This window comes from Saprospira sp. CCB-QB6 (assembly GCF_028464065.1).
In the GTDB taxonomy this organism is placed as follows: domain Bacteria; phylum Bacteroidota; class Bacteroidia; order Chitinophagales; family Saprospiraceae; genus Saprospira.
In genome coordinates this window covers 2,988,186-3,910,931 of record NZ_CP116808.1, presented here as the reverse complement: position 1 = coordinate 3,910,931, position 922,746 = coordinate 2,988,186, and the positions used below count along the sequence as shown (strand labels likewise).

The following is a 922,746-nucleotide window of genomic DNA, read 5'->3' as shown; positions in this document are numbered from 1 at the left end:
TTCATCTAAGGTTTTCTTTTTCTTCTTGAGCTTGTTAATTCCTCTTCTGTACAAACGATATATCTTTTTAAAATGCCTTTTATTAACAAGTTTATTCCTATCTACCACTTCTAAATCCTTAATAATATCCTGAACACTATATAAGCGTAATACGCTACAATGTTCCGGAAAAATTCTGTTCCTTTGGTTTCTTTTTTTATAAACTAGACAAATATCAGATATTTCTTCGTAGTCAAATTTATCTTGAATTATACATTCAATTAAATATAATGCAACTGCACTTTTTGTTACTAAAGTAGGTGCAGGATGACTAGTAGCTCTTATCTCTGCCGGAGTAGGGCAACAACTCACTCTCCAGCCTTTACTAATTCGATAATCATCTTTTCTAGATAACAAACTATCGATCAAAGCAACCTTCTCTTTTACGCTTAAAAGATTTCTCCTTGCATAATCTATATCATCAAGTAAACTGTCAACATTTATCATTGTATTGACGGCGACCTCCGATTGTGCAAAATGCCTGTTGATCACAAAAACTAAGCAGATAATAATTAGGCAGTACTTCATAGTTTTTTGTTAAAAAGGGAATAAACTAATTCTCTGGGGCTTGCCCGCCCTGCGGGCGGGCCGGGCTGGGTATTCCCGTTGGTCATCGAACTGGCGCCCCTGCGGGGCTGTGTCGCAGCTCGCTGATCGCTCGGCCCTGCGGCGCTTTCAGCGCCTTGGTCTGGCCTGACGGCCACTGCTATCCATCCCTAAGCCTGCGGCGGCTTCGCCGCCTGCTAGCTGTGGCTGCAGGTTGAAACCTAAAGCAAAAGCGGTATTGCTGCGCAATAGCCTATAAATACTTTAACCCTCACAAAATTAACGGCCGAAGAAGACAGCCAAAAGTAACAACTCAAGATGAGCGGCCCAGCGCTGCGGAGGGGGGCCGCAGGCCAGACCGAGCGGCCAAGCGGCGAAGGGCCGAGCAGACCTGCGAGCCCCGCAGCATAGCGGCGGCCGAGCTAGGCAAAGCCTAGCCGGCCGCGGGCCCCAAATTCTTATATATTTAGGAGAAGTAACCAGCCTCAAAGATAGCATAGGCCAAAGCCATATAGCTAATGGGGATCAAAAGTGCCAAAGCATTACCCCAAATATAGTCTTTGGGTTTCATTTGGCTAAAGGCCAAGCTATAACCCACAAAAGGCGACAACTGCATGAAAGTCCGAATCACAATTAGGCTCCAATAAGGGCGACGCTCTACCTTTTCTACATATTTTTTGAGCCAGCCCTTGGCCTCTGGCGCATTTTTTCCACCCAATAATTTGGCCCAATAAAAAGTAGCCAAAGTCGATAACCAAGCGGCAAAATAGGTCAGGGCCGCCCCCTCTAAACTACCATATAAAAGCATGGCCAACAACATAAAAGCAGAGCCCGGCAGGCCCAACAAACTGGCCAGAAGAAAAACAGCCACATAAATTACAGCCCCCCAAGGACCAAAAGTCTGTATATCTTGCCGAAGCTGCTCTATATCTCGAAGATAAAGGCCCAAAGGAGTGGCAAAAAGAACGATAAGGCCCAAAATAATGAAGCCCCCGAGCAAATAAAAAGAACGATAAGGCCAGATGTACTTGCGCCAAATCGCCTGTAAATCAATAGATAAAGGTTTTGCTGCCATAGCTGGAAAAAGGAGTTTTGTTCTGCTGTTTTAAAGTCATTTTAAACTTAAGCCTTTTATACAACTCTAAACAGCTTATTGTTCCCTTCCCCTGTTATAAATCTGTTAATTTAATCTCGTCCAAAGTCCTGACTCCTAATCGCTTGTAGGTAGGTTAAGAGCCGAGCAGCAAACTCATCAGTTAGGTGGGCAGCCAAAGCGGGATGATCGACCAAAAGAACCTCATAAAAGACGTATTCTTCTAATAAATCGGCATCTAGGGCTTGGGCAAAAGCCTCTAGTGCAGGCTCAATTCTTCGGCCCTTTTCGGGCAGGGCGCTATAGGTCAAAAAGGTACCCAAGGTCCCTTCCAACTCAGCATGAAAGAGAAAATCAGAGACCTCTTGTCTCGACTTGATGTACTGATAGTCGGGCTCATAGGACCAAACGGCCTTGTACATCCCATACGTCAACCAAACCCCATCGGCTACAATGCTGACGGTATCGGCCTCTCGCTCTAAATAACATTTGGGATCAAAGCCCCAGGCTGATTCATAAGTTTGGCCATTTAAGGCCCAAATTTCTTTCAAGCGAAGCAACAATAGCTTATTGTTCCGATTCAATAGATGGGCCTTGGCAATTGCTTGGGCTGCCTTTGTCGTGTCTTTTTGCAATAAAAAAACCTCTGCTTTTAGGCGCTGGGCCACATAATCAATAGGATTGGCCGCCAAAGCTTGGTCAAAATATAAAAGGGCTTTCTCCCAGTTTTTTTGTCGATAATAGCTGTCGCCCATATAAGACAAAATCTGCGCATGCTGCGGAATATCATCCAAGATTTGCTGATACAACTTGCGAATCTTTTTATACTTGGGCCGCTCCCGATTGGCCAAGGCCAAAGCTTCGGCCTTGATGGCCTTATGCGCCTCTGTTTCTAAAGCCGCATAATCCCGCAAATATTCTCGATTGTCCTTAATTTCCACATAATTGCCATTGGCCAAAACAGGCCGCTCCCGCTTGGGCGGCGGTCCATACAATTGATCGATGCGGTATTGGGTGGGCGATGCCTCCATAAACGCCATGATCTCCATGGGCGTAGACAGCCTCGACTGCCCAAAAACGAGGACAGTCGAGCTGACAAATAATAAACTGAGTAAAAACTTCATAGCGTACCTATTCCTCCAATAAATCGGGCCGACGCTGCTGCGTCCGCAACAAGGCCTGCTCATCTCGCCAAGCATTGATATTTCGCTCATGGCCAGACAGCAAAATATCAGGTACTTTCCAGCCATTATAATCGGCTGGACGAGTATAGACAGGAGGCGCCAAAATGCCATCCTGAAAAGAATCCAAAAGAGCCGAAGATTCATCGCCCAAAACGCCTGGCAACAAGCGCCCAATGGCATCCACCAAGATACAAGCCGGCAATTCTCCGCCCGAAAGCACATAATCCCCCACAGAGATTTCCATAGTCACAAAATGCTCGCGCACTCGCTCATCAATGCCCTTGTAATGGCCACAAATGATGATCAAATTTCCCGCTAAAGACAAGCGATTGCAGGTTTTTTGATTCAAAGTTTGCCCATCGGGCGTCATATAAATAATATGCTCATAATCCCGCTCGGCCCGCAAATGCTCAATGGCTCGATGAATGGGCTCAATGGCTAAAACCATCCCCGCACCACCACCAAATTGATAGTCGTCAATTCGGCGATATTTTTCATCGGTAGAAAAGTCGTGCAAATCATGCAAAACGACCTCTAAAAGCCCCTTTTCTTGGGCCCGTTTCATAATAGAATGCGCAAAAGGGCTCTCCATCAATTGAGGCTGCGCAGAAAGGATATCAATTCTCATTTTTCTTAATCTATCGCCTTATAAATATCATTTAATTCTCGGCCACGCTTGTCATAATCCAAACCGTAACCGAGCAAAAAGTCGTTGGGCACAGCAAAACCCGCAAAGTCAATCGGCAATTCATATTGCATGGCATCGGGCTTGACCAATAGGCTGCAAAGCCCCACCGATAAACAGTTTTTGGCCTTTAGACTAGGCAAAAAATGGTAAAGCGTGCGCCCCGAATCAACAATATCTTCTACAATTAACAAGTCGCGCCCCTCCAAATCGAGGTCCAAACCAATCATTTCGGTTACCTGCCCCGTCGAGCTAGTGCCCGAATAAGATTGCAGTTTCACAAAACTAATTTCCAGGGGCATATTCAAGGCCTTGACCAAATCGGAGGCAAAGCGAAAAGAACCATTCAAAATGCCCAAGATGACCAAGGGCGCTTTGGCCTCGGCATAGCGCTGCTCAATTTTGCGCGCCAATTGCTCAATCCGTTCCTCAATCTGCTGGGCAGAAATAAAGGGCGCAAATTCTTTGTCCCAAACCTTTACATTTTGACCTGCTGCTTTCATTTTGTTTGTTCTATTTTGTTCTTCTTTTTGCTTTTCAAGCAATTTATTTTTTCTTTTTTTTGGGGCCCGCGGCCGGCTAGGCAAAGCCTAGGTCGGCCGCCGCTATGCTGCGGGGCTCGCAGGTCTGCTCGGCCCTGCGCCGCCTTTGGCGGCTGGGTCTGCGGCTTCGCCGCCCCCCTCCGCAGCGCTGGGCCAAAGGCCGCCTGGCCAGCTTTTGGGCCCTCGGCTTAGGGATGGTAGGCAGTGGCCCGAAGGGCCAGACCCAGCAAAAAAGCGCAGCTTTTTTGCGCAGGGCCGAGCGATCAGCGAGCTGCTGCACAGCCCGGCCCGCCCGCAGGGCGGGCAAGCCCCAAATCCATTTCCTAACGCAACTTATAAGCCTTAAGCTCCTTGCCTTGGCTGCAGAGCAAGACATTATTATTATCATCAAAAAGATCGGCCACCACAAAGGGACCATCTGCAGCAATGGGAAAACCCTTTTGTAGTTTTCCGGCAGCATCAATCAGATAAATCTGGCCCTTTGTTGCCGAATAGCTACCTAAAAATGCTTTTTCTTGGGCCAGCAAACGAATCGGAAAAATGTCTGTTTGTGGTGCCTCATATTCATATACAGGAGCCGCTTGCAGACTTTGAGCCGTATCATAATAATGAATGTACAACTTCTGCCCCATCAGGCGCATAAAATCGGGGCGAAGGTCGCCCAAAAGATCGGCATAAGCAAATTGAACGCCCTTCATATTTTTTTCTGGGGGTGGAATTCCAAACTTCTTGCCTTGCAAGTTACAGACTTCGATTTGTCCGTTGGTAGCCCCCGCCACAATGCGTTCCTGCTCTAGGTCCAAATAAAAATTATCGAGATAATAGCCTTTAAAGCTTTTAGTGGGCATTCTTCGATCGCCATTGCGCTTCATAAAATAGAGTTGGCCGGCCCCACTCATGCCCAAAATATAATCATTATCGCCCTTTTCTAAATAGCGTAGGGGGAAGCGCAAAGCGCCCATTTTGCTATTGGGGTTCCAGCCTTCTAGGGGTTTACCAAATTTATCGAAGCCATAAATATTTTTATCGGCAGCAGAGACAAAAAAGCGTAACCCTCGGCCATAGTCTACAGACATCACGGCATTTAGGGCCCGAATGACCAAGGGAATATCCTTGAGCAGTTCGCCATCTTCTTCCCAAATGTAAATCTTACTTTTGGTGTTGGCCGCCAATTGATAATTTCCGTTGCTGTAATAATCTACCAATTGAGGAGGGCCTAATAACTGCTCGCCCAGGGCTTTTTTCCAGAGCAATTCTCCCGCATTATTGAAGAGATATAGGCGTTTGGCTTTATCCTGAGCTGCAATAAAATAGGCTCCTGTTTTGGGATTTTGCAAAAGACTGGGTGGCATCAATAAACTACTATCTAAGGCAGCTCGCCAGAGTAATTCGGCTCCAGCCTGTTCTTGCAGTGCTTGGGTAGCGCCCGAAAAAGTGCTGAGGAAATGCCCCTTATGGGCAGTTAGTTGTAGGCCCAAGGGATAAAGAGAGCGAAAAGCTAAAAAGCGTTGATCAAAGGCTTCTCGCCAATCTTTTCGCAAAAACTTTTTGAATAAGAGGGCTGCATTAGGCGTATTGATTAAGAAATAGAGGCTAGAGCGATTTTTCATCTGCTCTACTTGGCCCTTAAAAACGGGATTATGGACCAGCATCTTTTTATTTTGGTATTGCTCCCACCAGCGTTCTAGCTGTCGGCGGCTATTGGCCAAAATTAGGTAGTTGTCTGCAATCAGATAATAAGGCGTTTGCAAGGGAGCAAACTCACCTCCGAACAAGGGGGCCAAGAGGCCATTTTTGGCCAATCTTCTAATTTCTGCGCCCTGATATTGAATACTATCCAACAAGCCTTTTTCGCCTTCCAGCTTTTTAAGTTTCTCTTTGGCTTCCAAAGGGTTTTTTAAGGCCAGAGCCACAGCATAAGCGGGTTGTAAATCTTCCTCTTGAGCGGGTTCTTGCATGAAAAAGGCGAGTTCTCGGCCCAGATAGGGCAAAATATAGCGAGAGAAATCAGGATCTAATTCTTTTTGTTGTCGGTAGTAATCGCCAAAAGCGGAGATATTGACCGTTAGGGCAAAGGCTAGTTGTTCGGGCAAATAGGCGGCGATTTGGCCATTTTCATTAGTGGGCGCATTTAACAAATAGCTCCAGTAGGGATCTTTTTGGGCCAAATACAGCTGACCGCTGCCCACTAGATGTTGATCTTGAAAGCGGCAATCAAAGCCCTGCCAGCTAAAATCATTGGCTAGACTTTCGACAAAAGGGAGACTTTGGCCAGAAAGCAAATTGGCCAAAAGTGGTAAATTCTGAAAATTGATATAAAAACTGAGATCCGAATCGCTGCGGTTATCTTGTAGGGCCAGAAAATCTTGCTCCCAACTTAGGCTAGAGCGAATGCTCCCCAGTTGCTCCAAGCCCGCTTCTACCAAGGCTGATTCCTGGCTAAATAATAATAGCGAACCATATTGACAAAGGCTAAAGCGTTGCCCTCCGGCCAGTTCCAGCTGATAAATTTGGCTTCCCCGATAGCTGTGCTTATCTGTAATAGGGACTTGTAGTTGGGCTGCTAATTGAGTGGGGCGCAGCTCTTTTGGAAATTGGGCCGCAATATGTAGATAAGAAAGCGCTTGGGCTCCATTAAGCTGAACGGCGGTAAAAATTTGCTTTTTGGAGAAGGGATGTCGGGCCATATTGAGCCGAGTCAATTCTTTTTGCCAAAGCGATAGCTCCGCCACCCATTGTTCGGTTGCGCCCATTGCTTTGAGCGCCTCGGCATATTGGGCCGATTCCAAGCGGGTTTGGCTATTTTCCCAGTCTCGAATTTCGATAACGACCGAGCTACTTGAAGGGACGGCGGCCAAGGGAGAAAGGCTAGAAAAAGGTGCACGAAACCAGCCCAACTGCACACCTGTAAAAATGCAAAGGCCCAAAAAGAGGCTGCTTGCGGCCAAAGGTAGCCGAAACCAATATAAAAACGGATAAATGTTGACCCACCAAAGGCGTGCTAGCCCTGCTTGCATATTCTTAATGCTCCACTTCACTCTGTTGATTGCTTAAGGTAGTCTAGAATTTTTTGACTAGCGCCAGCTTGCGCCGCGATATACTGCTCGGCTTTTTGGGCCAGCAGCTCGTAATTGAGCCCTTTAAAAGCGGTGGCCAATTCCTCTTGGCTGCGGATAGCTTGCGCAAGGCCTAAGTTAATTAAATCAGTTGCTTCTACAAACTTTTTGTGATTTGGTCCAAAGAAAACGGGAATTTGATAAACTGCGGGCTCCAAAGTATTGTGAATTCCCTTGCCAAAACCACCGCCTACATAGGCCAAATTGGCGTAACGGTAGAGACTGCTAAGCATCCCGATATTATCTATGATTAAGATTTTTTCTTGGCCCGACAATTCTTTTTCGCTCAGGCTAGAGTAGCGGACAGCCAAGCCTTTAGGCAGGCTATGGAGCAAATTCCGAATGCGTTCTTCGCCTATTTCGTGGGGGGCAATGAGCAGTTTCCAGTTTTGGTATTGCAATTGGTCCAGATAAAAAGGCAGGCAAATTTTTTCGTCAGCGGGCCAGCTGCTGCCCAGGACCCACAATTTATTTTCGCCTTTGAATTTTTGGACTAGGGGAAAGTTTTTAGCCTCTTGGCGAATTCGCAAAACTCGATCTAGGCGGGTATCGCCAGTAACAATAGCGGGACAATCAATGCTAGCCAACAATTTTTTAGAATATTCATCTTGTACAAAAATCTGCTGATATTGGGCCAACATTTTTCTAAATAAGCTGCCCCAAGGCTTAAAAAATGGGAGGGCAGGCCAAAAATTAGCGGAGACCAAATAGGAGGGAATATTTTTTTCGCTTAGTACCTTCAGGTAGTAATACCAGAACTCATAGCGCACAAAAAAGGCTTGATTTGGCGCCAAAAGGGCAATAAAATCTTTGGCATTTTTTGGTCCATCCATGGGCAGGTAGCCCACCCAATCGGCGAGGGCGTAATTTTTTTGTTTTTCATAGCCCGAAGGCGAAAAAAAGCTAAGCAAAATGAGCGCTTCGGGTTCTTGGGTGCGCAGGGCTTCTAATAGCGGGCGGCCTTGTTCAAACTCCCCTAAGGAAGCGGCATGAAACCAATAGCGCTTTTTATTTGGGGGGAGTTGGGCCAATTGTTCCGCATATTTTTTTCGCCAATTTTGGCGGCCTTGGGTCCATAGTTTGGCCTTGGAGACAAAAGGGCTAGCAAGCTGCAGGGCAAGTTGATAAGCCCAGAGTCCCAAGCGATAGAAGAAAAGCGCCATGATATTGTATTTCTAGTTTTTTGTTTTGGGAGAGGGCCTAAAATTTTCATCAAAGGATGGCCGAAAAGTTTATTTCATGAGGGTTTTAATTCTCATTCATAAATGCTTGCGAAGCAATACCATTTTGCTGTAGGTTTTAACCTACAGTATCGGCCTAGGGGCCTGTAATGGTGCCGCGCAGCGGCAGACCCAAGCCGCCGCAGGCGGCTGCAGGGCCGAGCAGACCTGCGAGCCATGAAAGGGCCCGGCCGCCAAAGGCGGCAGGCCCCAAAACGGCTTAGTAAAACTTTAGCTCGTCAGTACGAGTATTTTCAGTATAAATATAGAAGGGGATGCAGAATCCAGCTCGAAGGCCATAAAGGACATCAAACTGAGTACTTGTATCGGCTTGACGAAGATGATAATCCCAGCCTCGGACGCTAGTGGTAAACGCTTGATTGAGATCTAGGCCTACAAAAAAGTTAAACATGCGATTTCGGCTCATATAGCGATAGCCAATAAACTGTTGTAGGCTTAGGCCTGCACGGCGTTGGTCATAGCCTTTTAGGTAATCTTCTTGGAGTTGGGGGAGCTCTTCTTCTCTAGTCATGAGGCGGATGCGCGTCCAGTGTTCCATATAGCCAGCGCCTAAGCGGACTTCTAGATTATGGCGGCGATTTTTATTATTTAGGGAAAAGAGTTTGCCGACTTGGCCTGTAAAGATGAATCCTCTTTCCCCTAAAGAGGTATAGCCCATATCGCCATAAAGAGTAATCAGTTGTCCATTGCTTTCTCGGAGGGGAGCTAGAACGTCTGTTTTTACTCGATCGGCAAAAATGGCTTGGCCCGAGATGCCAAAGATCCAGTTTTTGGGTGTAAGATAGGCTAATTGTCCACCAACGCTATTAGATTGATAATAGTCTGCTTTCATATCGCCTTCGGGCAAGTGGAAGGCATAATCAATATCTATTAAAATGGCTGCGGGTAAGTTTCCTTCCTCCTCATTCTTTTGGCTCCAAGTAGAGCCCATAAATAAGAAGCAGGCCATAAAAAGTGAAAAATACAGTTGCATAAAATTGTTTTTTTGAACCCAGTTGATCGGGCTGCAAAGCTAAAAAAATAAAGTTAGTTTGAAAACGCAGGCCCAGAGCAAAAGGGCAAAAACCTCATGGAGGGATGTATTGGATAGAGATGCCAATAAATTCACTTATGGAGGTAAGCTGATCGCTATTTTTGCCTAATATCTTCCAACCTTAAGTAAAGGTTCAAAGTCATAATGATATCCCCCAATAGACTAATTTATTTAAAAACACTCAATATTATTCCCATGAAACGATTTTACCTATCTATAAGCTATCTATTCTTATCGGTCTTATTATTTGGGCAATGGCGAGATACAGGAGCTGACTTGATGCTGCAAGGGCTTGTAAACTTATCTGCTGATGGGCAAACCTTAGCGGTAAAAGAAAACCAAGTTGTTAGTATTTACCATTGGACAAATACTGCTGGATGGATTTTAGGAGCAGAACGGCTTATAGATCCAACAACAACTGATTTGAGTTCAATGGTTTTGAGTCCAGACGGGCAAACTGTTGCCCTACAATGTTTTCGTACAGATAGTCTAGGACGGCCAACAGCTTATGTTAAAATTTATAGTTGGGATGGTCAGCATTGGCAACAAAAAGGGAGTGATATTCAAGAGAACTCTCATTTTGATGGGAGTCTCAGTTTTGGGTCGGCCATAGCGATGAGCGCAGATGGAGAAAGCTTAGTTATTGGTGCGGGGCTGCAATACCAGTTCTATGAGGCAGTTGGGATGGTCTACAGTTATCATTGGAAAAACAACGACTGGCAGTTAGTTCAACCTGTTTTTGAGGGGGCATATTACGGTGGTCAATATGGTAGAAGTGTGGGAATGAGTGCAGATGGTCAGTATTTAGCAATTTTAGGGGGGTATTTCAACCGACACACAAAATACGTAGATGTGTTTCGCTGGAGTGGTTTATATTGGGAACCTGCATACTCGACAAGCAGCCGTTATAGTTTAGTTGGTTCAATGTCTCTCACCTTTGCGGCTAGTGGAACTCATCTTATTATGGCACAGCCAGAGGGGGCTACGCCCACCTCTTATGGTTCTCCCCGAGGTATCTATCCTGGTCGGGTTGACGTCTATCAATTTGATGGGAATCAGGTAGAAATTAAAGGGGAGCAAATCAAAGGCCCTGAAAGTACTAGTTTATTGGGAAAACGCACTGCTATTAGCGCTGATGGGAATATCATTGTAATTGCTGCGCCAGAAAGTGATACCGCTGGTCGTCATTCTGGCTACATCAATAGTTACGTTTGGTGTAATGAGCAATGGGAAGAAAATGCAGCAATAATTAAGGGGACAGCCAACAGCAAAATTGGGGAGACCCTTGTCCTTTCAGCAGATGGAAGACGAATGGTTTTTAGTGATAAATCTTGCAACTGTTTAAAAACCTATGATCTTCCAACTTGGAGCAATTGTCCACCCCAAAACATTGATGATCAGGAAGAAACAGTTGAATTTAAAATATCTAAGCGTCTCTATCCCAACCCCAACCAAGGCCATTTTTACATACAGATGGCAAAAGAGCAAGCTGCAACTATTCGGATTTATAATATGACCGGACAATTGGTTTATGAAAAAGCCAGCCCAGAAAGTAGCTTACATGAGGTCGATTTTCAGGCAGATACGGGTGTCTACTTTGTAGAAATTGAACAAAATGGAGAAAAAGAACGCTTTAAGTTTATCCATCATGGAAAATAGTTCAAAAGATGCTTTTCGCTAGACTCTCTGCCTTTTTATTAGATCATCTCCTCATGGCCCTACTCTTGTTTTTTAGTCGAAAGTTGGGCCTTGTTTCTTTTCTTGCTGCCCTAAAGCTTCCGAGTTTAGTCCTTTATTGGGGGCTCTACCTTGGCTTTTATATTGCCTACAGTTATATTTGTCAATCTGTTTTTAAACGAACTTTGGGCAAAATAGTTTTGGGTTTAGTTTGGGAGCAACCAAATCAAAAACAACTACTCAAAAGGCTAATCTATAAGCTTTTTCTCCTTAACTTCCCTCTTCTTCTAATTTGCATAGAAAAGGGCTTTTTCTTAATCCTTATCCCTTACTATGCTTTTTTATTCGTTAGCTATTATCAGCTACTATTTCTCAGCTACCCCTTATATCCCGATAAATGGGCCAAACAGAAACTAATTTCAACACACCCAATATGGCTAAAAAAACCTTAACACCTCCCCCCCATTTTGGCCGACGCATCTTGGCCCTTGGCATAGATACCGCCATTCACCTAGCCGTGATTGTTGGCTTACTTATTAGTATGAAGGAAATTCCGTTTATCGCCAAAATGATGGATAAACTGCTGGAAATTTGGGGTGGCACCCCCGATGGCAGCCACTTCACCTTTGCCCTCGGCTTTTTTATTGCCTTTAGCCTAGCCTACCAATATATGGGCCTGCGCTCTAGCTGGCGAGCTACCTTTGGCCAACACTTACTGGGGCTTTATTGGCAGCCTCTAAACAAAGAAGCCAGTCCCACCCTATCTTGGGGCAGTATTCACATTCATATCTGGAGCAAAATATTTTTTCTTCTTCTTCCCCTTAGCTTTGTCCTCTTTCTAGAAGATGGCTTCTTTTTGGCGGTAGGACTTTACTACCTCATGGCATTAAGCCTCTTTTATAATGCCGCTCGACATACCGAATTAGGACAACTAGCCTTAGAACGCTGGTCGGGCTGGACGCTTGAAAAGCAGGAAAAGCAACCCAAAGTCTCTCTCGAAAAGCTAGAGCAAGACTTCTGGGCAGAAGAAACGGCTGAAGAACGACTCAAGGAACGTCAAAATAAATCCTAATGAATAAAAAAGTAGATATTACCCCCCGCCTAATGACTTTTACGATAGACAGCCTTGTTATTATCGTTTTTTCTTTCATCCTTATTGGCATCTTAGAACAAATTCGTCTTTTTCCCTATACCTCAGTTGGACAGCAAATTCAGGAATTGCTTCCCCAAAAGGACTTCCTCTATTGGTGGTGCCTTCAGCTTGCCATCGCCCTAAGCTACCATTATGTAGCTTGGTCTGTTTGGAATGCCAGCCCTGCACAACGTATCGCTCGACTCAAATTGGTGGATGCCCAAGGAGAAAATTTATCTTTCTTTCGCTTTCTTGCCCGCCTGCTCCTCAAAGCAGCCATTATCAATATTCCCCTCTTTCTATTTATTTATGATCGCGACTTTTTTATACTCTCAAGCCTTATCTATTTGGGTACTCTCATCATTGCTAGCAAAATGATTTATGAAAATCCCAAAGGACAAATGTTTCATGACCTACTGACCAATAGCCATTTTGTCTATTTGCCCGAGAAGAAAAAGCGATAACTTCTTAAATTCAAAACTTAAGGCTATAGCTAGCAAAACAGATGAATAAAAAAGTTGAACTTAGTACCCGCCTGATGACTTTTGTTCTAGATAGTCTCCTCATCATTGTTCTTTCCTCCATTAGCCTCAACCTCCTGGCTGAAATTAGTCCTCAACTATCAGAATTCTACCGTCAAGACTACTGGCTCTACTGGTGGATCATCCAACTTGCCACAGCCCTAGGCTACCATTATGTGGCTTGGTCTATCTGGCAGGCTAGCCCTATGCAACATTTTTTAAAGCTGAAATTAGTCGATGCTAACGAGAAAAACTTATCGACCCTACAATTCCTTTTTCGGCTATTATTTAAAACCATTATCATCAATACCCCACTCATCCTCACGGTTTCTAATTACAATTATTTTCTGCTTTCTGGCCTTATTTACCTAGGTATTCTCCTCATCGCTAGCAAAATAATTTATGAAAGTCCCAAAGGACAAATGATTCACGGTATCCTGACCGATAGCCATCTTATTTATTTGCCTGAGAAGACAAGCAGCAACTAATTTTTTATTTTTTGGGGCCTCCGCAGCAAAGCTGCGGCGCTACGTTACAGGGCTCGCAGGTCTGCTCGGCCCTGCAGCCGCCAAAGGCGGCTTTGGGCTGGCGCTTTGCGCCACCCTTTCACATCGCTAGGCCAGTCGCTTCGCTCCTCTTCATCCGCAAACTATTCTACAGTTAGCCCTTCAACTTTAAACCTCATAGCATGTCTACATCCAAAGTGGTTAATCAACGCTTACAAAAAAGGACCATTGCCACAGTTTTTGACATTATCCTTTGTTTTGCCTTGGCGCTTTATTTGGCTACTCTTTTTCATGAGGAAATTTACCTCATTTATTATCAAGCTATCAATGCTGATGCTCCTGCCGAGGAAATCAAAAAGGCCCTAAATGCCAACCGATTGGGCAATAATATTAGCTGGATTCCCTTTTTCACGGCGATCTTTTTTGCCTATAACTGGGCCTTTGAAACCTCTCCAATGCGGGCCACTTTTGGCAAGTATTTATTTGGCCTTTATTGGAGCTCGCCTGAAGATAGGTATTGGCTTTGGGTAAAACGAGCGGCGCTAAAAACGCTTATTTTTAGTGGGCCCTTGCTCATCTTTCAGATGAGCAATATTCTGCTGGCCTTCTTTTTTATGCTATTCGTTTTTGGCGGCAATTACCTTTATGCTCTTAAACGAACAGAAGAAAATAGCCAAGAAGGACAGCAGCTCAGCGTTTACGATAAATACTTTAATACTTTTTTGCAAGAGAGGTCTAAAAGCAAAAAAGCGGCCTAAGAGGTCCTTGGCCCAGCGCTGCGCAGCCGTGGCCCGAAGGGCCAGACCAAGGCGGCTTGCCGCCGCAGGGCCGAGCAGACCTGCGAGCGGCGCAGCATAGCGGCGGCCGACCTAGCCAAAGGCTAGCCGGCCGCGGGCCCCAAAAAATCATAATTATAGAAAAAAAGCCCCCAAATCAACTTGGAGGCTTTTTACATTTAGTGTTTTAAGACAAAGCGTTTCCGCCAGCTTTCGCCTTGCAGATGCAGTTCTAAGAGATAAAGTCCATTGGGCCAATCTTGCAACTGCAGTTCTTGTTGTTGCTGTCCTGCGGGCCAATTGGCTTGCTGCAGTAGTTGTCCAGACAAATTATAGATGCGGATTTCTCCATCTTGTAGAGGGGCTGCCTTTAGTTGTAGCTGTAGGTTCCCTGCAGAGGGATTGGGGAAAAGCTTTAGGCCTTGATGGATTTGGGCCAGCGGCAAAATTGCTGTTCCCAATTGGCAGCTTGCGGGATCTACGCCTACAGGAACCGCCTGAATAAGGGTATCCGAGCCGCAATCATTGTAGGCATACAATCGCACTTCATAGCAACCCGTATCGGTATAAAAATGGAAGGGGCTACCAAAACTCGTTGCTGTACTGTCTCCAAAGTACCAGACTTGGCTGCTTTGGTTTAGCGATAAATTGGTAAAACTCACGGCTGTTCCGCTCAGGGTGTAACTAAAGTTGGCCGTGGGCAAGCTATCTTGATAGAGAATGACCGAATCTTGGCCTGCGCAGCCTGTTGGGGCGGTCACGGTTACTTGGTAAGTCCCCGCAGAATTGGCTAAAATCGTTTGGCTAGTTTCTCCTGTATTCCAGTTATAGCTATAGCCTTGGTTACCAAAGCCTGCATCTAGCAATCGGTTGTCGCAAATGGGCAAAAGGCTACCAATATTAACATTTGGTGGGCTACTCAACTGGCTAATAAAGATAGAATCAGTGAGTGTACAGCCAAAATTATCGACTAGGATCAGGCTGTAGTTTCCGGGGCTAGCGGGAATAATTTGGCTAGTATTTTCTCCGGTAGACCAGCTAAAGCTTTGGGCCATATTGCTACTATAATTGCTACTCAATTCATCAGTGCACAGTGCACCATCATGGGGTAAGGCCAAGGGTGTAGGTTGGCTAAACACTATAGAATCTGTTGCCTGGCAGCCATTTCCAGCATCCATATTTACATAATAAAGCCCTGCTGAATCAAGAATAATTGTTGGCGTTGTTGCCCCTGTGCTCCAGCTATAAGATTGGGCCTGAGCAAAGCCAGCATCGATGCTAGCCGTATCGCAGCTAAAGAGGCTATCGGGCAAAAGCAAGGGTAAGCGGACATTTACGCTAAAGCTATCCATTTGGCTAGCTGCGCAGCTGCTCATACCGTAGCCAATATGCCAGTCGAAAAACGGGCTATAACTTAGGCCAGGAAGAGTTGTTCCGGTCAATTCTGCAACCTGAGCCGTAGAGCTCATAGGATAAGTTAAATTTTGTTGGACCAAAAAGTCAGTACTCAAGCCCGTTAATTCTAAGCGATAATCGTTGCCCACAGGAACAAAGAAGTCCGCTGCTAAAAAGACCTTTGTATGTGCTTGCTGGATCGTAAATGCTTTACGAGCCAACTCCTGATTATTGGCATCTCGAAGTACAAGTTCTACCGTTGCAGGTGCCTGAGCGGCATAAACAGCTACAGAATCAATTAGTACAGCTTGGAAAGCATCAAAGGTGTTGGGCAAAACAAAAGGTTGATATTGACTAAGGTCTTGTGGGTTGGGCGCCATTTGTTCACCTAATCGAGTGTATGCTTTTGCTTGATTATGGATTAAAAAGCTCTGACTACTGTCTATATAAGCCGTATAAGGCGCACCTAAAAAGACCACCCCCTGGTTGTTTTGCCATTGCAAAACGCCATCATTGGCTGGCGTTAGCATACTGAGTGTGGTAGAGCTACAAATACTGCTGTCGCTGGCTAAATAGGGTACTGGAGGAGAAAGTAATTGAAGATCAAAGCTTTTTCGGTTCTCGCAAAGGCCCATATTAGTTACCGTAACGCTATAAGTTCCAGCTTGATTGAGCTGAACTTGAGCGCTGGTATCACCTGTACTCCACTGATATTGATAATTGGGATTAGTGGCTGTTGCAGCAATCATTAAGTTATTGGCTGCACCACAAATAGCCGTATCTGAGGGCATTGTAATTTCTGGTGTTTCGGGCACATTTACATAGACTGGAATTCGGTTAGTGGCACAAGCCAAGCGGCTAATTTTTAGGCGAAAAAATGCGGGATAAGTTGTTCCTAAAGCCAAGGGATAAGCTGACTGGATAGTCAAGGCATCGGCTGCCAAAGGATATGAAAAACTACTAATCGTATAAATCCCTTTTCCCCAAATCATCCGAAGACTAAGGCGATAGCCATTTTCTTGGGGCACAAACCATTGTGGACGAATAATATTTTCGCCAAACTGCAAGCTATAAGTTTGGCTATAAAGCATATAGCCAAATCGATCCGTTAACGTAATTTCTACTTCTGCGGTAGAATCTGCAAAAACAGAAAATTGATCGAGAAGCAGAGGTTCTGCTGCATCAAAAAGCAGTCCTCGTTCTGGATAAAAAGAAGAGCCAATCTCTTCAAAAAGTCCGTTTAGCGTGGGGAACTCCTGCCAAGCGTAATTTTGTGCAGAGGGCATAAAGTCTACGCCTTCCAACCAAACAGTTTGACTATCGCTTGGCGTTAGTCGCAAACTATCTCCATAACCCAAAATTTGCTGCCCAGCGGCATCTGCATACCAAATTTGAGTATAACCAGTACTAGTTGCAAAAAGATCTAGACCTCCCGCACAAATTGTAGTATCAGTTGGTAACAGGTTAAAGCTGGGTGGATTGGTCAAATAAACAGCTAATGTGTCTTCGGTAATACAGCTTCCTACTTGGGCCCTTACCCAAACCGTATCACTTTGGTTAAGGGTAATACTTGAGCCTGTGCTGCCATCAGACCAAAGATAGCTAGCATTAGGGTAACTCAAATCTAAAGTTATAGTACTGCCACAAGCTGTAGAATCTATGGCCCAATTGGTATTTACCGTGGGTAAAATATCCAGCTGCATACTTTGTCTTTGGCTAGGACAACTCAATTCACTTAGTTTCCAATTATAGAAATAATAGTATACTTGAGGAAAAGGAATACCTTCTTGTAGCCGAACAGGACCATAATCTAATGGGAAAGCAGTAGGGTAATCGGCATATAGCCCTCCTGTTCCTGAATATTTTTCAAATAGAATTTGGTACCCATTGCCTGCTTGCAAAAAGATATCAAGATCAAGCGTTAAAGCACCAAAATGATTAAAATTATAGTATTGCTCATAAATATGCTGTCCAGCCGGATCCAAAATTAGTACCCGTCCATTTACAGAACCATTGGCATAAAAATCTACAGTTTCCAGATACATATCTTGGCTGAGGTCAAAACTAATCCCCCTGCGGTCTGAAGGCAAGATAAAATAATCTCCTTGGGTCGTATTATTATTTTGGATAAAGCCTGCCGTAAACATTTCTGGAAACTTTGCATAGGCTTCTACATACAACTGACTACTATCATATAAGCTAGTATGATAAGTTTGTCCCTCATGGAGGAGTTGCCCTCCCTGAGCAGCATCCCACCAAAGGTAAATTCCAGTGCTATCCCCATCGGCCGTAAGGCTTAAATCACCACCACAAGAAACGGTATCATTTAATTGAAAAGCAATTGTATCCACAATATATAGCTGCATACTATCTTGATAGCTACAACTCCCCATACTTGCCAATAAACCTATTTGTTGAGATTGATTTAACTGAATGCTAGCAGTGGTACTTCCATTAGTCCAGTCATAACTCCCTGCAGATAAATAACTCATATCTAAGGTTACTCCTTGGCCGCAAACCAAACTATCTTCAGGGAAGTCAAAAGTAGGTGTAGGCAAAGCTATAACATTTAGTGTATCGCGCTCTTCACAAACATAATCTCTAAGCTGCCAGTTATAAAAACAATTATATACGGTAGAGATAGGCACCCCTCCCAATATTTCAACATCTGCATACTGCAAGTTGGCCCAGTTAGAATAGGGATATTCTACAAATACTTGCCCGCCAGTACCCACTAAACGCAACTCTAAGTTGTTGCCCTGCGGAACTACAAAATGAAGCGGCTGAACAATTGTCCCTCCAGCTGTTGTGTTTACTGCCGAGCTAGCCAAAAGCTGCCCAGTAGCATCTAAAAGCTGTACGCTACCATTAAAGGCCGCATTTAAATCTATTTGTACTGTCTCCAAATAAAAGTCAGCCAAAGCATTAAATCTAAGTCCTCGATAATTGCCCACATTATAAAAACCAGCCTGCGAAGTTATATTCCTTTGCGTCTCCCCTCTCCAATCGAGAACATAAGCGCCAAAAGCCTGTAAGTAAAAACTATCGGTTTGCTGCACCACAAAAGACAAACTATCATTAGCAGATATTAGTTGTCCATTAAAGTCTCTCCAAAAACGATGACTTCCAGCAGATTGTGCAAGAGCCAAAACTTCTTGGCCCACACAAACACTACTATCGCTTAATGAACTACTAGCGCCCAATGACTGAACAATGTTAACATAAATACTATCTCGACTAGCACAAGCCCCTGTGCTATCGACCAAGTCTACAGTATAAGGACCGCTATTGCTGACTAATAACTGCGCTTGCTGGCTCCCATCACTCCAATTGTAAATGGTTGGCCCTGCATTGGTCGCATCTAATAAAACCGTAGCCCCACAACTAATCGTATCTGTCGGAAAATCAACTAAAGGCGTATATGCAGCATCCCAACGCACTAAAGCACGCTCTTCACATTTAAAATCTCGAATTTTCCAATTGTAAAAACCTGGATATACAGTAGAAAAAGGCGCCCCCCCTACAAATGCTAACTCAGCATACTGCAAATTAGCCCAATTGCCATAAGGGTACTCCATATACATTTGCCCACCAGCACCCACTAAACGCAATTCTAAACCATTGGCCATGGGCACACTAAAATTGAGCGTAAAGGTATAACTCCCCGCATTAGCCGTATTGATAGGGCGACTATCCAATACTTGTCCCGAAGCTGAACGCAACTGAACCTCCCCCTGAAAACCTGCATTGAAATCCATTTCTACCGACTCCAAATAAAAATCAGTTAACGCATTAAATGTAATCCCCCGATAATTCCCCAAATTGTAAAACCCAGCCTGCGAACTCGTCCCCCGCTGCTGCTCTCCCCGATTCAAAATTTCATACCCACCAAAAGTCTGCGCATAAACACTATCCGCCCCCACTACACTCAAACTATAAGTTGTCCCCGTAGCCAATAAACTATCATCTGATTGTCGACGCCAAAACGTACTGCTACCCGTATTATACGCCTCCAAAACCATAGTTTGGCCCAAACAGGCAGTACTATCCACAAAATTGGTAAATAGTCCCTGAGATTGCAACACTTCTACAAAAATACTATCTGTAAAACTACAGTTGCCACTGCTATCCGTCATTGTCAAACTGACTTGCTGCGTACTCCCCACCAAAATACTAGCCGTACTCGCTCCATTACTCCAATTATAAATAGTGGGCCCCAAATTCGTCGCATCCAATAAAACAGAAGCCCCACAACTCAAAGTATCTTCCGGAAAATTCGTGCTCGGCGTGTACAAACTCCCCAAAGCAACTCCTTGCCGCTCAGGACAAGCAAAGCGCTCCGTTTCCCACTTATAAAAACAACTATAAACCGTCGCATAAGGCGTTCCCGCCAATAAAGTTAACTCCTCATAATCATGATTACCCCAAGCAGAATAAGGATATTCCATATAAGGCTGACCACCAGAACCCGTCAAACGCAACTCTAAATTAGTGGCCTGAGGTACCGAAAAATTCAAAGGCAATACAAAAACACCAGCCCCCTGCGTCTGCACACTATAACTAGCCAAAGGCTGCCCCGAAGCATCCAATAAACTCACTTGCCCCGTATAACTTCCATTAAACTCCACTTCCACCGAACGCAAAACAAAGGCTTCCTTGGCATTAAAACGAATCCCTCGATAACTACCCGTTGCATAAAAACCCGCCTGCGAACTCGTCCCTCGCTGCTGCTCACCTCGACTATTTTGCAAACTACTCGCATAAGCATTCCAATACAAACTATCTGCCTGCTGCAAAACCATAACTAAACTATCTCCCTCACCCAAATAACCCGCTAAAGGAGCCGACCAAGACTGATAAACCGCCTGCGGATCTCCCAAAAATAATAGCGAACTCCCTACACAAGCCGTTGTGTCTACCAAATAAGTAGGACCCGATAAAGGCGCCACCGCAAACAACTCTATACTATCCCGAACAGGCCCTGAACCCGCATCCACATCTACCCAATAAACCCCCGGATTACTCACCACGATGGTCTGCCCCGTCGCTCCCGTACTCCACAAATAACTGCTGCCCGAATTCCCCGCATCTAAGGTCAAACTATTGCCCGGACAAAGCACCTGATCCGCCCCCAAATCAACCTGAGCACTAATCGGCAAAATTATCGTCAAAAGAAGTATAAATAGGTATATCTGTCGCATAAGCTTGTTTTTTCTGTTGTTTTTTGGGGCTGCCCCTCGCCTATGGCTCGGGTCGGGCTGTATCGCAGCTCGCAGCTCTGCTCGGCCCTTCGGCGGCTTTGCCGCCTCGGTCTGGCCCTTGGGGCCACTGCTGTCCATCCCTCAGCCAGGCGCTGCGCGCCTATACGGCCCTAAAGGGCCTATGGGACCACAATCCCCCCTTTCTAATACGTAATTTGAGCTAAAATAGATCTATATCCAAAATAAAGAAAACCCATAAAAGGAGCTTTCTTTTATGGGTTTTATCTCGAACTCATTGTCAATCCATCTCAATTTAGAGGGTCCAACGCACAGGTAAATCCTCCGCCCAATCAGCATATAAGTTTTTAAGGTCCAAAATAGGCGCCCCCTCTTTGCTAATAGAACGGAAATAAGCCGCATCTAGCTGCTTGTATTCCTCATGAGCCACCGCTACAATGACCACATCATAGCCAGTCCCCACTTCTTCCACCAATTCAATCCCATATTCATGGGCCACCTCATCAGCTGCCGCATAAGGATCAACCACCTCTACTTGCAAAGCATAGTCTTTTAGGGCCTGTATCAAATCCGCCACTTTTGAGTTGCGAATATCTGCCACATTTTCCTTAAACGTAATTCCCTTGACCAATACTTTGGCCGACTTTGGATGCGTATCGGTCTGCAAAATAAATTGCAAAGCCTTTTTGGCCACATACTCAGCCATATTATCATTGATGCGACGGCCACTCAAAATCACCTGCGGATTATAATTGAGCTGCTGCGCTTTATAGGTCAAATAATAAGGATCTACCCCAATGCAATGCCCACCAACTAAGCCTGGATAAAACTTGAGGAAGTTCCATTTGGTCCCCGCAGCTTTCAATACCTCATAGGTATTGATGTCCAACTTATCAAAAATGATTGATAACTCATTCATCAAAGCAATATTGAGGTCGCGCTGGGTATTTTCAATTACTTTGGCGGCCTCCGCTACCTTAATGCTGCTGGCCCGATGCACACCCGCCTCGATAATCAGCTCATAAGTTTGGGCAATATTTTCTAGGGCCTCTTCATCATTGCCCGATACCACTTTGATAATTTTCTCAATGGTGCGCTCCTTATCTCCGGGGTTAATTCGCTCTGGCGAATACCCAATTTTAAAATCTACGCCTGCTTTCAGGCCCGATTCTGTTTCTAGAATAGGAACACAATCTTCTTCTGTGCAGCCGGGATAAACCGTAGACTCAAAAACGACATAATCGCCTTTTTTTAAGACTTGGCCCACCGTTTTGGAGGCCGAGAGCAAAGGATGAAGATTGGGACTACGATGGCTGTCAATAGGAGTAGGCACGGCCACCACATAAAAATGGGCTTGACGCAAATCTTCTAGCTCATGGCTAAATATAATATCTGCGCCCTCAAAAGCTTGGGCATCCAATTCTTTGGAGGGGTCCTGCTGCTGCTGCATTTGGGCCACTCTATCGGCATTGATGTCAAAACCAATAACCGATAATTTTTTGGCAAAGGCTAGGGCAATGGGCAAACCCACATAACCTAAACCAATAACTGCTAATTTCTTTTCTTGGGCAATAAGTGCTTGGTACATTTGCTTCTTTTTATGAACTCATGAAGAAAGGGCTGCTGCTTCAGATTTTGGGCCAAAAATGACTTGAGCGGGCAGGCGGCTTTGCCGCCTGTGCTCCAGGCCTTGGCCTGCGCTTTTGGCCTAGCGATGTGAAGGGGTGGCCGAAGGCCAGACCGAGGCGGCAAAGCCGCCGAAGGGCCGAGCAGAGCTGCGAGCCCCGCAACGTAGCGCCGACGAGCGCAGCGAGGCGGAGGCCCCAAAATTACTGCATTAAACTTGGTCGTTCACTAATTTCGTGATAACGGATAACATCTTTTGCGTAATAGTGAAAAACCATGCTTTTGCGACTTAGTTCGGCGGAGGCAATCGGGCTGCCCCCATGCAATAAATTGGCGTGCCAGATCAGGATGTCCCCCTTTTTGGCCTCAAAATATTCTTTTTTCAGTTGTTTTGCTGTGATTTGGGCCTCAATTTTATCTTCATAGGCTTTGTAGGCATTTTTGCCTAGACGAAAAGCGCTGCCGCCATGCTCAAAATCGAGTTTGGAAACAAAAGGTAATTTGTGGCTGCCAGGGTAGAAAAACAAGGCTCCTTGCGGAATTTTAATATCTTCTAGGGCCACCCAAACGGCAATCAAATGATGCAGCGGATGGGTAGTCATGTGAATCAGATCGGAATGTGCCCGCTGTTCGCTGCCCTGCAAAAAGTTGATCGATTGAAAGAGCTCTACGGGCCGGCCCAGCAAAAAAGAAAGCAGGCGAATGAGCTCTGGTTTTTGGCCCAAGCTGGCAATTAAAGGCGATTTTTTCCAGACAAACATCAATTTATTGCCATAGCGAAAAGCAATTTTTTTCTGGGCCAACAATTGGTCAATTTCCTGATTGACGGACTCAGCTTCTTGGGCAAAGTAGCCTGGAATAATGGCATAGCCCTTTTCGGACCAAGGGCGAATATGTTCTTGAATAACTGGCGAAAAAGCCTGAAAACCGGCATTTTCATCTGCCTCTTGGGCCAAAGAATAGCGATCCCAGAAAGGTAAATCGTCCTGTGGCAAATCCTTAAAATCGGCATAAGAAATAGGCGCATGCACAGCCTTTTTGATGCCATATTTTTTGTATAGAGGGGCGAGATAATTGAGTTTGGAGCGATGAAGCATATTGCTCAACTGATAGCTCAGTTTGAAAGAGCGCAAAAAGCTATTGAGAGACATCTTTAAGGGATTTTTGAAGCTGGCGGTTGCGGAGGTCAAAATTGACAAAAATAGCCATAGCAAAAAAGAAAAAGCTCCCCACCTTATCCGTTTCAATCAAGTCATTCATCAGCAAAAAGGCCGAGATGATAATGAGCATCATCATCAGGCCCATTGTCGCTCGCTTTTGGCGAACATCTTGACTTTGGTGGTAGACTCTTTCGCCTAAGATAAGGCCGTAAAAGAGAAAAAAGATGAAAAACAGCATGCCCAAATAGCCCTGTTCTACCAACAACATCAAAAAGTAGTTGTGAATCCCAGAACGTTCGGGATTATCAGATACATAAGTCTGAAAACGATTGAGACTATATTGCTTATAATAGGTATAAAAAGTTCCAGGGCCAAAACCGACCCAAGGGGCTTCCGTTGACATTCGCGCACCAGCGACCCAACGATAATAGCGCTCCGAAGTCGATACATCTTCTAGTTTGTAGGTAGCGGCTACAATATCGCCAAACTCTTCATGCGAGATAGTCCGCTCGGAAGGCGCTAAATCCATAAAATTATTATCCTTAACCAGATAACCAAAAGCTAAAATAACGACTAAACTAGCGCCTAAAAGCGCCCAGCGCATCAATTTTAGTTGGATCACAAAATAGGCGGCTACAGCCAAGACTAAAGAGACATAAGCAGCACGGGTATAGGCTGTCATCATGCCAAAAAAGAAAAGGAAAAAGCTAGCGCCAATAAATAGCTGCCCCCAAGACCACTTTTTAAGATTTCGTCCAAAAAAGTAGAGGATGGGCAAAAAGAAAGTCAAAACCGCTGCATAATTCACATGATTTCGAAAAAAGGGGCTGGTCGCTTGATTAATTTCCTTAAAGCCAAAATTGAGTACGGCATGATGTGCCACCACCTTAAAACTAGCCAAAGCCAAGGGGATAATTACCCACCACCACAAATGATGCAGCTGCTTTTCTTTACGAATCAAATGTCCTGTCATAAAATAAAAACAGCCAATATACCAGAGCTTGGCCAAAGTAAACTTTAGCGAAATTGTAAAACTATCCGAAAGCACACAACTAAAGGCCGTCCAAGCAAAATGCAAGACTAAAAGCAAACTCAAAGGATGAAGCCAGAAAGCTCCCGAAATCGTTTTGGGTTTGGTCAAAACCAACAAAATATAAAGTAACAACACCCCAATAATCAGGGGCTCTGTCGGCAGGTCGGTGGCCAAACTGTCATTAAAAAACACCTCGGTAGACAATGGCAAGGTCGTAAAAAGTAAATAGTAAACCACCCGATAATCTACCAAAGCCTGATAGGCCAATAAAACCCCAAAAGGCAAGGCCAAAAAGACCAGCTCCTCTAAAAGAATACTGGCCAAAATAGAGAGTAGACTCAACGCCACCAAAGCCCAAAAAAGCTGCTGCTTAATGGGCTCTAAACGTGGATGAATCGTAAAATCTAAGCTAAATTTAGGCATCGAGCACTTCTTTCCAATCAATTTTTCGATTGAGTTCTAAAACCAAAACAGCCATGACCCCAAGAATCAAAGCCAATACACCCGCCCCCAAAACAAATAAAGAGCGACGAGGGTAAGACTTGATTTTAGGCACCTCAACTTCTTCCAATACAATAATTGAACTCGCCTGGCTAGCCGCCTGAGCCTTAAATTTGGCATATTCCGAACGAATTTCGCCAATGTCATCCGTCAAGTTTTCTATCTCGTTTTCATAGGCCAATATTCGCTCCCGCCCCGCATTGTAAGCTTTCAAATTGATGGCCGAACGAGCCGAGTCCGATTCTTCATTCAACTGCTTGAGCTGCTCTCGATAACCCGCAATTTGAGCAGAAATTACCGCCACAGAATCCCGACGTCCCGCTGCTTTAAAAGCAGCCAGTTTTGCCTGTCCTTCCGCCATCTTTGCCGCTGTTCGCACCAAAGTATTGGCCAATAACTCTCCCTGCTCCTTAACATCATAAATCTTATATCTCGCCCGCAAAATATACAAGCTATCAGAAATCCGACGCAATTCTTCCCGCTTATCCGTCAACGCCTGCTCATAAGTCCCCAACAATTGTTGCTTACTCGGCCCCGTTGCCAGCTTATGAATATGCTCCAATCGAGCCAAAACCGCCCGAAGCATCTCTGCCGCCTTTTCTGCAGACTGATCCTCTAAACTCAACTCTATGCCCGAAAATTCATTCTTTTTCACCTGATATAACTTCCGAAAACGCTTGGCCACCTTGTACTCCCCCTTGGGCGTGCTAACATCAATGTCATAACGCTCTGCCAACTTGAAACTGTCTATCATAAAAGCAACTAAAGGCGAAGAATTAGCAAAAATAATCGACCGATCTACCGCATCCTCGTCTCCATACAAACTATTGTTTTTGGTCTGAGAACCAAACAAATCTTTCTCCTCATTCGCCGGCATAATGGTCACCTGCGCCTTATAATAATTCGGAATCATCAAACTCACTACAGCCGTCAAGACCATAGCCGAAACCACAAAAATAATTAGGCCTTTTTTCCAACGCCAAATACTGCCAATCACCTCCAAAAGGCTAAACGATAACTCATTGTTTGTGGCAGCAGCCACCTTTTTTTCTTCCATCATGGATGTTTCTTCTAGTTTTTATTCACTCCAAGTTCGCAAAGCTAATAAAGAAGTTCTTTAAATACTACTGTCTATAAATTTAGTCCCATTTTATCCATATTTTTTTAGGGCTGCCCCGCCCTGCGGGCGGGTCGGGCTGTGCCGCAGCTCGCTATTCTGCTCGGCCCTTCGTTTTTTCGCTACGCTCAAAAAACTCGGTCTGGCCTACGGCCACCCCTTCACATCGCTAGGCCGAGGCGCTACGCGCCTTTGCGGCGGCTTTACCGCCTTTCTAACTGGACAAAGGAAATATTCCACAAAAAACTTTTTCTACCTAAAGTTTTTTTCTAACTTATCTTTCTTGTCTGTTCGCTTTAAAAGCCAACAGCCAGGACCATCAAAAATCGCTAACAACGAACTAAAATAAAATTGAAATGAACAAAATACGCTTAGCCATCAATGGCTTTGGCCGCATCGGCCGCTTGGCCTGCCGCCGCCTACTACAAATGCCTGAAATCCAAATCGTAGCCATCAACGACCTAGCCCCCGCCGCTAGCCTAGCTCACCTTTTTAAATATGATTCTAGCCAAGGGACGTATGAAGCTAGTGTTCAGTTGGAAGACGACCATCTCCTCCTCGATGGCCAAAAAATCCAAATTTTAGCCGAGCGCGACCCTAAAGCCCTTCCCTGGAAAGAACTAGAAGTTGATCTAGTCCTCGAATGTACCGGAATTTTTAGAACTCGCGAAAAAGCACTCCAACATATACAAGCTGGTGCCAAAAAGGTCCTCCTCTCTGCTCCCGCAAAAAGTGAAGGCATCCCCACAATCGTGCAAGGCATCAACCAAAATGAAATCATCAACAACCAATTGGTTTACTCTAATGCCTCTTGTACCACCAACTGCTTGGCCCCCATCCTCAAAATTTTTAACGATAGCTGGGGAATTGAACACGCCATGATGGAAACGGTCCACGCCTACACCGCAGACCAAAATCTGCAAGATGCACCACATTCAGACCTCCGCCGTGCCCGTGCCGCCGCCCTCAATATTGTGCCCACTAGCACCGGAGCCGCTACAGCGGTCCAATTGGTTCTCCCCGAACTAAAAGGGAAAATTTCTGCCGCCGCTATGCGCGTGCCCGTCCCCACCGGCTCTCTAATTGACCTAACCATTTTGCCCAGCCATAGCGCTAGCATCGAGGAAATCAATGCGGTCTATAAAGCAGCCGCCCAAGGCGATTTTAAAGGAATTTTAGCCTATAACGAAGCCCCTTTGGTCTCTTCCGATATTGTTGGCAATCCACATTCTTGCATCTTTGATGCTCCACTCACTAGCCAACAAGGCCCTTTGGTCCGCCTAGTCGCTTGGTACGATAATGAATCGGGCTACGCCAACCGATTGGCAGAAACCGCCCTCTTTTTAGCCAAAAAGTCTTAATATTGCGGCAGCCCTTAGGGCTGCCTTTTTTTTGAGCGCACTTAAGCCGCTTTCGTGTTTAATGTACTCTTTAACCAAAACCTTTTTGCTTTGAAGCTTAGCGATCTTTCTTTATCCGATAAACGCATTTTAGTTCGCCTAGACCTTAATTGTCCCTTAGATGGCGAGCAAAACATTACCGACGACTCTAGAATTAGAGCGGCCTTGCCCACAATCAAATACTTGATGAAAGAAGGCGGTCGACTCATCCTTTGCTCACATTTGGGCCGACCACAAAAAAAGCTCTTGCCCAATGGCGATATCGATCGACAACGTTTTTCTTTGGCCCCCATCGCCCAACGTCTATCAGAACTTTTGGACCAAGATGTTTTTTTCCAACAGGATTGTATCGGTCCAGAGGTGCAAGCCGCTGCCGCCAATTTGCAAAATGGCCAAATTCTACTCCTAGAAAATACTCGCTTCTATAAAGAAGAGAAAAAAGGAGATAAAACCTTTGCAGCAGAATTAGCCGCCCTAGCCGATATTTATGTCAATGACGCCTTTGGCGCAGCCCATCGCGCACATGCCTCTACCGCTGTTGTGGCCGATTTCTTTTTGCCCGAAGCCAAAGCCATCGGCTTTTTAATGCAAAAAGAAATTGAGCAAGCAAATAAATTATTGAAGGAGCCCAAACGCCCTTATTTGGCCATCGTTGGAGGAGCCAAAGTTTCTGATAAAATTTTGCTGCTCGAAAAGTTAATGGAGAAAGTAGATGTTCTCCTTATTGGTGGCGGAATGGCCTATACCCTACTCAAAGCCCAAGGCGCAGAAATTGGCGCTTCACTGGTCGAAGAAGATAAACTAGATGTGGCCAAAAACTTTTTAGAAAAAGCCGCCCAAAAAGGCGTTAAAGTACTTTTGCCCGAAGATTCTTATATCGCCAACGAATTTTCAGCTACTGCAGAAAAAAAATTGGCTGACAACCAAAATATTCCCGCCGGCTGGATGGGCTTAGATATTGGACCAAAGGCTCAGGCGGCCTTTATCTCCGAAATTAAACAAGCCGCCTCCATTTTGTGGAATGGCCCCATGGGCGTTTTTGAATTTTCAGCCTTTGCCGAAGGAACAGAAAATGTAGGTCAAGCCTTAGTAGAAGCTACAGCCCAAGGCGCATTTTCTTTGGTGGGTGGTGGCGACTCTGTTGCGGCCCTCAAAAAACTGGGCAAAGCCGAAGCCGTTAGCCATTTATCTACTGGAGGCGGAGCTACCCTAGAATACTTACAGGGGAATGAATTGCCTGGCCTCAAAGCCATTGAGCAATAAAATAATTAGGTCCAACACAACTTAGGCGCAAAGGGAAATTTTCCTTTGTGCCTTTTTTATCTTTCTATTTTTTGGGGCCTGCCGCCTGCGGCGGCCGGGCCCTTTCAGGGCTCGCAGGTCTGCTCGGCCCTGCGGGCTTCGCCCTGGGTCTGCCGCTGCGCGGCCCCCTTGCAGGCCCCTAGGCCGAATGGAAGTTCTGCGCTTCGGCCATTCTTTGATAAAAATTTTAGGCTAGTCAAGGCATTTTTTAAAGGCATAGCCCTAGCTATGGGGGAGAAAAATAACGCAGAATAGCAAGAAATTAAAGCAAAGGATAGAAGTGGCAGGGCATTCATTTGGCCTTTGCCTGCGGCGGCTTCGCCGCCTGTAGGATGGATGTATATCCCAGTGGGTTGAAACCCACAGCAACAAAAGAGGCCATACCAAACACAACTTATTTATGAGCCGAAGGTTAAAACCATCGGCCCATAATGAGTTGTAATAAACAGCAAACAAGGGCTTCAGCCCATGGCCCAAAACTGACTAACCGCCGAAGAAAAAAGCCCAGAGAAAAAACTAAAGCTGTGCAGCCTAGCGATGTGAAGGGGTGGCCGAAGGCCAGACCGAGTTTTTGAGCGTAGCGAAAAAACGAAGGGCCGAGCAGACCTGCGAGCCCTGAAACGTAGCGGCCGCCGCAGGCGGCAGGCCCCAAAAAATACTTTTATGCTAAACCAATAACCACAAAATAAGGCTTTCTACAGCAACTTAATCTCTCTAATATCCGCTTCGCTTAAATCTAAAAGCAAGATGGCGCACCAACATGAATCAGGGTCTGTTCCAAGATAAATACTTTCACTTATTCGGTAATACTTAATTGGCCCCCTACTTTCTCCAATCGTTATAAGCATAGCCGTTTCGTTCATAAAAGCAGTCATCATCCAATGCCTCCGCAGATGCAGGTCGTCGCCTGTGTCTATTCCTAGAGAACAGCTATAAAACTCATCACTCAACTCTAAACGATTAAATTCATCATCCTCTAGTTTTTTTATTTTTTCATTATTTAATGAGATAAGTTCAATTTCAGACAGAATTTCACTACAAGGGTCAAAAGCGGATTGAATGAATATTGGACCATTGATTTTACTATAATTACCAATAAATATCGAATCTCCTATGCGGCGGTTTTTTAGACGAATAATAAAAGGAAGATAATAATCGTAGTAATCTACTATATATTCCAAGGGCTTATCAATAGGTTTAAAATTTAGTTTTATCATAGCCAAAATTGTACTGTTAAATATATCTAGCCCCTAACTAAAAATAGGCGCTAGCTGTTCCCCCATTTTTAAGATTAGATTTATGAATGGCCAAGCTGCATATAAATTTGAACGCCCAAGATCAGCAAAAGAAGCAAAAAGCAACAAATGCTCAATATTTCTATTCTTTTGACTTTTTGCCTCCAATAAACGAGCTGTTTAGCTTGCTGCTCTTCTTCTGCCAACTTGTTTAGATACCATTTTTCAAAACCAGCTTGTTGATGCACAAGCGCAGCTTCTATTGTGGAGATATAATAGGTTTTCTCTTCTACCACTTTTGCTACTAATCCCTGTCTAATCAAATAATTGAGCTGTCGTTCTATTTCTATAAGTTTCTGAGGATTAGCTTCTTTTGTTTCCTGCCAAGCTTGGTAAGGTGCTAAGTTAACCAATTTAGCAATCTCTTGAATAGTTAGTCCCCAAGCCGTTGTAGACGCAATTAGATAGAGCAGTCGATCTAGTTGAAGCAGTTCTTTTTTGTTCAGTTGAAGCATAAGTCAAGCCTTTAATTCAATCAAGAGAGGAACATTATTGTAGGGAATCGTCAGCTCTTCTTTGAGCAGATAAAAAACTTCCCTCCAGCTACTAAAATTATTTAATGCCGCTTTGGTCTCTGCAATAGTATAGGCTTTAAGACGAACTGGAATGGCCTTCTGCCAAGAAGCGGAAAAAGAAAGACAACAAGCCTTTTCTTCCGTCAAAATAGGCGCTAAGGCCTCTAAAAAATCAAAAAATGGACAGCTTTCTGTTTTCCCCAAATAGAATCCTAAGAGCTCTTGTACAATTCCCTGAGAAATACCAGCAGCAGAACTAGGCTTCATAAGCACTCCCAAAGCCTGATAGCCATAATGCTTTTGCAAAAGCGCTAAACCATATTCAGAATTTGTGTTCAGCGACCTATAATCCCAGCAAATCTCATAATCCGAGGGTAGAATTTCCTCAACATAAGCTGGCTGATTTGTGCCTATTGCTACAACATCCATAACTTATTCATTATATAGTTGAAAAATAAGCGGATACTCATTACAAGAGATATACATATCCTCTTCCATCTGATAATAAACCTCTGTCCAAACCGTAAAACAATTTAAACGCTCCTTTGCCTCGGAAATACTTGCTCTATGCAAGCGAACTGGAATTCCTTCATCATCCCAATCGATAGAAAAAGACAGGCAACAAGCCTTTTCTTCCGCTAAAATAGGCGCTAAGGCCTCTAAAAAATCAAAGAACGGACAAGTTGCAGTTTCGCCTAGATGAAAAGCTAAAATATCCGCTATAATTCCATGCGAGGCATCTGTCTCCGAGTTGTCGCCCGACTTCATAAGCACTCCCAAAGCCTGATAGCCATAATGCTTTTGCAAAAGCGCTAAACCGCATTCAGAATTTGTGTTTAGCGGCTTATAATCCCAATAAATCTCATAATCCGAGGGTAGAATTCCCTCAACATAAGCTGGCTGATTTGTGCCTATTGCTATAACATCCATCTTAAATTTTCTATTTTTTGAGCAAAGGTTTCCTAATAGGCTCTCTAAACCTTTTCTCTAAATTTAAATTCCTTAGTATGAGCTTTTTTTTGGGGCCTGCCGCCTGCGGCGGCCGGGCCCTTTCAGGGCTCGCAGGTTTGCTCGGCCCTGCGGGCTTCGCCCTGGATCTGCCGCTGCGCGGCCCCCTTGCAGGCCCCTAGGCCAAATAGGAGTTCTGCGCTTTGGCCATACTTTGATAAAAATTTTAGGCTAGTCGAGGCATTTTTTAAAGGCATAGCTGTAGCTATGGCTGAGAAAAATAACGAAGAATAGCAAGAAATTAAAGCAAAGGATAGAAGTGGCAGGGCATTCATTTGGCCTTTGCCTGCGGCGGCTTCGCCGCCTGTAGGATGGATGTATATCCCAGTGGGTTGAAACCCACAGCAACAAAAGCGGCCATACTAAACGCAATAAAAATGAGCCGAAGGTTGAAACCATCGGCCCATAACTAGCAAGACTAATTTCTTGCGTTCAGAAGGAGCGAAGCGACTGGCCTAGCGATGTGCAGGGGTGGCCGTAGGCCAGACCAAGGCGGCGAAGCCGCCGCAGGGCCGAGCAGACCTGCGAGCCCTGAAAGGGCCCGGCCGCCGAAGGCGGCAGGCCCCAAAAACGGATGAATGCCTATCTCCCTTTATTAAAAAAGGATAATAACCAATTTTTACAAGATTTTTTTTCCGCAGGTGCTTCAATTTGCCTTAAACTCCAAAGGTTAATATCTTGATTATTTATCTTTACTACATATTCTCTGTAATGAGGTAAATTTGGGACCCCTTTTTGCGCAAATCGTAATGATGCTTTTTCCAATTCTTTTGCAGCCTCAATATTATCTATTCCACTTTTTTCTGTCTTTAACATATAAATCAAAGATAAAAAACCATCATCAAGATGGTGGAATACATATTCCATATTCTTATCTATACACTCTAACTCTAAATAGAAATTTAATAAATCTAAGTTTAGATATTTTCCAAAAAATGAAATTAAATTTATTAACCCATCATAGTTTTTGTCTTCATCAAAATCTATCAAAATTTTTTCTACATCTTCAATTGTAATAGCTTCCCAAAGGAAAGTTAACTGAGAAAATAGCCTCAAATTATATATGTTAGCATTTTGTGCAAAGTTATGCCTAATAATTCTCTCAGCAGGGACTTGCTTCAGAAATTTTCTAATATTCTCTTCATTAAGAATACTCTTTATTTCTTCACCTTTAATTTCAGATCGCTCAAATATTTCATTAAATAGTGTTGTCAGATCCATTTTATTAGTTTTTTGAAATATCTACAACTTTTGTATGATTATCAGGGCCTTGCTGTATAAATCCAACAAATTAAAAACCAGTTAATTACAAAAAACCTTACGGAATTGTAGCCTACCCAAAAAAGCAACCATTAGTTATAGAAAATAATTATCTTAAAGAACAAAAACTAAAAGGATGCGAAAAAGTAAATTCACGGAAAAGCAGAAGTTATCAATTTTAGCTGAGTATGACAGTGGCTTGGGTGTAGCAGATTTGTGCAGAAAGCACCAAATAAGCCCAGCCACTTTCTATAAATGGAAAAGATCCAAAGAGCAAGAAGTTGACGATAAAGAGCGTTTAATCAAGGAATTAGAGGCCCAAAATGCTCGTTTAAAAAAGATGTATGCAGACTTAAGCATGAATTATGAAATTTTAGAAGAGGGCTATGCCATGGCAAAAAAGCAATTAACCCCAAAAGACAAGAAGGAATAATAGACGAGCTGTCAAAGAAGTACAGTGTGCGTCGAATTTGTGTCGTTTTGGGGTTTCGTCGTCAAACATATTATAAACGAAAGTCGGGTCATCGGCCAGAAGCAGTAGATGATCAAATTGCTAAGCTATTGCATGAAGTTACGGAAGAATATTTGGCTTGGGGATTTTGGAAAGTCTTTCATTATATTAGAAATCAAGGCATTACCTTTAATCACAAGAAGGTGTATAGAATTTGGAAGAGAGGAAAATTAAATCTGAGACAGCGGCCAAAGCGTGAGCGTATTCGCAGAAAATTTGAGCCTATCTCTTTGCCTAAGGAGGTAAATAAGGGCTGGTCTATGGATTTTTTGAGCGATTGGGTCGTGGGTTCAGATAAGAAATCTGTTCGAATTATTAACATTATGGATGAGACCTCAAGGCGAGCTTTATGGACAGAGGCCCATCAAAGTATCTCTGCAAAAAAGCTTACTGATGTACTTGATAAAGTACTGGATTACAGAGGAAAACCTGACTATATTCGTTGCGACAATGGGCCAGAATTTATCTCTAAAAAGCTAGCTGCTTGGGCCCAAAAACATGATGTTAAATTGAAGTTTATTCAACCTGGAAAGCCTACTCAAAATGCATTTATTGAGCGATTAAATAAAACTTTGAGAACAGAGTGTTTAAACTTATCTTGGTTCCACTCTTTAGAAGAACTAAATGAGGAAATTCAAAACTGGTTTCAGCACTACAATTTTAATCGTCCTCACCAAAGTCTCGGAAATATTAGCCCATATGACTTTGAAAGGAAGCAGTTATATTTGTAGTATTTTTTGGTTGCACCTTACGGGTAGGCTACAAATGTATTTATGTAAAAAGGGATTGTATAACATATATCTTATTATTGCCTGATTTAAGAACAATTATAGATATATTAAGTGACTACTACAATTCAGAGGAGATATTGAGTGAATCATCAGATCATAAACTCTTTACACTAGCAGCTTTGAAATATGCAGAAAATAAGTTGCCAATGGAATCTAGTATTTCTATAGATAATAACCTTAAGAAATACTTTGATAGGATAACTCTACGATTAGATAATGTAGAAAAGCTGAAAAATAATTTGGGAAGATAGGCGTTCATCCGTATTAGCTCACGTCCATACTTGGCCAGTTTTCCGAGACAAAAATCACAGAGCTGACTGATTTTATTCTGGCTTTTACATTTAATGTTCTTATTGCTGTGTTTTCGGGCATTGTTCCTTTCAGTCGTCAACTGATGTTCAGGGGTGGCCGTAGGCCAGACCAAGCTTTTGAGCAAAGCGAAAAAGCGAAGGGCCGAGCGAACCTATAATACTACTCAATAGCTATTCATATTTGCTTACTTTTTGGATATTACATGGAACATATATTCTGTCTCCAACCTTTAATTCCTCCTTAGCATCCAGAACATTATGTAGACTAAAATCTCTATTTTTCAAGTCGTAATACCGATAATCGGACCCATAATTCATAATGACAAGCAGGGGGGCCCCGATATTATACTTTTTTCCTATTGATTCTAGCGTTTCTCCCTCTTCTACAATATATTCTGTCCAAAAATTATCGCATAAATGTTCTTGATAAAAGTCTTTTCTAAAACGATACAGCTCCTTGATTAACTCAAATTCTTTAAAAGACTTTAGCGCTTCATTAAAAGAGTAGTGATAACTTTTACCTTTTTTATAGCAAAAAATGTCATAGTCATAAAAAGAAGAATAGAATGCTGCAGCGGGACGACCATCCTCCTCTTCAAATTCAGCCATCATCTCTTTAAGATAAGATAGACTTGTATGCTCTTCAAAAAAGGCTTTAAATTTTTTGTAGCGATTTAAAGAAAAACGAGATATAGAATCGCCTTGCATATTGATAAAATAATAGAAGGTGCCTGTATTCTTCCAAAAAAAGCCTTCAGCTACAGAATAAGGTGGATCGCTTAGCGTTCGTACAATTTCAATGGAATCAAATTGTCCATAAAGGCAGCTAGCAGTTGAAAAGACCAAAAACACAGCTGCTATATACGGGTAGAAAAATTTCATCAGTCTTGGCTTATTTGGGACAGCTTTCAAAATTATGTTTAATTCGCGCTATGAATTGGGGATCAAAACTGCGAATAGTGACAAACTCATAAGAAAGGGCAAAAAAATGCCTTACGCCATTCATGGCGAGAACCTTATCTACAGACCCCTCATTTAAGCGATTTAATATCAGAGAGCTAGGCCAAGGTTTGCTAGACTGAAAAACTCTTAATCCATAAATTGGGAGCTTTAAAATTGATTTTAGTCCCTTTAAATTTGTACGTAGGTCGCAACTCAGATAGCGAAACTCTACATCTTCTAAATTCACCCTATTCCCCATCTTTAAGCTGCCCTTTTGCCAATCTTGCCGAGCATAGGGATACAAACGATCTAACATAATGTGATCTAGTGTTTTATCAAAAAGTTCCCATAACTCCTCTTCCGTTCTAAGCACAATTTGTATCTCTTCCATCCTTATTTTATTTGTAATCGCTCGGCCATTTAAATTCTCTCTGCTAGAGTATGAGCCTACTAATAGTTACCATACCCTTTCGGATCATCCATAATATAAAAAGTTAATTTTTCATTTATTGCACAAGTGACAAACTCCTTGGAGAGAATAAACTGATTACAACCACTAAATAGATCAATACCTTTATCTAAGGTGATTGTATCATTTTTCAGCTGATAAGTCCCCTTGTAATGTTTATCCCCCAATAAACTAGATTCAATAATTCGAAAATGCTTGTCTTTATAAAAAGCTATATCGATACTCCCCATTACAGAATCACGATAAATGACAAGCTGAGGCAATGGGTTATTTATTTTATATAAAAAATCAAATCCATATCCACACAAACTAATTAAAATAGCACTAACAGCAGTTACTATATTAGCTTTTTGATGTAAAAACCTTATCAAGATTATCACTAAAGTAATCACTACCAATAAATGCCTTCCAAAAATGTTAATTAAGACTAAGGGAATAGGTATAAAACTCAATACAGTTCCAGATAACAACCTAATCGCTACATAGCCGAATAGAAACATTGTACTCCATAACATCAACTTGTTCTTCATCAAATATTTTATGTTTTATAAGTATTCTAAAAGTTATTTTCAATAACGAGCTGCACAAATTATTGATTGATCATCAAATTTCTGCTATTCTTTTGTCTATTTTTCCACGTGGAACATTTCTGTAGTCACCCTAGAAAAAGCTAACGGACTACAAAATAAAAGCTTTCCTTAAATTTATCCAAAATATTGACTAAGCCTCCTTTTTTGCGTATAATTGGCTATAAACTCATTTAAAAAAATATAGATGAAAAAACAGACAACAACTATTGGTCTAGACCATGCAGAAAGCCTACAATTAGCAGAAAAGCTAAACATATTACTCGCTAATTATCAACTACTCTACATAAACACCCGTGGTTTTCACTGGAATATCAAAGGCGATAATTTTTTTGAGCTACACGCAAAGTTTGAAGAAATTTATACCGACCTGCAAATCAAAATTGATGAAATTGCAGAACGTATTTTAACGCTTGGCCAACAACCCTTGCACGCCTATAGCCAATATCTCGATCAATCTTCTATCGATGAAATTACCAATGTAACTAATGGGAAAGAAGGCTTAGCCCATGTTCTTCGCGCTTTTTCAGTCATTATTGAACTACAACGCGAATTACTTGGCCTTTCTGATGAAGCCAATGACGAAGGAACCAATGCATTGATGAGCGACTATATTCGCGAGCAAGAAAAACTAGCTTGGATGTATAATGCTTATTTGGGCTAGTTCTAAATAGTTTTATATCTTAAGCGCTCTGGCTAAATTTGCCAGGGCGCTTTTTTTGCGCCCAAAATTTTGCTCACAAAAAAGAATCTTATGCAAAAAACAAGTTCTTTGGTCCAAAGAGACCAAGCTGTCGTTTGGCATCCTTTCACGCAAATGAAAACGGCCCAAGCGCCGATTGCCATTAGCAAAGGAAAGGGCGCTTTGCTCTGGGATGAAAACGGAAAAGAATATATTGACGCCATCGCTTCATGGTGGATGAATTTACATGGCCATAGCCACCCCAATTTTGCCGCAGCCCTAAAACAACAGGCCGAACAATTGGAACACGTTATTTTTGCCAATTTTACGCATGAACCCGCCGTGCAAATTGCCGAAAAAGTCTTGAGCAAACTCCCCGATAATCAAGAACGTTTCTTTTTTTCCGATAATGGCTCTACTGCCGTTGAGGTTGGTCTAAAAATGTGCTTTCAATATTGGCACAATATCGGCCAAGCCAAAACAAAAATTATTGCTTTTGAAGGCGCCTACCATGGCGACACCTTTGGCGCAATGTCCGTTGGCGGCCGCTCTGCTTTTTCAGCCCCCTTTACGCCCTATCTTTTTGATGTGCTTTTTGTAGAACCCCCTCTGCCCGGACAAGAAGCCGAAAGCTTAGCCAATTTTGAACAACTTTTAGATCAATATCAAGGTGAAATTGCCGGATTTATTTTCGAACCACTCATTCAAGGCTCTGCCGGCATGCGCATCTACGAAGCCCAAGCCCTTGACCCATTTTTGGCCCATTGTAAAGCCGAAAATATCCTCATTATCGCCGATGAAGTGATGGTTGGCTTTGGCAGAACGGGAAGCTGGTGGGCCAGCGACTTTTTAGCAGATGATCCCGATATTTTTTGTCTCTCCAAAGGCCTCACTGGCGGCACTATGGCTTTGGGCGCCACAACTTGCAGCGACAAAATTTTTCAAGCATTTTGGTCCGACGATAAATATAAAACCCTTTTTCACGGCCATAGCTGCACCGGCAACCCCCTAGCCTGCGCAGTCGCTTTAGCCAGCTTTGAACTAACCAATGATGAAAAAACTTGGGAACAAATTCGCTGGATCGAAAAACAACATCAGAAGTTTAGCCAACAAATTATTAGCCACCCAAAAGTGAGTAACCTCCGACAAAAAGGAGTCGTTTGGGCCTTTGATTTGCAAACTTCAGAGTCGACCTCTTACTTCAACAATATTCGCGATCAAATTTGGCAGTTTTTTATCCAAAAAGGCCTAATCTTACGCCCCCTAGGCAATACCATTTACGTTTTGCCCCCCTACTGCATTACCGAAGAACAAATGAATAGAGTTCATCAAGGTATTTTGGCCCTTTTAGACAGCTCTATTGGACAATAAACTTTTCTCCCAAGCATTTTTTCTGCTTGGGATTTTTTTTGATTTTTTGTGGGGCTGCCCCTCGCCCAAGGGCTCGGGTCGGGCTGTGCGGGGGCTCGCAATTCTGCTCGGCCCTGCGCTTTTTCGCTTTGCTCAAAAGCTTGGTCTGGCCTGCGGCCACCCCCTGCCATCCCTCAGCCGCTCAACTGTCTTTTTTCTTTTGGCCATTTTCTTCGGCCTCTTTTTTTAAAAAAAGCGAAGGCCCAAACACATATTGCGCTTGGGCCTTTTTTCATCCATTATAATTAGGGATTAAATGGCTCTATACTTGAGCTGTTGGATATCCATATTACCACCTAGATAAGCATATTGACAATGGAATTGGTCCTCGGCATCTAGCGTAGCTGCAGGGAGTTCGATTTCATCGCCTGTGTTTTGTTGTAGGACAATATGATCCGCATTTTTGATCCAACGGCCAGTGCCTTCAATGGGGCCATCAGCGGTGTGATAGAGAACGTCAAAGTTGCGGTTGTCATAGAATGTAATTTGTACGGGGACATAACCACCAAATCGGCCAGTAAAATCAGCTTGATTGAAATCGACTAAGTCAGTAATGACCATACCGCCTTTATCTACATCATACATTTCGGTGCTGAGGGCCTGCAATCGCCATACTTTTTTGCCATTTTGGTGCAGGTGGATAGATCTTAGTTCTGCCATGATATTGTTTTTTTTTGTTGAAAAAGTTGTTTTGATTATCTGTGCGTCTAGAGGCGGCGAAGCCGCCGGCTGAGGGATGGAAAGTGGTGCGGCGCAGCCGCAGACCCAGCAGCAGCTTGCTGCTGCGCAGGGCCGAGCAGACCTGCGAGCCACGACACAGCCCGACCCGCCCGATCATTCATGAGGGTTTCAACCCTCATTTTGTATCGCTTCGCAAAGCGATACCGCTTTGCGCTGGGTTTTAACTCAACGGAAGGGGCAGCCCCAAAATAAGCGCTACTAAAGGCTAGATATCGTCGAACTTTTTTTCTTTTTTGTAGAAAAGAATAGTCCTTTTGGGAAGAACTTCCTTTTTTAGATAAGTTCGGGGAATATCGTCTGGGGCGTACTAGTAAACAACCCTAAGTTCGGGAAAAAGATTCTATTTTCATATCTATTTATTTAAATACAGCAACAATCAGCCCCTAAACAATTGATTATCAAACTGTATTTTCATTCATCAATTTAGAAAAAATGATAAAACATTATTTTGGACTAGCCTTTTTGTTGCTAGTAGCAGCGCCCAACTCGCTTTGGGCCCAAAAAAAGGACATTCAACTGGAAGAAATTTGGCGGAACTATCAATTTTTTTCGCAATCGGCTCAGGGTTTTAATTTTATGCAAGATGGGCAACATTACAGCCAGTTAGACGGCAATAAGATTCGGGAGTTTGATTTGAAAACGGGCCAAGAAAGCCAAGTTCTTTTCACCGCAGAAAATGGCTTTGATATTTCGGGCTATAGTTTTGGACCAAAAGAGGAAAAGATTTTATTGGAAACCGAGCCGGCCAAAATTTACCGTTATTCTTATAGTGCCAATTACTTTGTGTATGAGCGCAAGAGCAAGAAATTGGAGGCCCTTTCGGAAGCTGGAAAGCAGCGTTACGCTAGCTTTAACCCGCAGGCGGACAAGGTAGCTTTTGTTCGAGACAACAACCTATTTTACAAAGATTTGCAAACGGGCGAGGAATTACAATTGACCACAGATGGGGCTCAAAATAAGATTATCAATGGGGCCACAGATTGGGTTTATGAGGAAGAATTTGCCATTGACAAAGCCTTCTTTTGGTCACCTGACGGGAGCAAAATTGCCTTTCTTCGCTTTGATGAATCAGCCGTAAAAGAATTTGGAATGACCTATTATTTGGGTAATCTCTATCCAAATCCCGTTAGCTTTAAGTACCCCAAAGCGGGAGAAAAAAATGCTCTTGTAACGGTACATCTCTATGATTTGAAGACCAAAAAGCTCCGTCAATTGGAAGTAGGAGGAGAAGCGGATCAATACATTCCGCGTTTGCTTTGGACACCTAATAATGAGCTTTGCATCTATCGGATGAATCGCCATCAGAATCAATTGGACCTCTTTTTATTGGCTGCTGATGCAGCAGCGCCCCAATTATTGATGTCTAAAGAAAATAAATACTTCATTGACATTGAAGATCATTTGGTCTTCTTAAAAGATGGACGCTTTGTTTGGTCGGATGAAACCGATGGTTACCGTCATTTTTACCTCTATGACAAGGGGGGCAAAGTGATTCAGCAGTTGACCAAAGGCAAATGGGACATCACTGATTTTTATGGTCTAGACGAAGAGAATGAGCGGCTTTATTTTCAGGCTGCTGCTGAGAAATCGACTGAAAGAGAGGTTTATTGGGTCAGCTTAAAGGGCAAGAAAATGAAGAAGTTGAGCAAAGCTTCGGGCAGCAATAGCGCAGAGTTTAGTCCTACTTTTGCCTTTTATATCAACAAGCATTCGGACATCAATACGCCGCCTAGCTTTACGGTTTATCAGACCAAAAACAACAAACAGTTGCGTGTAATTGAGGACAATGCGGCGCTCAAAAAGCGTTTGGAAAACTACAATTTGGGCAAAACGGAATATTTCTCTTTCAAAAATCCCGAAGGCCTTACCCTCAATGGTTGGAGAGTATTGCCTCCCAACTTTGATCCCCAAAAAAAGTATCCCGTATTCATGTATGTCTATGGCGGTCCTTCTGCTCCCACGGCCACCAATGCTTGGAAAGATGGCAACAATATGTGGTTTCAGTTGCTTGCCCAAAAGGGCTACATTGTAGTTTCTGTAGACAATCGCGGTACAGAACCCAGAGGAGAGGCCTTTAGAAAAGCGACCTATTTGCAGTTGGGTAAATATGAGGCAATGGACCAAATTGCGGCCGCCAACTATTTGGCTAGCTTAGATTATGTAGATGGTGATCGCATTGGCATCTTTGGCTGGAGCTTTGGCGGCTATCTTTCTTCGCTTTGCTTGGCCAAGGGAAACAAAATCTTCAAAATGGCCATTGCTGTGGCTCCAGTAACCAACTGGAAATGGTACGACAGCATTTATACCGAGCGCTATATGCGCACGCCCAAAGAAAACAATGAGGGCTATGAGCAAAACTCGCCCATCAACTTTGTAGAAAATATTGAAGGCGCTTACTTATTGGTGCATGGCTTTGCCGACGATAATGTACACTTTCAGCATGCAGCCGAAATGTCTTCAGAGTTGATTAACAACAATATTCCCTTCGATCAGCAATTTTATCCCAATAAAAACCATGGGATTTATGGCGGCTATACCCGTCTCCATCTCTACAACAAAATGACAAAATTCATTTTGGAAGAGCTCTAGAAATTGAGGGTACAAAAAAGAGCCACTAGCGATAAGCTAGTGGCTCTTTTCATTTCTACCTACTAATAGAAACTAGAGTTTAGTTTCCACAATGGCTAATACAGCCGTTTCAGCGGCTTGCATTTTATCAATCATTAGCGCTCCTTCTTGTAGGCAATCGCTAACGATACTATCGTTTTCCATACCTTTGCTGTTAATCTTTACATTGAGGTAAGCGCCACGGAGAGCAGCTCTAGCGCAAAGCATTCCAACTCCCACATCACTAATTGAATTGGGGTTTCCCTCCTTGGCCATTTCCTCCAAAAGCGGCAAAGTAGCTATACAGGCTTTCATCACTTGAAAAGGCACCAAAATCGCTTGGCGGGTGGCTTCGGCAATTGCTTCTTTGCGGGCTGCTTTTTCGGCCTCGCTACCTTTAGGCAAGCGGAAAGCCGCCATAATTCCATTAAAGGCATCGGTATCTTTATCGACTAGATCAACCAGTTCTCGCTCTAGGACCTGAGCTCTTTCAGCCCAATCACTAAAGTATTCCCAGCGATCATCCCAGCCTCTTTTGTGGCTAGACAAATTGGCCACCATACCGCCTAAAGCAGCACCTAAAGCACCTACATAGGCAGAAATAGAGCCACCACCTGGGGCTGGACTTTCTGAAGAGGTTTCTGCAGCAAAATCCGATAAACTCATCTGAATCAATGGCTGCTGGCTAGCATCCTTCAATTGATATTCAATAATGCGCTCATTGGGATCAAAGGGAGAGAGCTCATCTAAGCCCATAGTTTTGACCGCAATCTTAATCAATTCTTGTTCTGAAACGCCAACAGAACGCTGCTGTTGACGGAGGAAATAACGACCAGCATCTAGCATCACTTTAAGTGGCACTAAACCAACTAGCTCAGAACCCGTCACGCGCATTCCTCTTTTGGTTGCTGACTTACAGCTTTCCTCAAAAACAATATGCAAGGGACTTTGTGCAATATTTGTAATGTTCATCGACACCTGAGCCACCCCATATTCTTCAATAAACCAACCAATTCCTTTTACCCCCTTACAAGCACCAGGAATTCGGACCGGCTGCCCATTCTCATCCAATACTTTTTTGCCCGTAATGGGATCTCCCTCTCGCTTAACGCGGCCCCCTTCTCGAATATCAAAGGCAACAGAGTTAGCTCGACGAACTGAGGTTGTATTTAGGTTGATATTATAAGCAATCAAGAAATCACGAGCGCCAATAGCCATAACTCCTGCTTCTTTATGCAAAGCTTTGGGACCATAATCAGGCGTAAACTCTGGCGTAGCCAATTTATCGGCCATCGCCTCATATTCTCCAGAGCGAATATTGGCCAAATTCTTCCATTTAGCCTGACTCGCTGAATGCTCATACAAAAAGACGGGAATATTCAACTCCTGCCCCACTCTTTCGCCTAACTTTTGGCTATAAGCAACGGCTTCTTCTACAGAAACGCCCGAAATGGGAATGAGTGGACAAACATCGGTGGCCCCCATACGAGGGTGCTCTCCCTTATGTTTGCTCATATCAATGAGCTCACTGGCTTTTTTAATCCCCTGAAAAGCTCCTTCAATCACCGCTTCGGGTTCACCAACAAAAGTAACCACCGTGCGGTTGGTCGCCTTTCCAGGGTCCACATTAAGCAATTTTACACCTTCTACGGCCGCAATAGCAGCAGTGATTTCGGCAATAACTTCGGGGCGGCGGCCTTCACTAAAGTTGGGCACGCATTCGATGAGACGCTTAGACATAAGTTGTTAATTAGCTGTTGTTTTGACCTAAACTGGTCCAAATGAGTGGCCTTCTAAAACAAAAGAGCCACCTCTTTTTTAATCGCAGAAAGCGCATGTAAATGCCCTTCTTGCGGAGTTTCTTCGAGGTAAACGAGCAGTACTTCTACATACTTCTGAGCAGGCAATTGCTTCCCCTCAGCCACAGCATCTAATTGCTGTTGTACGCTTTGCAAAATCATTTTTGCCTCTTTTTTGGCCAACAAAATAATCTGCCAAAGCTCCTCAGACATATACATTTGCTGAGTCACATTATGCGAAAACTCTTCCTCTAATGCAATTTGTAGCTGTGCACTATAAGCCTTAGCCGATAGTTCATCAGGATCAAAACGCTGCAAAATATCGATAATATCAAGGCGGTTACAATAGAGCGAAAGGCGCTCATAAGCATGTAAACGCAGGGGCAAAGTCGTTTCTTTATTGGCTTTTTGTAGCTCAATTTTACGGCGCTCGCCCTCAATTTTTCTAAACTCAGCTTCTTTGAGCAAAAAGCTGTGCATCGCCTCTCTTTGGTTCTTCAAAAAGTTGTTGACCAAAAATAAGGTGGCCACAAATAGCAACAGGGCTGGCAAAGTGATTTGGATAATGTCTACCCACATAATGTTGATGAGATTTTGATTTTAGGCGCCTAATATAAGCAGCTTGTTCTGATTTCCAAAGTTTATGAATTCGCTTTAATCCTATTTTTTTGGGGCCCGCGGCCGCCCTCCAATTTGGGGCGGCCGCCGCTATGCTTCGCAGCTCGCAGGTCTGCTCGGCCCTGCGCGGGCTTCGCCCGCTGGGTCTGGCCTGCGGCCACTGCTGCGCAGCGCTGGGCCAACGGCTTTTTGGTCTCTCGGCCTCAGTGCTTACTTAATCCTGCACACAACGACAGGGCAAAAGCAAATCATCAAAAGGTTTTTGTGTTACACTAACTTTCTGCTCATTAAAATCAAAATAGACAAATTTGTGACTTTTTTTCATTGTCGGATGTTCAGTGTTAGTCCAAAAAGCAGTTTGTTGTCCCTGCGCCATAAATAAGCCCCCATTTTTTGGGCTTCCCCAACCAATTGGCTGAACAGGAAAGCCAAAACCACTTCCTTCTTTAATTTTTAGAAAGACAGAAGAAGGTGTTCCTTCAATCTTAGGCTTTTGTCCAGTAAGTACTTCATGATAATAGCCTCCAGCTTTTTTGAGTAAAAACTCCCACTCTTGAACAGAAGGTAAATGCCAACCATCCGGACAAGCGTTTCGGGCACCAGCCAAGGTATAGAGCAATCCTTTTGATTTTTCACTTTCTTTTTTTCCATAAGGTTGTCCTTCTGCCTGCTCAAAGCGGAGATTTTCGGCCATCCAAACATTGCCACCAACTTTTACTGTTTTGTAGCTTTGTCCATCTCGGTTATCGGTAAAACTGCCACTACTATTGGCTGTTTTACAAGATGATAGCAAGCCTAGGGCTAACAAGCAAGATAAGAAACACTTAGTCATAATTACTCAATTTTTATTGTGCTCGAAGGCACTATGATATAAATACGTTTTGTCTTTTAGGTCCTACAGGCGGCTTCGCCGCCGCAGGCCTAGGGACTTGTAAGGGGGGCCGCAGGCCCGACCGAGCTGCTTTAGCAGCGAAGGGCCGAGCAGACCTGCGAGCCCTGGCACAGCCCGACCTGCCCTTTGGGCAGGGCAGCCCCAAAAAAGGAATATATGGAAAGTCCAAATAAAAAAATGCCTCCTCGTAAAAACAAAGAGACATTTTAGTTTCGTTAAGCGTCTTTCAGACTAGAAGTCTTCTGATTTGTACTTATCTGGAAGATTACCTTTTTTGTCTAACCAGTTAGGTAGTGCGTAATTATAGCCTTTTCCTTGTCCTTCGCGAAGAGGGAATTTAGAGATTTTTTTCTCCTGATTGCTTAGGCGGTGTAATGCTCTAGAGATTAGGCGACGTACTTCTCCTGCATCGGGGAAGCCCATATCTTCTTCTACATTAGCTTTGATACCCAACTCATAGATTTCGCGGCTACTCAATGTTTTTTGTCCTTCTTCTAGCTTACTGAGAATAAACTTAGGCCATGGGCTATTCCGTGTATATGGGCGTTTGCGAGGTTGTTCTGCAGGAGCTTGAGTAACCACACGCTCGCCATTATACATATAACCAACAGGAATAAAAGCACTGTTTACAGGTTGTACCTGAGGCGCTCCATTTAGTTCAACAGCCTGATCGCCATTCAAAACAGCATGTAGCTGTCCGATAGCAGATTGTACTTGTTGTAGCTGGAAAAAGAGTTGACGTTGTTGCGCATCATACTGCATGAGCAGTTGCTTAGCATCTTCTTCTTTCAAATTAGAGAAATCCATAAAATAAAGTTTTTAAGTTAAGTTAGTTGATCTTTAAAGAGAGCTAAATTCTTTGCAACAAGTTGGAGGACTTGTGACAGCCTTAGCTCCCTATAAGCACGAATATAAAACTTATTTCTTTTTAAAAAAAGGAATAACATAACCTTATTAAAATAAATTTTTCATAGTCATTGGTAGCTTCAAAAGAAGTCCTGCACAATTCTTTAAGCTGCAAGCTCTTTTAACTAAAAAAATAAAGCGCAAAACCCTTAATTAGCAAAAGTTAATTTTCATCTTCCTGTAGCACCAAAAAAGAAGAGATTGACATCTCTAAAAAGACACAACATTATTTGATTGAGGCATTTTGTTAAACTAAGTCAGTAGTGTTCTCCTACTGCTTTTAAATTCTTAACTAAATGTTTTGTTTTCGTTTATTCACGCCTTCGGGCCAAGAGGTTTTATTATCCTTGCTTTTGCTCTCTCTCTGTTTGGCTATTTATGTTTTTTGGCGTAAGCAACAAAAGGACTTTGATTTACGAACGTCTAAGGCCCCAAAATTATTAGGCTTAAGTGCGGCCTTGGCTGCTGTTGCTATTGTTTTCAGTTGGACCAATATTCATTCGGCTACAGTGGTTGCTGATCGTTTTGGCAGTTGGGGTAGCCAATTTGACGAAGAGATGGTTCCCCTGGCAAGCACTCCTGTGTTTAGTATTCCACCTCCCAAAGTAGCTTCTGAGGTCATTAAAATTAGTGATTTGGCTATTCCTGAATTACCCATTGATCCAGTAGAAGCGCCAATCAATGCCCCTATAGGGGAAAAAGGCCCAACGGGGCCAGCTAGAGGGGAAAAAGGTATTTTGCCAGCACCTCCACCGCCGCCGCCAGCACCTACACGAAGAGAGCAGCCAGAAATTAAGCTGGAAAAAGAATATGATTTTGCAGAAGAAATGCCTTATTTGCTGAGTGATAAATGTCCAAGTTCTGGAGATTATCTCAGCCAGAAAAACTGTGCGGACCAACAACTTTTAAACGAATTGGCCAAGTACACCCAATATCCTAGCCTGGCTAGCCAAGAAAACTTAGAAGCTACTGTTTATTTTCAATTTACGATTACTCCTGAGGGCAAAATGAGTAATCTCAAACTCCTTCGACTCCAAGGAGAGCCCAATAAAGGATTTGAACAGGCTGCACGCAAAAGCCTAGAGCGTTTAGCACAAAAATTTAGTTGGCGAGCAGGCCATCAAGCAGGGAGAAAAGTAGCTGTGCGCATGGTTGTCCCGATCAAATTTAAGTTGAACAACTAAATTTATTCATAACGCAAGGATTCGATTGGGTCTAAGCTTGCTGCTTTTAGGGCAGGATAAATTCCAGAAGCCAAGCCCACTAGAAAACAGAGCGCAAAGGCTAAGCCCATCCAGGCCCAAGGGATTAAGAACTGCCCCCCCATAGCCAAAGTCACTACATTTCCCATCATAATACCTAGAAAAATGCCTAGAATTCCGCCTATTTGACAAATAACCAAAGCCTCTATTAAAAACTGTTGTAGAATGCTGGTTTTGGTGGCTCCCAAAGATTTGGCAATACCAATCTCTCGGGTTCGTTCGGTCACCGAGACCAACATAATATTCATCAGGCCAATAGCCGCCCCTAAAAGGGTGACCAAACCAATAAAGATAGCCGCTATTTGAATGCTAGCGGTATTTTCATCTAAAACGTCCAATAATCCATCGCTTTTCTCCAGTTCAAAGTTATTTTCTTTGCCTAATGGAACTTGCCGAACAGCTCGCATAATGCCCTCAGCCTCTCCCATGGCCAATTCCATTTGCTGAGCATCTTGCACCGCTACCGATAAGTTATAGGAATTCGTCTGCGAACCTAAATATTTACGCAAGCTCATTAAAGGCATTAAAACAATTCTGTCTCCTGAAAAGCTCATACTGGAGCCTTTTTCTTGTAAAATCCCCACTACGGTATAACTTATATTTCGCAAGCTAATCTGCTGGCCTAAAATCCGCTCTTGACTCTGCTTAGGGAAAAGTTGCTCCGCAATGCCCTTTCCTAAAATGACTAAGTTGCGCCCAAACTCTACCTCTGTTTTGGTAAAATTTCGCCCTCGAGCAATCTCGTAGCCTGCTACTGATAGATAGTTTTCATCTATACCATAAACTGTGGTATTGGGGTTGGTCTCTTCTGGTCCACGCTTAATTACGCCAATGGTTGTTCCTAAAGCAGAAACCGAAACCTTGGCCGGAAAGGCATACTGCTGCTTAAAAGCAATAGCTTGCTGAAAACTAATGGACTCCCCTCGCTTTTGCCGACGACCACGGCGTCCGCCCTGAATCCCCGTTCCAGAAGGGATAATATTGAAGGTATTGGCCCCCATATTGGCAAAATTGTCCGACATAGAGGCCTTTATGCTGTCTATAGACGTCAAAATGCCCACCAATGCCATAATTCCAATGGCAATGATGAGCAAGGTGAGAAATGTTCGTATAAAATTGGCTTGTATAGCAGAAAAAGCCATACTAATAGATTCCTGAATGCGCATAAGCGGGGATGTTTTCCTCAAATTAAGCGCTTTCAAAGGCTTTTCCAAGCTGTTTCGACCAAAAGGCTATTCCTTCAGATTTTTAGCCCACTGAATACGCCAAGTAGCTCGAAAATCACCAACTTTGTAATTCTGCGCTTTATCTTCTGGATAAAGCGCTCTCAGCTTTTTCAGATCGGTCTCTGCTATATCCTGCCCTGGCTTTCCATGGCATTTTAAACAGCTAGCATTGGGGATCATGATGGGCTGATAGTATATATAGTGGGTCTCGTTTTCAAAAATTTGGCTATTGAGGTCCTTTCCCTCTTTTTTGGCCTGTTCATAAGCTGCCAAAATCTGCGCCTCAAAATCATTTTCTGGAGCATCTTTTGGGTTCCGATAACGGGCGGATCGCCTAGCGATTTCCACCCCCATTTCTTCCCCCAATTTAGCTTTTAAGCCTAAAGCTTCCAAATTGCAATAGGATAAAGCCCCTGCCACTCCTTTTTGGGTCATGGCGTTTTTTACCGTTTTCAGCAAAGTCTGTTGGGCCTTTAAGGCTGCCTCAGCCCCCTTATTTTTTAGGTCTTGCGCCTCTTCCCCCTCATAGACCCATGCTGCTTTTGTTGGAGTGCTACAATAGGCTAGCAGTAAGGAAGCACTAAAAAGTAGGCCTGCTATTTTTAGTTTTTTCATCTATTTTGCCTTAAGCCTTCAATTCCAAGATAAAACGGACCTCTGGATCAAAAGCATAAAAGGTCTCTTTAATATCAATTTGAAGCAATACTTCAAATTTCAAATTTGCTTTCAAGGCCTCTTCTACACTGTTGATCTCCCATTTTTTAAGCGCCTCCGCCAAATCAAATTCAAAGCTTAATGGATAATGCAATTGCTCTCCTTTTTCAATGGCTAAGGGGAAATGCAAATTCTCTGGAGCTGTTTTACTGGCCAGTTTATCGGCCAAAACAAGTTCTTCTACGCATTCATCGAAACCAGAGCGCTGCACCCGAACCGTCTGCCGAATGTCTATAATATCCAAACGATGCCCCGCCTGCAGAACATAGGGAAAAGCATATTGCTTGGTTTGATATGGGAGCTCCAAATTGGGCCGCTCATTATTCACTTTTAGTCCTGTAAAACCTACAAAGTCCTTAATTTTAGATAGAAAGCTCATCGTTTTTTAGATTTATTGGCTTAGCGAAAAGCAGATTTTTTCTGCCTGTTGTTTCTATTCCAAAGTTAAGCTTTATTGCTTCTATTTCTAGGTGATTCTACTTACAGAGACATTTTTTTATTCTTATTTTTTTGGGGCCTGCGGCCTGCGGCCGCCGGGCCTTTTCAGGGCTCGCAGGTCTGCTCGGCCCTTCGCTGCTAAAGCAGCTCGGTCGGGCCTGCGGCCCCCCTTACAAGTCCCTAGGCCTGCGGCGGCGAAGCCGCCTGCTAGCTGTGGCTGCAGCTTAAAACCTGCAGCCATACAACAGTTGATATTGCTTCGCAATGATTGATGAATGAGGGTTGAAACCCTCATGAATTGAACTTTTCATCCAGCCTTTGAGGCCCTTTAGGGCTGACTCCATTCTTGTCCCTAGGCGATGAATTGCAGGCGGCAAAGCCGCCATGGCCGAAGGCCAAACGGCCTAGCGATGTGCAGGGGTGGCCCTAGGCCAGACCAAGCGGGCGCAGCCCGCGCAGGGCCGAGCGAGCAGCGAGCCCCGAAACGTAGCGCCGCAAGGCGAAGCCGCAGCGGAGGCCCCTAAACCTCATCATAATTAAAGCGATTTCCCCAACCATGACGTTGCTCAAAAGAAGAAAACTCATAACGGGCTATAATTTCAGGCAAGTTATCTACGGTAGTTAATTCGATTACGTCTAATAAATATTCATAAGTCTCCTCTGAGTAACTTGGAACTCCCACATAAATATGGGCTTGACCAAGCCAGGTCGTATAATCTATAGCAGACAAAAAACGCTCTGGCAATGCTTTGTACTGCTTGTGAAATTCATTAAAATCTTCTTCCTTCAGAAAGTCAGCGAAATATTCTGCATCATAGCGTCCCCCATCTTCTAGAACTGTAGCAGGAGTTATTCGATTTGTTTCCTCCATCCAATCATCTACGGTCGTACTATTGGTAAATTCTTTCAGTCTACTGATTAGGGTTTTTGAAGTAGGACTTTGCTCAAATACAGGATATTTTGGTAGTTCTATTTCTAGAATACGTAAGGCTATAGCAAAGCGTCCACGAATAGATATTCTTTTTATTCGATCTTTTAATTGTTCATTCATTGTTTAGTGGTTATTTAAGCGAAAATAGAAGTCCATCAACCCCAAAATAGCCCTTCTAAGCTTTGTTTTCAACTACACACACGGCTATTTAAGATATCCAAAACTTACTGGCTAAGTTTATTGGTCCAAGAATAGCCCTCTCTAACTGTATTCAGTAGGTCTAAAACAGATAAATATCCTTCTATAACTCCTTGAATGCTCTTCTGAACAGCTTAGATAAAGTACTAAACTCCAGCCAGGAAGCAGTTTAATCCTTAGTTGATATACTTTTACCTTTGGCTCCAGTTCTTTTATCCTCAACTCCTATTTTTTTATCTCTAACTCCAGTTCTTTTATCTGCAACTGAAGTTGAGTATTAAAACGGTCCACTTTATTTACTCTCTTCAGGCAGTAAGCTTAGTGAAAACTTAGAGATTTAAGACCGCCCAATTGGAGTAAAGAGCTCCAACTAAAGCGTAGAAAACAGCACTGCAAGAGTACAATAGTCTAACTAAAGCCTATTGCTAATCCTTTCATAGATAGTTCTACAAGTTGACTAGACTTGTAGTAGGTTCAGACAAGACTCCAAACAGTACTAAATGCCGAAGAAAAAAGACCGCTGAGCGGTACACAGCCGTGGCCGCAGGCCAGACCGAAGCGGCTTTGCCGCTGAAGGGCGGGGCAGCCCAAAAAATAATTATCCTATTTTATTCGTTTTTCAGAACATAAAAAGTGACCATTTTAAAAAAAACACTCCCTATTATGAATCGCAAATAGCGATATTTTCACATCCTTTATTATATAACCCCTATATGTCTATTGTCCAGATCACTCCTGAGCGTTATCGAAGTATTTTTTTATTGCAAGAAGAAGACCTTCTTATTGTACGTTCGGCCATGAAACAAATTAAGCAGTATAAAGCACCTATTTTTGAGGATTTTCATCATTGGATGGCCACTCAACCTGAATATGGCAGCGCTTATACAGAAGAAGTTGTAGCGGTTTTTGATCGTCAGTCAGAACGATTTTGGGAACATATTACTAGCGTAGAAATTTGTTCTTCTTCGATTGATTATAGCTCAAAACTAGTCTTATTCTTTTTGCAAATGGGTCTTCCCTTTGAGGCTTATCTCTCTGCCGTTTTTGCCTTTAACGAAATTGTGGAAAAAGCCTTTGTATACTACAAAATAGCGAGCTTTGAGCTGATGCAAGCCTTTAAGCGAACAAGCAGTGTTGGGGTTTTTGTGGCTATCGATACATTTAACAATGAGATGAACAAACAGCTGCAGGAGCAGAACGATATGCTCAGTCAGTTATCTACTCCGGTGACTCCTATCTGGGAAGGAATATTATTGCTGCCCGTTGTTGGCATTGTAGATTCTCTAAGGGCTCAAAATATTATGTCTACGGTACTTCATGAAGTAGCCCAACGGCAAACCAAAGTTTTCATTTTAGATATTAGTGGTGTGGCGATTGTGGATACTGCTGTGGCCAATTATTTTTTAAAAGTGAGTAAAGCTGCTGCGCTGATGGGCTGCCAAACAATTTTGTCGGGAATTTCGCCAGCCATTGCTCAAACACTTGTAGAACTAGGAGTAGATACAGGAAAGATCAGTACTAGAAGCCATATGCAAGATGCCTTAGAACAAGCATTTAAGTGCACTCAACTCAAAGTTGTTCCCGCCTAAGAATCGATAAACTAGCGATGGATAAAAAACTGACAGCTCTGTCAGCCAAAAACTGACAAAAAGAACGGATTTCTGTCAAATATGCAGCCCTTTTATTCTTTTTGGCAACTGGCACAAGAGCTGTTAAGAGAGAATTGTCTGTTTGGAATAAGCTCTAATTTGCTGCGTTCTGACAGTCTTTTAATTTGATACATCTATAACTAAAAAACAGTTTAGCTATGAGACCCATCAACGATCGCGTTGTTGTGCAACCTGCCGCCGCTGAAGAAAAATCTAAAGGTGGTATTATCTTGCCCGAACAGGCAAAAGAAAAGCCTCAGAGAGGTGTAGTAGTGGCCGTTGGTCCAGGTAAAGACGGAAATGCCCTTACTGTAAAAGTGGATGATGTTGTGCTTTATGGCAAATATGCTGGCCAAGAGATCAGCCATCAGGGAAAAGATTACCTCATTATGCGTGAGGACGACATTCTTGTTATTCTTGACTAAGCACTCATTTAAGTGTAAAGGTTTAGTTTTATCTTTTTTCTCAAATTTCAAAACACTAGCAATATATCATGGCTAAAAAAATTAGCTTCAATACAGATGCACGCACTCAATTGCGTGAAGGAATCAACGCTTTGGCGGATGCCGTTAAAGTAACTTTGGGCCCTAAAGGTCGCAATGTGATCATTCAGAAAGCGTTTGGCGCTCCTCATATCACTAAAGATGGGGTAAGTGTAGCCAAAGAAGTAGAACTAGAGGATCCCATCCAAAACATGGGCGCTCAAATGGCTAAAGAGGTAGCTTCTCGCACGGCTGATGTAGCCGGTGATGGTACGACTACGGCTACTGTTTTGGCCCAAGCAATGGTCAATGCAGGAATGAAATTGGTGGCTGCTGGCGCCAATCCTATGGACCTCAAAAGAGGTATCGACAAGGCTGTAGCTCAAGTTGTTGCTGCCCTTAAAGAAAGTTCTGAAATCGTTGGCGACAATTTCAATAAAATTGAGCAAGTAGCCACTATTTCAGCGAATAACGATCCCGAAATTGGAAAACTCATTGCTGAAGCAATGAAAGAAGTAAGCACCAATGGGGTAATTACTGTAGAAGAAGCCAAAGGTCGCGAAACTTATGTGACTAAAGTGGTGGGTATGCAGTTTGACCGTGGTTACCTTTCTCCTTACTTCGTGACCAACACCGAAACTATGGAATGTGAGTATGAGTCTCCCCTCATCCTCATTCACGATAAGAAAATCAGCAACGTGCAACAGCTGGTTCCCGTACTAGAAAAAGCACATGGTGCTGGCCGTCCCTTGGTCATCATTGCTGAAGATGTAGATTCTCAGGCTTTGAGCACTTTGGTGGTGAACCGCATCCGTTTGGGCCTCAAGGTGGTAGCCGTAAAAGCCCCTGGCTTTGGTGATCGCCGCAAAGCTATGCTCGAAGATATTGCTATCCTCACTGGAGGTACCGTAATTTCTGAAGAGACTGGCTATAGCCTCGAAAACGTAGAATTGCACCATCTTGGTAGCTCTGAGCGCGTCACTGTAGACAAGGACAACACCACTATCGTTAATGGTGAAGGCAAACAAGAGCAAGTAGATGCTCGCGTGGCCCAAATCAAAGTCCAAATGGAAAACAGTAGCTCTGAGTACGACAAAGAAAAACTACAAGAGCGTTTGGCCAAATTGGCTGGCGGTGTAGCTGTTCTTTATGTAGGCGCTCCTACTGAAGTAGAAATGAAAGAGAAAAAAGACCGCGTAGATGACGCACTTCACGCTACCCGCGCTGCCGTAGAAGAAGGTATCGTTCCTGGTGGTGGAGTGGCCCTTCTCCGCTCGGTAACTGCCCTAGATGGCGCAGAAGGCGAAAATGATGATGAGACTGCTGGTATCAACATCGTTCGCACAGCTCTAGAAGCTCCCCTACGCACTATCGCAAGCAATGCTGGCGTAGAAGGTTCTGTAGTGATCATGAAGGTATTGGAAGGCAAAGGCGCATTTGGCTACAACGCCCGCACCGAAACTTACCAAGACCTCAAAGAAGCTGGTGTAATCGACCCCACTAAAGTAAGCCGCGTAGCTCTAGAAAACGCTGGTTCTATCGCGGGTATGGTCTTGACTACCGAATGCGTAATCAACGATATTCCCGAGGAGAATGGCGCTGCTGGCATGCCCGGCGGTGGAATGCCTCCCGGCATGGGCGGCATGATGTAAATCATCTCCCCTGACTATTTTACAAACCAGAAGGTCTTTCGAGGCTTTCTGGTTTTTTATTTTTAGGGGCGTTACTCCTTTCAGTCATCGAACTGCGGACTAAAGTCCTTGTTGTCGCTGCGGCTTCGCCTTGCGGCGGTTACTCCCTTTGGTCGTCGAACTGCGGCCTAAAGGGCTTGTTGTCGCAGCACCCTGCTGTTTTTGGGGCCTCCGCCTCGCTTCGCTCGTCGGCGCTACGTTTCGCAGCTCGCTCTTCGCTCGGCCCTGCGGCGCAAAGCGCCTTGGTCTGGCCTTCGGCCACTGCTGCACATCGCTAGGCCAAGGAGCTCTTGGCCCAATACATAAGCCCCAAAGGATTTTAGAAAAGGGCAAAAAAATGCTAATTTGCTCCCTCAAAACAATGACTACATTCATGAAAAAACTATGTTTGGGACTATTGCTGCTTGGGCTGCTTTGGTCTTGTAAGGGCGAGGAAAAAGGCTGTACCTTTACTGAATTTCCAGCTGTTTTTCCCGAAGATCTTTCGCTCATCAAAAACTATCAATATGAAAGTTTTGAGGGCGGCTCTAGCGAAAACTTTGAGCTCAATGGCATTTTGCGCTATCCGATTAAGGTTCGGTTTTTACAAAAAGGTTGCAAGGATTTGGTCCAAGAACTGCATTTTGAGATAGACGATAGCCAAGACCCCATTCCTGCTGATTTACCGCCTAGCGCTTGCGCTAGACTTTTGGCCGGCATTTTCTTACAATTGGGCCAATCGCATCCTCAGCTCAGTATGTTGGGCAACTATGCCGAGCTATTTGGGCGCAGAGCCCCCAATTTTGAATACAATCAACCGCTCTTGTTGCAAGATGGCTTCACAGCCCAAATTGACAAATTGACCAGTAAAAGTTATACGGTAATCAGTCTGACCTTAAGACAAACGAATGAAGAAGAATAACCGCCCTTATCAAGAGGCCCTAGATTTTTTATACGCCCAGCTGCCCATGTTTCAGCGGCAAGGCAGCAGCGCCTTTAAAAAGACCTTAGACAACAGTTGGCGCTTGTCGGAACGCTTGGGCGCTCCCGAAAAGAAGTTTCGCTCGGTCCATATTGCAGGCACTAATGGCAAAGGGTCAACCACCCATATTTTGGCGGGTCTGCTACAAGCGCAGGGCTATAAAGTGGGCGTCTATAGTTCGCCCCATTATAAAGACTTTAGAGAGCGAATAAAAATTAACGGGCAGTACATCTCAGAGGAAGAGGTAATCAATTTTGTAGCGGAGCAAAAGGAGTTTATTTTGGGCCAGCAACTCTCCTTTTTTGAGTTGACCGTAGGCATGGCCTTTCATTATTTTGCACAACAAAAAGTAGATTGGGCCATTATTGAAACAGGTTTGGGGGGACGTTTAGACTCCACCAATATTATTTCGCCTGAGCTCAGCCTCATTACGAATATTGGTTGGGACCATAGTGATATTTTGGGCGAAAGTTTAGGGCTAATTGCAGGCGAAAAGGCGGGCATTATTAAGGCCCAAACCCCAGTCATTATTGGCGAGCGGCAAAGCGAAGAAATTGCTCAAGCTTTTGCGCAAAAAGCCAAAGCCGAGCAGGCGCCGCTTTATTATGCCGAAGAATTGGTCCAACTCGAAAAAGGCGAAGAAAACTTATTGGGTGGGCAGTATGGCTACCAATACAAATCGGCGGATTCGGCAGATATTTTTCTGGACCTAGCAGGAGATTTTCAGTTTTTCAATCTGCGTTTGGCCTTGGCTGCCTTGCACCTAATGCAAGAAAAGCAGCTTATTGACATCTCGGAGGAGAAAATAAAGTTTGCCCTAGCGAATATTCGGTCCTTAACGGGATTTATGGGCCGTTGGCAGCTTTTAGAAGAGGGCCCGCCCATGTTGCTTTGTGATTCAGCCCATAATGTAGATGGTTTGCGTTATTTGGGACAGATGTTGGCCAAAATGGAATATGCGCAACTGCATTTTGTCTTTGGGATGGTTCGGGATAAATCAGCCGAAAAGATTTTGAGTAGCCTGCCCAAGGAGGCGAATTATTATTTTGCTGCGGCTCAGATTCCTAGAGCTAAAGCGGCGGATCAATTGGCCCAAGAAGCGGCTAGTTTTGGCTTAATGGGACAGGCTTACGAGAGTGTAGCGCAGGCTTTGGCGGCGGCCAAAGCAGTGGCCCAAAAAGATGATATTATTTTTGTTGGAGGCAGTATTTTTGTAGTCGCCGAAATTTTATAATCCTATGCTTATGCCTAAATCCCTTTTCCTATTTATCTGTTTTTTTTGGATTCTTCCGCTTTGGGGGCAGGAAGAGGGAGCTATTGGTGGTCGTATTTATGATGAACTTTCTGGTGATCCTGTAGAAGCGATGCAGCTAAGTTTGCTGACCTTAGATGGGGCATTGAAGTTGAGTGCGGAGAGTAATAGCAAAGGGCAGTTTTCTATTTATAATATTCCGCCGGGGCAATATATTTTGCAGGGGCAAAAAGAAGGTTATGCTTTGCTTTGGGTTACAGAAGTTAAGTTAGCGCCTTTGGACCTTTTGACTTTAGAAATTGGGATGGAGGGGCAAAGTTTTTTGATGAATGACAGTTTGAAGCTAGAGCTGCAAGAAGTTTTGGCTAGATATAAGCCACAAAAAACACCCAGCAAGCGGAAGCGAAAGCGGCCATTTTGGAAATTTTGGTCTCGAAAAGAGTAAGTGCATAGAAAAGGGCAGCCTTAAGGCTGCCCTTTTAGGTTTAGCAGGGCCGAAGGCCCGCAGGCTGAGGGATGGATAAGGGTGGCCCGCAGGGCCAGACCCAGCTTTTTTGAGCAAAGCGAAAAAAGCGCAGGGCCGAGCAGACCTGCGAGCCCTGACACAGCCCGACCCGACCAAAGGGAGGGGCAGCCCCCAAAAAGAGCAGACTGTTTCAAACAGAAGCTTTACAAGTTCATAACAATAGTGTATATTAGAGGAGTTTTGGGCTTAAAAAACTATCGAGCCTAATTGGTTTAATAATTTTGTAGCCCTAATTTTCTAACTTTTTTACAACAACACTTATTTATGAAAAAACTACAATTGAGTTGGCTGCTCTTTTTGGGTCTTTGCTTTTCTAGCGGTATGTTATCCGCTCAGTTGAGTGAGGATTTTGAGAGTAGCGTGCCGCCTACGGGTTGGGCTATTTTTGATAATGGTATTGGCACAGCCCAGTCTTGGCAGGCCTCTACTACATCAAATACAGGTTCGCAAGCGGCTTATGTTCGCTATGAAAATGTAACTGGCGGTAATGCGGTCGACTGGATGGTAACGCCTGCCGTAGCTATTACTTCAGGTAATAGTGATCTTACATTTTATCAAAAACAAGGTATTACCTTTGACTATGGTTCCGTCTTCACGATTCGGGTATCTACAACTTCACAGACAGACACAACGACTTTTACTATTGTCGATACACAGGTAGAAACTGACTTTACAACCTTTTATACTTCTAAAGTAGTAGATTTGAGTGCTTATGTGGGCCAATCTATCTATGTTGCTTTTGTGATGGAGCAAGATGATGGAGATAGTTGGTTTATTGATGATGTAACGATTGGAGCTCCTCCTTGTTTGGATCCGTCTGCTTTGTCGGTAAGTAATGTAACAACTAACTCAGCTGAGTTAGCTTGGACTTCTGGTGGTGCAGCTCAGGCGGAGATTGCTATTGTTCCTGCTGGTGGCACGCCTAATTCTGGCACTGTTACTGCGGCCAATCCTTATACGGCTACTGGTTTAACGCCTGCTACAGCTTATGAGGCTTATGTTCGCGATTATTGTAGTGCTGGCACAGGATCTACTACCAATCTAGCCATTGCTGGAATTATGGACGGTCCCCTAACTGGTGGCACGCCTAAATTTGTTGAGGTGGTTGTTGTCAATGACGTAGCTGATCTCTCTATTTATGGTTTAAGTTCTGCCAACAATGGTAGTGGAACAACTGCAGGTCCAGAAATGAATTTCCCTTCTGGTCCGGCCACTGCAGGTACTCGTATTTATGTAGCGAGTGATTCTGCTGGTTTTCGTGATTATATGGGCTTTGATGCAGACATCATTGATGGTACTGTAAACGTTAATGGAGATGATGCTATTGAGCTTTATGAAAATACGACAGTCATTGATCTTTTTGGTGATGTAAACGTAGATGGTACTGGCCAAGCTTGGGAATACCTAGATGGTTGGGCTTATCGTATGGGTACAGCTGCTCCTTCTGCAACATTCAATGCTGCAGATTGGACCTTTTCTGGCCCTAACGCCAATGATGGTTGTTCGGATAATGGTAGTTGTGCTTCTGTCTACCCTGCTGGCAGCTACACGCCTGCAGGCAATAATGCTAGCACTTCTAACTGGGTTGGCCCTGTTGCTTTTGCGACTAGCTGTACTGCTGTTCCTGCCGGGGATTCTATCCACTTAGCAATTCCAATCAACAGCCCTACATTTAGCATGACAGGGAATACTGGCGTTTGTTATACAGAAACTGCTCGCCGCACATCACCTGATGTTTGGTTTAGCTATGTGATTCCGGCTTGTACAGACTCTTTGTACATTGGTTTAGATAGCTCTGATTTTGATACGTACCTTTCTGTACTTGCAGCAGATGGCAGTACCGTTTTAGATTATAATGATGATATTGTATCGGGTACTCCTACTTCTCGCTTAGAGCTAGCCCTAAGCGGAAACACAGACTACAATGAGGGCGATACGATTTATATCTTAGTCGAAGGATATAGCACAACAAGCGTAGGAAATTATGTGCTAGACTTTACAGCTACCTTTGGCAGTCCTGCTGTAGGGGACTCAATGAGTGCTCCTCTTCTTATCAATGGTCTTCCCTACAACAATGCAGGTAATACAGCTTGCTATACCAACACAATGGGGAATGCCTCTAATGACGTTTGGTTCCAATATATCATTGAAGCTTGTACAGATTCTGTGTTTATCGGATTAGACAGCTCTAATTTTGACACTTACCTAAGTATTTATGCAGCTGATAGCAGCTTGCTAGATAGCGACGATAATAGTGGAGTCAATAATACCTCTAGCCTAACCTTTAGCGTTTTAAACAATGCTAATTATAATGAGGGAGATACCATCTATATTTTGGTAGAAGGTGCCGCTAGCAATAGCGGTAATTACGTGCTTGATATTAGCAGTAGCGCAATTACCTACCCCAATGATTCTGCATCTGGAGCAACTGTTGTAGGTGCTGCCCCCGCCTCTTTTACAGGGAATACTGATTGCTTTAACAATACAATTGGAAATGCGGCTGGAGATGCTTGGTTTATGTATGTAATTGAACCTTGTACAGATTCTCTTTACATCGATTTGAGTAACTCTTCTTTCGATACCTACCTCCGTATTTATGCTGCAGATGCTAGTACCCTACTAGACAGTGACGATGATGGAGGAACAGTCTATCGCACCTCTATGCTAGGCCTCGATATCACAAACGATACTACTTATAACGAGGGCGACACTATTTTCATCCTTGTTGAAGGCTTTTCAAGCAATACAGGGGCTTTCCAGCTAGATATTAGCCGGACCAACTGTGCCTCTACTGTCGATGCTTCTGTTGCTATTGCTGGCCTCATGCCTACTTACTGTAATGCAGGTAGCAATGTTTCTGGACAAGTTGTCATTTACAACCTAGGCACAGATACTGCCGCTACAGTAACCTATACCGTAACAGCTAGTGGTATTCCTATTCCTATCGCTTCTGGATCAGCAACAAATATTCCCGCAGGCGATTCTGCTACCGTAACTGTCGGTCCTTTCCCTGCGCCTTCAGGAAATACCACACTCACTGCAACAATTAGCCTTACTGGCGACATAGATGCAAATAACGATACGGCTAGCTTTAGCATTACAGCCTCAAATATTACCGCTGGCGCTTTGACGACAACTAATATTGCCTGTAATGGAGATGCCACAGCCGAAGCAACTGCTGCTGCTACTCTAGGCATTGCTCCCTATACTTACGCTTGGGATAGCGCCGCAGCCAACCAAACAACAGCTGTAGCCAGCAATCTTGCCGCAGGAAGCTACTCGGTAACCGTTACGGATAGCCTAGGTTGTTCAGATGTTGCTACAGTAACTATCTCTGAACCCGCAGCCCTAGTTACTACCACCACTGACAATGGCGACGGCACAGCAACTGCCGATGTTACTGGCGGTACTAGTCCTTACAGCTACCTTTGGACCAATGGTTCTACTAGCGATACAGTTGTCGCTACTGGCCTACAAACAGTTACCGTAACTGATGCCAATGGTTGCCAAGACAGCGCTTCAGTAACAATTGTTGTCGCAGTGACTAATGTGGCTGGTCTAGAGCAAATCCAGCTCTACCCCAACCCTGCCGACCAACAAGTGACGCTTAGCTTTGACCTAACTGAAAGCCGCAATCTGGAACTCCAAATTGTAAGCATCCACGGTCAAATCGTCTATCGTCAGGCAATTAACCAAGTTGGACAGCAAAGCTACACCATCCCTACAGCCAAACTAGCGCCTGCTATGTATACCCTCCGTATCATCGATACAGAAGCTGGTACACAAACAACTCAGCCTTTGGTGATTAAACGATAAATAATATCGTTTTAGCAAAACACTCCTTAATGAGTGCTAAAATAGACGGCCCCTCTGCAAGTTTTCTTGTAGAGGGGCTTTTTTGGGGCCTCCTGCCTGCGGCAGGCGCTACGTTGCGCAGCTCGCTACTCGCTCGGCCCTGCGGCGCAAAGCGCCTTGGTCTGGCCCTTCGGGCCACTGCTGCACATCGCTAGGCCATGGCGGGCCTTTGGCCCGCACTGGCCCTACGGGCCAGTTGGACCAACTCTATTGCCCAAGCAAATAAGCCTCGGCCTGGGCCAAACGCGCTGGCGTACCTATATCAAACCAATCTTCTTCCTGATGCAAATAGGCCAACAAACAATCTGTTTTGGCCCATTCTAAAAAGAAATCAATAATAGAAAATTTAGCCTTTGGTCCAGCTAATAATGAAAAAGCCGCAGGCCCCAACAAACTAATTCCAGAAAAAGCATAAGCCGATGCCTCTTCTTGCTCTAACGATCGAGCCCAACGATAAGCCCCCGTTTTTTTGTTCTGCCAACCCACCAACTCCCCTTCTACAAATAATAATTGGCGGCTAGACGATCTTTCCCGCATGGCCAAAAGCCCTAAAGCAGGCCCTTTCTTTTGCCAAAAATCAAGCGCCCGCTCAAAATCAAAATTGCAGTAGATATCCGCATTGAGCAAAAATAAAGGTTGATCGGGCAATAAAAGCCGCGCCGCCTGCCGCAATCCTCCTCCTGTTTCTAAAAGTTCAGCTCGCTCATCCGAAATGATAAGCGGAAAAGGAAGCTCTAAAGCTTCTAAGTAATCAATTAGCTGCTGCGCATGGCTATGCACATTTACAATCAACTGCTGACAATTGGTCCTCAATAAGCGATCTATCCAATATTGTATAATTGGCTGATTTCCCAAGGAAACTAAAGCTTTTGGACAGTGATCGGTAAGCGGCGCCAAACGGCTGCCCAAACCCGCTGCAAAAATCATCGCTTGCATAAGTTGGTCTTTTTCTTCAAAAATGAGCGAAAAAATACTAATTTCGGCCGTCTTCAGATCAAAAGATTCTAGTTTATCTAAAAACAGCTATCATGAAAGAAGTATATATTGTGGCCATGGGCCGCACAGCGATTGGTAACCTTAGCGGTAGTTTGGCTGCCGTTTCTGCTATTGAATTAGGAAAAACCGCCATTAAAGGCGCTTTGGAGCGTGGAAATATTGCGCCCGAACTCGTTCAAGAAGTATATATGGGCAATGTATTGCAAGCTAATGTAGGCCAAGCCCCTGCTAAGCAAGCTGCCCTAGCTGCAGGTATTCCCAACACAGTACCTTGCACTACAGTCAACAAAGTGTGCTCTTCTGGAATGAAGGCCGTGATGTTGGCTGCTCAGTCTATTATGTTAGGCGATAATGATATTGTTGTTGCTGGTGGAATGGAAAGCATGAGCAATGCGCCTCACTACTTGCCTTCTGGCCGTATGGGCATCCGCTATGGCAATGGCCAAGTTATAGATGCCATCGTTCGCGATGGTCTACAAGACCCTTATAATGGCGATATGATGGGCGTTTGTGGCGAAGTTTGCGCAGAAGGCAAAAACATTGACCGCTTGGCTCAAGATCAATATGCTTTGTCTTCTTATGAGCGTGCTCGTGCTGCTCAGGAAAAAAATCTTTTTGCCAATGAAATCGTTCCTGTAGAAATCAAAGGACGTAAAGGCAAAGTGACTGTAGTAGACACTGACGAAGAAGTAGGCAACAGCCGCGTAACAGATTTGGCCTCTGTACAAAAAGTTCGCGCTGTATTTAAGAAAGAGGGAACTGTAACAGCTGTAAATGCCTCAAAAATTAATGATGGCGCAGCGGCAATGGTCCTTATGAGCAAAGAAAAATGCGAAGAGCTCGGCCTTAAGCCTTTGGCTAAGATTTGCAGCTTTGCCGATGCGGCCCAAGAGCCCGTTTGGTTCACAACAACTCCTGCTTTGGCTATGCCCAAAGCCCTAGATAAAGCTGGCGTAGCCCTAGAAGATGTAGATGTTTTTGAAATTAACGAAGCATTTTCTGTAGTAGCTTTGGCCAATATGCAAGCCCTAAACATTCCTCACGACAAAGTAAATGTACTTGGTGGTGCGGTTTCTATGGGCCACCCTATCGGGATGTCTGGCTGCCGTATTGTTATGGCCATGATCACTGCACTTACTGAGCGCAATGGCCGTTATGGCTTGGCCGGTATTTGTAATGGTGGCGGAGGAGCCTCTGCCATGCTTATCGAACGCCTCTAATTCTTCGGTCCAAACTAAAAGCGTCCCTCTTTGCTTGGCAAGGAGGGCCGTTTTTTTTTAGCAGCGGACAGGCGGCGTAGCCGCCGCAAAGGAGCGAAGCGACGCGGCTGAGGGATGGAAAGTGGGGCGGCGAAGCCGCAGACCAAGGCGCTTTGCGCCGCAGGGCCGAGCAGACCTGCGAGCCACGACACAGCCCGACCCGACCAAAGGGAGGGGCAGCCCCAAAAAATAAAAAAAGATTCTAACTTAGGGGGAAGCGCTTTAAAATCCATCTAAGAGAAGTGGACGTATTATGTGACAACGAATTCTGTTAGCCTATGAATAAGAAATACTTGAAATGGGAGTTTTGGCCTTTTTGGTTTTTTTATATCCCCGTTTATGTAGTTTACCTTTGGTACAGCCTCAAGGCACGTTCCATGACCTTTTTTAGTGCCAGTAATCCAGCTATGTATATGGGTGGGTTTGTGGACTATTCCAAGTATGATATTTTGGGGCGTTTGCCAGAGGATGTTGTCCCCAAAACCTTGCTTTTGCCTAATGAAAATACGCTTTCAGTAGCCTTAAAAGCGGTGGCAGAAGGGCAATTTAGTTATCCACTTATTTTGAAGCCCGATAAAGGCGAGCGCGGTTTTGCTGTGGCCAAAATTGATGATGAACTAGAATTGCGAGAGTATTTGGCCGAGCACAATCAGTTTATTCTGATGCAAAGTTATGTCAATATGCCCTTAGAATTTGGGGTATTGTATTATCGCCTACCCAATGAAGAAAAAGGTCATGTGAATTCTTTGGTAGAAAAAAGTTTTTTGACCGTAGTGGGCGATGGAGTTTCTGACCTACAAACGCTTTTTCAAACTTCTGATCGCGGGCAATATTATCTGGACATTTTGCTCAAGCAGTATGCTGATCGTTTGGATGAAGTTTTGCCCAAGGGGAAATCTTTGCGCTTGGTAGAAATTGGAAATCATTGTCGCGGTACGGCTTTTCTCAATCGCAACCACCTAATTACGCCAGAATTAGAAGCTTCTTTTGATCGTATTTCTAAGCAAATTGAGGGCTTTTATTTTGGCCGTTACGATTGTCGAGCCGCCTCTTTAGAAGATCTTTATGCAGGAAAAATTCAGGTAATGGAGCTCAATGGGACCAACTCGGAGCCTGCCCATATTTATGATCCTGAAATGCCTATCCGAGAGGCCTATAAATGCTTGTTCAACCACTGGAAAATTATTTATACGATTGCCAAACAAAATCACGAAAGGGGAATTCCCTATATGTCTTCTTTAGAAGGTATAAAAGTGACTCGTGAATACTTTAAGAAACGGAAAGAAGGGGCAGAAAATGCCGAAGAAGCGGTTATTGATTTTTAGTCCTTCATCAAATGAAAACAGGGCGCTGGGAAAAATTTCCCAGCGCCCTGTTTTTTTGGTCCTAAAACTAAAGTTCCTCCTTATCTATAGTGCTATTCTGTGCTTCGAGAATATCTACATGTGGAATTTTAATCTCTACGGTTAATCCTCCTTTAGGTGCTGCCGATAGCTCAATGCTTCCCCCCTCCTTTAAAAGGATTTTTTCTAGAAGCGCCAACCCTATACCGTGGCAAGGCTGGCCATATTTATCCTTATCCGTTTCTGAGAAAAACAGTTCTTTGGCTTTTCCCATCGCTTCTTCAGGAATACCAGGGCCATTGTCCGTAATGATTAAATGATAGCCACGTCGACTCTCTTTAATAGAGACATTGATCCAAACCATATTTTGTTTAGCAAAACGGCAGCTGTTATCAATCAACTCATCTAATAAAACCTTAAACAATTTTGGGCGATAATAAACCGATGAAGGCAGATTCCACTCCAAATGCGCCTTTTGCCCATAAGCCAACTGAAAATGCTGTTGTAAGGGCAAAACAGGAATATCTTTGAGCTCTTCTTGGAGATAATCCTCTGCGTGATTATAACTCCAAAGCCCCTCTAGCATTGACTTCAAGCGATCTGCTGATTGCAAAACCTTTTCCATCATCTGGCGCTTAGAATCGGGCAGGGCCAATTTCCCATCGGCCAAAATTAGGCGAGTTACACTCGCAATATTGCGCATAGGTGCTTTAAGGTCCTTGAGCGCCACTCGAGCAAAACGCTCTAACTCTGCATGCCGCTTTTGTTCTCTCAACAAAGCTTCTTCTGCTTCTCTTTGTTTTTTGCGCAGCTCAAAAAGACGCACGACTTGTCGACCCAAAATTTCTAAAGCTTGCTTTTCATCTTCAGAAAATGTGCGAGGCGCTTGATCCAATACGCAAAGCGTCCCCAAAGGCAAACCTTCTTTGCCCACTAATGGCACGCCCGCATAAAAGCCCAAATTCAGATCACCTGTAACCAAGGGATTATCCCAGAAACGCTCATCTTTTTTGGCATCTTCAATGATAAACACCTCTTCTTGTAAAATAGCATGCGCACAAAAAGCCAAATCGCGATGCGTTTCATCCGCTTCTAGCCCTTTTTTGGCCTTAAACCACTGCCGATCTTCATCAATTAAACTGATAATCGACATGGGTGTGCCACAAATTTTTGAAGCTAAAGCCACAATGTTGTCATAGTCTTCCTCTGGTAGACTATCCAAAATGCCGTAGCTATCTAGTGCGGCCAAACGAGCCGCCTCTTGTTTATGTTTTTTAGCAGGAATCATTCTTGTTCTAGTTAAAACATCTTTTAAGAAAAAAGATGATCGAGTTGTTTGTTTAGCACAACATCCAAAATTACCATATTGTAAGAGATTAAAGCAATTTTAGATCTGGGCCCAGGATTAGCTGTATGTATAAAATAATATAGGCGCTTTTGTTGCGATTTCAAAGCGATTTTAGATTATATTAAGTATTCCGTCTACTATTAGAGTCTAAAGCTTTTTAGATGTCACAAAAAAGCGGAAAAGTTTTTTTTCCGCTTTAATTTCTCATCCTTTACTTCTCTTTTTCCCAATCCGTATTATACATATCGTACTCATACGAAAGGTCCAAATCACTGAGAATCATCTCTAAAAGCTCATCATCTTTGGGGTCATAACCCGTTTTTAAATTGTAGCCATACCAAGATGCCATGCTCTGCCATTTTACGGCGGTCCAACGCCCTCTAAAATTCCGAATCACCTGATAAAAAGGCTGTTCCAACTCCCGTTCCACCATTTTAATCAAAATATACCCCTGTGATTTGGTCAACTTTCTTAGCTGCTCCTCATATTCGGGCGTCAATTCTTTTTGGTACTGCTTGATGTACTTCTTCTTTTTTCGCTGGCTCATTCCTCGAGTCTCTTCTTCCATCTGCCGATGCAAACGCACCGCTTCTAAGGCCAAAGGAAAAACCTTGGCCGCATAATGCCGCCACTGATGATACCGCCGCCGCTCTTCTCTATTTTCAAAATTGCGTTTTCGACTCACCTGTACATCAATCCCACTAATCGTAGGTAAGGTGTCACCATCAATAATTAAAATGGGGATAATTTCTCCATTAAAAGTGGTTGTCCCAAAATATTCCCCTTCTCGAATTAAACTATCTTGCTGCCCCTGAGCAAAAAAACTTAGGCCCAAAAAAGGCAAGATATATAGTAGGTTGCGCATAATTTTCTGTTTAAAAACTGTTCTATTCCTTCATAAAGACTAATTCTATGCCCAAAAAAAGTCGACAGTTTTTTTGCTGCCGACTTTTTAGATCTATTTTTTATGGGCTGCCCCTCGCCTATCGGCTCGGGTCGGGCTCTGTCGTGGCTCGCTATTCGCTCGGCCCTGCGCAAAATTTCGCTGCGCTCATTTTGCTGGGTCTGCGGCTACGCCGCACCACTTTCCATCCCTCAGCCTGCGGGCCTTCGGCCCTGTAAAACCGCAAAATTATCCTTTGCAAGCTGCATCTAACTGACAACCAATCGCAAATTGCAAAGTTTGCAAGCCTAAGCCTCTAGCATCCCGATTGCTAAATCCTTTTTGGATAAAATAATCTTCCAGTTCTCTAAGGCTATTATAATAAGCTACTTTCAAACTTTTGTAGCTATTTGCTTGCAAAGGAGCTCCCTGTCTCCAAGTCGCTAGTTGTTCCCAAATACGATTGTTCCAAGCTTCTAAAGCTTTCATTTGGTCATATTCCAATCCTCTAGGAAAAGCATAAAGCAAATTGAGTTGGGCCAAATCTTTACTTTCTTTTCCGCCAGATAAATCCTGCGTCATGGCCAACAACAATTGCATAGAAGGCATACTCAAAAAGCTTCCGCAATCGCTAGAAATTTGATATTCATCTCGCTCATTATTCCAATAAGGCGCAAAAGCTTCTGCCGCTAATTGTGGGTGGCGACGGAAAAACCAACAAGGTACATCAGGCTCATCTTTTACGGCCTCATGAATGGCCCGCAAATGCTGAATCAATTGACGAATATCGCCATAAGCATATTGTTGGCTAAAATCGTAACGCGTTTTTTGATGATAATTGATAAATACTTGGCCAATGGCAGCTTGCATCAACTGGTTAATTGTTGCATCGGCATTATCAATAACAAGATCGCCATTGCGATACATATAAGCACGGTATACTTTGGCCAAAGGATGCTTAAATTGCTTGAGGCCCGCCTCTGCCTGTACTGGATCTTGGTCAATCAGATTAAGATAGTATTGCAAGCTATACTTTTCTACCTCTTCCTTAAAAAAGTTGTCCTGGCTCAACAGCTGGTATTTCTGGACCGTCCGATCTTTTTGCATAAAAGCCAAAAGCGATTTTTCGGTATTGGGGCCCCATTGGCCATCTACTTTTTCTCGATAATCGCCCGTTTGGTTGAGGGCCAACTGCAAACTTTTTACGCTAGAACGAACCGCCGTTTTTTTGCCATAGCTTTTTGATTTTTGACGCTCAAAATTGCTGAGGGGGTGCAAAGCTTTTTCGCTTACTCGGCGAACGATCATATCTTGGCGGCCACCTTTAGCCTGAATAGTTTTTAAGGCCGCATCGGCTTCGGCTTGGCTGTAATAAGGTCCAGCTGCAATGCGCAATTTTTTATCCGATAGTTGTAGACTAAGTTGAGTCGTTAGGCGCTCCCAATCGGGCCAATAAATATCTTCGTTTTGGTCCAAAGTAGCCATTTGCACAATAAAAACGGCATCTTGCTCCGAAATCGCTCTGCGCTGAATAAAAGCATCTTTGTAGCCCTTCGCTTTTACGGCATCCAATTTCTTTTTGGCCGAATTATAATTGCTATAAGTTCCCATCAGAACCTGATAAAGGCCCGTAGGTTGCATTTCGGCAAAAAGGTAGCCTTGGCTGTGCACCTTAGAAAAATCTTTGTACTCGGGATTGGCATAGGTAGCCAACTGCACAAAATAGATGTTTTGTTGTAGCTGCTGCCCCCAAAGTGGAAGCGCCATAAATGCAGCCATTAAAAATGGTAGTACGCGCATACTATATATAAATGTTAGTTGAACGCATTAAAAAGAAAAAATTCGCTCTTCAAGGAAAGTTAGTTTTTTAATGTGTTCGTAGGATGATGGGGAAAGAGCTCCCAGTTGAGTTCGTCCAAAAATAGAAGACTCTGAAAAAAAATTTAGTTATTGCGGACAGTTTATCAAAAAAAAATGGTCCTTATTCTTTTTTCGACTAAAAACAAGGCTGCGGCTCTATCTAGAAAACAATATGCTTAATCGAAAAAAGGCGCTTAAACTTTTCTTTTGAAGTATTATGAGTTGCGAAATCGTTTTTTCATCTGGCAGGCGGCGCAGCCGCCGCAAAGGCGCGAAGCGACGCGGCTGAGGGATGGAAAGTGGTGGCCGAAGGCCAGACCCAAGTTTTTTTTGAAGCGAAGCGAAAAAAAACTGCAGGGCCGAGCGAATAGCGAGCCACGACACAGCCCGACCCGAGCAAAGCGAGGGGCAGCCCCAAAATATAAAAATCATTAAACCCTTTTACTATGAAAAAATTACTTTTAGCCCTTGGTTTTTGTGGCTTTGCTTGGCAGGCCCAAGCACAAACCGCCCCCCCAACTTACCACTATAAAGTGGATTTAAATGCGGTGAAAAATGATAAATTGACCGTAAGTTTAGAGCCCAAGGATTTTGATACGCAAGGAGAATTGCGTTTTCATTTGCCCAAAATGGTGCCTGGCACTTATAGTATTTATGATTTTGGTCGCTTTGTTTCCAATTTTAAAGCTTTGGATGTCAATGGAAAAGAATTGGCGGTAAAGCATCCTGATGATAACAGTTGGGTGATTGCAGAGGGCGCAAAATTGGCCCGCATTGAGTACCAAGTAGAAGATAGTTGGGATACGAAGCAAGAAAATGTAGTTTTTGAGCCTGCGGGGACCAATATTGATGCAAAAAATGAAGTTTTTGTTTTCAATAACCATGGTATTTTTGGTTTTTTCGCAGAGCAAGAGCGTCGCCCATTCACTATTGAAATTGATCGTCCGAAAAAATTATTTGGCGGAACCTCTATGAAAAGAGTGGCTGGCGATGAAGACACCGATATTTTTCAGGTGGATGATTATCACAAATTGGTAGATGCGCCAATTTTGTATGCCAAGCCTGATACGGCGGTGATCAAAGTTGGGAATGCAGATGTTTTGATTCAGACTTATTCGCCTACGGGCATGGTAAAATCAAAAGATTTGGTTCAGGAAATTCAACCCATTTTAGAATCTCAACGTGCTTATTTGGGCGGAAAACTTCCGGTAGATAATTATGCTTTTTTAATTTTCTTAAATGAAGGTGGCCAAAGCTTTTTGTCGGGTTCTGCTGGAGCATTAGAGCATTCTTACTCTTCTTTTTACTGTTTATTTGAGGGCGAGTCTGGCGATATTGCCCAAACTGTTCGGGATGTTGCGGCGCATGAATTTTTTCATATTGTAACGCCTTTATCGATTCATTCGGAAGAAATTCATTTTTTCGATTATATCGACCCGAAAATGTCTGAGCACCTTTGGTTGTACGAGGGCGTAACAGAATATTCGGCTCAGCATGTGCAAGTAAAACAGCGTTTAGTTTCTGCTGAGCACTTTTTGAATGAGATGTCGACCAAAATGGCTACGGCAGACTACTTCAAAAAAGATTTGCCTTTTACGGAAATGTCTAAAACTTGTTTGGACGAAAACAAAGACCAATATCCCAACGTCTATATGCAGGGTGCTTTGATTGGGATGGCAATTGATTTAAAGTTGCGCATTTTGTCTAAGGGCGCTTATGGCATTCAGGAAATGATGCAAGATTTGGCCAAAAAATACGGCATTCAAAAACCATTTAAGGATGCAGAACTTTTTGATGAAATGGTGGCCGTTAGTGGTTTTCCCGAAATCAAAGAATTTATGCTCAAGCATGTGGCGGGCACCGAGCCTTTGCCTTATGTAGAATTGATGAAAGAAGCCGGCATTGAATATAGCGATCATGGTTTTCGGACCGAAATTTCGCTTTTGGGCTTTAATCCCAATGGTGGAATTGGCTTTAATCCAGAACAAGGTCTTTTGATGGTTGCCAATGAAAAATTCATTGATGATTTTGGAAAAGAATTGGGCTTGCAAGAAGGCGATATGCTTAAAAAATGGGACGGAAAAGATTTGACGCCCATAAATGCCCAAGAAGTATTAACTTCTTATGCTACCAAAGCCAAAGAAGGCTACGAATTGGAAGTTTTAGTTTTGCGCGAAGAAAAATTGAGCAAGCGTAAAATGCGTAAGCGCAATCGCAAAATCAAAAAAGGGAAAAAAGTAGAGCCCTTGGCCCTTCAAGAAGTTAATTTGAAAGGAAAACTCAAAAAAGTAAAAGTACCACAAGAACATGCGCTCAACTTACTTGAAGAAGCAAGCAAAGAGCAAATGACAATTCGCAAAGCATGGTTGGGCGATTACATTTTGGAAGAAGATGTAGAAAAATAATCTTGATTCCTTATCTTCGCAAAAAATCAGCAACTACTATGTTTGGAAATATTCAAGAACAACAAGAGAAAATGCGCCAGCGCCTCACGCAAATTGAAGTGAGTGCTCAAGCTGGGGGCGGAGCGATTCAAATTCGTGCCAATGCTGCTCGTCAAATTTTGGACATCAAAATTGATCCAGAGCTTTCTTTAGACGATCATGAAGAACTAGAAGATTTGTTGCTTACTGCCATGAACCGCGTTTTGGCTGCAGCAGCAGAAAAAGAAGCGGCCGAAACAGAAAGCATGCTCAAAGACATCTTGCCTCCAGGCATGGGCGATTTGGGTGGAATGTTCGGCTTCTAAGCGAAATGTAATGAAAAAAACATTTCTATTAAATTTGGCTTTATTGGTGGGCATCAACCTGCTGATAAAGCCATTTTATATTTTTGGAATTGACCTTCAGGTTCAAAACCGCTTGGATGATGGCGAGTACGGACTTTATTTTAGTCTGTTCAATTTTGCTTTTATTTTCCAACTTTTGGCTGATTTGGGACTTTTGCAATTCAACAGCCGTTTTATTTCGCAGCAAGAGAATTTGCGCTCAGCTTATTTGCCTTCTTTGTTGAGTCTCAAAGCCATTTTAGGGCTAAGTTATTTTGCGTTAGCTTTTGGCAGCGCCTTTTTGATGGGCTATACCGAAGAGGCTTGGCAAATTTTGCCCTATATTTTACTCAATCAATTTTTATTGAGTGGAATTTTATTTTTGCGCTCCAATTTATCCGCCATGGCTTTTTATCGACTCGATAGTTTGCTTTCGGCTCTCGATAAATTATTGCTCATTATTTTACTGTACACTTTACTGGCCCTCGAGCCTTTTGGCCCATTCAATATTTTGCAGTTTGTGCAAGCGCAATCATTAGGTTATGCCCTTACTTTTTTGGTCTGTGCTTTTTTCTTGGCCAAAAAAATTGAAGGCCCTTTGCGCTGGAAAATTTCGCCCAAGCGAATTTATATTTTGCTCAAACAAGCCCTGCCCTACGCCTTTGTCGTTTTACTAATGACTTTATACAGCCGTATGGATGCCGTTATGATTGAGCGTTTGCTGCCCATAGAAAAAGGGAAATTGGAAGCCGATCAATATGCTTTTGCCTATCGTTTGCTCGATGCCTTTAATATGATCGCTTATTTATTTGCGGGCTTATTATTGCCTATGTTTTCTCGCTTGTTGCGGCCACTAGAACTCAAAGATTTGGGCCAATTGATGGCAACTGCTTTTCGCTGGATGAGTTTTTTATCTCTTTCGCTTAGCATCGCCCTATTTTTCTATGCCGATGAACTCGCCCCCGCACTTTATGAAAGCAGTAATAGCCAAACGCCTTTTTTACTGCAAATTTTATTGTTTTCGGCCAATGCCGCTGGAATAATTTACATTTTTGGCACCTTCCTTACTGCCGCCGCCCGCCTAAAAGAAATGAATATTTTTTTCGCCTTTGGCGTTTTACTCAATTTTGGCCTCAACTTTTTTTGGATTCCCGCTTATGGAGCCTTGGGCGCAGCTGTAGCCACCTTAATCACTCAGTTTTTTATCGCAGTAACCGAAATCTTTTTAACTTTTCGCTACTTTCCCAATTTGCGCAATTATTTTTCACTGGCTTTATTCCTACGTTTTATTTTAGGCAGCCTATTGAGCTTCGGTATTTTTTATAGCAGCCAATTTTTGCCTTTTATTTTTTGGTTCAAAATTTTATTGGCCGGCGCTGCCTCTCTTTTAAGCGCCTTTCTTATCGGCCAACTCTCTTTTCGAGAACTACTCGAATTGCGAAAATAATTTTGGGGACCTTACTCCTTTCAGTCGTCGAAAAATTCTTATTGTCGCTTCGTCTTCGCCTTGCTGCGTTACGTTTACTCCCTTCGGTCGTCGAACTGCAAACTAAATCGCAGCTCGCTCTTTGCTGGCAGCAAAGTAAGTAAGAGCGAGCTGCGACAAGCAAGCCCGAAGAGGCAGTAGTTCGACGGCTAAAAGCCATAACGCCCCTAAAATTTATATTGCATCACAAATTTTAGGAAAAAAGGACTACCTGGAATAAAATGGATTTCTTCTACTGGACTATTTTCTTGGGCCAAACGCGATGTAGTAGCAAATTGCGTTTCTTTCCATTCGGTATTGAATAAATTTTGAACTTGCAAAGCGAAATCAAATTTTGGGTAGCTCCACCCTATGTTTGCGTCGACAAGGGTGTAGCCTTCGGCAAGAATAGATTTATCTTCATTGGCAGGGCGGTCATTGATATGACGCAGATTAAAACTGCCGTAGAAACCTTTGGGATGTTTGTAGCTCAAGCCTGCACGCAAAGTAAAATCTGGCGCTAGGGGAATAAAATCTTGGCCTTTTTCTTCTTCTGTTGCTCGGGCATAGGTATAATTTGCATCCAAATTAAAAAAGAGTGAAGAAATGGGTTGATAGCGATAACTCAAGTCAATTCCCTGCCGTTGGCTGCGGCCACTGGCTTCTACAATGCCGGCATCGCCAACATAAACAAACTCTTGCTCCATATATAAATACCAATAAGCAAGATTGATGAACATTTTGGGTGTAATTTTCCAACTAGTTCCCAAATCGAAGCCATAAGTAGCGGGCAAAATTTCTTTAACATCCTGCGCCAAGACTAAACGGCTGTCGTTGCTATGAAATCCTTTTCCTCCTTTGAGATAAAATTGTAGGCGATTGGAAGATTGGTAGGCAATATTGAGTTTTGAACTCAAAATATTTTTTTTGGTAGATTGATGATCGTATTGCGTGCTCAAATGATTGATGTAAGCAAAATCAAAATAATCGAGTCGCAAACTGGGTTGTAGCAACCATTTGCCGACATTTAAATTTGCACCTAAATAAATAGCGGCATTTTTTTCTTCTATATCGCCAAGTTGAATTTGTTCGAGCGTTGTTCTTCGGTTAAGTGTATGCGACAACTCATTATTTTTCACTTGATCGGCTCGCAATTGCAGTCCAGCAACAAATTGTCCTTCTACCTGATGAAAATGGAAAAAGCGTTGATATTCTGTATTCAAACCAAAGAGGTTGCGATCTTCCTGCTGTTTAATTTGATCGCCATTGATACTATCTTCTAAAAAGAAGGTAAAATTAGAATAGAGTTCAAAATCGTACTTGCTCCAATATAAGCTACTTTTAATTAAGGAGTTGGCATCAATAATTTTTTTGTGGACCAAGCGAATATTGGTACGGCTTGTTTGGCCGCCTTCGGTATCGTCAATTGCTCCAAAGCGGCTAATTAGTCCTTGATTTACGGCTCGCAGGGGAATTTGGCCAGAGGCGTCCCAACTACTTTGAAAATGAGCGGCGCTAAGACTAAATTGATTATTGGGCGAGCTATTTAAAGTATATTTTCCAAAGAGATTGAGTCGATTAAAATGTTGAGGACTTTCAAAAACGCCATCAGTTGCTTGATATTCCGTAGCGATATAAGCGGATTGTTTTTCATCTTCTAATAAATTGAAGAGGCCCAAAACTCGACCGCTATTATATTGTCCCAATTCTAATTTGATGAGATTTTGGTCCAAATGGCTTTTTGTTTTAAAATTGACAAAGCCTGCGGTAGCAAAATTTCCTTTTTGGCTCGTATAACTGCCCTTCTCAAACTGTATTTGTTCTACCGTTTCGGGAATCAAAAAATGTAAATCCGAATAGCCTTGACCATGCGCATGAGAAACCATATTGACGGGCATATCATCGACAGTAATACTCAAATCCGTTCCGTGATCAATATCAAAACCACGCAAAAATATTTGTTCTGCTTTTCCTCCGCCTGCGTGTTGGCCAATAAAAAGGCCGGGAACTTTTTGCAGCAATTCTTGAGAGGAGTTAACGGGCTGCAACGCTAAATCGAGATCGGCAATTAATTGTAAGCTATTGATTTTGTTATGGATCAAGACTTCTTCCATTTGCATAGAAATATCGAACAAACGAGTCAATACTAAACTATCTGTTTGTTGGACCAAAAGCAAACTGGGGCGATATAATAAATGTCGAAACTCTAGCGTATCGCCAATACTCACTTTTTCTAACTGATATTCTCCTTGCTGATCGCTATGGGTATGCGCTTTACTCCCTCGGTGGAGAATAGTGGCTTCTGCGATGGGACTTCCCTCTTGGTCGATTAGTTTTCCAGAGAAATTTTGCGCCAACAAAGCTAGTGGACATCCTAAGACAGCAAGTATAAAAAAAAGGGGTTTCATGAAATCGTTTTTTTATTTATGCAAAAGTTATTTCCTTATTAGCGCATAGATAAGCAATTTCAAGAAGCTTTTTGAATGTTGTTTTCTTAATAAGTTTTTAAAAAATGGACAAAAAAAAGAGGAGCCGAAGCTCCTCTCGATCTAAACAGAAAACAAAATCCCTTTAGTTTGCTTTACGTTGGCGACCTTGCCCTCTTTCAGGTTTAGGCGCATTTTTCATTTCTTCTTCGCTGATAAAACCATCATTATTGCTATCAATTGTAGCAAAGTTTTCTTTTAGTGGACCTTTGGCTTCTGCTTCTGAAATTTGGCCATCTTGATCGGCATCCATTTTCTCAAACATATTGCCTTTGCCAGCTTCTCCTTTTTGTCCTTTTCCACCTTTTTTGCGTTCTGGTTTTGGTGCATTCTTCAGCTCTTCTTGGCTAATAAAGCCATCATTGTTGCTATCGATTGTAGCAAAATTTTCTTTTAGTGGACCTTTGGCTTCCGCTTCCGAAATCTGGCCATCTTGATTGGCATCCATCTGCTCAAACATATCGCCTTTTGCTGGGCGCTCTCTTTTTTGGTCTTGTGCATTACAGTTCAACGCAATCAATCCGAATCCTATAAACATCAGTAGATTTTTCATAAAACTTCTTTTTTGTGTGTGGGGTTAAAAATTTGAAGCTCAGACGCAGGCTATTTAAAGGGGTTTAAAGTCTAGTGTGTTTTTTTTATAGACTCAAAAAAAAAAAGCGACTCTCTCGAATCGCTTTTCTTCTAATTATTTTTAAATGGTGTCTGCATCCGAAAGCGAGGCACAATTACCTTCACTTCCTCTTCTGCCCCATCCAAATAACGCATCAAATAATAGCCTTGCATATAACCAATATCGCTATGCAAAGGACAGGCGGAAACATATTCATGAAAATCGCCAGCTTCCAAAACAGGTTGTTGCCCCACTACGCCTTCGCCTTCTACCTCTCTTTGGCTGCCATTAGAATCCCAGATCAGCCAATATCGACTTAGCAATTGCAAAGGCCGCTGCCCTAAATTGTCAATGCGAATTTGATAAGCAAAAACAAATTCTGAACGCAAGGGCCGAGAATAATCGGGCTGATAAACCGCTTCTACAGATACCTTTATATTATGCGTGATGGCCGTTTCCATGCTTTAATTTTTCTAAACCTGAATTTCCTTCCGAAATAAAAGCTTCTACCACTTTTTCGGCTTCCGCCAAGGCCACTTCCAAATTATCATTGACCAAAGTGTAGTCAAATTTACACTCATAAGTCAATTCATCGCTAGCCCGAGCAATGCGCTTGCGCAAACTTTCTTCATCTTCCGTTTTTCTTCCGCGCAAACGCGCAAAAAGCGTATCTGCAGAAGGCGGCTTGACAAAAATAGAGAGCGAGCGCTCTGGATAATGTTTCTGAATATTCACTGCGCCTTTCACATCAATATCAAAAAGCACACTTTTGCCCAAAGCCAACAAACGCTCTACTTCCTCTTTGAGAGTACCATAAAACTGATTGTCATAAACTTCTTCCCATTCTACAAACTCATCGGCCTCAATCCGACGCTTAAAGTCTTGTAAAGACAAAAAGTAGTAATCCATTCCGTTTACCTCTCCATAGCGTTGGCTACGTGTACAGGCCGAAATCGAAAAGGCCAAATCTTTGCGCGTTTTGAGCAAATGTTTGACAATAGTGGTTTTCCCCGCTCCAGAAGGGGCCGTAAAAATGATCAGTTTGGCTTCTTGCTGCATGTATTCTGCGATATTCTGTGAGAAAGTGCTTTTTTATAAAACGCTTCCATTTTGAAATAGGCCACGAAGATAAGGAAAATAGGCCGATTTTTAGAGCACATTAGCCAGTTGCTCCTTGATTTTGTCGGCTTCCTCTTTCATTTGAATGACGAGTCGCTGAATCGGCGCATGATTGGCTTTTGAACCCAAAGTATTGATTTCTCGGCCCATCTCTTGGTTGATAAAGTTGAGTTTTTTCCCCTTTTGCGCAGGCTGCTTGGCCAAAAGTACCTCTTTAAAGTACTGGCAATGCTGAGCCAAACGCACTTTTTCTTCCGAAATGTCGAGCTTATCTAAATAATACAACAACTCTTGCTCAAAGCGGTTCTCATCCAATTCTTTTTTCAAAGAAATGCTTTCCAAATTGTTTTGCAAACGCTCTCGCACATTTTGCAAACGCTCTTCTTCATGCCTAGGCAATTCTTGCAAAAGCGCCTCAATTTCTTCTACTCGACCCAACAAATCTTTTTGCATGGCCAAACCTTCCTCGGCCCGAAAACTATCAAATTGAGCAATGGCCAAATCTACCGCAGCCAATAATTCTGCCCAACTTTCTTCCGATAAACTATCGTCATTTTGCACCACCACAGCGGGCAAACGACTTACCGTATATAATAAATCACCTGCCGGCACTTCCAATTCTGCCCCCAAAGCTTTCAATTGCTTCGCATAAGCCAAAAAAGCGCCCTCATCAATGCGGTAATCACTTTTTTCGGCCTGACTCAATTGCAAACTAAAATCAATTTTTCCTCGGCCCAAACGCTGCTGCAACAAACGGCGCAACTCCATTTCTTTGGCCTGAAACTGCAAAGGCAAACGCAAACGCAAATCACAACCTTTGCTATTTACTGCCCGAATTTCCACTAAATAATGGCCTTTGTTTCCTTGTTTTTGGCCACGTCCGTAGCCAGTCATTGAGTATAGCATCTCCAAATGATGTTGGTTAAGGGCCCAAAGGTCGCATTATTCCCCTGTCTTCCCAAGCTAGCCGCCTTTTTTTTGCCCAAAAGCTTTATCTTGGCACAAACTGTTTTTATTTTTTTGGGGGGCGTTACTCCCTTTGGTCGTCGAACCGCGGTCTAATGACCTTGTTGTCGCTGTGCTGCTCGCTGATTTTTGGGGGCCTCAGCTGCGGCTTCGCCTTGCTGCGCTATGTTTCGGGGCTCGCAGTTCTGCTCGGCCCTGCGCCGCTGAAAGCGGCTCGGTCTGGCCTGCGGCCACTGCTCCACATCGCTAGGCCAAATGGCGCTTGGCAGTATAGCCAGTCGCTATTTATTTTAGAACGCTCAGAATTTTTTTCTCTTTCGCATGGACAATAAAAAACTACTCTTTATTACTGGGGCCACAGGCTTTTTAGGAGCCTATTTGGTCCGAGAAGCTTTAAAGGCCGGCTACCGCATTCGAGCCAGCAAACGCCCCAATAGCCCGCTCGATCTTTTAGGCGATATGGCCCAAAAAATTGAATGGCGAGAAGGCGATTTATTGGACCTCTCTTTTGTAGAGTCTTGCCTAGAAGGCGTAGACAGTTTGATTCATGCCGCTGCTTTAGTCTCTTTTCAACCCAAAGAGGCCGAAAAAATGATTCGCTTCAATGCCGATAGCACAAACTATTTGGTCAATGCAGCCCTAAGCGCCAATATTTCTGAATCTCTTTTTGTAAGTAGCATTGCCGCTTTGGGCCGAGACGAAAAAAAATTGCGCATTGATGAACAATCGCAATGGGAAAACAGTAAATACAACTCTAATTACGCCATTAGTAAATTTAAGGCAGAATGCGAAGTCTGGCGAGGCATTCAAGAAGGTTTGCCCGCCTGCATTGTCAATCCCGCTGTCATTATGGGTGCTGGTTATTGGGCCAAAGGCACTGCCCAAATGTTTCAGCAAGTGGCCAATGGACTTTCTTTTTACCCTGCTGGCGCTACGGGTTTTGTCGATGTACGCGATGTGGCCGAGTTTTCCTTGGCCCTTTTGCAAAATCCTCAGGCGCAAGGACAACGCTTTATCTTAAACGGGACAAATTGCAGCTATCAAACACTGTTCACCGAAATGGCGACCGCCTTGGGCAAAAAACCACCCAAAAGAAAACTTCCCGCTTGGGGAGTAGAATTACTCTGGCGAATTGAAAAACTGCGGAGTTGGATTAGAGGACTTCCACCATTAATTACGGAAGAAATTGCTCGAAATATGAATAGCAAATACGAATACGACAACCAAAAAGTAATTGATTTTTTGGGCAAAGATTTTCGTCCCTTGTCCGTTTGTATGCAAGATAGCGCCAAATTGTATAAATTGGCCGAGAGCGGAGAACAAGCTTTTGGTTTGCTGGCCCCCTAAAGGCCTAGCGCTGTGCAGGGGTGGCCGAAGGCCAGACCCAGTTTTTTTGAGCGCAGCGAAAAAAAACGCAGGGCCGAGCAGAACTGCGAGCCCCGAAACATAGCGCAGCAAGGCGAAGCCGCAGCTGAGGCCCCCAAAAAGAAAAAACTGCTCAGAAACAAGAACAACTATGCAACTGCAAGAAGCAAAAGAAAAATTTATTGAAGCCTGGGGCGGATTTGGCTCCAATTGGGGAATCAACAGAAGTATGGCCCAAGTACATGCCCTTTTGTTGGTGGCTGAAGATCCCCTTTCTGCCGATGATGTGATGGCCGAGCTCCAAATTTCTAGAGGTAGCTCAAACATGAATCTCCGCGCCCTAATTGATTGGGGGTTGGTCTATAAACGCCTCAAGGCAGGCGAAAGAAGAGAATATTTTGTGGCCGAAAAAGATATGTGGAAAGTGGTGCGGCAAATTATTATTCACCGCAAGAAAAAAGAGCTAGAACCTGCTCTCAAAGTGCTAGAAGATGTGCAAGATATTGAGGGCGACAGCAAAGAAAAACAGGACTTCGTAGCTGTCATTCAATCTATTGAGCTTTTTTCTAAAAAAGCTGATGGTTTGCTCGAAAGATTGGTGGATGCCGATAGCGACTGGCTGATGAGCGTTTTGCTCAAGATGATTTAGGCCCGACCAAATTCTTTTAGTGTGGCCAACATTTTTTGGCGTACCTCTTCTTTTAGAGAGGGAATATCGGCTCGGGTTTTTCCTTGAGTTGGAATGGGATCGGACCAAATGCCCCAGCAAAGGCCAGGTCCTGCCTGAAATTTATGTTTAGAGCTTAGAATTTTATCGGTATTGATGATGGTCAGCACTGCAATGGGTTGTTGGCTGTCTACCGCTAAATTGAAAGCGCCATTGTGAAAATCTTGCAGCGGTTCATCAGAAACATTTCGGGTACCTTCTATAAATAAGTGGATTGAACGCTGCTCCTCCAAATACTTTTGCAATTTGAGCATACTCGCTTTGCGGCTTTCGGGGCTGCGGCGATCGACAAAAACGTCTCGGTAGTGCGAGACAAAACCCACCACGGGAATTTTTCGCACGCCCCATTTGGCCAAATAAGAAAAGGGCATGGGAGCGGCGGCCGCACAAACGGGAATATCCATCATAGATAAGTGATTGCTTACCATCACATAGCGTTCGTTGGGGTCAATTTTTTCCTTACCTCGAATCCGAATCCAATGTCCCGCCAAAAGGCCCAACAAAAAGCCCCAAAACTTGGTAATATAAAGAGTGGTCCAAGCCTCGCGCTGCCCTTTGAGCAACTTGAAACTGAGCCAAAAGAAAGGGAAGACCAAAGCGCCAGTGAATAAAAACATCAGCAGCAGCCAAAAACAAAAGATATTGCGGAGGAGGCGAAGCATAAACTTTAGCAAGTTGGTTAGTTGAATAAATTTTGGGCAAGATAAACAAGTTATAGAAAAAGAACGCTTAGGGAAAACTTAAAAAAACAAGTCTATAAGACTGCCTTTTTTAAATGAGTTCTTATAGACTTGCGTATCTTTGGGGCGAAATGAAAAAAATTCTCGAAAAGTCTAAACTATTTCGGTCCACGAGGGCGCGAAGCGCCCGCAGGCCTAGGGATGGACAGCGGGGCGGCGCAGCCGCAGACCCAAGTTTTTGAGCGCAGCGAAAAAACTGCAGGGCCGAGCAGACCTGCGAGCCGCGAAACAGCCCGCAGCAAGGCGAAGCCGCAGCTGAGGCCCCAAAAAAAATAAAAACAGAAAAAATGAAAATTCTACTCATCGGATATGGAAAAATGGGGCAAACCCTAGATAAAATGGCGCAGGCTGCTGGACATAAAGTGGTCGGAAAAATTAACCAAGCTAGCGATTGGGATAATTTTGAGCAGGAAGCAGATGTGGCCATTGAATTTACTCAACCCGATGCCGCCTTGAACAATTATTTGGCTTGCTTTGAGCGGGGAATTCCCGTTGTGTCGGGCACTACCGCCTGGTTAGCCGATTGGGACCAAATGGCTGCTGCCTGCGAAGAAAAAAAGGGGGCCTTCTTTTATGCCTCTAACTTTAGCATTGGCGTCAATTTATTTTTTGCCCTCAATGAGCGTTTGGCCGAATTGATGGCGGGGCAGCCGCAATACCGATTGGAAATGGAGGAAATTCATCATTTGGAGAAAAAAGATGCTCCTTCAGGGACCGCTATTTCTTTGGCTCAGGGCGTTTTGGCCCATAACCAACGCTTTGAAGATTGGTATTTGGCCGAATTTCCCAATTTGGAAGGCAGCCAAAAAGAAAATCATTTTCCCATTTTTGCGCTAAGAGAAGCGGGAGTTCCAGGCACGCACAGCCTGAAATATGCATCTTCGGAAGATGAAATTATTATTACACATCGTGCAAAAGGCCGCATTGGTTTTGCGGCGGGCGCCCTCAAAGCAGCCGAATGGTTGGCGGGAAAAAAGGGTGTATTTGGAATGAAAGACCTTTTAAAAGAGCAATAAATGAAATTTAGTCGTTATCCCTTTGAGCAAATCTTAAAGGAGCGTCTGGCCGCCCTAGAATTTAAGCGGCCCACCGATATTCAGTATAAAGCGATTGAGCCCATTTTGAAAGGGCAGGATGTTTTGGCCGTGGCCCAAACTGGAACGGGGAAAACAGCCGCCTTTGCCATTCCTTTGGCGCAGCAACTGCTAGCGGGAAGGGATCAAAGCAAAGGACGGGCGCCCAAAGTAGTAGTCATGGTGCCTACGCATGAATTGGCTCAACAAATTGAGGCCTTTATTCATAATTTAACTCGTGGAAGTTGGATTGAAACCCTGGCTATTTATGGGGGGAGCAAGCAGGATAAGCAATTGGCCAAATTGGCCAGCGGAATTGATATTTTGGTCGCTACGCCTGGTCGTTTGTTCGACTTACAAGCTCAGGGCGCATTGCGTTTGCAGGCTGTAAAGACCTTGGTTTTGGATGAGGCCGATAGAATGTTGCAATTTGGTTTTTATGAAGATATTCAGGACCTTTTGCAGCGGCTGCCCCAAAAGCGACAAACCCTGTTTTTTTCAGCTACCATTGACCAAAAAATTAAGAAACTGGCCTATTCGCTGGTTTCTAATCCCATTCGGATTCAGATTTCGCCCAAAGATCCCGTCAATAAAAATATTGACCACTCCCTTTGCTTTGTAGAAATGGAAGATAAACGCTTTTTCTTGGAGCGTTTGTATAAAGAAAGTCCCAATCAGAAGATTTTGGCCTTTGTGCGCACCCGTGTGCGGGCAGAACGGCTGTTGGCGGCCATGCAAAAAGTAAATATTGAGGCTAGAAGTCTGCATGGCGACAAAGAACAGCAAGAACGAACTGCTGCGCTCAAAGCCTTTGCTGAAGGCGAAGTTCGTTTGCTCATTGCCACCGATGTGAGTGCTCGAGGCATTGATATTCCCAATGTGCATTTGGTCATCAATTACGATTTGCCCGATCAGGCAGAAAACTATGTGCATCGAGTGGGGCGAACGGGACGAGGTCGAAAAAGAGGGAAAGCCATTTCTTTTTGTGCGCCTAGAGAAGAAGAAATGTTGGAGAAAATTGAGGACTATATGGGCCAAAAAATCAAATTGCTGGATATTCCGGTAGAGGATTACGAAGCCACCATCGACCTCAGTGATTCGCAAAATTATTCGTTTAAAGATGTAATGCGAGAAATCCAAGAAGCCGAAGACAGCAGAAAAAATCGACGTAAAAAACGGAAGAAATAAAAAAAGATGGCCAAAAAGAGGCGCTTTCAGGATTTGGGGTTTGGCACCGCCATTCGAGGGGATCAGGATCGTTTAATTTTGCCCAATGGGCAGTTCAACATCTATCGAGATAATGCTTTTTTGGAGCGTTTTCAGTCCTATCAGTGGTTAGTTGACCTATCTTGGTGGAGCTTCTTTTTGGTCCTCACTACTTTTTATTTGCTCATCAATACACTTTTTGCGCTTTTGTATTTAGCCGTAGGCATTGAGCAATTGAGTACGGGAAATCCCGAGCTTTCGCATTTTTGGCAGGCCTTTTTTTTTAGTGTGCAAACCCTGACCACCGTAGGTTATGGCAGTGTGAGTCCAGAAGGATTTGCGGCCAATTGCATTGCTGCTGCGGGTGCCTTTGTGGGTTTGTTGAGTTTTGCCTTGGCTACGGGGCTGCTTTTTGCCCGTTTTTCTAAGCCCAATTTAAAATTGCGTTATAGCAAAAACATCTTGATTGCGCCTTATCAAGATGGAAAAGCCCTGATGTTTCGTATAGCCAATGCCCGACAAAAAGTATTGGCCGAGGCTCAAATTTCTTTGGTGGCCAGTTGGTTGGAAGAGAATGAATTGGGGCAATTGAGTCGAAAGTTTTCGCCGCTTAGTCTAGAGCGAGAACAATTGCGCATTATGCCCCTCAATTGGACCGTAGTGCATCCACTCAATGAGGATTCACCTATTCAAAATTTGGGAAAAAGCAGTTGTTCTCGCCAAAAACTAGAACTTATTGTCATTTTTCAGGCCCATGACGATAGCCATGGCATCCAACTTCGGTCTTACCACTCTTATAATAGTGAGGAAATTATTTGGAATGCCCGCTTCGTTTCTATGTTTCAAGCTGGTCGAAATGGCCGAACGCTACTCGAACTGAGTAAAATATCTGATTTTGAGTATCTGAGTAGCAACTAACTACTCTCCCGCCAAAGCCTCTCGCAAAAAGCGGTTAATCCCCATCGCCGCCTCAAAATGTTCTAGCAGCCAAGGCAAAAGCTCTTTGCTTTGCAGAATTTCATCCATTTTGTCCTCCTCCTCATAGGTGCGCATAAAATAATATTGCTTTTGGTAAATCATCGGCAATTCCTCGCCCAAAGCCCGAAATTCCTTGGGGATGCGCTTATGTTTTTCACCCTGCAAACCCGCTGGATAATACTGCTCAAAAGCAGGCTGGGCCAATAAATGCTCAAAACTTTCTCTTTGGTCCAAAATAGCTTCCCGAACAGCCAAAACTTGAGCCGGCGATAAACGATAGGCACCACCGCCTACCCAAATTCCCGCTGGACCAATTTGCAAATAATAGGCGGGCCAATCAATCGCTTTTCGCCCTTTAGATGATAAAATAGCCGAAGCATGCAGCTTATACGGACTTTTATCCTTGGAAAATCGACTGTCCTTATAAATCCGAAAGATCAATTCTTTGGGCAAACGCAAATCAATGCCCGGCTCTATCCGCTGCATTTCCTGGCCCAAATCCTCAATCAAACGCTCAAAAGGCTGCTTGACCGACTCCTCATAGCGCTTTTTGCGCGCCTTAAACCATTCTCTTTCGTTGTTGGCGGCCAACTCTCGAAAAAAACCGAGGAAATCCGCATCAAAATATTGCATCTTCAATTCTTTTTTATCTTTCTATAATATTGGGGCCCGCGGCCGCCCTTTATATTGGGGCGGCCGCCGCTATGCTGCGGGGCTCGCTATTCGCTCGGCCCTTCGCAAAAATGCGCAGCATTTTTGCTCGGTCTGGCCTTCGGCCACCCGCTCCGCAGCGCTGGGCCAATTGGCCCTTCGGGCCAGGGCGGCTTCGCCGCCCCTAATCCTCAAAATGAACGGGCCAAGATTTTCCTGCTGCGGGCAATTCTCTGGGGCAAGCAGGAGGCAAATGAGACCAAATTTGTTCTTTGAGTAAATCTAACAAAGCTTGGCGCTCAAAGTTGGCGGGCCTAAGCAAACCAATTTCTCGATAAGGTTGGGGGGCGGCAAAACTGCGCAAACTCGCTTGTTGTTTGGGGGGCAAAGCCTGGCCCGCCAATCTGGGCAAAATGGTAAATCCTCCCTGATAATCGACTAGCATGCGGAGACTTTCCAAACTGCCTGCTAAATAATTAAGCTGTCGGCTTTCGCCTTTTTGTAACTGCAAGGCACAAAAATCAACCAATTGTTGGCGCAAACAATGACCTTCTTCCAGCAACCAAAGTTGAGAAAGGTCCAACTCTTCGGTTAAGAAGTAGTTTTTCTCCATTTCAAACTCATCTCCATATAATAAGAAGTCTTCATAAAAGAGGCTTTCTTGGACCAAAGCGGGATGGCCAAAAGGCAAAGCCAAAATACCCAGATCCAAATCTCCCGCAAGCATGGCCCGTTCCATATCTTGGGTTTGCATTTCTCGGAGTTCGAGTTGCAAATCTGGACAAGCGGCCAGAAAACTGGGCAAAAACAAGGGCAATAAATAAGGTGCTAAAGTGGGAATAATCCCTAAGCGCAAGCGTCCGCCCAACTGATTTTGCTCCCAATCGACCATAGCTTTGAGCTGCCCGGCTTGCTGCAAAATCAAACGAGCTTGTCGCAAAATTTTTTCGCCCAAGGGCGTTGGGGCCAAAGGTTTTTGTTTTCGGTCAAAAATGGGAGCGCCCAGTTCTTCCTCCAACTTTTTGACCATCATGCTCAAGGTAGATTGCGTAACAAAACAAGCCTCTGCCGCCTTGACAAAATGCCGATGCTCTTCTAGGGCCAAAATATATTCGAGTTGCTGTAAATTCATTTCATTATCGGTTTGGTCGATATTTATATCAGCTATATCATTTTAAACAATTGGATGAGCAAACTATATTTGCCTAAGCAAAGAAAAAATACTAAATTCAATGGCATCCCCAAGCTGGGGCAACCGAAGGGAGTTTTTCTTGCGAAGCAACTTTGAGTTGGCCTAGCGATGTGAAAGGGTGGCCGAAGGCCAGACCGAGCAAAAATGCTGCGCATTTTTGCGAAGGGCCGAGCGAATAGCGAGCCCTGAAACGTAGCGCCGCAGCTTTGCTGCGGAGGCCCCAAAATCATATTATTTACCTCATCCTAAACATAGCTTATATTATGAGTAAGAAAGAGCAAAACCATAAATTGCGTTCGGCTTCTGGCCGTCCTTACACGAATCACGAAAATAGTAAATCTGCAGGCCGTCGGGGGCCTCTTTTGCTAGAAGATTATATTTTGCATGAAAAATTGGCGCATTTTAACCGCGAACGGATTCCCGAGCGGGTGGTGCATGCCAAAGGGAGCGGTGCTTTTGGTACTTTTAGGGTGACGCAGGACGTATCTAAGTACAGCCGTGCTAAGTTTTTGAACCAAATTGGCAAAGAGACCAAGGTTTTTCTGCGTTTTTCTACCGTAGGTGGCGAAAAAGGCAGCGCCGATAGCGAGCGAGATCCTAGAGGTTTTGCGGTGAAATTTTATACGGAAGACGGCAATTTTGATATGGTGGGGAATAATACGCCCGTCTTTTTTATTAAAGACCCCAAAAAGTTTCCCGATTTTATTCATACACAAAAGCGGGATCCTAAGAGCAACTTGAAAAGTCCGACTATGATGTGGGATTTTTGGAGCTTAAATCCGGAGAGTTTGCATCAGGTTTTGATTTTATTTTCGGACCGAGGCACGCCTTATGGTTATCGCCATATGAATGGTTATGGTTCGCACACCTTTAGTATGGTGAATGCGGAGAACGAGCGAGTTTGGGTAAAATTCCATTTTAAGACCCTACAAGGCATCAAAAATATGACTGGGCCAGAGGCCGATCAGATGCGGGCCAAAGATATGGATTTCTCTCAGCGGGATTTGGTGGAAGCGATTGAGTCAGGCAACTTCCCTAAATGGCGATTTATGATTCAGACCATGACGGATGAGCAGGCGCAGGCCTTGCCTTTTAATCCCTTTGATTTATCAAAAGTTTGGTCGCATAAAGATTTTCCTTTGCAGGAAGTGGGGATTTTGGAATTGAATGAAATTCCTAGAAATTATTTTGCTACGGTAGAGCAAAGTGCTTTTGCGCCTGCTCATATTGTGGATGGTATTGGCTACTCGCCCGATAAAATGTTGCAGGGTCGTTTATTGTCTTATCCCGATGCGCATCGTTATCGTTTGGGGGCCAATTATGAGCAAATTCCCGTCAATCGTTGTCCTTTTGCGGTAAAAAATTACCAAAGAGATGGCTTGATGCGGGTAGATGGCAATGGCGAAGAGGGGCCCAACTATTATCCCAATAGTTTTGATGACATTTATGAGGATGCGAGTTATACGGAGCCTGCGGAAGAAATTAAGGATCCTGTGGCCGATTTCTTTGATCGGAATGAGGGGCCTGGCGAAAACGATCATTTTAGTCAGCCCGCCGCTCTTTTCAATGAAGTCATGAACGATTATGATCGTCATAATTTGGTGGCCAATATTGTGGGGGCTATGCAAGGCATTGCTGGTCCAAAACGAGAGACGATTATCAATCGCCAACTTTGTCACTTCTTTAGAGTAGACCCCAAATTGGGTGCTGCCGTGGCTCAGGGCCTAGAAGTTGATGTGGAGGCGGTCATGGCTGGTTTGAAACATGAATAAATTTAGTGAAGGAAGATAAAAAAGCCCAGTCTGTAGACTGGGCTTTTTTGTTGGGGGGCTATTTCCAAAGTAGATTGCTCATCCGCAACCTAACGATACACCCCCGATTTCTCAATAATTTCTCGCACGGCATCGGGCACCCAATAACGAATACTTCCTCCATTGGCCACTTGCCGACGAATATAAGTAGCCGAAATTTCTACCAAAGGGGCCTCTGGAAATAAATGAATACGGGGATGATGCTCCAGCTCGCCCAAACTTACATTCGGTCGTTTATATACATAAATAGCATGATGCGCCAAAATCTGCTCATAATTCTTCCATTTAGGCAAAGAGCGCAGATTATCGCCCCCCATCAACAAAACAAATTCATGCTCGGGATGCTCTTCTCGCAAATAAGCCAAAGTATCTACGGTATAAGAAGGCTTGGGCAAATCAAACTCTATAGCGCAAGCTTTTAAACCGGGCTCCTCTTCCACCGCAGCCTGCAACATTTCTAAACGCAGGTAATCATCGGCCAAAGTTTTTCGTTCTTTATGTGGATTGTGTGGACTAAGCACTAACCATAACTCATCCAAAGGACTATGTTGCAGCAAATAACTGCTAATCATTAAATGTCCCGTATGAATGGGATTAAAAGAGCCGAAAAAGAGTCCTACTTTCATAATGTTTATTTTAAATCCGCCGAAATATACAGTCTTCTGAAGAAATCTGGCTTTTTTCTGCTCCTTGATTTTGAACAGAGATTTTTGGCGCAACTATGGCAAGCTTCTAAGCCATTTATGTATTTTATAGGCGATCTCACCAAAAACAGCATAATTATGTGGAAAAAATACCTTTTTTGGCCAGCTTTTCTGGCCCTCCCCTTTCATTTGATGGCACAAGCTCCAGAAGGATCTGGCCCCAACCTAGTGCCCAACCCTGGTTTTGAAAAACTTAGAGCCAAACCTCCGAAAGATGATATAGATGGCTTCAAAACCTTTCGCTACAGTATTGCCGATTGGTCTAGCCCTTCTTTATCCACCCCCGATCTAAAAATTGTTTTTCCCCAAACATTAAAGAGCGCCCAACGAAACAATGAAATCATTGACGAACCACATTCGGGCTACAAAATGGCCGCGATCTTAACCCATAACCCACAATCGGAGCGCCATAGCACCTATAGAGAATATGTGCAAGCCAAATTGACCCAAACTTTGCGCAAAGGGACCGAATATTACTTTGAATTTTGGGTTTGCCGAGCCGTTAACTCCAAATATGTGAGCAATAATATTGGCCTAGCGCTTTCGCCCACCCGAATTACCAAGGGAAAAACTTGGGCCCCAATTCTTGACCTTAAACCCGATTTTAATGTGGAGGAGGTCATCAATAAAGATAAACGAGAATGGGTAAAATATTCAGGTACTTTTGTCTCTCCCAACCGCTCTAATTGGATCATCCTCGGCAATTTTTTCGATAATGAAAAAACAGAAATGATTGAAGGTTCTGCCGATCCTGCTGGAGATTTTGAAAACGCCTACTACCTGATTGATGATATTATCCTTTGCGAACTCAACTTTAAAGAAGAGCCTCCCGCATTGCCTCCTCCCCCGCCCCCAAAAGTTGGCGATGTGGTTAAATTGGACCGCATTTTCTTTGTAACCGCAAAATGGGACCTACTGCCCGAATCTAATGAGCAATTACAAGAGGTTATTGACCTGCTCAATGAATATCCAACAATGGAAATTGCCATTCATGGACATACCGATAGCCGCGGAGACAATAGCTACAACCAACGCTTATCAGAAAACCGCGCAAAATCAGTCTATAATTATTTGGTCCAAAAAGGAAGCGTCGCCCCAAATCGCTTGAGTTATAAAGGCTTTGGCGAAAGTAAACCCGTTGCCGACAACAATACCGCCGAAGGCCGACAAATTAACCGACGCGTAGAGTTTACCGTCACAAAAGTAGATGCCGAAAATCTCGAAATCGAATACGAAACAGAAGTAAATCCTTATACCGATGAGGATTAAACGCATTTCATAAGCACTTTGAAGCCCAAAATTTTACTTTTGGGCTTTTTTTTGGGGCTGCCCCTCGCCTTTGGCTCGGGTCGCTATGCTCCGCGGCTCGCTATTCGCTCGGCCCTTCGCAAAAAAAACAAGTTTTTTTGCTCGGTCTGCGGCTAGGCCGCACTGCTGCGCATCGCTCAGCCGCTCATCCATTTTTTTTCTTTGGGCTTTTTTCTTCGGCGGTTTTGCTGTTGTTGTACTAGGCAGCTTGTTGAACAGCATATTTTTCTATTGGGCCATATAAAAGGTCCAAGCCATTTAGTAAAACTTGATAATAAAGGGCAATAAAGCGGTTGAGCAAAGCCAAAGGGGTTTGCAAAAGCCATAATTTTGGCGGAGAAGAAAGAATTGCCTCCTTTTTTTGTCCTTTTTGTGGCAAATCTTTTTGCGATTGCCCCTGCAATAAACCCAAGCTAATGAGTTGCTCATAAATTTGCGCTAGCTCTTGCAGCTCAGTAAAAATTTGTTCGGGTTGGCCCAATGCCCTAAAAATGAGAAGAAATTCGGCAAACAAAAATTTTCTTCGACCAATAAAATGATCCAAACCCGCAGCACGCAAGCGTTTGCGCAAGGTCGGATAAGAAATGCCATAAAAAGCTTTGAGTATTTTCTTGCTCAATTTATAATCCTGCATTTTTTGTTCGAGAGTCATCATGGGGCAATATTTTTTGTTGTTTCTAAAGTTAAGGCTAAAAAATACTAATGTCAATAGACTGACTAATAATTTTTTAGAAAAAAAGCGGCAGAAAAATTAAATTGATTTTTCTGCCGCTTACTAATTGAAAACCGCTAATTGAAAGGGAGATTTAAGGGCCGAAGAAAAAAAGCTAAACAAAAAAAGACCGTTGTGCGGCCTAGCGATGCGGCGGGGTGGCCGAAGGCCAGCCCCAGTTTTTTTGAGCGCAGCGAAAAAAACGCAGGGCCGAGCGAAGAGCGAGCCCCAAAGCGTAGCGCCGCAAGGCGAAGCCGCAGCGGAGGCCCCAAAAAATAGCAAACTGCAACAAGCAGTCAGTTCAACAACAGAAAAGAGTGACTCCCCAAAAAATAGTTCTTCGCCGCATTATTGATTTTTCGGAAGCCTAAATTTATAGGTAAAACAAAAAGTTCTGTGGTTTTAAACTTTCATTTCTTTTCAAAAGCCCTTACTTTAGGCCAAAGAAAAAAAATAACGTCGAATTATGCCTCAATATCAACTCCCTGTATTATATGTAGCGGCCAACAGCGAAGAATTTCAAAGTTTAGCGCATTTTTTTGCTGGCAGCCAAGTCGAATTAGTTGCCAATCCTAAACCGAGTAGTTTGGAAGAAGGCGAAGAAAAAGTGCTTTTGCTTTTAAGCGATAACTTTTTGAAAGATGCGGAAGCCATGCAGGCTTTGGCGGCATTGATGCTAAATACTGAGCGAATTTTGCCTGTGCTTTTAAATGGTCGGCAAAAAGATGCTGCTGGAAATATTACGGAAACGCCCACGCAAACAAAAACGATTCATGAGCTCATGCGCTATCGAGATTATTGGCATGAGGAGTGGATTCGTTTGCGCAAAGCCAATCGAGAAGCGGCACCACATGAAATCGAAGAAATTGAGGCGCAAAAACTTTTTGCCAAGCGTTTATCGACGAATATTGGCAGTTTTTTGCGAAAAATCAATGCGCTTTCGCCTAGTCCTTGGGCTGACTTTGAAGCCAGTGAGTTTAGTCGCCTTTTGCAGGCTTTAGATATTAAGGTTTTGCAAAAAAGCGAAGAAAAACCAGTCTTTGTTGAAGAGGAAGAGGCTGAAGAGGAAATTATTGAAGCGCCTGTAGCAGAGACTGAGACTGAAAAAGAAGCAGATATTCGGGCCGAGGAAGAAATTTTGGAAGAAGAAAAGCAGATCGAAAATGCTGTTGAAGAAATGGAGGAAGAAAAACAGTTAGAAACTGTAGAGGAAGAAAAAGCGGAAGAAATTCCGACGGTTGTGGAAAAAGAGGAAAAAGAAGAAGTGCTGGCTGAAAAAGTCGTTTTGGAAAATGAAAATTTGGAAGCGGCCCAGCAATATTTGACTGAAATTCGCTCTTTGGATGCGCTTTTTGTCATTGCGGAGACGGAAACGGAAGAAGCGGATTATGAAGTAGCGCGTTTGGCTTATGAACGAATTTTAGTTTTGGATCCTAGTAATGGTCGCGCTTTGATTTGGTTGGCGCGTTTATTTGATCGTCATTTTGAGGAAGAAGAGCAGCAATTGGCGCAAGAATATTATAAAAAAGCGATTTTTGTCAACGAAGAATCGGCAGCGCTTTATTATGAGTATGCTTTGCATTTGCGCAAAAGATATGCGTCATTATTTAGAGTGAATGAATTATTGCATCGGGCATTAGAAATTGATCCGCAATATGAGTTGGCTTATTTGGCTTTGGCCGATTGCCAGGCTAAACAGGGACAAATTGAGGCGGCCAGAGCAAATTATTTGCAAGCTTGTTTGTTGAAGCCCGAATTGCAGGCGATAGAATTGGACCAGTTGTATAAAGTAATTCGTCCAGAAGAACAGCAACCACTAGCCGAAGAATTACAGTTGCCTGAATCGGAAGAAGAAATTTTGCCTTCGCCTCATGCAGAAGAAGTTGTTTTTATTACGGGCGCAACTTCTGGTATTGGTCGAGCCACAGCTTGGCAATTTGCTCGTGCGGGTTATCGTTTAGTATTGGCTGGCCGTCGAGCAGAGCGTTTAGAACAACTTTCGGAGCAATTGCGTGAAAATTTTGAGCAGTTGGAAGTACAAACCCTTTCTTTTGATGTTCGAAATAAAGAAGAAATTGATGCCGCCTTGGCAAAATTGCCTGAATCTTGGGGCAACATTGATATTTTGATCAATAATGCAGGCTTGGCAAAAGGTAGAGGCCCCATTCATGAGGGAAAAATTGAGGATTGGGAAACTATGATTGATACCAATCTAAAAGGATTACTTTACTTGAGCCGGGCAATTAGTCCGATTATGGTCCAAAATAAAAAAGGATTCATTATCAATATCGGATCGATTGCAGGTAAAGAAGCCTATGCCGACGGAAATGTTTATTGCGCTACAAAAGCTGCTTTAGATATGCTCACCAAAGGAATGCGTTTAGATTTGCATCGCTATGGAGTTCGGGTAGCCGCCATTCATCCTGGGCATGTAGAAACTGAATTTGCTTTAGTTCGTTTTGATGGTGATGAAGAAAAAGCAAAAATTTATGATGATTTCACGCCTTTGCGAGCAGAAGATGTAGCGGAAACTATTTTCTTTGTGGCTAGTCGCCCAGAAAGAGTGAATATTCAGGATTTACTTCTTTTTGCCAATCAGCAAGCTAGTGCGGCCGTTATTGATCGCTCTGGGAAAAAGTTTGAGTAAAACTTTAGAGAAATAAAGAGAGGCGCGCAGAAAACAAAAGTTTTCTGCGCGCTTTTTTTTGGGGGTGATTTTCCGAGAGCTGCTTCTATAAACATTTTAAACCAAAATATCAGCACAGCTAGCTTAGCTATAATTTTTTATTCATATTTTCACCTAAATATTTTAATAAAATCAATTTAAAAACCAAACTTATGTATTATCGTTATTTACTTTTACTTTTTTTCTTCTTTGGGGGCATTAGTGCTTCACAAGCGACAACCGCCTTACAATATGTTGTTGTAGACAGTTTACTTCCGCCAATTCCAGCATCTGAAATCGTACATAAATTCCCTTATTATCTTCAAGAACATTGCCCAGAAGATGGCAGTGCAGAAGAACGAAAATCTTGTGGTGACCGAGCCCTAGGAAATGATTTAATAGATGCATTTAGACTGCCTAAAGCAGCCGAAGGCAAAACTATCAATGCCTCGGTATACATTTCATTTATCGTAAATCTAAAAGGGAAAATGGAAAGAATTGAGTTGATTGGATATGTAGGTCCAAAAAACCTTGGTTTAGAAGAAGCTATCCTAAATGCAGTAAAGACAGTGGCCGAAAATTCGGAATGGGAAGCTGGTCAGGAAAACGGAAGAGATATTCTGACGAGAATGACTGTTCCCTTTTTAATTAAATTATAAGCAGACTTATTTTAGTTTTGATTTTTTGCTCCATTTTCCACCAAAAGAGCTGATACAAACATCTTTTAGGCAAAGATTTTATTTCACCGTCGAAAAATATGCTCATGTATTATCGCTATTTATTTTTGCTCCTCTTTTTTGTAGGGGGAGTTCAGGCTATGCAAGCCGCAAGAGCTCCACAATATATTGTGGAGGTTGATACTTTAGTTCCGCCACCACCGCCACCGCCAGTTGTTCCTCCAGCGCCAGTCGTAGAAGAAACACCGCCGCCACCACCACCTCCGGCACCGGCTCCGACTATAGATTATCTGCCGAAAGATTGTTATTATCTCACAGAAAGCTGTTCAGAAGACGAAAGTCCAGAAGAGCGAAAAACATGTGGGCAATTAGCATTAATGAAAGATTTAGCGGCCGCCACTATTTATCCTAAAGCCGCCAAGGGAAAAAACATCAATTCGGTAGCTTATATTCGATTTGTGGTAACTGCCGAGGGGAAAATGGAAAACATTGAACTTCTTCGGTTTATGGGCGAAGAAGGATTGGGTTTAGAGGGAGTTGCATTAAATGCTGTAAAAGTTGTAGCCATAACGGCAAAATGGGAAGCGGCAGAAGAATTCGGAAAAAAAGTTCCGATAAAAATGGTTGTACCGATTCGATTTAAGTCAGAAAAAGATTAGCGGGCCGAACTCCTTTAAAAATTAGCAAAATTGCAACTAGCTGTCTATTTTGGGCGGCTAGTTTTTTTTATGGACCTATTCAAGCCGTCATGTTAAAATCCAACATTCTCAAATTATCTCTTTTTGCCACAGGTCTTTCGGGTATTGTGGCCGAATACATCTTGGCCACCTTGGCCACTTATTTTTTAGGCAATTCTGTTTTTCAGTTTACAATTGTCTTGTCCGTTATGCTTTTTTCTATGGGCTTGGGCAGTAGAATTTCCAAGTACTTTGAAAAGAATTTGCTGAGCAGCTTTGTGATTATTGAATTTACGCTTTCGCTTTTGGTCGCCTTTTCGGCTTTATTTACCTATACGGCCACGGCTTACATGGAATACACTGGCATTTTTATTTATAGCTTTTGTATCCTGATTGGTTTATTGATTGGGATGGAAATTCCCTTAGTCGTTCGCCTCAATGATGCTTATCAAGAATTGCGGGTCAATGTTTCAGCCGTCATGGAAAACGATTATTACGGTAGTTTGATTGGCGGATTATTTTTTGCTTTTGTGGGCCTTCCCTATTTGGGCCTTACTTATACGCCTTTTGTTTTGGGCGCCGTCAATTTTGGCGTGGCTCTTTTATTATTGGTCTTTTTGAACCAACTTTTTCCCAAAGCGCATAAATTGGCCTTTAAAATTGGGGCTTTTGCTGTGGGTTTAGTGCTTTTAGCTGGTTTTTTTGCAGCAGAACCTATTGTTCTTTTTGGCGAACAGAAACGTTATCAAGATAAAGTAATTTTCCAGCACCAATCTAAATATCAAAAACTGGTCATTACTGAGTGGAAAGGCAATCATTGGTTTTATATCAATGGCAACCAACAATTATCTACCTTAGATGAATGGATGTATCACGAACCCATGGTCCATCCTATCGCTAGTTTACATCCCGAACCCAAAACGGCTTTGGTTTTAGGCGGCGGCGATGGCTGCGTGGTCCGAGAATTACTAAAATATCCAAGCATTGAAAGAATTATGCTGGTTGATTTGGATCCCAAAGTGACCGAACTAGCCCAAACTAACCCTATTTTTCTCCATATGAATGATAGCGCTTTGCTAGACCCTCGAGTAGAAATTCTCAATGGCGATGCCTTTCAATACATGGAAAAAACTTTAGATTTTTACGATCTTATTTATTGTGATTTTCCAGACCCCAAAAGTATTGAACTCGGCCGTTTGTACTCTTATGAATTTTACAAAATGTGTTACAAACAATTGCGGCCAGGCGGGCTCATTTCCATCCAATCCGGCAGCCCTTATTATGCTAGCAAAGCCTTTGTTTGCATCAATAAAACACTAAAAGAAGCTGGATTCAGTACTTTGCAAATTCACAATCAAGTACTCACCCTAGGACAATGGGGCTGGACCCTAGGCGCCAAAGATTTACCCCAAGAAGGTTTCCTTAAAGCTTTAAGAAACGTTAATTTAGATAAAGTTCAGACCAAATGGCTCAACAAAGAGAGCCTCTTACATATTACTTCTTTCGGTAAGTCAGTCGTTCCTATCGACACGGCAAAAATTCAAGTCAATCGCATTCATGATCCAGTACTTAGTAGCTATTACCGCAAGGGAAATTGGGACTGGTACTAATAAACTAACCCTCTCTTATGAAAAAGTTATTTGTTTTTCTGCTTTTACTTTGGAGTAGCCTTTCTTTTGCCCAAAAAGAAAGCGTACCCAATGCCGCCGAAGATATTTGTCCTATTTTGATTGGCGAAACAATTCCTGCGGGCAGCCTCCAAAATGTAGACGGAGAAAGCCTGAACATTAAAAAGTTGATCAAAAAACAAAAAACCGTTTTAGTTTTTTACCGCGGAAATTGGTGCCCCTACTGCAATTTGCAACTAAATGGTCTACAAGAAATTGAAAAGGAAATTCATGATTTGGGCTTTCAAGTTTTGGCGATTTCTGCCGATAAACCCGAAAAACTAAAAGAAAGCGCAGAAGAAGGCGAATTCCGCTACCAATTGCTGTCCGATTCTAAAATGGAGTATGCTCGCAAACTAGGCATCGCTTTCCAACTAGATAATAGCGCCCAAAAACGCTACCGTGCATTTGGAGTCAAACTAGAAGAACATTCTGGCGAAACCCATTACCAATTGCCAGCCCCCGCCGTTTTTGTCCTAAATACAGAAGGCGAAATTCAGTTTTCTTATATCAATCCCAATTTTAAGGTGCGCCTCTCTCCCGAAATTCTACTGGCCGTCCTCAAGGCTACAGAATAAACAACAAAAGCCAGTAGTTTTTTTCTACTGGCTTTTTTCATCTCTGTTTTTATTTTGGGGCCCGCGGCCAGCTCGGCTTCGCCTCGGTTGGCCGCCGCTATGCTGCGGGGCTCGCTGTTCGCTCGGCCCTGCGTTTTTTTCGCTACGCTCAAAAAAACTGGGTCTGGCCTTCGGCCACCCCTGCGCAGCGCTGGGCCAAGGCAGCTCTTTTTTCCTCTAATTTGAACCATGATTAAATAAAACACAATCAATAATGACAGCAGCAGCCAAAATTAGTTGTTCCTCTCCTTCATAGATTTCAACAGCATAAGTATCTGTCCAGGCCCAAAACTTTTTAGACAATTTGGCTAATTGTTTTTCATTTGCACTAACAATAAAGTTTCTGGACCAAAAGCCACCCTCGACTTGATAATTTGACCCTCCTGAAAACCTTAAACTAAAACAATGTCCCCAAAGGTAAAACCGCTTACGAAATTCGGCAATGACTTCTCCCTTATGTTTTATTTCAAACTGAGGCAACAGGCAAAAAAGCCGTCTTTTAATTTGAAATAACTCTTGTCCTGTTTTATAATCTCGAAAAGAAAGGGCTTTGCCCCAAGAAAAAAACTTCCCTTCTACCAAATAAGTAATTTGGTCTAGCTCATCTCGGATTAGATAGCTACTATCTAGACTCCAAGCTTTTTCCTTGAGCTGAAAGCGCTTTGGCATGACTACTTAGTTTGATTTCTTTTCAAACAGCACCAAATCAATAACAATAGCGGTGGCTAAGATAAAGGCCTCATCGCCCTCATAAATTTCAATGCCATAAGTATCCGTCCAATTCCAAAACGCTTTAGATACTCGAGCAGAGAGGCCCGAAGCTCGGCGAAATTCAAATTCTCTTTGCCAAAAAGAGCCTTCAATAGTATAATCATTTGGACCAGGCACATCTAAGGTAAACTTTTGGCCAAACCACTGAAACTCTTTGCGAATTTCAGCCAATGGCTCTCCATCCTTCAAAATTTCGAAGCGAGGCATAAAACTCATCAAAATTTGCTTGATGCGAAATATTTCTTCCCCCGTATGATAATCTTGAAAGGAGAGATCTTTTCCCCAAGAAAAAACTTTTCCCTTGACCGCATAAACGGGCTCTTCATTTTCGTCTCGGATGACATAATTTCCACCAAAACTCCAAATCTTTTCTTTCAATTGGAATAGCTTGCGCATATTATTAAGGTTTAAGGCTAAAAATTGAATGACTACCTAATAATAAACAAAAATGCTAGACAAAGGAACAAAGCCTTAGTTTTTCTTGCCCTTAGCCATTTAGTTTTATTTAAAAATAATAGCAAAGGAATTGCATTTGGCTGAGGGATGGGCAGCAGTGGCCGCAGGCCAGACCCAGCAAAATGAGCGTAGCGAATTTTGCGCAGGGCCGAGCGACCAGCGAGCCGCGCAGCATAGCGACCCGAGCGAAGCGAGGGGCAGCCCCAAAATAACAGCATTTATTGTATCCTCCTTAAGTAGGAGCTTTTCAAAAAATAAAATAGAGGGCAAATCCCACTTAAGGTTTTCTTAAAAAAGTTTTTCATCATATTTTATATCAATAGATAATTGCTTATTTTTGAGTAGAACAAGTACCTCAAGAAAATGCAAACCCCAAAAGTTTTAAGTCAAGAACAAATTCTAGCAGACGATATGATTTTGCATACTTATGCCGATTTGATGCTTGGCCAACTCCCCCAAATTATAGATCAATTTTATGATCAAATGCTGAGTCAACCTGATTTTGAGCACTTTTTCACCTCTGACCATCAGGTTAAACGCCTCAAAAGCTTGCATAAAAGTTATTGGACCGACTTCTGGACTTTAGACTTTGATGCGGCTTATCAAGAGCGCCGAAAAAGCATTGGTTTAGTGCATGCCCGTATTGGCTTGCCGCTCAAATTTTATTTTGAGGGAATGGTGTTGTTTGGCCATCTTTTTCGAGAAGTATTTAGGGCGCTCAGTATCCGTGATTTTGACCTTTTAGAGGCCTTTCATATGCGTATTGAGCAAGAGATCGCTATTATTGTGGATAGCTATAACCAGCAAAAGGAAGCGGTTTTGGAAGAGGAAAATCGTCGTTTGGCGGCTCCACTTTCTCAAATTTGGGATGATATTCTCTTTTTGCCTTTGGTGGGTATTCTTCACAAAAAGCGGCTCAAGGAAGTGATCAAACAAGCCTTGCACAAGGTTTCTGAGGTTTCTGCCAAGGTGTTTATTTTAGACATTAAGGGCTTGCAACATTTGCAGCTAGAGGAGGCCAAGGGCTTATTGCAATTGCTTAAAGCCGTTCAACTCATGGGGTGCAAACCTTTGGTGTCGGGCATCAGTCCAATTATGGCGCAAACCTTACTAGAGCTTGATATTCAGTTGAAGAAAATAAATGCGCAAAGCAGCATGAAAGATGCTTTAAGTAAAGCTTATGCCTTTAAAAATCTCAAGCTGGTTAATATACATGAGTTAGCCATTTAATCCCCAAAATATGATTCCCCAAATCAAAAATTACCCTTACTACATTTTTATTTCTACCTCTGATCGCTTTAGAGCGGGAGAGCGTGGCCCCTCACCTCAATTCACCTTTGAGGATCGGGCCTTTAAAATTGTTAAGTCGGGCGACTATTACTGGATTAGTCTACTCAACTTAGCCCCAAATTCAAGGGTACAAAAAGTATTGATGCAGCCAAAGCGCATGCAGTTGATTAGCCGTGAAGGTAAATTGCTCTTTAAAGGCATCGGTAGTGATGAAGCAGGCAATAGTTATGTTCCACATGGCTTAGAACTGCGGATAGAAAACGGCCAATTGGCAGGCCTCAGTCAATGGTTGTTTGATACAGAAGTAGAACTGCGGTCTGAACTCTGTTTAAAAGAAGGGAATTTACTTCCTCAGTTATTTTCTACTCAACCCTTAAGCAGCTTACCCCAAAACCTGGGAGAAGATATGCGAGCCACTATTATTCGGTCTATTACAGAACGTAAGCGAAAAAAAGAACCTCTTTATCTAGAAGATACAGTTTCTTTGATTGCGCAATATGCCGTTGTCCTTTTAGGAAAAGAAAAGGCCAAAACGAAGGAACTCTCTTTGCTACAGCTAGAAACAACCCTAGAAAAAATTCTGCATATTTTTGGCCAACTGATCCCTGACAGCAGCAAAGCAGAAAGAGTGGAGCAATTGCAAGAAGAGCTTTACATGGGCTTACAACAAGCCCATGCCATGAAAAAAGCAATGGCTTATTTAGAAAAAATGGCCCCTTAAATGTCTATTTGAACAAGCCCTAATTTCCTTCTTCTTCCTCAAAAGCTGTATTTTTGCCTCAAAATCGAGCAAATGCAGTATTATACAAAAGAAGAAAACCTGGAGCGCAAGATGATTGCCGACAAAATTGCCCAATTGCAGCAAGAAAAACGGTTACTTTTTGATGTTCCAGTCCTGCTCAATCTCAAACGCTTTCCCAAATCTTTTTTTGCACTTCAAATCCATGAACTGCGCCTCAGTCGACTTCCCAAAGATTTTGAATGGGAGAGCTTAGATGTGCAGCCCATGCCTACGGTCAAGCGGCTAAACCTAAGGACTTATGCGCCTCAGCTCCTGCCGCAACTGCCCTATCTTTTCCCCAATTTGGTCGAGCTCCGTTTATATGGGCAATATTTTGACAAAACAACAGATTTTAGCTTTTTCAGCCAACTACAAGCCTTGGAAACCCTAGATTTAGAAGCCTGTCATTGGAAAAATATCCAACAACTTCCCGATAGCATTTGCCAACTTTCTAAATTGAAGCGCCTACATATTCTTTATTTTCATGGCTTGAGTCAGCTAGGCAAAAACTTTTCTCAATTAACTTCCCTAGAAGATTTTTCGGCCCCTTCTGCCCAACTCAAGGTCCAAGCCAATAGCCCTTTGCTCCAATTGCCCCAACTGCGCAAGCTTTGTCTCCGCGATACGGCCTTGCAGGAACAGCCCCAACTACTGCTGCAGTTTCCAGCGCTCCATTATTTTAAAAGAGGCGATAAATCGGCTAAGGCCACTCCCCTTTTCAAAGATTTTGTTACACTCTTTAATGCCGCCCAAAAGAATCATTATAAAGTTGATTTTCTGCAAGATTGCCTAAATTATTTGGAGCAGCCAGAAAAAGAACTGCCCAATTTGTCTAGCAATGAACTCATCGAGCTACTTGATTTACCCTTGAGCAATTTTAGAAACAAGGTCTTTACCGAGCTCGAAAAACACATTCAAAAAAACTTGCCTGAATTAAAAGCAGGAACCAAAATTGTCCTCAAAGGGAAGTTTAAGGGAAATAAACGAGAGCTCAAAGAACAACTTAAGGAGCTAGAACTGATCCCCAAAAATAAAATTACCGCCAAAACCCAACTTTTGGTCCTTGGCGACCTACCCAAAATTGAGGGCGATCCGCTCACTAAATATCCTCAAATTAAAATCCTAAGCGAAAAAAGCCTGTTGCAGCTCCTCGAGCAAAAAGGAGAGGCTTGCCTTAAAGAAGCAGCTAGCCAAGAGCTACAAAATTTGAAGGAATTGCTGCTCAGCGAAGATCCAGAAATGATTCGCCTAGGACTCTATATGCTGGAACAAGGCGGCTGCCCAACTGAGCTCCGCGCCGCTTTATTCGTGCTCTACAAAACAAACAAAGACAATAAAATCAAACAATTAGCTCTGGCCCAAATAGAGCGCATCAGCCCTCGTTCGTTTAGTACAGTGGTCAAAAAACGCTGGAAACTCTTTAGCGAACAGTTCCCTGAACTGCACTTTGCCCATACTATTGATCGATATATCGCTGCCGCACCCAATGAACTCGAAATCAAGAGCCTATTAGAAGCATTCTATAAACGTACAGGTATAGGGGCTCTAAAAGTTATTCAATCCAATGATCCTGAATGGATGGATGCCTTTTTTGCAGAAGATTTAGCCAAAAACACACTCTATCTGCTCGACTTAGGGCTTAGCGAGATCCCCAAACATATGCTTTCTTGGACGCAAGTGGAAAGACTTGACATTTCAGGAAATAATTTTGACCTAGCTATCCCCAAATCAATTGCCCATTTTCAAAATTTAAAAGAATTGGTCATTAGCTATACGCCACCAATGAAACCGCCAGCAGCGCTCTTCCCTGGTCAGGATTTAAAAATTCAGACGCTTCAGGAAGTTCCTCAAGAAATTTTTCAACTTCCCAAACTAAAGGTAATTTATCTCAGCCATGATTATATCTCCTATAGTCTTGATTATGTATTAAAACAGGAGCCCATGTTTAGAAAATTGCAGCAAAAAGGAGTAGAGATTGCCGTATTTCGTTAACTTCTTGTAGCTTTACACTCTTTTTTTAGGGGCCTCCGCAGCAAGCTGCGGCGCTACGCTACAGGGCTCGCAAGCCTGCTCGGCCCTGCACAAAATTCGCTTCGCTCATTTTGTTGGGTCTGGCGCTTCGCCGCCCCCTTCCGCATCGCTAGGCCAGCTCGACAAATAGCCCTAAAGGGCAAAAAGGGGCCTAGCGGCCCAAGACTAGCTCATTAACTACAGATTTATGTCTATTACTAAAGAAAATTTTGGCCCACTTGGCCTTTCTCCTCAATATATTAAAGCCCTAGAAGATTTGGGCTTTGAACACCCCACTGGCATCCAAGAAAAAGCAATTCCACTCATTCGTGGAGGCCAACACCTGATTGGCATTGCCCAAACGGGAACAGGAAAAACAGCAGCCTATCTCCTACCTTCTTTACAAAAACTACAATATCACCAAGCCGATTTTATTCGGGCCATTATTATGGTACCCACCAAAGAATTGGTTTTGCAGGTTTTGGAACAACAACAAGAACTAGCCAAATACACCGATATTAAAATGGTGGGCCTCTATGGTGGAGTAGGTTGGCAAAAACAAGCCAAAGAACTAGAAGCAGGTACCGATATGGTGGTCTGTACCCCCCGCCGCCTCTTCGAACTCTATGAGAAAATGAATCTGGACCTCAGAAAGGTAGAAATTCTGATCTTGGATGAGGCCGATCGCATGCTCGATATGGGTTTCCGTCCACAAATTAACACCCTTTTGGACCTACTCCCCCGAAAAAAGCAAAATTTGCTATTTTCGGCCACCTTCTCTCCCGAAGTCGAAGAACTTAGCTGGAACTTTATGGATTTCCCCCATAAAGTAGAAATCACCCCAGAAGCTACCCCCGTAGAAACCGTAGAACAACGGCTCTATTATACCCCCAATTTTGGGACAAAACTCAACCTTTTGGTCCATCTCTTTCAACAGGAAGAGGGCTTTGATCGAGTCATTATTTTTGTCCGCTCTAAACGCAGCGCCAATAAGGTCTTTGAAGCTTTACAACGGGCCAGACTAGACGGCGAAATGCGCCTGATCCACTCCAATAAGGGCCAAAATAGCCGCATCAATGCCTTCAAAGAATTTAAAGAAGGGCTTTTGCGCGTGCTCGTTAGCACCGATGTGATGGCCCGTGGCATTGATATTCCAGAGGTAAGCCATGTCATTAACTTTGAGGTGCCCCGCCTACACGAAGATTATGTCCACCGTATTGGCCGAACAGGCAGAGCTTTCCATACGGGAACGGCTATTAGCTTTGCGCAAGCCGCCGAGCAATACCACATCCAGATGATCCAAAAGAAAATCCGAATGTCTATCCCTGTTTACGAATTACCTATAGACTTAGAAATTCCTGAAACGCCCTTTGACGAAAAGCAAGAAATAGCCAAAGAAATTGACCACCAAAAACGAAAGGAGGATCCCAATTTTCAAGGTGCTTTTCATGAGAAAAAGGATTACAAACAAAAGCAGAAACAAAAAAGCAGCAAACGCAAACGGCAATTTACAGGGAAAGCCAAAAGCTATATGCAAAAGACTACGCCCAAAAAGAAAACGACTTCTAAGCGGAACCGACACAAAAAATAAAATATTTTGGACCAGCAGAATATTCGTCTACAAGCTTGGGCGGTCCTTTTGGGCGCCCTGCTTTTAGCGGCCAAATTTTTGGCCTACTTCTATACCAACTCCAGCAGTGTATTGACCGATGCCCTAGAAAGTATTATCAATGTTGTTGCTGGAGCATTAGGACTGTATAGCCTAATTTTAGCTGCCCGCCCCAAGGATGAAAACCATCCTTATGGACATGGAAAAATTGAATTTATTTCTGCTGGTGTAGAAGGCACTCTCATTGTCTTGGCTGGCCTACTGATTATTGGACAAGGCAGCTACCGCCTATTTGCTGGAGACTACAAACTCCACCCCATCGATTTAGGGCTTTATATTACTGCCTTTGCTGGGGCTGTCAACTACCTACTTGGACACCTAGCCGAAAAACAAGGCAAAAAAACCCACTCCTTGGCCCTTGTCGCCAGTGGCCAACACCTAAAATCTGATGCCTACTCTACCCTAGGGCTTATTTTTGGCCTTATTCTCATCATGATTCTACAATATCAATCTGCTGAAGCATATTGGATCAGGTTAGCCGATAATATTGTCGCCATTCTCTTTGGGGGAATTATTGCCTATACGGGCTATCATATTATCCGAAAATCTTTGGCTGGCATTATGGACGAGCTGGATTATGAACTGGTCCATAAAATTGTTCAAGATTTACAAGATAACCGCAAAGAAAATTGGATCGATGTGCATAATCTGCGCATTATTAAATACGGTAGCGATTTACATATTGACTGCCATCTTTCCGTTCCCTGGTACTTCGATATTCGAGAAGGTCACAAAGAAATTGAAGCACTAGAAAACCTTTTGCGCGAAAAACTATCCTCTCCCGTAGAGCTTTTTGTACATTTGGATGCTTGCCGAAGCAGCTCTTGCCGACTTTGTAGCAAAAAAGATTGCTCACATCGAGAAACCGAATTTGAAGGGCAACTCCCTTGGACCGCAGACAATATTCTGCTCAATAGAATGCACGGCCGCTAATTTTGGTCCCTTAGGCAGGCGAAAGCCTGCAACGGCTGAGGGATGGGCAGCAGTGGCCCGCAGGGCCAGACCCAACAAAATGAGCGTAGCGAATTTTGTGCAGGGCCGAGCGATCAGCGAGCTGCGAGACAGCCCGACCCGACCGTAGGGAGGGGCAGCCCCAAAAAATAGCAAAACAACCGCAATAAGTTAAGGCTTCATTTTTAGAACAAATAGGCTTTGTGTATCTTAGGAGTACCCACCCTCTAAATTTAGCCCAAGATGTTTAAAACCCTGATCTTAACCCTAGTCTGTTGTTTTGCCTTGATTAAGCTTTGGGGACAAACAACTACAGATAGCTTAGTTGTTGCAGATAACTTTAATTTGCAGCAAATCGACCTATTTTTTGCAGAAACCAAAGAGAACTGGTCCAGTTTATCGGTAAAAAAGCAGCAAGAATCACTCGCTCAGGCCAAGTTGTACCTAGAGCGTGGTTTTTTGTCAAAAGCTGTAATTGCTCAAAAATACGGTTGGTTACAGGCCTATCAAAAATGGAGAGACCAAGCCATTTTTGGAAGCGAACAACTGGCCCAGTTATCTGATACGCTTTATCGCTATCCCTTAGCTGATTTGCAGAGCAATTTGCCAGAAAAAACGGCCTGTCTAGAGTATTTCTGGGGCGATTCTATGGTTTATTTGTTTTATGTGGACCAAGAAACGGCCCAATTGCTTCGTTTGGGTAGGCGCTCTCCGCAATGGGAGCGGCAGATTGTAGATTTTGTTCAGCAGTTGAGTGATCCCGAGCGATTGAGCCTAGGTGAGCCCGACCTTTTAGGTCCTTTTATCCAAGAATCCTCGGCTTTGTATGCTCGATTTTTGGCTCCGGTGGTTAGTCTTTTGCCCATGCGAAAAAAGCTATTGATTATTCCTGATGGTCCATTATATCAATTGCCTTTTGAAGTTTTACTCCATCAACCTGCTGGAAGAAAGCGTTTTGGCGATCTGCCTTACTTATTTCGAGAAAAAGCCATTTTTTATCATTACAGCAGTAATCTCTTTTTGCAAGAGCAAGATAGTTTGCCTCAAAAGGGAGGGCAACTATTAGCCATTGCAGGGACTTACCAGCAGGATCAGGGACGAAAATTAGCTGTATTACCCAAAAAACGACTTGAAATTGGGCGGCTCGCTCGGCAATTTGAGGGCCGTTTTTTACTCGACAGTTTGGCAACAGAGGCCAATTTCAAGGCAAATGTTAACCGCTATGCGGTGATCCATTTGGCGTTGCACAGCCTACAAGAGCCTAGGCAGCCGCTAGAATCAGCCCTTGCTTTTTCTAATATCACTCATAAGCAAGAGGATGACTTACTTCAAGCTGAAGAGATTATGAATTTGCCCATTTCGGCTGATTTGACCGTCCTTTCAGCTTGCCAAGGCGCTAAAAGAGGACAAACTAGTTCCGCCTTGAGTAGAGCCTTTATGTATGCGGGCTGCCCCACAACCTTAATTAGTCTTTGGCAGATTGATGATGAAAGCACGGCCGTTTTATTAGAAGATTATTATCGTCAAATTGCCGCAGGAGCCGAAAAAAGTACTGCCCTACAAAGAGCAAAACTCAAATATCTTTCTGAAAATAGAAATAGTCTGGCTTCGCACCCCATTTTTTGGTCGGCTTTTATCCAATTTGGCCCTGACCAACCTATTTATTTAGCAGAAAGGGCCGTTGGAAATGCCGTGCTTTTTTTAGCCAGTATTTTTGCTGGTGGTATTGGTTTGCTCCTTATTTTGTCTGTCATTTTGCGCTGGAAACGAGACAACGCGACAGCAGGTGTCTACAGAAAATAAGCATTTATGAATATCATTTTTGCCCCCCCGCTGCGGCTTCTCCTTGCGGCGGTTATTCCCTTAGCCGCTTTCAGCGGCTCGGTCTGGCCTGCGGGCAAAACCAAAATAACCCAACAAAAAAGGAGCGAATATTCGCTCCTTTTTTTCATTAAACCAAAGGTTCTTGGGCGGCTACCCAAGCCTTAATTCCCCCGCTAAAGTTTTTGATATTCTTAAAGCCCATTTGAACCAAAATACTGTATCCGATAGCTGCTCGATCACCTCCTTGGCAATGCAAAATGATAGCTTCGTTGCGGTCTATATCTTTAGTCAATTCATAGAGTTTTCCTAAAAAGAAATGCTCTGCGCCTTCGATATGAGCCTCCTTATATTCTTTAGCTGAGCGAATATCAAAAATGCGATAATCTGCTTTTAGCTTTTTCAATTCTGTCACAGTAATAATATCTGGCTGATGTAGTTCTTGCTGATAAGCATTGGTAGAAGCAACAAAGCCCTTGAAATTATCGAGACCTATACGCATAAGTTTTCGGCGAAGTTCATCAATTTGGTCCTCAGCGGCTAAGAGCATAAACTCCTTATCATAGTCAAGGAACCAACCGGCCCAAGTAGAAAAGGCATTATTATGTTGGATATTGATTGTTCCAGGAATAAAACCTTGAGTTTCTACTTCTGTTCGGGGACGCGCATCAATCAAAGGGACACCTGCTTGCATAGCCGCAGCCACAACAGGCCAATCTAATTCTTGGGCGGTAGCCAACTCAGTAAGTAAAGGGCGCTCCACTCTGTTGAGCAATTTCATTTTAGCAAAGTACTTGGGTGGTTCGGGTTGATCCTCTAGCAAGAAATCGGTAAAAGCTTTATCGTCATCGGCTAATTGGCAGGCCCAGTTACGGATTTTCTCATAGCCTACAGTACTACTAGGTACTGCGCCCAAGGCCTTACCACAGGCCGATCCCGCACCATGTCCGGGCCAAAGCTGAATAAAATCGGGTAATTCCTTGAAACGACGGACAGAAGCCAGCATCTGTTTGGCTCCTTCATCTTGGGTGCCTTTAATTCCTGCTGCTTTTTCTAGCAAATCAGGGCGTCCGATATCACCAACAAAGACAAAATCTCCAGTAAAGAGCATTACAGGTTCTTCTGTAGCGGGTGTATCGGTCAGTAAAAAGCTGATACTTTCGGGGGTATGACCGGGGGTATGCCAAACTTCAAATTTAAGATTCCCCAACCAAAATTCGTCTCCATCTTTTAAGCCTTCATGGGGAAACTCGTATTCCCAGCCCTCTCCGCCTTCTGCAGAGAGGTACATTTTGGCCCCTGTAAGTTCGGCCAATTCTCGGCTACCGGCCAAAAAATCTGCATGAATATGTGTTTCTAGAATATGGGTAATGCGAAAGCCTTCTTGCTTGGCTATCTCCAGATAAGTGTCTACATCTCGTTTGGGGTCTATTACAGCGGCCACGCCTGCTTTTTGGCAAGCGATCATGTAGCTAGCTTGAGCCAAACTTTTATCATAAATGTGCTTAAAAAACATAGCTTAGAATATTGGGAGGAGAAGCTCCTCAGGTTTGGGAAAAAATAATTGGAGTGACAAATTTGGTTCTCTGCGTTTTGCAGGCCCGAAGGGCCGCAGGCTGAGGGATGGGCAGCAGTGGCCGAAGGCCAGACCCAGCGGGCAAAGCCCGCGCAGGGCCGAGCGAAGAGCGAGCTGCGAGACAGCCCGACCCGAGCGAAGCGAGGGGCAGCCCTTCTAAAAAATAAGAACTTAAAGCGACTTCTTCGCGAGATAAAAATCTACCTTTTCGCAAGAAGTATCTGCAATGCGAGCATCCATTTCGGCCAAAGTTTTGGGTGGGGGAACGATTACCTTATCGCCTTTGCGCCAATCTAGAGGCATAGCCACCTTATGTTCATCGGAAACTTGTAGGGCCTCGAGGGCTCGGAGAATTTCGTCCATATTGCGGCCTACATTGAGTGGGTAATACATAATCAAGCGGATTTTTTTATTGGGGTCGATAAAGAAAACAGCGCGTACGGCAGCCGTTTCGCTTTCGTTGGGTTGAAGCATACCGTAAAGCTTAGAGACCTTCATGTCGATATCGGCGATGATGGGAAAATTGAGGTAGACCCCCATATTATTGCGCACATTATTGACCCAAGCGAGGTGAGCGTGAAGGCTATCGATACTTAATCCAACGAGCTCCGTATTTAGTGCCTTAAATTCCTCTTGGCGGATAGCAAAACCACTCATTTCGGTAGTGCAAACAGGAGTAAAATCGGCGGGATGCGAAAAGAGGATGGTCCATTTATCCTTTGCGTATTCCGAAAATTTCATGGGGCCCGTAGTGGTTTGTGCCACAAAATCAGGGGCTTGATCGCCAATACGAGGCATGGGGTTGAAATTTACTTCAGTGGGATTTTCCATAATTGGTATTTTATTTAAAGTGATTTTTTAGTTGTTGATACAAAGATAAAGCGAGGGCTATATAATTAAAAATGATGTAAACTATAGGCTGTATAACAAAAACTAATAACTATCTTTTGGCCACTAGCTTTCTTTTGTTAATACAAAGATAGGGCAGCCTATTTATAAGTAAAAATTATAAATCTTATACACCCTATTACAAAAACTAATACCTTGAAATTACAGCAACTGCGTTACATTATTGCCGTAGATCGGCACAAGCAATTTAGCAAGGCGGCAGAAGAGCTTGATTTGAGTCAGGCCACCTTGAGTAGTATGATTGGGAAATTGGAGAAAGAATTGGGTGTAATGATATTTGATCGAAAGACCCAGCCTTTAGTCACAACAGATTGTGGACAGGAGTTGATTATGGCCGCTAGGCGAATTTTATCGGAAGCGGATAATTTTTATGATTTGGCTCGAAACGTTAAGCAAAAAGTGGCTGGACAGCTACGTTTAGGAATTATTCCAACGATTAGTAGTAGTTTGCTTCCTATTTTTCTGCGGCCTTTTTTGGGGAAGTATCCAGAGGTAGAATTAGAAATCATTGAAGCCCCCACGGCCAGCTTGACCGAACAACTTAAGCGGGGCGAGTTAGATTTGGCTATTTTGAGTACTCCCTTGAAAGATAACAGCATAGAAGATTGGGTACTCTATTATGAATTACTTTTAGTTTATGGCAGTGCAGAGGAGCAAATTAAGCGCTATACAACTCCTGATATTTTATTGGAGCGCCCCCTTTGGTTATTGGAAGAAGGCAATTGTTTGCGAGAGCAGATGCTGGACCTTTGTCAGTTGCGACAAAAAGAGAATCCTTGGCCCAACTTAAAATTGGGGATTAACTCTTTTGATTGTTTATTGCCTCTAGTGGATCAGATGGGGGGATTAACTTTAGTTCCAGAGCTTTATCTCCAACAACTTTCGGAAGAGCGGCAGCAGCGTTTGGCTTATTTTGAGCGGCCCGTTCCTGTTCGAGAAATTAGTTTAGCTTTTTATCGACCTTATGCGAAATTGCGTTTGATGGAAGTTTTGCATAAGGAAATCAAGGAATTGGTGAAGCCCTTACTCAAGAGCCAACAGTATAAGAATAATGAAATGCGCATTACCATGCCTGAGTAATTGCAACTTTAGGATTCAACTCATAAAAAATAAAGAACATGAAACAACTCCTATTGCTCTGTTTGCTACTGAGCGCTCCCCTTTTTGGGCAACCCTACAGCCTATTTGAAACGCCAAATTACCATGATCATCTAATCGAATTAGCCTGGGGACAACAAGTCTGGCTCAAAGAACAACCCCAAGGTAAAATGCAGCTATTTCATCTAAATGGGCAGCCTGTTTTCAAGCAAGCATTTGATCAAATTTGGCCGAGTAACTTCAAAGGATATCTAGAGTTGCAAGATGGGGATAAGTTTTATATTGGTAGTTTGGAGGGAGAACTTTGGCCCTTGGCTCGTACGATAGAAGAGTTGGGAGCAGAGATTAAAGCTGTAGACTTTTCTGCAAAAAGCTTAGGTCCTGTTGATTATAGAGAGATTTCATTCCTTTTGGGTTTACCCTCGGCCCTTTTGCAACAAACGCAATTGGTATTTTTAAAAATTGACCTAGACAATAGCCGTCTGCACCGAGAAATTAAATACCTCAAAAACCTAAAAGTACTCAATTTGGAGGGCGGTAGCTTGCGTCATTTACCTAAAGAAATTCAAGCCCTCAGTCAATTAGAAGAACTTGACCTTGGAGCCAATGACTTTTATCGAGTTCCTAAAGAGCTCGCCCTTTTACCCCAACTCCATACCTTATATCTAGATTTTTTGCCTATAGACAGTTTAGGCGAAACCGTTTCAGCCCTAAGCCAACTCAAACGCTTATCCTGGAAAGATCGTATCAGCAACGACTTAGCCCCCTTACTAGACCTCAAGGCCTTGAACGCCCTAGACCTTGAACTTCAAGGTTTTGAAGAACATAATATTTATGCCCTCTATGAAGATAGCCTAGGATTGACCATTTTAGAAAAATTTGACCAACTAGAATACCTTAACTTAGCTGGGAATTTTGACAACCTCAAATCAGTAGATTTTCTGGCGCCACTCAAAAATTTACGCTATCTCAATCTCGCTAGAGCAGCAATTGAACAGCTGCCCAAATCAAAAAAACTCTGGCCCAAAATAGAACAACTGCTGCTCGAAGAGGTTAGCCTAAAAGAGCTCCCCCTAGCCGCAAAAAAATGGAAAAAGCTCTACCGATTCAATAATCAATCTTATACAGAAGAAAACAAGAGCTTCTTCTTGATTAGCAGGCTGCCCAAAAAAATAAAATTTCTAATCCTTAACGGCTTATCTATAAAGCATGAAGAGCTTCTGCTCCTCCAAAAATTTAAACAACTACAAGTTCTATCTCTTTCTAGAGTCGCTATCCAGCAACTGCCCGAAAGTTTTGACCAACTCAAAAAACTCCAAGAACTAGACCTCAGCCACTGTCAACTTACAGAACTTCCCAATAACATTGGCCAACTCCAACAACTAAAAGCTATTAACTTAACAAGAAACAAACTCCAAAGCCTCCCCCCTAGTTTTTATACACTAAGCCAACTCCAAGCCCTTTTTCTCAATGAGAATCAGTTCAAAAAACTAGCCCCTCAACTGGGCCATTTAAAGCAGTTAAGCCAACTAGAATTAAGTAATAATCAACTAAAAGAACTCCCCAAACAACTAGAAGAATGTAAAAAGCTTAAGATCTTACAAGTCAGCGACAACCAACTAAAAACAATCCCCCTCAATTTTGCCCACTTCAAAGACCTAGAACAATTACTCCTCTACAAAAATCAACTAGAAGAAATCCCCAACAGCCTTTTTGAGGCTAAAAAGCTAAGATTAGTAGACCTTAGCTCCAACCCTAAAATCCAATTCCTTAGCCCCAAAATAAAGCAACTCCAGCAATTAAAAGCTGTATACCTCCATGATTGTGGCTTACAAAAACTGCCCGATGGAATCTGCGATCTCAAAAAGTTACATACCCTAGACCTCAAAGCAAATAAGCTGCTAGAACTCCCTAGCTGCATGGGCCAACTACAATCCTTAACTCAGTTAATGCTAAGCCATAATCGCTTAAAATATCTCCCCAACTCTATTGGCCAACTGCAAAAACTCAATAGCCTATATCTCGAAGATAACCAATTACAGACCTTAACCCCTAGCATCGCTCAACTAAAAAATCTGAACAGCCTAGACCTCGATAACAACCCCAATATTAAAGAAATCCCCCTTAGCTTTAAAAAACTCACTAAGCTATACTATATAGGCTTATACAATTGCGGCCTATCAGAAGAAGAACAAGATTACTGGGAAAACCTACTTGAAAATCGTGATTATTAAAAGACTATTTTGGGGCCTCCGCTGCGGCCTGCGGCCTTGCGGCGCTACGTTTCGCAGCTCGCTATTCGCTCGGCCCTTCGCCGCTTTCAGCAGCTCGGTCTGGCCTGCGGCCACTGCTGCACATCGCTAGGCCTGCGGCCCTTCGGGCCTGTAGGAATGCAAAAGGGCGCTTGTCTGTTACAGACAAGCGCCCTTTTCTTTGGACCAAATAGCTACTTAGCAGCTATATTCCGAGTAATCGCCCAAGCTCAAAGCTTGTGCTTGGCCCTTGTATTTTACATGAGCGCCTAGCATCGTATCTCTCAAAACGGCATCTTCCACCTGAGAATTTTCTTGAATCAAGCTATTTTGAACAATAGAGTTGCGAATTAGGCTGCCCTTGCCAATAGAAGCATGTGGACCTACTACCGCATTTTCTAAAACAACGCCCTCGCCAATAAAGCAAGGTGGAATCACCACACTATTAGATTGTTTCAAATCGCTAGCGATTTGGGCCGCATCCTCCTTAATTTCTAATACACGCTGGTTAGCGTAAACTACAGCTTTTTTGTTGCCACAATCCAACCACTCATCAATGCGGCTAGTAGAGAATTTAAGGCCCTTATTTTTCATATTTTCCAAGGCATTGGTCAATTGGTACTCGCCTCGGTCCATAATGTTGTTATCTACTAAATATTGGAGTTCTTTCTCCAAGTTTTCGGCACTTTGGAAGTAGTAAATACCTACAATAGCCAAATCAGAAACGAAAGTGCTGGGCTTCTCGACAAAGTCAGTGACATAACCTGATTGGTCCAATTTCACTACACCATAAGCGGAGGGATCGGCTACTTTTTTGACCCAAATCAGGCCATCTTCTTCCATATTGAGCTTAAAATTCGATTGGAAGAGCGTATCGGCAAAAGCGACGATAACCGGTCCTTGCAAGCTTTCTTTAGCGCAGAGAATAGCGTGAGCTGTTCCCAATTTTTCTGTTTGCTGGTAGATGCTTCCCTTAGCGCCTAGGCTTTGGGCCAAGGCTTTGAGTTCGCCTTCTACCTGCTCGCCAAAATCGCCAATGATAAAGGCAATTTCATCGATGGGTTCTGGGCAAGCTTTGGCCAAATCCTCTACCAAGCGGGCTACAATGGGCTTTCCAGCCACAGAGACCAAAGGTTTAGGAACAGTAATAGAGTGAGGACGCAAACGGGTCCCTCTTCCAGCCATGGGTATAATGAGTTTCATTTTTTGCTTAGTTTATTTCCTAGAATAGTCAATTGAAGATGATTAGAATGCCTTGCTGGAGTCCAGCGGCCGAAGCCAATGGCCCAAAGCTAGCCATTTTGTTGAGCTGGCCTAGCGATGTGCAGCAGTGTGGCGCAGCGGCAGACCGAGGCCGTAGGCCGAAGGGCCGAGCAGACCTGCGAGCTGCGGAACGTAGCGCCTGCCGTAGGCAGGAGGCCCCAAAAAACATAAAAAATTTCGGCCTAATATAGTAAGTTTTTTAGGGAACTAAAAAGTATTTATTGAACGCCTGTACTACCGAAACCGCCTGTACCTCTTTCGCTTTGGTCTAGGCTTTCTACGGCTTGCCAGCTAATTTTTTGGTATTGGGCTACGACCAATTGGGCAATTCGTTCGCCTGGAGCAATTTCAATTTCGTCCTTGGATAAGTTGACGAGAATCACGCCAATTTCTCCGCGATAATCGCTATCAATGGTGCCTGGGGCATTGGGAACAGAAAGGCCTTTTTTGAGGGCCAAACCAGAGCGGGGACGCACTTGCGCCTCATAGCCTTGGGGCAACTCCATAAACAATCCGGTAGGAACTAGCGTGCGTTCTAGGCTTCCTAGGCGGATAGGCGCCTCAATATTGGCCCGAAGGTCCATGCCTGCGCTACCCAAAGTTTTGTAGCTAGGCAAAGGGAAGTTAGAGCGATTGATAATTTTTACTTGCATAAGTTAGGCAGATTTGGGTCGGAAGATGGACAATAGCCAGCGCCGATCCTTTAAGAAGACGAGGCCCAAGAACAAAAGGCAGCAAAGGGCCGAAAAAATGTATTGGATAGGGCCTTTGGGCAATACATAGGCCTTTAATCCCCAAAATAAACAAACGCTGCCGAGGGCTGCAAAGATATAAAAAAAGATGCTTTGTAACGGGTAAGGAATGGGATAGTGCTTTTGGCCCAAGTAGTAGGCCGTCATGCTCATGGCAAAATAGCAGGCCAAAGTGGCCCAAGCCGAAGCCCAATAGCCCAAAACGGGAATGAGCAAAAAGTTGAGTGTAAGCGTAATTCCCGCACCAAAAACGGCAATATAGGCGCCATATTGCGTACGATCGGATAGTTTGAACCAGATGGCAAAATTGTAATAGAGGCCCAAAAAGAGGTTGGCCATAAGCAGAATGGGCACCACCCCAATCCCCTCTCGAAAATCTTGGCCCAAAAAGTACTGAATGAGATCCATAAAGCAGACCAAGCTCACAAAGGCCAGTGCGCCCACCAAAGTAAACAAGCGGGCCACCTGAGCATAAATGGCTTTATCTTGCTTGGCGGCGGCCTGTCTAAAAAAGAAAGGTTCGGCCGCATAATTAAAGGCTTGGGTAAAGAGATTCATAAAAACGGCCAGCTTATAGGCGGCAGAATAGACCCCCATTTGGGCCAAGCGCTCGTCTATGGTTCCTGGCAACAAAACTTTAAGCAAGCTTCGGTCGGCCAATTCGTTAATCATGCTAGCAAAACCCGCAAAGATTAGGGGCAGCGCATAGCGCATCATCTTTTTCCAAAGTACAGGGTCAAAGTAAGAGCTATCCTTGGGCTTTTGCAACAAAAATCGGTATTGCGGCAAAAGGAAAAGAAAACAGATAAAATTGGCCAGTAGATTGGCCACGAACAAATAGCCAATTCCCAAATTGGGATCAAACCAATAGGCTGCGCCTAGGTTGTCCGACTGGGCCAAGCTTGGCCCTAGCTCCAAAAAGAAGAGCAAGGCGCCCAAATAAATCAATAGATTTAAGATCTTCAGGGCCGCAAAGGGTATTGCTTTTCCCGCCAAACGCAAACGGGCAAAAGGTAGGGCCATCAGGGCATCAAAGCCAATAATGCCCAGCATGAGGTAAACATAATGCGTAAATTCTGGATAAGCCAACCAACGGGCTAAACTTGGTCCCAAAAGCGCTAAGCTCCCTATAATAATGCCCGTATGAAAAAGGACCGAAAAGGCCGCTGTTCGAAACGCTTGATTTCGGTCTTCGGCCTTGGCGCCAAAGCGAAAAAGGGCTGTTTCCATGCGGTGCGTAAGCAGGACCAAAAGAAAAGCCGCCCAAACATAAAGGTCCGTTTGTATGGCAAAATCAACCCGCTCAAACTTATAGGTTAGATAAGGCGTAAGGATGACAAAGGACAAAAGGCGGCTTAGGATGCTACTCAGGCCATAGATCACTGTTTGTCCCGCTAATTTTTTCAGTAAACTCAATTTGCTATTATTTGAGGGCCAAAGATAAAGAAGTTGTTGGAGATCCACAGTTCTTTTTGGGCAAACAAAAAGGCGGGCCTGCAATTGCAGGCCCGCCTCTAGCAGAAAAAACAAGGTATTTATTTATTCGCCTCTTTTTCCATCATCTGCTTAAGGATATTGGTTTTTTCATCTTTGGCTTGCATCACATACTCCATATTGCTGCCCTTGACACTAACTCTTGCCCCCTTTAGCAGTTCCGTATCATTTTGGCTACTCCCAAATGGACTGCGTTGAGCATTTATAAAGTTCATATACTGTTGGAAGTCCGTAAAGTCAACAACTATACAACCTTCGCTAAGCTTTTTAAATTTAGCCGACTCTAGTTGGTCACCACTAGCCAAAACTTTTTCTACTTGCTCTAATAATGCTGTGCTATTAGAGAAAATGGCAAAATTATCCTTGAGCAAAAGCGTACCTGCCTCAGGCACTCTCTCTGAATAAATGCGATTGCCTTTTTTAGTCAGAACCAAACCATTCTTTTTAGACAAGCGTACCAGCTTATCAATGATTGCCTGATCCTTAAGCTCTACAATGGTTAGTGTAGGAAGTTCACGGAAGTTACTGCCCTTATTTTCATAAGAAGCGATCACTACATTTCCTGTCAAACTCCCCAAAATCTCTTTGGTATTAAGCCCCATAGCTTTCATTTGCATATCCGCCATAGCAGTAAGTCCACGACCATCTAAGTAGTTATACAACTCCTCTGTATTCAAAGAAAGAGCCACAGCACCTATATAATCTGTTTTGGGAATAAACTGACGGAAATCCTTGCTCACTCCTTTGGCAAAGAGTTTTCCAAACTCTTTTTCCAGCTTTTCATTGAAGTTCCCCTTGGCGTTCATGACCATTTTGCCCTTTTCAAAGTTCATGCTCATACCAATGTTATTATCATCTAGCTTTTTAGCATCCAAGCCCAAAAAAGACAAGCCCATTACAGTCTGTTGATTGCTAGGGTCTTTTTTGGCTATATTATAAAGGCCTGTGCTATTTACCCAAAAATTAACATCATTGCCTTGGCTCAACAAGCTTTTGAGATCCGCATTATCGGCCATAGATTTTTCAGGCTTGCTTCCAAAGAAGTTAGCTAGACGAGTAGACAAATCGCCTTCTCCCCAACAAACTACTAGAAAAGCACCATCAAAACCGACAACAACATCTTTGTCGCCTTTAGCATCTTTTTCATTGATTAAGGTATAGCCCTCTTTTTTTTCTGTGGCCAGCGTTTTGCTCGCCCCCAAAAACTCTTCAAACTTCTTTGCATCAGCAATTGGGAGCATCACTGTCCCCATGGGCTCTTCTCCTTCTAAAGAAAGATAACCATAAGCGCTTTTCTTAACATCCAAACCCTTAGAAGCAGGGTCCAGAATCAATTCTTTGAGAATTTGAACATCTTCCTGCTTAGACTTAGCACCAGCTTTTTCAACCGAAGCCAAAAGCTGTTCTGGTCCAGCCTTCTCCAACAGCTGACTCCAGTTTACTGAAAATACAGCATTCTCAGAAGCCGGAATCCGACTCAAGCTGTCGCCATCTACTTTTTTACCCCCGCAGGAAATAACAAAAAGACCAAGGGCAAAAGCAAAAATAAATAATGATAGTTGTTGTCTCATAACTATTAAGTATTGAGGTTAGTAATGTAGAAGTAACCAACTACTTCCAAGTAAATAAAGGGATTTCTAATACATACCCATTTGCCGCCTAAAGATAGGGAAGTTGACTGAAATCCACAGCGCTTTTAAACGGACTGTTCATTTAATTCAGTTCCCTCTAGCCTTAAGGAAATATCTACTCACAGAAAAAAATCCCAAAAAAATTAACGATAATTGTCCTTTCCGAAAACCAATCGGTTACACTTATATCAAGCGCATACAAACCAATATTAAAATGAAGTTTAACGCCTATTGCTACCTCTTCTTGCTCAGCTTTTTTTGCCTAACCGCCTGCAATTCTGAGCAAAGCGAAACCAATAACGACTCCCCAAAAACAACGAGCCAACCCGGTCAAGCCCCCAAAGCAGGCTGCTACCAAACGACCCAAGACCTCTGGGAAGAACGCCTTAACCTTGCTATTAACGGAGACCGCATTTCAGGCACGGGCTACCGCTTCAACCAACAATACAACGAACGCTTCCAGCTAGATATCCAAGGTAAAAAAATGAAGGATGGCAACTATGATGTAGAAGTCATCTGCCAATCTAAACGCCGAACCAACGAAAAAGAAACCCAATACGAAACCTGGTCCTTTCAAGAAAATTCACTACAGGTAATTAACCGAAACACCAAGGACTTCATCGGTAATCTCAACCTTCAACGAGTAAATTGCGGCGCCAATACGGTCAAAGATACTAGCCTTTTTGATGAGTTCTTAGGCTATAATGAAGGCTATGCTGTTGTCTCCAAAAATGGGAAATATGGCCTGATCAATAAAAAAGGAGAACTCACTATTCCCTGCGCCTATATGGCTCTAGGTGCAGTCTCTGAAGGCACAATCATGTTTTACGATGAACAAAAAGGCCGCCACGGCATCCTTGATGTCAATGGCAAGGTCCTAATCGAACCAAAATACGATATCATTACCCCCGTCGGCGAGGGACTACTTGGCTTTGTCTATGAAGGCAAATGGGGCTTTATGAATACTAAAGGAGAAATCGTTGTCGCTCCTCAATTCCGTGAGGTCAATGTCTACTCCCCCAACCCCCTCGAACTCCCCTTCAATGAAGGCCTAGCCAATGTAGCCATCGAAGATGCCAAATGGGGCTATATCAACGCCCAAGGAGAAGTCGTTATCCCTTATCAGTTTTTGCATGCTGGCCCCTTCAAAGGCGGAAAAGCCAAGGCCATGCGCCAAGGCGAAAACAAATGGATCTATATTGACAAAAATGGTCAATGTGTAGAAAACTGTAACTAATCTTATTTTTTTGGGCCCGGCCGCCCCACTATAACGGGCGGCCGCCACTATGCTGCGGGGCTAATTTGGTCTATTCCACTCTTGCTTATGCCTGTAGAACTTATCCGAAAAAAACAACTGCTTGGCCATAAAGGCGCCATTTACGCCCTTTTATTGGCCCCCGACAAACAAAGCTTTTTCTCTGCCGCTGGCGATGGCTATCTGGTGAATTGGCCCCTCTCCCCCCTAGGCGATGGCCACGTCCTCGCCCAACTAGAAGGCCCCATCTTTTCTATGGCCCTGCTCAATGCAAGCGAAATCGTTCTTGGCGACCAAAATGGGGACATCCACCTGATTAACTACCCCAAAAAACAATTGGTCCAACAAAAAAGAGCACACGAAAAAGGAGTCTTTGCCCTACTTCCTTGGTCCAATGGCAATTTCCTCAGCGCCGGAGGCGATGGCCAACTCTCCCTTTGGTCCAAACAAAGCTTTCGACCACAAACAAGCTGGAAACTTAGCCACCAAAGCCTACGCGCCATCTCGCCTAATCAAAGTGAGCTTGTCGTTGGCGGTAGCCAAGGCCATCTCTTTTTCTTAGATGCCCAAACCCTAGAACTTAAACAACAAATCCCCCAAGCCCATCAGGCTTCTATCTTTTGCCTAGCCCAAACCCCCAACTACCTGCTCTCTGGTGGCCGTGATGCCTTCTTTAGAGTCTGGACCCAAAAGACGAAGGAAGAACTGCCCACCCAAGCCGCTCACCTTTTTACTGTAAATGATCTCGCTATCTCGCCAAATGGGCGCTACCTAGCTAGCGCCAGCCGAGACAAAACCCTAAAACTCTGGTCTCTACCCGATTTTAAACTGCTCAAGGTAATTGATGCTCCCCGTGGCGGCCATATCAATTCCGTCAATGCCCTGCTCTGGGCCAATGACCAACTCCTACTCTCCGCCTCTGATGACCGCAGTATTATCGCTTGGGAACTCCTAGAACTCCCCTAGGGCCAAGGCCCAGCATCATCTAGCCTATATCTTGTCCCAATGGCCGAAGGCCAAACGGCCTAGCGATGTGTAGCAGTGGCCGAAGGCCAGACCAAGCGGGCCTTAGCCCGCGCAGGGCCGAGCGAATAGCGAGCTGCGGAACGTAGCGCCGCAAGGCAAAGCCGCAGCGGAGGTCCCAAAAAACTACAACTCTTTTATTCCAATTACTTCTTCATTTTCTAGCTGAACCTCTAAGCGATAAGCCCTATGCCCTTGAGGGTGGGGATATTCTCCATAATAATACCTTTCATTTGTGCCCTCTTTGGTCAAATGCTTTTTCTCTTTTTCTGGATAGCCAAAAGCTGCTATGAGCATTTCTTTGTTCATCCCAATCCAAACCTTCTCATCGGCGATTGCCTGCGCGTATTTTTCCTGATATTGATTTTCGATAGATGCCGCATGCACTTCCCGTCTCATCTTTTCATTTTCTTTTTTGTTTTTGTCATTCTCTCGGCGAAGCGCCTCTATCTTGGTCCGATAAAACTCTGGCATATAGGTCTGCTCAAACAGATCATCACTCATGAATATCAAGACAAAAAAGTCTACTAAGGCCAATAGCGCTGGTATCGTGGTCCAAAATAAGGTCATATATAAAACAGCTTGTTTGGTCCTTCCTAAATAGAATTTATGAGCCCCTAAAAAGCCCAAAGTAATGGCCAATACAGCCGCAATGAGTTTAGATTTCATTTATTTTTTGTTTTAACCCAAGGCAAAAGCCTTAGGCTAGATTAAATTACAATTTAAGTGATATGTTGATTTACAAATTAGTTCTTGTCTATAAATTGCGGAAAGTCAAACATTCTCCCTTTTGATGGTTCATCAACCTCTAAATTTAATACAAAAATATCTATTATCCTTAACCACCTTAAAAACTGTTCGATATTCGCTCCTTTCAAATAAATGATGTTATCTACAACAACTTTTTTATATAGCTTAGCTTCTCGATTTACCACATAGTTCACCAAGCTAAGTCTGCCTCCATGCCCTCTAATCATCCCTATGAATTCTAATTTAGAATTAAATACATAAATAGTTCTTATTTGATCTAAATATTGAAATACATACACTCTTGAATTATCAACATCTAAAATTGCCCATAAATCTCTTACAAAGCCATTAAACCAAAAGTCTTTCATGTAAAAAATATTACTTTGCTTATAAAGCATAGACGATCTGGCATAGACCATTGTTAAGGAGTCTACTTTTTTATGCGAAAAAAGTAAATCACACTGACTAACTGATAAATTAGCTCTTAGCATTAACGACTTTAATGAATCAAGTTCATTATGAATGCTTTGTCCATAAGAATATTTCACTAGGACAGGTATCAATATGAGTATAAAAATTATATGTTTCATATTCTAATCATTACTTGTTTGGAACTTTCTCATAATTAGAGTCGCCAGATACAGAAGCTGATGGATTTAATTGAAAATCCTTTTTAGTCTCTTCTGACTCTTCTCCTAGCGACTTTCTTTCCCCCCCTCTAAGAACATATCAAATGACATTGGACTCCCAAGAACCAAATTGCCGATTTCGTCATAAACATAGTTTTGTGAGGATGTTTTTGGGGCCTGCCGCCTGCGGCGGCCGGGCCCTTGCAGGGCTCGCAGGTCTGCTCGGCCCTGCGGGCTTCGCCCTTGGTCTGCCGCTATGCGGCCCCCTTGCAGGCCCCTAGGCCTGCGGCCCTTCGGGCCTGTAGAGATGGATATATATACATTGGGTTGAAACCCACAGCAACAAAAGCGGCTATACTAAACGCAATAAAAATGAGCCGAAGGTTGAAACCATCGGCCCATAACTTTAAATCACTGCAGACCTGGATAGTCAATAAAAATCCGTTCTCCCTTTTCCAAATACTCCCATTTACCAACTCTTAACGCCCATTTTTCTTTTTGACAAGCATAAGTAGTATGATAGTTTATTGATTTTTTAGGATTCCAATAAAATTTATTTTTAGGCTCTGGAATTGCTAAATCAAATTTTAGGTCTTCAACTAAATCTAGTATCCTATAGTTTGGTGCAGGATAACTTTTTGACGATATACAAAACTGACCTTTTATGTATCCATCTTGGTTTTCTTCCCCAAATTCGAAGTATAAAGTATCAGCTTGCAAGAAACCTTGAAAAGCAAATGTATCCACTTTTAAATTAAAGCTATCTCCCTCCACAATTTGTAGATGATATTTAGGCGATTTAAATTTTACTGGCAGTCCTAATATTGCTGTTTTTTCTAACTTTCCAACCAAGTTAATATAATGCTCATCCTTTGCAAGTGAATCTGCCGATACCTCAGTGCTACGATAGTAATACAGAGATCTTTCTCCATCACGACTATAGTACCAATGCCCTATACGCAATGGAATTCTTTCGATAATCCAGCTATTGCTTCGCTCTCCAGTCTTATTTTTTTGAGGTTTTAGTACATATTCAGTAGGAATCTGAAACTGCCCCTTGATATAATAACTAGCTAAAGAGTCACCCAATTCAAAGTGGATTTTAGATCCAGACCTTTGCCCTTTGAATAGAAGACTATCTACTACGAACCTAAAGCTATCTTCTTCATTTATCTCAAAAGAATAACAATTCTCTATGTCTGGGAATCCATACAACCCCCATTCTCTGTCACCAGACGGAAAATAGAACTGCTCCACGGGCTCTGCTGTTGCCTCTCTTTTCTCTAACCTCAACAATTGACATGAATTAAAAATAAAAACTCCTGCCAACAAGTAAACAAACTTCATAACATATTTTTATTGAACATTTAATACACGGTCAGTCCTAACTTTTACCTCCTTTTCCTTTGAAGTTTTTTTTCTTTGACCATCAATAGTAATTGAAAAATTAAAATCTTCTCCAATTGAAAAATCTCCTTCTATACTACTTTTTGGAATTTTAAATTTCTTTGATAGTTTTGATTGCATTTCAGGAAACCAACTTTCTAAAGATTTTTTTTGGTGTTCATTTTTCGTATTTCGACGAACAGTGATTTTATCTATTCGTCCCCCTTCTGCCCCTATTTTTGTACTTATTGAATTTCCTATTGCATTTTCAATCTCCTCTTTAGAGTTAACATAACTTGAATTCATATAGCCACCAACAACTCCCTCTTTACCTATAGCGATTAGAATATTTTCTCCAAAATTTTCACTTTTCTTTATCGACTCATAATATGTCTTATCGACTAAACTTTCAGTTGTGACCTGCACATCTTGATATGTCCCAAACTTAACGTCTAAATCTGTATCTGGTGGTATATTAAATGTAAATCCTCCTGTTGGTGCCAATCGATCAGCAGACAAATTCGGTCGAACATTACCTTCTTGTAAAACAAGATTTTCATCTGCACCTACAGCTGTTCCAATGCCTAAATCTATAGCATTTGGATATTGCCGATATGGTAACACCGTACCTGACGGGGCACCTAAGTTTATCTCAAGAACATCTCTACTGCTCATTGGAGCGACTCCTCCTCTGCTAGCATTCAAATTTATTCCTCCAGCAGTTATAATTGTGATTCTAGATTTGCTCCCATTTTCATTATAGCTATTAATGATAAGCATTCCTTCCAACCCATCTAAATCAATTGCTTGTATTGGCGTATTAGAAGCAAACTGATAACAAGTCAACTCAGGATACTCTGGTGCCAGCGGATCCACACTCAAGAACTTCCCTATACTCGGATTATACAACCGAAAACCATAATCCTGTATATTTTGCGTCCCCCAATCTCGGTCATCCTCCTTCCCATTAAACCCAAAACGATACCCCTCCCCACTCACAAACTTACGCCCAGGCATTTCCCAACCAAAGGGATTTTGAACTCATTTAAAAACAACTGTTCTTGGACTTGAAAGCTAATTTTGCGTCCTTCGTCGTTATTTTTCTCCACGATAGCGCTGCTATCCCGTCAAAAAATGCCTAGAAGGCCCACAAAATTATTACTCAAGCCCTACAAGAACATCGCTTTCAAATGAGTTCTACAAACTAGCCGAAGATACCTGCGCCAGATAATAATCTGCCTGTCCCGTTTGGCTGCTGTCTTGGCCCAAAGATTTGTCGCTGACCGTAGCCAGTACGTTGCCTAAGTGGTTGGAGAGCTCATAGCGACCCAGCTTATTTTATTTCAAAGAACGAGGTCTAAAGATACTATTTTTTATCTTTTTTGGGGCCTCCCGCCTGCGGCGGGCGCTACGTTCCGCAGCTCGCTATTCGCTCGGCCCTGCGGCGCTTTGCCCCTTGGTCTGGCCTTCGGCCACTGCTGCACATCGCTAGGCCTGCGGCCCTTCGGGCCTGTAGGATGGATGTATATCCCAGTGGGTTGAAACCCACAGCAACAAAAGCGGCTATGCTAAACACAATAAAAATGGGCCGATGGTTGAAACCATCGGCCCATATCATTTATAGCAAACAAGGGCTGAAGCCCATGAACCCCAAACCGCCCAACCGCTAAAAGACGCTTTATTTATCTTTTCCTTTTTTCAAGACCTCAAGAAAAAGTTGAGGGACTAATAAAGCATAGCTATGAGGTTCCACAAGCCCAAAATAGGGGTCCTCTAAGGTAGATATTGGGTCCAACAACGCCAAAATAGCCCTTCTCTACCGTATTTTATAGCTTAAAAAGCAAAAGAAGCCACTTGCTGACCTCAAGCTATAGGTCTGGTAACCAAAATTAGGGCTTTCCTACTGCTTTATAGACGTCTAGAACTGCATCATATAGGTCACCCAACCCCATAGGATAGGTCCCGAACTCTATAAGGTACGTCTACCAACCCCATAGGATAGGTCCCGAACTCTATCAGATACGTCCATCAACCCCATAGGGTACATCCCGAACTCTATCAGGTACGTTCACAAACCCCATAAGGGACGTCCCGAACTCTATCAGATACGTCCATCAACCCCACAGGGTACGTCCCGAACTCTATCAGGTACGTCCATCAACCCCACAGGGTACGTCCCGAACTCTATCAGATACGTCTACCAACCCCACAGGGTACGTCCCGAACTCTATCAGGTACGTCTACCAACCCCAAAATAGACGTTATAGGACGTCTATTTTGGGGTCTTACAACCTATATTGTACAGTTCCACAACATATATTATACACTTCCATAACCTATACTATGGAGTTCAGGACGATAGCTATGCAGTAAAAGAACCTAGAACGAGCAGTTAGTTAGTGCATTCAATGACTTTGACAACATATATCGTAGATTTCAGGACGACTTGCTCGAAGTTTTGCTAAGCATCAGCTCATAACTACATGACATAGACAGATCTAGGTAGAAAACCAGCGCAACAAAAGAAGCTATACTAAGCTCAATAAAATGAGCCGATGGTTGAAACCATCGGCCCATAACTAGCGAGACTAATTTCTTGCGTCTAGAAGGAGCGAAGCGACTGGCCTAGCGATGTGCAGCAGTGCGGCGCAGCCGCAGACCAAGCAAAAACTTGTTTTTTGCGCAGGGCCGAGCGAACAGCGAGCTGCGGAACGTAGCGCCGCAAGGCGAAGCCGCAGCGGAGGCCCCAACTACAAATAAAACCATCTACTAGCGTGATAATTTTTCTAAATCATCACCTAGCTCTCTTAAATAGTCTACCACCTCTTGAGGAACATTAGAACTATTTTCTTCTAAATGCTTTAAAATTTTTGGTGACACCCTAAACCAAATCGACGGCCTCCAAAGCTTGCTTAAGTCTAATCCAAATTTCACTAAAATATCCAACAATTCAATGTTGCGGTGAGAAGCTGCGATTACAATAGGGTCTGTGCATTTTATACTCACTTTAGACAAACCTTCTTCCAGAAGGACTTGAACAATTTTCAATCGCAGCCCACAATTATCATTCTCTTTCACCGCATAGAAACATGCTTTTTGCAGAAGAGTACACTCCTTTTGATTTTTACTCTGGACATTATTTAGAATTTTTAGTGAAATCTTTGACTTAAAAAAATACAATGCTTCTAAATCCCCTTTGGCAACAAGTATATTTATTATTTTAATTAAAAAACTTGGTCTCCCATCAACCCAAAAAACATCCTTCTGTAAATCAATAAATGCATTTTGAGACCTCTTTAATTTATCAATATATTTACTATTTTTCGTTTTAAACATCTAACTTAATTTTCATCAATTTGATCAGCTACAGCATCTGCAGCAAAATAGCCAGCGACCCCTCCTAAAAGGCCAGCACTAACATTTAGAGCGGTACCAATAAGCCCCCCTACATTCAACCATGACGTTGCAGCTCCCGCTGCTGCAGCTCCTGCAGAAAATCCAGCCCAACCACCTACCTGTCGAATTCCTTCTGCAGCAATAGGATTTATCGATTCTTGATCAACACTTTTTTTTGCTGCCGTTGCCAAATCATAAGCAGTCATAGCTTTTGACGCAGCACCTAAACCTTTAGCACCTTTCTTTAAAGTCATTGAAAGACTATTGTCAATTGCCTTAGGAGACACATCCCCCTTAAACAGTACTTCAGCCTCATTTACTTGGTTTAGCTTCCACTTTTCAGCCATTTTTGAATACTGCGGATTATCTTTTACCAAATCATCCATACTTTGTGCTAACTTATCTTGATCTATAAACTCAGCCCCCTCAGCAACAGCCTTATCTATATCTACATAGTATTTAGTCCCTTCAAATCCTGGCGCCCCTTTTGGTAACATTGAAGCTGATTTATACTGAGAACTTCCATTTCCATGTAATTGTAAAGCATGTCCAGCAGGAGTTAAACTCCCTCCATTTCCTGCCCTAAATCCTTTTCTTGTTGGAGATGGGTCTACAAATGGATTTGTTTTTCTAATTGCTATATTTTTAGGCACTCGTATATGCATTTTTATAGAGCTAAGTCCATGTTTTACTTGTGACTCTACTCTAATATCATCAATTGATTTAAGTACTACTGGAAAATTACTTGTTTCTTGTGCCCGTTGAATATCACTCATTGATGGTTCTAAACCATCTAGGTCTACATATTGTATCGGCATATTCCCAGCAAACTGATAGGGCGTATACCAAGGATAATCCGGACTCAACGGATCCACACTCAAAAACTTCCCTATACTCGGATTATACAATCTAAAGCCATAATCCTGAATATTTTGCGTCCCCCAATCTCGGTCATCTTCCTTCCCATTAAACCCAAAACGATAGTCCTCCCCACTCACAAACTTACGCCCAGGCATTTCCCAACCAAATGGATAATATAGGCTTGCCGAAGAAACCTGCGCCAAATAATAATATGCCTGTCCAGTTTGGCTGCTGTCTTGGCCCAAGGATTTATCGCTGACCGTAGCCAGTACGTTGCCTAAATGGTTGGAGAGCTCGTAGCGGCGGCGGCCCAGCTTCTTTTATTTCAAAGAACGAGGTCTAAAGGTAGTATTTTTTATCTTTTTTTGGGCCTCCCGCCTTCGGCGGGCGCTACGTTGCGCAGCTCGCTGTTCGCTCGGCCCTGCGGCCTGACGGCCTTGGTCTGCGGCTGCGCCGCACTGCTGCACATCGCTAGGCCTGCGGCGGCTTCGCCGCCTGTAGAGATGGATATATATATACCTGTAGGTTGAAACCCACAGCAACCAAAGCGGCCATACCAAACGCAATAAAAATGGGCCGATGGTTAAAACCATCGGCCCATAACTAGAAAGGCTAATTTCCTGCATCTAGAAGGAGCGAAGCGACTGGCCTAGCGATGGTAGGCAGTGCGGCAAAGCCGCAGACCAAGCAAAAACTTGTTTTTTGCGCAGGGCCGAGCGAGCAGCGAGCTGCCGAACGTAGCGCCCGCCGAAGGCGGGAGGCCCCAAAATTTCAAATAATGAATTAGAGTTATCTGATAATCAAAACTATTTTACAAAGTTAAGAAACTGCAGATACCCTCTATTTCTATAACTTAGTACATGATTAACAACTAGTGCCGTAGCCTACCTCAAGAACTCTGACACTAGCGAAAAGAGTACTACTTTCTATTAAGGTACTAGTACCTTTAAATCTATTATATTCTTTTGATTTTCAATTTCTACAATCAATACTTTTATATCAACAATGTTTGAATCGCCTAAACATTGTATCCCACCTTCAAGATAATACAACCAATTTCCATTATTCAATTTTTTTTCTGGAGCCCCAAGTTTTGAACTAATATTTCTAATATCGACTCCAATTATTTTAGTCTTATTTTCAATTAACAACTGAAAATTATTTGCTCTAAAAGACCCGCAACCCTTTTTATCTCTCCTCCATTGCTTAAAAAAAGCATCATTGAAAATCACGACTTCTCCCCTACTTCTTACACAGGAAAAAAATAATGTCGCAATTATAATTATACAGCTTAACCTAATCTCCTTTCTCATGATACTCGTTTTTTAGGGTTCCTAAATCAGCCTTACCTTCATGATCAAACTGTAGTTGATCTAGTCCAAGATTTTCTATATCTTTTTGAGTTACTTTCCTTTTATTTGGGTCTACTGTTGCACCCTGTTCAAGTTGTAATACATCAAAACCTGCATAATGTCCTTTCGTAATTGTCCCCATACGTGTTATACTTTTCGTGCTATTCCATTGATAGTCTGGATCTACTATTGATCCTCTAGGAGCCATAATAGATATCCCTTCAGGCACACCACGTAGATCAGCAGCTGACGCGTACTGATTGTTTCCATACGAAATCAAAACATTTCCAGTTGGATGATCTAATCCCCAACTATGCCCCATTTCATGTCCTTCCGTTTTAGTATTATTGTGCTCAACATTTGACAACTTCCATACTCCTGTATTGCACCCCAAACAATCCATATAGGAAATACCTACTGAAGTATTATCTTCAATACGAACATAATTATTCTTTATATTTTTATTCTTTTTTATGTCTTCCTCGCTTATTAAGGCATTATTCTCAGCTGTAATTTCAAACTTAACATTGTATGTAACCCCTCCTATGTTAACCGTTCCTTTCGCAGCATTCCAAGTCTCCTCGATATCCTGTGCAGTTTGAACTGCCAATGCTTCTGAAGAACGATCACCATAGAAAATGATGTGTGCAGATACTGTTATAGTTTTAGATTCTTTATCTATTGTAACTTCTCCACTCTCACCAGTAGGGTCATTTTTGTACATTGGACTATTATCCATTGCTGCATATGGACTTAGACTAGGATACTTCGATTGTAAAGGATCCACAGACCACCATCGGCCAATTCTCCCATCATAATTTCTTGCGCCAAAGTCAAGGTTTCCATCTGCAATATCAGGATTTCCTTCCTTCCCATTAAACCCAAAACGATACCCCTCCCCACTCACAAACTTGCGGCCAGGCATTTCCCAACCGAAGGGATAGTATAGGCTTGCCGAAGATACCTGCGCCAAATAATAATCTGCCTGTCCCGTTTGGCTGCTGTCTTGGCCCAAGGATTTATCACTGACCGTAGCCAGTACATTGCCTAGGTGGTTGGAGAGCTCATAGCGGCGGCGGCCCAGCTTATTTTATTTCAAAGAACGAGGTCTAAAGATAGTATTTTTTTGGGGCCTGCCGCCTAAGGCGGCCGGGCCCTTACAGGGCTCGCAAGGCTGCTCGGCCCTGCGCCAGCAAGCTGGCTGGGTCTGCCGCTGTGCGGCACCCTTTCAGGCCCCTAGGCCTGCGGCGGCTTCGCCGCCTGCTCGCTGTGGCTGCAGGTTGAAACCAGCAGCCAATTTAGGAACAGCAGAGCTAGCTCCTCACCAACAATTGGCCTGCAGCTTAAAAGCCGCAGGACCTGAAAACCGAATAGCTCCTTCCCACAAACAAAGCAGGGGCTTTTAAGCCGCTGCGGCAAGAAAGACCCAAGCCCAACAAAAATGGCTGCGGCCTTTAGGCTGCAGATAGCGGCAAAGCCACCATGGCCGTAGGCCAGAACGGCCTAGCGATGTGAAGCAGTGCGGCGCAGCCGCAGACCAAGCGGGCATAGCCCGCGCAGGGCCGAGCGAATAGCGAGCTGCGCAACGTAGCGCCCGCCGAAGGCGGGAGGCCCTATAACTTTGAAAGAAGCAAATTAAGCTATAAGAATCACTACTTTACCTTTTATCTTAATTTACATTTTCTAAAGTTGTACAATCTAATAAAAACCGATCCTCTTCCATCCACTCTTTATCCAAAACATTTATTTTTATCCCTAAAATAATTTCAATTTCACCTGAAAAAGACTCCCTTACACTAACTAAGGTGTCATAAGTATTAAAAAATCTTTTATTTACCACCTCACCATTACATTTCTTTACCAAGAAAAAACCAGATGGCGCTGTTGCATGCCCTTCATTCTCGTATACTAAAATAGTGCAGTCATCAGTTGTCTTAATGGTAGTAATAGAATTATCAGTTAAAGGTTTACAGCTAAATAATGCTAAACTTAAAAGTACAAATATTAGACATCGCATATGAAAACTATTTTTTAGATCTATAATAGTTGGGCTGTCTCCCAGCATGTCCTCCCATCCCTGCTGATCCACCATTTCCTTTTTCTTTTTGTTGTTGCTTAAAAAAGCTTTTATAACTATTGTCTAGTAATGGTTTATATTGATGATAGTAGTTAAAACCTTTCCTAATCCAGCTTTGATCTCTTGGGTCATCTCCATACGGAGGCAACATACGGCCTCTGTATCTCATAGTTCCACCAAATTCACTTTCATAAGTATGCCACTTATACTTCTGCCACTCTGGTTTTGAAGTTCCAGATCTCATTTGAGCCGCTCCTGCCTGCGATAATAAAATGTACTCACTAAATATATTCGTAGCCAGCCCCATTACGCCAAAATGATGATTACCTATATCTTGAGGCTCCATCATTTGAGTTCCAAATATAAACTTAGTATTTTTAGAGTCATCAGGATTTTTTTCTGAGAAATTAACATACCCATATATAGTTTCATCCTGAATTTTATAATCCCAATCTCCTCCTCCTCTTACTTTTTGAAAAAAACTGAAAGCAATAGCGGTTCCTGCTTTTTTCCAAGACATTACCTCTTTATAATTTTGATCAATTAAATTAGCATAAATAGTTGATATATCTATTTTTCCTCCAAACTCTCCTAACTTAGTAAGGGATCCATCCTTATTTTTCATAAAAACTAAATCATCTGTTCTTTGCGTCCTCGATAAATCTACAGGATAATTATCTAGAGGGCGCTTTATTATTTTCCCCTCTACCTTCACATCCATCCTTATAATATTACCAACCTTATCAACTACTGTCGTATCCCCCAAAACATCTGAAAACATGACTGGATTATTCTCCATCATAGCATAAGGCGAAACAGAAACATTAGGCTTAGGGTCATGGCTCCACCAACGGCCCAAGCGACTATCTTGCATCCTAAAATAGGTAAAATTGACTCCTTCGGCTATTTCATCTTCTTGCTCCACCCCATTAAACCCAAAACGATAGTCCTCCCCACTCACAAACTTACGCCCAGGCATTTCCCAACCAAAGGGGTAGCATAGGCTTGCAGAAGATACCTGCGCCAGATAATAATCTGCCTGCCCCGTTTGGCTGCTGTCTTGGCCCAAGGATTTATCGCTGACCGTAGCCAGTACGTTGCCTAAGTGGTTGGACAGCTCGTAGCGGCGGCGACCTAGCTCTAGTTGCTGGTAGCTACTTTGCGCCAAAGCCGTTTTGAGCAGACTCCCAGCAGGCAAACCAACGGCCCCCGACTCATCCCGATACCTTAAAGCTAAGGCTTTTTTCAAGATCCCCAAACGGGCCGAACCATATAAATGCAGCTCCTCCAAATACAAACTATCTTTGTCATCGACCAGCGCAATATTTTCTTCATTGTACTGATAAACCGCCAGCACATTCCCCTGAGGGTCACGGACATAATACTGCCCCTCTGACCGAATATCTACAGGACCATCAACATACAATTTCTTCTTGGCCAAGCGGTTGCCCATGGGGTCGTACTCATATTGCAAGACCGAGGGCCCCGGCTTGCCTGCCTCAAAACGAACCTAAAGCTGTTTAGTTATATTTTTTCTTTTTCTTCTGCATAAGAGTGTTAATAAACCATGCAACTACTATTGCATTAGGTATAGTCAAATAAACAGTGAGGTACAATGTTGAACTAAAAAACCAGTTAAATATACTCAAAGGAAAATTTAAAAAGTATTTATACACTAGATAACTAAAGCATTCACTATTATTAAATGACTCTATGGAGTAAAACTCTCCTTTGTCAACAGCTTCGTTTATAGCATAATGCCATTCATACTTTGCTAAAGTATACAAGGATACTAAAAGTAAAAGCACATACAAAACCACTACCAATACGTATACTACTAATTTTTTAGCCATGTTCATAATTATTTATAATCTATTCTTTTCCCTATCCCTGAGGAAGAGCCCGATACACCTCCGCCTGCACCAGAACTTATCCCCTCTGCTTGACTTCCAGAACTTTGGGCTGCAGAACCAGAAGAGATATCACTCAATCCAGGTAGAGCATCAAGAGGAGTGATCTCGGGCATGGCATCATTATTATTTTCTAGATCCTCTAATGTCATTGGTGGAAAAAGTGAAAATATTGCAATATCTTTTGTTTGATCAAAAACTTGAAGAGGAATTCCAGCATGATCTGAATTTGCAACTTCCTGTTCACCTAAAATTTGACGCCGAGGCGATGATTTTGACAAAGTCAAAGGATACCCCCTAGAACCTATTGGAGAACTTGTTGTTTGATAATAGTGTGTTATGTATTTAACATTATCTTCTATATTTCTATCTACATGCATAGACCATGGCCCCATGGCAGGATCTACTAATATTACATCATTAACCACCAAAGATCTCGTTTCAGGGTTCTCTTTTAATTCTCTAAGAAATTGCAAAGCCCTTACTCCTCCTGCACTATATCCATATATTACAATTTTATCTCCTTTTCGCAAGTTTTCTTTTAAAAAGTTCATTGCTGTTTCTAATGTAGCTTCTTTTGGACCAGTATATATTGCTGCTGATCTTATATCTATTCCCTCACCTTTTCCTGCTAGGGATACGTCTCTTGCCATTTTTACTGCAGCTCCTCTAGAGTCTGGGCTATTATAATCAACTAGTTCCCCTTCTCCAAATACTCCACCAGAAAATGCAATGAGAACACCTTGCAAACCTTCTAAATCAATTGCTCCAACTGGATTATTACTTGCAAATTGATATGGTGTTAACATCGGAAATGTAGCTTCAACAATATCCACACTCAAAAACTTCCCTACACTCGGATTATACAACCGAAAGCCATAATCCTGTATATTTTGCGTCCCCCAATCTCGGTCATCCTCCTTCCCATTAAACCCAAAACGATACCCCTCCCCACACACAAACTTACGGCCAGGCATTTCCCAACCGAAGGGATAGTATAGGCTTGCCGAAGATACCTGCGCCAGATAATAATCTGCCTGTCCCGTTTGGCTGCTGTCTTGGCCCAAAGATTTGTCGCTGACCGTAGCCAGTACGTTGCCTAAGTGGTTGGACAGCTCGTAGCGGCGGCGACCCAGCTCTAGTTGCTGGTAGCTGCTCGCCACTAGTGCAGCCGAACTTTTAAACAGAAGCAAATCACCCAAATCATCACCAGGAAGCTCCAAACTTTTTTGAAACTCCTTTAAGGTCGCTCTTTTTTTCAAGATCCCCAAACGAGCCGAGCCATATAAATGCAGCTCCTCCAAATACAGGCTATCCCCAGCCTCATTCACCACATTAGCCAAGCGATCCCGATGATCATAAACCGCCAGCACATTCCCCTGAGGGTCACGGACATAATACTGTCCCGTTGACCAATATACGGGCAAACCATATTGGTCCACACCATAATACATCTTCTTCTTAGCCAAGCGATTACCCATGGGGCCGTACTCATACTTCAAGGCATCAGGACCCGGCTTGCCCGCCTCAAAACGAACCTCTTGCACCTTGCCCTGTACGTTCCAAACTATCTCCTCAATCTGCTCCGAGCTATCTCGAACCAAATTGCCGATTTCGTCATAACCATAGTTCTGTGAGGAAGCTGCTACCCCATCTTGTCCCGGCTGACTAGTCAAATCGCCTACCGTTGACGCCCCTACGCCATCCGTCACATACTGCAATGTGTTGCTAAACAACTGCCCTGTAGCTTGGCTAGAAACCACTGGCAATTGTGCAGGATTAACATCATAAACATAATGATAGCTTAAATCATCTATCTGCTGATCAGCTGCATAACGCAATAAACTCAAGATATTTCCATTCGCATCATAGCTATAACTAGTCCCATAGTTCTTGGGATTCGCTGGACTATTCAGTCCATCCCGCAACAGTTTATTCCATTGCCCTCCATTATACTCATAGGTATTCGAGGCTATTATCCGATGCAACTGATCGTATTTATACGCAGCAGCATATCGACCTAAGCCCATCCCCTCTCGAGCCAATTGTGGCAAGGCCGTCTGCATATAGGCAATATTGCCATTAAACAAGCCTGAAACCCCATCTTTCGATAAAATATCTCCTGACATTTCACCCCATGCCGCTCCATCATTCAAAGATGAACCCCCAATTGGCGTATAAGCCAACTCATTATAGCCCAAGCCATAAGCATATTCATCTCGACTAAACCAGCGATGACGGCCCGTCTCATGACCATCCGATCCAGGATCTGTCCAAACCGCATTCTTCACCAAGCCATTCACCCCAATTATCCAGCCCTGCAGGCTATAACGGTAATCAGAGCCCAATAGCTCTTCTCCTAGCTCCACTCTCGCCAACGGTCCATGCGCATAATAGTAATAACGCGCCTCCTTCTGCCACAAACGACCATCCTCTGAACTATACGCCAAACGAAGACGATTGTCCGCATCATAACTATACTTATGATAAAACGCATCCGCTTCCCCGGCCTGATAGGCCACCTCCCGAACATTCCCCGACACTAAATCATAGGCATATTCTAGGCTAAAGCCTTTAGCTAGATTCTTGACATACTGATCTTTTTTTGGGGCCTGCCGCCTACGGCGGCCGGGCCCTTACAGGGCTCGCAGGTCTGCTCGGCCCTGCGCCAGCAAGCTGGCTGGGTCTGCCGCTGCGCGGCACCCTTGCAGGCCCCTAGGCCTGCGGCCGCTTCGCCGCCTGTAGGTTGAAACCCACAGCAACAAAAGCGGCCATACTAAACGCAATAAAAATGAGCCGAAGGTTGAAACCATCGGCCCATAACTAGCAAAACTAATTTCCTGCGTCTAGAAGGAGCGAAGCGACTGGCCTAGCGATGTGCAGGGGTGGCCGTCAGGCCAGACCAAGCGGGCAAAGCCCGCGCAGGGCCGAGCGAGCAGCGAGCCCCGCAACGTAGCGCCGCAAGGCGAAGCCGCAGCGGAGGCCCCAAAAAAACAGTAATAAGAACATTAAATGTAAAAGCAATTAGCTCTGTAATTTTTGTCTCGCAAAATTGGCCGAGTATAGACGTAAACTAATACAGATGGTCGCCTATTTCAATTCACTCCCACACCAAGGACAGTATTTAATTCCTATCTCACCGCCAAAAGAAGCGTTTAAAATTTTCTCATCTAGAAACTTTTGTTTTACTATAGTACCTCCTATTATCTTAAAAAAAGCAGATTTTTGTTCAAGAGGAATGACGTTGAACCCAATTTTATAGTGTTCTCTTTTTTTCACATAAAACCCTTTATCTAATTCATCTGACAAAAAAGACAACATACTATCACAACACACCTTACTTTCTTTCATACTATTTTACTTTATAGCCATTTAGTTGGTCACTTATACTTTTATCAAATCTTAACTCTTGATTATAGACTCCTGTTTCAAAATCAAAATCCTTAAGGTCTTTTATTTTTCCACTTTCCATCCATTTGTCATAAACATCTTTGGGTATTTTAAATTCATGAACATCTCCTGCTCTATCAAGTGCTGAAACATCCTTCTTATTAAGACCTGTAGATAAATTTTTATTACTAGAAACCCTACCATTTGCTAACTTCCCCTTATGGTATACAGTTATATATCCCGCTCCCGATTCCATCTTCAAAGCTTCAAATTCAGCAAATGATAATCTACTTGTTGTTTGAGTTCCTTTTACAGATGGTTTTGCTTTTGACATGCGATTAAGTACTTTCGGTCCATTAATGCTACTAAATACACCTACTGCAACCCCTGAAAGATATGATAAATTATTAAGGAATGTTTCTCTTCGGTTTAAAGTATTATAATATGGTTCAGGATAATATCCATCTTGTGCTCGATAAGGATCAACCGAAGACCAGTCAAACTTATATATATCAGCGAATTTTTCAAAATAAAACTGATAAAATCCATAATGTACAATAAACTCTTTTTTTAGAGGCATTTTAACTTCCATCCCAAGCCTAGATTCTGTCACATAGTTTTCTATGTTAGATCTTGGACTACAAGGGTTATAAGGATTACATTTATCTCCAACATTAAAATTTTTAAGTACAGGATTTCCTTTTATAAATTCACCTGTCGCTGCATAATGGATACGTTCTAGCCCCTCCAATTCAATCCCATCAATCACCCGATTCTCCGCAAAAGCATAACAACTATTCCAAGGATAATCTGGCGCAAGTGGGTCCACAGACAAAAACCTACCAACTCTCGCATCATGGATACGATACTTAAACACCACTCCCATATCAGGATCCTCCTCTTGCCCATTAAACCCAAAACGATACTCCTCCCCACTCACAAACTTGCGCCCAGGCATTTCCCAACCAAATGGATAATATAGACTAGCCGAAGAAACCTGCGCCAGATAATAATCTGCCTGTCCCGTTTGGCTGCTGTCTTGGCCCAAAGATTTATCGCTGACCGTAGCCAGTACGTTGCCTAAGTGGTTGGAGAGCTCGTAGCGGCGGCGGCCCAGCTCTAGTTGCTGGTAGCTGCTCACCACTGCCGAACTTTTAATCATAGTAAACTCCAAACTTTTTTGGAACTCCTTTAAGGTCGCTCTTTTTTGCAAGATCCCCAAACGGGCAGAGCCATATAAATGCAGCTCCTCCAAATACAGGCTATCCCCAGCCTCATTCACCACATTAGCCAAGCGATCCCGATGATCATAAACTGCCAGCACATTCCCCTGAGGGTCACGGACATAATACTGTCCCGTTGACCAATATACGGGCAAACCATATTGGTCCACTCCATAATACATCTTCTTCTTGGCCAAGCGGTTGCCCATGGGGTCGTACTCATACTTCAAGGCATCAGGACCCGCCTTGCCTGCCTCAAAACGAACCTCTTGCACCTTGCCTTGTACGTTCCAGACAATCTCCTCAATCTGCTCCGAGCTATCTCGAACCAAATTGCCGATTTCGTCATATTCATAGTTCGCTATTATGACCCCATTTTGGTGGAGTCCATCCCTTTGCAAGCCTGATTCTCCCGCTTGAGAATCTATATCGATCCCACTCTGCGACGAACTCACCCCGTCTCGAACAAACTGCAAACGATTCGTCTGTAGCTGTTCGCCTCTTAGCCCCCCACCCAATACATTGGAGCTATAAGGCAAGCTACCCGATGGAGCCGATGGAGGTTCATAACTATAATAATACGTCAACGCATCCAACAACTGATTCTCTGCATATCGCTTCAAATTCCAAATATTCCCATTCGCATCATAACTATATGAACTTCTATAATCTGGATGGGATCCATTTATTGTCGACAATAATTTGCTCCATTGCCCTCCATTACTCTCATAGGTATTCGACGAAACAATCCGATGCAACTGATCATACTTATACGCACTAGCATATCGACCTGTTCCCATCCCTTCTCGGCCTAGTTGTGGCAAGGCCGTCTGCATATAAGCGATGTTGCCATTAAACAAGCCTGAAACCCCATCTTTCGATAAAATATCTCCTGACATTTCACCCCATGCCGCTCCATCATTCAAAGATGAGCCCCCAATTGGCGTATAAGCCAACTCATTATAGCCCAAGCCATATGCATACTCATCTCGACTAAACCAGCGATGACGGCCCGTCTCATGACCATCCAATCCAGGATCTGTCCAAACCGCATTCTTCACCAAGCCATTCACCCCAATTATCCAGCCCTGCAAGCTATAACGATAATCAGAGCCCAATAGCTCTTCTCCTAGCTCCACTCTCGCCAACGGTCCATGCGCATAATAGTAATAACGCGCCTCCTTCTGCCACAAACGACCATCCTCTGAACTATACGCCAAACGAAGACGATTGTCTGCATCATAACTGTACTTATGATAAAACGCATCCACTTCCCCTGCCTGATAGGCCACCTCCCGAACATTTCCCGACACTAAATCATAGACATATTCTAGGCTAAAGCCTTTATCTAGATTCTTGACATACTGATCTTTTTTGGGGCCTGCCGCCTTCGGCGGCCGGGCTGTTTCGCAGCTCGCTGTTCGCTCGGCCCTGCGGCGCTTTCAGCGCCTTGGTCTGGCCTAACGGCCACTGCTGTCCATCCCTAGGCCTGCGGCGGCTTCGCCGCCTGTAGGATGGATATATATATACCTGTAGGTTGAAACCCACAGCAACCAAAGCGGCCATACCAAACGCAATAAAAATGGGCCGATGGTTAAAACCATCGGCCCATAACTAGAAAGGCTAATTTCCTGCATCTAGAAGGAGCGAAGCGACTGGCCTAGCGATGTGCAGGGGTGGCCGAAGGCCAGACCAAGCGGGCGAAGCCCGCGCAGGGCCGAGCAGACCTGCGAGCCCTGTAAGGGCCCGGCCGCCGAAGGCGGCAGGCCCCAACTACAAATCGATGTAGATAGAGCTATTCATGTGAAGATGGATTCGGCCACTAGTACAAATAAATATCTATTTTTTTTCAATTCGAGAGAAATTGTATTTAGGATTATCTTCAAATAAAGTTAGAGAACAACGACCGTCATAACTGAACCCAAGTATACAACTACTTGACTTACAGATACCCAATTCTCTAGTCGCCGCCCAGCTATCTAAGTAAACTGTTTTTCCACGAAAATCATAAGTACCTTCGTTTAAAATCTTATTCCCCTTTCTAAGAATATAATATCCAGAAGTTTCTATCTCTAAGGTAATTTCGTCATAATAATCATTCTGATAACTTCCAACTAAACTTTTGGTTTCAAAAAGACTGCATTGGTAAAATAAACCAATGCCGAATAAGCTAATTACACTTATGAGTTTCAACAATTTCTTCATATTGAGCAGTTATTCTGTGTCTTGAACATTAATAGGAACAGTGTATTCTTCTGGACAAGGATTTTCTTTTAGTTGACTTGTGTCTACAGGAATTATCACAGTAAATATCTGTGCTTTTGTTGACAACTCACCTCTATCATAATAATTTTCTCCCATATGAAGCATAAGGGAGTAGCGAGAAGTCTCATTATAAATTTTAACAACTACATTCATTTTACTATCATCTAAAGAAAGAGAAGCCACCGCCCCTCCAACAAAAAACTTGGATGCATTGAAAGTTGCTTCCCCATGTCTGTATGCTGACGGGCCCCATGACAATGGATTTGAGGTTGGACTAAATGGTATTCCTAGGCTAATGCTTTTTCCAGGCTCCAAGTTTCTAAGATCTAAATCTAATCCATCTTCTTCCAACTTTTCATTTATGTCAGAAAGTACATATCCACTCACTAAAGCTTTAGTAATTGCATGGCTTTCATCAAAATATCTAAGCTCCTTACCTGTTCCAGTAGCAAATTCATACAATAAAATAGTTGCTGTTTCTGATGCATCTTCCTTGAAAATTTTCTGCTTATCTGACTCGGACAATGATGCTAAGTCATAACTAGATTTTAAACCTGCATAACTCTCCATTGTACTTGAGAGTCCGTCATCAAGTGCTTGAGTAAGTGCTTGACTAGGCATCTTTTTGGCACCATCAATCACTCCATCAATCACATCTTTTGTTATGTTTTTCGCTGTGCTCACTACAGCACTAGTAAAACCATCCATCAAATGCTGTAAATAGTCCCCGTAGAATTGCTCCTCTGCACCATCCAAATCAACAGCCCAAATCGGCTTATTCCCAGCAAACTGATAGGGCGTATACCAAGGATAATCCGGACTCAAGGGATCCACACTCAAAAACTTCCCTATACTCGGATTATACAACCTAAAGCCATAATCCTGAATATTTTGCGTCCCCCAATCTCGGTCATCTTCCTTCCCATTAAACCCAAAACGATACCCCTCCCCACTCACAAACTTACGCCCAGGCATTTCCCAACCAAATGGGTAGTACAAACTAGCCGAAGAAACCTGCGCCAAATAATAATCTGCCTGTCCAGTTTGGCTGCTGTCTTGGCCCAAAGATTTATCGCTGACCGTAGCTAGGACGTTGCCTAAGTGGTTGGAAAGCTCGTAGCGGCGGCGGCCCAGCTCTAGTTGCTGGTAGCTGCTCACCACTGCCGAACTTTTAATCATAGTAAACTCCAAACTTTTTTGGAACTCCTTTAAGGTCGCTCTTTTTTGCAATATCCCCAAACGAGCCGAGCCATATAAATGCAGCTCCTCCAAATACAGGCTATCCCCAGCCTCATTCACCACATTAGCCAAGCGATCCCGATGATCATAAACCGCCAGCACATTCCCCTTAGGGTCACGGACATAATACTGTCCCGTTGACCAATATATGGGCAAACCATATTGGTCCACACCATAATACATCTTCTTCTTAGCCAAGCGGTTGCCCATGGGGCCGTACTCATACTTCAAGGCATCAGGACCCGGCTTGCCCGCCTCAAAACGAACCTCTTGCACCTTGCCCTGTACGTTCCAGACAATCTCCTCAATCTGCTCCGAGCTATCTCGAACCAAATTGCCGATTTCGTCATATTCATAGTTCGCTATTATGACCCCATTTTGGTGGAGTCCATCCCTTTGCAAGCCTGATTCTCCCGCTTGAGAATCTATATCAATCCCACTCTGCGACGAACTCACCCCATCTCGAACAAACTGCAAACGATTCGTCTGTAGCTGTTCGCCTCTTAGCCCCCCACCCAATACATTTGAGCTATAAGGCAAGCTACCCGATGGAGCCGATGGAGGTTCATAGCTATAATAATACGTCAACGCATCCAACAACTGATTCTCTGCATATCGCGTCAAATTCCAAATATTCCCATTCGCATCATAACTATATGAACTTCTATAATCTGGATGGGATCCATTTATTCTCGACAATAATTTGCCCCATTGCACTCCATTACTCTCATAGGTATTCGACGAAACAATCCGATGCAACTGATCATACTGATACGCACTAGCATAGGTTTTTGGGGCCTGCCGCCTTCGGCGGCCGGGCCCTTTCAGGGCTCGCAGGTCTGCTCGGCCCTGCGCCTGCATCGCCCTTGGTCTGCCGCTGCGCGGCACCCTTACAGGCCCCTAGGCCAGTCGCTTCGCTCCTTTGCGGCGGCTGCGCCGCCTGCTATCTGGGCCTGTAGGTTAAAACCTACAGCAACAAAAGAGGCCACACGAACTGCAATAAAAATGGGCCGACGGTTGAAACCATCGGCCCATAATGAGTTGTAATAAACAGCTTTATCATTTATAGCAAACAAGGGCTTTAGCCCGCCAGTTTGCATAGTCTACAACCATGGGCTTCAGCCCATGGGCCCAAAACTGCCCAGCTACCGAAGCTGAAAGCCAAAAGAAAAAAGACAGTTGAGCGGCCTAGCGATGTGCAGCAGTGGCCGTTAGGCCAGACCAAGCGGGCGCAGCCCGCGCAGGGCCGAGCGAACAGCGAGCTGCCGAACGTAGCGCCCGCCGAAGGCGGCAGGCCCCAAAAAATCAAAACACAGATTTTCTTATTACAATTTTGAAAAGCAAATTACTTTTTTCAGCAACTAGTACCTATCTAATATTTCTTGAATATTGAAGTTAAAGTTATACTTTGCATAATTTTGCATCCCATTAAAGTCACTAAAGTGATATCTTGTTTTATCATATAGAAGGATTAAGCCAATGTTGTGTTCCCGATAATCAATGACTTTAGCCTCTCCCTGAGCACCAACTACGCCTAAAGAATAACTCACTCCTTTTATTTTTGAAAAAGAGTTGTATAAATCAAAAAAGGCCTTCAACCGCTGCTCTTCAGTAAGAAACTTTTGTTGTAAAATCTTTTTCCAGCCATAAGCTAGATTTATATCAGGCCCTAATTTCATGATTACCCACTCATGAAATAAATCAAAAGCAGGGTAATCATCTTCACATACTTTATCCGAAAAATCTTTTTCCATCAAGAAACCTCTTATACAGTTGTATAAAGAGTCTAGAGACACTGGATCTATAAACATACTAGGTCGTTGCTCGATGTACAAAAGAAGTTGATGTAAATTCATTTTTATCTTATGGTTTTGTTAGTGTTTCCTCTGCATTTCCTTGCTGTAAAGCATCTTCACTATGTCTTAGTCTTTTATTTCTATCCATAAACCAGAACTTCTTTGCATATTCCTGTCTCGAAATTCCCTCTGGAAATATATTGTCATAGATATATTTAGTTCCATCGGAACGAGTCACTTGAATCAACTCATGTGTTCCATTTCTTGTAACAGGTCCGACTCCATCTAACTCAATACCGTAATCGTAGACGCTTTTAAATTCTATTCTTTCCACCTTAGCTACATCTTCAAAATCAACGTTACCATTCTTTGCTTTTGTCATGAAACTAGCTGCATAGTCTTTACACTTATACATTTTGCCAGCCCCTTTGAGACCTTTTAAAAAAGCCGCAGAAATACCTGGCACGAGAGCCCCCGCAAGATGAATATTCCCCTTAGAAATATCTCCTTGAGAATAATTATAGGCGGCCATTGAGCCATCATAAACAGTCCAAAACCCATCGGCACTAAATTGCCCCAACAAAATAATAGGATTCTGGCTAGCCTCCAACTGTTGTTTAGCCTCCCGTTGAAGAGCCATTCTACGCTTCATTTCAGCGGTAAATGGCCCAACATACGCTTTATTGGAATTGTATAAGCTTTTTTGCGCACTCTCCCTCTGCGCCTCTTTTAATTCAAATTCAACTTGTAAGTTAGGTACGTTATAAGTAATTCCATCCACAGCTGGAACTCCTAACTTAGGATCTGCAGGAGCTGTAAACTGTTTATCTGTAGTTCGGCTACTTTCAAGCCCCTCCAAATCAATCCCCTCAACCACCCGATTCTCCGCAAAAGCATAACAGCTATTCCAAGGGTAATCTGGCGCAAGTGGGTCCACAGACAAAAAGCGGCCAACCCTCGCATCATGGACACGATACTTAAACACCACTCCCATATCAGGATCCTCCTCTTGCCCATTAAACCCAAAACGATACTCCTCCCCACTCACAAACTTACGGCCAGGCATTTCCCAACCAAATGGATAGTATAGGCTTGCAGAAGATACCTGCGCCAGATAATAATCTGCCTGTCCAGTTTGGCTGCTGTCTTGGCCCAAAGATTTATCACTGACCGTAGCCAGTACATTGCCTAAGTGGTTGGACAGCTCGTAGCGGCGGCGGCCCAGCTCTAGTTGCTGGTAGCTGCTCACCACTGCCGAACTTTTAATCATAGTAAACTCCAAACTTTTTTGGGACTCCTTTAAGGTCGCTCTTTTTTTCAAGATCCCCAAACGAGCCGAGCCATATAAATGCAGCTCCTCCAAATACAGGCTATCCCCAGCCTCATTCACCACATTAGCCAAGCGATCCCGATGATCATAAACTGCCAGCACATTCCCCTGAGGGTCACGGACATAATACTGTCCCGTTGACCAATATACGGGCAAACCATATTGGTCCACACCATAATACATCTTCTTCTTAGCCAAGCGGTTGCCCATGGGGCCGTACTCATACTTCAAGGCATCAGGACCCGCCTTGCCCGCCTCAAAACGAACCTCTTGCACCTTGCCCTGTACATTCCAGACTATCTCCTCAATCTGCTCCGAATAATCTCGAACCAAATTGCCAATTTCGTCATATTCATAGTTTGCTATTATGACCCCATTTTGGTGGAGTCCATCCCTTTGCAAGCCTGATTCTCCCGCTTGAGAATCTATATCAATCCCACTCTGCGACGAACTCACCCCATCTCGAACAAACTGCAAACGATTCGTCTGTAGCTGTTCGCCTCTTAGCCCCCCTCCCAATACATTTGAGCTATAAGGCAAGCTACCCGATGGAGCCGATGGAGGTTCATAGCTATAATAATACGTCAACGCATCCAACAACTGATTCTCGGCATATCGCTTCAAATTCCAAATATTCCCATTCGCATCATAACTATATGAACTTCTATAATCTGGATGGGATCCATTTATTGTCGACAATAATTTGCTCCATTGCCCTCCATTACTCTCATAGGTATTCGACGAAACAATCCGATGCAACTGATCATACTTATACGCACTAGCATATCGACCTGTTCCCATCCCTTCTCGGCCTAGTTGTGGCAAGGCCGTCTGCATATAAGCGATGTTGCCATTAAACAAGCCAGAAACCCCATCTTTCGATAAAATATCTCCTGACATATTACCCCATGCCGCTCCATCATTCAAAGATGAGCCCCCAATTGGCGTATAAGCCAACTCATTATAGCCCAAGCCATAAGCATACTCATCTCGACTAAACCAGCGATGACGGCCCATCTCATGACCATCCGATCCAGGATCTGTCCAAACCGCATTCTTCACCAAGCCATTCACCCCAATTATCCAGCCCTGCAAGCTATAGCGATAATCAGAGCCCAATAGCTCTTCTCCTAGCTCCACTCTCGCCAATGGTCCATGCGCATAATAGTAATAACGCGCCTCCTTCTGCCACAAACGACCATCCTCTGAACTATACGCCAAACGAAGACGATTGTCCGCATCATAACTGTACTTATGATAAAAAGCATCCGCTTCCCCGGCCTGATAGGCCACTTCCCGAACATTCCCCGACACTAAATCATAGGCATATTCTAGGCTAAAGCCTTTAGCTAGATTCTTGACATACTGATAATAGTGAGATACATTCCCTAAAATATCATAGCTATAATAGTTCGCTTGGTATTGGTTCTCTACCTTTGATACTCGGCCTCGAAGATGCTCCTGATTGATCGGACTAGTTGCCAACTCATCATAGCTCGTACGCACCCACTCATCTAAAGTATAACTACTTGCAGCAGGAAAACTCAAATCATTCAAATCTGCCGCTAAAAGTGAAGGATCTGTTGGCATTTGGTAATCTTCCAATTGCCCAACCTCAACCACTCTACTCAGCTCATCATAACGAGTATAGCTATAATCTACAGCTGCGGCCTGCTTCGCATTTTGAGATAAGCGCAAGCGCTGCTCATCATCGTACCAAAAGTTCGTTGCCCCTCCATCAGGACTATCCTGCCATAAAATTTGGCCCATACTATTGTACTTGTACTTTGTATGTAACCCTCTGGCAGTATGCTCTGGCTCATCCCCTAACCACTGGCCTAAAGAATCAAACGAACTAGCCGATAAGGGGCGCACCGAGGCGGGCGGTATCGTTTGCACTAAACTCCCCGCCTGATCGTAATAATATAAGGTATAATGATATTCCCCCGTCTCATAGCTCACCGAAAAGGACTCCTTAAAAGGATTATCCCAACAGCTTCCTACCTGCTCCCGATAGGCCGTGATCATCTCTGCGATCAACTCCTGCTGTGCTTCCCAGGCTTCCTCCATCGCATCTTCAACCAAAGAGGCTATACAAGAATCTTGTAAATCGGAGAGACTTATTGTAAAATTACTTAAAGCCGTATCCTCCTTAGGGACAAACACTAAGGAATCAATTATAGTTATTACATCTCCTGGACCATAAAGCTTATTTTCCACTCTAAGTGTATCGTACAAGGCTCCATGAGCCGTCAAAATCAAATCTTCATAGCTCGCGATAGAACAACTATCTGGATCTACAGGATAAGGGTCTGCCCCTAATAAACTCAAGGCCGTATCTAAACGAATAAATACACTATCCAAATGTGGCGATTGCCCAGACTGATAATCTTCCAACAAAGCATACCCCAAGGGGTTGCCCGTTCCACAACTCGATAAACAGTTCGCTTCCATATCCAAAGCAATACGATCTAAAATTGCCTGTATCGCCAGATAAGTTGCTCCTGTCGTATCTAAATCACCTAATCCACAAGAAAGCAACTCTGTTTCTATTTCCCAACGGCTATAAGCCGCATTTGTGGAACAACCATCAGCACAATTATCACTTATCGCAGCTATAATACTATCCTCGATTTCTGTAAAACTCGCAGCCGTATCATAAGGCGGAAAGGCCGTTACTGTAGCTAAACTATCACTATAATAGCTACATTGACTACACTTTTGCTCTATCTGAAACTTCGCCCCTTGATAATAGGATAAAAAGCTTGACCAACGGAGTTCCTCTGTCGATCTTGTCTGTGGACCAGTCCAACTCAAGCTTGGATCTATTAAGCTATCTACATAGTTAACCATCAACTGTGGATACAAATAGACACTAGAAGTATAATAATCCTCTAACATCCGCTTCATCTCATTCTCCAAGTAATTCGCATCACAACTACTATAGGCTGGAAACACGATCAAAAATGAATCATTCTGAGCAAACTCACTCATTGCTGCTGCTGCCTGATGTATCTTTACTGTAGCATTACTGTTCTCGCCTGCCTGCCAAGCATACCAGTCCTTATACAAACTCATTCGTGCATCATAACGCTTACTCGCTAACAAACCTACACAACTTTCATAATGACAATACTCCCGATGACGGCTTGTTAATTCTGATAAAATTGTTTCTTGGTACAAACTATCCTTTAGAAGTTGTACCAAAAGAACCACCAAAGAATCTGTATTATCTGCTTGGCTAAAGTCGTAGTATACATCTGCTGTACTGCTTTCCAGACTCAAATTCCCACTATAGTTAATCGTTGTCGAATTGACTACCTCTATCGTTAAGGAATTACCTGATAAATCCGCTAAGGTAAAATTAGCTAAGCCTGTAAAATCGACCAAGTCTGCAGCCAACCATGCCGATGCACTCACTGTCGTCAATTGATCCTCTATTTGAGATAAAATCCCATTACAAACCTCTACTTGGGCCGATAGTATAGGATTCGTATCTGCCGTATCTGCTGGATTTAGCTCTTCGATAAAGTTACACAAACTAGAATCTATCGCTGCTGGACTCACCGTTGGTATCATATTATTATCCTCAAAGAGCGAGGACAAACTATCTAAGGGCATTTCCGCAGATAACAATCGAAGGCGTTTGTTCACTGTATATTCCCCCATTTCTGCTAAGCTCAGATCAAATGACACCCCATGACTGTGTACATTCCCTAGGCCACAATTTGTTAAATCTGAAGCCCGGATTGTATCTCGGATTTGATAGCGATTATAGTTCGAGTCTATTACTGTTGTATGTAGCACCCCTCCTGTCAACGAACTGGGACTAACATAATGTCCATCAGGATCTGTTACCTCTATCTCTAAAGCATAAGCACAGCTCTCACATAAACTATTTTGGAAACCCGCTAGCTCAAAATAGCTCGCATCCACCTGATAGTCAAAACTAAAGGTCTGTACCCCCATATCTGTCTTCAACAAAACATGCGTCATTGAGGACTGATTATTCGCTAAGACATTGCTCCCCATCATATCTAGTCGTTGGTCATAGCTCTCCTTATGACTCAACTCTTCCACATTCGTCGGAGCCTCCCCGGCCAAAGCGGTTGCTACTGTTTGACCCGCCTGATCTACATAGGCAACGGATGCCTGTCCGTTTGCATCTACTGTTACATGCTTTTCATAATGTGTTGCATTCCCCACATTGGACCCAAACAATCGACGAAGCTCTGTCGTACTCGCTGATCCATAAAAATAGCGTGTCTCCCGTCCTGTGCCTAACTGATAAGGCCCACCTACTCCAGACTGCTCTGCTACACGGCCCGTCCCATCTCGCTTATAGCGCAACTGACTCATCGGATAGCCCTCTGCATCGGCTATATAAGGAACATAAAGCCCATCAGCTGTCGACCCCAAATGAGCCGAAGAATAATAGTAAGACGCTCCTGAATTCGTTGATAAGGGCTCCGCTCCTGTATCTTTATCGTAATCCGTATAATTATACGGCTGTCCCTGACTGTTCTGATTAAAATTTGCCTTAAAAAATAGATTATTTTCCACCCCTTGAGTCGGTACAGGCAAGATATTAACCACCGCCTGACCTTCCAAGCTATAGTCCGTTTCTCCAACCAAACTCAAATCATCATCATTCAAATAGGTCACCACCTGACGAGCCCGCATGCTCTCATCAAAATAGGTAATCACCTTCTTTTGCTTTCCCGATTCCGCATATACAGTACTATACTGCCAGTTCTCTTCTGGCTCAAAGGCCTCTGAAGGACTCACAGTCTCTTGCCCAACAACTGACCAGGCCCCTTCTTTTCGCCAACTGTAATTGCTGCCCGTATTTCGAATATAACGGCCTATTGGGCGAATCCGATAATAGATCTCCCCTGCAGGATAGCTCAACTCAAAACGATAGTGCTGCGCTGAAGTCTCTACTCGAATCGCATCCGCAAAAAATTCTGGATCAGTCGGATCTGCGGCTTTTGATATCTCCGCATCCCAAAACACAAGCTCCACCTCTGCGGACTCCATTCCCGGAAGATAGTCCCAATACAGCTCCAAATAGCTCTCTTTCTCTCCTTGGCTCGCATCTGAATTAAAAACATGCTCCCCTCCTACCGTCAAAGCAGTCGTAGGATCCAAATAATAATAATGCTTCCGCTTCAAGCGCAATTGTAGCTCTATATCCTCTGGACCAATCCCGCTAATATCACTAAGACTGCTCCCATTATAGCTCAGGCCCTTTATCTCAATCTCACACTCCCCTAGCTCATGAGGCAATAACACCATTGACTCAAATACCCCTAATTGTTCTGTATTTGATAAACGCAAAGTATCTATATCTGTCCGCCCATGCCAGCTAAAATACAACTCCAACTCCCAATCTGCAGCCCCACTAATATCCAGCAAATCCCGTCGACCATAAACCAAATGTAGCTCCGCTTCCCACGATATCCGGTGGTCTGCACTTTCACTCAAATTATAATCTGGCGCACGAAGTCCCAGCTTCTTTCCCACATAAATAGAATCTGCGGGCGCTGACAACCACAAATCACTATCGCCCGCCCAGCTAAATAGGGGCAAGAACAAACACAAAAGGAGATATAGTACTTTATTCGTTTTCATGACAATTTAATGACTTTGCTGATTGATGAGTTTATAGGTCTTGTAGCTACTTACTGGATAGTATTTGCCAGATCTTTTTTCAATGTATTGTTTAGCACTAAAGTGATATTTCGGCTTAGGGGATGTGCTCAAATTTAGAAAGCGCATATCTACCTTTAACAACTGATCCATTTCTGCTATATATGATTCATAAATTACCCTTTGAATAAGCATCTTTTCTGCATCTATATAAAGCTCCATATTTTTCATCAAGTAGCCCTTTTTCATACTTACTTTGTAGTGTTTCAGCCCTTCTTTTAACCCCAAATACTCTATTTTATCGTATAGGTGCATTGCTTCCTCAACCTTAGAAAGCATTTCATCTTCTTGAGCTGCTGTTGACTCTTGAAGATTTTGCAGAATAATCATTTTATCTTCCTGATCAACCATAATAGCTTCTTTAGCTGTTTTCAGAAAAATAAATGACCCAAAAGCATAATGCAACAAGTCTTTTTGTTTATATATAAAACCTTTATTTTGTTCTAAGGGCTTTAACTTAGAGAACTGTAAATCATAGATATCTACCTCTATATCAGCAGAAAAATTCACTATTTCTGCATAGCGTTTTTCCAAAGCTTCATAATCCTTTTTCAGATCTTGTCCCCATAAGGAGAATTGTAAAACTAGGCCTATAAGGGCAAAAATATACTTCATCATTTTTTCTTTTTTGGGGGCTTGCCCGCCCCATGGGCGGGCCGGGCTGTGTCGCAGCTCGCAGGTCTGCTCGGCCCTGCGTTTTTTTTCGCTGCGCTCAAAAAACTAGGTCTGGCCTACGGCCACTGCTATCCATCCCTAAGCCGACGGCCCTTCGGGCCTTTTTACTGTAGGTTGAAGCCTACAGCCATGGCCAAAAGCCAAACGGCCTAGCGATGGTAGGCAGTGCGGCAAAGCCGCAGACCCAGCAAAAACTTGTTTTTTGCGCAGGGCCGAGCGAGCAGCGAGCTGCCGGACGTAGCGCCGCAGCTTTGCTGCGGAGGCCCAAAAATCACTTATTCTACATCTGTTGTTTTCATATGAGAGCCAGTCTCCTGGATAGTTTTAATTCCTCGTTCCGTTTCCTTTTGCACGGCAATTAGGGTCCCTTCTTGGTTATAGAGGTATCGGCTAAAGAAATTATTGTTATCTAGAGTAGCTCTAACTTTGTAATTAACAGGGTCGTAAATATAGGTTTGCAAGCCTCCTTCGGCAGGAAAAATCCGTAAATCGTCAATATAAAGCGCTTTAGCTTCATGCTTATTTTGCAGGCCTAAAAGTCCTTCATAAGTAGCTGAAAGCAGCGCTGCTTCAGGGATGCTAAACTGTCCTTCCATTCGTTGCCAGCCATCGATAATCGTTCCTGTAGGGCTCATATTGCTTAATAGCTGCAGATTAGAGCTAGTCAGTAGGTCGACAAAAGGTTGATAAGTTGGGCGGTCGGCATTATCCAATTTTACCCAGCAGCTAAAGACATAGGCTTTATCTGCTTCGAGTTCCATCATACTATTATCGAAGTTAAAGGTTCCATTAGCTTGTAGTTTGATCGAAAGATTTCCTGTATGGGCTGTTTCGTCAGAGATGCTAGCCATTGTATTTGAAATCTCTTGGCTAGGCAATTTTCTTTCGATGCTTACTGCGCCGGTGAGGCGGTAGGCTGAAGGGATATCTAGTCCATTGGGATCATAATGAATAATAATTTTCCCATTGGGGCTAGCACTTAAGCTATCGATAACAATTCGGTCTGATTGTGCTTTTCCGGCTTCATCACGAAGGTGTAGTCGCATATTTTGGCCCTGATAATAGTTGCTCCAACTACTTTGGTAGGGTTCATCTAGATAGAGTTGTCCATCAGTCCAATAAAAAGGTTGAGCAACATCTAGGCGGTGATAAATTGCGTAGTCGGTATCAGTTTGGTTGCCAAAGTTTAGCTGTCCAGTTTCGATATGCGGCAAATTATTGAGATCTGTAGTTGTTGCATATTCTTCAAAACCTTCAAAAGCGATTTCCTCTTGTTTGGCATTGGCGGCTACGGCAATTGGTAAAGAGCCATTGTAGCCGTATAGGGCAGAAGAGTACAGTCCGATGATATTGCGATTTTCAGTTTCCGCATTATCGCCATTGTACTTAGTAATTGTATTCGTTTTCTTCCATTTGTCAAAAACGTCACAATCTTGCATCAAGACAGGCCGGTTCCATTCAAAAAGGACAACAGAATCCATAGCCCCATCTTCGCGGAGATTGACTGTGGGTGTAGTTTGTCTTCTTTCATCGACATAAGCATAACTATTTAGCATTCTATAGATACCTCTTTCGCCAGTGGCATAGGGGTTATCACTAGCAGTAGCATGCATTTGCAGCCAATCTTCGCTGAGTTCTGCAGCGGAAATGTTTAATACATCATTGATCGTTCTATAGGCATATAATGGTAGCGACAACTGTTCTTCCGCTGGCCATTGGAATTCGTGGCAGAATATACGATCCGTAGCCAAGATAAAGGTTACAGGATCAGTGGCGGCTCTCATTTTCACTTCAATAGCAATTTCGAGTACATCTATTCCACTAAATCGATTACAGCCGCGAATAGCGTAGCTTTCAATTTTTGGATAGGTTGTTCCTTGAATTGCATTATTGCTATAGCCTTGTAAGCGGACATCTACAAAATGCTGTAATTCAGCGCCTATTTTAGGTACATCACCTTGACTTCCTTCTAGGTAGTAATAGATAGGATTCAGCAAGTGTGTACCCTCTGGTTCCCATTTAATTTTAGCTGGATTGTACTCCACTAATCCCTCAAAGCAATCAGGTGTAGAGTAGGTAGTGTAAGGATTAACAGTTTCACCATCCTCTTCAAGATAATTAACAGAAACATCATTGGGGTTTGCAGGATCTTCTGGCTCAACTGTACAGCCCCAGTAGCTACAGTCTTCAAAGTTAATTAAGCTAGCTAGTTGAGTCCATTTTGAACTCAAGACTGCACTTCCCCCAGTATTTATCCGATTTGCATAAGCTTCTGTTGGAGAATTTCCTAAGTAGCTAGAAGTTGTAGCTGCACTACCTAAGTTATCCACATCCAAGGTTGCATTTAAGAAATCAGCTAGTTCTGCAGCTATTGCTTCAGTTTCTGTATCGCAACTATAAGTAATAGTGTCTAATTGTAGAGGTCCATCACAAGAAACTACAGCTCTATTTATTGTAGGGTCAGACAAAGCTGTAATACTTCCAACTGATGCAGTCAGCTGATTTCTGGCACCAGAGCGAATTACTTTTAGTCGATAAGTACTTCCTAGAGCTACAGGATCGTCTGAATGCATTTCCAAATAGCAATTACTATTCTCTTCGTATTTAGAGAGTAATGTAAACTTAACTGCAGGGGATGAAGGATTTGTTTGGTTATAAGCCAAGTACTCATCTCCAGCGATTAAACCCTCCATAAGATCATTCCAGGTAGTGGGTAATTGTGGGCCCAAGTCTAATACATAGCGATTATCTGTTCCTGCTAAGCGTTGATTTCCGACAGCAGCAAGAAACTCAGCCCCCCAGTTTTTATATGCGGGACCAACTCCTTTATAGAAAAAATGTGCAGGTAGATTATAGCTATAAATAGCATCGTCATAGTTATTGTTCACTCTTGTTAAGAGTGCTTGTCCAGTGTATTGATCATATAATAGATTTTCTGTTTCCACTCTAGACTGTCCGTTGTAAGCTACAACTTTATCCATAATAGCTGCACGACGAATAACTTTGTTGGTCACTTGAGTGTGCATAGATTCATTTGTTATATGACCATGACCTATATTTAAAGGTAAAAAAGTCCATAATGACCAAAGTATGTTTACACCGAATCCAATAGACCTTGCTCTTGAGGTGTTTCTCTCAGCACCAACAGTCATTTCACGATCAACGCCCATTTCTTGGTACTCAACTTTTACATTTTGCCCATAGTCAGCCCCACCTGTATCACTTAATAAAACAGGAACAAGGCTAGTTAAAACTTTTCGTTCTCGAAGTCTAATCCCCTCTGCATAACTTTCGACTCTATGCTTGTAATTATATTCTACCCAACTTATTGGACTATCAAGCATTTCTCCATCCTTGCTTTGCGCATACTGACTCACCTTTTTAAGTCTGCCATGCATATTGTTAAGTTCTACAGAATAAGCTTGACTGCCCCTATAATGTGCATATTTATTGAAACCCAATAATGGTATAGGAATAATATTTGATGAGTACTTCTTATCAACTTTTCCAAACTTGAGAATATATGGAAAATCCTTTGCTGTATAGAATTCATGAATAGATTGTCCAGAACTAGCAAAGCCTTTAAGGTTCGGGTCTATACCTGCATCTTGATAAGCTTGTGAAAAGGGCTCTCCTTTTCGTTGAGCAAGGCTAGCTTCTGTTGCCAAACTCCTCACAGTTACTTTAGAATAGCCTATAGATGCTCCTGGAAGGAAATTCTCATTGTAGGGATATTCAAAAAAATACAATTCATCCTGGTTTCTCTTTTTTTCTTTCATGTAGTGTTTTGCATAGCGTAAACCACTAGCCTCTCGCCCCACTACAGGTGTTGCTGCAGCAACACCACTACTAATGACTTCCCCATTTTTATCTTGAGTATCATAGTCATAAACCATCCCATAAACAGGCGTATTTTCCTTAGTCCAATGGTCTTTAAGTAAAACTCGTTTCACTCTCAGTCCGTCACCAAATATTCTTCGGTCGGGAGTATTTAGACGAATAAAAGAGCGCTTTAGGTTTCCTTTCTTTCCTAGTTGTCTCTCTCCACATACCTTATAAAAGCTCTTGATGGCTAAAATGGCGTTTTCCATCATTCGTCTCCAAGCATGTCCATTTCCTCCAGCAGGTCCTGTTCCTGTTAATGGTGGTTCTCCTAGAAATTGATCGAATAAGTTGAACTTAATGTATTGCCATACATTTATAGCCAAAGGATGATATTTATTGACTTTAGATGAAAAAGCCCCATAATCCTTTAAGATAATTCGTCCATATAAATAATCTCCCCCTGAGGCAGAGGGAACCAACTCATAAGACTTGATATACAAATAAGCGACTACATTCTCATGATAACCATCACTGGCAAGATATTGCCCAAAAACGTTGGCTGCATAACGCAAATAGAGTTGTTTTCCCTTATCATCTTCATAAAGGTCTGTAAAATATCGTTCAAATTTTGCTCCTGCAGCTGCGTCATTAGAAATAGGCTCCTCTAGTTTAAAATAAATAGATAAGGCTTCTTTTTTACCAGAGGTATTTAAACTAGACAACTTAGAAGTATACAGTTTAGCTAATGCAGAAGAATCTGGATGACTAATATCTGTTGTATTTTCTATTAACTTTTCCTCATCATAAGGATTATGCGGATCTCCAAATGCTACAATATTAAACATTTGTCCCGCAACGTGATCCTGCTCATAGCCATATTCATCTCTTTCTAACTCTAATTCAATAATAGAGCCTGAGGGTAGTTTTATTTTTTTCAAATGCCAGACAGAGGCTCTGTCTGCCATCTCCTGTTTTGTTAAAGGTGCAACTAATGAATTAGTTTGTTGTGTATAAGAAATATAGCTATCAGTGCAAGCATTTTCTAGCTCCCCTCGATTTGTTCCCCAACGATCTACACCTAAAGCATAATAGTTGGCATAAGAAACCCCTTGATCGGGATACTCAAATTGATATGGATTTAAAGCTCCTCGCTTAGAGTTCTCATAGGTAAAATAAACTTTCTTCAAAGTCAATTTTCCGCCCCCATTCACATTATTTTCTGTACCAGGACACAGCTCATAACTATACTCAAAATGGACAACTTTCATAGGTATCGCAGAACTTCCCTTTGTAGCTAACTCCTGCTTAGAAAAGATTCGGATTGAGTCTAACTTATAAGATGAATCACCATACTTGATGGTTGAGTTTTGATCTTGAATATAATCTCCTGCGCCATAGGCATCTTCTCGTTGAGAATAGGCAAATTCAGCTCTATGTGTTTTAGTTTCTATTCTAGCCACGTAATACTGCTCTCTTTTTCCTGCAGTAAAGCTACCTTTATCATCTATTTTCGCAGTGGCTTGTCCTTGACTATAAGTAGCGCCTAAAAAAGGACTACGCCATATATAAGCATCTGATGTTTTTGCATACTCAAAACGAACCCAATAGCCTTGGTCCTCATCATTAGGTTCTCCATCTGTAGGGTCCATATCAATATAGTTCGTTCCCAATATAGAGGTTAGCATATAAGAGTGGGCATAAGATGGAGTTGTTGTTACATCTAAATACTCCTCTGTATCGGTTACCTTATAATGAATACTTCCATCTCTTTGATCAATGTCAATAACTTTCTTACAAGGATCTATTTCTGGTGCAACCGAGAAAGCATATTCCTTTTGTTCTACATTTTGCACAGCTAGGCCATAATTCCAACGAAGCCCTTCTTCTGATAAGACAGTATAGGCTCCAGTATGATTTTCTTTCGTTAAAGGTCTAGATAAATTTTCTTTTACAGAATATTCGTCAATAACAGCACTTTCTTGTTTACTATAATGTTGTATATTAAACTCTGGAAGTAAACCAGTAGCTAACTCTCTATTTTTATATGGTTGTATAGATTTACTTCTTGCCTTTCTTTTCCCTCGGCCCTTAACATCTGCTAATGTAGCTCCGGTATGAAGACTTCTTAGTTGGCTACTTTTACTATTAAAACCAAGTAATGGCTTTACTAAATCATCCCCCATTAAATAAGCATCACTAATAAGTCGTTCTGTAGACATTTCACCAAAGCCCTTATAGTAATAAGGTTCAAAAAAAGGATCTGAAGCAGTTTTTCTCTGTGCTCCAATATTATTTCCATACTCTGGATGGTGGTTATAAACATGCTCTTTTTGTTGATTATAATCCGCATCAAGTCCTACGCGTAAAGGCGCTCCAAGACCTAGTTCAACTCCGGCACTCCCCCCATAAACATGTACCTTATTATCACGACTGGTAACAACAGCAATATCATTTCGATATGGCTGATAGGCTCCGCCCACGCCCTGACCTGTAACAGATAGAACATCTGAAGTTATTGAGGGGATTGGTAGATTTGTTGTCCACGACTGAATGGCTGTCTGTCCTTCTGTATTGTGATCTGTCAATGCTTGATTATCATCTCTTGCTTCCCCCAAATATTCTACTCCATATGCTTTTGCCTTAAAGTTTTTTCTAGCAAGCTTTCGAATTGACTGAGAATAATGTAGTCCTCCCTTCCAATATATAGTACCAGCCGAACCTCCTATATCAAAATTCGCAGAAAAGTTAGACCCCTTAAATTGTCTATCCGCAACAGGTGTATATGTCGTCTCTGATCCAGGCATCAAACCTATGCTTACTCCAGTGACAGATTCCAAATCCCCCTCCTTATTTTCACCATTAATAACACCTTCTTTGTGTACATTAACTCCTGCATTTAAGCCTAAAGACATTTGATGCCCTGATAAACCACTATAAGCATGTTGTAAAGAAACACTCCCTCTTCCTGACACACCACTCTTATCTCCTAAACCTTTTCCACTAATTGATACAGACTGAGTAGCTCGACCAGCATCAAAAGAGCTCATGCTCATCCCAAAGCCAACTCCCAAGCTAGCACTCTCTGTTAATTTAGAGCCAAGACTAACTCCTGGATCAAAGCTAATTCCCTGACCTTTTAAGCTATTTATTGTATAGCTAAAACCTAAGTTTAAACCAATTGAAAATAAACGACCCGTACTATCAGATTCATCTTTACCTGATTGTTTTTTAGAAAAATCTAGTGCCGTCCACTCTACTCCTCCAGAAACTCTATACACTCTATTCACATTATCCTTCTGATCCACTTCACGCTCTATCAAATCACCATTAAAGTCATCTGGCAGCCCTCGCATCTGTCGATTGATTGCACCAATACCAAGATTCCAGCCTAAACCTACCATAGAAGCTTCTGCTTCAGGAGAGGTTACTGAATTATAAAACAAGTTTACGGGATATCCTCCATTTGGACCAGGGAGGTCAAATAGAGGAATATTGTATGTAAAATCTCCTGAGAACAAGTCTACCATCTCTGTAGTACCTACAGGCTCAAAAGACTGCAATTCAGGTTGTGTGGGACCAGAAGTTAATGCTAATGCAACTGCTGGAAAAAACATTTGATTGATCATCAATAAGATGAAAAAGCTAGCGGCTCGCTTGCTGAACTTAGATCTGCTATTGTAACTCATGATTATTTTATCTTGGGTGCGTTCTTTATCTGTTCTCCAGAAAAAAATAGCTTAATTGGTGCTATCTGAAATTCTTTACTATCTAATACAAAAGTTTTGTCTGCATTTTTATTCTTTTCATTAGCTTTAAATGCTAATAAAAAGCCTCCATATTTAGACATATTATAACTTCTTTCAAATTGATATAAAGAGGGCTTTAAGCTATCCCCTCCATCTACCAATAGAATATCCTCAGCCATATCAAAAGACAAATACTGTAAGCGCTCTTTAGATGCTGCTAGATCATAGACCTGCCAATTGAGAAGAGTTGTTCCTTCTTTCTCACGATCCCTAACCCTCAACCTTAAATAATAGTACTGTAAGTCTTTATAGGCTGATCGCTCCTTATCTAAATCTAGATTCAAAAACTCTTCTTCAGAATTTGTCTTGAGAAGAATTAGTGCGTCTGAGGGTCTATAAGCCAAATCCAACTCTAAACCAGCAATTACCTTTGTTTTACGTAAGCCATTATCTGGATCATCAATATAATCTAGATAGTCTTTGGCATCTATTTCTTTAGTTGCACAAGAGCCAACAGCAAGAAATAAAACACCTAAAAAGCTATAAAGTATCTGTTTTTTACACATTACTTACCTGCATATTTTTTATTGATGTAGGCAATGACATCTGCTGTAATATCTTCAGCCTCATCAGCATACATTAAAGAACCATTAGCAGCCGACCCAAATACATAGTCATACTGTTGTTCCTTACCATACTCAAAAACATATTGGTTAATCTGTGTCCATAACTGTTCTTGATAACGCTGTTGATCATTAACCGTCTCTTGATTAAACTGCTGCAATAACAAATTATACCGCTTTTCTAGCGTTTTCATTCGAACTGCGGCATCTTCATCTAAATCACTTGCAGCCATAGCAGATATCTCCGCTTTAATTGAATCTAAAGCTTGCTGCCGATTACTACTTTCAGCTCTATGCTTAGCATCTAACTCTAATGTACCTTGAAACTCTTCAAAAAGCTTAAAGTTATTTACATAAGCTAGTTTTGGTCCCTGATTGCAAGCTGTTATGCTTAAGGAAAAAATTAGTATTGTAACTACAGCTTTGAACTTATTCTTCATATTCCACATGTCTACTCAATTCTAAACCTTAAGAAATAATCAATTCCCTGATTCCCCTCTACTTCTAAGATATAATACTTATTAGGTGCTAAAGAAGCTGCTGTTAAAGGAAGCGTTAACCAGTTAGTTCCTCTTATTAAATCTATAGTCCCAGTATGAGCTACCTGACGATCCCATGCATAAATTTTATAGCTCAATTGTTCTCCAGCTAACAACTCATAATCTTGATCAAAGCGAATTCTTAAGCTATCATCTATAACTGAAACATAACCACCATCTAACTCTTCCTTAAGCTCATAATAAGGTACCCCTACCTCAAAATCCACACAGTTATATGTTCCACCCCCTACAGTTGCTGTATCTGACTCTGGGTCTTCACAAATTCTGCGTATTCGTATTTGATCTATAGCAACAGCACTCCCCGTTAACCCTGCATAGAAAAAACCTTCATCTGTTGAAGTAAGTACTTGGGGTTCTCCTATCTCTAAACCATTTTTATAAAAGCGAATTTCTTCCTTGTCAAGCCCCAACTCAATCCGATCTCCCAATTGCGTCTTATTGTTCGCAGTATATAAAAGCTCTTGATTTTTATATATATGTACAGAATTTCGCCCCAATTCAAAGTAATAATCTTTTTCCTGTTGCTTAAACCCTAACCCAATATAACTTTCTTCGTCTGTACCAAAACTGTTAAGATTCACAGAAAGCCCTAGAAGTCCCACATCTCCTAAATCTGTGCTCGGTTCATATGGTACCGCACACAAATCTGTGGGAATAATAAGCTCTAAAAAACTAGCCGTTGTTTTCACTGAAACATTAGAGACCAATACATCTCCAGAATAAGTAGTCGCTCCATCTGTTCCTAAATCTAAATAACAAGGACCAATCGTAGAGCTATTTTCATATACCGTCAAAGCCTCTTCAGGACTTAATGCATAGTTAAATATTTTTAACTCATCTAATTTTCCTTTAAAGTATTTAGTATTGTTAAAACGTTTTCCTACCACTGCTTTTTGTGTAGTTAGCGCATAGTAAGGCGGACAGTTCAAAGGTACTGCTGTAGTAGCAGTTGAAACCCCATTCACATACAGTCTAGCTTCCCCTTCTTTTCTAGTGTAGATGATATGATGCCAGCTCGTATCAATAGTTGATGATGATGCTCCATAAGCAGCTGGTGGACTAGAACAATTTGTCCAACCATAACCAGTAAAACCAGAAGCCCCATAGTAATTATTAGCTACATTCATCCCTTGATCTCCATTAGCCCCTCCAATAGATAATATTGGATAATAACTTCCATTGGGAATAGCATCTGCCCTCACCCAAACAGAATAAGTATATTCAGCAAATTTCAAGGCATCCAAATTACTCATTTCTAAGTAGTCATCCAGACCATCAAAATAATAAGCACTACTATCTCGTCCATAACGATCGGTTGTTGGAATCGCCCCATTTACTGTAGCGGAATGATTCGCTTGCACATCAGATCCATCCCCATTCATCCTTAAATGTGCTACCACCCCCATTTGTGCCAATAATCCCTGCCCCATAAAAAGCAACATGGCTAAAATCCCTAACTTATTTCTCATCTTATTACTTTCTGCTATTTCTTTATTTTGGGTCTTGCCTCATCCAATATAGGCACTATAACTAATCTATTAAGTCGTAACTATACACACTAGAGTATTCTCCAGATGCTGACTTCAACCGCAGTCTTATATATAAAGGAGATGGCTTAACAATCTGATCTAATTGAAACTCCCAAACATTCGCTTTTTTTCTCAATAAACGACTTCTTGCATCAAGCGTTCCCTCCGCTAAAACTAACGTCTGGTTATAAATTCCTCTACCCCTTGCAGTACGCCCCATTACAATTTCCACCTCTTCTACTAGTTCACTACTCAACAAATGAATCTGCAATTTTAAATTCCCATGAGCCTGAGCAGCGTTCAAAGCTAAACCATGTAAAGAATCTAAGGTGCAGGATGCATGCTGACCTGCACCTCCTGGCTGAAAATTACAAGCTGTCAAGTACGCTTCTATATTCACACAACGCATCTGCTCAAAAGCCTGCACTCTCTGCAAACTATCCCAACGAATAGTATCAAGCGCTGCCTGAGCTAAACTATCTGGATGCTGCGCCTTCAAAATAGAAACAGAGAAAAATAAAAGAAGTACTATAAACACTCCTTTTGAACTAAACAAAGGCTTTTGTGCTGCCGCCATCTTACTATATTTTTTTGTTGATTTATGACCGCAAAAGTAGTCATTACTTAAATAAAAATCCACGGCTAGTCAGGAAATAAAAAACTTTTCACACCTAAAGCGATTATACCAAGTCACAAATGAATATAAAAAATACACTATTCTACTACTGCTAAAAATTCCAATTTTAAAGCACCTTTGATGATTCAAAACCAGAAGTTCGCCCCTAATGATGTATAAAATAAAAATATTGGTGTATCTCTTTCTACAAAAAAATTGATTTTAATCTCTGCCAACAAAAAAACGATCCGACTCAATAATCACCAGCTTTACAATAGCAAAAAGAATTAGCCCCAATTTCATAAAGAATACTATCTATATTTTGACGACTACTCTTATATAATGCCCCATTTAACCAATAATACTCATTATTGAAATATACAAACGTATCTGGCCTAACAGCTTCAGAATAATTGATGAGTAATACTAACCTAGAATCTATAGCTTTTCGCTCCTCTACCCTATCGCTATTTTCTAACAGCTCTTCACTAAACTTTTTCAAGCTTTTGTCCTCACTTATAATTGCTTTCGCATTCAAACTATCACTTAAAATCTGATCTGGTCTAATACCTAAATAGGTTAAACACATAGCTGGCTCCAGCTCTTCAAGACTATCTCCTACAATTCTAGTGGGAATAGTAGTTTCCTTCAACATAAAACACCAACAATAAGGGGCTATCGAACTTATTGTCAGCTCACTAGACTCCCTATCTACACGGTTATTTTTGCAACCTGTAAGACTGCAAATAAAAATACAACTCAGGATTATCTTCTTCATTAGCTTATTTTATACGTTTACGCCTACAAAAAACTACTTCCTGCTGAATGGCCCAACAAAGACATTCTAACTAAGAAATACTCCCCCCTAAGCTTTCATCAAATCCCCCAACCCCATTTTTAGCCCTAGTCCTCACCAAATTGTTAAAGAAAACTAAAAGGTTATTCAATTTATAGGGGGAGCTTAATTTGCTACATCTTTGGTGCAGAAACAACTTTAATTGAAATCATGAAAGCATTAAAATTTGACAAGAGCCAACAGCTCGAATTTGTACGCCAACTCAAGGCCCGTGTACAAGATTACTTTGCAGAACAGGAACGCTCTCCCTCTGGTAATCGACAATTGTATGTAAAAGCGGTGCTGATGTTGGCCCTTTATGTCTTGCCCTTATTAACCCTCCTTATTTTTCAACCTAGCCATTATGCCATCATTTTAACCCTCTACTTCTTGATGGGTTTAGGAATGGTTGGCATTGGCGTTAGCGTTATGCACGATGCCGTACATTCTTCTTTCTCCTCTAAATCTTGGGTAAACCGCCTCTTTGCCCACAGTATGGAGTTGGTAGGTGGTTCTTCTTTCAACTGGCAAGTCCAACACAATGTCTTGCACCACAGCTATACCAATATTTCTGGCTGGGATGAAGATATTAGCCACAAAGCCATTTTACGCCTAGAACCCGAAGAACCTTGGCGAGCAGTTCACCGCTATCAACACATTTATGCCCTACCACTCTACAGTTTACTTACACTTAGCTGGATTATCTGGGGCGATTATCAATCCCTCTACCGCTACACCAAAAAGAATTTACTCTTAGGCAAAAAACCTTTCTCGGTCTGGGCCAAACTAATCGGCTTTAAGCTCGCCTACCTTTTTGTCCAATTCGTTTTGCCCATTTTTATCTTGGGCATCCCAGCCCTAGCTGTTATTTTGGGCTTTATCCTTATGCACTTAGTAGCTGGCTTCCTGCTCTCTAGCATTTTTCAGCTAGCCCATGTGGTAGAAGGACCAGATTATCCCCAAGCCGATGAAAAAGGCCGCCTATCTACTAGCTGGATGGCCCACCAACTGCAAACAACGGCCAACTTCTCTAGAGGAAAAGCCTGGATATCTTGGTGCATCGGAGGTCTCAATTACCAAATTGAACATCACCTTTTTCCCCACATCTCTCATGTACACTACCCCAAACTAGCCCCTATTGTACAACAAACTGCCGCAGAATTTGGCCTCCCCTACTATGAACATCCCAGCTTTTTTAAAGCCCTACAATCACATCTGCATTGTTTATGGGTTTTAGGACATAAAAAGTAAGCGTATACAAAACCATAAAGCCAAGGACTCCCATCCTTGGCTTTTTTATTTTATCTAGCTTCCTTAAGCATGCCCGTTTTCTAACCGCTGCTTTTTCAACCAAGCAATAGCCTCTTCTTCTTTCGTAAACATTCGAACAGGATGCTCATGCTTATTAAGCCGAATCACAAAATTGCCCAAAATCTTAGAAATTCCACTATTAATTAATGCCGCTACCGCATAAAACTTAGCCTCTTTAGCATCCGCTGCCGTTACTTTTCGCGCCTCTTTGCTCATTCCTTTCACTCCTCTCATATCCGAAAGGAAATAAATGGGCTCCCTTCCTTTCAACTTAAAACACTCCTCAAAACAATCAAAAGAATCCTGAGCCTCCATATAGGTCCCCTCATCCATTCTTTGAACAACTAAGCCCGTTTGCACATCCACATAAAGCCAGCTTTTTTTTAATCTTATCTTCGTTTGCATATCTATCAATTTAGTCCACGCTAAATATAAGCATTCCCTACAATTCTTAATTCTTGCTTATTATTTTTTTTGGGCTGCCCCGCCCTGCGGGCGGGTCGGGCCATTGCGCAGCTCGCTCTTCGCTCGGCCCTGCGCGGGCTGCGCCCGCTGGGTCTGCGGCTTCGCCGCCCTGCTACAGCCCCTCAGCCAGATTTAATCGCGCTGCTTTGGCCATGGTTTGCTATGAATTTTCTGCTAGGCCAGCTATTTTTTAAGGGCATAGCCTTCGCTATGGCCGAGAAAAATAGGGCCGACTAGCGGGAAATTGCTGCAAACTATAAAAGTGAGTGCGTTTTAATCTGGCTATTGCCTGCGGCGGCTTCGCCGCCTGCTATCTCTGCCTGTAAGTGGACCCCCTCTTTGATTTAACCGCCAAAGAAGAATGCCCAAAGCAAAACCCGCCCCGATGAGCGGCCCAGCGCTGCGGAGTGGGTGCGGCGCAGCCGCAGACCGAGGCCGTCAGGCCGCAGGGCCGAGCGAATAGCGAGCCCCGCAGCATAGCGGCGGCCAGCAAAGCTGGCCGCGGGCCCCAAATCCTTCTACTCTTCCTGAATAGCCTTCATTTCTTCTAAGCGCTCTTTAGCCGAGCGGGGCTTTGCATTGTATTCATCCTTTTCGACTAGGCCATCTTTTAGGCGGATAATGCGATGGGTATGCTCAGCAATATCGGGCTCATGCGTAACGACAATGATGGTATTGCCCTGTGCATGTAGCTCCTCAAAAAGAGCCATAATTTCTACAGAAGTCCGGCTATCAAGGTTTCCCGTAGGTTCATCGGCCAAAATGAGCGAGGGTTTATTGACCAAAGCACGAGCCACCGCCACCCGCTGCCGCTGCCCGCCCGAAAGCTCATTGGGCTTGTGGTCCATACGGCTGCCCAAACCCACCGCCGTCAAAACTTCAGCCGCTCGCTCAAGCCGTTTACGCTTGCTCATACCCGCATAAATTAGGGGCAAGGCCACATTTTCTAGAGAAGAAAGGCGGGGAATCAAATTAAAGGTCTGGAAGACAAAGCCAATTTCTCGGTTGCGAATATCGGCCAGCTCATCTTCCGTCATGCCACTTACATCTTGGCCATTGAGCAAATATTGGCCGCCGCTGGGGGTATCCAAACAGCCCAACATATTCATCAGGGTCGATTTGCCCGAACCCGAGGGGCCCATTAAAGAGACATAATCATTTTGGTAGATGTCTAAACTGATCGATTGTAGGGCTCGGACCTCTTGGCCCCCCATCTGGTAGACCTTACTGATGTCCTTAATATTAATAATGCTTTTATTGAAATTTGTCATAGGGAAGCAACTGATAGTCAATAATATAAGGCAGAGCCTCAAAAAAAGAGCTCGCTAAAAGTACAAATTAGAATGGTTTTTTAGGGATAAAAAAATTATTTTAGCCGCAAATTAACGCTTATCGAACGCATTCCGTCAATGCGTTCATCTGTAAATCAAAATACCTTATGTCTAAAGAGCAACTGCCTTACAAGCATATTGTAGTGGCCGGAAACATCGGGGCTGGAAAAACCTCACTTTGTCGTTTGTTAGGAGAAGAATTTGGCTGGACCGTCAACTATGAGTCTACCGATGACAATCCTTATCTAGAAGATTTTTACAATGATATGGGCCGTTGGTCCTTCAACCTACAGGTCTACTTCCTCAATAGCCGTTATAGACAGGTATTGAAAATTAAAGCGGGCGACGATGTCGTCATTCAGGATCGCTCTTTGTATGAGGATGCCCATATTTTTGCGGCCAACTTACACGAAATGGACCTCATGTCCGTGAGAGATTTTAAAAACTACTTTGATCTCTTCCTCTTGATGGAGTCTCAAATCACCCCGCCCGATCTTATGATTTATCTCAAGTCTAGTGTGCCCACTTTGGTCAAACATATCCAGAAAAGAGGTCGCAGCTATGAGTCTAACATGAGCCTTAACTACCTACAATCGCTCAATGATCGCTACGAAAACTGGATCGCTGAGTACTCTGCAGGTAAACTACTGACCATTAGCGCCGATGAACTCGATTATGTGGGCAATGATGATGATCGCGAAAAAGTAATTGCGCTAGTCAAAGCCGCTCTAGAGGGTTAGCCTTTAGCTAAAAAAATACCCCTACACCACTAAACTCTATATCTTATGAAAGTCCGAAACCTGTTTTTTGTCCTTCTCTGGCTAATGAGCCTCACAATTGCCTGCAATACACAAGAGGCGCCCAAAACACCAGAAAATGCAGCCCTAGAAGAAGGTAAACTAAGCGAAACGGAAAAAGCGCCCGAAACGAACAACAATCTAGAAGGCGAAGAATTTCCCGACCGCCCCGGCTTTAAAGGCCGCTACAATGACTATGTCTTTTTCATAGAAATGCTCGACAATCAAGAGGTTAAGGGCTTCGTTCGACATAAAGGCAAAAACCTAGAAAATGAACTCTCTGGCAAAATGTCTTCTCCCTTTGCCTTCGAGGCCCAAGAACTAGGAGAAGATGCCGACGGAGACGAATTGGTATGGGCTAAAGTCCGTGGAAAAATCTCAGAAGACCCCAACCAACTAGAATTAGACTATAACGACAGCCAAAGCGCTAGCTCTTTTCGCCTAGATCTAAAACGTTAAGTTTTTAGACCAAGTTCTGAAATTATTGCTTAGCTTTGCCCAGACAAGCAGTGGACGCTTCCGCTGCTTTTTTTTATCTACTGACCAAATGTAACTGATTATGGAAGTACGTAACGATTGGACCCGTGCCGAGATTGAGGAAATTTACAACCGCCCCATTCTAGACTTGGTCTATGAGGCCGCTACGGTCCATCGAAAATATCACGAGGCCAGAGAAGTACAGGTTTGTACTTTGCTCTCTATTAAAACTGGAGGCTGCCCCGAAGATTGCGCCTATTGCCCACAAGCCGCCCGCTACAACACCGATGTGGACCATCAATCTCTACTTGAAGTAGATGAGGTACTCACCAAAGCAAGCATTGCCAAATCAAATGGCGCTACCCGCTTTTGTATGGGCGCCGCCTGGCGACATGTCAAAAATAACAAGCAATTTGATCGCGTTTTGCAAATGGTCCAAGGCGTAAATAGCCTAGGTATGGAGGTTTGCTGTACCCTCGGTATGCTTAGCGAAGAACAAGCCCAACGCCTCAAAGATGCTGGCCTCTACGCCTACAACCACAACCTCGATACCTCTGAGGAAAATTACGAGAATATTATCACCACTCGGGACTATCAAGATCGGCTCGACACCATCGAAAATGTCCGCAATACAGGAATCTCTGTTTGCTCTGGCGGAATTATTGGCCTTGGCGAAACCGACCAAGACCGCGTAGCTATGCTACACACCCTGGCCAATATGTCTAAACATCCCGAATCGGTACCCGTTAACGCTCTCGTTCGTGTGCCCGGCACCCCCCTAGAGAACCAAAAACGCATCACCCTTTGGGAAATGCTCCGCATGATCGCTACTGCCCGCATTATTATGCCCCTTTCTCAGGTCCGCCTATCTGCAGGCCGCGAAGAAATGAGCATCGAAGAGCAGGCCTTCTGCTTTATGGCTGGCGCTAGCTCTATCTTTGCTGGCGAAAAACTACTCACAACTCCTAATCCCGATATGGACCAGGACCGTCAGATGTTCCAATTGCTTGGCCTACAACCCCGTGCCGCCTTCAAGGGACAAGAAAACGAAATGGAAGCCGGTAAGTTTGTCTAAACTTCTCCCCTTCCTATAAAGATTACAGAATAGCAGAAAGGCTTTGGCTTTTCTGCTTTTTTTTGGGGGCTGCCCCTGCGGCCTACGGCCTTGGGTCGGGCCATTCCGCAGCTCGCTATTCGCTCGGCCCTGCAGCGCTTTCAGCGCTTTGGTCTGCCGCCTGCGGCGGCCCTGCTACAGCCCCTCAGCCGGCGGCTTCGCCGCCTCTAGACGCAGAATAGCTTGCCCCGTTTCACAGATTGCAGAATAGCTTCCTCCAAATGGAATATATTGTAAGGTATAAGGGGGCCTGTAGGATCGATATATATATACCTGTAGGTTGAAACCTACAGCAACAAAAGCGGCCATACTAAGCACAATAAAAATGAGCCGATGGTTAAAACCATCGGCCCATATCATTTATAGCAAACAAGGGCTTTAGCCCGCCAGTTTGCATAGACCCGCAACCATGGGCTTAAGCCCATGGCCGAAGAACAACTCCACACAAAAAAATCAGGGGTAAAAACAATTGCTATGCTTACCCGCCCTGGGCTGAAGCCCAGGGTTATTGACTGAGCGAACTGACGGACTAAAGTCCTTGTTCGCTTTTGGGGCCATCATCTTGCTCGCCGCAGGAGCTTAAATGCCCCTGCTTCATTGGAGATGGGCGAAGGCATTCGGTTTTCAGGTCCTGCGGCTTTTAAAAGAAAAGCCCCTCGAAGGAGGAGATGATAGATTTAATAACCTAAGGCCAAGGCCCTAGGGGGGAAATTTATATCATATCGGCCTGTGGGTTGAAACCCACAGCAAGAAGAGAGGCCATACTAAACCCAATAAAATAGGCCGAAGGTTAAAACCTTCAGCCTATAACTAGAAGAGGATCGGTTGACTAAGGAGGAGTAGATAAAAGGCCAAAAGATTTAAATCCATGCGGGTTTTAACCCGCATTCCATAAAAACATTGCGAAGCAATATCATTCTTGCTGTAGGTTTTAACCTACAGGATCGGCCTAGCGATGCGAAAGGGGGCGGCGAAGCCGCAGACCAAGGCCAGAACGAAGTGATGCCTGCAGGGCCGAGCAGACCTGCGAGCCCTGAAGCGTAGCGCCGCAAGGCCGCAGGCCGCAGCGGAGGCCCCAAAAAATAAATAGCTTTCAATTCAAACTGAAAGTTTTAAAAACTGTTAGTTAGGCAAGCCACTAAAAAATGCTAAATTTGCGGCGCATTAGCCACGAAACGAAAACTAGAGATATGTCTACAGCCATTGATACTTTATTGAATGATAGCGCACTAGATGCAGGACTACGTCAGATTGCCCAAGCCGTAAAAGCCGAAGAACGCTTGAGTGTAGAGCAGGGAATTTATTTATATGAGCATGCGCCCTTGGGTTACTTGGGGGTATTGGCCAACTTTATTCGGGAAAAGAAGCATGGAGATAAGACCTACTTCAACCGAAACTTTCATTTGGAGCCCACCAATGTGTGTTTGTATACCTGTACCTTCTGCTCTTATTCTCGCCGAATTAAGAAGCGGGAAGATGGTTGGGAACTGACCTTAGAAGAGATGATGGAGATCATCAAAAAGTATGATGAGGAGCCTGTGACCGAGGTACATATTGTGGGTGGGGTTTTGCCTCAGTACGACTTGGGATTTTACAGCCAGTTGTTTAGCCAGATCCGTGCACATCGTCCCGATTTGCATGTAAAAGCCCTAACCCCAGTAGAATATCACTACATTTTCAAAAAGGCCAAGGTCTCTTATGAAGAGGGGATGCGCTTGATGAAAGAGGCGGGCTTGCAGTCTATGCCTGGCGGAGGAGCCGAGATTTTCCATCCCGAAATTCGGGAGCAGATTGCCAAAGACAAATGTACGGGAGATCAATGGCTTCGCATTCATGAGATTTGGCATGAGCTGGGCATGCATTCTAATGCCACCATGCTTTATGGGCATATTGAAGAATATAAGCATCGGGTAGATCATATGGAGCAATTGCGCCAGTTGCAGGATAAAACGGGAGGGTTTCAGACCTTTATTCCACTCAAGTTCCGCAACCAGAACAATGAGCTTTCGCATTTGCCCGAATCTTCTGCTGTGGAGGATTTGCGCAATTATGCCATTGCCCGTATTTATATGGACAACTTTGAGCATATCAAAGCCTATTGGCCTATGATTGGGCGCACTACTGCGCAGCTTTCGTTAGCTTTTGGGGTAGATGATATTGATGGGACCATTGACGACACCACTAAAATTTATAGTATGGCGGGTTCTGAAGAACAGAACCCCGCTCTAAGCACCGAAGAATTGGTGCAATTGATTAAGGCCGTGGGCCGCCATCCAATTGAGCGAGGTACCCTATATAATGTGGTCCAAGATTATCAAGATTTTGATTTCAGTCAGCAGCCCAAAAAGGTTAAAAAAGGCTTTGTTGGGCTGCCCGTCATTGATAAGACCAAAGCATAAATGGCCCAAAAAACGCTATATATCTACCGACATGGCCGCACCCGATACAATTTGGAGCATCGGGTGCAGGGTCGTGGCGTCAACTCTTCTTTAGATGCGCATGGTTTGGCCCAAAGAGATGCTTTTTTTGAGCATTATCAGGCCGAGGGCTTTGAGTTACTACTGGCCTCTTCGCTCAAGCGAAGTCAAGAAAGCATAGCGCCCTTTGGGCTGCAATTAGAGCAAGATATTTGGCATTGGCCCGAATTAGATGAGGTCTCTTGGGGCATTTTTGAGGGGCAGGCCTCTACGCCCGAAATGCACCAAAACTATAAAGCCCTAATGAATGCTTGGGGCCGTGGGGAGTATAGCGCCAAGATTCCGCAGGGAGAGTCGGCCCTCGATATGGCGGGTCGTCTGCGCCTAGCCCTACACAAAATAGAGCAACTCCCCCAACAGAAAATTTTAATTTGTACGCATGGGGCCACCCTCTCCTTTTTGTCGGCTCTGCTTCAGGGCCAAGAGCTCAAGGCCTTGCGGCAATACAAACACCATAATACTGGCCTTTCTATTTTTGAGCAGGAGGGGCAGCATTATCGCCTGAAAGCCCAAAATGAAATAGAGCACCTCAGGTTTAGAAATCTGCTCGATTGAGCTGTACCGCTATGAAGAATAAAATCCGTCTTTCTATTGTTTCTTATCTCAACTCCAAACCCTTTTTATACGGCCTATTTCGCCACAATATAGACCAAGAAGTAGCGCTCAGTCTAGACATTCCAGCTGATTGCGCCCAAAAGCTACTAAACGATCAGGCAGACTTGGGCTTGGTGCCCGTGGCTATTTTGCCCCAATTGGCCCATTATGAATTGGTAGCCGACTATTGCATTGGGGCCTCCTCCCCCGTCAAAACGGTCTGTATTTACAGCCAATGCCCCATAGAAGAAATAGAAATGCTTTATCTGGATTATCAATCGAGAAGCTCGGTGGCCCTGGCCCAGATTCTCCTCAAAAAGCACTGGAAACTTAGTCCCCAAATTGCCCAAGCGAGCAGTGGTTACATCCAAAAACTAGGCGGCAAAACGGCTGGGGTCGTCATTGGCGACCGCTGCATGGGCCTAGAAAAAGACTTTGCTTATGTCTATGATTTAGCCGAAGTTTGGATGCAATACAGCGGTCTTCCCTTTGTTTTTGCGGCCTGGGTGGCCAATAAGAGCCTCCCCCCCAGCTTTGTCCAAAAATTCAATGCCGCTCTGGCCGAAGGACTTAATCAACGGCAGCAATTACTGGCCCTACTCCCCCCGCAAAAACAATTTAGTCTAGAAGAGTATTACTATAAAAACATTGACTACATCTTAGACGAGCCCAAACGAAAGGGCCTAGAGAAGTTCCTCCAAGAGGGCGTAGAACTGGGGTTGTTGTAGGTTGTTTTTTGGGGGCCTCCCGCCTGCGGCGGGCGCTACGTTTCAGGGCTCGCAGGTCTGCTCGGCCCTTCAGGCTCCACTTCGTTTCGCCTTCGGTCTGGCCTGCGGCCACCCTTTCACATCGCTAGGCCATTTACTGCAATCGTCAAGAAAAGGTCAAGAAAATAAAAAAGCTTTTGCATCTCTGCTTTATGGTCTATCTTGGCCGCTGCTCAGAGAGCCAAAAATAAAAGTCATCTATGCGCGAATTAGCTTATTTAAACAAATACTTTTACAAATACCGCTGGCGATTTTTGCTAGGGGTTTTGTTTGTTTTGGCCTCCAACTACTTTCGGGTTTTGCAGCCTCAGGTCATCCGTTATGCCTTAGATTTGGTCATTGACAATGTCTATTTTTATCGCTTATTGGATGGTAGTGCTTTGCAGGCCAACTTCTTTAGCCAATTGGGCAAGATCTTGCTCTTTTTTGGTGGGCTAACCTTGCTGTTTGCCTTTTTGATGGGCCTGTTTATGTACTTCATGCGCCAAACCTTAATTGTCATGTCTCGCTTGATTGAGCGCGATTTACGGCAAGAGATTTTCCAGCACTATGAGCGCTTGCATTTGGCCTTTTATCGCAAAAACAACACAGGCGACCTCATGGCAAGGGTAACAGAAGACGTGAGTAAGGTCCGCATGTATTTGGGGCCAGCCGTCATGTATGGGGTCAATCTCGTCTTTTTGATGATCATGGTGATTGGGGCCATGCTTTCGGTTAGTGTAGAGCTCACGCTCTATTCCTTGATCCCTCTGCCTATTTTGTCTTTCTCTATTTATTATGTGACCAGCATTATCAATAAGAAGAGTGAGGCCATTCAGGGGCAGCTCTCGACCATCAACAGTTTGGCCCAAGAGGTCTACTCTGGCATTCGGGTAGTAAAATCTTATGGGCGCGAAGCTGCCATGGCCGATTTTTTTGATGAAGAGATTGAGGATTACAAAGAGAAATCCCTCAGCTTGGTCCGTGTAGAAGCCATGTTTCGACCACTGATGATTATTTTGATTGGGGCCAGCACCATTATTAGTGTTTTAGTGGGGGGAATGCTCGTCATTGATGGAAAAATCTCTGCGGGAAATATTGCTGAGTTTATCATTTATATCAATATGCTCACTTGGCCCGTCACTTCAATTGGTTGGGTGGCTTCTATTGTTCAGCGAGCGGCCGCTTCTCAAAAGCGAATCAATGAGTTTTTGAAAACGGAAACGGCAGTAAAAGATGAGGCCCAAACAAAGGAGGTTGCTCCCTTAAAAGGCATTATTGAGTTCAAGAATGTAAGCTTCCGCTATCCCGACACAGGCATTCAGGCCCTAAAAGACCTCAATTTCAGTCTAAAAGCTGGAGAGCGCATGGCCATTATTGGGCGCACAGGCTCAGGCAAAAGCACGATTGCCGATCTGCTCTTGCGGATGTATGATATAGAAGAGGGCCAAATTCTTATGGATGGCCAGAGTATTCGGGCCTATCCTTTGGACCAATTGCGGCAACAAATTGCCTATGTGCCTCAGGATGTCTTCCTCTTTTCTGATACCATTAGCAATAATATTGCGTTTGGCACGCCCAACAAGAGCCAAGAAGAAATTGAGCAGGCGGCCCGCTATGCCGCCGTTTATGAAGATATCATGAGTTTGGACCAAGGTTTTGCCACCAGAGTTGGAGAAAGAGGCGTTACCCTTTCGGGGGGACAAAAACAGCGGGTATCCTTGGCTCGCGCCCTCATAAAAGACCCCAATTTGCTTTTATTAGATGATTGTCTTTCTGCGGTGGACACCAAAACAGAAGCGGAAATTACGCAATATCTCAAAACGGTTTGTGCCAATAAAACGACCATCATCATTACCCACCGCTTGTATGCTTCTCTGGCCTTTGATAAAATCTTGGTTTTGGAAGAAGGAAAAGCCGTAGAGATGGGCACTCATGAAGAACTAATTGCTAAAAAAGAAGGCTACTATTACGAGCTTTACGAAAAGCAAAGAGTAGAAGAATTAGAAAATTAAACAGAAACTAAACATGAAATCAACTAAGTCAGCAGCACTATACGCAGAGGCCAAAGGCTATTTTCCAGGTGGAGTAAGCTCTCCCGTACGCGCCTTTAAATCAGTAAAAGGAGTTCCTCTTTTCATTAAAGAAGGAAAGGGCGCCAAAGTATGGGATGAAGATGATAATGAGTTTATCGACTTCTGTGGCTCTTGGGGACCGCTTATTTTGGGCCACAACAATGATGAAATTCGCGAGAACATCTATGCTGCGGTAGCCAAGGGCACCTCTTTTGGCACGCCCACCCGTTGGGAAAACAAATTGGGGCAGCTCCTTTTGGAGAACAATCGCTTTGTTGATAAGATCCGTTTTGTCAGCTCTGGAACAGAGGCCGTAATGTCGGCTATTCGTTTGGCTAGAGGGGTCACGGGCAAAAATAAAATCATCAAATTTGAGGGTTGTTATCATGGACATGTAGACTCGCTCTTGGTTAAGGCAGGTTCTGGTTTGGTTACTTTTGGAGAAAGCACTAGTGCGGGAATTCCCGATTCTTTTGCCAAAGAAACCTTGGTCCTTCCCTTAGATCGTCCTGACTTATTGGAAGAATGCCTAAGAGAATATGGCGAAGAGGTAGCAGCCGTAATCATTGAGCCTGTGCCGGCCAATAATGGCCTTTTGCTTCAGCAAAAAAGCTTTTTGGAAGAATTGCGTCGTTTGACCAAAGCTTATGACTGTCTTCTTATTTTTGACGAGGTAATTTCGGGCTTTCGGGTTGGTTTTGAGGGCGCAGCTGGCTACTATGGCATTCAGCCTGATATCATTACTTATGGTAAAATCATTGGTGGAGGAATGCCTGTGGGCGCTTATGGTGCTTCGGCAGAAATCATGGGACATGTAGCCCCTGATGGTCCTGTTTATCAGGCAGGAACTTTGTCGGGTAACCCTGTGGCTATGGCAGCGGGTTATGCTTCGGCCAAGCAATTGTTGGCCCCTGGATTTTATGAAGAGATGGAAGCCAAAACGCAGGCTTTTGTGAAAAACATTCAGGACTTCTGTGATGAGCAGGGCTATCCCGTACATATTTCGACCATTGGTTCTATTTTCTGGATGGCCTTTGATCGCAGTACTATTCGCAGAGCGGACCAAATTGATGCGGCCAGCATGGAGCACTTCAAGGCCTTGCATGCTGATTTATTGGATCATGGGGTTTATTTAGGTCCTTCTGGTTATGAGGTAGGTTTTATTTCGGCAGCGCATACGCCAGAAATTTTGGCTGAGGCTGCAGAGATTATCAAGGCGAGTTTAAGCCGTGTATTCTAGCGGCGGTTAAATGCAAAGCGCCGTCAGCATAAAGCTGATGGCGCTTTTTTTTTGCCCGAAGGGCTTTTGTTTGGCCTAGCGATGTGGAAGGGTGGCCGAAGGCCAGACCGAGGCGGCTTTGCCGCCGAAGGGCCGAGCAGGCTTGCGAGCCCTGCAACGTAGCGCCGCAGCGCAGCTGCGGAGGCCCCCAAAACAAGCAGGTTCTAATTCGCATCTATGAGTTGGCCAGTGCCTGTAATGGTTACGGTTTGGGCTGGATTTCCTTTATAGTAGAGGTTTCCGGAGCCCGATAAATTGGCATCGAGTAAGCTAGAGGCTTGGCATTCGATTTGGCCAGATCCTGCGTGGCGGTAGCTGCCGTTTTGGCTAAGAAAATTGAAGCCATAGTAGTTGCTTGAGCCGTCAAAGGAAACCGATTCGCTGGGACTATAGCCGCTGATCGTAAAATTGCCAGCGCCCGTAGAATAGGCATCCCATTGGTTAGTTTGCAGGTTCGTTACTGTCATATTTCCAGAGCCAGAAATTTGGCCGACTGCCCGGCTAGCCGAGCCTTCAAAAGAAAGGTCCCCAGAGCCTGCAATTTCTAGGAAAAGAGCATCTTGTACAGTTATGCTATTCATACAATTGAGCGGGCCAGAGCCAGAAGTTTTGAGTACTAGGCTATCAAAGTTGGTGCTGCCATCAGTAAAGAGTTGCATCGTACCAGAGCCAGAATTTTCGAAATAAAATCCTTGGGGGGTATAGACCGTTACCTTTAGTTCATAGTCGCCATAATTGCCTCGGTCTAAATCCAATTCTAAAATTCCCTCACTATTGACGGTCCAAAAAATGCGCTCAATAATATTGGAATGTCCTTCTGCGATCACTTGTAGTTGTGGACCGTATTCGATATCGACATCATAGGCAGCTTGAAGTTCTACTCCAGAGAGTGGACCTTCAACGGGGAGCTGACTATTTACAATATCGCCTTCGCCTTCAATCGTACAGCTCATGAGAGCTAGCAAAAGGGCTAAAAACAAAAAAGAATACTTCATAGGGATTATCTCTATCGTTAATGAATAAATTGTTCTAAACGCTGGCCATCTTCCATTTTGTGGATACTCAGCCTTTTTTGCTTGGGGCTAAGTTGTTCAATCAGCAATTTGTCTTTATAGGCTGAGAGCCAAAAATAGTTGTAGAAGGCTTGTCCTACTTTGGGGGTTAGGCTTTTAGGTTGCAAAAGTTGTCGCCAAAGCAGTTTTTCTTCGGTCAAAGAGATGGCCAAAAGCAAAGCGCCTGGGGCTCTTTCGTTAAATACGATCGCATAAAGGGTGTTGTCTATTAACAAAGTCTTAATTTCTTCATAGCGCTGGAGCTGATCTATGGGAAGTGCAAAAGACTGCTGTTTATAGAGAATTTGAAGTTGTTGATTATCAGGTAGAATCTGTAAAAAGCCTCGGATTTCGCTATCTGTGGCCTCATCCCAAATTAACCCATCAAAACTAAAGTCGTATTCACTAAGCTGTCCTTTTTCTAGGTCTAAGACCACAGATTTTTGTTTGCTTTCCAAATAAGAATTGAAGACCAGTTGCTTACTGCTATGGCTAAAATAGTTGAGATAGGGCCGAGAATAACGCAATTGCGCATAGCTAACAGAATCGGAATGCGGAATTTGCAGACCAAAAACCTCCTCTCCCGCTGCATTGTATTTATAGACCTTATAGCCCTCGGCTCCTTTGAGATGTTTAACGCAAACTGCTCCATCTGTGGCCAAGATCAGAAAGTTTTGGCCCCCACTGAGGGCCTTTTCGTCTCGATTGAGCAGGGGCTTAGCCGCCTTAGAGCTTAAATCAGTCATTAAAACGCCTTGTCGATCAATTAGCTCAAAGAGTTGGCCCTTGAAGGCAATTTTATCAATGGATAGCCCATCAAAACGACTGCTATATTTGCTCAAGCTCTTAAAGCTTTGAGCAGCGATATTTTCCGATTCATAAGGCCGCAATTCATCCAGTTGTACATAACGACCTGCAAAAGGATAAATAGCCAAAGCGCTGCTGTCTTGAGCGCTCAAAATAGTGGGCAAGAAAAAAAGAAGGTAGAAGTAAAATATCTTATTCATAGTTAAGCGTAGGTAGGTGCTAAATGGATGCCCAAAGATACGGAAGTCTATCCAATTTAGGGGAGCCCACAAAAAAAAGGACGGTTCTTAATGAACCGTCCTTTTTTGCTTAACGATAAGGCTTAACCACCCCAAAACCAACGCTGCTCCCCTGCCCTAGGCCTATAAAATTAGGCAAAAAGACATTAGCCTCAAAATCAAGGGTATAAGCTTCTTTTTTTATTCCTTTATAAGAAACCCGCTTAAGATCTAGAGGATCTGTAATGTAAACCTCTAGCTTTTCTTCCAGCTGTACCCCCATTGCCCCATAGAAATTGAGCATGTGATTGCGCAAAATCCGCTCAAGCAGTTCTAAGCGCTCTCGAAGTCCTCGACAAGCCTTCATTGCTCTGTAGTTTTCGCTGTTCAAAGCTAGCCAATTGTGTAGGCGATACCGCCTTGGCTGCTCCCAATACTGCAGATTATACTCCTGCAAATGCAAATGATGAATACGCATATCGTGCTGCTTGTCCCCTATCTTCAAGCTCCAATCCGATTGGGTAAAGAAATGATGCGCCTCTTCTACTCCCCGATCAATGCAAAGCAACAAGGGGCGCTTTTTGTGGAGTTTGTATTGAATAAGCGGATAGCGATAATGATAGCGTTTTTCCTCATTATTGTGGTTGTGAAACCAATCGTTTTCCAAACCCACTTTATGGGCCATTGCTCCCCTAAATTTACTCAATTCCCAAGGCTGCAAAAAGGTCTGAAAACTCACTTCCAGCATCCGAAGGCTTTTCAGTGAGCTCTTGTCATTTGTCATATTGATTGGTTTAGTAAAAGCTTTAGTTCCAAATAGGGATCGGCATTTGCGCCATCACACTATAGCGATCGCCCAAATTTTCCAATATTTTTTTCCATAATAGCTCATCTTGAGCCTGAAAAATAAAGTTGCGGTCATTTTCGGCCAAAATCCAAGTCTGCAAATCAATTTCTTCTTGCAACTGACCCTCGCCCCAACCACTATAGCCCACAAAAAAAGTAATGTCGTTTTGCTGCAACAAACCTTGGCGAATCAAAACCTTGAGCTGCTCATAATTCCCTCCCCAATACAATCCTTCCTCAATTTTCATCGCCCCTTCCAATAATTCCCCCTTGGTATGCACATAATGAATGCTATCGGTTTGCACTGGCCCACCAAAATGTACCTCCGCAGAAAAATCTGGAAAATCATTGACCAAATCCTTGATATCAAGCCCCATAGGTTTGTTCAACACAAAACCCACGCTGCCCTCTTTTTCATGGTCGCACAACAAAATCACGGCCCGCTTAAAATGATGATCAGACATAAAGGGCTCGGCCAATAGTAAACGCCCCGCCTGCAAACTCAAATTCTCGATGACTAGTATATTTTATATAAAAAAAGATGCCCCGAAAGGCCTTCGGCTAATTTAGTAGAATTCAACTAATTTTTCGCTTTTTCTTTTCCATTTCTATTTTTGGGGCCTCCGCTGCGGCTTCGCCTTGCGGCGCTACGTTTCGGGGCTCGCAAGCCTGCTCGGCCCTTCCTATTTCGCTGCGCTCAATAGTCGGTCTGGCCTACGGCCACCCCTACACATCGCTAGGCCAAATAGCCCCTGGCCCCATCCCCAAACCCAATCTGCCAATGTAGTTTTCTGCCCCTTAGTCGAAAAAAAAGCAGCCCTTTGGTTTTTCTCTTAAATTAGCCCTATTTTTCGGCTCATTTATAAGCATTGCAAAACAACCTTCAGATTTGAAGCCTACTATTATATACGGAGTCCTTCTAGGACTTTTTTGTTTTTTATCCGCTCCCCTCCTACAAGCACAAAGCTGCCCTAATATAGATAGCAGCAACGCCTTTGCCGCCTTCGAACTCGCCAAAAAAGCTATGGGCCAAGGCCAAGCTGGCCAAGCCTTCGACCAAATGGATAAGGCCAAAAAACTATTGGCCCAAGCTGGCTGCTGGGAAAACTGGACCCGCATCGCCTACAATAAGGCCATTATGCACCGAAGAGCCGGCCAACTAGGCGCCATGAAAGCCGAACTGAGAGAAGCCCAAAAAATCGCCCTGAGCCAACTACCCGAAAATGACCCCTGGCAAGGCCATATCGCCTACCTTTTTGGCCGCTTCTATATGGGCCAAGGTGCCCTAGATACCGCCAAACTCTATTTCCTCCAATCCCGCTTCACCTACAAGTTCTCCAAGTCTTGGCAGGATTATGCCCAAGCCTCTAGAGCCCTAGCCGAAACGAGCCTCTATATGCAGGACTATAACCTAATGGAACGCTATCTCGACGATGCCTTTACCGTTACCCAAGAACAACTCAATAACGAACTGCCCTCCCTGCGCAAAATCCTACAACTCTACGGCGCACTCTATTATAGAACGGGAGATTATGAATCGGCCCTAGATCGAACCAAAACTACCCTAGAAATTGTCAAGGAAGCCATGCAATCTCGACAAGATTCTATTGAGGTAGCCTCTTACTACAATAATATCGGCCTCCTCTATATCGAACTTGGCGATGTAGACAAAGCCGAAGACTATTGCCGCAATGCCCTTAACCTCTCTAGCCAATTGGGCGACCTTTTCCGCATTGCCAACACCTACACCAACCTAGCCGAACTAACCCGCAAAAAAGCCGCCTATAGCCGCGCCTACAACAACTTCAAAAAGGCCGAAGATGCCCTCAACCGTATGTCGCCTAAGGAACAAGCAGCCAATGCCGCTATCCAAGCCCGTATCCAACTGAACTTGGGCTGGGCCGATGTCGCCTGGGAAATTGGAAAGAAGGAGGAAGCGCTGGCCCTTTTGGCCCAAACCGAAAACTGGCAAAAACGCCTGCGATTCAAAACAGAATCTACCTTTTTGCTCTATGGCCGCTTTTTTCGCCTAGAACAAAATTGGGAAAAAGCCCAAAAAGCCCTCAACAAAGCTCTAGAAGAAGGCCAAAGGACTTATGAATCTGGCAAACACCCAGATTTGGCCCGCATCCACCTAGAACGCGCCCTCCTTTTTGCCCAACAACCCCAAAAAGAAGTAGCCCAAGCCCTAAACGCCCTAGAACAGGCCACAGAAGCCCTGCAAATGAAGGCCGGCCTCGCCGCCACAGAAGAACTTTCCACCGTTTCTGACCGAGAACTATTACTAGAAGTGATGGAGGTCCAAATTAACCTCTACGACCAAGCTGGCCAAGAAGAAATAGCCTACCGCCTTGCCCTAAAAGCCGCTGGCCTAGCCTACGAACTCCGAAATAGCTTTAAATCAGAAGGCTCTCGCCTCTTTTTACTCCAACGCCTAATTCCTATCTACGAACAAGCCCTAGCGATTGTCTACAAACGCTATCAAAATAACCCCAAAACGGATTACCTCCTAGAGGCCTTCCAATTGGTCGAACGCAGTAAAGCGCTCTTGCTGCTCGAAGCCCTACAAACAGAAAATGCCCGCGCTTTTGGTGGCCTACCCAAAAAACTCCTCAAAGAGGAAAGACGACTAAGCCGTGAACTAGCCAAAAAACGCAAACAGTATTTTGAGGCCCAACTCGCCAATAATGCCCCCCAAATGGATGCCCTTGATAAGGAACTCTTGGCCCTCAAAAGAGAAAGTCAACGCCTACAAGATACCCTAGAAGCCAATTATTACGACTATTACCGCCTGAAGTATGAAGATAAAACCCCTAGCCTCCAACGACTACAAGAAAAATTAGAAAATGGCGAACGCTTTCTAGAATATTTCTCCGCTAAAGATGGCTTTTACTTACTAGCCATCAGCCAAGATAACGGAGAACTCTTCTATCTGCCCAAAGGAGAAGATTTTAACCGCAAAATGCGCAATTTCCGCCTGGCCCTAACCAATAGCGCCTGGCTTCAAGATGACCAAAAAACCCTGGCCCTCAAACAATTGCTAATTGCCGAAGGCTGGGACCTCTACCAACAGTTTGTAGCTCCCGCCCTAAAAGCAGAAGGCATAGAAAAAATATTGGTGGTCCCTGATGGACTGCTCAATTACATTCCCTTTGAGGTCTTGCTCTCTGAAGCCCCAAAGCCCAAAGAACTCAATTTGGCCAGCTTTAAGACCCTGCCCTATTTGCTCAAAAGATATAATGTTCATTATCATTATTCAGCGGCTTTGCTCCTCTATCAAAGTCCAAAAATTAACTCGGGCAGAGTGCTGGGCATGGCCCCCTCCTATGCTTATGATGCCGCCGCCCATGCCTCCGAAGCCAATAGCCGCCAACATCATATCCGCAGCTCAGTAGATGATTTGCCTGGCGCCAAAGCAGAGGTGCAGCAATTGAGCAAAGCCTTTAAAGGACTCTTTTTATATGGCCAACAAGCCAATGAAACCGAATTTAAAAAACAAATTAGCAAAGAGGAATATGCCCTGATTCACTTGGCTATGCACGGCTGGGTAGATGAAGAACGCCCCGAATACTCTAACCTGGTCTTTAGCCACAGCCACGATACCATAGAAGACGACCTCTTGCACGCTTACGAACTCAACTTGCTAAAGATTAAAGCCAACTTGGTGGTCCTTTCTGCCTGCGAAACAGGCTTTGGCAAATATGAACGGGGCGAAGGCGTGGTTAGCCTAGGCCGTGGTTTTATGTATGCCGGAGTGCCCGCCCTAGTCATGACCCTTTGGCCCATCAACGACCAAGCGACGGCGATCCTCATGCAAGATTTTTATGAGGGCCTGAGCGCAGGCAAAAGCAAGTCCGAAGCCCTCCGCCAAGCCAAACTCAACTACCTCAATGCCGCTGGAGATATCAGTAGCCACCCCTTCTTTTGGGCCTCTTTTATTGAGCTAGGCGACGACCGCCCCATCAAACTCAGCCGATCGGGCAACTGGAAACTCTACCTGCTGCTTTCAGCCCTAATTCTCCTCCTCTTGGGCCTTTTGCTCCGTTATTTCCGCCCACAATCAGGAAATTAAAGGCAGTATTTGGATATGCCAAGGGCTTTTTATATTATTGCGCCCAATAAGCAGAATACCTTTTACTACAATAATAAAAAACAAACTAATGGCAGCTAATAAAACTCTGACCATGATCAAGCCCGATGCTGTAAAAGCTGGGCACACTGGCGCCATCTTGGCCCAAATCAACGAAGCCGGTTTCCGTATTGTGGCCCTAAAAATGACTCAATTGAGCACTGCTGCTGCTGAGCGTTTTTATGCTGTACACAAGGAACGCCCCTTCTTTGGCGAACTCGTTGAGTTCATGACTTCTGGTCCTATCGTGGCCGCCATTTTGGAAAAAGACAATGCCGTAGCCGACTTCCGCACCCTTATCGGTAGCACCAACCCTGCAGAGGCCGCAGAAGGTACTATCCGCGCTAAGTACGCTACTAGCATCGGAGAAAACGCTATCCACGGTTCTGACTCTGACGAAAACGCCCAAATCGAAGGCGATTTCCACTTTGCTGGACTAGAGCAGTTCTAAGCGATTTTCCACTCTAACTTTTAAAGCCAAGTTCTCTTTCTAGAGGACTTGGCTTTTTTCTTTTGGGGCCTCCGCTGCGGCTTCGCCTTGCGGCGCTACGCTTTGGGGCTCGCTCTTCGCTCGGCCCTGCGTCGCCTTCGGCTCCTTGGTCTGGCGCTACGCGCCACCCCGCCGCATCGCTAGGCCTGCGGCCCTTCGGCCCTGTAGGATGGATATATAGCCCTGCAGAACCGAATACCTTCGCCCATCTCCAAGGAAGCAGGGGCTTTTAAGCTCCTGCGGCAAGAAAAATGATGGCCCAACCAAATTGGCTGCGGCCTTTAGGCTGCAGAACCTTAGGTAGAAAATACAACCGTATCCAATATTTCGATTTTAAGCGAGCCTAGCTAATTTGTAGTAGGGTCAGTCCAGAAAAAAAAGATAGGGCCTTAGACAAATATCCCCAGCTAAATGTATTGATGCAGACGACTGTGGCGCAACGCCACAGTTAAATGTAACGATGCAGACGGCTGTGGCACAACGCCAGAGCTAAATGTAATAATGCAGACGGCTCTGGGGATTTTCCAGTAGCTAGGCGGCTGAAAGCAGCTGTTTAGGGCAAGGGAGAAAGATGAGCGGCCTAGCGATGTGGAGGGGTGGCCGAAGGCCAGACCAAGGCGGCGCAGCCGCCGCAGGGCCGAGCGACCCGACCAACGGGAGCCGACGCAGCGAAGCAAGTAATAGCGAGCCCCGCAACGTAGCGCCCTGAGCCCGAAAGGGCGAAGGGAGGCCCCAAAAAAAATAAAGACTTATCAATTCCGTTCTATTTGCGCCTAGGGTCAAAGTGGAAGGCCAACAAATTGGGCAACTTGCTTATCTTTGGGGCAGTTATCTTATTTTGCTCCTATAAAGTCCGTAGAAAGCAAAGATCCTTTTTTATATAAATGCATTTGGGGCGGTCCTTTAGATCCTTTGAGCGGCTGCTTATTGAATGTATTTGACGAGTACTATACAAAGAACTTCATGCGCTATTATTCGCTTCTCCTTACGACCCTCCTTTTGTTTATTAGTTTAATGTTGCAAGCGCAAGAGCGACCTAGCTTTGCTTGGGGGCAGATGTTATCTAGCCAGACCCAATATGGGGGGCAGGCAGAGGGTTTGGATCTCTATTTGGGGCCAGCGGGAGAGCTATATTTATTGGGTTATTTTAATGGGAGCATAGATTTCAATCCAGCGGTGGATAGTCAGGCTTTGCGGAAGGCCAAGGGGAAAAATGATTTATTTGTGGCCAAATATAACCGTCGGGGGGATTTTCAGTGGGTATTGCCTTTGGGCAGTCATGGGAATGATGCGGCTCAGGCCATAGATTTGAATGCGCAGGGCGAGTTGATGGTCACGGGTTATTTTTCTGACACCTTATATTGGTCGGACAGCGACTATTTATTGAGTGCGGGGGAAGAAGATGTGTTCATTTTGCGGATTTCGGCAGAGGGGGAGGCCTTATCGGCGATATCTTTTGGGGGCAAGGGCAGTGATCAGGGTTTAGACATCAAGTCCTTCAATAACAGCATCTATATTACGGGGGAATTTAAGGAGGAATTTAAGGCCTTTGGGAAGGAGCGGCCGGCCTTTGGGGAGTCGGATATATTTGTGGGACAATTGGAGGAGTTTTCGGATTGGCGTTGGTTGCGGACCTTGGGGAGTAAGGGGGCGGATTTGAGTACGGCCCTATCGGTCAGTAGTTTGGGGGAATTATATTTGGCGGCCACGGCCAGGGGCAGCTTCATTTATGATGATTTTAGTTTGGATAGCTTGCAGGCGCCAGTGACGGGGGCAGCGCTTTTGCTCAAGTACTCGCCTTTGGGGGAGTTATTATGGAAAGAAACCTTAGCGGCGACCGAGGGCATGGAGTTAAGTGATATCGTGGTAAATTCGGTAGGAGAAGCCTTTATGACGGGGAGTTTTCGGGGAGAGTTAGCAGGTTTAAAATCTGCGGGAGAATCGGATGTTTTTCTAGCCCAATTTCATCGTCAGGGGCGGGTCAATTGGATAAAGCGTTGGGGTGGAAAGGGAGAAGATCGGGGGCAATGTATAGAGATTGTGGGCCGAAAGCTATTGGGGATAGCGGGTCGTTTTTCGGATCAGGTGGCTATAGATGAGCAGCAAGTGAGGGCGCAGGGGGAGCAATCGGATTTATTTATTGCCCAATATAGTTTTGAGGGCAATTTCAAGCGGATGCAAGCTTTTGGGGGGCCTTTATATGAGGAAGTGCAGGCCATGAAGCTCAATTTGGAGGGGCAAGTCTTTTTGACGGGTAGTTTTGAGGGGGCGGCGGACTTTGATCCTTCGCCTAGGCAAGCCTTATTGAATAGCAATGCCATACAGACCTTATTTGTGGCGCATTATCAGGCGCATAGTTTGGCCTATGACTTTGCTTTTGCCATGGGTTATCGTTATGATGCCTCCTTATCGAGAATAGAGGCGCTCTATCCCAATGCGGCGGGAGAAATATTGACTGCGGTTTATTTTGAGGGGGCGTTATCGGTCAACAAAGACAGCTTGCTCAAAAGCAAGGGACGTTGGGGAGATATCCTCATCAGTCAGTATGATTCTTTGGGGCGTTTGCGTTGGTTTAGGCAATTTGGAGGGCTGGGAGCGGATAAAGCAGAGGCTTTATGTCAGACGGCGGCGGGAGAAAGTTTTTTGGGAGGAAGTTTTGGGGCCGACTTCTGTTTGAATGATAGTCTGTGTTGGCAGGCAGAGGGCAAGCAGGATGCATTTTTGCTCAAATTGGATAGTTTGGGAGCTTTAGTTTGGGCTCAGGAGTGGAAGAGTTCGGGAGAGGTAGAGGTGGTTGCGCTCAAAGAGCAGCAGGGGGGGCAATTATTAGTATTGCTTAGTCATCGGGGGGATCGTTTGCGTTTTTCGGGGCAGACCTTATTGGATCGGGCTGGTTTTTTATTGGTCTCTATTTCGGTAGAGACTGGGCAGCTACAGTGGTTTAAGTCCTATGATTGTTTGGCGCCAGCCAAGGGGCGTTTAGCCATCGATGGGCAGGGGCAGATTTATTTGGGGTTAGCTTTTGAGGGGCAATTAAAGTTAGGGCATCGGCAGAATCAGTTATTGCGGTCTGCGGGCGAGCAAGATTTGGCCCTCTTGGCCTTAGATCGAGTGGGGGATTTTCGTTGGGCGCGGCTATTGGGGGGGCGTTCGGAAGAGCAGTTGGGAGATTTGTTATATATGCCCAATCAGGGGGTATATTTGGCGGGTAGTTTTGAGGGCACGGCGGCTTTTGGAACCAGGACCTATAGTGCGCGGGGGCAGCGGGATGCTTTTTTGGTTCATTATAGTAAAGCGGGTGATTTGAGGTGGGCGAAGACTTGGGGGGGAGAATTGAAGAGTAGAATTACGGCCATGGCATTGGCAGATAGTCAACAAATCATTTTGACGGGTTATTTTCAGGGAAATATGCCTTGTTCTGACAGCATACAATTAAAGACCAGCAACCTCTTAAAGTCAGATATTTTCTTGATGGAAGTAGAGGGTCAAAATGCGCGAGTCAATTGGGCCAAAGCATTGGATGGGAGTGGGAATGATCGGACCAAGGCCTTAGTTGTGAGTAATAAAAACAGCATTTATTTGGGGGCTTCCTTTGAGGCCCGTTTTGATGCGGATCCGAGTAAGGGGGAGCGAATATTTGAGAACAAGGGCTTGGTCTCTACGGCTCTTTTGCTCAAATACTTGAACTTTGCTTTTCAGAAACTAGAGTTAGTCGCTTTTCGGGCCAAGCGAAAAAACATTAAAGAAGTAGAATTGCGTTGGACCACGCCTAGGGAGACCGAAAACAAAGGGTTTGTGGTAGAACGTCGATTAGAAGGGAATGAGGAATTTCATGCGGTAGGCTTTATTCCTGGTTTTGGAAATAGCGAAGCTCCCACCAACTACCGATTTACTGATGTCAATGCTTTTGATGGCAATAGTTATTATCGGTTTCGGCAATTGTCTAATCATGGACAAGAGGCCTATTCTGAGGTAGTCTTTGTTCGAGGTTGGAAGACCAAAGAGGGGGGGCAGTTGGCTATTTATCCCAATCCGGTACAAAAAGAACTGAACTTGCGTTTTGGTCGTTTGGGCAAAAACATGAAATCGGCTCGGATACGGATTTACAACCAACAGCGGCAGGTCAAACTAGAGTTAAAAGCAGGACTAAGTGCCAATGAATTGCTAATTCTGGAAGACTTATCTGACTTGCCCAAAGGACGTTACGTACTAGAAATTCGTTACAATAACAGAAAAAAGCGAGAGCTAGAATTTATTAAAGATTAGGGTCTTGGGGAGCAATAGTACGCATTGTTCTGCTTAGTCAAAGTATTTTAGTGTAACAACATTAAAAAAACTTAACATAAGTTAACTTTTAAAGTCCTGTATTACAATCACTTAACTAAAAATAGGTATAATGCCTAATTAAAATTAGATTTATTCCTAATAAAATAGTGACATGATTCCTTATCTTCGTTTTCCGAGTAGAAATTGACCAACTTACACACTATGAGAACAGAAGTTATGAGAAAAGAAATACGATTAAAAAAGAGTTTGCTTTACCAAGATGAGGAAACTGGCATTTTGGTCCAACGAGTAGGATCTGGTGCTTTTCTAGAAGCAGATGATTCTCGAGAATGGATTGAAGGCGTATATAAGCTTCAGGGAAGTCAGCCTTTATACTTCTTGGCCGATATGCGTGGCTTAAGAGGACAATCTAAGGAATCGCGAAGAATCTCTGGTGATAAAGATCCTCGCTTAAATATTTATGGTGGTGCTGGCCTAATTAACAATGGTGCCTCTAAAATTTTGGGCAACTTTATGCTGAGCCTCAATAAAATCTCTCATCCTATTCGTTTGTTTACCAATGAAGAAGAGGCCTTTAAGTGGTTAGTAGAATTGAAAAAGAAAAATGGTCATTAGTTTGATCTGAAGTTATATAAAAAAAGAGCGAGCAACTAAGTTGCTCGCTCTTTTTTTGTTGTGTTGAAAGCAGAGCAGACAGCCTAAAATTGGGCAAAAAAAAAGCACGCTTTAAGCGTGCTTAGCGGTCTGGACGGGACTCGAACCCGCGACCCCCTGCGTGACAGGCAGGTATTCTAACCAACTGAACTACCAGACCAAGTTGATTATCCCTTTCGGGAACGACACAAATATAGGTTCTCCTTTTGGTTTTTCCAAACCTATTTTTCTCACTTTATCGGCCAAGGGAAGCAACTAATTGATTTTGAGTATACTATTTTTTGAAAAAAAATTAGGGGCGAAGAAAATAGCCCAAAATTGGAAAAAATGGCTGTGCAGGCCCAGCGCTGCGCAGCCGTGGCCGCAGGCCAGACCAAGTTTTTTGAGCGTAGCGAAAAAACGCAGGGCCGAGCAGACCTGCGAGCGGCGCAGCATAGCGGCGGCCGACCGAGGCAAAGCCGAGCCGGCCGCGGGCCCCAAAAACACCTTCTAAAACCTTTACTTTAAACCAAAAAAGGCTGGTCTATCTTATTATTTGACAATCTTCTTAAAAGGTTGTACTTTAGGAACGTTATTGTTCTACAAAAACTAAAGATCAAAATATGGACGCTATTAGCCAGCGCCTAAAAGGGCAACTGACGCATATTATCTACCGAAATGAAGAAAATGGCTATACAGTGGCTCGTTTTCAGCCTGCTGATGGGGGAAAGCAAACCGTAGTAGTGGGTAGTCTTTTGGGGGTAGAAAAGGGCGAAAAGTTGATTTGTCAGGGCTATTGGGTAAATAGCAAGCGGCATGGCAAGCAATTTCAGGTAGAGCAATTTGAGCAGCAGCTTCCGAGTAGTCCAGAAGATATTGAGCGTTATTTGAGCTCGGGGCAAATTCGGGGAATTGGGCCAGCCTTTGCCAAGCGCATTGTAGATCATTTTGGGAAAGACACCCTAGATATTATTGAAAATTCTCCTGAAGAATTGTTGGAAGTTAGAGGAATTAGCCAAAATAAACTGGACCTTATTATTAGTTCTTGGCAAGAGCAACAAAAGGCCCGCAGCCTCATTATTTTCTTGCAACAAAATGGAATTTCGCCTGCTTTTGCCCAAAAGATTTATCGAAAATATGGCTCGGAAAGTATTGCGAAGATCAAGCAAAACCCTTATTGTCTGGCCAATGATATAGAAGGTATTGGCTTTAAGAAAGCCGATGAAATGGCTCAAAAAATGGGCTTGCAACAGGAAGATCCCAAACGAGTTTCGGCTGCCTTGCTCTATCTTTTGCAAGAGTTGGCCGGGCAGGGGCACAGTTGTTATCCGCTTCAAAGTTTTTTGCAAGAAGGCGGACAGATGTTGGCCCTTGGACAAGAGCAGTTGCAGGGACCATTGGCACAACTCAAAGAAAATAAAGAGGTGTTTATCGAGCGTTTTTGGGATGAGGGCAAGGGCCAAGATGAGCGCTTAATTTGGAGCAAAAGCCTGTATTATCAGGAAAAAGACATTATTGATCAACTCGATCGCCTCAATAAACATCCCCAGACTTGGGCCGAAGATATTGATATTGAAGCGGAACTGGAATTGGCCCAAAAAAATACCGCTATTGAATTGGCGCCAGAACAGCTGGAAGCCGTTCGTCGCAGTCTTAGTCAAAAATTGCATATCATCACGGGGGGACCTGGAACGGGAAAAAGTACGATTACCAAACTCATTCTCAATATTCTGAGCCGACATAGCGATACTATTTTTTTAGCCGCTCCCACAGGCCGAGCCGCCAAGCGATTGGCCGAAGTGACGGGCAAGGAAGCCAGCACCATCCACTCTTTGTTATCGATTAGCATTGGGGGCTATTACAATCAGCATATTCGAAATATGGAGCAGCTCGACTGCGATGTATTGATTGTTGATGAGGCCAGTATGATTGACACAACACTCATGGCGATTTTGCTCTACGCCCTCCCCAATCATTGCAAACTGATTTTGGTGGGGGATGTCGACCAACTTCCTAGCGTTGGGCCAGGCAATGTTTTAGATGACTTGATGGGCTCTGATAAATTGGAAGTTACCCGCCTCAAAGAAATTTTTAGACAGGCGGCCAATTCGAAAATTGTACGCAATGCGCACAAAATCAATCAGGGTATTTTTCCCGATATCCAAACAGAAGCCGATGCCGATTTTTTCTTCATTCCCAAATCCGATGCAGCGGATGCGGCCCAAATGATTCCTGAATTGATGGCCAAACGGCTCCCCAAACGCTATAATTTTGATGCAAAAAAGGATATTCAATTGCTTTGTCCCATTCATAAAGGCGATTTAGGCACCAGAGCACTCAATAAAAGCCTACAAAAAGCCCTAAATCCCTCTGGCCCCAAAAAGGACAAGATTGAAAGGGGGGAACAGGTTTTTTATTTGGGCGATAAAGTCATGCAGCTCAAAAATGACTACGAAAAAGGCGTCTACAATGGCGATATTGGCTATATCCGAAAGATCAGCCCCATGGATAAAACCTTTATCGTAGAAATGGACGGCAAAGTCATGATCGAATACCAATATCAAGACCTCCAAAATATGGACTTGGCCTATGCCGTTAGTGTACATAAATACCAAGGTAGCGAAGCTCCATGTATTGTTATGCCCGTGCACGAATCGCAATATAGTCTACTTTTTCGCAACCTACTTTATACCGCGATCACCCGTGGCAAACGTTTAGTTGTCCTTATTGGTAGCAAAAAAGCCCTACAAATTGCCGTGCGCAATCAAAGAATGCGCAAGCGGTACTCTGGTTTACTTTGGCTTTTACAAGCCCCTAGCGAAAAAAAACTTCCTAGTATTCAGATTGCACCGCTCCCCAATAGTCCCGAATATCCCGACTGGTTAGAGCGGCATTTTCCCGATGAAGTCTAAGGCCTATGTCAAATCTACTCCCTAAAAAAACAGCCCAATTCACGGGCTACATCCTACTCTTATTGGGCGTCCTTTTTGTACTCATCATGTTGCAAATTGCCCTGCCCTACCTGCTCCCCCCCTTCCCTACCGATATTGATTTTTTGGCCAACAAAGAAGATTATCTTACCCAAGATGCCTTTTATATGTCGGCTTTTTATACGCATATCAGCAGCAGTTGTCTGGTTTTGGCCTTGGGACTCCCCCTTTTTTCGCCCTATTTCCTCCGAAAATTCCCTCAATGGCACCGCCGTTTTGGCCGCTATTATAGCTATTTGCTCCTTTTTTTGGCCGCTCCTTCGGGACTCATCATGGCTTTTTCGGGTAGTGGTGGACTTTGGGCTCAGATTGCCTTTGTTTGCCAAGCCTTGCTTTGGTGGGCCCTCACAGCCCAAGCTTTTCGCCTTGCATTAGCCAAAAAATTCCGTGCTCATGCCGCTTTCATGATTCGCTCTTACGCCTTTAGCCTTTCCGCCATCAGCCTGCGCTTATTCAGCTATCTCATCAGCTACCTTCGCTATGAATACGATATCCCCTGCCCTTCTGAAGAGTTCCCCTACCTCTGCTATCCTCAAATTTATGTCTTTGAAGCTTGGGCCAGCTGGATCTTCAATGCCTTAGTTGCCGAAATTTTAATTGCTCAAGGACTCATTCGGCTCTATCTTGGTCCAAAATTTAATTAAGTCCTTTATTTTTTTGGGGCCTCCCGCCTTTGGCGGGCGCTACGTTTCGCAGCTCGCTGTTCGCTCGGCCCTTCGCCGCAAAGCGGCTTGGTCTGGCCCTGCGGGCCACTGCTACACATCGCTAGGCCAGCACAACAGCTATTTTTACTTTTAGCCTCCTGCTTCGGCCACCAACAAAAACGCCCGCTCTTTTCAGAGCGGGCGTTTTTAGTTATCATCTTATAAACTAGATGTCTCTATTGAGGTCAAAAGCTTCTAGATAATCTCCTACACGACGAAGGAAAGAACCGCCAAGCATACCATCAACAACTCTGTGGTCATAAGAAAGAGAGAGAAACATCATGTGGCGAATACCAATTGTATCTCCAGTAGGGGTCTCAATAACAGCAGGCTTCTTACGAATTGCGCCCACGGCCAAAATAGCCACCTGAGGTTGGTTAATAATAGGAGTTCCCATCACATTACCAAAAGTTCCTACATTGGTCAAAGTAAAGGTGCCACCTTTAATTTCTTCGGGCTTGAGTTTATTTCCTCTAGCGCGATTGGCCAAATCATTTACCTTTTTGGTCAAACCAACTAAGTTGAGGGTATCGGCATTTTTGATTACAGGAACAATGAGGTTTCCTGTGGGCAAAGCAGCCGCCATTCCAATATTGATATCTTTATAGCGTACAATTTGGTCTCCTTTTACCGCTACATTAACCATAGGATAATCTTGTAGAGCCTTTGTTACTGCTTCTACAAAAATGGGCGTAAAGGTAATTTTCTCTCCGTACTTGTCGGCATAAACAGCTTTAGCTTTCTTGCGCCATTGTACGATATTCGTTACATCTACTTCTACAAAAGAAGTAACGTGAGGAGAAACATGCTTAGACATCACCATGTGATCAGCGATAAGCTTACGCATGCGGTCCATTTCAATAATTTCTACATTTCCAGAAGTATCGACGGGAGGCAAATTAAATTGCTGTACCGCCATTTGCTGTCCATTATTGGCTGGGGCAACCGCTTTAGCTGCTTCTTTCTTCACAGGAGCTGCAGCTTGAGGCGCTTTTTGGCGATTTTCCAAATAAGTCAAAACATCATGCTTCGTCACTCGGCCATTTTGGCCTGTTCCGTTAATGTTATCCAACTCTTCTAGCGCAATACCTTCTTCTTTAGCAATACTTTTCACCAAAGGCGAATAAAAGCGATCAGATTGACTAAAATCTGTAGCCGCTGCCACCTCTGTTTCTAACTGAGGTACTGTTGTTGTTTCTTCTTTTGCCTGAGGAGCTTCTGCTATAGCAGGAGAAGCTTCTACGCCCTCAGCTTCTGTTTCAATAATAGCAATTGGGGCACCTACCGCTACAGTTGCGCCATCAGGATGCAAAATCTCTAGCAAAACGCCTTCTACAGGAGAAGGGACTTCTGTATCCACCTTATCGGTGGCAATCGTCAAGACATTTTCGTCTAGCTCTACACTTTCGCCTACCTCTTTCTCCCAAGATAAGATTGTAGCCTCAATGATACTTTCCCCCAATTTGGGCATGATTAACTCAACTTTTGCCATTGCTGATTTCTGTTTATGTTGAACGACCTTAAGTAAAGCTTACTTAAACCTGTTCAGTGGTTGCTAACTTATTTTTTTTTCGGCCCAAAAGCTTCTTGGGCGCCCAAAGTTAAAAAATCTCCTCTGTTATTAAAAATCTTATAGTAGGCTTCTCTTTTTTTTAATAAAGCAAAGCCCTTTATTTTATTTGGATGATCCTCAAATAAAAAATGTCCGACCAAAGATAAATTGGCCGAACATTTAAGTTCCTAAATATAATTCTAGACTATTCTTTATAGTTAAAACGGACGCAACCAAACCCCATTGCATTTTTAGCTCCAAGACCACCTAAGTAGGCTAAACGCAAAATTTCTGCTGGCCCTTGTAACTCAAAATCAAATAGATAGCCAATAACTCTTTCGGCAAATCGGCGACTATGTGGTTGTAAGTCGGTGCCCTTTCGGCTAATATCCTCTTTATTAGAAAGCAGCTTAAAGCTTAATTCTGGACCATTGATAAGTTCTTGTGCTGGCGCTAAAAGCCCATGAGGAGAAGCCAATTGATAATTGTCAATCAAACGATCAAGCAATATTTTTTGATACCCTTGGTCCATAGGGTGTAGGTACTGCGGCACCATTTTCCCTCGATGCTCCTCCATACGACTCAATACCAAAGGCGTTTGCGTGCGCATAGGCGCTGCGCCATCTTCTATATGTGGCATCTGCAGCTCTTCTACTTTAACCACCTCTAAATCAATCCCCATTCGGCCATCTCCCAAACGCAAGCGACGCTGTTCAAAAGCCATCATAATATCTTCTTGATCCTCTTCTCGAGCTAAAAAACGCAACTCCAACTTAACCTGATCGGCCCAAACCTCTAAATGACGTTTAAAAATTTTACGCCCATCTTGAGGAATCGACAAACGAGAAAAACTCATGAGTTTAAACTCATGTTTTGAGCGACTATATGCGCCATAATACAAGAATTTAGAAAAATTGCGCTTACCACGACTCAAGCAGTAATAAATCCATTCTGCTAAATTGTACTGATAAGAAAATGGAAGCTTTTGCCCTGGTCTAAGAACCTTAAAGGTTAATTCAATTCGCATTTAAATTTGGGTTTTATGGGGTACTAAATATTAAGTTTATCCTAAGGTAGGTAATAATGTTTGTATGTTCAAGGGCTATCTCATCTTTTTTTATACTTTCTACTTTGAATAGCCCTTCTTTTTTATTGCCTCAAAGGTAAAAACTCTGTTCGGCGGTTAGCCTGTCTGCCTTCTACAGTGGCATTATCTGCAATAGGTTGTTTTTCTCCAAATCCTTTGGCTTCCAAACGGTCTGCGGCAATCCCCCGGTCAATTAGATATTGACGAACTGCTTCTGCACGACGCTGAGAGAGGAGCAAGTTATCGGCTTCATCTCCTTCATTATCCGTATGTCCTTGTAGACGAATACGCATTTTCGGCTGTTCTAAAAGTAAACTCCTTAGCTGTTCTAGCTCTGCTCTAGAACTGGCTTGCAAGCTAGCTGAATTCGTCGCAAAAAAGACATTTTTCAATAAAATAGGTGCTAAACTATCTTTTTCAGTGGGGTTAGCCTTTAATGCCTGCAAGGGCATAGGCAATTGATAAGGGGTTTGACGGCTATTGGCAGCTGAAAGCTCAAAATGTTCTGAAGCAAACAAGTAGCCCTTTTCTTTAACATGTAAGGCATAGTCTTGCCCTAGGGGCAAACAAAGTAAAAATTTCCCTTGAGTATTTGTTCGAATTGCACAGACAGTATCTTGGGCCTCTAGGTCAATCAAATAGACCAAGGCATTAGGCAAATTAGCCTTTGTCTCTGCATCAAAAACATGGGCCTCTAAATAAGTTACTGCCTTTGGTCGAAGTGCTTCAGGCAGCTCAAAGCTATAAAGATCTAAAGAACCATAACCTCCAGCTCTTTCAGCAGCCAAATAGGCCAATTCTCCAGAGAGACCAACGACAATAGCTTCCTCAATTCCCTCTGTATTGATGGGATAGCCCAAATTTAAGGGCTTTCCCCATTTGCCATCTTGGCCCTTTCTGCTAATAAATAAATCCTTTTTGCCCATTCCAGGGTAACCTTCTGAGCTAAAATAAAGAGTTTGTCCATCAGGATGAATACAGGGAGCACTTTCATCATAATCCGTATTGAGTTCGGATAAAGCTTGAGGAGTCCCCCAACTTCCATCCAAATTGCGATAACTCACCCATAGATCCTTATCTCCCTGATTGCGTGCCCCTCCACGAGTAAAATAGAGGGCTTGAGCATTGGCCGAAAGAGAGGGTTGCGACTCCCAATTTCCAGTATTGATATTTGGCCCCATATTTTGGGGGCGGCTCCATCCCTGCCCTTCCCAAACACAATAATACAAATCACAGCTTCCAAAATCGCCTGGTCGATTACAAACGGTAAAGACCAAATACTGTCCATCTGCCGAAATGCTTTGCGCCCCTTCATTTTCTGGCGTATTGACCTCTACTAAAGGTTTGGCTTTGGTCCATTCTCCATTGACCTTAAAACTTTGATAAAGATCTTCTTGGGCATCTCTTCCTTGGCCAATCAATACATTAAAGACAATCTTTTTTTCATTGGCCGTAACGCTAGGAAAGTATTCTCTTTTAGCGCTATTGATATTGGGGCCCATATTTTCAGGCTGGAAGGGAACCGGATTAGCCATAGCTTGAGGCCGAAAACGTGCATCGGCCAATAAGCGTTCTGCTGCGGGCCGAAGTTGATCATTGGCCGGGGCTTTTTCTAAAAACAAACTCAATTGCTGCCCCGCCTCTACATAAGTAGCCGATTGCATGGCCAATTGGCCCAAACGATAATGCGAAATGGGCTTATAGTCTGGTGCAATTTCCAAGGCTTGCTCAAAGCAAGCCTTGGCTTTTTCCCATTCTTTGAGTAACAAATAGCAATCTGCCTCCAATAAATAGGCATTGACAAAACGAGGGGCTTTTTTCTCAATTTTGTCCAACTGCTTAATCGCCTCTTCATATTTAAAGGCATTGTAGCTAGAAAAAGCCTCACGATACTTCTTCTTAATTTTAGCCGAAATATCTTGGGTAGTTTGATAATCTTTTTGTGCTTCTAGAACTGTTGCCAATAACAGGCAAGTCAAAAAGAGGAAATAACGCATAAATTGGTATTGAGTAATCATCTAAAAGGATGTAGAGGCGAGCGCAGCGAGCTTGGCCTAGCGATGTGCAGCAGTGGCCCGCAGGGCCAGACCAAGCCGCTGAAAGCGGCGAAGGGCCGAGCGATCAGCGAGCTGCGACAACAAGGCCTTTAGGCCGCAGTTCGACGACCAAAGGGAGTAAACGTAGCGCCGCAGCTTTGCTGCGGAGGCCCCAAAAAGTACTTATCGACAAGCGCGCTCGCAAGCTTCTAAACTGCCATATTGGGCGCTGTCTAGTGGAACTTGCAAGCAAGCTTGGCCATCACAAACATAGCCTACGGTATCGGGCACGCAGCCCAATTGCATACAAAGTTCGTAGCTGCTATACTGGGCATTATCGGCAATAGGAATACAGTTGCCGCCCACACAGCTATAGCCTTCTGTGCCTGGCGTGCAGGCAAAAATGCTGAGTAAAAGACTTAGGGAAAATAGGAATCGCATAGTTTTTAATTTTTACCAAAGGCACAAAAAAAAAGCCGAAAACAAAAATGTTTTCGGCCAAGTATTCTACTTTATTTAAGCATAAGTTGCTTAAAAGGCGGCTTACTTTCCGCCTCGGCTAGATGAGCGAGAGCGAGAAGAAGAGCCACTGCTGTAACGAGATGAAGAGCGTGAACGCTTAGACGAACTGCTGACTGCACTTCGCTTGCCACCTGTTGCGCGTGCACTGCTTCGAGTAATGCTATTATTTACACGACTTTTAAGGGCCGAATTGCTTTGCATCCGTTGAGCAAAACTTGGATTGCTTTTTACGGCATGCGCAGAACCCGTTCCATACTTATATTTGCCTGAAGAATTTACGGCACCATAATAAGGACGGCGACCATAATAGCCTCCATAATAGCTGCTATATCCACCATAACGAACAGGACTCATCAAGTTAAACATGCTGTTGAGGAACATATAACGGCCATAAAACGCCCAGAAAGAATCGCCTGTGTTAGGGTTGGTTTTCCATTGGCCGTAGCGAGAATTACCCACATATTGGCTATAGCCGGGAGGCGCTGCCACCTTGGTCAAATCGCCTTCCTTTTTCGACATAATTTCCATGCCCATATTGCTAGAGTGGTAATCAAAATCAGAGGGGCTGACCTCCTTCCAATCTGTTGTTTTTTCTACAATGCCCAAATCAGCAGGACTAGTCGTGCTATCCGCCAAAGCCGTGCTGTCTAAGCTAGTCGCTTCGGGAATTGCGGCCGTTTGCTCAATCACTTTATACTTGTGGTAATACTTGCCATCCTTTACATCCATATCATAAAGAATGATTGAAAAGTTCTTGACCGAATCCATAGATTGAGCAATCTTATCGGCGGGGAAAGGCATGTATTTTTCGTTAGTAGAGCTTCCACAACTGCTCATTGTTAGGGCCAAAGCCAATAACAAAAAGGCCGAAAAGGAAAATATCGTTTTTTTCATTTTTGTAGTTTAAGTATGTTTTACGCCTGTTCTCTAGGCGTCAGGTTACTAAAAGCATTTTCGGGCTTCCAAGTTCCCAAGGCCGCCTCAAAAGTATTATCATCCCATTGCTCAATATTCAAGCATTTTTCATCACTATCATCCCAATAATCCCAAAGCATAAATTCTTGAGATTCGGAATCTTTGATGTTCCGCCAAAAGCCCGGATATTCCCCATCAAAATAATAGCGAATGCCATTCACTTGCAACTGACGAGGAGGTTTGCCATTCGTTTTCACGGCATTTTCAATCTCATCGGCCTGAGGCAAGGTCGAAAAGCGCATCTTTTCAAAAATAACGCAATTCAAGCCATCATCTTCCTCAATAGATAAAAACAACTGCTTTCCGCTGCCATTATCTAACAAAAATTCATAGGAAAAATTCTGGTTTCCCCAATCATATTCATACTCTTCTACGGCCTCCCAGGTCTGAAAATCATAATCGACAAACCAACCTTTGCGCAGGTCCGTAATCCGCAAATTCGTAGGATCATAATGCGGCTCTTCCTTTTTTTTCTTTCTTCTAAAGAATCCAAACATAGTATACTGTAGTTTATGTTCTATTTATTTTAAGCAATTTTAGTGTTTTGGGGCCTCCGTCAATATTATGAGGCGGCGGTTACTCCCCTTGGTCGTCGAAAGGCGAACTAAAGTTCTTGTTGTCGTTCTGCAGCTCGCTGCTATTTTGGGGCCTCCGCAGCAAAGCTGCGGCGCTACGTTTACTCCCTTTGGTCGTCGAACTGCGGCCTAAAGGCCTTGTTGTCGCAGCTCGCTGATCGCTCGGCCCTGCGCCGCCAAAGGCGGCTGGGTCTGGCCCTGCGGGCCACTGCTGCACATCGCTAGGCCAATTGGACCTTCTTCGCTCCAATCCCCAAAGTTCGCCTTTAAATTATAATAATTCTGCTAGATAAGCCACCAAAACCCCCAAATAGTTCGCTAGCGCAAGGCCCAAAAGTGAAAAAGCAATAGCTGGCGCCAATAAACTCCTGTTTTTCAAGCTACTCGAAACCTGGGCCACAAAGGGAGGCCCCATGACCGTAGCCGTAGAACAAATCATAAAGCTATCTCGATCAATTCGGAAAATATAGGCCAAGAAAAGCTGCAGCAGCAACAACAAGCCCAAAAAACTAGCATTGAGCAGCAAATAACTTCCTCCATCTTGGGCCAAATCTGAAAAATTGGCCAAATAGCCCGCTCCCAATCCAAAGACCAGCAACAAATAATCGGCAAAGGGATAAACGCCCCGCCAATCTTTGCTTGGACCAAAAACGGCCAATAATATACTGCCCGTACTCAGCGATAATAACAAAATACTACTATTGATTTCGCCCTGAGCATCGGGCCAATATAAGGCCGGCAAAACAGAAATGCCCAAAACCAAAAGGGCCAAAGCCGTTGCCCAAATAATTTGTTTGACATTATATTGCTCTAGGCTGATAGAGAGTTTTTCTTCTTCCAACTCTCCTTTTGGCTGAAATTTAGGCAGCAAACGGCCCAACAGGCTGTTGCCCAAACTCAAAAGCAACAAGAAATAAAGGCCCGAACAAAGCACATCTGTGGCATTGAGCAAGACAAAAAGTCCATCTGGCGCCTTTAAGGCCTGAGAAATAGCCACCATATTGGGCGTTCCACCAATATAAACGCCTGTAAACATACCCAAAACGGTTGGCAATTCTTCGTATGGACCATGGGCTAAAGCATAGGCAAAAGCAAGGGCCAAAATTACGGTAGAGCCCAACATAATAAAAAACACTTTTCCCAAATGGCCCAAATAGCGCAGCCATGCTCGAAGATCAGAAGTCATAAGCAACAGAGGCAAAGCCAAAAGTACCGACACAAAGGCCATCAATTTGGCCGTTTCTGTAGTTTGCACTCCAAGTGCCTCAGGCAAAACTAATGGCTGCGCATTGCCGAGCAGCATACCCAAAGCGTAACAAATAATAATATTGCTCAGGTATTTTTCTAGGCCCAAAAAGGCATTGAGTTTGGCCAAAAAATAGGGCAAAGCCAAAAATAAAAGCAATTGCGCCAGTAGAAGAAAAAGGTCCATAAAATTAAACGGCTATTTAAAAAACAGTTTAAGCTAGCTATTTTTTGCCAAAAAAGGAGCTACTTCCCCATAGAAGTAACTCCTAAACTTTTTTGCGTCTTACAGGCCCCTTAGGGCCGCAGGCCTAGCGATGTGCAGCAGTGGCCGTTAGGCCAGACCAAGGCGCTTGCGCCGCAGGGCCGAGCGAATAGCGAGCTGCGAAACGTAGCGCCGCAAGGCGAAGCCGCAGCGGAGGCCCCTAATAGCATTCATATTTCTGGACTGAGAAATAGCGCATTTCTCCAGCGGGACAGGGCGAATTGGGATCTTCTTCTCTAGTTTTGCTGGTATACTCGCCCCACACGCGAATATTTTCGCAAGAGCGGGGGGCTTCCTCTTCGCCTTCCCAGCAGAGGTAAGTTTTTTCGCCTCTTTCGTCTACTAATTCGCCAGCTTGAAAGCAATAGCAACTAATACTAGACATTACGCCTGTTTGGCTGCGGTATTGGCCTTCTAGTTGAGTGGGTTTAGGGCCATAAACAGTGCTTTGTTCGGGAGTTTGACAGGCTAGAGCCGTTAAGCCTAGGCCAATAAGTAGCATTTTTTTGAGCATCTTATTTTCGTTTTCTTAATAATACGAATAGGGCAAAAAGGAACAGTGGAAGGGCCAGTAAAATATAATTCGAAGAGCTCTCTTTTGCCTTAATGAGCAAGCTTTTTTCATCGCCTAATAAAATAAAAGCCGACCAGAGATTAGGGTGTTTGACCAGCTCCTCTGTTTGTTCCTTAAGATAAGAAAGTTTGGCCTTTTGCAGGGCTTCGGCCTTATTAGCTCCTTGGGCCAGCTGAGCATAAAATTGATGCATAATATAGGCCGTTGATTGATCATTGACCTGCCAAAGCGAGACCAACAAGGCGGGACTGCCTGCATACATAAATGCTCTGGCCAAAGAGGCTGTTCCATTGCCTCGCTCAAAGCGTCCCTGCCCTGTTTGGCAGGCAGAAAGGACCACCAAATCGGCCTGCAGGTCCATTTGAGCAATTTCGTAAGCTTGCAAAAAGTTATTTTCGCTGCTATCGTTATCTTCCGTAAAAGCTAGAGCCGACAAACTAGGGTTTTGCTCATCTAATAGGCCGTGCATGGCCAAATGCAAAACGGCATAATCTCTTGCTTTTTCCTTAAATAGTGATTCTGTGGCCTGCTCTCCAATAAAAAACTCCCCTCGGTAGTAGTCACTTAGGCGCTTAATTTCTTCTTTGGCAGCGGGCAAATCTTGCAAAACAGCCCGCCAATTTTGGGCTTTGGGCGCTCTTTGTTCGGCAGCTTTGCCTTGATAGCTAGCGGCAAGGCCTAAAATTAGCCCATTGTTCTTTCTCTGCTTACTATTTTTGTTGTCTAGCCAAAGTGCCGCCGAGTAATTATAGCTTATTGCCAAATCCTTGAGATAGTAAGGCAAGTCGCTGTAGCTATCCGTCTTTGGTTGTTCAGATAATAACAGACCAAAGGGAATAAACGAGAGCTCGGCATCGGGCAAAATGAGCAGTTGCTCAAGTTCTGCGGGAAGAAAACCGAGCAGCTCCTCCCCTAATGTTTGGGCCAGCTCTATATAACTAGCTTTTAAGGCTAGGGCCTCCTCTTTTTTGCGGGGTTTATATTGGCTTAAGTTCTTATAGAGTTGGTTCACTTCTTTAGTCAACTGCCCATTTTTTAGAGAGCGACTAATTAAGCGGCCCTTATCTTTGTCTAGATAAAGAATGTAGAGCTTTTCTTGCCCCATAAAGTAATCGAGTAGGGCCATCTTTGGCCCCAAAGCAGCCTGTAATTCCTTTACTTTGGGTGTGACCGTTTGGTAATAACTAGCCGCTAAGTCTGGATAATTGGCCTGCAGTTCTTTTCTAAATTGCTCTAGCTCCTGGTTACTCTGGTTCAAGAGCGTCAACAGCTTCTCTTGCCGCTCTGCTCCGGCATTCAAATAGGCGCCTCTTAAGTTAGCTTGTTTTTGCTCCAACTGATCTTTTCTCTCTTGCCAGTCTTTGGGCAAAGCAGGAGCCGATTGTGCCTGCAAAAGCAAAACGGCCTTGGTCCGCTCTATTAAATCAATGGCTTGATCTGCTTCTTCTTCAGCTAATAAAGAAAGGCCTCTTTCTACCCAGCTAGCGGTCTCTCTCAAAAAAAAGAGCTGGTTATTGGACTGAGTGGTATTGGCCCGTTCGCTCTCTAATAAATCTAGGGCCAAATCAACAATGGCTAGTTGTTGCTGCTTTTGCCCCTTTTTGCTGGCCAAAAGATCTACCCAAACGGCCAAGCTAGCCAGATATTCTTCTAGGTAGTTATTAGCCGGAAAAGCATGGGCCCGCATTTGATCCAAATAATCCGCCCCCGCTTCCAATGACCAAGCAATCGAACGATTGGCCATTAGGGCTTCTTTTAAAATCGGAACCGCTTTTTTCGGCTGCCCTAGGGCAGTAAAGATAAGGGCTTCTCGATTTAAAGCCGCTAAACGATAATAATGCTTTGGCCCCAAAGCTTGGCGATATCGCTCTTCCGCTTGGCTATACACAGACAGCGCTTTTTGATATTTGCCCTGCTTGCTCAAGACATTGGCTTTTTGCATCATGCAGCTGGTAATTACATGATGATCAGCCGGATATATTTGCTGATAAATCGCTATCGCCTGATCGCTTAAACTGATCGCTTCGGCATGATTTCCCTGAATTTCTGCATTTCCCGACATAGAGAGCAGCAAACCCGCATATTGGGCCGTTATGGTCCAATTATTTGCTATAAATATGGACTGTGCCTGCCGATAATATTCGTTTCCCTTTCGCTCCTTTCCTGTAGTCGAATAAAAACGAGCTAAGCCCATTAAGGTCACTCCATAGTTCAAATCCTTAGGCCCCAATACCTCTCGGTCAATTTTCTCTGCCTCTAAAAGCAAGGGCTCCGCCTCCTCCATTCTCCGCATCCGCATATAAAGGTCTGCCAAGTTGAGCAAACTAGCCGAGTAATTCTGATGCTTTTTGCCCAATTCCCGCGCATCCACAGCCAAACTTTCTAAATAGTAGTCCTCGGCATCCAACCAACGCCCTTCTGTTTTGGCTAAATTAGCCAAGCTATTTAAGCTGTTGCTATAGTCTAACTGATTTCCATTTTTCTGAAACCCCAATGCCATTTTATAAAATGCTTTTGCCTTGGCCAAATGCCCCAGCTGTTCTTCTGCATTCCCACAATAAAATAACAATAAGGCATAGTCAACCAGATGTTTTTCACGCACAGCCTTCAAACTCTCTAAGGCTTGCGAATAGAAGGCTTTTGCCTTTTGAGGGTCTCCCAATCCCACATCATAACAATCCCCCATCGCCATTAAGGTCATGGCCAAATCGTAGGCGGGTGCCCCAGAAGCTAGCTGCCAATCTACCGCCTGCTCATATAAGGCTAAAGCCCCCTCGGCATCTTCCAAAACATAGTCTATTACATAGGCTTTATAATAAAGTAAACGCGCCAAACTGCTGTCGCCTGGGGGCAAAACCGCCTTCCCTTTTAGGTAGGCCGCATCGGCATACACTTTCATCAAGGTATAATCTTCTGCCTGCTGGGCCAAAAATGCTTTTGCCGCCAAATCGGACCAATTATAAACCTGCAAGCTATCTTGCGCCTGCAATTTAAATAGGACCAAAAAAAGTAGGCCCAAACTAGGGAAAATCTGTTTCATCTGTTTTGAATATGTGTAAACTAGGGGATTTATTCTAACGACTTTTCTTCCCCAATAAGCTTATGAAAACTGTTATTTTTTTTACTATTCTCGATTTTTTTGGGGCCTCCGGCCTGCGGCAGGCGCTACGTTTCGGGGCTCGCTGTTCGCTCGGCCCTGCGCGGGCTGCGCCCGCTTGGTCTGGCCTTCGGCCACCCCTGCACATCGCTAGGCCGTTTGGCCTTCGGCCATGGGGCTTCGCCCCTGCCGGACCAAAAAAATACTCAGCAGATCGCTCTACTGAGTATTCAACTTATTTTCTGCGCTTTTTATAAAAACGGCGATATTTCCGCTTCTTCCAGCAACCCATCTTTATAACTTTGGGCGCCGGAAAACTATAGGGCGCTCTACAATCGGTTTTTTCTTCTGTCATTCCATTGACCTTATACAAAGTTACCGCCTTTCCCTTTTGCAAAGTATAGGCATAATTGGCCGCTACAGGCCAAGCGCCATCTGCTCCTGGAAAATCGGCTAGATCTACTGTAGCATCTGGCTCAAAGGTTCCTCTCTCTACATAACCTGAGCTCCAAACCTTATGCTCCGTTACTTGGACCGAATAACGCTCCTCATCCCAAGAACAAGACACCACTTCCACTTTCTTGATCTCTACCAAATACCCTTTTACCTTTTTATTATCGTACTCTCTAGCTATATCATCACAACAATCACAATAATCTAAGATAAAGGGATTTTTCTCTAAATAGGTTTTCAAGGCTTCTGCCTCTGTTTTGCTCATACAATCCCAAGGATCAGCCGAGGCCAAAAAGGGTAAACTGAGCGCTAAAAAAAATAGGGATAATTTTAGGTAATTCATTGAAGGATAAGTTTAACGAGTGCTTGATAATATTGAATTTATTCAGCCCTAAGATAACGCTAGCCCGAATAAGTTCACTAACTATTTGCAAGGATAGGACCAAGTCCGCCCCTAATAAAAAAAGACCGCTGCAATAAAGCAGCAGTCTTTTTTAGATTCGTTTCAGCTAAATCAAATTAGCCAGCTACTACCTTGTTCACAAGGTCAGCTGCTTCTTGAAGCGTTACTGCAGAGTGAACAGCTAGACCAGACTCATCAATGATTCCCTTAGCTTTGTCGGCTCCATTTCCTTGAAGACGAACAACGATAGGCACACTGATATCTCCGATATTTTTGTAAGCATCTACAACACCCTGAGCAATGCGCTCACAGCGAACGATACCACCAAATACGTTGATCAAGATAGCTTTGATAGCAGGATCACGCAAGATAATGCGGAAAGCATTCTCTACACGCTGAGCATCAGCAGTACCTCCAACATCAAGGAAGTTAGCAGGCTCTCCACCAGAAAGCTTAATGATGTCCATAGTAGCCATAGCCAAACCAGCACCGTTTACCATACAACCTACGTTTCCGTCTAATTTAACGAAATTAAGGCCATATTTTTTAGCTTCTACTTCTGTAGGATCTTCCTCTGTTTCGTCATTCCATTCTGCCAAATCTTTGTGACGGTACAAAGCGTTCTCATCTAGAGATACTTTAGAGTCAGCCGCAACGATTTTGTTGTCAGAAGTTTTAAGACAAGGGTTGATCTCTACCAAAGAAGCATCGGCACCAACGAAAGCAGCGTAAAGGCTGTTTACAAATTTGGTCATGCTCTTGTAAGCAGCACCACTAAGGCCTAGGTTAAAGGCAATGCGGCGCATTTGGAAACCTTGTAGGCCCAAATGAGGATGTACATACTCTTTGTGTACAAGATGAGGCGTCTTTTCAGCTACCTCTTCGATGTCCATTCCACCTTCCGTAGAATAAACAATCACATTACACTCCTTGGCACGGTCGGTCAAAATACTCATGTAAAATTCATTCGTATCCATTTTGCCCGTTTCGGGATCGGGGTAATACACATCTTCTGTTAGTAGTACCTTACGAACCAATTTACCAGGACCTTCGAGGCCACCTGGAGTTTGAGGCGTTTTTAGCATCATGCCTAGAATATTGTCGACATGAGTTTTGACCTCATCTAGGTTTTTGGCCAATTTCACTCCTCCGCCTTTGCCACGTCCACCTGCGTGAATTTGTGCTTTAACTACAGCCCAAGCTGTTCCAGTTTCTTCTTGAAGCTGAGCGAAAGCTTTTTCGGCATCTTCTTTTTGCTCAATCAGCACCCCTCTTTGGATAGGCACACCGTAGCGGTTAAGGAGCAATTTTGCCTGATATTCATGTAGATTCATTACAATTGGTTGTATTAGGTTAGCAATAGAAGTCTGATACAATTGTTGTTGCCCAAAACTAAAAGATTTCGGCTGCTTTTCAAAGAAAGGATAACTTTAATTTATAGCTTTCATCTAATTTCCTCTATATAAAATGCCCCCTTTCATCGGCCCTAAATCAAATTAAATCACTAGTTTAGGGGGATATATTTTCTATCCTTTTAAAGCTTTTTCCCATGAAAAAAATCTTATTGCCCGCAGTCTTTTTGCTTTTTTTCGCCTGTCAAACAACGCCCGTTCAAAAAGCAGCTGAAGAAGAGCTAAAAACCTCTCCGCCAACAACAGAAAAAACCGCTGTACAGCAAGAGCAAGCCGCCGAAGCACCAAAAGCAAAAGCGCTGCAACTAAACAACTATAAAAGTGGAGAAGATGAACCTAAAATGCTAGCCCAACAAGCTTGGCCCAGCAAAGAAGGGGAAACTCGCCTTTGGCAAAATGAAACAGAAAAAGTTCAGATTAGCTATCAAACGGAGTTTCAGCCAGGCGGAATGGCGGAGCTTTTGCAATTTCAATTGCAAGATGAGCAAGGGCAGCCCCTTGGTCCCCCTCTCCTACTTTATATTGGAGAATACAGTAACAAAGATGCCCCTACTAGCATTATCCGCAGCCAAGCCAAGCTAAAATTGGATGAGGAAGGTTTGCAGTATCAATTTCAATCTTATGAAGAGAATTTAGACACAGAAGAAAAAACCATTTTGCAAGATAGAAATAGCCATTACCTCTTTGGCGGAAAAGAAGGATTTCAAGAGAAAAAATAAAGGTTGTACAGGGCCGAAGGCCCGCAGGCCTAGCGATGTGCAGGGGTGGCCGAAGGCCAGACCAAGCGGGCGCAGCCCGCGCAGGGCCGAGCGAACAGCGAGCCCCGAAACGTAGCGCCGCAGCTTGCTGCGGAGGCCCCAAAAAATAGCCATCAAAAAAAGAAGGGCTAGCCAAATCATCGGCTGCCCTTCTGTTATTTTTTAGAATCGATTTCGGGGATCCTCAAATGGTTGGTCTAGCGGCTCTTTAATGAGGTCCGTTTGGGCCATAAGTTGAATGGGAAGACTGAAAACTAAATGATCGGCGGCCCCATCGCCTTTTTTGCGGGCCAAAACCGCCCGAGTTTTCGAGCTAGCGGCTGCATAATCCTCATCTGTGGGCAAAGGCAGGCCTTCTTGCAACCAGTTGGAGGGATCAAAGCGCTTGTAGGCCACCAAAAACTTGTAGACCACCTCTGCTTTTTTGTGCGTTGTGGCCAATTGACGGCTATCAAAAATGGGGGGATAGGTTTTCAGCTCCCCAATTTCTACTTGCAACTGATTATTACTCCCTGATTGAGCGTCATAAGCGGCAAATTCGGTGCTGCCCAAAGGCGTTTTGCAAATGATCGAATAATCATAGCCCAAAAAGAGCGTAGAAGCAAAGATTGGACTAGCCGAAGAAGCCGATTGTTGGCGTAAAATCATGCTGCTCAAAAATTCTTTTTCGAAGCCACCTTCCGCCAATACATAGCTTAATTTTAACTCTTCTACCTTTCGTCCCTGCGCATCTTCCCAATAGTAGAAAGGCGCCTGCTCTTGAGTGCGAACATATAAAGTATGCCAGTTTTTTTGCAACTTAAAGCTCAGGCTAAACTGATAATCGGCCAGCATATTTTTGGCTCCTGGATGTGGATTTTCGAGCTTTTTGAGCTGTTCCCAGCGGCTAATACTTCGCAATTGAGCCAAAACACTAAATGCTGATTTATCGAGGGTGTTTGCTGTTCCTTTGGTGAGTACAATTTCGGGTGCTTGACCATCGCAAATGTAATAGCGGCCATCATAAATACGGACCTGATAGGGCGCTTCTGGCCCAGCATTCCAGTTAATGAATTTGCTATAATAATTCGCGGCGAGACTCGCCTCAATTTGCTGTTTAAAGACATTATCAAAACCTGCTTCTGGTTCCAAATAAGCTTTTTCGCCTAGGGTCCAGAGCATGAGCGCAATTTGTTGCTGGGCCTCCATAGCATCGGGCAGCCATAGGTCTTCTAGATCCAGTTGATCGGATACTTGGATGCTATCGCCTGATTCTGTCAGAAAAAAGCCATCGCCTGAGCCCAAATTGATTTTAAAGAAAGCCTGTCCGCTGGATCGAGTTTTATTTTGTTGCCAAGCTACATGCAATTTGGTCCAAAGACTATCTTGATTGGGGCCATTTTCTTGTGGCTGAATATAATCACCCAAATTTAAACTGCGCAAAGCGGGCTTTTTATAGTAGACAAACTCTACGAAACTTTGCGCTTGTCCTTTGGGATAAAAACGGAAATTGCCATTTTTCAGCTCAATAACATAAGCGGCTTCTTCCTGCTTATCCGTCAAATGCGGACGCAAACTATCGCTTACCATTACTTCATAGCGATTGCTTTGGGGCAAATGCACAGCTAAAGGCTGGCTGCTGTATTTTTGGTCCACAAAGGCTTTTAGTCCAGTTGTTGAAATGGGAGGAGCTTGATCAAATTCGACCACTGCAGCTTCCGCCATCACATAAGTAATGCGACCATCAAAAACCAAATTGGGGCGAGCAGGATCATAAGCTTTTAGCGGAATAGCTTGCCCTTCACGCAAAACGGGCAGGCCCAAAAAGGCGCCCATATCGATCCGCCATTGTTGACTCTCTTTTTTATAAATGAGGTTAACTTCTCCCTCTTTCTGGGCCATTTGTCCACCCAAAAAACGTTCGTAACGGCGGCCAGCTGGACCTTTTACATATAAACTAGGCGATTGCTCAAAAGCTCCATCAATCGTCAATTTTGCTTGATTGAATAAATCGTGATAAGAAATATCGCCCTGATATTTGCTGAGAATTTTAATTATAGTGTGCGTAAACACTCCTCCTTTTTGGCCATCTGCATGCCGAACTTCATAGGCGTATTCGCCTTTTCCGCAGGCCGACATATGAATCTGGTTCCCTTCGGGATAAGCCAGTTCAAAAGGGGGCTTCTTTTGGCCTCTAGCCTGAGGCGCTGCCGAACGGCTGCTACCACGGCCTAAACTTCGGCTGGCGGTCGGGCTTTCCTCGGCTTCTTTCATGGCAGAGCGGGCTTCTTCATCAAAGAAGTCCATTTCTTCCGCTTTGCGATATTGGCCTAACTGCTCAGGTTCTGCAGGCACCATACGAGTTTGGACCAACAATTCTTCGCTGCTATTTTCTGTGGGCTGCTCTTCCTCCTGAAGTTCATCAAAAAGATCCATGCCTCCATCTCCAAAATCTAAATCGGGCGCCTCAAAATCTTCTTCAAAACTCATTTCTGCCGCATTCACAGGCTCTTCCCCGCTAATTACGCCCGAAAGCTCCTTCATTTTCTTTTCCAGATCACTGCGCGTCGCTCCAGCAGAATGACAACTATCTTGCACAAAGATAATATCTACTTTTTCTTGGCCCGCCACCCAAATTTGACGAATCAAAAAGCGAATTTCCTTGTCCAATACATCCTTAACCTTTTTTCCATCTTTAATAGAACGAGAATCCGCCGCCACCAAAGTTTGCAACTGCCCAGTCGGCTCCTTAAAATAAGGATGCGCTTTTTCCGTAGAACCATGTCCCGCATAAAAAAGAAAAAAAGTATCGCCAGGCTGCACCTTTTGCGTATAGCTTTTCAAACTAGACAAAATAATGTCCCGATTGGGCATTTCCACCTGAGCAAAATCCTGCTGATAATGCTGCAAATCCGTAGCAATCGCCTCCTTTTTACTCTCTATAGGACTCAGTAAAAGCTTAGGCTCAAACTGAAATTTATTGCGATCCACATTCCTTGCTAAATACTTAAACATAGAAAGGGCATCATTCACACAACCGTTTAGGGAAGTTACGGCGGGATTATAGGCATCTACACCTATAAAAAGGGCATGGAACTTTTGGCTCATAGGAATTTTAGATTTTTTATTTATTGTTTTGGGGCTTGCCCGCCCTATAGGCGGGCCGGGCTGTGCGCGGGCTCGCAGGTCTGCTCGGCCCTGCAGTTTTTTCGCTACGCTCAAAAACTTGGGTCTGCGGCTGCGCCGCCCTGCCTTCCATCGCTAGGCCTGCGGGCCTTCGGCCCTGTAGGACGCAATTTAGTTACTCCCTAGTGCTTGGCGCTTAGCAGTAGTGCTCAACTTGCCATAGCGAGCTTGATAGGTTTTGATGATTTGGTCAGCTCTTCTTCTAGGGCTGTTGCTTTGACCAATATAATCATTTCTAGAATTAACCACTTGATTTAATACATTAGTGGCTTCTGTATTTGTAGGGTCCATTTCATAGGCTTCACGCGCCAACTGAAAGGCCAACTTTGGATTTTTGTCCTTATCTAAAGCATAATGCGCCTTTGAAGAAAGAATGCGCGATTGACTTTTCACCAAAGAAACCTCTCGTTTTTTGAGTTCTTCTTCTCTCTTCTCAATTTGCGCTTGCAATTTATCGCTTCCGCCTTTTTTTGTTTGTTCCTCCAAAGAACGCGCTTTAGCTTTAAGCGTTACATTTTCCTCTGTTACTGTTTCTAAGGCTTGAGACAAAGAGTCTCTAGAGGCCAAAAGCTGTTTGATGAGCTGTTGTTTTTCCTCTTCAGAAATTTCGAGCAAATTTTCGCCTTCTTCCAAGTTTTGGGCAAGAGAGTCTGCTCTTCTCTGCACAGATTTCAAGCTATCTAACGCTCTATTTTTTTCCTGATTCGAAAACTCTAAATGTGCCCTTGTTTTTTCTACGGCCCCCCAACCTAACAATGCCCAAATAAATAAAGCGCCTAAGACAACAATAACGACAATTGTAGAGCCTAAAGTCCAATAATGCTGTCGCTTGGCTGCTTGTCGAGATCGTTTAATAAAGTTGAGTTCATCTTCGCTCAACTCTAGTTTAGCCAAATACGGGCGTATATAAGCTAGGTCCTCTTTGGTCAGTAAATTTTTATTATCTAAATAATACTGATATCGTCCTCGAATAAATCCAAGGATTTTGAGCCGCATTTTATCTTCGGTGGAGCTGCGATCATAAATTACGCGGGCTAAGGTGTCGTGGGAGAGTTCAAATTTCACGGTAGTTGTTCGCTTATAGTGTTGCTGTGGACCAAATATATTGCTTATCGTGCAAAGACAATTTATTTTAAAATCTATTTGCTTATCGTTTTCTGCGTTCCCAGTTAATAGGAGCGCCTCTGATGCCCTCTAATTGTTTCCGCCATTCTTTTGCTTGGTCTTCTATTTCTTTAACCTCTGTACGAAGACTGTTTTTTTCCTGATTACTTTCTTTAAGGGCTTCTTTTAAAGAGTCTTGTGTATCTTGGAGCTGGATGAGTAGTGCATTTTTTTCATCTTCACTCATATTGAGTAGACCTTCTTGCTTGAGCTTTTCTTTTTGAGCTTTTCGGAGCTCATCAAAAGTTTGGCGGAGTTTATCGTGGGTTTCATGTAATTGATCATGAGTTAATTTGGCCTCATGCCAGCCCCAAAGGGCCACAGCCGAACTACCAGAAAGTAATAAAACAACGGCTATTACAATGGCTGCTCTTAGTTTTTGTTTTCTATCAGCAGCGAGTTGGCTGTTATGAATAAACTGCTTGACCTCGGTTTCTAAATCTAGCTGAGGCAAATAGCGCTTAATGTATTCTAAATCCTCTTTACTGAGCAGACTCTTATTGTCTTTAAAGTGCTGATGGCGTCCTTTAATGAAATTAGCGATTTTAAGTCGCATTTTATCTGCCGTAGAGGCCTGATCGTAGACCACTTTGGCTAGTGCATCATGGGAGAGTTCAAATTTCACAGCAAAGTATTCTTTTATATAATAAGGGCTATATCGATGAAGGCCTAGCGATGTGCAGCAGTGGCCGCAGGCCAGACCGAGGCGCGCAGCGCCGAAGGGCCGAGCAGACCTGCGAGCTGCGAAACGTAGCGCCCGCCGAAGGCGGGAGGCCCCAAAATAGCAGCGAGCTGCGACAACAAGGCCTTTAGGCCGCAGTTCGACGACCAAAGGGAGTAAACGTAGCGCCGACGAGCGAGGCGGGAGGCCAAAAAAAATATTATTCTTTTTTCAGTGCGATATCTAGCTTCAGTTTAGGTTCAATTTTAATAGCTTCTTCCTTGCTGCGATAGCCTTTTCGTTTGACTTCAAGGATGATATTTTTTTTAGTCAGATCGATGGGATGTAGGACCAAATTAAATTTAAAAAATCCCTTTTGGTCGCTGCGGACCTCTGCGCCCATAAAGAAAATTTGAGCATTGGATAGGCCTTGGCCATTTTCATCTGTAACTTGGCCTTCTATAAAGAGGCTAGCATAGCCAATTTCGAGTTGGGCCATGCCGCCTTCGGCTTCTGGAGGCAGGGGTTTTATTGTAAGGTTGCCGCTTTTAGTAATTGCTTTTCGGAAAACCTCATTTTCCTTTTTTACTTCCTCGGCTTTTTTGTGGGCCATTGCGGCTTCTGTTTCGGCCAAAGAGGCATTATACCAGCCCCAAACGGCAAAAGGCGTCATGATTAAAGTGGCCCCCATCAAAATGATTGCATTTTTGCGAATTCTATTTTGGCGTTCTTCCCTATCTAAAATTTCTTGACTCTTACTAATAAAGGCTCGTTCTTCGGTCCGAAGATTTAGGTCTTCAAGAAAAGGACGAATGAAAGAGAGTTCGGCTCGGCCGAGGAGCATATTTTCGTTCATCTTATAGTAGAAATAGCGATTTTGGAGCATACTGAGGGCCTTCATCCGGGTTTTTACTTCGGCGGAGGTTTTCTCATAAATAATGAGGGCGAGGCTATCGTGTACGATTTCTACTTTCATTTTTTGGGGATTTTATTCGTTCAATTCGCGGAGAATACGCATCTCTTTAAAGCGAGAGATGCAAAAATCAACCACTTTGGGGTCAATATTCTTTGCTCTTTTCAACTCTTTCTTCACATTATCCAGTTCCACCGCCTGTTTGGTCCCATTATCTGTGACCATAGTAAAGAGAATATCCATAGGAATGCCCTCTTCAGAAACGCCCATTTCGTTGCGCAGCTCTTTTTCGAGTTCGCTCAGTTGCTCTTCGAGGAAAAAGGCCATGACATTTTCGAGATTTCCACTTTTTCCAAGCAATTCCCGATCAAAGCGGATAGGGCGATTTTCTTCGCCACGGCGTTCAACATCTAGGCGATACAGTCGATCGAGGTAAACTTGTAAGGTGGCCAAATCGACCTGTTTATCTTTTCCTCGAACCTTTTCGATTATTTTATTGGCCAGTTCTTCTTCATCTTGGATCTCAATATCAAAAGCTTTGAGGGTGTTGAGAATCACCTCTTGCAAATTTTTGAGGCTCATGCGTTCAATGCGCAGGCGGTTATCCCAAAGACTGGGATAAATATTTTCAAATTCGGACAATTGAGCGATATATTCCTCTCGCATTGAGATAATAATCTTAACCTTAAGCCCCTTTGCCTCAATTTGATAAAGTAGCTCGAAGAAATCCTCTTGTTCTTGACGGCTACCTAAAATAAAAATCTCTTCAAACTGATCAAAGATCAGGTAGATCGGTTTATAATAATCTAGATATAAAGACTTTAGAAGGTGGAGCAAGTCGCTTTTCTCAGGTAATTTTCTTACGGCATGTCGATCTAATTCTTGTTTAATCGACTGCATAATATTATCGCGGCGTCGGATAAAGATAGGGAGCCAATCGCTGGCTCTAAATTCATTTCCTAAACCACAGTTAATCAGGCTGGTTTTTCCAGTTCCAGAGGCTCCATATAAGAGAACTAAATTGGTTTCCAAGAGGCGGCTATAGAGCTCTTGTGTTTCTTGTTCACGGCCAAAGAAGATATCTCGATCGGATTGATCGTAGGCATCTAGAAATTTAAACGGACTTTTTATCTGCTTCCCCATAAGGCTACATCTATATTTAGAAAACTGCGTGGGCGATGAATGGAATTAGGTTCGGGTTTATCGGCTAAGATCTTCTTCAAAGAGGGAAAATAATTCTTTGAGGATGTCTAATGGACTTTGTGGTTCCTCTTCATTTCTTCTTCGATTTCTAGATGATCTTCGGCGGCGATCACGGCCTGCTCTAGCCTCGACAGGCTGTTCGCTGGCTGTGGTCAATTGGTCTTTGGGGCGTTCATGCACTCGATAGATGGAGTAAATGGTACTAAAATAACGGAAATCTTCTCCTTCTCTGTATGCGTAAGTAAACAGTTGTTGTTCTGTAGCCCGATCTTCTGTCATCCCCTCTCCAAAAGCATTTTTATCAATGATGAAGGGAGAAAGATTGAGAAAATCTTTGGGGTCTTGCATATTTCGGCTCAAAATCACCGAAGCATTATTTGCATAATCCTTATACGATCTAGCTTGTAAAGCCTTACTCACGGCCAAATCATTCACTTTGGCATTGAGGCGAGCGATATAATGATCAAATTTGGGATCTTGATAGCGATAACTAATCACACGAATGTCTCGAATGGTCAGTAAATCATAATTGACCAAAAATGCGGACTTAATCAAGATGGTTGATAAAAAATACTCTCCATCCGCACAAAGTTGTGGCATTTCTGCCGCCAATTGCGCTGGCGTTTGCTGCCGAACTTTGGCCCGCAAAGATTCTAAATAAAGGTATGCATCATAAAGCTCCTTTTTTTCTTCAAAGGCGGTTTGCATATCTGCAAACTCCTCTACAAAAAGTGCTTTGCCTTCATCTTGCAGCAATTTTACAATAGAAATAAAATGCTTGAGGTAGTCAAAATGTTGATAGCTTCTATCATCATGATGCAAAAGATCCATCAAATAAGGCCGCACATGAATATTGCTCTTCCGCTTTTCATCCCAAAGCTGAGAGAGGGCAATGTAGTAGAGAAATTGTGTGGTATATATATAGGTACTCAGCAATTGCTCTAAACGCTCCATCGATAATTCATCAATAGCAGACTCTTTAGAGAGTAACAAACGCACTTGCACCCCAATAGGCCAAGGAAAATGCTCAATGATAAGCGCTAAAGCCAAACGCTCATCCAACTCGCCCGTAAAAGAATCTTCAGCCAATGGTTTTAGCTTAGGATCATAATGACACATTTCGTCAAAAACATCCAGCATATAAGTATTGACCTCATAATCAATTTGCTCAGGCGATTTTACCGGAGGAGTAATATTTGTTGGCAAGGCCCAATCCAAAACAGGACGAGCATCTTTGTTCAAAAATAATCCCCAAGGCATTTCCGAAGAATGATCTACGGTCTCTCCCTGAATAAAAATGCGCGCATTAAAGGAAGCCCCAAAACGCGTACGCAAAGCCGCTACAGCAAACTGAAAAGCCGCATCAATTGTAGAGCGGTTCGCTAAGGCCCGATAAAAAGTTTCGGAAAAAAGTAAGGCTTTATTATCCTCTATCGCTACCGAAGTAGCAATTACCGCCTGCACGCCTTTTTCCAACAAATAATCTACCTGTGCCTGCGTAGAGCAGCCATTCAAGAATACAAATTTAAGATTGGGCAACTGCCCCAACAACTCTGCTAAACCCACCGCTTCTGCAGCCTGCCCATCAAAATGCAAACTATTTCCATCGGCATGGCCTGCATAATGAAAAACAACAATCCGCTCCTTAAAACGATTGATGGCCTTTAACAACTGATCCACATTCACACTTTCCTCTCTGTGGAGTTCTATGCTGCCCTGATCATGAGCAATGCTCAAGATATCATTGAGGCGGCTACTCTCCTCTTTGAGTAGATCCAAATGCGCATCTTGCTGATTGGCAAAATTGAGTAAAATAACTGGACGTTCGTTCATGATAGTCTGTAGAGTACTAGGATTTGGTACAATTAAAAGCCTTTTTTAAACAAGTAGTTTTTTTGCACTGGCCGCCCATTCATCCAACAAATTTTGTGGAATATTTAGCTCCTGTGCAATCGCTTGATAACTCAAATGTACTATTTCCTGATAGCTATGTATTCCCGCCTCTTCTAATTTGGCTTGCCAAGCGGGACTCATACCTTCTATTTTAGATAAATCATCTTTTTTTTCTTCTCCCAAAAGTTCATCTTCCGAAATGCTGCCATAAAAACCTTCTTGACTCAAAGCAGATTCAGCCAATTGCAAAGCAGATTGCATTTCTAAAGCTTGCCCTTCATCCACAAGAATTTCTTCCTCTTTCAAGGCCAAACCTCTAGCAGCAGGCTCTTCTTCAGGCAAAATAGCCAGTTGTTCTTCCAACTTAGCCATATCTTCTACCACTTCTTCTTCCACCTGCTCTAAAGCCACATTTTCCTGAGCCATCAATAAAGCTTGTTCGGCTCTTTCTTCTATAGATAATTCTTCTTCGCCTAAAATTAAAGCTTCTTCCATAGGCGCAAAAAATCCTTCGGCCTGCATACTTTCACTCGCTCGACTAAGCGCTTCTTCCATCTTGGCCGCTTCTTCTTCCGAAATTTCAATGCTGTTGGCTAAAGCTCTTGTTTTTGGCTCTTCTTCTGGAACTTGGGCCAATTGTTCCTCCAATTTGGCCATATCTTCAATAAAATCAACTTCTTCTTGCTCCACTTCCATATTTGCCGCCGCTAATTCTAAAGCCGCTTGCATTTGCTCTTCTTCCGAAAGCCTTTCGCTAGTATCGGCTTCTAAAATGACGGCCTCATCAAAAGCTTCAAAAAATCCCGCCATCTGCATACTATTTTCTGCAGCAGCCAAAGCTTCTTCTAACTGTGCCGCTTCTTCAGCCTCCAATTCTACCGCAAATTCAGCTTCCTCTTCGGCTTGATCCAATGAAATTTCGGCCAATTTTTCATTGAGCAACTCTTCATCTTCTACCAAACTAGCTTCTGGAATTTCTTCATAAAAATGAGCTTCGGCCATCGCCACTTCTGCAATTTGAAGGAGCTCATCAATTTTTTGGTCCAATTCGGGGTCATCAGGCAAAGTTTCTTCCTGAAATTGATCCAATTGCTTAATTCGGCTCTCCAATTCTTCAAAAGCTTCTTTGAGCTGTTCGTTTTCCTCCGCCAAAATCTCTGGCTGCGCTTCCTTGGCCGCCAATTCATTCAAAGCCTGCCCCAATTCCGTTTGCAAGTCCTCAATTTCACTCTTGCGCATTTCTAACTCTTCTTCCACCCAATGCAAAGCCGACTTCTGCTCTTCATACTGACGCAAAAGTGCCTCTCTTTCTTCCTCAATCTGTTGCATCAATGCTTTTGAGCCATCTATTTCTTTTTGCGCCTTGGCCTGAATCTCCTCCGCCAATGCCTCCGCTTCTTTTGCACCCAAACTTTCACGCTGCGCATGCTTATAAAGCTTTTTCAACTCCTCCAATTCTTGTTCCGCCGCTTTTTTCGCCTGTTCTGCAGCCGCCTTCGCTTGCTTCAAAGATTTTTCTTGCGCACTTAAATCTTGCGCCATTTTCGTCTGTATCGCCAAAGCTTTCTCTCTTTTTCGCTCTTCCACTTGCAACTGACGCAATTCAGCAGACAAAACCTGTAGCTTGTCTTCCGCTTCTTCCTGTTCTTTTCGCTGCTTGAGCAATTCTTCATTCAATTGCGCCAACTTGCGTTCATAACGCTTTCTTTGCGGTCGCTGCACAATCAGCCACCAAAAGAATAGGCCCAACAAAAAGCTGAGCAATAAAATAAAGCCAAAGGCTAAGCCTTGACTCGAACTGTCAAAGCTAAAAAGGTTGTTGAGGGCTTCTTGAAAAGTCATTTAGTTCTATTCAATGGTTGTCCAATGGAGAAACCCTAAAATATAAAGTTTTCTTAGAAAAACACTGTTTTTTTTGATCTCCTTTTCACTCAACAATCAGATGGCTTTTAAATTAAAGCACTTTGCACTGCCTCCCAATTTCTTACAGCCAAACTCTTTTCTATACCTTATATAGGTATACCTTTTTGATGTTTTATTTTTTTGGGCTGCCCCTGCGCTTCGCTTGGGTCGGGCTATGTCGCAGCTCGCTGTTCGCTCGGCCCTGCGTTTTTTTTCGCTGCGCTCAAAAAAACTGGGTCTGGCCTGCGGCCACTGCTTTCTATCCCTCAGCCGCTCATCTAATTTTTTTCTTTTAGCTTTTTTCTTCGGCAGTTTTGCGGTTGTTTTTTTCTTGAAGCTAATAACTTTTCCATTTTTCAGGACCCCTAGGGCCAAGGCCCTAGGCTATCTAAAAAATTGTCCTCCCCTCATTCGAGGGGATTTTTCTTTGCGGTTGGACAGTTGTTGTTTTTCTTGACAGTTTTCTAGAACAGTGGGTTAAAACCCACAGCAAAAAGGAAATCCATTCTACATCCAACAAAATGAGCCGATGGTTAAAACCATCGGCCCATAAAAAATAGAATAGAAATTATTCATCGCCATTAGGCCAGCTTTTTTCCAAAAAGAAATTTTTGCCCTTGTTTTTTTATGGAGGCTTTCAAGCCTCCATTGAAAATGAAATGCCTTATTGTTGCCTGGCTGTAGGTTTCAACCTACAGAACACCGCAGTTTTTTTGGCCGAAGAAAAATTCCATTATTTTTTTACCCAATTGCTAATTGAAAGCCGCTATTTGAAAGGGGATTTTAAGAGCCGAAGAAAAAAAGCCCCAAGAAAAACTAAGGTTGTGCGGCCTAGCGATGTGCAGCAGTGGCCGTTAGGCCAGACCAAGCAAAAAACTTGTTTTTTTGCGCAGGGCCGAGCGAAGAGCGAGCTGCGCAACGTAGCGCCGCAAGGCGAAGCCGCAGCGGAGGCCCAAAAAAAAATAAAAAACGGCTTTGCCAGGACAAAAAACTATTTTTTCCTAAAGTTCATTATCTTGAACCAACTGCAAGATTATGGAAGAAAACAACAGCCAGGAACAAGTAATCACTCTTTTTTTGAGCGAAACAGGAGAAGCACTCTCTTTGGCCCCTAAAGCTTTTGCTTCTGGTGGAGAAGGTAGCTTGTTTCATATTTTGTCGCCTGAAAAATATAGTAATCGGGTAGCAAAAATTTATCATCCACACAAAAGGACGGCTGAAAAATTGGCCAAATTGGAGATCTTGATAAAAGATCCATTGGCGCAAGGACAAGAAGGTGTGGCGCCCAGTTTTATTTGGCCCGAAGCGCTTTTGCAAAATGAAAAAGGCGAACAAATTGGGTTGATGATGCCCTTGGCCCAAGGAAAAAAGTTAGAATTGCTTTGCTTGCCCAAATTGCCCAGAAAAATTGATGCGGCCTGGAAACGCTTGGCTTTTGATCAGGCCGATAGCCTAAAGTTTCGTTTGAAAATTGCCTTTAATTTGGTCAATGCCCTTCGCCAACTACAAAAGAGAAAAAAATATGTCCTGGTCGATTTAAAAGCCGAAAATATTTTGGTCCAAACCAATGGACAAATTTCTATTGTAGATGTCGATTCTCTACAAATTTCGGATGGCAATCAATTTTTTAAGGCTGCGGTAGCTACTCCAGAATATTCTGCCCCAGAATATTATGAGGAGCCGAAAATAAAGCGCTTTAAAGCCAGTTGGGATAATTTTGCATTAGCTGTTATCCTCTATAAATTATTTTTAGGAATTCATCCCTTTGCCGCTTCGGCCAAAGGAAAATACGAGTCCCGCGTTAGTTTGCATGAGAAAATTGAGGCAGGGTTATATGTACATCATCCAAAAGCTAAAGAATGGCTTAAATTTTTGCCGCCCCCCCATCAAAAATATGCGGAGCTTCCGCAAGGGCTGCAAAATTTATTTACTCAAACTTTTGTAAAGGGTTTACATCAAGCCGAAAAAAGGGCGCGCCCAGAAGAATGGTGCACAGAATTGCTCCGAGAAATTGGTGGCTGGGCACTCATTTTTGATTTTGAAGAAATGAAAGCCCTTGAAGAAATAAAGCGGCTAGAATTATCGGAAAAAGAAATTAGTCTGCCCGAAGAAAAGGAGTTAGAAGAACTACAGTTATTTCCAGCAGGCTATCAAACTCTATTTACTAAAAAGAAAGATTTTTTGGATGAAGCAACGCTTACAGCACCTTCAGGTTGCTTAAATCTTTTGGGCTATATCAGTTATTTGCCCTTTGTTGGCTTATGTATAGCCACTATGGGAGCTATTTTCTTTGCTTTTGAGGGTTGGCTCTATTTGCTTGGCAGTTTAGTTGGTGCTTTTTTTATTTATGTTTTTGCAGAGGCCTTTGCCGCAGGGAAAAGCCCAAGGATCAGCAGTTTTTTATCTGGAGCGGGAAAGTTAGGGGCCATAGCCTTAATCCTTTGGAGCTTTAGTTTATTTTCAGTGCCTTATTTATACGACCTTTTTGATGTGGCTTACTGGGGAATTTGGACCATTAGCAACTTTGCTTTGGCCAGAATCTTAACTTCTCAAGAAGAAAATAAAGGCATTTGGCAAGAAAACTTAGGCGTTTTACTCCAAGTTGCTGCTTTGGGTTCCTTGCTGTACGCAGTTTTTTATGTTTTTGATTATGCTGTTTTTTATACCTCAGAAGGAGCTTCTATCTTATTTCCTGAACTGATTGAAATTATTACGCCCTATACTCTTTTTGCACTTATTGGCTTTTTTATTGGCTGGCGATTGAAAAAAGCCTCTACAAAAGGATTAGTGAGCCCCGTCAAACTCATTGACGACTATAATAAGGTCTTGGGAAAATTACAGCTTAATTATGAAACTGCAGAGCAAAAATTTGTTGCTTTTGCAAGCCGCTATAAAGATGAGCTTCGTGATCATCTTCAACAGTGGTTTGAACAATGGAAAACAGAGCAAAGCCAAATTTTAGGCAGCTATCAAAACCTTTTACAAAAACAAAAAGCCATTCAGCAAGCTAGCCAAAAACCTTTGCTCGATAAAGCAAGAATGCTCCACCCCTTACTCCGAAATGTACAATCTTTTGAAGAGCTTAAGGAAGAACTATTTGTTTTAGAAAAAATAGTCGCTGCCAGAGAAATGCAAGAGATCAATGCAACACTTCTACGCCTTTTGCAAGAATATTTAGAACAGTATCGCAGCTATTTGGCGCAACAACAGGAGGAATATGAAGAAGCTCGAACAAAAGTGGCCGATCTCAAAACTAAATTGCTAAAAGACTATCAAAAAGAACAAGAAAAACATTTTGCCGCCTCCGAAGATGAGCTGCAAAAAATAAATATCGTTGACGATCTATCTCTAAATACTTTTGTGATGCAGCTGGAGGAAATTCATCTGCAAAAAGAAAAGTTGATTGCCATAACAGAGAATAACTAACTAATCAGTAGTTTTTTAGAAGACGTAAAATTTCTGCTCTTTTCCAGCAGAAAACAAAAAAGGGGCAGAAAAATCAAATTGATTTTTCTGCCCCTTGCTAATTGGAAGTACAAAAACTTTAATTGAACAAAATAAGGGGGAACTAAAAATTCAGCATCTAATCAATGAAATCATTCAAAATTTAATACTCTTTCAGTTGAAATCGGGTATGAAATTTCATTTTGAGAATGAGTTTCTTGATTCAAAGACCAAAGATGGTCCGTATTTTTTCAGTAAACCTAAAGATGATGAAAAACGTACTCTTCCTCCTATTGATGACAATTAGTAGCTTTTCTCTAAATGCCCAAACCGACAGCGTCTATAACTTAATATTAGTTAAAAAAGGACTGACGCTAGACCAAAACGATTCCCTTCCGCTAGAATGGGACAATCAAGGGTTTTATTTAGCTCGGAACTGCTATATCAACTACATACTAAAAGATAAACCAGATTTACTTGCAGGTCGTGTTACTGATATTAAAAAAGATAGCATTTTTATTAGTAATTCATTCAACAAAGACGCAGCTTACTTACAAGATCTTAATTATGAAAGCAAGGCTTATCATTATACCCAAATTTCAAAAATTGCCTTAATTTCAGACCGTGCTCTTGGGCTATATGAATATAGAAATCTATCTGGCTATCAATTTATTTTTGTCCTAGAAGAAAAACCCAAAACACTTGAAAGCCAATGGGTCCAAATCTACAATAACTATCCAGATTATTTTGAATTGGTACCACTGTTATCCGCTCAGGGGTTTGACCTTCTTTATAGTGATAATGGAGAAATATTTTATTTTTCTGGAACAGGTTTAACTCGACCAGATCCCAAGGATATAGATATTGAGCAAAGTTCAGGTTATGGAATATCATTCACCCCAACAAAATTTAGTCGCATTTATGGGTTAGCTTTAGGCTTGAAAGCCAAAAATATTCGCAACCTTCAACATAATTATAAAGACCTCCTTCACATTTATGGACTAAATCTAGAGATTAACCCCTTTTCTATAATCTCTATTTTCCATATGCGCCCTTTAGGACCAAGCGTTGATAGTATACAAGAATATGAAGATAAATTTCGACCCGATGCTAGGTCTTGGACTTATGGACTAAATGTCGTTCCCTTTAGTAATATCAGTGAGCAAATTGTTCATGGTGTTAATATTGTCGGGCTTAAAAATTTTGTTGATGAAGCTCATGGCGTTTCTATCACTGGTTTAAGTAGCTTCTCTTATAAAATGAACGGCTTAAGCATTGCTGGAATTTACAACAGCTCCATACAAACAAGAGGAGTCCAAATTGGACTGGTTAATAAAAGTAAAGACCTTCGAGGTTTTCAATTCGGCCTTTGGAATATCAACCCCAAACGCTCCCTCCCCTTAATCAATTGGCAATTTAAAGCCAAGAAGAAAAAGAAAACAGAAAAAAAAGAACCCGAAAATTAGACGCAATTTAAAACCTTAGGCCTAAGCGAACTAGTGTTTGATCTATTAGTTCGCTTTTTTGCCCTCTTTTCCAGCAGAAAACAAAAAAGGGGGATTTTTATCCCCTCCTGCGAGGGGATTTTTTTTTGGGGGGGGCGTGGTTTGGCGGTTGTTCTTTGAACATGTGGGTTGAAACCCACAGCAAAAAAGAGGACCATTCTACATCCAAAAAATGAGCCGAAGGTTAAAACCATCGGCCCATAAAAAATCTTGATTGTAGCTGAGGATTTTAATCCTCGGCTACTTTTTTTTGTGCTGTTTTGTAGCAGTTGCTGTAGGTTTTAACCTACAGGGCCAATTAGTTTTTTCAGCCTAAAAATTATTCATCACATTTAAACCAGCTTTTTCCCAAAGAAAAATTTTTGCCCTCGTTTTTTTATGGAGGTTTTTAAGCCTCCATTTAAAATGCAATGCCTTTTTGTTGTCTGGCTGTAGGCTTCAACCTACGGACCAACGAAGTTTTTTCACCAAAAAAAAATGCTACTGTTTTTTTACCCAATTGCTAATTGAAAGCCGCTATTTGAAAAGGGGAGTTTTTCATTCCACATAAATTTCATAGGAACCCTAGGGCCTTGGCCCTAGGCTAGCTAAAAAATTATCATCCCCTCCTGCGAGGGGATTTTTTTTGGGGGGCTGTGGTTTGGCCGTTGTTGTTTGAACCTGTGGGTTGAAACCCACAGCAAAAAAGAGGACCATTCTACATCCACAAAAATGAGCCGAAGGTTAAAACCATCGGCCCATAAAAAATCTTGATTGTAGCTGAGGATTTTAATCCTCGGCTACTTTTTTTGTGCTGTTTTGTACTCTTGCTGTAGGTTTTAACCTACAGGTCCAATTAGTTTTTTCAGCCTAAAAATTATTCATCACATTTAGGCCAGCTTTTTTCCAAAGAAAAATTTTTGTCCTTGTTTTTTTATGGAGGCTTGAAAGCCTCCATTTAAAATGAAATGCCTTTTTGTTGCCTGGCTGTAGGTTTCAACCTACAGACCACCGCAGTTTTTTTGACCCAATTGCTAATTGAAAGCTGCTATTTGAAAAGGGATTTTTTCATTCCACATAAATTTCATAGGAACCCTAGGGCCTTGGCCCTAGGCTAGCTAAAAAATTATCATCCCCTCCTGCGAGGGGATTTTTTTTGGGGGGCTGTGGTTTGGCCGTTGTTGTTTGAACCTGTGGGTTGAAACCCACAGCAAAAAGAGACGCCATTCTACATCCAACAAAATGAGCCGATGGTTAAAACCATCGGCCCATAAAAAATAGAATACAATCCTTTCCCATTTTCCAGCAAACAAGGGCTTTAGCCCGCCAGTTTGCATAGACCCGCAACCATGGGCTTCAGCCCATGGCCGAAGAACAACTCCACACAAAAAAATCAGGGGTAAAAACAATTGCTATTATTTCTGCCCCATAAATTTCACAAGAACCCTAGGGCCAAGGCCCTAGACTATCTAAAAATTGTCATCCCCTCCTGCGAGGGGATTTTTTTTTGTGGTTGTGGTTTGGCGGTTGTTTTTTGAATCTGTGGGTTGAAACCCACAGCCATACAACAATCCCATTCTACATCTATAGTGCGGAGAGGATTAAAATCCTCTTCCGCTTTGAACATGATGATTTTTGGTCCATTGTTTTTTTGCCGAAGAAAAAATTGTGGTCTTTTACAGTCCTGTGGGTTAAAACCCACAGCAAAAAAAAGGGCCGTTCTACATCCAAAAAAATGAGCCGAAGGTTAAAACCATCGGCCCATAAAAAATCTTGATTGTAGCTGAGGATTTTAATCCTCGGCTACTTTTTTTTTGTGCTGTTTTGTACTCTTGCTGTAGGTTTTAACCTACAGGTCCAATTAGTTTTTTCAGCCTAAAAATTATTCATCACATTTAAGACAGCTTTTGCCCAAAGAGAAATTTTTGTCCTTTTTTTTATGGAGGCTTTCAAGCCTCCATTTTAAATGCAATGCCTTTTTGTTGTTTGGCTGTAGGTTTCAACCTACAGACTACAGCAGTTTTTTCGCTGAAGAAAAATTCCATGGTTTTTTGATCCAATTGCTAATTGAAAGCCGCTATTTGAAAGGGGGATTTAAAAGCCGAAGAGAAAAAACTAAGGTTGTGCGGCCACAACAAGCCCTTTAGGGCGCAGTTCGACGACCAAAGGGAGTAACCGATGCGGCGGGGTGGCCGCAGGCCAGACCCAGTTTTTTGAGCGTAGCGAAAAAAACGCAGGGCCGAGCGACCCGACCAACGGGAGCCGACGCAGCGAAGCAAGTAACAGCGAGCCCCAAAGCGTAGCGCCGCAAGGCGAAGCCGCAGCGGAGGCCCCTAAAAAATCAAAAGCAGTTTGCCAAGGCAAAAAATTATTTTTTCCTAAAGTTCATTATCTTGAGCCAACTGCAAGATTATGGAAGAAAACAACAGCCCCAAACAAAAAATCACTCTTTTTTTGACGGAGACCAAAGAAACTCTCTCCTTGGCCCCTAAAGCTTTTGCCTCGGGTGGAGAAGGCAGCTTGTTTCGAATTTTATCGCCCGAAAAGTATAGTGATCGAGTAGCAAAAATTTATCATCCGCATAAAAGGACAGCCGAAAAATTGGCCAAATTGGAGCTCTTGATAAAAGATCCATTACTGCAGGGAAAAGAAGGTGTTGCCCCCAGTTTTATTTGGCCCGAAGCGCTTTTGCAAAATGAAAAAGGCGAGCAAATTGGCCTGATGATGCCCATGGCCCAAGGAAAAAAACTAGAATTACTTTGCTTGCCCAAATTGCCAAAAAAAATTAGCCGCAACTGGAAACCTTTAGCTTTTGATCAGGAAGGTAACCAAAAACTTCGGTTGAAAATTGCCTTTAATTTGGCCAATGCACTTCGACAACTGCAGGCGAAAAAAAAATATGTGCTGGTCGATCTAAAAGCCGAAAATATTTTAATCCAACCCAATGGACAAATCGCTATTGTGGATGTCGATTCGCTGCAAATTTCGGATGGTGAGCAGTTTTTTAAGGCCGCCGTGGCTACCCCCGAATATTCTGCCCCCGAATATTATCAATCGCCAAAAATAAAACGCTTTGATCATAGTTGGGATAATTTTGCCCTGGCTGTTATCCTCTATAAATTATTTTTAGGTATTCATCCCTTTGCGGCCTCGGCCAAAGGAAAATATGCTGGCAAAGTGAGCTTGCATGAAAAAATTGAGGCCAGATTATATGTGCATCATCCAAAAGCCAAAGAATGGTTGCAATTTTTGCCCCCAATCCATAAAAAATACCATGAACTTCCGCAGGGGCTGCAAAATTTATTCGCCAAAACTTTTGTAGAAGGGCTAGATCAGCCAGAAAAAAGAGCGCGTCCAGAAGATTTTTGTGAGCAACTGCTCGAAGAAATTGGAGACTGGGCCTTCCTCTTTAATTTTGAGGCCCAAAAAGGAGAAGAAAAAATAAAGCGGCTTGAATTAGCCGCCAAAGAAATTAAACCGCCAGAAGAAGATCTGCATTTATTCCCCCCTACTTATCAAAAAATCTTTTCGCAAAAAGGCAACTTTTTAGAAGAAGAAACACTAAGCTCCCCCTCGGGTTGCCTCAACCTTTTGGGTTACATTAGTTACCTCCCTTTTATTGGCTTGTTGGTGGTCAGTTTGATTCATCTTGTTTTAGCTTTTGATGGCTGGCTCTATTTAATGGGCAGTTTGATTGGCGCTTTTTTTATTTATGTTTTTGCCGAAACCCTGGCCAAAAACAAAAGTGCTAATTGGGGCCGTTTTTTATCTTTTAGTGGAAAAGCAAGCGCTTTAGGCCTCATTCTTTGGAGCCTTAGTTTTTTTTCGATGCCTGGATTTGATAGTCTTAACGATCTTTACGACCTTATTTATTGGAGTATTTGGACCGCCAGCAGCTTTGCGCTAGCCAAAATTTTAATTTCTCAAGAAAGTCATAAAGGAGCCTTGCAAGAAAATACTGGCGTTCTGCTTCAAGCTACTGCACTGGGTCTTACTGTATATATTGTTTTTTATGTCTTTGATTATAGCTTTGCTTATTTGACCAGCGGCAGCTCCATTTTATTTCCAGAACTTTTAAATATTCTTACCCCCTATTTTATTTTTGCGATCATTGGCTACTTTTTGGGCTGGCGATTGAAAAAAGCCTCGACCAAAGGACTGCCCAGTCCGGTCCAACTCATTAACGACTACAATAAAAAATTACTGGTCCTACAAAAGCAGTATGATTTGGCAGAAGAACGGCTCATTGATTTTGCCACCAGCTATAAAGAAAGTGCTCAGCTTTATTTTGACGATTGGTTTAACAAACGACTGAAAACAGCTACCCATTTTTTACAGGATTATGAACAATTGTTGCAAGCACAAGCTGCCGCTCGAGAAGAGAGCGAAACTTTTTTGCTGCAATCAGCCCATCATCTTCATCCTATTTTTAAGGGCATACGCTCTTTTTCGCAAGTCAGTCAAAAAATGAAACTTTTAAAAAAAGAGGAAGTTAGAGAGATCAAAAATGAACTGATTCGCCTTTTGCATCAATCGCAGGCCATTTATATTAACTACCTGCAAGAAAAACAACCCCATTATAAAATGGCCGAAAAAAACCTAAGTGATTTTGAAGCCAAGCTCGAAAATGACTACCAAAAAGAAAAGGAAAAACATTTTGCCGCCGCTAGTGAGGGCTTTGAAGAAATAAAACTTGAGGAGAAACTCTCGCTAAATGATTTTTTAAAACAACTGCATGAATTAGAGGCCGAAAAAGAAGCTTTGCTCCCATTAGAGCATAAAGATTAGCTTTGTTTTTTAGGCAGTTCCTAATTGAAAGCCGCTATTTGAAAGGGGATTTTTTTCATCCCACATAAATTTCACAGGAACCCTAGGGCCAAGGCCCTAGGCTAACTAAAAAATTATCATCCCCTCATGCGAGGGGATTTTTTTTGTGGTTGTGGTTTGGGCGGCTGTTTTTTTCTTGGAGCTAAAATGTTTCCCATTTTCCAGCAAACAAGGGCTTTAGCCCGCCAGTTTGCATAGACAATCAACCATGGGCTTCAGCCCATGGCCGTAAAATAACTCCACACTAAAATTCAGGGGTAAAAACGATTGCTATTATTTCTTCCCCATAATTTTCATAGGAACCCCAGGGCTAAAGCCCTAGGCTAGCCAAAAAATTATCATCCCCTCCTGCGAGGGGATTTTTTTTTGTGGTTGTGGTTTGGCGGTTGTTTTTTGAATCTGTGGGTTGAAACCCACAGCCATACAACAATCCCATTCTACATCTATAGTGCGGAGAGGATTAAAATCCTCTTCCGCTTTGAACATGATGATTTTTGGTCCATTGTTTTTTTGCCGAAGAAAAAATTGTGGTCTTTTACAGTCCTGTGGGTTAAAACCCACAGCAAAAAAAAGGGCCGTTCTACATCCAAAAAAATGAGCCGAAGGTTAAAACCATCGGCCCATAAAAAATCTTGATTGTAGCTGAGGATTTTAATCCTCGGCTACTTTTTTTTTGTGCTGTTTTGTACTCTTGCTGTAGGTTTTAACCTACAGGTCCAATTAGTTTTTTCAGCCTAAAAATAATTCATCATATTTAGGCCAGCTTTTTTCCAAAGAGAAATTTTTCCCTTGTTTTTTTAAATGCCTTTTTGTTGTCTGGCTGTAGGTTTCAACCTACAGACCACCGCAGTTTTTTGGCCGAAGAAAAATGCTATTGTTTTTTCACCCCATTGCTAATTGAAAGCCGCTATTTGAAAGGGGATTTTTTTCATCCCACATAAATTTCATAGGAACCCTAGGGCCAAGGCCCTAGGCTAGCCAAAAAATTATCATCCCTTCCTGCGAGGGGATTTTTTTTGTGGTTGTGGTTTGGGCGGCTGTTTTTTTCTTGGAGCTAAAATGTTTCCCATTTTCCAGCAAACAAGGGCTTTAGCCCGCCAGTTTGCTCAGTCTACAACCATGGGCTTCAGCCCATGGCCGTAAAATAACTCCACACTAAAATTCAGGGGTAAAAACGATTGCTATTATTTCTTCCCCATAATTTTCATAGGAACCCCAGGGCTAAAGCCCTAGGCTAGCCAAAAAATTATCATCCCCTCCTGCGAGGGGATTTTTTTGAATCTGTGGGTTGAAACCCACAGCCATACAACAATTCCATTCTACATCTATAGTGCGGAGAGGATTAAAATCCTCTTCCGCTTTGAACTTGATGGTTTTTGGTCCATTGATTTTCCCAAGAGAAATTTTCATCCCTGTTTTTTTATGGAGGTTTTTAAACCTCCATTTAAAATGCAATGCCTTTTTGTTGTCTGGCTGTAGGTTTCAACCTACAGACCACCGCAGTTTTTTTGCCGAAGAAAAAATTCTATTGTTTTTTTACCCAATTGCTAATTGAAAGCCGCTATTTGAAAGGGGATTTTAAGCGCCGAAGAAAAAAAGCCCAGAGAAAAACTAAGGTTGTGCAAAAAAGGAGAGCGAAGCGAGCCTTTTGGCCTAGCGATGCGGCGGGGTGGCCGAAGGCCAGACCCAGTTTTTTGAGCGCAGCGAAAAAAACGCAGGGCCGAGCGAATAGCGAGCCCCAAAGCGTAGCGCCGCAAGGCGAAGCCGCAGCGGAGGCCCCAAAAAATCAAAAAATTATTCCTCTGCCCAATTTTTTACCTGCCTAAATATCTCTTGCTGCCAACTCCCTATATTTTTATTGCTGGGAATAGAAACGCCTAAAACACTACAGTCTTTTGCATCCGTATTTTTTTGTGGCTGAAAAAAACCTGCTTTAGACACTCCATTTGGGTGAATTAAAGCCGCTTTTTGGCCCTCATAATAATCTAGATAGACATAAAGTTGCCGTAAATCATGCGGGGAAGGTTTAGATTGCTCCAATCGCTTCCATTTGCAATCTAACACATATTTTTTGTTGTTGAGCTGCAAAATAATGTCGGGCTTCATGTAAACGGATGAATTTTGATCCGAAAATTGCCAAAACTTTTTTCGCGGCTCGGCCCAAATGCGATCGTTGGGACCCAATTGTTTTTTTAAACTCTTAAAAATAAAGCGCTCCCAAAGAGCATTCATATCAAACATCAGGGCCAAAACTTCTTGCTGCCCGCGCTGCAAATCGGGATGATAATGCAATAATAATAGCCGCGCAATAGCCAGCGCCCGCCGATAATGTTCATTATTGCGATGAAAAGAAATTTTTTGAAAACTGGCCTCCGAAATAAAAAGATCGGGCATGGGCGGAAAATCAAGCAATAGCGAGCTAATTTTACTCTTCAAATTTGCCTCTCGATTAACTTTACTCAATAAAATCAATGCTTTGTACAAAATATGATGAATCAAATGCTCCTTATTATATTGACTGTGGCGAACGTAAAAACGCTGCTGCTGACAAACATTTTTTTGAAGCTGCTTGGCAAAAATTAACTTCCCTTTTAAGGCCGTTTGATTTCGCTCCACTTTTTTGTAGCGCTTAATCAATCCTCTATGCAATAAATACTGCAACTCTTTGATATATAAATCAAAGTAAAGCGATAAAATTGCGTTGGGTTTGAGTTTCAACTGGCTGCTGCTGGGCGTTTGAATGGGCAAACTATCCACAGCACGCAAAATATCAATCAACATTTTTCGCCAGTGATTTTGATCCACGGATTTATCGGCCTTGGGCAAAATTTCAATGCTAAAATCAGCCAGTTGCAAAACACCTACCTGCTCGCAAAACTTGACATATTTATGGCCCAAAGAAAAATAAGGATGGCCGCCCCGCTCATGAAAAACTTGTAGCTGCTCTAACTGCTTTTTCGTCAAGCCGTTTTCGCCCAAATACAATTTCTCGTGCTCGTAAACAGTAAATTGCTTGTTCATAAGGCCTTATTTTATGCTTCTTTTTCTAGCCCAAGCTGCGCCAAGGCGGCTTCCAAATCTACTTCCGCCCAAGGAATCAACTGAAAACGCTCCTCTTCCATCAAGGGCTCATAATCTATAGCGGCAAAAATTTGGGCCGCGTCTTCTTTGCGGACAAATCCCTGGCCCAAAACCAACCCAATTTTTCCAAAGTCGCCATAAAAATACTCTTGCAAAAGTGGAATAATTTTATGCTGAAAGGCCAAAGCCAACTCTTTTTCTGGCGCTTCCGCATTTTTTATGGGCAAAAAATAACTGTGGCCAATTAAATGATCTTTAGACAGTAGTCGCTCTATCCGTTGATTGATGGTCAATAGTAATTTTTCCATCGCATAGCCATAAACCAAAATATTTTTGAGCAATTCTGGACGAGGCGGCATTTCCACAAAACTAAATCTTCTGCGCAAAGCGGCATCCAAAGCTTCTACGGAGCGGTCTGCCGTGTTCATCGTTCCAATAATGTATAAATTGGGCGGCACCGAAAATTCGTCTTTGCTATAAGGCAGAACAACTTCTAAGCTTTCTTTTTGGCCCAAACGTTTATCTTCTTCCAATAAAGTGATGAGTTCGCCCAAAATTTCTGAAATGTTCCCGCGGTTAATCTCATCAATGATGAGGACGTAGTTTTTTTGCGCCTCTATTTTTGAATCCGTAGCATATTGCTCTAAGGCATTCAAAATGGATTGATAATAAATTCCCAATCCTTCTTTTAAATTAAAGTCTCGCTCGCCGGTAAATATTTCTTTTAGCGTGGCTAATCTCAAATAGTGTGTTCGGCTACCACTAGCTTTTTCAAAATGAATCCGCCCCCTTTCCTGATCGATCGCATAAATTTGAAATTCTGAATTTGCTCGACGTAAAGAAAAGGCCATATTTGGATGGGCTTCCCAAGCAGCCAAAAATTTTGCAAAGACAGCATCAAAACTACTTTCGGCATGCAGTCGATTTTCGCCCAAGTAATTTTGTGCTGCAAGTTGAGCCAACTGCTTAAAAATCCCCGCCTTAATTTCATAGGACAAATTCCCCTCGCTTTCTTCTTCCAATACAGGCTTGATCCCCTCTACAAAATCTTCATAGCTCATACTTTGATGAAAAGTAGTGAACTGAATTTGTCCCAACTCTTTGTACTGCCTATAAGCAGCCCGCAAAATTTCTCGGCCAGTAGTAAAAGGGCCTTCTAAATTTAAATCGGAAAAAATCTGCTGGGCTTTTTCTAAGTGATTGTCCTTTTCTATTGTATTTAGCTCCTCCAAATCTACTCCCGCCAAAATAGCCAGTGCATAATTGATGCTGTTGTAGGTTTTTCCGGTGCCAGGAGGGCCAAAAAGAATTTGGTTGTTGGGAAAGTGCAATCTTTGTTCAGGCCATTTTTCAAGCTGTTCGGAATTTTCTTCCTCTCTAACATAAGCCAAATCAAAAATATATTCTTTATAGGCCGCATTATATAGTGCTTCCTCTAATTCCGCTACATTATATTTTGCAAAACTTGTTTTCTTAGTCCGTTCCAGCTCCTTAGCCGAAGAAGCGATAATTACGGGCAGTTGTGCTTGGAGTTCTTCTATATTTAATACGGAATGAATCCATTTTTTCATCGACAGCCGTGTATCAATGTATTTATAGACTTTAAGTCCATCTTCATACATATATATAATCACTTGTCTTTGCCCAATAGTCAATGCTAATACAGGCTGACTTTTAGGCAAAGAGTACATCACTCTAGGGTCGTTCCGATCTATATTTAATTTTTCAATCACTTGCTCCATCAAATTAAAAAGCAAACTAGCCTCTGCCCTACTAATTTTCCGAAGCATTTTAATCAATCGATTTTCTACTTCTGCATTTGCCTTAGGATAAGGATTTGGATTTTTAATTTTCCAATCCCAGAGCGTTTCGCCAAAAGCAAAAAAATCTTGTTCCCCTTTCTGAGCCAACAAATAATTATTTAAGCTACTATAACTTAAATCTTCGCCATCATAACCAAAAGCTTGAGCTGCTAACAGAAGATCTTCTTGTTTGAAGGTGTTTACAACTTTATAATCGCTATATAAGAAAGCAATTTTTCTACGCAAAGCTTCTCCATAATCTAAATCTGCCAAATCGGCTAAGCGATTTTCTTTTCCAGCCAAGGCTGCTGCATAAATAATTTGACGAACATTTTTAAAGGCCTCTGCTGCTGTTTCTCCATATTTTGCCTGCCAAGCATATTCTCCATCATTTTTTTGGCTCTCTTTGCTCGACTTTGTGGGCGTTTTCATTTTATAAATGCCGTGATTAAAAGAAGAGCCTCCTCCAGCACTACCCAAAGGTCTAGTTTTATATTCTAACCAATAACAAAAAGAGGTTTGTTCAGTATTACTATATTCCTCCAGACTCATTTTTTCGAGTCGCTCTAAGGGCCATTCTTTTAAAAAAGCGGCTTTTAATTCTGCTAGTTTTAAGGCTATTTCCATCTTTATTTTTTATTTATTCCAAAGCAAAACGACAACTAAAAATGGCTTAATCGGTCTCCTCCTCATCATTATGCTTTATCTATTTTAGGCCCCTTAAAATAGGATTTTTACGGTCTTCTTTTTATGGAAAATATTTTTCTGTTGTTTTTTTGGGCCTCCGCTGCGGCTTCGCCTTGCGGCGCTACGTTTCGCAGCTCGCTCTTCGCTCGGCCCTGCGCAAAAAAACAAGTTTTTTGCTTGGTCTGGCCTAACGGCCACTGCTGCACATCGCTAGGCCGCTCATCTAATTTTTTTCTTTTAGCTTTTTTCTTCGGCAGTTTTGCGGTTGTTTTTTGAAGCTGTGGGTTAAAACCCACAGCAAAAAGGGAGGCCATTCTACATCCAAAAAAATGGGCCGAAGGTTAAAACCATCGGCCCATAAAAAATAGTGATTGTAGCTGAGGATTTTAATCCTCGGCTACTTTTTTTGTGCTGTTTTGTTGCTGTTGCTGTAGGTTTTAACCTACAGGTCCAATTAGTTTTTTCAGCCTAAAAATTATTCATCAGATTTAAGTCAGCTTTTTTCCAAAAAAGAAATTTTATCCTTGTTTTTTATGGAGGCTTTCAAGCCTCTATTTAAAATGAAATGCCTTTTTATTGTCTGGCTGTAGGTTTCAACCTACAGACCACCGCAGTTTTTTGGCCGAAGAAAAATTCTATTATTTTTTAACCCCATCACTAATTGAAAGCCGCTATTTGAAAGGGAGATTTAAGGGCCAACAAAAAAGACAACTGCAGAGCCCTCGCCATAGGCTAGCCCCAACAAAAAACGTTTTTCTCCTAAAGTTCATTAAATTTGGCCTCATACTAAGGTTATGGAAGAAAACAAAACAACGAAACAAGACCTGACTCTTTTTTTGAGTGAAACAGGAGAAGGGATTTCTTTAGCGTCAAAAGCGTTTGCTTCTGGTGGAGAAGGTAGCTTGTTTCATATTTTGGCGCCTGCAAAGTATAGTGATCGGGTCGTTAAAATTTATTATCCACATAAAAGGACGGCTGAAAAGCTAGCCAAATTGGAGATCTTGATTAAAGATCCATTGCAGCAAGGACAAGAAGGAGTGACGCCCAGTTTTATCTGGCCTGAAGCACTTTTGCAAAATGAAAAAGGCGAACAAATTGCACTAATGATGCCCTTGGCGCAAGGGAAAAAATTAGAATTACTTTGTTTTCCTAAATTGCCTAAAAAAATTGATCCCGCCTGGAAACGCTTAGCATTTGATCAGGCCGATAGCCTAAAGTTTCGTTTGAAAATTGCCTTTAATTTAGTCAATGCTATTCGCCAACTGCAAGCGAAAAAAAAATATGTGCTAGTTGATCTAAAACCTGAAAATATTTTGGTCCAAACCGATGGACAAATTTCTATTGTAGATGTTGATTCTCTACAGATTTCGGATGACGATCAATTTTTTAAGGCTGCTGTGGCCACCCCTGAATATTCTGCCCCAGAATATTATGCTGAGCAAAAAATAAAACGCTTTGACCATAGTTGGGATAATTTTGCCTTGGCTATTATTCTTTATAAATTATTTTTTGGTATTCATCCCTTTGCCGCTTCAGCTAGAGGAGAATATGAATCCTGTACCAGTTTGCATGAAAAAATTGAGGCGGGCTTATATGTGCATCATCCAAAAGCTAAGGAATGGCTTAAGTTTTTGCCACCCCCTCATCAAAAATATGAGGCACTTCCGAAAGGGCTAAAAAATTTATTTACCAAAACTTTTGTAGTGGGCTTGCAACAAGCCCAAAAAAGAGCGAATCCAGAAGAATGGTGCTATCAATTGCTTCGAGAAATGGGGGGCTGGGCACTCCTTCTCAACTTTGAGGAGCAGAAAATTATAGAGCGGATAAAACCTTTACAACTAGCTCCTAAGGAACAACTTTTCCATGTATTTAAGCCCATAAAAATAAAGCTTAAAGAACTCTTGCCCAATATCGCCCAAGAGTTAATGGCCCTCAAAAAAAGTGTTTTGGCCGAAAAGCAAATTGGCACAAATGAAGGCTGCTTAGCTATCCTAAGCTTTTTTTTATACAAAGCGACTTATCTCATCCTTATTGCTGGTTCTATTTTTACCTTCACGGCTTTTTATCTTTTGTTCCATCTATTCTGGTATTTAGGCGGCGCACTAATTTTATGGCTGATAGGAAAGTCTTTAAAAAAGTCCAAACAAATTTCTGCTCCCTATAATCACTACTTGCAAATTGCTATTCAATCTAGCATAGCGGCCTTGCTTATTTGGGGGGGAATAGAAAAGCTCTCATTGGAAACCCTCATTACACTTTATACACTCAATTGGGGCATTTTGGGCCTTAGTAGTTTTTGGGTAGCTAAAATATTTTCAAAGCAAGAAGAAGGTCATTTTTTTTCTTTAGAGAGTTTAAGTGTCTTTTTAAAACTGATTACAATAGCTGCTTGGAATGTAATTACTTTTAAAATTTCCAATATCCTTATGGAAGGCGATAGCAGTCTTTTTTGGCCTACCTTTAAAGACTATTTGCCTAGCTACGGTCTATTTACCCTTTTTTATTTTGTAGGCTTCTTCTTGAATCTGATTCAAAAGCAAAAAAATAATAATGCTTCTTCATCCATTCCAACCAATAATCTGATCAAAGATTATAACCACCGAATGACCCAGTTACAAAAATCTTACAGTCGATTAGAAGCAAATTTGCAAAAAATACTGCATAGCCAAAAAGAAAAAAAACAAGCCTTTATTGGTCCCTGGGAAACAAAATGGCAAAAAACAAAAAAAGCACTTGAAAAGCGTCATGACCTACTTCAAGAAGAGGCCATACAGGCTCAAAAAAGAAGTTTAGATCATTTACTCGAACAAATATGCGCAGCTTTTCCAAGCTTAGGGTCTCCCGCTACCCTATCAGATTTGGGCCATAAAATTACCGCACTAGAAAAAAAGGCTATCCTTTCTAGTGCTCAAATAGAAAAGCTAAAAAGTCGCTTGCAAGAATTATTTCAGGAAAAAGAAAAAAATGATTTAGCATACTTCCAAAAAATGCAAGAAAAATACGCCCACTTAGACCAAGATATAGCGAACTGGGAAAAAGATGGAGAAGAATATTTAAAAGACAGAGCAAATTATATCAACTCTTCACAAAAAGCAATTGAGGAGCAAGCTAAGTTTAAAAAACTGGCCTTAAATGAGTTTTTTGAAGAATTAGATGAATTAAAAGATCAGAAAAAGGAGATCTTCATTCAAAAGGAAGCCCTAAGAAATAATAAATTCTAACTAGCTATCTGCCAAACAGAGCTATTTTTTAGGCCCCAAAAAATTAGTCCTTTTCAGGCAGATAGAAAAATTCACTTGTTTTTTTTGCTTGAGCCTAATTGAAAGCCGCTAATTGAAAGGGGAATTTAACGGCCGAAGAAAAAAGCTCAGAGAAAAAACTAAGGTTGTGCAAAAAAGGAGAGCGAAGCGAGCCTTTTGGCCTAGCGATGCGGCGGGGTGGCCGAAGGCCAGACCAAGTTTTTTGAGCGCAGCGAAAAAAACGCAGGGCCGAGCGACTAGCGAGCCCCAAAGCGTAGCGCCGCAAGGCGAAGCCGCAGCGGAGGCCCCAAAAAAGAACAAAAAAAAAGCTGCCGATAAAAATCGACAGCTTTGAAAATTAGGCTCTAAATTTAGAGGGGCATATTGCCATGTTTTTTTCGGGGACGAACATCCACTTTATTTTCTAGCATTTTGAAGGCTTTAATTAAGCGTTCGCGGCTAGTAGAAGGCTCAATCACGGCATCGACAAAGCCGCGAGCGGCGGCGCGATAAGGATTGGCAAATTTTTCTGCGTATTCGGCTTCTTTTTCGGCCAATTTGGCGGTGCTATCATCGGCGGCCATAATTTCTCGGCGGAAAATAATTTCTGAAGCGCCTTTAGCGCCCATTACTGCAATTTCTGCAGAAGGCCAAGCAAAATTCAAATCGGCACCAATATGTTTAGAGTTCATTACATCATAGGCTCCGCCATAGGCTTTGCGAGTGATGACCGTAATGCGGGGAACAGTGGCCTCACAGAACGCATAAAGCAATTTTGCGCCATTACTAATAATGCCATTCCATTCTTGATCAGTGCCGGGCAAAAATCCAGGAACATCTTCTAGAACCAAAATGGGAATATTATAAGCATCGCAAGTGCGTACAAAACGAGCGCCTTTTTTCGAGCAATCTACGTCCAAGCAACCCGCCAACACCATGGGATTATTGGCCAGAACGCCAATACTTCTGCCGCCAAGGCGAGCAAAACCAACCACGATATTTTCTGCATACTCTTTATTGACCTCATAAAAAGAATCAGTATCCACCAATTCTTCGATCAAAGCACGCATATCATAAGGATGATTGGGATTTTCGGGCACCATTGTATTTAGTGCGGGACGTTCTTCTTGGCCGCCTTCATAAGGCAAAAATGGAGCTTCTTCTTCGCAGTTTTGGGGCAAATAAGAAAGCAACTTTTTAATCTGAAGCAAACAATCCATATCATTTTGAGCGGTAAAATGCGTCACGCCAGATTTGACGGCATGCGTCATCGCTCCGCCCAATTCTTCAGCACTTACTTCTTCATTGGTCACTGTTTTTACCACATTGGGACCCGTGATGAACATATAAGAGCTTTGCTCCACCATATAAATAAAATCGGTCAAAGCGGGAGAATATACTGCACCGCCTGCGCATGGGCCCATAATGGCAGAAATTTGTGGAATTACGCCAGAGGCCAAAGTATTGCGATAAAAAATATCGGCATAACCGCCCAAAGACTGCACGCCTTCTTGAATACGTGCTCCACCAGAATCATTGAGGCCCACCAAAGGTGCTCCATTTTTTATGGCCATATCCATCAACTTGCAGATCTTTTCTGCGTGAGTTTCAGAAAGAGAACCACCAAAAACGGTAAAATCTTGAGCAAAAACGTAGACCAAACGTCCTTCCACCGTTCCGTAGCCCGTCACGACGCCATCGCCATAGATTTTTTCTTTTTCCATCCCAAAGTCATTGCAACGATGGGTAACCAATGCGCCCATTTCTTCAAAAGAACCGGGGTCCAAAAAGAAATGAATACGTTCACGGGCAGTGAGTTTGCCCTTTGCATGTTGTTTCTCTATCCGTTTTTCTCCGCCACCTTGAGCCGCTTGGGCCAATTTATCTTGTAGCGTTTGTAGTTTATCTTGCATAGCTTCTCGATATTTTTTTCGCCGCCTAAAATGCCACTTTTTTAAGGGACGGCCAAACTTTGGTCCTAAAAAACTTCCCCTAATTCGCTTTGGCCCTTGGCAAAAGCGCGGGCCGCATGATCAGCTCTTCGGATGGGCTCTGGAATCCGATAGCCTTGATCGGCTAACTGTAAAACCATTTCTCTAGCCGTTTCTAAATCTATTTTATGGCCCAGACTTATATATATAGGTTTTACATCTGTTTGGCTGCGCAAGGCATAACCCAAAAGCTCTTGATTTTGCATAATGGGCGAAATACTTCCTCTTTCCCTTCCTGCTGGATCATCAACCGCTAATAATGGACGTTTGGCCATTCCGATACTTGGCCGATCGGCCTGAACGCCCAACCAACTGGCCACACCCAAGCGCCGAGGATGCGCAATGCCATGCCCATCCACCAATAAACAACTGGCTTTTTCGCCCAATTTTTCTTCTAAGGCCAAAATAGCCGCTAATAAAGGCGGTCCCTCTCGAAAAGAAAAATAACGCGGTCGATATTCCATGCCCGCCTTTTGGGCCGATAAATATACTTTTTCGGCTCCTTCTTGCCAACGCAAAACGTCTATGGCCACAAAAGCATCCTCTTCTACATACTGAATATCCAAGCTGAAGATTAAATCTCCTTTTTTAGGTTGATAACCAATACATTCTACTTTTTGGGCCATTTTTTTCTGGGCCTCGGCCAATTCGGGAATTTCCTCAAAGGGATTTGTCATTTTTTTCGATTTAGCGCAGTTCTTCCACAATCAACCCATCCTGCATCTGCAGGCAGCGATCACTCATTTTGGCTAGCTCCAGATTATGCGTCACAATGACAAAAGTTTGTTCAAAATCTTTGCGCAAATTAAAAAAGAGCTGATGCAGTTCTTCCGAATTTTGGCTATCCAAATTCCCCGAAGGTTCATCGGCCAAAACCACTGCTGGCGAGTTAATTAAAGCCCGTGCTACCGCCACTCGTTGTTGTTCTCCGCCCGACAATTGCTGGGGTTTGTGGTTCATCCGATCGGCCAGCCCCAAATAATCCAATAATTCTTTAGCCTTTTTATGCGCTTCTTTTTCAGGCGTTTTTTTAATGAATGCAGGCATACAAACATTTTCTAAGGCCGTAAATTCAGGCAAAAGGTGATGAAATTGAAAGACAAAACCAATTTGCTCATTTCTAAAGCGCGAAAGCGCCTTTTTCTTCATTTCTCCACAATTTTGCCCATCAATCCAGAGCTCGCCCTCATCGGCTTGGTCCAAGGTCCCAATAATATGCAGCAAAGTACTTTTACCTGCCCCCGATTTCCCTACAATACTCACCAGCTCGCCCTTGGCAATCTCTAAACTTACCCCCTTGAGCACCTGCAATTGCTGATAAGATTTGCGAATATTTACAGCTTTGATCATTTTCTTCGATTTGCCGAAAAGATAAACATTTTTCAAGAAGATTTTTATCTAGATGAGCTTTTGGGGCCCGAAGCTAAATTCATGAGGGTTTCAACCCTCATTCATAACTCATCGCAAAGCGATACCATTTTTGCGGTGGGTTTTAACCTACCGCAAAAAAAAAGCGAAACTTGCTCAATAGCAAGTTTCGCTTTGTATAATCCAGCGAGAACGCCTAGATCCCAAAGATTTTTGCGTCGACAAAAAACTTGGTGTAAATATTTAGCTCATGATCTTGGCTAATGGCTTCATCTGTTACCGCATTTACTCTTAGGCTAAATTCATCAGCTTTGATGTACTCCTGAAGATCGACCCCAGTAGTGGTCAAGCTCAATGATTCTCCAGCAGCTACTGCCACAGAATCTTGATAAGCAATGCGCGTTTCGCCTAAGCTATCAGCAGAAATGAATACCTCAATAGACTCTAGAAAAGAGAAATCAGCTCCAGAAGGACTGTTAATGGTCAAGGTCATTTCAGTTAATTGAATTTCTTCAATTAAATCCTTACGGGTATCATTTGACTCAAATTGGCTGCTCGCACTAGTGCTGATAGCAGGCGTAGACACATCAAAAGGAACTTGTACTCCAAAAGTAGACGGAATGGTCACCGTACTATTATAGTCTAAGTTAAACTGTGTCAACTTTTCGGCTTCTTCACAAGAAGACAATAGGCCCAAGCTTAGAAAAAGGCCAAGGAAATAAATTGCGAATCTTTTCATCTTGTTGGTTTTTGGGCCTAAAGGCCGAGTTATTTATAAATTTTGAGGCGATCTCCTTTATAGATGGTGTTTTTACTTTTATTGTTCCATCTTTTCAATTCCTGAATGCTCACATTATACTTTAGACTGATCGAATACAAGGATTCTCCACTTCTAACAATATGTGTGCGATAATTGCCTTTAGCCGCTGCAGGTTTTTGATTATTTTTTGTGCTGCTTTGGCTCATCGCCTCAGATTTGGGCTTTCCTCCATTTCTTAAGACGGCCTGTTCTTCTTTAAGTTTATCAATGCGGAAAAAGAACTCATTTTCTTTGGGGTTTTCATCTAGCCAAGCCAAACTATTTTGAAGGGCCTCAAAAAAGAGGTCTCCTTTTAGGCGATACCCTTTTACGGTCAAGTGCACCATATCGGGTTGAGCCAAGCGGCTTTTGGTCCAATCTAACATTTTGCGTTGGCCACCAGAAATCCAATACCAATCAAAAAGCGCACATTTTTTATCGTAGGCAATTTTGTGCATCATATCCGAGAAAGGCTCCCCAGACATACAGTTTTTCTTTTTCCAGAAAAGGTCTTGTGTGCTCGTGAGGATAATACAGATATCGGGCACCGCTTTGCGCATCTTATCAATGATCGTTTTGATTTCGCTCTCTAGCTCTGGCTCAAGCTTATCATAATACAGATAATCATTGGTCCCAAAATCAATAATAGCTACATCAGGCTGCAAATGGGGCAATTGTTCCCAAAGCAAAATTTGATTGAGCAAAGAGTTATACTTGGCCGCTCCTACTCCAGCATTATGGACCACAGCCCCCTTATCGGCCTCATCTTCTAGGCTCATGCCATAAAACTCAAACTCTGATTCATACTTATTATGGCGAACAATATGTAAGGTCAGTTTTTGATCCGTGATTTCGGGAAGCTCTACTTCAATATATGGTTTGCGGCTAGAGGCGTCAACCACAACTGGAATTCTTTTACCGCTCGTTTCTACTACGATATCAAAACTACGGATATCCCGCTTACAAAAGATTTTGAGATGGCGATAATTTTTGGGCACAGGCTTCTTAAAGTCAAAAATAAGACTGCTATTCGCCTGTTCTGTGCGGCAGCTCATTCCCCGAATTCCTAAAGGCAATTTGAGGCGCATACGGAAGCTGCGTTCAGCAATCCAACTGCCTGTATGTTTAGTACTGTATTCAATAGAAGAATAGGTTTTGGCTGTAGAGGTAGGGAACATCAAGCCACGCCCCGTTGCTCCATGGACCTCCTGCATCCGCTTGCGGATTTGGCCTGGCAGAGCATCATTCTGACAATGCGAATCCCCAAAATGAATGACGGTCAATTTCTCTTTATCTGTACGCTTCCATTTTTGCCGCAACAACTCTAAAGCCGAGCGATCATAAAACTGCAACATATTGAGTTCTGGATGCATCCAAGGATAATCAGAAACATCAACTTTGGTAGTGGGCGTAAATTTTACAGCTTCGGGCTGCGCCTGGCAAGCCTGCTGTGCAACAATGAGCAATAGGAAAGCAAAAAAACTAATTCGTCCAAGCATGGAATCTTTTATTTTAGGCGGTTGAGCAGTTATTTTTTGAGCTCGAAAGCTTAGCGCAAAGGAGGCGGCCTGGCTTAGCGCTGTGAAGGGGTGGCCCTCAGGCCAGACCCAGCAAAATGAGCGTAGCGATTTTTTGCGCAGGGCCGAGCAGACCTGCGAGCCCCGTAGCATAGCGACCCGAGCAAAGCGAGGGGAAGCCCCAAATTAAAACAATTAAACGATTCCTGAAGTTTCTAGTTTTCAGGCAAACTATCCCATTCTTCCTGAGCTGCTTTGGCGGCTTGCTCGGCCAATTCTTCCTGCTTTTTCAGGTAATGCGAATTATACTCTTCGACCTTGCCAAAGTGGCGAGAAAGGAAGTCCCCCATCGGAAACATTTTTTTGCGGGCAGGCACAGCATGAGGGGCACAAACGCCTCCCTCGGTCAATAAACGCTTAATCATCTTTACATGAGATGGCGTATTGGCCGAAAAACTATTGTGGAAGAGAATTAGGTCGGTTACCTTATTCTTCTCCATAAAGTCCATCAAATTTCCCTTAAAATAGCGGTAATCGATCACATAAGTTCGCTCAAAATGTGAGGGAATATAAGTGGCAAATGGATTCCCATAAGAGTTTTTGATCACTACTACACGGCGATGATTGGAAGTATCCTGCTCGCTAAATACGCAGATAGCGGGATAATCGCCGCCCAAGAACACCCCATAAGCGGCCCCACCTTTGGCATTTTCGATATACAAGCGACTACCCGCCAAACGGCTATAATCGGCCCCGACCAAACGATAGGTTTTATGGCGGTAAGGGATTTTAAAATACTCTACTGAATCGCCTTTTTCCTTGAGGCGTTTATCTCTAGTTTTGAGATAGAGCGAACCCAAAAAGTTGGGGATAGTCCCCTGTTCCATTTCCTCAATCGGAATCGCTTTCAGGCCGGCCTCATCGCAAAAGGCTTTGTAGGCATAATAGGCCCCCCGGCCCGTCCAGTGATGGTCCGTATTGAAAAACAAATACTCATCCTTATGCTTAAAGAGCTCGGTGGTCACATCAAAGGCGTGCACGGCCGAATCTAAATAATGATAGATGGTATCAATGTTTTTGCGTTCCGAAACTGCTTCTGCAATGTATTCTGAAGGCAGATAAAACTCGCCATGCGTGGGCGTAACCCCACAATGTAGCTGAATCCCTTTTGGTCCTAATTTCTGTTGGTATTCGTTCACTACTTTAGCCCAAAGCTTAGCCGTATTGCGGCTACCGCCAAACATCTGTATCGCCATGCCTTCATAGATGAGTAGGCCTCGACTAAGGCGCTGTACATCTGAGGCAAAGCCCTCATTTTCAAACAAATCATTGGCGCTACTATCTTGGACCAATGAATCGGTCCCAACCAGCTGCAAACTATCACCTTGTAAGCTATCGTTGGCCGCAGCAATAGCATCTATACCCGCATCCATGTCAATGCCTTCTGCATAAAACTTTACTCCTTCATTAGCGATGCCGCGATGGTTCCCGATAAACTGCGCTGCAGTTACCCAGCCTTCTCGAAAAGGAAAATTATCAGAGAAATAAAGGTCCAACTCCTTCGTATAGTCGCCCTTGAAAAATTTTTTAGAAGAAAAAGAAGGCATAGACGCCAACTCCCGCTTCTCTATTTCAGAAACTTTCTGCTTGGGCAAAACAAAAAACAAAATGCCTAAAACCCCCAAGGGGATCATAAACAAAATGGCATTCAAACGATATGGATAAGGGGTGTTCATAAGCTAGAAACGATAATAAATGAAGGGGTTGAAAGAATCGCCAACCAGTAGGGCTATAGAAACTAAAAGCAAGATCAATTGAATGAGCCCCAAGGACCACCAATAAAACAAACCCGACTGAAAACGCAGCTTGTTCTCAAACCATCTTCCAAATGGCGGATAAATGGGCAGGCAAAGCAATACCGCCAAAGCCAACCAATAGGCATGCTCTTTCAAGACAAGGCCCAGCTTAAAGTTCCAAAGCGTATTTTCACTAGCGCCAACCATAATTTCTAAAAACTGAAATAGCTGCGCACTGTCCTCAAAGTAAAAGAGCGCCCAACCAAAAACAACCGCTATCAATAGATAAGCATGACTAAAAATAGCCGGCAAACGCTTAAAGACCTTATTCAAAATTAAACGCTCTAATAAGATCAAAACGCCAAAATATAAGCCCCATAAGACGAAATTCCAACTGGCGCCATGCCAAAGACCCGTCAAAAACCAAACGACGAAAAGGTTGAAGTAGCCCCGCAATTTCCCCTTGCGGTTTCCCCCCAAGGGAATATAAATATAGTCTCTAAAAAAGCTCCCCAATGACATATGCCAACGCCGCCAGAAATCTGTCGCGCTCTTCGCTATATATGGATAATTGAAGTTCTCATAATAATGAAAGCCAAACATTCTTCCCAAACCAATAGCCATATCCGAATAGCCCGAAAAGTCATAGTAAATCTGCAAGGAGAACATTAAGATCCCAAACCAAGCCTCGGCTACCGTAATGGTACTCAAATCTATAGGATTATTGGGTTCGCCCATATACAAGATGGCCAAACCGCCCGCCACATTGGCAATAAACACCTTCTTGAAGAGCCCAATGCAAAATCGCAAGATGCCCTGACTAATATCATAGGCCGTTTCTTTCCGATTGTTAATGTTGTCCTCAATATCCGAATAACGAACAATCGGCCCAGCTACTAACTGATGAAACAAACTGACAAACATCAAAAAGCGCAGAAAACTTTTTTGCGCCTTGACCTCTCCCCTATACACATCTACGGTATAAGAAATGGTCTGAAAGCTATAAAAGGAGATCCCAATAGGCAAGGCGTATTTAGTTATCTTCCAGTCCGTCCCAAACAAAGCATTAAAGTTTTCACAAAGGTCCGTCCCAAACAAAGCATTCAAGTTTTCATAAAGGAAAACATTGTACTTAAAGGTAGCTAGCAAACCTAAATTGACCAACAAAGAGGAAATCAACCCCCATTTGGCATGGACCGTCCCCCTAAAATGCTCAATCCAACGCCCATTACCATAATCCACCAAGGCCGAAATGATCAGCAAGATGATCCAGACCGGCTCCCCCCAAGCATAAAAAGCCAAAGAGAATAAAGTCAGCAGAATATTACGATAGGTCTTGTTGTCTACCGCATAGTAGAGCAGCAAATGCAAGGGCAAAAAGACCGTTAAAAATATGAGGCTAGCAAATACCATTAAATATGCTTTGAAAAGTCCAGCTTGGTCGTTAAATCATTGACTCGCAAAAGTACAAATATCTATAGTATTTATCCACCTATTTCTGCCGCTGTTTTTTATTGCTGTTTTTCTGGGGGCCTCCGCTGCGGCTTCGCCTTGCGGCGCTACGTTGCGCAGCTCGCTGTTCGCTCGGCCCTTCGCAGGCAAAGCCTGCTCGGTCTGGCCTGCGGGCCACCCCTCCGCATCGCTAGGCCATTTGGCCTTCGGCCACAAACCTCTAGGCTACGAAGTATAATTCTGTATAATCAATAAGCGAAATCATTATAGACCAAATAGCTTGGTAGATGATGCTTCATCTCTTTCTTAAAATTACGATAAGACGCTAAGGCCAGACGTCAATTGGCCCAGCGCTGCGGAGGGGTGGCCGAAGGCCAGACCGAAGCCGCCGCAGGCGGCTGAAGGGCCGAACAGCCCTGTGAGCCCCGCAGCATAGCGGCGGCCGACCTAGGCCAAAGGCCTAGCCGGCCGCGGGCCCCAAAACCCTCTTATAGACAAAAAAATAGCCCTAACTTTCGCTAGAGCTATGAATAGATAAACTTGACTTATCGAGCATTTCGGATGAGGTGGATAACGCCTTTAAGCGGGGCTACCGTTTCACAATCCATACAATTGATTTGCAATTTGCAAGTGTAGTAGTAAACGTCTTCGGCTAGGTCTTGCCCTGTTTGCTGGTCTTTTCCATCCCAATTGATGGCGGGATCTTCAGTGCGGAAGACCTCTTGGCCCCAGCGGTTGAAGACTCTGAAATCTACGGCCTCGATATAGCGGCTAGGCAAACACGGACCAAAGAAATCGTTGGCATTGTCATTATTGGGGGTAAAGACATTCGGCAGCTCGTAGAAGGGACAATTGTCGCTTTGGACCACTATGCTAGGGACGCTTTCATTGCCGCCGCCATTGGCTTCTACAGAATCTACGGTAGTTACATAATAGCAACCCGCTAAATTGTAATCGCTAGGTTGGTGGATAAAGAAAGTATCGTTAAGGTCGGTAATTTCGGCCACCAATTCGTAGGCAGTGCTATCGCAATAGGGAGCAAAATAAACGCGATAAGCGGCAATATCGAGTCCACAGCTATCGGTAGGCAACTGCCAGCTAATGGTATTGGCCATATCGGTTTCTTCTCGGATAAAGCCTTCGCAGAGTCCGCGATTTTCCTGATCAGAATCATCATCAAAGGCCTCGCAGCCAGAAAGGGCAGCCACGGCAATCGGAGGGCAAGGGGCCACTGTATCTAGAGGAGAGCCACAAGCTCGTTGCGACTTATTGAGCAAGGGCGAGAAAACATCGGGAATGCCGTAGCTACCGATACTTTCGATATAATAGCAGTAGGTTTCTCCATTTTCGAGCTCTTCATGCACATAAGTCGTTGTATTGACTGTATCGAGTACAGTATAAGTAGTACTGCCTGTGGGGTTTTCTAAGAAAACGACATATTGGGTATTGGTCCAGGGGACGTTTTCGGTCCAAACCAACCGATTAGTTTGATCTGTTGCATTGACAGTAAGATAAACAGAAGAGGCCAGACTGGTAGTCCCAACCGTATCGCCATTGGCATAAAAAGCGACCCGATAAGAGTAGGCATTTTCCTCTGTATTGAGGCCTGTATCCAAGAAACTAATCGTATCGGCTAGAGCTGAGTAGCTATTAAAATTTGTAGAGCTAAAGACGGGGGTTGGGAGAAAATTAGCCCCATTTTGTCCTTCTGAGCGGAACAGTTCGTAGCGGTAGGGAGGCACTGTAAAGTTGGTATCTAGTTCGGCAGCTCTAGGTTTGGCCCAACGGACTAAGATATCTCCATTATTGAGATCTGTGCTTTCCACATCGACATTAGTCATCAGGGGAAGGTCTTGGGCCATTTGCACACAGAGTTCTTCCGAGCTACGTCCTGATACCGGTCCCAAAAAGTTATTAGTTCCAGGAACGGGAGTAGCGAATTCAGGTAAAACTCGATAGCTATAAATCCCTCCTGATTGAACGTTGGGATCGGTAAATTCATAGTTTCCAGAAGCGCCAGCGGTAGTCACTAGGGCGCCAAAGTTAATTTGGGTATAGCCAAGACCGGGCAATCCAACGGTACAAGAATCTAGTTCGGTATTATCACAGCTAGATTTTCGCCAGACCGAAAAGCCCAAAAAGCCTGCAGAGCCTTCACAGCTATAGGGGGCATCCCAGCTAAGATCTACTTGGCCGGGGCTAACAGTAGATTGTAAATTTTGGACATGGGGAGCCACCACCTTAATACGCAAAACTTTAAAGGTGGCTAAAGAGGCATCTTGTCCATTATTAGTATAAAAAGAATCTCTAGCTTTAAAAACGACTTGCCAGGCCTGTTGCTGGATATGGTCGCAGTTTGTCTCCCAGCGGAACTGGCTAGAGACAGGAGTAAATCCAGTGGTGTTGGCAAAAGTTGCTGCCCCAGCAGTCAGTTCGAGAGGGCCACCTGTAGCCGTTAGGGTAATGGGTTGAACGGGGATATCGCTATCTAGGGCAATGGCATCAAAGTCAATAATTTCGCCAGCTTCTACACATATTTCTTCGGGCACCTCTAGTGATGGAGGTGTATTTTGAGCATTTCTAATTTCGATTTGGATATCGCGGATAATACCACCTAGGTAGGCTCCATTTCGGTAAGATTTGACTAGAATAGCAATATTGTATTCTCCGGCAACCTGAGGAGTATTCCAAGTAAAAAGTCCTGTTTGTTGGTCAAAAGTAAAATTATTGTTTGGTCCTGGGCCAATAGCATTAACGGGTAAAAAGCCAGGAACAGGATTATTGAGATCGCTCAGGCAGGTCACTAATTCGTAGGCGACGCTATCCCCATCGGGATCATAGCCGTTGGGGGTATGTTGAAAAATTTGGCCCACCACTCCAAAATCGATTGGAGGTTCGAGCAAAATTGGTGAGTTGTTATTCCCATAAATAGAAGTGGGAAAGAGGAAGACCTCTGTTTGTATGTAGAAAGCCACATTGACCGAATTTCCATTATTTACATTGAGTATATCGGCATTTCGGTTAGGGTCTTGCATACCCATTACATAGGGTTGACCGCCAGGATTGGGGCCAGGATAGCTATGCGTAGCCGTATAGACATTCATTCGGATATCATTGTGGAGCATAACAAAGTAGTCTCTAGGAACGGTAGAAGAGGTTCCATCTCCCCAACTGAGGTCCAATTCGGTTCTGTCGGCATGGATAGACTGTCCACTAATTTTGGTATAGGTAACAATTCTGGCCTCAATACTTAGAGCACCAGTTTGGCGATAAGTTATTTCTCCAGCGCGGTTGTGGGTTGCCCAAAGCATGGACAAATTGACGAGAAGAAAAAGTGATGATAAGAAAAGCTGCTTCATAAGTAATTCTTAGAGAGTTTAAGGTCAAGCTAGGGAAAAAATATCTTTGTATTAGTGACTTTACTAACAAGTCGATAAAAACGGAATCTTAGGGGGCAAACAAAAATTGTCCCACATAGGTTTAACGTACCATGTGGGACAAGTAGTTAGGCGGAAGCCTAATTTTAGTTAACCCTTAGCTTTTCGCAATTGCTCTAAGGGCAGTTTATGAATCAGATCAAAGCAGCTTTTGAGTTCTGCAAAGATGCGTTGTAGCATCTCATCATCGGCAGTAAGGCTTTTATTGAGTTCTGGTTCAAAGAGACGTTCATGATTAAGGGGAATAGCAATATAAAGTTGCTGATCTTGGAAGGCCAAAGAGATTTGGCTTTCAAAGGTTTTGCGAATCCAAAGCACTGAATCAATCAGTTCTTGGGTTAGGATAGTTTTTGCTTCTGGAATATCTGTTGAGTAGATGGCAAACTTATTCTCGAAATCTGGGGCATTATCTAGATGTAATAAATGGCCCTCATGCAGCACATCTAGTTGGTCTTGGATTTTCACAGCCAATTGACCTAGCCACTGCTCATAATTATCGGGGACAATAAAAGTAGCCCCCTTGAGTTGGGTTTGGATATCGAGCACCATGAAGATACCGTTAAACAGTGTCACCTCATTTTTTCCGATGAGTTGTTGGGCATTGACTTCTGAGAAGCGCATGTTTAGTCCAGCTACAACCCCAGAGAAAAAGTCTTCTCCAGTGTAGCCTTCATTAGCTTTACCATGAAAGAGATGGCTTTTGTAAAAATCTACTTTGGGGACATAATTATTTGGCTGATAGTGCATACTAGGGTAGAAATTAGCCACCATTTCCTTAAAGAACTGTGATTTAAACTGTTCTCGATACAGCTGCTTAGGCTTTTGGAGTTGTTGGACATACATCCAAGCCAAAAGCGCTGATGCTCCCACCATAAGGGCAATAGCCAAATACCAAAATTGCGGAATAATGAGCATACTTGCAGCCGCCGCAATAAATAAGACGATAGGAATAAAGAGTAGCTTTTGAATGAGCTTAAAATTAGACAATTGTCTTTTTCGCTCTGTTTCCAAGCGCTCAATCACCTCTTGCATAGAGGATTTTAGCTGTTCAAGGTTTTTCATCAATTAGATCTTATGATAGTACGAATCGCAAATATAGCTTTTCCCTTTGTTTTTTCCTTAAAATGATGGGCCTAGCTTTTTTAAAATTCCCTTAATCTTCCCCAGCTTTGCCCAGAGCGAAGCTGCCCCTTGGCCCAGCGCTGCGGAGGGGTGGCCGAAGGCCAGACCGAGCGGGCAACGCCCGCGAAGGGCCGAGCGAACAGCGAGCCCCGCAGCATAGCGGCGGCCGCTTTGCGGCCGCGGGCCCCAAAAAAACAAAAAAGCAACTACCCCCAAGAGGAGCAGTTGCTTTTATGCTTTTAAAACTGACTTAATGCCTAGGCATTAGCAATTTCTTCGCGAATTTTATTGAGTGCAGAACCCGCCTTTACCCATTCGATTTGCTGTGCATTGTATGAGTGTTGTACCTCGATGTTATCAACGGTACCATCAGCATGCTTAAGTTCGATGTTGAGGGTTTTGCCGGGAGCAAAAGTCTCAAAGTTAGTGATGCTCACGAGGTCATCTTGGCGAACCAAGTCATAGTCGGCAGGATTCACGAAAGTGAGGGCCAACATTCCTTGCTTCTTAAGGTTAGTTTCGTGGATACGAGCAAAAGATTTTACCACAACAGCTTTAACGCCCAAGAAACGGGGCTCCATAGCGGCATGCTCACGAGAAGAACCTTCTCCTAGGTTATCTTCACCAAAAACGATGGTTCCGATACCGTTTTTCTGATAAGTTTTGGCTGAATCGGGAACGGCCATATAGTTGGCTTCTGCTCCTTCAGCGTAGTTAGCTACATTGTTGGTTTCTTCATTGAAGAAGTTTACGGCACCAATGTAACAGTTACCAGAGATATTTTCTAGGTGACCGCGGTAAGTCAACCAAGGACCAGCCATAGAGATGTGGTCTGTAGTACATTTACCTTTGGCTTTGATCAACAAGCGCATGCCAGTTACTTCCTCTTTTTTGATAGGCGTAAAGGGCGTAAGCAATTGTAGGCGATCAGATTTGGGGTTTACGGTTACATTGATTCCAGAACCGTCTTCGGCAGGAGCAATATAGCCCGCATCTTCTACATCAAAACCTTTGGGAGGAAGCTCAACACCTGTGGGAGGATCGAGCATGACTTCTTCGCCATTCTCATTGATCAATTTGTCAGTGAGGGGGTTGAAGCACATATCGCCAGAGATAGTCATGGCTGTCACCAACTCAGGAGAAGCTACAAAAGCTTGAGTGTTGGGGTTACCGTCGGCACGCTTGGCAAAGTTACGGTTGAAAGAGTGAATGATAGCATTCTTCTCTTTTTTCTCGGCACCAACACGGTCCCACATACCAATACAAGGACCACAAGCATTGGCCAAAACCATACCTCCGATTTCCTCAAAATTGTCTAGCAAACCATCGCGCTCAGCAGTATAGCGAACCAATTCCGAACCTGGAGTGATAGTAAACTCAGCCTTAGCTTTAAGGTTTTTGGCAGCAGCCTGACGAGCCACAGAGGCCGCACGGCTCAAATCTTCATAAGAAGAGTTGGTACAAGAACCAATCAAACCTACAGACAATACGGAAGGGAAGTCATTTTCTTTTACCGCTTTGGCAAACTCAGAAATAGGCCAAGCACGGTCGGGAGTGAAAGGACCATTGAGGTGGGGTTCCAACTCTGTCAAGTTGATTTCAATTACTTGATCAAAGTATTTTGCAGGATCTGCATAAACAGCAGCATCACCAGTTAGATGCTCTTTTACGCCCTCGGCCAACTCAGCAACATCGGCGCGCTCAGTAGCCTCTAGATAACGCTTCATAGAGTCATCATAACCAAAAGTAGAAGTAGTAGCTCCGATTTCAGCACCCATGTTACAGATCGTTCCTTTACCTGTACAAGACATGCTTTCGGCACCTTCGCCAAAGTACTCTACGATAAAACCAGTACCGCCTTTGGCACCAATAATACCCGCTACTTTGAGGATAACATCCTTGGGCGAAGTCCAACCACCCAATTTACCTGTCAATTTCACCCCAATCAATTTGGGCATTTTAAGCTCCCAAGGTAGGCCGGCCATTACGTCTACCGCATCGGCACCACCAATACCAATAGCTACCATACCCAAACCACCAGCATTTACGGTATGAGAATCCGTACCGATCATCATACCACCGGGGAAGGCGTAGTTTTCTAATACAATCTGGTGAATGATACCCGCTCCTGGCTTCCAGAAACCAATACCATATTTATTAGACACAGAGCTAAGGAAGTCATATACTTCTTCGTTCTTGTCGTTGGCTACTTCCAAATCTTTGTCAGCACCCACCTTAGCCTGAATCAAGTGATCACAGTGTACAGTAGAAGGTACAGCCACCTTGTCGCGGCCAGCCATCATAAACTGCAAAAGCGCCATTTGGGCAGTAGCATCTTGCATAGCCACTCGATCCGGAGAGAAGAATACATAGTCCTTGGCCCGGCCATAGTTCTCCAATGGAGAAGCTTGATCCAAGTGTGTGTAAAGAATTTTTTCGGTTAGCGTGAGCGGACGGCCCAAACGTTCGCGCACAGCCTCAATTTTTTTGGGTAAAGCAGCATAAACCGCTTTGATCATATCAATGTCGAATGCCATAGGATACGCTAAATTTTGCAATGAAAAAAAAAGGTGTTTAGGACCCATAGCCAGAGCTTGCCCAACTAGAGTCCCCTATTCTAGTCGTTGCGAAAATACATTTTTTTAGCCATTTTCCAGCGCCTAATCTTTTTTTTCGTTTTCCTTAATCTATTTTTTTAGATATACTTTTTTGGCCGTCCTAGTCTTTTGCCCTTTCTCCCTTTTTTGGGGCTCTTCAAGGCTGCTTGTCTCAACTCGCTGCTGTTTTGGGGCCTCCGCTGCGGCTTCGCCTTGCGGCGCTATGCTGCGGGGCTCGCTGTTCGCTCGGCCCTTCGCGGGCGTTGCCCGCTCGGTCTGGCCTTCGGCCACCCCTCCGCAGCGCTGGGCCTTTTGGCCTTCGGCCATGACGGCTTCGCCGCCAGCTATCGCTAGCCTTTCTGCGCCTAGAGACAAGCCCTCTAAAGAGGACCTTTGGATGAGGTCCTCCTTCTGCGTGTAGAGGCGGCAAAGCCGCCGGCTGAGGGGCTGTAGCAGGGCCGCCGAAGGCCAGACCCAGCGGGCGCAGCCCGCGCAGGGCCGAGCAGAGCTGCGAGCTGCGCAATGGCCCGACCCGCCCGCAGGGCGGGGCAGCCCAAAAAAAAAGCAAGCAGCTTCCCCAAGCTACTTGCTATAGAACTCTAGTGAGTTCAAATGTTAATCCCCATGATTTACCCCAAACTTAATTTGGAAGACAAGGTATTTCCTTCTTGTCTATGACAAAGATAGGGCCGTCTCTTATGGATTTCCTCTTTAGTATGCCTAAAGCCTGAAAATAAGTTATTTACCTAAAGGGCTACCTACTTCACTAATTCTTCTAGGCGGTCTAGGGCGGCTTGGTTGGCGGGCAAGTGGATGGCCGAAAGAATATCGAGTTTTTCTCTGGCCGTCAAGTGCAGGCTCAAAGAGGCTTTTTGCTCTAGAGTAGTGGGGCGATAGACGAAGCGGACAATATCCAGTTGCTCCTCTCCCATTTGGGCTTGCAATTGGCCTAGCATAGCATCCTGTTGATAATCTTGGAGGTTGCCCACATCAAAAACGGCAGAAAGCGGGCTAAAAATAGTACTGCCTAAGCCTGGGCGCTCTGCTTGTTCAATGGGTTCTACCTTTTCATTTCCTCGAATCGAAATGACCAGCACCCCAGAGGTATTCTTCTTGATCCATTCTTTAAAATTGGCCGAAAAACGCAGGGCCGTTTCCACCCCATAATTATCTCTAAAGCCGGCATCCATGGCCTCTAAGACGGGCGTAGAGGGCAGTTGCACATTGGGAAAAATCACGGGAAAGGTAGAGCTCATGCGCAGGGCCGAGCAAAAGCGCAGATTATAGGGATTTTGTTCTTGAAAAAGGGCCCCAAAATCTACGGCATCCACCTCCGCATAATCTTTGGCAAAAGCGGGCCGCATCATATAGCTCAGGGGTTGGGGCGAGATATAGAGATAGCGGCCATCATTGATAATAATGGGGCTAATAATCATCATGGGAATTTGGCCCTTAAATTCGGGCTCCATATAATCCCGAAGATTGCGGTCCATCAGGCCCTCTGTATTTTCGATAAACTGTTGTTCCCAGCTATAGCCTCGGTCCTGCTTATAGGTGTAGCCATTGACCTTGCGTTTGACCCAAGGCACAAAGGCGTCATTGACCAAAAAGGTAAACATAGGCGCATTGGAGAGGTCCTTAGACACATTGATCAGGTAATTGCTATCTAGCGGATTGATGTCCCTCCCCAATTGCTTTTGATAATAGAGCTCACGGAAATAGGCCGAACCCCACATCCCTCCAGAGGCGCCCGACATCAAAACTGTATGCGGCATCAGTTTTCCCTCTAGGCGTTTTTCAATTTCTCTAAGCACATGCATACTCCAAAGGGCTGCCCGTTGTCCCCCTCCGCTAACCGCCACACAAATCAACTTGGGTTTGCGCAAAAAGCGACCTTGCGGAAACTGTTTTCGCCAATTGTCGAGCATCTGCAATTGATGCTTTTTATCAGCAATCATCTGTTCGGGCCGCGCCAAACTATCTAAAACTGCATAATTGTAGCGGGCTTTTCGGCTATAATCCATACCATAAGCGGCATTTTCATAGCTCAACCAACCATCTTTGAGCAGAGAGTTAGTCAACAAGAGTAAAATGACCAAAACCGGGCTTCGCCAAGCGTTGAGCCAATAGCTCAGCGCCCCCAAAAAGGTCGTTAGCACCGAGAGAAGGATCAACACACTAGAGGCTGTGGGAATCCGAAAATAGGGAACATCCACAAAGGCGCTCATGAGAATGAGGGCCGTAATACTCAAGCTTTGGATAAGCAGGGCATTGGCGTGATTTTGCTTAAAGATTTGCTCCAGTAGCTTAAAATCATAATGCTTTACCGAACGAGTTGGGCGAAAATGCAAGCGCTCCGTCAAATAATAATCGGTTCGCAAGGCATTGATATAGGGATTCTCCCTAGCTTCGGCTAGCATTCGCTCATTTTTGCGCAAAATAAGCGCTTTGAGTGGAGCCGAAAGCTTTAACTGCTGCTTTTGCTGAAGAAAATACAGCTCGCTATTGGTCCAGCGAAAATATAAGAGGCTAAAGAAAATCAAGGAAGAGAAACCCAGAATGAGCCCCAAACAATAGTAAATCAAGCTATACTCATCGGCAAACTCATTATACCACTGAAAATGAATTAGGCTCCCCAAATAATAGAGAATAAACAAACCTGGTAAGGCAAAGTTATTTAGGCTAAACTTAGCAAAGGGTCTAGATAAAGAAGCTAAAAAAGGAAACTTAGGGCTATACAATATATAAGTAGTGCTATTCCAAGCCATATAAAACATCCCCAAGGTCACCCCAATAATAAAAAAGCTCCAAAAACTCACCTCCCCCATATATTCGGGGTCCAACATGAAGTAACGAAAGCCCATACTGCTCCCAAATTGCCCCGCCAAAACCCCAAACAAAAACAGCCATAGCAACAAAAAGAGCAACTGACTTTTAAAGTGTAGAAGCAGGAGCTGAACCGGAAAGCTGTACATCAATAAACTGAGGTACTTTTGGAAAAAGGCTTGCATCTTCGGCATTACAACTTGGTAAATTTGGACTCGTTGAGGTGGACAAAAAAATGGCTAGCCTACAAGAAGCAGACCAGCCCAAAAATAAGCATATCTCTGAAATAAGCGTTTATTTTGCCTTAATCGCCTCTACTTTTTTAATCAAGGCAACATTATCCTTTTCTAAAGGGCTCAAAAAGGCATCTACATCAGTAGATCGACTATAAAATTCTTGGTTCCGAAAATGCTTAGCCAAAGCCTCATCCTTAAATTTATACCCATAGGCCGCAAAGACCTCATTGCGCATCAAACGCAACTCCTCCGCTGTTTTATCTTTTAGCTCTGAAGGTTGCAAAGGACGCTTAGACACCTCTGGATATTTCCGTTTGCTATCTACTTCTCGCAAAAAAGCATGAATATCTGAGCTTTTAAGGCCATGCGGAGAAACCTCAAAGGGAATTTCCTCGCCCTGCCCCACTTTAATATCTATGGGGTCTATAGCTTGGCTAGAATTCTCTACCCGCATACCATAGTCATCATAAATGCAGACCGAACCACAGGGCGGAATCATTTTTCCTGTCGGCTTTCCATAATAATGAACGGCCTCTTTAAAGCTAATTTTGCTACCTTCTGCACTCCATTCTCCAGTAAGCACCGAGGGACTGTACTCTGAATTTACCGTATAAATAAAGCGACCATCATCAAAGAAGTAATAATCCTCAAAGGTAGAGGCATAGGCAATGGAATAATGTTGGCCCACTACCTCGTGCTGTACTTTGGGTTTTTCGGGTTGCTGCGGCAGTTCTGGCGCCTTCAAGTCCACATAAGGATCAACTGAATGCTCTGTTTTCAAAGGAGTTTCACTGCTTGTTGCCGCTTTTTCGGCCTCGCCAGCACAGCCAGCTAAAAATAGGCCCAAAAAGGCCAGGGGAATCATCTTTTTGTACATAGGGACATTGGTTTTAGTTAACTATCTAAAGTTATTATAAAAATCTTAAGATTGCAAAGCTTTTTGTTTTTTGGGGCTGCCCCTCCCGCCAGGTTGAAACCCAGCGCAAAGCGGTATCGCTTTGCGAAGCGACACAAAATGAGGGTTTTAACCCTCATGAGTTTTCGGTCGGGTCGGGCTGTGTCAGGGCTCGCTGCTCGCTCGGCCCTGCGCGGGCTACGCCCGCTGGGTCTGGCCTTCGGCCACCCTTTTCCATCCCTCAGCCAGTCGCTGCGCTCCTAGATGGGCGCTGCGCGCCCTTTGGCCCATTTTGGCTACTTTGGGCTTCTGTCAAAGGGGAAAAATCCATATCTTGCAAAAAACAACCGACTTATGGCCAAGGAACAACAATCTATCTTACTCGAAAAATATGTAGAGCAACTACTTGCGCTACAAGCACAAAAGCAAGAAGCTCCGCTCAACCTCTCCGAACTCAAAGAAATTGCGGAAAGCATTGGACTTTCTGAATCGGATTGGCAAGAGGCCCAGAATACGGTTCGTCAACAGACCAAAATTGGGCAAAAACATATTAACATTGGTAATTTTCCGGCGGCTATTCAGGCCCTACAATTAGCTGTAAATATCAATCCTTTATCGGAGCAGGCCCTTTTTTATTTGGCCCAAGCTCATCAATTACAATTTGCGGAAACGGGCAAAAAGGAAAACCTTTTGGCGGCCCAAGAATATGCGCAGCGGGTCCTCCAAAATAATGACCCTCAACTTGATGCGGCTAGCATCGAGCTGATGAACACCATAAAAGATACCGCAGAAAAACAGCAAAGGGGAAAATGGTTGCGTTTAGGCATTGTTGCTACGGTGCTTGTCGTTTTGGGCTTGGGCGCCAACTTCTATTATTTTAGTAGCAAACAGGCTATTCTTCAGGAAGAGCAAAAGCTGCAAAAACAATGGGCCCAGGTAGAAAATGTCTATCAACGGCGTTTAGATTTACTGCCCAAATTGGGGCAGCTCCTTTCTCAGGAAGAAAGTAGCAGCAAAGCTAAATTGGAAGAAATCCAGCAGCTAGAAAGTCAACTCAACCGAAAGAATTTGGTCCAATATGCCCAACAGCAAGCAGACTTGAGCCAAAAGATCAATGAGTTGCTTCAGGGATTAGATCAAAAGGCGCAACTTTATCGCGACATCCAAATTCAAATAGAGGGAGCCGAAAATCGAATTTCAGTAGAAAAGCGTAAATACAACGAAAAGGTGGGCGAATACAATCAATTTGTCATTCAGTTTCCCTACAACCTCCTGAGCGATGGCCCAAAACCCTACTACCAAACAGCTGCAGCGGGCAAAGATGCTCAACTGTTAAAAAAATAATTGGATCGAGGACCAAGGGCGCTTTGCGCCCTTCGGCTGAGGGATGGAAAAGGGTGGCCGAAGGCCAGACCGAGCTTTTGAGCAAAGCGAAAAAAGCGAAGGGCCGAGCAGACCTGCGAGCCCTGACACAGCCCGACCCGAGCGAAGCGAGTGGGCAGCCCCAAAAAACAAAAATAGTCCTTCCAACCTTCAGAAAATTTATATCGTCAGAAGAAAAAAACAATAGCACAGCATGTATCTCTTGCTTTCTCCAGCAAAAACGCTGGACTTTTCGCCAACCGATTACAGTCATTTTAGCGAGGCTGATTTTTTAACGCAATCTGCTGAACTGATTGAGATTTTGCGAGATTATGGGCCAGAAGATATCGCTCATTTGATGAAAATTAGTGATAAACTTTCTGCCTTGAATCATCAGCGATTTTCGGATTGGCAACCGCCCAAGGAGTTGGAGCCTGGCAAACAAGCGCTTTTGGCCTTTCGGGGCGATGTTTATAAGGGCTTACAGGCCGATGACTTTGGTGAAGAGGAGTTGGCTTTTGCTCAAAAGCATTTGGGTATTTTGTCTGGACTTTATGGTTTGTTGCGTCCCTTGGACCTCATTTTGCCTTATCGTTTGGAGATGAAGACCAAATTGCCCAATTCCAAAGGGCAAAACCTTTATGATTTTTGGGGCGAGCAATTGACCAAGGCCATAAATGAGCGGGCCAATGGGCCAATTATTAACTTAGCCTCTAAAGAATATTTTTCGGCTCTGCAGCCCAAAGCGTTCAAACAACCGCTTTATCAAATTGATTTTAAGGAGGTAAATGCGGAAGGTAAGGCCCGAATTATTGCCGTACATGCCAAAAAAGCGCGAGGACTAATGGCCCGTTATGTCATTCAAAAGCAATTGGAAAAAGTAGAGGACCTCAAAGGATTTGCTGAAGAAAACTATGCCTTTGATGAAGAGCGTTCTAGCGATTTTCATTGGGTATTCAGCCGTTAAACGGCCTTTTATTGCCCCTCCCCGCTTCCCCTATCAAAAAGCCTTTTTTCTATGAAGATTTTACAGCTCAGCAAAAAATTTCCTTATCCACTAAAAGATGGTGAATCTTTGGCCATTACGTATATGGCGCAGGCCCTTCATGAGCTTGGAGCGCAGGTGGATTTGTTGAGTATGAACACGAGTAAGCATCATTTTGATATTCGGGAATTGCCCAAAAGTTTTCGACATTATGGCAAAATGAAGCTGGTAGATATTGACAACCGTTTGCATCCTAAGGATGCCTTGCTCAATCTTTTTTCCAATAAGTCTTATCATATTGAGCGTTTTGAGTCGGCTAGCTATGCTGCAGCTTTAAAAAAGTTGTTGCAGGCCGAAGATTATGATGTAGTGCAATTGGAGACCCTATATTTGGCCCCTTATATTCCTGTTATTCGCCAATATTCTAAGGCCAAAGTGGTTATGCGCTCGCATAATGTGGAGCATGAAATTTGGGAACGGATTCGAGACAACTGTTCTTTTGGGCCCAAAAAATGGTATTTGCAGTTATTGAGTAAGCGCCTAGCGGATTACGAGCTCAAGCAGTTGAACAATTATGATCTCTTTTTGGCCATTACGGCTAGAGATCTGCAGCGATTTCAGGATTTGGGTTTAAGAACTCCTGCTCAGGTGGTACCTATTGGCTTAGACTTAAACAAATATCCCGAAAAACCATTGCCGGCTGCTCCACAAAAAATTCGCTTTAGCTTTATTGGCTCTTTAGATTGGATGCCTAATATCGAAGGACTTCGCTGGCTACTGGATGAAGTTTGGCCGCAGTTTGTGGCCCAAAATCCTGGGGCAGAATTTCATATTGCAGGCCGCAATACACCAGAATGGCTCAGCAATTTGACCTTAGAAGGGGTTATCGTGCATGGTGAAGTCCCTTCGGCCCAAGCATTTATTCAACAATATGAAATCATGTTGGTGCCCTTAAAATCGGGTAGCGGAATGCGAGTAAAGATTCTGGAAGCCATGGGAATGGGCCGTTTGGTCCTCAGTACCAGCATTGGTTTAGAGGGAATTCATGCCAAAGATGGCCAGGAGGTCTTAATTGCCGATGATGCCAATAGCTTTTTGCAACAGATGAACGCCATTTATCAACAACCTTATAAGTTATCGGAATTGGCGGCTAACGGGAGAACCTTTATCCACCAAAATTATGATAAGCTGCGGATCGCCCAAACGGTGCTTCAAGCCTACGAGCGTCTACAACCGCAACCGGTAGAGTAAAAGAACGCATTCAAAGAAATCGCCAAGCTTTTTTTAGCTTGGCTTTTTTTATATCTTCATCACTCAACAAAAAGTAAAACATGGCCGTCCCTCCCCAGCACCAACTGATCAAAAACTCTTTAAAAGAGCGCTACCACATTGATTTAGAGCGCTATCGAACCGATGTAATTGCCGATAGCGTCATTGGTTATATTGATGCCCCTTTTACCATTATGGTCCATCTTATCCTCTGGCCTGTCCTGACGATCGGCCTTTTGGGTTATTTGGGCATAGCTTACGTTTGGCCAGTTAGCTATATTTTGGGCATTATTTGGTTGCTTTTAGCTATTTTGTTGGGGGGCCTGAGTAGTCTGATTACTGCCGCTTTTTTTGTGGCTTGGAACCTCTTGGACCATACCAAAAATCTTTATGAAGCCACGGCAGACACCCTAGATGTCATTATTGATGATATGCGAGACCGGCAAGTGCAATTACCGCCTCATCAACGCCATTACCCTACTTTTAAAGAATGGGTGCAGGTGGTTCGTTTGGGCCTTTTTGTGCCCACAATCAGAGAAGTGATTCGCGCAAAATTGGGCTGGCCCATTGGCGATTGGATGGGAAATTTAGCGGTAAAAGTTTTTGGCGGCAGCACCGACAGGAGCCTATCGGCTATGCCCGCAGAGGTCCGTGACAGCCCTGATTACACCCCCGATCGCCTCGATATTTATTGTGATAAGATGAAGGGCCGCATCCAATTATTCAAAAGCAAATCCGAAAAAGTCTATACCGCCACCGCTTGGGTCACCCTCATGCCGCTGCGCATCCTCATGTTTGTCTTTTTGGCCCTAGATCTTATCTGTTTTTTGGGACTTTGGTGGTTTTTAGGAGCCTAATGATTTGGGGCCTCCGCCTCGCTACGCTCGTCGGCGTTACGCTTTGGGGCTCGCAGGTCTGCTCGGCCCTTCGTTTTTTCGCTGCGCTCAAAAAACTCGGTCTGGCCTGCGGCCACCCCGCCGCATCACTAGGCCGCTCCACGACCATTTTTTCTTAATAGTAATTTTACAGCCCCAAATAGCAACTTCTTTTTTTGGCCTGTACCTTTGCAGAAAAAAGAAAAGCATGCAAAAAAAATTAGGCATTTTAGGTGGTGGACAATTGGGACGTATGCTCATTCAATCGGCCACAGATTTCAACATTCAATTGGGAATTTTGGACAGCCAAGCCGAGGCACCGGCCTCTTCTTTGGCCAAACATTTTGTTCAGGGCGATTTATTGGATGAGGAAACGGTTTATGCTTTTGGGCAAGATTATGATTTAATCTCTATTGAAATTGAGAAAGTCAATACTTCGGCCCTAAAACGCTTGGAGGCAGAAGGCAAGGAAGTCTATCCTCAGGCGGCTATAATTGAGCTAATTCAGGATAAGGGAAAACAAAAAGAATTTTATCGGGCGCAGGGCTTTCCTACGGCCGATTTTTTATTGCTAGCTGATAAAGAGACCTTATTGGAGCAAACAGATTTTTTGCCTGCGGTCCAAAAAGTGCGCAGAGATGGCTATGATGGTAAAGGCGTACAAGTTTTGCGGCAAGCAAGCGATTTGGACAAAGCTTTTGATGCGCCTTCGGTCCTAGAAAAACTCGTTGATATTCGGCAAGAGATTGCGGTAATTGTGGCGCGTTCTCCTTCTGGAGAAGTACAAACCTATCCGGCTGTAGAGATGATTTTTCATCCAGAGGCCAATTTGGTAGAATATCTATTTAGTCCCGCCAGAATTGAGGAAGAAATGGCCCAAAAAGCGGATCAGATGGCTAAAGATTTAATAGAAAAGCTCGGCATGGTGGGTTTATTGGCGGTAGAGTTTTTCATTGATCAAGCAGGAAATTTGTTGGTGAATGAGATAGCTCCTCGTCCACATAATAGTGGACACCAAAGTATAGAAGGCAATATTTGTTCACAATTTGAGCAGCATTTGCGAGCTATTTATGATTGGCCCTTAGGAGATAGCCGTATTCAGACGCCTTCTATTATGCTCAACTTATTGGGAGAAGAGGGCTTTCATGGACCAGCCAAACTAGAAGGGCTAGAAGACATTTTGCGTTTATCGGGAGTACATTTGCACTTATATGGCAAAGAAGACTGCAAGCCATTTCGGAAAATGGGCCATGTTACCGTAACCGATCATGATTTAGAGCGCTTGATGGAGAAGGCGCGTTTTGTAAAAAATACATTCAAAATTCGCGGTTTGGACCGCATCTAAAAATAGCAGAAGATGAAAAAAGTAGCCATTTTAATGGGCAGTGATTCTGATTTGCCCGTTATGCAAGCCGCCGCCAATTTTTTGGACCAATTGGGTTTGCCTTATGAAATTAGTATTATTTCGGCCCATCGCACGCCGCAGCGCTTATTTGAGTTTGCGCCCAAAGCTAGAGAAAAGGGCTATGGAGTTATCATTGCGGGAGCTGGTGGGGCGGCCCATTTGCCCGGTATGCTTGCTTCTTTGACGAGTTTGCCCGTTATTGGTGTGCCAATTAAGTCGAGTAACTCCATTGATGGTTGGGATTCTGTTTTATCTATTTTGCAGATGCCCAACGGGGTGCCCGTAGCAACAGTGGCCTTGAATGGGGCCAAAAATGCAGGTATTTTGGCGGCTCAAATCTTGAGCGTGAATGATGAAAAACTGGCAAAAAAGCTTGAGTTGTTCAAAGCTGAGATGAGTAGCCAAGTTATGGATAAGGTCAAGCGTTTGGATGAAGAGCAGGCCGATCGACATCAGGCGCCAAAATTTCGTCCTTAGGGTTTAGGCGAATTAGCCGAGGGCTGGCGCTGGCCTAGCGATGTGCAGCAGTGGCCGCTAGGCCAGACCAAGGCGGCTTTGCCGCCGCAGGGCCGAGCGAATAGCGAGCTGCGAAACGTAGCGCCGACGAGCGAAGCGAGGCGGAGGCCCCAAAAGAGCAGCGAGCTGCGACAACAAGGACTTTAGTCCGTCTTCGACGACCAAGGGGAGTAAACCTAGCGCCGCAAGGCGAAGCGGAGGCCCCAAAACAAAAAATCAAAATAAATTGATATCTTGAGGGATGAATAAAAGAAATTCCCCCTTAGCTATTTTGGTATTTTTATTTGGCCTTATTTTGTTGTCGAGTTGTAGCGCTTCGAAGCGGGCCAGTTTATCCCTAAAAGAAGATAACATGGATAATAAAGCCTTGATTGACAAGTTTTATACGGCTTTTGCGGCTGCGGATTATGAGACGATGGCGAGCTGCTATCATCCTGAAGTGGTTTTTGAAGATCCTGCTTTTGGTCGTTTGGAAGGCGAGCAGGCCAAAAAAATGTGGGAAATGTTGTTGACGCAGAGCAAAGACAGCATTTTGATTCGGCATAGCGAGCTATCTGCGGATGCAGAAAAAGGGCAAGCTAAATGGGTAGCTGACTATAAATATGGCGATAAAAGGCGGCCTGTTCACAATGTCGTTCAGGCTCAATTTCGCTTTAAGGATGGGTTGATTATCGAGCATCGGGATGATTTTAACCTTTGGCGTTGGAGCAAGCAAGCGCTAGGTACGACGGGGCATTTGTTGGGTTGGTCGGGCTTTTTCCGAAAAAAAATGCAACAAACGACTCAAGGCATGTTGGCCAAGTACATGGCCAAGCAAGAGCAATAAAAGAAGGCGATCGGAATTCTCCGATCGCCTTTTATTTTAGAGTTTTTGATCACTTTCTTTGATAGCGAGTTTGAGGGCATCTTTCATGCTGCCCGTAGTTTCAATTTCGTCAATGGCAATGCCGAGTTCAACAATTGTTTGAGCGATGCTGCCCGAAATTCCAGAGATGATACATTTGGTCCCCATCAGGCGGGCCGCTTTGGTCATCTTGATGAGATAATTGGCAACGGCGGTATCAACGATAGCCACTCCAGAAATATCGAGGATAAAAAACTTGGCTTGGCTATCGGCAATTTTGTCTAGCATCGCCTCCATAATATCCTTAGAGCGTTTAGAATCAATAAAACCGACCAAGGGAAGCAAGAGAATATTTTCCCAAATTTGAGCCACAGGAGTCGAGAGTTCGCGCAAAGCCTCATTTTGTTGTTCGAGATCTCTGGTCATTTTTTCGCGATACTCTTTGGCTAGAATATCCAGGTCAATTTGGTTAAACTTTTTGTAGGCTAGGACTAGGTTTAGGGCATTTTCATTGTGCTTGATAAAGAGTTTAGTAATGCCTTCATGGAAGCGGACCAAAAGCTGTGTAAAAGACTCTAGGCTCACGCCAGCCGCCAAAAAATTGCGTCTGATTTCTGAGTGTTTTTCAATATAAGCAGCCGATAGTTTAGCTTCTACCAAATCAGATAAAATCTCTTCTTTATGGACGATAGAAGCTGTAATCGTAATTTCTGGAAAAAGGTTAGATGTGCCCATCCAATCAATTACGCCTTGAAAAATGGCTTCCTTTTCTGCATAAGGAATTTTTTTGCCTGCCGTTTGTAAGGCTTCTAGCTCTTCTCCGCTTAGATAGTAAGCCGTTTTGTAATAGTCATAAAGTTGTTCGTAAATGGAAGTCCCCTGCATAGAGTTTCTTTTAGTTGGTTAAGGATATGGTCAGACTTTGTTTAAACATTCAACTAATTTGGTTGGGGATGGAGATTGACATACTTGTAGAGTTAGTATTTTTTTAGGGGTAGGTTTAGAGTTGATTTCCGCTTTCTTTGATCGCGAGTTTGAGGGCATCTTTCATGCTGCCCGTGGTTTCAATTTCGTCAATGACGATACCGAGTTCGACAATCGTTTGGGCGATATTGCCCGAAATTCCAGAAATGATACATTTTGCGCCCATAAGTCGAGCGGCTTTGGTCATCTTGATCAGGTGGTTGGCTACAGCTGTATCTACAATAGCCACCCCAGAAATATCAAGGATAAAAAATTTGGCTTGGCTGTCGGCAATTTTATCCAGCATCGCCTCCATAATGTCTTTAGAGCGCTTAGAATCGATAAAGCCGACTAGCGGCAGCAGCAAAATATTTTCCCAAATTTGGGCCACAGGAGTGGAGAGCTCCCGCAAAGCTTTATTTTGTTCTTCTAAATCCTGCTGTGTTTTTCGTCGATATTCCTTAGCCAGAATATCAAGGTCAATTAGATTGTATTTTTTATAAGCTGCTGCCAATTTAGCATCATTGGGATAATGTTTTTCCAAAACAGAAAAGATGCTTTCATGAAAGCGGACCAAAAGAGTCGTAAAGGCTTTGAGACTCACCCCTAGCTCCAAATATTGTCGGCGAATACCCGCATGTCTAATCAAATAGCCCTCGCTCAATACTTCGGTGCTCACATCTCGAATGATAAAGTCGCGCGCCTGAATCGTTGCCTCAACAACAGCTGGCGGAAAACTATCCCGCAACTCCCCTTCTCGCATCCAATCCATCGTTTGATCAAAACGATCTTGGTATTCTTCAAAAGGAATGTCTTGACTTCTATCCTGAATCAACTGAATCTCTTCATCGGTCAAGAAATAAGCCTGTTGATACTCTTCTAAGTTGTTAAATTCACCTTGCTGATAGCTCATAAAATAGTAGTTCTCGCTGATAGGGATTAGCAGCATGAATAAATGGGGAATACTGATTCCTACTTCTCCTAAAAGGTACGGCTATTTTAACTAATTATTCAATAAAATGAGGCTGTTCTGAGCTTATAAAGCTGTCCCACTTCCTCTTCTTTTATATTGAATTATGCGTCATAATGTCTAAGGGTTATTGCTAAGGTGTACTTAGCCTGCCTAAAAATCAACTGCAATAAACTGTCTATCAATGCCTTTAATAATCACAGACTTTATTGTACTTAAAATGTAAGTCTATTTGTCAAAATTTTCACAAAAAACTTCAATTTATTTTACAATAAAATTCCAATAAAAACAGATAAACCAAAATCATATATGACAGGAACGAACAACTTCCATTAAATGTTCTGCAACTTCAGACTATTTTAAAATTTAGTTACAACACCTACCAAAACATAACAACGCAATACGCCTACATGCCTAGCTACAACATATTGAAGACCACTTTATTACTCCTCTTAAAGCAGTCTATTTTTAGCTCAAATATCGATTCTATCGGACTTTTATATTTTGGGCCTCCGCCTCGCTGCGCTCGTCGGCGCTACGTTCGGCAGCTCGCTATTCGCTCGGCCCTTCGGCGCAAAACGCCTCGGTCTGCCGCTGCGCGGCCCTGCCTTCCATCGCTAGGCCTGCGGCCCTCCGGGCCTGCAACACGCAAAAACCAACCCCTTAATTATCAGAAAAATACACTCCAAACAATAATTAAATATGACAGGCTTTTAAAGCTTTTTTCCCAAAGCCAATAACAAGCCCTTGGCCTTGAGCAAACATTCTTCATACTCCGCCTCTGCCACAGAATCATAGACAATAGCTCCCCCTACCTGAAAAGATAAATACCCCTTTTCTTTCTGATACAATAAGGTCCGAATCACCACATTAAAATCGGAATTCCCCTCAGGCGAAAAATAACCAACCGCCCCAGAATATAATCCCCTCTGCTGCCGCTCATAACGCTCAATGATTTTCATGCTCATAATTTTAGGCGCTCCCGTCATCGAGCCCATCGGAAAAGCCTTTTTTAAGGCCGCCAAAGGCGTACAATCCAAGCGCCGCTCCGCCTCTACCGTAGAGATCATCTGCTGCAATTGCGGAAAAGCATAGATCCCAAATAATTCACTGACTTCTACCGTGGCCGGCTCCGCCGATTGGGCCAAATCATTCCGCAACAAGTCTACAATCATGACGTGCTCCGCCAAATCTTTTTCACTCGCCCTTAAGGCTTCCGCCAAAGCCAAATCCTCCTCTAGAGTTTCTCCCCGCCCAATGGTCCCCTTTATCGGCTGAGCAATCAATCGCCGCCCCCTTTGGGCCAAAAAACGCTCTGGACTAGCCGATATTAAATGATCTTCCCCCCACTGATAATAGGCCGCAAAAGGACTCGGACTCAATTCCATCAATCGCTGATACAAACCCAAAGGTGCTATTTTAGCCCCTTCCATCAAAAACTCCTGGCAAAAATTGACCTCATAAATGTCCCCCGCCAAAATGTGCTCTTTCAACTGCCCAATGGTCGCCATATATTCCGCCTTGCTAATTCGCGCCCACAATTCTGGCAAATCCTCAGGCTTTTCCCCCAACAAAGCCAATGCCCCCAAACAGTTTTCCCAAACCGCCTGAGGATCTTCCGCCTCTATTTCAATCTCCCCATTTGGCCGAATCAAAACCCGAACTGCTGGCTGAAAAAAAGCCAATTTCGGAAAGCCCAAAGGATCTATATGCTCCGAACTCAAATCCTCTAAATCATTTTTGAGCTCATAAGCAAAATAACCCAACCACCAAGCCTTGGGCTCGGCCTGCATGGCCTCCTCTAAAGGCCCAAAACGATCGGCCCGAACCTGACGGACGGCCCCCGCAGCTAATAACCACTCCAACTCATGAAAGACGTCTTCCTTAAATTCATTATTATCTAGGACCAATAAAGGATGATGATCTTGAAAAACACTTAAAGCCTGCGCCTTAAATTGAGCCAAAGAAAGCCCCTGCGGCAAAGAAAAATGAGCTATCGCCATTAAATAAAGGTTTTGAACAAATAGATGAGCAAAGGATGCAAAATTAAAAGGCCATCCCAATAAAAAGAAAAGAAGAAATCTTTTTGTTGCGCATGGGTCCGAGAAAGCAAGCCCAAAATAAAGAGCAAACTCCCACTACTCGCCATTTGCACAAAATCTGGCGCCCAAAAAAACTGTAGCCCCCACCAAAGCAAACCCAAAACTACAATCAAATACCGACTCCCCTTTTCTCCAAAACTCGACACCAAAGTAGGTACTCCCGCCCGAGCTTCCTGCTCCAAATCCCGCAAATCAAAAGGTAAGGTAATCAACAAGACAAAAAGCGCCCGCTCAAAAAATAAATATAGCGAAATGGGCCGCCCCAACTCCAAAGCCGGCAAAACCGTCGCCACATAGGACCAAACTCCTGCAATCAGAAAAATCTTCAACCAAGGGATATCCCGCAGCCGCCAGCCTCTATATATCGGCAGCACATAGGCCAAGGACAATAAAGCAGGAACAAGCAAGGCCTCCAAAACCTCCCCCGCCAATTGAGCCGCCAAATACAAAAGGACCAAAGGCAGCACAAACAACAACCCCCAATTCCAAACACGATATTTTTGCAAAATCTCCTGCCGCTCGGCCTTCATCTTATCCGAACGGTTCGAGTAAATTCGGTGCAGCACATAAATCCACCAACAGGCAAAAAAAGCCAGCGGCAAACTCCAGCCCTCCACAGGCCGCCCCCATTGCCAAAAACTACTAGCGGTCAGTAGGGCAGCCCCCAGGGCAATATGCAAATGTGTATAAACAAAAAAGGAAAGCAGGCCGCGCATGGGTGGTATTTAGAAAATCAGGCCCCAAAATAGTCATTTTTGCACGGACTTCACCGCCCAGCCCCTCTCCTCCCCTCTTTTCCCTTGATCTTTCTTCTTCAGCTGCTCGGCTTAGGGCAAAAAAAAGCCCCTAGCGGTTAAGCTAGAGGCTTAGGCTGCTTAGCCTGCAAAGGGTTTAGTATAATGCCAGAAGATGCGGGAAACTGGACAGGCTGGTTTCAATGCTGCTTCGCCTGCAAGGGGTTTAGTATAATGAAAAAGCACTATATTTGGGCGCTTGTCGCTGTTTCAATGCTGCTTTGCCTGCAATGAGTTTAGTATACGAAGCCAACAAAGCAAAAGGCTTTTGGGACAAGTTTCAATGCTGCTTCGCCTGCAATGGGTTTAGTATTTCAGAAAATCTACTTAAATGCCCCACCTAATCAGTTTCAATGCTGCTTTGCCTGCAAAGGGTTTAGTATTTACAGATTACTACTTGCAAGAAGAACGCACAGGTTTCAATGCGGCTTCGCCTGCAATGGGTTTAGTATAATGAAACCAACCGAATTTATAAAAGAAGTCCACGGTTTCAATGCTGCTTAGCCTGCAAAGGGTTTAGTATCATGGATTGGAAGATAAATACCTTGAATGGATCAAAAGGTTTCAATGCTGCTTTGCCTGCAAAGGGTTTAGTATTCAATATGAACTTGAACCAAGACGGTTCACAATTCCAGTTTCAATGCTGCTTTGCCTGCAAAGGGTTTAGTATTCAATATGAACTTGAACCAAGACGGTTCACAATTCCAGTTTCAATGCTGCTTAGCCTGCAATGGGTTTAGTATAGAAATCGGTAAGTTATACCGAAGTTATACCGTGTTTCAATGCTGCTTTGCCTGCAATGGGTTTAGTATCAGAACCGCATCAATTCACTAGAGATTACGATGAAAAGTTTCAATGCTGCTTCGCCTGCAAAGGGTTTAGTATACAATCCTTCAGAACACCAGAAAAAGATGTTTGAGTGTTTCAATGCTGCTTCGCCTGCAATGGGTTTAGTTACAACCCCCAATATAAAACTTCTCCCCTATACTTCCTAATTTACCCCCAAGCCATTTTCCGCAACCTACAGGCGGCAAAGCCGCCGCAGGCCTAGCGATGTGGAGGGGTGGCCGAAGGCCAGACCGAAGGCGAAACGAAGTGAAGCCTGAAGGGCCGAGCAGACCTGCGAGCCCCGAAACGTAGCGCCGCAAGGCGAAGCCGCAGCGGAGGCCCCAAATCCCCCCTCCCAACAGACAAAAAAATAGGGCAGCTCCTCTCCTAGCTCCCCTATTTTCGCATTTTTTTCAGCCCTTACTGACGGACAAATTTTAAACTCTGCTGGCTTCCCCCAGCCCGAATCCGCAACAAATATACGCCCTTGGCCAAATCCGCAGGCAAATCAAATTGCCACTGATAATCGCCAGCCGACAAATTAACGGTCTCCAAAATGCCCAAAGAACGACCCAATACATCCAATAATTCTAGCTCGATCGGCTGGGCCTCCAATAAGTTAATAGACAAGTTTAACTGATTGCCCGACAAGGGATTAGGCCACAATTTAGCCTCCCCCAAACTGCTCCCCAAAACCGCCAAAGCAGAAGGCGCACAACCCGCCGCCTGATTCGGACAATATAAACGCTTGGCCAAACTGCAATCCAAAACAAAGGGATTCGCCTTGCCATCCTGATAAGTCGCAATCAACTGGCTGCGGTCCCATTCCGCCTGATCCACAGGGTCCAATTCATGCCAATCACAAAGCACCGCCTGCTGCGGCCCAAAAAAATTGGGATCGCTGCCCTGCGCCTCATTGCGGTAAATCGTGTAAAAATAAAACATGGCCCGCGCCACATTCCCCTTGAAATCCTCCCGCGGCTCAAATGCCTGATTCAGGACCAATTCACTGTACTTGTCCCGATCAAAAACAGGCACGCCCTGCGCATTATAAGTCAAATAAAACCAGTTAGTTACAGCCGTATCCGCCAGCTCCGCAAAAGGCAAATTGCCCCGCATATTGTTGGTCTCATTTCGACAAGCAAAGAGATGATGCAAATCACTGCGCGCATTGCCATTGGCCGCCCCCCGACTCTGCGGATAAGTATGCTCCACATTCATCCCATTGGGCGCATTATTGTCCGACATATAGGTGTCCGGATCCTGCGTCGGATCCAACCATTTTTGCAAACCCGTATACACACAAGTCACGGTATCATTCTGATTATCAATGACTTTAAACAAGGTATCCTTGGCATTATTCCAAGCCAAAACCGTATCGGGCCGATAATGCAATTGCACAGAATCCAACAAATCTGCCGTGCTCAAACCCGGAAATACATCCTGATGCTGCCCCCATAAAATAGGTCCCGCCGCCAGAAAAATCATGCAGTAAATCAATCTTTTCATCGCTTTCTTTTTTGGTCAATAAGGCCCAATTTACCGCTTTTTTGCCCCTCTCGCAGCCCCAAATTATAAATTAAAGTTGATTTAATTTTTCTACTGTTTTTTTGGGGCCTCCGCCTCGCTTCGCTCGTCGGCGGTTACTCCCTACGGTCGTCGAACTGCGCCCTAAAGGGCTTGTTGTCGCTTTGGGGGCCTCCGCTGCGGCTTCGCCTTGCGGCGCTACGCTTTGGGGCTCGCTATTCGCTCGGCCCTGCGGCGGCTCCGCCGCCTGGGTCTGGCCTGACGGCCACCCCGCCGCATCGCTAGGCCAGTCGCTTCGCTCCTTCTATATGCGCAGGGCTGTTGAAAAAGTACAGTTGTCCTAAAAGCGAACAAGGACTTCAGTCCGTCAGTTCGCTCAGTCAACAACCCTGGGCTTCAGCCCAGGGCGCTAAGATTAGAAGTTAAAGTCCATGCTTATAGGTCAAGCTAGAGGGCAATTAGATCCGCTAGCTCTGCCCAAAAAAGGAAAAGCCCAATAATAATTTGCAGTTTACAAACAAAGGTTATATCTTTAATTAAGTACAAAAATAAAAGATATGCTCATAAAAGCCTTTGCAAGCGCTGTTCATGGCGTAGACGCACAAACCATTACTATAGAAGTAGATACAGGCGGCCCCTTGGCCCAGGGAAAACCGGGTTACTCTCTAGTCGGTTTGCCCGACAATGCCGTTCGAGAAAGTTATTGGCGGGTAGAAAGCGCCATTAAATCGATTGGTTATCGCATTCCTCGCATTCGCATTGTGGTCAATATGGCCCCAGCGGACCTCAGAAAAGAGGGTTCGCATTATGATTTGCCCCTAGCCTTGGGCATTTTGGCCGCCACAGGCCAGATCCAAAGCGATTTACTCGAAAAATACATCCTCATGGGCGAGCTCTCCTTAGATGGTAGTATCCGCCCAATCAAAGGCGCTTTGCCCATTGCCATCCAAGCCCGCAAAGAGGGTTTTGAGGGCCTCATTCTTCCCAAAGTCAATGCTCGAGAGGGGGCCATCGTCAACCAGCTAGAAGTCTTTGGGCTCAGCCACCTAGCCGAGGTGGTCGCCTTTTTGGATGGAGGCGAAAAGCCTGAGCCCGTCTTTGTCGATACCCGCAAAGAATTTGAACAACAAGCCCCTCACCTCCTCGTCGATTTTATGGATGTAAAGGGCCAAGAACAGGTCAAAAGAGCCTTAGAAGTGGCTGCAGCGGGGGGCCATAATGCCATCCTGATCGGCCCACCCGGCGCAGGCAAAAGTATGTTGGCCAAGCGGCTACCGACCATTCTCCCCCCGCTTTCGCTCAAAGAAGCCCTAGAAACGACCAAAATTCATTCGGTAGTGGGCCTCATGCCCGAAAATGCCTCCCTAATTTCTAAGCGCTCTTTTCGCAGTCCTCACCACACCATTAGCGATGTGGCCCTAGTGGGCGGCGGGGTCCACCCCAAACCCGGAGAAATCTCCCTGGCCCATAATGGCGTCCTCTTTATGGACGAGCTGCCCGAGTTCAAACGGACCGTTTTGGAGGTCTTGCGCCAACCCATGGAAAGCCGCCAAATTACCATCTCTCGCTCTAGGTTCACCGTAGATTATCCAGCCAATTTCATGCTCTTGGCCGCCATGAATCCCTGTCCCTGCGGCTACTACACCCACCCCACCAAAGATTGCGTTTGTGCGCCCCAGGCCGTGCATCGCTACCTCAACAAAATCTCTGGACCGCTATTGGACCGCATCGACATTCATGTAGAAGTAGAGCCCGTAGATTTTGAGACCATCAGTTCTTCGAATATTCAGGGCGAAAATAGCGCCTCCATCCGAGAGCGAGTGAATCGGGCCAGAAAAATACAGGAAGAGCGTTTTGCCAGTTATCCCGGCATTCATTGCAATGCCCAAATGAACAGCCGCCTCATCCGAGAGTATTGTCAATTGGACCAGGCGGGCAGTCAATTGCTCAAGCAAGCCATGCAGGTCCGGCAGCTCTCTGCCCGCGCCTATGACCGCATCCTCAAAGTGGCCCGCAGCGTAGCCGATTTGGCTGGCTCGGCCCGCATTCAGCTAGAACACATAGCCGAGGCCGTAGATTACCGCAACTTAGACAAAGAAAACTGGGTCCAATAAGGACCAAAGCCAAAGGCCCGCAAGGAAAATTCCTTGCGGGCCTTTGGTGTTTTTGGGGGGAGTTAAGCCTCATCTTCTGCTAGACAAGCAAACAAAAAGGCATACTCTAAAGCGAGCTCCTTATAGGCTTGGAAGCGGCCAGAAGCGCCTCCATGACCAGCTTCTAAATTGGTGTGTAGCAAAAGCGTATTTTGGTCCAACTTTTTGTCTCTTAATTCGGCGACCCATTTGGCGGGCTCCCAATATTGCACTTGAGAATCGTGATAGCCTGTAGTGACCAAGATGGCGCAATAATATTGCGCTTGTACATTTTCGTAGGGCGAGTAGGACAAAATATAGCGGTAGGCCTCCTCTTCTTCGGGATTGCCCCATTGGTCATATTCATTGGTGGTTAGGGGAATGCTAGCATCTGACATCGTGTTGAGAACATCCACAAAAGGGACGGCCGCCACTAGGCCCCGAAAAGCAGTAGGGGCCATATTGGCTACAGCACCCATCAGAAGGCCACCGGCGCTACCGCCCATACCAAAGAGCTTTTCGGCAGAGCTATATTGTTGTAGACAAAGGCTTTGGGCCACATCAATAAAGTCGTAGAAGCTATTCTTCTTATTAAAAACACGGCCCTGCTCAAACCAGTCTCGGCCGAGGGCTTGGCCTCCCCGGATATGCGCAATGGCAAAGGCAAATCCTCGGTCCAAAAGGCTGAGGCGCGAAGAACTAAAATAAGGGTCAATGGTATGGCCATAAGCACCATAAGCATAGAGCAAAAGTGGGCTTTTGCCATCCTTTTTAAAGCCTTTTTTGTAGACCAGTGAAACGGGCACCTTGGCCCCATCTCTAGCTTCAACCCAAAGGCGCTCCGTTTGGTAATCGGCGGGATTATGGCCACCGACCACCTCTTGCTGCTTGAGCAATTCTTTGCGCCCATCCTCTAAATGGTAGGCATAGACGCTATTGGGCGTGGTCATCGAGCCATAGATATAGCGGAAATTTCGCTCTTCAAAATGGTGATTTTGGCCCAAAGAGACCATATAGACTTCTTCCTCAAAGGGGAGGTATTCGTCTTTATCGGCAGTGATTAGGCGCAGATGTGTTTGGCCCGCCTTACGTTCTTCTAGCACATAAAAATCTTTAAAGACAGTTAGGTCCTCTAAAAAGACAGCTGGGCGATGAGGTAAAATGAGGGTCCAATTGGCTTGTTGGGCCGTATTTTCCTTGCTGCTGTGCAAGAGCTTAAAATTGGGGGCATCTTGATTGGAGAGGATATAAAAGCCGCCTTGGCCATCTGCACCGATGCTATACTCATGATTAGCTTGGCGGGGCATAAAGTTCCAGAACTGGCCCAGTGGCTGATCGGCCTCTAGTAGTTGGTAATCGCTACTGAGAGTACTGCTATTCCAGATAATAATATATTGTTGGCAGCGGCTTCGGTAAACGCCTGTGTAGAAGCTTTTATCTTCTTCTTCATAAACCAAAACGGCTTCCTCTTGGCTTTGGCCGAGGCGGTAGCGGTAGACCTTTTCGGAGAGTAGGGTTTCGGGATTGCGAGTAGTAAAAAAGAGATGTTCATTATCGCTGGCCCAGGCAATATCTCCGCTACAGCCTTGTAGGACAATTGGGCTGGTCGTTTTGGTCTGTAGATCGATAAAAGCCATTTTATAGATACGGCGGCCGCTATCGTCAAAAGTATAGGCTAATTGTTGGCCGTTGGGGCTCACCTTAAGGCTAGCGAGTTGAAAAAAGGCTTTATCGGCGGCCAGGGCATTGAGGTCCAAAAGGATTTCCTCTTCTGTTTGGCCGGCCTTAATGCGGTAATAGATAGGATATTCTTGGCCTTCTTCAAAGCGTTGGCCATAAGTATAGCCGCCCATTTGGTAAGGAACCGATTCTTCTCTTTGGGGTAGGCGGCCAATCATTTCTTGGTAGATCTCTTCTTGGAGGTCTTGGAAGGGGACCATTTTTTGGGCCGTATATTCATTTTCGGCTTGGAGATAAGCTAAAACCTCTTGGGTTTGGGCATCTGGGGTTTCGGCCATTTTTTGGGCATCGCTAAGGCGCATCCAGTGATAATTATCGATGCGTTCCTCGCCATGTTGGGTTATTTTATGGGGCCGTTTATTGGCCTTGGGTGCGTTTAGCATATCGTCTATATTTTTAGCAAACTTCTTTAAAATTGTTCTCTGTTTAGGGAGGCTCAAAATAGCTTTTCTTTTGGCATCTTGCAATATGCCCTCAAAAAATAGCTGGCCTAGCCAAAAATTCATAGCAAACAATGCCCAAAGCAGCGCGATTACATCTGGCTGAGGGATGGAAAGGGGGGCGGCGAAGCCGCAGACCCAGGCGGCGGAGCCGCCGCAGGGCCGAGCGAATAGCGAGCCCCAAAGCGTAGCGCCCGCCGCAGGCGGGAGGCCCCAAAAAAAACTAAAATTAAAGCCCCTTCAGATTAAAAAAAAAGCTTAAAATTTTTAGCTTTGGTATCACACTAAAGAAACAGGAGCACTATGGAAAAGCAAAATTACATTAAGACTCCGATTGCCAAAGTTTGGCCTATTGCGCCTGGAATTATTCGGGTCATGTATGATGAAGTAGTTACTAATCCGGATGATGTACATGCGCATATTGAGCAGCTTCGGGAGGAATTTGGAGATGGACTTTGGTTGCTTTCTGATTTGCGACAGATGAAAAAAACGAATCAGGAAGTTCGGCAGGCGTTGAGTTCTGGAAAAATTGTCGCGGTGGGAGCTGCGGTAATTATGGGGAATGGTTTATCGAAAATTATTGGCAACCTTTTTCTAAAATTCAGTAAACCTACAATTACAACTCGTATCTTTACCGATGAGGAGAAAGCGATTGAGTGGTTGAAAGAGCAGGCTGCTAAATAAAATTAGGTTTGAAAAGAGATTATTCTGCCCAGGAGATTGTATTTCCCCAAGCTCATTTGCGCTGGTCCGAGGCGCAAGCGGGAGTTTTAGAGCTCCATTTTGAGGACCGTTTAAAGATGAGTTTGGAACAGGCCCAAGACTACTACGAAAGTCTTTGTAAAATGGCTGAAGCCCAAGATGAGAACATCTTTATTTATATTGACGTGTCTAATATTGGCGGGATTTCCGTGGACGCCCGAAAGTACTTTGCCAAGGCGGTGAACCCAAGGTCTAGAGCCTGTGCGCTCTTGGTAGGCAGCGGCATTAGTCGAATTTTGGGTAATTTTTTAGTTGGTTTTAATAAGCCGCCTATTCCTACTCGTTTGTTCACAGATAAGCAAAAAGCGCTTCAGTGGTTAATCGAATGGCAGCAGAAAACGTCCTAAGGACTGTATTTTAAAAATCTACTAAAAAGAATGGTTTGACAAGAGATTATTCTGCTGAGGAGATCATATTTCCCCAAGCGAAACTGCAGTGGTCAGAAAAACAAGCGGGTGTATTAGAATTGTATTTTGAGGATGGGTTGATAATGAGCTTAGAGCAAGCGATTAGCTATAATGAAGCTATTAAGAAAATGACAGCTGCTCGAAACCAGAATATATTCGTTTATATTGATGGAGCAAACCTCAAAGGGCTTTCTAAAGAAGCAAGACAATACTTTTCACAGGCCTCAACCTCAAGGTCTAGAGCTTGTGCGCTTTTGGTGGGTAATGGTATTAGTCGTGTGTTGGGTAACTTTTTGGTGGGCTTCAATAGGCCTCAGACTCCTACTCGACTGTTCACTCATAAAGAAAAAGCCTTGGCCTGGCTGGCCGAATGGCAAAACAAGGACCTATAGCCCCTGAAACTATGCAAAAAAATATACAAAGCCCAATTGCCGATATACGGCAGATTAATGAAAAAATGCTTTATATTGAGTACTTGCCCACGGTAAAAGATATAGACAAAATTGACCAGCACTTTAAGTTAGTAGAAGAAGTCTTTGGGCGGGAGTTGCTCATGTTGGTCGATGTTCGGCGCGTGAAGACGACCAATGCCAAGGCTCGCCGTTATATGGCCAAAAACAATCCTGTTGCTTCAGCAGCGGCCATTGTGGTCAATAATGGTCCTTCGGCGATTATTGGCAACTTCTTTTTAAAATTCGACTCCCCTCCTTTCCCCGCAAAATTGTTTAGCCAGGAAACAGAAGCCAAAAAGTGGCTAGATAAAATCCTGATTGAGCAGGAATAATAGCAGATGGAAAAAGAACTAATGATTACACCTATTGCCAAACTTTGGCAATTAGGTCCTAAATTACTGCGAGTAGAGTATTTGCCCGTAGTTACAGAAACCGAGAAAATTGATGCGCATTTTGCTTTGCTTACGGAGCATTTTGGCAAAGAGCTCTATATGTTGGTAGATATTCGGCAAGTGCGCTCGGCCAATGCCAAGGCACGTCGACATATTGCGAAGAAGAATGATGTGACCGCAGCAGCAGCCATTATTGTCAATAATGGCCCTTCGGCGATTATTGGCAACTTCTTTTTGCGTTTTGACGCCCCTCCCTTTCCAGCTAAACTCTTCACCAAAGAAGAAAAAGCGCTAGCTTGGCTGCAAAAAATCACTCATTAACTCCTTTATTATGAATGCTCCTTCTCCCAAAACAGACAATGCCGTTGCCCAAACTTGGCAACTAGAAGAAGGTATTGTGAAAGAAATCTACAAGCCCGTCAATGTCAACCTAGAGATGATGAAGGGGCATATTGAAGACTCTTTGCAAGCCTATGGCGTTGGCGCTTGGTATCTATCTGATATTAGCCAGCTAAAATCTACAGAAAGAGAGGCTAGAGATTATCTGGCGAAGCATGGGATTGCTGCAGGAGCAGCACTTTTAACCTATAGCCCTATCTCTAAATTAGTGGGTAACCTCTTTTTAAAATTCAATAAGCCCAAATTCCCTACTCGACTATTTACCTCTGAGGAAAAAGCCCTAGCTTGGTTACGGGAGCAAAGAAATCGCTCACTTAACAATGATTGAATGACTATTTAATTATATTTGCGGCCGAATAGCCAATCCTTAATTAAATGAGTCAACAAAAAATCACCACTCCACTAGTAGACGCCATAAAATTGGATAATGGAATCATCCATGAGGTCTACCATCCAACCAATGTTACCCTAGAAGCCCTAGAAGAGCACATAGCAGCCTGCCGTCAAGCTTTTGGCACCGAAGGCTGTTATCTTTCTGATATTCGGCAACTCAAATCCGTTTGTCAACAATCGAGAAAGCACCTCGCTAATCATTCTGTAGCAAAGGCTAGTGCCGTTCTGGTTAGTAGTGGATTTTCGACTATGGTTGGCAATATTTTTCTTAAGTTCAACAAACCAAACTTTCCCACCAAGCTATTTACCTCTAAGGAAAAAGCAATGGCTTGGATCGAAGAGCAACAAGCAGCTCTAAAAAACACATAAGAAAAGCGCCCTGATGGGCGCTTTTTTAGTTTAACTTCAGTTTGCCATCGGCTTGCTCAAGCAACTCTCGATTGTCTAATAATTGCTGCAAAACCGCAAGAGCTTTATTTTCTAAATTGGAGGGGAAACGCCCAATTAATTCTCGCAAAGGCTGAGGCTGCTTCCCAATTTGCGCAAGTATATAGCTCCGTATTTTCTTATACTCTTGGGCCGAGGGGCGGTTGTCATGTCGGCCCAAACAAACATCGCACTGTCCACAAGCGGGCGCATCCAACTCATTAAAATAGGCCAAGAGCATCTGCGAGCGACAACGCTTTTCCTCTGCATAAGCCAAGGCGGCTTGCATCCGCTTTTCCTGCCGCTCTTTCAAAAAGCGATAACTGGCCCCATCAAATAATAAATCCCCCTTGGCCAAACGCGGCTTGAGATAATAGATATACGGATTCTCCTTTTGTGGATGGTAGTAGAGCAAACCCGCCTGCTGCAATTGCCCCAACTGCTTTTTGACTTCCGAAATGGTGGATTTGGTCCCCCTTGCAATTTGCTCCTCTCGAATATTTACAGGCTGCTGAAAAGCCCCCTGATAGGTTCTCAAAATAAACTGGACCAAGCGCTCATAGGGCTTGTAGCGCAAAGCAAAATCATATACCTGCCGATTGTTTAAGCGAAACTGTAAACTAGCTGGAAAAAATAAGGATTCCGATAAGATCAAATACTCGTTTTGCATCAAGACCCGCAAAGCAGAAAGGACCAAAATAGGGTTCATCTTATACTGCTGACAAAAGCCCCCCAATGGGAAATCAAAACTCTGGCCCTCTCCCCCACCAATGGCCAACTGGAAAAAGCTCCCTAAGGCCTGATAAACCTGCCGAACAATATCTAAGCTAGGATAACTCTGCTCATATTGCTGCAGCAAACGCATCTTGTCGGTGCTGTTATACAATAATACCGCATAGGCCTTTTTGCCATCTCGGCCCGCTCGGCCTGCTTCCTGAAAATAAGCCTCTAAATTATCCGGCAAGGTCAAATGCACCACCAAACGCACATCGGGCTTGTCGATCCCCATCCCAAAAGCATTGGTGGCCACAATAACCCGAATCTCATTGGCGATCCAAGACTGCTGAATCTGCGAACGCAACTCTACCTCTCGGCCTGCATGATAGTAGTCTGCCGAAATGCCATTCTTTTGTAAGTAGCTAGCAATTTCTCGACAAGCTCGGCGATTCAAAACATAGACCACAGCCGTCCCTGGCACTTTCTTCAACATATCTAGCAGCTTGGCCAGTTTGTTCTCTTCCTCCAAAACGACATAAGCCAGATTATCCCGCCCAAAACTTTTGCGAAAAACCGCCTTAGCCTCCTCCCGAAAAGCCAATTTATCTTGCATATCAGCAACCACCTGCTCGGTAGCCGTGGCCGTAAGGGCGATAATAGGCACCTTGGGTAAAGCAGGCCGAATCTCCGCAATCTTGAGGTAGGCCGGCCGAAAATCATAGCCCCACTGAGAAATACAATGCGCCTCATCAACCGCCAATAAGCGAATGGGCAAACGATCCAAACGCATTTGCAACATCTCGGTCCCTAAACGCTCTGGAGATACATACAAAAAAGAAATATGCCCATGCACCGCCAATTCTAAAATGCGATCAATGTCTGAACGACGCATGCCCGTGTAAATCGCCTCGGCCGAAATGCCCCGCCGCTTGAGCTGCTCAACCTGATCCTTCATCAAGGCAATTAAAGGAGAAACAACCAAACAAAGCCCCCCCAAACAAAGCGCAGGCACCTGAAAACAAACCGATTTTCCCCCACCCGTAGGCAATAGGGCCAAACAGTCCTTACCTGCCAAAACCGCATCCACGATATCTTCCTGTAAGGGCCGAAAACTCGGATACCCCCAATACTTTTTCAATATTTCTCTTGCCACTGCTGACATAGTTTTTTCTTCCTTATTTTTGAGTTTTTAGTGGCCAGTTTGGCCCCTTTCAACAAAACTAATCATTTTTTCTATGAAGTCAATTAGGCAGACATCACTCTTGTATATATTTCTTTTCGGGCTTTTATTTACGGCCTGCAAAAAAGAAGAACCCAGCCCAACAACAGCCAGCTTTGCCCAAGGTGTCCTCATCACTAATGAGGGCCTATACAACCAAACCTCTGGCACGATCAGCCATTATTCTCCCGCTAATCAAGAGGTCCAAAATCGCATTTTCAAAACGGTCAACCAAAGAGATTTAGGCAATGTGGTCCAATCCCTCAACCGCTTTGGCGAACACACCTATATTGTGGTCAATAATTCCAATAAACTAGAATGGGTCAACCCCCAAACCTTTGCCGAAGAAGGCCAAATCCTCAACCTCAAACAACCCCGATATATCGCCCCCATCAATGATAGCCTCGCCTATATTAGCCAATGGGGCAATGACCTGCTCTCCGGCAGTATCGCCATCTTTAATTACCAAACAGCCGAACTCATCGGCGAAATTGAAGCCCTCGGCAAAGGGCCCGAACGCCTGCTCCCCTACAATAATAAGGTCTTTCTCTGCCTAGTGGGCGGACTCGAAACCGACCAACGCCTAGCCGTTATCAATAGCCAAACTCACCAACTCGAACAATATATTACTGTCGATGATGCCCCCAACAGCCTCCAACTCGACCAAAATGGCCTGCTCTGGATCGCCTGCTCAGGCAAAGCCGCCTACAGCAATTACCCCCAAATCGATACCGCCAACAGCACAATGGGCAGCCTAATCGCCATAGATCCCAGCAATAACCAAATTATCCACCAGCTAAATTTAGCCAAAGGACAAGGCGCTAGCCAGCTATGCCGAAACGCCGACGGTAGCCAACTTTTCTTTTGTCACAAAAACGCAATCTACCAACTCGACCCCAACCAACAAAGCATCCAGCAAATCAAAACTGGCCATTATTACGGCCTCGGCTTTGATAATGAAAACAATACACTTTACGCTGCTCGCTATATGGGCACAGAATCCGCCTGGGTCGATCGCCTAAGTCTACCCAACTTCACTCCTATAGACTCCTTTAGAGCTGGAATTTTTGCTAATGATTTTCATTTTCAGTAGGTTTTTTATAAAAAAATTGTGTTCTTTAAACAGCTAAAAAAATAGAACTTTTCCTCTCCGTTCTCCCTTTTTATAGTAGAAAGAATTAAACCCTACCTTATCAAAAACAACCGTATTATGAGTAACCTATCTGACTTTATGAACCGCCCCGTCAGCGACATCATGACGACCAAAATCAAAGCCCTTGTCCCTGGCGATAGCCTCCAAAAAGTTCAAGAACTTTTTGAGCAAGAGAATATCCACCACATCCCCGTCGTCCGCTACAAAGAATTGGTCGGTATCATCAGCCAAAGCGATTTTGAAAAAGCCATCCACGGCGCCCGCCTACATGGCGAAGCCAAAGCCGCTGCCGATAACCAAGAGCTTTTGTCTAAATACACCGCTTCCGATATCATGACTACCAAAGTGGTCCATATCGCCCCTACCGATAAAATTGGCGTTGCTGCCGAGCTCCTGCTCATCAACTACTTCCACGCCCTACCAATCATCACTGAAGAGGGCGAACTAGAAGGTATCGTTAGCTCTCATGATGTCCTCAAGGCCATCTACAAAAAAGCTTACCCCTCTGAAGATATTTAGGCCGCCCTTTTATCGCCGCCTATAAATAAGAACCTTTCCCTTGATCTAGGGGAAGGTTCTTTTTTTGTTTTTGGGCCTCCGCTGCGGCTTCGCCTTGCGGCGCTACGTTCCGCAGCTCGCTATTCGCTCGGCCCTGCGGCGGCTTTGCCGCCTTGGTCTGGCCTGACGGCCACTGCTGCACATCGCTAGGCCTGCGGCCCTTCGGGCCTGTTACATGGGGCTGTAGGTTAAAACCTACAGCCAGATGGTATTGCTGCGCAATGATGTATGAATGAGGGTTAAAACCCTCATTGATTTAAATCTTTTGGCCTTTTATCTTTCTCACTTAGTCAATCGACCCTCTTTTAGCTATGGGCTGAAGGTTTTAACCTTCGGCCCATTTTATTAGGTTTTGCATGGCTTCCCTTTTTGCTGTGGGTTTCAACCCACAGGCCAATAGGATATAAATTTCCCCCCTAGGGCCAAGGCCCTAGGCTATTGAATCTGTCATCCCCTCCTGCGAGGGGATTTGTCTTTCCCCCTAAGCTTGAACAGTTAAGCAAACAAGATCTTCAATAAACTTCTTTCTCTTTCTCTTAAAACATAAGAATTAGGAGCTAGGAGCCAAGACCGAAAATTTCGTCTGGGCCTAGTGAATCGAGACTGTTTAAAATTTTGTGTATGCCCTTTCCTGCGCCTAGGGACAAGCCCCTAGGCTAGCTTTTTCAGACAGCCCTCTAAAGAGGGCCTTTGGATAAGGACCTGCTCTGCAATAACTATTTAGCAAAGCCGTATATATCAGCCTTTGAGGCCCTTTAGGGCTGACTCCATTTGATTAGCCTAGGGGCTTGTCCCTAGGGTAAAATGAGAAGGGCTTAAATACAACCGCATCCAATATTTCGCTACTAAGCGAGCTTAGCTAATTTGTAGTAGGGTTGGTCCAGAAAAAAAAGATAGGGCCTTATACACCCTCCCCACGCTAATTGTAATTTGCAGATTAGCTCTGGGATTTTCCCAACGTCAATTGTAATTCGCAGATTAGCTCTGGGATTTTCCCAACGTCAATTGTAATTTGCAGATTAGCTCTGGGATTTTCCCAACGTCAATTGTAATTCGCAGATTAGCTCTGGGATTTTCCCAACGTCAATTGTAATTCGCAGATTAGCTCTGGGATTTTCCCAACGTCAATTGTAATTCGCAGATTAGCTCTGGGATTTTCCCAACGTCGATTGTAATTTGCAGATTAGCTCTGGGATTTTCCCAACGTCAATTGTAATTCGCAGATTAGCTCTGGGATTTTCCCAACGTCAATTGTAATTCGCAGATTAGCTCTGGGATTTTCCCAACGTCAATTGTAATTTGCAGATTAGCTCTGGGATTTTCCCAACGTCAATTGTAATCTGCAAATTAGCTGGGGGATTTTCCCAACGTCAATTGTAATTCGCAGATTAGCTCTGGGATTTTCCCAACGTCAATTGTAATTCGCAGATTAGCTCTGGGATTTTCCCAACGTCAATTGTAATTCGCAGATTAGCTCTGGGATTTTCCCAACGTCGATTGTAATCTGCAAATTAGCTGGGGGAAATTCCCCCTAGCTAAATGTATCAATGCAGATGCCTTGGGGGAATCCCTCTAGTTAAATGTAATGATGCAGTCGCCTAGGGACAAGCCCCTAGGCTAATCAAATGGAGTCAGCCCTAGAGGGCCTCAAAGGCTGATGCACGGTCTTGCTAAGTCATTCTAGCAGTGAAGGTCCTTACCCAAAGGCCCTCTTTAGAGGGCTGTCTGAAAAAGTTAGCCTAGGGGCTTGTCCCTAGGCGCAGGAAAGGGGCCGCAGGAAAAGCAAGCCCCCCAACAACAAAAAAGGCCCAAACCCCTCGGTTTGGACCTGCTCGATCGCTATGCTAATTCCCCTCATAAAAGTAGGCCTGCAATAAGGCCCCAAATAAATCCTCCGCCGATTGCTGGGCCGACTGAATGAGCGCCTTTTGCCGCTCTATCCGCTCCACCAATTGCGCAAATTGCTGCTGTAAGGGGAGTGGGGGATTAAAATATGGTAATTCCTTAATTCTAAATAAAGCTAATTTAGGAACACCTACAGCCATTGTTTTAGCCTGAATATTTTGTTGTGCGTAGTAAGAATTCAGATAATATGACAAATATTCTTTTGTAAAGCTAGCTCCCTTCTTTACTATAAGCTTAGCTGCATTTTCTGTCAAATTAGCTCCAGAAAGGGACTTGGGAATATATCCAGCGATACCAATTGTTCCAGCAATTGAAATGTAAACATCATCACTATTTATTATATACCTTGAAATTTTACTATGTGTCTCCTCATCTATATATTTTAAATCGGAGACATCAATTCCATTTTTCACAAAGTCAGTCACTCTTAAGTAAGGATGTTTTGTAACAGCATTGACATAGCTTTGCCCTTTAGGCAGTCGTTTCCCCCCTTTTACATCAAAATAGTCGCCTATTGTAGCCAGCTCCCAGCCCTTAGGATTGAGCACAGGATCCCCAAACATATCCAGAAAGCTGGCCGACAGCAAACGATCATAATCCGCTAGGCTTTGGGCCAAGGCCTGCCGTACCTTATCCGCCCGATCGAGCTGGGCCGCTATGGCCTTTTGCGCTGATAAGGGGGGGAGGGGGATTTGGATTTCGTTAATAGTTTTTACTGATAGATGTTTAACCGTAACAAATGGAGTTACATCCTCTATTTTTTTGAGCTGTTGTGGTAAAAAACGATATAAGTAACTGCTATCTAGTTTGTCTAAGGCATTTTCTGAAATGGTTATCTTGCAAACCCGTTGATTTAAAAGAGCCGTTCCACCTTTCCACTTAGCAATAATAAACTCTCCATCCATAGAGATAAGAGCATCTCCATTTTGAATAAGATATTTGTCTTTATAGTCTCCATCAAAATAAGTCTCTGAAAAACCTCTTTTTACATCACGGATTCTAATTAAGGGTAACCCTTCGCCTTCTTTATTAAATTGTTTTGATGGAAATGCTCCTCCTGATGTTATCTCACAAACCTCCCCCAGCTTTACCTTTTTCCAATCTTTCTTCTTCATTTCTTTGATTTATTTGGCTAAACAATTGGGCCTCAGCGGCAAGGGGGGCGCAGCCCCCTTGGGCCCGTCAGGGCCGTTGGCCCAGCGCTGCGGAGTGGGTGGCCGTCAGGCCAGACCCAGGCGGCGCAGCCGCCGCAGGGCCGAGCGAATAGCGAGCCCCGCAGCATAGCGGCGGCCGCCCCAAATTGAAGGGCGGCCGCGGGCCCCAAGTCCTAAAAATAATCTAGATAATCGGCAATATCCAATTCAGCTTCCAAAGGCTGTTGTTGCAGCAAATGATCTCTCAATTGGGCCGAGCAATAAGGCGCCAGATAGCTGCCCTTGGCCCCCAAGCCATTGAGAATATACAATTGCGGATGCTTGGGATGGGCGCCCAAAATGGGGCGGCGCTTGCGTTGTATGGGGCGGGCGGAAGCCTGATGATCCAGCAACTTAAAAGAATGGCCCTCCAGCAACTGCTCTAGCTGCCCCAGCAGGCGGTATTTCTCGGTATCGGTGGGCGCCAAAGACTCATATTCGTGCTCGTAGGTGCTGCCCACCCAATACAGCTGATCGCCCAGCGGGATAATAAACACCCCATCCTTGACCATCTTCCCATCAAAGGGATAATCGAGGATTTCGACAAAGAGGACCTCCCCCTTGGCGGGATTAAAGGGCAGGGCATTAAAATAGGGGTTCTGCAGCACCTGAGCGCCCTCGCAGAAAATGATGGCCTTGGCTTGTAGGGACTTATAGGCTACCCCATTTTCTAGTAATTCTAGGGCCTCAAAATCAAAGGCTTCCTCTAGCAAAAGCTGTCCCTGCTCCTGCCAATAGCTTCGGTAGCGTTCAATGAACAAAGGCAGATTGAGGCGGCCTGCTGGCGAGAACTCTACCCCGCCAGCTAGGGCGCCAAAGCTGCGTTCATAGGCGGCTTGGTCAAAGTCGGGGGAGATAAACAACTTCAGATTGGGGTCCGTAGATCGGGCCATCCAGTTATTGACAATTTCGGGCAGGCGGAAAAGCATGGCCACCGCTTTTTCTTCTAATAAGGGGCAGTCTAGGCGCTCTTCCAGCTCTCGATAATAGGCAAAAGCCAGCGGCAAAAGGGTCTCCATTCGCCAGCTTTTGGTAAACCATCGGCCAGCGATGGGGTTCATGATTCCCGCCGCCAATTGGGAAGAAGCCTGTTGATGGCCCTGATCGATTAGGGCCACCTTTTGGCCAGCCTGCCAGAGGCGATCTGCCAAAAGGCTACCCGCTAAGCCTTGGCCCAGAATCAAATAATCTAGCTGTGGCATAGCTTAAAAATTGTAAATTTTGCGGTACTTCTCTTCTAGATACGCCAAGAAAAAATCGACGGAAAGGCCTTGGCCCGTTAGCTGTTGGCAAAGGGTTTCGGAGCTATAGTGGCGGCCCTTTTCATGAATTTCTTTGCGCAACCATTCGCGTAGGGGCAGCAATTCGCCTCTGGCAATCTGGCTTTTGAGTTCGGGCATAGCCGATTGAGCGGCCGCAAAAAACTGGCTAGCGTAAAGGCTGCCGAGGCTATAGGTGGGGAAATAGCCCCAGAGTCCAGCCGACCAGTGAATATCTTGTAAAACGCCCAATTGGGGATTATCGGGACGGATGCCCAGTTCTCGTTCATAGGCCTCATTCCAAGCCTCCTCCAATTGGTCCACCTCTAGTTCTCCGCCAATCAGTTGTTTTTCCAGTTGGTAGCGGATGCCCACATGCAAATGATAGTGGACCTCATCGGCCTCGGTGCGGATAAAATTGGGCGCCAGGTAATTGATCGCTCGATAAAAATCTTGGACCTTTACGCCAGACAATTGGGAGGGGAACAGGCTTTGGAGGCGGCTAAAATTATGTTGCCAATAGACATCAGAGCCCGCCACATTTTGCTCCCAAAGGCGAGATTGCGACTCGTGAATAGAGAGCGAAACGGCTTCGCCTAGGGGCAGGCCATATTCCGAGCTCAATAGGCCTTGTTCATAGAGGGCGTGGCCACCTTCATGGATCGAGCTGCCGAGGCAAGACATCAGGTCCTCCTCATCAATGCGGCTGGTAATGCGGACATCCTCGGTCCCAAAAGAAGTGGTAAAAGGGTGGGTAGAAGCATCTTGTCGGCCTGCTTCAAAGTCGTAGCCCATCTGCTCGAGCAATTCGAGGCTAAAAGCCCATTGTTGGTCGGCGGGAAAGCGGTGGTTTAAAAACTCTTTTTGGGGTGGGGTTCCCTGGGCGGCAATCTTGGCCAAAAGCTGGCGAATACCGCTGCTTAGCTGTTCGAAAATGGGATCTAAGCGGGCCACGGTCGCCTCCTTTTCATAGCTGCGTAAAAGGCTATCGTAGAGATGGCCTTGTCCTGCTTTTGCGCGGATTTTGGCCTCTTCTCTTTTGGCGGCCAGCAGTTCGCTCAGGGGTTGGGCAAAGAGAGAAAAATCCTTGGCTTGGCGGGCCTTTTGCCAGGCGGCTTGGGCTTTAGAGGTCAGCAAAGAGAGTTGCTCGACAAATTGGGGGCTTAATTTCTGCGCCTCTTGATAATCCTCCCAAGAGAGTTCTAGATTGCGCTGTTCTGCGGGGCTAAACTGTTCTTTTTGGGCCAATAAATTTTGTAGGAGTTCGCCTAATTCGGGGGCTTGAGCCTTTTCTTGGGCCAAGCGGCCAAGGCTGGCTAATTGTCGGCTGCGTTGTTGCAGGCCCTTAGCGGGCATAAAGGTTTCCATATCCCAATGCAAAACGGCTTGGGCAGCTTGCAGGTCCTTGATTTCTTGCAAGGCGGCCTTATATTTTTGGTAGCTCATAGTTCTTGTAAATTTTGCAACAAAAGTACAGTTTTATGAGCGGCTTTAAAAGAGGAGATGAATTTTGGGGAGAAATTGGGGCCTTGGGTTGTTTATAATTATGGGCTGAAGATTAAAACCTTCAGCCCATTTTATTAGGTCTAGAAATGAACCCAAGCCTCAATAGCAAACAAGGGCTTTAGCCCGCTCTTTGCATAGACCTGCAAGCATGGGCTTTATTAGCCCATGGAGGTAAGATAGAATCTGTTATGTAATAGTATATGTAGCACTATAATTTATGATTTAATGCTTGATTTCGTATGTACTCTTGAACGGTACTTAGTTCTGAAAAACTAACGGAACGTGCATAGTAGTTTCTAGCCCACTTAAATTCACCTTCTTCATAATACATTTGGTTTAAGATTCTAGACGATCGACCTTTTAGCCAAAAAGCAATTTTTGCTAATGAATCTTGAGGGCCTAGTGCAAAAAGACAATGAATATGATCTATAGAACCATTCACCTCTAATAGCCGAATATTTTTTTCTTTAGCAATCAATTTTAGCGCATTTAAACAAATCGGCAACGCTTCTTCATTCAAAAACTCTAACCTTTTATAGGTTGGCCAGACCATATGGATATATACCGCATTTTTATACATTTCAGGATTTCTTTTAATCAGCAACTCATACGGATACAAAAGTAAGCAGTAAAAAACGTAAATATAAAAGTTGACAGCTTTTTTTCTATCCTTACTGCCCTGGGCTTCAGCCCGCTAGTTTGCATAGACTCGCAACCATGGGCTTTAGCCCATGGCCCTAGACAGTTTAGGGCCAAGCCTCTAGACAATGATTAGCTAGCAGTAAAATTAAGTGCTAAAAACAACGTCTATCCTTACTGTCCTGGGCTGAAGCCCAGGGTTGTTGACTGAGCGAACCGACGGACTAAAGTCCTTGTTCGCTTTTTTGCCCTGAGGCTATTCGCTAAGCAAGAAAATGAACCCCTAGCTGCAAACAAGGGCTTCAGCCCGCTAGTTTGCATAGACTCGCAACCATGGGCTTTAGCCCATGGCCCTAGATAATGATTGGCTAGCAGTAAAATTAAGTGCTAAAACCTGTTATTCTCCTCCTCCTCTAAGTGCCTTCAATACCTCTTCAGAGCTCATCTCTGGCCGGCCCCAAGAAAGTCCTCTTTTTTCTAGGGGAAACTGCTTCTGCTCGTCCTTGGCCCAGGCCTTCATCTCCTCTACAAGAAGCTCAAAAGCGGAATCGCCAGGCTTCAGTTCTCGCTTATTTTTATCATCATAAATACAAAATTGACGACTAAATCTATTCGTTCGATAATGAAGGGCCGAAAGAATATACATAGCGGCTAGCTGCCTTTCTATTTTCTTGCGAACAGTAATTGTATTGAGCTCTACAAAGGATTTATCCTTGCTATTTTCATAATGCAAAAAAGAGATCTGCCTTGCGGTATCGCCTAAGTGCTGCAGTAGCTGCAGTTTCAAGGCCTGATGGGCGGCTGTATCACAGGCAGTAAGCGTATATAGCCGATTATACTCCTTCAATAAGATCAAGCTATCTAAGTGGTAGTCTTCTTTTGCTTGTATATCTCGAAGATTCCTGCAGGGACAGCTGTCAAGCCCCCAATACAACTCTCCTTCCTCTAGGGGAAACTGCTTCTGTTCGCCCTTGGCCCAAGCTTTCATCTCCTCTACAAGAAGCTCAAAAGCGGGAGTATTGGTCCTTAACTCCTGCTTATTTCTATAGTCATAAATACTTAATTCATCAGCAAAGGTATCATTTTGACGATGAAGTACCGAAAGGAGGTAAATGGCCACAAGCTGCCTTTCTGTTTGCACAAAATATTTGCTCTGCCCCTCCCTATTCCGATACAAAACATACTGTTTAGTAGTATCCCCCAAGTAGTCTAGCAGTTCTAGTTTCAAAGCCTGATGGGCCGCTGTATCCTGCTCCAAAAGAGTCGAACAATATGCATTTAGCCGCAGACTATTCTTCAATAATACAGCGCTTGCTAAATGGTCAGTTTCTTGGGCGGCTGCAAGGAAAGAAAAACAGAGCAGCAGGGGCAAAAGTAATTTATTCATGGGTACGTTTCTGAAGGTTTAGGGCTCAAAAAAGCAAATTGTCTAATCATTAGGAAGTAAATCAGGATAATTTGGGGCCTCCGCTGCGGCTTCGCCTTGCGGCGCTATGCTTCGCGGCTCGCTATTCGCTCGGCCCTGCAGCCCTACGGGCTTTGGTCTGGCGCTTTGCGCCACCGCTGCGCAGCGCTGGGCCGAATGGAAATCCTGCGCTTCGGCCATTCTTTGATAAAAATTTCAGGCTAGTCAAGGCAGTTTTGGGGCAAAAAACCATCAAACAAGATATTTCCAACGGACCAATTTCTACAATTTATTTAAAACTTTTATATTTAGGCCTTTAAACAAAAAAGCGATGAAAAAACAATCTGTTTTTAGAGCCTATAATTATTCGGATGCTCAATTATTTGAGCAGGCCATGGAGCTCTTACTTCAACTCAAGGAGGACCAAAAAGAATTTGCCCAGTATGGGATTTTATCGGGGCATATAGCGGCCTTTGAGGAATTGATCAAAGACTTTTCTGATATTCCCACAGATGAGGAGTTGATGGGCGAGCAAATGGTGGCCACAGAAAAGAAGCAAGATGCTGCAGCAGAAGTGCGCCGTTTGATTCGGGGGATTATGAATCGAGTGGGCCAAAAGTACCATAGCAAATCGGGCCGTTACCGTAAGTTTGGGACCAGCAAGTTAAGTGATATGAGTGATCCCAAATTATATTTATGTGCCAAAAGAGTCATTCGGGTGGGGCAGCAGAGTCTGGCCCATTTAGAAGATGTGGGCCTAAATCAGCCGCAGCTCGATGAGCTGCATCGGGCCAATCAGGCTTTTGAGTTGGCCCTACATATAAAAGCCGATCGGGTATCGGACCGAGATATTTCTGTAGAGAACCGCGTAATTTTGGGCAACCGTTTATATGAGCAGATGCTCAAAATGGGGCAGGTGGGCAAAGATATTTGGCAGGGCGTCAATCAGGCTAAATATGACCGTTACTGCACCTATGAGAGTTCATTTATACGGGAAGAGAAGCGTAGAGCCAAGAAAGAAGATTAGCGCGGGCCTTGGCTGAGGGATGGTAGGGGGTGGCCGCAGGCCAGACCGAAGCGCCTAGCGCTGAAGGGCCGAGCGAGCAGCGAGCCCCCGCACAGCCCGACCCGCCCGCAGGGCGGGGCAGCCCCAAAAAAGGAATAAAATGCGGCAGCTCCTCTCCTTTTGGAGTGGCCTTGAAAATTTTTTTTAAAAAAATTGATGTATATACATCTATTCTAAAAACAATCCCTATATTTGCAATAGGCAAGGAAATAAATGCAGCGGCCTAAAACCTTTTGGTCTTGCTATTGTTTGTCTAAAACGTTAATTCTAGCAGTACATATTCAAATTTAAAAAGACTTATGAAAACACTATTTCGCAGCTTATTTTTTATGATGGCCCTTGGTTTTTTTGCAGCTTCTTGTAGCGAGGCTCCTAAAGGGGAAAAAGTAGATGCTCAAGAAGCTAAGAATGTAGATGCAGAGAAAGCTGCTGAGGCCAAGACTTTGGCTGTAGATGTAGCGAGCTCTAAAGTAGAGTGGGTAGGTAGCAAAGTATCTGGTAGCCACAATGGTGACATGAAATTGCAGTCAGGAGAATTGCAAGTAAAAGACGGTCAGCTTGTTGGGGGTACATTTGTTTTGGACATGGCCAGCATCAATGTTTTGGACTTGGACGAAGAGAGTGGAAAAGCTAAATTGGAAGGTCACTTGAAGAATAATGATTTCTTTGAAGTAGAGAAATTTCCTACAGCTACTTTCACGATCACTTCAGTTTCTGCAGCAGAAGGAGAAGAAGGCGTAACTCACCGTATTGAGGGTAACCTAAAAATGCGTGACATTGAGAAAAGCGTAACTATTCCTGCTAATGTAAACATTACAGATGGCGCAGTACAGGCTACTACTCCTCAGTTTACAATCAAGCGTTCTGTTTGGGGTATTGACTACTCTGGTATGGAAGATAACCTCATCAATGATGAGATGGGTCTAAAAGTTACTTTGGCTGCAAAATAAGCTAAAGTATTGACTTTGAGATAATTGAGCCGCTAAGTAGATTTACTTAGCGGCTTTTTTTATTTTTTTTCAAAAAAAGTTCCCTTTAAAGGGTAACAAAAAGGAGCTTTTGGTCATAAAGAAAGTAGGGAGCTAAAAGGCCCTCTAAAAAAGTTCTTACAAAGTTAGTTAAGTTAGGTCTAAGGTGTTAAGCAAAGATTGCTTAGCACCTTTTTTTTGGGCCTGCTGCCAGCTAGCCTTTAAAATCCCCTCTTCTTTTAGATAGATTTTGTACCTTAGCGCAAAAATTAGGAAGCGCTGACTTCAGGCAGGGCTTTTCGTTTAAAGTTCTTACCATCATCTTTGGCAAAACACAATAATGCTAAGTAGAAACAACATCCGGATTAAGGTTTTGCAGACCCTTTATGCGCAGTCTGTAAAAGAAGACAACACAGCAGTTGCCGAGCGCAATTATTTGAAAGCCGTACAGGAGAGTTATCGGCTGTATTTGCTCAGCGTGCATTATATTACGCAGATTGCTTTTTTTAGCCGTAAGGACTATGAGATCAAGAGCAACAAATTTGTCCCTACAGAAATGGACAAAAAGGCTTCGAGAAAATTATATGAGAATCCGGTCGTTGCTGCGATTAGAGAAAATGAAGCTTTTCAGAAGCTGATTAAAAAAGAGGGGATTTTGCAGATGGTAGATCAAGACACGGTTCGTCGTCTGTTTAAGAAATTTACTGCAGAAGAGTATTATGAGGGGTATCGCGAAATGGAGAACACCCCTATTCGAGAGCATCAGTACGCCTTGGTTCGTTTGTATATGTGCATGCGTGAGGATGAGGTATTTATGGAGCAAATGACTGATTATTTTCCGACCTGGCCAGACGATGAATCACTTATTTATGGCGCAATTAAACGCTCTTTGCGCTCTTTGCCCGATGATAAGGAGTTTTTCTTGAGCCAGAAGCCCAACCCTGAATTTGTAGAGGATTTGGGCAAGGAACTGCTTTACTTGGTTTTGCGCAAAGAAGAGCATTTGACAGAATTGATTGCTGGGCGTTTGAACAACTGGCAGGAAGATCGGGTTGCAGTTATTGACATGACCTTGATGAAAATGGGCCTCTGTGAATTCCTTTACTTTCCAACTATTCCGACTAAGGTGACTATTAACGAATATGTTAATTTGGCCAAAACTTATAGTACTGACAAAAGTAAACGCTTTATTAACGGGATCCTTGATCGTTTGATGCAGGAACTACAGAAAGAAGGGCGCATCAATAAGGAAGGTCGAGGTCTTTTGGATCAGTAAATAAATGAACTCCCCCCTTATGAAAAAAATCGCTGTTTTATTTTTTGGACTTTTGGCTAGCGCTGGGCTTTCTGCCCAATCTGCGGAACAGCCGCATGCTATTTCGGCCAAACTATTGGCCCATGATTATGTCTCTTTAGATGAGTCGCATAAAATGCGGACAGATCGGTTTTTGGCTCCTCAAGATTGGACCTTTGGGGGGGAATTAGCTTATCGCTACTATCTCAACTCTTCTTTTAACCTATCGGCGGGTTTGCGTTTGGGCGCTATTGATGCCTATCATGAAGATAGCAGAATTTTGTGTATCACAACGCCTTGCGAAGAACGCAATCACCCTAATGAGTTGGGTATTGGCTTAGACTTACAGGGACATTATAAGTTTGCCAATGGCTATATCCTCTCTGAAGAGGCTGCCGTACAACCTTATATTTTAGCGGGACTTGCCCCTGTTTATATGACAGAGCGAGAAAACAATCCCCTAGACCTACAAATTCCCTTAGGTTTGGGGGCCAAGATTCCCTTAAACGATAAGATTAGCCTAGAGCTACAAGCGGAATACCGAGCTTCGTTGATTACGCAAAAGTCAAATTTTGCGCTAGGTCTTGGAGCCGTATTCCAACTGGGCAAAAAAGAAGAGAAAGTAATCCCTCCTCCCCCCAAGCCCAAAGATAGCGATGGAGATGGCGTACTGGATGAGCAGGATGATTGTCCACAAACTGCAGGCTTGGCCGAGTTCAATGGCTGTCCAGATACTGATGGTGATGGGATTCCAGACAAAGAAGATGACTGTCCCGAACAAGCTGGTTTAGCCGAGTTCAAGGGTTGTCCAGATAGCGATGGCGACGGAATTCCAGATAAGGAGGATAACTGTCCTGAAGAGGCAGGCCCCAAAGAAAACCAAGGTTGCCCCGAAATCAAAAAAGCAGATCAAGACATCTTGGATCGAGCGATGAAAGAGGTGCACTTTGAAACGGGCAATGCCGTTTTGTTGCCAAGCTCAAAGGAAATACTGAAAGAGATGGCCGACTTGCTCAAGCGCTATCCCGAGCATCAGCTCAAAATCCAGGGACATACCGATAATTTGGGCGGAACAAGTAACAACCTCATTTTGTCTAGACAACGTGCAGAGGCTTGCTACAACTTCCTCATCCAAGAAGGAATTTCAGCCAACCGGCTTTCTCACAAGGGATTTGGAGAAACCCAGCCTTTAGTCTCTAATGATACCCAAGTAGGACGGGCCCAAAACCGACGCGTAGAATTTATCCTCTTTAAATAAAATTTTAGGGGCGGTTCTCCAGAATTGCCCCTAAAACAGTGTACTAAAGAACAGATAGAATATGAAAAAATTGCTATTTCCCTTGCTGCTCCTTTTAGGCGCCTGCCAAAGTCCATCGGCCGATATGCCCTCTGCACAGGATGTGCAGGACAGTAAACCATTGGGAAAATCACAGCTCTACCACAATCCCGTTTCTGCAGACAAGCCTCTTGATCCCAATGAGGCCGCCAAAATGGAATTTGAAGAAATGGCCTTTGATTTTGGCGATATTAAAGAGGGCGAATCTGTAGAACATCTTTTCAAGTTTAAGAATACAGGCAAATCCCCGCTCAATATTACCAATGCTAGAGGAAACTGCGGTTGTACCGTTCCTCAATGGCCCAAAGAGCCTTTGGCCCCCGGCGAATCTGGCGAAATTCGAGTAGTATTTAATTCTACAGGGAAAAAAGGCATCCAAGAAAAAGATGTGTATCTTACCGCCAATACCATCCCCAACAAAACTGTTTTAAAAATACGAGCCAATGTGGCTAACTAATTTTTTATTAAGCTAATAATATGCAAAAGTTTTCTTTATTCCTTTGGCAGGCTGCCGATTCTGGCGCTGCGGGTTGGACCAATTTACTCTTTCTTTTTGGGGCTATCATTATCATCTATTTCTTGATGATCCGCCCTCAACAACAAGAGCGCAAAAAACAAAAAAGCTTCTTCAGCTCACTTAAAAAAGGCCAAAAAGTAGTCACTATGGGTGGCGTACATGGTAGCATTGCCAATATTACCGAAAGTACTATTGAGCTCATCATTGCTCCCAAAACAATGATTACCATCCAACGAGAAGCCGTTTCTAAAGATATGACACAAGCTGTTTATGGCGACGAAGATGCCAAAGATGCCAAATAGACAAGAGATTAAGGCCTTCTTGAAGACCGATCGGGCAATACTGATGATTTGCATTGGTATTGCCTTCATCTTTTGGCTCTTTACCAAACTCTCTTACAATTATCGAAGCACTCTTAACTTTGCCCTAGAATATAAACTGCCCGAAAATAAGGTCCTCAGCTTGCCTCCACCCGATAATATCGATATCGATGTGGAAGCTAGCGGCTGGGATCTACTCGGACGCTGGTTCTCTAGAGGAGAGTTTATGCTCGACCTCAATATTCAAGATGATAATCCCCAAACGCTCAACGCTATGAATATCAAAAGTCGAATTAGTCGACAGTTGAGCGATGATATCAAAATCCTAGAAATTCGCCCCGATTTTATTCAATTGCAACCCGAGGCACCCGCCGAAAAAGAGATTCCGCTCATCCTAGACAATCAACTGGAACTGGCCCCTCAACATCATTTAAAATCGGAAATTCAACTACAGCCCGCTACCGTAAAAATTCATGGCCCCGCCTCTGTTGTCAGCGAAATTAAGAGTTGGCCCACGGTCCCACTCATCCAACAAAAAGTAAACTCTAGCGTCATTCAAACGGTTCGGCTCAAACCCCACCCCAACAGCAATGTGCGCTTTGAACCCGATGAGATCAAGGTAATTGCCACCGTAGAACCCACCACGGAAAAGCGCCTGGCCGTAGAGATCCAAAAAAAGGGCATTCCAGACAGTTTATTGCTGGTCCTCCTCCCCAAAAAGGTCGAAATTAGCTGCATTGTCGGCCTTAGCGATTATGACCGTTTATCGGCTAGAGATTTCGAAATCATTGCCGATTTCTCCAAAATTGATCCCACCCAAAATAAAAGCATTCGCCTACAATTAAAGCGCAAGCCCAAATCGGTGAGCTACTTACAATATCAACCCAAAAAGGTCGATTACATCATCCGTAGCAAAACGCTGATGGCCCAAGATAGCGCAAGAAGCAATTAAGCCCTTCTTTTTTATTTTTTGGGGCTGCCCCACCCTGCGGGCGGGTCGGGCCATTCCGCAGCTCGCAGGTCTGCTCGGCCCTGCGGCGCTTGCAGCGCCTAGGTCTGCCGCCTGCGGCGGCCCTGCTACAGCCCCTCAGCCGGCGGCTCCGCCGCCTCTAGACCTGTAAAAGAAACTGTTTAAAATTTTGTCTGCGCCCTTTTCTGCGCCTAGGGCTTGTCTCTAGGCGATGATTGGCTAAATCCTGCTTTTAAGCACTAAGCTAAAAGCCCCAATTTTATTCGGATACACAAAATCCTGAACAGTCCTACTAAAAAAGGCCCAGCTATACATCATTCCAGTCTTTTGATGGCTGTTTTTTACGCAGCTATATATCGGCCTAGCGATGTGAAAGGGGGCGGCGCAGCCGCAGACCAAGGCCGTCAGGCCGCAGGGCCGAGCAAACCTGCGAGCCCTAACAACAAGGACTTTAGTCCGCAGTTCGACGACCGAAGGGAGTAACCGTAGCGCCGCAAGGCGAAGCCGCAGCGACAACAAGCTCTTTAGGGCGCAGTTCGACAACTGAAAGGAGTAACGCCCCAAAAACAAAAAAGCCTAGCGCTTTACGCACTAGGCCATTTTATTCGCATTGGATAAAACCGTGGTTCTTAATCTTTAACGATCACAACGATTTTGTCGGTTTTCCAGAATTCCTCGGCATTATTTACCTCTAGGCGGTTGCCTTTGATGGTATAAGAGCTTTCGGGGCGGGCGGGAAGAACGGCGATAATATCGCCTTCGGTACCACATTCAATTTGGTTGCTCTCAAAGTAATTGATGCTAGAACTATTGGCACGGACGGCAGACTGGTACTGCTTGGTCAACTTCATGCTAAAACGACTAAGGATGCCTTTGCGACGGAGCGTTTTCTTACTTCCGCAGGCTACATAGCCTTTAGCTTGCTCATCGATAAAGACATTTTTGCGGTTAAGCTCCTCAATAGTCGTCGTCAATTGGCGGTTAGTGCTTTCGAGATCTTCATTTTTAGTTTTGAGTTCCTCATAAGCCTCTGCCAGGTTGCCTTCACTTTCGAGCAATTGAGACTCCATTTTAGAGAGTGCGGTACGGAGGCCATCGATCACGCCTTGAGCCTCTTCTAGTTCCTTATCTTTGGCCATCACCTTCGTTTCGGCCTGAGAGATCATTTTGCGGAGCTGTTCATTTTCGATACGGAAGCTATTGAGGCGAGCCTGCATTTGGCGGGCTTGACCATTCGACTTCTCGTTGGCATCTTTGAGGGCTTGGAGGCGGGCAATAATCGTTTGACGTTGAGAGATATCGCCAGACATCTCCTTGCTTTGGCTCAACTTCTGAATTTCCTTATCGCGGGTTTCGATAGCGCGGAGGGTATCTTCGATAGCGTTAAGGGTTTCGATTGTTTCAGAGTATTCGCCACGGATTAGGCGGTCCTCCTCGCTCATAGCATTGAGCTTTTTTTGAATCGCTGCGTTTTCGTCTAGCAGCTGTTCATATTCTGACTTATAATTATTGCAGGCTGAAAAAAGGAAGCTAGCAAGCAATAAAAAGCTAAAAAAATAAGTGGTGCGCATAAAAAAGCTACTTCATTAGAAAGTGATGATAATAGATGGTTTTATTTGAGTCGCCAGTACTGCTTGGGGTCTACAGATTCGATAATCAACTCTCCATTTTTGAGGTAAGGCAGAGCTGGCGATAGGTCTAGGATAAAATCCTGTTGTTCCCCTACTTGTTTGAGGAATAGCATAGTATAAGGAGCTTGCTGCTCGATACGGCCAGTAATTTGGCAGCGGATATCGTTAGAGAGGTGCACATCGGCCAAAAAGCTGCCATCGGCCTCATTGAGTTCGACAAACTTCATGGAGAGAATCTCTTTATCTGCAGCATTTTCGTACTCTACCTTGCCCACAAAAGGCTTAGCGGTCAAGATCTCCTTGGAGGGTAATTTAATACTTTTTTGAATATTTGCTAAAGCCTCTTGGGCCTCTGCCTTGCGTTTCCCTTCGGGAAACTCGGCCAAATACTTTTTATAATGGTAAACCCGGTTTTCCATTTTTGCCTCGGCAAAGAGTAGGCGTTCTTTTTTGGCGGCCAATTCTTCTTGGAAGTTATGTTCGGGATATTGAAGCACAAAACTATCTAGGGCGGCCAAGCTATTGGCTTTTTCTGCGGTCTCCCAAGCCGCTTGTTCTTCTGGCGATGCCGAAGGGCCACAGCTAAAGAGCAAGAGGGCCAGGGGAATCCATAGGAAACGGTAATACATCTTTAGGATTTTAAATGTTAATCAATCGGTGCAGCCCATAGGCCTTCATTCGGTTGTGATAATAATACAGCAAATTCAGGTCTTCGCTTTCATAGCAAGCCTCTTTTTTGTTCCAGAAGAGGGGTTTCTTGACATGAAAGGCGCCAATATTTTGCAAGCCATCCGCCACCAACTCCTCAATGCTATATCTAGCCACCATCTCCGATAGTTTAAGTTGACCTTGGGCTTCTAACTGCTGCAGGGCCTCTCGCAAAAGGGCTAAATTCTCAAACAGCAGCTCCTTGCTAATTTGCCGTTCTTCTTTGGGCAAACGCAAAATACCATACAAATCTTGTTCTTTTTCTCGCTGCTGGATAATATTAAAGGCAGTAAAGGCCAAAAGATGGCTGGATAAAACTACATTTTCTACCTTAAAGCGCTCCACAATTTTATCTGCTAGACGTTCAGTATAGACTTCATTGCGCTGACGATCATAGGTCAGTTTTCCTCCAGAAGTATAATAATCCCGAATATCCACCTCTCGACCATGCGTATCCAAACTGCGGCCCTGCTCATCTACAAAATTGCCCATTACATCCATAGGACGGCCAAAGTTGACCAAGATTTCTGAGCTATTATAAACAAATTGACGAAGATATTTGAGGATGCCCATAGCACTAAACCCACTGCCTTCTGGAATGTATAGTTCTTTCCCCGTATATTTCAAATGCTGCTCAATCAGACTTTTGGCCTCTAGTACAAAGTGGTAGTTCAAGACCACGGGCACAATATAAACCTTATTTTTTTCGCCTCTTTCCAAAACAGCCCCTTGGGCATCTATAGCCGTACCCAATAGGCCCAATTTCAGGCGATCTTCTAGGGCTCCATTTCTAGAGCGGGTCCCGCCTGGAAAAAATAGCGAATGTACCCCTCTTTCAATAGAAAGCTGAGAAAATGACTTGAGGCTCTCCAGATAAAAAGGGTTTTTCTTTCGGCGATCTAGCGTATAAGCCCCCAAGCGACTAAAGAAATAGGACATGATTTTGTTGTTGAACAAATTGAGTCCCGCCCCATAAGAAAAGGCCAGCATCCCAATTCTATCTGCAGCCCAACCGATTAGGATAGAATCTAAATTAGAAAAATGCGTGGGCACAAAAACCACCGTCCCCTTATCCACCAAAGAGCGTAACTCTTCCACATGCCCAGAAATCCGCAGTTTTTTGCGCAAATCGGCCTTGCGGACCGTCATGGTGTTGAGGATCGAATTGAAGAGCATGGGCAAAAGAATTCGAGCCAATTTATAGGTCGAAATCTTAAAATTACCCGTAATTTCTTCTACATAACGTCTTAAAATTCGCTCCGATAGCTGCTCATAATGCTTTTGCGCAGCCTCTCCCTCCAATTTCCCCCCCTTGACCATCTTTCTGCGGATATCTCCCCAAAAATCAAGCTCATCGGGTGGATCAACTTTCCAAGGATTTTCCAAAATTCGCTGCCGCTCCTTATAAACTACAGCGGCAATTTTTTGGGCCAAAGCGCCCCCTTTTTTCTGCGCAATCAACCGATCTTGCGTAAAGGCCACCAATTGGTCCATAAACGCTTTCTTATCTCGATACAACTGATTGATCGGCCATTTATTCAGATCTTCTATCACAGAGGGCAAGGGATAGGCTTTCTCCGCCTGATAATGCTGATCCTCTTGTTCTATTTTCATATAAAGGGGGTTAAATGAAAAATTAAAGTGTATTTTTGCAGCCCAATACGGTCCAAAATAACAAACTATTTATTTTGGGGCCTCCCCTCGCCCTTAAGGGCTCGGGGCGGTTACTCCCTTTGGTCGTCGAACTGCGGCCTAAAGGCCTTGTTCTCGTTTCGGGGCTCGCTGCTGTTTTGGGGCCTCCTGCAGCAAAGCTGCAGGCGCTACGTTTCGCAGCTCGCTATTCGCTCGGCCCTGCGGCCTGACGGCCTTGGTCTGCGGCTTCGCCGCCCCCTTTCACATCGCTAGGCCAGCGGCCCTTCGGCCGCTCAGAGAGCAGCTGCCCCAATTTATAACATTTTGAGCAGCCCACAAACATATAAAAAACTTATGCAAACTTACCTTTCTTTTTCCTTTTCAGTTGCCGAAGAAGACCAACAAGAGCAGTTAATCGCTCTTTTGGCCGATTTCCCCTTTGAGGGTTTTCAGCAAGAGGAGGAGGCCCTAACGGCCTTTTTGCCTCAATCTGCTCTAGACGAAAAGCTGCAAAGCTTTTTGGACCAATTGGCGCCCAAATGGCCCCAAGCCCAAATTACTGAAATTGCGCCCACCAACTGGAACGCTCAATGGGAGTCAGACTACCAAGCCGTTGAAGTAGATGACTTTTGCCTCATTCGGGCCAATTTTCACGCTCCCGCTCCAGCGCATATTGAGCACGAAATTGTCATTACGCCCAAAATGTCTTTTGGTACAGGCCATCATGCTACTACCTATATGGTCTTGCAAGCCATGCGTCCCTTGGACCTAAAGGGCAAAAAGGTGATGGATTTTGGCTGTGGTACAGCCGTTTTGGCCATCATGGCGGCTTATTTGGGCGCCAAAGATATTTTTGCCTTCGATTTTGATCCTTGGGCCTATGAAAACTCGCTAGAAAACGTGGCGAACAACTGTCCCCAAGCTCCTCTTCGTTTGGCTCAGGGCGGTAGCGAGCTGCTTGTTGGCGAAAGCGATTATGATTTGATTTTGGCCAATATCAATCGCAATGTAATTTTATCTTCTATGTCGGATATGGTAGCGGCCCTAAAGCCAGGTGGACAGCTCATCTGCTCTGGCTTTTTAGAAGAGGATATTCCACTTATTATTGAAAAGGGCCAAGGGCTCCGCTTATTGGAGCAAAAAGCTCGAGAAAAATGGCGTTGCCTCATTTTTGAGAAAGGCTAAAACGGAAAAAGCAGACTGCAAGGCAGTCTGCTTTTTTTGGTCCAAATTCTAGGGTTAGAGCGAGCGCAGCGAGCTGGCTGAGGGATGGACAGCAGTGGCCCGAAGGGCCAGACCCAGCCGCCTTTGGCGGCGCAGGGCCGAGCGAGCAGCGAGCTGCGACACAGCCCGACCCGAGCGAAGCGAGGGGCAGCCCCAAAAAAAGCCCCTTACCGTCTTAATAAATCAATAGCTTTTAAAGTTGTTTCTTTTCTGGCGGCTGTGAATTTATCTTTTTCTAGGCCCTCTTTTGGGACTATATTCGTGGCAAAAAAGTAGGTTTTGTCTTTGTTTTCTAGGTAGCCGACGAACCAGCCATTATTGTCTCCATTGCGCATTGCCCAGCCTGTTTTGCCCCTTAGTGTTTCGCCTTCTTGTTGGGTAATAATCATCATTCGGCTCATAATTTCTTTTGTGCGGGCAGTAATGGGTAGTTGGTCTTGGTAAAACCTTTTCAAAAAGTCGATTTGCTCAAATTGGCTAATTTTGGAATTGCCTTCAAGCCAAAATAGATCAAGATTTGATGAATCTACTTGCATCTGGCCAAAATTCAGTTTGGCGAGTTGTTCCTTCATTCTTTTCAGGCCAATTTTTCTGGCTAATTCTTGATAACAAGGGACACAAGAATAGTGAAAGGCATTTTTCAGGCTGAGATCCTGCTCCCAGCTGGCAAAGGTTCTTGGTTTTTTGTCCCAATAGAACATTGCACTATCATCTTCGAGCAGGGCAGTTTCTAGTCCTATGATGGAGTGAGGTATTTTGAAGGTAGAGGCGGGTAAACGTTCTGTTTTGGCCCAGTCATACTCATTGGAGTAGTAAGTATTTGCCTGAAGGTCATAGATTAAGATAGCGCCTCGAACATTTGCAGAATCAAGAATTCTGTGAAATTCTGCTTTAATTTCTTCTTTAGGCACTGCTATTTCAGTCTGTTTTTTGGGATAGGAGTTTGTGCAGGAAAGGACTAACATCAGGATGGCAAGAGGAAAATATTTACTCATGACGAAGCTTGCTATTAAAGTACTTTAGGCTACAATATTATAGCCTTTGGGGAGCAAATATAGCGATAAAATGCTGCTAAAAAAGCGAAAGCCAGCAACCGTAGTTACTGACTTTCTATCCTGACAATTACACCATCCATCCTTAAATTCTTTCATTATTTAGCAAGGGGAAAGAGGGGGAATGGATCAAAAGAGGAACGCCTAGACATCTTTGCCCTTCATCATGTAGTTCCAGTACAAATAGGGCAACATATATTTTTTGAGAATCCAGAGTCGCCAATGTTCCTTAGCGGAATTGAAGACCAACATTTGCTTCAATTTGGGATCTGGAATAAAGTTATTTTGATAATCAAATTCGGCTAGGGCCATTTTACCATAGCCAGTAACTAGTGGACAAGAAGAGTAACCATTGTAGCGTTTTGGGCTAATCTCTTGGCCTTTTAGTAGGCGGAGAATGCTTTCTACTACGATGGGGGCTTGTTTGCGAATGGCGGCTCCAGTTTTTGCAGTGGGCAGTTGGGCCACATCGCCTAAGCTAAAAATATTGGGAAACTTGAGATGTTGCATGGTTTCGATATTGACCTCTACCCAGCCTGCTTCAGAAGCCAAAACTGAATTTTTGACAAAATCGGGTGCTGTTTGTGGAGGGGCCAAATGCAGCATATCGTAATGAATGCCAACAAGGCCATCCTTTTCTTCGATTTTCACTGCAGCCTTTTCGTTGTAGAGGCTTTGGTGATCGGCTAGTTTGAACCAAGCGATTTGGTTGGGGCCATCTACTTTGACCAATTGGTGGCCAAAACGAAGGTGAATATCGTTGCGGTCCACTACCTTCATCAAGGTTTCGGCAATAGGTTTTACGCCAAAAATTTTTGTTCCTGGAGCGGCAAAGACAACATTTGTTTTATCCTTAAGGCCAGCCTTTTTAAAGTGGTCAGCGGCCAAGTACATAATTTTCTGGGGTGCACCGCCGCATTTAATCGGAGTGGTTGGCTGTGTAAAAAGTGCTGTACCGCCTTTAAAATTTTTGAGGACCTCCCAAGTATGTTTGGGGTTAGTGTAGTTGCTACAAACCACGCCTTTATCTAGGGCTTCGGGCAAACCTTCAACTAGAGAGGGATCGATTTTGATTCCTGGGGCAACCACCAAATAGTCGTAGGTATAATCCCCTTCTTTACAATGTAGTTTATTGTTTTCTGGATCAAAGCCTGTGGCATAATCCTGAATCCAATCTACGCCCTTTGGGATTAGGCTCGACATAGGCCGAGCGGTATCTTCATAATTATAAGTATTGGCTCCGACTAGCGTCCATGCAGGCTGATAATAATGTGTTTTAGCAGGTTCTACAAGGCCAATAGAGAGGCTAGTGTTTTCTTTTTTCAGTTGGGAGGACACCATAATACCGGCCGTTCCTCCCCCGATGACGAGTACTTGATAATGCTTCATAATATATTGTATAGTTGTTGACTGTCTAGCTCGGTTTAGTTGGGCGTTCCTCAAAAGAGCGACAGTCCTTGGTGAATAGTCAGTACAAGTATATTAAGGCTTAGCTGTGGGCCTCAATTACTTTTTGTAGTTGATCTGCAGATGCTACTCCAGCTTGTTGCCAGACAGCCTGTCCATTTTTAAAGAGCATCAGTGTAGGGATAGATCGGATGCCGTATTGAGCAGATAGTTTTTGGTTTTTATCCACATCAATTTTGAGAATGCGTACGGCATCGCCCACCTTATCCTTAAGTTCTTTGAGGATTGGGGGCATCATTTTGCAGGGGCCACACCAAACAGCGTAAAAGTCTACGATTACGGGAGTGTCACCATTGATAATTTCTTGGAATTTGCTCATTGTTTATGATGATTTAAGTCTGTTCAGTAATTGTTTTTATTGGCTAAAGGGAGGCTACAACTGCCTAGGCAAGGCTTATGAAAAATGCCTTGATAGAGTAGAAATAAGCCTAAGATTAGCATCCAGGGGCTATGGCTATAATAGACATCTATAAGAAAGAAGATGGCCATTGTTAGACGCAGAATGCGCAAAAACGGCCATTTATTTGACCACTTCATAACCTGCATTTTGCCAAGCCATAATTCCCCCATTGAGGTTATAGACTTCTGTAAACCCTAGGCTTTGCATACGGGCCATAGCACGGCTAGAGCGGGCGCCGGATCGGCAATAGACATAAACGGCTTGCGTCTTATCTAGGGCTTGAATATTTTGGTCAAAGGCCGCATCATTCCAATTGATTTTTTGGGCATTTTGGAGGGTACCCTCGGCCCATTCTCCTGGAGTGCGTACGTCTACGAGTTGTAGATTTGGTCCAGCGGATTCTAGGGCTGCTTTGAAGTCGGCCACAGCAATATTTTTAGTGATGGGCTGAGCAGTAGCAACTTGGCCTTCAGTAACTGCTGTTTTTGAGGGTTCTTGTACTTTTTTGGCTTCTTGAGCATTGCAAGAAAGAAAGAGTAGTGCAGCGGCAAAAAGAGATAAATACTTCATTTTAAAGATTTAAAGGTGTTTGTTCAAACTTGTCCAAGCTCCACCATTAACAGCTTTGATGCCCCAGGCATTGAGTTGGTTGGCGGCTTGGCCCGAGCGGTTGCCCGAGCGACAACAAGTAATAATAGGAGTTGGTAATTCTTTGAGTTGGCTATGAAAGTCGCTCAAATTGCCTAATGGCATATTGATACTTCCTTCGATATGCCCCATGCCGTATTCCATAGGGGTACGAACATCTACAATAGGGCAGCCTTTCTCAATTGCCTCTTTTACATCTTGCGGGAGCTCTTGTGGCTTGAACAAAAAATCGAAAAATCCCATTTTATCCTTAATTTTGAGGGTGAAAAGAGCAAAAAGCAGAAGTACTTCTTACTTTTCTTAACCTAAAATTAAAGCATTGGCTCTGCTTAATTGGTGACAGTCGTCACAGCAAAAAAAAGGGCCAATAAGGTGAACAGCCAAGAGCTGCGGCTAGTGTTCAGAAACTGAATGAGATAGAGCTATTCAAATAGCAAAATTTAAATGGGAAAACAGCGCTTTGGCTATTTTTTTTCTTTTTTTTGGCGGCCTCCCCTAACCGCTCTATATTTTTGGCATTATTCTGTAACAGGCTGAGGTCATCCTCTATTTCAAATTCTACTAAAACCACTTTCCAATATGCGTCTATTTTTGTTTTTAGCCTTCTCACTTTTCTTCTTGCCTTTCAGTTGGGGCCAAATAGAAACTGCTACGGACGATAATCCATCAGAAAAGCGGATGTATATTCGTCGGCAGGTGGGGCCTATAGAGAAGCGAATGGATTCGCTTTATCAGCAGCGGATTACCCAAAGAGAAATCAATGGCATTTATATCCCAAGAGATCTCTATGATTGCTTTCGGGTTTTGGATGAATCTATGGAAGATGACTTTAAAGAGTATTTTATGAGTTTGTCTGATGAGGAAGTAGATGCCCGCACCCATGGAAGTTTGGGCCTTTGGATGAAACATCGTTGGCAGTTGATGGAGGGCTCTCGTTTATCAGAATATTTTAGAAAAATGGGATTACCTCATCCTGAATATGCTGTGGGGGTGATTATCCAAACCTATCATAGACGCCTGCACCAAAAGGATTTGGGCGTAAAGGAGTTGGTCCAGAAGTTTCAAAAGATTTGGGCTCAAAAACAAGAAGAAGAGGCCAAAGCCTTATTGGGGCAGTAATTTTGGTCCAATAAACGGAAAAAGCCCGCTGGCCAATAGGCCAGCGGGCTTTGTTGTTTGGCTGGGGCGAAGCCCCAGGGCCCGAAGGGCCAATGGCCCAGCGCTGCGGAGGGGTGGCCGAAGGCCAGACCAAAGCCGCCGAAGGCGGCTGCAGGGCCGAACAGCCCTGTGAGCCCCGCAGCATAGCGGCGGCCGCCCCAACTAAAAGGGCGGCCGCGGGCCCCAAAGCGGCTACTTTTGTCTCCATTTGAAATTCCAACTGATGGATGGAATGATGGGAAAGAGCGAAACTTTATAGGATTTGAGTTCTAAATTGCCAGAGTCCTCATTTTCCTCGGGCATGGTATAGGTAAAAAAGACATTTTTGCGGTTGTAGACATTATAGATGGAGAAAACGAGGGTAGAACTAAAGCGTTTTTCCTTCTTTTTATTGAGGCGGAAGGAGGCTGAAAGATCGAGTCGATGGTAGGCGGGCAGGCGGGCCGAATTGCGCAGGCCATATTCTAGCACGGGATCGCTGCCAATCAGGTAAATGCTTTTGATGGGCGTATAGGGGCTGCCGGATCCAAAAATGAAGCTTGCGCCGAAATTCCAGCGCTTATAATCATAGCTCCCCACAATAGACAAATCGTGTAGGCGATCGAAACGAGAGGGATATTGATTGCCCAAAATGCCTTCAAAATCGCGAGTAGATCGGGCCAAAGTGTAAGCGATCCAGCCCGTAAAATCGCCTTTTTGCTTGCGCAAAAACAGCTCTAGACCGTAGGCTTGGCCTTTGCCAGAAATAAACTGTTCTTCTACAACTTGATCGACCGTAGGCGTATAGTTTTCGGCATAATCGAGTTGTTGTCTGAGGTCTTTATAATAGGCTTCTACCGAAAACTCATAGGTATTTTCTTTAAAGTTTTGGAAATAGCCCAGGGCATATTGGATTCCCCATTGCGGTTGGACCAACTCGCCAGAAGGCACCCATAAATCGGTGGGTAAAGTTGTAGCCGAATTGGCCACCAAATGCACATATTGGCGGCCGATATTGATGCCTGCTTTGATAGAAGAGCGCTCCGTAAGACTAAATTTGCTACTGATTCGGGGTTCTGGCCCGTAGAAGGTTTGAACGGGCTCGAATCGGCTATAAACCGTGCTATCTAGGCTAGAGGTATAGGGGCCCAACTGTTGAAAAATAGAAAATCGCAGACCTGCATTGAGGGAGAGGCGGTTAGAGATTTTCCAATCGTCCAAAATATAAATTCCTGCCTCTTGGGCGTATTTGATGGGTGGCGCAATATCAAAAGCCTCTTCGCCAGAAACAGCCTCGGCAATATTGGGGGTAAATTGGTGATGGGTATAATCGCCACCAAACTTGATATGATGCTTCGGATTGGGGTAATAATCAAAGCTTAGCTTTCCGCCCCAATCGCGAATGCCCGAATTGACAGAAAAAGAAAATTGGTCCTGTCTTCCGCTGCTGCTAAAATCGTAATCATTAAAGATAAAGCTCGCATTCATAAAGAGTTTATCGCCAAAAAGATGGTTCCAGCGAACGGTAGAAGTAGCATTTCCCCAATTGAGGCCAAATTCTAAATCCCGATCGGGATTATTCAACTTCAGGACATCTCGACCAAAATAGCCACTGAGATAAATGCGGTCTCTAGTCGAAAGGCGATAATTGGCCTTTAAATTCAGGTCATAAAAATAGTAATTGGTCCCTTCAAAAGGGCTGCCCTTCAAAAAAGGCTGAGCCAAATCAAAGAGATAAGTTCGGCGGCCCGAAACCAAAAAAGAGCCTTTATTTTTCACAATTGGGCCCTCGAAGGTCAATCGAGAGGCCACCAAACCAATTCCTCCCTCAGCCCCAAACTTCTGTTTATTGCCATCTTTCATTTGGATATCAATAACTGAGGAAAGTCGACCACCATAGTTCGCTGGCATTCCGCCCTTAATCAAGGTCGTATTCTTGATGGCATCGCCATTAAAGACCGAGAAAAACCCCAGCAAATGCCCTGCATTATAGACCACCGCCTCATCAAGCAAAAGCAGATTTTGGTCCACTCCTCCCCCACGCACATAAAAGCCCGTATTGCCTTCTCCAGCGGCCAAAACGCCTGGTAAAAGTTGGATGGTCTTCAGTATATCCACCTCGCCCATCAATACCGGCAACTTTTTGATCTGTTCCATGGGCAAATCAATCGTCCCCATCTGCGTATTATTTACATTCGCATCGCCTCGAACATCCGTCACCACTACAGCAGAATCCAGCGTCACCCCTTCTGTATTGGAAAGTGAAAAGTTAATACTCGTATCCGCCTGTAAATCAAGCTGAATTCGTTTTTCGGTATAGCCCGTATAATTCACCCTGATTTCATATTGCCCTGCAGGCAAGGTCAAAGAATAAAAACCATAAACATTGGTGACCGCCCCCGCATTGGCCTGAGGCGCATAAACGGTGGCCGAAATTAGGTCTTCGCCCGAATTTTCATCTTGAATTTGGCCGCTAATGGTATAGTTCTGTGCCCAAAGACAAGCCGATTGCAGCAAAAAAAACAGTAAAATTAAAGGGTATTTCATCTCGTTTAGTTTTTTTGATAGTTTGGGGCTGCCCCACCCTACGGGCGGGTCGGGCTGTGTCGTGGCTCGCTGTTCGCTCGGCCCTGCGCGGGCTACGCCCGCTGGGTCTGCGGCTCCGCCGCCCCACTTTCCATCCCTCAGCCAAGGCGCTTCGCGCCTTTCTAGACGCAAGAAAAAAGGACCAAAAGCATAACACTTTTTGGTCCTTTGGGTTGCCTCATTAAAACAATATGCCCACAGAGAGATGTGGACGAATCATCCACTGTTCCGTCTTCAAAAAAGTATTATTTATATTCATCTCATAGCTAGCTCGAATCACTTGATACCCAAAGCCCATATGCCAACGAATACTTTTTTTGCCCGCAAAACGAATTCCTAGCTCTGGACGAATATAAAGGCCTCCTTTGGCAGCTAACATTTGTCGGTCGTTAGCAGTCCAAACAGAAGTGGTTACTGTTGTATCCAGTATTGCTATATCATAGCCTAAGGCTAGACTATAAGTAAAAGCCCATGGACGTTTGGTCTTAAAATCTCCTCGAATTTCAGCAAAAACAGGCACATGACTAGTTGGTATAAATCCATTGGTCATACGAACCATAGAAAACCCACCGCCAAGCATGAGATGAGGATTCATGGCCCACCCACCAGAAAATTGCATATAGGCCCCAATCGAAGGACCTGCATCTTCTGTAATACTTCCAGGAAAACCAAAATTAACAAAAAAGTAGCTTCGATTGGTATAACTACTATCTGACTGGTCTTCTCCACCTCCGTTATTGGCCCTAAGCAAAGGACGCTCTATTCGCGCTACATCTTTAAGTGGATAAACTAGCTTGGTTCCGCCCTCAATTTCTACTCGGATATTCCCCCCCTTACCGTAATCTATAATCTTACAGCGCAATTCACTGCCATTTTTTAAAATAACAAGGTCGGGATACCCCTCATATTGTGGAACAGATCGATCTTGCCCACTAGGTGCTTTCAACGCTCCATCTTGAGCATAATTGTACGTAGAAAGACAGAGACAAAATAAGAATAGGTAAATGGTACGCATAAATGATTGGAGATAGTAAGCTCTTTTTTAACTGAGCTTAATAGGTGAAGGGGAGCTAAAGCTTAAACGGTCTAGAAATATGGGCCAAAAAACAGAAAAAGCAGCAAAAACAAAAGTCCTTGCTGCTCAAAAGAAGGCAACTTGATTATTCTTCTACCAAAATGCTGCTAATGCGCTGCAATTGGCTAGGATCGCTAATATCATATTGATAAAAGCCATCACGACCAATAACCAATGCCAAGTCATCAAAAGGAGAAGCAATAACATCATAGGCAAAGAAGCTAGGATCTTGGGCTACTAGACGCTCTCCAATTCTACTATCATCTGTAGCATCAAAAATTTTGAGGCCAACATCTCCCTCGCAAATGTAAAGCAGGTTGTTTTTCAAGCTTAATCCATGAGGGTTATGCATTGGATGACTCTCAATTAGATGAGGGTTAGTCAAATCACTAACATCGACTACATCCAGTTGGTTACTGTAGCTATCACAGATTCCACCACTACGCAAAGTCACATAGGCCCGATTCCCTTTTACATAAACAGGGTCGCAAGCATTAGCATGTGCGAAAGTACCTGTTAGTTGAGGAGAAGCCGGATTAGCTAAACTATAAATGTACATACCATTATTACTTCCAATAAAGAGGTTGTTCTCATGAGGGAAAATTGTTTCGATGGTAGACCAACCAATATTCTCTAGCCCTAAATATTGAGGATCATCTAATTGACTAATATTAAAAATTCTCAGGTCTGATTCACTAACTGTATATAGATAATCTCCCGTAATTGTAAATCGAGCCATAGAGCCTCCTAGTCCCACGGCCGTAGCAGTACGTGCATTGCTGCCATTGCTTCCTGTCGAGCTCCCCTGCATCACGGGACTAATCGCTACATCTTCCTGCTGAGGATTGCCCCAACCGCCAGCCAAACCTGCCAATTCGCTACAATCTACTTCTCCTGTAACTTCCTCTTTATGGTAAGCCACTAGTAGTCGCCCGCTTGCATCTTGTCCGTAGCTAGGGAAAACATCTAGCTCTCGATCTAACAACCGAATGCTTTGCCAGTTAGAAATATCGATAGTCAACAAATCAGTATAATTATCCGCATAGAGCGTATTGCCCTTGATAGCCATATCAATATTTCCAATAATGTTGATAAATCCAATTTTTGCAGGCGCATGCGGATTACTATTATCAAAAACGTGAATCCCTTCTAGCTGCTCATTGATTAACAAATAATTGCGGTAGATATAGAGCTTACCTGGATTTTTTAAAGGACGGGCATCCTGCAGTCCTATTGGCTTACGATAATCTTCGGCAGCCATGTAAATGGGCTCATACTTTATATAGGTCGTTGTTGTTTTACAATGATCTTTGGTACAACTTCCTAGGCCCAAGACAAGAGCCAATAATCCGAGATAATAAAAGGATTTCAAGTACATAGGTTATGTTGTTTAGTGGGGAAATGAAATACTCATTTAAACTTTCCTCTAAAACGTTGGTCTTTATCAATTCGTTGGACTGCCTGCAGCTTTTTGTCGCTCTTGAATTCCTTTTATTAGGTCTTGACGATTTTGATGTAGCATAGCCGCATAAACCTGCACTTCTTTCCCCATAATAGGGGCTGCTTCTTCCAATAAAGCATTTACACTTTCTCTACATTTTTTTTCTTGGCCCAACAACAAGAGCGTATAAGATTTGCCCGCCCAATTATCATAATAATAGACAATATTTTCTGGCTGTCGGTACTTTTTGCCTTGGGCCAAACGGCTATCAAATAAAGCTAGGCTTTTTTCATAGTATTTAAAGGCTTCCACACTATCTCCTTGTAGGTCTTTAAAGAAGCCCAAAGATTGCCAACCCTCTGCTAGTTGGGGCTCTTGTAGGAGGCGTTGACGCAAGTACTTTTCGGCCCCAGTCATATTGCCTTCTTGCATTTCTAGGGCGGCCATATTGCTATACAAAAGGCCATAGCTGCTATCTTGGGCCAAAGCCTTCTGATAGTAATGCCGAGCCGAATCTAAATAGATTTCTCGCTGGGCGAAACTAATCGTAGGATCTGTTTCGGCCTGTGTTTGATAGCGAATCCCTAAATCATTGAGGCGAAGCACTTCTGGACTCGCCTCATAATGAGGCGGCAACCAGCCTTCTTGCAGATCCAATTTGGCGGCTTCTTCTGGAGCTAGTTTTTTGGCATCTTGGCAGGCGGTTAGGCCCAAAAAAACTAATAATATAGCGCTAAACGGTTTAAGCATTTGCATAAGTCATTTTTTTGCAAAGCTAAAAGTTCTCTCTAAAATAGCCAGACTCTTGCTCCTTTTTTGTCCCGATTCATTGAGTAGGCGGCGACGCCGCCGCCAAGGAGCGAAGCGACTGGCTGAGGGATGGACAGCAGTGGCCGCAGGCCAGACCGAAGCGGCAAAGCCGCTGAAGGGCCGAGCGAACAGCGAGCTGCGAGACAGCCCGACCCGCCCGCAGGGCGGGGCAGCCCCCAAAAATATAAAAAAATGGGCTACTAGCGATCTTGCCAGCAGCCCATTTGTTAGCTAAAGCCCTAAATTATTTAGCGGCAGCGTAACGCTTGTTCACTTCCTCCCAGTTGATTACATTAAAGAAAGCTTCAACATAGTCAGGACGGCGGTTTTGGTAATTGAGGTAGTAGGCGTGCTCCCAAACATCAAGTCCGAGGATAGGCGTACCTTTGCAACCTGCAGTATCTACATCCATAAGCGGATTGTCTTGGTTAGGCGTAGAGCAAACTTCTAGTTTACCTCCTTCTTTCACGCAAAGCCAAGCCCAACCAGAACCAAAGCGAGTTTTGGCCGCAGCAGCAAACTTATCTTTGAATGTTTCAAAGTCGCCAAAAGCAGCTTTGATCGCCTCAGCCACTTCGCCAGTAGGCTCGCCACCACCGTTGGGAGACATAACCGACCAGAAAAGGCTGTGGTTGTAGAATCCACCGCCATTGTTGCGAACAGCAGCGCCAGCAGCAGAAACAGTAGCGAGGATGTCCTCGATTTTCTTGCCTTCCAAATCAGTGCCTTTGATAGCAGCGTTCAAGTTGTTGGTGTAGCCAGCATGGTGTTTTCCGTGGTGGATTTCCATAGTGCGGGCGTCGATATGTGGTTCTAGTGCGTCATACGCATAAGGCAATTTGGGCAATTCGAAAGCCATAATTTTCTTATTTTGTGGGTAAAGTAATAGAATGAAATAGACAGCTTATTTGGCCATATATTTATGCTTGCTAAGCTATCATTTTTTATACAAAATCTAAACAAGCTAAGGCCTTAAAAGTTGGAACTTTTTGCTTAGTTCTTTCTCATTGGCTTCATATACGCTGATTATCAGAGCAATAAATTTGTTATTATTTTTCTATTGCTTCTTTTTGGGCCTTGAGCGCTTCCCACTCTTCTTTTAGGCGGCTAATTTTAGCTTTTGTTTGGGCTAATTTCTGGGCCAAAACATCGGCTGCCCGTCTTTTGCTAATTTTTTGGGCTCTTTTGCCCTCATAAGTTTGAAACTGCGTAGCGATTTGATCAAAAGCCGCCTCTTTTTTGGCCGCCTGCAAAAAACGTTCATAGGCTGTGGTTTGATCGGCTAGGCGGCGAGCGCCATCAATATCATTATGCTTAAAGACCTGCATTAGGCTTTGGTCAATTTTAGCCGATTGGGCCAAAAGTTCCTGCCAAATTTCTTTGGCTTTACCGCTTAGCCTTTGCTCATTGACCCAAGCCTGAAGGCTCTGTTCTGTCCGTTTTGCCTGCTCTTCGGCCAATTTCAGTTGTTCTTTTTGTTTTTTGGCCGTGGCTTCGGTGGCTCGCAGCAACAATTCTTTGGTGTGGATCTCCTGTTGTAGCTGTAAATAGTCCTGATATTTATGCTGTAGTTTTTCTAAACTCAAGGCATTATAAGCCAAAGGGAAAGGCGTTTTGCTGGGCAATTGCCAATAGTCGCCCTCTCCCTGCCCAATGAAAAAGCTGGGCAATTCACTAAAGGGATTCAGGGCTAAAACAGTAAAAGATTTGCCCCAAAAGTCTTGCATATTGGCTGGCAATTGCAAGGGATAGTGGGCCAAATCAGCAGTAATAGTTTCTCCCTTAGGCCCCTCAATTTCTATGCTTTTAGGCGCCTGCTCTCCACAAAAAAGGCCTGTGGGAAGCCCGTTTTCGCTTCCCGCAGACCAATATAAATGAGCGCTTTGCGCCCCTGCGCCAGTGGCTGTTGTCATCAAAAAGAGGCCCAGCCCCCAGCTAAAAAATCCTTTCATACGGTTATTTGGCTATTTGCTTAAAATAAGCAAGCAATTCCGCCTGATCCTCTGCCGATAGTTTGGCGTCGCCATGGGTCCAAGTATAAGATTTTAAAGGCATTTTCCCCTTCTCCATCTCCTCTATACATTCCTCCAATTTGTGCGCCTGCTTCTTCGCATCATAACTGGCCCAAACCGAAAAGTTCAAATGCTTGCGCCCATGCTCAATATGATTGTTGATCCATTGCCCCACAGGCACTACATAAGTGTACCACGGATAAACGGTCTGATAACTATGACAATCATAGCAGGCCGCCTCCAATAAAGCTTTCTGCTTTTCATTCGGCTGATGAATGGCCATCAGGTCTGCTTGCTCATCAAATGTAGGGTTTTCCTTTTGGATTTGGAAAAATTGAGCCACTAAGAGCAAGGCCAAAAAGCCTAAAAGGCCCTGTTTCATCCACTTCTTCTTCATAAGTTTTAATTTAGACTGTTTCTAGTTTGCGTAAAAATAGAGGTTCTTTTATTTAACAGTGGGCTTAGACGACTGTTTTTTTCAAAGGTTTAATTTTTTGGGGCCTGCCGCCTTCGGCGGCCGGGCCCTTGCAGGGCTCGCAGGTCGCTCGGCCCTTCAGCCCTTCGGGCTTTGGTCTGGCCTTCGGCCACCCTTTCAGGCCCCTAGGCCTGCGGGCCGTCGGCCCTTTTTACTGTAGGTTGAAGCCTACAGCCATTATAAAAGGCCAATAGTCGCCTAGGGGCTTGTCCCTAGGCGACTATTGGCCAAATCCTAACAAGCTAAAGGCCCAAATTTTATTCTAATACACAAAATCCTGAACAGTCTCCACCTTCAGACCGAACTAGTTCACCTCCAGACCAAACTTTTGCCTTTTTTCATTTTGTTACATTATTTCCATTTTTAACAAATTGCTAACACATTGGCATAAAAAAAGGCCCAAAACCTAGGTTTTGGGCCTTTTGAGTTATTGGGCTCTGCTATATTAAAATCCGTCCCAGCCTAGGCGGATTCCAAATTGGGCCAGTAGGGCATCTTTTTGGCCCCAGCCTACTTTAAAGAAAGTTTGCAAAGAGAAGCCATCTACTGTGCTACCTCGGCAAAGTTCTACAATATGCAGCCATTTGGCTTCGCTACCATTGATATTGTGGCCCAAATACACCCATTCTTGGCCATAGCCGAGGCTCAAAAAGCTTTTGAAGGGGGTTCTGCGATTTTGTTTATAAGAAGAGTCGAGCAACCAATGTCCTTTTAGCATAAGGGGGGCGGCTAAAGTAGATCGAATTGCATTTTTTTTGGGTCCAATATCTCGGCTAAAGGGATAATAGCTCAATCCTCCCTCCAAAGAGAAGAGAAAGCTTTTGCGGTTGCCCCCCCAAATGCTCATGTGTAGGCCAGGCAAAACATTCAGGAGTTGCCCAATACTTTGAGGTTGTGGCGAGAGGGATTCTTGTCGTTGTTGATCCCAACGGTAGGCGCTAAACTCTAGCAAAATACTTTGTCCCCAGCCCCAGGCTTTGGGGGCTTCGCCTTCTGGCCAAAGGCTACTGCTATAGGTCTTTTTTAGGGCCAAGCTATCAATTTCTTGGGCAAAAAGGGGGCCTTGAAAAAGGAAGAAAACAGAACAGAGCAGGAAGAAGTATTTCATAGTAGTTTGACAACTGATTTAAATTGGGCAAAAAAAGGGCGGCCAAATAGCCGCCCCAATTTACACTTTATTGGAGGAAAGCCCCAACAAAATAATTGGTCCAATAGGCGGCAAGCCGCCTAAAGGGAGGGGCTTTGCCCCTCTCCTATTTTAACGATCGCGAAGCGATGCCTTTTTTGGCTGAGGGATAGTAGCTGGTGGCCGAAGGCCAGACCAAAGCCCGTAGGGCTGCAGGGCCGAGCGAGCAGCGAGCCAGCGCATAGCCCGACCCAGCCGCAGGCTGGGGCAGCCCCAAATCCATCCCTTATTTATTGCGTTTAAAAGGATTTTTGATTTTGTCTTTGAGTAGTCTATCTGCGGCCTCTTTGGCGGCCGTTTCTATACTATCTCGGATGCGTTTGGCCTCTTCTCTAGAAGCCGCCTGAGCCGCCAAGCGTTCGGCCTCTTTACGGGCACGCTCCTTAGCTTCTTCGGCTAGGCGTTCGGCTTCTTTGCGGGCGCGTTCTTCGGCCTCGGCCTTGAGGCGTTCGGCTTCTTCTTTCACTTTAGCTTCGGCCTCGGCCTTTAGTTTTTCGGCCTCTTCTTTAAGGTTATCTTTGACTTGATCGCCCATAGACTCTCCAGATTTGCCTTCGGCGCCGAGGACCTTGGGGCTAAATTTGGGATTGCTCAAATTGCCCGTAATATCGACGCCAAAGTTGATAAATGCGGCCTCTTCCACCTTAATGCCTAGCTTACTGGCTTGACTAGAAAGTAGATTTCCTGCGGCCTGAGTGGCTCCGCCAATTGCCGAATTATCGATCATGGCTTTGGGTACCCGCATCTTGAGGTCGTAGTCCATCGTTTGATCCAAACCATGCGCCCCGCCAAAGGTCATATCAATTCCTTTTTGCGTAAAGGCAAAGGGCTCTACGGTCAGTTTTCCGTCCTTAATTTTAAAGAAGTTGCGTGTATTTTGAATCTCAATATTTTCTAGGGCTTTGATGCCCAGCTTTTGGCTAAGGCCCTTGAGGGGGGCACTTCCTTTTAATACCGCATCAAAAGTTTCGAGCAAACCTTCTGAATTGAGGCTAGCCATATCAGGATAAAGATTAGGCTCTAGAATTCCGTTTAGGCTAAACTTAGAGTTAAACTTCCCGAGCATCCCCTTCATAATGGGGGCAAAAGTGGCCACTAGAGGGACCCCTTCTGCAATTTTGGCAAAATCGAGTTGGGCCACATCATAGGCGAAGTTGAACTTGGGCGCTTTGGGATCTTGGCTGTTGTATTCTCCGTTTAGGACAATGCTCCCGCCAAAAGCGTTACAGCTCAAATTGGTCATTTCTACCTTTTCTTCATAGACGCGGAGGTCGCCAGCCACATTATCTAGCTGATAGACATCATAGATAAACTTTTTGAAGCGGGCCTTCATGTGAAAATCAATATTGGCAGGGACCAAAATGGGTTCAAAGGCTGTTTCTGCGGTGCTAGGATCGGCGGGTGCAGGTGCTGCTTCGGGTTCTGTGGCACTGCCGTCCTCGGTCATGAACTGATTGACGTTCATGTAATTAGAGTAGAGATTCAATTCTCCTTTAAGCAACTCATTTTTAAAGAGGTAGCCAAAAACATTATCGAGTTGGCCATCTGCTTTGATATCCACTTTATTGATGAGCAGTTCAAAGTTGCTCATTTTGGCACGGCTGGGCGAGAATTTACCTGCAGCCTTCATGTTTTTCATTTCGTAGACATCATAGACCATTTTATCGCAGCTAAAGTCTGCGGCAAAATCCCAGCGATCAAAGATTTCCTCCTGATTGATTGCTGTTGTGGTATCGGTCATATTGGTAGCGGCCATTTCCTCCTCGGAGGTAGTGGTTGTATCGCCCATCAGTTCGTTGAGGTCGAGCAAATGAGAAGTCACTTTAAGGTTTCCGGTCATGATTTTATCGCCAGAAAAATAAGTGAGTAGGTTGTCTAATTTTCCTTGGGCCTGAATATCGCTTTTGCCCATTTTGAGGTCAAAGGCTTGGAGGTCCACATCATTGGGACTAAAGAGCATCATCATCTTTTTGATGCGAATATCGGGCATACCTTCCATGAGGTAAATCATGTTTTCGATGCCTAATTTTCCTTGCATATCGACCTTATCATATTTTTGTTCGGTCACATAAGACATGCGAGTATTGGCCTTGAGTTGGGCCTCGATCAGGCCGGCCATGCTGCTACCTTCCATAGGAAAGGCCTTAGAGAGTTCAGCTAGATTGATTTTGCCTTCCACCGCGCTTTTGATATCGGGATCGCTCATAGGCGTTTTGAGAGAAAGCGAGGCCGAGAAGGGATTTTGGCCCAATTTGAAGGCAAATTTCTTCAAATCTACCGTCAATTTATCCAAATCTGAAGAGGGGCTATTGATTTTGAGGTCTACGCCAATATCGCTCACGCCCATGGGTAAATCGGGATATTGAAAGGTCCCGTTAGCGGCTTGTAGGGCCATATTAAAGGCGGGATAGCTCTTTTCGTTGAAGGTACCATTTACCGCTCCGCTCAGACTAAAATCGCCAGCGGTTTTTACGCTTTCAAAGCCTTCAATATAGGCGGCGGGCACCATAGAAAGCAAGCTAGCAAAATTATTGTTGGGGGCCGAAAACTTAAGTTCTTTAAAAATAATGTCATCGCCCTTCATGAGTACGGCTCCTTCTGCGCCTAATTTTAGGGCATTGAGTTGAAGTTGGTTATCGAGTAGCGTAAAGCTCATTTCGTCCTCCTTCATGCCTACGCCAATATTGATGTCGGCATCAAGCACGGCTTTATTGAGGTAGCTCACGCCATCATAATTGAGTTGGAGCGACTGCATTTGGGTGCTGGTATAAAAATCAAATTGCTCTAGGCTCATATCGCCAGAGCCCTTATGATTTAGGCCTTTGATTTGCAAAAATGCGGCATTGGGGGCATCATCATAGGTAATTTCGCCCTCAATAATTTGGTAAGAGCGGAGCGCAAACTGAACATCGCTACTTTCGCTGCTGCTCGTTTCCTCTTCTTCTGTGGTAGCGCTGCTATCCGTTTTCATGATGTCATAATTGGCCTTTCCATTTTTGAGGACCTTGACATAGAACTTGGGCTCTTCAAAAACCAATGAGTTGACGGCATAATTGCCCGAAATCACTTGAAAAAGGTTGAGGCGCAGGCTAATGCGTTTCACATCGGCTAGTTTCAGGCCATCAAATTCTTCTTGGCCCGTCAACTTCAAGCCCTTAAGATCAAAGGCAAAATTGGGAAAGGTCCAGATAAGCGAGAGATCGGTCTCGTCAAAATCTAGGGTGGCATTGAGCTGTTCGTTGGCTGCCTCCTTGACTAATTTTTCGATATCTTCTTTAAAGATCATGGGCAGCGTAATGGCTGCGACCACAAAGATGACTAGAAAGCTAAGCAATCCAATCAGAGAATACTTTATCCATTTTTTCATACACTGAGTTTTTTTTAAAGGTAAAAATTAGGACTCAAAGGAGGAGCTTTGTGGCTATTTTTTTTTGGGGCTGCCCCAGCCTGCGGCTGGGTCGGGCTATGCGCTGGCTCGCTGCTCGCTCGGCCCTGCAGCCCTACGGGCTTTGGTCTGCCGCCTTTGGCGGCCCTGCTCCAGCCCCTCAGCCAGTCGTCGCTGCGCTCCTCGGCGGCGGTTCGCCGCCTTCTTGGACCAACTGGCATTGCCTTTTTCATAAAGCAAAAGAAAGCTTGTCTGCCTGCGTTTTTTTTATGTTATTTGCCAAGGGCCAGTTTGGGCCAGCGCTGCGGAGTGGGTGCGGCGCAGCCGCAGACCGAAGCCGCCAAAGGCGGCTGAAGGGCCGAACAGACCTGTGAGCCCCGCAGCATAGCGGCGGCCGGCTAGCCGGCCGCGGCCCCCAAAACATAAAAAAGAAAATCATGAGGAGAGTCCTTATTTATTGTAGTTGTTTTTTCTTGTTGTTGAGTTGTTATCGACCATTGGAGACCGAAACGCCATTATTATCGGAAGAGGAGATGATTCCCTTTTTGGTAGATATCCATTTGGCAGAAGCTAAAATTGCGGATTATAATAGTTTGAGTGTTTTGAGTCGAGATAGTTTAGCGGCGGAGCAATATGCCACGGTTTTCCAGATACACCAGATGGCGCCAGAGAAATTTCAGCAGAGCATGCAGGCCTATATGAGCGATCCAGCGGCCTTAGAATCGCTTTATGAAAAGGTCGTAGAGGCGCTCTTAGCACATGAATTAGCCTTTAGTGGCAAAGCTAAAAAAGATAAAAACTCGCCAGCCGAGGCCTTAGATAAGGCGCAAATTTCTGCAGATAGCAGTAAAAAAGAAAACTAATTCTGGGCTAAACTCTTTTTAGGGAAGAGCTGTTAAGATAGCATCTAAATAAGGCAGGGAGTTTCAAAAATAATCCTTAGCTTTGCTAGCTACAAACTTGAATATATGTCTACAGAAAAAAATACCCCTCAGATGGAAAATCCAATCGTATTAACGGATGGGGCCGTAAAGCAGCTCCTCAGAATTAAAGAAACGGAGAACATTGCAGATGGTCATGGTTTGCGCGTAGGCGTAAAGGGTGGCGGTTGTGCTGGTTTCTCGTACATTTTGGGCTTTGATGAAAAGGGGGCCGATGATGATGAGTTCGTCATCAATGGTATAAAAGTGTTTATGGATCGGGCCCATGCAATTTATTTGCTAGGCATTGAGATTGATTTTCAGGATGGCCTCAATAACCGAGGATTTACCTTTAACAACCCTAATGCGGAAGAGACCTGTGGTTGTGGCACTTCTTTTTCAGCCTAAGATCAGGACAAGACGACTTAAAAAATGAAAAGGACTAGCATGAATTGCTAGTCCTTTTTTGTTTTGGGCCAATAGAAATTGGGCATTTTCTATAGATTATTTTTCTGCTTGGCCGTACTGTTCTTCATTTACGGCCTCCATCCAGTCTACGATTCCTTTTTCTACATTAGGAACAATATAGAGTTGTTGCAAACCAGTGTGTGCGCTAGCGCCATGCCAGTGTTTCACATTGGGTGGACATTTTACAACATCTCCCTTTTTGATGATTTCGATTTCGCCGCCTTCTACTTGGTGGTAGCCAACGCCATCGGTAATGATCAAAATTTGTCCAGCAGGGTGGCTATGCCAGTTGCTACGAGCACCGGGCTCAAAGTAAACATTTCCGACTGCAGTAGTGAATACATCATCGGGGGCAACTAGGCCATAGTTGTAAGCATTTCCAGTAAACACTTCAGCGGGTCCTTTTTGGCCCTGAGGGAAAATCGCTTCGACTTTTTTTGCATTGTTTTCCATGCTTTCCTCTTGTTTTATAGTTGGTTCTTGACAGGCTGTAAAAAAGCTAGCAAGAATCAGAAGTTGAAAAAAAATAATTGAGTATCTCATTAGTGTAGAAGTTGAAAATTCAAGTTAATATCATCTATGCTCGACCAATTTTGGACAGGTTCATGAACTTGGCCCAAAAGCACTAGTCCATCTGCATAGCGGAAATCTTTATAAAAGAGGCAAAGATTGCCCCAGGGAGAATAATAACAGAGTTCTCCTGCTCTGGCGGCATGCCCTGCTGCCGATTTAGATACGGCTAATTTTTTGGGTAGGCGCATGATTTTCTCGCAGCCAGCATAATCTTCTACCAATAATTGTTTTAGCGGAAGTTGTTGGCTTAATGCTTTAGTCCAGGAGTTGTCAAATAATCGTCCATGGAGCGTAAAGCGCTCATTGACTAATTGAAATTGCATAAATTAGACTTTGGGAATTGATTTAATGACTTTGGCGGGGCAACCGCCTACCACCACATAATCGGGAACATCTTTGGTCACTACTGCGCCTGCGGCAACAATAGCATGTCGCCCCACTGTTACTCCGGCTAAAATGCAGGCATTGGCGCCAATCCAAGCATGTTCTTTAATATGAATGGGAGCCGCCTTCATACTTTGTCTTTGACTGGGGGCAACAGGGTGCCCTTCTGAAGTAAGACAAACATTTGGTCCAATCATCACCCCATTATCAATGCGGATTCCGCCTAAATCTAGAAAGGAACAATTATGATTGATAAAAACCCCTTCGCCTAACCGAATGTTTCCGCCGTAGTTAGTATGAAAGGGGGTAAAAACGCAGCTATTCTCGGCCATTTTTTGGCCCGTGATTTTTTCCCAGATCTCTTGGATTTCCGCATCTTTGTCTGCTCGATTCATTGCGCGAATAAGTGGGCGTTTCTTTTCGCAAACACGACCGACCTCTGCATAATTTGCATCCGCATGTGGAATTATTTCTCCGCTTTTAATCCGATCGAAAATAGTTTTGTTCTTCATTAGACTACCTTTGCATTTGGTGATATCACAAAGATAGCTTGGCCTTGGGGCAGCAAACAATGCTTTTCAAATCAATACTTATAAAAGTCAAACTTAAAAAACTCTTAAAGTATAGGGCGCTTAAACGCCCTCCTAATTAGATGATCAGAATAATGAAGAATTTAGCCTTATCCCTTTTCTTGGCCTTGGGCCTAACTGCTTGTCAAACAGAAAAAGCAGAGGTCCAAAAAGGACCTGAATATTTTAATTTGCCCGCTTATTTTAAGGCAGAAGCCCAACGCTTGACAGAAGAAGCGCCAACTTATCAAAAGTTCATTTGGGCCAAGGGCGAAAAAGATACTATAGAGGGAAAAACACTAGATTGGGAAAAAGAATTGGCCATTTTTGGGCGAGAGCAACTGCATGAGCCTGCCGTGAGAGAAGATTATCAGCGAGATAGTGTTACTTTGGCAAATGGCTACCAGATTAGCTATCAAAGTTTGGTAGAAAAACGTAATTTACAGCGCTTGGTCCTCCAATATGGTCCCCAAAAAGAACTGCAAGAATTGCAGCTAAAGCTTCGTCAAAACAATACTGTTTATAGCGGCCAAAGTGAATTGGTCTATTGGCCCAAAAAGGGATACCAATTACATAAGGACCAAAAAGTAGTTGCTTTTGACTCGGCCCAGTACCGCATCCAACTCCATTTTATGGCCCATTAAGTACTTTTTTTATGCTTCCCTTATTTCGGCAGCCTTCGGCTTTGCGCGAATCGCTTTCTTATCAACTTGGGTTCAGCCTCTTTTTGGGGCTGTTGGTCACCATTGTGGTACATAGCCAAATGCCCGATAGTCCGGTTTCGGCTTATCGGGAATGGGCGGATGCTGTTATTTGTGGACTTACGGCCATTTTGGTCTTTAGTGGCCAATTGAGCATTTTGCCTTTTTTGTTTGGTAGTTGGTTTAATCCAGACCGTTGGACGATTGGCCGAGATTTGCTGTTTAGCAGTTGGGTGTTTTTTGTAGTGGGCGTAGTCAACTCTTTGATGCTGGTTTATTTGGGCTGGATGCAATTTCAATGGTCGGGCTTTTTTTGGCAACAGTTTTTACAATTGGCTTGGGGCCTCCCTCCTATTAGTTTGATGGTGGTTTGGCGCAATCAGAAATATGCGGCCTTAAATATGGCCTGGTCCAAACAAATTGAGCAAAAGATTGAAGAGCAGGGCAGCTTGGCCCTAGGCCCTGGCCCAGAGCTCCTCCGCTTGCAAGCTGCCCAAACGCCTTTGGGCTTGCCCGCTGCAGAAAAACGAGAAGGCGCAAAATTATTAGTCTTCCATCAAGGGGCGGCCAAGGGCATTTTTTTAGAAGATATTTTGGCGCTTTACAGCCAAAAGGGAGAATTGGAAATTTATTGGGCCGAAGCGGGACAACTCGCTTATATTAAGGTGCAAATGCGGCTAAAAGAAACCCAAGAAGCCCTGGCCCAACAAACTATTTTGCATAGAGTGCACCGTTTTTATTGGGCCAATTTGGCTCGAGTGACCAGCACAGAAAGTAATGCGCGACATATTTTACTCTTTTTGCCGCAATTGCCACAAACAATTCCCGTTTCTAAAAGCTACCGCAAAGCAGTACAAGATTATTTTGAAATGGATTAGCGCTGGCGACTAAAGGGCCGAAGGCCCGTCGGCCTAGCGATGTGCAGGGGTGGCCGAAGGCCAGACCAAGCGGGCGCAGCCCGCGCAGGGCCGAGCGATGAGCGAGCCCCGAAACGTAGCGCCGCAAGGCGAAGCCGCAGCGGAGGCCCCTAAAAATGTCCTTAATCTTTACAAGCTTTTATTTTTTCTTCTAGACTAGCCTGACGTTCGGGTGCCAAATCGATCGCTTTTTTATAGGCTTTTTTGGCGGCCTTACAATTTCCTTGCGCAGCTAAATTTTCGGCTTGGATAGACCAGGCCTCCCAATCTAAGGGTAAAACTTCGAGCATAATGTTGCTGAGCGGCAAACTGGCCGCATAATTTTTTTGGCCAAAATGATAGCGCTCCAACCAATAGATATCGAGTAAATCCTCTTGACTCTCGTCTTTTTTATTTTTCCAATACCATTTTTCTAGGTTTTTAAGATCTCCCGCTTCGATTTTTTCGGCCAAATCATAAGCTAAATTTCGCTGCGGCTCCTCCAATTCCATTTTTGGATAAATGTAAGCCAAGGCAATATCATCGGCCAATTGCAAAGAATTGCTCAAAAGCACCACGCCCTTGCCATTGGTTTTATTATAGGCCATGATGCTAGAATAACTGCCCGTAAGGCCCGTATGCATGAGGATTTCCGTCTCTTTATCTGGACGATAAATGAACCAACCGCCTTTGTAATAAAGTTTTCCTTGGCCCAAATCATCAATGCCCGTGGGAATAGCATCCTCTACCCAACCGGGCTGAAAAAGGATGTTGTGTTTAATTTGGTAGTTCAAAAAAGCAGTTAAATCTTCTGTCGAGCTCCAAAGTCCACCCGCGTAACGACTAGGGCCAGAAAATTCCCAATTTCCACTCGGCACCCCCAAATTTCGAGGCGCTACGGCCGCATCTGTAGGCGTAAAATGTGTATTTTTCATCTTGGCTTTTTTGAAGGCCGATTGCAAGAGTGCTTCATAAGTTTGCCCGCTTTGCTGCTCGATAATTTGGCCCAAAATAGCATAGCCCCAATTGGAATAAGCCCATTGGCCCAGCTCAAAAGGCTCCCAAACGGCCAATTCTCGCCACATTTTTTCTTCGCTATAATCTTGATAGGGATTGGCCCAATTGGCTGGCGAAAAATCATGCGCCAATCGAGGCAAACCCGCCCGATGCTGCAATAAATCCAAAGGCCGAATTTCTTCCAAATAGGGATTGTCAACCGCTGGAAGTAGCTTAGACAAAGGCTGCCGAAGATTTTCGCCCAATAAATGCAGGGCCAATTCTGCCGTGAAGGTTTTGGTCAATGAGCCAATTTCATACAAACTTTTTTCACTGAGCTGATCGCCCCCAAAATTTCGATACGCAGGCGGCCCTTCTGGATACAATAACCCCAAGGAAATGGCCGGATTGATTTTTTCTTTTTGCCTCCGCTGAATTTCGGCTTCCAAAATTGCCTCTGCTTGCGCCCAAATTGAACCCGACAAGCCCAGGAACAAGAGTAATAAACTTAGTTTTTGCATGATCTATCTTTTTTTGTGCTCTAGAAAAATAAAACAAAAAAGCCAACTCCTTTTGAGAGTTGGCTTTTTTTTGGCGACTAGAAAAACTTGACTTAAATGTAGTCGTAAATTTGTTCTATCGTAACTTCTTCTGCTGGAATTTTAGTGACTTCAGAAACCACTCGGTCTTTTCCATCTTCTACTCTTTCCAAATCAGAAAATAGCTCGCCTTCTACATATTCTTTCTGCGTAAAACGAACGGCTACCTCTTCCTCATTATATTCCTGTGTCAACTCGATTTTGCTATCGGTCAACAAATATTCTACTTCATTATAAATGAGTTGGCCTTTTTCGTTGTACTTGGGCTGCTGCAAATCTGCCATTTGTAGGTCGGGCGCCTCCCCTTCTTCTTCCAACATTACATAATGCGCTACTTTTTTGGGCAAGTTGCTGCCTTCAGCATACTCAAAACGGTGTTCGCCTTCGAGTTCGTCACCAAAAAGCTCAGTAATTTTAAGCAAACGCTCGCCTTCCCAATCCAAAAGCACATAGCTAGTCGGCTCATCAGAAGGAAAAACTTCTTGCACCACTTTAACCAATTGGCCCACCTCATTATAAAAATAGCTGTCGGTATCTTTGCCGCCTTCTTGCAAATCAGAAAAAACAGACTGTACAATTTGGCCCGCTTCATTATAAGTAATCAACCAATGGCCAGCCTCTTCACCATCCTGCACATTAAGCACCTCATGTTGGTTGGCCGCAGGATAATCATGCTGATATTCTTCCATCAATTCATTATCTGGACCAAAATGGCGCACTACTTTGCTGCGACCTTCTTCATCATAAAGCACTTCTTCGCTCACAAATTCAATTTGTTGTTCCGCTCGCTGCATCCGCGTTTTTACCTGCAATTTTTTTGCATTTTGTTTCGGATTCTTAGGCATCAAGTCAATAGAACTAAATTCTTGCACCAAATAATTGGGATTCTTTTTTTCGCTGCTCATTTTCTAATATTAAAGATGATGATGATTTTTTTTGGGGCCTCCGCAGCAAGCTGCGGCGCTGCGTTTCGGGGCTCGCTGCTCGCTCGGCCCTGCAGTTTTTTCGCTTCGCTCAAAAACTTTGGTCTGGCCTTCGGCCACCCCTACACATCGCTAGGCCAAGGCTCGCTTCGCTCGCCTTCTGCTGCTTAAAGCGCAAAGGTAAAATAAGTTCTTAAACAATTTGCAATTCGCTGCGGCCTTCTCCTTTTTTCTGCAATTGAATTTGGCAGGGAATTCTTTCCTTGAGCAATTCCAAATGAGAAATCAACCCAATGCGCTTGCCTTCATGCTCCAAACGCTCCAATAACTGCAACGCAAAGCCCAGTGTTTCTTGATCTAAGGTCGCAAAACCTTCATCTATAAATAAAGATTGCATTTGTTGCTTGGCCGATAAATTAGAAAGGGCCAAGGCGAGCGCCAAACTACACAAAAAAGTTTCTCCACCAGAAAGTGTCGAAAGCGGCCGCTTGGCCCCCGCCTGAAAGGCATCAATCACGTTAATGTCTAAACTATCATAACTTTCTTTTTCCAATTCATAGCGATTCTGCGCAAAACTCTGCAAATGTTTGTTGGCATAATAAAGTAAGCGCTCTAAAGATATCGCATTAGCAATATCTCTAAACTTTTTGCCATCGGCACTACCAATTTCATTTTTGAGTAAAATCCAACGCTCAGTTTCTTTTTCCTGTTTTTTATGGGCCAATTGTATGCGCTTGGCTTTTTTCTCCTGCTCTTTTTGGCGATCCAAACGCTCTAGCTCTCTTCCTATTTCAGCCTGTTCTTCCTTACTTATTTTTTGCAAGGCCTCTTTTTGGGCCAAATAGTCCGCTAAGGGCGCCAAATTGGGCCAGTTTTCTGCTATGTTTTTTGCCTGCGCCTGCAATTGCCCCTCCCGATCATCTAAACGCAATTTTTCTTGGACCATTTTTTCTTTGGCCTCTACTATGCTTTGCGCTTTGGCTGCAGGCAATAAAGCCAAGGATAATTTTTCAAGGCTCTCAAAACCTAATTCCTCCGCCAACTGCTGCAATCTTATCCGCAAAGTTTTATCTTCCTCTAAATAATCCGCTAGTTGCTGCGCCAACTGCCGTAAACTTCCTTTCAAGGACTCTCTTTCGCTTTGCAAACGAGCCAAATCTTCTTGCCCTTTCTTCTCTGCTTTGCGCAATTGGGCCAGATTTTCCAAAAAAGTTTTGCGCGCTTGCTCCACAAGCAAATCGTCAAATTGCTCTTTTCGCCGCTTTTCTAAAACCGATAAAGCTTCACGATCAGCCAATTGTTTTTCTTTTTGCTCCGCCAATTCTTTTTGACAAAGCTGCAAATCTTTGCTCGCTTTTTCCCAATTCAATTGACTGATGGCCAAAGCTTGCTGAAGTGCCTGCGCCTGCTCCAACAATTGCTGATAATTTTTATAGTCCGCTTTGAGCGTAAGAATTTCTTGCGCTAGTTGCTTAGAATTGGCCAATTCTCTTCCCAATGGTGCTAAGACAAACTGCGCCTGCCCCAAAAGATTTTGATCCATTTCTAATTTGGCCACCAATTCAAGCTGAATTTCTTGCAACTGTTTTTCTAACTCCTCTTTTTGCGCCTGCTTTTCTGCATAACTAGTTGTTGTCGCCTTCTTTTTTTCAGCCAACACCGCCCACTTATGCTGAATATCTACTAATAGTTTGAGTTGCTTAGCTTTTTGCGCCTGCTCCTCGCCAAAAAGTTGATAAAGCTCTTGCAATTCCACCAAGCTTAAAGTTTTCAACTCTTTTTCGGCCCAACTTAAACGAGCTAGAGCATCCAGCTCTACCCATAATTGCTCTACAGATTCACTCCAATTTTCTTTTTCGCCCTCCAAACGCTTCAAGCGATCCACCAAAACGGAGCTTTTTTGCTGTAATTTCTGCTGGGCCGATTGAATTTCCTGTTGTTTGCTCTTGAGTTCCGCTAAACGTTGCTGTTCTTCCTGCAATTCTTTTTGCTTGCCTTCCTGATCAAAAGCTTCATGCGCATGCGGATGTTCAGTAGATCCACAAACTGTACAAGCTTTTCCCTCTTCCAAATATTGGCGATATTGAGCGGCCCCCATTTGTTGCTTGAGCAATTCACAAAGGCGCTCTTGGGAGGCAATATGTTTTTCTAAATCCCTCAAACGTTCTTTGTTTCGACCTTCCGTCTCTTGTAAAGGGAGCAATTCTTCTTCATTTTTTGTTCGCTCAGCCAAAGTTTTGGCTAAATTTTCCTCCGCTTGCTGAATTCCCTTGCGCAAATCAATATGTTTTTGCCAAGGCCCTTCAATTGCTTTCCCTTTTTCCAAAGCCGTTTCCAAAACAAGGAGTTGCGAAGCCAATTGGTCCAAATCCAATTGCTCTTTTTCCAAAGCTGCTGAAAGTGCGGCCTCTTCTTCCGCTTCTTTTTTGAGCTGCACTTCTACTCCTTTTAATTGCTGACCTAAGTTTTTTAACGCTTTGGTTTGCGTCTCCTCTTCTTTTCGTTGCGCCTTTCCTTCTCTATGCAATTGCTCAATCTCTACCGCTAAGCCCTGCAATTTTTCTATAATTTCTGGACTATCGGCCAATGCAGCCTGCTCTTTTTGGGCCGCTGCATTTTTTTCGACCTCAGTTTGCACCTTTTCTTTTTCTTTGGCCAATTTTTCTTGCTCTATTTGAGCCGCTTTTTCTTTGGCCAGTACTTTTTTTAGTCCGCTATCGGTTTCCGCCAATTTTTTTTGGGCAAACTCTATTTCTTGGTCCAAACGCTCACAAGCCTGCCATTGCGCTTGCAAATCATCTTGTTGCGCTTCTTGAACGGCTAATTTTTTGGTCAATTCTTTTAATTCCTCTTCGGCAGCCGCTAATTCTTTTTCTTGGCTCGCTAATTTTCTTTCGTCCGCAGCCTTTTGTTCTTTTAGCTTGCTTAATTCCACGCTCAATTGCGTCAATCGCTTCAATTCTCCCCCAGCTTTTTCTGCTTGCTGATGTTGGGCCAACAAAAAATGATCGGCGGTTTGGGCTGCCCAATTTTTTGCCCAATTTTCTTTTTGCCCAGCCAATTCGAGCAAACTTTTTTGGCCCTGCTCTTTTTGCTCGGCTAGTTTGAGCTCCGCCTCTATTTGATTGATTTTTTGCTGTCGCTGCTCTGCTTCTGCCTGTCGTTGGGCCAAAGAAGCTTGCAAAGCAGACAATTGCTCCGCCGATAATAAATCTACGGCCTGCAATTGCTTTTCTAAATCTTCCAGCTTTTCTTTTTCTTCTTTTGCTTTTCTAAAAGCCGCTTTAGAAATTTCGCTATACTGCTCTGCCGAAGTAATGCGCGCCAAAATATCTGAGCGATTTTCCTTATCGCGCAAAAAAGCAATAAAATCACCCTGGGCCAAAAGCACAGAGCGACAAAAGCCATCAAAACTGAGCCCATCCAAAAGTTCCTCTATTTTTTTATAGAAAGCTCTTTTTTTGCTGGCTAAAATCGGCTGTTCTTTTTCCGAAATAATTTGCACCAATTGTTGTTTGGCCTGATCCAGATTTCCATTTCGATTGATGCGAATGCTCCATTCTGCTCGATAAATTCCGCCCTTCACCTCAAACTCTAAAGCGGCCAAAGCATTTTTTTGCCCTTTAGAAATCATATTGCTCTCTTTTCCGTGGTCGCTGCCCTGACTGCCACTAAAACGCGCCGCTTTTCCATAAAGCGCCAAAGTCATGGCATCTAGCAAAGTTGTTTTTCCCGAACCTGTTGGCCCAGCAATTAAAAAAAGACTGTGCTCTTTTAAGGGGGCCGCCTCAAAATCAATGCAGATAGGCGTTTCGGCTTGTAAAGAGTTTATATTTTGGATATAGAGTTTTCGGATCTTCATGCAAAACTTGGCTAAATAAAATAGAATGCTCCAAGTTACGGACTTTCAGTTGTGCAGAAAAACTGTGCTTGCATTAAAAGACTTTGTTTTTGAGAAGTTTTTTTTGGGGCTGCCCTTCACTTCGTTCAGGTCGGGCTGTTTCGCAGCTCGCAGGTCTGCTCGGCCCTGCGTTTTTTTTCGCTGCGCTCAAAAAAACTGGGTCTGGCCTGCGGCCACTGCTGTCCATCCCTCAGCCGCTCATCCATTTTTTTTCTTTGGGCTTTTTTCTTCGGCAGTTTTGCTGTTGTTTTTTTTGGACCAGTGGGTTAAAACCCACAGCAAAAAAGAAAGCCATTCTACATCCAAAAAAATGAGCCGATGGTTTTAACCATCGGCTCATAAAAAATATTGATTGTAGCTGAGGATTTTAATCCTCGGCTACTTTTTTTGTGCTGTTTTATGCTAGTTGCTGTAGGTTTCAACCTACAGGGCCAATTAGTTTTTTTCAGCCTAAAATTATTCATCAGATTTAAGTCGGCTTTTTTCCCAAGAGAAATTTTCCTCCTTGTTTTTTTATGGAGGCTTTTAAGCCTCCATTTTAAATGCAATGCCTTTTTTTGTCTGGCTGTAGGTTTCAACCTACAGACCACCGCAGTTTTTTTGCCGAAGAAAAAATTCTGCTGTTTTTAACCCAATTGCTAATTGAGAGCCGCTATTTGAAAGGGAATTTTAACCGCCGAAGAAAAAAGTCTAGAGAAAAAAAGACAGATGAGCGGCCTAGCGATGTGCAGCAGTGGCCGTCAGGCCAGACCAAGCAAAAAACTTGTTTTTTTGCGCAGGGCCGAGCGAATAGCGAGCTGCGGAACGTAGCGCCCGCCGAAGGCGGGAGGCCCCAAAACAGCAGCCAGCAGCGACAACAAGCCCTTTAGGGCACAGTTCGACGACGGAAAGGAGTAACGCCAAAAAAATAATCCTCAAAAAACTTATCTTCGCAAAAACAGAAAAAATGAAGCGATTAGAAGCTGCGCTAAAAGCTAGAGTAGATTTTCCAGCAAGTGATTTGGCGCGACTCAAAGAAGAGTTTGTAGAAAAAAAATTGCCCAAAGGAGAATTACTTCTTCCGATGGGCAAGGTTTGTCGCTCGCTTTTTTTTATTGAAGAGGGCTTGGCCCGCAGTTTTTATTATGGCGATTCGGGTAGTGATGTTAGTTTGTGGTTTTTTAGGGAAGGCGAATTTTTGACCAATAGCGAAAGTTTTTTCCAGCAAAAGCCTTCTATATATAATATAGAATTGTTGGAAGATGCCCGCTTGTATGAAATTTCGCATCAGCGTTTGGAGCAACTCTTTGAAGAATTGCATTTAATTGAGCGCTTTGGCCGATTGCTAGCAATTGAAATGCTGGGCGAAATGATTCAGCGTTGGCATGCTATGCAATTTAAATCGGCCAAAGAGCGCTACGATTTTATGTTGGAACGTTATCCTGATCTATTTCAGCGCTTGCGCCTAGGCGATATTGCTAGTTTTTTAGGGATTCGGCCTGAAACTTTGAGTCGGATTCGGGCAAAGCATTAAGTTTTCTTCTGCGCAAAAGGGTTTTTATTTGTACCACTACAAAAAGTAAAACGAAAGCCGAAAGCGCTAAAAATTGTAGCTGTTTGATTTCGGGCTCAATTTGCGAAAGCTCTGCGCCATAGTAACTCAATTTTCGAATGCCTTCAATAAAAGGAGTTAGGGGAATATAATTGGCGGCCTCGGCCAAAAGTGGAGGCATGCCCGAACGCGGCCAACTAAATCCACTCAAAACAAAGGCGGGAGTAGAAATGACCATCAATAATTCGGTGGCCGTTAATTGGCTGGGCAAAACAATCGAAAATAATAAACCGATAAAAGTAGCGGCCAAAGAAAAATAAAAAACCAAAGGCAGCAATTTATCTAAGGGCATCAAAAATTCGATCTGAAAATATTGGAAGCCCCAATACATCAAGGCATAATTGACGGGCAGAAAAATGGCGATGGGCAAAATTTTCAGCAATAAACTATAGCCTGCAAAAGGAGAAGCCTTGGCCAAGCGACTAAAATGGCCATCTTCAAAATCTCGAGCAAAACTAATGGCCATGGCCAAAAAGATCACTTGTTGTAGGATGGCCGCCAACAAACCAGGCAACATATAATATAAATAGCTGCCACTACTATTATATAACTTGTGAAAACTAATTTGAAAAGCTTCATAAGCTGCGGCAGCCTGAGGAGGCGACATCCCTTGTTTTTTTAGGCCTTCAATTTCAAAGCCCGCATTTAAACTGGCCAAAACCAATTGCAAATTTCTGCTGGCGAGGTTGGCTTCCAACAAATTAACCATGTTGAGATCTACACGAACCTCTGGATGACGCTTTTGTAAAATATCGGCCTCAAAATCTTGGGGGATTTGCACCACCGCCATAAATTCTTCTTCCAACATTTTTTCTTTTAAATATTGTACCTCGCCCAATACTTCGGCCACTTTTAGACTTGGATTATCGGAAAGGGCATCGATTAAGAGAGCCGAAGAAGGCGTTTGATCGGCATCCACCACCAAAATGGGCAAGTCTTGCAATTGTGCTTTGCGATAAACGGCCTGAAATAAAAGGCCATAAAAAACAGGCGCCATAAAAAAGATGGCCACAATGACACGGTTGCTCAAAAAACGCTTAAACTCTAGGCCTAGCAATTGAAAAAACTCTTTCATTTCTCTTATTTTTTTGTAGCCTCAGCAAGCAGCAAAACAGTTGCATTTACATATTGCGGACTTTTTGTTTTTTGAATGGGCCAAAGTTGAAGCTCGTATAAATTTTCGGCCAATTCGTAGTTGGGTGCCGCAGAACTTTGGCTGGCATAACGGGCCAATTGTTTGATGCGGCGCAATTCGCAGGGAATTTCTTCTTTGGTGTAAGGATTTTGAACATTTATTTTTTGTCCTTCCTCAAAGTTGTAAATTTCAGATTCGGCAATGCTGAAGCGGAAATACATGCTTTCTGTTTTGTAGCCATAAAAAAGGCTGTAGCCGGGGCCAAGGAGTTCGCCTTCTTCTAGCGAAATGGTTTCGATTCTAAAATTGGCGGGCGAAATGATATAAATTTCTTCTTGGGCCACTTCTAATTCTTGTTTGGCCGCCTGCGCTCTGGCCAATTGTCCCTGCGCTTGTTGTACTAATTCGCTGCGACTTCCTTTTTCTACTTCTTTTCGCTTTTCTTTTAAAGCCGCTAGTTGTGCTTGAGCCAATTCTACTTTCATGGCCACTTCTTCATAAGATTGCGTAGAGAGTAATGAATCGGCATGCAAAGCCGCCAATCTTTTTTCAGAAGCTTGTGCAAAAGCGAGTTGTGCTTTGGCAGCTTCAATTTTTTGTTCCAATTGCGCTCTTTGTTCGCTAGTTGCACCATTTTTTGCCATCTCTAATTGTCCAGAGGCCGCTAAAATAGCACCTTCGGCCTGCGCCATCTTTGCAGCGATCTCTGGAATATCGAGTCGGGCTAAAGTGTCGCCTTTTTGGACCAGCTGTCCTTCTTTGACATAAATTTTAGCCAAGCGGCCGGCAATCTTCGAGCTAACGCCCAAGGTTTTATATTTTACTTTTCCCTGAGGAAATTGAATTTTTTGTGGCTGTTCTTCTGTCTGGCAACTAAAAAGGAGAAGGGGCAGAAGGCCCAAAATAAATAGTCGTTTCATTTGATTATTGTTGTTCGATGGTCTTAATTAACTGTCCTTTTGCTTGAATGAGGGCCAAATAGGCGCGTCTTGCTTGATATTTGGTTTGGGCCAAGGAAAAAGAAATTTGTTCAATATCTTTTAGGGCCGCCAAAGGCTCTCGCAAATCCGTCAATCCATTTTGATATTGTTCTTGCACTAGCGCATAATGTTCTTCGGCCAATTTTTTCTCAGCTTCTTGCAGTTCAATTTTTTCTTGGGCCAAATCCCAATCCGCCTGCGCTTTGGTCTCGGCCAAAAGCAATTGTTCTTCTACTTCTCGGATTTTTTCTTTGACTTTTTGTTGCTCTAAAGCTTTTTCCTCTGCTTTGAGATGACCTTGTCGGCCATCGAAGAGCTTCCAATTTACACCCAATGCGATATAGGCTTTGGGATCGAGCAGCGATAAATCCTGCTGCAAAATTTCATAATGTCCTTTGAGGGCTACTTTGGGAATAAAACTTTGGCGTTCCATTTTTTCTTGGGCTTCCAAAGCATTTTGTGCGGCTTCTAAGGCGCTTAATTCTACTCTTCTTTCGCTGGACCAGTTTTTTTCTGCGGGCAAAGCCAATTGAGGTTGCAAATTGGCCAATTCTTCTGCGGGCAGTTGCGATTGTTGTGCTAAAAGGGCCAAAACAATTTTCTTCTTGCTTTTTTGCTCTTCTACTTTGAGGGCCAGTTGTTTTTTGGCCAGTTCAATTTTTTTGCGATCAATCGGAATCGCCAAACCGTTAGCAATGGCTTTTTCTACAAAATTTTCTTGCTGGGCCAAATAATCACCTGTTTGCGACAATACTTTTTCTGCGGCCAACAACAAACCCAACTGATCGTAAGTTTGCAACAAATTATTAAAGAGCGTTTCTTTTTGCATTTGTTTTTGGGCCAATTGCATTTCACCTTTGGCTTGCAAAGCTTTTCGGCCCTGTTTAATTTTTCCGCCACTATATAATAGCCAATTCATGTCAGCGGAGGCTTTCAAAATATTTCGCTCCAAAATGGGCGGAATTTCAGAAAGTGGTACTTGTTCGGGCAAAGCCGCATTAAATGGAATACCCAAAGCTTCTTTGGCCAACAAACGTTGGCTGCCCATCAACAAACTTTCCATATCGCTATCAAAACGAAGGTCTTCGCCCAAGCGCGTATAACTTGCATTGAGTTCAAAATTGGGCAAAAAGCGATAGCGCAGCGCTTTATCTTGCAATAAAATTTGCTCTTGGGTCAAATCAAAACTTTTTAGGCCTGCATCTCGCTTTGCAGTCGCCTCCCAAAGTCCCCAAAATTCTTGTGGAATAAATTCTTGGGCCTTTATTGGTAGTGCGCCCAGAAAAAGAAAAAAGGAAATCATCAATTTCTTCATGCCAGATCTATTTTTGTCTAGCTCAAAGGTCCTCTTTTCAATTTTTTTCTCTCTTGACCTAGATCAAGAAATCTATAGGCCGCATTTTTTTGCTTTTTTTAAGCGATTTTTTTTGGCCTCCCGCCTTTGGCGGGCGGTTACTCCCTTCGGTCGTCGAACTGCGCCCTAAAGGGCTTGTTGTCGTTTCGCAGCTCGCTGTTACTTGCTTCGCTGCGTCGGCTCCCGTTGGTCGGGTCGCTCGGCCCTGTGCAAAAAAACAAGTTTTTTGCTTGGTCTGGCCTGACGGCCACTGCTGCACATCGCTAGGCCGCTCTACTTAATTTTTTCAGGCAACCTTTTTTCTTCGGCGGTTTGGCTCTTGTTTTTTTTTGGACCAGTGGGTTAAAACCCACTGCAAAACAGAAAGCCATTCTACATCCAAAAAAATGAGCCGATGGTTAAAACCATCGGCCCATGAAAAATATTGATTGTAGCTGAGGATTTTAATCCTCGGCTACTTTTTTTCTGCTGTTTTGTACCTCTTGCTGTAGGTTTCAACCTACAGACCACTGCAGTTTTTTCTCAGCAGAAAAAATTCTGTTGTTTTTAACCCAATTGCTAATTGAAAGCCGCTATTTGAAAGGGGGATTTAAGGGCCGAAGAGAAAAGACCAGAGAAAAAACTAAAGTTGTGCGGCCTAGCGATGCGGCGGGGGGGCCGCAGGCCAGACCTAGTTTTTTGAGCGCAGCGAAAAAAACGCAGGGCCGAGCGAACAGCGAGCCCCAAAGCGTAGCGCCGCAAGGCGAAGCCGCAGCGGAGGCCCCAAAAACAAAACAATTGGAAAAGAAAAATAAAAAGCCCTAAATTGGGTCGTGGACTCATTTGATGCGTTCCGAGATAAAAATACGAGACATGAAAACACTGACCTACCCTTTGTGGAGTTATAGTTTGGCGGATGGTTCTCAGATGGGCTTTATTTTGGGCCAAAATCATTTGCCGTTGATTGAAAAGGATTTAAAAAGTTTGAAGACGGCTTTTGTGCAGCTTTTGCAGAAGCAGTATAAAAAATATGGGCATTATCCGCCTCAAAGTTTGGAGCAGTTTAAGAAAAAGCGCTTTGATATTGAGTTTCGGCCCAGTTATCAGTTGGGGGAGCATAATTTTCCGGTAGAGCAAAGTTTAAAAATTCCGATTTGGACCGTTTATGGGCCTAGCTCGAATGGTTATGCTTATGAGTGTCAGTTGCCTGATCTTTTTGAATCTTTTCGCTATCAGGATAGTAATAGTTTGCCTTCTTTGTTACAATATTATTGTAGCAACTTGCTCAATCAGTATCAGCCAAAAAGTATTTTTCGTTTGATGAATCGTTCGGAGCCGCAATTAAGTGAATTGCAGTTGCGAATTAAGGAAGTAGAAGAGCGTAGTTCTTTTGGGCAAGCTTGGCAACAGGGGCCACAATTAAAAGAATTGCCGGCTTTGGCTGAATTATATCCGCCCAAACAGGCTGATCTTCGCAAAAAGCGTTTGCCAGAACAAGCTTGGGAGCGAGAAGAGGTAGTGCAGCAACTCATTGATAAAATTCTGAATAAAAGGGCCAATATTTTATTGGTGGGTCCGCCTTCTTCGGGTAAAACAGTGGTATTACAAGAAGCTTTGCGAAAAATCCAGAAAGTGAGTCAGATGGGCTTACAATTTTGGCGCATCAATAGTCAGCGAATAACGGCGCAGGCCAAATATTTGGGTGAATGGCAACAGAAAGTAGAAAGTTTGGTGGAAGAGCTGCAATCGGTGCAGGGTGTACTTTGGGTCAATGACTGCATTCGTTTGTTACAAATTGGTGGTGAGGGCGCCGAGGATAGTTTGGCAGCCTTTATGAGTGGATTTATTGCGGAAGGTAAATTGCAATTGATTGGGGAATTGACGCCCAAAGAATTGGAGAGTTTGCGTCAAAAACTGCCTAGTTTTGTTCAGCATTTTCAGATTGTTCAGCTCAATCAGTTGGATGAAATGGCCGTCTTTAGAATTTTGGAGCGTTTTGCCCAATATGCAGAGCAGCAATTCAAGCAAAGCATACAGGCCGATGCTTGGCAATTGGCTTACCGTCTTTTAGATCGTTATTATCCTTATGAACATTTTCCGGGCAAAGCCCTTCGTTTTTTGGATAAAGTCATGCAAAGTCATAAAAATCTTCCTACAATAGACAGTAAAGCTGTTTTAGAAAGCTTTAGTAAGCAGACGGGCTTACCAGAAATATTTTTGCGGGATGATATTTTGTTGCAGCCTCAAGAGCTGCAAGATTATTTTTCTAGTCGCTTAATTGGGCAAAGTCCAGCAGTGGAAGCCCTTTGTAACTTGGTTAAAATCTTTAAGGTGGGGCTTAATAACCCCAGCAAACCCATTGGCAGTTTACTTTTTGCTGGACCAACGGGCGTTGGAAAGACGGCTGCGGCTAAATTACTTGCTCAATACTTTTTTGGACAAGGGCAACAAAAAAGCCCCTTGATTCGGATTGACATGAGTGAATTCCAACATCCGGCGCAAATTGAACGTTTTATTGGTGCGGCAGGTCGACCAGGCAAATTGGTACAAGCTGTTCGAGAGCGTCCTTTTGCCTTATTACTTTTAGATGAGGTAGAAAAAGCACATCCTGCTATTTTTGATAGTTTGTTGAGCTTATTGGATGAAGGCCGTTTTGTAGATGCCTTTGGCCGAGTGACTAATTTTAAAAACTGTATCATTATTATGACCTCTAATTTGGGGGCCAGCAACCAAAGTCGGATTGGTTATGGGCAGAATGAGCAGCAAAATTATGAATCGGCGATTTATAAATTCTTCCGTCCTGAATTTATTAACCGTTTGGACCAAATTGTTTTTTTCAAAGCCTTAGAAGAAAGCGATATTCGCCAAATTTTAGACATAGAGCTAAATCAACTTTCTAAAAGAGAAGGCTTTAAGAAAAGGGAGTTAGAATTGGATTTTGGCCCCGCGCTTAAAGAACTATTGGTTCAAAAAGGGTTTGATAAACGATATGGTGCTCGACCACTACAACGCTGCCTAGAAAGAGAACTAATTGCTCCCCTAGCCAATTGGTTACTTCAAAAAGATGTTGCAGTTCAAAAACAAAAGTTGTACATTGACTATGTAGCAAATGAGCTTAAAATTGAGCTTATCTAGTACAAGATACTCCCTTCATAAAACTCTAAATACTTATTATGAAAGATAACGAATGGAACAATGGCGATGGTCCTGGCCCCCCCATGCAACCTGGAGATGCCAATGGTGGTGGACTAGAACCTCCCAAGCAAAGAGAAATCAATGAGAATGAATTACCTGCTGGAGAAGACGGTCCTTTTAGTTACTTCAAATTAAACGGCTATCATTTTCATAATATTGAGGAATTACTGAATGAAGAAAAAGACCGCAATAACTATGAAAATGGCGATCGTTATATTGGCGAGCTGCTCGATGGTTGGCGTGAAGGAATAGGTAAATATTATTATGCTAGTGACAGTAGTGTCTATTTTGGAGAATGGAGTCGTGGTAGCCGACATGGCCATGGCATATTTGTTTGGGCTGATGATGAATATTACGATGGCGATTGGGTCTTTGGAAAAATGCATGGCCAAGGTAATTATTTCTATAAAAATGGCGATACCTACAAAGGCAGTTGGGTCAATGACCTCAAACAAGGCCATGGAGAATATGTCTATGCCACCACAGGGAGCCGCTATTTAGGCGACTGGCTAGGCGATAGCCGAACCGGAATTGGTACTTTTTGGTGGGCCAGCAATGATCGCTACGAAGGGCAATGGGCCGATAGTAAAATGAATGGCTTTGGCAAATACTTCTATGCCAACGGAGACATCTTTGAAGGCAATTGGCTACATGACAAACGCAATGGTTATGGAACTTATAACTATAATAATGGCGATCGTTATGAAGGCAATTGGATCCATGGAAAACGAACAGGTTTTGGAAAATATTTTTATCTTGACGGCAGCTACTACGAGGGCTTTTTTAGAGATAATGAATTCCATGGCCGAGGAAAATATATTTCTAGCCGTGGAGAAGTAGAAGAGGGCATTTGGGACCGAGGTTCTTTGGTCCATGCAGAATAAGCCTGATTTCAGGCGTTTATCATGAAATTAAAAAAGGTCCTCTCTTGGACCTTTTTTTTGTATTTACCTATATAAGTATCATGGATTATATTTGGCTGTTACAAATCGGGTTTATGGACGTTACCCTATGGGATTTAGTCGATATCCTTGTCGTGGGCTATCTCCTTTTCCAGATTTACAAATTGCTTAAAGGCAGTTTAGGCTTTAATATTTTTCTGGGACTCGTATTCGTCTACATCCTCTGGTGGCTGGTTTCGGCCTTGGGCATGCCCCTACTTAGCAGTATTTTAGGTCAATTTGTTAGTGTTGGAATGATTGCGCTGCTCATTCTTTTTCAACCCGAAGTAAGACGATTTCTTCTCTTTTTGGGCCAAGGTTATCTTCAAGGCCAATTTATCGAGCGACTGTTAGGCAAAAAACCTGGCGCCCATGAAGATACACAGCTCGAACTTATTATCCGCGAAATTACTCGAGCCACCGAAGAAATGGCCCAAGAAAAAACAGGTGCCCTTATCCTCATCAATACAGGGGCCAGCCTCGATGGCTACTATAGTTCGGGCGTAATGCTCGGCGCAAAAATTAGTAGCCAATTACTACTCAGCATTTTCAATAAATACAGCCCCTTACATGATGGGGCAACCATTATTTCGGGCCAAGAAGTTATTGCCGCGAGCTGCGTGCTTCCCGTTTCCGACCGCCCAGGCATTCCCCAATCTTTAGGCCTTCGCCACCGTGCAGCAATTGGAATTACCGAAGAAACGCCCGTTTTAGCCTTCATTGTCTCTGAAGAAACAGGTCATATTTCCTATGCCCGCCAAGGCAATATTCAACGCAATATCTCCGCCGATGATATGCACAAATTATTGCGGAAAGTAATGCGCTAGTTTTTCTTTTTTTGGGCTTCCCCGCCCTACGCCCTTCCATAAAAAATGACCTCCGTCTCTAAAAAATAGATTAAAAGCAGGCTGCTAGTTGGCCAGCCTAGACAAAAGCAGTATTTTAGCTAATGACATCATTTTAAGCAAGCTGCTTTTATACAAAGCCGCTAAATCTTGCTATTAAACTTGGGCCTAGGTCCTTCTTCTAAAACACTAGGACCAAAAAACGACATGATGCTTATATTTCAACCTGTTCCTTCTTCTACTTGAAGTTAACTTATGCAAGATATATATCAAACAAGACTCAGAATTCTACAAGGCGCTATTATTTTGGCCGCCCTAGCCCTCTTGTTTAAATGTTTTCAAATTCAAATTGTAGATACCTCTTATCAACAACAACAGAGCTACCGTCAAGCCCTAACGCTTTACCCATCCAGGGGCTTACTCTATGATCGCAATGACAGTTTGCTCATTTACAATTTGCCCACCTACGACATTTTAGCCACCTACGAAACTGTTCGTCGAGCCAATATTGACACAGCCCTTTTTTGTAAATTATTGGGTATTGATACGGCTACTTTTGTCAAAAATATGGAGAAAAACTGGAAAGATCGCCGATTCTCCAAACGAAAGCCGATTACCTTCATGAGCCGTTTAAGAGCAGATAGTTTAGCTATCCTCCAAGAACATCTCTACAATTTTCCAGGTTTTGAACTCCACAGCCGTAACAGCCGAGGATATCCTGTAACTGTTGGGGCTCATGCTTTAGGCTATATTTCTGAAGTAAATTCAGAACAGATTGAAGCCTCCGCTGGTGTCTATAAAAGTGGGGATTATATTGGCATTTCAGGTTTAGAACAAGCTTATGAGGCACAACTTAGAGGAACCAAAGGGAAAAAACAAGTTCTCAAAGACAAATGGGGGAAAATTAAAGGCAGTTATAAGGAAGGAAGTCAAGATGTTCCTGCTATTTCGGGTTGCGATCTTATTACTTCTATTGATTTGAACTTACAACGCTATGCAGAAGAACTCATGCAAAATAAAAGGGGGGCCGTAGTTGTTCTGCAACCCTCTACAGGAGAAATTCTAGCCATGGTTAGCGCCCCTAACTACAATCCTCAATTACTTACTGTTGACCAAGATCGACAGAAGGCCTACTTAGAATTAGTTCGTGACTCTAGCCGCCCCCTCTTTAACAGAGCCTTGCAAGCTAAATACCCTCCAGGATCTATTTTCAAACCTGTTTTAGCCGCAATCGCTTTGCAAGAAGGGGTTTTGCAACCCGACCGAGGAATGGGCTGCGCTGGAGGCTTCGTTATGGGAAGTTTGCGCGTAGGTTGTCACGGACATGCCCCCACTCATGATGTCGGGGCCGCTATTCAATATTCTTGCAACAACTATTTTTGCCAAGCTTACCGAGAAATGGTCAACCTCTATGGCTATGATTTTCCAGCCAAAGGAATGCAACTACTTAGCGAACATCTCGAAGCCTTTGGCTTGGGCCGAAAACTAGGTATTGATGTAGGTGGTGAAGCAAGCGGAAATATCCCTACTGTAGATTATTTTAATCGCCGATACGGAGAAGGCCGCTGGCGCTTTTCTCATTCCGTTTCTATCGGTATCGGCCAAGGAGAACTTGAAGTTACCCCCTTACAAATGGCCAATATGGCCGCCATCATTGCCAATCGTGGCTATTATTATACGCCCCATTTTGCTAAAGAACTCAAAGGCGATAGCACCAACGCCTTGGCCAAGTTTAAACAAAAGCATTATACAAAAGTCCACCCCAGACATTTTGAGGCCGTTATCGATGGAATGCGCCGAGTCATCCTCTCGGGTACAGGCCGCCGCGCACATATCGAAGATATTGCCGTTTGTGGTAAAACAGGAACTGTAGAAAATGTGCACGGAAAAGACCACTCTACCTTTATCGCTTTTGCCCCTATGGAAAAACCCGAAATTGTGGTCGCCGTTTATGTAGAAAATGGAGGGTTTGGCTCTACCTATGGTGGACCAATCGCTTCTCTTATTATTGAAAAACACCTTAGAGGCCATATCGAAAGCCCTCAGCGCCAACTCTTGGAGAAAATGATGCTAGAGGCCGATTTGGTTTCTTCTCCCAATATTCCTTAATGATGTCTAGCCAAGAACAACCCTTTTTGTTTAGTTATCCCTGCAGCTCCTCCCCTGCCGAAAAAGTGGCCATTTCTTCCGAAAATATTGCCCCTTTTTTGCGCCTCTTACAAGCCTCTAAAGCAGAAGCTTTTTGGGCCATAGAACAAGGCAGCTTTCCTCAACAAAAAATGCAAGAAGAACTCTGCCAACTCGCCCAAAGCCTCATTCGCCCCCGCCAACTTGCCTTAGAATTACTCGATCAGGCCTTTACTTTTCTACGCAAAGAAATATTTGGCTGCTGGGAGCTCCCTCAAAGTCACTATTTGGCCGTTTTGCGCCCTATGCTAGCCGCCCAATACCTTTTAACCCAAAACAGCAGTTTACCCAGCCAAAGTTGGAACAATTTGCTTCCCCTCTTAAGCACAACTTGGCAACAAAAGGCCCAACAACTATTGGCCAATCCTGATAAAATGACCAGCATTAGCGGCGAATGGCTGAATTTCTTTGAGGACCAACACAAGGCGCTCTACACCCTAGCCGAAAATTATCCCTCTGCCCCTAAAGTAGAGCATGAAGAAAAAATAGAGACTTTTTTGCAAAAATTTGCATTGTCCTAATTTCCCAATAAGTCGACTTATTTTTTGGGGCCTGCCGCCTGCGGCGGCCGGGCTGTTTCGCAGCTCGCTGTTCGCTCGGTCCTTCGGCGCTTTCAGCGCCTTGGTCTGGCCTGCGGCCACTGCTGCCCATCCCTAGGCCTGCGGCCCTTCGGGCCTGCTAGCTGTGGCTGCAGGTTAAAACCAGCAGCCATACAACAACCCCATTCTACATCTATAGTGCGGAGAGGATTAAAATCCTCTACCGCTTTGAACAAGGATTATTTTTTCTTCGGTTGTTTGATTTTATTTTTGTCTCCCCTATAAATTTCATAGGAACCCTAGGGCCAAGGCCCTAGGCTATCGAAAAAATCGTCATCCCCTCATTCGAGGGGATTTTTTCATATTGTTTGGCGGTTGTTTTTTGAACCTGTGGGTTGAAACCCACAGCAACGAAAGAGGCCATACTAAGCACGATAAAATGAGCCGATGGTTGAAACCATCGGCCCATAATGAGTTATAATAAACAGCAAAGAAGGGCTAAAATGTTTATTTGTGGAGGGTTTCAACCCTCCATTAAACACAAAAATGCATTCGTTAATTGGCTGTAGGTTTCAACCTACAGTCCATGGCCGAAGGCCAAACGGCCTAGCGATGTGCAGGGGTGGCCGAAGGCCAGACCAAGCGGGCGCAGCCCGCGCAGGGCCGAGCGAGCAGCGAGCCCCGAAACGTAGCGCCCGCCGAAGGCGGGAGGCCCCAACTGCAAATCAATTTAGATAGGGCTATTGGTATAGATAAGCACGGCCTTGTTGCATAAATCTAATAAATTAAAAACCAGCTAATTACAAAAAACCTTGCGAATTAGGCATAAAAAAAGGGACAAGCCCCGTAGATTTAAGTTTTTTCGACGAACAATAAAACCTCGAGCTGTCCCATGACAAATCTAAAAAAAACATACAGAATTACGCACTAACCAACAGATTTTATACGGCCCAAGGTAAGTTTCTTTTTAATGTTTGGTTCCCGCCTTTGGCAAGCAAAAACCTCATAGCTAAGCCTTCAAAACGCGGCAGACCTAAAACAATTTCTGATGAATTTATTCGCTATTTATTCCGTTTAAAAGTGCTTTTTTCTTTTGGATATCGACAATTAGAAGGTATTCTAAAATGCGTTATTTCCAAATATAATTTGGATGCTAAGCCCATATCTTTTACTCAAATATATCGTAGAGTCAAGAAACTAAAACTGAATATTAAGTCTAAAAAGAGGACTAAAGAAAGATCGGTAGCAATAGATAGTACAGGACTAAAAACAAAAGGACAGGGAGAATGGTTAAGAAAAAAATACTTGGAAAAGCAGCGCTCTAGCTGGATTAAAGTACATTTAGCAGTGGATGATAAAACAGGAGAAATATTATCTGTAGAGATTACCACAGAGCGAAAAACCGATGCTTCTCAACTCCCCAAAATGATGAAAAAAATGAAATCCTTGAATATCCGCCAAGTTTATGCAGATGGCGCCTATGACCAAATAAAATGTCGGGAAGCAATTTGTAAGGCTGGAGCGGTACCGTTTATTCCCCCACGTAAAAATGCTCGCCTAAAAAAAGGAAAAGATGGAGAGCTGGTTGACAGTTATCGCAATGATGATATTTTATATATCTGGGAGTTGGGAGCTACTGCTTGGAAACAAGATTTAGGCTATCATCGTCGAAATTTAAGCGAAACTGCAATGATGCGACTCAAGCACTTTTTCTCTGAACGGCTCTCTTCGCTCAGCTTTAAAATGCAGAAGCAAGAAGTCCTGATGCGTATTCAAATTTTAAATGAGCTTAATGCTGTCAAGTTGGAAGTTGTTACTAATCAGTAAGTTACGATTTATACAACAAGGCCGATAAGCACCTAAGACTATCGAATTTGATAATACAACTCCTTCCCGTAATAATAAGAACTATAAATAATTTGATCAAACATATTCTTCTCTAATCCTTGGATTTTTTTTCTAACTGAATTAGTAGAAGTTTGAAAAAAAATATTTCCCACCCCTTTCAACATTCTTATATTTAGTAGCGATGACTTATTCTTCAGAAAATCGTTTTTTGTAACAAAAATAAAGAGTGTTTTAAGCCCTTTCATTTTCTTCATAATGTCTAAATTAGTTGCTGTAATATCGCCTAAATTTAACTTTATATAATTGATATCATCTAATTCCAAAATTACAGGAGAAAATTGTTTCACCCCTCTTAAGTTTAACCCTGTTACAGATACTCTTTTACTCAATAACAACTTTGAAGTTATACTGTCTTCTAGATCTAGTTTACAACCATCAATGTATATAGAATCTTTATAGTTCAAAGTATTGAAGTAAATGGTTTTATCTGTATTTAAATACAGTGCTTTAAGTGAAGGAGATATTTTATCTAAGTTGATCATTTTTATATTATCTCCTCCTACAGCTATTTCGTAAATATTTGGCAATCTTACTAAATATTGAAATGTGGAATTTTTTACATGTTGATTGTGCATCAATAGATTGGTCCATGAATTATTAACTATCAACCATTCTTCAATGCTTTTTCGATTTTTAAACTTCCAAGAAGTTTCAAAAAGCTTTATTCCTTTTGAAGAAAAACATTTAGGTATTTTATAACGTACTTCAGCTCTATCGGTAAATTCCCCTAATGATAATGTATCTAAATTCTTAAACTCGCACAAAAACTTTTTAAGTTGTCTAAATGATGCCACATCGATATGTAGTGATGAGACATCTTGATGTTTTTCTACAACTTCTGAAATGAACTTACATTCACCGAACATAAAAGAAACCTTTGAATAATAGTTTGTATCATTAGATATCATCTTTAACGACATTTCAGGAGTTACAACTAACTCTTGTCCTCTTAAAACAAAAGGGACAGACATCAAAAAAACTAAAAGAAACTTCATATTTATATTTTTAAGGTCCAAGCCTTCGATTTAAAACTGTTTGATTATTGATATTTACGCTATCAAATAGCTTAGTCCCTTCATAAGTAGAATGGTAATATTGACGAAAAGCGTAATCTAATCCTAAAACCTGCTCCCCATTGCCTGTATGCTACAAATACGGAAGCTTTTTTCGTAAAGAAAAAGCTGACTATTATAAGCGATAGCTCTCCTTCAAAATAAATTTAATATTTTCAATTTTGGTCCCGCAGTTGAAGCAACAGCTATCCTCTAACTCAGATTGTTGTAGCAAAAAAGCGCTTTTATTTTCAATGCCTAGTTTCACATCAAAAGAAGAAACCTCTCCTCCATATATTTCTGAGCTACATTCTTCACACCTTCGTTTGACAGGGTTGAATCGAAATAATTTATTACTTTTTTTATATAAAAAAATTGGGTACAATGATTTTGCTTCATCCTTAAACTCTGAAAACCTTATTTCTATATCATTGGCATCAATAAGTAATTTCAAATCTTTTTCATACCTTTTTATTAGTCTTTCTGCCCCTTTTCCTTTGGCAAGGCAGAAAAAAACATCTAATTCAGCTTTACCTTTTATCAGATAAGTTTCTGTCCCAAAATATAAACCACTAATAAATAAAGACTTATTCATAAAACTTCTTTTCTATTAGGATCTGGCCTAGCTCTTCCATTCGTAGCTAATGATCTCTTTAGCTAATGAAAAGCTGAAGGACTAAAACAACTTAGTCCCTCTCCCAATACTCATTTCGCAAAAACTGATTTAATTCATCATAAAGCATCAAAAAGCGAGTTGGAATATGCTCTAGATTAACCTCTTCTTCCAAAAAGTAATTTTCTACAAAAATGTGCTGCTTATCCGCTACTTCAATCAGGGCGTAACGAGCCCCATAATTTGAGGGGGCTGCTGCTTTTTCTTGCGGCTTCAAAGATAGACTTTTTTCTAATTTTAGCTTTTCCCAAAAGCCTCGATAGCTAAATTTATCCAACTTAAAACAAGCTTTCTGCTGCAAATAAAGCTGACGCAAACGATAAGTTTGCTCATCTGCATAACTAGCTACTAAACGGCCTTTCTCGCTTTTTTCTTTTTCTTCCAAATAATAACAACAGCAGCTGCTATCCGACTTTTGCAGGTAGCAAACTCGCCGAGTAGACAAATGAGTCTCATAAAAAATTAAGACAGCTTCTGTCCCTATTGGCACAGGAATTACTGCATCAATGATTCTTTGGTCTATTTCTTTTAGTTCCGATAATTGATTAACCTCTGAACGACAAGCAAGGAGCAACAGCCAAGCACAAGCACAAAGCAAAAAACGCATACCTTATTTTTTTTAATGAATAAATAGCTTGTAATCATTCAAAAAATGCTTTTTCAGCAGTAGCTGTCCCTCCTTCTCCTCCAGCTCATAGCGATAAAATATATCTCCATAATCATGCAACTGCTGATCCTTGCGATTCTTCGGATGAACAGTCTGATAACAAAGCAAATAGCTATGCTTGCTCGCCCTGCTCATCTCTTCCTCCAAAAGCAACTTATCCAATAAAAATAGAGCAAAAACAGCTTGTTTATTAGCTCGACCAGCCAAGACAACAGCTTCTGCCTCATAGGGATCTATATAATAAGTCGAAAGCCTTGGATCTGCTTTATTATCTACAAAAAATGCTTGTTTGCTTTTCCCCCAATCTAGCTGTAAAATTAGTCGCTTAAAGGCCTCTACATCCTCTTTACCTCAATCTTTTAAACGTTTTTTTGAGCCTGCCAAAACCTTATTTAAAAACACTGTTTGCTCAAAAACGGCATAATCCTCCGCAATAAGTTGCCTCAAATCAGTATTATTTTGTAAGAATAACAACTGCTCAAAATCACTAAGCGCCTCCCAGTCTTCAGGGTAATCCAAGACCTTCAAGAAGCTTTTGGCTCCCAGCTCTTTCCTTTTCGCCCTATAGATAGCCGCTGCAATTGCCGCAAACTGCTTCTGATGCAAATAATTACTAATGGGCTTGATTTCATGATAATGCTGCTGCATCAACTCATTGGCAGCCTGCTCAAAATCTAGCGCTACTGGCACTCTTTGACAAGATGATAGGCCCAAAAACAGTAGCCATAAGAATAAGTTGAGGAATCTTTTTATCTGCATATCCATATTTATTTTTGGGGGCCTGCCGCCTTTGGCGGCCGGGCTGTTTCGCAGCTCGCTGTTCGCTCGGCCCTTCGGCGCTTTCAGCGCCTTGGTCTGGCCTGCGGCCACTGCTGCACATCGCTAGGCCTGCGGCCCTTCGGGCCTGCTAGCTGTGGACTGTAGGTTGAAACCTACAGCCAGACAACAACCCCATTCTACATCTATAGTGCGGAGAGGATTAAAATCCTCTACCGCTTTGAACAAGGATTATTTTTTCTTCGGTTGTTTGATTTTATTTTTGTCTCCCCTATAAATTTCATAGGAACCCTAGGGCCAAGGCCCTAGGCTATAAAATCGATCATCCCCTCCTTCGAGGGGATTTTTTCATATTGTTTGGCGGTTGTTTTTTGAACCTGTGGGTTGAAACCCACAGCAACGAAAGAGGCCATACTAAGCACGATAAAATGAGCCGATGGTTGAAACCATCGGCCCATAATGAGTTATAATAAACAGCAAACAAGAGCTAAAATGTTTATTTATGGAGGGTTTCAACCCTCCGTTGAACACAAAAATGCATTTGTTAATTGGCTGTAGGTTTCAACCTACAGTCCATGGCCGAAGGCCAAACGGCCTAGCGATGTGCAGGGGTGGCCGAAGGCCAGACCAAGCGGGCGCAGCCCGCGCAGGGCCGAGCGAGCAGCGAGCCCCGCAACGTAGCGCCCGCCGAAGGCGGGAGGCCCCTAAAAAACTTATTATAAAAATTGATACTTTTTAACTTAATCAATAGCTAACAATTCGATTTGTGCGGCAATAACTAAGAAAAATGCGTCTTCATCTGTGGCGAGTTTAAATAATGAAGTTAGGCCTCCTTCTGTCAAGCTCTCCTGTATATATTGACGATTAACTTGCTCAATAAAAGAAAAGTCAACGGATTCAATAAATGGCTTAGTAGGCTCCCAAGTCCAGCAGCGACCTAGGTTAAAATAATTCAGGCCCTCGAATTTAAGCTTATATGTAGGACTATATGTCAAATCTTCTCCTAGATTTAATACCAATGTTTCATCCATAACTGAAGCAACTTCTACATCTAACCATAGATGGTTGCTTAATTTCTTATTTATCTCTCTCAACTTATCGGCCCACATTATCAACTGTATTTAATAGTATATGAGTTTAGTTTCCGTCTTCAAGGAGATTTTTTGCCCCAAATCAAAGTTGTACATAGGCGGGATGCAATAGCCTTAAAGCTAATTATTTTCCTCCAAGATAAATGCACAATAACGGCCATCCTGATTCACAGCTAAAGTAAAAATTTTTCCTTCTTGATAAAAATTAAGTACGCTTTCAACATTTTTTTCATCAAAGTCGAATAGGCAGTCTTCACTAGATAATTTAAACTTTCCTGATGCTAAGATTTCTCCATAATACCCCGAATAAACCTGAGCATAGATATACATATTGTTATTCTTCTGAACTATTGAGTCTACATTCAGCCAATTTCCACCATCATATCCCCCAAGCCATCTGGCAGTTTGTGGAACAGCTTCTGGTTTTGGGAATGGAATATAATCTTCTGGAAAAGCAGCATTGTAGTGTAGGTTGAAAATGAAAAATATTATTTTAATAATATCCATAATAGCTGGTGTTTTAAGGTACTTGTGCAAAAAGACAAAACAACTATATACTACTGGATTAAACCCTTGGTTATTTATTCATTGCCGTTATTTTATAGTTGCTGGAGCAAAGGGAGAATAATCAAATTCTGAAGAATGCTCAAAAACCGCCTTCCAGCCGCTACCATCCTCTAATACTTGATATTGAAAATCAGGTATTTTCTCAAAGACTATTGAAAGATAGTCTGCCTTTCTTCTTGGTCCTCTATCTAGGATAACCTCAAATCCATCATCAAAAACAGTTTTATAGTAATTAGAGAAAACCTCTAATGAATGTGGAGGCGACATAAGACTATCAATAAACACAACCGAAAATACATTCTCCGCTTTTTTAGGCTTAAGATTCAGCTTTAGTTTTTTGACTCTGTGGCATATTTGGCTGTAAGATATCGGCTTGACATCCAAATTATATTCGGAAATAACGCATTTTAGAATACCTTCTAATTGTCGATATCCAAAGGAAAAAAGCACTTTTAAGCGGAATAAATAGCGAATAAATTCATCGGAAATGGTTTTAGGTCTGCCGCGTTTTGAAGGCTTAGCTATGAGGTTTTTGCTTGCCAAAGGCGGGAACCAAACTTACCTTGGGCCGTATAAAATCTGTTGATTAGGGCGTAATTCTGTAAGGTTTTTTCTACATTTGTCATGGGACAGCTCGAGGTTTTATTGTTCGTCGAAAAAACTTAAATCTACGGGGCTTGTCCCTTTTTTATGCCTAATTCGCAAGTTTTTTTTGTAATTAACTGGTTTTTAATTTGTTAGATTCATGCAACAAGGCCTACAGTTTCATGAACAGTCTCGACGAAAACCTAATTGCGGATATATTTCCCTATAGCTGCTGGTAAGCCATTATTCACCTCAACATATCCAATTTGGTTTTCTAGCAAATACTCTGGCCTTATTATTCTAGTTTTCGTATTGTAATAGAATTTCTTTTCATCAAATTCATGCAAAAATAATATTCTTGTCACCCTCTCTCTATTCTTACAAGTATCTAAATAGCTGGCTCCATCCTCCATAAGACTGAATTTTCCTTCCCTATATTTACAATGAGAATAATTTTGAGTCTCCAGAATATGCATTTCATAACCATTATCCATCTCTAATACATCTTTCAATGTCAGAGAAACTTTAGTTCCACTACACTCCTTCTCAATACATGAGTTTAGCATAAAAAACATGGCTATTCCCAACACTAATCTCTGTAAAAAACCTGTACTAGTTAGAATCATAAAAACCTATCTTTTTTGTTTAAAAACCTATCATCATTTAGGAACAACTATACCTAGCTCATTAAATTTTAATGGCATCTGAGCTCTAGTCCTCCAAGATCTGTAAGCTTTATCTAGACTCGCATTATAATTTATTTTTCCATTTTTTGATGTATAAATTGGCATAATTTGTACGCCTACCCCAATGCTTAAACAGAAAATCTCTTAATTTAAGGTGGATTTTCTATCTAAAAAATCACCATCCCCTCCTACGAGGGGATTTTTCTTTGCCGTTGTGGTTCGGCTATTATTTTTTGAACCTGTGGGTTGAAACCCACAGCAACAAAAGCGGCCAAACTAAGCACAATAAAATGAGCCGATGGTTGAAACCATCGGCCCATAATGAGTTATAATAAACAGCAAAGAAGGGCTAAAATGTTTATTTGTGGAGGGTTTCAACCCTCCATTAAACACAAAAATGCATTCGTTAATTGGCTGTAGGTTTCAACCTACAGTCCATATAGCAGGCCCGAAGGGCCGCAGGCCTAGCGATGTGCAGGGGTGGCCGCAGGCCAGACCAAGCGGGCGCAGCCCGCGCAGGGCCGAGCGAGCAGCGAGCCCCGAAACAGCCCGGCCGCCAAAGGCGGCAGGCCCCTAATCTTCTATTTTAAACGCTTTTACATGCACTTTATAATTCCCATCTTCAATTTTGAGAGTATATAAAACATCTTCCTCCCTATAAAACCAAATAGAGTTTTCTAGCGACTCTAGTTCTCCATAACCGATCACTTTTTCGGGTGCATCTATATGCCTAAGCAAAAAAATACTCCCTGATTCACATTGATCAAATTTATTAAACAGTATCCCTAGCTTAATGCAGTCTAATTTATGTAAAAAAACATCATAGCAGTTTGTATCTACCTCTGATCGAACAACTTCAGGGATTAACTCATCTATAGTTAGCGGCTCTCGATATCCATCCACAATAATATTAGCACTACTATCCTCTTTTTGCGCATACAAAATAAAAGGGGCATAACATAAAACTAAAAACAAGAGGCTAAATCTAATCATCATTAAGCTATTTAGTATAAAATAGGTGTAGATAAAAGATGCCTAAATGATGATTAAAGTTGTGTGTGGCTGGCAAGGCCCTTTTAGTCTTGATAAACAGGGAGCAGCAAAAAAGATTGGGCCTCTTGAATCGAGCGGAACAACAAATCGTATTCTTTGTCGGTATAAGCGCCCTCAAAAATGTCCTTATCGCTAGAAGCCAAAGAAAGGCGCAGGCGAGAGCCCTTTTGCAACTGCCAAGCCGCCGGCAAAAGCTGCAAACGCAATTCTAGCCATTGCTGGGCGACAACCGCCTGGGCATCCTTGCGCAAATGGGTCGATTGCCAGGCGGTTTTGGGGCGATGACTGGCCCGCAATTGGCCCTCCGTGATATAATGAACACTGCCATCGGGTTTGAGCTCGGAAAGATAGACATAGATATCGGCCAAATCTTCGGTAGATTGTAGTTGCAACTGCAATTTGCTCTCCCCTACAATTTCTAGCGGAGCCGCTAAAAGGGGACCATCAAAATGCAACAAAGAGGCAGATCGCTGGGCCCAATCGGCATAAGTGTAGGGACTTTTGACCTTGCCATTCACGGCGGTCCAGCGATTCACCTCTCCGGTACCAAACTGATGATCGGCCACTATTTTTTGCTCGCTTAAGGGGGCAAAACTAGGCTGCAAACCTGCATCCGACAAAAATAAACTGTCCCAAACTACTGCCGCAGGAGGCCAAGTTTGAGCAGCCCGCCAGCGCTCGGCCCCAATGCTATAATAATGTATGGGCGCTTCTTGGGCCAAGGCATTTTTTTGCCCCTTCAAATGATAATCAAAGAACTTGAGCAGCTCGCCCGCATGATCGAATTGGGCCAAAGAAGGACAATAGGGACTAATATTGTAGGCGCCGCCATGCTCCCAAGGACCCAAAATCAATTTGTGCGCCCCGGCTCCCAAATCTAAATGTCGCTTGATGGCTGCCTCGGCATAGGCCCCATCCTGCCAGCCGCTATAAGAGTAAACCGCCACCCCAGAAGCACGCAAGGCATCAATATAAAGATGAGGACTAAAATAATCGACTTTGCGGCCCGCCCCTTGGCGAGGACGATCATCTCGAAAATCAACTTCTAAAGCCCCCTCATGCACATTTTTATTCTCTTCATGGCTGCTGACCGCCTTGCCCAATTGCTTCTTTTTTTTGCGCACAGGCGCGACCCCTTTAATCAACCATTTGTAGGCCTCAGCATTGGGGGGCAACTCATTGGCATCCATTAAGGCATTGGCATCTCCCCAATTAGAAGTAAACCAACGATTGTGAATGCCGCCTGGAAAAGCATTGTCCGCATAAACATCATATAAAGAAAACATCAGGGCCACCGCCTTGAGATTGGGATGCTGCTGTATAGCCAAAAACTCGGCAGCAGTGCCCCCATAAGACACCCCCAAACTTCCAATCTGACCATTGGACCAAGGCTGCTTCACAATCCAATCCAAAATTTCAGCCCCATCAGCCTGCTCTTCTGGACTCCATGGATGCAAACGCTGCCCAAAAGAAGCCCCAGAACCCCGAACATCTACATTGACAATCGCATAACCCTCATCTAAAAAGCGCTGTACCATCTTGCCCGTTCGTCCCAATAAACCCCTAGAAAACAAACTAAAGGGAAATCGCAACTGCGGCCGACGCCAATAACGAGTCTGTCGTACAATGGTCGGCAAACGCTCTCCCGCCTTGATATTTTTAGGCAAATACAGATCTATGGCCAAAGCGGTACTATCTCGCATATACAAATAAAAAGAGCGCATCTGCATCCCCTTATAAGGATCTTCCCGAGGCTGATGCGCCGATAATAAATCATCGGCCGCATCACAGGCAGGCAACTGCTTGAGCGCCTTTTTAGACAAGGGCTGCGCCCATAAAAAACTACTAATCAAAGAAATAAACAACAGCAGGAAAAATCGACTCAACATAAATTAGGTCTCTAAACGTAAAACATAAGGTCTATCCCCTACAAAATATATTAACTAAACGGTTGTTCAAAGTATTTAAAGCTTAAATCTATCTAGACTTGTTAAAAAAAAGGTAAGCCCCTTGAAAAATTGTAGTAAGACTGATTTTTAGTCTAAAATTGATGTATTCATAAATATAAATATAGGTATAAATGAACAGCAGAAGAAATTTCATCAAGCAGTCATCCGCCTTAGTTGCTCTAGGCGGCCTTTCGCTCAACCAGCTTCAACAAAAAGAAGAAAATATGCATACAGAAAAAAACGAAAATCGCCCCAAAGTTTTGTTCTTTGATGTCAATGAAACACTTCTTGACCTTACCGCCATGCGCAAGAATGTAGCTAAAGCACTAAATAATCGTGAAGACCTGCTTCCACTTTGGTTTACCACCATGTTGCAATATTCTTTAGTCATGACCTCGGCTCGCCAATATCAAGATTTTGGTATTATTGGCGCTGCTGCCCTACAAATGGTAGCAGCTAATCAGGGAATAACAATAAGCGCTGAAGAGGCAAAACAAGCCATTGTTGGCCCACTCCGCTCCTTGCCCCCTCATCCAGAGGTAAAAGCGGCACTAGCAAAGCTCAAAAAAGCAGGATTTAAGCTGGTCTCCTTTACCAACTCCTCTAATGCTGGTGTAAAAACCCAATTTACCAATGCTCAATTGCTCGACTACTTTGATGATCGCCTAAGTGTAGAAGATATCGGAAAGTATAAACCGCATGCAGATGCTTATGATTGGGCCGCCAGAAAAATGGCTGTTAATCCCAAAGATTGTATGCTGATTGCCGCTCATGGTTGGGATATCGCTGGGGCAATTTGGGCCAATTGGCGAACAGCCTTTATTAGCAGAGCTGGAGCACAACTCTTTCCCCTCGCTCCAGCCCCCGAATTACAAGAAGTTAACTTAGATAAAATTGCCAACCAACTCATCAAGCTGAAGTAAATCCTCTTCAAGCCGTCTTTAATTTTTGAGCAAAAAAAGACGGCCTTTTTATTTTTTCTCAAAAAGTTTTTTGCAACTCGAGCTTTTTTATTAGTTTGAAAAAATGCCCTAAATTTTTTAACCATAAAATATAGCTAATGAAAACTAAAAAAGCAATTGTAGAAAACTGGCTCCCACGCTATACGGACACCCCTCTAGAAGACTTTGGCAAATATATTTTGCTGACTAACTTCAGCAATTATGTACAACTCTTTGCCGATCGCTATGGCGTAGAAATTCGCGGAAAAGGCAAAGCCATGCAAACCGCCACCGCCGATGGCATTACGATCATCAACTTCGGAATGGGAAGTCCCAATGCCGCTACAATCATGGATCTGCTCTCCGCCATCAAACCCAAAGCCTGCCTTTTCTTGGGCAAATGTGGGGGCTTGCGCAACCAAAAAAATAAAGTGGGCGACTGGATTCTCCCCATCGCCGCTATCCGTGGCGAAGGTACTTCTAACGACTATTTCCCACCAGAAATCCCGGCCCTCCCCTCTTTTGCCCTCCAAAAAGCCATCTCTACGACCATTCGCGACCATAATCTAGATTATTGGACGGGGACCGTATATACCACCAACCGCCGCGTCTGGGAATATGATGAGGATTTTAAAGAATATCTCCGCAAAATGCGCTGCCTCGCTATTGATATGGAAACCGCTACCCTATTTATCGCAGCCTTCCAAAATAAAATCTCTGCCGGGGCCCTCTTGCTCGTTTCCGATATGCCCATGACGCCAGAAGGCGTAAAAACAGATAGTAGCGATAATAAAGTTACCGCCAATTATGTAGAGGAACATCTCGATATGGGCATTGGCTCCCTCAAGCAAATCATGAACGATGGCTTGACCGTTCGCCACCTCAAATTCTAAGGCATTTTTTGCAATAATTCGGGCCGATATTCAAAGTGCATAGTATCATAATGATACCATTTGCCCCCCCAAATAAAACCGTATTCCTCAAATAAAAGGACCAACTCCATCGGAATGCGGTTTTTATAGGCAATGATCCGCTTTCCCTCTGGATCATTGCCTTTGACGGCCCAACGCCAATAATTCGAATAGGCCACATTGATATCGATGGTCATGCCAAAACTATGCATGCTCTGCCGATTGGTCCCCGCAATTTTTCGCCAGTTGAAGGTCCCCCCCGGATTTTGCAAGTATTTATGCAAATGAGGCATCGTATCCAAACGATTGGACAAAGCCTGCAACTTATCCGCCACCCCATTTACCTCCGTCATTTGCAACTTGATGCCCAAACTCTTTGGCAACCAAATTACGGTTTTTAAGTTTTTACGCACCTCCCCAGCCGAAGCCCCATACATTTTCTTAAAAAAGGGCTCATAACGCACCCGACCAGGATCTTCCCCTCGCAAAGGCGTTGCACTCAAGCCCCTAGGATAAGGCATGGCTGCAATTTGGTCCTCCAAATCCGGCTCCGTCAATAACTGCAAAAATGTTTTTGTTCGCCCATCATCAAAGGGCATGCGGCTGCCATCTTTCCAAATAATCTCCCGCTCATTCACTTCCAAAAAAGCATCGGGATAAGCCGCTTCTAAAGCCGCTAAGGCCGCCTGTTTTTGCCCCCAAACAAAGCTAGACATAGCGAGCATAAAGAGGGTACTTACTGTTTTTATCATCTTATTTTTGTTGTTTTGGGGCCTCCGCTGCGGCTTCGCCTTGCGGCGCTACGTTTCGGGGCTCGCTGCTCGCTCGGCCCTTCGCTTTTTCGCTGCGCTCAAAAGCTCGGTCTGGCCTGCGGCCACCCCTGCGCATCGCTAGGCCAGCGGGCTTCGCCCGCTTCTACACCCAAAATAGTTTTGGCCCTCAGCAAAGCAGGAAGTTCCCTTAATTTTCGTAAATTCGCCCTCTAAAATTACGATAAAAAATGAATTACCTCAGCGTAGAGGGCCTGAATAAAGCCTATGGCGATCGCGTCCTCTTTACCGATATTACCTTCTATATCAACCAAGGCGATAAAGTAGCCTTGGTGGCCAAAAACGGAACGGGCAAAACCTCTTTGCTCCGTACCCTAGCCGGCGAAGAAAGCCCAGAAGGCGGAAAAGTTTGGCTACATCCCAATATCCAAACCGTTTTCCTCAAGCAAGAGCCCAATATGAGCCCCCTGCTTACGGTCTTTGAAGCCGTCTACCAATCGGCCAACCCCATCATGCAAGCCTTGGCCAATTATGAAAAGGCCATGAAGCAACCCGAAAATGCCGAGCATTTGCAAAAAGCACTCAGCGATATGGATCGCCTAAATGCTTGGAATTATGACCAAAAGGTCAAAATGATTCTCTCCGTCCTTAAAGTAGATTATCTGGACCGCCCCCTCGGCCAACTTTCTGGTGGACAAAAAAAACGGGTGGCCCTAGCCAAAGTCCTCATCGACGAACCCGATTTCCTTATCTTGGATGAGCCCACCAACCACCTCGATCTCGATATGATTGAGTGGCTACAAGATTATCTCAAGCAAGCTAAAATCACCTTGCTAACCGTTACCCACGACCGCTATTTCCTAGATGCCGTTTGTAACCAAATCCTAGAACTGGACCAGCAAGAACTCTTCAAATATGCTGGCAATTATAGCCAGTTTTTAGAGAAAAAAGCCCTGCGCCAAGCCAATGAGGCCGCCAACTTGGCCCGAACCAAAAAGCTCTACAAAAAAGAGCTGGAATGGATGCGCAGACAACCCCAAGCCCGTGGCACTAAGGCCAAATCTAGAGTAGATGACTTCTACCAAATTGAGGCCAAGGCCAAGAAAAAAACCGAAGAAGGCGAACTCGAACTCGATATCCAAATGAGCCGCCTAGGCTCCAAAATCCTTGAGCTACACAATATCTCTAAAAGCTATCGCGGACAAATTCTCTTCGAGAAGCTGGATTATAAGTTCAGAAAACGAGACCGCCTAGGCATTATTGGCCGAAACGGTACAGGTAAATCTACCCTACTCAATATTATTACCCAAAACCTGGCCTCCGATACCGGCAAAGTGGTGCATGGGGAAACCCTTAAAATTGGCTATTATACCCAAGCCAATATGCAAATCAAAACCGATAAAAAGGCCCTAGATGTGGTCCGCGATATTGCTGATTATATTCCTATGAATGGCGGCAAAAAGCTATCGGCCTCCCAACTGATGGAGCGCTTTTTATTTGACCCCAGCAAACAACAAACCTTCATTTCTAAATTGAGTGGAGGAGAGCTGCGCCGCCTACATTTACTTTGCATCCTGATGGATAACCCCAACTTCCTGATTCTGGATGAGCCCACCAATGATTTAGATATCGTTAGTTTACAGGTCCTTGAAGAGTTTTTACAGGAGTTTCCCGGCTGCGTGCTTTTGGTTTCTCACGACCGCTATTTTATGGACCGTATTGTAGAGCATGTTTTTGTTTTAGGCGAAGGCAGCCAGGTCCGTGATTTCCCTGGCAACTATACCGATTACCGCCTAGCCCAAGCCGAGGCCCAAAAAGCCGAACAGCTACAAAAAGAAGCCGAAAAAAAGGTCGAAAAACAAAAGGTAGAAGTCAAAAAGAGCCGAAACCCCTCTAAAGAGGAACGCAAAGAAATCAAAAAGCTAGAACGCCAAATCGAAAAGCTGGAAGAGAAAAAACAAAAACTTTCCGAAGGCTTTAATGATAGCAGCCTGAGCAGCGAGCAAATTGTAGAATTATCCAAAGAGCTCAATCTCATCCAAGAAGAGCTGGACGAGAAAGAAATGCAATGGATGGAACTCGTTGAAGAACTTAGCTAACGCATAAAATCAACCTCCTATGGCGCCCCCCAACTTAAGCCCTCCAGAAACGAGTCATCGCATTGCCTCCTTTATATTTGACCTCCTCTTTTTAGCTATTTTGACCGGATTTATTAGCTTTTACCTAATCGAAGAAACTAGTTTAGACAGAAGTATTCATCGGTTCTGGCAGTTTTCCCGATCTGATGAAGAAATTATGTTGATCTGGATTATTCATCTTGGTATTGCCTTAGGCTATCATTTTGTTTTGGAACAAAGCAACTGGCAAGCGTCTGCGGCCAAGCGCTTATTTTCCCTTCGCTTGGTCAATCTGCAAGGAGAAAAACCAACCAACAAACAGCTCATTTTGCGGCTGCTCATTAAAGGCTTTTTGCTCAACTTAGGCCTATTGGCTGTTTTTCTAGCTGAGGAGAATGCTCTCCCCTTCTTTCTCTTCTACTATTTGGGTTTATTCTCCCTCAATTTGGTCATTTTGTCTAATAATAAAGAAAAACGAGCTATCCCAGAGCTCTTAACGGGCCTACGTTGGGTGAGAAACAAATAAGTTGGTCCAATTGGCCCGCAGGGCCAAAACGGCTGAGGGATGGAAAGGGTGGCCCGCAGGGCCAGACCGAGCTTTTGAGCGCAGCGAAAAAGCGATGGGCCGAGCAGAACTGCGAGCCCGGCACAGCCCGACCCAGCCGAAGGCTGGGGCAGCCCCAAAAAAAATTTAAAAACTCTATAAAAAGAGGTAGCCACCTCTAAAAAACATATACATGTCTAAATCAGCATCTTTTTTAGTAGAGGGCAATGCCCAATTATCGGGCAGCATTCGCCCACAAGGCGCCAAAAACGAGGCCCTACAAGTGATTTGTGCCGTATTGCTGACGGCCGAAAAAGTAAGCATTAGCAATATTCCCAATATTCGGGATGTGGTCCGTCTAATTGAGCTTTTGCAAGGCTTGGGCGTAGAAGTGGAAAAAGTGAGTGATAACCGCTACAGCTTCAAAGCCGAAAATATTGATCTAGATTATTTGCAGACCCAAGAATTTGTGCAAAAAGCCAGTAGCATTCGGGGTTCTGTGATGATTATGGGGCCTCTTTTGGCCCGTTTTGGCAAGGCCGTTTTGCCCAAACCTGGAGGCGATAAAATTGGTCGCCGCCGTATGGATACCCACCTCAATGGCCTACAATATTTGAATGTAGACTATCGCTATGTGCGCGAGGAGCATATCTTTTTGCTCGAAACCGAAGGCCTCAAAGGCAATTTCATCCTGATGGAGGAGATTTCGGTAACGGGTACGGCCAATGTTTTGATGGCGGCGAGTATGGCCCAAGGGGTGACCACCATTTACAATGCCGCCTGCGAGCCTTATCTACAACAATTGGCCAAAATGCTCAATAGTATGGGGGCCAGAATTACGGGCTTGGGTTCTAACCGCTTGATCGTAGAGGGCGTGGACCAACTTTATGGTACGGGCCACCGCTGCCTGCCCGACATGATTGAAATTGGGAGCTTTATCGGCCTAGCGGCTATGACCAAATCGGCCATTACGATTGAGCAAGCCCGAGTAGATATGCTCGGCAATATTTTGCCCACTTTTGAGCGCTTTGGCATCCAACTCGAAATCCAAGGCGATGATATTCATGTGCCCGCCCAAGATATTTACGAGATCCAAAACTTTATTGATGGCTCGGTCCTCAATGTTTACGACTCGCCCTGGCCCGGCTTTCCGCCCGACCTGATGAGCATTTTGTTGGTGGTGGCCACTCAGGCTAGAGGCAGCGTGCTCATTCATCAAAAAATGTTTGAAAGCCGCCTCTTTTTTGTCGATAAACTTATCGATATGGGTGCTCAAATCATTCTTTGCGACCCGCATCGCGCCACAGTAATTGGCTTAGAGCGCAAATCTCAGCTCAAGGGCATTGAGATGACCTCTCCCGATATTCGCGCGGGGGTGTCTTTGCTCATTGCGGCCCTCTCGGCCAAAGGCAACAGCTTGATCCATCAAATCCATCAAATTGATCGGGGATATGAGCGGATTGATGAGCGCTTGAATGCCTTGGGAGCAAACATTCAACGGATTGAACAATAGAACTAATTTCAGGAAATTATTAGCTTTGCGCTAATTCAAAAATAGAAACCTATGAAACTTTTAGCTGGAAAAGTAGCCCTAGTTACTGGTGGCTCCAGAGGAATCGGCGCCGCTATCGTGAAAAAATTTGCCGAGCAAGGCGCTCATGTGGCCTTTACTTACCGCTCTTCTGCCGAGCAGGCGGAAGCCTTGGCCAAAGAGGCCGAAGCCCTTTCTGAAGGGATTAAGGTCATTGGATACCAATCTGATGCTGCCGATTTTGATCAGGCTGCTCAACTGATTAAAGATATCGTGAAAGAGTTTGGCCAAATCGATGTATTGGTCAATAATGCGGGCATCACTCGCGATAATCTTCTTCTTCGCATGAATGAGCAACAATGGGATGAGGTCATCACCACCAACCTCAAATCGGTTTTCAATTTGTGCAAACAAGTGAGCCGCCCCATGCTCAAAGCCCGCAAAGGAAGCATTATCAATATTACTTCTATTGTGGGGGTTAATGGAAATCCTGGCCAAGCCAACTATGCCGCCTCTAAGGCGGGCATGATCGGTTTTACCAAATCTTTGGCCTACGAAATGGGCTCTAGAAATATCCGCTGTAACGCCATTGCCCCTGGTTTTATCGCTACCGAAATGACCGACGAACTCAGTGAGGAGCTCAAAGAGCAAATGATTAAGAATACGGCCCTACAACGCCTTGGCCAAGCCGAAGAAATTGCCAATGTTTGCCTTTTCTTGGCCTCTGACCTCTCTTCTTATGTAACTGGCGATACCCTAATGGTAACTGGCGGAATGCGCTAGTCCAGCAAGTTTTTAGTCAGTTTAAATAGCTAATCCAATGATTTGGGTTAGCTATTTTTTTTTGCCTCAGGTTCCTCAGTTCGCTGCTGTTTTGGGGCTGCCCCTCGCTCCGCTCGGGTCGGGCTGTGCCGCAGCTCGCTGCTCGCTCGGCCCTGCGTTTTTTTTCGCTGCGCTCAAAAAAACTAGGTCTGGCCTGCGGCCACTGCTATCCATCCCTCAGCCTGCGGCCCTTCGGGCCTGTAAAACCTAAAATTACGCCTCCTAAAGGGATTGGAAACTTTCAGATCCCGCTGCAGGGGACCACTTTTTTTGTGCAAATCAACTCTTGCAAGCTACAAATGCCATTCGGAAACGACCGAAGACCTTAGCCTTCGAATGATTTAGGATTTTATAATAGCTAAGGCTTAAAAGCCAGAGCAAGAAGGGAGCATTCTAGTCCTAATAAAATGGGCCGAAGGTTAAAACCTTCGGCCCATAACTAGAGAGGGATCAGTTGGCTAAGATGAGGTAGATAAAAGGTCAAAAGATTTAAATTCATGCGGGGTTTAGCCTGCATTCCATAAAAAATATTGCGAAGCAATACCATTGTTGCTGTAGGTTTCAACCTACAGTAAAAAGGGCCAAAGGCCCGCAGGCCTAGGGGCCTGAAAGGGTGGCCGCAGGCCAGACCGAAGCCCGAAGGGCTGAAGGGCCGAGCAGACCTGCGAGCCCTGCAAGGGCCCGGCCGCCGAAGGCGGCAGGCCCCAAAAACAAAAAATTAGGCGGAATGTTGTCCATCTTCATCTAGGGATTGGCCGCAATAGGGGCAAAACTTAAACTTTTGGCCAAACTGTTGGCTACAACTAGTTGTTGTTTCTGGGGTTGTTGTTTTATTGGCTTGAGTGGGTTGGGGTTGATCATCTAGGCTCATATTGGGGTCGCGTTCTAGGCGTTCGATAAAGGCTGAAGAGAGGATACCGGCGGGTAGGGCAACGATACCGATCCCTAGGATTGCGATCACGCCAGAGAGGAGTTTGCCTGCGGAAGTGATGGGAAAAACATCGCCATAGCCCACAGTAGTTAGGGTAGCAATGGCCCACCAAAAAGTGGCGATAATATTGGGGAACGCTTTGGGTTGGACATTGCCTTCTACGTACCACATCAGGGTTGAAGAGACCAGCAGCATAACAAAAGTAACAAAGAGCGTGATGCCCAATTCGTTGCGTTTATCAATGAATACATCGCCAACGATAACGATAGAGCGGGTGAGCGAGCTCAGTTTGAGTACACGGAGCAGGCGGGAAATTTTCAGGGCGCGGAGGAAGCGGAAATCGACATGAGCCAATTGGAAGAGAAAGGGCGAAATCGCTAAAAAGTCGATCAGGCCGCCACTAGATTTAAAGAAACGCCAGGCGGCTGCGCCAAAAGATTTTTCTTCTGGATACTTAAAATCGGCAGTTAATAAACGGAGGGAAAATTCTGCGGTAAAAATGATTAGCGTAGTATTCTCGAAGAGGGAAAAGTAGTGGCTAATGATTTTGTTTTGTTGGCTTCGCTCAATCCAGTCTACAAGATTGCCTTCATAGCGGTAGTTGATAAATGACTCGGCAATAATGGCTAAAATACTAAGAATGATAAGTATTGTAATTGCCGTTTCAAAAATCATGGCGGGCATGCTTGAATCTTCTTGATCTAAATCAATAACATCGAAGATATGCCGTCTCAGGCTTTTCTTATTAGTAGGTACGCTCATAGTTGGTATTGGTTTGGGCAAAAATACAAACTTCTTATTGTATTAAGGCTAGAAAGCGTAGAGAAGGCTAGTCAATTGGTCTAGAAAGAATAGCCAAGATCTAGGCCTATGGTAGGAATATAGAGTACATCTGATATCCAGCTATTAGCCGATGCTGGTCTTCTCATGTATAGGCCCGAAACATAGACTCTGAAAAAGAAGCCTTCATATCGTTGAATGCGGTAGCCCAGTATTGGGGCTGTGAGATAGAGGTTGTAGTAGTCTATAGAATTCCGTTCATTGAGTGGAATAGCTAGGCCTGCGCCCACTTCAAAGAATTGTGTTCGGACTTTATTGAGGTAAAAATTAAAGCTAAGATGGGTGTTGATATTTGTTTGTCTGCTTAGGCTTCCAATACCTATACGGCCCGAAAAGTGGTAATTTCGCTCTTGGCCAATAATCCGATCGTAGGAAATACCGAGAAGGACTGAAGTGCCGCCTATAGAAACAGAGACCGCATTTCTAGAAAAGGGCTTACTACTTTTGAAAGCCTTTTGGCTATAATCAAATTCAACCTTGCTCACTTCAGATTGAGCGATACTATCTAGTTGTTTGGGTGGTTCTGTATGTCTAAAGTAAACAAAGCTACTATCTGTGCGCAGAATCTTGGCGCCAATGATTTTGCCATCATTTTTATAAATCAAATCTTGGGCTTGGCTAGCAAAAGCCATACAGAGACAAATAAGTAGGAATAAATAACGCATCTTTTTAAATTAGATAGGTGAATGGGATTATTTCGTTTGAACGATTGGGGAACTAATTAGGTGGGAAAATAGGCCGAAAACTATGGATTTTGCTTGTTTAAGCCCAAATTTTTTTCCTTTGCTTTTTTGTATCTTGCCCCAAGCTAAATTTTCTACAGATGAACTGGAAATCTCTCTTTATCGATAATCATTTTGGCAAGGGAAAAATCCCTAGCCCAATTGCTCAGGTTTTGGGCATTTTTGCCGCTGCCCTACTCATGATGCTGGCTGGTGGCGTAGCGAGTAGCGCCAACTGGACCTGGATGGTAGCCGGCGCTATGCTGATGTTTTACGCTCTAGTGAATAGCGTGCTCAGCATTTTTGCCGCCCAGCGCATGCGCTATTACCAATTTTCGCTCTACGGAACGATGTTCCTCTTTTTTGCCCTAGGCGGCCTCGCCCAACTTATCTCTGGCCAAAGCATCTTTGAAGGTCCGGCCAACAATCGAAGCATTTTTATTGTACTACTCTTGGCCTATTTTTCGCTCATGGCTCTAGCTTTTATGCTTCGTTCTTTAGCCGATTTCATGAAGGCAAAGGATGAGGAAATTCACAAGAACTAATATTATTTATGCGCTATTTATCGCTCGCTTTTCTTCTCCTTTTTGGCCTGCAAAACTTGTTGGCCCAAGATGATTATGTCATCTCTGACCTTCAATATACCGATTATATTTATCGAGATTTTGTGGCCTCTTGCCGCTTTTATCCCGATGACTCTGAAGTGGATTATCCCATCATTCAACTAGGGAGCTCCAGCAAATTGATCCTCGAATTTGATGATCTAGAGGCAGATAATAAAGATTATAACTATAAAGTTATTCACTGCGATCGCAACTGGCAACCTTCTGAGGATATTGATCCTCTCGATTATATCGACGGTTTTCAAGAGAACCGCTTTTATGAAAGCCTCAGCTCTTTTGGAACCCGCACAGAGTATCTGCACTATAACTTAGAACTGCCCAATGATGATGTCAAATGGACCAAATCAGGAAATTACCTGCTCTTGGTTTACCTCAATAATGATGAGGAAGATCTTGTCCTTAGCCGCCGTTTTGTGGTCTATGAACCCCAAATGAATGTGCAAGTCACTACCCGCCGATCAGCTATTCCACCCTACGGCCAAACACATCAAGAACTTAGCTGCCAACTCCAACATGCAGGCATGAATGTAACCAACCCCAATCAAGATATCAAATTGACGGTGATTCAAAACTGGAACTGGCCCCAAGCCCTCAAAAATCTAGAACCTACCTTTGTCGAAGAAGAAGTGATCCATTTCGATCGCCAAGGTCAAATCGTTTTCCCTGGCCAAAGAGAATTTCGCCCACTCGATATCCGCAGCTTCCGCCACCGTGGCCCACAGGTCCAAAACCTAGCCCGCACCAACGAAGGCTTTGAGCTGCTGCTCTTTCCCGAAAAAGAACGAAAATATAGCCCTTACCTTTTTACCAATGACCTCAACGGTAAGTTTATCATCGCCTCCTACGATGCCGATAATCCCGAAGAAAGAGGCGAATATGGCCAGCTCTTTTTCCAATTCATCAGCCCAGAATACCCCGATGCCCGCGTTTTTGTCTATGGCGGCTTTTCCGACTTCAAGGCCTATCCCCAATACGAGCTCAACTACAATAGCGAAAAAGGCCAATACGAAGGCATCCTCCTCTTTAAAAATGGCTTCTATGATTATGGCTACGGCCTGCTCCGAAACGGCGAAAAGCAATTGGACCAAGAAGAATTGGAGGGCAATCGCTTTGAAACCGAAAATGATTACCTATTTTTAGTCTATTACCGCCCCTTTGGCGGCCGCTACGATCAAGTGGTGGCCTTCCAAAAAGCTAGTTCTACACATAGATAGTATTTTTTGGGGCCTCCTGCCTTCGGCAGGCGCTACGCTTTGGGGCTCGCAGGTCTGCTCGGCCCTTCAGCGCTTGCCGCGCTTCGGTCTGGCCTGCGGCCACCCTTTCACATCGCTAGGCCATTTGGCCTTCGGCCAAGGCGGCTTTGCCGCCTAATTTACTTCCCCATTTTGCCAAAACCTTTTCCTCTTGAGAACGATTTACCAACCCAATAAAACAGCAGCATGGCCCTATCTACTGGCTATTTTGGTTATTTGTAGTTGGTGGATTGCCCTCGGCCATTTTTATGGACCAAAGAAAAAGGCTGAACGAACAGTTGTTTCCGCCTCCGATTCGCTTGCGGTCCAGGATAGTACACCCACCCTAGTTCCCAAACAGTATTATTCACCTCCCGCTGCCAAGGATAGCAGCTGGTCCCTCGCCTTTAATCACTATCTTCAAAAAACAGCGGAAGAGGAAGAACTCGCCTATTGGCAAAGCTTACAAGATAGCGCAGATCAGGCTTGGCTAGCGGCTCAAGAAGCGGCCAAGGTCCAAGAAGCCGAACGCATGCGCCTATTGGCCGAGAAACGAGAACGGGAAGCCAAAGCCGTAGAAGAGCTCGCCCGCCAAGCCGTTAAAGAAGCCGAGCTACTCGAAGAAGAAAAAGAAATACTTGCCGAAGAAGAGTTTGATTATAGCGACTATAATAATTACATTCCTCGTTACTGGGAGATTGTTCTACCTAGCTGGATATTTATTTGGCTATACTTTTGGCGCAGCCGCCGCAATCGCCGCCAAAAACAAAAGATCGCTGCTCAGTTTCCCTTGGGCCAAAGGCGCCCTTCGGGCGCCCTCAGCCGCGACTTCCAATCTAAAAGTTTAGACCCTAGTTGGCGCCGCCAATTGACCCAAGAACGCAACCGCCCCATCCTCTCCGAGAGCAAAGAACAGGATGTCCAATGGGCCGAAGGCTTTAAGGGGAGTTATACCACCACCTTTATCCGACGAGCCATTATTCATCTGTTGCGCTGGCGACAACCCGAACTCGCTCGCCCTGCTGATTTTCGCTATCGGCTGGATTTCTATGATTGGATGGCCCCATTAGCCGCTGCCTTACAATCTAGTTTGGCCCTTTGGTTCCTCGATCAAGAACTCTGGCACTATTTGCTGATTCCCTTCGGCCTTCTTTCTATTTATTATAATGCAGCTGGCCGCCGAAAATCTTGGGCCGAAACCACTTATCTGATTGCTGGACCGACTCTAGCGCTTATTCTACACTTTTTGTTATTTAGCAATGGAAGTGAAAGTTTTATTCTCTTTAGTAGAGAAGCCTTCACCATTGATATTTCGGCTTGGCGTTGGCCCGTGCTGCTAGGGCTATTTTTGGTCTTTTGGAGCTGGCTAAAAGGAGCCAAACATCTTTTTGAGAAGACGGTTTGGTTTAAGGACCAAAGTTTTGCGAAAGCAGTACCTGTATTTGTTGCGGGCTTGTTCTTCAGTTCTTCTTGGCCCAGCTATTTGGGCGAGCTCTTGCCTACGGGCTGTATTGTGGCTCTTTTTACTGCGGGCTTACTTTGGCTAATTAGCCCGATGCAAGATGATCGTAAGGCCAAGCAATGGCTTTATCCTGGCGGAACGCTCTTTGGCCGTTTATTTAGCCTCAACGTTTTTCTAATCATCAGTTATAATGTCTTTGGGCCAGGGGTAATCACGGCTATGATTGTTGGTTTGATGCTATTGGGCGCCTGGGCCTTCTTCTTCTTTCCTAGAATGGAAGATGTAGCCGAAGAACTAAAGCCCATTCCTTGGTGGGAAAATCCCGATGCCGCCAGCCTAGAAAGCTTAGACCTCTCTAATGTCAATTTGAGTTTGCAAACAGATCACTGGCTCAGCTTTAATCGATTTGAGCAGTTGAGAACTATTTGCTTGGTCAATACGCAGCTCAAGCATTTGCCTATCCGCATAGCAGAATTGACCCTATTGGAAGAAATGGATTTGCAGAACAATCAATTGCGGACGGTTCCCGCCATATTCTTTCAGCGCTTGCCCAATTTGAAGAAAATTAACCTGGCGGGTAATCCAATTTCGGCCAAGAAGAAAAAACATTGGCTAGAAAAATATCCCCATATCCAGTTTATTTTTGAGTAGGGAGAAAGGGCCTATTTAGGAGTTTTTGTAGCCGGGAAGGCCATCTCTTTCCATGAAAAAAGATTGCGAAGCAATACCGCCCTTGCTGTAGGTTGAAACCTACAGCAAACGGCCTAGCGATGCGGCGGGGTGGCCGTCAGGCCAGACCAAGCGGGCAAAGCCCGCGCAGGGCCGAGCAGACCTGCGAGCCCCAAAGCGTAGCGCCTGCCGCAGGCAGGAGGCCCCAAAACATCAAACTAAAGCCAACTGCTCTTGAAAAAACTGCACTTCTTCTAAAAAATATTTGAGTGGGGGCGCGAGGCTATCCTTTGCCCATTGAAGAAATATCTTACGTTTGAAATTAGCGGCTTTGAGTGGAATAATATGGTAGCTTTTTGGTGTTTTCTCTAAAACGGGAATTAAGGAAATGCCGAGGCCTGCGCTAACTAAAGCCCTAGCCATTTCGTCGCCTTTGGCTTTAAACACAGTATTGATTTTGATTTGGTGGCTTTGGAAGAAGTCTAGAATTTCATCTCTTTTGCTACAATTGCTTCGTTCAATAAAGTTAGATTGATGCAAGAGGCGAACATCTACCTGAGGGAGTTTGGCAAAAGGGTGATTTAGTGGAACGGCTAGACCTAGGGGGTCTTCTCTAATGAGTTTTTGCTGAATATGCTCTATGGAAAGAGTCATTTTGCTGAAGAGGGCATGAATTTCATTCTTTTTTAGCGTTTCTAGAAGCTCCAGCACGCAGCTTTTTTCTACTAATTGGACCTCATATGTTGGGTAACGTTTGTGAAATTGCTTGATGAGGGGTAGAATGGCTGTAAAGTCAAGGTCTGGGCTAAGGCCTAATTTTAGTACTTGCCGACTTGTTTTTTCTTTAAATGTTTGCATCTCTTCCCAATTGGCCAACAGTTTTTTTGCTTTGGGCAAGAGTTCTTGCCCCTCTGTAGTAAGGAATACATTTCTTTTATCTCTGAAGAACAGAAGGCAGTTGAGCTGCTCTTCCAATTTTTTGATGCCTGATGAGAAGGTGGACTGCACAACATGTGCTCGTTTTGCGGCCAGGGTAAAGCTCTTACTTTCGGCTAAGAGGACAAAGTATTTGACAAATTGTAGATTCATAATCTATTTTATCGATTACTGTTATTGTAATATTCTATTTTGACGATCTAAAGGTATTACTTTACTTTGCAACAGGCAATATACACTTGCCTAAATTTTATTGTTTGGCCTGTAAAGGGTTAAAAAACTAGAAGCGATGAAAAGTTTTCAAGAAAAAATGGCTGCTCTCCAAAAAACTTTAGAGGGCAGAATGCCTGCAGATTACATCCAAATTATGCATAAGGCCACTGCAGATTTGCGGGCTTCGGGGATTCAGGAAGGGGTATTAAAAGTTGGGGATAAGTTTCCTGCTTTCACCCTAAAGAATCAAGATGGTTTACCTATTCATAGTGTAGATATTTTGAAAAAAGGACCTATACTATTTACTTTTTATAGAGGTATTTGGTGTCCTTACTGTAATATGGATTTAGGGTATTTGCAACAAAATGAAGAAAAGCTAACCGGATTGGGTGTACAGCTTTTTGCTATATCTCCAGAGCTTCCAGAGTTTTTGCAAAAAACTAAACAGCAGCAAAAGCTAGGGTTTGATTTGCTGCATGACTTTAAGAGTGAATTAGGGCAGGAGTTGGGACTTCGGTTTTCTCTACCCACTGACTTAAAGGCATTATATGCCAACCAATTTAAGATTGACTTGGATAAACATCAGGGGCATTCTGACTGGACGCTACCTATCCCTGCCCGTTTTTTAGTGGACCAAAATAGTGTTATTCAATATGTGGAAACTAATCCTGATTATACAACTCGCCCAGCTCTAGATGCTGTATATGCATTAGATTTTTTAAAAACTAAATGATAAAACCAATGAAAAATGTACTTATAATCAATGCACATCAGCCTTATCCTTTTTCTGAAGGGCGATTAAATGCTAGTTTTTGCGAAATAGCTGCCTCTTTTTTCAGTGAAAAAGGATACCAGCTAAAGTTTAGCAAAACAGCAGAGCGCTATGAAGTAGAGGAAGAAATAGAAAAGCATCTTTGGGCAGATATTGTTTTTTTACAAGCCCCTATAAATTGGATGGGAATGCCCTGGAGCTTCAAAAAATATATGGACGATGTATATACTGCTGGAATGATGGGGAAGTTGTGTAATAACGATGGACGAACGGCAGCTGATCCTAAGAAAAATTATGGTACGGGAGGAAATCTATCGGAAAGCAAATACATGATTTCTATTAGCTTTAATGCACCCAAAGAGGCCTTTGATAATCAAGAAGAATATCTTTTTCAGGGCAAATCTGTTGATGATTTATTGTTTCCCCAGCATGCTAATTTTCGCTTTTTTGGCATGAGAGGCTTGCCTACTTTTGCCAGTTTTGATGTAATGAAGAATCCCACTATTGAAGACGACTTTAAGCGCTTTCGCAAACACCTAGACAGCTATATCTAATTGTTTATACTGTTACTATTAACAGATCTTAAAGCCAGTAACTTGTAAGTTACTGGCTTTTTATACAAAAAAGCCCCAACAGTAAACTGTTGAGGCTCAAATTAAAAGCGTTAGACTTTATAGTTATCCACAGAAATTAATCTAGTTTTTGGAGCAAGATGGCTTTTTCTTGGCCCAAACGGAGATAGTAGGTTCCTGTTGGCCAATGAGCGCCCATTTCTAGTTGTTGTTGACCAGCAGCTAGTTTTCGTTGCTCGATCAATTGGCCCAAGCTGTTGTAGACTTGAATCATTTGATCTTCTGTTAAGGGCTGTTCTAGGCGGAGTGTAAAGGGACCATTGGCGGGGTTGGGCTGGACCTTTAAGCTGCTATTGGCTAATTTTTGAGGAATAGTATTTAATCCAGTCGCAGAAGAATCGACCACAGAAAAGAGATCAAAAGCGCCTTCGGCAAGGTGTCCAGTATTGCGATCAAAAGCCAAAACTTCGATCCACATATTATTAACGGGAGGCAGATAATCGGCAATGCGGAAGCTCTGCAGGCTGGTCCAGCCATTTGTATTAGTATAAACAGCCAAAACAGCAGAGTTAAGCCCATTGTGTAGCGTCACGACCATCGAATCGTCAGGCGTTCCGCTTCCGCCACCATTATAGAACCAGGCATAGAAGTTAATATGAGCGTCGCCATAATTTAAGACATCAAAATTGGGAGAGCGAAGAACAACATCGCCGCCATCAATATCATCGCCGCCAACGGCGCCATTATTTTGGTCGCCAGTGATATAGCAAAGATTGCCGATATCAAAGCTGAGGTCGCCATCAGGGGTAGCGGGGCTACCGTTATAGTTAAGGCCTTCAGAATTGGCGCGGGCCCAGTCTCCAGAGATAGCGGTAGAGCTAGTCGTCCAGCCTAAATCTAAGGCAAACTCATCGCGGTAACCTTGGACCAATTCTACGGTCAGTTGGCCCGTATTGGCATTGAGATTTTGGCTAATGAGCTTGGTATGATGCCCCCATTTACCCACAAGGATATCATAATCTGCTTGAAACATAGTGGGAATGCTGAAGTTACCGCTATTATCGGTAGTAACACTATAGTTAAAATCAGGAGATTTTAGTTCTACAATAGCATTGGCTAGGGCTGTGCCACTAACAGAGTCTAGGACTTGTCCTGAAAAGCTGAAAGAAGGCATAGGTAATAACTCTACATTCTCTTGAGAAACTTGCCCATGGGCCAAATTGACCGAAACTGTTTTGGGGAAATAACCAGATTTACTAAAGGTGACGTTATAGGTTCCCGCTACGCCATAACCTGTTTTATATTCTCCAGAGATGCGAGAATCATCAAAAACAGCGGTATTATTGATTTCTACATGGGCGCCAAAAATAGGATTGCCTGTGATGCTATCCGTGACCAAGCCTTCTAACCAACAAGCTCTTTGGTAGTTGGCATCAAAGACATAAAGGCCAGTATTGATATCTGCGGCTAAGATTTTTCCTGAGCTAAAGAAGGGATAAGCCCCCCAACAGCCAAAGAAACCGGTATTTTGCCCTGTATAGGTATCGTATTTTGCGACCTCTACGAGGTTGTCGGGGCGCTGAGCATCCACGACAATAATTCCATCGGTATAATAAGAGATAATCAAAAACTCATCTTTGACATGCACATTATGAGGGATCACGCCATCGCCAATAGTTTCATAGGGCTGCCAGCGATCTAGCTCCACAATATCACTCATATCAGAAATATCATAGCTGCCAATATAGGCGTTGGCTCGCTCATCGGTGGTAAAAAGGGTATTGCCATCATCAGAAATCCAGGTATTATGCGTAAAGTTATCTGGAGTAGATTGGCTACCTAGAGCAATGGGATTGGCTTTGTTGCTCACATCATAACCGGTAAATTCTCCAACATAAATATCTGAGGTCCAGAGGGTGTCGCCTCTAGCATAGACATCGTGCGCATAGATAGGGGGCACATAACCCGCTAAAGTAGGTAGGGCGGGATTGGCATTGAGGTCCAAAAAGAAGGGCTCTCCATTAGAGATATTACTACCTGCAATATAAGCGTAACCGCTTTCATCAATATAGATATTATGTGCCCGAAGAAGTGTATCCGTATCGTTGTTAATGCTCAGTTCGGGCTTCCAGAAATTATAGCTAATGTTGTTCGGAAGTCCCGAAAGGTCAATGATCAACAAACCGTCACTGCCCTGATCGGTAGTCACATAAGCATAATTGCCCCAGGTTTTAATATCTCGCCAAATAGAGTTGGCCCCAGTAATCGCCTGCACTTCTACGGGAGCTGCAGGGTTGGCCAAACTCACAATAGAGGTTTTTTCTTTGGTGCCCATCAAGGCATATTCTACCCCTGTTGTGGGATGAACCCAGCCCCAAATATCATTGCCATCCTCGGCATAATCAAAATTGGACAGTAGATTGAGTCCATAATTCGTCTGGGCTTGCAAGCCAAAAGCTAAGGCCAAAAAGACCAGCGTCAATTTGTACTGCATAAAAAGTTGGTTTTCGTTTAATGATTTGCTTGTTGCTTCTTTCGTCAACAAACTACTAAAAGCCCTTTGATTCTGGGCTATTTTCATCTTCCTTTTTGCTGGGCCTATTTTAAGTAAACGAAATCCTCCCTCTTCTTGTCGCCTCCCATTTAACAAAAAGAAAATATAGCCCCCAAAACCTTTTGGGCCTAAAATGCTTCTGATAATTATCATCTAATTATTTAGATAGTTAGATAAGTTTTAACTCACCATTGGGACCTTAGTCCTCAAAAGAAGTATTTTGAAACAAGCAAGTTTAAGCCTCTATATGTGGGCTGTTCTAGGCCTACTCATGGCCTTCACCTCTTTATCTGTAGATATTTATTTGCCCGCTATGCCTTTGATGCATAATGATTTGCAGGGCGATGTAGAACTAACGATTACGGGATTTTTACTGGGCTTTTCAATTGCCCAATTAATCTGGGGCCCCATTAGCGATCGAGTGGGCCGAAAATGGCCCCTTTTGCTCGGCCTAATTCTATTTGTTATCGGCTCAGTGGGCTGTGCCCTTGCCGATAATATTGTCGAAATGATTATTTGGCGAGTGATTCAAGCTTTTGGCGCCTGTGTTGGCCCTATGTTATCTAGGGCCATGATTCGTGACCTTTTTGGCAAAACAAAAGCCGCCGAAACCCTATCGGTCCTCATGGTTATTATGGCTATCGCCCCTATTGCTGCCCCTTTGATCGGCGGACAAATGATTAAGTTTACGACTTGGCATAGTATGTTTTGGCTCTTGGCGGTCATCGGCGCTATTATGGCCCTTTCTGTTTTTGGCTTGCCCGAAACCCTAGCCCCCGAAAAACGCCAAGCCGATGCCATCCACAAGGCTTTTTCTAAATATATGCAGCTGCTGGTCAATAAGAAGTTTATGTATTATACGCTTTGCGTGACCTTTTTCTATGTGGCGGTTTATGCTTTTGTCGCTGGTTCGCCCAATGCCTACATTAGTTATTATGGGGTGGACCCCGCTTGGTTCGGGGCCATTTTTGCCATCAATATTATCGGTATGATGGGACTCAGTTTGGTCAACCGAGCACTGGTTTCTCGCTTCCACCTAGATCGCCTCATTTTGTACGCAAGCAGCATTGCCGCTATCGCTAGCCTGCTTTTGGTCCCCCTCATAGCCTTTGATATTGGCGGAATTTACGGACTGATTATCCCCGTTTTTATCTTTTTCTCGATGAACGGCATTATTGCCGCAAGTACCACTGCCGCAGCCCTAGACGATCTCCCCAAAATGGCTGGCGCTGCCTCGGCTTTCTTGGGCGCTTTGCAATATGGAAGCGGCGTGATTTCTACCGTCCTGCTCAGCATTTTTGAAGACCCCAGCCCCCTAGCTATGTCGGCTATTATTGCCTTTTTTACCCTAGCCGCCTTCCTCATGATTTTCCTAAAAATGAGATTGGATAAAAAAGGCTAAGTGATTGAAACTGCTGTTTTGGGGCCTCCGCTGCGGCTTCGCCTTGCGGCGCTACGTTCCGCAGCTCGCTGTTCGCTCGGCCCTGCGGCAGCAAAGCTGCCTGGGTCTGGCCCTTCGGGCCACTGCTGCACATCGCTAGGCCAAATGGAAGCCCTCTGCTTTGGGCGACAAGAGCCTGTTCTCAGAAAAAGATTGGGTGTTGTAGCCTGCAAGAGCGGATTCGCACAAAAAAACTGGCCCTCTGCGGTCGGAAAGAAGCAATCTGAAAGTTTATAACTAACTCAAGAGGGTTAATTTCACGGTTTTGCAGGCCCGAAGGGCCGCAGGCTGAGGGATGGATAGCAGTGGCCGTAGGCCAGACCTAGTTTTTTTGAGCGTAGCGAAAAAAAACGCAGGGCCGAGCGAGCAGCGAGCTGCGACACAGCCCGACCCGCCCGTAGGGCGGGGCAGCCCCAAATAAAAAAGGTCCTCCCCTAAAGGAAGGACCTAGATTTAAGCGATAATGCTATTCTCGACCAGCTATTTTTTATAGATGAGTTTTGCTTTTTGCTGCCCAGCTACTTCTAGCTGCAAAACATATTGCCCTGCAGGCAATTGGCTAATATTCAGGCTATTGCGTTGGGGAGATAGATCCTGCACCAGCAAGCGGCCTTGCAAGTCGTATAAGCGCAGGGCTTCTACGGCCAAATCTGCAGACCAGAAAATTTGGTCTTGGGCGGGATTTGGGAAAGGGCGGAAATCAAAAGTGCTTGTTTCTAGCTCGCTCAAACTATTGATCAATTGGGTATTCCAAATCACCAAAACCTCAGGAGAAAAGCCAACGGGAAATGTTCCCAAGCTATCGCCAGAAAGGTTGTAGCGAATGCCTGTGTTGCTGCTTTGGTTGCCAAAATTTATTTGACTGACGTACAAAAACCCATTTTGAGCATCTAGGGCAAAAGCACCAGAAGAATAAGGAATTAAAGCCGTATCAATTAGCGTATTATTGATAAAATCATAGCTTCCGATAGCGCCATTATAAACGGTGTAGGCGATGCCGTTTTGGTCCAATTGAACAGCATTTCCGTAGCTAGGCGCCTGAAAATTTACGGCAGCGCTCTGCGTCCATTTTTGTCCGCTATTGACATTCAAATAAGAGAGGCTGTTGCTTTCGTTATTGATGCCAATAATGAGGCTATCGCCTAGGCTGAATAGACGGCCCAGCTCATTACCCGTGCTGCTCAAAGTATCATTGCCAACATAGCTGTTATCGGTCAAATTTACTTTGGCCAAATAGCCCAAAGTATCGGTATAGCTAGCGGTGCTGCTATTTTGCGCAATATAAAGGGTATCGCCAAGGACAACAAAATCCTTCACGCCCTTATCAATTTGGCTCACAGAAGCCTGAAAACTCAGGTCGCTTTTATCAAAGATGCGTAGATTATCGGAGCTGCTGCCATACCAGTTGCCCACCAATAATTTGTTCTGATAAAGGCCCAATTTAATGGTACTCACGCCACCAAAAGCAGCAGCAGCTAGGCGCTCGCCCGTTTGCAAATCATATTTATAGATACTGTCTTGAGCGGCCACATAAGCGTATTGCTCTGCCTCAATCAAGAGATCTTGCACGGAGTTGGTCCCCATACTATCCAAAAACAAATAGCTATTATCAGCGGGATCATAAACGCCCAAATTGGCGGTTTCTGTGGCCGAACCAAACAAGCCCCCGTTCAAGACCAACAATTTTTGGCCCCAAAGGCCAGTGCTCAAAAGAGCGAAGCAGCATAAACTTAATAAGCGCATAGATAAAGATTAAGTATAAAAAAATAGCGCAAAGTATACACAGCTCGGCCCCTTTGTCTAGACAAAGTTTGCCCAAGCCGCCCATCTTTGACGCGAAGATGTTCTGGCGGAAACCTCAGGGCAGCGATCCGGCTTTACGGTTGCGCGACAGCAAGGGAGTTTCACCCTTTTCCCTTTTAACTTGCCCATTTTTGGACAAGACCCTTAGGTTCTTGAATCGGAAAATCTAGTTGTTGTTGTTTTGGGGCTGCCCCTCCCTGCGGTCGGGTCGGGCTGTGTCAGGGCTCGCTATTCGCTCGGCCCTGCGGCGGCTTTGCCGCCTGGGTCTGGCCCTTTGGGCCACCCTTTTCCATCCCTCAGCCGAGGCGCTGGCTAGCGGCCAGCGCCTTCTACATCCAAAAAAAATCTTTCCGTCATTTGGCCGCAAAGCTAGTAGTTTTTGCCTGCTTTGCAACTTATATCTTTGTTAAAAATGGAGGAAGTGGCCTCGCCATTGCCCTTGGCTGTTGTACTCTAGGGCCGGAAAAGGCAGTTTAAAAACATTGAGCATCATCAGAAAGGACTTTAGGCTTTTAGATTTAGTCGGAATCCGCTCAAAGTCGATATCTAAGGATAAATAATATTGGCTCATTCGAGGATAATTGGCGGGGGCTTCAAAAACGGCCAAATCTTCATTGTACCAGCGGTTGCGCTCGGCCCCAAAAACGTTTTCAATGCCATAACCAAAGGCTACATTTAGCCAAGGGGGCAGATATTTTGGGCGTTCGGGCAAAAAGGAGGCGATATTGACCGACATCCAGATTGTTTGTCCATTATATTCCTTAAAAAAGAGTTCGGGAAAGCTGCTCCCATAGAGTTGGTCGGCTCGTTCTTGCAAACTCGTTTGGGCCAAGGGATTGTTGCGGGCGTAGATGGGGGAATTGGCGTAATTGGGCCGATGCACAGAGAGCTTAAATAAAACTCGCTGCTCTTCCCAAAAGAGTTCTTGGGCCAAATAGGCCGAGGCACCCAAGGTATTAAAGCCGACATCTCCCCAACTGAACCCCCAGGCTTCGGAATAGCCATCCATTAGCTCAACAGTGCCTTGAAAGAGCATACTGCCACCAAAGCCGACCCAAGCGGCTTGTTTCTTAGGCATTCCGGACCAGTGGTACAAATGGCCCAGCCATTTGGCTTCAAAGTTAGTGGTCATGAGATGGCCCATTTTGTCCATTTGTCGCCAACCGTAATTATCATTAAAAAAATGGAAAGAAGTTCGGTCGTAATTGGCGTACCAAGCTCTGGCCAAGGCATAAGAAGTGGCGGTATAGCCAGCACCTACGGCTGCCGTTACGGACCAAAAGCGCGCTGGATGAAATTGGGGCGCAGGCGCCCAAAACGAAAGTCGGCTACTATCTTGAGCAAAAGCGTCTAGTAGCACAAAAGAAAAGAGGAGAAGAAGAAGTAATTTTTTCATGCCTAAAAATAAAGAACTCCGCCAAGAAGATCATCTTAGCGGAGTTTAAATAAAAGGGAGTTTATGGTCCTTCTTTTTATAAATAGGCGTCTAGAAAGGAGCGAAGCGACGCGGCCTAGCGATGTGCAGGGGTGGCCGTCAGGCCAGACCGAGGCGGCAAAGCCGCCGAAGGGCCGAGCGAACAGCGAGCCCCGAAACGTAGCGCCGCAAGGCGAAGCCGCAGCGGAGGCCCTAAAAAAGAAAAAGGTCCCTCCTCAGCAAGGAAGGACCTAATAGTTTAGATCAGAAGATATCGATCTTATTGTTTAACAAACTGTTGGCTTAGTTGCTGGCCCTTGTTGGTTTGCAAAACGAGTTGGTAGAAGCCAGCGTTTAGGCTCGTTGTGTTGATTTCTTGTTGTTGGCCCACAAACTGTCCTTGCGCCACCAATTGGCCCAAGGCGTTGTAGATGCGGTATTGCTCGGCCTCAACCTCTTCCAAAGTAACGGTTAGGTTAGTTTGGGTAGGATTGGGAAAAATGCGGAAATTAGTTTGGCTAGTTGCTAAAACGGCATTAGAGAGGGTACCGTTATACGTAGCCGTGAGGTTATAAATAGCGGCTACTTCTTGTGGGTTAATTGCGCGATCGTAGATCATGATATCATCGAAGCTAGCCACGGTAGCATCGCCAAATCCGGTAGAGCCGATAAACATCTCTATAAAGGGATTGGCAGAGCAAGGGTTGGCGGGATTGGCAGAGATTTCAACCATTTGGGTATCTACATAAAGGCGCATAGTATCGCTAGCTCTGCTTAGAGTAAGCAAGTGCCATTCGCCATCTTGAAGGCCCATAGTGTTGAGGTCTGAGCTCAGGCTAGAGCTGTTTGCGCAGTTTCCGCCTTGCATAAAAGACTCTTGGCTAGCATCTACCTCAATACCCTGTACTTTTCCGTCTAGGTTAATTTCAATTTGTTGAAAATGTGCGGGGCTAGTAGTAGATCCACCAACCATTTTGAACAAGTTTGTATTTAGGGGCGTGCTATCTTGGCGGACCCAGATTGCGATGCTATAGTGATCTGAGTAGGAAATATTTATTCCACCTTCAAGGGTTGAGCTATTCACATTGTTAGTGTATTCAAAAGCGGCATCGGCATTACCAAAACGGTCAGTAGTGGTTCTTAGGCCAGTTCCTACAATTAAATTGAAGGGGCCAGTAGCAGAGCCAGAATAATCTGTACCACTATTATTACAAGGATAGTAAGCTTGTAGGCTATCGGCCAGATCTACTTGGGCATAAAGGCCTTGCATAGAAAAGCAAAGCAAGAAAGCAAATAGGGATAGGTTTTTCATCCTGTTAAGTTAAATAGTTATATAATATATACTAATATCAATTCAGGCCAAATGTAAATAAAAAAGTCAAAGCTTTGAAAAATCTAGCTTTGACTTTTAAAAAAATAAAGTTTAAAAAATCTCTCCCATTAAACGTGATTTATGGCCTACTCCAGCTTAAAATCTAGGCTATTGAGCCATTCAAACTTTTGGATGCTACCATCTGGATTTTTGCATTCTACGATGGGTGGATTTCCAGCGCCTTGTCCCCCGCCATAGCTAAGCAGATATTTTTGAGGCTTGCCTTTAAACTGCACCGTACTGCCGTAATAGACGCCCATATCAGTTCGTTGTTCCTCGCTAGAAATTAGTTTTTCGAACTTTTGGCGCTTATCAGAAGCGTAATAAATGTTTTTCCCTTCATTTTTGAAGTAGAGGTATTCGGTGCTTCCATCCGCATTTTTGCAGCGGAACATGCCTCGGCTGCCCTCGGCCTCCCAAAGCGATTTAAACTCCTGTTTGCTTCCGTCGGGATTGACAGAGATTAGGCCACAGGGCGCGCAAGGATGGTAAATCTTGTAGGCTGTTTTTTGGCCTGGGAAACTAAAACTAGGAGCCTTTTTGGGCTCTTCTAGCTGCATGTCTTCCCACTTTCCAGCGACCAACTGTAGCTCTACCCCCTTGGGGTATTTTTTAGAATGGTACATCAGCTTATTGCTGGCGGTTATTTTGAGCAGCTCCTTGCCTAAGCCAGGACTAGAAGAGACATAAATCTCTGTATACTCCTTTTCTTGATAGTCAAAGGGAAGTGCTTCTGGCTGCTCGCTGATGAGTTGGATGCCTTGGGGGGCGGTTTCTTTGGGAGTAGCTTCAGTTAGGCCCTCGCTTTGGTTGTTGGTAGCCGTAGTTGGTGTTTCTTGGGGCTCTTTCGTTTTTTCGGGGCCGCAGGCAAGGGTAAAAAGGGCTAAGGGGATAGCGAGGTAGGTCCATTTTAGTTTTTGCATCGGGTAAGTTTTGAGGATTTAATAATCCTCAAAAAATAAAAAACTTACTGGAATTATCCCAGTAAGTTTTCCCCACTCCCCTACTTATTTTTCCGTCCCAGTTCCTCTACCTTCTTCAGCCAATTGGCTCTAAAGGCATCTTTAGACATTCGGACAGGACCAATAGAAGTGATTTTCACCGATTTCACGCCAATGAAATTCATGGTCAATTTTTTCATGGCATTATGGCTAGGCGCTTTATATATCCATTTATAATACCAATTGGGTTGATCCATGGTCGAGATGATTCTAGAGGTTTTTCCGGTAAAAAACTTATCCCACCACAAAGAGTCGTCTCGCTTCTTAAAGGCAAAGCCTGGCAACAACACCCGATCTAAAAAGCCTTTCATAATGGCGGGAACAGAACCCCACCAAACGGGATACACCCAAACAATATGATCGGCCCATTTTAGGGTTTCTTGGCTTTGGAGTAGGTCGGGCTCTAGCTCGGTCCGCTTTCGATAACCATATTCTAGGTTGGGATTAAAATCTAAGTCCCGAATATTGATTTCTCGAACTTCGGCTCCCGATTGCTCGGCCCCAGCTTTATAAGCTGCAGCCAAGCTAAAGTTGTAGCTTTCCTTATCGGGATGCCCAACGATAATCACAATTTTCTTTTTCATACATTTTTTTAAGGCGTAATTGAACTACCTCAGGGCGTTCAAGGCCTGTGCCGCCTTTGCATTTCCTGCCAAACGTTCCAAAAGGGCTTTGGCTTCTGCCTTATTGCCCTGTTTTAATGACAAAGCGGCCTTATTGAAAATGGCAGATTCTTGTAATGGATCTAAATCCAAAGCCTTATCATAAAAGTAATTGGCTCGCTTAAGCTCCCCTTTTTGGGCAGCAATAAAGCCAATATTTGCATAGGTCAATGGCCGTTTGCGGTCCTCTAAAAGTACCTCCTGAAAAACTTGCTCGGCCTTGGCACTTTGCCCCAAACGCGCATAACAAACCCCCAGCTTTTCTCTAAAATCTAAATGATAAGGCAATAAGGCCACCGCCCGCTCCAAAAAGGGCAAAGCCTTGGCCCAATTCTGCTGCCGATAACAAGCCTCTCCCAAACGGTAGGCGGTCCAAGCATCCTTTTCTTCCGCTGCCTTGGCTTGCAAGGCAAGAGCTTCCAGCTCTGGATAACGCTCTGCTGCAAAGAACAAATGTATTTTGGTCTGCCGCTGCAACTCATTTTCTGCCTTTTCTTGCTCCAAATAGTATTGAGCTGAATCCAAAACAGCCTGCTGCCCCATAAATTTGTCATAAAGGGCCAAATACCCCCTGGCCATATCTAAATTGCTGGGCGAGTCTTTGCTCAAACAAGCTAGGCCCAAAAAGGCCGCTACCTCTTCGGTCTCTTCTTGAGTAAGGGCCATGGCCGATCGAGCCGTTGCCTTGGAGATATTGTGGTCCGTAATGGTCACATGCGGAATATCAATGCTGCCCGATCGAGGCATATGACAACTCACACAATCATCTTGCTTTTCTAAACGCTTGGCGGGCTCTACCGAACAGAAGTTGGGCGCAGTGGGCGCATGACAACTCAAACAGCTTTCATTGTAGCGGTTTTCGGTCCTCGATTTTACATCATGATGCGGATTATGACAACTAATACAAGATAATTCTTCGCTTTTTAGGTAGCAGGGACTCAAACGCAGCCGGTCGGCCTGTGAGGCCATAATAAAACGCTTATCCGAATTGCTAAAACGAGGCAAAAAGACCTGCATTACCGATGATAAAGGCATTCCAGGCTTAAAATCATAGAAGCTTTTGCCCGGATTCAAGACCGCTACCCCCTGCAAATGACAACGCTGACAAAGGTCCATTTGTAGCTCTCTAGACAAATGCCGCGGATTGACAATGCTATAATCTATCTGCTTGCTAGTATCTACAATTAATCCCGCCAATTTCTCTTTGGCATGAATGCTCCCCGGCCCATGACAACGCTCGCACTCTATTCCCTCAGGCATTTCTAGGTATTTGTTGAGCCCGCCTTCCTCCGCCTTGGGCAAATGGTTGTGGCAGGTCAAACATTCATGCGCAATTAAGCGATCAAAACGGCTGTTGTGCCCGCCCTCAAAACCTGGCGCCAAATCCCAACGCCCATCCTGTGTATAATAGGTCACTGGCGCCTGATATACATAGCCATTGCGGTTAATTAAATGGGAGTTGGTATGATGCCCCGAACCAATAATGTAGCTAATTTGCTCCAAACGCTTATGTGTGGTGTCGCCTGTTGGTCCCAAACGATACTCCAACACATAAAGCTGTGAATCTTGAGCAAAGGGCAAATAATAATACTGACTAGCCGTATCAAATATGCTTTGATGGCCCTGCCAATCCGCCGAAGAATTGGCCTGATGCGCCTTGGCAAAGGAACGGCCCATGCCCGTTTCTACATAGCTCTGATGCACATTGCCATGACAACTCTGGCAAGTCGCCATGCCCACATAAGTAGCCGAATCGCCCAAATTGCGAAAGCGATGATCTGCTGTGACTGCCTTTTCTTCTGCCCCACCTCCACAATAAACCAACAAGAGCGCTAGACCAAAGCCCAGCATATATATCCATTTTTTCATTCCTTGCTTTTCTTCCAAAGATACAAACTGTAAAATATTTTCTAATCATTTCTATTCTTTGGGGCTTGCCCGCCCTATAGGCGGGCCGGGCTGTGCGCGGGCTCGCAGGTCTGCTCGGCCCTTCGGCGCTGCGCGCCTCGGTCTGGCCTGCGGCCACCCTTACAGGCCCCTAGGCCAATTTGGCCTTCGGCCATGGGCTGCTGCTTGCAGCCCCATAATGAATGCAAACTTGCGCAAATCAAAGAAAAAGCTGAAGGACTAATAAAAAATCACAGGACCTGAAAACAAAATACCTCTTTTTCATATAAAAGGCTTCTTCCCTATTCTCTATCCCCCCTTCAAAAACTCTCAGAAAAAGTTGAGGGACTAATAAAATAATGTTTGGGCTCAAGATAGCGCTCCAATAAGTAGCCTTTGCAGAAAGGGAGCTAACACAAAATATCAAGCAGGATCAGAGTTCTCTATTATTTTTGCGAACTTGAGCCCCTGCAAAACCAATCTAGGGCACCATTAAGCCCGCCCGGCTTAGGGATGGACAGCAGTGGCCGTTAGGCCAGACCGAGCCGCTGCAAGCGCCGAAGGGCCGAGCGATCAGCGAGCTGCGACAACCAGCCCCGCAGGGGCGCCAGTTCGATGACCAACGGGAATACCCAGCCCGGCCCGCCCGCAAGGGCGGGCAAGCCCCAAAAACAGAAAATAAAACAAACTTGAATAAGAAACAGAGTATCAGCATCTTGCTAGCCACCGCCCTGATTAGCCTTTTTATGCTTTGGGGAGTCATTAGCCGACTACAATTTGATTTTGATCTGCGCCATTTTTACCCTCTAGAACATGAGGAAACCGATTTTTTTGAGGGTTATGTCGAGCGTTTTGGCTGGGATAACAACTATATTTTGCTGGGCATAGAGTGCAAAGGGGCCCATATTTACCAGCCCGAGTTTCTGAAAGAGGTGGATAGCCTGAGTAATAGCCTGCTGCAATTGGCCGAAATTGAGCAACTGATTGGACCGACCAAACAGGAAGTTTATCGCTATGTTCCTTTTATGGATCTGATGAATAGCAGTCCGCTGCTGGCCCTAGATAGCTCGGCGGCTCGGCTAGCTCAAGATAGCCTAAAGGTAATTGAACGGCCCGATTTGCTGGGCCAACTTTTTGCCGAGGACCAGCAATCTGTTTTGATTTTGATGCAACAAAAAGAGGGCATGCAGTACGAGGATTGCGCCCAACTAATTGGCCAAATAGATAGTCTAATTCAGCCTTTTGAGCAATTTAAGGCCCTGCATTTTGCGGGAAAATGCTATGGGCAAACCACTTTTGTCGACTTGTCTAGGCAGGAGGTGGCCACCTTTGTCGGTCTCTCTATTTTGGTCATTATTATTGCCCTTTTCTTTAGTTACCGAAGATTTTGGGGGATATGGATGCCGCTTTCGGTGGTTGGCGTTACCGTACTTTGGACCTTGGGAACGATGATGTGGTTGGGCTTTACGCTTGACTTTATCTCTAACATGATTCCGACTATTATCCTCATTATTGGGATTTCCAATGTCATCCATTTGTTTAGTAAATTCTTGCTAGAGCTACAAATGGGACAGCCCAAAACACAGGCGCTCAAAAGGGCCATAAAAAAGGTAGGAACGGCCACTATTTTGACCAGTGGGACCACCATAATCGGCTTTTTGAGCCTGCTATTTTCCAATGTGAGTCCATTGATTAACCTAGGCGCCTTTGCTTCTTTGGGCCTTATTTATGCGTTTTTGCTGACCTACAGCTTTTTTCCGGCCCTAATCAGTATAAGTCAAAAAAATTTCCAGCTCAAAGCGGCCAAAGACGACTTTTGGCAACAGCAACTGGGGCATTTGGCTCTTTGGGTGGAGCAGCATTATGGGAAAATTATCATTAGCGCTTCCGTCTTGATGGTTCTGGGCCTTTGGGGCAGCAGTCAGTTGCGGATCAACCAGCATGTACTAGACGATTTAAGTGAGCGGCACCCACAAATTGTAGATTCTCGCTTCTTTGAAAATGAGTTTAAGGGGACCAGGCAGTTTGAGATGGAGATTGTCTTAAAAGACAGCAGCAAAACCCTAGCAGATACGGCCGTTTTGCGGGCCTTGGACCAATTGGAGCAGTACTTATTAAAGGATTATGGCTTGGGGAGCATGTTTAGCCCCTTGGCCCGCCTCAAAATGGCCAATCGGATGACGCATTCGGGCAAGGCGGACTATTATCGGCTGCCTCAGCGTCGAGCAGAATGGAAAAAGGCCCAAAAAATTGAGGCTAATTTCTTGGCCAATGGGCGTTATCCCTTGGTTGTTTTGGCTGATGGAAAAACGGGACGTTTTGCTGGCAAAATGCCCGATATGGGAAGTTTAGAAGCCCAAAAGCGGCATGCTGCTTTGGCTCAATTTATTCAAGACCAACAGCTCGATCAGCTCATTGATTATCGGTTGACGGGCTCGGCCTATCTGATGGACATCAACAATCAGTGTATTGCAGATAATGTCTTTTATGGGCTCTTGCTTTGCTTTGTCTTTATCTTTCTGCTCATGTTGTATCTCTTCCGTTCTTGGAGTATGGCCAGCATTGCCCTTTTGCCCAACATCTTACCCTTGACTTTGGTAGGCGCCTTGATGGCATGGAATGGCGTTGACATCAAAATCTCCACGTCTATCCTATTCATTATTGCCTTTGGCATTGCTGTCGATGATTCCATTCACTTTATGGCCGCCTATCGCTTGGCTAGCCAGAAAGCCAAGAGCAAGGCCGAGGCGCTTCGGGCTTGTTTCCGAGGAACGGGCAAAGCCATTGTCGTTACGACCTTGATTTTGGTTAGTGGCTTTAGTTGCCTGCTCTTCTCTAGCTTTATGGGCACCTTTTATATTGGCTTGTACACCAGTATTTGCTTATTTCTGGCCCTTTTAGCGGATCTCTTGCTCTTGCCTGCCTTGATTTTGCGCTTTGGGGAAGAGCTGCAGGAGTAATTTATCGTTTAAATGATCCTATTTTTTTGGGGCCTGCCGCCTTCGGCGGCCGGGCCCTTGCAGGGCTCGCAGGTCTGCTCGGCCCTTCGGCGCTTGCAGCGGCTCGGTCTGGCCTAACGGCCACCCTTACAGGCCCCTAGGCCAATTTGGCCTTCGGCCAGCCCTAGGACCAAGGCCCTAGGCTATCGAAAAAATCGTCATCCCCTCATTCGAGGGGATTTTTTTCAGCGCTTATTGTTTGGCGGTTGTTTTTTTTGAACCTGTGGGTTGAAACCCACAGCGGGCTTCAGCCCATGGGCCCAAAACTGCCCAGCCGCCGAAGAAAACAGCCCAAAGAAAAAGACAGCTGAGCGGCCTAGCGATGGTAGGCAGTGCGGCAAAGCCGCAGACCCAGCAAAAACTTGTTTTTTGCGCAGGGCCGAGCGAGCAGCGAGCTGCCGAACGTAGCGCCGACGAGCGAAGCGAGACGGAGGCCCCTAAATAACAGTGAACTGCAACAACAAGGACTTTTGTCTGTCCTTGATGACCGAAGGGAGTAACCGCCGCCTCGCTTCGCTCGTCGGAGGCCTCAAATCCCTCCCCTACAAAATATTTTAGGCATTTCTCCCCTACTTATGCTTAGGGCTTCTTACATTTGCGAGAATCTAATACAGCGAACATTTGGAAAAGAAGGAACTACCCAAAATATCTATTGTTACCGTAGCTTATAATTGCGAGGCGGTTTTGGCCCAAACCATGGAATCGGTGGCGGCGCAGGATTATCCCAATATTGAATACCTCATTATTGATGGGGGAAGTAAGGATAATACGCTCAAGATTGTAGAGCAATATGGGGAGCAGGTGGATTTTTTGCTCTCTGAGCCAGACAAAAATAATTATGATGCCATGAATAAGGGCATGAAGCACGCCACTGGCGATTATGTTTGGTTTTTGCATGCTGGCGACCTGGCCCTAGAACCCACTACTTTAAGCCAAGCTTTTGCGGCTGGACAAAATGAGGATTTTGTTTATGGTCGGGTGAAAGTATTGGATGAAGCGGGGACGGAAATTCCTTGGCATAAAAAGCATCCCTCGCCAGAGGAGTTGAGCTGGAAAAGCTTTCGGAATGGGATGGTGATCTGCCATCAGGCAATGTTTCCACACAAAGATATTTGGACCGATTACCGCTTTGAGGATTATGGTCTGGTGGCCGATCTCGACTGGTCGATTCGTACGCTTCAGCAAGCCAAAAGCTTTAGAGATACCGAAACGGTGCTCTGTTCCTTTCTAAAAGGGGGACTCTCGGCTAGAAACCGCAGAGCTTCTCTGATTGAGCGATTCCATATTCTTCGCCAGCATTTTGGCCTCTTCCCCACCCTCTGGGAGCATGTTCAGATCTTTGGGCAGGCTATCAAAAGAGGTAAAATTTCACACTAAAGTTAAGTTAGCGTCTCATGAAAAAAGCATTAATTACGGGTATTAACGGACAAGACGGCTCTTATTTGGCCGAGTTTCTCCTTGATAAAGGTTATGAAGTTTGGGGAATCCTCAAGCGAAATTCTGTAGCCGAAAACCAAACCTATCGCCTCAATGATATTTATGGGCACGAACGCCTAAAATTGGCTTATGCCGATATGCTCGATATGGCTTCGCTGATTCAGGTTTTGCAGAAGGCTCAGCCCTGCGAAATCTATAATTTGGCCGCCCAATCTCATGTTCGCATTAGCTTTGACCAGCCTATTTATACCGCTCAGGTGACGGGTATGGGTACCCTGAATTTGCTGGAGGCTGTTCGCCTAACTTGCCCTGAAGCCCGCATCTATCAAGCGAGTTCTTCGGAGATGTTTGGCAATAATATCGATGCCGATGGCTATCAAAGAGAGACGACGCCCATGAATCCAGTTTCGCCTTATGGTTGTGCCAAGGTGTTCTCTTATAATATCTGCCGCAATTATCGCAACTCTTACAAAATGTATATCTCTAATGGCATTCTCTTTAACCATGAGTCGCCTAGACGAGGAGTTAACTTTGTAACAAACAAAGTGGCCAAAGAGGCGGTGCGCATCAAATTGGGCTATACCGATAAATTGGTTTTGGGCAATACGCAGGCTACTCGAGATTGGGGACATGCCAAGGATTATGTGCGCGCCATGTGGATGATTTTGCAGCATGAGCAGGCCGATGATTTTGTTTGTGCTACGGGCATTTCGCATTCGGTCCAATATCTAGTGGATTATGTTTTTGATCGTTTAGGTTTGGATACCGAGACGCAGTTGACGACTTCTGAGCGTTATTTCCGTCCCGAAGAATTACACGATCTAAAAGGAGATGCGAGCAAAGCCAAAGAATTGCTCGGCTGGACTCCCGAATATAGCTTTGAGCAGATGATGGACGAAATGGTCGATCACTGGTTTGATTTCTATGAGAAAAATCCTAATATCCGCAATTAAGTTATGGCAAAACGATTAGTAACTGGCGGCACGGGCATGGTGGGTTCTGCTATTCCGGCCGACCTAAAAATTGGCCGTAAAGATTGCAATTTGGGTGATTGGCAGGCGGTCAATGCCTTTTTTGAAAAAGAAAAGCCCGAGGAGGTCATTCATACCGCCGCTAAGGTGGGTGGAGTTTGGGCCAATATGCATCAAAAAGGAGATTTCTTTCGAGAAAATGTTTTGATGAACACCCATGTTATTGAGGCGGCTCGGCTGCATGGAACCAAGCGCTTACTGGCCTTTTTGTCCACCTGTGTGTTTCCCGACCAAGTGAGTTATCCCCTAGATGCGCAAAAAATCCATCTGGGTCCCCCACACCGCTCCAATGACGCCTATGCCTATGCCAAACGCATGGTCGATGTGCAGCTGCAGGCCTATCGGGAGCAGTATGGTTTGGAGTATATTTCGGTCATTCCCACCAATATTTATGGGCCCAACGATCTCTTTGATTTGGAGAATGGGCATGTGGTACCCGCCCTCATTCATCGCTGTTTTTTGGCTCGTGAAAAAGGCGAGGATTTATCGGTTTGGGGATCGGGCAAGCCGCTCAGAGAATTTATTTTTTCGGAAGATGTGGCGCAGCTCAGTGACTGGGCGGTCAGCAATTATACGGAGGCCGAACCTTTGATTTTCTCTACTTCAGAGGAGGTCTCTATCAAAGAAATGGTCGAAATGATTGTCGAGCTTTTAAACTTTAAGGGCAAGCTCATTTGGCAAAGCGACAAGCCCGATGGACAATTTCGCAAACCTAGCGACAACAGTAAAATTCGTTCGCTTTTGCCCGACTTTCAATTTACGCCTGTTTATGAGGGCCTAAAGAAAACGATTAGCTGGTTTGAGGAAAATTATCCGCAAATCCGAAAGTAGTTTTTAATGAATAGTAGGCTAATTGTGGGGCCTCCGCCTCGCTTCGCTCGTCGGCGCTACGTTTCGGGGCTCGCTACTCGCTCGGCCCTTCAGCGCTAAAGCGCTTCGGTCTGGCCTTCGGCCACCCCTACACATCGCTAGGCCAGTCCTCCCTTCGGTCGGCCTATTGACACTAAGAAAATGATAGGGCTGCATTAAACCCTAAAGGACAAAAAGGTTCGAAACAGTTGTTTCGGACCTTTTTATTTCTGGTACAACAAATATCATTTTTTTTTATTTAAAAAAATGTACATTAGCAGCCAGAATATCAAACCCCATATTATCATGATAACAGAAGATCTCCAATTGCTTAAATCTATTGGGCCAATAGAGTACTATTTACGTCCCGATAAAATTTTGGTCGGTAAATTTACTAATAACAGTCCACAAATCACAGCTGAAAATATTAGCGATACATTACAGTTTTTTAAGGAGTACTCTCTCCAAACACAAAAACCGCTTTGTATTCTCATTAACTTTAGTGCCCTTAAACATCTTCCTCTCAAAGCCCGACACCACTTGAGAAGTGAGCAAGTAAAAGAATTTTCGCCTTATAGTAAAGGTATTGCCCTTGTTATAGAAAACTCTATTTCAAAGCTGTTGGGCAATGTTTTACTTTCTGTCGTAAAAGGTTATAATTTAAAGCTATTTACCCAAGAAGAAAAGGCAATAGAATGGTTACAAAGTTTTGATTGAATACTTATTGCAAAATTAACAGACAGTTTATCTTCATAATTTAGTGGTTGTAGAATTATCTAATTAGTTTTAGCCTCTCAACAACCCTAAAAAAATAAGATGAATAACGAAAAACTAGAGCTACTCAAAATTATTGGCCCAACATATTATTATCGTAGCGTAGACAATATTATCTACATGGACTCTCCCAAAGAGCAACAGGTTCCGATAGAATTGGATCATATGAAAAGTAGTTACCTCTACTTAAAAGAGCTGTCCATTCAAGAAAACAGGCCCTTAAAGGTACTTGTTGATTTTTCTAAAGTGCGCAGAATCTCTAAAGAGACTAGAGATTACATGCGTGGTGCAGAAGCCAAAAGCTTTGCTCCTTATATTCAGGGAACTGCGCTAATTACCAATAGCCAACTTTCTAAAATGCTTGGAAATTTTGTGTTGGGTACCCTAAAAGGCGATGAGGAGACTAGGCTGTTTACAAATGAAGAAAAAGCGATAGAATGGCTAAAACAGCTGTAAAGGATGCTAAAAAGTTTAGCATTTTTTACTTAGTTTTGTTACCTTGAGTTTAACAAGGGCCTTCTGGCCATAAAACGACATAAAGATGGACTTTCTCAACGATGAAGATCGCTTAAATAACCTCATTGAAGTCATTAGTGGAATGGCTGGCCTCGACTTTTCTCAAAAGGCCCTAGTTGATGAGTCTGACAACCCACTAAACACAATTGCCTTAGGAATTAATATGCTAGCGGAAGAGCTAGAATCTTCGGTAGTTAGCCGTTCGGAGCTAGAGGCCCAGAATGAAGAGCTGGAACGCCTTACTCGTGAGCAAGAAGGGGCTCTACTTGAAATGTCTACCCCTATTGCTCAACTTTGGGAGGGTATTTTATTACTTCCTTTGGTTGGTTTTATGGATGCTAAGCGTGCAGAAGATGTACTACATACGGTTTTACATGAAATTGCTCGCAGTCAGGCCAAAATTTTCATCCTAGATATCTCAGGTGTGACGGTCGTAGATACATTTGTGGCCAATCACTTTATTAAAATTGCCAAGGCTACTCGCTTAATGGGATGTCGTTCTATTTTGTCTGGAATTACACCTGCGGTTTCTCAAACTATTGTGGACCTAGGGATTGATATTGACAAGCTCAAGACTACAGGGAGCATGAAAGATGCTCTAGATTATGCCTTCCGTCAAACGGGCTTCCAATTGGAGCGCCAGGATGAGGATGAAGACTAAAAGTTGATCTTCAAGCAAGAATATTCAGCCATTTTCTGTCTAAGTTGCCAGAAAATGGCTTTTCTTTGCCCAGAGGAAAGGAACATTTTGGTCCAAACAGCGGCTTTAGCCGCTGCATTTTAACGATCGCGTAGCGATGCCTTTGGCGGCTTTTAGCCGCCTTGGCTGAGGGATGGACAGCCGTGGCCGCAGGCCAGACCAAAGCGGCAACGCCGCTGCAGGGCCGAGCGAACAGCGAGCGGCGACACAGCCCGACCCGCCCGATGATTCATGAGGGTTTTAACCCTCATTTTGTATAGCTTCGCAAAGCGATACCGCTTTGCGCTGGGTTTCAACCCAGCGGAAGGGGCAGCCCCAAAAACAGCAGAAAAAATAGATACTCGTGAGTAAATATCAAAAAATTAAAATTGAGCAGGCCGTAGGCGTTATTGGTGCCGGTAGTTTTGGTTTGACCATAGCTGGATTGTTGGCCGAGAATGTGGAGGATATTCTGATTTATACCCGCAGAGAGGAAAATAAAGCTAAAATGCAGGCTCGCGAAGGGGAATATGCCCAACTTTCGCCTAAAATTCGGGTCACGACTTCTTTAGAAGAAGTCGCTAAGGATTGTCAGTTAATTTTTCCTGTTGTTCCCTCTAAGGGGTTCAGAAGCATGATGCAACAGTTGGGGCCTTTGCTCAATCCGCAACATTTTTTGATTCATGCGACCAAGGGCTTAGATCGATCTTTGGCCCCTAAGGAGGGAAAAATTAAGCCTGAGCATATTAAAACCATGAGCCAATTGATTGAGTTGGAGAGTTTGGCTTGTCGGGTGGGTTGTCTTTCTGGCCCTAACCTAGCCTCCGAGATTCAGGAACATCAGCCTGCGGCTACCCTAATTGCGAGCCGTTATACGGAAGTGATTAAGATGGGGCAGGCGGCTTTGCGCAGTTCTCGTTTTCAGGTTTATGGAACTCATGATATTTTGGGGGCGGAACTGGCTGGCGCCTTGAAAAATGTGGTGGCTTTGGCTGCTGGACTTTTGGGAGGAAGAGGATTGGGAATGAATATTTGGGCCTTATTGGTAACTCGTGGACTTTCTGAGATGGTTCATATTGGTAAGGCGATGGGCGCCGATGTAAAAGCTTTTTTGGGGGTGGCTGGTATTGGCGACCTGATTGCGACGGCCTCTTCAACCAAAAGTCGAAATTATAAGGCGGGAGTGGCTTTGGCCCAAGGAACGCCCATGCAGGAAATTGTGGGAGAAGATGGCGATATGGTGGAGGGTTTTCGGACGCTTGAGATTATTAACCAGCTTTGTCAAGCTTTAGAGATCAATAGTCCCATCTTTGAAATTGTTTACCGTGTGGTTTTCAAGGGAATGGAGCTAGAGCGGGCCATTCATTTTTTGATGACCTACCCTTATGCGGTAGATGTAGACTTTTTGTAAGATGCGGTATTATTGGCAAATTTTGGGCATCTTGATTTTGCTTTGGTTGGGTCTTTTTACCCTGGCAAAAATAGAATTGCCGCCTAGTTGGAGTATTACATTTGATGCGCCAGGGCTACGCGCATGGCTGCAAGATGAACAAGCAGAGGAGCAAGTAAATATTCCTGCCCCTCTGTCCAAAAGCGATAGTTTGGAGCAAGAGAAGGAGCCCAAAGAAGATAAAACAGCGGCCAAGAGCCAGCAAGATAGCAGCTCAAAATATATCTTATTGGCTGGTGACTCGATGATTGAGCATTTCAAGGCGAGCATAAAAAAGGAAGCCAAGGCTCATGGTCATCAAATCATTAGTTGCATTTGGTATGGCTCGCATACGACCCAATGGAGTAAAAAGAAAAAGCTGCAAGAGTTAATCAAGGATTATCAGCCTGATATTATTTTCTTTTCGGTGGGGGGAAATGAAACGCTCTTTAAAAATATAGAAGATCGGCGGCCTTATATTAAAGATATAAAGGAGCAGGCCAAGGGAATTCCCTTTATTTGGATTGGTCCGCCCAATTGGAAGGCGGATAATGGCTTTAACCAGATTTTGAAAGAAGAAATTGGCCCTAGTTACTACTACCCTTCTATTGAATTGCGTGATCAATTGGCCCGCAAAAGCGATGGAGCTCATCCTACTCGAAAGGCCAGTGCTATTTGGGCCAAGGCTTATTTAAAATGGTTTGCTGAGCAAAGTGCCTATAAAAATCACTGCTGGATTTGGCCACCTCTGCCCAAGGCAGAGCAGCGAACTTATGTAAAAACCGAATTAGATAGTCTATTGCCAGAGCGGGCATTAGGGCATTCGGTCCGTATTCTAGAACTCAACAAATAAGCGAGATGCAAGCGCTCTTAGACCTGCTAACTTATCAGAAGGATATGCCCTTTATCTTTAATAGTGGCCGTTTTCTCTTCTTTTTCAGCCTTTTATTTTCGGCCTATGGCTTGGTGGTTAGCCATAAAGGGGCTCGCTTAGCCTATTTGACGGCCTTTAGCCTGCTATTTTACTATATTTCTAGTGGGAGCTTTGTCTTCTTGCTGCTCTTTTGTATCCTCTTCAATTTCTTTTTTGCCCAATTACTCCCTCCTAAAGAGGAGGAAAAATCGCCGCCAGAACTCTTAACCCTTGGCATTTTGGTCAATCTTAGCTTTTTGCTCTATTATAAGTACGCCAATTTTTTTATTGGCAACCTTAAAGCTTTAGACTTTGACGTTTCTTTGATTGACAATTTGGTCTTGCCCGTGGGCATTTCCTTTTTTACTTTTCAGACGATTAGTTATTTGGTGGATGTGCGGCAAGGAAAGATTCCCGTAGCGACTTCTTTGCTTGATTTTGCCTTTTACCTTAGTTTTTTCCCGCAATTGGTGGCGGGGCCCATTGTTCGAGCTATTGATTTTCTGCCCCAATTGGGACGCAAAATTTATTATCGGCCAGCTCAGGAAGAGGAGGCCAATAGCACTGCCTTTTTCTTAGACAAAGCGCTATTAGGTACGGGACTTTTCCTTATTCTAAAGGGTTTGCTCAAAAAGGCGCTTTTAGCAGATTATCTGGGCCAATATGTAGATTTGGTCTTTAGTCAGCCCGAAGGGCAAACAGCTTTAGAGGCTTTGCTTGGCATTTATGCCTATACGGTCCAGATTTATGGCGATTTTTCAGGCTATTCGGATATGGCGATTGGCATTGCCTTGCTTTTGGGTTTTGAGTTGCCCGACAACTTTCATCGGCCCTATCGCGCCTTGAATATTACGGATTTTTGGCGGCGTTGGCACATCAGTTTATCTTCTTGGTTGCGCGATTATATCTATATTCCCTTGGGGGGCAACCGCAAGGGGCCGCTTAAGCAGTACCTCTTTTTGATGATCACCATGTTGGTTGGTGGGTTTTGGCATGGGGCTTCTTGGGCCTTTGTATTTTGGGGTGGCATGCATGGTTTGGGCTTGATGTTGCACAAAGCTTGGAAACTTTGGACCAATCGGCCCAAAGGCAAAGTTTGGGCGGTTTTGGCTTGGGTCCTCAACTTTCATTTTGTGGCCTTTCTTTGGGTTTATTTTCGGATGGGCAGTTTTGAGGGCAGCAATTTATTGATTGCTCGCTTGTTTACAAATTGGCAGTTGGCCCAATGGGATGCTTTTTGGCTGGCGCGGCCTACTGTGCTCGTCTTTTTGGGCTTAGCCCTTTTGCTGCATTTATTTTCGGATCGGGACAAACAGAATATGCAAAACTTTTTTGGGCAATTGCCTTGGGCTTTTCAGGCTTTGATTTTTTTGTTGGCCCTAATTCTCATTTTTCAGTTTCAATCGGCTGATGTAGCACCTTTTATCTACTTTCAGTTTTAGTTTTTTGGGCCCGCGGCCGCCCTTTATCGCGGCCGCCGCTAGGCTCCGCCGCTCGCTGTTCGCTCGGCCCTGCAGCGGCGTTGCCGCTTTGGTCTGGCCTGCGGCCACGGCTGCGCAGCGCTGGGCCGCTCAACGATCTTTTTTTGCTTATAAGCATTTTTGTTCCGCCTTTAAATTGCTTCCTTTTAAAGTGGTATTCGTCGCTAGGCTCCTCATGCTTTAAAATAACCCGCCCACCCTCCCCTCTGCGGGATTCCTTAAGGAATCCCTTGGGGAGAATGGGCCATTTTTTGGGTCTCGCAGGCGGCGAAGCCGCCGCAGGCTGAGGGATGGACAGCAGTGGCCCGAAGGGCCAGACCAAAGCGGCTTTGCCGCTGCAGGGCCGAGCGATCAGCGAGCTGCGAAACAGCCCGACCCGACCAAAGGGAGGGGCAGCCCCAAAAATTGATACAAAGATGCGCCAAAGAGCGTCTTAGTAACATCTAAAAAGAAAATACATAACTATGAGAACAATTTTTCTATTTCTTTTTTTGGCCTTAAGCAGTTGGTTAGCGGCACAGGTCAAGCTTAGTCCACAGGCTGAAAAGGACTATAAACTGGCCCAAAGTTACTTTATTAAGGCAGATTATCGGGCGGCTTTACTTGAATTTCAGGAGGGGAAAAAGCAAGTTGAAGCTGAAAATAAGGATCTTTTTCAGTTGCAGATTGGCAATTGTTATTTGCGTTTAAAGGAGTATCCTAAGGCCGAAAAGGCTTTTCAGTCTTTAATAAAAAAGGGAGAGCGTTTGCTTCCCTCTGCATTTCAGTCCTTATCCAGCTTATATATTGATCAGAAAGAGGCTAAAAAGTTAAAGCGTTTGACCGACAAGGTCATCAAATTGGAGGGGGAACAAATTGACTTTTTGCGGAACTACCACTATTTAGCTGTTTTGGAAAAGGATCAGAAGGCGCAGCAAAAGTACTTAGAAAAAATTTGTGCCTTACCCAAAGCGACGGGCAGTGATTTCATTCAATTAGCGCAATTGGCCGAGCGGCAAAACGAGGTTGAATTGGCTGTTATGGCGGCTAGTTATGGCTTGGTTCGGGAGCCACAAAGCAGTTATAAAAAGGCGGCTTGGCAGATTTTGGAGCAGCAGTTGATGGGGGAAGATTGGGCCAAGCATTGCGAAATAGCGGAAAAGGCGGCTCGGGAAAATCAAAAGCCTGATTTTGGTTTAGACTTTTCGCCTTTAAAGGGGGCGGCGCCTAGTTCAGAAAGTTTGCAGCTCGTTCATCCGTTAAAAGCTGCCGAGTTGCTTCAAGATACAAGTCAGGCGCTCTATTTGGAGAATCCGACGGAACAATTGAGTGAATTGATTGCTATCGCTTGGTTATTTTTGGGCCAACATACTGAGGCGAAATATTGGCAAAAAACCAGTCTTTTTGAGGTTGTTTATCAGGAGTTTTTAGAGAAAGTCAAAGATCCTCAAAAGCGGAAATTATTTAGTCATTTGGCTTTGGTGGGGCGAGCTGAGGGCTTAAAAAACTTACAGGCTAAAGCTGATTTGATGGAGTTATTAAAAGGCAAATAGTTGATAAAAACCAAAGGCCCCAGCGCGTAAGCGTTGGGGCCTTTTATCGTTAGTCCAATTGAGGTTTATGGTCGAATCACCGTAAACTTCTTAGTGGTTTTAAAATTGGCATTTCCAATTTGTAAAAAGTAAGCTGCTGCGGGTAAATCGTGTAAATCAAAGCGAACTGTTTGACTACCTGCGCTTAGTTCTCCTTGGGATAGTACTCGACCTTGAAGATCGATGAGTTTCCATTGAAAATCTTGGCTAAGGGGTTCTGCAAAAAGCAACTGCGTATAATTTACTGCGGGATTTGGCGAAAGCAAAGCCATGTTAATTTGATGGGCTTGGGCTTGAGCTTCGACCAACTCTTCTGTGCTTAATGCATTTATATACTCTGTAATATCTCTTGTCATTACTGCTTGATAAATGGTTCGGCTGTTAGCAGCATCCTCTTGAACAAAAGCTACGGCCTCCAAATGAGCAGTATCAATATTATTCGGATTATAGGTCCATACTTCTGAAACCTGAACGCTATCACCAGGCAACCAGCTACGGTTAAATCGCGTACCAGCAGCATCGGGTAACATTTTGCGAAGCAAAGAGTGTGTTTGGAAATTCACTCCATTGGCAAAATAGACTGCAGAATCTTCTGTCACGACTAATTGTAGGTCATAATCTGCGGCGGCCAGCGTATCCTTTGCAATTAAGGTTGCATTGATTTGCAAATTATTATTTCCGATAAAAGCTATTGGTTCCAGGCGAATATCAAAACGGGCATCTTCCAACATATCCATTTCAAAATCCACTGTGCGCAAATCTGCTGAATTTGGTGGATTTTGGCCATAGCGGCGACCATCAACTACAGCCTTGGCACTTACACCGTCTATACCATAAATAGAGGCTCTAGCAGAGGGGTCATCTCGGTTCAGGCTATTCATTGGGTCAAAGGCTGGATCTTCATTGTTGATTTGGAGTAAGATTACGTCTCGAACGGCTGGCGTGCGATAGACGAGATTGTAGACATATTGGTTAATTGGGTTCATATTGACCACTCCTGCATTTGAGAAATGCTCCAAAAGAACATTTCGCTCTCGGTTTCCTATCCATACATTATCAAAGGCAAAACCTCGGAGAGGCGTTTGAGATGCTCCAATTGCGCCAAAAGCCACTCTAAATCGGAAATTATCATAATTTCTGAAGGCATCTAGAGAATAGCGTGCATCCTCCCAATCTGTGTTGATCCCTGACCAGCCTCTAGGAGCTAAATCTTGTACGCCAGGACGACCCGCCACTACAGCTTGATTATACCAGTTAATTCCTCGATTTACATTCCCTAGTGGCAACCATTTTTCTGTCTGTGGATCAAAGTATTCGATTACTGTTCCATCATTTCCAGCATCTGTCTCATTAAAGAAATCCAGTTTCAGCATTGGGCGATCTAGAGCGGTTAAGTCTATACAAGGGCTATAGACCCAACCACTTTCATCAGCTCCATAAGTACTATCTATTCGGGTAATCCATACTTGGCCATGATCTTGAGCAATATCTAGGTCTGCGGGTGTGCCCCACTCCCAAAGATTACTCGATTGCGCTTGACCTTCTGCTTCTTCTACCCAACCATTAGCCCCACTATCAAAGTCTTCGCTATAGGGAGCCAAGGCATTAGGTTGCTCATTTGGCAAAACCAATACACGAATCGTATCTGAATCACTACAGTAGTTATTATTTTCTACATAAAGCGAAGCTTCAAATATCCCTGTGCCGTTGTAGGGATAATTAAAGGAGGAGAATTGGTTATTATTATCATAAGTAGCTGCAAAAGAATTTCCATCGCCCATGTTCCAAACTGCAGTGGTAATCGAATCATAAAGCGTTGTTGTTCCGGGTATTGTTCCAGTCAAGTTCATACTATCATTATTGATCACAAATAGAACTGAATCCGTGGAACAGCTATTATCTGCGCTCAACTTTACATTTGGTAGGCTATGCACATGGAAGCTGGCCCAGGCGGTATCTAAGCAAGATACAAAAGCATTTGACGTATCTTGAAATACAGCTTGGATACGATGTGTACCGATTCCTGCAATATCAGAAATCATAAATTCCTTTTCAAACAGCACCCCTGGCCCACTGTAATTAAGGACCACCCCACTAAGTAAGTGCGGATAGAAAAAGAGCGTATCTCTTCCAAAACAGGCATCTACAGTAGAATCTGATACTAAGCCTGTTGTATCATGTGTAGCATAAAAGCTATATTCTGGATGAGGATGAATTTGTACAATCTGAGTATCTCTAGCTGTACAGCTTAGCGCTTCTGTTTCATAAATCAAGGTATCCTGAACCATCACGGGGTAGCGAGTACTATCCGAATAGTTTGGATTAGGTACATATTGACCATTCACCAAAGCACCATGCATAATTCCATTTGCTACTGCTGTATCTCCAAAGAAATAGCGTCCACCTGTCGGCAAGCCAAATAGCTCTTGTGGTTCAGCGGCCTGACAAAAATGGTAACTGGCCATACTTAGATTAGAACTAGGCAATGGGTTAATCTTTACCTCAATCTCTACCGTATCTCGACACAGAGTAGTTGGATCTTCATATACATAGGCATAATTCACATAACCTGGGGTATTGGGCAAGTTTGGACTATACACTATAGAGGGGTTAAACTGGACATCTGTTGGACCAGAAATCGTGGGGCCAGAATATGCTCCACCAGAAGGCGTCCCAGTCAAAATACCTAGCGTATCATCAGCACAATAAGTCGTATCTGTTTGATCGGTCTCCAATCCCGCAACAGGAGCTAAATTAACTGTAAAAGTAGAATCTAGAGAAGAAATACAACCATATTGGCTGATATAAGTATAGGTAATCGTCTTGGATCCTGTTCCTGCCAAAGCTGGATTAAAGAGAGGACCATCTCCAACAATACCAGGTCCACTAAAATTACCATGAGAAGCAATAAGTGAATCCAAGGAAATATAGGATGTAGGAGAGGGCAACCCGGATAATAAATCTACACCTCCATTTGTGCAATAGCGGTTATTCGTATTTCTTAATCCACTAGAATTTCGCCCCGCAATTGCTAGCGCTACATCCGCAAGAATACGAACATTAGCAGTGTCTCTAGCAGTACAGTTTCCTTGTCCTGCCTCATAAATTAGGTAGTAATTTACATCTGTGGTTTCATTAGTTGCAGTATAAACAGCATTCGGATTAAAGACAGACCCCAAAGTAGTAGAACTATTCGCTGCATTTCCATTACGTGCTGTAATATAATGACTTCCATTGCTAGGCGTAGAACCGCCTAAATTCACAAAGGTCTCATAATTACAATAGTTTTCTGCAATCGTAGAATCTATAACAACCTCTGGTGGGTCAACTACATAAACCACTTCCTCATAACGAACAACTAAATGCTCTGTAGGCGTCGAGCTAGATACTGTTCCTGTAGATGTATTATAAACCTGTGTTCTACTTTCCCGATAATAAGCAATAACTACTCTTACACTATCTACACCTGGAGCTGGAGATAATGCATACACCTCCTGACCTGGAGTCCCATTCACTGTACTTAAAGCAGAAGAAGGATTAGCAGATACAGTCATCTTATAGGCTCTCGTTTGTGTAGTTCGAGTATTGCTGGCACTAGCCGATAAACCATCCCAGTTTGGATCCCAAGGAAAAGTTACCGTATCACGACCAAAAATCAAAGCCGTATCCAAACGACAATGCGTTTCTGGCAATACACGAGGCGGAACATCTAAAATTTCCGCAGTATCAGACAAAAGAGCTGTACAACCATTATTATTATACAAAACACCAATTTCATAACGTCCCGAATCAGCAGTTGCTCCCAAAAAACGATCATTCAATACATACACCCCCGAATAACTAATTGGAATAGGAGGATTAGAGTTAATTAAACTCGCAAAATAAGTAGGATCACTAGCATTAACAGCAATAGATACCGTATCCGAATTATTCGTCAATGGAGCCAAACTCACCGAATCAATACTATTATTATAAATAGTGGTTGTCGCTTCATAAGTAATTGCATTACAACTAGCTGCCGTTGTAACCATATAGGGAGTATAGACATAACGCAAACGAACATCTCTATTCGCTAAGTTTTGCGTCAATGGGGTCGTTACTGTATTTAAGCCGTCTGGAATGAAATCATAACTCGCTCCAACATAAGCAGGTTGAGCAGATGGACTTTGCAAATATGCACCACTAACAGGCCCTCCACCTCCATCACGTACCGTCAAAGAAGTTCCTGTTGATGCACCAGTACTAGGTTGCGGACTCAACTGAATTGCAATTGTATCTCTTGAACAAATCGCATTGGCCAAACCAACAATATCCAGCTCTGGCTGAACTACCGTAATGAAAAAAGTATCAATCGCTATCGCATAATCATTACCTCCAACACTATTCTCATCATGCTCATAAAAGATAATCCGACAAGACTCCATATCATTGGGAATAGTAAACGGTATCGTTCCATTCTTAGGACTAGCAGCACTCTGCGTCGCCCCAGAAACAAACAAAGCATCGATATCCCCCCCATTTCGTCTAGTCTGAGCATTGGGGCCCCCAAAATCTCCCGTCATATCATCTATGTCCTCTTCAGCCTCACTATCCGTAGCCGACCAATTCCCCTGATATAAATCACCTTCCCGAATGATTACAGCCGAATTAGTCCCATTAGTATGTTCCACATAAAAATAGTCTGGCCAATAAACCAAATCCGTATAACTAAAAACGACGACATCACCAGGACAAACCTCAAATATAGCCCCCGGATGACTCGTATTTTGCATACTCACCGAACCTTGTTGGGCATATAAAACTTGTCCCAATAAAAAAAGGGATAAAAAAATTAGTACTGTTTGCTTCATAGTGTATGACAATTTAAAGGACATAAACGCCTTATTTTAAACTCTATAAAATCAGCTAAAAGCCCTTAGCTCCTAGAAGGTTTTACTTAATAGACCTCTGATTATCTGATCTCTAAAAAAACGAATTTTTTAAGAGAAAAGGCCACTGCCTAAGCCCTTTTATCTCTTTTTTTTTATTCTTCCCTTAACTTTTAGGACAGCTCAAAGCACTCTAGTAATTTTACCCTAAAATTTATCTTCCCCACAAAAAACAGTAATTTCCCAGCTAACTTCTTCCCCCCCTTTTAACAAAAAAAAGATGAATCAACGCTCTATAAATATTCTACTCTATTTAGTTATGGCCTATATCCTGCTCGCTGGCAGTTGGTGGGCCTACCTCCTACAAACAAAAACTGATGCCGTTTGGACCGCCCAACAGGCAGAAATTGAAGCCAAACACCCCCAACTCACCAAAGAAGAACAACAAAACCTAATCAGTTTTCAAGTGGCCCAAAGCCACTACTTCCGCCAACGCATGATGATTATGGGCGAAGGCCTTGTTTTTCTCTCCCTCCTCCTTCTCGGCGTCTACAAAATTGTCCAAAGCCAACGCAAACAATGGGCACTAGCCCAACAACAACAAAATTTTTTACTCTCTATCACCCACGAACTAAAATCCCCCATCGCCTCGGTCCAATTGGTCCTAGAAACACTCCAAAAACGACAACTTACGCCCGAACAAATCCAACGACTTAGCAAAAATGCCCTCCAAGATAACCAAAGACTCCACAAGCTGGTCCAAGACCTCTTGCTGGCCGCCCGAGTGGAAGGCGGCCACCAATATATTTTTGAATGCCTCGACCTCAAACAATTACTCCAAGAGGTGATCCAATGGGTGCAGCCCCGATTTCCCAACGAAATTCGATTTATCTCAGACGATCAACTCGATTGTATGCCCCAAGGCGACCGCAGTATGCTGCAATCCGCCTTTCATAATCTACTCGATAATGCCGTAAAATACGCCGGCCAAAGCCCCTTTCTATGCGTAGAGTTACGGCAAAAAAAAGATCATTTCTTGATCGAAGTTAAAGACCAAGGCCCCGGCATTCCCAAAACCGAACGCCTCGCCATTTTCCAAAAATTTTATCGCATCGGCGATGAACGCACCCGCAAAAGTAAAGGCACTGGCCTCGGCCTCTATATCCTCCAAAAAGTAATTGCCGCCCATCACGGACAAATCCAAATCCGAGAGAACCATCCCCAAGGCAGCATTTTTTCTATCAAGTTGCCCATCAAATAATTTTTTGTTTTTTGGGGGCCTCCTGCCTGCGGCAGGCGCTGCGTTCCGGGGCTCGCTGCTCGCTCGGCCCTTCGCAAAAAAGCTGCGCTTTTTTGCTCGGTCTGGCCTGCGGCCACCCCTGCACATCGCTAGGCCATACATCAGCCCAGCCAAAACAGCTCACTAAACTTATACTATATATAATATATGGACCATATTGCTCGAATCCTTTTAGTCGAAGATGAAGAAAATATCCGCGAAACCCTTAGCCTCAATTTAGAATTAGAAGGCTATGAGGTAGTTGGCCTAGCCGATGGCAAAAGCGTGCTGCCCCAGTTTTTGGGCCAACACTTTGACCTCGTTCTGCTCGATATTATGCTGCCCGAAATGGACGGCCTCGATGTCTGCGAACAAATTCGCCTACACGATAGCGAAATTCCCATCATTTTCTTAACCGCTAAAGATAATAGCGCCGATAAAATCCAAGGCCTCCGCAAAGGAGCCGACGATTATATTACCAAACCCTTTATGCTAGAGGAATTGCTCCTCCGCATCCAGATTTTACTCAAAAGAAGCCAAAACCACCGCGCCAATACGCTAGACGAATATCATTTTGGTCCAAATTACGTCAACTTTAAAGAACAAAACGCCAAAGGCCAAGATGGCCAAAGCTTTAAACTGACCAAAAAAGAAGGCATGCTCCTCAAATTGCTGATTGAAAGAGCAGGAGAATCCGTTTCTCGACAACAAATTTTACAAGCCGTTTGGGGCTATGATGTCTACCCCTCTACCCGCACCATCGATAATTTTATCCTCTCTTTTCGCAAGTATTTTGAAGAAGATCCCAAAAATCCTCAATTTTTTCTCTCGGTCCGTGGCGTAGGCTATAAGTTCCAGGCCCCAGAAGAACATTAGGCCCAAAAAGAGCAGCGAGCGAAGCGAGCTGCTTGGCCCGAAGGGCCAATCGGCCCAGCGCTGCGCAGCCGTGGCCGCAGGCCAGACCCAGTTTTTTTGAGCAAAGCGAAAAAAACGCAGGGCCGAGCAGACTTGCGAGCGGCGAAGCCTAGCGGCGGCCGCCCCAATATAAAGGGCGGCCGCGGGCCCCAATATAAAAAACACCAACAAATAGTTGCAAAAGCAAAAAAACGCCACTAATTTGTTGCAAAATTAAAGAAATGGCTAAAACGCAAAAAAGTTTTGTATGCACAGAATGTGGCAATGTCTCCCTAAAATGGGAGGGCCGCTGTAGTGCTTGTGGCGAGTGGAATAGCCTGCAAGAGGAGGTCACGGTGAAGGGGAGCGCCAAGCAGGAGGCCAAAAAGGCGACTCAGGGCGCTTGGACCCAAAAAAGAGGGCGAAAACAAGAACATGCCCGCCCCACGCATATTTCTAAGGTGCAGGGCGATGGAACGGTGCGCAGCCCCACCGATGATGAAGAATTGAACCGCGTTTTGGGCGGCGGCATCGTGAGTGGATCAATTGTGTTGATTGGTGGAGAACCTGGCATCGGAAAATCTACGCTGATGCTGCAATTGGCCCTGAGTTTTTCGGGCAAAGTGCTTTATGTTTCAGGCGAGGAAAGCGAACAACAGATTAAAATGCGAGCCGAACGCCTCGGACTGCGCGATAATGACTGCTTTTTGATGGCCGAAACTAATTTGACCAACCTTTTGATGCAAGCGGCCACTTTGGGCCCCGATGTTTTGGTGGTCGATTCAATTCAAACCCTGAGCTCGCAATATGTTGAATCGCCTCCAGGCTCGGTTTCTCAGGTGCGAGAATGTGCTTCTGAATTGCAACGCTTTGCCAAAGAGACTAATATTCCCGTCTTTGTAATTGGCCACATCAATAAAGATGGGGCGATTGCGGGACCAAAATTGCTGGAACATATTGTAGATGTGGTGCTGCAATTTGAAGGCGACCGAAATTATACCCACCGCATTTTGCGAACCATCAAAAATCGCTTTGGTTCTACGGCCGAACTCGGTATTTATGAAATGCAGGGCCGCGGTTTGCGCGAAGTTTCTAATCCCTCAGAACTTTTGCTCACCCAAAAAGAAGAAGACCTCAGCGGTTCGGCGATTACCGCCACGGTAGAAGGCATTCGCCCCATGCTGATCGAAATTCAGGCTTTGGTCTCCACTTCTGTTTTTAGCTCGCCCCAACGCTCGGCCACGGGTTTCGATCTCCGCCGATTGAGTATGCTTTTGGCCGTTTTGGAAAAACGCTGCGGTTTTCAGTTTGGCAATAATGATGTCTTTCTCAATGTGGCCGGGGGACTAAAAGTGAGCGATCCCGCTATTGATATGGCCGTGGTGGCCGCTTTACTTTCTTCTTTGGAAGATGTGGCCATGCCTTCTAATGTTTGTTTTGCGGGAGAAATTGGTTTGTCGGGAGAAATTCGCTCGGTCCAACGAATCGAACAACGCATACAAGAAGCCAATCGCCTCGGCTTTGAAAAAATTTACGTTTCTAAGTTTAATATGAAAGGAATTGATCCCGCCAATTACGATATAGAAATTATCCCGCTCTCTAAGGTAGAGCAACTTTTTGAGGATCTGTTTCAGTAGAATAGAAAAGCCGAAGAGATGATCTTCGGCTTTTTTGTTAGATTTAAGCGATTACAATTACCCCCTATTCAGCTAAAACAAAATGGCCATTTATCAATACTATTTAAAAGTTCTGCCCAAGCAAGGCGTTGAAAAAAAGCATGATTCTCTTCCAGCTAGAATTGCAGTGAGTACAGCAAGCGGATATTTTGAATCCGACGCAAAAATTTATTGGAAAGAAGTGGCAATAGAAGCAACAGCTATTGTATCAAAAGTTGATGCCCTGATTAAGCGAGCCAATTGGGGAAATAACAAAACAAGCTTTCACTGGAAAACCTATTCAGATAAAACGGATAATGATGCAGATCTTTATTTGGCGGAAGATTCATTGCTGATTAGTGAATTTTCTTTTCGTGCAGATTTGAGAGAAGAGGGCTGCAACTTCCTAAAAAATATGATTCGCTTAGGCCAAGAAAATGACTATTTATTCATGGACCGAAAAGGAAACTTAATGCCTCCTGACTTTCAGGAAATAAAAAATAGTATTCAAGCCTCCAATGCTTACCGCTTTTTGAAAAATCCAGTTGCCTTTTTAAAAAGTTTGGAGGACGAAGAGTGATCTTTTTTTTTCTTTTGGCTTTTTTCTTCGGCAGTTTTGGCCGCTGTTTTTTATTTGCTCCGTCTAAACTGGGCTTTTTTCTTCGGAACTAATCTATAAAATCCCCTCCCCTATCGGTACAACAACATTTTTTCCTCTGTTTTATCTACTTTTAGCCAGAGACAACACCCTAGTGTTTGTCTCTTTTTTTATGCCCAACAAAAACTACTTTATCTAGCCCCTATATATCTATTATCCATACTATGCTAATATTGCTTTTCTATTGCTTATCCCTCATCGCCCTAGCCATCGGAACGGCCTCAATATTTATGGCTTTAATTGAAGCCTTCCCCGAAAAATGCTTGTATTATCACTTTTTTATCCGAAGGCCAATTAACTGGTCTATATTTTTGGGGCTGATTATATGGAGCTGCATTTTATTCGCTCAACAAAATGAATTTCCAATTTGGAGCATTCCCCCCTTAATCCTAAGCGGAATGGCATTGATTTTAACCTATAAAATGGATCAAAACAAGGCTTTTCCCGCACTGTTTTTTCCAAAAATAGCCGAAGATGCCGAAAAATTGCCCTTAAAGGACGATATGGAAATGGCCGTAATTGAATACAATGGCCTCACCAAATGTTATCCGCTTGATTATGTGATGCATCATCATATCATCAACGATAAATTTAATGATAAAATCGTAGCCCTGACCTATTGCGCCATGTGCCGAAGCATCATCCCTTTTGATGTCACCGAAATAGGTCCTTTGTTTGTGGGCTCCTTCAAAAATGCCAACATGATTGTCGCCGACAAACGAACAAAGACCTTTTTTCAACAAGCGAGCTTTAAGTCCATCATTGGCAAATTGCATCCATACGAATTAAGCATGATTCCCTTCCAAATACTTTCTTGGGCAGAAGTGAAAGCAACTATAGAAAAACCCGCAGTTGTAGCCGTTTCGGAAAAAGATTTCAGAGATTTTGAACTCCCCATAGCTGGCCTTTGGAAAAAAATTGTGGCCTCAGAATCTACGCCAGGACTTTCCGCAAAAAATAGAGATAAAACTTTTCCCGCTCGAACGCATGTGATCGGAATAACAGCAGCTTCTATTGAACAACAGCCCGTCTACCTTAAAAAAGAAGTACTGGCCAAAAAAATTGTGGAAAACAATGAACTCGATTTTGTCCTTGTTGCTGCAGGAAAAACAGTGAATGCCTTCAATAACAGATGGAATAACCAAAGATTGGCGCTAAGCGTTGAAGGCAAAAAAATTATTGACCAAAAGAGCAATAGCTGCTGGAATATCCGTGGAAAATATATTTCTGGAGAAATACAACAAGATCTCAGCCCCATTTCCATTTCAGATGAATATTGGTTCTCTTGGATTAAATTTCATCCTAAATCCAAAATTATTAGATTATAATTGTTTGTCCTGAACTCCCCCTCGCTCAAAAAACAAACTAAATGAAAAATCAAACCCAAGATTTATTCCTCGGCAGCTTTTTTTTAGCCCTAACTATCGCATTCATTGCCCTAGCCATGAGCAACCGAGCATTTTTTGATTGGGTTTTCGAACGACACCACAATCAATGGAGCTGGTATCTACGCCCTTTATTTTTACTCCCTTTTTGCTTTTTCGCCTATAAAAAAAGTTTTACGGGAATGATGATTTCGGTTTTCGCCCTCTTCACAAGTATGTTCTGGTTTCCTAAACCCGATCTCATTAACAAAAATGTAGTCGATTTTTTGGCCTTTGAAAAAGACTACCTCTATGGCGAATGGACATGGAATAAAGGCCTATTAACCTTAACAATTCCTATCTCCTTTATTGCCTTAGGACTAGCTTTTTGGAAACGAAGTTTGCTCATGGGCCTAGCCGTCATTGTCCTCATGGCAACGGGAAAAATGATTTGGAGTCTTCAAAATGCAGCCGAAGCAGGAAAATCAATATTGATTCCCGCCATTTTAGGCTTATTCATTTGCTGCGGCCTAATTTACTATGGCTTTAAACGATTAAAAAATTAGCCTTTTCTATTTCCGCTACTCTTCCGCTAGCCCCTTAGAAAAATACTGCTGCTTGAAATCGATCTCCTTTTACAGGCTGCACAATTGCCCTGATGAGTAAAATATAGCGCTGCTAATTATTTCTTTTTTTTAGGGGCTTGCCCGCCCTTCGGGCGGGCCGGGCTGTTCGCGGGCTCGCTGCTCGCTCGGCCCTGCGTTTTTTTCGCTGCGCTCAAAAAAACTGGCTCTGGCCTGCGGCCACCCGCTGCCATCCCTAAGCCGCTCATCTATTTTTTTCTTTTGGCTTTTTTCTTCGGCAGTTTTGGCCGCTGTTTTTTATTTGCTCCATCTAAACTGGGCTTTTTTTATTTCGGGAGAAAAATACTCTCGTTTTTTGAGCTACAGTCTAATTGAAAGCCGCTAATTGAAAGGGCGGTTTTAGCTTGCTTTTTTGAAGTTGTTTAAGCCCAGTGGGTTAACACCCACTGCAAAAAGGGAGGAGGTTCTACATCCAAACAAAGGAGCCCAAGGTTAAAACCTTCGGCTCATGAAAAATTTTAGTGGGAAGCTGCGAAAAAAACATTCATTGCTTAGACACAGAAAAGCGAAAACATAAGTTCTTAAGCAATCCTTCAGTCCATGAAGAATTGTAGTGAAAACCATTCTTTTTTTTGCAGTAGAAAAACTAAGCGGCCTGCCCCAATAACTTCCTGGGCAATTTTTTCATTTCCTGTCCCGCCATAGCCTCCCAAGCTTGAAAGAGCAACTGATAATAGAGCGCAATAAAGCGATTGAGCAAGGCTAGCGGCTCTCCCAAAGGCCGTAAAATAGGCGCAGCGGACCGTCTTTTCTTTGTTTTTATTTCTTTTTGCGGCAACTCTTTTTGAGAGGCCCCTTGCAAAAGACCCAGCGCCAAAAGTTGTTCATAAATTTGCGCCAGCTCTTCTAGCTCCTTATAAATTTGCTCGGGCTGGCCCAAGGCCTTAAAAATGAGCAGAAACTCCCCAAACAAAAATTTTCGGCGGCCAATAAATGCGTCCAAACCCGCAGCCCTTAGGCGTTTGCGCAAAGTAGGATAAGAAATACCATAAAACGCCTTGAGCATTTTTTTGCTCAGCTTATAATCCTGAAACTTTTTATCCAACTGGCCCATAAGTCTTTATATTTTTTGTTGCTTTTTAAAGCTAAGTTTATTTTTGGGGATTGCAAAGGTAAGAGCAAAAAAAAGGCCGAAAAACCTAAGTAATTTTTCGGCCTTTTGCTATTTGAAAAGGGCTAATTGAAAGGGCGATATCTAGTAATTTTTTTCCTAATAGTCCTTATTCTTTTTTTTCAACTAAAAAGCTAAACAACCACTAGGGTCCCAACAATGTTTTTACTTATTTTAGCCTTTATTTTACTAAGACCTAAAATGGATAATCATGAATTCTGATAAAGATGACGTTAAAGAGCTTTTGAAAAAAGCTGAAGAGCTTCAAGAAAAGCTTGAAACTATAATAGCGGAAAAAACTAAGCTAACACAAAAAGCCATAGATAAAATTGACCATGAGTCTAAAGGTAAAGAAAAAACAATAAACTCGAACATAAAAAATATCGATAACCTTAAAAAATCCTTAACAAACCTAGAAAGAAGAAAACTAATAACTGAATTAGAAATAGCAGAACTAAAGACACTTGGATTTACACATCTAGAGGCAGAAGATATAAAAAGTATAAATAAGGCATTAGACGCCTTAAAAAAAGCTGAAGAGGAAAAAAAAGAAGTACTAAAAAAATTAACTACTGAAACAACTCTCAAAACATCTAGTCTATCTGTTTTAAGAGAAGACCTTAATTCTGACGAAGCTAAGTTTAAAGAACTTGCCTTACAAAGAAAGTATGAAGAAGCTAAAAAGCGAGCATCTATAGAAACGTGTACCAAGGAAAAAGAACTCTATCAAAAAATTATCGAAAGAGAGGAAGAAAAGTTAGGATCCAATGACCAAGAAAAATTAAAATCATTAAATAAACAAATAGAAGAATTAAGAACTGCTCTTGTTGAGCAGAATAAGAGAGAAGCACAAATTCTCGATAAAAAGATATACAAGATGACACCTCCAAAGAAAAAGACTAGCCTCAGAAAAAGGCTAGTCAAATTTATTACTTTTTGGAGTCAAAAAAAAAACTGCTTTTCTATCCTCTACTAGCATTCTTAAGTATTGCTTTTGAGAAGTCATTTTTATATATTATTTCTCTAATAAAATTCGAGAAATTTATCACATTCAACCAAGTCAATTATACTCAGCTTGTTTTTTTCATTGTTGTAGCTCTTATTATTATTGCTATTCGATTTATACGCATTAAAATTAACAAAAAAACAGACTTCTACATGCAGCTGTCTTTTTGGTTATCTTTTAGCTTAAGTCTTTTATACTATCAATTTTGCATAAGTAAAACTACAGTCATTTTTTTTCCCTCTAGTAGCAACTTTAAGTATTTACATCTAATACATCTAATTTCAGGTATGCACCTAGTCTTTTTTTTATGGTGGAAAATAAAAAATTGGCCAGGGAAAAATACGCTTAAACAGGACTCAGCAACGTCTCTTTTTGTTGCCGAAGACGATTTATCTATCATCTTTCCAGATGAAGAAACTAGCCCTAGAAAAGATTTAGCTAAAAAAATTGCGACTAATATTATTCATATAAATACGGAGCAAGCTTTTGCACTAGCCATTACAGGAGAATGGGGCTCAGGAAAAACAACTTTTATTAAGCACATCAAAGATGAACTAGAAGAAAATGATCGTGCAATAATCATCCCTTTCTCTCCCTGGAAGAATAAGGGAGAAGAAGCCGTGATTGCCGATTTTTTCTATAGCCTAAAAAAATCACTCTCTCCTTACAATGAACAATTAGCTCCGGAAATTTCTAACTACCTAAATAGTTTACTTAATATTTCTACGGCTATTCCTGCAGCTGGAGTTCCCAAAGTGGGGAAACTAGGACTACAAGCACTAAAACTATTAACTCCTAACATTGAAGGAACAGAAGAAAGCTATCAGAAGCTAGCTAAAGCCATTGACAGTATTGAAGAACCCATTGTTGTTGTTATTGATGATCTTGACCGATTAGATGCAGGAGAAGTAGTCGCGGTACTGAAGCTCATTCGAAATGTTGCCAATTTTAAGGGAATTACTTTTATTGTTGCTTATTCTAAAGCTTATGTAGAAAAAGCCATCAAAAAAGCCTTAAGCGACCACAATAGCAAATATTTTCTGGAAAAAATTGTACAAAAAGAAGTTGTTCTGCCCAAACTTGATTATAACAATTTATTTCAAGTACTGAAAAATTTATTAAAAAATAGTAAGGAAGAGAGCTTAAGAGAAGTAATTGAAGCAGAAGAAAATAAGGATTGGCTAAATGCTGATAGTAAAATACTATGGCATTATCTCGAAACGCCTAGAGATATCGTACGCTTTTATAATAGCATTATATTGGACTTCATTGAAATGGGGGAATATATTCATAGTAAAGACTTCTTTTACCTCTACCTAATTCGATTAAAGTATTATGAGGTCTATGAAATGCTCTGGAAAAAACAGAAATATATTTTTACCACAAACACAAACACAAACACACTACACATAGAAAAGGATAAGGAAAAAATTATTTCAATCTTACATTTGAGAAATAGATCCACACTTCCAATCATAAAAACTCTTTTCAATGTCCAAACTTTTGAAGTTACAGATGATTATGATCTTATAGAAGAGTCTAGCCCAACAGAAGAAGAGCCCGAAGTCTCTACTAGAAAAAGAATTTATCATGTAGATAATTTTAGCCTTTTATACCAAATCTTTGTTCCTGACATTAGCCGTATTACAGAAACCGTTTTTCTATATATTTCAGGAACAGAAAATAACTTTATAAATGACCTAGCTTCTATTTCAGAGGAGAAAAAAATTATTCTCAGAAAAAAGCTCTCTACTAATCTAAAATCTGATGTCATTCACTCTATTCAGTCCAAAGAAAGTTTAAGCCGATGTCTACATATCTACTTTACTATTGAAGTGAATCCTGACCTAATTCATGCTACTTTATACAATAATGAGTTGCAACAAAGAGTAATTGACTCAACGGATGAAACAGACTTTTTATCTGTTTTAAGACAGATTCTGGATGGAGAGGAGTTCAAAAATAACGAAAATGTAGTGCGTCTACTTGGGGCAGTATCATTAAATGATTATAAAATCAAATTACTTGATCAAGACTTGTTTGAATATGGATATATGCAATTTGAAGGCTTTATTAAAAAGATTGAGCAAGGAGATCAACTTGATGCTAGAAATACTAAGATTTTATTTTTCTGTCTTGGGGAGTTATTTAGAATCCAATCCATCGATAAGAAGCTCATTATGTCTAATGCGACTAAATTGAGGATCAAGCAAGTATTGATTAAATTCTTTGATCCACTTTGGATAGGCAACTTTTTACACCCTCATATAAATCCGTTTGTTTTAAAAGGCACCTTCTTCTATTATTTATCCTTATTACTATTTCCTGACGACATAGAAGACTTCACTAAATTCATAACAGCTTGTTCAAGCAAATTAAATAACAATCAACACAAAGCTTTAGAGGAGTTTTTGGATGCCTACAAAAGTCAAGTCCATAGAACAGAGATAAAACAAGAACCACCTGTTATGCACCCCAACTGGGGGCGCTATTTTGTAGCAGACTTAAAATACGCTCCAGTTATTTATGGTGAGGCCGAAAATATCACTGATTTTATAGCAAATGTTAATGCCTATAACTCTGGCATTCAAAAACTCTATCTCAAGCATGCTAAAGAGTTATTTCAGATAAGACGTAAAGTAGAAATTGAAATTAACCAAAGTAAAATGGCCTCCACTCATAAACTGTACATCGCGGTTCCCTATGGTACAAAAATTGACGATTTAGAAATGGATGATACCGCAATAACTACAGGAGATGTATTAGAAATATACTCTACGGCAAAAATAGATATTGATGATATCGACCTTCAGAAAGGTAATCATCTAAAGTTCAAGTACAATATTTATGAATATAACTCAGCAGGATTTTATTTGATAAAAGTCTTTTAGCTTCACCAAGCGCCAAATGGAAAAATTTCCATTTGGCGCTTTTTCCTCTCCTCCCCCACAAATCCCCTCCCTTCAAAATAAATTCATTATCTTTTGGCCCAAACTCCGCTCCTTTTTTTGGAGGGGACAGGCGGCGAAGCCGCCGCAAAGGAGCGCAGCGACGCGGCTGAGGGATGGACAGCAGTGGCCGAAGGCCAGACCCAGCAAAAAACTTGTTTTTTTGCGCAGGGCCGAGCGAACAGCGAGCTGCGAAACAGCCCGACCCGACCGATAATTCATGAGGGTTTTAACCCTCATTTTGTATAGCTTCGCAAAGCGATGCCGCTTTGCGCTGGGTTTCAACCCGGCGGAAGGGGCAGCCCCAAAAAAATTAGAATTAGAAAAAAGATCAATGCAAAAAAAATTATTCCTACTCGATGCGATGGCCCTAATTTATCGGGCGCATTTTGCTTTTATCAAAAACCCATTGATTAACTCTAAAGGCTTGAATGTATCGGCCATGAATGGCTTTACCTCTACCCTTTGGGAATTATTGCGCAAAGAAAAACCTACGCATATTGCCGTGGCTTTTGATTTGCCCGGCGGGACCTTTCGACATGAAATGTATGAGCCCTATAAAGCGAATCGAGAGGAGCAACCAGAGGATATTCAGTTGGCCATTCCCTATGTTAAGCAAATTATTGAGGCCTTTAATATTCCGGTGGTGGCCGTGCCCAATTATGAGGCCGATGATGTGATTGGGACCTTGGCCAAACAGGCTGCCCGAGAAGGCTTTTCGGTTTATATGATGACCCCCGATAAGGATTATGCGCAATTGGTGGAAGATCAGATCTTTTTGTATAAACCCGCTCGTTTTGGCAATAAGTTTTCTGTTTTGGGCAAGGCGGAGGTCTTGGAAAAATGGAATATTGAACGAGTAGATCAGGTCATTGATATTTTGGGCTTGCAAGGCGATGCGGTGGATAATATTCCGGGCATTCCGGGCATTGGTCCCAAAACGGCCCAAAAATTATTGGCCCAATATGGCAGCATCGAAAATTTGTTGGAGCATACGCATGAGCTCAAAGGCAAACAAAAAGAACGAGTAGAGGAAAATAAAGAACAGGCGCTTTTGTCTAAGGAATTGGCGACCATCAAATTGGATGTGCCCGTGCAATTTGATGCGGAAAAATATGCCCTGGAAGAATTTAATCGCGACGCCCTATCCGAAATTTTTAAGGAGCTGGAGTTTAGAAGTCTGAGCAAACGGATTTTGGGCCAAGAAGCCCCTGCCGCCGCCCCTCAACAGGTCGATCTTTTTGGACAGCCCATCGAAGAGGCGCCTAAGAAAAAACTCAAGGCCGCCAATGAATTATTGGTCGATCATACGCATAGCAATACCCAGCACGAATATATTTTGCTGGATACAGCCGAAAAAAGAGCAGCCCTGATTGCCGAGATCAAAAAAGCAGGCATTTTTTGCTTCGATAGTGAAACGACGGGCCTAGAATTGGGCTCCGAAATTGTGGGCCTTTCTTTTGCCCTACAGGCCCATAAGGCCTATTATTTGGCCCTGCCCGAAGATCAGGCGGCCACAAAAACACTGCTCGAAGAGTTTCGCCCCATCTTTGAAGATCCCGAAATTGCCAAAGTGGGCCAAAACCTAAAATTTGACCTGCTCATGCTCCGCTTTTACGATATAAAAGTGGCGGGCAAACTTTGGGATAGCATGTTGATGCACTATTTGTTGGAGCCCGATAAAAAACATAGTCTGGACTATTTATCGGAAACTTACCTCAATTATTCGCCCATTCCCATCGAAAACCTCTTGGGCAAAGGCCGCAAGAAAAAACGCAGTATGCGGGATGTGCCTTTAGAAAAAGTCATTGAATATGCCGCCGAAGATGCCGATATTAGCTGGCAACTTTATGAAAAATTGCGTCCCCAATTGTCTAAAGAATTATTGGCCCTCTATAATGAAATGGAAGCGCCTTTGATTTATGTTTTGGTGGATATGGAATTTGAAGGCGTGGCCTTGGATAGCGACTTTTTGAACAATTATGCCGAAGAGCTCAAGCAAGAAAGCGATGTTTTGGTCAAAAAGATTTTAGAAAAGGCCGAGGCTCCCTTGCTCAATTTGGACTCGCCTAAACAGTTGGGCGAATTGCTTTTTGATAAATTGGAAATCCCCTACCGCTGGAGAAAAACCAAAACCGGCCAATATTCGACCAATGAAGAAAAATTGAGCGAATTGGCCCATGAATATGAAATTATTGCCTGGATTTTAGAGTATCGCCAATTGGCCAAATTGCGTTCGACTTATGTGGAGGCCCTACCCCGCTTGGTCAATAAATTTACGGGCCGTTTGCATAGCTCATTCAATCAAGCCCTGACCACAACGGGCCGTTTGAGTTCTAATAATCCGAATTTGCAAAATATTCCAATTCGTACGCCCAGAGGCCGAGAAATTCGCAAGGCTTTTGTCGCTAGAGATGAAAATCACTGCTTGTTGGCGGCGGATTACTCGCAGATTGAGTTGCGCCTAATTGCCGAAATTAGCGGCGATGAGGCCATGTTGGCCGCATTTAAGGCGGGCCAAGATATTCACTCGGCCACGGCGGCCCGCATTTATGAGGTGGATATTGAAGAAGTGACCAAAGAACAGCGCTACAATGCCAAAACGGTCAACTTTAGTATCATTTATGGCGCTGGGGCTTTTAATCTTTCGCAAAATTTGGACATCAAGCGCAAGGAAGCCGCCGATCTGATTGAGCAATATTTTAAGCAGTATCCCGGCCTCAAAAAATATATGGACCAAACGGTAGAAACGGCCAAGGAAAAAGGTTATGTGGAAACTTTGTTGGGCCGCCGCCGCTATCTGCGCGATATCCAATCAAAAAATGCCGTGGTGCGCGGACATGCCGAGCGAAATGCCATCAATAGCCCCATTCAGGGCACCGCTGCCGATATGATTAAACTGGCCATGATTAAGGTACAAAATCGCATTAAAGCCGAAGGTTTGCAGAGCAAAATGATCCTTCAGGTGCATGATGAACTCCTTTTTGATGTGCCCAAATCAGAATTGGCCAAACTTCGCCAATTGGTGGAGGAAGAAATGAAAACCGCTTTGCCCAATTTACAGGTGCCCATTTTAGTCGGCATCGATGAAGGCGATAATTGGTTGGAAGCGCATTAGGAAACTGTTTTTTTGGGGCCTCCCGCCTGCGGCGGGCGCTACGTTTCGCAGCTCGCTGTTCGCTCGGCCCTGCGCCAGCTTCGCTGGCTTGGTCTGGCCTTCGGCCACTGCTGCACATCGCTAGGCCGTTTGGCCTTCGGCCATAGCTGTAGGTTGAAACCATCGGCCCATAAAAAATTAAACTAAAAACCTTTTCCATTTTACAGCAAACAAGGGCTTCAGCCCGCCAGTTTGCATAGACCCGCAACCATGGGCTGAAGCCCATGGCAGAAAAGGCGAGCTGCTAGAATATTTAAGCTTAGTCAACAATGGCTATGCTTACCGCCCTGGGCTGAAGCCCAGGGTTATTAACTGAGCGAACTGACGGACTAAAGTCCTTGTTCGCTTTTTTTTTCTTGATGGTTTTGGATCCATTAGTTTTTTTACCGCAGAAAAAATTCATTGTTTTTTGGTCCAGTTGCTAATTGAAAGCCAGGATTTTTCTTGGCGGTTGTGCTTGGCTGCTTATTTTTTTGAAGTTTTTCTAAACCAGTGGGTTAAAACCCACAGCAACAAGGGAGGACAGTCTACATCCAAAAAAATGGGCCGATGGTTGAAACCATCGGCCCATAAAAAATTAAACTAAAAACCTTTTCCATTTTAAGCAAACAAGGGCTTCAGCCCGCCAGTTTGCATAGACCCGCAACCATGGGCTGAAGCCCATGGACCAAAACAACTCCACACTAAAAATTCAGGGATAAAAACAATTGCTATTAGTTCTGTTATTTCGGCCCTGGGCTTCAGCCCAGGGTTGTAGACTTTAGCCAAAATGGGCCTTAATATGTTGGGCCACTTCTTCGGCATGAGAGACAATCATATAATGTGTAGCTTGATCGACCCAGCAATCGGCCTGCGCTTTTTTTGCGGGAAAAACATGGTCCTTTTTGCCATGAATATGCAAAACTTGGCCCACGGGGGCGCTATTGGACCAATGAACAGCAGCATCGCGAGCCCAGCGCAACATTTTTGGGGTCCAAGTTCGCAACATTTTTTTGTAGAGCTCATAACCGTCTTTATCAGAAATCACGCCCGCCCAATAACTAATTCTGGGCACCATCTCCCAACTAAAAATGGCGGGGACCAACCAATAAAGCGGTAAAATTTTGCCCAAAGAAAAAATAAAGGGCGCTTCCTCATTAGTTTTAATGGTAGAGACCAAAATCAATTGGCTATCTGGAAAATGATGCTGCAAGCGAGTCGCTAATAATCCGCCTAAAGAAAGTCCCATAAAATTGGGTTGCTCTCCTGCTTTTAATTCGCTTTGCAATTCAGGCAGCAAATGGGCCAGATAATCATCGCAGCCCTTGCCCGGGCGGCAATATTCTTCTTTATAATCTAAAAAGCGAACATCTTCAAAGGGGAGCAAAGGCAAAAGCTGCTCAAAAATTCGATGATCGGTTCCTAAGCCAGGCAAACAATAAAGCGGCTGCTGATATATAGAGGATTTAGGCATTGTCTTGATTTAGTGCAGATTTATAAGTGGCCAAACAACGCTGCCGAGCAAATTTATGCTCTACAATGGGCTGAGGATAGCGGCGGCTGCCATATTCTTTCACCCATTTTTTGACATATTTCAGCTCGGCATCAAACTTTTTGAGTTGGCTTTCGGGACTAAAAATGCGGAAATAAGGCGCGGCATCGGTGCCAGAGCCTGCGGCCCATTGCCAACCGCCATTATTGCTGGCCAAATCAAAATCGAGTAATTTTTCGGCAAAATAGGCTTCTCCCCAGCGCCAATCAATCAATAAATGTTTGCACAAAAAGCTGGCCACCAGCATCCGTACACGGTTGTGCATATAGCCCGTAGCATTGAGTTCTCGCATTCCCGCATCGACCAAGGGATAGCCCGTTTTTCCTTGGCACCAAGCCTCAAACTCCTCCTCATTATTGCGCCATTCGATTTGGTCGTATTGGGGGCGGAAGCTCTGCCCGACCACATTGGGAAAATTGGCCAAGATTTGCGCATAGAAATCTCGCCAGATCAATTCATTGAGATAAGTAGCATTGAGTTTTCGGGCTTTTCGGGCCTTTTCTCGGATAGAAATGGTCCCAAAACGGAAATGCAGGCCCAAACGAGAAGTTCCTTCTTCTAGAGCGGGAAAATCGCGGGTCTCCTCATATTTTCTAATGCGTTTTTGCTGCAGCAATCGGCTAGGGAAATTCATTTGGCTGGGTGCAAAGCCCATACTTTCTAGACTAGGGATCTCAAAATTGCTGGGGAGAGTTGCATAATTTTGTTGGTAGTTTTCATTGGGATAAGATTGCAGGAAAAAGGATTCGCCTGCTGCTGTTTTTTTGGTCTCCAGCTTAGCCTTCCATTGTTTGCTATAAGGCGTAAAAACGGTATAGGGACCAGAAGTTTTCTTTTCTACTTCTAGCGCTTCAAAAATAACATGGTCTTTTTTGGTCAAAAAGGGAATGTTTTCTTTTTGGAGAAGTTCGGCAACAGCGGCATCTCTTTTTTTGGCGTAGGGTTCATAATCTCGGTTGGCATACACCTTATTGATGGGCCAGTCTTGCAGCAATTGGGTCCAGACCGCTTGAGGGCGGCCATAAAGGACCAATAAATCGCTGCCGAGTTCTCGCAGCTCCTTTTGCAGGCGCTGCAGCTCTTGATGAATAAAATCTACTCGCGCATCTTGGCGATTATTTAAATCCTCTAGAATATTTTGGTCGAAAATAAAGATGGACAAAACGGGCCCGCCTGCTTTGAGGGCCAGATATAAGGCGGCATTATCCTTTAGGCGAAGATCTCTGCGGTGCCAAAAGATGCTATATTTCATAAGTAGGGATAAGTTATTTTTTCAACAGATTTTGAACACTAAAAAAGAGAAAGAGTTTAAGCCCATTGGCTTCGGCTGCATCTAAGGAACTATTTTGGGTGTAGAAGCGGGCGAAGCCCGCTGGCCTAGCGATGTGCAGGGGTGGCCGAAGGCCAGACCAAGCCGGCAAAGCCGGCGCAGGGCCGAGCGAGCAGCGAGCCCCGAAACGTAGCGCCCGCCGCAGGCGGGAGGCCCCAAAAAAGTAGATCCTGAATAAAAAGAACAAAAATTGACAAAATTTTATTAAGTTTATAAGCTAGTTAATGGACTAGAAAAGATGCTTAAATGAAACAGAATTAAGGCATAATAGCGTAAACAATAGCATCAGCGAGCTAAGGATAGATCCGTCCTTGCTCGCTTTTTTATAACATAGGGGCAAGAATTGGGAAGAGCAGTGGAGGAGAATATTGGCCCCAAAAACACATTTTATATGTCAAAAACAAAACTATATCCGGCTCGTTACACCTTGCGATCCTTTGCCGTTTTAATTGATTTTATAGTCATTATGTTATTGGTTTGGCTTGTTATCTCTATAGCTGAGGGCAATTTTTATAACCTTTTTGAGCATTTTCAGCAGAGTACGCCCAATGATCCCTGGGCATATCAGCATTATTACTATGATGAGTCCAAACTTTTATGGATGGAGATTCTGAATGGTTTGCCCTTGAAATTTGCCATCAGTTTGGCCTATTATACTATTTTTGAGCAATCGGCCATGCGGGCCACTCCCGTCAAATGGTTATTGGGGTTAAGAGTAGTGGATGCCCAAGATAAGCGACTCGATTTTTGGAAGAGCCTGAAGCGCAACAGTCTTAAAATAGGGCTGCTCTTTTTCCCTTATATACTCACGAGCTATGTTTCTCCTGAGTTTTTCCCCCTCCTCTTATTATGGTTCTTTCTGAGCGTTGCTTATTGGGTAAAAGGCAGCCAAAGCCAGAGCAAACAGATGTTTTATGATCGTTGGTTGGGGAGCTATGTAAAAGTCTTGCGATAAAGCTTATTTAGAATAAGTCAAAGAAAAGCAAGCCATCCTAATTTTATTTGTTCATCTTCTGTAGAGAAGTTATATTTGTGCGAATTTTGGACGAAAAAGTCTTGAAACGAAAAATAAAACTGAACAACAGATATGAATTTTGAACTAAGCGAACAGCATTTGGCTGTAAGAGAGGCGGCTAGAGAGTTTGCCCGCAAAGAATGTCTACCCGGTGTTATTGAGCGTGATAGCAAGATGACTCACCCCACAGAAATCTTGAAAAAGATGGGCGAAATGGGCTTTTTGGGTATGATGGTAGACCCCAAATACGGGGGAGGCGGAATGGACTCGCTCTCTTATGCCATCGCCATGGAGGAGTTCTCTAAAATTGACAACTCTTGCTCAGTGGCCATGTCTGTAAACAACTCTTTGGTATGCTGGGGATTAGAAACCTTTGGTACAGAAGAGCAAAAACAAAAGTATTTGCCCAAATTGACTACTGGCGAATGGATTGGTGCTTTCTGCCTTTCTGAGCCCGAAGCAGGTTCTGATGCTACATCTCAGCGCACAACCGCTGTAGATATGGGCGATCACTATATCCTAAACGGAACCAAAAACTGGATCACTAACGGTGGTACCTCTCAGCTACATTTGGTTATTGCACAAACTAACCCTGAATTGGGCCACCGTGGAATCAACTGCCTTATCGTAGAAACTTCTTGGGATGGCGTTGTGATCGGGGCCAAAGAAGATAAACTCGGTATCCGCTCTTCTGATACACACACGATCATGTACAATGATGTGAAAGTACCTAAAGAAAACCGCGTAGGCGAAGATGGTTTCGGATTTAAGTTTGCCATGAAAACCCTTTCTGGTGGACGTATCGGTATCGCTTCTCAAGCCCTCGGCATTGCCGCCGGTTCTTATGAATTGGCCGCTGCTTATGCTAAAGAAAGAGAAGCTTTTGGTAAGCCGATCATCAAACACCAAGGTATTTCTTTCAAATTGGCCGATATGGCTATGCAGGTAGAAGCCGCCCGTATGTTGGTCTATCGCTCAGCTTGGCTCAAAGACCAAGGCATGGACTACGATATGGCCAGTTCTATGGCTAAATTAGCCGCCTCTGAAGCTGCAATGAAAATCTCTGTAGAAGCCGTTCAAGTACATGGTGGCTACGGTTTCGTTAAAGAATATCATGTAGAACGCCTCATGCGCGATGCTAAAATTACACAAATCTATGAAGGGACCTCTGAGGTGCAACGCATCGTTTTGGGCCGCTCGATAGAAAATGGAAAGCTCTATTTGCCTGATCACAAATAGATTACCTCCTATCTAATAGAAAAGAGACTCTAGTTTTAGAGTCTCTTTTTTTTGGCCCAAACTATTCCTTCTTCTTAGCCGCATATATTTTTTCAAAGGCATGATAAACCGCCTGATGTAAAGCATCTCCATGCGTTTTATCGGGCAAAAACTCAAAGAATAAATTACGCTTTCCAGCCCCTTCCTTCCTCAGTTTTTTATAGAGTGTTTTGGCGGTTCGCTCCATTACTTTGCCCTCTTTGCCCACCGCTATATATATAGATGTCGCCTCCTTGGCCAAAGACATATCCCAACTCAACAGGCGCTCTTCATCCCACCAAAGGCTTGGGCTAACAATAATATAATGCTCAAAAAGTGCCGTCTTCTTAAGCAAAATCTCTGTAGCCAATAATCCCCCTAAAGACTGCCCAATTAGCGTTTTATCTCCCGCTGTTCGATAGCTCGCCGCAACAAAGGGTTGCAATTCTTTTTCTATAAACTCAATAAATCGCTCAGATTGTCCCGAACTAGGAAACTCCTTTTGATCTAACTCATTTTCAGAAGGATAAGTAAAATCTCTCTTTCGATCCACATTCTCAATGCCAACTACAATAGAGGCCGGAAGCATATTTATCCAAGAAAAAGTACCAAATTGCACAATCCCTGAAATATGTATAAAATCCTCCTCCTTCCCCCCATCCAACAAATAAATGACTGGATATTGTTTTAAACTATCTTGGTCATAATCTCCTGGCAAATAAACATTTATTCTCCGTTCCTCACCTAAACTATCCGACCACAATCGAATAGTTTCCCCAATCACAAAGTCTGTCTCTCCCAAATTTTGGGGCAGATTTTGTCCTTTTCCCAACAAGCAGAAAAACACTAAACCCAATAAGCAGATATAAGCTCGCATCCTAAACATTTTTTATTTATCTAATCAATAAGGGAAGATACAGCTTTTTTGGGGCTGCCCCACCCTTCGGGCGGGTCGGGCTATTCCGCAGCTCGCAAGTCTGCTCGGCCCTGCAGCCCTGCGGGCTTTGGTCTGCCGCCTTCGGCGGCCCTGCTCCAGCCCCTCAGCCTGCGGCCCTTTGGGCCTGCTAAACGCAGAAAGGACCAACGCACAAAAAAAGGCTCCCGATCGGGAGCCTTTTTTCTTTTATCGAATCACTACAAAGGGCAAAACCTTTCGGAAACCCTTTTCGGGTACCGAAAGCAACAGCCAATAATTTCCAGCTTCAAAAACAGCCGGCAAATTATAAGTGTATCGCCCTTCCGTAAAGCGGACCTTTTCGGACCATATTTTTTGCCCCAGTACATTTACTGCGGTCAGTTCAATTGCTAAGTCTTCACTCAGCCAACCATCAATACTGATTTGGGCCCCAGTTCGACTAGGGTTGGGATAAAGGGTAAACACATTCGGATTGAAGGCACCTTCCTGCTCATCTATAGCCACTACATTAGAGTAGTAAAAACTACCATCAAAATCCTCTTGCTTATAGCGGTAATACTGAATACCAGGCTGTAGTTGCTCGTCCCAAAACTCATAGGAAGTAGTCTGTTGGCTATAGCCTTGTCCAGCTACCCAACCCAAGGCCTCCCAATTCAAACCATCTCGGCTCTTCTGAATTTCAAAGCCCTCACAACCTATTTCAGCAAAGGTCTGCCAATGCAGTCGCCCTTTTCGGCCTTCTTTTTCTCCAAAGAGCGGAGAACCTTCTATCGGAAGCGTAATCACAGCACAAACGCCCTGATCATCGGAATAAGATCGATTATAGGTTCCACTCCCCCCAGCAGCCGAAGCCATAAACTGAGGACAAGATAGGCCATCATCCAAATAAGCATACTGCGCACCAGAAGCACGATCACCAGAAAACTGTAAACAGTTAACCGCAGCCGGCATAAAGGCATTCGATTGACCAGAAAGACTATCTCCTGTAAATAACATACAGTTGACTGCAGCAGCCACCATAGCCTGACTCTGGCCCGAACTGCTGTTTCCAGTAAAATGAATACAATTGACCGCTGCTGCTAGCATGCTTTGGCCATAACCAGAGCCTCCATTTACAGATGAACTAGTAAAACTACTACAAAGCAATCCTCCTATTCCCGCACTGTCTACCCCAGAGCCACTCCCCCCCGTGAATTGTCCAAAAAGAACAGCCGGGAAGCAGCATAAAAAGAGATAAATATATCGCATAAGGAATAAGTTTTTTAACGGACACCACGGCCCCCAACATAATTTAGACGAGTACCATCATCAGCATAGGTCGATCCATAATAACGTTCGGCTACTCTAAGGTAGGTATAGGTCATATAGTAACTCCCCCCTCTAATCATACGACCAGGAGCTGTACTTGAAGCATTTGCAGCCTCTGGGCGAGCCCATGATATATTATTCGCATGTCCTGCATTAGGCGCCACAGAGATTTCTCCATCGCCAAGATCACCCGTAAAGAATTGCCCATCACTATACGAATGAATCATCTGCTCACAAACATTTCCAGACATATCCATTACTCCATAGTAAGTGGCCCCCGACTGCTGACGAGTTGTACCCGGCTTAGCCGCATAACCACAACGCATTGGGCCCAATACTGTACTATTGTTGTAATTACAAAGTCCCGAACCAGGCGTCACTGCATTAGAAGCCGTTTCTGTGGCTGTTCCATCAGTCACCAAGGTATTCGCATCCGTCACTAAGCTTGTTCCCCAAGCGTACTCATTCGCTACAGGATTTAATGGGCCTCTACAAATTTTTTCATACTCAAATTCAGACATTGGACGCAAAGCCGCCCAATCCAAATAAGCCAATAAATCAGCCCAACCCAAATACCCCATAGCTCGATGAGGCGTATTGGCCACAATCACGGGCCAGTTTCCAGTAACATTAGTTCTAGAAGCTGCGCTTCCCACAATTCTTCTAGCAATCGCTTGATCAGACTGTAAAGAGTTCACAAAATCGACATACTGTCCCTGAGAAATCTCATACTTCATGCAGTATACCTCCGCAAATCCTTTAGGAAAATCCGCCGCAATAGTCGCAGTTAAAGCTCTAGAAGCAGCATACAACTTCCCTGCAGTATTACCATAAGCAATAGCGCCCTCAGAAGTCACTTGATAAGGTGTTGTCGCTGCTCCCTCTCTAAAAGAAGAACCTGAACTCCCCCCATCTCCTAGATAAAAGGCCCCCTCTGGAATATTCACCATCTCAATCCCAAATACACGAAAATCAAACTGGCCCGGAACCAATCCCACCATCCGCAAGGATACACTCACACTACTAATGTTGCCAACCCCATCCGTTCGACGACGAACAAAGACGCCCTTGGCTACCGAACTACTGTCCTTTCCATCAACATAGACCTCTAAGGGACTTCCAGCCGTATGATGTGCCGTAGTAACACTCAAATCCGTATGGCTCCACAAACTAGAAGCACAATCCCGCTTCTTTACAAATAACCAAACTGCATCATGATTGTAAGGAGGCGTCCCATCCATCCGCCAACTGTTCTCCCAACTAATGCTGAACGTCAAAGTCGAGTCATTGGTCAAAGTCACATTACTAATCTGTAGATTGTTGGCCCACAAACCAAAACTCAAGCTGCAAAAGAGCAGCAGAGGTAAAAGCTGTTTCATACTAAAATATAAGTTTAGGTACTAAAAATAATTACTCGTTCTCAATTGCCCCTAAAGGCCTTATATCTCTGTGCTCATCTACACTTTTAGGTAATGTAAATTGACGATACCATTGGCAAATCGCTGCGTCTCCAGCAACTGCCAATTAGATGGGGAACAAGAAGAAGGGAATAAGGGAATGCCCTCGCCCAAAAGACAAGGAACTACTGATATGATCATCTCATCAATTGCTGAAGCCGCCAAAAAGCCCTGTATTAAACTACCTCCACCCACTAACCAAATCCCTTTCTGACTCAATTGCTTCAAACTCGCTATTGTCACAGAATCAATATCCTGCAACTGCCAACTGTCAGGCGTTGGACATTCCAACTGCTCCGACCGACTAAAAATAAAGCTCTGCTTACCTACATAAGGCCAGTCTATACCAAAAGACAATATGGCCTCATAGGTCTTACGACCAAACAATAAAAGATCAACACTCTCATAAAAAGCCGTATAGCCAAAGTCCTCCTGTTTAGGGTTCGGAACCTCCTCCAACCAATCTAATTCTCCATTTGGTCCCGCAATATAACCATCCAATGACTGGGCAATATAAAGTTTGATCTTCATCGATCTGAACTATCTTTTTTTCGCTACGCAATCAATTTAACAAAACAAATATACAGAAGCTATTTATAAATCGACTCATATATTCGCTGTTAAAATATTAGAATCTTTAAAAAAGTGACATTCGCAAAAGGAGCCTTTTTCCAATAAGAAACTGTGCCCCCATAAAAAAGGCCCACTACAACTTGCTTGTAGTGAGCCCGTTTTATCGCTTAAACAGCTTATGCTATTCCTCCAAGAAGGGGTAACGATAGTCTGTAGGCGGTACAAAGTTCTCTTTTATCGTACGTGGAGACACCCAACGCAACAAATTGAGATAAGAGCCCGCCTTATCATTAGTACCCGATGCACGTCCACCACCAAAAGGCTGCTGCCCAACAACAGCACCTGTTGGTTTGTCATTTACATAGAAATTACCAGCAGTGTGACGGAGTTTTTCAATTAACTCATTGATTACCAGGCGATCCGTAGCAAAAATAGCACCAGTCAAAGCATAAGGAGAAGCCGTATCTAAAGCCGAGATAGCTGCATCCAACTCATTATCCTCATAAACGAAGATCGTCATGACTGGACCAAAGAGCTCTTCCTTCATCGTAACATAATGCGGATCCTTCACTACAATTACTGTGGGCTCAATAAAGTACCCCTCTTCTTTAGAATGATTCCCTCCAGCAATAATTTCTACGCCCTCGTCTTTCTTGGCTTGCTCAATATAAGCCGTGATCTTGTCATAGGCCCGCTCATCAATCACCGCATTGACAAAATTGCTGAAGTCTTCTACGGTTCCCATCTTTACGGTCTTCAAATCAGCGACTAGCTTCTCTTCTACCGCAGGCCACAAACTCTGAGGAATATAGGCCCGTGAAGCCGCCGAACATTTCTGCCCCTGATACTCAAAGGCACCTCGCAAAAGAGCCGTAGCCACCTGCTCCGCCTTGGCATCCTTATAAGCCAAAACATAATCCTTACCACCTGTCTCCCCAACAATGCGAGGATAAGAACGATAGTTATGAATGTTCTCCCCTATGGTCTTCCACATATACTGAAAGGTCTTCGTGCTCCCAGTAAAGTGTAAACCAGATAATTCAGGATGCTTGAAACAAACCTCTCCCGCTACAGGACCATCCGCAAAGACCATATTCACTACGCCCGCAGGCAATCCCGCCTCCATGAAAAGGTCCATAATCACTTTGGCTGAATAAATCTGCGTATCAGAAGGCTTCCAAACGACAACATTACCCATCTGAGCAGGCGCAGCACATAAGTTGGCACAAATTGACGTAAAGTTGAAGGGCGTTACCGCAAACACAAAGCCCTCTAAAGGACGATGCTCCAAACGATTCCATATCCCCGCCGCCGAATTGGGCTGATCACTGTAAACCTGCTCCAAATAGGCCGCATTAAAACGGAAAAAGTCTACCATCTCACAAGCCGCATCAATCTCCGCCTGAAAAACGTTCTTCGATTGCGCCAACATCGTCGCCGCATTCATCCGATCGCGATAAGGTCCCGCCAACAACTCTGCCGCACGGAGAAAAACTGCCGCACGCTCCTGCCATGGCGTGTTCTCCCAACTACTTCTAGCCGCTAGCGCAGCATCAATAGCCATGTTTACCTCTTTAGCCCCTCCCTTATGGTAGTGACCTAATGTATGTTTAAGCTCATGCGGAGGATGAATGCTCACCAAATTGCCGGTGCGCACCTCTTTTCCCCCAATAATCATGGGAATTTCTAACTCCTCTCCCTTCAATCTCGCCAGTTCGGCTTTAAGCGATGCACGCTCAGGACTACCCTTGCGATAGGCTTTTACCGGCTCATTCTTCGGTGTCGGAATCTTGAAAAAAGCATTGGCCATATTAGCTGTGTTTTTATATTTGAACAAAACAAATGCTGTTCAGTATGTAAGCAATGCGGCTAAAATAGAGAATCAGCCTTGGCTTACAAAAAAAGCTCGTCTAAAAGTTTTTTTAAGCCCCCCTGTGACCATTTTCAACTTTGCCGCTCTCTAATTTGCCTTTTGGAAAAAGGAGTATGATTTATTATTTTATCTTGTGAGCAATCACAGCATTTTATTAACCCTTTACTTTTTATATTTTAACCTTATGATGAATATCGAAGAAATAATCAAACTAGTTACCGAGCTGGCTATTACCTATAGCCCAAAAATCTTTGGTGCCGCATTTATCGCCTTTATTGGCTTCTGGGTCATCGGCAAAGTGACAAAGATGCTCGCCAAAATGCTCGAGAAACAAAAGATCGACGATTCCCTACGTCCTTTCCTCGTTTCCCTAACCAACATGACCCTCAAGGTCCTTCTGGTCCTCAGTATCTTTAATGTACTAGGCATCCAAATGACCTCTTTTATCGCGATCCTTGGTGCAGCGGGACTTGCCGTAGGTATGGCCCTCTCTGGCACCCTACAGAACTTCGCCGGCGGAGTCATTATCCTTATTATCAAACCCTTTAAGGTCGGAGATGTTATCCAAGCCCAAGGCTTTACCGGTGTCGTTAAAGAGATCCAAATCTTTAATACGATCCTTAAAACACCCGATAACAAAACGATTGTCATCCCTAACGGCGGCCTATCTAATGCCTCTCTTACCAACTTCTCTACGGAGCCTTTCCGCAGAGTAGACCTTACCGTAGGGGTCGGCTACGGAGATAGCACCGAAAAGACCAGAGCGGTACTCAACGACATTATCGCTAAAGATGATCGTATCCTCCAAGAACCCGCTCCCCCCTTTATTGCCCTAGCCGAACTAGCCGATAGCTCAATCAACTTCACAGTTCGCCTTTGGGTCAAGTCTTCTGATTACTGGGGCGTAACTTTTGACATGAATGAGAAGATTTATAACCGCTTCAATGAGGAGGGCCTTAATATCCCTTTCCCTCAAATGGATGTTCATATCCATAAGAATGATTAAAAGCAGTTAGATTAGGGTATTTTGGGGCCTCCCGCCTTCGGCGGGCGCTACCTTCCGCAGCTCGCTCTTCGCTCGGCCCTTCGGCGCTTCGCGCCTCGGTCTGGCCTGACGGCCACTGCTGCAGATCGCTAGGCCGAGCGCCACAGCAAGAGCTCGCCCTAACTACTTTGCTGGCCTTTTGGCCAAATCTATAGCTCTAATAGAAGTTAAAAGGTCCAAGACAGTTGTCTTGGGCCTTTTTTTATGCCTTCTCCTCTCCTTTTTCCCCTCCCCCTCAAAACGATGGCCCTGTATTCCCCCTTTTTATTGCCTACTCTTTAGACGGCTTGAAGCTGTGGCTGCCACAGACTCAAATCCACTCTCCGTTTTACCTCTGTGGCTACCACAGCCCTAAATCCGCTCTCCGTTTCTACGCTGTGGCAGCCACAGCCCTAAATCCGCTCTCCGTTTTACCTCTGTGGCTACCACAGACCTAAATCCACTCTCCGTTTTACCTCTGTGGCGGCCACAGACTCAAATCCGCTCTCCGTTTTACCTCTGTGGCGGCCACAGACTCAAATCCGCTCTCCGTTTTACCTCTGTGGCGGCCACAGACCCAAATCCGCTCTCCGTTTTACCTCTGTGGCGGCCACAGACCTAAATCCACTCTCCGTTTTCACGCTCTGGCGGCCACTGCCCCCCTAAAAAGATCCAAACTAGGGCCTAGGACCAGCTTTAAGGGGCGGAACTTTCGCCAATTAGGACCAAAGAGCGGAGATTGAGGACCAACAAAAAGAAGATCCCCGCCCAAGCCCCCGAAGGATTCCTTAAGGAATCCTGAGGAGGGGTGGGTGGGCGGGGATTTATGGGCGAATGAGGAGCGAAGCGACGAATACCGCTTTTAGAGCGTACAGGCGAGCGCAGCGAGCCGCAGGCTGAGGGATATGGAGCAGGGCCGCCAAAGGCGGCAGACCCAGCGGGCAAAGCCCGCGCAGGGCCGAGCAGACCTGCGAGCTGCGAAATAGCCCGACCCGAAGCGTCGAGCCGCCCGCTAGGGCGGCTTGGCCGACCGAAGGGAGGCAGCGCAGGGGCAGCCCCAAAAAATCAGTCCCCTTGACAACAAGCAGGCTGTAGACAAACGTTTAGTGAAGAACTGCTAATGATTTCTTATTTTTAGCCCTCCATTTTGTTTGACAAAAAACAGCTATATGCGACATATCTACCTAATCGGCCTCCTATTTCTCTGTACTTGGAGCCTGCAGGCCCAAGTTCGTCTAGAGGTCATCATCAACTCGGGAACAGCGGGAACCAGTTGTACAGACGGCATCTTTGGCGGAAGTCCCGATCCCCAATGGCGGGTCAATATAGAAAGCCAAGGCTGGACCACCTACCCCCAATCGGGGGCCTGCTTTACCGATGCCCCCAATAGGCAATACGATGAGGACTTTATCTGTGCAACAGATTATCCCGCTACTATTCAGCTCTGCTTTAGAGCCTTTGAGGATGATGGAGCCGCCTGTGTGGTAGACCAAACTTGTTTGGCCCAGATTTGTCAGAACTTTGCAACTCCCGCTGCAGGGACCTCTGTCAATTATACCCTAAGCATTCCCAACTGTTGTGGGAACAGCAGCTGGGGACAGGTAGATTTTACCGTTCGGGCAACAGGAAGCTTTGTCAATGCAGGCCAAGCCTATGATCAGATTTGTAATGCCATCAACCTAGGCACCCTAAATAGCAACAGTTCTATTGGCGACAACAGCCTAAGCAACTATGGGAACTTCTGTGCAACTAATACCTTAGAACCTAGCCCCTGGGGCAATGCCAATGAACAAGGCGTTTGGTTTCAGTTTACCACAGGCCCCAACCCCAGCGCTAGCCTCCGCTTTGAGGCTATCTCTGATCCCCAAAACTTAGGGGATGGGATTGATCTACAATTGGCCCTTTATGAAAGTTCTACAGGAACTTGTAATGGCGCCCTTAGCCTAGTGGCCGAAGATTATCAGGGCGCAGGCGCCCTCTACGATGAAGAAATGAGTGTAGAATGCTTGCAGCCTAATACCACCTACTTTCTCTTAGTAGATGGGGAAGATAGCGGCATCCCCTTCACAGATGACGGCCAAGGTTACTTCGGCTTAGAAATTTTTGACCTTGGGGTGCAGCAATCAGCCGATAGTATCTGTGCAGCTACCCATCTGGGTGCCGTTCCAGCAGGGGGGCAAGTTCAGACTATCGCCCTCAGCCAATCTAACCTTTGTGCGAGCAATGCCAATGAGCCTGTTCCTGGCAATTGGAGCAATGAGCAGGGCGTATGGTTCTCCTTTGAGGCCCCTCCTTCTGGGCATGTCATCATTGAGGCCAATAGTGACCAACCGGCCCCCTTCGGGACAGATGCCGTAGACCTTCAGTTGGCCCTTTATAGCAGCTCGAACAATAGCTGTACAGGAACCCTCAGCGAAGTAGATAGCGACTATGATCCAACTGGCTTTGGAGAAGAACTAGATGTGCGCTGCTTGGAAGCAGGCCGCATCTATTATATTATGGTAGATGGCTCTACCCTTAATGTAGATGGTATCTTTGATCTGGAAGTGCGAGACGGAGGAATCCCCCCCGCTCCCAATGACCAGATTTGTAATGCAATTGCCCTAGGGGCCCCTGCTGCTGGCGGTACCGTAGGACTAACCGATCAGAATAACTATTGTGCAGACAATCTCTTTGAGCCCATCCCCAACAACTGGGGGAATGATCGTGGCGTTTGGTATACCTTTGTTGCGCCCCCCTCAGGTAAGGTAGAAATTCGAGCAGAGAACCAAAGTCTATTCGGCTCGGACCAAATTGATCTACAATTGGCTGTTTTTGATGCCGCTAACCAAACTTGTACCGATCCCTTGACAGAAGTGCAAAGCGAACATGATGGAATTGGAGTCGTCTGGGATGAAAACATGGAGGTAGAATGCCTTACTCCAGGGCGAACCTATTTCCTTATGGTAGATGGAGAGGGCGCTCTTTTTGACCCCGACCTCCAAGAGGGTATCTTTGATCTGGAAATCTATGGAGACCCTCGCGATCCCCCCGCAACAAATGATGATCCTTGTAATGCCATCTATTTGGGCGACCCAACAGGAGGGCAGATAGGAAGCAGTCCAGGTCCACAACATGGAAGTCAGAACAACTTCTGTGCAACAGGAGCTGGAGAGCCCAATCCGGGCGCCTTTAACCCTAACCAAACAGTTTGGTATACCTTTACGGCCCCCGCTAGCGGTAATGTAGAGATCGAGCTTAGCTCTGATGATCCACTTAATGGAGTGGATCCCATTGATTTACAAGTAGCTGTTTGGGAAGCGGCTAGCTGTACGGGCAGTTGGCGAGAAATGAACAGCGGAGATGACCTGGTCGTCTTTGATTTGGACCTAGAGGTCTATTGTTTGAACCCAGGGGATGTCTACTATGTACAAGTGAATGGTGCAGACCTCGCTATTTTGGACCCCGAAGAAGGATATTTTGATATTACAATCCGCGAGATTCCGCCTATCCCCGTAGCCCCTAATAATCTTATCTGCAATGCGATTCCTTTGGGAGATCCCTTTACTAATGGCCCCCAAAGCATCAGTAATCAGCATAACCTCTGTGCCGATGCCATTGGCGATCCGAATCCAGATGATTTTGATGCGGACCAGACCGTATGGTACAGCTTTACTACCCCTGCCACAGGGGGACCTTATGCCGTAGACATTTCGGCCACTACCTTTACGCCCTTTAGTTCTCAAGACGCCATAGATATTCAATTGGCTGTTTTTGAATCTTCTAATAACAGTTGTACAGGTACCCTCACAGAAGTAGAAAGTGATTATGATCCAGGCTTCTTTGATGAAGATATGGACGTACAATGTCTAGATGCGGGCAAGACCTATTTCATCATGGTGGATGGCTCCTTCTTAGATGTGCAGGGCTACTTTGATTTGACCATCAGTCAGGCCCCCTCTGTGCCAATTCCCACTAATGACCTCCTTTGTAATGCAGAAGCCTTGGGCGCTGTACCTATTGGAGGCCGAATCAATAACAACATCAACTATTCTAATTTTTGTGCAGATACGGAATCGGGAGAACCCGCTCCCTTTAATATAGAACAGACCGTTTGGTTTAGCTTTCAGGCACCTGCACATGCTGGGGCCAGCACTTCTTCAGAGGTTAGCATTCGTGTAGAGTCTGATCCCAATAACCAAGGCAATGGCGTAGACCTACAGTTGGCCGTTTACCGCTCTTCTAATGGAAGCTGTACGGGCAACCTCCAACTTTTGGAAGAAGGAGTAGACAATCCCACCCTAAGCTTTGATGCGGAGGTCAATTTAACCTGTTTGGTTCCAGGAGAGACCTACTGGGTCCAAGTAGATGGTTCCCTCATTGATGTAGAGGGTTACTTTACGATTGAGATTGAAGATGATGGGGCTGGCGCTTTCCCTGCCAACGACAACATTTGTAATGCCACGCCCTTAGGAGCCGTTCCCAATGGAGGCAGCATCAACAATAACGTCAGTTACAATAACTACTGTGCTACGGTAGAGCCCAACGAACCTAATCCCTCGGCCTTTGCGGTGGATGAGACCGTCTGGTTTAGTTTTGAGGCCCCTACTTCTGGAAATATCAGTATCAGCTTAGAATCAGACCCCGCAAGTTTGGGCGACAACCCCAACTTGCAGCTTGCCCTTTGGTACAGTCCCGGCGGCACTTGTGCAGGCCCTTGGCTAGAAATGGGTAGTGATTACGACCCCCTACTGAACGATGAATCAATGAGCATTACTTGCTTGGTTCCAGGGGCAACCTACTATCTACAAGTAGATGGACAAGAAGATTACTTTGGGGTAGAAGAAGGTTACTTCACGATTGAGATCGAAGATGATGGAGGAAGCACCAGCTTCCCTTATAATAACAACATTTGTGATGCCTACGACTTTGGACTGCCCACAGGCAGCTTTGCTAGCCTAGGCAATGAGACCAATGAATGTGCTAATGTAGAATTAGGAGAGCCAGGTTTGGGCGGCTATGCCGAACATAGCGTTTGGTACCAGTTTACGGCTCCGCCTTCAGGCCGTGTAGAGATCGAAGTGGAAAGCAATGATCCTATCTTTGGGATAGACCCAGAAGTCTACATCTTCGGCTCCTCAACAAATAGTTGTACGGGCCAACTCAGCCTAAGTGATGGCTCGAACTTCCCCACGGCAATCATTACCGAGAATGTCGAAGCAACTTGTTTGACGCCCGGCAACATTTACTTCATCCAAGTCGATGGAGAGGGCCTAAATCGAGAAGGGGAATTCACCATCCGAGTTCGGGATATGGAGCCGCTCTTTGGTACAGGGCAACCCAATGACCCTGAGCCCGTCAATAACTACTGCCAAAATGCCATCAGCATTCCCGTTCAATCAGAATCTTGTACCAATGGCAGTGGCAGCTGGAACAGCTACAATTATGGCGTGCCTACCGCTAGCCAAGCCAGTAGTTGTGGACAAAATTGTGGAGAAACTTGGTATAGCTTTACCATGCCCAGTAGTGGTGTAGCTCTTGTAGAGGGTAATGATGATGGGATTAGCTCCTCCTCTCCTATTGGCGACTTCTCCGACCTAGTAGTTGTGGCTTATAGCGGTGGATGCGGCAACCTCCAACAGCTAGCTTGTGGTACAGGCGGCCTTAGTGGCGATGTCGGCTTTGAGATTGCCGCTCCTCCTGGCAGCCAAATCCTCCTCCAAGTCTTCAACGATGGTGGAGATGATGATAATGAGAACTTTGAACTCTGCGTATCGGAAGGTTGTGGGGCCGACAACTGCCTCAATGCCATTGCCTACCCCATTCAACCGAATGTTCCTTACTGCTTCAACACGGCCTCGGCTACTGGAGAAGGAGTTGCAGCTGGCGCCCCAGGTTATTTTGAATGTGGAGAGGGAGATGACCCTGAGCATTCTCTTTACTACTACTTTGTCTCTGACTGTAATGGTAGTGCCGTAACTTTAAGTATTATCAATGCCACCTCTAGTGGAAACTGTATTGGGGGCACCGTGCCCGGCGATGGTTTTAATATCTCTTTCTTCCAAGATAGCAGCCCTTGCGATAATAACCCTGATGTGCTGGTTGATTGCCAAAGCTTTAATAGCTGTATGACCCAGCCGATAAACTGGTCATTCACTTATACCAACCTGCAACCCAACACCCCTTATATTGTCCAGATTGATGGTGGGTTTAACTTCCTTGGAGGAAGCAACAATGGGACATTCATGATACAGACGACGACTAGCCCAGTGCCTATGCCGACCTCTACTCCTTCGGGTTGTGGCAGCAATAATGGTACGGCCACAGCAACGACTGTAGGGGGAACACCTCCTTTTAGTTTCCAATGGTCGAATGGTGCCGTAGACTCTGTCATCACGAACCTTAGTCCGGGCTGGTATACCGTTACAGTCACCTCTTCTGGACCTGGGGGTTGCTCTGCTATTGATAGTGTTTTTGTCGATAGCACCAACGCTTTGGGGTTGCAGCTTGCCTCTCAAAGAGATGAGAGCTGTTTGGGCAGCTGTGATGGTTCTGCTACAGTTTTACCCCTTTCAGGTTTGGCCATTAACTACAACTATTTATGGGATGCGGCCGCAGGCAATCAAACTACAGCCACGGCCACAGGCCTTTGTGCAGGAACTTATAGCGTTACCGTTAGTAGCAACAATGGATGTCAGGATAGCATGACGGTCCAAATTGGCAGTCCAAGCCCAGTGCAGGCAACTTTAGTCAATGGAAGCCTGCCCCAATGTCCAGGTCTTTGTGATGGTTCTGCGGCTATAACGGCAATTGGCGGAAGCATTTCAACAGACTACTATTATGAATGGTCTCATGGAGATAGTACCTCCTTGGTCACTAATCTTTGTGCGGGCAATTATAGTGTGACCATTAGCGACCGCAATGGTTGTTATGACACCCTACAATTGAATATTCCTGTGCCGCCTAGTCCTATCCAAATCAGTTTACTGGCTAGTCAGGACCTCAATTGCGCTGGCGATAGCTCTGGCGCCTTTAGCTTAACCGCCGCAGGCGGACAGGCTCCCTACAACTATATCATGGCTGGAGATACCAACCAAACGGGACAGTTCTCAGCCTTAGCAGCGGGCAACTATTTAGTCCAAGTTATTGATGATGTAGGCTGTATGGACACCATCTTGGTAAGTATTCAAGAGCCTAACCCCTTAATAGCAAACATTACGATAGATCAAGACTACAATGGTAGTCCAATCTCTTGCTTTGGGGCCACGGATGCTGCGCTTAGTGCAACAGTAACTGGCGGAACGGCTAACTATAGCTACAGCTGGAGTACAGGAGCTAGCACGAGCAGCATCAACGGATTGGCTGCTGGGAATTACGCCATTACGATTAGCGACCAGAATGGCTGCCAAGATAGTAGCAGCATTAGTCTACAAGCCCCTGCTGCTATACAGTTGACCATTGATACCCTAAGCTTCTATAATGGCTATACCACCTCTTGCGCCACTGCCGAAGATGGACAGCTAGAAGCTAACTATAGTGGGGGCTGGGGAAGCCTTCAGGGCCAATGGAGCAATGGTAGTCAGCAAGCCCTACAAAACAGTCTAGCAGCAGGCAACTACTGTTTTAGCGTAACAGACATCAATGGCTGCCAAGACAGTAGCTGTGTGCTGCTTATTGCCCCCGATAGCCTACTATTAGATAGTATACAGCAGCAAAACATCATTTGTGCGGGCCAACAGAATGGGGAATTGAGCGTCTTTATGCAAGGCGGCCTTCCCCCCTATACTTATCTTTGGTCTAATGGACAAACAACAAGCACGATTAGCAGCCTAGCCGCTGGACTTTACCAACTTACTGTTACCGATGCTAATGCTTGTAGTTGGATGGGCAACTGGACAATTACAGAGCCTACAGCCTTGGCCCTACAACTAGATGCCGACTCTGTACGCTGTAATGCTGGGGCAGACGGAAGCATTTCAGCCCTAGTCAGTGGAGGTATTGCGCCTTACAGCTACCTTTGGTCCAATGGACAAACCACAACTAATATCAATAACCTAACAGCGGGTCCCTATCAGCTTACAGTTACCGATGCGTATGGCTGCAGTATTGCCGCTTCGGCTTTCGTACAAGAACCCAACAATGCCGTTATTGCCAATGTATTAAATAGTCAAAATCCGAGCTGTTATCAAGGAACAGATGGCTGGATTGATGCCGATGCCCAAGGGGGAACGCCAAACTACAGCTTCCTTTGGTCTACAGGAGATACTACTGAGGATCTACAGCAATTAGCAGCAGGGAACTATAGTCTGACCGCCACAGATGCTAGAGGCTGTCAGGCCACAACAAGCATACAATTAGTAGCACCCTCGGCTATACAACCAACTATTAGTATTTACAGCAACTATCATGGGGCAACTATTAGCTGTGCAGGCGCTAGTGATGGAGCGCTTAGCGTTCAGGCGCAGGGCGGAACTAGCCCTTATCTCATCAGTTGGTCTACAGGGGAAAATACAGCTCTGATTCAAAACCTATCGGCGGGTTGGTATAGCGTCAGCTTTAGTGATGCCAATGGTTGTACTGCTGTTGATAGCATAGAGATTAGCGCGCCTTTGGCCCTTGCTGCCCAACAAACAGTAAGTGCGGCTAGCTGTGCCAATAGCTGCGATGGCCAGATTATCTATCAAGCAGTAGCTGGCACAGGCACACTAGGCCAAAATGGTTATGAGTATCGCCTTTTGGGCCCTGGCCAAAACGGTCAAGTCTTTGGTCCCAATAACAACTGGAGCAACCTATGCGCAGGCTGGTACATTGTTCAGCTGAGAGATGGCAATGGTTGCCAAATTCAAGATAGCATAGAAATTACATCTCCTGCGCCCCTGCAACTACAGCTTAGCCCAAATGATCCTAGCTGCTTTAATGGCAATGATGGAAGCCTAGTCGCCTTGGCGACAGGAGGAACAGCCCCCTATGCTTACCTTTGGTCCGATGGACAAACAACAGCTACGGCCACTAACCTATCTGCAGGGAGTTATAGCCTAAGCCTAACTGATGCCAACGGCTGTAGTTTGGTCAAAACGACCAGCTTGCATAGCCCTTCTCCCCTAGCAATTAGCTTCCAAGTAGATTCGGCCAGTTGTGCAGGCAGTAGCGATGGAGCGATCCTCGCCCAAGCGAGTGGAGGAACCGCCCCCTACAATTATCTATGGTCCAATGGCCAAAGCGGCCAACAAGCTAGAGGATTGACGGCGGGCAACTACCAATTGACAATTAGCGACGCGCAAGGCTGCCAATTTACAGCTAGCGTTTTAGTAGAAGAGCCCAGTAGCTTACAAATTCAATTGCAGACGACCGCCCCCAACTGTCAGGGACAAAACTCTGGTACGGCCACAGTGGTAGCTACAGGAGGAACGGCCCCCTACACTTACCTTTGGTCCGATGGACAAACCACTGCTACCGCTACAAACCTAGCCGCAGGCAGCTATCAATTGATTGTGACCGATGCTAAAGGTTGTCAGCAGAATGCCAACATTCAGTTGAGCCAACCAATGGGCCTAGGACTCGCCATCAATCAAATTCAGGCGCCTAGCTGCCATAATGCAGCAGATGGCGAACTAGAAGCCGTAGTGGTCGGTGGAACTTCCCCCTATCAATATAGCTGGTCCAATGGAAGCAGCAGCGCCAATGCCAGCAACTTGAGCGCAGGCTGGCATAGCCTTACAGTTAGCGATGCAGGCGGTTGTCAACTAGTCGATAGTTTTGAACTTTTAGCTCCAGCGGCTCTTCAACTCAGCTTAAGTAGCCAAGCTGCAGGCTGCTTGCAAGGAGTAGATGGTGAAGCGACAGCTAGTGTACAAGGCGGAACCCTCCCCTATAGCTTCCTTTGGTCCAATGGGGCCCAAACGCAACAAGTGACGGGCTTGGCCGCAGGAAACTACCAACTTACAGTTACCGATGCCAATGGTTGTAGCATTCAGGGACAAGTAGTTGTTGATGAGCCAGCAAGTGGCTTGATGGGCTATATCAATGTACAGGATGCCCTTTGCCAAAATGGCGCATCGGGCCAGCTCACGGCAATCATCAGTGGAGGAACGCCCTTAGCCAATGGCGACTACAACTATAGTTGGTCCAATGGCGGCAACAGCGCTATCCTCTCTAACCTAACTGCTGGAAACTATAGCCTTACAGCTACCGATGCCAATGGTTGTGCCCTCAATTTAAGTGCTCAAGTGGGAGCGCCTGCTGGCATACAATTAACCTTAGTTAGTAGCCAAGACCCTCGCTGTGAAGGCGAACAAAATGGTCAAGCTCAGGTACAAGCTAGCGGCGGAACCTCTCCGCTGAGCTATCAATGGTCAGATGGGCAAACAGCGCCCACGGCCCAAAACCTAGGGGCAGGGAGCTACAGTCTGACCGTAACAGATAGACATGGTTGTACAGCTGATTTATCGCTGCAGATTACCGATCCTGCGCCCCTACAACTCAATATGCAGTTGAATATGCCCGCTTGTGCTGGAGGCGACGATGGCAGCATTAGCTATCAGTCTTCTTCGGTTCCAGTCAATGCCTTCCTTTGGTCTACTGGACAAGTTGGGGAGCCCTTAACGGGCTTGGCTGCAGGGCTCTATAATTTGACGGTAGTCGATCAAAACGGCTGTAGTTCAGACTTCCAATATGTCTTGGGCGGTCCCCCCGCCTTGGGATTAACCCTCAAGCCGCAAAGCAATATTCGTTGTACTGGAGATCAAACGGCTAGTGTGGAAGCCTTGGCCCATTCAGGTACAGCCCCATACAGCTATCTTTGGTCCCATGGCGATACACAGTCGCTGGCCCAAGGCCTAGGCGCTGCTTGGTATGCCGTAACGGCCACCGATGCCAATGGTTGTCAGCAAACAGACAGCATTCAGTTTGTGGATCCCGCTCCGCTTGAGCTATCTGCAGAGATCGATTCTGTGCGCTGTTTGGGCGAAAGCAATGGAAGTATCTTAATCTTGGCCCAGGGCGGTTCTACTGCATTGGGCGGTTATAGCTACAGTTTGGATAGCATAAACTGGCAGGCATCTCCCTACTTCCCTGCTTTGGCAGCGGCTGATTATGCGCTCTATGTTCGAGACAATAATGATTGTGTGGCCGATACCCTAGTGAGTGTAGAAGCGGGCTTGCCCTTCTTCTTGCAGCAATTTGGTCCAGCCGATACCACCCTAGCTTATGGCGATAGCTTGCTGCTTTATGCCTTGCTCAATGATAGTTCGGGCGTTAGTTTCAGCTGGAGCGAAAGCTTGAACAATCAGTTATTGACCGATAGCAGTTATCAGTTGTGGGTGCGGCCTTTTGATCGGGCGATTTATGAATTTGTGGCCCAAAACGAGCGCGGTTGTCGCTTGGATAGCAGCATTACAGTCTTCATTGACAAAGAGCGAATTGCGGCGGCGCCCAATGCCTTTACGCCCAATAGTGACGGGGCCAATGATCGCTTCTTTATTCAGGGAGATGATCGCCTACAGCTGGTCAAACTCTTCAGAGTTTATGACCGTTGGGGCGAGTTGGTCTTTGAGGGCCAAAACTTAGCACCAAACGATCCCCAAGGGGGTTGGGATGGCAGCTTTAAGGGCCGACCGATGAATTCTGGGGTTTATGCTTGGTATGCTGAACTAGAATTTATAGATGGACATACTTTAGTTTTAAAGGGCAGCATTCAGCTCTTGCGATAAGTTGTATTTTACAAAGGGACTTTCCATGAGGAGAGTCCTTTTTTTGTGGGGCTGCCCCTCCCTTCGGGCTCGGGTCGGGCTGTGCGGGGGCTCGCAGTTCTGCTCGGCCCTGCGCTTTTTCGCTTTGCTCAAAAGCTTGGTCTGGCCTGCGGCCACCCCCTGCCATCCCTCAGCCGCGGCGCTCTGGGCCTGTAGGACGCCAAAACATCTAGGCGGATTTTAGTGGGCGGCCCTTGGGCCGCTGCTCGCCCACAGGGCTTTCTATTGGCCTAGGGGCCTGCAGGGGTGGCCGAAGGCCAGACCAAGCCAGCTTGCTGGCGATGGGCCGAGCAGACTTGCGAGCCCCGCAAGGGCCCGGCCGCCAAAGGCGGCAGGCCCCAAAAAATATTCACATCTCTATTTTGAATCCGTATAAATTTACTTTAATAGATTAAAAATTATATTTTTGCGCCTAAGCCGATTAACCCTTAGTGCTCAAAGACATTTTGCCCAACCTACTAGCCAAGTATAAAGCTTGCCACTCCTTATGAAAAAATTCTTCAACTTCTTTACCCAAGAGATTGCGATCGACTTGGGGACTGCAAATACACTTATCATCCACAACGATCAAGTAGTTGTAGATGAGCCCTCTATTGTGGCCGTAGACCGCAATACCAATGATGTTATGGCCGTAGGAAAAAAGGCCATGATGATGCACGAAAAGACCCACCAAAAGATCAAAACCATTCGCCCATTGAAAGATGGCGTAATTGCTGATTTTGAGGCGGCGGAGCGCATGATTCAGGGGCTAATTGATATGATTCCCAACCGCCGAAAGCTGCTTCGCAGCATGCGCACGGTTATTTGTATTCCTTCTGGCATTACCGAAGTAGAAAAGCGTGCTGTTTTTGATTCAGCCGAGCATGTGGGGTCTCGCGAAACCTACCTCATTCACGAGCCTATGGCTGCTGCTTTGGGGATTGGTTTGGATGTGACCGAGCCTGTTGGTAACATGATTATTGATATTGGGGGAGGAACGACCGAGATTGCAGTTATTGCTTTGGCGGGTATCGTTTGTGACCAATCTATCCGTACGGCTGGAGATGAGTTTACCTTTGATATTGTCAACTATATGCGTCGCGAGCACAATCTATTGATTGGAGAGCGCACAGCCGAGCAAATTAAGATTCATGTAGGTGCTGCAGAGCAAAACCTAGAGGAACCGCCTGCGGATTATCCTGTAAATGGTCGAGATTTGATGACGGGAATTCCCAAGCAAATTATGGTTTCTCATAAAGAGATTAGCCGCTGTTTGGATAAATCTGTGGCCAAAATTGAGGAGGCCATTTTGAAAGCCTTGGAGAGTACCCCTCCAGAATTGGCGGCGGATATTTATCGTACAGGCCTTTATTTGACTGGTGGAGGAGCGCTTTTGCGTGGTTTGGACAATCGCATTAGCAAAAAGACCAAATTGCCTGTACACATTGCCGAAGATCCACTTCGCGCGGTAGTGCGTGGAACGGGCATTGCCTTGCAAAATATTGCAAAATTCTCTTTCCTCATTTCTCAGAAGAGCCTCTAAGACGAAGATGTTGCTAGAGAATTATAGTGGACTATAATTCTCCAAAAAATAAAGCGTGTCGGAGCGGTATAGGCTGGTCCGACACGCCCTATTTATTGCCTATTATGAATAAGTTTAGCCAGCTCATTATTCGCTATCATGGTGTTTTTGCCTTCTTTATCTTAGAGTTGATTGCGCTAAACTTTTACTTTAGCCAAAATGCAACTCCAGAAAAGACGGCCTTTCTTAGTTCTGCCAATCGCATGGTGGGGGGAATTTACGATTACCAAAATCGTTGGTCGCGTTATTGGAACCTCTCTGCGGTGAATGATTCTTTGGCCCAAGAAAATGCCCGACTAAAGATGCAGCTGCCCAGTACGCAGTTTTCGCATTTACTCGATTCGGCCACAGTGGGGGCTGAGGATAGTTTAAGTGAGCAGCAATATCATTATTTGGCTGCTACGGTGGTCAATAATAGCGTGCATCAGCAAAAGAACTTCCTGACGCTCAATAGAGGGAGCAAGCATGGGGTGCGAAAAAACACCGCTGTTTTGGCCAATACGCAAAAAGGGGCGGTGGGGGTCATTCGGGCAGTTTCTACGCATTATGCTTTGGTCATGTCTATACTCAATACGGATAGCCGCATTAGTAGCCGCATTGGCAGCAACAACTATTTGGGGGTACTGCGTTGGGATGGCCAAGATCCTCGCTACATGCAACTGCATGATATTCCCAAGCATTTGGCCCTCCAAAAAGGAGATAGCGTTTTGACCAGTGGCTTTTCTACGGTTTTTCCCAAAGATATTTTCTTAGGGAAAATTGATAGCTTTTATATAGAGCCTGGTAGTAATTTCTACAATATTTCGGTTGAATTGACCAATGATTTAGGCCAGGCCGATAAAGTTTATATTGTGGACAATATTCTGAGAGACGAACAAATTGAATTAGAAGCTTCTATCCATGAGCAATAACCTTTTTGGCATCAATATTTTCCGCTTTATCTTTGTTTTGTTGTTGCAGGGTCTGCTCTTCAAATATGTAGATTTCAAGCTGATTGATATTTATATTCACCCGCTTTTTGTCCTGCTCCTCCCCCTCGAAATTCCAATGGTCTTGGCCCTTGTTTTGGCTTTTGCCCTTGGTTTGGGCGTCGATACCTTCCTCAATAGTTTTGGGCTACATGCGGCCGTGATGGTTGCCCTAGCCTTTTTGCGGCCACTCATTTGCGCCATCATTGAGCCCAGTTCGGGCTATGAGCCAGGCCAACTCCTCAGCAAAGAAAGTCTGGGCCGCAGTTGGATCATTCAATATACCGCCCTGATGATGGGCGCCTACATGATCATGGCCACCCTATTAGAAGATCTCAGCTTTAGCTGGTTGTGGTTGGCCCGCTGTCTGCTCAGCTTTGTCATTTCCTTTCTATTTGTCCTGCTCTATCAGTTTATATTTAGAGTAAAGGTCTAGATTTTTTGGGGCTGTCCCTCGCCCAAGGGCTCGGGTCGGGCTGTGCGGGGGCTCGCTGCTCGCTCGGCCCATCGCTTTTTTCGCTTTGCTCAAAAAAGCTCGGTCTGGCCTTCGGCCACCCCCTACCATCCCTCAGCCAGTCGCTGCGCTCCTCTAGGGCCAAACTTATATGGCCCTAAATTCAACAAAATCTTAGAATAAAAGCTTAGTTTTAGCAATAAACCCTTTTAAAGCTTTTAGTTCTATGCGTTTTTTTGATTATCTTCTGTTTATGTTTTTGGGAGCTTTGGCTGGAGCGGCAGGCTACCATTTCTTTGTTGTGGGCCAAAATTTAGAAAAAAGGGATCCTATGCCTCAGGCCAAGCAACAAATTTTGCTGGAGCGCATTAAAGAAGTAGCCAAATTGGTTACCGTAGAGGGCGAATTTTCTAATGTGCATGAGTACAATAACTTTTATGCCTATGATATTAGTCCACTGCGCAAAAAAGCATTGGTAAAAGTCAAGGCCAAGGTGGCTGTAGGCTACGATCTCAGTCAGTTGAACTGGGAGGTAGATGAGATCAATAAGATTGTACGGGTGCGCAATTTGCCCGATCCTCAGATTTTGTCTATTGACCATGATTTAGAGTACTACGACATTCAAGAAGGGGTCTTTAACGCCTTTAATGAAGAGGAGCTGACGAGCATCAATGTCGTTGTCAAAAAAATGCTACGCGAAGAAGCCCAAGAAAGCGAACTCATGGCCAAAGCTCGGCGAGAAGGTTTGCGCAATTTGGGCCTCATCAAACTCTTGGTAGAGCAAAATGGCTGGACCTTTGAGGCCGTCAGATCCGCCCCCAAAAACATAGAAGATCAGCAGAAAGCAGCTCCCTCGGCAGACTCTCTGATTAGAATAAAAATTCCTCCCCTTTCTGAAAAAAAGGCCACTCAAGGCCTAGAATAAAATCCCCCAACTTATGAATGGTATTCAGCAAATTGATTTAAGGTCCCTAAAAAAATGGCAGGCCCAAGAGAAAAACTTCATTTTGGTCGATGTTCGAGAAGCACATGAACATGAAGAATTTAATATTGGAGGGCAGTTAGTGCCCTTATCTGATTTAGGTGCTTTTATTGAGCGCGTGCCGCCCAACAGCTGTCTGGTCCTTTATTGTCGCAAAGGATTGCGCAGCCAATTGGCCATACAAAGAATAAGGGGCCTGCGCAAAGACTTAGTTTGCTACAACCTCTTTGGTGGCATTTATGAACTGATGAACAGTTAGAGCGGGCGCAGCCCGCTACGGCTGAGGGATGGCAGGGGGTGGCCGCAGGCCAGACCGAGGCGGCAAAGCCGCCGCAGGGCCGAGCGAACAGCGAGCCCCCGCACAGCCCGACCCGACCGCAGGGAGGGGCAGCCCCAAAAAAAGAAGAACTAAAAAGAAAAAACTCAGAAAAGAGTGTATCTTTGTGCTTTCGTAAAGCCCCACCGCTTGTTCAGCAAGTTCAGTGGGGGATCAAATCACAGGCTTAAATTTTACAGACATGCCCGTAAAGATTCGTTTGCAACGCAAAGGACGCAAAAAAGCTCCTTTTTATCACATCGTTATTGCTGACTCTCGTGCTCCCCGTGACGGTAAGTACATTCAGCGCATTGGTACTTACAATCCATTGACTGTACCTGCTACAATCAATGTTGATCGTGATGCCGCTTTTGACTGGTTGATGAAAGGTGCACAACCTACCGACACTGTTCGTGCCATTTTGAAATTCAAAGGTGTATTCTACAAGAAGCACCTTCAGCGTGGTGTAGCTAAGGGTGCTCTTACTCAAGAGCAGGCTGATGCTAAACTAGCGCAATGGGTGGAAGGCAAAGAAGCTGTGGTAGAGTCTCGTCGTGAGCAAACCAAGCAGCGTCTAGAAAAGCAACGTCAGATGATTTTTGGAACGCCTCCTGCCAAGCCTGAGCCTAAGGTAGAGGTTGCTCCTGAAACCACTGAGGCTGAAGCTTCTACTGAAGAAGGAACTGATGCAGAAGCCTAGGTCATTGTGACTTAAGACAAAGGGGATAAGCTTAAAGCTTATCCCCTTTTTTTGTGGGTTTAGTATTCTATTCGGCTGGGTAAGTTGGGGCTGTTTTCTTCATTTTCGCTTTCTCTTTTGAGGGCGCTACTGGCGTCTACTCGCCAATCATTATCGAAAGTGAGATTATAGAGAATTTCTAGGTTTTCGCCATGTTTTGAAGAGCTGTGCCAGCTTCCTTTTTGCTTCTCCATACTTTGGATCACATCAAAAAGGGCCAATTTAATTTTCATAATGGCTTTGCGATCAATGGCATAAGCTCGGCGGCCATTAACTTTCTCTTGGGTGCGCCATTCTAGATAGGCGATATCGGAAGCGAGGCGGCGGAGTTCGTCTTCTTTTTTCATATTGAAGCCGCCTTCTCCTTGCCAGGCGAGGTTTTCGGGATAAGCCATGCAATTGCTCAGGGCTTGGGCGGCATCGGCCACTACCCCACCCATTTGGGCTTGTTGGCCAAAGGGTTGTTCAAAGCGTTGAGTTACATAATTGATAATGGCTCGGTAGCGACGGTTGGTTCGGCGATTGATAGGGTCTAGCCAAGGGGCTTGCGCTTGGGCTTCGTAGCGATAATTGGCCCAGGCGAAATAGAGGGTTTGCCAATCTTCTTGGCCCAAGCCCTCTAGTTTTTCTTTTTTGAGTAAAAGCTGGGCATCCTCAAATTTTTCCTTTTTGAGTAGGCTTTCCAATTCCTCTAACAGCTTTTTTCGGGGTTGTCCATTAAGTTTAGTATTTTGTTCTTGAGCGTAGGCAATAAAGGCTAGCATCTGCTCCTGATAATCGCTAACGATATAGGCTTCGGGATCTTTTCTCTTTTTCAAAACACGCTCATCTAGGGCCAACTGGCAACCGCCATAAATAGCCTTGAGCGTTTGGTCTATTTCTGGTTCAATTTCGGCCGGACTCTCATCGGGCGTACAGATTGGAAAGCCTCCATTAAAGCGTTGGGGCTGTGCCCAAAGGGCCATAGAACAGCCCAAAAATAGGATTAGAAAACTAAGGTGGCGAAGCATCATAACTAATTATTCGTTAAAAACTCATCATGAACTCATTTAGCAAGAGAGTTCAACTTAAAAGGGGACTGCAAAATAAGAACGTCTGCCCAAAATAAAAAATTACCCCTAAGCTAGGCCTAGAGGTAATTTTAAAATGGATTATGCTGGGAAATTATCCCCCAATTGTGGGAGGCGCTTCTTGCAATTCCTGAGCTGTTTTTTCGGTATAACCTTCAGGGATAGTCATATCAAAATTACTGCTCAAAGGAGTAGATTTATCAATTTCTGTAGCCAACATAGAGAACTTCCCCTCCGGGCTGTCCACCTCGATCCCTAAAGGAAAGCCCCCTAGTTTTTCACTAACTTCCGACATAAAAGAAACTGCACTTGCATCAATTTTATCGGTCAAGTAAATGGCTACTTTAGTCGTTGGATCTTTAGGATGTTGAGCAAAGACCTTACGGCATTTATAGCCTGCAATTTCTTTGTCGCCTCCTTTTACATCCTTAAACTCTGTAGCAATTTTGTCTAAATTAGTCATTTCCTTCTGTACCTTTTTGATATCTTCTGAAGGAATTTTCATAGCGGTTTTTTCGCCCATCATCTGAATCAAAGCCAAACCTTTGCTGCTGCTACTGCTCATAATGAGATCTCCCATCATCAAGCCGCCCATAACAGCTCCTGTTGCTCTTAGGTCGCCCTTATGAAAGACCAATTTGAGCGTAGAATTATTGACCATAGAAGCCTGAGGGTCCTTACTTTCTTCTACATTAAGGGTATAGGTAATGCTCCCCTTATCCATTTTCTTAGAACGGAAAAACTGCGCTTGGGTAGAAGGAAGGGAAAAAACAACCGCAAAGAGCAGGAATAAAACTGAATTTCTCATAGAATGGAATATAAAATGGTAGTAAAATATCTGTTTTAGAGGCCAAAACCACCACCTAAGCCTTGCATACCGCCTAGCTCCTCAAGGGTCGTTTTTTCATAACCTTCTGGAATGCTGCGATCAAATACCTCTGCTTTAGGTGGTTTATTTGAAATCTCTTCAGCCTCAAAAACCAACTTGATTCCTCCTTGGCTAATTTCATACCGAAGTGGAAATCCATCCAAACCTGGAAGCTGTTCTTGTATTTGGCTTTGCCCTGCAGGCTTAATTTTTTTAGTCACATACATGGTTAACGGCTCATCTACACCAGGCATTTTTACCTCTACCTTGTTACACTTATAACCTGCAATTTTCTTCCGCTTGCGCTTAAAGTACTTAAATTCTGGCTGGCTAGCTCCCACATTTTTTTGCTGGGCTTTCATCTCTTCTATCTGCTCTTTGGTCAACTCTACCGCCATGTTTTTTCCCATCATTGGAATCGACATCAGCATCAAGCCAGCCTGAGCCTCATTATCCATAATGATGTTCATGTTCATCATGCCACTCATCATATTGATTGAGGTTTTCACCTGACTGCCCAAAAAATACACCTTCATCTCCGAACCGTTCAACATCGCCGCCATAGGGTTTTCTTCCTCCCCTGCCATATTCATCGTATACTTAATATAACCCTCGGTCATTTTCTTCTGGGCCATCAAAGAGGTTGTGCCCAAACCTAAAAATAAAATGAGGCTAAAAATAGCTAATTGTGCTCTTCGCATGAATACTTCGTTTTCTATTCGAGCCCTAAAGCTCTTGGTTTTACAAATAAAATAATTCTGTTTTGGGGCTGCCCCAGCCTGCGGCTGGGTCGGGCTGTCTCGCAGCTCGCAGGTCTGCTCGGCCCTGCGCCGCCAAAGGCGCCTCGGTCTGGCCCTACGGGCCACTGCTGTCCATCCCTCAGCCTGCGGGCGCTTCGCGCCCTGTCCCCTCCAAAATCAACCAATTTTAGATGCTCCAAAATACAACCAAAATCGACTATTTACTTAACAGACTCATAAATTATCTGGTTCCAAATTGATTTTTAAGCTTTTATCACAAATTTATTTTTTTTGTCAAAAAAAAAGGAGTTACCTTTGTGACCCAAATCACATAAAGCAGAGATATCCAACCACCAATTCCACAGAACTTTTTTTTTGCACAAGAAAATTCTATCCATTAGCATGATCTCTTTAATGCTTTTATTTTTGGCGTTTTTCGCCCAAATCCCCCAAGATACCGCCCCTAATCAAGATATCCCCCGCCTAAAAGAAGGCGAAAAAGCTCCCCTCTTTAAAATTGAGGATGTATATGGCAAGCAATTTAAACTTAAGAAAATTCTTAAGTCTAATGAAAAGACTTTACTCGTTTTTATGCGTCACGCTTGGTGCCCAGTTTGCAATCTTCGCTCTCACGAATTGATTGATAATTACAAAAATTTGCAAGCAGCAGGTTACGAAGTTGTGGTTGTTTATGAATCTAAGCAGGAAGCACTCCTCCGCTATGTAGAAGACCATCAACTGCCCTTCAAAGTAATTGCCGACCCTCAGGGGCTTCTTTATAAAGAATATAAAGTAGAACGCAATGCAGAAAAACTAAAGGCTTCTTTGAAGCGTAAGGAAACTTTGGAGCATATTGAGAAAGGTAAAAACATGTACAAAAAAGAGTTCAAGTCTTATATGGCAGAGGGCGAAAGCGTAGATGCCCTCATTCCTGCCGATTTTGTCTTGGACCATAAAGGAAAAATTATCAAGGCCTACTATGGCCAATATCTAGATGACCATCTTCCATTAGAAGAATTGGTCCAAACAACTCTTCAAGACACTAATTCCCATTAGTCTGCTTCCCCTCTAAATAGTTGATAGGTGCTAAGCCTACAAAATGTTTAGAAGAACAAGGTTGAACCAGCTCTCCCTAAGGGCTGGTTCTTTTTTGGCCCAAAAGGGACGCTTTGCACTCTAAAAGGAGCGAAGCGACGCGGCTGAGGGATGGATAGCAGTGGCCGCAGGCCAGACCCAGGGCTTTTGAAGCAAAGCGAAAAAGCGCAGGGCCGAGCAGACCTGCGAGCTGCGGCACAGCCCGACCCAGCCGCAGGCTGGGGCAGCCCCAAAAAAAAAATTTAATAAAAATGTGACCTTACTGTGACTATGGTATCTATAGGACAGAACAAATTAAACTACTTTAGCAGAGCACTAACAAACAATTAACAAGTTAAGTGCATTATAATCAAAGAGTTTAATAAAATTATTTATACACCATACAGTTCTTAAAATTAACAAGTAAGAATGAACAATCTAATCTTAATCTTAACTAGCCTTTTTCTTTTTGCTAATCCAGCAGCACCTCTTTCAGAACGTTTGCACAATGGCGATGAAGCACCTCTATTTAACACCAGAGATGTTCGAGGCGAAAAACTAAAATTGCGCAAACTCCTCAAGGAGCAAGATCGGGTTCTTTTGGTCTTTATGCGCCATGCTTGGTGCCCTGTTTGCAATCTTCGCTCGCATGAATTGATGGAGCGTTACGAAGAACTCAAAGCGGCAAATTATGAAGTTGTCGTGGTTTATGAATCCCCTCAAGAGCAGCTCATTCGATATGTAGAAGACCATGAACTGCCCTTTAAAGTAGTAGCAGATCCTTCTGGAGAATTGTACCGCTCGTATAAGGTAGAGCGCAATCCCGAAAAGATGAAAGCAGCTATGCAAGACAAAAAACTTTTGGCCCATATTGAAGAGGGTAAAAAGAGCTATAAAAAAGATTTCAGAAGCTATATGGCCAAGGGAGAAAAGCCTGATGCATTGATTCCTGCTGACTTTGTCTTGGATCATGACGGCAATATCTTAGAAGCCTATTATGGCAAAACCTTGGATGATCACTTGCCCTTAGAAAACTTGCTAGCGGCTAAAAAATAAGTTTGTCCACAAAAAAATCCTAATCGCAAAACGATTAGGATTTTTTTTATGCCTTCAAAAGCGGTAATAATTTATCGACAATTTGTTGGGGGGAAATACTGGCCATGGCCTCTTCATAGCCCTTAAACATTTTGCTGCCATTTCTGGAGCTGGGCAGCATGGGAAACTGCTCATAGTCTGGCAAAAGGGCATGCGCCAAGGGTTGGCGCCAAGGGTAGAAACCAAAAGCGGGATGGCTCGCTCCCCAAAGCGAAACAATGGGTTTTTCAAAAAAGGCGGCCATGTGCATATTGGAAGAATCCATAGCCAAAAAGGCGGATAATTGACTCATTAGGGCCAATTCATCAGAGAGGGAAAGTTGGCCAGCGACAATATGCAATTGTTTAGACTTTGTGACAGGCCATAGTTTAAACTCCTGAGCTTCAGATGGTCCACCAAACAAATAGATTTGCAAATTTGGGCAGGCGGCCAGCAAAGTTTCTAGACTTTGCTGCATGAGTTCCAACGGATAAGTTTTGCCAGCATAGCGAGCCTTGGGCGCCACGCCCAATTTGGGGCCTTGGGGGGCTAAAAAAGGGGCCAAAGCTGTTGTTCCCTTAAAGACGGGGGGGGCTAGCTTGGCCGATAAATCGATGGGGAAGCCCAATTTGGCCAAGACATCGGCATAGCGCAGATGATGCGAGCGCAAATAATGAATATTTTTATGGGCTTTTGGGGCCGCTAATTTTTTTTTGGCCCCTCTTTCCTTTTGCATTTTGGCCAAGGGAATGCCCCAGGACCAAGAAAGCAGTGGGCCAAGAACTTGCGTGCGCAACACATTGTGCATATCGGCAATAGCTAGCGGTTTTGGTCCTTTTTGCAATTCTTTAGACAAACGCCAAAGCCCACCCAAGCCCTGATAATCTTTCTCTAGATCAATACCTACAAACTCTAGGCGATCAATAGGAGCAAAAAAGGGGGCAAAGGCGGGTCTAGACAATAGCCGAAAGCGCAAATCGGGATATTGAGCCAAGGCTTGTCGCAAAACGGGTTGCAACATGGCCACATCCCCCATAGCCGAGAAGCGCAGGAGCAAAATTTCTTTCAAAATTAGGCCTTTTTCTGGTAGAGCACAGGGTTGAGCTGTGGATCGTTATACATTTTCATTTGGCGGTACACCTTCATTTGTTTTTCGCCTTGGGCCAATTCTTCTAGCAGCTGATCGATAGCGGTAGAGAGATCTTCTCTTTGTTCGAGCAGGATAGCTAATTTTTGCTTACAGCGAGCTTGCTGATCCATAGGCGTATCTAAGCGTTCGGCTTCGATAGCCATGTGATAGATTTTTAGGGCCAAAATAGATAGGCGATCGATGGCCCAAGCGGGGCTTTCGGTATTGAGGCGATTGCTTTTGGCGGGAACCGCTGCAAATTTGGCCAAGAAATAATCATCAATGCGTTCTACGGTATCGGTGCGCTCTTGATTGAGGGCATCGATACGGCGTTTATAGCTCAGGGCCAAACTGGGCTCAATTTCGGGCTCGCGAATAAGGTCCTCTACATGCCACTGAACGCTATCGATCCAGTTTTTTTGGTAGAGTAAATACTCGATAGTATCGGCAGAATAGGGATTTTTTCCTTCTTGATCGACCTGGTCCAAAACATGGTAAAAAGCGACCACCTCATCAAAGATTTTGTTGGCTGACTGACTGAATGATGACATATATAGTAGTATTTATTTCCTAGAATGAGCGCAAAGATAATGAACTCCTGCTAAAAGGAAGGCCTAATCTAATTTTTTAGGTTGTACAGGGGGCGAAGCCCCCGCAGGCTGAGGGATAGTAGGCAGTGGCCGAAGGCCAGACCGAAGCGCGTAGCGCTGAAGGGCCGAGCGATCAGCGAGCTGCCGCATAGCCCGACCTGAGCGAAGCGAGGGGCAGCCCCAAATTGTTAAAAATGCTTTAAATTTTATTTAGACTAATAATAAATAATGTATAAAAACTTAGCTTGGCGGCCATTTCATGTTTATACAAGAATGCGGATTAAACTACTTTTAGCTTTAGGCATTCTAAGCACACATCAAAAAAATAATCAAATGAAAAAACTGTTATTTATCCTCTTGGCGATTTCTGTTTTAGCAATTTCTTGTGGCGAAAAAAAGGAGGGCCGCAGAGGGATAAATTATGACGAATTGAAGGGCAATTTGCAGCTCACGGAAGAGCAGAGCAGTCAATTTGATGCGGTTACGGCCAAGTATCAGAAAATTGGGGAGGAAATGCGTGCGGCGGCCAAGGCTGAGGGTGGAAAATTTGACCGCGTGGAGGCTTTTAAGAAAATGGAGGAGCGCAACAAGCAGCAGGCCGAAGAGATGGCGGCATTTTTAGATGAGGGGCAACTTAGTACCTACAAAGCGTTTATGGAAAAGCATGCCCGCAAGCGCCCTAGATATAATGATGAGACCTTGGCCAAAATCAAGGCAGATTTGGCTTTGACCGAAGAGCAAGCTAATGTATTGGAGGCTGCCAACAATGCGTTTGAGAAATCTTTTCACGATGCGCATGATATTTATCATGGCAATAGAGAATTGGCGCAAGAGTATTGGATAAAATTTGATGAAGAGCGCAAAAAAGCCATGAAAAGCGTACTTTCAGAAGAGCAATATGCGCAATTTTTGGAGTTGGTCAAGCCTTTTGATCGGAGCAAAATCAAGGAGTAAGCCTTAATAAATATTCACGATAGAACTCATTTGCATGAAACTCAAAAAAGCCTTATTTCCCAAAAAGAAAAAAAAGGAATCTTGGTTTAAATACATCTCTGGAATTTTGCACCTTTGGTTGGGGCTCCTCTCCTCTTTGGTTGTTTTTATTATCTGTTTATCGGGCAGTATCTATGCCTTTAAGACGCAGATCAATGACTATTACAATGCGGAGAAAGTTTTTGTAGAAGCGCCAGCCCAGCCCCAGGTAAATATTGCGGCTATAGAAGCTTTATTTGAGCGGGAGGGGCGAGAAATCACGGCCATAGTGATTCCCGAACAGCCCAATAGGAGTTATAGCATTAGTTTTCGGGAGCAAGGCGAAGAACAAAGCAAAACCCAGTATTTTGATCCTTATCGGCAACAACTTTTGGGGTATCGGTCCATCCAATTGGATGATTTTTTTGAGTTGATTTTGAGTTTGCACAAAAGTTTATGGATTCCAGGCATCGGAAAGCAAATTGTGGGCATTAGCAGTTTGATATTTTGTCTGCTTTTGCTTTCTGGTTTGGTCCTTTGGTTTCCGAAAAACATGCGCAATTTAAAGCGTGGCTTTTACATCAAATTCAAGGCGAAGTTTTACCGCATCAATTATGATTTGCACAAGGTGCTTGGCTTTTATAGTTCCTTGCTCTTGCTTTTTATCGCTTTGACGGGGGCCTATATTACTTACCCTTGGATGAAAAACGTCTTTATTGTGAGTTTGGGCGGACATGCTGTGGCCAGTGAAGCCGCCAAGGAGGAATTGTCGGAAGATTTTGATGCCGTTTTGAAGCAAATGTTGGCCAAAGAGCAAGATAAAAAGCAAATGGCGGAGCTTTCGGCGGTTTCCTTTGATTCGATTTATCACTTGACGAATAAACAACTGCCTTATGCTGGGGCCATCTCTATTGTGGGGCCCAACGATAAGGAAAGCGAATTTAAGGTGACCAAGCTCAATACGAGCAATTTATTAGGCGCCATTTTGCCCGATGAACTGGCCTTCAATAAAAAAGGAGAACTGAAAAATCAGGCGCTGTTTGCCGATCAGGCTTTGCACAAACAGTTTATCGAAATTGCCAAGCCTTTGCATACTGGAGAAATTCTGGGCATCAAAAGCATTATTCTCTATTTTATTATGGCCCTAATCGGCTGTTCTTTACCCATTACGGGCTTTATTTTCTGGTGGAAGAAAGTGAAGTAAATTGGAAAGAGGAAGCTAGCAAATTGCTAGCTTCCTCTTTTTCGTTTTAGAACATAGGAAATTCGGGTTGATTCCCCAAAATATCCTCAATTTGAGTTTTTAAATCCTCTGTAAATTGAGGCAAAAGCTCCAAAGCGGTCAAGGTTTCGGCCAAATGATGCGGCTTAGAAGCCCCTAAAATAACCGTACTTACATTGGGGTTATTGGCGCACCAAGCAATAGCCAATTTGGCCACAGAGGTCCCCATTTCATCCGCCAGTTTTTGGAGTTGGCGCACCTTATCCAAGCGCTCAGGCGTTAATGAGCGCTCTTTGAGCCACTCCATGCCCTGCAAGCTCAAGCGGGTGTTATCTGGAAACTCCTTGAGGTATTTATCGGTCAAAACCCCAGAGGCCAAAGGCGACCAAATGGTGGTGCCCAGCCCCACTGTTTTATAAATTTGGGCATATTCTACCTCCACTTTTTCTCTATGAAACATATTATATTGCGGCTGCTCCATTGTAGGCCCAATCAGGCGATAATCTTTGGCCACCATATGCGCTTCCATGATTTCTTGGGCCGACCATTCTGAGGTTCCCCAATACAAAATTTTGCCCTGTTGGATGAGCGTATTCATGGCCAAAACGGTCTCTTCAATGGGTGTTTCTTTATCTGGACGATGACAGTAAAAGAGGTCCAAATAATCAACTTGCAAGCGCTTCAAGGCGGCCTCACAAGCTTCTACCAAATGCTTACGGCTCAGGCCTCTTTCATTGGGCAATTTATTCCCATCGCCAAAAAAGGCTTTACTAGATACCAAATAGGAAGAGCGCCGCCAGCCCATTTTCTTCAAAATATTGCCCATCACTATCTCCGATTGCCCATTGGCGTAAATTTCGGCATTATCAAAGAAGTTGACGCCCTGCTCATAAGCCATTTTCATCAATTCTTCGGCCACATCATCCCCAATTTGATTCCCAAAGGTAAGCCAAGAGCCCAAAGAAAGCGCACTAACTTGCAAACCCGATTTTCCTAATCTGCGATATTCCATTTGTTTAGTTATTCTGTTGATTACATTAAAATAAAATCAAAAAACAAGGCGGGCCCAATCTTGTTTTAAAAAGCCGTACCTTTGCCCCATTCTTAGACCTAAATTAGGAATTTTACGCATGAAACACCTTATCGCACCCTCTGTTTTGGCTTGCGACTTTGCTCGCCTACCCGAAGAAATTGCCCTACTCAATGACTCTGCAGCCGATTGGATCCATCTCGATATCATGGATGGCCGCTTTGTCCCTAATCTCACTTTCGGCATGCCCTTGGTCGAGGCCATCAACCGCCTAAGCGATAAAACCCTAGATGTACACCTCATGATGTTGGAGCCCGAACGCTATGTAGAAGCCTTCCAAAAGGCTGGAGCCGATTGGATTTCAGTACATTACGAGGCTTGCCCTCACCTTCATCGCAACCTTCAACAGATTAAAGCCACTGGCGCCAAAGCTGGAGTGGCCATCAATCCACATACGCCCGTAGAGGCTCTTTTTCCCGTGCTAGAAGAGATCGATTTGGTCATTATTATGTCGGTTAATCCCGGTTTTGGCGGCCAAAAGTTTATCTACCACAGCATCGAGAAAATCAAAAAACTCAAGGAGGAAATTATTATCCGCAACCTCCCCACCCTAATCGAAGTAGATGGAGGCGTAGGTATGCAAAATGCCCAGGTCCTCTTGCAAGCTGGGGCCGATGTCCTTGTAGCCGGCAGCGCTGTTTTCAAAGCGCCCGATCCTAAAAAAGCCATTCAGCAACTTAAAAATATTGGCGGTTTAGCCCTTTAAATTGATTTTTTGGGGCCTCCTGCCTGCGGCCGGCGCTACGTTTCGGGGCTCGCTGTTCGCTCGGCCCTTCAGCGCTACGCGCTTCGGTCTGGCCTTCGGCCACCCCTGCACATCGCTAGGCCGATACTGTAGGTTAAAACCCACAGCAACTGTGGTATCGCTTTGCGATTATATATAAATGAGGGGTGAAACCCTCATGAAATTAACTTGTCCGCCACCCTTTATTAAAAGGATAGAAGGCGCACTCAATTCTCTTATTCTTCAATTTGATCGTTTAGTTTATGCGCATTATATTCATGGGAACCCCCGATTTTGCAGTTCCTAGCCTACAAGCCTTGGTAGAAGCCCCCGACTTGGAGGTGGTTGCCGTTGTGACAAGTACCGATAAATGGGGCGGCAGAGGCAATAAAACCCTTTTGCAATCGGCTGTAAAAAAATACGCCCAGAGCCAAAATATTCCCGTTCTACAACCCGAAAAATTTAGAAATCCCGATTTCCTAGAAGAACTCCGCAGTTATAAAGCAGACCTGCAAGTCGTGGTCGCCTTTAAAATGCTGCCCAAAATGGTTTGGGATATGCCTAAATTGGGAAGTATGAACCTACACGGTTCTCTTTTGCCCAAATACAGAGGCGCAGCCCCCCTCAACTGGGCCGTCATTAATGGAGAAAAAGAAACGGGCCTGACTACCTTTTTGCTCCAACATGAAATTGATACGGGAGAACTTTTGTTGCAATATAAGACCCCTATTGGTCCAGCAGAAACCGTAGGCGAGCTACACGACCGCCTAATGATTGCTGGGGGCGATTTGGTGCTGCGCTCGGTCCGCCTCCTCAAAACTGGCAATTATCAAACGCAGCCTCAAGTGGAAACCGAAGTTTGTCATGCACCAAAAATCTTTCATCAAGATTGCTTGATTAACTTTCAGCAACCCGCCCAAAAAGTCTTTGACTTTATTCGTGGGCTTAGCCCCTACCCTGTTGCTTGGACCAAAGTAGGAGGCAAAAAACTTAAAATTTACCGCAGTCAAATCATCTTTGCAGAACAAAGCGCTAGCCCTGGCAGCATCTGGACCGATGGCAAAAAGTTTTTGCGCATTGCCGCCCAAGGCGCTTGGCTCGATATTTTAGAGCTGCAAGCCGAAAAACGCAAACGTATGGATGTGCAAACCTTCCTCAATGGACAGGAATGGAATGCCAGCGCGGTCGATCCACTCGACTAAAATTCGCTTTGCGCCCAATCCTTGATTTGAACGCATAAAAAAAAGCAAGATGTCAAAAACAATACTTTGGACCGCTATCGGCCTGCTTACTGTAGGCCTCAGTATCTTCTTTATTCGACCTGATTTTTTGGGCATAGCCCCAACAAACTCGCCCTTAACAGAAACTAACATTGAGGAAAACCTTAATGAAAATCGAGGAGCAGAAAAAAAGCGAGATGCCGATTATGTAGATCCTCGTCGGCCCAGCTTGCGCAAAACTGATTTAGAAGCAGAGCGCCAAGACGATGGCAGTATTGTGATGTATGCCGATGGCTATGAGGAAGATGATTTTTCCGCTTTTGAAGAGCCCGAAAGCATGTTTGAAATTGAAGGCGGAGCTGCCCAACAGTCGGTGGGTGGACTTTGGGATATTTTTCTGGAATTAAAGTTTGATTTGGGGCTCGACCAAAGTTTGGAAGAAGTCATTATGCAGCCGCTGTTCACTAAAGCCATTCGGGCTTATGACAAACAGACCATAGAAATTGAAGGCTTTATTATTCCACATGATATTGTGGCCCAAACCATGGGCCCCGGAGATGATGGAACAATGTTTATGCTTTCGGCCTTTCCCACGGCCAGTTGTTTCTTTTGTAAGGGTGCTGGACCAGAATCTGTGATGGAGGTTTATCCCAAATCGCCCATTCCTTACAGTCAGGGCAAAGTAAAGATTCGGGGGCGTTTGGAATTAAATGAATTTGACTTCTTAAAAATGGCCTATTTGCTGCGAGATGCAGAAATCGTCCGAGAGTAAACAAAAATGGCTGCCGAGTTTTCGGCAGCCATTTTTTATTGGTCCTCGCTCAACACAGGGTAAATAAGTGGCCGAGAGGGGGCGGCATCTAGCTCGAAGGCGGGCACCCCCAATTGTAGCCAATAATCGCCATCAAGGGCAGCATTGGGCACATAGATCAATTCTGTGATGCTGGCCCCAAAGCGGGGCGCCTCTGGATAATTCCAGAAAGCTTTATGGGCCAAAAGGGCGCCTCCATCCTCTTCTGGATCTACCGAAGGGGTATCAATGAGAAGATGCGGGATATTCGCTTGGCGGATGAGCAGCATGGCCTCCTCTTCAATAAAGACGGGATCGCTGCCCGAATAATTTCGGCTAATTTTTTCTTCCTCATTGGGGAGGGTGCGGATAATGAGGGCCGTATTGCTGGGCCAGTTTTCCAGTTTAGGCGCCAATTGATCGGCCGTAATTTGCCATTGGCCATTTTTGGGATTGGGCAAAAAAGAATGCAGGCGGGCCCAGCCATTAAAATTGCTTAAACAAGTTCGGAGGCTGTGCTGTTCTGCCGAAATGTGGCCCAGGCATTCGGTATGGGTGCCATGGCCGTGGGGATTAAAAGAGACATTAAAAAAATTGACTGAGCTGCCCATTTTGACCGAGCCGACAAAACTACCGGCCCTAACGGGTTCCATTTCGGGCCAGCCACAATGCCAGGCGCGGGGATTTTGGGCCGAGGCCGAAAGCGGGCGGGCCAAATCATAAAAAAGTTGAAAATCGATCTTTAGCGATCCTTTTTCGGGATGTTCTATTTTAGCAATCATTATCCGTTTCTTTTTTCTAGTTTTGTGGGCTTCCTACAGGCGGCGAAGCCGCCGCAAAGGAGCGAAGCGACGCGGCTGAGGGATGGGCAGCAGTGGCCGCAGGCCAGACCAAGGCGCGAAGCGCTGAAGGGCCGAGCGACCTGCGAGCCGCGACACAGCCCGACCCGACCGATAATTTAGGAGGGTTTTAACCCTCATTTTGTCTAGCTTCGCAAAGCGATATCGCTTTGCGCTGGGTTTTAACCTAACGGGAGGGGCAGCCCCTAAAAATCCTCAAAAAAATTGAAAAAATCTTGTTGAGCGGGAAAAAATATGCTGCGGTTCATTAGTTTCAATAAAAATTGAAACTTAGGAGAGGCTTGAGTGTTAAAGAGAAAGCTGGTCCTTTTGGGCCGAGGATTTTAAATAGAAAATTATGGATTTCATACAGATAAGAGATTGGGGATTTGGATTGGAAGCGATTGCGGAAGAGCAGCCGATTTTGATATCGGGTCCTTGTAGTGCCGAGACTGAAGAGCAATTGTTGCGTAGTTGTTTGGAGCTGGCGCAAACTGGGCAGGTGCATATTTTGCGGGCGGGCATTTGGAAGCCTAGAACGCGGCCCAACTCCTTTGAAGGCGTGGGAAAAGAGGGTTTAGTTTGGTTGCAAAAGGCCAAGGAATTGACGGGATTGCCGATTTGTGTGGAAGTAGCGCAGCCCGAGCATGTAGAATTGGCTTTGGCGGCTGGGGTAGATATTTTGTGGATTGGGGCGCGGACCAGCGTTAATCCTTTTGCGGTGCAAGCCTTGGCGGAGGCCTTGGCGGGCAAAGATGTGCCGGTGATGGTCAAAAATCCGATCAATCCAGATTTAAAGCTTTGGATGGGAGCCATTGAGCGTTTTTACCAGCAGGGGATTCGAAAAATAGCGGCTATTCATCGGGGATTTTCGGTTTATGGGGAGCAGCGTTACCGCAATGCGCCCATTTGGGAGTTGCCGATTGAGTTGAAGCGGCAGTGGCCCAATTTGGAATTGATTGGGGACCCCAGTCATATTGCGGGCAAGCGAGAGTTGCTGGGCGAATTGGCGCAGCAGGCCCTCTATTTGAACTTTGACGGTTTAATGATTGAGAGTCATTGCCAGCCCGAACAGGCTTGGAGCGATGCAGCTCAGCAAATTAATGCGGCAGATTTGGAGCAACTTTTAGGGAATTTAGAGCCTTTGCGTGCAGCATCTTCTGATCCCGATTTTCTTTGTCATTTGAATGAACTGCGCAAAGAGATTGATTATTTGGACCATCAGTTATTGAAAGTTTTGGCTAGGCGGATGCAGCTTGTTCGGCAGATTGGGGAATACAAATATGAGAAGCAAATTAGCATTTTGCAATTGGAGCGTTGGGCCGAAATTTACAAAGATCGTTGTGGGCAGGCGCAGGAGTTGCAATTGGCCCAAGAATTCATCAGTTTATTGATTCAGGCCATTCATCAGGAGTCCATACGCCAGCAAGAGGCTGTTTTTGGGAGCAGTCGCATTTTGGATCGGCTGCAAAAAGCTTAAAGGCTTATTGTTTTACAGCTGTTTTTTTGTTGCTTTTATGATAGTTTCCTATTTTCCGAACAACTTTTAACAAAGGATTAAGCCAATGTTAACTAGTTAATTAGGGGACTAATTAAACCGCCTCTAATTTATTATTTTTCAATAAATTAGAGGCTTTTACATTTTATTTACATTCACAGAGGGGTTTCCCTCTTTTAGAGTCAAAGCAACATGGATATTTTAAGAGGCCTTTTGGGGATTGCGGTCTTATTACTCATTCTATTTTTGGCATCCAATAACCGCAAAGCGATTGATTGGAAGCTAGTGGGCGTTGCCCTCTTTTTTCAGATTATACTGGGTGTCCTCATTATGTATGTGGATGAAGTTCGGGCTATTTTCGACTTTCTCTCTGGTTTTTTTGTGATGGTCATTGAGTTTACGGATGAGGGAGCAGCCTTAGTATTTGGTGGCTTGCTCAATACACAATCGGTGGGCTATATCTTTGCAGTAAAGGTATTGCCCACTATTATTTTCTTCTCGGCCCTTTCGGCTATTCTCTATTATCTGGGCATTTTGCAGGCCATTATCTATGTTTTGGCTTGGGGGATGAGCAAAGTCATGCGTTTGACAGGAGCTGAGAGTTTGGCGGCTGCGGCCAATGTTTTCATTGGACAAACCGAGGCGCCTTTGATTATCAAGCCTTATTTGGACAAAATGTCGAAATCGGAGCTCATGTGTTTGATGGTTGGCGGGATGTCGACCATTGCGGGGGGCGTACTTGCCGCTTACATTGGCTTTTTGGGCGGCGATGATCCAGTGGCTCGTCAGGAATTTGCCACGCATTTGCTCACGGCCTCGATCATGTCGGCACCAGCGGCTATTTTGGCGGCCAAAATGCTTTATCCAGAAACCTCGGAAGACATCAATAGAACGATTAGCATCCCTAGAGAGCAGGTGGGCGACAACCTACTCGATGCCATTTCTAAGGGCACCACAGACGGTCTGCGTTTGGCGGTTAATGTAGGGGCCATGTTGCTCGTTTTCACGGCCCTAATGGCCTTACTCAACAGTATGGTTAGTGGCACTATTGGAGAATTGGTTGCTTGGTCTGCCGATAACGGAAGCTTTCAGTTTTTTGGCGGAAATGACCTACCAGCCAATACCGTTTTGCGTTGGAATGCCGAGGCAGCCAATTGGTTGTTGATGCAGGAAAACAATCCAGAAGTAGCTGGAAAAGCCTTTGATGTACAAGGCATCACGCTTAATATGTATATTGAAAAAAGCACAGCGGGCCGTTTTACGGGCTTCAATTTGGAGTATATGTTGGGAATTTTGCTCTCTCCTATTGCTTGGCTTTTGGGCACCCCTTCAGAGGATATGGTTGTTATTGGGCAGTTGTTGGGTAAAAAGACGATTCTGAATGAGTTTGTCGCCTATGCCGATATTCCCAAAGTAGAGCATATTATCAGTGAGAAATCTAAAATCATTGTCACTTACGCCCTTTGTGGTTTTGCCAACTTTGCCTCTATTGGTATTCAGATTGGGGGAATTGGCGCTATTGCTCCGGCTCGCCGCAAAGAGCTTTCTACCTTTGGCGTTAAGGCCTTAATTGGGGGAACAATTGCTTGTTTTCTAACGGCTACTATTGCGGGTATGCTCATTGGCAGCTAAGCCCAATTTGTTGAATTTTAGGATGCAGCTCCAAAGCAATTTTTTGTTTTGGGGCTGTTTTTTTTGGGGGCCTGCCGCCTACGGCGGCCGGGCCAGACCGTGGCTCGCAAGCCTGCTCGGCCCTGCGGCAGCAAGCTGCCTAGGTCTGCCGCTTCGCGGCACCACTACAGGCAGCTAGGCCAAATGGGAGTCCTGTGCTTCGGCCATCCTTGGATAAAAAATTCAGGCTAGTCAAGGCATTTTTTAAAGGCATAGCCCTAGCTATGGGGGAGAAAAATAACGCAGAATAGCAAGAAATTAAAGCAAAGGATAGAAGTGGCAGGGCTTTCATTTGGCCTTTGCCTGCGGCCCTTCGGGCCTGCTAGCTGTGGCTGCAGGTTAAAACCAGCAGCCATACAACAACCCCATTCTACATCTATAGTGCGGAGAGGATTAAAATCCTCTACCGCTTTGAACAAGGATTATTTTTTTCTGCGATAGTTTGATTTTGTTTTTTTCTCCCCCATAAATTTCATAAGAACCCTAGGGCCAAGGCCCTAGGCTATCGAAAAAATCGTCATCCCCTCATTCGAGGGGATTTTTCTTTGCCGTTGTGGTTGGGCTATTATTTTTTGAACCTGTGGGTTGAAACCCACAGCAACAAAAGAGGCCATACTAAGCGCAATAAAATGGGCCGATGGTTTCAACCATCGGCCCATAACTAGCAGGACTAAATTCTTGCGTCTAGAAGGAGCAAAGCGACTGGCCTAGCGATGTGCAGGGGTGGCCAAAGGCCAGACCAAGCGGGCGTAGCCCGCGCAGGGCCGAGCGAATAGCGAGCCACGAAACGTAGCGCCCGCCGAAGGCGGGAGGCCCCAGAAAAATAACTAATAAACTAATCCATTTTGTTTTATTGGCTAAATAGCCTATAAAGTTGTTTTGCCTGTTTGTTTAAGGGGTTTCCATTTAGTTTTAAGCTATCTAAAAATTTATACTCCAGTAAATTTATGGGCAGCTCTTCCAATTGGTTTTGAGATAGATTTACTTCTTTTAATTGCTGTAGTTGCCGTAATTCTCTAGGCCATATTTTAAGCTGATTTCCTGATAAATTCAGTTCATTTAGTGTTTTTACTTGATACAGCCCTATTGGTAAGCGATCTAATTTATTGAAGGCGAGGTTAATTTTTGCCAACTTAGGGTGATCTAAAAAAATGACATCTTCATTTTTTAATTGATTATCGAATAAAGAAATCTCTTCTATTTCGATTAGGTCAGGTAAAATCTCACTCAGGTTCTTTATTGAGTTTTGACTAAGATCTAAAACACGTAATTTATTTAGAATATTACTGTTTATTCTGATTTTTGTTAATTGATTACTAGATAAATTCAGTATTTCTAAGTTTTGAGGCAAACTGATTAGTTGCTTATTTAGAGCCAACTCATTAGCCCTTAAATCTAGCTCAATTAGCTTTGTGCAAGCCTCTATCTCTTTAGGCAACTGCCTTAATTTATTTTGCTCTAAATCTAGATATTTTAGCTGTTTAAGCTCACTTACTCCTTCTATTGCTGTAAGCTGACCATTTTTTAAGCTTAAATATTCCAAGTTCCTAAGTTTTTTAAGCTCCTTAGGATAAGTAGCTAAGCCAGTAATAGATAACATTTTGATTTGCTTACACTTAGTTAGTTGCTTAATTTCATTAGTTGATGGTCTTCTTGGGAGGTAAAGAGCTTGAGTTCCTGCCGTCAATTCATGAACAGCTCGGGCATAGACTAGCTGTTCCCCTTTTTTATTAAGCAAAAATCGACCATCTTGATTTATCGCTTCTAAGTATCCTGGAAAATGGCTGTAGCCGATATAGTCATAAATACAGGCGACTTTTACTCCTGTTTCCTTAATGAGGACACCGTATTTTGATTGAGAATTTTGCTTACAAAAAATGAATTCATATTGAGGAGCTAAATCATCCTTCTGGGGACTCATCCGCTTTAGATCTAGAAAAGCATTCAGTTCAAAGTTTTCTAAAACAGCTCTAATTTCACCACTTTTCTTGAAAAAAAATAAATAGTGATAAGCAGTAGCTGTATTGGGACTATGAATCTCATAATATGGCCGCTCTGCTTCCGATATATTAAAGTACAAAGTAGCCATCAACATTTTGTACTTTTTATGGTAGTGGCGAAAAACTAATCGGTTAGGACTATTAGTTAAGGGGAGCTGTAATTTTTTGGGGAGCAGCCCTTCTTCTAAAAAAGTAGTAGCGGTAAAGGAATCTACTAAACTCCGCTCCGTAACCTTTTGGAAGGCGACATCATCAATATAAACCGCTAGACTATCCTTATCAAAACAAGGCATTGGCAATGGTGGCAAATAACTCTTTGGACAAAGATTATAGAGGGGCTCTGAGGAAAAAACAGTATTAGATTTTATAAAACTATCTTGCTGATTGATATAGGCTATAGCATTTTGATAGCGTTTATACTGTGGCCGTTGGCAACTCAACAGAAGTAATAATCCGCCCCATAAATAAAGGCTTTTATATTTTGAGCTCATTTTGTGTCTAATTGATTTTGCTAAATGCTCTCCTTTATGCCCCTTTAGCTATATGGTTATCAACTACTCCAAATCAAGCTCAACAAAAGTACGTTCTTTTTCACTAAACCCTATTCGCCTCAAATACCTCCAGTCTTTGGCGCTAAAATCTTTTTGAGTTAGGCCAAAATAAGTTTCCAATGCCTTTATTTCTAATATAATAGGCTGATCTCTTTCCAAAACTTTAAAGAAAGCGATTCCCTGATTTTTCTTAAATCCTGCTACTTTCAAAAAGAGATCTCCTTTTTTGTCATAGGCTACATAATAAGGCGCTGCAGCATCTTGCAATTGAATGCGAAACAACAAAACAGAGGGAAATTTAGGCCCCCTCAAGCACTGCATATCAGCAGCATCTAATGCCGCAATGCCATCTGCATAAGAGGTATAAGCAGTAGAGCCCAAGCAAAGTAATTTGGCCTTAAAATACATGTTGGACAAGCTATCCTGTGCCAATAAAGCCGCTGGCCATATAAAGAAAAGGTAAATCACAAATCTCCACATAACTAATATACTTTTATTTCTTTTTCCATCTCCTCTGCACAATTTACCCTCCGGCTCTGCCTTCTTGGAAAATGCCCCGAAAAATCTCTACGAATCGCTTTTTCGCCCCAAAATAAACGCCGCCCTCGAACTCGCCTTCTAAAGGCTGAATATTCTTGCTGATCAAAACCTGCTATTCGATAAAATTGCCGCCGCCGCTCTTCATACACCAAATAAAAAACACAAGAATTATAACTATCCGCAGCTTGCTTCGAACTGATTTTAATCAAATAAAAGCCCTTTAATTTCTTCGCCTTATAAATCTCTGCAGGCTGCTGCTGCAACAACGCTAAAAGACTATCTTTTGGAAGCTGACGATATGCAGAAACCGTTAATAATTTAGCTTGCATCAACAAACTATCTCCCCCCTGCCCTTTTGCCCAAAAAGGCAAAGCGAAAAAAGTAAGTAGTGGTACAATACTCCACCCGTTCATGAATCTCTGGTAGTACTTAAATTGCCCTCTCATTTTGCTGAATTTGAGTTTTATCCCCCCTCTTTCACTTTCCCCTAGATGATAAATTCTCCCCCTTTGGTGCCTGCAATAGTGCAACAAGACTCCTTCTCAGAAAGAGCCTATATATATTTATTTGGGGCCTGCCGCCTACGGCGGCCGGGCCCTTGCGGGGCTCACAGGTCTGTTCGGCCCTTCGCCGCTTTTAGCGGCTCGGTCTGGCCTGCGGCCACCCTTGCAGGCCCCTAGGCCAAGTCGCTTCGCTTCTTTGCGGCGGCTTCGCCGCCTGTAGGATGGATGTATATCCCAGTGGGTTGAAACCCACAGCAACAAAAGCGGCTATGCTAAACACAATAAAAATGGGCCGATGGTTGAAACCATCGGCCCATATCATTTATAGCAAACAAGGGCTTTAGCCCGCCAGTTTGCATAGTCTACAACCATGGCCTCCAAACTGATCTAAGCCGCCAAAGAAGAAAGTCCAAAGGGACAAGACAGTTGATGCTATCAATTTAGACGGATAATTACTTAGCGTGACCTAATATATTTCAACTTATTATTTAACAAGAGTGTGTCTAGGGACAATATTTCCCCCTCTAAAGATACTTCAGAGTAGTATCGTCTAGCTTTTACCATTTCAGGATAGGGGAGGCCTTGTTGCATAAATCTAATAAATTAAAAACCAGCTAATTACAAAAAACCTTGCGAATTAGGCATAAAAAAAGGGACAAGCCCCGTAGATTTAAGTTTTTTCGACGAACAATAAAACCTCGAGCTGTCCCATGACAAATCTAAAAAAAACATACAGAATTACGCACTAACCAACAGATTTTATACGGCCCAAGGTAAGTTTCTTTTTAATGTTTGGTTCCCGCCTTTGGCAAGCAAAAACCTCATAGCTAAGCCTTCAAAACGCGGCAGACCTAAAACAATTTCTGATGAATTTATTCGCTATTTATTCCGTTTAAAAGTGCTTTTTTCTTTTGGATATCGACAATTAGAAGGTATTCTAAAATGCGTTATTTCCAAATATAATTTGGATGCTAAGCCCATATCTTTTACTCAAATATATCGTAGAGTCAAGAAACTAAAACTGAATATTAAGTCTAAAAAGAGGACTAAAGAAAGATCGGTAGCAATAGATAGTACAGGACTAAAAACAAAAGGACAGGGAGAATGGTTAAGAAAAAAATACTTGGAAAAGCAGCGCTCTAGCTGGATTAAAGTACATTTAGCAGTGGATGATAAAACAGGAGAAATATTATCTGTAGAGATTACCACAGAGCGAAAAACCGATGCTTCTCAACTCCCCAAAATGATGAAAAAAATGAAATCCTTGAATATCCGCCAAGTTTATGCAGATGGCGCCTATGACCAAATAAAATGTCGGGAAGCAATTTGTAAGGCTGGAGCGGTACCGTTTATTCCCCCACGTAAAAATGCTCGCCTAAAAAAAGGAAAAGATGGAGAGCTGGTTGACAGTTATCGCAATGATGATATTTTATATATCTGGGAGTTGGGAGCTACTGCTTGGAAACAAGATTTAGGCTATCATCGTCGAAATTTAAGCGAAACTGCAATGATGCGACTCAAGCACTTTTTCTCTGAACGGCTCTCTTCGCTCAGCTTTAAAATGCAGAAGCAAGAAGTCCTGATGCGTATTCAAATTTTAAATGAGCTTAATGCTGTCAAGTTGGAAGTTGTTACTAATCAGTAAGTTACGATTTATACAACAAGGCCGATAGGGGATAAAAAACATTCTCAGATCCAAACATTTTCCATTTAACTTACTTACATCTATTTTAATTGTATGATAATTTTTCTTCCTTATTTCTAAGGATAAAATTTTAGCCTGCTCTGACAATAAAACAACTCCTGATCTACTAATTTCTTTTGTAATAAATAATCGTTTCCCATCTATTTCAACGTCATACATAACTGTAACACTACTCTCTTTAGAGTACTCTGAAAGATCATTAAATCGAATCTGTGTTTTTTGACCGATCACATCAGCACATTCGGCCAAACTATATTCAGACCGATCACTAATTTTTTCAAAATTCAATACAAAACTCTTATCTGATTTATAATCAACAGCTCCTTTTCCGAAAATATGATAATCCAATTCAAAGTCATTTTTTACAAAAAACTTAAACGTCCCTAAAGAATCAATCACTATCTTACTTCTCGCAAAAGTAATGCTATCGAAATATGAATAAACGCCCTTTAATTCATTTTGAGCAAAAAAAGAATTTACAATTAAAAACTTACAAGCCAAAATTAACAAAATTCTCATAAAACTATTGTTTTTTCAAGATCCCCAAACGGGCGAAGCCGTATATAGGTGAATGCTCCTAGGGACAAGCCCCTAGGCGATTATTGGCTGAATCCTGCTTTTGAGTACTAAGCTAAACAGCCCAAATTTTATTCGGATACACAAAATCCTGAACAGTCCCCCACAAACCCCAAATAGGGGCCCTCTAAGGTATCTCCCTAGGTCCAACAACCCCAAAATAGACCTTCTCTACCGTATTTTATAGCTTAAAAAGCAAAAGAGACCGCTTGTTTACCTCAAGCTATAGGTCTAGTAACCAAAATTAGGGCTCTCCTACTGCTTTATAGACGTCTGGGACTGCATCATATAGGTCCAAAACTGCTTGCTTGGGGTAGAGCAACCCAAATTAGGGCTAAAGCTAGTCCTTAGCTGCGGTTCTTTTATCTATAATAGACCTTATGATACTGCTTAGGAGCGATTACTTTAACTATGCTTGAGGTTCATTATAGAAAAACTGAGGTTCTATAACTCCTCTAGTCCAGTCCACCAACTGCAAGTCTAGGCTTTGATCACCTTAGTTTGCAATTTGCTAAGGACTAGCTTGCAGTAAAAAAGCACAAACATAGAGTTTCACAACCTATACCATAGAGTTCAGGACGATAGCTATGCAGTAAAAGAACCTAGAACGAGCAGTTAATTAGTGCATTCAATGACTTTGACAACATATATTATAGGTTTCAGAACGACTAGCTAGGAGTTTTGCTCGTCTTTTCCAAAAACAAAGCAGAGGCGTTTAAGCCACTGCGGCAAAAAAGACCAAGGCCCAACAAAAGTGGCTGCGGCCTTTAGGCATTTTTATAATACCTGTGGGTTGAAACCCACAGCAACAAAAGAGGCCATACTAAGCACAATAAAATGGGCCGATGGTTTCAACCATCGGCCCATAACTAATTCTCAAATACTGATTTATAGCAAACAAGGGCTTTAGCCCGCCAGTTTGCATAGTCTACAAGCATGGGCTGAAGCCCATGGGCCCAAAACGGCCGAAGAAGAACGCCCAAAGAAAAAAGACCGTTGAGCGGCCCAGCGCTGCGGAGGGGTGGCCGAAGGCCAGACCGAGCCGCAAAAGCGGCGAAGGGCCGAACAGACCTGTGAGCCCCGCAGCATAGCGGCGGCCAACCGAGGCGAAGCCGAGCTGGCCGCGGGCCCCAAAACAACAACCCTCTCTCAAATAAATTTTAAAAAAAATGAGCCTCTCCTCAACTTTTTTACAAGATTGTTATTACAATTGATGTATATACATTAAATTAGCAGCAGATGAAACGAAAACAATTTTTAAAAGCATTAGGATTGGGCAGTTTGGGGCTCTTTGCTGCCCCCAAAATGGGCCAATCTGAGCCAAAGGGGCCAGAACAGCTAGGGTTTAATCACCTTCCAGCAGATGCTGGCGAACAGCAAAAAATAGGAAAAATGAAAACCGTTTTGCATAAAGCGAATAGCCGCGGACATGCCAACCACGGCTGGCTCGATACCTACCACAGTTTTAGTTTTGCCAATTACTATAACCCCGAACGCATGGGATTTGGCGCACTCAGAGTGCTAAATGACGATAAAGTAGCCGCCGCCCGAGGCTTTGGCCGCCACCCTCATGACAATATGGAAATCATCTCGATTCCTTTGTCTGGTGACCTTGAACATCAAGATAGTATGGGAAATGTTGCCCTGATCCAAGAAGGCGACCTCCAAGTGATGTCTGCTGGCACAGGCGTTTTCCATTCTGAAAAAAATAAAAAGCTAGACCAAGAGGTCCGCTTTCTACAAATTTGGGTGCTGCCCAATAAGAAAAATGTTGCCCCCCGCTATGACCAAATCAAGCTGGATCGGGCAAAAATGAAGAATAACCTCCTACAAGTCCTCTCTCCCTCTCCAAATGATGAGGGCGTCTGGATCCATCAAGAAGCCTGGTTTCACCTAGGCCATTGGGAGGCCGGCCACCAACAAGCATACAACTTGAAACGAGCCGGCAATGGCCTCTATATTTTTGTTCTCGAAGGACAAATTGAGGCGGGCACACAAGTTTTAGATCGCCGAGATGGTCTTGGCGTTTGGGATACCTCCAAACTTGAGCTCAAAGCGACAAAGGAGGCCAAAATTCTCCTGATGGAAGTTCCAATGAAATAATCAAAATTACCTTTCCGAATAAAAAATAACAATATGTCTTTAGTCGAAAATCTGAAATGGCGCTACGCCACCAAAAAATTTGATGCCAGCAAAAAAATCACTGCTGAGGTTTTAGAGCAACTCAAAACAGCCATCCAATTGTCTGCATCTTCTTATGGTCTACAATTGTACAAGGTTCTTGATGTGCAAAACCCTGAAGTACGCAAAAAACTCCAAGCTGCTGCTTGGGGCCAAAGCCAAATCGTAGACGCTTCTCAGCTCTTCGTTTTTACCATTCCCACTAGCTTTACCGCCGAGCATATCGATGAGTTAATCCAACTCACTGCCGATACTCGCGGCCTTGATCCCGCTGTCCTCAACGACTATAGCGAGTTCATGAAAGGTGCCCTTTTGAACCAAACCGAAGAAGGCGCCAAAAGCTGGATGGGCAAACAAGCCTATATCGCTCTTGGTACACTCCTAGCCGCTGCTGCCGACCTCAAAGTAGATGCCTGCCCTATGGAAGGCTTCGACGCCGCTCAATTTGATGAGATTTTGGGCCTAGATGGCTGGACTACTGCCGTTATTGCCACCCTAGGCTACCGCCACGAAGAAGATGGTATGCAACATGCCGCTAAGGTGCGCAAAGCCAAAGAAGTCCTCTTCGAAAATATCTAAGGATAGTTTGATTTTTGTGAATAGTCTGAGGGCTGGCCATTTTGGTCAGCCCTTTTTTTATCTTGAGCTTTATTATTTGGGGCCCGCGGTTAATTTTATGAGGGTTTTAACCCTCATTCATACATCATTGCGCAGCAATACCATCTGGCTGTAGGTTTTAACCTACCGAAAAAGGCCTTCTGCGGATATTGCCCACTAGGGCCGGCCAGCGCTGGGCCAATTCCCTCCCTGCTCTTAATCTCTCACACTGATGCAAATACCCTTTAATAAGCCCTATCTCACGGGCAAAGAAGCCCACTATCTCTATCAAGCGGTCCAATCGGGCCAATTATCAGGCAATGGCCAATTTACTAAGGCCTGCCAAAGCTTTTTTGAAAAGCGCTATGGCTTCCACAAATGCCTGCTGACCACCTCCTGCACCGATGCCCTCGAAATGGCCGCCCTACTCCTCAACATCCAGCCTGGCGATGAGGTCATTATGCCCTCCTATACTTTTGTGTCTACCGCCAACGCCTTTGTGCTCCGTGGGGCCAATATTCGCTTTGTCGATTCTCAGGCCCAACACCCCAATCTCGATCCCCAAGCTATTTTGCCCCTCATCAATGAAAAGACCAAAGCCCTAGTGCTGGTCCATTATGCCGGCATGGCCTGCCCTATGCAAGAGATTATGGACCTCTGCCAAAAGTATCAAATTGCCCTAGTTGAAGATGCCGCCCAAGCCATTGATGGCTATTATCAAGGGCAGCCCCTCGGCAGCTTTGGCCAATTGGCCTGCTTCTCTTTTCATGAGACCAAAAATATTATTGCTGGAGAAGGTGGACTGCTCGTCATCAATGAGCCTAAACTGGCCCAAAGAGCTGAAATCATCTGGGAAAAAGGCACCAACCGGGCCGCCTTTTTTCGGGGAGAGGTCGATAAATATGGCTGGGTAGACCTAGGCTCTTCTTTTTTGCCCTCCGAAACCGTAGCGGCCTTTCTCTTTGCCCAATTGGAAGAGCTCGACCAGATCCAAAATGCCCGCAAAGAACGCTGGAACCGCTACTTTGAAGCCCTTTATCCCCTGGCCCAAAAAGGCCTGATCGAACTGCCTAATATTCCAGAACACAGCAGCAATAACGCCCATCTCTTTTACCTTATTTGCAGGAGTCTAGACGAAAGAACGGCCCTGATACAAGCGCTCAGAGCCGTTGGCATTCATGCTGTTTTTCATTATCTCCCCCTACATGCTAGTCCATTTTATGGACCAAAACACGATGGCCGCAAACTGCCACAGGCTCAGCGCTATGCCGACCGCCTGCTACGGCTCCCCCTCTTTTTTGAGCTCCAAGCTCAAGAACAGCAATTTATTATCGATCAGATTTTCCAGTTCTTTAAGTTGGATCGTACTTAAATTTGGGCAAATAGTTAAAGACTTCCTTCAAACAGGCTGCAGTCAATTCCGCATCTTCTAGGGCATTGTGCATATCGCCTTCTCGTTCCAAACCAAAATACTCGGATAGGGCGCCTAGGCTAAGGCCCTTAGAAGTAGGCTGTCCGTTTTCTCGGAGCAAACGGAACAAGAAATAGGCCTGCTGATATAAATCAATGGTTTTAAAGGAGAAAGGATAAGGCTGCTTGAGGTCCATATAGGCAAAACGCAAAAAGTTGATATCGTAATGCACACTTTGCCCGCAGACCACTAGGCGCTTGAGTGCCCCTGGCTTTTGATGTTCCTGCCATTTTTTGTGTCCCAAAACGGTAGTGACAGCCCAGTTTTCAAAAGCTTCTATGGCCTCGTGTAGCATAGGGGCCTCGTCTAGAATTTCTAGGGTTAGGCCATGTACTTCTAAGGCGGGCAGCGAGAAGCTCTCTTCATTTTCGGGATAGACATTGGTTAAAAAACTACTTTTTTTCTCCCAATTTTCATCATAAATGGCGGCCCCAATTTGTACAATCTCATGCCAGCCGGGCTCGGTGCCCGTCATCTCCAAATCAAATACTAGATAGTTCATCTTTGTTTTTTTTATGAGCGCTAAAGCTATTAAAAAAGCGGGAGTAGGGCCAAAAAAAAACAACTTTTGTGGTCTAAAGGGCCGAAGAGCTGCCGCCCGAGCAAAAGAAAAAAGAGGAGCGGCTGAGCGATGCGGAGCGGGTGGCCGCAGGCCAGACCGAAGGCGAAACGAAGTGAAGCCTGAAGGGCCGAGCGAGCAGCGAGCCCGGAACAGCCCGACCCGCCCGAAGGGCGGGGCAGCCCCAAAAAAAGCCATCCTAAGGATGGCTCATGGATTAGAGAGCTTCTAATTCAGCTGCTAACTCTTTATCATTTATGGGCTTAAATTCCCCCTCCATATTTTGTAAATCGCTTATTTTGGCTTCCATTTTCATAAATTCTAATTGATCGCCCAGATACTTTATGCCGATCAATTTAGCTTGATAAGCTTTGGGCACATTGCTAAAAGCCGCCTGAGAGTTGGCCCGCATAATGCTATTTATATTCTTAAAAATCAGGAAGTACTGCGTGTTGGTAGAGGCATTGGCCAAGGTCAAATTCATTTTATCAACATCATCATTTAAGAAGCGGTCGCAATTGATCCAGCCGAGGCCAGAAATCTCCATTTGGCTCAGTACTTTTTTATTGGCCTCCTCTTCTTTTAAGATACCGTAGCGATCTTTTTTGGCCAATATTTCAGCATCCAGGCTATCCGTTCGCTGGCAAAGTTTGGCTGCCTTTTGCTGTGCGGTCTCGGCTTGTAGGCTCAGGTGCAAGCAGTTGCTATAAGCCTCTGTGCGCCAATTCCTATTAGTTTTCTCAATATTTTTCTTGTTCAACTGCTTCTTCAGTGCTAGATATTTCTTTTGGCCCTCAGGACTAAATCCCCGAAGTTCTTCTTTGAGCAAATACGCTAGTTTAATTTTCAGGGCTTCCAGTTCCATATCTTTTTTCCAAACCAGCTCACTCTCCTTTTTCCTCCCCTTTTCTTCCTCCTCTATTTCTTCGGTCCAATTCTGTTTTTCTTTTTCGTAATATTTTTTCAAAAAACCGATATAATTTTCCATTGGCTTTTGATAAGCATCAGCATCAAACTCTGGGCGTAGGCCTTCAACGGCTGCAATTTCTGCGGTAAAGTCACCTTTTTTCTGATTTTGATAAAGAGGCAAGAGCTCTTGGTGACCGCCTAAGGTAGATTTATGTCGACCATACTCATCCAAATTGTAGCACTGCAGCAGATATTCTGTCTGTTCTGAGAGCAGCTGGCCCAAGCGCTCATGGCTAAATGCTTGCAGATAAGCTAAAAGCTCCTTGGCCTCCTGATGTTCCTCATTCAAAAAATCGTTATAGGCCTTTTGCTCTGCTGCGTATTGGTTACGCTGTTTGGCATAAGCGGTACTATCTTTTTGGTAGGTCTTATATTTTTTTCGCCATTGCCGCTTTTTATTGTTGTAGCTTTTGCGGGCTTGTTGTTGTTCTTTGCCAATTCTTTGCTGATAAACTTCCTCTGTTTCGCCCTTTTTCTTTGGGTATTTTTTGGCCAAATAGGCATCAAAATCAACAAAAGTTCGCTCTACCTTTAGCCGAGGTAAGCGCAGCTTAAAGGAGTTCAATGCTCTTTTATTTCTAAGGCTCAAGATGGGCTCCTTAGTTAAGTAAATCAATTCTTCTTGGCGGGCGAAATAGCTACTATCCAAGAAGGCTAGTCCTCTCTGGCCTTCCCTCTCCCTGGCCCATATTTGCTGGCTGCCCGTGGCCTGCCAGTTAATATCGCTATGCGGGTTGGCCGTATGCGGGCCCTGAAAAATTTGCATGCCGGGCAAAGCCGCTGCTGTTCCTGGGAACCCTAGAGTTATTTTTTTGCCCTCAGCCAAGCGCAACTCCTCTCCATTTTCGCCCTTAGCGGCCAAATAAATCATGCCTCCCGTTTCAATCAACTCTCCATTGGAGGTGGTGGTTAGATTTTGTAAAATCATGTCCTTCATACTCAGGGCCTCTTGCAAAACCAAGCTGACTTGGCCTTGATAGGTTTTGCCATTGGCAAGCAGAAAACTATTAGCTGGGATGTCAATTTGAATTCCCTCCTTGCCCTGAATAAACTTTCCTTTTTGGGCCGAAAAGCTAAAGAACTGCTGTGCCTTTTTGCGCTGACCGGCATAAAAAGAAGCCCAAACATCATTGTTTTTGACTTCCTCAAATTCCTCTGTATTGTAAAAATAGAGATCAATCCGACGCAACTGCTGCCGAGCTTCCGCTATAGGCAATTGCCCATTCAAAGGCTGTCGCTCATAGGGCAATTGCTCAAATTGTAGCTGCTTAAAGCCCAACTCTTGAACAAACTGAATAATGGTCTTTGCTCGATTCTCGGCCAAAACCTCATTGTCTATATCGCTTCCCAAATCATCGGTAAAGGGCTGGATTTTTAAGACAGACAAAGGCCGCGCTCGCAAAATCTTAGTCAAATCGGCCTGCTGTTTTGCGGTCAAGCTATAAGCATTGGGCGCATAAAAAAGCTGGTATTTGTCCTGCGCCAAAAGCGCTAGGGGCAGCAAAAAAATAAAACTCAAGGAAAGTAAATATCGCATAGGCTACAATTTAGGGGTTAAGGTTTTATGCTATTTCTCTTATAAGGGCAAGAAAAGCAATTGTTACAGCTTCTAGTGGCCCAACAGGAAAAATTAAAGCGATCTCAAACGGGTTTGAAGCTCCTCTTTAGTCAGAGATTCAAACTCTATGTTCATCCCTCTTAGTTCTTTTCCTTTGCCTTCTATCCATCCAAATTGATATTGGCCATCTTGACACTTAATCCCAACAACCTTAGTTACTGATTTTCTAGACAGCCTGAAAGATAGTGTTTGATTAACAGCGATAGGCCGTGTGCGCCCGCAAAATCTTAGTCAAATCAGCCTGCTGCTCTGCGCTTAAATCCGCCTTGCCCGAAACATAAAAAATTTGATATTTGTCTTGCCCCCAAAGCGATATGCTAAAACAATAAATACAGCTCAAAATGATTAAATAACGCATAGGCCTAGGTTTTTAGTGATAAATGTCTTTCTCCTTCATATTGCCCAAATTGTCCAATCGTTACAATTCTTTTCCCTTCTTTTCTTTTTTGGGGCTGCCCCTCCCTTCGGTCGGGTCGGGCTGTTCCGGGCTCGCTGCTCGCTCGGCCCTTCGCAAAAAATGCTGCGCATTTTTGCTCGGTCTGGCCCTGCGGGCCACCCTATCCATCCCTCAGCCGGCGGCTTCGCCGCCTCTACACGCATAAAAAACTCTGTTTGAAATTTTGTCTGTGCCCCTTCCTTGCCGCTAGGATTTTATTTATCAGGGAGCTTGGGGGATTCCCCCAAGGCATCTTCAGCATTACATTTAGCTCTGGCGTTGCGCCACAGCCGTCTGCATCCTTACATTTAGCTGTGGCGTTGCGCCATAGCCATCTGCATCATTACATTTAACTAGAGGGATTCCCCCAAGGCATCTGCATTGATACATTTAGCTAGGGGGAATTTCCCCCAGCTAATTTGCAGATTACAATTGACGTTGGGAAAATCCCAGAGCTAATCTGCAAATTACAATTGACGTTGGGAAAATCCCAGAGCTAATCTGCAAATTACAATTGACGTTGGGAAAATCCCAGAGCTAATCTGCGAATTACAATTGACGTTGGGAAAATCCCAGAGCTAATCTGCAAATTACAATCGACGTTGGGAAAATCCCAGAGCTAATCTGCGAATTACAATTGACGTTGGGAAAATCCCAGAGCTAATCTGCAAATTACAATTGACGTTGGGAAAATCCCAGAGCTAATCTGCAAATTACAATTGACGTTGGGAAAATCCCAGAGCTAATCTGCGAATTACAATTGACGTTGGGAAAATCCCAGAGCTAATCTGCAAATTACAATCGACGTTGGGAAAATCCCAGAGCTAATCTGCAAATTACAATCGACGTTGGGAAAATCCCAGAGCTAATCTGCAAATTACAATTGACATGGGGAATTTCCCCCAGCTAATCTGCAGATTACAATTGACGTGGGGAATTTCCCCCAGCTAATCTGTAGATTACAATTGACGTGGGGAGGGTGCATAAGGCCCTATCTTTTTTTTCTGGACCAACCCTACTACAAATTAGCTAAGCTCGCTTAGTAGCGAAATATTGGATGCGGTTGTATTTAAGCCCTTCTCATTTTACCCTAGGGGCTTGCCCCTAGGCTAATAGTCATAGTCGCCCCCTCCTTCGAGGGGGCTTTTTGTTTGGCTCTATTGGTTAATTGGGCCCAGACGAAATTTTCGGTCTTGGCTCCTAGCTCCTAATTCTTATGTTTCAAGAGAAAGAGAAAGAAGTTTATTGAAGATCTTGTTTGCTTAACTGTTCAAGCTCAGGGGTAAAGACGAATCCCCTCGCAGGAGGGGATGACAGATTCAATAGCCTAGGGCCTTGGCCCTAGGGGGGAAATTTATATCCTATTGGCCTGTGGGTTGAAACCCACTGCAAAAAGGGAAGCCATGCAAAACCTAATAAAATGGGCCGAAGGTTAAAACCTTCAGCCCATAGCTAAAAGAGGGTCGATTGACTAAGTGAGAAAGATAAAAAGCCAAAAGATTTAGATCAATGAGGGTTTTAACCCTCATTTATAAGGCATCGCAAAGCGATACCAGATTGCTGTGGGTGTTAACCCACAGTATCGGCCTAGCGATGTGCAGCAGTGGCCGTCAGGCCAGACCAAGGCGGCAAAGCCGCCGCAGGGCCGAGCGACCCGACCACCGGGAGCCGACGCAGCGAAGCAAGTAACAGCGAGCCTGCGCAACGTAGCGCCGCAAGGCGAAGCCGCAGCGGAGGCTCCAAAACATCAAAAAAATATTAGATTCTAGATAGGCTGGACAAAAGTCTGTTTTCTTTGTAGTTCTTGAAGCATTTTTAATTATTTTCAGGGCAGAACAAAACAGACAAACATGAGTAACTTCCAATTCCTCAAAAAGGAATGGCCCCAGCTATATACCCAAGCCAGAGAGGCCGAAAAACATCTATTGACCGCCCCTCGTACGGCTGCTTTTTATAGCCGATTGACCCTAGAACTGACCGTTTATTGGCTCTATGACCATGATGAAGATTTGGGCCAACGTTATCTGGATGAAACCCTTTTTGGTCTTTTGCAAAAGCCTAGCTTTAAGCAAATGCTGCGACCTTCTATGCAGCGGGACCTAGATTACATTCGCAAAATTGGAAATACCGCCGCCCATAGCGCTCAGGCGATCAATGCTTCGGAAGCCAAAGAAGCCCTGAAAAATGTTTTCCGCTTTATGAATTGGCTGGCCCGAAGCTATTCGGCCAATGAGGCTATGCCCATTCATAGCTGGTCCGATGAGCATCTGCCCCTAGGCGGAGCCGAACAAAAAGAGTTGAGCCGAAAGGAATTGGCCCAACTTGAAAAAACCTTTGAGGACAAACAAAAAACTATCCTCAAGGAGCTGGAACGACTCAAGAAGATTGAGGCAGAACACCAGCGACTAAAAGAAGAAAACGCACAGTTTAAGGCCCAAAAAGAACGCAACCGCGCCAATCTGCTGAAAAAAGGCGAGGAACCTGGCCTAGCGCCAGAGGTGCGAAGCGAAAAAGCAAGTCGCGACCTCTATATTAACCAGATGCTGCGAGAAGCGGGCTGGAACCTAGAGGATAATCGACAAGTCGCTCAAGAATATAAGCTTAACCAAATGCTGCCCGGCCGCAACGGCTTTGTCGATTATGTATTCTTTGATGAAAAGGGACTACCCCTGGCCATCCTCGAAGCTAAATCCATTACGAAAGATCCAGAAAAGGGAAAGGAACAAGCCAAAATATATGCGGATGCCCTAGAACGAGATACGGGCCGCCGCCCCATTATCTTTTTGAGCAATGGCCTAGAAACCACAATCATTGACGATCAATTTTATAAGGCAGAACGCCGCATCCTCGGCTTTTATAGCCGAGAAGAGCTACAGAGTTTACATTATAAACACAAGCAGCGCCAAGCTATTGAGACCGTAGGGCCCGACCCCAATATTGCTGGTCGCCCCTACCAAATACAGGCCATCCTGAGCGTAAACCAAGCCCTAGAAAACCGAGAGCGGGCCGTGCTTTTGTCTATGGCCACCGGTAGCGGAAAAACCCGTACGGCTGCCGCCTTAGCCAAGGTCCTTTTTGAAAACAACTGGGCCAAACGCATTCTCTTTTTGGCCGACCGCCGCAGTTTAGTCAAGCAAGCCCAACATGCCTTTAAAAACCACCTAGAAAACTACAGCAGCCTTAGTCTGCTCGATAAGAAGGAAGAAGGCGAAGAACACGCCCGCCTGGTCTTTTCTACTTATCCGACTATGCTCAACTACCTCAACCGAGAGGAGGGTCGAAAATTTGGCATTGCCCAATTCGATTTTATTATTGTGGATGAGGCCCACCGCTCCGTCTATAAAAAGTATAAGGCCATCTTTGATTATTTTGATGCCATCCTAATCGGCCTAACGGCTACCCCCCAAGATCAGGTGGACCGCAATACCTATCAGCTCTTTCATTGCGCCAATGAAAACCCCACTTTTGAGTATCCCCTCAAAGCTGCTGTGGAGGCCAATTATCTGGTTCCGCCTATCATCGTAGATGGCAGCACCCAAATTACCAATGAAGGCGTGCATTATAAGGACCTCAGCGCGGCCGAAAAAGAAGAGTATGAAGATAGCTTCATGAATGAGGAAGAAGAGGAAATGCCCGAATCTATCGCCAATAGCGAGCTAGATGTCCGCCTCTTCAATGCCCCTACGGCCGATAAAATCCTCAATCTACTAATGGAAAAAGGCCTAAAGGTCGACCAAGGCGATAAACTGGGCAAAACCATCATCTTTGCCAAGAATACCAAGCATGCTAAATTCCTCAAACAGCGCTTTGACCTGCTTTTTCCGGCCCAAGCCGATCTAGCCGAAACCATTTATAGCGCTAAGGATTATGTGGAATCGCTTTACGATCGCTTTAAAGACCCCAACCAATTGCCCCAAATTGCCATTTCGGTCGATATGCTCGATACGGGCGTAGATGTACCCGAAATTGTCAATCTGGTCTTCTACAAAAAGGTCCGCTCTCATGCCAAGTTCTGGCAGATGCTGGGTAGAGGCACCCGCCTAGCGCCCGACCTCTTTGGGCCCAGCCAAGATAAAACCTTCTTCTACATCTTTGATGTCTGCGATAATGTAAGCTTCTTCGAGGCGGAATTTGATAAGGGCCAAGGCAGCCGCAGCCCCTCTATGGAGGAGCGAGCCTATAAACTCAAATTAGAGATTGCCCAAGCCCTCAATCATCTAGATTATCAAGAAGATGAACGCTTTTTGGCCCATCAAAAGGCCCTAAGAGATGAGGCCTGGCAGGCCCTAATGGCCCTAGACCTGCATCAGATTGAGGTTAAAGCGGTTTACCCCATCTATAAGAAGTATGAACAGCGCAGCCGCTGGGATCAACTCAATAGCAAAGAGCTGAAGGAAATTGTAGACGAGCTAGCCCCCCTAGCCGCTCAGGTCAATCAGGATAGCGATCTGGGCGCCCGCCGCTTCGATCAAATGATTTGGCAACTACAATTGCTTTTCCTAAAAAATAAAGACCGAAGCAAAAAGGCCAACCGCCTGCGCGAAAGCCTCGATCTGCTGGCCCAAAAAGGCAATATCAAACAGATCCGAGAAAAAGCAACACTCATTAGAGAATTGCGCCAAATCGGCGCTATTGAGGCCCTCGATTTCTGGGGACTAGAAACGGCCCGCCTAGAACTCCGAGAACTGCTCCGCCTGCTCGATAAAAAGCAAAAGAAAGCCATTTATAGCCATTTTGCCGATGAACTAACTGGAGCAGAAGAAAGAGAAATGGAAGGCTATGGCGGTGGCTATTCCGAACCCTACAAACAACGACTCTACCGCCTACTGACCGAAAATAAGGAGCAGCTTTATCTGCAAAAGCTGCATAGCAATCAGCCCCTGACCCTAGCCGAGGTAGAAGCCCTAGAACGCTTTATCCTTGAGCAAACCCAAGGCAAAAAAGAAGAGCTGCAAGCCGAACAAGGCGAGCTCTCTTTGGGCCGATTCATCCGCTCGATTATTGGTCTAGATCCCGCAGCCGTCCAAAACGCTTTTGCCGATTATCTGCAAGAACAAAAATGGAATGCCCAACAACTGGCCCTAGTCCAATTGATTGTGCAACATTTTGTGACCAATGGCTATTTACCCCCCCAAGATATTATGGGCGAGCCCTTCAATCACCATGGCAATTTAATAGAGCTCTTCGGCGGGCATGCTCATGGCCTTGTAGACCTCATTAAGGCCATAAATAAGAATACGGAACCGGCTTAGGGATAAGCCCCTAGGCGACTATTGGCATTTCATAGTACCTGTGGGTTGAAACCCACAGCAACAAAAGAGGCCATACTAGGCGCAATGAAAATGAGCCGATGGTTAAAACCATCGGCCCATAACGGCTACGAATAAACGGCTTGGGATCATTTTCTTACTATAGTGAATAGCCTTAGAATAGAAAAGCGAACAAGGACTTTAGTCCGTCAGTTCGCTCAGTCAACAACCCTGGGCTTCAGCCCAGGGCTGTAAGCATGGAAGGGAAATAATAAGAAAAATGAGATATATGACCCAAGCCCCCCCCCACAAAAACAACTAAACAAAAAATCCCCCCGCCCCAACAAAAAACTTCCTATATTCCCCCCTCAAAAAAATAGCTTTATGATTACTGGAGAATTACGCAACGATATAGATAAAATTTGGAATTACTTCTGGTCGGGTGGGGTGACCAACCCCGTGACCGTAATCGAGCAACTGACTTACCTGATGTTTTTGCAGGAACTCGATATGCGCCAAAATGCACAAGACCAACTGGCCGCCCTCTTTGGCGAAGGCTATGAGAAAAAGGTCTTTTTTGAAGAAGAACAAGAGAGCCTCCGCTGGTCGAACCTCAAACAAATGAACCCCGAAGAACGCTTCGAAAAGATGCGCGATGAGGTTTTCCCCTTTATGCGAGAAGAACTTTCACAAGGGAAGGCTAAGGAAAATGTCTCGATCTTTGCCCGCTATATGCAAAATGCCAGCTTTATGATCCCCTCCGCTAAGTTGCTGGATCAGGTGGTGTTGGCCCTTTCTTCGGTCAATTATAAGGACTCGGATACCAAGGGGGACCTCTATGAGTATCTCTTATCTAAACTCTCTTCGGCAGGGAAAAATGGACAGTTCCGCACGCCCCGACACATTATCCGCCTGATGGTGGACATGATGCAACCCAATGTACAAGATACCATTTGCGACCCCTCGGCGGGTACCGCGGGCTTTTTGGTAGAGGCCGCCGATTATGTCCGCAAAAACCATAAAGATGCCTTGGTCAAAAGCGAAAACCAAGCGCATTTCCGCAGCAAGATGTTCTCGGCCCTAGAGTTTGATCCCACTATGGTCCGTGTGGGCGCCATGAACCTTTTTGTGCACGGCATCGAGCAGCCTTTGTTGCGCGATATCAATGCGCTTTCGCCCCGAAATGCCGACCTAGAAGAGAGCTGCTCGCTCATCCTCGCCAATCCGCCTTTTAAGGGGACGGTGGACAAGGATGATTTGGATGAGGAACTCACGAAGATGGTCAAGACCACCAAATCGGAATTGCTCTTTTTGGCCCAAATCCTTCGCCTACTCAAAAATGGCGGTAGAGCGGCGGTCATTATCCCCGATGGCGTTCTCTTTGGCAGCAGCAAGGCCCATAAGGAAATCCGCCAGCAGTTGGTGGAAAAACAGGAGCTACAGGCCGTTATTTCTATGCCTTCGGGCGTTTTCAAACCCTATGCGGGGGTCAGCACGGCCATCCTGATTTTTACCAAAACCAATGCGGGCGGCACCGATAAGGTCTGGTTCTATGATATGCAGGCCGATGGCTTTTCCCTAGATGATAAGCGGCAGTTTTTGGGCAAAGAGGGCCAAGCCCAAAGCCATGAAGAGAATAACCTGCCCGATATTTTGCAACGCTGGGCCAAACTGGAACAGGAGGAGAACCGCAGCCGTACCGAGCAGTCCTTTATGGTGCCCCTTGCTGAGCTACAAGAAAATGATTACGATCTCTCGATCAACCGCTATAAAGAGATTCAATATGAGGCCGTGGCCTATGATCCGCCCCAAGAGATTATCCAAAAGATTCAGCAGGATTTACAAACGAGCCTAAAAGAACTTGCTGATTTGCAGCAGCTTCTAGATTAGTGCTTTTGGGGCCCGCGGCCGCCCTTCAATTTGGGGCGGCGGGCGCTACGTTCCGCAGCTCGCTATTCGCTCGGCCCTGCGGCGGCTGCGCCGCCTTGGTCTGGCCTGACGGCCACCCGCTCCGCAGCGCTGGGCCAATGGCCCTAACGGGCCCAAGGGGGCTGCGCCCCCTTGCCGCTGAGGCCCAATTGTTTAGCCAAATAAATCAAAGAAATGAAGAAGAGAGATTGGAAAAAGGTAAAGCTGGGGGAGGTACTGACAAAACCTATTTCAGGGGAATGGGGAACAGACCCAACAGATAGAAAAATAGGTGTAATTCGCACTACCAATTTTACCAATGAAGGTAAAGTTGATTTAACGAAAGGTGTAGCATATCGAGATATTCCAGAAACCAAAGTCGAGAAAAAGCAGCTACGCAAAAGAGATGTAATTATAGAAAAGTCTGGAGGAAGCCCCAAGCAGCCTGTTGGACGGGTTGTTTTCTTCAAAGAAGAAGGCACTTATTTGTGCAATAATTTTACATCTATATTAAGAGCTAAAAATGATCAGAAATTAGATCAGAAGTTCTTGTTCTACTATTTGTTTTATATTCATAAGGTAGGGCTTACTAACCTGTACCAGAATAAAACAACTGGTATTATAAATCTCCAATTAACAAGGTACTTAAAGGAGGTTTCCATCCCCCTCCCCCCCTTACCAGCGCAAAAGGCCATAGCGGCCCAGCTCGATCGAGCGGATAAGCTTCGACAGGCCTTGGCCCAAAGCCTAGCGGATTATGATCGTTTGCTGGCGGCCAGCTTTCTGGATATGTTTGGGGATCCTGTGCTCAATCCTAAGGGCTGGGAGGTCGTGAAGTTAGGGGAGCTGATTAAGAAATTAAATGCAGGAACATCTGTTAATTCAACTGATACGACTTACTCTAAAGAACGTAAAGGGATATTAAAAACCAGTTGTGTTTATTCTGGAGCTTTTAATCCATTAGAAGCTAAAGTAATTAAAGATGAAGAGCTCTCTAGAGCCAAATTAAATCCTAAAGCAGGTAGTATTATTATTAGTAGAATGAATACGTCCGAATTGGTTGGGAAATCTGCTTATATAAAAGAGGATTATGACAACCTTTATTTACCTGATCGATTATGGATGACTGAAAAAGGGGATAAAGAGCATTCTACTATTTGGTTAGCTAAGGCAATCTCTATGGAAAGTTTTATGCTAACACTACAACAGATTGCAACTGGAACAAGTGGGAGTATGAAAAATATTTCTAAAAAAGGGTTTCTTTCTTTGTCTGTTGCCCTCCCTCCACTTCCTTTACAGCAGCAATTTGCGCAATTGGTAGAGCGGATAGAGCGGCAAAAGGCGCTCATTCAGTCGGCCCAGCAATCGGCGGAGGATTTATTTGGGGCCTTATTGCAGGCCTACTTTTATGAGGGGAAATAGCATAGCGATCGAACAGGTCCAAACCGAGGGGTTTGGGCCTTTTTTGTTGTTGGGGGGCTTGCTTTTCCTGCGGCCCCTTTCCTGCGCCTAGGGACAAGCCCCTAGGCTAACTTTTTCAGACAGCCCTCTAAAGAGGGCCTTTGGATAAGGACCTTCGCTGCTAGAATGACTTAGCAAGAGCGTCTATATCAGCAGTTGAGGCCCTCGCAGAGGGCTGACTCTATTTGATTAGCCTAGGGGCTTGTCCCTAGGCGACTGCATCCTTACATTTAGCTAGGGGGATTCCCCCAAGGCATCTGCATCATTACATTTAGCTAGGGGGATTCCCCCAAGGCATCTGCATCATTACATTTAGCTGGGGGGATTCCCCCAGCTAATCTGCGAATTACAATTAGCGTGGGCGTGACGCCCAGCCCAATCTGCGAATTACAATTAGCGTGGGCGTGACGCCCAGCCCAATCTGCAAATTACAATTAGCGTGGGCGTGACGCCCAGCCCAATCTGCAAATTACAATTAGCGTGGGCGTGACGCCCAGCCCAATCTGCAAATTACAATTAGCTTGGGCGTGACGCCCAGCCCAATCTGCAAATTACAATTAGCTTGGGGAGGCTGTCTAAGGCCCTATCTTTTTTTTCTGGACCCACCCTACTACAAATTAGCTAAGCTTGCTTAGCAGCGAAATATTGGATATGGTTGTATTTAAGCCCTTCTCATTTTACCCTAGGGGCAAGCCCCTAGGCTAATAGTAATAGTCGCCCCCTCCTTCGAGGGGGCTTTTTGTTTGGCCCTATTGATTCACTAGGCCCAGACGAAATTTTCGGTCTTGGCTCCTAGCTCCTAATTCTTATGTTTCAAGAGAAAGAGAAAGAAGTTTATTGAAGATCTTGTTTGCTTAACTGTTCAAGCTTAGGGGGAAAGACAAATCCCCTCGCAGGAGGGGATGACAGATTCAATAGCCTAGGGCCTTGGCCCTAGGGGGGAAATTTATATCCTATTGGCCTGTGGGTTGAAACCTAAAGGCTTCATTGGAGATGGGTGAAAGGGCCTTGGCCCTAGGAGGAAAATTTATATCATATCGGCCTGTGGGTTGAAACCTAAAGGCTTCATTGGAGATGGGTGAAAGGGCCTTGGCCCTAGGAGGAAAATTTATATCATATCGGCCTGTGGGTTGAAACCTAAAGGCTTAATTGAAGATGGGCGAAAGGGCCTTGGCCCTAGGAGGAAAATTTATATCCTATTGGCCTGTGGGTTGAAACCTACAGGCTTCATTGAAGATGGGTGAAAGGGCCTTGGCCCTAGGAGGAAAATTTATATCCTATTGGCCTGTGGGTTGAAACCTAAAGGCTTCATTGGAGATGGGCGAAAGGGCCTTGGCCCTAGGGGGAAAATTTATATCCTATTGGCCTGTGGGTTGAAACCTACAGGCTTCATTGAAGATGGGTGAAAGGGCCTTGGCCCTAGGAGGAAAATTTATATCCTATTGGCCTGTGGGTTGAAACCTACAGGCTTCATTGGAGATGGGTGAAAGGGCCTTGGCCCTAGGAGGAAAATTTATATCCTATTGGCCTGTGGGTTGAAACCTACAGGCTTCATTGAAGATGGGTGAAAGGGCCTTGGCCCTAGGAGGAAAATTTATATCCTATTGGCCTGTGGGTTGAAACCTAAAGGCTTCATTGGAGATGGGCGAAAGGGCCTTGGCCCTAGGGGGAAAATTTATATCCTATTGGCCTGTGGGTTGAAACCTACAGGCTTCATTGAAGATGGGTGAAAGGGCCTTGGCCCTAGGAGGAAAATTTATATCCTATTGGCCTGTGGGTTGAAACCTACAGGCTTCATTGGAGATGGGTGAAAGGGCCTTGGCCCTAGGAGGAAAATTTATATCCTATTGGCCTGTGGGTTGAAACCTACAGGCTTCATTGAAGATGGGTGAAAGGGCCTTGGCCCTAGGAGGAAAATTTATATCCTATTGGCCTGTGGGTTGAAACCTACAGGCTTCATTGGAGATGGGTGAAAGGGCCTTGGCCCTAGGAGGAAAATTTATATCCTATTGGCCTGTGGGTTGAAACCCACAGCAAAAAGGGAAGCCATGCAAAGCCTAATAAAATGGGCCGAAGGTTAAAACCTTCAGCCCATATACGTAGAGGAAAACAGCCAGTTCTAAGGCCAAAAGATTTAAATCAATGCGGGTTTCAACCCGCATTTCATAAAAAATATTGCGGAGCAATACCTTGCTTGCTGTAGGTTTTAACCTACAGCCCCATGTAGCAGGCCCGAAGGGCCGCAGGCCTAGCGATGTGCAGCAGTGGCCGTCAGGCCAGACCAAGGCGGCAAAGCCGCCGCAGGGCCGAGCGAATAGCGAGCTGCGGAACGTAGCGCCGCAAGGCAAAGCCGCAGCGGAGGCCCCAAAACAGCAGCGAGCTGTGACAACCAGCCTCAAAGAGGCGCCAGTTCGACGAAGTAAACGACAACAAGAACTTTAGTTCGCAGTTCGACGACCAAAGGGAGTAACCGCCGCAAGGCGAAGCCGCAGCGACAACAAGCCCTTTAGGGCGCAGTTCGACGACTGAAAGGAGTAACGCCCCAAAAACCAAAATCAGAAAAATAGTTACCAAAAAAGCCATGCAGTTCCAGACTACATGGCTTTACAACTAATTACAAAGATTAAAATCTATGGAACTTATACTGTTCCGAGTACAGCTTCTTTGATTTCTTCCACCACAGAGGGGTCGAGTAAAGTAGAGGTATCTCCGAGATTGCTCACATCACCGCTAGCGATTTTGCGGAGGATACGGCGCATAATTTTGCCCGATCGGGTTTTGGGAAGGCCAGAAACCACCTGAATGCGGTCGGGTTTGGCGATGGGGCCAATTTCGGTATTGATAAGTTCTTTGAGTTCGGCCTCTAGGGCTTCTTGGCTACATTCCTCTTGAATAATGACGAAGGCAAAAATACCTTGGCCTTTAATCTCATGCGGGTAGCCCACTACGGCAGATTCTACGATAATATCGTGCTCATTGATCACATTTTCGAGCTCGGCAGTACCTAGGCGGTGGCCAGAAACATTGATTACATCATCTACGCGGCCAATAATGCGATAATTGCCATCGGCATCGCGTTTGGCGCCATCTCCTGTAAAGTATTTGCCTTCAAACATAGAGAAGTACACCTGTTTACAGCGATCGTGATCGCCATAAGTGGTGCGCAACATAGAGGGCCAAGGGAACTTGATGGCCAAGAGGCCTTCAATATTGTTTTCGGTCAATTCATTGCCATCGGCATCGAGCAAGCAGGGTTGAATACCGGGCAAGGGACGAGTGGCATAGGTTGGTTTGAGGGGGGTAATATTGGGCAAAGGAGAAATCATGATTCCGCCTGTTTCCGTTTGCCACCAAGTGTCTACAATGGGGCATTGGCTCTTACCGATGTACTTATTGTACCATTGCCAAGCCTCTTCATTGATCGGCTCTCCAACCGAACCCAAAACCTTGAGTGAACTCAAGCGGTAAGGAGCTACATATTCTAGGCCTTTAGCCATCAAAGCGCGGATAGCAGTGGGGGCGGTATAGAATTGATTCACCTCATATTTATCGCAGATCGCCCAGAAGCGGCCAGCATCGGGCCAGGTGGGAACGCCCTCAAACATAACGGTAGTAGCACCAGCCAACAAAGGACCATAAACGATATAAGTATGGCCAGTAATCCATCCAATATCTGCCGTACACCAATAGATGTCATTTTGTTGATACTGAAAAACATTGATAAAGCTATAATAGGCATACACCATATAGCCCGCGCTAGTATGTACCACTCCTTTAGGGGTACCCGTAGAGCCCGAAGTATAGAGGATAAAGAGCATATCTTCTGCGCTCATGGTTTCGGCGGGACAATCGGTGCTCGCCGCATCCATCGCCTCTTTCAACCAAACATCGCGACCCTCTTGCATATGGCAAAACTTATCGCAGCGCTTAGCCACCAATACGGTTTCTACACAAGGGCAATGGCTCAAAGCCTCATCGGCAATATCCTTCAAAGGAATCACTTTGGCACCACGCAAAGAGCCATCGGCAGTAAGGACCACCTTGGCTTGCGCATCATTGATACGATCGGCCAAAGCATTAGCGGAAAAACCAGCAAAAACCACCGAGTGAATGGCCCCAATACGAGCACAAGCCAAGGTAGCAATCGCCAATTCGGGAATCATAGGCATATACAAACAAACCCGATCGCCCTTCACCACGCCATAAGACTTGAGCACATTCGCCATTTGGCAAACCTTAGCGTGTAGCTCTTTGTAAGTCAATCGAACTTCAGGGGTTTTCGGTCCGTTGGGTTCCCAAATAATTGCGGTCTGATCGCCTCTTTCCGCCAAATGACGATCTAGGCAGTTCTCCGTAATATTCAATTCGGCTCCCTCAAACCATTTGACATCGGGGCCTTCAAAATTCCAAGAAAGGACATTATCCCACTTCTTTTTCCATGAAAAACTTTCGGCCACATTGGCCCAAAAAGCCTCTGGATTAGCTACGCTTTCTGCATATACTTTTTCGTATTCTTCCCAGCTGTTGATTTGGTGTTCCATATTAGAAACTATTTTGTCAGGTAAGTGAAATTTTAAATTCTTTTTTTGGGGCTGCCCCTCGCCTTTGGCTCGGGTCGGGCTGTGTCGTGGCTCGCAGTTCTGCTCGGCCCTTCGCCAGCAAGCTGGCTGCGGTCTGCGGCTTTGCCGCACCACTTTCCATCCCTCAGCCTGCGGCGGCTTCGCCGCCTGTCCACTGCAAAAGTGGGGTTTAGTCTTCGAGCATATCGGCGATAAGCTCCACCAAGCCTTGGTTTTCGAAAGGTTTGGCGAGGTAGGCATCGCCGCCATGGGCATAGCCAGCCAATCGGTCTTGTTCTTGGCCTTTGGCGGTCAGGAAAAGAATCACGGCTTCGGGGGCTAGCCCTTGAGCGCGCATTTCTTTAGCCATTTCCAAGCCGTCCATAATGGGCATCATCACATCTAGAATAATCAGGTCGGGACCAAATTCGGCTACTTTTTCAAGGCCTTCTTGGCCATTGGCGGCGGTCGCCACCTCATAGCCTTGGTCCTGCATCAAAAACTCTAGGGCTAGTCGGATGCTGCTTTCATCATCGACGATTAAGATTTTAGCGTTCATTTTTTTGTTGTTAGCGGTAAGGAGAAATAAAAGGTAGAGCCAAAATTGGGTTGACTACTCAACCAAATATGGCCCCGATGCTGCTCAATAATTCTCTTGCAGATGGCAAGCCCTAGGCCGCTGCCCTTGGGCTTGTCGCGGCTGGGCATTTGCCCTTGTTTAAACTGCTCGAAAATAGATTGGTGCAGCTCATTGGGGATTCCAATGCCATTATCTGAAACCGAGAAAATCAGCTCTTTGCCATTTTTCTCCGCATCAATTTGTATTCTAAGTGGTCGTTTGGCCTGCTTAAACTTAATGGCGTTAGAAATCAGGTTAATCAATACCTGTTTTAATCTATCATAATCAGCCTCAATAATATAGTTGGGCCGTAGTTGTTCTAATTTATTATCTACATCCACCCCATTTTGGCTAATCGACTCTTCCAAAATCAGTAAGACATCAGAGAGTAATTCTTGGACTAAAAAGCGGGAGTAGCTAAAGCTCATTTTGCGTTGTTCCAAGCGCTGAAAATCCAAAACTTCATCAATGAGGCGGCCTAAGCGTTGGCTCTCCTTAAAGATGACAGCCAGAAACTGGGCTTGTCGTTCAGCGGGCAGACTATCTTTCCGCTCTTTGAGGATTTGACTCAGCGATTGGATAGAGGTAAGCGGGGTGCGCAACTCATGAGTTACGGTACTTACAAAATCGTCTTTCATCTGGGCCAATTCTTTGAGTTGTTCATTGGCTTGTTGGAGTTCGGCTTGGGTGCGCTGCAAAATGGCCGATTTACTTTCAATTTCTCGAGTATAGCGCAACAAGGCCTCGGTCTCTTGCAACATCTTAAAGAGCTGCTTTTGTCCTATAGGCTTTTGCTTGACCATACTGGCAAAGATTGCTCGAGCAGAGGCAGTACCGAGCACTCCACCTAGGGTATTTTCGGCCGCCTGAATAAATTGATTATTCGCTAAGCTCATCGGTTGATAAGCGATTCCTTTTTCTTCAAAGAACTGTTGGGCCCACTCTAGGGCCTGTTCACTCATAAAGCGGCTCAAAAGGGCCACAATATCGTGATTGAGGATTTGGCTATGGTCATCTTCATCGGGCTCGGCAAAAGGCGAGTGGTCCTCATCATCAATAAAGAGGGCTGCCTGTGTCAGCTCCAAAGAAGAGGGCTTACTTCTCAGCGAGACCCCCACATAAAAAATAAGATTTGTTAGTAAGCTCCAAAAGGCGGCTCTAGGAACGGGATGCTGTTCGCTATCGGCCAATAAATTGGCCCATTCTGGCCAAAGTGCTGGCAGCGGAAGCATAGCGCCCCAAACCATAAAACCCGCCAGAATTCCTGCTTTAGCCCCCATTTTGGTAGCCGAGCGCCAGAAGAGTCCTCCTAACATAGCGGGGGCCAATTGGGCTATCCCCACAAAAGAAACCCAACCCGTATCGACCAAAGGCGTAGAGTTGGCAATGATCTTAAAGTAGATATAGGCCCAAAGAATAGTAAAGGCAACGGCAGCCCGCCGAGCAAAGACAATACTGCTACTCAGCTGCTGGGCCTTATTCAAATCAATGGCCTTTGTTCGAATCAATATAGGAATCAACAAATTGCTAGTAACCATAGTCGAAAGGGCCAAAGTCGCAATAATAATCATCCCTGTAGCGGCAGCTAAGCCCCCCAAAAAAGAGAGCAGCGCCAAGGCATCTTGGCCCTCTGCCAAAGGCAGACTAAGCACAAAAGAATCCGCATCATAAGCTTGGCCCTCAAAATAGAGTAAGCCAGCAATGGCAATTAGCGGAACAAAGAGATTGATGAGCAATAGGTAAAGTGGAAAGAACCAACTCGCCATCTTTAAGTGCTTTTCATTGCTATTTTCTACAACTGCCACCTGAAATTGCCGAGGCAAAAACAAAATAGCCGACATAGAGATAAGAATGAACCAAGACCAATCCCAATAACCTAAATCCTCACCCCCTTCTAGGGTAAGTAAGGGCCGCAATTCCTCTTTTTCTAAGGCCGCCTGAAAGATACTTCCAGGTCCATCGTAGAGGCCATAAGCCACGTAGCAGCCAAGGACCAAAAAGGTGATCAACTTAAAGACAGACTCAAAGACGATTACCGCCATGAGGCCATCTCGGCGTTTACTGCTATCTAGGTTTTGTGTACCAAAAAAGATGATAAAAATGGCTAGAATGATTGCAATAAAAAAAGCCGTATCGCCCAAAATAGTCATCTGGCTAAAGTCCGTAGTTGCGGGATCATAACCAATGAGAATATTAAGACTGACCGTAATTGCTTTGAGCTGCAAAGAGATATAAGGCACTACACAGGCAAAGGCAATAAAGGCAACCAAACCACCCAAAAAACCACTTTTTCCGTAACGGGCCGAGATAAAGTCGGCAATAGAACTGATTCTTTGTTTTTTGGATACTCGAATCATCTGCCGCAAAAGCAAATACCAAACAGGCGAGAGCAAAAGCGGGCCGAGATAAGTAGTCAGAAAAACGGGACCACTACTACTTGCTTTCCCTACACTCCCGTAGAAGGTCCAGGCTGTACAAAATACAGCTAAAGACAGGCTATAGGCCAGAGGGTTATCGGTCCAGCTCCTCCCCTTCTCTGCTCTTCGGTTGGCCCAATAAGCCAAAATAAAGAGCAAAGCCAAATAGGACAGAGCTACCGGAATGGCAAGTTGGGCAGCGCTCATTTAGTGGTTTCGTCTTCTTGCTTCAAGATCCAATATAAACCTAGCAATGCGAGCAGCCATAGACAAAGCACATAAGCATAAAAGAGCGGTAATACTCCAAATACCAATTCTGGCTGATTGAAACTCTTGACAATAGGATAACTGAAGAGTAGACAACAACAGCCAAACCAACTAATCAATCGCTGCTTTTGCATAGGTATAAATCATTTTTCCCAATATATAAAAAATTAGATACCTATATAATTTTAGGGAAAAGATTTATTTACATAATAATAATTTGGCCCACAAAAAAAAGGAGAAATAAAGCAGTGTCAACTGCTTTATTCTCCTTACAAACCTACTAACTAATATATTAAGAACTAATTCTATATTAGGCCCTTACAAAGTTTTTTTGCGTTTTGCAGGCGGCGAAGCCGCCGCAGGCCTAGGGGCCTGCAAGGGTGGCCGCAGGCCAGACCCAGCCAGCTTGCTGGCGAAGGGCCGAGCAGACCTGCGAGCCCCGAAACGTAGCGCCGCAAGGCGTAGCCGCAGCGGAGGCCCCAAATCCTTAGTATTAGTGATCTTGAGCTTCGCCTGCTCCAGAAGGAATGCGAATCTCTTCTACAATTTGCTGTACTTCTAGCGGCGGCGCTGGAGTAAACTGGCAAATAACGATAGATACTATAAAGTTGACCACCATGGCGACGGTTCCGAAGCCTTCGGGTGAGATATCGAACCACCAATCTTCTGCAGTAGTGGGGCCAAACATATTGAACTTAAAGTTGAGCATGTAGTAAAGCATAAGGCCTAAACCGACCACCATACCAGCGATTGCACCTTCTTTGTTCATTCGTTTGTAGAAGATCCCCAGAATAATGGCGGGGAAGAAAGAGGCGGCAGCCAAACCAAAGGCCAAGGCAACAACTGCAGCCACAAAGCCTGGAGGATTGATCCCGAAATAACCGGCAACTACCACCGCAAAGGCGGCACTAATTCGAGCAGCCAAAAGCTCTCCTTTCTCAGAAATATTGGGCATAAGCTGCATTTTGAGCAAATCATGCGCAATAGAAGTTGAAATTACGAGCAGTAGACCTGCAGCCGTAGAAAGAGCGGCGGCTAATCCCCCTGCAGCAACCAAAGCAATCACCCAGTTCGGGAGGTTGGCAATTTCAGGGTTAGCCAACACCATAATATCGCGGTCGATATAGAGTTCGTTTTTGCTTGACTCATCAGGGTTGGTGACTAGACGTTCGCCATTGGCGCCATTGTCTTCGGCAAAAGTAGGCGTTTTGCCTTTGATGGCGGGACCAGCAACATACTGAATACGGCCATCATTGTTTTTATCTGACCAAGCCACTAGGCCTGTTTCTTCCCACTTCTTGAACCAGTCGGGCATCGCTTTGTACTCTACATGCTCTTTGGTGTCTTCATTATAGACCGTTTGTAAGAGGTTGGTACGAGCAAAAGCAGCAATGGCTGGAGCTGTGGTATATAGAATAGCGATCAAGATAAGTGCATAACCACCAGAAAGGCGAGCTGAGCGCACATCGGGTACGGTAAAAAAGCGCACGATTACGTGAGGGAGTCCCGCAGTACCCACCATCAGAGCACAAGTGATGGCAAAAACGTCAATCATGCTCTTTTTGCCCGAGGTATACTCATGAAAACCGAGGTCTTGATGCAGGGTATCCAATTTATCTAAGAGATAAGTGCCATCTTCTAGTGTTCCTCCAAAGCCAAGCTGGGGAATAGGCGTTCCAGTCATCTGGATCGCAATAAAGATAGCGGGCACCATAAAGGCAAAAATCAAGACACAGTATTGAGCTACCTGCGTGTAGGTAATTCCTTTCATACCACCCAAAACGGCATAGAAAAATACGATCAACATCCCGATGACTACCCCCCATTCGATAGAGGTTTCTAGAAAGCGAGAGAAAACTACCCCTACCCCACGCATTTGTCCAGCTACATAAGTAAAAGAGACAATGATAGCGGCCAAAACAGCCACCAAGCGAGCGGTGCCAGAGTAATAGCGATCTCCGATAAAATCGGGTACAGTAAACTTACCAAACTTACGAAGGTAAGGAGCAATGGTCAGCGCCAAAAGCACGTATCCACCGGTCCAGCCCATGAGGTAAACCCCACCATCATAGCCCATAAAGGAAATCAGTCCCGCCATAGAGATAAATGAGGCGGCAGACATCCAGTCGGCAGCAGTGGCGGCCCCGTTGGTGAGGGGCGAAACACCTCCGCCAGCTACATAGAAGTCTTTGGTAGAAGAGGCTCTTGACCAAATAGCGATAAAGATATAAAGGCTAAAAGTCAGCCCGACTAAGATATAGGTCCAGCTTTGCACCGATAAAAGTGGTAAGCCAGCAAATAGATAATTCATCATTGTTTTAAGATTTTAAGGCAGTAATTTATTTGTCTAGTCCATACTTTTTGTCTAGGCGGTTCATCAACCAGACATAGGCAAAAACCAAAATGACAAAGACATAAATAGAACCTTGTTGGGCAAACCAGAACCCAAGTTTGAATCCCCCTAAGCGGATACTATCTAGGCTTGGCGCAAAGAGTATCCCAGCCCCAAAAGAAGCCAAAAACCAAATGACCAATAGAATGAGCAAGTAGCGCAGGTTCTCGCGCCAGTAGGCCTTCATTTTCTGTTCGTGGGCCTCCTTATTTTGCAAGTTGTTCTCTTCCATAAGAGTAAAATATTTAAGGGTTAGAGGAATACAGCGGCTTGCATACGAACTAAGCCCTTACGCTCAGCCCCCGTAGCTGCTGCTTTATTTGATTGATATTCTAATGAGATTTTTGCATGATGGCCTTGAATAAACCAATTGGCTCCAACGGTTACCCCATTGGCCGCCTCTTCAAAGGCTTCAAACTGGCGATAAGAACCCGCCAAGTAAAATTGCAGACGACCCAAAGAGCTAAATTCAGGCAATAGGTAACCCGTCTGTACATAGAAGATATTTCCCGTTCCGACCACATCACTAGCGCCCGCTAGACGATAATTTGGTCCAAAATTATAGCGATAATATACCCCATAGGCCGTAATCGCTCCCTTGCCCTCTCCTAGCGGAGCATCATAAAAGGCATCTACACCAAAAAGAGAAACATTATGAGAAATGGTGTCGCCTTGCGTATCTAAACTACTGGTCCCTTTGGGGTGCAAATTAAAGCCTGCCCCAATATTAAAGACCTTCTTTTTCCCCAAATAAGAACCCACCATAAAGGGCAACTTATTCGACTCTTTGTCCAAAAACTGATAGTTGAGATAACCCGAATACACATAACCCCCATCATTGAGGTAGGTCGCTTGAGCCGTATCTGGAGCAATTGCCTGGTCCAAATTATTGACTAGCGCCTGATTCACCGCCAAACGATAATCCAAGCGATCAATTTTTCCTTTAGCATAAACGCCCAAGTGCCGAGCAAACTGATCCGAAGTCCCAATTGTCGGCCAATTGAAACGAGGCGCATCTATCGTCAACATATTCAAGGTGCTCTGGTTAGTCAGGCGAGAAATTCCATTCCAATAGTGTAGGCCCGCTCCCATCGATAGATAATCCTTGTAGACCTTGTACTCAGCCCAGGCGTCATGCAAAAATAAACTGGCTGTAGTAGCCTGGCCCACAGGGTGCATATTGGCCGCCGTCAAACTGTTCAATCCAAAATGCGTCAAGATCAAAAAGCGAGGCGAAATCTGCGCATAGGCCAAAAACCGAGAACGACGCAACATCAAATCTACTTCGACCTGGTCCTGACTATTGGTTTGGGCCGTTCCCCAGACCTGATGCCAAGTAATGAAGCGAATGTATTTGCTGCCATCCTCGTTCAAATTCAATTTTAATGGCTTGTAACTATGATCTACTTCCTGAGACCACAATTGCGTGGAACTGCTCATAATTAACAGCAGTACAATTAAGCGTAATAAGGTTTTCATAGGCGAAGATTTTAGTTGTTTCTTTTATCTGGGGATAAATATATATAAATATCTATATAGTCAAAAGACTATACTAAAGTTTTTTCACCATTGCGGCCAATTTTTTTCTACAAAACCGCTTTTCAACCAAATTATCCTTTACAATACTACGTCAAGCTAATAATTATTTGGTAAACTTTTTAGCAAATTTTGTCTACTCTCTAGCCCTCGCCTATCAAAATCCTTCTTTTTTTATGTTTTTTGGGGCCTGCCGCCTGCGGCGGCCGGGCCCTTGCAGGGCTCGCAAGCCTGCTCGGCCCTTCGCCAGCAAGCTGGCTTGGTCTGGCCTTCGGCCACCCTTTCAGGCCCCTAGGCCTGCGGCGGCTTCGCCGCCTGCTATCTGTCGGTCTAGACCTAGCCTAAATACCTGCCTGCTATCTACTATATGATATGGATACCTGTGGGTTAAAACCCACAGCAACCAAAGCGGCCATACTAAGCGCAATAAAATGGGGCCGATGGTTAAAACCATCGGCCCATAACGAATGCTAATACAAGCAGAGACTGTTTAAAATTTTGTGTGCGCCACTTCCTGCGCCTAGGGACAAGCCCCTAGGCGACTATTGGCCAAATCCTAACAAGCTAAAGGCCCAAATTTTATTCGGATACTCAAAATCCTGAACAGTCTCTCCAGACCGAACTAGTTCACCGCCAGACCGAACTTTTGCTCTTTTTGATTTTGTTACATTATTTTCGTTTTTAACAAATCCTTAACAATTGGGAGCCAGAATCCCTATTTCTGCAGCCTAAAGGCCGCAGCCAATCTTGTTGGGCCATCATCTTGCTCGCCGCAGCGGCTTAAAAGCCCCTGCTTTAGTTAAGAAAAGAGCTATTCGGTTTTTCAGGTCCTGCGGCTTTTAAGCTGCAGGCCAAAGAGCGGCTAAATGTCAGCTAATCTGTCCCGAAATTGGCTGCGGGTTGAAACCCGCAGTTATGGCCGAAGGCCAAACGGCCTAGCGATGGGCAGCAGTGGCGCGAAGCGCCAGACCCAGCAGGCTTTGCCTGCGCAGGGCCGAGCGAGCAGCGAGCTGCGGAACGTAGCGCCTGCCGCAGGCAGGAGGCCCCAAAAAATCTTACACTATATATATGGTATCAAATCAGCGGAGGACCCCTTCTAGTTGGGCGCCGGGAAAGCGGGCATCGGTTAGGATGGCGCCACGGAAATCGGCCCCACGGAGGTCGGCCAGTTCAAAATCGGCCCCTTGTAAATTGGCATTGAGGAAGCTAGCGCCGCGGAGGCAAGCCCGGGAAAAATCGCTACCGGCCAGTTGGGCCTCGGCAAATATGGCTTTTTCCAGCATAGCGTCGGTAAAGAGCGAAAACTGTAATTGGGCTTCGCTAAAATTGAGGTATTTGAGCCAGGCGCCGCAAAAAGAGGCATAGGGCATTTGCAGTTCTTCTAGGTCTAGCTCGGGAGCGAGTCGGCGCATATCTAGAATAGCTTGTTGGCCTTTCTGGAGTTCTCGGCCCAGTTGGTAGGCGCCAAAAACCTGCCCCATCAGTTGCATCATTTTCCATTGGCCGCCTGCTCCGCCGGCTCGCAAAAAATCTTGATGGGCCAAGACAATTTGCTGCCATTCCTCTTCGGTAATGGCTGGAGATTGTTCGGCTCTTTGGCGCATAGCGGCGCTTTTGATTGTAGAGCAATCGCTGCCAGCTTGTCCAGCTAAGGGAAATTCTTGTTCAAAGACCAGCTGTTTGAATTGGTGTTTTTTAGCCAAATTGGTCCAGTCTTTTTTGCTCCATTCTTGGAGGGGCGGGCTGGGGGCCTGCAAATAGGCTTGACGGGCGCTAGATAGGGCCTTTGTTTGCAAAACGAACTTAAAATAATCGGCTACAGAAATGGGAAAAGCGGCTTCAAACTGCAGTCCATGCTCATCGGCAAAATAGAGAGGGGCTTGGGGTTGGCCGAAATAAATGGCCTGTATACAATAAGAGGAAAAGGCGTCTAGGGGGTACATTTGGCCGTAAAAATCGGCTAGAGAGATGGCTTGACCAGCAAACTGAATAACTTCTTGGGGACGCAAGAGTTCTTTGAGGTAAGGGCTGGGGGCCAACAGTTGTTCTAGGGGCAATAAAAAGAAACTACCTTCTTCTTCTCGAAAAGCTTGTTGGGGGTAATTCCAGGCTTGTAGGCCTTTTGGGCCAGCCAAGTGATTATTTTTAAAGGCCCAGCGCAATTGCAGGCCATTGCTTTGCAGATAAAAAGCTTTGAGTTCGGGCGGGAGGTTAAGGCCCTTTTCGGTTTCTAATTGAGTCAATTTTGAGGGATCGACGGGCTCGAAGCATTCAAAGCTAAGGAGGCTTAAAGCGGGTTCTGCCTTTATTTCTTGGGCCAAACGCCTAAATTGTTCAAACTGTGACATGCTAGTGCTTAAAATTCAAATTTACCCACCAAAGAAAGAAATTGTCTTGCTCTTAAACATTCATTTTAAAGCGGTTGTTAAAAGAAGCAAATATTGTTGATTCAGCAGTCAAAGCAGTGAGTTGATTTTTCAATTTACTGCTTTTTATTTATTTTCTGATTAAGGTCAATGGCAGACGCTCAAAAGTGTCCGAAAAGGCCCAAAAGATAAGCTAAAAAAACTAAATTTGTTGCCCTTAGCGTTAATCTCATTAAAAAACGACCAAATATCTACTAATTTGTTTGAAGACCAAGACAAAACCGCAGTAAGCCGTAAACAGGACCATATTGCCCTAGCTTTCTCCTCTCAGGTGGCCGCTAGTAGCCTTGATCCTCGCTTTAGCTATGAACCGCTATTATCTAGCCATCAAGAAGCTGCTCTAAAGGAGCAAGACTTTTTGGGCAAGCGCTTTCGAGCCCCGCTTTGGGTCTCTAGTATGACAGGAGGTACCGATTTGGCCAAAACCATCAATGAGAACTTAGCTCGTGCAGCCAAGCAATTTGGCTTTGGAATGGGTCTTGGCAGCTGCAGAGGCCTTTTGACAGATGACCGCTTTTTGGCTGATTTTCAAATGCGCCCTATTTTGGGCTATGATCTTCCACTTTATGCCAACCTTGGCATTGCCCAGCTAGAACAGCTACTCGATAATAATAAGACGGATCTTATTCTTCGCCTTATTGATAAACTCCAAGCGGATGGTCTTATCATACATGTTAACCCTTTTCAAGAATGGTTGCAACCTGAAGGCGATCGCTTCCGTTATGCTCCTATACAAACTATAGAGCGCCTACTTGAAACCTTACCACAAATTCCACTCATTGTGAAAGAAGTTGGTCAAGGAATGGGTAAAGAGAGTTTAAGACAACTTTTGCAGCTCCCCTTAGCCGCTTTAGATTTTGCTGCCAGTGGCGGCACCAATTTTGCTTTGCTAGAACTTCTTCGAGCCGACCTAAGCCTAAAAACAGCCTACGAGCCCTTGACGCATATTGGCCACTCGGCCCAGCAAATGCTCGAATTTGTCAATGAACTAGTCGAAGAACTAGGCGATAAATTAGTCTGCGATCAGTTAATCATCTCTGGAGGCATAAAAAACTTTCTTGACGGTTACTATCTTTGCCAAAAGTCTAAACTCCCCGCCGTTTATGGTCAAGCTTCAGCCCTACTCCGACATGCTCGCGGTAGCTATGAAGATTTAGAGCTCTTTTTGCAACAACAAATTCAAGGGCTAGAATTAGCCCATCAGTATTTGCGGGTGCTAGACTAATCTCTTCTCTAATAGGAAGCATTCTAAACGAGCTTGTCGTTCTAAACCAAACAAGACTATTCTCTTAAAAAAATATAGCCTATGAAAAATCCGAAGATAGTTTCTGGATTTTCTAAAAAATCTAAACGAGGAAAATTACGCTGGTTGGTCGAAAACTTTTTCAAACATCCCGAAGAAGTCGCCCGAGAGCTCAAAAGCTTTTGGTACGGAGACCCTCAAAAACAAAAGATATTTGATGAGTTCAGCGAAAACACCATCACTAACTTTTATATGCCTTATGGCGTGCTCCCCAATCTCAAAATTAACGATGAGGTTTATTGTGTGCCCATGGTTATCGAAGAAAGTTCGGTTGTAGCCGCTGCTTCTGCCGCAGCCAAGTTTTGGCTCAATCGGGGTGGATTCAAAACGGAGATTCTTGCCACAAAAAAGGTGGGCCAAGTTCATTTTGATTGGAAAGGTAAGCGCAAAACCCTAGAAGCGCTTATGCCCAAAATTAAAGAACTCATTCATACCGAAACCTCACATATTACCGCCAATATGCGCAAACGTGGCGGAGGAATTCTAGATATTGAATTGCTCGATATGAGCGATCTAGAGCCCAACTACTTCCAGCTACAAATGACTTTTGAGACCTGCGACTCGATGGGGGCCAACTTCATCAATTCTGTTTTGGAAGAATCTGCCCGCAGCCTCAAGCAATTTATGAGCAGCCAAGAGCAACTGCCTACAGCAGAAAGAGAACTGACCATTATTATGGCCATTTTGTCTAACTATACTCCAGAATGTCTCGTCCGCGCTAGCGTAGAATGCCCCATCGAAGAACTCGGCAATTTCTGCGATGGCGATATGCCCGCCGAAGAATTTGCCCGCAAATTTGAAAAGGCCCTCAATATCGCTCGCATAGATACCTACAGAGCTACCACCCACAATAAAGGCATCTTTAATGGAATTGATGCCGTGGTTATTGCCACAGGCAACGACTTTAGAGCCGTAGAAGCCTGCGGTCACGCCTATGCCGCCCGCGATGGGAAATACCGCTCACTCTCTTTTGCCGAATGCAAAGATGGCATCTTCAAGTTTTGGCTAGATATTCCCTTGGCCGTGGGTACAGTTGGTGGACTCACCGCCCTACACCCTATGGCCAAACGCTCTCTAGAACTACTCGGCCAACCTTCTGCCGAGGAACTCATGCAGGTTATTGCAGCTACTGGCCTAGCCCAAAACTTTGCCGCCGTTCGTTCTCTAGTGACTACAGGGATCCAAAAGGGCCACATGAAAATGCACCTGATGAATATTCTCAATCACCTAGAAGCTACCGAAAAAGAGGTCAAAGAAGCTTTGGTTTACTTTGCCGATAAATTGGTCTCTTTCAGCTCTGTCCGAGAGTTTATCCAACTTTTGCGCACTACACCTGAAGGAATGCCCCTGCCACTTCCTATCATGATTGAGCGAAAAAAATCTTAAGCAAAAGCCCCAAACCAACTTTAGGTCTGGGGCTTTTTTCTTTTTTGGGGCTGCCCCGCCCTACAGGCGGGTCGCTACGCTCTGCAGCTCGCTGCTCGCTCGGCCCTTCGCAAAAAAAGCTGCGCTTTTTTTGCTGGGTCTGGCCCTATGGGCCACCCTTTTCCATCCCTCAGCCTGCGGCCCTTCGGGCCTGCTCTACGCAAAAAACCTAAGTATGCAGAAAATCATTTTAATGGGCTTTATGGGCGCAGGCAAAAGCTATTGGGGCCAAAAATTGGCCCAAGCATTAAAACATCCATTTATTGATCTCGATCAGTATATAGAACAGCAAGAAGGCTGTAGTATTCCCGAATTATTTGTCCAAAAAGGCGAAACCTATTTTAGAGCTAAAGAGAAAAGCTATTTATTAGAGTTGTTGGACCAACAAGAGGCCTTTGTTTTAGCTTTGGGCGGGGGCACGCCCTGCCAAGCAGACATTCTCCCTCTTTTATTGAGTAGCTCCACCCAACTTATTTTTATAGACCCACCTTTAGCCATTTTACAGGAGCGTCTGGCCCAAGAGGCAGAAGGACGGCCCCTATTGGCCCAAAAAAAAGGTCCAGAACGGCAACTATTTATTGAGCAGTTCTGGACCCAAAGGCGCCCTTATTATATTCAGGCGCCTTATCACTTTAGTGGAAATCAATTAGAAGAGTTGTTGGCCCTTATTCCTCCGCTACCCAAGCCTGAGCAATAACCTCTTGGCGAATGCGACTCAGCTCTTGTTCAAAGCGGCTATGTGGATGAGCAGGAACCAAAGCTGCTACACGAAAAAGACCCGTGTATAGCTTTTTCACTTGGACCTTGTAGCCCATAGCTTCTAGCTCTGCTTTATTCCGTTCGGTATTAAAATCTTCTTGAAAAACGCCAATAACTACAATCTTTTGATCCAAATGCTTAGGCGAAATTTCTTCTTGAATTTCTTTGGGCGTTTTTTCGGCAATCGTTGGTTCTTCTTGGGCCAAAGGGCTACTCAAGCTTCCTGCAGAAGTAGTTTGTAAGGGAGAAGTTTGTTCCTCTGCGATCTTCTCTTCTAATGGAATTCCCATTTGGCCGCTAGCCAAAGCTTCAGAAAGTTCTTCTTCAGCTATTTCATTCTTCAGCTGTTCGCGCTGCATTTGAATCAAGCCAAAATAAGCTTCTTGTTGTTCTGTAACCAAAGGGAGAATAGAAGGCATAGGCGTAGTATTTGCCTCAGGTTGTGGGCCCCACCAAGGAGCTGTGACTAAAGCCGTGGCTAGACAAAGGCCTAAGCCCGCCATAGCATACCAAGCTTTAGCGCTTTTCTTTTTACGTCCCTCTAAAATAACTCCTTTTTCCAAATAGGATTTTTGGCGTAAAATGGGTTGGCAGTTAATTTCGGGATAGTAATTTTGGGCCAAAATAGGCTGATCTTTAAAGGTCGCCTGCAAACTAGGGAGTAAACCATCTTTGGCCCGAACAGGTAAAGGGGCTTGCTCTGCTACAAAATGTGCAATAGTTTGTTGCGCTTCCTCAAGGGGCAAAAATTCCTTTTGGACCAGTTTATTTTCTAGTAATTTTAGAGGATCTTCTTGTAGTTCGGGGTTAAATATAAGGCTGTAGCTAGGAGGCTGTAAAAGTTGGCCCTTATTCTCCAGACTAGCAGATTGATATTGCCATTCAAAAGCACCTAAACCCGGAACAATAAGGCGGGGGTAGCGCTCTAGAATTTCAGCCATTAGGGGAAGAAGATTTGGGGTAGGCATAGCAGTTAATCGATTGAGATAGCCTTTTGGATACGTTCTGTATAACTATGCAGAACTAGCGTATAATTTCCTTTCTCAAGTTTTGAAAGGTCCAACTCATAGATTGTGTTAGTTGGCAAATCGAAGAGGTGGTCATCAATAGCGACAATAGCTTGGTCTTCATCTGAAGAAAGGCTTAAGCGGCTCATTTTTCCTCCAAGGGCTTCAAAATCGATATAAAGTTTTTTGCGATTTTGATCAATGTGCAAGCTCCAATTTTCTGAGCTTTCATCTAGTTCTGTTTCAAAAGCAGCCCAATTAATACTCTCTTCGTTTTGTGTCAGTTCGGCAGTTTGTTGTGCTTGAGTAGAAAAGCCAAAGGCTAGGCATAGTAAGCTAGATAGAAAGAATGCTTTCATAGTGGCGAGCGTTGAAATTATTTTTTGTTGGTTGGCTTGTTTTGGGCTATTTCTCTGCGTTAGCGGTAATTTTTTGCTAAATCGGGAATGATTATAAGAAAAGCCTGCAATAATTACAAAAAGTTTGGGCAAAAAGGTCCCAAATAAGGATAAATTAACGTCTTCTTTGGAACAATTGTTTAGTAAAAAGGGATAAGAGAGTCGTCAATTGGCTGAGCGATGCGCAGCAGTGGCCCGTAGGGCCAGACCGAGCCGCTGAAAGCGGCGAAGGGCCGAGCGAGCAGCGAGCTGCAGAGCGTAGCGACCCGCCGAAGGCGGGAGGCCCCAAAACAGCAGCGAGCTGCGGAACGACAACAAGGCCTTTAGGCCGCAGTTCGACGACCGAAGGGAGTAACCGCCTGCCGCAGGCAGGAGGCCCCAAAATAAAATAAGCATAAAACAGTTAATAAATATGCTGTCTGCTCCTTTAGATTCTTTTTCTCTTGGATATAAAATTATTATATTTTTGAAATCCAAGCGCCCAGAGAGTTCCCCGCTTTGGTCTAAAGCTTGCAGTTTAGGCCAATCCAAAACACACTACCAAAGCCAATAAAAATTATGCACCAAGTATACACCCTTTGTTTTTTGTTTATGCTTTTCGGTTTTAGCTTGATGGGGCAGCCGGGGCCTTCTCCGAGTAAAGCCCTATTGACCTTAGAGTTTGTACATCCAGAAACCAAGGCTCGTTTTCCATCTTTGGCCTTTCGGTTACAGCGAGTTGGCACTAAAGAGAGTTGGCAATTTGCGACGGATAAGGAGGGGAAAGCCAACTGTTTGCTGCCGATCAACAGTCGTTATGAGTTATATGTTCGAGAGAGTAATTTGATTGCCAACATTAACATTGAGGCGGGTGAATTTCAGGAACATCGCATTCAAATTCCCTTTGATGGGGAGGGGAGTCCTGTTATTGAGCGAAATGAGGAGCTTTGCCACTTAAAGATTCAACTCATCAATCATCAGCAGCGTCCTTATTCGGCTAGAGAGCGGGTACGAATACAGGATAAAAAAACGGGCAAAGACTCTTTACTTTGGATTGAAGCTGGGCGTTTGGAGATAGACTTGCCCAAGCATAGTAATTATATTTTAAGCTTTGCCAAGGCGCCCAATTATGCAGAAATCAAATTGGGGGGGCAAGATTATTGGGAAGAGCAGGTTCTTTTTGAGCGTAAAAAAGGCTATGAAAAATTTCCGAGTCGCAGCCATGGCCTAGTTAATTTCAGGTATATGGATTTGGAGGGTCAAAATGTGCCCAATGAGCCCGTAGAGGCTTTAGATCCTGCTAGTGGAGAGCGTTTTACGGCGTTTACGAATCAGGGGGGATTAGCTCAATTGTTACTTCCTTTGGGGAAGACCTATTTATTTAGCACTGCTTATAATCCACATTTTGAAGAGCGGAAAATTGTCTGTGCAGAAGGCTACGAGCTTTATGAATTGGATTTACTTTATCAGGCGCCTAGTTCTCGTGATTGGCTCAAAAGCTTTGCGCAGCAGGCGGCGCTCAATCGGCTCAATGACTCTTTGCGGGCAGATTTATTGGCCCAAGCCGAAGCCAATATGAGAGCCATTCAGGCAGAAGAAGAAAGAAATAAAGCGTTAGACCCCATGCTTACCAAGTTAGATCTAAGGGGAATTAAGACCTTTAAGATCAGAAAGTTAATTGAGCAGAAAAGTAAAATCCTCAAAGATAGTTTGAGACTAAACCCCAAAGTACTTGAAAACCATTATAAAAAACCCATTTTGGCAAGTTTACTTCGTTTGCAAGATGTTTGGGAGAAGCGCATTATTGTGACCGATGTAACAGCAAGTATGTCGCCTTATTTTGAGGAAATTTTGCTTTGGCATAGCCTCAATCTCATGAAAGCCACTGATAATAAGTATGTCTTTTTTAATGATGGGGATAATGAAATGAATAGCCATAAAGTTCTAGGTAGAACAGGTGGACTTTACTATTGCCAGGGTAAAGTCATCAATTTAGAAGAAATCATTGGCCGATTAAAAGAGGCTTCTGGTGTTCGTCGAGCGGGTGGAGATGCGCCTGAAAATGACATTGAGGCCCTTTTGGCGGCCCAAGCATTAAGAACAGATAGTTTAGAAGAGATTATTTTGATTGCTGATGCTTTTTCTCCTGTTCGAGATATGGCTTTGCTTTATCAGCTCAATTGTCCTATTCGAGTTATACTTTGTGGTTGGGAAGAAGGCAATGAGTTTTATCCCAAAACGCCTTTACCCAACCCTGAATACCTAACTATTGCCCACCGAACAGGTGGCTCAGTGCATACGCTTACCCAAGACCTTTGGGATCTTTCTAAAAAGGATGACGGTGATGTGATTGAGTTGAGTGGACTTCGTTTTTTACTTAAAAACCATCAGTTTATTCAAAAGGCTAAAAAATAGTCAAAAAATCTTTCAACAATAGCCGATAACTATCGGCATAGGCATAATCTGGAGGGCCCTGACGCATGATTATTTCTTGCTGTTGGGGCTTTTCTATGGGCATTTGGCCCCATTGCAAAAGTAGGCGTTTGGGAGCCTTACCCAAGCGGCTGATAAAATCGCAACGACGGTATAGAAACAAACCCGCTTGCTGGGCCAATTCATTTAAATAAAGGGCCTGAGCTGTAGGTAAGATAATAGCCAATTGCCCCGATGGCGCCAAAAGCCGAAGACTATTTGCCAAAAGGGCTTCAAAACTCAAGCTTAAGCTAGAACGAGCCTGCCGACGGTCTTGGTCCAACGCCTTAGAAAATTGTGCTTCGGGATAAAAAGGCGGATTACTGACAATTAAATCATAGCCTTGATCGGAATGATACCTTTGCAGACTTTGCGCATGCAATGCCAAACGATGAGCCCAAGGACTAGCCGCAAAGTTCTTTTCTGCCTCTTCTGCCGCCTGTAGATTGATTTCTATAGCATCAATTTGAGCCGCTGCAAAACGCTGCGCTAGCATCAAGGCCACTAAACCCGTCCCAGAACCAACATCTAAAATAGTTTGGCCCGAAAAATTAGCCCAAGCCCCTAATAAAGTTCCATCAGTCCCCACTTTCATAGCCGCCAAACGCTGACGTACTACAAACTGCTTAAATTGAAAGTCTTGCATAAGCCAAAATAAAAAAGCAGGAGCTAATCGCTTCCTGCTTTTTGATATCATCTAAAAATCTAGGTCCAAATCAAAATCATCCTCATCATCCATTCCTAAATCATCATCATCTCCAAAGTCGAAGTCATCATCATCATCGTCATCGTCGTCATCATCATCATCGTCATCGTCGTCGTCGTCATCATCATCATCGTCGTCGTCATCATCATCATCGTCGTCGTCATCATCATCATCATCGTCGTCATCATCATCATCGTCGTCGTCATCATCGTCTCCGAATAGATCATCATCATCATCATCATCATCCCCAAAGAGATCATCAATATCTTCATCCATATCAAAGCCGAGATCATCCTCCTCGTCATCATCGAAGTCTAGATCATCAAGGTCCAAATCATCGGCTAGGTCATCGAGGTTGAGATCATCTAAATCAAGGTCCAAATCATCATCATCCAAACCAAGATCGAGATCATCGTCATCATCTAAATCAAGGTCCAAATCACCTAAATCCAGATCATCTTCATCTAGATCAAGGTCCAAATCGAGGTCCAAATCATCATCATCCAAACCAAGATCGAGATCATCGAGGTCCAAATCATCATCATCCAAACCTAAATCAAGGTCCAAATCATCCAAATCAAAATCGTCATCATCATCAATGATGGCAGCGGCTCCAGCTGCTGCAGCTCCAACGGCTGCGACTGCGGCCCCTGAGCCCCCAGCTTGTTCTAGTTGAACTAGCTCTAGGTCTTCTTGCTTAAAGATGCCTTGCTTCAATTGGCGGCCTTCAAACCAGATACAGTTGGGATCTCCAAAGCTAAAACCCTGTAGTTCTAATCGGCGATCCATAGCCTTAAAAAGTTGTCCACTCCCATCATCATCATGGTTATCTCCAATCAGACGAACGATGGTCATCAGTATATCATTTTCTTTGTGGCGAACCACATCTCCTACTTGCATATTTTTTGGTTTAAACAGGGATTAAAGGTCAAAGATTTGGCTACCAGTCGTCGTCATCATCGTCGTCATCATCTGCGGCACCTACTTCAGCCAAAAATTTACCATCGGGGGTTTTCAAACAAACAGCCTTAAAAGTTTGTACCGTTCGCTTGGTATTTCCCTTGGCATCTTCGGTCTGAAACTCACAGGTCACATCCCCTTTTTTGAATCCCTTTAGCAAAGCGGCCTTTTCTCGGCTGCTTCCACTACCCGTCAAAATATTTTTGATGATCATTTCTGGACCTCCAGATTTTAAGAGGACCACATCTCCTATTTCAGCCATATTTTTATTTTTTTGTTGCGGTTCTAAATATAGAAGATTCGCCCACGATTTACAAAGGAGATGTTAATTTTTTTCCAGTCCGTTTTTAACCCAACAAAAAAAAGCGCCCAGAATTTTATTCTGGACGCTCTCGCTTTATATGTTTCTCTTCAAAAAGAACTATTTCTTCATCAAAAGCAAAGCCGCCGATTTTGCCTCCTCCAAAAAGGCACAGCTATAACTCTCCTTTTTGAGCTCGGCCAATTTTGCCGCCAACTTCTTCTCATCTTTAAGCTGCTCTGCCGCCAAAACTTCCCAATAATTGGGATAGTCTTCCAACACAGCCGCCTGAGCCTCTTGTATCGAACAATTCTCTTTGGTCGATTTCAAAAAAACCTTAATGTCTTCTGCCCATTTCTTCGCCTGCTCCGCAGAAACATCTGCCAAAACAGCCTGAACTTCCTCCTCTCCATCCGCATAAGCCAAATTGCCTATGAGATCCTGCAATTCTTGCGAAATCGCAGCCGTATAAAGGTCATTCAAACAAAAACAATGGACATCTAACTGAGCATTGAGCAAATCTTCAGCAGTCAATTCTACTGGCTCATCAATTTCTTCGTCTTGAGCCCAAATCCGGGGCATTTGTAGGGCCATTAAGGCCAAAATTAGGAAAATACGCATGGCTTAAAAAGATTAAATTCTAGGGTTTAAAATGCTTTTTAAGCTAGTTGGGCGTTCAGCCGTTTCCGGCCAAGCTGGGGAGCAATTAACTCCTGTCTTTTCGCTTTCCTAGCACTGTCAAAGAACTTTACAATATTTTGATTCACAAGTAAATAGCTACCATTTCATTTTATAGCTTCCCGCTCTTTACTTTTAGTAAAGCTAGTTCTCTTTTTTATATTTTCTAGCTTTTGCCTCCCTTTTTTTCCGTCTTTTTTAGTTAATTTTTTGGGGCCCGCGGCCAGCAAGCTGGCCGCCGCTATGCTGCGGGGCTCACAGGACTGTTCGGCCCTTCAGGCTACACTTCGTTTCGCCTTCGGTCTGGCCTGCGGCCACCCCTCCGCAGCGCTGGGCCACTCCCCCCTCTTTTTTGCTTTTGGCCTTTGGCTTCGGTGGCAAATTGGGGTCCAGCACAGGCGGCTTTGCCGCCTGTAAAGGGCCGAAGGCCCGCGGCTGAGGGGCTGGAGCAGGGCCGCCAAAGGCGGCAGACCAAGGAGCAAAGCGACGCAGGGCCGAGCGAACAGCGAGCTGCGCAATGGCCCGACCCAGCCCTTGGCTGGGGCAGCCCCAAATCCTCCCCCTAAAAAATATCGAGCTTGGACAAACTGCGGCCCAATACCGCCTTGGCATCGGCCTGCAACCAATCGGATAAAATAGCCTGATAGACCCGCCGAAAATCAATATCATAAATCAAATCGCCCTGATCCAATTGGCTTAATGAAGCTGGAGCATTATAAATCCCCGCCTTTTTGAGCCCACCGCCCATTAAATAAAGGTTGTTGGCCGTGCCATGATCGCTGCCCCCACTGCCATTTTCGGCCAAACGCCGCCCAAATTCCGAAAACGTTAGGATGAGGGTATTTTCCCACTCCCCTGCTTTGCGCAATTCTTGGCGAAGAGCCGCCACCGCCTGCGCATATTGTTTGAGCAACTGGGCTTGTCTGTTTTTTTGATTGGCATGGGTGTCAAAGCCCGTCAAACTCGCATAATAGATTTGGGTTTCGCAACCTGCAGCAATCAACTCGGCCATCTGCTTGAGGTCTTTGCCAAAGCCCGTTTTGGGATAATCGCCCGAAGAAGTATAGAGCTGCGCCTTCTCCATTAGGTAGCTGGCAGAAGACTCGGTTTCGCCCAAAGTTTGGTACAAATAAGCCAATTGCTCGTGCTCGGCCGCATGTTGCTGCTCCAAAAGAGCTTGGATAATGGGCGTTTGCAACTGCCGCTTGAACTGCTTGGGGTTGTCTACGGCCAAAGCCGCCAACTGCTCCCCTTTTAGGGCCAAACTCAACTGCTTGTCTAGCTCGATAGCCGTATAGGGTTTGGGCTGCGGCAATTGCTCCAAATAGCGGCCCAACCAGCCTTTGGACCAAAACTCATTGGCAGCGGAGCCCGTCTGCCAAATATCCATAGACCGAAAATGCGAGCGATCGGGATCGGGATAACCCACCGCATTCAAAATTAAGCATTCGCCCTCTTCCCAAAGGGCTTGCAGGGGCTGCATAGCGGGGTTCCAGCCCTGCAACTCATCCAATTTGATCAGCTCTGGTTTGGGGATGGCCAAGCGGGGACGTTGCTGATAATAAATATCGTCTTCAAAAGGGACCAAGGTATTGAGGCCATCGTTTCCTCCCGTCAGTTGAAGGATAATCAGGCGGCGACCCTTAAATTCGGTTTTCCCCTTCCAATCATTTTGATAGGCCTTGAGAAAAGCTGGCAACAACATAGCGCCTGCCGTTACTACTGCCGATTTTTTTAGAAAACTTCTTCGATTCAACATAAGGGGAGATTTAGCAAATTTGAAATTCGGGAGTAGATAAAAGCAAGAGGCTAGCCGCTTGGATTTGTTCTTCTTTCGTTTGGGCCAAGCTCAAATAAGCCTGAAATTTTGGGGCTGATAACTTGGGCGCAATAGGCAATAAATAACTACTCAATTGGACCAAAATATCTTCTGCACTTCCTGCAGCAACCAACTGTTTTAGGGGCTGAATATTGGCCTTAAGCGCCAACTTTCTAAAGCCCTTGCCCCGCATGACCGCTTTGGGATCATCTTTGGGCCGAAATACAATATCGGTTTTCTCAAAAATGACGGCGGCCAAATTGAGCCGAAGCAATAAAAGGCTGGGATCGATCCAGCTCCGCCCCCCTGGCCAACCCGCTACATTAGGCGGCTTGAACAGAATTTGGCCCAAAGCCCGCTGAGCCTGCAACCAAGCCAAATCCTCCGATGCGCGCAGATCTAGAATGCGGGCAAGTTGCACCAGCAACATAACGGGACTCTTAATATTGGCCCCCAAATGCGTTGGCTGATAAAACCATTTGGCCTCAAATAAAAAGCGGAGACTAATTTTGAGATCGTAATTACTCTTATATATGGTATCGGCTAGGGCTGCAATATGCTTTTTATTGGGCGCTCGCTCATTGACAAAAAAGGCGTAAAGTTTTTCGGCCAAAAACTCAGCGCAGCGCTTTTGCTGCAAAATGATATTGATGATGTCCTCGCCACCAAAATTGCCCCTTTGGTCCATAAAGGTCTTGGATTCAGCATCATGCTGCCGCTCCTTAAACTTAAATTGGGCCTGCAAGGGATCGCAATGCCAGCCCGTAAAGGCCCTAGCTGATTCTTTGATGTCTTGCTCGCTATAATGTCCCCGCCCCAAGGTAAAAAGCTCCATCAGCTCTCGGGCAAAATTTTCATTGGGCTTTTTCTTGCGATTTTGCTGATTGTTGAGGTACAAAATCATGGCGGTAGATTTGGATACCGCCAGAAGCAAATCCTTAAAGTTGCCCAAGGCATGCTGCCGAATGACGGCCAAATACTCCTCTGCATGATGATGCAATTTAGGCTCACAGGCAAAATGTCCATGCCAGAACAAAGCCATTTTATCAAGCAAAGGACTCTCCTTTTTTGGCCGAATCATCCGCTCTATCCATTGACTATTGACCTGATTACGTAGTTTTCGCGACTTTTTGCGCAGCATTTTTCGCTTTTCTTTAGTCAAGCTTTTAGGGTCTTTGGGGTAAGCAAATGCCAAGGGTGCAAAGGGCTGCGCCTTTGTCTCTCCAAAGAGCTCATCGAGCTGCTTGCCTAATTTTTCCGTTCTTTTTTTGGCCCATTCCTCAGGACGCAAGCCAAAGCCCGCACGGAGATAGAGCAGCCTTATTTTTTCTTCTGTTTTCATAGCATTTTATTTTGTCCTTAAGCTCCCTTCCAATCTCATTCTGTGCCAAGTTTGGGGAGCGCATAAAAAAAGGGCGGAGGTTTTCCCCCGCCCTAGGCTGCATTAAAGTCGATTTTCTTTTTCAACGAGGTAAGTCCTTAAGAAAGGCAGAGACTTATGGATCTGCCTTAGCTCTTCTTCTGAAATTTGCCCTTTATGGATAACTAGGTACTCCAGTGAATATAAATTTTCTATACTCTTGGGCAGATGCTTAATCCCCGTTCCAGAAATATCGAGGTTTTTTAACTGATCTAGCGCTCCTATATCTTCAGGAAGAGCGGTCAAACGGTTGTTGTTAGACAGATCTAACCATTCTAGCGATTGGAGTCCAGATAAACTATCGGGCAAGGCTTGAAGATTATTCCCCCTTAAAAACAAAACTTCTAGTTTTTTAAGCTGTCCAAAACTGCTAGGCAAAGCCGTCAATCGATTATTGATTAACTCTAGTTCTCGTATTGATTGACAATTTCCCAAGCTGTTGGGTAAAGCGCTTAGTCGATTATTGTTCACAATCAACTTTTCCAACTGCTGCAGCTGCCCCAAACTATTGGGTAAGCTCACTAATTGATTCCCCTCCGAAAGTTGATCCTTTCCCAAGTTAAGGACCTCCAACTGCTTTAAATTTCCTATCTCTTCGGGCAATTGCCTGAGCGGGTTGTCCCCCAAATCCAAAATGCGCAAAGCCTCTGCCTGCATAAGGCCAGCGGGCAGGCGCTCCAATTGATTTCCTTGTAGCACTAAGGTTTTGAGCTGCTTAAGTTGCCCCATACTTTCGGGCAAACGCTCCAAAGCGTTATCCTGAACAATAAGCTGCTCTAAGGCTTGGCATTGCCCGATTGCCGCTGGCAAAGTTTCTAGATTATTTTCAGAGAGCCTCAGCTCCCTCAAATTCTTCCAGCCCCCTATTGTAGCAGGAAGGCTATTCAAACTATTTCGCCCTAAATTAAGGCGTTTAAGCCTTTTGAATACAGCCATATTTCCATCCAAACGCTCCAAACTACTATAAGTCCAAGACAGCTCCTCCAATTGACTCAATTGATTGATGCTTCTAGACAAAGTTATTTCTGTATTGAGCTCAATGCTTAGCTTTTTCAAGGATTTAAGCTGATAAAGCTGCCAAGGCAATTTGGAGCAGCCCGAAAGTATCAAATTTTCGAGCTTTGGCAGCTTTTTGATGGCCGAAGAAAAACGCCCTCCTTGGTTTTGCCAAAGCTGAAGCGTCTGCAATTCTTGCAATTGGCCAATTTCGTCCCCCATATCTCCATTGAGGTTAAGTTGCAAATACTTCAATTTTTTGAGCTGCCCAATTTTCTTGGGAAAATCCATTGGCTCCCGCAAAACAAGGGCTTCTGTAGCCGTATCTGCCTGGGCCAAGTCTTCTGCAAATAAGTATTGTTGGCCAGCAAAATTCATTAGATAAAAGCTCTCCCCTTTTTTGCCCAAAAAATATTCTTTAAACAACTCACTACTATACAGAATCGTATCTAGCTCAAAAGAAAGAGACTGCGCCTCAATTTTTGCCTGAATTTCCTCCGTTTTTTCAATCATCGGGTCATCTAGTAAAAAGAGTATAACAGGCTTTTTCTGTCCAAACAAATACATAGACAAACAAAGACAACAACTAATAAGTAATATTTTTTTCATCTGATCTTTTTTAGCCTTTTGGCCGTGTTTTAAAGGGTCGAAAACTAATCACTAGTCATTTTAGTTCATCTCTTTTTATTTTTTTGGGGCCTCCGCTGCGGCTTCGCCTTGCGGCGCTACGTTCCGCAGCTCGCTATTTGCTCGGCCCTTCGCCGCCTGCGGCGGCTTGGTCTGGCCCTGCGGGCCACTGCTGCACATCGCTAGGCCGTTTGGCCTTCGGCCATGGGCTGCAGGTTTCAACCTACAGGCCAATATGATATAAATTCCCCCTAGGGCCAAGGCCCTAGGCTATTAAATCTATCATCCCCTCCTTCGAGGGGATTCGCCTTTCCTCCTGAGCTTGAACAGTTAAGCGAGTAAAATCTTTAACTACCAATTATTTGCTTGCTCTTCAAATATAGACTTAGTACCTAAGGGGCAATACACAAAATTACATCTGGGCCCAATTAACCAATAGAGCCAAACAAAAAGCCCCCTCGAAGGAGCAGGCGACTACTACTATTAGCCTAGGGGCTTGCCCCTAGGGTAAAATGACAAGGGCTTAAATACAACCGCATCCAATATTTCGCTGCTAAGCCAAGCTAGCTAATTTGTAGTAGGGGCGGTCCAGAAAAAAAGATAGGGCCTTATACAGCTCCCCCTAGTTAAATGTATTGATACAGACGCCTTGGGGGAATCCCCCTAGCTAAATGTATTGATGCAGACGCCTTGGGGGAATCCCCCTAGTTAAATGTATCGATGCAGACGCCTTGGGGGAATCCCCCTAGTTAAATGTATCGATGCAGACGCCTTGGGGGAATCCCCCTAGTTAAATGTATCGATGCAGATGGCTGTGGCGCAACGCCACAGCTAAATGTAATGATGCAGACGGCTGTGGCGCAACGCCACAGCTAAATGTAATGATGCAGACGGCTGTGGCGCAACGCCACAGCTAAATGTAATGATGCAGATGGCTGTGGCGCAACGCCACAGCTAAATGTAATGATGCAGACAACTGTGGCGCAACGCCAGAGCTAAATGTAATGATGCAGACGACTGTGGCGCAACGCCACAGCTAAATGTAATGATGCAGACGGCTGTGGCGCAACGCCACAGCTAAATGCATTTTACAGGAGGCCCTAAACAAGGCCGAAGAAGACAGCCAAAAGTAACAACTCAAGATGAGCGGCCCAGCGCTGCGGAGGGGTGGCGCGCAGCGCCAGACCGAGCTGGCGAAGCCAGCGAAGGGCCGAACAGCCCTGTGAGCCCCACAGCATAGCGGCGGCCAGCTTGCTGGCCGCGGGCCCCAAAAAAAACCGAAAAATAGAAAGCCAAAAAAAGGAAGAAATCAAGTCTGAAGGCATAAAAAAAACAAAAAGTTGCAAGCCTTTGGCCATCCAAATGTGCTTTTGTATGTTGCGTAGCACTCAAAAAAATAGGAAGGATGGAAGATTTTGTACATCTACATTGTCATACGCAATTTTCTTTGCTCGATGGGGCTTCGAACATTGGGGTGATGATGGATAAAGCGGCTGAAGATGGGATGAAAGCCGTGGCGCTGACCGATCATGGGAATATGTTTGGGGCCTTTAAATTTGTGGCCGAGGCCGAAAAGCGCAACCTAAAACCCATTGTGGGTTGTGAGTTTTATTTGGTAGAGGATCGGCATCGCCGCAGTTTTTCTAAGGCCAAGGGAGAGCGCGACCGTCGTTTTCATCAGTTGTTATTGGCCAAAAACCAGCAGGGCTATCAAAACCTTTCGAAGCTTTGTTCTTTGGGTTTTATGGAGGGCTTATACTCCAAATTTCCGCGGGTAGATAAGGAGCTGATTGAAAAATATCATGAGGGCTTAATTGCAACGAGCTGTTGTATTGGGGCCGAGATTCCCCAGGCGATTATGCATGGGAAAATAGAAGAGGCCGAGCAAAAACTCAAGTGGTGGCTCGACCTTTTTGGGGAGGATTTCTACATTGAAATTCAGCGACACCGAGGATTAGAAAACATTGATGGGCTGGGCATTAGCCAAGAAGACATCAACCAACAGCTCTTGAAGTTTGCCAAAAAATATGATGTAAAAGTTATTGCCACCAATGACTCGCATTATGTAGAGGAGGATGATTGGACCGCCCACGATATGTTGCTTTGTATCAATACGGGTTCTTTGGTACAGGACCAAAACCGCTTTAAGTTTTCGAGTTCTGATTACTATTTTAAGACTCGGCAACAGATGAACCAGTTGTTCTTAGATCGGCCCGATTCGATTGCGAACACCATGGAAATTTATGATAAAATTGATAAGCTGACGTTGGCCAGAGATGTCCTTTTGCCTGCCTTTCCCCTGCCTAAAGAGTTTAAGACCCAGGATGATTATCTGCGGCATTTGACTTATGTGGGGGCGCAGCGTCGTTATGGAACCATCACGCCAGCTATTAAGGAGCGTTTGGACTTTGAGCTGGAGGTCATTCGGCAGTCGGGTTATCCTGGCTACTTTTTGATTGTACAGGATTTCACTACTGTAGCTCGAGAGTTGAAGGTATCGGTAGGTCCGGGGCGGGGTTCTGCTGCGGGTTCGGCCGTAGCCTATTGTGTAGGGATTACCAATGTGGACCCCATTAAGTACGATCTTCTATTTGAGCGTTTCCTCAATCCGAGTCGGATTTCGATGCCCGATATTGATATTGACTTTGATGATGTGGGGCGGGAGAAAGTGATTCAATACGTGATTGATAAATATGGGCAAAACCAGGTGGCCCAAATCATTACTTATGGTTCTATGGCGGCCCGTTCTTCTTTGCGAGATGTTGGGCGGGTAATGGATGTGCCCTTGCCCGAGGTGGATCGAGTGGCCAAAACCTTTCCTTCTCATCTGAGCGCCACCCTCAAAAAGGTTTTGGGCAAAGATGGGGTAGATCCTAAGTTATTGGGCAAACTCAATAGTGATGAAAAAGCGCAGGCCGAAGAGTTCCGCCAATTGGCCGCTGGCCAAGACACCATTGGCGAGATGATTCGCAACGCCAAAAAGCTAGAGGGTTCTATCCGAAGTACGGGTATTCACGCCTGTGGGGTTGTGATTACGCCCGATGATATTACGAACTATGTCCCGGTAACCGTGGCCAAGGATTCCAACCTCTTGGTCTCGCAATTTGACAACTCCGTAGCGGAGGATGCGGGCTTGCTCAAGATGGACTTTTTAGGCTTGAAGACCCTAACCATCATCAAGGATGCCATTGCCATGATTAAGGAAAATCATGGGGTAGAAATTGATCCAGATGAAATCCCTTTGGATGATCCCAAAACCTATGAGTTGTTCCAAAGAGGGGAAACCGTGGGGGTGTTCCAGTACGAATCCGCGGGTATGCAAAAGCATATGCGGGCTTTAGAACCCACTACCTTTGCGGACCTCATTGCCATGAACGCCCTTTACCGTCCTGGTCCCTTGCAATATATTCCTGAGTTTATTGATCGGAAGCATGGCCGCAAGCCCATCCTCTACGATCTACCCGATATGGAAGAGTATTTAGCCGAGACCTATGGAATTACGGTCTATCAAGAGCAAGTGATGTTGCTTTCGCAAAAGTTGGCGGGCTTTACCAAGGGCGAAGCCGATACCTTGCGGAAAGCGATGGGGAAAAAGAAGAAAAAACTTATTGATGAGATGTTTCCCAAATTTGAAAAGGGAGGAGAAGATCGGGGACATCCGAAAAAGATTTTGAAAAAGATTTGGCAAGACTGGGAGGCCTTTGCTTCTTATGCCTTTAATAAATCGCATTCTACCTGTTATGCCTTTGTGGCTTTTCAGACGGCTTATCTCAAAGCGCATTATCCTGCGGAATTTATGGCTTCGGTCCTTTCGCACAACAAGGATAACATGGAAAGTGTAAGTTTCTTCATTGCAGAATGCAAGGCGCAGGGGGTAGATGTTTTGGGGCCAGATGTCAATGAAAGTAAGCTAGATTTCTATGCCACGCCCAAAGGGCGCATCCGCTTTGGGCTTTCGGCCCTCAAAGGAGTGGGCCAAGGTCCCGTAGAGGCTATTTTAGAGGCTAGAGAAGAGGCGGCTTTCACCGATTTGGTCGATATGACCCAACGCATCAACTTGCGGGCAGCCAACCGCAAATGCTTTGAGAGTTTGGTATTGGGTGGGGCCATGGATGCCTTTGGTTTGCCTAGATCCGCTTATTTTCAGCCTTATGATGATCGCCAAAGCTATTTGGAGGCCGTCATTAAGTATGGGAATGCCTTTCAGAAGCAGAAAAACGACTTTAGTCAATCGCTTTTTGGGGCCACAGCTATGGAGGAAAGCATGCCCCCGCCCAAGGTCCCTGAAGCAGATCCTTGGCCCTTATTGGCTCGGCTCAAAAAGGAGAAGGAAGTGGCAGGCTTTTACCTTTCGGGCCATCCGCTAGATGATTATAAGCTGGCGGTGCAGCGCTTGTGCAAGCCCATTGACCAAATGGACCAATACAAAAACCGAGAAATAGCCATTGGGGGCATTGTAGACGAGGTAGAACATCGGGTCTCTAAAAAGGGGAAATCCTTTGCCTTTGTCACCGTAGAAGATTATACGGGCCGCTACCGAATGGGCCTCTTTGGCGAAAACTACCTGAAGTTTCGCCATCTGCTCAACCTAGATGCGGTTATTTACATCAAAGGGAAATATCAACCCCGCTGGAATAACGAATATGAGTTTGAACTCCGAGTAAATGAAATCCGCCTGATGGATGCCGTTTCTGAGGAGAAAATTCGTGGGGTCACCATCAATTTGCCCATCCAACAACTGAATGAGCAATTGATGGAACAGCTCGATTATGTCTGTAGCAAACACCCTGGCGAACAAGAGCTGGAGGTCAATTTGCTGGATATAGAAGAGCGCTTGAAGCTCACCCTACTCTCTAAAAATCGTCGCATTAGTGCCGATGACGCCTTTGTGGATGCCCTGAAAAAATTGGGGCTGGATTATAAGTTGAGTTCTTAGGAGGGAATATGATCTGCCTGTAGGTTAAAACCTACCGCAAGAAAACCATCCATCCTAGATCTAATAAAATGAGCACTCATCTAGCAGATGATGCTAAGAAAAACGCTTGGGCGAGTTGCTCAGGCGTTTTTGTTTTGGGGCCTCCGCAGCAAAGCTGCTGCGGTTACTCCCTTCGGTCATCGAACTGGCGCCTCTTTGAGGCTGGTTGTCGCAGCTCGCTGCTCGCTCGGCCCTGCGGGCCACTGCTGCAGATCGCTAGGCCGAGTGGAAGTCCTCCGCTCCAAGCATAGATTTAAAAACAAATTTGCGTTTACAACTTTAGCAACTTATCTTTAGGGACCAAAACAAAATGAGCGATTTTGTCACCTTCAATATCTCTCATCATGTTTCAAGATTACTTCTACTACAATCGTTCGGAGCGGGCGGCGGCGCTTACGCTTTTATTATTGATTTTATTTTTCTTCGGGCTCAATAGTTATTTGTCTTGGCGGCCCAAAACAGAAGCGCCTTTAAAGATGGAAGTTTTGCTTTTGGAGCAAAAGGCAAAGGATAGCTTGGCCCCAGAAGAAATTGTATTGGCTCCATTTGATCCAAATTTGGCGGAGCAAGCAGATTTGGAGCGCTTGGGGCTTTCGGCCCGGACGGCTAGGTCCATCATCAATTATCGGTCGAAGGGCGGGAAGTATCGCTATAAAGAAGATTTGGCCAAGATTTATACCTTAGATAGTGCGGATTATGTTCGTTTGCGGCCCTATATTCAGTTGCCAGAGCGGCCTGCCAACTTTGCGTCTTATCAACGGAAAAAGAAAAAGCGGAAAAGTCGGCCCAAATTTGATCGTTTGGAGGTTAATTCGGCCAATGAGCAAGACTGGCAAGAGCTTCGTGGAATTGGGCCAGGTTATGCGCGGAGAATTGTAAAATTTAGGAATGCGCTGGGTGGATTTTACAAGATAGAGCAAGTAGCAGAGCTTTATGGCTTGCCCGATTCTACTTATCAGAAAATCAAGGGGAAGTTGCATTGTCGGCCACATAATATAAAGAAGATCAATTTGAATACGGCCACAGAAGAAGAGCTAAAGAAGCATCCTTATTTGAATTGGAAGCAGGCCAAGGCCATTGTGCGCTGGCGAGAAGAGCAAGAGCCCTTTGATGGTCCACATGTATTACAAACCTTTTTTGAGTTTGATGATGGGAGTGGAAATTATGAGCGTTTGCTGCCTTATTTGAGTTGGTAAGCTGCTTAAAGCCTAGGGATTCCATTTGGCCTAGCGATGCGGCGGGGTGGCCCGAAGGGCCAGACCAAGGCGCTGCAAGCGCCGCAGGGCCGAGCAGCCTTGCGAGCCCCAAAGCGTAGCGCCCGCCGCAGGCGGGAGGCCCCAAAATCATTTAAAAATGAAAAAGAGAAGAGCTTCAAAATAAGTTATAGCATAAGTAGTTTGCGACTTAACAATAATTTTACAAAAGGATTTTTTTTTTGTAATATTGCTTCATTCAGTTAATTAACAACATAATATTTTATGCGCAAGCTAATTTACTTCTTTATGGCCCTGTTTTTTGGGTCGAGCCTAACGGCTCAAAATGGCTGTGATGGACAGCGTTATCGGGAATTGATCTTTACGGATATTGATACGGCTTTGGCGGTACAATTTGGGGAGAACATTACCTTTAATGGGGATACGCAGCAACTGTATATGGATATTTATTATCCGGCGAATGATCAGCAGGCGAATCGGCCGGTGATTGTTTGGGCCTTTGGGGGGAGTTTTATCTCTGGGGACCGCAATCAATTGGCTACACTTTGTCATTATTCTGCTCAGCAGGGTTATGTGGCGGCAGCAATTGATTATCGTTTGTATGATGGGCCATTTTTTCCAGTGCCTGATTCTTTTGATTTTTTAGATGTTGCCGTAAAAGCGATGGGAGATATGAAAGCTTCTGTGCGTAAATTGCGGGAAGATGCGGCGAATGGCAATCCTTATCAGATTGATACTAATTACATTTTTGCTGGGGGCGTTTCTGCTGGAGCGATTACGGCCATGCAATCTGCATTTTTGGACGCCAATGATCCGATTCCGGGCCATATTGATACGATTATTCAGAATAATGGGGGCTTAGAGGGCAATAGTTCTGCGAACTATCAGTATTCTTCTGAAATCCATGCGGTCATCAATTATTCTGGAGCTTTGGCTCGTACGAGTTGGATGGATGCGAATGATCCTCCCGTATTTTCTGTGCATGATGATGGGGATGATGTGGTGCCTTATGGGCCAGGTTATGCCTCTGTGAGTGCGGGTGGTTTTACTATTGACATTGTGTATGTAGAGGGTAGTGAAACGATCACGCAAAAGGCCAATGCGTTGGGATTGACCAATGGATTGATTACCATTCCGAATAGCAACGATCACGTTAGTTACATTTCTGGTGGGCCCAACGTGCCTACTTGGCAAGACTCTGTTTTGGACAACAGCTTTTTGTTTTTGCACAATGAGGTTTGTGGTCTAGTAGCTGGTTTGGATGAGCTTTCGGTACCTGTAGTAGAAGGTCAGGTATTTCCTAATCCGGCTCAAGAGCGGGTATTTCTCCGTTTGAACAACTGGCCAGAGGGACAGCTACAGCTTTCACTTTATGATCTTCAGGGACGTCAGTTGCGTCAGTGGGCCGAAACACCTGCTCAGCAAATTGAGATTCAGCGTGAGCAATTGCCTGCGGGTTTGTATGTTCTGCGGCTACAGCTAGAAAATGGGCAGCGTTTGGAGCGGAAAGTGATTTTTAGATAGATAGATGGTTTAGAAAGAGTATAAAAAACGCCTAGTGAGAGCTAGGCGTTTTTTTTGGGGGAGATATGATATCAAAATATATTTTATTATTTTGAGAAAAAAGTTATGTCCGTGAAAAAAACTATAAAAATTGTCTACGATAAAATCTTTATCAATAATACTGATTTCATCCCCCTTAGCCAAACAAACTTACCTATAGGTTCAATGGAATTCAAAAAGCAAGAGTCTTTTTTCCTTGACATTCATGTCCAATTCAATAAAGAAGAAAATATCTTAAATGCTGAAATAACAAATTATAGCTCCAATAATAAAAAAAAATTTCTCTTACAGCAATTAAAAGACCCCAGTATTAAGATCGAGTTTTTTAAAATAAATTGGTCATATTTTGAACACTTCCTATCTATCTATAAAAAATCTGACCTCTTATATCTTTTAGACAAAAAAACTATAAACCAAGTATCTAACTTAGCTCCCAGAATCGAAGAAGAAGCCCTCTCCCCCATAAAAAAAGCTCCCCCGATACACAATGACCGGCATCATCTAGAAAAAACTATAAGAACGAACCATAAAGTAAATTTTAGTAAAAAACTAAGTGTTCGAAAATGCTTTAAAGACATCAAGTTTATAGAAAAAGCTATTTCTTTTAGCTACATGCTCCCCCCCCCTTTTCTCTATCCTCTAGACATAGAAGTTAAGAACAACCATATATTAGCTAATTATGAACATATAAAAAATTACATTGCGCAGCAAATAGGAAAAGACTATATTGAAGTAGAAATCACAATTATCATGAACGATGGTAAAATTGAATATACTGCCACATCTAAAGAAATTGACCTTATAACATCAGACATAATAGATTCTATAAAACAATTTCGGATTAACTATATACTGAAACTTAAAGACATTAACTCTCCAACATTATTTTCTCTAGCTGAAATTTTCTCATTGGTGGACAAAAACATAAATAATAAGCCTAATAGCTTATTAAAACAAAATGAGTTAGAAGTAATGTCATCGATACTGAATGGTAATATCAGAAATAAATTACAAATCGAATACTTACAAAGCATCCACTCTCAAAAACTAAAATTTACGTTACAACCAAATTTTGGATTTCTTTTTTTTGTAGAAGGTAAGCATAAAAATTTTTATTGTTGGGAGTTACTTAATACTCATGCTACTTACCTTTGGTCACAAAAAAACAGTTCTTCAACATTTCTTTTCATGAGAGAAGTTGAAAAAACTATTAATTACATCCAAATAAATGGAAGAAAAAAATATCGAAAACAACAAAAACTAGATCAAGTTAATTTAAATCTTGAATTTTACGTTATTTATCATAAAAAAGCAAATGGGAATCTTAATGAATCATTTCTTAATTGGAGAGAAAAAATTTGCAACTTAATCAACTAAATGTACACATATTTTATGTCCTTCTAACAACTACTTAACCCCCAAATACAGCTCCCTCAAACTCGTATAATTCTTCACAAAGATATAAAGCAGCCTTGCCCAGCCAATAAAGCCTTGGATCAAGGCAATCAGAGCATCAATCAATAGACGGAGAACTTTAATCGAGAAGCGAAAACCTTGGGCAAAAGACAGCAAGGGGGCGGAAATATAATCTATTTTTATGGAGCTAGACAAGATAATTTCCAGATCAAAATCGGGGGAGATATTGACTCTTGCGGCAGATAATTCAAAACCACCTGCCAGATAAATGTTAATCGTTCTAGTAAGAATGCGGACGCTTTTTTCGGCAATTTTATAGCCTTTAGAGGCAAAGCGATAAAAGGCGATAAAGAGATTATTGCGTAGAAATTTAAATAGCCTTTGGCCCAATTGCTTAATCCACCGCCAAACGCGCTGCAGACCATCCCAAAGCTTCAGGCTTTTGCCCTCAATATATTTGTAGGCTTCTTCAACTTGTGCTTGTTCATTGATTTCGGCCAAAACAAACTGGCTAGCATCTCCCTGCTCTTCTTCTTGCTCTTTTTGGCTGAGCAAAATCATCCGAAAAAAGAAACTTGGATGAATCTGCTTGGCCAATCGGTTGGCTTCTAAATTCGATTTACCTTCAAAATTTCGGTAATAGCTCGCCATCGCAATATACAATTCATCGCCTTCTCGGTACTCCCCCACCCCATCCAACTCAATATTTTCAAAGCCCAGCAACCAAAGTTCTACCTTGGCACAATTGACCATAAATGACTGAACAACTTTAAGTTGTTTGGGCGCTAAGGGCAAGGCTTCATAATCGCCCATAATATGAGCGATGGAGCTGGTCAGAAAATCTTGATCGAACAGCTGCAAGATGCTGTATTTATTCATGCCAATTCGCTCAAATTCGATTTTGGCCCGCAAGTAGCCCAATAGCGCTCTAAATTCATCCCATAATTGGGCCTCAGCTAGTTTTTTTTGGGCCAAACCCAGCACCCAAAGCCGCAGCCGAACTGCTCGAACAAGGGCCTGACGACGATTGGCTCGAATAGCTTGTCCCTCAAACCAAAGCGTTTCAGAGAACTTGGACTCAAAACTCACTAATTCCTCCAGGGCATACCAACTTTCTTCCTCCAGCTCGCCTGTGGGAGAAAAACCCGCTTCTTGCTGAAAATGGGCCACAGCCGTTTTGAGCCGTCTAAGGCTAGCTTTTGTTTGCCTTAATTTTTTCGTTTTTAGGTAGCCCAAAAGCCAGAGTCTGTTGGCCGCCGTCTTCAGGCGGATATACTGATCTTGGCTATTATTGGTCTTGCTAGGATCAAAATCGGGAGCATCGACAATTCCCTTTTTGGCTGCGGCCTGAAGCAAGTCCTCAAATTGGCCCAATTGCTCCAATTTATCCCCAGAAAAATCGGCTAATGGTTCCTTAGAAAGCAACATCGCTTAATCTAAAATCCCTTTGAAAAGCTCAATTAGACCGAGCCGCGTCTCTACCCCCGCAGTAATGGCATTTTTGTGCATTTCGAGCGCTTGAGGAGGCACAGCAGACATATCTTTGGCCACAAAATTATACGAATCTCCATCAAACTGAGAGAGCGTTTCCGCCACCAAAATCAAACTTCCAGCGGCCTTCGCTTCGCTAATTTGCGCTTTCAGATCGGGCAACGTCTTTCCTTCCACATCAATTTGCAAATCTCCAGTAAAGGTTTGCACATGCAGAGAAGTCAAATCTGCGACCACCGTATCTAATTTTTTAATTGCATCTTTTAGTCCCATCTTTTGCTATTTTTTTTGCATTTTAATGTTCTAAAGTAAGCATTAGTTGGCAGATAATGAAGTTTGCTTTTTTTATTTTTTTGGGGGGCTGCCCCGCCCTGCGGGCGGGTCGGGCTATGTCGTGGCTCGCTGCTCGCTCGGCCCTGCGCGGGCTGCGCCCGCTGGGTCTGCGGCTGCGCCGCACCACTATCTATCCCTCAGCCTGCGGCGGCTTCGCCGCCTGTGGAGTTCGGGAAATAAAAATAGTTTGGATCGGCCTTGTTGTATAAATCGTAACTTACTGATTAGTAACAACTTCCAACTTGACAGCATTAAGCTCATTTAAAATTTGAATACGCATCAGGACTTCTTGCTTCTGCATTTTAAAGCTGAGCGAAGAGAGCCGTTCAGAGAAAAAGTGCTTGAGTCGCATCATTGCAGTTTCGCTTAAATTTCGACGATGATAGCCTAAATCTTGTTTCCAAGCAGTAGCTCCCAACTCCCAGATATATAAAATATCATCATTGCGATAACTGTCAACCAGCTCTCCATCTTTTCCTTTTTTTAGGCGAGCATTTTTACGTGGGGGAATAAACGGTACCGCTCCAGCCTTACAAATTGCTTCCCGACATTTTATTTGGTCATAGGCGCCATCTGCATAAACTTGGCGGATATTCAAGGATTTCATTTTTTTCATCATTTTGGGGAGTTGAGAAGCATCGGTTTTTCGCTCTGTGGTAATCTCTACAGATAATATTTCTCCTGTTTTATCATCCACTGCTAAATGTACTTTAATCCAGCTAGAGCGCTGCTTTTCCAAGTATTTTTTTCTTAACCATTCTCCCTGTCCTTTTGTTTTTAGTCCTGTACTATCTATTGCTACCGATCTTTCTTTAGTCCTCTTTTTAGACTTAATATTCAGTTTTAGTTTCTTGACTCTACGATATATTTGAGTAAAAGATATGGGCTTAGCATCCAAATTATATTTGGAAATAACGCATTTTAGAATACCTTCTAATTGTCGATATCCAAAAGAAAAAAGCACTTTTAAACGGAATAAATAGCGAATAAATTCATCAGAAATTGTTTTAGGTCTGCCGCGTTTTGAAGGCTTAGCTATGAGGTTTTTGCTTGCCAAAGGCGGGAACCAAACATTAAAAAGAAACTTACCTTGGGCCGTATAAAATCTGTTGGTTAGTGCGTAATTCTGTATGTTTTTTTTAGATTTGTCATGGGACAGCTCGAGGTTTTATTGTTCGTCGAAAAAACTTAAATCTACGGGGCTTGTCCCTTTTTTTATGCCTAATTCGCAAGGTTTTTTGTAATTAGCTGGTTTTTAATTTATTAGATTTATGCAACAAGGCCGTTTGGATCTTTAAATAGAATATTTTAATTTGAGTTAAGAGAATAAGTTGTTCTATTCATCATTTAAATTTCAAATAAATAACATGAAGCGAAATTACTTTATCTGCAGCGTAGGTGATCCCGAAAAGAGCTATGATTTAGAAAACCTAAATAGATGTATACTTAAATGTTGCTTCGTACTGCATGCGGCTAACTCACAAAAAGGTTCAATTACAGAGATTCAAAATGGAGATATCCTCATTCTCAAATTTAGAGAGCACTTTATTGCCTATGGCCGAGCTATCTCCTCATTAAAAACTGATACTGATTTAGGAGAAGGCTGGAACCATGTCATTGACGTAAACCTCTGGATTGTAGGAAATCATTCTCATAGGTATGGAATTAAAGATGCCCAACAAGGAGGGAATAACTACAGTACTGTAAAAAAGGTATCCAAAGAATTTGCGCTATCCAAAATGGAAGAAATTGGATACCCCTTCTAAGCCTTTATACCAAAAAGCATATAAAATGGATTGATCAGGCTGCTATTATGCCCGTTTTTTTCTACTTTAATCATGGCAACAAAACCTTAAAATAAACCCCATTTCAAATGGACAAAGCAAGCTATCAAACAGAGCATATTATCCCTAGTTTAGAGGAGGATAAGCCTTTTCTAGCCAACTCCAAATCCTTAGCATTTAAGCTGGTGGATTTCTGGAAATGGAATCAATCGAACTTAATAGAAAACCGAACTAGAGGCATTCTGGCGGAATTCATTGTAAAAATGGCGCTAGACATAAATTCCGCTACCCGTTTAGAGTGGGATGCCTATGATTTTGAAACCCAAACAGAAAAAGGGAAGGTCAAAATTGAGGTAAAATCTGCTGCTTATATCCAAGCATGGGCGCAGAAAAAGCTATCTAGTATTCGTTTTGGGATTGCGCCTACTAAAGGGCTGCTGCAGGATGGAAATTACTCGGAAACATACAAAAGGCAGGCAGATATTTATATTTTCTGCTTGTTGGATCATAAGGATCAAGCAACGATCAACCCGCTGGATATGGACCAATGGTGTTTTTATCTGGCTCCAACTTCCCTTTTGGACAAAGAACTAGGCCATCAAAAGAGTTTGGGGCTTACTCGCCTCAAAAAACTGGGGCTGAAGGCTATCAAATATAGTGATTTGAAAACTCGCTTTGAGGCGATTGTGGAGGGGGTGTAGTGTGGGAAAGCACTTAGAATAAATTAAAACAATTACCTTATGAAATATACCGAAGAACAGGAACGTATTTTTCAATTTGTACAGTACGATTCTAATCATGGAATTATTGATGCTGTTGCTGGATCTGGAAAAACTACAACAATTATTGAAAGTGCAACATATATTGGTTCTAGCAAAAAAGTTCTTTTTTGTGCTTTTAATAGAAGTATTCGTAAAGAAATTCAGAACCGATTTGCAAGAAAGGGCTTTGACCATATTATTGTCAAAACAATGCACGCATTAGGCTTTGATATTCTCAATACTAATTCTACTTCAAGATATAAAGTTGATGACTTTAAGTATACTCCAATTATAGACGATTACGTTCAGAAATACGCTGAACATAGTCTAAAAGAATTATTGAAATTAGACGAGATCCCAGAAAACCCCATGGATAAAAACCAAAAAGAAGTTTTAAAAAACTACTTATATCAATATAAATACAGGCTAAAAGAAATTTGTACAAAATATAGACTAACATTAACCCCTGATAATTTTGAAGCCTTTAAGGATATGGTGCTTCATTTTGGGATATTTAACCATACGCAACAAGAATCTACGCAATTTAATTTAAAACTGAAACTATATTGGAAAGCCAATAACTATTTACTTGACAGAGGTAACACAATCGCAAAAAACCTTAAAAAGATTGATTTTGCAGACATGTTGTATCTCCCCTATGCCTGGCAACTTTATCCTCAAACTAAATTTGATCTCTTGTTCATAGACGAATGTCAAGATTTATCAAATTCTCAAATAGCTGTAGCTTTTAAATACATCAAGAAAACAGGGCGGGTTCTCTCAGTTGGAGATCCTTATCAGTCTATTTATGGTTTTGCAGGAGCTGATATAAATTCTTATAATAGATTAAAGAGTTTAGCTAATTCAAGAAGTCTAAAACTGTCAAAGTGCTTTAGATGTCCTTCTAATGTAATTGAGTTAGCAAAGAACTTTAGGGAAGATATTAGCCCATTTAAACATAAGGAAGGAGATATTTATAATATCCGTTTTAATGAAGTTATTTCTAAAGTTAAACCTGGAAATTTAGTAATCTCAAGAGTCAAGAGTCCTCTATTAGAACTATTATTTATGTTGCTTGACAAATCCATTACTGTTGAAGTACATGAAGATGATATAAAAGAGGTATTAAATAGTTTAAGATTTATGTTTTCGAGAGAAGAACTCAAAAGCACTGAAGACCTTGAAAATCTTTTAAATAAAGTTAAAAAAAGGAAAATATACTTTATTGAAAAGGAAGCAAGTAACATTATTGACAATGCAGAAAAAGCTAAAATCATAGCTTATGAAATACACTTACTGAATCTAAAACTAGGATTTATTCAAAAGCAAATGTATATTAACTTAGATATAGATACAATAGATGAACTTTTAAAACGAATAAAAAAACTAATTAGTGGTGGTCCGAATGCTATTAAACTATCTACAATACACAGAGCTAAAGGCTTAGAAAATGATGTAGTATTTATTATAAATTATGATTCACTTCCTCTTTATAGAGATAATCAGCAAGATTGGGAAAGAATTCAAGAAAGAAATCTTAAATATGTTGCTCTAACTAGGGCTAAAAAAACTTTATTTCTTGTAAACTCAAAAGAAACTGAGACCGAAGAAGATGAAGGGTCTTTATTTGATGAATTAGATTGGTTATAAAATGGCAACTAAGGTATTAAAGGCTTTGCTACACAAAACCAACAAACTAAAAATTAGCTAACTGTAAAACTATTATAAATAAGTCACGAAAAAAAACTAGCCCAATAGATTTAAGTCTATACAAAACAAAATCCCCGACCACTCCAGTGCTCGGGGATTTCCTTTTCCCATCACTCCACCACCACTTTCATCACATACTCCTCCATCACCGCCCCCCGAAAAAGCTGCTTAATCTTCAACTTCGTCTTTCCCTTCTTTTTGGCCACAAAAATAAAGGTAGCCTTGGCTTGATCTCCACCAGCGGGACGGATCTCCCCTGCGCTTTCATCGATCTTCAGTTTATAGTCCAAAGTTTTCTCTTTAAATTCAATGATGGAGGAATCCTCAATTTCAAACTCGCCGGTATTGCCTACAGAGGTATGTTGAGTAAAACTATACCTTAGTTCCTGCCCTTCTTTCACCTTATAATTAGTTTGAAGGGGCTGCAAATTCACAACTTCCATATCAGCTGCTTGTTTTTTATTGGCTTCCGCCTTTTCATCTCCACTAATCGAGTCCGATGCATTTTGAGTGGACTTGCAAGACAGGAGTAACAGGGTCAGCAAGAAAAATAGACTATAGTTTTTCATCTCTTCTAGTTAAGATTGATCTAATCATTAACGCTAATAAAAAAACCCCGACCACTTTTCCGTGATCGGGGTTTATTCGTCGGGCTTGCAGGATTCGAACCTGCGGCCTCCTGCTCCCAAAGCAGGCGCGCTAACCGAACTGCGCCAAAGCCCGTACTGGCCGAAGCCAATTGCCTGGCGGAGGAAGCGGGATTCGAACCCGCGGTACCCCTTTCGAAGTACGTCAGTTTAGCAAACTGGTGGTTTCAGCCACTCACCCATTCCTCCGAGTGTTTTCTGAATGTAGTTTAAAAAGTCCCAATCATCTTTACGATAATTAGGACCTTTTAATATGTCGGGCTTGCAGGATTCGAACCTGCGACCTCCTGCTCCCAAAGCAGGCGCGCTAACCGAACTGCGCCAAAGCCCGAATTGGCCGAAGCCAAATCTGGCGGAGGAAGCGGGATTCGAACCCGCGGTACCCCTTTCGAAGTACGTCAGTTTAGCAAACTGGTGGTTTCAGCCACTCACCCATTCCTCCGAGTGCGTTGCAAATATAAGACGGCTTTCTGATTTGTCCAAACCTTTTTTCAAAAAAAATGCCCCCTTTTTCAAGGGGGCTCGCTAATTTACTCTTAATCAAAGAGTCAGTTCGTCTCCAATTTCGTAATTTTTATTTCTACCCGCTGGTTGCGCTTCCGCCCCTCCCGAGTTTCATTGTCCGCTATGGGCTGACGCTTGCCATACCCCCGATAACTAATCCGACGACGATCAATCCCCTTGGCCGTTAAATAACGCGCTATGCTCTTCGCCCGATCCTCCGATAAGTTGTCGCAGTACTCATGCGTAGGCAAACCATTGGTATGCCCCCCAACTTCTATCGATACCCCCTTGTTCTTTTTCATAAAGGCAACCAACTCGTTTAACTCCAAAGCCGCAGCAGGCGTAATACTCGAAGAATCTGCCTGAAAATACAAGTTGTCCAAACGAAATTTATCCCCCAAAGCCAAATCCTCTGCCTTCAAATCCCCCTTAAAATCCCCTCGGTCTACCTCCTTAGGCGCTTCCTTAGGCTCCTCTTTTTCCTTGGGCAAAATCGGATCTTCCTTAGGCGATGGCTTTACATTGACCTTCCGATCCTTAGGGTCTACCTGCGCCAATATAGGATTGTCCGGCTCTTCCTCCGGAATCTCACAGCTGTAGATCTCCGAAGCATTATCCAACAACAAGTTCCCATTGTAATAAAACATGGTCGGCGTCTTATAATAGGCCTCTAACACAAAATAGCGATAGCTTTTCTTAGGCGTAAACTCAAATTTATACGGCCGCCAATCCGTATGCGTCACCATATCACTACTGGCCAACAATTCCGCCTTGTCCCGAGGAGAATTCCCCCCATAAATCCGCAAAATCGCCCCCTTGTTAAAATTGGTCAACTCATTGGGCTTCAACTTGGTCGGACTCACATACTGCGCAGATCGCGCCAAATAGATGCTGAACCGATAACACTGCCCCTCTTTTATCGGCCTAGCCAATCGCTGACTTACCGCCTCCCAAGTCTTGTTATCTCGCACCACCAAACCCAAATAGGTGTTCTCATCATGGGCCGCCTGCGTCACCCCAAAGCCTCCAAAAGGCTGTACATCGGGAGGCGACTCCCCCGCAAATCCACAATCTATCCATCCCCGAGGCTGCCAACCCGGACGCGGCTCGTCCTCAAATGAGGGATTCTCCAAATAAATGATTTCTGTCTGGCCCCTAAGCATCCCGCAAAACGCAACTAATGCCAAAGCCACTAATGTTGATCGATTCATATATTATTTTTTGGTCTATGTTTGCCGCCCCTTCTAAGGCGCTCTTTTCTGTTCAACCGTTTTTTGGGCCTCCTGCCTGCGGCAGGCGCTACGTTTCGCAGCTCGCTATTCGCTCGGCCCTGCGGCGGCTGCGCCGCCTGGGTCTGGCCCTTCGGGCCACTGCTGCACATCGCTAGGCCAAATGGAAGGGGTCCGACCGCTATTTGGCCTTTACCCAGCCTCCCAAATGTAAAAAAAGCCGCCTGCTTGCGCAAAATTAGCATTTCAACTAGAAGATGCCTAGTTTTTAGCTTAGTTCATTGTACTTTTGCAGGCAGATCAAGCACTCTTTGCCCTATGCGCTTTTCCAAGAGTGAGCAAGAACAAGTTTTACCTTATTTAATAAATTGCCCTTATGCCTGTCTTCAAGTTTGGTGGCGCCTCCATTAAAGATGTTGCCGCAATCAAAAATGTGGTCCAAATCCTTCGCCAATACCAGCAAGAACAACCCCTGGTTGTAGTCTCTGCCTCTGGTAAAATTACCAACGCACTAGAGAAAGTAGTGCAGGCCTATGTGCAACAAACAGGCCAAGCAGAGGTTTTGCTCCAAGGCGTCCGACAACACCATTTAGAACTGCTCCAAGGCCTCTTTGAGAACCCTCAACATCCTATCTATGATGAGATCAACGACCTCTTTGTAGATGTAGAATGGATCCTCGAAGAAGAACCCCAAGATAGCTACGATTATCTATACGATCAAATTGTCTCACTGGGCGAACTGCTCTCTACCACAATCTTGGCCGCCTACCTCAATGAGGAAGGCCTGCCCACCCACTGGCTTGATGTCCGCGATTGTATCCTAACCGATAATAGCTATCGCGATGCGCAAGTAGATTGGGCCGAAACCCAAAGCCGCATCCAAAAAATTGTTCCCGCTCTTCCCCAAGGCCAAATGGTCCTTACCCAAGGCTTCCTCGGAAGCAGTAGCGAAAACTTTACCACCACCCTTGGCCGAGAAGGCTCTGATTATACAGCCGCCATTTTTGCCTTTTGCCTCAATGCCGACCGCCTAGCGATTTGGAAGGATGTCCCCGGCCTCCTCAATGCAGATCCCCGTATCTTTGACAAAACGGTCCTACTCGACAATATTTCTTATGCCGAGGCGATCGAGATGACTTATTATGGCGCACAGGTGATCCACCCCAAAACATTGCGTCCCCTTCAAAACAAAAATATTCCCCTTTGGGTCAAATCTTTTGTCCAGCCCCAAGAAAGAGGAAGCTTGGTCTCTTCAGAAGAGGTAGATCAATATCCCCCCATCTTTGTGGTCAAAAAGGAACAGGCCCTACTAAAGATTAAGGCCAAGGATTTTCAGTTTGTGGATGAGGCCCGCTTTTCGGCCCTCTTTGCGAGCTTTGCCAAACACCGCATTAAGGTCAATATGACCCAAAATACGGCCCTCGCCTTTTCGGTTTGCATCAATTATGAGCCCCAAAAGCTGGGCGGCCTACTCGAAGAATTGGCCCAAACCTATATGACCGAACTGCGCAGCGATCTACAGCTCATTAGCCTGCGCCACCAAACAGAAGAAGCCCTCAACATGCTTCGACAAAATAAAGAGATTTTACTGGAGGAGCATATTGGCTGTACAAGCCAATTGCTCATTGCCGCCGAGGCCCTTTGGTCCTAAACTTTGCCCTTGCAGGGCGCAAAGCGCCCTGCTTTTGAGAGGGGCTTGTCCCCTCTTTGCCCAATCTGCTCAATTGGCTGAGGGATGGATAGCAGTGGCCCGAAGGGCCAGACCCAGCCGCCGAAGGCGGCGCAGGGCCGAGCGAACAGCGAGCTGCGACACAGCCCGACCCAGCGCCTTGCGCTGGGGCAGCCCCCAAAAAACAACTACTAAACAACAACCTTATGTCTAAAAAACAAGCTAAACCCGCAGAAAACCGCTTCCGCGTTCGGGTGGTCTACGGATTTTTGAAAAAACTTCGCATTGTCATCCTTGGCGATATTGAAGAAGGCCAGGTGAAGGCCGGAATGCAACTAGTGACTGAGCTGGGCCAAGAGCTGGGCAGCTGGGAAATTGAGGAGGTCCTAAAAATGGACTTCATTAACAATCACGAGAATCAGAAATTTATCGGGCTCCAACTGATTTGTAAAAGCGAACAGGATTTCAACCTTTTGAAGTCCCTTCGTGTTTATGATGAAATTGTGCATATCCGCTAAACCAACTGCATGTCTAACGCTAAACAAGAAGGGGGCAGCTATGCCGATCGGCAGCTATTTTTTCGCTTGCTCAAATTGGTTCGCCCCTACAAATTTATCTTTATTACGGCCGCTACGCTCTCTATTGTCTTGGCCCCAGTGGCCATTTTAAGGCCCTATTTGGTCCAATTGAGTGTAGATGAATACATTCTAGCCGGCAATTATGAAGGTCTACTCTGGATAGTAGGCCTTTTGTTTGGCGTCCTACTCTTTGAGGGCGCTTTGCAATATTTCTTTACTTACATTACGGGCCTTTTGGGCCAATCGGTGATTAAGGATCTGCGGCTTCGGGTCTTTAAACATATCAATAGCCTGCGGCTCACTTACTTTGACCGCACGCCTATTGGCACCTCTACCACCCGCACGATCAATGATATCGAAACGATCAACACGGTCTTTTCGCAGGGGGCCATTACGATTGTGGCTGATATCTTAACCCTCATTTTTGTGTTGGGCGTGATGCTTTACTCGAGTTGGAGCCTCACCCTGGTCTGTCTGACCACTATGCCCCTGCTCATCTGGGGCTCTTATTGGTTTAAGGAGGCCGTTAAGAAGTCTTATGAGCATGTGCGGACCGAAGTGTCTAAGATGAATGCCTTTTTGCAAGAACGCATCACGGGCATGCGCATCGTTCAGATCTTTAATGCCGAACAACAAGAGCTTAAGAAGTTTGATGCGATCAATAAACGCTATACGGATGCCAACATCCGCTCTATTTTTTACTATGCGATCTTCTTTCCCATGGTCGAAATCCTATCGGCGGGCTCTTTGGGCCTTATGGTTTGGTATGGCGCCCAATCGGTCCTTAGTGAAGAGGTGAGTATTGGGGTATTGGTGGCTTTTCCGCTCTATTTGGGCATGCTCTTCCGCCCCGTTCGGATGCTGGCCGATAAATTCAACTCCTTGCAAATGGGCTTGGTGGCGGGAAACCGAGTTTTTAATTTGATTGATAGCAACAAACAAATTCAGAATAATGGCGAGCAGCTAGTGGACAAACTAGAGGGCCGCATCCGCTTCAAGGAGGTATTTTTCTCTTATGAGCAAGATAAAAAGCCCGAGGAGGTAGAGAAATGGATTCTACAAGGGCTCGATTTTGAGCTGCCCGCAGGCCAAACTATGGCCATTGTGGGGAGTACTGGAGCAGGGAAGACCACCATTATTAACATCATCAACCGCTTTTATGAAATCCATAAGGGAGAAATCTTTATTGATGATGTCGAGATTCGGAATTATGAGCTGGCCAGCCTACGCAGCCGCATTGCCATTGTGCTTCAGGATGTCTTTCTCTTTTCGGGCTCTGTTTATGAAAACATTTGCCTAAGAGATGAAAGTATTAGTAAGGAAGAGGTGATTGCGGCCGCCAAAATGATTGGTGCAGATGAGTTTATTGAACGCCTGCCTGGCGGCTATGATTATCAGGTGATGGAAAGAGGCGCCACTTTATCTATGGGGCAGCGACAATTGATTTCTTTTGTTCGGGCGTTGGTCTTTGATCCCGATATCTTAATTTTAGATGAGGCCACCTCGGCTATTGATCCCGAAACCGAGAGCATTATTCAATATGCTATTGAGAAATTGATTGCCAAACGGACCTCTATTATTATTGCCCACCGCCTCTCTACCATTCAGCATGCGGACCAGATTTTGGTTTTGGACAAAGGCCGAAAAATGGAAATGGGCGATCATCAAACTTTGATGCAAAACCCTGATGGCTTTTACCGTGATCTTGTAGAAACGGCTTATAGCGTCAATCAAACAGACTAAGATGAAGAAGATTCTTTATTTTGATATGGACAATGTGCTGGTGGATTTCCCCTCGGCCTTTGCGCAACTTTCGCCGCAGATCTTGGCCCAATATGAGGACCGCTTGGATGAAGTTCCTGGTATCTTTTCGCTGATGCAGCCCTTGACAGGCGCATTAACTGCCTTTGAGGAGCTCAGCCAATTGTTTGATGCCTATTTATTGTCTACGGCGCCTTGGGAAAACCCCTCAGCTTGGTCAGACAAGCTGCTTTGGGTAAAAAAACATCTGGGCCAAAATGCACACAAACGCCTGATCCTTTCGCATAATAAGCAGCTCAATCAGGGCCACTTCCTTATTGATGACCGCCTAAAGAATGGAGCCGATCGCTTTGGCGGAGAACATATCCATTTTGGCCAAGCCCCCTTTGAAGATTGGGAAAAAGTATTGGCTTATCTGAGAACTCAGGTTTAAACTAGTGAAAATGGCTCTTTTTGGTAAAAGATGATCGCTCCCACAAACGAAAGTCCGCAGTACAATTTGTATTGCGGACTTTTTTTGGCTTTGGGGGATTCCCCAGAGGCGTCTGTATCGTTACATTTAGCTCCGGCCCCAGGCCAGAGGCGTCTGTATCGTTACATTTAGCTCTGGCCCCAAGCCAGAGGCATCTGCATCATTACATTTAGCTCTGGCCCCAGGCCAGAGGCATCTGCATCATTACATTTAGCTCTGGCCCCAAGCCAGAGGCATCTGCATCATTACATTTAGCTCTGGCCCCAAGCCAGAGGCATCTGCATTCTTACATTTAGCTCCGGCCCCAGGCCAGAGGCGTCTGCATCATTACATTTAGCTCCGGCCCCAGGCCAGAGGCATCTGTATCCTTACATTTAGCTCCGGCCCCAGGCCAGAGGCGTCTGCATCGATACATTTAGCTGGGGCCCCAAGCCCTAGCCGTCTGCATCAATACATTTAGCTGGGGCCCCAAGCCCTAGCCGTCTGCATCAATACATTTAGCTGGGGCCCCAAGCCCTAGCCGTCTGCATCGATACATTTAGCTGGGGCCCTATCTAATTTGGCCTATATTTTTTTCTGGTCCTCCCCTACTACAAATCAGCTAGGCTCGCTTAGCAGCGAAATATTGGATGCGGTTGTATTTTTTGCTTAAGATTATGCAGCCTAAAGGCCGCAGCCAATCTTGTTGGGCCATCATTTTTCTTGCCGCAGGAGCTTAAAAGCCCCTGCTCTATTGAAGAAAGGCGAAGGCATTCGATTTTCAGCTCCTGCGGCTTTTAAGCTGCAGCTAGGGATAGCAGGCGGCAAAGCCGCCGCAGGCCCAGCGCTGCGCAGCGGTGGCCGCAGGCGGCAGACCCAGCGGGCGAAGCCCGCGCAGGGCCGAGCAGACTTGCGAGCTGCGCAGCATAGCGGCGGCCAAGCTAGGCCTTTGGCCTAGCTGGCCGCGGGCCCCAAAAAAAGGATAGAATTGAGAAGAAAAAAAAGCAGAGCCGTTAATCTATCCCCCAAGTTTATATATTTGTAGCCAAAGCAATTTCAGAAACAACTAGACAGCAACTTGGGTTATGGCAACGATCAGAACAGATGAAAACTTTCCGTACAGCAACCGCGATTTGAGTTGGTTAGCCTTTAATTATCGGGTGTTACAAGAGGCCAAGGACCCTTCGGTTCCTCTTTTTGAGCGCATCAAGTTCTTAGCGATTTACTCCTCTAACTTAGATGAGTTTTTTAGAGTGCGGGTGGCCTCTATCAAAAGCTTGATTCGTTTGGGGAAGCGGACCAAAAAGGCGATTGACTTTCCGCCAGAGGAGATTTTGGACCGCATCAATGAGATGGTGCGGCAGCAGCAGTTGGAGTTTACCGAAATTTATCAGAAGCATATCTTGCCCCTTTTGGCGGCCATCAACATCCATTTGGTCAAGGAGGCTGATTTGGGGAAAACCCAGACCGATTTTCTGGATAAGTACATTGAAGAAAAGCTGATTCCCTATCTACAGCCCATGTTGATTGTCAAGCATAAGATTCGGACCTTTCTGATCAATAATGCGCTTTATTTGGGGGTGGAATTAGGGACCAAAGGGCGGACGCCCCGTTATGCGGTGGTGCGCATTCCCTCACATCGTTTTCCTCGCTTTTTGGTTTTGCCCTCCGAGCGGGAAAACGAGCGCTTGATTATCATGTTGGATGATATTGTGCGTTATGCGCTACCGCGGATTTTTCCAGGTTATAGTATAGAGAATAGCTACTCCTTCAAAATGACTAGAGATGCGGAAATGTACTTGGAAGATGAGTATTCTGGCGATCTGATCGAGAAGATCCGCAAGGGCTTGAACAAGCGGAACATTGGGGCCAGCACTCGTTTTGTTTATGATCGGAATATGCCCAGCAATTTGCTGCGTTTTTTGATGCAGGCTTTTAGTGTGAAGGGTACTGACTTACAGCCAGAAGGGCGTTATCACAACAACTTTGACCTTTTCCAGTTTCCCAACTTTGGTCTACAGCATTTGCAAGATGATCCCTTGCCTCCGCTTCGGCATCCGAGCTTACACAAGGCCCAATCTCTTTTTGCGGCCATTAGTGAAAAAGATCATCTGGTCCACTACCCCTATCAGCGCTACAATTACGTCATCAAGTTTTTGGAGCAGGCGGCCCATGACCCTGCCGTCAAGCGCATTCGGATCTTGCAATATCGAGTGGCCAAAGATTCGCAAATCATTGCGGCCTTGCGCTCGGCCATGGCCGAGGGAAAAGAAGTGATGGTGTTTGTGGAAGTTAAAGCTCGCTTTGATGAAGAGGCCAACTTAGATTGGGCCGAAAAACTAGAGCAATGGGGGGCTATCGTGAAGTATAGTCTGCCCGAACTCAAGGTGCACTCTAAAATCTTGTCCATTACGAGAGAAGAAGAGGGCAAGCTGCAAGATTACTGCTACCTCAGTACGGGCAATTTTCATGAGGGCACCGCTCGCCTCTATGAAGATTATGGCTTTTTCACCAAAGATAAACGGCTCACTAAAGAGGTGGATAAAGTATTGAACTACCTAGAACATGGCGAGCTGCCCAAAAAGCCCTTTAAACATCTATTGGTTGGGCAATTTAGGATGCGGAAGAACATCTATGCCATGATTGACCGAGAGATAGAGCTGGCGCAGGCGGGCCAAGAGGCGGGCATAACCATCAAGCTCAATAGTTTGCAGGATCATCGGATGATTTGCCGCCTTTATGAGGCCAGTCAGGCGGGCGTAAAAATCCAGTTGATCGTGAGGGGGATTTTTGGCTTGCAGACGGGGGTCGAGGGCTATTCTGAAAACATTGAGGCCATCTCCATTGTCGATCGCTTTTTGGAGCATTCTCGAATCTATCATTTTCACAATGCTGGAGAGGACAAGATCTATTTATCCTCAGCAGACTGGATGACGCGCAATTTGTACTATCGAATTGAGTGTGCTTTTCCGATTTATGACAAGGGCTTGCAAGAAGAAATTAAAGATTTTCTAAATTTGCAGCTCAAAGACAACGTCAAAGCCCGAATCCTGGACCCCAAGCTGTCCAACCATTACAAAATAGATGAAGGTCAAAGGCCCTTTCGCTCTCAGTTAGAGGTCTATGCCTATTATAAAAAACAATTAGAAGCTTCTCAGCATGCTGAAAAATGATTTGTTCCTTAGGGTGGCCAAAGGCGAAGCCACAGAACGTCCGCCTGTTTGGTTAATGCGTCAAGCTGGACGTATTTTGCCCCAATATCGTGCTATCCGCAATAGTCTTTCTGGTTTTAAGGAGTTGGTCGAGCGGCCCGAATTGGCCGCAGAGGTCACCATCCAACCCGTTGATGAGTTGGGTGTAGATGCCGCCATCATTTTCTCTGATATTCTTGTTATTCCCGAGGCCATGGGCCTCCCTTATGAGATGGTCGAGAAGAAAGGCCCTCGTTTTCCCAAAACAATCGAAAGCGCCAAAGATATTGAGCAATTGTTGGTTGGCGATGCCGCTGCGGAGGAACTACAATATGTTTATGAGGCCCTAAAAATCACGAAGAAAGAGCTAGATGGCCGTGTGCCCTTGATCGGTTTTGCGGGTGCGCCCTTTACCATTTTCTGCTATATGATTGAAGGTCAAGGAAGCAAAACCTTCTCTAAGGCCAAAAAACTAATGTACCAAGAGCCAGAGCTAGCGCATTTGCTTTTGCAAAAGATTACGGACACGACTTTGGCCTACCTCAAGAAAAAGGTAGCTGCTGGGGCCGACCTCATCCAGCTCTTTGATTCTTGGGCTGGCGTGCTTCGTCCAGCCGATTTTCGCGCCTTTTCTTTGCCCTATATGGCACGCATCGCCGAGGGCTTGAGCGGCAGCATTCCCGTGACGATCTTTGCCAAAGGTGCCTGGCATTCTATGGCTCAGATGGCGGCCACTTCGGCTTCGGTCTTGGGTTGTACCTGGACCCAAAACCCCAAGCAATTGCGGGAAGAGCTTGGCCAGCATCAGGTTTTGCAAGGTCTTTTGGACCCCTGCGCCCTTTATGCCGACCCCAAAACGATTGAGGCCCAAGCCATTCAGATGATGAAGGATTTTGGTCCACACCATATTGCCAACCTTGGCCATGGCGTTTATCCCGATACGCCCCTAGATAATGTCAAGGTCTTTGTCGATACCGTGAAAAATTTCCGCTACTAGGCCATTTTGCCTTTATGGAAGCGAAGAAGAAGAAGTTGTAGGTTTACAACTTCTTTTTTTTGGGGCTGCCCCGCCCTTCGGGCGGGTCGGGCCATTCCGCAGCTCGCAGGTCTGCTCGGCCCTGCGCGGGCTTTGCCCGCTGGGTCTGCCGCCTTCGGCGGCCCTGCTCCAGCCCCTCAGCCTGCGGCGGCTTCGCCGCCTGTCCCCCGCAATAGGACCAAAAAGGGCCGCGGTTCAAAACTTTTAGGCCACTATTTCCTTTCATTACTATCATCAAAACAGCAGAGAATGAGTACCTTAATTATTGGGGCCTCTAGCAAGCCCGACCGCTACGCTTATGAGGCTGCCCGCCGCCTCCTAGCTATTGGAGAAACCGTTTATCCCTTGGGCTACAGAGCAGGGAAAACAGCTGGAGAGCTAGATATACTAACCAGCATTCCAGCCGATTTGGCCGTAGATAGCATTACGCTTTATCTCCGCCCAGAGCTGCAAGAAGAATACTTTGAGCAGATTGTTGCCTTGGCCCCTAAGCGCATTATCTTTAATCCAGGAACAGAAAACCCCGCCTTTCAACAACGTCTGCAAGCGGCCCTGCCCCAAGCGGAAATCATGGCGGCCTGTACCCTCGTCTTAATTAGTATGAGAGAATATTAAAGGGAATAAGCTTTAGTGCTCTAGAAGAATGATAGTTACTAGTGAAGAACAAGCCTAATTATTCACTATAAATAAATCCCTTATGTCAGTAGAAAAGTATCTTCAACAATACTACATTAGTGAAGAAGATTGTGAAAACATCCGTGCTCTTTGGGAGGACATTAAAGGCGATGTTGCCTGGATTTTTGATGAGTTTTATGCATGGTTGCCTTCTATAGGAGGGCTAGGCAATCGGTTTAAAGACCCGAATCTGGTCCAATCTAACCGTAAGCTCGTAGAGGCCCATTGGATACAGTTTTTTGCTGCTCAAATTGATCAAGCCTATATTGATAGCCGTAAAAAGATTGGCCAACGCCATGCTTTTGAAGGCCTCCCCCTTTCTATCTATTATGCAGGAGTGGCCAAGTTAGACAATCTCTTTGAGCAGTTATTTCTTCGTCTTGGTATCAATGATGTTAAAAAAATTATCTCCTTTAACAAGCAGCACCGTATGGATGTTGCCATTGTAGCCAATACCTATAGCAATCTTACTCAACAAGCCCTAAAAGAGCGCAGTGCAGCTCTTTATGCCTCAGTAGCTCAGCTTTGGGATGATATTCTCTTTATTCCGTTAGTGGGAGAAATGAATACTGAGCGAGCAGAAAATTTACTATCTGTTATCCTGAAAGCTATTGGCGATAAGCAATCAAAAGTTTTCATATTGGATATTAGTGGTGTTATGGTTATTGATAAAGAAGTGGCTCAACATCTGATTCGCATATCTAAAGCAGCTAAGCTTATGGGCTGTCAGTGCATTGTCTCTGGCGTTTTTCCACAGAATGCTGTTACCATTGTAGAACTGGGCTTTTCCACCCAAGATTTACAAACTACCGCCTCGCTCAAAGAAGCTATTCACTTAGGGTTTAAACAAACAGCCGTGCGTTTATAAATGAATATCTCTGAGTCTATTTATGATTGTATTATTATTGGTGGAGGTCTTGCTGGCCTTTGCTGCGCCCTTCCTTTGGCCAAAAGAGGGCTAAAGGTCCTTTTGATCGAACAAAAAAGCTATCCCTTTCACAAAGTTTGCGGAGAATACATCTCTAAAGAGGTCCTTCCTTATCTCCATAGCTTGGGCTTTGATCCCTTTGCTCATGGGGCCGTAGATATTCGGCATTTTGCCCTAAGCTCATTAAAAGGGAAATTGGTGCAGACTAGTTTGCCCTTGGGAGGCTTTGGGCTTTCTCGTTATCGGATGGACCAAGCCCTCTATCATTTGGCCTTGGCGGAGGGGGTAGAATTTGCCTTGGGCCAAAAGGTCCATCAAGTAGAGGAAATTGGACCAAAAAGCTGGCGACTTCAAAGCCAGCAGGGCCGAGAATATCGAGCTGCAATGGTTTTGGGTTGTCAGGGCAAGCGCTCCTTAGTTGATCGGCAACTCGATCGGCATTTTATGCAGGAGCGGGCGGGTTTCATGGCGGTCAAATGCCATTATGAGGGTGATTTCCCAGAAGATTTGGTGGCCCTACACAACTTTGAGGGAGGCTATTGCGGCTTATCTAAAGTAGAAGAAGGCCGAATCAATCTTTGTTATTTGGTGGAGCAAGTCCAGCTCAAGCGGGCGGGCAGCATCAAGGAGTTGGAGCGTACTGTTTTAGCGCAGAACCCCTATTTGGAGCAAGCGTTTCGGGAATTTAGGCCCATTTTTTCTCGGCCCTTGAGCATTAGTAATATATATTTTAGGCCCAAACCTTTAATTGAGCAAGGGCTGCCCATGTTGGGCGATGCTGCGGGTTTAATTTATCCACTTTCGGGCAATGGGATGGCCATGGCCATAGGTTCGGCTTCTATTATGCAGGCCTTGCTGCCCCAGTATTTGGATGGGCAACTGCATCAGGCTGAGTTTTTGGACCAATATGCGGTGGCTTGGCAGAAAAACTATAGTTTGAGGTTGCAGGCAGGGCGAAAGCTGCAACATTTCTTTGGCCGTCCCTTTTGGTCCAATTTGGGGGTGCAGCTATTTGCTGGCTTACCCTTCATGCAACAAACAATTATTCGCTGGACGCATGGCCGTCCATTAAAGCCTTGGGATGCTCTACTTTAAACAGCGGTCGGACAAGGCCGAGATCATGGATGACTTGGAGATGGAAGGGCCTGAGCTCAAAGCGACCTTGGAGCAAATAGCTTGGGTCAACAAACTTTTGGGCGGGCTAACGATTAGTCAGGCTGCGCTGGCCCAACTACTACAAACTTGGCCCAAAGAAAAGCCTTTGCGCTTGGTGGATTTGGGTTGCGGGGGCGGCGATGCCCTGCGCGCTTTTGCGCTTTGGGGCCGTAAGAGGGGCTACCGCTTAGAGTTGCTGGGGATAGATGCCAATGCCTATTGTTTGGAGCAAGCCCGTTTGTGGTCCAGTGACTTTCCAGAAATTCGTTATGCCCAGCTCGATGTTTTTGGGGAAGAGTTTGCGGCCTTAGAGTTTGATGTGGCCCATTGCGCCCTTTTTCTGCATCATTTTGAGGAAGAAGCTTTGGACCAACTGCTCCTACAGTTAAAGGGGCAGGCCCAATGGGGGGGCATCATCAATGATTTAGAGCGCTCGACATTGGCCCATTTTCTCTTTCGTTTAGTGACTAAGCTGTTGGGGGCTAGTCCGATGGTCCGTTATGATGGACTGCTTTCCATTCAAAAGTCCTTTTTGGGGCAGGAGTGGCGGGAGCGGCTGGGGCGTTTGGGCTATCGGAACTATCGTTTGGGTTGGGCTTGGGCCTTTCGGCACAAAATACTTTGGTGGAAATAGGAAATGCTGAGTGAAGAAAGCCACCCCTATGGCCGAAGGCCAAATGGCCTAGCGATGTGGAGCAGTGCGGCGCAGCCGCAGACCCAGGCAGCTTTGCTGCCGCAGGGCCGAGCGAACAGCGAGCTGCGAAACGTAGCGCCCGCAGCTTGGCTGCGGGAGGCCCCAAAAGAAATCGCAGCAGAATAGAAATTCTACTGCGATTAGTGAGGGAGAAAAGATCTAATCATAAATCTTAAAGCGGCCCTCGGTATATTTTTCCCATTTATCTAGGGCTTGTTGGAAATAGTCGGGTAGCGGGGCTTCCAGATAAATTTCCTCTCCTGTTTTGGGATGTTCAAAGCCTAGGGAATAGGCGTGCAGGGCTTGGTGGGGAAGAATTTTGAAGCAATTCTCGACAAACTGTCGGTACTTACTGAAAATCGTTCCTTTCACGATGCGGTCGCCATTATAGAGCTCATCATTGAAGAGCGGGTGGCCGATATGCTTCATGTGTACGCGAATTTGGTGGGTCCGTCCTGTTTCCAGTTGACATTCGACCAAAGTCACATAGCCAAAGCGTTTGAGGACCTTATAATGGGTCACGGCATGTTTACCGTATTCCTCATCTTCATAGACACAGAAGCGTTTGCGGTTTTTGGGATCGCGGCCAATATGGCCAGTGATCGTTCCCTCTTCGGCTTCTACATCGCCCCAGACTAGGGCGCGGTATTTCCGTTTAATCGTGTGATGGAAAAACTGTTTAGAGAGATGTTGGATAGCCTCTTCGGTTTTGGCCACCACCAGAATACCGGTAGTAAATTTATCGATACGGTGCACTAGGCCGGGGTAACTGCCGTTGCCTTGGGGCAAGTCTTTAAAATGCCAAGCGAGGGCATTGACGAGGGTGCCGGTATAATTGCCCACACCGGGGTGGACCACCATGCCAGCGGGTTTGTAGACCATGAGGACCTCCTCATCTTCATAGCGAATATCTAAGGGAATATCTTGAGCAATCACCTCGCCTTTGGGGCGGGCACGGCGCCAGCGGACCTTGATTAAGTCGTGTGGCTTAATCTTTTGATTACTTTTGGCTTCCTTATCATTTACCGTCACATAGCCGGCATCGATACCGCGTTGCACCTTAGAGCGGGTCATGCGCTCCATGCGTTGCATCAAAAACTTATCTAATCGCATAGGCTCCTGCCCTGGATCGGCCTTATACTCGTACCAATCGAACAAGGGCTCATCCTCGAATTCCATTTCCTCTTTAGGGTCCATAAATTTTTTACTTGATTAAAATACCCAATTCGTTGAGAATGGGAATATGTGTAAAGTAAGCAGCCTGAATACTACCTGCTACAAAGACGTACTTTCGGTCGTACATATAGTCATTCCATAAAAAGCTAATCCAGTATTCGTTGGCCATTTGCACTAAATATTGGTGCAGGGGTTCAATTTTTTGGACCGTACCCGCGGGTACCTCCTCAAAATAGTATCGAATATTGGCGGTTTCTACCTCCTTCTCTTTAAGGCGGCCATAGCCTCTGGCCGAAACAATCAATTGTTTGATTGGCTCCTCTTTGAGGTTGAGTAGGTAGACATCCCAAAAGCCGTCGGCAGCGGGGACAATAGCAAGGCCCACCCCTTCTACTTTTTTAATGGGAATATCATTTTTCATGTTGTAGTAAATTTGGCGCTAGGCTAAAATCTAATTCGGCTGCAAAGATATCTGCAAAATGCCGAGAAAGCAAACTTTTGACCTCCTCTTCTGCTACGGGTCGTCCCAATTCTTGGGCTAGAGAGGTGACGCCCTTATCTTGGATGCCACAGGGAATGATATGGCCGAAATAGCTCATATCTGTATTGATATTAAAGGCAAAGCCATGCATAGTCACCCAGCGGCTCAGATGCACTCCAATTGCGCAGATTTTTCGGGCATTGGGGCCATCTTCATCTAGCCATACACCAGATTCGCCTTTGATGCGACCAGCCTTAATGCCGTAATCTTGCAGCGTTCGGATCACCATTTCTTCGATACTACGGATATATCGGCCAATATCGGTAAAAAAGCAATCGAGATCCAAAATGGGATAGCCCACAATTTGGCCCAAGCCATGATAAGTAATATCTCCCCCTCGGTTAATCTTCACAAAACTAGCCTCATGAGTGGCTAAGCCAGCCTCATCGAGTAGTAAATGGGCTTCTTTGCCATTTCGGCCCAGGGTATAGACATGGGGGTGCTCACAAAATAGAAAATGGCCAAATTGCTCTAGCTCCTCCCCTTCTCTTTGTCGCTTTTTGCGATCAATGCAGGCATTGAAAAGTTGGGTTTGATAGGCCCAGGCCTCCTCATAATTGATTCGGCCTAGTTCTTCTACTTTTACTTTCTTACTCATCTTGCTTATTTTTTGGCCCAAGTTAGCTATTGGATTAGGCTTGGCCCGCTAATTCTCCTTTTAGAAAATCAATCACTTTTACTTCTGTGGCATCTACTTGGCGCAAAACAGAAAGCTCCCAAGAGATCCAGTCGCCCAAATGTACGGCATACATAGCCTCTTCAATCAAGCTCTCTCCCTTAAGTTTGATCTCGATCAAAGTTTGGGTGTAGTGGTTAATGATTTCCTTGTTAATTTTGATGCGTGCTTGATTGCGCTCATGCTCAAACTTGCTTCTGAAAATCAAGACAGCAAAATCGCCCTCTTGTTTACGCCAGCCCACCAATTCGTTATGATTCATTTCGGGAATCAAGTGATGGCTACAAAGGATTTTTGCATTTTCGTTGAGCTGCTGACGCAAGCGCAAAACAACAGATCCCATACGATCATTGGTATAGAGAACGGGAAACTTGCCGCTCATGAACTGCGCCATTTTCTTGGCCTTTTCCATAATATCGGCCTGCTCTTTTTCTAGCAAAACAATGCTCTGTTTGAGCTGCTCAATGCGTTCAGCTTTAGCACAACCAAAAAACTTCAGGATAAATAGCTGCTGTACCAAAGAGAGACCCAAACAAGCGCGGGGAGGACTACCCGCATGTGGCAACTGAACGAAATCTAAGCCATGCTCTTCCGCCAAGGCTTTCATTTTACCACCAGAGCTGACACAAACAATTTTGGCCCCTTTCTCAATCGCTTCTTCTAAGCCAAGCAAGGTCTCTTCCGTATTACCCGAAAAAGAAGAGCAAATCACTAAACTGTGCTGATTCACATAGTTAGGCAAATCATAGCCTTTAACCACTTCCATAGGCAAAGGACGCTCTTCTGCAGTGAACTCCTTGGCAAAATTGGCCCCAATACCAGAACCGCCCATTCCCACAACTACAATATTGCGCAATTCCTGCTTAGGCGCCGTTAATTTTATATTCTCGCCGATCTCAATGGCTTCGCTCAACTGAGCCCCAAAGTTTTTGATTAGTTCATTCATCATGATAAATTCAAGATTTTGTTAATAGCCCCAGAGAGACTATGTATATATCATATATTTTAGTATACTACCTCAATTGCAATACAGCTTGTCAAAGCTGCGAAAGATAAAAAAATTATGGCAAAACATCACAAGATAGGCATCTTGGGCGAAAAGATGGCCCTAGAATACCTTTTGGCCGCCGGCTATCAGCTTAAAGCTAAAAATTGGCGCTATGGCAGAGCCGAAGTAGACCTGATTGTCTTTAAAGATAACGTTCTCATTTTCGTAGAGGTCAAAACCCGTAAAAATGCCGCTTTTGGCCCTCCCGAATTGGCCGTTACCTCCAAAAAACAACAACTTCTTTTTGAAGCTGCCGCCGCCTACATGTATGCCCAAAACTATGAGGAGGAAATCCGTTTTGATGTGATTGCCATACAGCTTTTGGCCCAAAAAGCCATCAAGCATTTTGAAGACGCTTTTTTCCCTATCTGGGATGGAAAGACCAACTAAAAAGCGCAAATTAGCGTTGCTTTGGCAAAGGATCTTTAACAATTTCCATTCATTCGATCATTAGGACATTTAAATATAAAACGCATGAAATTCTTGCTTTCTTTTCTCCCCCTTCTTCTTTTTGCCCTTCCCCAAATTAGTCAGGCCCAACCCCTATCGGTTAGCGATATTGTTGAGGTGACAGGGATTGTGATTACCCCCGGCCAAAATGGAAAGGTGGCCCCAATTCCCTTTGCCACCATTGCCGTTGAAAATGGCCTGCGCGGAAGCTATGCCAATATGGACGGGATGTTTTCTATTGTAGTCAAAAAAGGGGAACGCCTGCAATTCTCTGCTGTGGGCTTTGCAACTCAAGAAATTGTGATTCCCGAAGATTTTGAGGGCCTCTACCACTCAATTGTGGTCCAACTAGAAACCGAAGACATCAATATGGCGGAGGTTTTGGTTTTCCCCTGGCCCGATCGAAACAACTTTAGAGCAGAGTTTTTAGCCATGCAACCCACTCAAGCCCAAAACCTTCAGGCTTTGGCCGAGGGCAAACTCAGCCGCCAACAACTGCTTGCCATGCAAGAAGAAATGGATATGGATGGCCGAGAAAATGCCTCGCTTTACCTCCGCCAACAAGCCAGCAGCTATTCTTATCAGGGACAACAACAGGCTATGCCCGTCCTCAATCCTATGGCTTGGGCCCAATTCTTCAAGCAGTTTAAGAAAAAGGATAAGTAGTTCTTTTTGGGGCCTGCCGCCTGCGGCGGCCGGGCTGTGCACTAGCTCGCTACTCGCTCGGCCCTGCGGCAGCAAAGCTGCCTGGGTCTGGCCTGCGGCCACTAGTTACCATCCCTAGGCCAATGCTGTGGGGACAGCCCCACAGCCTAACCGCCACCCTTGGGACCAAGATAAAAAAGCCCGATCTACAAAGGTAGATCGGGCTTTTTATGGTCCAAAAGAAGCTTATTCCTCCTCTTCCCAGTCCAATTGCTCTAACATGCTATCGCCTTCTTTAAAGCCATCAATTTGGCGGCGATCTCTTTTGGTGGGACGACCAGCACCTTTTTCTCTAAATTCTGTTGCTCGGCCATTCATAAACCAAGCCTTAAACTTATTGAGTTCTTCTTCTGGCGTGTGGTCCTCATAACAAGGCTCTGCTAATTTGGCAGATACCCGCTTTTCGATCAACTCGACCACCTTAAAGCGCATATTGAAGTTATTTTTTCGGACCTCCAACAAGTCGCCTTGTTTTACAAAGGCCGAGGGCTTTAGGATTTGCCCATCTACACGTACATGCCCCTTTTTGCAGGCATTACTGGCCAGGGTTCGGCTTTTAAAAATACGGACCGACCATAACCACTTATCTACTCTTACCTTATCCATGATTTAATTTTACTTTTTTTCAGGAGCTCCAACAAGGGAAACTAAAAAGATGGTTCCATTTGTCCAAATTTTTCTGGTCCTAGCTAAGCCCCCAAAAAATTCAACGGCCGAAGAAGAAGACCAAAAGAAAAAAGATCGATGAGCGGCCCAGCGCTGCGGAGGGGTGGCCGAAGGCCAGACCAAAGGCGAAACGCAGTGAAGCCTGAAGGGCCGAGCGAACAGCGAGCTGCGGAACGTAGCGCCGCAAGGCGAAGCCGCAGCGGAGGCCCCAAATCCTTATCTAGGGGGTTGAAAATCGTGCATAATACTGCCTTCTCTCAAGCCATTTTCGATACTATCCTTTACCCAAAGAATAATGTCTAAAAGCCCATTGATAAAGGTTTTGACGGTATAGGGCGTGATCGGATAATTGTAATACTCACTAGATTCTGGTGCCTTGTGCTGCACAATACTGCTGAGGGTGGCATAAATGATATAGGTCAGAAAAGAGACGTGCATAGGGGCCAGTTTTCGGACCTTAATGAGCTCGATCAGGTCTTTGGTTCGGCTTTGTCCATCCATTCCATATAGCAGCGGATCGACCTTGAGGGCCTCTCGGCAAAAGACGTTGAGAATAGACTCTTCTAGGCGGCGGACAAAAGCCAGGCGCTCCAGCATTTGCTCTCTTTTGGCCATCGATTTATCGGCTAAGATGCTGAGCAAGAGCGAAACATCTTCTTGGTCCAGATAGCGGTCGGCAAAGTCAAAGACCTCGGGAAACTGCTGTTTGATTTTGCTATCTTCCAGTTGGCCCACCTCCTGATGCAGAAACTCAAAAAGGGCTTGCATTTCTTCTTCATCTACTGCCGTTTTCTTTTTGTCGAAGAGGGCGGCCCGTTGGCGCAAGCTAGGCTCTAGCTGCACTCTCCAAGCCGTATGCACACAAAAAGGCAGGGGCCGCTCTTGGCGCAACTCCATTTCTCTAAGGCGCATAATAGCCTCGTGCACAAAGTTTTCGGCCTCGGTTCCTTTGGCTTGTTGTGGATGAATAGGCGCCTTGCCATCTAGAATAACAGCCTGATATTTACTGTTATTCTGTAGTTCGTGTAGGCCCTCTTGCAAGTTTGTTTTGTTGGTAATGAGGACCTGATACTTGCGGGCCCGCTTAATAAAAGGGCTAGCAAATTGCTGATCATCATCAATCATTAAAACCTGTATCGGTCGGCGGCGTTTTTTGGTCATATTCTTATTTTCTGTAGGGCAAAATAATATCAAATTGCACCTTGAAGGGGTCGCGTTTATCTATTTGCTCCTTATAATGTAGACTACCCTCATGGTTTTCAATAATTTGATGAATGAGGTAGCCCCCGATACCCGAATGTCCAGTATCGCCGGCATAATTGCCGTAGGAGACAAAATCGTCAAAGGTAAAAGAATTTGGGAAAGCTTTCCCATCATTCTTATATTCTATCAATACTTCTTCTTGCTCTTCCAAAAGAGAAACAGAAAAGCGGATCAGATGTTTTTTGTGCTTAGAGAATCCGTGTCGACGGGCATTTTCTACAAAATTGCTCAAGGCCGTGGCCAGTTGCGCTCGGTCGATCAGGGTAGCAATGGGCAATTCTCGGCCTCTTTCATCATCCTCTACCTCAATTTGGATAGAGAACTGCTTTTCTTGGGCATAAAGTTGGGCCCAATCTTCCAAAAAGTCGCGCAACAATAGATGCTCCAACTGCATGCGCTCCTTATCGGCCGAGATGATGTTGCTAGCCGCATCAATGCTATTAATGGTATAAATGAGTTGTTTCTCAATTTTGCGCACTACTTTATCCAATTGGTCCTCCTCTTCGGCTTCTTCGCCCTCAAAAAGGGGATAAATAGAATCGCTCCAGCTCAGAGGTGTTTGCTCTTCAATTTTATCCCCCAGAAAGTCCTTAATATTTTTGAGCTCGGTCAAAATGGCTGGCAAACGATTGCCCAGCTCATGCTGCAAAGAGGAAATAATGCGCATTTGCCGATTTTGGGCCGTTTGCTTATCCAGATTGAGGCGACTGCGTAGGGTTTCCACCTTATGCTCTTCTTCTTTGAGTAAAGACCATTTGGTTTCTTGGACCAATTTGATTTGCTCCTCTAAGCTAAGCAAAGGCATTTGCAGTTGGCCAAATTCCCGCTCCGATATCTGCAAGGCTTCATGATCGGTTCTGAACATATTGAACTGGGCCAAAAACAATTTTTGATGCAGCTGGACCAAAAAGTATTCTTTGTTGATCTTCTTTTGCTGCAAATCAAAAACGAGCACAGATTTACTCACAATGATCGCTTGCCCCTTATACTCAAAGTAGCTGGCCCGCAAGCGCTTTCCTTTCCGATTAACCAAAAAGGCTGAATACTGTAAAAGCCGCCCCTCTTCTTCTTCCTGTTCTTCAAAGGGACAAAGCCTAGACAAGGCCAATTGATAATCCGCAAACTGCAGCGCCAAATCACTACTACTCACAAAGGGATGATTATGGAACTGCCGCTCTCTTTTTTGCACCCAAAGCGCAGGCAGTTCGCCCGCCATCACTTCTTGAACCTTAACCAGGGCGTTTTGCTCCGCCAAAGCCTCCAGTTCCTGAATAAATGGCGCCGCATAACGCTTGGCATTGAGGTTGGCCCGCTGCTCGAGCAATTGCTCCACCGTTTTGCAAACCACATAGCCGGCTAGCTCCTGCGGCACTTTCTCGCCATAACTATGATAAGCCGAAACAATGGCCGCAATTTGCTGACTCTCCAAACGATGACGCACCCGACTTTTAGATCGAGGCTGCAATTGTGAAGCATTGATAAAAAGGACCTTGCCTCTTCGTTCTGCCGATTTATTTTTTCGCAAATAAAGCAAACAAATAGGCGCCTGACTCGCATACAACAAGCCCGCAGGCAAGGTGATCACGGCATCTACCACATCGCGGCGAAGCAAATACTCTCGCAAACGACGCTCTTGCCGCTCTTTGAAGAGGGCCCGCATGGGCAAAACGGCAATCATTCGCCCATTCTCATTGAGTTGGTCCAACATCAACTGCACAAAAAGACTGTTGCAATCGGTTTCTTCTTGGCCCACATCTAGGGGCAGCTTGACATAAGAGCGCTGTTTGACCGCCCGCAAATCAATCTCTTCGCCAAAGGGAAAATTGGCCAAGGCCAAATCAAATTGCTGAGGGGGTTGGGGCGGATGAAGCAGGCTGTTATTTTGCTCCACCAAAGCCTCATAAGCCCCATTCATCAAGAGGTTCATTTTACAAAAGGCCCAGGTAATTTGATCGACCTCTTGGGCCAAAATATTTAAAGCACCCGCTTCTTGCATAAGCGCGACTAGGCTCCCGGCCTGTCCCGCCGCAGGTTCATAGACCGATTCTCCCGATTTAGGGGCCAACAAAAGGGCCATGAGTTTATTGAGAAAAAGCGGACTGGTAGCGCTACCACCCGCCTTGCCCCTTCTTTGGGCCGCTCGGCTCAAACTCTTATTAAAGAAAGCCCCAAACTGCGCAATAGAAAACTGCTTGAGCGAAAAATCGACCTGTTCCAATAGGCCAAATACTCGGGCCAGATGCTGGGCATCGGCCTTGTCTTGTAGGGCCACCATTAGGGGAGCAAAAATATTTTCTAAAGAGGGATTGGCCCTAGAAATCGCCACCAGGGCATCTCGCAAATCGCCAAAGGCCTGTTGTTCGTTTTTGGCCAACTGCTCCCTAAAATTGTGTAGGATCTGCCGTTGTTTTTCCGAAATCTTAATGAAGGCCAATTCGCCTTCTTCTTGTAGACAAATCAGGCGCTTATAAAAGATAAGGCTCAACAAGACATTGGCCGAGTTACTGAGGTCCCAGGTCCCTCGCAAAGCATCCAAACTACTACTAAATAGGTTGTCTAATTGGTTCTCTAGCTCCTCCTTGCTGCTGGGGGTCCAGCCCGAAGAGATCTGTATTTGATCAAAGTTGATAGATTCCATAGGTATTTTGGCTTGTCTGTTATAGTGTGTCTCTAAATATAGGGTTTTTTATTAAAATCTATCTGCTTGTTGTTTTGGGGCCTCCCGCCTGCGGCAGGCGCTACGTTCCGCAGCTCGCTGTTCGCTCGGCCCTGCGGCTGCGCCGCACTGCTGCACATCGCTAGGCCTGCGGCGGCTACGCCGCCTGCTATATGGGCCTGTAGGTTGAAAATTTTGTGTTTAGCCTTTTCTGCGCCTAGGGACAAGCCCCTAGGCTAGCTTTTCTAGACAGCCCTCTAAAGAGGGCCTTTGGATAAGCTGCTTCTCTGCTAAAATGACTTAGCAAGGCCTTATACATCAACAGTCGAGGCCCTCGCAGAGGGCTGACTCCATTGGATTAGCCTAGGGGCTTGTCCCTAGGCGATTATTGGCTGCTCTCTTTCCTGCCTTTAGGAACAAGAAGCTGCTTAGGGCCATGGGCTGAAGCCCATGGTTGTGGGTCTATGCAAACTGGCGGGCTAAAGCCCTTGTTTGCTATTGAGACTTGGGGTCATTTTCTTACTATAGTAAATAACCTTAGAATAGAAAAGCGAACAAGGGCTTTAGCCCGTCAGTTCGCTCAGTCAACAAGCCTGGGCTTCAGCCCAGGGCAGTAAGTATAGAAGGGAAACCATAAGGAAGATGAGATATATGACACTAAGGGCTTGTCCCTAGGCGACGCCAAATTGCGAATAGCATCCCCCGCTTTACAAATGCCATTTCACAAATTACAAATAGCTTAACCCGCTTTACAAATGCCATTTCACAAATTACAAATAGCATCCCCCACTTTACAAATGCCGTTTCACAAATTACAAATAGCATCCCCCGCTTTACAAATGCCGTTTCACAAATTACAAATAGCATCCCCCGCTTTACAAATGCCGTTTCACAAATTGCGAATAGCATCCCCCACTTTACAAATGCCGTTTCACAAATTGCGAATAGCATCCCCCGCTTTACAAATGCCGTTTCACAAATTACAAATAGCATAACCCGCTTTACAAATGCCGTTTCACAAATTACGAATAGCATCCCCCGCTTTACAAATGCCGTTTCACAAATTACGAATAGCATCCCCCGCTTTACAAATGCCATTTCACAAATTACGAATAGCATAGCCCGCTTTACAAATGCCGTTTCACAAATTACGAATAGCATCCCCCGCTTTACAAATGCCGTTTCACAAATTGCGAATAGCATCCCCCGCTTTACAAATGCCGTTTCACAAATTGCGAATAGCTTAGCGCAACTGTAGGGTGTTGTTTTGCAGCTGCAGAATAGCTTCCTCCAAATGGAATATACCGTTTTGAAGCTGCACAATATCTCATAGCCATGGGCTGAAGCCCATGGTTGTGGGGCTGTGCAAACTGGCGGGCTAAAGCCCTTGTTTGCTATAAATGATATGGGCCGATGGTTTCAACCCAGAGGTTCAAAAAAAATCCCCTCGAAGGAGGGGATGACGATGATTCTATAGCCTAGGGCCTTGGCCCTAGGGATGGCCGAAGGCCAAACGGCCTAGCGATGTGCAGCAGTGGCCCGCAGGGCCAGACCGAGCCGTCGCAGGCGGCGAAGGGCCGAGCGAATAGCGAGCTGCGAAACGTAGCGCCGCAAGGCGAAGCCGCTGCGGAGGCCCCAAAAAGAAATAAAAAAAAGCTTCATAAGCGCTATCTTTCGGTCCATACAAAAGCTTCTGTTATGCCTTATTACCTTCTATTCCTTTGTCTTTTATTTTGGGCTTGCGGCTCAGAAAAGTTGGAGCCTGAGGTGGCTCCGCCCCCGCTTTATCAGTCGGCAGCAGATAGTTTGGCGGCGGTTAGGGATTGGCCCCTGCCCCCTGCGCCCAAGGATAGTTTTTGGGTGGCGGCGGTGGGGGATATTGTGCCGGGGACCAATCATCCGATGGTGCTTTTGCCGCCTCATTTGGGGCGGGATTTGATTGGGGAGCAGCTCCTGCCCTATTTGCGGGAGGCCGAGCTTAGTTTTGGAAATTTTGAGACCGTTTTGCGGGATTCTGGCGGGCGGCCCAAGGCTTGTTATGACCCTAAAAGCTGCTTTCGCTTTCGTTTGCCTCCTGTTTATGTAAAGCCTTTTCAGCGGGCGGGCTTTGACATTTTGAATATTGCCAGCAACCATATGGATGATTTTGGGCGGGCCGACCGCTTGAATACAGAGCGGCAACTGCAGGATATGGGATTTATGCCGGCGGGATTGGCGCATCGGCCCTGTGTGTATTTTGTTCGGGCCGGTCGTTCTTGTGCATTTTGTGCTTTTTCTCCTTTTTATGGCAGCTTTAATATGAAAGATAGGGCAGCGGTTCGGGCGCAAATCCGAAAAGCCAAGGCCAATTCGGAGCTCCTAATTGTTTCCTTGCATGGGGGGGCCGAGGGGCCAGATTATCGGCATCAGCCCAAGGAAAAACCCGAGATTTTTCTGGGTTTTAATCGGGGCAACCTCTATGAGACCGCCCATCTTTGCGTAGATGAGGGGGCCGACCTCATTATTGGTACTGGTCCGCATGTGAGTCGGGGCATGGAGCTCTACAAAGAGCGTTTGATTCTCTATAGTTTGGGGAATTTTTGCACCTACAGCTTTCGGATGAGTCGTTATGGCGCGCATGCCCCCCTGCTGCGGCTTGCTCTGGGGCGGGAGGGGCAATTTTTGGCGGGACAAATTATTCCCATTGTCCAAAAACATGGGGGCATGCCCCGTCTGGACCCCAAAGGTTTGGCGATAGATGACTTAAGAGAGCTCAGCCGTTCGGATTTTCCGGAGAGCCTGTTGTGGATTCGGGAGGATGGTTGGTTTTTTAGGGAGTAGGGGGGGGGAATACTATCTTAAATTCTTACTTTAGTAGCCTACTAAACAAATACTAAATGAGATACTCTCCCCAAAATATTGACCGAAGATCTACCCTAATAATTATTCTTATCATCGCTATTGTAGCCATTTTTGGTTTCTGGACTCTACTTGGGCCTATATCTGCAGTAGAACTATCTGTTGTAATCCTTTTGATTATGTGGATTACAAAGAATATTTTTTCATCAGCTGCTCATGGAAGAATTAAGGTTCGTCTAGTTTCATTAGCCATAGCTGGAGCCCTGTGGACAAACTACTCTTTTTCCCCCCTAATCAATGCTTTGATTACAGAGTTTATTTATCAAAATTTTGGTCTTAAAATACCTAATCCCCAACCTTCCCCTTTCATTTCTTTTGTTGTGCTCCTCCTTATTCTAGCAATAAATTATTTTAATCAAGATAGAGATTTAACGCAGAAAAATCTATCTTCTATAGATAAAGCTTTTCCTGAATGGGAGTTCCATAGAGACCGAGATGCCTTTTGTAGCGTTTTAGAACGTCATTTAGAAAAAATTAACAACGAAACTAACTGGTCTTCAGAATACTACACTGAAATAGATGCACAAATAGAGGTATCTAAAAAAACTTCTCGCTATAAGAAACTGAAAGTAAAAAACATTATCGCCGCTATCAAAAAAAATGCTGATAGTAGAACCCTCTTGGTAATTGGTAATCCTGGCTCTGGAAAAAGTGTAGCACTAAGAAAACTTGCTATAGATTTACTTGGTAAGGCATCGAAAACAAATAGGATTCCTCTTTATATTGACTTAAGAGAATGGAGGCCTGATAGAGAATGGACTGAGGACTCCCCTCCTACAGCCAAAGACTTATATAACTTTACATTTAATTATCTAAAGGGCAAAGACCCTTGTACTGACGACTTTCTTGATAAGTACTTTAAAAAGCTCTATAAAGAAGGGTATTTATACTTCATCTTTGATTCTTTTGATGAAATCCCCTTAGCCTTAGATCAACCTGAAAATTCATGGCTTATAGATAGCCTTTCGGATCTTATCTATAACTTTCTATCAGGCACGCACAATAGTAAAGGTATTTTAGCCTCTCGCCCATACAGATGTCCTACTGACAGTTTTTGTGCAGATATTTCTTTTAGAATACTTCCTTTTTCATATGACCAGGTCAATCAAAGTTTAGAAAAGAGAGTCCAGGATAAAAAGTTAATCCGAGCTTTTTATGCTCGGCCAGACTTACTAGATGTCGTTAGAAACCCCTTTCAGAACTCCCTACTTATCTATTTTCTAAAAAAAGAAAAACAAGTTCCTACTAGCCAAATGGCACTTTATAGCAGCTACATAGCGAATGCCATTGCAAGTAATGACCTTAATAAAGTCAAAATGTCACTACAAGAGGTTATTAACACTGCAAGTGAAATAGCCTATTTTATGTTTAATGAGCCATTGATTGGTTTGGATATCCCCGTTGAGGGGCTAAAAGAAAAATTTCCACAATTAAAGATTCAAGCCGTAATAGAAGTGCTTCAAGCTGCCCATATTATTCGGATTGGAGAAGGAAATTCCCCCCATTTCAGTTTTGTACATAGACGCTTTAATGAATATTTCGCTGTACTTTATCTACAGAAAAACTTACATCTAATTCCTAGAAATGCAATTCCTACTGACTCTAGATGGCGAGATAGCCTTGTTTTGTTTGTAGAAATAGCAAATCAGCAACAAGCTATAAATATTGCAAAGTTTTGCTGGACTGAAATAACCCATTTTAATGATTATTTTAACGAGCGCTCTCAAGATCACCTATATCGTTCATTACATAGCCTACGATTCTTAACAAGTGCATTCAAAAATAGAAAAGACTGCTTAGAACCTATTTACCCTGAGCTTAAAACTTTCTTTTTAGAAGCAATTAACAATAGATACTCCACCCTAGAACGTAAACTAGTTTTGGAAGGACTAGGAATTCTGAATAAAACAGAAATCGAACATATACTTTCAGATATCATTCTTGAGAATAACTATTGGCTAGAAGAAACAGCAATAGAAGCCCTCCGATACCTACAGGCAGTTCCTAATGAAATAGTTAAAAAACTATACGATAGGTTAATCAGCGAAAAGGAGATATGGGTGCCAGCCATATTAATAAAAGTAAACTTAGAATTAAGAAAATACGCTCTAGTTGACTCCTTTGTCAATTATAAAAATCTTCTTCTTAAAAAGAGATTATTTCTAATAGCCCGTATAGCTTTAATTCCAATATTATTCGTTCTAGTCTTCATGTATCAATATGGCTGGCTACTATTCATTATTCCAGCTTCTATTATACTGATAAACACAGAGATAAAAGACAAAGAGGAAAAGAATAAATTGCCAATAACTAATCCTAACATCATACTATTCTTACTACTAATAATTGTAATTTTTTTTATTTTCATATGTGGCTTCAACTGGCTCAATATTAACAGAATAGCAACCCCCAAAAATATACACTTATTATTCATAACAATTGGGATAACAACCCTTACACTTCTCTCAACCTTCATACTTTGGCCATTTATTAAATTAAAATTAAAAGTATATATAATTGAAAATAGTAACACATATAATTTATCGACAACAATTAAAAGGAACGAATTCTATACCTACATTTTAGACCCTAAAAAAGATATTCTTCAACGCTTCGTATACTCAGAAAAAATATTATCCCAAAATATCATATTAACAGGTAGTTATAGTTACAACCTACGTCAAGTTGAATATGACTTAAAAGAGTCTAGAGACGAATGTCCCTTTCCTCGGTCAAGATACTACGACCATCTAATAATCAACATTAGCAAAATAGAAGAATACACCTTTAATAATCCCCCCCAACAAAAAAAATAATCCTCCCCCATTTCCAAAAAGATGGTTGTACCTTAGCAATCTTCCTTATTCCACACACAACCATAAATATGCAATTTAAAGACTTTCCCTATCAGCGCCCAGCGCTTGAGCAGATCAAAAGCGAATACCAGGCCCTCATCACGGCCTTTGAGGCGGCCCCCACGGCCCAAGATGCCATAGCCATTCGGCAGCAGATTTTAGATTTGGGTTTGCGCTTTAGTGGCCCTTACAATCTGGCTTCGGTCCGCCATTCTATTGATACTCGCGATGCTTTTTATCAAGAAGAAAAGAGCTTTTTCGATCAGGCGGCTCCAGAGATTTCAGCCCTGTCCAATGCCTTTAGCAAGGCACTTTTGGCCTCTCCGCACAAGGCCGAAATGGCCGAGCAGTTGGGCCAGCATCTCTTCAATTTGGAGGAGATGGCCCTCAAAACCTTTCAGCCCGAAATTATTGAGGACCTCAAAGAGCAAAACCGCCTTTCTACTCGCTATCAAGAGATTAAGGCGCAGGCCCAAATCGAATTTGAAGGCGAAACCTACAATCTTTCTACCCTCAGTCCCCTAGAGCTCTCTACCGATAGAGCCCAGCGCAAAGGCGCTCAAACGGCCAAATGGGAGTACTATGATAGTATTTCGGAAGAGGTGGAAGATATTTTTGACCAGCTCGTCAAACTGCGCCACAAAATGGCCCAAAAGCTGGGCTATGAGAATTATATCGAGCTGGGTTATGCCCGCATGGCCCGCAGCGATTATGGTCCCCAGGAGGTGGCTAAATTCCGCAAGCAGATTGAGGAGCAGGTGGTGCCCCTGGCCCAAACCCTCTACAAAAAACAAGCGGAACGCATCGGTATCGATAAGATGGAGTTCTACGATTTTGCCCTAGAATTTTTGGATGGCAATCCGACCCCCAAAGGCGATGTAGACTGGATGGTCCAACAGGCCGATCAAATGTATAGCGAGCTGTCTGCAGAAACAAAGGAGTTTTTCCGCTTTATGCAGGACAAAGGCCTGCTCGAACTGGCCTCCAAAGATGGCAAGCGAAATGGGGGCTATTGCACTTATTTCCGCGAACATCAGGCGCCCTTTATTTTCTCCAATTTTAATGGTAGCGCCCACGATTTCACGGTTCTTACCCATGAGGCGGGCCACGCTTTTCAATGCTACTTAACGGGCCGCTCTGGAGCCGATCCCGACTATATTTGGCCCACTTATGAGGCCTGCGAAATCCACTCGATGAGTATGGAGTTCTTTAGCTGGCCTTGGGTCGAGCAGTTCTTCAAAGAGGATAGCGAGAAATTCAAATTGGCCCATCTTGGCGGAGCCGTCACCTTTTTGCCCTATGGCGCTGCTGTCGATGAGTTTCAGCACTTGGTCTATGAACATCCAGAATGGACGCCCGCCCAACGCAATGCCGCTTGGCTGGAGCTAGAAGAGCGCTATCTGCCCCATCTCAAATCAAGCGAATCGGGACAGCCCTTTTTGCAAAGAGGGGGCTACTGGCAGCGCCAAACGCATATTTTTGCCAGCCCTTTCTATTATATTGATTATGTTTTGGCCCAAATTTGCGCCTTTCAGTTTTGGGATCGCCAACTTCAGGCGCCCGAAAAAGCGTGGAGCGATTACATCAAACTTTGCGAAACTGGTGGCCGCCATTCTTTCCTCAAATTATTGGAAATCGCCGATTTACAATCGCCATTTTTGCCCGATACCGTAGAAAAAGCCCTGCGTCCCGTCAGAGCCTTTTTGGCCCAAGAATAAATAATGACTGAACTAGAGCTGCCGTTTTTTCGGTGGCTCTTTTTTTTTGTTTTTTGGGGCCTGCCGCCTTCGGCGGCCGGGCCCTTGCAGGGCTCGCAGGTCTGCTCGGCCCTGCGCCAGCAAGCTGGCTGGGTCTGCCGCTACGCGGCACCCTTGCAGGCCCCTAGGCCTGCGGCCCTGCTAGCTGTGGCTGCAGGTTGAAACCAGCAGCCATACAACAACCCCATTCTACATCTATAGTGCGGAGAGGATTAAAATCCTCTACCGCTTTGAACAAGGGTTATTTTTCTTCGGTAGTTTGATTTTGTTTTTTTCTCCCCCATAAATTTCATAGGAACCCTAGGGCCAAGGCCCTAGGCTATCGAAAAATCGCCATCCCCTCATTCGAGGGGATTTGCTGTTCCACTAGGCTCCATCAGCAAAGAAGGGCTAAAATGTTTATTTGTGGAGGGTTTCAACCCTCCATTAAACACAAAAATGCATTCGTTAATTGGCTGTAGGTTTCAACCTACAGTCCATATAGCAGGCCCGTAGGGCCGCAGGCCTAGCGATGTGCAGGGGTGGCCGTAGGCCAGACCAAGCGGGCGCAGCCTGCGCAGGGCCGAGCGAGCAGCGAGCCCCGAAACGTAGCGCCCGCCAAAGGCGGAAGGCCCCAACTGCCAATCAATACAGATGGGGTAACTAGTACGGATGAACACCTATTTCCCTAAGTTTCCCCAAATAAGCGAACTAGACTTAGTCATGTGATATTTTAAAAAATCTATCTGAACTACAATAGTCTATATAATCTTTAATAGATTTCAATTCAACAACAACTTCTTCTTTTGAGTCAAAATGATCTCGATCATAATCAGGAAAAAGAATTCTAAAAACAATTGAGCTAAGATCAAATTCTCCATTCTTGGTTATTAAAATAAATTCATAATAATCCTCTTTTAAAAAATTATACGTCTTCCTCAACTCAACTTCATTATCATAATTTTCTTTTGCATAAAAAATGAATGCTTTTACGATTTTCAGTTCATAGTCCATCCTCTCCTCGGCGGAGAGCAAATTAAGAAATTTATCATATTCCTCTAGATCATCGATTCTGAATGGCTCATTATCAATAAAACTAGAACTTATTTCAATAAAAAATTCTTCAAGATCTCCATTAATAAGTGCCTCACAATTTAAATAGTTTGTCCTTGAATATTCAATACTAATTAAATTTGTGGAAATATAATTTCTTATCTCATTTTGACAATCTCCAAACCTTCTGGTCATCATTGAAAAATCACCTTCCTCTAAAACACTCTCATCCACATATCTTAATTTATATTGATGCTGATTAAGATCATAAAATACCATAAGACCTTCGACTCCACATAAGTTTTGAGGTATGCTAAACTGATTATATACTTGTCCCATTACTATAGCAATATTTAATATTATTAAGTTAATAGTTAATGTTACTCTTTTCATTTCCACCTAGTTGTTTAACAACGGGACACCAAGTGGATTCCCCCCTATCAAATCACGATCTTTGTATGTAGAAAACCATCCTGGTATCCTTGCTCTAAATTTAATCCTAATTACTCCATTTAATTCCTTAGTAAGGAACATAATGTTCAAAAGTAATTGATTTGCCCTGGATGAGATATCTAACTATCAACAAACTGTACAGCATCTACAACAGCCTGTAGGATGGATATATATACCTGTAGGTTGAAACCCACAGCAACCAAAGCGGCCATACTAAACGCAATAAAAATGGGCCGATGGTTAAAACCATCGGCCCATAACTAACAGGACTAATTTCCTGCGTCTAGAAGGAGCGAAGCGACTGGCCACAACAAGGCTGAAAGCCGCAGTTCGACAACCAACGGGAGTAACCGCCCGCCGAAGGTGGGAGGCCCCGCTTAAAACCAACTACCAATCTGGCTGGCTATATAATTCACCAACATCTAGTTTGTAATATACATCGTTTCGCTCTTTAGCATAGCTTGAATCAGGGTAGTAATCAACTCTTGACGAAGAATAAGTTTTTATTTTGTATACCACTATTCTATCCTCAAATATTTTTGCCCAGCCTATGACATAATATCCACAATACGCATAGTCATAAGTTTTGATAATTAGCTCCCCATCTTTAATTAAATAATAACCAGTATAGCCATTAACCATATTATTGGCCACCTCATTATTTAGACTGTCTAGTGCTGTACTACTATACAGCTTACCGTCTGCAAAAAAACGCATAAAATGACATCTTGGTGGATCATAAGCATCTGGGTCTTCACATATATAATAGATCGCAGTTGTATCTATCAAATCTTTAGGGTAAAGGTCCTCTGCTTTGGTTACATACCAATCCTTAAGCTTTCGGGGAATTTGATTTCCTTTAGCTGTAGTCGTTGCAGGACAAATAACACAAGAATATTGTAGCAAAAGCAGCAAGCCAACTAGGGCCAGTTGATATGAGCGGTAGTTCTTCTTTTTCATGAAAAGCATCTATTTTATATCTCAAGATGCTCATTTATTTAGTTTCCCCCATTGCTTTTGCTCTAGTGTAGCTAATGGGGTGTAATAGAAAACTTTAGTTCGCTCTTTGTATCCCCAAAGCGTAGCGCCCGCCTTCGGCAGGAGGCCCAGCTTAAAACCAACTACCAATCTGGCTGGCTATATAATTCACCAACATCTAGTTTGTAATATACATCGTTTCGCTCTTTAGCATAGCTTGAATCAGGGTAGTAATCAACTCTTGACGAAGAATAAGTTTTTATTTTGTATACCACTATTCTATCCTCAAATATTTTTGCCCAGCCTATGACATAATATCCACAATACGCATAGTCATAAGTTTTGATAATTAGCTCCCCATCTTTAATTAAATAATAACCAGTATAGCCATTAACCATATTATTGGCCACCTCATTATTTAGACTGTCTAGTGCTGTACTACTATACAGCTTACCGTCTGCAAAAAAACGCATAAAATGACATCTTGGTGGATCATAAGCATCTGGGTCTTCACATATATAATAGATCGCAGTTGTATCTATCAAATCTTTAGGGTAAAGGTCCTCTGCTTTGGTCACATACCAACCTTTAAACTTTTTAGGAATAACATTTCCTCCAGCTGTTCTCTTAGCAGAACAAATAGCGCAAGAATATTGCAGCAAAAGCAGCAAGCCAACTAGGACAAGTTGATATGAGCGGTAGTTCTTCTTTTTCATAAAAAAGCATCTATTTTATATCTCAAGATGCTCATTTATTTGGTTTCCCCTATTGCTTTGCTCTAGTGTAGCCAATGGGAGGTAATAGAAAGCATTAGTCCGCTCTTTGTATCCCCAAAGCGTAGCGCCCGCCTTCGGCGGGAGGCCTCGCTTAAAAACCAACTACCAATCTGGCTGGCTGTATAATTCACCAACATCTAGTTTGTAGTATACCCTATTTATCTCTTCAGCAGAACTTGAATTAGGGTAGTAATCATGTTCTATTGAAGAAGAAGTCCCTGCTTTATATATCACTATTCTATCCTCAAATATTTTTGCCCATTCTATGATATAGAATCCACAATAAGCGTAGTCATAAGTTTTGATAATTAACTCCCCATCTTTAATTAAATAATAACCAGTATAGCCATCAACCATATTATTGGCCACCTCATTATTTAGACTGTCACTGTCTAGTGCTGTACTACTATACAGCTTACCGTCTGCAAAAAAACGATGAAAATAACATTTTGGTGGATCATAAATAGCTGGATCATGACATGTATAATAAATCGCAGTTGTATCTATCAAATCTTTAGGGTAAAGGTCCTCTGCTTTAGTCACATACCAATCTTTAAACTTTTTAGGAATGACATTTCCTCTAGCTGTTCTCTTAGCAGAACAAATAGCGCAAGAATATTGCAGCAAAAGCAGCAAGCCAACTAGAGCCAGTTGATATGAGCGGTAGTTCTTCTTTTTCATAAAAAGCATCTATTTTATATCTCAAGATGCTCATTTATTTGGTTTCCCCTATTGCTTTGCTCTAGTGTAGCCAATGGGGGGTAATAGAAAGCAAAGAAGGGCTTTAGTCCGCTCTTTGCATAGACCTGCAAGCCTGAGCGAACTGAGGGAGAAAATCCTTGTTCGCTTTTCTTGTTTCTAAAGACCCCAAACCGCCCAGCCCTTAAAAGGCTTTTTCTTCACCTCTTTTTTTTCAAAAATCCCAAGAGAAAGTTGAGGGACTAATAAAACGTTATTTTATCCTGCTGCCTAGGGACAAGCCCCTAGGCTAATCAAATGGAGTCAGCTCTAAAGGGCCTCAAAGGTTCATATAAACGGCCTTGCTAAGTAGTTATTGCAGAGCAGGTCCTTCTCCAAAGGCCCTCTTTAGAGGGCTGTCTGAAAAAGTTAGCCTAGGGGCTTGTCCCTAGGCGCAGGAAAGGGCGCACACAAAATTTTAAACAGTCTCAGTTCAAGTCCTGCCGATGACTAGCCCAAGTCCTCCTCTTTAGGTAGAAGAATGCTCCTGATGAGTAGGAGGACTGCTCTGGAGGATTTGCCCAGCCCCTATAGAGGACTAGGAGAGCCCCTCGCTTGGAGGTCTAGAAATGCTCCTGATGAGTAGGAGTAGTCTTCTGGAGGGCTACTGTACCCCTTCGGATGGCTAGAGTACCCCGTTCTGATGGGTATGGGAAATCCTCCAGAGGGGTAAGTGTCCCCCTCCCGATGGCTAAAAGTAGCCCTCCAGAACAGAAAAAGGCCCAAAACCTAAGTTTTGGACCTTTCCTTATTGGGTCCTACAGGCGGCGAAGCCGCCGCAGGCCTAGCGATGTGTAGCAGTGGCCGTCAGGCCAGACCGAGCAGGCAAAGCCTGCGAAGGGCCGAGCGACCCGACCAACGGGAGCCGACGCAGCGAAGCAAGTAACAGCGAGCTGCGGAACGTAGCGCCGCAGCTTTGCTGCGGAGGCCCCAAAAAAAGCAGAAGAAGCAAAGGGAAGCTGGAAAAAAATAAATATTCTTCTTAGCTTTGTGCGAGCCAAAAATGCCCAATTATGTTGATGTATCATTTATCAAAAAGAGAAATCCGAGCTGGTAGTCAATTGACTCGGGGAGTATATGGGGAGCGGATTCGCCGTGATGATTTTTTAAAGGCGGCCTATGGCAGCTACCTCAAAGAAGAGATATTTGAAGACATTCGGCAGCGATATTACCCCCAGGCGCCATCTCGCTTTAAGGCTGTTTTTTTGTTTACTGATTTGACGACGGCCAAGGCTTTTTGGGCCAATCAGGACCATTATCAATCTTATATTTATAGTGTTCGCTTAGCAGAAGATGCTCAGCCTTTTGTGGCGGAAATGGAGCTTTTGCGGGCAGATGGTCTCCCCTATCCCGATATTTTGGAACGAGCGCATGCCTACTGGCAGCAAAAACAACAGCCCGAATCAATGAGCCTAGAGGCCATTTGTACGGGGACCGTGTTGGTGGAGGAGTTGATTTTGCCTCCTTCATCTATCTTATAAGCCTTCGGGCCATTCAATAGTGTAATAAAACCAGAGCTTATGGTATTTCTAGATTTTGAACAACCCCTAGAAGAACTACATAATAAAATGGAGGCGCTCCGCGAACGCCAAGACCTGACCGAAGAAGAAATTGAGGAGCAGGTAGCGAAGTTGGAGAAATTGCAATCTACTTTGCGTCGCAAAATTTATAACAACCTAACGGGTTGGCAGCGGGTACAGCTTTCTCGCCATCCCAAGCGTCCTTACACCCTTTCTTATATTGAGATGATGTGTAGCCGCTTTGTAGAGATGCAGGGCGACCGTTGTTTCCGTGATGATAAGGCGATTGTTGGCGGTGTAGGTCGTTTGGACAATATGACGGTGATGTTTGTGGGCCATCAAAAAGGGGCCGACACCAAAGCGCGTCAGTACCGCAATTTTGGTATGCCCAACCCAGAGGGCTATCGCAAGGCCTTACGTCTATTCAAGACGGCAGAGCGTTTTAATATGCCTATCGTTTGTTTGATTGACACCCCCGGTGCATTTCCGGGTATTGAGGCGGAAGATCGCGGACAGGCCGAGGCCATTGCTCGCAACCTCTTTGAGATGGCCCGTTTGACCGTTCCGATTATCTGCGTAATCATTGGAGAAGGGGCATCTGGTGGAGCCTTGGGTATTGGTGTGGGGAACCGCATCTTTATGTTGGAAAACACTTGGTATACCGTTATTTCGCCAGAATCTTGTTCTAACATTCTTTGGAAAACCATTGACTATAAGAAAGAAGCTGCGGAGGCCCTTAAATTGACTGCTCCTGATGCCCTAGAACTCGGTATCATTGATGGCGTAGTGAAAGAGCCTTTGGGCGGTGCGCATATTCAGCCTGAAGCCATGGCCAAGGCCTTGAAAAAGCATTTGAAAAAAGAAATCAGCGAACTCAAGAAATTGAGCCCCGAAGAATTGGTGGCCCAAAGAATTGAGAAGTTTAGCGCGATGGGCCCCACACAAACGATTAAAAAATAGTAGGGATGGGATTAAAGTCTGGCCTTCAGCAAATGGCCTATAAGCAAGCATTAAAACCACATTTGGCGCAGCAACCCGCTCCGCAGGCCCTCAATCTTTTGCAATTGCAAAAGATAGCCATTCTGTTTGATGCCAGCTCGGCCTCTAATACAGAAGCGATTTTGGCCTATGCGAAGAACCTGCAAAAAATGAAAAAGGAAGTGCAGCTTTTAGCCTATTGGCCCGAAAATGAGCTGCCCGAAGGGCTGCCCTATGAGGCTTTTTCTCGCAAAGAGCTCAACTGGGCTGGCGTCCCTAAAGGAGAGCAAATTGATGCTTTTTTGGGCCAAAAATATGATTTGCTGATTGCGCTTTATGCGGGAGAACAACTAGCTTTGGACTTCTTGCTGCAAGCGGCCCCCAGCAAAATGCGGCTCGGCTTTTTTGATGAGGAACGAACCGATCAATTTGATTTGATGGTCCATCCTGGACAAAAACCCATGCCCGCCCTTCTCAAAGAAATTCATCAGTATTTAGAACGCATAAACAAAAAATAGCATGTACGCTTCTCTTATTCGTCAATTGCGCGGTACCGGTGTGGCCTTGGTCACGCCCTTTAAAGATGGCCAAATTGATTATCCCGCACTACAAAAACTCATTGACCACTGCATTGAAGGTGGGGTAGAGTTTTTGGTGAGTATGGGCACTACTGGTGAATCGGTGACCCTTTCTAAGGAAGAGAAAAAAGCGCTACTCGCCTTTACCAAAACGGCCATTGCTGGCCGTGTGCCCTTGGTTTTGGGCTATGGAGGTAATAATACTGCAGCTCTAATCGAAGAGCTCAAAGCAATTGATTTGGAAGGGGTAGCGGCTATTTTGTCGGCTTCTCCAGCCTATAACAAACCCAGTCAAGAGGGGATTTATCAGCATTATATGGAGTTTGCGGCTAATTGCCCCTTGCCCATTATTCTCTATAATGTGCCTGGCCGAACCAGCAGTAATATTTCTGCAGCCACCTGTATTCGCTTGGCCAAGGCCAGCAAGCAGTTTATTGGCGTTAAGGAAGCTTCTGGCAATTTGGGCCAAGCTATGGAGATTATCCAGGGCGCACCCAAGGAGTTTGCCCTTTGGTCTGGCGATGACAACCTCACTTTGGCGCTAATCGCCTTGGGTGGCGATGGCGTGATTTCGGTGGTGGCCAATGCCTATCCCCTTCGCTTTTCTGAATTGGTCCGTCACGGTCTAGAAGATGAGTTTCGGGAGGCCCGCGCTTTACATTACACCCTCAGCCAATTGGTTGACTTGCTCTTTGTAGAGGGCAATCCCGCTGGCATCAAATGGGTGCTCAATGCCATTGGCATTATGGAAAATGAGTTGCGTTTGCCTTTGGTCCCTATGCAAAATGAGCAGTATATCAAGGCCCTAAAAGCTGAGGTAGATTCGCTTCGCTAAGCAAAAATGACTTAAAATTATATGGCCCAGTTCTGTTTCAGGACTGGGCTTTTTTTATGGATTTGGGGCCCGCGGCCGGCTAGCCTTTGGCTAGGTCGGCCGCCGCTATGCTGCGGGGCTCACAAGACTGTTCGGCCCTTCGCGGGCTTTGCCCGCTCGGTCTGGCCTGCGGCCACCCCTCCGCAGCGCTGGGCCGTTGGTCGTTAATTTAATGAGGGGTTTAGCCCTCATTTATAGAGCATTGCGAAGCAATACCATTATTACTGTAGGTTTCAACCTACAGTAAAAAGGCCCGAAGGGCCGTCGGCCTAGGGATGGGAACTGGTGGCCCGAAGGGCCAGACCCAGCCGCCGAAGGCGGCGCAGGGCCGAGCGAGCAGCGAGCCAGTGGACAGCCCGGCCGCCGAAGGCGGCAGGCCCCAAAAAAATACTCCCTTCCTGCAAAACAGAAAGGGAGCATTTAAATTGGAGGCGGGTTAATCACTAGTCCTTCACAAAGCGGTAGCTATTAAGTTGGCCAGCGGCATTGCGGATTTGCAGCATATAAACGGCTGCGGGCAAATCGGCAATAGGGATAGTTAGGCGATTTTGGCCTTTGAACAAAACTTTTTGTTCGGTTTCGCCTACTTTTTGGCCGATAGCGTCATAAATCTCTAGGCGAACCTCTTGGTCCAAATTTGCTTGTAGATCCACATAAAGTTGATCTTGAGCGGGATTGGGGCTAAGATTCACCTCCAATTTAGGCGCTTGCATATCCACCACGCGAATCACAGAAGTTTCGCTGCTGCCATCTTGGTCGAACTGCTTGAGGCGGTAATAATTGTAGCCTGTTGCGGGATGTCGATCATAGATTTTGTATGTAGAATGGCTGCCTAAGGCCTCTTGTCGTTCCAAATCTTCGAACTGCAGTCCATCGGTTGATTTTTGGACCATAAAATAGTCGGCATTGATTTCTTCGGCGGTGCTCCAATTGATGCGGATGCGTTCTGCGGTTTCGGCCTCGGCGGTAAACTCAAGGAGTTCCACAGCTAGGACCGTCATATCGGGATCGCCAAAGCCAAAGCCCGAAAAACCAGTATTAAAGGTAGCGCTAAGCGTCACGCCATTGGCACCAAAGCTGCCTAGAGTAGCGGGGGCCAATTCGATGGTATAGCCATTATAATTTGTCGAATTGACATCATTGATGGGGGCATTGGCCACCTTAACCACTTTGAGCAAGCTTCGGTTTTTGCCGGTAGCGGCTTCCCAGGCGGCAATTTCGCTTTCTAGGAAGTAGAAAGTTGCATTATAGCTACCTGCGGCATTATTGCTAGTGGGTGTAATGTAGAAAGTTTTGGCCATAAGGGCGTTGGCGGGATCGGCATCTAGGAAATTGACCGTAGTTGCTGCGGCAGAGCTTGCATCTCGGTCTACCTCCATTTGCGTACAGCCATAATCCCAGGCCATGGCATTTTCTAGGGTTCCCATGATATTATTCGTTGAGGGATCATAGAAATGGACCGTTTGGTTATTGCCCAAAGGAGAAGTTCTTGGGGCGGGGCTATTAACATCCTGTTGAATATTGGTAATTGCTCCTGCTTCAATGTAGATATTATCTATGCAAAAGCCGTAAGCATCGGCCAAAGTACTTCCGCCATCATTATAGCCAAAGGCGAGCATCACATCAGTTTGGCCCACATAAGCGTCTAGATTCACAGTTTGGCCGGTCACCCAAGGGGTCGTATATTGGCGAGCAGTAGTATTGACGCTGGTATTGGTAATATTGGCAATGGGGGTAAAATTATTTCCGCCATCTATAGAAATCAGGACCTGAGCGGATTCGTCAAAGGCTCCACCTCCAGTTCTCGTTACATCAGAGAAAGCGTGATCAAAAGTCAATTGGCAGCTATTCATCCCTTGAAGCGAGAAAGAAGGCGTAATGATATAATCTTGGCTTCGATCGCCCTCATAAGCATCTTGATCCACGGTAAAGGCAAAAGTAGAGGCATTGGTACTTTCCACAGTCCAGTCCCCAATTGGGAAATCTGCGGCAGAGCCCAGATAAAAAGAAGCCGCTTCATTAGAAGAGACCGCATAGCCGGCTGCGCCAGATTCGAAATCTGTATCAAGAATAACAACCGTCCGGCTAGCAGCGGGGGCCAAATCTTCATCGACAATAGTTAGAATATGGCGGCGGTTATCATTCGTTGTGATTACGGCATCGCCTACAGTCGAAATACTCAAATCAATAGTTAGTTGTTCATCGCCTTCTATCTCTCCATCATTAAACACTCTAATCGTTAGCGTTTGGGTAGAATAGGTACCAGCAGGAAAAGTAACTGAAGTGGGGCTGATTGTAAAATCTGCGCTAGCTGTTGCTGTACCCGAGGGAACAAAAGTTACCGTAGCTGGATCAGAAGGGGGCAAAGAAATATTCAGGTCGATTGTATATTCTTGGAAGTTACAATTTGTTTCTTCCGTCACTAGATTGGTCTCCTGAGAAAAGTAAATTTCGGGTTGCACATTGATACAGGCTGTGGGAAGATCAAAAGCTTCGGTTTGGTCTGTGGCGCTGCCTGAGCTCCCTTGATCGGCACTAAAGCCTAGTCCTCGATTAGCGAACACCTCCCAAATCAAACATTCATTGGCCCCTCCATAGAGCTGTTGATCGGCTTGTAAAATGGCATCTCGGCCATCGACAAAACCGGGGTTACAGGCTTGTAATTTAAGGCCCAGAGTAATTAAATCCATAGCCATGTTGTTTCCTGCTGTTCCATTGTAGAGGTCTGCATCATAGCCATAGCGATCAATAAAAGCCCAGCTAAGGTCCCAAAGCATCGTACACCAAACATAGCCCACACCATGGGGCACCACAGAGCTGTTAGAGGTGGCATAAGTCGAGGGATTAACTGCCATATCTGTACTATAAGGAGTGGGGCGGATGCCATTGCCATTGGTTCCCTCGCTAATGGCAAAGGTACCGATTCCACGGGCATCGGGGCCAAGGTCTCCTGTTTCGATCGTCATCATCAGGGCATACCAGTCTGACCAGCCTTCGCCCATTTGTTCCGAGTTGCTCAAACAATTAGAGTTGCTTGGTCCACCAGTTAGGCGGGTAGAAACACCATGTCCATATTCGTGAATGATAATCCCATTATCAAAATCGCCATCAATGTCAAAAAGGCCTTGATCTTGGAGCGTAGCATTCACGGTACCAGAGCTCATTTCGTTGATAATTCGGGCGCCGTCTACATCAGAGACCATCACTGCGGGAATCGTGATCCCTGGAGCGGGGCCACCGCCCATAACGATAGGTGCACCAGGCTGATTATTGATTACAATAGCAGCAACAGCTCCTGCATTTTGGGCCTCTTGTACTTTTACGGTAAATGCGCAGGTTCCGCGATAAAGGACTGCAATTTTTCCGCTGATATCAACGGTATTTACAATTGGTTCGCAGGCATCACTTACATCTGGAGCAGTGGCATCATCCACCAAAGCCAAATCTGCCGTTAGTGGCGTAGTGGGTACAGCTGCTCCACCATAATTAGATTGAGGAGCCTGATAAATGCCCGAAATAGCTGTGGGACTATTGACGGTCAGATAGGGGGCGCCGGTATTGTCCCATAAATACATCTGCATACGTGGATTACCTCCATCTGCGGGGGTAGCAAAATTTGCATTATTTTTTCCGCTACCATCTTGGGCCTCGGCATTTACGCCATCGCCTGCTGCCCCACCACGGCCGTAATTATTTTCTTGAAAGTTTCCGCTAGCTTCATCAAAACCATATTGGTAGAGTACATCATGAATGATGTTCGACATATAGAAGGTATTGGTAATAGCCGCATCTTCATAATTCGAGGCCACTTGCTGTTGATTAAGCGGAAAATCAAAGTTCAGGCTGGCTCCACCATCGGGAGAATAGCCAGGAAGGTTGTCAGCATCTCGGTCCTCATAGGCATAAACATTATTTCCACGAGTAATTGTATACTCGGCTCCTGCCGCCCCATTATCATCATGCCAGCCAAAGGGCGAGGCTAGGGCATCAAAAGGACCAATATGCAAACTGCGGGGACCATGGCTGGGGCTTTCTACAGGAAGCTGAAATACGCGATATTGGTCTGTGGCGGGAGGTGGGGCCATTTCTGGCGCAGCGGGAGCTGGCAATTTAGGCCAAAAGGTTTGCTTTGGCTGATGGTTGTGTCCACAGGTCCCAAAATTACAACTAATTACCCAATCTACTTGATCTAGGATTTCTCCAGTTTGGGCATCTAAGCGAATAGACCACCAGTGTGCGGCATCCAATTGATAAATTTCTAGATCCCAAACTAAGCGGATATCCCCAGCTTGGGTCGGGAAATAACTCAGCTTAACCGGAATTGGCTCTATTGACAAAGCAGGAGCAGAAAAAATAAAATGCTGATTATTCACGGGCTCCAGAGCTCTAGCTGCAGTAGTATAAGGAAGGTCCAACTGCTCTGCAGCCTTAGCAATGGCTTGAAGTGGATTGATACTGGCTTGACTGCCATTCACTCTAGCCGATAAATTTGCTTCTAAGCGATTACCAAAAGATACCACTTTCCCATCTTTAATGGCCAAATTGGCCACCGCATTATAAATCGGGATCCCATTTTGGGTTTGTTGGATATGAACATGGGTCAGCCCCAACTTTTTGGTCTCATACTCATCTTGTACGCGCCAAGATTGAATATCTGTAACTTCTAGCCCTAAGGCCTCTCGCTTTTCTTCTAAAAAGCTTTGAATTAAGCTCTTATTTAGCTGTGCAAAGAGCGTTTGGCTAAAGAATAGCGCGAAAAAAAATACTGTGCTTGTAAAAATTCTCATATAGGATCTGGATTAGTGTAATAATGCTATTTGCATACGTAAGTATAAAGATAAGCCGAGTCAATTGCTTTTACAATTTTTAATAAATATTATTTGGCACAAAACCTAATTCACAAAATATCATATTACAAAATAAGCTATTAGTTTAGATTTGATCTTAAATAAAGTGGCTTTAGGGTTAGCTAAATTGCTTTAGCTAATTGATAAAAAAGGGGGCTTTGCTTGTTTTTTAAACAAAGTGCGTAAAATCAGCAACTTTTTTTCTAGATTGTCGTTTGAATCCCCAACACCTACTTAGTTTACATAATAAACAAAGCTATGAAAATTGCAATCGCTCAACTTAACTACCATATTGGCCACTTTGAACAAAACCTGGCCAAAATGCTTCGAGCTACAGAAGAAGCCAAGGGCCAAGGGGCTGATATCGTTGTTTTTGGGGAATTGGCTAGCACGGGTTATCCAGCCAGAGATTTCTTAGAATTTGATGATTTCATTGCCAAAAGTGATGCTTTGGTGCTAGAGCTAGCCGAAGCCGCTCAGGACATAGCCATTGTGCTCGGCGCTCCCTCTCGCAATCCTGTTCCAGAAGGGAAAGATCTCTACAACTCTGCTTATTTTTTAGCCGATGGCAAAATTCTACATCGGCAGCATAAGGCGCTTTTGCCGACTTATGATATTTTTGATGAGTATCGCTATTTTGAGCCCGCCAACGAATTTAAATTGGTCGAATATAAGGGCTATAAAATTGCACTTTCTATCTGTGAAGATATTTGGAATGTGGGCAATGAAAACCCACTTTACACGATCTGCCCTCTTGATGAGCAGTTTAAACAAGGCCCCGATTTTATTCTTAATCTATCAGCTTCGCCTTTTAGTTATACCCAGGCCAAAGAACGCCTAGCCATTATCAAGGAGAATGTACAGCGCTACAAGCTGCCCTTTTTCTACGTGAATCATGTGGGCGCCCAAACCGAAATCATTTTTGATGGGGGCTCTGCTGTTTTCTCCCCTGATGCGGAGCTTTTTGAAGAGCTGCCTTATTTTGAGGAGTGCATCAAAACCTTTGACCTTAAATCGGTCCGCCTAGGCCAACCCCCCAAAGCCCAGAACAAAGAAAAAATGCAGCTGATTGAAGATGCTTTGATTCTTGGAATGCGCGATTATTTTGGCAAATTGGGCCTAAAAAAAGCCATTTTTGGCCTTTCTGGCGGCATTGATTCTGCCGTGGTAGCTGTTTTGGCGGCTAAGGCCTTGGGCCCGCAAAATGTGCGCTGCCTGCTCATGCCCTCTCAGTTTTCTTCTCAGCATTCTATTCAAGATGCCCGGCAATTGGCCCAAAATCTCAACATTCAATACGATACCATTTTTATTGAGGAGATTTATAAAGCTTACCAAAAAGAATTGGCCCCCATTTTTGCAGGCACAGCTTTCGATTTGGCCGAGGAAAACCTACAAGCCCGCGCTCGTGGCATGCTGCTCATGGCCGTTTCCAATAAGTTTGGCAATATTCTCCTCAATACCTCTAATAAGAGTGAGGCTGCGGTGGGCTACGGCACGCTCTATGGCGATATGGCCGGTGGACTTTCCATTATTGGCGACCTCTACAAAACCGAGGTTTTTGAGCTTGCCCGCTTTATGAATATGCAGGGCGAATTGATTCCCGAAAATATTATTACCAAGCCCCCAAGTGCCGAGCTCCGTCCCGATCAGTTTGATAGTGACAGTTTGCCCGACTACAATGTGCTGGACCAAATTCTATTTCAATACATTGAGCGCCGACAAGGCCCCAAAGAGATCATCCAACAAGGTTTTGATGCCCAATTGGTCCGCCGAGTCCTCAAAATGGTCAATCGCAATGAGTTTAAGCGAGCCCAAACGCCTCCTACCCTCCGCATTTCAAAAAAGGCCTTTGGTATGGGCCGCAGAATGCCTATTGTAGGTCGCTATTTGAATTAGGGGCCTCCGCAGCTTTGCTGCGGCGCTACGTTTCGCAGCTCGCAAGCCTGCTCGGCCGTTATTCCCTTTGGTCATCGAACTGCGGCTTTCAGCCTTGTTGTCACAGGCTGCGCCTGTTCGGTCTGCCGCCTTCGGCGGCACTGCTCCCCAGCGCTAGGCCTTGCCAAGCTGCTGTAAGAACGGTATTCGTCGCTGCGCTCCTCATTCCTTAATATTAACCCGCCCACCCTCCCCTCCAATGGATTCCTTAAGGAATCCATTGGGGGAGTTTGGGCCATTTTTGCATCCTGCAGGCCCAAAGGGCCGTCGGCTGAGGGATGGAAAGTGGTGCGGCACAGCCGCAGACCAAAGGCAGGCTGTGCCTGCCTGCAGGGCCGAGCAGACCTGCGAGCCACGACACAGCCCGACCCAGCCAAAGGCTGGGGCAGCCCCAAAAAAACAACAGCATGTCCAGCAAAAACTACTATATCCTTGGCCTGATGTCAGGCTCCTCCCTAGATGGGCTAGACCTCGCCTACTGCCGTATGCAATGGGGCCCCAATGGCCTAAAAAGCTGGGAGTTGCTTACCGCCCAAAGTCTCCCCTATTCCGAAACCTGGGAGGGGCGTTTGCGGGCTTTACCCCAGCAATCCGCCTTGACCTATGCCAAAACCGACCAATATTTTGGCTTCTATATGGCCGAATTAGTACAGCAGTTCTTGGCCCAAAACGAAATTCGGCAACTCGACTTCATTGCCTCGCATGGACATACCGTTTTTCATGAACCCGACAAGCGTTTTGGGGCACAAATTGGGCGGGGCAGTGCCTTAGCCGCCCTGACGGGACGGCCAGTAATTAGTGATTTTAGGAGCCAAGACCTCAGTTTGTCTGGCGAGGGCGCCCCCTTGGCCCCCATAGCCGACGCCTACCTATTTCCAGGTTACGATTACTACCTCAACTTGGGCGGCATTGCCAATTTATCGGCTAGAGCGGGCCAAAACTGGCGCGCCTTTGATTTTGCGCCTGCCAACCAGCTACTCAACTTTTTGGCCCAAGAAAAGGGCGCTGCCTATGATGAAGGGGGCCAATGGGCCGCCCAAGGAGAAGTCCAAGAAGAATTATTGGCCACCCTGCTCTCCGATCCATTTTATCAGCAAACTTACCCAAAATCCCTTTCCAATGCTTGGGTGCAGGGGCCACAGCTCCGCAGTTTGGCCGAATTTGAAGCGAGTACAGAAGATAAGCTGGCTACAGTTTGCGAGCTGATTGGGATTACGCTGCGGCAAAGCATTTTGGACCTCCAAAAAGAGGAGGGCTTTGGGCAAGCAGGAAAACTTTTGGTCTCTGGTGGCGGTGCTTTTAATCACTACCTTTTGAGCCAATTACAAGCCTATGTAGAAGATTTGGGCATTGAGATTTTTCTGCCCGAAAACAACATCATTGAATTTAAAGAAGCCCTGCTGATGGCCCTACTTGGCCTCTTGCGTTGGGAAAAACAAACAAATGCCTGGCCCCAAGTGACCGGCGCAAAAATAGCAAGTATCAATGGGGGCATCCATTGGCCGCCCCCCAAATCTTAAGATTATGAAGAAAGTAGATATTTTGGTCTTGGGCTCTGGCGTGGCCGGACTCAGCTTTGCCATTCGGATGGCCGAAAAACATCCTCAAAGCAGTATTGCCGTACTGAGCAAAACCATTTCTTCGGAAAGCAATACCAGCTATGCCCAAGGTGGCGTCGCTGCCGTTTGGGACGATCAGAAAGACTCTTATCAAAAGCATATTGAAGACACTTTAGATGCTGGAGATGGCCTTTGTGACGAAGAAATTGTTCGGATTGTAGTGGAAGAAGGCCCTAGTCGAGTGCGTGAACTCATTGAGTGGGGCACCCGATTTGACAAAGAAAAGCAGGAAGAACAGTATGATTTGGGCCGAGAAGGCGGACATTCTGAGAATCGAATTTTGCATTATAAAGACATCACGGGCTGGGAAATCCAAAGAGCCTTAATTGCCAAAGCCCAAGAGCTCCCCAATATTGAAGTCTTAGAGCATCATTTTGCCATTGACCTTTTGACGCAGCATCATTTGGGCCGTTGGGTCACTCGGCTCAGTCCCAATATTGAGTGCTATGGTTGTTATGCCTTAAATTTAAAGACCAATCAGGCGGAGCGCATCTTGGCCAAAGCCACTGTTATGGCTTCTGGTGGTGCAGGACAAGTCTATAAATCGACCACCAATCCGACTATTGCCACAGGAGATGGCATGGCCATGACCTATCGGGCTAAGGGAAGAGTGCGAAATATGGAATTTGTGCAATTTCATCCTACAGCCCTTTATAATCCCGCTGGAGAAAATCCCGTTTTCTTGGTCTCTGAGGCGGTCCGTGGATTTGGAGGCATCTTAAAAGATGCCGAGGGCCAAGAATTCATGCAGAAATACGACCCTCGTAAATCCTTGGCCCCTCGTGATATTGTGGCCAGAGCCATTGACCAAGAGATGAAAAACAGTGGTTCCGACTGCATGTATTTGGATTGTCGACATTTGGAGCAAGAAGCTTTTTTGGCCCATTTCCCCAATATTTATGAGAAATGCAAAAGCATTGGCATTGATCCATTCGAACAAATGATTCCCGTAGTCCCAGCCTGCCATTACTTTTGTGGGGGCATTGAAACCGATGCTTGGGGACGCAGCTCTATTCATCGCCTTTATGCCTGTGGCGAATGCACCAGTACAGGCCTACATGGGGCCAACCGCCTAGCCTCCAACTCTTTGCTAGAGGGCCTCGTCTTTGCCGATCGCATTGCTAAAGATCTGGACCAAAAACTAGGAGAATGGGATTGGAAAGAGGGGATTCCCGCCTGGGAAGCCACAGGCAGCCAAGACCCCAAAGAATTGGTCCTCATTACCCAGAGCATGAAAGAGCTCAAAGAAATTATGAGTAGCTATGTGGGCATTGTACGCTCTAATTTGCGTTTGGAACGGGCCTTTTCTCGTTTGCGCCTACTCTACGAAGAGACCGAAGAACTGTATAACAAAAGTAGAATTTCGCCTGCGCTTTGCGAGCTGCGCAACCTGATTACCGTGGCCTATTTGGTCACTCGATCGGCAGCTATTCGTCGAGAAAGCCGGGGCTTACATTTTACGACGGATTATCCCAACCGACAAGAGTATTTGGATGATACTCGCCTCTAAATCAAAGGGCCAATAACGAATTGTTATTGGCCCTTTTTATCGGTTTTACAGGCCCAAAGGGCCGCAGGCTGAGGGATGGATAGCAGTGGCGCAAAGCGCCAGACCCAGCCGCCGAAGGCGGTGCAGGGCCGAGCGAACAGCGAGCTGCGACACAGCCCGACCCGACCAATAATTCATGAGGGTTTCAACCCTCATTTTGTGTAGCTTCGCAAAGCGATACCGCTTTGCGCTGGGTTTTAACCTAGCGGAAGGGGCAGCCCCAAAAAAACTAGATCTTACTCATCATCTAGTTTAAAAGGCGTATGTTCTTTTTCGGCATTTTCTTTATTGTCGATGCCCATAAAGCGCTTTTGCAACATGCTGCTAAATTGCAGGGCAAAATAGCTGAGGCTACTGAGCGAGTACTCGATTTCCTCGATGCTCATCTCCTCGATAAAGTAGGTAGAGCTAAGGTAAACCACCTCATGGCCAGCCTGTTCTCTGGTCAGAGAGAAGCTTTCGGTAATGAGTTGGTGGTTTGTTTTGAGGATCAGCTCGAGTAGTTCTTGGCGGGCCTCGATAGCGGCGGGCACCACAACGATAGGCGAAACGATCACGAGACTAGGGCGTTTTTTCTGCTCAAAAGTAGTTGATTCTCTGAGGAGGACCACAATTTGGGCATTGCCGCGATGCAAATGCCAGCGGTTATCTTTGTCGGTGCGGCAAACTTTGGGATCTACGCCCAATTTCTGGATAGCCGCTTCAATGGTTGCTTGGTAATCAGCTAGTTGTTTCATGGTTATTATTATTTACGACTGCCCGTCTAGTTGGGCTAAAAATTCTGCTTCTGTAAGGATATTGATGCCCAAATCTTGGGCTTTTTTAAGTTTGGAGCCGGCTTTTTCGCCCACCACCAAAAAGTCTAGATTTTTGGAGACCGAAGAGGCGGCAATACCTCCAGCGGCCAGCAGGCGTTTTTTAGCTTCGGAGCGGCTCATTTGTTGCAAACTACCTGTAAAAAGAACCTTTTTATCGGCAAAGGGACCTTCTTTTGGACCTTCTTGGGGTTTTTCTTCCTCTAGTTGTTTGAGGTTGAGGCCTAGTTCGCCAAGTTCCTCCAACAGTTGTTGGATAGCAGGCAGTTGAAAGCTATCATAGACCGATTGGGCCATTTTGGGTCCTACATCTTTTAGCTCGCTGAGCTGCTCAATGTTCCAATTTTTGAGCTCTCGGATATCGGCAACCACGCCTGCCAAGATTTTGGCATTGCCCGAACCGACATGACGCAGGCCAAGGGCATAAATGAGGCGGGATATCGGTTGATTTTTTGAGGCCTCAATCGCCTCTTGTAATTTGGCTACAGAGCGCTGGCCAAAACCCTCAAATTGGGCAATTTTTTCATAATCTAGGCGGTAAACATCGGCCAAGCCGTGCAATAAACCTTCCTCATAAAACTTCTCGACATAAGCAGCGCCAAAGCCAGAAATATCCATGGCTCCTTTAGACACAAAATGCTTGATGCGTTCTAGCGTTTGGGCCTCACAATCGGGGTTAATGCAGCGCCAAACAGCTTCGCCTTCGGGCCGTTCCAACAAAGAATCGCAAACGGGGCAATTGCTTGGGAAAACGATAGGCTGCTCCTCCCCGGTCCGCAAATCTTCTAGGGGTTTAACGATTTGAGGGATTACATCCCCTGCTCTTTTGACCAAAACATGATCGCCAATGCGCAAATCTTTTTCGGCAATTTGCTCGGCATTATGTAGAGAAACCGAGCTCACGGTCACGCCAGCCAGCTCGACGGGGCGAATTTTGGCCACAGGCGTAATAGCGCCCGTTCGGCCCACTTGATATTCTACGGTTTCGAGGACAGAACTCGCCTCTTTGGCGGTAAATTTATAGGCAATAGCCCAGCGAGGGTGATGGCTGGTATAGCCACAAATTTCTTGTAGGGCCAAGTTATTGAGCTTGACCACCATGCCATCAATTTCGTAGGCATATTCTTCTCTTTGGGCCTCCCATTGAGCGCAAAAATCGCCTACGGCGCTAATATTGGGGCAAAGGGCCCGCTCTTTATCGGCAGTCGGAACCTTAAACCCTAGATCGGCCAAGCAAGCCAAAATATCCCAATGGCTCTCAAATTGGTCCAAAACATTTTCGGCTTCAGCATTAACGGCAAAGCCCATTTGATAGACAAAAGCCTCTAGGGCACGGGCTTTTACTTGTTGTGGATCTTTAAGGCGCAAACAGCCTGTTGCTGCATTGCGTGGATTGGCAAAAAGGGCTTCTCCTGCGGCAGCACGCTTTTCATTGACCCGCTCAAAACGATCTTTTCGGATCAACGCCTCTCCTCGGAGCTCCACTTTTTGGATCCCGTATTTACTAAAATTGGCTTGTAGAGGAATGCTGGCAATAGCGCGAGCATTAGCCGTGATTTCATCGCCTTTTTCGCCATTTCCACGAGTGGCGGCACGGACCAACTGATCGTTTTCGTAAACCAGCACAATTGTTCCCCCATCAAACTTGGGTTCTACGCAATAGGCCAGTTCATTTTGGGCAAAATCTTCGGGCAAAAGACGACGAATACGCTGCTCAAAATCCTGAAGATCCTCCATATTTTCAGAGTTCTCCAAAGAAAGCGTAGGCGTAAGATGCTCTACCGTCGGGAAACCCTCTGTCAGGTCGCTAGACACCCGCTGAGTGGGCGAATGCGGAAAAACCCATTGGGGCGCAGCGGCTTCCAAACGCTTCAATTCCCGAAATAATTGATCATATTCATAATCACTCAACAGCGGCTGATCTAGCACATAATACCGCCATTCGTGATAGGTAATCAAGGCAATAAGTTCCTGAATAACTGCCTCTTCCGTAGGCAATGGCTTTTGGGCCAATAGCGCTTTAGAGCGCTCAAATAATTCTTTTTGCTCTTGAGCAGAGTAACGCATATATTATTTTATAAAGTTGTTTGTTTTTTGGGCCTCCTGCCTACGGCAGGCGCTACGTTCCGGGGCTCGCAGGTCTGCTCGGCCCTTCAGGCTCCACTTCGTTTCGCCTTTGGTCTGGCCTTCGGCCACCCCTACACATCGCTAGGCCAAGGACCGCTTGGTCTAGTTTCTTGCCCAAATTTATTGAAAAACTTTCTCTGCACTATGTGGGCAGCGCTTAAAGATTCTCTTCTCCAAATCTTGGAGAAAGAACTCTCTTTGCGCATCTGAAAGTCCCTTTTTATAAGGTTCAAATTCTTCTGCAAAGCAGGGATTTAGGCCAGTAGCATATTGGAAGCCATCTTCCAGCAATTCATAATCGCCATTTTGGACCGCTTCCATCAAAGTACATTCGCAAAAGCTGGTGGCCAAATTATTTTTGATGCGGTCGTCGCGATAAGCAATATAATCAATCGTATAGATGAGAATGACCAGAAAAAAAAGGACCGCAGCTCCAGTAATACTCCACTGGATAATGGTTTTCCGTTCCATAGATAATCGGGTAAATTATTAAGTGTGTAAGCTAGTAGATATGATCTTTTTAGCCTTAGAAAGGTAAGAGATTTATAGCGTTAAACTAATTTTTTTTGGCCTTCTTTTGGGCCTTTTTTTTGTGGTAGGCGGCTTAAATTATAAAAAATAAAATGTATGAGAATTATCTACCTCTCTATCTTGGGCCTGTTTTGGGGCCAGTTGCTGCCTGCTCAAGGGCTGTACTTTCCAGATAGCGCTGGAAATTGGGATAGTCTATCGGTTCAGGATTTGGGCTATTGCGACAGCCGCATAGATAGCCTTTATCAGTTTTTAGATCAAGCTGATAGTAAAGCCTTTATCCTCTTAAAGGATGGAAAAATTGTGTTGGAGCAATACTTTAATGGGCATAGCGCCACAGATAATTGGTATTGGGCCTCAGCGGGCAAAACCCTAACGGCCTTTTTACTTGGTCAAGCCCTAGCGGATGGGCAGCTCAGTCTAACCGATAGCAGCTCGCATTATTTGGGCAGTGGCTGGAGCAGTTGTACGCCTCAACAAGAGGGAGCCATTCAAATTATTCATCAACTCAGCATGACCTCTGGTTTGGATGATGGCGTGGCGGACCATACTTGCACCGATGATAGTTGCCTCATTTATCTTACTAATCCCGATTTGCGTTGGGCCTACCACAATGGTCCCTACACCCTTTTGGATGGGGTATTGACTCAGGCCACTGGCCTAAGTATGAACCAATATGTCAATCAAAAAATTAAGCAGCCCATTGGCATGAATGGGAGTTTTGTTCCCTTAGGCTATAACAATGTTTACTTTAGCACGGCTCGATCTATGGCCCGTTTTGGCTTATTGTTATTGGCCGATGGACAATGGGATGGACAAAGTATTTTGTCGGATACCGCTTATTTAGGGGCGATGCGCAGGCCCTCTCAGGCCCTGAACCCAGCTTATGGTTATTTAACTTGGCTCAATGGACAGAGCAGTTATTTGTTGCCTGGCAGTCAATTTAGTTTTTCGGGACCACTAATGCCCAATGCGCCTAGTGATTGTTATATGGCATTGGGAAAAAATGGGCAATTTATCAATGTGGTTCCTTCCGAAAATTTAGTTTGGATTCGGATGGGCCAAGAGCCCAATGGCTATGATGTCCCCGCAGAGCTTTGCAATGATATTTGGAGCTACATCAATAATTTGAGCTGTCCGAGTTTGGTAGTGGAATTGGAGCAAGAAAAATGGCAGCTCTATCCCAATCCAAATCAGGGAGAGCTTCATATTTCGGGCCTTTCTGGGGCCTTTAGCTGGCGCTTATTGAGTATTGAGGGTAAAGTTTTGAAAGCGGGGCAGAGCCATAACCCTCAACTTGATTTTACCTCTTGGCCTGCGGCTTATTATCTTTTAGAGATTGAGCAAAATGGCCAAAGAGAATACTTGAATTGGGTAAAATACTAAGTTTAGTTCAACAAAAAAGCCTTGCAAGATTGCAAGGCTTTTTTTTAGGCCTCTTTAAAGGCTCTAGTCATTTCTCTTTTGCCTTTTGGGCCAGGCAAAGCTTCTACCCTAAAGCCTATGCTTTTGAGCAATCGCTTGAAGGCACCTTTAGCGCAGTAGGTACTTAGGCAAGCGCCGGGACGCATAGCCTCATAAATCTTTTTGAGCATGGGCTCCTCCCAAAGTTCAGCTTGTACATTTGGCGAAAAAGCATCGTAATAGACAATATCAAAGGCGTTTTGGGCGGTTAATTCTTCAAAGCGCTGAATATTCAAGCAGAAGTTAAAGTTTTCGGCCAAGGTTTGCCAGCGGTTGGGCAAGCTATGCATGGCTAAAAAAGTATCTTGGCTAGCTGCAGCGGCCAATTCTTCGGTATAGTTTAGTGCAGCGGCTGTTTCGCTGCTAATAGGGTAAGCCTCTAGGGCCAAATACTGAATTTGGCATTGGGGGGCTTCTTTTTGGCTATACAAATAGCTCATGAGTGCATTGAGACCTGTGCCAAAACCAATTTCTAGAATGGCTAATTGTTCAGGCGCCTTGCTCAATTGATGGGCTAAAGCGGCTTGGATAAAAACCGTATCGGTTTCTTGAATGGCCCCATGTGTTGAATGATAACTGGCCTCGAACTGTGCCGATTCTAGGCTATGAGAGCCGTCATCGGTAAGAATAATTTTAGCGTTAGAATCTGCTTGCATATAATAAACTGAATTGAATCAGGGCAAAATAAGTTTTTTTGATGTCTATACAACAACCCAAGAATAGAAGTTGTTTAGTTGGTCTATTAGATTTGCAGTGGACAGGGCGCGAAGCGCCCGCAGGCTGAGGGATAGAAAGTGGTGCGGCGCAGCCGCAGACCAAGCAAAAATGCTTTGCATTTTTTGCGCAGGGCCGAGCAGAACTGCGAGCCACGACATAGCCCGACCCGAGCGAAGCGAGGGGCAGCCCCAAAAAAAAGGCCCTCTTCTCAGAGGACCTACAACAATAAACATCTAGCGGTAAGGCGCAACTTTTATTTAGTAGCGAACATCATTGTGGATGGCAGCTAAAAACTCCTTGCGGAATTGCTCCTTTTCAAATTGTCCACTGTAGGCGGTTGTTACCGTACTACTAGATATATCTTGGATGCCTCGGGTAGAGACGCACATATGTTTGGCATCAATATAAACGGCCACATCATCGGTGCCAAGGCTAGCTTTTAGTTCTTCTAGAATTTGGCGACTTAGGCGCTCTTGGACCTGCGGACGTTTGGCATAATACTGCACCAATCGGTTAATTTTGGAGAGGCCAATCACTTTGCCATTGGGGATATAGGCGACATGCGCCTTGCCATAAATGGGCAAAAAGTGGTGTTCGCAGGTAGATTGCAGCAAAATGTTCTTTTCAATCAGCATTTCCTCATACTGATATTTATTTTCGAAAAGTGCAACTTTGGGTTTGTTGGCGGGATTGAGGCCGCTAAAAATCTCTTTAATATACATTTTGGCCACCCGATAAGGCGTACCTTTTAGCGAATCATCGCTAAGATCGAGGCCCATGATTTCCATAATGGCTTTAAAATGCGTTTGGATTTGTTCAATCTTTTCCTCATCAGAAAGCAAAAAGGCATCCTCGCGCATGGGGGTATCAATGGAGCTGAGAATATGTTGGTCCCCCATTTCATCAAATAGGGCCTGCTCTTCGGCAGTAAGTGTTTTCACGGATTGGTTCATCTTGGTTGAATTTACTTCTGAAAAAATAGGCAGATAAAAAATTCAGAAAAAGCTCTGCTACTTTATACGTCGCTGAATACGACTGAATTTTACGGTTGGTTTGTGCGCTCATTCGCAAAATTTGCACCAAGCTCAAAACCACAAAGCTAAGAGAATATACTGATTTAGAGTAGGCAGTTTGCGCAGTTCGGGAAATTAGGTGTAGAACTCAGGCCCTATTTCAAACAGGCCTAACTTTCTTTTGTTTAAAATACTACTTAGACTAGTTAAAAAAAAACTTTGGCGCAAAAATGAAGATTGGTATCATTGGATCAGGCATGGGCAGCCTTTCTGCGGGGGCCCTTTTGGCTAAAAAAGGACATGCTGTCCATATTATAGAACAAAATTATTTGCCTGGGGGTTGCACGAGCTCTTATTATCGAAAAGGGTTTATTTTTGAGGCTGGTGCCACAACTGTAGTGGGATTAGATGAAGGTATGCCCTTGCACTATATTTTGCAACAAACGGGTATTCAGCTTGACCTAAAGCTCTTGGAGCGCCCGATGCAAGTTCGGCTTAAAAATGGCCAAACTTTAGAGCGCTTTGCACATCTAGATGATTGGATTAGGGAGGCTGAGCGCGTTTTTGGCCCTAAAGGGCAGGCCGCATTTTGGCGACGCTGCTATACAATTAGTCAGTTTGTTTGGCAAACCTCTTTGCAACAACAAAGTTTCCCGCCCTCTTCTTGGCGAGATTTAGGGCCTATGCTCAAGGGGTTTCGGCCCAAGCAGTTGGCTTTTGCGGGACTTGCCTTTCGCTCGATGAAACAACTTTTGCAGCAATATGGCCTTGATAAAAATCCCGATTTTATCGCCTTTGTCAATGAGCAATTGCTCATTACGGCCCAAAATTATTTGGAGGAAGTCAATATTTTGTTTGGCGCCACGGCCCTTTGCTACACTCTTTTTGGCAATTATTATGTTTATGGCGGCCTCTATCAATTGGTCAAGCCGTTTTGCGATTATATTGAGGAGCAGGGCGGACAGCTTCATCTCAAAACAAAAGTAGAGCAAATCAGCCGAAAAAATGGGCAATATATCCTGCAAAGCAATCAGGGGGCCATGGCTTTTGACCGCCTAATTTCAGGCATTCCCATCAATAATTTACTCGATATTTGGCCCGATCCCCAACTGCATAAACGCTACCAAAAGCGCATTTTAGACAGTCCCCAGCTCAACTCTGCTTTTCAATTGGGAATTGGCTTTAATCGCCGAGAGGATTCCCCCATTTTGCACCACCAAATTCACCTCAAACAGCCACTTTCGCAAATTGGTAGCCAGAGTATTTTTCTCAGTTTTTCGGATCCCATAGATTGGTATCGAGCACCTTTGGGCCAGGGCGTGGCCTCCATTTCTACGCATATTCCAGACCCAGCAGGCCGGCCCGTTCGAGACAAGGCGGCCCTAGAACAAGAAATCCTAACTGTTCTGGACCAAGAGGGCTATATCGCTAAAGATCAGATTTTGTGCACCCATAGCTCGGCCTCTAGCAGCTGGGAAAGCTGGACCCAACGCAAATTTGGCTTTGTGGGCGGCTACCCTCAATTTTTCCAAATCAAACCTTGGCAAATGCTCGATGCCCGCCTAGAAAAGGGCGCTTACCTTTGTGGCGACACCGCTTATCCGGGCCAGGGCATCCCCGGCGTGGCCCTTTCGGGCATTATTGCCTACCGAAAATTGTTGTTGGATAGCTAGTTTTTAGGGCCTTCACTCGTCGGCGGTTACTCCCTTTGGTCGTCGAACTGCGGCCTAAAGGCCTTGTTGTCGCAGCTCGCTGCTGTTTTTGGGCCTCCGCCTCGCTTCGCTCGTCGGCGCTACGTTTCGCAGCTCGCAGGTCTGCTCGGCCCTGCGGCAGCAAAGCTGCCTTGGTCTGGCCTAACGGCCACTGCTGCACATCGCTAGGCCTGCGGGCGCTTCGCGCCCTGTCCACTGCAAAATGGACCAAGCAGTTAAAGGTCTTCCTCAATACGTTTACTGAGCAATTGGTAGAGGGCCTGCAACTGCGGTTGATGCGCTGCCAAATAGGCTTGATGCTTTTGCATACTGCTTTGGTCGCCCCGAATAGCGGGCCCCGTCTGAAAAGCTTTGGCGGGTCCTTCTTCTAAGCGCTGCGCTGTTTGCAAAATAAGCGGAAAAAGAATTTCTGGGTCAATTTGGGCTTGCTCACAAATTGTCTGGCCCATGGCAAAAAGATAATTGCTAAAATTATTAACCATAACGGCAGCCAAATGCAGGGCGGGCCATTGCTCCTCCTCTAACAAATGATAGCGACAGGCTAAGGATTCGGCCAAAGACTTGAGCTCCTCCAATAAAGCAGGCGAAGAAGCCGCCAAACAGATGGGGATGCTGGCCAAATCGGGTTGATAACCTTCATGAAAGCTTTGCAAGGGATAAAAAATGCCGTATTGTTTGGCTGCGGCTAGCGCGCTCAATGGCGTAGCGCCAGAGCAATGTAAAATCAGTCGTTCTTGGCGGATACCTTCGGGCAATTGGGCCAATACTTCAGAAATAGCTCGATCGTGGACGGCTAAAAGGTAGTAGCCAGCTTCATTGCTCAATTGGTCCAATTGATAAACGGCTTGCCCCCCTAAGGCTTGAGCTGTGGCTTGGGCCTTTTCTGCAGTTCGGCTATAGCATTGGCCAATACTATGTCCTGCCCTAAAAAAAGCATGGCCGAGCGCTTGCCCGACCTTACCTGTACCTATAATATGTATTTGCATCTTGTATTAGCGCAATTTGGCCACCGAAAAACGGCGGTAGGTTGCCTCTCCAAGGATGACCACATAATATTCGCCAGCTTGGAATTGGCTAAAATCTAAATTTAGTTTTTGTTTTTTCCCTGCTTGAATGGGGGGAAAAAACTGTTGTTGCAAAGCTCCGTTTTGGTCTAGAATACTACAGACCAAAGACTCATTTTTGTCTTCTGTTTCTAAAGAAACTTTTAGGCCTTCTTGCAGTACTTTACTTTGCTCCGAAATATGTGGAATTTGCTCCAAATCTATTTTGGCCCAATTGATTCTGCGCTCTGCTCGTTCTTCTTTCACAACAGAGCGCAGCTCCTCCAGCTCCAATTTATGTTGTTGAGTTAAAGGAGAATTTATCGACTCATTTTGGCAAGAAAAGAGCAAACCGAACAAACAAAAAATAGTGTAGTAACGAAGCATAGTGAATGGTCTTTTGAGTTCCTAAAGATAAGTTATCTTAGGGAGCTAGACAAACCTTAGGGACGCAGTTGTACAAAATATTCGTTGCCTGAACGAGGCTTAATCGAATTGTAGCAATCTGTTATTTGGACTTCAGCAAAATGGGGGCTAAAAAGTTGTTGGTACTCGGCAAGGCTGCCGCCAAAAGGAGGTCCAGCTTCTGTTAGTGGAAATTTGAAGAGTAGACCAATAAGTTGGCCTGAAGGAGCCAATAGGCTAGCCATTTTTTGGGCGTATTGGGGGCGCAAACTTGGGGGAAGGGCACAGAAAAAAGTTTGCTCAATAATCAGATCGAACTTTGTTTCTTGCAGGGCAAAAAAATCGCCTTGATGGAAGTGATTAGCGGGTAATTCGCTTAATTTTTCTTGGAGTTGGTTCAAAGGTTTTTGGGCCCAATCGCAGAGGTGGATATTGCGAAAGCCTTTTTCGTAGAGATATTGAGCTTCATGGCCATGGCCACAGCCTGGAATAAGAATTTTGAGCTTTACATCTTGGAGTTGGTCGATATATGTAGCGATAGGGCGGGTACAGCGGCCTGCGTTCCAGCCCGTATTTTGGTCCAGATATCGTCCTTGCCAATAATTTGCGGAAAGTTCCTCTTTCATGCTGGTTTTATTTTGCGGTTTTGCAGGCGGCGAAGCCGCCGCAGGCTGAGGGATGGACAGCAGTGGCCCGAAGGGCCAGACCAAAGCGCTTTAGTGCTGCAGGGCCGAGCAATCAGCGAGCTGCGAAACAGCCCGACCCGACCGAAGGGAGGGGCAGCCCCAAATCATCTTTTTAACGATGGCCAAAAAGGGCAGAGCCGATACGGACGAGAGTGCTACCTTCTTGCAGGGCCAGTTGGTAATCGCCAGACATGCCCATAGAGAGCTCTTTAAAGTCGTCATTTTGGGCAAAAAATGCTGCTTTGAGTTCTTGGAAATAGTTGGCTAATTGGCCAAACTCGGCCAAAACCTGTTCTTGATTATCGGTAAAACTGGCCATTCCCATCAGGCCGACAATTTTGATATGTTGCATTTGGGCGTAGTCTTCGGACTGCAACAATGCTTTTGCTTCGGCCAAATCGAGGCCAAATTTACTATCTTCTTGAGCGATATGGAATTGGAGCAGACAGGAAATAATTCTGTTATTTTTTTTTGCCTCTTTGTTAATTTCCTTTAAAAGTCGGAGGCTATCAACGGCATGAATAAGGCTCACAAAAGGGGCGATATATTTCACTTTATTGCGCTGTAGATGGCCGATGAGATGCCATTGGATATCTTGGGGCAAAAGGGCTGCTTTATCTACTAATTCCTGCACTTTGTTCTCTCCAAAAATGCGTTGTCCTTGCTCATATAGGGCCTGAATAGCGGCCGCGGGTTTAGTTTTAGAAACGGCCACCAGTTGGGTGGGGCCATCTGCTAACTCTTCCTTAATATTTTTATAAAAATCTAAATTTAGCATAAAAACCTTTGCTTTTTTTTGCTGTTGTGGAATAGGAAACCGTATTTTCGATAGTAATACTATCATTTTAAGCCCTTCTAAATCACTTTATGGCTCAGATTAAGCCTTCTCTAACGCCCTTCAAGCGGCTCGGCAAGATGTTGTACCTTGACCGCAAAGATATTTATTTAGTCAGTTTTTACGCCTTTTTTGCGGGTCTTTTGGGCCTTGGCATTCCCTTGGGTATTCAAGCTATAATTAACTACATTGCGATTGGGGAGACGACGACCAGTTGGTACACCCTCTGTTTTATCATTACGGGGGCCAGTGTAGCGGTAGGGATTACGCGTTATATGCAAGTTTTGATTGCGGAGGGGATTCAGCAGCGGATATTTACTCGTTCGGCTTTTGAGTTTGCCTATCGGATTCCAAGATTTAAGATGGAAAGCATTCGGGAGGCTTATGCGCCGGAACTGGCCAACCGTTTTTTTGATACCTTATCGGTGCAAAAGGGGGTGCCCAAGCTCATCATTGATTTGCCCGCTTCTGTTTTGCAGATTTTATTTGGGCTTATTTTGTTGGCCACCTATCATCCTTTCTTTGTCTTTTTTGGTTTGACTTTACTTTTGGTTCTTTTTGCCATTTTGTATTTCACTTATCAAGAGGGTTTAGCGAGTAGTTTGCGAGAGTCTAAGTATAAGTACAAAGTTGCTTATTGGTTAGAGGAATTGGGGCGGACCATGGGCTCTTTTAAATTGGCAGGTCGCACGCAATATCCTTTAGAAAAAACGGATGAGTTGGTGGGCAGTTACCTCAAGCATCGGCAAAGTCACTTTGCGGTCTACCGGCAGCAGTTTATGAGCATGGTTGGTGTTCGGGGTGGGGCTACTTTGGCTCTTTTGTTATTGGGTGGTGGTTTAGTTATTTCGAATGAGATGAACATTGGGCAATTTGTCGCTGCAGAGATTATGATCATCATGGTGCTCAATGCCTTAGAAAAGATCATCTTGAGTATGGAAACTGTTTTTGACGTACTCACGGCTATTGAAAAGATTGCCCATGTAACCGATTTGCCATTGGAGGAGGAAAAGGGAATTGATTTTAAAGAAATTGTGGGCAACAAAGGCATTCATTTGCGGGTGCATAAAATGAGCTATCATCCAGAACCCTTAATGCCCCCTGTCCTCCGAGATATTTCTTTTGAATTGGGGGGGAGTGAGCACCTTTGTATCACTGGATTTGCCGATTCGGGCAAAACGACGCTTTTGCGGATTTTACTAGGGCTTTACCAAAACTTCAAGGGAACCATTGACTATAATCAAATGCCTATTCGCAACCTCAATTTGAGTAGTTTGCGCTCTTATATGGGCGATTACTTGCGGGAGGAGCACTTATTTTTTGGCAGCCTTAGAGAGAATATTACCATGGGGCGTAAAGATGTTACGGCCCAAGATGTTCTATCTACTTGTAGAGCGGTGGGCTTAGATCGCTTTTTACAGGAGCATCCTGAGGGATTAGATGCCGTTATTCCCTCAGATGGACAAGGGCTATCGCAATCTACAATCAAAAAGATTTTATTGGCCCGTTGTATTGTGGACCATCCGCGCTTTTTAGCTGCAGAAAACCTCTTGGTTGGTTTAGAGAGTAGAGAAAAGCGGATGTTGACAAATTTACTTACTGCGCCCAATGCACCTTGGACCTTAGTTGCTGTTAGTCGTTCGTCTGAACTAGCCGCTCGTTGTAAACGAGTCATTGTTTTGGATAAGGGAGAGATTATTTTTAACGGCTGTTATAATGAGCTAAAAAAACAGTCCTACTTCAATGAGCTATTTGATGGCTGCGAGGGTTAAATAAAAAGACCAAAGCTAAATTAGCTTTGGTCTTTTTTTATGCTTACCTCAATACTTCCGATTCAAATTGCCAGACTCGGCCCCCTCCCCCATTATTGGCCAAAATGCTCCGAATCAGTTGCATTTCTGGCCAAAGATCGTTCATCATTCCCTCCTTACGCGCCAAACGCTCATATTCGCCAATGATAGGCCGAAAAAAGCTGAATAATAACTCTGGATTTAGCCCCCTAGCCCCTTGCAAATTTTTAAGTACCTGAAAACGGCGATTCGGTTGATGCAATAAAAACTGATATAGCGGTAAAGAACGAGCAAAAGCCCCTGGAATTCGGGCCAAAAGCGTAAGAGCCGCATCGGCTAAGGATAAATCATCGGCCTCCGCCATCATCTGAATATAACGCTCTTGAGTGGCTACTTCTCGACCAAAATCTTGCAGGCCCAGCAACAAACGACTCGCTAAAACTTCATCTTTACTTCCCAAGGCATCAAAAAATCTAAAAATTTCTGCTTTTGTTGGAATCCTTCGGAACTTTTGCAAATTTTCGGCAGTTGTGGGCTTAATTTTCACGGTCTTCCTCCGCTTTAAGTCCAACATAATGGCCTTAAATTTAGGATTGGGACAGTAAAATAGCAGCAACTTTTCTAGAGCCTGCAAACGTTCTGACAACTCGTAATTGCCCCCCTCATAAATCAAAAATAAGGCTTCCTTTTCTTCCTTTGGCCAAAGCGCCTCCCACAAAGAAAGCCGCAAATCATATTTATGCCGCTCAAAAATTTCTAGGTTATCTTCTGCGCTCAAAGGACTCTGTTCTTGCAGAAAATCTAAATTTTTTTGATGTTTGGGGTCCATATCACTAGGCTGTTAAAAAAAACTTAATAAATTGCAGCTACTACATCTTGTAAAGGCGTATAATTTATAGATTATTTCCTAGTTTTCATGAACAAAAATGGGCACGCTCAAAAAAAAACAAGAATACAACAAAAATTAACCTAGGATTTAAATGGCTTAATAGACTTTTGTTTAATTTTGTAGCCGCTTTTTAAATGAACCCGAAGCTTGAAGTTAAGCTCAAGTCAAAATTATACCTCATATAAATGAATAAGGTTTTTCACCCTTTCCTTTTTTTGCTCTTTAGCATTCTCCTTTTTTCTTGCAACAATGAAGCTCCCAAAGCGGAAAACAACGAAGATCCCAAAGCTGTAAATGCTCAGGATTCTAGCCAAAAAGAAGAAGCAGCCAAGGCTGCCGAAAAAACACTTTTAGGCAAGTGGTTTGTTGTTGACATGAACAACGAAAAAGTAGAAAAAGGATCCCTAGTCATTGAATTCAATGTCGACGGAGAGGTATCGATGCTCAACAAAGATGGTAAGAGCAGCGCAACCTACGAATTTGTCAAAGAAGAAAACCTAATTAAGGTGACTAATAGTGATGGCGCTCCAGAAACTTGGCTCATTGACCAATGGGAAGAAAACAAGCTAAGCCTTATCACTAAATCTCTCGAAGGAGAAGAGAGTCCCGTTATTCTCGAGCGCTAGGCGCTCCCCTCTTTTAGACAATAATCACTTATTGTATATATTCAGACTATTCACATTTTTTGATCTATCAAACATTCCAACCATGAAATTTTTGAATCTATTGTTCGTAATGGTTTTCGCTTTTGCTATCACTTCTTGCGGCGGCGAAGCTCCTAAACAAGAAGCTCAACCTGAAAAAACTACCCAAGAAGGTGGTGAAGAAGCTAAACCTGAAGAGGCTGCTAAACCTGAAGCTGCTCCTGCTACTGAAGAAGTTACCGAAGAAGCTCCTGCTACTGAAGAAGCTCCTGCTGAAGGCGAAGCTAAAGAAGAAAGCCACGAAGGTCACGATCACTAGTCTATAGTAGATCTAAGATAAGAAAGGCGCTCAACTTTTGTTGGGTGCCTTTTTTTATGCTTTAAAATTTTGTATCCTTTTTTCAAGATGGGAGAAAGTTAGAATGCTCAGCATAAAGCGATACTGTTTTGTGCAGGGTTTTAACCTATCTAAAAAGGCTCTTTGGTCCCTCTCCGCAGCACTAGGCCAGCAGGCTCCATCTGTCGACCTCGCTTAAAAAGAGGGGATAAAGTAGAAACAAATTACAGAAAATACATAATCTACTATTTTACAGCACTTTATAAACCTGTCGATCCCCAAGGGTTTTCCGCTTATTAGAGGTCGACAGATTTTAGCGGATAAAAAAGAGCTAGAAAGGCCCATTTTTAGGGAATAAAAAGGCTATATTTATACGGCCTTTAATTGCACCTTTACGGAATTGAAACTGTCAATATTCTGCCGTGTCGCTTCGCTCCATTGTTCCTTTAATTGCACCTTTACGGAATTGAAACGATATAAAGAACCTGCCATCTTGAGCATAGAAGGTTACCTTTAATTGCACCTTTACGGAATTGAAACTTAGAGTAGGTTTTGAGCTTGAGTTTTCCAGTCGTCCCTTTAATTGCACCTTTACGGAATTGAAACGATCGTATTAGAATTAGTGAGCCTTTAATATGATTAAGTTTTTAGTTCTGGGCTTATTTTTTTATGTTCTTTTTGGTTTTCAGATTTGGGGCTGCCCCGCCCTGCGGGCGGGTCGGGCTGTATCGTGGCTCGCTATTCGCTTGGCCCTGCAGTTTTTTTCGCTTCGCTTCAAAAAACTTGGGTCTGGCCTTCGGCCACCACTGTCCATCCCTCAGCCGTTTTGGCCTTCGGCCAAATTGGGCCGTTTTATCGGTCCAATGCTTGATTCCGAATCAAGCGGTGTCCAATACTACAAGACAAGCAACGGCGCTCCAAACAATAACACTTATACAATTGGATTAGGGCCTGCGATTGCTGCGCATCTGCAGCCGCTCTCCCCCATTGGGCCCAATTTCTTAAAATTTGATTCTGCTCTGCAGGCAATTGGCCCAATAAATTGAGCAACAAATCAATTTCTTTGTCTTGTCCCTTAGCCTGTGCATACAAAAAGCGAAAAGGCAGCAAAAAGTTAATCAATAATAACTGTATGCTTTCTTTGCCCAAACTTTTTTGCTTGCGGAGCTGGCTTTTTTTCCCAAAGCGGTAATGACTAAGCCAATAAGTAGATTTTATTTTCACGCCAAACAACTTTTCTAAGGTTTTGACGGATTGGCTTTCCATAAATTTGGACCAAAGATCTTCTACTTGTAAAAGCTCCACCAAAAGCGCTAAGCGAAAACTAGGTAAGGCAGAGGGGCGCAGCCCACCAAAATTCCAAGCTAAGGGCAGATCTCCTCCCAGAAGCTCCTTCTCTTGCAAATAAGCGTATTCTTGGGCCAAAACACGGCTATATTCATCTTCTGTTTGGACCAAAAAGCCCGCTCGACCAAAAAACAAGGCTTCTAGCTGCTTGGGCTGCCCCAAGTACTTCCGCCAAAGCCGATAAGGCAAAGCCTGCCCCAATCGCTGAAAGCTTTCGGCATTTTGGCCCAAACCAAATTGCCCAATGAGCTGTTCATAAAAGCAGGCCATCCAATCGCCTCTCCAGTCTGCTAGGCGCTTGCCCAAAGCTGCAGCTTTTTGCTCCAAACGTTCAATGCTTAGGCGCTCTAACCAAATGGACCATTCCAGAGGATCTATTTTCGGGAGTTGTGGCCCACAGGCAATCGGCTGTTCTAGCTCGCCCAGTAAGCGCATGCCTTGCTCAAAAAGCGCGGGGGAAATTCGTCCCCGCAAAGCCAAAGCAGGCAAACGGCTGCCATCTGTCCGCCGAATAATTTGGTCCTCATCATAAACTAAGTGCAAAATGACGTTTTCATAATTGGGATCATTTTGGTGTCCATGTCGCAACCAATCAGAGGCTTTTTTATGGACCTCTACCTGCCCGGCCCAAAGCGTGCCCCCAATATAAATTCGGGCATCTGAAAAATCGGGCCCTGCGGCATGTTGGTTCCAATGGCCCGGATAAACTAATTGAATTTCTTGGCCCTCGGCAGTGCGCAAAAAACGCTTATCGTATAATTGAAAGCGCCAGATATAATGCAAAAAAGCTTCGGGAAAAGGATATTTACTCATAGCTAAATTTTTAAGTACAATTAAAGTTAGCTAAAAATAACGCTAGGCGCAACAAAATAATTATTTTGTTTACAATAATGTTTGATCAAACTTATGCGCTGGCGAACGAAGGCTGGGCAAAGCCCAGCCTGGCTGAGGGATGGACAGCAGTGGCGCGAAGCGCCAGACCGAAGCGCTGAAAGCGCTGAAGGGCCGAGCGAATAGCGAGCTGCGACACAGCCCGACCTGAGCGTAGCGAGGGGCAGCCCCAAATAAACATCCAGAGGATAAAATATCTCGTTTAAAAAGAAAAGAACTATGTGGAAACCATTATTTTCATTGGCTGTTAGTGTACTAATTTTATGTCAATACGCTTGTGGACCAGCCAACAGCCAAGCGGTGGTTGGCGCAAGCGACAAAACGGTAGAATCTATGGAAGGATTAGCAGTAGCGACTTTGGGCGCGGGTTGTTTTTGGTGTGTAGAAGCTATTTTTCAGGACCTAAAAGGGGTAGAAAAAGTAGTTTCGGGCTATGCTGGTGGGCAGGTTGAAAACCCGACTTATAAGGCAGTTTGTACGGGGGAAACGGGGCATGCCGAGGTGGTACAAATTACTTTTGACCCAGAGGTATTGGCTTTTGCGGACTTATTGGAAGTCTTTTTCTTTACGCATAATCCGACGACGCTCAATCGGCAGGGGAATGATGTGGGAACGCAATATCGCTCGGCCATTTTTTATCATTCGGAGGAGCAAAAGAAAGTTGCCGAAGCGGTAAAAGCGAAAATGGCCTCGGCCTTTGAGGACCCTATTGTTACGGAAATTGTGCCTTTTGATCGTTTTTATGCGGCAGAGGATTATCATCAGGATTATTATAATTTGAATGGGGATAAGAATCCTTATTGCTCGGCGGTGATCAGTCCGAAGGTGAATAAGTTTAGAAAAAACTACAAGGAGAAATTGAAAGAGGAGTTGAAGAAGTAGTTCAGCGAAGAAAAGAGGCCTATCGCCTCTTTTTTTTTGTACTTTTAGGGCAAAGCAGTGCCCATGTTACTATTAAAATCTTGGTTAGATCTCGTTCAGCAGCTATTGACCTCTCCTGTTCTTTTGATGGGATTGTTTGTGGCCTTGATCGTCTTACTCTTTTTGATCTCTCGTCTAAACAACTACTTAGAGGTGAGAGGGGTAGACCGTGCCATTGCGATTACGCGGGGGATTGTCGGCTCTTTCATTTGGTTTATTGTGGTGCCCACGGCTCTATTTATTTTTGTGAATGTGGTGGCCTTGATCTTTCAGGTGCCCTTAGTGAGTATTAGTTTTTTGGGCAACTGGATTGGCTTAACGGCCTCTTCTTATTGGTGGTTGCTTCGTTGTATGTTTAATAGTGCCGATTTAAATGGGGCGGACACTTCTTATAGCTTGCATTCTATTATTCGGATTTTGTGGATTTTGATTCCCTTTAGTTTAATTTGGTTTCGGACCAATAAGGGGCGGATACCGCGCTTAATTCTCATTCCGATTATCATTGTTGTTTTTGTGGTCACTCAGGGCAAAAAAGCTGATGAAACCTTTATTACCAAACAATTTGAGATGGAAACTTTGCGAGCGCTTCCCGTTATTGGTTTTGTCTTTGAGGAGCCAGAAGCGGGAACAGGACAAGGGAGTATGCACCCCACTACACGCAAAGTCATCTCGGTTGTTTTATTACTTTGTGTTTTAGGTGGTTTGGCTGCGGGTTTGGTAGCCGAGCAAAGAGTAATTGGGTTGATTGTCGTGGCGGTAGGAATTGGTGGATTTATGTTAATCATGCCCTCGGGCCAAAGTCAGGATATTTTAGCAGAGGGACTGACCGAAGAAGAAATCAAGGAGAGTCCTTTTCATCATGACATTGATAGTTTGGTCCACCGACTGGATAGTTTTTATGAGCTTGAAGGCATCAATTCTTTAGAGGTTTATCATATTACGATCAAGCTAGATGCGGCCTATCGGGCACAAAGAGAAAAGGAGCCCTTTCCGGACTCCCTTTGCATTCGATATAAAGACTTTTTCTATGATTGGTGCCGTTAGGCCCACGCCTTTATTGTTTTTTTAGCTGCATACGAATATCTCTTTCTTGAAAGAGAATTTTCAGCTTCAGTTCATTGTCTTTGGCTTCTAGCACATCGATTTTAAGTTCTCCGCCTCCAATAACCAATTGTTTATCTTCAATTTTGTAGGCTTGAGGATTATTGAGTCCAAACTGCTCAAAAAGGGCAAAATCGAGTTGTTCTTCAGCCAAAAACTTAAGTCGGGCGCCTGCCTGTTGCTTTGTAGAATCTTCTACAAAAAGTACATCTTCGCTATTGCCATCAATGCTTCCCGCTACGCAGAGCCATTCGCCAGTAAGTTTAGTTGTGGTTAAAGCTGCTGTTTCTTCTTTGGGGGCATCGCCTTGGCAAGCCATTAGGAGCAAGCTAAAACACAAAAGGTAAATTTGTTTCATAGGATCTAAATTGGGTGTATAATGATAGACCTATTTTGGGCCTATCTGCTCAATGATACAAAAAAAATTAGAGACTGCCTTTGCTTTGCATTTTAACTTTTCGGCCAGGCAAAGCCTCCCAGTTTTCACTTGCTAAACCGTTAGGCGTAATCATCCAAAGGAGCGGAACTCGGCAGCGGAGTTCGGGACTAGGTGCAAAACCATCCGTAAAATAAATTAAGGCATCTGGGCGATATTCTTCATTGGCCCATTTGATGGGAGCGTCAAAACGAGTGCCGCCACGGCCATGTATAAGCTCTGGAGTTTTGCCTTTATAGGGGTAGCTCCGCTGAATATCAACATCACATTCTACTACCATAATTTCGGCCCCTTGTTTCCAAATATGATAGAGCTCACTAAAAAATAGTTGTAGCTCTTCCTGATTTACAGAGCCCGAACTATCTAAGGCTACGCCAATTTTTTGTTTGCGTTGGATTTTAATTCCAGGGCTAGTCCCATAACGCTTTGAAGGCTTTTTGATCGTATTTCTGATGCGGGTTCGGCTACTACTGGCCGCAAAGAGCCGCAAGGTTCTCCGCCAATTGATTGCAGGTTGCAAACTCTTCATCAATTGGTCCAAATACTCCTGCAATTGGGCTGGCAAATTTGTATAATTTCTCGTCTTTAAGCGCTCTAAGCTATTTTGAATCGCATCATTGACAAAAGCCTCAATAATTTTTTGCTCTGAAGGGCTCTGTTGCTGAATATCATCCCAAAAAGCGTGTTGCTCCAAATGAGGATGCTCTTCTTCTAACAACGCTTGTAGCTTCTGTTGGGCCGAATTAAATTCATCATTTTCATTTTCTCCGCCGCCCCCATTCATCATCTCTTCTAGCTCGTCAGATAGCCGTTTGTAATAGTAATCTAAACTTTGACCACGCTCTAGAGAAAAATCTGGGAAGTCTTCTAAGCGTATAGCTTCTTCTTCCAATTGGTCCGAATCTATGTATTGATTGACGGCCAAATCAGCAGCAATACCATATAACTGCTTGTTGCCAAAGTCCTTGGCCCGCAAAATATGCTTAAATACAATATGCAGAATCTGATGCTTGATTGCCCCATAACGCAAGGCCGAAGTCTGCTTGGGCGTCGCCCCTTTTAACTGCTCTTCCCAATAGGTTGGATGAACCAAAAGCTTGAGCATCTGATTGCCCCCCAAACGCAAAGCCATGCTCTGGGTGTCTTCGCTCACATCTCTAAGCAAAGAAGAAAAAAAATGGCCATAAAAGGCCTCTTTTAACATAAGTTGAATGCTCGTTTTAGCGAGCTCATCAAGTATTTTTTGGGACATAATTAGGCGCGTTCACAGTAGTCAAAATACAAAAAGCGATCTAGCAATAGATTACCCCGATAAGGTAACAAACTAGGCGTTTTGTAATAACATTCTATGATAATATAGGAATATTTGGCCTTAGTGATGAAGTTAAACTGATATGTTTTCCACTCATAATGCGTAATTGGCTCCGAAACGGCCAAAAGCTGCATGGGCTCTTCTGCATTTTGAGCCCCCCACAAACGAAAACAAGCCGCTCCCGTATAGCCCGCATAAGCCTGCGAACGAGAAAGATCTAACTCGAATTTATAACATTTATCCTTCTTTAAGGCCTTGGGCAACTTGGCCGCTACCGACTCAAAAGTGCCGTCTTCTCGACAAATAAGCCCCATGAAAGTATTCCCATCCGTTGGCCGCTGATAAACGCCCCAAGGACCAGGCAAAATATCTGGAGTAGAATTATAACTGCTGCTTTCCCAACCCTCCGGATTGAGCGCATCTCTGGGCGCCCCCTCAAACGAACCATTGGGTAACCAAAATTTTGGCCCATCTTGCCCCCATAATAGGTTGGTCGAAAAAAATAACGCAATGGATATCAATATCTTTGTGGACATAAGCAAACCTCATCTTCGCTTTGTTTTGGTCCAACTAGCCCATCAAGAGCTTGGCGGCTATAGCCAGCCCCCCCACTACAAAGCAATAAATAGAAAAATAGAGCAACTTCCCTTTTTTAACCAAATTGAGCATCCAGCTACAAGCAAAAACACCCACGATTAAAGCCGCAAAAAAGCCCGCCAATAAGGGCAAACTCTCCGCAGAATTCAACTCCAAATCTCCACTAAGCAAATCTTTAGCCAGCTTACCCAAAATCAAGGGAATGACCATGAGGAAGGAAAAACGAGCCGCTTCTTCTTTATCAATTTTGAGCAATACAGAAGTCGAAATCGTAGAACCCGAACGCGATACCCCAGGCAATAGCGCCACCGCCTGCGATAAACCAATCAAAAAGGCATCCCAATAACTCACTTTTTTATTGGTCATTTTTGCCCGATCAGCCAAAAAGAGTAAAGCTCCCGTTAGCCAAAGCATGAAACCCACCAAAATAATCTGCCCCTCAAAAAGTTGCTCGATTTGCTCATCAAATAACAACCCGATTAAAGCCGCTGGCAGCATAGAAATAACCACTTTGAGCGAAAACCGCAGCTCCTCATTCCAAGCAAACTGAAACAACCCCTTGAGTACTCTCGCCACTTCTTTCCAAAGCACAATCAAAGTACTAATGACGGTGGCCACATGCAATACTACCGACAAGGTTAGGCTATCTTTAGGTGTATACCCCAAAAAATATTTGGCCAATTCAATATGGCCGCTACTACTCACGGGTAGGTATTCTGTCAATCCCTGAACAATCCCTAAAATGATATTGTAAATGTAGTTTTCCATGACTTTTTTTGCCGCTTTGTCTGCTGCGGATCTGTTTTTATATTTGTTTTGGGGCTGCCCCTCCCTTTGGTCGGGTCGGGCTGTGTCGCAGCTCGCTGTTCGCTCGGCCCTGCGCAAAAAAAGCTTCGCTTTTTTGCTGGGTCTGCGGCTGCGCCGCCCTGCTTTCCATCCCTCAGCCGAGGGCCCTTCGGGCCTCTAGGAGCAGAAAATGCCCAAGCGCCCCGAAGGGATTCCTTAAGGAATCCCGTAGAGGGGTGGGTGGGCGGGAACTATCTACGCATGAGGAGCGCAGCGACGAATACCGCTTAAAGGGAAAAGCCCTGCCGCCGAAGAAAAGGGCCAAAAGAGAAAAGACAGTTGAGCGGCCCAGCGCTGCGAAGGGGTGGCCGAAGGCCAGACCGAAGCCGCCATAGGCGGCTGAAGGGCCGAACAGACCTGTGAGCCCCGCAGCATAGCGGCGGCCGAGCTAGGCAAAGCCTAGCCGGCCGCGGGCCCCAAATTCTTAAACTCAAAAAAAATGAACGAAAATTAAATCGTTTCAGGCGCTTCTTCTTGAGGCTGATTTTTTTCTTGATAAGCGCTTTCTGCTTCCTTATCTTCTGGCGTTTGGAAAAAGAGGGCATAAGCAAATACGCCTAGGCCTAAAAGGACCACAAAAGGGGCCAAGGTAATCCGACGGAAGCTATAAATTTCTTCAGGTTTCCAAACATTGGGGTCTTCCATTCCTCCCCCAGACATTAGGAAAAAGCCGATGATGACCAACAAAACGGCCGCGCCCATAATTACATAATGCTTTTTGCCGTATAGCAGCTCGGGCTGCTCTTTTCTAGTTCTTCTACTCATGCTATTATTTTTGTTCTTGACTCCAATACGAAAGTGGTTGGGCCAAATATTTTTTTAAGCTATACCAATTGCTTAGCCAAGAAATGCTCAGCCCAAAGACCAAAAGCAAGCAGCTATTGGTCAACAAGGCGCTAAAACTGAGGTAGGGCCAAAATCCCAAGGCCCAAATGCTCAATAAGAGGGCAAGGCTGGCCAAGGCCCCGCAATATAAGCCATTATAAATACTTTTTTGCAAAAAAGGACGGCGCAAAAAGTCGGGATTGGCTCCAACAATTTGCAGCAATTCAATTTGTTCTCTATTGCTGAGCAACTGCAAACGCAGATGATGTCGCAAAAGCGTTAGGGCCAGCAAAATGAAAAAAAGAACAAAAATGCCACTCAGCCAACTCAAGCGGCTCAGCCAGTCATCTCCGCCCAACAAAGGCGTTTGAGCGTAGCTCACCTCTACCACAAAGTCTTCTTTTTCCAAGGCTTCTAGCTGTTGGGCATATTGGCCCAAAGCTTCGCTCTTCATTTGAAAGCTGATGGCATTGGGCAAAAGGTTTTCGCCAAGGACCAAAATATCTTCCTCTTTGAGGTTGCCATCGGCCAACATCTCTTCTAAGGCTTCTTCTTTAGAAATATATTGTAGACTCCCTTCTTTGAGGTAATCTTGACTGGCTAGCTCCTTTTGGAAGCGGAAAACCTCAGCTTCATTAGCTCCATCGGCCAACTCTATATAAAAGGGAATGCTTTCACGCAGTTGTTTGAGACTCGATTGGCCATAGGTAGATAGCAAAAGCAGCCCCCCCAACAAATAGAGTAGCAGACTAAGGGCCAAAAAGGCGTAGCTATTGTGGCGGCCCTTTTGGGGATATAAACTTTGTTCTTTTTTGGCGGCAGCTAAAGGCATTTCTTCTAATCGTTTTTCAACAAGTTTTGGCCCTGCATGAGCTCGGGAACGGGCAAGTTCATTGCCTGTAAAATAGTGGGGGCAATATCGGCCAAGCTTCCATCTTTGATTTGGTAGTTATCGACATCCTTGGCCACAAAAATACAGGGGACAGGATTAGTGGTATGGGCCGTATGTGGGCTGCCGTCATCGTTAATCATGTAATCAGAATTCCCATGATCAGCCAGAATAATCATCCCGTAATTTTGTTGGATGAGCTGGTGCACCAACTTTTGTAGACATTCATCTACGGCTTCGGCGGCTTTAATAGCGGCGTCAAAAACGCCAGTATGGCCTACCATATCAGCATTGGCATAATTGAGACAAAGGAAATCGGGTTCTTGGTCTTTTAGCTCCTCAATAATGCGATGCGTGAGTGGATAAGCACTCATTTCTGGCTGCAAATCGTAGGTAGCCACTTTAGGCGAAGGGATAATAATCCGTCTTTCTTTGGGATAGGGTTCTTCTCGCCCCCCATTAAAAAAGAAAGTGACATGCGGATACTTTTCGGTTTCGGCAATGCGGATTTGGCTTTTGCCAGCTTGGGCTAGGCATTCGCCTAAGGTTTGACTAAGATCTTGCTTTTCATAAATGACTTGAGTATGCTGAAAACTTTCGTCATAGCGTGTCATGGTATACAGACTAATATCTAGGGGCTGCATTCCTTCATTTGGAAAGGCCTCTTCTACCAAGGCGCGGCAAATTTGGCGGGGGCGGTCGGTGCGGAAATTATAGAAAATAACTACATCTCCCTCTTCAATTTGGGCTAAGGGTTGGCCTTGTTCATCTTGCATATAATAAGCTTCGACAAACTCATCGCTTTGGCCAGCGGCATAACTCTTTTCAATGGCTTCTTGAGCGGAACGGACTCCCTGACCTTGGCCTTGGGTCCAGAGGGCATAAGCCTTTTTGGTCCGTTCCCAGCGCTGATCTCGATCCATAGCATAATAGCGGCCAATAACAGAAGCAATTTGGCTAGGGTGTTGGGCAATGCTCTCTTCTAAATCTTGGATATATTGTTTGCCACCATCGGGAGCGGTATCTCGGCCATCGGTAATCGCGTGAATATAGACCTTTTCGAGTCCTTCTTCCTTGGCCATTTGGGAGAGCGCTTTGAGGTGATCGATATGCGCATGCACGCCACCATCCGAAAGGAGGCCCACTAAATGCAATTTAGAGGCTTTGCTAGCTTGCATGGCAGCTTTGAGTTGTTTTTGCTCAAAGAAATGGCCATCTACAATTTCTTTATTGATTCTTGTGAGTTCTTGATAAACCACACGGCCTGCGCCCAAGTGAATATGTCCCACTTCTGAATTGCCCATTTGGCCTTCGGGCAAGCCAACAGCCTGGCCAAAAGTAGTCAATTGGCTATTGGGATAATTGCGCAACAAGCTATTAATGAAAGGCGTATTCGCTTGGGCCAAGGCGCTGCGTTGCGGGTCTGGACCTAAGCCCCAACCGTCTAAAATAACTAAGGCAAAACGTTGAAAAGTAGACATAAAACGAAATTAAGTAATGAGGAGGCTTAAAGATAATAAAGAAGTTCTTGAACTCATTTAACTGGCCCTATCTTTTGCGTTTAGCAGGGCCGAAGGCCCGCATAGGAGCGAAGCGACTGGCCTAGGGATGGAAAGCAGTGCGGCGCAGCCGCAGACCCAGCAAAAAAGCGAAGCTTGTTTTTGCGCAGGGCCGAGCGAATAGCGAGCTGCCGAACGACAACAAGAACTTTAGTTCGCAGTTCGACGACCAAAGGGAGTAACCGCCCGCCGAAGGCGGGAGGCCCCAAAAAATAGTAAAAAAAGAGATGAGCCTCTACAGGAAGAAACTCATCTCTAAATTATTTAGCGGCGGCTAGAATTAGGCGGCGCTCATACTAGCTAGCTTGCGTTTGCTGAGTTTTTCCTTGGCATAATCGAGCGTAAGGATAAACTCATCCACCTCTTGCGAGGGCAATTCGAACATGGCGTCGGTCATAATAGCTTCGCAGATAGAGCGGAGGCCACGGGCGCCCAGATTGTAATCGAGGGTTTTGTCCACGATAAAATCTAGGGCAGCTTCCTCCACTTCAAAGCGGATGCCTTCCAGTTCGAATAGGCGTTTATATTGTCTGATCAGGGCATTTTTGGGCTCTGTGAGAATAGAGCGTAAAGTAGCGCGATCGAGGGGGTTGAGATAAGTGAGAACGGGCATTCGGCCGAGTAGTTCGGGAATGAGGCCAAAAGACTTGAGGTCATGATGGCTAACGTACTGCAACAAATCTTCGCGGTCCACTCTTTCCTCCTCTTCCTTGGCAAAGCCAATCACTTGGCTATTGATTCTGCGGGCGATATTTTTTTCTACGCCGGCAAAGGCGCCGCCACAGATAAAGAGAATATTTTTGGTATTGAGTTTCACCATTTTTTGTTCAGGATGTTTGCGGCCACCTTGAGGGGGAACCAAAACATCGGTACCTTCGAGCATTTTGAGCAGTGATTGCTGCACGCCTTCGCCAGAAACATCTCTGGTGATAGAAGGGTTATCGCCTTTGCGGGCAATTTTATCAATTTCGTCGATATAGACGATTCCTCTTTCGGCGGCGGCCACATCATAGTCGCAAGCTTGCAAGAGGCGGGTCAGCATACTTTCCACATCTTCGCCTACATAGCCAGCTTGAGTGAAAACAGTAGCATCGACGATAGTGAAGGGGACATTAAGCATTTTGGCGATCGTTTTAGCCAGCAGGGTTTTTCCCGTTCCGGTGCGGCCAACCATAATCACATTTGATTTTTCGACCTCTACGATCTCCTCTTCTTGGATTTTCTTTTGGTGTTTAGCTTCTTCGCGGATGCGCTTATAGTGGTTATAAACGGCAACGGCCAGAATCTTTTTACTTTGTTCTTGGCCAATCACGTATTGGTCTAGATGCGCCTTAATCTCCATTGGGCGGACCAGTTCGGGCAGGGCTTCTGCATCAAACGCCTCGCCTTCGGGCTGCAACAGTTCTTCGCTAATGATGGCATGGGCTTGCTCTACACAAAACTCACAGATATAGCCTTCGATGCCAGCGATCAGCATTTGGGCCTCAGACTTGGGGCGTTGGCAAAAAGAGCAGTGGGGTTCTTTTTGTTTTTTAGACATTCTTGTTGGTTCATTATTTAGCCTGCCTGTTGGCTAGGCACTCACTTAAAAAGGTTCAGCCCTTGAGGCCTAGGGCATCAAGGGGCTGAACGATTGGGCAGTTGATTAGCCCTTATTTTTGGCGGCTGAGTACTTCATCCACTAGACCGTATTCTTTAGCGGCATTGGCGCGCATCCAGTTGTCACGGTCACAGTCTTTTTCAATAATATCATAAGGTTGGCCAGTATGGCTAGCCAAAATATCATAGAGTTCTTTTTGCAACTCTTTGATCAATTTGTAAGAGATTTCCATATCAGAAACTTGGCCTTGCATACCGCCCAAAGGCTGGTGAATCATCACTCTAGAGTGAGGCAAACAGCTACGTTTTCCTTTTTCTCCAGCAGCCAAAAGTACAGCGCCCATAGAGGCCGCCAAACCAGTACAAATTGTGGCTACATCGGGAGCGATATACTGCATAGTGTCATAAATCCCTAGACCTGCAATTACAGAACCACCGGGGCTATTGACAAAAATCTGCACATCTCTTTTGGGGTCGGTAGACTCCAAGAAAAGCAACTGCGCTTGCACCACATTGGCTACATAATCGTTGATGCCCACCCCAAGAAAGATAATGCGGTCCATCATCAGGCGAGAGAAAACGTCTACAGCAGCTACATTCATTTGGCGCTCCTCAATCACATTGGGCGTAAAGTTGCCAATTTGAGGGATGCGAGGCATCATGCCGCGAGTAGATTGCTGTGCGTATTGTTCTAGGTGTAGGCTGTCCATATTAAGATGCTTGACAGCGTACTTCTTAAATTCATTTTGATCAAACATAAAAAGCGATTTTTTACTGAAGGATTTGTATGGGGTTGCGGTTTAGCCCTTTTAGGCGCTTAAACTACATTTTTATATACAATCTTGCAACATTAAAGTTGTGCCAAGGCTTTTTTTCTGACAAATCGTCAGTTTTGCTAGGAAGAAGGGCAAAAACTAGGCAGTGAGGCTTATTTTTTTGGCCTAGTTACTTTCATCTAGACTACCAACTTGCATCTCCACAACACTCAAGCTCAATCTCTGAACTCCTCTCTTTATAAACTATGGAAAAAGATTTCAGGCTCAGAGGTTGGCAGCCATAGCTAATAAATGTCCCTTCCATAAGGCTTATATTTTCATCTATTTCTTCAAACTTAGCTGATAAAAATACTTCTTTAAAATATCCCATATTCAGGTTAATCAACCCATTTGGTTTAGCTGTTACAATAACCACTTTTTTTTGAATGAAAATAGTCGTGTCAGCTAAAACATCTGACATATCAAATATCCGTATAGGTATGGTTGGGGATTCATTAATTTTCAAATACGCTTGAACCTCCTTATGTTCTAACAATTTGGTTACGATTTCCCGAAGATCAATTTCTTGAGAAAAACAGCTAGAAGACCAGCATACACTCAAAATGAAAACTAAGTACTTCATACAAAAGGTGGTTAACTAACTTACAATCATGAATTGATTGCTTGTCTTAGTTAATGTTTGCACAAAGAAAAGTTACAAAGGCAGTTTGTTCATTTTTTTGGGGCTGCCCCGCCCTGCGGGCGGGTCGGGCTGTGTCGCAGCTCGCAGGTCTGCTCGGCCCTGCGCAAAAAAAGCTTCGCTTTTTTGCTGGGTCTGCGGCTGCGCCGCCCTGCTTTCCATCCCTCAGCCAGCGGCCCTTCGGGCCTGTAGGATGAATATATATACCTGTGGGTTGAAACCCACAGCAACAAAAGAGGCCATACTAAACGCAATAAAAATGAGCCGAAGGTTGAAACCATCGGCCCATATCATTTATAGCAAAGAAGTGCTTTAGCCCGCTCTTTGCTCAGACTACAACCAGCCCATAGCAGAAAACCACCTGCCCCTGAAACTCCCAAAAATTTAATCCTGTAAAGGTGCAATTAAAGGTACTTATTCTAGTATCAGTTTTTGCCCGTTTTTTTGTGTTTCAATTCCGTAAAGGTGCAATTAAAGGTTTGGCTCGCATCAAAGAATTGCTTTTGCCCAAAAATGTTTCAATTCCGTAAAGGTGCAATTAAAGGAACTATCGGAGTGGCCGAAACGGTAAGCGGCAAAACGTTTCAATTCCGTAAAGGTGCAATTAAAGGGCATCGAAATACAGATGGACGGCAGCGGCACCCACGTTTCAATTCCGTAAAGGTGCAATTAAAGGAACGTGACGAGTACGGCGTACCAATGGAGCCAGACCAGTTTCAATTCCGTAAAGGTGCAATTAAAGGTTCCAGTTGCTAGGCGGCATCAATGTCGGTAAGCAAAGTTTCAATTCCGCAAAGGTGCAATTAAAGGTCGAAAGCGAAACGGATTCCGTGTGCCAATCCACATGTTTCAATTCCATAAAGGTGCAATTAAAGGCTGGCATTGTGGCTGCGGTCGGCCTTTTGGCCTATAAGTTTCAATTCCGCAAAGGTGCAATTAAAGGACACTTGAGTAGTCGCCGCCTCTCAAGTTTCCGTATGTTTCAATTCCGTAAAGGTGCAATTAAAGGTCCAACATATTGCCGTGAACAACTGTTAAAGGTTGTGTTTCAATTCCGTAAAGGTGCAATTAAAGGACTTACCAACCTTAGTTAATGTAACCACAGGCGAATAGTTTCAATTCCGTAAAGGTGCAATTAAAGGTCTGCCTACATTAAAAATGGCTAAGATAGGTGGTCAGTTTCAATTCCGTAAAGGTGCAATTAAAGGCCGTGGGCTAAAGTAATAAATCCCTACTAAAAATGGGCCTTTCCAGCTCTTTTTTAGCAGACAAAATCTGTCGACCTCCAATAGGCGGAAAACCCCTGGGGATCGACATATTTACAAACCACTATAAAACAAGTAGTTATCAATTTATTATAATATATTCCCGCTCTCTTCCCTCTTTTTAGGCGAGGTCGACAGATTTAGTCTACTGGCCCAGCGCTGCGCAGGGGTGGCGCGAAGCGCCAGACCAAAGCCGCCTTTGGCGGCTGCAGGGCCGAACAGCCCTGTGAGCCCCGCAGCATAGCGGCGGCCAACCGAGGCGAAGCCGAGCTGGCCGCGGGCCCCTAAAGAAAACAATCCAAATCATTCTGTTCCCGACCAATGACCTCTTTTTCTACCCATCGATCAGAACGGCTCTTGAAAATAATGAGGCTATCATAATCTTCATCCATTATTTCCTTGGCCTCGGCCAACAACTGCTTAAGCCGAATTATGCTCCATCTGCCCCCCTTTAGCATGTAACCAAGCCTGCCTAGGACAAACCACATAAGATTGATATAAAAAGGGGGCTATTTTTTTCTTGCTCATAAAAATTGCTGTTCACTAGCCTAAAACTGCTGCTCATTTAAGCCATCTTCTACACTATACAGACTCTCCCAATTCAATAAATAGAGATAACCGTATTCCGATTTTTCTGGATCAATAAAAGGCGCTAACTGCCTTCTCAAAGCAGGACTATCAAATACAGAGAAAACAAATTTGGCCATAATGGCCTGCAATTGCTTGAGCAAAATTTGCTGCTGTATATACTGCTCTCCTGGATTTAATATCAATGCCAAATAAACAGCAAATACTTCAGCCGCATCTACTCCTTCTGGACCGATAGCTGCCGGACAAAAGCGCTCTAAAAACAATAGTTGATCTGCACTAAAATTTGCTTGTCCCAAATCATTAAATGGCAGGACCAAAGGAACATAAACACTAATATTCTTCTGGCTAATCAACTGAAAATCTTCTTGCGCCTTCTGATAGTCCAAATGCTGTAAATGGAGCAAATAACTCGCTAGATTTTTATTTAGCAGCCCCTTATTCCACTCATTCAAAGCAAGCAGAACCTTTTGATACAAAAAATCAAAATCCTTTTGCTCTAGTATTCGACGATAATCCTCTTGGGCAAGATCCTTAGTCATTTTGTAGCGCAAATCACTAGCATAAAGCAGCCTGGGCTCATTATGCTTAAACAAGTAGAGTTCGGCGCCTTCCTTTTTTAAGTTGCGGTTGATCCTTCCCGCCAATTGCTCGTCACTATCTAGCAGCGACTGATTTTTGAAACCAATATCCATATCGATATCTACTCCCGCCTCTACAACTTGAGTACTGACCACTAAAATCCGTTGATTTCTATAATCTGGATTTTTTAAATAGTGAATAATCGCCTTTCTTCTGGGGCCCAAAACAGTCTTTAGAGCCCTTAACACCTTTTAAGGCTTTATCTATACACTTATTCGCATCTACCATCCAAGCATGCTCCTGTCGCTCGGCCAATTTCTCCCAGCCTTCAGCAGCAGAGGAGGCCTTAGCATGAATATATTGCCATTGGTGCTCCTTTAAATCCAAAGAAATTTGCTGCTCGGCATCAATATTAATCAGAAAGTGAATGCCCGCTCTCAAGCGCTGCCCTCTAGCCAAAATAGCCGCTGGCAGCTTATCCATAAACTCAATTATTTCTTGTACCATCTCCCCTATTTTAAAGCGCCAAATCCAATTCCCGTGCTATTCCCCAAGCCTGTCAACCAAGCCAAACGCAGGGCTTCTGCCGAGCCTTTTATCTCTACGGGACACAAACTGCCCTTATTCGCTATGCCCTTATACTTCAGTAAGCGCACTTTAGCCTGTTCATGATCTCGTAAAAAACGGAGCTTTACCTCCTGATCAGCCAAGCCCAAAGCAGCCAACTTGGCCTGAAACTTTTCTGTCAAAAGCGCATCTGCCTCCTCCTGCTCATAGGTTAAAAAAGTATAGCCCTTGGCTTGAGGACGAGCTTGTTTCAATAACAGGGGACTCGCCATCCAAAACTTATGTGTCCCATCCTCAAAGTCTGGACAAGGCTGCATGCTCATTTCCCGCACCCGCATTCCACTAATAAACTCTTGATTCTCTTGCACCCCCGCAATAAAGCGTTCGGCCTGTCCCTCCTCATAAAAAGAGATAAACCAGTTGGCCCCATTTCCAAAGTCTAAGCTTTTTCTGTCTCGACTCAATCGCCCACCTTCCAAACTAGAAAAGGAAAAAAGAGCCTGCCCTCCATGCCAATCATTATTAGGGCCCAACCATTTATGAACAGCCCCAACGACAGCAGGCAAATGCCCAAAAGGAACCGCTTGTTTGGCCGCACTACAGCTCAAGTAGATTCTCATACATCCTTGTTTTATTGGTTTAAAGAATTGCCCAAATCTAGCGCCTTACTATCCATTCTATCTAGACAGTTGACCATAAAAACAAAAAAAATCAGTTTTTCTTTCAAAAACCGAAGCCTACAAACCAAATATAGTATGGCAAAAAGCTTTGTATTTTATTTTTATGTCTTTTAGATTAGGTGTAACAATAATAATAATCCAATAACTGAATTGCAACTTATTATTATTCTTTTTTATTTTTTCTTGGGGCCCGCGGCCGACTCGGCTTCGCCTCGGTCGGCCGCCGCTATGCTGCGCCGCTCGCAGGGCTGCTCGGCCCTGCGGCGGCAAAGCCGCCTTGGTCTGGCGCTTTGCGCCACGGCTGCGCAGCGCTGGGCCAATCCCCCTCTTGCCTTAAACCAACAAAAAGCCCCAAAGCGCTATGGCTCTGGGGCTTTCTCATGCTGTAAAGCTGTAGTTGAAGATGATAAGTCTCCATTTTCAATTCTGCAAAGGTGCAATTAAAGGAAAAGGACCAGCCAATAAACCTACGTAGCAGCCAGCGTTTCAATTCCGTAAAGGTGCAATTAAAGGTAAAGAATACAAAGCCGACCCGCTTTTTTTGTTTTAGTTTCAATTCCGTAAAGGTGCAATTAAAGGCCGTGGCTAAGGTAATAAATCCCTACTAAAAATGGGCCTTTCCAGCTCTTTTTTAGCAGACAAAATCTATCGACCTCCAATAGGCGGAAAACCCCTGGAGATCGACAGATTTACAAACCACTGTAAAACAAATAGTTAGCACTTAACTATAATATATTCCCGCTCTCTTCCCTCTTTTTAGGCGAGGTCGACAGATTTAGTCTGCTGGCCTAGCGATGTGCAGCAGTGGCCGCAGGCCAGACCGAGCCAGCGAAGCTGGCGAAGGGCCGAGCGAATAGCGAGCTGCGGAACGTAGCGCCGACGAGCGAAGCGAGGCGATAGCCGAGACGGCCGCGGGCCCCAAAATAATAAGATCAAGAATAATAGCAAAAGCCGCCTCCTAAACAGAGACGGCTTTTCTAATTGGGTGGCTGAAGATAACTAGTCTTTAGTTCTCGATGCCTAAAGCTTTAAGGCCGTTTACGGTGGCAATCTTGGCCAACTCCTCTACATTATAAAAGTGACAAGCCTCTAACATGACCCGCATTTCGGTCCAAAGGTCGCCATCAGAAAAAGGCTTGTAGATATCGCAAATATTGTCTGTGCCAAAAGCAACATTGAGTCCCGCCGGAACCATCTCGTCTACGGGGGTGATGGAGTTGTGGCTGGGGGCCAAACGCTCTGTGCGATTGTGGTCAATCCAAGCCGTGGGACAAGAAATAATGTGTACCTCCGCCTTCTTGAGCAAGTCGTACACCTGCTCCCGATACTGACGTGGATGAGCCGCCAAGGAAATACAATGGATGGCCGATACCTTACCCTGCATCCCATGCTCTATGGTTTTATGCGCTAGCTGTTCGGTCTCCTTTTCTTCATCCGTATTAAACTGATCGACATGCACATGCACGAGTTTGCCCTTATCTTTGGCCGTAGACAACAAAATATCTAAATGCTCCTCTTCTTTGCCCGCATCTTTGGCTGGCAAACCGCCAATGATATCCACAAAGTCTACCGACATGTCAAACCATTTGCGCGCCTTGGGATCAATTACGCCCTTGAGCACCTGATTGGCAAAACGAATCTCTAAGTCGTTTTTATAATTCTCTCTAATCTTCATGGCCGCCTTGATGGCCTTATCCTCAATCTTATCATCAACATCAATAAAGGTTCCGATGGCCTGTGCGCCCTGCTCAATAAAAAGCTCTACGGCCTGCGACATTCTGCGGTAAATATCATCTACCGTGGCGGCCTGCTTCATCTCATCGACCAAATGCCATTTTTCTTTGAGATAAGAATAACTGTACTGGAAATTATCGGGCGTAAGGGTATAGGCCCGATCGAGATGCGCATGCGTGTTTACCCATCCGCCTAATGTTTTGATTTTTTCCTGAACCAGTTGCTTAGGATTCATAACTGTTGCTGTTATTTGAAGAAATTTGACAAAAAAAAAGGAGCTGACGTTTCCGCCAACTCCATATAAAGTTAATCGCTAAGTAAGGCCGCCAATGCCGCCTCAATTTTATCGAATGAAAAGCCCTTGAGCGTAGACTGCATCAAGGCCTCAATTTTATCATTACACAAATTACCAATGCTGCCCTCATGCTGATGCTGAATATCTCGACTCGGCTCAAATTGCCCCGCCTCAATATCTTCCCCAATCTTTTTATAGGCATCGCGGAAGGTCATTCCCTCCAAAACCATCTGATTGACCACTTCTACTGAAAAGAGATAGCGATACTTCTCTTGGTCCAAAATGTTTTGCTTGACCTTTATCTGCTGTAAACTATAATCCGTGATCGCTACACAATCTTTGATCTCTGCAAATACCGGCAAGAAGCTCTCTTTGATGATTTGTAGATCTCGATGATAGCCCGAAGCCAGATTGGCCGTGATTAACATGATCTCATTGGGCAAGGCCATGATTTTATTGCACTTGGCCCGAATCAACTCAAAGACATCGGGATTCTTTTTGTGCGGCATAATGCTCGAGCCTGTGGTCAGGCTAGTCGGAAAGCTAATGAAGCCAAAGTTCTGACTAATATAAAGGCAAACATCCTGCGCCAACTTGGCTAAAGTCCCCGCAATGGAGGCCAAAGCTTCGGCTACCAAACGCTCGGTTTTGCCCCGCCCCATCTGGGCATAGACCACATTGTAGTTCAAACTATCAAAACCCAGCAAATCAGTGGTCATCTGACGATTCAAAGGGAAAGAAGAACCATAACCCGCAGCTGATCCCAAAGGGTTTTTATTTGCTACCTTAAAGGCCGCCTGTAAAACTAAAAGATCATCGACCAAACTCTCCGCATAGGCCGCAAACCAAAGCCCAAAAGAAGAAGGCATGGCTACCTGATAATGCGTATAGCCTGGCAACAAGACCTCTTTGTATTTTTCACTCTGCTGTAATAAGGTATGAAAAAGCGGAACCACGAGTTCCACCAATTTCTGAATCTCATCTCTAATGAACAACTTGAGATCCAACAACACTTGGTCATTGCGCGAACGGCCCGAATGAATCTTCTTGCCCAAATCGCCCAATCTTCGACTCAATAAAAGCTCTACCTGAGAATGCACATCCTCAATCCCCTCTTCAATCTCAAAATTCCCCGCCTCAATCTCTGCATGTATTTTACGGAGTTCCGCCTGCAAAATAGGCAGCTCTTGGCTGCCTAGAAGATCGATGCTTTCCAGCATCTGAATATGTGCTAATGTTCCACGAACATCATGTTTGGCCAAAAGGAGGTCCAGTTCTCGGTCCTTGCCAATCGTAAAACGCTCAATTTCCTTAGACACCGCCACGCCATCTTTCTGCCAAAGCTTCATAAGAGGGATATTATCTGTTGTTCTAAATAGTAAGCTATTGCTTGCCTACTTTGTCCTAAATTGGCACAAAGCTAAGCCCTTAAGAAGGAGGACTAAAATCTGAAGGCCTAATTTAATGTTAAGCCTTTGTTAGTTGGGCGTTAATCGGTTAGTGCAAGGAGCCACGGGACCTTATTGTTCGGATGGATTGGCTCCGTGGCCACCACGGAGCTAATCTGAGATGTCCGTAAGCCTCCGTGGTGGCCACGGAGCCAATCCGAGATGTCCGTAAGCCTCCGTGGTGGCCACGGAGCCAATCCGAGATGTCCGTAAGCCTCCGTGGTGGCCACGGAGCCAATCTGAGATGTCCGTAGACCTCCGTGGTGGCCACGGAGCCAATCTGAGATGTCCGTAAGCCTCCGTGGTGGCCACGGAGCCAATCTGAGATGTCCGTAGACCTCCGTGGTGGCCACGGAGCTAATCCGAGATGTCCGTAAGCCTCCGTGGCGGCCACGGAGCTAATCCGAGATGTCCGTAAGCCTCCGTGGCTACATTCCAAATAAGTAGAGCAGATAAACTCTTAACAAAGCCTTAGGAAGTTGATTAAACTTGACCCACTTAACAATAATCTCTTTCTTTGCGTTAATCATACATATAATATAAAGCTGTATAAACATGAGCATCAAGAGAAGAATCCTTTCGGAGGCTGAAAAAGAGGCCTTAGCCCAGTTTGTGGCCCCCGAAAATGCAGCAAGTGCCCAAGAAGTCTTGGCCCAATATGGACAGGATCATACCGAAGACCTTTGTTTTCTGGCCGAAATCCTATTGAAACCCGCCCGACTCGAAGAAGTACAGGCTATTGTGCGTTATTGCTGGGAAAATGAGATTCCCATTACGCCCAGAGGAGCTGGAACTGGCCTAGCGGGTGGCGCCCTGCCTGTGGCTGGCGGCCTTTTGCTGAGCATGGAAAACTTCAATCAGATTGTAGAGATTGACGAGGAGAATTTGCAAGTTACGGTAGAGGCTGGCGTCATTACCGAAGAGCTACAAAATACCCTAGCCGAAAAAGGCCTCTATTATCCGCCCGATCCAGCCAGCAGAGGCTGGTCCTTTATAGGAGGAAATATTGCGACCAATGCGGGCGGCCCCCGCGCCCTAAAATATGGGGTGGTTAAGGACTATGTGCTCAATCTACAAGTTGTCTTAGCCGATGGTTCTGTCATTTGGACCGGAGCCAACACCCTCAAAAACTCGACGGGTTTTAATTTGACCCAGTTAATCGTAGGCAGTGAGGGTTGTTTGGGCATTGTGGTGCGGGCGGTGCTTCGCCTGATTCCCTTGCCCACAAAACGCTTGTTGATGTTGGCCCCATTTCGCTCAGCAGAAGGAGCTTGCGCAGCGGTTTCCGCTATTTTTCGGGCGGGGATTACCCCTTCGGCCCTAGAATTTATGGAGCGGGCGGCTATAGATCGGGCCATTGAGTACATGGGCGGCAGCCCCTTGCCCGTTCCAGAAGAAACGGCGGCCCAACTCATTATTGAGGTAGATGGACATTATCTAGACCCCCTTTATGCTGATTGCGAGAAAATACAGGAGGTCTTGGACCAATTTGATTGCATAGAGCTGCTTTTTGCCGACAATGAAGAGCAGCAGCGGCAAATTTGGCAAAGCCGTCGCAATGTTGGGCAGGCCGTAAAAAGTCACTCTATATATAAGGAGGAAGACACGGTGGTCCCTCGGGCCAAATTGCCCCAACTTTTGCGTGGCGTAAAAGAGATTGGCGCAAAATATGGCTTTAGCTCCATCTGCTACGGCCATGCCGGCGATGGCAATTTACACGTTAATATTATTAAGGGCCAATTGAGCGAAGACGCTTGGCAAAATGAGCTGCCCAAAGGCATCCGAGAAATCTTTGAGCTGACCACTAGTTTGGGTGGCACCATTTCTGGAGAGCACGGCATCGGTTTGGTGCAGCGGCCTTATATGGACATTGCTTTTGCGCCCAGCGCCCTGCAGCTACTCAAAAATATTAAGGCGAGTTTCGACCCCAAAGGCATTCTCAATCCGTATAAAGTACTTTAGAATAGTGCCTTGAGCCCTCAAAATAATCTGCTCTATATAAGGAGCAAAGTTTGCTGATGTTTTGGGGCCTCCGCCTCGCTTCGCTCGTCGGCGCTACGTTCCGCAGCTCGCTATTCGCTCGGCCCTTCGCCAGCTTCGCTGGCTCGGTCTGGCCCTGCGGGCCACTGCTGCACATCGCTAGGCCAAATGGACCCGCTCTGCTTCGGCCAAGCTGGCCTGCCCCCTTGTAGAGAGCTATCTCCGCCCAGAGCGCCTCGGCTGAGGGATGGCAGGGGGTGGCCGCAGGCCAGACCGAGCTTTTTTGAGCAAAGCGAAAAAAAGCGATGGGCCGAGCGGGCAGCGAGCCCCCGCACAGCCCGACCCGAAGGCCCCTAGGGCCGAAGGGGCCGCCCCAAAACTCCTCCCCATTTATTGAATCCATTAAAACGATCTTTTGGGTTCAGCCTAAAAAATAAAATCAATGAAATTTACTCCTCTATTTCTCCTTTGTTTTCTCCTCTTATTTGGCCCATTGAGCAAGGCCACCCATATTGTGGGTGGGGTCATTAGTTATGAGTGTTTGGGCTTTAATAACAGCACCCAAATGATGAACATTCGCATTACCCTCAAGGTTTATCGGGATGCGATTAACGGCCAGGCGGGCTTTGATAATCCTGCTAGCCTTGGTATTTTCAGGGGGAGTAATAACTTATTATATCAGAGTCTCAGTTTGAGTAGCCCGAGTATAACCACGGCTCCAATTGACCTTACCAACCCTTGTATGTCTGTTGCACCAGGAAGTGTAGCTGTAGAAGAGGGCGTTTATACCACAACACTCAACCTTCCTTATGATGCTGGGGGCTACTATATTTCTTATCAGCGTTGTTGTCGAAACAACACCATCAATAACTTGATACAGCCGGGTTCTGTGGGAGCGACTTATAGCGTTTTCTTATCTGGAGCGGCTATGTTGGCCTGCAATAGCAGTCCTGTTTTTAATAATTATCCGCCTATTGTTATTTGTGCCAACCAACCCCTAATTTTTGATCATTCGGCTACAGATCAGAACGGACATACTTTGCGTTATTCCTTTTGCACTCCTTCTACTGGAGGTTCTTCTGCAGATCCAGCGCCTGTTCCCCCAGCAGCTCCGCCCTATGTTAATGTTCCTTTTTCTGCGGGCTTATCGGCTAGTAATCCCATGCCGGCCAACCCGGCATTGAGTATTGACCCTAATACAGGCTTGCTTACGGGGACGCCCACACAATTGGGCCAATATGTAGTAGGGGTTTGCGTCTCAGAATTTGATGCAAATGGGAACCTATTGAGTACTACTTTGCGGGACTTCCAATTTAATGTCGCGCCCTGTTTTTCTAATGTCAATGCGGCTATTTTTGCCGATTCTGTTACTGCAGATGGGCAGGGTTTTTTAGTCAATCAATGTGACAATAATGTTTTTCAGTTTGTCAATCAAAGTACAGCTACCCCACAGACCCTAATCACTTCTTATGAGTGGCGTTTTGACCTTAACAATGGGACAGCGGCTAGTTCTTCTTTGGTAAGTCCCACTATTGTTTTTCCTGGTCCTGATGTTTATAATGGTTGGTTGGTGGCCAACCCAGGTCAAGTAGGTTGTACGGATACGGCTTATATTACCGTAGAGGTTTATCCGCCAATTTTCCCCAATTGGGCCGTTGTCATTGACTCTTGTAACCCAAGCGTTCCGCCTTTACAGTTTGTCGACTCGACAACCATTGGCGGGCCAGGGGGCATTGCCCAATGGGATTGGGATTTTGGGGATGGGACGAGCAGTAATTTGCAGAATCCCAACCATCTATTTCCCAATGCGGGCCAATATCAGGTCAATTTAACGGTTACGGATAGTAATGGATGCGAGGAACAGATTGCATTTCCAGTAGATTGGTACCCGCCGGCCATTCCTCAATTTACTGTAGACGACCCGAATGGTTGTGAGCCGCATTATGCAACTTTTACGCATAGTTCTCACCCCTTTACGCCAGCTTATCAGACCATTTGGGACTTTGGGGATGGCGATAGTTCTACGCTTAGTCCAACAGTGGGACATGCCTACCCCAATCCAGGCCAATATGATGTTAGTTTGACCCATGTTTCGCCTTGGGGCTGTGTCAGTCAGGACCTACAAGCGCAACTTATAGAAGTTTATGAGGGGCCTACCGCTGCTTATAGCTATACCTATGATAGTTGTGAATATGAGGCCGTCGATTTCTTTGATCTATCTAGCCCCAATAGCCAGGGCGACGCCATTGTTGCTTGGAGTTGGGACTTTATGGATGGAACCCTAGAAACGACCCAAAATAGTAGTCATTTGTATGCTTTGGCGGGGACCTATCCTGTTCAGCTAGCGGTTACAGACATCAATGGTTGTACAGATACGATTTCGGATAGCATTCAATGGTATCCCAAGCCCGTTATTGATGTAACCTTAACGGATAATAGTGGTTGTCGGCCTTCTATCATTAGCTTCATAAATAACTCTTATCCCATCAATGGCTATAGTACCATTTGGGACTTTGGGGATGGGGCTTCGGATACGGCGGCCAGCCCTAGCCATATTTATACGCAGGCGGGTGTTTATCCGATAGAGCTAGTAATTACTTCGCCTTTAGGCTGCACGGATAGTTTTTTAGATACTGTAGACATTTTTGAGCTACCAACGGCCCAGTTTAGCAGTAGTTTTGATCCTTGTGTCATTGGGGCCGTCAGTTTTGATGAGCAGGCCCAGACCAACCCTTCGGGCACGCCCCTACAGTTTTGGCAATGGGACTTTGATGATGGGAACATTTTATCGGCCCAAGACACCAGCCATTTATATAATTTGGCGGGCGATTTTGAGGTCCAACTCATTGTAGAAGATACCAACAGCTGCCGAGATACTATTGTCCAAACAGTAGCTTGGCATCCTGCGCCCATTGTGGCCGTAGATGTCAGTGATAGTGTGGGTTGTGAGCCTTTAAATGTAGACTTCATCAATAACTCCTATCCGATAAATGGGTATAGCACCCAATGGAACTTTGGGGATGGGGGAACAGATACCGCAGCCAGTCCCTCTTACCTCTATCAACAGCCTGGAGAGTATTTGGTCCATTTATACATCCTTTCTCCTACGGGTTGTACCGGCGATTTTTACGATACAATTGTAGTGCATGAGAACCCCAATGCTCAGTTTAGTTATAGTTTTGACTCTTGCGAATATACGGGGGTATTCTTTAGCCAAGAATCAACGACTAACCTAGCGGGAGATAGCCTTCGCCTTTGGGAGTGGGACTTTGGCAATGGAGAAACCGCTGTTTTATCTACTCATCAGGATACTGTTATTAACTATCCACCTAGAGACAGCTATTACATTCAATTGATCGTAGAGGATGTAAATGCTTGTAGAGATACGAGTATACAGCTCATGCCTTATTATCCTGCCCCTGTATTCCCGGTCAATAGTCATTCGGCAGAGGCCTGCGTGCCCTTAACAATTAACTTTGATAATAATATATTAAATGATTATCCGGGTTATAGCTTCCTTTGGTCCTTTGGCGATGGGAATAGCACAACGGCTTTTGACACCAGTTATATCTATCAAAATGGAGGGCGGTATATTGCCAGCTTATTAGTCCGCACGGCTTCGGGTTGTGAGCAAACCTTCTATGATACCATTCAGGCGAATGGTTTGCCGGAGGCTCGTTTTGATAGTCGTTATGATGCTTGTGAAATTGGGGCTATGCGTTTTCGCAACCTCTCGGTCCCTAGTAATCAAGGCATCTTAACCCAAAGTTTTTGGAGTTTTGGAGATGGCAATAGCAGTACGGACCCTTTAGTGGACCATTTCTACAACTACCCCGATACAGGTTATTATATTGTCCAATTAGAAGTAGAAGACGAGAATGGTTGTCAGGACCAAACAACAGATAGTGTCTATTGGCGGCCACAGCCCATCTTTCCTGTAGATTTGCGGCCGCTTCGACTTTGTGGCCCATCTACAGTGCCTATGCCTGAGGGCTACCCCTACCCTATTGAGGGCTATACCTATAATTGGGATTTGGGCGATGGCCGCCAGAGCAATGCCGCTCAGCCTGATTTAAGTTATAGCAATTTTGGCAGTTACCCTTTGTCTTTGCGGGTCAATTCTCCTGCGGGCTGTATAGACAGCTTTTCGGCCCAGATAGACATCTTGGAAGAGCCCGTTGCGGGCTTTGAGTTTGCGGCATTAAATGGCGGACAGATTTCCTTTCAGAACCCAGAGATACAATTTACAGATCAGTCGATGCGGGCTAATCTTTGGTCTTGGGACTTTGGCGATGGGCAGCAAGTATTGCAGCAAAACCCCATACATAATTATGCAGATACGGGCTTATATTTGGTCCAGCAAGTGGTTTATCATCGCAATGGTTGTCCAGATACGGCTCAGGCGGTAGTGGATATTAGTCCACAAATTACTTACTTCTTACCCAATGCCTTTACGCCCAACAATGATGGCAAAAACGATGGCTATCGGGGCGAGGGTTACTTAGACTTTATCGAGCAATTTGATATGCGGATTTACAACCGTTGGGGCGAGGAAGTATTTCGGACGGCAGACCCCAGAGCCGAATGGAATGGGCGCATACACAACAATGGGCGCAAATGCCAAGCGGGCGTTTATGTCGTACAGGTCCAGATTTCGGGAGCCCGAGGCTTTAGGAAAGAGCTCAAGGGTTTTGCCACCATTATTTACTAAAAGCTGGGGGTTTGGATGGAACAGGGCGCGAAGCGCCCGCAGGCTGAGGGGCTGAAGCAGGGCCGCCGAAGGCGGCAGACCGAGGCCGAAGGCTGAAGGGCCGAGCAGGCCTGCGAGCTGCGCAATGGCCCGACCCGCCCGAAGGGCGGGGCAGCCCCAAAAAAATTTAAAAAAACTATAAAAAATGCCTATATTTGCCCCTCTAAACCCCAATCATCTCTCCATCTCAACTAAGAAGAATTAGATCTCTATATTTATGTTTAGCAATTTACAAGATAATTTAGATGCGGCCTTTAAGAACCTTTCGGGTGACGGTAAGTTGACCGAAATCAATGTGGCCACCTCCGTTAAAGCGATTCGCCGTGCATTGGTTGATGCCGATGTAAACTACAAGATTGCCAAATCTTTTACGGACAAGGTAAAAGATGAAGCCCTAGGAAAACGCAATGTATTGAAATCGGTGCGTCCTGGTGATTTGATGGTTAAAATCGTTCAGGATGAGTTGGTCGAATTGATGGGTGGACAATCTGTAGGGATTAACATCAAGGCCAATCCGGGTATTGTTTTGATTGCTGGTCTACAAGGTTCTGGTAAAACGACCTTTACGGGTAAGCTTTCTCGCCACTTGAAGAACAAACGCAGCAAAAAAGTGATGGTGATTGCTTGTGACGTTTATCGTCCTGCGGCCATCAATCAGTTGGCGGTTGTTGCCGAGCAGGTGGGTGTTGACATCTACAAAGAGATGGACAACAAAAACCCCGTAGAGATTGCGCTAAACGGTATTGCCGAGGCCAAAAAAGGAAAATATGATGTCGTGATCGTCGATACTGCGGGTCGTTTGGCCGTAGATGAGGAGATGATGACGGAGATTGCTGCTGTAAAAGAAGCGATCCAGCCAACAGAAACGCTATTTGTAGTAGATTCAATGACTGGACAAGATGCCGTAAACACTGCAAAGGCCTTTAACGATCGCATCAATTACGATGGGGTAGTTTTGACCAAATTGGACGGGGATACTCGTGGTGGTGCTGCTCTTTCGATCAAATACACTGTAGGTAAGCCCATCAAGTTTATCTCTATGGGAGAGAAAATGGACACCTTGGACATTTTCCACCCCGATCGTATGGCCCAGCGTATTTTGGGCATGGGAGATATCATTTCATTGGTAGAAAAGGCCCAAGAGGACTTTGATGAGAAGGAAGCCAAGCGCCTAGAGAAGAAGATTCGTAAGAATCAGTTTGACTTTAACGACTTTCTCAAGCAGTTGGCCCAAATTCGCAAGATGGGTAACCTCAAGAGCTTGATCGGGATGATTCCTGGTATGGGCAAAATTGCCAAGGACATTGATATTGACGACAATGCCTTTAATAAAATTGAGGCCATCATTCTTTCTATGACTCCTGAAGAGCGGGGAAATCCTGGTGTGATCAATGGTAGCCGCAAAAAGCGGATTGCCAAAGGGAGCGGCAACCGCGTAGAGGAAATCAATCAGTTCTTGCGTCAGTTTGAGCAAATGCGTAAGATGATGTTCCAGATGAGCAAAATGCAAGGCGCAGGCAATATGCGCATGCCCAACATCCCTAGAGGATTCCGCTAGATCAGAGCATATAATAATATTATATTAGGAGCTGCCTTTGGGTGGCTCCTTTTTTTTGTTAATGCAAAGAGAACTTATTATTTTCGGGACCTTTATTTGGGGCTGCCCCTTCCGCCGGGTTGAAACCCAGCGCAAAGCGGTTTCGCTTTGCGAAGCTATACAAAATGAGGGTTAAAACCCTCATGAGTTCTCGCTCGGGTCGGGCCATTGCGCAGCTCGCAGGTCTGCTCGGCCCTGCGCGGGCGGTGCCCGCTGGGTCTGCCGCCTTCGGCGGCCCTGCTACAGCCCCTCAGCCAAGGGCGGCTGCGCCGCCTAAATGGCCCATTTCCATTCCATACCTTAGTTTAAACAAGATGATCCAATTCCAATCTAAATTTCCTGCGGCAGAAACCACCATTTTCTCGGTCATGTCGGCCTTGGCGCAAAAGCATCAGGCCATCAACTTATCGCAGGGTTTTCCCAATTATCCAACAGATCGCAGATTGATTGATTTGGTCCATAAATATATGTTGGCCGACAAAAACCAGTATGCGCCCATGGCGGGAGTGCCAGAGCTCAATCAGCGTTTGTCTCAAAAAATGGAGTCCCTTTATGGGGCCAGTTATGATCCAGCCACAGAAATTACCATTACAGCGGGAGCTACAGAAGCCATCTTTTCCTCTATTATGGCCTTTGTTGGTCTAGGCGATGAGGTTATCATTATTGAGCCCGCCTATGATTGTTATGTGCCTGCCATTGAGTTGGCGGGGGCTAAGGCGGTACCCTATGCCTTAAAAGCACCCAATTGGGCCATAGATTGGGTACAATTGGGCCAACTGATTACGGACAAAACGCGGATGTTAATCATTAACAGTCCACACAACCCCATTGGACGTTGCTTCAGCGCAGAAGATATGCAGGCCTTAAGCGATCTTTTGGCGCCAACCAATATCATTCTATTGAGTGATGAGGTCTATGAGCATATTGTTTTTGATGGGCAAAAGCATTTATCGGCCCTCTCCTATCCTGCTTTGCGAGATCGGACCTTGGCCACTTATTCTTTTGGCAAAACCTTGCATACCACGGGCTGGAAATTGGGTTATGTGGTGGGGGCTGCTCCGCTCATGCGAGAATTTAGAATGGTCCATCAATTCAATGTCTTTTCGGCCAATACAGCTGTGCAATACGCCATAGCCGAATACTTAGAAGATCCCAGCACTTATTTGGAGCTCCCCGCCTTCTTTCAGGCTAAGCGCGATCTCTTTTTGGACCTCATGAAAGATACGCCCTTTCAATTTGTGCCCTCTGGAGGCAGTTATTTTCAGTTGGGAGATTATAGCCAAATCTCTAATTTGAGCGATGTCGATTTTGCCCGTTGGTTGACTATAGAAAAGGGTGTGGCGGTCATTCCGCTTTCTCCATTTTATAGCCAAGAGCAGCCCGATAATAAGGTGGTCCGTTTTTGTTTTGCCAAAACCGATGAGACCTTAGCCGCAGCGGCCCAGCAATTGCAAAAGCTATAAGGCATTTTGGAGAGGACAGGCGGCGAAGCCGCCGCAAAGGCGCAAAGCGCCGCGGCTGAGCTGCCCGACGGGTGGCCGCAGGCCAGACCGAAGGCGAAACGAAGTGAAGCCTGAAGGGCCGAGCAGAACTGCGAGCCCCGAAGCGTAGCGACCCGCCCGAAGGGCGGGGCAGCCCCAAAAAAAACTCATTGTCACAATTTTACAACTCTCTAAAGTTCTGCTTAACCTTTGATTAACGCCCATTAAGCGATATATTTTTTAGCTTTGTCGAAAGCCAATGAGATTGGCAAGGCTGTTTACCTCTAGATAACACCCTTTAGAAACAAGCATTTCACAGTATTTTCTTATATCCATCACTATGTTTAGGACCCTTTTACTCTTTTTCCCTCTTTTTGCGCTTTTGGGCAGCTTGCAAGCCCAATCGCCTGTTCATTGGCAACATGAAGCCAAGGCTTTAGGCAATGGGCAATACAGTATTACCTTTAAGGCCAAAATTGAAAAAGGCTGGTATGTCTATTCTCTCTTCTTGCCCTCAGCAGATGGGCCAGTCGCAACCTCTGTCACCATTGAGGAGGGAGAGTTTACGCCTGTGGGGAAAGCGAGTGAAAGTACGAGTGATGCAGGAAATAAGAAATCGGGTTTTGATGAGATTTTCGAGATGCAAGTGACTAAATATAAGAATGACTTGCAGATTTTGAAAACAGTGGCCACCCCCAATAAGCGGCAGCACTTGGTGGGGTATCTGGAGTACATGACTTGTAATGACCAAAGTTGTTTGCCTCCAACAAACTATGAGTTTGATATTGATTTGGCGGCTTTACCTCAGCCCAAGTCGGCCCAAGAGTCTCCTGAAGATGGAAAATCTGGACAACTGTCGCCCAAAGGGAAGAATGCTTCCAATACAACGGCTCAGCTAGATCCACCTGCTGAAACGCCCAAAGAAGAACTGACCGTAGAGGAAGAAACAGCGCCTAAAAGCAGCGCAGTAGAAGGACAACCCATTCGTTGGAGCTATGAAAAGCGCTTGATTGAAGGGAACAGCTATGAGCTCATCTTTAGAGCAGAAATGAGCGAAGGCTGGCATACTTACTCACAGTTTTTGGAGGGAGAAGATGGTCCCGTAGCTACAAAACTCAACTTTGTAGAAGGCGATCATTTCAAGCTACTTTCTGGGCCAACAGAAAGCACCAATGATCCTAAGAATAAGGTCTCTGGTTTTGATCCGCTTTTTGATATGAAGCTGACCAAATACAAAAACCAACTAGAGATTCGCCAGCGAGTAGAAATCTTGGACAGCAGCAAAGCCCTAGAAGGCTTTTTGACCTATATGATCTGTGATAAGGAGCAATGCTTACCCCCTACTGATTTGGAATTTAGCTTTTTTAAGGCCGCGGCAGCAACTACGCCCAAACTCGATCCGAATAAAGTATTGACGGGCATTGATCGCCCCGATATTCGCAGCAGCCTAAAAGCAGCGGAAGCTCGTGGAAACTGTGGAACAGAGGTAGAAAGTGCCAACCTCAGCCTTTGGATGATTTTCTTCTTTGGCTTTATTGGGGGATTGTTTGCCTTATTGACGCCCTGCGTTTTCCCAATGATTCCACTTACGGTTTCTTTCTTTACCAAGCGCAGCCAATCTAAGGCAGAAGGGATTCGCAATGCGACCATTTACGGCCTTTCTATCATTGGTATCTATGTAGCTTTGGGGATGTTTGTTACCATTGTATTTGGAGAGAATGCCCTAAACTGGTTATCTACCCACTGGATTCCCAACCTTAGCTTTTTCATCCTTTTCATTGCTTTTGCCATTTCTTTCTTTGGCTACTATGAAATCACCCTCCCCTCTTCTTGGTCGAATGAAACAGATAGAGCGGCCGATCGTGGTGGTTTGCTAGGCATTTTCTTTATGGCCTTTACGCTTTCTTTGGTGTCTTTCTCTTGTACCGGTCCTATTATCGGGACGCTTTTGGTGCAAGCCGCAGAGGGTGGCCAATTGGCCCCTGCCGTGGGGATGCTTGGTTTTTCTTCTGCTTTGGCCCTTCCTTTTGCGCTCTTCTCGGCCTTTCCAGGTTGGCTCAATTCTTTGCCTCGCTCTGGTGGCTGGATGAATGTAGTAAAGGTAGTTTTAGGTTTTATTGAGGTCGCCTTGGCCTTTAAATTCCTTTCTAAGGCCGATATGACCATGCACTGGGAGCTCCTCAAATATGAAACCTTCTTAGCAATTTATGTAGTCGTGGCTTTTGCTATGGGGATTTACCTTTTGGGCCTCATCCGCTTCCCACACGATATGAAAGGCGCTAAAATTAGCCTTCCTCGCAAAGGCTTGGGCTTGTTTAGCATTGCCTTGGCCACTTATTTTGCCCTAGGCTTTACCGTAGATGAAAAAACGGGCACCTATGCCACGCCTCCCATTATGAGTGGTTTGGCTCCCCCCGCTTGCTACTCTTATTTCCACCCCTGCGACTGCCCCGCTGGCCTACAAAACTGCTTTCACGATTATGAGGAAGGTTTGGCTTATGCCAGAGAGCAGAAGCTGCCCATCATGATTGACTTTACGGGCTATGGCTGTGAAAACTGCCGTAAGATGGAAGATCAAATCTGGATTCAACCCGAAATCAATAAAATTCTGAATGAAGAATATGTGCTCATTTCTCTCTATGTAGATGACCGCACAAAATTAGAAAAAACCCTTATCGCTCCCGATGGCCAAAAGATTCGGAATATCGGTAATAAATGGGCCGCCTTCGAGCGCCTCAACTTTGGCCAAATATCTCAGCCATTATATGTGCTGATGGCCCCCGATGAAACCATCCTCAATACCCCTGTAGGTGCCGTTTTCAACGAAGATAAATATCAAGAATTTTTGGAGTGCGGATTAAGCAATTATGCACTTTGGAACAAAGGGGAACTGAAATAATTTTAGGAACCTACCCAAAAAGCTCAGCCTTCTAGCTGGGCTTTTTTGTTTTTTAGCCCCAGACTTTTTTTAACCCAAGACCAACTAGGCCAAAAAGTTGATGTGCTCCACAGAGAAACTACTTTTCCTCAGCATCAAACCTCTCCCAATGAGCAATCCCACAATCAAAAGAAATGACCAAGGGCAGGCCGTAAAAACCCTGCAACAACAACTCAATCAATTGGGCTACCCTTTGGTAGCCGATGGCCTCTTTGGCGCCGTGACCGAACAGGCCGTCAAAAAATTTCAGCAGAAGGAAGGCCTTTGGGCCGATGGCATTGTTGGACCAAAAACCTGGGCCAAAATTAATGAGCAAATCAATCAAAATAACCAAGCTTTTGCCCCTATTGTCGACCAATATCTAGATTTGGGCCCCGGCGAATATATCCAAAGCAGCAGCAAAAAAATTGGCGTTTGCTTGCATCATACGGTCTCTGGGGGACGGCCCGAACGGGTGGTGGAGGTCTGGAAAGCCGACCGCCGAGGCCCCGTAGGTACCCATTTCGTTATTGGCCGCGGGGGCGCCTCGGGCAATGCCGAAAGCGATGGGAAAATTGTACAATGCCTCCCAATCGACGCTTGGGCGCATCATATTCTGACCAAACGCATGGGCTTTTCCAATGAGCACAATATCTTGGTCAATCAATCTTATGTGGGCATTGAGCTTTGTAGCTGGGGCATTCTGGAGAAGAAAAATGGCCGCTACTATGCCTTGGGCGGCAAAATTGAGGTCCCTGCCAATGAGGTGGCCGTCTTGCCGCAGCCTTTCCGAACCTATACCTATTGGCACAAATACAGCCCCGCCCAACTCGATGCCCTCTATCGGCTTTTAGTGGTTTTGGGCCAAAAACTAAAGATCAATTATGGCCAAGATGGCCCCATGAACGACTGGTTTGAACTAAGCTGGGAAGCCATGGCCCTCCGCCGAAAACTTTGTACCCACACCAACTTTGAATACGGCAAATTCGATACTTTTCCGCAGGCAGAACTTACAGACGTTCTCCAAAAAGTGTATCGACTATTTAAATAACTACTGCATTCTCTAAGGAAGGACGATTTTAATCGTTCTTCCTTTTTTTTGGGGCCCGCGGCCGGCTAGCCTTCGGCTAGGTCGGCCGCCGCTACGCTTCGGGGCTCGCAGTTCTGCTCGGCCCTTCAGGCTTCACTTCGTTTCGCCTTCGGTCTGGCCTGCGGCCACCCCTCCGCATCGCTGGGCCATAAAACTGCTTAAAAGATACTCAACAGCTCTAAATTCTTAGCTTAAACAGTTGTTTAAACCCCTTATGCAAAATACATTTGACCCTAAACAGTTGTTTAGGCCCTTCCTGTGGGGAGCTAAGCTCGCTTAGCAGCGAAATATTGGAGACGGTTGTATTTTTTGCTTAAGATTCTGTAGGGCCAAGCTGTAGGTTTATAATATCCATCCTACAGGCCCGAAGGGCCGCAGGCCTAGCGATGCGGCGGGGTGGCCCACAGGGCCAGACCGAAGGCGAAACGAAGTGTAGCCTGAAGGGCCGAGCGAATAGCGAGCCCCAAAGCGACAACAAGCCCTTTAGGGCGCAGTTCGACGACCAAAGGGAGTAACCGCCGCAAGGCCGCAGGCCGCAGCGGAGGCCCCAAAACAACAACTCTTAAAGAAAACAAAAGAGGAAAAAGGAGGGCAACTATTGGGAAAAAAGTTGCATCTTCTAGGCAATCCCCCTTATCTTCTTTCATTAAAACAAAGTCAATGAAACGATACCCATTATGGCTATTATTTAGCCTTTTAATTAGTACCCAGATGTTTTCCCAGAACTATGAAAAAGCCTGGCTAGAGATTGATTCTTTAGATAGGCAGGGCTTGCCGGAATCGGCCCTTAAAAAGACGGACAGTTTGCTGCAAATTATTCGAAAAGCAGAGGCTGGACCGGCTAGAGCGGCGCATTATGTCAAGGGCTTGTTGTATTACAACAAGTTTCAGGGCAGTTTGGAAGAGGACGGTTTAGTGAAGTCCATTTATCGCTTGGAAGAAGAGATGCAAAAGGCCGAGGGCAGTGAAAAAGCGCTCTTGCAGTCTATGGTAGCTCAGCTTTATCATGAGTATTTGAACAATCATTATTATAAGTTTTCGGATCGGAGCAAGGTGAATGATTTGGAGCTCAAGGACATTCGGACTTGGGATATTGAGCGAATTACGGAGCAGGCATTTGCTTTGTATTGGGCTTCTTTATCGAATCCGGCGGCCTTAGAATTGGAGTTGGGGCAATTTGCGCCCATTTTGTCTCGGACAGATTTTGATGCGGATTTGCAGCCTACGCTTTATGAACTATTGGCCCAAAGAGCCCTGAACTTCTTTGAGAATGAGAACAGCTATTTGAGTCAGCCCGCTTATCAGTTTTATGTAGAATCGCCTGCGTTTTTTGCCATTGGGCAAGAGTTTGTTGAGCAAAAAATTGAGAGCCGAGATAGCTTTTCGCATAAATGGCAGACGCTTAAACTTTATCAGAAAATTGTGGCCAGATCGCTAGAGCGGAAGTCGCCTTTGGTCCTGTTACAGTTTGAGTTGCGTCGCTTGAAGTGGACTTATTCACAATCTATTAATAAGGATAAGCAGCAGCTTTATTTGGCAGCCTTAACGGCCTTAGAAGAGAAATATGAGGGGCAGGATGCTGTGGCCGAAGTTATTTTTGCCAAAGCGACTTATTATAAGCAAATAGGGCGGGTTTATTCGCCTAGTCGGCCAGATCCCAAGGCGCGTTGGGCCTTAAAAGTGGCAGATTCTATTGCAACAGCCATCATTGAGGATTACCCCAAGAGTTTTGGGGCCAAGCAAGCACAAACCTTAAAAGTAGAGTTGGCGCAAAAGGGCTTATCTATGGAGATTGAGCGGTATTTACCCTTGAATCAGGCGGGCCTCATTCGTTTGGATTATAAAAACTTGAGTCAGGTACATTTGCGCCTCATCAAGTTGAGTGAGTCGGAGCTAGAGCATTTTCTGGACACTCGCTATGCAGATCAGGGGCAAATAGACTTTTTGGCCAAAAGAGATCCTCTATATAGCCAGTCTCATCAGTTAATTGACTCTGGAGATTTTCAGTGGCATGGGACCGAGTTAATGATTCCGGCGCAGGCTGATCCTGGTATTTATGTCCTTCAGTTTTCGGCTAATGCGGACTTTAGCTATGCTAAAAATGCCCATACGATAGCCGTTGTTCAATTTACCAATTTGGGTCTCATTCAGCGGCAAGAAAAGGAGCAAGATGAGTTTATTGTCATCAATCGTTGGACGGGAGAACCTCAAAAAGGAGTAAAAGTAGAATTTAGAGAGCGACAACATAGATACAACTGGAAGCGCCTTAAGTCGGTACTTACGGATGAAATGGGCTATGCGCTAAGCAAGGAGCTCAAGAAAGATGACGATTACTACAGCTATAGCATTCGGGTAGAGAAAGGGAAAGACTTTCTTTTGCCAGAAAGCAGCTTTTATAATTACGATTATGATGCGCCTAGAGAAAATGGGCGGGAAGAAACTCGCTTTTTTAGCGATCGGGCCATTTATCGCCCTGGGCAAACGATTTATTTTAAGGGGATTGTCTTATACCGCAAAGGAGAAAGCTATGAACTCCTCAAGAATAAAGAATATAAGGTTGCCTTTTTTGATGTCAATGAGCAAAAGCTAGAAGAGCTAAGACTCAAGACCAATGAATATGGTAGTTTGCAAGGCAGTTTCACTGCTCCGACAACAGGCTTGATGGGAGAAATGAGTATTCGAGTTTTGGAGCAAGGCTATTATAGTGAGCATAGTATCTTGGTAGAAGAATACAAGCGGCCCAAATTTGAGGTAAACTTCTTGCCTCAGCAAGAAGCCTATAAGCTCAATGATCAAGTGGCTGTCTTTGCTCAGGCAGAAGCCTTGGCGGGCCCTGCTATTAGTGAGGCCAAATTCAGCTATCGAGTAGTGCGAGAAGTGCGCTTCCCCTATTGGCGTTATTGGGGCTGGAACCCCTGGTCGGGCCAAAGCCAAGAAATTACCAAAGGAGAAGGCGTAACGGATGAGAAAGGAGTGGCCAAAATTGAATTTGAGGCCGTTCCAGACAAAAGCATCAGCTTAGATAAGCAGCCCGTCTTTAACTATACCATTTATGTGGATGTGACCGACATCAATGGCGAGACCCGTTCTAGCCAAACCACTGTTCGGGTAGGTGCTATCGCCCTAGACCTTTCTGTTAACTTGGAAAGCGAATTGGACCAAGGACAAAAGCTGGGCAAGCTAAAACTCAATAGCCGCAACCTCAATGGAGGCTTTGAGCCCGCTCTGCTCGAATTGAGCTGGGAGCGCCTAGAAGAGCCCCAAAACATTTATGTTAAACGCCAATGGGAGCAGCCCGATTATTATAGCTTGGGAGAGCAAGAGTTCAAAGCGGCTTTTCCACATATTGCCTATAAGCAAGAGGACCAAAGCCGAACTTGGGCCGTCATTAAAACTCAGGGAAAAAACAGCATCAACACCGCAGAACAAAAAGAAATTGATCTGCAGAAATTGCTCAAGAAGTGGCCCGCAGGCTACTATCGCCTGACTATAAAAACTACCGATAAGTATGGCCAAGAAATCAAGCTAGAACGAGAGTTCCGTTTGTTTAATAGCCAAACTAAAAAAGCAAATGTACAAGAGCTCCTCTTTGCCAACCAAACAAGCTTCACAGTAGAACCTGGCGAAACGATTGAATTTGCTCTAACTTCAGCTACAGATTTCCCTGTACTCTTTGAGCGCGATCAAAAAGGGAAAGGCGTTAGCGAAAGAAGTTGGTTGCAACTAGGCGAAAAATGGAATAAACAGAGCTATACCGTTCAGGAAGATGATCGGGGGAACCTCTATTTCCGCCTAATCGGCCTGCGCTATAACCGCAGCTTTAGCCAACGCATCAATGTTTATGTTCCACATACGAACAAAGAGCTAAACATAGAACTCTCTACCTTTAGAGATAAGCTACAGCCTGGCCAAGAAGAACGCTGGGAGCTCAAGATTACAGGTCCCGATAAGGCCGCAGTAGAAGCGGAATTAGTGGCCTCGCTCTATGATGCTTCATTAGATGCCTTGGCTGGACATGATTGGAATTTGTCGCTATATGGGGCTTATTATGGCACGGCTAACTGGTCCACCGACTGTATGTATGTAGAACAAGCTAACCTAGTAGTAGCCTACGACTGGAACCTCTCTTATAGCTACCCTAGCCACAAATGGAGTAGCCTCAACTGGCAGGGCTTTTCTTTCTATGATTGGGGCTTTAGCCCTAGAAGAATGTATAAGTCTCGTTCTAGAACACTAAGTGTTACAGAATCAGACAATGTCGTTATGGAAGAAGAGCCTATGATGGAGGATATGCAGCTTGCTGGAGCAGCAGAAAAGAAGGAAGCTGTTGCCCCTGCCCCCCCTCTTGCCGATAGTGGGCTAGCTGAAGCGTCTAAAGAAGCCAGCGATAAAGATGCAGAAGATTTAGGAGACGTAAAGGTCCGCACCAACCTCAATGAAACCGTCTTTTTCTTCCCACAACTGCGCACCGACAAAGAAGGAAATGTCATTTTATCCTTTACAATGAATGAAGCCCTTACTCGCTGGCATTTGATGCTTTTGGCGCATACCCAAGACCTCAAAGTAGGATTAAAAGAAGCGCTTGTACAGACGCAAAAGGACCTTATGGTCGTTCCTAATGCCCCCCGCTTCTTCCGCCAAGGCGATAAAATGGAGTTTTCGGCCAAGATCAACTCTTTGGTAGACGATCCGCTAGAAGGCGAAGCCCAATTGTTGCTTTTTGATGCCTATAGCATGCAAGCCATTGATACCGAATGGGCCAATAAAAACAATCGCCAAAGCTTTAGCCTAAAAGCCAAAGGCGCTACGGCCCTAAGCTGGAAATTGGAGATTCCTAGCAACTGGACAACTCCTGTTGTGCATCGAATTGTCGCCAAAGCTGGACAATTTAGCGATGGAGAGGAAAGTAGCTTGCCTGTTTTGAGCAACCGTATGTTGGTGACCGAAAGCATGCCTTTGCCCGTTCGTGGCAAGACCAATAAAAACTTTGAGTTTAAGCGTATGCAAGAACTCAGCAAATCGAATACCCTCGAACACTATAGCTATACTTTAGAGTTTACGCCTAACCCGGCTTGGTATGCGGTGCAGTCGCTCCCCTACCTCATGGAATACCCCCATGAATGTAGTGAGCAGTTGTTCTCTCGCTATTATGCCAACAGTTTGGCCTCTAATGTGGCCAATTCACATCCCAAAATTAAGCGGGTGTTTGAGGCATGGAAAGCCTCTGGCTCTAAAGCTCTAGAAAGCAATTTGAGCAAAAACCAAGCACTCAAAAATGCCCTTTTGGAAGAAACCCCCTGGGTTTTGCAGGCCCAATCAGAGGCCCAACAAAAGAAGCATCTAGGCGTTTTGTTTGATCTCAATCGCATGGGCCAAGAACAAAAACAAGCCTTGCGCAAACTGGCCGATCGCCAGCTCGGCAATGGCGGTTTCCCTTGGTTCCCAGGTGGCCGCGATAGCTGGTACATCAGCCAATATATTGTAGAAGGCATGGGCCATTTGCAAGTAATGGGCGTGGCGCAAGAAAATGAGCCCATGAGCCAAGATATGATTATCAAAGCAGTTCGTTACATTGATAATCAACTGCTCGATCATTACGATCGCTTGCAAGCGACGGCCAAACGCCAAGAAGATCCAGAAGCTTACCTCAAAAAGGACCATCTGGACTATATGGTGATCCATTATTTCTATGCCCGCAGCTTTTTCCCTAAGGTGGAGTTGAAAAGCCGCCGCCTAAGAGAGGCTAGAGCCTATTATACTGGACAAATGCAGGCTTACGCCCTCAAGAAGTCGATTTACATGCAAGGCATGATTGCCCTTGCCCTGCACCGCGACGAAAACCTTCCCGAAGTACAACAGAGCATTATCAAATCCTTGAAAGAACGAGCCCTCAAATCGGAAGAAATGGGCATGTACTGGCAGTCGCCACATGGCTATTTCTGGTATGAATTGCCCATCGAACGCCATTGTTTGATGATCGAACTCTTTGATGAGGTGGCCAATGATCAAGAAACGGTGGAGGCACTCAAAACTTGGTTGCTCAAAGCCAAGCAAACGACGCATTGGAAAACCACTAAGGCAACCGCAGCCGCTTGTTATGCCCTTTTGGCCCGTGGAGAAAACTATTTGGTCGATAGCCAACCCATTGATATCAAATTGGGGGGAGAACTACTGGACCAACAAGCGTTGAATCCCGAACCTGGCACTGGCTACATCAAAAAGCGCTGGTCTGCCAAGGAGATTGAACCGAAAATGGCCCAAGTAGAAATCAAAAATCCCAATGCTTCTGTAGCTTGGGGCGCTATCTACTGGCAGTATTTTGAGCAACTCGATAAGATTGAAAGCTTTGAAGAAACGCCTTTGCAACTCAAAAAGCAGCTCTTTAAGCAAGTAAAAGGCGATCGAGGTCTAGAATTACAGCCCATCACCGCCGAAAAAGGCCTTGAAGTAGGCGATTTGGTCATGGTCCGCATCGAACTTCGTGTCGACCGAGATATGGAATATGTCCATCTCAAAGACCAAAGAGCCGCCGCTTTCGAGCCCACCAATGTGCTCAGCCAATACAAATACCAAGGTGGCTTAGGCTATTACGAAAGCACCAAAGATGCCGCTACGCACTTCTTTTTCTCTTATCTGAGCAAAGGAACCTATGTCTTTGAATACCCTGTTCGAGTAGCCCAAAAAGGCGACTTTAGCAACGGAATTAGCAGCATTCAATGCATGTACGCGCCAGAATTTTCTTCACATTCTCAAGGTATCCGCCTAGAAGTGAAATAAACAAGGCCCTTTAGCATTTTTCACCCCTCATCAGCATCTTCTGATGGGGGGTATTTTTTTGGGGCCTCCGCTGCGGCCTGCGGCCTTGCGGCGCTACGTTTCGCAGCTCGCTATTCGCTCGGCCCTTCAGCCCTTCGGGCTTCGGTCTGGCCTGACGGCCACTGCTGCACATCGCTAGGCCGAATGGAAGTCCTCCGCTTCGGCCATTCCTGCAGTCCAAAAGCTGCTGGGCCTAAAAACAGCCGCCCTCCACAAAAATCAGACGCAGGGGCTTTTAAGCCGCTGCGGCAAGAAAAATGAGGACCAACAAGATTGGCTGCGGCCTTTAGGCTGCAGTAAACGGTTTTGCAGGCGGCGAAGCCGCCGCAGGCTGAGGGATGGGCAGCAGTGGCCGAAGGCCAGACCGAAGCCGCCAAAGGCGGCTGAAGGGCCGAGCGAACAGCGAGCTGCGAGACAGCCCGACCCAGCCAAAGGCTGGGGCAGCCCCCAAAAAAAAGACTCCCAAAAATGGAAGTCTTTTTCGTACTAGCGTTTCTTAAAGGAAGGACCAGCAGTTCGTTTGCTGGGCGCCTCTACAGGCCGTTTGGCCGCCTCCTCTATGCCCTTGAGAATAGCCTTCTGGATATTCCCAAGTTGATCGGAAAAGTTGGAGAGCTGCGCCACCATTTGGACCATGGGGTTTTGCTCATCGCCCTGCAACAAACGGTCTTTGACATAAGCCGCTTTGACCTCTTCCCAGCGTTTTCGCTCCTCCTCAGTTTGTAGGCCCATCATCTCTTTGAGCTTGAGCATATTGGCCTCGGCGCTGGTGGTCAAGGTTTGTGATTCGCCTTTATAATGCGAGATCAACAAGGTTTCAATCTCCTCATCATTCATCACGGCCACCACTTTTTCCGCCAATTTGTTCATGTTCCGATACGAGCCCTGCAAAAGGAAGGGCGGCTCAGTTCGATAGGCATCGGGCATCGCCGCCGATTTGATATAGCCTTGGTTGACCTTGAGAATAACGTCTCGAATGCGCAGCATTTTTTTCAAAACCGCCGCATATTCATTAAGCTCCTGAGGCGAGTGATTGGCCCGAAACTCTAGGCCCTCTCTGCGGCCCGTTTGGGCAAACTCCAAAATGGGATACAAATCATCAATAGATTTGGCCGCCAACTTTTGGGTAACGGGATTGGAGGTCAAGGAGTTTTCAATATAACTGAGCTCGAAAATATCCTGCGTTTTTCCAATAATATCCCCCAAATTGTAAATATCGGCCCGGTTGGCCAACATATCGGGAATCCGGAACTTATCCCCACTTTCGGTATAAGGGTTACCCGCCATGACCACCGAAACCCGCTTACCACGCAAGTCATAGGTTTTGGTTTGGCCCTGATAAACCCCCTCAATTTTTCGCTGTCCATCCGTCAAAGAGATGAATTTCTGCAAAAACTCGGGATGACAGTGCTGAATATCATCCAGATAAATCATCACATTATCGCCCATTTCCAAAGAGAGGTTGAGCTTTTCGAGCTCTTTGCGTGCCCCCGCATTTTTGGCCTCTGAAGGATCTAAAGAGACCACATCATGTCCAATAGCTGGACCGTTAATCTTCATAAAGATTAAGCCCAGACGGTTGGCCACATATTCCATCAAGGTAGTTTTACCATAACCGGGAGGCGAAATGAGGAGCAACATCCCCATGCGATCCGTTCGGCTGCCCTCGCCCAAAGTACCGATTTGCTTGGCCAAGTTATCGCCAAAAATGGGGAGATATAGCTGGTCAATCAGTTTATTTCGGACAAAAGAAGACAGTACTCTGGGCTTAAACTCGCTCAATCGCAACTGCTCCTTAAACTGATGCGTCAAATCTTTTTTCATCTGAATAAAACGCTCATACAAAGGCAGATCTTGGGCCATATAGGCCTGCATTTTATCCATAAAGCGGTTGTAATCGAGGAAATAGCGCCCATTTTCGCCAATGCTGTTATGCTCTCCCCGCAAGCCAAGCAGCTCTTGCTGTGTATTCACCTGCAAGACCTGACTTTCCTGATATTGGCCCAATAACAAAATCAAAGCGGCCTCATCCAAATAGGCTTTGGGCTGCTCTTGGCTATCGCAGAAGGCATTGAGCCACTGCCGCAATAACTCAAATTGCTGTTTGGGAAACTCATCCAGCTCTCGAATGGCCTGTTCAAAATCCTTTTGCATAGCCTCCCCCTCTAAAAGGGCCAAAAAGGCCTGCTTGAGGTCGTGCGCTTGGCCCGAAATCAAGAAATAGTTGCGCTTGGCCCGCTCTTTTAGCAAGTAGCGCGCGGCCTGAGCCGCCAAATGCGGAGCAAACAAAGCCGTTTGGGCCAAATAATCTTGAATATCCGCCTCCAAATCTTCCAGTAAGCGGTCAAATTCCTTGCTTTTGGGAAATAATTTGAGCAATTGTCCAGCAGAACGCAACTGCTTGTCCAACAGCTGCCGCTCTTCTTCCTCCAAATGGCGGAGGTAATACAATTGCGCCAATACTCGGCTTTCTGGACCAAAAGACAGATGATCGATATGCTGATGCAAATAGAGCAAACTGCCCAATATCTGCGCCGCATCCTCATCGTGAATTCCCTTGTTGTAGCCATCTTGGTAGCGGCTCGCCATGAACTTCTGCACATAGGGCAAAATTTCATCTTCTTTGAGCCAGTTTTGCTCAGCTTCCAGTTCTTTGAGCACCAAATAAGCCAAAAATTCGGCTCGATAGACCTTGGCATTTTCAGAAGGGTAACTTTGGTCCCAAACCGATTTAGTGGCTAAAAATTCTGGGTCCTCAACTTCCTGAAAGAAGCCCGTTCCCGTCAAATGATAATACATACCGCCCGAACGAGGCACCATGGTCAAGTCTAGAGTTTGGGTATTGACCGCAAAACTATGGCGACCAAAGCGGATGGCATTGCCCCCGCCCTGGAAAAGGTCTTCCTTATCCCGAAGCTGACGCAAAGCATCTTCCTGAATGGTTTTGAGCTGGGTTTGTAGATCGCCCGCCTTATTGCTATCGCCCAATTCTCTAAGCTGCTCAATGCTTTCACGCAGCTTATCAATCATGAGGTCAGAGGCAAAAAAGCCGTTAATCTCGACCACCGATTTTAATTTATTGGCCCGATTGCGCACCCCATTCAAAATCCGCTCGGCTGCAGTTTGCAAAGCCGATGAGCGACGGTTGATGGCCTCGACCAAGCTGAGCTTTTTGGTCTCAAATACGTTGTAGACCTCTTCCCGCTTTTCCGAAATCTTGAGGATAAACTCATCAAATTCGGCAAATTTACTTTCTAGCTCTTCTACCTGAATCATCAATTTACTCAGGTACTCCTCGCATTTGCTGGGCGTATCCGAGATGTCAATATAGTTGATGATCGACTGGTCGATCAGCTTCATCTGGGCCGCAAATTCAGCTTGGCCCTCGGCAGAAGTGAGCTCTTTGAGGCGGCGACGAAGGGCCGCTTTAATTTGATTGAGCAGGGAGAAAATATCGGTAATGCTGTCGATAATTCGAGTGGTTTGGGTCGCATCTTCAATTTTGAGGTTCGACACAATCTCGATCAACATTTCTAGCTCTTTACCAATGCCATCAATGCGCTCTTCTAGTTTTTTTCCTTGCTGAGCAGTTTCTACCGCCGGAATTTCCTTTTTGGCCTCATCTACTTTTTGCATATAGGGCTCCAAAGCATCGGGCCGCAGCAAAAAGGCCACACATTCGGTAGAAAGAAGCTCTAGCTTTTCGGCAGCTTGGGCCTCTAAGCCTTCAATATAAGGGAGGTCTGCATAACGCAAGTCCTTGAGCGAGATGATTTCCCCACGGATAATCCGTAACTCAGATAAGAAGTTGACGAAGATGCCAATCTGATTAAAGCTGGCTTGCTCGACCTCCTTAAATAAGGTATTGGCCCGCTGCCCCACTTCCTGAATACTTTCTTTACTCGCCTTTTTGATGGCCTGCACTTTCTCAAACTCATCAATGGCGGCATTGGCCGCTTGACGAATCTCGCCCAAGGGCGCATCGATCCCAAAAGCCTGAGGGTCCTTGATCCAATAATAGGCATCAAGGATGTCATTCGATTTTTTGGTCAGATCAAAATAAAGATCGCTATAGGTTTCATCCTTGCCCAATAAGCTCAGTAGCTCTTGACATTCGGCCATGGCCCGTACAATATCGCGGTTGCCCACCTTGTACAAAAAGCTATCGGTATGCTCAGAGGGGATGATGTCGCCCTCAATATAAGGCGTTTGCCAAATCTGAATCATATGGTGCTTGGTCGCACTCTCTTCTGCTCTAAAATAACAGAGTTCTCCATTCGGGAAAAGGGTGTAACCATGGCAATGAATAGGCGTGGCCACCTGCTGCTCAATCACATTATAAGAGAGCAAAATATAGGTCCCTTTTTGCTGATTGTAGAAGCTGAATAAATGGTCTTCTCCATTGGGAGATTGCACCCGGCGCTCAAACTTATAGCCACTACCGCCCGCCTTATCAAAGACTTTGTAGTCGCCAGTTTGCAGATAAAAACCATTGGCAAAGATGAGCCCTTGGCTGCCCGGCAGCAAAATTCCCGAATGTTCTAAGGTGTCAATTCGCTCTACAGCTTGTAGCTTTTCATTAAAGACAAAATAACGGGCATCTTCTAAATAAGGGGCCATGCGCAAGACAATCAAATTGCCCAAATCGGCAAATTGGATGTCTGCATCTTCTAGTTTTTGGTCCTTTTGAACCACCTCTTCCCGATAAATTCCCTGCCCATCAGCCGTATTGTCTTCTACCTTGATGGTCAAATCGCCACCCACGGTTTCTACAAACACACGATCCAAAATGGAAATATGCGGATGATCGCCATAACGATACATTTCCCGACTCACTTTTTTCCACTCAAACTCATGCTGAGCCGGAAATTTATAGCGATGCTCGCCTGGTTGGTTGAAATAGAGCAATTGCCCATCTCGAACCTCCCACTTAAACATTTTGCTGTCGTTCACATCCTCACTAAGCTGAAAGACCATATAGAAAAATGGACTATTCTGCTCAATGGCGAATTTGGCAAAAACCGCATCCTTATAATAGCGGAATAAGTTGCTAAAGTCGGTTAAAAACTGGCGATTTTGGCCCTCAAACAGAGCGCTCAACTCCGTTTCCTCAAAGCGGTCGCCATTAAATTGATAGGCGCTAAAAATATCTTCTAGCTTAATTTCGGACCGAAGGCCCATTTGCACATTATAACCAAAAATACAGAAGTCGCCCACCGCAATAATGTCGCGGGCCACACAATTATTTTCGGTATTGATGCGAGAATTCCCTTTGAGTTCTAGCTCAATAGCGCCAAAGACCTCTTTCCGAGCCACATTCAGCTCATCTAGGCGGCCTCGCAACTCTTTTCCATAGCGGTTCAATCGGCCCTTAATGACCTCATAGGTACCGCTTTCGAGTTGGCTATTTTGCTCCTCTTCTAGTTCTGGGGCTATATTTTCCTTTGCCATAATTTTTTTTGGAGATTTTCTTGGGGCTGCCCCGCCCTGCGGGCGGGTCGGGCTGTGTCGGGGCTCGCTATTCGCTCGGCCCTGCGCGGGCTGCGCCCGCTGGGTCTGCGGCTTCGCCGCCCCCCTTTCCATCCCTCAGCCAGGCGCTGCGCGCCTCTGCGGCGGCTAGGCCGCCTACTCAAGGACCAAAATGAAATGAAAAAACGCCTAGCCGTCCTCTTGGTCCACTAAGCGTTTTTTTTGCAGTTTTGATTGGGGCGGCGCAGCCGCCCGGCCCTTGGGCCGAACGGACTAGCGATGGGGAGCAGTGGCCCGCAGGGCCAGACCGAAGCGCTTTAGCGCTGAAGGGCCGAGCAGACCTGCGAGCTGCGGACCGTAGCGCCCGCAGCCCCACTTTAAAGGGCTGCGGGAGGCCCCAAATCAGAATTAGCCTAGCAAGTCGGCAGCAGATTGGTTGTTGATGCCCAAGCTACTCACTTGGTCCATCATGCTGCGGATAAGGTCTTTTTGGTTGCCACTTACCTTGCCATACAACTGAGACAAAAGCGCAGAAATGGTTAGGTCACGGAGGGTATCGCTACCGATATTGTACTCCTGGGCAAACTCCCGTAGGCGGCTCAATAGGCCTTGTTCTACGCCATTGCCCAAAAGTGCACCCTTAAAATCTTGCAAATGCTGCGAGCTGTCGATCAAGCGATCTACAGATTTGCCCTTGTTGATAGAGTTGAGCAAAGAATCGAAGAATTGCGTTTCGCCACCCACGATATCGATGCGGGCGTTGCTCAAAGACTGGCCTAGGAGGCGAGCTTGCGCCTCGGCAATGGCGCGACGAGCTTCGATTTCGGCCAAAGCGATTTGGCGCTCTTGCTCCAGACGGAGTTTGTATTCTTCATGCTCGCGACCTACGCCGTCTAGGGCCTTCATGGCCTCGGCTTTGGCGGCCAAACCTTTGGCTTCGGCAGCTAGGCGCAATTCAATCACGCTAGCTTCAGAGGTACCTTTTTGCGAGATGAGTTGGGCCTCAACAGTTCCTTTTTCACGGTTAACTTCAGCCTCGGCCAAACCTTGTTTGCGAGTTGCTTCGGCTTTGGCCTCAATCGCTTTGGCTTCGGCTAGGGCTTTTTGTTCAATCAAGCGAGCCTCTACGCTACCTTCAAGTTCGGTGGCTTCGGCACGGGCTTGCATCACTTCTGCCTCGGCCAAACCAACAGTGGCTTCTTCAGCGGCTTTGGCTTCAGCGGCAATTTTGCGCGCTTCGGCTTCCTTCTGCTGAGCGGCTTTTTTAGCATCGGCCTCAATAATAATTTGTTGAGCCTTGATTTCCGCCACCGCTTTTTCGGCTTCCGCACGGCGAGTTTCCTCTACTTTTTGGGCCTCAGTGGTCTTTTGTACGTTAATCATGGCCACTTGGCGTTCGCGCTCTGCTTCCGCCAACTGGATCGTATCTTGGATCTTTTGATCTTCTTCGATCGTCTTTTTCTCTTCGGCCTTACGCTCTTTGATAATCGCTTGAATATCGCGTTTTTTGGCTTCTAGGACCTTTTCCTTTTCGATCCGGGCCTCTCCTACCGAACGTTCTTTTTTCTCTACCTCCAAAAGGCGGTCGATCTCGATGCGTTCGTTTTCTACAGCCTCGGTGCGTTCCTTATTTTTGCGGGCCACAATGATTTCCCGCTCCTTATTTTCCTCGGCAATGCCCTCTTGGCGGTGCGCTTCTTTGCGCTTGAGTTCGGTTTCCAAGTTTTTGGCAATCACCAATTGTTCGGCCTCATTATTTTGCTCGGCCTGCAAAATGGTCAAGGCTCTTTTTTGGCGCTCTTCTTTTTCTGCCTGTTGGAGCTCAAGTTGCAAGATGGCTTCACGAGCTTCTACATCTTGTTGCTTGATGGTTTTCTCTCTTTCGCGGCGGATAAAGTTGGTCTTTTCAATTTGGATTGAAGTCAATTCTTCAATCTTCTTGATCCCCTCAGAGTCAAGGATATTATCCTGCTTTAGGGCTGTGATAGGCGTTTGCTCAAGGTAGTCAATAGCACAGTCATCCAAAACATAGCCGTTGAGGTCGGTGCCAATGGTTTCCAGAATCTTGTTCTTAAACTTGTTGCGCTCCGTGTAGAGATCAATCAAGTCAAACTGCTTACCTACTGTTTTTAGGGCCTCAGAGAATTTAGCATCAAAAAGGCTGTTGAGCGTTTCCTGCTTAGAAGCACGAGAGCAACCAATGGCTTGAGCTACTTCAAGAATAGACTGTTTGTTTTTATTGACTCGAACAAAGAATACTACTTTGATATCGGCACGGAGGTTATCTTGACAGATCAAACCTTCGCTACCTGTACGGCCTACCTCAATCGTTTTGATCGAGATATCCATTTCTTCTACTTTGTGCAAAACGGGAATGACTAACATTCCACTATCATAAACGACCTTAGTACCACCAAAGCCGGTTTTAATTAGTGCGCGTCCCTGGGGGACCTTTCGGTGGCAACGGGCAAAAAGAATAAGAGAGCCAATCAAGATGAGCAGAATCACTGCACCAACGATGAGCCCAATTTGCAAGGCTACGAGTAACATGAGCAAAATGTTTTAGAGATGTTGAGTAAAATTTGGGGTTATCTGGGCATTCAAGGGGCCCGTTGGAGTAGTTCAGAGCTATTCTTGACCTACTTCTATCAGTACAAGGTAAGGAAATTTGCGGCTTTTGCCATCAGGATGTAGGGATTTGAGCTGGTATTTTTTGCCCTGAATCTCGAACTCATCGCCGACTTCTAATTCAAACTCCTGTTCCTCTTGAAAGTAGAGCAAGACGGCCATTTCGGCATTTACGGTAGCCGCAGAAACCGTGGCGCTGCCCAAAGGAGCAGGCACACCCTGTTCAATAATATATTCTTTTGTCATTTTTTCTGTTTTGGAATCTTGAGCGCAGGCCTGCATACAAAACAACAGGCCAATGCTCAAAAAAAATAATCTATTTATCACCGATGCTAAAGTCATAGAAATACTCTTTTAGCGTATCAAAATCAATTTCGAGATGATAGTAGCCCCAAGGGTTGCGCAGCTTAATCTTACCTCCACTAACACCCATCACCGCATAAGAATGACCGTGCACAACTCGCTGCCCATCTTTGAGCTTGGTTTGCTGGCTGTCGTCATTGCCCTTGGTATCGGCCGCAACCATCCGCTTATCTTCTAAGGCTTCGGTAATCATCTCTTCGATTTCCTTAGCCGAATAGCTTTTCATTTTATAGACATCTCCATCTTCTCCCGTTAGTAGGCCCATGGCTTTTTCTACATAGCCGCCATGAATATCCTGATAACTGCCCTGATATTGCGCATAAGCTTTTTCGAGTAGCATCACCCAAAGCTCTTGGTCGCCTAGACGAGCATAAGCGGGATTTCCATTTTCATCTACGGGAAATTCAGGTTTTACTTTAACCGTTACGGGGCTGCGATTCCAAGAAATCCAATATTTATAGACGTGCAAGGTCACGTCATAGGTCCCATCGCCATTGTCTTTAATCAGCTTTTTGATGGCCCCAGGATCCGTTTTAGCCAAACTAGCCACGGCGGCCAAAAAGTAGCAATCGCCTAGATAGCCCTGTTGCACATCATTGGGGTCTACACTATTGGTATCGGACCAGCCTTTCTTGAAAATATCGGCGACGACCTCATCGTATTTATAGTTTTGGTCATCTCGAACGGGGGGATTAGAACGGGTAAATTCATACACTTTGTCCACCTTGCCCTTATAATCCTTGAGCTTGGCATAGCGGCTATCCAGCTTTGCTTTTACCGCATCCTGCGCCTGTTCGTAATAGGTCTCAAACTGCTCACAGAGTCCCTTGAGGGCAAAAACCTCTGCCGTATCTTCTTCTGTATGTTCTCGGCTTTTGAGCTTGCCAAAGATATCGCTTTGGGCATTTTTCAATCGGTCCAATAACTGATCAAAAGTATCGAGTAGCTTGACCGCCTGCTCTTTGGGTGCCTGAGCGCTAATATCTAATTCGTGTTTTTGTGCTGGCGCAGCTTCAGCTACAGCGGCTGCAGCAGTAGCAGCGGCAGGCACTTCTTCCGAAGCGGCAGCTAGGGCCTCGGCAGCAACAGCTACCGCTAGCTCCATTTTAGCCTTGGCCAATACGGGAGCCAACTTCTGTTGCATCATTTCGGGACTCAAGCCTCCTTTTTTCAACTCAATTTTGGCTTTGAGGCCCTCTTCCGTTTGTTCCAAAGCAAAACTTCCGCCTCCCGTCTTTTTCATCAAGTGGATTTTCTCCTGCTTTACTCTTTTTATGGCCTTTTGCATCTCCGCTTCCTTCTTAAACGGAAGCATCAAGCTAATTTTTTTGGCCCCTAGTTTATAATCGGCTAAGACCAAGACCGCCTGAGCTTTTTTCCAATTGGCTTTGGCTTTTAGGGCCTTTACATAATCTGCGGGAGTCAGCTCCGATAGCTGATCTAAATTTAGTTCTACGGACATAATTTGACAATAATTAGATAGGTATAATGTAGGTATTTTGGCAATTTTTTGGACTTCGGGCTATTGGCCCTACTTAATGTTCATCGGCAGGGACCACCACAAAGCAGTTTTCCTGCTTGAGCTCATCTACAATGAGCACCTTTTGGCCCTTCTTGATTTGCTTTTCTATGCTTTTGGCCGATACCGTAGAGACCGAATCATTCACAAAGACTTTAATTTGGCCCACACTATTTGGGGCAATCTCTGTAAGTACGGTCCCTACTTTTCCTTTATAGTCTATCGCCTTTACCGAAGTATCTAACTTGGCAAAAATAGGCACCAAAGGCGATGACAAAATTTTCATGATTAAGGCACTGACCAAAATATTGGGCAAGATAGAAATGAGGGCCAGTGTAATTGTATTCTCTGGATTGTAAAAGCTTCCCTCATGGTTCAATAAAACCGAAATGCTCCAAGCACTCAAAATAAATAGGGAAAAGAGAATCATAAAGGGCAGTTTGCCCAAATTGAAAAAGCGAAGCGTACCAATCCACCAAGAAACCTGCGCCCCAGCAGCAACCTCTGTGTCGGCATCGGCATCTACATCCGCGTCTACATCTGCGTCCACATCCACATCGGCATCAACATCAATGTCTGCATCTACATCTACATCCACATCCACATCCACATCGGCATCTAGGTCCATATCAAAGCTCTCTATATCTAGAGCGCCCAAAACAACAGATAACCAATACAAAACGACCAAGACAAACAAAACGGTCCAAAGAAGATTGGAGGCCGATAAGGCCGCCTGGATAAGCTCCATCATAGGGAAATAATTAAATCTAGGGGTTCATGAACCTGCTTAAATAAATAGACATCTAGCCTAAAGCTTCTCTCTTAACAAAAGTTCCCATTGTGTTAAGAAGTCTTAAGGCCTTTAAATTAGCTTTTTTTAAGCGAATACCTAATATTGAAGGGCAAAAACTCTAGACGCTGCCGCCTGAAAGCCTATCTAGAGGAGAATGTTTTTTTGGGGCCTCCTGCCTGCGGCAGGCGCTACGCTTTGGGGCTCGCAGGTCTGCTCGGCCCTTCGCCAGCTTCGCTGGCTCGGTCTGGCCTTACGGCCACCCCGCCGCATCGCTAGGCCAGTCGCTTCGCTCCTTTGCGGCGGCTGCGCCGCCTGCTATCTGGGCCTGTAGGTTAAAACCTACAGCAACAAAAGAGGCCACACGAACTGCAATAAAAATGGGCCGACGGTTAAAACCATCGGCCCATATCATTTATAGCAAACAAGGGCTTTAGCCCGATAGTTTGCATAGACCCGCAACCATGGGCTTCAGCCCATGGGAAAATACGAGACTGTTTAAAATTTTGTGTGCGCCCTTCTCTGCGCCTAGGGACAAGCCCCTAGGCTAGCTTTTTCAGACAGCCCTCTAAAGAGGGCCTTTGGATAAGGTTCTTCTCTGCAATAACAACTAAACAAGGCCTTGTATATCAACAGTTGAGGCCCTCAAAGAGGGCAGACTCCATTGGATTAGCCTAGGGGCTTGTCCCTAGGCGACTATTGGCCAAATCCTAACAAGCTAAAGGCCCAAATTTTATTCTAATACACAAAATCCTGAATACACAAAATCCTGAACAGTCTCGAAAATACGCTCACTATACTCTTAAGCTTGTTTAGCAACTTCTATTCTTACTGCCCTGGGCTGAAGCCCAGGGTTGTTGACTGAGCGAACTGACGGACTAAAGTCCTTGTTCGCTTTTTCTCTGCCCTTATGGCCATTCCCTAAAACAACCATAAACCGAAGCACAAAAAAGCCCCCTCGACGGAGGGGGCGACCAATACCTTAGCCTAGGGCCTTGGCCCTAGGGGCATCATATATCTCGGCCCCATGGCCGAAGGGCAAACGGCCCAGCGCTGCGAAGGGGTGGCCGAAGGCCAGACCGAGGCGGCACAGCCGCCGAAGGGCCGAACAGACCTGTGAGCCCCGCAGCATAGCGGCGGCCAGCAAGCTGGCCGCGGGCCCCAAAAAACTACAACTCAGCCAAAAGCGCTATCAAATCCGTTACTGTATAAGACCCATCGATAGCCGTATTTTCTCTAAATACCATACAGTAATTATACTGAAACCCATCTCCTAAAGCATTGGCTTGACTTGCCCACTGGCCTCCCAAACGAGCTTTCTCTTTGGTATCTTCAGTAGCAGATAAATGCCCTCCCTTGGTTTCTACAAGGATAATCCCTTTATTTTTTGTGTAGATTAAAAAATCGGGATAATGGTTAATTGGGCCATTGATGCAGAATCCTTTACGACTAGGTATGCGATGCCAAAACACAACATTATCTAAGGCCGCAACTCGATCTATTACCTCATTCTCAAATTTATTCCCCTCTTCTTCTTTGGTATACAATCCCTTGGCTAGATTAGACGCTCCTTTAGCAATATAAGTATTGGTTAAGGTAAACTGATAAGAAGGCCGAATTATCACCTTTCTACTCGCTAGCCTTTTGTAAAATTCATCCTGAGCAAAAGAAGTCCCACAACGATCAATGTGATTTTTAATAATCTTAATCGCCTGCATATTAGTCGCCAAGTCATAGATCTCCTGATCTTTAAATTCGCCAGCCTCAAAAACTCTCAAGACATATTTCTTTAAATCCTGATCTGAATATGGTGGCATCTTCCCCATTGAACTAACTATTGCCTCAGCTGTCCGCTCTAGTTTCTTATCCCTATTGCTTTGCGAATTTAAGTAGTCTAAAAACCTCGAGGCCTTGTCAGAACTAAATCGACTATACTTTACATTACCTTCCCGACTGTTCTCTCCCTCTTGGATATCAATTTCATAAATCTCTTTATCTGAAGGATTAAAGTTAATGTCTACACTCGCCTTGGCCAGCTTAAAGTCTTCCTTCAATGATTCTTTATCAAAGAGTAGATAGCCTGTTTCTTCCTTACCCCTCGAAAATAACTGCTCTAATTTCTTAGGCGCCTCTTGAAAAAATTGCGGCAACTGAATGCCCTCCACATAAGAACGATAATCTTCCTTAATAGAAGTGGTATTGATCATTTTTTTCATTCTGCTCTCTTGTTTACTTAGAAATGGGTCTTCTTCTCGCTCGGCAATTCGCTTATGCTGATCTTGCTGATGTACTGCTAATGCTTTCTCTGTCAACTTATCCAATAAAGCCGATCTAATCTTCTCTTTTTGGGCAGGATCTGCAGTTTGTAATTCGGCTCGAATAGGCGCATTACTTTCTAGAATAGCATCTAATTCCCCCTCATCTAAGAACTGACTAATCGCTCCTCTTACTAACTCCTCATCAATTGTACCCTGTACCCCCTCTACAACTTCTTCTTGCTCATCTAAAACGATTATTTCAGAGCGTTCCTTGGCATCCGAAAACCCCGCCTTATTCAAGCCCTCTATAATATTATCTAAGGTGGCCGTAAAATTACTTGAAGAGGTAAAGACATATGCCATATTGAGCAAGGGGTTCTTTTGCTCTCTTGTATAAGGTAGACGCAAGACACGCCCCAAGATCTGCTCTACATCTGTTTTTGAGGACTTACTAGCAATCGTAGCCAAAATATAGGCAAAAGGACAATCCCAACCCTCCTTCAATGCATTTACTGTAATGATATAGCGAATTTCGCAATCTCTAGACATGAGGTCCACAGACTTTAATTCATTGATATATGCCGTTTTAATGGCAATCTGCTCTGCAGGAACCCCCTTGGCAATTAGCTTCGCCTTGATCTTCTGAAAAGTTTCACTATCCTTTTTTGTCTTTGGCTCTGCCTGAAAAAGAACAATTGGCCGAATGTACTCATCTGCCTGCTCCCTAGCCGTTACTTCTAAGTTATGACGCATGTCTAAAGCCGAACTGATTACATCCTGCGGCTTATTATGATTATAGACAATTACTGGCAACTTAATCATCTGCTCGTCTTTCAAACGACTGGCCGATATTACACTGATTAAATTGCTATTCGTTCTAGGCGTAGCAGTCAAGTCCAATACAAATGAGGGGTACATGTTCTGCAACATTTCTACACTCAAATCACTTTCCGCCCGATGGCTTTCATCTATAATACAAATAGGACGAAGACTGCGGATGACGTTCATCAATGAATATTTATCCACATTTTCATCCTCTAAAAGAAAATCCGTATTGTTCAATACATCTATGAAAGGAGCCAAGGCTCCATTCTCCCTATAAATGAGACGATCCACTTTCTTTCTGGACCGAAAGCTGTCAAAACTCATCACCAAGATATTTAACTGCTCTCGTACCGAGCCCACATTAAAGCTCGCTCCCTGCAAAACCTGATCCTTGCTATAAACAGCGACTCTATTATTAAATAATACGTTCAATCTCCGCCGATAAGGATGCTCCGGATCCTTTAAGTTCTTTAGCGTTTGCTCTAAAATTGTATTGGAGGGCACTAACCACAATACAAGGTTAGCCTGCGTAGCTGGCAAAGCTTCCGCTATTTCCCCCAAAGCATTACAAGCTAAAAAAGTCTTCCCCCCAGCCGTAGGCACCTTTATACATACATGCGGAATCTCCGCACCCAAGTTCGGCTTGTAGGCCTGCATCCCATCTACTATATTCTCGCTCTTCATCTGAACGCCCTGAGACTCCCAGAAAAACTTAAATGCCGATTTTAAATCCTTTTTTTGCTCCCAGCATTTAATAAATCGTCTTAGGTCTTGAATGACTTCCTGTTGGTATTCCTTTAATTCCATCTTTGCTCTTGTCTGTTAATGCACTGTCTATATAATATGTCTCTTCTCACTATAGCTTTAAGGCTTGCTTTCACTCCGCCTCCCTATATTCTAGCTATATCTCTCGGAATCTTCTTAAAAATAATCTTCCCCGATGCTAAAAATTCATCCCCAATCAAGCTTAAGTCAGCATAAATTACAACTCCCCTTATCTCATCTGATGACAACTCTATCTGCTCCAAAAACTTATAGGTCAAATGACAACTCTCTTCTTTCTCATAAAAAAAGAAATAGTCCCGATCTTCATAAGTCCCCATAAAGTAGGGGGCCTCCGCTCCCCTTTCCCGATAGCCTTTCAAAGAGCCCGTCTCCGTATAAAATATATACTTCCGCAATTCCTCTTCCTCCAAATCCTCATTCAAAAAGTTGGGATTGCTCTCCTTAAATATGCTCGGCCCCAAATGATAAAACCCAAAGTCTCCTCCCAGACCCGCTACGGCTTTAGCCCCCGCTCCATATCCATCTATCACTCTGCGTACCCGCTCCGCCGTGATCCGCTCCGCATATTCCTCCATCTCTATCAAAATAAACTGACGATTCCCCCCATCTTCTTTGTTTAATTCTAATACCGCCTGGGCCGTTGTCCCAGAACCCGCAAAAGAATCTAAGATGATGGAGTCGGGGTCTGATAAAAAGTTCACTATATACTTTATTAAAGAAGGCGGCTTGGGATAACTGAAAACATTTTTTCCAAAAATATTTTTAAGCAGTACTCCTCCTTCTTCTGTAGTACCAACAAAATCATTTTTATCTACCAGGTTACGTGGCACTTCTGGTTTATATGACGCTTTATCATATCTAGGTGCTAGACTTTTTGTTTTAAAAATAATTTTAGTCCCATTTCTAATTTCTTCATTCAATTTTTCTTGTGTCCATATAAATTTAGACTCTAAAATTAGATCTGATTCAAATTGTCCATCCCTGAACCAAACATCCTCTTTTAATAAAACGGATGTAACAGTTGTCCCATAAGCTCCTCGCTTAAAAAGAAAATCTTTAGTCATTGAGCTTGTAACAGCGTCTTTAGGGAAACGCAGCTCCTTAACATTATTACTACTCTTTATCAATGGGTTATCTGCCTTATTTACCTTTAGAAGGCCTCTATATCGATTATTGTTTCTTCTTTTCTCATAACACAAGATATATTCTAAGCACTTCTTACTCTTATGTGATAAATTTGATGGAGAGTATGTTTTATACCAAGCAAATTTTTCAACAAAATTACCTTCCCCAAAAATCTCATCCATGAGCAATTTCAGATGTGCTTGTTCATTATCATCAATAGAGATAAAGATAGCCCCATCCTCTGCCAGCAACTTATGCAATAGTTTTAGTCGAGGATACATCATACAGAGCCATTTATCATGTCGGCTCAGGTCTTCACTTTCTTTACCGACCACCTCGCCCAACCACTTTTGGATCTTAGGGTCTTTCACATTATCATTATAGACCCAGCCTTCGTTTCCGGTATTATAAGGGGGGTCAATATAGATGCACTTAATTTTGCCTTCATAGGCGGGCAACAAAGACTTTAGGGCCAGCAAATTATCGCCATGAATAATCTTATTAGCACTTTGGGCTGCACCATAAGTATAAGAAAGGGAAAGGGGACGATAAGGAACATCCAAATGATGCGTAAGCACCTTTTCCTTTCCTATCCAATTTAATGTAGGCATTCTACTATAGCTTTAACGGTTTGATTGAATCTTTACGAAAAGCAATATATAGGTTTTTAACAAAAATTGCTAGCCCAAAGCCCCTTGGGCTTTTTTCAGCCTCACGATAAAGCAGGATCTAGGCCTTTTTCTCTATAATCAGTAGGGCGTTTTTTTTGGGGCCTCCTGCCTGCGGCAGGCGCTACGCTTTGGGGCTCGCTGTTCGCTCGGCCCTGCGGCGGCTTTGCCGCCTTGGTCTGGCCTGCGGCCACCCCTCCGCATCGCTAGGCCAGTCGCTTCGCTCCTTTGCGGCGGCTGTGCCGCCTGCTATATGGGCCTGTAGGTTGAAACCTACAGCCAGGCAACCGTTGGTATTGCTCCGCAATATTTTTATGGAATACAGCTTAAAAGCCGCATTAACTTAAATCTTTTGGCCTTTTATCTACCTTCCCTTAGTCAATTCCCCCTCCTCTAGTTATGGGCTGAAGGTTTTAACCTTCAGCTCATTTTATTAGGGCTAGAATGGATGCCCTTTTTGCTGTGGGTTTCAACCCACAGGGCTAAATGATAGAGATTTTGTCTCCTAAGGTCCTGTATCTCCTCATTTATTATCATCTTTACAGCTATTGGGCTATATGGGTCTGTAGGTTGAAACCTACAGCAACAAAAGAGGCCACACTGACTGCAATAAAAATGAGCCGATGGTTAAAACCATCGGCCCATAACGAATGCTAATACAAGCAAACAAGGGCTTTAGCCCGCTAGTTTGCATAGACCCGCAACCATGGGCTTCAGCCCATGGGACAATACGCTCACTATACCCTTAAGCTTGTTTAACAACTTCTATTCTTACTGCCCTGGGCTGAAGCCCAGGGTTGTTGACGGAGCGAACTGACGGACTAAAGTCCTTGTTCGCTTTTTCTCTGCCCTTATGGCTATCCCCCACAATAACCATTGACCGAAGCACAAAAAGCCCCCTCGACGTAGGGGGCGACCAATACCTTAGCCTAGGGCCTTGGCCCTAGGGTCCTGTATCCTCTAGCCTATATCTCGGCCAAGATGGCCGAAGGCCAAAAGGCCCAGCGCTGCGGAGGACCGTTTCGGTAGGTTAAAACCCACCGCAACAATGGTCTTGCTTCGCAATAGTATATAGATGAGGGTTGAAACCCTCATTAAATTTAGCCCCGCAGCATAGTGGCGGCCGCCCCAAAACAGCTTAGATAAAGCACAAAAAAGCCTCCTAAAATGGAGGCTTTATAGTTATTGCTGCAAATTCTTGGGTTCCACCTTCAGGGGTAAACCATTGAGGGGAAGCGGCTGCCAACTGCTTTCGGGAGTGAAGATCCAGATGGTTTGGTCAGTCAGGCGGAGCATATAAACCGTTTGGCTATCCTGCATAAAGGCCTGAAAATCGGCAATTTGGTAATTATCGGGTAGGCCTTTATGGGAAGAGGGTTGCCAAGGGTGGCCAGGGACAAACCACCAAATCGATTGGTCTTCAAGGACCGCCACATAGCGGCTACCATCTCTAGGCGAGCGGCTATAGGCCACAAAATGGGCAATTTTATAATCCTTAGGCAGGCCATCATTGGACGAAGGTTGCCAGGGATAGCCAGGGGCATGCCACCAGATCGACTCATCTTCAAGAACCACCACGGTACGGATATCCTTGTCTTCTAGTCGAGTATAGGCAGAAAAATGTTTGACTTGGAGATTATTCATAGCATACTAATTTTTGGGGTATAGGCCCATAGTCGCAGCCTGTTCCAGCATAAAATTGCGGGCGGCCTCATATTCATTGGGAATTAGGCCATCTAAAATAGCTTCTCGGATGGCATTTTTGAGTTGGCCCACGGGTCTAGAGGGTTTGATTTGGAAGGTCTCCATAATTTCCTCTCCAGAAATTGGGGGTTGCCATTGGCGGAGATGGTCCTTTTCTTCTACCTCCTGCAGACGTTGGCGCAAGAACAGCAGATTATCGGCATAGCGGGCCAATTTTTTAGGGTTAGCCGTAGTGCTATCGGCCTCGCACATCAAGAGCAGGTCTTCTAGGTCTTCTCCAGCCTCAAACAAAAGGCGGCGGATGGCAGAATCCGTAATATTTTCTCGGTCTTGAGTGAGCAGAATAGGGCGTTGGTGCATGCTCACGATTTTCTGAACCTTCTTCATTTTTTGGTCTAGCGGCAACTTAAAGCGCTTAAAGATTTTGGGGACCAATTTGCCGCCCACGGCCTCATGTCCGTGAAAGCTCCAACCTTGGCCCTTAAAGTAGCGTTTGGTCAGGGGCTTGGCAATATCGTGCAAAAGGGCCGACCAGCGCATCCAGAGATCATCGCTTTTTTGGGCCATATTATCGACCACCTGTAGGGTGTGCCAAAAATTATCTTTGTGGCGAATGCCTTCTTTTTCTTCTACCCCATGCATCGCATAAAGCTCAGGGAAAATCAGTTCTAGTAAGCCCGACTTAAAGAGTAGGCCAAGGCCCAAAGAAGGCTTGGGCGAGAGCATAATTTTATTCAGCTCGGTGCTGATGCGCTCTTGCGAGATAATGTGAATACGTTCCCGCTCTGACTGAATAGCGGCAAAGGTTTTCTCTTCGATCTCGAAGCCCAACTGGCTAGCAAAGCGGATGGCGCGCATCATTCGGAGCGGGTCATCGGAAAAGGTAGTTTCTGGAGCCAGTGGAGTGCGGATACATTTTTTTTCTAGATCGGCTAGGCCGCCAAAGGGATCTAGCAACTGGCCAAAATCGGCTTCATTGAGGGAAATAGCTAGGGCGTTGATGGTAAAATCTCGGCGATTTTGGTCATCTTCTAAGGTACCATTTTCTACAATGGGTTTGCGAGATTCGGGTCGGTAAGACTCTTTGCGAGCGCCGACCAATTCGATTTCCCAGTTTTTATGATGTAAGGCGGCTGTACCAAAGCGGGCATAAGTGACCACTTTGGGTTGTGGTTTGAGGCTTTTGGCAATGGCTTTTGCCAACTCGATACCACTACCTACACAAACCAAATCGAGGTCTTTCCCTTTGCTAGAGCGGCCCAATAAACGGTCGCGGACATAACCGCCAATAACATAAGTAGGAAAGCCCAAGGCCTTAGCGGATTGGGCAATGGTTTTAAACAGGGCCTCCTCTTGGGCCGTCATCTCAAATTGCATAGGAAGGTGCAAGCTATGTTTTCAAATAGATTAGAAGCCGCAAAGATAGCAAAATTAAGTACCTCCCCCAATTAGGGTCGAATAAACTCCAATTCTTCCTTGGGGCCAATACGGACGATAGTAGAGGGTTCTACTTTTTTGCGATTGCTTCGGCCATATTCGCAGACATAGTCTACTTCTGCTAATAAATTGGGATCGATTTCGCCAAAGTGGGCGGGACTAGCCTGGCCGCTATAATTGGCGGAGGTAGAAACTACCGCTCGGCCAAAATCACGGATAAAATCTTGACAAAAAGCCGATTGACAAACGCGGATTGCTATGCTTCCATCCGCAGCTAAGAGTTCTTTGGGGAGGTTCTTGGGTTTATCGTAAATAATGGTCAGTGGGCGTTCATGAAAGCTAATCAGCTTAGCGGCTTTGGGGGGCACGGGAAAAACATACTGTTTGAGCATCTCGATATCGGAGACCAGCAAGATTAATGATTTTTCTGCGGGACGACGCTTGAGGGCGTATAACTGTTCTACAGCCGCTACATTATGGGCATCGCAACCTAGGCCCCAGATGGTATCTGTGGGATAGAGCAGGCTGCCGCCCTCTTGCAAACAGGCTAAGATTGCTGCTTTTTCGTCTTTCATTTTGTAGTTATAATGAGGTCTTGAATTTGGTTCTTCTGCCAAAGGCGCAAAGCTATTCTTTAGAGCAGCTTTAAAGTTCCGCACAAAAGTAATAGGATTAAAGCTTTTTACCGCATTTAATTTTGGTCCTTTTGGATGGAACAGGCGGCCAAGCCGCCGCAAAGGAGCGTAGCGACTTGGCTGAGGGATGGACAGCAGTGGCCCGCAGGGCCAGACCCAGCCGCCCTTGGCGGCGCAGGGCCGAGCGATCAGCGAGCTGCGAGACAGCCCGACCCGCCCGAAGGGCGGGGCAGCCCCTAAAAAGAAAAAGCCAGCCCTTCTAAAAGAAAAGCTGGCGAGAATTATTTAGTAACATTGCCAAAAGGCGGTCTCTTCAAAGATATACATGATGCCGGAATCGCCCAGGTTAATTTCTGGCACCAGCTCCATATCAAACTGCCCGATAAAGGGGCCTTCATAATCTTTACTTTGTAGCCAGATAGGCTTTCCGCCGATATAAGAGCAGTTAAAAATAGCCAATTGAATGGCGTTGAGTTCTTCGCTCAGTTCAAAATCTTCGCCATCCCAGTCCTCGGCTTCTTCGACCTCTTCCTCGTTGAGGAAAGCCGCTGTGGGGACCTCAATGGGGAACATCGCAATGGGCCGCTGTTCGTCTACGGGTTCAATGGGTGCATCCTGTTCCTCATCTCGAACTTGGCCAGAATGGTAATAGAGAAAGGTATCGGGATTGTAGGGCTCGTAGGCTTCGTTCTCAAAGGGTTCGGCCACAAAAAGGCTAATAAACTGCTTATTGAGTTGCGGTAAGGCCCGAAGATCGAGAGTCAGCATATGTTGCATGGGCGTGTCCTCCATATAGGGCCAATCCTCGATATAAGGGGGCTCTCCAGCATAATACGAGAGGCCATTATGTTCATCTTCGATCAATTCGCCCTCCTCATCTTCTGCAATATAAAGCAGTTGAATTTTGGTCTTTTCGGCTTCGGGATGCGCTTGAAAGTAGGCTTCGCAAAGGGCTTGAAGTTCTTGAATTTTTTCTTGCATGATTGGAAGGGTTAAATATTAAAATCAGGGGAGACCATCAAAGGAAACGAAGCTATAGACTTCTAGTTAGAACTGCAACTAAATTTTAGTCTAGCGCTAAAATTCTAGACACCATTTCCTGTAATAGCTGTCCCGATTCCGTCTGCTCATTAAAGATGTCGCCCACCTGAGGCCAGCCCACCCCTTTCGAGCGAAGATCATAGATTTTGAGCAGGGCAATAATGGCCTCTAACTGAGGCAGGGAGTAATGTTTGAGCGCTTGGCGATAATCGGCAAAGCGCTTTGTTTTTTGGCCTGGGCGGCCATAAGCTCTTTGTCCAATAGCCTCGGCAATACTCACATCATCTAAGTTGGAGAGAAAGCGACAAATATAAGCTTTACTAAAAAAGTTGTAGAGCACCCCCGTAAGCATGGGCAAGGGGCCTGCTTTGGGGTTTGCTTGGTAGTATTTGACAATCCGTTGCGCCTTGAGGGCTTCCCTTTGGGCCAAGGCCGATTGTAGTTCAAAGACATTATAATCTTTGCTGATGCCGATGTTTTTCTCAATTTCTGCTTTGCCGATCAACTGCCCCTTAGGGTGGTTAATGAGCAGCTTTTCGAGCTCATTGGCAATCTTGCCCAAATCATTTCCTAGATATTCGGCCAGTAATAGGCCGGCCTCCTCCTCAATTTGCGCGCCTTTATCTTTAAGGTAATGGCGGATCCAGCCAGGCAGCTCATTTTCATAGGGCTTTTTGCTTTCGAAGAGGACCGCCTTGCCCGCTTTTTCGGCTGCTTTGAGGCTTTTGCCTAGTTTTTTGCGGCTATCGAGCTTTTTGTGCTTATGCAAAATAAGCAAAAGCGTAGTGGGCAAGGGATTTTTGATATAGCTCTCCAATTGGTCCAAACTGCGCATCGTCTGGGCCTCTTTAAGGACCACCAACTGCCGCTCTGCGAGCATAGGGTAGCGGCGAGCGGCATCTAACACCTGCTTGAAGTCCGTATCCTTCCCATATAAAACCGTCTGATTAAAGGCTTTTTGATCTTCGGTAAGGGCATTGGCCTCTATAAAGTCGGCAATCTCATCAATATAAAACTCCTCCTCGCCATGCAAAAAGTAGACAGGCGCTATTTGGCCCTGTTTAAAATCTCGGATAATTTCTTTGGGGCTAGCCATAAATTACACATCAAAGTTTATTCGAACAATGGGACTAGTCGGCTTCGATTGGCAGCTAAGCACAAATCCCTCAGCAATCTCTTCTTCGTCTAAAGCCAGACAGCGTTCCATTTCTACGCTGCCCTCTTCTACCTTGGCCATGCAGCTCGAACAAGTTCCCGCCATGCAAGAAAAAGGCGCATCGGCCCCTACCCTACGCAAACCATCCAAGATAGATTCTTTCTTTTGCAAAACCACCTCAAAGTCTTCCCCATCAATGCGAGCATAGACCTTGGCATTGGCCTGTGCCTTCACCTCATTTTTGGGCGTTTCATCCGCATTGAACCACTCGCGATGAACTTGCTCTAAACCTAGGTTTTGAGCCGCCTTCTGGGCCGCATCCATCAAACCCGCTGGTCCACAAAGATAAAGCTCTACAGGGCGACCATCAGCGGCCTGATGTTCTTTGATGAATCGACTCGCTTTTTTGGCATCTATACGCCCAACTTCTCCCTTCCAATTGCGGCTTTTCTTGGCAAATAAGCCCATAAAGCCGCCTGAACTCTCCGTTTTGGGTTGACTGAGGATATGCTGTACCAACAGCTGTCCCGCATAACGTTTTTCTAAGCGATCTAGCTCCTCCCGAAACAAGATGCTCTCTTCGGTTCTATTTTGATAATAGAGGAAAACCCGACTTTTAGGCGCTAGCTCAATGATCGACTTTAAGATGGATAATAAGGGCGTCAATCCACTTCCTCCGCCAAACAAAAAATAGTCTTTTTTCTCATCGGCCTGAGGTTGGGCCACAAAATGCCCTTCGGGGGGCATTACTTCTAGCTGATCCCCCGCCTTGACCTGATCGTTGATGTGATTAGAGACCAAACCCTGAGGCACTCTTTTCACTGCCACCGCTAAATCTTGGTCCAAAACAGGACTAGAACAAAGCGAGTAGGCTCGACGCTCTTCTTGCCCATTCAACTGAAAACGCAAGGTTAAATATTGGCCCGAAATATAACTAAACTGCTCCTTGAGCGCTTCGGGAACTGCAAAAACAAGCTTTACCGTATCGGCCGAAAGCGAAACTACTTCTTTTACCGAAAGGGTGTAAAACTGATGCGCTGCATTCATATTGGACTTATTGTTCTTCTTCGGTCTCTGCATTTTTCTGCAAATACTTTTGCGTAAAAATGCCTCGACTTTTCATCAAAAAATAATTATCAAAGGCCTCTTGCAAAGAGATATCATACTCTTGCAAAAAAGCTTCATCGGCTACAGAACGAATAAACATCTTATCGGTCAACGCCAACAAACGCGGATTGATATCATTCATGATACCTGCCTCGATACCTTTGCGGTAAAAGGCTTCTACCACAAATAAGGCCCGATCCTGAAAATCACGCATTTTAGCCCAAAGCTCAGGATACAGCTGTCGGCTATCAATCAAAAATTGGTTCGACATTTCGGCCAACATGACCGAGGCTTTCTTAATGACCTCAAAATAGCGCTCGCTAAAGGTAATCTGCGCATCGCTCAATTGGTCCTCAAAAGCTTCTATTTCCGTAATCCGAAGGCGGACAACGGCATCCAAAATCTCTGCCCTAGAAGCAAAATATTTGTATAAGGTGGCCTTGCTAATGCCCAATTTAGCGGCAATGTCATCCATTGTAAATTTGGTCAATCCATTGCGCAAATAAACAGTAGATAGTTGTTCGATCCAACTAGCTTTTAGGCTAGGATCATCAATTCGTTCTTTTTTGACTGGTTTTCGTCCCATATTTTCTGGCGTAGGTGCTAAAAAACTTTTTTTCCGCCCTAAAGTTACCAAGTTTTGCGCAATTATTTTTCTTTTTTTGGGGCTGCCCCTACGGCCTTCGGCCTAGGGTCGCTACGCTCCGCAGCTCGCTGCTCGCTCGGCCCTGCGCGGGCTTTGCCCGCTGGGTCTGGCCCTTTGGGCCACTGCTGCGCATCGCTCAGCCAATGCAAGGCGCCCTGCGGGCGCCCAAAGGCAGGCCTTTAGGCCTGCTGCGCTCTTCCGCCTACGGCTATTGGACCAAATTCGGCCTAGGCGCCATAGCCCCAAAAGAAAAAGCCAGTCCTCTTTGCAGAAAACTGGCTTTATATATAGTCTATTGATGATTCTCATAAAAAAGGAGCCCGATCTACACCAAGCGCTCAACCACCTACCCTTGCTTCGTTTCCGACCTGGGGGAGTTCAGTAGGAGCTGCCCGTGTCTCTTGGCTCCGCTGCAAATATAAGGCGGCTTTTTAGCTTTGCCAAATCTTTTTTAAACAGCAAAGTCAAGATTCTAGCTAAGTCTTTTGTTATCAGCTATAAAAAATTTCAAATTATAGGAGCATCCGCTTAAAGCGATAGGGGAAAGTCGCTTTTTTGAACGTCTATTCAATAAAAATAGCCGTACTTAAACAAAAGCCTATGCGAAACTTCCTATTATTTGCCCTTTTATGAGCCATTTTGCCCCTATCTGCTCAGCCTTGGGAATTGGCCAAGGATAAAGAGGGGATCTCTATTTATAGCCGTGCATTGAGCGGATGGGAAATGAAAGAAAGCAGAGCCGAAATGCAAATATCTGCCAATTTATTGCAAGTAGAAAACGCACTGAAGCAGGCCCATTTGCGCAAAAAATGGATGTATGAAACCCCGCTCAACGAAAACCTACAAGAAGTCTCTGCCGATGAGTTTTATGTGTATTATCAAGTGGATATGCCTTGGCCCATCGAAAACCGAGACAATGTGACGCATTACGAGTTTCGCCGCTTGTCGGATAAGGAATTGCGTGTTGACTTTAAAAGCGCTCCAAATAAAAAAGAACTAGAGGAGGGCTTCATTCGGATTAAAGAGATGCAAGGTCATTGGTACTTTAAGGAGCTCGATAATGGGCAGTTGTTTGTCCGACAACAGTTGGTGGCCCATCCTGGTGGTAGCATTCCCAACTGGTTGGCCCAAAAATCAGTAGTGGAAGGACCATATAAGACCATGCGTAAGTTTAGGGCTTTATTAGAGTAGGAATAAAAGGGAAAGGGCCCTCTAGTAGCTGTACTAGAGGGCCCTTCTTATGGTCTTAAAAAAAAAGAGGCTGCCCTTATTCAGGACAGCCTCCCCTAAAAACCCAAACAAATAAACACAAAGACAATTCAAAGATACAGCTCTTATTGTAAATGTCAAATTATAGTCTAAAAATATCCCCCAAAGGGGGTAACTTTAACAGCTGTTAAAATGCGATAAAACTATACTAAAGTGGCAACATCTTGACTATCAACGATAGTCACGCCCTTTGCTTTTAGCTCTTCTATCGCCTGCTGGCCATCTGTTTCCTGCATATTGACAGCTCTACAGCCATCTTGGACCAAATAGGTTTTGAAACCTAAGGCCTGAGCATCTAGGGCCGTAAACTTCACACAATAATCTAGAGCTAAGCCCATAACAAAAACGCTAGTTACGCCTTTCTCCTTTAAATAATCGCCTAAACCAGTGGCCTTTCGGTGGCCATTATCAAAAAAGCCACTATAGCTATCAATTTCTGGATCTGTTCCTTTCTGAAAAATCTTACTAATTTTTGTTTGATCTAGCTCATCAACCAACTCGGCCCCATAACTTTCCTGCACACAGTGAATGGGCCAAAGAATTTGCTCCAACCCATTGAGGTCTATCACTTGCCCTGGCTGTCGAAAGAGATGATTGGCCGCAAAGCTCTTATGATTGGCGGGATGCCAATCCTGCGTGGCCAAGACCAGCTCAAAATGAGGCATTAAGGCATTGGCTACGGGAATCACAGCATTGCCGTCGGGGACTTCTAGGGCCCCCAGCTGACAAAAATCGTACTGTAGGTCTACTAATATAAGTGCGTTCATAGGTCAATCGTATTTAGTCTTCCGTTTCTCTGGGCTGAAAGCGAATTTCAAAGATAAATTCGCCCAAGCGCTCAGATAGCCGTTGATATTTTTCTTTATTAAATTTATAGAGGTAGGCTGGGCGGTGTGGGACATTCTGTTGCCGCTCTTGTTGCTCCAACAGACCCATTTTTAAGATTTTGGACCTAAAATTTCGGCGGTTGAGCTGCTGGCCCAAGATAGTTTCATACAAATTTTGGAGGTCCGTCAAAGTGAATTTATCAGGCAGGAGCTCAAAGCCTACAGGTTTATATAAAACCTTGGCCCGTAGCCGCTCTAGGGCCATCTCCAAAACCTGATTATGGTCAAAGGCCAAAGGGGGCAGCTCCGAAATCTTAAACCACTTAGCCTGACGAGCATCGGAGGCGGCTTTAATGGGGTGTTCAGATAAATTGACCAGCGCATAGTAGGCCACGCTAATCACTCGGCCTCTAGGGTCTCTATTTGGGGTCCCAAAGGTGTACAACTGCTCAATAAAGATGTCTTTAATCCCAGTTTCTTCTTCTAATTCTCTTTTGGCGGCCCGATCTAAGTCCTCATCCATATCGACAAAGCCACCAGGCAGGGCCCAATGTCCAGCAAAAGGGTCGTCTGCTCGTTCAATGAGCAAAATACGCAAATCTGCGCTATCGTCTAAGCCAAAAACCACACAGTCTACGGTAACAGCTGGCCTTGGGTATTCATAGGTATATGCCATATTTATTATTCCTTATTGTTTCTTATTCTGAAGCTGTTCGATCAAGGCTTCTTTTCTTTGGGCCAAATGCGTTTCTAGTCCTTGGGGATAGAGCTTAAAGTCTACCCGCTCGAATAGGGCCAAATCTCTTTGCGCTGCGGCCCGTATTTCGCCTAAGCTAGGTAATTTATAGCAAAACTCCCCATTTCTAAATATAGGTTGCAACAAATCTTCATAGCTGCGGCTATCGCAGACGACAGTGCGGCCATCAAAGCTTTGAAGTTGGCCCAAATCATTTGTCTGCAGTTCATCCCAAATCATGTCTCCATAGGGGCGACCATCAGTTAAGTAATAGCGGCGAACTTGCAAAGCGCCAGGATTAGAGATTTTAATTGGCGTATTCGACAGCTTAATTTTATAGGCCCATTCACTCTGGGCATCCTTGCGCAAGGCGGCTAGCTTATATACGCCCCCCAAAGCGGGCTGATCTTGAGCGGTGACGAGGTTAGTGCCTACCCCCCAGCTATCTATGGCTGCTCCGCCAGCCTTTAGGGCGCGGATTTTTTCTTCATTCAGGCTATCGCTAGCAATGATTTGGGTGTTTTCAAAACCCGCTTCATCCAAACGCTTTCTGGCCCAAATACTTAGGGCCCGCAAATCTCCACTATCTAGACGAATGCCTAGCAATTCTTGGCCCTTGGCTCGTAGTTGCTGCCCTATGGCTATCGCTTTATCTACCCCTTTTTGCGTATCATAGGTATCGACCAAAAAGACACAGTTGGCGGGTAGGGCTTGCGCATAAGTGGCAAAGGCTTCCTCCTCCTCCTCAAAGCTCATGACCCAGCTGTGGGCATGCGTGCCCTTCACGGGAATGTCGTAGAGTTTTCCAGCCAATACATTGCTCGTTGCCGCCACACCAGCTATATAAGCAGCTCGAGAAGCCGATAGTCCCCCGTCGATACCTTGAGCTCGACGCAAACCAAACTCCAAGACCGTATCGCCTTGGGCCGCCAAGCAAACCTGATGGGCCTTACTGGCGATTAGGGTCTGAAAGTTTAGGATATTGAGCAAAGCCGTTTCTAATAACTGGGCCTGTATAAGTGGTCCCCTAACCCGCAAGAGTGGTTCATGCGCAAAAACGACCCTTCCCTCTGGCACAGCATCAATATCACAGCTAAATTTCATGCGCTGTAAGTAGTTCAGGAAAGCTTCCTCAAATAAGGGGCGCCCATCGGCCCCCTTAAGGCCGCCTAAATACTGTATATCATCCACAGAGAAGGCAAAATCTTGCAGGTAAGCAATCGCATCTTCCAAGCCAGCCGTAATGGCATAATTGGCCCCAAAAGGATTTTTTCTGTAAAACCAATGAAAGACGGCCTCCTCTTCTTGTCTACCCGCCTTCCAATAACCATAAGCCATAGTAATCTGATAGAGATCTGTCAATAGGGCCAAGCTCGTCCGATAACGCTTATTTAAACTGTTTTGCATAGGGATTTTCTATTTTGTTGAAGCAAGATAATTAGACTTAGTTTATTTTCCAAACTAAGTTAGTTTATTTTTCAAACTAAGCCCCTGTCCGTTTAGTTCTTTAGGCTTGTTTTTTTCTTTAGGCTTGCTTCAAAAAAGCGACCTATATATATGATTGTCTACAAGTTAGCCTCTTCAACTTTTTAATTCTGCTTTATTTTACTTTAGGGGCATTAGACAAGCAGAGGGGCTTTAAGGCTGCTTGAGAGGAGGTATAAGGGAAGTTGTTTGCTGCTTATGTTTGTTTTATTCGGGCCTTGGGAGAGGCTATAGGGACTTATGACTGGGCTTATCCTTAGTTCTTATCTGGATGGGGAATTTTGATGGGTTATAGCGGGCCCTTCTTGGTCTAAGGCTGCTAGATTTAACTGATGAGGGCTTAGCTTTTCTGCTGCTTGGGAGTTAAGGGACGCTTGAGGGCTAAGGAAAAGAGCGGAGGATAAAAGTTGTCTCCCCCTCCCCTACTTATCATTATTCTTGTCTGTATATAGATGTATAGAGAGGAGGCATTTTTCTTCTTTTTCGCTTTTGGTTGGGGCTTGGGACCTTCCCTTTCTTTGCTTGCAGTGCAAACTGAGGAAGTAAAGATTTGGGCCTTGGGCCTTTTAAGTTTAGGGGAGCTAGAGGGACTAAATTCTTCTCTTTTTTGGGCTGTGGGAGGTCCAGCAAAGACGACAATACTGGCGGATAAAATAGTTAATTGACTATTTCTACTGACAAGTTTGGCGGGCTTATTTTCTTATTGACTATTAGCTACGACAAGTTTGGCAAATACAATAACAAGCTAACTATTAAGCTTGCCAAGCTTGGCAGATCTTTTGGCCTTGCCACAGCCTTAAATCCGCTCTCCGATTTAGGGCTGTGGGAGCCACAGCCCTAAATTGGGACTTTGCTTTTGGGCTGTGGCGCTGATAAAGCAGAAGCAAGAAGAATTTGCTAGGGAAAGGCCAAAAATATAAGGTAATCAGGAGATGGAGAGGGGGTAAAGCTTGGGACTTAGCTTAAATCTACTTTTTGGGCCTTCGAGAATGAGGAGTATGGATTTAGGGCAAACCTTGGGCTTGGGGAGTGATTAGCGATCCCCTTGAGTTTATGCTTTGTGGCAAGGATATGGGGTAAAATTAGGGCTAACTGTTTGCGGTTTTGCAGGCCCGAAGGGCCGCAGGCCTAGCGATGCGGCGGGGTGGCCCTCGGGCCAGACCAAGCAGGCCTAGCCTGCGCAGGGCCGAGCGAATAGCGAGCCCCAAAGCGTAGCGACGCAAGGCGAAGCCGCAGCGGAGGCCCCAAATCATTTATAATAGAGATCTTATGACTACGATAATGATAGTTATAGGGCGCTATGGGCAAAAAGAAGCCCCCTTAGTGTCTAGATGAACCCTAAGGGGGAGAAAAGTGGCAATATAATGGAGTCAATAGCCTTAATCTGGGGAATTAGTGGCCTTAGATTGGCCTTTAGAAGAGGGGATAATATTGGCTAAGGGCGGCAATTGTGAGCAACAATAAGTGCCAAAGCTCTGCCCAGCGGCTATTTTTCCAAGCTTGCCATTGTAGGCCAAGCAGAAGGGCCATGGGGAAAGCCAAAGCCGTGAGTTGGCTGGGAATACCTTGGTAGGTCAGCAGTTGTAGGGGAGCAAAGAAGAGCAGGATAAAGATAATTTGTAAAAACTTCTGTTCCTTAATGGTTGTCTTTTGCTTGAGGGTTTGGAAATTGGCCCAAGAGAGCAAAAGGATAAGGGCTGAAGCCCCCAAGGCGGCTAAGGTAAAGGGTTCTTTTAGGTTAGAGAAATCTTGGATTAGCCAGTTGGAAAAAGCGTGTAGTCCTGCAAAAACGGACCATTGATCGAAGAGATAATAGAGGGTACCAATAAGGAAGGCGGGGATACTACCGCTGAGCAGGATAACCATAAAATCCTTAAAACTAGCAGGCCTTATGGTAATCCAAGCCAAGATAAAGGCGGGGATATAAAAGGCAAAAGGCAAATAGAGCTCTATGCTAAGGCCCATAAATAGGGCGGCATTGGAGAGGGGGAGCACCGAATTCTTTTGCTCATAGGAGCGATAGAGATTATAGCAACTGAGCAGCAAACTCAGGTTGGCCAGGAGGACAGGCGATAGAGTAAGTGCCCCAGGGAATAAGGCCAACATCAACAGGCTACTAATGGCGACAAAATAGGTACTTTGGCGGCCCAATCGGAAGCGATTGATCAGTTGATTGAGGCCAAAGGATAAGACAAAGGCCAAAAGTAGAAAAAGTAAATTGGCTCCAGCTCCCTCTTCGGGGATCCAGTTGGCGAGACTGCCTAATTGGCTAAGCGATTTAGCTGTGGGCAAAAAGAAAACAGGCAACAGCAATAAAATGCCATAAATAAAGACGAAAAAGCCTGTGATAATATGATTGTTGCGAAATAAAGAGAGCACCTTTTCTATTTATAGAGGATATAGGAATACGTTAATTAGGGGCAAAACTATACTTTAGTCTAAAAGATGAGGGACAAGATCTCAATTCTTCAGTAAGTTCAGTAAAAAAGCCTAAATTTACAGCCCATTTTACGCCTGACCGCCCCAAAATACAGCTTCAGTATGCGAAATACAATCGGTTTTCTGCTTTTCTTTCTCCCTCTTTTTCTTTTGGCACAAACAGAAGAAGAAGAACAAGCGAATGCGCCTCTTTCTTTGGGGCAGTTTTATACCGATATACATATCAACTCTAGTAGTAAGCCCTACAACTCTCGTACGGGCGACATGGATTACACCATTTGGGAACCTATTTTTCATGATTGTGGCTATGATCGTTCTAGCCAGATGATGCAAGCTTTAGGGCCTTATTTACCCAAGTACTCCCAAGCTCATTTTGCGGCCTTGGCCAAAGGAAGAAGTCGCTTAAGTTGTATGGCGCTTTCTCCGGTAGAGCGACCTTTAATCAATGGGTCTAGCTTTTATAATGATCGCAACAAAAAGGCGACAGTTTCTTGTATGACGGGGATTGTGGCCAATCAACTTTTTTTGCGGCAAAGGGAAATGGATTACTTTGCTGACCTGCTGGGGAACATAGAATACCTTCAACGTTTTGAGGGCGATAAAAGCTATTATTATTTTCAGGGCAAAAAGCATCAATACGAAATCGTTCGCAATGCGGAACAGCTTGATTCAGTTTTGGCTAGTCCGTACCGCCTAGGCATTCTCCTTAGTATAGATGGAGGCCATAGTTTGGGCCACTCTATATATATAGATGAGAACATTACGGATTTGGAGGAGTATAGTGAGTTAATGCGTAAGAATATTCGCCGTCTAAAGGGCCTACTGCCCATATCTGATAACACAGATGAGTATATTCAGACGCCTATTTTGTGGATCTCCTTGGCCAAGAACTATGAAAATGGGCTGGGCGGAATGGCCAATAGTTGGACTAGAGATGAAATTAACGTCTTTGGTAAGGTAAAAGCAGTGAATGATGGCCCTAGTCGTTTGGGCAAAGAAATCATTGAGGAGTTGACGGCTAGAGAGGGTCGACGCATCCTGATTGATGTGAAACACATGAGCTATCGCTTTAGAAAATATTACTACCAAGCGATTGAGCGAGCCTCTATCTTGGGGGAAAAGATCCCTGTGGTTTGTAGTCACTGTGCAGTTAGCGGATTGAGCTGGCAACAGCGAAATTATAAGCGCAAAGATGATGATAGTAAGAACAACACCTCTTATTTGAACCATTGGACCCAAAACCTTTCGGAAGAAGATTTGGTGAACATCTATAAATCGGGTGGATTGATTGGCATCCCCTTAGATGCTTCGGTTTTGGGGGGGCAATTGGCCCTAGAAGAAATTCGGTTGAGCCCTGAGGGGAGCTTACAACGCAAAAAAGCTGAGTTGAAGCTTTTTATGGCCAACATATTAACGGTAGTACAAGTTGTCTCTAAAAGCCCAGGTTACAACCCTAAGAGAAGCAGCGTTTGGGATATGATTGCCTTGGGTTCTGATTTTGACAACATCAAGCAGCCTTTGACCGCTTATCCTGATGCCTCTTATACGGCTAAGTTGGCGGAGGACCTTCAAGAGTTTTTGGGGCAACCCGAAAACATCAATAGCTTGTTTACGAGTCGGCAGATAGAGGAATTGATGGAGGGTTTTAGTCCAGAGGAGCTCAGTGAGAAAATCATGTCAAAGAATGCCTATCGTTTTATCAAAAAACAGCTCGAAATGCAGCCCAAGCAGATTGGTCCACAAGCACAGCGGTAAGCTTTTTTGCTGTTTATCTGTAAAGGGAGTAATTATTTTGGGGCTGCCCCCTCGCTCTGCTCGGGGTCGGGCTGTCTCGCAGCTCGCTACTCGCTCGGCCCTGCGGCGCTAAGCGCCTTGGTCTGCCGCCTTCGGCGGCCCTGCTCCATCCCTCAGCCTGCGGCGGCTTCGCCGCCTGTAGGACCTAAGGGGGGTTGGCTTTTGTGGTTAGCTATTTCATCTGTTCTTTTGCCCTATGAATATCAATCAATTCTTTCAAACTACTAGTTGGCGTTCTGTATTAGTACTGGGCTGTATATTGGTCCTGCTGGGCTCCGTTTATTTCAATATCACGATTGGGAAGCAGTTAGAGGGGGCGGAGCGGCAGCGCATGCAAACTTGGGCCAGGGCTCAGGAGAGCATCTTGAAGGCTACAGGGGATTGCGACCTTAGTTTTCAGAGTCAGATTATTAGTGACAATCAGGATATTCCCATGATTTTAGTGGATGGAGATTATCGGATCATTGATGTGCGCAATTATGGGGAGAAAACATGGCCAGCAGATCGCAAGTACTTTGAGCGAGAGTTGGACAAGCTTAGGGAGAAGGGGCAACCTATAGTCTTAGAGGTTCCAGATATACAGTTGAAGAACTACATTTACTTTCGGCAGTCCAAATTGATTACCTATTTAGAGGTATCGCCTTATTTGCAGTTTGCTTTATTGTTGGCGTTTATCATCATGGCCTATTTATCGATTAAGGTGCTTAAAGATTTGCAGCAAGAGCGCATTTGGTTGGGAATGGCCAAGGAGACGGCGCATCAGTTGGGCACGCCGACCAGTTCGTTAGTGGGCTGGATAGAAAACATCCGTCTTTTTTATCCTGAGGATGAAAACTTGGGCATGATGGCCGATGAGATGGCCAAAGATGTAGAGTTGCTCAATCAGGTAGCCTATCGCTTTTCTAAGTTGGGCGCTTCGGCAGAATTGAAGGAGGAGAATCTACTGCCTCGATTAGAGAAATTGTTGGCCTATAGTAAGGAGCGGGCGCCTCGAAAGGTGCAGTTTTTGGCTCCAGACTTCAAGGAGTTGGCCCCTATAGTAGCCCCAATCAATGGATTATTGTTTGATTGGGTCATTGAGAACCTGTTTAAGAATGCGCTAGACGCTATGGATGGGCATGGAGAAATAGCCTTGAGAGTTTATCAGGTACAGCAGCAAGTCATCATAGAGGTGCAGGATAGCGGCAAGGGAATCCCCAAGAAACTGCATAAAAAGATTTTTCAGGCGGGCTTTTCGACCAAGAAGCGGGGCTGGGGGCTAGGGTTATCCTTATCTAAGCGAATTGTAGAGCAGTATCACAATGGTCGGATCTATGTAAAAGAGTCGGTACCTGGGGAAGGGACCATATTTAGGATTCAATTGCCGACTAGTTTGGGCTAATTTGCCTGCGTTTTGCAGGCCCGAAGGGCCGCAGGCTGAGCTGCCGGAGCAGGGCCGCCGAAGGCGGCAGACCAAGCGGGCGCAGCCCGCGCAGGGCCGAGCGAGTAGCGAGCTGCGGAGTGGAGCGACCCGAGCAGAGCGAGGGGGCAGCCCCAAAAAAAGAAAACAGCAAACTGAGATATAGAGCGGCTAAAAAAGAAGCTCAACGGGGAGTTTTTTTGGTTTTAAAAAGGCTGGCATAAGCCATTTATTTTTTGTATTTTTGTAGCTATGGAAGAAAATAAAAACAACTTAGATCAACTACAGCCCGAGGTTCAGAATGCGGACTACGGCGCCGATAATATTCAGGCACTGGAAGGGCTAGAGGCCGTGCGTATGCGGCCAGGTATGTATATTGGTAGCACGGATAGCAAGGGTCTTCATCATTTGGTATGGGAAGTCTTGGACAACTCGATTGATGAGCATTTGGCGGGCTTTTGTGATGAGGTGACGATCACGGTACACCCGAATAATTCGGTTAGTGTTTTTGATAATGGTCGGGGGATTCCTGTTGGCCTGCATCAGAAGCTACAGAAATCTGCCTTAGAGGTAGTTATGACCGTTTTGCATGCTGGGGGTAAATTTGACAAAAAGACCTATCAGGTATCTGGTGGTTTGCATGGTGTGGGGGTTTCTTGTGTAAATGCCCTATCTAGCTATTTGAAGGCCGAGGTACATCGGGAGGGACAGATATATGTTCAGGAATATAGCTGTGGGATTCCGCAGACAGAGGTAACGGTGATTGGCCAGACGGAGCGTACGGGGACCAAGGTAACTTTTTTGCCTGATGCCAGTATTTTTTCGGCGACCAACTATATTTATGAGAATCTTGCAAAGCGCTTGCGGGAATTAGCTTATTTGAACAAAGGTTTGCGTTTGATCATCATTGATGAGCGCAAAGAGGAGGAAGATGGCAGCTTCAAGCGGGAGGAATTCTTTTCTGAGGGAGGACTCAAGGAGTTTGTTCAGGAAATGGACAGCAATAACAACCGCGAGATCTTGTTGCCTGAGCCCATTCATGTGATGGGAGAAGAAGAGGGTGTATTTGTGGAGGTTGCTTTTCAGTATAATGACTCTTATCGGGAGAATCTTCGCTCTTTTGTTAATAATATTAACACGATTGAGGGGGGAACGCATGTTTCTGGTTTCCGTAGAGCGGTGGGTCATGAGCTCAAGAAATATGGGGATCGCACAGGTTTGTTTGCTAAGGCCAAGGCGACTATTTCTAGTGAAGACTTTAGAGAGGGCTTGACGGCGGTAGTTGCGGTAAAGGTGCCTAATCCTCAGTTTAAGGGGCAGACCAAAGGTGAACTGGGCAATCAGGAGGTCAATTCTATTGTATCGGGGGCTGTACGTAAGGCCTTTGCGCTTTATTTAGAGGAGAACCCATCTGTAGCTAAACTAATTATTGACAAAGTTATTTTGGCGGCTCGTGCTCGTACTGCGGCTCGCAAAGCGCGAGAGATGGTACAGCGAAAAAATGTATTGACGGGTTCTGGTTTGCCAGGTAAATTGGCGGATTGTTCGTCTAGAGATGCTAGTCTTTCAGAAATCTTCTTGGTAGAGGGTGATTCTGCGGGTGGAACGGCCAAGCAAGGGCGTAGTCGCGAGTTTCAGGCAATTTTGCCTTTGCGGGGTAAGATCTTGAACGTAGAGAAAGCCATGGAGCATAAAATCTACGAGAATGAAGAGATTAAGAACATCTTTACGGCCTTAGGGGTGCGCATTGCAGAGAAAGATGGAGATCGTTATTTAGATACAGAGAAACTACGTTACCATAAAATTGTCATCATGTGTGATGCCGATGTTGATGGTAGCCATATTGTTACTTTAATTTTGACCTTCTTCTTCCGCTATATGCGTCCCTTGATAGAGAATGGCTATGTATATATTGCTGCCCCTCCCCTATATTTGGTTAAGAAGGGCAAAAAACAAATTTACTGCTGGGATGAGGCACAGCGGCAGATGGCTGTAGCAGAGCTCGGCAGTAATGGTGTTGGGGTACAGCGTTATAAGGGACTTGGAGAGATGAATGCTGAGCAACTTTGGGAAACAACCATGAATCCCGAGACACGCACACTTCGTCAGGTACAAATTGAAGATGCCGAGATGGCAGATGACACCTTTAGTATGTTGATGGGAGATTCTGTACCTCCTCGTCGCAAGTTTATTGAAGATAATGCAAAATATGCTAATGTTGATGCTTAGGGTTTAGGCATAAACGGCAGTAAAAGCAAAGCGAACTTCCTCTGAAGAGGGAGTTCGCTTTTTTTATGGTCATAAAGCCGCAAAGAAAAATAATCGGCTAGTATTTGCCTTAATAAAAGTTAAGCTTCTAAGCTGTCACATCTCATTTTTTTTGCTGCTATTTTTATTTGGGCTAGGTTTTACTTACGCTTCTTTTATTTGGCCATTTATGTGATCAAATGCACAAAAAAATGTTAAAGCAAAGGCGGCTTTTCATTAAGTAGTTGATTGTCAGTCAGTTACATTCAAAATAGCCAAAAAAAATATTTTTTGGCTATTTTATGACTTCGAGTTTGCAAAAAAAATGTTAAGCCATTTTAAAGAAAACAGGATGTTTAGCGTAGGATTTTGAGCAAAATATTCATAAATACCCCCTAAATCCGAATAAATCGCAGATTTTCAGTCGATTTACAATATAAAATTCATTTTAAATGTACCTACACTATAAAATGTTACATAGATTTAAACCACAAAAAAGCAAATAAAGAGTGACGAGATTTATCGGAACTTAATTTTTAGTTGAAAACTAATTACAAAATTTTGTCTGCATTTGGGCGGTTTTTTGCGTATAATAAAGAAAAACAAAGCCCTATGGACAAACAAATCTCATTTCACCAGTTATTTTTTACTTTTTTTAGAGAAGTAGAACTCCTTTGGAAATTTACCAAGACCGACCTCCTAGTATCAGTAGTATCGGCTAGTATTTTTATGTTGGTGGCTCTTTTTTCAGCCAGCTCAGTTAACCTTCAGAGCTTGGGCTATTTTGGCCTAGGACTTTGCTATTTCATTTTTTATATATATCCTTTTGATATCAGTAATCAACTGGATGCTATAGAAGAAGACAAGATCAACAAGCCTTTTCGGCCCTTGCCTTCGGGGATGATTGACGAGCAAGCAGCTTATTTTCGCTATTATTTGGGGACGGCCATTTACCTTGCCCTAGGCGCCTTTTTGGGTGTTTTCTATTGGTCTGTACTTTGGGTCGCAGTAACCTATTTTCTCAATTTGGGTGGCTTAGACAAAAACTGGATCACCAAGAATTTTGTCTCTATGGGCTTGGGCACTGCTGCTCAGCTTGGTGCTGCTTGGCAGATTATTGGCCCATTTAGCACTTCTGCCGTCATTTGGATCTCATTGATCTCTTTCTGGGTAGGACTTACTTCTTGTACTCAAGACTTTAGAGATGTAGAAGGTGACCGTAAAACTGGTCGCAAAACGCTTCCTATTGTAGCTGGGGACCAAAATGCTCGAATCATTACAATCGCTTTTTGGGCAATTATGTCAGTAAGTGTTGCTGTTGTCTACTTTCACCTACAACAAGGAATTTTCTGGCTAGACCTCGCCCTTATTTTGCCTGCTCTAAGCTGCCATTTCTACATTATGTACCGCCTCTGGTTTTTGCGTACACCCAAAGCAGATGACAGAACCTACCTCATCCAATGTCTGCTTTACTGCTACCTATTGTTGCTTTCTATTTATATTTTTCTATAGATTTTAGGGGCTGCCCCGCCCTAATTGGGCGGGTCGGGCTATGTCGTGGCTCGCTGCTCGCTCGGCCCTGCGCAAAATTTCGCTTTGCTCATTTTGCTGGGTCTGCGGCTTTGCCGCACCACTATCTATCCCTCAGCCTGCGGCCCTTCGGGCCTGTAGGATGCCATAAAAAAAAATAACGGGCCAGAGAAGATAGATTATTAAACGATAGCAGATGAGCGGCCCAGCGCTGCGCAGCCGTGGCCGCAGGCCAGACCCAGTTTTTTTGAGCGTAGCGAAAAAAACGCAGGGCCGAGCAGACCTGCGAGCGGCGCAGCATAGCGGCGGACAGCTTTGCTGGCCGCGGGCCCCTAAAAAATATAATCCCCTCCCTACCTCAAGTAGTTGTTCATGATTGACAGCTACTTTTTTTTGGGCTAAAGGGCAGCCGCCTGATCAAAAATCTTACCAAATGAAAACTTAAATTTGATTTTAAGGGCTAAAAATAGTAACTTTAATAAGAGCTAAGGCGTATATAGCCCTTAGAAACCTTTTCGCACAGTCTACTTAAACGATAAATATATGCTCAAGCAACAGCAATCTCAGAAGATGATGCAAAAGCTATCGCCTCAGCAAATTCAGCTGATGAAGCTTTTGCAAGTTCCTACCGATATGTTAGAACAAAGGGTGCAACAAGAATTGGAGGGCAACCCTGCCCTAGAAATTGATGAGCACCAGAATGATGAGGAGGAAAAAGAGGACCCTTTAGAGGAAGAATACCTAATTGGGAGTGAAGAATCGGAAAAAAAAGAAGAGGATGATGAGGAACTTAATGATCCTGATTTTGAAGATTATCTAGAAGAATACTTAGGCAATGATGAGGCCTCCTATAAGTTAGAAGTAAATAATTACTCCCCAGATCAAGAAGAAAAGACGATTCCCGTAGCAGTGGAGTCTAGTTTTCAGGAGCAGTTAGAGCGGCAATTGGGCATGCGTGAGTTGACAGAAAAAGAGGAGTTGATTGCTCGTCAAATTATGGGAAGTTTGGATGATGATGGCTACTTGCGTCGCGAACCGATTGCTTTGGCTGATGACTTACTCTTTGCTGAAAATATACGCTTTAAAGAGGCAGATATTGTACGTGTTTTGGAAGAGGTCGTTCATAGTTTTGAACCAGCAGGCATTGGTGCCAGAGATTTGCGAGAGTGTTTACTTTTGCAACTGGACCGCAAACTGCAGTCTGAAGATGTTCAGCAATATTATGAGGAAAAGGAGATGAAGAGCCTTAAATTGGCGCATCGCATTATTAAGGATTACTTTGAACCCTTTTCTAAGAAGCACTATAAAAAGCTAATTCGACAGCTCAATATTTTTAGAGAGGACCTAAAAGAGGCGACGGATGAGATTTTGAAGCTCAATCCCAAGCCAGGCAGCGTTTATGCTTCTTCTTCTAAGATTAAGAAATATGTGGTGCCCGACTTTATCATTGAAAACAAAAATGGTGAATTAGAGCTGCGATTGAATAGCCGTAATGCGCCTGAATTGCGCATCAATAAGGAGTATAAAAACATGCTAGAGGCCTATAGTGCTAGCAAAAAAGATAAAAAGCAGCGAGAGGCTATTATGTTTGTCAAGCAAAAAATTGATGCCGCTCGTTGGTTTATTGATGCTATTAGACAGCGACAAGACACCATGTTTAAGACCATGTACACCATCATGAACTATCAAGAAGACTTCTTCTTAACAGGAGATGAGAAGCGGTTGCGCCCCATGATCTTAAAAGATATTGCTGAAATTACGGGCCTAGATATTTCGACTATTTCTAGGGTAGCCAATAGTAAATACGTACAAACAGAATTTGGGACCAAGCGGCTTAAGAGCTTTTTCTCAGAATCCCTACAAACTCAATCTGGAGAGGAAGTCTCTACCTTAGAAGTTAAAAAGATTCTTACAGAAATTATTGAAGCGGAAAACAAGCGCAAACCTCTTTCTGATGAGAAGCTAAAAACAAGCTTACAGGATAAGGGCTATAATATTGCTCGGCGAACGGTGGCCAAATATCGGGAGCAGTTGAATATTCCCGTTGCTCGCTTACGAAAAGAAATTTAATGGAAAAGCCCTGATTTATATAAATCAGGGCTTTTTTAGTGAGTTATAAAACGGGAGTTCCATCTTTTCCTTTCTTCAGCATTAGTTTTAGGAACTCTACATCGGGCAGGCGGCCATTGGCTTCTTCTCTGGGGAGCATTCGGCCACTACTACTATCGAGTCGTTGATGTGGTGGGGCCATAATAATTACTCGTTGTTTATTAGTTTGTGGGTCGCGGATAATAATCCGTTTGCCTTCTTGCATCAATTCTCGCTCGGAGGGATTGGCCATAAAGTTGAGAAAATAGAGCGCCCCAAAGCTGCAGAGGCTCAGGCAGAAGACTCCTAATCGGTAATATATTCGTTTAGACATCTTTTTGGCTTTAATCGCGATCTTGTTCCTGCATCCAAGAAAGTAATTCCGTAAAGCTTTTTTGTAAGCCTTCAATTGCTTTTGGAGCCGTTCCTTTTTCTTGGAGGTAGAGATCAAATAATGCTTCGGGGCTTAATTCTGCAAGGTCTTTATCGGGACCTTTGGACTGGTTTTCGGCAGCATTAGCCTCCAATTTTTGTTGCATAGAGATAAGTTCTGCTGCCTTTCCTTTCAGTATTTTGCGAAACTCTTGCTCTAGAGCTGGCAAAAACTGTGGTACTTCTAGCTCTAGTTTGAGTAAATCACTAACTTTTTCGCCTAGAGCGGGGAGTTTTTCTAGTTTGGCTCTAATTTTTTGCTCATCTCCCTTATAAAAGATTAAACGGCGAAGCAGCTGCAGAGGTTTCGTTTTGTTCTGAAGCAATTTTCGACCTTCAAATTCAAGCAACTGCACAGATTGCGCATAATTGATTTCATTAAAATCCATAGGTAAGATAGAGCCTGAGTAGCAAATTCGGCCCTGCTCTCCTAGCTTTTGAGGGCGGTGCAAATGGCCCAAAGCGACATAATCAAAAAGGCTGGGAAAATCTTGTGCAGGAAAAAGGTCGGCTTGACCAATATGGATATAATCGCTGCGGCCATCTCGCTGCCCTTGGTCCACATATAAATGTCCTGTGGCAATTAGAGGAATATTTAGTTCCGTTTTATCAGCCAAAAGAGCCGCTAAATCGGCATAATGCTGTCGAATTGCCTGCTTAAGTGCTAAAATGCGCTCCTCATAAGGCAACATTTGGCCCTGTCGAAGTTCTCGCTCACGTAGAAAGGGAACTGCAGCAACATAGGCTTGTAGTTCGCCTTGCGGAGTCCGAATTTCGATTAACTGCTCTTCTAAATTAGTGGGCAAATTGGCCACTACTTTTACATTGAGGCTATTAAGCAGTTGTTTACTACTATCCAAAAAGTTGAAAGAGTCATGATTACCCGCAACTACTACAGCCGTATGACAGGGGGTTTGTTGTAGGTCTTTGAGAAAGTTATAGTACTGCGCCTGTGCATAGTTGGGCGGCAAATGTTGGTCAAAAACATCCCCTGCGATAATCAGTAGTTCTACCTTCTCCCTTATAATGAAATCTAAAATCTGTTGAAGAACAGCGGCATGTTCCTCTTCTCTACTTTGGTTGAATAACTTATGGCCCAAATGCCAATCGGCAGTGTGTAATACTTTCATTTTGATTCCTCCTCTGGTTTGCTTCACAAGAAACAAAAAAGCGCTCGCTTTTTTTTGAGCGAGCGCTTGTAATCGGTGAACTTATTGAAGAAGACTTTTTCTTTTCAATGCTCCTCATCAAGAAAAGCTAACTTTTTTCTTAAACCTAAAAGGCCATAATAATCGGCAAGCATTAAAGGATATCCACTCAAAACAGCTACAACTTCTGCTCTATTGAGGTAATTGTTTTGCTGAGATTCAAAAATAGTCAATTGGTCAATCAGTCTTTGGGGCCAACTGAAATTCTGATGAACAACATAATTCATCTTTCTTAAATGGGCTACTGCAACTTCTCGCCAGTGACTTAGCTCCCAAGTTTTTAGATTCTGAAAACGAGAACTAGCTTCATTGCCCACCAAATTTTTATAGTTAATTTTTGTTCTAGCCGCTACAACTAATTCTTTAAAATCAATCTCATCAGCTAAATGCTTAATCGCTTCAAGCATCGGATAACTAATATAGAGCTTCCCTTCTTCTGTTTCATTCGTAAAGAATTCTAGCATTTCTACTATTTGTTCATCAGTAGCCATACGATCGTGCCCATCATAATCAAAGAAAAAGTATAACTCACTAAAATCATCTCGGCCAAAGCCCTCTAATTGATTAGGTTGACGGTTTTTTAGTAAAGTAAAGGTATCCAGAAACTCATCTTCTGAGCATTGCCGATAGAACGTATAAATATTTTCCCCATAGACTGTAAAAATGGTATTTTGCTCTATTAAATTCAATGCTTTTAAGCGCTCTCCAATCTGATTTTCTGCTCGACCGCCCTCAAATACAAAAAGAATTCTACTCATAAAAGGCTCCTGCTTTATACATTTTTTCAATGTTATGCGCCTCTCTCAACTCTTTTGCCGTGCTAGCAGCTAGTGATTGTATTTTATTGGGCCACATTAAAAAATAACAATCAGGACGCAGTAAATCGTTAGTCATGATAGATGTATTATGAGTTGTGAGCACAAACTGAACTTCAGACTCTTTAAGCAGCTCTACAATTGCTCGAGACAACTCATGATGATAAAAGGCATCAAATTCATCTATAAATAAAAAAGAAACAGGCTGCTCAGAACGCAAACGAAGACTCCAAGCATAAAAAAGTGCTAGTGCTTGCGTTCCCGTAGATGCAATATCGTAGAAGGGAATATGAACCCCATTAAAATCAAAAGCAATAATTATTTTATCAAAAGTACTTACGGCCTCTAAGCGACAATCTAAATTAGCCTTCTCATTTAAAAATAGTTCAAAGTCTTTTAATTTCCCCTTTTTTATAATATCTGTCTCAATATCCCAGACACCATTCTCATAACCTAAGTATAGATTTCTAGACAAGGATCGATAAAAAAGCATTTTATTTACAAAATCAAAAAAACATCCTAAAACTCTATTTTCTAGGCTATCAATTAAGTTTGCATTCGTTTTAATATACTTTAATAAAGATAAGTTTGGATTATTTAAATCCTTGTTTAAGCTTTCTGCTCCAGCTAGCTTGATTCTTGCTATAGTAGTTTGACTACGATCTATTTCAGCCACAATTCGATCGTTAATTACAAGTTGTTCTTTTAATAATAAACGAAAGCTCTTCTTTTCATAAGAATAGATAACTCGATGCTTATCAAATAAAAATTCATACTTGAAAGTCGCCGATTGAGTTCTACTATAAGCATTTAAGTAACTACTCTCCCCATAAGAATTATCTGCATCTGTGTGCTTATCCGTCAAATGCCCAACAATATCAAAAAGAGCCAAACCTAAATTTGATTTGCCTACTCCATTGTATCCATAAACAATGGCATTTTGTACTACCCCCTCTTTTACTGCAGAAGCATTAAAGCTGTAGTTCTTTGCATCTTCCAAGGAAAAACTAAAAGGTTCCTTAAAGTTCTTGAAATTAGAGACCGTAAATTTACATAGCATAATTGACACTTTATTTATTGCCTACAATAAATGAAAAAAAGCAGCCGTAAAAAAATTACGGCTACTTTTTCTCCCCTAATCCAAAAAATAAACGGGCTCATCAAAAGCCTTAACCTTTTCCTTTATCTGCAAAAAGAGATGCAAGGGCTTTTGTGGTCGCCAATTCAATTCATTAAAAGGGGCTCCAAAATAAATATGCTCATGAATATCATGAGCCTCCATTTCATCGCTCAAATGCTGCCGCAAATTCAGAAAACAGCACCAACCTTCTTCCTCATCCAAATCCTCTACAAAGGCTTCGTAATAGGAATCATCGCTGCCATGAAAATTCAATACGTTTTCCATGATAAGCATAAAATAGCGAATCCCCTCCCCTTGTAAAAGGTCCAATAATTCATCTTTCAAGCAGCCCATATCGTTGTTAAGGGTGTCGTTCCACTCCCCAATCAGTTCAATGATGGCATACCCTCGCTCATAATCCACAAAAAGAATTTTAAGATAGAGGGTCTCCGAACCAAATTCATCCCATTGCGGATGAATCAGGTAGTTATAGATCTTATTCTCAAAAAAGAACTCGCTATACTCTCGGCCATAAAAAGGCGAGCGCTCATCTTGCTCTGCTGTATATTCGTCTCGCCAACGAAAATGAGGTTCTATGCTATGCATGAAATATTTTTAGTTTGTTGGAATTGCCTGGGGGGCAATGTTTACGCCTTCAATACCATCGCGAATCAAGCTTTGCACCTGATCTACGGCATGAATTACATTGGCATAACCTTCTACATCAAAGGTATTGGTGTTCGATTTAGGCAAAAGGTCATTAATTTTTGGCCCAGTTACGCCAATAGTCTGAAAAACATAACGCACCGAAGCACGCCCTAGCTGCACATTGGCCGCCAACTGAGGCAAGTTGTTAAGATCTATTTTACGATTGGCCTTTTCAATATGCAAGAATAAACGCACCCCAACCCCATAACGACTTTTATCCTCATCACAGTCCATATCTTTATACTGCATATAGTCTACAATAACGACCACTTCTTTTTTACCTAACTGCATAGATTTACCAAAAAGGGCCAAACTTGCCTGATTCTTATCGTTAAATTGATAAAATATTTTTTTCAATCCACTACTCAAATCCGCTACGGTTTTGGGCAGCTGACAACCCTGTGGGGGCTCTACTACTTTGTATTCTTTAACCTCTAGCTCGGGCAATTGTTCATCTACAATTTCATCTTCAGCTGTAGAGACATCCTCTCCCTTGGGCAACTGATCACAGGCCGTAAATAGAAATAGGCAGCAAATAAGTACACTAAAAATTCTAATCATTTTGGTTTTGTTCATTGGCCCCATCCTCAGATGGGCGTTCTGTTAAGAGATTCCCAAATTTAACCTATTTCTATCAAAGGATTTCATCTTTTCCTAACTGTTTTTTGGGGCCTCCGCAGCTTCGCTGCGGCGCTACGTTTCAGGGCTCGCTGCTCGCTCGGCCCTGCGCCAGCAAGCTGGCTGGGTCTGGCCTTCGGCCACCCCTTCACATCGCTAGGCCTGCGGCCCTTCGGGCCTGTAGAACGCAAAATTGGCATTCGTCGCTACGCTCCTCATTCGCTAATATGTCCCCGCCCACCCTCCCCTCTACGGGATTCCTTAAGGAATCCCTTCGGGGAGTCTGGGCCAAATTTTATTTTCCCCAAAGCATCTCATTCAGCTTAGGTTGCCAAAGCTCTGCCCAGCTACAAGCATAGCGTTTCCCCTCCAGCTCTCGCACCCAACTAATTCCCTGCACCGCATTCGTCAGCCAAATTTCATCTGCGGCCAGACAATCCCCCAAGCTGAGCGCTTTTTGCTCCACAAAAACCCCTTCCTGCGCAAACAAATCCAGCAAATAAGCCCGAAACACCCCAGCAACAGCTCCTTCCGAAAGAGCTGGCGTGGCCCATTGCGCTCCTTTCCGAATCCATAAATTGGCCGCTATTGTCTCCACCACATGCCCCCAGGCATTCAGCAAAATACAATCGTCAAAGCCTGCTTCCTGCTTATATTTAGCGGCCATCACGTAAATTTGGGCACTTATGGACTTAATAAAAGACAGACTGCCTGCCGCTATTGGCTGCTCCTCATAAACGCCCAAACGCAATCCCTTTTTGGGCCAAGGGAAAGCAGCCGCTTGCAGCGGCTGCTCTTCTAACGCATAGGCCAGTCCATTCTCTTCGGGCGTATACAGCCCCCCTCCTGCCCGCCAATACGTCAGCCGCAAACGGTAAGTTTCTCCTAAGCGAATAAACTGCTCCAGTTGAAAATCTTTAGGAGCCAAAATCCCCAATTGGTCCAAACTACGGCGCAGCCGCTGCTCATGCCAAGGCAACAAAGGGGCTCCTTTTGGCCCCACTCGAATCGTTTCAAAGGCACCATCGCCATATTTAAAAGCGCGATTATTCATAGCCAATCATAAAAAATGGCCTTGGAAAATTCCAAAGCCAAATCAGTTAATATTGTTTCAGCAAGCGGCCCCATTTAGAAGCAGCCTGCTTCATAAAGGCGCCCACTTCTTCTCTGGCTGTGCGATCTGGCGCTTTCCAGCGGGCCATAGAAAAGAAAGAATGTTTTTGCTCGGCCTCCACCTCTGGTGGTAAAATCTCTAGCCAGCGATCTACAGAAGCTCGTAGTTTTTGGACCTCCTCCAAAAGAGCCAGCTCCTCTTTGATGTGCTTTTGCTGCAGTTGATTGTCTAGACTTTGGGTAAATTGCCAAAGTAGGCCGTAAGCCTCCTTATAGCGACTTCTAATTTCTAAAATCTCTACCATATTCATAAGCATCTGCAAATTGTAGCCGATGCTTGAGCGGCGTTTGCGCTGCCAATCCTCTGTAGTAAGGGCCAGACTTTCCTCTTTATAATCATAAATGGCCAAATAGAGCGTATTGGCCCCATTGGCCGCCACATAGAAATGAGGTACATCGGCGGCTTGGGCCTCGGCAAAGGCCATTTCTTGGGCTAGGTCTTCGGGAATATTGCCAATATATTCTGATTTATTGTTTTGGGGCTGAAAACATTCTACCTCGGCATCTATAAATTGCCCAAGGCTAAAGGCCCAAGCCGCCGATTTATTGGTAGCGGCCCAAGACATAATTGGCGCCGTGCGGGCATGAGCCAAAACCTGGCCCTCCTTATTGGTCCAGTAAATTTTGGCCTCAGCCAAGTTGGTGCTGCAATCGCTGGCCTCCAACTGGGCCAGGCGTTCTGCTAATTTCTGTGTAGACATGATTTTATGCGGATTCAATTTTCTGAACTCTAAATATTTTTGCGTCTAGAGGCGGGCGAAGCCCGCCTGGCCTAGCGATGGGGAGCAGTGCCGCGCAGCGGCAGACCAAAGGCAGGCTTTGCCTGCCTGCAGAGCCGAGCAGACCTGCGAGCTGCGGACCGTAGCGCCGCAGCGAAGCTGCGGAGGCCCCTAAAACCAATTGGCCAATTGATAATAAAAGTTGTAGCTAATGGCTCCTCCGGTCCAAGCAAAATCGAAGACGAGGGTAAAGACAACACCCCAAACAGCTCCCCAAAAGTGGGCATCATGTCCAATATTGTCATTGCCATTTTTGCTCATATAATGCGAGTAGGCCAAATAGCCCAAAGCCGCCACAATGGCCGGAGTGGGAATAACTAAAAAGAGCAAAAGCGTGCTAGTGGGCGCAAAGAGCACAAAGGCGAAAAGCACGGCAGAAACGGCCCCAGAGGCGCCTAGCGCATTATAATCATAATTGTCCTTATGCTTTTCAAAGCTATAAAAAGAAGAGGCGGCCAAGGCCGAAACATAAAGCAAAAGATAGAGAACATGTCCCCAAATATTGCCAAAAACACCAGAAAAAACCTGCTCCACCTGTCCTCCAAATTGATAAAGGACAAACATATTGAGGCCTAGGTGCATCCCATCGGCATGGATCAGGCCCGAGCTAAAAAAGCGGTACCAATCTTTGTTGTGGGCAATAACCGCTGGATTAAAAATAAGTCTCGAATAAATTTCTGGCTTTTGAAAAGCTTGGAGAGAAACGATAACCGTAATGGCTAAGATGGCCAAATTTACGGGCATTTCGGTCAAGATATTACTGAATAAGAGCAATGTATTCATGGTTGAGATTAAGCGTGATGATAGGGCAAGCCTCTTTGGATGCTAATTGCCCGATAGAGTTGTTCGAGTACAAAAAGGCGGACCATTTGGTGGGAAAAAGTGAGTTTGGAAAGGCTCCATCGGCCATTGGCGCGGGCATAAACCTCATCGGAAAAGCCATAGGCGCCACCAATCAGATAAATGATGCGTTTGTGGCTCAGTTGAAACTGTTGTTCCAGTTTATCGGCAAAAACCAGAGAGTCAAACTGTTTTCCTCGCTCATCGAGCAGCATGAGGAAATCGCCTTGCTCTAGTTTTTCCAAAATCTTTTCGCCCTCTTTCTGTTTAATTTGGGCCTCTCGCATATTTTTGGCCCCTTTAATATCAGGGATAATGCGACTTTCGAAGGGAATAAAATGCTTGAGGCGTTTTTCATAAATATCCATTCCCTCTTTGAGGTAGTTGAAGGCGGTGTTCCCGACCATCCAGAATTCCAGTTTCATGTATTAGCGTTGGCGGCGAAAGAAATAACGGTCCTTGGTACGGACATTTAAATTGGTGAGCCAAAACGACTGGCTATCCAGCTTATTGATGGCAAAATATTGTCGTTTTTCTTGCGCATTATCAAAAGAAAGGCGGCGCTCTTCTAGATACAAGGGCGCTTGCATGGGCACCACTAATTGGCTATCACTAATTTGCCAAAAGATGCTATCGGGCAAATGAAAATAGTCTCGCCATTGTTGACGGGTTCCATCAAAAAAGACATGATCCTCTAAGCGCCATTGGCCCTGCAAAAGCGGGAAAATATCGGCTTGTTCTAAGCTGTCAAAAACTTCCTCATAGCGAATAGGTTGTCCCAAATAAGCCGCATGCAAAAAGGGCGTGCTCAATTGGAAATTGGGAATCTCCAGCTCCTTATATTCTTCTAGGCCCAGACGAACCTTAAGCTGCATACTGCCGCTAGATTGCTTAAACTGCTCATGTGCATTCAATAGAAAACTACCCGATAAATTTCGGTTAATGACAAAGCCCGTGCTATCCATACCCGTTAAAAAAGCCTCAATCTGCGCTGAGGGAAAGTTATAGCTACTATCTAAGGTAAAATTTGCTACTGGCTCATTAAAAATGAGGTATAGACTGCTAGAACCACCCTCCAAACTGAGTTGGATGATCGTCTGTTGGCCCGATTGGATGCTAAAATCCTGTTCCGTATTCAATCGAGCATAATAATGAATGCCTCCCCCTGCTTCTATGCTTTCTTTGGGCACTGTTGGTCCACAACTAAAGAGGCCAAGCAGTAAGGCAAAAGCAACTAAAATTCTCATAATTTATCTTTTTCGGCCTGAATAAAAGGCGCCCAAAATTCGGGCTCATATTTTTCCCAAGCATGGCAACCAAAGGGCAATTTCGCCTCATTTTGGGCATAGGCTTTTGCTGGCGAAAGCTCAAAAGCGAAACGCAGGGCTTCGGCTTCTTTGGGCCGCTTAAATTTCATAAAATAGGGCAAGATACAAGCCCATAAGAAATCTTCATTTTTGCCTGTGGCCCGCAAAAGGCCGCCCCATTGTTTGGCCGCCTGAATAAAACGATCAATTTTTCGGAGCGAAAAGCCCCCATTGCCCACCTGCCCCTTCATCATATTGGCCAAATTAAATAGTGGGCGTTTGTCTACTGGGCTAGGCGGGGCCTCAATCCAAGGCGCCCCAATATAGTCATAATCCTGAGCCATCCAATGGCCCAATTCATCTCGAAAAACGAAGGCGTCTAGCTGATAAATCAACAAATAATCATGACTTTGAAAACGGCGATAAAAGTCGGCCGTGAGCATCAAACGATTATAGCCTTTCACAGAGGCAAAATAAGAGGACTCAAAATATTCTACTGTAGCCGCAGGCGCATATTCCAAATAAGGAGCCGCATCAAAACCCTCAGCCGCAATAAAAGCAAAGGGGTGCTTGCCCAAAACACGAACAGCCTGCCGAAGGGCAAGCAGTTCATTATCCGTAGGTTGCTCCCGATAAATCGGAATGCAAACAATAGCAGTTTTCATCTTTAGTGGTCTTCTGGCTCGGCCTCTTTCAGGATCTCCCAAGTATGGTCGGCCAAAAGCTTTACTGTAGCCAAAAAGCGGTGAAACTTATGTCCTGCTCGGCCCCATTCTCCTGGACCAATCATAGACAAAACAGCCTCGCCATTCTCTCGCTGATAGAGGTGGTAAATATGGTTAATTAAAGGCTTGAAGTTCATATCGGCCCCATAAATCATCTCCGAAACAGAGACCCGATCTTGCAATTTTTTGGCTTGCATGGCCAACAACTTAATCTGCTCCTCAATTTGAGACAACTGCATTTTGGTTTGCTCTTGCATCGCCTGCACAGAAAGCCCTTTGGTCCGCCCCTTATCCATCGGCTTGATCACAGCGCCCCCCACCGTATGCGCATAAGGCAAAAGGTGTGGATTTTCTGCAATTTTGTCTGGATCAATCGGGTTGATGAACTCTTTTTCCTTTTTCTCTTCTTTCATAATCTTGAAATTAGGGCCTAAAAATAAGGATTGTTTTAATATTGTGGGCCTATACTGCTGTTTTTTAGGGGCCTCCGCAGCTTCGGCGGGCGCTACGGTCCGCAGCTCGCAGGTCTGCTCGGCCCTGCAGGCAGGCAAAGCCTGCCTTTGGTCTGCCGCTTCGCGGCACTGCTCCCCATCGCTAGGCCAAGGACCTTTAATCCAATAAGCTAAGATATTGAGGCGGGACGGCCTCCGTTAGCCAAACGCCATTATCCGATTGATAAAAGGCATATCCCGCGGCTTGCATCTCTTGGGCCCGCACCACCAAAAGGACCAATTTGCCATGTCGGCGGCCAACAGTTTCAGCAGTGGCTACATCTGCCGATAAATGGACCTGATGCCTGTTCATTTTTAACAAGCCCTCGCTCAAAATGTTGGCTAAAAATCGCTGGGCCGTCCCATGATACAATATTTTGGGGGGAATTTGGGCCGTATAACCCAAGTCAATCGCTACAGAATGGCCCTGACTGGCTCGAATCTTGGTTTTTTCTGCATTAAAAGCAAAGCGCTTTTTGTTATTTTTGCAAACCACTTCCTCTAGCAACTCCCTATCTAAATCCTTATTATGGGCTTTGGCCGCTGCCAAAAGCTGCTCGACATCGAGCCAGCCGCCAGCTTCTAAGCTTAAGCCTAATAGTTCGGGCCGATGGCGTAGAATTAAACTCAGGAACTTAGAAGTTTTCACTATTCTTCTATTCATTTTTCGTTTTTTTGCGCTGATAATGAGCAAAATGACCTAAAACGTTCCCGGGCGGCTTCTTTTTTCAATAAGAGCAGGCCCAAAACGCACAAGGCCTTAGCCGCTTTGCCAGAAGCCATATCGGCTGAGGGATGGACAGCAGTGGCCCGCAGGGCCAGACCAAAGCGCGCAGCGCTGAAGGGCCGAGCAGACCTGCGAGCTGCGACACAGCCCGACCCGCCCGATAATTTAGGAGGGTTTCAACCCTCATTTTGTATATCTTCGCAAAGCGATGCCGCTTTGCGCTGGGTTTCAACCTAGAGGAAGGGGCAGCCCCAAAAATATATAAAGAAACTATTCAATATATGCGATTATTTACCATTTTCACCCTAGCCTATCTTTTGTGCCTGAGCAGTTTGCAGGCCCAAAAACAACGACCGAAATACAACCAAATCAATGCGGATGGCCAAAGAGTTGGCTATTGGATTATTAAGGGGAGAGATGGAAAACCCTTAGCCAAAGGCCGCTATAATGAAAATGGCGAAAAGGAAGGCCGCTGGCGTTTTTACCTCTCTCCTATTGGCCAATACTCCGATGAACCCGATGTGGTAGGCCAATATGAAAATGGAGTAAAAAATGGCCGTTGGGAGCTGACAGACTCTCGCTCTAAAGTTAAAATGAAGGGCAAATTTACCAATGATAGCATGAATGGCGTATGGATTATCTACAACCACCTAGATGATAAACTGGCCGCGGGTAAATACCTCAACGGCATCCGACAAGATGAATGGCTCTTGTTTAAAGATGACCGCCTCATGGCCAAAGGACGCTATGAAAATGGCGAAAAAACAGGTCTTTGGCAATATGACTATTATATTGACAAGGGCAATGTACACATCAAGGGACAATTTGATTTTAGTCTAGAGCGCGCTAGCGGCAAAATGGAGTATTACAAGGTAGATCGCCACCCTCGTTTTGGAACAGAGGAATTGTTGGTGGGGACGGGCTCTTTTCTCAATGGACTTCGAGAGGGCCGCTGGATCGAGTACAAACGGGGCCTCAATGGAGGCGAATTAGTTGCTACCGGCTACTATGATGGCGAAGGCCGAAGAACAGGCCTTTGGAAAACCACTTTGGATGCCGAGCCTTTTCGCCAAGAGACCTTTAATGACGGTAAACGTCAAGGGGTATTTAAAACTTACTACGATGATGGCACGCCTAAATATAGTACGGCCTATGAAGATGGCCTAGAAGTGGGCTTTTTTACCAGCTATTATGAAAGTGGAGAAGTTAGAGCCAAGGGTGCTCATACCATTTTGAAGGACCAAAAAGATATGGATACTCTTTTTTATAAGATTGAGCTTCCTTATGAATACAAATTCAAGTTGGTAGACCAAGATTTTGAGGCCCTGAACTACAATGCCATTAACTGGATTGACAAAGTAGATTATTCGGTTTCGGCCGATAGTTTGGAAGAGCGTTGGGAAGAATATTTGAGCTATGGCTTAGCCAAGAGCTTCCGCGTCCAAAAACTTGTTCCCCGCAAACAATATAGTGTTCGAATTGGAGACTATGTACAATATCACATTAATGGCAAAGAGCATATTAAAGGGGAATACCTGCCCAAACTCATTATTGAGTACAATCCTTTGACAGGCCGCAAAGAACGCAGCTTTGCCAAAACTGGCGAATGGGTAGAAAATGATCCCGTCGGTTATCTGCGCTTCAAATACTTTTTCAAAGATGGGGTCTTGGTTCGCATGGAAAATAATAAGGGCCGAAAAATCAGCCCTTATACTTTTGAAGAGTTAGAAGATTAGAAAAACTCCTCCTCTTCTCCCACTAAACTGGGCGCTACTTCTACATAGAGACCAGAAAGGGGAAAATGTAAATAACAGCTAGCGCTATAGCCCGCTTGGGCCAAGGCATTTTTGGCTGCATACAATTTAGCTGCCGCTTCTCTGATGCGGTGGCTTTTTTGTTTCCAGCCCTCATAAGTGTACAAAACATCGAGCATTAAGATTTGCCGCTCCTCCTCCTCAGAAAAGAAGTAATAATCCACCTGCCCCCTAAAGACCTGCCGATCTTGCTGAAAGCGGAATCTTCTGGCCCGATGTAGCTGCATGGAACCAAAAGCCCTCAGGCTTTGATGAAACTGCTGACTCAAGCGCATCAATTGCAAACTATTGAGCTGATGTTTAAGCTCAAAATCCTCCAATAGTTGTTGGGCCGTTTGCTCTCTCAAGCTCAATGCATAATCCAATTGATCGGCCCGCAAATAGAGCTGTAACAATTGCCCCAAGCGCTCTTCTTCCTCTTCGCTAATATCTTCTATGGGCAAGCCAGGCACATAAGGATATTCGCCCAAAAGCGGCATTTCAATTTCGCCCATGAGTTGCTCCGCCGTTTCGGGCTGAGCCGCCAAATGGTCCTGTTCCCCTTTAAAGGCCTGCAAATAAGGAAAGGCCTCCTCCTCTCGCTCCACTTCCAAGGGATCAATCTCCTTAAAGAGCTCCAATTGCATCCGCTGAACAGGCAAAGCATTGCCCTTCCAATCCCAAATACAAAAATCGCTATCGGGATCAACAGTTTGCATCTCCTCATCACCCAGATGAAAGCTGCGATTGAGCCAATTGAGCCCCCAATTCTTTTGTTGCAAGAAAAGGGGAATCGCCAAATAGTCGCGAGCACGAGTCACACCCACATAAAGCAAACGCGATTCCTCCTGCAATTGCGCTTTTTTCTGCAAGGCCGTCTGTGGCAAAGCCTTGATGTTCTCCACCAAATTGGTTTTCTGGCTCTGCTTGCCGTAGGGATTGGGCCAAAAAGAAATCAAGCGATTGGCCAAGGGATTCTGAAGATCTACCTCTTCCTGAGTCGAAATTAACTGAAAGCCAAAGTAATTTTCTCGAGAAGATTTCTCCAACTCATAACAAATCACAAAAGGCCATTCTAAGCCCTTACTCTTATGATAAGTCAACACATTCACCGCATCTTGGCTTTGGCTAGAAGCCTGAGCATCTAAGCCCTCTCGCTCCAAATGGTCTAACCACAACAGAAAGCCCCCCAGGGTGGCCGCATTATGCAAACGGTTGCAGTTTTCCTCATACTCTAAAGCCTTGCTGCGCAAAGCATCCAAATTGGCAAAACGCTGATTGGCATTGCCCCAACGAGCCACTACATTGCGAAGATTCATCTTTTCGATGACCAGATTGACAATTTCGGTGGCGGACATCTCCGGCAGTTGCTGGGCCAAATGCAACAAGCGCTTAATTTGTCCCGACTCCCCCCAAAGTTTATATTTTTTCTGTTCCTGCTCTCGCTCCAAATACTTTAGGCGGTCCTTGACAATTTCCTCCAAGCTCTGCGCCTCTAACAAAAGTTTGAGCTCAGCTACCGACAAACTATCTTGAGGGTTGAGGATAAACTTCAAGCAGGCATGCAACAAACTAGCTTCTGGCGTTTTGAGCAATCCTTTTCGAGCGATGGAGGCCTTTAGGCCTTCTTCGGCCAGTTGCTCAGCCAAGTCCTGACAAGTTTGATTGGAGCGGCAAAGTACCGCTATATCGCCCGCCTGCAGGGCTCGCATTTGGCCCTTACCTCTTGGACGAATCATTCGCCCCTCTTTCAATAATTGGGCAATGGCATGCGCCAAGGCCCGATGCGGCCAAGGTTTTCCAGGCCGTCTTTTGCCTTCCTTAAAGTCAATAATCCAATGCTCTAAAGCATGGCCCAAGCCCTCTGGCTCCAACTCTTTCTTAAAGGGAGGGGCCACTTCTAAAGCAACCCGCTCCTCCTCCAAATCTGGAAAAGCTTTACAGAAAAGGCCATTGGTAAAATGGACCAAATCCTGCCGAGAGCGCCAAGAATTCCCTAAAACCTCCATTTCTTTGGCCTGTTCGACCACCGCCTGCATGAGCTCTGGAGCCGCCCCCCTAAAGCCATAAATCGACTGCTTGGGGTCTCCCACCCAAATCGAACGCTTGGCCAATCGACTGAGGTCCAAAAAGATTTTGAGCTGAATGGGATTGGTATCCTGAAACTCATCGACTAACAAAAGGTCCAATTCTTCCTCCAGTACTTCCCGCACTAAGGGTTGCTCCAAAAGTTTGAGGATATAGACCTCCATATCCGTATAATCAATTAGGCCCCGACTCGTTTTGTAGGTCTCATACTCATCTATGGCCGCCTGTGCTAAGGCAAAAAGCTGCTCGATATATTGACTGAGGTCCTCCTGAAATTGAGGATGCGACTCATGCCCATCCGTCAACTCTTTGAGTTCTTCTACCGCTTCCTTACATTTTTTTGGGGCCTTTTCACAAGCTTTTCCTAGGGCCACCCATTCTGACCAATAGAGGTAGCCTCTGGCCCGCAATTTATTCTGAAAACTCCGCAGTTTTGAGATTAGGGTTTGTCTAGATTTGGTCCCATCTTCTATCTCTAAAACGGCCGCCAAAGTATTCTCCAAATAGCTCCGCAACTGCGTATTTAAAGCCTCAGCCGTCTTGGCAGTTCGGCTGGGCAAAAGCGCTAAAAGACTACGCACAGAAGCATTTGCACTTTCCTCCAAAGCCCTTGCATCAAGGTTGTTGCTTCGGGCCAAATCCGTAAGTTGAAGGATATCGCTGCGCCAATCTCGGCCCGAAAAACCCTGCTCTTCATAGCCTAAACGCTTGCTCAGCATTTCCATTTGCAGGCTGCGCTCTTCAGTCAAAATTGTCGATAGCGATTGGTTAAAAATCTGCGATTGCTCCCCTTCCGCAATGATATCCATTTCGGGAGAAAGCCCCGCCTCAAAGGCAAAGCGCTTGAGCAGCTGTACCCCCACCGCATGCACGGTCCCTATCATCGCCTGCCCCAATTCATCGGCTTCTTGGCTCATGCCCTCCTCCAATAATTTGACCCGCACCCGCTCTTTCAACTCCGCCGCAGCCTTATTGGTAAAAGTAGTGGCCAAAATCCCCGAAGCCCGCACCTCGGCAGGCTGTCCGTCTTTGGGAATCAGCAGTTCGGCCATTTGTTGAGTCAAGGTATAGGTTTTTCCACTACCCGCCCCAGCCGATATAATTTTCAGTTGCATTTCTTCTTGCATAGCTCATCTGTCTTCTTTAGCACTTATAGCCCCTAGGGAGCAGATCCTTCTGTTTCTTTTTTGCGAAAACTTAGGTTTTTTATACGCAATAAAGTTATCCCTTATTTTGGGGTTTTGCAACTGTTGTTTCTTTTATTTTTGTTTTGGGGCCTCCGCTGCGGCTACGCCTTGCGGCGCTACGTTCCGCAGCTCGCTATTCGCTCGGCCCTGCGCCGCTTGCAGCGCCTTGGTCTGGCCTGACGGCCACTGCTGCACATCGCTAGGCCGCTCATCCCCCTTTTTCAAGCCTAAGAATCTGCTCCGGCCCCTAAAAAATAAATTCCCGCTATTATTTGGATTTCTCCATATCTCTTTGGCGATTTCCCCCAGCTAATCTGCAGATTACAATTGACGCGGGGATTTTCCCCCAGCTAATCTGCAAATTACAATTGACGCGGGGATTTTCCCCCAGCTAATCTGCAAATTACAATTGGCCTTGGGAATTTCCCAGAGCTAATCTGCAAATTACAATTGACCTTGGGAATTTCCCAGAGCTAATCTGCAGATTACAATTGACCTTGGGAATTTCCCAGAGCTAATCTGCAAATTACAATTGACCTTGGGAATTTCCCAGAGCTAATCTGCAAATTACAATTGACCTTGGGAATTTCCCAGAGCTAATCTGCAAATTACAATTGACCTTGGGAATTTCCCAGAGCTAATCTGCAAATTACAATTAGCTTGGGGAGGGGGTATAAGGCTCTATCTTTTTTTTCTGGACGTACCCTACTACAAATTCGCTTGGCTCGCTTAAAAGCGAAATATTGGATAGGGTTGTATTTTTTAGTTTTTATTCTTAGCCCTAGGGGCAAAATTTCTATCCTATAGACCTGTGGGTTGAAACCCACAGCAAGAAGGGAGGCCATACTAGACCCAATAAAATGGGCTGAAGGTTAAAACCTTCAGCCCATAGCTAAAAGAGGATCGATTGACTAAGTGAGAAAGATAAAAGGCCAAAAGATTTCAATCCATGCGGGTTTCAACCCGCATTCCATAAAAAATATTGCGAAGCAATACCTTGCTTGCTGTAGGTTTTAACCTACAGCCCCATGTAGCAGGCCCGAAGGGCCGCAGGCCTAGCGATGTGCAGCAGTGGCCCGCAGGGCCAGACCAAGCCGCCCTAGGCGGCGAAGGGCCGAGCGAACAGCGAGCTGCGGAACGTAGCGCCGCAAGGCGAAGCCGCAGCGGAGGCCCCAAGACAGCAGCGAGCTGCGACAACCAGGACTTTAGTCTGCAGTTCGACGACCGAAGAGAGTAAAGGTAGCGCCCGCCGAAGGTGGGAGGCCCCAAAACCACATTAAAAATCTACACGAAAGCGCAGATTTACTCGGCGAGAAGAGAGATAATTGGGGATGGCATAGCTGGTATTTGTAAAATCCTTGACCCAGGTATTGGAGGCCACATTGCCCACCGCCATCAGGTTGAAGACCTCTAGGCTGAGCCAGGCCGAGCGCAGGTAGCGGAAGGGATTTTTGCTATCTTTTTTGAGGGCTTGTTCGGCCATGGCCAGAGATAAATTCTTGTCTTTATAGGCTTCTTGGGCCTTTTTGGCGCGATCCCAAAGCGAGAGGCTAAAGCCAATATCGATGCGATGATAGGGCGAGTAGCGATAGAGATTTCGGGCCACAATATTGTCTTTGGGCACGCCATAGTGCATGCCACTGCCCAAGGTAAAAGCCAAATTGACCTTGAACCACTCGGCCCCGGGCAGCTCATCTTGAAAATACATAGAGAAAATGAAGAGTTGATCGGTGGGTTTAGAAACATACTCAACCGTGCTGGTATCGACGGTTTGGCCCTCTAGGGTATAAACCTTATGTTCTACGTCATCAAAGCTTTCGCGGGCACGCAACAAAGAGAAATTGACCCATGATTCTAGGCCTTTGACCAGCTCGCCATTGAGGCGGAAGTCCCAGCCCGTAACATAGCCCTTGGCCAAATTATCGCCATAATAGCGAATCCGCACATTGTCCACATCATAGGGAATCAGGTCCCATTGATGCTTATAGTAGAGCTCTGAAATCAACTTAAATTTGCGCTTATACCAACTAAAATCCCAGACGATACCTCCCAAAATGTGCACAGATTTTTGTGCGCGGACCGAAGTATTGATTTCCCCCTCCAAATTCCTCAACTCTCGATAAAAAGGCGGTTGATGATAGGCGCCTACGGCCAACTTAAAGGTCAAATCCTTACTCCAATGGCTGCTATCACTCATGGCGTGATGCTGTGAAAGTGGGCTATAATAAAGTTGGAAGCGGGGGGCCAGCAAAAACTCTTTGTTCAGGCTCCAATAGCTAGCCCGCAAGCCGAGAGTAGTCCGCAAAAAGTGGTTTTCATTCTTATACTCCCAAGTATTTTGCAGAAAGCCCGAAAAGCGATGCGAAAGCAGCTGTGTATCGGTCCGAATGTATTCAAAAACAGGGATAGTCGTCGTATCAAAAGGGAGCGTATAGCCCAAAGAATCGAAGCTCGTCCATTCCTTCAGATCATCACGGATAAATTCATTTTTGTAGGTCAAGCCCCATTTCAGGAGCTGTTTGCTTTCGGTAAAAGTCGAGTCATTATAGCGCTCGTGGCTATAAGCCCCCACATACTTAGCCTGAATCACATTAGCGGTCAGGTAATTTCGGGCATATTGATGAGTTTCGCCATAGGCCAAGGTACCCACTACATCGCCAAAATTATCAGAACCTAAGCCCGTTTCCACTTCCTCCAAGCGATAATTATTGATCACATCAATGCGTTCATCTTCTTGCGATTGGTAGTTAGAAAATAAGATGCGGTGGCGGCTATTTTCTTGAATGGTGAGTTTTTTTTCAGGAATCGTTTTCACCTTCAGCTCTCCGCTATAAGCTAGGGCCGTCCCCATCATATAGGTATTAAAGCTTGAAATTTCTTGGCCCTCAAAGAGCGAGCTGAGGCGCAGCGCATAATTATATAAGCCGCTCGTGCTGGCCGATTCTTCTGGAATCAGTTGAAATTGGGCCGTATTATAATTTCCGATAGCTTCTATTTGCCAGTTTTTGCCCAAATCATAGATTAAGTCGGCCTGCAAATCTAAAAAGCGGGGCACATACTCCCCCTTAATATCTAGGCTCGACAATAAATATTGGGTTGTTTTATAGCGGGCCCCCAGGGTATAGGTTAGGGCCTTACTGCCCTCTGTTCGGCCGCCTAAATAGAGCGATCCGCCCAATAAACTCCCGCTAGCTCGGGCCTCAAAGCGGCTAGGGCGGCGATAACGCACATCCAAAACCGAAGACATTTTCTCGCCATACTCGGCCTTAAAGCCTCCCGAAGAAAAGGCCAGTTCATCAAGCATATCGGGATTGGGAAAGCTCAGGCCTTCTTGTTGGCCAGAGCGAATGAGCAGTGGGCGATAAATCTCAAAGCCATTGACATAGACCAAATTTTCATCATAATTCCCCCCTCGCACAGAATATTGAGAAGAAAATTCGTTGCGGTTGGCCACCCCTACTGCGGTATACAAAAGCACCGATTCTAGGCTCATAGTCGTCGTTGGAATATTCTGAATATCCTCTCTGGACACCCGCAAAGCATCGGCTTCCTTATCGGAAAAAGATTCTACCACGACTTCAGGAACAGCGTCTTCCAAATGTTTTAAGGAAATATCTAAACGTAAAACATCCTCCTCTTGCAGGCGCAGGCCTCGCTTTTCATAACGTTGATAGCCCAAGTAGCTCGCCATCAAGCTCAATCTTGGGCCAGCTGGCAAACTAAGGTCATATCGGCCATCTGAATCTGTAGCCACCCCAATCAATAGCTCATCATTCAAATAAACACTAATTGAAGCATAAGGCATAGGTTTTCCTGTTTGCGCATCGGTCAATTGGCCAATCAGCCGACCTTTTTGGGCCAATAAAGGAAGTGAAGCCAGGAAAAAAAGAAAGAATATTAAGCGAGACATAATTTATTTTTGTGCAAAAAGAAAGAGCGCATAACACACACATACTTTGTATGAACGAGTGTTAGGCCTAGTTCGCAAGATACAGAACTGTTTTTCTTTGTCCCTTTTTCTATTTTGATTTTTTGGGGCCTGCCGCCTTCGGCGGCCGGGCCCTTGCAGGGCTCGCAGGCTTGCTCGGCCCGTCCTTTTTCGCTTTGCTCAAAAGTCGGTCTGGCCCTATGGGCCACCCTTACAGGCCCCTAGGCCGGCTGCGCCCTTTGGGCGCGGCAAGGCCTCGCTTCGCTCGGCCCAGCAAAAAAAAGCCGCCAAGGAATTTTTCCTTGGCGGCGCTGCCAAAATCTAAGGCGGTATTATTTTGCTTCAAAAATGCCCATGCCTAAGGCTTCAAAAGGAACGTTTTCATAAATTGTATCTTGATGTCCTAAACAAAGTAACCCTCCTTTTTTCAAGCCCTTATGGCAATGATCTAAGATTTTCAGTCGGCTACTTTCATTATAGCGTTTAATTACTTCAGAGCAAATAATCAAATCATAGCGATTTCGATCGGGGGCCATTTTAACAAAGTTTCGGCTACTATAGCTTAGGTTCTTTTGCCAGCGTGAGCTAATTCGGTTACGGCTAGAGCTACTCAAATACTTATTATAATCTCCTTTAGGAAAAAGCAAGCGAAATTTAATTGGCAATTGCTTTTGCAAATCGGGATACTCTGCTCTTTTGGCCACTTTCAAGAGGCTTGGATCTACATCTGTAGCCTCAATCTTTGCAGATATGCCCATTTCTTCTAGGAATAGAACCAGACTATGCAGGCCTTCACCCTGCCCTATTTGCATATAGAGAATACGAGCTTGGCCAATATTCCTTTGTTCTAATAATTTTTTAAAATGCTTCCATTGTGTGAGTGGATGAAAAAAGCTATTCTCCCGCGCTTGCAAAAAGCGAATTGTTTTTTGGCCCAAATCTGCATTGCGCAAAATTTGGCTCCAAAGCGAGAAAATAGAGCTAATCCGCTCTTCTTCCATTAGTAGTTCAACTCTTTCATTCAAAAAGCTTGGGGAATAGCCTTTAAAGTCTGCACCAAATTTATTGGCCAAACCAGAAAGCAGAGAGTCAATTTCTTCGGTTCTTACCATCATAATTCTTTCTTTTTATAAATTCGACGGCTCAAGCAATAGGGTTCAAAATAATCTTGCCCAGCTTTGGGGAGTACATCATAGTAGCCAATAATGAGGTAACCTCCTGGCTTAAGGCTCTGATGAAAACGCTTGAGGCTATTCATTTTGAGCTGCTCGTCAAAGTAAATCATGACATTGCGGCACAAAATCAAGTCGAAATCTGGGGGATAATCGTCTTGGACAAGATTGTGTTGGAAAAAGTTAATCTTCTTCTTCAAGTTAGGGTGCATACAGAAGTCCTTTTGGTCCTCTGTTAAAGTAACGTAAGTTTTAGCTCGATTGCGGGAGCTAAACTCCTCGTAATTCTTAAAGTATCGGCCTTGGCCATTGCTGTAATAACAACCTTTTTTTGCCCGATCCAACATCTTTTGACTAAGATCAGAGGCCCAAATTTCGGCCTGCTGCAAAAAATAGCTCTCTTTGAGCAAAATGGCCATGCTATAAGCTTCTTCACCAGAAGAACAGCCTGCATGCCAAACCTTCATGGACATTCTAGATTTAAACTCTGGTAAGAGTTCATCTCTTAGTCCTCGCCAAAGCTCTGGATTTCTGAAGAAGGCCGTTAAATTCACCATCAATTCATCTACATAATGTTGAATCATCTGGCGGTCCTTCAAAATATGTCCCCAAAGCTGAGTGAGCACAACATAGTCATAACGCAGCATCAAGCGAGAAAGTCCCCGCTTTAAGGATTTTGCCTCATATCCGCTAAAATCCATACCAAAACGCTGCTTTACAGCAGAAATAAAGGCAGCGAGTTCTTCATCGCTAGGTGCTGCAGGTGTCGAAAATTTCATGGCCTATCTCCTTCTTGTTTTTGGCAGCCGTTCGCCGGCTACAGTCCAATAAATACAGAGTGGGCTGGGGATAGCCTTCGCTTTAAAAGACAGTCTAAAAGACCAACTTTCAGCGCTTATCTCTTTCCAGTCTTTAAATGCTGGAGGTAAACCATAAATTAAGCCTTCGTAATGGTCAGCAAAGCTGGCCAAAAAATTACCTGATAATATATTATCTAGCTCTAAAAAAAAGGCTTCTTCCATTTCGGGGGGAACAACTCCGCCTTGTTGGGCCAATATAACTTGTTTCCAAGCTTTAGGAATCAGCAAAAAAGAAGCCCCTACAATTGGCCCTTTCAACAATGTTTGCCAGCAACTTCCCTGCTGAGGCAATTGCTTCAAACACTCGATCCCCAAATACTTTACCTCTTGTCCGCTATAAGTAGTCAAAAGTTGAAGCATTTTGGGAACTGCGGCCAGCAGTAATTGACTAAATTCTTCTTGCTTACTCATCCCGTTCTCGCTTAAAATCCTCAAATAGTGTATCTACGGTCAATAGCAAACAGACTTCGCCATTGCCCAAAATTGCTGCTCGTCTAAACAAAGGATGCTGATGCAAAGGGGGCTCTAGTTTTCGCTCAAAAATTTCTTTTTGCTGCTGTAAACGATCAACCCAAAGTGCCATTTTTTGCCCCGCATAATGCAAAAGCAAAAGTTGTAGCTCTTGCTCCTCCTCTAAATCTTCTAGCTTTTGGCTTTCTTGGCCAAAAACATCACCCAAAGAGCGTATAGGATAAAACTCTGCATCATAATTACACATCCAACTCTTTCCAACGAGTTCTAAACTCTTTTTCTTTAAGCGCAATACTAAATCAGCCATATCGATGGGCAAGGCAAAGGTTTGCCCTCCTTGCTCAAAGAGCAATACCGTTCGCATTGCCATGGAATAAGGCATTTGTAAACAAAACAAACTGCCCTTCCCTAAAGTTGTCGATAACGTCAATTTCCCCCCTAAACGCTGTACAGAATTCCGAACAGCATCTAAACCAACTCCTCTTCCCGCCAAATCCGTCAATTGATCAGCAGAAGAAAAACCCGATTTAAAGAGGTATTCAAAGCATTCTTCATCGCTCAATTCAGCTAGTTGAGCTGCTGTCAACCAACCCAATTCTAGCAATTTGCGCTCAATTTTTTTGCGATCTACACCAGCCCCATCATCCTGCAGTTCTATCAAGACCTGGTCCTTATTGGTTCCTGCTCGCAACTGTAGCGTTCCCACCTCATCTTTGCCCAACAAACGCCTTTGCTCAGGCGTTTCTATGCCGTGGCTCATGGCATTGCGCAACAAATGCTGCAAAGCATCGGCAATAATGGGCAAGAGATTTCGGTCAATCTCCGTTTGTCCTCCCTTAATCTCCAAGCGGGCTTTTTTGCCCGTTTGTCGACATAAATCACTCAGGATTCTAGGGTATTTAGCAAACAAAACTTGCAGCTCAGCCATCCGCAATTGCATAATCTGATACTGTAGTTCTGTACTCAAGCGGTGCAAGGTCAAAAAGCGATAATCATTGCCTTTTTTCTGCTGCTCTTCCAACATCAAACGATCCTTTTCGATGCTCAACTCCCCCACCAAATTTAGTAGTTGAGTCAAACGCTCTACAGGTACCTTTAAATGATCGGAAAACCGAATTTCTCTAGGCGCTGCTAAAGGTTCTACGGGTTCAACAACTTCTTTTTCTTCTCTTTCAACCTTGGGTACTTCTTTATTTTCGGCAGTAGCCTCCCGCTTTTTGGCCTTTCGCAAAGCTACTTTGAGCTTAGTAGTAAAGCCTTTATAAGCAATTTCCTCATCTGCCCGAACAGCCCGAATTAAATTGGCTAGTACATCACTTCCACGCAAAAAAAGCACAATATCCTCTGGCCAAAGCGGAAACTCTCCCGCCTGTAAGGCCTTAAAATAATCCTCCAAAAGATGACTCAAACTAGCAATTCCCTCATAACCTAGGCCCATAGCATTCCCCTTTAGGGTGTGCGTCAACCTAAAAATCGGCGCCCAAAGGTCTTTGCGTTCGGGCTGCGCTTCTAGCTGCAAAAACAAGGCTTCCAGTTCAGCATGCTGCTGTTCTGCTTCTGCTAAAAATATCGCCTTGTACTCATCTCCTGTTTCCAAGTTTTTGGCTTTTTATGAATTCAACTGATTTTTTGGGGCCTCCTGCCTACCGTAGGCAGTTACTCCCTTGGGTCGTCGAACTGCGGCCTAAAGGCCTTGTTGTCGTTGCGCAGCTCGCTGCTGTTTTGGGGCCTCCCGCCTGAGGCGGGCGCTACGTTGCGCAGCTCGCTCTTCGCTCGGCCCTCGCCAGCAAGCTGGCTCGGTCTGGCCCTGCGGGCCACTGCTCCACATCGCTAGGCCAGTTGGCCTTCGGCCAAGGCGGCTGCGCCGCCTATTCCTTATCTAGTAATTGGACCAAAAAAGGCGGTATGGCCGAGAGTGGCAATTCTCTTCGGCTAGCCCCTATGCGTTGAGCCGCTCTTGGCATTCCATAAATACTAGAGCTAACTTCATCTTGGTTGATCGTAAAACCTCCAGCCTCCTTGATAGCCAATAACCCCTTGGCTCCATCTGCCCCCATACCTGTAAGCAAAACGCCCAAAAGTTGTTTGCCCATAACCTCTGCTGCAGATTCAAAAAGCGCATCTACAGAAGGATAATTATAAGAAGGATGCGTTCTTTGGCTCCAGGCAAAAAGGTAATCACCTGGAATTCCCCTTAAGAGCAAATGATGATCTCCTGGGGCCAAATACACATGATGTGGTTTGGGCCGTTCTCCATTCTGAGCTATGCTTACCTTCAGCTTAGTCAGTTTTTGCAGACGACGAGCAAAAGCCTCCAAAAAATTATGTGGCATATGCTGCACAATTACTATAGGCAAAGGCCAGTTTTCTGGCAATTGGCCCAAAATAAACTCCAAGGTTGCTGGTCCACCCGTAGAGGCACCTAGCAAGAGCATTTCATAGGGCAAAGCCTCTGAAAACGAATGCTTAGCTTGGCTAGCAAAAGCCTTGGGGGGCTTATTGACTACGGCAGAAAGCGCTGTTTGTATCTTTTTATCTAGCTCTAAACCGAAACTTTGCAAGTCTCCATTTCGCAAAGAAGGTTTAGGGACTACCTCCATAGCTCCAGCAGCCAAAGCTTTGAGTAAAAGCTCTTCACTTTGACTAGCTGCAGAAAGCAAAAGGATAGGGCATGGACAGTTTGATTTCATAATTTGTTCTACGCCATACAAACCATCATAATCGCCCATAAAAAGATCCATCAGGACCAAATCGGGATGAAGTTCGGCCGCCATTTCTGCGGCTTCTTTTCCATCACTAGCTTGGCCCACGATATCATACCCCTGAGCAGTTCCCAACCAAGAACGAATCAGCTGACGCATAACGGCCGAATCTTCGGCCAAAAGGATGCGTTTAGGCTTATTCTGTGGGTTGATCATTCAGGCATTTGTTTGCGGTCTCGAGTAATTCTTCGGGGGTAAAAGGTTTCACTAAATAGGCGGCAGCACCTAGTTTTAGACAATCTTGGATGACTGATTCTTGGCCTACTGCGCTAATCATAATCACTTTTGCGGGTAGTTCTTCGGCTTGAAAAACTTCTAGAATATCGCTACCAATCATATCGGGGAGAATATTATCTAGCGTGATTAGGTCAGGCTCTAGAACCATGGCCAAATCGATGGCTTGTTCGCCATTAGCGGCTTGGCCCACAACTTCATATTCTTCTTCGGCAGCCTGAAAAGACTTGAGAATAAGGCTACGCATATAAAGCGAGTCGTCTACAATTAGGACTTTCTTTTTCATAATGGATTTTTGAGGCGGGTAAATAATTAAAAGTTAGGCAATGGGGAGCGTTTATTTTTGGTCCACCTAGGCAAGTCTCGATTAGGAGATGAGCCCTGGCGAGTTTTGTGGCCGCAGGCCTTTTCATTGGCCTAGCGATGGGGAACAGTGGCCCGCAGGGCCAGACCGAGGCGCTGAAAGCGCTGAAGGGCCGAGCGAATAGCGAGCTGCGGACCGTAGCGCCCGCCGAAGGCGGAGGCCCCAAAACATAAAATAAACGATCAGAAAGTAATCTTAGATTTTATCTATATCTAAGAGGACGGCAATTCCTTTTTCGGTTTGGAAAAGCGCTTTGATATAAGGATTATTTTGAAAGACCCCCTCTGCAGCTTGTAGCGCTTGCTCATTTACCTTCAGCGTTTCTGGCAGTTTTGGGATCAGTAGGCCTTGTTTTTTGTCCTTTTGTTGGAGGACCAGGAAAAAGTCAGCCTTATTATCAGTAGGTTCCTCTTGTTGCAGCAAATAAAAGGGGTTGATGGCGGCTAAAATCTCGCCACGAACATTTACCACCCCTTGAATATGAGCTTGGGCCTTGGGAATTTTAGCCATTGGGGGGCAGGGCAAAACCTCTTTTGCGGCTGAGATGGGCAAGGCGTAAGTGCTTTCTCCAAGCTCAAAGCTCACAAGTTGAATTTGGGGACCATGTTGTATATCCTCGGCTTTTTTTCGTTCTTTTTGAGCGGCCAGCTGTAATTCTTCGAGAGAGACATAGGCCTGTTGTTTTTCTTCTTTAGGCATATCATCTCAATTTAAATTTAAGAATATTTTCTTGGAGTTGCGTAGCGACTTCGGCTAGATCTTTACTAGTGGCAGAGACCTCATTCATTCCTTGGCTGAGGACTCGGGTAGAGTTGGCTACTTGTTCGGTACCGTAGGCTGTTTCTTCGGCGACAACTACAATTTTCTCGATATTTCGGACCGTAGCGTCAATAGCTTCTTTTTGTTGGTTGCTTGAGTAGACGATACTTTCAGACAGGCTAAACGTCTGATTATTGGAGGCTTGGATATCCTTAAATACCTCTTCGGCTTCCTTAGATGCTTCGCCACCGCTTTTCACATTTTCCTCCATCAGTTCTATAGCTCGGCTGGCAGCATAGATATCTTTTTGGACCTCTCGGATGATGCGTTCGATATTGACAGCAGATCGGCGAGAGCCTTCGGCCAGTTTGCGAATTTCTTCGGCCACCACCGCAAAACCTCGACCGGCTTCTCCAGCTCTAGCGGCTTCGATTGCGGCGTTTAGGGCTAAAAGATTGGTTTGTGAGGCAATGTCGGTAATAATGCTGAGTGTACTTGCAATTTCCTCGGAGCGATTAGAGAGGACCGAGATCGATTGGGCTGTACTTTGGGCCGATTGGCGGATTGACTCCATATTGTCGACCATCAATTTGAGGGTAGCCAAACCTTCTGAGGAAGAGCTTTGGCCTTTATGAGCGGCTTGGTTAATCAGTTCTGCTTTTTGCTTCATAAGATTCGCGGCTTTAAGCAGCTCATCCATTTGCTTACTTGCTTCATCTGTTTGTTGGGCCTGTTGTTGGGCACCTTGGGCCATTTGTTGAGTTGCCGAAGCGGCTTCTTTAGTGGTGCTTTGCATCTCTTCGCCCTTAGTCAGCATTTCTTCGGAAGCTGTAGCGAGTAAATCTGCGATTTGGGCGGTATTAGTCAATAAGCCATTGAGGTTAAGAATAGCCTGGTTAATTCCTTGGCTAAGGTTGCGGATATCTCCTTGAACCTCCACTTCAAATTGGCCGGTGAGGTCGCCTTCAGATAATTGGTTAATGATTTTCCCTAATTGTCCAATAGGTGTAGAGACAGATTCTAGCAGCATATTGACAGAGTCGACCAGCATTAGCCAGTCGCCACTAGCGTTTTCGAGTTTGAGGCGGGCGCCTAGGTTACCTTCTTTGCCCGCGGCGGCTACCACTCGGTTGACTTCGAGAACCACTTCTTTTTGGCGGCTAATATCATTAGCTATTTTGACTACTTTTGTTACTCGGCCCGACTCATTTTCTACGGGGGTATAAGCGGCGAGGATAAAGATATCTTTGCCTGTTTTTGAGATGCGGCGAAATTCGCCTTCTTGTTTTTGGCCCATAGAAAGATCGGCCCAAAATTGCGTATACTTATCGCTATTTCGGTATTCTGGGTCCACAAACATAGAATGGTGATGCCCGAGTAATTCGCGTTTACTATGGTAGCCCATCAATTTGACAAAGTTGTCATTGACGTCTAGAACTGTTCCGTCGGGGTCAAATTCGATGCGGCCAAAAGAGCTATCAATAGTTTCTCTTAGTGCTTCAGCATTTAGCGAGATGGCCTTTTGTTTGGTAATATCTAGAGCAATTTTAACAATTTTACTGACTTTGCCCTCTTGGTTTTTGACGGGGGTATAAGCAGCTTGAATCCAGACATCTTCGCCATGGATATTTTGGCGTTTAAACTCCCCTTGTTGGGTTTGGCCCATGGCTAAAGATTGCCAAAACTGTTGATATTCGATAGAGTTTTTGTAGGCTGGACTTATAAAAACAGAGTGGTGTTTACCAATAACTTCTGTGGCAAAGTTAAAGCCCATCAGTTGAGCAAAATTATCGTTGAGAGAAAGAATATTACCTAGAGGGTCAAACTCAATTCTGCCAAAGGATTTATCAATAGTTGTTTGTAGCGCCTGGGCTCCTGCTTGGAGCTGCGCCTGCTCACTTTGATCTTCTAGGTATAGAAGATAATTTTTTTGATTTTCTGTAGTTGTTATTTCTTGAATACTTACTCGCAGATGTGAGACCCCCTCAAACAAACCATACAGCTCGTATAATTTAGCTTGAGTTTGGCCTTTGCGATAAGCTTGAAGCGCTTGTGGGACAAAAGGCAGGCAAATGCTACTATACTCACCAACTAGCTCGCTAGCGGCTTGTCCTAAAAGCTGAGTTGCGGCTTGATTCACTACCGCAATTCGAAGGTCTTCATATAGAACAATAGTGGGTATAGGCAAGTGCTCATAAATTTGTTGATAGTTCATGCTAATGGTTTCAGTGATAGGTGAGGTGGTGGGGAAATGTCTTCTACTTGCTAAAAACTCATTTAAAATCGAACTTCTAAGGGGATAAATTTGCATTCAAACACAAAAGAAGGTTGTTTTTATATGAGTTCTTAAATAGAATAGCTAGTCTACAAACTGGAGCAATTCGATTAGAAGATAAGTCGTTCAAGCTAAAAAGGTAGACAAGCCGTTAAAGCACTATTACTCAACAAAGAATTGATGAGTTAACAACTAAAAGGAGAATAGGGTCAAATAAATAGTACTTTCTGTTTCTTCAATAAGATGACCAGCAATGACTTCATACAAAAAGAGAGGGCAAACAGCAAAGGCCTCGCAAAGCGAGGCCTTAAATATGTTAATATCTACTGCGTGCTTATCCAATAATAAGCAAAAGGAGCTAGAATAGCAAAGAATTCAGACTAATTCTTTCCGACTTTTATATAACCTTCATCACCTGGATTAAGGCGAAGGAAAGAGAGGCCTGGGCCTTCTGTAGCCTTTAATTTTTGTTTGTTTTTATCATAGAAAGTGAACCACATAGTATAGCCTTTATCCGTTGTTTCATACATCAAATCTACATAGCGAGCTGCAGTGGTAGATGTGAGCATTTCACAAGTTACTTCATCTGGCATCAGGGTTTTAAAGGTTCCTTTTTTGTGTTCTTGGTGGATAATAGTTAAATCGCAGGCGGGGTTCTTAATAAGGTCCTTACGAATATCAATTTTGGGAAATTTGCTTTTCTTCCAAGCATTGACATATTTTTCGGGTTCTTTCAGGTAGTAGACCTCTTGACGGAAGCTATCGCGATCAATTTGAACGTACTGTTCGATGCGTTGATCGAGTGGGCTTTCTTTCATGTCTGGAGAAAATAGTTCTAGGTATACCCAAAACTCTCCAGGGCGGTCGTATTGAAAAATAGGAACAACGACAAACTCTTGAGGAGGTTCGGCGCTATTATCTTCTAAAAGTTGTTGACGGTTACTAAAGTGGCCAGCCAACTGTAATTTTAAGCGATCAAACTTGTTAAATATTTTGGAAATTTCCTCTGGGGTTTTGCTTGACTTTTCGTAGAGCGAGTTTCCAGCTTTTTTACCGCCAGTACATGCGGTCAAGATAAAAGCTAAAAGTAAGATCGCCCATAACTGTTTTTTCTGCATAAGATTGATGATCAATTATTGGGTCTATTTAGATGAAGAAGTTCCTTCTTCTGATGATTCTTTTGCTACTGGAACAAGTGCCGTGTTTTTAAGTTCATCGGCTAAATTTTTGCCCAAATAGTTATCGATGATGTGGTGCATCCAATAAAGTAAAGGGGTCAAGAGAATGGCCACCGTAAATTTATATATATAGTTAACCGTTCCCACTGCAATAATTCGGTCGAAGGTCCAATCTGCTCCTAAACCAAATGCAATATAAAGAACGACAAAGCTATCAATAAGTTGAGAAACAAGTGTAGAGCCCGTTGCTCTCATCCAGATTCTACTCTCTCCCGTTGCTCTTTTAATACGTTGAAAAACAAGAACATCTACAACTTGACCAACGAGAAAGGCGGCTAGAGAACCGATAATAATCCAAAGTCCTTGTCCAAAAATAGCTTGAAAAGCTAGCTGCATATCTTCTGGGCCACCTGTTGTGGCTCGACTTGCTGGCCACCAACTTGCAGGTACCAATGCAATGCTCAAAAAGACCATTAAAAAGGCATAAAGAATTAAGACTACGGCTCCCTGTGAGAGAAAACGAACCCCTTTGGCGCCGAAATACTCATTGATGACATCCGTCATAATGAAAACAACGGGCCAAAGTAGTACTCCTGCCGTAAGATCTAAATTGAGTTCATAGCCTAAAATAGGTAATTGAAGTGGGGCAAAGCCTCCACTAGCTTCTAGTGAAAAGATTTTCACGCCAATAAATTCTGCAATAATAGCATTGGCAATAAAGAAGCCTCCTAGGACCAAAAATAAACGGTTGGCCTTATACTGAATAATATGATTCATGTTCCTAAGATTTTAATTGTGCTTGGGTTTGTTTGCGCCAGCTCAACATGAGCTTTTTAGAAAGTTCTTCCGCAAAATTGTGCATTTCTCGCATTTCTTGTAAAGAAGCAAAGCGCAACTGGTGCATTATGAAAATCATGGTTCCGTTCGATTCAATGTAGTGCGTGGGTTGCCCCTCTAAAAAGTCGAGCAAATCTGCATCAAAAAATTCACGCATATCTTTTTCGCTAGGGCCACGCAAGAGGTAGCGATGCGAAAATTTTGGATGAGAGTCAAAGTTGACATCCTTATAGACCGACAACTGCGCCCCTATTTTTGTGGGTCCTTTTTCTGCCTCCAAAACAAAAAGCGGAGCATTAAAGGGAAGGTGTAAAAGGATGATACTACTATGATATGCTTGCGCATTAAACAATGCTCCCTGAGCAAAAGTCAGATCACAACTTTCCCATTCAAAGAAAAGCTGATAATTTCCCTTAGCCATATTGAGCTTGTACTCAATAGGGCGAGTTTGGAAAAAACTAAACTGCTTAAGCATATTTACCTCCCAACTCAATTCGGGCCAAAACTGACCACTTTTAGCTTCTGCTAATTCACCCAAAGCCTGCTGCCGTTTTGTCAACTGAGGCTTTTTGTTTTCGGGCAATACATGCATAGCATTAGGGTGACGCGAAGAAGTTTCATGCGCATCTAAACCAATAATATCAAAGTTGAGATTGGGCAAGTCATAACGTTCTACCTCTTCATTAAGATACTCCAATACAGCAGAGTCAACCAAACGTGTATTAGATAGATCCAAAATCAATAGGTCCTTTTTATTGGCCGAACGCAGCGTATTTTTAAGCTGTAAAATATTGATAAAGTTGATGACGCCCTTAATAGCCACATAAATTTGTCCATTGGCCCGTTCTTCTACCTGAATATCTGGGCGAACTAAATAGCGCCAAAACTGCTTAAACTCTAAATTAGATTGGCTATACTGCAAGAAAATCGTCACGGCAAAACCAAAGGCAATTCCCCAGAGTAAGCCATTAAAAAGAATCATGAGCAGGGTAGAAATCAAAACCACAAACTGCTCTAATCCGAGGCGAAAAGTATCCTTAAATATTTTTGGAGAGGCCAGCTTATAGGCCGTAAAAATAAGCAGTGTAGCCAATGCAGCCAAAGGCACTCCTTTCGCAAATACAGGCAAAAAGAGCACAAAGAAAAGCAACATCAAAGCCTGAAATAAATTGGCCCATTTTGTTTTTGCCCCATAATACATAGGCACAGCTGTAATCACAGGCAAGCCTCCTATACAAGCTGAGAAAATACTACTCAATCCACAGGCAAAAAGATCCTTATTGAGATTGGTTTGTCGACCCATAGGATCAATTTTATCCATGGCCTTAGCCGAGATTACCGTTTCAATAGAGACAATTAGCGTAATAGTCACCACAATTTGCCAAAAGTAAAAGTGATCCCATTTAGCAAAATCGGGATACACTACATTTTCCCAAACATTTTCAGGCAAATTAACCAGTAAATCAGGTCCCAATGCGAAACTCTGGCCCATGGCCTCTACCGTATGTGGCTCGTCTAAATTGAGCACATAAGCCATAATCATACTAAAGCCAATCACCCACATAGGGCCGGGGATTAGCTGTATCCAACGGTTTTTAGTATGTGCTTGCAAAACCAAAAGCGCTACCGAGCCCAAAGTAATTAGCCCGACAATAGGGTTTTGGCGCAAAAAGAGCTCTGGAATCTCTTCCAAGCTCTCCATAGGCGTTAGGGCCCAGCTCTCAGCGCCCAAGGCCACTGGCATCTGCTTACCTAAAATGATCAGCCCAATGGCTCCTAAAACGCCATAAATAACGGATCGAGAAAATATATCTCCATAACGGCCCAAACGAAGAAGGCCGAAGAGCATTAAAAACCCTCCAGCTACTACCGTGGCCGCTAAAAAATATCGAAATCCTGCCAAGGCATCGCCATCACCCAAGAGCTCTATACAGCTCAGCGTAACTACAATCAAACTAGCTGCGGGACCATTCATGGTCAATTGACTACTCCTAAATATCGTCGCAATCAATCCCCCCATAATGGCCGAAAATAAGCCGGCCATGGGCGGAACTCCCGAAGCTAGAGCAATACCCAGACAGAGCGGAATGGTTACCATAGCCATACTGAATGCAGCCACCCCATCCTCTTGCCAGGAGGGTTGCGCTTGCAGCCAGTTGCTACGCCACTCTTGCCTAAATTTTTGTCCTATCATATCTGCTTTCCATAGTACGAATAATGGGGTCTTTGCATCTGTTTGTGCGTTGCAGACTGCTTATTCTTCTTTTTCTAGGGTTATTATTTGGGGCTGCCCCTCCCTGCGGTCGGGTCGGGCTGTGTCGTGGCTCGCTATTCGCTCGGCCCTGCAGTTTTTTTCGCTGCGCTTCAAAAAACTTAGGTCTGCGGCTGCGCCGCACCACTATCCATCCCTCAGCCAAAATAGCCTAATCTTATCGGCCAAAAGCTAATTGATTTCCAGCTATTTACTATGATCTTTTTGAGTTTTCCGCAATGACCATTTTAGGGGAGGTTAGTCATTTTTGTGGGGATTATGGTCCTTCGACGACCGAAGGGAGGAGCCGAGTGCAGGGCGCTCCAGCGCCCGCAGGCCTAGCTGCCTGTAAGGGTGGCCGAAGGCCAGACCAAGGCGCTTTGCGCCGAAGGGCCGAGCAGAACTGCGAGCCCTGCAAGGGAGCGCCGCAGCAAAGCTGCGGAGGCCCCAAAAACTATTCAAAAATATTGTACTTAATCATAAGTACGACATTCTGATCAATTTTGCGTTTATAAGAGTGCTCGTCCATAAGTTTTCGGACCAAGTGGATACCCAATCCTCCAATTTCGCGCTCTTCAATTGACTTGCTCAAGTCGGGCGGCGTTTTTTGGAAAGGATTAAAGGGGAGACCACGATCGGAAATTTCGAGTAATAGTTTACCGGCTTGCAACTCTATTTTGATGTCGATGAGTTGAAGGCGATCTTCATCCTCAAAGCCATACTTAATAATATTAGATAACAGCTCATCGAGTACAATGTTTACCTTGAGCATGACTGGCATAGGAATGCGATGCTCATGGGCAAACTCTTCAAAGATAATCATAGCTCGTTGAACCTCAGAGATTTCGTTTTTGATACAAAACTCCTTATCGTAGGTGGCTACGGCTTGGCCCTTACCTAAGAAGCTGAGGGCAATAGCGGTAATGTCATCAAATTGTTCGCGTTCGCCTTTAAAGATTTGGGTAGCTTGAACAATTCGCTCTACGGTAGGTTGTGCCTGTTCGTCGGGATATTGTTGGAGGAGCTGTTGTAAGCGATCGTCTGAAAAGAGTTCATTGGCTTCATTATGGGCCTCTGTAATTCCGTCAGTATAGGCAAAAACCAGATCATCAGTTTTGAGTTCTATAGTTGACTCTCGATAAACGAGACCTTCCATAGCGGCCAAAACGGGACCATGCAATTTGCTAAGGCGTTCAAGTTCGCCATTGGCTCGGCGGATATAGGTAGGGTTATGTCCAGCATTCGAGTAAGTAAACTGCCCTGTTTGCACATCTAGAATCCCCATAAAGAGCGTTACGAACATAGACTTAGGGTTATCCTTAGCCATTTCGGTATTCACATAAGTGAGAATACTTGCAGTAGATTGTTCTGTACTTGCTCTTGATTTGAGAAGGGTTTTACAAACCGCCATCATTAGGGCGGCGGGTACTCCTTTTCCTGAAACGTCTCCGACAACGATAGCGAGGTGGCGATCATCGAGGAAGTAGAAATCGTAGAAATCGCCTCCTACTTCTCGGGCGGGGATAAGTTGGGCAAAAACCTCAATTTCGTCTTTATTGGGAAAAGCAGGAAAGCTAAGTGGCAGCATACTGAGTTGGATATCTCGGGCTACATTAAGCTCGTTTTCCATTCGTGCTTTGGCCAAAGTGGCCTTACGGAGGTTTTCAGAAGACTCTAAAAGCTCTTGGGCCAATTCCTCTTTAGTTTTCAGGTCGAGGATATTAGAAGCTGCGCGAAACTTATCTTCAAAGTCTTCTCTGAGGCGAAAATGTTTGACAAGTAAGAGTTCGCTGCTATTATTCGTGGGTTGAATTTCATCGAAAAAGGCTGCGAGAAGGCGTTCTTCCTTAGCAGACCTTTGCACCTGAACGCTAAGAGTAATTTTTTCTCCATCACCTTTTAGTTGGACCTCTACTTCTTGAGGGTAGGGTAATTTTCTGAGGTAGGAAGAAATAGAATTACTCAGTGTAGTTACCGTAATTGCATCTACAGTCAGCAACTCAGCCACGCTAAAGATCTTGTGTCTAAAGTGGTAGATATCTTCTATGGCTTGTATTCGAATATGGCTAGTGTGCAAGAACATAAGCAGGTTATTTCAGGAGGTTAAGGTAGACTATAGAAAGGTCGTCATAGCTACGTCCATAGTTTTCGATAATATCTGATAAGAGTTCGGGCGTTCCTCTTAGGGGCCAACTCTTACGGTAGAGGGGACGGCCTTTAATGCCGTCGGAGTACATCATCAGGGCATAGCCAGGTAGCATTTGATGATGTGAAACTTGGAATTGTCGGGCTCTTTGGCCCAAAACGCCATCTTTAGACACCAACAATTGTTCTTGTTGGTGTTCGAGGATTCGGACCACGACATTTCCGAGGCCGATATACTCTAGGCGACCATCTTCATAGAGGCGGCAGACTGCTAGGGCTGCACCTCGGCTGGCTTCAAAGTGGCGGTGTGCCTTTTGGAGCAATTCATCTAGCGGAAGATAGTGATATTTTTTTAGATAGTCTTTAAGCTTATCGGACATTTCTGCAGCTTTTGGTCCATGTCCGAGACTATCAATGAGGGCCAAGAAAATGCTATTTTCTTCTCTTTGGACCAGCACGGCATCTCCACAGCACTGTTCTCCTTGGCAATTTCGCCAGGAGTAGTGTAGTTGAAAATACTCATCATTATATCTTCTGACCCAACTCATTATTTATAAATTACGATACTAACTTCTGTTCCTTTTCCGAATTCGCTTTTGATGTTAAATTCGTCCATCATTCGGCGCACGCCAGGTAGGCCAAGGCCCAAGGTTCCAGAGGTACTAAAACTATCTTGTAATGCTGCATCAATATCTTCAATGCCGGGGCCTTGATCTATAGCGACCACTCTCACCCCTAAGCGGGGGTAAGTTAGCTTTTCTATATTAAAATAGCCTTCCTTGGCATACTTTAAAATATTATAGCCTAGTTCAGACACAGAAGTACTCAGCTTTGCTACTGCAATAGTAGGAAAGCCAAGATCCTTGAGCAGATTGCTTGTTTTGTGGATCGTGAGATGCAGGTCCATCTCCGAACGTATATGCTGCCTAAAAACGAGTTGCATTATAACTTAGATAAATATTCTAGGGCCAATTTAAGATCTGCTTCAACAGCTAGAGCGTCAAAAGAAATATCTAGACCAACGATTGTAGCGGTTAGACCAGGAGATAGGCCACAAAGTACTGGAATTAGTCCTACAATTTTGAGGGTCCGCATCAGTTGCAACAAGCTTTCTAATTCTTCTGCATCAATCAGTTCTAAGCCTGATAAATCAAAAGCTACTCCCTTGTAGTTTTGCCCTTGAATTTGATTAAAGAGGCGCTCTTTCAATGCGTTTAGGGCCGGAGCCGTCAGCTCGTACTGAATAGGGACAATAAGTTTGTCCTCTGAGCGCTGTACTGGTATTCTATGGAGTTGTTCCATCTATTTTTTAGTTTGTCGAAGTTCTAAGCCAGTCAGTTTATAGGCCTCATTTAATGCAGCCCGCATAGTTCCTTCCGTGATGATTTCATCTATTTGCACCCCTAATTCCACAATAGTTTGGGCTACAGCAGGAGAGATTCCAGAGATAATGCAATCACAGCCCATCAAGCGAGACGCTTTAGTCATTTTGATTAAGTGATTAGCTACTGCTGTATCGACTACAGCGATGCCACTAATATCCAAAATAAAGACTTGGGCTCCTGTTTCTCCAATGCGTCCCAACATATTTCCCATTAGCTCTTGTGCTCGTTTAGAATCAATAATTCCAACCAAAGGCAAAAGCAGAATATGCTCTGCAATTTGAGCAACAGGAGTTGACATTTCACGCAAAGCCTCATTTTGTTCCTCTAAGCGCTCTTTCATTATTCTATTGTAGGTATCTACTACAATATAAACATCTAGTGATACTCGACGATGAAAGGCGGACAGTAATGCGGCTGTATCCAAACCGAGTTTAACCAATTCTTCTTCAAAAGCTTTATTCAGCATCATCACTGCATCATAGTACATATCTAGGGGGAGGCCGATGCGGGCATGCACCTGTCCAATCCGTTCTCTTTTATTGAGGTAGGCATCGTCTAGGTCATCTTCCCAGAAGGCTCGCCAATGTTCTATTTGTAGTTCTTTGACTTTCTGTATATAATCTTCTGAATGGAAATAGTCGCCAAAATGCGTGAATTGTTGCATATCAATATATAATTGATTGATTATACATGGCAATTCTTTGACTATAGTAGGAGCGGCTGTTTGTAATAAGCTGAGTTGCTCCTCTTGTATGAAAAATCGATTTTTAAAATTGGTGGAGGATAGTGACATTTCTTTAGGATTTGTTAGCGGGGCTCATGGAGAAAGAGTGAAAGACTCTTACTTGTTCTCCTTTAAGCAAAGGCTGCCAGCGCCGCATCTAGGTCGGGCTGTACATCCATAATACTGCTGAAGCCTGACATGTCGAGAATTTCGGTAACGACTTCATTAGCATTACAAATTTTGAGTGCACCGCCTAGTGCCAGCATTTTCTTGGCTGTAGCCAAGAATACGCGTAGACCTGCGCTACTCACAAATTTGGTTTGATCCAAATTGAAAATCACTTTGCTATGTGCATTGATATGCTTGTTGATTTCGGCTTCTGCGAAGCTAGCCGTTCCTGTATCTAGGCTGCCCTCGAAACTAAGGACCAAAATATCGTTTTTAGTGGTAACGTGAACTTGCATAATTTCTATTATCTATTGATCTAATGTACGGTTATCTTTTTCTTAAGTTTATAGCTTGTAATTAGCTATCTAACAAACCTAAGCGATCGGCAAAGCGCCAGAGATCAGCTCTAGTTGTCATTCCCAATTTTTTGCGTAATTGCTTCAATTGGGTTTTTACGGTAGCTTCCTTACGGGTAGAAAGTTTGGCAATTTCGTTAGCCGTTTTTCCTTCTACCCAATATAGTAACAATTCTCTTTCTCTAGCACTTAATTGCCCATATTTATCTATATCAATCTGCTCAACTAGCTCTTGTTCCAGCATTTCCTTAGAAAACTGGTAGGCTCCTAATGGTCCAAACTGAATTGCTCGAATAGAAAGTTGCTGGCTTGAGGGCTGATAGTGTGCCAAATCGAGCTGCCAATTTCCTGCCGTTTTTCGTTGACAAAACTGCCAATGATTGTCTTCTTCTTCTTGGTTAAATACAGGTAAACAAACACCTCCCCATGGGCCTTCTTTAGTTCCCTTTTGCAGACGACAAAGAAAGGGCTGTTGTCCACAGACTAATGGTGCAAATAAGCAATAGTGATGTTGCTTTTTTTCCATTATTCTACTTTTTTAGGATAAATTTCGAATGCCTGTATAAATCGCATCCATTCATGAAAATTGCTAAAGGGCAATTTAGCTCTTAAGTTACTCAGGTGTTGTTTTATTGTTTCTGAGGAGCAGCCCAAAAGAATGGCTATTTCTCTTGTGCGTTTGCCCTCGCCCCAATAAGCCAAAACTTCTAGTTCTCTAGCTGACAAGCGGCGGTAACTTTCATAATGGCGCAATTGCAAGTTGCTAATCCGAATTTGCCGTTTTAGTCGTTGGCTCCAGTCTCCTGCTTCATCTACGGGGAGACTAAGAGAGAAAACCCAATCTCCATCTTTGGAGGGTTGGTGAGAAGCGAGGCGAAGTTGGTATTCTTTGGTCCAAACAGAGGTCATTTTAACCAATAGCTGATAAGGATTCAGCTCTTTTTTCCAATCTCGCCAACGTTGTACTCGAAGATAGTGAGCTAAGCTGCTTGGCTCTACAAAACTTAAAAAGCGTTCTCGGCCAAAGCTCACTAAATCTTCATCCTCTCCGACTCCATAGCAGCGCCTAAAATTATCATTAACATAGGCAAAGTCAAACCGACGAGCATGCATAACGGCTACAGACAAAGGTGCAGTTAAGCCTTCAAAATAACTACTCAAGCGCTCTAAATCTTTACTCAAGCACCAAGTCTGCAACTCTAACAATAACAGTTGTTCTTGCTCTGTATGTTGTTTGCTATTCATAATCTAGTCTTTGCGCTTCAAAATAGGTTTTTATCTATAAGATTTAATGTTTTTTAGATAAAAAATCCCCCAAAAGGGGGGTGTTTTTATTTTTTTGGACAATCATTAGTTATCAAAAGGGCTATATTCTTTTCGACGAACGAAGCGAGGAGCAGTATGCAGGGTGCGGAGCGCCCGCAGGCCTAGCGATGTGTAGCAGTGGCCCAAAGGGCCAGACCGAAGCGCTTTGGCGCTGAAGGGCCGAGCGAATAGCGAGCTGCGAAACGTAGCGCCGCAAGGCCTTTGGCCGCAGTGGAGGCCCCAAAAATCAGACAATCTTCAATAAAGCTGCAATACAGCGATCGATCTCTTCTTTGGTATTTTCATAAGAAAAAGAAAGGCGTAGGCTGCGCAATTCATCGGGAAGGCCCAAGGCAGCGAGCACTCGAGAGCCCTTGAGTGCGCCAGAGCTACAGGCCGAGCCTCCAGAGGCGCTAATGCCTGCTAGATCGAGCTTAAAGAGGAGCATATCGGTGGGGACTTCGGTTTGAAAATTAACAGAAAGCACCTTATAATGGCTTTGGCCTTGCCAGTCGCCGTTGAAGGAAACCCGTTCTCCAAAATTGGCTTGCAGCTGCTCAATTAGATAAGTTTTGAGGCCTGTGATCTGTGCTTGATGTTCGGGCATTTGGGCCAAAGCCAGGTCTACGGCCTTGGCAAAACCGACAATTCCCGCCACATTTTCGGTACCTGATCGCAGTTGTCGCTCTTGACCACCGCCAGCAATTAGGGCGGGAATCTGAATGCCTTGGCGGACATACAAAAAGCCCACACCTTTTGGACCATGTAATTTATGGGCAGAGCCCGACATAAAATGGATGGGGGCCATCTCTTTTACAGAAATGGGATAATAGCCTAGTGTTTGGACGGTATCTGTGTGAAAATAGGCACTAAACTCCTCGCAAAGGGCGGCAATAGTCGCAATATCGTTTAGGGTGCCCAACTCATTGTTTGAGTGCATCAGACTGACTAAAACCTTGCCTTGAGTTTTGGCCAAAAGGGCTCTCAACTGCCCTAAATCGGCTCGGCCAAAACCATCAATAGGCAAATCAATACAATTAATTCCTTGACTCTGCATTTGGCCAACTGAATTGCGCACACAAGCGTGTTCAATTTCTGTAGAGATAATTGTTTTTACGCCCAAGGCAGCTACGGCCCCTTTAATGGCGGTATTATTGGCCTCGGAACCTCCTGAAGTAAAAAACAATTCAGAGGGCTTGGCACCAATTGCTCTTGCAATATTGCGGCGCGATTTCTCTAAGGCGGCTCGGGCCGCTCGCCCCTCGGCATGAATAGACGAAGGATTGCCGTATTGCTGCCGTAAAAAAGGCAACATAGCCGTTAGGACCTCCTCACGGATAGCCGTGGTAGCGGCATTGTCAAAATAAATTCGTTGCATGATATCTAGTTGTTGTTCGCTGTAGTTGCCCTAAAGGGCTAAATCAATAATAACAAAGGTTGCTCATTCCCAAAGAATGTGCAACCTTTTTAATTCTTTTCAAAGAGCTTTTCCTGAACTTTGTTTCTAAAGGAATTCTCCTCTAGGCCATGATGATCTCTCGAACATCTGACTTGATTTTGTTTGCTAGATTTTGGGCAGTTACCGAAGAGGCACTTTCTGTATAAATGCGAATGATAGGCTCTGTATTCGACTTTCTGAGATGAATCCAGTTTTCATCAATGAAAATCTTGAGGCCATCAATCGTATTTTTGGGATAGTTAACATACTTTTTCTCCAAAGCCTCCAACAATTGGTCTATATCAATCTGTGGCGTTAGCTGAATTTTATCCTTAATAATGACATAATTAGGATATTCAGAGCGCAAAACCGAAGCGCGCTTATTGCTGCTCGCCAAAAAGGATAAAAAGAGCGCAATCCCCACCATAGCATCACGTCCATAGTGCAGGGCAGGATAAATAATACCGCCATTGCCTTCCCCCCCAATAATGGCCTCCACCTCTTTCATCATTTGCACCACATTGACCTCCCCTACGGCAGAAGCTGTATATTGGCCCCCATGCTTTTTGGTCAATTCGGCCAAAGCCTGAGTAGAAGACAGATTAGAAACTGTATTCCCCCCTCCTTCTTGGCCCAAGATGTAATCAGCCACAGCAACTAGCGTATATTCTTCGCCAAAAGGCTCGCCATCTTCACAGATTAAAGCCAGACGATCTACATCGGGGTCTACCGCAATGCCCAAATCGGCCTTTTGCTTGAGAACCTCCGCAGAAAGCGCAGAAAGATTCTCGGGCAAAGGCTCTGGATTATGCGTAAAACGCCCCGTAACCTCATCATTGATCGCGATCACCTCACAGCCCAATTGCTCAAGCAAAGGCACCATAGAAATAGCTCCCGTAGAGTTAATACAATCAATAACAACTTTATAATTCTTTTCTTTGGTCAATTCTGAACGGACCAACTTGAGCTGCATGATCAAATCAATGTGCTTCTGAATGTAGCCCACTTTTTTATGAGAACTGCCCAACTCATCTACAGAAGCATACTCTACCTCCCCAGAAGAAATTAAACGCAAAATCTCACTACCATCCTTGGCCGAAATAAACTCTCCACGATGATTGACAAACTTCAAGGCATTCCACTCCTTGGGGTTATGGCTAGCGGTCAAGATGATCCCTCCATCAGCCTCTTCCTGCATCACAGCCACCTCTACGGTAGGGGTAGTCGATAAACCTAGCTGATACACATGTACCCCCATCATCCGCAAAGTAGCCGAAACCAATTGCTCAATCAATTCTCCAGATACCCGCGCATCTCGCCCCAATACTACAGTGGGAGCTTCTTTACCCGTTTCCTGCTTAATCCAATAGGCATAAGCCGCCGTACTTTCTACCAAATCTTGAGCAGTTAGGTTCTCCCCTACTGCCCCTCCAATTGTTCCTCGAGTTCCCGAAATTGACTTTAATAGTGCCAAAAGCTTTAGCTTTTACGTTTTATCAAAATAGAACACATTCAAAACAAAGCCCATCAGCCCAAACGGACCTAAAGCAGCATTTTTAAATGCTATTCCCACTCCCTTAAAAACGCTCCCAACAAAGAGCGCTTTCAAATTTTGCCCAAAAATAGTTTTTTTATTTATCATTGTACAGTGATCTGATTCAAAAACTCCCCTTTTTCTTCGCTTTCTCCAAATTCCTAACAATATGCGGCCTATTTTTTTCCTCTTGCTTAGCCTGTCCCTTCTTCTACTCAATTGCCAAAAGGAAACAGAGACTTTTCCCGACTTTGAGCTGAGCTACTTCCCTACCGATAGTGGACATTACGTGATCTATCAAGTAGATAGCATTTACTACAATGATTTTGACCGTACTGTCGATACGGTCTCTCTCCTCATCAAAGAGGAAATTGGCGGCGCAGAAACCGACAACCGCAACCAAGCCTACCAACGCCTCAATCGCTATTACCAAAGAGATAGTAGCCCTTGGCAACTAGCCGAAGTCTGGGCCATCCAAATTGAAGGCAGCTTTGCCTACCGAATCGAAAATAATCAACGCTATATCAACCTGAGTTTCCCCCTCCAACTAGGCCGAAGCTGGGATGGCATCCCCTATATCCGCCGCGATACCGTCATTAGCATCCCCGGCGGAAGTATCGATATCTATAAGGATTGGGATGAGTTCGAAATTATCGAATTAGATGGCAACTATAGCTATAATGGACAAGCCTTTGACTCGGTCCTAACTATCCTACAAGTCGATAAAATTAACAATATTGAACGCCGATATAGCCTAGAACGCTATGCCAAAAACTATGGCCTCATCTATAAAGAACAACTCATTCTAGATACCCAATGCAACGGAAATATCGCCAACTGTATCGGCATCCCCTGGGAACAAAAAGCCGAAAAAGGCTATATCCTCAAAATGACTTACCTCTCCTCTAATTAAATGATAAAAGGCCCAAGCTTCTCCCCAAAGCTTGGGCCTTTTTAGTCCCTAAATCATTCTATTTACTGCTGTTTTTAGGGCATTCAGCTCGCAGCAGTTACTCCCTTCGGTCGTCGAACTGCAGCCTAAAGGCCTTGTTGTCGTTGCGCAGCTCGCTGCTGTTTTTGGGCCTCCTGCCTGCGGCAGGCGCTACGTTGCGCAGCTCGCTATTCGCTCGGCCCTTCGCGCAAGCTGGCTCGGTCTGGCCCTGCGGGCCACTGCTCCACATCGCTAGGCCAAATGGAGCAGCTCCGCTTCAAAGCCAATAAGCTAAGCCGCCTTCCGCTTCCGCCGCCCAAACCAACCCATCGGAATAGATAGCGCCAATAAACCACCAACCGCATAAGGCCAATAATCCGCTAGCTTTCCCTTTTTGGCCACGGGAATAGGGCGAGGATCCCCCATCTGAATAAAGGCCGACCAATAAGCAGGATGCCCCAAACTCTGGCTCTCAATCCCATTTAGATAATCTAATTTGGCCTGACGCAAAGCCATTGATTTACTTGCCCCATTCTGCAAATACAAATAAAATCGCTGCATAATATAGGCCGTACTCTGGTCATTAACCTGCCATAAACTCGCCAAAATAGAAGAACTTCCAGCAAACTGAAAAGCTCTGGCCAAAGACAATAAACCCTCTCCAGATTGATATTCCCCCGCCCCAGTTTCACAAGCAGAAAGAACCAATAAATTTGTCTTGACTTTTAACTGAGCAAGCTCCCAAGCCTCCAGAAAGTTGTCTTCTGTACTATCTTTCGTTTCACTAAAAACCAAAGAAGATAAAAAGGGCTGCCGCTTTTCTAATACCCCATGCAAAGCCAAATGCATCAAACCATAGCCTTCTTGCTGACTTCGCTTAAAGTTGGCCTCACTAGCCGCTTGCCCATATAAAAAACGACCATCAAAAAAAGCCTCTAAATACTCTACCTCTTTCTGTGCCGCAGGCAAAGGCCCCAATACAGATCGCCGATTCTGCAAAATAGGACTGCGCAATTCACTATACTCTTGACTAGATTCATAGCTTCCAGCAAAGGCAAGGACTTTACTGTAAGGATAAAGTGGCCGCTGTTTGTAGTCCAAATACAATTTAGCTGAAGACTGATAGCTCAATTCCCGCTCCTTAATGAGATAAGGTAATGATTGGTATGGCGTAGATAAGGGCACCGACTTACTCAATAAGGCCTCAAAAGGCAAATAACTCATAGGCCCATCCAATACTAATGTCAACCTACTTGCTTTCTGTTCTTCCAAAATAGGCCAAATCAATTTCTCACTAACTGATAAGGCCAGCCTTAAATAACGCTCCCGACTTTTTTCTGCTTTATTCAATACCTGACTATAAGCCTGCATTTCCGTCTGCAGAGCCATACAATCCTCTAATAAACCTTCTTTTTCTAACTCATAAAGTTTTATGCCCGCTCTAGTCACCGCAAAAGCATAAAGTCCATGAGTCGACCAAAAGTACTCCAACAAAAGCTCATCTTCGGCCAATTGCTGTTGCAAGGCCGACACATCCAAAAGCTTGCTGCTCAACTGCTGCTCAAAATAAGCTGGAAACTTCATCTTAATCGCCTTATCTAAAGCAATTATCTCTAGTTCCTTCTGAGCAATCTGTACATCTAGCTGCTTTTTGGCCGCCGCCGCCAAGCTACGTGCCTGCTGTTGCTTGAGGGCCATAAACTCCTCTTCTAAATTAGCTCTTTTGGCCAAAATGCTATCGGGCAGTTGTACCCCCCAAGCCCCTAGTTGTTGCTCTTCCTGAAACAAAACAGCCTTCTGTTCTTCCGCTAATTGGAGTAAATTAGCCAAAGGTTGTTTTCGAGCCAAAGCCACCTGAAACTGATGATTGATTAAGCGCTGGCCCAAATATAAATTTCGCTGTTTATCTTGCTCATGACTAAGCTCCTGACGAATTTTTCGATTGTAATCCAAAGCCAAATCAAAATACATAGCCGCAGAGTCTAAGTAAATAGCCTCCTCTTCTCCTAACTGTTGATATATCTGCCCATAAGACTCAAATACATCAAGTAAAACAATAGCTGATTTGACCAAAGGATAGCCCCCCTCAAAAAAATCTGCATCTTTTACTAAATTGGCCTGATAAAGCTTTGCTGTTATTTCCTTAGCTTGAGCATAGTCTTTTTGTCCTAAACAGATTTGTATGTAGTTATCATAAACAGAAAACAAATGGGTTAAAGGGCCCGACTCCTCCAATAAAGTAGTCGCCTCTACAATTAGCTTTCGAGCCTGCTGATAATTTTGCTCATTTTTACAAAAAGCAGCATAATTACTTAGTACTAAGGCATAGTCTCCTATATGCTGAGCATATTTTCTCTCTAACTGCATCAGCCGCTCATAATACTGCTTTGTCAACGCCTCTTTCCCCATACTTTCAGATAAAGCAGCTAAGTTATTGATACATCTACGGTAGTCTCGATGCCCTTCCCCCAAAGTCTTGCGCAATATTTTTTCGGCCTGCAACAAATGTTTTTCGGCAGCGGCATAGTCGCCTATACCATACTCTAAAACGCCTAAAAGATCAAGGTCAGTAGCATAGAGATAGTGATCCTTACCATAATAAACCTCATCAATAAGCAGCACTTCTTTATAGAGTTCTAAAGCCCGAGTTGTTTGCCCCATTTCTTCATAAATAGTGGCCAAATTCATCAATATACTAGCATCCTTTTCTTCTTCTAGCGCCTTAGAAAGGGCTATTGCCTCTAGTAAGAAGGCCTCCGCCTCCGCCAAATGCCCATCATCATAAGCTATGATACCCTCTAGATTGAGTACCTCCAATAAGTTAGCTTGATCCTTACTTAAGGTTGCCAGTTTTCTAGCAATAACCAACTCCTTTTTAGCTTGCTCATAGTTTTCTAAGAGGTAATGAACATTAGCTGAAATAAGTAATAAATTGTCATAATCTGCTGCGTCTTTGGGACAATCAGCCAAAAGCATCTGTATAACAGGAGCGGCCTCCTCTGCCCTATCTTGGTTAATTAAAGGCAAACAACTCCAACTTTTCCAATGCCTCTTTAAGGCTAATGTCTCTGCTCGTTCTGCCTGTGTCAAACAATAGTTATATGTGAGCTCTAACTCCCCTAAAGCATCCAATAGGTAATAAAGACTATCGGCATAGGCCCAATAATTAGGACTCGAAGTGGATAGGCCTAGATAACTATCGACTAAGGGGGAAAGCTCTTCTTCTGTTTCCTGTATTTGCTCATAAAGTTCTTGGGGAGAAGTCTGGGCTTGGCCGAATAGGGGTAGACAAAACAACAGTAGGGGGATTAGGGATTTCATCTGTTTTGTTTTAATGAATATTATTACTTAACGATAAAGCGATACACTTAATATAGGGCTTAACTTGCTTAAGTTTAAGCATTCTCCACAGCATCGGCTGAGGGGCTGGAGCAGGGCCGCCGCAGGCGGCAGACCAAGGAGCAAAGCGACGCAGGGCCGAGCAGAGCTGCGGAACGGCCCGACCCGACCGTAGGGAGGGGCAGCCCCAAATAGATCTAAAAATCAAGTCCTATAGCCAAATCAAAAAAGTCTGCAGTGATGCCATGCGCCTTAATGCGCACAGCCAAATAGGGCGTATGCTTGTGCTTGAGGGGCGAAAAGGGATAATAGGCAATACTACCCCGAGTATAGGGGAGTTTGACCACTGGCTCCGTAATATAATAGCCGACTTGCAGCCCCAAACCGATATGGCCCAATAACCACTCATGCCCTGCCCAAAAGAGCAATCGCTGGGCCTTTTGCCGAGCTTCTTCAGGGGTTAAGGTCAAATTACTGAGCCAAAAAGCCTCTACCCCTGTATGATACTCGCCCAAAAGCCCAAAACGAAGGGTTTGGGTCGAGGCATAGCGATAACTACCATAAAGCATAGCACTATAAAGCGCAAATTTTGGCCCCCGCTCCGTGCGCCGCACCTCTGTCATGCCCAAGCCCAAATCAAAGCCTATGCCCCAGCGCTTAGGAGGCTGATAATCCTCTTGCGGAGCTTGATAGTCCTCTTTTTGCAATGCTTGGGGACGATAACGCAGACCTAAATGCAGACTAGCCGCATTGATGCCTAAATTTGGAAACTGAGAGGCGCCATTAGAGTAATGCGTAAAACTAAAAGAAGGTTGCAACAACCATTGTTTAGATAAGGGAAGTTGCAGGCCCAAACGCAAGGCCGTATTATTGTTCCAATGCGAACCAATGATATTATTGTCGGGATTTCGAAAGCTGTTGCCATAATTAGAAACATAGGCTACCCCCATACCCAAACGACCATAAATTTCCCAATCTCCAGAACGCCAAAAGGGAAACTTGAGTTGAGGCATCAGACCAAGGCCCCAACCCAAACGAGGATCGGCAAAGTCTTGAAAGGATAAAATAAGTCCAAATTCGGGATAGTTTGCCAAGGCTTCCCAAGCCCGTTTTCCATGAGTCTGATACGACCAATTGATCTCTCCTCCTAGGGTAGGCGGCAATTGATCTACAGGAATGTTGATGTACTCTCTATGTTTGATGAGGGTCCCGTAATGTGCCCCAAACTCAAAACTATGGCCCTTTTGGGCCCAACTTACCGAAGCCCAACAAAAGATAATAAAGATAGATAACTGCCGCATCCTGTTTTGCGCCCAAGATAAGGCTTTTAGACTGAAGTCGCTTAAAGAAAATAAGCTTTGGGGGCTCCTACCTCATCCAGAGGATTAACAGAGGTCCTCTGCCCCACTAGTTCAAGTCCTCTTGAGTATTAACTGAGGTCATCGGGAGCATCTAAGCAAGTCAAAAGGAGGACCTATACAAGTCATTCAGACCACCTAAGGAAATCCTCAACTTCATCAACTGAAGTCCTCCCGACCATTTAAGGAAATCCTAGCGAGGACTAGTAGAAATCATCCTGACCATTTTCATAGGTCCAGGCTTGGGGGTAAGCTAATCCCCTTGAGGGGTACAGCACCCATTGGGAGGGGTAGGCCTACCCCTCTAGAGGGCTTCTCATACCCCTCGGAATAAGCCATAAAACTAATGCCCCAGACGAAGACTCGTCTGGGGCATTAGTGCTTCATTTCCACTAAGGGACTAAGGTTATGGGGACAATCTGCTGCACATAATTGCCTTTATGATCAATATAACAGCGGATTTCCAGTTCTGCTGCTCTAGACAGGCTATCGGTATACACCCAACTGGTATCAATTTCAAGCAAGCCCTCATGAGTGTGCAGGCCAGCGGAAAATAGTAAATCGTAATTGCTGGTATCTAAGACATAGAGCTCATAGCCGTGCATTTCCCAGTCTTCTGCAGAAAAATTAGCCTGTATTTGAATGGCTTCACCTCTTCGGAAGGTCTCACCAGGGCTTGGACTTAATAAGAAGCTCTCTACTTCCTCTTGAGTGGGGGCCTCAGGTGCTTTTTCACAGGCAAAAAGACTCAGGCTAAACAGTAGGCCAATCAGAATAAGATTGCGCATAATATTATTTTTTTAGAACAGATAAATGGCTCGAAGACTGGCCTGCCAACGGCCATAAACATAACCTTCTCCCAAGGCTTGCTGAATAGGGAGCTGGGCCTCTAACCCAAAGGCATAATTTTGTAAGAAGAGGTCGGCTCCAAGTCGGCCCCAAAGCGCCCAACCATAAGTAAACTCTTCGGGAATATTGCCCCGATAATCGGGATTGCGGTACTCATAGCGCAGGCCCGCCTGATAAGAAATAGAATTCCCCTTAATCTTCTGGCGATAAAAGCCATATAGATTGGTATTCCAACGGTCGCCAAAGGCATAATTGGTCTCTGGCGCTCGAGTATTGAGGGTATAGCTCATTTCTAGGCCCCCACCCCAGCTCCGATATTGCCAGTTATAGAGCAACATGAGCGGGATATCCCAAGAGCCTGTTCCCATTTGTAGGTTGGCGGGCAATAGTTCCCCATGCTCATTTTGGCGTTGATAGCTGCCTGTTGGCAACTTGAGGCCAAAGCCAAGTTGAAGGAAGTGGCGCAGCTTATATTCCGCACTATCCGTATTATTATAAAGGGTAATATTGGCTTGCACACTGGCATCGCCTAGGCCCTGATTATAACTCCAAACCTCATTTTCATAATTACTATAATGCTGATAAGGCAGGGTCGCAAATAATTGTACACGGTTCTTGAGCAAACCATAACGGCCCCAGATTTCGGCCCGCTGCAAATAATCCCAAGCTTCTAGGCCCTCTCCCGCCTCCAACAAATAGGGCGGATGTTCGGTATAATACTTTTGAAAACGGTAGCGCAGGCCCATAAAACGGCTGCGATAATTGGGAAGTAGGCCAAAAACATTATCTCCGGCACCACTACCACAAACATCACAAGCCCAAAGGCTAGGCGCAAATAATAGTAAAAATAGAAGGCTGATGAATAATCGCATAAGAGGCTATTTTGCTCCTTGGCGGCCATGGCCGCCAGGAATTTCTTTATCTTGCGCAAAGATAACTTATAACCACTATGAAGGAAAAGAAAAAGAACAATTGGCTTGAAAAGCTAAAGAAGAGTACCGATTTGTTTTGGTCCGAAACCTATCCCGCCAAAACGGCCGAGGAAAAACAAGCTTACTGGAGCGCTTTGGTCCAAAAAGCACTCAAAGAAGCGGAGAAGAATGGAGAGGAACTCAGCCAAGTCTTTAGCCCCAGCTGGTGGCAGGAGATTAAGGCCCAAGATGCCCAAGCTTGGGATTATCTGGACAAAAGTTTTCCTAAAACGGAATTTCCAACTATCTGGAGTTCTTGCCCTCAAGATTAGGATTTTGGGCCCGCGGCCGCCCTTTATAGAGGGGCGGCCGCCGCTATGCTGCGCCGCTCGCAAGCCTGCTCGGCCCTGCAGGCTTCACTTCGTTCGCCTTGGGTCTGGCCCTGCGGGCCACGGCTGCGCAGCGCTGGGCCCGCTCGATCAGCCGATGAAAAGCCAGCAAGCTGGCTGAGCGGCTCCATTTGTAAAAGATAAACCCTCATTCTTATTATCTATTATGGCCGAGCCCTAGCATTTTGCGCTGGGGCTTTCCCCAGCGCATCGGCTGAGGGGCTGGAGCAGGGCCGCCGAAGGCGGCAGACCAAGGCGCTTTAGCGCCGCAGGGCCGAGCAGACTTGCGAGCTGCGCAATGGCCCGACCCGACCATAGGGAGGGGCAGCCCCAAAAAAAGAAAAGTAAAAGCAATCACAGAAAGATGATGAAAAATCGCTTATTATTCCTCTGCTTATGGCTATCGGGAGCGCTATGGGCGCAACTTCCCCAAGCCAATTTCCCACTCATTGGGACCAATGGACAGGCCCTAGATTTGGCTTGGCAAGGGGGCCTCAACTCCCCACAAATCTCTATGGCCGATTTGGATGGCGACCAAGCCGATGAGCTCATTCTCTTTGATCGGGTGGGCCAAACTATTGATATTTATAGTTTGCAGGCCGATGGAAGTTATTTGCCGCGGCCAGCGCTTAGCTCCCGCTTCCCTTTAACTGAATTGCAATACTTTATGCTGGTTCGAGACTATAATTGCGATGGGATTCCCGACCTCTTTAGCTACTTCCAAGATCCAATTTTGGGACAAACGGGGATCGTCGTCTATACCGGTCTCCCCAATTTGGCAGGCCAAGTGGGTTGGTCCACAACAGGGCAGCGGCTTTTTTATCAGACAGCTCAAGGGCAGCAAGAAAACATTTTTCTCAGCACCATAGACATCCCCGCTATTGATGATATTGATGGAGATGGAGATTTGGATATATTGACCTTTAACCCTTCTGGGGGCTATATTGAATACTTTAAAAACCAATCTATAGAAGCGGGCCATGCTTGCGATAGTCTCCATTTTATCTTGGCCGATAATTGTTGGGGCCGAGCGTATGAAAGCGGTTTACAAGCAGCACTCGATTTGAGTCCCAGAATAGATAGCTGCTCGAATTGGGCGGGTTGGACAGCCTTGCGACCACAGTCGGGCCGTCATGCGGGCTCTAGCCTGCTCAGCTTAGACTTGGATGGGGACCAAGATAAGGACCTCATTTTGGGCGATCTGTCTTTTCCCAACCTCATCGCTTTGCGCAATGCGGGACAGCAGGATACCGCTTGGTTTGACCAACAGAATGTAAACTTTCCGACGGGGCAGGCCGCTCAGGTAGAGGTTTTTCCTGCCGCCTTTTATGAGGATGTAGATGGCGATGGGTTAAAGGACTTCTTGGCCACGAGCAATAGAGACTTTGCCTCGGAGGACCGCAGTTTATTGTTTTACAAAAATACTGGCAGTAACAATCAGCCACAGCTACAGTTGCAGAGCAATCATTTTCTGATTGAAGAGATGTTAGATTTGGGGACCAATGCCTTTCCGCTTTTGGTCGATTGGGATGACGATGGCGATCAGGACCTCATTCTGGGGCATTATGGCAGCTATCAGACAGGCAATAACTATACAGCAGGGCTTTGGTACTTTGAAAACCAGGGGACCGATGCTCAACCAAGCTTTAGACAGCAGAGCGATGATTTGGGCCAATTGCAGCAGTACAACTTACATCGTTTGGTTCCTACCGCAGCCGATATAGATGCCGATGGCGACTTGGACCTCCTAGTCGGTTTGGATGATGGGCAATTGTACTTCTTGCAGAATACGGGCTCAGCACAAGCACCACAGCTATCGGTCCCCTTTCCCTATCAGGGAATAGATGTGGGGCAGAATGCGCATCCGCAGTGGGTAGATTTGGATCGAGATGGAGACTTTGACCTTGTTTGTGGAGAGAAAAATGGAAACATCAACTACTTTGAGAATACAGGGGATAGTAGTCAGGCCCAATATGCGGCTAGTCCAACGACTAATAGTTTGGGCTTTATAGATACTCGTCAGGCGGGCTTTACCGAAGGTAATTCTGCCCCCTTCTTTTTGGACCGAGGGCAGGAATATGTCTTATTTGTGGGCAGCCAAAGTGGGGAAATTTGGAGTTATGATAGTATAGCGCAAAACATTTTGGGGACTTATCGCAGAATCAGTCATCCATTAGACCAAATTGATGAGGGTTGGCAGTCAGCTCTGGCCGTTAGCAATCGTTTTGGGGCGGGGCAAGAGACCTTCTTCATCGGGAATCGAAGAGGGGGGATTAAGCTCTACTATGATTTGACAAGTAGTACGAGGCCCTTGGCCCAAAAGCAAACACTAAAGATTTGGCCCAACCCTAGCCGAGGGATCTTCCAGCTAGATTGGCCTGAAACATTAACTGCAGACCAGCTTAAGGTTTATAATCAATTGGGTCAATTGGTCTATCAAGAGGAGGTGAACAATAAGCAATTAGATCTTAGGGGATTTCCTGCTGGTCAATACATTTTAACGGTATCTAATAATCAAGGCAGCCTATATTCTCAGATTCTTGTTATATATTAAAATAGAACTTATCTACTAAGTCATATAAAAATAGTTGCATTATGCATAAACTGCTCGTACTCCCTTTTTTGCTCTTTGCTGGCCTTAGCTTTGGCCAAACTGTAGAGCCTTGGTTGCCCCCTGTAATTAACAGCAATGGGGACAGCTTAATTTATGGAGCGCTGGGTGGGTTAAACACCCCACAGTACTCTGAGTTAGATTTGAACAATGACGGTAAAATGGACCTATTGGTCTATGACCGTTCTGGGCAAATTGCCTTAACCTTCCTCAATGAGGGTGGCCCCAATGAGATTAACTACAAGTATGCGCCCCAATACCAAAAGAACTTTCCGCAGGGAACCCGCAACTTTATGTTGGCCCGCGACTTCAACTGCGATGGAATTGCGGACCTCTTTTTCTTCAATCAGCCCCCCTTTACCTCTGGGGGAATTGGGGTATATAAAGGCCGCTACAATGCCGATAATGAATTAGAGTTTGACCTTTTTAATCCTTTATTGGAGTATACACATCCGCAGTTTGGAGTGAGCGATATCTTTATCTTTAATCCCGATGTTCCTGCTATTGAGGATATTGACTTTGATGGCGACCTAGATATTGCCGCTTTTACGCTTGATTTTACCTTTCAGCGAAATGTGTATTATTATCGCAATACCTCTATAGATAATGGCTATGGTTGTGACTCCCTACATTTTGTCCTAGAGCATGAATGTCATGGCATGTTCTCAGAAAGTGGTTTTGACAACACGGCCTTGCTTAGCCCTGGCGTAGATAGTTGTGCGGGCAACCCTTATTGGGGGAGAATGGCTAACCCACGACATATTGGTTCTACCGTTACCTTGGTAGACTGGAATGCCGATCAGAAAATGGACCTGCTCATGGGCGATGTGAGTGTAAACCACCTCAATATGTTGACCGCAGAAATCGTTAACGATACCTTCCTTTTTGTGAGTCAGGATGCCAGCTATCCCAGCTATGATATTCCTGTAGATATCTTTAGCTATCCTGCTGGCTATTTTATAGATGTAGACAATGATGGCGATAAAGACATGATTGCCACGCCCACCGAATTGGCCACAGGAGAAGCGGTAACAGATTCTGTTTCTTGGCTCTACCTTAACAATAGCCTCGATTCTACTATACAATTGGCCTTTCAGCAAAAAGACTTTATGGTGGGAGAAATGATTGACTTGGGCATGACCAGTTTTCCCAGTATTGTAGATGTTAATGCCGATGGCCTTTTGGACCTAGTTGTTGGGCATTTCGCCTTTACCGATACCTTTAATCTGTTTAGCACTAGCTTACACTACTATGAAAATGTGGGTACAGCAACAGCCCCCGCCTTTAAATTGATGAACAGCGACTTTGCAGGCTTGGGTAGCCTAGGCGAACAATCTTTTGTCCCCACTTTTGGCGATATTGACGGCGATGGCGACCAAGATCTTCTCATTGGTTTGGTAGATGGTACTTTGGACCTAATCGAAAATACAGCAGGCGCCAACCAACCGATGACTTGGGGCAATCGCATCGATAGTTTTGCTGGCATTGATGTGGGGAGCGTAGCTTATCCTCAATTAGTAGATTTGGACCGAGATGGCGACCTAGATTTAGTTGTGGGCAATGCCATTGGTCGAATGTACTATTACGAAAATGATGGAGATGCCAATACCCCCGATTTTCCCAGCAGCCCCAGCAGCAACGCCTTTGGTTTTGATCTCACGGCTTATGGGGGAAGCTTGGCCGCCCCTCATTTTGTAGATATAGATACTGACTTTGAGCTCTTTTTGGGCCATGATGATGGCAAAATTCTACAATTCAACAATATTGAGGGCAATGTCACAGGGCTTTATGATACCCTTAGTCTAGACTTTATGGGCTTTTGGCAGGGACGCAACAGCAGCATTGCCGTTGCCGACTTAGATGGAGATGGCGAACGTGATTTTGTACTTGGCAACATCCGCGGAGGGCTATCTTTTTACCGCCCTTCTTATGTAGATACCACAACGAATATCACTCAACTCCTTCAAAGCAGTAGCTTTAGCCTTTTCCCCAACCCCAACCAAGGCGAGTTTGTCGTAAAATGGGAGGCCCCACTAGAGGCGGGCGGACAACTCTTTTTGTTTGACCTCATGGGCCGCCTAATTGAGCAGCAGCAACTGGTCCAAGGACAACAGTTTAGCAGCTTTCAGTTGAAGGACTTGCCTGCTGGGCAGTATTTGTTGCAGTATCGTAGCAAAACAGGACAACAAGAAGTACAAAAAGTAATTATTCGATAATGATTTGGGGCTGCCCCGCCCTGCGGGCGGGTCGGGCCATTGCGCAGCTCGCTGCTCGCTCGGCCCTGCGTCGCCGATGGCGCCTTGGTCTGCCGCCTGCGGCGGCCCTGCTCCAGCCCCTCAGCCGATTAGGCGGCTGTTAAGCCGCCTGCTGGGCGAGCCCCTCAGCTTAACTGCACAAATGGACCAACTTGGCCAGCGCTCTGAAGAGCGCTGGCTTTTTTATGTGCTCATCGGGCGGGCCCAGCGCTGCGCAGCGGTGGCCGCAGGCCAGACCGAGCTTTTGAGCGCAGCGAAAAAGCGAAGGGCCGAGCGAAGAGCGAGCCGCGAAGCATAGCGGCGGCCAGCTTAGCTGGCCGCGGGCCCCAAAAAAAACAGAAGAGCGATCAGCAAAGCCATTGAATCTTTGTATTTTGGCCAGACTGCAAAAAACAATTATGAAGAAGAAAAATGCGATACAGCAATACCTACAAACCATTCCGCATATTGTGCGCTATGTTTTGCTAGGGGCGCTAGTTTTATTTATCAGCCTCTTTTTTCCAAACAACATCCGTTTGGATTATAACTTTGAGCCTGGAGAAAGCTGGCGATATGAAGATTTGAGGGCGCCTTTTGCCTTTCCGATCAAGAAATCGGACAATATTTTGGCCCAAGAAAAGGAGTATTTGGCCAAGGATTTCATGCCTTATTATCGCTTAAATACGGAGTTGGGCAAGCAGCAAATTGCTAGTTTTGAAGCGGCTTTTGCGCAGCGTTACCAAGAATTGGACGATAGTCTGCAGGCCTTAATTGATAGTAGTCAGGCCCAAGACTTGGGGCAAGGATTGCTGCAAAAAACCTATACAAAACATATTATAGAGTTGGCGGCCCAGCATCAGGCAGAGGGCAAAGAGCTGCAATTTCGCTTAATTGAACAACAAGTAGAATTAGGCGAACATCAGGCTTTAGACTTTCTTTCGCAGCGGGAGGCCGCCCAGATTGTAGTAGACAGTTTGGGCAAAATGCCACAAAGCTCGGAGCAAACCGAGCTTCTTTTGGCCCTGCTCGATAGCCTAATGGCACAAGCGGATATTACTTATGATATGGCCCTGACGGCCAAAAACAAAGCCCTAGCCATTGATAATATTTCGCTCACTAGAGGAATGGTCAATGCTGGCGAGTTGATTATTCGACGAAATGAATTGGTAGATTCTAGTGCTTATGCCAAGCTCATTTCTTATAAAGAGAAATATGACCAAGAAATCAATCAGCATAAAAATGGCTTTTTGATTTATTTGGGTTATTTGCTTTTGACCTTGGCCTTGATTGCCATTTTTAGCATTTTCATGCGAACCTATTCGCCAGATCTCTTTCACAACAACCAGCATTTGAGCCTTATTTTGGTCTTTATTGCAGGTTATTCTTACCTATCTTTTGCTGTAGATCAATTGCCAGAATTGAGCTCTTATCTGATTCCCTTTTGTATTGTTCCCATTGTCATTAAGAACTTTTTCTCGGCTCAGATGGCGCTCTTTACGCATATCGTAATCATTCTGATTGCGAGTATGCTGCTCTCTTTGGATTATCAGTTTATTTTGGTCCAGATTATTGTGGGTATGGTGGCCGTATTGACCAAACGCAAAACCCGTTATTTGACCGACTTCTTTTTTGCGGTCCTCTATATCGGAATAGCCTATGCCGCTTGTTACCTTGGGCTAGAGCTCATTCACAAAGGCGCCTTTTCGCCTGTTTTGGCCGAAGATGGCCGCTTGATTGAAGAGGGCGTAGAATGGGGCAACTTGGGCTGGATTAGCTTTAACGTCTTTTTGACCCTACTCACCTACCCTTTGATTCCTTTGCTAGAACGCATCTTTGGGCTCATCTCTGAAATTACCTTAGTAGAACTTTCAGACCTCAACAAGCCCTTACTCAAAGAACTATCGCTCAAAGCACCAGGCACTATGCAGCACTCCTTGCAGGTCGCCAACTTAGCCGAAGCCGCTTGCTCAGAAGTAGGTGGAAATGCCCTACTCGTCAAAGTAGGCGCTCTCTATCACGATATTGGAAAGATGCTCAACCCACCTTACTTTATAGAGAACCAAAACCAATATAATCCGCATGAAGAATTAAGCTATAAAGAAAGTGCAGCCATAATTATTGGGCATGTAACCGAGGGCGTCAAATTGGCCAGAAAATATCGCTTACCGAGGGCTTTAGTCGATTTTATCGCCACGCATCACGGCAGCACCCGTGTAGAATATTTCTATCGGATGTACCAAAAGGAGAATCCCGACTTAGATGTAGATCCAGCAGACTTTACCTACCCTGGACCTGCCCCTCGAAATAAAGAAGAAGCCATCTTGATGTTGGCCGACTCTATTGAGGCGGCCTCTAAGAGCTTGAAAAACCCCACAGGCCAAGATATTGACCAGCTAGTGGACAAAATTGTTAAGTTCAAGTTAGAGCTGGGCCAATTGCAAAACACAAATATTACCTTTAAAGAACTCGACCAAATTAAAGCGGTATTCAAGAAAATGCTTAGAAGCATCCAGCATGTTCGCATAGAATACCCCGAAGAACAAAAAAAGAAATCCGAATAATTATGGGCTATATTATCCGTGCCATGAAACCTCAAGATGCCAAAGCCTTTATTGAGCTTTTGCAAACCACCGATGCCGAAAGCGATTTTATGCTACAAGAACCTGGCGAACGCAAAATGAACAGCTTTCAAGTACGCATGGCCGTCTCTACGGGTATTCATCGCATCTTTTTAGCCGAAGAAGAAGAAACAGGCCGTCTAATTGGTCATATTGCAGGCGCCTTCCCCTATGGCCAAGGCGAACGCATCAAGCACGCTATGCATATTGGCATCTCCATCCTCAAAGAATTTTGGGGACAAGGCCTAGGCAATGCCCTTTTTGAGGCCCTAGAAAACTGGGGACAAGAAAACGGCATCCATCGCCTAGAACTAACCGTCATGACCCATAATGAAAGAGGAGTCGCGCTTTACCAAAAACGAGGCTTCGAAATCGAAGGCACCAAAAAACATTCAGCCAAAGTCAATGGCCAATACATTGACGAATATCTAATGGCTAAACTCTTTTAAATTTCTACCTAAATTATGTCACTAAACATATTAGTTACCAATGATGACGGCCTAAGCGCCCCAGGTATTCGCGCCCTAGTAGAAGTGGCCCAAGAATTTGGGCAGGTCTATGTCGTCGCTCCCGATAGTCCACAATCTGGACAAGGGCACGCCATTACCCTAGAACACCCCCTCCGCCTCAAAGAACAACGCATTTTTGGCCCTAATATTCCCGCCTATGCCTGTTCGGGCACTCCCGTAGATTGTGTCAAGTTGGCCAAGCATGTTTTACTCAAAAATCAAGATATTGACCTCTGTGTTTCAGGGATCAACCACGGCTCCAACGCCTCTATCAATATCATTTACTCAGGCACTATGTCCGCCGCTATGGAAGCTTCCGTAGAAGGCATTCCCTCTATCGGCTTTTCCCTACTCGATTATAGCATCGAAGCCGATTTCTCTGCCGCAAAAATCTACGCCCGCAAAATTATCAAACAGGTCCTCGAACAAGGCCTGCAAGAAACCCTTCTCCTCAATGTCAATATCCCCAAACTACCCGCCGATACGATCAAAGGGATTAAGGTTTGCCATCAGGCAGAAGGACATTGGGCCGAGGATTTCTTAGAAAATACCGACCCCATGGGCCGCACTTATTATTGGCTAACAGGCAAGTTCACCTTATCCAAAGAAGACGAAAATGCCGACGTTTGCGCCCTAGAAAATGGCTACGTTTCTGTCGTTCCCTCTATGCACGACCTCACGGCCTATCCCGCTTTAGATCATCTCAAATTTCTGGAAGAAGTATAAATTATGCAACTCTTTAAAGATCGTCTCCCCTATGGCCTAATCTGGGGACTCCTCACGCCTATCCTTAGCTTTGCCCTGCTCTACGCTATCAACAAAAGCCTTTTGCAATCGGGCATTATGGATACTTATTCTACGGCTTGGCCCGGCTTCAAAGATAGCACCCTTAGCCTGATTGCCATCTGCGGCAACCTCATTCCCGTCGCTATCGCCAACCGCCGCCGCCTCGATGAATTTACCCGAGGTATTATGCTGCCCACCGTTATTCTCGCCTTTGTTTGGATGTTCTATTATAATCCACTAGGTATCTAGAATTTGGGGCTGCCCCGCCCTGCGGGCGGGTCGGGCTGTCTCGCAGCTCGCTCTTCGCTCGGCCCTTCGCTTTTTTCGCTTTGCTCAAAAAAGCTCGGTCTGGCCTGCGGCCACTGCTGCCCATCCCTCAGCCGGCTGGCGCTGCGCGCCCAAGCGCTACAAAAAAAGGCCTTCGTCCCTTGGACGAAGGCCTTTTCCCGTCTAAACGCAAAGCCTAAAACTCTATCGGAATGTTCTCGTATCGCTTTCTGATGAGCTGCTTTTTATAATCATCCATCATCCGCTTCATCCTTGGGCTAAAAGATATCGCCCGCTGAATGTTCCGACTCACAAATACATTGTTGGCCCCATGCAAAACATCTATCCATTTACTCGACATAGACCGCAAAGCCACCGAAAAACTACTCTCCGGATAAGCAATGTAATGCCAATAACCAGAAGGCATAAATAAGGTCTCTCCAGGATAAAGACTCAGTTTATACCCCTTCAATTGCTGAAGATTGGGGTAATCTGCCTCCTCATACTCCTCCAAACGAGAAAAATCAATTAGAGAATGCGTAGTCAAAGGAATCTGATAGAGATTCTCCCCCTGAGAACGATCAAAAAGTAAAATATCTTTCCGCCCTAAAAACTGAGACAAAAAAACATTCGAATAATCAATATCGTAATGCATACGAGTGGCGCTTTCTGGACCACCAAAAAAACAAAAGCGATAGTTTAAGAAGTGTACCCCAATTGAAGGCTGCTCAATATGCTCAATCAGCTCTGGGTGCTCCTTAAAAATGTCAAACAAAAAAAGTCGATATTCACTCGGCTTATTCTCTCTCAGGTAAACCAAGAAATCCCTAAACGGAATCTCCAAATCCTCTTTGGTTTGCACATCCAAGGCTTGGCCATTTTTATAGGCATTACTATACACTTTCACGAGATCATCTCCCGCTACTTTCTCTAAAAAATCATAGTCCCAATCTCTCATTTTCCATTGGGCCGTAAAATCTGTAAATACACAGGGAATCTGCTGCTCATAATAGGGTCGAAAGGCTTCTTCTGTAGCAGAAATCCGGTCAATTGCTTTGAGCTCCATAGTATTATCAATTTAAGTTAATCATATGGCTGTTCTTATAGTATGTGTGCCAAGTACCCACTTTTTATTCTTAATTTCTCTTTCGACTTCGTTAAAAAATCAAAACTATCGACCATAGCCTTATTTTATAAGACCATTTCAACTATAAGTCGTTTAATTTTTATTAAGCTAAGGAAATACTATTTTCATAGCTTAAGTTGTTAAAGAAAAACTAATTTGAATGAGTGGACAAGCTATCCATTACACTCATTTTATTCCCCACCCCTTTAACTCCATAACCTATGCGACTATCCTTTGTTTTTGCGGCCGCACTCATGGCCCTCGTTCTTGGCGCTAGCACCATTGATTTGGACCAGCTAGACAATTACGCCAACCAAACTGTTCCCGCTTATATCCAGCTAGACAATTTGCCCACCAACCAACAAATGAGCGATGCCGTAGCCACCCTTGGCCGAGTCCTATTCTACGATAAAGAACTCTCTGCCAATGGGACAATTTCCTGTGCAAGCTGTCATAAACAAGCTTTTGCCTTTAGCGATACCGCCAAACAGTCCTTAGGTTTAGACGGCGGACTCACTGGCCGCCACTCTATGCGGCTCATTAACGCCCGCTTTGCTACTGAAGTCAAATTCTTTTGGGATGAACGAGCCAACAGCCTAGCCGAACAAACTACCCAACCCATTCAAGACCATATAGAAATGGGCTTTTCAGGCACTAACGGCCAGCCCGATCTCGATTCCCTTATTCGCCGCCTTAGCGAGCTTCCCCGCTATCAACAACTATTTACCTTTGTTTATGGCGATACAATTATAACCGAAGCCCGTATGCAGGAGGCCCTCTCTCAATTTGTGCGCTCTATCCAATCTTTTGATAGCCGCTTTGACCAAGGTTTGGCCCAAGCCAATGGCAATATCAACCAGAACTTTGGTAATTTTACAGCCCAAGAAAACCAAGGAAAACAGCTTTTCCTCACACCGCCCACAGTTGGCGGAGCAGGCTGCCAAGGCTGCCACCTTGCCTCTGAATTTAATATTGACTCCGCTTCTGCCAATAATGGAATTATTGCTACTGCAGATGGTACGGGCATAGATTTGACCAATACCCGCGCCCCCTCTTTGCGCGATATTGTCAACCCTCAAGGCGTTTTGAATGGCCCTCTGATGCACAATGGAAACATTACAAATCTGCAGCAATTGATTAACCACTATAATGCGGTCCCCCAAAATGCCAATAATACCAATTTGGATGCTCGCTTGGCGGGCGCTGGAGGACAGCTTAACCTGACTCAGGCCCAAAAAGATGCGCTAGCGGCCTTTTTGGCCACCCTTTCGGGTAGCAATGTATATACAGATCCCAAATGGTCTGATCCTTTTGATGGTGGCCTTAGCATTATTCAGTCTACAGCAGTAGCACAACTAGAGAATGCCCTAGAACTGCAGCCCTACCCCACCCCTAGCCGCGATTTGGTCCAACTCGATCTGCCCGAAGGAGCTTGTCAAGTCACCATTTACAACATGGCGGGACAGGTTATTCAACGGCAAGAAACCGAATCAGCCCAAATTCAACTTCATATTACCGACTTGCCTGCGGGGCATTATCTACTAGAGGTACGTCAGTGGCTAAAAGCTCGCCGTGGCCTCTGCCGAATTCAGAAAATCTAAGCGATTGCTTACCTTTGGTCCATGATTCGCTTTTTCCTTATCTTTTTGATTAGCATTTTGGGCCAAAACAGCAGCTTGTACTTACAGCGCTATGCCCATTTTTCGGCAGTTTTGGCTTCGGCCGCTCCGAGTTTGGGCATAGCGCTTTTTTCGGCCCTATTGCCCGAAAGTTGGGGTTCCTTTTGGCTTGAAGAGCTGCCCCTGATCTTCTTTGGGGCCAGCTTTGCGGGTATGTCGCAGGCGCATCGCCTACCCAATTTGCCCAGCCAATTGATTTCGGCCCTCATTTTTGCCAGCCTCTTTTTTGCCCAAAGCCAATTCTTTAAAGGATTTGGAGGCGCCTTGGGCACCTCGGCTTGTATTGCCGTTTTGGGCAGTGGCGCCCTGCAAGAACTTTATGCCTATGGCAAAAAGAAATGGAATCCCTAGTTTTTTTTATTTTGGCCCTAACTTTCTACTGCTCTTTTTTGGCCTTTAGGCCTTTTCTTTGGCTCGGGCGCGCAGCGCCAGCCGGCTGAGGGATGGAAAAGGGTGGCCGAAGGCCAGACCAAGGCGGCATAGCCGCCGAAGGGCCGAGCAGAACTGCGAGCCCTGACACAGCCCGACCCGCCCGCAGGGCGGGGCAGCCCCAATTAAATCATATCATTTAAAACCTAGTTATATCATGAGATTTCAGCAAATGAAGCTGGTGCTACTTTGCCTACTGCTTAGTACGGCCGCCAGCAGCCTAATGGCCCAATCAAAAAAAGAATTGTTGGCCCGCATTGAAAAGTTGGAGCAAGAAAGCCTAAACCAACTGCGAATGTTGGAGCAACAGGCAGGCCTACAAGAGGCGCTAAATAATAGCATTGCCCGCCAAGATTCTATGATGGCTCGCCTCCTGGCCCTAGAAAGCCTGACCAAAAAGATGAACCGAGAGCTGCTATTGAAAGAGGAGAAAATTGCCGCATTAGAACAGGCTATTCCCCGCCCAAAAATGGAATTCATTCAAACTGTTCATGATTTTGGCGAGTTAGAAGCGGGACAAAAAGTAGAGGTTGAATTTGAGTTTCAGAATACGGGCAATATGCCGCTACAAATTTTTAGTGCGCAAGGAAGCTGCGGCTGTGTGGTGCCCGAATACCCCAAAAAGGCTTTAGAAACCGCCGAAAGAGGCAAAATTAAAGTGGTTTTTAATAGCAAAGGCAAAAAAGGGCCGCAACGCAAAACAATTACACTGAAAACAAACCTCCCTCAAGAAAAGGTAGAGCTCCTGATTTTGGCCGAGGTGAAAGCGCCAAAAGAATAGGCCAAAGGGCAAAGCAACAACTGGTTGTTTTGCCCTTTTTTAGGCCAAAAAATGACATAAATATGGCTATTTGCGCCCCGCTTATTGTTCAAAAACAATTACTTTTGCGCCTTAACAGCCTATTTTTTGGCCAGTAAGAAGAAATGAACAATGTCTAAACAAGATGATCAGGCCCAAAAAGGGCGCAAAAAACTGAAAAAAGACGGCCTCAAACGGGCCCTAAAACTCCTCTCCTATATAAAGCCCTATCGCCTAGCTTTTGGGATTTCGCTCATTCTGCTCATGCTTGGCAGCTCTGTTTTTTTAGTTTTTCCTTGGGCCGCTGGCGAGCTACTCGCCATTGCCGATCCTGACCGAGAAGCAGCCTATGGCCTTACCTTCAATGGCATCGGCTGGTTGCTGTTGATCCTTCTTCTTTCGCAGGCCAGCGTTTCCTATATCCGCACCCTACTCATTACTTATGTGAGTGAAAAATCAATGGCCGATATTCGCAAAGATTTATACAGCCAACTGATCCGCCAACCCATTCACTTTTTTGAGCAACGCCGAGTAGGCGAACTGGCCAGCCGCGCAACAACCGATGTACAGCAACTACAAGATGCCATCTCGATTACGCTGGCCGAATTTATCCGACAAATTATCATCTTGTTGGGCGGCCTGACCTTTATTGCCATCATTGCCCCCAAATTGACCCTCATCATGCTCGGTACCTTTCCCGTCGTGATTGTCATTGCTATGGTCTTTGGCCGATATATTCGGAAGTTATCGAAAACTAGACAGGATGAGTTGGCCGCCACCAATGTAATTTTAGACGAGACCCTCTCGGCCATTGCCGTGGTCAAGGCCTTTACCTCTGAATGGTTTGAACGCAAAAGATATGGCCGATCGGTCGATAATGTGGTCCAGATTTCTTTGCGCTTTGCCAGAGTTCGAGGACTTTTTATTGCCTTTATTATTGCCGTGCTCTTTGGAGCCATTTTCTTCATCCTTTGGATGGGCGCCAGCATGATCGATGAAACCGACCCCAATGGCTTCCATTCCGATGATTTTGTCCAGTTTATTACTTATACAGCCCTTTTGGGCGGTTCGCTCTTTAGCCTAGGCAACTTCTACGAGCAACTGGTGCGGGCCGTGGGCGCCTCAGAACGCATTCTAGATATTTTGGAGCAAGATACAGAGGTAGAGGCCCAAGCCCCCAGCGGCAAACTCCAACTTCAGGGCAATATCCGCTTTGATCAGCTGGCCTTTAGTTATCCCTCTAGACCCGATATCCAAGTCCTTAAAAACATTAGTTTTGAGCTAAAAGCAGGCGAAAAAGTGGCCCTAGTCGGAAGTTCTGGCGCTGGAAAATCAACCATCGTGCAGCTTTTGCTCCGCTACTACCAACAACAAGAGGGCAACATCCTTATTGATGGCCAAGATATTAGCCACTACAACCTCAGCCAATTGCGCCAAAACATGGCTATTGTCCCCCAAGAGGTCATGATGTTTGGCGGAACCATCCGCGAGAATATTGCCTACGGAAAACTAGACGCCAGCGAGGAAGAGCTCATCGAGGCCGCAAAAAAAGCCAATGCCTGGGAGTTTATCCAGCAGTTTCCAGAGGGCCTAGATACTATTGTGGGCGAAAGGGGAATTACCCTTTCGGGGGGACAGCGCCAACGGATCGCCATTGCCCGCGCCATCCTAAAAGATCCCAAGATCTTGCTCTTAGATGAGGCCACCTCGGCCCTAGATGCAGAATCTGAACGCTTGGTCCAAGATGCCCTCAATACCCTCATGCAGGGCCGCAGCTCGATCATCATTGCCCACCGCCTCGCCACGATCCGAGAAGTGGACCGCATTTATGTCTTAGAACATGGCGAGATTATCGAAGAAGGGAACCACCAAGAGCTTAGCCAAAAAGAAGATGGGGTTTATCAACAACTCGCCAAATTGCAGTTTGAACATTAACCCCAAAACTAAAAGCCATTCCTAATTGTAGGGATGGCTTTTTTTATTGTTTTTTGGGGCCTCCGCTGCGGCTTCGCCTTGCGGCGCTACGTTTCGCAGCTCGCTATTCGCTCGGCCCTGCGCGGGCTTAGGCCCGCTTGGTCTGGCCTGACGGCCACTGCTGCACATCGCTAGGCCTGCGGCCCTTCGGGCCTGCTACATGGGCCTGTAGGTTGAAACCTACAGCCAGACAACAAAAAATAGCCTAGATCCATAGCGTGGAGGGTTAAAACCCTCCACAGCTTTTAACGGCCCTCAGAATTACTGCATTTATGATTTAGGCAGCCTAGAAGATGTTTGTTTATGCAGGGTTTTAACCCTGCATACTATATTAAAATGCATTCGTTAATTGGCTGTAGGTTTCAACCTACAGCTATGGCCCTGCGGCCTTTAGGCTGCAGGATTCTTGGCCCCAAAATACAAGGGTTTTCAATATTTTGTTTTTAAGCAGGCCTAGCTAATCTGTCGTAGGGGCAGTCCAGAAAAAAAAGATAGAACCTTAGACAGCTATCCCACGCTAATCGGAAAAATCCAAACGCCTTGGGAATTTCCCCACGCTAATCGGAAAAATCCAAACGCCTTGGGGAATTTCCCCACGCTAATCGGAAAAATCCAAACGCCTTGGGGAATTTCCCCACGCTAATCGGAAAAATCCAAACGCCTTGGGGAATTTCCCCACGATAATCGGAAAAATCCAAACGCCTTGGGGAATTTCCCCACGATAATCGGAAAAATCCAAATGCCTTGGGGAATTTCCCCACGATAATCGGAAAAATCCAAACGCCTTGGGGAATTTCCCCACGCTAATCGGAAAAATCCAAATGCCTTGGGGAATTTCCCCACGCTAATCGGAAAAATCCAAATGCCTTGGGGAATTTCCCCACGCTAATCGGAAAAATCCAAACGCCATGGGGAATTTCCCCACGCTAATCGGAAAAATCCAAACGCCTTGGGGGATTTCCCCACGCTAATCGGAAAAATCCAAACGCCTTGGGGGATTTCCCCACGCTAATCGGAAAAATCCAAATGCCTTGGGGGATTTCCCCACGCTAATCGGAAAAATCCAATCGCCTTGGGGAATTTCCCCACCTTAATCGGAAAAATCCAAACGCCATGGGGAATTTCCCCACGCTAATCGGAAAAATCCAATCGCCTTGGGGAATTTCCCCACGTTAATCGGAAAAATCCAATCGCCTTGGGGAATTTCCCCACGTTAATCGGAAAAATCCAATCGCCTTGGGGAATTTCCCCACGCTAATCGGAAAAATCCAATCGCCTTGGGGATTTTCCCCACGCTAATCGGAAAAATCCAATCGCCTTGGGGAATTTCCCCACGTTAATCGGAAAAATCCAATTGCCTTGGGGAATTTCCCCACGCTAATCGGAAAAATCCAATCGCCTTGGGAAAATCCCCTCTTTAAATACCCATTTTCATTGGAGGCTAAAACAGATTGACTATAACAACTTGTAAGTCAATAGCTACTTTATCGACTAGAATAATGGTCTGTTGAAAATAATAAGTATCAAAAATGTTATGTTTTTCCTAGGCATTCATTGACTATACGAAAAGATATACTTAGATTTATACTATACTTTATTTATTTACCCCATAAATAACACAAAGCATGAGGTACCCCAGAGAGTGGATTCATTTAGACAACTTCATTGACAATTGGACAGAAAATAGCTTAAAGAGAATGTATTTATTGTCTACCGATCACATCCACAAACTAGCGGCAAAGGCGCCCAATGATCCCGTCATTCAAGAGATATTGGATTTTGTCGAGCCCGCATACCGCAATTTCATTCAGCAATATAGAGTGAAGACCTTACAGCGGAATCTCTACCGCCAAAAGACTGCTGAGTTTCATGATTTGCTTCGTTTGTTATCTGCAAAGAAGATTAGAAGTTGGGATGTGCAGATTCAGATAGTTTACGATGCCAAGAGTGCGACTTATATGGCCCTATTGCCAGAGGGCCGCAATCCTTTTCAAAAAGGAGCTTATGAAATGCGGATAGAGGCCGTTAATACTTTGGGCGAAGCCCTTAGCTCGGATGCGCAACTAGGGGCCTTAGCGACAGAAGTCCTTGCTTTTGGTCAGCAAATGCAGGCCACTCGCCAAGAACAACAAGGCAATGAAGGGACCAAAGACAATCATGCCGATACCCTAGAGGCCTTGCGCCAAGAATTGGCCATTGTTCTTTTTTGGGGCTTTTCTCGTTTGAAAACGCACTACTATAGAGAGCTGTATTTGGTCAAAAACTTCTATGAGCTACAGTATTTCCGAAAGCGCAAAAAAAGAGGCCGCAAAGCCAGTGCTAAAGAAGAAGAGTTTGGCCTTTTTGAGCTAGAGCTGGCCCCAGAAAGCCGCTTGGTCCAACTAGAAGGCCTACTGCGAGGAGGGGAAAGCGTTCGTATTACTCATTTGGAAGGAGCAGCAGTTAAATACTACTCTGCGGCCAATGCCGCAGATACCCCCACGGAGGTCTATGACTTGCATCCCAATCAAACGGTCCATTTACAATTGCCTTCGGGCCATCGTTTGCTGTTGTTGGATAATCCAGCCGCTAATATGGCTAAGGTTCAATTGGAATTGATCTAGGTATATCATGCCTATAAGCGCGCATAAGCTAGCGCTTTGTTGGTCCATGGCCTAGCGATGTGTAGGGGTGGCCGCAGGCCAGACCCAGCCAGCTTGCTGGCGCAGGGCCGAGCGATCAGCGAGCCCCGAAACGTAGCGCCGACGAGCGCAGCGAGGCGGAGGCCCCAAAACAACAGCCTCAAAACAGCAGAAAAGAAGCTATTGGGCTATAGATCCATGAACAGGGGAAAAGCTGGCCTAGGGCAAAACTTCGCTAGGGGGGAAAAGGAAAAAACATTGTCTGGATAAATCTGTTTTTTAAGGCAAAGCGGTTTAGAATCTAGCCTAAAAAATTTAGCTTTGTGGCACAGCTAACAGTTCTTGCCCTTCGACTACTTAAGGGGCTAAAAACCAAAGAAGTAGCAAGTATCAACTCAACTATTTTAAAAAGGCAAAATTTAATTTTGCTCAAAAGCTAAACGCCGATGTCTATTTTCCAGCATCCCGATCGTTTTGTGCAGCGTCATATTGGACCAAATGCAGCCGAACTTCAAGATATGTTGAAGCAAATCGGCCTCCCTTCTTTAGAGGCTTTGATTGCGGAAACTATCCCTGAAAACATTAGAAGAACTACGCCCTTGCAACTGCCAAAGGCCCTTTCTGAATCTGATTATTTGGCCGAGTTAAAAGGCATTGCAGCCAAAAATAAAGTCTACAAAAGCTACATTGGTCAGGGCTATTATCATACGCTAACGCCCAATGTAATTTTGCGCAACATCTTTGAGAATCCAGGTTGGTATACCCAGTATACGCCCTATCAGGCGGAGATTGCTCAGGGACGTTTGGAGGCTTTGCTGAACTATCAGACGATGGTCAGTGATTTGACGGCTTTGCCGGTAGCCAATGCCTCTTTGTTGGATGAAGCCACGGCTGCGGCCGAGGCGATGGCGATGTTTTATAGCTTAAAGAATCGGAAGAGCAAAAATAACCCAGCAAATCAGTTGTTGGTTAGCCGCGAGATTTATCCCCAAACCCTAGATGTACTCAAGACCAGAGCAGAGCCTTTGGGAATTGAGATTGCGGTGGCGGATCCAGAACGCATGCGCTTTAAGGACCCTGAAATCTTTGCGATTTTATTGCAATATCCCAACTCTAGAGGAGAAGTTAAGGACCTTCAGGAAACCGTTGAGCGGGCCAAGGCGGCAGGCATTTACGTAATCGTAGCCGCCGACTTGATGAGCCTCGCCTTGTTGAAAGCCCCTGGAGAATGGGGAGCCGATGCAGTTGTGGGAAATACCCAGCGCTTTGGGGTACCTATGGGTTTTGGTGGTCCTCATGCTGCTTATTTTGCGACCAAAGAGGAGTTTGTTCGTCAGATTCCAGGCCGCATTATTGGTATGTCTTTGGACCAAAAAGGGCAGCCCGCTTTGCGGATGGCCCTACAAACTAGAGAGCAACATATTCGCAGAGATAAAGCGACTTCTAATATCTGTACGGCTCAGGCTTTATTGGCCATTATGGCGAGTATGTATGCCGTTTATCATGGACCTGATGGCATTCGCAAAATTGCCGAGCATATTCATCGGCATGCACAGGTTTTGGAGGCAGAGTTGAGTCGTTTGGGCTTTCAACAATTGAATAAAGCCTATTTTGATACCCTCCGAATTGATGTTTTGGAGAAAGCGGAGCAGGAGAAATTGCGGGAATTGGCTTTGGCTCAGGAACTCAATTTATTTTATGATATGGGGCGCTATGTGCAAATATCAGTTGATGAAAGCACTAAGCTTGAAGACATTGCCCAATTGGTTAATGTATTTGCCGCCCTCAAGGAGCAAAAAGTCCAGGCCACAGCCGAGCAATTGGCCGAGCGTTATGCTACTGCTTTTGCCTCGCCTAAAATTCCCAGCCAGCTCCAAAGAGAAAGCGCTTACCTAGAGCATCCCGTATTCAACAGTTATCAGTCTGAAAGTCAGATGATGCGCTATATCAAGCGCCTGGAAAATAAAGATTTGTCCTTGGTGCATTCCATGATCTCCTTGGGATCATGTACCATGAAGCTAAATGCAGCCACCGAGTTGATTCCGGTTTCTTGGCCAGCCTTTAGTCAATTGCACCCTTTTGCGCCTTTGGATCAGGCAGAGGGCTATCTCCAAATCTTTGATGAGTTGGAGCGCTATTTATCTGATATTACAGGATTCACGGCCTGTTCGCTACAGTCTAACTCTGGTGCGCAGGGAGAATACAGCGGTTTGCTCAGCATTCGGGCCTATCATTTGGCCAATGGACAAACAGAACGCAACATTGCCTTGATTCCCTCTTCGGCTCATGGCACCAATCCCGCCTCCGCAGTAATGGCTGGCATGAAGGTCGTGGTCGTAAAATGCGATGAAAAAGGAAATATTGATGTAGAAGATCTCAATAAAAAGGCCGACAAATACAAGGATCAGCTCTCTTGCTTGATGGTCACTTATCCCTCTACGCATGGGGTGTTTGAAACCGCCATCCAAGAGATTTGCCAAAAGATTCACGATTGTGGCGGACTCGTCTATATGGATGGGGCCAATATGAATGCACAGGTAGGCCTCACCGCCCCTGGCCTCATTGGTGCCGATGTTTGTCACCTTAACTTGCACAAAACCTTTGCAATTCCGCATGGGGGGGGTGGACCTGGCATGGGCCCCATCTGTGTAAATGATAAGCTCAAGCCCTTCTTGCCCAAACATTATATTTCGGAGCAAGTGGGTGGAGAGCAAGGCACTAGAGCGGTATCGGCTGCGCCTTGGGGCTCGGCTAGTATTTTGCTCATTTCTTATGGCTATATCCGCATGTTGGGTGCGCAGGGTTGTACCGATGCTACGGCCTATGCGATTCTAACCGCCAACTACATTAAGGCCCGTTTAGAGCAAGACTTTGATGTTTTGTACACAGGCGAAAAAGGTCGGGCCGCCCATGAATTGATTATTGACTTGCGCAAATTTAAGCAGTTGCAAGTCTCTGCAGAAGATGTGGCCAAGCGCCTTATTGATTACGGTTTTCATGCCCCTACCCTTTCCTTCCCTGTGGCTGGCACCATCATGATTGAGCCCACAGAATCGGAAGATAAGGCAGAGCTAGACCGCTTTTGCGATGCGCTTTTGCAAATCCGCCAAGAGATTGACGAAATTGCTAGCGGTGCAGCCGATGCAGAGGATAATGTACTAATCAATTCGCCGCATACCATTCACGAACTCAGTGCTGACGAATGGAATCATAGCTATTCTAGAAGCAAGGCCGCCTATCCCCTCCCCTTTGTGCGAGAGAATAAGTTTTGGGCCGCTGTGCATCGGGTCAATGGCGCTTATGGCGACAAAAACCTGATTTGTACTTGTCCCCCGCTTAGCAGCTATGAAAATGAAGCAGAATGCGAAGCCTAAGGGCAAAACAGCCTAAGGAATAGCCTTAAATAGATAGAGCAGATACGGTTAAAGGTATCTGCTCTTTTTTTATTGTTTTGGGGCCTCCCGCAGCCAAGCTGCGGGCGCTACGCTTCAGGGCTCGCTATTCGCTCGGCCCTTCGCAGGCTTTGCCTGCTCGGTCTGGCCTGACGGCCACCCTTTCGCATCGCTAGGCCTGCGGCGGCTTTGCCGCCTGTCTCCTCCAAACTAGCGCAACAACTGAAAAGCGGCCCAATAATAAGGATGGGCATAGCGTCCTTTTTCTTCTTTCATTAGGGCCAATTGGGCTTTCCTAAAGGCGGTTTGGGGCGGATCTCCAGCTAAATAGTAATCATAAAAGAGGCCCATAAAAATAGCGGTAGCCTTATCGTTAATGCTCCATCGGCTGCCCATAAAATAGTCTACTCCTGCTTGGCGAAAAGCCGTAGGCAGTCCAAGCAAGCCTTCTTGTGCGCTTCTTTGGCCCAAAGCAGTTTGGCAGGCGGAAAGGACCAAGAGTTCACAGCCTTTTAGCTCTAAGCTCAATAAATCTAAGGCCGTAAGGATGCCATCGGCCTCGGCCATAGAGCTACTAGCGGGTCCCTGCCAACTCAAGTTGGCGCCAGCAAAGACCAAACCCGAACGCATTAGGGGCTGTTCTTCTTCTTGGGCCAATTGTTCTTTTAGGCTTAACCTATTGGGCGATTCCCCAAAGCTAATTCCAGTTGTTTCGGCGGTATTGGGTTCAAAAAAGTAGGCATGAGTCGCTAAATGAATCAAGCGAAAGGGCCGCTCTTTGAGCATTTCCAAAAAGCGAACTTCATTGGCGGCCCCAGAGGTGTAGAGTTCGCTTTCCCAGGCAGAATTATACAAGAGCACCTCCAAATTTTCGACCTCGCTCAAGCTGCCAGGCAAGGGTTCCCAAGCTAGCCAAGGGCTGCGCTTGGGTTTCTGGCCAAAATCGACTCCGCCCATAAGGAAAGCCGCTTTATTGGCATAATCCTGCTCTTGCTTTAGCTTTTGAAAACTGCTATAATAATTGATTTCATAATCCTCAATCAAATAATGCTTATTGTGGCTTTGCATAATGGCCTCAAAAGAAAGGACCTGCAAGATAGCGGGCAATTGGAGATGCAAGCGCTTTTTATCTACTAAATGGGGGCGCAAAGGTTGCCAAAGCTGCTGATCGAGTAATTCGCTCAGTGCTGGAATAGATAAATAACTGCGGTTAATATCTGCGGTCGATTGCAGGCGGAAGATATGCGATAAGACAGGACTAATTGCGGCTTCGGTCCCTAAAGGTTGCCAAAGCAAGAGGCTATCTTGCGTAAAGATTAGGGCGGCCAAATTGGATTCCTTTTGCCAATCTTGGCCGTTATGGTCCTGATAATGAAAGATATTGATGGCAGCCTCTGTACTATCTAATTGAGCCTGTAATTGCGCCAATTGGGCATTGGCAGGTTGGAAGGGAATTTCTTTTTGGCGGAGTGCTGCCTTTAGTTCTTTTTCTAGGGTCTTTAGTTTTGCTTTGAGCTCTGCTTGTTCAAAGCGCAGCGCAGCCTTATCCTTGCCTAAGCGATAACTTTGAGCGAGGAGTTGGCTGCTTTCTTCCCAATCCATTTTTAGGTCCATAAAATGCGGCTCCTTTAAGGCAGAGAGCGCTTGTTTAAAGGCGCTGGCCTCCTCTTGTCCCCTAGCTTGTACAGCAAGTTGGAGTTGGGCCAATAGTTTAAGCCATTTTTGTTGGGGTTGTCGAGCTACCCAAGCGACAAAGCGATGGATTTGTGGGGACAAGCTTTGTTGAACCCTTAAAAACTCTTGGTAGCTAAGGTATTGGGCCAATTCATCAATTTCTTGAATAAGGCTTTGGATATGCAGCTGCATTAGGGCTTGGCTTTGGTCCAATTGGCCTTGACTTTCATAGAAGTAGGCCATTTCTCCAGCTAAAGCTAAAGTGAGTGGATGATCTTGGCCCAGCTGCTTTTGCCGCTGCTGATACAATTGAGTATAGCGTTTTTGGGCCAAGGCGGCTTTTCCCATTTTCCAGGCATTTTTGGCTAGTGCAGCATTTAAGACTTCTCTTTGGTAGGCTTCTGTTGGGCCAGTAAGGGCTAGGGCTTCTTGGAATAAGGCCTCTGCTTTGGGCCAATTGCTGCTTGTTTGGGCCAGCAGGGCGGCCCCATACAGCCATTTCAGGCGATCGATTTTGGGGATATTTTTTTGCTGCAAAATTTTGTCATAAATTTGTTGGGCAGCAAATTCTTGTCCCTTGAGCTGATAGATTTCGGCCAATTGGGCCAAGAGTTCTAGGCGATCGAAGCTAGGTGGGCCGAGCAGAGGGGGCAGTTGTTCTTGGGCTTGCATCAGAAAAAGCTCAGCGGCTTCATATTGGCCAGCGAGCTGTTCTAGGCGGGCCAATTGTTTATAGAGGAATTGGCTTGAACCCAAGCGGAATCCTGCTTGTTCATTAAGTTGTAGGGCTAGGGCGCCATACTGTCGGGCTTGTTCGATATGGCCCAATTCAAAATGCAGTTCAAAAAGGAGTAGCAAACTATTATAGTGGGCGGCATTGGGTTGGTCTTTTGTAGCCTGCAGGGCTTTATGGGCTAGAAAAAAAGCTTGTTTTTCTTGGCCCAAGCTCCATTTTTGCCGAGCTTGTTGCTGTAAATCCTCTACTTGGGCCCAAAGGCAAAAAGGGAGGAAAAAGAAAACTAAACGTATTACTAATTTCATAGGCGATTTGCTGTAATTGGAGAAAGCAGGCGGCGAAGCCGCCGCAGGCCTAGCGATGTGGAGCAGTGCGGCGCAGCCGCAGACCCAGGCAGCTTGGCTGCCGCAGGGCCGAGCAGAACTGCGAGCTGCGAAACGTAGCGCCCGCAGCTTGGCTGCGGGAGGCCCCAAAAGATAAATAATTGTCAAAAAAAGCGAGCATGCAAGGAATACAATATATAGACCGCAAGACGGGAGCGCTTTGTGAGGAGCGGCCGCCAGCGGAAAAGTACATTCGGTTTTTGTATCAGAGTCCTTTGGGCAAACTGCCTTTGGAGTTATTGGTGCGTAGAAAATTTTTGTCGGCTTGGTATGGGCGGCGGATGGATAAGGAAAAATCGGCTAAGAAAATTGCGGATTTTGTGGCGGCCTACAATATAGATATGAGCGAGGCTTTGCGGACAGTGGAGGAATTTGAGAACTTCAATGCCTTTTTTTGTCGCAAGCTGCATCCTTCTGCACGGCCCATTGGAGAGGGTTTAGTTTCTCCGGCTGATGGGAAGCTTCTAGCTTTTGAGCATATTGATGAGCTGCGTGCTTTTTTTGTGAAGGGGCAGGCCTTTAATTTGAAGCGTTTTTTGGGCGATGAAGCTTTGGCTGAGCGTTATGCCAAGGGGAGTTTATTGATTATTCGGTTGGCGCCGCATGATTATCATCGCTATCATTTTCCCTATGCGGGGCAGGCCGAGGAGGCCAAGCAGATTGTGGGGCGGTATTATTCAGTTTCGCCTTATGCTTTAGCGAGGAATTTTGTTAAGGTATTTTGCGAAAACAAAAGGGCGTATAGTCTTTTAAAAACGGCTGATCGGGGCGATATTTTGTTGGCGCCGGTGGGGGCTACGATGGTAGGCAGCATTCATTTTAGTTATCCGCCCAACGCCCAACTAGAAAAGGGGCAAGAAATGGGATACTTTGCTTTTGGGGGCTCTACGGTAGTGATGTTGTTGGAGCCTGGACAATTTGAGTTGAGTGCCGATTTATTGGAAAATAGCCGTCGGGGGATGGAAACAGCTGTTCGGATGGGCGAGCAAATTGGAAGCTAAGTATAATACCTAAATTTACTCTTTGCCAAAAAGGCCTATAAAAACAGTTATTTCTTGCTGTAGATTTGTAACAGAGCAAAAGGAAATACTTGCTCTAACTTCAATTAAGTTTGGGGTAAATCATGGGGATTACAGAGCAGCTACTTTGGGGAAAGTAGCTGCTCACTTTTTTTGCCCCAAGGAGATCTGAAAATCGTTTTGAAAATTTGGAAATAGATTGTAGTTTTAGCAAGCAATTTTAAACACGATTTCTCACTTATCCCATAAAAATTAAAACGATGGCCGATTATACAAAGGACCTAGAACAGTTGGTAGACATTCTCTTGATGGAATTCAATAAACAGTTTAATGGCAGCATGATTAACCCTCATGTAAAATCTTACTGGGCAAAACTAAAGACGCGTTTAGAGGCTGATGTAGTATCTGCACTAGAGCAAAAGCCCATGGAAGATAGCACCAAAGAACTCCTCAACAGCACCCTAGGCGAAAAATTTACCGACCAGCGTTTCTTGGCGCATACGGCTATGTTTATGAACCAATATGAGCGAACCAAAAAGTAAGCTTGGCTGCTTTTTAAAAAGCCCCCTTTTTTCAAATGGAGAAAAGGGGGCTTTATTATTGGCCTTTCTTTTGTTAATCTTGAGCTCTGTTAAATATAAACAAAAGGTTGCTAGACATTCATCTAAGGGCAAAACTCTTGCGTTCTTGTGTTATCACATAAACAAAAATAGACCCACATCATTTTTGTTATCCCCCCAATTAAGACAGCAAGCTGTCTATAAAATACGATTTATTATATGTTCAGAATTGCCACTACTTTAGTTCTTTCTATTTCTGGAATCTACCTCGCCTGTAGCTCGAGTACGCCAAATGCGCTTAGCGCTGAAGCTCCCGATAGCGCCACTTTTGAGCTCAAAAGCTTCCGAGGATCAGTTGAAGAAAATGAAGAAGAACCTTTGTCTAACGTAAACTGGATGACCTATGAGCAGGCCGTAGCCCAGCTCCAAGCCGATAAGGCTGCAGGCCATAAAGGCAAAAAAATCTTTATTGACATTTATACGGATTGGTGCGGTTGGTGTAAGCGAATGGACAAAAACACCTTTCAACAAAAGGAAATTTCCGCTTACCTCAATAACAATTTCTATCCCGTAAAACTAGATGCCGAATACCGAGAAGATATTCTCTTTGCTGGCAATACCTTCAAGTATATTCCGCAAGGCCGCAGAGGCTATCATCAGCTGGCCGCTGTTTTACTTGATGGGAAAATGAGCTACCCGACCGTAGTTTTCCTCAATGAGGATTTTCAACTCATCCAACGCATCCCTGGCTATTTAGAAGTGGGTATTTTTGATACCATTTTGCACTACTTAGCCGATGACCACTACAAAAAAACCCCCTGGGAGCAATTCCAACAAGAATACAAAAGCACGGTCCAACGCTAAAATATGGACCAACAAAGCTAAAAAGGGCGATCAGATTTTTCTCTGATCGCCCTTTTGCTTTTAATTCTTTTTTTTGGGCTGCCTTTTCGGCGGATTAAACCCCTCATAGAATTCCAGCTGGGTCGGCTTCGCGCCTTTCTAGATGCAAAAAACGGGATCTATTTAATCAAGGCGCCATCTTGCATACCCTTCCAGGGTTGGAGCAAAGAGAGGCTGCCATCGGGATTTTCGGCCGTCAAAATCATTCCCTGCGACTCAATGCCTTTGAGCTTTCTGGGCTTCAAATTGACCACCATCACAACCTGTTGGCCCAAAAGTTCTTCGGGCGTATAGAATTTGGCCAAACCAGAAACTACAGTTCTTTTTTCTCCGCCCAAGTCTACCTCAATTTCCAATAAACGATCTGCCTTTTTCACTTTTTTGGCCGAAATTACCTTGGCCAAACGCATTTCTACCTTGGTAAAATCATCAAACTCGATCTCAGGCAAACGCTTTTGATTGGCTTCTTCTTGAGCCTTGCGCTTGGCCTCCGCTTCTAAGGCCTTGAGCCGATCTTGCAACAATTGCTCTTGTTGGGCAATCAAATCGGACCAGCGCTTATCTTTCTTATTGTTGATTTTGGCAAAAATGACTTTGGGTTCTGCCAAAGCATGGCCCACTGCCAAAAGGCTTTCTCCTGCAGCCAATTTTTCTTTTAAGCCCTCCCAATTCAAATCATCCGACCAATTGAGAAGCTCCTGCATTTTCTTGGCTACAAAAGGCAAAAATGGCTCTAGCAAAATATTCAGGCAAGCGGCAATCTGTACCCCAAGGGCCAAAACCGTTTGCACTTCTGCTGCTTCTGGATTATCCTTGGCCAATTTCCAAGGCGAGTTGTTCTGGAACATTCCATTGCCCAAACGAGAGAGTTCTAGCACAGTTTGAATTGCTTGGCGCAGCTCAAAAGCCAAAATTTCTTTTTCCAAACGCTCCACCAAAGGCAAAATCTCTGTTTGGCAAAACTTCAAATAGCTGCTTTCACTAGCCCCCTCAGATCCCTGAATGAGCAAATCTAAATCAGCCGCAGGCAGTTTGCCAGCGCTATATTTTTGAATAAAGCTGAGTACTCGATTGAAGAAATTCCCCAAGTTATCGGCTAGCTCATTATCATGTAGGGCCACAAATTCCTCCCATTTGAAGTCGCCATCTTTATTTTCGGGCAAACTGCGAATCAAGGCATAGCGAAGCGCATCTTCCTTATTGGGAAATTCGGCAAAGTCTTGCAAATATTGATGTTGTTCGATTACCCAACCTCTCGATTTAGAAAACTTTTTGCCCTCTAAATTCAAAAACTGGTTGGCAGGAACATTTTTGGGCAAAACATAATCGCCTGCCGCTTTAAGCATGGCGGGAAAAACCACACAATGGAAAACAATATTGTCCTTTCCAATGAAATGAATCAATTCCGTATCCTCTCCTTTCCAGTAATCTTCCCAGTTTTTGCCTTGTTCTTCGGCCCAAGCCTTAGTGGCTGAAATATAGCCCAAGGGGGCATCAAACCAAACATAAAGCACCTTGCCCTCGGCATTTTCAATGGGTAATTTGATTCCCCAATCCAAATCGCGAGTAATGGCTCTAGGTTGCAGTCCCCCCTCAATCCAAGAAAGGCATTGGCCCAAAACATGTTTGCGCCATTGGCTGGGATCATGCAATTGCTGACCATCTACCTGCCCCTTCTCGATCCAGTCTTTGAGCCAAGCCTCATGCTGATCCAAACGGAAATACCAATGGCTAGTTTCTTTTAGCACAGGTGTTTTCCCACTCATCGTAGAAATCGGATTGATCAGTTCTGTAGGCGAAAGCGTCGAGCCACATTTTTCACATTGGTCGCCAAAAGCTTCCTCATGTCCACATTTTGGACAAGTTCCCTGAATATAACGATCGGCTAAAAACTGTTTGAAATCTTCATCATAATACTGCTCTGTGGTCTTTTGCTCAAACTGATCGCCTTTTTCTAACAACTGCAAAAAGAAATCTTGAGCCGTTTTATGATGCAACTCACTACTGGTCCGATGATAAATGTCAAAAGAAATACCGAGCTGCTCAAAAGTTTTTTTATTGAGCGCATGATAATGGTCAATAATTTCTTGAGGACTCCGCCCCTCTTTTTTGGCCCGAATCGTAATGGCCGCGCCATGCTCATCAGAACCACAAACAAAAGCCAAATCTTTGCCTTGTCGGCGCAAAAAACGGGCATAAATATCGGCAGGCAAATAGGCCCCCGCCAAATGGCCAAGGTGCAAGGCCCCATTAGCATAAGGAAGGGCTGCAGTAAGCGTATATTTCTTTGACATATCTCTTTTTGTAAAGTCTCGAATCAAGGGCGCCAAAATAAAAAAAAGCCCTTAAAAAAGGGCTTTTCAAAGGGCTTATTTAGCATCTCTTAGCATGACAGTAAGGCGACTTCGACAAATAGGTCGCTCTTTTGCATCTTGCAATTCTATCTCCCAAAAGTGAACCTGACGACCAATGCGAACCGGCCGACAAATCCCCACTACTTCGCCTCCTTCTGGCACCGAACGCAAATGACTCGCATTGATTTCTAAGCCCACAGGCTGCTTTCCACTATCCTCATCTATACAAAGGACAGAGGCCACAGAACCCAAAGTTTCGGCCAAAACAACAGAAACACCTCCATGCAAAATCCGCGCTGGCTGCACCTGATTCGCCGTCACAGGCATTCTCGCCTTCAAATAATCCTCCCCAATTTCTATAAACTCAATGCCCAAATAACTCACAACGGTATTTTCCGATAACTGATTGAGCTGGGCGAGGCTGGCTGTTCTTCTCCAAATAGACATAACTCTAAATATTTGATTGGTATAATGATGTTTTGGGGCCCGCGGCCGGCTAGCCTTTGGCTAGGTCGGCCGCCGCTATGCTGCGCGGCTCGCAGGTCTGCTCGGCCCTGCGCGGGCTTTGCCCGCTGGGTCTGGCCTTCGGCCACCGCTGCGCAGCGCTGGGCCAATAGTGACCTTGGATTAAAAAAATATTAATCCGCTGCAATATAAATAAACCAATCGGTATTTTTTGTAATTTTACAGTATAACAACAAAATAGCAATGAAAAAATCGGCCAAAACGCGGCAACATATTATAGAAAAGACGGCCCCTATTTTTAATCAACAAGGCTATATAGGGAGTAGCTTAACTGATCTTTGCCAAGCGAGTGGGCTTAGCAAAGGAGCCATTTATGGCCACTTCCAAAATAAGGAAGAATTGGCCCTAGAAGCCTTTAATTATAACTTGCGTCGACTCAGTCAAGCCATTATGAAAAGGGTGGATACCGTAGATCGTCCAATGGATAAATTGGCGACCATCCTACAGTTTTATCAAGATTATCATCAGTTTGTCATCCCTTTTGGCGGTTGTCCTATTCTTAATTTGGGTATAGATGCCCAAGGACAACATCCACAATTTTTGGCTCGGGTGGTAGAAGTGATTAAAAAACTAGAAAACCATATTCGCCGTCTCATTTTGGAGGCGATGCAGGCTGGAGAGTTTCGGCCCAATTTGGATGAAGCCAAACTCAGCCGTCAGATTTTTTCGCTGCTAGAAGGAGCCATTTTTATGAGCCTTAGCCTAAATGACAGCCAATATTTATTGGATGCCACAGATTTGGCCCAAAACATACTCAGAGATTGTCAACTATCCCCTAGTCCTCAACAATAAAATAAAACCAATCGGTATATTATGGAACAACAAGCAAAGGAAGCCGCTCAGGCTGGAGAATTGGGCAATTTTTATAAAAAGCAAGAATTGCCTTTGGCCGTAAAAGCTTTGCGCTTTTATTTCCGAAACTTGGGCAGTTTGGCCCCTAACTATTCTACAAAATTATTTTGGAAGCTGTTTACGCAGCCCAATCCTCGAAAAATTAAAGATTGGCATAAGGAGTTTTTGGCTAGCGCCAAAAACAAAAGTCGGTTTGAGGTAGAGGGCCATGAATACTGTTTATTTGAATGGGGGGAAGGGAACAAAACCATTATTTTGGCCCATGGCTGGGAAGGCATGACGCCTGACTTCAAGCGCTTAATTGAGGCGCTTTTGGCCCAATCTGATGATTACCGCATCATTTCTATTGATTTTGCGGCTCATGGAGCTGCTGCGGGCCAGCAAAGCAATTTGCCCATTTTTATGTTGGGCCTGAAAGAGCTGCTTCGCAAAGAAAAAGAGGTTTATGCCTTGATAGGGCATTCATTGGGTGCTTGTGCCTCCTTTTTTGCGGGTCTAGAAGAGCGAGAAGAGGTCCATATTCAAAAATTAGTCATGATGGGGGCCTATCCGATCCCCTATCATTTCTTTCTTACGTTTAAAGAATTTATGCAGGTACCCGATGCGCTTTTCCGCAAAATCTTTAACAATATTCAGGAGCAGTTGGATTGGGATATTTCGCAATACAATATGTATGAGCAGCGCTACAAGCTGCCCGTACAAGAAGTACTTTTGGTCCATGACGAGCTAGATGAGGTTGCTGATTTTGAAAAAATCAGGGCTTTGGCTGCGGGTTGGGACAAGGTAGAGGTCTTTTATGGTCGACATGGGGGACATTCTCGTCATTTTCGCCACAAAGAGGTGGTTGAAGTAGTGAGTAATTTTGTGGGACGAAGCAAAAACGTTTTGGCTGATTAGGCTTTCCTTATCTAAAAACTACAGCTAATAATAATCTAGCAGCGACGTTAGACCTGGCTGAGGGATGGGCAGCGGTGGCCGCAGGCCAGACCCAGCGGGCGCAGCCCGCGCAGGGCCGAGCGACCAGCGAGCTGCGAAACAGCCCGACCCGCCCGAAGGGCGGGGCAGCCCCAAAAAAAACGCCCTCTAAAAAAGAGGGCGTCTAAAAGGAGGGGTGACTTTGAGCTTAGCCTAAGGATTAGGAATTAGCTCTTGATAGTAAGCTTGTCCTTCACCTACAACTTGTAGTTGAAAGAGATGCGGCAAATTGGCTGTGTTAAAATCTGCTTGCGCATTAGCAAAATTTTGTTCTAGCAGCAATTGGCCTTGCAGGCTATAGACCTGTAATCGAAGTGGTTCTTCTTTATGGTTGTTTGCCTTTTGAATGCTTAGATTTTGGCCTTGACGATAAATTGTGAAAGTAGTATTGTGTTGCCAGTTGGCCACTTTTATTTCTGAGTAGCTGATATCATTTTCGGCAAAGCCCAGAAATTTAAGGCGATAATAATTGTTGCCCCAATTGGGTTGTTCGTCAGTAAAGGCGTAGTTGGCCTTTTGGTGTGGGTCATTTTGGGCATCAATAGCGCTGAGGTCTTCAAACTTGAGGTCTTCGCCAGCTCTTTGGACAATAATTTGGTCCATATCGTACTCACTTTCGGTTTGCCAGTCGAGAAGGATGCCTTTTTTTAGGTCTTTTTTGAGATGAAATTCGGCTAATTTGAGCGGCAAACTTGCTTGAGTAACTGTATAAATATTATAGACTCTAAGTTCTGTAAATAGGCCTACTGTTGGTGCAGTTCGGCGGACCTCAACACGGTCTAGTGTTTTGCTTGGGGGAATATTGAGGACCAATTGGAAGCGGCCAGAGCCTACTCCTAGCAAATTGGCGGACAAAAGAGGAGAGCTATTATCGAGTAGGTTATTGCTTCCATCTGTATAGTGAGCCATTACAGCTAAGCCATTATTGTCCCAAATATTGCTGCCTAAATCTAGTCCTAAATCAGCTAAGGCCACCTCCTGTAACTGGATTAGTACGGCATCGGCTGTTCCATCGGCATCGCCTAATAGATCGAGGTTAGGGCTAGCGCCCCAGTCGTACTCGGCATATTGGTATTCTGTTCCTAAAAGACTTAGGCCAATATCCCAGCGCATTTGAGCGTATTGAGAGTTAGGATCGCCTCCTAGGCTAGCGGCATGTGCCTCATTGAGTACGCCACAACCGAGGCAAAGAGTCAACGCCAAGCCATTTTGGCCAGAATTCCCTGTGAATCGGCTAGCATAATAGCGGTCTGTGGGCATTCCTTTAATATCATAAATTTCTAAAGAGGAAGGGGCAATACCTAGGCCTAAAGAAACCAATGCTCCAGTTCGTATGCGAATTCCATCTACGTTTGCCGTTGGGACCTGAATGAGCAAATTAAATCTAGAGCTAGCGGCATCAACTACATCTAGTTCAGCCAAGGAAGTTCCAGAGCTACCACCATAAGTACTAACTACAGTGGTTCCATTTAGCAAATCAACTTCTAAACGATCGAAAACAAGACAGTTCGCTAAAGTACCTAAAAGACCTGCTAGAATGCTATTATCACTAAACGCAAGATCCAGGCGAAGTTCAGAGCCTATAGCTAAAGGGGCGGCAAAAGAATAGTCTTGAGAAACATAGCCTATTGTAGACAAAGGCAAGGCCGTAGGGTCCATAATAGCGGCCGTGCTCGTGCTCGCATCAAAGGCCATTTCTGGTTGACTTACAAAGCAGCCAAGGCAACTTAATGAAGTTTGCATGTTGCCAGTTGCTACTGGCTTTTGAGCCCAGATAAAAAGGGGAAGGGCCAAAAAAAGAAGGGGTAAGATTGGGGATTTCATATCTTAGGTTTTTTAAAGTGAAAAACCTTGTTTCAATCATCCATCCTTAAGGGGGATTGTGAGGTATGTTTGTTTTTTACGTGGAGCTTGTAATTTTGTTTCACAAAATATTAAAAACTAATTTTTTTATATAAAAAACAATGTCACGAACAGAATTTTATTCCGCTCTAAAGCCCCCATTAACAGGGCTTTTAGTTCTATTCTTAAGCAATTTTAAAGAATATTCTATTCACATAAATTAAATTTAAAAAACATAAATAACCACTACTCTACCAATGACAAAACCAGTTTATATAGAGTTCGCGGCCAAGGACTTATCCGCCAGCAAAGCCTTTTTCAAAACAGTATTCAAATGGAAGTTTGAGGATTATGGCCCTGCCTACACGGCTTTTTTTGCCTCTAACTTTGAGGGGGGATTTTACGAGGCGCCCCTCTCCTCTTCGGTCAAAACAGGAGGGGCTTTGTTGGTCCTTTATGCTGAAGATTTGCCTGCTTGTTTGGCAGCAGTACAAGCTGCGGGTGGCCAAATTAGTCAAGAGATTTTCGTTTTTCCTGGAGGGGCTCGCTTTCACTTTATAGAACCTAGTGGCAATGAGTTGGCGGTTTGGTCCGAAAAAGCAGCGCCTGAGGCCAGTTAATTTCATCCAAAAATCAATCATTATGCAAGATCTATCGCCTTATTTGGCTAGCACTTATTTTATAGAGGCTGAGCATCCCGATATCCAAAGTTATGCGCAAAAAATCACGGCTCAGGCTGCAAGTCCCGCAGAGAAAGTTCAGGCCCTGTATTACGCTATTCGAGATGGTTGGAGCTACTATCCCTATCATCTCCGCCTCAAAAAGGAGGCTTTGCGGGCCAGCCATATTTTGCAAAAAGACTATGGCTATTGTGTCGAGAAATCAGTCCTTTTTGCCAGTTGTTTACGGGCCATTGAGATTCCCGCCCGCCTAGGATTTGCCAATGTTCGCAATCATTTGGCCACGAAAAAAGTGGAGGAATATCTGCGTACGGACCTCATGGTTTTTCATGCCTATACCGAGGTTTTTTTACACAATCGCTGGATAAAACTCACTCCCGTTTTTAACAAAACCCTTTGTGAGCGCCTCAATGTGGCTCCTTTAGATTTCAATGGGCAGGATGAAGCCATCTTTCAAGAGTCGGATAAATCGGGGCAGCCCTTTATGCGTTATGAAAAGGAATATGGCCATTTTGAGGACCTTCCTCTTGCGCTTTTCATTCAGGAACTTCGCCATTATTATCCTCATATTTTTGAGCAGCGCATTCATAGCAAAGACGTTATTGTTGATTTTTAATTTTTTTTGGGGCTGCCCCACCCTGCGGGCGGGTCGCTCCACTTCGCAGCTCGCAGGTTTGCTCGGCCCTGCAGGCTTTTTCGCTTTGCTTCAAAAGCCTTGGGTCTGCCGCCTTCGGCGGCCCTGCTTCGGCAGCTCAGCCTGCGGCCCTTCGGGCCTGTAGGATCTAATAAAGCTTGAACCTCAGTAGGTTCAAGCTTTATATCGTTTAGGGCTAATCTTTTAGCCAGTTTTTGATTTGCTCTAGGCTACAGCCAGTAATTTGAGCAATTTGTTCTAGTGGGAAGTTGGCGATCTGCATTTGTTTGGCCATGGCTTTTTTGGCCGCTAATGCGCCTTCTTCCAAGCCTTCGGCTCTGCCTTTTTCTAGGGCCGTGTCAATAGCATTTTTTATATCTCGGTGCTTTTTGAGGGAGACCTCATAATTTTGGCGTTCCTCAATAGAGTAGCTAGCAATTTCGGCGGCACGGAAAAGCCGAATAAAAATGCGCTCTTGCAGCGCTGCGGGCCGATCTTCTAATTTGGCCAAATAGCGGAAAAGATAAAGCCATTTATCTTGTAGATCTTCTAGCTCATCTAGGGTTTTGGTGAAATTAGGCAGCTCGATATAAATATAAGTGAGGTCTTCAAAGAAGAGCTCTTTGTCTTGGTCTTTGAGCTGTACATAGCGGATTACTCGATTATGAGGGTTGGGCTGATTGATCTTAAAATCGAGAATACAGATCGTATAAATGGGCCAGAGCTTAAAATTCCAATCGCCCCTTTCGGATTGTTCTTGAATGGGGAAAGTGCTATAAAAAATAGAGCGGTCGATGAAGTGATTTTGCTTACTGCGTTGCAGCTCAATAATAAACTGTTCGCCTCGGTTGCTGGTGCAATAGATATCAAAAATAACTTTTCGGTCCAGAAAGCTGGAAGGCAAGCGTTCGCTTGGTAGATACTCTAGGTCTTCCACCTGATGCTTTTCGGGGAGCAATTGATTGAGAAAATGGATCAAGAGGTCTTTGTTGGCAGCCTCGCCAAAAAGCTTCTTAAAGCCAAAATCGGTCAGTGGATTGATATAGCGATCCTTGATCATCTTTTTTTCTTCTTTTTCCAAAATTAAGGCATTTCAATGAGGTGATAAAAAAATGCAGGACTAAAAACTGCGTATACCATCAACTATATAGACTAAAAATTAAATAGTCAACAATTCAATACACTTAATTTTAAATTTGGGCCAAATTTGTGGTTTTGGGGGCGCGCAGCGCCTGGCCTAGCGATGTGCAGCAGTGGCCCGCAGGGCCAGACCCAGCCAGCTTGCTGGCGCAGGGCCGAGCGAAGAGCGAGCTGCGAAACGTAGCGCCGCAAGGCGAAGCCGCAGCGGAGGCCCCAAAAAATAGAATTTTAAATCTGTTAAAAAAATGTTACTATTCAGTTTTAACATACTAAAATTTGGGGCTATTTTGCCTGTATTTTTTTGTCCTAAACTTTTAGTTAAGCTCAAGGAACAAAGGCCCTTTTGGGGGGAAATAGTACTTTTGTGGCCGTTTAAATATTAGTTCCCTACTGGCTAAAAAAAATTGGCTTGGCACGAAAGTAGACTAGGAGCAAAACAGAAAAAACATACTACTATACATAACTTAAACCTTAATTTATGCGATCATTTATTTATGCATTTTTAGTGCTCTTACTTTCTGTTGGGAGTTGGGGGCAGCTACAAGCTCAAGAAAGCGATGGTTATGGTGGCCATTGGTTTTTGGGTGGTGGTGGTGGTGTAGCTTGGCAACAGAGCGACGCCTGTACACAACTGGGAGGTGGTTGGACCATCTACCTAGGAAAAAACATTTATTACAGTCCGACCAAGCCCTTGTCTTTAGATTTGCGGATGCGTTATATGGGAACGGTGACTTATGGGCAGGACGATCAGTTGACGAACATTGCGAACAACAGTTTGTTGAATGGGCAGTCTAATTCTCTTTTTGACCCTGATTATTCGGTGAATAATGGGGGGACAAACTTTGTTTATCATAACCACCGCACGGCTTTTAATGATTTGTCTTTAGAGGCGCGGATCAACTTTGAGAATTTGCGTCGCAAGCACAACATTTGGTTGTCGCTTTATGGCGGTATTGGATTGGGTTGGTATCGGGTTGCTTATGATCAGTTGGACCAGCGCGTTTTGGGTTTTGATGAGGAATACATCAACCTATATAATAGTGTAGCGGGAGATTCAACTTTAAGTTCTACGGAAATTGTGGACCAGTTAGTGGGTGGTCGAGATGGCGACTATGAGACTTTCACCGATGGTTGGGGAGATTATAGCGTTATGTTTACGCCTTCTGTGGGTTTTGAGTTTGGGTATTGGGTAACGCCACGTTTTGCGATTGGTGTTGGTCATAGAGTCAACTGGACCTTAACGGATAACTTTGATGGAATTGTACGTGATGGCAATAATGAGATTCATCATTTTTCTCATTTGTTTCTTCATGGTCGTTTAACGGATCATCATGAGGAGGAGGTCAAGCCATTGCCTGACCCTCAGGCAGCGCCTCCACAGGTCAACTTCACCAATCCTTCAGGTAGTTCGGCCACAACAAACAACAGTAGTTATACGGTACGGGCAACAGTTCGTAATGTGCGTTCATCTAGTGATATTCGCTTTGTACAGAACGGGCAAATTATTGATAACTTCAATTACAATTCGGGAAATGGCAGCTTTCAAGTGACAATTCGCTTGCAAGAGGGAGCGAACAACATCAATATTCGCGTAAACAATCCTTCAGGAACAGATCAGGATGTAGCGACTATTAACTATGAGCCAATTATTCGTCAGGATCCTCCTCCTTCAGTAGTAATTACTAGTCCTTCTAGTGATCCCTATACCACCAATAGTACTACGGCATCGGTAAGAGCGACTATTCGCAACGTCAATCATAGTAACAATGTAAGCTGTACAGTAAATGGTCAATCTATGAACCACTTCAGCTTTAGTGGAACGAGCTTCAGCTTGAACAATATCATTTTGCAAAATGGCAGCAATACAGTAGTTGTATCGGCTAGCAATAATGCGGGTCAGGCTTCTGATCAGACCATTATTATTTACAAGCAGCCAGTAAACAACAACACAAACAATCCCAATCCGCCTACAGTAAACATTACGAGTCCATCTTCGGACCCTTACAACAGTTCTAGCAGCAGTACAACTGTGCGTGCTACAATTCGGAATATTCGTAGCAGCAACAGCATTAGCTTTACGGTTAATGGCCAGGTAGTTCGCAACTTTAGCTTTAGTGGGACTAGCTTTGTAGCCAGCAACATCAACCTACAGCAAGGTAGTAACAACATTGTCATTTCAGCTTCTAATCCAGATGGCAACGCCTCTGATCAGACGACTATTATCTATCAGCCAGTACGTAATGTAACCCCTCCGACAGTAAATATTACGACACCTTCTGCTAATCCGTACAATAGCAATAATAATACAGCGACAGTTCGTGCTACGATTCGCAATGTGCGCAATAGCCGAGACATTAGTTTCACGGTAAATGGGCAAGCTTCTAGTAGCTTTAGTTTCAGTGGAACTAGCTTTGTGGCTACAGGCATCAACTTACAACAAGGCAATAACTTTGTAGTTATTTCTGCTAGTAACCCTGATGGCAACGCCTCTGATCAGACGACCATTATTTACCAACCACAGCGTACACCTACGCCTCCAATAGTAAATATTACTAGTCCTTCAGCGGATCCCTATACCTCTTCGACCAATCGTGCTACTGTTCGTGCTACAATTCAGCATGTAAACAATAACAATGATGTACAGATGCAGGTAAACGGGCAGAATATCCGTAACTTTAGCTTTGCGGGAACCAACTTTGTGGCCACAAATATCAACCTACAACAGGGGCATAATGTGGTAGTGATTTCAGCTTCTAATCCCGATGGTACAGCTTCTGATCAAACCACTATTATCTACAAGCCACAGCGCGTGCCTACGCCTCCTACTGTAGATATTACTAGTCCTTCTAGTGATCCTTATACGTCTAACGCTGCTCAGATTAACATCAACGCAAGCATTCGCAATGTAAGTAACAGCAGTAATGTGCAGATGCAAGTAAATGGACAGAGCATTCGTAGATTTAGCCTTAACGGGACAAGTTTTGTCGCTAATAATGTCAACCTACAACAGGGGAATAATGTAGTAGTGATTTCAGCTTCTAATCCCGATGGTACAGCTTCTGATCAAACCACTATTATCTACAAGCCACAGCGCGTGCCTACGCCTCCTACTGTAGATATTACTAGTCCTTCTAGTGATCCTTATACGTCTAACGCTGCTCAGATTAACATCAACGCAAGCATTCGCAATGTAAGTAACAGCAGTAATGTGCAGATGCAAGTAAATGGACAGAGCATTCGTAGATTTAGCCTTAACGGGACAAGTTTTGTCGCTAATAATGTCAACCTACAACAGGGGAATAATGTAGTAGTGATTTCAGCTTCTAATTCCGATGGTACAGCTTCTGATCAAACCACTATTATCTACAAGCCACAGCGCGTGCCTACGCCTCCTACTGTAGATATTACTAGTCCTTCGGCTAATCCTTATAATACGGCCAGTAATACGGCCAGTATCCGTGCAACTATTCAGCATGTAGATAATAATCGTGCGGTAACTTTCACGGTAAATGGACAAACTATTCGCAACTTTAGTTTTAGTGGAAGCAGCTTTGTGGCCAATAACGTCAGCCTACAACAAGGGAATAACACCATTGTTGTTGCTGCCTCTAACCAAGATGGAAATGCTTCTGACCAAACTGTTATTATCTACAAGCCAACTCGCGTACCTACGCCTCCTACTGTAGATATTACTAGTCCTTCGGCTAATCCTTATAATACGGCCAGTAATACGGCCAGTATCCGTGCAACTATTCAGCATGTAGATAATAATCGTGCGGTAACTTTCACGGTAAATGGACAAACTATTCGCAACTTTAGTTTTAGTGGAACTAGCTTTGTAGCCAATAACGTCAGCCTACAACAAGGGAATAACACCATTGTCGTTGCCGCCTCTAACCAAGATGGAAATGCTTCTGACCAAACTGTTATTATCTACAAGCCAACTCGCGTACCTACACCTCCTGTTGTAACTATTACAACTCCTTCTGCTGATCCGTATAGCAGTCCAGCGAATACCACAAATATCCGCGCAAATATTCAGCATGTAGATAACAACAATAATGTTCGCTTCACGGTAAATGGTCGTACTGTTCGCAACTTTAGTTTTAGTGGAACTAGCTTTGTGGCCAATAACGTCAGTTTACAACAAGGGAATAACACCATTGTCGTTGCCGCCTCTAACCAAGACGGAAATGCTTCTGACCAAACCATGATTATTTACAAACCAGCTCCAGCGCCTACAGTAAAAATTACTTCGCCTGCAGCTAATCCACACACAGTTAGTCAAAATAAAATTGATATACAAGCCGACATTTTCCATGTTAGCTCGGCCAATGATATCCGTTTTACAGTGAATGGACAAACTAACCGCAACTTCCGCTTTAGCAACAATAAATTTACAGCCCCTAATATTCGTTTGAATACAGGCAATAATACTTTTGTTATTAGCGCAAGTAATGCACAAGGCAACGCATCTGACCAAACAGTCGTAATTTACCAACCTGCAGTGCAACCACCTACAGTAGATATTACAACACCTTCTCGTAATCCGTATACTGCAGCTAGCAATAGCACCAATATTCGCGCAACTATTCGCAACGTGAGTAGTAGCAATGATGTAAGCTTCTTGGTAAACGGTAGAGCAGTAAGCAACTTTAGCTTTAGTGGAACTAATTTTAGCGCTATCAATATCCCCTTGCAGCAAGGCAATAACAGCATTAGCATTTCAGGGCAAAATAGTGCAGGAACCGCTAGTGATGCCATCACAATCATCTACAATCCCGTTCCTGCTCCAGATGTACGTAACCTTAATGTAAGTGTTGCTCCCAACCTCAATAAGTGTTTTGCCGCCGTTTCTGCAGAAGTACTTAATGTGAGTGGTAAAAATGAGGTGAGCTTCCAGATAAATGGCCGTACAATCTCTGACTTTACCCTAGCTGGCAATCGATTCAATGCCCGTGTGGATGTGAGTAACCTCGGAACTGGAACTATCTCTTTTGTCGTTTCTGCCCAAAATGCTGGCGGTAGCGACACTGAAACAGAACGCACAAGCCTAGCAGATTGCTCTAGCAACATTTCTGGAGGAAACTCTAGCACAATTGGTGGAAATAACAACAGTGGTGGTAATAACAACACCAAAAATCCGAATAATTCAGGTGGAAATAACGGCGTCAATAGCCGCCCCAAACCATCTGTTACCTTCACTAGCCCTCGCCTTGGAACTAGCTCTGTACGCACAATCAACGTTAGTGCAACGATCACAAATGTAGATAACCGCAGCCAAGTTCGTTTCAAGCTAAATGGGCAAAACATGACTAACTTCCAGCTCTCAGGAATTAACTTCCAAGCCAATAACATAGGCTTACGCGCAGGAAGCAATATCCTAGAAATTACCGCTACAAATAATAATGGTAGCACTACACAAACCTTTGCCATTACCTACAATGCTGGTGGAGGAACAAGTAATACCGCTGATCGTAATGCCAACAACAACCAGAACAACTCTAGCAATAGTGGTTCTACCGTTGAGGATAAAAAGCAAAACAATAAGCGGACGAATAAAACAACTACGACCAAAAATCAAAAACGTCGTGGAAGTACTACCACTAAAACTGAAGAGGAGAAAGCTGAAGAAGCCAAATCTCAAAAAAGAAGAGGCAACTAATGCTTAAGCATTTTCTTTAAGTACCTAATTTAAGTAGGGCCTGTCGGAGCAAATCCAACAGGCCCTTTTTTACGCCCTCTAGCTCAATGAATACTATCTTTATCCCTACTATTTCCTATCTTTTCTAAGCTCCTTTATATTTTTGGGCCTCCGCAGCAAAGCTGCCTGGGTCTGGCCTGACGGCCACTGCTCCACATCGCTAGGCCATCACTCCACTTTTGTCCGCTACTATTAACTATCTACTCCGGTCTAAAACTATGACAAACCTCCCTAATGGACAAAAAAAGACCTGCCCACAAAAGCGAGCAGGTACTAACCCCTAAAAAATGTATGAAGAACAAGTAGTTCTAATATAATAGATTTTTTTTTCTTTTGAAATAGCTCCCTGTTTTTTAACATTTATTCTCAAAAACATGACAACTGCAACCCGATATAGGGCAATACTAAAATAGCCTAAGGCTACGACAAAAAATAGCTGACCGTACAGATTTAACCTTCAACAACAGGAAAAAAACAGCCCAACAAATCTATTCTATTGTCTATCAAATATATAAAAAGACTTAAATTGTACTTAAGACATTTAATTGCAAAAAAAGACCTGCCCACAAAAGTGAGCAGGTACTAACCCCTAAAAAATGTATGAAGAACAAGTAGTTCTAATATAATGTATTTTACATTAAAAAAAAGGATTTATACTATTTTCTTGTCCCTATCCTTCAAAAAAGGCAACTTTTTCCGAATATCCAACAATTGATCTATGTTAATCTCTATACTTTTAATTTGCTCTACAGCTTTAGATTGAAATAATATTTCGCCATCAGGAGCAATAAAACTACTAAATCCAGAATAGTACAAATCTGTGCCATCCAAACCTACTCGATTTACAGCAGCTACATAAACCTGATTTTCGATAGCTCGGGCCTGTAATAGGGCTCGCCAATGAGCGCTGCGCTTGTCGGGCCAGTTGGCCACATAGATTGCTAAATCATATTGTTCTTCTTCCCAGTTGCGATTCCAAGCGGGAAAGCGAAGATCATAGCAAATAAAAGGGCAAATTCGCCAGCCTTTATACTCAATGATGATTCTTTCTTGGCCCGCCTCATAGTGCATATCTTCTTGGGCCATGCTAAACAAATGCTTTTTATCATAGATCTTATACTCGCCAGTGGGGGGCATCCAGACAAAGCGATTAAAATACTTTCCTTGCTCTTCAATGATTAGGCTAGCCGCCAAAACGGCCCCAAATGCTTCTGCTTTTTGTTGCATCCATTGCATAGATAGCCCCATCATAGGCTCCGCCAATTTTTGAGGCTGCATACTGAAGCCCGTGTTAAACATTTCGGGCAAAATGATGAGATCTGTTTGAGCTTGGGCCAAAGGCGCCAAGAGCTCATCAAAATGGGCCAAGTTGGCCGCAGGCTTTTCCCAAACCAAATCGGCTTGGACCAAGGTGATATTCATAAGATGATGATTTTAATGATGGTAATTTGGTCCTTTGGACAAGACAGGCGGCGGAGCCGCCGCAAAGGAGCGAAGCGACTGGCCTAGCGATGTGCAGCAGTGGCCGTCAGGCCAGACCAAGGCGCTGCAAGCGCCGCAGGGCCGAGCGACCCGACCAACGGGAGCCGACGCAGCGAAGCAAGTAATAGCGAGCTGCGCAACGTAGCGCCGACGAGCGTAGCGAGGCGGAGGCCCCAAAACAGCAGCCAATTCCAAGAAGCTAAACAACTGAGTTGGACCGCTTAAATTGGGCAGCGTATTGGCCCTAAGTAGATTAGAAAGTGGCGAGTTGTCGCTTATACATTTTCCAGACGACCCAGAAATAATAGAAAACGGGCAGGCCAAGTCCAAGGCCAAAATAAGTCCAAAACTGGGCATTTTCTTGGGGGATATATTGGGCCAAAACCCATTGGAAGCTGTAGCTTGCATAGCCCAAAAGGCCGAGTAGCAAAATGCCTGAGAGGCCCATCATTAGGCTTCTAGAGAGTCGCCAAAGTTTTCGGCCACGGGCTTCATTTTTGAGGGCAATTTTATCGCTAAAGCCCAATAACTTTTGGCGAATATAAAGCAATAGTGGCAGGGGGAAAATGGGCAAAAGGAAGCCCGCCAAGGCAAAAATACCGCCTAGGTAAATGAAGCCCAAGAAAAAGGCTTTGAGTGCCAAGAGGAAATCCATAACTTTAGTATTTTAATCAGCTGTCCAAAATATAGAAAATATGCGGTTTTTCCTGAAAAACTACTTCCCTTTCCTGCTTGGCCTTTTGGCCCTTTTGTTAAGAGTTTTTTGGGGATTTTTTCCGGCTCATTGTGAGACCTATTATGCTCGGGGCATTTTTTTGTCTATTCGGAAAGGGCTAGATGCTTTGTTCTCGGGTTTGCCTTTTGCTGCTTTTTATTTGTTTTGGGCCAGTTTCTTTGTTTGGGGGGCTTATCGTTTGTGGGTTGCTTATCGGGCTAGGCCCTTTGGGGGGTGGAAGAAATTTTACTGGATACAATTGCGGGCTTCGGCTAATTTTGTGGGTGTGATTGTCAGCCTTTTTTTGGGCCTTTGGGGCTATAATTATGCTAGAATTCCTTTAGAGGAGCAGTTAAATTTAGCCGTTGCGCCCTTGAGTCAAGAAGAACTACGGGCCGAAGGCGCCCTGATTCTTGAGCGAGTGGCTCAAGCTCGTTATGAAATTGCTCCCTTAGATAGCTTTGCCTTAGATAGTGCGATTTTGCCTAGGGATTTAGTGGCTCATCTGCGGACTTGTTTGGAGGGGGAGTTGGCCAAATTGGGCTATCCCCATCAGGCGAGTTTTAAATTGCGGGCCTTGCAGCCCAAGGGCTTGGGCTATGGCTTTAACGCCTCTGGTTTTTATTGGCCCTTTACGGGAGAAGCCCATATAGAATCGGCCCTACATCCTTTGCAACAGCCCTTTACGATAGCCCATGAGCTGGCCCATGGTTATGGCTTTGGCGATGAGGCCAGCTGTAATTTTTTGGCTTATATCGCTTGCAAAGCTTCTTCTAATGCCTTTGTGCGCTATACGGGAGAGCTGGCCTATTGGCGCTATGTTTTTTCGGAGCTAAAGTATAGTGATTATGGCTATTATCGCTATATGAGAGACCAAATTGACCGAGGCGTTCATCAAGATTTAGAAGCTATTTATGCCCAAATGCAGCCCTATTTTGAGTTTGTGCCGGGCCTGCATGGCATAGCCTATGAAACTTACCTCCAAATGCAGGGCGTAAAAGAGGGACTAGACTCCTATGACCGCATGGTTTTATTGGTTTATGCCTGGGAAAAGCAAAAGCTAATCGAGTAGATACTGAAGTTCTGGTCCAAAATGCGTTTTGATCTGTTCTTTGACGCCCTCTTTAGCTGCCGTATGCAGATAAAACCGTAGCTCGCGCAATTGTTCTAATTGAAGGAAAGAAGGAGGCAACACCAAAGAGGGGCTATAAACCGAAAAGCTTTGATAAAAAGATAGGCGCTGCAAATTGGGGAGTCCTTCCCAATTTTGGGGAAACTCTTCCAAGAGGTTATAAGATAAATCTAAATCCTCTAAGTGAGGCAAATCAAATAAGGCTTTGGGCAGAGCTGTTAGGCTACAATTTTTGAGCGAAAGCGCCCGCATATTTTTCAATTGGCCCAAAATAGTAAGCCGCTCCTGATCTACCTGCTGCGCCCCCTTAGAGAGTTCTTCGGTTTGTTTATAATAACTGCCCACCAAACCAATTCGACACTGACTAAGGTCCAAGATTTCTATATCAAAATCCGCTAATTCGGCCGGAAGATGCTCTAAATACTGGCCCGATAAATCCATAGTTTTGGCCTCTTCTTGGTAGAAATGAGCCAAAAGACGGCGTTTTTCCTCACTATCCTCGCTATACCGAAGCAAAAAAGCCAAGCCCTCTTTATTCTGCTCAAAAGCGAGGGCGGCCATAGCCAAAGGGTTTTCTAAAGGCAACCGTTGCCCTTCGGGCAGGCTTAGTTCGCTAAAATGAGGATAATTATGAAAAGGGGTATAGGCTTTAAGGCTCTGAGAAGGCCTTTTATAATTGGCCAAGCCCAAACGGCGCAATTTAGGCGCCCGACAAAACTCTTCGGGCAAGGCCAAGCCTTTTTGTAAATTCACCTGACAACTGCCCGTCAACTCTAAAGCCTCTAGTGCAGGTAGTTGAGCCAAGAAACTAGGAAAATCCTTGAGATTATTTCGCCCCAACTGAATCCGCTTGAGTTTTTTAAGCGAAAGCAAAGCCTTGGGCAATTTGCGCAACTGATTACCCGATAATTCTAAGACCTCCAAGGCTTCTAGCTCCGCTATTTCTATTGGCAAACGCCGCAAAAAGTTATCACTCAAGCGAAGATGTCGCAAGCCTTTATGGGCCAAAACTGCCCTTGGAAACTCCTCCAAACCTGCTTGCGAAAGATCAATCAGATCCCCAGTCGTACAAAAACTCAAATCCGCATCCGCCTTTCGCCCACCATCCAATAAATAATAAGCCCCCAACTTATAATCTTCATACAGCCATTCCGCCAATAACTGCGCTGGCAAACCCGCCTCCGCCTCACAAAGATGAAGCTGCTGGGCCAAAGTTTTCTCCTGAGAAGATAAGAGCAGAGAACGGCTAATCTGCTCCCAGTAAAAATCCATCACAGCCGATTTACCTACTTTAGGATTAGCCTTTAGCAGACGCTGAGCTTCTTCTCGAATAGAGGCAGAAGCCGAAAATTGATAGACATAAAAAATAGCCGCCTGCAACTGTATAGGCTGCGGCCCCTCAGCCAACAGACTAAAAGCCAAAGCTACATTTTGTGGCTCTGGACTCCGCAACAACAGCAGTAAGTTTTCTAATTCCTCGGCAGTAAATCGATTGGGCATAAATTTATTTTTGGGGAGCTTGGGGAGGCTCAGTCACTAAGAAAAAATCATAAGGACGCAATAGCTTTTGCAAAACGAGATTCTGGGCCAAATAAAAATGATCCTCATCCCGATCTACAAAATAACGAATAACTCGCTCTCGCAAACCCGGACGGCCATCACCACGATCATAAGAAGGATTGATCACTGGATAAATGCTCAATTGCTCTTTTTTCCCATCCTTAAACTCATAACGCATTTGGGCAAAAGGAACCGTTTTCACAATGGAATCTCGCAAGGGCGCATCATAAATTAAACGCTCGGCTCCCATAAACTCCATTTCTTCCAAATAAGCTGTGATATATTCCTTTTTTACACTCCCCTTTGCAACGTTATCACCATTGGGCATCTGATATAAAGGACGCAATTCGTACTCCTCTCCCCCATTACAATCTATATGAAAAGAATATGGACGCTGCTCTGGCGAGTAATATTCCATTTCTACCGAACGAATGTTTTTCGAATTAAGACGTAACATCGCTTTATCTCTTAAGGCCTCCTCTCTAGTCGTATAACGAGTGTCAATACTCCCCGAAAACTTAGGCAAATAGACCATATAAGGTACCTCAGCACCTTCCATCACCGCAAAAGTAGCTTGCCCCGCATCCGCAGGCCCCCCAATATAGTAGGTCCGCATCTTCTCATCTCTTTTGTTATAAAGCTCTACCTTAACCCCTATACTTCCAATTCCCTTGAGCACCGAATTTACCGAAGGCGCAGGCACGCGATTTCTCGCCCGCACTTTCTCAATCGTCTCCATTAAGTTGTTAAATGCATTGGGACTAGGCGTAAACACCTTGCCCGTAACCTGATTCGTATAGGTCCAACTTCCATCATCCTGCTTCTCAAAAAGAGCCTGATTGCCTCGCTTATCCGCCAAAAAGATTTTATGTAAAACCTCCCTTGCATTTTCTACCGCAAATTGCGTGTGCTCTACCTCTGCAAAACTATCTTTATACTCTTCCTGTCCTTGCCAAACCCAATAAGCCAAACCCAATAAAAGGAGCAAAATAAGAGCTAATAATCCAATCCGTTTCATATTCTGTTGTTTGATATAAGCTCCAAAGATAAGGAGCCAAAAGGAAATCTAAAACCTAAATAATCCTCTTGTCTTTTTCTTAATTCTTTAGGGGCTGCCCCTCCCTGCGGTCGGGTCGCTCCACTTCGCAGCTCGCTCTTCGCTCGGCCCTGCAGCCCTACGGGCTTTGGTCTGCCGCTGCGCGGCCCTGCTCCGGCAGCTCAGCCTGCGGCCCTACGGGCCTGCTATCCGCAACAAGACGAAGATAAATTAACGGTCTCCAATAGGATAGCTGCTAAACAATCCATCTCTTCCCCCATTTCTAATTGGCCCTTGTCCCCCCAAACAGCCTATTCTTTAGCTAAGTGGTAGAAGGCCTAGCGCTGTGGAGGGGTGGCCGAAGGCCAGACCCAGGCGGCTTTGCCGCCGCAGGGCCGAGCAGGCCTGCGAGCCCCGCAACATAGCGCCGCAGCTTTGCTGCGGAGGCCCCAAAGCATCAGTAGGGACAAAAAAAAACAGCCCAACAAAACGGTTGAGCTGTTTAGCGTTTATCGCCTTTTGGGATAAAGACTACTTATTTTATTGTTTGACAAAGCGGAGGTTATAGCTTTGACTAGCTTGTTGGATGCGCAAGAAATAGATTCCAGCCGCAAAATCTTGAAGAGGCAGCTCAAAGCGATTTTGTCCTTCTTCTACAGCAATATTGCTAATTGGGCTAATTTGGCGACCAAGGGCATCGATAATTTGGAATTGGATATCGCCAGCCTGATAACTATGGAAAAACAGGCTAATCTGCTCTCGGGCAGGATTGGGTTGCAGGCGAATAGCCTCCAACTTGGTCCGGCTCATATTAAGTACTTTTACAGCAGACTTATAGACCTCTCCATTGTCAAAATGTTGCAAAAGGCGATAGTAATTATAGCCATTGAGTGGCTTGAGGTCACGTTTTTGGTAGAAAGCTGCTTGGCCTTCAGCAGGGACCTGCACTAAGTCATCAAAGTCAATTCCATTAGCTGAACGTTGGAGCGTAAAGCTATTGCAGCCTTCTTCTGAGGCCGTTTCCCAGCTTAGCAAAGCAGCATCGCCTTCTCGTTCTGCATTAAAAAGGACCAAAGTATTAGCGAGTAGGGTCTCATCGGGATCGCCAAAACCAAAGCCAGAAAAGCCCGTACTAAAGCTAGCTGAAAGGGTTAGGCCATTGGCTCCGAATGCGCCTAGAGTTGCGGGAAGGATTTCGATATTATAGGCAGCATAATTCCCTGGATTCACATTAGAGATGCGGTCATTGGCCACCTTAATGATTTTGAGGTCGGCTCTTGTTTTGCCTGTAGCGGCCTCCCAAGCGGCAACTTCTGCTTCTGTGAAATAGAAAGTAGCGTTATAGGTTCCTGAAGCGTTATTAGTGCTAGGGTTCAGGTAGAAGGTTTTGGCCATCAAGGCATTTGCAGGATTTAGGTCCATGAAATTAGCCGTAGGAGCGCCATTACTTACTGTAGAGCGATCGACTTCTAGGGTGCTACAGCCATAATCCCAGGCCGAAGTATTTTCGATACTTCCCATTACATTAGTTGTAGCGGGATCATAGAAATAAACCGTTTGGTTGGGGCCTAAGAAGATATCGTCATTGTTGGCTGTATTCACATCTTCTTGGATATTGGTATTCATATTAGCTTGTAGGAGGATATTATCTAGGGCCATACCATACATCCAATCGCTACCGTCGTTGTATTCAAAGCGGAGCATTAAGTTATTTTGGCCAATATAGGCATCTAAATTACTATTGACGGTTACCCAGGGAGTAGTAATGCTACCGCCTCCATTATTCGTGAATGTATTGCTTAGTGTAAGAATTTGGACAAAGGGACCTGCAGCGCCATTTGTCGAGATAGAGACAGTTCCAGTTTCGGGAGCTATATCAGCAAAAGCGTGATCAAAACTAAAGGTAGTAGAATTGGCATTAAGTAAACTAAAGACAGGAGAGTAGAGATAATCTGCGGCCTTATCGCAATTACAATTATCGTCATTGGTATAGGCAATAGTTGTTGCATTGCTATTGTCGATGGTCCAGAATCCGCTAGAAGCTGTAGCGGCAGTACCTAAGCCAAAAAGATCAGAGCCTGTATTTCCGGAGGTAGTAAATCCACCTACACCAGATTCAAAATCTACATTAATTACATCTACTAATTGATTTGCGATAGGGGCATAATCATCATCTTGTACAGTAAATACATGTTGTCTAGTATCTGCGGTAGTGAGTATAGCATCGCCTACAGTGGTAAGGTTCATGCCGATAGTTAGGCCTTCTGTAGCCTCAATTTCTCCATCATTATAGATCCGAACGGTTAGGGTTTGGGTATTTTGTTGGCCAGCAAGAAAAGTGACCGAGGCGGGAAAAAAGTCGTAGTCTAGGCCTTGAGTAGCGGTTCCGGAGGGAACAAAAGTCACGACAGCATCATCGGAGGGGGGCAGAGCGATATTGAGGTCTAGGGTAAATTCTTGGTAATTGCAATCTGTACCTTCAGCTACAGTGGTTTGATCCAAATCAAAAGCAATAGTAGGAGTTGGGGGGGCGCATTTTGGGGAGCTAGCCAGCTCCATACGTCGGGGAGAGTTATTCATGACGACAATCATACGGGCCTTTTGGTCTGCGGTAAAGACATTCATACAGGCATCGTTGGAATAATCCATATAGTTTTCGACCATATCGACTGTTCCGCAAGAGACATGGCCAGTTGCGCAGTTGTAGTTAGCGTCATCTGATTCGGGGGTATCTGCGCAAAAATCGTCTACACCACAAACATCATCGCCCCAGATATGGCGAAGACCGAGCCAGTGGCCCACTTCATGGGTAGTTGTTCGGCCCAAATCGTAGGGAGCATTATAGCTTCCTCCAGGGGCAATAGCTGAAGAGCCGAAGGCATCGAAGGCCATAATAACACCGTCTGTATTGGCGGCTCCGCCTGTAGCGTTAAGTCCACCTAAGCCTGAAGCATCAGGAAATTGGGCATAGCCGAGGATGCCAGCCATAGAGCCGCCAAATCGGCAGGTCCACATATTTAGATAGAGCGTAGGGTCCCATTGGGTAGAGGGTTTTAGTGTCCCTTCAATTGAAGCATTAGTATTCCAGCTAGCTTGGCCTAAATCTATACGATCAATACCGTCGGTTGGGTTTCCGGAAGGGTCATATTGGGCCATACAGAACTCGATTTCCACATCTACACCAGATCCATCTCCAGGCGTGCCTGCTATTTTGCGAAAGTCTTCATTCATTACTTGAATTTGTGACAAGATTTGAGCGTCAGAGATATTTTCTCCTGTTCCCACGGCATCTCCATTATGGATGACATGCACCACAACGGGAATTGTATAAACGACAGATTTGGCTCCGGTTCTAGCTGCTTTTTGTTTGTATTCGGCTACTTTGGGGGCGATCCAGCGTTCAAAATCGTCTACATAGTTTGTATTGAGTTGTCTGCGCATTCGTTCTGCTTCCATTTCTACGGTAGCGCAGCGAATATGTCCAGAGGGTGTTTTTTGAAACTGAGTTTGATTTTGGGTAGGTCGAGGGGCATTAGCTGGTTTTTGGGCAAAAAGGCCCAGGCTAAACCCCGTAAATAGTAGTAAGGTGTAGAGTAACTTCATAGAGTTAATTTTTATTCAAACAATTGAATCCTTAGTAAATAGAGTTAGAATTTGATGTGGCAATTAAAGCAAAGGCCCTCTAGATCAAGGGGCCTTAGAGAGGTTTTGAATAAGTCTAAGTACAAAAGTAAGCAGTTCGCAGTTTAAAATTCAAAATTTTATGCAATAAAAACCAATTTTACAGATATATTATTTTGGCTAACTTCTTAAAATCAAAAAATAGAATTAAGTGTAAAGCCCTAGCCATTTATAAATGGCTAGGGCTTTAGTTCGTTACAGCTTTTTATCCTTTTTTTTCTAAAAAAATGACACCTTATAGTTTTAGGGAAATAGAAAAAAGGCCCAGAACTTAGGTTCTGGGCCTTTGCGTGTAGAGCCGCCGCAGGCGGCTGGCCTAGCGATGCGGCGGGGTGGCCGTTAGGCCAGACCGAGGCGGCAAAGCCGCCGCAGGGCCGAGCAGACTTGCGAGCTGCCGAAGGTAGCGCCTGCCGCAGGCAGGAGGCCCCAAAACAGCTATTGACTTATTTAGAGCCGGGCATGCCTGATTTTCCGCCAAAGTAAAGGTAGGGAAAGCTATCCTCTACTCCAGGTAATACTTTTTTTTGTTCTTCGGTTAGTTGTTCGTAGCAAGCTTTTACGTAGAATTGTGGGTTATGGTACCAAAATCGAATGGGGAGAGCGGGCAGCCAGGCATTTTCCATTTCTTTTTGGAGGCGGAGTTCGCCCATTGTTCGTTTGTCTCGAAAAGGGTGTCGATTAAATTTGAAAGGCGAGAGTGGGGTGTAGCGTTCTCTTACATTTTCGTGCAGTTGGTAGTGGCCTAGATCCTCGGCATCGAACCAGTGGCGTTGTCCGCAATTGGTATAGCCAGGGGCCCAAAGAATGCTAACGGGGTCTAAGTAATACTCGAAGCGGTGGACCTTATTGGGTAGAAGTTGTTCTAATTTTTCTGCAAATTTTTTGTTGCCAATTGTTCGAGGAGAGGCGAAGGTATAAACGTTTTGGACGGGCAGGCCAGCAGATTTTAGATAGGCGCCAGAAATAATAGCCATAGCGCCGCCTAGGCTGTGTCCTGTGATCCAGATTGGTTTGTGTTTAAACTCTGCTTGTTGCAAAGTTCTCATTAACTCATCTCGGATGAGGTCAAAGCTCTGCCAAAAACCTTTATGTACTTTGGTATTGATGAGGAAGCCACCTGCTTGGACGAGTTGAATTCGGAAATCGGTACCTTTCCATTCGCTCCATTCATTTTCCTCTACTTTATCGGTACCTCGGTAGACTAAAATAACAGCTCTTGGAGTGTTGACAATCATGAGTTCGGGGTCTAAGCCCTGATCTTTTTTTCCGCCCAAGTAGGCCATTTTTCGCATAAAGTGGAAGCTACTTTTGGCTTGTGGGGGCTGTTCTTCTTTCATGCCTGTTAACTGTCGGGGGTAGTCAAAATAATGAGCAAAGCGCAGTTTAAAGGCCTCTTGAAAGTTATCATCATTTACGGAAGCATGATGTTTGATCCACTCAGAGTCTGGAATATCCGTTAAAGGTTCATAGCCATTTTCCATATAGCGCAGATGATACTCCATCCGCTCTAGATACATCAATTCGGAGAACTTGGCTAAAAAAAACAAGTTGATGGGAGAAATGCCCTCTGCTTTAGGTTCAAAAAACCGAAAAGCTCCTTTTTCTTTTGCTCTAGGCTGAAACTTAAAGTCGAGTTGGGCCCAAAGCGTATTGGGCAAAAAGAATACTAAAAATAAAAGATAGTTTACAGACGCTAGTCCTTTGGTTTTCATTTAATTATTGTTTTTCCATACTGTTTAACTTCGGCGGTTTTCCTATCAAAAAATATGCCCTATTTTAAGTTTTTCGTTATACTAAAAGCAGTATTTTTTCGATTCATTTTTTCCAGCCTTCTTGCCAAACAGCAACGAAAACTAGTAGTCAAACTCCATACTTTCTAGAGGAAAGCCAAAGGCTCCTCGTTCCTGAATATAACGAGCGACGCGATCAGAGAGCATTTTTTCCCAGCCTTCTTCTGCTGCCTGAATTTTGCGTAGGGCCTCGGTAGAGCGAATATGTAAAATCTCTTCATTGTAGCCTTCTACATCTCTAATTTGGCGCTGGTCCAGCAAATGCTGATAGAGATTGCGCATTCCTTCTGGGATAGGTAAATTATGTGTTTGCAAAAGCTCACCGCTTCCCTCTTTGAGTTCTGGATAAGCGTATAGGGTTACATTTCGAGTAAATACCTCTCCAAAGGCCGTAAGTAAGCGGCCATCTTTGTTGCGTTCATATTTGCCAGACAACAGACTGAGTAATAAATTGTTTTCTAGGACCAAGCCCAAATGTTGAATTCGATAATCAAAAGCGTATCGTATCAATTTATGATAGCGGTCGCAATCTGTAATCATCACATACTGCCCCAAATGATTGAGTAATTTGGCCCGCTCCAAAAAGTTTTTCTCATCAGTGGTATTTTCCTCTCCTTGCAAGCTGTCTAGGGTCATTTCTGTCATGATGAAACAATCCATAGCCCGCTGGCTAAAATCTGCTCGAAACTGTGCAGCCGAAGCTCGAATCATGTCCAGACTTAGTAGGGTCGTAGGATTATAATTTCCTCGGACCAAGAGTAGGTTTTTCTTATACAAAAACTCTGAAATGTGCACAGGCTGCCCCTTTTTATCAAAAACAGCCACATCCGTCAAATTTTGCTCAATCAAGGATAAGAGCAGGAGACGGTTGTCAATATGTTCAAAATCTGGCCCTTTCATCCGCACAACATCAATCCGAATCCGATCTTCTAACTTATCTAATAAAGAAGCCAAAAGCTCTTTGTAGTCTGCATGATAGCGATAACAAGCATAAAGCAAGTTTACCCCTAAAATTCCGACGGCCTGCTGTTGCAAATTGGCATTTCCATCTTCCAGCTCAATGTGCAAGACAATTTCATTCGGCTCGGCATGAGGACTTAGCTGAAAGCGCATGCCCATCCATCCTTGTCCCTTAATCGTTCGGTGATAATTGATCGTAGTTATCGTATCTGCAAAGGCAAAAAGACAAAGATCTGGACGCTGTCCACTCAAACGATCCAACAACAACTCATACTCATGGTCCAACATTCGATACAAACGCGACTCACAAACATAACGACCCGATGGCTCTCGCCCATAAATATCATCACTGACTACCTTATCGTAGGCCGAAATGGTTTTGGCAATGGTGCCCGCCGCAGCCCCTACTTTAAAGAAGTAACGAGCCACTTCCTGCCCTGCTCCAATCTCAGCAAATGAGCCGTAAATTCGAGGGTCGAGGTTGATTTCTAAAGCTTTCTGTTCGGTTTCTAAAAATTGACGCATAGTTCTAGTATTAAGGCCCTGAATATACAGCTTTGCTGAAAAAAAAGAAAGGTTTGCAAACCGAGTTTACAAACCTTCTAATCACCAAAAATCAATCAAATTCTAACGCTTTGTACTATGGACCAAAAGCGGCTCGGTCCCAATACTGTCGTTTTCTATTAGCTAAGATAGAAGCATTCTACAGAAATGCAAAACTTTTGACAAAAAAAAAGTTTTTGAACTTTCCTATTCCCCAAACCAATAACCTAGCTCTTTTTGCTCTTCTAATTCATCTGCCTGCTTAGCCGATAGTTTTGGGAAAAAGTTTAGACCCGACTGCCCCTCTAAGTCTCGAATGCTCAACGCAAAACTCGCCAACTCGGCATCCGATTTTTCATTGGCCAATAAAAAGGCTATGCTCTTACGCTTTTTCAAATCAACAATGACTTTGTAAAAAGCAGTAGGGACTACAACATCCCCCGCTATCTTAGGCGCATCTGCAGGCAGTTGAGCAGGCAAAACTGGGCCCGTAATGACTAATAAATCGCCCTTTTCTAAGGCCCAATCTCGCAGATCCCCCTCAAGCTTTTTCCAAATCCCCCGATTGAAACTAGGAGCTTGCGGAGATACATTAGATAAGTAAAAACTCTCTTCCATCGCCTTGAGATCAAAATCCATATCCTCCGCCGGAATCAAATGCCCACGATCAAAACCCGAGCCCGTATAATCTGCATCACTAGCCGTTTGCCCCCCCAACTCAGGGTCCTGAATAAAGCCCGAACGACGACTCGCCCGCTCATCCACTACAGACTGGCTATCTATCCGATACATGGCCCATTCCGCATTCTTGGCATCCAAACGATAAGATAACTGATAAAACTGATGCTGGACCAACTGCCCCCCCTGCCCCTTGGGCAAATCCTGAAGCAACTCCTCTACACTCCATAATTTTTCTTCTACTGGGGCCGGACTAGGCGCTGGACTAGGCTTAGCCGCTGGCTCTGGCTGTACCGACTGACAAGACCAAAGACCAAAAAATAAACAGACTATTACAAATAAACGATTCATAAGTTTTGCTTTTGTGTTGGGCCAATCCCAACCCTTTTCTTACAAGTTTGTTAAGAAGCAAACATAAGTTTTTTTTCCCAAAGCTGCTTTCTGTGACCTATATTGCCTAATTTTCTTCCTAGGATTCCTTTATTTTCTCCTTCATTTTTAACCAGACCGACTTATGGCTAATCCGAAAAATTTCCCCCAAGATCAATACGAAAAACCATTCATCAATCTGCCCTACCAAAAGATTTATCTCTATCTCCTTTTAGTGGGCCTCACTTTCCTCTTTATCGCCTTTGCCATCGGCTATGTCTACACCCGCTCGGCCAATGAGGTGGCCGATGGCGTCTATCTCCCCCCCATTTTTATCGCCAACTCGATCTTGCTCCTCCTCAGTAGCCTGACGATTAAATGGGCCAATGAAGCTTACAAACAAGATGAAACAAAAAAATACCAAAATGCCCTCAACCTCACCTTTCTACTCACCGCTATCTTTCTCATTATGCAGGTTTTGGCCTGGACCCTCTACAAAGATGCCCTGATGGGCGAAAATATCGGCAACGGAAAACAATATTTATACGCCTTGTCGGGCCTCCACTTTGCCCACGTTTTCGGCGGCCTGCCCTTTCTGCTCTACTTTATGTACGTGGCCTCGGTCCGCATGAAAGAACCCGTTAGCGTCTTGGTCTACTTTTCAGACCCCAGCAAAAAACTCCACTTAGAATTACTCACCGTTTACTGGCATTTTCTCGATGCCCTTTGGATCTTCTTGGTCCTCTTTTTCCTCCTCAATATGCTGTTTTAAAGGACTTTTTGGGGCCTCCGCTGCGGCTTTGCCTTGCGGCGCTACGTTCCGCAGCTCGCTATTCGCTCGGCCCTGCGGCCTGACGGCCTTGGTCTGCGGCTGCGCCGCACTGCTGCACATCGCTAGGCCTTCTACTACTTAGCTAAAGAATAGGCCATTTGGCTAGACAAGGACCACTTTCTGAGTAAAAACTAACTCCTGCAACTGACAAAGAGCAATTAGAAAGGGCTTAATTATTTTGTAGTGATAGCATTGAAGAAATCTAAATCATCTTAGTCTGCTTGCGGCTAGCAGGCCCGGAGGGCCGCAGGCTTAGTTGCCTGTAGGGGGGCGGCGCAGCCGCCGACCAAAGCCCGCAGGGCTGCAGGGCCGAGCAGACCTGCGAGCTGCGAAGTGGAGCGACCTGAGCCGAAGGCGAGGGGCAGCCCCAAATCTTGAGATTAGACCTCCTTATGAAGGTTCAAATCTAGTTCTCGGTACTTCTTTTTATAGAGTTTGGGATAATCCCAAAAGACAAACTCCCCATTGCTGCGGTCAAGCAATTGCCAATCGTCGATACTAAAAATGGTCAGGCTGAGACCAGCCGTAGGTTGGTTATCGACGGGAGTGGATTTAAAGGCATTTAGCCAGTTGGTAGCGCTAGTATTGTGGCCAATCAACAACACCTTATTGATATGATTGGGCAATTCTCGAAGGCGTTGATAGACCTGAGGGAGCTCGGCCTCATAGAGGCGGTAGCTAATCTCGATATCGCCAGCGGGGCGGTTAAGCGCTTGGCAAAAGTGTAGGGCTGTTTGTTGGCAGCGTTCTGCTGGAGAGCAGAGAATATGGTCCAATGGTAACTCTCTGCGTTTGAACAATTGGGCCATCAATTGGGCGGCCTCCTCTCCTCTAGGGTTGAGCGGGCGATCGATATCATCTAATTCGGGCTGTTCCCAAGAAGATTTGGCATGGCGTAGAAAATAAACCCACTTCACAGTTATTGTATTTTGGTTAGGGGGGCGAATATCTTAAAAAAAAAAGAGGGTACAAAAAAAGCCGCCTCCTTTGTGGGGAGGCGGCTAGGAAAGCCTTGTTTTATATACAGCTCTTTATAAATCTATTGCTTAACAAACTGCTTAACAGTAAATTTATTTCCGATTTGGAGATAAGCGAGATAAGCACCTGCGGGCAAATCTTTCAATTGAACTTGTTCAATTGTGTTTTGGCCATTTAGCGCAACCACTTGGCTTTTTAGTACTTGTCCGGTTGCCGTCATGATACTCACTATAGCTTCTTCGGCCCCATCTACTGCAACAATATTGAGATTTAGCAGATCTTGAGTGGGGTTAGGAAATAGGCTTAGGCTAGCGGCTTCGAGCAGAGGAGATTCATTAACGGCCAATCCAGAGCCCGTGGGAGTTTCTGCAGTATAAGAAGCTTCTTTATGCATGCGCACTCTTACTTGGGGGCCACCAAATCCTCCCATAGAAAGATCTGTTCCGTGAACAATCGTGCTAAAGTCTAGGCGAGCACCATTGCCCGCAAACTCGAAGTAGGGTGGATCTACGATAGATCCATTGCCTCTAAAAGAAACGACCAATGCATATAGCGTATTAGAATCTAGCACGATAGAATCTTCACCATTTTGCACCTCATAGAGTCTTTTAATAATGAGAGATCCTGAAGCGGTATCTTCAGCTCGGATATTGTGGCTATTTACGGCAACAATATCAAATTTGCTATAATCTACATCTTGGCCAGTTATGGTAACTCCAGGCTTGGCCTTATAGAGAAAAACATTTAGCTGTTGCTGAATATAATCGGGGTTTGGCCCTAAGCCAAAAGAGGCCCAGTGAAAAGCTTCAACGGTATCAGCGGTATAGAAGCAAGCGCCTACATCATAGCGGTTGGCAGAAAAATCGGCCAGTGTATAAAATCGTTGATCAGCAGGATTACCATTATCTAAGGCAAAAGTGTTTTCTGTAACTACAAAGTCCTGAAAAACAGTATCAGTAGTATAGTCAGCGGAGAAAACAATTTGATAACGTCCAGTATCTGTGGGTGCAGGATAAACCTCCTCAAAAATATGAAAATCGATAACGGTATCTGCAGCTAAGCTTAGGGTATCCATGTAAGAAGTCACATTATTTGCAGGATCTGTGATATCAACTTTTACGATTGCCTGAGGGACAGCAGTTGGGCTGGTGTTAATTAGCCCAATGTTGATCAGGTCAAGGTCATGAACCTGAGACAAAGGTGTGCGATAAGCATAGGTAGAGGTGCGGTTGGCTACCAAAGCGGGTTTGCGGAACGTAATGTTTACGGTATCTCCTGCATCCATAGCATTGGCCAATAATGCACAATCTTCATAGCTAAGCATAACCGCAGGAATATTCACCTGTGCACCAAAAGTACCCCCAGCCATATTGATTACACCAGCACCTGGCTGATTGTTACAAATTACACAGGCTACAGCGCCTTGAGTTTGGGCATTAAGTGTCTTGAGACTAAAGTTACAAGCCCCCCGACGAACTAGGGCCACTTTGCCTGTTAAATCATTGACTACCGAATCACAAGCAATAGAATCATTGGCAGCAGTTCTCGCCCAGGCCGCTTCTCCTGTAATCGTTGCAGCCAAAGAGGTTGGCCCCCAATCAGACTGATAACCATAAACATAGGTACCCGAAATACTAGCAGGAGTATTAACCTCCACCACCATGGGGTGCTCCAGTTGTTGTGCAGACAGCCCCAGCCCCATAAGCAGGAAGGACAAAATAAAAAATTTAGCTTGTAGAGTTTACATAATAGATTGTCGTTTTGGTTTTAAAATCACAGTCACATCTGTGGATTTCTTGCTATAGCAAGATAATTTATTCTGTCTAAATATAAAAGCCCTCATCGCTTAAAATTTCAAGTGAATTTAACTTTACCTTCACAAATGACTATTATTCAACAACAAACTCGACCTTTATTTTTTTGTTTTCACAGCTCTTGGCAATGAACAGGAAAAGCTTATATTTAAGCTTGTTTTAGATTAACATTCGAGGCCTTCAAGCCCTCATCAAAAAGTCAATTTATGAATATCATTACGCCAGCTTCTGAAGAATTTTTGGCCCAATATCTCAATAATGCCTCGCCTACGGGCTTTGAAACCCCTGGCCAAAAACTTTGGTTAGATTATATCAAGCCCTATATCGATGACTATTTTGTCGATAACTATGGGACTGTTGTGGGCGTTATCAATCCCACAGCCGACTACCGTGTAGTCATTGAGGCCCATGCCGATGAAATCTCTTGGTTTGTACATCAAATTACCAAAGAAGGCTACATCAAGGTGATTCGCAATGGAGGCTCTGACCACATGATCGCCCCTTCTAAGCGCGTAAATATCCATACGCCTCAGGGAATTGTCCGCGGTGTTTTTGGCTGGCCCGCCATTCACACCCGCCATGGCGAAAATGCCAAGCTAGCCCCTAGCCTCGATAACATCTTTATTGATGTGGGAGCCGATTCTAAAGAAGAGGTTGAAGAAATGGGCATTCATGTCGGTTGTGTGATTACCTTCGACGATGAGTTTGAGGTCCTCAACGACCGCTTTTACATGGGCCGAGCCCTCGATAACCGCATGGGCGGCTTTTGCATTGCCGAAGTGGCCCGTTTGCTACATGAGGAGCAGGTCAAATTGCCTTTTGCACTCTATATTGTCAATGCCGTTCAAGAAGAAGTCGGCCTTCGTGGTGCCCAAATGATTGCCAACCGCATTAAACCGCATGCGGCTATCGTGACCGATGTTTGCCACAACACCCATACGCCCCTAGTCAGCATTGCCAAACATGGCGATATCAAGGGCGGAGATGGCCCCGATCTCACTTATGCCCCTGCAGTGCACAACAAACTACTACAACTTATCATTGAGGCGGCCCAAGAGAAGGAAATCCCCTTTCAGCGCTCGGCTTCTTCACGCATAACGGGCACCGATACCGATGCTTTTGCCTACTCGAATGCAGGCGTGCCTTCGGCCCTCATTTCTCTGCCGCTCAAGTACATGCACACTACCGTAGAAATGGCCCATAAGGAAGATGTGAAACACGTGATTCAACTCATCTTTGAAAGCCTTCAGAAGATCGAAAATCAGCACGATTTCCGCTATTTTCATTAAGAATTCTATTTTTTGGGGCCTCCCCTAGGGCGCTTTGCGCCCTAGGGGCCGTTCCCTTTCGGGGCTCGCAGGGCTGCTCGGCCCTGCAGCCCTGCGGGCTTTGGTCGGCGGCTGCGCCGCCCCCCTACAGGCAACTAAGCCGCTCATCGGCTTGCTTCCCTTTGGGGCAAGCAGCTTCGGCCCTTTAATTTTAAAAGAGCGCGCAGCGCTGCCTTATTTGGCTGAGGGATGGACAGCAGGGGCCCGAAGGGCCAGACCAAGGCGCTTTAGCGCCGCAGGGCCGAGCGAATAGCGAGCTGCGAAACAGCCCGACCCGACCGATAATTCATGAGGGTTTCAACCCTCATTTTGTATCGCTTCGCAAAGCGGTATCGCTTTGCGCTGGCTTTCAAGCTGGCGGAAGGGGCAGCCCCAAATTCTTCGTCCCTATCTGCACAAAAAGAAAACTGCAATTTTTGTATCTTGCGCCCATTCTAAAATTTCTTTGAAATAAAGTAGCGATGCCCCTTTCCTCTCAACTATTAGAAGAAGGCGTACAAGCCTTTAGTAAACTGCCAGGTATTGGCCGAAAAACGGCTCTTCGTTTGGCGCTACACCTCTTGCAAGCCGAAGAAGAGGAGGTGGTTGATTTTGCCAAGGCCCTGCTCGATATGAAGCAAAAGATTCAGTTTTGCCAAAAATGTCATAATATTTCGGATCAAGAAACTTGCAGCATTTGTCAGTCGCCAGCCCGCAGCAAGCAAGTTATTTGTGTGGTAGAAAGCATTAAGGAGGTGATGGCCATTGAAAACACCCAACAATTTCAGGGAACCTATCATGTTTTGGGGGGACTCATTGCGCCCATTGACGGCATTGGCCCTAGCGATCTTGAGATTGCGTCTTTGATTGAGCGCATCGAAAAAGATGAGGTAGAAGAGCTAATTATGGCCCTGAGTCCTAGCATTGAAGGCGATACTACCGTTTATTATATCTCTAAGCAGTTAGAAGGCAAAACGATTCAAATTTCGACCATTGCCCGAGGGGTTTCTTTTGGTGGAGAATTAGAATATGCGGATGAGCTGACCTTAGGGCGTTCTATTTTGGGCCGTTTGCCCTACAAACAAAGCTAAATTGAGCATGAAACTGAGCATTGTCATTGTCAACTACAATGTGAAATATTTTTTGGAGCAGGCGCTTTTGGCCGTTCGCAAGGCCGCCAAGGGATTAGCGGTAGAGGTTTTTGTGGTAGACAACAACTCAGTAGATGATTCTGTACAGATGCTACGGGAGAAATTCCCTGAGGTCAGGCTCATAGCCAACAGCCAAAACTTGGGTTTTTCTAAGGCCAACAACCAAGCCATTGAATTAGCCAAGGGAGAATACGTACTCTTGCTCAATCCTGATACCGTCATCCGAGAAGATAGTTTATCGGCGCCCTTAGCCTTTATGGATGCTCATCCTGAAGCAGGCGGTTTAGGCGTAAAAATGATTGATGGGAAAGGCTGTTTTTTGCCTGAATCTAAGCGGGGATTTCCTACGCCAGAAGTAGCTTTTTACAAAGCATTTGGCTTGTCTAAGCTCTTTCCTAAATCCACTCGCTTCAACCGCTATCATTTGGGCTACCTCAGCGCAGAAGAAACGCATGAAATAGATGTGCTTTCTGGTGCCTATATGCTTTTGCGCAAATCTGTTTTGGACCAAATCGGCTACTTAGATGAGGCCTTCTTTATGTATGGGGAGGATATTGACCTCTCTTATCGGGTGGTGCAAGCGGGTTATAAGAACTATTATTTTGCAGACACCACAATTATTCATTATAAGGGAGAAAGCACCAAAAAGGGCAGCTTGAATTATGTCAAGACCTTTTACAATGCTATGATTATTTTTGCTCAGAAGCATTTTGGCGGACCTCAGGCAGGGCTTTATGTCGGGATGTTGCGAGCCGCCATTTATTTTCGGGCTAGCCTCACGCTTTTGGCCAATTGGAGCAAGCGCTTATTTCCCTTATTATTGGATGCTTTGCTCATCTTTATTGGCCTCTTTTTGCTCAAAGATATTTGGGCCAATTTGCGTTTTAATGATCCCAATTACTTTAAGCCCAGTTTACTTTATTTCAATTACCCGCTCTATATTGCCATCTGGTTGAGCACCGCTTTTTTTCGTGGGGTTTATGATCAAAAGCTTAAAAGTGGGCAATTGGTATCGGGTTTTGCCTTGGGTAGTCTGTTCATTGCGGCGGTTTATGGGTTTTTGCCTTCCCATCTTCGGGCTTCTCGTATGTTGATTGTACTCGGCACCATTTGGGCTATTGGCAGCAGTTGGAGCTGGCGGTATATCTTGGCCCTTTTGGGCAAAGGTCCATTAGAACAGGGGCAACAGCTTCATAATGTGGTCATTTTAGGTAGTTTGTCTGAAAGTGAGCGAGTACAACGCCTGCTCTACAAAGCCAGAGTACAAAACAACCTGATTGGCACCGTAGCCCCTAGCGAATCTGAACCCGATTTCAAACAATTTTTGGGGGCCTTTTATCAGCTAGAAGAGTTGGTGCAGATTTATAAAATTAAAGAGATTATTTTTTGCGCAAAAGACCTTCGGGCCGAACAAATCATTTATTGGATGAATCGTTTGGGACCAGAAGTCGCCTATAAAATTGTAGCCGAAGATAGCCTCAGCATTGTGGGCTCCAACTCCAAAAACTCGGCAGGCGATCTCTATACCCTAGAACTAGGCTTCAAGATTGCCGAAACAATGGCCAAGCGCAACAAAAGACTATTGGATTTAAGCAGCAGTTTTATTTTCCTGCTTTTTTCTCCTATTTTAGCTTGGAGCTGCTCATCCCCTTTAGGCTTTATTGCCAATGCTTGGGCAGTATTTTTAGGCAAAAAAAGCTGGCTGGGCTATGCCGAAGGAGATAGCAAAATCCAACATCTCCCCAAGCTCCGCCCTTCAGTCCTCTCCCCAGCAGACAGTCTCCCCCTACTGCCCGATGAAGAACATAGTCTCCACCGCATCAATCTATTTTATGCCAAGGATTATTATTGGTCAGAAGATGCTCGACTGATTTGGGATAACTGGCGCAAATTGGGCCGAAAAAAACAGCCCGCCCGCCCTTACCCACAAACTCAGCCATCTGCTCAAAAACAAGACTAAATGGCGAAGAATTACTCGGCCCAATTGGTGGCCCACCCCAAAATCCCAATCAGCCTGTTCGACTTTTTAACCGAAGAGCTACAGATTTCTCGCCGCTACCTTGCCCTCTGTATCGGCGCCGATGCCTTACAACTCATTAAGCATTGGAAAAAACGCCTGCACCTGCTTTGCTTGCTCTTACCCGATCAAGAGGCCCTAGCCCTAGCAGAAGAACTAGACCCCAGCCAAGAAATATGGATGCAAAAAGGCGATTTGGCCCAACTCCCCCTGGATGATGATAGCGTAGATATGGTCTGCATTCTAGACCCCTTACCCGAATCTCCTCTAGCCTGGAAAGAAGAGCTCCAACGCCTGCTCCGCCTCAATAGCTATGTCTTTGTCCTTCGACACGAACTACAAGACCAAAATGAACGCAGCTTTTCTTGGGCCTTTAGCCAGTTTTTCAAGCAATTGCATGGCCCCAATAGCTACCCCTACCTCCCCAAAACAGAAAATTTCGAACAACTTTACCCCAATAACTATAAAGCCCAAAGCTTTGCCAACCAAGTCCGACTCGACTGGCCACTACTAGAAGCACACTACCAAGCCTGCCCCCTAGCCTTTGCCCTAGAAGAAGCCGAATATGAACGAGCTAGAAAAGGCCTGCGCATTCTCTTTGAACAATATCAACATGATGGGAAAGTGGTACTAGATTACCAAACAAAGCTCTATTACGGACTGTTTAACCTCTACACCCCAGCCATTTCCCTACGAAAAAATATATTTTTTCAATTGCTGCGCCCCTTTGCCTTCCTCTTCTACCTGCTCATCAAATTAAACCTCTATTTTTGGCGAGCTATCTACAAATTGCAAAAAAAACAAACTGATGACTAAGCAAGATTTACAAGATAAATGTCGTGAACTCATCGAGAAACTCTCTTACGAACATCTCGAACAAGTGCACGACTTTGGCAAAATGCTACTCGAAATGCAACAAAGTGAAGAGGAATTTAATAACCACTTCCAAATAGAAACCCAACAGGAAATACAAGCCCCCAATGCAGAACCTCTAGAGGACCCTCTAGATAAACTGCTGCTCCAACACCTAAAAGATGAGAATCGGGATATTAACTAAACCCTATACCCCCTCTCTTTTTTTAATCTAAAACAGTTACAATCATGAAACAACTCATATTTAAAACTAGCCTGCATTGCGCCAACTGCAAGTCTAAAGTACAAGACGAACTCGACGCTATTCCTCAACTCAACTGGCGCCTAGACTTGGCTGATGCCGACAAAAAGCTCTATGCCGAAGGCGAAGACATTGAAGCCGAAAAAATTATCGAACTTGTAGAAAGCTACGGCTTTGACATTGAACTTATTGACGAAAAATAAGCCCCAGTTATGGCCAACTTACCCAAGGAAATCCTGGCCCTTCAGGCCAAAATTGCCCCCATCGAGGCGCAAATTATTCAACACCCGCTCTATAAAAGTATCCAAAAGCCCGAAGAGCTGCACCCTTTTATGCAGCATCATGTATTGGCCGTTTGGGACTTTATGTCGCTGCTCAAAGCCCTGCAAATTGAGCTGACCTGTATGCAGCTTCCCTGGCGCCCAACGGGCAATGCCGAAACCCGCTTTCTTATCAATGAGATTGTGGTGGGCGAAGAATCTGACGAACTACCCGACGGTAGCCACCTCAGCCATTTTGAGCTCTATCTGCAAGCTATGCAAAAAGCCGAAGCCGACCTAGCCCCCATTCAAGCCCTCCTAAAGGCCTTGGAAGAAGGCGAAACGGTCAATCAAGCCCTGCAAACGGCCAAGATTCCCGCCGGCGCCCAAAAGTTTGTCAACTTCACCTTTGAGGTGATCGCCACCGGCAAACCCCATATCATGGCGGCCGTTTTCACTTTTGGCCGCGAGGACCTGATCCCCGATATGTTCCAAGCCATGGTGGACGACCTCAATGCCCGCTTTCCCAACGATCTTAGCCTCTTCAAATATTATTTGGACCGCCATATTGAGGTGGATGGCGACCACCACAGCCATCTGGCCCTCTCTATGACGGCCCAACTCTGTGGCCAAGATCCAGAAAAATGGGCCGAAGCCGAACAATACGTGCTTCAAGCCCTGCAAATGCGAAAAATGCTCTGGGATTCTGCCTATGAAGCCATTATGGCCGTGCAAGTATAATCCTTTTTTAGGGGCCTCCGCAGCAAAGCTGCTGCGCTACGTTTCAGGGCTCGCTAATCGCTCGGCCCTGCGCCGCCTTGGGCGGCTGGGTCTGGCCTAACGGCCACCCTTGCACATCGCTAGGCCAAATGGAAGTTCTGCGCTTCGGCCATTCTTTGATAAAAATTTTAAGCTAGTCAAGGCATTTTTTAAAGGCATAGCCCTCGCTATGGCCGCAAAAAATAACGATGAATAGCAAGAAATTAAATCAAAGGATAGAAGAGACAGGACTTCTATTTGGCTTTTGCCTGCGGCGGCTGCGCCGCCTGCAAAACGCAAGCTCATCTTCTCAGGATGGCCTTGCGTTTTTTTGTACCTTTGGACCAAAGGGCGCAAAGCGCCCGCCAAGGAGCGAAGCGACTCGGCTGAGGGATGGACAGCAGTGGCCCGCAGGGCCAGACCGAAGCGCTGAAAGCGCTGAAGGGCCGAGCGAGCAGCGAGCTGCGACAACCAGCCCCAAAGGGGCGCCAGTTCGACGAAGTAAACAGCCCGACCCGACCGATAATTCATGAGGGTTTCAACCCTCATTTTATATAGCTTCGCAAAGCGATACCGCTTTGCGCTGGGTTTTAACCCAGCGGAAGGGGCAGCCCCAAAAAACAGAAAAAATTAGTCAATGAATATGAAAAAGATCTATTTCAGTTGTTGTTTGCTTTTCTTAAGCCTCATGGCCAAAGCGCAATATTATGAAGTGTATAAGGGCATTTTGGGTGGAGAGCCCATGGAACTCATTTGGACAGAAAAATCCGATGGGCAACTAGAGGCCTATTATATAGATATTAACCGCAGACAGCGCCTCCCTTTAGTGGGCGAATATCATCAGGAAGGGCAATATTGGTCCTTTGAAAGCTATGAAAGTCCCCAAAATTGGCGACTATTTTTGCGGGCGCGCTGGGGCCAAAAAGGCCGATTGGACGGTATCTATTACCGAGAAGATAAGTTGCGCAGCTTTGCCGATTTGCGGCAACAGAATGCCAGTAAACGGAATCCTGAGCAACTCATCGAGGCCGTTAATGGCATTTATCGCGATTTTTTGGCCCAAAATAACCTTCCCCAACGGCAACAAGAATTGCCCTTTACCCAAGACGAACAAACGGGCATTTATTTCCTTTCAGAAAATGAGCCCGCTCCCCTTCCTTCTGGCCTTAGCTTAACGGGCCGAAAAATGCAGCGCTACCAAGCCATGCAAGTCTTTTTTGATGATTTTTCGGGCGATGGCAAAAAGCTCAGCCTTTATTTTCAGGTATTGACCTATTACCCCAATATGCAAATTATGGTTTTGGCCGAGGAACAAACCGAAGCAGGCCAAAAACTAACCCTAGGCGTTTATCAGCAAAATCGCAGAAATTGGGAGCTGACCAAAGATGTTTTGCAAGAAAAAAGCTGGACCGAATTGGCCGAACGCCTCCCCCTAGGGGCAAAAATTAGCAAGAAGGATGAATTTTACCAATTGGAATTGGGCCAACACCCTTTGCAAATTGACTTGGGAACGCCTTTGAGTAGCTTTTACGATAAAAAGAAACCTCTTTTTCGCCTATTTTGGGAAAAAGGCCATTTACTGATTCGCTAGGCTTAGCCCTTTCGTTCTTCTCTGCTATTTTGTACATTTAAGGCCCAAAAATATTCTCTTTTGCCCATGAATTGGACCAGCCCAGAAATATCTGCCCTTTCGCCCGATGCCGCTACCGAAAACCGTGCACGCCGACTTGCCCAAGCCCCCAAATGGGAAGAGCTTGGCCAATATGAAAACTGCATTTGGGGCTACTGCAAAGGAGCTGGCATCGGCAGCATGGCCTATGAAGTTAAAATTTACCTCAAAGGGCCCGAACTGCTTTGCAATTGCGCCCAAAGACAAGCCCATTGCAAACATGCTTTGGCTCTGCTCTTCCTTTTTGTCGAATCGCCTCGGCTTTTTCGACAAAAGACGCCCCCTCACAATATTCTCAACTGGTATTTGCAGCAACAGCCCCAAAACAGCCCAACAATAGCTAGTCCTTTGAACCAAAAAGAACTAGAGAAAAAACGGCTCGAAAAAGCCAAGCGCCAAGCCAAAAAGCTCGAACAGATGGAAGCGGGCATGGAAGAATTGGAGCAATGGCTGCAAGACTTCAGTCGACAGGGATTTGCCCAACTGCCCGTACAAGACAAAAGTTTTTGGGAGCAACTGGCCCAAAAAATGACCGATGCCAAAATGAGCCGCCTAGCTTATGGCTTGCGAGAAACGGCACAGCTCCTACCCTATCAGAGCAATTGGATGGATTTTCTGGGCCAAAAAATTGGCGAGCTGCAACTCCTGCTGCAAAGCTTTAAGCAAAGAGATAAGCTCTCGCCCCTTCAATTAGAAGATTTACTGGATGCCTTGGGCCGAGTGCAACGCAAAAAAGCTATTGTGGCCCAAAACGAGCCCATTCAAGATCAATGGCTAGTCTTGGCCCAACTAGAAGAAATTGATGCCGAGGGCCGAAATATGCGCAGAGTATGGTTGCAAGGCCTACAAACAGGCAAAAATGCCCTACTCATTGATTATAGCTTTGGCAGCCGAGGCTTTGAGCAAACCTACTTTTTGGGCCAACTACTAGAGGCGGCGCTCTATTACTACCCTAGCGCCTACCCCCAACGAGCTATCTTGCAAGAGCAGCAGCAAAGCGCTCTAAAAGGACCTTTTCAAATTCGGATGGCTGAGAACTGGCAAGCAGCCCAAAAACAATACGCCCAAGCCTTGGGGAAAAATCCCTGGCTCAATTACCAATTGTTTTTGGTCCAAAACCTTCAGCTACAACAGCAGGCCGATGAAAGCTTTATCCTCTTGGACAAAAATGGGCAATACCTTCCCTTTCAGACCAAAATAGAGCAAAGCCTTTGGCGCATTTTGGCCTATGCCGCAGAGGCAGACATTCATCTGATTGGCGAATGGCAAAACGGCCAATTTCGCCCCCTTTCTATCTTCAAACAAGGTCAACCTCAAGCGCTTTAAGTTTTATGCAAAGCTGGAATCTCATCATCAAACAACTCTTATTGGGCAGTGCCCAAGCTGGTCCCTTGCCCAAAGAAAGCCAACTCCAATTGGAACATTGGCAACTGCAGCATATTGGGCAAGAACAACTAGAAGTTCAATATTTACAGGCTTTGGCGGCCCAATCCCTCTTTAAGAAAGCAGAGCTGCCGCTGGGCCAATTGCCCGAAGAAGCTCCATCAGCCACAAAAATCCAAGATGAGCAGGCCGCCGCCCCCCAAAAAGCCAGTTGGATGCTGCAACAAATCCTCAGCCGCAGACAAGAAGAGCTCTTGCCCGCTTGGATCGATTTGGCCCACAGCCAAAACTGGCGAGTAGCCCCCGACAACTTGGCCGATATCTTAACCTTTGGCAGCCGCCACAAAGAATTGCGGCCCGCTATTATTTCTGTATTGGGACAAACGGGCCGCTACTTGGCCCAATTCAAAAGAAGTTGGTCCTATGCCGCCATCAAAGCGCTGCAAGAGGAAGATTTAGAACAAGCCGATTTTGCCAGCCTGCTCTTTTGGTTGCAGCAAGAGCGTCGCTTGGACCCCAGCAATGCCCTAAAGGTCATTCAACAGTATTGGACGGAATGGAGTAAAAAACAACGCTTGGAGGTCCTTGAACTCCTACAGATTCAACTCAGGAAAACAGATGAAGCCTTTTTAGAAGAGGTCCAAAACGACCGCCGCCAAGAGATTCGACAGGCAGCCGTAGAGCTTTTATTGCTTTTGCCCAAGACTTCCCTCGAAAAGCGAATGCAAACCGCCCTCGAACAACTGATTCAATATGATGGGCAATTATTAAGTATAGCAACGCCTGAGCAACTAAGCGCCGAACTCAAAAAAGATGGCATTCGAGAGCATTATCAAGCCTTTAGCGAAGGGAAAAACAGCAATTGGCTGGCGCAAATGATCGCTTCGGTAGCGCCCAATTATTGGTGCGAAAGCTGGGGCCTTTCTCCCATGGCCTGCATCCGCTTGGCCTTGGCTTCTGACTATCGGCAGGCCTTGATCTGGGGCTGGAGCAAGGCCGCTCACCGCCTCAAAGATTTAGATTGGCTGATGGCCTTTCATCAGCTCTTTATGCAAAATGAACCTAAAGGGAAACAAGCCCTTTTCTTTTCCCTAGAATTTCTGTATTATGATTTGCCCAGTTCATTCTTTAATGAATTGGCCATGGCTTACCTTCAGGCCTCGGGCAAAAATAGCATTGACGATGAAGATCCCGTTATGCAATTGCTTTTGCAAGAGGGCCAAAACTGGGAGGCCGAACTAGGAAGAACTGTTTTAGAGGCGATGAAAATCAGTTTGGCCCAGGGTTTTTCCGTTTTTCAATGGAACCACAAAACCCTACTCAAACGAGCAGCCTTTGCCCTAGACGAAAGTCTGTTTGAGGACAAAGAACTGCTTAATCACTGGCCTCAACTGGATTATTCCTGGCAAAAGGAATTGGACCAATTTAGCGCCCAAATCTCTTTCCGTAAAGAACTGGCCCAACTCAAGGCCCTTTAGGGACTTGCAGCGGACAGGCGGCGAAGCCGCCGGCTTAGGGATGGATAGGGGGGCGGCGCAGCCGCAGACCAAGTTTTTTGAGCGCAGCGAAAAAAACCGCAGGGCCGAGCGATTAGCGAGCCACGACACAGCCCGACCCGAGCAAAGCGAGGGGCAGCCCCAAAAAAATAGCTTGACGATTATCTAATACAATACTATATGGCTAAGCGAAAAAAGGCAGCAGAACAATTGTTGCGCCCTCATGCCGAGGTGCTTTATGCGGAGGAACTCAAGATTCTCCAAAAAATGGATAGCTACCCCAAACCCCATAATTGGGCGCTTTCGCCTTGGGCGGTGGTGCAATTTATTATGGGCGGCAGCTTGGAAGATGGGACCGAAATCGAGCCCAAATACTTTGGCAATCGCCGTCTGATTGAGCTGGCCGTGGCTACCTTGGCCACAGATCGCGCCCTGCTGTTGATGGGGGTGCCCGGTACGGCCAAATCATGGGTCAGCGAGAATATTGCAGCGGCCATTAGCGGCAGCTCGACCTATTTGGTGCAGGGTACTGCTGGCCTTGGCGAAGAGGCCATGCGCTATAGCTGGAACTATGCGCAATTGTTGGCCAAAGGCCCATCTGCAGAGGCTTTGGTACCTTCTCCCCTACTGCGGGCGATGCAAGATGGGGCCATTGCTCGGGTGGAGGAATTGACGCGGGTGCCCGCCGATGTGCAGGATACGCTAATTACTATGCTCTCGGAGAAATTGTTGCCGATTCCGGAACTCAACACCGAAATTCAAGCGCAAAAAGGCTTTAACCTAATTGCCACGGCCAATGATCGAGATAAGGGCGTCAATGAACTTTCTTCGGCCCTCAAACGCCGCTTTAATACGGTCGTTTTGCCCTTGCCCGCTTCTTTGGAAGAAGAGGTAAAGATTGTTAAAATGCGGGTGGAAAAACTGGGCGCCGCCCTGGAAATTCCCGCCAAAATGGCCCCACTCAGAGAAATTGAGCGCCTAGTCACTATTTTTAGAGAACTGCGTTCGGGCGTGACCCAAGATGGCCGCCAGAAAATCAAACAGCCTAGCTCTACCCTCAGTACGGCCGAGGCCATTTCGGTGGTCAATAATGGGCAAGCCCTAGCCGCTCATTTTGGCGATGGCGAACTGCGGGCCAGAGATTTGGCCTCTAGCCTGATTGGTGCGGTGGTCAAAGACCCCAGCCAAGATCAAGAAGCTTGGCAAGAATATGTAGAAACGGTGGTCAAAGAGCGGAAAGAATGGGCCGATTTGTACCGCGCCTTTAAAGAATTGAGCTAAGTATTTCCTCTAAGCTAAACCTTTTCCCTTTTGCCTAATTATCATTTAAAGTAAAATGATTTTGGGCCATAAAACGGCCCCAATAAACTCATTAACATGCAATACCCCGTCAAGATCTCCAAAGCAGAGGTCAACGAACTTCCCCTCTGGCATTTCGAGGGCGAAATCATTACCGTAGAAACCGAAGCGCAGCTAGAAGAGGCCCTTTTGGCCCTCAATCAATGCAAGGTTTTGGGCTTCGATACCGAGAGCAAACCTTCTTTTCGCAAGGGGGTTTATCATCCCGTTTCCTTGATTCAATTGGCCATGCCCGATAAGGTTTTTTTGATCCGCAACCTCAAATCAGGCTTTAGCGATGGACTCAAAGCCCTGTTCGAGAATCCAAAAATTGTAAAAGCTGGCCCCGCATTGCGAGATGATATCCGCGACCTGCAACGGCTGCGACCCTTCACTGCCAAAGGTTTTAAGGACATTGCCGATATTGCCAAAGCCAACGGCATTCAGCAAATGGGCGCCCGCAATTTAACGGCTATTTTTCTGGGCAAACGGATTTCCAAATCGCAGCAAACCTCCAATTGGGAACGAGAAACACTCAGCCAAGCCCAAAATTTTTATGCCGCCACAGATGCCTATTTGGGCCTAAAAATTTATACCTTATTCCATGAATTGGGCTGGACCTAAAATATACAGCAGTCTTTTCTAGGCTGCTGTTTTTTTTGGGGCTTGCCCGCCCTGCGGGCGGGCCGGGCTGTGTCGTGGCTCGCTATTCGCTCGGCCCTGCAGTTTTTTTCGCTGCGCTCAAAAAACTTTGGTCTGGCCCTTCGGGCCACCGCTATCCATCCCTAAGCCGGCGGCTTCGCCGCCTCGGAACGCAAATATTGGAAAGATGTCATACGAACAAAAAGAAGTCAATCTTCGCCTAGAAAAATACTTGCTCAAAAGCAATCAGCAATTTACCCTAGAAGATGCTGCCGCTAGTACAGGTATGCCTATTATTGAGAGCGAGTCGGCTATTCGAGAACTGATGCAGCGCTACGACTGCAAGCTCAAAGTGACCGAAAATGGCGATTTAATCTATGATTTTACAGGCCTGCACCGCCGCACAGAAAAAAGCTTTGGCGAACGCCTACAAGAGTTTGCCGATTGGTTCTGGAAGGGCTTCAAGATCTTCTATCGAATTGTCACGGCGGTTTTTCTGCTCATTTATTTTGTTTTGTTTGTGGTCATTCTGATTGCCTTGATTGTCGGTCTCTTATCGCAGGGAGGCAACTCGGATAATGATAGCAAATCGGGCGGAGTGGGCAAGCTCTTTTTGGTCCTTTTTCGGGTTTTCCTCTCCATTTTTGAGTGGAGCACCATTTTGGGCTATGATTATACCTACCGCAGCCGAGACGACTACGGCTATCCCTATAAACATTATGTAGAGAAGCCGGGTCAATTGGCCAAATTGCGCAAAAACCGCAAAAGTTCTAAGGAAGAGAAGGGCTTTGTGGCCTCTGTTTACGACTTTATTTTTGGGCCAGTTCGCTATCAACCCGATCCCTATGGCAACCATAAGGAGGTAGCCAGTTTTCTAAAGGAAAACAAAGGCTTAGTTTCTACTGCAGAACTACAAGCTTTGGCGGGTTGGCGCAGAGATGAAGCCGAGAACTTTATGACAGAGCTTTTGGGCCGTTATGATGGGCGAGCTAAGATTTCGGAGCGTACGGCTACCCTTTATGGGGATTTTAGTCAGCTAAACCGCTCGGCCAACCGACCCGATGAAGCCCCTATTATCTATTATTGGGATGAATACGAGCCCGAATATGAGCTGACGGGCAATAAAACTGGACGAAACTGGGCCATTGTGGGCATGAATAGCTTAAACTTAGTTTTTTCGCTCTTCTTTTTGGTCCAACCTCACTTTTTTGCCGAATTAGAGATCCCTATTGCCAACGGTCCCTTTTTGGCCCAGGTTATTCTGGGAGCAATTCCCTTTACCTACTCTCTGCTCTTCTTTTTGATTCCCGCTTTTCGCTACTTTAGGCTCTTGCCCCTCAAGCGAAAGCAACGGCAAGAAAATGCACGTAAACGATTGATGAAAGTTATCTTTCAGCATGTCCGCGTTCCTATTAGTCTGAAAATGCTGACCCAAGTGGCCAATGACCAAGCTCAAACCGAAGAAAAACTCAAAGAAGAGCAGGTTGAAGCCCTAATGCAGGAAGTGATTCAGGATTTAGGAGGCGAGTCGAGCTTAAATTCTCAAAACCAACTGGTCTATCGCTTTGATCGCTTAAAGGAAGAGATAGAGGAAATGAGCCGTCTGCGTCAGGAACATCGAGGAGACGATAGTTTGGGCAAGATTGTTTTTGAGTCATAGATCTTAAACCGCCCCATAGCAAAAGATGGCCACTCGCTATTAGGGGCCTTAATAGCCAAAAGAACGAATGTTAAGCTAATTTCGCATTTAGGGCGCAAAACTTAGGTTTTGCGCCCTTTTTTTAGGCTTAAAAATCAAGGGGCTTGCCTATTTAGCGCCTAAGCGAGCTTAGTGAAGTTGTAGTAGGGTCGGTCCAGAAAAAAAAGACAGGGCCTTATACACCCTCCCCAAGCTAATTGTAATTTGCAGATTAGCTCTGGGAAATTCCCAACGCCAATTGTAATCTGCAGATTAGCTCTGGGAAATTCCCAACGCCAATTGTAATCTGCAGATTAGCTCTGGGATTTTCCCCACGTCAATTGTAATCTGCAAATTAAGCTGGGCGTCACGCCCACGTCAATTGTAATCTGCAAATTAAGCTGGGCGTCACGCCCACGTCAATTGTAATCTGCAAATTAGGCTGGGCGTCACGCCCACGCCAATTGTAATCCGCAAATTAGGCTGGGCGTCACGCCCACGCCAATTGTAATCCGCAAATTAGGCTGGGCGTCACGCCCACGCCAATTGTAATCCGCAAATTAGGCTGGGCGTCACGCCCACGCCAATTGTAATCCGCAAATTAGGCTGGGCGTCACGCCCACGCCAATTGTAATCCGCAAATTAGGCTGGGCGTCACGCCCACGCCAATTGTAATCCGCAGATTAGCTCTGGGATTTTCCCAACGTCAATTGTAATCCGCAGATTAGCTCTGGGAAATTCCCAACGCCAATTGTAATCCGCAAATTAGGCTGGGGGAAAGAACAATCTAAAAAGCTGCCTGCCCTTCCCCCTGAGGAATCCCTTAAGGGATTCCGAAGAGGGGCGGGTGGGCGGGGTCGTGAAAACGGATGAGGAGCGCAGCGACGAATACCGCTTTTCTGCGAAGGCCCGCAGGGCCGCTGAGCGGCCCAGCGCTGCGCAGCGGTGGCCCGAAGGGCCAGACCAAAGCCGCCAAAGGCGGCTGCAGGGCCGAGCAGACTTGCGAGCCCCGCAGCATAGCGGCGGCCGCCCCACCCCAAAGGGGCGGCCGCGGGCCCCAAAAAAAACTCCCCAACAGTAAACTGTTGAGGAGTTGGCGGCGCCTTACTTTTGTAATTCTAGTAAAAGCTTATGTTTATAATCCTTGCTCTTCTCGAAATCATCGGGATTGAGGAGGATATGCTCTGTAAACTTTCGATCTTTAAAATCAGCTATCATATTAGAGAGCTGGCTATAATCATTTTTGGAAAGGTAGGGCTCCTTATTGGGCCAAACGATAAAGCTGGGTTCGGCAACTTTGGTAAAGGGATACTTTTGTAATTTCTCGATGGCCTCGGTAATGGCGGGGCCAAAATAATAGCCTTCGGGCAGGGCCTTATCGCCTAGGGCTTGCCGCAGGAGAATCTCCGCCAAAGACTCTTGGCTGTGGATATTGAGCGTCAGGAAAAAGCTATTGACATGCGGCAGCTTTTGGACCTTTTCGGCATTGAAGTTTTCTTGCAGATAAGTCATGTGCTCCATGGGATCGCCCCCATTAAAATGGACCACAATCGTTTCGGAAAAGCGCAGCATCGTTTTGAGGTAGTACGTTTTTACGCCCTTATGATAAGTATAAGGTAGCTCCTCTACTTCTAGGCGCTCCTCCATAAGGTCTGCAGGATGCTCGGCGGTAATAAAATTGCGGGTAATGGTTTTAAAACTGGGGTGCGACATACGCACCTTAAAGGCGGTATTATGGGGCAAATAGATCCCCCATTCATCCCCTTTGGGGTCATAATAGGCCAGATAGGTATCGCCTAAATCGGTGCCTCGGCTTCGAATATCATAGACCGTAAACTCAACCTTCAGTTTGGCCCTTGCTTCTTTATAGCCAATTGCTCTTTGGGCGCGATATGCTGGCTTTTCGAGTCGGATAATGAGGTGCGTCATGCCCTCTTCTGCCTTATTGGACAAAATGCGTTCTCTGGGATTTTTGTCTTTGGGGGGCAAGAGGCCTTGGGCAAAGCTAGGCGAAATAAAGAGGGCCAAAAGGCCGATTAAGGCGAGTTTTCTCATAGTGGCTAAGATTTATTGGGCGCTAAAAATGGGCTGTAATTCTTGCTTAATTTGGTAGAGATACATAATCTGTTGGCTACATTCTGGGCCAAATTCGGGCTGCAATTCGTTCCAAAGCATCAGGCGGTCTATAGCAGTTTGCAGATAGGGCCAAAGGTTGCGGGGCAGTTCGCCTTCTAAGACCAAAGGGGCCAAGCAGGCGGCCAAGAGGAAGCTATCGGTAGAGAGAATTTCTAGCTCATCGCGAAAGCGGCGATCGGCAATTTGCGTTTCTAGCTTTTTTCGGTTGAGCAATTGGGGACCATATTGGGCCAGATTCAGCTTTCTCTTTTTGCTCATCCAATCGGTTACAAACTCTAGGGGGGCTGCTTTGGGCGCTGTTTCTCGCCAAAGCAGATAAGCTTTTAGGCTTTGGTAGCCCTCCATAGCGCCAAAGGGCGCCAATTGATCGCGGCTATCCCAGAAAAAATCGCCTTTAAATAAGGCTAGGGCTTTGGGGTGGGCCAAAGATTTTTGAATTCCTTTATAGGTCGTTTTCATTAAGATACATTTAGATCCATCAAGATTTGCAAAGCTGCCTCATAGCCTGTTTCAAAGGCACCATGTAGGCTTTGAATATGGCCTCTAGGGTGGCAGGCTTCGCCAGCAAAATACAATTTATAATCAATGGGCGCTTGTAGCTCGGCTCTATCGCCGGGCGCTTCACTATTAGAGGGATAAGAATAGGCGCCCCAGATGTGCTCCTCTTGGCTCCAGTCCTGCCAATAATATTTTTCAAAATGGCTGCTGGCCGCCCCTACATAAAGGCTATCTAATTCGGCTAGGATGGCTCGGCTGGCGAGCTCTTGGCCCATATTCCGTAAAATTTCGGCCTTTTCGCCAAAGGCCCAGGCGCAAAGAATAGCATCCTTGCCCGACTTGTAAGCCTGCGTATCAATATAACTGCTGGCCATTTTGGAACCGATAATATCGCCACTCCAAAATAGGCGGTTAAATTTAAAGAAGATTTTCAGGCCATCGCCCATTTTCAATCGCTGAATTGCTGCGGTTTTGGCGCTGGGCAAGTTAGGCGCAAAGCTAATGCTCTCCTTTTGCAAAACAGGCAGGGGAACGGTCAGCAGCAGCTTATCCACTACAATCGTTTGATCTTGAGTAAACACTTTAATCTGCTCCCCACTATAATCAATATGTTTTACGGCTTGGCCCAATTGCAAATATGGGCGGAGCGGGCGGATCAGGGATTCGTCAATAAGATCATAGAGCGAGGGCTCTGCCTTAAAGTCCAAATCGCCAGAAGACCATTGTCCATTGATTTTGGCCAAAGCTTCAATACCCAACTCCTTGGCCGAGCAGCCCCATTCGCCAGCCCAATACTCTAACAAAGGGTAAAGGGCCTGATCAATGCCATTTTGCTCGGCCCAATCCAATAAATTACCTTTGGTGGGTGCTTCTTCATAGCCCAACTCATTGAGTCGCTCAAGCAAAACCTCTGCGCCAGGATAATCCTCTAGGGCCCGAAGCTGTTGTTTGTAGGGCACAAACTCCTCCCCTTCATCTTCTACAATTTGGCTTTGGTATTGGCCATCTAACCAGCGAAAAAGCGTGGAGCGCTGCCCATGCAGCCATTCTGCGCCTAGTTCTAGTGGCATATCGGCCCAATTTCGGAGATTGGCCAAGCGGCCAGCGGGCCGTTTTTTAGCCTCTAAAATAATGGGCCGCAAGCCCTGCTGTTTGAGCATATAGGCCGCCGTCAGGCCAGCCAAACCAGCGCCGACAATAAGGACCTGTCCCTGAAAATAGGGACCCGTACTCAGCTCCCAAAGGCGGGGACTTAGCGCTTGAAAAACGGGGGGTAAAAAACGATTGGCGGGAGAGCTAGACATCTAATCTTTATTTTTAATCAGGTGGGGTTGAATACAATTTTCACAAATATTGGGGCCATGATTTCGGATGAGCGTGGCCTTGGTTTCGGGATAAATCAAACCGTGTTTTTCCCAACATTCGCCAGCCTCATGCTGCAAAAAGCTTTTGCCACATTTGCCGCATTTGACCACAAAATTTTGCCGCAGTTCAACAAAAGTGCGGCTAACGGGACCGCCCAGGGGCGGGTCCAACTTAGAAAGGCGCAACTCAATATCGGCAGCCTTACTCAAAATAGAGCGCAGTCGGTCCATAATCCGCTGGGCCAGATGTTCAATCATCTTGGAAGGCTTGGCCATTTCGACCTTAGCCGCCCGATAAATGGTCTCATAATTCACCGTATCGCCCAATTCATCGGTTTTGCCCACCTTGCCCGTGGCCGTTTCCACATACACATCAAGGCGGTAGCGGCCGCCCATTTTGCGTTCCTCCTCATAAAATCCGTGATAGGCATAAAACTCCATGCCTTCAATTCCTATTCTTCCCATAGCGTCAAGCTGCTGTATTTATTTCTGCTCCTATTGATTCAATTTATTTTTTGGGGCCTCCCGCCTTCGGCGGGCGCTACGTTTCAGGGCTCGCAAGTCTGCTCGGCCCTGCAGCCGCCTTTGGCGGCTTTGGTCTGCGGCTTCGCCGCCCCCTTACACATCGCTAGGCCATTGGTCCCAGCCTTCTAAAAGTAAGATATTTTTCCATAAAAAAAGGGCTGTCGATAATCGACAGCCCTTTTTTGGGGAATCTCTTTAGTAGATTCAGGCGGCTTTTTTGGCCAGCGTCTTACAAACTGCAACAAACTCACTGAGCATCATGGCCGTAGCGCCCCAAACTGTTTTTCCACAAAGATCAAAATAAGGCATATTGGGTAAAACCGAGCCATTATAAGTTTGAATATCTTTGCGCTTGCGGTTATCCATATCCAGCAATTCGGCCAAAGGGATTTCAATAATCTCTTCCACTTCTTCGGCATCGGGGATAAAATTGGGTCGTTCTTCTAGGTAGCCCACAAAGGGATAAACTAGATAATTGCTAACGGGAATATAGAGTGAGGTCATTTCCCCAAGCAATTCCACCGTTTCGGATAACACGCCAAATTCCTCTTCTGTTTCTCGGAGAGCGGCGGCGGCGGGACCGGCATCAAAAGTTTCTAGGCCTCCCCCAGGAAAGCTAATTTGTTTGCTGTGGGGAAAAGGCGAGTCGGGCCGCTGCATAAGTGCGGTATGCCATTCGCCTTCATGTACATAAAGGAGCAGCAAGGTAGCGGCTTCTTTATATTTTTTGGGCAATTTGAAGCGAGATTCTTGGTCTGCTCTCCGGGCGAGTGCTTGGCCCATCATTTCTTTTTGTGCGCTTTGTCCGGGTAGTTCTTGACTGAGTTGTGCCTGCAGATGGCGAATAAATTTTGCTTTCATTTTCCTTTTTTTTTAAAAGCTAATATTTCTTTTTTTAACTTAAACGCTGCCCAAGTCGTTCCTGTTGGGCGACCTTCTATTTTAGAAGGCATTTAAAAATTGTTTGTCCTGCATTTGTTCGCTTTTTTTGCGCTAAAAGCAGGCCATTCTAAGGCTATTCATAGTCTTTTTTTTGCTAACAAACCTTCTTTATGATTATATCTGCGATTGTGGCTTGCAACCAAAATAGAGCCATTGGTAAGGGGAATAAAATGCCTTGGTATTTGCCTGCTGATTTGCGTTATTTTAAGGCCACCACATTAGGCCATCCGATTATTATGGGGCGAAAAACCTTTGAATCTTTGGGGCGGCCCTTGCCCAACAGGAGAAACATTGTGTTGAGTCAGCAAAAGAAATACGGTCCAGAAGGGGTAGAAGTTTTTGCTTCGCTCTGGGAGAGTTTGAAGCAGCTCAAAAAAGAGGGTTGTGAGCAAGTATTTATTATTGGAGGGGGGCAGATTTATCGGCAGGCGCTTCCTTTTTGCCACAAGTTGTATTTAACAGAGGTCGAGATTGAGTTGCAGGGGGCCGACACTTTTTTTCCAGAGCTCAAGTTAGAGAACTGGACCTTATTGAGTGAAGAGGCACATGAAAAGGACCAAAAGAATCTGTATAATTATAGCTTTAAGGTCTATGAGCAAAAAAACCGGCGCAGTTTACTCAAAGGTTTAGCGCATTAGGTCCAGAAGGCGCGCAGCGCCTGGCTGAGGGATGGGCAGGGGTGGCCGAAGGCCAGACCGAGCAAAACGAGCGTTAGCGAAGTTTTGTGAAGGGCCGAGCAGACCTGCGAGCCCCGCAGCATAGCGACCCGACCGCAGGGAGGGGAAGCCCCAAAATATAAAAAGAAGCAGTAAAAATATATGAGTACAGCAGAGCAGAAAGAGCAAATAGCGCATCGGCAGGCGATTTTACTGGACCTCTTGATGTTAATTTTGGTGGTTTTGGATTTAAGTTGGATTGCTTTTGATCAAATTTTTGATATCAAATTGATTCGAGAGCAATTATTTGATGCTTTTTTGCCTCAATTTAGTCGTTGGTATTATGAGGAGGTGCATCAGAGTTTTTTGCTTTATGAATCGACGATATTTGGGACTTTTTTCATTGTAGAAATTAGTTTGCGTTGGTTGTGGGCGATTTGGAAAAAGCGTTATGCCAAGTGGTTTTTCTATCCGATAGTGCATTGGTATGATGTCTTGGGTTGTATTCCCTTGAGTTCTTTTCGGGTCTTGCGTTTTTTGCGGGTCATTGCTTTGCTGTATAGTTTGCACAAGTGGAAATTTGTCAATTTGTACAATTACAGCTTATTTCGCTTATTGATTCATTATTACAACATTGCGGTAGAGGAGATTTCTGATCGGGTGGCAATTTCTTTATTGGAAGAGGCCAAGACAGAAATTCGTCGGGGGACGCCTTTATCTAAAGCCTTGGCGCAGGATGTATTTCGGCCTAGACATGCGGAGCTAACGGATTGGGCGGCTGGGCATATTCAGGCGGGTTTGCAACTGCATTATCATCGGCACCGCTATGAAATACAGGCTTATTTGAAAGACATCATTGAGGAAATCACGCATGGGAACAAAGAGCTCAAGCGCTTGCAGAAGATTCCCGTTTTGGGTAAATCTATACAGCAGGATGTGGAGCAGGCTGTATCGAACATCACCTTTGGGGTTATTGATCGTTTGACCACAGATTTGGCGAATAAAGAGCATTTGGTGGTTTTGGAAACCACTGTAGCCGCTGTTTTAGAGGTCATTTTTCAGATGAGTGAGCACAGCAAGGGGGAGAAAGATAATTTGGCCAATGATTTAGTCATTGAAAGTGTAGACCTCATCATCAATCGCATACGCAAAAAGCGTTGGCAAGAAGTCGAAGCCAGCTGGAAGGCCTGAATTTACTATACTTTGGCCCATAGTTCAGTGAACAAAAAAAGTAGTTTAGCATTATAATTTTCAGCTTCAACTCTCTATATTTGGCGAAGCTCGAAAAAGCAAAAAAAAATTTGGCCAGCTTGCTGGCCACCAATTATCATATAATTTCAACTCTAACGTTTATGAAGTTATTAGTGTGTGTTAGCCAAACACCTGATACCACTGCCAAAATTAAGTTTACGGCAGATAACAGCCAATTTGATACAAATGGTGTACAATTCATTATGAACCCCTATGACGAGTGGTATGCGCTAGTGCGTGCCCTTGAGCTCAAGGAGCAAGTAGGTGGAACGGTAACCCTTTTGCATGTTGGTCCCAAAGAAAATGAAGCAGTCATTCGCAAAGGACTTGCTATTGGTGCAGACAATGCCGTACGCATTGATGCAGAAGCCAAATCTTCTCTTTTTGTTGCTAAGCAAATTGCTGAATATGCCAAGACAGAAGGTTTTGACCTTCTTTTCTTTGGTAAAGAAACTATTGACTACAACGGTTCTGAAGTACCTGCTATGGTATCTGAGTACCTCGACCTTCCTTTTGTATCTTATGGTATCGAAATGACGGTAGAGGGCACAACAGCTACTGTTCAGCGCGATATTGAAGGCGGTAAAGAAGTACTTGCTGTAGATACTCCATTTGTATTGAGCTGTGCCAAAGGAATGGCCGAGCAGCGCATTCCCAACATGCGTGGTATCATGATGGCCAAGCGTAAGCCGATCCAAGTTGTTCCTGCTGTAGAAGCTGCCGTAGGTGCTGAGTTGGTAAGCTATACCTATCCGCCCGAAAAAGGCGATGTTAAACTTATTGATGCAGACAACATGGACGAGCTCGTTCAACTTTTGCACAATGAGGCCAAAGTCATCTAATTTTTCCTTGACCAAAAATTATCTCAATATATTATGGCTGTATTAGTATTTGCCGAAAGCCTAACAGGCAGTATCAAAAAAATTGCCCAAGAAGCCGTAGCTTACGGTTATCAGGCAGCCCAAGCAATGGGCACAGAATGTATCGCCCTTACAATTGGCCAAGCCGATGGCGCTGGCGATTTGGGCCTTTATGGCGCAGCTAAAGTTTACAATGTAGACGCTAGCAACGATTTTGACGCTCAGGTTTATGCCAGCATTTTGGGCCAAGCGGCCAACAAATTTGGCGCTGATTTGATCGTTTTTGCTCACTCTTCTTCTGGAAAGTCTTTGGCTGGCCGCCTAGCTGCTCGCTTTGATGCCGCTTTGGTTACTGCCGCTACTAGCGTTCCTACTGTTGCCGATGGCGGTTTGCATATCAGCAAAGGGGTATTCTCTGGTAAAGCTTTTGCCACTTATGCCCTCAAAACAGACAAAAAAGTAGTAACTATCGCCGGAAATACTTTCCGTCCCACAGCGGTAGGCGCTGCTGTTGCTGTTGAATCAGTAAGCCTAGATGCCGCTACTGGCCGCATCAGCGTGAAAGAAGTAAACACCGTTACAGGTGCCGTTCCTTTGCCCGAAGCCGAACTGGTAGTTTCTGCTGGCCGCGGTATGAAAGGTCCCGAAAACTGGGGAATTATCGAAGAGCTAGCCGACACTCTTGGTGCCGCTACCGCTTGCTCTCGTCCCGTTGCCGATGTACATTGGCGCCCTCACCATGAGCATGTAGGCCAAACTGGGGTGGCTATCCGTCCCACGCTTTACATTGCTATCGGTATTTCTGGAGCTATTCAGCACTTGGCTGGAGTTAACCAATCTAAGGTGATCGTTGTAATCAACAAAGATCCCGAAGCACCTTTCTTCAAAGCTGCTGACTATGGCGTTGTAGGCGACCTCTTCGAGGTGGTGCCTAAACTAAATGCCGCCCTCGCAAAATTTAAGGCTAATAACTAAGCCTTTGAATTAAGCGAATAAAAAAATCCCCAGTTGCTGAGCAACTGGGGATTTTTTTTGGCCCCGATCAGGTTAGGGCAAAAAAAAGAGCGGGCGACCTCCTCAGGCCTCCCGCTTCTGCCAAAATACATTAACCTAACTAACTATTATGAACCTGTAATAGTTACAGTACAAACTTACAAATATAAAAACTGACAGCCAAATAAAAAAGTGTTTTTTTATTTTTGTTTAACAACAGCCCCCTTTCCCACTATCCCTTAGCCTTAATTTAAGACTTGCTTTAGTTTATCATAACGTAGATGAGTATCAGAAAATCAAGGACTTTTATAGCTTTGCGCTCATTTTTTACTATCTATCTGAGTATACACTCTAAAACAACTGTTTATGAATTTTAAGGACGCCTTTACGGCCAGTATGATCTTATTTGCGGTAATCGACATTATTGGTAGCATTCCTATCATTTTGGACCTACGCAAAAAAGTGGGGCACATTCAATCGGAAAAGGCGAGTTTGGTGGCTGGTATTATCATGATTGCCTTTCTTTTTGTTGGAGAAGAAATTCTCAACCTCATTGGTATTGATGTCAGTTCTTTTGCGGTAGCAGGGGCTTTTGTCATCTTTTTCTTGGCGATCGAAATGGTGCTGGGCATTCAAATTTACAAGGAAGATGCTCCCGAAACGGCCTCTATTGTTCCCATTGCCTTTCCCCTAATTGCAGGAGCTGGAACCATGACTTCTTTGCTTTCTTTACGGGCAGAATACGCCCTGCCCAATATCATCATAGCCATTGTCGTTAATCTGATTGTGGTTTATGCGGTCCTCAAACTCTCTGGTCGAATTGAAAAATTGCTGGGCCAATCGGGCCTTAATGTGATTCGCAAGGTCTTTGGGGTCATTCTTTTAGCCATTTCCATCAAGCTGTTTGCCTCTAATGTAGGCGGTTTGATTAACTAATTGGATTTGGGGCCCGCGGCCGGCTAGCCTTCGCCTAGGTCGGCCGCCGCTATGCTGCGGGGCTCGCTGTTCGCTCGGCCCTTCAACTTCGCTAACGCTCGTTTTGCTCGGTCTGGCCTTCGGCCACCCGCTCCGCAGCGCTGGGCCAATTGGCCCTTCGGGCCAGGGCGGCTTCGCCGCCTATTTAGCGATTTTGCTTGGCAGAGGTCACAAAAAATGCTCTTCTGTTCAAATTCTAAGGGAATCGCATTATCTTAAATAACAAGGCCTATTTTGGTCCTAGCAGGCGGCGAAGCCGCCGCAGGCTGAGGGATGGGCAGCAGTGGCCCGAAGGGCCAGACCCAGCCGCCAAAGGCGGCGCAGGGCCGAGCGATCAGCGAGCTGCGAGACAGCCCGACCCGAGCGAAGCGAGGGGCAGCCCCAAAACAAAACGACTTTTTTAACCTCTATTATAACCTACCCATGCGTCAACTTTCTTCCCCTTTCTTTTGGAGCAGTTTATTGCTGTCGGGATTTTTATTGTTGGGTTTGAGTGCTTGTAGCAAAAAAAGCAAGCCCGCCACCGAGCAAGAATTATTTCAGACGCCCAACGAAGCCTATAAGCATTACATTTCGGCTTATAGTTCGGGCCTAATTTCTAGAGCCGATCCCATTCTGATTCGCTTTTCATCTGATTTGGTCAATAAGGACCAAATTGGGCAAATGGCCGATTCTGAACTTTTGAGTTTTGAGCCCGCGGTTAAGGGAAAGCTCATTTGGGAAAATGCGGCTACGCTGCGTTTTGAGGCAGAAGAAAGCTGGCCACAAAAACAAATTTTCAGGGGGACCTTAGCCCTCAACAAACTATTTTCTAAGGTACCTGATAGCCTAGAAAACTTTCAGTTTGCCTTTAAGGCTTTGCCTCAAGATTTTGAGGTAAGCAGTCATCGCATTTATATTCCAGACCCGAATCAGGCGCATTTGTTGGAGCTTGAGGGTACGATATATACGGCCGATGTAGCTAGTCCAGAAGATGTGCAACAGCTCTTAACGGTTGATTATCCGGGCCAAGAAAAGTTGGAGTTGCTTTGGAAGCATCAGGCAGATCAAAGAACGCATCAGTTTACAGTTAAAAACATTCAGCTCAAAAAGGGTGGTGAAGATGGAGAGCTCTTTTTGCGCTGGGATGGTAAGGCATTGGGCCTTGAAAAAACGGGCGTAGATACGATTAAAATGCCTTCGGAGCTTTTTAAGGTCATGCAAGTAAAGGTCTTGAATGATGAATCGGGCTATCCTTATTTTGCAGTGCAGTTTTCTCAGCCTTTATCGCAGTATAGTTCTTCAGAGCCAGATAATTCGGACCTTATTCGCCCTTACAACAGCTTGCGAGAAATAGATTACATCAGTATTTTTCAGGGTGATACCGAAGTGAGTCGTCGTTTTGACATTTTTGCGGAGAAAAATGAGTTAAAGTGTATTCCTCGAAACAAAAGTACTTCTGGAGATTTCAAGTTGGTGCTCAATGAGGATTTGCGTTCATTTTCGGGCGATAAGCTCAAGGGGCAACAGGAATTCAAAGCCACACTTCAGTCGGCCCAGCCTGCTGTTCGGCTCTTGGGAGAAGGAACTATTTTGCCCAATAATAAAGGCTTATTCTTTCCTTTTGAGGCCATCAATCTCAAGGCGGTTGATATACAGCTAATCAAGGTCTATGAAAATAATGTTGTGCAATTTTTGCAAAACAATAATCTAGACGACCAATACCTCAATTATCTGGGTCGGGTTGTGGTACAAAAGCGGGTTTCTTTGCAAGATTTGGCCCCCAATGCCAATCCTAATGAGTGGACCCGTTACGCCATTGCTTTAGATGAGCTCATCAAGCAGGAACCTGGGGCTATTTATCAAGTGGCTATCGCCTTTAGAAAAGAGTATCAGGCCTTTGGTTGTGGGGCTTCGGCGGCATTGGGGCTAGAAAGCACGCTTCCCCTCTATCAAGAAGAGGAAGAAAGCCAAGAATTGGTCAGTTTCTTTGATCGAGAAGAATTTTATTACTACAGCTATAGTCGACGTAATGATCCTTGTACTGATGATTATTACAATCACAATCGTTTTATACGTCGCAACCTCTTAGCTTCTGATATTGGGATGATTGCCAAAAGAGGGCCGAATAGAGAAATCTTACTGGCATTAGCTGATCTTAGAACTACAGATCCTATCAGTAATGCCACAATTAAAATTTACGATAAATTTCAACAGCTCATGGCTGAATTGCAAACCGATAAAAATGGTTTTGCAAAAACGACCACAAAGTATGAACCTGCAGTAGTTGTTGCAGAATACAACAACCAAAAAGGCTACTTGCGCATGGCTAGAGGAAACAATCTCTCTCTCAGTCGTTTTGAAGTTGGTGGAAGCCGAGTAGATAATCAACGAGGCTTAAAAGGAAGCATTTATGGAGAACGGGGCGTTTGGCGCCCAGGCGATTCTCTTTTCTTGACGGTTGTTTTGGAAAGCAAAGAAGAGGCTCTTCCAACTCAATACCCACTCAAATTGCAATTGCGCAACCCTCAAGGACAGATAGTTTATAGCCGAACAAAAGGCGAACACCTAAATGGGGTCTATAGCTTTAAAATTAAGACCGAAGACAATGCTCCTACGGGAAATTGGTCTGCAGAAGTTGAAGCAGGTGGCTTGAATTTCAGCAAAAGGATCATGATTGAGACGGTTAAGCCTAACCGCCTTAAAATCAACCTAGATTTTGGCAAAGACGAGCTTTTTGCAGAAGACCGCCAACTCAAAGCCGACCTCAAAGTGAAATGGTTGCATGGCGCTCCAGCAGCTAAAATCCGCAGCAAAGTGCAGATGAGCTTAAGTCCTATGCCTACCAACTTTGAAAACTATAAAAACTTCATTTTTGATGACCCTAGCCGTCTCAACTATGAGGGCAGCCCTTTTACCGTATTTGACGCTAGCCTCAACGAACAAGGTTTTGCTCAACTACAGGGAGAAATTAAACTCGAAGCCTTGCCCGCGGGAAGACTTCGAGCTGGCTTTAATGTTCGTGCCTTTGAATCTGGTGGAGATTTTAGTGTAGATAATTTCTCTATGCCTTTTTCTCCCTTTACGGCCTATGTCGGCATTGAAATTCCAAAAGATAATAGCGAAAGAAAAACCCTAAAAGTCAATGATGGCAATAAAATTAACCTTGTTGTCGTCGATCAACAAGGACAACCGCTAGCCAACCGCAAAGTCAAAGTCGGCCTCTATCGCCTCGATTGGCGCTGGTGGTGGGACAATGATTCCGAGAACCTTTCTCGTTTTAGCAGTAGCTATCACAAAGGGGCTATTTCTACGATGGAATTGACCACTGATGCTCAAGGAAAAGCTGTTTATCAAGTAACTCCAGAAGAATGGGGCCGCTATTTGGTCCGAGTAACCGAAGAAAGTAGCGGACACTGTACCGGTGACTTTTTCTATGCTGGCTCTCCTTGGGATGATAGCGATTTTGGCAACCGATCTGCCGCCAGTATGTTAGCTTTTTCTCCAGATAAGGATGTTTATGCTCCAGGAGAAGAAGTAGTCATTCAATTGCCCGCAGGCAAAACGGGCCGCGCCCTCTTGAGCTTGGAAAATGGGAAAAAGATTTTAGAGCACCGCTGGATTAAAATTCAAGATAACCAAAAAGGAATTCAAGAGGTTCGCTTTAAGGTAGATAACAAAATGAGCCCTACTGTCTATGCGCATATCAGCTTAATTCAGCCCCATCAGAATACGCTAAATGACTTAGTTATTCGAAGCTACGGAGTCATTCCAATTCGTGTAGAGGACCCCGCTACCCGTTTAGAACCACAACTAGAAATGCCCAGTAAATTACAACCAAATAGTACGGTGAGTATTAAGGTTCAAGAGGCCAAAGGCCGTCCTATGACTTATACCATTGCTATGGTTGATGAAGGATTGCTAGATCTTACGCGATTTAAAACGCCTAACCTCTGGCCAGAATTCTACAAAAAAGAAGCTCTTGGTATAAAAACTTGGGACCTTTATGGGCAAGTTTTAGGCGCTTTTGGCCAACAACTAGACCGTATTATTACTGTTGGTGGTGGTAGTGGCATTGATCCCGCTCAAGCCAAAAAAGCCAATCGATTTAAACCCATGGTCCGCTACTTAGGCCCTTTTGAGCTTAAAGCAGGCGCCAAAGCCGAACATCAAGTTAAGATTCCCAATTATATCGGTTCGGTTCGAACCATGTTGGTGGCCGCTCAAGATGCCGCTTATGGTCAAGCCGAAAAAACAACTCCTGTCCGTAAAGACCTCATGACCTTGGCCTCTTTGCCTAGAGTGCTCTCGCCTAAAGAACGCCTAGCCTTGCCCGTTACGGTTTTTGCCATGGAAGAAGATATTAAAGATGTAGAAGTCAGTTTGGAGACCAATGAATTGCTTCAAATTAAAGGAGAAAAAAGCCAGAAACTCCGCTTTGACCAAATTGGAGAACAAATGCTTTCCTTTGAAATTGAAGCCGCAGAAGGATTGGGCGTAGCTCAAATTAAGGTTATCGCCAAATCTGCTGGAAAAACGGCTACCTATGAATTAGAGGTCCAAGTTCGTAACCCTAATCCCCGCATTAGCAAAACTTATGCGGCCGTTTTGCAACCCGGTGAAAGCTGGGAACAAGCCCTGGCCCGCATTGGAATGCCTGGTACAAACAGAGCAAGCCTAGAACTCTCTCGTATTCCAGCCCTTAACCTACAAAAGCGATTAGATTACCTCAAACGCTACCCTTATGGCTGCGTGGAACAAACCGTTTCTGCCGTTTTTGCACAATTGTATTTGGGCTCACTAATGCCCCTAAGCAAAAAAGAATCAGCAGAAGTAGAGAAAAATGTTAAAGCCGCAATTAACCGCTTGGCCCGCTTCCAAACCGCTACTGGTGGCTTTGCCTACTGGCCTGGCGGAAGTGAAGCCTCCGAATGGGGCAGTAGCTATGCTGGCCACTTCTTATTGGCCGCAAAAAAAGCAGGCTATTTGGTGCCTCAAGCCATGCTCGACAATTGGGCAAACTACCAGAGAAGTATGTCGCGCATCTGGCGAATGCCTCGAGGACAACAACTGGACCATCAGTCTAATAGCCCCTTAATGCAGGCCTATCGCCTTTATACCTTGGCCCTAGCCGGCAAAGCCGAATTAGCCGCTATGAATTTGCTACGCAATCAGCCTTTACTGACTACCAACGCCAAATGGCGCTTGGCCGCAACCTATGCTCTTACGGGCAATAACCGCTTGGCCAAAGACATGATTCAAGGCTTGCCTCAAGAGGTGGGTAGCTACCGAGAACTAAGCTATACCTATGGCTCTGACCTCCGTGATGAAGCTATGATTCTGGAAACCCTCAATCGCCTTGGGCAAAAAACTCAAGCGACTAGAGTGCTACAGCAATTGGCCCAAAAACTTAGCTCAGATCACTGGTACTCTACCCAAGCTACCGCCTACGCCCTTTTGGCCGCTGCCGATTTTGTCAAACAACAAAAAGGAGGCGCCCAAGCCAAAAATAGCTACAACTTTAGCTTTGCCCAACTCAATGAGAATGCAGAACTTGAGCAAGCTCCAATTTTTGAAACCGAATTGCCTGTCGGTAGCCAAGCCGAAACCCTTAAGGTGAAAAATACAGGTGGCGCACCGCTTTTTGTTCAGGTTTTACTAGAGGGGCAAGCCCTACAAAATGAAACCGAAGAGATTAGCAATGACCTCAAATTGACGGTTAAATACCAAGATTTGGAAGGTAATAAGCTAGATATTAACCAAATTAAACAAGGCACCGATTTTATGGCGATTGTTGAGGTGGCCAACCCCGGCCAAAGAGGCCGATATGAAGAACTGGCCCTAGAACAAATTTTTCCCGCAGGCTGGGAGATTTTGTCCAACCGCATGAATGCCGCCCTAGGCGCTGGCGATAGCCGAGCCGATTATCAAGACATCCGCGATGATCGCGTTTATAGCTTCTTTGATTTGGGCGCTGGCCAAAAAATGACCTTCAAAATTTATTTGAATGCCGCCTATAAAGGCCGCTTTTACTTGCCCCACCAATCTTGTGAGGCTATGTACGACCACAGCATTTTTGCCAATAAAGCTGGCGGTTGGGTAGAGGTTAACTAGGCCCCTCTACTATTGGAAAAGCGCTAGCCGTCCGAGAGACGGTTAGCGCTTTTTTATTTTTATTCTGCTGTTTTGGGGCCTCCCGCCTGCGGCGGGCGCTACGTTCCGCAGCTCGCTGTTCGCTCGGCCCTGCGGCAGCAAAGCTGCCTGGGTCTGGCCTACGGCCACTGCTGCACATCGCTAGGCCAAAAAAACTGCGGCTCTGCCGCAGCCCGCCAAAGAGCAAATTAAGCCTTGGCCCATTTTCTCAACTGGTTGAGCGTAGCCTGCATATCTTTGGGCGGATCTGCCTGAAAATCTAAGGTTTCACCACTGCTGGGATCTGCAAATTGAAGTTGATAGGCATGTAAGGGCACTCTTTGTAGCAGTGGACGCTCTTCTGCATATTTGGCCGAACGGTATTTTTGGCCCTTGATTTCAGACAAGAAAAATTGCTCTTGACCACCATAACTAGGATCCACCAATAAAGAATGGCCCAAATGCTTAAGATGCAAGCGAATTTGGTGAGTGCGGCCCGTTAAAATATCGCAAGCGAGTAAGCTATGCCGCTTAAAAGTTTCTAATGTAGAATAGTCAGTAATAGAGGGTTTTCCCTTTCTGGCTACAGCCATACGGCCCGCAATAGTTGGGTGTTTGGCAATTGGAGCATCTATTCGGCCTTCTGCGGGATAAGGTTGCCCAAGAACCAAAGCCCAATAGGTCTTTTTGGTTTTGCGCTCTTCAAACTGAAGACTCAAATTTTTGTGTGCTTCGGCTGTTCTGGCAAAGCAGATAATTCCCGAAGTATCTTTATCTAGACGGTGTACAATATAAATTTCGCCAAAATCGGCTTGTAGAATATGATAGAGATTGGGTACTTCATCGGGACGGAAGCGATCGGGAATGCTAAGCAAGCCAGGCGCTTTATTGACCACGATAAAGTCCTTAGTTTCAGCAATAAGCTGATAGTTTAGTTTTTTTGCCATTTTAATTTAGCGTTCTAATGTAATGCAGAGACAGTTGGCCCTTTTTTCTTCTGCCCGCAGGGCAGATTTTGGCGCCTGCAAGGCGTTTTTTGGGCCTAGCGCTGTGGAGGGGTGGCCGAAGGCCAGACCAAGGCGCTTTGCGCCGCAGGGCCGAGCGAACAGCGAGCCCCGCAACCTAGCGCCGCAGCTTGCTGCGGAGGCCCCAAAGATCCAAAAAAAAAGCAGCTTCCGTAAATAATCTTTACGAAAGCTACTTGGGGGCTTGAAAAAATGCCCTGAAGTCTTTATAGTTGGGGAAGTTTAATTAGACTAGGTGCGTTGGCATGGGTAAGTTCTAGGGCTTCGGCTTCTAGGTTTTTCTCTTTGATGCGAAAGCTTCCTTTACTGCCATCGGGATGAACTTTGAGTTGACCTTTGATGATGTAGGGATTGGTCACCCATTGATCTCTCCAAGAAATTTTGAGGTCCATGACTAGGTGGCTAGCTTCTACATCCGCTTTGAGGACTTCTAGTCCAGGAGATTGGAAAGGTTCGGGGTAAACGGCTTTGATTGCGTACCAAACCGATGCCTTGGCCAATTCTTCAGGATTATTGCCTTTTCGTTTATAGGGCCGCTTGAGATGAGCAATTTTTAGTGGGCCAACTTTGGATCTTGTTTGTTCAGTTAGGGTAGTTAATTCTTCTCCCTCTGTTTCTGCTTCATCTTGAAAAAACCCATCTGAGATATAAACAGTTTCTTTGGGGAGTTGGAGTAGGTCCTTCTCATTTCCTTGATTGCAGGCGGTTAGTACGATAAAGCTAAAAAGGTATAAGAGGTAAGAATAGGAACTTTGATACTTCATACGGTCCATTATATAAGTTCGTAAAAACAGCTGATGAATGGGGAATTTATTCAGGCCGTTGAGGCTAAGTTGGTTGTCTTTTATTGGTCGTCACAAAATAAGTGATATTTTGTATATTATTTTAACTTTGGGTCTTAAAAAACACCACAATCTCTTTATTATCAGTAATAAATCCAAATGTTAAGCTGTTAAAGCTATCTTATTTAACAAGCTTTCTTATCTTCACATAAGCCTGTGCATCAAGGATGCCCAATGCTTGAGCGCTGGTTGGCGATAGCATAACGATTGAGCCGCGAGCAAAGGGAGTATCTGGAACAGATCCTAAAACTTTTGCATATATTCGACGTTCAATCATAGGGTTTTCGATTAGGATTACATCTCCAGCTGGGGCTCCATCATAGAGAACGTAAAGTCCACTAGTTTGTTGACTAAGTTGTTCATATTTAGGCCAGCAGGCGCGCCCTTCTTCTGCGGCTTCGCTTTTCCCTCGGATGAGGCCCAACTCGTATTTTTTTCGCCATTTTCGATTTTCTTCAGCCAGTGCACCGTCTAAGCCTGTATGTCGACTTAGGCTGTCACTAACTCCTTTCAAAGAGAACCAACCTATTTGTAGGCGTTGGCCTTCGTATAGTGTTGCAGCACTCAGTTGATTGCGATTTTGGAGTAGTTCTACGGGCATATTGAAATGTTTGCGAGCGACTCTCCAGAGGGTTTCATTAGCTTTTACCTCATAATAAACTTTTACATAATTGCTATCTACATAAGGACGAGGTTTGCTGCGCAAAATAGCTTTGGCGCTAATTGGAATGCGTAATTTTTCGCCTACTTTGAGACTTCTATCGGACAATCCTGGATTACAATAATAGAGATCGGCCAATTTGATTTGATAAAAGTTTTTCATAGAGTAAAGCGTTTGCTTGTGCTTTACCTGATGCAAAAGATAAACTCTTCCGCCACTGATATCTACAAAGACGCTATCTTCTGGAGCAAGTTTAATATTTTGAGCCTGTGCTAATTGACTTACGAAAAGGAGAAGTAGAAAGATGATATAAGGCATAAATTTAGTTAAAATAGTTGGAGTTGGGGGTCTTGATAAGGTTCTGGAATTTTGATGGACCAATCTGTTTTTTCGGCCAATTGTTCCGCCATATACTGGCAAATATCGGGCGCCAAGATGTTATCGGGTTCGTGTAAAAAGAGATAAAATTCTCTAATTCCCTTTTCTTGCAACTCAATTACTTTGGCGATCCAAGCATCTACTCGTTCATAATCGCTAGGCAGCAATCCATTTCCCACAAAGCGAAGCATCAATACAGGAGCAGTCAATTCAAGATGCAAAACATCTCTTCGGCCAGCAACATCAGTAATACAAGTTCCCACTTTATAATGCTGTAATAGGTCAAAATAGTCTTTGCGGGCCAAAGGATCGGCAAAAATATCGGCTTGGCGAGCTTCTATACAAATGGGAAACAGACTTTGCGGATACTGTTTTAGAAATTGCTCTAATAAAGGCAATTTTGATGGACCAAAATGCGGGGGCAATTGCATAAAGCCCCAGCCCAAACGAGAACCCAAGCTTTGTAAACGCTCTGCAAAACTTGGCCCCAGCCCCAAATTGATGCCCAAATCGGCCGCATGACTGATATTTTGCCCCAGTTTGGGCGAAAAGCGAAAACTAGCAGGGGTTTCTTCTCGCCAACGTTCCAATAATTCTACTTTGGGCAATTGATAATGTGTAGAATTTAACTCAATTCCATCAAATTGTTGCCCATAAGCCCGCAAATAATCTCTAGGCGTTGTCCCCGGCGAATAATAACGCCCTACCCACTCTTTCATCGCCCAGCCCGTACAGCCAATATATACAGCGGGCTTTTTGGGAGATCGCCCAGCCAAAAGGGCTTCTGTTCTAGACGAAAGTGCGGGTAAAGAAAAATCTACCCCGGAAATATCTGTAAGTTTGCCAAATTTCATTGATCGCTTTTTTTGTCCTGAAGACACAAAGGTCTTGAACTCATTTTAATTTTAGTCGCTAAAAGGGCTACTTTTTTTTAAGGGCAAAAGACGCTATCTTCAGCCAAAATCTAGAATATGCGCCCAATTTACTTCCTTTTTGCCGCCATTTGTCTACCCGTTTTTATCTTCTGGCCCCCTCAAAAGGCCCCAGCCCAAACCGAAGTCTTTGCCCCCGAAATCAAAACGGGCGCAGAGCAAATGCACCACTATCTCCCCTACCTTAAAGGTAAACGCCTCGGCTTGCTGGTGAATCATAGCTCTACAATTCAAAAAACACATTTGGTAGATAGCTTGTTGGCCTTGGGCCTAAATGTCAAAAAGATTTTTGCCCCCGAACATGGATTTCGAGGGACTGCAGACCGTGGCGAGAAAATTCTAGATGCCAAAGACCCCAAAACGGGCCTCCCCATTGTTTCGCTCTATGGCAAAAACCGCCAAGCCAAAGCTAGCGAATTGGCCGATTTAGATTTGGTCATTTTTGATATCCAAGATGTAGGCGTCCGCTTTTATACCTATAGCTCTAGCATGACCTATATGATGGAGGCCTGCGCCAGAGCCAAAATTCCCTTTTTGGTCCTCGACCGCCCTAACCCTTTGGGCCATTATATAGATGGACCAATTCTCGAAAAAGAACAGCGCAGCTTTGTGGGCCTTCACCCCGTTCCCATTGTACACGGCCTCACTTTGGCCGAATATGCCCGCATGATTAACGAGGAATATTGGCTGGCCGATAGCCTCCAATGCGATTTGCAATATGTGGCCTGCCTCAATTATCGACACGATAAATACTATGAGCTGCCCATTAAGCCCTCTCCCAATTTACCCAATATGCGCAGCATTTACCTCTATCCAGGCCTCTGCCTTTTTGAAGGTACCCAATTTTCAGTTGGCCGAGGCACCCAAAAACAATTTCAATGCTACGGACATCCCGCCTTCCCCAGCCGCCAATACTCCTTTAAACCAGTGCCCATGCCCGGCGCAAAATCCCCCGTCCAAAACCAAAAACTTTGCTGGGGCGAAGACCTCTCCACAACTACCCTAGATAGCCTGCAAACCCAAAACCAAATCCCTCTTCAATACTTTTTGCAAGCTTATGCAAAGGCCCCTGCCAACTTACAGCAAAAATTCTTTTCTCAAGCCGCTTTTTTCGATAAATTAGTGGGCAATAGCTGGCTCCGAACAGCCATCCAAAACGGAGAAAACGAAACCCAAATCAGAGCCCGCTGGGCCAAAGAACTAGAACACTATAAGGTATTGCGCCAAAAGTATTTACTTTATCCTTAAGTGTTTATTTTGGGGCCTCCGCAGCAAAGCTGCGGCGCTAGGTTGCGGGGCTCGCTATTCGCTCGGCCCTTCGCAAAAAATGCTGCGCATTTTTGCTCGGTCTGGCCTTCGGCCACCCCTCCACAGCGCTAGGCCATTTAGGGCCTGCGGCCCTACTGCCGGCTAAATAGCCGGCAGCTCCAAACGATCATCAATCATCAATCATATTATTATGCAACCTCCTGTTTTAGGGCAATATGCCCCAGAGTTTATGAAATCCTTCTTATCGCCTTTCAAGCAAAAGCTCTTTTTGATTAGCCAGCTGCCTGGCGCTTGGTTTATGGGCGTAAAAATGAAGACCTTAACGCATGAGCGCTCTGTTGTCCATCTCCCATTTAGTTGGTATTCTAAAAATCCGTTTAAATCAACTTATTTTGCGGCCCAAGCAGCAGCCGCTGAGTTGTCTACAGGGATTTTAGCCAATATGCTCCTCTATAAAGGACCAAAAATGTCTATGTTGATTACGGGCATGCGGGCCGAATACTTCAAAAAGGTCAATAAAACCGCTCGTTTCGTTTGCGAGCAGGGAGAAGAAATTAAAACTTGTATGCAAAAGGCCATAGATACGGGCCAAGGCCAGCGCATTGAAGTCATTTCTGAAGGCTATATGACTGGTCCAGATGGTCAAGATATTTTGGTTTCTCGCTTTTATTTTGAATGGAGTTTTAAAGCGAAATAATTTAAGTATGAAATATTTATTTGCGGCGCTAGGGCTGCTGTTTTTGGCTACAGCCTGCGATTTGGAAGAGGGCTGCACTGACCCCACTGCAGAAAATTATGCCCCAGAAGCCGATACCGATTGTTGTTGCGAATATTTTGGTTTGCGGCTCAACCGCTCAGGGCTTTGGGCCGATACCAGCAGTTTTAGCTGGTCCAGCAAATATCCAGATATGCAAGGCGATAGCTTTCAATTAGAACAATTTCGCTTTTTTGTATCTTCTTTTGCCCTGCGCGATCATGATGGGCAATGGTGGCGGGTACAAGACAGTTTGCTCTATCCCTTGGCCAATGGCAGCAGCCGCTATTTAGCTAGCGATATTGCCATTTGGAGAAATAATAGCTTTTTGTATGATTTGGGCCGTTTTGATCAAGCTAGAGAATTTGATCGGCTACGTTTTTTGGTTGGGGCAGATCCTAACTGGAGTGATTTGGCGCCCAGCCAGATCGAAAGTAGCTTGGCCCTAAGCAGTAATTTTACGGCTAGTTTATATGAAAATGGGACTTATCGCTCAGCAGAGATGCAAGCCGTACTGGGTCTAGATAGCAGCCAATATGTACTGAGCGATACAGTTTGGGTAGAACTGCCTTTGGCCCTTTCTGGTTCTTTTGATGAAAATTTGAGCTTATCCTTAGCCCTAGATTATTCAGATTTATTGCGGGGGGTAGCCTTTAATCGAGATGATTCTAGCCAGATTGTGCAACAGATTCGCCAAAATATGGCCAATGCATTTCAGATTCCGTAACAATAAATTTATTGCCCAAGCTCCTTTTCAGGAAGAGTTTGGGCCATTTTAGGTCCAGAAAGGCGCGAAGCGCCTTGGCCTAGCGCTGTGGAGGGGTGGCCGTAGGCCAGACCGAGCAAAAATGCGTAGCATTTTTTGCGAAGGGCCGAGCGAACAGCGAGCCCCGCAACCTAGCGCCGCAGCTTTGCTGCGGAGGCCCCAAAAAGAGAATAGTATGAAAAACCTTATCTATTTAATGCTCAGTCTAATTGGCTTAGCGAGTTGTAATTCTAGGCCTCAAAAATCGACTTATTTAGAGTTAAGTGGTCGGACGATGGGGACCAGTTACAGCATTAATTACCGAGATAGTTTGGGGCGTAATTTTGGGCCGGCTATCGACTCCCTTTTGGGGGAAATTAATGCAGAAGTATCGACCTATATTCCCAGTTCTACGATTAGTCAGTGGAATCAATCTGAGGAAGGCATTAAGGTAGATGATCGGCCACATTTTTTGCGCAACTATCAGTTGGCCAAGCAAGTATTTGGAGAGACAGCGGGTTGGTTGGACCCTAGTCTGATGCCTTTGGTTAATTATTGGGGCTTTGGCTATACCGAAAAACGGCCTGTATTAGCGGTAGACAGCCAAAAAGTGGACAGTTTGCGGGCGCTTTGTGCCTTTGGTCAGTTAAAGCTTGAAAAAGGCTATTTGTATAAGACCGAAGCGGGCAGTGAATTAGATTTTAGTGCCTTGGCCAAGGGAGATGCGGTGGATGAATTGGGGCGTTATTTGGAGGCTCAAGGGATTCGGGATTATATGGTAGAAATTGGGGGAGAATTGCGTTTGCGGGGGCATCAGGAGGGGGCCGAGGGTTGGTACATTGGCATTAATTTGCCCAAAACAGATGCTGGCTTAAGAGAAATTCAGAATATTGTCGAGTTAAAAAACTATAGTTTGGCCACTTCTGGAAATTACCGTAACTTTTACGAAGTCGAGGGCCAAAAATATGCGCATACGATCAATCCAAAAACGGGTTATCCCGAAAAAAGCCAGCTGCTCAGCGCTTCTATTTTTGCCCCTAATTGTGGGCGGGCCGATGCTTGGGCTACCGCTTGTATGGCCATGGGGTTGGAGCGGGCACAGCAGCTTTTGCCCAACTACAAAGAGCTAGAAGCCCATTTAATTTATGTAGATAGTTTGGGACAAATACAGACTTGGTCGACCCCCAAAGCAAAAACTTGGATTAAACAATAATGCCTTATGCGATTCTTCTTAATACTCACAAGTTTATTCTTTTTGTGGCCCAATTTGCAGGCCCAAGAAAAAGAGTTGGCCGTTATGGCACCACTCATGCTTGCTGGAAAATGGACGGGTAAGCTCACTCAAGACAAAGGGGGGATTGCTCGGACCTACTACTACGAAATTGAGATTAGCCTAGACGGACAAGATATTGTGGGAACGGGGATGATTCGGGCTGGGCGAATGTTTGGTTATTTTAACCTAAAAGGCCGCTTAGAAGGGACCAAAGTAACCTTAGAAGATATTGAAATTACCAATGAAGAAATAAAGGAAAGGGCCGCCTGGTGTCTAAAGAAAATGCCCTTAAAATTTAGGTTTCAGGATAGTAAATATAAATTAATTGGTCCTTGGTCTGGCGTAGTGCCTTGGAGAGACTGCTCTCCAGGAGAAATTGAGCTGGAAAAAGCCAGTATCCGGGCCTAGGTGGAATACCTAATTTATTAGTTAAAGTCAAAACTTTTATTCCAAAAATGGCGTTTTGAGGCGATTTTTGCCCTAAATTATGCTAATCAAGCAAAATAAATCACTTCCCACCCCAAAAGTCTAAACAAGAGATATTACGAATAGGTCTTTTTTGGTATGATTTTCAGAGAGGAGAACGTAAATAAACCTCTGCCTACAAATTAAGACTTATTAAGAACTACTGACTGCCCAAGTCTCCCCATTTTGGGCCTAGAAAAAAACGATATTATGAAACAAATCTTTGCCTTTTTTTTCCTAATCAGCAGCTTTGGCATCAGCCAATTGCATGCCCAAGAAGGAGAAGAGCCCCGCTTTCCAGGTTGTGAGGATGTCTCAGATTATGACTGCGCGGATATGAAAATGTTGCAGTTTCTTTTTAGTAATCTTAAACATCCACAAGCCGCCAAAGATGCTAATGTAGTGGGGACAGTTGTGGCGAGTTTTACCGTAACAGCTGATGGCAGCATTACTTCTCCAGCAGTCAAAGAAGGCCTTGGTCATGGTTGCGATGAGGAAGTTCTCCGCCTAATTAACCTGATGCCCAAATGGATTCCTGGCACCGACCCCGAAGGCAACCCGATAGATATGGAATGGGAAATCGATGTTAAATTTAAGAATTAGTAGAAAGACGGCTGAGCCGTCTTTTTTTTTGCCAATGCTTTTCACTTATGCCTTACTATATTTTTTGCTGCTTACTCTTATCTAGCGCAGTTTGGGCCCAAGAAACTCGCCCAGCCCTTTTCCCCTCTTGCAGCGACCCGCTCATCAGTTTGGCCCAACAAGAAGATTGTAGCCGAAAAAAACTTTTGGAGTATATCCATCTCAACTGCCCCTACCCAGACACTGCCCTGCAAGCAGAAGTTGAAGGGGTTATCGTTGCCGCTTTTGAAGTTGATGAACAAGGCCAAATTGCCAAAGTCAAAATCTTAAATGGCCTAAATAAAGCCCTCAATGAGGCCGTCATGCAAACCCTAAGAGGAATCAAAGGCTTTCAGCCCGCTCTAGAAAATGGCCAAGCTATTAAAAGCTGGATCGAGCTGCCTATCCGCTTCCAACTCAATAAATTACTACATATTGCCCAAGAAAATGAGTACCAATTGCTCTGGTCGGGCCCCAGCCAAAGTAATCAACTCAAAAAGAAAGCCCTCAAAGCCCTTTTTCAAGAACAATCGCTTTTTGTGCGCAGCATCGAAGGCCAAAATTTCAAGATCCAAAAGCTAGAAATTACCTATTGGCGCAAAAAAAAGCTGCATACCATCTACCTCAAACAACCTCAAGATTTCTGGACCGAAGAGGTCCAACTCCTCTTTAAAGAAGTTCGCCGAAAAGGAAAACTCTTCCTCAGAGCCCATATCCAAGATGGTTACGAAATGGTCGTCGTCCAAAGAGATTTAGAACTGATTTAAGGATTTGGGGCTGCCCCTTCCGCCGGGTTAAAACCCAGCGCAAAGCGGTATCGCTTTGCGAAGCTATACAAAATGAGGGTTAAAACCCTCATGAATTATCGGGCGGGTCGGGCTGTGTCAGGGCTCGCAGGTCTGCTCGGCCCTTCGCAAAAAATGCTGCGCATTTTTGCTCGGTCTGGCCTTCGGCCACCCTTTTCCATCCCTCAGCCGCGTCGCTTCGCTCCTTTGCGGCGGCTTCGCCGCCTGCCCAACGCAAAAGGACCAAAACAAAGCTCCGCTTAACCCTAAAAAAGGGCAGAAAAACCATGGTTTTTCTGCCCTTTTCCTTGGCCCTAAGCCTGCGGTGGCTTATGCTTCCAACGCTTATGCGACCAAAGCCAATAAGCGGGATCCTTTCGGATTTGTTGCTCTACTTTAGCCATGTAAATTTGGCTAATTTCTTCGGCTGTATGCGCCTGAGGATCCTTAATGAGCTCTTCAAAATGGACCTCATACACTCCTCTTTTGATTTTTTGCACATCAAAGTAATAGATAGGAATATTATAGCTTTGAGCATAGCGGGCTGGACCGTGAATCGTGGCCGTCTGTTGGCCAAAAAACTCCACCCAATGCGCTTTTTTCACGCTACTCGGGTTTTGGTCGGCAATGAGGACCAAAAGCGGAGAATCTGCTTTATGCGCCTCAAATTGCTTGGCCGTCTCATAAGTTGGTACAATGATATTGCCCGACAAACTTCGGCCCTTGAGCATTTCAGCCTCAATCAATTTATTGGCCATAGGCTTATAAATAACCATACTGAGCATAGGCGTTTGAAAGCCAAGACCTGCTCCACCCCATTCCCAGTTGTTATAGTGAGCTCCAGCCAAAACCGCAGCCCCTTGTTTTTGGGCAATGGGGTCCAAAATGTTTCCATTGACGACTTTCCAGCGTTTTTCAGCTTCTTTTTCGCTCATACTCAAGCCCTTTAGGCTCTCCAGAAAGATGTCGCAAAGGTGGCTATAAAACTGCCGTTCTATTTGGCTTCTTTCTGCTTCTGTTTTTTCGGGAAAACAGCGCAGTAAATTGTCTCGGACCACCTGCTTGCGGTAGCCCAACAATTTGTAGAGGACCAAATAAAGAAAATTGGAATAGGCATATAAAAGCCAAAAAGGCGTTAGCTGAAAGCTAAAACGCACGGTCTTAAAGGCCCAAAGCCCCAAATGATCTGAAAATTTTGCCATAAGTTCTGAGTTATGAAATGCAGCTAAAAGCTATTTGGCCTAGCGATGTGCAGCAGTGGCCCGAAGGGCCAGACCCAGCCGCCGAAGGCGGCGAAGGGCCGAGCGAGCAGCGAGCTGCGGAACGTAGCGCCGCAAGGCGAAGCCGCAGCGGAGGCCCCAAATGCTACTGATTATATTCGGCCATAGCCAGCAAGACTTTCTCTAGCTTTTTGCGGATGGTCCAGGATGCACAATTATAATTATTGACGATAATAGAAAAAGCGATTTTGCGGCCCGATCGGCTTTTGACGTAGCCCGTATAAGAGCGAACGCGATTCATAGAGCCGCCTTTACCGTGTAGGTTTTCCTCTAGGGCTGTTTTGCGGCCAAGGTACTTAAAAGTTCCTGTTTTGCCTGCTACAGCCAATAGATTATAAAAATTGGGAAAGCTTTTTTGATCGATATAGACTTTGCGCATAATTTGGGCCATGGTTTTGGCGGGTACGCCATTGCGGGCGGAGAGTCCAGAGCCATCTTGCATAAAGAAGCCCTTGGTAGAAATACCTCGTTTTTCCCAAAAGTCCATAAGCACGCCAACACCCGCCTCAGTAGAGGCTTCCTGCTTAAACTTTTTGCCTAATGTTTTGAGGAAGGACTCGCAATAGAGATTTCGGCTAGCTTCATTGACATGTTGGATAATTTGGGCCAAGGGAGGCGAGTAATGCGTATGAAAACGACGGCGTTTTTCGGCCATTTTATAGTTTCGGTGCGTTACGGGTTGGCGCAAACAGCGAATGCCTTGTGCGTTGAGTGAGCGCCAGAGCCAATGTGCGGCAAACAACTCTGGATTGGGCGCGGCGCCCTTTACCTTAAACTTTTTGCTGCCCTGAGGTAGGCTTCCGCGGATCCAGGCTTGGGGATGATAAGGAGCCGTATAGATGTAGGATTGATCGCCAGAGCGGGGCTTGCCTGTTTCCAGCTCATTGATGACCTCTAGGCTAGGGACTTCAGGCTCGCAGCCCAAAAACTTGGGGCCACGGCTTTGGCTGGCGCTCAGTTGAAATTGCATATAGAAAAGATTATCGTGCAAATTGAGGCCAGAAACGCCTGCTCCATAATGGTTGCCCATATCCATCCATTGCCAGGTAGGGACCATAATCGAGTTATCATAATGGCTACCATCGCCAATAATTAGGCCTGTAATTTTTTGGATACCTGCTTTGCGGACAGCCTCGCAAAATTCATTGGAGAGCTCGTCTAGACTGGGAATATCCTCCATATAAGGCGAGCCCAAGCAGGGGTCACCTGTTCCTTTAAAATAGAGATTGCCATGCAAAACCCCATCTTTAATGTAGCCATCATACTCCAGATAAGTAGCAAAACGATAATTGGCGCCCAAAAGGGCCAGCGTAGTGCTAGTCGTAATGGCCTTCATGGTCGAAGCCGTAATCAGTGATTGTTCTGGATTTCGGCTGGCGATCAGTTCGTTTTTATCGATATCAATAGCGGCAAAACCGATAGAGGCGTAGCGAAGCTCTGGGGCCTGCTCAAACTCCTTAAGTGCCATTTCTAGGCGGTTTTGGGCCAAAATAAGGCTTGGAAGAAGTAGCAAAAAACAAAAGAAAAAGCTAAATTTGTTAGACATAGTAGACGGAATCTGTTAAATATTTTTTAGGCGGTTTTCAGTTCTCAAACTTTATCGTTAATTTCGTTGTTACGACAACAAAATAATCAAAGCCCCTTAGATGGGCTGCATATTTACAATATTTAAAACCAAAGATTGAAATCATGGCCAAGGAAATCACAAATAGCAACTTCGATAGCCTAGTACTTGAATCTGGACAAGTAGCACTTATTGACTTTTGGGCACAATGGTGTGGTCCTTGCCGCGCAATTGCTCCCATCATTGAGGACCTTTCTCAAGAGTTTGAAGGCAAAGCTATTGTAGGTAAGGTAGACATCGATAGCAACCAGGAGATTGCAATGAAGTATAATATTCGCTCTATTCCCACTATTCTTGTGATTAAGGATGGTGAGGTTGTAGACCGCCAAGTAGGCATGACTACTAAGGCTAAATTGAAGTCTAAATTGGAGCAGTACATCGTATAATTGCCCCTACCCTATTTTAAAAAAGGAGCTTGACCTGAGGTCAAGCTCCTTTTTTGTTTTACATCTTCTGCAACAACAACTTCCCAATTTCGGGATCAGTCATTATCACTTTGAGGTGTTTATTGGGCGAGGCGACTAAGTCTTGGGCCATCGCCAAACGGATATCATTGGGCAGAAAGTCAATTTTGATAAAGGACTTGATATTTTGCAACTGTTCTTTGTTTGGCTTAATACTATTGATATTAAGGAAGTTGACCAAACGCGTGCAAATTGTGGCCAAAATATCTACTCTTAAGCTACCTTTAGAAACTACCGACTTAATTGGAGAAAGCACTTCTTGCTTAAAGTCTTTAGCATTGAGAATATCTTCTGGGCTAATCAATTTGGCCAAATTGTTATTGACAAAAGAGAGAAAAGCCGCCACGGTATTGCTATCCAGAGCAGAATCAGCTAAAAGTTGAACAAGGCCCAACTCCTGAGAAAGATCAGGAATATCGGCAATAGATTCAAAGAACTGCACCAAAGAGCGGGGAGTTGTTCGTTCGCCCGTGACCATTTCGGGATAAGTCAATACAAAGTTAATTCCTCTAGGGTCCAAGCCATATTCTTCGGCCCATTTGGCCCATTCTTTCACATCAAACTCCATGGTGATGTGCATCATGCGGGTGAGCATGGCATCATCCATAGGCGTAACGGAATAATCGCCCCCATCGGGATTGGCCGTTAAAACAATTTGCCAACCTTTAGGCAAGCTCCAGCTAACTAGCTCATAGTTTTGCAAGAGCTGCATAATTCCTCTAAGAATGCGGTCATCTGCTCGGTTTACATCATCAATAAGGAGGATGCCTGGTCCTTCTTGCTGCGGCACCCAATCGGGGGGAGAAAATTGCGTTCTGCCCGCTTCATCAATGCGTGGCATACCCACCAAATCACCCATTTCTTCAAATTGAGCTGGAGCAATATAGGCAAACTGATAGCCCTTTTCACGGGCTATACTTTCCACTAACTGTGTTTTTCCAATACCGTGTTTTCCCCAAATACAAATGGGCGTTTTGGGGCGATTTTGCTGCTCCATCCGCTCATTGGTTTTCAAGATATGCTCTACAAAACTACGAAGTTCAGAGGCATTGGTTTTGGTCCCGTAATAGAGGTAATTATGTTGTTCTGATATGGACATAAGCTGGGGTAGTTCTCTAAAAATAAATGTTTACATTGGGTAATTGGCTGCTTAAGCTTCGCTTTTGGCCACTAGAAAGTTGGTTGCGCTCTAGGTGCAGCATTTGTAATTTGCTCAATTGGGGCAGATTGTAGGGCAAACGATCAATTTCATTATCGCCTAAATCTAAAATCCGAAGTTTGGACAAGGCGCAAAGCTCTTCGGGTAGTCGCTGCAAACGATTGCCTCGAACAATCAGCTTTTCTAAATTTTGCAGCTGAGCCAAGGCTCTAGGTAGCTCCGTCAATTCATTATCCATCAAAATGAGCTCTTGTAGCTGTTCTAACTGGGCCAAAGAATTAGGCAATTGACTCAAGCCACAACTATTGAGCGAAAGGGAACGCAAAGCAGGCAACTCCCCCAAACTTTCTGGTAAATCGGTCAACTCATTATAATGAATGTGGAACTTCTCCAAAGCTACTAAATCCCCTAAATTGCTGGGCAAGTCGGATAGATAGTTATGACTAAGGCTCAAGCTACGCAAGCTAGATAAATAGCCCAAAGGCTGCGGCAAAACCGCTAAAGGTTCATAGTGCAAACTCAGTTGTTCCAAAACAGACAAAAGCGCTTCTTGACCGCTTTCTATGGCCCAAAGTAAGCCTGCTGGCGTCCGAACAATCAGTTCGGCCAGCTCTGCATCTGCAGGCAGGGCAGCAAAAGACTGAGCCAATACGAGGCCCAACTCTCGCCCGTCTTCTGCCGCTAATAAACGCTTTAAATTTGCTAGTTCTGCCGCTTGCATGGACTATTTTTTCTTTTCCATTTCTTCAGAAACCTTTACCACCTCTTCCGCCAGTTTACGGATATCTTCCTGAGTAGCCGCATTTGGGTCTTGTGCAGAACGAGCCGATTTTGCATTCTGTCCTGCAGCCAGCATTTCTTTAATCCGCTGACGCTCAGCCTCCAAATCCTTTAATTTCTGGGCATAATCTTGATCCTCATCGGCCTTCTTCAAGTTGTCAATGGCTTTGTCCAATTTGTCCAAAACCTCATCATAGGTGCCTGCTTCTACCTTGTCCTTTTCATGGTTAAATACTTTTACCACGGTCTGTCCAAAGTCCTTAGCCGATCCCAACAATTCATTTCGAACGGCTTTATCCTCAGGCGTGCCTAAGACAGATACATAGACAATCCAACCAATTAAAGCCACAATTACTAAAGTGATTAGCTTTTTCATACGCTCGTTTTTTGTTTTTGAATTAGAATATTTTTTTGGGCCTCCCGCCTTTGGCGGGCGGTTACTCCCTTCGGTCGTCGAACTGCGGCCTAAAGGCCTTGTTGTCGTTCCGCAGCTCGCTGCTGTTTTGGGGCCTCCCGCCTTCGGCGGGCGCTACGTTCCGCAGCTCGCTGCTCGCTCGGCCCTTCGCCGCCTTAGGCGGCTGGGTCTGGCCCTTCGGGCCACTGCTGCACATCGCTAGGCCTTTAACAGCCTTATTTTGCTCCTGTTTTTGTGCTGTACTTTTTCTCTAGTTGCGCTCTTTTGGCCGCTTTGGGGTTTCGGCTATAGCGAACTTGTTCTTCTTTTGTTAGAAAAGGAACCACAATCGATAGGCGGAGCCCAAACTGCCCTCCTTTTTGATTGATTTGGTTAAAGCCTACATTCTGGTCCAAATTGAAATCCCGCTGCAAAGCATATAGGTCCAAAGGACGATAAACCCGATAAAAAGGCCGAATCTTAAAGATATAAAATAAGCGGTCTCTTTGCTCCTTTTTGAGCAAAAAGCGAAAGGGAAAGGCCAATTCTGCATATATTTCGCCCCAAATATTATAGGTTTTAATCGGGACCAAATAATCGCCTCCAAAAGAATAGCGATAACGCATTTGGCCCATGTGCAAACTGGCCCCAATACTATGAAACTTAGACTTGAAAGGCCGATACCCAATGCTGGCATCTGCCGAAATGAGGCTATATTCTAACTCCGCCGTTTCTTTGAGCAATTGCGGATTGACGCTACTGAGCTTACGGCCCAAATAGCCAAACCCCAAGGCAACATCAGTTAGCTCGGCATAACGACCAATACCAAAACGATAGCCATGCAAAGCCCGCAAATTGCCTAAACTATGCGCCTCTCGATCATTGAACTCCGCCACAATGGCATCTAGTTCATCCGATTGAAAACTGCTGTATTCATAACCGCCATAGGCATAATATTGTGCGCAGCTCCACTGTGCACAAAAAAGAAAAAGGCTGGCAATTAGTATCTGTTTCATTGTACTGATTTAAATGCATGCAAATGGGGTAGCCCGCGCTTGGGGCGCAGGGCTTTGCCCTGCGCTGCTCTGGCTGGCGGTATCGCCAGCCCGCTGGCCTAGCGATGTGGAGGGGTGGCCCGCAGGGCCAGACCCAGCCGCCTTGGGCGGCGCAGGGCCGAGCGAAGAGCGAGCCCCGCAACGTAGCGCCGACGAGCGCAGCGAGGCGGAGGCCCCAAAATCATTGTGAATAGGCCATCAATAAGATAGCGAAAATGGCTAAAAGCACCCCAATATAATTGATTTTTGACAAACGTTCATGAAAGAAGAAAAGGCCTATTAGGGCGGTGGCCATTACGATGCTGATATTGTTGATGGGTAAGACCACGGATTTGTCCCAAACGTTGAGGGCCAAAAGTAAAAAAACAATGGAAAAATAGTTGGGAATGCCCAATGCTAGCCCACCGCCTAGGTTTTTCCAAGACCAATTGGCCTTGCCGCTAAGGAGTTGATAGAGATAGACCAAAGCGCCCGCCAAGCCCGCCGAGCCAAAAATGGCGGTGGAAAAAGCAGCGGAATCTCCTTCGGGATCTAGCAAAACTTTTTGTTGGACAAACTGCAAAAGCACCTCTATTAGGCCGCTGCCGCCAAAGCTATAGATGGGGAAGAACCAAAGTAAAAGCAGGCTACCGCCCTGAGCCAAATATTGTTGTCGCTCTTGTTTTCGGCTATCGCCCTCCCCTAGTTTTTCGGGCCAATTGCTGGCCAAAACAGCCGCAAAGGCCAAGCCCAAACCAATAACTTTAAAGCTGCCGGCAGGCTCATGAAAGGCGAGGATCGCATAGGGTACCGAAATCAGAAGCGACATCTTTTGGAGGACCGAAGAAATCGTTACGCCAAATAGCCGCACCGTCATGCCCACCGCATAAAAGCAACTGATAAAAATGACCCCTAAAATTAGGGCATAGGGCATATAAGGCGCCCCTAAATCGGGCAGTTGGCCCGTGTAAAAGCTTCCGGCCAACACACAGACAAAATAGTTGATGACGATGGCCCCAAAAGTATCGATCCCAAAGCGGGGAAAGAGCTTGAAAACCGTTATCAAGGCCGTTGAGCAAAGAATACTCAAGAGGAGATAAAACACAAATTAGGCTTTGCGGTAATAAATTTCTACCTGATTATCGAATAGCGGCTGTATGCTTCTCAAATAGTTTTTGGGCGCTATGGGGGCCGCAATGCCATGGCCCAAAATATCGGAAGAACGCAAAATGCGAATTTCATCCCAAAGGCCAGCCGATAGAAAGCTCTGCAAAAGCTGCGCACCTCCTTCTACCAAAACCGATTGCAGGCCTAGTTGCTGCCAATCGGCGCAAAGTTCCTCCAAAAGCTGCGCATAGGGAAGTTGGACAAAGCTTAGATTCTTTTGCTCCAAAGCGGGCGGAATGGCCCGATACACTCTGGTCGCTTGCTGTCCATCAAATAGTTGTAACGCCATAGGCAATTGCCCCTCTCGGTCCAAAACCATCCGCAGCGGTTGCCGCCCAAAATGATAGCGATTGCTCAAGGCGGGATTGTCTACCGCTGCTGTTTTTCGCCCTACTAGAATTGCACTTTCTTGGCTGCGCCAACGGTGATTGATGCGGCTAGAAATAGGGTTGGATATCCGAAGATTCTCCCCCGCTCGCCCCATCAAATCATCTGCAGAACAGGCCCACTTTAGGACAATGTAAGGGCGTTTTTGGGTGATATGGCGAAAAAAACGGCGATTGAGCCAAGCCGCCTCTTCTTCCAAAACCCCAACTTTGACCTCATGCCCCAAATCCCTCAAGCGAGCAATGCTCTTGCCTCCAACCTTCTCAAAGGGATCGGCCTGAGCAATAACCACTCGGGGAATCTGATGTTGCACAATCAAATCTACACAAGGAGGCGTCCGCCCATGATGAAAACAGGGTTCTAAGGTCACATAAATGGTCGATTCGGCTAAGAGCGATTGATCTTGAACCGAGCGAACCGCCAAGACCTCAGCATGCGGCTCTCCCGCCTTTTGATGAAAGCCTTCTCCAATAATACGGCCCTGATGAACAATAAGGGCCCCTACTCTAGGATTGGGCTGCTGACTGCCCCCACTCAAACGAGCCAAAGAAATGGCCCGTCGCATATATTTTTCGTCTAATTGATCTATGGTCTCTTTCATGGCCCAAAACTAATATTTTTTTCCATTTTCAGTCCGTTAAATAGCCGCTTGTCCTTGGCTGATCCTGCGCAAAATATGAAGAGCGAAAAGCGCAAAAAGATATTTTTTTACTATTTTGGGCGAGCTAGCACTTCACAGAAGCAAGCGGCTTAGTTATTTAGTAAAGACCAATAAGAAGAGCATGAGTATTATTATATCCCTATTGAACCACAAAGGAGGCGTTGGAAAGACTACCTCTGCCATCAATTTGGGCGCGGCCCTCGTTAAATTGAATAAAAAGGTACTATTGGTAGACCTTGATCCTCAGGCCAACTTGACGATCTCTTTGGGGATTCCCCGACAACGCATTACGATCTATGAAAATATGCGTGGGGAAGCCGAATTGCAACCCTATAATGTAAAGGATAATTTTGATGTCATTACCTCTTCTTTGGATCTTTCTGGAGCCGAAATGGAACTCATCAATGAGCCCGGCCGAGAGTATATCCTACGCGAACTCTTTGAGCCCGTTCAAGAGGAATATGATTATGTCATCATCGACTGTCCCCCCTCTTTGGGCTTGCTTACGCTCAACGCCCTTACTGCTAGCAACTTTGTCTTTATCCCTGTGCAAACCGAATTTTTGGCCCTGCAAGGTTTGGCCAAGATCAAACAGATTACCGATAAGGTTAGCTTCCGCCTCAATAAGAAACTTAAAATGGGCGGCGTAATTGCCACGATGTACGATAGCCGCAAAATTCTTAATCGCGATATCGTCCAAACAATCAAGAAGTATTTTGGAGATAAAGTCTTCAAAACAAAAATCCGCAGCAATGTGGCCCTAGCCGAAGCACCCTCTCAGCATAAGGATATCTTTGAATATAACAAGTCTTCTAATGGCGCCAAAGATTACTTAGACCTCGCTAAAGAGGTGGTAGAGCGAGTAGAAGAAAAAAATAGCGCTAAAACAGATGCCTAAACCACTACTGTAATGCGTCAAAAGGGCTGTCGGAAAATTCCGACAGCCCTTTTTTGATTTAGCGCTTCAAGATCGCTTTATTGAAGTAATGTGCAGGGATCTCCGCATCCAATTCTAACTCCAACAAGATAAAATCAGTCCCCTTTCCCTTTTTCAACACATCCTTATAATGTGTTCGCCTTGGATAGTATCGAGTACCAAATGCCTCAATATCCGAGAAAGTCAACTCCTTGAGCAATTGCCCACTTTTCGCGTATAATTCCTCTTTCACAGGCACATAATAGCTCTGATGAACCCAAATTTTTCGCTTCGGATAGCTCAAGCCCTCTACCTTAGCCGATAACTCCAAAACCCAAAGCGCCTCGCCCTGCTGCTCTTCTGTGGCCAAAAGCTTTACCGTATATATTTCCTGCAACTTTCGATCCTCCATCATATCTTCATAAGATAGATCCGAGCCCATAACTGACTGCCGAAGCAAATGGCCCGACAACTGAATGCTCCGATCCGTCGCCGGCGAATAAATCCACAAGCGATCCTCTAGTTTAAGCATTTTGGTCCCCCGCTCCCGAGCTGGCGCCAAATATTCTGTATAAGCTTTTTTATTCCCCTCCGCATAACTCTTGCTCTCCACCACCCGCTGGCCCCTCCGACCATAAATAATCATCTGACTTCGGCTAATCTGCGTTTTACTGCTCATATTTTGCTCCATCTTCTCCATAATTTCACTGGCCGTCTGCGCCCAGTTTGCCCCCATAACAAAGAGGCTCAACAACAAGATAGATAAGGTCTTTTTCATCTCTTTTTAGTTTATATGTTTTAGGGGCCTCCGCCTCGCTTCGCTCGTCGGCGCTACGCTTCAGGGCTCGCTATTCGCTCGGCCCTTCGCCCCAAAATTGCTACGCAATTTGGGGCTCGGTCTGGCCTGACGGCCCCCCTTTCGCATCGCTAGGCCGGCGGGCCTTCGGCCCTTTGGACCAGTTTCTAGGCCTCCAATTCCTTAAATAAATCGGCCGTACTCCTTTTGTAGATGCCTAAACCGGCCAGCATACTGCCCAAAAGACTAGCCAAAAGCCCAGGCAAAAAGCCAATATAGAGCAATTCTACGGTCAATTTGGCCCTAAACACCGCTGGCATCATCACATTAGATTGGTCCAAGGCCCCATCTAAATCAATTCCATAAACCTGAAGGTAATAGCATAAGCCCAAGCCAACTATGGTCCCTATCAAAGAGCCCAAGAACCCAATCAAGAGCGCCTCCAAACAAATAGAGCGATAAATCTGCCCCTTGGCCTCGCCTAGAGCCAGACGAATCCCAAACTCCTTATAGCGTCTCAATCCTCCTAATAGCCCCATATTCCAAAGGACAATAGACATAGCCAACACAAAAATGCCAATGATCAAGCTAGACATATTATTCGCATAATCTACATATTGGCCCAAACTGTTTTGCTCTCGAAGCGAAAGCATTAAGGGCGTAAACTCATCGGGATTATCCGCCTGGGCAGCATTAAAGGCCTCGGCAATTTCTTTGGCCCTTTTAGCGGGATAACTATTGTGCTTGAAATAACCCAAGATCTCTGCAGCAGCATCCTGCATATCCAAAAACTCCTCGGCATCAGCTAAATTCATAATGAGGCTGCTCCGATCCATGGCCACTACTCCAAAACGAATAACCCCCACTAGTTTGTAGTTCCTAAAGCTCATGCTGCCTTCCATCGTGCTGCCCATCAAACTAAAACTTTGGCCCAACTCAATCCCCAAACGCTGCGCAAAACCTTCTCCCATCAATACTTCATTGGGGGCTTGGGGCAGTTGCCCTTTCAAAAGCGATTTTTGCAGATTCAAGCGCTGGGCCTCGCCCAAACTGGGGTCACTAAGGTTTAGAGCGGTAATATTGGCAGGTCCTTGGGCTTGGGTTTCCCCTTGCTCATTGGCCAAATCGACTAGCCCTCCAAAGCGAATCCTTGGCGTCCAAATCAATTCGGGATAATCTTTACGCAAACGGGCCAGTAAACTATCTGCCTCATAAAGGGCCAAATCATTGGGCTTTTGACTAGCTAGTTCCGCATAAGCACGGCTCATCAGTTTGAGATGCCCCGTTTCTAGACGCGCATTCTGCTCGATGATGTCATTAAAAACACCTTGCATAAAACCCGACAGAAAGACGGTGAGCAAAACCCCTAAGGCCGTGACCAAGATGGGGAAAAAGCTCCTAGAACGATCCCGCCAAATGCCTTTAAATAGAAAGTATATCATTGCAGTTTTCCTTTTAAGGCGGCCACGGGACTCATGCCTGCAATTTTACGCGCAGGCCAGTAACTGACCAGAAATGAGCTGCCTAGAATAATCAATACGGTTTGCAGTAACAAGCCCAAACTATAGACAGGATAAATGGCCTTGCCCATACTTACCCCCATTTCATCAGCCATAGCGGGCATGGGAATTCCATTTTGAGCAAAATAATATAGCAAAGGCCCACCATATAAACCACCTAGCAAAATGCCAAGGATGGCATAAAGTCCCCCTTCTAAGGTAAAGAGCAACTGCACTTGAGCAGGCGTCATCCCTAAGGAAATATAGGTCCCAATTTCTTTTTGTCGCTTAAATATGGACAAGACTTGAGTATCAAAAAGGGCCAAAAGGGCAATGCCCAGCAAGATGTAATAACTAAACTGCGAACTCCCTTTCTTCGAGGCGATGATTTTATTGATTGGGGCCAAAAGCTTTTCCTTATCCTGCCAAAGGGCTCCAGCGATTGGCTGTTGATTGGCTTTAGCGGCTACAAAGAGATTGGCTTGCTCTTGCAGTCCTGTTTTTGCTTGCAAATTGGCCAAGTCTACCCAAATTTGTCCTTGGTCCACAGCTGCTACAGGGCTATCAAAAATAGCGACAATCTCTACTTCTTGGGCATCAAAGCTGCCTTTTTGGTCTCGCCAACGCAGCAAAATGCGGTCTCCTACTTTAAGTTGGCAGTTCTTGGCCATTCTGCGACCAATTAGGGCCGGAAAATCGGCTTTGCTTTGGGCTAAAAGCGCCGTGGGCAGAGCCAACAACTTTTGTTGGGCGGGAATCCCTTTGATGATTAGGGGGTACATCCGTCCATCGGGATAGATACTCCCTTGTCGCCATAAGATGGGGACGCCTTCTGCTTCTTGGGGCCATTTTTTTAGGCCCTCTTGGTAAGAAAAGGGGTCTAGGGGATCAAAATCTTGGGCCCAAAACTGGCCCTCGCCAATTTCCCAATCTGCGGTATCCTGTCTAGCCGATTGATTCCAGCCATCTAACATCCCATTGATAAAGAGAATCAATACAAAAACCAGCGATAGAATGCTGCCATTGAGCCAAGTGCGTAGCCCAGCGCCTTTTAAATTTCGATAAGCTAAGGTCCATGCAATCATTCGGCTACAGTTTTGGGCGTTTGGGCCTCATCTTTTTCGATTTCGCCATCTCGAAGATGAATAATGCGTTCCAGATAGGCCATTACTTTCTCATCATGGGTAGAGAAAAGGAAACTGGTCCCTAGCTCCTGATTGAGACGGCGCATGAGGCGCATAATATTATGCGCATTAGCTGCATCTAGGTTCGCTGTGGGTTCATCGGCTAAAATGAGCTTTGGGCGTTTGACGATAGCTCTAGCAATAGCTACTCTTTGGCCCTCTCCGCCCGATAACTTATCGGGTTTCTTATCGGCTAGATGGTCTATTCCTAACCAAACTAAAGCTTCTTTAACCCTCTGTTGGCGTTCTGCCTTCGTCTTTTTTTGCAACAACAAGGGAAACTCTACATTTTCAAAGACGGTATAGACCGGCAAGAGGTTAAACTGTTGAAAGATAAAGCCTAACTCTAGATTTCGGAATTGAGCGGCGGCTTTAGCGGTCATTGTTGCTATATCTTGGCCCAAAACAATGGCTTGTCCTTCTGTGGGTTGGTCTAAGCCTCCAATAATGTTCAGTAAAGTGGTTTTACCAGAGCCAGAGGGGCCCACTAAGCCCGAAAACTCTCCAGCTCGGACGCTTAGGCTCAAATCTTTTAGGGCCGTGAATTCCCCCTCGCCCAAGGGAAAACGCTTATAGATATGCGCTAGAGCTACTATTTCTTCTTTCATCCTATTTTTGAGTTTTTTTCTGTTGCTTTGAGGGCAGCGGTTCCGCCTCCTTCTACTGAAGATAAGCCTTCGACTGAAAATATGACTATTATAGATAAAGATATTCCTCAAAGAGCTGCTTTTAAGCAGCCCTCTCATGGCCCCGATAACTCTTTAAAAGCGCTATAATCCAATTTCCTTTTCTTCTTTCATCCAAAACGCGGCCTTCAATACCTTAGTACCAGACCTCTTGTACAAGCGAGTCGAAGAAAACCCCCAGAGGTGTCTGAATCGTTACATTTAGCTCTGGGAATTCCCCAGAGGCATCTGTATCATTACATTTAGCTCCGGCCCCAGGCCAGAGGCATCTGCATCATTACATTTAGCTCCGGCCCCAGGCCAGAGGCATCTGTATCATTACATTTAGCTCCGGCCCCAGGCCAGAGGCATCTGTATCATTACATTTAGCTCCGGCCCCAGGCCAGAGGCATCTGTATCATTACATTTAGCTCCGGCCCCAGGCCAGAGGCATCTGCATCGTTACATTTAGCTCCGGCCCCAGGCCAGAGGCATCTGCATCGTTACATTTAGCTCCGGCCCCAGGCCCTAGCCATCTGCATCATTACATTTAACTGGGGCCCTATCTAATTTGGCCTATATTTTTTTTCTGGGCCTCCCCTACTAGAGTTTAAGGATAGGCGCTTAGGGGCTAAATGATAAAGCGGGTTCTCTTCTTACCATAGAATTGGCGGCCGAAGCAGGGAGCCCAAAGAGAGAAAGGCCGTTGAGCGGCCCAGCGCTGCGCAGCCGTGGCCCGAAGGGCCAGACCAAAGCCAGGCGCAGGGCTGCAGGGCCGAGCGAGTAGCGAGCGGCGCAGCATAGCGGCGGCCGATGCAGGCCGAAGGCCTGTTCGGCCGCGGGCCCCAAAAGAAAAATAAAAAAGCCAGCTACCTCTGAGGCAACTGGCTAATATATTGATCGAGCGAAAGCGATTAGATGATTAAACGCATGGGCTCTTCTAGAATGTCGCGTAATGTTTGTAGGAAACGAGCGCCTTGAGCGCCATCTACTACACGGTGGTCGCAAGAAAGGGTCACTTTCATGAAGTTCGACTCCTTCACTTCGCCATCTACCATAACAAGGCGGGGCGCGATGCGGCCCACAGCCAAGATACAGGCATCGGGTGGATTGATGATAGCGGTAAACTCGTCAATGCCAAACATACCTAGGTTAGAGATCGTAAAGGTATTGCCTTGCATTTCTTGAGCCTGCAAGCGGCGATCGCGGGCTTTGCCAGCCAATTCGCGAATTTCGGTTGCAATTTGAGACAAAGACTTCGTATCAGCGGCATCGACAACAGGAACCACCAAACCTTCATCCATAGCTACGGCCACTCCGATATTCACATAGTCGTAGTAGCGGATAGCATCGCCCAACCAAGAGGCATTGATGCTAGGATGTTGTTGGAGGGCCTTAGCGGCAGCCTTCACTACAAAGTCGTTATAAGAAATAGAGGTTTCGCTAATGCCTTTGATGTATTGGCGAGTTTCCATCAACTTGTCCATGCAAATTTCCATAGTCAAGTAGAAGTGAGGCGCATTGAATTTGCTTTCGCCTAGGCGGCGGGCAATCGTTTTGCGCATTTGGCTTAGCGGAACATCCTTGTAGCCTCCTTTGGCCTCGGGCACCTTAGGTGCAGCCACTTGAGGGGCGGGAGTAGCGGCTACTGGAGCAGCTTTTTGGCCTTCCATATAAGCCAAAATATCTTTTTTGACAATGCGTCCGTCATCGCCAGAACCTTGTACGTTGTTCAAGTCGATTCCCTCTTCTTTGGCCATTGCGCGGGCCAAGGGAGAAGCTTTTAGGCGGCTATCATCAGAAGAAATTGTTTCTTTTTGAGCCAAAGGAGCTTCTAGTTCTTGTACTACTTCTTCGGCTGGAGCAGCCTCTTCGGTAGTGGCTGAATCGCCTGCCTTTGCTTGGGCCAAAAGGGCTTGAACATCCTCTCCTTTCTCGCCAATTACGGCAATAATTTGATTGACAGGTACTGCGCTACCTTCCTCTACACCAATGTGCAAAAGAGTTCCTTCATAAAGACTTTGAAACTCCATGACGGCTTTATCCGTCTCAATTTCAGCCAACAATTCGCCGATTTCTACAGCTTCGCCTTCTGCTTTATGCCAAGCCACCAAAGTACCCTCTGTCATCGTATCACTGAGAGCAGGCATTCTTACAATTTCTGCCATAGGATGTTCAGTTATTGATTTATTTAATGTAATAGTTGTTTATTCTTGCTGAAGCAAAGGCCTCGGCTCAAAGATAGTAAGCTTTTCCTAATGTCCTAAAATTATTCTAGGCTTTCCACTAGAGTTAGAGACTATCTATTTGTGTGTAGTTTTTTTGGGGCCCCCGGCCGCCCCTAATAGGGTGGGCGGCCGCCGCTATGCTGCGGGGCTCGCAAGTCTGCTCGGCCCTGCAGGCAGGCTGCGCCTGCCTTTGGTCTGGCCCTTCGGGCCACCCCTCCGCAGCGCTGGGCCATTTTTGGCCCTGCCTTTAGGCCTTCAGGCTATACAATGGTCCCTAGCTATTTTTGTTTAAGCCATTTGAGGTAAGCTTTTACTTTTTCGTTGGGGACCGTCATAGAGAGCTGATAATGTTCTATTTTCCATTCGCCATTTTGGTAACTAAGGACCGCTGTGGCTCGGCAGGGGCCCATCCAGGTATCTAGCAGTTCATCGGCCCAGGCCGTTTTACCACCTTGTTCATCGATGCGGACATGTCGTTCTTTCACGCTAAAATCCCAGGCGGGAGCTTGCTTAAAGGCGCCTTTGGCCCAGCTTCTCAATTCGTCTCTATACCATCTTTCGCTAGCATCGGTCCCTATGTAAATGCCTTCTTTGGTCATTTTGCCAAAAAAGCCATCGGCATCGGCTTCCTTGGCGGCCAAATGCCATTGGTCCATGAGGGTATCAATTTTGGCCTGGCTTTCTTCGGCCCAAGATTGCTCCAGACAATTTTCTCTTCTGCGGCTATCCACCAAACTAATGATTTGCCATTGGCCATCGGCCTTTTGGCGGAGCGTAAAATGGTTGGCTCCACAATGGCTGAGATTTCCATCGAGATAAAAGCTGTAGGGGGTCCAAACGGTAGCCAATGGTCCATCTATTTGAAGGCGATAATCCCAGAGTTTTTCCTCCCATTCTTGCAATCTAGGTTGGCGGGCGATGGCCATCAGGAAGGCGGGTAGTGGACTGCGTTGTACCTTATCGCCAGCTACCGTGAGTAGTTCCATTTGGGGGGCTAAGAGCGAGCGCATTTGGGCCGAGTCGCCAGTATGCAAATAAACAAAAAAGCTATCGACGGTGGCGATGAGCGCAGGGCGTTCATCTTTTTGGGCCCAGAGGCTAGAGTGGAGCAGGACGAGGCCCAGCAAAAAGCATAGATTCTTCATTGGATTGTGGTTTAAGATCAGGAGATACTTGAATGGATAAAATAAAAAAAGCTCCCCGAAGGGAGCTCATTTCTTAGATTGGTTTGGGGAAAACTTAGACGTATTGGGCGGCATACTCATTAAAGTCGGCCTTAATCTTTGGAACATCAATGATAAAACCGAGGCGTTTTCGACCAGTCTGTAGTTCTTCGGCTAGTTCGGCTGCGGCCTGTAGAATCAAAGAAGGAGATGCTTTACACAAATCGATATAAGTAGTTAGTTGGGCGTTTGCGCTATTGAGCCAAAAGGCCGACCAGAGGTGGTAAAGCGCTTCTGGGACTGAGCTGAGGATATCTGTAGCTTGCTCTGGAGCCTTGTAGGGCTGATTGCTATAGAAGTTGTACGCAATGCTAGAGGGGTCACCTTCTGCGCGGAACAACTCAATAATCCAATGGCTCTTATTGTATTGCTGGACTAGGGGGTTGGGTTGTGGGCGGTAGTTAAAATCGCTCTCATTGAGATAGCGGTTCTCCATACGCACATGATTCATGAAATAGTATTTGGGGGCAAAACAACCTTTGAGCGGGCCATCGTATAGGCTAGCAAATTGGTTTTTAGACAGTAGCTCGTATTCGTGGAAGAAAGAGAAAGCAGAGAGTCCAAAGAGCCAGCTAGAGATATTGGGGGCCATAGCGCTGCTTAGTTGGCTACCCCAGAGTCCGTTATTATTATGTTCGTAAGTATAGATTTTGCCTTGTTCTTGGCCTTCTCCGTAGAGTTGGTAGAGATAGCTATAGTGGCCATAGCGGTAGCGGCCTGTTTGTCGCTGTTGGGGAAGGTCTAGGCAGATACCTCCAGTGAACCAGTCTATGATATAGTCGTAGGGATATTCTTGTTGCATAGAGAGCAGAGCTTCTTCAAAGAGGTTTTTGCCTGCTGCTTTTTGGTCTAAAAGGGCTTGGTTATTCGGTAGGGCCAGCAATAAGCCATCGAAGAGTTCTCTTTGGCCAATGGCGGACCAGAGTTCGTAGAGTTTGGCTAAGTCTTCGGGTAGGCTTTTGCCCCAGAGCTGTTCAAAGTTTGCTTTAATTTTAGCCAAGGCAGTAGTTTGGTCTTGGGCTAGAAGTTCTGGGTAAATGCGGCCGAGTAGTTCTTGGTAGCGGTTGGGGAAAAAATCGTTGGGGCTAGGCGTCAGTAGATCCTCTAGTTCTACCTCTAGTAAGGCGAAGCCCTTGCTGCTACAGGGGGTCTCATCGGCGAGGAAATAGGCTCGGTGGTCTTCTTGTCCATTGCTTTTATAGTGAATTTCGTAGCGTTCTACTCTTTGGTCCACCTCCCCCATGAAGCGTTCCTGGCTATAATTCTTCGTGCGATAAAAGTGGTGCACGCCTTCAGCTTTGCCTTGTTTGTATTGGCCTTCTCTGGAGACGGAGCCATCATTGTGGTAGCGTTTGAGTGGCCCCTCTAAAACGCCATGATCATAGTTGGCTTCGCAGACCAGGCTAGCGTCGGGTCGCCACCATTTCCAGAGGCCGTGTTTTTTGGCCTCTGCATCATAGTCTCCTAATTCCCATTCATAGTCGCTTTGGTTCCAGCAGGCTTCTTCAGGGACAAAGGCGGGTTTATGGCTAAGGTAATTGGTAACCTCTTGGCCATTTTGTAGTAGATAGCGTTTGCCTAGGGCTTGGCCATTGATATAGCGTTGCTTCACCTTGACAATTTGCTGGTAATAGACCTCTCTGGGGAAGGCTTCTTTGGTATTTCCAGAGCGTTGACGGTAGTAAGTTAGCCAGCCGTCTAGTTTGCCATTTTTATAGCTTCCTTCTTGAGATAGGCTACCATCTGGGTGGTAACGGCGATAGGTATTGATATGTTGGCCATTGTTATCATACTCCATTTCCATCCAGAGCTGGCCGTTTTTGCGCCAGATTTTCCAGGGGCCGATTGTTTTTCCGTTTTCGTTGGTTTGGCCAGCCTCCCAGCGGCTTTTATTCTGTACCCATTTTGCTTCTTCGGGCAAATTTGCGGGTCTATTTGGTTGTTTTGCCATCTTGTTAAATTTTTGTGTTTCAGTTTAGGGGTTTTCCTTGGCTTTTGCAAGTTTTTTATTTCTCTGGGGGGTGATTTTCTGCGATCTACAGGCGGCGAAGCCGCCGCAGGCTGAGCTGCCGGAGCAGGGCCGCCACAGGCGCCAGACCAAAGCCCGCAGGGCTGCAGGGCCGAGCAGACCTGCGAGCGGCGAAGTGGAGCGACCTGAGCCGAAGGCGAGGGGCAGCCCCAAAGCATCTTCAAAAGATTAGAGCTGCTGGGCTAAACTAACTCCATAGTCTATATAATATAAATGTTAAATTGAAAGCCAAGCAAAACAACACCGAGGCAAGCAATTCCAACACACTCACCTAATTTTAATCGTGATGCTTGACTTAAAACCACTATTACTTTTTTGCTTTTTGGCGACCTTAGGGCCAATTAGCGCACAAACAATTGTTCATCAGGAAGATTTTGCCACTGGTTTAGGGAGCTGGTCCGCAATTAGTCTAAGTGATGATACCGACATCTGGACCGCTCAAAATGGGGAAGCTACTTGCAATGGCTATGGGGCCGCCGACGATGAAGATTGGCTGATTTCGCCCCCCATCAATTTGGACCTCTACCAAGAGGAATTTTTGCTCTTCGATTACAATGATTATTATCAAGGGCCCAATTTAGAACTGTTTTATTCTAGCAATTATAATGGCGGTGGCAGTGCGGCCGACCTTGCCGCGGCTTCTTGGCAAGCACTTGATCTTCGCCTGCTCGATATCAATTCCTTGAGCTGCTTTTCTACGCTTTTTCAACGACATCCCGCAATTAGTTTAGATAACATTAGCGGGTCTACGGTCTATTTTGCCTTTCGATACATCGGTTATGCTAGCCAAAGCAAATCCTATAAGCTCGATAATATCCGCATCTTGGCCGATTATTATGCGGCTATTGATGGCAGTCAAAATTGTTGTGCCCTTAAAAGCGACTTACACCAACTAATTCGCCAACAAAATAAAATAGAGTACACCTCTAGCGACTATGACGTTTGGGATGCCATTTTACATACCGATCTTCGCCAAAATGATGCAGGCAATGCCACAATTATCTGGGATGTATTTACCGATTTCCCCAATGCAACAGGCGAGTACGAACTCGATCCCTGCAGCGATAGAGACCAAGGTTCTTGCCCAGGCGGAGAAGGCAATTGCTACCAAAGAGAACACTCTTTTCCCAAGTCTTGGTGGGGCGGCGGCACGGCTAATACAGATAGTGCCTATACCGATATGCACCATATTTTGCCTTCGGATGGCAGCCTCAACGGATCTAAAAGCAATCATCCGCCAGGTTTGGTTACGCTCGCTAGCCGAACGGGCAGCAATGGCTTTATGGTCGGCGAAAGCCCCAGTTTGCCTTGTGGGGGCAACTATTTTGAACCCATCGATGAGTATAAAGGCGATTATGCCCGCATGTATTTTTATATGGCCTGCCGCTATCAATCTGACTGGGCCAGTTGGCAACCTTTAAGTAGTGCGGGCAGCTGCGCTATGTCTAGCGATCCTTGCACCGCCTTTGCGCCCTGGCTACTTCAACTTTTGCTCAATTGGCACGCAAATGATCCCGTTAGCAATAAAGAATTGGCCCGTAATAATGCGGTTTATGGCATACAGGGCAACCGAAATCCCTTTATTGACCATCCCGAATGGATCGACCAAATCTGGGGCGATACCCTAGGCAATGCCTGCAGCCAAATGACTCTTTTGAGCCAGGAAAAACTCGATTTTGAGGCCGAACTACTCAATAACCAAATGGCCGATATTAGCTGGCAATGGCAAAATCTTCCCCCCCAAACAGAACTGCAGCTGTTCCGCAGCCAAAATGCCATGGATTGGGAGTTTTTGGGCCAATTTGAGGCAGAGGATCACTATCTGGACCAGCACCTAGGCGCTAAGAAAACCTATTATTATCAACTGAAAAGCGATCAAACCCAATCGCCAATTATTAGTTTGCAAACAGCCGAGCAATTACCGCTGCAAATTGCTCCCAATCCCACCCAAAACGAGCTAAATATCTATTGGGAAATGGCCCAAACTGGCCAAGCCCGGCTCTACAATTTGCAGGGCCAATTATTAGTACAAGAAAGCTTTTCGGCCAAGCAATGGCAGCTGCAACTGGCCCAATTGCCTGCTGGCGCCTACCTGCTTTGCATTCGCCAAGCAGAGCAAGAACATCATTTCAAACTCCTTAAAATCTAGGCGATTATATTTTAAATTTGGGGCCCGCGGCCAGCTTTGCTGGCCGCCGCTATGCTGCGGGGCTCGCTGTTCGCTCGGCCCTTCGCGGGCTTCGCCCGCTCGGTCTGGCCTGAAGGCCACCCCTCCGCAGCGCTGGGCCAAATGCGCAGATGAGCAAAAAAAAAGCGGTCCCAAAACCAATGGTTTTGGGACCGCTTGCGCCTAGTCCTGCTGGACCAAGTCTAGTTATGCTGGGGCGTGGACACCGGCACTTTTTTCAACCAAGCCGAAAACATCCAATGACGTTTTTCTAGGGCTTGCATCATATTCATGATGAGGTGGATGCTGGCCGTGTCGCCTGTTTCTTCTGCGGCTTGGACCACCCCCAGCATTTCGCCTAAAAGGGTTTCCATATCATCCACAATTTGGCGAACCATATCCTCTGGGGCCAAACCACTTTTGGCCTCTTTAATTTTGGATAACTCTAAGTATTCTGCTAATCGGTAAATGGGTTTTTGGCCAAAAATCCGAATGCGCTCTGCAATGCGGTCAATATTTTCGTGGGCAGCCTGATAGTCTTCTTCAAATTTTTCGTGCAACTCAAAGAAGTCACGCCCCTCTACATTCCAATGAAAGCCCCTTAATTTATGATAATAGAGCTGATAATTGGCCAGCAATTGATTGAGAGCATGAACAATAGATTGACTTTCTTTTTTCTCGAATCCTAACTTTTGGTAGGTCTGCATATATAGTTTTAAAAGGTGAATAAAGTAAACTAGAAGGGTTGGCCTAGCGATGTGTAGGGGTGGCCGTCAGGCCAGACCAAAGCCGCCAAAGGCGGCCGCAGGGCCGAGCGACCCGACCAACGGGAGCCGACGCAGCAAAGCAAGTAACAGCGAGCCCCAAAGCGACAACAAGGCCTTTAGGCCGTCTTCGACGACCAACGGGAGTAACCGCCCGCCGCAGGCGGGAGGCCCCAAAACAGAAAACTCAAAAAGAGTACTGCTTTGTCCTTCTTTACTTTACAAACGCCATTGTCATTAAATTGTTTATATTTTATTCACTTTTTTGCGTTCACCTCTTTTGACTAAAAGGAATAGAAGCTGCTTGAATTGCGGGAAAAGCTGTATTTTGGAGCAAAGAAATCCAGAAAATCACTCATCAGAAGCCTACTTTATGAAAGCGCTAATACCAGTAGCGGGTGCGGGCACTCGTTTGCGTCCACACACTTATACTCAGCCCAAGCCTTTAATTCCTGTAGCAGGCAAGCCGATTATTGCCTCTATTATTGAGCAATTGCAGGGGTATGGCATTGAGGAATTTGTTTTTGTGATTGGTTATTTGGGCGATAAGATTCGCAAGTATATTGAGGATAAATATCCGGATATCAAGAAGGTATTTGTTTATCAGGAGGAGCGTTTGGGGCTGGGGCATGCGATTTGGGTGGCGCAGAAAGAATTTATGCAAGAGCGTGAATTCTTGATTATGTTGGGTGACACTATTTTGGATGGGGATTTGGGCGGCATTTTATCGAGTAAAACGACCTGTTTGGGCGTTAAGAAAGTGGATGATCCCAGAGAATTTGGCGTAGTCGTTTTGGATGAGGACCGTTATATCCGCAAGGTGGTAGAGAAGCCAAGGATTCCCAAATCAAATATGGCGATTGTGGGGATTTATAAGATATGCGAGGTACCAGAATTGATTGCGGCATTAAGTTATATTATTGAGCATGAGGTCAAAACGATGGGTGAATTTCAGTTGACTGATGCTTTAATGCAGATGGTTCGTTTAGGCTGTAAAATTTCTGTTTGTCCAATTAGCAACTGGTTTGACTGCGGTAAAAAAGAGATTTTGTTGGCGACCAATGCCATGTTATTGCAGCGTCGGGAGCGAGAAGAGGGGACCAATTACAGCTTTAGCAATACTATTATTATTCCGCCTGTGCGCATTGGTAAAGGCTGCAAAATTGAGAATTCTATTTTGGGGCCCAATGTATCTGTGGGAGATGGGGCGCAGCTCAAGCAAGCCATTATTTATGACTCCATTATTGGGAATTATGCTAGTATTGAGGAGGCCGTCTTGCAACGTTCTATAATTGGTAGTGATGCTTCGGTCAAGGGCCTTAGCCAAAGCTTAAATATTGGTGATAACACTGAAATTGACTTTTCCTAATGCGCTTTTTGCCCTTCTTTTTGTTTCTTCTCCTTTGTTCCTGTAAACATCAGGCCGATGAGTATGCGCTCAAAGGTTTGGATATTTCGCATTATCAGAAGCGGATAGATTGGGCGCAATTTGAAGAGAAAGCAGTTGATTTTGTCTTTATCAAAGCGACGGAAGCTGATAATTATCAGGATTCTCTTTTTGCGGATAATTGGGCGGCTCTCAAGGAAAAAGGGATTCGAGTTGGGGCTTATCATTTTTTTCGGCCGCAGCGTTCTGCCCTTGAGCAGGCTCGTTTTTTTCTGAAAACGGTCCCCTTAGCTAAAGGAGATCTGCCCCCCGTTTTAGATGTAGAGGAATTGGATGGTGTAGATGAAATAAATTTGCGCTTTGGGGTTGCGCTTTGGTTGGGCGAAGTAGAAAAGGCTTGCCATTGCAAGCCCATTATCTATAGTTCCATGAAGTTTTACGAACGTTATTTACATCCTGAGTTTAGTGATTATCCCCTTTGGATTGCCCGTTATAATCATAAAGCGCCAACGACCAAAGGCTGGCTCTTTTGGCAGTATAGTAACAAAGGCCGACATCCGGGCATTTCTGCTCGGGTCGACCTCAATGTTTTTTCGGCTACAGAAGCCGAGCTAGATGCTTTATTGTTGCCTTAGGCATTGCCTTTAGGGCGAAACCCAATTGACTTTTTATTAAAGAGTTGATCTTCATTTTCTGCGGCTAGTCCAGCCACATCGGCATAGCTCACCTGCTTGAGCGAAAGTGCTTGGCGTTCCTCTTCTGTGAGGGCGGCGAGGCGCAGGCTTTGGCGGCGGCTAATCTCATTGATAAGTTGGCGGACCGAGCGCGCATTGCCAAAATACTTATCTCGTACTTCATACATCTGGCCTAGGTGTTGGCGAAGATAATCGGCTGCGGATTCTTCTAGTTCCAAGCCTTCTTCTTCCAACATCATTAGGGCGATTGCATAGAGTTCTTCGCTATTATAATCCTCAAATTTAAGGACCTTATCAAAACGAGAGCGTAGGCCAGGATTTACCTTAAGAAAGGTCTCCATATTTTCAGGATAGCCTGCGGCAAAGACAAAAAACTGTCCTCTAGAATCCTCCATTCGCTTGAGTAGCGTTTGGATCGCTTCATTGCCAAAATCACTAGCATTAGCTAAACCTCCATTTCCACCAGAAGTTAAGGCATAAGCCTCATCAATAAAGAGAACTCCTCCCATTGCTTCATCAATGCGCTCAGAGGTTTTAATTGCTGTTTGGCCCACATAACCGGCCACCAAGCCCTGTCGGTCGGTTTCTACCATATGGCCACGTTCCAAGATACCCAAAGCCTTATAGATTTTGGTTAAGATTCGGGCTACCGTAGTTTTTCCTGTTCCGGGGTTACCAACAAAAACCGTATGCAAAAAGAACTTATTGAGTACATGTCGGTGGCTAATGCGGTAGAAACGGACTAGTTGCACCAATTCCGCAATTTCGGTCTTGATATTTTGCATTCCAATCAACTCATTGAGTTCTTTCATCGCTTCACTCAATAAGCGTTCATCAATAGGCAAATTGGGTAAGCGCTTGGGGCTTTCTAGTTCAATACGCTCTACATCTTCCAAAGCAACTGTTTCTAAGGCTTCTTTACTCAATTTATGAGGAGCTTCGCTGCTCATAATGCGCAGGCCTAAGTTAATTTTGGCCTCCTCAATTAGGTCATAGACAAAGCGGGCATTGCCAAAGCTGCGATCTCTAGATCGGAAAGCGTCCACAATCATTTGGTCCAAAGCTTTGCGAGCCTCTGTAGAAAGTATAATTCCCTTTTGTTGGCAAGCATAAAGCGAGATAGCTGATAATTCATCGGGCAAATAATCGCTAAAGTCAAAAAAGAGTTTGAATCGAGAGCGCAAGCCGGGGTTTGAGCTCAAAAAGTATTTCATCTCCTTGGGATAGCCTGCCACAATTACGGCCATATCGCCAGGGCCATTAGACATTTCCTTGACCAAAATCTCAATCACTTCACGGCCAAAATCCTTGCTATCGTCATTAGTTCTGGCCAAAGCGTAGGCTTCATCAATAAAAAGCACACCTCCGCGGGCCTTTTCAATAGCTTCACGCACCTTGGGGGCCGTTTGGCCAATATATTCTCCAACAAGGTCTACCCGATCCACCTCATGCACATGTCCCTTGGAAAGTAGGCCCATACTGCGGTAAAGACGACCCATCATTTTGGCCACCGTAGTTTTTCCTGTACCTGGATTTCCCTGAAAAACGGCATGTAAACTCGTTTCCTCTAACTCTGCAAAGCCCTTATCTCTACGCAATTGCAAAAATTGGAGATAATTGGCATGATCTCGAAGTTTCTGTTTAATGGCAGCTAAACCGATCAATCGCTCTAGGCCCTGCATGACTTCTTCAAAGTCCTCTCCATGGCCATCTAGCCCCTGCAAAACCATAGGTTGAAATTGATTGGGCAAAATACAACCTACAATTCCTTCCTCTGCTTCTTCATCTACGGTAAAAGGCAGAATGGCTAGCAGCTGATCCATGAAAATGATTTCAGCGGTGTATTGTCCTTTGCTCCAAGAGCCTTTGACATTAGAGCCCCATTGTAGTTCAATATCCAAAAGTTCTTCTTCCGCCTCAATTGTTTGCAAATGGGTAGCCTCTCCTTTAAGCTGTCGAGCTGCATTATACACCCGAACTACGAGTTCACAATGCCAAGATTTGGCCCGAAAAACATTCTCTAGGCCCAAATCAATATGTACATAACGAGTTTCATTGGCTGGAAAAGTTTTGAGATAAACCCTTTGGTCTACTGGCAAATCAGCATTATAGGGTGCCTCAAACATCTTTGCCGATTTTAACTGCAAATAATGCTGAATATCTAGCGTTTTCTTGCCCGTATCCTCTATATAAAAGTAACGAGTAGCCACTTTTTCCCCATCAATATAAGCTTCCCAATAATAACTGCCTGCCTTCCAAAAGTTGCCTTTTTTCTTGTTGCCCCAGCCCTCTCGAATATATACACAATTGTCATAACGGCTCACTTTGCGCTCAAAACTAAGGTCACAAAGCTCTTTTCGCCCCTTTTTGAGCGAATAACACTTGAGGTTAACCTTCACCATCCAGTCTTCCTCATCAAATAATTTATTATAAAAGGTCAATTCCGCATAAATATGAGCTGTCTCATAGCGGTCAAACACCTGTCGATATTTTTTCTTATTGCCCGCCAACCATTCTACAGTACAATAGGTCTTGAGATCCAAACACTTATAAGGCTTAAAATTCGGGTCGATTAATTTTGACATAGATCACTTTTTATGAACTATCTAATATAATCTTTTAGGATGCTTTCTGCAAGTTTAATTTCTTTTTGGGGCGCTACTCCTTTCAGTCGTCGAAGACGGCCTAAAGGCCTTGTTGTCGTTTACTTCATCGAACTGGCGCCTCTTTCGAGGCTGGTTGTCGGGGCTAGCAGGTCTGCTCGGTCCTTCAGCGCTATGCGCTTCGGTCTAGCCTGCGGGCCTGCACTCCTCTATACTAAAACAGGCCCCAATGCGATGCATTGGGGCCTGTTTTATCAATATCTCCCTTCTCTTTAATAGGCGCTCTGGGAGTTTAGCTAAGGAGATTCCTGAAAAAGAACTCCTCTTTAGGGGAGTCTAGGTTGGCGGCATAGCCGCCAAGGCCCGAAGGGCCAATGGCCCAGCGCTGCGCAGCAGTGGCCGTAGGCCAGACCCAGGGCGAAACGAAGTGAAGCCCGCAGGGCCGAGCGAATAGCGAGCTGCGGAGCCTAGCGGCGGCCGCCCCGCTAAAAAGGGCGGCCGCGGGCCCCTAAATTATCGGACCAGCACCATTTTGCGTTGCACCTGAAATCCTTCACCTTGGATAGCAAAAATGTAGACTCCAGCGGGCCAATCTCTAGCCCAAAGTTGTAGTTTTTCTTGACCAGCTTCCCAGCTTCCTTCTTCAAAAATACGGCCTTGCAAATCGACAACACGCCAGCTATGTGCTTTTTGGGGGAGTTCAGTCAATTGCAAATTAAAGAATTCTGAAGAGGGATTGGGATAGAGTTTTAGGTTTTGGAAAGGCTGAGCTTCAGCTTGGGCAATAGCAAAAGTAGAGGTCCCTAAAGAGTCTAGATAAATGGTAATATCTCTAGAGCTAATGGCCTGAAAAACCTCTTTTGAGCCTGCGGTTTCTTCTTGGATGAAAACGACCACAGAAGCCTCATTAAAGTCAAAATCTGAGGGATATGTCCAGGTATATCGAAGATGTTCTTGGTCTCCAGCAGCAAATGCCCGGCTATATCGGCTACCATCGGCAGCGGGCAACATTTTGCGCATCACGCTATGGGTATATTCTCCGCTAAAGTAGGTAAGCGAATCTTCTAAAACGGCAATATGCAAGTCATAATCGCTTAGAGGCATATTTTCTAGTGCGGTAAAGGTTACGGCAACTTCTAGGGTATTTCCAGCATAGCTCACAAAAGTATCAATGTTAATATCAAACTTTGGAGACTGAAGCATATCCTCTTCAAAGTCAACCATTTGAAGGTCTTGTGAATTGGCGGTCACACTAAATCTTTCGCCATCTATAAGTGCCTTACCTGCTTGAGATATTCCATACTTGATTACTCTTGCAGAGGGGTCATCGACATTAAGGAGGTTAAAGCGATCGTTTGCATTGGGGAAGCTCGTTTGGTATTGGACCATTACGGCATCGTAAATTACGGGCGTGCGGTACATGAGGTCATAAACATGTTGATTGACATAATCAAAATTGCTAAGGCCTGAATTAGAAAAATGTTCGAGCAGTACGTTTCTGCTACGATTACCAATCCAAACATTATCAAAGGCGACACCATCTAGCCCTTGAACTACGCCTATTGCGCCAAAGGCGATGCGAATGCGTAGGTTGGTGTAATTCATTAGGTCATCAAGTTTATATCGAGCATCTTGCCAGCCGTCTGAGTCGCCAGACCAGCCACGGGGGGCTAGGTTTTGCACACCTGGGCGGCCTGCAACCACATTGTAATTATACCATTCGATCCCTCTTCCTTGTTCGCCTAGAGGCACCCATTTGCGTAAATCTTCGTCAAAATATTCGATTACGGCACCATCATTTCCGGGGTCGGTTTCATAATAAAGATCTAGGCTCATCATTGGGCGTTCTAGGCCAGTCATATCGATACATGGGCTATAAACCCATCCGTCTTCGCCACCAGAAGTATAGGTTCGGTTGAGTCCAGTAATCCATGTATTTCCATGTCCTGAAGCAATTACATTTGCATTAGAGGTTCCCCATTCCCAAAGGTTACTACTGACATTTCCTGCTTCAGCTTCTTCTATCCATCCTCCGGCATCTGCTTCAAAATCTTGGAAGTAGGGAACAGAATCTGTGGGGCGAATTGCAGGAAGAACCAAGATGCGTAATTCTGCAGAATCAGAGCAGTAGTTATTATTCTCTACAAAAAGAGAGGCTGTATACACGCCCTCTTGAGGATAAACATAATGTACGGTATCAATAGTATTTGTATTGAGATCAAAGGTTCCTGAGCGGATGGTTCCATCTCCAAAGTCCCAAACAACCTGAGAAATGGAGTCATAAAGGGTTGTTGTACCAGGCACAGTTCCTGTTAGGCCGAGGTTTGCATTATCTGGGAAGAGCACGGCATCTTGTGTTCCACAGCCATCAATAGAAGTAAAATCTACATTAGGTTGACTATGCACATAAAACTCTGCGAAGGCAGTATCTCGACAAACAGCAGGGAAGTATGTAGAGTCTTCGTAAATAGCTCGAACATTATGTGCCCCAACTCCAGCTACTTGTGGTAGAAGGAAATCTGTATTATTTAATACCCCTGGTCCATCATAACTCAATACTTGGCCTGCAGACAGATAGGGAAAGAAAAAGAGCGTATCCTGTCCCAAACAAACATGCGTGCTCGTATCGCCTCTTCCACTTACAGTTGAAAAGCCAAAAACTGGATTAGGATAAGTGGTCAGTACAGCTTCTGTTCGATTAACACAACCTAAAGCCTCCAATTCATAAACCACAGTATCTATTCGAGTGGAAGTAAGTAAAGTAGGATAATTGGGGTTAGGGTAATAGGTAGCATCGTAGAGCGTATCGGTAGTATTGTAATAATAAAATACCCCTCCTGCTGGCTGTCCATTTAAGCTAACCGGCTGATCTGACTCACAGAAGTAATAGTCACTAACAGTTAGGCTAGGTTGTGGCAGCGGGTTAATCGTTACAGTTAAAGATGTTGTATCGCTACAACCTGTATTGGGATCTGTATAACGGTACTCAAAATCTACAGTTCCCGCAGTATTAGGTGTAGGGGGAGCATAAATAATATTAGGCTGAAATGCGCTATCCTGAGGATTCTGAATCGTTGGGCCAAAGAATATTCCTCCTGCTGGAGAACCAGTCAAAATACCCAAAGTATCATTTGCACAATAAGTATCTCCCAGTTGATCACTAGACAAAATAGGATTGGGGCCTGGATCTACTGTAAATAAAGAATCGACAAAGCTCTTACAGCCATACTGATTTACATAGGTATAACGAATGTTAAAACTTCCAGGATTAGCCGCTCGAGGATTAAATACAGGTCCAAAACCCTGAATACCTGGCCCAGAAAAACTCCCCTCTTCTAGCTGTAAAGAATCTGGATGATTATAGCGCGTAGGTGCAGGAGCCGTCAATAACTGATTAGATGGGTCATTGTAACAGTAAGTATTATTCCCATTTCCTTGATTTGCCGAGTGTCGCCCAATAAATGCCAAACTAATAGGGGCAACAACAGTGAACTCCGCGGTATCATAAGCAATACAGTTACCAATACCCGACTCATAAATCAACCTATATCGAATATCACTAATCTCCCCCTGATGCAAACTAGCTGGACTAAAGTTATTTCCAGCTTGACGAATGGTCCCCGTATGAGGCCCTGTCAACGTAATCAAATCATGTACCCCACCTGCTGGCGTAGAATTAAGCGCCACAATCGCCACATCATTACAGTAATTTGCCTGCAAAGTCGTATCAATAACAGGCTGCTGAGGAGCAAATAACTCAATTGCTTCATAATAAGCCAATATCGCTAAAGTATCTTTCGGATCATAGTTATTCAAATCACGGTCATTTCCAGAACCACTATACTCTATTCGCTCCTCCTTATAAACAATCTGAACCCAAATTGTATCCGTTCCCACAGGAGCTGCTGCAGGATCAATCTGATATCGCTCCTGACCAACAGTACTATTCAAAACCGTTAAACATGCCGCTGGCTGTACATCTACATCCATCAAATACTTTCGACTATAGATTTCCCTTCTTCGCCCCCTATAAGTAGGATCCCAAGGAAAGTTTGCCGTGTCTCTCTCAAACGTAAATGCCGTATCCAAACTACAGTAAGAATAAGGCATTACCCGACCAGGAACATCCCGTACCAAAACATTGGCAGAAGCCTGTGCCAAACAGGGCCCATTCTCCACCTCATAAGTTACTGGAAATGTCCCAATACCCGACTGCGAAGCCAAAAACACCTCCCCATCAATAACATAAGGACCATAAATAGTATCCTCTAAACTATTATTGATGATCAAATTCTCAAAACTCGTTGGAGAAACTCCCTGCAATTGCAAAATAGCACTATCCTCCCGATTCGTAACCGCCGCAAAAGAAGCTCCATCAATATTGTTATTATAAATCGTCGTTACCTGAGACTTATTCTTAGCCGGACAACTCGCCCCCGTTGTCTGCATAGTAGGCACATAATTATAACGAATAGTATAACCTTCAGACAATAACTGCGCATCCAAAATAGAAGCTGCCCCACTTACCCCATTAGGGACAAAGGTATAATCTAATGGATTAGTCGGATTGTTGTTCGTAATAAAATAATTACTTGCCGTGAAGTTCGTAGAACTCAATGTCGAAACCGCTATAGAACCCGTTCCCCCTGAAGAACTAGGCGCAGGAGTCACAAAAATGGCTACACTATCTGTTGTACACATAGTTGTCGGTATAGGCGATACATTGATATCTGGATTCGTAGCCAATAAAACTATAGTATCCAACGCAATTGGAGGATCATTAAAACTAGCCCCCACAGCATAAAGCACAATCGTCCCCGAACTAATATCCTGAGGCGCCTGAAAAGTAATCGTTCCAGAATAATTCCCCGTAGCCCCTTGACGAACCGTCTGAGCAGACGAACTATCCGTAGTATAACCTCCAGTAGGAGGCGATAAATGTCCTAAAGATTCCCAGTTCTGCACATGCGACCAATATATCGTGTCTCCACCAGACCCAGGCTGCGTTTTTACCAATCGATGCCGACCTCCCTTCAATGAAAAAAAGAAAAAATCTGGATGCTCATTATACCCCCCATAATCAATCTCTATCGTATGCCCAGGACAGGCTTCCTGCAAGGCCGAGGGCACACTCAAATTAGCTAAACTGATCGTCTTCTGCCCCCAAAGACACAAGCTCATACTCAAAAACAAAAGGGTAAATATGTTCTTCATAGTGTTCCGTTTTCTATCAAACTAATAGTCTATCTGTTAAAACGTTCTTAAACTTTTCTTCGGCTGCTCTTCCCCATTTTTTTTTCAAACACCTGCTTATTTTTTGGGGCTGCCCCTCCCTACGGTCGGGTCGGGCTGTGCCGTGGCTCGCAGGTCTGCTCGGCCCTCGCAGGCAAAGCCCGCTCGGTCTGTGGCTGCGCCGCACCACTATCCATCCCTCAGCCAGTCGCTTCGCTCCTAACTCTATTTTCATCTCTAAACTAATGATTTCTAAAAATAGAGCTTTTCAATTGCTAAAAAAAGACTGCCTTCCTAAATCTTTTTTTTCTCCCTTATTGTCTACGGTTTGTCTAAAAAAATAGGGCATTTGTCTCTTCAGACAAACACCCTATAAAATATTGTTTTATGTGTCAACCTATTCTGGCAACTCTGTACTAATCGTAAAGCCCAAAGCAGCAGCAGCATCTGCTACCAAATCACCTTGGTTTTGCAAAGCACTAATCGCCTGAAAAATAGGTCCATTATCTCCTACATTTTCCTGCGTCACATATTTGTCAAATGGCGTGGGAATAGCATTAACCTTAGTCATTACATCTGCCATAGCCGTTTCCAAATTACTCGCCTTTTCCTCATCCAAGTTAGTCAACAAGGCCAAAATAGAATGCTCCTGATCACCAATAATTTGTCCATTTACATCCTCATAAGTTCCCGTCAACACATTATTGATTCCCAAAGCATTAGTAATAATATCTCTATGCGTATTATCTGAAAAACAAGAATGCTCATCTTCTTGTGGATTATCTGCGGGATTAGCCTCTAAAGCCACAAACATACGCTCTCCAGCTAATTCTGACTTAGACAAGATAGCCGCTCCACTCAAAATTTTAGCCAAGGCTACATCCTCTTGCATAGCCTCAAAGCTAGTCCGGTAACTTGCTCCAACAGCCCAAGCTGCTTTCAACTCAGCCAATTGCTCTACCAACAACTCAGTAGTTGCCTGCAAATACTGCGCACGACGCTGCGCAAAAATATCTCCTGTAAAATCAGTATGACTGCGATCCCCACCCTGACCAGGGTTCACATTCACGTCTACATCATCTTGGCCCCAAAGCAAAAATTCAATTGCATGATATCCAATGCTAATGTTTTTTTCCCCTCCTTGCTCATTCAAACTAGCCAACAACTCTTTGCTCAACGTAGGATAATTAGCTGTATCATAGACAATTCCGCCATAGACAATATTCCCCGAAGCATCCTCTACATAATCAATGTAGTTTTCATCCAAAGGCCAGGCATTCAAATCCCCCTCAGGTCCATCCGCATCATCAATAGGTCCATCATAAAAACGAAAAGCCTCCGTTTGGCCATAAGGCTCACGAGCCGCTTTCCATGCCGCCTTAGCCGCATCTAATGTTGTAGCAGAAGGCCCTGCAACCAAGTTATTGACCGCCGTTTGTAGTTCCTGCGCCTTCAAATGACTGTCGCTATAAGATGCATAAACAATTTCGCAGTAGTTACTCACTACTTCATCTTTCAAACCTTCATTAGGATCCTCATCCTTCTTACATGCCGTTAGGCTCAATGCGCCCAATGCAAGCGCTAATGTCCACTTTTTCATTACAATTAGTTTATTAAGATTTAATCTAATTAAGTTTAGACGCAAAGATAGCAGCATTCACTTAAGGCCAAAATATTTTGGCCCCTATTTTTAAGGTCTTCTTAAATTTAAGGCTACTGCCAACTTTATCACAGAAAAAGGGGCTATTTTTCATTCATTTTGGTCAAAAGCAAATTATGTCCAATACCTCCGAAAATCAACCACAACCCATTCTTCGCGATTTACTGGCCCTTGACCGCACGCATCTCGCCAATGAACGCACCGCCCTCTCCTTTATGCGCACTGCGCTCTATATGGTCGTTACGGGTTTTGCCATCATCAATTTTTATCCCGATCAACTTAGTGCTCATTATACGGCCTATGCCCTTTTTGCTTTGGGCTTAGTTATTTTCTTTCTGGGAATTTTTCGCTATTTCCAGATGAAAGCTAAAATTTTAAGCCACTACAAAAATTAAAGTCCTACAGGCGGCTTTGCCGCCGCAAAGGAGCGCAGCGACGCGGCTGAGGGATGGAAAGTGGGGCGGCGCAGCCGCAGACCGAGCGGGCTTTGCCCGCGAAGGGCCGAGCGAATAGCGAGCCACGGCACAGCCCGACCCGACCGAAGGGAGGGGCAGCCCCAAAACAAAACCGCTAACTCCCCAATCAAGAAGTTAGCGGCCTAAGCCCTTTAATAGCCTATTTTTTATCTCTGCTTACTCTAAATAACGCTGGTCATTATCAGAACGAGAACGGATTGCTGCACCTGCCGCAATCCCCGCTCCTAAGAGCGCATAACCCGCAAAACCACCCGTACCCATAGTAATGGCCGCCAACAAACAAACGGCAAAGCCAATGCCCTCTACGGTTAGGCCCAATTTGCCTCTAAAGCGGTATTCTGCTGCAGCCTTAAGGGGAATGAGCGAAAAATAGCCGACCACAGCAGCCATGGTCCAGAAAATAATACTTCCAATCAAAAACATATCTCTTATTTTAAATGAGTTCTTACTTAATGATAAATAATTTGCCTTGCATTTCGCCTGTTTTGCTGCGAAACTGCAGAAAATAACTGCCGCTCGCCCAATCCGTAGGCAATTGCAATTGATAACGGCCTGATCCAGCTTGCAGCTGTGCGACTTGCTCCCAAATCAACTGTCCTTGAGCATTAAAAATTCGCCACTGCCCTATTTTTTCGTCTGCTAGGGTCCATGAAATTTGTAAGGGCTGCCCCTTGGGCAAAGGATTGGGGGCCATTTGCCAACTATTCAAATCAGATACTTCTGTTGAAATTACAGCTGTTGGTGCATTAGTATTAAACTGTTGGCTAGGACCATAACCCGCACAAAAGTAATTATAATGCAAAGGCTTTACCCGCCAACTATAGGGAAAGATATCAATACGAGGGGTTAAAATTCGGTTCGTTTGAAAAAAGGTATCCGTCACCAACAATTCTTCTAAAAGTTGGCCACCGCCCATAGGCTCACGATATAATTGAAAGAGATAAGCTGTAGCCCCCTCGACAGCAGTCCAGCGAAAAACAGGATATTCTGCAGGAATAATAGCATTTTGAGCTGGGCTAATTAGAGTGCTCATAGCTGTAATACTATCCGTATTCAAAGGCTGCCCAATCCAATGCCCTCGCTCTGTCAATAAAAAGGCATTCATAGCCTGAATTTGCTCCTGAGAAAAGCCGACTTGGCAACTGCTCAAGGCATAAGACATGATATACCAGCCATCACTCAAAAATGCAACGCTATCAGGATCTAGCTGTGTAACTGTGCTCGCCCCATTTGCAGCATTGCAAGCCCAACGATAAGCCAAATAATCTGCTGGCGTATCACAAAAACCATCGGCAGCAATTCCACAATTGGCATTTGGCCCAGTTCTAGGCACTTTTTCTACTAAAAGAGTATCGATAATCAAGGTATCGGGATAAGGTTGATCCTTGAAATCTGTGTAGTTAATAGTAACCGTAGTGGGGGCAGGCTGAGAAAAACTAGTCTGTGGACTAGCATTCCAACTTTGTCCCCCTTCCCAACCGATAAAAGTATGCGGCAAGCCCAAAGCATGCCCCAATTCATGGGCAAAAGTATGACCAGTTAAACAACTATTGCTCATAGCTACCCCCGCATAAGGCAGATTATAGCCACAGTTTCCCGCTGCTGCCGAAGCCACAAAATAGACGTTCAAACTGCTGTCTCTATTGTATTGCAGCATCTTTTGCCCTCCCTGCGCAACCGAATCATGCGCATAAAAATCACTATCGTAAATTTTACTAATCGGTGGCTCTACATAAAACTGTATGCCCGTAGCCGAAAAGTCTGTATTGAGCTGACAAACCGACTGGAAAATATGATCAATCGGAATACTGCCCGTGCTATCATCTCTAAATACCTGATGAATCGTGAGCCCAACATATTGAATACTATTCGATTTGGCCTGCAATAAAGGTGCATATTGACTAGGGTTCGCCTGATAATCTTTTAACCAAGCCGATTTATGAGAGGGACTCCCACAAGACAACCACTCAAAGGGTTCTTGAGCCAACAAACTGCAGCTCAGCAAAAGTAATGGAAATAATAGTAAAGTTCTTAGCATCATCTTTTTTTTGAAAAGATAAGCTTCTTTTTCCTGAACTCATTTATATCTAGTCAGATATTTGGGGCCTCCGCCTCGCTACGCTCGTCGGCGCTACGCTTTGGGGCTCGCAGGTCTGCTCGGCCCTTCGTTTTTTTTCGCTGCGCTCAAAAAACTTGGTCTGGCCTTCGGCCACCCCGCCGCATCGCTAGGCCAGAGGCGGCAAAGCCGCCTCTTAAAGCTCCTCTAGGGGTTCCCAGATATGATTCTCCAAATTTTGGATTTGGTCCTCTACAATTTCTAGCCCCTCCGCCTCTAAAAGCGCCTGCATAGTTTGTCCCCCAAAGTGCAACTTGCCTGTCAAACGCCCCATTCGATTCACTACCCGATGAGCAGGAACATCTCTAGGGCATTTATTAAGTGCATAGCCCACTTGCCGAGCCGCTCCAGTTTTTTCTAAAGCCTCCGCAATTCGACCATAAGTACAAACCTTTCCTCTAGGTATTTGGCGAACTAACTCATAAATCGCTTCGTAAAATTCAGTGGCCATCTTTTTCCTCAAAGTTAAGCGTTATTCGTTAACCAAAGAAATAACTGAGGGTCGAGATCCTTTTGCCGCAAGGGGTTTTCTTGGTAATTTAAACTCTGCAATCCCTCCAAATCCATTATACTCAAGGGTAGATCCAATAACTGATTGTTTTCTAAACGCACTGTTTTCAACTGCTGAAGTAAGCCTATTGTAGCAGGCAATTTGGCCAACTTATTCCCCCGAACAGATAACTCACTCAACTGTCCCCAATTCTTTATTGTCGGAAGCTTTTCCAATTCATTATTATCCAAATTTAGCAGTTCTAACAAAGGAAGACGCGCCAAGGCAAAAGGCAAGCGCTTTAAACGATTCTGACTCAAATCTAAACGCCACAACTTCTGCCAAGAAGCGACCTTAGAAGGCAAACACTCCAAACGATTATTTCGCAAACTCAACTCCTCTAACTGACAACAAGACCCAATACTCTTTGGCAGACGGACTAACTCCCCCTGCTCGATCACCAACTTTCGCAAAAAAGACAATTTCCCCAAACTAGCCGGTAAAACCTTTATGGGACATGCTACAATCTGCAGTTCTTCTAACTGCTGTAGTTGGCCAATCTCCTCCGGCAAAAAAGAAACAGACAACTGCCCCAAATGCAGTCGGCGAAGCTGCTGCAACTGCCCAATCTCTTCAGGCAGCTCTTCCATTAAACTCATCTGTAGCTGCAGTTCCTCCAATTGATGTAACTGCCCAATACTAGCCGGCAATCTCCTGCTCTGACTATGAAAAATACTCAGCTTTTTTAAGTTCTGTAAACGCCCCAATACCTCCGGAATCCGATACAAGGACCGCTGCTGTATAAATAAATGCTCCAAAGCAAATAACTGCTGTATCTCCTTACTCCCCATCTGCTTCACAACTTGCTCACAGCTCGCCATGTACAACACCTTTAGCTCTTCTAATTCCCGAAACATAGGAATCTGAAGACTCTTGATCCAACTTAAGGCCATCTCTATATTTGCCCGATCAGCAGACTGAAACAATTGCCAAATCTGCTCCTTAAAAGGATGTTCCTCTTGGTTCTTCTCTTCCTGAACCAACATATAACGGCTGTAGTAATACTTGTTTATTGCAGTTCCTGACATAAGCAAATATTTTAATAGGGGTTCTTTAAATATGCTTAGCATAAAGCTAATTCTATCTCCTATTACTAAAAGTGAAAAAGATCACATAAGCAAATAAAATTCCAAGCAAACAAATTAACTCAAAACAAACTACTGTCACAAATAACCTATCTTTAATTTTTTATTAGCAAAGTCCGTTTTCACTTTTTTCATTCATTACGGCAAAATGCCCTATTGGGTTCAGCTACTCTACTTATTTTTCCTATCTCGATTAACTTTTGGCGCCCCCAAAAAGCGCAAACTCAACAAAGAGTTCATCCCTTTTCCAGAAGTTTGTTGATCATTTCCCTTTAATTTTTTTTAAAATCCATTATTTTAAGCGCCCAATAAAGCGATTTTGCAATCAATCATTTGGGCAACATGCAGGCAGGCCACCCCTAGCCTTTTTTTATGCCCAATGAGCTCCTCTCTAAGGAGCTCTATAACTTGCTAGTTAATGAAAACTTTTTTTTGGACCCTTCTTTCCTTATTCTTTAGCTCTGGCCTGCTGGCCCAAGCTCCCAATAGCTCTCCTAGCGCCCTAGATAGTAGCCGACAAGACTCCATCGCCCAAGCCCATATCCAACAACTAGCCGATAGCCTTGCCCAAATTGACGTAAAACGGGATACCCTCCCCCAATACGATACCCTAGACCTAGCTAGCTTCCGCTACGAATGTATCCAAGAAAACGAAGAGAGCTTTCTGCTCTTTTCCGTTGTCAACCAAAAGCCCTTTTTAGGCAAAATTTCTATCAATGGACAAGAGCAATTACTTTTGTTTAAAAATGGAAAAAGCCGAACACTTATTCAACCTGACCTCAACGGAAAGCTTTATCAACTCTCTAGCCAATCAGGCCGACAAAAGACGCATGAACTCGTCCACCTCCGAAAACGTACCGACGGAAGCATCCGCGTGAAACCTATCCCCCTCTGGTGGTCTATTCTCCCCCCCCTCGTAGCCATCCTAATCGCCCTGCTCTTTAAACAAGTGGTCCTAGCCCTTTTCCTCGGCATCTTTTCTGGCGCCTGGATCGTCAGCGGTATGCCCCTAGAACCCTACCTGATCGTTAAGAGCTTCTTCAGCGTCCTCGATACCTATATTATTAAAGCCCTTTCCGATAGCGGCCACCTCTCGGTCATCCTTTTCTCTATGATGATCGGCGGTGTAGTGGCCCTGATCTCCCGAAATGGCGGTATGGCCGGAATCGTCAAACAATTAGCCCCCCTCGCCCGCGGACCCAAAAGTACCCAACTCGTCGCCTGGTTCCTCGGCATCGCTATCTTCTTCGACGATTATGCCAATAGCCTAATTGTCGGTAATACCATCCGCCCCCTTAGCGATAAATACAAGATCTCTAGAGAAAAACTCGCCTATATCGTAGATAGTACAGCCGCCCCTATCGCCGCTATCGCCTTTATTACCACCTGGATCGGCGCCGAACTCGGCTATATCGAAGATGCACTCCCTAGCCTAGAAGGAATCGGCCAAGTCCCCTCTGCCTATTCGGTCTTCCTCTCTTCGCTCCAATATTCTTACTACTCTTTCTTTACCCTCCTTTTCATCCCTATTATCGTGATTTTCGGCCGCGACTTCGGCCCTATGCTTAAAGCCGAACGCCGCGCCCGCCACCAAGGACAAGTCTTTGCCGTCTCTGGCAATGAAGGCGATAGCAGCGAACTAGAAGAATTAGACCCCAAACCTGGCGCCCCCCTCCGCTGGATTAACGGACTCCTCCCCATCCTCGTGGTGGTCCTCGGCACCCTGCTCGGCCTGATCGATACAGGCATGAATAGCTGCTACCAAAGCCTGATCGATAAAGGCCTTACTCTAGAAAGCAATAGCTGGGAACTGATCTGGCAAGAACTCGGCTACCTAGAAGCCGACCTCAGCCAAGGCCTCGCCGCCGCAAAAACTGAAGCCCTAGCCATTTCTGACTTACGCAAATTAGGCATCCTTATCGGTAGCTCCGACTCTTATTCTGCCCTCCTCTGGGCCTCACTTTCTGCCATTATTGTCGCTATTTTCCTCTCGATGATCCAAGGGATTCTCAAATTAGGAGAAGGCCTAGAACTAATGGTCGCCGGCTTTAAAACGATGGTGCCCGCTCTCCTCATTCTGGTCTTTGCCTGGTCCCTCGCCCTCACTACGGAAGAACTCGGCACCGCCGAATTCCTGACCTCTAGCCTAGAAGGAAACCTCAGCCCCTATTTCCTTCCCGTGGTCATTTTTGTCCTTTCTGCTCTAATTGCCTTTTCTACTGGATCTAGCTGGAGTACTATGGCGATCCTCTACCCTATCGCCATTCCCATGACTTGGGAACTCTGCCGCGCCAATGGGCTCCCCATGGATACCACCTGGGCCCTGCTTTATAATAATATTGCTATCGTCCTCTCGGCCTCGGTCCTCGGCGATCACTGTTCCCCTATTTCCGATACCACTATTCTTAGCTCTCTAGCTTCAAATTGCCGCCATATCGATCATGTGCGCACACAACTCCCCTACGCCCTGACCGTCGGTGGCGTGAGTTTGGCCTGCGGCTACGCTAGCACAGCCTTTGCCCTGCCCTTTACGGTCTGCTTCCCCGCAGGCTTGGCGGTCTTGCTCTTAGTCGTCATCTTCTTTGGCCGATCAGTCAAAAAGAATCCCCAAGCAGAGGATACCCCCTCTGAACAGCCCCCCATAGAAACAGAACAATAATATTCCTCTGGCCCTCTTCACTTTTGTGTTGAGGGCCTTTTTTTGGGGCCTCCGCTGCGGCTTTGCCTTGCGGCGCTACGCTTCAGGGCTCGCAGGTCTGCTCGGCCCTGCGGCCTGACGGCCTTGGTCTGCGGCTTCGCCGCCCCCTTTCGCATCGCTAGGCCAATACTGTGGGTTGAAACCCACAGGACTATATGATAGAAATTTTGCACCAAAGGACCAATACAGAAAATTCCGGGATTATTTAAAATTTTGTGTGCGCCCTTTCCTACGCCTAGGGACAAGCCCCTAGGCTAACTTTTCAGACAGCCCTCTAAAGAGGGCCTTTGGATAAGGAGCTTCTCTGCAATAACTACTTAGAAAGGCCCTGTATATCTACCTTTGAGGCCCTTTAGGGCTGACTCCATTGGATTACCCTAGGGGCAAGCCCCTAGGGTAATATGACAAGCGATTAAATACAAGAGTTTTCTATATTTTGGTTTTAAGCCTCCCTAGCTAAACTGTCGTAGGGGCAGCCCAGAAAAAAAAGATAGGGCCTTAAACAGCTTCCCCTAGCTAAATGTATTGATGCAGATGCCTTGGGGGATTCCCCCTAGTTAAATGTATCGATGCAGATGGCTGTGGCGCAACGCCACAGCTAAATGTAACGATGCAGATGGCTGTGGCGCAACGCCACAGCTAAATGTAATGATGCAGATGGCTGTGGCGCAACGCCACAGCTAAATGTAATGATGCAGACGGCTGTGGCGCAACGCCACAGTTAAATGTAATGATGCAGACGGCTGTGGCGCAACGCCACAGCTAAATGTAATGATGCAGACGGCTGTGGCGCAACGCCAGAGCTAAATGTAACGATGCAGACGGCTGTGGCGCAACGCCAGAGCTAAATGTAATGATGCAGACGGCTGTGGCGCAACGCCACAGCTAAATGTAATGATGCAGACGGCTGTGGCGCAACGCCAGAGCTAAATGTATCAATGCAGATGCCTCTGGCGCAACGCCAGAGCTAAATGTATCAATGCAGATGCCTCTGGCGCAACGCCAGAGCTAAATGTATCAATGCAGATGCCTCCGGCGCAACGCCAGCCCTATCCTGAGCAAACAAATCAGTGCAAAGAAACTTCTTCAAGCTATTTGCAGGGCGGCAATTGGTCCAGAAAAATTGATTTGGGCAAATAGCCAACTGCAAAACGGCTGAAAACAGGCATTTAAAGCAAGGCGAAAAGATGAGCGGCCTAGCGATGCGAAAGGGGGCGGCGAAGCCGCAGACCAAGGCCGTCAGGCCGCAGGGCCGAGCAGACCTGCGAGCCCTGAAGCGTAGCGCCGCAAGGCGAAGCCGCAGCGGAGGCCCCAAAACATCCATAAACTATCGCCCATAAACAAGCAAAGGCCGCCCCCCCGAGAAGAGAAGAGCAGCCCCAAAAAAAAGCCTGCATTGCTGCAGGCTAACAAAACACAAAAATCGAATACATCTTCTTTATTAAGTTGAGCGATAATTATAGCGCAACTGCAGGAAGAACTGACGGCCAGGGCTAATCGCCATGCTACCGCTATCTCCCGAATGCGCAGAGCCGCTATCGCCTCCCGTTACGGTTTGCACATTGAGCAAATTGCGAATGCCCGCCCCTAGGGTCCAACTCTTTTTAAAGCGCTTTTGCACAGTCAGGTCCATTAAAGAATAGGCGCCTAAGCTATATTCATAAACCTCATTTTCTTGAGTGATGGGATTGTAGGTCTCGGCATAGCGCAATAATTTATCATAATCTCGGCGAAAAATGGAGCAGCTCCAGCCCGTTTTGGCCCAATGATAAGACAACTGCTGGCTAAATTCTAGGGTATAATTGTAGCGGGGCACCGCCTCCGACTCTTGGCTAAGGCTATTGTATCGGCCCGTATAAATGGCGCCCAATTGGACGCGCCAACCGCCCTTTTGGTAAGACAAGCGATAATCGGCGCCTAAACTTTCGTAGCGATCCAGATTAAAATAGCTATACTGATTGCTCGCATTGGGGGCAGGTTGATAACTGCCCGTGCTGTCGACCACAAAATCTTGTAGCGTAATTTGGTCCTCAATATAATTGTAGAACAAATTGAGGCCCGTTTGCCAAGGCCCTTTGCGGTAATCTAGATTGAGACGCAGATGCTGAGAGCGCTCCGCCTTGAGATCGGCATTTCCCTGAATAAAATGGTTGGCATCTACAAAATCCATATAGCGCTCTTTGAGCGAGGGCGCCCGAAAACCCGAAGCATAAGAGCCCCGAAGCGTCCAGTAAGGATGCCATTGCCAACGCCCCTGCAAACTATAGGTCAATGGCGCCTGATAATCGGTATGATAGCTCCCTCTAAGGCCCAATTGCAGGCGTAGCTTGGCCGTGGGCTGATATCGAACCACCCCAAAAGCCGCATAATCGCCCTGCTCGCTATCCTCTTTGAGGCGTTGGCCCAAAGCAGCCTCTTGGCGAAAATCTAAGCCCGCTTGAAAGTCCCAAACTTCTCGAAATTCGGTGGCCATCACTGCTCGAAAATGCCAAGCGGAAAAGGCCGAAGTATCAGAATCTAGGCTATCGTGCCGCAAGGCTTCGGGATTTTCCCCCAGGGGTTGGCGATAAGCATCCTTTTGGCGTTCATACAGATTATTGGCCAAAAAAGCCTGCAAATGGTAGCGTTCATCAATCACCTTCTTCCAAGATAATTGTTGGTCCAAACTGCGGGTAGTAAACGTATAATCGTTGGCATAAGAGAGGCTGGGAAAATTGCCCAAACGAACATCTCCCAACTGATTGATCTCCTCTAATAAGCCCCCAATGCGATAGCGAAACTGCCCCAGCTTTTTGGCATCCCAACGCAAAAAGGCCTGTACATCATGCTGCGTTTTGGGGTTGAAGGCCTGAGAGCGCAGGCTATCAAAACCATAGCCCGCCCAATCCAAATAACGGTAATTGATGCGGCCCGAAATAGACTTATAGCGTCCTCCCAAATAGGCAGACCCCTGATAGCGGCCCTTGCTTTCGCCCAATAGGTGCCCTCCAGCCTGCCAGCCTTCTTTGATAAAATCTTGGGTCACCAACTGAATCGTGCCGCCCAAGGCATTACTGCCATAAAGGACCGACATTGGCCCCTCGACGATCTCGACCTGCTTGAGGTTTTCTAGGCCCATACGCCCCAAATCGAGCTGCCCATCTTGTCGGCCCACCAAAGGGACCCCATCTACTAATACATTGATATAACGGCCCGATAAACCCTGCATCTCTATTTGAGAACCCAAAACCCCATCCTGCTGGATCCGAATATTGAGTTGTTGTTGCAAAAGCTCATCGAGTACTAAGGCTGCTCGCCTTCTGATTTCCTCCATAGAGATCAGTTGCAGCGGCTCAATCGCCTTCGCCTGCCCAATGGGCAAAAACTCTCCACTCACAATAACGGCTTCTTCCTGTTGCTCCTCTAACAACAAGCTATCGGCAGTAGGTGGAGTTTGGGCGCTAAGCAGCTGCAAACTACATCTCCATAGCAAAAGTGAGAAAATACTGCTAATCCTTAGGTAGTTCATATTTACTTTTTTCTTTTTTGGGGCTGCCCCGCCCTAGCGGGCGGGTCGCTCCCCTCTGGGCTCGCTGTTCGCTCGGCCCTTCGTTTTTTGCTACGCTCAAAACTCGGTCTGGCCTTCGGCCACCCGCTGGGCAGCTCAGCCTGCGGCCCCTTCGGGGCCTGTAGAACGCAGAAAATGAAGTTACTTAAACCGATTCGGGACTGGTCAAGCAGGGCAAAGTATTGAGCAAAGCGCGCCAATCTTCTCGTTCGGGAATACCCGGTTTGCGTGCGCCAAAGAAATAAGCGATTAGTTCTCCTTGCTCATCAAAAAGCTCTAGACTAGAGACGATACCATCTGCAGAAGGTTTGCGGACCCACCAAGCCTCGGCTACGCCAGCCAAATCTAGGTGCAGGTTAAAATCGGGATCCATCACATTGATCCAAGTTCCTCGCTCCAAAATGCGTTTTACTGGACCTGTATGAATTTGGATACAGCCTTTATTGCCGACAAAAACCATAATGGGTTGGCCCGTCTCCGAAGCTTTTTCAAGCATTTCGGTAACGGCTGCTTTTTCCATTTGGCGGGCATGGCCTTCTGGGGCCAAGCGCAAGGCATCTTGGCGGGCCAAGCCATGGCGTTTAAGCATCCCAAAGAAATCGTGCGTATCCTGCAAATTCAACCAATCTTGCTGAAAGGCAGCTACATCTACATCAGCTTTAGAAGCTTCGGGGGCTTCCCAAGCGGGATAAGCCAAGGGGGCCATAGGGGCTTGATCTTCGGCTCGGAATTTCTCCAACAGCTGCTGATAAGCCTCCATATTGCTATCTTTTGTGCAATAAACCTTGTGAACGGCCTCGCCTCTATGATCGAAAAACTGCAAGCCATGCAAAACCTCTTTCCCTTTGGGAATGCCCACGGCATAGATATAGGTCCAGCTAGACAAAAAGAGGCGCAAATCGATATCGGGATTCACCACCAGCCCCACTTGTTGAGTTGGGCCCATAAAAGAGACATTTTCATAAATGCCTTTGCGCTCATGCACCACATAAGGGTTGCGAGTAAGGGCCATAAGGCGGCCCAAAGGCGCTAGGCTAGCCAAAATCTCTTGGGGTTTATTCTCTAGGCGAATACAGCGGTCGCCCAACTCCAATTCTAGTAAAGACAGCTCGGCCACGCCCAATTTCTCGGCGGCTTGGCGGATGCGCAAATGAGGGGTTTCTGCTTTGAGGGCCGCATAAGCTTGGGCCAATTCCTGACTCGTATTCAGTTGATTCTCCATAATAATTATATAGTTTGGCCCTTTAACCAGCCGCTAAAGATGACCTGTGGACAATGATGTATTGGATGTTCTTCTATAAATGTTTCTACTTGATACATAGCTTTAAGGGCCTCTTGCGTGAGGACCTCTTCGGGCCGCCCTAGAGCCCATTGTTGGCCTGGGGCCAAAAGCAGTAGGCGGTCGGCATATTGGGCGGCAATATTGATATCGTGCAAAATGGCCAAAGCCCCTAATTGCTTTTCTCGGCAGAGTTGAGCCACTAGCTGCATCAATTGTTGTTGGTGAGCAATATCGAGGGCGGCCAGTGGCTCATCTAATAAAAGCAGCGCTTCTTTTTGCTCAATCGCCTCCTCCAATTGCCAGAGCAATCGGGCCAATTGCAGGCGCTGTCGCTCTCCGCCCGAAAGCTGTTGCCAGAGGCGGTCTTCATAGCCTTGCAGGCCCAATTGGGCCAGTAAATCCAGCGCTCGTTCATCAGTGAGGGCCTCCTTTTGTTGGGCGTGGCCTAGGCTCATAAACTCTTGGACCTTTAAGGGGAAAGGCAGATGCAGACTTTGCGACATGACCGCTCTAAACTGGGCCATTTCGGGCAGACTGTATTGGGCCAAATCTTGCCCTTTGAGTTGGGCCTTGCCCTTAACGTTGAGGGCAGGCGGTTTTTGTCCCGCCAACCATTGCAAAAGAGAAGACTTTCCGACGCCGTTGGGTCCCAGAACCACCAAGAACTCTCCAGCAGAGAGCGAAAAGCGCAAATCTTCGAGCAAGGGCTTTTGGCCCCAATACAAGGCTGCATCTACATCTAAAAGCATAATTATTCAATTTATTTCTGCCTCCTACAGGCCCCGAAGGGGCCGCAGGCCTAGCGATGTGCAGGGGTGGCCGAAGGCCAGACCAAGCCAGCAAAGCTGGCGCAGGGCCGAGCGAGCAGCGAGCCCCGAAACGTAGCGCCCGCCGCAGGTGGGAGGCCCCAAAAACAAATAAGCCTATACCAGCTGATGTCTTCCTCTGGCTTGAAGGACCAGATAAAAGAAAAGCGGGGCGCCCAAAAGGGTCGTCAATACCCCTAATGGTAATTCTTGGGGGGCCAAGAGACAGCGGGCAAAGGTATCGGCTAGTAAAAGCAGGCCACCGCCCACAATAGCCGAAGCAGGCAACAAAAAGCGTTGATTGCTTCCGCGCCAAAGGCGGATAAGGTGAGGGGCCAAAAGGCCAATAAAGCCGATGCTACCCGAAAGCGCCACCGAAGCGCCCACGGCTAAGCTAGCGGCAAATAAGACCTTCCATTTAATCGTTTGGCTATTCCAGCCCATATATTGCGCCTCCGTTTCGCCCAATAAAAGGGCGTTGAGGGCGGGGCCCATAGGCAACAAAATGAGTATAGCTGGGGCTAGGCAAATCAGTAAAATCAGGAGATTGGACCAGCTACTGCCGGCTAGGCTGCCTAGGCTCCAAAACGTAAAATCTCGGAGTTGGGCCTCATCGGAAAAATAAGTGAGAAGGCCCGTAAAGGCGCCACAAAGGGCGGTAATAGCTACTCCTGCGAGCAGCATACTCGCCGTATAAGTTCGGCCATTTAACGTACTCATACGGTAGACCGCTAGGCAGGCCAAAATGGCTCCCAAAAAGGCAAAAATGGGCAAGCCCCAAAGCGAATAGCTACCTAAAAGTGGGCCGATGAGGACCAAATAAATGGCAGCGGCCAGCATACTTCCGCCTTGCACCCCAATTAGGCTCGGTTCGGCCAAAGGGTTTTGGAAAAGGCCTTGTACCCCGGCCCCAGAAAGGCCCAGTGCGGCCCCTACGGCATAAGCCATCAGCAAGCGAGGCAGGCGAATTTGCCAAAAGAGGAAATAGCTGGCTCCAGCTTGGGTCTGGCCAGAAAGCAGAGCCCATAAATCGGCATAAGAAAGCGGGTAGGCACCAAAAGTAGCTGAAAACAGGAGCAAGAGGACCGAAAGTAGTCCACCTAGCAACAGCCATTGATAGTCTTCTTTTGCCAGATTCATCGCTATTCTTATTTAGATCAATTACTAATAGTGCAATAATAGGGTGTATTTCTAAGACCGCAAAACTTATTTAGACTTATTTCAATTAAGCGGCTTCAAAAGATTTGGGCTCCTAAATATGAAGGTAGTTTGAGATTCCTTAGATTAGCGATTCACCGAACGAATTGGATTGTGAAAAAAATTATTTTAACGGGAGCTTCTGGCTTTTTGGGTTGGCATTTTGCGCAGACTTGGCAATTGGGTACAGCGGCTGTAGGTTTATATTATCGGCAGCAATTTGAGGGGGCCCCTTGGTCTTGGGAGCGCATCAATTTATTGCGTGATCAGGAAGTGCGGGAGTTATTGGATCGTTTGGCCCCTGATGCCATTATTCATGCGGCGGCTATTGCCAACACTAGTTTTTGCGAGGAGCATCCGGCCCTCTCCTATCATGTGAATGTTTATGCGAGTTTAACTTTGGCGGATTATGCCAAGGCCAAGGGGATTCCCTTTTTGTTTGTCTCTTCGGATATGGTTTTCAATGGGCATTCGGCTCCTTATGATGAGGAGAGTTTTGCTTATCCGCTCTTGCAGTATGGCAGTCAGAAATTGGCGGTAGAAGAGGCTTTATTGGCAGATTACCCCAATGCTTATATATGTCGGTTACCCTTGTTATTAGGGATTGGGCCGGATTACAGCAAACATTTTTTTGGGCAGTGGTTGGCACAAATGGCTCAAAATGAGGGGAAACAATTAGCGGCCTTTGCGGATGAGTATCGCAGTCCTTTATCTGCATATGAAGCTGCGCGTTATTTGCAGCAGCTTTTGGCCTTAATTTATTATAATGCAGAGGAAGAGCTGCCTAGAATTTGGCATTTGCCTGGTCCAGAGCGCTTATCTCGCTTGGAGTTGGCCCAAAAAATGGCCCATTGCTTTGGCCTTGATACGCATAATATTTTGGCGGCTAGTTTGGCCGATATTCAGCCGCCACGGCCAGAGGATTTGAGTATGCAAAGTCTTTATGCAGCCCAATACCTCAATTATCAGCCCTTGAGTTTGGCGGCTCAGCTAGAAGAGATTGCCGCCAAGCGTTAAATTATCTACTGTTCACGCCCCTAAACGAAGTCTATTCCCTATGCGACCCTTTCATCATATTCTGCTTAGTAGCCTTATCCTTTTCTTATTTCAGGCTTGTACAGAGTCTGTTCCTGAAAAAGCACAGCCCAAAGGGCCTGACCATCGCTTAAAAGCCAAAAATAGTAAAGCCAATAAGCCGCCTCAATTTGTTGCCGTTAGCATTCCGCATTTGCGACTACGCTCTACCCCTGATTTGGAAGGGGCCGTACTAGAGCGCTTGGCCCTAGAAAGCGTGGTAGAGTATCTAAATGACAGCACTACCTTTACTACTTTGGTGGAAATGGGGGGCGAAAAACGCTATGAGCACTGGTATAAGGTGCGTAGTAATAATGGCAACGAAGGCTGGGTTTATGGCGGCTGCATCAAGTTTTTAAGCGAGCGAGAGAGTTTGCGCTTTCAAAGCATTAAGGAAAGTGAGACACCGATTCCACTTGTACAAAAGGAAGAATTTAGTCCCATGGACCAAGCCCAAATGAAGCGTTTTGGTCAATTGATTGATAAAATCTCCATCCAAAATAAGGGTGCCCTAGAAGAAGCCACCCAATACTATGAGGGCATGTTTCCCAACCGAAAAGCCAGTGTTTCGGATTGGGCGCTGGCCAAACTCATTAGCTTTCAGCAAAAGCTGCATAGCCATTGGCTAGATCGCTTGCCCGCCAGCAAATTCCAAGCGTATTTGAGCGAGCTAAAACGCTACGGCTCTGTTGATATGCAACAAAATGCTAGCCTCAGAGAATTGGACCAGCTTTATCTGGCCTTTGCCCTTGGCCCCAAAGGCGAACTGCTTTTAGTGCCTAATATTGACAAATTTCAGCGACGGGTCTATCGCATGGCCCCAGCAAATGGACGCATTTTCTTGGATCTCTACGCCCAAGACATTGAGGAACCCGTGCTCAAAGATGGCGAAATCATTCGGCCCATTACCGAGTTGGCTGCCCGTCTCATTAGCTGGGATAAATTTTTGTTGCGTTTGCCTGATTATGAGCTCAAAGACTGGATTGAGGAACAAAAAGGCCTTTATTTAAATGCCTTGCTAAAAGGCAGCCCCAACCGCCCCGCTTTTGCTGGCCAACCTAAGCGCCTACAAGATGATTTTCAGTTGGCCTATACCAATTTACTGGAGCAAATGGGCGAGGCCAGCCTCATCCTAAAAATGCGTCCCTATGTAGAGGTTTTGGCCCAAGAAAATTATATTTATAATGACCGAATTAGAGCTGCACAGGCCAAAGTCTATGAATAATAATCTGGGGCTGCCCCTCCCTTCGGTCGGGTCGGGCTGTCTCGCAGCTCGCTAATCGCTCGGCCCTGCGCGGGCTAAGCCCGCTGGGTCTGGCCCTTTGGGCCACTGCTGCCCATCCCTCAGCCGTTCTGGCCTTTGGCCAGGGGCGGCTTGGCCGCCCTCAACTGCCGCTAAACCATCCATTATGATTATTAGTCCATATTTAGAAGAAAGCCAAACGGCCTATTTACTTGAGAAATGGGAAGAAGCCTGTACGGCTTATCAGATCCGCCCCAACTTGGCCCAAGAAATTTGGGACCTCATTTATGCAGCCCATGCGGATTGGAATCGGCATTATCACAATCTTTCTCATTTATACAATCTGCTGCAGCTAGCCGATGAATGGGAAGAGCAGCTGCAAGAGAAAGCCTTGGTCCAAATGGCGATCTTTTTTCATGATGTAGAATATAATCCCAAGTCTAAAGACAATGAGCGCTTATCGGCCCAATTTGCTCGGCAGCAGCTGCGCAAGTCCTTGGGGGCCGAAAAATGCAAACAGCTCGAACAGTATATTTTGAGTACAGAAAAGCATGCGCCTTTGCTCGATGAGCCAGATTGTCGTTTATTTCTAGATTTTGACTTGGCCATTTTGGGCCAAAATTGGCTCATTTATGAAGAATACGCTCAGGCCATACAAAAGGAATACGTCAATTGGTACAACTTCTTATTTTATAAGCAAGGGAGGCGAAAAGCCATGAAAAGTTTTTTGGATCGACCTCAAATTTACTACTCAGCGGCCTTTAGAGAGAAATATGAGCAAGTGGCCAGAGAAAATATAGATCGAGAGATTAGCCAATAGCCGTTAAAAAGCCTATTTTTGGGCCTTTGCCTTTAGGCCAAGGTGCTGGGCGGCTTTGCCGCCTTTCTTTTGGCTGAGGGATGGAAAAGGGGGGCCGCAGGCCAGACCAAGGCGGCAAAGCCGCCGCAGGGCCGAGCGAATAGCGAGCCCTGACACAGCCCGACCTGAGCGAAGCGAGGGGCAGCCCCAAAAAAATAATCTTTGAAACAGATCAGCAACAAACAACTGATGAACAAATTATATTATCCAAAAGTATTTATCAAGCCGGGGAAAGAGAGCGCTATTTTGCGCAAGCACCCTTGGTTATTTTCTGGGGCCATCAAGCGCATTGAGGGAGAGGTAGAAGATGGTGATATTGTAAGCCTACACCGCAGCAATGGAGAGTTTTTGGCTATTGGGCACTATCATCATGGCAGTATTGCGGTGCGGGTATTTAGCTATGAGCCTTTGGCTCCTGATGCTGATTTTTGGGCGCAAAAATTTGCTCGGGCTTGGAAAGTTCGACAAATTGAGGGTTTGGACCAAGACCCCAACACCAATTGTTTTCGCTTGGTGCATGGAGAGGGCGATGGTTTGCCGGGTTTGATTATTGATTTTTATGCGGGTACGGCTGTTTTTCAGGCGCATTCTATTGGGATGCACCGTTGCCGCAATGAAATTGTGGAGGCGCTCAAGCGTTGTTTGGGGGATAAACTTCAGGCTGTTTATGATAAAAGTAAGGCGAGTTTGCCTGCGCTCTATGCGCAAGAATTGGAAGATGGCTTACTTTATGGCGAGGCGGAAACGGGCTTAGCTGAAGTATTGGAAAATGGCCATAAGTTCGAGGTAAACTGGATTACGGGTCAAAAAACGGGCTTTTTCTTGGACCAGAGAGAAAACCGGGCGCTTTTGGGGCATTATGCCAAGGGCAAAACGGTATTGAATGCCTTTTGTTATTCGGGAGGCTTCTCTATCTATGCGTTAAAAGCGGGTGCGAAGCGGGTAGATTCTGTGGATGTTTCGGCTAAAGCGATTGATTTGCTCAATAAAAATGTGGAAATTAACGGTCTAGAGGGAGAAGCTCATCGGGCTTATACTCAAGATGTGCTCAAGTTTTTGCAACAATCGGAAGAAAAATATGAGGTGATGGTCCTTGACCCTCCGGCCTATGCTAAAAGCCTCAAAAAGCGCCATAAGGCGGTACAGGGGTATAAGCGTCTCAACATTGAAGGGTTCAAGAAGGTGGCTCCGGGTGGTTTATTGTTCACCTTCTCTTGTTCTCAGGTGGTAGATGAGCAGTTGTTTTACAACACGATTACCTCTGCGGCCATTGAGGCGGGTCGACAGGTGCGGGTATTGCGTCGTTTGAGCCAGCCTGCGGATCATCCAGTAAGCATGTTTCATCCGGAAGGGAGTTACCTTAAGGGCTTGCTTTTGCATGTAGAATAAAGCGGCAATGTGCTGAACTTGAAAAGCTAATAGATTCGATCTATTAGCTTTTTTTTTTACCTTCAGAGCCTAAAACAATTTAACTTTCCCCCTATGAAGTTCCCTATTCTGCTTTCCCTTTTTGGTCTTTTTCTCTTGACCTCTTGTACCTCTAGTCGAGTCATTCGTCCTTTAGAAAAAAAGCAAACTGCTTTTGGGGCGGATGTATCCTTATTGAGTACTAGTCCCACTGCTCCTATTATCAATATACAGCTGGCCCATGGGTTGAGTAAAAGCACAACTTTTTATTCTGGCATTAACTTCAGCAGTATTTTTACTGGCGTTTTTATGGCTGATCTTGGTTTTTTATATGGTCTTTGGCACCCCAAAGCTTGGCGGCCAGGTTGTAGCATTTCTCCTCGGATTAGTGGTCACTTTAGCTCCCATTATTCAGTGCTTACAGCCATACAACCCGAAGCGGACCTCAATTTGTATTGGGAATATCTCAATAGAGAGAAGAGCGCCAAAAATTTTCTATTTCTCAATATTAGGAACTGGTTTGAGGTAGAAAAAGGTAGAAAGTTTCTTCCCAATGGCTATCGTCCAATCATTTCTTTTGGCCATCGCTGGCAAACTGAAAAAATGCAGTTAGGCGTAGAAGCCCGTTATATGCATGGCAACTTCGATGCGGCAAATTATGATGTTGGAAACGCCAATAATACCCTTGGGATGATGTTTACTGTGGTCCGTTTATTTTAATATTTTGGTCTCTAGCGTGTTGTAGCAAAATGCGCAGCTCTAGAGGGCAAAAAAAGAGCGCACTCTCTAGAGAGTGCGCTCTTACATTTTGGTTCAATTGCTTAATCTAAAGCGGGTAAAATTTTGCCTGTACAGGGGCCAAAACCTATGCGAATACCTGCGGCATTGTAGCCATAGCCAGAAAGGCTTAGTTCATCGCCATCTTGGAGGAACTTGCGTTGGCTACCGTCGGGCATATCGATAGGGCGGGTACCTCTCCAGCTTAACTCTAGCATAGAGCCGTAACTGGAGGGCTCCTTGCCTGAGATTGTTCCAGAGGCGCAGAGGTCGCCAACTTGTACATTACAGCCATTTACGGTATGATGGGCCAATTGCTGGGCCATATTCCAGTACATGTATTTAAAGTTAGATTGGCAGATTGTTTTCTCTGCTCCGCTTGCTGTTTTGAGGCTAACTTCTAGTTCAATATTGTAGTTTTTCTTGCCTTCATATTGGAGGTAAGGGAGTACTTCTGGATCTTGTTCTGGTCCTTCTACGCGCATATCTTCAAAGGCGTCTAGGGTAACCACCCAAGGAGAAACAGTAGAAGCAAAACTTTTGGCCAAGAAGGGGCCTAGGGGCACATACTCCCATTTTTGGATATCGCGGGCGGACCAGTCATTAAAGAGGAGGAGGCCAAAGATATAATCTTCGGCTTGGGCTGTGTTTACACTCTTACCCAAGGGATTTTCTTTACCGATGACAAAAGCCATTTCCAGCTCAAAATCGAGCAATTTACAGGGGCCAAAAACGGGATTTCCTTCATCGGGTTTTTGTTGGCCTTTGGGGCGGTGAATAGCTGTGCCTGAAACCACAATAGAAGAAGCGCGGCCATGGTAGCCTACAGGCAGATGTTTCCAGTTGGGGAGTAGGGCATTATTGGGATCGCGGAACATCGTTCCTACGTTAGTAGCGTGTTCAATAGAAGAGTAGAAATCGGTATAATCGCCTACTTTGACGGGCAGAAGCAGTTCTACTTTATCGAGAGAAAAGAGGGCTCGGGCGCGGAGTTCGGCATGTTGGGCCATTGCTTGATTATCTTGAGCAAAGATTTCTGCAAGGCGGAGGCGGAAGGCCGAGGTTTTGGCTTTTCCGAGAGCCATAAAATCATTGATATAGCGCTGGCTAAAGACAGCTTTATCGAGCTCCATATCGTCAAAAAGGCCCAATTTGGCTAATTGTTGTAGGTCAATTACGGTATCTCCGATAATTGTAGCCATACGGGCTTCAGACTGTTCTGTTTTGAAGATACCAAAAGGGAGGTTTTGGATAGGGAAATCGCTGTTTTGCTTGACGGGCAACCAGCTTTTTAGCTCTGCTGCTATAATAGAAGCCATATAATATTTTTAAATGAGTTTGTTGAATAGGGTCTAAGCTATAAAAAAAAGGGGAAGCCACAAGGCTTCAAAACTTAATTTTATCCAAAATTTGGGCAGGCTGGGCGGTTAATTGGCCTAGCGATGTGGAGGGGTGGCCCAAAGGGCCAGACCCAGCGGGCTTAGCCCGCGCAGGGCCGAGCGATTAGCGAGCCCCGAAACGTAGCGCCCGCAGCTTGCTGCGGGAGGCCCCAAAAAAATAAAAAAGCCCCTGTAAAGAACAGAGGCTTTTATGGAAAGGGCTAAAATTAGCCACCAAAGTCGTCAAAAGAGATATTTTCTTCGGGCACACCTAGGCTATCTAGGGTATCTACCACAGATTTGTTCATCATGGGAGGGCCGCAGAAATAGTACTCAATTTCTTCTGGTTCTGGGTGATTTTTGAGGTATTGCTCGTAGCAAACGGGCATAATAAATCCTCTAAAGCCATCCCCTTCGGCATCGATATTTTCTTTGACTTGCCAGTTATCTTCGGGCAAGGGGTTATCGAGGGCCACATAGAAGCGGAAGTTAGGAAACTGCTTTTCGATTTCGCGGAACTGCTCGATGTAGAACAATTCGCGGCGGGTACGTCCACCATACCAGAAAGACACCTTACGGTCTGTCGTCTTGAGGGTGTGGAAGAGGTGGAAGAGGTGAGAGCGCAGGGGCGCCATACCGGCACCACCACCGATGTAGACCATTTCCTTTTTGGTAGGTTTGATATGGAATTCACCGTAGGGGCCTGAAACGACTACCTTATCACCAGGTTTCTGGTTAAAGATATAAGAAGAGCAGACACCGGGGTTAATATCTTGGTAACCGTCCCATACGCGTTTGCCGTCTACTTGCTTAAACTTGAAAGGCGGCGTAGCGATACGGATATTAAGCATTACGATATTCCCTTCTGCGGGGTGGTTAGCCATAGAGTAGGCTCGGAACTGCGGTTCATCGTTCACCATTTTGAGGTCCCAAAGTTTGTAAGTATCCCATTCTTCTTGGAACTTATTGGGGTCATCGCCATGGTGTTCGGGATGCGCTTCGATATCCATATCTTTGTAATCCACAGTAATTTTGGGTACATCGATTTGGATATATCCACCTGGATCGAAGTTCATCTCTTCGCCTTCGGGGAGGCGTACCACAAACTCTTTAATAAAAGAGGCTACGTTATAGTTAGAAACAACAGTACACTCCCATTTTTGGATACCGAAGATTTCTTCGGGGACACGGATTTCCATATCGCCGCGTACTTTTACTTGGCAAGCCAAGCGCCAGTTATCTTGGGCATCTTTACGAGAGATGTGGTTAAGTTCGGTAGGGAGAATATCTCCACCGCCAGCATCTACTTGACAGCGGCACATGGCACAAGTACCACCACCACCACAGGCAGAGGGGAGGAAAACACTTTGGCTAGAGAGGACACCGAGGAGAGTTCCGCCGGGTTTAGCCTCAAACGTTTTCTCGCCATTTACCTTAATCTTGACATCTCCTTGAGGGAGAAGTTTTTTACGGGCAGAGATCAATCCGGCAGACATAAAAAGGATGAGTACCGAAAAGACAACGACTGCCAGTATGATAGGAATAATAATTTCCATGAGGTCAGCTATTTTTTAATTCAGACGAAAATCGCTTTGATTAGTTAAAAGCCGCGGGATCAATACCCATGAGGCTCATAAAGGCAAGGCCCATTAGGCCAGTAAGGATAAAGGCCATTCCTAGACCGCGGAGAGCGGGTGGGATAGCAGCTGTTTTGAGTTTTTCGCGGATAGCGGCAATAGCTACGATAGCGAGAAAGAACCCAACACCAGCACCGAGGCCAAAAGATACAGAAGTACCAAACTCATATTCTCTAGACACCATAAAGAGTGATCCACCGAGGATAGAACAGTTTACGGTAATGAGTGGCAGGAAGATCCCCAGCGAGTTGTAGAGTGATGGGGAGACCTTTTCGATGATCATTTCTACGAGCTGTACCATAGAGGCGATAACAGCGATAAAGAGGATCAAGCGTAGGAATACGAGGCTTACACCTTCTACGATAGCTCCATCTTGGAGAATATATGTATTGAGTAGCCAGTTGATAGGCACGGTAATACCGAGTACAAAGATAACGGCGAGGCCAAGACCGAAGGCTGTTTTTACAGTTTTCGATACGGCTAGATAAGAGCACATTCCTAGGAAGTAGGCTAGGATCATGTTATCGATAAAGGCCGCTTTGATAAATACGTTCAACGCATCCATGATAGTTGAATATTATTAGCGTTTGGAAAAAGAGGTTCAGATCTAAGATACATCGACAAGTTTGGGGTTCAAGCTACGCTGAATCCAAATAAAGATGCCGATAATGAAAAGAGAAGCTGCGGGTAGCACCATCAAGTTGTTGGCGATATAAGCTTCGGGCATAATTTTCCAGCCCATAAAACTTCCTTTTCCAAAAAGTTCGCGTACGATAGCCATAGCGACAAGCACTACACCATAACCGATACCGTTACCGAGACCATCGAGGAAAGAGCGCCAAGGTTTGTTGGCCATAGCGAAGGCCTCGAGGCGTCCCATTACGATACAGTTGGTGATAATTAGACCGATAAATACGGCCAAGCTTTCGTAGGCGCTATAAGCAAAAGCACCAAGTACAATCTCTACTACCTGTACGAGACCTGCAATAACGAGAAGTTGGACAATCATACGGATTGAACCAGGGATGCTATTGCGGAGCATCGAGATAATTAGGTTAGAGAAAGAAGTTACAAAGATAAGGGCTACAGCCATGATTAGCGAGGGATAAACCTGAGAGGTTACCGCTAGGGCCGAGCAGATACCTAATACCTGTACGGTAATAGGGTTATTATCGTTAAGAGGGTCAGTCAGTAGCTGACGTTCCTGCTTACCGAAGGCAAAGGCGGGCTCTTTCTTTTCCGCCTCGGCTACATTTTGTGTATCCTGAGCCATAATGCTAAAAATTTAAACGAATTAGATCAAATGCAATTTAGGGGAGCGTTTTAGCGCTGTCCGATTGCTTTACTATCGGCACCATTAAGGCCTTTGATATAGGGCAAGTAATTGCCGATACCGCGCTGCATCATTTCAGACACACCGTCACAAGTAACCGTTGCACCAGAGATGGCCTTTACTTGATATTCAGGATGTTTGATATTTTTCTTTAGCACTTGTACAGACACATATTTACCTGCTTCGTCAAAGATCTGCTTATTTTCAAATTGGGCTTTGAAATCAGCATTATCTTTAATTTCGGCACCAAGACCAGGAGTTTCTCCTTTGTGGTCAAAGTTTACCCCTGCCACTTGCCATTTGTCGGCATATTCTAGTGCTACATAGCCCCAGATTTTATCCCAGAGTCCGTTTCCACGAACAGCAAGTACATGATAACTTTTTCCTGCATCTCCCTCATACTTATAAATGGGGTAAACGCGATTTTCAGGAGCGAACTTCTCTTCTGAGGCCAAGTCAATATCAGCAAGTTTGCTATATTTTACACCTTGGCCACGCTCATTGAGTTTGTCTAAAGCAGCTTTAATTTCTGCTTCAGATTCTGCAGCAGATTTCTCTTGAGCAAAGAGAATTTCTCCTTTAGCATCTAAAATAGAGATTTTCACTTTTTGGTCAAAAACAGCCTGCACATCAGCCGACATATCTTGGCCTGGGATACAACTAAGAATTGCTTTTTTCTTAGCTGTTTCTTTGTTCTTCAAGAACATAGGGTTCAAACTATTGAACAAGAGCGAAAGCACAATGGCAATAACTCCAGTTAGCTTGAGCACATACAAATAGATTTGAGTATTACTTTGCATATTCCTTCGCGCGTTTCAATCGTTTACTAATATTTCCTTCTAGTACGTAGTGGTCTACCAATGGCGCAAAAACGTTCATGAGTAGAATCGCAAGCATCCATCCTTCAGCATAAGCGGGGTTCATCACGCGGATGACCATACCGAAGAAACCGATCAAGAAACCATAGATAATTTTACCACGGTTTGTTTGAGCAGCAGTAACGGGGTCAGTTGCCATAAATGCCATGGCAAATAGCAAACCGCCCATACCAAAGTGCTGATACCAAGGTACATTCATAAATACGGTAGCATCCCAAGCATTGAAGATCATTCCAGTGAGTGCTGTACCAATAACGAAAGAAAGCATCACTCTCCAGCTAGCTACTCTAGTGATCAACAAGAAGATAGCACCAAAGATAATTGCAGGCTTAGAAGTTTCACCGATACAACCAGGAATTCCGCCCATCCACATCTGCAAAGCAGAATACTGAGAAAGAATACCTCCAGTTACTTCGCCAGTGGCAGCATCTACCTGCGCCCAACCTTGTGCAGCACCAAGGGCCAAAGGAGTAGCTCCAGAATAGCCCGCTACAAAGGGTGTTCCCTGCACAAAGGTACTCCATCCAGCAGCCTCAAAAATAGGATTGAACATAGTGTGTGCCCAGTAGTAATCAGCTACTTTAGTAGCTCCATCTTCGGCTAAAGCCCAAGCAGCAACCCAAGGGCCATCCCCTGAGATTTCTGTAGGATATGCAAAGAAGATGAATACACGAGCCAAAAGCGCTACGTTCAATACGTTCATCCCTGTTCCGCCAAAAGCTTCTTTACCAATAACCACAGCAAAAGCTACGGCCAAAGCCAACATCCACAAAGGAATATCTGGGGGCATGATTAAAGGAATAAGCATACCCGAAACCAAGAAGCCCTCTTCTACAGCATGACCTCTACGGGCAGCAAAGTAAAACTCAATTCCAAGCCCTACTACATTAGCAACAATAACAATAGGAAGCAATTGTACCAAGCCAAAAACAAGCTTGAGGTGAAAAGCTTCAATAAAACCTGTATGAATACCAAGAGCAACAAAGTGCTGATGGCCAATATTAAAAGTTCCTACCAATAGGCAGAGTTGTAAAGCAATCACTACATGAAACATAGTGCGCTTCAAATCCATAGCATCACGAATGTGCACCCCTTTTCCCTTGGTCGTCAAGTTTGGCTTGAACATAAAGGTAAAAAAGGCATCATAAGTAGCATGAAGAAACTGATTCTCCTTGCTAGGCTCAATCCGTTTCCAGAAGTCTATTAATGCCATAACAAATTAGTTCTTATTTAGGTGGCTGAATCCAACGTTTTATAATCAAACCCTACTGAGCACGAAGCTCATCTAGGCCTTCTCTCAAAATTGCTTGCAAAGGTTGCTTAGAAGTACATACATACTCACAAATAGCAATATCCTCCTCACCAAGCTCTAACAAACCAAGACCTTCCATTTTTTCAAAGTCTTTGGCCAAAATGGCACGCATTACATGCTGAGGATAAATATTCATGGGCAAAACGCTTTCATACTCCCCTGTCATCACAAAGGCACGCTTCTCTCCATTCGTGTTTGTATCAGGTACATAATGAGTGCCCGGGAAAAATCCACCAGGAAATGTCCGTGAACGTGTGGGGTGCCCCGTCTGAGGAACTAACCAACCAAACAACTCATAATAATTACCTTCTTTTACTACAGATAACTGATCATCATAAAAACCCAAAAAGCTATCTCGCTCCACCTGCTTACCAGACAAAAGATCACCAGATACAATGCGGATGCTGCGCACCTCTACCATTTTCTCCTCTTTCTGTCCCTCAGCATTACGTACATAAGCTTTTTCTGTAGTCATATCATCTGCCATGCCTTCCAATAAAGCAGCAATGTTTACCCCCTGATGTACACGAGCATAATAGCCCTCTTCACCTGGCAACTCAGCACCACCTACAGCAATGACTCTAGACGTATCAAAAATACCTTCCAACAATAACTGACCAATCAAAAGTACGCCATGTACATCTGTATGCCATACTACTTGACCATTCGGAAGTACTGGGTCTACATGATGAATGTGTACCCCTACATTACCCGCAGGGTGTTGCCCCTGAAAATAATGTACCTCTACACCTTCTACCTCATCAGCTTTCAAGAAAGCATCAGACGGCTTCTCCGCAGCTAAAGCATTTACCCCCAAATGTACCTTGCTACCAGAAAGCATAGCCAAAGCCTCCAATCCTTTACGGAAAGCAGCCTCTTTGCCTGCTACAGACAAATTAGCATCAGAAGCCCAAGGAGCCGTATCAAATGTAGAAATGAAAATAGATTTTGGTGTCATGCTAGGATCAGCAACTACATCAAACGGACGCTGACGCAAGAAAGGCCATGCCCCACTCGCCGTCAAGAAATCAACTAAGTCGGCACGACTAGCCGTATCCAAATTAGGAACATCCTCATGCTTGTGGTATTGCATTCCCTCTTTGTCAGCCAAAATAACCAACTCATTGATCGAACGCTTCTCCCCACGACGCAACTCAATGAACTCTCCGCTCACTGGTGCAGCATAAATAATCTCAGGATGTACCTTATCGTAAAACAAGGGCTCCCCTGCCTTAACAGTAGCCCCAATCTCTGGCATCACCTTAGGAATAGGCGACATCCCCACAAAATCTTTTGGCTTTAATGCATATGTAGCCGATCGCACTTCACGAATGCCATCCTGGCCCAATGAAGGCCCTCCTGCCAAGTTTACATCAAAACCACGGCTGAAACGCTTTACTGTCGCATCATCCGGTACATACTCCCCCTTTTTTTTACCCAAACCTAACAAACTCTGCAGGTTCGTGGGCAAAACGGAGTAGTCGCTGGTGTCTTCCCCAGCTTGGCTGGCCGTTACCTTCAACAGCCCCTCTCCTAGCGTCAATAGCGTAAAGATGAATAACACCAACACTATCGCAATGATAATTCCCCAGGTCATGTAATTGTCAAAATTTTATTTCAATCCAATAAAAATTGTGTATCAAGCCCTTATATTAAAATATAGCTTTCATAACTTTGTTCATGGCTTTTCTCCGCCTAAAGCTGCGCAAAACTACCAAATCTAAGGCGTCCAAAAAAATTTAAATTCCTTAGTTTTGTAGCCGAAATCACAGTTTTTCCATATTAGTGACCGACTTTGCGCAAATATATAATTTACTATCGCATTCTTTAGCCCCACTTTTAGCTTTTATTAACCTCTATTTTTATTTAGAAGAAGTCTAAATTACTTTACATTATGTCAACCCCTATCCAACTACTCAAGAAACATAAAATCCGTAATACGCCCATCCGAAGGGCTATCCTAAATGTCTTTATCCAAAAAGACTATGCCCTCTCTCACGCCCAAATAGAAAAAGCCCTCAACGGCCAATTCGACCGCGTGACCCTCTACCGAAACCTCAAAACCTTTGAGCAAAATGGCCTGCTCCATCGCGTCGCTAGCGAACAAGACAGCATCCAATATGCCCTCTGCCAGGATAATAGTTGCCAAAAACATAAACATAGTGACGACCATCTGCATTTCCGCTGTAATATATGCGAACGCACTTTCTGCCTCAACCATACCCCCATCCCCCCTATCCAACTCCCCCAAGGCTTTAGCGCCCAAGAACAACAAATTTTAATCATCGGGCATTGCCCCAATTGCCAAGACTAATCAATAGCTTATGTTTATTCTCAATATCACCCATAAAGTAGATCCCGATATCCTCCAAGAATGGAAGGACTGGATGCATCAAGAACATATCCCCGCTATCATGGATACTGGCCTCTTTACCAATTTCCAATTTTCTAAGGTCCTCTTCCCCAGAGATGAAGAAGGCGCTAGCTTCGCTATCCAACTCCACTGCCAAGAACTTCGCCTCCTCCAACGATTCCAAGCTAAGTTCTCCAATGACTTCCACGCCCAAATGGCCCAAAAATATGGCACTAAATGCCTCTCTTTTCGTACCGTTCTCGAACTTCAACAAAATTCCTAATCTATGGCTATCCTAAATATTCCCGACCAGAATTTCCAATCCAATAACCCTAAGGAAATTCAAGATTTTCTGGCCCAAAAAGGAATCCTCTTCGACCAATGGCAAGCTAAAGAAAAACTTTCCCTCCAAGCTAGCCAAGAAGAAATCCTCGCCGCCTACGAACATGTCCTCCAACCCTATATGAACCAAAATGGCTATAAGGTGGCCGATGTAATCAATATCAATAGCGAAACCCCCAACTACCCCGCTATCCGAGCCAAATTCCTCGATGAACATACCCATACCGAAGATGAGGTCCGCTTCTTCGTCGAAGGCCAAGGCCTCTTCTGGTTCCACCTCCCCAATGCCCCCATATTTAACGTGCTTTGCCAAGCCGGCGACCTCATCTCAGTCCCCGCCAATAGTAAACATTGGTTCGATGCCGGCAAAGATAATCCCTCGGTCAAAGCCATCCGCATTTTTATCGATATGGAAGGCTGGGTGCCCCACTATACCGGCAGCAATTTAGCCCAAAAATATGCCGCAGAATAAGTTTTTTATTTGGGGCCTCCGCTGCGGCTTCGCCTTGCGGCGGTTACTCCCTTTGGTCGTCGAACTGCGGCCTAAAGGCCTTGTTGTCGTTGCGCAGCTCGCTGCTTTTTTTGGGCCTCCGCCTCGCTACGCTCGTCGGCGCTACGTTTCGCAGCTCGCTATTCGCTCGGCCCTTCGCCGCTTTCAGCGGCTCGGTCTGGCCTAACGGCCACTGCTCCACATCGCTAGGCCGCTCCACCCACTTCTTTGCTTTTAGCCCCCCTTTTCAGCCCCCTTTGCTGTAGATTTTTACAGTTTGCAGGCGGCAAAGCCGCCGCAGGCTGAGGGATGGACAGCAGGGCCGCCAAAGGCGGCAGACCGAGGCGCTGAAGGCGCCGAAGGGCCGAGCGAACAGCGAGCTGCGAGACAGCCCGACCCGACCGAAGGGCGGGGCAGCCCCAAAACCTTTTCTATATATAGGTCCTAAATGCCCAATAGCCATGTTCCAAAATGATCCAAGCACTGCGCTGCACAGCCCCTACCCTATCCATTTTGCTCAGGCCGATTTTCAAGCACTCAAGGAGCAAATAGAAGGCGGAAATTATGGGCAAATTTTCGTCCTACTCGATGAAAATACCCAAAGAGATTGTTGGCCCATTTTGGCCCCCATCCTAAGCCCTTACTCGCCCCATTTGCTCCAAATCCCCGCCGGTGAGGACCATAAAAACCTCCAAACTTGCCAAAACCTCTGGACCCAACTCCTCCAAAAAGGCGCTCAGCGAAATAGCCTGCTGATCAATCTGGGCGGTGGCGTCATTGGCGATATGGGCGGCTTTGTGGCCGCTACCTTTAAAAGAGGTTTCGATTTTATCCAAATGCCAACTAGCCTGCTGGCCCAGGTAGACGCCTCTGTAGGCGGTAAACTAGGCATCGATTTTCAAGGACTCAAAAATGGGATTGGCCTCTTTCAATTCCCTAAAATGGTCCTGATTTATCCCCCCTTTATCAAAACCCTCCCCCCAGCAGAAGTCCGCAGCGGCTGGGCCGAAATCCTTAAACATAGCCTGATTGCCGATGCCCAAAGCTGGCCCCAACTTCAAGAAATGCCCCCCCTGCAAGATATGGACCGCTGGCAACAAATTATTGCCCACTCTATCCAGATTAAGGACCATATTGTGGACCAAGACCCTCAAGAAAAGGGCCTCCGAAAACTACTGAATTTTGGACATTCTATCGGCCACGCCCTAGAAAGCCTGAGCTGGAACAGCCCTCAACCCCTCCTGCACGGAGAAGCCGTGGCCCTCGGCCTCCTGGCCGAAGCTTACCTCTCGGCCCAATACCTCCAACTCCCCCAAAAGGAATTGGACCAAATTGAGACCGCTATCCGTCCCCTCTACCCAAGCTTCCCCCTCGCTCAAATCCCCCCCAATAGCTTCTTCCCCCTCCTTCGACAAGACAAAAAAAATGAAGGTAAAACCCATAGTTTTACCCTCATTTCCGCTATCGGCCAAGGCCAGTTTAATCAAAGCATTCCCTATACAGAAGAAGACCGTATTTGGGAAGCCGTGGCTTTTGCTTTAGGGGGTTAGGCAGTTCTCTCTTCAGACAAAAGTCCTTGCTACCTAAATAAAGTAGCAAGGACTTTTTTTTGATGGCCTACTTATCCCAATTCAATATAGCCGCAGCCAAAGTCCTCAACTCTCCCTCCGTATTTTGCCAAAAGTTGAAAGAATACAACTCCAATACCCAATAGCCCTCTTGAGCTAAACGATTCTGGGACTCTACCGCCGATAAATAATCGCCTGAAGCTTGCTGTTTCATCCAACCATCCAATAAAAGGACTAAGGGTTTTTCTCCCGCTCGACTAGACTCTACCAATAAGTTGGCCCAAACGCCCTCTACTTTCTGATTGGCCAGCAAACGCTCCTCATCAATATAACGCCCCAAATAGCTTTTGAGCGCCTGACCAAAACTAGGAGCTGGCAAACTCAAGGCCTTGGGCTGCATCGAATAAGCAGCAGCCGATTGTCCCCTAAAACTACTCAAAGGTAACTCCCCTACACTCCATTGCTGAGCCCCCAATTGCAACAAACGACGGCTCCGCTCTGCAGGCATTTGCTCCCCAGATTCTAAAAGGACCAATTCAAAATGCGCCAAACGCTCTGGCAAAAATTCTTCTAGCATGGCAGGCGTAGCAATGATTACTGGAGACAACTGATGTATGCGCTCCCAACCCAAAGTCTGTATTAACGCCCCCAGGCTTTCATCCTGCCAAATTCGGCTCCCTTGCGATAAAGGCAACTTATTGTTTTTCTTCCAATCCTGACGTAATTCTTCATTCCGCAAAGCAACATTCTTGCGGGCCGCCTCTCTCAAATGAGGCTGCAAGCTGCGCTCCTGCTCCAATAGGTCCTGCAAATCGGTCCTTGCCGAAGGCAAGGCCAATGAATAGGTGGCCGATAAATAATTGTAGTAATACCAGCTCTTAAAAGCCGTTTCCCATGACTTAGGACGACTAGCAATTAAAGCCTTGAGCAACTGCCGCCCCCGCTTGCCCAATAACAACCAATGCTTCCGCCAGCGATAAAAAGCTAAGAAGTTGGGCAACTCCTCTTCTATGGCCAATAGTTGCGCAAAGCTATCTCGCAAGAATTGCTCTCTAGCTGCCAAAGAATCAGCCGCTACGCTAAAGCGCTTTTTAAAGAAAGGCAGGGCGTTCAAGCCCTCTAAGGCTTCTAACAGACGGTCCTCTAAACGCTGCAATTGCGATTTCCGATCCAAAGGCAAGATAGAACTCAACGCTAAGGCATTGACCTTCTCCCGCATTTGCTTGGCTAAGCGCTGACTCCAATGCTGCGCCTGCTTTTCAAACTCCTGAATGTGCTGATAGAGCGCATTCAAGCTGTTAAACTGCCTCATTTCTTTCAGCTCAAAGACAAAGTATCGCTTGCTATCATAAAGCGATAACAATTGCTCGTATTCCTCGGCAATTTGCTGCTTGGCCGCCAAAAGTTGCTGATGACGCTTAGAAAATACAGACATCAGGCGCAAGCGATTGCTATAACCCGCTCTATTTTCCCCAAACTCATCGCCATATACCTTCTCATAAATGGCCATCATCTCCTGCAGACGATCCAATTGCCTACGCAAGGCCATCGCATGCTGCTGATGATGCAACAATAACTCATCATAGTAGGCATCCAAAAAGCTGCTATAATCCAAATGCAACTGACGGAACTCCTCCGTTTTCCAGGGCAATTCCTTTTGCAAAAGCTGCTCCGCTTCTAGCTCTGTATTTTCTAAAAAGAGCTCATCTCTCAACTGACTCAAAGGGTGGGCTAAGCTCCGAATTGGCGCAAAAAGCGCCTCCTGCTCCCTAATTGCCTGCAAGAGTTCCTCAAACTCTTTGGGACTAAAGATATAATCTTCCTTTTGCAAGATTCTCGACAAAAATTGCTTGCCTTCTTCCTGCTGATAGCCCAAATAACGGCCCAACATCTGGCTCCAATCTTCGCCCAATAAGCCCTCTTGGCCCAAAGCCTCCTGCCCCTGATCCAATTTATGCAACTGCAAAAGATATTTTTGCAGCTGCAACTGATAACTCGCCTGATCCTTATCCGATTGCTTTTTGGGTTCCTTGGCCAAGAGCTCAAACAGTTGCGCACGAGCCTCTTCTTTGTTCTTCCACACCCAAGCAGGCGCAGGCAAAACGCCCTGTTCCAAAAACTGGTTCTGATAGGCCTCTATCCGATTCAAAGGGCAAATGATAAGGGCATTACCCCCATCGGCCAATAGGCCCGCAATAGCAGCAATAGGCAAACGAGGCAGCCCAACAGTACTCTGCAATTGCTGAACGTTCTGGCCCTTGAATACCGCCTGCAATAAGCTGCGCTCAGGCCCACTAACGGGCAGCGCAGCTAGCTGGCTATGCCAAATAGGCTTGGGACAGCCCTTCAAACCTATGGGTAAATCACTATCTAACTGCTCAAGCTGCTCCAATTGACCCAATATTCCCGCCCAATAAATGGCATTCTTGGGCCGCTCCTCCTCCGCCAATTGCGGATGTGGACAAGGGTATAGCTTAGGCAAGCCCGGTGCATCCAAACCCAACTTCTCCGCCAACTGATTTAAGGCATCTAGTAAAGTTTGGGCCTTGAGCTCCTCTTTTGGAGGCAAAATTTCTTCCCAATCTAGCTTAAAGCGACTAATCAAATAGTTCTGTAATAACTCATTATACTGTAAAGCCGAAGCCGAGTCATAAGAGAGCATCCAATGCCTTGGATCCCCATCTCCAGCCTCCTCCAGTTGCAACTCCCAGATAAAAATGGGGGCCTGCACTAGCTGCCCCAAATCCTCATCCTCTAAAAGCAATAAAGGAAAACCCAACTGCAGTTTCTGTTGCTGATTAGCCAAGCTACTAAAACGCTCCTGCATAGCGGCAAGCCTTGCTTTTTCGGTACTTTCTAGCTGCTTATGCTGCCGAAGGTCCAAACCAAACTCAAATTCCTTTTGCTTGAGCAATTTAGCCAATAAACGCACGGGCAATTCTGCCCCCAGGGCATTTAGTAACCATAAATCCAATTGCCGCTCATCTAAGGGCAATACATTGAGTTGTTCAAGGGCCTGCAAAAGGAGCTGCTTGCTAGAAGAAGTATCTGTGGGCTGCGACATAGAGATATAAATTATGTTTGCTCTAAAATAATCAAGTCTACTGAATTTGATAATTTTTTTCCCTACGCTCTTTTTCTTTCTATTCTAGCCCTCTTTTCTTTAAGTGTATTTCTTTTTGGGGCTGCCCCCTCGTTCCTTCGGGGTCGGGCTGTCTCGCAGCTCGCTAATCGCTCGGCCCTTCGGCGCAAAGCGCCTCGGTCTGCCGCCTTTGGCGGCCCTGCTGCCCATCCCTCAGCCGTTCTGGCCTGCGGCCAGTAGGTCCTAGCTCCGCCTAGCCTCCCCTGTTGTTGTTTTTATGGCTTTCTAGCTCGGCTGATGGTCCTATTTTCTCCCTTTATAGACTTCTGACTTCCCTCATAAAGCCAATACATTAGTTTTGCTACATTATTTCTCTAGCCAATGCGCTGATGCAGTTGTTTTACTACATTATTTTTCCAGCCAATGCGCTGGGAAGTTCTATCAGACCATTTTTTTTCCAGCTAATGGTCCAATACAGTTGTTTTGCTACATTATTTTTCCAGCCAATGCGCTGGGAAGTTCTATCAGACCTTTTTTTTTCCAGCCAATGGTCCAATGCAGTTGTTTTACTACATTATTTTTCCAGCCAATGCCCTGGGAAGTTCTTTCAGACCATTTTTTTTCCAGCTAATGGTCCAATGCAGTTGTTTTACTACATTATTTTTCCAGCCAATGCCCTGGGAAGTTCTTTCAGACCATTTTTTTTCCAGCCAATGGTCCGATGTAATGGCCAGTACTAGTTGGGGTTGCTCCAACTATGGTATTTGGTCCCAACTGGCCGTAGGCCAGAACGGCCTAGCGATGTGAAGCAGTGCGGCGCAGCCGCAGACCAAGCGGGCATAGCCCGCGCAGGGCCGAGCGAATAGCGAGCTGCGCAACGTAGCGCCGCAAGGCGAAGCCGCAGCGGAGGCCCCAAAAAAAAGCCTCCTAAAGAGGAGGCTTTATATCGTTAGGTCGTTTTTGGTGTAGGGGGTTTATTTTTGGACCAAGCTAGGTAGAGGCCGATAAGGACAAAAGGGATCGACAAGATTTGTCCCATGTTAATCAAGGCATCTTCTCCAATTCCTTCATTGATTTTGGTATACTCCAACAAGAAGCGATCAAAGAAAAGGAGGGCAAAGAAAACCCCGAATACTTGTCCTTCTAGGACTTTTCCGTAGCGTTTTGCGTAGTACCAAAACATAAAGCCAAAAATGGCTAGGTAGCTAATAGCCTCATAGAGCTGAGTAGGATGTCTGGGCTCCATGGGATCTCCATCATGGGGGCTCATAAGTCTAAATTGGAAGGCCCAGGCTAGATCAGTGGGTTCTCCAACAATTTCGGAGTTCATGAGATTGCCCAAGCGGATAAACATACCTGCAAGGGGGACCACCACCGCCAATTTATCGAGGTACCAGAAGATTGATTTCTTTTGTTTGCGGGCCAAAAGCAGCAAAGCGGCTGTAATACCAAAGGCGCCGCCATGGCTGGCAAGGCCTCTAAAGCCTGTAAACTGGAACTCGGGTTCAAATTGTACAGGCAAGATTATTTCTAGTGGGTGTTGAGAAAAGTACTCCCAATCATAGAAAATACAATGACCAAGGCGGGCGCCTAGGATGGTTCCGACTACCACATACATAAGAAATTGGTCCAGCAACTCGGGTTTTTCTCCTTCTTTTTTGACTAGTCTAAGGATAATTATATAGCCGAAGATAAAGCCTAGGGCAAAGAGGAGCGAGTAATAGCGGAGTTCAAAGCTTCCGAGGCGGAAGAGCACTGGATCAGGGGACCAGGGAATATAATTGAGTAGGAAATTCATACGGGCAGGTTTAAAAATAACTTGCCACAAAAGTAGAAAAAAATAATTGACTTAGGCTTTTTTTTCCTGCATCAACCATTTCATAGCCGACTCCTTATCTTTATCTATATGAATATAGCTAATCCCTTGCATTTTAGCCAGATCATATAAAAACTCATAGATATGAGGATCCACTTTATAGTAAATGCTCCAACGATAGCGATCATCTGAGAGCCCAAGATCCATCAGGTTACTACCAAACTCAAAGTTTTCTGAGGTAGTAGACATAGAAAGCGTTTCTGAAACATCAAAAAACACATAGGGGCAATCGTGTTTTTCAATAGCCTCTATAATTAATTGCATAGCTTGTAATCCAGTTTCAAAAATAGCTACGCCTGAAAATTTACCCTCAATAAAATGTTCTTGAGGATGGTAGTGTAAAGTTAGCCCTTTTAGTTCCATTAGTTTATCCATTAAAATTTAGGAAGAATATTATTTGTAGGCTTCAATAGGGAATTACAATGGATTTTAAAATAGTATTTTTTTATAGGATCCAATCATTTTTCCTCAAATTCTTTAAAAATGTAACGGGCTAAGCCACCAGTTTATAAAGATGCTGCATCTTTTGAGTAGATAAAGCAAAGGCTTGTTTTTTATTTTAAAAAAGGCTTCTCTTTGGTTACTTATCTAAAAAAATTCACTCACTTAACTTTGCAATCCCTATGTATTTATTCCGTCATTCTAAGCTACTTGCTTTGTCTAGCTTGTTGCTATTTAGCTTAGGAATTGGCTATGCTCTTTCGGGGGGCTCGCCATTTTCTAATCATCCTAAATTGAAGCAATTGCAGACTAAAATGGACCAGAGGCAAAATGATCGGGGCCAAGAATTGGTCTATTTGCAATGCGATCGGCCTATTTATCAGCCGGGAGAAGATCTTTGGTTTTCTGTTTATTTGCGTAATCCTATTGATCTCTCTCCCTCTACAATTTCGGAGATTGTTTATGTGGAGCTGCTCAATGGGAAAGGGCAGGTATTGGATAAAAAGCGCTATACCCTAGAAAATGGACAAACTGCTGGTGATTTTCAGTTGCCTGCTAGTCTTTCTGGAGGTTATTATAAGATAAAGGCCTACACCCAATGGCAAAAGAATAGTCAGCAATTTTACGAGCGAGAGATTCAGGTTCAAAAGCCTGTGCTACCTCGTTTAAATATGCGGCTTCGCTTTCAGGAGAAATCCTATGCCTTAGGGCAGCAGGTCAATGCCGAGCTTCAGTTACAGCAGCTCGACAAACAACCTTTGGCTAATCAGGTATTTAGCTATCACTTAATTATAAATGGTAGAAAAATAAAAGAAGGCCAAGGGAAAACAAATGGGATGGGCCAAGCTTTGGTACAGACTCAACTCCCCAAAGAGGAGTCTACGCAACAGGCCCTACTCAATATCTTTTTTCCCTTTGAGGGACAACAAGAAGCCATTGCTCGCCCTGTTCCCCTACAAATGGGGCAAGTGGACCTACAATTCTTTGCAGAAGGGGGGAATTTATTGCCTAAATTTCGGCAGACACTGGCATTTAAAGCAGTAGATGAAAAAGGGCAGGCCGTAGCTATTTCTGGACAAATATTTAATGCGCAGGGCCAGTACATCCAAGATTTTAGTAGTTATCATGCGGGCATGGGCAGTTTATTGATTCAGCCCAAGTCGGGAGAGCGTTATTATGCCAAAGTGCTAAGTCCCAAGGTAAAACAAGATAGTTTTGTTTTACCTGAGGTACAGTCTAATAAAAGTATGGGCTTACGTTTACGCAATCAGAACAGTCAGTTTTTAGACTTAGATTTATTGAGCACTAAAGAGCAGGCTGCTTTTCTAGTCCTACACCAACAGTATAAGCCTTATTATAGTAAAGACTTACAGCTTGTTGCAGGAAGTACCCCTTTGCAGATTCCTATAGCTGATTTGCCTATGGGCCTTGTTCAAATGACCTTATTTGATGAGCAGATGCGACCTATAGCTGAGCGTTTAATCTTTGCTAATAGCGAGAAGCGCTTGCAAATTCAGATTCAAACCGCCAAAGAGAAATATCTTCCTCGAGAGTTAGTAGAATTAAATATTCGGATAACGGACCATTTAGGGAAGCCCGTAAATGGGCAGTTTGGACTATCTGTGGTAGATGAAAGTTTGCTCAGCTTTGCCGATGATGAAGAGCCACATATTTTGGCTAGCCTTTTATTGAGCAGTCAGTTGAAGGGCAAGATTGCCTCCCCCAACTTTTACTTTGATTCTGTAGACGATTTGGAACGAGAAAAGCCCCATATTCATCGTCCTACAGCTTTGGACCAGCTTCTTCTCACGCAGGGCTGGCGAAGCTTTGACTGGAAACAGTTGGAGCAAGCCCCTAACAATGCTTATAGCGCAGAAAAAGCCCGTTTTTGGGGCAAAATTGTTGATGCTCAAGGGCAAGGCATTCCAAATATTCAACTTCAATTAGCGGGCAAAAGCTTTAGCACTAATGAAGCTGGAGAATACAATATATTCTGGCCCAATTATCAAGGAGCCGTACAAGCAAAATTGAGTAATCAGGGCTTTTTTGACCAAGTCATTAGCTTTTCGGTTTATGGCCAACAGAGCAATGTCCTCTACTATCGCCAAATTAAACTATCGGGAAAAGTACAGCAGGAAGAAAAGCCTGATCGCCACTTTAAAAAAGGTAAACTACAGTTTTATGGTCGTGGTCGCTATCTAGGTGAGGCCAAGATTAACAACAAAGGAGAATATCAGATTAGTATTTCGGAAGAAGTTACCGAAGCTCGACTTGTTCAGGGGTCAATCTTTTTGCCCACAAAGCGGGTTTTGCTTCAAGGAAAAGGAGAAAAGCGTACGGCCAACCTTCAGTTTAGCAAAAAGGCCTTAGTAGAGCGCAAAAAAGAAATTGCTATAGCTAAATTAAATCTAAGTCGTGCGAAAAAGCAGGCTCAGATAAGACGATTAGAGTCTCCTCAGTTTGATGATGCTGTCTTAGAGCTAGAAGGGGAGAGAAATGGAATGATTGGAGGTGTGGGAGTTCCTCCACCGCCGCCCCCTCCTCCACCGCCCCCTCCCGCAATGGTAGAAAATGAGCCTGAGCTAGAAGAAGTATTTGTAGACGAAAAAGAAGATGAACTAGCGCCTGAAGGGGCTATGGAAGAAGAAAAAAAAGAGGCATTAGGGGAAGTGGCTGAATTAGTAGAAAAAGACCGAGTCATGAACAAGCGCATGCCCAAGCCCATGCCTAGACGAGAGCAGCTTCATAAAGAGGCGGCTTTCCGTCAGGTGGTCATGCAAATCGACCGAGCTAGAAACTTCTATGCCCCTGTTTATACAGCAGAGCAGGCCATGCCTGAAAAGCGGACGGATTTTAGAAAAACCTTATACTGGGAGCCCCTAATTCAACTAGAGAATGGGCGGGCTAAGCTAAGTTTTTATTGTAGCGATGCCATTACGCAGTTTAAAGTTGTGGTAGAGGGTTGTGGACAAGCGACTGGTGTTGGTCGCCAAAGCAGTCGTTTCTTTGTGCAAACCCCTTTGAGCTTATCGACCAAGCTCCCAGCGCAGGTCCTTAAGCAGGATCGTTTAGAAATTCCGGTAAGCATAGCCAACCGTAGTAGTCAGCTTCAGAAAGTGCAGCTCAGTTTGCAGCTTCCTCAGGGGGTAGAACTACTTAGCGATTTGGGGCAAATGATTGAGTTAGCCCCTGCAACGGCCATCACTAAATTTGTGGCGGTCAAAATTGGGCAAACGGCCCAATCGGGAAAGTTAGTCCTACAACTAAAAGGGGAGGCTTTTAATGATGCGATGGAGCAAGAGTTAGAAATCTTAGATAAGGGGTTTCCTATTCGTTCAGTTTATGCGGGACAAGGCTTAAAGAACCGTATGCAGCTGAACTTAGAAAAGCCTGTAGCGGGAAGTATTCGCGCTCAGTTTAAAATTTACCCCAATAGTTTGGACCAAGTTATGGATGGCATTGCGAGCATGATGCGAATGCCCTCTGGTTGCTTTGAGCAAACCTCTAGTAGCAACTACCCGAACCTTTTGGCTCTAAATTATCTAAGAAGTAGCAATCAGAGCCGCCCCGCCCTAGAAGCGCAGGCCAAACAATACCTAGAAGTAGGCTATGGCCGTTTGACCGGCTATGAATCGCCCTCTGGAGGTTTTGATTGGTGGGGACGAGACCCTGGACATGAGGCCCTAACCGCCTATGGCTTGATGCAATTCATTGATATGCAAGCTGTATTTGATGTTGATCCCGCTTTGATAGAGCGCACGCAAAAATGGTTATTATCTAGACGTGATGGCAAAGGAGGTTGGAAAAAAAATCCCAATCATCTACATTCTTGGGCCACTTCTGAAATTACCGATGCTTATATTGTTTGGGCTTTAGCAGAGGCAGGCCTAGGCCAAGAAATTGAAAAGGAACTATCTGCTAGTTATAAGCAGGCTGTAAAATCTGAAGATCCTTATCTCACGGCTTTAGTAGCCAATGCCCTTTGGGCGGCCAAAGATAGCAGAGGTAAAAACCTTCTCCCCTTCTTGCGGGCGGCCCAACAAAAAGATGGAGCCTATAAAGGAGCAAAATGCTCTGTGGTCAACTCTACAGGTCAGGCCCTTTTAGCAGAAGCCACCGCCCTAACAGCAATTGCCCTCATGCGTTATGATGGCTTGACGGCTAAAGTGACCAAAGCCATAGATTTTTTGCCCAACTGCAAAAACTACTATGGTTATGGGTCTACCCAAGGAACTGTTTTGGCCCTTAAGGCCATATTAGCCTATACCGAATTGAATAAACGGGCAGCAGAATCAGGCCGTATTTTGGTCTATAAAGATGGGAAGAAGCTCTTTAGTCAGGAGTTTGTTGCTGGCCAGAAAGAAATTGTACTACCCGATTTGACGCCCTACCTCAGCACAGGCAAACAAAGCATAGAATTGCGTTATGAAGGCTGTAAGCAAGCACTTCCCTTTGAGTTAGAACTGGCTTACAACACTAAGCTCCCTCAAAACTCAGCAGCTTCTGTGTTGCGTTTGAAAACGCAGCTTTTGCAAAAAGAGATTCAGATGGGACAGCAGGCCAGCTTAGAAGTCAAATTGAAAGCAGAAGGAGAGCAAAACCAGCCCGTAGTGATGGCCATGATTGGCATTCCGGCAGGCTTATCTCCCCAACTTCGCCAGCTTAAAGTCTTGCAAGAGCAGGGACATTTTGAGCATTTTGAGTTATTTGAAGACTTTGTGGTTTTACATTTGGACCAACTACAGGCCCAGGAAGAGCGCAGTTTTCAGTTGGCGCTCAAAGCTGATATTCCTGGAAGCTATGAGAGCTCGGCCTCTTCTGTTTTCCGTTATTATACACAGGAAGAGCGGCAATGGGCCGCCCCCTTAGCGATCAATATTTTGCCTTAAGGGCTAAACACTACAGCCGCCTATTTTTTATAGGCGGCTCTTTTTTTGGTCCAAAGACGGCTGTTCTTTGCGTTTAGCAGGGCGCGGAGCGCCCGCAGGCTTAGCGATGTGCAGCAGTGGCCCAAAGGGCCAGCCCCAGGCGGCTTTGCCGCCGCAGGGCCGAGCGAACAGCGAGCTGCGAAACGTAGCGCCGACGAGCGCAGCGAGGCGAAGGCCCCAAATTACCTACATATCCCTTTATAAACAAATAGTTAGGCCCTATGCAGGATAGATAAGAGGGGTTAAAAAAGGGGCAAAGCCTCCACCTTTGGAAGTTTTTAACAGGGCCGAGGGCTAATCTGACAAACTTTTAGTAAGTTTGCGAAGTTAAATGGACTTGAAATAAAGCCTGATGGGTAATTCTTATTCATCGGAGAATACCTTATAATAGGGGACTTTTGGCCCCAATACCTTTTATCATTTCATATATGGAATATCTGATTGTCGCAATACAATTTATCCTTAGTTTATCCATTTTGGTCACCTTACATGAGTTTGGCCACTTTTTGCCGGCTCGTTGGTTTGGCATGCGCGTAGAAAAATTCTATCTCTTTTTTGATCCTTGGTTTTCACTCTTTAAGACGCAGCGAGGCGAGACAGAATGGGGCGTGGGTTGGCTGCCTTTGGGGGGCTATGTAAAAATTGCGGGCATGATTGACGAGAGCATGGACACCGAGCAGCTCAATCAGCCACCACAGGAGTGGGAGTTTCGCTCTAAGCCCGCTTGGCAACGTTTGATTGTGATGTTGGGCGGAGTAACCGTCAATTTCATTCTAGGTTTCTTCATTTTTGGGATGTTGCTTTGGGTTTATGGCGAGAGCAAACTGCCTACGGCAAATGTTCGCTATGGCGTTGCCGTTCAGGAACTCGGCCAAGAAATGGGTTTAAAAACTGGAGATAAAATCTTTAAAGTTGGTGATAAGGAGCTCGATTATTTTACCACGGGTACCGTTTTGCAAGAGATTGTCATCAATATGGCCAAGACCTTGGAGGTAGAACGCGAAGGGGCTAGAATTGAGTTGAACATTCCAGATAGCACGGCGAGCAAGCTAGCGTCTAATAAGGCAGGCTTTATGGAAATTCGGGTACCTATGGTTGCTGGAGAAGTGGTTAAAGCCTCTCCTGCTGCGAAGGCAGGTATGCAAAAAGAAGATTCGATTATTGCCTGTAATGGGATGGAGGTTCACTTTTTTGATGAATTTGTTCGGGAAGTGCAGCGTCATAAAGATCAGGAGTTGAGTGTTACCGTTATCCGATCTGGAGCGGATAAGCCAATTGTGCTCAAAATGACGCCTAATGAAGATGGAAAAGTAGGGGTGGCGCCATTTGGTCCTGATCGTTATTTAACGTATGAAACCATTGAGCATGGTCCCTTGACGGCTTTCCCACTAGGGCTACAAAAGGGTTGGGGATTTCTCTACTCGAATGTTAAGGCCATGGGACAAATGGTCACGGGAAGTGGTCATGTCAAAGCAAGTGAAAGCTTAGGTGGATTTATTTCCATTGCCAAATTATTCCCAACAGAATGGCAATGGGAGCGCTTCTGGTATATGACGGCTATACTTTCGCTCATTTTGGGCTTTATGAATCTTTTGCCTATTCCAGCTTTGGATGGTGGACATGCGGTCTTTCTATTGGTAGAAATCATTATGCGCCGCCCTGTACCTCAAAAAGTCATGGAGAAGGCCCAAGTGGTGGGCTTTATTTTGCTCATTAGCCTATTGTTGTTTGCTAACGGCATGGATTTCATTCGTTGGTTTAAAGGATAATACATATGGAAGAGAAGATCCTGCAAAAATACCTGGAGAAACTGCTCCAAATACAATCTCGCCCGACTCATTTTGGCGAGCAGGATTTTCGTATTGCCCTTGGCGAACTCAATTTAACGCCTGAAGAGCAAAAAGCTTTGGACCAAGAGTTTGAACAGCGCTTTAAGTTGGGAAGCAACTATTACAAGGCGAAGAACTACGATAAAGCCATCGAGCAATTAGAGACCGCCAAGGCCATTGAGCCTTATCATTTGGCTTGCCATTTATTGCTAACAGATGCTTACAAATTGCGTTATTTGGCCGAACATAAGCAGAGTGATTATGAGCGCAGTTTGCAGCTTTGCCAACAAGGTTTGCAGATGCAATCGCATAATCCTTTTTTCTCTGGAGTAGAAACTGCAATTGAAAAATACAATCAGAGCCGCAACCAAATGCGTTGGGCCATGCTGGGGCTAATGCCTCTTGCGGGCCTACTGCTTGCAGGTCTTTATTTTGGGGCGCAGGCCAATTTTTCCACTACTGGTTTATTGGCAATGGTGCTAGGATTTGGCCTCTTCGTCGCGGCCCTTTCGGGTTCTTTTTATTGGTGGTTTTCCAAACGCAAAAAGGCCTTAGAGCGGGAGCGCATTTCGCTTAAATTTGTTCCCAAAAAATAAAATTGATCCCTTTACTTTTCTAGTGAAGGGATTTTTTTTGGGCCCGCGGCCGCCCTTCAAGGGGCGGGCGGCCGCCGCTAGGCTGCGCGGCTCGCTATTCGCTCGGCCCTGCGTTTTTTTTCGCTGCGCTCAAAAAAACTGGGTCTGGGCTACGCCCACCGCTGCGCAGCGCTGGGCCATTTGGCCTTCGGCCAAGGCAGCCAAGCTGCCTATTTTGGACCATAAAAAAGCGCCTCTCCCCCTTTTGGGCAGAAGCGCACAATCAAAAAACCAAAAAACTATCTATGAAAATCTTGGAAAAGGATCTGTGGCGTAAAACTCGCCATCTTTCCAAGCTTGGATCTCTTCTTCCGTACAAAGGCAAGCCGCTAATTCTTTGCGATAAGTAGGAACGTCTAAATCTAGACCGATAAAGACCAACTCATTGAGGCGATCATCAAAGGGCGGATTCCAACGCGCTAAAAGGGTCTCCTTATGTGCCTGAAAAACGGGATGTTGGTCCAGTTCTTCTTGCGTAAAACTGCCCCACCAGTAACCAGCCAAATCCGCTCTTAAGCTCCCCCCCGCTTGCGACCAGTTAAGAGCCAATTTGGGACGGCTAGCTATCCAAAACATGCCTTTAGAACGCAAAATATCTTGGGGAAACTCTTGACTGAGCCAATTCCAAAAGCGCTCGGGATGAAAGGGCCGAGGATCTCTAAAAACAAAAGAGCCAATGCCATATTCTTCAGATTCTGGATGATGCTCTCCTTGAAGCTCTTGTATCCAAGCAGCAGATTGTGCGGCCTCTTCATAGTCAAAACTATGGGTATTGATCAGCTCCTGCAGGTCCACCTTAGACTCTTGCGTAGCAATAATTTTGGCCCCAGCATTAAACTTGCGCAAAAGATGAATCAGTTGTTCTTTTTCCTCTTCCGTCACCAAGTCTGTTTTATTGAGTAAAATCAGATTGGCAAACTCAATCTGTTCGGTAAGTAGATTAACGATCGGACGAGTATCGTTAAGATCATCAGTTAGTTGTCGATCAACGATATTATCTGCGCTAGAAAAGTCTTGTAGAAAGCGGCTAGCATCCACTACGGTGACCATACAATCTAGGCGACAAAGAGAGCGCAGCTCTTCATTGCCCTCTATACCCTCTAGGCTAAAGGTTTGGGCCAAGGGAACAGGCTCGCTAATGCCTGTGCTTTCAATCAGAAGGTAATCGAAATCGCCTGTTTTGGCTAAGGCTGTAGCTTCTATAATCAAGTCTTCGCGAAGCGTGCAGCAAATACAGCCATTACTTAGCTCAACCATTTTTTCTTCTGTTTGTCTAATGGCTTGGTCTTGCTTAATCAGCCGAGCATCAATATTTAGCTCGGCCATATCATTAACGATTAAGGCCACTTTTAGCCCCTCTTGATTTTCTAAAATATGCTTGAGTAGCGTGGTTTTGCCTGCGCCCAAAAAACCACTGAGAATAGTCACTCCTAATTGCTGTTCTGCCATTTTTCATCTTTATAAAAGTGCAACAATGTTGCAAATATAAGTAGGAGGAAAATAAAAAACGCAACAATGTTGCATTTTTTATTTTATAGGGCCTCTATTTTGTATTCTGATAAGGGGCAGCCTCAATTCATTTTATCAAAAATGCCTCATTTTATTCTAGGCGAAAGCCCAGAATGGCTGAGGGATAGAAAAGGGTGGCCCGTAGGGCCAGACCCAGCCGCCGAAGGCGGCGCAGGGCCGAGCAGACCTGCGAGCCCTGACATAGCCCGACCCGACCGCAGGGAGGGGCAGCCCCAAAACAGCCTATTAAAAAATGAGCTTAAAAGGAGAAAGTCTAAATAGAAAAATGTAATTTGGGGAAACTATAAACATCCCCCTATGATTATATCGAATACAGAAAGCCTTGCTGGCCAGGAAATCCAAAAAGTTTTGGGTTTGGTTCGAGGCAGCACCGTTCGGGCAAGAAATGTTGGCCGTGATTTTTTTGCTGGCCTCAAAAATATTGTGGGGGGTGAAATTGAAGAGTACACCAAACTACAGGCTGATGCTCGAGAGCAGGCCTTACAACGAATGATTCAGGATGCCGAAGATTTAGGCGCTGATGCTGTTGTCAATGTACGTTTTACGAGTTCAACGATTACCCAGGGAGCCTCTGAAATCTTGGCTTATGGGACGGCTGTAAAATTGAAATAAAAGATGTGGATTGTATTTATCATTTATGGAGGGACTACCCTCTGCATATTGATTTTGATTGCCTATTTTTGGTCTTTAAAGATGGAAAAGCGCAAAAAGGAGAACTTTGAGGAGCGAGATAATTAGCCTTATTTTGGGCTAATGCCTTCTTGATTCAACCAATGGTGAATATCTTTTTTCTCTAGGGCTGCGGCAATCAAACTAGGAAATTGTTGGGGAGTGCAGGCAAAAGCTGGGCTCCCTAATTGGGCAAATTTTTGGGCCATATCTCGATCGTAGATAGGGGCTCCTTGATCGTTTAGGGCGAGCAGTGAAATGAGCTGCACGCCCATTTTTTTGAGTTGGGCCACTCTTTGGAGTAGGGCTTGGCTGTCGCCTCCTTCATAGAGGTCGCTAATGAGGACCAAAGTAGTATTTTGAGGCGATCGAATTGTTTTTTGGGCATAAGCTAGCGCCTTATTGATGTCGGTGCCCCCGCCCAATTGGGTACCAAAAAGCAAATCAACAGGTTCTTGCATATAGGCGCTAAGATCGACCACCTCGGTATCAAAAACGATCATTTTTGAGTGAAGGGCAGGTAAAGAGGCGAGAACAGCGCCAAAAATGGAGCTATAGACCAGAGAGCTGCCCATAGAGCCACTTTGGTCCACACACAAAATAATTTCTTTTAGGGCTTGGCCTTTCTTACCCGATCCAATCAGGCGTTCGGGCACTACCGTTTTGTAGCTTTGTTGATAATGCTTAAGGTTGAGGCGGATTGTTCGTAGCCAATCAATTTCATTATGTCGGGGCCGACGGTTGCGAACAGAGCGATTTAATGCGCCTTTAACGGCTTGGCGCATGGGATTTTCTAACTTTCTTTTGAGTTCTTCGACCACTTTTTGGACCAGTAGACGGGCTGTTTCTCTTGTTTTTTCGGGAATAACCTTATTGAGAGAGAGTAAAGTACTGAGTAGTTCAACATTGGGTTCTAAAGACTCTAGCAGCTCAGGTTCGAGCAACATCTCTTCTAAGCCAAGGCGATCAAAGGCATCTTTTTGCATAATTTGGACCAGGGGGGCGGGAAAATACTTGCGAATATCGCCTAGCCAACGGTTCACTTGAGGCGAAGAGTCGCCCAAGCCCGCTTGTCCGTCATTTTGATTATACAAAGCCCCTAGACATTGGTCCATTGCCGCAGCCTCTGTTGATAATTCCGTTTGATCTTCTGGATTTTCGGCAGCTTTGCCAAGTAACAAGCGCCACTTTTGGATAGTACTAAATTCTTCTTGCATCTTAGGGTTAAGGCATTTCGGTAGTTCTCAAGCGGCCATTATCGTAGTATTCAGTTTTCATTACATTCCCTTCACGGTCCCAATACACCCAGCTACCTTGGCGGGTTTGCGACCAGCGGTGAATACTCAAAGAAGGAGGCATATTCGATTTTCCTTGATATTTTAATTGGCCATTATCCCAATAGCTTTTGACCAAGATCGCTTTTTCATCTTGCATCTCAACAATTTCTCGAATTAGCTGCCCCGACTCACTCCATTCCTTATACTCTCCACTCATTACATTATTGATCGAGAAGAACTGGCGTTGAGGCGAGCCATTTTGGTACCAAGAGCGGTAACTACCATGGACCCGAGTCTCCTTCATCATGACATCTTCTTCCTTTTGGCCATTGTTGTACCAACGTTTTACACGGCCGTATTGATCGCCATTGCGATAAGGGATTTGTGATTTCATTTGACCATTAGCATACCATTCTACATCCATGGTTTTGCCTCCACCCAATAACTGTGTTTCAAAGTATTTACGTCCCTCTTTATCCCAAAGTATTCTGGCACCAATCGGACGGCAATCTACATACTCTACTTCTTCTGCTTTTTCACCATTCTTATGCCATCGCTGCATTTTTCCAGCTGGGCATCCCCCCTGATAATTAACCGTAGCTTTTTTATCTCCAGAGCCATAATAAAAGATCCATTGACCTTCTCTAGCACTATAGTCCTCTTCCAATGCGCTACGTTTAGATTTTTTACAGACCTCTATAGTTTTGGAAATAGAACGGCCATTATAATTACCCTCAGCTTCTTTATTGCCATTTTCATAGAAATATTCCCAATTACCTACTTTTCTGTTTTCTGCATTAAGTTGACCTTTAGCCTTGGTTTGACCATTAGGCCATTCTTCCTTGACCTCTCGTTGAGCATGAAGAACAGAAAAAGTGCTGCAACAGAGAATCGCGCAAAATGAATATATAAAATAACGCATAATTTGCTTGTTTATAGAATGTTAGAGCAGATATTCCCGCAAAGTTACACTTTTAGATCTGAAAAATATATACTATAATCCGAATTCTATTTCGGATGTAATTAGTTATAAATTAAGCTGCTGAGCTTAGTTTCAGCTATAGACTATTGGCCGTCACATAAGGTACGCTTTTCTATTCTATTTTTTAAAACAAATCAGCACACTAAAGAATCAACCAATGTCACAAATAGTAGTTATTTTTGCTTTATTTTCAATCCCAATTGTTTTCGAATATCATCTTCTGCATGATAGAAGTGCAAATAATCACCAAACCAGCGTTTTCCTCGCTTTTTAGGGCCATGAACCATGGCCACATTTTTTTTGGGATCTACCATAAGTACACCAACTCCCCTAGCCTTACAAATTTTAATTAGGTTGTCCTGCAATTTTGGATCAATCATCTCAAAAGAATCATTAGACAAGGATAACCATTGCTCATTTGCAGGATATTGAAAGACCTGATGAATCACCTTCATCTCTTGATATTTGTAGCTATTTCTAAAAATGTAGGCGTAAAGCGCAGAAGCCCCCAAAAGTACCCCCAAAGGAATCATAAAGCGAATCCAAAAAGACTCTTCGGTCATCCGCCAAACAAAAAACATAACTCCAGATAAAATCGTAAATAGCAAACCATGCCAAAAACTATCTTTTATCCAAAGCTTATCTATTCGATACGGCTTTAATGCTTTTAAGGTTTTGTGCGATTTGGCTTCCATCGACACTACATAGGCCTTGCTCCGACTCATCGGATAGGCTAAAAGTCCATCCGCTCGCTTCATCCCATACTTGTGCTTGGTCCGCTCCTCCAAATTAGAATAAAGCACTTTTGGCCGTTCCTGTGTCTTATAATAATGCTCCAAATACGCTTGGGCCGCCTTCTGCACCTCCAACTCAATCAGACGATCTTCCTTCGCAATTTTCTTCGTTTTCTTTGCCATAACTTATTTTTAAAGGCGATAAGATTGCTGTACCGCCTGTATATACTTCGAGTTTTTACTCAAGCGAAAAGGTATTTGCAGCGCCAATTCTTCTGCCAAAGCAGCCTCTTCCTCAGCATATTTCAACTCCAAAATTAAGCCCTGCATTGGCCTTTTTCCTCTAGGCTGCCAATAAGAACTAGGCCAAATAGCCATGGCCGCTTGCTGACTATCCAAGGTCAAACGCAAACGCCCATCCAAAGCCGAATAATACTGCCTATAATAACAATTATAGATTTTTGGGGCCCAAGAATAACCTTTGTGCAAACTATGCTCAAGCATAGCCGCCAATTGCATTTTTGGCGAGTTAACATCCAAATTAGGCAAGGCCCAAATCTGCTTTTGCCCCAGCTCTCCAGCTTTTTGCTTCAACTCCAAACGCCCCGGCTGCCAAGCATTCTGCCAAGGCCCATAAAAACGCAAACGATACTTATAGCGCTGACTGCTACCCGCCAAATTGGCCCGATAACAATGCCAATCCATACTGTCAAAATAAATATTGTGCAGCCAACGAGGCGCATGCTGTCTCCGCCAAGCAAAAGGCAACTGCCGCAGCAAAATCTCTATTTCTGCCGGCCGATACCCTAAAACTACATACTTACGCTCGTATCGCCAAGCCGTTTGCTCTTTTAAAGACATTCAGATACTTTTATATTTTTTTGGGGCCTCCCGCCTTCGGCGGGCGCTACGTTTCGGGGCTCGCAGGTCTGCTCGGCCCTTCGCCGCCTCTGGCGGCTCGGTCTGGCCTGCGGCCACCCCTACACATCGCTAGGCCGGTCGCTTCGCTCCCCTAGACCAATCTTAAAGTGGCAGATCCGTTTGGGCCACCACCAAAAAGCTCGTATTCGCAGAAAGCGCTTGCAGCGCTTTTTGGGCCGCTTCCAATTGGGCCGTTTCACAAGCGGGCAAAGAAAAAGAAAGCTCCAAGCCCATCCCCTCTCCTAGCGCATCCATTCGGCGAAGCTGTAATTTGGGTCCCAATATTTTTTTTAGACTTTGCTCAATCAAAACGGGCTCTTCCAAATCGGTTCGCAACTCCAAATAAAGCGCTCCCTCTTTTTGGTAATAAGCCCCTGACCGCATCCAGTAATTGGCCAAAATGGCCAAACTCAAAAAGCTAAATAAGATCAGCGCCAAAAAGGGCTGATTGGCCCCAGCCGCTAGGCCCAAACCAATCACAATAAACAAATAACTAAGCTCTTCTGGCTCCTTAATCGCCGCTCTAAAGCGCACAATAGAAAGCGCACCCACCAATCCCAAGGAAAGCGTCAAAGAAGATTTAACAATCAACATAACGAGCATAGTGGTAAGGGCCAAAGGCATAAAATTGGCAGCAAATCGCTTGCGATTAGATAGCGTTCTGCCATAGCGCACATAAATAGTGGCCAAAAGCCAGCTCAGTAAAGTGACTAACAATAAATTGATGACCAGATCAATGGGGTGAATGCTATTGAGCAAATCTTGGCCATATAGCTGCAGCCTTTCGTATAAACTATTCATGCTCTTTCTGTCCTCCTTTTTGCTGGACCACAGTATCTACCGACAAGCGATATTCTGAACTGGGCTTAAAATTGACATCCACCTGAGAAAAGGGAATTTCGATTCCAGCCTTATCAAAAGCTTTTTTGAGGTATTCCTCCATATAAAATAGGGTTTCCCAATAATCATCGGCTTTGGCCCAAACCCAAACCTCTAAGTCTACAGAAGAGGCACCTAGGGCCAATACATTCACTTGATGTTGGTAGGCGCTATCAGAGACGGCAAAAGGGCAGCCGGCGATCACTTCTCGGGCCACTCGGCGAGCCTGGTCAATATCTGCAGAATAGCTAATGCCCACGGGGGCGGATACGCGGATAATTCCAGCGGCCGAAATATTTTCTAGGGCTTCATCGGTCAATAGTTTATTGGGAATGACGATGCGGCGATGGTCTAAAGTTTCTAGAATGGTATTAAAAATCTGTATTTCCTTGACTCGGCCCATATACTCGCCAGCACGGACCATATCTCCTGTTCGGAAGGGTTTAAAAATCAGTATAAGAATACCGCTAGAGATATTGCTCAAGCTACCTTGTAGGGCCAAACCTACGGCAAAACCAATAGAAGCCAAAACGGCGACAAAAGAGGTTGTTTCTACGCCTACAATATCGACTACAGAAATGGCCAAAAGGATCTTGAGTGCTGCCGAAACTAGGCTAATAATAAAGGGGCGAAGGTCTTTATCAAAATCATTCTTTTTCAGCAGATTGTTAATCAGCTTCATCCCTTGGCCGATAATTTTGAGGCCAAAATAGAGTAAGGCCAGGGCTAAAATCAGCCGAGGGGCATACTCCATTACCATATTAAAGAGGTTGGTCAGTAGCGTTTGATAATCAATCATAGAAAAAAATTGTGGACTAATAGATAATTTTGGCTCGCTAAAAATACGAGTTTTGCTTTAGAACTCAGTTCTATAGAGTTGCTTTTTCTTCTTCCGTCACGCTTTATTCGGTAGATTTTGGAGCGAAGAAGCGGGGCAAATGGCCTAGCGATGTGTAGGGGTGGCCGCAGGCCAGACCGAGCCGCCAGAGGCGGCGAAGGGCCGAGCAGACCTGCGAGCCCCGAAACGTAGCGCCCGCCGAAGGCGGGAGGCCCAAAAAAATAAAAAAGGTCCAACTCTAAAAAGAATTGGACCTTAGGGGTAAGTGTTAGCTAGGCTTAGAACTTACGTTTTGTGCGTTTTTTGCGCGTTTTGATTTGGTTTCCACCTTTGAAGCGGTTACCAGAGGGAGAGCCCACACGCAACATAGAACAACGGAAACCGATAGTAGCAGAAGCTTTATCTTCGTCTAGGAAGCGACGCTGACCAGGAGATAGCCAGTAAGCGCGATCGGCCCAAGAACCACCTTTGTAAACACGGGCTTTATCAGAGATAAGAGAGTGCTTACCGAATTGGTACATGTGCTTAGTTTCGTTATTTAATTTAGTATCGCCATAATTTAGGCGAGACTCGATATCACCGTCACCATAGTTAATTACATTAGACTTGGTAAAGTTGCGGCGATCTTTGATCTCATTGTCGTCTAGAGGTTTGTACTTAAGACGTCCGAGGCTATCTACACCAACGGGAGTACCGTTGCTGTTACGCTCCACTTGAGTAAAGACGTTACCACGGAAACTATTCAATTCGTTATTATCTTCAAGCGTAAGTGAAGTTGTTGGGCGATAAACGTCACGTACCCATTCGTTAACATTTCCGGCCATATTATATAAACCAAAATCATTGGGTACAAATGAGCGTACGGGAGCGGTAATACTCGCATTATCATTTAGTGCGCCAGACATACCCATATAGTCACCACGGCCACGCTTAAAGTTAGCTACGATAGCTCCTTGGTAGCGGCCATGTTGAGGGTAGCGGACGGTAGTTCCATCCCAAGGGTAGATACGACGGTCAGTGATATTTTCATCACGAGCGGCACTTTGGTTACCTACAAGGGCTAGTGCAGCAAATTCCCATTGGGCTTCAGTGGGTAATTGATATTCGGGAAGCATGATACCATCTTCAAAGCGTACGGCACGTTCCTCGCCAGTAGCAGGGTTTACCGCAGGTTTGGGACCAGCTTCTGTTTGGTAAATACCAGAGAGGTAAGAGCCCGTGCTAAAGGTATTTTCTCCTTGTTGACCTTCGATAGAACTAGGATCAATTTTACCTTGTTCAATAAGCAACATCTCATTCACACGGTCAGAGCGCCACTTACAGAATTCATTAGCTTGCAACCAAGTAACGCCTACTACGGGATAATCCTCATAGGCGGGGTGGCGCAAATAGTTTTCTACATAAGGGGTATTATAAGAAAGTTCATCTAGCCAAGCTAGGGTATCGGGTAGGGCCTGCAGATGCACTTGAGGCATAGAGGGGTATACCCGGCGGAGATAGTAGAGATATTCCAACCAGTCGATATTGGTCACCTCTGTTTCATCCATATAGAAGCTTGCCAATGATTGACGACGAGGGGCAGCTCGGTAGTCTTTCATGACATCTTCTTCGGTTTGTCCCATATTGAAGGTACCCCCTTCAATGAGAACGAGATTAGGTCCAGTAATCTGGCCTTTATAGTTAGGGAGTTTTTCAAAACCACCCCATTCTTGCGAGTTATATCCCCAGCCCGTAGACTGAGAGCGCTGTTCGCGTTTGCAAGCAGTTGTAGCTAGTAAGAGGCCAGCCAAACTAAGCAGCAATAGTTTTTTCATGCTAAGCAAGGTTTTTTTTTCTGAACAAAAGGCGAAAACAAATTTATAAAAAAAAGCAGACTACCTAAACATTTTTAGACAATCGTTATAGTCTATGCGTTTTTTATCGGATGCTAGGTTAAGAATCAGCGAGACTTCATGAGCACCTCCAGAGGCATTGGCAAGACCTGAAAGTGTCCAATCGTAGCTATATGCCAGCTTAATTGGCCCTTGCTGAACGCCAAGCATAAAAATAACGGCATCGGCATTAGAAAAAGTATGTCTAAACCAAATTCCTCCTAAAAAAATATCATATTGACTTTGGGCCCCAAGGTTTAGCTGCTTAAAATCACGCTGTTGGCTATATAAAATACTGGGAGAGATATAGGCTGCTTTTCTAATTTTTTTTCCAGACGAAAGTGGAATTTGCCCACCAAAGTGTAAGGTATAACGAATTGGCAAGGTCGCCGCCACCTCATTCAAAGACAAATAACTTTCGCTTGGTGCATTGATGTGTTTAATCGAAAACCCTCCATAAAAGTAGGGCATCTGATATAAAACCCCTGCCCCAAAATCCATATAGCTCAAATTATTGGCGCCTCGGGCTTCTTGGGTCGCATTGGGATTCCCTGCGCCATCTACCGAACCTGTAGCGGGGTCTATCTGGTCCAAAAACACCAACTCATCCCAATTTAATCGCTTGCTGATAAACTGCCCCTCTAGGCCCATTCGCAAGCGACTATTATCGGATAAATAAAGCGAATAGGTATAATGCAAACCAATTTGCGTACTCGCATAAATGCCATTCCCCGCAACATCTGCCAAAACCGAAGCTCCAAAACCACTGTTTTGCTTACTAAAAAACTGACTATAAGAGGCTGCATAACTCACATAAGCTTGCGAAATACTTGGCCATTGATTGCGATAATTTAAGTGAAAAACAGGCGCATCTTCTAAGCCTGTCAAGGCGGGGTTCAGCTGCAAAGGCGCTGCATAAAATTGACTAAATACGGGGTCTTGGGCCCTCAGTTGCCCCACTCCTAAGAGCAGTATAAGGACCGTTAGTAGAGGATAAAATTTAAACATGCCAACACTTTTTTAACTCAGGACGTTATTTTGATTGAGGAGTTTAGCCACTAAGGCAAACTCTATTTTTTTCTGTCTTTTGGTTTTTTGGGGTTTCCCTTCGGTCATTGAACTGCGGCTTACAGCCTTGTTGCCGCCTCGGTCTGGCCCCTAACCGCAGCGCTAAGCCAAAGCAGCTCTGCTGCTTTAAGAAACGGCCAAAAATACAAAAGCGTACATTCTCATCTAACATTCATCTAGACTTTTCCAGCATGCCTAAATCGTCTCTCTCCGTTTTGCCCCTATTCTTGCTCTTAGCGAGCCAGTTATTTGGACAAAGCCTTAACCCTATTCCAGTTCAGCTCAATTGGAGCCCCAACTTCAAGTCTGCAGATGGCATTCTGCCAGAACAACAATATCCTTACTTTGACGGAGCTGTCTATGATGAAAATGAAATGCTCCCTTATTGGACCTATAGTCTTCGGCTGCGACAAACTAGCCAAATTCAAGCCGAATTGCAAGCTGCCACTTATGAGCCCATGCAAACACCGGCCAACTGGCGACCTCAGCTACCCAACCAAATTCAAACGGAACAACTCTTTGAACGCGGTCAGCCCTTAGCCCAAATCAAAGTTTTGCCCATTCGCTATAATAGTAATAGCGGACAATACGAAAAGTTGGTCCAAGCACAGCTCAAAATTAACTTAACGGCTAGCCCCTCTCCCCTAGCCCAAAAAACTATTATCCACCCCATTCAACAATCTGCCCTAGCCAATGGGAGTATCTATAAAATAGCCGTTAGCGAATCTGGTATCTATAAAATTGGATACGACCAACTAGAAGAAATGGGCTGGGATCCCAATAATATTAACCCACAACAAATTCAAATCTTTGGCAATGGCGGCCAAATGGTCCCCGAAATCATTGGCGATGCCCAAATGATCGATGACCTACAAGAATTAGCCATCTGGGTAGAAGGAGAACAGGATGGTCGCTTCGATGCTAACGATTATATTCTCTTTTATGCCAAAGGCCCAAACCATTGGGAATACCAAAGTAGCAGTGAGCGTTACCGCCACCAACAAAATATTTATAGCAAACAAGCCTGCTATTTCATTAAAATCAATAGCAATAACGGCCGCAGAATCACTAGCCGAAACACTGGTAGCAACCCAGATTACAACAGTAGTAGCTATGATGCCTTAGCTCATCACGAGGCCGATGAAATTGCCCTAATGGAAGATGTTTTGGCACTTCCCCCTAGTGGCAGACTCTGGCTGGGCGATCCCTTCCAAATTAGTAGGGACCAAGATTTTAGTTTCACGATTCCCAATCGCCTTCCCAACGAAGAAATTTTAGTTCAATCTAGCTTTCTAGGCCGCCTGATTAGTGGAACAGGTAATGCTAGCCTAATTATTTCTGAAGGCAACCAAAACCGACAAACAGGAACCCTAGGCACAGTGAGTAGCTATGTCTACGCCCTATACGCCCAAACCCTTAACCAAAGCTTCCGCTTTGTCCCATCTAGCAGTGGAAATATTACTCTCAATTACCAGTTTAATCACCCTAGCTCTGGCGCAGAAGCCTGGCTAGATTATATTAGTGTACAGGCCCGCGCCCAATTGCGCTATGAAAATAGTCCCCTCTTCTTTAGAGATAGCCGTAGCCTTAACGCCAATCAAGCCCAATATCAAATTGAGAATGCTGGCAGCAACCTTCGACTTTGGGATCTTACCGAATTGGCCAACCTAAAAGCCCAAAACTTTAATCAAAATGGAAGCAATATCAGCTTTGTGGCCCCTGCCGATACGCTTAGAGAATTTGTCCTTTTTAATAGCGATAACCTCAACGCCCCAAGTCTAGTTGGCCCTGTAGACAACCAAAATTTACACGCCATTAGCCAAGTTCCACAACTACTCATCATTTATCATCCCGATTTTGCTAGCGAGGCCCAACGCCTAGCCCAACACCGCCAAGATCATAGCGGCATCTCTAGCCTAGCCGTAGATCTAACCCAAATTTATAATGAGTTCTCTTCTGGACAGCAAGACGCCACCGCCCTACGCAATTTCTGTCGCATGCTCTACGAACGATCCAGCGGCACAGATAGCCTTCGCTATCTTCTCCTTTTCGGCGATGGCAGCTTTGACCCTAAAGGCCTGAGCAAAAAACGAACAGAACACCTTAATTTTGTCCCAAGCTACCAAACGCCAAATACATTAGAACCCCTGCGCACCTATACCTCAGACGATTTCTTTGCCCTTTTAGACCTAGGAGAAGGGAACCCCAATGCCAACCAAGCACTAGATATCGGCGTGGGCCGCTTGCCCGCTGCAAGCTTGTCCGAAGCAAGTACTATGGTCAATAAAATTATTGATTATGATAGTAATCCCCTAGGCCAACAAGATTGGCGCAACCGACTCACTTTCTGGGCCGATGATCAGGATAATAATATCCATATCAATGATGCCGATAATATCGCCCAAAGCGTCGCCACCAACCACCCTAACTACAATATCAATAAAATCTATGCCGATGCCTTCCAACAACAAAGTACATCTGGAGGTAGCCGATACCCAGATATGAATGCAGCAATCTTACAAGACCTTTTTAAAGGGACTCTAGTTGTTAATTATTTAGGACATGGCGGCTGGGACGGACTCGCTCAAGAACGGATTTTTACGCTTAGCGAAATCCAACAAATGAATAACCCCAATAAACTCCCCCTTTTTGTTACCGCTACCTGCTCTTTTGCCCCCTTTGATGACCCCAACAACCTCTGTGCAGGAGAACAACTCATCCTTAAACCCAACTCAGGAGCCATCGCACTACTAACCACCGTTCGCGTAGTTTTAGCCGATGCCAACCAACACTTAACATCAAATACCTTTGATCAACTCTTCACGCCTATAGGCAATCGTATGCCCACACTCGGAGAAGTTCTGCAAAGAGCGAAGAACAACAGCGGAATTCTCAGCGCATCTAACTCTAGAAAATATGTACTCTTAGGCGATCCATCTATGACCTTAGCCTACCCTGAAATGCAAGTAGCTACTACAATGGTCAACGGACAATCTCCCAGCGGAGCTGATAGTATCAGCGCACTGCAATTGGTCCAAATTGAAGGAGAAATACAAGATCAAAACAACCAATTACTCTCCAATTTTAACGGAACAATCTATCCCTCCGTCTTTGATAAAGCAGATACCACCAAAACTCGAGGCAATGATAGCGATAGCCAAATCCGCAATTTTATCCTCCAAAAAAAGATCATCTTTAAAGGCCGCGCAACCGTAACCAATGGTCGCTTTAGCTTCTCCTTTATGGTCCCCAAAGATATCAATTATACCCTAGGCTATGGCAAGATCTCCTATTATGCCGAAGATGGCCAAAGCCTAGATGCTAGCGGCCACTATAACGGCATTGTCGTGGGCGGAACCAATCCAAATGCAAACGAAGACAACGAACCGCCCACAGTAAACGTCTATATGAATGATCTCAATTTTGCAAAAGGAGGAGTCACCGACCGCAACCCGCTTTTACTCGTCCAACTAGAAGACGACAACGGAATCAATACCGTAGGGAATGGCATTGGTCACGACCTCACTGGAGTCCTTACCTATACCATTGACGAGCAAACGTATACCTATAATCTCAATGAATTTTATCAAGCAGAACAAGACGATTTTCGAAAAGGAAACATCGAATATCCCCTCACCAACCTGCCCGAAGGCCTACACCAAGTCCAAGTAAAGGCTTGGGACGTATACAATAATATGGGAGAAGGGAATACTGAGTTTATTGTGGCCGACAACGCCCAAATGGCCCTCAAAAATATTCTCAATTACCCCAACCCTTTTACAGACCACACAGAATTCATGTTTGAACACAACCTGCCTGGCCAAGAACTAGAGGTCCTCGTCCAAATTTATACGGTTTCGGGCAAATTGATTAAAACAATTCAACAACCAATCAGCGCCACCGAAAATACCGGCTACCGCATAGATGGTATCCACTGGGATGGCCGCGACGACTTTGGAGACCAACTCGCCCGTGGCGTCTATATCTATAAACTTAGCCTACGTGCCAATGGCCTCTCTAGCGAAGACGAACCAGAAATTAAACAAGATGCTAGCTTCCAAAAACTAGTACTACTGAAATAATTTTTTGGGGCTGCCCCTGCGGCCTTTGGCCTTGGGTCGGGCCATTGCGCAGCTCGCAGTTCGCTCGGCCCTGCGTCGCCTTCGGCTCCTTGGTCTGGCCCTTCGGGCCACTGCTGCACATCGCTAGGCCACAAAAGGCGCCCTTCAGGCGCAAAAAGGGCAGGCTGTAGGCCTGCCCCCCTTTAGACAAAAAAGAGCATAACAAGCCTTTTAATCTATATCCCAAGCCCCTTAAACGAACCAACTACTAAGTTTGTCCAATTTTTTTAACAAAACTCAAAGATTTAACCCTATTTTTAGGCGCCAAAATCCAAAAACAAAAAATATATCCTACCCTCAATAAACTTAGACCTTCTAATTTAGTACTCCCCTCCCAATAAAACTTAACGACTTAACCCTTGTCTATGTAGCAGCTTTACTTTGGGGCCACGCCCAGTCATTATCATCTTAATTTTAATTCAACCTCTTATGCAACAGAGAATCTTGCAGGCCTTTAGTTTTGTTCTAGGCCTAGGAATATTTTTGGGTTTGCCCGAAGCTAAAGCACAATGTATTTTGAAAGATGGGCAACTTGTTCAACCTGACGGTAGCCCTTGCTCTAATACTATTATTACCGCTGTTCCCTTTCTAAGTATTACCCCCGATGCCCGCTTCGGCGCTATGGGCGACGCCGGCATCGCCATTGATGCCGACCCCAACTCTATGCACTTCAACTCGTCTAACTTGGCTTGGGCCTCTAGTGATGTTGGTGTATCCATGAATTATACGCCTTGGCTACGCGCCCTAGGCCTCAACGACGTTTTTCTTTCTTATGTCTCAGTCTATAAGCACCTAGATGATCGCCAAACCCTAGGCGGCTCGTTACGCTATTTCTCTCTAGGAGAAATCCAATATACCGATGATCAAGGAAATGCACTACAAACTGTAAGCCCTCGAGAGTTTGAACTCGCAGCTGCTTATGCTCGCAAAATGAGCCAAAACTTTTCTGCCGCCCTTAGCCTTAAGTATATCTACTCTAGCCTAGGTACAGGCGTAGCCGCCGGCGGAGAAACCCTCACCCCTGCCCACGCCTTTGCCGCAGATGTTTCCTTTACCTATAATAAACCCATGAAGGTAAATGATAAGAATGCCAACCTACGCCTTGGCTTAGCCATGACCAATTTGGGCTCTAAAATTTCTTATACCCAATCTGCCGACCGCGATTATCTACCCGCCAATATTGGACTAGGCTCTGCCTTTACTTATGATATTGATGAGCATAACTCTATTACTTTTGCCCTAGATATCAATAAACTTATGGTGCCCACGCCCATTCCTCGCAGCATCGAGGACGAAAATGGCAATCTAGTTGATAATCCAGCATACGATAGCGATGGAGATGCTGGCCAAGGAGATGGTACCGCCGATTATAAACAACAATCTGTACCTAGCTCTATTTTCTCTTCTTTTAGCGATGCCCCCGCTGGCGCCGGCGAAGAGTTTAGAGAACTAATGTACTCTTTTGGTATGGAATACTGGTACAATAAACAGTTTGCTGTGCGTGCCGGCCACTATAATGAACACTCTACTAAAGGTAACCGCAAGTATTTTACCGTAGGACTTGGCCTCAAGTACAATATCTTCAATATCAACTTCTCTTATCTAGTGCCCGCGGTGGCTGCCCAACGCAACCCCCTAGATAATACCCTCAGATTCTCTCTCGTTTTTGACTTTGGCGAGGCCCCTGAATTTGATACCAAAAAATAAGCTGCTTTTTTCCAAAAAGTTTGTAATATATTTGGCCAGCCCCATCCTTGGGGCTGGTTTTTTTATGGCCTAGCGATGCGGCGGGGTGGCGCGTAGCGCCAGACCCAGGAGCCGAAGGCGACGCAGGGCCGAGCAGACCTGCGAGCCCCAAAGCGTAGCGCCGCAAGGCGAAGCCGCAGCGGAGGCCCCAAAGCACACTAACAAACAACTGAAAACATTTTTCTTATGGCAAGTATTATCCCTTTTCGGCCAGTTTTGCCCGACCTTAACGACATTATTTCCTTTGACGATTTTTTTGGTACCGCTAAACGCAAGTTCCCCCTCTATTACCGAGATGGCTACTACCAAATGGACCAAGAACCTAGTCTGCTGATTTATCGCATTATCCGACACAACCGCAGCCATACCGGCATTATTGCCTGTACTCATGTTGAGGATTATTTGCAGGGCCATATCAAACGCCACGAGTTTACCCTAGCCGATAAGGAAACTCGGATGCAAGAGCTTTTTGAGGAACGCAATGGCGTGATTAAACCCATTTTGCTCACTTACCCCAATGTGCTAGAAATTGATGCCCTCATTAACCGCATCACGATTTCTATGCCCCCCAGTTTCAAAATCCCCTTTGAAGATGACCAACATGTTTTTTGGTTGCTCAAAGAGGAGGAACACGTCCAACGCCTACAAGCCCTCTTCCAAGAGAAGGTCCCTAGCAGCTATATTTGCGATGGACACCACCGCATGACGACAGCAGAACGCCTCTATAATGCCCATAAATCCGAGGATTCCCAAAATCCTTTTCATTATATCATGGCAGCCTATTTTCCCGCTAGCGAAATTCTAATCCATAACTATAATCGCATTCTCAAGTCCCTCAAAGGACTTAGCGAAGAGGAGTTTTTGCAAAAACTAGAGAAATATTATGAGGTTAGCCTAGAACCTATGGCCTTCCGCCCCCTCCGCCGTGGAGAAATGGGCTGCTATATCCAAGGCCGCTGGCGCAAACTCCTACTTCGAGAAGAGTATAGCCCAGGCGATGAAACCAGCGTGGCCGATAGCCTAGATGTGCACCTTTTCAACCGCTATATTTTACAAGATATCTTGGGCATTGAAGATGTACGCAACGATGTGGAGGTCCGCTATGTAGGCGGTGTGAAAGGCCCCGCCGCCCTAGAACGAAAAGTAGATGAAGAGGCTGCCGTTGCCGCCTTCAACCTCTATCCCGTCGCTATGGAAGACCTGATTTCTATCTCGGATCTCAGAGGAACCCTGCCCCCCAAATCTACTTATGTAGAACCCCGTATGCGCAACGGATTTACCGCCCAAATGTATAGCAAAATCTAAGTATAGTCTTAATGAACGCTTAGAACTTGGGTAGACAGTCCTACTTTTGTATCTTCCCCAACCTTCATTTAAGAATCGAATTAAACGACTTAACTTTATGAAATTCGGAACTAAAGTCATTCACGCAGGTATTGAACCCGATCCCGCAACGGGAGCGATTATGACCCCCATTTATCAGACTTCTACTTACGCCCAAAGCTCTCCGGGCCAACATAAAGGCTATGAGTATTCTAGAACGCTCAACCCCACCCGCAAAGCCCTAGAGGATAACCTAGCCGCCCTAGAAAATGGCCAGTTTGGCCTTACTTTCGGCTCTGGCTTGGCCGCAGAAGCAGCCCTTTTGCACCTACTCGATCCAGGCGATGAGGTAATTTCTACCAATGACCTCTATGGCGGATCCTACCGCCTCTTTACTAAGGTCTTTAGCCGCTATGGCATCAAATTTCAGTTTGTAGGAATGCAGGGCACAGCCGAAATTGAGGCCCATATTACCGAAAAAACTAAGCTGATCTGGATCGAAACCCCCACCAACCCCATGCTCAATATTATTGATATTGAGGCCATTTGTGCCGTAGCCAAAAAGCACAATATCATGGTTTGTGTAGACAATACTTTTGCCACGCCTTACCTCCAAAATCCCTTGGACCTAGGCGCAGATGTAGTGATGCACTCGGTCACTAAATACCTAGGCGGCCACTCGGATGTAGTGATGGGCGCTTTGGTGGTGAAGGATGAAGCCTTGGCCGAAAAACTCTATTTCATCCAGAACTCTGTGGGTGCCGTTCCTGGTCCCCAAGATTGTTTCTTGGTCCTCCGTGGAATCAAAACCCTACACCTTCGCGTGCAAAGAGCTAGCGAAAATGCTGGCAAAATTGCCGAGTTTTTGCTCCAACACCCCAAGGTAGATAAGGTATATTACCCCGGTTTGGCCCAGCATGCTGGACATGAAACCGCCAAAAAGCAGATGCGCGGCTTTGGCGCTATGCTTTCCTTCAACCTCAAGGAAGATACCGCAGCAGCTGCCGCTAAGGTGCTCGAAAAGGTACACTATTTCACTTGTGCAGAGTCTTTGGGTGGCGTAGAATCGCTCATTGGCCATCCCGCTAGCATGACCCATGCCGCTATTCCCCGCGAAGAGCGCCTTAAAGTGGGCTTGACCGACTCGCTGATTCGCCTTTCTGTTGGCGTAGAAGATGTCGATGATCTTTTGGCCGATTTGGATAAAGCCCTTGGCTAGATCCTCCCTTTAGCATCAAATACATAGAGCTGCCGATCTTTTCGGTGGCTCTTTTTTTTCTTTTTTTGGGGCCTCCGCTGCGGCTTCGCCTTGCGGCGCTACGCTTTGGGGCTCGCTGTTCGCTCGGCCCTGCGTCGCCTTCGGCTCCTGGGTCTGGCGCTACGCGCCACCCCGCCGCATCGCTAGGCCAGTCGCTTCGCTCCTTTGCGGCGGCTGCGCCGCCTGCTATATGGGCCTGTAGGTTAAAACCTACAGCCAGACAACAGGGCCATTCTACACATCCATAGCGTGGAGGGTTAAAACCCTCCACAGCTTTTAACCATCCTCACAACTGCTGCATTTATGATTGAGGCAGCCTAGAACATGTTTATTTATGGAGGGTTTTAACCCTCCATACTATATTAAATGCATTCGTTAATTGGCTGTAGGTTTTAACCTACAGTATATTCCAGCCAGCCGCTACCCCCATTCCTTACAATAACCATTGACTAAACTTAATGATTAGAACCCCATTACGATACATCCGAATAGCTTGCTTAAACACTAGAACCCCATTACGACACATCCCTAGGGCAAGGCCCTAGGGGCATATATCACCGCCCCTATTATCATCTCGATATCTAGAGGTCCACCTCCTATCATCCCTTATTACATCTCTACACCTAGGGCCAAGGCCCTAGGCTATCCAAAAAAATCGCCGTCCCCTCATTCGAGGGGATTTGCCTTCTAGCTCAACCCTACCCCCATTCCCTACAATAACCATTGACCGAAGCACAAAAAAGCCCCCTCAAAGGAGGGGGCGACCAATACCTTAGCCTAGGGCCTTGGCCCTAGGGTCCTGTATCCTCTAGCCTATATCTCGTCCAAGATGGCCGAAGGCCAAAAGGCCCAGCGCTGCGGAGGGGTGGCGCGCAGCGCCAGACCCAGGCGGCAAAGCCGCCGCAGGGCCGAACAGCCCTGTGAGCCCCGCAGCATAGCGGCGGCCAACTGAGGCCGTTAGGCCGAACTGGCCGCGGGCCCCAAAAAAAGAATAGAACCCTAATCCTCTGCGCTTGAATCTTGAGAAAAAGCAGTATTTTGAGGGTAGTCTGGTCCTTGAGGGGCTTTATTTTACATTTAAAATGATATTGATGAATCGACTATATATTTTGCTTTATTTTCTTTTGGTTCAGCAGTTTGCGATGGGGCAAGCGCAGCCGCCATCTTGGGCTTGTCGGGATTTGGAAGGTTTGGCGAGCGAACAATTTGATAGTTTGCGAGTCCTTTATCTATATGAAAAAGAGCTGCAAGTCTGGCCGCGGGAAATGAAGCAGGCCAAGGGCTTGCAGCGGCTTTGGCTTTGCCAGATAGAGCAGTTAGATTTGCCCTATATTTTAGATCAGTTGTTAGCTCATCCGCAATTGGAGCAATTATTTTTGAGTAAAAATGAGTTGTTGATGTTGCCTGAGCAGATAGGGGAACTGCAAAGCTTGCGCATTTTACATTTGGACCATAATGAATTGGATCAATTGCCAGAGCGTTTGGGGCAGTTGCAAGAATTGGAGGAGTTACATTTGGGGTACAATCAGTTGCAACAATTGCCGCAATGGTTAGAAGGTTTGCCCAAGTTGAAAAAGCTTTATGTGCAGGGGAACCCGTTGAGTAAAGAGACGGATGAAAGTCGAGCGGCTTGGGAAGAGTTATTTAAAGAGCAAAAAATTCAGTGTCAATGGAAAGAGCAATAGAGCGGCCGCAGGCGGGAGAATTTGCGCCTTTTTATGCCAATTACATCAATTTGGTCTCTTCGACGGCCATTTTGCCGCAGTTTCAGTTGAATTTGGATAAAACCATAGCCTTGTTGGAGCATCTACCCTTGGAGGCGGGCAACTTTGCCTATGCGGAGGGGAAATGGAGCATCAAAGAATTGCTGCAGCACTGCATAGATACGGAGCAGATCATGCTTTATAGGGCCTTGCGTTTTGCGCGGAATGACGGGCAGGCCTTGGTTGGATTTGATGAAGATGCCTATGTATTGGCGGTAGATCTAAAAAACCGTTCGCTTGCGGACTTGTTAATAGATTGGCGGAGCTTGCGGCAGTTTAGTCAGCGTTTTTTTCTGAGTCTTCGGGCAGAGGATTGGGAAAAAAGGGGGATAGCCAGCGGCAAGACTTGTTCTGTTCGGGCTTTGGCCTATATCATATTGGGGCATGAAAGCCATCATCGTAATATATTAGAAGAACGTTACCTTCCTTATGTCTAAACTACTCCAACTAGGGGATGCATGGAACTTGGCGCGGCGGATAGGGCCCAAGCGGTTTTGGAATCTGTTAAAAGTTTATAGCTCCTATTATTATAGTCGATTATTAGGGCGGCCCAAGCAGTGGGGTCTGCCCTTTTCCATCTCAATAGAGCCGACAACGGCTTGCAACCTTCGGTGTCCTGAGTGTCCGAGTGGTCTGCGCAATTTCTCTAGGCCTAGGGGGAACCTCAAGGCGGATTTTTTCCGCACCTTGATTGAGGAGGTGGGGGATCAGCTCTTTTATTTGACCTTTTATTTTCAGGGCGAGCCTTATTTGAATCCCAATTTTTTGGAGATGGTGGCTTATGCGAATCAGAAAGGCATTTATACAGCGACCTCTACCAATGCTCATTTTTTGAATGAGGCTAATGCGAAGAAAACGGTAGAATCTGGTTTGGATCGTTTGATTATTTCTATTGATGGCAGTGATCAGGAGACCTATTCGGCCTATCGGAAGAGTGGGAAATTGGAGAATGTGTTGCAAGGGGCCCGGAATATGGTAAAGTGGAAGCGGGAGTTGAAGAGCAAAACGCCCTATTTAATTTTCCAGTTTTTGGTGGTGCGGCCCAATGAGCATCAGATTCCGGATATTTATCGATTGGCGGAAGAGATTGGGGTAGATGAGGTCAAGTTGAAGACGGCGCAGATCTATGATTACAAGCAGGGGAACCCCTTGATTCCCACACAGAATAAATATGCCCGTTATGCCAAGCAGGCGGATGGGAGTTATGTCATCAAGAATGAGTTATTGAATCATTGTTGGAAGCTTTGGCATTCTTGTGTGATTAGTTGGGATGGGCGGGTATTGCCTTGTTGTTTTGACAAAGATGCCCAGCATGAGTTGGGGCAATTGCAGTCGGCTAGTTTTGAGGAAATTTGGTGGTCGGAAGCCTATGAGGAATTCAGAGAATTGTTATTTAAGGGGCGGGATCAGATAGATATTTGTCAGAACTGCACAGAGGGTTGTAAGGTTTGGGCGGAGGATTGATTTGGTGGAGCGGTTGAAGGCTTAGAGAACTACAATCACTGTAGGTTGAAACCTACAGCAACAATGGTATTGCTCCGCAATAATATATAGATGAGGGTTGAAACCCTCATGAAGTTGACTCGCCTAGGGCGAGGCGGAGGCCCCAAAATAGCCGCATCCAAATAAAAAAGGTCTACCTCATAGAGGCAGACCTTTTCGAATTTGATTGATATTCTGCTAATTAGAAGCAGTACTCATTAGCGTCGATAAAAGTTTTGGCGACTTCACGACCTAGGTTTTTGACATTGTATTGACCGCCTTTGCTAAAGCGTTTCACGCCATTGAGCATCATGCGGAGGGCATCGCCATCGGCGAAAGAGCAGAGCGCATCTTTGGCATTTTTGGCGGCGCGATCGAGGGCATCGTTAAGGAAAATCTTAAGCATTTTTTCGGGATTGCTGCTATCTTTTCCTTGTTCGGCTAGTTTTTGAACGCGGAGGAGGAATGATTCGGCAACGAAAGCTTCGATCATTAGATCGGCGATATTCATGCAGATTTCCTGTTCATTTTTGAGGTCCAATTTACCATCTAGTTGGTATTTGGCGGCGCCGCCAGCCACCATAAGGGCCATTTTCTTGAGTTGTTTAACGGTTTTCACTTCTTGAGCCAAGGGACCATCGAGGTTTTCGATTTTGGGCATGCTAGCCAACTCCTTTTGCACTTCCCAAGCGGGGCCAGTGATATCGATAGCACCTTTCATTGCTCTACGCATAGTCATAGAGAAAGTAAGGAGGCGGTTAATTTCGTTGGTACCTTCAAAGATACGGTTGATACGGGCATCGCGATAAGCGCGGGCGGCAGAATACTCTTCAGAGAAGCCGTTTCCGCCATGGATTTGCACAGTTTCGTCCACTACATAATCGAGCATTTCAGAGCCGATTACTTTGAGCATAGCACATTCTACGGCATATTCTTCGGCGGCGATCAGCTTAGCCTCGGCAAAGGTTTTACCAGCTTCCATTAAGGCCTTA

General features: G+C 44.9%; 698 protein-coding genes, 5 tRNA genes, 1 CRISPR repeat array and 1 riboswitch (2 of these 705 running past the window's edge). Of the genes, 299 read left to right on the top strand and 404 right to left on the bottom strand.

Annotated elements, in window-relative coordinates; all coding sequences use genetic code 11:
- From PPO43_RS15005 to PPO43_RS14970, 8 genes are all read right to left on the bottom strand, one after another.
- Positions 1-567, bottom strand: partial view of a hypothetical protein gene (locus PPO43_RS15005; protein WP_272619265.1) — the 5' portion only. The gene continues 69 nt to the left of window position 1, outside the view; the window shows 567 of its 636 coding nt (coding positions 1-567); its start codon is at positions 565-567; its stop codon lies beyond the left edge, outside the window.
- 484 nt (positions 568-1,051) lie between these two features.
- Complete coding sequence (locus PPO43_RS15000) at positions 1,052-1,660, bottom strand: TVP38/TMEM64 family protein (RefSeq protein ID WP_272619263.1); 609 nt, start codon at positions 1,658-1,660, stop codon at positions 1,052-1,054.
- A gap of 110 nt (positions 1,661-1,770) precedes the next feature.
- Positions 1,771-2,802 (bottom strand): tetratricopeptide repeat protein, encoded by a 1,032-nt coding sequence (locus tag PPO43_RS14995; RefSeq protein ID WP_272619261.1) that lies wholly within the window; start codon positions 2,800-2,802, stop codon positions 1,771-1,773.
- Between the two features lie 7 nt (positions 2,803-2,809).
- A complete protein-coding gene (trmD, locus tag PPO43_RS14990; RefSeq protein WP_272619259.1) occupies positions 2,810-3,490 on the bottom strand; it encodes a tRNA (guanosine(37)-N1)-methyltransferase TrmD in 681 nt (226 codons plus the stop codon).
- Between the two features lie 5 nt (positions 3,491-3,495).
- On the bottom strand, positions 3,496-4,050 hold the full coding sequence (gene hpt / locus PPO43_RS14985; RefSeq protein WP_442985460.1) for a hypoxanthine phosphoribosyltransferase: 555 nt from the start codon (positions 4,048-4,050) through the stop codon (positions 3,496-3,498).
- Between the two features lie 362 nt (positions 4,051-4,412).
- Positions 4,413-7,127 carry a DUF3352 domain-containing protein gene (locus tag PPO43_RS14980; RefSeq protein ID WP_272619254.1) on the bottom strand — a complete coding sequence of 905 codons (2,715 nt, stop codon included), beginning with the start codon at positions 7,125-7,127 and terminating at the stop codon, positions 4,413-4,415.
- The gene (locus PPO43_RS14975; protein WP_272619252.1) at positions 7,124-8,368 is read right to left on the bottom strand and encodes a 3-deoxy-D-manno-octulosonic acid transferase; all 1,245 of its coding nucleotides are present in this window, start codon (positions 8,366-8,368) and stop codon (positions 7,124-7,126) included. The genes PPO43_RS14980 and PPO43_RS14975 overlap by 4 nt, the downstream gene beginning before the upstream one ends.
- Before the next feature lie 277 nt (positions 8,369-8,645).
- A complete protein-coding gene (locus tag PPO43_RS14970; RefSeq protein ID WP_272619250.1) occupies positions 8,646-9,419 on the bottom strand; it encodes a hypothetical protein in 774 nt (257 codons plus the stop codon).
- Between the two features lie 255 nt (positions 9,420-9,674).
- Here PPO43_RS14970 and PPO43_RS14965 point away from each other — a divergent pair, with 255 nt between their 5' ends.
- The 5 genes from PPO43_RS14965 to PPO43_RS14945 all read left to right on the top strand — a co-directional run bounded on the left by PPO43_RS14965 (position 9,675) and on the right by PPO43_RS14945 (position 14,073).
- On the top strand, positions 9,675-11,138 hold the full coding sequence (locus PPO43_RS14965; protein ID WP_272619248.1) for a T9SS type A sorting domain-containing protein: 1,464 nt from the start codon (positions 9,675-9,677) through the stop codon (positions 11,136-11,138).
- A 415-nt stretch (positions 11,139-11,553) separates the two neighbouring features.
- Entirely contained in the window at positions 11,554-12,228 is a 675-nt protein-coding gene (locus PPO43_RS14960) for an RDD family protein (protein ID WP_272619246.1), read from the top strand.
- The gene (locus PPO43_RS14955; RefSeq protein WP_272619244.1) at positions 12,228-12,752 is read left to right on the top strand and encodes an RDD family protein; all 525 of its coding nucleotides are present in this window, start codon (positions 12,228-12,230) and stop codon (positions 12,750-12,752) included. Before PPO43_RS14960 ends, PPO43_RS14955 begins: the two co-directional genes overlap by 1 nt.
- A gap of 41 nt (positions 12,753-12,793) precedes the next feature.
- Positions 12,794-13,297, top strand: coding sequence for an RDD family protein (locus PPO43_RS14950; RefSeq protein WP_272619242.1), 504 nt, complete (start codon positions 12,794-12,796; stop codon positions 13,295-13,297).
- Between the two features lie 200 nt (positions 13,298-13,497).
- Positions 13,498-14,073, top strand: a complete 576-nt coding sequence (locus tag PPO43_RS14945; protein WP_272619240.1) for an RDD family protein — start codon at positions 13,498-13,500, stop codon at positions 14,071-14,073.
- A gap of 197 nt (positions 14,074-14,270) precedes the next feature.
- On the opposite strand, the gene PPO43_RS14940 is transcribed toward PPO43_RS14945, so the two are convergent.
- The 5 genes from PPO43_RS14940 to PPO43_RS14920 all read right to left on the bottom strand — a co-directional run bounded on the left by PPO43_RS14940 (position 14,271) and on the right by PPO43_RS14920 (position 26,085).
- Positions 14,271-20,687, bottom strand: a complete 6,417-nt coding sequence (locus PPO43_RS14940; RefSeq protein ID WP_272619238.1) for a T9SS type A sorting domain-containing protein — start codon at positions 20,685-20,687, stop codon at positions 14,271-14,273.
- A gap of 313 nt (positions 20,688-21,000) precedes the next feature.
- Complete coding sequence (locus tag PPO43_RS14935) at positions 21,001-22,293, bottom strand: nucleotide sugar dehydrogenase (RefSeq protein ID WP_272619236.1); 1,293 nt, start codon at positions 22,291-22,293, stop codon at positions 21,001-21,003.
- A 241-nt stretch (positions 22,294-22,534) separates the two neighbouring features.
- On the bottom strand, positions 22,535-23,482 hold the full coding sequence (locus tag PPO43_RS14930) for a phytanoyl-CoA dioxygenase family protein (RefSeq protein ID WP_272619234.1): 948 nt from the start codon (positions 23,480-23,482) through the stop codon (positions 22,535-22,537).
- Positions 23,469-24,947, bottom strand: a complete 1,479-nt coding sequence (locus PPO43_RS14925) for an O-antigen ligase family protein (protein ID WP_272619232.1) — start codon at positions 24,945-24,947, stop codon at positions 23,469-23,471. The genes PPO43_RS14930 and PPO43_RS14925 overlap by 14 nt, the downstream gene beginning before the upstream one ends.
- The gene (locus PPO43_RS14920) at positions 24,940-26,085 is read right to left on the bottom strand and encodes a Wzz/FepE/Etk N-terminal domain-containing protein (protein ID WP_272619230.1); all 1,146 of its coding nucleotides are present in this window, start codon (positions 26,083-26,085) and stop codon (positions 24,940-24,942) included. The genes PPO43_RS14925 and PPO43_RS14920 overlap by 8 nt, the downstream gene beginning before the upstream one ends.
- Positions 26,086-26,498: 413 nt before the next feature.
- Between PPO43_RS14920 and gap the strand changes: the two genes are divergently transcribed.
- Positions 26,499-27,503: a type I glyceraldehyde-3-phosphate dehydrogenase gene (gap, locus tag PPO43_RS14915; protein WP_272619228.1), complete on the top strand. Its 1,005-nt coding sequence runs from the start codon at positions 26,499-26,501 to the stop codon at positions 27,501-27,503.
- A 90-nt stretch (positions 27,504-27,593) separates the two neighbouring features.
- A complete protein-coding gene (locus PPO43_RS14910; RefSeq protein WP_272619226.1) occupies positions 27,594-28,805 on the top strand; it encodes a phosphoglycerate kinase in 1,212 nt (403 codons plus the stop codon).
- A 734-nt stretch (positions 28,806-29,539) separates the two neighbouring features.
- On the opposite strand, the gene PPO43_RS14905 is transcribed toward PPO43_RS14910, so the two are convergent.
- The 5 genes from PPO43_RS14905 to PPO43_RS14885 form a co-directional block, all read right to left on the bottom strand.
- On the bottom strand, positions 29,540-30,061 hold the full coding sequence (locus tag PPO43_RS14905; protein WP_272619225.1) for a hypothetical protein: 522 nt from the start codon (positions 30,059-30,061) through the stop codon (positions 29,540-29,542).
- Positions 30,062-30,141: 80 nt separating this feature from the next.
- Positions 30,142-30,594: a hypothetical protein gene (locus PPO43_RS14900; protein WP_272619223.1), complete on the bottom strand. Its 453-nt coding sequence runs from the start codon at positions 30,592-30,594 to the stop codon at positions 30,142-30,144.
- 3 nt (positions 30,595-30,597) lie between these two features.
- A complete protein-coding gene (locus PPO43_RS14895) occupies positions 30,598-31,083 on the bottom strand; it encodes a hypothetical protein (protein ID WP_272619221.1) in 486 nt (161 codons plus the stop codon).
- 3 nt (positions 31,084-31,086) lie between these two features.
- Positions 31,087-31,584: a hypothetical protein gene (locus tag PPO43_RS14890; RefSeq protein WP_272619219.1), complete on the bottom strand. Its 498-nt coding sequence runs from the start codon at positions 31,582-31,584 to the stop codon at positions 31,087-31,089.
- Between the two features lie 660 nt (positions 31,585-32,244).
- Positions 32,245-32,883 carry a hypothetical protein gene (locus tag PPO43_RS14885; protein ID WP_272619217.1) on the bottom strand — a complete coding sequence of 213 codons (639 nt, stop codon included), beginning with the start codon at positions 32,881-32,883 and terminating at the stop codon, positions 32,245-32,247.
- Positions 32,884-33,058: 175 nt separating this feature from the next.
- On the opposite strand from PPO43_RS14885, the gene PPO43_RS14880 reads away from it, so the two are divergent.
- On the top strand, positions 33,059-33,355 hold the full coding sequence (locus tag PPO43_RS14880) for a transposase (RefSeq protein WP_272619215.1): 297 nt from the start codon (positions 33,059-33,061) through the stop codon (positions 33,353-33,355).
- 26 nt (positions 33,356-33,381) lie between these two features.
- Positions 33,382-34,164, top strand: coding sequence for an IS3 family transposase (locus PPO43_RS14875; protein ID WP_272619213.1), 783 nt, complete (start codon positions 33,382-33,384; stop codon positions 34,162-34,164).
- Between the two features lie 542 nt (positions 34,165-34,706).
- Here PPO43_RS14875 and PPO43_RS14870 read toward each other — a convergent pair.
- The 3 genes from PPO43_RS14870 to PPO43_RS14860 are packed head-to-tail and all read right to left on the bottom strand — an operon-like array spanning position 34,707 to position 36,479.
- Positions 34,707-35,381, bottom strand: a complete 675-nt coding sequence (locus PPO43_RS14870) for a LysM peptidoglycan-binding domain-containing protein (RefSeq protein ID WP_272619211.1) — start codon at positions 35,379-35,381, stop codon at positions 34,707-34,709.
- Between the two features lie 46 nt (positions 35,382-35,427).
- Positions 35,428-35,868 carry a hypothetical protein gene (locus PPO43_RS14865; protein ID WP_272619210.1) on the bottom strand — a complete coding sequence of 147 codons (441 nt, stop codon included), beginning with the start codon at positions 35,866-35,868 and terminating at the stop codon, positions 35,428-35,430.
- A 59-nt stretch (positions 35,869-35,927) separates the two neighbouring features.
- Positions 35,928-36,479 (bottom strand): hypothetical protein, encoded by a 552-nt coding sequence (locus PPO43_RS14860; RefSeq protein ID WP_272619208.1) that lies wholly within the window; start codon positions 36,477-36,479, stop codon positions 35,928-35,930.
- Between the two features lie 241 nt (positions 36,480-36,720).
- Here PPO43_RS14860 and PPO43_RS14855 point away from each other — a divergent pair, with 241 nt between their 5' ends.
- From PPO43_RS14855 to PPO43_RS14845, 3 genes are all read left to right on the top strand, one after another.
- Entirely contained in the window at positions 36,721-37,197 is a 477-nt protein-coding gene (locus tag PPO43_RS14855) for a Dps family protein (RefSeq protein ID WP_272619206.1), read from the top strand.
- A gap of 90 nt (positions 37,198-37,287) precedes the next feature.
- Positions 37,288-38,586: an adenosylmethionine--8-amino-7-oxononanoate transaminase gene (bioA, locus tag PPO43_RS14850; RefSeq protein ID WP_272619204.1), complete on the top strand. Its 1,299-nt coding sequence runs from the start codon at positions 37,288-37,290 to the stop codon at positions 38,584-38,586.
- A complete protein-coding gene (locus tag PPO43_RS14845; RefSeq protein ID WP_272619202.1) occupies positions 38,576-38,815 on the top strand; it encodes a hypothetical protein in 240 nt (79 codons plus the stop codon). Before bioA ends, PPO43_RS14845 begins: the two co-directional genes overlap by 11 nt.
- A 62-nt stretch (positions 38,816-38,877) precedes the next feature.
- On the opposite strand, the gene PPO43_RS14840 is transcribed toward PPO43_RS14845, so the two are convergent.
- Positions 38,878-39,285, bottom strand: coding sequence for a hypothetical protein (locus PPO43_RS14840; protein ID WP_272619200.1), 408 nt, complete (start codon positions 39,283-39,285; stop codon positions 38,878-38,880).
- 513 nt (positions 39,286-39,798) lie between these two features.
- Between PPO43_RS14840 and PPO43_RS14835 the strand changes: the two genes are divergently transcribed.
- Complete coding sequence (locus PPO43_RS14835; RefSeq protein ID WP_272619198.1) at positions 39,799-41,955, top strand: S9 family peptidase; 2,157 nt, start codon at positions 39,799-39,801, stop codon at positions 41,953-41,955.
- 72 nt (positions 41,956-42,027) lie between these two features.
- Here the strand turns inward: PPO43_RS14835 and ftcD are convergent, their stop codons facing one another.
- The 4 genes from ftcD to PPO43_RS14815 all read right to left on the bottom strand — a co-directional run bounded on the left by ftcD (position 42,028) and on the right by PPO43_RS14815 (position 46,089).
- Positions 42,028-43,713 (bottom strand): glutamate formimidoyltransferase, encoded by a 1,686-nt coding sequence (gene ftcD, locus PPO43_RS14830; RefSeq protein ID WP_272619196.1) that lies wholly within the window; start codon positions 43,711-43,713, stop codon positions 42,028-42,030.
- Between the two features lie 53 nt (positions 43,714-43,766).
- Entirely contained in the window at positions 43,767-44,351 is a 585-nt protein-coding gene (locus tag PPO43_RS14825) for a DUF7935 family protein (RefSeq protein WP_272619194.1), read from the bottom strand.
- A gap of 253 nt (positions 44,352-44,604) precedes the next feature.
- Positions 44,605-45,222 carry an FISUMP domain-containing protein gene (locus PPO43_RS14820; RefSeq protein ID WP_272619192.1) on the bottom strand — a complete coding sequence of 206 codons (618 nt, stop codon included), beginning with the start codon at positions 45,220-45,222 and terminating at the stop codon, positions 44,605-44,607.
- 291 nt (positions 45,223-45,513) lie between these two features.
- Positions 45,514-46,089, bottom strand: a complete 576-nt coding sequence (locus PPO43_RS14815) for a hypothetical protein (protein ID WP_272619190.1) — start codon at positions 46,087-46,089, stop codon at positions 45,514-45,516.
- Positions 46,090-46,484: 395 nt separating this feature from the next.
- Between PPO43_RS14815 and PPO43_RS14810 the strand changes: the two genes are divergently transcribed.
- The gene (locus tag PPO43_RS14810) at positions 46,485-47,372 is read left to right on the top strand and encodes an energy transducer TonB (RefSeq protein WP_272619188.1); all 888 of its coding nucleotides are present in this window, start codon (positions 46,485-46,487) and stop codon (positions 47,370-47,372) included.
- 2 nt (positions 47,373-47,374) lie between these two features.
- Here PPO43_RS14810 and PPO43_RS14805 read toward each other — a convergent pair whose 3' ends face one another.
- The 4 genes from PPO43_RS14805 to PPO43_RS14790 all read right to left on the bottom strand — a co-directional run bounded on the left by PPO43_RS14805 (position 47,375) and on the right by PPO43_RS14790 (position 50,699).
- A complete protein-coding gene (locus PPO43_RS14805) occupies positions 47,375-48,616 on the bottom strand; it encodes an ABC transporter permease (protein ID WP_272619186.1) in 1,242 nt (413 codons plus the stop codon).
- A 66-nt stretch (positions 48,617-48,682) separates the two neighbouring features.
- Positions 48,683-49,291, bottom strand: coding sequence for a Tll0287-like domain-containing protein (locus PPO43_RS14800; protein ID WP_272619184.1), 609 nt, complete (start codon positions 49,289-49,291; stop codon positions 48,683-48,685).
- Between the two features lie 10 nt (positions 49,292-49,301).
- Positions 49,302-49,769 (bottom strand): hypothetical protein, encoded by a 468-nt coding sequence (locus PPO43_RS14795; protein WP_272619182.1) that lies wholly within the window; start codon positions 49,767-49,769, stop codon positions 49,302-49,304.
- A gap of 579 nt (positions 49,770-50,348) precedes the next feature.
- Positions 50,349-50,699 carry a hypothetical protein gene (locus PPO43_RS14790; RefSeq protein ID WP_272619180.1) on the bottom strand — a complete coding sequence of 117 codons (351 nt, stop codon included), beginning with the start codon at positions 50,697-50,699 and terminating at the stop codon, positions 50,349-50,351.
- 971 nt (positions 50,700-51,670) lie between these two features.
- Between PPO43_RS14790 and PPO43_RS14785 the strand changes: the two genes are divergently transcribed.
- The 7 genes from PPO43_RS14785 to PPO43_RS14755 all read left to right on the top strand — a co-directional run bounded on the left by PPO43_RS14785 (position 51,671) and on the right by PPO43_RS14755 (position 61,334).
- Entirely contained in the window at positions 51,671-52,546 is an 876-nt protein-coding gene (locus PPO43_RS14785; RefSeq protein ID WP_272619178.1) for an STAS domain-containing protein, read from the top strand.
- A 218-nt stretch (positions 52,547-52,764) separates the two neighbouring features.
- Positions 52,765-53,031, top strand: coding sequence for a co-chaperone GroES (locus PPO43_RS14780; RefSeq protein ID WP_002661144.1), 267 nt, complete (start codon positions 52,765-52,767; stop codon positions 53,029-53,031).
- Positions 53,032-53,099: 68 nt separating this feature from the next.
- Positions 53,100-54,740 carry a chaperonin GroEL gene (gene groL, locus PPO43_RS14775; RefSeq protein ID WP_272619175.1) on the top strand — a complete coding sequence of 547 codons (1,641 nt, stop codon included), beginning with the start codon at positions 53,100-53,102 and terminating at the stop codon, positions 54,738-54,740.
- Between the two features lie 412 nt (positions 54,741-55,152).
- Positions 55,153-55,680 carry a hypothetical protein gene (locus PPO43_RS14770; protein WP_272619173.1) on the top strand — a complete coding sequence of 176 codons (528 nt, stop codon included), beginning with the start codon at positions 55,153-55,155 and terminating at the stop codon, positions 55,678-55,680.
- On the top strand, positions 55,667-56,974 hold the full coding sequence (locus tag PPO43_RS14765) for a bifunctional folylpolyglutamate synthase/dihydrofolate synthase (protein WP_272619171.1): 1,308 nt from the start codon (positions 55,667-55,669) through the stop codon (positions 56,972-56,974). Before PPO43_RS14770 ends, PPO43_RS14765 begins: the two co-directional genes overlap by 14 nt.
- 10 nt (positions 56,975-56,984) lie before the next feature.
- Entirely contained in the window at positions 56,985-57,437 is a 453-nt protein-coding gene (locus tag PPO43_RS14760) for a carboxypeptidase-like regulatory domain-containing protein (protein ID WP_272619169.1), read from the top strand.
- 345 nt (positions 57,438-57,782) lie between these two features.
- Positions 57,783-61,334 (top strand): T9SS-dependent choice-of-anchor J family protein, encoded by a 3,552-nt coding sequence (locus tag PPO43_RS14755; RefSeq protein WP_272619168.1) that lies wholly within the window; start codon positions 57,783-57,785, stop codon positions 61,332-61,334.
- Between the two features lie 246 nt (positions 61,335-61,580).
- Here the strand turns inward: PPO43_RS14755 and PPO43_RS14750 are convergent, their stop codons facing one another.
- Positions 61,581-62,309 (bottom strand): nucleotidyltransferase family protein, encoded by a 729-nt coding sequence (locus PPO43_RS14750; RefSeq protein ID WP_272619166.1) that lies wholly within the window; start codon positions 62,307-62,309, stop codon positions 61,581-61,583.
- Positions 62,310-62,401: 92 nt separating this feature from the next.
- Between PPO43_RS14750 and PPO43_RS14745 the strand changes: the two genes are divergently transcribed.
- Both PPO43_RS14745 and PPO43_RS14740 read left to right on the top strand, forming a co-directional pair.
- The gene (locus tag PPO43_RS14745; RefSeq protein ID WP_272619164.1) at positions 62,402-63,589 is read left to right on the top strand and encodes an acetyl-CoA C-acyltransferase; all 1,188 of its coding nucleotides are present in this window, start codon (positions 62,402-62,404) and stop codon (positions 63,587-63,589) included.
- A 317-nt stretch (positions 63,590-63,906) separates the two neighbouring features.
- Positions 63,907-64,953, top strand: a complete 1,047-nt coding sequence (locus PPO43_RS14740) for a D-alanine--D-alanine ligase (RefSeq protein ID WP_272619162.1) — start codon at positions 63,907-63,909, stop codon at positions 64,951-64,953.
- A gap of 67 nt (positions 64,954-65,020) precedes the next feature.
- Here PPO43_RS14740 and PPO43_RS14735 read toward each other — a convergent pair whose 3' ends face one another.
- The 3 genes from PPO43_RS14735 to PPO43_RS14725 form a co-directional block, all read right to left on the bottom strand.
- On the bottom strand, positions 65,021-66,259 hold the full coding sequence (locus tag PPO43_RS14735) for a GAF domain-containing sensor histidine kinase (RefSeq protein ID WP_272619160.1): 1,239 nt from the start codon (positions 66,257-66,259) through the stop codon (positions 65,021-65,023).
- A 271-nt stretch (positions 66,260-66,530) separates the two neighbouring features.
- Entirely contained in the window at positions 66,531-67,184 is a 654-nt protein-coding gene (locus tag PPO43_RS14730) for a DUF4294 domain-containing protein (RefSeq protein ID WP_272619158.1), read from the bottom strand.
- A 267-nt stretch (positions 67,185-67,451) separates the two neighbouring features.
- Positions 67,452-69,002 carry an SPOR domain-containing protein gene (locus PPO43_RS14725; protein WP_272619156.1) on the bottom strand — a complete coding sequence of 517 codons (1,551 nt, stop codon included), beginning with the start codon at positions 69,000-69,002 and terminating at the stop codon, positions 67,452-67,454.
- 506 nt (positions 69,003-69,508) lie between these two features.
- On the opposite strand from PPO43_RS14725, the gene PPO43_RS14720 reads away from it, so the two are divergent.
- From PPO43_RS14720 to PPO43_RS14710, 3 genes are read left to right on the top strand one after another with little or no spacing between them, the layout of a single operon-like run.
- A complete protein-coding gene (locus PPO43_RS14720; protein WP_272619154.1) occupies positions 69,509-71,467 on the top strand; it encodes a M61 family metallopeptidase in 1,959 nt (652 codons plus the stop codon).
- A gap of 38 nt (positions 71,468-71,505) precedes the next feature.
- Positions 71,506-71,811, top strand: coding sequence for a YbaB/EbfC family nucleoid-associated protein (locus PPO43_RS14715; RefSeq protein ID WP_272619152.1), 306 nt, complete (start codon positions 71,506-71,508; stop codon positions 71,809-71,811).
- A gap of 10 nt (positions 71,812-71,821) precedes the next feature.
- Positions 71,822-73,276 carry a polysaccharide biosynthesis C-terminal domain-containing protein gene (locus PPO43_RS14710; RefSeq protein ID WP_272619137.1) on the top strand — a complete coding sequence of 485 codons (1,455 nt, stop codon included), beginning with the start codon at positions 71,822-71,824 and terminating at the stop codon, positions 73,274-73,276.
- A 206-nt stretch (positions 73,277-73,482) separates the two neighbouring features.
- On the opposite strand, the gene PPO43_RS14705 is transcribed toward PPO43_RS14710, so the two are convergent.
- From PPO43_RS14705 to PPO43_RS14685, 5 genes are all read right to left on the bottom strand, one after another.
- The gene (locus tag PPO43_RS14705; RefSeq protein WP_272619134.1) at positions 73,483-75,702 is read right to left on the bottom strand and encodes a TonB-dependent receptor; all 2,220 of its coding nucleotides are present in this window, start codon (positions 75,700-75,702) and stop codon (positions 73,483-73,485) included.
- 163 nt (positions 75,703-75,865) lie between these two features.
- Positions 75,866-76,333 (bottom strand): EF-hand domain-containing protein, encoded by a 468-nt coding sequence (locus PPO43_RS14700; RefSeq protein WP_272619132.1) that lies wholly within the window; start codon positions 76,331-76,333, stop codon positions 75,866-75,868.
- Positions 76,334-76,464: 131 nt separating this feature from the next.
- Complete coding sequence (gene apaG, locus PPO43_RS14695) at positions 76,465-76,854, bottom strand: Co2+/Mg2+ efflux protein ApaG (RefSeq protein WP_272619131.1); 390 nt, start codon at positions 76,852-76,854, stop codon at positions 76,465-76,467.
- A complete protein-coding gene (gmk, locus tag PPO43_RS14690) occupies positions 76,832-77,452 on the bottom strand; it encodes a guanylate kinase (protein WP_015694187.1) in 621 nt (206 codons plus the stop codon). The genes apaG and gmk overlap by 23 nt, the downstream gene beginning before the upstream one ends.
- Positions 77,453-77,542: 90 nt before the next feature.
- Positions 77,543-78,418: a YicC/YloC family endoribonuclease gene (locus PPO43_RS14685; protein WP_272619126.1), complete on the bottom strand. Its 876-nt coding sequence runs from the start codon at positions 78,416-78,418 to the stop codon at positions 77,543-77,545.
- A 381-nt stretch (positions 78,419-78,799) separates the two neighbouring features.
- On the opposite strand from PPO43_RS14685, the gene PPO43_RS14680 reads away from it, so the two are divergent.
- Together PPO43_RS14680 and PPO43_RS14675 are read left to right on the top strand one after the other, a co-directional pair.
- Positions 78,800-79,825, top strand: a complete 1,026-nt coding sequence (locus tag PPO43_RS14680) for an NAD-dependent epimerase/dehydratase family protein (RefSeq protein ID WP_272619124.1) — start codon at positions 78,800-78,802, stop codon at positions 79,823-79,825.
- Positions 79,826-79,994: 169 nt separating this feature from the next.
- A complete protein-coding gene (locus PPO43_RS14675) occupies positions 79,995-80,492 on the top strand; it encodes a GbsR/MarR family transcriptional regulator (protein ID WP_272619122.1) in 498 nt (165 codons plus the stop codon).
- On the opposite strand, the gene PPO43_RS14670 is transcribed toward PPO43_RS14675, so the two are convergent.
- Positions 80,489-81,232 carry a lysophospholipid acyltransferase family protein gene (locus PPO43_RS14670; protein ID WP_272619120.1) on the bottom strand — a complete coding sequence of 248 codons (744 nt, stop codon included), beginning with the start codon at positions 81,230-81,232 and terminating at the stop codon, positions 80,489-80,491. The genes PPO43_RS14675 and PPO43_RS14670 overlap by 4 nt on opposite strands.
- A 365-nt stretch (positions 81,233-81,597) precedes the next feature.
- On the opposite strand from PPO43_RS14670, the gene dapB reads away from it, so the two are divergent.
- From dapB to PPO43_RS14655, 3 genes are read left to right on the top strand one after another with little or no spacing between them, the layout of a single operon-like run.
- Complete coding sequence (dapB, locus tag PPO43_RS14665) at positions 81,598-82,326, top strand: 4-hydroxy-tetrahydrodipicolinate reductase (protein ID WP_272619118.1); 729 nt, start codon at positions 81,598-81,600, stop codon at positions 82,324-82,326.
- Entirely contained in the window at positions 82,327-83,571 is a 1,245-nt protein-coding gene (locus PPO43_RS14660; protein WP_272619116.1) for a DEAD/DEAH box helicase, read from the top strand.
- Positions 83,572-83,577: 6 nt separating this feature from the next.
- Entirely contained in the window at positions 83,578-84,507 is a 930-nt protein-coding gene (locus PPO43_RS14655; protein ID WP_272619114.1) for an ion channel, read from the top strand.
- On the opposite strand, the gene PPO43_RS14650 is transcribed toward PPO43_RS14655, so the two are convergent.
- On the bottom strand, positions 84,508-85,200 hold the full coding sequence (locus PPO43_RS14650) for a DUF2461 domain-containing protein (protein ID WP_272619112.1): 693 nt from the start codon (positions 85,198-85,200) through the stop codon (positions 84,508-84,510).
- A 202-nt stretch (positions 85,201-85,402) separates the two neighbouring features.
- Positions 85,403-86,350, bottom strand: a complete 948-nt coding sequence (locus tag PPO43_RS14645) for a hydrogen peroxide-inducible genes activator (protein ID WP_272619110.1) — start codon at positions 86,348-86,350, stop codon at positions 85,403-85,405.
- A 323-nt stretch (positions 86,351-86,673) separates the two neighbouring features.
- Between PPO43_RS14645 and PPO43_RS14640 the strand changes: the two genes are divergently transcribed.
- Complete coding sequence (locus PPO43_RS14640; protein ID WP_272619108.1) at positions 86,674-88,182, top strand: catalase; 1,509 nt, start codon at positions 86,674-86,676, stop codon at positions 88,180-88,182.
- Between the two features lie 89 nt (positions 88,183-88,271).
- Here PPO43_RS14640 and nadD read toward each other — a convergent pair whose 3' ends face one another.
- A complete protein-coding gene (nadD, locus tag PPO43_RS14635) occupies positions 88,272-88,847 on the bottom strand; it encodes a nicotinate (nicotinamide) nucleotide adenylyltransferase (RefSeq protein ID WP_272619106.1) in 576 nt (191 codons plus the stop codon).
- Positions 88,848-89,003: 156 nt separating this feature from the next.
- Between nadD and PPO43_RS14630 the strand changes: the two genes are divergently transcribed.
- Entirely contained in the window at positions 89,004-90,194 is a 1,191-nt protein-coding gene (locus PPO43_RS14630) for an OmpA family protein (protein ID WP_272619104.1), read from the top strand.
- Positions 90,195-90,432: 238 nt separating this feature from the next.
- Here the strand turns inward: PPO43_RS14630 and PPO43_RS14625 are convergent, their stop codons facing one another.
- Positions 90,433-90,888 carry a hypothetical protein gene (locus PPO43_RS14625; protein ID WP_272619102.1) on the bottom strand — a complete coding sequence of 152 codons (456 nt, stop codon included), beginning with the start codon at positions 90,886-90,888 and terminating at the stop codon, positions 90,433-90,435.
- Between the two features lie 523 nt (positions 90,889-91,411).
- Here PPO43_RS14625 and PPO43_RS14620 point away from each other — a divergent pair.
- From PPO43_RS14620 to PPO43_RS14600, 5 genes are all read left to right on the top strand, one after another.
- Positions 91,412-93,592 (top strand): SDR family NAD(P)-dependent oxidoreductase, encoded by a 2,181-nt coding sequence (locus tag PPO43_RS14620; RefSeq protein WP_272619100.1) that lies wholly within the window; start codon positions 91,412-91,414, stop codon positions 93,590-93,592.
- Positions 93,593-93,783: 191 nt separating this feature from the next.
- The gene (locus tag PPO43_RS14615; protein WP_272619098.1) at positions 93,784-94,269 is read left to right on the top strand and encodes an energy transducer TonB; all 486 of its coding nucleotides are present in this window, start codon (positions 93,784-93,786) and stop codon (positions 94,267-94,269) included.
- 104 nt (positions 94,270-94,373) lie between these two features.
- The gene (locus tag PPO43_RS14610; protein ID WP_272619096.1) at positions 94,374-94,946 is read left to right on the top strand and encodes an energy transducer TonB; all 573 of its coding nucleotides are present in this window, start codon (positions 94,374-94,376) and stop codon (positions 94,944-94,946) included.
- 89 nt (positions 94,947-95,035) lie between these two features.
- Positions 95,036-96,574 carry a polyamine aminopropyltransferase gene (locus tag PPO43_RS14605; RefSeq protein ID WP_272619094.1) on the top strand — a complete coding sequence of 513 codons (1,539 nt, stop codon included), beginning with the start codon at positions 95,036-95,038 and terminating at the stop codon, positions 96,572-96,574.
- Between the two features lie 17 nt (positions 96,575-96,591).
- A complete protein-coding gene (locus PPO43_RS14600; protein WP_272619092.1) occupies positions 96,592-97,209 on the top strand; it encodes a peroxiredoxin-like family protein in 618 nt (205 codons plus the stop codon).
- Between the two features lie 216 nt (positions 97,210-97,425).
- Here the strand turns inward: PPO43_RS14600 and PPO43_RS14595 are convergent, their stop codons facing one another.
- Positions 97,426-97,917, bottom strand: coding sequence for an LURP-one-related/scramblase family protein (locus PPO43_RS14595; protein WP_272619090.1), 492 nt, complete (start codon positions 97,915-97,917; stop codon positions 97,426-97,428).
- Positions 97,918-97,923: 6 nt separating this feature from the next.
- Positions 97,924-98,415, bottom strand: coding sequence for an LURP-one-related/scramblase family protein (locus tag PPO43_RS14590; RefSeq protein WP_272619089.1), 492 nt, complete (start codon positions 98,413-98,415; stop codon positions 97,924-97,926).
- A 423-nt stretch (positions 98,416-98,838) separates the two neighbouring features.
- Here PPO43_RS14590 and PPO43_RS14585 point away from each other — a divergent pair, with 423 nt between their 5' ends.
- The 6 genes from PPO43_RS14585 (at position 98,839) to PPO43_RS14560 (ending at position 106,979) form a co-directional block, all read left to right on the top strand.
- The gene (locus tag PPO43_RS14585; RefSeq protein WP_272619087.1) at positions 98,839-99,705 is read left to right on the top strand and encodes a protoglobin domain-containing protein; all 867 of its coding nucleotides are present in this window, start codon (positions 98,839-98,841) and stop codon (positions 99,703-99,705) included.
- A gap of 10 nt (positions 99,706-99,715) precedes the next feature.
- The gene (locus PPO43_RS14580; protein WP_272619086.1) at positions 99,716-100,486 is read left to right on the top strand and encodes a hypothetical protein; all 771 of its coding nucleotides are present in this window, start codon (positions 99,716-99,718) and stop codon (positions 100,484-100,486) included.
- A gap of 72 nt (positions 100,487-100,558) precedes the next feature.
- Complete coding sequence (locus PPO43_RS14575; RefSeq protein WP_272619084.1) at positions 100,559-102,538, top strand: hypothetical protein; 1,980 nt, start codon at positions 100,559-100,561, stop codon at positions 102,536-102,538.
- A gap of 226 nt (positions 102,539-102,764) precedes the next feature.
- Positions 102,765-104,147 carry a DEAD/DEAH box helicase gene (locus tag PPO43_RS14570; protein ID WP_272619082.1) on the top strand — a complete coding sequence of 461 codons (1,383 nt, stop codon included), beginning with the start codon at positions 102,765-102,767 and terminating at the stop codon, positions 104,145-104,147.
- 6 nt (positions 104,148-104,153) lie between these two features.
- Positions 104,154-105,158, top strand: coding sequence for a cation diffusion facilitator family transporter (locus PPO43_RS14565; protein ID WP_272619080.1), 1,005 nt, complete (start codon positions 104,154-104,156; stop codon positions 105,156-105,158).
- Positions 105,159-105,419: 261 nt separating this feature from the next.
- Entirely contained in the window at positions 105,420-106,979 is a 1,560-nt protein-coding gene (locus PPO43_RS14560; RefSeq protein WP_272619078.1) for a CHAT domain-containing protein, read from the top strand.
- Positions 106,980-107,127: 148 nt separating this feature from the next.
- Here the strand turns inward: PPO43_RS14560 and PPO43_RS14555 are convergent, their stop codons facing one another.
- Positions 107,128-108,513, bottom strand: a complete 1,386-nt coding sequence (locus tag PPO43_RS14555) for an MBL fold metallo-hydrolase (protein WP_272619076.1) — start codon at positions 108,511-108,513, stop codon at positions 107,128-107,130.
- A gap of 231 nt (positions 108,514-108,744) precedes the next feature.
- Complete coding sequence (locus PPO43_RS14550; protein ID WP_272619074.1) at positions 108,745-109,404, bottom strand: peroxiredoxin; 660 nt, start codon at positions 109,402-109,404, stop codon at positions 108,745-108,747.
- A gap of 213 nt (positions 109,405-109,617) precedes the next feature.
- On the opposite strand from PPO43_RS14550, the gene PPO43_RS14545 reads away from it, so the two are divergent.
- Positions 109,618-110,562 carry a LysR family transcriptional regulator gene (locus PPO43_RS14545; protein WP_272619072.1) on the top strand — a complete coding sequence of 315 codons (945 nt, stop codon included), beginning with the start codon at positions 109,618-109,620 and terminating at the stop codon, positions 110,560-110,562.
- 38 nt (positions 110,563-110,600) lie between these two features.
- The gene (locus PPO43_RS14540; protein ID WP_272619070.1) at positions 110,601-112,814 is read left to right on the top strand and encodes a leucine-rich repeat domain-containing protein; all 2,214 of its coding nucleotides are present in this window, start codon (positions 110,601-110,603) and stop codon (positions 112,812-112,814) included.
- A gap of 216 nt (positions 112,815-113,030) precedes the next feature.
- Here the strand turns inward: PPO43_RS14540 and PPO43_RS14535 are convergent, their stop codons facing one another.
- The 4 genes from PPO43_RS14535 to PPO43_RS14520 all read right to left on the bottom strand — a co-directional run bounded on the left by PPO43_RS14535 (position 113,031) and on the right by PPO43_RS14520 (position 117,912).
- A complete protein-coding gene (locus tag PPO43_RS14535) occupies positions 113,031-114,035 on the bottom strand; it encodes a sugar phosphate nucleotidyltransferase (RefSeq protein ID WP_272619068.1) in 1,005 nt (334 codons plus the stop codon).
- A 278-nt stretch (positions 114,036-114,313) separates the two neighbouring features.
- Positions 114,314-114,748, bottom strand: a complete 435-nt coding sequence (gene dut / locus PPO43_RS14530; protein WP_272619066.1) for a dUTP diphosphatase — start codon at positions 114,746-114,748, stop codon at positions 114,314-114,316.
- 3 nt (positions 114,749-114,751) lie between these two features.
- Positions 114,752-116,263, bottom strand: coding sequence for a lipopolysaccharide biosynthesis protein (locus PPO43_RS14525; protein ID WP_272619064.1), 1,512 nt, complete (start codon positions 116,261-116,263; stop codon positions 114,752-114,754).
- Positions 116,264-116,382: 119 nt separating this feature from the next.
- Positions 116,383-117,912, bottom strand: coding sequence for a DUF4836 family protein (locus PPO43_RS14520; protein ID WP_272619062.1), 1,530 nt, complete (start codon positions 117,910-117,912; stop codon positions 116,383-116,385).
- 103 nt (positions 117,913-118,015) lie between these two features.
- On the opposite strand from PPO43_RS14520, the gene PPO43_RS14515 reads away from it, so the two are divergent.
- Together PPO43_RS14515 and PPO43_RS14510 are read left to right on the top strand one after the other, a co-directional pair.
- On the top strand, positions 118,016-119,209 hold the full coding sequence (locus PPO43_RS14515; RefSeq protein WP_272619060.1) for a WG repeat-containing protein: 1,194 nt from the start codon (positions 118,016-118,018) through the stop codon (positions 119,207-119,209).
- Between the two features lie 87 nt (positions 119,210-119,296).
- On the top strand, positions 119,297-120,193 hold the full coding sequence (locus PPO43_RS14510) for a WD40 repeat domain-containing protein (RefSeq protein WP_272619058.1): 897 nt from the start codon (positions 119,297-119,299) through the stop codon (positions 120,191-120,193).
- Between the two features lie 183 nt (positions 120,194-120,376).
- On the opposite strand, the gene PPO43_RS14505 is transcribed toward PPO43_RS14510, so the two are convergent.
- The 25 genes from PPO43_RS14505 to PPO43_RS14385 all read right to left on the bottom strand — a co-directional run bounded on the left by PPO43_RS14505 (position 120,377) and on the right by PPO43_RS14385 (position 161,918).
- Positions 120,377-120,919 carry a TM2 domain-containing protein gene (locus PPO43_RS14505; protein WP_272619056.1) on the bottom strand — a complete coding sequence of 181 codons (543 nt, stop codon included), beginning with the start codon at positions 120,917-120,919 and terminating at the stop codon, positions 120,377-120,379.
- 77 nt (positions 120,920-120,996) lie between these two features.
- Positions 120,997-121,368, bottom strand: a complete 372-nt coding sequence (locus PPO43_RS14500) for a hypothetical protein (protein ID WP_272619054.1) — start codon at positions 121,366-121,368, stop codon at positions 120,997-120,999.
- 672 nt (positions 121,369-122,040) lie between these two features.
- The gene (locus tag PPO43_RS14495) at positions 122,041-122,976 is read right to left on the bottom strand and encodes a hypothetical protein (protein WP_272619052.1); all 936 of its coding nucleotides are present in this window, start codon (positions 122,974-122,976) and stop codon (positions 122,041-122,043) included.
- A gap of 9 nt (positions 122,977-122,985) precedes the next feature.
- Positions 122,986-124,032 (bottom strand): RHS repeat domain-containing protein, encoded by a 1,047-nt coding sequence (locus PPO43_RS14490; protein WP_272619051.1) that lies wholly within the window; start codon positions 124,030-124,032, stop codon positions 122,986-122,988.
- A gap of 1,752 nt (positions 124,033-125,784) precedes the next feature.
- Positions 125,785-126,351 carry an ankyrin repeat domain-containing protein gene (locus tag PPO43_RS14485; RefSeq protein ID WP_272619049.1) on the bottom strand — a complete coding sequence of 189 codons (567 nt, stop codon included), beginning with the start codon at positions 126,349-126,351 and terminating at the stop codon, positions 125,785-125,787.
- Positions 126,352-126,356: 5 nt separating this feature from the next.
- Positions 126,357-127,517, bottom strand: coding sequence for an RHS repeat domain-containing protein (locus PPO43_RS14480; protein ID WP_272619047.1), 1,161 nt, complete (start codon positions 127,515-127,517; stop codon positions 126,357-126,359).
- A gap of 684 nt (positions 127,518-128,201) precedes the next feature.
- Positions 128,202-128,585 carry a hypothetical protein gene (locus tag PPO43_RS14475; protein WP_272619045.1) on the bottom strand — a complete coding sequence of 128 codons (384 nt, stop codon included), beginning with the start codon at positions 128,583-128,585 and terminating at the stop codon, positions 128,202-128,204.
- A complete protein-coding gene (locus tag PPO43_RS14470) occupies positions 128,569-129,639 on the bottom strand; it encodes an RHS repeat-associated core domain-containing protein (protein ID WP_272619042.1) in 1,071 nt (356 codons plus the stop codon). Before PPO43_RS14470 ends, PPO43_RS14475 begins: the two co-directional genes overlap by 17 nt.
- 654 nt (positions 129,640-130,293) lie before the next feature.
- A complete protein-coding gene (locus tag PPO43_RS14465) occupies positions 130,294-130,641 on the bottom strand; it encodes a hypothetical protein (protein ID WP_272619040.1) in 348 nt (115 codons plus the stop codon).
- A gap of 7 nt (positions 130,642-130,648) precedes the next feature.
- Positions 130,649-132,175, bottom strand: coding sequence for a polymorphic toxin type 44 domain-containing protein (locus tag PPO43_RS14460; RefSeq protein WP_272619039.1), 1,527 nt, complete (start codon positions 132,173-132,175; stop codon positions 130,649-130,651).
- A gap of 46 nt (positions 132,176-132,221) precedes the next feature.
- Positions 132,222-132,554: a hypothetical protein gene (locus tag PPO43_RS14455; RefSeq protein ID WP_272619037.1), complete on the bottom strand. Its 333-nt coding sequence runs from the start codon at positions 132,552-132,554 to the stop codon at positions 132,222-132,224.
- Between the two features lie 8 nt (positions 132,555-132,562).
- Positions 132,563-135,154, bottom strand: a complete 2,592-nt coding sequence (locus tag PPO43_RS14450; protein ID WP_272619035.1) for an RHS repeat domain-containing protein — start codon at positions 135,152-135,154, stop codon at positions 132,563-132,565.
- Positions 135,155-135,701: 547 nt separating this feature from the next.
- Positions 135,702-135,962, bottom strand: coding sequence for a hypothetical protein (locus PPO43_RS14445; protein ID WP_272619033.1), 261 nt, complete (start codon positions 135,960-135,962; stop codon positions 135,702-135,704).
- Between the two features lies 1 nt (position 135,963).
- A complete protein-coding gene (locus PPO43_RS14440) occupies positions 135,964-138,537 on the bottom strand; it encodes an RHS repeat domain-containing protein (RefSeq protein WP_272619031.1) in 2,574 nt (857 codons plus the stop codon).
- A gap of 526 nt (positions 138,538-139,063) precedes the next feature.
- The gene (locus PPO43_RS14435; protein WP_272619029.1) at positions 139,064-139,429 is read right to left on the bottom strand and encodes a hypothetical protein; all 366 of its coding nucleotides are present in this window, start codon (positions 139,427-139,429) and stop codon (positions 139,064-139,066) included.
- A gap of 9 nt (positions 139,430-139,438) precedes the next feature.
- A complete protein-coding gene (locus tag PPO43_RS14430) occupies positions 139,439-141,487 on the bottom strand; it encodes an RHS repeat domain-containing protein (RefSeq protein WP_272619027.1) in 2,049 nt (682 codons plus the stop codon).
- A gap of 602 nt (positions 141,488-142,089) precedes the next feature.
- Positions 142,090-142,584 (bottom strand): hypothetical protein, encoded by a 495-nt coding sequence (locus PPO43_RS14425; protein WP_272619025.1) that lies wholly within the window; start codon positions 142,582-142,584, stop codon positions 142,090-142,092.
- Between the two features lie 7 nt (positions 142,585-142,591).
- Positions 142,592-149,488: an RHS repeat-associated core domain-containing protein gene (locus tag PPO43_RS14420; protein ID WP_272619023.1), complete on the bottom strand. Its 6,897-nt coding sequence runs from the start codon at positions 149,486-149,488 to the stop codon at positions 142,592-142,594.
- Positions 149,489-149,494: 6 nt separating this feature from the next.
- Complete coding sequence (locus tag PPO43_RS14415; RefSeq protein ID WP_272619021.1) at positions 149,495-150,184, bottom strand: LolA family protein; 690 nt, start codon at positions 150,182-150,184, stop codon at positions 149,495-149,497.
- 332 nt (positions 150,185-150,516) lie between these two features.
- The gene (locus tag PPO43_RS14410) at positions 150,517-156,285 is read right to left on the bottom strand and encodes a hypothetical protein (protein ID WP_272619019.1); all 5,769 of its coding nucleotides are present in this window, start codon (positions 156,283-156,285) and stop codon (positions 150,517-150,519) included.
- 1,469 nt (positions 156,286-157,754) lie between these two features.
- Positions 157,755-158,378: a hypothetical protein gene (locus PPO43_RS14405; protein WP_272619017.1), complete on the bottom strand. Its 624-nt coding sequence runs from the start codon at positions 158,376-158,378 to the stop codon at positions 157,755-157,757.
- The gene (locus PPO43_RS14400) at positions 158,378-158,875 is read right to left on the bottom strand and encodes an OmpH family outer membrane protein (protein ID WP_272619015.1); all 498 of its coding nucleotides are present in this window, start codon (positions 158,873-158,875) and stop codon (positions 158,378-158,380) included. The genes PPO43_RS14405 and PPO43_RS14400 overlap by 1 nt, the downstream gene beginning before the upstream one ends.
- Before the next feature lie 11 nt (positions 158,876-158,886).
- The gene (locus PPO43_RS14395) at positions 158,887-160,464 is read right to left on the bottom strand and encodes a LamG-like jellyroll fold domain-containing protein (protein WP_272619013.1); all 1,578 of its coding nucleotides are present in this window, start codon (positions 160,462-160,464) and stop codon (positions 158,887-158,889) included.
- A 61-nt stretch (positions 160,465-160,525) separates the two neighbouring features.
- Positions 160,526-161,101: a hypothetical protein gene (locus tag PPO43_RS14390; protein WP_272619012.1), complete on the bottom strand. Its 576-nt coding sequence runs from the start codon at positions 161,099-161,101 to the stop codon at positions 160,526-160,528.
- A 292-nt stretch (positions 161,102-161,393) separates the two neighbouring features.
- On the bottom strand, positions 161,394-161,918 hold the full coding sequence (locus tag PPO43_RS14385) for a hypothetical protein (RefSeq protein ID WP_272619011.1): 525 nt from the start codon (positions 161,916-161,918) through the stop codon (positions 161,394-161,396).
- Between the two features lie 228 nt (positions 161,919-162,146).
- On the opposite strand from PPO43_RS14385, the gene PPO43_RS14380 reads away from it, so the two are divergent.
- On the top strand, positions 162,147-163,226 hold the full coding sequence (locus PPO43_RS14380) for a fatty acid desaturase family protein (RefSeq protein WP_272619010.1): 1,080 nt from the start codon (positions 162,147-162,149) through the stop codon (positions 163,224-163,226).
- A gap of 63 nt (positions 163,227-163,289) precedes the next feature.
- Here PPO43_RS14380 and PPO43_RS14375 read toward each other — a convergent pair whose 3' ends face one another.
- Together PPO43_RS14375 and PPO43_RS14370 are read right to left on the bottom strand one after the other, a co-directional pair.
- Positions 163,290-163,691: a DUF7793 family protein gene (locus PPO43_RS14375; RefSeq protein WP_272619008.1), complete on the bottom strand. Its 402-nt coding sequence runs from the start codon at positions 163,689-163,691 to the stop codon at positions 163,290-163,292.
- A gap of 578 nt (positions 163,692-164,269) precedes the next feature.
- Positions 164,270-165,022, bottom strand: a complete 753-nt coding sequence (locus PPO43_RS14370; protein WP_272619006.1) for an ABC transporter ATP-binding protein — start codon at positions 165,020-165,022, stop codon at positions 164,270-164,272.
- Positions 165,023-165,189: 167 nt separating this feature from the next.
- Here PPO43_RS14370 and PPO43_RS14365 point away from each other — a divergent pair, with 167 nt between their 5' ends.
- From PPO43_RS14365 to hemL, 8 genes are all read left to right on the top strand, one after another.
- Positions 165,190-165,822 carry a deoxynucleoside kinase gene (locus PPO43_RS14365; RefSeq protein WP_272618977.1) on the top strand — a complete coding sequence of 211 codons (633 nt, stop codon included), beginning with the start codon at positions 165,190-165,192 and terminating at the stop codon, positions 165,820-165,822.
- A gap of 45 nt (positions 165,823-165,867) precedes the next feature.
- Positions 165,868-166,338: a hypothetical protein gene (locus PPO43_RS14360; protein WP_272618975.1), complete on the top strand. Its 471-nt coding sequence runs from the start codon at positions 165,868-165,870 to the stop codon at positions 166,336-166,338.
- A 100-nt stretch (positions 166,339-166,438) separates the two neighbouring features.
- On the top strand, positions 166,439-167,431 hold the full coding sequence (bioB, locus tag PPO43_RS14355) for a biotin synthase BioB (RefSeq protein ID WP_272618973.1): 993 nt from the start codon (positions 166,439-166,441) through the stop codon (positions 167,429-167,431).
- Positions 167,432-168,660: 1,229 nt separating this feature from the next.
- Positions 168,661-169,869 (top strand): aminofutalosine synthase MqnE, encoded by a 1,209-nt coding sequence (gene mqnE / locus PPO43_RS14350; RefSeq protein WP_272618971.1) that lies wholly within the window; start codon positions 168,661-168,663, stop codon positions 169,867-169,869.
- Complete coding sequence (locus PPO43_RS14345; protein WP_272618969.1) at positions 169,870-170,502, top strand: histidine phosphatase family protein; 633 nt, start codon at positions 169,870-169,872, stop codon at positions 170,500-170,502.
- Positions 170,503-170,513: 11 nt separating this feature from the next.
- Positions 170,514-171,269 (top strand): menaquinone biosynthetic enzyme MqnA/MqnD family protein, encoded by a 756-nt coding sequence (locus tag PPO43_RS14340; RefSeq protein ID WP_272618967.1) that lies wholly within the window; start codon positions 170,514-170,516, stop codon positions 171,267-171,269.
- 239 nt (positions 171,270-171,508) lie between these two features.
- On the top strand, positions 171,509-173,302 hold the full coding sequence (locus PPO43_RS14335; RefSeq protein WP_272618965.1) for an ABC transporter ATP-binding protein: 1,794 nt from the start codon (positions 171,509-171,511) through the stop codon (positions 173,300-173,302).
- 13 nt (positions 173,303-173,315) lie between these two features.
- Positions 173,316-174,602, top strand: a complete 1,287-nt coding sequence (hemL, locus tag PPO43_RS14330; RefSeq protein ID WP_272618963.1) for a glutamate-1-semialdehyde 2,1-aminomutase — start codon at positions 173,316-173,318, stop codon at positions 174,600-174,602.
- Between the two features lie 203 nt (positions 174,603-174,805).
- On the opposite strand, the gene PPO43_RS14320 is transcribed toward hemL, so the two are convergent.
- From PPO43_RS14320 to PPO43_RS14305, 4 genes are all read right to left on the bottom strand, one after another.
- The gene (locus PPO43_RS14320; protein ID WP_272618959.1) at positions 174,806-175,636 is read right to left on the bottom strand and encodes a GIN domain-containing protein; all 831 of its coding nucleotides are present in this window, start codon (positions 175,634-175,636) and stop codon (positions 174,806-174,808) included.
- Between the two features lie 17 nt (positions 175,637-175,653).
- Complete coding sequence (locus tag PPO43_RS14315) at positions 175,654-176,700, bottom strand: hypothetical protein (RefSeq protein ID WP_272618957.1); 1,047 nt, start codon at positions 176,698-176,700, stop codon at positions 175,654-175,656.
- Between the two features lie 109 nt (positions 176,701-176,809).
- Complete coding sequence (locus PPO43_RS14310) at positions 176,810-177,502, bottom strand: CRISPR-associated endonuclease Cas6 (RefSeq protein ID WP_272618955.1); 693 nt, start codon at positions 177,500-177,502, stop codon at positions 176,810-176,812.
- 22 nt (positions 177,503-177,524) lie between these two features.
- Positions 177,525-178,028, bottom strand: a complete 504-nt coding sequence (locus PPO43_RS14305) for a YqgE/AlgH family protein (protein WP_272618953.1) — start codon at positions 178,026-178,028, stop codon at positions 177,525-177,527.
- 425 nt (positions 178,029-178,453) lie between these two features.
- Here PPO43_RS14305 and PPO43_RS14300 point away from each other — a divergent pair, with 425 nt between their 5' ends.
- From PPO43_RS14300 to PPO43_RS14285, 4 genes are all read left to right on the top strand, one after another.
- Positions 178,454-181,636 carry a CHAT domain-containing protein gene (locus PPO43_RS14300; RefSeq protein ID WP_272618951.1) on the top strand — a complete coding sequence of 1,061 codons (3,183 nt, stop codon included), beginning with the start codon at positions 178,454-178,456 and terminating at the stop codon, positions 181,634-181,636.
- Positions 181,637-181,724: 88 nt separating this feature from the next.
- Entirely contained in the window at positions 181,725-182,144 is a 420-nt protein-coding gene (locus PPO43_RS14295; RefSeq protein WP_272618949.1) for a nucleoside-diphosphate kinase, read from the top strand.
- Positions 182,145-183,146: 1,002 nt separating this feature from the next.
- Positions 183,147-186,449 (top strand): T9SS type A sorting domain-containing protein, encoded by a 3,303-nt coding sequence (locus tag PPO43_RS14290; RefSeq protein WP_272618947.1) that lies wholly within the window; start codon positions 183,147-183,149, stop codon positions 186,447-186,449.
- Positions 186,450-186,671: 222 nt separating this feature from the next.
- Entirely contained in the window at positions 186,672-187,085 is a 414-nt protein-coding gene (locus PPO43_RS14285; RefSeq protein WP_272618945.1) for a DUF7793 family protein, read from the top strand.
- 125 nt (positions 187,086-187,210) lie between these two features.
- On the opposite strand, the gene PPO43_RS14280 is transcribed toward PPO43_RS14285, so the two are convergent.
- Positions 187,211-187,284 (bottom strand) — tRNA-Asp (locus tag PPO43_RS14280).
- A 442-nt stretch (positions 187,285-187,726) separates the two neighbouring features.
- On the opposite strand from PPO43_RS14280, the gene recD2 reads away from it, so the two are divergent.
- Both recD2 and PPO43_RS14270 read left to right on the top strand, forming a co-directional pair.
- Positions 187,727-190,015, top strand: a complete 2,289-nt coding sequence (recD2, locus tag PPO43_RS14275) for an SF1B family DNA helicase RecD2 (protein WP_272618943.1) — start codon at positions 187,727-187,729, stop codon at positions 190,013-190,015.
- A 5-nt stretch (positions 190,016-190,020) separates the two neighbouring features.
- Positions 190,021-190,737 carry a DUF2306 domain-containing protein gene (locus PPO43_RS14270; RefSeq protein ID WP_272618941.1) on the top strand — a complete coding sequence of 239 codons (717 nt, stop codon included), beginning with the start codon at positions 190,021-190,023 and terminating at the stop codon, positions 190,735-190,737.
- Between the two features lie 226 nt (positions 190,738-190,963).
- Here PPO43_RS14270 and PPO43_RS14265 read toward each other — a convergent pair whose 3' ends face one another.
- The 11 genes from PPO43_RS14265 to sucC all read right to left on the bottom strand — a co-directional run bounded on the left by PPO43_RS14265 (position 190,964) and on the right by sucC (position 204,915).
- The gene (locus PPO43_RS14265) at positions 190,964-192,289 is read right to left on the bottom strand and encodes a dihydrolipoamide acetyltransferase family protein (RefSeq protein ID WP_272618939.1); all 1,326 of its coding nucleotides are present in this window, start codon (positions 192,287-192,289) and stop codon (positions 190,964-190,966) included.
- A gap of 265 nt (positions 192,290-192,554) precedes the next feature.
- Positions 192,555-193,376 carry a CRISPR-associated endoribonuclease Cas6 gene (cas6, locus tag PPO43_RS14260; RefSeq protein WP_272618937.1) on the bottom strand — a complete coding sequence of 274 codons (822 nt, stop codon included), beginning with the start codon at positions 193,374-193,376 and terminating at the stop codon, positions 192,555-192,557.
- Between the two features lie 122 nt (positions 193,377-193,498).
- Positions 193,499-195,454, bottom strand: coding sequence for an OmpA family protein (locus PPO43_RS14255; protein ID WP_272618935.1), 1,956 nt, complete (start codon positions 195,452-195,454; stop codon positions 193,499-193,501).
- A gap of 201 nt (positions 195,455-195,655) precedes the next feature.
- The gene (locus PPO43_RS14250) at positions 195,656-195,913 is read right to left on the bottom strand and encodes a hypothetical protein (RefSeq protein ID WP_272618933.1); all 258 of its coding nucleotides are present in this window, start codon (positions 195,911-195,913) and stop codon (positions 195,656-195,658) included.
- Positions 195,914-196,015: 102 nt separating this feature from the next.
- Positions 196,016-196,888 carry a hypothetical protein gene (locus PPO43_RS14245; protein WP_272618931.1) on the bottom strand — a complete coding sequence of 291 codons (873 nt, stop codon included), beginning with the start codon at positions 196,886-196,888 and terminating at the stop codon, positions 196,016-196,018.
- Between the two features lie 20 nt (positions 196,889-196,908).
- Complete coding sequence (locus PPO43_RS14240; protein ID WP_272618929.1) at positions 196,909-197,466, bottom strand: DUF4178 domain-containing protein; 558 nt, start codon at positions 197,464-197,466, stop codon at positions 196,909-196,911.
- 349 nt (positions 197,467-197,815) lie between these two features.
- Positions 197,816-198,976 (bottom strand): DUF819 family protein, encoded by a 1,161-nt coding sequence (locus PPO43_RS14235; RefSeq protein WP_272618928.1) that lies wholly within the window; start codon positions 198,974-198,976, stop codon positions 197,816-197,818.
- Positions 198,977-199,214: 238 nt separating this feature from the next.
- Positions 199,215-199,568: a hypothetical protein gene (locus PPO43_RS14230; RefSeq protein WP_272618926.1), complete on the bottom strand. Its 354-nt coding sequence runs from the start codon at positions 199,566-199,568 to the stop codon at positions 199,215-199,217.
- 1 nt (position 199,569) lies between these two features.
- Entirely contained in the window at positions 199,570-202,668 is a 3,099-nt protein-coding gene (locus PPO43_RS14225; RefSeq protein ID WP_272618924.1) for a CHAT domain-containing protein, read from the bottom strand.
- 292 nt (positions 202,669-202,960) lie between these two features.
- Positions 202,961-203,521, bottom strand: a complete 561-nt coding sequence (locus PPO43_RS14220; protein ID WP_272618922.1) for a hypothetical protein — start codon at positions 203,519-203,521, stop codon at positions 202,961-202,963.
- Positions 203,522-203,697: 176 nt separating this feature from the next.
- Complete coding sequence (gene sucC, locus PPO43_RS14215; RefSeq protein WP_272618920.1) at positions 203,698-204,915, bottom strand: ADP-forming succinate--CoA ligase subunit beta; 1,218 nt, start codon at positions 204,913-204,915, stop codon at positions 203,698-203,700.
- 215 nt (positions 204,916-205,130) lie between these two features.
- Here sucC and PPO43_RS14210 point away from each other — a divergent pair, with 215 nt between their 5' ends.
- A complete protein-coding gene (locus PPO43_RS14210; protein ID WP_272618918.1) occupies positions 205,131-205,712 on the top strand; it encodes a hypothetical protein in 582 nt (193 codons plus the stop codon).
- Between the two features lie 201 nt (positions 205,713-205,913).
- On the opposite strand, the gene PPO43_RS14205 is transcribed toward PPO43_RS14210, so the two are convergent.
- The 7 genes from PPO43_RS14205 to PPO43_RS14175 form a co-directional block, all read right to left on the bottom strand.
- The gene (locus tag PPO43_RS14205; protein WP_272618915.1) at positions 205,914-208,838 is read right to left on the bottom strand and encodes a caspase family protein; all 2,925 of its coding nucleotides are present in this window, start codon (positions 208,836-208,838) and stop codon (positions 205,914-205,916) included.
- A 189-nt stretch (positions 208,839-209,027) separates the two neighbouring features.
- A complete protein-coding gene (locus tag PPO43_RS14200; RefSeq protein WP_272618913.1) occupies positions 209,028-209,981 on the bottom strand; it encodes a hypothetical protein in 954 nt (317 codons plus the stop codon).
- Positions 209,982-210,063: 82 nt separating this feature from the next.
- A complete protein-coding gene (locus PPO43_RS14195) occupies positions 210,064-210,705 on the bottom strand; it encodes a hypothetical protein (protein WP_272618911.1) in 642 nt (213 codons plus the stop codon).
- Positions 210,706-210,961: 256 nt separating this feature from the next.
- A complete protein-coding gene (locus tag PPO43_RS14190; protein WP_272618909.1) occupies positions 210,962-211,717 on the bottom strand; it encodes a carboxypeptidase-like regulatory domain-containing protein in 756 nt (251 codons plus the stop codon).
- 12 nt (positions 211,718-211,729) lie between these two features.
- Positions 211,730-212,797, bottom strand: a complete 1,068-nt coding sequence (locus PPO43_RS14185) for an ATP-binding protein (protein ID WP_272618907.1) — start codon at positions 212,795-212,797, stop codon at positions 211,730-211,732.
- 57 nt (positions 212,798-212,854) lie between these two features.
- Positions 212,855-214,690: a CHAT domain-containing protein gene (locus PPO43_RS14180; protein ID WP_272618906.1), complete on the bottom strand. Its 1,836-nt coding sequence runs from the start codon at positions 214,688-214,690 to the stop codon at positions 212,855-212,857.
- A 45-nt stretch (positions 214,691-214,735) separates the two neighbouring features.
- Complete coding sequence (locus PPO43_RS14175) at positions 214,736-216,592, bottom strand: hypothetical protein (RefSeq protein ID WP_272618905.1); 1,857 nt, start codon at positions 216,590-216,592, stop codon at positions 214,736-214,738.
- 1,095 nt (positions 216,593-217,687) lie between these two features.
- Here PPO43_RS14175 and PPO43_RS14170 point away from each other — a divergent pair.
- Both PPO43_RS14170 and PPO43_RS14165 read left to right on the top strand, forming a co-directional pair.
- A complete protein-coding gene (locus PPO43_RS14170) occupies positions 217,688-220,078 on the top strand; it encodes a protein kinase domain-containing protein (RefSeq protein WP_272618904.1) in 2,391 nt (796 codons plus the stop codon).
- A 284-nt stretch (positions 220,079-220,362) separates the two neighbouring features.
- Positions 220,363-221,562 (top strand): LA_2272 family surface repeat-containing protein, encoded by a 1,200-nt coding sequence (locus tag PPO43_RS14165; RefSeq protein ID WP_272618903.1) that lies wholly within the window; start codon positions 220,363-220,365, stop codon positions 221,560-221,562.
- Positions 221,563-223,045: 1,483 nt separating this feature from the next.
- Here PPO43_RS14165 and PPO43_RS14160 read toward each other — a convergent pair.
- Positions 223,046-223,207 (bottom strand): hypothetical protein, encoded by a 162-nt coding sequence (locus PPO43_RS14160; RefSeq protein WP_272618901.1) that lies wholly within the window; start codon positions 223,205-223,207, stop codon positions 223,046-223,048.
- Positions 223,208-223,992: 785 nt separating this feature from the next.
- On the opposite strand from PPO43_RS14160, the gene PPO43_RS14155 reads away from it, so the two are divergent.
- The gene (locus PPO43_RS14155) at positions 223,993-226,368 is read left to right on the top strand and encodes a protein kinase domain-containing protein (protein ID WP_272618898.1); all 2,376 of its coding nucleotides are present in this window, start codon (positions 223,993-223,995) and stop codon (positions 226,366-226,368) included.
- Between the two features lie 357 nt (positions 226,369-226,725).
- On the opposite strand, the gene PPO43_RS14150 is transcribed toward PPO43_RS14155, so the two are convergent.
- The 5 genes from PPO43_RS14150 to PPO43_RS14130 all read right to left on the bottom strand — a co-directional run bounded on the left by PPO43_RS14150 (position 226,726) and on the right by PPO43_RS14130 (position 232,291).
- Complete coding sequence (locus tag PPO43_RS14150; RefSeq protein WP_272618896.1) at positions 226,726-226,893, bottom strand: hypothetical protein; 168 nt, start codon at positions 226,891-226,893, stop codon at positions 226,726-226,728.
- Between the two features lie 735 nt (positions 226,894-227,628).
- Positions 227,629-227,817 carry a hypothetical protein gene (locus PPO43_RS14145; RefSeq protein ID WP_272618894.1) on the bottom strand — a complete coding sequence of 63 codons (189 nt, stop codon included), beginning with the start codon at positions 227,815-227,817 and terminating at the stop codon, positions 227,629-227,631.
- Positions 227,818-228,201: 384 nt separating this feature from the next.
- On the bottom strand, positions 228,202-229,428 hold the full coding sequence (locus PPO43_RS14140) for an McrC family protein (protein WP_272618893.1): 1,227 nt from the start codon (positions 229,426-229,428) through the stop codon (positions 228,202-228,204).
- Positions 229,429-229,439: 11 nt separating this feature from the next.
- Complete coding sequence (locus PPO43_RS14135) at positions 229,440-231,917, bottom strand: McrB family protein (RefSeq protein ID WP_272618892.1); 2,478 nt, start codon at positions 231,915-231,917, stop codon at positions 229,440-229,442.
- Between the two features lie 107 nt (positions 231,918-232,024).
- Entirely contained in the window at positions 232,025-232,291 is a 267-nt protein-coding gene (locus PPO43_RS14130; RefSeq protein WP_272618891.1) for a hypothetical protein, read from the bottom strand.
- A gap of 480 nt (positions 232,292-232,771) precedes the next feature.
- On the opposite strand from PPO43_RS14130, the gene PPO43_RS14125 reads away from it, so the two are divergent.
- Complete coding sequence (locus PPO43_RS14125; protein ID WP_272618890.1) at positions 232,772-235,198, top strand: protein kinase domain-containing protein; 2,427 nt, start codon at positions 232,772-232,774, stop codon at positions 235,196-235,198.
- Positions 235,199-235,587: 389 nt separating this feature from the next.
- Here PPO43_RS14125 and PPO43_RS14120 read toward each other — a convergent pair whose 3' ends face one another.
- The 12 genes from PPO43_RS14120 to PPO43_RS14065 all read right to left on the bottom strand — a co-directional run bounded on the left by PPO43_RS14120 (position 235,588) and on the right by PPO43_RS14065 (position 255,234).
- Complete coding sequence (locus PPO43_RS14120; RefSeq protein WP_272618889.1) at positions 235,588-237,129, bottom strand: acyl-CoA carboxylase subunit beta; 1,542 nt, start codon at positions 237,127-237,129, stop codon at positions 235,588-235,590.
- A 65-nt stretch (positions 237,130-237,194) separates the two neighbouring features.
- Positions 237,195-237,884: an endonuclease V gene (locus PPO43_RS14115; protein WP_272618888.1), complete on the bottom strand. Its 690-nt coding sequence runs from the start codon at positions 237,882-237,884 to the stop codon at positions 237,195-237,197.
- Between the two features lie 10 nt (positions 237,885-237,894).
- Positions 237,895-238,557: an ABC transporter ATP-binding protein gene (locus PPO43_RS14110; protein WP_272618887.1), complete on the bottom strand. Its 663-nt coding sequence runs from the start codon at positions 238,555-238,557 to the stop codon at positions 237,895-237,897.
- 214 nt (positions 238,558-238,771) lie between these two features.
- Complete coding sequence (locus PPO43_RS14105; RefSeq protein ID WP_272618885.1) at positions 238,772-239,314, bottom strand: hypothetical protein; 543 nt, start codon at positions 239,312-239,314, stop codon at positions 238,772-238,774.
- Between the two features lie 29 nt (positions 239,315-239,343).
- Complete coding sequence (locus PPO43_RS14100) at positions 239,344-240,873, bottom strand: GDSL-type esterase/lipase family protein (protein ID WP_272618883.1); 1,530 nt, start codon at positions 240,871-240,873, stop codon at positions 239,344-239,346.
- A 233-nt stretch (positions 240,874-241,106) separates the two neighbouring features.
- Positions 241,107-242,627, bottom strand: a complete 1,521-nt coding sequence (locus PPO43_RS14095) for a DHHW family protein (protein ID WP_272618882.1) — start codon at positions 242,625-242,627, stop codon at positions 241,107-241,109.
- 3 nt (positions 242,628-242,630) lie between these two features.
- Positions 242,631-244,100: an MBOAT family O-acyltransferase gene (locus tag PPO43_RS14090; protein ID WP_272618880.1), complete on the bottom strand. Its 1,470-nt coding sequence runs from the start codon at positions 244,098-244,100 to the stop codon at positions 242,631-242,633.
- Positions 244,101-244,684: 584 nt separating this feature from the next.
- Positions 244,685-247,498: a gliding motility-associated C-terminal domain-containing protein gene (locus PPO43_RS14085; protein ID WP_272618878.1), complete on the bottom strand. Its 2,814-nt coding sequence runs from the start codon at positions 247,496-247,498 to the stop codon at positions 244,685-244,687.
- A 168-nt stretch (positions 247,499-247,666) separates the two neighbouring features.
- Complete coding sequence (locus PPO43_RS14080; RefSeq protein ID WP_272618876.1) at positions 247,667-248,638, bottom strand: DUF3137 domain-containing protein; 972 nt, start codon at positions 248,636-248,638, stop codon at positions 247,667-247,669.
- 317 nt (positions 248,639-248,955) lie between these two features.
- A complete protein-coding gene (locus tag PPO43_RS14075; protein ID WP_272618874.1) occupies positions 248,956-251,235 on the bottom strand; it encodes an aconitate hydratase in 2,280 nt (759 codons plus the stop codon).
- Positions 251,236-252,053: 818 nt separating this feature from the next.
- Positions 252,054-254,315, bottom strand: coding sequence for a patatin-like phospholipase family protein (locus tag PPO43_RS14070; RefSeq protein WP_272618872.1), 2,262 nt, complete (start codon positions 254,313-254,315; stop codon positions 252,054-252,056).
- A gap of 100 nt (positions 254,316-254,415) precedes the next feature.
- Positions 254,416-255,234 carry a YARHG domain-containing protein gene (locus PPO43_RS14065; protein ID WP_272618870.1) on the bottom strand — a complete coding sequence of 273 codons (819 nt, stop codon included), beginning with the start codon at positions 255,232-255,234 and terminating at the stop codon, positions 254,416-254,418.
- Between the two features lie 372 nt (positions 255,235-255,606).
- Between PPO43_RS14065 and PPO43_RS14060 the strand changes: the two genes are divergently transcribed.
- The 7 genes from PPO43_RS14060 to PPO43_RS14030 all read left to right on the top strand — a co-directional run bounded on the left by PPO43_RS14060 (position 255,607) and on the right by PPO43_RS14030 (position 262,490).
- On the top strand, positions 255,607-256,596 hold the full coding sequence (locus tag PPO43_RS14060; RefSeq protein ID WP_272618868.1) for a LemA family protein: 990 nt from the start codon (positions 255,607-255,609) through the stop codon (positions 256,594-256,596).
- 232 nt (positions 256,597-256,828) lie between these two features.
- The gene (yaaA, locus tag PPO43_RS14055; protein WP_272618866.1) at positions 256,829-257,581 is read left to right on the top strand and encodes a peroxide stress protein YaaA; all 753 of its coding nucleotides are present in this window, start codon (positions 256,829-256,831) and stop codon (positions 257,579-257,581) included.
- A gap of 51 nt (positions 257,582-257,632) precedes the next feature.
- Positions 257,633-258,850 (top strand): glycosyltransferase family 4 protein, encoded by a 1,218-nt coding sequence (locus tag PPO43_RS14050; protein ID WP_272618864.1) that lies wholly within the window; start codon positions 257,633-257,635, stop codon positions 258,848-258,850.
- 80 nt (positions 258,851-258,930) lie between these two features.
- Positions 258,931-259,725, top strand: coding sequence for a hypothetical protein (locus PPO43_RS14045; RefSeq protein ID WP_272618862.1), 795 nt, complete (start codon positions 258,931-258,933; stop codon positions 259,723-259,725).
- 226 nt (positions 259,726-259,951) lie between these two features.
- Entirely contained in the window at positions 259,952-261,088 is a 1,137-nt protein-coding gene (locus PPO43_RS14040) for a 5-(carboxyamino)imidazole ribonucleotide synthase (protein WP_272618860.1), read from the top strand.
- A gap of 12 nt (positions 261,089-261,100) precedes the next feature.
- Positions 261,101-261,625, top strand: a complete 525-nt coding sequence (purE, locus tag PPO43_RS14035) for a 5-(carboxyamino)imidazole ribonucleotide mutase (RefSeq protein ID WP_272618858.1) — start codon at positions 261,101-261,103, stop codon at positions 261,623-261,625.
- Between the two features lie 280 nt (positions 261,626-261,905).
- Positions 261,906-262,490 (top strand): nuclear transport factor 2 family protein, encoded by a 585-nt coding sequence (locus PPO43_RS14030; RefSeq protein ID WP_272618856.1) that lies wholly within the window; start codon positions 261,906-261,908, stop codon positions 262,488-262,490.
- Between the two features lie 36 nt (positions 262,491-262,526).
- Here PPO43_RS14030 and PPO43_RS14025 read toward each other — a convergent pair whose 3' ends face one another.
- The 4 genes from PPO43_RS14025 to PPO43_RS14010 form a co-directional block, all read right to left on the bottom strand.
- Positions 262,527-263,393 carry an STAS domain-containing protein gene (locus PPO43_RS14025; protein ID WP_272618854.1) on the bottom strand — a complete coding sequence of 289 codons (867 nt, stop codon included), beginning with the start codon at positions 263,391-263,393 and terminating at the stop codon, positions 262,527-262,529.
- Positions 263,394-263,508: 115 nt separating this feature from the next.
- Positions 263,509-264,384 carry an STAS domain-containing protein gene (locus tag PPO43_RS14020; protein ID WP_272618852.1) on the bottom strand — a complete coding sequence of 292 codons (876 nt, stop codon included), beginning with the start codon at positions 264,382-264,384 and terminating at the stop codon, positions 263,509-263,511.
- A gap of 770 nt (positions 264,385-265,154) precedes the next feature.
- On the bottom strand, positions 265,155-266,444 hold the full coding sequence (locus tag PPO43_RS14015) for an anthranilate synthase component I family protein (RefSeq protein ID WP_272618850.1): 1,290 nt from the start codon (positions 266,442-266,444) through the stop codon (positions 265,155-265,157).
- A complete protein-coding gene (locus PPO43_RS14010; RefSeq protein ID WP_272618848.1) occupies positions 266,444-267,259 on the bottom strand; it encodes a prenyltransferase in 816 nt (271 codons plus the stop codon). The genes PPO43_RS14015 and PPO43_RS14010 overlap by 1 nt, the downstream gene beginning before the upstream one ends.
- Before the next feature lie 409 nt (positions 267,260-267,668).
- On the opposite strand from PPO43_RS14010, the gene PPO43_RS14005 reads away from it, so the two are divergent.
- The gene (locus PPO43_RS14005; protein WP_272618846.1) at positions 267,669-267,791 is read left to right on the top strand and encodes a hypothetical protein; all 123 of its coding nucleotides are present in this window, start codon (positions 267,669-267,671) and stop codon (positions 267,789-267,791) included.
- 70 nt (positions 267,792-267,861) lie between these two features.
- Entirely contained in the window at positions 267,862-268,077 is a 216-nt protein-coding gene (locus tag PPO43_RS14000) for a hypothetical protein (RefSeq protein WP_272618844.1), read from the top strand.
- Between the two features lie 508 nt (positions 268,078-268,585).
- Here PPO43_RS14000 and PPO43_RS13995 read toward each other — a convergent pair.
- Positions 268,586-269,674: an endonuclease gene (locus tag PPO43_RS13995; RefSeq protein WP_272618842.1), complete on the bottom strand. Its 1,089-nt coding sequence runs from the start codon at positions 269,672-269,674 to the stop codon at positions 268,586-268,588.
- A 575-nt stretch (positions 269,675-270,249) separates the two neighbouring features.
- Here PPO43_RS13995 and PPO43_RS13990 point away from each other — a divergent pair.
- Positions 270,250-271,806: a YifB family Mg chelatase-like AAA ATPase gene (locus tag PPO43_RS13990; protein WP_272618840.1), complete on the top strand. Its 1,557-nt coding sequence runs from the start codon at positions 270,250-270,252 to the stop codon at positions 271,804-271,806.
- A 62-nt stretch (positions 271,807-271,868) separates the two neighbouring features.
- Here the strand turns inward: PPO43_RS13990 and PPO43_RS13985 are convergent, their stop codons facing one another.
- Positions 271,869-273,947: a S9 family peptidase gene (locus tag PPO43_RS13985; RefSeq protein ID WP_272618838.1), complete on the bottom strand. Its 2,079-nt coding sequence runs from the start codon at positions 273,945-273,947 to the stop codon at positions 271,869-271,871.
- 360 nt (positions 273,948-274,307) lie between these two features.
- Between PPO43_RS13985 and PPO43_RS13980 the strand changes: the two genes are divergently transcribed.
- Genes PPO43_RS13980 through PPO43_RS13950 form a run of 7 tightly spaced genes read left to right on the top strand, consistent with a single transcriptional unit; the run spans position 274,308 to position 277,178 of the window.
- Positions 274,308-274,688 carry a DUF7793 family protein gene (locus tag PPO43_RS13980; protein ID WP_272618836.1) on the top strand — a complete coding sequence of 127 codons (381 nt, stop codon included), beginning with the start codon at positions 274,308-274,310 and terminating at the stop codon, positions 274,686-274,688.
- An 8-nt stretch (positions 274,689-274,696) separates the two neighbouring features.
- The gene (locus tag PPO43_RS13975; RefSeq protein WP_272618834.1) at positions 274,697-275,113 is read left to right on the top strand and encodes a DUF7793 family protein; all 417 of its coding nucleotides are present in this window, start codon (positions 274,697-274,699) and stop codon (positions 275,111-275,113) included.
- 35 nt (positions 275,114-275,148) lie between these two features.
- The gene (locus PPO43_RS13970; RefSeq protein ID WP_272618832.1) at positions 275,149-275,565 is read left to right on the top strand and encodes a DUF7793 family protein; all 417 of its coding nucleotides are present in this window, start codon (positions 275,149-275,151) and stop codon (positions 275,563-275,565) included.
- Between the two features lie 11 nt (positions 275,566-275,576).
- Entirely contained in the window at positions 275,577-275,957 is a 381-nt protein-coding gene (locus PPO43_RS13965; protein WP_272618830.1) for a DUF7793 family protein, read from the top strand.
- 6 nt (positions 275,958-275,963) lie between these two features.
- The gene (locus tag PPO43_RS13960; protein WP_272618829.1) at positions 275,964-276,338 is read left to right on the top strand and encodes a DUF7793 family protein; all 375 of its coding nucleotides are present in this window, start codon (positions 275,964-275,966) and stop codon (positions 276,336-276,338) included.
- 10 nt (positions 276,339-276,348) lie between these two features.
- On the top strand, positions 276,349-276,744 hold the full coding sequence (locus PPO43_RS13955; RefSeq protein WP_272618827.1) for a DUF7793 family protein: 396 nt from the start codon (positions 276,349-276,351) through the stop codon (positions 276,742-276,744).
- Between the two features lie 47 nt (positions 276,745-276,791).
- A complete protein-coding gene (locus PPO43_RS13950; protein WP_272618825.1) occupies positions 276,792-277,178 on the top strand; it encodes a DUF7793 family protein in 387 nt (128 codons plus the stop codon).
- 25 nt (positions 277,179-277,203) lie between these two features.
- Here the strand turns inward: PPO43_RS13950 and PPO43_RS13945 are convergent, their stop codons facing one another.
- A complete protein-coding gene (locus PPO43_RS13945) occupies positions 277,204-279,114 on the bottom strand; it encodes a RecQ family ATP-dependent DNA helicase (RefSeq protein ID WP_272618823.1) in 1,911 nt (636 codons plus the stop codon).
- A gap of 73 nt (positions 279,115-279,187) precedes the next feature.
- On the opposite strand from PPO43_RS13945, the gene PPO43_RS13940 reads away from it, so the two are divergent.
- Positions 279,188-280,264, top strand: coding sequence for a YncE family protein (locus tag PPO43_RS13940; RefSeq protein WP_272618821.1), 1,077 nt, complete (start codon positions 279,188-279,190; stop codon positions 280,262-280,264).
- Positions 280,265-280,381: 117 nt separating this feature from the next.
- On the top strand, positions 280,382-280,843 hold the full coding sequence (locus PPO43_RS13935; RefSeq protein ID WP_272618819.1) for a CBS domain-containing protein: 462 nt from the start codon (positions 280,382-280,384) through the stop codon (positions 280,841-280,843).
- A gap of 1,883 nt (positions 280,844-282,726) precedes the next feature.
- Here the strand turns inward: PPO43_RS13935 and PPO43_RS13930 are convergent.
- The 5 genes from PPO43_RS13930 to PPO43_RS13910 all read right to left on the bottom strand — a co-directional run bounded on the left by PPO43_RS13930 (position 282,727) and on the right by PPO43_RS13910 (position 288,771).
- Positions 282,727-283,902 carry a restriction endonuclease subunit S gene (locus PPO43_RS13930; RefSeq protein ID WP_272618817.1) on the bottom strand — a complete coding sequence of 392 codons (1,176 nt, stop codon included), beginning with the start codon at positions 283,900-283,902 and terminating at the stop codon, positions 282,727-282,729.
- A gap of 212 nt (positions 283,903-284,114) precedes the next feature.
- The gene (locus PPO43_RS13925) at positions 284,115-285,182 is read right to left on the bottom strand and encodes an NAD(P)/FAD-dependent oxidoreductase (RefSeq protein ID WP_272618815.1); all 1,068 of its coding nucleotides are present in this window, start codon (positions 285,180-285,182) and stop codon (positions 284,115-284,117) included.
- Between the two features lie 3 nt (positions 285,183-285,185).
- A complete protein-coding gene (locus PPO43_RS13920; protein WP_272618813.1) occupies positions 285,186-286,685 on the bottom strand; it encodes a carboxypeptidase M32 in 1,500 nt (499 codons plus the stop codon).
- Positions 286,686-286,953: 268 nt separating this feature from the next.
- The gene (tnpA, locus tag PPO43_RS13915; RefSeq protein ID WP_272618811.1) at positions 286,954-287,325 is read right to left on the bottom strand and encodes an IS200/IS605 family transposase; all 372 of its coding nucleotides are present in this window, start codon (positions 287,323-287,325) and stop codon (positions 286,954-286,956) included.
- Positions 287,326-287,781: 456 nt separating this feature from the next.
- Positions 287,782-288,771, bottom strand: a complete 990-nt coding sequence (locus PPO43_RS13910) for a hypothetical protein (RefSeq protein ID WP_272618809.1) — start codon at positions 288,769-288,771, stop codon at positions 287,782-287,784.
- Positions 288,772-289,120: 349 nt separating this feature from the next.
- On the opposite strand from PPO43_RS13910, the gene PPO43_RS13905 reads away from it, so the two are divergent.
- From PPO43_RS13905 to PPO43_RS13875, 7 genes are all read left to right on the top strand, one after another.
- Complete coding sequence (locus tag PPO43_RS13905) at positions 289,121-289,816, top strand: hypothetical protein (protein ID WP_272618807.1); 696 nt, start codon at positions 289,121-289,123, stop codon at positions 289,814-289,816.
- Positions 289,817-290,154: 338 nt separating this feature from the next.
- Positions 290,155-290,805 (top strand): YceI family protein, encoded by a 651-nt coding sequence (locus PPO43_RS13900; protein ID WP_272618805.1) that lies wholly within the window; start codon positions 290,155-290,157, stop codon positions 290,803-290,805.
- Positions 290,806-291,163: 358 nt separating this feature from the next.
- Positions 291,164-292,099, top strand: a complete 936-nt coding sequence (gene nusB / locus PPO43_RS13895; RefSeq protein WP_272618803.1) for a transcription antitermination factor NusB — start codon at positions 291,164-291,166, stop codon at positions 292,097-292,099.
- 19 nt (positions 292,100-292,118) lie between these two features.
- Complete coding sequence (locus tag PPO43_RS13890) at positions 292,119-293,375, top strand: OmpA family protein (protein ID WP_272618801.1); 1,257 nt, start codon at positions 292,119-292,121, stop codon at positions 293,373-293,375.
- A 61-nt stretch (positions 293,376-293,436) separates the two neighbouring features.
- Positions 293,437-293,910 carry a DUF1573 domain-containing protein gene (locus tag PPO43_RS13885; protein WP_272618799.1) on the top strand — a complete coding sequence of 158 codons (474 nt, stop codon included), beginning with the start codon at positions 293,437-293,439 and terminating at the stop codon, positions 293,908-293,910.
- Positions 293,911-293,930: 20 nt separating this feature from the next.
- Complete coding sequence (gene yajC / locus PPO43_RS13880) at positions 293,931-294,272, top strand: preprotein translocase subunit YajC (protein WP_272618798.1); 342 nt, start codon at positions 293,931-293,933, stop codon at positions 294,270-294,272.
- Positions 294,262-295,242 (top strand): CdaR family protein, encoded by a 981-nt coding sequence (locus tag PPO43_RS13875; protein ID WP_272618796.1) that lies wholly within the window; start codon positions 294,262-294,264, stop codon positions 295,240-295,242. Before yajC ends, PPO43_RS13875 begins: the two co-directional genes overlap by 11 nt.
- A gap of 647 nt (positions 295,243-295,889) precedes the next feature.
- Here the strand turns inward: PPO43_RS13875 and PPO43_RS13870 are convergent.
- The 3 genes from PPO43_RS13870 to PPO43_RS13860 are packed head-to-tail and all read right to left on the bottom strand — an operon-like array spanning position 295,890 to position 299,213.
- A complete protein-coding gene (locus tag PPO43_RS13870; protein WP_272618794.1) occupies positions 295,890-296,831 on the bottom strand; it encodes a hypothetical protein in 942 nt (313 codons plus the stop codon).
- A gap of 41 nt (positions 296,832-296,872) precedes the next feature.
- The gene (locus PPO43_RS13865; RefSeq protein ID WP_272618792.1) at positions 296,873-297,520 is read right to left on the bottom strand and encodes a hypothetical protein; all 648 of its coding nucleotides are present in this window, start codon (positions 297,518-297,520) and stop codon (positions 296,873-296,875) included.
- Positions 297,521-297,530: 10 nt separating this feature from the next.
- The gene (locus PPO43_RS13860) at positions 297,531-299,213 is read right to left on the bottom strand and encodes a 1-acyl-sn-glycerol-3-phosphate acyltransferase (RefSeq protein WP_272618790.1); all 1,683 of its coding nucleotides are present in this window, start codon (positions 299,211-299,213) and stop codon (positions 297,531-297,533) included.
- 372 nt (positions 299,214-299,585) lie between these two features.
- Here PPO43_RS13860 and prmA point away from each other — a divergent pair, with 372 nt between their 5' ends.
- The gene (gene prmA / locus PPO43_RS13855; protein WP_272618788.1) at positions 299,586-300,416 is read left to right on the top strand and encodes a 50S ribosomal protein L11 methyltransferase; all 831 of its coding nucleotides are present in this window, start codon (positions 299,586-299,588) and stop codon (positions 300,414-300,416) included.
- A 206-nt stretch (positions 300,417-300,622) separates the two neighbouring features.
- Here the strand turns inward: prmA and blaOXA are convergent, their stop codons facing one another.
- The 6 genes from blaOXA to PPO43_RS13825 form a co-directional block, all read right to left on the bottom strand.
- Positions 300,623-301,450 (bottom strand): class D beta-lactamase, encoded by an 828-nt coding sequence (gene blaOXA, locus PPO43_RS13850; RefSeq protein WP_272618786.1) that lies wholly within the window; start codon positions 301,448-301,450, stop codon positions 300,623-300,625.
- Between the two features lie 24 nt (positions 301,451-301,474).
- A complete protein-coding gene (locus tag PPO43_RS13845; RefSeq protein ID WP_272618784.1) occupies positions 301,475-301,606 on the bottom strand; it encodes a hypothetical protein in 132 nt (43 codons plus the stop codon).
- A 45-nt stretch (positions 301,607-301,651) separates the two neighbouring features.
- Entirely contained in the window at positions 301,652-302,896 is a 1,245-nt protein-coding gene (locus PPO43_RS13840; protein ID WP_272618782.1) for an NAD(P)/FAD-dependent oxidoreductase, read from the bottom strand.
- 100 nt (positions 302,897-302,996) lie between these two features.
- The gene (gene trxA / locus PPO43_RS13835; RefSeq protein WP_272618780.1) at positions 302,997-303,293 is read right to left on the bottom strand and encodes a thioredoxin; all 297 of its coding nucleotides are present in this window, start codon (positions 303,291-303,293) and stop codon (positions 302,997-302,999) included.
- Between the two features lie 201 nt (positions 303,294-303,494).
- A complete protein-coding gene (locus PPO43_RS13830) occupies positions 303,495-303,944 on the bottom strand; it encodes a rhodanese-like domain-containing protein (protein ID WP_272618778.1) in 450 nt (149 codons plus the stop codon).
- Between the two features lie 9 nt (positions 303,945-303,953).
- On the bottom strand, positions 303,954-304,265 hold the full coding sequence (locus PPO43_RS13825) for a rhodanese-like domain-containing protein (RefSeq protein WP_272618776.1): 312 nt from the start codon (positions 304,263-304,265) through the stop codon (positions 303,954-303,956).
- 336 nt (positions 304,266-304,601) lie between these two features.
- Here PPO43_RS13825 and PPO43_RS13820 point away from each other — a divergent pair, with 336 nt between their 5' ends.
- Positions 304,602-305,141 (top strand): DUF6794 domain-containing protein, encoded by a 540-nt coding sequence (locus tag PPO43_RS13820; protein ID WP_272618773.1) that lies wholly within the window; start codon positions 304,602-304,604, stop codon positions 305,139-305,141.
- A 231-nt stretch (positions 305,142-305,372) separates the two neighbouring features.
- Here PPO43_RS13820 and PPO43_RS13815 read toward each other — a convergent pair whose 3' ends face one another.
- From PPO43_RS13815 to PPO43_RS13775, 9 genes are all read right to left on the bottom strand, one after another.
- Positions 305,373-307,706: a TonB-dependent receptor gene (locus PPO43_RS13815; protein ID WP_272618772.1), complete on the bottom strand. Its 2,334-nt coding sequence runs from the start codon at positions 307,704-307,706 to the stop codon at positions 305,373-305,375.
- A gap of 220 nt (positions 307,707-307,926) precedes the next feature.
- Entirely contained in the window at positions 307,927-308,760 is an 834-nt protein-coding gene (locus PPO43_RS13810) for a hypothetical protein (RefSeq protein WP_272618770.1), read from the bottom strand.
- Positions 308,761-308,905: 145 nt separating this feature from the next.
- On the bottom strand, positions 308,906-310,198 hold the full coding sequence (locus PPO43_RS13805) for an LVIVD repeat-containing protein (RefSeq protein ID WP_272618768.1): 1,293 nt from the start codon (positions 310,196-310,198) through the stop codon (positions 308,906-308,908).
- Between the two features lie 66 nt (positions 310,199-310,264).
- Complete coding sequence (locus PPO43_RS13800) at positions 310,265-311,017, bottom strand: hypothetical protein (protein WP_272618766.1); 753 nt, start codon at positions 311,015-311,017, stop codon at positions 310,265-310,267.
- A gap of 298 nt (positions 311,018-311,315) precedes the next feature.
- On the bottom strand, positions 311,316-311,930 hold the full coding sequence (locus PPO43_RS13795; protein WP_272618764.1) for a superoxide dismutase: 615 nt from the start codon (positions 311,928-311,930) through the stop codon (positions 311,316-311,318).
- A 190-nt stretch (positions 311,931-312,120) separates the two neighbouring features.
- A complete protein-coding gene (locus tag PPO43_RS13790; RefSeq protein WP_272618762.1) occupies positions 312,121-313,023 on the bottom strand; it encodes a hypothetical protein in 903 nt (300 codons plus the stop codon).
- A 4-nt stretch (positions 313,024-313,027) separates the two neighbouring features.
- Entirely contained in the window at positions 313,028-313,480 is a 453-nt protein-coding gene (locus PPO43_RS13785) for a heme-binding domain-containing protein (RefSeq protein ID WP_272618760.1), read from the bottom strand.
- Positions 313,481-314,003: 523 nt separating this feature from the next.
- Positions 314,004-314,666 (bottom strand): hypothetical protein, encoded by a 663-nt coding sequence (locus PPO43_RS13780; RefSeq protein WP_272618758.1) that lies wholly within the window; start codon positions 314,664-314,666, stop codon positions 314,004-314,006.
- Between the two features lie 304 nt (positions 314,667-314,970).
- Complete coding sequence (locus PPO43_RS13775) at positions 314,971-318,111, bottom strand: AsmA family protein (protein ID WP_272618756.1); 3,141 nt, start codon at positions 318,109-318,111, stop codon at positions 314,971-314,973.
- A gap of 455 nt (positions 318,112-318,566) precedes the next feature.
- Here PPO43_RS13775 and PPO43_RS13770 point away from each other — a divergent pair, with 455 nt between their 5' ends.
- Both PPO43_RS13770 and PPO43_RS13765 read left to right on the top strand, forming a co-directional pair.
- Positions 318,567-318,992: a DUF4296 domain-containing protein gene (locus tag PPO43_RS13770; RefSeq protein ID WP_272618755.1), complete on the top strand. Its 426-nt coding sequence runs from the start codon at positions 318,567-318,569 to the stop codon at positions 318,990-318,992.
- A 105-nt stretch (positions 318,993-319,097) separates the two neighbouring features.
- Positions 319,098-319,457: a HesB/IscA family protein gene (locus tag PPO43_RS13765; protein WP_272618753.1), complete on the top strand. Its 360-nt coding sequence runs from the start codon at positions 319,098-319,100 to the stop codon at positions 319,455-319,457.
- Between the two features lie 96 nt (positions 319,458-319,553).
- On the opposite strand, the gene PPO43_RS13760 is transcribed toward PPO43_RS13765, so the two are convergent.
- The 3 genes from PPO43_RS13760 to PPO43_RS13750 all read right to left on the bottom strand — a co-directional run bounded on the left by PPO43_RS13760 (position 319,554) and on the right by PPO43_RS13750 (position 320,986).
- Positions 319,554-319,970 (bottom strand): cupin domain-containing protein, encoded by a 417-nt coding sequence (locus PPO43_RS13760; protein ID WP_272618751.1) that lies wholly within the window; start codon positions 319,968-319,970, stop codon positions 319,554-319,556.
- 89 nt (positions 319,971-320,059) lie between these two features.
- Complete coding sequence (locus tag PPO43_RS13755; RefSeq protein ID WP_272618749.1) at positions 320,060-320,413, bottom strand: cyclophilin-like fold protein; 354 nt, start codon at positions 320,411-320,413, stop codon at positions 320,060-320,062.
- Between the two features lie 3 nt (positions 320,414-320,416).
- Positions 320,417-320,986, bottom strand: a complete 570-nt coding sequence (locus tag PPO43_RS13750; RefSeq protein WP_272618747.1) for a sugar O-acetyltransferase — start codon at positions 320,984-320,986, stop codon at positions 320,417-320,419.
- A 140-nt stretch (positions 320,987-321,126) separates the two neighbouring features.
- Between PPO43_RS13750 and PPO43_RS13745 the strand changes: the two genes are divergently transcribed.
- Positions 321,127-321,687, top strand: coding sequence for a hypothetical protein (locus tag PPO43_RS13745; RefSeq protein ID WP_272618745.1), 561 nt, complete (start codon positions 321,127-321,129; stop codon positions 321,685-321,687).
- 11 nt (positions 321,688-321,698) lie between these two features.
- Positions 321,699-322,622 carry a LytTR family DNA-binding domain-containing protein gene (locus PPO43_RS13740; RefSeq protein ID WP_272618743.1) on the top strand — a complete coding sequence of 308 codons (924 nt, stop codon included), beginning with the start codon at positions 321,699-321,701 and terminating at the stop codon, positions 322,620-322,622.
- A gap of 161 nt (positions 322,623-322,783) precedes the next feature.
- Here PPO43_RS13740 and PPO43_RS13735 read toward each other — a convergent pair whose 3' ends face one another.
- The 3 genes from PPO43_RS13735 to PPO43_RS13725 form a co-directional block, all read right to left on the bottom strand.
- Positions 322,784-324,157 (bottom strand): serine hydrolase domain-containing protein, encoded by a 1,374-nt coding sequence (locus tag PPO43_RS13735; protein ID WP_272618742.1) that lies wholly within the window; start codon positions 324,155-324,157, stop codon positions 322,784-322,786.
- A 92-nt stretch (positions 324,158-324,249) separates the two neighbouring features.
- Positions 324,250-325,140, bottom strand: coding sequence for a hypothetical protein (locus PPO43_RS13730; RefSeq protein ID WP_272618740.1), 891 nt, complete (start codon positions 325,138-325,140; stop codon positions 324,250-324,252).
- A 211-nt stretch (positions 325,141-325,351) separates the two neighbouring features.
- Positions 325,352-329,020 (bottom strand): AAA family ATPase, encoded by a 3,669-nt coding sequence (locus PPO43_RS13725; RefSeq protein ID WP_272618738.1) that lies wholly within the window; start codon positions 329,018-329,020, stop codon positions 325,352-325,354.
- Between the two features lie 25 nt (positions 329,021-329,045).
- On the opposite strand from PPO43_RS13725, the gene PPO43_RS13720 reads away from it, so the two are divergent.
- Together PPO43_RS13720 and PPO43_RS13715 are read left to right on the top strand one after the other, a co-directional pair.
- Positions 329,046-329,387: a hypothetical protein gene (locus PPO43_RS13720; RefSeq protein WP_272618736.1), complete on the top strand. Its 342-nt coding sequence runs from the start codon at positions 329,046-329,048 to the stop codon at positions 329,385-329,387.
- 618 nt (positions 329,388-330,005) lie between these two features.
- On the top strand, positions 330,006-330,572 hold the full coding sequence (locus PPO43_RS13715; RefSeq protein WP_272618734.1) for a Crp/Fnr family transcriptional regulator: 567 nt from the start codon (positions 330,006-330,008) through the stop codon (positions 330,570-330,572).
- On the opposite strand, the gene PPO43_RS13710 is transcribed toward PPO43_RS13715, so the two are convergent.
- Genes PPO43_RS13710 through PPO43_RS13700 form a run of 3 tightly spaced genes read right to left on the bottom strand, consistent with a single transcriptional unit; the run spans position 330,517 to position 334,080 of the window.
- The gene (locus PPO43_RS13710; RefSeq protein ID WP_272618732.1) at positions 330,517-331,725 is read right to left on the bottom strand and encodes an ABC transporter permease; all 1,209 of its coding nucleotides are present in this window, start codon (positions 331,723-331,725) and stop codon (positions 330,517-330,519) included. The two genes, PPO43_RS13715 and PPO43_RS13710, sit on opposite strands and share 56 nt — an antisense overlap.
- Positions 331,726-331,730: 5 nt before the next feature.
- Entirely contained in the window at positions 331,731-332,705 is a 975-nt protein-coding gene (locus PPO43_RS13705; protein ID WP_272618730.1) for an HlyD family secretion protein, read from the bottom strand.
- A 4-nt stretch (positions 332,706-332,709) separates the two neighbouring features.
- Complete coding sequence (locus PPO43_RS13700) at positions 332,710-334,080, bottom strand: TolC family protein (protein WP_272618728.1); 1,371 nt, start codon at positions 334,078-334,080, stop codon at positions 332,710-332,712.
- Positions 334,081-334,971: 891 nt separating this feature from the next.
- On the opposite strand from PPO43_RS13700, the gene PPO43_RS13695 reads away from it, so the two are divergent.
- The 6 genes from PPO43_RS13695 to PPO43_RS13670 all read left to right on the top strand — a co-directional run bounded on the left by PPO43_RS13695 (position 334,972) and on the right by PPO43_RS13670 (position 343,632).
- The gene (locus tag PPO43_RS13695) at positions 334,972-337,233 is read left to right on the top strand and encodes an AAA family ATPase (protein WP_272618726.1); all 2,262 of its coding nucleotides are present in this window, start codon (positions 334,972-334,974) and stop codon (positions 337,231-337,233) included.
- Positions 337,234-337,271: 38 nt separating this feature from the next.
- Positions 337,272-338,177, top strand: coding sequence for a phosphatidylinositol-4-phosphate 5-kinase (locus PPO43_RS13690; protein ID WP_272618723.1), 906 nt, complete (start codon positions 337,272-337,274; stop codon positions 338,175-338,177).
- 113 nt (positions 338,178-338,290) lie between these two features.
- Positions 338,291-339,061, top strand: a complete 771-nt coding sequence (cdaA, locus tag PPO43_RS13685; protein WP_272618721.1) for a diadenylate cyclase CdaA — start codon at positions 338,291-338,293, stop codon at positions 339,059-339,061.
- A 273-nt stretch (positions 339,062-339,334) separates the two neighbouring features.
- A complete protein-coding gene (gene mrdA, locus PPO43_RS13680) occupies positions 339,335-341,188 on the top strand; it encodes a penicillin-binding protein 2 (protein ID WP_272618719.1) in 1,854 nt (617 codons plus the stop codon).
- Positions 341,188-341,787, top strand: a complete 600-nt coding sequence (locus PPO43_RS13675; protein WP_272618718.1) for a hypothetical protein — start codon at positions 341,188-341,190, stop codon at positions 341,785-341,787. Before mrdA ends, PPO43_RS13675 begins: the two co-directional genes overlap by 1 nt.
- Before the next feature lie 903 nt (positions 341,788-342,690).
- Positions 342,691-343,632 carry an IS5 family transposase gene (locus PPO43_RS13670; RefSeq protein ID WP_336298920.1) on the top strand — a complete coding sequence of 314 codons (942 nt, stop codon included), beginning with the start codon at positions 342,691-342,693 and terminating at the stop codon, positions 343,630-343,632.
- 38 nt (positions 343,633-343,670) lie between these two features.
- Here PPO43_RS13670 and PPO43_RS13665 read toward each other — a convergent pair whose 3' ends face one another.
- The 11 genes from PPO43_RS13665 to PPO43_RS13615 all read right to left on the bottom strand — a co-directional run bounded on the left by PPO43_RS13665 (position 343,671) and on the right by PPO43_RS13615 (position 352,753).
- The gene (locus tag PPO43_RS13665) at positions 343,671-344,708 is read right to left on the bottom strand and encodes a hypothetical protein (protein ID WP_272618717.1); all 1,038 of its coding nucleotides are present in this window, start codon (positions 344,706-344,708) and stop codon (positions 343,671-343,673) included.
- Between the two features lie 193 nt (positions 344,709-344,901).
- On the bottom strand, positions 344,902-345,360 hold the full coding sequence (locus PPO43_RS13660) for a hypothetical protein (protein ID WP_272618715.1): 459 nt from the start codon (positions 345,358-345,360) through the stop codon (positions 344,902-344,904).
- Between the two features lie 91 nt (positions 345,361-345,451).
- On the bottom strand, positions 345,452-346,045 hold the full coding sequence (locus PPO43_RS13655; protein ID WP_272618714.1) for a hypothetical protein: 594 nt from the start codon (positions 346,043-346,045) through the stop codon (positions 345,452-345,454).
- A 12-nt stretch (positions 346,046-346,057) separates the two neighbouring features.
- Positions 346,058-346,312: a hypothetical protein gene (locus tag PPO43_RS13650; protein WP_272618711.1), complete on the bottom strand. Its 255-nt coding sequence runs from the start codon at positions 346,310-346,312 to the stop codon at positions 346,058-346,060.
- A gap of 144 nt (positions 346,313-346,456) precedes the next feature.
- Positions 346,457-346,864 (bottom strand): hypothetical protein, encoded by a 408-nt coding sequence (locus PPO43_RS13645; RefSeq protein WP_272618708.1) that lies wholly within the window; start codon positions 346,862-346,864, stop codon positions 346,457-346,459.
- 758 nt (positions 346,865-347,622) lie between these two features.
- On the bottom strand, positions 347,623-347,991 hold the full coding sequence (locus PPO43_RS13640; protein ID WP_272618707.1) for a hypothetical protein: 369 nt from the start codon (positions 347,989-347,991) through the stop codon (positions 347,623-347,625).
- A 102-nt stretch (positions 347,992-348,093) separates the two neighbouring features.
- On the bottom strand, positions 348,094-348,480 hold the full coding sequence (locus PPO43_RS13635) for a hypothetical protein (protein ID WP_272618706.1): 387 nt from the start codon (positions 348,478-348,480) through the stop codon (positions 348,094-348,096).
- A gap of 87 nt (positions 348,481-348,567) precedes the next feature.
- A complete protein-coding gene (locus PPO43_RS13630; protein WP_272618705.1) occupies positions 348,568-349,083 on the bottom strand; it encodes a transposase in 516 nt (171 codons plus the stop codon).
- 245 nt (positions 349,084-349,328) lie between these two features.
- Complete coding sequence (locus PPO43_RS13625) at positions 349,329-349,751, bottom strand: hypothetical protein (protein ID WP_272618703.1); 423 nt, start codon at positions 349,749-349,751, stop codon at positions 349,329-349,331.
- 633 nt (positions 349,752-350,384) lie between these two features.
- Positions 350,385-350,807, bottom strand: coding sequence for a hypothetical protein (locus PPO43_RS13620; protein WP_272618701.1), 423 nt, complete (start codon positions 350,805-350,807; stop codon positions 350,385-350,387).
- A gap of 80 nt (positions 350,808-350,887) precedes the next feature.
- Positions 350,888-352,753, bottom strand: coding sequence for a CocE/NonD family hydrolase (locus PPO43_RS13615; protein ID WP_272618699.1), 1,866 nt, complete (start codon positions 352,751-352,753; stop codon positions 350,888-350,890).
- Positions 352,754-352,944: 191 nt separating this feature from the next.
- Here PPO43_RS13615 and PPO43_RS13610 point away from each other — a divergent pair, with 191 nt between their 5' ends.
- Both PPO43_RS13610 and PPO43_RS13605 read left to right on the top strand, forming a co-directional pair.
- The gene (locus PPO43_RS13610; protein WP_272618696.1) at positions 352,945-353,736 is read left to right on the top strand and encodes a haloacid dehalogenase type II; all 792 of its coding nucleotides are present in this window, start codon (positions 352,945-352,947) and stop codon (positions 353,734-353,736) included.
- Positions 353,737-353,873: 137 nt separating this feature from the next.
- Positions 353,874-354,647: an AMP nucleosidase gene (locus PPO43_RS13605; RefSeq protein WP_272618694.1), complete on the top strand. Its 774-nt coding sequence runs from the start codon at positions 353,874-353,876 to the stop codon at positions 354,645-354,647.
- Here PPO43_RS13605 and PPO43_RS13600 read toward each other — a convergent pair.
- Positions 354,644-355,417, bottom strand: coding sequence for a M15 family metallopeptidase (locus PPO43_RS13600; RefSeq protein ID WP_272618692.1), 774 nt, complete (start codon positions 355,415-355,417; stop codon positions 354,644-354,646). The genes PPO43_RS13605 and PPO43_RS13600 overlap by 4 nt on opposite strands.
- A gap of 248 nt (positions 355,418-355,665) precedes the next feature.
- Between PPO43_RS13600 and PPO43_RS13595 the strand changes: the two genes are divergently transcribed.
- From PPO43_RS13595 to fabG, 4 genes are all read left to right on the top strand, one after another.
- On the top strand, positions 355,666-357,534 hold the full coding sequence (locus tag PPO43_RS13595; protein WP_272618690.1) for an ABC-F family ATP-binding cassette domain-containing protein: 1,869 nt from the start codon (positions 355,666-355,668) through the stop codon (positions 357,532-357,534).
- Between the two features lie 19 nt (positions 357,535-357,553).
- Complete coding sequence (locus PPO43_RS13590) at positions 357,554-358,078, top strand: RDD family protein (RefSeq protein WP_272618688.1); 525 nt, start codon at positions 357,554-357,556, stop codon at positions 358,076-358,078.
- Between the two features lie 211 nt (positions 358,079-358,289).
- Positions 358,290-359,609, top strand: a complete 1,320-nt coding sequence (gene murA, locus PPO43_RS13585) for a UDP-N-acetylglucosamine 1-carboxyvinyltransferase (protein ID WP_272618686.1) — start codon at positions 358,290-358,292, stop codon at positions 359,607-359,609.
- A gap of 51 nt (positions 359,610-359,660) precedes the next feature.
- Entirely contained in the window at positions 359,661-360,410 is a 750-nt protein-coding gene (gene fabG / locus PPO43_RS13580) for a 3-oxoacyl-[acyl-carrier-protein] reductase (protein ID WP_272618683.1), read from the top strand.
- Positions 360,411-361,167: 757 nt separating this feature from the next.
- On the opposite strand, the gene PPO43_RS13575 is transcribed toward fabG, so the two are convergent.
- A complete protein-coding gene (locus PPO43_RS13575) occupies positions 361,168-362,142 on the bottom strand; it encodes an ion transporter (RefSeq protein ID WP_272618681.1) in 975 nt (324 codons plus the stop codon).
- Between the two features lie 80 nt (positions 362,143-362,222).
- Complete coding sequence (locus PPO43_RS13570) at positions 362,223-362,885, bottom strand: hypothetical protein (protein WP_272618679.1); 663 nt, start codon at positions 362,883-362,885, stop codon at positions 362,223-362,225.
- A gap of 158 nt (positions 362,886-363,043) precedes the next feature.
- Between PPO43_RS13570 and PPO43_RS13565 the strand changes: the two genes are divergently transcribed.
- The 3 genes from PPO43_RS13565 to PPO43_RS13555 all read left to right on the top strand — a co-directional run bounded on the left by PPO43_RS13565 (position 363,044) and on the right by PPO43_RS13555 (position 366,910).
- Complete coding sequence (locus PPO43_RS13565; protein WP_272618677.1) at positions 363,044-363,487, top strand: hypothetical protein; 444 nt, start codon at positions 363,044-363,046, stop codon at positions 363,485-363,487.
- 8 nt (positions 363,488-363,495) lie between these two features.
- Positions 363,496-364,779, top strand: coding sequence for a type IX secretion system plug protein (locus tag PPO43_RS13560; protein WP_272618675.1), 1,284 nt, complete (start codon positions 363,496-363,498; stop codon positions 364,777-364,779).
- Between the two features lie 190 nt (positions 364,780-364,969).
- Positions 364,970-366,910: a hypothetical protein gene (locus PPO43_RS13555; RefSeq protein ID WP_272618673.1), complete on the top strand. Its 1,941-nt coding sequence runs from the start codon at positions 364,970-364,972 to the stop codon at positions 366,908-366,910.
- A gap of 231 nt (positions 366,911-367,141) precedes the next feature.
- Here the strand turns inward: PPO43_RS13555 and PPO43_RS13550 are convergent, their stop codons facing one another.
- On the bottom strand, positions 367,142-368,017 hold the full coding sequence (locus PPO43_RS13550) for a LysR family transcriptional regulator (protein ID WP_272618671.1): 876 nt from the start codon (positions 368,015-368,017) through the stop codon (positions 367,142-367,144).
- A gap of 136 nt (positions 368,018-368,153) precedes the next feature.
- Between PPO43_RS13550 and PPO43_RS13545 the strand changes: the two genes are divergently transcribed.
- Together PPO43_RS13545 and PPO43_RS13540 are read left to right on the top strand one after the other, a co-directional pair.
- Positions 368,154-368,810 (top strand): peroxiredoxin-like family protein, encoded by a 657-nt coding sequence (locus PPO43_RS13545; protein WP_272618669.1) that lies wholly within the window; start codon positions 368,154-368,156, stop codon positions 368,808-368,810.
- Between the two features lie 8 nt (positions 368,811-368,818).
- Positions 368,819-369,403 carry an NAD(P)H-dependent oxidoreductase gene (locus PPO43_RS13540; RefSeq protein ID WP_272618667.1) on the top strand — a complete coding sequence of 195 codons (585 nt, stop codon included), beginning with the start codon at positions 368,819-368,821 and terminating at the stop codon, positions 369,401-369,403.
- A 136-nt stretch (positions 369,404-369,539) separates the two neighbouring features.
- Here PPO43_RS13540 and PPO43_RS13535 read toward each other — a convergent pair whose 3' ends face one another.
- A complete protein-coding gene (locus tag PPO43_RS13535) occupies positions 369,540-372,002 on the bottom strand; it encodes a choice-of-anchor B family protein (protein ID WP_272618665.1) in 2,463 nt (820 codons plus the stop codon).
- Positions 372,003-372,222: 220 nt separating this feature from the next.
- On the opposite strand from PPO43_RS13535, the gene PPO43_RS13530 reads away from it, so the two are divergent.
- Positions 372,223-373,377 carry a multidrug effflux MFS transporter gene (locus PPO43_RS13530; RefSeq protein ID WP_442985459.1) on the top strand — a complete coding sequence of 385 codons (1,155 nt, stop codon included), beginning with the start codon at positions 372,223-372,225 and terminating at the stop codon, positions 373,375-373,377.
- 519 nt (positions 373,378-373,896) lie between these two features.
- Here PPO43_RS13530 and PPO43_RS13525 read toward each other — a convergent pair.
- From PPO43_RS13525 to PPO43_RS13500, 6 genes are all read right to left on the bottom strand, one after another.
- Complete coding sequence (locus PPO43_RS13525; RefSeq protein ID WP_272618661.1) at positions 373,897-375,159, bottom strand: T9SS type A sorting domain-containing protein; 1,263 nt, start codon at positions 375,157-375,159, stop codon at positions 373,897-373,899.
- 102 nt (positions 375,160-375,261) lie between these two features.
- A riboswitch (cobalamin riboswitch) is annotated at positions 375,262-375,380 on the bottom strand.
- A 245-nt stretch (positions 375,381-375,625) separates the two neighbouring features.
- Positions 375,626-376,615: a DUF2279 domain-containing protein gene (locus PPO43_RS13520; protein ID WP_272618659.1), complete on the bottom strand. Its 990-nt coding sequence runs from the start codon at positions 376,613-376,615 to the stop codon at positions 375,626-375,628.
- A gap of 298 nt (positions 376,616-376,913) precedes the next feature.
- Positions 376,914-377,945 (bottom strand): LamG-like jellyroll fold domain-containing protein, encoded by a 1,032-nt coding sequence (locus PPO43_RS13515; protein ID WP_272618657.1) that lies wholly within the window; start codon positions 377,943-377,945, stop codon positions 376,914-376,916.
- Between the two features lie 146 nt (positions 377,946-378,091).
- The gene (locus PPO43_RS13510; protein ID WP_272618656.1) at positions 378,092-378,928 is read right to left on the bottom strand and encodes a hypothetical protein; all 837 of its coding nucleotides are present in this window, start codon (positions 378,926-378,928) and stop codon (positions 378,092-378,094) included.
- A gap of 80 nt (positions 378,929-379,008) precedes the next feature.
- Positions 379,009-379,590, bottom strand: coding sequence for an NAD(P)H-dependent oxidoreductase (locus PPO43_RS13505; protein ID WP_272618654.1), 582 nt, complete (start codon positions 379,588-379,590; stop codon positions 379,009-379,011).
- A gap of 24 nt (positions 379,591-379,614) precedes the next feature.
- Positions 379,615-381,537 (bottom strand): tetratricopeptide repeat protein, encoded by a 1,923-nt coding sequence (locus PPO43_RS13500; protein ID WP_272618652.1) that lies wholly within the window; start codon positions 381,535-381,537, stop codon positions 379,615-379,617.
- A gap of 707 nt (positions 381,538-382,244) precedes the next feature.
- On the opposite strand from PPO43_RS13500, the gene PPO43_RS13495 reads away from it, so the two are divergent.
- The 11 genes from PPO43_RS13495 to PPO43_RS13445 all read left to right on the top strand — a co-directional run bounded on the left by PPO43_RS13495 (position 382,245) and on the right by PPO43_RS13445 (position 395,195).
- On the top strand, positions 382,245-384,515 hold the full coding sequence (locus PPO43_RS13495; RefSeq protein ID WP_272618650.1) for an efflux RND transporter permease subunit: 2,271 nt from the start codon (positions 382,245-382,247) through the stop codon (positions 384,513-384,515).
- Between the two features lie 660 nt (positions 384,516-385,175).
- Positions 385,176-385,931: a glycosyltransferase family 2 protein gene (locus tag PPO43_RS13490; protein WP_272618648.1), complete on the top strand. Its 756-nt coding sequence runs from the start codon at positions 385,176-385,178 to the stop codon at positions 385,929-385,931.
- 17 nt (positions 385,932-385,948) lie between these two features.
- Positions 385,949-386,944, top strand: coding sequence for a GDP-mannose 4,6-dehydratase (locus PPO43_RS13485; protein WP_272618646.1), 996 nt, complete (start codon positions 385,949-385,951; stop codon positions 386,942-386,944).
- A gap of 3 nt (positions 386,945-386,947) precedes the next feature.
- Positions 386,948-387,853, top strand: coding sequence for a GDP-L-fucose synthase family protein (locus PPO43_RS13480; RefSeq protein ID WP_272618644.1), 906 nt, complete (start codon positions 386,948-386,950; stop codon positions 387,851-387,853).
- Between the two features lie 324 nt (positions 387,854-388,177).
- Positions 388,178-388,588, top strand: a complete 411-nt coding sequence (locus tag PPO43_RS13475) for a DUF7793 family protein (RefSeq protein WP_272618642.1) — start codon at positions 388,178-388,180, stop codon at positions 388,586-388,588.
- Between the two features lie 99 nt (positions 388,589-388,687).
- The gene (locus PPO43_RS13470) at positions 388,688-389,101 is read left to right on the top strand and encodes a DUF7793 family protein (RefSeq protein WP_272618640.1); all 414 of its coding nucleotides are present in this window, start codon (positions 388,688-388,690) and stop codon (positions 389,099-389,101) included.
- An 85-nt stretch (positions 389,102-389,186) separates the two neighbouring features.
- The gene (locus PPO43_RS13465; RefSeq protein ID WP_272618638.1) at positions 389,187-389,822 is read left to right on the top strand and encodes an STAS domain-containing protein; all 636 of its coding nucleotides are present in this window, start codon (positions 389,187-389,189) and stop codon (positions 389,820-389,822) included.
- A 382-nt stretch (positions 389,823-390,204) separates the two neighbouring features.
- A complete protein-coding gene (locus tag PPO43_RS13460; RefSeq protein ID WP_272618637.1) occupies positions 390,205-391,251 on the top strand; it encodes an NAD(P)H-dependent glycerol-3-phosphate dehydrogenase in 1,047 nt (348 codons plus the stop codon).
- A gap of 1 nt (position 391,252) precedes the next feature.
- On the top strand, positions 391,253-392,122 hold the full coding sequence (locus tag PPO43_RS13455) for an SGNH/GDSL hydrolase family protein (protein WP_272618635.1): 870 nt from the start codon (positions 391,253-391,255) through the stop codon (positions 392,120-392,122).
- Between the two features lie 5 nt (positions 392,123-392,127).
- Entirely contained in the window at positions 392,128-393,624 is a 1,497-nt protein-coding gene (locus PPO43_RS13450; protein ID WP_272618633.1) for an MBOAT family O-acyltransferase, read from the top strand.
- Between the two features lie 503 nt (positions 393,625-394,127).
- On the top strand, positions 394,128-395,195 hold the full coding sequence (locus tag PPO43_RS13445) for a tetratricopeptide repeat protein (protein WP_272618631.1): 1,068 nt from the start codon (positions 394,128-394,130) through the stop codon (positions 395,193-395,195).
- 65 nt (positions 395,196-395,260) lie between these two features.
- Here PPO43_RS13445 and PPO43_RS13440 read toward each other — a convergent pair whose 3' ends face one another.
- On the bottom strand, positions 395,261-400,084 hold the full coding sequence (locus PPO43_RS13440) for a T9SS type A sorting domain-containing protein (RefSeq protein ID WP_272618629.1): 4,824 nt from the start codon (positions 400,082-400,084) through the stop codon (positions 395,261-395,263).
- A 298-nt stretch (positions 400,085-400,382) separates the two neighbouring features.
- Here PPO43_RS13440 and PPO43_RS13435 point away from each other — a divergent pair, with 298 nt between their 5' ends.
- The 6 genes from PPO43_RS13435 to PPO43_RS13410 all read left to right on the top strand — a co-directional run bounded on the left by PPO43_RS13435 (position 400,383) and on the right by PPO43_RS13410 (position 406,518).
- A complete protein-coding gene (locus tag PPO43_RS13435) occupies positions 400,383-401,363 on the top strand; it encodes a sensor histidine kinase (RefSeq protein ID WP_272618627.1) in 981 nt (326 codons plus the stop codon).
- A 186-nt stretch (positions 401,364-401,549) separates the two neighbouring features.
- On the top strand, positions 401,550-402,257 hold the full coding sequence (locus tag PPO43_RS13430) for a response regulator transcription factor (RefSeq protein WP_272618625.1): 708 nt from the start codon (positions 401,550-401,552) through the stop codon (positions 402,255-402,257).
- A gap of 260 nt (positions 402,258-402,517) precedes the next feature.
- Positions 402,518-403,912 (top strand): DNA repair protein RadA, encoded by a 1,395-nt coding sequence (gene radA, locus PPO43_RS13425; protein WP_272618623.1) that lies wholly within the window; start codon positions 402,518-402,520, stop codon positions 403,910-403,912.
- An 82-nt stretch (positions 403,913-403,994) separates the two neighbouring features.
- Positions 403,995-404,510, top strand: coding sequence for a hypothetical protein (locus PPO43_RS13420; RefSeq protein WP_272618620.1), 516 nt, complete (start codon positions 403,995-403,997; stop codon positions 404,508-404,510).
- Between the two features lie 242 nt (positions 404,511-404,752).
- Positions 404,753-405,916 carry a DUF3179 domain-containing protein gene (locus PPO43_RS13415; protein WP_272618619.1) on the top strand — a complete coding sequence of 388 codons (1,164 nt, stop codon included), beginning with the start codon at positions 404,753-404,755 and terminating at the stop codon, positions 405,914-405,916.
- Positions 405,917-405,957: 41 nt separating this feature from the next.
- Positions 405,958-406,518, top strand: coding sequence for a hypothetical protein (locus tag PPO43_RS13410; RefSeq protein WP_272618617.1), 561 nt, complete (start codon positions 405,958-405,960; stop codon positions 406,516-406,518).
- Positions 406,519-407,182: 664 nt separating this feature from the next.
- Here PPO43_RS13410 and PPO43_RS13405 read toward each other — a convergent pair.
- The gene (locus tag PPO43_RS13405) at positions 407,183-407,650 is read right to left on the bottom strand and encodes a hypothetical protein (protein ID WP_272618615.1); all 468 of its coding nucleotides are present in this window, start codon (positions 407,648-407,650) and stop codon (positions 407,183-407,185) included.
- Positions 407,651-407,918: 268 nt separating this feature from the next.
- Here PPO43_RS13405 and PPO43_RS13400 point away from each other — a divergent pair, with 268 nt between their 5' ends.
- The 3 genes from PPO43_RS13400 to polA all read left to right on the top strand — a co-directional run bounded on the left by PPO43_RS13400 (position 407,919) and on the right by polA (position 414,779).
- Positions 407,919-408,683, top strand: a complete 765-nt coding sequence (locus PPO43_RS13400; RefSeq protein WP_272618613.1) for a hypothetical protein — start codon at positions 407,919-407,921, stop codon at positions 408,681-408,683.
- A 317-nt stretch (positions 408,684-409,000) separates the two neighbouring features.
- Entirely contained in the window at positions 409,001-411,604 is a 2,604-nt protein-coding gene (locus PPO43_RS13395) for a KAP family P-loop NTPase fold protein (RefSeq protein ID WP_272618611.1), read from the top strand.
- Between the two features lie 391 nt (positions 411,605-411,995).
- A complete protein-coding gene (gene polA / locus PPO43_RS13390; RefSeq protein ID WP_272618609.1) occupies positions 411,996-414,779 on the top strand; it encodes a DNA polymerase I in 2,784 nt (927 codons plus the stop codon).
- Between the two features lie 799 nt (positions 414,780-415,578).
- Here the strand turns inward: polA and PPO43_RS13385 are convergent.
- A complete protein-coding gene (locus PPO43_RS13385) occupies positions 415,579-416,271 on the bottom strand; it encodes an alpha/beta fold hydrolase (RefSeq protein ID WP_272618606.1) in 693 nt (230 codons plus the stop codon).
- Entirely contained in the window at positions 416,264-417,601 is a 1,338-nt protein-coding gene (locus PPO43_RS13380) for a cryptochrome/photolyase family protein (protein WP_272618604.1), read from the bottom strand. Before PPO43_RS13380 ends, PPO43_RS13385 begins: the two co-directional genes overlap by 8 nt.
- A gap of 469 nt (positions 417,602-418,070) precedes the next feature.
- On the opposite strand from PPO43_RS13380, the gene PPO43_RS13375 reads away from it, so the two are divergent.
- Together PPO43_RS13375 and PPO43_RS13370 are read left to right on the top strand one after the other, a co-directional pair.
- Positions 418,071-418,634, top strand: a complete 564-nt coding sequence (locus PPO43_RS13375; RefSeq protein WP_272618602.1) for an RDD family protein — start codon at positions 418,071-418,073, stop codon at positions 418,632-418,634.
- 132 nt (positions 418,635-418,766) lie between these two features.
- On the top strand, positions 418,767-419,933 hold the full coding sequence (locus PPO43_RS13370; RefSeq protein ID WP_272618599.1) for an acyl-CoA dehydrogenase family protein: 1,167 nt from the start codon (positions 418,767-418,769) through the stop codon (positions 419,931-419,933).
- Positions 419,934-419,994: 61 nt separating this feature from the next.
- Here the strand turns inward: PPO43_RS13370 and PPO43_RS13365 are convergent, their stop codons facing one another.
- From PPO43_RS13365 to pruA, 5 genes are all read right to left on the bottom strand, one after another.
- Positions 419,995-420,828 (bottom strand): alpha/beta hydrolase, encoded by an 834-nt coding sequence (locus tag PPO43_RS13365; protein WP_272618597.1) that lies wholly within the window; start codon positions 420,826-420,828, stop codon positions 419,995-419,997.
- 246 nt (positions 420,829-421,074) lie between these two features.
- Positions 421,075-422,115, bottom strand: a complete 1,041-nt coding sequence (locus PPO43_RS13360) for a T9SS C-terminal target domain-containing protein (RefSeq protein ID WP_272618595.1) — start codon at positions 422,113-422,115, stop codon at positions 421,075-421,077.
- Between the two features lie 14 nt (positions 422,116-422,129).
- Positions 422,130-423,554, bottom strand: a complete 1,425-nt coding sequence (locus PPO43_RS13355) for an SUMF1/EgtB/PvdO family nonheme iron enzyme (RefSeq protein ID WP_272618593.1) — start codon at positions 423,552-423,554, stop codon at positions 422,130-422,132.
- 78 nt (positions 423,555-423,632) lie between these two features.
- On the bottom strand, positions 423,633-424,163 hold the full coding sequence (locus tag PPO43_RS13350; protein ID WP_272618591.1) for a dihydrofolate reductase family protein: 531 nt from the start codon (positions 424,161-424,163) through the stop codon (positions 423,633-423,635).
- A gap of 223 nt (positions 424,164-424,386) precedes the next feature.
- On the bottom strand, positions 424,387-426,015 hold the full coding sequence (gene pruA / locus PPO43_RS13345; RefSeq protein WP_272618589.1) for an L-glutamate gamma-semialdehyde dehydrogenase: 1,629 nt from the start codon (positions 426,013-426,015) through the stop codon (positions 424,387-424,389).
- 247 nt (positions 426,016-426,262) lie between these two features.
- Here pruA and PPO43_RS13340 point away from each other — a divergent pair, with 247 nt between their 5' ends.
- The 8 genes from PPO43_RS13340 (at position 426,263) to rpsP (ending at position 443,809) form a co-directional block, all read left to right on the top strand.
- On the top strand, positions 426,263-427,084 hold the full coding sequence (locus PPO43_RS13340; RefSeq protein WP_272618587.1) for a mechanosensitive ion channel family protein: 822 nt from the start codon (positions 426,263-426,265) through the stop codon (positions 427,082-427,084).
- A 1,187-nt stretch (positions 427,085-428,271) separates the two neighbouring features.
- Positions 428,272-438,789 (top strand): gliding motility-associated C-terminal domain-containing protein, encoded by a 10,518-nt coding sequence (locus tag PPO43_RS13335; RefSeq protein WP_272618585.1) that lies wholly within the window; start codon positions 428,272-428,274, stop codon positions 438,787-438,789.
- Positions 438,790-439,315: 526 nt separating this feature from the next.
- On the top strand, positions 439,316-440,350 hold the full coding sequence (locus tag PPO43_RS13330; RefSeq protein WP_272618583.1) for a rod shape-determining protein: 1,035 nt from the start codon (positions 439,316-439,318) through the stop codon (positions 440,348-440,350).
- A 104-nt stretch (positions 440,351-440,454) separates the two neighbouring features.
- Entirely contained in the window at positions 440,455-441,300 is an 846-nt protein-coding gene (gene mreC, locus PPO43_RS13325) for a rod shape-determining protein MreC (protein ID WP_272618581.1), read from the top strand.
- Positions 441,290-441,793, top strand: coding sequence for a rod shape-determining protein MreD (locus tag PPO43_RS13320; protein ID WP_272618579.1), 504 nt, complete (start codon positions 441,290-441,292; stop codon positions 441,791-441,793). Before mreC ends, PPO43_RS13320 begins: the two co-directional genes overlap by 11 nt.
- 244 nt (positions 441,794-442,037) lie before the next feature.
- A complete protein-coding gene (locus PPO43_RS13315) occupies positions 442,038-442,736 on the top strand; it encodes a DUF4230 domain-containing protein (RefSeq protein WP_272618577.1) in 699 nt (232 codons plus the stop codon).
- 13 nt (positions 442,737-442,749) lie between these two features.
- Positions 442,750-443,052, top strand: a complete 303-nt coding sequence (locus PPO43_RS13310) for a rhodanese-like domain-containing protein (RefSeq protein ID WP_272618575.1) — start codon at positions 442,750-442,752, stop codon at positions 443,050-443,052.
- Between the two features lie 259 nt (positions 443,053-443,311).
- Positions 443,312-443,809: a 30S ribosomal protein S16 gene (gene rpsP, locus PPO43_RS16225; protein WP_336298910.1), complete on the top strand. Its 498-nt coding sequence runs from the start codon at positions 443,312-443,314 to the stop codon at positions 443,807-443,809.
- A 59-nt stretch (positions 443,810-443,868) separates the two neighbouring features.
- Here the strand turns inward: rpsP and PPO43_RS13300 are convergent, their stop codons facing one another.
- The 3 genes from PPO43_RS13300 to PPO43_RS13290 form a co-directional block, all read right to left on the bottom strand.
- Positions 443,869-444,861 carry a hypothetical protein gene (locus PPO43_RS13300; protein WP_272618573.1) on the bottom strand — a complete coding sequence of 331 codons (993 nt, stop codon included), beginning with the start codon at positions 444,859-444,861 and terminating at the stop codon, positions 443,869-443,871.
- Positions 444,862-445,012: 151 nt separating this feature from the next.
- Positions 445,013-445,726 carry a DUF4412 domain-containing protein gene (locus tag PPO43_RS13295; RefSeq protein ID WP_272618571.1) on the bottom strand — a complete coding sequence of 238 codons (714 nt, stop codon included), beginning with the start codon at positions 445,724-445,726 and terminating at the stop codon, positions 445,013-445,015.
- A 35-nt stretch (positions 445,727-445,761) separates the two neighbouring features.
- Positions 445,762-446,487: a DUF4412 domain-containing protein gene (locus PPO43_RS13290; RefSeq protein ID WP_272618569.1), complete on the bottom strand. Its 726-nt coding sequence runs from the start codon at positions 446,485-446,487 to the stop codon at positions 445,762-445,764.
- Positions 446,488-446,928: 441 nt separating this feature from the next.
- Between PPO43_RS13290 and PPO43_RS13285 the strand changes: the two genes are divergently transcribed.
- Together PPO43_RS13285 and PPO43_RS13280 are read left to right on the top strand one after the other, a co-directional pair.
- Positions 446,929-447,582 carry a peroxiredoxin family protein gene (locus PPO43_RS13285; RefSeq protein WP_272618567.1) on the top strand — a complete coding sequence of 218 codons (654 nt, stop codon included), beginning with the start codon at positions 446,929-446,931 and terminating at the stop codon, positions 447,580-447,582.
- A 447-nt stretch (positions 447,583-448,029) separates the two neighbouring features.
- Positions 448,030-448,656: a peroxiredoxin-like family protein gene (locus PPO43_RS13280; RefSeq protein WP_272618565.1), complete on the top strand. Its 627-nt coding sequence runs from the start codon at positions 448,030-448,032 to the stop codon at positions 448,654-448,656.
- A 46-nt stretch (positions 448,657-448,702) separates the two neighbouring features.
- Here PPO43_RS13280 and PPO43_RS13275 read toward each other — a convergent pair whose 3' ends face one another.
- Positions 448,703-449,743, bottom strand: coding sequence for a glycosyltransferase family 9 protein (locus PPO43_RS13275; RefSeq protein WP_272618563.1), 1,041 nt, complete (start codon positions 449,741-449,743; stop codon positions 448,703-448,705).
- Between the two features lie 2 nt (positions 449,744-449,745).
- Complete coding sequence (locus PPO43_RS13270) at positions 449,746-450,354, bottom strand: DUF4254 domain-containing protein (protein WP_272618561.1); 609 nt, start codon at positions 450,352-450,354, stop codon at positions 449,746-449,748.
- A 372-nt stretch (positions 450,355-450,726) separates the two neighbouring features.
- Between PPO43_RS13270 and PPO43_RS13265 the strand changes: the two genes are divergently transcribed.
- Entirely contained in the window at positions 450,727-451,347 is a 621-nt protein-coding gene (locus tag PPO43_RS13265; RefSeq protein ID WP_272618559.1) for a hypothetical protein, read from the top strand.
- A gap of 34 nt (positions 451,348-451,381) precedes the next feature.
- A complete protein-coding gene (locus tag PPO43_RS13260) occupies positions 451,382-452,569 on the top strand; it encodes a PepSY-associated TM helix domain-containing protein (protein WP_272618557.1) in 1,188 nt (395 codons plus the stop codon).
- 46 nt (positions 452,570-452,615) lie between these two features.
- Here PPO43_RS13260 and PPO43_RS13255 read toward each other — a convergent pair whose 3' ends face one another.
- Complete coding sequence (locus PPO43_RS13255; protein ID WP_272618555.1) at positions 452,616-453,599, bottom strand: potassium channel beta subunit family protein; 984 nt, start codon at positions 453,597-453,599, stop codon at positions 452,616-452,618.
- A 118-nt stretch (positions 453,600-453,717) separates the two neighbouring features.
- Here PPO43_RS13255 and rpe point away from each other — a divergent pair, with 118 nt between their 5' ends.
- The 3 genes from rpe to PPO43_RS13240 all read left to right on the top strand — a co-directional run bounded on the left by rpe (position 453,718) and on the right by PPO43_RS13240 (position 456,393).
- Entirely contained in the window at positions 453,718-454,383 is a 666-nt protein-coding gene (gene rpe / locus PPO43_RS13250) for a ribulose-phosphate 3-epimerase (protein ID WP_272618553.1), read from the top strand.
- Between the two features lie 281 nt (positions 454,384-454,664).
- Positions 454,665-455,603, top strand: a complete 939-nt coding sequence (gene fmt, locus PPO43_RS13245) for a methionyl-tRNA formyltransferase (protein ID WP_272618551.1) — start codon at positions 454,665-454,667, stop codon at positions 455,601-455,603.
- A 49-nt stretch (positions 455,604-455,652) separates the two neighbouring features.
- The gene (locus tag PPO43_RS13240; RefSeq protein WP_272618549.1) at positions 455,653-456,393 is read left to right on the top strand and encodes a hypothetical protein; all 741 of its coding nucleotides are present in this window, start codon (positions 455,653-455,655) and stop codon (positions 456,391-456,393) included.
- Positions 456,394-456,428: 35 nt separating this feature from the next.
- Here the strand turns inward: PPO43_RS13240 and PPO43_RS13235 are convergent, their stop codons facing one another.
- A complete protein-coding gene (locus PPO43_RS13235) occupies positions 456,429-457,193 on the bottom strand; it encodes a cyclase family protein (RefSeq protein ID WP_272618547.1) in 765 nt (254 codons plus the stop codon).
- A gap of 415 nt (positions 457,194-457,608) precedes the next feature.
- Between PPO43_RS13235 and PPO43_RS13230 the strand changes: the two genes are divergently transcribed.
- Positions 457,609-458,730: a chorismate mutase gene (locus tag PPO43_RS13230; RefSeq protein WP_272618545.1), complete on the top strand. Its 1,122-nt coding sequence runs from the start codon at positions 457,609-457,611 to the stop codon at positions 458,728-458,730.
- 210 nt (positions 458,731-458,940) lie between these two features.
- Positions 458,941-460,380, top strand: a complete 1,440-nt coding sequence (locus PPO43_RS13225; RefSeq protein WP_272618543.1) for a NupC/NupG family nucleoside CNT transporter — start codon at positions 458,941-458,943, stop codon at positions 460,378-460,380.
- 257 nt (positions 460,381-460,637) lie between these two features.
- Here PPO43_RS13225 and PPO43_RS13220 read toward each other — a convergent pair whose 3' ends face one another.
- The 4 genes from PPO43_RS13220 to PPO43_RS13205 form a co-directional block, all read right to left on the bottom strand.
- Positions 460,638-460,838, bottom strand: a complete 201-nt coding sequence (locus PPO43_RS13220) for a hypothetical protein (protein WP_272618541.1) — start codon at positions 460,836-460,838, stop codon at positions 460,638-460,640.
- Between the two features lie 431 nt (positions 460,839-461,269).
- Positions 461,270-462,910 (bottom strand): leucine-rich repeat domain-containing protein, encoded by a 1,641-nt coding sequence (locus PPO43_RS13215; RefSeq protein WP_272618539.1) that lies wholly within the window; start codon positions 462,908-462,910, stop codon positions 461,270-461,272.
- Positions 462,911-462,973: 63 nt separating this feature from the next.
- Positions 462,974-463,450: a hypothetical protein gene (locus tag PPO43_RS13210; protein ID WP_272618537.1), complete on the bottom strand. Its 477-nt coding sequence runs from the start codon at positions 463,448-463,450 to the stop codon at positions 462,974-462,976.
- A 2-nt stretch (positions 463,451-463,452) separates the two neighbouring features.
- Positions 463,453-463,956, bottom strand: a complete 504-nt coding sequence (locus PPO43_RS13205; protein WP_272618534.1) for a hypothetical protein — start codon at positions 463,954-463,956, stop codon at positions 463,453-463,455.
- A gap of 862 nt (positions 463,957-464,818) precedes the next feature.
- Between PPO43_RS13205 and PPO43_RS13200 the strand changes: the two genes are divergently transcribed.
- On the top strand, positions 464,819-465,658 hold the full coding sequence (locus PPO43_RS13200) for an IS5 family transposase (RefSeq protein ID WP_442985426.1): 840 nt from the start codon (positions 464,819-464,821) through the stop codon (positions 465,656-465,658).
- On the opposite strand, the gene PPO43_RS13195 is transcribed toward PPO43_RS13200, so the two are convergent.
- On the bottom strand, positions 465,611-466,237 hold the full coding sequence (locus PPO43_RS13195) for a hypothetical protein (protein WP_272618532.1): 627 nt from the start codon (positions 466,235-466,237) through the stop codon (positions 465,611-465,613). The genes PPO43_RS13200 and PPO43_RS13195 overlap by 48 nt on opposite strands.
- Before the next feature lie 1,296 nt (positions 466,238-467,533).
- Here PPO43_RS13195 and PPO43_RS13190 point away from each other — a divergent pair.
- The 3 genes from PPO43_RS13190 (at position 467,534) to rffA (ending at position 470,444) form a co-directional block, all read left to right on the top strand.
- The gene (locus tag PPO43_RS13190) at positions 467,534-468,397 is read left to right on the top strand and encodes a pirin family protein (protein ID WP_272618530.1); all 864 of its coding nucleotides are present in this window, start codon (positions 467,534-467,536) and stop codon (positions 468,395-468,397) included.
- Between the two features lie 33 nt (positions 468,398-468,430).
- Positions 468,431-469,054: an NAD(P)H-dependent oxidoreductase gene (locus PPO43_RS13185; RefSeq protein WP_272618529.1), complete on the top strand. Its 624-nt coding sequence runs from the start codon at positions 468,431-468,433 to the stop codon at positions 469,052-469,054.
- A gap of 250 nt (positions 469,055-469,304) precedes the next feature.
- On the top strand, positions 469,305-470,444 hold the full coding sequence (gene rffA, locus PPO43_RS13180) for a dTDP-4-amino-4,6-dideoxygalactose transaminase (RefSeq protein ID WP_272618526.1): 1,140 nt from the start codon (positions 469,305-469,307) through the stop codon (positions 470,442-470,444).
- Here rffA and PPO43_RS13175 read toward each other — a convergent pair.
- The 3 genes from PPO43_RS13175 to PPO43_RS13165 all read right to left on the bottom strand — a co-directional run bounded on the left by PPO43_RS13175 (position 470,425) and on the right by PPO43_RS13165 (position 474,047).
- Positions 470,425-471,045 (bottom strand): 3'-5' exonuclease, encoded by a 621-nt coding sequence (locus PPO43_RS13175; protein WP_272618524.1) that lies wholly within the window; start codon positions 471,043-471,045, stop codon positions 470,425-470,427. The genes rffA and PPO43_RS13175 overlap by 20 nt on opposite strands.
- Before the next feature lie 274 nt (positions 471,046-471,319).
- Complete coding sequence (locus PPO43_RS13170) at positions 471,320-473,608, bottom strand: cell envelope biogenesis protein OmpA (protein ID WP_272618522.1); 2,289 nt, start codon at positions 473,606-473,608, stop codon at positions 471,320-471,322.
- Between the two features lie 274 nt (positions 473,609-473,882).
- The gene (locus PPO43_RS13165; RefSeq protein WP_272618520.1) at positions 473,883-474,047 is read right to left on the bottom strand and encodes a hypothetical protein; all 165 of its coding nucleotides are present in this window, start codon (positions 474,045-474,047) and stop codon (positions 473,883-473,885) included.
- Positions 474,048-475,975: 1,928 nt separating this feature from the next.
- Between PPO43_RS13165 and PPO43_RS13160 the strand changes: the two genes are divergently transcribed.
- The 3 genes from PPO43_RS13160 to PPO43_RS13150 all read left to right on the top strand — a co-directional run bounded on the left by PPO43_RS13160 (position 475,976) and on the right by PPO43_RS13150 (position 482,704).
- Positions 475,976-479,377 (top strand): DEAD/DEAH box helicase family protein, encoded by a 3,402-nt coding sequence (locus PPO43_RS13160; RefSeq protein ID WP_272618518.1) that lies wholly within the window; start codon positions 475,976-475,978, stop codon positions 479,375-479,377.
- 381 nt (positions 479,378-479,758) lie between these two features.
- The gene (locus PPO43_RS13155; RefSeq protein WP_272618516.1) at positions 479,759-481,264 is read left to right on the top strand and encodes a type I restriction-modification system subunit M; all 1,506 of its coding nucleotides are present in this window, start codon (positions 479,759-479,761) and stop codon (positions 481,262-481,264) included.
- 213 nt (positions 481,265-481,477) lie between these two features.
- Positions 481,478-482,704, top strand: coding sequence for a restriction endonuclease subunit S (locus PPO43_RS13150; protein WP_272618514.1), 1,227 nt, complete (start codon positions 481,478-481,480; stop codon positions 482,702-482,704).
- 2,678 nt (positions 482,705-485,382) lie between these two features.
- Here the strand turns inward: PPO43_RS13150 and acs are convergent.
- The 8 genes from acs to PPO43_RS13110 all read right to left on the bottom strand — a co-directional run bounded on the left by acs (position 485,383) and on the right by PPO43_RS13110 (position 496,881).
- Positions 485,383-487,284 (bottom strand): acetate--CoA ligase, encoded by a 1,902-nt coding sequence (gene acs / locus PPO43_RS13145; protein ID WP_272618512.1) that lies wholly within the window; start codon positions 487,282-487,284, stop codon positions 485,383-485,385.
- A 208-nt stretch (positions 487,285-487,492) separates the two neighbouring features.
- Positions 487,493-487,861 carry a response regulator transcription factor gene (locus tag PPO43_RS13140; RefSeq protein WP_272618510.1) on the bottom strand — a complete coding sequence of 123 codons (369 nt, stop codon included), beginning with the start codon at positions 487,859-487,861 and terminating at the stop codon, positions 487,493-487,495.
- Positions 487,858-490,545, bottom strand: coding sequence for a sensor histidine kinase (locus PPO43_RS13135; RefSeq protein ID WP_272618508.1), 2,688 nt, complete (start codon positions 490,543-490,545; stop codon positions 487,858-487,860). Before PPO43_RS13135 ends, PPO43_RS13140 begins: the two co-directional genes overlap by 4 nt.
- Positions 490,542-490,739 carry a hypothetical protein gene (locus PPO43_RS13130; protein WP_272618506.1) on the bottom strand — a complete coding sequence of 66 codons (198 nt, stop codon included), beginning with the start codon at positions 490,737-490,739 and terminating at the stop codon, positions 490,542-490,544. Before PPO43_RS13130 ends, PPO43_RS13135 begins: the two co-directional genes overlap by 4 nt.
- Before the next feature lie 359 nt (positions 490,740-491,098).
- The gene (locus PPO43_RS13125; protein ID WP_272618504.1) at positions 491,099-492,919 is read right to left on the bottom strand and encodes a sodium:solute symporter family protein; all 1,821 of its coding nucleotides are present in this window, start codon (positions 492,917-492,919) and stop codon (positions 491,099-491,101) included.
- Between the two features lie 25 nt (positions 492,920-492,944).
- On the bottom strand, positions 492,945-493,229 hold the full coding sequence (locus PPO43_RS13120) for a DUF4212 domain-containing protein (protein WP_272618502.1): 285 nt from the start codon (positions 493,227-493,229) through the stop codon (positions 492,945-492,947).
- Between the two features lie 20 nt (positions 493,230-493,249).
- Positions 493,250-494,476: a porin gene (locus PPO43_RS13115; protein WP_272618500.1), complete on the bottom strand. Its 1,227-nt coding sequence runs from the start codon at positions 494,474-494,476 to the stop codon at positions 493,250-493,252.
- A gap of 1,136 nt (positions 494,477-495,612) precedes the next feature.
- On the bottom strand, positions 495,613-496,881 hold the full coding sequence (locus PPO43_RS13110) for a pentapeptide repeat-containing protein (protein ID WP_272618498.1): 1,269 nt from the start codon (positions 496,879-496,881) through the stop codon (positions 495,613-495,615).
- 277 nt (positions 496,882-497,158) lie between these two features.
- Here PPO43_RS13110 and PPO43_RS13105 point away from each other — a divergent pair, with 277 nt between their 5' ends.
- From PPO43_RS13105 to PPO43_RS13095, 3 genes are all read left to right on the top strand, one after another.
- The gene (locus PPO43_RS13105) at positions 497,159-498,184 is read left to right on the top strand and encodes an isopentenyl-diphosphate delta-isomerase (RefSeq protein WP_272618496.1); all 1,026 of its coding nucleotides are present in this window, start codon (positions 497,159-497,161) and stop codon (positions 498,182-498,184) included.
- 81 nt (positions 498,185-498,265) lie between these two features.
- Positions 498,266-499,648 (top strand): hydroxymethylglutaryl-CoA reductase, degradative, encoded by a 1,383-nt coding sequence (locus PPO43_RS13100; RefSeq protein ID WP_272618494.1) that lies wholly within the window; start codon positions 498,266-498,268, stop codon positions 499,646-499,648.
- A gap of 214 nt (positions 499,649-499,862) precedes the next feature.
- Positions 499,863-500,384, top strand: coding sequence for a shikimate kinase (locus PPO43_RS13095; protein WP_272618492.1), 522 nt, complete (start codon positions 499,863-499,865; stop codon positions 500,382-500,384).
- Here the strand turns inward: PPO43_RS13095 and PPO43_RS13090 are convergent.
- Both PPO43_RS13090 and PPO43_RS13085 read right to left on the bottom strand, forming a co-directional pair.
- Positions 500,353-501,387 (bottom strand): sporulation protein, encoded by a 1,035-nt coding sequence (locus tag PPO43_RS13090; RefSeq protein ID WP_272618490.1) that lies wholly within the window; start codon positions 501,385-501,387, stop codon positions 500,353-500,355. The two genes, PPO43_RS13095 and PPO43_RS13090, sit on opposite strands and share 32 nt — an antisense overlap.
- Before the next feature lie 32 nt (positions 501,388-501,419).
- Positions 501,420-501,812 carry a hypothetical protein gene (locus tag PPO43_RS13085; RefSeq protein ID WP_272618488.1) on the bottom strand — a complete coding sequence of 131 codons (393 nt, stop codon included), beginning with the start codon at positions 501,810-501,812 and terminating at the stop codon, positions 501,420-501,422.
- Positions 501,813-502,409: 597 nt separating this feature from the next.
- Here PPO43_RS13085 and PPO43_RS13080 point away from each other — a divergent pair.
- A complete protein-coding gene (locus PPO43_RS13080) occupies positions 502,410-504,245 on the top strand; it encodes a hypothetical protein (protein ID WP_272618486.1) in 1,836 nt (611 codons plus the stop codon).
- On the opposite strand, the gene PPO43_RS13075 is transcribed toward PPO43_RS13080, so the two are convergent.
- From PPO43_RS13075 to PPO43_RS13040, 8 genes are all read right to left on the bottom strand, one after another.
- The gene (locus PPO43_RS13075) at positions 504,235-504,948 is read right to left on the bottom strand and encodes a tRNA1(Val) (adenine(37)-N6)-methyltransferase (RefSeq protein WP_272618484.1); all 714 of its coding nucleotides are present in this window, start codon (positions 504,946-504,948) and stop codon (positions 504,235-504,237) included. The genes PPO43_RS13080 and PPO43_RS13075 overlap by 11 nt on opposite strands.
- 51 nt (positions 504,949-504,999) lie before the next feature.
- Positions 505,000-505,908, bottom strand: coding sequence for a hypothetical protein (locus PPO43_RS13070; protein WP_272618481.1), 909 nt, complete (start codon positions 505,906-505,908; stop codon positions 505,000-505,002).
- A gap of 40 nt (positions 505,909-505,948) precedes the next feature.
- The gene (locus PPO43_RS13065; protein ID WP_272618479.1) at positions 505,949-506,230 is read right to left on the bottom strand and encodes a DUF2158 domain-containing protein; all 282 of its coding nucleotides are present in this window, start codon (positions 506,228-506,230) and stop codon (positions 505,949-505,951) included.
- Positions 506,231-506,389: 159 nt separating this feature from the next.
- Positions 506,390-506,890: a hypothetical protein gene (locus tag PPO43_RS13060; protein WP_272618477.1), complete on the bottom strand. Its 501-nt coding sequence runs from the start codon at positions 506,888-506,890 to the stop codon at positions 506,390-506,392.
- Between the two features lie 619 nt (positions 506,891-507,509).
- The gene (locus PPO43_RS13055) at positions 507,510-508,706 is read right to left on the bottom strand and encodes a DUF1501 domain-containing protein (RefSeq protein ID WP_272618475.1); all 1,197 of its coding nucleotides are present in this window, start codon (positions 508,704-508,706) and stop codon (positions 507,510-507,512) included.
- Between the two features lie 10 nt (positions 508,707-508,716).
- Entirely contained in the window at positions 508,717-510,108 is a 1,392-nt protein-coding gene (locus PPO43_RS13050; protein ID WP_272618473.1) for a DUF1800 domain-containing protein, read from the bottom strand.
- Positions 510,109-510,210: 102 nt separating this feature from the next.
- A complete protein-coding gene (locus PPO43_RS13045) occupies positions 510,211-511,791 on the bottom strand; it encodes a leucine-rich repeat domain-containing protein (RefSeq protein WP_272618471.1) in 1,581 nt (526 codons plus the stop codon).
- A 1,118-nt stretch (positions 511,792-512,909) separates the two neighbouring features.
- Positions 512,910-513,167: a hypothetical protein gene (locus tag PPO43_RS13040; RefSeq protein WP_272618469.1), complete on the bottom strand. Its 258-nt coding sequence runs from the start codon at positions 513,165-513,167 to the stop codon at positions 512,910-512,912.
- Positions 513,168-513,214: 47 nt separating this feature from the next.
- Here PPO43_RS13040 and dnaE point away from each other — a divergent pair, with 47 nt between their 5' ends.
- The 4 genes from dnaE (at position 513,215) to PPO43_RS13020 (ending at position 520,938) form a co-directional block, all read left to right on the top strand.
- On the top strand, positions 513,215-516,745 hold the full coding sequence (dnaE, locus tag PPO43_RS13035) for a DNA polymerase III subunit alpha (RefSeq protein ID WP_272618467.1): 3,531 nt from the start codon (positions 513,215-513,217) through the stop codon (positions 516,743-516,745).
- A gap of 359 nt (positions 516,746-517,104) precedes the next feature.
- Entirely contained in the window at positions 517,105-517,980 is an 876-nt protein-coding gene (locus PPO43_RS13030; protein WP_272618465.1) for a ComEA family DNA-binding protein, read from the top strand.
- A 282-nt stretch (positions 517,981-518,262) separates the two neighbouring features.
- On the top strand, positions 518,263-519,522 hold the full coding sequence (locus PPO43_RS13025) for a T9SS type A sorting domain-containing protein (protein WP_272618463.1): 1,260 nt from the start codon (positions 518,263-518,265) through the stop codon (positions 519,520-519,522).
- Positions 519,523-519,633: 111 nt separating this feature from the next.
- Positions 519,634-520,938 (top strand): hypothetical protein, encoded by a 1,305-nt coding sequence (locus tag PPO43_RS13020; protein ID WP_272618461.1) that lies wholly within the window; start codon positions 519,634-519,636, stop codon positions 520,936-520,938.
- A gap of 30 nt (positions 520,939-520,968) precedes the next feature.
- Here PPO43_RS13020 and PPO43_RS13015 read toward each other — a convergent pair whose 3' ends face one another.
- The 3 genes from PPO43_RS13015 to PPO43_RS13005 form a co-directional block, all read right to left on the bottom strand.
- Positions 520,969-522,405, bottom strand: coding sequence for a hypothetical protein (locus tag PPO43_RS13015; protein WP_272618459.1), 1,437 nt, complete (start codon positions 522,403-522,405; stop codon positions 520,969-520,971).
- Positions 522,406-522,408: 3 nt separating this feature from the next.
- The gene (locus tag PPO43_RS13010; RefSeq protein WP_272618458.1) at positions 522,409-522,741 is read right to left on the bottom strand and encodes a hypothetical protein; all 333 of its coding nucleotides are present in this window, start codon (positions 522,739-522,741) and stop codon (positions 522,409-522,411) included.
- Positions 522,742-523,018: 277 nt separating this feature from the next.
- Positions 523,019-523,933 (bottom strand): IS5 family transposase, encoded by a 915-nt coding sequence (locus PPO43_RS13005; protein WP_272621337.1) that lies wholly within the window; start codon positions 523,931-523,933, stop codon positions 523,019-523,021.
- A gap of 235 nt (positions 523,934-524,168) precedes the next feature.
- Here PPO43_RS13005 and PPO43_RS13000 point away from each other — a divergent pair, with 235 nt between their 5' ends.
- The 3 genes from PPO43_RS13000 to PPO43_RS12990 all read left to right on the top strand — a co-directional run bounded on the left by PPO43_RS13000 (position 524,169) and on the right by PPO43_RS12990 (position 526,996).
- A complete protein-coding gene (locus tag PPO43_RS13000) occupies positions 524,169-524,567 on the top strand; it encodes a hypothetical protein (protein ID WP_272618457.1) in 399 nt (132 codons plus the stop codon).
- A gap of 107 nt (positions 524,568-524,674) precedes the next feature.
- Entirely contained in the window at positions 524,675-525,286 is a 612-nt protein-coding gene (locus tag PPO43_RS12995; RefSeq protein ID WP_272618456.1) for a hypothetical protein, read from the top strand.
- 39 nt (positions 525,287-525,325) lie between these two features.
- Entirely contained in the window at positions 525,326-526,996 is a 1,671-nt protein-coding gene (locus tag PPO43_RS12990) for a UvrD-helicase domain-containing protein (RefSeq protein WP_272618454.1), read from the top strand.
- A 170-nt stretch (positions 526,997-527,166) separates the two neighbouring features.
- Here the strand turns inward: PPO43_RS12990 and PPO43_RS12985 are convergent, their stop codons facing one another.
- From PPO43_RS12985 to PPO43_RS12960, 6 genes are all read right to left on the bottom strand, one after another.
- Positions 527,167-527,625, bottom strand: a complete 459-nt coding sequence (locus tag PPO43_RS12985) for a hypothetical protein (protein ID WP_272618452.1) — start codon at positions 527,623-527,625, stop codon at positions 527,167-527,169.
- Between the two features lie 79 nt (positions 527,626-527,704).
- Positions 527,705-527,779 (bottom strand) — tRNA-Pro (locus PPO43_RS12980).
- A gap of 21 nt (positions 527,780-527,800) precedes the next feature.
- A tRNA-Ser gene (locus PPO43_RS12975) sits at positions 527,801-527,892 on the bottom strand.
- Positions 527,893-527,959: 67 nt separating this feature from the next.
- Positions 527,960-528,034, bottom strand: a tRNA-Pro gene (locus PPO43_RS12970).
- 19 nt (positions 528,035-528,053) lie between these two features.
- Positions 528,054-528,145: transfer RNA gene (locus tag PPO43_RS12965), tRNA-Ser, on the bottom strand.
- 106 nt (positions 528,146-528,251) lie between these two features.
- Positions 528,252-529,418: an OmpA family protein gene (locus tag PPO43_RS12960; RefSeq protein ID WP_272618450.1), complete on the bottom strand. Its 1,167-nt coding sequence runs from the start codon at positions 529,416-529,418 to the stop codon at positions 528,252-528,254.
- A gap of 394 nt (positions 529,419-529,812) precedes the next feature.
- Here PPO43_RS12960 and PPO43_RS12955 point away from each other — a divergent pair, with 394 nt between their 5' ends.
- The 10 genes from PPO43_RS12955 to PPO43_RS12910 all read left to right on the top strand — a co-directional run bounded on the left by PPO43_RS12955 (position 529,813) and on the right by PPO43_RS12910 (position 541,514).
- Entirely contained in the window at positions 529,813-531,087 is a 1,275-nt protein-coding gene (locus PPO43_RS12955) for an aspartate kinase (RefSeq protein ID WP_272618448.1), read from the top strand.
- Between the two features lie 224 nt (positions 531,088-531,311).
- A complete protein-coding gene (locus PPO43_RS12950; protein WP_272618446.1) occupies positions 531,312-531,623 on the top strand; it encodes a hypothetical protein in 312 nt (103 codons plus the stop codon).
- Positions 531,624-531,632: 9 nt separating this feature from the next.
- A complete protein-coding gene (locus PPO43_RS12945) occupies positions 531,633-533,426 on the top strand; it encodes an ABC transporter ATP-binding protein (RefSeq protein WP_272618444.1) in 1,794 nt (597 codons plus the stop codon).
- 1 nt (position 533,427) lies between these two features.
- The gene (locus tag PPO43_RS12940; RefSeq protein ID WP_272618441.1) at positions 533,428-533,877 is read left to right on the top strand and encodes a 5' nucleotidase, NT5C type; all 450 of its coding nucleotides are present in this window, start codon (positions 533,428-533,430) and stop codon (positions 533,875-533,877) included.
- 1,103 nt (positions 533,878-534,980) lie between these two features.
- Positions 534,981-537,068: a polyphosphate kinase 1 gene (gene ppk1 / locus PPO43_RS12935; RefSeq protein ID WP_272618439.1), complete on the top strand. Its 2,088-nt coding sequence runs from the start codon at positions 534,981-534,983 to the stop codon at positions 537,066-537,068.
- A complete protein-coding gene (hemE, locus tag PPO43_RS12930; RefSeq protein ID WP_272618437.1) occupies positions 537,055-538,083 on the top strand; it encodes a uroporphyrinogen decarboxylase in 1,029 nt (342 codons plus the stop codon). Before ppk1 ends, hemE begins: the two co-directional genes overlap by 14 nt.
- 288 nt (positions 538,084-538,371) lie before the next feature.
- Entirely contained in the window at positions 538,372-538,737 is a 366-nt protein-coding gene (locus tag PPO43_RS12925; protein WP_272618434.1) for a CoA-binding protein, read from the top strand.
- An 82-nt stretch (positions 538,738-538,819) separates the two neighbouring features.
- The gene (locus PPO43_RS12920) at positions 538,820-539,665 is read left to right on the top strand and encodes a protoglobin domain-containing protein (protein ID WP_272618432.1); all 846 of its coding nucleotides are present in this window, start codon (positions 538,820-538,822) and stop codon (positions 539,663-539,665) included.
- A complete protein-coding gene (locus tag PPO43_RS12915; RefSeq protein ID WP_272618430.1) occupies positions 539,666-540,820 on the top strand; it encodes an NAD(P)/FAD-dependent oxidoreductase in 1,155 nt (384 codons plus the stop codon).
- Complete coding sequence (locus PPO43_RS12910; protein ID WP_272618428.1) at positions 540,807-541,514, top strand: methyltransferase domain-containing protein; 708 nt, start codon at positions 540,807-540,809, stop codon at positions 541,512-541,514. Before PPO43_RS12915 ends, PPO43_RS12910 begins: the two co-directional genes overlap by 14 nt.
- 219 nt (positions 541,515-541,733) lie before the next feature.
- Here PPO43_RS12910 and PPO43_RS12905 read toward each other — a convergent pair whose 3' ends face one another.
- Genes PPO43_RS12905 through PPO43_RS12890 form a run of 4 tightly spaced genes read right to left on the bottom strand, consistent with a single transcriptional unit; the run spans position 541,734 to position 544,916 of the window.
- Positions 541,734-542,771 (bottom strand): RluA family pseudouridine synthase, encoded by a 1,038-nt coding sequence (locus tag PPO43_RS12905; RefSeq protein ID WP_272618426.1) that lies wholly within the window; start codon positions 542,769-542,771, stop codon positions 541,734-541,736.
- 7 nt (positions 542,772-542,778) lie between these two features.
- Complete coding sequence (locus tag PPO43_RS12900) at positions 542,779-543,171, bottom strand: hypothetical protein (protein ID WP_272618424.1); 393 nt, start codon at positions 543,169-543,171, stop codon at positions 542,779-542,781.
- Positions 543,161-543,898: a lipoyl(octanoyl) transferase LipB gene (gene lipB, locus PPO43_RS12895; protein WP_442985458.1), complete on the bottom strand. Its 738-nt coding sequence runs from the start codon at positions 543,896-543,898 to the stop codon at positions 543,161-543,163. Before lipB ends, PPO43_RS12900 begins: the two co-directional genes overlap by 11 nt.
- Positions 543,899-543,923: 25 nt before the next feature.
- Positions 543,924-544,916: a bifunctional phosphoglucose/phosphomannose isomerase gene (locus tag PPO43_RS12890; protein ID WP_272618420.1), complete on the bottom strand. Its 993-nt coding sequence runs from the start codon at positions 544,914-544,916 to the stop codon at positions 543,924-543,926.
- A gap of 114 nt (positions 544,917-545,030) precedes the next feature.
- Between PPO43_RS12890 and PPO43_RS12885 the strand changes: the two genes are divergently transcribed.
- Positions 545,031-545,405, top strand: a complete 375-nt coding sequence (locus tag PPO43_RS12885; protein WP_272618418.1) for a YraN family protein — start codon at positions 545,031-545,033, stop codon at positions 545,403-545,405.
- Between the two features lie 84 nt (positions 545,406-545,489).
- Complete coding sequence (locus PPO43_RS12880) at positions 545,490-546,131, top strand: carboxypeptidase-like regulatory domain-containing protein (RefSeq protein ID WP_272618416.1); 642 nt, start codon at positions 545,490-545,492, stop codon at positions 546,129-546,131.
- A gap of 225 nt (positions 546,132-546,356) precedes the next feature.
- Here PPO43_RS12880 and PPO43_RS12875 read toward each other — a convergent pair whose 3' ends face one another.
- The 3 genes from PPO43_RS12875 to PPO43_RS12865 form a co-directional block, all read right to left on the bottom strand.
- Complete coding sequence (locus tag PPO43_RS12875; RefSeq protein ID WP_272618414.1) at positions 546,357-546,776, bottom strand: RNA-binding S4 domain-containing protein; 420 nt, start codon at positions 546,774-546,776, stop codon at positions 546,357-546,359.
- 276 nt (positions 546,777-547,052) lie between these two features.
- A complete protein-coding gene (locus PPO43_RS12870; protein ID WP_272618412.1) occupies positions 547,053-547,997 on the bottom strand; it encodes a response regulator receiver protein in 945 nt (314 codons plus the stop codon).
- Between the two features lie 4 nt (positions 547,998-548,001).
- Complete coding sequence (locus tag PPO43_RS12865; protein WP_272618410.1) at positions 548,002-550,737, bottom strand: N-6 DNA methylase; 2,736 nt, start codon at positions 550,735-550,737, stop codon at positions 548,002-548,004.
- A gap of 1,716 nt (positions 550,738-552,453) precedes the next feature.
- Between PPO43_RS12865 and PPO43_RS12860 the strand changes: the two genes are divergently transcribed.
- The 3 genes from PPO43_RS12860 to PPO43_RS12850 all read left to right on the top strand — a co-directional run bounded on the left by PPO43_RS12860 (position 552,454) and on the right by PPO43_RS12850 (position 558,226).
- On the top strand, positions 552,454-553,575 hold the full coding sequence (locus tag PPO43_RS12860) for a CapA family protein (protein ID WP_272618408.1): 1,122 nt from the start codon (positions 552,454-552,456) through the stop codon (positions 553,573-553,575).
- 56 nt (positions 553,576-553,631) lie between these two features.
- Positions 553,632-556,469, top strand: a complete 2,838-nt coding sequence (locus PPO43_RS12855) for an NACHT domain-containing protein (protein WP_272618406.1) — start codon at positions 553,632-553,634, stop codon at positions 556,467-556,469.
- Positions 556,470-556,537: 68 nt separating this feature from the next.
- A complete protein-coding gene (locus tag PPO43_RS12850; protein WP_272618404.1) occupies positions 556,538-558,226 on the top strand; it encodes a M3 family oligoendopeptidase in 1,689 nt (562 codons plus the stop codon).
- 735 nt (positions 558,227-558,961) lie between these two features.
- On the opposite strand, the gene PPO43_RS12845 is transcribed toward PPO43_RS12850, so the two are convergent.
- The 4 genes from PPO43_RS12845 to PPO43_RS12830 all read right to left on the bottom strand — a co-directional run bounded on the left by PPO43_RS12845 (position 558,962) and on the right by PPO43_RS12830 (position 562,185).
- The gene (locus PPO43_RS12845; protein WP_272618402.1) at positions 558,962-559,690 is read right to left on the bottom strand and encodes a hypothetical protein; all 729 of its coding nucleotides are present in this window, start codon (positions 559,688-559,690) and stop codon (positions 558,962-558,964) included.
- Positions 559,691-560,137: 447 nt separating this feature from the next.
- The gene (locus tag PPO43_RS12840) at positions 560,138-560,719 is read right to left on the bottom strand and encodes a hypothetical protein (RefSeq protein ID WP_272618400.1); all 582 of its coding nucleotides are present in this window, start codon (positions 560,717-560,719) and stop codon (positions 560,138-560,140) included.
- Positions 560,720-560,871: 152 nt separating this feature from the next.
- Positions 560,872-561,444: a hypothetical protein gene (locus tag PPO43_RS12835; RefSeq protein WP_272618398.1), complete on the bottom strand. Its 573-nt coding sequence runs from the start codon at positions 561,442-561,444 to the stop codon at positions 560,872-560,874.
- 162 nt (positions 561,445-561,606) lie between these two features.
- The gene (locus PPO43_RS12830; protein ID WP_272618396.1) at positions 561,607-562,185 is read right to left on the bottom strand and encodes a hypothetical protein; all 579 of its coding nucleotides are present in this window, start codon (positions 562,183-562,185) and stop codon (positions 561,607-561,609) included.
- A 1,070-nt stretch (positions 562,186-563,255) separates the two neighbouring features.
- On the opposite strand from PPO43_RS12830, the gene PPO43_RS12825 reads away from it, so the two are divergent.
- Genes PPO43_RS12825 through dapA form a run of 4 tightly spaced genes read left to right on the top strand, consistent with a single transcriptional unit; the run spans position 563,256 to position 566,153 of the window.
- Positions 563,256-563,723 (top strand): DUF2441 domain-containing protein, encoded by a 468-nt coding sequence (locus tag PPO43_RS12825; RefSeq protein ID WP_272618394.1) that lies wholly within the window; start codon positions 563,256-563,258, stop codon positions 563,721-563,723.
- A gap of 39 nt (positions 563,724-563,762) precedes the next feature.
- Positions 563,763-564,722, top strand: a complete 960-nt coding sequence (locus PPO43_RS12820; RefSeq protein ID WP_272618392.1) for an acetyl-CoA carboxylase carboxyltransferase subunit alpha — start codon at positions 563,763-563,765, stop codon at positions 564,720-564,722.
- A 5-nt stretch (positions 564,723-564,727) separates the two neighbouring features.
- Entirely contained in the window at positions 564,728-565,258 is a 531-nt protein-coding gene (locus tag PPO43_RS12815) for a DUF6913 domain-containing protein (protein ID WP_272618390.1), read from the top strand.
- A gap of 1 nt (position 565,259) precedes the next feature.
- Complete coding sequence (gene dapA, locus PPO43_RS12810) at positions 565,260-566,153, top strand: 4-hydroxy-tetrahydrodipicolinate synthase (protein WP_272618388.1); 894 nt, start codon at positions 565,260-565,262, stop codon at positions 566,151-566,153.
- 482 nt (positions 566,154-566,635) lie between these two features.
- Here dapA and PPO43_RS12805 read toward each other — a convergent pair whose 3' ends face one another.
- Positions 566,636-570,979 carry a T9SS-dependent M36 family metallopeptidase gene (locus PPO43_RS12805; RefSeq protein ID WP_272618387.1) on the bottom strand — a complete coding sequence of 1,448 codons (4,344 nt, stop codon included), beginning with the start codon at positions 570,977-570,979 and terminating at the stop codon, positions 566,636-566,638.
- A gap of 318 nt (positions 570,980-571,297) precedes the next feature.
- Between PPO43_RS12805 and PPO43_RS12800 the strand changes: the two genes are divergently transcribed.
- The 3 genes from PPO43_RS12800 to nadB all read left to right on the top strand — a co-directional run bounded on the left by PPO43_RS12800 (position 571,298) and on the right by nadB (position 576,103).
- A complete protein-coding gene (locus tag PPO43_RS12800; RefSeq protein WP_272618385.1) occupies positions 571,298-572,935 on the top strand; it encodes an NAD+ synthase in 1,638 nt (545 codons plus the stop codon).
- Positions 572,936-573,381: 446 nt separating this feature from the next.
- Positions 573,382-574,494: an anhydro-N-acetylmuramic acid kinase gene (locus PPO43_RS12795; protein ID WP_272618383.1), complete on the top strand. Its 1,113-nt coding sequence runs from the start codon at positions 573,382-573,384 to the stop codon at positions 574,492-574,494.
- 4 nt (positions 574,495-574,498) lie between these two features.
- The gene (nadB, locus tag PPO43_RS12790; protein ID WP_272618381.1) at positions 574,499-576,103 is read left to right on the top strand and encodes an L-aspartate oxidase; all 1,605 of its coding nucleotides are present in this window, start codon (positions 574,499-574,501) and stop codon (positions 576,101-576,103) included.
- A gap of 275 nt (positions 576,104-576,378) precedes the next feature.
- On the opposite strand, the gene PPO43_RS12785 is transcribed toward nadB, so the two are convergent.
- From PPO43_RS12785 to PPO43_RS12775, 3 genes are all read right to left on the bottom strand, one after another.
- On the bottom strand, positions 576,379-576,879 hold the full coding sequence (locus PPO43_RS12785) for a YbjN domain-containing protein (RefSeq protein WP_272618379.1): 501 nt from the start codon (positions 576,877-576,879) through the stop codon (positions 576,379-576,381).
- Positions 576,880-576,891: 12 nt separating this feature from the next.
- A complete protein-coding gene (gene ligA / locus PPO43_RS12780) occupies positions 576,892-579,024 on the bottom strand; it encodes an NAD-dependent DNA ligase LigA (RefSeq protein ID WP_272618377.1) in 2,133 nt (710 codons plus the stop codon).
- Between the two features lie 180 nt (positions 579,025-579,204).
- Positions 579,205-579,555, bottom strand: a complete 351-nt coding sequence (locus PPO43_RS12775; RefSeq protein ID WP_272618375.1) for a hypothetical protein — start codon at positions 579,553-579,555, stop codon at positions 579,205-579,207.
- A gap of 156 nt (positions 579,556-579,711) precedes the next feature.
- Here PPO43_RS12775 and PPO43_RS12770 point away from each other — a divergent pair, with 156 nt between their 5' ends.
- Complete coding sequence (locus PPO43_RS12770) at positions 579,712-581,001, top strand: serine hydrolase (protein WP_272618373.1); 1,290 nt, start codon at positions 579,712-579,714, stop codon at positions 580,999-581,001.
- A gap of 44 nt (positions 581,002-581,045) precedes the next feature.
- Here the strand turns inward: PPO43_RS12770 and mnmD are convergent, their stop codons facing one another.
- Positions 581,046-581,735: a tRNA (5-methylaminomethyl-2-thiouridine)(34)-methyltransferase MnmD gene (mnmD, locus tag PPO43_RS12765; protein ID WP_272618371.1), complete on the bottom strand. Its 690-nt coding sequence runs from the start codon at positions 581,733-581,735 to the stop codon at positions 581,046-581,048.
- A gap of 318 nt (positions 581,736-582,053) precedes the next feature.
- Positions 582,054-582,749: a GTP cyclohydrolase I FolE gene (folE, locus tag PPO43_RS12760; RefSeq protein WP_272618369.1), complete on the bottom strand. Its 696-nt coding sequence runs from the start codon at positions 582,747-582,749 to the stop codon at positions 582,054-582,056.
- Between the two features lie 290 nt (positions 582,750-583,039).
- On the opposite strand from folE, the gene PPO43_RS12755 reads away from it, so the two are divergent.
- Positions 583,040-584,482 (top strand): phytoene desaturase family protein, encoded by a 1,443-nt coding sequence (locus PPO43_RS12755; RefSeq protein ID WP_272618367.1) that lies wholly within the window; start codon positions 583,040-583,042, stop codon positions 584,480-584,482.
- A gap of 254 nt (positions 584,483-584,736) precedes the next feature.
- On the opposite strand, the gene PPO43_RS12750 is transcribed toward PPO43_RS12755, so the two are convergent.
- The 4 genes from PPO43_RS12750 to PPO43_RS12735 form a co-directional block, all read right to left on the bottom strand.
- Positions 584,737-585,507, bottom strand: a complete 771-nt coding sequence (locus tag PPO43_RS12750) for a Rossmann-like and DUF2520 domain-containing protein (RefSeq protein ID WP_272618365.1) — start codon at positions 585,505-585,507, stop codon at positions 584,737-584,739.
- A gap of 6 nt (positions 585,508-585,513) precedes the next feature.
- Positions 585,514-585,951: a hypothetical protein gene (locus tag PPO43_RS12745; protein WP_272618363.1), complete on the bottom strand. Its 438-nt coding sequence runs from the start codon at positions 585,949-585,951 to the stop codon at positions 585,514-585,516.
- A 56-nt stretch (positions 585,952-586,007) separates the two neighbouring features.
- On the bottom strand, positions 586,008-586,595 hold the full coding sequence (locus PPO43_RS12740; protein WP_272618361.1) for a methyltransferase domain-containing protein: 588 nt from the start codon (positions 586,593-586,595) through the stop codon (positions 586,008-586,010).
- A 172-nt stretch (positions 586,596-586,767) separates the two neighbouring features.
- Positions 586,768-587,433 carry a YggS family pyridoxal phosphate-dependent enzyme gene (locus PPO43_RS12735; protein WP_272618359.1) on the bottom strand — a complete coding sequence of 222 codons (666 nt, stop codon included), beginning with the start codon at positions 587,431-587,433 and terminating at the stop codon, positions 586,768-586,770.
- 89 nt (positions 587,434-587,522) lie between these two features.
- Between PPO43_RS12735 and PPO43_RS12730 the strand changes: the two genes are divergently transcribed.
- The gene (locus PPO43_RS12730; RefSeq protein WP_272618357.1) at positions 587,523-589,262 is read left to right on the top strand and encodes a peptidase domain-containing ABC transporter; all 1,740 of its coding nucleotides are present in this window, start codon (positions 587,523-587,525) and stop codon (positions 589,260-589,262) included.
- 43 nt (positions 589,263-589,305) lie between these two features.
- Here the strand turns inward: PPO43_RS12730 and PPO43_RS12725 are convergent, their stop codons facing one another.
- On the bottom strand, positions 589,306-590,109 hold the full coding sequence (locus PPO43_RS12725; RefSeq protein ID WP_272618355.1) for a hypothetical protein: 804 nt from the start codon (positions 590,107-590,109) through the stop codon (positions 589,306-589,308).
- Between the two features lie 245 nt (positions 590,110-590,354).
- Here PPO43_RS12725 and PPO43_RS12720 point away from each other — a divergent pair, with 245 nt between their 5' ends.
- Together PPO43_RS12720 and PPO43_RS12715 are read left to right on the top strand one after the other, a co-directional pair.
- On the top strand, positions 590,355-590,795 hold the full coding sequence (locus tag PPO43_RS12720) for a hypothetical protein (RefSeq protein ID WP_272618352.1): 441 nt from the start codon (positions 590,355-590,357) through the stop codon (positions 590,793-590,795).
- Positions 590,796-590,877: 82 nt separating this feature from the next.
- Entirely contained in the window at positions 590,878-591,132 is a 255-nt protein-coding gene (locus PPO43_RS12715) for a hypothetical protein (protein WP_272618350.1), read from the top strand.
- Positions 591,133-591,519: 387 nt separating this feature from the next.
- On the opposite strand, the gene PPO43_RS16250 is transcribed toward PPO43_RS12715, so the two are convergent.
- Together PPO43_RS16250 and PPO43_RS12710 are read right to left on the bottom strand one after the other, a co-directional pair.
- The gene (locus tag PPO43_RS16250) at positions 591,520-591,651 is read right to left on the bottom strand and encodes a hypothetical protein (protein WP_442985425.1); all 132 of its coding nucleotides are present in this window, start codon (positions 591,649-591,651) and stop codon (positions 591,520-591,522) included.
- A 351-nt stretch (positions 591,652-592,002) separates the two neighbouring features.
- Positions 592,003-593,310, bottom strand: coding sequence for a DUF2851 family protein (locus tag PPO43_RS12710; RefSeq protein WP_272618348.1), 1,308 nt, complete (start codon positions 593,308-593,310; stop codon positions 592,003-592,005).
- Between the two features lie 297 nt (positions 593,311-593,607).
- On the opposite strand from PPO43_RS12710, the gene msrA reads away from it, so the two are divergent.
- Positions 593,608-594,270 carry a peptide-methionine (S)-S-oxide reductase MsrA gene (gene msrA, locus PPO43_RS12705; protein ID WP_272618346.1) on the top strand — a complete coding sequence of 221 codons (663 nt, stop codon included), beginning with the start codon at positions 593,608-593,610 and terminating at the stop codon, positions 594,268-594,270.
- Between the two features lie 63 nt (positions 594,271-594,333).
- Complete coding sequence (locus tag PPO43_RS12700; protein ID WP_272618344.1) at positions 594,334-595,353, top strand: hypothetical protein; 1,020 nt, start codon at positions 594,334-594,336, stop codon at positions 595,351-595,353.
- Between the two features lie 10 nt (positions 595,354-595,363).
- Here PPO43_RS12700 and PPO43_RS12695 read toward each other — a convergent pair whose 3' ends face one another.
- From PPO43_RS12695 to argH, 16 genes are all read right to left on the bottom strand, one after another.
- Complete coding sequence (locus PPO43_RS12695; RefSeq protein ID WP_272618342.1) at positions 595,364-595,768, bottom strand: hypothetical protein; 405 nt, start codon at positions 595,766-595,768, stop codon at positions 595,364-595,366.
- A 67-nt stretch (positions 595,769-595,835) separates the two neighbouring features.
- Positions 595,836-597,098 (bottom strand): vWA domain-containing protein, encoded by a 1,263-nt coding sequence (locus PPO43_RS12690; protein ID WP_272618341.1) that lies wholly within the window; start codon positions 597,096-597,098, stop codon positions 595,836-595,838.
- A 2-nt stretch (positions 597,099-597,100) separates the two neighbouring features.
- A complete protein-coding gene (locus PPO43_RS12685) occupies positions 597,101-597,694 on the bottom strand; it encodes a hypothetical protein (protein ID WP_272618340.1) in 594 nt (197 codons plus the stop codon).
- Positions 597,695-597,728: 34 nt separating this feature from the next.
- On the bottom strand, positions 597,729-598,523 hold the full coding sequence (locus PPO43_RS12680) for an undecaprenyl-diphosphate phosphatase (protein ID WP_272618339.1): 795 nt from the start codon (positions 598,521-598,523) through the stop codon (positions 597,729-597,731).
- Positions 598,524-599,051: 528 nt separating this feature from the next.
- Entirely contained in the window at positions 599,052-599,366 is a 315-nt protein-coding gene (locus tag PPO43_RS12675) for a DUF3098 domain-containing protein (RefSeq protein WP_272618337.1), read from the bottom strand.
- 4 nt (positions 599,367-599,370) lie between these two features.
- Complete coding sequence (locus PPO43_RS12670; protein ID WP_272618335.1) at positions 599,371-600,258, bottom strand: cell division protein FtsX; 888 nt, start codon at positions 600,256-600,258, stop codon at positions 599,371-599,373.
- 5 nt (positions 600,259-600,263) lie between these two features.
- Positions 600,264-601,796: a 2,3-bisphosphoglycerate-independent phosphoglycerate mutase gene (gpmI, locus tag PPO43_RS12665; protein WP_272618333.1), complete on the bottom strand. Its 1,533-nt coding sequence runs from the start codon at positions 601,794-601,796 to the stop codon at positions 600,264-600,266.
- Positions 601,797-602,154: 358 nt separating this feature from the next.
- Positions 602,155-603,414, bottom strand: a complete 1,260-nt coding sequence (gene clpX, locus PPO43_RS12660) for an ATP-dependent Clp protease ATP-binding subunit ClpX (protein ID WP_272618331.1) — start codon at positions 603,412-603,414, stop codon at positions 602,155-602,157.
- Positions 603,415-603,526: 112 nt separating this feature from the next.
- Complete coding sequence (locus PPO43_RS12655; protein ID WP_272618329.1) at positions 603,527-604,231, bottom strand: ClpP family protease; 705 nt, start codon at positions 604,229-604,231, stop codon at positions 603,527-603,529.
- A gap of 202 nt (positions 604,232-604,433) precedes the next feature.
- Complete coding sequence (locus tag PPO43_RS12650; protein ID WP_272618327.1) at positions 604,434-604,871, bottom strand: hypothetical protein; 438 nt, start codon at positions 604,869-604,871, stop codon at positions 604,434-604,436.
- Positions 604,872-605,309: 438 nt separating this feature from the next.
- Positions 605,310-606,136: direct repeats of the CRISPR family, unit length 30 nt; unit sequence GTTTCAATTCCGTAAAGGTGCAATTAAAGG.
- Positions 606,137-606,477: 341 nt separating this feature from the next.
- A complete protein-coding gene (locus PPO43_RS12645) occupies positions 606,478-606,681 on the bottom strand; it encodes a CRISPR-associated endonuclease Cas2 (RefSeq protein WP_272618325.1) in 204 nt (67 codons plus the stop codon).
- Positions 606,682-606,741: 60 nt separating this feature from the next.
- Positions 606,742-607,587 carry a hypothetical protein gene (locus PPO43_RS12640; protein ID WP_272618323.1) on the bottom strand — a complete coding sequence of 282 codons (846 nt, stop codon included), beginning with the start codon at positions 607,585-607,587 and terminating at the stop codon, positions 606,742-606,744.
- Entirely contained in the window at positions 607,535-607,870 is a 336-nt protein-coding gene (locus PPO43_RS12635; protein ID WP_272618321.1) for a hypothetical protein, read from the bottom strand. Before PPO43_RS12635 ends, PPO43_RS12640 begins: the two co-directional genes overlap by 53 nt.
- A gap of 5 nt (positions 607,871-607,875) precedes the next feature.
- Entirely contained in the window at positions 607,876-608,550 is a 675-nt protein-coding gene (gene cas6 / locus PPO43_RS12630) for a CRISPR-associated endoribonuclease Cas6 (protein ID WP_272618318.1), read from the bottom strand.
- Between the two features lie 1,066 nt (positions 608,551-609,616).
- On the bottom strand, positions 609,617-610,579 hold the full coding sequence (locus tag PPO43_RS12625) for an amidohydrolase family protein (RefSeq protein ID WP_272618316.1): 963 nt from the start codon (positions 610,577-610,579) through the stop codon (positions 609,617-609,619).
- A gap of 71 nt (positions 610,580-610,650) precedes the next feature.
- Positions 610,651-611,988 (bottom strand): argininosuccinate lyase, encoded by a 1,338-nt coding sequence (argH, locus tag PPO43_RS12620; protein ID WP_272618314.1) that lies wholly within the window; start codon positions 611,986-611,988, stop codon positions 610,651-610,653.
- A 654-nt stretch (positions 611,989-612,642) separates the two neighbouring features.
- On the opposite strand from argH, the gene PPO43_RS12615 reads away from it, so the two are divergent.
- The 7 genes from PPO43_RS12615 (at position 612,643) to PPO43_RS12585 (ending at position 632,679) form a co-directional block, all read left to right on the top strand.
- Positions 612,643-614,049: an FAD-binding oxidoreductase gene (locus PPO43_RS12615; protein WP_272618312.1), complete on the top strand. Its 1,407-nt coding sequence runs from the start codon at positions 612,643-612,645 to the stop codon at positions 614,047-614,049.
- Between the two features lie 460 nt (positions 614,050-614,509).
- Positions 614,510-618,778: a PKD domain-containing protein gene (locus PPO43_RS12610; protein WP_272618310.1), complete on the top strand. Its 4,269-nt coding sequence runs from the start codon at positions 614,510-614,512 to the stop codon at positions 618,776-618,778.
- 256 nt (positions 618,779-619,034) lie between these two features.
- On the top strand, positions 619,035-620,375 hold the full coding sequence (ffh, locus tag PPO43_RS12605; protein ID WP_272618308.1) for a signal recognition particle protein: 1,341 nt from the start codon (positions 619,035-619,037) through the stop codon (positions 620,373-620,375).
- A gap of 353 nt (positions 620,376-620,728) precedes the next feature.
- Positions 620,729-621,877 carry a methionine aminotransferase gene (locus PPO43_RS12600; RefSeq protein WP_272618306.1) on the top strand — a complete coding sequence of 383 codons (1,149 nt, stop codon included), beginning with the start codon at positions 620,729-620,731 and terminating at the stop codon, positions 621,875-621,877.
- Positions 621,878-622,235: 358 nt separating this feature from the next.
- Positions 622,236-624,794 (top strand): protein-disulfide reductase DsbD family protein, encoded by a 2,559-nt coding sequence (locus PPO43_RS12595; RefSeq protein WP_272618305.1) that lies wholly within the window; start codon positions 622,236-622,238, stop codon positions 624,792-624,794.
- A 148-nt stretch (positions 624,795-624,942) separates the two neighbouring features.
- A complete protein-coding gene (locus tag PPO43_RS12590; protein ID WP_272618304.1) occupies positions 624,943-625,863 on the top strand; it encodes a peptidoglycan recognition protein family protein in 921 nt (306 codons plus the stop codon).
- Between the two features lie 699 nt (positions 625,864-626,562).
- Positions 626,563-632,679 (top strand): alpha-2-macroglobulin family protein, encoded by a 6,117-nt coding sequence (locus PPO43_RS12585; protein WP_272618303.1) that lies wholly within the window; start codon positions 626,563-626,565, stop codon positions 632,677-632,679.
- Positions 632,680-633,204: 525 nt separating this feature from the next.
- Here the strand turns inward: PPO43_RS12585 and PPO43_RS12580 are convergent.
- The 14 genes from PPO43_RS12580 to PPO43_RS12515 all read right to left on the bottom strand — a co-directional run bounded on the left by PPO43_RS12580 (position 633,205) and on the right by PPO43_RS12515 (position 656,815).
- Complete coding sequence (locus PPO43_RS12580) at positions 633,205-638,169, bottom strand: DNA repair ATPase (protein WP_272618302.1); 4,965 nt, start codon at positions 638,167-638,169, stop codon at positions 633,205-633,207.
- A gap of 426 nt (positions 638,170-638,595) precedes the next feature.
- Positions 638,596-640,737, bottom strand: coding sequence for a flotillin family protein (locus tag PPO43_RS12575; protein ID WP_272618301.1), 2,142 nt, complete (start codon positions 640,735-640,737; stop codon positions 638,596-638,598).
- Positions 640,738-640,815: 78 nt separating this feature from the next.
- The gene (locus tag PPO43_RS12570; RefSeq protein ID WP_272618300.1) at positions 640,816-641,061 is read right to left on the bottom strand and encodes a DUF6406 domain-containing protein; all 246 of its coding nucleotides are present in this window, start codon (positions 641,059-641,061) and stop codon (positions 640,816-640,818) included.
- A gap of 70 nt (positions 641,062-641,131) precedes the next feature.
- Positions 641,132-642,640 carry a C2 family cysteine protease gene (locus PPO43_RS12565; RefSeq protein WP_272618299.1) on the bottom strand — a complete coding sequence of 503 codons (1,509 nt, stop codon included), beginning with the start codon at positions 642,638-642,640 and terminating at the stop codon, positions 641,132-641,134.
- 73 nt (positions 642,641-642,713) lie between these two features.
- Complete coding sequence (locus tag PPO43_RS12560) at positions 642,714-643,448, bottom strand: OB-fold-containig protein (protein WP_272618298.1); 735 nt, start codon at positions 643,446-643,448, stop codon at positions 642,714-642,716.
- A 1,208-nt stretch (positions 643,449-644,656) separates the two neighbouring features.
- Positions 644,657-647,377 carry a DEAD/DEAH box helicase family protein gene (locus PPO43_RS12555; protein WP_272618297.1) on the bottom strand — a complete coding sequence of 907 codons (2,721 nt, stop codon included), beginning with the start codon at positions 647,375-647,377 and terminating at the stop codon, positions 644,657-644,659.
- A gap of 83 nt (positions 647,378-647,460) precedes the next feature.
- Positions 647,461-649,092, bottom strand: a complete 1,632-nt coding sequence (locus tag PPO43_RS12550; protein WP_272618296.1) for a site-specific DNA-methyltransferase — start codon at positions 649,090-649,092, stop codon at positions 647,461-647,463.
- Positions 649,093-650,331: 1,239 nt separating this feature from the next.
- Positions 650,332-650,793 carry a hypothetical protein gene (locus PPO43_RS12545; RefSeq protein WP_272618295.1) on the bottom strand — a complete coding sequence of 154 codons (462 nt, stop codon included), beginning with the start codon at positions 650,791-650,793 and terminating at the stop codon, positions 650,332-650,334.
- A 6-nt stretch (positions 650,794-650,799) separates the two neighbouring features.
- Positions 650,800-652,230, bottom strand: coding sequence for a CCA tRNA nucleotidyltransferase (locus PPO43_RS12540; RefSeq protein WP_272618294.1), 1,431 nt, complete (start codon positions 652,228-652,230; stop codon positions 650,800-650,802).
- Positions 652,231-652,301: 71 nt separating this feature from the next.
- A complete protein-coding gene (locus tag PPO43_RS12535; RefSeq protein ID WP_272618293.1) occupies positions 652,302-652,949 on the bottom strand; it encodes an L-threonylcarbamoyladenylate synthase in 648 nt (215 codons plus the stop codon).
- Between the two features lie 261 nt (positions 652,950-653,210).
- The gene (locus PPO43_RS12530) at positions 653,211-653,906 is read right to left on the bottom strand and encodes a hypothetical protein (protein WP_272618292.1); all 696 of its coding nucleotides are present in this window, start codon (positions 653,904-653,906) and stop codon (positions 653,211-653,213) included.
- Between the two features lie 85 nt (positions 653,907-653,991).
- Positions 653,992-655,062, bottom strand: a complete 1,071-nt coding sequence (gene holA / locus PPO43_RS12525) for a DNA polymerase III subunit delta (RefSeq protein WP_272618291.1) — start codon at positions 655,060-655,062, stop codon at positions 653,992-653,994.
- A 3-nt stretch (positions 655,063-655,065) separates the two neighbouring features.
- On the bottom strand, positions 655,066-656,202 hold the full coding sequence (locus tag PPO43_RS12520) for a ferredoxin--NADP reductase (RefSeq protein WP_272618290.1): 1,137 nt from the start codon (positions 656,200-656,202) through the stop codon (positions 655,066-655,068).
- Positions 656,177-656,815, bottom strand: a complete 639-nt coding sequence (locus tag PPO43_RS12515) for a TetR/AcrR family transcriptional regulator (RefSeq protein WP_272618289.1) — start codon at positions 656,813-656,815, stop codon at positions 656,177-656,179. Before PPO43_RS12515 ends, PPO43_RS12520 begins: the two co-directional genes overlap by 26 nt.
- Positions 656,816-657,514: 699 nt before the next feature.
- Between PPO43_RS12515 and PPO43_RS12510 the strand changes: the two genes are divergently transcribed.
- Positions 657,515-658,066: an START domain-containing protein gene (locus PPO43_RS12510; protein ID WP_272618288.1), complete on the top strand. Its 552-nt coding sequence runs from the start codon at positions 657,515-657,517 to the stop codon at positions 658,064-658,066.
- A 221-nt stretch (positions 658,067-658,287) separates the two neighbouring features.
- Here the strand turns inward: PPO43_RS12510 and pncA are convergent, their stop codons facing one another.
- Genes pncA through PPO43_RS12495 form a run of 3 tightly spaced genes read right to left on the bottom strand, consistent with a single transcriptional unit; the run spans position 658,288 to position 661,114 of the window.
- Positions 658,288-658,911, bottom strand: a complete 624-nt coding sequence (pncA, locus tag PPO43_RS12505; protein ID WP_272618287.1) for a bifunctional nicotinamidase/pyrazinamidase — start codon at positions 658,909-658,911, stop codon at positions 658,288-658,290.
- A 13-nt stretch (positions 658,912-658,924) separates the two neighbouring features.
- Complete coding sequence (locus tag PPO43_RS12500; protein WP_272618286.1) at positions 658,925-659,647, bottom strand: NUDIX hydrolase; 723 nt, start codon at positions 659,645-659,647, stop codon at positions 658,925-658,927.
- 12 nt (positions 659,648-659,659) lie between these two features.
- Complete coding sequence (locus tag PPO43_RS12495; RefSeq protein ID WP_272618285.1) at positions 659,660-661,114, bottom strand: nicotinate phosphoribosyltransferase; 1,455 nt, start codon at positions 661,112-661,114, stop codon at positions 659,660-659,662.
- A gap of 739 nt (positions 661,115-661,853) precedes the next feature.
- On the opposite strand from PPO43_RS12495, the gene PPO43_RS12490 reads away from it, so the two are divergent.
- Positions 661,854-662,033: a hypothetical protein gene (locus PPO43_RS12490; RefSeq protein ID WP_272618284.1), complete on the top strand. Its 180-nt coding sequence runs from the start codon at positions 661,854-661,856 to the stop codon at positions 662,031-662,033.
- A gap of 572 nt (positions 662,034-662,605) precedes the next feature.
- Here PPO43_RS12490 and PPO43_RS12485 read toward each other — a convergent pair.
- On the bottom strand, positions 662,606-663,571 hold the full coding sequence (locus PPO43_RS12485) for a hypothetical protein (RefSeq protein ID WP_272618283.1): 966 nt from the start codon (positions 663,569-663,571) through the stop codon (positions 662,606-662,608).
- Between the two features lie 162 nt (positions 663,572-663,733).
- Here PPO43_RS12485 and PPO43_RS12480 point away from each other — a divergent pair, with 162 nt between their 5' ends.
- The 5 genes from PPO43_RS12480 to rpoN all read left to right on the top strand — a co-directional run bounded on the left by PPO43_RS12480 (position 663,734) and on the right by rpoN (position 672,671).
- The gene (locus tag PPO43_RS12480; RefSeq protein WP_272618281.1) at positions 663,734-665,386 is read left to right on the top strand and encodes a membrane dipeptidase; all 1,653 of its coding nucleotides are present in this window, start codon (positions 663,734-663,736) and stop codon (positions 665,384-665,386) included.
- Positions 665,387-665,621: 235 nt separating this feature from the next.
- Positions 665,622-666,806 (top strand): sensor histidine kinase, encoded by a 1,185-nt coding sequence (locus tag PPO43_RS12475; protein WP_272618279.1) that lies wholly within the window; start codon positions 665,622-665,624, stop codon positions 666,804-666,806.
- Between the two features lie 270 nt (positions 666,807-667,076).
- The gene (gene gyrB, locus PPO43_RS12470) at positions 667,077-669,053 is read left to right on the top strand and encodes a DNA topoisomerase (ATP-hydrolyzing) subunit B (protein ID WP_272618278.1); all 1,977 of its coding nucleotides are present in this window, start codon (positions 667,077-667,079) and stop codon (positions 669,051-669,053) included.
- Positions 669,054-669,683: 630 nt separating this feature from the next.
- Complete coding sequence (locus tag PPO43_RS12465) at positions 669,684-670,583, top strand: UbiA family prenyltransferase (RefSeq protein WP_272618276.1); 900 nt, start codon at positions 669,684-669,686, stop codon at positions 670,581-670,583.
- A 561-nt stretch (positions 670,584-671,144) separates the two neighbouring features.
- The gene (gene rpoN, locus PPO43_RS12460) at positions 671,145-672,671 is read left to right on the top strand and encodes an RNA polymerase factor sigma-54 (RefSeq protein WP_272618274.1); all 1,527 of its coding nucleotides are present in this window, start codon (positions 671,145-671,147) and stop codon (positions 672,669-672,671) included.
- Positions 672,672-672,714: 43 nt separating this feature from the next.
- Here rpoN and PPO43_RS12455 read toward each other — a convergent pair whose 3' ends face one another.
- The 14 genes from PPO43_RS12455 to PPO43_RS12390 form a co-directional block, all read right to left on the bottom strand.
- Positions 672,715-673,023 (bottom strand): hypothetical protein, encoded by a 309-nt coding sequence (locus tag PPO43_RS12455; protein WP_272618272.1) that lies wholly within the window; start codon positions 673,021-673,023, stop codon positions 672,715-672,717.
- A gap of 10 nt (positions 673,024-673,033) precedes the next feature.
- Entirely contained in the window at positions 673,034-674,251 is a 1,218-nt protein-coding gene (locus PPO43_RS12450) for an exonuclease SbcCD subunit D C-terminal domain-containing protein (RefSeq protein WP_272618270.1), read from the bottom strand.
- A 104-nt stretch (positions 674,252-674,355) separates the two neighbouring features.
- Entirely contained in the window at positions 674,356-675,087 is a 732-nt protein-coding gene (locus PPO43_RS12445; RefSeq protein WP_272618268.1) for a hypothetical protein, read from the bottom strand.
- On the bottom strand, positions 675,080-676,204 hold the full coding sequence (locus PPO43_RS12440) for an AAA family ATPase (RefSeq protein WP_272618266.1): 1,125 nt from the start codon (positions 676,202-676,204) through the stop codon (positions 675,080-675,082). The genes PPO43_RS12445 and PPO43_RS12440 overlap by 8 nt, the downstream gene beginning before the upstream one ends.
- 75 nt (positions 676,205-676,279) lie before the next feature.
- On the bottom strand, positions 676,280-676,870 hold the full coding sequence (locus tag PPO43_RS12435) for a hypothetical protein (protein ID WP_272618264.1): 591 nt from the start codon (positions 676,868-676,870) through the stop codon (positions 676,280-676,282).
- Positions 676,871-676,879: 9 nt separating this feature from the next.
- Positions 676,880-677,533 carry a hypothetical protein gene (locus tag PPO43_RS12430; protein ID WP_272618262.1) on the bottom strand — a complete coding sequence of 218 codons (654 nt, stop codon included), beginning with the start codon at positions 677,531-677,533 and terminating at the stop codon, positions 676,880-676,882.
- A gap of 352 nt (positions 677,534-677,885) precedes the next feature.
- Positions 677,886-678,644 (bottom strand): aminotransferase class IV, encoded by a 759-nt coding sequence (locus tag PPO43_RS12425; protein WP_272618260.1) that lies wholly within the window; start codon positions 678,642-678,644, stop codon positions 677,886-677,888.
- Positions 678,645-678,690: 46 nt separating this feature from the next.
- A complete protein-coding gene (locus tag PPO43_RS12420) occupies positions 678,691-679,464 on the bottom strand; it encodes a hypothetical protein (protein WP_272618258.1) in 774 nt (257 codons plus the stop codon).
- A 189-nt stretch (positions 679,465-679,653) separates the two neighbouring features.
- Positions 679,654-680,325, bottom strand: coding sequence for a rhomboid family intramembrane serine protease (locus PPO43_RS12415; protein WP_272618256.1), 672 nt, complete (start codon positions 680,323-680,325; stop codon positions 679,654-679,656).
- A gap of 8 nt (positions 680,326-680,333) precedes the next feature.
- Positions 680,334-680,807 carry a 23S rRNA (pseudouridine(1915)-N(3))-methyltransferase RlmH gene (gene rlmH, locus PPO43_RS12410; RefSeq protein WP_272618254.1) on the bottom strand — a complete coding sequence of 158 codons (474 nt, stop codon included), beginning with the start codon at positions 680,805-680,807 and terminating at the stop codon, positions 680,334-680,336.
- A gap of 3 nt (positions 680,808-680,810) precedes the next feature.
- Positions 680,811-681,629 carry a hypothetical protein gene (locus PPO43_RS12405; RefSeq protein WP_272618252.1) on the bottom strand — a complete coding sequence of 273 codons (819 nt, stop codon included), beginning with the start codon at positions 681,627-681,629 and terminating at the stop codon, positions 680,811-680,813.
- On the bottom strand, positions 681,626-682,354 hold the full coding sequence (locus tag PPO43_RS12400) for a DUF5672 family protein (RefSeq protein WP_272618250.1): 729 nt from the start codon (positions 682,352-682,354) through the stop codon (positions 681,626-681,628). The genes PPO43_RS12405 and PPO43_RS12400 overlap by 4 nt, the downstream gene beginning before the upstream one ends.
- 2 nt (positions 682,355-682,356) lie before the next feature.
- On the bottom strand, positions 682,357-682,827 hold the full coding sequence (locus PPO43_RS12395; protein ID WP_272618248.1) for a DUF2452 domain-containing protein: 471 nt from the start codon (positions 682,825-682,827) through the stop codon (positions 682,357-682,359).
- Between the two features lie 196 nt (positions 682,828-683,023).
- Entirely contained in the window at positions 683,024-683,569 is a 546-nt protein-coding gene (locus tag PPO43_RS12390; protein ID WP_272618246.1) for an RNA 2'-phosphotransferase, read from the bottom strand.
- Positions 683,570-683,913: 344 nt separating this feature from the next.
- Between PPO43_RS12390 and PPO43_RS12385 the strand changes: the two genes are divergently transcribed.
- Positions 683,914-685,368 carry a toxin-antitoxin system YwqK family antitoxin gene (locus PPO43_RS12385; protein WP_272618244.1) on the top strand — a complete coding sequence of 485 codons (1,455 nt, stop codon included), beginning with the start codon at positions 683,914-683,916 and terminating at the stop codon, positions 685,366-685,368.
- On the opposite strand, the gene PPO43_RS12380 is transcribed toward PPO43_RS12385, so the two are convergent.
- The 24 genes from PPO43_RS12380 to PPO43_RS12265 all read right to left on the bottom strand — a co-directional run bounded on the left by PPO43_RS12380 (position 685,365) and on the right by PPO43_RS12265 (position 715,014).
- Positions 685,365-688,640 carry a UvrD-helicase domain-containing protein gene (locus tag PPO43_RS12380; protein WP_272618242.1) on the bottom strand — a complete coding sequence of 1,092 codons (3,276 nt, stop codon included), beginning with the start codon at positions 688,638-688,640 and terminating at the stop codon, positions 685,365-685,367. The genes PPO43_RS12385 and PPO43_RS12380 overlap by 4 nt on opposite strands.
- Before the next feature lie 1,336 nt (positions 688,641-689,976).
- Positions 689,977-692,610: a TonB-dependent receptor gene (locus PPO43_RS12375; protein WP_272618240.1), complete on the bottom strand. Its 2,634-nt coding sequence runs from the start codon at positions 692,608-692,610 to the stop codon at positions 689,977-689,979.
- Positions 692,611-692,960: 350 nt separating this feature from the next.
- Complete coding sequence (locus tag PPO43_RS12370) at positions 692,961-693,743, bottom strand: CheR family methyltransferase (protein ID WP_272618238.1); 783 nt, start codon at positions 693,741-693,743, stop codon at positions 692,961-692,963.
- On the bottom strand, positions 693,740-694,579 hold the full coding sequence (locus PPO43_RS12365; RefSeq protein WP_272618236.1) for a CheR family methyltransferase: 840 nt from the start codon (positions 694,577-694,579) through the stop codon (positions 693,740-693,742). The genes PPO43_RS12370 and PPO43_RS12365 overlap by 4 nt, the downstream gene beginning before the upstream one ends.
- Before the next feature lie 3 nt (positions 694,580-694,582).
- Entirely contained in the window at positions 694,583-695,071 is a 489-nt protein-coding gene (locus PPO43_RS12360) for a hypothetical protein (RefSeq protein ID WP_272618234.1), read from the bottom strand.
- Entirely contained in the window at positions 695,064-696,728 is a 1,665-nt protein-coding gene (locus tag PPO43_RS12355) for a chemotaxis protein CheA (protein WP_272618232.1), read from the bottom strand. Before PPO43_RS12355 ends, PPO43_RS12360 begins: the two co-directional genes overlap by 8 nt.
- A 271-nt stretch (positions 696,729-696,999) precedes the next feature.
- Entirely contained in the window at positions 697,000-698,049 is a 1,050-nt protein-coding gene (cheB, locus tag PPO43_RS12350; RefSeq protein ID WP_272618230.1) for a chemotaxis-specific protein-glutamate methyltransferase CheB, read from the bottom strand.
- Positions 698,030-698,413, bottom strand: coding sequence for a response regulator (locus PPO43_RS12345; protein WP_272618228.1), 384 nt, complete (start codon positions 698,411-698,413; stop codon positions 698,030-698,032). Before PPO43_RS12345 ends, cheB begins: the two co-directional genes overlap by 20 nt.
- Before the next feature lie 273 nt (positions 698,414-698,686).
- Entirely contained in the window at positions 698,687-699,190 is a 504-nt protein-coding gene (locus tag PPO43_RS12340; RefSeq protein WP_272618226.1) for a chemotaxis protein CheW, read from the bottom strand.
- Between the two features lies 1 nt (position 699,191).
- Positions 699,192-701,465 (bottom strand): methyl-accepting chemotaxis protein, encoded by a 2,274-nt coding sequence (locus tag PPO43_RS12335; protein WP_272618224.1) that lies wholly within the window; start codon positions 701,463-701,465, stop codon positions 699,192-699,194.
- A 440-nt stretch (positions 701,466-701,905) separates the two neighbouring features.
- A complete protein-coding gene (locus tag PPO43_RS12330; protein ID WP_272618222.1) occupies positions 701,906-702,658 on the bottom strand; it encodes a chromophore lyase CpcT/CpeT in 753 nt (250 codons plus the stop codon).
- A 9-nt stretch (positions 702,659-702,667) separates the two neighbouring features.
- On the bottom strand, positions 702,668-703,480 hold the full coding sequence (locus tag PPO43_RS12325; protein ID WP_272618220.1) for a queuosine precursor transporter: 813 nt from the start codon (positions 703,478-703,480) through the stop codon (positions 702,668-702,670).
- 4 nt (positions 703,481-703,484) lie between these two features.
- Positions 703,485-705,734 carry a SulP family inorganic anion transporter gene (locus PPO43_RS12320; protein ID WP_272618218.1) on the bottom strand — a complete coding sequence of 750 codons (2,250 nt, stop codon included), beginning with the start codon at positions 705,732-705,734 and terminating at the stop codon, positions 703,485-703,487.
- Positions 705,735-706,245: 511 nt separating this feature from the next.
- Positions 706,246-707,874 carry an ATP-binding SpoIIE family protein phosphatase gene (locus tag PPO43_RS12315; RefSeq protein WP_272618216.1) on the bottom strand — a complete coding sequence of 543 codons (1,629 nt, stop codon included), beginning with the start codon at positions 707,872-707,874 and terminating at the stop codon, positions 706,246-706,248.
- Positions 707,875-707,881: 7 nt separating this feature from the next.
- Complete coding sequence (locus PPO43_RS12310) at positions 707,882-708,484, bottom strand: SpoIIE family protein phosphatase (protein ID WP_272618214.1); 603 nt, start codon at positions 708,482-708,484, stop codon at positions 707,882-707,884.
- Positions 708,484-708,843 (bottom strand): anti-sigma regulatory factor, encoded by a 360-nt coding sequence (locus PPO43_RS12305; protein WP_272618213.1) that lies wholly within the window; start codon positions 708,841-708,843, stop codon positions 708,484-708,486. The genes PPO43_RS12310 and PPO43_RS12305 overlap by 1 nt, the downstream gene beginning before the upstream one ends.
- Before the next feature lie 35 nt (positions 708,844-708,878).
- Positions 708,879-709,238: an STAS domain-containing protein gene (locus PPO43_RS12300; protein ID WP_272618211.1), complete on the bottom strand. Its 360-nt coding sequence runs from the start codon at positions 709,236-709,238 to the stop codon at positions 708,879-708,881.
- A complete protein-coding gene (locus PPO43_RS12295; protein WP_272618209.1) occupies positions 709,239-710,114 on the bottom strand; it encodes a protoglobin domain-containing protein in 876 nt (291 codons plus the stop codon).
- 62 nt (positions 710,115-710,176) lie between these two features.
- Positions 710,177-710,509: an STAS domain-containing protein gene (locus tag PPO43_RS12290; protein ID WP_272618207.1), complete on the bottom strand. Its 333-nt coding sequence runs from the start codon at positions 710,507-710,509 to the stop codon at positions 710,177-710,179.
- 61 nt (positions 710,510-710,570) lie between these two features.
- A complete protein-coding gene (locus PPO43_RS12285; RefSeq protein ID WP_272618205.1) occupies positions 710,571-711,095 on the bottom strand; it encodes a response regulator transcription factor in 525 nt (174 codons plus the stop codon).
- Positions 711,095-711,814 carry a helix-turn-helix transcriptional regulator gene (locus tag PPO43_RS12280; protein ID WP_272618203.1) on the bottom strand — a complete coding sequence of 240 codons (720 nt, stop codon included), beginning with the start codon at positions 711,812-711,814 and terminating at the stop codon, positions 711,095-711,097. Before PPO43_RS12280 ends, PPO43_RS12285 begins: the two co-directional genes overlap by 1 nt.
- 307 nt (positions 711,815-712,121) lie before the next feature.
- Positions 712,122-713,252, bottom strand: a complete 1,131-nt coding sequence (locus PPO43_RS12275) for a cysteine desulfurase family protein (protein WP_272618201.1) — start codon at positions 713,250-713,252, stop codon at positions 712,122-712,124.
- 142 nt (positions 713,253-713,394) lie between these two features.
- Positions 713,395-714,786 carry a phosphoglucosamine mutase gene (gene glmM / locus PPO43_RS12270; RefSeq protein WP_272618199.1) on the bottom strand — a complete coding sequence of 464 codons (1,392 nt, stop codon included), beginning with the start codon at positions 714,784-714,786 and terminating at the stop codon, positions 713,395-713,397.
- A gap of 12 nt (positions 714,787-714,798) precedes the next feature.
- The gene (locus PPO43_RS12265) at positions 714,799-715,014 is read right to left on the bottom strand and encodes a hypothetical protein (RefSeq protein WP_272618197.1); all 216 of its coding nucleotides are present in this window, start codon (positions 715,012-715,014) and stop codon (positions 714,799-714,801) included.
- Between the two features lies 1 nt (position 715,015).
- Between PPO43_RS12265 and PPO43_RS12260 the strand changes: the two genes are divergently transcribed.
- Positions 715,016-715,759, top strand: a complete 744-nt coding sequence (locus PPO43_RS12260; RefSeq protein ID WP_272618195.1) for a hypothetical protein — start codon at positions 715,016-715,018, stop codon at positions 715,757-715,759.
- A gap of 309 nt (positions 715,760-716,068) precedes the next feature.
- On the opposite strand, the gene PPO43_RS12255 is transcribed toward PPO43_RS12260, so the two are convergent.
- The 4 genes from PPO43_RS12255 to PPO43_RS12240 form a co-directional block, all read right to left on the bottom strand.
- Positions 716,069-719,098 (bottom strand): CHAT domain-containing protein, encoded by a 3,030-nt coding sequence (locus PPO43_RS12255; protein ID WP_272618193.1) that lies wholly within the window; start codon positions 719,096-719,098, stop codon positions 716,069-716,071.
- A 215-nt stretch (positions 719,099-719,313) separates the two neighbouring features.
- Positions 719,314-720,417 carry an acyloxyacyl hydrolase gene (locus PPO43_RS12250; RefSeq protein ID WP_272618191.1) on the bottom strand — a complete coding sequence of 368 codons (1,104 nt, stop codon included), beginning with the start codon at positions 720,415-720,417 and terminating at the stop codon, positions 719,314-719,316.
- Positions 720,418-720,866: 449 nt separating this feature from the next.
- Positions 720,867-721,262, bottom strand: a complete 396-nt coding sequence (locus PPO43_RS12245; protein ID WP_272618189.1) for a hypothetical protein — start codon at positions 721,260-721,262, stop codon at positions 720,867-720,869.
- A 12-nt stretch (positions 721,263-721,274) separates the two neighbouring features.
- A complete protein-coding gene (locus PPO43_RS12240; protein ID WP_272618187.1) occupies positions 721,275-722,195 on the bottom strand; it encodes a hypothetical protein in 921 nt (306 codons plus the stop codon).
- Positions 722,196-722,272: 77 nt separating this feature from the next.
- Between PPO43_RS12240 and PPO43_RS12235 the strand changes: the two genes are divergently transcribed.
- The 7 genes from PPO43_RS12235 (at position 722,273) to PPO43_RS12205 (ending at position 731,630) form a co-directional block, all read left to right on the top strand.
- Positions 722,273-722,566, top strand: a complete 294-nt coding sequence (locus PPO43_RS12235) for a hypothetical protein (RefSeq protein WP_272618185.1) — start codon at positions 722,273-722,275, stop codon at positions 722,564-722,566.
- Positions 722,567-722,987: 421 nt separating this feature from the next.
- Positions 722,988-725,177 carry a T9SS type A sorting domain-containing protein gene (locus tag PPO43_RS12230; protein ID WP_272618183.1) on the top strand — a complete coding sequence of 730 codons (2,190 nt, stop codon included), beginning with the start codon at positions 722,988-722,990 and terminating at the stop codon, positions 725,175-725,177.
- Positions 725,178-725,218: 41 nt separating this feature from the next.
- Positions 725,219-727,450, top strand: coding sequence for an FG-GAP-like repeat-containing protein (locus PPO43_RS12225; protein WP_272618181.1), 2,232 nt, complete (start codon positions 725,219-725,221; stop codon positions 727,448-727,450).
- A 437-nt stretch (positions 727,451-727,887) separates the two neighbouring features.
- A complete protein-coding gene (locus PPO43_RS12220) occupies positions 727,888-730,029 on the top strand; it encodes an HD family phosphohydrolase (protein WP_272618179.1) in 2,142 nt (713 codons plus the stop codon).
- Positions 730,030-730,031: 2 nt separating this feature from the next.
- A complete protein-coding gene (locus PPO43_RS12215) occupies positions 730,032-730,535 on the top strand; it encodes a GNAT family N-acetyltransferase (RefSeq protein ID WP_272618177.1) in 504 nt (167 codons plus the stop codon).
- Positions 730,536-730,550: 15 nt separating this feature from the next.
- Positions 730,551-731,321: a 5'/3'-nucleotidase SurE gene (surE, locus tag PPO43_RS12210; protein ID WP_272618175.1), complete on the top strand. Its 771-nt coding sequence runs from the start codon at positions 730,551-730,553 to the stop codon at positions 731,319-731,321.
- Positions 731,322-731,324: 3 nt separating this feature from the next.
- Entirely contained in the window at positions 731,325-731,630 is a 306-nt protein-coding gene (locus PPO43_RS12205; RefSeq protein WP_272618173.1) for a hypothetical protein, read from the top strand.
- 214 nt (positions 731,631-731,844) lie between these two features.
- On the opposite strand, the gene PPO43_RS12200 is transcribed toward PPO43_RS12205, so the two are convergent.
- Positions 731,845-732,714 carry a cupin-like domain-containing protein gene (locus PPO43_RS12200; RefSeq protein ID WP_272618171.1) on the bottom strand — a complete coding sequence of 290 codons (870 nt, stop codon included), beginning with the start codon at positions 732,712-732,714 and terminating at the stop codon, positions 731,845-731,847.
- A gap of 281 nt (positions 732,715-732,995) precedes the next feature.
- On the opposite strand from PPO43_RS12200, the gene PPO43_RS12195 reads away from it, so the two are divergent.
- The 6 genes from PPO43_RS12195 to gcvP all read left to right on the top strand — a co-directional run bounded on the left by PPO43_RS12195 (position 732,996) and on the right by gcvP (position 743,650).
- Complete coding sequence (locus tag PPO43_RS12195; RefSeq protein ID WP_272618169.1) at positions 732,996-734,375, top strand: cytochrome c peroxidase; 1,380 nt, start codon at positions 732,996-732,998, stop codon at positions 734,373-734,375.
- 21 nt (positions 734,376-734,396) lie between these two features.
- Positions 734,397-734,804 carry a hypothetical protein gene (locus PPO43_RS12190; protein ID WP_272618167.1) on the top strand — a complete coding sequence of 136 codons (408 nt, stop codon included), beginning with the start codon at positions 734,397-734,399 and terminating at the stop codon, positions 734,802-734,804.
- Positions 734,805-735,039: 235 nt separating this feature from the next.
- Positions 735,040-735,663, top strand: coding sequence for a DUF1573 domain-containing protein (locus PPO43_RS12185; RefSeq protein WP_272618165.1), 624 nt, complete (start codon positions 735,040-735,042; stop codon positions 735,661-735,663).
- Positions 735,664-735,813: 150 nt separating this feature from the next.
- Entirely contained in the window at positions 735,814-737,616 is a 1,803-nt protein-coding gene (locus PPO43_RS12180; protein ID WP_272618163.1) for an ABC transporter ATP-binding protein, read from the top strand.
- Positions 737,617-739,280: 1,664 nt separating this feature from the next.
- Positions 739,281-740,258, top strand: coding sequence for a hypothetical protein (locus PPO43_RS12175; RefSeq protein WP_272618161.1), 978 nt, complete (start codon positions 739,281-739,283; stop codon positions 740,256-740,258).
- A gap of 464 nt (positions 740,259-740,722) precedes the next feature.
- A complete protein-coding gene (gene gcvP / locus PPO43_RS12170) occupies positions 740,723-743,650 on the top strand; it encodes an aminomethyl-transferring glycine dehydrogenase (RefSeq protein ID WP_272618159.1) in 2,928 nt (975 codons plus the stop codon).
- Between the two features lie 228 nt (positions 743,651-743,878).
- Here the strand turns inward: gcvP and PPO43_RS12165 are convergent, their stop codons facing one another.
- Positions 743,879-746,383, bottom strand: a complete 2,505-nt coding sequence (locus tag PPO43_RS12165) for a CHAT domain-containing protein (protein WP_272618157.1) — start codon at positions 746,381-746,383, stop codon at positions 743,879-743,881.
- Positions 746,384-746,580: 197 nt separating this feature from the next.
- On the opposite strand from PPO43_RS12165, the gene asd reads away from it, so the two are divergent.
- The 3 genes from asd to PPO43_RS12150 all read left to right on the top strand — a co-directional run bounded on the left by asd (position 746,581) and on the right by PPO43_RS12150 (position 748,904).
- Complete coding sequence (asd, locus tag PPO43_RS12160; RefSeq protein WP_272618155.1) at positions 746,581-747,462, top strand: archaetidylserine decarboxylase; 882 nt, start codon at positions 746,581-746,583, stop codon at positions 747,460-747,462.
- Positions 747,463-747,740: 278 nt separating this feature from the next.
- Complete coding sequence (locus tag PPO43_RS12155; RefSeq protein WP_272618153.1) at positions 747,741-748,022, top strand: hypothetical protein; 282 nt, start codon at positions 747,741-747,743, stop codon at positions 748,020-748,022.
- 237 nt (positions 748,023-748,259) lie between these two features.
- Complete coding sequence (locus tag PPO43_RS12150) at positions 748,260-748,904, top strand: thioredoxin family protein (RefSeq protein WP_272618152.1); 645 nt, start codon at positions 748,260-748,262, stop codon at positions 748,902-748,904.
- A gap of 158 nt (positions 748,905-749,062) precedes the next feature.
- On the opposite strand, the gene metG is transcribed toward PPO43_RS12150, so the two are convergent.
- Positions 749,063-751,237: a methionine--tRNA ligase gene (gene metG / locus PPO43_RS12145; RefSeq protein WP_272618150.1), complete on the bottom strand. Its 2,175-nt coding sequence runs from the start codon at positions 751,235-751,237 to the stop codon at positions 749,063-749,065.
- A gap of 75 nt (positions 751,238-751,312) precedes the next feature.
- Positions 751,313-751,744: a hotdog fold thioesterase gene (locus PPO43_RS12140; protein WP_272618147.1), complete on the bottom strand. Its 432-nt coding sequence runs from the start codon at positions 751,742-751,744 to the stop codon at positions 751,313-751,315.
- 261 nt (positions 751,745-752,005) lie between these two features.
- Between PPO43_RS12140 and PPO43_RS12135 the strand changes: the two genes are divergently transcribed.
- Both PPO43_RS12135 and PPO43_RS12130 read left to right on the top strand, forming a co-directional pair.
- Positions 752,006-752,614, top strand: coding sequence for a TetR/AcrR family transcriptional regulator (locus PPO43_RS12135; protein WP_272618146.1), 609 nt, complete (start codon positions 752,006-752,008; stop codon positions 752,612-752,614).
- Between the two features lie 21 nt (positions 752,615-752,635).
- A complete protein-coding gene (locus tag PPO43_RS12130; RefSeq protein WP_272618144.1) occupies positions 752,636-753,571 on the top strand; it encodes an alpha/beta fold hydrolase in 936 nt (311 codons plus the stop codon).
- A gap of 231 nt (positions 753,572-753,802) precedes the next feature.
- Here the strand turns inward: PPO43_RS12130 and PPO43_RS12125 are convergent, their stop codons facing one another.
- Positions 753,803-755,473 carry a peptidase S8 gene (locus PPO43_RS12125; RefSeq protein ID WP_272618142.1) on the bottom strand — a complete coding sequence of 557 codons (1,671 nt, stop codon included), beginning with the start codon at positions 755,471-755,473 and terminating at the stop codon, positions 753,803-753,805.
- A gap of 275 nt (positions 755,474-755,748) precedes the next feature.
- Here PPO43_RS12125 and PPO43_RS12120 point away from each other — a divergent pair, with 275 nt between their 5' ends.
- Positions 755,749-756,111, top strand: a complete 363-nt coding sequence (locus PPO43_RS12120) for a VOC family protein (RefSeq protein WP_272618140.1) — start codon at positions 755,749-755,751, stop codon at positions 756,109-756,111.
- A 22-nt stretch (positions 756,112-756,133) separates the two neighbouring features.
- Positions 756,134-756,787 (top strand): transglutaminase-like domain-containing protein, encoded by a 654-nt coding sequence (locus tag PPO43_RS12115; protein ID WP_272618137.1) that lies wholly within the window; start codon positions 756,134-756,136, stop codon positions 756,785-756,787.
- Between the two features lie 214 nt (positions 756,788-757,001).
- Here the strand turns inward: PPO43_RS12115 and PPO43_RS12110 are convergent, their stop codons facing one another.
- Positions 757,002-757,865 (bottom strand): Rpn family recombination-promoting nuclease/putative transposase, encoded by an 864-nt coding sequence (locus PPO43_RS12110; protein WP_272621336.1) that lies wholly within the window; start codon positions 757,863-757,865, stop codon positions 757,002-757,004.
- 558 nt (positions 757,866-758,423) lie between these two features.
- Here PPO43_RS12110 and PPO43_RS12105 point away from each other — a divergent pair.
- Positions 758,424-763,610 (top strand): beta strand repeat-containing protein, encoded by a 5,187-nt coding sequence (locus PPO43_RS12105; RefSeq protein WP_272618135.1) that lies wholly within the window; start codon positions 758,424-758,426, stop codon positions 763,608-763,610.
- A 690-nt stretch (positions 763,611-764,300) separates the two neighbouring features.
- Here PPO43_RS12105 and PPO43_RS12100 read toward each other — a convergent pair.
- Positions 764,301-765,071, bottom strand: coding sequence for an amidohydrolase (locus PPO43_RS12100; RefSeq protein ID WP_272618133.1), 771 nt, complete (start codon positions 765,069-765,071; stop codon positions 764,301-764,303).
- 313 nt (positions 765,072-765,384) lie between these two features.
- Positions 765,385-765,786, bottom strand: a complete 402-nt coding sequence (locus PPO43_RS12095; RefSeq protein WP_272618130.1) for a hypothetical protein — start codon at positions 765,784-765,786, stop codon at positions 765,385-765,387.
- Positions 765,787-765,826: 40 nt separating this feature from the next.
- Here PPO43_RS12095 and PPO43_RS12090 point away from each other — a divergent pair, with 40 nt between their 5' ends.
- Positions 765,827-766,918, top strand: coding sequence for a DUF3810 domain-containing protein (locus tag PPO43_RS12090; RefSeq protein ID WP_272618128.1), 1,092 nt, complete (start codon positions 765,827-765,829; stop codon positions 766,916-766,918).
- Here the strand turns inward: PPO43_RS12090 and PPO43_RS12085 are convergent.
- The 6 genes from PPO43_RS12085 to PPO43_RS12060 all read right to left on the bottom strand — a co-directional run bounded on the left by PPO43_RS12085 (position 766,907) and on the right by PPO43_RS12060 (position 777,577).
- The gene (locus PPO43_RS12085) at positions 766,907-768,478 is read right to left on the bottom strand and encodes a leucine-rich repeat domain-containing protein (RefSeq protein ID WP_272618126.1); all 1,572 of its coding nucleotides are present in this window, start codon (positions 768,476-768,478) and stop codon (positions 766,907-766,909) included. The genes PPO43_RS12090 and PPO43_RS12085 overlap by 12 nt on opposite strands.
- Positions 768,479-768,482: 4 nt before the next feature.
- The gene (locus tag PPO43_RS12080; protein ID WP_272618124.1) at positions 768,483-769,556 is read right to left on the bottom strand and encodes a hypothetical protein; all 1,074 of its coding nucleotides are present in this window, start codon (positions 769,554-769,556) and stop codon (positions 768,483-768,485) included.
- A gap of 558 nt (positions 769,557-770,114) precedes the next feature.
- Complete coding sequence (locus PPO43_RS12075; RefSeq protein ID WP_272618122.1) at positions 770,115-773,177, bottom strand: M43 family zinc metalloprotease; 3,063 nt, start codon at positions 773,175-773,177, stop codon at positions 770,115-770,117.
- Positions 773,178-773,698: 521 nt separating this feature from the next.
- Positions 773,699-774,967 carry a lipase family protein gene (locus tag PPO43_RS12070; protein ID WP_272618119.1) on the bottom strand — a complete coding sequence of 423 codons (1,269 nt, stop codon included), beginning with the start codon at positions 774,965-774,967 and terminating at the stop codon, positions 773,699-773,701.
- A 141-nt stretch (positions 774,968-775,108) separates the two neighbouring features.
- Entirely contained in the window at positions 775,109-776,530 is a 1,422-nt protein-coding gene (locus PPO43_RS12065) for a TonB-dependent receptor (RefSeq protein WP_272618117.1), read from the bottom strand.
- 225 nt (positions 776,531-776,755) lie between these two features.
- Positions 776,756-777,577, bottom strand: coding sequence for a DNA/RNA non-specific endonuclease (locus tag PPO43_RS12060; protein ID WP_272618115.1), 822 nt, complete (start codon positions 777,575-777,577; stop codon positions 776,756-776,758).
- A 163-nt stretch (positions 777,578-777,740) separates the two neighbouring features.
- Between PPO43_RS12060 and PPO43_RS12055 the strand changes: the two genes are divergently transcribed.
- Positions 777,741-778,367, top strand: coding sequence for a cytochrome c oxidase subunit 3 (locus PPO43_RS12055; RefSeq protein ID WP_272618113.1), 627 nt, complete (start codon positions 777,741-777,743; stop codon positions 778,365-778,367).
- A gap of 440 nt (positions 778,368-778,807) precedes the next feature.
- On the opposite strand, the gene PPO43_RS12050 is transcribed toward PPO43_RS12055, so the two are convergent.
- Together PPO43_RS12050 and PPO43_RS12045 are read right to left on the bottom strand one after the other, a co-directional pair.
- Positions 778,808-779,344, bottom strand: coding sequence for a SixA phosphatase family protein (locus tag PPO43_RS12050; RefSeq protein ID WP_272618110.1), 537 nt, complete (start codon positions 779,342-779,344; stop codon positions 778,808-778,810).
- A gap of 122 nt (positions 779,345-779,466) precedes the next feature.
- Positions 779,467-781,122, bottom strand: coding sequence for a T9SS type A sorting domain-containing protein (locus tag PPO43_RS12045; RefSeq protein ID WP_272618108.1), 1,656 nt, complete (start codon positions 781,120-781,122; stop codon positions 779,467-779,469).
- Between the two features lie 303 nt (positions 781,123-781,425).
- Between PPO43_RS12045 and PPO43_RS12040 the strand changes: the two genes are divergently transcribed.
- From PPO43_RS12040 to PPO43_RS11980, 13 genes are all read left to right on the top strand, one after another.
- Complete coding sequence (locus PPO43_RS12040) at positions 781,426-782,508, top strand: M42 family metallopeptidase (protein ID WP_272618106.1); 1,083 nt, start codon at positions 781,426-781,428, stop codon at positions 782,506-782,508.
- A gap of 500 nt (positions 782,509-783,008) precedes the next feature.
- On the top strand, positions 783,009-783,617 hold the full coding sequence (gene recR / locus PPO43_RS12035; protein ID WP_272618104.1) for a recombination mediator RecR: 609 nt from the start codon (positions 783,009-783,011) through the stop codon (positions 783,615-783,617).
- A 7-nt stretch (positions 783,618-783,624) separates the two neighbouring features.
- On the top strand, positions 783,625-785,637 hold the full coding sequence (locus tag PPO43_RS12030; RefSeq protein WP_272618102.1) for a glycosyltransferase family 2 protein: 2,013 nt from the start codon (positions 783,625-783,627) through the stop codon (positions 785,635-785,637).
- Positions 785,638-786,510 carry a methyltransferase gene (locus PPO43_RS12025; protein WP_272618100.1) on the top strand — a complete coding sequence of 291 codons (873 nt, stop codon included), beginning with the start codon at positions 785,638-785,640 and terminating at the stop codon, positions 786,508-786,510.
- The gene (locus tag PPO43_RS12020) at positions 786,503-786,751 is read left to right on the top strand and encodes a hypothetical protein (protein ID WP_272618098.1); all 249 of its coding nucleotides are present in this window, start codon (positions 786,503-786,505) and stop codon (positions 786,749-786,751) included. Before PPO43_RS12025 ends, PPO43_RS12020 begins: the two co-directional genes overlap by 8 nt.
- 44 nt (positions 786,752-786,795) lie before the next feature.
- Positions 786,796-787,011, top strand: coding sequence for a heavy-metal-associated domain-containing protein (locus PPO43_RS12015; RefSeq protein ID WP_272618096.1), 216 nt, complete (start codon positions 786,796-786,798; stop codon positions 787,009-787,011).
- 9 nt (positions 787,012-787,020) lie between these two features.
- Complete coding sequence (locus PPO43_RS12010) at positions 787,021-787,809, top strand: DUF3050 domain-containing protein (protein WP_272618095.1); 789 nt, start codon at positions 787,021-787,023, stop codon at positions 787,807-787,809.
- 661 nt (positions 787,810-788,470) lie between these two features.
- Positions 788,471-789,418, top strand: coding sequence for a hypothetical protein (locus PPO43_RS12005; RefSeq protein ID WP_272618093.1), 948 nt, complete (start codon positions 788,471-788,473; stop codon positions 789,416-789,418).
- Positions 789,419-789,484: 66 nt separating this feature from the next.
- The gene (locus PPO43_RS12000) at positions 789,485-790,822 is read left to right on the top strand and encodes an SWIM zinc finger family protein (RefSeq protein WP_272618091.1); all 1,338 of its coding nucleotides are present in this window, start codon (positions 789,485-789,487) and stop codon (positions 790,820-790,822) included.
- A gap of 5 nt (positions 790,823-790,827) precedes the next feature.
- On the top strand, positions 790,828-792,357 hold the full coding sequence (locus PPO43_RS11995) for a DUF5691 domain-containing protein (RefSeq protein ID WP_272618089.1): 1,530 nt from the start codon (positions 790,828-790,830) through the stop codon (positions 792,355-792,357).
- A 198-nt stretch (positions 792,358-792,555) separates the two neighbouring features.
- Positions 792,556-793,656, top strand: a complete 1,101-nt coding sequence (locus tag PPO43_RS11990) for an ATP-binding protein (protein ID WP_272618087.1) — start codon at positions 792,556-792,558, stop codon at positions 793,654-793,656.
- A gap of 96 nt (positions 793,657-793,752) precedes the next feature.
- Positions 793,753-794,337: a 3'-5' exonuclease gene (locus PPO43_RS11985; RefSeq protein WP_272618085.1), complete on the top strand. Its 585-nt coding sequence runs from the start codon at positions 793,753-793,755 to the stop codon at positions 794,335-794,337.
- Between the two features lie 205 nt (positions 794,338-794,542).
- Complete coding sequence (locus tag PPO43_RS11980; protein ID WP_272618083.1) at positions 794,543-796,015, top strand: hypothetical protein; 1,473 nt, start codon at positions 794,543-794,545, stop codon at positions 796,013-796,015.
- Between the two features lie 1,122 nt (positions 796,016-797,137).
- Here the strand turns inward: PPO43_RS11980 and PPO43_RS11975 are convergent.
- The 5 genes from PPO43_RS11975 to PPO43_RS11955 form a co-directional block, all read right to left on the bottom strand.
- Positions 797,138-798,088 (bottom strand): hypothetical protein, encoded by a 951-nt coding sequence (locus PPO43_RS11975; RefSeq protein WP_272618081.1) that lies wholly within the window; start codon positions 798,086-798,088, stop codon positions 797,138-797,140.
- Positions 798,089-798,100: 12 nt separating this feature from the next.
- Positions 798,101-798,628 (bottom strand): hypothetical protein, encoded by a 528-nt coding sequence (locus PPO43_RS11970; RefSeq protein ID WP_272618079.1) that lies wholly within the window; start codon positions 798,626-798,628, stop codon positions 798,101-798,103.
- Positions 798,628-799,971 (bottom strand): flavin monoamine oxidase family protein, encoded by a 1,344-nt coding sequence (locus PPO43_RS11965; protein WP_272618077.1) that lies wholly within the window; start codon positions 799,969-799,971, stop codon positions 798,628-798,630. Before PPO43_RS11965 ends, PPO43_RS11970 begins: the two co-directional genes overlap by 1 nt.
- Positions 799,972-800,496 carry a dihydroneopterin aldolase gene (folB, locus tag PPO43_RS11960; protein WP_270098509.1) on the bottom strand — a complete coding sequence of 175 codons (525 nt, stop codon included), beginning with the start codon at positions 800,494-800,496 and terminating at the stop codon, positions 799,972-799,974.
- A 264-nt stretch (positions 800,497-800,760) separates the two neighbouring features.
- On the bottom strand, positions 800,761-801,417 hold the full coding sequence (locus tag PPO43_RS11955) for an NUDIX hydrolase (RefSeq protein ID WP_272618073.1): 657 nt from the start codon (positions 801,415-801,417) through the stop codon (positions 800,761-800,763).
- Positions 801,418-801,608: 191 nt separating this feature from the next.
- Here PPO43_RS11955 and PPO43_RS11950 point away from each other — a divergent pair, with 191 nt between their 5' ends.
- From PPO43_RS11950 to PPO43_RS11925, 6 genes are all read left to right on the top strand, one after another.
- Complete coding sequence (locus PPO43_RS11950) at positions 801,609-802,136, top strand: dihydrofolate reductase (RefSeq protein ID WP_272618071.1); 528 nt, start codon at positions 801,609-801,611, stop codon at positions 802,134-802,136.
- 180 nt (positions 802,137-802,316) lie between these two features.
- Positions 802,317-803,345, top strand: coding sequence for an ion transporter (locus tag PPO43_RS11945; protein ID WP_272618068.1), 1,029 nt, complete (start codon positions 802,317-802,319; stop codon positions 803,343-803,345).
- 161 nt (positions 803,346-803,506) lie between these two features.
- Positions 803,507-804,247, top strand: coding sequence for an electron transfer flavoprotein subunit beta/FixA family protein (locus tag PPO43_RS11940; RefSeq protein ID WP_272618066.1), 741 nt, complete (start codon positions 803,507-803,509; stop codon positions 804,245-804,247).
- A gap of 33 nt (positions 804,248-804,280) precedes the next feature.
- The gene (locus tag PPO43_RS11935) at positions 804,281-805,240 is read left to right on the top strand and encodes an electron transfer flavoprotein subunit alpha/FixB family protein (protein WP_272618064.1); all 960 of its coding nucleotides are present in this window, start codon (positions 804,281-804,283) and stop codon (positions 805,238-805,240) included.
- 384 nt (positions 805,241-805,624) lie between these two features.
- The gene (locus PPO43_RS11930) at positions 805,625-806,194 is read left to right on the top strand and encodes a MarC family protein (RefSeq protein ID WP_272618062.1); all 570 of its coding nucleotides are present in this window, start codon (positions 805,625-805,627) and stop codon (positions 806,192-806,194) included.
- A 462-nt stretch (positions 806,195-806,656) separates the two neighbouring features.
- On the top strand, positions 806,657-812,326 hold the full coding sequence (locus tag PPO43_RS11925) for an alpha-2-macroglobulin family protein (RefSeq protein ID WP_272618061.1): 5,670 nt from the start codon (positions 806,657-806,659) through the stop codon (positions 812,324-812,326).
- A gap of 227 nt (positions 812,327-812,553) precedes the next feature.
- Here the strand turns inward: PPO43_RS11925 and PPO43_RS11920 are convergent, their stop codons facing one another.
- From PPO43_RS11920 to PPO43_RS11905, 4 genes are all read right to left on the bottom strand, one after another.
- On the bottom strand, positions 812,554-813,291 hold the full coding sequence (locus tag PPO43_RS11920) for an RluA family pseudouridine synthase (RefSeq protein ID WP_272618059.1): 738 nt from the start codon (positions 813,289-813,291) through the stop codon (positions 812,554-812,556).
- Positions 813,292-813,575: 284 nt separating this feature from the next.
- Positions 813,576-814,133 carry a hypothetical protein gene (locus PPO43_RS11915; protein ID WP_272618057.1) on the bottom strand — a complete coding sequence of 186 codons (558 nt, stop codon included), beginning with the start codon at positions 814,131-814,133 and terminating at the stop codon, positions 813,576-813,578.
- A gap of 199 nt (positions 814,134-814,332) precedes the next feature.
- A complete protein-coding gene (locus PPO43_RS11910) occupies positions 814,333-815,190 on the bottom strand; it encodes a LysM peptidoglycan-binding domain-containing protein (RefSeq protein WP_272618055.1) in 858 nt (285 codons plus the stop codon).
- Between the two features lie 8 nt (positions 815,191-815,198).
- Positions 815,199-816,104: a DUF72 domain-containing protein gene (locus PPO43_RS11905; protein ID WP_272618053.1), complete on the bottom strand. Its 906-nt coding sequence runs from the start codon at positions 816,102-816,104 to the stop codon at positions 815,199-815,201.
- A gap of 117 nt (positions 816,105-816,221) precedes the next feature.
- Here PPO43_RS11905 and PPO43_RS11900 point away from each other — a divergent pair, with 117 nt between their 5' ends.
- The 7 genes from PPO43_RS11900 to PPO43_RS11870 all read left to right on the top strand — a co-directional run bounded on the left by PPO43_RS11900 (position 816,222) and on the right by PPO43_RS11870 (position 822,076).
- Complete coding sequence (locus PPO43_RS11900) at positions 816,222-817,430, top strand: exo-beta-N-acetylmuramidase NamZ family protein (RefSeq protein WP_272618051.1); 1,209 nt, start codon at positions 816,222-816,224, stop codon at positions 817,428-817,430.
- Positions 817,431-817,641: 211 nt separating this feature from the next.
- Positions 817,642-818,148: a DUF4442 domain-containing protein gene (locus tag PPO43_RS11895; RefSeq protein WP_272618049.1), complete on the top strand. Its 507-nt coding sequence runs from the start codon at positions 817,642-817,644 to the stop codon at positions 818,146-818,148.
- Positions 818,149-818,155: 7 nt separating this feature from the next.
- Positions 818,156-818,932: an MbnP family protein gene (locus PPO43_RS11890; protein ID WP_272618047.1), complete on the top strand. Its 777-nt coding sequence runs from the start codon at positions 818,156-818,158 to the stop codon at positions 818,930-818,932.
- 214 nt (positions 818,933-819,146) lie between these two features.
- Positions 819,147-820,163, top strand: a complete 1,017-nt coding sequence (locus tag PPO43_RS11885) for an FAD:protein FMN transferase (protein WP_272618045.1) — start codon at positions 819,147-819,149, stop codon at positions 820,161-820,163.
- A gap of 6 nt (positions 820,164-820,169) precedes the next feature.
- On the top strand, positions 820,170-820,631 hold the full coding sequence (locus tag PPO43_RS11880) for a hypothetical protein (protein WP_272618043.1): 462 nt from the start codon (positions 820,170-820,172) through the stop codon (positions 820,629-820,631).
- A gap of 267 nt (positions 820,632-820,898) precedes the next feature.
- Positions 820,899-821,291 carry an energy transducer TonB gene (locus PPO43_RS11875; protein WP_272618041.1) on the top strand — a complete coding sequence of 131 codons (393 nt, stop codon included), beginning with the start codon at positions 820,899-820,901 and terminating at the stop codon, positions 821,289-821,291.
- A gap of 47 nt (positions 821,292-821,338) precedes the next feature.
- Positions 821,339-822,076, top strand: a complete 738-nt coding sequence (locus PPO43_RS11870; RefSeq protein WP_272618040.1) for an energy transducer TonB — start codon at positions 821,339-821,341, stop codon at positions 822,074-822,076.
- 332 nt (positions 822,077-822,408) lie between these two features.
- Here the strand turns inward: PPO43_RS11870 and PPO43_RS11865 are convergent, their stop codons facing one another.
- Together PPO43_RS11865 and dacB are read right to left on the bottom strand one after the other, a co-directional pair.
- The gene (locus PPO43_RS11865; RefSeq protein ID WP_272618038.1) at positions 822,409-823,296 is read right to left on the bottom strand and encodes a lysophospholipid acyltransferase family protein; all 888 of its coding nucleotides are present in this window, start codon (positions 823,294-823,296) and stop codon (positions 822,409-822,411) included.
- 163 nt (positions 823,297-823,459) lie between these two features.
- Positions 823,460-824,920: a D-alanyl-D-alanine carboxypeptidase/D-alanyl-D-alanine endopeptidase gene (dacB, locus tag PPO43_RS11860; RefSeq protein WP_272618036.1), complete on the bottom strand. Its 1,461-nt coding sequence runs from the start codon at positions 824,918-824,920 to the stop codon at positions 823,460-823,462.
- A gap of 143 nt (positions 824,921-825,063) precedes the next feature.
- On the opposite strand from dacB, the gene trxA (PPO43_RS11855) reads away from it, so the two are divergent.
- On the top strand, positions 825,064-825,384 hold the full coding sequence (gene trxA / locus PPO43_RS11855) for a thioredoxin (protein ID WP_336298909.1): 321 nt from the start codon (positions 825,064-825,066) through the stop codon (positions 825,382-825,384).
- A 58-nt stretch (positions 825,385-825,442) separates the two neighbouring features.
- On the opposite strand, the gene PPO43_RS11850 is transcribed toward trxA (PPO43_RS11855), so the two are convergent.
- The 6 genes from PPO43_RS11850 to ribD all read right to left on the bottom strand — a co-directional run bounded on the left by PPO43_RS11850 (position 825,443) and on the right by ribD (position 830,984).
- Positions 825,443-826,561 carry an AAA family ATPase gene (locus PPO43_RS11850; RefSeq protein ID WP_272618034.1) on the bottom strand — a complete coding sequence of 373 codons (1,119 nt, stop codon included), beginning with the start codon at positions 826,559-826,561 and terminating at the stop codon, positions 825,443-825,445.
- A 16-nt stretch (positions 826,562-826,577) separates the two neighbouring features.
- On the bottom strand, positions 826,578-827,342 hold the full coding sequence (locus PPO43_RS11845) for a leucine-rich repeat domain-containing protein (protein ID WP_272618032.1): 765 nt from the start codon (positions 827,340-827,342) through the stop codon (positions 826,578-826,580).
- Positions 827,343-827,345: 3 nt separating this feature from the next.
- Complete coding sequence (locus tag PPO43_RS11840) at positions 827,346-827,777, bottom strand: hypothetical protein (protein ID WP_272618030.1); 432 nt, start codon at positions 827,775-827,777, stop codon at positions 827,346-827,348.
- A 254-nt stretch (positions 827,778-828,031) separates the two neighbouring features.
- Positions 828,032-828,811 carry a hypothetical protein gene (locus tag PPO43_RS11835; RefSeq protein WP_272618028.1) on the bottom strand — a complete coding sequence of 260 codons (780 nt, stop codon included), beginning with the start codon at positions 828,809-828,811 and terminating at the stop codon, positions 828,032-828,034.
- A 220-nt stretch (positions 828,812-829,031) separates the two neighbouring features.
- Positions 829,032-829,934, bottom strand: coding sequence for an EamA family transporter (locus tag PPO43_RS11830; protein ID WP_272618026.1), 903 nt, complete (start codon positions 829,932-829,934; stop codon positions 829,032-829,034).
- A gap of 3 nt (positions 829,935-829,937) precedes the next feature.
- Complete coding sequence (gene ribD / locus PPO43_RS11825) at positions 829,938-830,984, bottom strand: bifunctional diaminohydroxyphosphoribosylaminopyrimidine deaminase/5-amino-6-(5-phosphoribosylamino)uracil reductase RibD (protein ID WP_272618024.1); 1,047 nt, start codon at positions 830,982-830,984, stop codon at positions 829,938-829,940.
- A 181-nt stretch (positions 830,985-831,165) separates the two neighbouring features.
- On the opposite strand from ribD, the gene PPO43_RS11820 reads away from it, so the two are divergent.
- On the top strand, positions 831,166-831,942 hold the full coding sequence (locus PPO43_RS11820) for a ParA family protein (RefSeq protein ID WP_272618023.1): 777 nt from the start codon (positions 831,166-831,168) through the stop codon (positions 831,940-831,942).
- A 58-nt stretch (positions 831,943-832,000) separates the two neighbouring features.
- Here the strand turns inward: PPO43_RS11820 and PPO43_RS11815 are convergent, their stop codons facing one another.
- The 7 genes from PPO43_RS11815 to PPO43_RS11785 form a co-directional block, all read right to left on the bottom strand.
- The gene (locus PPO43_RS11815) at positions 832,001-832,738 is read right to left on the bottom strand and encodes an outer membrane lipoprotein-sorting protein (protein WP_272618022.1); all 738 of its coding nucleotides are present in this window, start codon (positions 832,736-832,738) and stop codon (positions 832,001-832,003) included.
- 185 nt (positions 832,739-832,923) lie between these two features.
- Positions 832,924-834,198: an ABC transporter permease gene (locus PPO43_RS11810; RefSeq protein ID WP_272618021.1), complete on the bottom strand. Its 1,275-nt coding sequence runs from the start codon at positions 834,196-834,198 to the stop codon at positions 832,924-832,926.
- Positions 834,195-835,340, bottom strand: coding sequence for an ABC transporter permease (locus PPO43_RS11805; RefSeq protein WP_272618020.1), 1,146 nt, complete (start codon positions 835,338-835,340; stop codon positions 834,195-834,197). Before PPO43_RS11805 ends, PPO43_RS11810 begins: the two co-directional genes overlap by 4 nt.
- Entirely contained in the window at positions 835,337-836,047 is a 711-nt protein-coding gene (locus PPO43_RS11800) for an ABC transporter ATP-binding protein (RefSeq protein ID WP_272618019.1), read from the bottom strand. Before PPO43_RS11800 ends, PPO43_RS11805 begins: the two co-directional genes overlap by 4 nt.
- A 971-nt stretch (positions 836,048-837,018) precedes the next feature.
- Complete coding sequence (locus PPO43_RS11795; protein WP_272618017.1) at positions 837,019-838,272, bottom strand: pyruvate dehydrogenase complex dihydrolipoamide acetyltransferase; 1,254 nt, start codon at positions 838,270-838,272, stop codon at positions 837,019-837,021.
- Between the two features lie 338 nt (positions 838,273-838,610).
- Positions 838,611-839,477 carry a nuclear transport factor 2 family protein gene (locus PPO43_RS11790; RefSeq protein ID WP_272618015.1) on the bottom strand — a complete coding sequence of 289 codons (867 nt, stop codon included), beginning with the start codon at positions 839,475-839,477 and terminating at the stop codon, positions 838,611-838,613.
- A gap of 94 nt (positions 839,478-839,571) precedes the next feature.
- Positions 839,572-841,506, bottom strand: a complete 1,935-nt coding sequence (locus PPO43_RS11785) for a toxin-antitoxin system YwqK family antitoxin (RefSeq protein WP_272618013.1) — start codon at positions 841,504-841,506, stop codon at positions 839,572-839,574.
- Positions 841,507-841,870: 364 nt separating this feature from the next.
- Between PPO43_RS11785 and PPO43_RS11780 the strand changes: the two genes are divergently transcribed.
- The gene (locus PPO43_RS11780) at positions 841,871-843,733 is read left to right on the top strand and encodes an endonuclease (protein ID WP_272618011.1); all 1,863 of its coding nucleotides are present in this window, start codon (positions 841,871-841,873) and stop codon (positions 843,731-843,733) included.
- Positions 843,734-843,954: 221 nt separating this feature from the next.
- On the opposite strand, the gene PPO43_RS11775 is transcribed toward PPO43_RS11780, so the two are convergent.
- The gene (locus tag PPO43_RS11775) at positions 843,955-844,458 is read right to left on the bottom strand and encodes a Dps family protein (RefSeq protein WP_272618009.1); all 504 of its coding nucleotides are present in this window, start codon (positions 844,456-844,458) and stop codon (positions 843,955-843,957) included.
- 430 nt (positions 844,459-844,888) lie between these two features.
- On the opposite strand from PPO43_RS11775, the gene PPO43_RS11770 reads away from it, so the two are divergent.
- Together PPO43_RS11770 and PPO43_RS11765 are read left to right on the top strand one after the other, a co-directional pair.
- The gene (locus tag PPO43_RS11770) at positions 844,889-845,884 is read left to right on the top strand and encodes a sugar phosphate nucleotidyltransferase (RefSeq protein ID WP_272618007.1); all 996 of its coding nucleotides are present in this window, start codon (positions 844,889-844,891) and stop codon (positions 845,882-845,884) included.
- Positions 845,884-846,537: a glycoside hydrolase family 25 protein gene (locus tag PPO43_RS11765; protein WP_272618005.1), complete on the top strand. Its 654-nt coding sequence runs from the start codon at positions 845,884-845,886 to the stop codon at positions 846,535-846,537. The genes PPO43_RS11770 and PPO43_RS11765 overlap by 1 nt, the downstream gene beginning before the upstream one ends.
- Here PPO43_RS11765 and PPO43_RS11760 read toward each other — a convergent pair.
- The 3 genes from PPO43_RS11760 to PPO43_RS11750 form a co-directional block, all read right to left on the bottom strand.
- Entirely contained in the window at positions 846,534-849,182 is a 2,649-nt protein-coding gene (locus PPO43_RS11760; protein WP_272618003.1) for an AAA family ATPase, read from the bottom strand. The genes PPO43_RS11765 and PPO43_RS11760 overlap by 4 nt on opposite strands.
- A gap of 531 nt (positions 849,183-849,713) precedes the next feature.
- Positions 849,714-854,414 (bottom strand): T9SS type A sorting domain-containing protein, encoded by a 4,701-nt coding sequence (locus PPO43_RS11755; protein WP_272618001.1) that lies wholly within the window; start codon positions 854,412-854,414, stop codon positions 849,714-849,716.
- A 415-nt stretch (positions 854,415-854,829) separates the two neighbouring features.
- Positions 854,830-856,032, bottom strand: a complete 1,203-nt coding sequence (locus PPO43_RS11750) for an imelysin family protein (RefSeq protein WP_272618000.1) — start codon at positions 856,030-856,032, stop codon at positions 854,830-854,832.
- Positions 856,033-856,208: 176 nt separating this feature from the next.
- On the opposite strand from PPO43_RS11750, the gene PPO43_RS11745 reads away from it, so the two are divergent.
- Positions 856,209-856,487 carry a DUF202 domain-containing protein gene (locus PPO43_RS11745; RefSeq protein ID WP_272617998.1) on the top strand — a complete coding sequence of 93 codons (279 nt, stop codon included), beginning with the start codon at positions 856,209-856,211 and terminating at the stop codon, positions 856,485-856,487.
- A 237-nt stretch (positions 856,488-856,724) separates the two neighbouring features.
- Here PPO43_RS11745 and PPO43_RS11740 read toward each other — a convergent pair whose 3' ends face one another.
- From PPO43_RS11740 to PPO43_RS11725, 4 genes are all read right to left on the bottom strand, one after another.
- A complete protein-coding gene (locus PPO43_RS11740; RefSeq protein ID WP_272617996.1) occupies positions 856,725-856,991 on the bottom strand; it encodes a hypothetical protein in 267 nt (88 codons plus the stop codon).
- A 22-nt stretch (positions 856,992-857,013) separates the two neighbouring features.
- Entirely contained in the window at positions 857,014-858,609 is a 1,596-nt protein-coding gene (locus PPO43_RS11735; RefSeq protein WP_272617994.1) for a zinc-dependent metalloprotease, read from the bottom strand.
- A gap of 211 nt (positions 858,610-858,820) precedes the next feature.
- A complete protein-coding gene (locus tag PPO43_RS11730; protein ID WP_272617991.1) occupies positions 858,821-859,135 on the bottom strand; it encodes an MGMT family protein in 315 nt (104 codons plus the stop codon).
- Positions 859,136-859,149: 14 nt separating this feature from the next.
- Positions 859,150-860,262 carry a leucine-rich repeat domain-containing protein gene (locus PPO43_RS11725; protein ID WP_272617990.1) on the bottom strand — a complete coding sequence of 371 codons (1,113 nt, stop codon included), beginning with the start codon at positions 860,260-860,262 and terminating at the stop codon, positions 859,150-859,152.
- Between the two features lie 475 nt (positions 860,263-860,737).
- On the opposite strand from PPO43_RS11725, the gene PPO43_RS11720 reads away from it, so the two are divergent.
- Positions 860,738-862,978, top strand: coding sequence for a Na+/H+ antiporter NhaC family protein (locus tag PPO43_RS11720; protein ID WP_272617988.1), 2,241 nt, complete (start codon positions 860,738-860,740; stop codon positions 862,976-862,978).
- 1,480 nt (positions 862,979-864,458) lie between these two features.
- On the opposite strand, the gene PPO43_RS11715 is transcribed toward PPO43_RS11720, so the two are convergent.
- The 4 genes from PPO43_RS11715 to PPO43_RS11700 form a co-directional block, all read right to left on the bottom strand.
- Positions 864,459-866,525, bottom strand: coding sequence for a TonB-dependent receptor plug domain-containing protein (locus tag PPO43_RS11715; RefSeq protein ID WP_272617986.1), 2,067 nt, complete (start codon positions 866,523-866,525; stop codon positions 864,459-864,461).
- A gap of 184 nt (positions 866,526-866,709) precedes the next feature.
- Complete coding sequence (locus tag PPO43_RS11710; protein ID WP_272617984.1) at positions 866,710-867,786, bottom strand: hemin-degrading factor; 1,077 nt, start codon at positions 867,784-867,786, stop codon at positions 866,710-866,712.
- A 5-nt stretch (positions 867,787-867,791) separates the two neighbouring features.
- Positions 867,792-868,595 carry an ATP-binding cassette domain-containing protein gene (locus PPO43_RS11705; protein ID WP_272617982.1) on the bottom strand — a complete coding sequence of 268 codons (804 nt, stop codon included), beginning with the start codon at positions 868,593-868,595 and terminating at the stop codon, positions 867,792-867,794.
- 174 nt (positions 868,596-868,769) lie between these two features.
- Positions 868,770-869,792 carry a FecCD family ABC transporter permease gene (locus tag PPO43_RS11700; RefSeq protein WP_272617980.1) on the bottom strand — a complete coding sequence of 341 codons (1,023 nt, stop codon included), beginning with the start codon at positions 869,790-869,792 and terminating at the stop codon, positions 868,770-868,772.
- A gap of 129 nt (positions 869,793-869,921) precedes the next feature.
- Between PPO43_RS11700 and PPO43_RS11695 the strand changes: the two genes are divergently transcribed.
- From PPO43_RS11695 to PPO43_RS11675, 5 genes are all read left to right on the top strand, one after another.
- Positions 869,922-870,866, top strand: coding sequence for an SDR family oxidoreductase (locus PPO43_RS11695; protein ID WP_272617978.1), 945 nt, complete (start codon positions 869,922-869,924; stop codon positions 870,864-870,866).
- Positions 870,867-870,906: 40 nt separating this feature from the next.
- The gene (locus tag PPO43_RS11690; RefSeq protein ID WP_272617976.1) at positions 870,907-872,148 is read left to right on the top strand and encodes an SH3 domain-containing protein; all 1,242 of its coding nucleotides are present in this window, start codon (positions 870,907-870,909) and stop codon (positions 872,146-872,148) included.
- Between the two features lie 184 nt (positions 872,149-872,332).
- Positions 872,333-872,986 carry an HD domain-containing protein gene (locus PPO43_RS11685; protein ID WP_272617974.1) on the top strand — a complete coding sequence of 218 codons (654 nt, stop codon included), beginning with the start codon at positions 872,333-872,335 and terminating at the stop codon, positions 872,984-872,986.
- Positions 872,987-873,214: 228 nt separating this feature from the next.
- Positions 873,215-874,414, top strand: coding sequence for a class I SAM-dependent rRNA methyltransferase (locus tag PPO43_RS11680; protein WP_442985457.1), 1,200 nt, complete (start codon positions 873,215-873,217; stop codon positions 874,412-874,414).
- A gap of 93 nt (positions 874,415-874,507) precedes the next feature.
- The gene (locus tag PPO43_RS11675) at positions 874,508-875,152 is read left to right on the top strand and encodes a hypothetical protein (protein WP_272617971.1); all 645 of its coding nucleotides are present in this window, start codon (positions 874,508-874,510) and stop codon (positions 875,150-875,152) included.
- A gap of 101 nt (positions 875,153-875,253) precedes the next feature.
- On the opposite strand, the gene fahA is transcribed toward PPO43_RS11675, so the two are convergent.
- The 7 genes from fahA to nqrA all read right to left on the bottom strand — a co-directional run bounded on the left by fahA (position 875,254) and on the right by nqrA (position 883,345).
- A complete protein-coding gene (fahA, locus tag PPO43_RS11670) occupies positions 875,254-876,528 on the bottom strand; it encodes a fumarylacetoacetase (RefSeq protein ID WP_272617968.1) in 1,275 nt (424 codons plus the stop codon).
- Between the two features lie 287 nt (positions 876,529-876,815).
- Positions 876,816-878,144, bottom strand: a complete 1,329-nt coding sequence (nqrF, locus tag PPO43_RS11665; protein WP_272617966.1) for an NADH:ubiquinone reductase (Na(+)-transporting) subunit F — start codon at positions 878,142-878,144, stop codon at positions 876,816-876,818.
- A 40-nt stretch (positions 878,145-878,184) separates the two neighbouring features.
- Positions 878,185-878,790 (bottom strand): NADH:ubiquinone reductase (Na(+)-transporting) subunit E, encoded by a 606-nt coding sequence (nqrE, locus tag PPO43_RS11660; RefSeq protein ID WP_272617964.1) that lies wholly within the window; start codon positions 878,788-878,790, stop codon positions 878,185-878,187.
- Between the two features lie 42 nt (positions 878,791-878,832).
- On the bottom strand, positions 878,833-879,498 hold the full coding sequence (locus PPO43_RS11655) for an NADH:ubiquinone reductase (Na(+)-transporting) subunit D (protein WP_272617962.1): 666 nt from the start codon (positions 879,496-879,498) through the stop codon (positions 878,833-878,835).
- A 50-nt stretch (positions 879,499-879,548) separates the two neighbouring features.
- Positions 879,549-880,358, bottom strand: a complete 810-nt coding sequence (gene nqrC / locus PPO43_RS11650) for an NADH:ubiquinone reductase (Na(+)-transporting) subunit C (protein WP_272617960.1) — start codon at positions 880,356-880,358, stop codon at positions 879,549-879,551.
- Positions 880,348-881,649: an NADH:ubiquinone reductase (Na(+)-transporting) subunit B gene (locus PPO43_RS11645; RefSeq protein ID WP_272617958.1), complete on the bottom strand. Its 1,302-nt coding sequence runs from the start codon at positions 881,647-881,649 to the stop codon at positions 880,348-880,350. Before PPO43_RS11645 ends, nqrC begins: the two co-directional genes overlap by 11 nt.
- 52 nt (positions 881,650-881,701) lie before the next feature.
- Positions 881,702-883,345, bottom strand: a complete 1,644-nt coding sequence (nqrA, locus tag PPO43_RS11640) for an NADH:ubiquinone reductase (Na(+)-transporting) subunit A (protein WP_272617956.1) — start codon at positions 883,343-883,345, stop codon at positions 881,702-881,704.
- A 297-nt stretch (positions 883,346-883,642) separates the two neighbouring features.
- Here nqrA and PPO43_RS11635 point away from each other — a divergent pair, with 297 nt between their 5' ends.
- From PPO43_RS11635 to aroB, 4 genes are all read left to right on the top strand, one after another.
- Positions 883,643-884,062 (top strand): Fur family transcriptional regulator, encoded by a 420-nt coding sequence (locus PPO43_RS11635; RefSeq protein ID WP_272617954.1) that lies wholly within the window; start codon positions 883,643-883,645, stop codon positions 884,060-884,062.
- A gap of 10 nt (positions 884,063-884,072) precedes the next feature.
- Positions 884,073-884,384 carry a DUF4286 family protein gene (locus PPO43_RS11630; RefSeq protein WP_272617952.1) on the top strand — a complete coding sequence of 104 codons (312 nt, stop codon included), beginning with the start codon at positions 884,073-884,075 and terminating at the stop codon, positions 884,382-884,384.
- A gap of 3 nt (positions 884,385-884,387) precedes the next feature.
- Positions 884,388-884,915 (top strand): 1,2-dihydroxy-3-keto-5-methylthiopentene dioxygenase, encoded by a 528-nt coding sequence (locus PPO43_RS11625; protein WP_272617950.1) that lies wholly within the window; start codon positions 884,388-884,390, stop codon positions 884,913-884,915.
- 479 nt (positions 884,916-885,394) lie between these two features.
- A complete protein-coding gene (gene aroB / locus PPO43_RS11620) occupies positions 885,395-886,483 on the top strand; it encodes a 3-dehydroquinate synthase (protein ID WP_272617948.1) in 1,089 nt (362 codons plus the stop codon).
- 67 nt (positions 886,484-886,550) lie between these two features.
- On the opposite strand, the gene PPO43_RS11615 is transcribed toward aroB, so the two are convergent.
- The 3 genes from PPO43_RS11615 to PPO43_RS11605 form a co-directional block, all read right to left on the bottom strand.
- Positions 886,551-889,565, bottom strand: a complete 3,015-nt coding sequence (locus tag PPO43_RS11615; protein ID WP_272617946.1) for a DNA helicase — start codon at positions 889,563-889,565, stop codon at positions 886,551-886,553.
- A 967-nt stretch (positions 889,566-890,532) separates the two neighbouring features.
- A complete protein-coding gene (gene lgt, locus PPO43_RS11610) occupies positions 890,533-891,381 on the bottom strand; it encodes a prolipoprotein diacylglyceryl transferase (protein ID WP_272617945.1) in 849 nt (282 codons plus the stop codon).
- A 51-nt stretch (positions 891,382-891,432) separates the two neighbouring features.
- Positions 891,433-891,834 (bottom strand): hypothetical protein, encoded by a 402-nt coding sequence (locus PPO43_RS11605; protein WP_272617944.1) that lies wholly within the window; start codon positions 891,832-891,834, stop codon positions 891,433-891,435.
- 248 nt (positions 891,835-892,082) lie between these two features.
- On the opposite strand from PPO43_RS11605, the gene PPO43_RS11600 reads away from it, so the two are divergent.
- The 3 genes from PPO43_RS11600 (at position 892,083) to PPO43_RS11590 (ending at position 899,253) form a co-directional block, all read left to right on the top strand.
- Positions 892,083-896,789, top strand: coding sequence for an MG2 domain-containing protein (locus tag PPO43_RS11600; protein WP_272617941.1), 4,707 nt, complete (start codon positions 892,083-892,085; stop codon positions 896,787-896,789).
- Positions 896,790-897,256: 467 nt separating this feature from the next.
- Positions 897,257-898,597 carry an RIP metalloprotease RseP gene (gene rseP, locus PPO43_RS11595; protein WP_272617939.1) on the top strand — a complete coding sequence of 447 codons (1,341 nt, stop codon included), beginning with the start codon at positions 897,257-897,259 and terminating at the stop codon, positions 898,595-898,597.
- Positions 898,598-898,602: 5 nt separating this feature from the next.
- Entirely contained in the window at positions 898,603-899,253 is a 651-nt protein-coding gene (locus PPO43_RS11590; RefSeq protein ID WP_272617937.1) for a tetratricopeptide repeat protein, read from the top strand.
- Positions 899,254-899,535: 282 nt separating this feature from the next.
- On the opposite strand, the gene PPO43_RS11585 is transcribed toward PPO43_RS11590, so the two are convergent.
- Positions 899,536-900,741 (bottom strand): GTP-binding protein, encoded by a 1,206-nt coding sequence (locus PPO43_RS11585; RefSeq protein WP_272617935.1) that lies wholly within the window; start codon positions 900,739-900,741, stop codon positions 899,536-899,538.
- A 378-nt stretch (positions 900,742-901,119) separates the two neighbouring features.
- Between PPO43_RS11585 and PPO43_RS11580 the strand changes: the two genes are divergently transcribed.
- Both PPO43_RS11580 and PPO43_RS11575 read left to right on the top strand, forming a co-directional pair.
- Positions 901,120-901,434, top strand: a complete 315-nt coding sequence (locus tag PPO43_RS11580; RefSeq protein WP_272617933.1) for a YbjQ family protein — start codon at positions 901,120-901,122, stop codon at positions 901,432-901,434.
- Positions 901,435-901,437: 3 nt separating this feature from the next.
- Positions 901,438-901,560 carry a hypothetical protein gene (locus tag PPO43_RS11575; protein WP_272617932.1) on the top strand — a complete coding sequence of 41 codons (123 nt, stop codon included), beginning with the start codon at positions 901,438-901,440 and terminating at the stop codon, positions 901,558-901,560.
- A 2-nt stretch (positions 901,561-901,562) separates the two neighbouring features.
- Here the strand turns inward: PPO43_RS11575 and PPO43_RS11570 are convergent, their stop codons facing one another.
- From PPO43_RS11570 to PPO43_RS11535, 8 genes are all read right to left on the bottom strand, one after another.
- Positions 901,563-902,708, bottom strand: a complete 1,146-nt coding sequence (locus tag PPO43_RS11570) for a vWA domain-containing protein (protein ID WP_272617930.1) — start codon at positions 902,706-902,708, stop codon at positions 901,563-901,565.
- A gap of 7 nt (positions 902,709-902,715) precedes the next feature.
- Positions 902,716-903,690, bottom strand: coding sequence for a toxin-antitoxin system YwqK family antitoxin (locus tag PPO43_RS11565; RefSeq protein WP_272617928.1), 975 nt, complete (start codon positions 903,688-903,690; stop codon positions 902,716-902,718).
- A gap of 233 nt (positions 903,691-903,923) precedes the next feature.
- Positions 903,924-904,667, bottom strand: a complete 744-nt coding sequence (locus PPO43_RS11560) for a hypothetical protein (protein ID WP_272617926.1) — start codon at positions 904,665-904,667, stop codon at positions 903,924-903,926.
- A 9-nt stretch (positions 904,668-904,676) separates the two neighbouring features.
- Positions 904,677-905,345: a VTC domain-containing protein gene (locus tag PPO43_RS11555; RefSeq protein WP_272617924.1), complete on the bottom strand. Its 669-nt coding sequence runs from the start codon at positions 905,343-905,345 to the stop codon at positions 904,677-904,679.
- Positions 905,346-905,507: 162 nt separating this feature from the next.
- Positions 905,508-906,206 (bottom strand): DUF4956 domain-containing protein, encoded by a 699-nt coding sequence (locus tag PPO43_RS11550; RefSeq protein WP_272617922.1) that lies wholly within the window; start codon positions 906,204-906,206, stop codon positions 905,508-905,510.
- Complete coding sequence (locus PPO43_RS11545; protein WP_272617920.1) at positions 906,199-907,083, bottom strand: mechanosensitive ion channel family protein; 885 nt, start codon at positions 907,081-907,083, stop codon at positions 906,199-906,201. The genes PPO43_RS11550 and PPO43_RS11545 overlap by 8 nt, the downstream gene beginning before the upstream one ends.
- A 317-nt stretch (positions 907,084-907,400) precedes the next feature.
- Complete coding sequence (locus PPO43_RS11540) at positions 907,401-908,936, bottom strand: SUMF1/EgtB/PvdO family nonheme iron enzyme (protein WP_272617919.1); 1,536 nt, start codon at positions 908,934-908,936, stop codon at positions 907,401-907,403.
- Positions 908,937-908,996: 60 nt separating this feature from the next.
- On the bottom strand, positions 908,997-910,001 hold the full coding sequence (locus PPO43_RS11535; protein WP_272617917.1) for a PorP/SprF family type IX secretion system membrane protein: 1,005 nt from the start codon (positions 909,999-910,001) through the stop codon (positions 908,997-908,999).
- A 251-nt stretch (positions 910,002-910,252) separates the two neighbouring features.
- On the opposite strand from PPO43_RS11535, the gene porU reads away from it, so the two are divergent.
- From porU to PPO43_RS11500, 7 genes are all read left to right on the top strand, one after another.
- Entirely contained in the window at positions 910,253-914,143 is a 3,891-nt protein-coding gene (gene porU / locus PPO43_RS11530) for a type IX secretion system sortase PorU (RefSeq protein ID WP_272617915.1), read from the top strand.
- A 468-nt stretch (positions 914,144-914,611) separates the two neighbouring features.
- The gene (gene porV, locus PPO43_RS11525) at positions 914,612-915,889 is read left to right on the top strand and encodes a type IX secretion system outer membrane channel protein PorV (RefSeq protein WP_272617914.1); all 1,278 of its coding nucleotides are present in this window, start codon (positions 914,612-914,614) and stop codon (positions 915,887-915,889) included.
- A 225-nt stretch (positions 915,890-916,114) separates the two neighbouring features.
- Positions 916,115-917,233, top strand: coding sequence for a DUF1015 family protein (locus tag PPO43_RS11520; protein WP_272617912.1), 1,119 nt, complete (start codon positions 916,115-916,117; stop codon positions 917,231-917,233).
- 79 nt (positions 917,234-917,312) lie between these two features.
- Positions 917,313-918,470 carry a cystathionine gamma-synthase gene (locus PPO43_RS11515; RefSeq protein WP_442985456.1) on the top strand — a complete coding sequence of 386 codons (1,158 nt, stop codon included), beginning with the start codon at positions 917,313-917,315 and terminating at the stop codon, positions 918,468-918,470.
- Positions 918,471-919,600: 1,130 nt separating this feature from the next.
- A complete protein-coding gene (locus PPO43_RS11510) occupies positions 919,601-920,194 on the top strand; it encodes a leucine-rich repeat domain-containing protein (protein ID WP_272617908.1) in 594 nt (197 codons plus the stop codon).
- Complete coding sequence (locus PPO43_RS11505) at positions 920,179-920,709, top strand: DinB family protein (RefSeq protein WP_272617905.1); 531 nt, start codon at positions 920,179-920,181, stop codon at positions 920,707-920,709. The genes PPO43_RS11510 and PPO43_RS11505 overlap by 16 nt, the downstream gene beginning before the upstream one ends.
- Positions 920,702-921,736 carry a radical SAM/SPASM domain-containing protein gene (locus tag PPO43_RS11500; protein ID WP_272617903.1) on the top strand — a complete coding sequence of 345 codons (1,035 nt, stop codon included), beginning with the start codon at positions 920,702-920,704 and terminating at the stop codon, positions 921,734-921,736. Before PPO43_RS11505 ends, PPO43_RS11500 begins: the two co-directional genes overlap by 8 nt.
- A gap of 220 nt (positions 921,737-921,956) precedes the next feature.
- Here the strand turns inward: PPO43_RS11500 and PPO43_RS11495 are convergent, their stop codons facing one another.
- Positions 921,957-922,746 carry the final stretch of an acyl-CoA dehydrogenase family protein gene (locus tag PPO43_RS11495; RefSeq protein ID WP_272617901.1) on the bottom strand. It continues 1,010 nt past the right edge of the window, so the window shows 790 of its 1,800 coding nt (coding positions 1,011-1,800); its start codon lies off the right edge, out of view; the stop codon is at positions 921,957-921,959.

Bases quoted from the DNA above. Each gene is read 5' to 3' on its own strand.
- PPO43_RS15000 (WP_272619263.1), bottom strand. From the start codon at position 1,660: ATGGCAGCAAAACCTTTATCTATTGATTTACAGGCGATTTGGCGCAAG.
- PPO43_RS14995 (WP_272619261.1), bottom strand. From the start codon at position 2,802: ATGAAGTTTTTACTCAGTTTATTATTTGTCAGCTCGACTGTCCTCGTT.
- trmD (WP_272619259.1), bottom strand. From the start codon at position 3,490: ATGAGAATTGATATCCTTTCTGCGCAGCCTCAATTGATGGAGAGCCCT.
- hpt (WP_442985460.1), bottom strand. From the start codon at position 4,050: ATGAAAGCAGCAGGTCAAAATGTAAAGGTTTGGGACAAAGAATTTGCG.
- PPO43_RS14975 (WP_272619252.1), bottom strand. From the start codon at position 8,368: ATGGCGCTTTTCTTCTATCGCTTGGGACTCTGGGCTTATCAACTTGCC.
- PPO43_RS14970 (WP_272619250.1), bottom strand. From the start codon at position 9,419: ATGCAACTGTATTTTTCACTTTTTATGGCCTGCTTCTTATTTATGGGC.
- PPO43_RS14965 (WP_272619248.1), top strand. From the start codon at position 9,675: ATGAAACGATTTTACCTATCTATAAGCTATCTATTCTTATCGGTCTTA.
- PPO43_RS14960 (WP_272619246.1), top strand. From the start codon at position 11,554: ATGGGCCAAACAGAAACTAATTTCAACACACCCAATATGGCTAAAAAA.
- PPO43_RS14955 (WP_272619244.1), top strand. From the start codon at position 12,228: ATGAATAAAAAAGTAGATATTACCCCCCGCCTAATGACTTTTACGATA.
- PPO43_RS14950 (WP_272619242.1), top strand. From the start codon at position 12,794: ATGAATAAAAAAGTTGAACTTAGTACCCGCCTGATGACTTTTGTTCTA.
- PPO43_RS14945 (WP_272619240.1), top strand. From the start codon at position 13,498: ATGTCTACATCCAAAGTGGTTAATCAACGCTTACAAAAAAGGACCATT.
- PPO43_RS14940 (WP_272619238.1), bottom strand. From the start codon at position 20,687: ATGCGACAGATATACCTATTTATACTTCTTTTGACGATAATTTTGCCG.
- PPO43_RS14935 (WP_272619236.1), bottom strand. From the start codon at position 22,293: ATGTACCAAGCACTTATTGCCCAAGAAAAGAAATTAGCAGTTATTGGT.
- PPO43_RS14930 (WP_272619234.1), bottom strand. From the start codon at position 23,482: ATGTCTCTCAATAGCTTTTTGCGCTCTTTCAAACTGAGCTATCAGTTG.
- PPO43_RS14925 (WP_272619232.1), bottom strand. From the start codon at position 24,947: ATGCCTAAATTTAGCTTAGATTTTACGATTCATCCACGTTTAGAGCCC.
- PPO43_RS14920 (WP_272619230.1), bottom strand. From the start codon at position 26,085: ATGATGGAAGAAAAAAAGGTGGCTGCTGCCACAAACAATGAGTTATCG.
- gap (WP_272619228.1), top strand. From the start codon at position 26,499: ATGAACAAAATACGCTTAGCCATCAATGGCTTTGGCCGCATCGGCCGC.
- PPO43_RS14905 (WP_272619225.1), bottom strand. From the start codon at position 30,061: ATGATAAAACTAAATTTTAAACCTATTGATAAGCCCTTGGAATATATA.
- PPO43_RS14900 (WP_272619223.1), bottom strand. From the start codon at position 30,594: ATGCTTCAACTGAACAAAAAAGAACTGCTTCAACTAGATCGACTGCTC.
- PPO43_RS14895 (WP_272619221.1), bottom strand. From the start codon at position 31,083: ATGGATGTTGTAGCAATAGGCACAAATCAGCCAGCTTATGTTGAGGAA.
- PPO43_RS14890 (WP_272619219.1), bottom strand. From the start codon at position 31,584: ATGGATGTTATAGCAATAGGCACAAATCAGCCAGCTTATGTTGAGGGA.
- PPO43_RS14885 (WP_272619217.1), bottom strand. From the start codon at position 32,883: ATGGATCTGACAACACTATTTAATGAAATATTTGAGCGATCTGAAATT.
- PPO43_RS14880 (WP_272619215.1), top strand. From the start codon at position 33,059: ATGCGAAAAAGTAAATTCACGGAAAAGCAGAAGTTATCAATTTTAGCT.
- PPO43_RS14865 (WP_272619210.1), bottom strand. From the start codon at position 35,868: ATGGAAGAGATACAAATTGTGCTTAGAACGGAAGAGGAGTTATGGGAA.
- PPO43_RS14855 (WP_272619206.1), top strand. From the start codon at position 36,721: ATGAAAAAACAGACAACAACTATTGGTCTAGACCATGCAGAAAGCCTA.
- bioA (WP_272619204.1), top strand. From the start codon at position 37,288: ATGCAAAAAACAAGTTCTTTGGTCCAAAGAGACCAAGCTGTCGTTTGG.
- PPO43_RS14840 (WP_272619200.1), bottom strand. From the start codon at position 39,285: ATGGCAGAACTAAGATCTATCCACCTGCACCAAAATGGCAAAAAAGTA.
- PPO43_RS14835 (WP_272619198.1), top strand. From the start codon at position 39,799: ATGATAAAACATTATTTTGGACTAGCCTTTTTGTTGCTAGTAGCAGCG.
- ftcD (WP_272619196.1), bottom strand. From the start codon at position 43,713: ATGTCTAAGCGTCTCATCGAATGCGTGCCCAACTTTAGTGAAGGCCGC.
- PPO43_RS14825 (WP_272619194.1), bottom strand. From the start codon at position 44,351: ATGTGGGTAGACATTATCCAAATCACTTTGCCAGCCCTGTTGCTATTT.
- PPO43_RS14820 (WP_272619192.1), bottom strand. From the start codon at position 45,222: ATGACTAAGTGTTTCTTATCTTGCTTGTTAGCCCTAGGCTTGCTATCA.
- PPO43_RS14815 (WP_272619190.1), bottom strand. From the start codon at position 46,089: ATGGATTTCTCTAATTTGAAAGAAGAAGATGCTAAGCAACTGCTCATG.
- PPO43_RS14810 (WP_272619188.1), top strand. From the start codon at position 46,485: ATGTTTTGTTTTCGTTTATTCACGCCTTCGGGCCAAGAGGTTTTATTA.
- PPO43_RS14805 (WP_272619186.1), bottom strand. From the start codon at position 48,616: ATGCGCATTCAGGAATCTATTAGTATGGCTTTTTCTGCTATACAAGCC.
- PPO43_RS14800 (WP_272619184.1), bottom strand. From the start codon at position 49,291: ATGAAAAAACTAAAAATAGCAGGCCTACTTTTTAGTGCTTCCTTACTG.
- PPO43_RS14795 (WP_272619182.1), bottom strand. From the start codon at position 49,769: ATGAGCTTTCTATCTAAAATTAAGGACTTTGTAGGTTTTACAGGACTA.
- PPO43_RS14790 (WP_272619180.1), bottom strand. From the start codon at position 50,699: ATGGAGGAAACAAATCGAATAACTCCTGCTACAGTTCTAGAAGATGGG.
- PPO43_RS14785 (WP_272619178.1), top strand. From the start codon at position 51,671: ATGTCTATTGTCCAGATCACTCCTGAGCGTTATCGAAGTATTTTTTTA.
- PPO43_RS14780 (WP_002661144.1), top strand. From the start codon at position 52,765: ATGAGACCCATCAACGATCGCGTTGTTGTGCAACCTGCCGCCGCTGAA.
- groL (WP_272619175.1), top strand. From the start codon at position 53,100: ATGGCTAAAAAAATTAGCTTCAATACAGATGCACGCACTCAATTGCGT.
- PPO43_RS14770 (WP_272619173.1), top strand. From the start codon at position 55,153: ATGAAAAAACTATGTTTGGGACTATTGCTGCTTGGGCTGCTTTGGTCT.
- PPO43_RS14765 (WP_272619171.1), top strand. From the start codon at position 55,667: ATGAAGAAGAATAACCGCCCTTATCAAGAGGCCCTAGATTTTTTATAC.
- PPO43_RS14760 (WP_272619169.1), top strand. From the start codon at position 56,985: ATGCCTAAATCCCTTTTCCTATTTATCTGTTTTTTTTGGATTCTTCCG.
- PPO43_RS14755 (WP_272619168.1), top strand. From the start codon at position 57,783: ATGAAAAAACTACAATTGAGTTGGCTGCTCTTTTTGGGTCTTTGCTTT.
- PPO43_RS14750 (WP_272619166.1), bottom strand. From the start codon at position 62,309: ATGCAAGCGATGATTTTTGCAGCGGGTTTGGGCAGCCGTTTGGCGCCG.
- PPO43_RS14745 (WP_272619164.1), top strand. From the start codon at position 62,402: ATGAAAGAAGTATATATTGTGGCCATGGGCCGCACAGCGATTGGTAAC.
- PPO43_RS14740 (WP_272619162.1), top strand. From the start codon at position 63,907: ATGAATAAGAAATACTTGAAATGGGAGTTTTGGCCTTTTTGGTTTTTT.
- PPO43_RS14735 (WP_272619160.1), bottom strand. From the start codon at position 66,259: ATGATTCCTGCTAAAAAACATAAACAAGAGGCGGCTCGTTTGGCCGCA.
- PPO43_RS14730 (WP_272619158.1), bottom strand. From the start codon at position 67,184: ATGCGCAACCTACTATATATCTTGCCTTTTTTGGGCCTAAGTTTTTTT.
- PPO43_RS14725 (WP_272619156.1), bottom strand. From the start codon at position 69,002: ATGCGCGTACTACCATTTTTAATGGCTGCATTTATGGCGCTTCCACTT.
- PPO43_RS14720 (WP_272619154.1), top strand. From the start codon at position 69,509: ATGAAAAAATTACTTTTAGCCCTTGGTTTTTGTGGCTTTGCTTGGCAG.
- PPO43_RS14715 (WP_272619152.1), top strand. From the start codon at position 71,506: ATGTTTGGAAATATTCAAGAACAACAAGAGAAAATGCGCCAGCGCCTC.
- PPO43_RS14710 (WP_272619137.1), top strand. From the start codon at position 71,822: ATGAAAAAAACATTTCTATTAAATTTGGCTTTATTGGTGGGCATCAAC.
- PPO43_RS14705 (WP_272619134.1), bottom strand. From the start codon at position 75,702: ATGAAACCCCTTTTTTTTATACTTGCTGTCTTAGGATGTCCACTAGCT.
- PPO43_RS14700 (WP_272619132.1), bottom strand. From the start codon at position 76,333: ATGAAAAATCTACTGATGTTTATAGGATTCGGATTGATTGCGTTGAAC.
- apaG (WP_272619131.1), bottom strand. From the start codon at position 76,854: ATGGAAACGGCCATCACGCATAATATAAAGGTATCTGTAGAAGCGGTT.
- gmk (WP_015694187.1), bottom strand. From the start codon at position 77,452: ATGCAGCAAGAAGCCAAACTGATCATTTTTACGGCCCCTTCTGGAGCG.
- PPO43_RS14685 (WP_272619126.1), bottom strand. From the start codon at position 78,418: ATGCTATACTCAATGACTGGCTACGGACGTGGCCAAAAACAAGGAAAC.
- PPO43_RS14680 (WP_272619124.1), top strand. From the start codon at position 78,800: ATGGACAATAAAAAACTACTCTTTATTACTGGGGCCACAGGCTTTTTA.
- PPO43_RS14675 (WP_272619122.1), top strand. From the start codon at position 79,995: ATGCAACTGCAAGAAGCAAAAGAAAAATTTATTGAAGCCTGGGGCGGA.
- PPO43_RS14670 (WP_272619120.1), bottom strand. From the start codon at position 81,232: ATGCTTCGCCTCCTCCGCAATATCTTTTGTTTTTGGCTGCTGCTGATG.
- dapB (WP_272619118.1), top strand. From the start codon at position 81,598: ATGAAAATTCTACTCATCGGATATGGAAAAATGGGGCAAACCCTAGAT.
- PPO43_RS14660 (WP_272619116.1), top strand. From the start codon at position 82,327: ATGAAATTTAGTCGTTATCCCTTTGAGCAAATCTTAAAGGAGCGTCTG.
- PPO43_RS14655 (WP_272619114.1), top strand. From the start codon at position 83,578: ATGGCCAAAAAGAGGCGCTTTCAGGATTTGGGGTTTGGCACCGCCATT.
- PPO43_RS14650 (WP_272619112.1), bottom strand. From the start codon at position 85,200: ATGCAATATTTTGATGCGGATTTCCTCGGTTTTTTTCGAGAGTTGGCC.
- PPO43_RS14645 (WP_272619110.1), bottom strand. From the start codon at position 86,350: ATGAATTTACAGCAACTCGAATATATTTTGGCCCTAGAAGAGCATCGG.
- PPO43_RS14640 (WP_272619108.1), top strand. From the start codon at position 86,674: ATGAGTAAGAAAGAGCAAAACCATAAATTGCGTTCGGCTTCTGGCCGT.
- nadD (WP_272619106.1), bottom strand. From the start codon at position 88,847: ATGAAAGTAGGACTCTTTTTCGGCTCTTTTAATCCCATTCATACGGGA.
- PPO43_RS14630 (WP_272619104.1), top strand. From the start codon at position 89,004: ATGTGGAAAAAATACCTTTTTTGGCCAGCTTTTCTGGCCCTCCCCTTT.
- PPO43_RS14625 (WP_272619102.1), bottom strand. From the start codon at position 90,888: ATGATGACTCTCGAACAAAAAATGCAGGATTATAAATTGAGCAAGAAA.
- PPO43_RS14620 (WP_272619100.1), top strand. From the start codon at position 91,412: ATGCCTCAATATCAACTCCCTGTATTATATGTAGCGGCCAACAGCGAA.
- PPO43_RS14615 (WP_272619098.1), top strand. From the start codon at position 93,784: ATGTATTATCGTTATTTACTTTTACTTTTTTTCTTCTTTGGGGGCATT.
- PPO43_RS14610 (WP_272619096.1), top strand. From the start codon at position 94,374: ATGTATTATCGCTATTTATTTTTGCTCCTCTTTTTTGTAGGGGGAGTT.
- PPO43_RS14605 (WP_272619094.1), top strand. From the start codon at position 95,036: ATGTTAAAATCCAACATTCTCAAATTATCTCTTTTTGCCACAGGTCTT.
- PPO43_RS14600 (WP_272619092.1), top strand. From the start codon at position 96,592: ATGAAAAAGTTATTTGTTTTTCTGCTTTTACTTTGGAGTAGCCTTTCT.
- PPO43_RS14595 (WP_272619090.1), bottom strand. From the start codon at position 97,917: ATGCCAAAGCGCTTTCAGCTCAAGGAAAAAGCTTGGAGTCTAGATAGT.
- PPO43_RS14590 (WP_272619089.1), bottom strand. From the start codon at position 98,415: ATGCGCAAGCTATTCCAATTGAAAGAAAAGATTTGGAGTTTTGGTGGA.
- PPO43_RS14585 (WP_272619087.1), top strand. From the start codon at position 98,839: ATGCAAACCCCAAAAGTTTTAAGTCAAGAACAAATTCTAGCAGACGAT.
- PPO43_RS14580 (WP_272619086.1), top strand. From the start codon at position 99,716: ATGATTCCCCAAATCAAAAATTACCCTTACTACATTTTTATTTCTACC.
- PPO43_RS14575 (WP_272619084.1), top strand. From the start codon at position 100,559: ATGCAGTATTATACAAAAGAAGAAAACCTGGAGCGCAAGATGATTGCC.
- PPO43_RS14570 (WP_272619082.1), top strand. From the start codon at position 102,765: ATGTCTATTACTAAAGAAAATTTTGGCCCACTTGGCCTTTCTCCTCAA.
- PPO43_RS14560 (WP_272619078.1), top strand. From the start codon at position 105,420: ATGTTTAAAACCCTGATCTTAACCCTAGTCTGTTGTTTTGCCTTGATT.
- PPO43_RS14555 (WP_272619076.1), bottom strand. From the start codon at position 108,513: ATGTTTTTTAAGCACATTTATGATAAAAGTTTGGCTCAAGCTAGCTAC.
- PPO43_RS14550 (WP_272619074.1), bottom strand. From the start codon at position 109,404: ATGGAAAATCCCACTGAAGTAAATTTCAACCCCATGCCTCGTATTGGC.
- PPO43_RS14540 (WP_272619070.1), top strand. From the start codon at position 110,601: ATGAAACAACTCCTATTGCTCTGTTTGCTACTGAGCGCTCCCCTTTTT.
- PPO43_RS14535 (WP_272619068.1), bottom strand. From the start codon at position 114,035: ATGAAACTCATTATACCCATGGCTGGAAGAGGGACCCGTTTGCGTCCT.
- dut (WP_272619066.1), bottom strand. From the start codon at position 114,748: ATGCAAGTAAAAATTATCAATCGCTCTAACTTCCCTTTGCCTAGCTAC.
- PPO43_RS14520 (WP_272619062.1), bottom strand. From the start codon at position 117,912: ATGAGACAACAACTATCATTATTTATTTTTGCTTTTGCCCTTGGTCTT.
- PPO43_RS14510 (WP_272619058.1), top strand. From the start codon at position 119,297: ATGCCTGTAGAACTTATCCGAAAAAAACAACTGCTTGGCCATAAAGGC.
- PPO43_RS14505 (WP_272619056.1), bottom strand. From the start codon at position 120,919: ATGAAATCTAAACTCATTGCGGCTGTATTGGCCATTACTTTGGGCTTT.
- PPO43_RS14500 (WP_272619054.1), bottom strand. From the start codon at position 121,368: ATGAAAGACTTTTGGTTTAATGGCTTTGTAAGAGATTTATGGGCAATT.
- PPO43_RS14495 (WP_272619052.1), bottom strand. From the start codon at position 122,976: ATGAAGTTTGTTTACTTGTTGGCAGGAGTTTTTATTTTTAATTCATGT.
- PPO43_RS14490 (WP_272619051.1), bottom strand. From the start codon at position 124,032: ATGCCTGGGCGTAAGTTTGTGAGTGGGGAGGGGTATCGTTTTGGGTTT.
- PPO43_RS14485 (WP_272619049.1), bottom strand. From the start codon at position 126,351: ATGTTTAAAACGAAAAATAGTAAATATATTGATAAATTAAAGAGGTCT.
- PPO43_RS14475 (WP_272619045.1), bottom strand. From the start codon at position 128,585: ATGAGAAAGGAGATTAGGTTAAGCTGTATAATTATAATTGCGACATTA.
- PPO43_RS14465 (WP_272619040.1), bottom strand. From the start codon at position 130,641: ATGCGATGTCTAATATTTGTACTTTTAAGTTTAGCATTATTTAGCTGT.
- PPO43_RS14455 (WP_272619037.1), bottom strand. From the start codon at position 132,554: ATGGCTAAAAAATTAGTAGTATACGTATTGGTAGTGGTTTTGTATGTG.
- PPO43_RS14445 (WP_272619033.1), bottom strand. From the start codon at position 135,962: ATGAAAGAAAGTAAGGTGTGTTGTGATAGTATGTTGTCTTTTTTGTCA.
- PPO43_RS14435 (WP_272619029.1), bottom strand. From the start codon at position 139,429: ATGAAGAAATTGTTGAAACTCATAAGTGTAATTAGCTTATTCGGCATT.
- PPO43_RS14425 (WP_272619025.1), bottom strand. From the start codon at position 142,584: ATGAATTTACATCAACTTCTTTTGTACATCGAGCAACGACCTAGTATG.
- PPO43_RS14420 (WP_272619023.1), bottom strand. From the start codon at position 149,488: ATGAAAACGAATAAAGTACTATATCTCCTTTTGTGTTTGTTCTTGCCC.
- PPO43_RS14415 (WP_272619021.1), bottom strand. From the start codon at position 150,184: ATGATGAAGTATATTTTTGCCCTTATAGGCCTAGTTTTACAATTCTCC.
- PPO43_RS14410 (WP_272619019.1), bottom strand. From the start codon at position 156,285: ATGTCTACAGAACGACTTATTAGTGATGCTTATTTAATGGGGGATGAT.
- PPO43_RS14405 (WP_272619017.1), bottom strand. From the start codon at position 158,378: ATGTGTAAAAAACAGATACTTTATAGCTTTTTAGGTGTTTTATTTCTT.
- PPO43_RS14400 (WP_272619015.1), bottom strand. From the start codon at position 158,875: ATGAAGAATAAGTTCAAAGCTGTAGTTACAATACTAATTTTTTCCTTA.
- PPO43_RS14395 (WP_272619013.1), bottom strand. From the start codon at position 160,464: ATGAGAAATAAGTTAGGGATTTTAGCCATGTTGCTTTTTATGGGGCAG.
- PPO43_RS14390 (WP_272619012.1), bottom strand. From the start codon at position 161,101: ATGGCGGCAGCACAAAAGCCTTTGTTTAGTTCAAAAGGAGTGTTTATA.
- PPO43_RS14385 (WP_272619011.1), bottom strand. From the start codon at position 161,918: ATGAAGAAGATAATCCTGAGTTGTATTTTTATTTGCAGTCTTACAGGT.
- PPO43_RS14380 (WP_272619010.1), top strand. From the start codon at position 162,147: ATGAAAGCATTAAAATTTGACAAGAGCCAACAGCTCGAATTTGTACGC.
- PPO43_RS14375 (WP_272619008.1), bottom strand. From the start codon at position 163,691: ATGCAAACGAAGATAAGATTAAAAAAAAGCTGGCTTTATGTGGATGTG.
- PPO43_RS14370 (WP_272619006.1), bottom strand. From the start codon at position 165,022: ATGACAAATTTCAATAAAAGCATTATTAATATTAAGGACATCAGTAAG.
- PPO43_RS14365 (WP_272618977.1), top strand. From the start codon at position 165,190: ATGTCTAAAGAGCAACTGCCTTACAAGCATATTGTAGTGGCCGGAAAC.
- PPO43_RS14360 (WP_272618975.1), top strand. From the start codon at position 165,868: ATGAAAGTCCGAAACCTGTTTTTTGTCCTTCTCTGGCTAATGAGCCTC.
- bioB (WP_272618973.1), top strand. From the start codon at position 166,439: ATGGAAGTACGTAACGATTGGACCCGTGCCGAGATTGAGGAAATTTAC.
- mqnE (WP_272618971.1), top strand. From the start codon at position 168,661: ATGTCTACAGCCATTGATACTTTATTGAATGATAGCGCACTAGATGCA.
- PPO43_RS14345 (WP_272618969.1), top strand. From the start codon at position 169,870: ATGGCCCAAAAAACGCTATATATCTACCGACATGGCCGCACCCGATAC.
- PPO43_RS14340 (WP_272618967.1), top strand. From the start codon at position 170,514: ATGAAGAATAAAATCCGTCTTTCTATTGTTTCTTATCTCAACTCCAAA.
- PPO43_RS14335 (WP_272618965.1), top strand. From the start codon at position 171,509: ATGCGCGAATTAGCTTATTTAAACAAATACTTTTACAAATACCGCTGG.
- hemL (WP_272618963.1), top strand. From the start codon at position 173,316: ATGAAATCAACTAAGTCAGCAGCACTATACGCAGAGGCCAAAGGCTAT.
- PPO43_RS14320 (WP_272618959.1), bottom strand. From the start codon at position 175,636: ATGAAGTATTCTTTTTTGTTTTTAGCCCTTTTGCTAGCTCTCATGAGC.
- PPO43_RS14315 (WP_272618957.1), bottom strand. From the start codon at position 176,700: ATGAATAAGATATTTTACTTCTACCTTCTTTTTTTCTTGCCCACTATT.
- PPO43_RS14310 (WP_272618955.1), bottom strand. From the start codon at position 177,502: ATGACAAATGACAAGAGCTCACTGAAAAGCCTTCGGATGCTGGAAGTG.
- PPO43_RS14305 (WP_272618953.1), bottom strand. From the start codon at position 178,028: ATGTCTGATCATCATTTTAAGCGGGCCGTGATTTTGTTGTGCGACCAT.
- PPO43_RS14295 (WP_272618949.1), top strand. From the start codon at position 181,725: ATGGCAGCTAATAAAACTCTGACCATGATCAAGCCCGATGCTGTAAAA.
- PPO43_RS14290 (WP_272618947.1), top strand. From the start codon at position 183,147: ATGCGCTATTATTCGCTTCTCCTTACGACCCTCCTTTTGTTTATTAGT.
- PPO43_RS14285 (WP_272618945.1), top strand. From the start codon at position 186,672: ATGAGAACAGAAGTTATGAGAAAAGAAATACGATTAAAAAAGAGTTTG.
- recD2 (WP_272618943.1), top strand. From the start codon at position 187,727: ATGGACGCTATTAGCCAGCGCCTAAAAGGGCAACTGACGCATATTATC.
- PPO43_RS14270 (WP_272618941.1), top strand. From the start codon at position 190,021: ATGTCAAATCTACTCCCTAAAAAAACAGCCCAATTCACGGGCTACATC.
- PPO43_RS14265 (WP_272618939.1), bottom strand. From the start codon at position 192,289: ATGGCAAAAGTTGAGTTAATCATGCCCAAATTGGGGGAAAGTATCATT.
- cas6 (WP_272618937.1), bottom strand. From the start codon at position 193,376: ATGCGAATTGAATTAACCTTTAAGGTTCTTAGACCAGGGCAAAAGCTT.
- PPO43_RS14255 (WP_272618935.1), bottom strand. From the start codon at position 195,454: ATGATTACTCAATACCAATTTATGCGTTATTTCCTCTTTTTGACTTGC.
- PPO43_RS14250 (WP_272618933.1), bottom strand. From the start codon at position 195,913: ATGCGATTCCTATTTTCCCTAAGTCTTTTACTCAGCATTTTTGCCTGC.
- PPO43_RS14245 (WP_272618931.1), bottom strand. From the start codon at position 196,888: ATGAAAAAAACGATATTTTCCTTTTCGGCCTTTTTGTTATTGGCTTTG.
- PPO43_RS14240 (WP_272618929.1), bottom strand. From the start codon at position 197,466: ATGTTTGGATTCTTTAGAAGAAAGAAAAAAAAGGAAGAGCCGCATTAT.
- PPO43_RS14235 (WP_272618928.1), bottom strand. From the start codon at position 198,976: ATGGACCTTTTTCTTCTACTGGCGCAATTGCTTTTATTTTTGGCTTTG.
- PPO43_RS14230 (WP_272618926.1), bottom strand. From the start codon at position 199,568: ATGCTCAAAAAAATGCTACTTATTGGCCTAGGCTTAACGGCTCTAGCC.
- PPO43_RS14225 (WP_272618924.1), bottom strand. From the start codon at position 202,668: ATGAAACAGATTTTCCCTAGTTTGGGCCTACTTTTTTTGGTCCTATTT.
- PPO43_RS14220 (WP_272618922.1), bottom strand. From the start codon at position 203,521: ATGAATTACCTAAAATTATCCCTATTTTTTTTAGCGCTCAGTTTACCC.
- sucC (WP_272618920.1), bottom strand. From the start codon at position 204,915: ATGAATCTACATGAATATCAGGCAAAATTGCTCCTTAACCGCTACGGT.
- PPO43_RS14210 (WP_272618918.1), top strand. From the start codon at position 205,131: ATGAAAAAAATCTTATTGCCCGCAGTCTTTTTGCTTTTTTTCGCCTGT.
- PPO43_RS14205 (WP_272618915.1), bottom strand. From the start codon at position 208,838: ATGAGCCAAAAGTTCCATGCCCTTTTTATAGGTGTAGATGCCTATAAT.
- PPO43_RS14190 (WP_272618909.1), bottom strand. From the start codon at position 211,717: ATGAAAGTAGAAATCGTACACGATAGCCTCGCCCTCATTATTTATGAG.
- PPO43_RS14185 (WP_272618907.1), bottom strand. From the start codon at position 212,797: ATGGGGAAGCAGATAAAAAGTCCGTTTAAATTTCTAGATGCCTACGAT.
- PPO43_RS14180 (WP_272618906.1), bottom strand. From the start codon at position 214,690: ATGAACGAACGTCCAGTTATTTTACTCAATTTTGCCAATCAGCAAGAT.
- PPO43_RS14175 (WP_272618905.1), bottom strand. From the start codon at position 216,592: ATGACTTTTCAAGAAGCCCTCAACAACCTTTTTAGCTTTGACAGTTCG.
- PPO43_RS14170 (WP_272618904.1), top strand. From the start codon at position 217,688: ATGGAAGAAAACAACAGCCAGGAACAAGTAATCACTCTTTTTTTGAGC.
- PPO43_RS14165 (WP_272618903.1), top strand. From the start codon at position 220,363: ATGATGAAAAACGTACTCTTCCTCCTATTGATGACAATTAGTAGCTTT.
- PPO43_RS14160 (WP_272618901.1), bottom strand. From the start codon at position 223,207: ATGTTCAAAGCGGAAGAGGATTTTAATCCTCTCCGCACTATAGATGTA.
- PPO43_RS14155 (WP_272618898.1), top strand. From the start codon at position 223,993: ATGGAAGAAAACAACAGCCCCAAACAAAAAATCACTCTTTTTTTGACG.
- PPO43_RS14150 (WP_272618896.1), bottom strand. From the start codon at position 226,893: ATGTTCAAAGCGGAAGAGGATTTTAATCCTCTCCGCACTATAGATGTA.
- PPO43_RS14145 (WP_272618894.1), bottom strand. From the start codon at position 227,817: ATGAAAATTTCTCTTGGGAAAATCAATGGACCAAAAACCATCAAGTTC.
- PPO43_RS14140 (WP_272618893.1), bottom strand. From the start codon at position 229,428: ATGAACAAGCAATTTACTGTTTACGAGCACGAGAAATTGTATTTGGGC.
- PPO43_RS14135 (WP_272618892.1), bottom strand. From the start codon at position 231,917: ATGGAAATAGCCTTAAAACTAGCAGAATTAAAAGCCGCTTTTTTAAAA.
- PPO43_RS14130 (WP_272618891.1), bottom strand. From the start codon at position 232,291: ATGGCCTCCCTTTTTGCTGTGGGTTTTAACCCACAGCTTCAAAAAACA.
- PPO43_RS14125 (WP_272618890.1), top strand. From the start codon at position 232,772: ATGGAAGAAAACAAAACAACGAAACAAGACCTGACTCTTTTTTTGAGT.
- PPO43_RS14120 (WP_272618889.1), bottom strand. From the start codon at position 237,129: ATGCAAGATAAACTACAAACGCTACAAGATAAATTGGCCCAAGCGGCT.
- PPO43_RS14115 (WP_272618888.1), bottom strand. From the start codon at position 237,884: ATGACAAATCCCTTTGAGGAAATTCCCGAATTGGCCGAGGCCCAGAAA.
- PPO43_RS14110 (WP_272618887.1), bottom strand. From the start codon at position 238,557: ATGATCAAAGCTGTAAATATTCGCAAATCTTATCAGCAATTGCAGGTG.
- PPO43_RS14105 (WP_272618885.1), bottom strand. From the start codon at position 239,314: ATGAAAAGATTCGCAATTTATTTCCTTGGCCTTTTTCTAAGCTTGGGC.
- PPO43_RS14100 (WP_272618883.1), bottom strand. From the start codon at position 240,873: ATGCTTGGACGAATTAGTTTTTTTGCTTTCCTATTGCTCATTGTTGCA.
- PPO43_RS14095 (WP_272618882.1), bottom strand. From the start codon at position 242,627: ATGAACACCCCTTATCCATATCGTTTGAATGCCATTTTGTTTATGATC.
- PPO43_RS14090 (WP_272618880.1), bottom strand. From the start codon at position 244,100: ATGGTATTTGCTAGCCTCATATTTTTAACGGTCTTTTTGCCCTTGCAT.
- PPO43_RS14085 (WP_272618878.1), bottom strand. From the start codon at position 247,498: ATGAAGCAGCTTTTCTTATCATCACTTTTTCTTCTCGTCAATTTGTCC.
- PPO43_RS14080 (WP_272618876.1), bottom strand. From the start codon at position 248,638: ATGAAAAACCTTGAACAGCTAAAATCCTCTATGCAAGAGGTGATTGAG.
- PPO43_RS14075 (WP_272618874.1), bottom strand. From the start codon at position 251,235: ATGGCATTCGACATTGATATGATCAAAGCGGTTTATGCTGCTTTACCC.
- PPO43_RS14070 (WP_272618872.1), bottom strand. From the start codon at position 254,315: ATGCCGAAGATGCAAGCCTTTTTCCAAAAGTACCTCAGTTTATTGATG.
- PPO43_RS14065 (WP_272618870.1), bottom strand. From the start codon at position 255,234: ATGTACAAAAAGATGATTCCCCTGGCCTTTTTGGGCCTATTTTTAGCT.
- PPO43_RS14060 (WP_272618868.1), top strand. From the start codon at position 255,607: ATGGCCAAGGAACAACAATCTATCTTACTCGAAAAATATGTAGAGCAA.
- yaaA (WP_272618866.1), top strand. From the start codon at position 256,829: ATGTATCTCTTGCTTTCTCCAGCAAAAACGCTGGACTTTTCGCCAACC.
- PPO43_RS14050 (WP_272618864.1), top strand. From the start codon at position 257,633: ATGAAGATTTTACAGCTCAGCAAAAAATTTCCTTATCCACTAAAAGAT.
- PPO43_RS14045 (WP_272618862.1), top strand. From the start codon at position 258,931: ATGGCCGTCCCTCCCCAGCACCAACTGATCAAAAACTCTTTAAAAGAG.
- PPO43_RS14040 (WP_272618860.1), top strand. From the start codon at position 259,952: ATGCAAAAAAAATTAGGCATTTTAGGTGGTGGACAATTGGGACGTATG.
- purE (WP_272618858.1), top strand. From the start codon at position 261,101: ATGAAAAAAGTAGCCATTTTAATGGGCAGTGATTCTGATTTGCCCGTT.
- PPO43_RS14030 (WP_272618856.1), top strand. From the start codon at position 261,906: ATGAATAAAAGAAATTCCCCCTTAGCTATTTTGGTATTTTTATTTGGC.
- PPO43_RS14025 (WP_272618854.1), bottom strand. From the start codon at position 263,393: ATGCAGGGGACTTCCATTTACGAACAACTTTATGACTATTACAAAACG.
- PPO43_RS14020 (WP_272618852.1), bottom strand. From the start codon at position 264,384: ATGAGCTATCAGCAAGGTGAATTTAACAACTTAGAAGAGTATCAACAG.
- PPO43_RS14015 (WP_272618850.1), bottom strand. From the start codon at position 266,444: ATGGCGATAGCTCATTTTTCTTTGCCGCAGGGGCTTTCTTTGGCTCAA.
- PPO43_RS14010 (WP_272618848.1), bottom strand. From the start codon at position 267,259: ATGCGCGGCCTGCTTTCCTTTTTTGTTTATACACATTTGCATATTGCC.
- PPO43_RS14005 (WP_272618846.1), top strand. From the start codon at position 267,669: ATGCCCCACCTAATCAGTTTCAATGCTGCTTTGCCTGCAAAGGGTTTA.
- PPO43_RS14000 (WP_272618844.1), top strand. From the start codon at position 267,862: ATGGATTGGAAGATAAATACCTTGAATGGATCAAAAGGTTTCAATGCT.
- PPO43_RS13995 (WP_272618842.1), bottom strand. From the start codon at position 269,674: ATGAAAAGATTGATTTACTGCATGATTTTTCTGGCGGCGGGACCTATT.
- PPO43_RS13990 (WP_272618840.1), top strand. From the start codon at position 270,250: ATGCTCATAAAAGCCTTTGCAAGCGCTGTTCATGGCGTAGACGCACAA.
- PPO43_RS13985 (WP_272618838.1), bottom strand. From the start codon at position 273,947: ATGCTAAACGCACCCAAGGCCAATAAACGGCCCCATAAAATAACCCAA.
- PPO43_RS13980 (WP_272618836.1), top strand. From the start codon at position 274,308: ATGGAAAAGCAAAATTACATTAAGACTCCGATTGCCAAAGTTTGGCCT.
- PPO43_RS13965 (WP_272618830.1), top strand. From the start codon at position 275,577: ATGCAAAAAAATATACAAAGCCCAATTGCCGATATACGGCAGATTAAT.
- PPO43_RS13960 (WP_272618829.1), top strand. From the start codon at position 275,964: ATGGAAAAAGAACTAATGATTACACCTATTGCCAAACTTTGGCAATTA.
- PPO43_RS13955 (WP_272618827.1), top strand. From the start codon at position 276,349: ATGAATGCTCCTTCTCCCAAAACAGACAATGCCGTTGCCCAAACTTGG.
- PPO43_RS13950 (WP_272618825.1), top strand. From the start codon at position 276,792: ATGAGTCAACAAAAAATCACCACTCCACTAGTAGACGCCATAAAATTG.
- PPO43_RS13945 (WP_272618823.1), bottom strand. From the start codon at position 279,114: ATGTCAGCAGTGGCAAGAGAAATATTGAAAAAGTATTGGGGGTATCCG.
- PPO43_RS13940 (WP_272618821.1), top strand. From the start codon at position 279,188: ATGAAGTCAATTAGGCAGACATCACTCTTGTATATATTTCTTTTCGGG.
- PPO43_RS13935 (WP_272618819.1), top strand. From the start codon at position 280,382: ATGAGTAACCTATCTGACTTTATGAACCGCCCCGTCAGCGACATCATG.
- PPO43_RS13930 (WP_272618817.1), bottom strand. From the start codon at position 283,902: ATGAAGAAGAAAGATTGGAAAAAGGTAAAGCTGGGGGAGGTTTGTGAG.
- PPO43_RS13925 (WP_272618815.1), bottom strand. From the start codon at position 285,182: ATGCCACAGCTAGATTATTTGATTCTGGGCCAAGGCTTAGCGGGTAGC.
- PPO43_RS13920 (WP_272618813.1), bottom strand. From the start codon at position 286,685: ATGAGCTACCAAAAATATAAGGCCGCCTTGCAAGAAATCAAGGACCTG.
- tnpA (WP_272618811.1), bottom strand. From the start codon at position 287,325: ATGTATAAAAATGCGGTATATATCCATATGGTCTGGCCAACCTATAAA.
- PPO43_RS13910 (WP_272618809.1), bottom strand. From the start codon at position 288,771: ATGAATAAATTACTTTTGCCCCTGCTGCTCTGTTTTTCTTTCCTTGCA.
- PPO43_RS13905 (WP_272618807.1), top strand. From the start codon at position 289,121: ATGAAAAAACAATCTGTTTTTAGAGCCTATAATTATTCGGATGCTCAA.
- PPO43_RS13900 (WP_272618805.1), top strand. From the start codon at position 290,155: ATGAAAACACTATTTCGCAGCTTATTTTTTATGATGGCCCTTGGTTTT.
- nusB (WP_272618803.1), top strand. From the start codon at position 291,164: ATGCTAAGTAGAAACAACATCCGGATTAAGGTTTTGCAGACCCTTTAT.
- PPO43_RS13890 (WP_272618801.1), top strand. From the start codon at position 292,119: ATGAAAAAAATCGCTGTTTTATTTTTTGGACTTTTGGCTAGCGCTGGG.
- PPO43_RS13885 (WP_272618799.1), top strand. From the start codon at position 293,437: ATGAAAAAATTGCTATTTCCCTTGCTGCTCCTTTTAGGCGCCTGCCAA.
- yajC (WP_272618798.1), top strand. From the start codon at position 293,931: ATGCAAAAGTTTTCTTTATTCCTTTGGCAGGCTGCCGATTCTGGCGCT.
- PPO43_RS13875 (WP_272618796.1), top strand. From the start codon at position 294,262: ATGCCAAATAGACAAGAGATTAAGGCCTTCTTGAAGACCGATCGGGCA.
- PPO43_RS13870 (WP_272618794.1), bottom strand. From the start codon at position 296,831: ATGCGCACCACTTATTTTTTTAGCTTTTTATTGCTTGCTAGCTTCCTT.
- PPO43_RS13865 (WP_272618792.1), bottom strand. From the start codon at position 297,520: ATGTATTACCGTTTCCTATGGATTCCCCTGGCCCTCTTGCTCTTTAGC.
- PPO43_RS13860 (WP_272618790.1), bottom strand. From the start codon at position 299,213: ATGAAAATAGAACAAGAGGATCAGCATTATCAGGCGGAGAAAGCCTAT.
- prmA (WP_272618788.1), top strand. From the start codon at position 299,586: ATGCAAACTTACCTTTCTTTTTCCTTTTCAGTTGCCGAAGAAGACCAA.
- blaOXA (WP_272618786.1), bottom strand. From the start codon at position 301,450: ATGAGTAAATATTTTCCTCTTGCCATCCTGATGTTAGTCCTTTCCTGC.
- PPO43_RS13845 (WP_272618784.1), bottom strand. From the start codon at position 301,606: ATGAAAGAATTTAAGGATGGATGGTGTAATTGTCAGGATAGAAAGTCA.
- PPO43_RS13840 (WP_272618782.1), bottom strand. From the start codon at position 302,896: ATGAAGCATTATCAAGTACTCGTCATCGGGGGAGGAACGGCCGGTATT.
- trxA (WP_272618780.1), bottom strand. From the start codon at position 303,293: ATGAGCAAATTCCAAGAAATTATCAATGGTGACACTCCCGTAATCGTA.
- PPO43_RS13830 (WP_272618778.1), bottom strand. From the start codon at position 303,944: ATGAAGTATTTATCTCTTTTTGCCGCTGCACTACTCTTTCTTTCTTGC.
- PPO43_RS13825 (WP_272618776.1), bottom strand. From the start codon at position 304,265: ATGGGATTTTTCGATTTTTTGTTCAAGCCACAAGAGCTCCCGCAAGAT.
- PPO43_RS13820 (WP_272618773.1), top strand. From the start codon at position 304,602: ATGCGTCTATTTTTGTTTTTAGCCTTCTCACTTTTCTTCTTGCCTTTC.
- PPO43_RS13815 (WP_272618772.1), bottom strand. From the start codon at position 307,706: ATGAAATACCCTTTAATTTTACTGTTTTTTTTGCTGCAATCGGCTTGT.
- PPO43_RS13810 (WP_272618770.1), bottom strand. From the start codon at position 308,760: ATGCGTACCATTTACCTATTCTTATTTTGTCTCTGTCTTTCTACGTAC.
- PPO43_RS13805 (WP_272618768.1), bottom strand. From the start codon at position 310,198: ATGTACTTGAAATCCTTTTATTATCTCGGATTATTGGCTCTTGTCTTG.
- PPO43_RS13800 (WP_272618766.1), bottom strand. From the start codon at position 311,017: ATGCAAATGCTTAAACCGTTTAGCGCTATATTATTAGTTTTTTTGGGC.
- PPO43_RS13795 (WP_272618764.1), bottom strand. From the start codon at position 311,930: ATGGCTTTCGAATTGCCCAAATTGCCTTATGCGTATGACGCACTAGAA.
- PPO43_RS13790 (WP_272618762.1), bottom strand. From the start codon at position 313,023: ATGAAAGGATTTTTTAGCTGGGGGCTGGGCCTCTTTTTGATGACAACA.
- PPO43_RS13785 (WP_272618760.1), bottom strand. From the start codon at position 313,480: ATGAAGAAGAAGTGGATGAAACAGGGCCTTTTAGGCTTTTTGGCCTTG.
- PPO43_RS13780 (WP_272618758.1), bottom strand. From the start codon at position 314,666: ATGAAATACTTCTTCCTGCTCTGTTCTGTTTTCTTCCTTTTTCAAGGC.
- PPO43_RS13775 (WP_272618756.1), bottom strand. From the start codon at position 318,111: ATGAAAAAATGGATAAAGTATTCTCTGATTGGATTGCTTAGCTTTCTA.
- PPO43_RS13770 (WP_272618755.1), top strand. From the start codon at position 318,567: ATGAGGAGAGTCCTTATTTATTGTAGTTGTTTTTTCTTGTTGTTGAGT.
- PPO43_RS13765 (WP_272618753.1), top strand. From the start codon at position 319,098: ATGTCTACAGAAAAAAATACCCCTCAGATGGAAAATCCAATCGTATTA.
- PPO43_RS13760 (WP_272618751.1), bottom strand. From the start codon at position 319,970: ATGGAAAACAATGCAAAAAAAGTCGAAGCGATTTTCCCTCAGGGCCAA.
- PPO43_RS13755 (WP_272618749.1), bottom strand. From the start codon at position 320,413: ATGCAATTTCAATTAGTCAATGAGCGCTTTACGCTCCATGGACGATTA.
- PPO43_RS13750 (WP_272618747.1), bottom strand. From the start codon at position 320,986: ATGAAGAACAAAACTATTTTCGATCGGATTAAAAGCGGAGAAATAATT.
- PPO43_RS13745 (WP_272618745.1), top strand. From the start codon at position 321,127: ATGATCAGAATAATGAAGAATTTAGCCTTATCCCTTTTCTTGGCCTTG.
- PPO43_RS13740 (WP_272618743.1), top strand. From the start codon at position 321,699: ATGCTTCCCTTATTTCGGCAGCCTTCGGCTTTGCGCGAATCGCTTTCT.
- PPO43_RS13735 (WP_272618742.1), bottom strand. From the start codon at position 324,157: ATGCAAAAACTAAGTTTATTACTCTTGTTCCTGGGCTTGTCGGGTTCA.
- PPO43_RS13730 (WP_272618740.1), bottom strand. From the start codon at position 325,140: ATGAGCAGCGAAAAAAAGAATCCCAATTATTTGGTGCAAGAATTTAGT.
- PPO43_RS13725 (WP_272618738.1), bottom strand. From the start codon at position 329,020: ATGAAGATCCGAAAACTCTATATCCAAAATATAAACTCTTTACAAGCC.
- PPO43_RS13720 (WP_272618736.1), top strand. From the start codon at position 329,046: ATGCTCCAAGTTACGGACTTTCAGTTGTGCAGAAAAACTGTGCTTGCA.
- PPO43_RS13715 (WP_272618734.1), top strand. From the start codon at position 330,006: ATGAAGCGATTAGAAGCTGCGCTAAAAGCTAGAGTAGATTTTCCAGCA.
- PPO43_RS13710 (WP_272618732.1), bottom strand. From the start codon at position 331,725: ATGAAAGAGTTTTTTCAATTGCTAGGCCTAGAGTTTAAGCGTTTTTTG.
- PPO43_RS13705 (WP_272618730.1), bottom strand. From the start codon at position 332,705: ATGAAACGACTATTTATTTTGGGCCTTCTGCCCCTTCTCCTTTTTAGT.
- PPO43_RS13700 (WP_272618728.1), bottom strand. From the start codon at position 334,080: ATGAAGAAATTGATGATTTCCTTTTTTCTTTTTCTGGGCGCACTACCA.
- PPO43_RS13695 (WP_272618726.1), top strand. From the start codon at position 334,972: ATGAAAACACTGACCTACCCTTTGTGGAGTTATAGTTTGGCGGATGGT.
- PPO43_RS13690 (WP_272618723.1), top strand. From the start codon at position 337,272: ATGAAAGATAACGAATGGAACAATGGCGATGGTCCTGGCCCCCCCATG.
- cdaA (WP_272618721.1), top strand. From the start codon at position 338,291: ATGGACGTTACCCTATGGGATTTAGTCGATATCCTTGTCGTGGGCTAT.
- mrdA (WP_272618719.1), top strand. From the start codon at position 339,335: ATGCAAGATATATATCAAACAAGACTCAGAATTCTACAAGGCGCTATT.
- PPO43_RS13675 (WP_272618718.1), top strand. From the start codon at position 341,188: ATGATGTCTAGCCAAGAACAACCCTTTTTGTTTAGTTATCCCTGCAGC.
- PPO43_RS13665 (WP_272618717.1), bottom strand. From the start codon at position 344,708: ATGAAGTTTCTTTTAGTTTTTTTGATGTCTGTCCCTTTTGTTTTAAGA.
- PPO43_RS13660 (WP_272618715.1), bottom strand. From the start codon at position 345,360: ATGAATAAGTCTTTATTTATTAGTGGTTTATATTTTGGGACAGAAACT.
- PPO43_RS13655 (WP_272618714.1), bottom strand. From the start codon at position 346,045: ATGCGTTTTTTGCTTTGTGCTTGTGCTTGGCTGTTGCTCCTTGCTTGT.
- PPO43_RS13645 (WP_272618708.1), bottom strand. From the start codon at position 346,864: ATGCAGATAAAAAGATTCCTCAACTTATTCTTATGGCTACTGTTTTTG.
- PPO43_RS13640 (WP_272618707.1), bottom strand. From the start codon at position 347,991: ATGTGGGCCGATAAGTTGAGAGAGATAAATAAGAAATTAAGCAACCAT.
- PPO43_RS13635 (WP_272618706.1), bottom strand. From the start codon at position 348,480: ATGGATATTATTAAAATAATATTTTTCATTTTCAACCTACACTACAAT.
- PPO43_RS13625 (WP_272618703.1), bottom strand. From the start codon at position 349,751: ATGATTCTAACTAGTACAGGTTTTTTACAGAGATTAGTGTTGGGAATA.
- PPO43_RS13620 (WP_272618701.1), bottom strand. From the start codon at position 350,807: ATGATGATTAGATTTAGCCTCTTGTTTTTAGTTTTATGTTATGCCCCT.
- PPO43_RS13615 (WP_272618699.1), bottom strand. From the start codon at position 352,753: ATGTTGAGTCGATTTTTCCTGCTGTTGTTTATTTCTTTGATTAGTAGT.
- PPO43_RS13610 (WP_272618696.1), top strand. From the start codon at position 352,945: ATGAACAGCAGAAGAAATTTCATCAAGCAGTCATCCGCCTTAGTTGCT.
- PPO43_RS13605 (WP_272618694.1), top strand. From the start codon at position 353,874: ATGAAAACTAAAAAAGCAATTGTAGAAAACTGGCTCCCACGCTATACG.
- PPO43_RS13600 (WP_272618692.1), bottom strand. From the start codon at position 355,417: ATGATAAAAACAGTAAGTACCCTCTTTATGCTCGCTATGTCTAGCTTT.
- PPO43_RS13595 (WP_272618690.1), top strand. From the start codon at position 355,666: ATGAATTACCTCAGCGTAGAGGGCCTGAATAAAGCCTATGGCGATCGC.
- PPO43_RS13590 (WP_272618688.1), top strand. From the start codon at position 357,554: ATGGCGCCCCCCAACTTAAGCCCTCCAGAAACGAGTCATCGCATTGCC.
- murA (WP_272618686.1), top strand. From the start codon at position 358,290: ATGTCTAAATCAGCATCTTTTTTAGTAGAGGGCAATGCCCAATTATCG.
- fabG (WP_272618683.1), top strand. From the start codon at position 359,661: ATGAAACTTTTAGCTGGAAAAGTAGCCCTAGTTACTGGTGGCTCCAGA.
- PPO43_RS13575 (WP_272618681.1), bottom strand. From the start codon at position 362,142: ATGAGCGTACCTACTAATAAGAAAAGCCTGAGACGGCATATCTTCGAT.
- PPO43_RS13570 (WP_272618679.1), bottom strand. From the start codon at position 362,885: ATGCGTTATTTATTCCTACTTATTTGTCTCTGTATGGCTTTTGCTAGC.
- PPO43_RS13565 (WP_272618677.1), top strand. From the start codon at position 363,044: ATGAACTGGAAATCTCTCTTTATCGATAATCATTTTGGCAAGGGAAAA.
- PPO43_RS13560 (WP_272618675.1), top strand. From the start codon at position 363,496: ATGCGCTATTTATCGCTCGCTTTTCTTCTCCTTTTTGGCCTGCAAAAC.
- PPO43_RS13550 (WP_272618671.1), bottom strand. From the start codon at position 368,017: ATGAATCTACAATTTGTCAAATACTTTGTCCTCTTAGCCGAAAGTAAG.
- PPO43_RS13545 (WP_272618669.1), top strand. From the start codon at position 368,154: ATGAAAAGTTTTCAAGAAAAAATGGCTGCTCTCCAAAAAACTTTAGAG.
- PPO43_RS13540 (WP_272618667.1), top strand. From the start codon at position 368,819: ATGAAAAATGTACTTATAATCAATGCACATCAGCCTTATCCTTTTTCT.
- PPO43_RS13535 (WP_272618665.1), bottom strand. From the start codon at position 372,002: ATGAAAATAGCCCAGAATCAAAGGGCTTTTAGTAGTTTGTTGACGAAA.
- PPO43_RS13530 (WP_442985459.1), top strand. From the start codon at position 372,223: ATGTGGGCTGTTCTAGGCCTACTCATGGCCTTCACCTCTTTATCTGTA.
- PPO43_RS13525 (WP_272618661.1), bottom strand. From the start codon at position 375,159: ATGCGCTTATTAAGTTTATGCTGCTTCGCTCTTTTGAGCACTGGCCTT.
- PPO43_RS13520 (WP_272618659.1), bottom strand. From the start codon at position 376,615: ATGAAAAAATTACTTCTTCTTCTCCTCTTTTCTTTTGTGCTACTAGAC.
- PPO43_RS13515 (WP_272618657.1), bottom strand. From the start codon at position 377,945: ATGAAAAACCTATCCCTATTTGCTTTCTTGCTTTGCTTTTCTATGCAA.
- PPO43_RS13510 (WP_272618656.1), bottom strand. From the start codon at position 378,928: ATGCAAAAACTAAAATGGACCTACCTCGCTATCCCCTTAGCCCTTTTT.
- PPO43_RS13505 (WP_272618654.1), bottom strand. From the start codon at position 379,590: ATGAAAAAGAAAATTGTGATTATCGTTGGGCATCCCGATAAGGAAAGC.
- PPO43_RS13500 (WP_272618652.1), bottom strand. From the start codon at position 381,537: ATGAAAAAATGGATATATATGCTGGGCTTTGGTCTAGCGCTCTTGTTG.
- PPO43_RS13485 (WP_272618646.1), top strand. From the start codon at position 385,949: ATGAAAAAAGCATTAATTACGGGTATTAACGGACAAGACGGCTCTTAT.
- PPO43_RS13480 (WP_272618644.1), top strand. From the start codon at position 386,948: ATGGCAAAACGATTAGTAACTGGCGGCACGGGCATGGTGGGTTCTGCT.
- PPO43_RS13475 (WP_272618642.1), top strand. From the start codon at position 388,178: ATGATAACAGAAGATCTCCAATTGCTTAAATCTATTGGGCCAATAGAG.
- PPO43_RS13470 (WP_272618640.1), top strand. From the start codon at position 388,688: ATGAATAACGAAAAACTAGAGCTACTCAAAATTATTGGCCCAACATAT.
- PPO43_RS13465 (WP_272618638.1), top strand. From the start codon at position 389,187: ATGGACTTTCTCAACGATGAAGATCGCTTAAATAACCTCATTGAAGTC.
- PPO43_RS13455 (WP_272618635.1), top strand. From the start codon at position 391,253: ATGCGGTATTATTGGCAAATTTTGGGCATCTTGATTTTGCTTTGGTTG.
- PPO43_RS13450 (WP_272618633.1), top strand. From the start codon at position 392,128: ATGCAAGCGCTCTTAGACCTGCTAACTTATCAGAAGGATATGCCCTTT.
- PPO43_RS13445 (WP_272618631.1), top strand. From the start codon at position 394,128: ATGAGAACAATTTTTCTATTTCTTTTTTTGGCCTTAAGCAGTTGGTTA.
- PPO43_RS13440 (WP_272618629.1), bottom strand. From the start codon at position 400,084: ATGAAGCAAACAGTACTAATTTTTTTATCCCTTTTTTTATTGGGACAA.
- PPO43_RS13435 (WP_272618627.1), top strand. From the start codon at position 400,383: ATGAATCAACGCTCTATAAATATTCTACTCTATTTAGTTATGGCCTAT.
- PPO43_RS13430 (WP_272618625.1), top strand. From the start codon at position 401,550: ATGGACCATATTGCTCGAATCCTTTTAGTCGAAGATGAAGAAAATATC.
- radA (WP_272618623.1), top strand. From the start codon at position 402,518: ATGGCTAAAACGCAAAAAAGTTTTGTATGCACAGAATGTGGCAATGTC.
- PPO43_RS13420 (WP_272618620.1), top strand. From the start codon at position 403,995: ATGGCCATTTATCAATACTATTTAAAAGTTCTGCCCAAGCAAGGCGTT.
- PPO43_RS13415 (WP_272618619.1), top strand. From the start codon at position 404,753: ATGCTAATATTGCTTTTCTATTGCTTATCCCTCATCGCCCTAGCCATC.
- PPO43_RS13410 (WP_272618617.1), top strand. From the start codon at position 405,958: ATGAAAAATCAAACCCAAGATTTATTCCTCGGCAGCTTTTTTTTAGCC.
- PPO43_RS13405 (WP_272618615.1), bottom strand. From the start codon at position 407,650: ATGGGCCAGTTGGATAAAAAGTTTCAGGATTATAAGCTGAGCAAAAAA.
- PPO43_RS13400 (WP_272618613.1), top strand. From the start codon at position 407,919: ATGAATTCTGATAAAGATGACGTTAAAGAGCTTTTGAAAAAAGCTGAA.
- PPO43_RS13395 (WP_272618611.1), top strand. From the start codon at position 409,001: ATGCACCTAGTCTTTTTTTTATGGTGGAAAATAAAAAATTGGCCAGGG.
- polA (WP_272618609.1), top strand. From the start codon at position 411,996: ATGCAAAAAAAATTATTCCTACTCGATGCGATGGCCCTAATTTATCGG.
- PPO43_RS13385 (WP_272618606.1), bottom strand. From the start codon at position 416,271: ATGCCTAAATCCTCTATATATCAGCAGCCGCTTTATTGTTTGCCTGGC.
- PPO43_RS13380 (WP_272618604.1), bottom strand. From the start codon at position 417,601: ATGAAATATAGCATCTTTTGGCACCGCAGAGATCTTCGCCTAAAGGAT.
- PPO43_RS13375 (WP_272618602.1), top strand. From the start codon at position 418,071: ATGTCAAAAACAAAACTATATCCGGCTCGTTACACCTTGCGATCCTTT.
- PPO43_RS13370 (WP_272618599.1), top strand. From the start codon at position 418,767: ATGAATTTTGAACTAAGCGAACAGCATTTGGCTGTAAGAGAGGCGGCT.
- PPO43_RS13365 (WP_272618597.1), bottom strand. From the start codon at position 420,828: ATGCGAGCTTATATCTGCTTATTGGGTTTAGTGTTTTTCTGCTTGTTG.
- PPO43_RS13360 (WP_272618595.1), bottom strand. From the start codon at position 422,115: ATGCGATATATTTATCTCTTTTTATGCTGCTTCCCGGCTGTTCTTTTT.
- PPO43_RS13355 (WP_272618593.1), bottom strand. From the start codon at position 423,554: ATGAAACAGCTTTTACCTCTGCTGCTCTTTTGCAGCTTGAGTTTTGGT.
- PPO43_RS13350 (WP_272618591.1), bottom strand. From the start codon at position 424,163: ATGAAGATCAAACTTTATATTGCCCAGTCATTGGATGGTTATATTGCG.
- pruA (WP_272618589.1), bottom strand. From the start codon at position 426,015: ATGGCCAATGCTTTTTTCAAGATTCCGACACCGAAGAATGAGCCGGTA.
- PPO43_RS13340 (WP_272618587.1), top strand. From the start codon at position 426,263: ATGATGAATATCGAAGAAATAATCAAACTAGTTACCGAGCTGGCTATT.
- PPO43_RS13335 (WP_272618585.1), top strand. From the start codon at position 428,272: ATGCGACATATCTACCTAATCGGCCTCCTATTTCTCTGTACTTGGAGC.
- PPO43_RS13330 (WP_272618583.1), top strand. From the start codon at position 439,316: ATGAAAAAATTCTTCAACTTCTTTACCCAAGAGATTGCGATCGACTTG.
- mreC (WP_272618581.1), top strand. From the start codon at position 440,455: ATGAATAAGTTTAGCCAGCTCATTATTCGCTATCATGGTGTTTTTGCC.
- PPO43_RS13320 (WP_272618579.1), top strand. From the start codon at position 441,290: ATGAGCAATAACCTTTTTGGCATCAATATTTTCCGCTTTATCTTTGTT.
- PPO43_RS13315 (WP_272618577.1), top strand. From the start codon at position 442,038: ATGCGTTTTTTTGATTATCTTCTGTTTATGTTTTTGGGAGCTTTGGCT.
- PPO43_RS13310 (WP_272618575.1), top strand. From the start codon at position 442,750: ATGAATGGTATTCAGCAAATTGATTTAAGGTCCCTAAAAAAATGGCAG.
- rpsP (WP_336298910.1), top strand. From the start codon at position 443,312: ATGCCCGTAAAGATTCGTTTGCAACGCAAAGGACGCAAAAAAGCTCCT.
- PPO43_RS13300 (WP_272618573.1), bottom strand. From the start codon at position 444,861: ATGATGCTTCGCCACCTTAGTTTTCTAATCCTATTTTTGGGCTGTTCT.
- PPO43_RS13295 (WP_272618571.1), bottom strand. From the start codon at position 445,726: ATGAGAAATTCAGTTTTATTCCTGCTCTTTGCGGTTGTTTTTTCCCTT.
- PPO43_RS13290 (WP_272618569.1), bottom strand. From the start codon at position 446,487: ATGCGAAGAGCACAATTAGCTATTTTTAGCCTCATTTTATTTTTAGGT.
- PPO43_RS13285 (WP_272618567.1), top strand. From the start codon at position 446,929: ATGATCTCTTTAATGCTTTTATTTTTGGCGTTTTTCGCCCAAATCCCC.
- PPO43_RS13280 (WP_272618565.1), top strand. From the start codon at position 448,030: ATGAACAATCTAATCTTAATCTTAACTAGCCTTTTTCTTTTTGCTAAT.
- PPO43_RS13270 (WP_272618561.1), bottom strand. From the start codon at position 450,354: ATGTCATCATTCAGTCAGTCAGCCAACAAAATCTTTGATGAGGTGGTC.
- PPO43_RS13265 (WP_272618559.1), top strand. From the start codon at position 450,727: ATGAAAAAACTGTTATTTATCCTCTTGGCGATTTCTGTTTTAGCAATT.
- PPO43_RS13260 (WP_272618557.1), top strand. From the start codon at position 451,382: ATGAAACTCAAAAAAGCCTTATTTCCCAAAAAGAAAAAAAAGGAATCT.
- PPO43_RS13255 (WP_272618555.1), bottom strand. From the start codon at position 453,599: ATGGAATATCGCAGATTAGGAAAATCGGGTTTGCAAGTTAGTGCGCTT.
- rpe (WP_272618553.1), top strand. From the start codon at position 453,718: ATGAAACACCTTATCGCACCCTCTGTTTTGGCTTGCGACTTTGCTCGC.
- fmt (WP_272618551.1), top strand. From the start codon at position 454,665: ATGCGCATTATATTCATGGGAACCCCCGATTTTGCAGTTCCTAGCCTA.
- PPO43_RS13240 (WP_272618549.1), top strand. From the start codon at position 455,653: ATGTCAAAAACAATACTTTGGACCGCTATCGGCCTGCTTACTGTAGGC.
- PPO43_RS13235 (WP_272618547.1), bottom strand. From the start codon at position 457,193: ATGATTGCTAAAATAGAACATCCCGAAAAAGGATCGCTAAAGATCGAT.
- PPO43_RS13230 (WP_272618545.1), top strand. From the start codon at position 457,609: ATGGATTTCATACAGATAAGAGATTGGGGATTTGGATTGGAAGCGATT.
- PPO43_RS13225 (WP_272618543.1), top strand. From the start codon at position 458,941: ATGGATATTTTAAGAGGCCTTTTGGGGATTGCGGTCTTATTACTCATT.
- PPO43_RS13215 (WP_272618539.1), bottom strand. From the start codon at position 462,910: ATGAGCTCAAAATATAAAAGCCTTTATTTATGGGGCGGATTATTACTT.
- PPO43_RS13210 (WP_272618537.1), bottom strand. From the start codon at position 463,450: ATGTGGAGATTTGTGATTTACCTTTTCTTTATATGGCCAGCGGCTTTA.
- PPO43_RS13205 (WP_272618534.1), bottom strand. From the start codon at position 463,956: ATGAGAGGGCAATTTAAGTACTACCAGAGATTCATGAACGGGTGGAGT.
- PPO43_RS13195 (WP_272618532.1), bottom strand. From the start codon at position 466,237: ATGAGAATTTTGTTAATTTTGGCTTGTAAGTTTTTAATTGTAAATTCT.
- PPO43_RS13190 (WP_272618530.1), top strand. From the start codon at position 467,534: ATGAAACGAAAACAATTTTTAAAAGCATTAGGATTGGGCAGTTTGGGG.
- PPO43_RS13185 (WP_272618529.1), top strand. From the start codon at position 468,431: ATGTCTTTAGTCGAAAATCTGAAATGGCGCTACGCCACCAAAAAATTT.
- rffA (WP_272618526.1), top strand. From the start codon at position 469,305: ATGCAAATACCCTTTAATAAGCCCTATCTCACGGGCAAAGAAGCCCAC.
- PPO43_RS13175 (WP_272618524.1), bottom strand. From the start codon at position 471,045: ATGAACTATCTAGTATTTGATTTGGAGATGACGGGCACCGAGCCCGGC.
- PPO43_RS13170 (WP_272618522.1), bottom strand. From the start codon at position 473,608: ATGCGATATTTACTTTCCTTGAGTTTTATTTTTTTGCTGCCCCTAGCG.
- PPO43_RS13165 (WP_272618520.1), bottom strand. From the start codon at position 474,047: ATGCGTTATTTAATCATTTTGAGCTGTATTTATTGTTTTAGCATATCG.
- PPO43_RS13160 (WP_272618518.1), top strand. From the start codon at position 475,976: ATGAGTAACTTCCAATTCCTCAAAAAGGAATGGCCCCAGCTATATACC.
- PPO43_RS13155 (WP_272618516.1), top strand. From the start codon at position 479,759: ATGATTACTGGAGAATTACGCAACGATATAGATAAAATTTGGAATTAC.
- PPO43_RS13150 (WP_272618514.1), top strand. From the start codon at position 481,478: ATGAAGAAGAGAGATTGGAAAAAGGTAAAGCTGGGGGAGGTACTGACA.
- acs (WP_272618512.1), bottom strand. From the start codon at position 487,284: ATGGAACACCAAATCAACAGCTGGGAAGAATACGAAAAAGTATATGCA.
- PPO43_RS13140 (WP_272618510.1), bottom strand. From the start codon at position 487,861: ATGAACGCTAAAATCTTAATCGTCGATGATGAAAGCAGCATCCGACTA.
- PPO43_RS13135 (WP_272618508.1), bottom strand. From the start codon at position 490,545: ATGAGCGCTGCCCAACTTGCCATTCCGGTAGCTCTGTCCTATTTGGCT.
- PPO43_RS13130 (WP_272618506.1), bottom strand. From the start codon at position 490,739: ATGCAAAAGCAGCGATTGATTAGTTGGTTTGGCTGTTGTTGTCTACTC.
- PPO43_RS13125 (WP_272618504.1), bottom strand. From the start codon at position 492,919: ATGATGAATTATCTATTTGCTGGCTTACCACTTTTATCGGTGCAAAGC.
- PPO43_RS13120 (WP_272618502.1), bottom strand. From the start codon at position 493,229: ATGGAAGAGAACAACTTGCAAAATAAGGAGGCCCACGAACAGAAAATG.
- PPO43_RS13115 (WP_272618500.1), bottom strand. From the start codon at position 494,476: ATGAAAACCTTATTACGCTTAATTGTACTGCTGTTAATTATGAGCAGT.
- PPO43_RS13110 (WP_272618498.1), bottom strand. From the start codon at position 496,881: ATGTCACAGTTTGAACAATTTAGGCGTTTGGCCCAAGAAATAAAGGCA.
- PPO43_RS13100 (WP_272618494.1), top strand. From the start codon at position 498,266: ATGAAAAATCCGAAGATAGTTTCTGGATTTTCTAAAAAATCTAAACGA.
- PPO43_RS13095 (WP_272618492.1), top strand. From the start codon at position 499,863: ATGCAGAAAATCATTTTAATGGGCTTTATGGGCGCAGGCAAAAGCTAT.
- PPO43_RS13090 (WP_272618490.1), bottom strand. From the start codon at position 501,387: ATGGCTGAAATTCTAGAGCGCTACCCCCGCCTTATTGTTCCGGGTTTA.
- PPO43_RS13085 (WP_272618488.1), bottom strand. From the start codon at position 501,812: ATGAAAGCATTCTTTCTATCTAGCTTACTATGCCTAGCCTTTGGCTTT.
- PPO43_RS13080 (WP_272618486.1), top strand. From the start codon at position 502,410: ATGCACCAAGTATACACCCTTTGTTTTTTGTTTATGCTTTTCGGTTTT.
- PPO43_RS13075 (WP_272618484.1), bottom strand. From the start codon at position 504,948: ATGCAAGACTTTCAATTTAAGCAGTTTGTAGTACGTCAGCGTTTGGCG.
- PPO43_RS13070 (WP_272618481.1), bottom strand. From the start codon at position 505,908: ATGCAAGTAGGAGATGTGGTTCGCCACAAAGAAAATGATATACTGATG.
- PPO43_RS13065 (WP_272618479.1), bottom strand. From the start codon at position 506,230: ATGGCTGAAATAGGAGATGTGGTCCTCTTAAAATCTGGAGGTCCAGAA.
- PPO43_RS13060 (WP_272618477.1), bottom strand. From the start codon at position 506,890: ATGCGTATTTTCCTAATTTTGGCCTTAATGGCCCTACAAATGCCCCGG.
- PPO43_RS13055 (WP_272618475.1), bottom strand. From the start codon at position 508,706: ATGTTGAATCGAAGAAGTTTTCTAAAAAAATCGGCAGTAGTAACGGCA.
- PPO43_RS13050 (WP_272618473.1), bottom strand. From the start codon at position 510,108: ATGAAAACAGAAGAAAAAATAAGGCTGCTCTATCTCCGTGCGGGCTTT.
- PPO43_RS13045 (WP_272618471.1), bottom strand. From the start codon at position 511,791: ATGAAAAAAATATTACTTATTAGTTGTTGTCTTTGTTTGTCTATGTAT.
- PPO43_RS13040 (WP_272618469.1), bottom strand. From the start codon at position 513,167: ATGGCCAAAGGCTTGCAACTTTTTGTTTTTTTTATGCCTTCAGACTTG.
- dnaE (WP_272618467.1), top strand. From the start codon at position 513,215: ATGGAAGATTTTGTACATCTACATTGTCATACGCAATTTTCTTTGCTC.
- PPO43_RS13025 (WP_272618463.1), top strand. From the start codon at position 518,263: ATGCGCAAGCTAATTTACTTCTTTATGGCCCTGTTTTTTGGGTCGAGC.
- PPO43_RS13015 (WP_272618459.1), bottom strand. From the start codon at position 522,405: ATGTTGCTTTCTAAGGAACCATTAGCCGATTTTTCTGGGGATAAATTG.
- PPO43_RS13010 (WP_272618458.1), bottom strand. From the start codon at position 522,741: ATGGGACTAAAAGATGCAATTAAAAAATTAGATACGGTGGTCGCAGAT.
- PPO43_RS13000 (WP_272618457.1), top strand. From the start codon at position 524,169: ATGAAGCGAAATTACTTTATCTGCAGCGTAGGTGATCCCGAAAAGAGC.
- PPO43_RS12995 (WP_272618456.1), top strand. From the start codon at position 524,675: ATGGACAAAGCAAGCTATCAAACAGAGCATATTATCCCTAGTTTAGAG.
- PPO43_RS12990 (WP_272618454.1), top strand. From the start codon at position 525,326: ATGAAATATACCGAAGAACAGGAACGTATTTTTCAATTTGTACAGTAC.
- PPO43_RS12985 (WP_272618452.1), bottom strand. From the start codon at position 527,625: ATGAAAAACTATAGTCTATTTTTCTTGCTGACCCTGTTACTCCTGTCT.
- PPO43_RS12960 (WP_272618450.1), bottom strand. From the start codon at position 529,418: ATGAATCGATCAACATTAGTGGCTTTGGCATTAGTTGCGTTTTGCGGG.
- PPO43_RS12955 (WP_272618448.1), top strand. From the start codon at position 529,813: ATGCCTGTCTTCAAGTTTGGTGGCGCCTCCATTAAAGATGTTGCCGCA.
- PPO43_RS12950 (WP_272618446.1), top strand. From the start codon at position 531,312: ATGTCTAAAAAACAAGCTAAACCCGCAGAAAACCGCTTCCGCGTTCGG.
- PPO43_RS12945 (WP_272618444.1), top strand. From the start codon at position 531,633: ATGTCTAACGCTAAACAAGAAGGGGGCAGCTATGCCGATCGGCAGCTA.
- PPO43_RS12940 (WP_272618441.1), top strand. From the start codon at position 533,428: ATGAAGAAGATTCTTTATTTTGATATGGACAATGTGCTGGTGGATTTC.
- ppk1 (WP_272618439.1), top strand. From the start codon at position 534,981: ATGGCAACGATCAGAACAGATGAAAACTTTCCGTACAGCAACCGCGAT.
- hemE (WP_272618437.1), top strand. From the start codon at position 537,055: ATGCTGAAAAATGATTTGTTCCTTAGGGTGGCCAAAGGCGAAGCCACA.
- PPO43_RS12925 (WP_272618434.1), top strand. From the start codon at position 538,372: ATGAGTACCTTAATTATTGGGGCCTCTAGCAAGCCCGACCGCTACGCT.
- PPO43_RS12920 (WP_272618432.1), top strand. From the start codon at position 538,820: ATGTCAGTAGAAAAGTATCTTCAACAATACTACATTAGTGAAGAAGAT.
- PPO43_RS12915 (WP_272618430.1), top strand. From the start codon at position 539,666: ATGAATATCTCTGAGTCTATTTATGATTGTATTATTATTGGTGGAGGT.
- PPO43_RS12910 (WP_272618428.1), top strand. From the start codon at position 540,807: ATGCTCTACTTTAAACAGCGGTCGGACAAGGCCGAGATCATGGATGAC.
- PPO43_RS12905 (WP_272618426.1), bottom strand. From the start codon at position 542,771: ATGGACCCTAAAGAGGAAATGGAATTCGAGGATGAGCCCTTGTTCGAT.
- PPO43_RS12900 (WP_272618424.1), bottom strand. From the start codon at position 543,171: ATGAAAAATGATATTCCCATTAAAAAAGTAGAAGGGGTGGGCCTTGCT.
- PPO43_RS12890 (WP_272618420.1), bottom strand. From the start codon at position 544,916: ATGATGAATGAACTAATCAAAAACTTTGGGGCTCAGTTGAGCGAAGCC.
- PPO43_RS12885 (WP_272618418.1), top strand. From the start codon at position 545,031: ATGGCAAAACATCACAAGATAGGCATCTTGGGCGAAAAGATGGCCCTA.
- PPO43_RS12880 (WP_272618416.1), top strand. From the start codon at position 545,490: ATGAAATTCTTGCTTTCTTTTCTCCCCCTTCTTCTTTTTGCCCTTCCC.
- PPO43_RS12875 (WP_272618414.1), bottom strand. From the start codon at position 546,776: ATGGATAAGGTAAGAGTAGATAAGTGGTTATGGTCGGTCCGTATTTTT.
- PPO43_RS12870 (WP_272618412.1), bottom strand. From the start codon at position 547,997: ATGACCAAAAAACGCCGCCGACCGATACAGGTTTTAATGATTGATGAT.
- PPO43_RS12865 (WP_272618410.1), bottom strand. From the start codon at position 550,737: ATGGAATCTATCAACTTTGATCAAATACAGATCTCTTCGGGCTGGACC.
- PPO43_RS12860 (WP_272618408.1), top strand. From the start codon at position 552,454: ATGCCTTATTACCTTCTATTCCTTTGTCTTTTATTTTGGGCTTGCGGC.
- PPO43_RS12855 (WP_272618406.1), top strand. From the start codon at position 553,632: ATGAGATACTCTCCCCAAAATATTGACCGAAGATCTACCCTAATAATT.
- PPO43_RS12850 (WP_272618404.1), top strand. From the start codon at position 556,538: ATGCAATTTAAAGACTTTCCCTATCAGCGCCCAGCGCTTGAGCAGATC.
- PPO43_RS12845 (WP_272618402.1), bottom strand. From the start codon at position 559,690: ATGAAAAGAGTAACATTAACTATTAACTTAATAATATTAAATATTGCT.
- PPO43_RS12840 (WP_272618400.1), bottom strand. From the start codon at position 560,719: ATGCTTTTCATGAAAAAGAAGAACTACCGCTCATATCAACTGGCCCTA.
- PPO43_RS12835 (WP_272618398.1), bottom strand. From the start codon at position 561,444: ATGAAAAAGAAGAACTACCGCTCATATCAACTTGTCCTAGTTGGCTTG.
- PPO43_RS12830 (WP_272618396.1), bottom strand. From the start codon at position 562,185: ATGAAAAAGAAGAACTACCGCTCATATCAACTGGCTCTAGTTGGCTTG.
- PPO43_RS12825 (WP_272618394.1), top strand. From the start codon at position 563,256: ATGTTGATGTATCATTTATCAAAAAGAGAAATCCGAGCTGGTAGTCAA.
- PPO43_RS12820 (WP_272618392.1), top strand. From the start codon at position 563,763: ATGGTATTTCTAGATTTTGAACAACCCCTAGAAGAACTACATAATAAA.
- PPO43_RS12815 (WP_272618390.1), top strand. From the start codon at position 564,728: ATGGGATTAAAGTCTGGCCTTCAGCAAATGGCCTATAAGCAAGCATTA.
- dapA (WP_272618388.1), top strand. From the start codon at position 565,260: ATGTACGCTTCTCTTATTCGTCAATTGCGCGGTACCGGTGTGGCCTTG.
- PPO43_RS12805 (WP_272618387.1), bottom strand. From the start codon at position 570,979: ATGAGAATTTTTACAAGCACAGTATTTTTTTTCGCGCTATTCTTTAGC.
- PPO43_RS12800 (WP_272618385.1), top strand. From the start codon at position 571,298: ATGAAAATTGCAATCGCTCAACTTAACTACCATATTGGCCACTTTGAA.
- PPO43_RS12795 (WP_272618383.1), top strand. From the start codon at position 573,382: ATGTCCAGCAAAAACTACTATATCCTTGGCCTGATGTCAGGCTCCTCC.
- nadB (WP_272618381.1), top strand. From the start codon at position 574,499: ATGAAGAAAGTAGATATTTTGGTCTTGGGCTCTGGCGTGGCCGGACTC.
- PPO43_RS12785 (WP_272618379.1), bottom strand. From the start codon at position 576,879: ATGAAACAACTAGCTGATTACCAAGCAACCATTGAAGCGGCTATCCAG.
- ligA (WP_272618377.1), bottom strand. From the start codon at position 579,024: ATGCGTTACTCTGCTCAAGAGCAAAAAGAATTATTTGAGCGCTCTAAA.
- PPO43_RS12775 (WP_272618375.1), bottom strand. From the start codon at position 579,555: ATGGAACGGAAAACCATTATCCAGTGGAGTATTACTGGAGCTGCGGTC.
- PPO43_RS12770 (WP_272618373.1), top strand. From the start codon at position 579,712: ATGAGAATTATCTACCTCTCTATCTTGGGCCTGTTTTGGGGCCAGTTG.
- mnmD (WP_272618371.1), bottom strand. From the start codon at position 581,735: ATGCAAGCAGATTCTAACGCTAAAATTATTCTTACCGATGACGGCTCT.
- folE (WP_272618369.1), bottom strand. From the start codon at position 582,749: ATGAACCAATCCGTGAAAACACTTACTGCCGAAGAGCAGGCCCTATTT.
- PPO43_RS12755 (WP_272618367.1), top strand. From the start codon at position 583,040: ATGAAGATTGGTATCATTGGATCAGGCATGGGCAGCCTTTCTGCGGGG.
- PPO43_RS12750 (WP_272618365.1), bottom strand. From the start codon at position 585,507: ATGCAAATACATATTATAGGTACAGGTAAGGTCGGGCAAGCGCTCGGC.
- PPO43_RS12745 (WP_272618363.1), bottom strand. From the start codon at position 585,951: ATGCTTCGTTACTACACTATTTTTTGTTTGTTCGGTTTGCTCTTTTCT.
- PPO43_RS12740 (WP_272618361.1), bottom strand. From the start codon at position 586,595: ATGAAAGAGGAACTTTCCGCAAATTATTGGCAAGGACGATATCTGGAC.
- PPO43_RS12735 (WP_272618359.1), bottom strand. From the start codon at position 587,433: ATGCTAAATTTAGATTTTTATAAAAATATTAAGGAAGAGTTAGCAGAT.
- PPO43_RS12730 (WP_272618357.1), top strand. From the start codon at position 587,523: ATGGCTCAGATTAAGCCTTCTCTAACGCCCTTCAAGCGGCTCGGCAAG.
- PPO43_RS12725 (WP_272618355.1), bottom strand. From the start codon at position 590,109: ATGGACCCCAAACATCAAAAAAATTTAGATTTTCTGCAAGAACAGAGT.
- PPO43_RS12720 (WP_272618352.1), top strand. From the start codon at position 590,355: ATGAATAAGGTTTTTCACCCTTTCCTTTTTTTGCTCTTTAGCATTCTC.
- PPO43_RS12715 (WP_272618350.1), top strand. From the start codon at position 590,878: ATGAAATTTTTGAATCTATTGTTCGTAATGGTTTTCGCTTTTGCTATC.
- PPO43_RS16250 (WP_442985425.1), bottom strand. From the start codon at position 591,651: ATGCTCAAGATGGCAGGTTCTTTATATCGTTTCAATTCCGTAAAGGTG.
- PPO43_RS12710 (WP_272618348.1), bottom strand. From the start codon at position 593,310: ATGAGTAAATATCCTTTTCCCGAAGCTTTTTTGCATTATATCTGGCGC.
- msrA (WP_272618346.1), top strand. From the start codon at position 593,608: ATGTGGAAACCATTATTTTCATTGGCTGTTAGTGTACTAATTTTATGT.
- PPO43_RS12700 (WP_272618344.1), top strand. From the start codon at position 594,334: ATGTTACTATTAAAATCTTGGTTAGATCTCGTTCAGCAGCTATTGACC.
- PPO43_RS12695 (WP_272618342.1), bottom strand. From the start codon at position 595,768: ATGAAACAAATTTACCTTTTGTGTTTTAGCTTGCTCCTAATGGCTTGC.
- PPO43_RS12690 (WP_272618341.1), bottom strand. From the start codon at position 597,098: ATGTCCCAAAAAATACTTGATGAGCTCGCTAAAACGAGCATTCAACTT.
- PPO43_RS12685 (WP_272618340.1), bottom strand. From the start codon at position 597,694: ATGTCCACAAAGATATTGATATCCATTGCGTTATTTTTTTCGACCAAC.
- PPO43_RS12680 (WP_272618339.1), bottom strand. From the start codon at position 598,523: ATGGAAAACTACATTTACAATATCATTTTAGGGATTGTTCAGGGATTG.
- PPO43_RS12675 (WP_272618337.1), bottom strand. From the start codon at position 599,366: ATGAGTAGAAGAACTAGAAAAGAGCAGCCCGAGCTGCTATACGGCAAA.
- PPO43_RS12670 (WP_272618335.1), bottom strand. From the start codon at position 600,258: ATGCCTTTAGCTGCCGCCAAAAAAGAACAAAGTTTATATCCCCAAAAG.
- gpmI (WP_272618333.1), bottom strand. From the start codon at position 601,796: ATGTCTACTTTTCAACGTTTTGCCTTAGTTATTTTAGACGGTTGGGGC.
- clpX (WP_272618331.1), bottom strand. From the start codon at position 603,414: ATGTCTAAAAAACAAAAAGAACCCCACTGCTCTTTTTGCCAACGCCCC.
- PPO43_RS12655 (WP_272618329.1), bottom strand. From the start codon at position 604,231: ATGTTTGATCAAAATGAATTTAAGAAGTACGCTGTCAAGCATCTTAAT.
- PPO43_RS12650 (WP_272618327.1), bottom strand. From the start codon at position 604,871: ATGAAGTACTTAGTTTTCATTTTGAGTGTATGCTGGTCTTCTAGCTGT.
- PPO43_RS12645 (WP_272618325.1), bottom strand. From the start codon at position 606,681: ATGTGGTTTGTCCTAGGCAGGCTTGGTTACATGCTAAAGGGGGGCAGA.
- PPO43_RS12635 (WP_272618321.1), bottom strand. From the start codon at position 607,870: ATGGTACAAGAAATAATTGAGTTTATGGATAAGCTGCCAGCGGCTATT.
- cas6 (WP_272618318.1), bottom strand. From the start codon at position 608,550: ATGAGAATCTACTTGAGCTGTAGTGCGGCCAAACAAGCGGTTCCTTTT.
- PPO43_RS12625 (WP_272618316.1), bottom strand. From the start codon at position 610,579: ATGAATCCTAAGCAACTGGTTCAGGAAAAAATCAAAACATTAGGCGGA.
- argH (WP_272618314.1), bottom strand. From the start codon at position 611,988: ATGAAGCTTTGGCAGAAAGATGGCGTGGCGGTGTCTAAGGAAATTGAG.
- PPO43_RS12615 (WP_272618312.1), top strand. From the start codon at position 612,643: ATGAGCATCAAGAGAAGAATCCTTTCGGAGGCTGAAAAAGAGGCCTTA.
- PPO43_RS12610 (WP_272618310.1), top strand. From the start codon at position 614,510: ATGAAATTTACTCCTCTATTTCTCCTTTGTTTTCTCCTCTTATTTGGC.
- ffh (WP_272618308.1), top strand. From the start codon at position 619,035: ATGTTTAGCAATTTACAAGATAATTTAGATGCGGCCTTTAAGAACCTT.
- PPO43_RS12600 (WP_272618306.1), top strand. From the start codon at position 620,729: ATGATCCAATTCCAATCTAAATTTCCTGCGGCAGAAACCACCATTTTC.
- PPO43_RS12595 (WP_272618305.1), top strand. From the start codon at position 622,236: ATGTTTAGGACCCTTTTACTCTTTTTCCCTCTTTTTGCGCTTTTGGGC.
- PPO43_RS12590 (WP_272618304.1), top strand. From the start codon at position 624,943: ATGAGCAATCCCACAATCAAAAGAAATGACCAAGGGCAGGCCGTAAAA.
- PPO43_RS12585 (WP_272618303.1), top strand. From the start codon at position 626,563: ATGAAACGATACCCATTATGGCTATTATTTAGCCTTTTAATTAGTACC.
- PPO43_RS12580 (WP_272618302.1), bottom strand. From the start codon at position 638,169: ATGGCAAAGGAAAATATAGCCCCAGAACTAGAAGAGGAGCAAAATAGC.
- PPO43_RS12575 (WP_272618301.1), bottom strand. From the start codon at position 640,737: ATGTTACTCGTAGCCTTGCAAATTGGGCTCATCGTTGGTGCAGTGATT.
- PPO43_RS12570 (WP_272618300.1), bottom strand. From the start codon at position 641,061: ATGACAAAAGAATATATTATTGAACAGGGTGTGCCTGCTCCTTTGGGC.
- PPO43_RS12565 (WP_272618299.1), bottom strand. From the start codon at position 642,640: ATGTCCGTAGAACTAAATTTAGATCAGCTATCGGAGCTGACTCCCGCA.
- PPO43_RS12560 (WP_272618298.1), bottom strand. From the start codon at position 643,448: ATGATGGAGCTTATCCAGGCGGCCTTATCGGCCTCCAATCTTCTTTGG.
- PPO43_RS12555 (WP_272618297.1), bottom strand. From the start codon at position 647,377: ATGGAATTAAAGGAATACCAACAGGAAGTCATTCAAGACCTAAGACGA.
- PPO43_RS12550 (WP_272618296.1), bottom strand. From the start codon at position 649,092: ATGCCTACATTAAATTGGATAGGAAAGGAAAAGGTGCTTACGCATCAT.
- PPO43_RS12545 (WP_272618295.1), bottom strand. From the start codon at position 650,793: ATGAATAATCTCCAAGTCAAACATTTTTCTGCCTATACTCGACTAGAA.
- PPO43_RS12540 (WP_272618294.1), bottom strand. From the start codon at position 652,230: ATGCAATTTGAGATGACGGCCCAAGAGGAGGCCCTGTTTAAAACCATT.
- PPO43_RS12530 (WP_272618292.1), bottom strand. From the start codon at position 653,906: ATGCAAGAAAAAATTCAAGAACTTCAAGCCCTTTGCGAAGCCTACTTT.
- holA (WP_272618291.1), bottom strand. From the start codon at position 655,062: ATGGCTAGCCCCAAAGAAATTATCCGAGATTTTAAACAGGGCCAAATA.
- PPO43_RS12520 (WP_272618290.1), bottom strand. From the start codon at position 656,202: ATGCAGAGACCGAAGAAGAACAATAAGTCCAATATGAATGCAGCGCAT.
- PPO43_RS12515 (WP_272618289.1), bottom strand. From the start codon at position 656,815: ATGGGACGAAAACCAGTCAAAAAAGAACGAATTGATGATCCTAGCCTA.
- pncA (WP_272618287.1), bottom strand. From the start codon at position 658,911: ATGAACGCACTTATATTAGTAGACCTACAGTACGATTTTTGTCAGCTG.
- PPO43_RS12500 (WP_272618286.1), bottom strand. From the start codon at position 659,647: ATGGCATATACCTATGAATACCCAAGGCCAGCTGTTACCGTAGACTGT.
- PPO43_RS12495 (WP_272618285.1), bottom strand. From the start codon at position 661,114: ATGCAAAACAGTTTAAATAAGCGTTATCGGACGAGCTTGGCCCTATTG.
- PPO43_RS12480 (WP_272618281.1), top strand. From the start codon at position 663,734: ATGCGAAATACAATCGGTTTTCTGCTTTTCTTTCTCCCTCTTTTTCTT.
- PPO43_RS12475 (WP_272618279.1), top strand. From the start codon at position 665,622: ATGAATATCAATCAATTCTTTCAAACTACTAGTTGGCGTTCTGTATTA.
- gyrB (WP_272618278.1), top strand. From the start codon at position 667,077: ATGGAAGAAAATAAAAACAACTTAGATCAACTACAGCCCGAGGTTCAG.
- PPO43_RS12465 (WP_272618276.1), top strand. From the start codon at position 669,684: ATGGACAAACAAATCTCATTTCACCAGTTATTTTTTACTTTTTTTAGA.
- rpoN (WP_272618274.1), top strand. From the start codon at position 671,145: ATGCTCAAGCAACAGCAATCTCAGAAGATGATGCAAAAGCTATCGCCT.
- PPO43_RS12455 (WP_272618272.1), bottom strand. From the start codon at position 673,023: ATGTCTAAACGAATATATTACCGATTAGGAGTCTTCTGCCTGAGCCTC.
- PPO43_RS12450 (WP_272618270.1), bottom strand. From the start codon at position 674,251: ATGAAAGTATTACACACTGCCGATTGGCATTTGGGCCATAAGTTATTC.
- PPO43_RS12445 (WP_272618268.1), bottom strand. From the start codon at position 675,087: ATGAGTAGAATTCTTTTTGTATTTGAGGGCGGTCGAGCAGAAAATCAG.
- PPO43_RS12440 (WP_272618266.1), bottom strand. From the start codon at position 676,204: ATGCTATGTAAATTTACGGTCTCTAATTTCAAGAACTTTAAGGAACCT.
- PPO43_RS12435 (WP_272618264.1), bottom strand. From the start codon at position 676,870: ATGCATAGCATAGAACCTCATTTTCGTTGGCGAGACGAATATACAGCA.
- PPO43_RS12430 (WP_272618262.1), bottom strand. From the start codon at position 677,533: ATGATTAGAATTTTTAGTGTACTTATTTGCTGCCTATTTCTATTTACG.
- PPO43_RS12425 (WP_272618260.1), bottom strand. From the start codon at position 678,644: ATGAATAATCGCGCTTTTAAATATGGCGATGGTGCCTTTGAAACGATT.
- PPO43_RS12420 (WP_272618258.1), bottom strand. From the start codon at position 679,464: ATGTCTACACAGAAATTAGCAGAACGCCTGGCCCAGTTGGAGGCCAGC.
- PPO43_RS12415 (WP_272618256.1), bottom strand. From the start codon at position 680,325: ATGAATACATTGCTCTTATTCAGTAATATCTTGACCGAAATGCCCGTA.
- rlmH (WP_272618254.1), bottom strand. From the start codon at position 680,807: ATGAAACTGGAATTCTGGATGGTCGGGAACACCGCCTTCAACTACCTC.
- PPO43_RS12405 (WP_272618252.1), bottom strand. From the start codon at position 681,629: ATGAGAATTTTAGTTGCTTTTGCCTTACTGCTTGGCCTCTTTAGTTGT.
- PPO43_RS12400 (WP_272618250.1), bottom strand. From the start codon at position 682,354: ATGAAAACTGCTATTGTTTGCATTCCGATTTATCGGGAGCAACCTACG.
- PPO43_RS12395 (WP_272618248.1), bottom strand. From the start codon at position 682,827: ATGAAAGAAGAGAAAAAGGAAAAAGAGTTCATCAACCCGATTGATCCA.
- PPO43_RS12390 (WP_272618246.1), bottom strand. From the start codon at position 683,569: ATGAATAGAAGAATAGTGAAAACTTCTAAGTTCCTGAGTTTAATTCTA.
- PPO43_RS12385 (WP_272618244.1), top strand. From the start codon at position 683,914: ATGCGATTATTTACCATTTTCACCCTAGCCTATCTTTTGTGCCTGAGC.
- PPO43_RS12380 (WP_272618242.1), bottom strand. From the start codon at position 688,640: ATGCAAGAAGAAATGCAACTGAAAATTATATCGGCTGGGGCGGGTAGT.
- PPO43_RS12375 (WP_272618240.1), bottom strand. From the start codon at position 692,610: ATGTCTCGCTTAATATTCTTTCTTTTTTTCCTGGCTTCACTTCCTTTA.
- PPO43_RS12370 (WP_272618238.1), bottom strand. From the start codon at position 693,743: ATGATGGTAAGAACCGAAGAAATTGACTCTCTGCTTTCTGGTTTGGCC.
- PPO43_RS12365 (WP_272618236.1), bottom strand. From the start codon at position 694,579: ATGAAATTTTCGACACCTGCAGCACCTAGCGATGAAGAACTCGCTGCC.
- PPO43_RS12360 (WP_272618234.1), bottom strand. From the start codon at position 695,071: ATGAGTAAGCAAGAAGAATTTAGTCAATTACTGCTGGCCGCAGTTCCC.
- cheB (WP_272618230.1), bottom strand. From the start codon at position 698,049: ATGATCAACCCACAGAATAAGCCTAAACGCATCCTTTTGGCCGAAGAT.
- PPO43_RS12345 (WP_272618228.1), bottom strand. From the start codon at position 698,413: ATGAAAAAGAAAGTCCTAATTGTAGACGACTCGCTTTATATGCGTAGC.
- PPO43_RS12340 (WP_272618226.1), bottom strand. From the start codon at position 699,190: ATGCCTAAAGAAGAAAAACAACAGGCCTATGTCTCTCTCGAAGAATTA.
- PPO43_RS12335 (WP_272618224.1), bottom strand. From the start codon at position 701,465: ATGAACTATCAACAAATTTATGAGCACTTGCCTATACCCACTATTGTT.
- PPO43_RS12325 (WP_272618220.1), bottom strand. From the start codon at position 703,480: ATGAATCATATTATTCAGTATAAGGCCAACCGTTTATTTTTGGTCCTA.
- PPO43_RS12320 (WP_272618218.1), bottom strand. From the start codon at position 705,734: ATGATAGGACAAAAATTTAGGCAAGAGTGGCGTAGCAACTGGCTGCAA.
- PPO43_RS12315 (WP_272618216.1), bottom strand. From the start codon at position 707,874: ATGTTCTTGCACACTAGCCATATTCGAATACAAGCCATAGAAGATATC.
- PPO43_RS12310 (WP_272618214.1), bottom strand. From the start codon at position 708,484: ATGAGTTGGGTCAGAAGATATAATGATGAGTATTTTCAACTACACTAC.
- PPO43_RS12305 (WP_272618213.1), bottom strand. From the start codon at position 708,843: ATGGACCTGCATCTCACGATCCACAAAACAAGCAATCTGCTCAAGGAT.
- PPO43_RS12300 (WP_272618211.1), bottom strand. From the start codon at position 709,238: ATGGAACAACTCCATAGAATACCAGTACAGCGCTCAGAGGACAAACTT.
- PPO43_RS12295 (WP_272618209.1), bottom strand. From the start codon at position 710,114: ATGTCACTATCCTCCACCAATTTTAAAAATCGATTTTTCATACAAGAG.
- PPO43_RS12290 (WP_272618207.1), bottom strand. From the start codon at position 710,509: ATGCAAGTTCACGTTACCACTAAAAACGATATTTTGGTCCTTAGTTTC.
- PPO43_RS12285 (WP_272618205.1), bottom strand. From the start codon at position 711,095: ATGGAAAAAAAGCAACATCACTATTGCTTATTTGCACCATTAGTCTGT.
- PPO43_RS12280 (WP_272618203.1), bottom strand. From the start codon at position 711,814: ATGAATAGCAAACAACATACAGAGCAAGAACAACTGTTATTGTTAGAG.
- PPO43_RS12275 (WP_272618201.1), bottom strand. From the start codon at position 713,252: ATGCAACGAATTTATTTTGACAATGCCGCTACCACGGCTATCCGTGAG.
- PPO43_RS12260 (WP_272618195.1), top strand. From the start codon at position 715,016: ATGCGGCCTATTTTTTTCCTCTTGCTTAGCCTGTCCCTTCTTCTACTC.
- PPO43_RS12255 (WP_272618193.1), bottom strand. From the start codon at position 719,098: ATGAAATCCCTAATCCCCCTACTGTTGTTTTGTCTACCCCTATTCGGC.
- PPO43_RS12250 (WP_272618191.1), bottom strand. From the start codon at position 720,417: ATGCGGCAGTTATCTATCTTTATTATCTTTTGTTGGGCTTCGGTAAGT.
- PPO43_RS12245 (WP_272618189.1), bottom strand. From the start codon at position 721,262: ATGCGCAATCTTATTCTGATTGGCCTACTGTTTAGCCTGAGTCTTTTT.
- PPO43_RS12240 (WP_272618187.1), bottom strand. From the start codon at position 722,195: ATGCGATTATTCATCAGCCTTCTATTTTTACTATTATTTGCGCCTAGC.
- PPO43_RS12235 (WP_272618185.1), top strand. From the start codon at position 722,273: ATGAAGGAAAAGAAAAAGAACAATTGGCTTGAAAAGCTAAAGAAGAGT.
- PPO43_RS12230 (WP_272618183.1), top strand. From the start codon at position 722,988: ATGATGAAAAATCGCTTATTATTCCTCTGCTTATGGCTATCGGGAGCG.
- PPO43_RS12225 (WP_272618181.1), top strand. From the start codon at position 725,219: ATGCATAAACTGCTCGTACTCCCTTTTTTGCTCTTTGCTGGCCTTAGC.
- PPO43_RS12220 (WP_272618179.1), top strand. From the start codon at position 727,888: ATGAAGAAGAAAAATGCGATACAGCAATACCTACAAACCATTCCGCAT.
- PPO43_RS12215 (WP_272618177.1), top strand. From the start codon at position 730,032: ATGGGCTATATTATCCGTGCCATGAAACCTCAAGATGCCAAAGCCTTT.
- surE (WP_272618175.1), top strand. From the start codon at position 730,551: ATGTCACTAAACATATTAGTTACCAATGATGACGGCCTAAGCGCCCCA.
- PPO43_RS12205 (WP_272618173.1), top strand. From the start codon at position 731,325: ATGCAACTCTTTAAAGATCGTCTCCCCTATGGCCTAATCTGGGGACTC.
- PPO43_RS12200 (WP_272618171.1), bottom strand. From the start codon at position 732,714: ATGGAGCTCAAAGCAATTGACCGGATTTCTGCTACAGAAGAAGCCTTT.
- PPO43_RS12195 (WP_272618169.1), top strand. From the start codon at position 732,996: ATGCGACTATCCTTTGTTTTTGCGGCCGCACTCATGGCCCTCGTTCTT.
- PPO43_RS12190 (WP_272618167.1), top strand. From the start codon at position 734,397: ATGATTCGCTTTTTCCTTATCTTTTTGATTAGCATTTTGGGCCAAAAC.
- PPO43_RS12185 (WP_272618165.1), top strand. From the start codon at position 735,040: ATGAGATTTCAGCAAATGAAGCTGGTGCTACTTTGCCTACTGCTTAGT.
- PPO43_RS12180 (WP_272618163.1), top strand. From the start codon at position 735,814: ATGTCTAAACAAGATGATCAGGCCCAAAAAGGGCGCAAAAAACTGAAA.
- PPO43_RS12175 (WP_272618161.1), top strand. From the start codon at position 739,281: ATGAGGTACCCCAGAGAGTGGATTCATTTAGACAACTTCATTGACAAT.
- gcvP (WP_272618159.1), top strand. From the start codon at position 740,723: ATGTCTATTTTCCAGCATCCCGATCGTTTTGTGCAGCGTCATATTGGA.
- PPO43_RS12165 (WP_272618157.1), bottom strand. From the start codon at position 746,383: ATGAAATTAGTAATACGTTTAGTTTTCTTTTTCCTCCCTTTTTGCCTT.
- asd (WP_272618155.1), top strand. From the start codon at position 746,581: ATGCAAGGAATACAATATATAGACCGCAAGACGGGAGCGCTTTGTGAG.
- PPO43_RS12155 (WP_272618153.1), top strand. From the start codon at position 747,741: ATGGCCGATTATACAAAGGACCTAGAACAGTTGGTAGACATTCTCTTG.
- PPO43_RS12150 (WP_272618152.1), top strand. From the start codon at position 748,260: ATGTTCAGAATTGCCACTACTTTAGTTCTTTCTATTTCTGGAATCTAC.
- metG (WP_272618150.1), bottom strand. From the start codon at position 751,237: ATGTCAAAGAAATATACGCTTACTGCAGCCCTTCCTTATGCTAATGGG.
- PPO43_RS12140 (WP_272618147.1), bottom strand. From the start codon at position 751,744: ATGTCTATTTGGAGAAGAACAGCCAGCCTCGCCCAGCTCAATCAGTTA.
- PPO43_RS12135 (WP_272618146.1), top strand. From the start codon at position 752,006: ATGAAAAAATCGGCCAAAACGCGGCAACATATTATAGAAAAGACGGCC.
- PPO43_RS12130 (WP_272618144.1), top strand. From the start codon at position 752,636: ATGGAACAACAAGCAAAGGAAGCCGCTCAGGCTGGAGAATTGGGCAAT.
- PPO43_RS12125 (WP_272618142.1), bottom strand. From the start codon at position 755,473: ATGAAATCCCCAATCTTACCCCTTCTTTTTTTGGCCCTTCCCCTTTTT.
- PPO43_RS12120 (WP_272618140.1), top strand. From the start codon at position 755,749: ATGACAAAACCAGTTTATATAGAGTTCGCGGCCAAGGACTTATCCGCC.
- PPO43_RS12115 (WP_272618137.1), top strand. From the start codon at position 756,134: ATGCAAGATCTATCGCCTTATTTGGCTAGCACTTATTTTATAGAGGCT.
- PPO43_RS12110 (WP_272621336.1), bottom strand. From the start codon at position 757,865: ATGATCAAGGATCGCTATATCAATCCACTGACCGATTTTGGCTTTAAG.
- PPO43_RS12105 (WP_272618135.1), top strand. From the start codon at position 758,424: ATGCGATCATTTATTTATGCATTTTTAGTGCTCTTACTTTCTGTTGGG.
- PPO43_RS12100 (WP_272618133.1), bottom strand. From the start codon at position 765,071: ATGAATATCACCTTGGTCCAAGCCGATTTGGTTTGGGAAAAGCCTGCG.
- PPO43_RS12095 (WP_272618130.1), bottom strand. From the start codon at position 765,786: ATGGATTTCCTCTTGGCACTCAAAGCCTTTTTCTTGGGCTTCATTTAC.
- PPO43_RS12090 (WP_272618128.1), top strand. From the start codon at position 765,827: ATGCGGTTTTTCCTGAAAAACTACTTCCCTTTCCTGCTTGGCCTTTTG.
- PPO43_RS12085 (WP_272618126.1), bottom strand. From the start codon at position 768,478: ATGCCCAATCGATTTACTGCCGAGGAATTAGAAAACTTACTGCTGTTG.
- PPO43_RS12080 (WP_272618124.1), bottom strand. From the start codon at position 769,556: ATGAAACGGATTGGATTATTAGCTCTTATTTTGCTCCTTTTATTGGGT.
- PPO43_RS12075 (WP_272618122.1), bottom strand. From the start codon at position 773,177: ATGAAGTTACTCTACACCTTACTACTATTTACGGGGTTTAGCCTGGGC.
- PPO43_RS12070 (WP_272618119.1), bottom strand. From the start codon at position 774,967: ATGAAAACCAAAGGACTAGCGTCTGTAAACTATCTTTTATTTTTAGTA.
- PPO43_RS12065 (WP_272618117.1), bottom strand. From the start codon at position 776,530: ATGCGTCAATTTTTAGAAACCGAACAGAAAGCTTTAGAAATCAACCTC.
- PPO43_RS12060 (WP_272618115.1), bottom strand. From the start codon at position 777,577: ATGAATCGTTTATTTGTAATAGTCTGTTTATTTTTTGGTCTTTGGTCT.
- PPO43_RS12055 (WP_272618113.1), top strand. From the start codon at position 777,741: ATGGCTAATCCGAAAAATTTCCCCCAAGATCAATACGAAAAACCATTC.
- PPO43_RS12040 (WP_272618106.1), top strand. From the start codon at position 781,426: ATGAATATCATTACGCCAGCTTCTGAAGAATTTTTGGCCCAATATCTC.
- recR (WP_272618104.1), top strand. From the start codon at position 783,009: ATGCCCCTTTCCTCTCAACTATTAGAAGAAGGCGTACAAGCCTTTAGT.
- PPO43_RS12030 (WP_272618102.1), top strand. From the start codon at position 783,625: ATGAAACTGAGCATTGTCATTGTCAACTACAATGTGAAATATTTTTTG.
- PPO43_RS12025 (WP_272618100.1), top strand. From the start codon at position 785,638: ATGGCGAAGAATTACTCGGCCCAATTGGTGGCCCACCCCAAAATCCCA.
- PPO43_RS12020 (WP_272618098.1), top strand. From the start codon at position 786,503: ATGACTAAGCAAGATTTACAAGATAAATGTCGTGAACTCATCGAGAAA.
- PPO43_RS12015 (WP_272618096.1), top strand. From the start codon at position 786,796: ATGAAACAACTCATATTTAAAACTAGCCTGCATTGCGCCAACTGCAAG.
- PPO43_RS12010 (WP_272618095.1), top strand. From the start codon at position 787,021: ATGGCCAACTTACCCAAGGAAATCCTGGCCCTTCAGGCCAAAATTGCC.
- PPO43_RS12005 (WP_272618093.1), top strand. From the start codon at position 788,471: ATGAAAAAGATCTATTTCAGTTGTTGTTTGCTTTTCTTAAGCCTCATG.
- PPO43_RS12000 (WP_272618091.1), top strand. From the start codon at position 789,485: ATGAATTGGACCAGCCCAGAAATATCTGCCCTTTCGCCCGATGCCGCT.
- PPO43_RS11995 (WP_272618089.1), top strand. From the start codon at position 790,828: ATGCAAAGCTGGAATCTCATCATCAAACAACTCTTATTGGGCAGTGCC.
- PPO43_RS11990 (WP_272618087.1), top strand. From the start codon at position 792,556: ATGGCTAAGCGAAAAAAGGCAGCAGAACAATTGTTGCGCCCTCATGCC.
- PPO43_RS11985 (WP_272618085.1), top strand. From the start codon at position 793,753: ATGCAATACCCCGTCAAGATCTCCAAAGCAGAGGTCAACGAACTTCCC.
- PPO43_RS11980 (WP_272618083.1), top strand. From the start codon at position 794,543: ATGTCATACGAACAAAAAGAAGTCAATCTTCGCCTAGAAAAATACTTG.
- PPO43_RS11975 (WP_272618081.1), bottom strand. From the start codon at position 798,088: ATGAGAAAACTCGCCTTAATCGGCCTTTTGGCCCTCTTTATTTCGCCT.
- PPO43_RS11970 (WP_272618079.1), bottom strand. From the start codon at position 798,628: ATGAAAACGACCTATAAAGGAATTCAAAAATCTTTGGCCCACCCCAAA.
- PPO43_RS11965 (WP_272618077.1), bottom strand. From the start codon at position 799,971: ATGTCTAGCTCTCCCGCCAATCGTTTTTTACCCCCCGTTTTTCAAGCG.
- folB (WP_270098509.1), bottom strand. From the start codon at position 800,496: ATGGGAAGAATAGGAATTGAAGGCATGGAGTTTTATGCCTATCACGGA.
- PPO43_RS11955 (WP_272618073.1), bottom strand. From the start codon at position 801,417: ATGAAAGCAAAATTTATTCGCCATCTGCAGGCACAACTCAGTCAAGAA.
- PPO43_RS11950 (WP_272618071.1), top strand. From the start codon at position 801,609: ATGATTATATCTGCGATTGTGGCTTGCAACCAAAATAGAGCCATTGGT.
- PPO43_RS11945 (WP_272618068.1), top strand. From the start codon at position 802,317: ATGAGTACAGCAGAGCAGAAAGAGCAAATAGCGCATCGGCAGGCGATT.
- PPO43_RS11940 (WP_272618066.1), top strand. From the start codon at position 803,507: ATGAAGTTATTAGTGTGTGTTAGCCAAACACCTGATACCACTGCCAAA.
- PPO43_RS11935 (WP_272618064.1), top strand. From the start codon at position 804,281: ATGGCTGTATTAGTATTTGCCGAAAGCCTAACAGGCAGTATCAAAAAA.
- PPO43_RS11930 (WP_272618062.1), top strand. From the start codon at position 805,625: ATGAATTTTAAGGACGCCTTTACGGCCAGTATGATCTTATTTGCGGTA.
- PPO43_RS11925 (WP_272618061.1), top strand. From the start codon at position 806,657: ATGCGTCAACTTTCTTCCCCTTTCTTTTGGAGCAGTTTATTGCTGTCG.
- PPO43_RS11920 (WP_272618059.1), bottom strand. From the start codon at position 813,291: ATGGCAAAAAAACTAAACTATCAGCTTATTGCTGAAACTAAGGACTTT.
- PPO43_RS11915 (WP_272618057.1), bottom strand. From the start codon at position 814,133: ATGAAGTATCAAAGTTCCTATTCTTACCTCTTATACCTTTTTAGCTTT.
- PPO43_RS11910 (WP_272618055.1), bottom strand. From the start codon at position 815,190: ATGCCTTATATCATCTTTCTACTTCTCCTTTTCGTAAGTCAATTAGCA.
- PPO43_RS11905 (WP_272618053.1), bottom strand. From the start codon at position 816,104: ATGAAATTTGGCAAACTTACAGATATTTCCGGGGTAGATTTTTCTTTA.
- PPO43_RS11900 (WP_272618051.1), top strand. From the start codon at position 816,222: ATGCGCCCAATTTACTTCCTTTTTGCCGCCATTTGTCTACCCGTTTTT.
- PPO43_RS11895 (WP_272618049.1), top strand. From the start codon at position 817,642: ATGCAACCTCCTGTTTTAGGGCAATATGCCCCAGAGTTTATGAAATCC.
- PPO43_RS11890 (WP_272618047.1), top strand. From the start codon at position 818,156: ATGAAATATTTATTTGCGGCGCTAGGGCTGCTGTTTTTGGCTACAGCC.
- PPO43_RS11885 (WP_272618045.1), top strand. From the start codon at position 819,147: ATGAAAAACCTTATCTATTTAATGCTCAGTCTAATTGGCTTAGCGAGT.
- PPO43_RS11880 (WP_272618043.1), top strand. From the start codon at position 820,170: ATGCGATTCTTCTTAATACTCACAAGTTTATTCTTTTTGTGGCCCAAT.
- PPO43_RS11875 (WP_272618041.1), top strand. From the start codon at position 820,899: ATGAAACAAATCTTTGCCTTTTTTTTCCTAATCAGCAGCTTTGGCATC.
- PPO43_RS11870 (WP_272618040.1), top strand. From the start codon at position 821,339: ATGCCTTACTATATTTTTTGCTGCTTACTCTTATCTAGCGCAGTTTGG.
- PPO43_RS11865 (WP_272618038.1), bottom strand. From the start codon at position 823,296: ATGGCAAAATTTTCAGATCATTTGGGGCTTTGGGCCTTTAAGACCGTG.
- dacB (WP_272618036.1), bottom strand. From the start codon at position 824,920: ATGTCTAACAAATTTAGCTTTTTCTTTTGTTTTTTGCTACTTCTTCCA.
- trxA (WP_336298909.1), top strand. From the start codon at position 825,064: ATGGCCAAGGAAATCACAAATAGCAACTTCGATAGCCTAGTACTTGAA.
- PPO43_RS11850 (WP_272618034.1), bottom strand. From the start codon at position 826,561: ATGTCCATATCAGAACAACATAATTACCTCTATTACGGGACCAAAACC.
- PPO43_RS11845 (WP_272618032.1), bottom strand. From the start codon at position 827,342: ATGCAAGCGGCAGAACTAGCAAATTTAAAGCGTTTATTAGCGGCAGAA.
- PPO43_RS11840 (WP_272618030.1), bottom strand. From the start codon at position 827,777: ATGAAAAAGCTAATCACTTTAGTAATTGTGGCTTTAATTGGTTGGATT.
- PPO43_RS11835 (WP_272618028.1), bottom strand. From the start codon at position 828,811: ATGAAACAGATACTAATTGCCAGCCTTTTTCTTTTTTGTGCACAGTGG.
- ribD (WP_272618024.1), bottom strand. From the start codon at position 830,984: ATGAAAGAGACCATAGATCAATTAGACGAAAAATATATGCGACGGGCC.
- PPO43_RS11820 (WP_272618023.1), top strand. From the start codon at position 831,166: ATGAGTATTATTATATCCCTATTGAACCACAAAGGAGGCGTTGGAAAG.
- PPO43_RS11815 (WP_272618022.1), bottom strand. From the start codon at position 832,738: ATGAAAAAGACCTTATCTATCTTGTTGTTGAGCCTCTTTGTTATGGGG.
- PPO43_RS11810 (WP_272618021.1), bottom strand. From the start codon at position 834,198: ATGATATACTTTCTATTTAAAGGCATTTGGCGGGATCGTTCTAGGAGC.
- PPO43_RS11805 (WP_272618020.1), bottom strand. From the start codon at position 835,340: ATGATTGCATGGACCTTAGCTTATCGAAATTTAAAAGGCGCTGGGCTA.
- PPO43_RS11800 (WP_272618019.1), bottom strand. From the start codon at position 836,047: ATGAAAGAAGAAATAGTAGCTCTAGCGCATATCTATAAGCGTTTTCCC.
- PPO43_RS11795 (WP_272618017.1), bottom strand. From the start codon at position 838,272: ATGGCAGAAATTGTAAGAATGCCTGCTCTCAGTGATACGATGACAGAG.
- PPO43_RS11790 (WP_272618015.1), bottom strand. From the start codon at position 839,477: ATGAAGAATCTATGCTTTTTGCTGGGCCTCGTCCTGCTCCACTCTAGC.
- PPO43_RS11785 (WP_272618013.1), bottom strand. From the start codon at position 841,506: ATGGCAAAACAACCAAATAGACCCGCAAATTTGCCCGAAGAAGCAAAA.
- PPO43_RS11780 (WP_272618011.1), top strand. From the start codon at position 841,871: ATGCTTGACTTAAAACCACTATTACTTTTTTGCTTTTTGGCGACCTTA.
- PPO43_RS11775 (WP_272618009.1), bottom strand. From the start codon at position 844,458: ATGCAGACCTACCAAAAGTTAGGATTCGAGAAAAAAGAAAGTCAATCT.
- PPO43_RS11770 (WP_272618007.1), top strand. From the start codon at position 844,889: ATGAAAGCGCTAATACCAGTAGCGGGTGCGGGCACTCGTTTGCGTCCA.
- PPO43_RS11765 (WP_272618005.1), top strand. From the start codon at position 845,884: ATGCGCTTTTTGCCCTTCTTTTTGTTTCTTCTCCTTTGTTCCTGTAAA.
- PPO43_RS11760 (WP_272618003.1), bottom strand. From the start codon at position 849,182: ATGTCAAAATTAATCGACCCGAATTTTAAGCCTTATAAGTGTTTGGAT.
- PPO43_RS11755 (WP_272618001.1), bottom strand. From the start codon at position 854,414: ATGAAGAACATATTTACCCTTTTGTTTTTGAGTATGAGCTTGTGTCTT.
- PPO43_RS11750 (WP_272618000.1), bottom strand. From the start codon at position 856,032: ATGAAAAAGTGGACATTAGCGCTTGCATTGGGCGCATTGAGCCTAACG.
- PPO43_RS11745 (WP_272617998.1), top strand. From the start codon at position 856,209: ATGTCCAATACCTCCGAAAATCAACCACAACCCATTCTTCGCGATTTA.
- PPO43_RS11740 (WP_272617996.1), bottom strand. From the start codon at position 856,991: ATGTTTTTGATTGGAAGTATTATTTTCTGGACCATGGCTGCTGTGGTC.
- PPO43_RS11735 (WP_272617994.1), bottom strand. From the start codon at position 858,609: ATGATGCTAAGAACTTTACTATTATTTCCATTACTTTTGCTGAGCTGC.
- PPO43_RS11730 (WP_272617991.1), bottom strand. From the start codon at position 859,135: ATGGCCACTGAATTTTACGAAGCGATTTATGAGTTAGTTCGCCAAATA.
- PPO43_RS11725 (WP_272617990.1), bottom strand. From the start codon at position 860,262: ATGTCAGGAACTGCAATAAACAAGTATTACTACAGCCGTTATATGTTG.
- PPO43_RS11720 (WP_272617988.1), top strand. From the start codon at position 860,738: ATGAAAACTTTTTTTTGGACCCTTCTTTCCTTATTCTTTAGCTCTGGC.
- PPO43_RS11715 (WP_272617986.1), bottom strand. From the start codon at position 866,525: ATGAACTACCTAAGGATTAGCAGTATTTTCTCACTTTTGCTATGGAGA.
- PPO43_RS11710 (WP_272617984.1), bottom strand. From the start codon at position 867,786: ATGGAGAATCAACTGAATACGAGTCAGGAATTGGCCCAAGCTTATGCG.
- PPO43_RS11705 (WP_272617982.1), bottom strand. From the start codon at position 868,595: ATGCTTTTAGATGTAGATGCAGCCTTGTATTGGGGCCAAAAGCCCTTG.
- PPO43_RS11700 (WP_272617980.1), bottom strand. From the start codon at position 869,792: ATGAATCTGGCAAAAGAAGACTATCAATGGCTGTTGCTAGGTGGACTA.
- PPO43_RS11690 (WP_272617976.1), top strand. From the start codon at position 870,907: ATGCGACCCTTTCATCATATTCTGCTTAGTAGCCTTATCCTTTTCTTA.
- PPO43_RS11685 (WP_272617974.1), top strand. From the start codon at position 872,333: ATGATTATTAGTCCATATTTAGAAGAAAGCCAAACGGCCTATTTACTT.
- PPO43_RS11680 (WP_442985457.1), top strand. From the start codon at position 873,215: ATGAACAAATTATATTATCCAAAAGTATTTATCAAGCCGGGGAAAGAG.
- PPO43_RS11675 (WP_272617971.1), top strand. From the start codon at position 874,508: ATGAAGTTCCCTATTCTGCTTTCCCTTTTTGGTCTTTTTCTCTTGACC.
- fahA (WP_272617968.1), bottom strand. From the start codon at position 876,528: ATGGCTTCTATTATAGCAGCAGAGCTAAAAAGCTGGTTGCCCGTCAAG.
- nqrF (WP_272617966.1), bottom strand. From the start codon at position 878,144: ATGGAAATTATTATTCCTATCATACTGGCAGTCGTTGTCTTTTCGGTA.
- nqrE (WP_272617964.1), bottom strand. From the start codon at position 878,790: ATGGATGCGTTGAACGTATTTATCAAAGCGGCCTTTATCGATAACATG.
- PPO43_RS11655 (WP_272617962.1), bottom strand. From the start codon at position 879,498: ATGGCTCAGGATACACAAAATGTAGCCGAGGCGGAAAAGAAAGAGCCC.
- nqrC (WP_272617960.1), bottom strand. From the start codon at position 880,358: ATGCAAAGTAATACTCAAATCTATTTGTATGTGCTCAAGCTAACTGGA.
- PPO43_RS11645 (WP_272617958.1), bottom strand. From the start codon at position 881,649: ATGGCATTAATAGACTTCTGGAAACGGATTGAGCCTAGCAAGGAGAAT.
- nqrA (WP_272617956.1), bottom strand. From the start codon at position 883,345: ATGACCTGGGGAATTATCATTGCGATAGTGTTGGTGTTATTCATCTTT.
- PPO43_RS11635 (WP_272617954.1), top strand. From the start codon at position 883,643: ATGTCAACCCCTATCCAACTACTCAAGAAACATAAAATCCGTAATACG.
- PPO43_RS11630 (WP_272617952.1), top strand. From the start codon at position 884,073: ATGTTTATTCTCAATATCACCCATAAAGTAGATCCCGATATCCTCCAA.
- PPO43_RS11625 (WP_272617950.1), top strand. From the start codon at position 884,388: ATGGCTATCCTAAATATTCCCGACCAGAATTTCCAATCCAATAACCCT.
- aroB (WP_272617948.1), top strand. From the start codon at position 885,395: ATGTTCCAAAATGATCCAAGCACTGCGCTGCACAGCCCCTACCCTATC.
- PPO43_RS11615 (WP_272617946.1), bottom strand. From the start codon at position 889,565: ATGTCGCAGCCCACAGATACTTCTTCTAGCAAGCAGCTCCTTTTGCAG.
- lgt (WP_272617945.1), bottom strand. From the start codon at position 891,381: ATGAATTTCCTACTCAATTATATTCCCTGGTCCCCTGATCCAGTGCTC.
- PPO43_RS11605 (WP_272617944.1), bottom strand. From the start codon at position 891,834: ATGGATAAACTAATGGAACTAAAAGGGCTAACTTTACACTACCATCCT.
- PPO43_RS11600 (WP_272617941.1), top strand. From the start codon at position 892,083: ATGTATTTATTCCGTCATTCTAAGCTACTTGCTTTGTCTAGCTTGTTG.
- rseP (WP_272617939.1), top strand. From the start codon at position 897,257: ATGGAATATCTGATTGTCGCAATACAATTTATCCTTAGTTTATCCATT.
- PPO43_RS11590 (WP_272617937.1), top strand. From the start codon at position 898,603: ATGGAAGAGAAGATCCTGCAAAAATACCTGGAGAAACTGCTCCAAATA.
- PPO43_RS11585 (WP_272617935.1), bottom strand. From the start codon at position 900,741: ATGGCAGAACAGCAATTAGGAGTGACTATTCTCAGTGGTTTTTTGGGC.
- PPO43_RS11580 (WP_272617933.1), top strand. From the start codon at position 901,120: ATGATTATATCGAATACAGAAAGCCTTGCTGGCCAGGAAATCCAAAAA.
- PPO43_RS11575 (WP_272617932.1), top strand. From the start codon at position 901,438: ATGTGGATTGTATTTATCATTTATGGAGGGACTACCCTCTGCATATTG.
- PPO43_RS11570 (WP_272617930.1), bottom strand. From the start codon at position 902,708: ATGCAAGAAGAATTTAGTACTATCCAAAAGTGGCGCTTGTTACTTGGC.
- PPO43_RS11565 (WP_272617928.1), bottom strand. From the start codon at position 903,690: ATGCGTTATTTTATATATTCATTTTGCGCGATTCTCTGTTGCAGCACT.
- PPO43_RS11560 (WP_272617926.1), bottom strand. From the start codon at position 904,667: ATGGCAAAGAAAACGAAGAAAATTGCGAAGGAAGATCGTCTGATTGAG.
- PPO43_RS11555 (WP_272617924.1), bottom strand. From the start codon at position 905,345: ATGTCTTTAAAAGAGCAAACGGCTTGGCGATACGAGCGTAAGTATGTA.
- PPO43_RS11550 (WP_272617922.1), bottom strand. From the start codon at position 906,206: ATGAATAGTTTATACGAAAGGCTGCAGCTATATGGCCAAGATTTGCTC.
- PPO43_RS11545 (WP_272617920.1), bottom strand. From the start codon at position 907,083: ATGATTGATTATCAAACGCTACTGACCAACCTCTTTAATATGGTAATG.
- PPO43_RS11540 (WP_272617919.1), bottom strand. From the start codon at position 908,936: ATGAAAAAACTATTGCTGCTTAGTTTGGCTGGCCTCTTACTAGCTACA.
- PPO43_RS11535 (WP_272617917.1), bottom strand. From the start codon at position 910,001: ATGTTTAAATTTTATCCTCTACTAACGGTCCTTATACTGCTCTTAGGA.
- porU (WP_272617915.1), top strand. From the start codon at position 910,253: ATGCCTAAATCGTCTCTCTCCGTTTTGCCCCTATTCTTGCTCTTAGCG.
- porV (WP_272617914.1), top strand. From the start codon at position 914,612: ATGCAACAGAGAATCTTGCAGGCCTTTAGTTTTGTTCTAGGCCTAGGA.
- PPO43_RS11520 (WP_272617912.1), top strand. From the start codon at position 916,115: ATGGCAAGTATTATCCCTTTTCGGCCAGTTTTGCCCGACCTTAACGAC.
- PPO43_RS11510 (WP_272617908.1), top strand. From the start codon at position 919,601: ATGAATCGACTATATATTTTGCTTTATTTTCTTTTGGTTCAGCAGTTT.
- PPO43_RS11505 (WP_272617905.1), top strand. From the start codon at position 920,179: ATGGAAAGAGCAATAGAGCGGCCGCAGGCGGGAGAATTTGCGCCTTTT.
- PPO43_RS11500 (WP_272617903.1), top strand. From the start codon at position 920,702: ATGTCTAAACTACTCCAACTAGGGGATGCATGGAACTTGGCGCGGCGG.